General features: G+C 72.5%; 741 protein-coding genes, 4 pseudogenes and 1 riboswitch (2 of these 746 cut by a window edge). Of the genes and pseudogenes, 356 read left to right on the forward strand and 389 right to left on the reverse strand.

What is annotated here, in order from left to right:
* The 5 genes from tatC to ACQPZF_RS18580 all read left to right on the forward strand — a co-directional run.
* Positions 1-210, forward strand: the final stretch of a protein-coding gene (tatC, locus tag ACQPZF_RS18560) for a twin-arginine translocase subunit TatC (protein ID WP_433273256.1). It extends 768 nt beyond the left edge of the window; only the last 210 of its 978 coding nucleotides appear in the window; its start codon lies off the left edge, out of view; the stop codon is at positions 208-210.
* Positions 207-1,094: a diacylglycerol/lipid kinase family protein gene (locus ACQPZF_RS18565; RefSeq protein ID WP_433273258.1), complete on the forward strand. Its 888-nt coding sequence runs from the start codon at positions 207-209 to the stop codon at positions 1,092-1,094. The genes tatC and ACQPZF_RS18565 overlap by 4 nt, the downstream gene beginning before the upstream one ends.
* A gap of 67 nt (positions 1,095-1,161) precedes the next feature.
* On the forward strand, positions 1,162-3,918 hold the full coding sequence (locus ACQPZF_RS18570; RefSeq protein ID WP_433273260.1) for a DEAD/DEAH box helicase: 2,757 nt from the start codon (positions 1,162-1,164) through the stop codon (positions 3,916-3,918).
* A gap of 102 nt (positions 3,919-4,020) precedes the next feature.
* On the forward strand, positions 4,021-4,713 hold the full coding sequence (locus ACQPZF_RS18575) for a DUF4333 domain-containing protein (protein WP_433273262.1): 693 nt from the start codon (positions 4,021-4,023) through the stop codon (positions 4,711-4,713).
* 113 nt (positions 4,714-4,826) lie between these two features.
* Entirely contained in the window at positions 4,827-6,032 is a 1,206-nt protein-coding gene (locus ACQPZF_RS18580) for a GNAT family N-acetyltransferase (protein WP_433273264.1), read from the forward strand.
* A gap of 212 nt (positions 6,033-6,244) precedes the next feature.
* Here ACQPZF_RS18580 and ACQPZF_RS18585 read toward each other — a convergent pair whose 3' ends face one another.
* Positions 6,245-7,222, reverse strand: a complete 978-nt coding sequence (locus tag ACQPZF_RS18585) for a 5'-3' exonuclease (RefSeq protein WP_433273266.1) — start codon at positions 7,220-7,222, stop codon at positions 6,245-6,247.
* 101 nt (positions 7,223-7,323) lie between these two features.
* Here ACQPZF_RS18585 and ACQPZF_RS18590 point away from each other — a divergent pair, with 101 nt between their 5' ends.
* Both ACQPZF_RS18590 and ACQPZF_RS18595 read left to right on the forward strand, forming a co-directional pair.
* A complete protein-coding gene (locus ACQPZF_RS18590) occupies positions 7,324-8,454 on the forward strand; it encodes a M24 family metallopeptidase (protein ID WP_433273268.1) in 1,131 nt (376 codons plus the stop codon).
* Positions 8,451-8,900, forward strand: a complete 450-nt coding sequence (locus ACQPZF_RS18595) for an Lrp/AsnC family transcriptional regulator (RefSeq protein ID WP_433273269.1) — start codon at positions 8,451-8,453, stop codon at positions 8,898-8,900. The genes ACQPZF_RS18590 and ACQPZF_RS18595 overlap by 4 nt, the downstream gene beginning before the upstream one ends.
* Before the next feature lie 51 nt (positions 8,901-8,951).
* Here ACQPZF_RS18595 and ACQPZF_RS18600 read toward each other — a convergent pair whose 3' ends face one another.
* A complete protein-coding gene (locus ACQPZF_RS18600; protein ID WP_433273271.1) occupies positions 8,952-9,704 on the reverse strand; it encodes an aminotransferase class IV in 753 nt (250 codons plus the stop codon).
* Positions 9,705-9,782: 78 nt separating this feature from the next.
* Here ACQPZF_RS18600 and ACQPZF_RS18605 point away from each other — a divergent pair, with 78 nt between their 5' ends.
* Positions 9,783-10,736: a GlxA family transcriptional regulator gene (locus tag ACQPZF_RS18605; RefSeq protein ID WP_433273273.1), complete on the forward strand. Its 954-nt coding sequence runs from the start codon at positions 9,783-9,785 to the stop codon at positions 10,734-10,736.
* A gap of 37 nt (positions 10,737-10,773) precedes the next feature.
* Positions 10,774-11,406: a DJ-1/PfpI family protein gene (locus ACQPZF_RS18610; protein ID WP_433273275.1), complete on the forward strand. Its 633-nt coding sequence runs from the start codon at positions 10,774-10,776 to the stop codon at positions 11,404-11,406.
* 224 nt (positions 11,407-11,630) lie between these two features.
* Here ACQPZF_RS18610 and ACQPZF_RS18615 read toward each other — a convergent pair whose 3' ends face one another.
* Complete coding sequence (locus ACQPZF_RS18615) at positions 11,631-12,632, reverse strand: sigma-70 family RNA polymerase sigma factor (RefSeq protein WP_433274605.1); 1,002 nt, start codon at positions 12,630-12,632, stop codon at positions 11,631-11,633.
* A 35-nt stretch (positions 12,633-12,667) separates the two neighbouring features.
* Here ACQPZF_RS18615 and ACQPZF_RS18620 point away from each other — a divergent pair, with 35 nt between their 5' ends.
* From ACQPZF_RS18620 to ACQPZF_RS18635, 4 genes are all read left to right on the forward strand, one after another.
* Entirely contained in the window at positions 12,668-13,864 is a 1,197-nt protein-coding gene (locus ACQPZF_RS18620; RefSeq protein WP_433273277.1) for an MFS transporter, read from the forward strand.
* The gene (locus tag ACQPZF_RS18625; RefSeq protein ID WP_433273279.1) at positions 13,861-15,018 is read left to right on the forward strand and encodes an MFS transporter; all 1,158 of its coding nucleotides are present in this window, start codon (positions 13,861-13,863) and stop codon (positions 15,016-15,018) included. Before ACQPZF_RS18620 ends, ACQPZF_RS18625 begins: the two co-directional genes overlap by 4 nt.
* A gap of 420 nt (positions 15,019-15,438) precedes the next feature.
* On the forward strand, positions 15,439-16,686 hold the full coding sequence (locus ACQPZF_RS18630) for a diguanylate cyclase (protein ID WP_433273281.1): 1,248 nt from the start codon (positions 15,439-15,441) through the stop codon (positions 16,684-16,686).
* Between the two features lie 656 nt (positions 16,687-17,342).
* Entirely contained in the window at positions 17,343-20,729 is a 3,387-nt protein-coding gene (locus ACQPZF_RS18635; protein WP_433273283.1) for a tetratricopeptide repeat protein, read from the forward strand.
* 84 nt (positions 20,730-20,813) lie between these two features.
* On the opposite strand, the gene ACQPZF_RS18640 is transcribed toward ACQPZF_RS18635, so the two are convergent.
* Genes ACQPZF_RS18640 through ACQPZF_RS18650 form a run of 3 tightly spaced genes read right to left on the reverse strand, consistent with a single transcriptional unit; the run spans position 20,814 to position 23,339 of the window.
* The gene (locus ACQPZF_RS18640; RefSeq protein ID WP_433273284.1) at positions 20,814-20,960 is read right to left on the reverse strand and encodes a DUF4865 family protein; all 147 of its coding nucleotides are present in this window, start codon (positions 20,958-20,960) and stop codon (positions 20,814-20,816) included.
* Complete coding sequence (locus ACQPZF_RS18645) at positions 20,960-21,901, reverse strand: P1 family peptidase (protein ID WP_433273286.1); 942 nt, start codon at positions 21,899-21,901, stop codon at positions 20,960-20,962. Before ACQPZF_RS18645 ends, ACQPZF_RS18640 begins: the two co-directional genes overlap by 1 nt.
* Positions 21,902-21,911: 10 nt before the next feature.
* Positions 21,912-23,339, reverse strand: a complete 1,428-nt coding sequence (locus tag ACQPZF_RS18650) for a pyridoxal phosphate-dependent decarboxylase family protein (protein WP_433273288.1) — start codon at positions 23,337-23,339, stop codon at positions 21,912-21,914.
* A gap of 19 nt (positions 23,340-23,358) precedes the next feature.
* On the opposite strand from ACQPZF_RS18650, the gene ACQPZF_RS18655 reads away from it, so the two are divergent.
* The gene (locus tag ACQPZF_RS18655; protein WP_433273290.1) at positions 23,359-24,684 is read left to right on the forward strand and encodes a carboxylesterase family protein; all 1,326 of its coding nucleotides are present in this window, start codon (positions 23,359-23,361) and stop codon (positions 24,682-24,684) included.
* A gap of 166 nt (positions 24,685-24,850) precedes the next feature.
* On the opposite strand, the gene ACQPZF_RS18660 is transcribed toward ACQPZF_RS18655, so the two are convergent.
* Positions 24,851-26,524, reverse strand: a complete 1,674-nt coding sequence (locus ACQPZF_RS18660) for a DEAD/DEAH box helicase (RefSeq protein ID WP_433273292.1) — start codon at positions 26,522-26,524, stop codon at positions 24,851-24,853.
* A gap of 938 nt (positions 26,525-27,462) precedes the next feature.
* Between ACQPZF_RS18660 and ACQPZF_RS18665 the strand changes: the two genes are divergently transcribed.
* The 13 genes from ACQPZF_RS18665 to ACQPZF_RS18725 all read left to right on the forward strand — a co-directional run bounded on the left by ACQPZF_RS18665 (position 27,463) and on the right by ACQPZF_RS18725 (position 35,951).
* Entirely contained in the window at positions 27,463-28,170 is a 708-nt protein-coding gene (locus ACQPZF_RS18665) for an AfsR/SARP family transcriptional regulator (RefSeq protein ID WP_433273294.1), read from the forward strand.
* A gap of 13 nt (positions 28,171-28,183) precedes the next feature.
* The gene (locus ACQPZF_RS18670; protein WP_433273296.1) at positions 28,184-28,948 is read left to right on the forward strand and encodes an AfsR/SARP family transcriptional regulator; all 765 of its coding nucleotides are present in this window, start codon (positions 28,184-28,186) and stop codon (positions 28,946-28,948) included.
* Between the two features lie 78 nt (positions 28,949-29,026).
* Positions 29,027-29,290: an acyl carrier protein gene (locus tag ACQPZF_RS18675; RefSeq protein WP_433273298.1), complete on the forward strand. Its 264-nt coding sequence runs from the start codon at positions 29,027-29,029 to the stop codon at positions 29,288-29,290.
* Positions 29,291-29,327: 37 nt separating this feature from the next.
* Positions 29,328-30,560, forward strand: a complete 1,233-nt coding sequence (locus ACQPZF_RS18680; RefSeq protein ID WP_433273300.1) for a beta-ketoacyl-[acyl-carrier-protein] synthase family protein — start codon at positions 29,328-29,330, stop codon at positions 30,558-30,560.
* Positions 30,560-31,285, forward strand: coding sequence for an alpha/beta fold hydrolase (locus tag ACQPZF_RS18685; protein ID WP_433273302.1), 726 nt, complete (start codon positions 30,560-30,562; stop codon positions 31,283-31,285). Before ACQPZF_RS18680 ends, ACQPZF_RS18685 begins: the two co-directional genes overlap by 1 nt.
* Positions 31,282-32,214 carry a thioesterase family protein gene (locus tag ACQPZF_RS18690; protein ID WP_433273304.1) on the forward strand — a complete coding sequence of 311 codons (933 nt, stop codon included), beginning with the start codon at positions 31,282-31,284 and terminating at the stop codon, positions 32,212-32,214. The genes ACQPZF_RS18685 and ACQPZF_RS18690 overlap by 4 nt, the downstream gene beginning before the upstream one ends.
* Positions 32,211-33,266, forward strand: coding sequence for a beta-ketoacyl synthase N-terminal-like domain-containing protein (locus ACQPZF_RS18695; RefSeq protein WP_433273306.1), 1,056 nt, complete (start codon positions 32,211-32,213; stop codon positions 33,264-33,266). Before ACQPZF_RS18690 ends, ACQPZF_RS18695 begins: the two co-directional genes overlap by 4 nt.
* Positions 33,263-33,580: a hypothetical protein gene (locus ACQPZF_RS18700; RefSeq protein ID WP_433273308.1), complete on the forward strand. Its 318-nt coding sequence runs from the start codon at positions 33,263-33,265 to the stop codon at positions 33,578-33,580. Before ACQPZF_RS18695 ends, ACQPZF_RS18700 begins: the two co-directional genes overlap by 4 nt.
* Positions 33,577-34,041 carry a 3-hydroxyacyl-ACP dehydratase FabZ family protein gene (locus ACQPZF_RS18705; protein ID WP_433273310.1) on the forward strand — a complete coding sequence of 155 codons (465 nt, stop codon included), beginning with the start codon at positions 33,577-33,579 and terminating at the stop codon, positions 34,039-34,041. Before ACQPZF_RS18700 ends, ACQPZF_RS18705 begins: the two co-directional genes overlap by 4 nt.
* Complete coding sequence (fabG, locus tag ACQPZF_RS18710; RefSeq protein WP_433273311.1) at positions 34,038-34,772, forward strand: 3-oxoacyl-ACP reductase FabG; 735 nt, start codon at positions 34,038-34,040, stop codon at positions 34,770-34,772. The genes ACQPZF_RS18705 and fabG overlap by 4 nt, the downstream gene beginning before the upstream one ends.
* Entirely contained in the window at positions 34,772-35,461 is a 690-nt protein-coding gene (locus ACQPZF_RS18715) for a 2-hydroxychromene-2-carboxylate isomerase (protein WP_433273313.1), read from the forward strand. Before fabG ends, ACQPZF_RS18715 begins: the two co-directional genes overlap by 1 nt.
* Before the next feature lie 99 nt (positions 35,462-35,560).
* Positions 35,561-35,704 (forward strand): hypothetical protein, encoded by a 144-nt coding sequence (locus ACQPZF_RS18720; protein WP_433273315.1) that lies wholly within the window; start codon positions 35,561-35,563, stop codon positions 35,702-35,704.
* A 37-nt stretch (positions 35,705-35,741) separates the two neighbouring features.
* Positions 35,742-35,951: a hypothetical protein gene (locus tag ACQPZF_RS18725; RefSeq protein WP_433273317.1), complete on the forward strand. Its 210-nt coding sequence runs from the start codon at positions 35,742-35,744 to the stop codon at positions 35,949-35,951.
* 106 nt (positions 35,952-36,057) lie between these two features.
* Here the strand turns inward: ACQPZF_RS18725 and ACQPZF_RS18730 are convergent, their stop codons facing one another.
* Both ACQPZF_RS18730 and ACQPZF_RS18735 read right to left on the reverse strand, forming a co-directional pair.
* Positions 36,058-38,487, reverse strand: a complete 2,430-nt coding sequence (locus tag ACQPZF_RS18730; RefSeq protein ID WP_433273319.1) for an FtsX-like permease family protein — start codon at positions 38,485-38,487, stop codon at positions 36,058-36,060.
* Complete coding sequence (locus tag ACQPZF_RS18735; protein ID WP_433273321.1) at positions 38,487-39,272, reverse strand: ABC transporter ATP-binding protein; 786 nt, start codon at positions 39,270-39,272, stop codon at positions 38,487-38,489. The genes ACQPZF_RS18730 and ACQPZF_RS18735 overlap by 1 nt, the downstream gene beginning before the upstream one ends.
* Before the next feature lie 389 nt (positions 39,273-39,661).
* On the opposite strand from ACQPZF_RS18735, the gene ACQPZF_RS18740 reads away from it, so the two are divergent.
* From ACQPZF_RS18740 to ACQPZF_RS18775, 8 genes are all read left to right on the forward strand, one after another.
* Entirely contained in the window at positions 39,662-40,699 is a 1,038-nt protein-coding gene (locus ACQPZF_RS18740) for a LysR family transcriptional regulator (RefSeq protein WP_433273323.1), read from the forward strand.
* Between the two features lie 292 nt (positions 40,700-40,991).
* Positions 40,992-41,918 carry a 3-oxoacyl-[acyl-carrier-protein] synthase III C-terminal domain-containing protein gene (locus ACQPZF_RS18745; RefSeq protein WP_433273325.1) on the forward strand — a complete coding sequence of 309 codons (927 nt, stop codon included), beginning with the start codon at positions 40,992-40,994 and terminating at the stop codon, positions 41,916-41,918.
* A gap of 1 nt (position 41,919) precedes the next feature.
* Positions 41,920-43,281, forward strand: coding sequence for an ATP-grasp domain-containing protein (locus ACQPZF_RS18750; protein ID WP_433273327.1), 1,362 nt, complete (start codon positions 41,920-41,922; stop codon positions 43,279-43,281).
* Positions 43,271-44,569 (forward strand): type III PLP-dependent enzyme, encoded by a 1,299-nt coding sequence (locus ACQPZF_RS18755; protein WP_433273329.1) that lies wholly within the window; start codon positions 43,271-43,273, stop codon positions 44,567-44,569. The genes ACQPZF_RS18750 and ACQPZF_RS18755 overlap by 11 nt, the downstream gene beginning before the upstream one ends.
* Complete coding sequence (locus ACQPZF_RS18760; protein WP_433273331.1) at positions 44,566-44,838, forward strand: acyl carrier protein; 273 nt, start codon at positions 44,566-44,568, stop codon at positions 44,836-44,838. Before ACQPZF_RS18755 ends, ACQPZF_RS18760 begins: the two co-directional genes overlap by 4 nt.
* Position 44,839: 1 nt before the next feature.
* Positions 44,840-45,658 carry a hypothetical protein gene (locus tag ACQPZF_RS18765; protein ID WP_433273333.1) on the forward strand — a complete coding sequence of 273 codons (819 nt, stop codon included), beginning with the start codon at positions 44,840-44,842 and terminating at the stop codon, positions 45,656-45,658.
* A complete protein-coding gene (locus ACQPZF_RS18770) occupies positions 45,655-46,338 on the forward strand; it encodes a DUF2786 domain-containing protein (RefSeq protein WP_433273335.1) in 684 nt (227 codons plus the stop codon). Before ACQPZF_RS18765 ends, ACQPZF_RS18770 begins: the two co-directional genes overlap by 4 nt.
* Positions 46,335-47,516, forward strand: a complete 1,182-nt coding sequence (locus tag ACQPZF_RS18775) for an acyl-CoA dehydrogenase family protein (protein WP_433273337.1) — start codon at positions 46,335-46,337, stop codon at positions 47,514-47,516. The genes ACQPZF_RS18770 and ACQPZF_RS18775 overlap by 4 nt, the downstream gene beginning before the upstream one ends.
* 156 nt (positions 47,517-47,672) lie before the next feature.
* Here the strand turns inward: ACQPZF_RS18775 and ACQPZF_RS18780 are convergent, their stop codons facing one another.
* Complete coding sequence (locus tag ACQPZF_RS18780; RefSeq protein WP_433274607.1) at positions 47,673-48,311, reverse strand: GntR family transcriptional regulator; 639 nt, start codon at positions 48,309-48,311, stop codon at positions 47,673-47,675.
* Between the two features lie 71 nt (positions 48,312-48,382).
* Here ACQPZF_RS18780 and ACQPZF_RS18785 point away from each other — a divergent pair, with 71 nt between their 5' ends.
* Positions 48,383-48,904, forward strand: coding sequence for a YbhB/YbcL family Raf kinase inhibitor-like protein (locus ACQPZF_RS18785; RefSeq protein WP_433274609.1), 522 nt, complete (start codon positions 48,383-48,385; stop codon positions 48,902-48,904).
* A 79-nt stretch (positions 48,905-48,983) separates the two neighbouring features.
* Here the strand turns inward: ACQPZF_RS18785 and ACQPZF_RS18790 are convergent, their stop codons facing one another.
* The gene (locus ACQPZF_RS18790) at positions 48,984-49,451 is read right to left on the reverse strand and encodes a MarR family winged helix-turn-helix transcriptional regulator (protein WP_433273339.1); all 468 of its coding nucleotides are present in this window, start codon (positions 49,449-49,451) and stop codon (positions 48,984-48,986) included.
* 182 nt (positions 49,452-49,633) lie between these two features.
* Entirely contained in the window at positions 49,634-51,226 is a 1,593-nt protein-coding gene (locus tag ACQPZF_RS18795) for a tryptophan halogenase family protein (RefSeq protein WP_433273341.1), read from the reverse strand.
* Positions 51,227-51,599: 373 nt separating this feature from the next.
* Here ACQPZF_RS18795 and sbnB point away from each other — a divergent pair, with 373 nt between their 5' ends.
* The 10 genes and pseudogenes from sbnB (at position 51,600) to ACQPZF_RS18845 (ending at position 74,384) form a co-directional block, all read left to right on the forward strand.
* Positions 51,600-52,628: a 2,3-diaminopropionate biosynthesis protein SbnB gene (sbnB, locus tag ACQPZF_RS18800; protein ID WP_433273343.1), complete on the forward strand. Its 1,029-nt coding sequence runs from the start codon at positions 51,600-51,602 to the stop codon at positions 52,626-52,628.
* Between the two features lie 36 nt (positions 52,629-52,664).
* Positions 52,665-53,651 carry a 2,3-diaminopropionate biosynthesis protein SbnA gene (gene sbnA, locus ACQPZF_RS18805; protein WP_433273345.1) on the forward strand — a complete coding sequence of 329 codons (987 nt, stop codon included), beginning with the start codon at positions 52,665-52,667 and terminating at the stop codon, positions 53,649-53,651.
* Positions 53,648-68,503: an amino acid adenylation domain-containing protein gene (locus ACQPZF_RS18810; RefSeq protein ID WP_433273347.1), complete on the forward strand. Its 14,856-nt coding sequence runs from the start codon at positions 53,648-53,650 to the stop codon at positions 68,501-68,503. The genes sbnA and ACQPZF_RS18810 overlap by 4 nt, the downstream gene beginning before the upstream one ends.
* On the forward strand, positions 68,500-69,312 hold the full coding sequence (locus tag ACQPZF_RS18815) for an ABC transporter permease (RefSeq protein ID WP_433273349.1): 813 nt from the start codon (positions 68,500-68,502) through the stop codon (positions 69,310-69,312). The genes ACQPZF_RS18810 and ACQPZF_RS18815 overlap by 4 nt, the downstream gene beginning before the upstream one ends.
* Positions 69,313-69,329: 17 nt before the next feature.
* Positions 69,330-70,544, forward strand: a complete 1,215-nt coding sequence (locus ACQPZF_RS18820; RefSeq protein WP_433273351.1) for a cytochrome P450 — start codon at positions 69,330-69,332, stop codon at positions 70,542-70,544.
* Between the two features lie 93 nt (positions 70,545-70,637).
* On the forward strand, positions 70,638-70,865 hold the full coding sequence (locus ACQPZF_RS18825) for an MbtH family protein (RefSeq protein ID WP_433273353.1): 228 nt from the start codon (positions 70,638-70,640) through the stop codon (positions 70,863-70,865).
* Between the two features lie 71 nt (positions 70,866-70,936).
* A pseudogene (locus tag ACQPZF_RS18830) lies at positions 70,937-71,809 on the forward strand (ATP-binding cassette domain-containing protein); the annotation flags it as partial.
* A 116-nt stretch (positions 71,810-71,925) separates the two neighbouring features.
* Positions 71,926-73,188 carry a cation:proton antiporter gene (locus tag ACQPZF_RS18835; protein WP_433273355.1) on the forward strand — a complete coding sequence of 421 codons (1,263 nt, stop codon included), beginning with the start codon at positions 71,926-71,928 and terminating at the stop codon, positions 73,186-73,188.
* Positions 73,185-73,706 (forward strand): flavin reductase family protein, encoded by a 522-nt coding sequence (locus tag ACQPZF_RS18840; RefSeq protein WP_433273357.1) that lies wholly within the window; start codon positions 73,185-73,187, stop codon positions 73,704-73,706. Before ACQPZF_RS18835 ends, ACQPZF_RS18840 begins: the two co-directional genes overlap by 4 nt.
* 84 nt (positions 73,707-73,790) lie before the next feature.
* The gene (locus ACQPZF_RS18845; protein WP_433273359.1) at positions 73,791-74,384 is read left to right on the forward strand and encodes a hypothetical protein; all 594 of its coding nucleotides are present in this window, start codon (positions 73,791-73,793) and stop codon (positions 74,382-74,384) included.
* 82 nt (positions 74,385-74,466) lie between these two features.
* On the opposite strand, the gene ACQPZF_RS18850 is transcribed toward ACQPZF_RS18845, so the two are convergent.
* The 6 genes from ACQPZF_RS18850 to ACQPZF_RS18875 form a co-directional block, all read right to left on the reverse strand.
* On the reverse strand, positions 74,467-74,661 hold the full coding sequence (locus ACQPZF_RS18850; RefSeq protein WP_184687924.1) for an MbtH family protein: 195 nt from the start codon (positions 74,659-74,661) through the stop codon (positions 74,467-74,469).
* On the reverse strand, positions 74,651-75,877 hold the full coding sequence (locus ACQPZF_RS18855) for an MFS transporter (protein ID WP_433273362.1): 1,227 nt from the start codon (positions 75,875-75,877) through the stop codon (positions 74,651-74,653). Before ACQPZF_RS18855 ends, ACQPZF_RS18850 begins: the two co-directional genes overlap by 11 nt.
* Positions 75,874-94,440 carry a non-ribosomal peptide synthase/polyketide synthase gene (locus ACQPZF_RS18860; protein WP_433273364.1) on the reverse strand — a complete coding sequence of 6,189 codons (18,567 nt, stop codon included), beginning with the start codon at positions 94,438-94,440 and terminating at the stop codon, positions 75,874-75,876. Before ACQPZF_RS18860 ends, ACQPZF_RS18855 begins: the two co-directional genes overlap by 4 nt.
* 3 nt (positions 94,441-94,443) lie before the next feature.
* Entirely contained in the window at positions 94,444-102,012 is a 7,569-nt protein-coding gene (locus ACQPZF_RS18865) for an amino acid adenylation domain-containing protein (RefSeq protein WP_433274611.1), read from the reverse strand.
* Positions 102,013-102,076: 64 nt separating this feature from the next.
* The gene (locus ACQPZF_RS18870; RefSeq protein WP_433273366.1) at positions 102,077-103,342 is read right to left on the reverse strand and encodes a serine hydrolase domain-containing protein; all 1,266 of its coding nucleotides are present in this window, start codon (positions 103,340-103,342) and stop codon (positions 102,077-102,079) included.
* Between the two features lie 347 nt (positions 103,343-103,689).
* Entirely contained in the window at positions 103,690-104,205 is a 516-nt protein-coding gene (locus tag ACQPZF_RS18875; RefSeq protein WP_433273368.1) for a CGNR zinc finger domain-containing protein, read from the reverse strand.
* Between the two features lie 93 nt (positions 104,206-104,298).
* Here ACQPZF_RS18875 and ACQPZF_RS18880 point away from each other — a divergent pair.
* Positions 104,299-104,453 (forward strand): annotated as a pseudogene (locus tag ACQPZF_RS18880) (DUF1348 family protein); the annotation flags it as partial.
* Between the two features lie 108 nt (positions 104,454-104,561).
* Here the strand turns inward: ACQPZF_RS18880 and ACQPZF_RS18885 are convergent.
* Positions 104,562-105,179 (reverse strand): GTP pyrophosphokinase, encoded by a 618-nt coding sequence (locus tag ACQPZF_RS18885; RefSeq protein ID WP_433273370.1) that lies wholly within the window; start codon positions 105,177-105,179, stop codon positions 104,562-104,564.
* A 167-nt stretch (positions 105,180-105,346) separates the two neighbouring features.
* On the opposite strand from ACQPZF_RS18885, the gene ACQPZF_RS18890 reads away from it, so the two are divergent.
* On the forward strand, positions 105,347-106,180 hold the full coding sequence (locus ACQPZF_RS18890; protein ID WP_433273372.1) for an EamA family transporter: 834 nt from the start codon (positions 105,347-105,349) through the stop codon (positions 106,178-106,180).
* A gap of 16 nt (positions 106,181-106,196) precedes the next feature.
* Here the strand turns inward: ACQPZF_RS18890 and ACQPZF_RS18895 are convergent, their stop codons facing one another.
* Both ACQPZF_RS18895 and ACQPZF_RS18900 read right to left on the reverse strand, forming a co-directional pair.
* Positions 106,197-106,700 carry an ATP-binding protein gene (locus ACQPZF_RS18895; RefSeq protein ID WP_433273374.1) on the reverse strand — a complete coding sequence of 168 codons (504 nt, stop codon included), beginning with the start codon at positions 106,698-106,700 and terminating at the stop codon, positions 106,197-106,199.
* Between the two features lie 448 nt (positions 106,701-107,148).
* Positions 107,149-107,694: a YceI family protein gene (locus ACQPZF_RS18900; RefSeq protein WP_433274613.1), complete on the reverse strand. Its 546-nt coding sequence runs from the start codon at positions 107,692-107,694 to the stop codon at positions 107,149-107,151.
* 85 nt (positions 107,695-107,779) lie between these two features.
* Here ACQPZF_RS18900 and ACQPZF_RS18905 point away from each other — a divergent pair, with 85 nt between their 5' ends.
* The 6 genes from ACQPZF_RS18905 (at position 107,780) to ACQPZF_RS18930 (ending at position 115,181) form a co-directional block, all read left to right on the forward strand.
* Complete coding sequence (locus ACQPZF_RS18905) at positions 107,780-108,271, forward strand: MarR family winged helix-turn-helix transcriptional regulator (protein ID WP_433273376.1); 492 nt, start codon at positions 107,780-107,782, stop codon at positions 108,269-108,271.
* Positions 108,272-108,441: 170 nt separating this feature from the next.
* Positions 108,442-110,592, forward strand: a complete 2,151-nt coding sequence (locus tag ACQPZF_RS18910) for a hypothetical protein (protein WP_433273378.1) — start codon at positions 108,442-108,444, stop codon at positions 110,590-110,592.
* 5 nt (positions 110,593-110,597) lie between these two features.
* Positions 110,598-110,876 carry a hypothetical protein gene (locus tag ACQPZF_RS18915; RefSeq protein ID WP_433273380.1) on the forward strand — a complete coding sequence of 93 codons (279 nt, stop codon included), beginning with the start codon at positions 110,598-110,600 and terminating at the stop codon, positions 110,874-110,876.
* Positions 110,873-111,859 (forward strand): AAA family ATPase, encoded by a 987-nt coding sequence (locus tag ACQPZF_RS18920; RefSeq protein WP_433273382.1) that lies wholly within the window; start codon positions 110,873-110,875, stop codon positions 111,857-111,859. The genes ACQPZF_RS18915 and ACQPZF_RS18920 overlap by 4 nt, the downstream gene beginning before the upstream one ends.
* Positions 111,856-113,004 carry a DUF58 domain-containing protein gene (locus tag ACQPZF_RS18925; protein ID WP_433273384.1) on the forward strand — a complete coding sequence of 383 codons (1,149 nt, stop codon included), beginning with the start codon at positions 111,856-111,858 and terminating at the stop codon, positions 113,002-113,004. Before ACQPZF_RS18920 ends, ACQPZF_RS18925 begins: the two co-directional genes overlap by 4 nt.
* A complete protein-coding gene (locus tag ACQPZF_RS18930) occupies positions 113,001-115,181 on the forward strand; it encodes a DUF3488 and transglutaminase-like domain-containing protein (RefSeq protein ID WP_433273386.1) in 2,181 nt (726 codons plus the stop codon). Before ACQPZF_RS18925 ends, ACQPZF_RS18930 begins: the two co-directional genes overlap by 4 nt.
* A 77-nt stretch (positions 115,182-115,258) precedes the next feature.
* Here the strand turns inward: ACQPZF_RS18930 and ACQPZF_RS18935 are convergent, their stop codons facing one another.
* The 6 genes from ACQPZF_RS18935 to ACQPZF_RS18960 form a co-directional block, all read right to left on the reverse strand.
* A complete protein-coding gene (locus tag ACQPZF_RS18935; RefSeq protein ID WP_433273388.1) occupies positions 115,259-116,875 on the reverse strand; it encodes a protein kinase domain-containing protein in 1,617 nt (538 codons plus the stop codon).
* Between the two features lie 201 nt (positions 116,876-117,076).
* On the reverse strand, positions 117,077-118,288 hold the full coding sequence (locus ACQPZF_RS18940) for a DUF6239 family natural product biosynthesis protein (protein ID WP_433273390.1): 1,212 nt from the start codon (positions 118,286-118,288) through the stop codon (positions 117,077-117,079).
* A 4-nt stretch (positions 118,289-118,292) separates the two neighbouring features.
* Positions 118,293-118,817 carry a hypothetical protein gene (locus tag ACQPZF_RS18945; protein WP_433273392.1) on the reverse strand — a complete coding sequence of 175 codons (525 nt, stop codon included), beginning with the start codon at positions 118,815-118,817 and terminating at the stop codon, positions 118,293-118,295.
* Positions 118,818-119,201: 384 nt separating this feature from the next.
* Positions 119,202-119,864, reverse strand: a complete 663-nt coding sequence (locus ACQPZF_RS18950) for a winged helix-turn-helix transcriptional regulator (RefSeq protein WP_433273394.1) — start codon at positions 119,862-119,864, stop codon at positions 119,202-119,204.
* A 213-nt stretch (positions 119,865-120,077) separates the two neighbouring features.
* Positions 120,078-121,667, reverse strand: a complete 1,590-nt coding sequence (locus ACQPZF_RS18955) for a DHA2 family efflux MFS transporter permease subunit (RefSeq protein ID WP_433273396.1) — start codon at positions 121,665-121,667, stop codon at positions 120,078-120,080.
* A 1-nt stretch (position 121,668) separates the two neighbouring features.
* Positions 121,669-122,652 carry a carboxymuconolactone decarboxylase family protein gene (locus ACQPZF_RS18960; protein WP_433273398.1) on the reverse strand — a complete coding sequence of 328 codons (984 nt, stop codon included), beginning with the start codon at positions 122,650-122,652 and terminating at the stop codon, positions 121,669-121,671.
* A 67-nt stretch (positions 122,653-122,719) separates the two neighbouring features.
* Here ACQPZF_RS18960 and ACQPZF_RS18965 point away from each other — a divergent pair, with 67 nt between their 5' ends.
* Entirely contained in the window at positions 122,720-123,163 is a 444-nt protein-coding gene (locus ACQPZF_RS18965) for a winged helix-turn-helix transcriptional regulator (RefSeq protein ID WP_433273400.1), read from the forward strand.
* 226 nt (positions 123,164-123,389) lie between these two features.
* On the opposite strand, the gene ACQPZF_RS18970 is transcribed toward ACQPZF_RS18965, so the two are convergent.
* The 12 genes from ACQPZF_RS18970 to ACQPZF_RS19025 form a co-directional block, all read right to left on the reverse strand.
* Positions 123,390-123,773 (reverse strand): DUF4345 domain-containing protein, encoded by a 384-nt coding sequence (locus ACQPZF_RS18970; RefSeq protein ID WP_433273402.1) that lies wholly within the window; start codon positions 123,771-123,773, stop codon positions 123,390-123,392.
* Entirely contained in the window at positions 123,770-124,147 is a 378-nt protein-coding gene (locus ACQPZF_RS18975; protein WP_433273404.1) for a DUF6463 family protein, read from the reverse strand. The genes ACQPZF_RS18970 and ACQPZF_RS18975 overlap by 4 nt, the downstream gene beginning before the upstream one ends.
* Entirely contained in the window at positions 124,144-124,689 is a 546-nt protein-coding gene (locus ACQPZF_RS18980) for a TetR/AcrR family transcriptional regulator (RefSeq protein WP_433273406.1), read from the reverse strand. The genes ACQPZF_RS18975 and ACQPZF_RS18980 overlap by 4 nt, the downstream gene beginning before the upstream one ends.
* A gap of 43 nt (positions 124,690-124,732) precedes the next feature.
* Complete coding sequence (locus ACQPZF_RS18985) at positions 124,733-127,021, reverse strand: tetratricopeptide repeat protein (RefSeq protein WP_433273408.1); 2,289 nt, start codon at positions 127,019-127,021, stop codon at positions 124,733-124,735.
* Positions 127,022-127,460: 439 nt separating this feature from the next.
* The gene (locus tag ACQPZF_RS18990) at positions 127,461-128,291 is read right to left on the reverse strand and encodes a hypothetical protein (RefSeq protein ID WP_433273410.1); all 831 of its coding nucleotides are present in this window, start codon (positions 128,289-128,291) and stop codon (positions 127,461-127,463) included.
* On the reverse strand, positions 128,278-128,589 hold the full coding sequence (locus ACQPZF_RS18995; RefSeq protein WP_433273411.1) for a CU044_2847 family protein: 312 nt from the start codon (positions 128,587-128,589) through the stop codon (positions 128,278-128,280). The genes ACQPZF_RS18990 and ACQPZF_RS18995 overlap by 14 nt, the downstream gene beginning before the upstream one ends.
* A 128-nt stretch (positions 128,590-128,717) precedes the next feature.
* Positions 128,718-129,335: an alpha-ketoglutarate-dependent dioxygenase AlkB gene (locus ACQPZF_RS19000; RefSeq protein ID WP_433273413.1), complete on the reverse strand. Its 618-nt coding sequence runs from the start codon at positions 129,333-129,335 to the stop codon at positions 128,718-128,720.
* 73 nt (positions 129,336-129,408) lie between these two features.
* Positions 129,409-129,570 (reverse strand): hypothetical protein, encoded by a 162-nt coding sequence (locus ACQPZF_RS19005; RefSeq protein ID WP_433273415.1) that lies wholly within the window; start codon positions 129,568-129,570, stop codon positions 129,409-129,411.
* A 320-nt stretch (positions 129,571-129,890) separates the two neighbouring features.
* A complete protein-coding gene (glgB, locus tag ACQPZF_RS19010) occupies positions 129,891-132,038 on the reverse strand; it encodes a 1,4-alpha-glucan branching protein GlgB (protein ID WP_433273417.1) in 2,148 nt (715 codons plus the stop codon).
* Complete coding sequence (locus tag ACQPZF_RS19015; RefSeq protein WP_433273419.1) at positions 132,035-133,306, reverse strand: maltokinase N-terminal cap-like domain-containing protein; 1,272 nt, start codon at positions 133,304-133,306, stop codon at positions 132,035-132,037. Before ACQPZF_RS19015 ends, glgB begins: the two co-directional genes overlap by 4 nt.
* Positions 133,303-134,970 carry a maltose alpha-D-glucosyltransferase gene (gene treS, locus ACQPZF_RS19020; RefSeq protein WP_433273421.1) on the reverse strand — a complete coding sequence of 556 codons (1,668 nt, stop codon included), beginning with the start codon at positions 134,968-134,970 and terminating at the stop codon, positions 133,303-133,305. The genes ACQPZF_RS19015 and treS overlap by 4 nt, the downstream gene beginning before the upstream one ends.
* Positions 134,971-134,974: 4 nt before the next feature.
* Positions 134,975-136,960, reverse strand: a complete 1,986-nt coding sequence (locus ACQPZF_RS19025; RefSeq protein WP_433273423.1) for a maltotransferase domain-containing protein — start codon at positions 136,958-136,960, stop codon at positions 134,975-134,977.
* A gap of 293 nt (positions 136,961-137,253) precedes the next feature.
* Between ACQPZF_RS19025 and ACQPZF_RS19030 the strand changes: the two genes are divergently transcribed.
* The 8 genes from ACQPZF_RS19030 (at position 137,254) to ACQPZF_RS19065 (ending at position 146,869) form a co-directional block, all read left to right on the forward strand.
* A complete protein-coding gene (locus ACQPZF_RS19030) occupies positions 137,254-138,078 on the forward strand; it encodes a type 1 glutamine amidotransferase domain-containing protein (protein WP_433273425.1) in 825 nt (274 codons plus the stop codon).
* Positions 138,079-138,167: 89 nt separating this feature from the next.
* Entirely contained in the window at positions 138,168-139,778 is a 1,611-nt protein-coding gene (locus ACQPZF_RS19035; protein ID WP_433273427.1) for a thiamine pyrophosphate-binding protein, read from the forward strand.
* 8 nt (positions 139,779-139,786) lie between these two features.
* On the forward strand, positions 139,787-140,452 hold the full coding sequence (locus ACQPZF_RS19040; protein WP_433273429.1) for a DJ-1/PfpI family protein: 666 nt from the start codon (positions 139,787-139,789) through the stop codon (positions 140,450-140,452).
* The gene (locus ACQPZF_RS19045; RefSeq protein ID WP_433273431.1) at positions 140,442-142,256 is read left to right on the forward strand and encodes an AGE family epimerase/isomerase; all 1,815 of its coding nucleotides are present in this window, start codon (positions 140,442-140,444) and stop codon (positions 142,254-142,256) included. The genes ACQPZF_RS19040 and ACQPZF_RS19045 overlap by 11 nt, the downstream gene beginning before the upstream one ends.
* 117 nt (positions 142,257-142,373) lie before the next feature.
* Positions 142,374-144,446: a glycogen debranching protein GlgX gene (gene glgX, locus ACQPZF_RS19050; protein WP_433273433.1), complete on the forward strand. Its 2,073-nt coding sequence runs from the start codon at positions 142,374-142,376 to the stop codon at positions 144,444-144,446.
* A complete protein-coding gene (locus ACQPZF_RS19055) occupies positions 144,446-144,766 on the forward strand; it encodes an STAS domain-containing protein (RefSeq protein WP_433273435.1) in 321 nt (106 codons plus the stop codon). Before glgX ends, ACQPZF_RS19055 begins: the two co-directional genes overlap by 1 nt.
* 291 nt (positions 144,767-145,057) lie before the next feature.
* A complete protein-coding gene (locus tag ACQPZF_RS19060; protein WP_433273437.1) occupies positions 145,058-145,486 on the forward strand; it encodes a heme-binding protein in 429 nt (142 codons plus the stop codon).
* 147 nt (positions 145,487-145,633) lie between these two features.
* Positions 145,634-146,869, forward strand: a complete 1,236-nt coding sequence (locus tag ACQPZF_RS19065) for an MFS transporter (RefSeq protein WP_433273439.1) — start codon at positions 145,634-145,636, stop codon at positions 146,867-146,869.
* 216 nt (positions 146,870-147,085) lie between these two features.
* On the opposite strand, the gene ACQPZF_RS19070 is transcribed toward ACQPZF_RS19065, so the two are convergent.
* A complete protein-coding gene (locus ACQPZF_RS19070) occupies positions 147,086-147,871 on the reverse strand; it encodes an SDR family oxidoreductase (protein WP_433273441.1) in 786 nt (261 codons plus the stop codon).
* Positions 147,872-148,066: 195 nt separating this feature from the next.
* Between ACQPZF_RS19070 and ACQPZF_RS19075 the strand changes: the two genes are divergently transcribed.
* Positions 148,067-148,660, forward strand: coding sequence for a TetR/AcrR family transcriptional regulator (locus ACQPZF_RS19075; RefSeq protein ID WP_433273443.1), 594 nt, complete (start codon positions 148,067-148,069; stop codon positions 148,658-148,660).
* Here the strand turns inward: ACQPZF_RS19075 and ACQPZF_RS19080 are convergent.
* The 5 genes from ACQPZF_RS19080 to ACQPZF_RS19100 all read right to left on the reverse strand — a co-directional run bounded on the left by ACQPZF_RS19080 (position 148,657) and on the right by ACQPZF_RS19100 (position 153,582).
* A complete protein-coding gene (locus tag ACQPZF_RS19080) occupies positions 148,657-150,354 on the reverse strand; it encodes an FAD-binding protein (protein ID WP_433273445.1) in 1,698 nt (565 codons plus the stop codon). The two genes, ACQPZF_RS19075 and ACQPZF_RS19080, sit on opposite strands and share 4 nt — an antisense overlap.
* A gap of 220 nt (positions 150,355-150,574) precedes the next feature.
* Positions 150,575-151,015 (reverse strand): nuclear transport factor 2 family protein, encoded by a 441-nt coding sequence (locus tag ACQPZF_RS19085; protein ID WP_433273447.1) that lies wholly within the window; start codon positions 151,013-151,015, stop codon positions 150,575-150,577.
* Between the two features lie 91 nt (positions 151,016-151,106).
* Positions 151,107-151,799 (reverse strand): EthD family reductase, encoded by a 693-nt coding sequence (locus ACQPZF_RS19090; protein ID WP_433273449.1) that lies wholly within the window; start codon positions 151,797-151,799, stop codon positions 151,107-151,109.
* A gap of 17 nt (positions 151,800-151,816) precedes the next feature.
* Positions 151,817-152,125 (reverse strand): muconolactone Delta-isomerase family protein, encoded by a 309-nt coding sequence (locus ACQPZF_RS19095; RefSeq protein WP_433273451.1) that lies wholly within the window; start codon positions 152,123-152,125, stop codon positions 151,817-151,819.
* A gap of 2 nt (positions 152,126-152,127) precedes the next feature.
* Positions 152,128-153,582, reverse strand: a complete 1,455-nt coding sequence (locus ACQPZF_RS19100; protein WP_433273453.1) for an ankyrin repeat domain-containing protein — start codon at positions 153,580-153,582, stop codon at positions 152,128-152,130.
* A gap of 295 nt (positions 153,583-153,877) precedes the next feature.
* On the opposite strand from ACQPZF_RS19100, the gene mdlC (ACQPZF_RS19105) reads away from it, so the two are divergent.
* The 8 genes from mdlC (ACQPZF_RS19105) to ACQPZF_RS19140 all read left to right on the forward strand — a co-directional run bounded on the left by mdlC (ACQPZF_RS19105) (position 153,878) and on the right by ACQPZF_RS19140 (position 165,474).
* Positions 153,878-155,530: a benzoylformate decarboxylase gene (gene mdlC / locus ACQPZF_RS19105; protein WP_433274615.1), complete on the forward strand. Its 1,653-nt coding sequence runs from the start codon at positions 153,878-153,880 to the stop codon at positions 155,528-155,530.
* 26 nt (positions 155,531-155,556) lie between these two features.
* The gene (locus ACQPZF_RS19110; protein ID WP_433273455.1) at positions 155,557-155,946 is read left to right on the forward strand and encodes a cupin domain-containing protein; all 390 of its coding nucleotides are present in this window, start codon (positions 155,557-155,559) and stop codon (positions 155,944-155,946) included.
* 84 nt (positions 155,947-156,030) lie between these two features.
* Positions 156,031-156,894, forward strand: a complete 864-nt coding sequence (locus tag ACQPZF_RS19115; protein ID WP_433273457.1) for a helix-turn-helix transcriptional regulator — start codon at positions 156,031-156,033, stop codon at positions 156,892-156,894.
* Positions 156,895-157,756: 862 nt separating this feature from the next.
* Positions 157,757-158,929, forward strand: a complete 1,173-nt coding sequence (locus ACQPZF_RS19120; RefSeq protein WP_433273459.1) for an IS701 family transposase — start codon at positions 157,757-157,759, stop codon at positions 158,927-158,929.
* Between the two features lie 123 nt (positions 158,930-159,052).
* A complete protein-coding gene (locus ACQPZF_RS19125) occupies positions 159,053-159,658 on the forward strand; it encodes a TetR/AcrR family transcriptional regulator (protein WP_433273461.1) in 606 nt (201 codons plus the stop codon).
* A gap of 184 nt (positions 159,659-159,842) precedes the next feature.
* Positions 159,843-160,751, forward strand: a complete 909-nt coding sequence (locus ACQPZF_RS19130) for a LysR family transcriptional regulator (RefSeq protein WP_433273463.1) — start codon at positions 159,843-159,845, stop codon at positions 160,749-160,751.
* A 132-nt stretch (positions 160,752-160,883) separates the two neighbouring features.
* On the forward strand, positions 160,884-164,123 hold the full coding sequence (icmF, locus tag ACQPZF_RS19135) for a fused isobutyryl-CoA mutase/GTPase IcmF (protein WP_433273464.1): 3,240 nt from the start codon (positions 160,884-160,886) through the stop codon (positions 164,121-164,123).
* 160 nt (positions 164,124-164,283) lie between these two features.
* Positions 164,284-165,474, forward strand: a complete 1,191-nt coding sequence (locus ACQPZF_RS19140) for a tetratricopeptide repeat protein (protein ID WP_433273466.1) — start codon at positions 164,284-164,286, stop codon at positions 165,472-165,474.
* A 22-nt stretch (positions 165,475-165,496) separates the two neighbouring features.
* On the opposite strand, the gene ACQPZF_RS19145 is transcribed toward ACQPZF_RS19140, so the two are convergent.
* On the reverse strand, positions 165,497-167,506 hold the full coding sequence (locus ACQPZF_RS19145) for a hypothetical protein (RefSeq protein WP_433273468.1): 2,010 nt from the start codon (positions 167,504-167,506) through the stop codon (positions 165,497-165,499).
* 359 nt (positions 167,507-167,865) lie between these two features.
* A complete protein-coding gene (locus tag ACQPZF_RS19150; RefSeq protein ID WP_433273470.1) occupies positions 167,866-168,273 on the reverse strand; it encodes a hypothetical protein in 408 nt (135 codons plus the stop codon).
* A 104-nt stretch (positions 168,274-168,377) separates the two neighbouring features.
* Between ACQPZF_RS19150 and ACQPZF_RS19155 the strand changes: the two genes are divergently transcribed.
* The 13 genes from ACQPZF_RS19155 (at position 168,378) to ACQPZF_RS19215 (ending at position 183,720) form a co-directional block, all read left to right on the forward strand.
* On the forward strand, positions 168,378-170,420 hold the full coding sequence (locus ACQPZF_RS19155) for a DNA gyrase/topoisomerase IV subunit B (protein ID WP_433273472.1): 2,043 nt from the start codon (positions 168,378-168,380) through the stop codon (positions 170,418-170,420).
* A gap of 13 nt (positions 170,421-170,433) precedes the next feature.
* Positions 170,434-173,850 (forward strand): DNA topoisomerase (ATP-hydrolyzing), encoded by a 3,417-nt coding sequence (locus tag ACQPZF_RS19160; protein WP_433273474.1) that lies wholly within the window; start codon positions 170,434-170,436, stop codon positions 173,848-173,850.
* A 311-nt stretch (positions 173,851-174,161) separates the two neighbouring features.
* The gene (locus ACQPZF_RS19165; protein WP_433273476.1) at positions 174,162-174,920 is read left to right on the forward strand and encodes a sugar phosphate isomerase/epimerase family protein; all 759 of its coding nucleotides are present in this window, start codon (positions 174,162-174,164) and stop codon (positions 174,918-174,920) included.
* Positions 174,917-175,882, forward strand: coding sequence for an ABC transporter substrate-binding protein (locus ACQPZF_RS19170; RefSeq protein ID WP_433273478.1), 966 nt, complete (start codon positions 174,917-174,919; stop codon positions 175,880-175,882). The genes ACQPZF_RS19165 and ACQPZF_RS19170 overlap by 4 nt, the downstream gene beginning before the upstream one ends.
* Entirely contained in the window at positions 175,879-176,787 is a 909-nt protein-coding gene (locus ACQPZF_RS19175; RefSeq protein WP_433273480.1) for a FecCD family ABC transporter permease, read from the forward strand. Before ACQPZF_RS19170 ends, ACQPZF_RS19175 begins: the two co-directional genes overlap by 4 nt.
* On the forward strand, positions 176,784-177,755 hold the full coding sequence (locus ACQPZF_RS19180) for a FecCD family ABC transporter permease (protein WP_433273482.1): 972 nt from the start codon (positions 176,784-176,786) through the stop codon (positions 177,753-177,755). The genes ACQPZF_RS19175 and ACQPZF_RS19180 overlap by 4 nt, the downstream gene beginning before the upstream one ends.
* On the forward strand, positions 177,752-178,531 hold the full coding sequence (locus ACQPZF_RS19185; RefSeq protein WP_433273484.1) for an ABC transporter ATP-binding protein: 780 nt from the start codon (positions 177,752-177,754) through the stop codon (positions 178,529-178,531). Before ACQPZF_RS19180 ends, ACQPZF_RS19185 begins: the two co-directional genes overlap by 4 nt.
* A 53-nt stretch (positions 178,532-178,584) precedes the next feature.
* The gene (gene amiA / locus ACQPZF_RS19190; RefSeq protein WP_433273486.1) at positions 178,585-178,695 is read left to right on the forward strand and encodes a streptamidine family RiPP; all 111 of its coding nucleotides are present in this window, start codon (positions 178,585-178,587) and stop codon (positions 178,693-178,695) included.
* 55 nt (positions 178,696-178,750) lie between these two features.
* A complete protein-coding gene (locus ACQPZF_RS19195) occupies positions 178,751-179,530 on the forward strand; it encodes a hypothetical protein (RefSeq protein ID WP_433273488.1) in 780 nt (259 codons plus the stop codon).
* The gene (locus ACQPZF_RS19200; protein ID WP_433273490.1) at positions 179,520-180,869 is read left to right on the forward strand and encodes a CocE/NonD family hydrolase; all 1,350 of its coding nucleotides are present in this window, start codon (positions 179,520-179,522) and stop codon (positions 180,867-180,869) included. The genes ACQPZF_RS19195 and ACQPZF_RS19200 overlap by 11 nt, the downstream gene beginning before the upstream one ends.
* Positions 180,866-182,155, forward strand: coding sequence for a YcaO-like family protein (locus ACQPZF_RS19205; protein ID WP_433273492.1), 1,290 nt, complete (start codon positions 180,866-180,868; stop codon positions 182,153-182,155). Before ACQPZF_RS19200 ends, ACQPZF_RS19205 begins: the two co-directional genes overlap by 4 nt.
* A complete protein-coding gene (locus ACQPZF_RS19210; protein WP_433273493.1) occupies positions 182,152-182,706 on the forward strand; it encodes a nitroreductase family protein in 555 nt (184 codons plus the stop codon). The genes ACQPZF_RS19205 and ACQPZF_RS19210 overlap by 4 nt, the downstream gene beginning before the upstream one ends.
* A 102-nt stretch (positions 182,707-182,808) precedes the next feature.
* Positions 182,809-183,720 carry an XRE family transcriptional regulator gene (locus ACQPZF_RS19215; protein ID WP_433273495.1) on the forward strand — a complete coding sequence of 304 codons (912 nt, stop codon included), beginning with the start codon at positions 182,809-182,811 and terminating at the stop codon, positions 183,718-183,720.
* Here the strand turns inward: ACQPZF_RS19215 and ACQPZF_RS19220 are convergent.
* The gene (locus ACQPZF_RS19220; protein ID WP_433273497.1) at positions 183,707-184,945 is read right to left on the reverse strand and encodes an MFS transporter; all 1,239 of its coding nucleotides are present in this window, start codon (positions 184,943-184,945) and stop codon (positions 183,707-183,709) included. The two genes, ACQPZF_RS19215 and ACQPZF_RS19220, sit on opposite strands and share 14 nt — an antisense overlap.
* A gap of 37 nt (positions 184,946-184,982) precedes the next feature.
* Positions 184,983-186,458 carry a glycosyltransferase family 39 protein gene (locus ACQPZF_RS19225; RefSeq protein ID WP_433273499.1) on the reverse strand — a complete coding sequence of 492 codons (1,476 nt, stop codon included), beginning with the start codon at positions 186,456-186,458 and terminating at the stop codon, positions 184,983-184,985.
* Between the two features lie 206 nt (positions 186,459-186,664).
* On the opposite strand from ACQPZF_RS19225, the gene ACQPZF_RS19230 reads away from it, so the two are divergent.
* From ACQPZF_RS19230 to ACQPZF_RS19240, 3 genes are all read left to right on the forward strand, one after another.
* Entirely contained in the window at positions 186,665-187,738 is a 1,074-nt protein-coding gene (locus tag ACQPZF_RS19230; protein WP_433273501.1) for an LLM class flavin-dependent oxidoreductase, read from the forward strand.
* The gene (locus ACQPZF_RS19235; protein ID WP_433273503.1) at positions 187,735-188,331 is read left to right on the forward strand and encodes an FMN reductase; all 597 of its coding nucleotides are present in this window, start codon (positions 187,735-187,737) and stop codon (positions 188,329-188,331) included. Before ACQPZF_RS19230 ends, ACQPZF_RS19235 begins: the two co-directional genes overlap by 4 nt.
* Positions 188,332-188,496: 165 nt before the next feature.
* Complete coding sequence (locus ACQPZF_RS19240; protein WP_433273505.1) at positions 188,497-189,225, forward strand: GNAT family N-acetyltransferase; 729 nt, start codon at positions 188,497-188,499, stop codon at positions 189,223-189,225.
* 66 nt (positions 189,226-189,291) lie between these two features.
* On the opposite strand, the gene ACQPZF_RS19245 is transcribed toward ACQPZF_RS19240, so the two are convergent.
* Entirely contained in the window at positions 189,292-190,074 is a 783-nt protein-coding gene (locus tag ACQPZF_RS19245) for a TIGR03084 family metal-binding protein (protein WP_433273507.1), read from the reverse strand.
* Between the two features lie 273 nt (positions 190,075-190,347).
* Between ACQPZF_RS19245 and hisG the strand changes: the two genes are divergently transcribed.
* From hisG to ACQPZF_RS19265, 4 genes are all read left to right on the forward strand, one after another.
* On the forward strand, positions 190,348-191,211 hold the full coding sequence (gene hisG / locus ACQPZF_RS19250; RefSeq protein ID WP_433273509.1) for an ATP phosphoribosyltransferase: 864 nt from the start codon (positions 190,348-190,350) through the stop codon (positions 191,209-191,211).
* Positions 191,212-191,371: 160 nt separating this feature from the next.
* Positions 191,372-191,920, forward strand: a complete 549-nt coding sequence (locus ACQPZF_RS19255; RefSeq protein WP_433273511.1) for an NADPH-dependent FMN reductase — start codon at positions 191,372-191,374, stop codon at positions 191,918-191,920.
* A gap of 14 nt (positions 191,921-191,934) precedes the next feature.
* A complete protein-coding gene (locus tag ACQPZF_RS19260) occupies positions 191,935-192,882 on the forward strand; it encodes an ATP-binding cassette domain-containing protein (protein WP_433273513.1) in 948 nt (315 codons plus the stop codon).
* The gene (locus tag ACQPZF_RS19265; protein ID WP_433273515.1) at positions 192,879-193,721 is read left to right on the forward strand and encodes an ABC transporter permease; all 843 of its coding nucleotides are present in this window, start codon (positions 192,879-192,881) and stop codon (positions 193,719-193,721) included. The genes ACQPZF_RS19260 and ACQPZF_RS19265 overlap by 4 nt, the downstream gene beginning before the upstream one ends.
* 184 nt (positions 193,722-193,905) lie before the next feature.
* Here ACQPZF_RS19265 and ACQPZF_RS19270 read toward each other — a convergent pair whose 3' ends face one another.
* Both ACQPZF_RS19270 and ACQPZF_RS19275 read right to left on the reverse strand, forming a co-directional pair.
* Positions 193,906-196,902 (reverse strand): ATP-binding protein, encoded by a 2,997-nt coding sequence (locus ACQPZF_RS19270; RefSeq protein ID WP_433273517.1) that lies wholly within the window; start codon positions 196,900-196,902, stop codon positions 193,906-193,908.
* Positions 196,903-196,956: 54 nt separating this feature from the next.
* Positions 196,957-197,193 (reverse strand): hypothetical protein, encoded by a 237-nt coding sequence (locus ACQPZF_RS19275; RefSeq protein ID WP_433273519.1) that lies wholly within the window; start codon positions 197,191-197,193, stop codon positions 196,957-196,959.
* Between ACQPZF_RS19275 and ACQPZF_RS19280 the strand changes: the two genes are divergently transcribed.
* A complete protein-coding gene (locus ACQPZF_RS19280) occupies positions 197,193-197,837 on the forward strand; it encodes a hypothetical protein (RefSeq protein ID WP_433273521.1) in 645 nt (214 codons plus the stop codon). The genes ACQPZF_RS19275 and ACQPZF_RS19280 overlap by 1 nt on opposite strands.
* A gap of 127 nt (positions 197,838-197,964) precedes the next feature.
* On the opposite strand, the gene ACQPZF_RS19285 is transcribed toward ACQPZF_RS19280, so the two are convergent.
* Together ACQPZF_RS19285 and ACQPZF_RS19290 are read right to left on the reverse strand one after the other, a co-directional pair.
* Complete coding sequence (locus tag ACQPZF_RS19285; RefSeq protein WP_433273522.1) at positions 197,965-200,055, reverse strand: putative bifunctional diguanylate cyclase/phosphodiesterase; 2,091 nt, start codon at positions 200,053-200,055, stop codon at positions 197,965-197,967.
* 1 nt (position 200,056) lies between these two features.
* Positions 200,057-200,875: an SAM-dependent methyltransferase gene (locus tag ACQPZF_RS19290; RefSeq protein ID WP_433273524.1), complete on the reverse strand. Its 819-nt coding sequence runs from the start codon at positions 200,873-200,875 to the stop codon at positions 200,057-200,059.
* A gap of 152 nt (positions 200,876-201,027) precedes the next feature.
* Here ACQPZF_RS19290 and ACQPZF_RS19295 point away from each other — a divergent pair, with 152 nt between their 5' ends.
* The 4 genes from ACQPZF_RS19295 to ACQPZF_RS19310 all read left to right on the forward strand — a co-directional run bounded on the left by ACQPZF_RS19295 (position 201,028) and on the right by ACQPZF_RS19310 (position 205,971).
* Positions 201,028-202,347: a cytochrome P450 gene (locus tag ACQPZF_RS19295; protein WP_433273526.1), complete on the forward strand. Its 1,320-nt coding sequence runs from the start codon at positions 201,028-201,030 to the stop codon at positions 202,345-202,347.
* Positions 202,348-202,352: 5 nt separating this feature from the next.
* Positions 202,353-203,372 (forward strand): alpha/beta hydrolase, encoded by a 1,020-nt coding sequence (locus ACQPZF_RS19300; RefSeq protein WP_433273528.1) that lies wholly within the window; start codon positions 202,353-202,355, stop codon positions 203,370-203,372.
* A gap of 225 nt (positions 203,373-203,597) precedes the next feature.
* Positions 203,598-204,515 (forward strand): bifunctional DNA primase/polymerase, encoded by a 918-nt coding sequence (locus ACQPZF_RS19305; protein ID WP_433273530.1) that lies wholly within the window; start codon positions 203,598-203,600, stop codon positions 204,513-204,515.
* A gap of 238 nt (positions 204,516-204,753) precedes the next feature.
* The gene (locus tag ACQPZF_RS19310; protein ID WP_433273532.1) at positions 204,754-205,971 is read left to right on the forward strand and encodes an SGNH/GDSL hydrolase family protein; all 1,218 of its coding nucleotides are present in this window, start codon (positions 204,754-204,756) and stop codon (positions 205,969-205,971) included.
* 124 nt (positions 205,972-206,095) lie between these two features.
* On the opposite strand, the gene ACQPZF_RS19315 is transcribed toward ACQPZF_RS19310, so the two are convergent.
* The 9 genes from ACQPZF_RS19315 to hpaD form a co-directional block, all read right to left on the reverse strand.
* Positions 206,096-206,482, reverse strand: coding sequence for a nuclear transport factor 2 family protein (locus ACQPZF_RS19315; protein WP_433273534.1), 387 nt, complete (start codon positions 206,480-206,482; stop codon positions 206,096-206,098).
* A 9-nt stretch (positions 206,483-206,491) separates the two neighbouring features.
* The gene (locus tag ACQPZF_RS19320; protein WP_433273536.1) at positions 206,492-207,265 is read right to left on the reverse strand and encodes a molybdenum cofactor biosynthesis F family protein; all 774 of its coding nucleotides are present in this window, start codon (positions 207,263-207,265) and stop codon (positions 206,492-206,494) included.
* Between the two features lie 11 nt (positions 207,266-207,276).
* On the reverse strand, positions 207,277-208,071 hold the full coding sequence (locus ACQPZF_RS19325; protein WP_433273538.1) for an SDR family NAD(P)-dependent oxidoreductase: 795 nt from the start codon (positions 208,069-208,071) through the stop codon (positions 207,277-207,279).
* Positions 208,038-208,751, reverse strand: coding sequence for an SDR family NAD(P)-dependent oxidoreductase (locus ACQPZF_RS19330; RefSeq protein ID WP_433273540.1), 714 nt, complete (start codon positions 208,749-208,751; stop codon positions 208,038-208,040). The genes ACQPZF_RS19325 and ACQPZF_RS19330 overlap by 34 nt, the downstream gene beginning before the upstream one ends.
* A 76-nt stretch (positions 208,752-208,827) precedes the next feature.
* Positions 208,828-210,330 carry a 5-carboxymethyl-2-hydroxymuconate semialdehyde dehydrogenase gene (gene hpaE / locus ACQPZF_RS19335; RefSeq protein ID WP_433273542.1) on the reverse strand — a complete coding sequence of 501 codons (1,503 nt, stop codon included), beginning with the start codon at positions 210,328-210,330 and terminating at the stop codon, positions 208,828-208,830.
* Positions 210,327-211,259, reverse strand: coding sequence for a 4-hydroxy-tetrahydrodipicolinate synthase (gene dapA / locus ACQPZF_RS19340; protein ID WP_433273544.1), 933 nt, complete (start codon positions 211,257-211,259; stop codon positions 210,327-210,329). The genes hpaE and dapA overlap by 4 nt, the downstream gene beginning before the upstream one ends.
* Positions 211,256-211,927, reverse strand: coding sequence for a GntR family transcriptional regulator (locus ACQPZF_RS19345; RefSeq protein WP_433273546.1), 672 nt, complete (start codon positions 211,925-211,927; stop codon positions 211,256-211,258). The genes dapA and ACQPZF_RS19345 overlap by 4 nt, the downstream gene beginning before the upstream one ends.
* Complete coding sequence (locus tag ACQPZF_RS19350; protein ID WP_433273548.1) at positions 211,924-213,321, reverse strand: fumarylacetoacetate hydrolase family protein; 1,398 nt, start codon at positions 213,319-213,321, stop codon at positions 211,924-211,926. The genes ACQPZF_RS19345 and ACQPZF_RS19350 overlap by 4 nt, the downstream gene beginning before the upstream one ends.
* Positions 213,318-214,181, reverse strand: coding sequence for a 3,4-dihydroxyphenylacetate 2,3-dioxygenase (hpaD, locus tag ACQPZF_RS19355; protein ID WP_433273550.1), 864 nt, complete (start codon positions 214,179-214,181; stop codon positions 213,318-213,320). The genes ACQPZF_RS19350 and hpaD overlap by 4 nt, the downstream gene beginning before the upstream one ends.
* A 261-nt stretch (positions 214,182-214,442) precedes the next feature.
* Here hpaD and ACQPZF_RS19360 point away from each other — a divergent pair, with 261 nt between their 5' ends.
* Both ACQPZF_RS19360 and ACQPZF_RS19365 read left to right on the forward strand, forming a co-directional pair.
* A complete protein-coding gene (locus ACQPZF_RS19360; RefSeq protein ID WP_433273552.1) occupies positions 214,443-215,408 on the forward strand; it encodes a helix-turn-helix domain-containing protein in 966 nt (321 codons plus the stop codon).
* Positions 215,409-215,496: 88 nt separating this feature from the next.
* Positions 215,497-216,921, forward strand: a complete 1,425-nt coding sequence (locus tag ACQPZF_RS19365; protein ID WP_433273554.1) for an aldehyde dehydrogenase family protein — start codon at positions 215,497-215,499, stop codon at positions 216,919-216,921.
* Between the two features lie 89 nt (positions 216,922-217,010).
* Here ACQPZF_RS19365 and ACQPZF_RS19370 read toward each other — a convergent pair whose 3' ends face one another.
* The 5 genes from ACQPZF_RS19370 to ACQPZF_RS19390 all read right to left on the reverse strand — a co-directional run bounded on the left by ACQPZF_RS19370 (position 217,011) and on the right by ACQPZF_RS19390 (position 220,691).
* Entirely contained in the window at positions 217,011-217,691 is a 681-nt protein-coding gene (locus ACQPZF_RS19370; RefSeq protein ID WP_433273556.1) for a DUF2306 domain-containing protein, read from the reverse strand.
* 149 nt (positions 217,692-217,840) lie between these two features.
* Positions 217,841-218,506: a response regulator transcription factor gene (locus ACQPZF_RS19375; RefSeq protein WP_433273557.1), complete on the reverse strand. Its 666-nt coding sequence runs from the start codon at positions 218,504-218,506 to the stop codon at positions 217,841-217,843.
* Positions 218,503-219,639 carry a sensor histidine kinase gene (locus ACQPZF_RS19380; protein ID WP_433273559.1) on the reverse strand — a complete coding sequence of 379 codons (1,137 nt, stop codon included), beginning with the start codon at positions 219,637-219,639 and terminating at the stop codon, positions 218,503-218,505. Before ACQPZF_RS19380 ends, ACQPZF_RS19375 begins: the two co-directional genes overlap by 4 nt.
* A gap of 17 nt (positions 219,640-219,656) precedes the next feature.
* Positions 219,657-219,851, reverse strand: coding sequence for a DUF397 domain-containing protein (locus tag ACQPZF_RS19385; protein ID WP_433273561.1), 195 nt, complete (start codon positions 219,849-219,851; stop codon positions 219,657-219,659).
* 3 nt (positions 219,852-219,854) lie between these two features.
* Positions 219,855-220,691, reverse strand: coding sequence for a helix-turn-helix domain-containing protein (locus tag ACQPZF_RS19390; RefSeq protein WP_433273563.1), 837 nt, complete (start codon positions 220,689-220,691; stop codon positions 219,855-219,857).
* A gap of 198 nt (positions 220,692-220,889) precedes the next feature.
* On the opposite strand from ACQPZF_RS19390, the gene ACQPZF_RS19395 reads away from it, so the two are divergent.
* On the forward strand, positions 220,890-221,369 hold the full coding sequence (locus ACQPZF_RS19395; protein WP_433273565.1) for a hypothetical protein: 480 nt from the start codon (positions 220,890-220,892) through the stop codon (positions 221,367-221,369).
* 25 nt (positions 221,370-221,394) lie between these two features.
* On the opposite strand, the gene ACQPZF_RS19400 is transcribed toward ACQPZF_RS19395, so the two are convergent.
* The 11 genes from ACQPZF_RS19400 to ACQPZF_RS19450 all read right to left on the reverse strand — a co-directional run bounded on the left by ACQPZF_RS19400 (position 221,395) and on the right by ACQPZF_RS19450 (position 235,580).
* Positions 221,395-222,423: a response regulator transcription factor gene (locus ACQPZF_RS19400; RefSeq protein ID WP_433273567.1), complete on the reverse strand. Its 1,029-nt coding sequence runs from the start codon at positions 222,421-222,423 to the stop codon at positions 221,395-221,397.
* 168 nt (positions 222,424-222,591) lie between these two features.
* Entirely contained in the window at positions 222,592-223,542 is a 951-nt protein-coding gene (locus ACQPZF_RS19405; protein WP_433273569.1) for an alpha/beta hydrolase, read from the reverse strand.
* The gene (locus ACQPZF_RS19410; protein WP_433273570.1) at positions 223,526-225,685 is read right to left on the reverse strand and encodes a N,N-dimethylformamidase beta subunit family domain-containing protein; all 2,160 of its coding nucleotides are present in this window, start codon (positions 225,683-225,685) and stop codon (positions 223,526-223,528) included. Before ACQPZF_RS19410 ends, ACQPZF_RS19405 begins: the two co-directional genes overlap by 17 nt.
* A gap of 1 nt (position 225,686) precedes the next feature.
* Positions 225,687-226,415, reverse strand: coding sequence for an SDR family NAD(P)-dependent oxidoreductase (locus tag ACQPZF_RS19415; protein ID WP_433273572.1), 729 nt, complete (start codon positions 226,413-226,415; stop codon positions 225,687-225,689).
* Positions 226,415-227,380 carry a methyltransferase gene (locus ACQPZF_RS19420; protein WP_433273574.1) on the reverse strand — a complete coding sequence of 322 codons (966 nt, stop codon included), beginning with the start codon at positions 227,378-227,380 and terminating at the stop codon, positions 226,415-226,417. Before ACQPZF_RS19420 ends, ACQPZF_RS19415 begins: the two co-directional genes overlap by 1 nt.
* 11 nt (positions 227,381-227,391) lie before the next feature.
* A complete protein-coding gene (locus ACQPZF_RS19425) occupies positions 227,392-228,504 on the reverse strand; it encodes a zinc-binding dehydrogenase (RefSeq protein WP_433273575.1) in 1,113 nt (370 codons plus the stop codon).
* Between the two features lie 123 nt (positions 228,505-228,627).
* Positions 228,628-229,494 carry a branched-chain amino acid ABC transporter permease gene (locus ACQPZF_RS19430; protein WP_433273577.1) on the reverse strand — a complete coding sequence of 289 codons (867 nt, stop codon included), beginning with the start codon at positions 229,492-229,494 and terminating at the stop codon, positions 228,628-228,630.
* 13 nt (positions 229,495-229,507) lie between these two features.
* A complete protein-coding gene (locus tag ACQPZF_RS19435) occupies positions 229,508-230,674 on the reverse strand; it encodes an ABC transporter substrate-binding protein (protein ID WP_433273579.1) in 1,167 nt (388 codons plus the stop codon).
* A gap of 29 nt (positions 230,675-230,703) precedes the next feature.
* A complete protein-coding gene (locus tag ACQPZF_RS19440; RefSeq protein ID WP_433273581.1) occupies positions 230,704-232,440 on the reverse strand; it encodes a branched-chain amino acid ABC transporter ATP-binding protein/permease in 1,737 nt (578 codons plus the stop codon).
* A gap of 1 nt (position 232,441) precedes the next feature.
* On the reverse strand, positions 232,442-233,155 hold the full coding sequence (locus tag ACQPZF_RS19445) for an ABC transporter ATP-binding protein (protein ID WP_433273583.1): 714 nt from the start codon (positions 233,153-233,155) through the stop codon (positions 232,442-232,444).
* 520 nt (positions 233,156-233,675) lie between these two features.
* Complete coding sequence (locus ACQPZF_RS19450) at positions 233,676-235,580, reverse strand: primary-amine oxidase (protein ID WP_433273585.1); 1,905 nt, start codon at positions 235,578-235,580, stop codon at positions 233,676-233,678.
* Between the two features lie 144 nt (positions 235,581-235,724).
* On the opposite strand from ACQPZF_RS19450, the gene ACQPZF_RS19455 reads away from it, so the two are divergent.
* From ACQPZF_RS19455 to ACQPZF_RS19470, 4 genes are all read left to right on the forward strand, one after another.
* Positions 235,725-236,831, forward strand: coding sequence for a class II histone deacetylase (locus tag ACQPZF_RS19455; RefSeq protein WP_433273587.1), 1,107 nt, complete (start codon positions 235,725-235,727; stop codon positions 236,829-236,831).
* Positions 236,832-236,892: 61 nt separating this feature from the next.
* Positions 236,893-238,008: an FAD-dependent oxidoreductase gene (locus tag ACQPZF_RS19460; RefSeq protein WP_433273589.1), complete on the forward strand. Its 1,116-nt coding sequence runs from the start codon at positions 236,893-236,895 to the stop codon at positions 238,006-238,008.
* On the forward strand, positions 238,001-239,557 hold the full coding sequence (locus tag ACQPZF_RS19465; protein ID WP_433273591.1) for a hypothetical protein: 1,557 nt from the start codon (positions 238,001-238,003) through the stop codon (positions 239,555-239,557). The genes ACQPZF_RS19460 and ACQPZF_RS19465 overlap by 8 nt, the downstream gene beginning before the upstream one ends.
* Before the next feature lie 67 nt (positions 239,558-239,624).
* Positions 239,625-240,251, forward strand: coding sequence for a TetR family transcriptional regulator (locus tag ACQPZF_RS19470; RefSeq protein WP_433273593.1), 627 nt, complete (start codon positions 239,625-239,627; stop codon positions 240,249-240,251).
* Here ACQPZF_RS19470 and ACQPZF_RS19475 read toward each other — a convergent pair.
* Positions 240,240-241,088, reverse strand: coding sequence for a helix-turn-helix domain-containing protein (locus ACQPZF_RS19475; protein ID WP_433273595.1), 849 nt, complete (start codon positions 241,086-241,088; stop codon positions 240,240-240,242). The two genes, ACQPZF_RS19470 and ACQPZF_RS19475, sit on opposite strands and share 12 nt — an antisense overlap.
* A gap of 104 nt (positions 241,089-241,192) precedes the next feature.
* On the opposite strand from ACQPZF_RS19475, the gene ACQPZF_RS19480 reads away from it, so the two are divergent.
* The 3 genes from ACQPZF_RS19480 (at position 241,193) to ACQPZF_RS19490 (ending at position 243,839) form a co-directional block, all read left to right on the forward strand.
* Positions 241,193-241,834: an NAD(P)-dependent oxidoreductase gene (locus ACQPZF_RS19480; RefSeq protein WP_433273598.1), complete on the forward strand. Its 642-nt coding sequence runs from the start codon at positions 241,193-241,195 to the stop codon at positions 241,832-241,834.
* A 162-nt stretch (positions 241,835-241,996) separates the two neighbouring features.
* Positions 241,997-242,887, forward strand: a complete 891-nt coding sequence (locus ACQPZF_RS19485) for a bile acid:sodium symporter family protein (RefSeq protein ID WP_433273600.1) — start codon at positions 241,997-241,999, stop codon at positions 242,885-242,887.
* A 106-nt stretch (positions 242,888-242,993) separates the two neighbouring features.
* Entirely contained in the window at positions 242,994-243,839 is an 846-nt protein-coding gene (locus ACQPZF_RS19490) for an NAD(P)-dependent oxidoreductase (RefSeq protein ID WP_433273602.1), read from the forward strand.
* A gap of 87 nt (positions 243,840-243,926) precedes the next feature.
* Here ACQPZF_RS19490 and ACQPZF_RS19495 read toward each other — a convergent pair whose 3' ends face one another.
* Positions 243,927-244,946, reverse strand: coding sequence for a medium chain dehydrogenase/reductase family protein (locus tag ACQPZF_RS19495; protein WP_433274617.1), 1,020 nt, complete (start codon positions 244,944-244,946; stop codon positions 243,927-243,929).
* 87 nt (positions 244,947-245,033) lie between these two features.
* Complete coding sequence (locus ACQPZF_RS19500; protein ID WP_433273604.1) at positions 245,034-245,516, reverse strand: DoxX family protein; 483 nt, start codon at positions 245,514-245,516, stop codon at positions 245,034-245,036.
* Between the two features lie 95 nt (positions 245,517-245,611).
* On the opposite strand from ACQPZF_RS19500, the gene ACQPZF_RS19505 reads away from it, so the two are divergent.
* Positions 245,612-246,166, forward strand: coding sequence for a TetR/AcrR family transcriptional regulator (locus ACQPZF_RS19505; protein ID WP_433273606.1), 555 nt, complete (start codon positions 245,612-245,614; stop codon positions 246,164-246,166).
* 54 nt (positions 246,167-246,220) lie between these two features.
* Here the strand turns inward: ACQPZF_RS19505 and ACQPZF_RS19510 are convergent, their stop codons facing one another.
* On the reverse strand, positions 246,221-246,721 hold the full coding sequence (locus ACQPZF_RS19510) for a MarR family winged helix-turn-helix transcriptional regulator (RefSeq protein ID WP_433273608.1): 501 nt from the start codon (positions 246,719-246,721) through the stop codon (positions 246,221-246,223).
* A gap of 93 nt (positions 246,722-246,814) precedes the next feature.
* On the opposite strand from ACQPZF_RS19510, the gene ACQPZF_RS19515 reads away from it, so the two are divergent.
* Positions 246,815-247,237 (forward strand): Rid family hydrolase, encoded by a 423-nt coding sequence (locus ACQPZF_RS19515; RefSeq protein WP_433273610.1) that lies wholly within the window; start codon positions 246,815-246,817, stop codon positions 247,235-247,237.
* A gap of 24 nt (positions 247,238-247,261) precedes the next feature.
* On the opposite strand, the gene ACQPZF_RS19520 is transcribed toward ACQPZF_RS19515, so the two are convergent.
* The gene (locus tag ACQPZF_RS19520) at positions 247,262-248,296 is read right to left on the reverse strand and encodes an LLM class flavin-dependent oxidoreductase (protein WP_433274619.1); all 1,035 of its coding nucleotides are present in this window, start codon (positions 248,294-248,296) and stop codon (positions 247,262-247,264) included.
* A gap of 70 nt (positions 248,297-248,366) precedes the next feature.
* Here ACQPZF_RS19520 and ACQPZF_RS19525 point away from each other — a divergent pair, with 70 nt between their 5' ends.
* Both ACQPZF_RS19525 and ACQPZF_RS19530 read left to right on the forward strand, forming a co-directional pair.
* Positions 248,367-248,828 carry a MarR family winged helix-turn-helix transcriptional regulator gene (locus tag ACQPZF_RS19525; protein ID WP_433273612.1) on the forward strand — a complete coding sequence of 154 codons (462 nt, stop codon included), beginning with the start codon at positions 248,367-248,369 and terminating at the stop codon, positions 248,826-248,828.
* Positions 248,829-248,902: 74 nt separating this feature from the next.
* The gene (locus tag ACQPZF_RS19530) at positions 248,903-249,319 is read left to right on the forward strand and encodes a DUF3995 domain-containing protein (protein WP_433273614.1); all 417 of its coding nucleotides are present in this window, start codon (positions 248,903-248,905) and stop codon (positions 249,317-249,319) included.
* A 48-nt stretch (positions 249,320-249,367) separates the two neighbouring features.
* Here ACQPZF_RS19530 and ACQPZF_RS19535 read toward each other — a convergent pair whose 3' ends face one another.
* The 18 genes from ACQPZF_RS19535 to ACQPZF_RS19620 all read right to left on the reverse strand — a co-directional run bounded on the left by ACQPZF_RS19535 (position 249,368) and on the right by ACQPZF_RS19620 (position 279,798).
* On the reverse strand, positions 249,368-249,979 hold the full coding sequence (locus tag ACQPZF_RS19535) for a DJ-1/PfpI family protein (RefSeq protein WP_433273616.1): 612 nt from the start codon (positions 249,977-249,979) through the stop codon (positions 249,368-249,370).
* 247 nt (positions 249,980-250,226) lie between these two features.
* Positions 250,227-251,243: a methyltransferase gene (locus ACQPZF_RS19540; protein ID WP_433273618.1), complete on the reverse strand. Its 1,017-nt coding sequence runs from the start codon at positions 251,241-251,243 to the stop codon at positions 250,227-250,229.
* A 2-nt stretch (positions 251,244-251,245) separates the two neighbouring features.
* Positions 251,246-255,631, reverse strand: coding sequence for a non-ribosomal peptide synthetase (locus ACQPZF_RS19545; RefSeq protein ID WP_433273620.1), 4,386 nt, complete (start codon positions 255,629-255,631; stop codon positions 251,246-251,248).
* The gene (locus tag ACQPZF_RS19550) at positions 255,628-256,914 is read right to left on the reverse strand and encodes an MFS transporter (protein WP_433273622.1); all 1,287 of its coding nucleotides are present in this window, start codon (positions 256,912-256,914) and stop codon (positions 255,628-255,630) included. Before ACQPZF_RS19550 ends, ACQPZF_RS19545 begins: the two co-directional genes overlap by 4 nt.
* Positions 256,911-260,165, reverse strand: coding sequence for an amino acid adenylation domain-containing protein (locus tag ACQPZF_RS19555; RefSeq protein WP_433273624.1), 3,255 nt, complete (start codon positions 260,163-260,165; stop codon positions 256,911-256,913). The genes ACQPZF_RS19550 and ACQPZF_RS19555 overlap by 4 nt, the downstream gene beginning before the upstream one ends.
* Positions 260,166-260,167: 2 nt before the next feature.
* Positions 260,168-260,848 carry a DUF6875 domain-containing protein gene (locus ACQPZF_RS19560; protein WP_433273626.1) on the reverse strand — a complete coding sequence of 227 codons (681 nt, stop codon included), beginning with the start codon at positions 260,846-260,848 and terminating at the stop codon, positions 260,168-260,170.
* A complete protein-coding gene (locus ACQPZF_RS19565; protein WP_433273628.1) occupies positions 260,848-262,281 on the reverse strand; it encodes an FAD-dependent oxidoreductase in 1,434 nt (477 codons plus the stop codon). The genes ACQPZF_RS19560 and ACQPZF_RS19565 overlap by 1 nt, the downstream gene beginning before the upstream one ends.
* Before the next feature lie 51 nt (positions 262,282-262,332).
* A complete protein-coding gene (locus ACQPZF_RS19570) occupies positions 262,333-265,485 on the reverse strand; it encodes an amino acid adenylation domain-containing protein (RefSeq protein WP_433273630.1) in 3,153 nt (1,050 codons plus the stop codon).
* Positions 265,482-271,262: an amino acid adenylation domain-containing protein gene (locus ACQPZF_RS19575; RefSeq protein WP_433273632.1), complete on the reverse strand. Its 5,781-nt coding sequence runs from the start codon at positions 271,260-271,262 to the stop codon at positions 265,482-265,484. Before ACQPZF_RS19575 ends, ACQPZF_RS19570 begins: the two co-directional genes overlap by 4 nt.
* A gap of 110 nt (positions 271,263-271,372) precedes the next feature.
* On the reverse strand, positions 271,373-271,588 hold the full coding sequence (locus ACQPZF_RS19580) for an MbtH family protein (RefSeq protein WP_433273634.1): 216 nt from the start codon (positions 271,586-271,588) through the stop codon (positions 271,373-271,375).
* A 275-nt stretch (positions 271,589-271,863) separates the two neighbouring features.
* The gene (locus ACQPZF_RS19585) at positions 271,864-272,613 is read right to left on the reverse strand and encodes a metallophosphoesterase (protein ID WP_433274621.1); all 750 of its coding nucleotides are present in this window, start codon (positions 272,611-272,613) and stop codon (positions 271,864-271,866) included.
* Positions 272,614-273,097: 484 nt separating this feature from the next.
* Positions 273,098-273,763: a TetR family transcriptional regulator gene (locus tag ACQPZF_RS19590; RefSeq protein ID WP_433273636.1), complete on the reverse strand. Its 666-nt coding sequence runs from the start codon at positions 273,761-273,763 to the stop codon at positions 273,098-273,100.
* A 46-nt stretch (positions 273,764-273,809) separates the two neighbouring features.
* Positions 273,810-274,379, reverse strand: coding sequence for a hypothetical protein (locus ACQPZF_RS19595; protein ID WP_433273638.1), 570 nt, complete (start codon positions 274,377-274,379; stop codon positions 273,810-273,812).
* Positions 274,380-274,537: 158 nt separating this feature from the next.
* The gene (locus tag ACQPZF_RS19600; protein WP_433273640.1) at positions 274,538-275,188 is read right to left on the reverse strand and encodes a response regulator transcription factor; all 651 of its coding nucleotides are present in this window, start codon (positions 275,186-275,188) and stop codon (positions 274,538-274,540) included.
* Positions 275,185-276,471 (reverse strand): histidine kinase, encoded by a 1,287-nt coding sequence (locus tag ACQPZF_RS19605; RefSeq protein WP_433273642.1) that lies wholly within the window; start codon positions 276,469-276,471, stop codon positions 275,185-275,187. The genes ACQPZF_RS19600 and ACQPZF_RS19605 overlap by 4 nt, the downstream gene beginning before the upstream one ends.
* Positions 276,471-277,046 carry a phosphatase PAP2 family protein gene (locus tag ACQPZF_RS19610; RefSeq protein ID WP_433273644.1) on the reverse strand — a complete coding sequence of 192 codons (576 nt, stop codon included), beginning with the start codon at positions 277,044-277,046 and terminating at the stop codon, positions 276,471-276,473. The genes ACQPZF_RS19605 and ACQPZF_RS19610 overlap by 1 nt, the downstream gene beginning before the upstream one ends.
* Positions 277,047-277,135: 89 nt before the next feature.
* On the reverse strand, positions 277,136-278,536 hold the full coding sequence (locus ACQPZF_RS19615; protein ID WP_433273646.1) for a pyridoxal phosphate-dependent decarboxylase family protein: 1,401 nt from the start codon (positions 278,534-278,536) through the stop codon (positions 277,136-277,138).
* Positions 278,533-279,798 (reverse strand): MFS transporter, encoded by a 1,266-nt coding sequence (locus tag ACQPZF_RS19620; RefSeq protein WP_433273648.1) that lies wholly within the window; start codon positions 279,796-279,798, stop codon positions 278,533-278,535. The genes ACQPZF_RS19615 and ACQPZF_RS19620 overlap by 4 nt, the downstream gene beginning before the upstream one ends.
* Before the next feature lie 122 nt (positions 279,799-279,920).
* Here ACQPZF_RS19620 and ACQPZF_RS19625 point away from each other — a divergent pair, with 122 nt between their 5' ends.
* Both ACQPZF_RS19625 and ACQPZF_RS19630 read left to right on the forward strand, forming a co-directional pair.
* Positions 279,921-280,058 (forward strand): hypothetical protein, encoded by a 138-nt coding sequence (locus tag ACQPZF_RS19625; protein WP_433273650.1) that lies wholly within the window; start codon positions 279,921-279,923, stop codon positions 280,056-280,058.
* An 87-nt stretch (positions 280,059-280,145) separates the two neighbouring features.
* Positions 280,146-280,577: an Hsp20/alpha crystallin family protein gene (locus tag ACQPZF_RS19630; RefSeq protein WP_433273652.1), complete on the forward strand. Its 432-nt coding sequence runs from the start codon at positions 280,146-280,148 to the stop codon at positions 280,575-280,577.
* A gap of 152 nt (positions 280,578-280,729) precedes the next feature.
* Here ACQPZF_RS19630 and ACQPZF_RS19635 read toward each other — a convergent pair whose 3' ends face one another.
* Positions 280,730-281,203: a MarR family winged helix-turn-helix transcriptional regulator gene (locus tag ACQPZF_RS19635; RefSeq protein WP_433273654.1), complete on the reverse strand. Its 474-nt coding sequence runs from the start codon at positions 281,201-281,203 to the stop codon at positions 280,730-280,732.
* Between ACQPZF_RS19635 and ACQPZF_RS19640 the strand changes: the two genes are divergently transcribed.
* From ACQPZF_RS19640 to ACQPZF_RS19660, 5 genes are all read left to right on the forward strand, one after another.
* Entirely contained in the window at positions 281,202-282,335 is a 1,134-nt protein-coding gene (locus ACQPZF_RS19640) for an ABC transporter substrate-binding protein (protein WP_433273656.1), read from the forward strand. The two genes, ACQPZF_RS19635 and ACQPZF_RS19640, sit on opposite strands and share 2 nt — an antisense overlap.
* Positions 282,336-282,584: 249 nt before the next feature.
* Positions 282,585-283,976 (forward strand): APC family permease, encoded by a 1,392-nt coding sequence (locus tag ACQPZF_RS19645; protein WP_433273658.1) that lies wholly within the window; start codon positions 282,585-282,587, stop codon positions 283,974-283,976.
* On the forward strand, positions 283,973-284,992 hold the full coding sequence (locus ACQPZF_RS19650) for an acetamidase/formamidase family protein (protein WP_433273660.1): 1,020 nt from the start codon (positions 283,973-283,975) through the stop codon (positions 284,990-284,992). Before ACQPZF_RS19645 ends, ACQPZF_RS19650 begins: the two co-directional genes overlap by 4 nt.
* Positions 284,993-285,092: 100 nt before the next feature.
* Positions 285,093-286,667, forward strand: coding sequence for a PQQ-binding-like beta-propeller repeat protein (locus tag ACQPZF_RS19655; RefSeq protein WP_433274623.1), 1,575 nt, complete (start codon positions 285,093-285,095; stop codon positions 286,665-286,667).
* A 68-nt stretch (positions 286,668-286,735) separates the two neighbouring features.
* The gene (locus ACQPZF_RS19660; RefSeq protein WP_433273662.1) at positions 286,736-289,723 is read left to right on the forward strand and encodes an amidohydrolase family protein; all 2,988 of its coding nucleotides are present in this window, start codon (positions 286,736-286,738) and stop codon (positions 289,721-289,723) included.
* 106 nt (positions 289,724-289,829) lie between these two features.
* Here ACQPZF_RS19660 and ACQPZF_RS19665 read toward each other — a convergent pair whose 3' ends face one another.
* Together ACQPZF_RS19665 and ACQPZF_RS19670 are read right to left on the reverse strand one after the other, a co-directional pair.
* Positions 289,830-290,603, reverse strand: coding sequence for a hypothetical protein (locus tag ACQPZF_RS19665; protein WP_433273664.1), 774 nt, complete (start codon positions 290,601-290,603; stop codon positions 289,830-289,832).
* Positions 290,604-290,648: 45 nt separating this feature from the next.
* On the reverse strand, positions 290,649-291,773 hold the full coding sequence (locus ACQPZF_RS19670; protein WP_433273666.1) for a PA2928 family protein: 1,125 nt from the start codon (positions 291,771-291,773) through the stop codon (positions 290,649-290,651).
* A 100-nt stretch (positions 291,774-291,873) separates the two neighbouring features.
* Here ACQPZF_RS19670 and ACQPZF_RS19675 point away from each other — a divergent pair, with 100 nt between their 5' ends.
* Genes ACQPZF_RS19675 through ACQPZF_RS19690 form a run of 4 tightly spaced genes read left to right on the forward strand, consistent with a single transcriptional unit; the run spans position 291,874 to position 297,006 of the window.
* The gene (locus ACQPZF_RS19675) at positions 291,874-293,199 is read left to right on the forward strand and encodes a hypothetical protein (RefSeq protein WP_433273668.1); all 1,326 of its coding nucleotides are present in this window, start codon (positions 291,874-291,876) and stop codon (positions 293,197-293,199) included.
* Positions 293,196-294,215: a hypothetical protein gene (locus ACQPZF_RS19680; protein WP_433273670.1), complete on the forward strand. Its 1,020-nt coding sequence runs from the start codon at positions 293,196-293,198 to the stop codon at positions 294,213-294,215. Before ACQPZF_RS19675 ends, ACQPZF_RS19680 begins: the two co-directional genes overlap by 4 nt.
* Complete coding sequence (locus ACQPZF_RS19685) at positions 294,212-295,807, forward strand: hypothetical protein (protein WP_433273672.1); 1,596 nt, start codon at positions 294,212-294,214, stop codon at positions 295,805-295,807. The genes ACQPZF_RS19680 and ACQPZF_RS19685 overlap by 4 nt, the downstream gene beginning before the upstream one ends.
* Complete coding sequence (locus ACQPZF_RS19690; RefSeq protein WP_433273674.1) at positions 295,801-297,006, forward strand: CHAT domain-containing protein; 1,206 nt, start codon at positions 295,801-295,803, stop codon at positions 297,004-297,006. The genes ACQPZF_RS19685 and ACQPZF_RS19690 overlap by 7 nt, the downstream gene beginning before the upstream one ends.
* Before the next feature lie 24 nt (positions 297,007-297,030).
* Here the strand turns inward: ACQPZF_RS19690 and ACQPZF_RS19695 are convergent, their stop codons facing one another.
* Positions 297,031-298,152 (reverse strand): hypothetical protein, encoded by a 1,122-nt coding sequence (locus tag ACQPZF_RS19695; RefSeq protein WP_433273676.1) that lies wholly within the window; start codon positions 298,150-298,152, stop codon positions 297,031-297,033.
* A gap of 284 nt (positions 298,153-298,436) precedes the next feature.
* Here ACQPZF_RS19695 and ACQPZF_RS19700 point away from each other — a divergent pair, with 284 nt between their 5' ends.
* Positions 298,437-299,195 carry an SGNH/GDSL hydrolase family protein gene (locus ACQPZF_RS19700; RefSeq protein WP_433273678.1) on the forward strand — a complete coding sequence of 253 codons (759 nt, stop codon included), beginning with the start codon at positions 298,437-298,439 and terminating at the stop codon, positions 299,193-299,195.
* Positions 299,196-299,282: 87 nt separating this feature from the next.
* Here ACQPZF_RS19700 and ACQPZF_RS19705 read toward each other — a convergent pair whose 3' ends face one another.
* Positions 299,283-300,332: a hypothetical protein gene (locus tag ACQPZF_RS19705; RefSeq protein ID WP_433273680.1), complete on the reverse strand. Its 1,050-nt coding sequence runs from the start codon at positions 300,330-300,332 to the stop codon at positions 299,283-299,285.
* A gap of 37 nt (positions 300,333-300,369) precedes the next feature.
* Complete coding sequence (locus ACQPZF_RS19710; protein ID WP_433273682.1) at positions 300,370-301,095, reverse strand: SDR family NAD(P)-dependent oxidoreductase; 726 nt, start codon at positions 301,093-301,095, stop codon at positions 300,370-300,372.
* Positions 301,096-301,193: 98 nt separating this feature from the next.
* Here ACQPZF_RS19710 and ACQPZF_RS19715 point away from each other — a divergent pair, with 98 nt between their 5' ends.
* The 6 genes from ACQPZF_RS19715 to ACQPZF_RS19740 all read left to right on the forward strand — a co-directional run bounded on the left by ACQPZF_RS19715 (position 301,194) and on the right by ACQPZF_RS19740 (position 307,806).
* Positions 301,194-301,784 (forward strand): TetR/AcrR family transcriptional regulator, encoded by a 591-nt coding sequence (locus ACQPZF_RS19715; protein WP_433273684.1) that lies wholly within the window; start codon positions 301,194-301,196, stop codon positions 301,782-301,784.
* A gap of 32 nt (positions 301,785-301,816) precedes the next feature.
* Positions 301,817-302,260 (forward strand): MarR family winged helix-turn-helix transcriptional regulator, encoded by a 444-nt coding sequence (locus ACQPZF_RS19720; protein ID WP_433273686.1) that lies wholly within the window; start codon positions 301,817-301,819, stop codon positions 302,258-302,260.
* A 208-nt stretch (positions 302,261-302,468) separates the two neighbouring features.
* A complete protein-coding gene (locus ACQPZF_RS19725) occupies positions 302,469-302,777 on the forward strand; it encodes a type VII secretion target (protein ID WP_433274624.1) in 309 nt (102 codons plus the stop codon).
* A gap of 20 nt (positions 302,778-302,797) precedes the next feature.
* A complete protein-coding gene (locus ACQPZF_RS19730; protein WP_433273688.1) occupies positions 302,798-306,862 on the forward strand; it encodes a hypothetical protein in 4,065 nt (1,354 codons plus the stop codon).
* Positions 306,831-307,304 carry a hypothetical protein gene (locus ACQPZF_RS19735; protein WP_433273690.1) on the forward strand — a complete coding sequence of 158 codons (474 nt, stop codon included), beginning with the start codon at positions 306,831-306,833 and terminating at the stop codon, positions 307,302-307,304. Before ACQPZF_RS19730 ends, ACQPZF_RS19735 begins: the two co-directional genes overlap by 32 nt.
* A gap of 61 nt (positions 307,305-307,365) precedes the next feature.
* A complete protein-coding gene (locus ACQPZF_RS19740; RefSeq protein ID WP_433273691.1) occupies positions 307,366-307,806 on the forward strand; it encodes a hypothetical protein in 441 nt (146 codons plus the stop codon).
* A gap of 167 nt (positions 307,807-307,973) precedes the next feature.
* Here ACQPZF_RS19740 and ACQPZF_RS19745 read toward each other — a convergent pair whose 3' ends face one another.
* Positions 307,974-308,558, reverse strand: coding sequence for a hypothetical protein (locus tag ACQPZF_RS19745; RefSeq protein WP_433273693.1), 585 nt, complete (start codon positions 308,556-308,558; stop codon positions 307,974-307,976).
* A 195-nt stretch (positions 308,559-308,753) separates the two neighbouring features.
* Positions 308,754-309,188 carry a hypothetical protein gene (locus ACQPZF_RS19750; RefSeq protein ID WP_433273695.1) on the reverse strand — a complete coding sequence of 145 codons (435 nt, stop codon included), beginning with the start codon at positions 309,186-309,188 and terminating at the stop codon, positions 308,754-308,756.
* A 418-nt stretch (positions 309,189-309,606) separates the two neighbouring features.
* Between ACQPZF_RS19750 and ACQPZF_RS19755 the strand changes: the two genes are divergently transcribed.
* Genes ACQPZF_RS19755 through ACQPZF_RS19765 form a run of 3 tightly spaced genes read left to right on the forward strand, consistent with a single transcriptional unit; the run spans position 309,607 to position 311,083 of the window.
* The gene (locus ACQPZF_RS19755) at positions 309,607-310,401 is read left to right on the forward strand and encodes a hypothetical protein (RefSeq protein ID WP_433273697.1); all 795 of its coding nucleotides are present in this window, start codon (positions 309,607-309,609) and stop codon (positions 310,399-310,401) included.
* A gap of 20 nt (positions 310,402-310,421) precedes the next feature.
* Positions 310,422-310,784 (forward strand): YidH family protein, encoded by a 363-nt coding sequence (locus tag ACQPZF_RS19760; protein WP_433273699.1) that lies wholly within the window; start codon positions 310,422-310,424, stop codon positions 310,782-310,784.
* A gap of 14 nt (positions 310,785-310,798) precedes the next feature.
* Positions 310,799-311,083, forward strand: coding sequence for a DUF202 domain-containing protein (locus ACQPZF_RS19765; protein WP_433273701.1), 285 nt, complete (start codon positions 310,799-310,801; stop codon positions 311,081-311,083).
* Positions 311,084-311,284: 201 nt separating this feature from the next.
* Here ACQPZF_RS19765 and ACQPZF_RS19770 read toward each other — a convergent pair whose 3' ends face one another.
* Positions 311,285-311,581: a hypothetical protein gene (locus ACQPZF_RS19770; protein WP_433273703.1), complete on the reverse strand. Its 297-nt coding sequence runs from the start codon at positions 311,579-311,581 to the stop codon at positions 311,285-311,287.
* Between the two features lie 618 nt (positions 311,582-312,199).
* Between ACQPZF_RS19770 and ACQPZF_RS19775 the strand changes: the two genes are divergently transcribed.
* Both ACQPZF_RS19775 and ACQPZF_RS19780 read left to right on the forward strand, forming a co-directional pair.
* Positions 312,200-313,330, forward strand: coding sequence for a cytochrome P450 (locus ACQPZF_RS19775; protein ID WP_433273705.1), 1,131 nt, complete (start codon positions 312,200-312,202; stop codon positions 313,328-313,330).
* 247 nt (positions 313,331-313,577) lie between these two features.
* A complete protein-coding gene (locus ACQPZF_RS19780; RefSeq protein ID WP_433273707.1) occupies positions 313,578-314,174 on the forward strand; it encodes a hypothetical protein in 597 nt (198 codons plus the stop codon).
* 88 nt (positions 314,175-314,262) lie between these two features.
* Here the strand turns inward: ACQPZF_RS19780 and ACQPZF_RS19785 are convergent, their stop codons facing one another.
* Positions 314,263-314,898: a TetR/AcrR family transcriptional regulator gene (locus ACQPZF_RS19785; protein WP_433273709.1), complete on the reverse strand. Its 636-nt coding sequence runs from the start codon at positions 314,896-314,898 to the stop codon at positions 314,263-314,265.
* A gap of 112 nt (positions 314,899-315,010) precedes the next feature.
* Between ACQPZF_RS19785 and ACQPZF_RS19790 the strand changes: the two genes are divergently transcribed.
* The 8 genes from ACQPZF_RS19790 to ACQPZF_RS19825 all read left to right on the forward strand — a co-directional run bounded on the left by ACQPZF_RS19790 (position 315,011) and on the right by ACQPZF_RS19825 (position 322,895).
* Positions 315,011-315,793, forward strand: a complete 783-nt coding sequence (locus ACQPZF_RS19790) for an SDR family NAD(P)-dependent oxidoreductase (protein WP_433273711.1) — start codon at positions 315,011-315,013, stop codon at positions 315,791-315,793.
* Between the two features lie 530 nt (positions 315,794-316,323).
* A complete protein-coding gene (locus ACQPZF_RS19795; protein ID WP_433273713.1) occupies positions 316,324-317,328 on the forward strand; it encodes a TerC/Alx family metal homeostasis membrane protein in 1,005 nt (334 codons plus the stop codon).
* Between the two features lie 175 nt (positions 317,329-317,503).
* Entirely contained in the window at positions 317,504-318,994 is a 1,491-nt protein-coding gene (locus ACQPZF_RS19800) for an aldehyde dehydrogenase family protein (RefSeq protein WP_433273715.1), read from the forward strand.
* A 46-nt stretch (positions 318,995-319,040) separates the two neighbouring features.
* Positions 319,041-319,622, forward strand: a complete 582-nt coding sequence (locus ACQPZF_RS19805) for a TetR family transcriptional regulator (RefSeq protein ID WP_433273717.1) — start codon at positions 319,041-319,043, stop codon at positions 319,620-319,622.
* An 80-nt stretch (positions 319,623-319,702) separates the two neighbouring features.
* A complete protein-coding gene (locus ACQPZF_RS19810) occupies positions 319,703-320,077 on the forward strand; it encodes a hypothetical protein (protein ID WP_433273719.1) in 375 nt (124 codons plus the stop codon).
* Positions 320,078-320,320: 243 nt separating this feature from the next.
* Entirely contained in the window at positions 320,321-321,091 is a 771-nt protein-coding gene (locus ACQPZF_RS19815) for an aminoglycoside adenylyltransferase domain-containing protein (protein ID WP_433273721.1), read from the forward strand.
* A gap of 179 nt (positions 321,092-321,270) precedes the next feature.
* Complete coding sequence (locus tag ACQPZF_RS19820) at positions 321,271-322,524, forward strand: MFS transporter (RefSeq protein ID WP_433273723.1); 1,254 nt, start codon at positions 321,271-321,273, stop codon at positions 322,522-322,524.
* 8 nt (positions 322,525-322,532) lie between these two features.
* A complete protein-coding gene (locus ACQPZF_RS19825) occupies positions 322,533-322,895 on the forward strand; it encodes an RNA-binding S4 domain-containing protein (RefSeq protein ID WP_433273725.1) in 363 nt (120 codons plus the stop codon).
* Positions 322,896-322,932: 37 nt separating this feature from the next.
* On the opposite strand, the gene ACQPZF_RS19830 is transcribed toward ACQPZF_RS19825, so the two are convergent.
* From ACQPZF_RS19830 to ACQPZF_RS19845, 4 genes are read right to left on the reverse strand one after another with little or no spacing between them, the layout of a single operon-like run.
* A complete protein-coding gene (locus ACQPZF_RS19830) occupies positions 322,933-323,841 on the reverse strand; it encodes a carbohydrate ABC transporter permease (RefSeq protein ID WP_433273727.1) in 909 nt (302 codons plus the stop codon).
* On the reverse strand, positions 323,842-324,828 hold the full coding sequence (locus ACQPZF_RS19835; RefSeq protein WP_433273729.1) for an ABC transporter ATP-binding protein: 987 nt from the start codon (positions 324,826-324,828) through the stop codon (positions 323,842-323,844).
* Positions 324,825-326,135: an ABC transporter substrate-binding protein gene (locus ACQPZF_RS19840; RefSeq protein WP_433273731.1), complete on the reverse strand. Its 1,311-nt coding sequence runs from the start codon at positions 326,133-326,135 to the stop codon at positions 324,825-324,827. The genes ACQPZF_RS19835 and ACQPZF_RS19840 overlap by 4 nt, the downstream gene beginning before the upstream one ends.
* Positions 326,132-327,013, reverse strand: a complete 882-nt coding sequence (locus tag ACQPZF_RS19845) for a carbohydrate ABC transporter permease (RefSeq protein ID WP_433273733.1) — start codon at positions 327,011-327,013, stop codon at positions 326,132-326,134. The genes ACQPZF_RS19840 and ACQPZF_RS19845 overlap by 4 nt, the downstream gene beginning before the upstream one ends.
* Before the next feature lie 103 nt (positions 327,014-327,116).
* Between ACQPZF_RS19845 and ACQPZF_RS19850 the strand changes: the two genes are divergently transcribed.
* On the forward strand, positions 327,117-330,032 hold the full coding sequence (locus ACQPZF_RS19850) for a proprotein convertase P-domain-containing protein (protein WP_433273735.1): 2,916 nt from the start codon (positions 327,117-327,119) through the stop codon (positions 330,030-330,032).
* A 17-nt stretch (positions 330,033-330,049) separates the two neighbouring features.
* Here ACQPZF_RS19850 and ACQPZF_RS19855 read toward each other — a convergent pair whose 3' ends face one another.
* The 5 genes from ACQPZF_RS19855 to ACQPZF_RS19875 form a co-directional block, all read right to left on the reverse strand.
* Entirely contained in the window at positions 330,050-331,033 is a 984-nt protein-coding gene (locus tag ACQPZF_RS19855) for a hypothetical protein (RefSeq protein ID WP_433273737.1), read from the reverse strand.
* A complete protein-coding gene (locus ACQPZF_RS19860) occupies positions 331,030-331,563 on the reverse strand; it encodes a SigE family RNA polymerase sigma factor (RefSeq protein WP_433273739.1) in 534 nt (177 codons plus the stop codon). The genes ACQPZF_RS19855 and ACQPZF_RS19860 overlap by 4 nt, the downstream gene beginning before the upstream one ends.
* Entirely contained in the window at positions 331,560-331,970 is a 411-nt protein-coding gene (locus ACQPZF_RS19865; RefSeq protein WP_433273741.1) for a hypothetical protein, read from the reverse strand. The genes ACQPZF_RS19860 and ACQPZF_RS19865 overlap by 4 nt, the downstream gene beginning before the upstream one ends.
* Positions 331,971-332,097: 127 nt before the next feature.
* Positions 332,098-332,646: an RICIN domain-containing protein gene (locus ACQPZF_RS19870; RefSeq protein ID WP_433273743.1), complete on the reverse strand. Its 549-nt coding sequence runs from the start codon at positions 332,644-332,646 to the stop codon at positions 332,098-332,100.
* Between the two features lie 21 nt (positions 332,647-332,667).
* Positions 332,668-333,162, reverse strand: coding sequence for a hypothetical protein (locus ACQPZF_RS19875; RefSeq protein ID WP_433273745.1), 495 nt, complete (start codon positions 333,160-333,162; stop codon positions 332,668-332,670).
* Positions 333,163-333,849: 687 nt separating this feature from the next.
* Here ACQPZF_RS19875 and ACQPZF_RS19880 point away from each other — a divergent pair.
* Positions 333,850-334,392 carry a hypothetical protein gene (locus tag ACQPZF_RS19880; protein ID WP_433273747.1) on the forward strand — a complete coding sequence of 181 codons (543 nt, stop codon included), beginning with the start codon at positions 333,850-333,852 and terminating at the stop codon, positions 334,390-334,392.
* 4 nt (positions 334,393-334,396) lie between these two features.
* Here the strand turns inward: ACQPZF_RS19880 and ACQPZF_RS19885 are convergent, their stop codons facing one another.
* Positions 334,397-335,899, reverse strand: coding sequence for a DUF4185 domain-containing protein (locus ACQPZF_RS19885; protein ID WP_433273749.1), 1,503 nt, complete (start codon positions 335,897-335,899; stop codon positions 334,397-334,399).
* A 101-nt stretch (positions 335,900-336,000) separates the two neighbouring features.
* On the opposite strand from ACQPZF_RS19885, the gene ACQPZF_RS19890 reads away from it, so the two are divergent.
* Complete coding sequence (locus ACQPZF_RS19890) at positions 336,001-339,792, forward strand: hypothetical protein (protein WP_433273751.1); 3,792 nt, start codon at positions 336,001-336,003, stop codon at positions 339,790-339,792.
* A gap of 282 nt (positions 339,793-340,074) precedes the next feature.
* Entirely contained in the window at positions 340,075-340,704 is a 630-nt protein-coding gene (locus ACQPZF_RS19895) for a helix-turn-helix domain-containing protein (RefSeq protein WP_433273753.1), read from the forward strand.
* An 11-nt stretch (positions 340,705-340,715) separates the two neighbouring features.
* On the opposite strand, the gene ACQPZF_RS19900 is transcribed toward ACQPZF_RS19895, so the two are convergent.
* The 9 genes from ACQPZF_RS19900 to ACQPZF_RS19940 form a co-directional block, all read right to left on the reverse strand.
* The gene (locus tag ACQPZF_RS19900; protein ID WP_433273755.1) at positions 340,716-341,471 is read right to left on the reverse strand and encodes an SDR family NAD(P)-dependent oxidoreductase; all 756 of its coding nucleotides are present in this window, start codon (positions 341,469-341,471) and stop codon (positions 340,716-340,718) included.
* Positions 341,468-342,670, reverse strand: coding sequence for an MFS transporter (locus ACQPZF_RS19905; protein WP_433273757.1), 1,203 nt, complete (start codon positions 342,668-342,670; stop codon positions 341,468-341,470). The genes ACQPZF_RS19900 and ACQPZF_RS19905 overlap by 4 nt, the downstream gene beginning before the upstream one ends.
* 48 nt (positions 342,671-342,718) lie before the next feature.
* On the reverse strand, positions 342,719-343,297 hold the full coding sequence (locus ACQPZF_RS19910) for a TetR/AcrR family transcriptional regulator (protein ID WP_433273759.1): 579 nt from the start codon (positions 343,295-343,297) through the stop codon (positions 342,719-342,721).
* 32 nt (positions 343,298-343,329) lie between these two features.
* Positions 343,330-343,845, reverse strand: coding sequence for a cupin domain-containing protein (locus tag ACQPZF_RS19915; protein ID WP_433273761.1), 516 nt, complete (start codon positions 343,843-343,845; stop codon positions 343,330-343,332).
* Between the two features lie 52 nt (positions 343,846-343,897).
* Positions 343,898-344,881 carry a GNAT family N-acetyltransferase gene (locus ACQPZF_RS19920; RefSeq protein WP_433273763.1) on the reverse strand — a complete coding sequence of 328 codons (984 nt, stop codon included), beginning with the start codon at positions 344,879-344,881 and terminating at the stop codon, positions 343,898-343,900.
* A 23-nt stretch (positions 344,882-344,904) separates the two neighbouring features.
* Positions 344,905-346,089: an acyl-CoA dehydrogenase family protein gene (locus ACQPZF_RS19925; RefSeq protein WP_433273765.1), complete on the reverse strand. Its 1,185-nt coding sequence runs from the start codon at positions 346,087-346,089 to the stop codon at positions 344,905-344,907.
* A 34-nt stretch (positions 346,090-346,123) separates the two neighbouring features.
* Entirely contained in the window at positions 346,124-347,653 is a 1,530-nt protein-coding gene (locus ACQPZF_RS19930) for an FAD-binding oxidoreductase (protein WP_433273767.1), read from the reverse strand.
* A 268-nt stretch (positions 347,654-347,921) separates the two neighbouring features.
* Positions 347,922-348,569 carry a response regulator gene (locus tag ACQPZF_RS19935; protein WP_433273769.1) on the reverse strand — a complete coding sequence of 216 codons (648 nt, stop codon included), beginning with the start codon at positions 348,567-348,569 and terminating at the stop codon, positions 347,922-347,924.
* A complete protein-coding gene (locus ACQPZF_RS19940; protein WP_433273771.1) occupies positions 348,566-349,837 on the reverse strand; it encodes a sensor histidine kinase in 1,272 nt (423 codons plus the stop codon). Before ACQPZF_RS19940 ends, ACQPZF_RS19935 begins: the two co-directional genes overlap by 4 nt.
* Positions 349,838-349,994: 157 nt before the next feature.
* On the opposite strand from ACQPZF_RS19940, the gene ACQPZF_RS19945 reads away from it, so the two are divergent.
* Complete coding sequence (locus ACQPZF_RS19945; RefSeq protein ID WP_433273773.1) at positions 349,995-350,897, forward strand: alpha/beta fold hydrolase; 903 nt, start codon at positions 349,995-349,997, stop codon at positions 350,895-350,897.
* A gap of 47 nt (positions 350,898-350,944) precedes the next feature.
* Here the strand turns inward: ACQPZF_RS19945 and ACQPZF_RS19950 are convergent, their stop codons facing one another.
* Both ACQPZF_RS19950 and ACQPZF_RS19955 read right to left on the reverse strand, forming a co-directional pair.
* Positions 350,945-351,304 (reverse strand): DUF2203 domain-containing protein, encoded by a 360-nt coding sequence (locus ACQPZF_RS19950; RefSeq protein ID WP_433273775.1) that lies wholly within the window; start codon positions 351,302-351,304, stop codon positions 350,945-350,947.
* A gap of 126 nt (positions 351,305-351,430) precedes the next feature.
* Positions 351,431-353,569, reverse strand: coding sequence for an esterase-like activity of phytase family protein (locus ACQPZF_RS19955; protein WP_433274626.1), 2,139 nt, complete (start codon positions 353,567-353,569; stop codon positions 351,431-351,433).
* A gap of 167 nt (positions 353,570-353,736) precedes the next feature.
* Here ACQPZF_RS19955 and ACQPZF_RS19960 point away from each other — a divergent pair, with 167 nt between their 5' ends.
* Positions 353,737-354,450: an AAA family ATPase gene (locus tag ACQPZF_RS19960; protein WP_433273777.1), complete on the forward strand. Its 714-nt coding sequence runs from the start codon at positions 353,737-353,739 to the stop codon at positions 354,448-354,450.
* Here the strand turns inward: ACQPZF_RS19960 and ACQPZF_RS19965 are convergent.
* Together ACQPZF_RS19965 and ACQPZF_RS19970 are read right to left on the reverse strand one after the other, a co-directional pair.
* Complete coding sequence (locus tag ACQPZF_RS19965; protein WP_433273779.1) at positions 354,398-357,886, reverse strand: DEAD/DEAH box helicase; 3,489 nt, start codon at positions 357,884-357,886, stop codon at positions 354,398-354,400. The genes ACQPZF_RS19960 and ACQPZF_RS19965 overlap by 53 nt on opposite strands.
* Positions 357,887-357,988: 102 nt before the next feature.
* The gene (locus ACQPZF_RS19970) at positions 357,989-358,924 is read right to left on the reverse strand and encodes a helix-turn-helix domain-containing protein (protein WP_433273781.1); all 936 of its coding nucleotides are present in this window, start codon (positions 358,922-358,924) and stop codon (positions 357,989-357,991) included.
* A 75-nt stretch (positions 358,925-358,999) separates the two neighbouring features.
* On the opposite strand from ACQPZF_RS19970, the gene ACQPZF_RS19975 reads away from it, so the two are divergent.
* The 3 genes from ACQPZF_RS19975 to ACQPZF_RS19985 all read left to right on the forward strand — a co-directional run bounded on the left by ACQPZF_RS19975 (position 359,000) and on the right by ACQPZF_RS19985 (position 362,128).
* The gene (locus ACQPZF_RS19975; RefSeq protein ID WP_433273783.1) at positions 359,000-360,073 is read left to right on the forward strand and encodes a hypothetical protein; all 1,074 of its coding nucleotides are present in this window, start codon (positions 359,000-359,002) and stop codon (positions 360,071-360,073) included.
* Between the two features lie 162 nt (positions 360,074-360,235).
* A complete protein-coding gene (locus ACQPZF_RS19980; protein WP_433273785.1) occupies positions 360,236-361,147 on the forward strand; it encodes an SMP-30/gluconolactonase/LRE family protein in 912 nt (303 codons plus the stop codon).
* 54 nt (positions 361,148-361,201) lie between these two features.
* The gene (locus ACQPZF_RS19985; protein ID WP_433273787.1) at positions 361,202-362,128 is read left to right on the forward strand and encodes a hypothetical protein; all 927 of its coding nucleotides are present in this window, start codon (positions 361,202-361,204) and stop codon (positions 362,126-362,128) included.
* Here ACQPZF_RS19985 and ACQPZF_RS19990 read toward each other — a convergent pair whose 3' ends face one another.
* Positions 362,129-362,335 (reverse strand): DUF4287 domain-containing protein, encoded by a 207-nt coding sequence (locus ACQPZF_RS19990; RefSeq protein ID WP_433273789.1) that lies wholly within the window; start codon positions 362,333-362,335, stop codon positions 362,129-362,131. It lies immediately after the preceding gene.
* The gene (locus tag ACQPZF_RS19995) at positions 362,332-363,147 is read right to left on the reverse strand and encodes a siderophore-interacting protein (RefSeq protein WP_433274628.1); all 816 of its coding nucleotides are present in this window, start codon (positions 363,145-363,147) and stop codon (positions 362,332-362,334) included. The genes ACQPZF_RS19990 and ACQPZF_RS19995 overlap by 4 nt, the downstream gene beginning before the upstream one ends.
* A gap of 342 nt (positions 363,148-363,489) precedes the next feature.
* Between ACQPZF_RS19995 and ACQPZF_RS20000 the strand changes: the two genes are divergently transcribed.
* From ACQPZF_RS20000 to ACQPZF_RS20010, 3 genes are all read left to right on the forward strand, one after another.
* Positions 363,490-368,718 carry an NACHT domain-containing protein gene (locus ACQPZF_RS20000; RefSeq protein WP_433273791.1) on the forward strand — a complete coding sequence of 1,743 codons (5,229 nt, stop codon included), beginning with the start codon at positions 363,490-363,492 and terminating at the stop codon, positions 368,716-368,718.
* 183 nt (positions 368,719-368,901) lie between these two features.
* A complete protein-coding gene (locus ACQPZF_RS20005; protein ID WP_433274630.1) occupies positions 368,902-370,368 on the forward strand; it encodes a M28 family peptidase in 1,467 nt (488 codons plus the stop codon).
* A 32-nt stretch (positions 370,369-370,400) separates the two neighbouring features.
* Positions 370,401-371,900, forward strand: a complete 1,500-nt coding sequence (locus ACQPZF_RS20010; RefSeq protein ID WP_433273793.1) for a M28 family peptidase — start codon at positions 370,401-370,403, stop codon at positions 371,898-371,900.
* 105 nt (positions 371,901-372,005) lie between these two features.
* Here ACQPZF_RS20010 and ACQPZF_RS20015 read toward each other — a convergent pair whose 3' ends face one another.
* Complete coding sequence (locus ACQPZF_RS20015) at positions 372,006-373,484, reverse strand: PLP-dependent aminotransferase family protein (protein WP_433273795.1); 1,479 nt, start codon at positions 373,482-373,484, stop codon at positions 372,006-372,008.
* Between the two features lie 462 nt (positions 373,485-373,946).
* Here ACQPZF_RS20015 and ACQPZF_RS20020 point away from each other — a divergent pair, with 462 nt between their 5' ends.
* The 15 genes from ACQPZF_RS20020 (at position 373,947) to ACQPZF_RS20090 (ending at position 406,582) form a co-directional block, all read left to right on the forward strand.
* On the forward strand, positions 373,947-393,356 hold the full coding sequence (locus ACQPZF_RS20020; RefSeq protein ID WP_433273797.1) for a non-ribosomal peptide synthase/polyketide synthase: 19,410 nt from the start codon (positions 373,947-373,949) through the stop codon (positions 393,354-393,356).
* Positions 393,353-393,571 (forward strand): MbtH family protein, encoded by a 219-nt coding sequence (locus ACQPZF_RS20025; RefSeq protein WP_433273799.1) that lies wholly within the window; start codon positions 393,353-393,355, stop codon positions 393,569-393,571. The genes ACQPZF_RS20020 and ACQPZF_RS20025 overlap by 4 nt, the downstream gene beginning before the upstream one ends.
* Positions 393,568-395,031, forward strand: a complete 1,464-nt coding sequence (locus ACQPZF_RS20030) for an MFS transporter (RefSeq protein WP_433273801.1) — start codon at positions 393,568-393,570, stop codon at positions 395,029-395,031. The genes ACQPZF_RS20025 and ACQPZF_RS20030 overlap by 4 nt, the downstream gene beginning before the upstream one ends.
* Positions 395,032-395,711: 680 nt before the next feature.
* A complete protein-coding gene (locus ACQPZF_RS20035; protein ID WP_433273803.1) occupies positions 395,712-397,169 on the forward strand; it encodes an AMP-binding protein in 1,458 nt (485 codons plus the stop codon).
* Position 397,170: 1 nt separating this feature from the next.
* A complete protein-coding gene (locus ACQPZF_RS20040) occupies positions 397,171-397,434 on the forward strand; it encodes an acyl carrier protein (protein WP_433273805.1) in 264 nt (87 codons plus the stop codon).
* Positions 397,431-398,435 (forward strand): hypothetical protein, encoded by a 1,005-nt coding sequence (locus tag ACQPZF_RS20045; protein ID WP_433273807.1) that lies wholly within the window; start codon positions 397,431-397,433, stop codon positions 398,433-398,435. The genes ACQPZF_RS20040 and ACQPZF_RS20045 overlap by 4 nt, the downstream gene beginning before the upstream one ends.
* A gap of 154 nt (positions 398,436-398,589) precedes the next feature.
* Positions 398,590-399,519: a tryptophan synthase subunit alpha gene (trpA, locus tag ACQPZF_RS20050; RefSeq protein WP_433273809.1), complete on the forward strand. Its 930-nt coding sequence runs from the start codon at positions 398,590-398,592 to the stop codon at positions 399,517-399,519.
* Entirely contained in the window at positions 399,516-399,890 is a 375-nt protein-coding gene (locus tag ACQPZF_RS20055) for an ectoine synthase (RefSeq protein WP_433273811.1), read from the forward strand. The genes trpA and ACQPZF_RS20055 overlap by 4 nt, the downstream gene beginning before the upstream one ends.
* A gap of 9 nt (positions 399,891-399,899) precedes the next feature.
* On the forward strand, positions 399,900-401,039 hold the full coding sequence (locus ACQPZF_RS20060) for an acyl-CoA dehydrogenase family protein (protein WP_433273813.1): 1,140 nt from the start codon (positions 399,900-399,902) through the stop codon (positions 401,037-401,039).
* Positions 401,040-401,053: 14 nt separating this feature from the next.
* The gene (locus ACQPZF_RS20065) at positions 401,054-401,722 is read left to right on the forward strand and encodes a transglutaminase domain-containing protein (RefSeq protein WP_433273815.1); all 669 of its coding nucleotides are present in this window, start codon (positions 401,054-401,056) and stop codon (positions 401,720-401,722) included.
* Entirely contained in the window at positions 401,723-403,084 is a 1,362-nt protein-coding gene (locus ACQPZF_RS20070) for a TrpB-like pyridoxal phosphate-dependent enzyme (RefSeq protein WP_433273817.1), read from the forward strand. It begins immediately after the preceding gene.
* The gene (locus ACQPZF_RS20075; RefSeq protein WP_433273819.1) at positions 403,077-403,760 is read left to right on the forward strand and encodes a phosphoribosylanthranilate isomerase; all 684 of its coding nucleotides are present in this window, start codon (positions 403,077-403,079) and stop codon (positions 403,758-403,760) included. The genes ACQPZF_RS20070 and ACQPZF_RS20075 overlap by 8 nt, the downstream gene beginning before the upstream one ends.
* Entirely contained in the window at positions 403,757-404,554 is a 798-nt protein-coding gene (locus ACQPZF_RS20080) for a hypothetical protein (protein ID WP_433273821.1), read from the forward strand. The genes ACQPZF_RS20075 and ACQPZF_RS20080 overlap by 4 nt, the downstream gene beginning before the upstream one ends.
* Complete coding sequence (locus tag ACQPZF_RS20085; RefSeq protein WP_433273823.1) at positions 404,551-405,936, forward strand: UbiD family decarboxylase domain-containing protein; 1,386 nt, start codon at positions 404,551-404,553, stop codon at positions 405,934-405,936. Before ACQPZF_RS20080 ends, ACQPZF_RS20085 begins: the two co-directional genes overlap by 4 nt.
* Before the next feature lie 82 nt (positions 405,937-406,018).
* Positions 406,019-406,582: a UbiX family flavin prenyltransferase gene (locus ACQPZF_RS20090; protein ID WP_433273825.1), complete on the forward strand. Its 564-nt coding sequence runs from the start codon at positions 406,019-406,021 to the stop codon at positions 406,580-406,582.
* 108 nt (positions 406,583-406,690) lie between these two features.
* Here ACQPZF_RS20090 and ACQPZF_RS20095 read toward each other — a convergent pair whose 3' ends face one another.
* Positions 406,691-407,098, reverse strand: a complete 408-nt coding sequence (locus ACQPZF_RS20095) for an MmcQ/YjbR family DNA-binding protein (RefSeq protein WP_433273827.1) — start codon at positions 407,096-407,098, stop codon at positions 406,691-406,693.
* Between the two features lie 196 nt (positions 407,099-407,294).
* Here ACQPZF_RS20095 and ACQPZF_RS20100 point away from each other — a divergent pair, with 196 nt between their 5' ends.
* The 4 genes from ACQPZF_RS20100 to ACQPZF_RS20115 all read left to right on the forward strand — a co-directional run bounded on the left by ACQPZF_RS20100 (position 407,295) and on the right by ACQPZF_RS20115 (position 429,665).
* On the forward strand, positions 407,295-408,611 hold the full coding sequence (locus ACQPZF_RS20100; RefSeq protein WP_433273829.1) for an NB-ARC domain-containing protein: 1,317 nt from the start codon (positions 407,295-407,297) through the stop codon (positions 408,609-408,611).
* A 181-nt stretch (positions 408,612-408,792) separates the two neighbouring features.
* Complete coding sequence (locus ACQPZF_RS20105) at positions 408,793-415,404, forward strand: polymorphic toxin-type HINT domain-containing protein (RefSeq protein ID WP_433273831.1); 6,612 nt, start codon at positions 408,793-408,795, stop codon at positions 415,402-415,404.
* Positions 415,405-415,529: 125 nt separating this feature from the next.
* Positions 415,530-421,331: an RHS repeat-associated core domain-containing protein gene (locus ACQPZF_RS20110; protein ID WP_433273833.1), complete on the forward strand. Its 5,802-nt coding sequence runs from the start codon at positions 415,530-415,532 to the stop codon at positions 421,329-421,331.
* A gap of 51 nt (positions 421,332-421,382) precedes the next feature.
* Entirely contained in the window at positions 421,383-429,665 is an 8,283-nt protein-coding gene (locus ACQPZF_RS20115) for a proprotein convertase P-domain-containing protein (protein ID WP_433273835.1), read from the forward strand.
* Here ACQPZF_RS20115 and ACQPZF_RS20120 read toward each other — a convergent pair.
* The gene (locus tag ACQPZF_RS20120) at positions 429,658-430,572 is read right to left on the reverse strand and encodes a peptidoglycan-binding domain-containing protein (protein ID WP_433273837.1); all 915 of its coding nucleotides are present in this window, start codon (positions 430,570-430,572) and stop codon (positions 429,658-429,660) included. The two genes, ACQPZF_RS20115 and ACQPZF_RS20120, sit on opposite strands and share 8 nt — an antisense overlap.
* 168 nt (positions 430,573-430,740) lie before the next feature.
* Between ACQPZF_RS20120 and ACQPZF_RS20125 the strand changes: the two genes are divergently transcribed.
* From ACQPZF_RS20125 to ACQPZF_RS20175, 11 genes are all read left to right on the forward strand, one after another.
* On the forward strand, positions 430,741-431,238 hold the full coding sequence (locus ACQPZF_RS20125) for an SET domain-containing protein (protein WP_433273839.1): 498 nt from the start codon (positions 430,741-430,743) through the stop codon (positions 431,236-431,238).
* A gap of 169 nt (positions 431,239-431,407) precedes the next feature.
* On the forward strand, positions 431,408-432,205 hold the full coding sequence (locus tag ACQPZF_RS20130) for a hypothetical protein (RefSeq protein ID WP_433273841.1): 798 nt from the start codon (positions 431,408-431,410) through the stop codon (positions 432,203-432,205).
* A complete protein-coding gene (locus ACQPZF_RS20135; protein ID WP_433273843.1) occupies positions 432,145-432,948 on the forward strand; it encodes a hypothetical protein in 804 nt (267 codons plus the stop codon). The genes ACQPZF_RS20130 and ACQPZF_RS20135 overlap by 61 nt, the downstream gene beginning before the upstream one ends.
* Before the next feature lie 273 nt (positions 432,949-433,221).
* The gene (locus ACQPZF_RS20140; RefSeq protein ID WP_433273845.1) at positions 433,222-434,070 is read left to right on the forward strand and encodes a DUF4132 domain-containing protein; all 849 of its coding nucleotides are present in this window, start codon (positions 433,222-433,224) and stop codon (positions 434,068-434,070) included.
* Positions 434,067-438,875 carry a hypothetical protein gene (locus tag ACQPZF_RS20145; RefSeq protein WP_433273847.1) on the forward strand — a complete coding sequence of 1,603 codons (4,809 nt, stop codon included), beginning with the start codon at positions 434,067-434,069 and terminating at the stop codon, positions 438,873-438,875. The genes ACQPZF_RS20140 and ACQPZF_RS20145 overlap by 4 nt, the downstream gene beginning before the upstream one ends.
* Positions 438,872-440,011 (forward strand): ATP-binding protein, encoded by a 1,140-nt coding sequence (locus tag ACQPZF_RS20150; RefSeq protein ID WP_433273849.1) that lies wholly within the window; start codon positions 438,872-438,874, stop codon positions 440,009-440,011. The genes ACQPZF_RS20145 and ACQPZF_RS20150 overlap by 4 nt, the downstream gene beginning before the upstream one ends.
* A complete protein-coding gene (locus ACQPZF_RS20155) occupies positions 439,992-443,759 on the forward strand; it encodes a DUF5682 family protein (RefSeq protein ID WP_433273851.1) in 3,768 nt (1,255 codons plus the stop codon). The genes ACQPZF_RS20150 and ACQPZF_RS20155 overlap by 20 nt, the downstream gene beginning before the upstream one ends.
* Positions 443,756-445,633, forward strand: a complete 1,878-nt coding sequence (locus ACQPZF_RS20160; protein WP_433273853.1) for a hypothetical protein — start codon at positions 443,756-443,758, stop codon at positions 445,631-445,633. Before ACQPZF_RS20155 ends, ACQPZF_RS20160 begins: the two co-directional genes overlap by 4 nt.
* Positions 445,634-445,944: 311 nt before the next feature.
* Complete coding sequence (locus ACQPZF_RS20165) at positions 445,945-447,105, forward strand: putative glycoside hydrolase (protein WP_433273855.1); 1,161 nt, start codon at positions 445,945-445,947, stop codon at positions 447,103-447,105.
* A 140-nt stretch (positions 447,106-447,245) separates the two neighbouring features.
* The gene (locus ACQPZF_RS20170; protein WP_433273857.1) at positions 447,246-448,220 is read left to right on the forward strand and encodes a VOC family protein; all 975 of its coding nucleotides are present in this window, start codon (positions 447,246-447,248) and stop codon (positions 448,218-448,220) included.
* A gap of 126 nt (positions 448,221-448,346) precedes the next feature.
* The gene (locus ACQPZF_RS20175; protein ID WP_433273859.1) at positions 448,347-449,174 is read left to right on the forward strand and encodes an SDR family NAD(P)-dependent oxidoreductase; all 828 of its coding nucleotides are present in this window, start codon (positions 448,347-448,349) and stop codon (positions 449,172-449,174) included.
* Positions 449,175-449,238: 64 nt separating this feature from the next.
* Here the strand turns inward: ACQPZF_RS20175 and ACQPZF_RS20180 are convergent, their stop codons facing one another.
* The 4 genes from ACQPZF_RS20180 to ACQPZF_RS20195 form a co-directional block, all read right to left on the reverse strand.
* Positions 449,239-450,234 (reverse strand): helix-turn-helix domain-containing protein, encoded by a 996-nt coding sequence (locus tag ACQPZF_RS20180; RefSeq protein WP_433273861.1) that lies wholly within the window; start codon positions 450,232-450,234, stop codon positions 449,239-449,241.
* Between the two features lie 269 nt (positions 450,235-450,503).
* A complete protein-coding gene (locus tag ACQPZF_RS20185) occupies positions 450,504-452,681 on the reverse strand; it encodes a hypothetical protein (protein WP_433273863.1) in 2,178 nt (725 codons plus the stop codon).
* On the reverse strand, positions 452,678-453,094 hold the full coding sequence (locus ACQPZF_RS20190; protein ID WP_433273865.1) for a GtrA family protein: 417 nt from the start codon (positions 453,092-453,094) through the stop codon (positions 452,678-452,680). Before ACQPZF_RS20190 ends, ACQPZF_RS20185 begins: the two co-directional genes overlap by 4 nt.
* On the reverse strand, positions 453,091-454,116 hold the full coding sequence (locus ACQPZF_RS20195; protein ID WP_433273867.1) for a glycosyltransferase family 2 protein: 1,026 nt from the start codon (positions 454,114-454,116) through the stop codon (positions 453,091-453,093). The genes ACQPZF_RS20190 and ACQPZF_RS20195 overlap by 4 nt, the downstream gene beginning before the upstream one ends.
* Positions 454,117-454,424: 308 nt before the next feature.
* On the opposite strand from ACQPZF_RS20195, the gene ACQPZF_RS20200 reads away from it, so the two are divergent.
* A complete protein-coding gene (locus tag ACQPZF_RS20200; RefSeq protein WP_433273869.1) occupies positions 454,425-456,140 on the forward strand; it encodes a PIG-L family deacetylase in 1,716 nt (571 codons plus the stop codon).
* A 599-nt stretch (positions 456,141-456,739) separates the two neighbouring features.
* On the opposite strand, the gene ACQPZF_RS20205 is transcribed toward ACQPZF_RS20200, so the two are convergent.
* Positions 456,740-459,331, reverse strand: coding sequence for a CHAT domain-containing protein (locus ACQPZF_RS20205; RefSeq protein ID WP_433273871.1), 2,592 nt, complete (start codon positions 459,329-459,331; stop codon positions 456,740-456,742).
* Positions 459,332-459,431: 100 nt separating this feature from the next.
* On the opposite strand from ACQPZF_RS20205, the gene ACQPZF_RS20210 reads away from it, so the two are divergent.
* Both ACQPZF_RS20210 and ACQPZF_RS20215 read left to right on the forward strand, forming a co-directional pair.
* Complete coding sequence (locus ACQPZF_RS20210; protein WP_433273873.1) at positions 459,432-460,589, forward strand: S8 family peptidase; 1,158 nt, start codon at positions 459,432-459,434, stop codon at positions 460,587-460,589.
* A 117-nt stretch (positions 460,590-460,706) separates the two neighbouring features.
* Positions 460,707-461,711 carry a pirin family protein gene (locus ACQPZF_RS20215; protein WP_433273875.1) on the forward strand — a complete coding sequence of 335 codons (1,005 nt, stop codon included), beginning with the start codon at positions 460,707-460,709 and terminating at the stop codon, positions 461,709-461,711.
* A 48-nt stretch (positions 461,712-461,759) separates the two neighbouring features.
* Here the strand turns inward: ACQPZF_RS20215 and ACQPZF_RS20220 are convergent, their stop codons facing one another.
* Positions 461,760-462,623 (reverse strand): LLM class F420-dependent oxidoreductase, encoded by an 864-nt coding sequence (locus tag ACQPZF_RS20220; protein WP_433273877.1) that lies wholly within the window; start codon positions 462,621-462,623, stop codon positions 461,760-461,762.
* Positions 462,624-462,682: 59 nt separating this feature from the next.
* Positions 462,683-464,281, reverse strand: coding sequence for a sulfatase (locus tag ACQPZF_RS20225; RefSeq protein WP_433273879.1), 1,599 nt, complete (start codon positions 464,279-464,281; stop codon positions 462,683-462,685).
* Positions 464,282-464,354: 73 nt separating this feature from the next.
* Between ACQPZF_RS20225 and ACQPZF_RS20230 the strand changes: the two genes are divergently transcribed.
* A complete protein-coding gene (locus ACQPZF_RS20230) occupies positions 464,355-465,038 on the forward strand; it encodes a RibD family protein (RefSeq protein ID WP_433273881.1) in 684 nt (227 codons plus the stop codon).
* Here the strand turns inward: ACQPZF_RS20230 and ACQPZF_RS20235 are convergent.
* Positions 465,008-465,412, reverse strand: a complete 405-nt coding sequence (locus ACQPZF_RS20235) for a DoxX family protein (protein WP_433273883.1) — start codon at positions 465,410-465,412, stop codon at positions 465,008-465,010. The genes ACQPZF_RS20230 and ACQPZF_RS20235 overlap by 31 nt on opposite strands.
* A complete protein-coding gene (locus ACQPZF_RS20240) occupies positions 465,405-466,142 on the reverse strand; it encodes a CDP-alcohol phosphatidyltransferase family protein (RefSeq protein WP_433273885.1) in 738 nt (245 codons plus the stop codon). The genes ACQPZF_RS20235 and ACQPZF_RS20240 overlap by 8 nt, the downstream gene beginning before the upstream one ends.
* Before the next feature lie 36 nt (positions 466,143-466,178).
* On the opposite strand from ACQPZF_RS20240, the gene ACQPZF_RS20245 reads away from it, so the two are divergent.
* Positions 466,179-467,159, forward strand: a complete 981-nt coding sequence (locus ACQPZF_RS20245) for a zinc-dependent alcohol dehydrogenase (protein ID WP_433273887.1) — start codon at positions 466,179-466,181, stop codon at positions 467,157-467,159.
* A complete protein-coding gene (locus tag ACQPZF_RS20250; RefSeq protein WP_433273889.1) occupies positions 467,149-467,844 on the forward strand; it encodes a creatininase family protein in 696 nt (231 codons plus the stop codon). The genes ACQPZF_RS20245 and ACQPZF_RS20250 overlap by 11 nt, the downstream gene beginning before the upstream one ends.
* Here the strand turns inward: ACQPZF_RS20250 and ACQPZF_RS20255 are convergent.
* Genes ACQPZF_RS20255 through ACQPZF_RS20270 form a run of 4 tightly spaced genes read right to left on the reverse strand, consistent with a single transcriptional unit; the run spans position 467,773 to position 470,904 of the window.
* Positions 467,773-468,726, reverse strand: coding sequence for a lysylphosphatidylglycerol synthase transmembrane domain-containing protein (locus tag ACQPZF_RS20255; RefSeq protein WP_433273891.1), 954 nt, complete (start codon positions 468,724-468,726; stop codon positions 467,773-467,775). The genes ACQPZF_RS20250 and ACQPZF_RS20255 overlap by 72 nt on opposite strands.
* The gene (locus ACQPZF_RS20260; RefSeq protein ID WP_433273893.1) at positions 468,723-469,502 is read right to left on the reverse strand and encodes a class I SAM-dependent methyltransferase; all 780 of its coding nucleotides are present in this window, start codon (positions 469,500-469,502) and stop codon (positions 468,723-468,725) included. Before ACQPZF_RS20260 ends, ACQPZF_RS20255 begins: the two co-directional genes overlap by 4 nt.
* On the reverse strand, positions 469,499-470,509 hold the full coding sequence (locus ACQPZF_RS20265; protein WP_433273895.1) for a glycosyltransferase family 4 protein: 1,011 nt from the start codon (positions 470,507-470,509) through the stop codon (positions 469,499-469,501). Before ACQPZF_RS20265 ends, ACQPZF_RS20260 begins: the two co-directional genes overlap by 4 nt.
* On the reverse strand, positions 470,506-470,904 hold the full coding sequence (locus ACQPZF_RS20270) for a 6-pyruvoyl trahydropterin synthase family protein (protein ID WP_433274632.1): 399 nt from the start codon (positions 470,902-470,904) through the stop codon (positions 470,506-470,508). Before ACQPZF_RS20270 ends, ACQPZF_RS20265 begins: the two co-directional genes overlap by 4 nt.
* A gap of 92 nt (positions 470,905-470,996) precedes the next feature.
* Between ACQPZF_RS20270 and ACQPZF_RS20275 the strand changes: the two genes are divergently transcribed.
* Positions 470,997-471,641 (forward strand): GTP cyclohydrolase II, encoded by a 645-nt coding sequence (locus tag ACQPZF_RS20275; RefSeq protein ID WP_433273897.1) that lies wholly within the window; start codon positions 470,997-470,999, stop codon positions 471,639-471,641.
* A 27-nt stretch (positions 471,642-471,668) separates the two neighbouring features.
* On the opposite strand, the gene ACQPZF_RS20280 is transcribed toward ACQPZF_RS20275, so the two are convergent.
* Positions 471,669-473,099, reverse strand: a complete 1,431-nt coding sequence (locus ACQPZF_RS20280; RefSeq protein WP_433273899.1) for a GGDEF domain-containing protein — start codon at positions 473,097-473,099, stop codon at positions 471,669-471,671.
* A gap of 44 nt (positions 473,100-473,143) precedes the next feature.
* Positions 473,144-473,908, reverse strand: coding sequence for a F0F1 ATP synthase subunit A (gene atpB / locus ACQPZF_RS20285; protein ID WP_433273901.1), 765 nt, complete (start codon positions 473,906-473,908; stop codon positions 473,144-473,146).
* Between the two features lie 188 nt (positions 473,909-474,096).
* On the opposite strand from atpB, the gene ACQPZF_RS20290 reads away from it, so the two are divergent.
* Positions 474,097-474,630 (forward strand): N-acetyltransferase family protein, encoded by a 534-nt coding sequence (locus ACQPZF_RS20290; protein ID WP_433273903.1) that lies wholly within the window; start codon positions 474,097-474,099, stop codon positions 474,628-474,630.
* Between the two features lie 117 nt (positions 474,631-474,747).
* Here the strand turns inward: ACQPZF_RS20290 and ACQPZF_RS20295 are convergent, their stop codons facing one another.
* Positions 474,748-475,611, reverse strand: coding sequence for a geranyl diphosphate 2-C-methyltransferase (locus ACQPZF_RS20295; RefSeq protein ID WP_433273905.1), 864 nt, complete (start codon positions 475,609-475,611; stop codon positions 474,748-474,750).
* Positions 475,612-475,920: 309 nt separating this feature from the next.
* The gene (locus tag ACQPZF_RS20300) at positions 475,921-476,757 is read right to left on the reverse strand and encodes a class I SAM-dependent methyltransferase (protein WP_433273907.1); all 837 of its coding nucleotides are present in this window, start codon (positions 476,755-476,757) and stop codon (positions 475,921-475,923) included.
* A gap of 310 nt (positions 476,758-477,067) precedes the next feature.
* On the opposite strand from ACQPZF_RS20300, the gene ACQPZF_RS20305 reads away from it, so the two are divergent.
* Positions 477,068-480,352: a DUF4082 domain-containing protein gene (locus ACQPZF_RS20305; RefSeq protein ID WP_433273909.1), complete on the forward strand. Its 3,285-nt coding sequence runs from the start codon at positions 477,068-477,070 to the stop codon at positions 480,350-480,352.
* 161 nt (positions 480,353-480,513) lie between these two features.
* On the opposite strand, the gene ACQPZF_RS20310 is transcribed toward ACQPZF_RS20305, so the two are convergent.
* The gene (locus ACQPZF_RS20310) at positions 480,514-480,942 is read right to left on the reverse strand and encodes an Hsp20/alpha crystallin family protein (protein WP_433273911.1); all 429 of its coding nucleotides are present in this window, start codon (positions 480,940-480,942) and stop codon (positions 480,514-480,516) included.
* A 256-nt stretch (positions 480,943-481,198) separates the two neighbouring features.
* Here ACQPZF_RS20310 and ACQPZF_RS20315 point away from each other — a divergent pair, with 256 nt between their 5' ends.
* The gene (locus ACQPZF_RS20315) at positions 481,199-482,686 is read left to right on the forward strand and encodes a hypothetical protein (RefSeq protein ID WP_433273913.1); all 1,488 of its coding nucleotides are present in this window, start codon (positions 481,199-481,201) and stop codon (positions 482,684-482,686) included.
* A gap of 102 nt (positions 482,687-482,788) precedes the next feature.
* On the opposite strand, the gene sigJ is transcribed toward ACQPZF_RS20315, so the two are convergent.
* Positions 482,789-483,670 carry an RNA polymerase sigma factor SigJ gene (gene sigJ, locus ACQPZF_RS20320; protein WP_433273915.1) on the reverse strand — a complete coding sequence of 294 codons (882 nt, stop codon included), beginning with the start codon at positions 483,668-483,670 and terminating at the stop codon, positions 482,789-482,791.
* 81 nt (positions 483,671-483,751) lie between these two features.
* Positions 483,752-485,701 carry a cyclic nucleotide-binding domain-containing protein gene (locus ACQPZF_RS20325; RefSeq protein ID WP_433273917.1) on the reverse strand — a complete coding sequence of 650 codons (1,950 nt, stop codon included), beginning with the start codon at positions 485,699-485,701 and terminating at the stop codon, positions 483,752-483,754.
* Positions 485,702-486,241: 540 nt separating this feature from the next.
* Here ACQPZF_RS20325 and ACQPZF_RS20330 point away from each other — a divergent pair.
* Complete coding sequence (locus tag ACQPZF_RS20330) at positions 486,242-489,322, forward strand: BTAD domain-containing putative transcriptional regulator (protein WP_433273919.1); 3,081 nt, start codon at positions 486,242-486,244, stop codon at positions 489,320-489,322.
* A 181-nt stretch (positions 489,323-489,503) separates the two neighbouring features.
* Here ACQPZF_RS20330 and ACQPZF_RS20335 read toward each other — a convergent pair whose 3' ends face one another.
* Together ACQPZF_RS20335 and ACQPZF_RS20340 are read right to left on the reverse strand one after the other, a co-directional pair.
* Positions 489,504-490,310 (reverse strand): ABC transporter permease, encoded by an 807-nt coding sequence (locus tag ACQPZF_RS20335; RefSeq protein ID WP_433273921.1) that lies wholly within the window; start codon positions 490,308-490,310, stop codon positions 489,504-489,506.
* Complete coding sequence (locus ACQPZF_RS20340; protein ID WP_433273923.1) at positions 490,307-491,254, reverse strand: ATP-binding cassette domain-containing protein; 948 nt, start codon at positions 491,252-491,254, stop codon at positions 490,307-490,309. The genes ACQPZF_RS20335 and ACQPZF_RS20340 overlap by 4 nt, the downstream gene beginning before the upstream one ends.
* Positions 491,255-491,463: 209 nt before the next feature.
* On the opposite strand from ACQPZF_RS20340, the gene ACQPZF_RS20345 reads away from it, so the two are divergent.
* The 3 genes from ACQPZF_RS20345 (at position 491,464) to ACQPZF_RS20355 (ending at position 495,060) form a co-directional block, all read left to right on the forward strand.
* On the forward strand, positions 491,464-492,234 hold the full coding sequence (locus ACQPZF_RS20345; protein WP_433273925.1) for a VOC family protein: 771 nt from the start codon (positions 491,464-491,466) through the stop codon (positions 492,232-492,234).
* A 391-nt stretch (positions 492,235-492,625) separates the two neighbouring features.
* Positions 492,626-493,690: an acyl-CoA reductase gene (locus ACQPZF_RS20350; RefSeq protein WP_433273927.1), complete on the forward strand. Its 1,065-nt coding sequence runs from the start codon at positions 492,626-492,628 to the stop codon at positions 493,688-493,690.
* Positions 493,687-495,060, forward strand: coding sequence for an acyl-CoA reductase (locus ACQPZF_RS20355; protein ID WP_433273929.1), 1,374 nt, complete (start codon positions 493,687-493,689; stop codon positions 495,058-495,060). The genes ACQPZF_RS20350 and ACQPZF_RS20355 overlap by 4 nt, the downstream gene beginning before the upstream one ends.
* Positions 495,061-495,139: 79 nt before the next feature.
* Here ACQPZF_RS20355 and ACQPZF_RS20360 read toward each other — a convergent pair whose 3' ends face one another.
* Together ACQPZF_RS20360 and ACQPZF_RS20365 are read right to left on the reverse strand one after the other, a co-directional pair.
* Positions 495,140-496,627 (reverse strand): protein kinase domain-containing protein, encoded by a 1,488-nt coding sequence (locus ACQPZF_RS20360; RefSeq protein WP_433273931.1) that lies wholly within the window; start codon positions 496,625-496,627, stop codon positions 495,140-495,142.
* Positions 496,628-496,657: 30 nt separating this feature from the next.
* Positions 496,658-496,855: a hypothetical protein gene (locus ACQPZF_RS20365; protein WP_433273933.1), complete on the reverse strand. Its 198-nt coding sequence runs from the start codon at positions 496,853-496,855 to the stop codon at positions 496,658-496,660.
* Positions 496,856-496,992: 137 nt separating this feature from the next.
* Here ACQPZF_RS20365 and ACQPZF_RS20370 point away from each other — a divergent pair, with 137 nt between their 5' ends.
* Positions 496,993-498,156, forward strand: a complete 1,164-nt coding sequence (locus tag ACQPZF_RS20370; RefSeq protein WP_433273935.1) for a sugar efflux transporter — start codon at positions 496,993-496,995, stop codon at positions 498,154-498,156.
* A 77-nt stretch (positions 498,157-498,233) separates the two neighbouring features.
* Positions 498,234-498,905 carry a hypothetical protein gene (locus ACQPZF_RS20375; protein WP_433273937.1) on the forward strand — a complete coding sequence of 224 codons (672 nt, stop codon included), beginning with the start codon at positions 498,234-498,236 and terminating at the stop codon, positions 498,903-498,905.
* On the opposite strand, the gene ACQPZF_RS20380 is transcribed toward ACQPZF_RS20375, so the two are convergent.
* From ACQPZF_RS20380 to ACQPZF_RS20405, 6 genes are read right to left on the reverse strand one after another with little or no spacing between them, the layout of a single operon-like run.
* On the reverse strand, positions 498,887-499,672 hold the full coding sequence (locus ACQPZF_RS20380) for an ECF transporter S component (protein WP_433273939.1): 786 nt from the start codon (positions 499,670-499,672) through the stop codon (positions 498,887-498,889). The genes ACQPZF_RS20375 and ACQPZF_RS20380 overlap by 19 nt on opposite strands.
* Complete coding sequence (locus ACQPZF_RS20385; RefSeq protein ID WP_433273941.1) at positions 499,669-501,342, reverse strand: ABC transporter ATP-binding protein; 1,674 nt, start codon at positions 501,340-501,342, stop codon at positions 499,669-499,671. Before ACQPZF_RS20385 ends, ACQPZF_RS20380 begins: the two co-directional genes overlap by 4 nt.
* Complete coding sequence (locus tag ACQPZF_RS20390; protein ID WP_433273943.1) at positions 501,339-502,403, reverse strand: CbiQ family ECF transporter T component; 1,065 nt, start codon at positions 502,401-502,403, stop codon at positions 501,339-501,341. The genes ACQPZF_RS20385 and ACQPZF_RS20390 overlap by 4 nt, the downstream gene beginning before the upstream one ends.
* Positions 502,400-503,206, reverse strand: a complete 807-nt coding sequence (locus tag ACQPZF_RS20395) for a hypothetical protein (protein WP_433273945.1) — start codon at positions 503,204-503,206, stop codon at positions 502,400-502,402. The genes ACQPZF_RS20390 and ACQPZF_RS20395 overlap by 4 nt, the downstream gene beginning before the upstream one ends.
* On the reverse strand, positions 503,203-503,640 hold the full coding sequence (locus ACQPZF_RS20400; RefSeq protein ID WP_433273947.1) for a hypothetical protein: 438 nt from the start codon (positions 503,638-503,640) through the stop codon (positions 503,203-503,205). Before ACQPZF_RS20400 ends, ACQPZF_RS20395 begins: the two co-directional genes overlap by 4 nt.
* Positions 503,637-504,926: a peptidase gene (locus tag ACQPZF_RS20405; protein ID WP_433273949.1), complete on the reverse strand. Its 1,290-nt coding sequence runs from the start codon at positions 504,924-504,926 to the stop codon at positions 503,637-503,639. The genes ACQPZF_RS20400 and ACQPZF_RS20405 overlap by 4 nt, the downstream gene beginning before the upstream one ends.
* Before the next feature lie 91 nt (positions 504,927-505,017).
* A riboswitch (cobalamin riboswitch) is annotated at positions 505,018-505,147 on the reverse strand.
* 87 nt (positions 505,148-505,234) lie between these two features.
* Here ACQPZF_RS20405 and ACQPZF_RS20410 point away from each other — a divergent pair.
* Positions 505,235-506,500, forward strand: coding sequence for a cytochrome P450 (locus tag ACQPZF_RS20410; protein ID WP_433273951.1), 1,266 nt, complete (start codon positions 505,235-505,237; stop codon positions 506,498-506,500).
* A 65-nt stretch (positions 506,501-506,565) separates the two neighbouring features.
* Here the strand turns inward: ACQPZF_RS20410 and ACQPZF_RS20415 are convergent, their stop codons facing one another.
* A complete protein-coding gene (locus tag ACQPZF_RS20415; protein WP_433273953.1) occupies positions 506,566-507,066 on the reverse strand; it encodes a hypothetical protein in 501 nt (166 codons plus the stop codon).
* Positions 507,067-507,275: 209 nt separating this feature from the next.
* Between ACQPZF_RS20415 and ACQPZF_RS20420 the strand changes: the two genes are divergently transcribed.
* Complete coding sequence (locus ACQPZF_RS20420) at positions 507,276-508,106, forward strand: helix-turn-helix domain-containing protein (RefSeq protein WP_433273955.1); 831 nt, start codon at positions 507,276-507,278, stop codon at positions 508,104-508,106.
* 3 nt (positions 508,107-508,109) lie between these two features.
* On the forward strand, positions 508,110-508,316 hold the full coding sequence (locus ACQPZF_RS20425) for a DUF397 domain-containing protein (protein WP_433273957.1): 207 nt from the start codon (positions 508,110-508,112) through the stop codon (positions 508,314-508,316).
* Positions 508,317-508,453: 137 nt separating this feature from the next.
* Here ACQPZF_RS20425 and ACQPZF_RS20430 read toward each other — a convergent pair whose 3' ends face one another.
* Positions 508,454-509,392, reverse strand: coding sequence for an SDR family NAD(P)-dependent oxidoreductase (locus tag ACQPZF_RS20430; RefSeq protein ID WP_433273959.1), 939 nt, complete (start codon positions 509,390-509,392; stop codon positions 508,454-508,456).
* Between the two features lie 56 nt (positions 509,393-509,448).
* Complete coding sequence (locus tag ACQPZF_RS20435) at positions 509,449-509,964, reverse strand: nuclear transport factor 2 family protein (RefSeq protein ID WP_433273961.1); 516 nt, start codon at positions 509,962-509,964, stop codon at positions 509,449-509,451.
* A 40-nt stretch (positions 509,965-510,004) separates the two neighbouring features.
* Between ACQPZF_RS20435 and ACQPZF_RS20440 the strand changes: the two genes are divergently transcribed.
* From ACQPZF_RS20440 to ACQPZF_RS20455, 4 genes are all read left to right on the forward strand, one after another.
* Entirely contained in the window at positions 510,005-510,604 is a 600-nt protein-coding gene (locus tag ACQPZF_RS20440; RefSeq protein ID WP_433274634.1) for a TetR/AcrR family transcriptional regulator, read from the forward strand.
* A gap of 135 nt (positions 510,605-510,739) precedes the next feature.
* A complete protein-coding gene (locus tag ACQPZF_RS20445; RefSeq protein WP_433273963.1) occupies positions 510,740-511,690 on the forward strand; it encodes a DMT family transporter in 951 nt (316 codons plus the stop codon).
* A 113-nt stretch (positions 511,691-511,803) separates the two neighbouring features.
* Complete coding sequence (locus ACQPZF_RS20450) at positions 511,804-512,979, forward strand: S8 family peptidase (RefSeq protein WP_433273965.1); 1,176 nt, start codon at positions 511,804-511,806, stop codon at positions 512,977-512,979.
* 67 nt (positions 512,980-513,046) lie between these two features.
* Positions 513,047-515,389, forward strand: coding sequence for a PEP/pyruvate-binding domain-containing protein (locus ACQPZF_RS20455; RefSeq protein ID WP_433273967.1), 2,343 nt, complete (start codon positions 513,047-513,049; stop codon positions 515,387-515,389).
* Positions 515,390-515,538: 149 nt separating this feature from the next.
* Here ACQPZF_RS20455 and ACQPZF_RS20460 read toward each other — a convergent pair whose 3' ends face one another.
* The 3 genes from ACQPZF_RS20460 to ACQPZF_RS20470 form a co-directional block, all read right to left on the reverse strand.
* Positions 515,539-516,711, reverse strand: coding sequence for a 4-hydroxybenzoate 3-monooxygenase (locus ACQPZF_RS20460; RefSeq protein ID WP_433273969.1), 1,173 nt, complete (start codon positions 516,709-516,711; stop codon positions 515,539-515,541).
* A 96-nt stretch (positions 516,712-516,807) separates the two neighbouring features.
* Complete coding sequence (locus ACQPZF_RS20465; RefSeq protein WP_433273971.1) at positions 516,808-517,554, reverse strand: IclR family transcriptional regulator; 747 nt, start codon at positions 517,552-517,554, stop codon at positions 516,808-516,810.
* Positions 517,555-517,731: 177 nt separating this feature from the next.
* Positions 517,732-518,466, reverse strand: a complete 735-nt coding sequence (locus tag ACQPZF_RS20470; RefSeq protein ID WP_433273973.1) for an alpha/beta fold hydrolase — start codon at positions 518,464-518,466, stop codon at positions 517,732-517,734.
* 79 nt (positions 518,467-518,545) lie between these two features.
* On the opposite strand from ACQPZF_RS20470, the gene ACQPZF_RS20475 reads away from it, so the two are divergent.
* A complete protein-coding gene (locus tag ACQPZF_RS20475) occupies positions 518,546-519,514 on the forward strand; it encodes a helix-turn-helix transcriptional regulator (RefSeq protein ID WP_433273975.1) in 969 nt (322 codons plus the stop codon).
* Between the two features lie 39 nt (positions 519,515-519,553).
* On the opposite strand, the gene ACQPZF_RS20480 is transcribed toward ACQPZF_RS20475, so the two are convergent.
* A complete protein-coding gene (locus ACQPZF_RS20480; protein ID WP_433273977.1) occupies positions 519,554-520,054 on the reverse strand; it encodes a hypothetical protein in 501 nt (166 codons plus the stop codon).
* Positions 520,055-520,158: 104 nt separating this feature from the next.
* Between ACQPZF_RS20480 and ACQPZF_RS20485 the strand changes: the two genes are divergently transcribed.
* A complete protein-coding gene (locus tag ACQPZF_RS20485; RefSeq protein WP_433273979.1) occupies positions 520,159-520,971 on the forward strand; it encodes a hypothetical protein in 813 nt (270 codons plus the stop codon).
* Between the two features lie 144 nt (positions 520,972-521,115).
* Here ACQPZF_RS20485 and ACQPZF_RS20490 read toward each other — a convergent pair whose 3' ends face one another.
* Entirely contained in the window at positions 521,116-521,943 is an 828-nt protein-coding gene (locus ACQPZF_RS20490) for a siderophore-interacting protein (RefSeq protein WP_433273981.1), read from the reverse strand.
* Between the two features lie 13 nt (positions 521,944-521,956).
* A complete protein-coding gene (locus ACQPZF_RS20495) occupies positions 521,957-524,224 on the reverse strand; it encodes an ATP-binding cassette domain-containing protein (RefSeq protein WP_433273983.1) in 2,268 nt (755 codons plus the stop codon).
* Positions 524,225-524,299: 75 nt separating this feature from the next.
* Between ACQPZF_RS20495 and ACQPZF_RS20500 the strand changes: the two genes are divergently transcribed.
* Together ACQPZF_RS20500 and ACQPZF_RS20505 are read left to right on the forward strand one after the other, a co-directional pair.
* On the forward strand, positions 524,300-525,088 hold the full coding sequence (locus ACQPZF_RS20500; RefSeq protein ID WP_433273985.1) for a TetR/AcrR family transcriptional regulator: 789 nt from the start codon (positions 524,300-524,302) through the stop codon (positions 525,086-525,088).
* A gap of 152 nt (positions 525,089-525,240) precedes the next feature.
* Positions 525,241-526,005, forward strand: a complete 765-nt coding sequence (locus tag ACQPZF_RS20505; protein WP_433273987.1) for a putative protein N(5)-glutamine methyltransferase — start codon at positions 525,241-525,243, stop codon at positions 526,003-526,005.
* Positions 526,006-526,157: 152 nt separating this feature from the next.
* Here the strand turns inward: ACQPZF_RS20505 and ACQPZF_RS20510 are convergent, their stop codons facing one another.
* From ACQPZF_RS20510 to ACQPZF_RS20520, 3 genes are all read right to left on the reverse strand, one after another.
* The gene (locus ACQPZF_RS20510) at positions 526,158-526,475 is read right to left on the reverse strand and encodes a hypothetical protein (RefSeq protein ID WP_433273989.1); all 318 of its coding nucleotides are present in this window, start codon (positions 526,473-526,475) and stop codon (positions 526,158-526,160) included.
* Positions 526,476-526,641: 166 nt separating this feature from the next.
* Positions 526,642-527,565 (reverse strand): GNAT family N-acetyltransferase, encoded by a 924-nt coding sequence (locus tag ACQPZF_RS20515; RefSeq protein WP_433273991.1) that lies wholly within the window; start codon positions 527,563-527,565, stop codon positions 526,642-526,644.
* On the reverse strand, positions 527,562-528,719 hold the full coding sequence (locus ACQPZF_RS20520) for a winged helix DNA-binding domain-containing protein (RefSeq protein ID WP_433273993.1): 1,158 nt from the start codon (positions 528,717-528,719) through the stop codon (positions 527,562-527,564). Before ACQPZF_RS20520 ends, ACQPZF_RS20515 begins: the two co-directional genes overlap by 4 nt.
* A 62-nt stretch (positions 528,720-528,781) precedes the next feature.
* Here ACQPZF_RS20520 and ACQPZF_RS20525 point away from each other — a divergent pair, with 62 nt between their 5' ends.
* From ACQPZF_RS20525 to ACQPZF_RS20535, 3 genes are read left to right on the forward strand one after another with little or no spacing between them, the layout of a single operon-like run.
* Positions 528,782-529,363, forward strand: coding sequence for a PadR family transcriptional regulator (locus ACQPZF_RS20525; RefSeq protein WP_433273995.1), 582 nt, complete (start codon positions 528,782-528,784; stop codon positions 529,361-529,363).
* Positions 529,364-529,373: 10 nt separating this feature from the next.
* Complete coding sequence (locus ACQPZF_RS20530) at positions 529,374-532,085, forward strand: DEAD/DEAH box helicase (protein WP_433273997.1); 2,712 nt, start codon at positions 529,374-529,376, stop codon at positions 532,083-532,085.
* Positions 532,082-533,179, forward strand: a complete 1,098-nt coding sequence (locus ACQPZF_RS20535; protein ID WP_433273999.1) for an SWIM zinc finger family protein — start codon at positions 532,082-532,084, stop codon at positions 533,177-533,179. The genes ACQPZF_RS20530 and ACQPZF_RS20535 overlap by 4 nt, the downstream gene beginning before the upstream one ends.
* A 196-nt stretch (positions 533,180-533,375) precedes the next feature.
* Here ACQPZF_RS20535 and ACQPZF_RS20540 read toward each other — a convergent pair whose 3' ends face one another.
* Complete coding sequence (locus ACQPZF_RS20540; RefSeq protein ID WP_433274001.1) at positions 533,376-533,588, reverse strand: DUF5703 family protein; 213 nt, start codon at positions 533,586-533,588, stop codon at positions 533,376-533,378.
* Positions 533,585-534,562 (reverse strand): YncE family protein, encoded by a 978-nt coding sequence (locus ACQPZF_RS20545; protein WP_433274003.1) that lies wholly within the window; start codon positions 534,560-534,562, stop codon positions 533,585-533,587. Before ACQPZF_RS20545 ends, ACQPZF_RS20540 begins: the two co-directional genes overlap by 4 nt.
* A 176-nt stretch (positions 534,563-534,738) precedes the next feature.
* Between ACQPZF_RS20545 and ACQPZF_RS20550 the strand changes: the two genes are divergently transcribed.
* Positions 534,739-535,812, forward strand: a complete 1,074-nt coding sequence (locus ACQPZF_RS20550; protein WP_433274005.1) for a hypothetical protein — start codon at positions 534,739-534,741, stop codon at positions 535,810-535,812.
* A gap of 71 nt (positions 535,813-535,883) precedes the next feature.
* Here the strand turns inward: ACQPZF_RS20550 and ACQPZF_RS20555 are convergent, their stop codons facing one another.
* Positions 535,884-536,849: an aldo/keto reductase gene (locus ACQPZF_RS20555; RefSeq protein WP_433274007.1), complete on the reverse strand. Its 966-nt coding sequence runs from the start codon at positions 536,847-536,849 to the stop codon at positions 535,884-535,886.
* Positions 536,850-537,081: 232 nt separating this feature from the next.
* Here ACQPZF_RS20555 and ACQPZF_RS20560 point away from each other — a divergent pair, with 232 nt between their 5' ends.
* The 4 genes from ACQPZF_RS20560 (at position 537,082) to ACQPZF_RS20575 (ending at position 540,289) form a co-directional block, all read left to right on the forward strand.
* Positions 537,082-537,624: an RICIN domain-containing protein gene (locus tag ACQPZF_RS20560; RefSeq protein ID WP_433274009.1), complete on the forward strand. Its 543-nt coding sequence runs from the start codon at positions 537,082-537,084 to the stop codon at positions 537,622-537,624.
* An 89-nt stretch (positions 537,625-537,713) separates the two neighbouring features.
* Entirely contained in the window at positions 537,714-538,763 is a 1,050-nt protein-coding gene (locus ACQPZF_RS20565) for an LLM class F420-dependent oxidoreductase (RefSeq protein WP_433274011.1), read from the forward strand.
* Positions 538,760-539,584 carry an undecaprenyl-diphosphate phosphatase gene (locus ACQPZF_RS20570; RefSeq protein WP_433274013.1) on the forward strand — a complete coding sequence of 275 codons (825 nt, stop codon included), beginning with the start codon at positions 538,760-538,762 and terminating at the stop codon, positions 539,582-539,584. The genes ACQPZF_RS20565 and ACQPZF_RS20570 overlap by 4 nt, the downstream gene beginning before the upstream one ends.
* Before the next feature lie 9 nt (positions 539,585-539,593).
* Positions 539,594-540,289: a histidine phosphatase family protein gene (locus ACQPZF_RS20575; RefSeq protein ID WP_433274015.1), complete on the forward strand. Its 696-nt coding sequence runs from the start codon at positions 539,594-539,596 to the stop codon at positions 540,287-540,289.
* A gap of 386 nt (positions 540,290-540,675) precedes the next feature.
* Here ACQPZF_RS20575 and ACQPZF_RS20580 read toward each other — a convergent pair whose 3' ends face one another.
* Positions 540,676-541,830 (reverse strand): site-specific integrase, encoded by a 1,155-nt coding sequence (locus ACQPZF_RS20580; protein ID WP_433274017.1) that lies wholly within the window; start codon positions 541,828-541,830, stop codon positions 540,676-540,678.
* Between the two features lie 86 nt (positions 541,831-541,916).
* On the opposite strand from ACQPZF_RS20580, the gene ACQPZF_RS20585 reads away from it, so the two are divergent.
* Positions 541,917-542,225 carry an ArsR/SmtB family transcription factor gene (locus tag ACQPZF_RS20585; protein WP_433274020.1) on the forward strand — a complete coding sequence of 103 codons (309 nt, stop codon included), beginning with the start codon at positions 541,917-541,919 and terminating at the stop codon, positions 542,223-542,225.
* 36 nt (positions 542,226-542,261) lie between these two features.
* Here the strand turns inward: ACQPZF_RS20585 and ACQPZF_RS20590 are convergent, their stop codons facing one another.
* From ACQPZF_RS20590 to ACQPZF_RS20600, 3 genes are all read right to left on the reverse strand, one after another.
* The gene (locus tag ACQPZF_RS20590; RefSeq protein WP_433274022.1) at positions 542,262-542,627 is read right to left on the reverse strand and encodes a VOC family protein; all 366 of its coding nucleotides are present in this window, start codon (positions 542,625-542,627) and stop codon (positions 542,262-542,264) included.
* 106 nt (positions 542,628-542,733) lie between these two features.
* Entirely contained in the window at positions 542,734-543,456 is a 723-nt protein-coding gene (locus ACQPZF_RS20595) for an MBL fold metallo-hydrolase (protein ID WP_433274024.1), read from the reverse strand.
* Positions 543,453-544,427, reverse strand: coding sequence for a hypothetical protein (locus ACQPZF_RS20600; protein WP_433274026.1), 975 nt, complete (start codon positions 544,425-544,427; stop codon positions 543,453-543,455). The genes ACQPZF_RS20595 and ACQPZF_RS20600 overlap by 4 nt, the downstream gene beginning before the upstream one ends.
* Before the next feature lie 154 nt (positions 544,428-544,581).
* On the opposite strand from ACQPZF_RS20600, the gene ACQPZF_RS20605 reads away from it, so the two are divergent.
* Positions 544,582-544,989, forward strand: coding sequence for a VOC family protein (locus ACQPZF_RS20605; protein WP_433274028.1), 408 nt, complete (start codon positions 544,582-544,584; stop codon positions 544,987-544,989).
* Positions 544,990-545,084: 95 nt separating this feature from the next.
* Here ACQPZF_RS20605 and ACQPZF_RS20610 read toward each other — a convergent pair whose 3' ends face one another.
* Positions 545,085-546,266 carry an RNA polymerase sigma factor gene (locus ACQPZF_RS20610; protein WP_433274030.1) on the reverse strand — a complete coding sequence of 394 codons (1,182 nt, stop codon included), beginning with the start codon at positions 546,264-546,266 and terminating at the stop codon, positions 545,085-545,087.
* Complete coding sequence (locus ACQPZF_RS20615; protein ID WP_433274032.1) at positions 546,263-546,634, reverse strand: YciI family protein; 372 nt, start codon at positions 546,632-546,634, stop codon at positions 546,263-546,265. Before ACQPZF_RS20615 ends, ACQPZF_RS20610 begins: the two co-directional genes overlap by 4 nt.
* Before the next feature lie 101 nt (positions 546,635-546,735).
* Between ACQPZF_RS20615 and ACQPZF_RS20620 the strand changes: the two genes are divergently transcribed.
* Positions 546,736-547,188, forward strand: a complete 453-nt coding sequence (locus ACQPZF_RS20620) for a YybH family protein (RefSeq protein WP_433274034.1) — start codon at positions 546,736-546,738, stop codon at positions 547,186-547,188.
* Between the two features lie 41 nt (positions 547,189-547,229).
* On the opposite strand, the gene ACQPZF_RS20625 is transcribed toward ACQPZF_RS20620, so the two are convergent.
* On the reverse strand, positions 547,230-548,669 hold the full coding sequence (locus ACQPZF_RS20625; protein WP_433274036.1) for a PLP-dependent aminotransferase family protein: 1,440 nt from the start codon (positions 548,667-548,669) through the stop codon (positions 547,230-547,232).
* 47 nt (positions 548,670-548,716) lie between these two features.
* Here ACQPZF_RS20625 and ACQPZF_RS20630 point away from each other — a divergent pair, with 47 nt between their 5' ends.
* The 3 genes from ACQPZF_RS20630 (at position 548,717) to hrpA (ending at position 553,945) form a co-directional block, all read left to right on the forward strand.
* Positions 548,717-549,154, forward strand: a complete 438-nt coding sequence (locus ACQPZF_RS20630; protein WP_433274038.1) for a carboxymuconolactone decarboxylase family protein — start codon at positions 548,717-548,719, stop codon at positions 549,152-549,154.
* A complete protein-coding gene (locus ACQPZF_RS20635; protein WP_433274040.1) occupies positions 549,151-549,903 on the forward strand; it encodes an isocitrate lyase/PEP mutase family protein in 753 nt (250 codons plus the stop codon). The genes ACQPZF_RS20630 and ACQPZF_RS20635 overlap by 4 nt, the downstream gene beginning before the upstream one ends.
* Before the next feature lie 139 nt (positions 549,904-550,042).
* Positions 550,043-553,945 (forward strand): ATP-dependent RNA helicase HrpA, encoded by a 3,903-nt coding sequence (gene hrpA / locus ACQPZF_RS20640; protein ID WP_433274042.1) that lies wholly within the window; start codon positions 550,043-550,045, stop codon positions 553,943-553,945.
* A 60-nt stretch (positions 553,946-554,005) separates the two neighbouring features.
* Here the strand turns inward: hrpA and ACQPZF_RS20645 are convergent, their stop codons facing one another.
* On the reverse strand, positions 554,006-554,491 hold the full coding sequence (locus tag ACQPZF_RS20645; protein ID WP_433274044.1) for a MarR family winged helix-turn-helix transcriptional regulator: 486 nt from the start codon (positions 554,489-554,491) through the stop codon (positions 554,006-554,008).
* Between the two features lie 201 nt (positions 554,492-554,692).
* Positions 554,693-555,175 (reverse strand): MarR family transcriptional regulator, encoded by a 483-nt coding sequence (locus ACQPZF_RS20650; RefSeq protein ID WP_433274046.1) that lies wholly within the window; start codon positions 555,173-555,175, stop codon positions 554,693-554,695.
* A gap of 59 nt (positions 555,176-555,234) precedes the next feature.
* Between ACQPZF_RS20650 and ACQPZF_RS20655 the strand changes: the two genes are divergently transcribed.
* Positions 555,235-556,098, forward strand: a complete 864-nt coding sequence (locus tag ACQPZF_RS20655) for an NAD(P)H-binding protein (protein ID WP_433274048.1) — start codon at positions 555,235-555,237, stop codon at positions 556,096-556,098.
* Here the strand turns inward: ACQPZF_RS20655 and ACQPZF_RS20660 are convergent.
* From ACQPZF_RS20660 to ACQPZF_RS20690, 7 genes are read right to left on the reverse strand one after another with little or no spacing between them, the layout of a single operon-like run.
* Positions 556,095-556,862, reverse strand: coding sequence for an FHA domain-containing protein (locus ACQPZF_RS20660; RefSeq protein ID WP_433274050.1), 768 nt, complete (start codon positions 556,860-556,862; stop codon positions 556,095-556,097). The genes ACQPZF_RS20655 and ACQPZF_RS20660 overlap by 4 nt on opposite strands.
* Positions 556,862-558,151, reverse strand: a complete 1,290-nt coding sequence (locus ACQPZF_RS20665) for a VWA domain-containing protein (protein WP_433274052.1) — start codon at positions 558,149-558,151, stop codon at positions 556,862-556,864. Before ACQPZF_RS20665 ends, ACQPZF_RS20660 begins: the two co-directional genes overlap by 1 nt.
* Positions 558,141-559,112: a PP2C family serine/threonine-protein phosphatase gene (locus ACQPZF_RS20670; protein WP_433274054.1), complete on the reverse strand. Its 972-nt coding sequence runs from the start codon at positions 559,110-559,112 to the stop codon at positions 558,141-558,143. Before ACQPZF_RS20670 ends, ACQPZF_RS20665 begins: the two co-directional genes overlap by 11 nt.
* Positions 559,109-561,376, reverse strand: a complete 2,268-nt coding sequence (locus tag ACQPZF_RS20675) for a tetratricopeptide repeat protein (protein ID WP_433274056.1) — start codon at positions 561,374-561,376, stop codon at positions 559,109-559,111. The genes ACQPZF_RS20670 and ACQPZF_RS20675 overlap by 4 nt, the downstream gene beginning before the upstream one ends.
* Complete coding sequence (locus tag ACQPZF_RS20680; RefSeq protein ID WP_433274058.1) at positions 561,373-562,461, reverse strand: hypothetical protein; 1,089 nt, start codon at positions 562,459-562,461, stop codon at positions 561,373-561,375. Before ACQPZF_RS20680 ends, ACQPZF_RS20675 begins: the two co-directional genes overlap by 4 nt.
* A 14-nt stretch (positions 562,462-562,475) precedes the next feature.
* Positions 562,476-563,456, reverse strand: coding sequence for a glutamate ABC transporter substrate-binding protein (locus ACQPZF_RS20685; RefSeq protein ID WP_433274060.1), 981 nt, complete (start codon positions 563,454-563,456; stop codon positions 562,476-562,478).
* Positions 563,453-564,736, reverse strand: coding sequence for a hypothetical protein (locus tag ACQPZF_RS20690; RefSeq protein WP_433274062.1), 1,284 nt, complete (start codon positions 564,734-564,736; stop codon positions 563,453-563,455). Before ACQPZF_RS20690 ends, ACQPZF_RS20685 begins: the two co-directional genes overlap by 4 nt.
* Before the next feature lie 132 nt (positions 564,737-564,868).
* Here ACQPZF_RS20690 and ACQPZF_RS20695 point away from each other — a divergent pair, with 132 nt between their 5' ends.
* Positions 564,869-565,594, forward strand: a complete 726-nt coding sequence (locus tag ACQPZF_RS20695) for a metallophosphoesterase (protein WP_433274636.1) — start codon at positions 564,869-564,871, stop codon at positions 565,592-565,594.
* A gap of 325 nt (positions 565,595-565,919) precedes the next feature.
* Here the strand turns inward: ACQPZF_RS20695 and ACQPZF_RS20700 are convergent, their stop codons facing one another.
* Genes ACQPZF_RS20700 through ACQPZF_RS20710 form a run of 3 tightly spaced genes read right to left on the reverse strand, consistent with a single transcriptional unit; the run spans position 565,920 to position 567,617 of the window.
* Complete coding sequence (locus ACQPZF_RS20700; RefSeq protein ID WP_433274064.1) at positions 565,920-566,426, reverse strand: NADAR family protein; 507 nt, start codon at positions 566,424-566,426, stop codon at positions 565,920-565,922.
* Positions 566,423-567,076, reverse strand: a complete 654-nt coding sequence (locus ACQPZF_RS20705; RefSeq protein WP_433274066.1) for a pyridoxamine 5'-phosphate oxidase family protein — start codon at positions 567,074-567,076, stop codon at positions 566,423-566,425. Before ACQPZF_RS20705 ends, ACQPZF_RS20700 begins: the two co-directional genes overlap by 4 nt.
* Positions 567,077-567,086: 10 nt before the next feature.
* A complete protein-coding gene (locus ACQPZF_RS20710; protein WP_433274068.1) occupies positions 567,087-567,617 on the reverse strand; it encodes a hypothetical protein in 531 nt (176 codons plus the stop codon).
* A gap of 102 nt (positions 567,618-567,719) precedes the next feature.
* Here ACQPZF_RS20710 and ACQPZF_RS20715 point away from each other — a divergent pair, with 102 nt between their 5' ends.
* Positions 567,720-568,763, forward strand: a complete 1,044-nt coding sequence (locus tag ACQPZF_RS20715) for a threonine aldolase family protein (protein WP_433274069.1) — start codon at positions 567,720-567,722, stop codon at positions 568,761-568,763.
* Here the strand turns inward: ACQPZF_RS20715 and ACQPZF_RS20720 are convergent.
* The 5 genes from ACQPZF_RS20720 to ACQPZF_RS20740 form a co-directional block, all read right to left on the reverse strand.
* The gene (locus tag ACQPZF_RS20720) at positions 568,720-569,943 is read right to left on the reverse strand and encodes an RNA polymerase sigma factor (protein ID WP_433274638.1); all 1,224 of its coding nucleotides are present in this window, start codon (positions 569,941-569,943) and stop codon (positions 568,720-568,722) included. The genes ACQPZF_RS20715 and ACQPZF_RS20720 overlap by 44 nt on opposite strands.
* A 2-nt stretch (positions 569,944-569,945) precedes the next feature.
* Positions 569,946-570,299 (reverse strand): YciI family protein, encoded by a 354-nt coding sequence (locus ACQPZF_RS20725; RefSeq protein ID WP_433274071.1) that lies wholly within the window; start codon positions 570,297-570,299, stop codon positions 569,946-569,948.
* 100 nt (positions 570,300-570,399) lie between these two features.
* Positions 570,400-570,840, reverse strand: a complete 441-nt coding sequence (locus tag ACQPZF_RS20730; protein ID WP_433274073.1) for a MarR family winged helix-turn-helix transcriptional regulator — start codon at positions 570,838-570,840, stop codon at positions 570,400-570,402.
* 37 nt (positions 570,841-570,877) lie between these two features.
* Entirely contained in the window at positions 570,878-571,501 is a 624-nt protein-coding gene (locus tag ACQPZF_RS20735; RefSeq protein WP_433274075.1) for a GyrI-like domain-containing protein, read from the reverse strand.
* The gene (locus ACQPZF_RS20740; RefSeq protein ID WP_433274077.1) at positions 571,501-572,058 is read right to left on the reverse strand and encodes a PadR family transcriptional regulator; all 558 of its coding nucleotides are present in this window, start codon (positions 572,056-572,058) and stop codon (positions 571,501-571,503) included. Before ACQPZF_RS20740 ends, ACQPZF_RS20735 begins: the two co-directional genes overlap by 1 nt.
* Positions 572,059-572,157: 99 nt before the next feature.
* Here ACQPZF_RS20740 and ACQPZF_RS20745 point away from each other — a divergent pair, with 99 nt between their 5' ends.
* Both ACQPZF_RS20745 and ACQPZF_RS20750 read left to right on the forward strand, forming a co-directional pair.
* Entirely contained in the window at positions 572,158-573,462 is a 1,305-nt protein-coding gene (locus tag ACQPZF_RS20745) for a hypothetical protein (protein WP_433274079.1), read from the forward strand.
* 25 nt (positions 573,463-573,487) lie between these two features.
* The gene (locus tag ACQPZF_RS20750; protein WP_433274081.1) at positions 573,488-574,363 is read left to right on the forward strand and encodes an alpha/beta hydrolase family protein; all 876 of its coding nucleotides are present in this window, start codon (positions 573,488-573,490) and stop codon (positions 574,361-574,363) included.
* Here the strand turns inward: ACQPZF_RS20750 and ACQPZF_RS20755 are convergent.
* The 4 genes from ACQPZF_RS20755 to ACQPZF_RS20770 form a co-directional block, all read right to left on the reverse strand.
* Complete coding sequence (locus ACQPZF_RS20755) at positions 574,341-574,787, reverse strand: GNAT family N-acetyltransferase (protein WP_433274083.1); 447 nt, start codon at positions 574,785-574,787, stop codon at positions 574,341-574,343. The two genes, ACQPZF_RS20750 and ACQPZF_RS20755, sit on opposite strands and share 23 nt — an antisense overlap.
* Positions 574,784-575,428 (reverse strand): DUF4328 domain-containing protein, encoded by a 645-nt coding sequence (locus ACQPZF_RS20760; protein WP_433274085.1) that lies wholly within the window; start codon positions 575,426-575,428, stop codon positions 574,784-574,786. Before ACQPZF_RS20760 ends, ACQPZF_RS20755 begins: the two co-directional genes overlap by 4 nt.
* A gap of 41 nt (positions 575,429-575,469) precedes the next feature.
* Positions 575,470-576,288: a nitroreductase/quinone reductase family protein gene (locus tag ACQPZF_RS20765; RefSeq protein WP_433274086.1), complete on the reverse strand. Its 819-nt coding sequence runs from the start codon at positions 576,286-576,288 to the stop codon at positions 575,470-575,472.
* Positions 576,289-576,525: 237 nt separating this feature from the next.
* Positions 576,526-577,941, reverse strand: coding sequence for a PLP-dependent aminotransferase family protein (locus ACQPZF_RS20770; protein ID WP_433274088.1), 1,416 nt, complete (start codon positions 577,939-577,941; stop codon positions 576,526-576,528).
* Here ACQPZF_RS20770 and ACQPZF_RS20775 point away from each other — a divergent pair.
* Both ACQPZF_RS20775 and ACQPZF_RS20780 read left to right on the forward strand, forming a co-directional pair.
* Entirely contained in the window at positions 577,940-578,860 is a 921-nt protein-coding gene (locus ACQPZF_RS20775; RefSeq protein ID WP_433274090.1) for a DMT family transporter, read from the forward strand. The two genes, ACQPZF_RS20770 and ACQPZF_RS20775, sit on opposite strands and share 2 nt — an antisense overlap.
* A gap of 325 nt (positions 578,861-579,185) precedes the next feature.
* Positions 579,186-580,301 (forward strand): S1 family peptidase, encoded by a 1,116-nt coding sequence (locus ACQPZF_RS20780; protein ID WP_433274092.1) that lies wholly within the window; start codon positions 579,186-579,188, stop codon positions 580,299-580,301.
* A gap of 216 nt (positions 580,302-580,517) precedes the next feature.
* Here the strand turns inward: ACQPZF_RS20780 and ACQPZF_RS20785 are convergent, their stop codons facing one another.
* Together ACQPZF_RS20785 and ACQPZF_RS20790 are read right to left on the reverse strand one after the other, a co-directional pair.
* The gene (locus tag ACQPZF_RS20785; RefSeq protein ID WP_433274094.1) at positions 580,518-581,111 is read right to left on the reverse strand and encodes a YbhB/YbcL family Raf kinase inhibitor-like protein; all 594 of its coding nucleotides are present in this window, start codon (positions 581,109-581,111) and stop codon (positions 580,518-580,520) included.
* Between the two features lie 164 nt (positions 581,112-581,275).
* A complete protein-coding gene (locus tag ACQPZF_RS20790) occupies positions 581,276-582,460 on the reverse strand; it encodes a GDSL-type esterase/lipase family protein (RefSeq protein ID WP_433274096.1) in 1,185 nt (394 codons plus the stop codon).
* 132 nt (positions 582,461-582,592) lie between these two features.
* Here ACQPZF_RS20790 and ACQPZF_RS20795 point away from each other — a divergent pair, with 132 nt between their 5' ends.
* Entirely contained in the window at positions 582,593-583,771 is a 1,179-nt protein-coding gene (locus ACQPZF_RS20795; RefSeq protein ID WP_433274098.1) for a hypothetical protein, read from the forward strand.
* Positions 583,772-583,778: 7 nt separating this feature from the next.
* Here ACQPZF_RS20795 and ACQPZF_RS20800 read toward each other — a convergent pair whose 3' ends face one another.
* Complete coding sequence (locus tag ACQPZF_RS20800; RefSeq protein ID WP_433274099.1) at positions 583,779-584,900, reverse strand: DUF6973 domain-containing protein; 1,122 nt, start codon at positions 584,898-584,900, stop codon at positions 583,779-583,781.
* Positions 584,901-585,091: 191 nt separating this feature from the next.
* Here ACQPZF_RS20800 and ACQPZF_RS20805 point away from each other — a divergent pair, with 191 nt between their 5' ends.
* Both ACQPZF_RS20805 and ACQPZF_RS20810 read left to right on the forward strand, forming a co-directional pair.
* Entirely contained in the window at positions 585,092-585,415 is a 324-nt protein-coding gene (locus tag ACQPZF_RS20805) for a YciI family protein (RefSeq protein WP_433274101.1), read from the forward strand.
* Positions 585,412-586,647: an RNA polymerase sigma factor gene (locus tag ACQPZF_RS20810; RefSeq protein WP_433274103.1), complete on the forward strand. Its 1,236-nt coding sequence runs from the start codon at positions 585,412-585,414 to the stop codon at positions 586,645-586,647. Before ACQPZF_RS20805 ends, ACQPZF_RS20810 begins: the two co-directional genes overlap by 4 nt.
* A gap of 45 nt (positions 586,648-586,692) precedes the next feature.
* Here ACQPZF_RS20810 and ACQPZF_RS20815 read toward each other — a convergent pair whose 3' ends face one another.
* From ACQPZF_RS20815 to glyA, 7 genes and pseudogenes are all read right to left on the reverse strand, one after another.
* Complete coding sequence (locus tag ACQPZF_RS20815; protein ID WP_433274105.1) at positions 586,693-587,835, reverse strand: FAD-dependent monooxygenase; 1,143 nt, start codon at positions 587,833-587,835, stop codon at positions 586,693-586,695.
* Positions 587,832-588,356 carry a TetR/AcrR family transcriptional regulator gene (locus tag ACQPZF_RS20820; protein WP_433274107.1) on the reverse strand — a complete coding sequence of 175 codons (525 nt, stop codon included), beginning with the start codon at positions 588,354-588,356 and terminating at the stop codon, positions 587,832-587,834. Before ACQPZF_RS20820 ends, ACQPZF_RS20815 begins: the two co-directional genes overlap by 4 nt.
* Before the next feature lie 50 nt (positions 588,357-588,406).
* Positions 588,407-589,459: a winged helix DNA-binding domain-containing protein gene (locus ACQPZF_RS20825; protein ID WP_433274109.1), complete on the reverse strand. Its 1,053-nt coding sequence runs from the start codon at positions 589,457-589,459 to the stop codon at positions 588,407-588,409.
* A gap of 163 nt (positions 589,460-589,622) precedes the next feature.
* Positions 589,623-590,477 carry an IS3 family transposase gene (locus ACQPZF_RS20830; protein ID WP_433267953.1) on the reverse strand — a complete coding sequence of 285 codons (855 nt, stop codon included), beginning with the start codon at positions 590,475-590,477 and terminating at the stop codon, positions 589,623-589,625.
* Complete coding sequence (locus tag ACQPZF_RS20835; protein ID WP_433274416.1) at positions 590,474-590,794, reverse strand: transposase; 321 nt, start codon at positions 590,792-590,794, stop codon at positions 590,474-590,476. The genes ACQPZF_RS20830 and ACQPZF_RS20835 overlap by 4 nt, the downstream gene beginning before the upstream one ends.
* Positions 590,795-590,815: 21 nt before the next feature.
* Positions 590,816-591,016 (reverse strand): annotated as a pseudogene (locus tag ACQPZF_RS20840) (helix-turn-helix domain-containing protein); the annotation flags it as partial.
* Between the two features lie 24 nt (positions 591,017-591,040).
* Positions 591,041-592,360, reverse strand: coding sequence for a serine hydroxymethyltransferase (glyA, locus tag ACQPZF_RS20845; protein ID WP_433274111.1), 1,320 nt, complete (start codon positions 592,358-592,360; stop codon positions 591,041-591,043).
* A 74-nt stretch (positions 592,361-592,434) separates the two neighbouring features.
* On the opposite strand from glyA, the gene ACQPZF_RS20850 reads away from it, so the two are divergent.
* Both ACQPZF_RS20850 and ACQPZF_RS20855 read left to right on the forward strand, forming a co-directional pair.
* Positions 592,435-593,277 (forward strand): PucR family transcriptional regulator, encoded by an 843-nt coding sequence (locus tag ACQPZF_RS20850; protein ID WP_433274113.1) that lies wholly within the window; start codon positions 592,435-592,437, stop codon positions 593,275-593,277.
* A 12-nt stretch (positions 593,278-593,289) separates the two neighbouring features.
* Positions 593,290-593,922 (forward strand): AAA family ATPase, encoded by a 633-nt coding sequence (locus tag ACQPZF_RS20855; protein WP_433274115.1) that lies wholly within the window; start codon positions 593,290-593,292, stop codon positions 593,920-593,922.
* Between the two features lie 33 nt (positions 593,923-593,955).
* On the opposite strand, the gene ACQPZF_RS20860 is transcribed toward ACQPZF_RS20855, so the two are convergent.
* The gene (locus ACQPZF_RS20860) at positions 593,956-595,146 is read right to left on the reverse strand and encodes an alpha/beta hydrolase family protein (RefSeq protein ID WP_433274117.1); all 1,191 of its coding nucleotides are present in this window, start codon (positions 595,144-595,146) and stop codon (positions 593,956-593,958) included.
* Between the two features lie 230 nt (positions 595,147-595,376).
* Here ACQPZF_RS20860 and ACQPZF_RS20865 point away from each other — a divergent pair, with 230 nt between their 5' ends.
* A complete protein-coding gene (locus tag ACQPZF_RS20865) occupies positions 595,377-595,805 on the forward strand; it encodes a MarR family winged helix-turn-helix transcriptional regulator (protein WP_433274119.1) in 429 nt (142 codons plus the stop codon).
* Between the two features lie 3 nt (positions 595,806-595,808).
* Here the strand turns inward: ACQPZF_RS20865 and ACQPZF_RS20870 are convergent, their stop codons facing one another.
* The 6 genes from ACQPZF_RS20870 to ACQPZF_RS20895 form a co-directional block, all read right to left on the reverse strand.
* Complete coding sequence (locus ACQPZF_RS20870; protein ID WP_433274121.1) at positions 595,809-597,095, reverse strand: M20/M25/M40 family metallo-hydrolase; 1,287 nt, start codon at positions 597,093-597,095, stop codon at positions 595,809-595,811.
* A 344-nt stretch (positions 597,096-597,439) separates the two neighbouring features.
* The gene (locus tag ACQPZF_RS20875) at positions 597,440-598,651 is read right to left on the reverse strand and encodes an acyl-CoA dehydrogenase family protein (protein WP_433274123.1); all 1,212 of its coding nucleotides are present in this window, start codon (positions 598,649-598,651) and stop codon (positions 597,440-597,442) included.
* Entirely contained in the window at positions 598,651-599,655 is a 1,005-nt protein-coding gene (locus ACQPZF_RS20880; protein WP_433274124.1) for a phosphotransferase family protein, read from the reverse strand. Before ACQPZF_RS20880 ends, ACQPZF_RS20875 begins: the two co-directional genes overlap by 1 nt.
* The gene (locus ACQPZF_RS20885; RefSeq protein ID WP_433274126.1) at positions 599,652-600,299 is read right to left on the reverse strand and encodes an HAD family hydrolase; all 648 of its coding nucleotides are present in this window, start codon (positions 600,297-600,299) and stop codon (positions 599,652-599,654) included. The genes ACQPZF_RS20880 and ACQPZF_RS20885 overlap by 4 nt, the downstream gene beginning before the upstream one ends.
* 86 nt (positions 600,300-600,385) lie before the next feature.
* Entirely contained in the window at positions 600,386-601,843 is a 1,458-nt protein-coding gene (locus ACQPZF_RS20890) for a CU044_5270 family protein (protein ID WP_433274128.1), read from the reverse strand.
* A 104-nt stretch (positions 601,844-601,947) separates the two neighbouring features.
* The gene (locus tag ACQPZF_RS20895; protein ID WP_433274129.1) at positions 601,948-602,463 is read right to left on the reverse strand and encodes a DUF6886 family protein; all 516 of its coding nucleotides are present in this window, start codon (positions 602,461-602,463) and stop codon (positions 601,948-601,950) included.
* 174 nt (positions 602,464-602,637) lie between these two features.
* On the opposite strand from ACQPZF_RS20895, the gene ACQPZF_RS20900 reads away from it, so the two are divergent.
* Both ACQPZF_RS20900 and ACQPZF_RS20905 read left to right on the forward strand, forming a co-directional pair.
* Positions 602,638-603,729: a glycosyltransferase family 9 protein gene (locus ACQPZF_RS20900; protein WP_433274131.1), complete on the forward strand. Its 1,092-nt coding sequence runs from the start codon at positions 602,638-602,640 to the stop codon at positions 603,727-603,729.
* Between the two features lie 4 nt (positions 603,730-603,733).
* Positions 603,734-604,243, forward strand: a complete 510-nt coding sequence (locus tag ACQPZF_RS20905; RefSeq protein WP_433274133.1) for a hypothetical protein — start codon at positions 603,734-603,736, stop codon at positions 604,241-604,243.
* 86 nt (positions 604,244-604,329) lie between these two features.
* On the opposite strand, the gene ACQPZF_RS20910 is transcribed toward ACQPZF_RS20905, so the two are convergent.
* Positions 604,330-605,298: an NAD(P)-dependent alcohol dehydrogenase gene (locus tag ACQPZF_RS20910; RefSeq protein ID WP_433274134.1), complete on the reverse strand. Its 969-nt coding sequence runs from the start codon at positions 605,296-605,298 to the stop codon at positions 604,330-604,332.
* Positions 605,299-605,654: 356 nt separating this feature from the next.
* Between ACQPZF_RS20910 and ACQPZF_RS20915 the strand changes: the two genes are divergently transcribed.
* Complete coding sequence (locus ACQPZF_RS20915) at positions 605,655-607,247, forward strand: PQQ-binding-like beta-propeller repeat protein (RefSeq protein ID WP_433274137.1); 1,593 nt, start codon at positions 605,655-605,657, stop codon at positions 607,245-607,247.
* A 144-nt stretch (positions 607,248-607,391) separates the two neighbouring features.
* Here the strand turns inward: ACQPZF_RS20915 and ACQPZF_RS20920 are convergent, their stop codons facing one another.
* Together ACQPZF_RS20920 and ACQPZF_RS20925 are read right to left on the reverse strand one after the other, a co-directional pair.
* The gene (locus ACQPZF_RS20920) at positions 607,392-608,273 is read right to left on the reverse strand and encodes a S66 peptidase family protein (RefSeq protein WP_433274139.1); all 882 of its coding nucleotides are present in this window, start codon (positions 608,271-608,273) and stop codon (positions 607,392-607,394) included.
* The gene (locus tag ACQPZF_RS20925) at positions 608,270-610,216 is read right to left on the reverse strand and encodes a prolyl oligopeptidase family serine peptidase (protein ID WP_433274141.1); all 1,947 of its coding nucleotides are present in this window, start codon (positions 610,214-610,216) and stop codon (positions 608,270-608,272) included. The genes ACQPZF_RS20920 and ACQPZF_RS20925 overlap by 4 nt, the downstream gene beginning before the upstream one ends.
* A 118-nt stretch (positions 610,217-610,334) precedes the next feature.
* Here ACQPZF_RS20925 and ACQPZF_RS20930 point away from each other — a divergent pair, with 118 nt between their 5' ends.
* From ACQPZF_RS20930 to ACQPZF_RS20965, 8 genes are all read left to right on the forward strand, one after another.
* Complete coding sequence (locus ACQPZF_RS20930; RefSeq protein ID WP_433274143.1) at positions 610,335-610,901, forward strand: DUF3090 domain-containing protein; 567 nt, start codon at positions 610,335-610,337, stop codon at positions 610,899-610,901.
* A gap of 28 nt (positions 610,902-610,929) precedes the next feature.
* Entirely contained in the window at positions 610,930-611,703 is a 774-nt protein-coding gene (locus ACQPZF_RS20935; RefSeq protein ID WP_433274145.1) for an SCO1664 family protein, read from the forward strand.
* Positions 611,704-611,722: 19 nt separating this feature from the next.
* Positions 611,723-612,199, forward strand: a complete 477-nt coding sequence (locus tag ACQPZF_RS20940) for a GNAT family N-acetyltransferase (RefSeq protein ID WP_433274147.1) — start codon at positions 611,723-611,725, stop codon at positions 612,197-612,199.
* Between the two features lie 26 nt (positions 612,200-612,225).
* Positions 612,226-612,999, forward strand: a complete 774-nt coding sequence (locus tag ACQPZF_RS20945; protein WP_433274149.1) for an aminoglycoside phosphotransferase family protein — start codon at positions 612,226-612,228, stop codon at positions 612,997-612,999.
* Positions 613,000-613,018: 19 nt separating this feature from the next.
* On the forward strand, positions 613,019-613,828 hold the full coding sequence (locus ACQPZF_RS20950; RefSeq protein WP_433274151.1) for a DUF3097 domain-containing protein: 810 nt from the start codon (positions 613,019-613,021) through the stop codon (positions 613,826-613,828).
* A gap of 40 nt (positions 613,829-613,868) precedes the next feature.
* A complete protein-coding gene (locus ACQPZF_RS20955) occupies positions 613,869-614,294 on the forward strand; it encodes an NfeD family protein (protein WP_433274152.1) in 426 nt (141 codons plus the stop codon).
* 20 nt (positions 614,295-614,314) lie between these two features.
* Positions 614,315-615,514 (forward strand): SPFH domain-containing protein, encoded by a 1,200-nt coding sequence (locus ACQPZF_RS20960; RefSeq protein WP_433274154.1) that lies wholly within the window; start codon positions 614,315-614,317, stop codon positions 615,512-615,514.
* A 158-nt stretch (positions 615,515-615,672) separates the two neighbouring features.
* Entirely contained in the window at positions 615,673-616,455 is a 783-nt protein-coding gene (locus ACQPZF_RS20965) for a hypothetical protein (RefSeq protein ID WP_433274156.1), read from the forward strand.
* Between the two features lie 24 nt (positions 616,456-616,479).
* On the opposite strand, the gene ACQPZF_RS20970 is transcribed toward ACQPZF_RS20965, so the two are convergent.
* Positions 616,480-617,856 (reverse strand): amidase, encoded by a 1,377-nt coding sequence (locus ACQPZF_RS20970; protein ID WP_433274157.1) that lies wholly within the window; start codon positions 617,854-617,856, stop codon positions 616,480-616,482.
* A gap of 35 nt (positions 617,857-617,891) precedes the next feature.
* The gene (locus tag ACQPZF_RS20975; protein WP_433274159.1) at positions 617,892-618,251 is read right to left on the reverse strand and encodes a DUF1707 SHOCT-like domain-containing protein; all 360 of its coding nucleotides are present in this window, start codon (positions 618,249-618,251) and stop codon (positions 617,892-617,894) included.
* 100 nt (positions 618,252-618,351) lie between these two features.
* Between ACQPZF_RS20975 and ACQPZF_RS20980 the strand changes: the two genes are divergently transcribed.
* Complete coding sequence (locus ACQPZF_RS20980; RefSeq protein ID WP_433274161.1) at positions 618,352-619,224, forward strand: pentapeptide repeat-containing protein; 873 nt, start codon at positions 618,352-618,354, stop codon at positions 619,222-619,224.
* A gap of 147 nt (positions 619,225-619,371) precedes the next feature.
* Here the strand turns inward: ACQPZF_RS20980 and ACQPZF_RS20985 are convergent, their stop codons facing one another.
* Positions 619,372-619,887, reverse strand: a complete 516-nt coding sequence (locus ACQPZF_RS20985; RefSeq protein WP_433274163.1) for a CGNR zinc finger domain-containing protein — start codon at positions 619,885-619,887, stop codon at positions 619,372-619,374.
* 199 nt (positions 619,888-620,086) lie between these two features.
* Between ACQPZF_RS20985 and ACQPZF_RS20990 the strand changes: the two genes are divergently transcribed.
* The 3 genes from ACQPZF_RS20990 to ACQPZF_RS21000 all read left to right on the forward strand — a co-directional run bounded on the left by ACQPZF_RS20990 (position 620,087) and on the right by ACQPZF_RS21000 (position 622,438).
* Positions 620,087-620,695 (forward strand): TetR/AcrR family transcriptional regulator, encoded by a 609-nt coding sequence (locus ACQPZF_RS20990; RefSeq protein ID WP_433274165.1) that lies wholly within the window; start codon positions 620,087-620,089, stop codon positions 620,693-620,695.
* 346 nt (positions 620,696-621,041) lie between these two features.
* Positions 621,042-621,737, forward strand: a complete 696-nt coding sequence (locus ACQPZF_RS20995; RefSeq protein WP_433274167.1) for an alpha/beta fold hydrolase — start codon at positions 621,042-621,044, stop codon at positions 621,735-621,737.
* Positions 621,722-622,438 carry an SDR family oxidoreductase gene (locus tag ACQPZF_RS21000; RefSeq protein ID WP_433274169.1) on the forward strand — a complete coding sequence of 239 codons (717 nt, stop codon included), beginning with the start codon at positions 621,722-621,724 and terminating at the stop codon, positions 622,436-622,438. Before ACQPZF_RS20995 ends, ACQPZF_RS21000 begins: the two co-directional genes overlap by 16 nt.
* 160 nt (positions 622,439-622,598) lie before the next feature.
* On the opposite strand, the gene rox is transcribed toward ACQPZF_RS21000, so the two are convergent.
* Positions 622,599-624,134: a rifampin monooxygenase gene (gene rox, locus ACQPZF_RS21005; RefSeq protein ID WP_433274171.1), complete on the reverse strand. Its 1,536-nt coding sequence runs from the start codon at positions 624,132-624,134 to the stop codon at positions 622,599-622,601.
* 214 nt (positions 624,135-624,348) lie between these two features.
* Positions 624,349-625,137, reverse strand: coding sequence for a type I methionyl aminopeptidase (gene map / locus ACQPZF_RS21010; protein ID WP_433274172.1), 789 nt, complete (start codon positions 625,135-625,137; stop codon positions 624,349-624,351).
* A 46-nt stretch (positions 625,138-625,183) separates the two neighbouring features.
* On the opposite strand from map, the gene ACQPZF_RS21015 reads away from it, so the two are divergent.
* Both ACQPZF_RS21015 and ACQPZF_RS21020 read left to right on the forward strand, forming a co-directional pair.
* A complete protein-coding gene (locus tag ACQPZF_RS21015) occupies positions 625,184-625,447 on the forward strand; it encodes a helix-turn-helix domain-containing protein (protein WP_433274174.1) in 264 nt (87 codons plus the stop codon).
* Positions 625,448-625,451: 4 nt separating this feature from the next.
* Positions 625,452-626,099 carry a class I SAM-dependent methyltransferase gene (locus ACQPZF_RS21020; RefSeq protein ID WP_433274176.1) on the forward strand — a complete coding sequence of 216 codons (648 nt, stop codon included), beginning with the start codon at positions 625,452-625,454 and terminating at the stop codon, positions 626,097-626,099.
* On the opposite strand, the gene ACQPZF_RS21025 is transcribed toward ACQPZF_RS21020, so the two are convergent.
* Positions 626,059-627,180 carry an epoxide hydrolase family protein gene (locus ACQPZF_RS21025; protein WP_433274178.1) on the reverse strand — a complete coding sequence of 374 codons (1,122 nt, stop codon included), beginning with the start codon at positions 627,178-627,180 and terminating at the stop codon, positions 626,059-626,061. The two genes, ACQPZF_RS21020 and ACQPZF_RS21025, sit on opposite strands and share 41 nt — an antisense overlap.
* 63 nt (positions 627,181-627,243) lie before the next feature.
* Between ACQPZF_RS21025 and ACQPZF_RS21030 the strand changes: the two genes are divergently transcribed.
* Positions 627,244-628,206, forward strand: coding sequence for a helix-turn-helix transcriptional regulator (locus ACQPZF_RS21030; RefSeq protein WP_433274180.1), 963 nt, complete (start codon positions 627,244-627,246; stop codon positions 628,204-628,206).
* 66 nt (positions 628,207-628,272) lie between these two features.
* Here the strand turns inward: ACQPZF_RS21030 and pip are convergent, their stop codons facing one another.
* Positions 628,273-629,220, reverse strand: coding sequence for a prolyl aminopeptidase (gene pip / locus ACQPZF_RS21035; protein ID WP_433274182.1), 948 nt, complete (start codon positions 629,218-629,220; stop codon positions 628,273-628,275).
* A gap of 43 nt (positions 629,221-629,263) precedes the next feature.
* On the opposite strand from pip, the gene ACQPZF_RS21040 reads away from it, so the two are divergent.
* Positions 629,264-629,740, forward strand: coding sequence for a MarR family winged helix-turn-helix transcriptional regulator (locus tag ACQPZF_RS21040; RefSeq protein ID WP_433274184.1), 477 nt, complete (start codon positions 629,264-629,266; stop codon positions 629,738-629,740).
* Here the strand turns inward: ACQPZF_RS21040 and ACQPZF_RS21045 are convergent.
* Entirely contained in the window at positions 629,728-630,669 is a 942-nt protein-coding gene (locus tag ACQPZF_RS21045; protein ID WP_433274185.1) for a helix-turn-helix transcriptional regulator, read from the reverse strand. The genes ACQPZF_RS21040 and ACQPZF_RS21045 overlap by 13 nt on opposite strands.
* Positions 630,670-630,762: 93 nt before the next feature.
* On the opposite strand from ACQPZF_RS21045, the gene ACQPZF_RS21050 reads away from it, so the two are divergent.
* Positions 630,763-631,191 (forward strand): VOC family protein, encoded by a 429-nt coding sequence (locus tag ACQPZF_RS21050; protein WP_433274187.1) that lies wholly within the window; start codon positions 630,763-630,765, stop codon positions 631,189-631,191.
* Between the two features lie 424 nt (positions 631,192-631,615).
* On the opposite strand, the gene ACQPZF_RS21055 is transcribed toward ACQPZF_RS21050, so the two are convergent.
* The gene (locus ACQPZF_RS21055) at positions 631,616-631,927 is read right to left on the reverse strand and encodes a hypothetical protein (protein WP_433274189.1); all 312 of its coding nucleotides are present in this window, start codon (positions 631,925-631,927) and stop codon (positions 631,616-631,618) included.
* Between the two features lie 224 nt (positions 631,928-632,151).
* Here ACQPZF_RS21055 and ACQPZF_RS21060 point away from each other — a divergent pair, with 224 nt between their 5' ends.
* From ACQPZF_RS21060 to ACQPZF_RS21100, 9 genes are all read left to right on the forward strand, one after another.
* A complete protein-coding gene (locus ACQPZF_RS21060; RefSeq protein ID WP_433274190.1) occupies positions 632,152-633,144 on the forward strand; it encodes a tyrosine-type recombinase/integrase in 993 nt (330 codons plus the stop codon).
* 144 nt (positions 633,145-633,288) lie between these two features.
* The gene (locus ACQPZF_RS21065; RefSeq protein WP_433274192.1) at positions 633,289-634,134 is read left to right on the forward strand and encodes an SDR family oxidoreductase; all 846 of its coding nucleotides are present in this window, start codon (positions 633,289-633,291) and stop codon (positions 634,132-634,134) included.
* An 88-nt stretch (positions 634,135-634,222) separates the two neighbouring features.
* Positions 634,223-635,014, forward strand: a complete 792-nt coding sequence (locus tag ACQPZF_RS21070) for a Ku protein (RefSeq protein ID WP_433274193.1) — start codon at positions 634,223-634,225, stop codon at positions 635,012-635,014.
* Between the two features lie 123 nt (positions 635,015-635,137).
* Positions 635,138-636,046, forward strand: a complete 909-nt coding sequence (locus tag ACQPZF_RS21075) for a Ku protein (RefSeq protein ID WP_433274195.1) — start codon at positions 635,138-635,140, stop codon at positions 636,044-636,046.
* Positions 636,047-636,095: 49 nt separating this feature from the next.
* Entirely contained in the window at positions 636,096-637,559 is a 1,464-nt protein-coding gene (gene ligD / locus ACQPZF_RS21080) for a non-homologous end-joining DNA ligase (protein WP_433274197.1), read from the forward strand.
* Entirely contained in the window at positions 637,552-638,457 is a 906-nt protein-coding gene (gene ligD, locus ACQPZF_RS21085; protein ID WP_433274199.1) for a non-homologous end-joining DNA ligase, read from the forward strand. The genes ligD (ACQPZF_RS21080) and ligD (ACQPZF_RS21085) overlap by 8 nt, the downstream gene beginning before the upstream one ends.
* 108 nt (positions 638,458-638,565) lie before the next feature.
* Positions 638,566-639,072 (forward strand): GrpB family protein, encoded by a 507-nt coding sequence (locus tag ACQPZF_RS21090; RefSeq protein ID WP_433274201.1) that lies wholly within the window; start codon positions 638,566-638,568, stop codon positions 639,070-639,072.
* 65 nt (positions 639,073-639,137) lie between these two features.
* Entirely contained in the window at positions 639,138-642,137 is a 3,000-nt protein-coding gene (locus ACQPZF_RS21095) for a BTAD domain-containing putative transcriptional regulator (protein WP_433274202.1), read from the forward strand.
* Positions 642,138-642,168: 31 nt separating this feature from the next.
* Entirely contained in the window at positions 642,169-643,704 is a 1,536-nt protein-coding gene (locus ACQPZF_RS21100; RefSeq protein WP_433274204.1) for a DHA2 family efflux MFS transporter permease subunit, read from the forward strand.
* Positions 643,705-643,800: 96 nt separating this feature from the next.
* Here ACQPZF_RS21100 and ACQPZF_RS21105 read toward each other — a convergent pair whose 3' ends face one another.
* From ACQPZF_RS21105 to ACQPZF_RS21120, 4 genes are all read right to left on the reverse strand, one after another.
* Positions 643,801-644,193, reverse strand: coding sequence for a PLAT/LH2 domain-containing protein (locus ACQPZF_RS21105; RefSeq protein WP_433274206.1), 393 nt, complete (start codon positions 644,191-644,193; stop codon positions 643,801-643,803).
* A gap of 239 nt (positions 644,194-644,432) precedes the next feature.
* A complete protein-coding gene (locus ACQPZF_RS21110; protein ID WP_433274208.1) occupies positions 644,433-645,095 on the reverse strand; it encodes a VOC family protein in 663 nt (220 codons plus the stop codon).
* A gap of 71 nt (positions 645,096-645,166) precedes the next feature.
* The gene (locus ACQPZF_RS21115; RefSeq protein WP_433274210.1) at positions 645,167-647,197 is read right to left on the reverse strand and encodes a putative bifunctional diguanylate cyclase/phosphodiesterase; all 2,031 of its coding nucleotides are present in this window, start codon (positions 647,195-647,197) and stop codon (positions 645,167-645,169) included.
* Positions 647,198-647,335: 138 nt separating this feature from the next.
* Positions 647,336-647,692: a hypothetical protein gene (locus ACQPZF_RS21120; RefSeq protein WP_433274212.1), complete on the reverse strand. Its 357-nt coding sequence runs from the start codon at positions 647,690-647,692 to the stop codon at positions 647,336-647,338.
* A 68-nt stretch (positions 647,693-647,760) separates the two neighbouring features.
* Between ACQPZF_RS21120 and ACQPZF_RS21125 the strand changes: the two genes are divergently transcribed.
* Both ACQPZF_RS21125 and ACQPZF_RS21130 read left to right on the forward strand, forming a co-directional pair.
* A complete protein-coding gene (locus tag ACQPZF_RS21125) occupies positions 647,761-648,537 on the forward strand; it encodes a glycerophosphodiester phosphodiesterase (protein ID WP_433274214.1) in 777 nt (258 codons plus the stop codon).
* A gap of 61 nt (positions 648,538-648,598) precedes the next feature.
* Entirely contained in the window at positions 648,599-649,996 is a 1,398-nt protein-coding gene (locus tag ACQPZF_RS21130; RefSeq protein ID WP_433274216.1) for an MFS transporter, read from the forward strand.
* A gap of 45 nt (positions 649,997-650,041) precedes the next feature.
* Here ACQPZF_RS21130 and ACQPZF_RS21135 read toward each other — a convergent pair whose 3' ends face one another.
* Positions 650,042-650,731 (reverse strand): hypothetical protein, encoded by a 690-nt coding sequence (locus tag ACQPZF_RS21135; protein ID WP_433274218.1) that lies wholly within the window; start codon positions 650,729-650,731, stop codon positions 650,042-650,044.
* Positions 650,728-651,042, reverse strand: coding sequence for a PadR family transcriptional regulator (locus ACQPZF_RS21140; RefSeq protein ID WP_433274640.1), 315 nt, complete (start codon positions 651,040-651,042; stop codon positions 650,728-650,730). Before ACQPZF_RS21140 ends, ACQPZF_RS21135 begins: the two co-directional genes overlap by 4 nt.
* A 216-nt stretch (positions 651,043-651,258) precedes the next feature.
* Here ACQPZF_RS21140 and ACQPZF_RS21145 point away from each other — a divergent pair, with 216 nt between their 5' ends.
* From ACQPZF_RS21145 to ACQPZF_RS21155, 3 genes are all read left to right on the forward strand, one after another.
* Positions 651,259-651,978, forward strand: a complete 720-nt coding sequence (locus ACQPZF_RS21145; protein ID WP_433274220.1) for a thymidine kinase — start codon at positions 651,259-651,261, stop codon at positions 651,976-651,978.
* Positions 651,979-652,054: 76 nt separating this feature from the next.
* A complete protein-coding gene (locus tag ACQPZF_RS21150; protein ID WP_433274222.1) occupies positions 652,055-652,519 on the forward strand; it encodes an NUDIX domain-containing protein in 465 nt (154 codons plus the stop codon).
* Positions 652,520-652,994: 475 nt separating this feature from the next.
* Positions 652,995-653,339, forward strand: a complete 345-nt coding sequence (locus ACQPZF_RS21155; RefSeq protein ID WP_433274223.1) for an RNA polymerase-binding protein RbpA — start codon at positions 652,995-652,997, stop codon at positions 653,337-653,339.
* Positions 653,340-653,412: 73 nt separating this feature from the next.
* Here ACQPZF_RS21155 and ACQPZF_RS21160 read toward each other — a convergent pair whose 3' ends face one another.
* Positions 653,413-654,204, reverse strand: a complete 792-nt coding sequence (locus tag ACQPZF_RS21160; RefSeq protein WP_433274225.1) for a polyprenol monophosphomannose synthase — start codon at positions 654,202-654,204, stop codon at positions 653,413-653,415.
* Positions 654,179-655,789: an apolipoprotein N-acyltransferase gene (lnt, locus tag ACQPZF_RS21165; protein ID WP_433274227.1), complete on the reverse strand. Its 1,611-nt coding sequence runs from the start codon at positions 655,787-655,789 to the stop codon at positions 654,179-654,181. Before lnt ends, ACQPZF_RS21160 begins: the two co-directional genes overlap by 26 nt.
* Before the next feature lie 257 nt (positions 655,790-656,046).
* On the opposite strand from lnt, the gene ACQPZF_RS21170 reads away from it, so the two are divergent.
* Entirely contained in the window at positions 656,047-656,232 is a 186-nt protein-coding gene (locus tag ACQPZF_RS21170) for a PspC domain-containing protein (RefSeq protein WP_433274229.1), read from the forward strand.
* Here ACQPZF_RS21170 and ACQPZF_RS21175 read toward each other — a convergent pair.
* Both ACQPZF_RS21175 and ACQPZF_RS21180 read right to left on the reverse strand, forming a co-directional pair.
* Entirely contained in the window at positions 656,226-656,978 is a 753-nt protein-coding gene (locus ACQPZF_RS21175) for a TetR/AcrR family transcriptional regulator C-terminal domain-containing protein (RefSeq protein WP_433274231.1), read from the reverse strand. The two genes, ACQPZF_RS21170 and ACQPZF_RS21175, sit on opposite strands and share 7 nt — an antisense overlap.
* A 16-nt stretch (positions 656,979-656,994) precedes the next feature.
* Positions 656,995-657,348 carry a GntR family transcriptional regulator gene (locus tag ACQPZF_RS21180; protein WP_184693406.1) on the reverse strand — a complete coding sequence of 118 codons (354 nt, stop codon included), beginning with the start codon at positions 657,346-657,348 and terminating at the stop codon, positions 656,995-656,997.
* A gap of 112 nt (positions 657,349-657,460) precedes the next feature.
* Here ACQPZF_RS21180 and ACQPZF_RS21185 point away from each other — a divergent pair, with 112 nt between their 5' ends.
* Positions 657,461-659,506, forward strand: a complete 2,046-nt coding sequence (locus ACQPZF_RS21185; RefSeq protein WP_433274233.1) for a HelD family protein — start codon at positions 657,461-657,463, stop codon at positions 659,504-659,506.
* Here ACQPZF_RS21185 and ACQPZF_RS21190 read toward each other — a convergent pair.
* The 7 genes from ACQPZF_RS21190 to ACQPZF_RS21220 form a co-directional block, all read right to left on the reverse strand.
* Positions 659,457-659,852 (reverse strand): hotdog domain-containing protein, encoded by a 396-nt coding sequence (locus tag ACQPZF_RS21190; protein ID WP_433274234.1) that lies wholly within the window; start codon positions 659,850-659,852, stop codon positions 659,457-659,459. The two genes, ACQPZF_RS21185 and ACQPZF_RS21190, sit on opposite strands and share 50 nt — an antisense overlap.
* Positions 659,849-660,592: an OAM dimerization domain-containing protein gene (locus tag ACQPZF_RS21195; RefSeq protein ID WP_433274236.1), complete on the reverse strand. Its 744-nt coding sequence runs from the start codon at positions 660,590-660,592 to the stop codon at positions 659,849-659,851. The genes ACQPZF_RS21190 and ACQPZF_RS21195 overlap by 4 nt, the downstream gene beginning before the upstream one ends.
* Positions 660,589-662,154 (reverse strand): lysine 5,6-aminomutase subunit alpha, encoded by a 1,566-nt coding sequence (locus tag ACQPZF_RS21200; RefSeq protein ID WP_433274238.1) that lies wholly within the window; start codon positions 662,152-662,154, stop codon positions 660,589-660,591. Before ACQPZF_RS21200 ends, ACQPZF_RS21195 begins: the two co-directional genes overlap by 4 nt.
* Positions 662,155-662,245: 91 nt before the next feature.
* Positions 662,246-663,838 (reverse strand): amidohydrolase, encoded by a 1,593-nt coding sequence (locus ACQPZF_RS21205; protein WP_433274240.1) that lies wholly within the window; start codon positions 663,836-663,838, stop codon positions 662,246-662,248.
* Complete coding sequence (locus tag ACQPZF_RS21210) at positions 663,835-664,848, reverse strand: L-erythro-3,5-diaminohexanoate dehydrogenase (RefSeq protein ID WP_433274242.1); 1,014 nt, start codon at positions 664,846-664,848, stop codon at positions 663,835-663,837. The genes ACQPZF_RS21205 and ACQPZF_RS21210 overlap by 4 nt, the downstream gene beginning before the upstream one ends.
* 117 nt (positions 664,849-664,965) lie before the next feature.
* A complete protein-coding gene (locus ACQPZF_RS21215) occupies positions 664,966-665,133 on the reverse strand; it encodes a DUF397 domain-containing protein (RefSeq protein ID WP_433274244.1) in 168 nt (55 codons plus the stop codon).
* Positions 665,130-665,957, reverse strand: a complete 828-nt coding sequence (locus tag ACQPZF_RS21220) for a helix-turn-helix domain-containing protein (protein WP_433274246.1) — start codon at positions 665,955-665,957, stop codon at positions 665,130-665,132. Before ACQPZF_RS21220 ends, ACQPZF_RS21215 begins: the two co-directional genes overlap by 4 nt.
* A gap of 123 nt (positions 665,958-666,080) precedes the next feature.
* On the opposite strand from ACQPZF_RS21220, the gene ACQPZF_RS21225 reads away from it, so the two are divergent.
* Both ACQPZF_RS21225 and ACQPZF_RS21230 read left to right on the forward strand, forming a co-directional pair.
* Positions 666,081-666,386 carry a hypothetical protein gene (locus tag ACQPZF_RS21225; RefSeq protein WP_433274248.1) on the forward strand — a complete coding sequence of 102 codons (306 nt, stop codon included), beginning with the start codon at positions 666,081-666,083 and terminating at the stop codon, positions 666,384-666,386.
* 70 nt (positions 666,387-666,456) lie between these two features.
* Entirely contained in the window at positions 666,457-667,233 is a 777-nt protein-coding gene (locus ACQPZF_RS21230) for a maleylpyruvate isomerase N-terminal domain-containing protein (RefSeq protein WP_433274250.1), read from the forward strand.
* Here the strand turns inward: ACQPZF_RS21230 and ACQPZF_RS21235 are convergent.
* From ACQPZF_RS21235 to ACQPZF_RS21245, 3 genes are read right to left on the reverse strand one after another with little or no spacing between them, the layout of a single operon-like run.
* Positions 667,172-668,704 (reverse strand): tripartite tricarboxylate transporter permease, encoded by a 1,533-nt coding sequence (locus tag ACQPZF_RS21235; RefSeq protein WP_433274252.1) that lies wholly within the window; start codon positions 668,702-668,704, stop codon positions 667,172-667,174. The genes ACQPZF_RS21230 and ACQPZF_RS21235 overlap by 62 nt on opposite strands.
* The gene (locus tag ACQPZF_RS21240) at positions 668,697-669,257 is read right to left on the reverse strand and encodes a tripartite tricarboxylate transporter TctB family protein (RefSeq protein ID WP_433274254.1); all 561 of its coding nucleotides are present in this window, start codon (positions 669,255-669,257) and stop codon (positions 668,697-668,699) included. Before ACQPZF_RS21240 ends, ACQPZF_RS21235 begins: the two co-directional genes overlap by 8 nt.
* Positions 669,254-670,246 carry a Bug family tripartite tricarboxylate transporter substrate binding protein gene (locus ACQPZF_RS21245; protein ID WP_433274255.1) on the reverse strand — a complete coding sequence of 331 codons (993 nt, stop codon included), beginning with the start codon at positions 670,244-670,246 and terminating at the stop codon, positions 669,254-669,256. Before ACQPZF_RS21245 ends, ACQPZF_RS21240 begins: the two co-directional genes overlap by 4 nt.
* Positions 670,247-670,399: 153 nt before the next feature.
* On the opposite strand from ACQPZF_RS21245, the gene ACQPZF_RS21250 reads away from it, so the two are divergent.
* Together ACQPZF_RS21250 and ACQPZF_RS21255 are read left to right on the forward strand one after the other, a co-directional pair.
* Entirely contained in the window at positions 670,400-671,974 is a 1,575-nt protein-coding gene (locus ACQPZF_RS21250) for an ATP-binding protein (RefSeq protein ID WP_433274257.1), read from the forward strand.
* Entirely contained in the window at positions 671,971-672,642 is a 672-nt protein-coding gene (locus ACQPZF_RS21255) for a response regulator (RefSeq protein WP_433274259.1), read from the forward strand. The genes ACQPZF_RS21250 and ACQPZF_RS21255 overlap by 4 nt, the downstream gene beginning before the upstream one ends.
* 61 nt (positions 672,643-672,703) lie before the next feature.
* On the opposite strand, the gene ACQPZF_RS21260 is transcribed toward ACQPZF_RS21255, so the two are convergent.
* Together ACQPZF_RS21260 and ACQPZF_RS21265 are read right to left on the reverse strand one after the other, a co-directional pair.
* A complete protein-coding gene (locus tag ACQPZF_RS21260; RefSeq protein WP_433274261.1) occupies positions 672,704-674,236 on the reverse strand; it encodes an alpha-amylase family protein in 1,533 nt (510 codons plus the stop codon).
* Positions 674,233-675,192: a TIGR03885 family FMN-dependent LLM class oxidoreductase gene (locus ACQPZF_RS21265; RefSeq protein WP_433274263.1), complete on the reverse strand. Its 960-nt coding sequence runs from the start codon at positions 675,190-675,192 to the stop codon at positions 674,233-674,235. Before ACQPZF_RS21265 ends, ACQPZF_RS21260 begins: the two co-directional genes overlap by 4 nt.
* 540 nt (positions 675,193-675,732) lie before the next feature.
* Here ACQPZF_RS21265 and ACQPZF_RS21270 point away from each other — a divergent pair.
* A complete protein-coding gene (locus ACQPZF_RS21270) occupies positions 675,733-676,317 on the forward strand; it encodes a DUF1062 domain-containing protein (RefSeq protein WP_433274265.1) in 585 nt (194 codons plus the stop codon).
* 20 nt (positions 676,318-676,337) lie between these two features.
* Here ACQPZF_RS21270 and ACQPZF_RS21275 read toward each other — a convergent pair whose 3' ends face one another.
* Positions 676,338-676,829 carry an FxsA family protein gene (locus tag ACQPZF_RS21275; protein WP_433274267.1) on the reverse strand — a complete coding sequence of 164 codons (492 nt, stop codon included), beginning with the start codon at positions 676,827-676,829 and terminating at the stop codon, positions 676,338-676,340.
* Positions 676,830-676,936: 107 nt separating this feature from the next.
* Between ACQPZF_RS21275 and ACQPZF_RS21280 the strand changes: the two genes are divergently transcribed.
* Positions 676,937-678,319, forward strand: a complete 1,383-nt coding sequence (locus tag ACQPZF_RS21280; protein ID WP_433274269.1) for a KamA family radical SAM protein — start codon at positions 676,937-676,939, stop codon at positions 678,317-678,319.
* A 128-nt stretch (positions 678,320-678,447) separates the two neighbouring features.
* On the opposite strand, the gene ACQPZF_RS21285 is transcribed toward ACQPZF_RS21280, so the two are convergent.
* Complete coding sequence (locus ACQPZF_RS21285; protein ID WP_433274271.1) at positions 678,448-679,272, reverse strand: isocitrate lyase/PEP mutase family protein; 825 nt, start codon at positions 679,270-679,272, stop codon at positions 678,448-678,450.
* Between the two features lie 4 nt (positions 679,273-679,276).
* Between ACQPZF_RS21285 and ACQPZF_RS21290 the strand changes: the two are divergent.
* Positions 679,277-679,435 (forward strand): annotated as a pseudogene (locus tag ACQPZF_RS21290) (Ada metal-binding domain-containing protein); the annotation flags it as partial.
* Between the two features lie 15 nt (positions 679,436-679,450).
* Here ACQPZF_RS21290 and ACQPZF_RS21295 read toward each other — a convergent pair.
* The 18 genes from ACQPZF_RS21295 to ACQPZF_RS21380 all read right to left on the reverse strand — a co-directional run bounded on the left by ACQPZF_RS21295 (position 679,451) and on the right by ACQPZF_RS21380 (position 699,317).
* Complete coding sequence (locus ACQPZF_RS21295; RefSeq protein ID WP_433274273.1) at positions 679,451-680,224, reverse strand: Crp/Fnr family transcriptional regulator; 774 nt, start codon at positions 680,222-680,224, stop codon at positions 679,451-679,453.
* Positions 680,225-680,296: 72 nt separating this feature from the next.
* On the reverse strand, positions 680,297-681,064 hold the full coding sequence (locus ACQPZF_RS21300) for an N-acyl homoserine lactonase family protein (RefSeq protein ID WP_433274274.1): 768 nt from the start codon (positions 681,062-681,064) through the stop codon (positions 680,297-680,299).
* Positions 681,061-682,110: an Ldh family oxidoreductase gene (locus ACQPZF_RS21305; protein ID WP_433274276.1), complete on the reverse strand. Its 1,050-nt coding sequence runs from the start codon at positions 682,108-682,110 to the stop codon at positions 681,061-681,063. Before ACQPZF_RS21305 ends, ACQPZF_RS21300 begins: the two co-directional genes overlap by 4 nt.
* A 10-nt stretch (positions 682,111-682,120) precedes the next feature.
* Positions 682,121-683,557: an aldehyde dehydrogenase family protein gene (locus ACQPZF_RS21310; protein ID WP_433274278.1), complete on the reverse strand. Its 1,437-nt coding sequence runs from the start codon at positions 683,555-683,557 to the stop codon at positions 682,121-682,123.
* Complete coding sequence (locus tag ACQPZF_RS21315; RefSeq protein WP_433274642.1) at positions 683,554-684,984, reverse strand: amidase; 1,431 nt, start codon at positions 684,982-684,984, stop codon at positions 683,554-683,556. Before ACQPZF_RS21315 ends, ACQPZF_RS21310 begins: the two co-directional genes overlap by 4 nt.
* Before the next feature lie 8 nt (positions 684,985-684,992).
* Complete coding sequence (locus tag ACQPZF_RS21320) at positions 684,993-686,375, reverse strand: 3-oxoacid CoA-transferase (protein WP_433274280.1); 1,383 nt, start codon at positions 686,373-686,375, stop codon at positions 684,993-684,995.
* 46 nt (positions 686,376-686,421) lie between these two features.
* The gene (locus ACQPZF_RS21325) at positions 686,422-686,853 is read right to left on the reverse strand and encodes a Zn-ribbon domain-containing OB-fold protein (protein ID WP_433274282.1); all 432 of its coding nucleotides are present in this window, start codon (positions 686,851-686,853) and stop codon (positions 686,422-686,424) included.
* Positions 686,850-688,028, reverse strand: coding sequence for a thiolase domain-containing protein (locus ACQPZF_RS21330; RefSeq protein ID WP_433274284.1), 1,179 nt, complete (start codon positions 688,026-688,028; stop codon positions 686,850-686,852). The genes ACQPZF_RS21325 and ACQPZF_RS21330 overlap by 4 nt, the downstream gene beginning before the upstream one ends.
* Positions 688,025-690,463, reverse strand: coding sequence for a CoA transferase (locus ACQPZF_RS21335; RefSeq protein ID WP_433274286.1), 2,439 nt, complete (start codon positions 690,461-690,463; stop codon positions 688,025-688,027). The genes ACQPZF_RS21330 and ACQPZF_RS21335 overlap by 4 nt, the downstream gene beginning before the upstream one ends.
* Positions 690,460-691,239 (reverse strand): enoyl-CoA hydratase/isomerase family protein, encoded by a 780-nt coding sequence (locus ACQPZF_RS21340; protein ID WP_433274288.1) that lies wholly within the window; start codon positions 691,237-691,239, stop codon positions 690,460-690,462. Before ACQPZF_RS21340 ends, ACQPZF_RS21335 begins: the two co-directional genes overlap by 4 nt.
* 87 nt (positions 691,240-691,326) lie before the next feature.
* A complete protein-coding gene (locus tag ACQPZF_RS21345) occupies positions 691,327-691,752 on the reverse strand; it encodes a Zn-ribbon domain-containing OB-fold protein (protein WP_433274290.1) in 426 nt (141 codons plus the stop codon).
* Between the two features lie 12 nt (positions 691,753-691,764).
* On the reverse strand, positions 691,765-692,889 hold the full coding sequence (locus ACQPZF_RS21350; RefSeq protein ID WP_433274292.1) for a thiolase family protein: 1,125 nt from the start codon (positions 692,887-692,889) through the stop codon (positions 691,765-691,767).
* Positions 692,890-692,951: 62 nt separating this feature from the next.
* Positions 692,952-693,626 (reverse strand): GntR family transcriptional regulator, encoded by a 675-nt coding sequence (locus tag ACQPZF_RS21355; protein WP_433274294.1) that lies wholly within the window; start codon positions 693,624-693,626, stop codon positions 692,952-692,954.
* Positions 693,627-693,728: 102 nt separating this feature from the next.
* Entirely contained in the window at positions 693,729-694,793 is a 1,065-nt protein-coding gene (locus ACQPZF_RS21360) for an ABC transporter ATP-binding protein (RefSeq protein ID WP_433274296.1), read from the reverse strand.
* Positions 694,790-695,797: an ABC transporter ATP-binding protein gene (locus tag ACQPZF_RS21365; protein WP_433274298.1), complete on the reverse strand. Its 1,008-nt coding sequence runs from the start codon at positions 695,795-695,797 to the stop codon at positions 694,790-694,792. The genes ACQPZF_RS21360 and ACQPZF_RS21365 overlap by 4 nt, the downstream gene beginning before the upstream one ends.
* Entirely contained in the window at positions 695,797-696,717 is a 921-nt protein-coding gene (locus ACQPZF_RS21370; RefSeq protein WP_433274299.1) for an ABC transporter permease, read from the reverse strand. The genes ACQPZF_RS21365 and ACQPZF_RS21370 overlap by 1 nt, the downstream gene beginning before the upstream one ends.
* The gene (locus ACQPZF_RS21375) at positions 696,714-697,658 is read right to left on the reverse strand and encodes an ABC transporter permease (protein WP_433274301.1); all 945 of its coding nucleotides are present in this window, start codon (positions 697,656-697,658) and stop codon (positions 696,714-696,716) included. Before ACQPZF_RS21375 ends, ACQPZF_RS21370 begins: the two co-directional genes overlap by 4 nt.
* 69 nt (positions 697,659-697,727) lie before the next feature.
* Complete coding sequence (locus ACQPZF_RS21380) at positions 697,728-699,317, reverse strand: ABC transporter substrate-binding protein (RefSeq protein ID WP_433274303.1); 1,590 nt, start codon at positions 699,315-699,317, stop codon at positions 697,728-697,730.
* A gap of 399 nt (positions 699,318-699,716) precedes the next feature.
* Between ACQPZF_RS21380 and ACQPZF_RS21385 the strand changes: the two genes are divergently transcribed.
* Positions 699,717-700,166, forward strand: a complete 450-nt coding sequence (locus tag ACQPZF_RS21385) for a hypothetical protein (RefSeq protein ID WP_433274305.1) — start codon at positions 699,717-699,719, stop codon at positions 700,164-700,166.
* Here the strand turns inward: ACQPZF_RS21385 and ACQPZF_RS21390 are convergent.
* The 6 genes from ACQPZF_RS21390 to ACQPZF_RS21415 all read right to left on the reverse strand — a co-directional run bounded on the left by ACQPZF_RS21390 (position 700,142) and on the right by ACQPZF_RS21415 (position 707,482).
* Complete coding sequence (locus ACQPZF_RS21390; RefSeq protein ID WP_433274307.1) at positions 700,142-700,732, reverse strand: hypothetical protein; 591 nt, start codon at positions 700,730-700,732, stop codon at positions 700,142-700,144. The two genes, ACQPZF_RS21385 and ACQPZF_RS21390, sit on opposite strands and share 25 nt — an antisense overlap.
* Entirely contained in the window at positions 700,729-702,345 is a 1,617-nt protein-coding gene (locus ACQPZF_RS21395) for a substrate-binding domain-containing protein (RefSeq protein WP_433274308.1), read from the reverse strand. Before ACQPZF_RS21395 ends, ACQPZF_RS21390 begins: the two co-directional genes overlap by 4 nt.
* A complete protein-coding gene (locus ACQPZF_RS21400; protein WP_433274310.1) occupies positions 702,342-703,496 on the reverse strand; it encodes a toxic anion resistance protein in 1,155 nt (384 codons plus the stop codon). The genes ACQPZF_RS21395 and ACQPZF_RS21400 overlap by 4 nt, the downstream gene beginning before the upstream one ends.
* Entirely contained in the window at positions 703,496-704,581 is a 1,086-nt protein-coding gene (locus ACQPZF_RS21405; RefSeq protein ID WP_433274312.1) for a hypothetical protein, read from the reverse strand. The genes ACQPZF_RS21400 and ACQPZF_RS21405 overlap by 1 nt, the downstream gene beginning before the upstream one ends.
* A gap of 272 nt (positions 704,582-704,853) precedes the next feature.
* Complete coding sequence (locus ACQPZF_RS21410; protein WP_433274314.1) at positions 704,854-705,864, reverse strand: LacI family DNA-binding transcriptional regulator; 1,011 nt, start codon at positions 705,862-705,864, stop codon at positions 704,854-704,856.
* Positions 705,865-706,342: 478 nt separating this feature from the next.
* Positions 706,343-707,482 carry a S1 family peptidase gene (locus ACQPZF_RS21415; protein ID WP_433274316.1) on the reverse strand — a complete coding sequence of 380 codons (1,140 nt, stop codon included), beginning with the start codon at positions 707,480-707,482 and terminating at the stop codon, positions 706,343-706,345.
* Positions 707,483-708,068: 586 nt separating this feature from the next.
* Here ACQPZF_RS21415 and ACQPZF_RS21420 point away from each other — a divergent pair.
* From ACQPZF_RS21420 to ACQPZF_RS21440, 5 genes are all read left to right on the forward strand, one after another.
* Complete coding sequence (locus tag ACQPZF_RS21420; protein ID WP_433274318.1) at positions 708,069-709,217, forward strand: MFS transporter; 1,149 nt, start codon at positions 708,069-708,071, stop codon at positions 709,215-709,217.
* Between the two features lie 107 nt (positions 709,218-709,324).
* Positions 709,325-710,269, forward strand: a complete 945-nt coding sequence (gene ligD / locus ACQPZF_RS21425; protein WP_433274320.1) for a non-homologous end-joining DNA ligase — start codon at positions 709,325-709,327, stop codon at positions 710,267-710,269.
* A 179-nt stretch (positions 710,270-710,448) separates the two neighbouring features.
* The gene (locus ACQPZF_RS21430; protein ID WP_433274322.1) at positions 710,449-711,915 is read left to right on the forward strand and encodes an AAA family ATPase; all 1,467 of its coding nucleotides are present in this window, start codon (positions 710,449-710,451) and stop codon (positions 711,913-711,915) included.
* Between the two features lie 110 nt (positions 711,916-712,025).
* Positions 712,026-713,243 carry a cytochrome P450 gene (locus ACQPZF_RS21435; RefSeq protein ID WP_433274324.1) on the forward strand — a complete coding sequence of 406 codons (1,218 nt, stop codon included), beginning with the start codon at positions 712,026-712,028 and terminating at the stop codon, positions 713,241-713,243.
* A gap of 141 nt (positions 713,244-713,384) precedes the next feature.
* The gene (locus ACQPZF_RS21440; RefSeq protein ID WP_433274325.1) at positions 713,385-714,182 is read left to right on the forward strand and encodes an ion transporter; all 798 of its coding nucleotides are present in this window, start codon (positions 713,385-713,387) and stop codon (positions 714,180-714,182) included.
* Here the strand turns inward: ACQPZF_RS21440 and ACQPZF_RS21445 are convergent.
* Entirely contained in the window at positions 714,156-715,040 is an 885-nt protein-coding gene (locus ACQPZF_RS21445) for an AraC family transcriptional regulator (protein WP_433274327.1), read from the reverse strand. The two genes, ACQPZF_RS21440 and ACQPZF_RS21445, sit on opposite strands and share 27 nt — an antisense overlap.
* Before the next feature lie 82 nt (positions 715,041-715,122).
* On the opposite strand from ACQPZF_RS21445, the gene ACQPZF_RS21450 reads away from it, so the two are divergent.
* Both ACQPZF_RS21450 and ACQPZF_RS21455 read left to right on the forward strand, forming a co-directional pair.
* Positions 715,123-715,959, forward strand: a complete 837-nt coding sequence (locus ACQPZF_RS21450) for an NAD(P)H-binding protein (protein WP_433274329.1) — start codon at positions 715,123-715,125, stop codon at positions 715,957-715,959.
* A gap of 241 nt (positions 715,960-716,200) precedes the next feature.
* A complete protein-coding gene (locus tag ACQPZF_RS21455) occupies positions 716,201-716,773 on the forward strand; it encodes a helix-turn-helix domain-containing protein (protein WP_433274644.1) in 573 nt (190 codons plus the stop codon).
* Positions 716,774-716,832: 59 nt separating this feature from the next.
* Here the strand turns inward: ACQPZF_RS21455 and ACQPZF_RS21460 are convergent, their stop codons facing one another.
* From ACQPZF_RS21460 to ACQPZF_RS21475, 4 genes are all read right to left on the reverse strand, one after another.
* Positions 716,833-717,468, reverse strand: a complete 636-nt coding sequence (locus ACQPZF_RS21460) for a class I SAM-dependent methyltransferase (RefSeq protein WP_433274331.1) — start codon at positions 717,466-717,468, stop codon at positions 716,833-716,835.
* 59 nt (positions 717,469-717,527) lie between these two features.
* Positions 717,528-718,085 (reverse strand): dihydrofolate reductase family protein, encoded by a 558-nt coding sequence (locus ACQPZF_RS21465; RefSeq protein WP_433274333.1) that lies wholly within the window; start codon positions 718,083-718,085, stop codon positions 717,528-717,530.
* Between the two features lie 54 nt (positions 718,086-718,139).
* Positions 718,140-718,661: a hypothetical protein gene (locus tag ACQPZF_RS21470; RefSeq protein ID WP_433274335.1), complete on the reverse strand. Its 522-nt coding sequence runs from the start codon at positions 718,659-718,661 to the stop codon at positions 718,140-718,142.
* Between the two features lie 63 nt (positions 718,662-718,724).
* Positions 718,725-719,657 carry an FAD-dependent oxidoreductase gene (locus ACQPZF_RS21475; RefSeq protein ID WP_433274337.1) on the reverse strand — a complete coding sequence of 311 codons (933 nt, stop codon included), beginning with the start codon at positions 719,655-719,657 and terminating at the stop codon, positions 718,725-718,727.
* Positions 719,658-719,970: 313 nt separating this feature from the next.
* Between ACQPZF_RS21475 and ACQPZF_RS21480 the strand changes: the two genes are divergently transcribed.
* The 5 genes from ACQPZF_RS21480 (at position 719,971) to ACQPZF_RS21500 (ending at position 727,054) form a co-directional block, all read left to right on the forward strand.
* On the forward strand, positions 719,971-721,020 hold the full coding sequence (locus tag ACQPZF_RS21480) for a chitinase (RefSeq protein ID WP_433274339.1): 1,050 nt from the start codon (positions 719,971-719,973) through the stop codon (positions 721,018-721,020).
* Between the two features lie 100 nt (positions 721,021-721,120).
* Positions 721,121-721,789: an HNH endonuclease family protein gene (locus ACQPZF_RS21485; RefSeq protein WP_433274341.1), complete on the forward strand. Its 669-nt coding sequence runs from the start codon at positions 721,121-721,123 to the stop codon at positions 721,787-721,789.
* A 189-nt stretch (positions 721,790-721,978) separates the two neighbouring features.
* Positions 721,979-723,439, forward strand: a complete 1,461-nt coding sequence (locus ACQPZF_RS21490; RefSeq protein ID WP_433274343.1) for an aldehyde dehydrogenase family protein — start codon at positions 721,979-721,981, stop codon at positions 723,437-723,439.
* A gap of 214 nt (positions 723,440-723,653) precedes the next feature.
* Positions 723,654-725,585, forward strand: coding sequence for a hypothetical protein (locus ACQPZF_RS21495; RefSeq protein WP_433274345.1), 1,932 nt, complete (start codon positions 723,654-723,656; stop codon positions 725,583-725,585).
* Positions 725,582-727,054, forward strand: a complete 1,473-nt coding sequence (locus ACQPZF_RS21500) for an ABC transporter substrate-binding protein (RefSeq protein ID WP_433274347.1) — start codon at positions 725,582-725,584, stop codon at positions 727,052-727,054. Before ACQPZF_RS21495 ends, ACQPZF_RS21500 begins: the two co-directional genes overlap by 4 nt.
* Before the next feature lie 201 nt (positions 727,055-727,255).
* Here the strand turns inward: ACQPZF_RS21500 and ACQPZF_RS21505 are convergent, their stop codons facing one another.
* From ACQPZF_RS21505 to cmtR, 3 genes are read right to left on the reverse strand one after another with little or no spacing between them, the layout of a single operon-like run.
* Positions 727,256-728,389, reverse strand: coding sequence for an MFS transporter (locus ACQPZF_RS21505; protein WP_433274349.1), 1,134 nt, complete (start codon positions 728,387-728,389; stop codon positions 727,256-727,258).
* A 7-nt stretch (positions 728,390-728,396) separates the two neighbouring features.
* Positions 728,397-729,068, reverse strand: coding sequence for a cation transporter (locus ACQPZF_RS21510; protein ID WP_433274351.1), 672 nt, complete (start codon positions 729,066-729,068; stop codon positions 728,397-728,399).
* Positions 729,065-729,484 (reverse strand): Cd(II)/Pb(II)-sensing metalloregulatory transcriptional regulator CmtR, encoded by a 420-nt coding sequence (gene cmtR, locus ACQPZF_RS21515; protein ID WP_433274353.1) that lies wholly within the window; start codon positions 729,482-729,484, stop codon positions 729,065-729,067. Before cmtR ends, ACQPZF_RS21510 begins: the two co-directional genes overlap by 4 nt.
* 111 nt (positions 729,485-729,595) lie before the next feature.
* Here cmtR and ACQPZF_RS21520 point away from each other — a divergent pair, with 111 nt between their 5' ends.
* From ACQPZF_RS21520 to ACQPZF_RS21530, 3 genes are read left to right on the forward strand one after another with little or no spacing between them, the layout of a single operon-like run.
* Positions 729,596-729,937 (forward strand): ArsR/SmtB family transcription factor, encoded by a 342-nt coding sequence (locus ACQPZF_RS21520; RefSeq protein ID WP_433274355.1) that lies wholly within the window; start codon positions 729,596-729,598, stop codon positions 729,935-729,937.
* Positions 729,934-730,218 carry a hypothetical protein gene (locus ACQPZF_RS21525; protein WP_433274357.1) on the forward strand — a complete coding sequence of 95 codons (285 nt, stop codon included), beginning with the start codon at positions 729,934-729,936 and terminating at the stop codon, positions 730,216-730,218. Before ACQPZF_RS21520 ends, ACQPZF_RS21525 begins: the two co-directional genes overlap by 4 nt.
* On the forward strand, positions 730,215-731,177 hold the full coding sequence (locus tag ACQPZF_RS21530; protein ID WP_433274359.1) for an NAD(P)-dependent alcohol dehydrogenase: 963 nt from the start codon (positions 730,215-730,217) through the stop codon (positions 731,175-731,177). Before ACQPZF_RS21525 ends, ACQPZF_RS21530 begins: the two co-directional genes overlap by 4 nt.
* A gap of 58 nt (positions 731,178-731,235) precedes the next feature.
* Here the strand turns inward: ACQPZF_RS21530 and ACQPZF_RS21535 are convergent, their stop codons facing one another.
* The 4 genes from ACQPZF_RS21535 to ACQPZF_RS21550 form a co-directional block, all read right to left on the reverse strand.
* Positions 731,236-732,909: a tannase/feruloyl esterase family alpha/beta hydrolase gene (locus ACQPZF_RS21535; protein ID WP_433274361.1), complete on the reverse strand. Its 1,674-nt coding sequence runs from the start codon at positions 732,907-732,909 to the stop codon at positions 731,236-731,238.
* Positions 732,910-732,924: 15 nt separating this feature from the next.
* Positions 732,925-734,220 carry an RNA polymerase sigma factor gene (locus tag ACQPZF_RS21540; protein WP_433274363.1) on the reverse strand — a complete coding sequence of 432 codons (1,296 nt, stop codon included), beginning with the start codon at positions 734,218-734,220 and terminating at the stop codon, positions 732,925-732,927.
* A complete protein-coding gene (locus ACQPZF_RS21545; protein ID WP_433274365.1) occupies positions 734,217-734,576 on the reverse strand; it encodes a YciI family protein in 360 nt (119 codons plus the stop codon). The genes ACQPZF_RS21540 and ACQPZF_RS21545 overlap by 4 nt, the downstream gene beginning before the upstream one ends.
* Positions 734,577-734,785: 209 nt before the next feature.
* The gene (locus tag ACQPZF_RS21550) at positions 734,786-737,821 is read right to left on the reverse strand and encodes a BTAD domain-containing putative transcriptional regulator (RefSeq protein WP_433274367.1); all 3,036 of its coding nucleotides are present in this window, start codon (positions 737,819-737,821) and stop codon (positions 734,786-734,788) included.
* 96 nt (positions 737,822-737,917) lie between these two features.
* Here ACQPZF_RS21550 and ACQPZF_RS21555 point away from each other — a divergent pair, with 96 nt between their 5' ends.
* The 6 genes from ACQPZF_RS21555 to ACQPZF_RS21580 all read left to right on the forward strand — a co-directional run bounded on the left by ACQPZF_RS21555 (position 737,918) and on the right by ACQPZF_RS21580 (position 743,576).
* Entirely contained in the window at positions 737,918-738,934 is a 1,017-nt protein-coding gene (locus tag ACQPZF_RS21555) for an NADP-dependent oxidoreductase (RefSeq protein ID WP_433274369.1), read from the forward strand.
* Positions 738,931-739,506, forward strand: a complete 576-nt coding sequence (locus ACQPZF_RS21560) for an NAD(P)H oxidoreductase (protein WP_433274371.1) — start codon at positions 738,931-738,933, stop codon at positions 739,504-739,506. Before ACQPZF_RS21555 ends, ACQPZF_RS21560 begins: the two co-directional genes overlap by 4 nt.
* Before the next feature lie 110 nt (positions 739,507-739,616).
* Positions 739,617-740,621 carry an adenylate cyclase gene (locus ACQPZF_RS21565; RefSeq protein WP_433274373.1) on the forward strand — a complete coding sequence of 335 codons (1,005 nt, stop codon included), beginning with the start codon at positions 739,617-739,619 and terminating at the stop codon, positions 740,619-740,621.
* A gap of 2 nt (positions 740,622-740,623) precedes the next feature.
* The gene (locus ACQPZF_RS21570; protein WP_433274375.1) at positions 740,624-741,604 is read left to right on the forward strand and encodes a hypothetical protein; all 981 of its coding nucleotides are present in this window, start codon (positions 740,624-740,626) and stop codon (positions 741,602-741,604) included.
* Positions 741,601-742,854, forward strand: coding sequence for an adenylosuccinate synthetase (locus ACQPZF_RS21575; RefSeq protein ID WP_433274377.1), 1,254 nt, complete (start codon positions 741,601-741,603; stop codon positions 742,852-742,854). The genes ACQPZF_RS21570 and ACQPZF_RS21575 overlap by 4 nt, the downstream gene beginning before the upstream one ends.
* 20 nt (positions 742,855-742,874) lie before the next feature.
* Positions 742,875-743,576: an NUDIX domain-containing protein gene (locus ACQPZF_RS21580; RefSeq protein WP_433274379.1), complete on the forward strand. Its 702-nt coding sequence runs from the start codon at positions 742,875-742,877 to the stop codon at positions 743,574-743,576.
* Here ACQPZF_RS21580 and ACQPZF_RS21585 read toward each other — a convergent pair.
* Positions 743,530-745,149 (reverse strand): amidase family protein, encoded by a 1,620-nt coding sequence (locus tag ACQPZF_RS21585; protein WP_433274381.1) that lies wholly within the window; start codon positions 745,147-745,149, stop codon positions 743,530-743,532. The two genes, ACQPZF_RS21580 and ACQPZF_RS21585, sit on opposite strands and share 47 nt — an antisense overlap.
* A gap of 209 nt (positions 745,150-745,358) precedes the next feature.
* On the opposite strand from ACQPZF_RS21585, the gene ACQPZF_RS21590 reads away from it, so the two are divergent.
* The 3 genes from ACQPZF_RS21590 (at position 745,359) to ACQPZF_RS21600 (ending at position 750,996) form a co-directional block, all read left to right on the forward strand.
* Positions 745,359-746,282: a hypothetical protein gene (locus ACQPZF_RS21590; RefSeq protein WP_433259807.1), complete on the forward strand. Its 924-nt coding sequence runs from the start codon at positions 745,359-745,361 to the stop codon at positions 746,280-746,282.
* A gap of 88 nt (positions 746,283-746,370) precedes the next feature.
* Positions 746,371-748,749, forward strand: a complete 2,379-nt coding sequence (locus ACQPZF_RS21595; RefSeq protein WP_433259808.1) for an HAD-IC family P-type ATPase — start codon at positions 746,371-746,373, stop codon at positions 748,747-748,749.
* Positions 748,750-748,926: 177 nt separating this feature from the next.
* On the forward strand, positions 748,927-750,996 hold the full coding sequence (locus ACQPZF_RS21600) for a diguanylate cyclase (protein ID WP_433259809.1): 2,070 nt from the start codon (positions 748,927-748,929) through the stop codon (positions 750,994-750,996).
* On the opposite strand, the gene ACQPZF_RS21605 is transcribed toward ACQPZF_RS21600, so the two are convergent.
* On the reverse strand, positions 750,967-751,644 hold the full coding sequence (locus ACQPZF_RS21605; RefSeq protein WP_433259810.1) for a transcriptional regulator: 678 nt from the start codon (positions 751,642-751,644) through the stop codon (positions 750,967-750,969). The two genes, ACQPZF_RS21600 and ACQPZF_RS21605, sit on opposite strands and share 30 nt — an antisense overlap.
* A 213-nt stretch (positions 751,645-751,857) precedes the next feature.
* Here ACQPZF_RS21605 and ACQPZF_RS21610 point away from each other — a divergent pair, with 213 nt between their 5' ends.
* Positions 751,858-753,606 (forward strand): hypothetical protein, encoded by a 1,749-nt coding sequence (locus ACQPZF_RS21610; RefSeq protein WP_433259811.1) that lies wholly within the window; start codon positions 751,858-751,860, stop codon positions 753,604-753,606.
* A gap of 191 nt (positions 753,607-753,797) precedes the next feature.
* Here the strand turns inward: ACQPZF_RS21610 and ACQPZF_RS21615 are convergent, their stop codons facing one another.
* From ACQPZF_RS21615 to ACQPZF_RS21625, 3 genes are all read right to left on the reverse strand, one after another.
* Entirely contained in the window at positions 753,798-754,682 is an 885-nt protein-coding gene (locus ACQPZF_RS21615; RefSeq protein WP_433259812.1) for a hypothetical protein, read from the reverse strand.
* Positions 754,679-756,349, reverse strand: coding sequence for a hypothetical protein (locus ACQPZF_RS21620; RefSeq protein ID WP_433259813.1), 1,671 nt, complete (start codon positions 756,347-756,349; stop codon positions 754,679-754,681). Before ACQPZF_RS21620 ends, ACQPZF_RS21615 begins: the two co-directional genes overlap by 4 nt.
* A 410-nt stretch (positions 756,350-756,759) precedes the next feature.
* Positions 756,760-757,356, reverse strand: coding sequence for a TetR/AcrR family transcriptional regulator (locus ACQPZF_RS21625; protein ID WP_433259814.1), 597 nt, complete (start codon positions 757,354-757,356; stop codon positions 756,760-756,762).
* 91 nt (positions 757,357-757,447) lie between these two features.
* Between ACQPZF_RS21625 and ACQPZF_RS21630 the strand changes: the two genes are divergently transcribed.
* The 4 genes from ACQPZF_RS21630 (at position 757,448) to ACQPZF_RS21645 (ending at position 762,685) form a co-directional block, all read left to right on the forward strand.
* Positions 757,448-759,178 carry an ABC transporter ATP-binding protein gene (locus tag ACQPZF_RS21630; RefSeq protein ID WP_433259815.1) on the forward strand — a complete coding sequence of 577 codons (1,731 nt, stop codon included), beginning with the start codon at positions 757,448-757,450 and terminating at the stop codon, positions 759,176-759,178.
* The gene (locus ACQPZF_RS21635; RefSeq protein ID WP_433259816.1) at positions 759,175-761,028 is read left to right on the forward strand and encodes an ABC transporter ATP-binding protein; all 1,854 of its coding nucleotides are present in this window, start codon (positions 759,175-759,177) and stop codon (positions 761,026-761,028) included. The genes ACQPZF_RS21630 and ACQPZF_RS21635 overlap by 4 nt, the downstream gene beginning before the upstream one ends.
* A 125-nt stretch (positions 761,029-761,153) precedes the next feature.
* Positions 761,154-761,936: a class I SAM-dependent methyltransferase gene (locus ACQPZF_RS21640; RefSeq protein WP_433259817.1), complete on the forward strand. Its 783-nt coding sequence runs from the start codon at positions 761,154-761,156 to the stop codon at positions 761,934-761,936.
* 257 nt (positions 761,937-762,193) lie between these two features.
* Complete coding sequence (locus ACQPZF_RS21645; RefSeq protein ID WP_433259818.1) at positions 762,194-762,685, forward strand: Gmad2 immunoglobulin-like domain-containing protein; 492 nt, start codon at positions 762,194-762,196, stop codon at positions 762,683-762,685.
* Between the two features lie 15 nt (positions 762,686-762,700).
* Here ACQPZF_RS21645 and ACQPZF_RS21650 read toward each other — a convergent pair whose 3' ends face one another.
* Positions 762,701-763,600, reverse strand: coding sequence for a DMT family transporter (locus tag ACQPZF_RS21650; protein WP_433259819.1), 900 nt, complete (start codon positions 763,598-763,600; stop codon positions 762,701-762,703).
* Between the two features lie 74 nt (positions 763,601-763,674).
* Between ACQPZF_RS21650 and ACQPZF_RS21655 the strand changes: the two genes are divergently transcribed.
* Entirely contained in the window at positions 763,675-764,586 is a 912-nt protein-coding gene (locus tag ACQPZF_RS21655; protein ID WP_433259820.1) for a LysR substrate-binding domain-containing protein, read from the forward strand.
* A gap of 22 nt (positions 764,587-764,608) precedes the next feature.
* On the opposite strand, the gene ACQPZF_RS21660 is transcribed toward ACQPZF_RS21655, so the two are convergent.
* Entirely contained in the window at positions 764,609-765,589 is a 981-nt protein-coding gene (locus ACQPZF_RS21660) for an alkene reductase (RefSeq protein ID WP_433259821.1), read from the reverse strand.
* Positions 765,590-765,667: 78 nt separating this feature from the next.
* Between ACQPZF_RS21660 and ACQPZF_RS21665 the strand changes: the two genes are divergently transcribed.
* The 3 genes from ACQPZF_RS21665 to ACQPZF_RS21675 all read left to right on the forward strand — a co-directional run bounded on the left by ACQPZF_RS21665 (position 765,668) and on the right by ACQPZF_RS21675 (position 769,094).
* Complete coding sequence (locus ACQPZF_RS21665) at positions 765,668-766,528, forward strand: sigma-70 family RNA polymerase sigma factor (protein ID WP_433259822.1); 861 nt, start codon at positions 765,668-765,670, stop codon at positions 766,526-766,528.
* A gap of 233 nt (positions 766,529-766,761) precedes the next feature.
* Entirely contained in the window at positions 766,762-767,403 is a 642-nt protein-coding gene (locus ACQPZF_RS21670) for a hypothetical protein (RefSeq protein ID WP_433259823.1), read from the forward strand.
* Entirely contained in the window at positions 767,403-769,094 is a 1,692-nt protein-coding gene (locus tag ACQPZF_RS21675) for a trypsin-like peptidase domain-containing protein (RefSeq protein ID WP_433259824.1), read from the forward strand. The genes ACQPZF_RS21670 and ACQPZF_RS21675 overlap by 1 nt, the downstream gene beginning before the upstream one ends.
* A 266-nt stretch (positions 769,095-769,360) precedes the next feature.
* Here the strand turns inward: ACQPZF_RS21675 and ACQPZF_RS21680 are convergent, their stop codons facing one another.
* The 7 genes from ACQPZF_RS21680 to ACQPZF_RS21710 all read right to left on the reverse strand — a co-directional run bounded on the left by ACQPZF_RS21680 (position 769,361) and on the right by ACQPZF_RS21710 (position 780,353).
* Positions 769,361-770,191, reverse strand: coding sequence for a hypothetical protein (locus ACQPZF_RS21680; RefSeq protein ID WP_433259825.1), 831 nt, complete (start codon positions 770,189-770,191; stop codon positions 769,361-769,363).
* A 104-nt stretch (positions 770,192-770,295) separates the two neighbouring features.
* On the reverse strand, positions 770,296-774,747 hold the full coding sequence (locus ACQPZF_RS21685) for a protein kinase domain-containing protein (protein WP_433259826.1): 4,452 nt from the start codon (positions 774,745-774,747) through the stop codon (positions 770,296-770,298).
* A 311-nt stretch (positions 774,748-775,058) separates the two neighbouring features.
* Positions 775,059-776,096: a pyridoxal-phosphate dependent enzyme gene (locus tag ACQPZF_RS21690; protein WP_433274646.1), complete on the reverse strand. Its 1,038-nt coding sequence runs from the start codon at positions 776,094-776,096 to the stop codon at positions 775,059-775,061.
* A gap of 13 nt (positions 776,097-776,109) precedes the next feature.
* Entirely contained in the window at positions 776,110-777,105 is a 996-nt protein-coding gene (locus tag ACQPZF_RS21695; RefSeq protein WP_433259827.1) for an ABC transporter substrate-binding protein, read from the reverse strand.
* Positions 777,102-777,908 (reverse strand): ABC transporter ATP-binding protein, encoded by an 807-nt coding sequence (locus ACQPZF_RS21700; RefSeq protein ID WP_433259828.1) that lies wholly within the window; start codon positions 777,906-777,908, stop codon positions 777,102-777,104. Before ACQPZF_RS21700 ends, ACQPZF_RS21695 begins: the two co-directional genes overlap by 4 nt.
* Positions 777,908-778,966: a FecCD family ABC transporter permease gene (locus ACQPZF_RS21705; protein WP_433274648.1), complete on the reverse strand. Its 1,059-nt coding sequence runs from the start codon at positions 778,964-778,966 to the stop codon at positions 777,908-777,910. The genes ACQPZF_RS21700 and ACQPZF_RS21705 overlap by 1 nt, the downstream gene beginning before the upstream one ends.
* Positions 778,967-779,156: 190 nt before the next feature.
* Positions 779,157-780,353 carry an MFS transporter gene (locus ACQPZF_RS21710; RefSeq protein ID WP_433259829.1) on the reverse strand — a complete coding sequence of 399 codons (1,197 nt, stop codon included), beginning with the start codon at positions 780,351-780,353 and terminating at the stop codon, positions 779,157-779,159.
* A gap of 266 nt (positions 780,354-780,619) precedes the next feature.
* Here ACQPZF_RS21710 and ACQPZF_RS21715 point away from each other — a divergent pair, with 266 nt between their 5' ends.
* Positions 780,620-781,669: a right-handed parallel beta-helix repeat-containing protein gene (locus ACQPZF_RS21715; RefSeq protein ID WP_433259830.1), complete on the forward strand. Its 1,050-nt coding sequence runs from the start codon at positions 780,620-780,622 to the stop codon at positions 781,667-781,669.
* 156 nt (positions 781,670-781,825) lie between these two features.
* Positions 781,826-782,392, forward strand: a complete 567-nt coding sequence (locus ACQPZF_RS21720; protein WP_433259831.1) for a carboxymuconolactone decarboxylase family protein — start codon at positions 781,826-781,828, stop codon at positions 782,390-782,392.
* 137 nt (positions 782,393-782,529) lie between these two features.
* On the opposite strand, the gene ACQPZF_RS21725 is transcribed toward ACQPZF_RS21720, so the two are convergent.
* The 3 genes from ACQPZF_RS21725 to ACQPZF_RS21735 are packed head-to-tail and all read right to left on the reverse strand — an operon-like array spanning position 782,530 to position 786,903.
* Complete coding sequence (locus ACQPZF_RS21725) at positions 782,530-783,672, reverse strand: acetate/propionate family kinase (protein WP_433259832.1); 1,143 nt, start codon at positions 783,670-783,672, stop codon at positions 782,530-782,532.
* Complete coding sequence (locus ACQPZF_RS21730) at positions 783,654-785,996, reverse strand: phosphoketolase family protein (protein WP_433259833.1); 2,343 nt, start codon at positions 785,994-785,996, stop codon at positions 783,654-783,656. The genes ACQPZF_RS21725 and ACQPZF_RS21730 overlap by 19 nt, the downstream gene beginning before the upstream one ends.
* A gap of 28 nt (positions 785,997-786,024) precedes the next feature.
* The gene (locus ACQPZF_RS21735) at positions 786,025-786,903 is read right to left on the reverse strand and encodes a universal stress protein (RefSeq protein WP_433259834.1); all 879 of its coding nucleotides are present in this window, start codon (positions 786,901-786,903) and stop codon (positions 786,025-786,027) included.
* A 172-nt stretch (positions 786,904-787,075) separates the two neighbouring features.
* On the opposite strand from ACQPZF_RS21735, the gene ACQPZF_RS21740 reads away from it, so the two are divergent.
* Positions 787,076-787,729, forward strand: coding sequence for a response regulator transcription factor (locus ACQPZF_RS21740; protein ID WP_433259835.1), 654 nt, complete (start codon positions 787,076-787,078; stop codon positions 787,727-787,729).
* Between the two features lie 217 nt (positions 787,730-787,946).
* Here the strand turns inward: ACQPZF_RS21740 and ACQPZF_RS21745 are convergent, their stop codons facing one another.
* Positions 787,947-788,423, reverse strand: a complete 477-nt coding sequence (locus ACQPZF_RS21745) for an NUDIX domain-containing protein (protein ID WP_433259836.1) — start codon at positions 788,421-788,423, stop codon at positions 787,947-787,949.
* Positions 788,424-788,550: 127 nt separating this feature from the next.
* Between ACQPZF_RS21745 and ACQPZF_RS21750 the strand changes: the two genes are divergently transcribed.
* The gene (locus tag ACQPZF_RS21750) at positions 788,551-788,877 is read left to right on the forward strand and encodes a hypothetical protein (protein ID WP_433259837.1); all 327 of its coding nucleotides are present in this window, start codon (positions 788,551-788,553) and stop codon (positions 788,875-788,877) included.
* Entirely contained in the window at positions 788,864-790,009 is a 1,146-nt protein-coding gene (locus ACQPZF_RS21755; RefSeq protein ID WP_433259838.1) for a hypothetical protein, read from the forward strand. Before ACQPZF_RS21750 ends, ACQPZF_RS21755 begins: the two co-directional genes overlap by 14 nt.
* A gap of 479 nt (positions 790,010-790,488) precedes the next feature.
* Here ACQPZF_RS21755 and ACQPZF_RS21760 read toward each other — a convergent pair whose 3' ends face one another.
* Complete coding sequence (locus ACQPZF_RS21760) at positions 790,489-792,171, reverse strand: GAF domain-containing protein (protein WP_433259839.1); 1,683 nt, start codon at positions 792,169-792,171, stop codon at positions 790,489-790,491.
* A 151-nt stretch (positions 792,172-792,322) separates the two neighbouring features.
* Between ACQPZF_RS21760 and ACQPZF_RS21765 the strand changes: the two genes are divergently transcribed.
* From ACQPZF_RS21765 to ACQPZF_RS21780, 4 genes are all read left to right on the forward strand, one after another.
* Positions 792,323-793,288 (forward strand): Acg family FMN-binding oxidoreductase, encoded by a 966-nt coding sequence (locus ACQPZF_RS21765; RefSeq protein WP_433274650.1) that lies wholly within the window; start codon positions 792,323-792,325, stop codon positions 793,286-793,288.
* Positions 793,289-793,333: 45 nt separating this feature from the next.
* Positions 793,334-794,281 (forward strand): magnesium transporter CorA family protein, encoded by a 948-nt coding sequence (locus ACQPZF_RS21770; RefSeq protein ID WP_433274652.1) that lies wholly within the window; start codon positions 793,334-793,336, stop codon positions 794,279-794,281.
* A 91-nt stretch (positions 794,282-794,372) separates the two neighbouring features.
* Positions 794,373-794,861, forward strand: a complete 489-nt coding sequence (locus ACQPZF_RS21775) for a GNAT family N-acetyltransferase (RefSeq protein ID WP_433259840.1) — start codon at positions 794,373-794,375, stop codon at positions 794,859-794,861.
* Positions 794,862-795,067: 206 nt separating this feature from the next.
* Positions 795,068-796,078, forward strand: a complete 1,011-nt coding sequence (locus tag ACQPZF_RS21780; protein ID WP_433259841.1) for an alpha/beta hydrolase — start codon at positions 795,068-795,070, stop codon at positions 796,076-796,078.
* 5 nt (positions 796,079-796,083) lie between these two features.
* On the opposite strand, the gene ACQPZF_RS21785 is transcribed toward ACQPZF_RS21780, so the two are convergent.
* Positions 796,084-796,512, reverse strand: coding sequence for a DUF6098 family protein (locus ACQPZF_RS21785; protein ID WP_433259842.1), 429 nt, complete (start codon positions 796,510-796,512; stop codon positions 796,084-796,086).
* 94 nt (positions 796,513-796,606) lie between these two features.
* Here ACQPZF_RS21785 and ACQPZF_RS21790 point away from each other — a divergent pair, with 94 nt between their 5' ends.
* Complete coding sequence (locus ACQPZF_RS21790; RefSeq protein ID WP_433259843.1) at positions 796,607-798,097, forward strand: FAD-dependent oxidoreductase; 1,491 nt, start codon at positions 796,607-796,609, stop codon at positions 798,095-798,097.
* 68 nt (positions 798,098-798,165) lie between these two features.
* Positions 798,166-799,716 carry a PQQ-binding-like beta-propeller repeat protein gene (locus tag ACQPZF_RS21795; RefSeq protein WP_433259844.1) on the forward strand — a complete coding sequence of 517 codons (1,551 nt, stop codon included), beginning with the start codon at positions 798,166-798,168 and terminating at the stop codon, positions 799,714-799,716.
* A gap of 109 nt (positions 799,717-799,825) precedes the next feature.
* Here ACQPZF_RS21795 and ACQPZF_RS21800 read toward each other — a convergent pair whose 3' ends face one another.
* Positions 799,826-800,485, reverse strand: a complete 660-nt coding sequence (locus ACQPZF_RS21800) for an RICIN domain-containing protein (RefSeq protein WP_433259845.1) — start codon at positions 800,483-800,485, stop codon at positions 799,826-799,828.
* Between the two features lie 280 nt (positions 800,486-800,765).
* On the opposite strand from ACQPZF_RS21800, the gene ACQPZF_RS21805 reads away from it, so the two are divergent.
* A complete protein-coding gene (locus ACQPZF_RS21805; RefSeq protein WP_433259846.1) occupies positions 800,766-802,247 on the forward strand; it encodes an AfsR/SARP family transcriptional regulator in 1,482 nt (493 codons plus the stop codon).
* Between the two features lie 92 nt (positions 802,248-802,339).
* Here ACQPZF_RS21805 and ACQPZF_RS21810 read toward each other — a convergent pair whose 3' ends face one another.
* The 9 genes from ACQPZF_RS21810 to ACQPZF_RS21850 form a co-directional block, all read right to left on the reverse strand.
* Entirely contained in the window at positions 802,340-802,762 is a 423-nt protein-coding gene (locus ACQPZF_RS21810; RefSeq protein ID WP_433259847.1) for a carboxymuconolactone decarboxylase family protein, read from the reverse strand.
* Positions 802,759-804,255: a class I adenylate-forming enzyme family protein gene (locus ACQPZF_RS21815; RefSeq protein WP_433259848.1), complete on the reverse strand. Its 1,497-nt coding sequence runs from the start codon at positions 804,253-804,255 to the stop codon at positions 802,759-802,761. The genes ACQPZF_RS21810 and ACQPZF_RS21815 overlap by 4 nt, the downstream gene beginning before the upstream one ends.
* A complete protein-coding gene (locus tag ACQPZF_RS21820; RefSeq protein ID WP_433259849.1) occupies positions 804,252-805,637 on the reverse strand; it encodes a CoA transferase in 1,386 nt (461 codons plus the stop codon). The genes ACQPZF_RS21815 and ACQPZF_RS21820 overlap by 4 nt, the downstream gene beginning before the upstream one ends.
* A 102-nt stretch (positions 805,638-805,739) precedes the next feature.
* The gene (locus tag ACQPZF_RS21825; protein WP_433259850.1) at positions 805,740-806,525 is read right to left on the reverse strand and encodes a class I SAM-dependent methyltransferase; all 786 of its coding nucleotides are present in this window, start codon (positions 806,523-806,525) and stop codon (positions 805,740-805,742) included.
* Complete coding sequence (locus ACQPZF_RS21830) at positions 806,522-808,060, reverse strand: class I adenylate-forming enzyme family protein (protein ID WP_433259851.1); 1,539 nt, start codon at positions 808,058-808,060, stop codon at positions 806,522-806,524. Before ACQPZF_RS21830 ends, ACQPZF_RS21825 begins: the two co-directional genes overlap by 4 nt.
* A complete protein-coding gene (locus ACQPZF_RS21835) occupies positions 808,057-809,352 on the reverse strand; it encodes a protoporphyrinogen/coproporphyrinogen oxidase (protein ID WP_433259852.1) in 1,296 nt (431 codons plus the stop codon). Before ACQPZF_RS21835 ends, ACQPZF_RS21830 begins: the two co-directional genes overlap by 4 nt.
* Positions 809,349-810,266, reverse strand: coding sequence for a UbiA family prenyltransferase (locus ACQPZF_RS21840; protein ID WP_433259853.1), 918 nt, complete (start codon positions 810,264-810,266; stop codon positions 809,349-809,351). Before ACQPZF_RS21840 ends, ACQPZF_RS21835 begins: the two co-directional genes overlap by 4 nt.
* Positions 810,263-811,408, reverse strand: coding sequence for a DegT/DnrJ/EryC1/StrS family aminotransferase (locus tag ACQPZF_RS21845; RefSeq protein ID WP_433259854.1), 1,146 nt, complete (start codon positions 811,406-811,408; stop codon positions 810,263-810,265). The genes ACQPZF_RS21840 and ACQPZF_RS21845 overlap by 4 nt, the downstream gene beginning before the upstream one ends.
* Entirely contained in the window at positions 811,405-812,439 is a 1,035-nt protein-coding gene (locus ACQPZF_RS21850; RefSeq protein ID WP_433259855.1) for a DegT/DnrJ/EryC1/StrS family aminotransferase, read from the reverse strand. The genes ACQPZF_RS21845 and ACQPZF_RS21850 overlap by 4 nt, the downstream gene beginning before the upstream one ends.
* 304 nt (positions 812,440-812,743) lie before the next feature.
* Here ACQPZF_RS21850 and ACQPZF_RS21855 point away from each other — a divergent pair, with 304 nt between their 5' ends.
* The 6 genes from ACQPZF_RS21855 to ACQPZF_RS21880 are packed head-to-tail and all read left to right on the forward strand — an operon-like array spanning position 812,744 to position 818,344.
* A complete protein-coding gene (locus tag ACQPZF_RS21855) occupies positions 812,744-813,775 on the forward strand; it encodes a Gfo/Idh/MocA family protein (RefSeq protein WP_433259856.1) in 1,032 nt (343 codons plus the stop codon).
* Positions 813,765-814,781 carry a TIM barrel protein gene (locus tag ACQPZF_RS21860; RefSeq protein WP_433259857.1) on the forward strand — a complete coding sequence of 339 codons (1,017 nt, stop codon included), beginning with the start codon at positions 813,765-813,767 and terminating at the stop codon, positions 814,779-814,781. The genes ACQPZF_RS21855 and ACQPZF_RS21860 overlap by 11 nt, the downstream gene beginning before the upstream one ends.
* On the forward strand, positions 814,778-816,010 hold the full coding sequence (locus ACQPZF_RS21865) for a M20/M25/M40 family metallo-hydrolase (RefSeq protein WP_433259858.1): 1,233 nt from the start codon (positions 814,778-814,780) through the stop codon (positions 816,008-816,010). The genes ACQPZF_RS21860 and ACQPZF_RS21865 overlap by 4 nt, the downstream gene beginning before the upstream one ends.
* Positions 816,007-817,059, forward strand: a complete 1,053-nt coding sequence (locus ACQPZF_RS21870) for an Ldh family oxidoreductase (protein ID WP_433259859.1) — start codon at positions 816,007-816,009, stop codon at positions 817,057-817,059. Before ACQPZF_RS21865 ends, ACQPZF_RS21870 begins: the two co-directional genes overlap by 4 nt.
* Entirely contained in the window at positions 817,056-817,931 is an 876-nt protein-coding gene (locus ACQPZF_RS21875) for a Gfo/Idh/MocA family protein (protein WP_433259860.1), read from the forward strand. The genes ACQPZF_RS21870 and ACQPZF_RS21875 overlap by 4 nt, the downstream gene beginning before the upstream one ends.
* A complete protein-coding gene (locus ACQPZF_RS21880; protein WP_433259861.1) occupies positions 817,931-818,344 on the forward strand; it encodes a DUF6917 domain-containing protein in 414 nt (137 codons plus the stop codon). Before ACQPZF_RS21875 ends, ACQPZF_RS21880 begins: the two co-directional genes overlap by 1 nt.
* Before the next feature lie 321 nt (positions 818,345-818,665).
* On the opposite strand, the gene ACQPZF_RS21885 is transcribed toward ACQPZF_RS21880, so the two are convergent.
* The 5 genes from ACQPZF_RS21885 to ACQPZF_RS21905 all read right to left on the reverse strand — a co-directional run bounded on the left by ACQPZF_RS21885 (position 818,666) and on the right by ACQPZF_RS21905 (position 822,257).
* Positions 818,666-819,199, reverse strand: coding sequence for an EF-hand domain-containing protein (locus ACQPZF_RS21885; protein ID WP_433259862.1), 534 nt, complete (start codon positions 819,197-819,199; stop codon positions 818,666-818,668).
* 67 nt (positions 819,200-819,266) lie between these two features.
* A complete protein-coding gene (locus ACQPZF_RS21890) occupies positions 819,267-820,514 on the reverse strand; it encodes a nucleotide sugar dehydrogenase (protein WP_433259863.1) in 1,248 nt (415 codons plus the stop codon).
* 60 nt (positions 820,515-820,574) lie between these two features.
* Positions 820,575-820,880 (reverse strand): hypothetical protein, encoded by a 306-nt coding sequence (locus ACQPZF_RS21895; RefSeq protein ID WP_433259864.1) that lies wholly within the window; start codon positions 820,878-820,880, stop codon positions 820,575-820,577.
* A gap of 461 nt (positions 820,881-821,341) precedes the next feature.
* On the reverse strand, positions 821,342-821,545 hold the full coding sequence (locus ACQPZF_RS21900; protein ID WP_433259865.1) for a hypothetical protein: 204 nt from the start codon (positions 821,543-821,545) through the stop codon (positions 821,342-821,344).
* A 238-nt stretch (positions 821,546-821,783) separates the two neighbouring features.
* Positions 821,784-822,257 (reverse strand): carboxymuconolactone decarboxylase family protein, encoded by a 474-nt coding sequence (locus ACQPZF_RS21905; protein WP_433259866.1) that lies wholly within the window; start codon positions 822,255-822,257, stop codon positions 821,784-821,786.
* A gap of 197 nt (positions 822,258-822,454) precedes the next feature.
* On the opposite strand from ACQPZF_RS21905, the gene ACQPZF_RS21910 reads away from it, so the two are divergent.
* A complete protein-coding gene (locus ACQPZF_RS21910; protein WP_433259867.1) occupies positions 822,455-823,066 on the forward strand; it encodes an endonuclease in 612 nt (203 codons plus the stop codon).
* Positions 823,067-823,111: 45 nt separating this feature from the next.
* Here ACQPZF_RS21910 and ACQPZF_RS21915 read toward each other — a convergent pair whose 3' ends face one another.
* Both ACQPZF_RS21915 and ACQPZF_RS21920 read right to left on the reverse strand, forming a co-directional pair.
* Positions 823,112-825,958: an AMP-binding protein gene (locus ACQPZF_RS21915; RefSeq protein WP_433259868.1), complete on the reverse strand. Its 2,847-nt coding sequence runs from the start codon at positions 825,956-825,958 to the stop codon at positions 823,112-823,114.
* On the reverse strand, positions 825,955-826,614 hold the full coding sequence (locus ACQPZF_RS21920) for a hypothetical protein (RefSeq protein WP_433259869.1): 660 nt from the start codon (positions 826,612-826,614) through the stop codon (positions 825,955-825,957). Before ACQPZF_RS21920 ends, ACQPZF_RS21915 begins: the two co-directional genes overlap by 4 nt.
* A 341-nt stretch (positions 826,615-826,955) precedes the next feature.
* Here ACQPZF_RS21920 and ACQPZF_RS21925 point away from each other — a divergent pair, with 341 nt between their 5' ends.
* The 3 genes from ACQPZF_RS21925 to ACQPZF_RS21935 all read left to right on the forward strand — a co-directional run bounded on the left by ACQPZF_RS21925 (position 826,956) and on the right by ACQPZF_RS21935 (position 828,324).
* Complete coding sequence (locus tag ACQPZF_RS21925) at positions 826,956-827,153, forward strand: MbtH family protein (protein ID WP_433259870.1); 198 nt, start codon at positions 826,956-826,958, stop codon at positions 827,151-827,153.
* 126 nt (positions 827,154-827,279) lie between these two features.
* Positions 827,280-828,173: a helix-turn-helix domain-containing protein gene (locus tag ACQPZF_RS21930; protein ID WP_433259871.1), complete on the forward strand. Its 894-nt coding sequence runs from the start codon at positions 827,280-827,282 to the stop codon at positions 828,171-828,173.
* Positions 828,148-828,324: a DUF397 domain-containing protein gene (locus ACQPZF_RS21935; protein ID WP_433259872.1), complete on the forward strand. Its 177-nt coding sequence runs from the start codon at positions 828,148-828,150 to the stop codon at positions 828,322-828,324. The genes ACQPZF_RS21930 and ACQPZF_RS21935 overlap by 26 nt, the downstream gene beginning before the upstream one ends.
* A gap of 447 nt (positions 828,325-828,771) precedes the next feature.
* On the opposite strand, the gene ACQPZF_RS21940 is transcribed toward ACQPZF_RS21935, so the two are convergent.
* The 4 genes from ACQPZF_RS21940 to ACQPZF_RS21955 form a co-directional block, all read right to left on the reverse strand.
* Entirely contained in the window at positions 828,772-829,374 is a 603-nt protein-coding gene (locus ACQPZF_RS21940; protein ID WP_433259873.1) for a hypothetical protein, read from the reverse strand.
* A 227-nt stretch (positions 829,375-829,601) separates the two neighbouring features.
* The gene (locus tag ACQPZF_RS21945; RefSeq protein WP_433259874.1) at positions 829,602-830,012 is read right to left on the reverse strand and encodes an Imm1 family immunity protein; all 411 of its coding nucleotides are present in this window, start codon (positions 830,010-830,012) and stop codon (positions 829,602-829,604) included.
* Positions 830,000-830,788 (reverse strand): DddA-like double-stranded DNA deaminase toxin, encoded by a 789-nt coding sequence (locus ACQPZF_RS21950; RefSeq protein ID WP_433259875.1) that lies wholly within the window; start codon positions 830,786-830,788, stop codon positions 830,000-830,002. Before ACQPZF_RS21950 ends, ACQPZF_RS21945 begins: the two co-directional genes overlap by 13 nt.
* 183 nt (positions 830,789-830,971) lie before the next feature.
* Positions 830,972-833,488: an AAA family ATPase gene (locus ACQPZF_RS21955; RefSeq protein WP_433259876.1), complete on the reverse strand. Its 2,517-nt coding sequence runs from the start codon at positions 833,486-833,488 to the stop codon at positions 830,972-830,974.
* Between the two features lie 329 nt (positions 833,489-833,817).
* Here ACQPZF_RS21955 and ACQPZF_RS21960 point away from each other — a divergent pair, with 329 nt between their 5' ends.
* Together ACQPZF_RS21960 and ACQPZF_RS21965 are read left to right on the forward strand one after the other, a co-directional pair.
* On the forward strand, positions 833,818-837,528 hold the full coding sequence (locus tag ACQPZF_RS21960; RefSeq protein ID WP_433259877.1) for a hypothetical protein: 3,711 nt from the start codon (positions 833,818-833,820) through the stop codon (positions 837,526-837,528).
* Positions 837,525-838,745: an MFS transporter gene (locus ACQPZF_RS21965; protein ID WP_433259878.1), complete on the forward strand. Its 1,221-nt coding sequence runs from the start codon at positions 837,525-837,527 to the stop codon at positions 838,743-838,745. The genes ACQPZF_RS21960 and ACQPZF_RS21965 overlap by 4 nt, the downstream gene beginning before the upstream one ends.
* Before the next feature lie 78 nt (positions 838,746-838,823).
* On the opposite strand, the gene ACQPZF_RS21970 is transcribed toward ACQPZF_RS21965, so the two are convergent.
* Positions 838,824-839,699, reverse strand: coding sequence for an LLM class flavin-dependent oxidoreductase (locus ACQPZF_RS21970; protein WP_433259879.1), 876 nt, complete (start codon positions 839,697-839,699; stop codon positions 838,824-838,826).
* Positions 839,700-839,967: 268 nt separating this feature from the next.
* Between ACQPZF_RS21970 and ACQPZF_RS21975 the strand changes: the two genes are divergently transcribed.
* Positions 839,968-843,750: a Pls/PosA family non-ribosomal peptide synthetase gene (locus ACQPZF_RS21975; RefSeq protein ID WP_433259880.1), complete on the forward strand. Its 3,783-nt coding sequence runs from the start codon at positions 839,968-839,970 to the stop codon at positions 843,748-843,750.
* The gene (locus tag ACQPZF_RS21980; protein ID WP_433259881.1) at positions 843,747-844,994 is read left to right on the forward strand and encodes a M1 family metallopeptidase; all 1,248 of its coding nucleotides are present in this window, start codon (positions 843,747-843,749) and stop codon (positions 844,992-844,994) included. The genes ACQPZF_RS21975 and ACQPZF_RS21980 overlap by 4 nt, the downstream gene beginning before the upstream one ends.
* 47 nt (positions 844,995-845,041) lie before the next feature.
* Here the strand turns inward: ACQPZF_RS21980 and ACQPZF_RS21985 are convergent, their stop codons facing one another.
* From ACQPZF_RS21985 to mdlC (ACQPZF_RS22010), 6 genes are all read right to left on the reverse strand, one after another.
* Positions 845,042-845,938 carry a hypothetical protein gene (locus ACQPZF_RS21985; RefSeq protein ID WP_433259882.1) on the reverse strand — a complete coding sequence of 299 codons (897 nt, stop codon included), beginning with the start codon at positions 845,936-845,938 and terminating at the stop codon, positions 845,042-845,044.
* Complete coding sequence (locus tag ACQPZF_RS21990) at positions 845,935-850,485, reverse strand: RHS repeat-associated core domain-containing protein (protein ID WP_433259883.1); 4,551 nt, start codon at positions 850,483-850,485, stop codon at positions 845,935-845,937. Before ACQPZF_RS21990 ends, ACQPZF_RS21985 begins: the two co-directional genes overlap by 4 nt.
* Complete coding sequence (locus ACQPZF_RS21995; protein ID WP_433259884.1) at positions 850,482-850,793, reverse strand: type VII secretion target; 312 nt, start codon at positions 850,791-850,793, stop codon at positions 850,482-850,484. Before ACQPZF_RS21995 ends, ACQPZF_RS21990 begins: the two co-directional genes overlap by 4 nt.
* Positions 850,793-851,248, reverse strand: a complete 456-nt coding sequence (locus ACQPZF_RS22000; protein WP_433259885.1) for a YbaB/EbfC family nucleoid-associated protein — start codon at positions 851,246-851,248, stop codon at positions 850,793-850,795. Before ACQPZF_RS22000 ends, ACQPZF_RS21995 begins: the two co-directional genes overlap by 1 nt.
* A 240-nt stretch (positions 851,249-851,488) precedes the next feature.
* A complete protein-coding gene (locus ACQPZF_RS22005) occupies positions 851,489-852,703 on the reverse strand; it encodes an MFS transporter (RefSeq protein WP_433259886.1) in 1,215 nt (404 codons plus the stop codon).
* Between the two features lie 29 nt (positions 852,704-852,732).
* Positions 852,733-854,307 carry a benzoylformate decarboxylase gene (mdlC, locus tag ACQPZF_RS22010; protein ID WP_433259887.1) on the reverse strand — a complete coding sequence of 525 codons (1,575 nt, stop codon included), beginning with the start codon at positions 854,305-854,307 and terminating at the stop codon, positions 852,733-852,735.
* A 104-nt stretch (positions 854,308-854,411) separates the two neighbouring features.
* Here mdlC (ACQPZF_RS22010) and ACQPZF_RS22015 point away from each other — a divergent pair, with 104 nt between their 5' ends.
* Complete coding sequence (locus ACQPZF_RS22015; RefSeq protein WP_433259888.1) at positions 854,412-855,314, forward strand: LysR family transcriptional regulator; 903 nt, start codon at positions 854,412-854,414, stop codon at positions 855,312-855,314.
* A 301-nt stretch (positions 855,315-855,615) separates the two neighbouring features.
* Here ACQPZF_RS22015 and ACQPZF_RS22020 read toward each other — a convergent pair whose 3' ends face one another.
* The 16 genes from ACQPZF_RS22020 to ACQPZF_RS22095 form a co-directional block, all read right to left on the reverse strand.
* Entirely contained in the window at positions 855,616-855,948 is a 333-nt protein-coding gene (locus ACQPZF_RS22020) for a helix-turn-helix domain-containing protein (RefSeq protein WP_433259889.1), read from the reverse strand.
* Positions 855,945-856,382 (reverse strand): hypothetical protein, encoded by a 438-nt coding sequence (locus ACQPZF_RS22025; RefSeq protein WP_433259890.1) that lies wholly within the window; start codon positions 856,380-856,382, stop codon positions 855,945-855,947. Before ACQPZF_RS22025 ends, ACQPZF_RS22020 begins: the two co-directional genes overlap by 4 nt.
* Positions 856,383-856,446: 64 nt before the next feature.
* Positions 856,447-857,313, reverse strand: coding sequence for a helix-turn-helix domain-containing protein (locus ACQPZF_RS22030; protein ID WP_433259891.1), 867 nt, complete (start codon positions 857,311-857,313; stop codon positions 856,447-856,449).
* 15 nt (positions 857,314-857,328) lie between these two features.
* Positions 857,329-858,216 carry a transporter substrate-binding domain-containing protein gene (locus tag ACQPZF_RS22035; protein WP_433259892.1) on the reverse strand — a complete coding sequence of 296 codons (888 nt, stop codon included), beginning with the start codon at positions 858,214-858,216 and terminating at the stop codon, positions 857,329-857,331.
* Positions 858,209-859,000, reverse strand: coding sequence for an amino acid ABC transporter ATP-binding protein (locus ACQPZF_RS22040; protein WP_433259893.1), 792 nt, complete (start codon positions 858,998-859,000; stop codon positions 858,209-858,211). The genes ACQPZF_RS22035 and ACQPZF_RS22040 overlap by 8 nt, the downstream gene beginning before the upstream one ends.
* Positions 859,000-859,800, reverse strand: coding sequence for an amino acid ABC transporter permease (locus ACQPZF_RS22045; protein WP_433259894.1), 801 nt, complete (start codon positions 859,798-859,800; stop codon positions 859,000-859,002). Before ACQPZF_RS22045 ends, ACQPZF_RS22040 begins: the two co-directional genes overlap by 1 nt.
* Before the next feature lie 91 nt (positions 859,801-859,891).
* Positions 859,892-861,082, reverse strand: coding sequence for an FAD-dependent monooxygenase (locus ACQPZF_RS22050; RefSeq protein ID WP_433259895.1), 1,191 nt, complete (start codon positions 861,080-861,082; stop codon positions 859,892-859,894).
* A 202-nt stretch (positions 861,083-861,284) separates the two neighbouring features.
* Positions 861,285-861,587 (reverse strand): DUF1905 domain-containing protein, encoded by a 303-nt coding sequence (locus ACQPZF_RS22055; RefSeq protein ID WP_433259896.1) that lies wholly within the window; start codon positions 861,585-861,587, stop codon positions 861,285-861,287.
* Positions 861,588-861,739: 152 nt separating this feature from the next.
* Positions 861,740-864,715, reverse strand: coding sequence for a BTAD domain-containing putative transcriptional regulator (locus ACQPZF_RS22060; RefSeq protein ID WP_433259897.1), 2,976 nt, complete (start codon positions 864,713-864,715; stop codon positions 861,740-861,742).
* Positions 864,716-864,817: 102 nt separating this feature from the next.
* Complete coding sequence (locus ACQPZF_RS22065) at positions 864,818-866,800, reverse strand: hypothetical protein (protein ID WP_433259898.1); 1,983 nt, start codon at positions 866,798-866,800, stop codon at positions 864,818-864,820.
* Between the two features lie 237 nt (positions 866,801-867,037).
* Positions 867,038-867,271 (reverse strand): hypothetical protein, encoded by a 234-nt coding sequence (locus ACQPZF_RS22070; RefSeq protein WP_433259899.1) that lies wholly within the window; start codon positions 867,269-867,271, stop codon positions 867,038-867,040.
* A 93-nt stretch (positions 867,272-867,364) separates the two neighbouring features.
* On the reverse strand, positions 867,365-870,220 hold the full coding sequence (locus ACQPZF_RS22075) for a BTAD domain-containing putative transcriptional regulator (protein ID WP_433259900.1): 2,856 nt from the start codon (positions 870,218-870,220) through the stop codon (positions 867,365-867,367).
* A gap of 30 nt (positions 870,221-870,250) precedes the next feature.
* A complete protein-coding gene (locus tag ACQPZF_RS22080; RefSeq protein ID WP_433259901.1) occupies positions 870,251-871,306 on the reverse strand; it encodes a serine hydrolase domain-containing protein in 1,056 nt (351 codons plus the stop codon).
* A 105-nt stretch (positions 871,307-871,411) separates the two neighbouring features.
* On the reverse strand, positions 871,412-872,386 hold the full coding sequence (locus ACQPZF_RS22085; protein ID WP_433259902.1) for a LysR family transcriptional regulator: 975 nt from the start codon (positions 872,384-872,386) through the stop codon (positions 871,412-871,414).
* Positions 872,387-872,514: 128 nt separating this feature from the next.
* Positions 872,515-873,951, reverse strand: coding sequence for a S1 family peptidase (locus ACQPZF_RS22090; protein ID WP_433259903.1), 1,437 nt, complete (start codon positions 873,949-873,951; stop codon positions 872,515-872,517).
* 154 nt (positions 873,952-874,105) lie between these two features.
* Positions 874,106-875,020: a trypsin-like serine peptidase gene (locus tag ACQPZF_RS22095; protein ID WP_433259904.1), complete on the reverse strand. Its 915-nt coding sequence runs from the start codon at positions 875,018-875,020 to the stop codon at positions 874,106-874,108.
* Between the two features lie 228 nt (positions 875,021-875,248).
* On the opposite strand from ACQPZF_RS22095, the gene ACQPZF_RS22100 reads away from it, so the two are divergent.
* Together ACQPZF_RS22100 and ACQPZF_RS22105 are read left to right on the forward strand one after the other, a co-directional pair.
* Positions 875,249-876,934: a S8 family peptidase gene (locus ACQPZF_RS22100; RefSeq protein ID WP_433259905.1), complete on the forward strand. Its 1,686-nt coding sequence runs from the start codon at positions 875,249-875,251 to the stop codon at positions 876,932-876,934.
* A gap of 572 nt (positions 876,935-877,506) precedes the next feature.
* Complete coding sequence (locus ACQPZF_RS22105; protein ID WP_433259906.1) at positions 877,507-877,944, forward strand: PPOX class F420-dependent oxidoreductase; 438 nt, start codon at positions 877,507-877,509, stop codon at positions 877,942-877,944.
* Here the strand turns inward: ACQPZF_RS22105 and ACQPZF_RS22110 are convergent.
* Both ACQPZF_RS22110 and ACQPZF_RS22115 read right to left on the reverse strand, forming a co-directional pair.
* Positions 877,862-878,425: a GNAT family N-acetyltransferase gene (locus ACQPZF_RS22110; RefSeq protein ID WP_433259907.1), complete on the reverse strand. Its 564-nt coding sequence runs from the start codon at positions 878,423-878,425 to the stop codon at positions 877,862-877,864. The two genes, ACQPZF_RS22105 and ACQPZF_RS22110, sit on opposite strands and share 83 nt — an antisense overlap.
* A 20-nt stretch (positions 878,426-878,445) precedes the next feature.
* Positions 878,446-879,237, reverse strand: coding sequence for a molybdenum cofactor biosynthesis F family protein (locus ACQPZF_RS22115; RefSeq protein WP_433259908.1), 792 nt, complete (start codon positions 879,235-879,237; stop codon positions 878,446-878,448).
* A gap of 146 nt (positions 879,238-879,383) precedes the next feature.
* Here ACQPZF_RS22115 and ACQPZF_RS22120 point away from each other — a divergent pair, with 146 nt between their 5' ends.
* The gene (locus ACQPZF_RS22120) at positions 879,384-880,094 is read left to right on the forward strand and encodes an SDR family NAD(P)-dependent oxidoreductase (protein ID WP_433259909.1); all 711 of its coding nucleotides are present in this window, start codon (positions 879,384-879,386) and stop codon (positions 880,092-880,094) included.
* A 90-nt stretch (positions 880,095-880,184) separates the two neighbouring features.
* On the opposite strand, the gene ACQPZF_RS22125 is transcribed toward ACQPZF_RS22120, so the two are convergent.
* The 7 genes from ACQPZF_RS22125 to ACQPZF_RS22155 form a co-directional block, all read right to left on the reverse strand.
* Positions 880,185-881,594 carry a S8 family serine peptidase gene (locus ACQPZF_RS22125; protein WP_433259910.1) on the reverse strand — a complete coding sequence of 470 codons (1,410 nt, stop codon included), beginning with the start codon at positions 881,592-881,594 and terminating at the stop codon, positions 880,185-880,187.
* Between the two features lie 272 nt (positions 881,595-881,866).
* The gene (locus tag ACQPZF_RS22130) at positions 881,867-883,306 is read right to left on the reverse strand and encodes a nitrilase-related carbon-nitrogen hydrolase (RefSeq protein WP_433259911.1); all 1,440 of its coding nucleotides are present in this window, start codon (positions 883,304-883,306) and stop codon (positions 881,867-881,869) included.
* A complete protein-coding gene (locus ACQPZF_RS22135) occupies positions 883,290-883,865 on the reverse strand; it encodes a TetR/AcrR family transcriptional regulator (RefSeq protein ID WP_433259912.1) in 576 nt (191 codons plus the stop codon). Before ACQPZF_RS22135 ends, ACQPZF_RS22130 begins: the two co-directional genes overlap by 17 nt.
* A gap of 82 nt (positions 883,866-883,947) precedes the next feature.
* Complete coding sequence (locus tag ACQPZF_RS22140; RefSeq protein ID WP_433259913.1) at positions 883,948-884,259, reverse strand: hypothetical protein; 312 nt, start codon at positions 884,257-884,259, stop codon at positions 883,948-883,950.
* A gap of 78 nt (positions 884,260-884,337) precedes the next feature.
* Complete coding sequence (locus ACQPZF_RS22145; RefSeq protein WP_433259914.1) at positions 884,338-886,107, reverse strand: ABC transporter ATP-binding protein; 1,770 nt, start codon at positions 886,105-886,107, stop codon at positions 884,338-884,340.
* Positions 886,108-886,309: 202 nt separating this feature from the next.
* Entirely contained in the window at positions 886,310-888,634 is a 2,325-nt protein-coding gene (locus ACQPZF_RS22150) for an ABC transporter permease (protein ID WP_433259915.1), read from the reverse strand.
* Positions 888,631-889,341, reverse strand: a complete 711-nt coding sequence (locus ACQPZF_RS22155; RefSeq protein WP_433259916.1) for an ABC transporter ATP-binding protein — start codon at positions 889,339-889,341, stop codon at positions 888,631-888,633. The genes ACQPZF_RS22150 and ACQPZF_RS22155 overlap by 4 nt, the downstream gene beginning before the upstream one ends.
* 167 nt (positions 889,342-889,508) lie before the next feature.
* On the opposite strand from ACQPZF_RS22155, the gene ACQPZF_RS22160 reads away from it, so the two are divergent.
* Both ACQPZF_RS22160 and ACQPZF_RS22165 read left to right on the forward strand, forming a co-directional pair.
* Positions 889,509-890,768, forward strand: coding sequence for a sensor histidine kinase (locus ACQPZF_RS22160; RefSeq protein ID WP_433274654.1), 1,260 nt, complete (start codon positions 889,509-889,511; stop codon positions 890,766-890,768).
* The gene (locus tag ACQPZF_RS22165) at positions 890,765-891,430 is read left to right on the forward strand and encodes a response regulator (protein WP_433259917.1); all 666 of its coding nucleotides are present in this window, start codon (positions 890,765-890,767) and stop codon (positions 891,428-891,430) included. The genes ACQPZF_RS22160 and ACQPZF_RS22165 overlap by 4 nt, the downstream gene beginning before the upstream one ends.
* A 146-nt stretch (positions 891,431-891,576) precedes the next feature.
* Here the strand turns inward: ACQPZF_RS22165 and ACQPZF_RS22170 are convergent, their stop codons facing one another.
* Complete coding sequence (locus tag ACQPZF_RS22170; RefSeq protein WP_433259918.1) at positions 891,577-892,755, reverse strand: ROK family transcriptional regulator; 1,179 nt, start codon at positions 892,753-892,755, stop codon at positions 891,577-891,579.
* Positions 892,756-892,810: 55 nt separating this feature from the next.
* Between ACQPZF_RS22170 and ACQPZF_RS22175 the strand changes: the two genes are divergently transcribed.
* Together ACQPZF_RS22175 and ACQPZF_RS22180 are read left to right on the forward strand one after the other, a co-directional pair.
* Positions 892,811-893,971: an MFS transporter gene (locus ACQPZF_RS22175; RefSeq protein ID WP_433259919.1), complete on the forward strand. Its 1,161-nt coding sequence runs from the start codon at positions 892,811-892,813 to the stop codon at positions 893,969-893,971.
* A gap of 3 nt (positions 893,972-893,974) precedes the next feature.
* A complete protein-coding gene (locus ACQPZF_RS22180) occupies positions 893,975-895,024 on the forward strand; it encodes an amidohydrolase family protein (protein WP_433259920.1) in 1,050 nt (349 codons plus the stop codon).
* Between the two features lie 65 nt (positions 895,025-895,089).
* On the opposite strand, the gene aroF is transcribed toward ACQPZF_RS22180, so the two are convergent.
* The 11 genes from aroF to ACQPZF_RS22235 all read right to left on the reverse strand — a co-directional run bounded on the left by aroF (position 895,090) and on the right by ACQPZF_RS22235 (position 908,921).
* Positions 895,090-896,085: a 3-deoxy-7-phosphoheptulonate synthase gene (gene aroF / locus ACQPZF_RS22185; protein WP_433259921.1), complete on the reverse strand. Its 996-nt coding sequence runs from the start codon at positions 896,083-896,085 to the stop codon at positions 895,090-895,092.
* Between the two features lie 35 nt (positions 896,086-896,120).
* Positions 896,121-897,497: a salicylate synthase gene (locus tag ACQPZF_RS22190; RefSeq protein ID WP_433259922.1), complete on the reverse strand. Its 1,377-nt coding sequence runs from the start codon at positions 897,495-897,497 to the stop codon at positions 896,121-896,123.
* Positions 897,494-899,116, reverse strand: coding sequence for a (2,3-dihydroxybenzoyl)adenylate synthase (locus ACQPZF_RS22195; RefSeq protein ID WP_433259923.1), 1,623 nt, complete (start codon positions 899,114-899,116; stop codon positions 897,494-897,496). The genes ACQPZF_RS22190 and ACQPZF_RS22195 overlap by 4 nt, the downstream gene beginning before the upstream one ends.
* A 130-nt stretch (positions 899,117-899,246) precedes the next feature.
* Positions 899,247-900,875 carry an FAD-dependent oxidoreductase gene (locus tag ACQPZF_RS22200; protein WP_433259924.1) on the reverse strand — a complete coding sequence of 543 codons (1,629 nt, stop codon included), beginning with the start codon at positions 900,873-900,875 and terminating at the stop codon, positions 899,247-899,249.
* Complete coding sequence (locus ACQPZF_RS22205; RefSeq protein ID WP_433274656.1) at positions 900,872-901,402, reverse strand: DUF5987 family protein; 531 nt, start codon at positions 901,400-901,402, stop codon at positions 900,872-900,874. Before ACQPZF_RS22205 ends, ACQPZF_RS22200 begins: the two co-directional genes overlap by 4 nt.
* 140 nt (positions 901,403-901,542) lie before the next feature.
* Entirely contained in the window at positions 901,543-902,901 is a 1,359-nt protein-coding gene (locus tag ACQPZF_RS22210) for a cytochrome P450 (RefSeq protein ID WP_433259925.1), read from the reverse strand.
* Complete coding sequence (locus tag ACQPZF_RS22215; protein WP_433259926.1) at positions 902,898-903,914, reverse strand: enediyne biosynthesis protein; 1,017 nt, start codon at positions 903,912-903,914, stop codon at positions 902,898-902,900. Before ACQPZF_RS22215 ends, ACQPZF_RS22210 begins: the two co-directional genes overlap by 4 nt.
* A gap of 2 nt (positions 903,915-903,916) precedes the next feature.
* Positions 903,917-905,839, reverse strand: coding sequence for an FG-GAP repeat domain-containing protein (locus ACQPZF_RS22220; RefSeq protein ID WP_433259927.1), 1,923 nt, complete (start codon positions 905,837-905,839; stop codon positions 903,917-903,919).
* Positions 905,840-905,842: 3 nt separating this feature from the next.
* Positions 905,843-906,817, reverse strand: coding sequence for a DUF1702 family protein (locus tag ACQPZF_RS22225; RefSeq protein ID WP_433259928.1), 975 nt, complete (start codon positions 906,815-906,817; stop codon positions 905,843-905,845).
* A gap of 81 nt (positions 906,818-906,898) precedes the next feature.
* On the reverse strand, positions 906,899-907,954 hold the full coding sequence (locus ACQPZF_RS22230) for a DUF1702 family protein (protein ID WP_433259929.1): 1,056 nt from the start codon (positions 907,952-907,954) through the stop codon (positions 906,899-906,901).
* Positions 907,955-907,964: 10 nt separating this feature from the next.
* Positions 907,965-908,921 (reverse strand): hypothetical protein, encoded by a 957-nt coding sequence (locus tag ACQPZF_RS22235; RefSeq protein WP_433259930.1) that lies wholly within the window; start codon positions 908,919-908,921, stop codon positions 907,965-907,967.
* A 384-nt stretch (positions 908,922-909,305) separates the two neighbouring features.
* Between ACQPZF_RS22235 and ACQPZF_RS22240 the strand changes: the two genes are divergently transcribed.
* Genes ACQPZF_RS22240 through ACQPZF_RS22255 form a run of 4 tightly spaced genes read left to right on the forward strand, consistent with a single transcriptional unit; the run spans position 909,306 to position 917,614 of the window.
* On the forward strand, positions 909,306-915,044 hold the full coding sequence (locus ACQPZF_RS22240; protein WP_433259931.1) for a type I polyketide synthase: 5,739 nt from the start codon (positions 909,306-909,308) through the stop codon (positions 915,042-915,044).
* A 1-nt stretch (position 915,045) separates the two neighbouring features.
* Positions 915,046-915,489 (forward strand): acyl-CoA thioesterase, encoded by a 444-nt coding sequence (locus ACQPZF_RS22245; RefSeq protein WP_433259932.1) that lies wholly within the window; start codon positions 915,046-915,048, stop codon positions 915,487-915,489.
* A gap of 52 nt (positions 915,490-915,541) precedes the next feature.
* Complete coding sequence (locus tag ACQPZF_RS22250; protein WP_433274658.1) at positions 915,542-915,997, forward strand: flavin reductase family protein; 456 nt, start codon at positions 915,542-915,544, stop codon at positions 915,995-915,997.
* A 9-nt stretch (positions 915,998-916,006) separates the two neighbouring features.
* Positions 916,007-917,614: an acyl-CoA carboxylase subunit beta gene (locus ACQPZF_RS22255; protein WP_433259933.1), complete on the forward strand. Its 1,608-nt coding sequence runs from the start codon at positions 916,007-916,009 to the stop codon at positions 917,612-917,614.
* Between the two features lie 5 nt (positions 917,615-917,619).
* Here the strand turns inward: ACQPZF_RS22255 and ACQPZF_RS22260 are convergent, their stop codons facing one another.
* Positions 917,620-918,276: a TetR/AcrR family transcriptional regulator gene (locus tag ACQPZF_RS22260; RefSeq protein WP_433259934.1), complete on the reverse strand. Its 657-nt coding sequence runs from the start codon at positions 918,274-918,276 to the stop codon at positions 917,620-917,622.
* Between the two features lie 190 nt (positions 918,277-918,466).
* Complete coding sequence (locus ACQPZF_RS22265) at positions 918,467-919,114, reverse strand: winged helix-turn-helix transcriptional regulator (protein WP_433259935.1); 648 nt, start codon at positions 919,112-919,114, stop codon at positions 918,467-918,469.
* Between the two features lie 191 nt (positions 919,115-919,305).
* On the opposite strand from ACQPZF_RS22265, the gene ACQPZF_RS22270 reads away from it, so the two are divergent.
* The 3 genes in view from ACQPZF_RS22270 to ACQPZF_RS22280 are tightly spaced (at most 52 nt apart) and all read left to right on the forward strand, a layout consistent with a single transcriptional unit that may run on beyond the window.
* Positions 919,306-920,550, forward strand: a complete 1,245-nt coding sequence (locus ACQPZF_RS22270; RefSeq protein ID WP_433259936.1) for a cytochrome P450 — start codon at positions 919,306-919,308, stop codon at positions 920,548-920,550.
* Positions 920,551-920,602: 52 nt separating this feature from the next.
* On the forward strand, positions 920,603-921,739 hold the full coding sequence (locus ACQPZF_RS22275; RefSeq protein WP_433259937.1) for a nucleotide disphospho-sugar-binding domain-containing protein: 1,137 nt from the start codon (positions 920,603-920,605) through the stop codon (positions 921,737-921,739).
* Positions 921,736-922,746, forward strand: the 5' portion of a protein-coding gene (locus ACQPZF_RS22280) for a (2,3-dihydroxybenzoyl)adenylate synthase (protein ID WP_433259938.1). The gene runs 738 nt beyond the window's last position; the window shows 1,011 of its 1,749 coding nt (coding positions 1-1,011); the start codon lies at positions 921,736-921,738; its stop codon lies off the right edge, out of view. The genes ACQPZF_RS22275 and ACQPZF_RS22280 overlap by 4 nt, the downstream gene beginning before the upstream one ends.

Here is a 922,746-nt window from a genome sequence, read left to right on the forward strand (position 1 = left end):
GCGTTGACGCTGCTGTTCGAACTGGCCATCCAGATCGCCCGCGTCCACGACAAGCGGGCCGCCCGCAGGCGCCAGGCGGAAGGCCTGGACGAGCTGGCGGACGACGAGGCCGCGCCGTTCGACTACACGCCTACCTCGATCGAGGAGCCCGCGTCCGATGCGGTGACGTCCAAGGAGCCCCACCGGGTCCGTTACGACGACGCCACATGACACGTGCGGCGCTGCTGGTCTGCCCTGCCTCCGGCAAGGGACGGGCCGCGAGGATGGCGGGCACGGTCGCGTCCCGGCTGCGCACCGCCGTGGACCGGCTCGACCTGCACGTCGCTCCGTCGTCCGAGGGCACGGCCGCGCTGGCACGTCGTGCCGTGGACGACGGCGTGGACCTGCTGGTCGTGCTCGGCGGTGACGGAGCGGCCCACCTCGCCGTGCAGGCCTGTGCGGAGACGTCCACGGCGCTGGCCGTGGTGCCCGCCGGCACCGGCAACGACCTGGCCACCGCGCTGGGCACGACGTCGGTGGACGACGTGGTCAACGCGCTGTGCGAGGGCTCCACGCGGTCGCTGGACCTGGGGCGGACCGGCAACGGCACGTGGTTCGCCACCGTGCTGTGCGCCGGGTTCGACTCGGCGGTGAACGAACGGGCCAACGCCATGCGGTGGCCCGCCGGCCCCCGCCGCTACGACCTGGCGATCCTGGCCGAACTGGCGGCCCTGCGCCCGGAGCCGCTGGTGGTGGAGACCGAGAACGCCAGGCTGGAACTGGACGCTCTGTTGGTCGCCATCGGCAACACCACCAGCTACGGCGGCGGCATCCCGGTGTGCCCGGACGCCGACGTGACCGACGGCCTCTTCGACATCACCGTGGTAGGCGCCGCTCCCCGCAGCACGCTGCTGCGGATGCTGCCCACCCTGCGCACCGGCCGGCATGTGGATCACCCGGCGGTGCGGACGCTGCGGGCGAAGTCGGTGACGCTCGCCGGACCAGGCTGGGTCGGCTATGCGGACGGGGAGCGGGTGCACGCCCTCCCGCTGGCCGTCGAGTGCAGGTCAGCGGCGTTGACAGCGGTGGGCTCGGTCGCTCCGACATCGCTCTGACGGGTCGTTCACCGGCTCGTCTCGGATCAAGAGCGCTTTTGTCGGTGCGGTGTGACAGCCTGGATGGGTGTCAAGCGCTTCGCGGTCTCCGGCCGACCAGTACGCGGACTTCCGCCGCCGCAACACCCGGCCCAAGCTGACCGACTTCCTCTCGGTGCTCTCCTTCGAGCTCGACCCGTTCCAGCAGCGCGCCTGCGAGGCCCTGGAGGACGGGCACGGCGTGCTGGTGTGCGCGCCCACCGGCGCGGGTAAGACCGTCGTCGGCGAGTTCGCCGTCCACCTGGCCCTGTCGGAGGGCCGCAAGTGCTTCTACACCACGCCGATCAAGGCGCTGTCCAACCAGAAGTACGCCGACCTGGTGGCCCGGTACGGCCAGGGCAAGGTGGGGCTGCTGACCGGGGACACCTCGGTCAACGGGAACGCGCCGGTGGTCGTGATGACCACCGAGGTGCTGCGCAACATGCTCTACGCGAACTCGTCCACGCTGGGCAGCCTCGCGTACGTGGTGATGGACGAGGTGCACTACCTGGCGGACCGGTTCCGCGGGCCGGTGTGGGAGGAGGTCATCCTCCACCTGCCCGAGTCGGTGCGGCTGATCAGCCTCTCCGCCACGGTCAGCAACGCCGAGGAGTTCGGCGAATGGCTGGTCGAGGTGCGCGGCGACACCACGGTCGTGGTGGACGAGCACCGGCCGGTGCCGCTGTGGCAGCACATGATGGCCGGCGGCCGGATGATGGACCTGTTCGCGGGCGAGGGCCCGGAAGGGCACGCCCGGATCAACCCGCAGCTACTGCGCCACACCGAGGACCTGGCGCGGTTCCACGTGCCGTGGAGCCGGAACCGGAACAACAAGGGCCGTCCGCCGCGCGGGTCGGGGTTCAAGCCGCCGTCGCGGGTGGACATCGTGCAGCGGCTGGACGGCGCGGGGCTGCTGCCGGCGATCGACTTCGTGTTCAGCCGTGCCGGGTGTGACGCGGCGGTCACGCAGTGCGTGCGGGCCGGGCTGCGGCTGAACTCCGACGCCGAGATCGAGGAGATCCGCGACGCCATCGAGGAGAAGACCCGCGACCTGCCGCAGGGCGACCTGATGGTCCTGGGGTACTGGGAGTGGCGGGAGGCGCTGGAGCGGGGCATCGCCAGCCACCACGCGGGTCTGCTGCCGGCGTTCAAGGAGACCGTGGAGGAGCTGTTCGTCCGCGGGCTGGTGAAGGTCGTGTTCGCCACCGAGACGCTCGCGCTGGGCATCAACATGCCCGCCCGCACGGTCGTGCTGGAGAAGCTGGTCAAGTACAACGGCGAGGCGCACGTAGACCTCACGCCGGGGGAGTACACGCAGCTCACCGGCCGTGCCGGGCGGCGGGGGATCGACGTCGAGGGGCACGCGGTCGTCGTGTGGCAGCCGGGCGTGGACCCGAAGGCGGTCGCGGGTCTGGCGTCGACCCGCACGTACCCGCTGCGGTCGTCGTTCCGGCCCGGCTACAACATGGCCGTGAACCTGGTGCACCAGTTGGGCGCGGCGGCGGCGCGGGACATCCTGGAGCAGTCGTTCGCGCAGTTCCAGGCGGACCGGTCGGTGGTGGGGCTGGCGCGGCGCATCGAGCGCAACAAGGAGGCGCTGGGCGGCTACGCCGAGGCGATGACCTGCCACCTCGGCGACTTCACGGAGTACGCCTCGCTGCGGCGGCGGGTCGCGGACCGGGAGAAGGCGTTGGCGCGGCAGAACTCGTCGGCCAAGCGGGCGGAGGCGGCGGCGTCGCTGGAGAAGCTGCGCAAGGGCGACGTGATCGCGGTGCCGTCCGGTCGCCGGTCCGGGCTGGCGGTGGTGATCGACCCCGGTCTGGAGCCGTTGGGCGAGGCGCGCCCGCTGGTGGTGACGGAGGACCGGTGGTCCGGCCGGCTGTCGTCGGCGGATTTCCCGTCGCCGGTGGAGGTGCTGGGCCACGTGCGGCTGCCGCGCCAGGTGGACACCCGGTCGCCGAAGTCGCGACGCGACCTGGCGTCGACGCTGCGCGCCACCGGGATCGTCGCGCCCGCCCTGCGGAAGCGCCGGTCGACGGCGGACGACGACGCCGAGCTGGCGACGCTGCGGCGGGCGTTGCGCGCGCACCCGTGCCACGGCTGCGAGAAGCGCGAGGACCACGCCCGGTGGGGCGAGCGGTACCACCGGCTGTTCGCCGAGACGGAGCAGCTAGAGCGCAAGGTCGCGGCGACGACGCACTCGCTGGCGCGCGAGTTCGACCGGATCCGGGGCCTGCTGCGGGAACGCGGCTACCTGCACGAGGAGGAGTCCGGGCCGGGCGAGGAGGTCACCGAGCACGGCAAGCGGCTGACCCGGCTCTACAGCGAGTCGGACCTGCTGGCGGCGGAGTGCCTGCGGCACGGCGTGTGGCGTGGTCTGGACCCGTCGGAGTTGGCGGCCGTGGTCTCGTCGCTGGTGTACGAGGCGCGCCGGGACGGCCCGCTGGAGACGCGGCTGCCGCCGGGCAAGGTGTCCGACGCCATGATGGCCACCGCGCGGCTGTGGGCGGAGCTGGAGGACGACGAGCGGCGGCACAAGCTGGACCGCACCCGGCAGCCCGACCCGGGGTTCGCGTGGCCGGTGTACCGGTGGGCGCGTGGCGAGTCGCTGGAGAAGGTGTTGAGCGCGTCCGAGGCCAGTGGGACGGAGCTGGGCGCGGGCGACTTCGTGCGCTGGTGCCGGCAGGTGATCGACTTCCTGGACCAGATCAGGGACGTGGTCGGCGGCGGTGATCCGGTGGGCGCGACGGCCCGCAAGGCGGTCGACGCGTTGCGGCGCGGGGTGGTGGCGATGGCCACGGTCTGAGAAAGCTTTGCGGGGTGCTTGGGTGCGTCCGGCGCTCCTGTGGTTTGATCGCGCCCGCAAGACTTGACGCATCTTTTCCAGACCGACCGTCGGAGGCCGAGCATGACCAGTCCGTACGGACCGTCCGGAGGGAACGACCCGAACCAGCAGTGGGGCCAACAGCCCTACGGTGGTGGGTACCCCGGCACGCCGTCGGGTGGTTTCCCCGCTCAGCAGCCCGGTTATGGGCAGCCGGACCCGTCGCAGCAACAGCAGCAGCAGCAGCAGTGGGGGCAGCAGCCCCAGCAGCAGCCGTACTCGCAGCAGTACCCCGCCGGGTACGACCCGAACCAGCAGCAGAACCCGTACGGCCAGCAGGACCCGTCGCAGCAGCAGTGGGGCCAGCAGCAGGGCCAGTACGGGCAGCCTGGTTACGGGCAGCAGCAGAACCCCTACGGCCAGCCCGGTTTCGGTCCGCAGCAGCCGCCCGCCAAGAAGTCCGGCGCGGTGCTGTGGGTCGTCGTCGCGCTGGTCGTGCTGGTGGTCGCGGCAGTCGGCATCACCGGTTTCGTGACGCCGGGCTTCTTCAAGAAGAAGATCTTCGACAACGTGGCCGTGCAGACCGGGATCGTGCAGATCCTCAAGGACGACTACAAGATCTCCGACGTGGAGAGCGCGACCTGCACCGGGGAGAACCCGGTCGAGCCGAACCGCACGTTCACCTGCAAGGTGAAGATCGGCGGCAAGGACAAGGACGTGAAGATCACGGTGAAGACCGCGGACGGAGAGTACGAGGTCGGCCAGCCCACGGGTTGATCCCACCCGAGCTTCGCCGAGGCCACCCCGTCCGCCGCGGGGTGGCCTCGCGTTTTCCCGCCCGAGTCGAAACTCGTTCGCGTCCCGGGCGGTCGCGCGGGCACCATCAGGCGGTGACCGATCTGGACATCCGCGTCCTCGACGACGCCCACTACCGCGCCGCGCACACCCTGTTCCGCGGGACGCTGCACAACGGGCCCGCCAACGACGAGCGCTGGGAGCAGGTGCGGCCGTCGTACGAGCCCGGCCGGACCTTCGGCGCGTTCGCGGACGACGAGCTGGTCGGCACGGTGCAGTCGTTCCCGTCACGGTTGGCGGTGCCGGGCGGCGCGGTCGTGCCGATGGCGGCGGTGAGCCGGGTCGGTGTGCGCGCGGACTGGACGCGGCGCGGTGCGCTGACGGCGTTGCAGCGGGCGCAACTGCGGGCCTTCCGGGAGTCCGGCGAGGTGGCGGCCACCCTCCGCGCGTCCGAGGGCGTGATCTACGAGCGCTTCGGCTACGGCGTGGCGAGCCGGTTCCGCGAGGTGCGGGTCAAACGCGCCTCGGCGCGGCCACGGCTGCCGATCAGGGGGCGGGTGCGGCTGGTTTCGCCGGAAGCGGCCTTGCCGGTGGTCCGGTCGCTGTTCGAGCGCTTGTCGCGGGGACGGGCGGGCGGGATCGCGCGGTGGCCGGGGTGGTGGCACACGAACGTCGTGATGGACCAGGCCGAGGCGAACCGGAAGTACGCGGTGGCCTCCGGTCCGGACGGCGACGACGGGTACGTGATCTACAAGGTGACGCCCGGGTCGTTCGAGTCGGGCAACGAGAAGCCGACCCTCCTGGAGGTGCTGGACCTGTGGGCATCGCCCCGTGCCTGGTCGGACCTGTGGGCGTTCCTGTTCGGCATCGACCTGGTGGGCGAGGTGCTGGCCGAAGGCCGCCCGGTGGATGAGCCGCTGGAGTGGCTCCCGGTCGACCGTCGGGCGGTGCGCGTCACCGATGAGATGGACGAGACGTGGTTGCGGCTGGTGGACGTGGAAGCTGCCCTGTCTGTCCGCACTTACCGGTCTGAGGGGTCCGTGGTGATCGGCGTGCGTGATCGGTTCCTGCCGGAGAACGAGGGGGCCTATCTGATCACCCCGTCGGGTGCTTCCCGGACTTCCTCGTCGCCGGATTTCGTGGTGGATGTGGATGTTCTCGGGGCTGCCTATCTGGGTGATGTCTCGTTCGGGGCGTTGGCGATGGCCGGGCGGTTCGCTGCCGACTCGCCGGAGGCGTTGGTGCGCGCCGATGCGTTGTTCGCGGTGGATCAAGTGCCGTGGTGCGGGACGTACTTCTGACCGGCTGCGAGCGCGGCTTGTGGTTACCCAGGGGACGGATGCGGGCGGCGTGTTGCGGCTGCGGCCGTCCCCGGCGGCTTTTAGGGCTTTCGATGATGTGGTCCTGCTTCGTAGTGTCCCCGGCTGTGTCCAAGACCTGCGTAGGTGCTGGTCGCCTTGCTTCGTGGTCGCTCTTCTGCCGTCAAGCTGCGTAGAAGAAGCTTTGGAATCTGTTATGCGTGGCGGCGTTCCAGTGCGGTGAGCAGTCTGGGGAGGGAGCTGCCCAGGCCCCAGCGCTTGGTCAACTCCGCCACGCGGTCCGGGTCTGCCGGTTGTGCGGGCACCGGGTCCGGGCGGTCCATGACCACGTCGGCGTCGGTGGCCACGTTGACCACGGTCGGGGCTACGGCCAGGTAGTCCTGCGCGTTGAGCAGGGCCGTTCGCGCGCGGGTGGTGAGTTTGCGGTCCTTGCCGTCGTGGACGGCGGCCAGCACCGCGTCCAGTGAGCCGAACTCGCTGATCAGCTTGGCCGCCGTCTTCTCCCCGATGCCGGCGACGCCGGGCAGGCCGTCCGACGGGTCGCCGCGCAGCACGGCCATCCCGGCGTAGGCGGGACCGGCGTCGGCGACCGGGAGGGCGTACTTCGCGGCCAGTTCGGCGGGCCCCAGCAGTTCGGCCTTGGCCCAGCCCCGGCCCAGGTAGAGCACCTTCACCTCGGTCGGCTCGTCGCGGACCACCTGGAACAGGTCGCGGTCGCCGGTGATGACCTCTACCGCGTCGGTCCGCTCGCGGGCGGCCAGTGTGCCGATCACGTCGTCGGCCTCGTAGCCGGACGCCTCGGCCGTCGCGATGCCGACCGCGTCCAGCACGTCCAGGATGATCGGCACCTGCGGGGTGAGGGTGTCCGGCACCTCCTCCTCGCCGTCGACCGCCTCGGCGGCGACCCGGTGCGCTTTGTACGACGGCAGCGCGGCCACCCGGAACTCCGGCCGCCAGTCGGCGTCCAGGCAGGCGACCAGCCGGCTCGCGTTCCGGTCGGTGATCACCTTGGCGATGGTGTCGACGAACCCGCGCACCGCGTTGACCGGTGTGCCGTCGGGCGCGGTCATCGACTCGGGCAGCGCGTAGAACGCCCGGAAGTACAGGCTGGCGGCGTCCATCAGGACGAGCGGGCTATTCACCCCGGACAGCTTGCCAGACAGGTCCGACATCGCGTGGTCCGGTCGGACGGGCGTCGCCGTCCGGTCGTCGGGCGAGTGTTGATCAGGCTGAGTGGCATGTCGTCGTGCGCACAGGACTAGGCTGCCGAGACATGTCGACCCATGTTGGACCCATTGACGTGGATGCCCTCCGCGCGCGACTGGACAAGGCCGCCACCGCGGCGACCGTCGCCGGAGTGGATGCCCTGCTCATCACGCCCGGCTCGGACCTGCGGTACCTGATCGGCGCGGGTGGCTCGTCGTTCGAGCGGCTGACCTGCCTGGTGCTGCCGGTCGGCGGCACGCCGGTGCTGGTGGTGCCGAAGCTGGAGCAGCCGGGTTACGCGGCGGTCCCGACCGACGTGCTCGGGGTCGAGGTCGCCACGTGGGTCGACGGTGAGGACCCGTACGCGCTGGTCAAGCGGGCGCTCAAGGGCACCGGGCGGGTTGCCGTGGCGGACATGATGCCCGCCCTGCACACGCTGCGGCTGCGTGAGGCCGTCGGTGGCGAGCAGGTGCTCGCCGGGCCGGTCCTGCGCGAGCTGCGGATGCGCAAGGACGCCGCGGAGATCGACGCGCTGCGCAAGGCGGGCGCGGCCATCGACCGGGTGCACGCGCGGGTGGGGGAGTGGCTGCGGCCGGGGCGCACGGAGGCCGAGGTCGGCGCGGACATCGCCGCCGCGATCGTCGCCGAGGGGCACGAGCTGGCCGAGTTCGTGATCGTCGGGTCCGGGCCGAACGGCGCCTCCCCGCACCACAGCCTGTCCGACCGGGTCATCGAGGCCGGTGACGTGGTGGTCGTGGACATCGGCGGGCCGGTAGCCGAGGGGTACAACTCGGACTCCACGCGGACCTACGTGCTCGGCGAGCCCCGGGACGAGGACGTGTGGGAGACCTACGCCGTGCTCCAGGCCGCGCAGCGGGCGGCCGTGGAGGCGGTCCGGCCCGGTGTCACCTGCGAGTCGGTCGACGCCGCCGCGCGCGAGGTCATCGCGGACGCCGGGTTCGGCGAGTTCTTCGTGCACCGCACCGGCCACGGCATCGGGCTGGACGTGCACGAGGAGCCCTACATCGTCGGCGGGAACGACCTGGTGCTGGAGGCGGGCATGGCGTTCAGCGTCGAGCCCGGCATCTACCTGCCCGGCCGGTGGGGCGCGCGGATCGAGGACATCGTCGTCGCCACCGGGAACGGTGTCGAGAGCGTGAACAACCAACCCCACGAACTGGTGGTGCTGCCGGCGTGACCGCTCTGGAGCCGATAGACCGGGCGATCCTGCGTGAGCTGGCGGCCGACGGCCGGTGCAGCTTCACCGACCTCGCCGAGCGCGTGGGGCTGAGCGTGTCGGCCGTGCACCAGCGGGTGCGGCGGCTGGAGCAGCGCGGCGTGGTGCGCGGCTATGCCGCGCGGCTGGACGGCGACGAGGTCGGCCTGCCGCTGACCGCGTTCATCTCGCTCACCCCGATCGACCCGGCGGCTCCGGACGACTACCCGAAGCGGCTGGAGCACCTGCCGCAGATCGAGGCCTGCTACTCGGTCGCGGGGGACGCCTCGTACGTCCTCCGCGTCCGGGTGGCGTCGCCGACGGCGCTGGAGGAGCTGCTGCGGCAGATCCGCGAGGTGGCGAACGTGTCCACCCGCACCACCGTCGTGCTGTCCACCCCGTACGAGGACCGCCCGCCCGCCGTCTAGCGGAACAGCCTGCCCATGACGCGGGTGAACCGGTCGACCACGTCCCGGGGTCTACTCGAACGCGTCCCACGGCACGGCGTCGTAGGCGGCACGGATGCGGGCCATCGCGGCGGTGTCCACTTCGTACTCGACGTCGTCGACACGGGTCACCGGGCTGACACCGACCGAGTTGGACAGGAACGCGCCGCGGTAGGCGCGCAGGTCCGCCAACCGCACCACGGCCCGCCTTGACGGCAGTTCGCGTTCCAGCAGTTGCATGGTGATGCCGTGCAGCCAGTCCGCTTCGGTCCACACGATCCCGGTGTCGTCCAGGAAACCGATGTTGGCGATGGCGCCTTCGATCACGACACCGTCCGAAGTGGTCAGCAGGGCGTCGTCGTATCCGGCTGCCCTGGCGCGCTTGCCGTGGAGCGACTGGCCGAACCCGCCGAGGTGCTTCACGTGCGGCAGTGGGCGCTGGTAGTCCACCGACACCAGCCGCTGCGGGTCTCCGGGCGGGTCGGCCGGGTCGCGCACCGCGACCAGCACGGCCGGGGTGGTGGGGCCGAAAACGACGACCCGGACCGCCGCGTCGCGGATGTCGTCGGCGAGCGCGTGGGAGATCAGCGCGCGGATGTGGTCGCCGTCCAGGCTGGTGCCGTACAGCTCCCGGTTGGCGGCGTCCAGCCGGCGGAGGTGCAGGTCGAGGCCTTTCACGCGGCGGTCGCGGACCTGCATGGCGGTGAAGTGGCCGTAGTTGGACAGCGCGCCGAGCGCCAGCCCCTCGGCGGTCGCGGGGCCGCCGTCGATCTCGATCCTCAGCACGTGTTCGACCGTAGCGTGGCAGGAATCGAGGGTCGCGGGTCGTTGCCGCCACCCGCGGACGTGGCGAGGGTGGATGGTGTGGAACGCGAAGTGCTGGTGGTCGGTTACCCGGACGCGACGCTGGCGGACATCGCCGGGCCCGTGGAGGTGTTCCAGGGCGCGGCGGCGGTGCAGGGCGGGTACCGGGTGCGGCTGGCGGCGGTGGGCGGGGGGTTCACCGCCTCCGGTATCCGGCTCGACGCGGACGACCTGCGTGAGGTGAGCGGGCCGGTGGACACCATCGTCGTGGTCGGCGGGATGGGGTTCGCCGAGGCGGCCCGGTCGCCCGAGCTGGTGGGGGAGCTGCGCCGCCTCGCCGCCACGGCGCGGCGGGTCGCGAGCGTGTGCACCGGCGCGTTCGTGCTGGCCGCCGCGGGTCTGCTGGACGGGGCCCGCGCCACCACGCACTGGGCGTTCTGCGCGGAGTTGGCGCAGCGCCACCCGTCGGTGGAGGTGGTGCCGGACGCGATCTACGTGTGCGACGGGCGGCTGGCCACGTCGGCGGGTGTCACGGCGGGCATCGACCTCGCGCTGGCGTTGCTCGAACGCGACCACGACGCCGCCCTGGCCCGGCTGGTGGCGCGCTGGCTGGTGGTGTTCCTGCAACGACCCGGCGGGCAGTCGCAGTTCAGCGTCCGGTCCCGCGTCCCACCGGTCCGGGAGCCGGGGCTGCGGGCCGTGCTGGACGCCATCGCCGACGACCCGGCCGCGCCGTGGACGGTCGAGGAGATGGCCCGCCGCGCCGCGATGAGCCCACGGCACTTCGCCCGCGTGTTCCCGCGCCAGGTCGGCGTGCCGCCCGCCCGGTACGTGGAGCGGGCGCGGGTGGAGGCGGCTGCGTGGGTGCTGGAGTCGGGCGACGAGGGACTGGACGTCGTGGCCCGGCGCAGCGGCTTCGGTTCGGCGGAAACCCTGCGCCGGGCCTTCCTGCGGGTGCTCGGCGTGACGCCGGGCGGCTACCGCCACAGGTTCCGCACCACCGGTGCGGCTTGAGTTCTCGGTTCGCTTCGCGACCAGAGGGGGAATTCCGATGGACCTGGCTTTCGTGCTCTACCCGAACCTGACCGCGCTGGACCTGATCGGCCCGTACGAGGTGCTGGGCCATCAGGAGGGCGTCAAGGCGCACTTCGTCGCCGAGACGCTCGAACCGGTGACCGCCGACGCCGGTCTGATCATCACGCCGACCGTCACGTTCGACGCGCTGGACCGCGCCGACGTGATCGTCGTGCCGGGCAGCGGCTCGTGGCAGACCCCGTTGGCGGACGGGGTGGTCGCCGCGTGGCTGCGCAAGGTGCACCCGACCGCCACCTGGACCACGTCGGTGTGCACGGGGTCGACGCTGCTCGCCGCCGCGGGCATCCTCGACGGACGGCCGGCCACCACGCACTGGGCGGTGCGGCACGCGTTGGCCGAGCGCGGCGCGGTGGTCAGCACCGACCGGGTGGTGCGGGACGGGTCCGTCGTCACCGCCGCCGGGGTGTCCGCCGGGATCGACATGGCGCTCACCCTGGTCGGGCTGATCTGGGGTGACGACCGCGCCAAATTCACCCAGCTCGTCATCGAGTACGCCCCCGAGCCACCCTACGACGCCGGGTCTCCCGAGACCGCCCCCGCCGAGATGGTGGCCTTCGCGCGCTCCGCCGTCGGCGGCTTCCCGGCCTGACCGGGCCACCGCCACCAGCACGGCGGGCCGACCGCCGTGCTGGTGGATCGCGCGCAGCGGCAGCCCGTCGAGCACCAGCACGGAACCCCTGGCGAACGGCCGCCGCGCGCCGCTCACGCCTTCCAGCACCACCGCGCCGTCCGCGACGACCACCAGCGCGTCGCGCCACTCGACGGCGTCGAACGCCCGCGTGCCGGTGACCGTGACCACCCGGACGTCGAACATCAGCAGGTCGCGGGCAGGCCGAAGCGGGCGAACATGTCGGCCGGGAAGGTGAGGATCTCGGCCACCTGGTCGCCCTCCACCCGCAGCACGTCCAACGCCACCGGCTCGAACACGTCGGAACCCGGGCGCTTGACGTAGTTCGCCACCGCCGGCTGCCGGTTCGCCGACGTCACCACCAGCTTCCACTCGCCCCACGCCTCCGGGCCGGCCACCATCGGCATCCAGATGCCGATCAGCGTGTCCCGGCCGCGGTGCCACTCCGGCTGGGGCGGCATCGCCCACAGCGCGTCCTCGCGCAGGACCGCCGCCAACGCGGACAGGTCGCCCTGCTCGTGAGCCTCCACGAACCGCTTCACGACCGCCTTCTCCTCCGCCGACGGGTCGGCGCTCCAGTCGGCGCGCCGCTCCGGCAGGTGCTTGCGCAGCGTGACCCGCGCGCGTTGCAGGGCGCTGTTCACCGCCGGCACCGTGTCGTCCAGCAGGTCCGCCGTCTCACTCGCCCGCCAGCCCAGCACGTCCCGCAGCACCAGCACCGCGCGCTGCTTCGCCGGCAGGTGCTGCACGGCCGCGAGGAACGCCAGCTCGATCGTCTCCCGCGCCACGACCTCGGCGTCCGGTTCCGCCGACTCGTCCAGCAGGGCGTCCGGGAACGGCTGGAGCCACGGCACCTCGACGGTGGGCATCTCGGGCGCGACGACGGTCGACGCGGGACGGCGGTCGATGGCGTCCAGGCACGCGTTGGTCGCGATCCGGTAGAGCCACGCCCGGAACGACGAACGGCCCTGGAACGTGTCGCGCCCCCGCCACGCCCGCAGGAACGTCTCCTGCACCAGGTCCTCGGCCTCGTCGAACGAGCCGAGCATCCGGTAGCAGTGCACGCGCAGCTCGTGGCGGTGCTTTTCGGTCTCCCGCGTGAAGTCAACCGTCATCGTCGCAACCTCGCTCATGGCCGTCCTCCGGGCTTGTACGGTGGCGTGCTGGCCGCACGCCGCACAACGTATGACGGGACCGCTCTCGGAAACTCATCGGAGGAGCATTGGGCACGGGTTTCCGGGCGGCGTTCGCCGTGCCCGAGTTCCGGGTGCTGTGGACGGCGGCGGCCCTGTCGACGGTGGGCGACCAGCTCGCCCGCGTGGCCCTGTCGGTGCTGGTGTTCCAGCGCACCGGCTCCGCGGCGTGGACCGCGCTGACCTACGCCCTGACCATGCTGCCCGCCCTGGTGTCGGGCGTGCTGCTGACCGGCCTCGCCGACCGGTGCCCGAGGCGGGCGGTGATGGTCGCGGCGGACGTCGTCCGGGCCGTGCTGCTCGCCGTGATGGCCGTGCCCGGCGTGCCGTTGCCGCTGGTCGCGGCCCTGCTGGTGGTGGCACAGTTGGCCGAGCCGCCGTTCGCCGCCGCGCAGGGCGCGCTGCTGCCGACGGTGCTGGGTGACCGGTACGAGGCCGGGCAGTCCGTGCACCTGATCACCCACCAGGCGGGGCTGCTGCTCGGCTTCGCCGGCGGCGGTCTGGTGGTGGCGTGGCTCGGGACGTCCGGGGCGCTGGCGGTGGACGCGGCGACGTTCGCGCTGTCGGCCGTGCTGCTGAGGCTCGGACTCCGCCACCGGCCCGCGCCCGGCGAGGTGAAGCGGACCCACGTGCGGATCCGCGAAGGCGCGGCCCTGGTGTGGCGCGACCGCCGGCTGCGGCTGCTGGTGGCGTTGGGCTGGCTGGCGCTGTTCACCGTGGTGCCGGAGGGCTTGGCCGCGCCGTTCTCGGCCGAGGTCGGGGCGGGTGTCGCGGGCGTCGGCGTGCTGCTGGCGGCCGATCCGGCGGGGATGGTGCTGGGGACGGTGCTGCTGCGGTTCCTGCCTGCGACGCGGAGGGTCCGGCTGCTGGGGTTGCTGGCGGTGGCGACGGCCCTGCCCCTGGTGGGGTACTTCCTCGCGCCGGACCTCGTCGGCGCGGTCGCGCTGTTGGGGTTGAGCGGCGTGTTCAGCGCCTACCAGGTCACGGCGGGGGCGACGTTCGTGCGACTCGTGCCGGACGAACACCGTGGCCAGGCGCTCGGCTTCGCCCGCAGCGGTCTCGTCGCGGCACAGGGCGTCGGAGTCGCCGGCGGCGGCCTGCTCGCCACCGCGACCGGTTCGGCCGGCACGGCGATCGCGCTCTCGGGCCTGGTGGGCACCGCCTTGGCCCTGGCCGCCACCGCCGCCTGGACCCGCGCCTCGGCCGGCGCCACCGACGTGCCATGACCTACTGCGACTCCCCACCCGTGCCGTTGCGCCGAAACCGGACTTTCGTGCTGCTGTGGTCCGGCCAGTCGGTCTCCCTGATCGGCTCCCAGGTCACGGTCGTCGCACTACCCCTGGTCGCCGCCCTCACCTTGGGCGCGACCCCGTGGGACATGGGCGTCCTCGCCGCCGCCGCCCGCTTCCCCTACCTGTTCCTCGGCCTCCCGGCCGGCGTCTGGGTGGACCGCCTCCCCCGCCGCCCGCTCCTGATCACCTGCGCGCTGGGCCAAGCCGCCGCCCTGACCCTGGTCCCGGTGGCACACGCGACCGACGCCCTCACCATCCCGCTACTGTCCGCGATCGCCTTCACCGCCGGGGCCTTCGCGGTGTTCGCCGACATCGCCACCCTCGCCCTGGTCCCGCTGATCGTCCCACCGCACCACCTCACCCCCGGCCAAGCCGCCTTCGAAACCAGCCACTCCACCGCCCAGATCGCGGGCCCCGCCCTCGCGGGCTGGCTGGTCACCACGCTCACCGCCCCGATCGCCCTGCTGGCCGACGCCGCGAGCTTCCTGGTCTCCGCCGCCACCCTCACCGGCGTCCGCAGCCCTCACCGCCCCGAGCGCACCACCGGCCTGATCCGCCACATCGCGGCCGGCGCACGGGTCGTCTTCGGCCAACGGCTCCTCCGGAACGTCACGCTCTGCACCGCGACCCACATGTTCTGGATCAACGCGTTCCTCGCCGTCCTGATCCTCCACCTGAACGACACCGGCATGTCCCCGGCGCGGATCGGCGGCACCCTGGCCGTCGGCGCGGCCGGTGGTCTGGCCGGCTCGCTCGTCGCCCCACGCCTGAGGACCACCGCGATGCCGGCCGCGATCGCCGTCGCCGGACTGGGCGCGGCGGGGGTGGTGATCCACCCGTCGAGCGTCGCGATCATGTGGTTCGCGCTCCAGATCTACCACGTGCTCCAGGTCCCGATCCGCTACGCCCTCACCCCGCCCACCATGCACGGCCGGGTCAACGCGACCATCCGCACGACGGTGTGGAGCGCCGCCCCGCTGGGCGCGTTGCTGGGCGGGCTGCTCGGCGGCGCCGTCGGTCTCGCGCCCACGCTCGTCGTCAGCGGCGTGGGTGCGGCGCTGGCCGCGTTGTGGCTGGTCAGGATGTGAGCGGTGGCCGCGCGCGCGGCGCGGCCACCGCGTCGTCCCGGTTCGGCACAGTCGGACATCACCAGATCTTGTCGCGCATGGCGGCGCACCTCCCCTCACGGCCTGGCCGCGGACCATGGGTCACCGGGGTCACCAGATCTTGTCGCGCATGACCGCCCACCTCCCTGTCGGCTGCGGTTCGGGCAACGGTCGAGGTCAGGGCTGGGTCACCAGATCTTGTCCCGCACCGCGGTCACCTCCCTGTGGGTCGCGTCACCCCGCTAGCGGCTGACATCCGCGCAGGTCACAATTACTGTGACGGTCCGTCCGGACGCGTTCACAGTCCGGATCAGACGGTCGCGAGGAACCATGGGCAGAGTGCGGTCAGCGTCGTCGAGCGATCGACGCTGGTCACTATGGTCCCTGCCACGGCAGGCCCTGGTGTACGTGCTGTCGGTGGACCTGCTCGCCGTGGTCGCCATCGCCGCGTCCACCGCGTGGCCGGTCCCCGCCGGAGCGTGGGCCACGTTCGCCGTCCTGGCCGGGTGCGCCGCCCTGCACCTGCACTGCTCCCGCTGGATCGAACGGATCCGCCGCGACCACAGCCACCTGCCGCACGTCGACCTGTGCAGCATCTGGATGCTGGCCGGCGCCGTCGTCCTGCCACCGTCGCTCGCGGTGGCCCTGGTCGTGCTGATCTACGCGCACCGCTGGTGGGTGGTGGGCCGCTGGGACGCGTCCCGGCCGCCGCACCGGAACGTCTTCACCACGTCGATGATGGTGCTGGCCACCCTCGCCGCGAACGCCGTGGCAGGTGTCACGGGCCTGCGCGCGCACCTCGGCGAGCAGCGCCCCCAGGGCTGGCTGGACCTGGTCGGCCTGGTCGGCGCGGGCACCGCCCAGTGGCTGGTGAACACCACCCTGGTCGCCGTGGTGATCCTGCTGACCGTCCGGCCCCGCTCGGTCAAGGACGCGATCGGCAGCGCCTCGGACAACCTGCTCGAAGCCGGCCAACTCGCGATGGGCACGTTCGTCGCGCTCGCCGTCGCCTGGTGGCCGGGATTCGCGGTGCCGATGGTCGTCGCGGCGGTCGCCCTGCACCGCACCGTGCTGATCCACCAACTCGAACTGGCCGCCCGCACCGACGCCAAGACCGGCCTGCTCAACGCCGAGGCATGGCACCTCCAGGCGAAACTGGAACTGGACCGGACCCGCCGCCAACCACCGGGCGCGACGGTCGGCTTGTTCATGATCGACGTCGACCACTTCAAGGACATCAACGACACCCACGGCCACCAGACCGGCGACGCCGTGCTGCGCCGCATCGCGGTGGCACTGGGCGGCGTGGTCCGACGCGGCGACGCGGTGGGCCGCTTCGGCGGCGAGGAGTTCGCTGTCCTGCTGCCGTCGGTCGAACGCGAAGAGGCACTGACCATCGCGGAACGGATGCGCAGCCAAGTGCACCACGTAACCGCCGACGACGGCGCCGGCGGCACCGTGGACGGCCTGACCGTCAGCATCGGCATCGCAGTCTGGCCGGACGTGGCCGAGGACACCGTGGAAGGCCTGCTGGCCGCCGCAGACGCAGCCCTCTACGAGGCAAAACGCCTGGGCCGCGACCAGGTCCAGGTAGCCGGCCAACGCCGCCGACTCCGCTGGATGCCCGCCGCAAGATCAGAAACGCCATGAAAAACGCATGAAAAGAAGCTTTTGAAACAAAAAGACGGCAGAAGGGCAACCACGGACTCAACGTGCTCTATAAGCACGCAGGTCTGGGCTCAAGCCGGGAACATTACGCAGATGGACCACATTGCCCAGGACCTATGGGCTGCCGGGGGACGGCTGGAACGCCACCCGCCGCCCGCCGAGCAACCCTCCCGGCTGATCAAGTCGCGGAAACCCTTGCCCGGTAAGTGCAGGCCCGAGACGCGCGGCTTGGCACGCTGGGCGGGTCGCTCTGCGGGCGGCGTGTTCCGCTGACAGCCGTCCCCTAGCAGATTTTAGGGCTTTCGATGATATGGTCATTCTGCTTAGTGTTCCCGGCTTGAGTCCGGACTTGCGTGCTCATGGAGCGCTTTGAGTCCGTGGTTCCTCTTCTGCCGTCAAGCTGCGTAAAGATCCATGCTGATGCCCTTCTCTTCGATGCTGCTTTTGTCCTTTGTCCTCGGGGGCGCAGCGTCGCCGCGTGGCCAGGATGCGGGCGTGTCCGTGGGCTGGGCGGGGGCCGCTGTGTAACAACCTCGGTCACCTGCGGGATGTCGTGTTGGAGGAGTGGGTTGGTGGCGTAGTTTCTGCGCGCGCCACCAACATCCGGGTGGACATGTCGTTGCAAGGGTTGTGAGCCAGTGGACCTCGGTGCCCCGCATGGAATCCGGTTCCGCTTCGAGGCGGGGCTGTTGCGTGCCGTCCTGCTCGACGTGCACCGCAAACCGCAGCTCGTGGTCAGTGAGCACCTCTCCGCTTCGGCTGGTGCGCGGGATCTCGTCGTGGACGAGTCGCGGGACGGTCGGGTCGGCGCGACGTTGCGTCAGCGGTTCGAGTTGGCTGCGCCTGCCGAGTGGCGGCTCACGGTCGGCGTGCAAGCTGCCGAGGCTGACGGAGGTGTCGCGTTCGCCTTGCCTGGCGGGGTGTCGTTGCACGTCAGTGGCTCGTCGCCGTGTTCGGCCGTGGCCGATGGGGTGGCTGTCGCGCTGCCTGCCGGGGAGTCCGAACTCCAGGTCACGGTGACCAGTTCGCCGGTGTTCGACGTGGCCGACACGGTCGTGGTGTGCCGCCCCGACCAGGTCCGGGAGGCCGCTGTCGTGGTGTCCTGCCTGCCCGCCGACCGGTTCACGCCGGTCGTGGCGCTCCAGCCGCCGCCCATGTCGGAGGCCGACTACCTCGCGCGGCACGCCGAGTACACCGCGAGCCGGGCCCTGGACGACCCGGACGAGACGGACCGGCTGCGTGCCGCGTTGACGCCCTACCGGTCGTGGCTGCGGCATCACGAGCTGCTGGCGGACCTGCTGGCGAAGCTGGGTGTCGAACGGGCGGTGTTCCTGTGTGAGCCGGAGCCGGAGCAGCTCAATGCGCTGGACCCCGCCGACGGCGGTGGACGGCTGTTCGACGGCTTGGACGCCGTGCGCCTGTCGCAGAGCCCGAACCTCACGTCGGCCGCGTGGCAGGCGTTGCGGGACGGCGAGCCGGAGACGCTGGACGTTCCGCCGGACACGGACTTCACCGCCGCGTTGTTCACCTCGCTGCGCCTGGGCAAGCCGCTGCGGGTGGTGGAAGGCGCGCCGCCGCCGCCGTTCGCCGAGCACAACCCGGCCGGTGACGAAGCCGTGCTGGTGGAGGACACCGGCACGGCCGACGCGCTGGTCGCGGCGGCCTACGCGCACCACCGGGGCGCCCGACTGGTGATCACCCCACCGCCCGACCTGGCCGACGTGCGGAGGGTCGTGGCCGAGGAGCAGGAACGGGTCACCGCCGCGGCCCGCGCCATCGGCGACGCGGTGAAGGGCATCGGCTTCGTGGAAGCGCTGTGGCGCTACCTGTCCACGGGCGACCACGACCCGTACGCGGCGGTGGAGACCGTGGTGACGGCACAGGTCCCGGTCGACGCGGTGGCGGAGGTGGGTGAGCGGCGGCTGACCGCGTTCACCACCGGCCTGCCGTACTCGTTCGTGCACGCGGGCGAGGCGAACTGGGTCCGCAAGCCCATCGGGCACGTCGTCGCCGACCCGACCCTGCTGGTGCTCACCGAGCTGTACGGAGCCGGCGTGGAACGCCGGCCCGGAGCGTTCAGCCTGGTGTTCGACGGTGGCTCCTACCGGGCGGACATCCCGGAGCCCGCTCACCGGGTCGGCCACTTCACCCACCCGATCGTGCTGTCCGGCGCGGACGCCTCGCCGGAGGCGCTGTGCGACCTGGTCGAGGACCTGCCGGTCGAACTGGTCTTCTTCAACACCCACGGCGACGACGACGGCATCGTGCTGGGCGGCCGGGAACTGCCGGACTGGCTGGTGCCGCACTGGCTGAGCCTGCGCCACCGGCCCATCGTGTTCAACAACTCGTGCCGCTCGTGGACCGGACTGGGACGGGAGTTCGTCCGGGTCGGCGCGCGGGGCTACATCGGCACGCTGTGGTCGATCCCGCCGAACCTGGCGGCCGGTTTCGCGCGCACCGTGGTGCAGCGGCTCACCGCCGAGGAGGCGCCCGCCGCGCACGCCATCGTCAACACCGGCACGCCCGGCGGCATCGAACGGTCCTACCTGTACGTCGGCACGGTCAACGGCCGGCTGGACGAGTGGCGTGACCGGTCCACCACCGACGGCGAGGCGGCGCTGGCCGAGTGCGGGCTGCTGGCGAGCGCCGCACGCGGCTGCGACGAGCCGCTGACCCGGGTGCTGCACCGGGAGATCACCACCCTGCGCACGGCGGCGGAGAAGGCCGACCTCGCCGGCACACCGTCCTATGCGGACGTGCTGCTGACCGAACTGGCGTTATCCCGCGACGACGCCGAGGCGGCCGAGCTGGTGGCCAAGGTGGACACCGCGCTGCCCGCGCTCGACCTGTCCGAGCACGAGATCGGCAGGCGGTGGGCGGCGCGCTACGAGCTGACCGGCCGCCGGCACGAGGAGCGCGGGGAATACACCGCCGCGCTCGCGGACTTCGAACGGTGTGTGGGCTGGGGCGAGGCGTGCGGGAACCGGGCGGACGTGCTGTTGCGCATGGCACGGCTGCTGGTCCGGCGGGAGAGACCCGAGGAGGCGCGGCAGGCCGCGCTGGAGGCCCACGACGTGTTCCGGGCGAACGGTGGTCGGGTGCGGCTGATGGAGGCGATCGGCGTGCTGGGTGAGCTGAGCGGTGACGACCACGCGACCGCGCTGCGGTACGCGGTCGAGGGCCACGACCTCGCCGTGGAGCTGGACGACCGGCCCCGGCAGGCCGCGTTCAAGCTGGCCGAGTGCGGGCGGCAGCGCGCGGCGGGCGACCTGGACGCCGCCGTCGAGGCCGGGCTGCACGCGGTGGAGCTGTTCCGCGCCGAGCACGACGACCGGTCGGAGCTGGCGGCGGTGCGCGAACTCGGGGCGTGCCACCGGGACCTGGGCGAGCTGGAGACCGCGCGGCACTACGCGGCCGTCGCGGTGGCGCTGGCCGAACGGCTGGGCGTGCCCGGAGACCTGGCGTCCTGCCACGACGACCTGGGCCGGATCCTGACCGCGCGCGGCGACCACGGGAAGGCGCTGGAGCACTACCGGCACGCCGTGGAGCTGCTGGTCGCGAAGGGGGAGTGGGAGCAGGGCGCGGCGCTGCTGCCGAACCTCGCGGTGGGCGCGGTGCGGGCCGACGATCCCGAGGCGCTGTGGACGACCGCGCTGTGCGGCGGCCTGATCTGCGAACTCGCGTCCCGGAGCACGTGGGCGTCGGTGGTGCCGCTGGTGGTCGACTCGATGAAGAGAGCCATCGAGACCGGCCCGCTGGAGCTGACCGAGCGCGGCATGACCGACTTCGCGCACGCCGTGACCACCGGCAACCGGGACGACATGCCGTTCCAGGTCGGGGTGCTGGCCGATGTCGTGGTGGTGCTGCTGGCGTGGCTGATGGACCGCGTCGACCACGGCATCGTCGGGTTCGCGAAGGAACTCGACCGCACCACGGGCGGTGTGCTGGAACTCGGCGAGTACATCTCGGTGCCGTTCACCGGCCGCGCCCGCAACCCCGGCCACGGCCGGTCGCGACGCGCCTGACGTCACCGGCCGCGCCCCGCGATCCCGGTCGTGTCGGGCGTGATGTGACGGGCCGTGCCCACACTCCCGCTCGCGGGCCTGACGTCACCGGCCCCGGAGCAGGTCGTCCAGCTCGGGCCGGGACAGGTGCCGCACGCGGTACCGGATGCCGGCGTCGGCCGCGACGCGGGTGTGGATGATGCCCATGTCGTAGTCGGCGGGCAGCGTGAACTCGTACTGCATGGCGTGCATCAGATCCCCCTCCGATAGCCGGCGGCGGTGCGCGGGTACTGCTCCCGGTACGCGGTGAGTTCGCCCCACGGCGTCGTCACGGACTCGGCGGCCAGCAGTCCGTGCACCAGCGCCCGTGCGAAGACGTGCGTGGCCGCTTCGAGCACGGCGCCGACGGGCGCGTCATGGGTGCCCGTCGACGCGGCGAACACCGTGTCGCCGTCCGGCAGCCCGTGCGCCGGGTCCACCGCCAGCGCCAGCCCGTCCTGTCCGGCGTTGGCCAGCGCGAACAGCCGGGGGAGCCGCGCGTTCGTCGCGACCACCCCGATCACCGTGTTGAACGGCTGCCGGAACGGCGGCAGCGGCCTGGTCAGGTCGTCGCCGCCCGGCTCCGGGAACTCGCCGGGCAGCCCCAGCGAGGCCGCGAGCGGCAGGCCGGCGGCCAGGTCGACGGACGGCCCGGCGGCGTTGAGCGCAGCGATCGCCCCGACCACCACGCCGCCGCCCAGGTCGGCGCTCGCCGTGCCGATGCCGCCCTTGAACACCGCGTTGAGCGCGCCGGTGCCCGCGCCGACGTTGCCCTGCGCGACCTCCACCCCGGCCGCACGCACCGCCTCCGCGCCCAGCTCCGGGGCCGGGTAGCGGTCGAACCGGCCGCCCCGACCGAGGTCGAACAAGGCGGCGGCGGGCACCGGCGAGCCCAGCGCACGGGCCGCGCCGTCGGCCGTCGCCAGCCCGTACGCGCTGCCGCCGGTCAGCACGACGCCCTGCACCACGCGCCCGCCGTAACGCGGGTCGAGCGCGGCCGTGTCGCGCGTGGCCGGACCGCCGCCCCGGACGTCCACAGTGGACAGCGTGGCCGGCGGGAACAGCACGGCCGTGGTGCCGGTCAGCGCGCCGTCGCCGATCCGGGTCGCGTGCCCGACCAGCACGCCGGGCACGTCGGTGATCGCGTTGCGCACGGTCCGGATGCTACCGACCGACCAGCCGGGCCCCGATCTCCTTCACCACGGCCGCCAGCAGGTCGATGTCCTCCGTGGTGGTCCGCCAGTTCACGATCGCCGGCCGCAGCGCCACCACGCCCCGGTAGACGGTCGTGCCCGCGTACACCCGGCCGTCCTCGATCAGCTCCTCGCCGAGCCGGCGGTTGAGGTCGTCCAGTTCCTCCTCGGGCACCCCCGGCGGCCGGAAGCGGAAGCAGACGATGAACAGGTTGACCGGCGCGAGCAGCTCCAGCTCGGGGGACCGGTCGACGATCCCTCCCAGGTAGTGGGCCAGGTCCCGGTGCCGCTCCACCATCGCCTGGTGCCCCGCCCGCCCGTACGCGCGCAGCGTCGCCCAGATCGGCAGCGCCCGCGCCCGCCGCGACGACTCCGGACCCAGGTTGTTGTAGTTCACGAACTCGTCGTCCGGCGCGGGCAGGTAGGCGGCGTTCCACGAGCCGAACGCCCGCCCCAGCACGGAGGCGTCGCGCACGAACGCGAACCCGCTTTCGTACGGCACGTTCAGCCACTTGTGGCCATCGGCGGCCAGCGAGTCCGCCCGCTCGATGCCGCGCACCAGGTGCGCGGTCCGCGGCGACAGCGCGGCGAACAACCCGAACGCCCCGTCGACGTGCAGCCACGCCCCGTGCCGCTCGGCGAGATCCGCCATGGCGTCCACCGGGTCGAAGTCGCCGCCGTTCACCTCGCCCGCGTTGGCGATCAGCACCGCCGGCCCGGCCGCCGCCAGCTCCCGGTCCAGCGCCGCCAGGTCCAGCCGCCCCGCGTCGTCGCGCGTCAGCGTCCGCACGCTGTCCCGCCCCAATCCCAGGAGCTGCAACGCTTTGCGGCTGCTGGCGTGCACGTACCCGCTGGAGAACACCGGCATCCGGGGCAGCCCGACCAGGCCCTCCGCCGTCACGTCGACGCCGTGCCGCGCGGCCCACCAGTGCCGCGCGCACGCCAACCCGGTGAGGTTCGCGAACGTCGCGCTCGGCGTGAGCACACCGCCGTAGGACGGCGGCAGCCCGAACATCTCCTTCAGCCACCGCAACACGACCGTCTCGGCCTGCGTCGCGAACGGTGACGTCAGCCACAGCCCGCTCGCCTGGTCCAGCAGCGACGTGATCCAGTCGCCCGCCTGCGCGGCCGGCGTCGAACCGCCCACCACGAAGTGGAAGAACCGCGGCCCCGACGAGTGCGTGGCCGCCCTGGTCCCGATCCGCAGCAGGTCCGCGACCGCCGCGATGGTCCCGTCGCCGTCCTCCGGCAGCGGACCGTCCAGTTCCTTCACCAGGTGCGCGTGCGTCAGGTCCCGCACCGGCAGGTGCGGCAACGCGTCCAGGTACGGGCCGGCCGCCCGTGCCACCATCCCCAGCGCCTCGGCGGCGTCGTCACGTGAGATCAACGGGTCACCCATTGTGGCAGAGTAGATCGCGATGACACGACGTGGGCGTTTTCGTGGCAGGGCGGTGGACGCCGACGTTTCGGCGTTCCTCGGGATCCGTTACGCGGAGCCGCCGTTCGGCCTCCGGCGGTTCCGGGCGCCCGTGCGGACCGACTTCGCGGGCGACTGCCTGGAGTTCGGGCCGATTTCACCGCAGTCCGCCCGACTGCCCGGCGCGCCGGTGTGGCGTCCCGGCGACGAGGACGTGCTCAGCCTCAACGTCTGGGCTCCGTCCAGTGCGGACGGCAACCCCGTGCTGTTCTTCCTGCACGGCGGCGCGTACACCTTCGGCTCGTCCGCCCAGCCGGACTACGACGGCACGGTGCTGGCCCGCAGCGGCCTCGTCGTGGTCACGTGCAACTACCGGGTGGGCTTCGACGGCTTCGGACACGTCGAAGGGCACCCGGACAACCGGGGGTTCCTCGACCAGCTCGCCGCCCTGCACTGGGTGCGCGACGAGATCGCGGCGTTCGGCGGCGACCCGGAGAACATCACCGTCGCGGGCCAGTCGGCGGGCGCGGGCTCGGCGTTGTTCGTCGCCGACGCCGCGCCGGACCTGGTGCGCCGGGTGATCGCGCACAGCGTCCCGAACCGCTGCTACACCAAGGGGTTCGCCCGCCGGGTCGCGGAGTGGATCGACACCACGAGTCCCGAGACGACGGTCGCCTCGGTGGACGCCCTGGCCGAGGCGCAGCGTTCCGGGCCGTTGAGCTACAACCCGGTGCTGTTCGGCCCGGTCGCCGACCGGCTGCCCGCGCTCGGCGTGGACGCCTTGCTGTGCCACACCACCGCCGAGTACGGGCTGTTCGAACGGGTCGGCGCGCTCGCCCCGGTGCGCACCGACGCGGAGTACGCGCGCTTCGGCCGTGACACCGGGCTGCCGCAGCACGTCCTGGCCGGCTACCGCGAGCTGTTCCCGACCGTCGCCGACGCCTACGTGGCGGTGTTCGGCGACTACGTGTTCGCCGAACCCACCACCCGGCTGGCCGAGCGGCACGGCGCACCGCTGGGCCGGTTCACCCGGCCACCCGCCTGGCACACGGCGGACCTCCCGTTCTCGTTCGGCAACCTGGCCGGCGCGGACTTCTTCCTCGGCGGACCGGCGGGTGAGGCCGAACACGCGTTGTCCCGCCGCATGGTCCGGGCGTGGACCGACTTCGCCCGCACCGGCTCGCCGGGGTGGACCGGCGTGCGCCACTGGGGCGACGAGGTCGACGTGTCGGCCACCCGGGCGCTGTGGCAGGGCGTCGACCTCGACGTCCCCGTCGACTACCCGGTCACCGGAACCGGCGTTCGCCCGCCTCGCCCGGCACCGTGAGCACATGCTCCGCCGGGGGGCCTCGGCACGTCCCGCAAGGCGTGCGGCCGGCCGGTTCAGCGCGCGGTTGACGGCCGGTCGCACCCGGCCGTCCGCCGGCTGGTCGGCGGACAGGCGGGCCGACTGCGGACCGTGCGAAGTCCGGACGTGCCTGGCGCGGCCGGGGTCAGCGCGGGTCGTCGCGCTCCCGGCGCACGGTCACCTTGCGGCCCTTGATGGACGCGCCGCGCAAGGCCGCGATCACCTGCTGCGCCGACCCCTCCGGCACCTCCACCAGCGAGAACCGGTCGGCGATCTCGATCGCCCCGATCTCCCGGCCGTTCAGCCGGGCCTCGCCCGCGATCGCGCCGACCAGGTCCTGCGGCCGGATGCCGGCACTGCGGCCCGCGCCCACGAACAGCCGGGTCATGCCCGCGGTCGGGCGGCGTGGCTTGCGTTCCCGGCGTGGCTCGCCGCCGGCCCGGCGGTCGCCGCGCGGCACGACGTCGGGGATCTCCTCCTCGTCGGCCGCCGCCCCGGAGGCCTCGTGCGCGAGCTTGACCGCCGCCAGCGCCACCTCCATCACGTCGAACTCGTCGGCCAGCGTCTCGACCACGACCCGGAAGCCCTCCAGGTCGTCCTCCAGCAGGCTCTCGTGCAGCGCCGCGCGGGTCAGCTCCAGCCGCCGGGCCCGCAGGTCCGCGATGGTGGGCACCTTCTCCATCTGGATGCGCTGCTTGGTGACCCGTTCGATGGTCTTGAGCATCCCGTGCTCGCGCGGCTCGGCCAGCGTGATCGCCACGCCCTCCCGGCCCGCGCGCCCGACCCGGCCGATGCGGTGCACGTAGGACTCCGGCGCGGACGGCACGTTGTAGTTCACGACGTGCGTCAACTGCTCCACGTCCAGGCCACGCGCGGCCACGTCGGTGGCGACCAGCAGGTCGGCGGTGCCGTTGCGCAGCCGCGCCATGACCCGGTCGCGCTGCTCCTGGCTGATGCCGCCGTGCAGCGACTCGGCGCGGTAGCCGCGCCCGTTGAGCGTCTCGGTGAGCTGGTCGACCTCGTCCCGGGTGCGGCAGAACACGATCGCCGCGGTCGGGGCCTCGACGTCGAGCACCCGGCCGAGCGCGGCCGGCTTGTGCGCGCGGGGCACCACGTAGGCGCTCTGCCGCACGCGCGGCGCCTCGCCGGGCTCGGTCTGCTCGCGGCCGATGGTGATCCGCACCGGGTCGGTGAGGTGCTGGCGGGCCAGCCGGTCGATGCGCGGCGGCATGGTCGCGGAGAACAGCACGGTCTGCCGCTGCGCGGGCGCTTCGGCCAGGATCGCGTCCAGGTCCTCGGCGAAGCCCATGTCCAGCATCTCGTCGGCCTCGTCCAGCACGACGACTTCGAGCTGCTCCAGCTTCAGCGTGCCCCGGTTGAGGTGGTCGACCGCGCGGCCGGGCGTGGCGACGATGACGTCCACGCCCTGCTCCAGCACGCGGAGCTGCCGCCCGATCGGCTGGCCGCCGTAGATCGGCAGGACCCGCGCGCCGAGTTCCCGCCCGTACCGGTGCACGGCCTCCGACACCTGCACGGCGAGTTCCCGGGTGGGCACCAGCACCAGCGCGAACGGCTCCCGCGCGACCCGGCCGCCGTTGGCCATCCGCTCCAGCACGGGCAGCGCGAACGCCGCCGTCTTGCCGGTGCCGGTGGCGGCCTGGCCCAGCAGGTCGCGGCCGTCGGCGAGCGGTGGGATGGCCTCCCGCTGGATGGGGGTGGGTTCTTCGTAGCCGAGTCCGGAGAGCGCCCGCAGCAGCTCGGGGCGCAGCCCGAGGTCGGCGAAGCTGGTCCTGTCGTCGTCGGGAGCGTCGGCGGTCATGGTGTCAAGTCTCGCTGATCGCCCCGGAACCGCTCGGCGAGGGGTCCGCCCGCGCCCGCGCGTCGGTGCCGCACCTCCCCGTCGGCGGGGCGGTTCGACCGCGGTGCGGTGTGCCGTGGCGACCGATTCGACCACGCCGCAGATCGGCGGGCAACCGGTGGCGGACTTTCCCGCGGCGGCCGGCTCAACTTCGTGTGCGCTGCCAGTAAATCGCCGGTGAACGATCGGCGACGAGGGTCCGGCAACTCTCCGGAATGAACCTGAAAGAATATCGCGTTGAGTTGCTGAAAGGGTGCGCCACAATTTCCCGCGCGCCCTGGGGGCCGCCTGCCGGAACGGATCGTGTCGGGCCGTCGAACGTCGGATTTACCCGAGGGGAACACTGCGGTCCCGTGCTATACCCCACCTATACCTCGGGGCCACCCGAGACGCCGCCGGCGGTCCGTGGCGGACTCGCGAAGGTGATACCGAGCGTGACGCCCTGATGGGCCGGGACACGTCCGGCGGAGTCTCGGACGATCACCGCCGAACGCGTCGGAGAGGTCTCCGAGTAGCCCGGATGCCCCCGGAACGCCTCTTCCGGGCTATTCTGGAACTCACTCGGAACGGAATTGTCCGCGTCACCCGAAGTGGTCGGCGGAGAGTCGCCGTCCGTGGTGACGGCCGCCGTCTCACCCAAGTCGACCGGGCGCGGGACCAGCACTCGGAGGCTCGCGCTGCACCGTTCAGCCGCATACCGCGAGGGTGCGTCCCGAGTGGTCCAAATGATATTTCCCCCCATCGGGTCGGCGTGGGCAACATGTCAACGCTTTAGCCGGGGGATTTCGGTGTCGAACGCCCCCGGCGGAGCGTGCTCCGCATCGTCTCAGTGGCTGGGGGTCATGACCATGCAGGTGCAGATTCTCGGTGCTGTCGCGCTCGCACATGAGGATCGCCGGATGGGTGTCGCGGCTCGGCAGGTGCGCACCCTCCTCGCGTTGCTGGCGCTTTCACCGAGCGCCCCGGTTCCGTTCGACCAGTTGGTCGAGGAATTGTGGGCGGGTAAACAGATGGGAAACGCGCGCAACGCCCTGCAGGCGAATGTGGTGCGGTTGCGGAAACTGCTGGAGCAGTTCACCGACCGGCCCGGCGACGAGCTGGTGCGCACGGTGAGCAGCGGCTACCTGCTGGACGTGTCCGCCGACGCGATCGACGCGCACCTGTTCCGCGATCTCGCCGACCGGGGCTCCGACCGCGTGCACACCCGGCCCGCCGAGGCCATCGACCTGCTGGAGCGGGCGCTGCGGCTGTGGCGCGGGCCGGCGCTGTTCGACGTGAGCGACGGCCTGCGGTTCCGCATCGAGGCGGCCCGGCTGGACGAGCGCCGGCTCAGCGCCCGCGAGGACCTGATCGCCGCGAAGCTCGCCAACGGCGAGGACCGGGGCGTGGTGTCCGAGCTGAAGCAGCTCGCCGCCGAGTACCCGGAGCGGGAGCGGTTCAGCGAGCAGCTCATGGTCGCGCTCTACCGCAACGGCAGGCAGACCGAGGCGCTGGACGTCTTCCACCACACGCGCAGGCGCCTGGCCAGCGAGCTGGGGTTGGAGCCCGGTCGCGCGATGCGACGGCTCTACCAGGCGATCCTCGTCCACGACCAGGTTCTGCTGTAGGAGGGGAAACGAAGTGCTGGAGTTCCGGGTCCTGGGGCCGGTCGAAGTCCACCACGACGGCGTGGAGGTGCCGCTGGACGGCTCGAAGCCGCGCACCGTCCTGACCGCGCTGCTGCTGGCCGACAACGGCGCGGTGTCCGACGCCCAGATGAGCGACTTCCTCTGGGGTCAACACCCGCCCGCGACGTACAACGCGCAGATCTACACCTACGTCTCGCGGCTGCGGAAAACCCTGCGCCGGGAAGTCGGCATCACCCGCCGGTCGCGCGGTTACGAATTGCGCCCCACCGCCTGCTCGTTCGACCTGAAGGAATTCGAGGAACAGGCCGCGCAGGGCCAGGCCGCGCTCGCCGCGAACCGGTACGAGGACGCCGCGCGGCTGCTCCGCTCGGCCTTGCGGCTGTGGCGCGGACCGGCGCTCACCGGCGTTTCCGAGCACCTCGCCGACGCCGAGGCGCCGCGCCTGGAGGAGGCCCGGATCGCCGCGCTGGAGAGCCGCATCGAAGCCGACCTGGCGTTGGGCAGGCACGCCCAACTGCTGCCCGAGCTGACCAGGCTGGTGCACCAGCACCCGTTGCAGGAACGGTTCCGCGCCCAGCTCATGACCACCTTCTACCGCTGCGACCGGCAGGCCGACGCGCTCGTGCTGTACGAGGAGGGCCGTCGGATGCTGGCCGACGAGCTGGGCATCGACCCCGGCTCGCTGCTGCGCGAGGTGCACCTGGCGATCCTCACCGCCGACCCCGTGCTGCAAGGGCCCCGGCGGGTTGCCGTATAGGTCGTCGCATAGGCCGGATATAGCCGCGGAAAGCACGCTGGGAAACGAAGCGGAATCCCGTGTGCTTGGAGGCCCAAGGTGACCAGTTCGGTGAGCATCGACGCGGACGGCAAGGCGAAGATCAAGGACATCGTGTCGGAAATCCTCGAAATCGACCCCGAGGAGATGACCGACACCAGCCTGTTCAAGGAGGACCACGACGCCGACTCGCTGGGCGCGATCGAGATCCTCTCCGCGCTGGAGCGCACGTTCGGCGTCGAGATCGACCAGGCCGAGCTGACCCGCATGGTCAACCTCGAAGGCGTCATCGCGGTCGTCGCCGAAGCCCAGGCCGCCAAGTAACCCGGCCGCTGCCGACACCGGGCACTGGGAGGACACGATGCGCGACGCAGGGCGACCGCCGCGCCGGGTGGTGATCACGGGTCTCGGCGTGGTCACCAGCATCGGCATCGGCGTCAACGAGTTCCTGGCGGGGCTGCGCGAGGGCCGCAGCGGCGTCAAGCCGATCACCTCGTTCGACACCACGGGCTTCAGCCACGCCAACGGCTGCGAGGTCACCGACTTCGACCCCGCGGCGTGGCTGGAGCGGGTGGACCCCGCCGAGATCGGCCGGGCCAGCCAGTTCTCCGCCGCCGCGGCCCGGATGGCGGTCGCCGACGCGGCGATGGGCCTGGCCGAGCTGCGCGGCAAGCGCTCCCTGGTGTCGGTGGGCACCACCGACGCCGAGTCGCGCGACCTGGACAACCTGATCGCCGACCAGCTCCGGGACGGTCCCGGGTCGCTGGACCCGGTGGTGGCCCGCCGCTCCACGGCCGGCCGCCTGTCGTCCAGCGTGGTGCGCGAACTGGAGCTGACCGACGTGGAGGCGGTCACCATCCCGACCGCGTGCGCGGCGGGCAACTACGCCATCGGCTACGGCTTCGACGCCATCCGCGAGGGCGAGGTGGAGATCGCGCTGTGCGGCGGCGCGGACGCGGTGTGCCGCAAGACGTTCACCGGTTTCTACCGGCTCGGCACCATCGCGCCGGAGGTGTGCCAGCCGTTCGAGAGGGACCGCAAGGGCATCCTCACCGGCGAGGGCGCGGGCATCCTGGTGATGGAGTCGCTGGAGTCGGCGCTGGCGCGCGGCGCGCGGATCTACGCCGAGGTGCTGGGCTACGGCCTGAACTGCGACGCCAACCACCCGGTGGCACCGGACCGCGACTCGCTGGCCCGGTGCATCGAGCTGGCGCACCGCAACGCGGGCGTGAAACCGGCGGACGTCGACTTCATCTCCGCGCACGGCACCGGCACGAAGGCCAACGACGTCACCGAGTCCGGCGCGATCCGGCAGGTGTTCGACACCCCGCCGCCGGTGGTGTCCATCAAATCGATGCTCGGCCACTCGATGGGCGCGGCGAGCGCGCTGGCGTCGGCGGCGTGCGCGCTGGCCATCCAGGAGGGCTTCATCCCGCCCACCATCAACCACCACGTGACCGACCCGGAGTGCGGCGTGGACTGCGTGCCGAACGAGGCGCGGACGGCGCGGCTCGACGTCGTGCAGAACAACGCGCTGGCGTTCGCGGGCAACAACGCGGTGCTGATCCTGGGCCGGTACCGGGACGCGGTGTGATGGCGGACCGGCCCCCGAAACGAGCACTGCTGCTGCACGGCCTGGCGGGCAAGGCGGCGGTGTGGGATCCGGTCGCCGCCGCGCTGCCCGACCGGTTCTCCTGCACCACACCGGAACTGCCGTGGCACGGCATGGCCGACCCGGCGTGGGCGCACCGCCCCGACCCCGGCCGGTTCCTCGTGGACAGCGTGTGGTCGGGGCACGACGTGGTGGTCGCGCACTCGATGTCGGCCAACCTGCTGGTCGAGGCCTACGCCGACCGCCGGGTCCGGCCACGCCCCACCGTGCTGGTGTGCCCGTTCTACCGGCCGGAGCCGGCCGACTTCGACTGGCCCACGATCTCCTACTACCTCAACGACTTCCACCGCACGTTCAGCGAGGCCCTGCGGGTCGGCGACACGGCCCGCTTCCCGGAGGCCCGGCGCGAGTGGCTGGCCAGGTCCCTGCGCGACCAGGTCGGCCCCTACGGCTGGACGCGGTGGTTCGAGACCTACCTGCGCACCCCGTTCCTGGACCTCGGCGCGGTCGACGCCCCGGTGCTCGTGGTGAGCGGCGTGAACGACGTCGCGGCCCGCCCCGACGACGGCCGCGCCCTGGCGAAAGCCCTGCCGCGCGGCCGGTACGAGCTGCTGGACGACTGCGGCCACTTCCCGATGATCGAACAGCCCGACCGGCTCGCGGCCCTGGTCCGCGACTTCTTCGACGAGCACCTGGAGTTGACGTGACTACGACCACCGTCTCGCTGCGGCCCCGTTACGAGGGCTCGAACATCTGCACCTGGATCGGCTTCAAGCACGTCAACTACATGGTGGAAGAGGCCGTGCTGGACCACCTGCGGCAGAGCGGGTTCCCGGCCGGGCAGCTCTACGAGCGGCACGGGCTGTGCACGGACATCACCGACCTGGACACCAAGATCCTCACCGCGTTCCACATCGACGACCTCGCGCAGGCCACCGTCAAGCGGGTCGACGGCGAGGGGCCGCTGAAGCTCGTCGTGGAGCTGACCGTGGAGCGGGACGGCAAGACGGTGAAGGCGGTCAAGTCGAAGGTCTCCGTGTCGTTCCGGCTGGACCCGCACGGGTTCGACGCCGTGCCGCCGCCGGCCGCGTTGGAGCCGCACGTCGTGACGCACATCGGCGGGGCGGCGGAGCCGGTCGTGGTCGGCGACGCGGACCCGTTGGACCTGCTCACCGCCGGGCGCAACGCGTTCGCGTGGGCGTGGCGGATGCCGTACTTCTACTGCCACTTCACCGAGCGCGTCCAGATGTCGGGCTACCTGCGGCAACTGGAGGAGATCCTGGACCTCTTCGTGGCGGACCGGGGCGTGTCCATCAAGAAGCTGCTGGACGAGCAGAACTGGATCCCGGTCGTGCCGCACTCGCGGATCACGTTCACCGACGAGGCCCGGATGGAGGAGACGCTCTACACGGTGTTCACCGTGGAGGAGGTCTTCAAGCGGTTCACCTTCACCGCGCGCATGGACTGCTACGTGCTGCGCGAAGGCAAGCTCGTGCAGACCGCGACCGGCAGGATCACCCACGGCTGGGCCGTCATCGAGAACCGCAAGGACTGGAGCCTGGTCAACTTCGACGACCGGCTCACCGACGCCATCACCGGCAAGGCGGGGTCGCTGGCCGGCCGTGGTGTGTCGTGACAGCGGCCACCGAGCCTGTTCCGTCCACAGTGGACACGCTGGTCATCTCGGCGTGGTCCGCGGTCTCGCCGTTCGGGGTGGGCGCTTCGGCGTTCACCGACGGTGTGCGGGCGGGCGTCTCGGCGCTCGCCCCGTCCGACGGGCCGTTCCCGACGGCCGCCCTGGTGCCGGACTTCAGCGCGAAAGAGGCGCTGGGGCGCAAGGGCACCCGGACCATGGACCGGGTGACGGCGCTCGCCGTCAGCACGGTCGGCAAGCTGCTGGAGGCCTGCGGACCGGAGCTGCTGGAGCAGCCCGAACGGGTCGGCGTCGTGCTGGGCACCGGCTCCGGCAGCGTCCAGTCGATCATGGACTTCACCCGCGACGCGCTCACCGGCGAGAAGCCCTACCACGTCGACCCGGCGTTGTTCCCCAACACGGTGATGAACCGCGCCGCCGGGCAGAGCGCGATCTGGCACAAGATCAAGGGGCCCAACACGACCATCGCGGGCGGCGCGCTGACCGGCCTGCTGGCGCTGAGCTACGCCTCCCGGCTGTTGCGCGGCGGGCACTGCGACCGCGTGCTGGTCGGCGCCGCCGAGGAGTACTCGACGCAGCGGGCGTGGCTGGAGTGGCGGGGCAGCGAGGGTTCGGCCGCGCCGCTCGGCGAAGGCGGGGCGGTGTTCCTGCTGGAGGCCGAGTCCGCCGCGACGCGCGCCGGCCGCACGGTGCTGGCCCGTCCGGTGACGACCCGGTTCCGGGGGTTCTTCGAGACCGGCGGCGCGGCCCGCGCGCTGACCGACTGCGTCCGCTCGGCGTTGGCGCAGGCCAGGGTCGACCGGGACGAGGTCGTGTTCGTCTCGACCGACGGCGCCGAGGAAGCCGCGATCGTGGACGCGCTGGGCCGCACGCCGGAGTGGGTGCGGTGCGCGCCCCTGGTCGGCGACACCTCCGCCGCGGCGGCGAGTTTCCAGCTCGCGGCGGCGGTCGCGACGGGCCGGTCCGGGCACGCCCTGGTCACCGGTGTGGAGCGGGACGGCACCGTCGGCTGCACCGTGCTGGAACTGCCATGACCACGCCGATCCGCGCGGAGGTCCACGTCGACCCGGCGGACCCCGTGTTCGCCGGGCACTACCCCGGATTCCCCATCCTGCCGGGCCTCTTCGTGGTGGAGCACGTGCGGGCGGCGCTGCGCGGGCAACTGCCCGACCTGCGCGTGACGGCACTGGACCGGGCCAAGTTCCTGCGCCCGGTGTTCCCCGGCGACGACCTCGCCATCGAGACCTCGTTGACGCACGAGGACGACCAGGTGCGCTGCGTCGCGAAGGTGTCCACCGCGTCGGGTCCGGTCGCGGAGTTCAAGCTCCGGCTCGGAGGTGTCACGTGATCGGCCTGACGGAGATCCGGCGCATCATCCCGCACCGCCACCCGGTGTTGCTGGTGGATCGGGTGTCCGAAGTGGACCCTGGTCGCAGCATCACCACGCTCAAGGCCGTGAGCGGCCGGGAGCCGTGCTACGCCGGCGGTGCGGACGACGCCTACCCGATCGGCCTGCTGCTGGAGTCCTGGGCGCAGTCCGCGGTGCTGCTGACCCGCTGGGCGAACCCGAACCCGGATGTGCTGGCGGACAAGGTGGAGCTGATCAGCGGCATCCGCGACGTCGTGCTGCACGCCGAGGTGTTCCCCGGCGACGTGGTGGAGCACCACGTGGAGCTGGTGCGCGAGGTCGAGGATGCGGCGATCCTCGCGGGCCACAGCCTGGTCGCGGGCCGCAAGGTGCTGGAGATCGGTTCGTTCACGATGGCGCGGCGCGGTGTCGACGTGCTGCGTCCGGAGGGAGTGGCATGAGGCGCGTCGCTTTGGTGACCGGAGGGTCGCGCGGCATCGGGCACCAGGTGGTGACCCGGCTGGCGCGGGACGGGTACGACGTGGCGTTCTGCTACCAGGCCAACCAGGACGCGGCCGACATCGTGGCGAAGGAGGCCGCCGAGGCGGGCGCCGCCGTGTTCACCGCGCGGGTGGACGTGGCGGAGAAGCGCGCGGTGGACCGGTTCGTCAAGGACGCCGAAGCCGAGCTGGGGCCGTTGCACGCGGTGGTGTCCTGCGCGGGGATCGTCCGGGACAACCCGTTGGTGCTGCTGAAGGAGGACGACTGGCAGCGGGTGCTGCGGGTCAACCTCGACGGCACGTACCACCTGTGCAAGGCCGCCGCGTTCGCGATGATGAAGCGCAAGGCGGGCGCGCTGGTCACCCTGTCGTCGGTGGCCGGCGTGTACGGGAACGCCGCGCAGACCAACTACTCCGCGTCCAAGGCCGGGATCATCGGGTTCAGCAAGGCGCTGTCCAAAGAGGTCGGGAAGTACGGCATCCGGGTCAACGCGGTCGCGCCGGGCTTCATCGCGACGGACATGGTGGCGGGGCTCGGCGACGACTTCGCGGCCAGGATGACGGACCGGATCCCGTTGGGCCGCTTCGGAAAGCCGGAGGAGGTCGCCGACCTGGTGGCGTTCCTGGTGTCCGACCGGGCGTCCTACATCACCGGGCAGGTCTTCGGCGTCGACGGCGGCCTGGTGATCTGATGAGCAAGCACCCGAAGTTCTACTTCTCGTTGCGCAGCCCGTATTCCTGGCTCGCGTTCCACGACCTGCTGCGGGACGCGCCGGAGGTCGCCGACGCGATCGAGTGGGCACCGTTCTGGGAACCCGACGAACGCAACGACCAGGCCCTGCGCGAACGCGGGGAGCAGTTCCCGTACGTGGCGATGTCCCGCGCCAAGCACCTGTACATCCTCCAGGACGTGGCCCGGCTCGCCGCCGTGCGCGGCCTGTCCGTGAAGTGGCCGGTCGACCGCGCGCCGGTGTGGGAGATCCCGCACCTGGGCTACCTGGTGGCACTGCGCGAAGGCCTGGGCCGCGAGTACATCGCCGAGGTGTGCGCCGCCCGCTGGCAACACGGCCTGGACATCTGCGATCGGGCCACTGTCGCGGACATCGCGTCCCGGCTGGGCCTGGACGCCGCCGAGGTGTCGAACGCCTGTGACGACGAGGATTTGCGGGCGCGGGGAGTCGACCTGTTGATGGACGTGTGCCGCGACGGCGTCTTCGGCGTGCCGTTCTTCGTGCACAGGTTCACCCGCTTCTGGGGCGTGGACCGCCTACCTGACTTCATCACCCACGTCCGCTCGAAACTGGCCCCGGCCGGTGCGCTGCCCGTGGGCGAGGCGCAGGGCTCGTCCTCGGACGCCGGGCACGCGGGCGGCTGCGGCTGAGCCGGAAACCAGGACTCGCCGAGCGCGCTCCAGAACACCACATCCACCCTCGCGTGAATCGGTGAAGTTAGGGTGACCGGTGACGCGAGGAGGACTAGCGTGACCGACCTGCGGCTCCGCTGGGGCGTGCTCGGCTCGACGGCGTTCATCAGCACGCAGGTGGCGCCCGCGATCCGCCGCACACCAGGCAACACGGTCACAGCCGTCGCCGCCCGCCCCGGCCGGACCACGGCGTCCCATTGAACAGGCCGCCGGCGACCTGACGGTGATGGAGGCGTACATGTACCGCTTCCACCCGCAACAGCGACGTGTGGTCGAGCTGCTGCACACAGGCGAGATCGGCGGACTGCGGGTAGTGCGGGCCGCCTTCCACCAGGCCGTACTCACCCACACCACTCCGCTGGTGTCCCTGGCCGACTCCAAGCGCACCGCTCGTGTAGGAGAGGCACTGGTCAAGTCGGCCCGCACCAACACCGAGGTGACGCTGTAGGACCGGGTCGACAGGCCAAAAGCGCCAAGAAGGAGGGGCCTCCGGACCTCTGCAAGCCGCCGGGACGGCTGCAGACGCAACACGCCGCCTGCAGCCGTACCCAGACTCAACTCAACGTAGCCGCAGCCTCCACCGGAGGCGTCCGCAACACATAAGCCGTGGACAGCAAGGTAGACAGCAACGTCAATCCGGTAGCCGCCCCGATGACAGTCAGATAGATCCCGATAGGCCCGGAAGGCCAGAACGACCCATCCATGGCCATGGCGAACGGGATCAGGGTAACCAGCGACACGATCGCCCCGAGCAGGATGCCACCGACCGAGATCACCACCGCCTCCACGCCCACCATGCGCAGGATCTGCCCGGGAGTAGCCCCGATCAACCGCTGCAAGGCGAACTCCCGCCGCCGCTCCCCGGTGGCGATCACCAAGGTGTTCACCAACGAGATCACGGTGTAGGCCAGGATCATCCCCACCAGCAGGTAGTTGACCCAGGCCCCGGTCTGCTCGCCCCCGCCGCCACCCGCCGAAGCCTCCGACGGATCCATCACCCGGAGCTGCGGGTACTTCGCGGTGAGTCCGGACAACGCCTCCGTCCCACCCTTCACCAGCACCCACGTCACCTGCCCGCCGGTGGTGTGCGCGACCACCAACTCCACCGGCATCAACGCGGACTCGTAGGACCCGGTGTGGATGGCGACCACCTTCGCCTGCACGGACTGCCCGTCACCGAGCCGCATCTTCACCGTGTCGCCCACAGCCGCGTTCAACGTCTCGGCCCACTTCTGCGGCAACGCCACCGAATCGCCGCGCAGGTCCGCGACCGATCCCTGCGTGACGTCCAAGCCGAGAGTCTGAGTCACGCCGCCGGGCGTCACCCCGAGCACGGTGATCTCGTCATCCCCGTCCTCGTGGTCGGGGAAGAACGCCTCGGTGTCCACGAGCGCCGACGCGGCCTCCACCCCGGGCAGCCCGTCGACCTCGGCCACCAGCTCCGCCGGCAGCGAGCCCGACGAGCTGGTGAGCACGGCGTCGGCGCGCAGGCTGTCCGCGAACCCGGAGGACCCGCCGGCCTGCGTGGTCTGGAGGTAGATCAACGCCGTTGCCAGGCCGGTGGCCAGCATCACGGGCGTGATGGCGCCGGCCACCCGCACCCGCCGCGCACCCGCGTTGAGCACCGCCAGGTACCCGGCGAGCCCGGTCAGCGCCCGCACCGGCCACCGCAGCAGGGCGATGATGACCTTCGCCGCGCCGGGGGAGAGCAGCGCGATGCCGGACGCCCACAGCATCGCCGTGGGACCGGCCGTCGACGCCGCCACGGGACCGGACATCACCAGTGCCGTGATGATGCTCAGCGCGGTGCCGCCGCCCAGGCACAGCAGGGCGAACACCAGGCGTGGCACGGAGAACCACCGGCTTTGGAGGCTCGCCTCCATCAGCGCCTCCGTCGGCTTGGTCACCGACGCCGCACGGCCCGCGACGAACGCCGCGACCATCGCGCTGAGCAGCGAGATGCCCGCGCCGGCCGCGACCGGGATCCAGCCCTGCCGGTACCCGAGCTGCGCCGGCGCGACCCCGGCCGCGGTCAACTGGGTCAGCAGCAACTGCCCGAGGTACCCGCTCAACGGCCACCCGAGCAGCGTCGCGAGCACGGCCACGAACGCCGTCTCGCCCAGCACCAGCCGCCGCAACTGGCCCGGTGTCGAGCCGATCGCGCGCAACAGGGCCATCTCCCGGTGCCGCTGCTGCACGGACAGCCCGAGCGTCCCGGCCACGACGAACATCGCCACCATGATCGCCAACCCGCCGAACACGGCGGACAGCGTGATGAGGCCTTCGCCACCGCCCTGCGCGTCGGGGAACTCCGCGAGCCCGCGCTCGTCGCCCGCCAGCACCTTCACGTCCTGGCTGCCGACCGCGCCCTCCAGCGCCTTGCGCACGGAGTCCACCGTGACGCCGGGCTCCAGCAGCACGCCGAGCAGGTCCACCCGGCCGGGCTTGGCGTAGATGCGGCGCGCCTCGGCGTCGTCGAAGTACACGGTGGACGCGTCCACCGGTCCCGACGCCAGACCGACCACGCGGTACGGCCGGCTCCGCCCGGCGAGCCCGAGCGTGATCTCGCTGCCCACGGACGCGCCGGACTTCTCGTCCACCACGACCTCGTCGGGCCCCTGCGGACCCCGGCCCTGGTTCACCCGGTACGGGGTCAGCTCCACGGCGGACCACATGTGGCCGGTGGCGTCGCCGCCCGGCAGGCTCACCGGGAACGCGACGTCCGGCACGACCTTGGCCACGCCGGGCACCTTGGCCCGGTCCGCCAGGGACGCCTCGATCGGCGACCGCTCCAGGTAGGACGGATCGCCGGTCACCAGCAGCGGCGCGGCGGCGAGCCGTTGCGGCGGGACGGCGTTGCGGATGCCGCTCTCCATCAGCCCGCCGCACGCCATGACGATCGCGGCGCCCAGGAACAAGGCGATGAAGGACGCGGCGAACCCGCCGATCCGGAAGCGCAGTGTGCGCAGCGCGAGGCCCAGCATCAGCGCAGCCCGCCCGTCAGGTCGGCGGCGGGCACGTCGGCCCACGCGCCGAGCTGGGTCATCCGCTCGCTGACCGCGTGCGCGGTGGGTGCTTCCAGTTCACCGGCGATCCGGCCGTCGGCGAGGAAGATCACCCGGTCGGCGTGCGCGGCGGCCACCGGGTCGTGCGTCACGATCACGACGGACTGGCCGACGTCCCGCACGGCCTGCCGCAGCAGCGCCAGGACCTCCAGCGCGGTGCGGGTGTCCAGCGCGCCGGTCGGCTCGTCGCCGAAGATCACGGCGGGCTGGGTGATCAGGGCGCGGGCGATGGCGACGCGCTGCTGCTGGCCGCCGGACAGCTCGCCGGGCCGGTGGCGCTTCCGATCGGACAGTCCCACCCGGGCGATGACGTCGTCCACTTCGGCCCGCTTCGCGCGCCTGCCCGCCAACCGCAGGGGTAGCTGGATGTTCTCCACCACGGTCAGCGCGGGGAGCAGGTTGAACGACTGGAAGACGAAGCCGATGCGCTCACGCCGGAGCTGGGTGAGCTGGCGCTCGTTCAGGCCGGTGATCTCCTGTCCGTCCAGGACGACCGAGCCGGACGTCGGCCGGTCCAAGCCCGCCGCGCAGTGCAGCGCGGTGCTCTTGCCGGAGCCCGACGGACCCATCACCGCCGTGAACGTGCCGCGCGCGATGCCGAGGCTGACTCCGTCAAGGGCCACGACGCCGTTGCGCTCATTGCCGTAAACCTTGCGGACCGAATGCAACCGCACGACGTCGTCCGAGCCTTGATTCGGAGACATTTTCACGTTCCAGCTCCCCACGTGACCTATCGATTGTGTGCACGCGCGGCAGACCATACGGACCCCGTCCGACGCGCGGCACTGGTGCAGACCCCCCGATCCGCCATCCGGTTGGCCGGGGGAAGTCGCTGTCCCGCAACGGTCCGGTCACCGTCGTCGCCGACGATCGGGGAGGTGGTGCGCGGCATCCTAGCCACCGTTTCCATAATTTCTGTTGAGGTCTCAACGAATAGTCGGCAACATCCGAAACACCTCGCGCGTCCTGGCCGGTGAGGTAGGTTGGAACGGCCGCCCGGCACCGCCCGGAAGGTGCGGCAAATACCGGCCCGAAGGCCGCACGACGTTTGAATGGCGGACCCCGAGTAACGACGCGGAGGGGTTGGGCAGACATGCACCTGGAGATCCGGCACGCGCGGGTGGTCATGACGCTCGCCGAGGCAGGCAGCATCTCCAAGGCGGCGGCGAAGCTGTCGTTGCCGCAGCCGAGCCTCACCGCCCAGCTCAGGCGGATCGAGAAGGCGGTCGGCGGCGACCTGTTCGTGCGTTCGGCCTTCGGCATCACGCCGACCCCCCTCGGCGAACGATTAATCCCGATGCTCGCCGATCTCGCGACCCGGGCCGACGCGGTGGTCGCGGAGGCCTCCTCGCTGTCCTCCGGAATTCTCCGGATCGGCAACGCCGAATGGACCCCGGTGACGCTGCGTCGCGCGTTGCAGTCGTCGCTGCCGTCGGTGGAGGTGCAGACCGTGACGCTGGATCCGGCGCTGGGCGTGGACGCGGTGAGCCGGGGCGAGCTGACCGCCGCGCTGATCCCCAGCCCGGAGGCCGTGGACGGGGTGCGGGACCTCGATCCGTCGCTGGCGAAGGAGATCATCGTCCGCGAGCCGATCTGGCTGGCCCTGCCGCGCGACCACGCGCTCGCGCGCAGGACTACGGTGAGCCGAAGGCACATGGTGTCGTTGAGCTGGGTGCAGCACGTGCCGGGCCACTGGTTCCACCCGGTGGAGGAGCACCTGTTCCGCAAGCTCGACCACCCGACGCCCGAGGTGCTGCACTACGCGGGCGGCCACGCCGAGGCGATGAGCTGGGTGCGCGACGCGGGCGCGGCGGCCCTGGCGACCCCGACCGGGTCCACGAAGGACGTGAGCCTGGTGGCCGTGACGGAACCGTTGCGCAGCAGGCTGCTCCTGGTGTGGCGGCCGGGCTCGATCCACCCGAACACCCTGCGCCAGTTGATCGACGCGCTGCGCCGGTACTACTGCGAGTACGCCCGGACCATCCCGCGCTACTGGAACTGGATGACCGAACGCCCCACGGACTTCCCGGAACTGGCGAACTTCCTCCCCCGCCCCAGCCGCTGGTGGCCACGCGACTCGGGCGCCGAACAACCAGGCGGCGGCCCCACCCCGCGCACGGCGGCGACCTGACCGACCCGACCGCTTGACCGCACCGACCCGCTGGGGCCGCGCTGACCGCCTGCCCGGCCGCTGGACCGTACCGACGCTCCGCCGGGCCGCACGGTCTGCCCGCCCCGCGTCCACCGCCCACCGGCCCCGGCGGCGGGCGGTCGGGGCCGTCTCGGCGAGGCCGGGGCGGGCCGGCCGCTTCTATCTTCTTTCTATAGCGAAACCACCGGTCAGCGCCTTGTCAGCCCCGTGTCAGCGGCCCTCGCGAACCTTGTCCCGCAACGAGGACGAGGCCTGAGCGAGGAGGACGCACATGACGGCGTTGGTGGCGGTGTCGAGTCACCTCCCGGAGACGGTGGCCGTCGCGGACCTGCAGGAGCCGCTGGGGCTGGACGACCAGCAGGTGCGCCGCTTCACCCGGCTCTACGGCCTGGACCGGATCTGCCAGTCGCCGCTGTCCGAGGCCGAGCTGCTGGTCGCGGCGGCCGGGAAGCTGGACGGGCTGCGCGGCCAGGAGGACCGGGTCCGCTACGTGATCCGGGCCAAGGGCATGCGCACCACCGCGCCCTACCCGGTGAGCCCGGTGCACGAGGTCCGCGAGACGCTGGGGCTGCGGCACGCCAAGACGCTGTCGGTGGCCGACCACGGCTGCGCCACCGGGCTGCTCGCGATGGACGTCGCGGGCACCCTGCTCGCGGCCGACGGCGACCCGGACGCGCTGGCCCTGATCCTGGCCGGCGACAAGACGTTCACCCCGTTCACGCAGTGGGTGCAGGACACCTCGATCATGGGCGAGGGCATGGCCGCGATCCTGGTCGCCCCGGACGGCGACCGCGACACCGTGCGCGGCTACGCCAGCCGCATCCACGGCCGCACCGACGGCGTCATCGACCTGACCCCGGAGATCGCCAAGCACGCCCGCAGGATCTACCAGGACGCGCTGGCCGAGGTGGTCGGCGCGGCCACCGAGGAAGCGGGCATCGGCGTCGCCGACGTGGACCTCGTGCTGCCGCACAACGTCAACCGGGTGTCCTGGACGGTCGCCGCGAAGAACCTGGGCCTGCCCAACGACAGGTTCTTCCTGGACAACCTGTCCGCCACCGGCCACTGCTTCTGCGCGGACCCGTTCATCAACTACCAGACGGTGACCGAGCTGGGCCTGCTCAAGCCGGGCGACAAGTACCTGATGACGGCCGCCGGCCTCGGTCAGACGTTCGCCGCGATGGTCCTGGAGCACTGACATGGACGATTTCACCCGCAGGCTGAAGACCGCGCTGCTCGGCGACCCCGACGGCTCCCTGGCGTTCCTGGGCAACTTCGAGGTCGAGGAGCGCTGGGCGCGCGGCGAGCACACGCTGCCCCGGCTGTCCGCCGACGGCGGCGCGGCGGTCGTGAACCACATGGACGAGTTCGCCCTCCTGCTGGCCTCCGGCGACGACCACGTGGTGCTCAAGTCCGCACCGGACCAGGACTACCTGGCCTACCTGACCGGACTGGGCATCGACCTGCCCACGGTGCACGTGGTCGCCGACTCGGACCCCCGCCGGACCGTGACCGCCGACGCGCTGGCGGACCCGGCGCTGATCGCGCGGCTGGCCGAGCTGGCCGCCGAGGGCGTCCACCTGACCGCGCACGGCGTGTCCGATGTCGAGGAAGCCCTCGCGGAACGCACCGGGCTCCCGCTGGCCGCACCGGACGCCGCGACCTGCAAAGCGGTCAACAGCAAGGTCTACAGCCGCCGCGCCGCCGACGAACTGGGCCTGCGCCAGCCCGCCGGCTGGGCCTGCGAGACCGTGGACGAACTGCGGGAAGCGTTCGACCGGGCCCGCGCGCTGGTGGCGGCGGGCCACAAGGTCGTGGTCAAGGAGGCGTTCGGCGTCTCCGGCAAGGGCATCGCGGTCCTGGAGAGCGACCGCCGGATGGACCGCCTGGTCGGCCTGATCGCCAAAGCGGTCGACAAGTCCGGGCAGCCGCGGGTCGCGTTCGTCGTGGAGGACTGGGTCGCCAAGCGCACGGACCTCAACTACCAGTTCACCGTGGGGCGGGACGGCGACGTGCGGTTCGACTTCGTCAAGGAGCTGCACACCGAAGGCGGTGTCCACAAAGGACACCGGATGCCCGCCCGCCTGTCGCCGGCGCAGGTCGCCGAGCTGACCGACACCGCCCACCGGCTGGGCAAGAAGCTCGCCGCCGACGGCTACTTCGGCGTGGTCGGCGTGGACGCGATGGTCGACCCCGACGGCGGGCTGTACCCGGTGATCGAGATCAACGCGCGCAACAACATGTCCACCTACCAGACCCGCGTCCAGGACCGGTTCGTCGGCCCCGGCCGGATCGCGCTCGCCCGGCACTACCCGGTGCGGCTGACCGAGAGGCTGCGCTTCGCGCACGTCCGCGCCCTGCTGGACGGCCTGCTGCTCGACCGGGCCGGCGGCGCCGGCCTGCTGGTCAACAACTTCGCCACGGTCAACGCCGGCCACCGCGCCGGCACGGCGTTCGACGGCCGCCTCTACGGGCTGCTCGTCGGGTCGTCCGACGACGAGATCGCCGCCGTGGACCACGAGATCACCGCCCGATTGGAGGCAACCGGCCATGAGCGCTGAGTTCGAGGTCCAGGGCATCGGGATCACCGAGATCGCCGAGCGGTACGGCACCCCGCTGTACCTGTACGACGGCGACGAGCTGGCGTCCCGCGTGGACGACCTGAAGGCCCTGCTGCACCCGCGCCTGGAGTTCTTCTTCTCGATGAAGTCGAACCCCAACATCGGCGTGCTGTCGGTGCTGCACTCGCGCGGCGCGCGGGCGGAGGTGTCCTCGATGGTCGAGCTGGTGACCGCGCTGCGCGCGGGGGTGAACCCGGCCGACATCATCTTCCTCGGCCCCGGCAAGAGCGAGGACGAGCTGCGCGCCTGCCTGGACCACGAGATCTACGCGATCGTCTGCGAGTCGTTCGGCGAACTGGAGCTCATCGACCGCTTCGCGCGGGAACGGGGCGTGCGCGCGCCCGTCGCGCTGCGGGTGAACCCGAGCTTCTCGGTCAAGGGCTCCGGCCTGACCATGGGTGGCAAGCCGCGCCAGTTCGGCATCGACGAGCCGCAGCTATTCGAGACCGCGGACCTGGTGGCCCGGCACCCGAACGTCCGGTTCCTCGGCGTGCAGGTCTACATGGGCACCCGCATCCTGTCGGAGGAGGCGGTCGCGGAGAACACCGAGCGGATCTTCGAGCTGGCCGACCGGCTGTCGACGCACCTGGGCATCCCGCTGGAGCTGGTGGACATCGGCGGCGGTCTGGGCGTGGCGTACTTCGCCGGCGAACGCGACTTGGACCTGGAACTGCTGGCCGCCCGGGTCAACCCGATCCTGGCCGACTTCGCCGACCGGCACCCCGGCACCCGGCTGGTGATGGAGCTGGGCCGCTACCTCACCGCGACCTGCGGCACGTACGTCGTGCGCGTCCGGTACGTGAAGGAGTCGATGGGGGAGCGGTTCGCCGTCGCGGACGGCGGCACCAACCACCACATGGCGGCCGTCGGCATCGGGTCGTTCGTGAAGCGGAACTTCCCCATGCGCGTGCTGAACCGCCTGGACGAGCCCGCGTCGGAGAGCTGGCACGTCACCGGTCCGCTGTGCACGCCCAACGACACGCTGGGCAAGAAGGTCGAGCTGCCGCCCGTCCGGCCGGGCGACCTCGTCGGCGTCGAGCGCTCCGGCGCGTACGGCCCGACCGCGTCCCCGGTGCTGTTCCTCAGCCACGGCTACCCGGCGGAAGTGCTCGTCCACGGCGGCCAGGCCCACCTCGTGCGCTCGCGCGACGAGACCGAGGACCTGCTGCGCCGGCAACACCTCCCAGAACTCGCCGCCACTGCCATCACCGAAGGAAGCGCATCATGAGCGAATCCACTGCCGTCGCCTCCCGCGAGCGGATCGTCGACGCCATCACCAGCGTCCTGGCCCAGGTGCTGGACTACGAGCTGCCGGAGCTGAGCGAGCAGTCGCGGCTGTTCGACGAACTGGGCCTCGACTCGACCGGCGTGTTCGAGCTGCTGATGCAGTTGGAGGAGGCGCTGGAGGTCGAGTTCGACACCGACAACCTGGAGATGGCGCACTTCGAGACGGTCCGCTCGCTGGCCGACTTCGTCGCGGCGGAGATGGACCGCTGACATGTACCGGACCACCGCACCGGCCGTCCGGTCCGGCGCGCCCGCGTCCACCCTGGGTCTGGCCAGGGTGGTGCGCGCGGCGGGCGTCCCGGACCGGCGGCTGGACGACGAGTTCTCCCTGCGCCACTTCACCGACCTGACCGCGGGCCACGACGTGGCTCTGCGGCCGGACCTGCTGACCGGCGGCACCACGTTCACCGCGCTGACGCGTGCCCTGCACGCGCGTCTGGAGCCGCTGGACGCCGTGCCGCTGGCCATCATCGCGCACGCGACCCCGGACCTGGACTGCCGGCTCGCCGCGTCGACCTACCTGTCCGAGGCGCTGCCGAACAGCCCCCTGTCCTTCTCGGTGTCCGACGTGGGCACGTGCGCGCCGTTCGCGGCGATCCGCCTGGCCCGCGACTACGCCGCCCGGCACGGCTACCGGCGGGCGCTGGTCGTGATCGCGGACCAGGCCACGCTGCCGTACGACGTGGCGGACCGGCCGGCCGGCGACGCGGGCGTGGCTCTGCTCCTGGAAGCCGGCGCGACGCCGCTCTCGCTGGTGCACCGGGCGGGCGTGGCCGAGCGCGACCTGCCGGCCGCCCTCGCGTCGGCCCTGGACTCGCTGATCCCCGACGGCTCGCCGGTCGAGGTCGTCGCGGGTGCGGGCATCGACCCGGACCTGGTGCGCCACCGCGGCGCCGTGCGTACCGCGCGCGCCGGCTACCCGTGCACAGCGCTGTGGGACGGCCTGGCCGACTCGCTGGGCCGGGTCGTGCTGGTCGACCACGACCCGGTCACGGGCGACCTGGGCGTGGCCTCGGTGGGTGCGTCGTGACCACCTCAGTCCGGCTGGGCGCCGACGAGCTGTCCCGGTGCCACCGCGCCGCCCGCGAGGAGGGCCTGGCCCCGGCGCTGACCGTGCTGCGCTCGCTGGTGCTGCCCGGCCTGCTGCCGTGCGGCCCCGGTGGACACGCCGTGGTGCCGCAGGAAGTCGCCGCCGGCGCGCACCGGGTGTGGCTGGACGGCGTGACGGTGGACCGGTCGGCGACCGGCGAGTCCACAGTAGACTCCATCGACCTGCCCGGCGGCACGGTCGTGCTGCTGCGGCACGGCATCGGCGACCGCGGCACCGACGTGCACGCGGAGCAGCGGGCGTCCTGGGCACTGGGGCTGGTCTGGCTGCGCCTCGGCCTGTCCGAAGCCCTGCGGGAAACCTGCATGCGCTACCTGAACGGCCGCCGCACCGGCTCGACGACCCTCTTGCAGCAGCAGATGGTGAAGTCGACGGTCGCCGACGGCCTGATCGAACACCTGGAAGTGCGGGCCGTGCTGACCGGCGCGGACGCGGGCGGCCTGCCCGAGGTCATCCTGTCCCACCTGCACGCCCGCGTCACGGCGGCGGACCGGTGGCTGGTGAACCTGCTGGGCGCGAGCGGCTACCTGACCGGCGGTCCCGGCCAGGTGGCCCACGTGTCGGAACTGCTGGCCGAAGCGTACGTGCGAGCGGACTCATGACCGCGCTCGAAGGCCGCCTGGTCACGTTGCGCGACCAGATGCGCGAGTGGGGCGCGGACTTCCGCGGCCTGGGGCTGGCCCTGGACCGCGACCCGGAGCTGATCCGCGACCACTTCGACCTGCCCGCGGTCCGCTACCTGTCCACCATGGGCATCCCGCCCGAGTACGGCAACGTGCCGATCCCCATCGCGGGCAACCGGTTCTACGGCACGCTGGCGTTGGAGCGGGCCATCATCATGGAGGAACTGGCCTGCGCCGACGTCGGGATGCTGGTCGCCTCACCCGGCCCGTTGCTGGCGGGCGTGCTGGTGGACCTGCTCGCCGACGAGGGGCAGAAGGAGTGGTTCTACGGCCGGATGCTGGACGCTCCACTGTGGACGTTCTTCGCGCTGACCGAACCCGACCGGGGCTCGGACGCCGGCGCGCTGACCACGACCTTGACGCCGGTCGCCGACGGCGGCGTGCTGTCGGGGGAGAAGCGGTACGTCGGCAACGCGTGCCGGGCGCAGCTCGGCGTGGTGTTCGCGCGGGTCGGCTCGGGGCCGTTGGGCATCAACGCGGTGCTGGTGGAGACCCCGGCCGAGGGCTTCAAGGCGGAGGCCTTGGAGACCGTCGGGTTGCGGGGCGCGCGGATCAGCGCGATCACCCTGGACGGCGTGCACGTGCCCGCTTCGCGTTTCGTCGGACGGCACCTGTCGCCGTCGCGGCGGGGGATGTGGGCGTTCGTGCAGACGTTCAACCTCCTGCGGCCCGGTGTCGCGGCGATCGCTTTGGGCATCGCGCGGGCGGCTTTCGAGTACGTCCAGGAGCACCGCACCACTTTGCGCCGTGACGAACGGGACCGGCTCGATCTGCTCGGTCGGCGCATCGCGGGCGCACGTGCCCTGGTGCACTTGGCCGCGCGGGCGGTAGACGCTCGGACGAGCGACGGGTACCTGGCTTCGGCGGCGAAGGCCAGGGCGTCGCAACTTGCGATGGACGCGGCTCACGAGGCGTGCGGCTTCTTCGGCGTGGGCGCCCGGTTCGACCATCCGAGGCTGGACAAGCTGGTGCGTGACGCGCGGGGGCTGGAGTTCATCGAGGGCACGTCGAACATGCAGAAGCTGAACCTGTTCCAGGGTCTGTTCACCGGCAAGCTGGACCGCGACGACCCGTTCCGGGTGGGTGTGCCGGGCTAGGAATCACCTGACGCGCCCCCGACTCCGACCTGCCCGAGCGAGGCCGGGTCGCGGCGGCGCGGCTCAGTCGACCCTGATGACCCGTACGGCGACGAACGGCCCGGCACCATGCCGGGCCGTTCGTCTGTTGAAGCGGACTCGTTCCGAACCGACCACTCAGGCCCGCTCGACGAGCCCGGCGACGGTCAGCGTGAGATGCCGGGCGAGCAGCACGGCCGCGGTGTCGGCGTCCCGGGCCAGGGTGGCTTCTTCCAGGTGACGGTGCTCGGTGACGTGGTCCCGGCCCGGGGTGCGGTCGGCCGCCCAGCGACGGGTCAGCTCGCCGGCCAGCCACATGCGGTCGAATGTTTCCAGCAGCACGGCATTGCCGCTGCCCTCCAGCAGGGTGCGGTGGAAGACGCGGTGCGCCTCGGACCACTGGGCACTGACGACGCCGTCCGTTCCGGGCTCGTACGCCGGTGTGCGGGCCAGGCGGTGGTGTGCCGCGCGCACGCGGGTTTCCCAGTCCAGGTCGCCGCGCTCGATGGACAGCCGCAGCGTGGCCGGTTCGATGATGCTCCGTGCCTCGGCCAACTCCTGCCAGCGCCGGTCCGACTGGGCCGGCACGGCGAAGCCGCGGTTGGTCAGCCGGTCGGCGAGACCGTCGCCGACCAGGCGGACAAGGGCTTCGCGGACCACGGCCAGGCTCACGCCGTGCGCGCTCGCCAGCTCCTGTGGCTTGAGGGCGTCGCCGGGTGCGAAGTCGCCGCACAGGATCGCGTCGCGCAGCTCGACGTACACGCGCCCGGACAGCATCTGCTTCGCCGCCGCCCCGCTCATGGCTTCATCGTAGACCATCGGCTAGATAATCGATTATTAGTGCTACGATCGATCCTGTGAACGATCCTTTCGCACGCCTGCCCGAAGCGGCCGGCTTCACCGTCAGCAGCACGTCCACTACCGAGGGAGCCCCGCTCGCCGCCGAGCAGCGGGCGGGCAGCGACATCTCCCCGCAACTGTCCTGGTCCGGTGCCCCGCCGGGCACGAAGAGCTACGCCGTCACCGTCTACGACCCGGACGCCCCCACCGGTTCGGGCTTCTGGCACTGGGCAGTGGCCGACATCCCCGCCACGGTGACCGAATTGCCTGCGGGCGCCGGTGACGACACCGGCTCGGGCCTGCCTGCCGGCGCCTACCAGTTGCCCAACGATGCTCGCGTGGCCCGCTTCATCGGCGCGGCCCCGCCGGCAGGCCACGGCCCGCACCGGTACGTATTCGTCGTGCATGCGCTCGACGTCGCCACCATCGGCGTTCCGGCCGACGCGACGCCGGCGTACCTCGGCTTCACCATCAGCGGCCACATCCTGGGTCGGGCCGTGCTGACCGCCACGGCGGAAACGCCGGCCTGACCTCGTCCCGACAGGGTGAGCCGTCCCGCCGATCACAACCTCTGGTCGGCGGGACGGCGTCGAAGGGCCGGACGCCGGTCTAGTGACCCGGCAGGCTCTCGACATTGTCGGCGAGCTTGAGGCACAGGTGCCGCAACAGGGTCAGCTCCTCCGTGGTGAACCCCCGGAACAACGCCCCCATCGCCACCTCGGACGGCCGCCGGAAGGCATTCACCCACTTCTCGCCGGTCGGTGTGATCTTCGCGCGCACCGACCGGCGATCGGTCTCGTGGGGCGCCCGTGTCGCCAGGCCCTCGCGTTCGAGCGTGTCCACCAGGCCGGTGGCGTTGCGCGCGCTCACCTGGGCGGAAGTCGGCAGGTCGCCGATGCTCGCGCCTTCGGCTCCCGCGACGCTGAGCCGGATCAGCAGGTCCAGAGCGCCGGAGCTCAGACCGCCCCGGCTGTCTGCTCCCTTGGCGCGCAACCGTTCGACGGCTTGGGCGGCCGTGCGGACGGCGGCGGCGGACTCGAAGGCGAGGGTGTCGCCGCCCTGGGTGAAATGCGTCATCGCGGCGCGGACCGCTGGCCTGCTGGACCAAGCCGTGGAGTCGGGGTGACACCGGACGGATCTCGACCGTGCTCGCCTACGCCATCGCCGGGGCCGACCCGCGCCGCGCCGGAACGCTGATGCCGGCCATCCCCCAAGAGGCCCGCCGGGCGAGGGGTTCCCGGCGGGCCTCTGCGGTGGGGCTACTTGCCGTGCAGTTGCTTCAGGTACTCGTGGGTCGAGGGCAGCGAGGCCATGAGTTCCTTCTGCTTCCGCTTGATGTCCGCGAACACCTGCTCCGCCGAGTCGAGCACCTCCGGCCGCGCCGCCAGGGACGGCAGGGTGTGGTCGGGCAGGTACTCCAGGCCGGCGAAGATGCAGTAGTAGTTGGAGTTGTTCCAGAAGTTGCGGAACTCCGCGTCGAAGTTCGCGTAGTACGTCGACTCGTCGGTGATGGGCATGTTCACCGCGAGTCCGGCCTTGTACATCCGGACCTTCTCCTGGAAGTCCGGCGCCAGCTCCAGTTCCTTGCACGCCTGCCAGAACGCCGTGTCGTTGCGCGGCGCGAAGCTGAAGTGGCCCTGCACGAAGTCACGCGAGTCGTCGAACATCGTCTCGATCTCCGCGTTGAAGCGGTCCTGCAGGATCGAGTCGAAGTTCTTGTCCGGGAAGTGCTTCGCGAGCTGGTACAGCGCCGCGTACACGAAGTAGATGCCGGTCGACTCCAGCGGCTCCAGGAAGCAGGACGCCAGGCCGATCGACACGACGTTCTTCACCCACGCCCGCCGGTTGCGGCCGACGCGGAACTTGATCTGGTTCAGCGGCTGGGTCTCGGGGTCCACGCCCCACATGTTGCAGAACTCCAGCGTCGCCTCGTCCCGCGACTGGAACCGGGAGGAGAACACGTAGCCGGTGCCGAACCGCCCCAGCATGGGGATCTTCCACGACCACCCGGACGACATGGCGATCGAACCGGTGTACGGCTCGACGCCCTCGGCCTCGTCGTCGTGCGGGATCTGGGTGGCGACCGCGCTGTCGTTGAGCAGGTGGTCGCTCATGTCCAGGAACGGCTCCTTCATGGCCTGGTTGATGAGCAGGCCGCGGAAGCCGGAGCAGTCGATGAACAGGTCGCCCTCGATGGTGCGGCCCTGCTCGGTCTTGAGGGCCGACACGTGGCCCTTCTGGTTGATGACCGCCTCGGTCATCTTGTCCTCGATGTGGATCGCGCCCTGCTTGGTGGTCGCGAAGCGCCGGAGGAAGTCGGCGACCAGGTTCGCGTCGAAGTGCCACGCGTAGTTGGTCCACTTGGTCCCGTCCATGAACCTGGGGGAGAGGTTCTGGTCCATGATCGGGGGCTCGCGGTAGCAGGCGTAGTCGAACGGCTCGTCGCTCTGGCCGCTCAGCTTCTTGTGCGTCCAGTAGTGCGACAGCGGCTGGTTCTCGTGGTTGGGCAGCAGGCCGAACAGGTGGTAGTAGTGGTCCACCGTGTCGCCGTACGGGCGGGCGGTCGCCTCACCCCGGCCGGGCGTGCGCCAGTTGGTGAACTTGATGCCCATCTTGAAGCTGGCGTTGCACTCCCGCATCCAGTCCTCCTCGGCGATGCCGAGGAAGTCGAAGAACGTCTTGTGCAGGTTGGGCACGGTCGCCTCGCCCACGCCGATCTTGGGGATCGCGGGCGCCTCCAGCACGGTGATGGTCACGGCCGGGCCCAGCGCCTTGCCGAGGTACGACGCGGCCATCCAGCCGGCGGTGCCGCCACCGAGCACGACGACTTTCCTGATCCTACGATCTTCCATCGAGAAATGTCCTCCCGTCATGATCACGACAAAGGTCGCGGAACGACGTTCGCCGGTGTCGCCAGTGTTCGAGGGCGGTGTTTCGGGGGCAGGTGCCCGGAAGTATTCGCTCGAATCGGCTGGAACGGAACCCTAGACACGCTTTGTTGAGCCTGTCAATGTTCCGCGGTGGTGGCCGGCCGGAGTTTCTATATATTTTCTCTACCGCACCCCGGTAGATCGTCGGCGGCCGCCGTAACCGCAGGTCGGCATGGTCGAAGAGGTCTCGGCTACGACTCGTCAGCCCCATGTCAGCGGGTTGTCAGCCACGTTCGCCAGCATCTTCTCCGGGACCGCCGGTCGATCCGGGACCGCGGCTGTCGAGTGAAGGGACATGGCGGTGACTCCTGCCTTCGCAGTGATTTCCGGTGCCCAGGTGAACGAGGTTTTGCAAGGGCGGGAGAAGCATGTCCTCGAACTGATCGAGGCGGCCTACCGGGTGCACGGGGAGGGCGACACGGTCAATCCGCCGTCCTATTTCCTGCGCTTTCCGGAGGACCCGGCGTCGCGGATCATCGCCCTGCCCGCGTCGGTCGGCGGCGACATCGGCGTGCACGGCGTGAAGTGGATCTCCAGCTTCCCCGGGAACGTCGCCGAGGGCCTGCCCCGCGCCTCGGCCGTGCTGATTCTCAACGACCGGCGCACCGGCTACCCGATCGCCTGCCTGGAGAGCTCCATCGTGAGCGCCGTCCGGACCGCCGCCTCCGCCGCCCTCGCCGCCGACTGGCTGTCCCGCGACCGGGGCCGCCCGACGAAGGTCGGGTTCGTCGGCACCGGCCTGATCGCCCGCTACATCCACACCTACCTGCACACCACCGGCTGGACGTTCGAGGAGGTCGGCATCCACGACCTCAGCGCCGCCTCGGCGGAGGGCTTCCGGTCCTACGTGGATGAGACCGCCGGTGGCCGCACGAAGGTCCACGGCAGCGTGGAGAGCGTGATCCGGGACAGCGACCTGGTGGTCTTCGCGACCATCGCGGGCACGCCGCACGTCACCGACCCGACGTGGTTCGACCACAACCCGCTGGTGCTGCACGTGTCCCTGCGCGACCTGTCGCCCGAGGTGATCCTGTCCGCCGCCAACGTGGTGGACGACGTGGAGCACTGCCTCAAGGCGAACACCTCGCCGCACCTGGCCGAGCAGCTCACCGGCAACCGCGACTTCCTGTCCGGCACCTTGTACGACGTGATGACCGGCGCGGTGCGGCCCGGCGCCGACCGGCCGCTGGTGTTCTCGCCGTTCGGGCTGGGCGTCCTCGACCTGGCGGTCGGCAAGCACGTCTACGACGAGGTGTCGCGGGCGGGCGACCTCGCCGTCGTGGAGGACTTCTTCTACGACCTTCACCGCTACGGCAAGCGATGAGCCGCCTGCCCGTGGACCTCGCCTAGGAGTCGGCTCATGCCAGTGATATCCACGCCCCAGGAGTTCAACGTGGACGACCTCTACGTGGACCTCCGGCGGCTCTCGGGCCACCCGCTGTACCTGAAGTGCGAAGGCTTCAACTTCGCCGGCTCGATCAAGCTCAAGGCCGCCAACGAGATGGTGTCGGCGGCGGCCCGCAGCGGCGCGCTGCGCGCGGGCACCACGCTGGTCGAGAGCTCGTCGGGCAACCTCGGCGTGGCGCTGTCCCTGGTGGCGGCCAGCCGGGGCTACCGGTTCCTGTGCGTCACCGACACCCGCTGCAACCTGTCGACCCGCCAGCTCATGGCGGCGCTGGGCGCGGAGGTCCACGTGATCACCGAGCCGCACCCGCAGGACGGGTTCCTCGGCGCGCGCATCCGGTTCGTCAAGGACCTGGTCGCCGAGCGCGCGGACCACCTGTGGCTCAACCAGTACGCCAACCCCGGCAACTGGATGGCGCACTACCAGACGACCGGCCCGGAGATCCTGAAGAGCTTCCCCGAAGTGGACGTCGTCTTCATCGGCGCGGGCAGCACCGGCACGCTGATGGGCTGCGCCCGCTACTTCCGGGAGAACAAGCCGTCGGTGCGGGTCGTCGCCATCGACAGCGTCGGCTCGGTCACCTTCGGCACGCCCGCGCAGCCCCGGATGCTGCCCGGCCTGGGCACCAGCGTCCGCCCGCCGCTGCTGGACGAGTCCTTTGTGGACGAAGTGCTGCACGTGGCCGAGGCGGACACCGTCCGGGCCTGTAGAACCCTGCTGCGGAACGGGTTCCTGTTCGGCGGGTCGACCGGCACGGTGCTGTCCGGCGCGACCGCGTGGCTCGCCCGCCACGACGGCGACGTGACGGCTGTCGCGATCGCGCCGGACATGGGCGAGCGCTACCTGGACACCGTCTACCACGACCAGTGGATCGCGGACATCTACGGCGCGGACCTGCTCGGCGAGCAGGAGGCCGCGACGCTTGCGAGGAGAATGCCATGACCGACGCGTTGCCCCTTTCCGCCGGACAGGCCGAGATCTGGTTCGACGAGAAGCTCAACGGGCGGGGCGTCGCTTACAACTCGGCGGGCTACCTGGACATCCGCGGCCCGCTGGACGTCCCGGCGCTGGTCGCCGCCGCGCGCGGGCTGGTCGACGAGGCCGAGTGCACGCGCACCCGGTACCTGGAGGTGGACGGCGCGCCGGCGCAGGTGGTGACCCCGCTGGTGACGCTTCCGCTGACCCACCTGGAACTCACCGCCGACGAGGCGGCCGACTGGATGGCCGCCGACCTGGCGACGCCGTTCGAGCTGGACGAGTTCCCGCTGTTCCGGTTCGCCGTGATCAAGGTCGCGGAGCACCGGCACTTCTTCTACATGCGGATCCACCACCTGCTCTGCGACGGCTACAGCCAGGTTGTGTTCTGGCGGCGCCTGGCGGAGCTGTACGGCGGGGTCGACGGCACACCGATCCCGCCGCTGAGCGCGTTGCTGGCCGGCGAACGCGCCTACGAGGACTCGCCCGCCGCCGTGAAGGACAAGGACTTCTGGGCACGCCGGTTCGACACGACGCCGGACCTGGTGAGCCTGTCCACCCGCACGGCCACCGGCCCCGAGGTGCGCGGGTTCCTGCGGCGCACCGCCGTGCTGTCCGCCGACACCGCGACGGCGCTGCGCGACCTGGCGACCCGCGCCACGTCGACCTGGCCCGCCGTCGTGCTGTCCGCCGTCGCCGTCTACACCCAGCGCCTCACCGGCGTGGGCGACGTGCTGCTGACCCTGCCCGCGACCGCCCGGATGGGCGCCACGATGCGCGCCGTGCCCGGAATGGTCGCCAACTACCTGCCGCTGCGGGTCCGGGTGCGGCCCGATGACACCCGGTCGGACCTGCTGCGCCGGACCTCGCGCGAGCTGATGCAGGTGCTCAAGCACCAGCGCCACCGGGTCAGCCGCATCCGCCGCGCCATGGGGCTGGCCGGTGACGACCGGCGGCCGTTCGGCCCGTTCGTCAACATCCTGCCGCAGCAGACGACCTTCGCGCTGGGTGCGTGCGAGGTCGAGGTGAACAACCTGTCGACCGGGCTCATCGAAGACCTGATGATCACCGTGGTGGACGCGCCCGACGGCGGGCTGGAGGTCCACCTCAACGGCAACCCGGAGCTGTACACCGGAGCCGAAGCCGAAGCGCACCTCGCCCGGTTCGCGGCGTTCCTGGACCGCTTCGCGCACGCGTCGGACGAAGAACCCCTGGCGCGCCTGGAAGTCCTCGCCGAGGACGAACGCGCCGAGTGGCTGGGCGCGACCGTCGGCGAGTCCCACGCCGACCCGTTCACCGACGTGGTGGAGCAGGTCCGGGCGTTCGCCGCCGAACGGCCGGACGCGATCGCCGTGGTGGAGGACGACTTCGACGTCAGCTACGCGACGCTGGTCGCCCGCGCGAGCGCCCTGTCCCGCAAACTGCCCCCGACCCTCGTGGGTGTTCTCGCCGCGCCGGGCGCGGGCTTCGTCTCCGCCGTGCTCGGCGCGTTGGGCGCGGGCGGGGCGTACGTCCCGCTGGACACCCGCGCGCCGCTCGCCCGCACCGCGGAACTGGTGCGCGACAACGGGGTCGTGCTGCTCGTCGTGGACCCGGCGCACCGCGCGTCGGCGATCGAGCTGGGCGTCGACTTCATCGTGCTGGACGACGCCGAGGACGCGGAACTCGCGCCGGTGCGCGGGGAACCGGACGACCTGGCCTACGTGATCTTCACGTCCGGCTCGACCGGCAAGCCCAAGGGCGCGATGGTGCACCGCCGCGGCATGGTGAACCACCTGCTGGCCAAGGTGGAGGACCTGGGCCTGGCCGACGCCGACAGCGTGGTGCAGAACGCGCCGCTGACGTTCGACATCTCGGTGTGGCAGATGCTCGCGCCGCTGGTCGCGGGCGGCCGGGTGCGGGTCGTCGGCCGGGAGACGGCGGCCGACCCGGAGCTGCTGTTCGGGCTGGTCGCCAACGAGCGGATCACCGTGCTGGAGGTCGTGCCGTCGCTGCTGCGCGCCGCCCTGGACGCGTGGGACATCGTGGCGGCCCGGCCGAAGCTGCCGTCGCTGCGCTCGCTGGTGGTCACCGGCGAGGCGCTGCCGCCGGACCTGTGCCTGCGCTGGTTCGCCCGCTTCCCGACCGTGCCGGTGGTCAACGCCTACGGCCCGACGGAGTGCTCCGACGACGTGACGCACGCGTTCGTCACGGTGGACGACGCGACCGGCGGTGTGCGCGTGCCGATCGGCCGTGCGGTCCGCAACACCACCCTGTACGTGCTGGGTGACGACCTCGGCCCGGTGCCGACCGGCGTGCCCGGCGAGCTGTACGTGGGCGGTGTCGGCGTGGGCCGGGGCTACCTCGGCGACCCGAAGCGCACCTCGGCCACGTTCCTCGCGGACCCGTTCAACGGCGGCCGGATGTACCGCACCGGCGACCGCGTGGTGCGCCGCGAGGACGGGCAGTTGGAGTTCCTGGAACGCCGTGACCACCAGGTGAAGGTGCGCGGCCACCGGATCGAGCTGGGTGAGGTCGAGGCGGCCCTGCGCGGTCTGCCGGAGGTGTCCGACGCGGCCGTGCAGGTCGTCGGTGAGGCGGGCGGCAAGCGGCTGGTCGGGTACGTGGTGGCCGACCGGTCGCCCGGTGACCTGCGCGCCCGGCTCGGGGAGCTGCTGCCCGAGTACCTGGTGCCCTCGGCGTTCGTCGAGCTGGACGCCATGCCGCTCACCGCGCACGGCAAGGTCGACCGCAAGGCGCTGCCCGTGCCCGAGGTGGCGAGCGGCCCGGCCCGTGCGCCGCGCTCGCCGCGCGAACGAGTGCTGTGCGAGGTCATGGCCGAGGTGCTGGGGCTGCGCGACGTCGGCGTGGACGACGACTTCTTCACCCTGGGCGGCGACAGCATCAGCTCCATCCAGGTGGTCAGCCGCGCCCGGCGCGCCGGCGTCGTGTTCACCTCCCGCGAGGTGATGAAGCACCGCACGCCCGCCGCGATCGCGGCCGTCGCCAAGAACGCCGCCGAGACCGCGGTCGTGGCCGACGACGGCGTGGGCGAGGTCGAGCTGACGCCGATCGCGCACCAGCTCCGCGAGGACCTGGCCGAGCTGTCGCCGAGCACCCGCCAGTACAGCCAGCACGTGGTGCTGCACGTGCCCACCGGCCTGGACCTGGTCAAGCTGGCGGGCGCGATCCAGACCGTGATCGACCACCACGACGCGCTGCGTGCGAAGCTGTCCGTGCCGCTGCCCGGCCTGTGGACCATGGAAACGCTGCCGGTGGGCGAGATCCGCGCCACCAGGCTGGTCCGCCGTGTCCCGGTGTCCGAAGTGGACGATGTGGACGAGATCGTCGCGGAGGAGGTCGCACGGGCCCGTGCGGGCCTCGCGCCGGAGGAAGGCCGTGTCCTGCAGGCGGTCCTGGTCGACTCCGGGACCACCGCGCGGCTGGTGCTGGTCGTGCACCACCTCGTGGTCGACGGCGTGTCGTGGCGGATCATCGTGCCCGACCTCGCGGACGCCATGGCGGGCCGGGCGCTCCAGCCCGTCGGCACCTCCTACCGGCGCTGGGCCAAGGTGCTGGCCGAACACGCCCGCTCCGGCTCCCGCGTCACCGAACTGCCGCTGTGGACGGCGCAGGTCCAGCCCGCCGAACCCCGACTCGGCAGCCGACCGCTCGACCCGGGCCGGGACACCTACGGCACGGCCCGGTCGCTGCGGCTGGTGCTGCCGACCGAGCAGACCGCCGCGCTGCTGACCAAGGTGCCCGCCGTGTTCCACGCCGAGATCAACGACGTGCTGCTCGCGGGCCTCGCGGTCGCGGTCGCGGACTGGCGTCGCAAGCGGCTCGGCGTCACCGACTCCGCCGTGCTGGTGGAGGTGGAGGGCCACGGCCGCGAGCAGGTGGTGGACGACGTCGACCTGTCCCGCACGGTCGGCTGGTTCACCAGCGTGTTCCCGCTGCGCGTGGACCCCGGCGAGCTGGACCGCGCCGACCTGTGGGCGGGCGGCACGAGCGCGGGCACGGCGATCAAGCGGGTCAAGGAGCAGTTGCGCGCGCTGCCCGACCACGGCATCGGCTTCGGTCTGCTGCGCTACCTGAACCCGCAGACCGTGGGCGCGCTCGCCCGGTACGGCACACCGCAGATCGGCTTCAACTACCTGGGCCGGTTCACGGCCGGCGGGACGGCGGGGGAGTGGTCGCTCGACGCGGGCACGTCCGTCGTCGGCACGGGCGTGAGCCCGGACATGCCGCTGCGGCACGCGATCGCGGTCACGCCGGTCACCGAGGACGGACCGCACGGCCCGCACCTCGTCGCGGACTGGCTGTGGGCCGACGGCCTGCTGTCCGACGCCGACGTGGAGGACATCGCGCGGACGTGGTTCCGGGCGCTGACGGCGTTCGTGGAGCACGCCACCCTGCCGGGCGCGGGCGGGCACAGCCCGTCCGACTTCGACCTGGTGGCGCTGACCGAGCGCGAGATCGCCGACCTCGAACGCGAGACCGGCGCGGTGCAGGACGTCCTGCCGCTGTCGCCGTTGCAGAAGGGCCTGCTGTTCCAGGCCGAGTTCGACCGCGACGGCGCGGACGTCTACACCCTCCAGGTGGTGGTCGACGTCGAAGGCCCGCTCGACGTCGGCGCGTTCCGGGCGGCGGCGGAGGCGTTGCTGCGCAGGCACCCCAACCTGCGCGCGTCGTTCCACTCGCGGTCGTCCGGCGACGCGGTGCAGGTGGTCCCGGCGACCGCCGCCCTGCCGTGGGAGGAGATCGACCTCACCGGCATGGACCCGGCCGACGCCGACCACGAGCTGCGGCGGCTCACCGACGAGGACTGGGTGCGCCGGTTCGACATGGCCGACCCGCCGCTGCTGCGGTTCACCGTGGTCCGCACGGGCGTCGACCGGTTCCGGCTGATCTGGGCCGTGCACCACATCCTGGTCGACGGCTGGTCCATGCCGATCTTCGCCAAGGAGCTGTTCACGCTCACCGCGAACGGCGCGGACCTGGCCGCGCTGCCGCCCGTCGCGCCGTCCCGCGACTACCTGGAATGGCTCGCCCGCCAGGACGGGGAGGCGGCGCGCGAGGCGTGGCGGACCGCGCTGCACGGCATCGGCGAGCCGACCCGGATCGGCCCCGACGAACGGCCCCGCGTCACCGACTCGCCCGCCTCGATCACCGTCGACCTGCCCGCCGGGTTCACCGAGGAGCTGTCCCGCTGGGCCCGTGCCCGCGGCCTCACGCTCAACACGGTCATGCAGGGTGCGTGGGCGATCCTGCTGGGCAGGCTGACCGGTCGCGACGACGTGGTGTTCGGCGCGGTGCACTCCGGCCGGCCCGTCGACCTGCCCGGCATGGAGTCGATGGTCGGCCTGTTCCTCAACACCCTGCCGGTGCGGGTGAGGCTCGACCCGGCCGCGCCGATCGCCGACCTGCTGGCCCGCGTGCAGGACGAGCAGTTCGACCTGGCCCCGCACCACCACCTCGGGTTGGCCGAGGTGCAGCAGCTCGTCGGCGTCGGCGAGCTGTTCGACACCGTGGTGAGCTTCCACAACTACCCGATGGACACCGACGGCCTGTCCGGGCTGATCCCCGGCGTCCGGCTGGTCGACGCCGAAGGGCGGCTGGTCGCCGAGTACCCGTTCGCGCTGTCGGTGTACCCCGGCGAGGAGATCCGCCTGCTCGCCCAGTACCGGTCCGACATCTTCGACGAACCGGCGATCAAGTCCATCGTGGACCGGTTCACGCGGCTCCTGCACATCCTCGTCGCCGAGTCGGACACCGCCGTCGCGCACGTCGACCTGCTGTCCGCCGACGAGCGGGCGCAGATCCTGGACGGCTGGGGCGGTCGGATCGCCGAGACCCCGGACGTCGTGGTCACGGACCTGTTCGAGGCGCGTGCCGCCGAGGCCCCGGACGCGGTCGCGGCCGTCTTCCAGGGCACGCCGCTGACGTACGCCGAGCTGAACACCCGCGCCAACCAGGTCGCCCGGCTGCTCGTCGCCCGCGGCGTCGGGCCGGAAGGCGTTGTCGCGCTGGCGATGCCCCGTTCGCTGGAGATGCTGGTCGCGGTGCTCGGCGTGCTCAAGGCGGGGGCGTCCTACCTGCCGATCGACGCCAAGTACCCGGCCGACCGGGTGGACTACATGGTCGCCGACGCCCGGCCGTCCGTGCTGCTGTCCACAGTGGACGTCGCGGCGACGCTGAACGTGGACGTCGAAGTGGTCGCGGTCGACGCGGTGGACTTCGCCGCCTACCCGGACGGCAACCTGACCGACGCGCACCGGATCGCGCCGCTGCGTCCGCACCACCCGTCGTACGTGATCTACACGTCCGGCTCGACGGGCAAGCCCAAGGGCGTCGTGGTGGACCACGCGGGCTTCGTCGCGATGGTGCTCAGCCTGATCGACAAGTTCCACGTCACGTCCGACACGCGGGTGTTGCAGTTCGCGTCCTACAGCTTCGACGCGACCGTCTGGGAGATGGGGCTGGCGCTGTGCGGCGGCGGTACGGTGGTCGTCGCGGGGGACGACGCGCGCGGACCGGGTCAGGCGCTGATCGACCTGATCAACGACAACGGCGTGAACCTGGCCGCACTGCCGCCGGTCGTCGCGGGTGGGATGCCCGAGGGCACCAAGCTGCCCGACGACCTGACCATGGTCGTGGCGGGTGAGGCGTGCCCACCGGAGGTGGTCGCGCGGTGGTCGGCCACGCACCGGATGTTCAACGGCTACGGCCCCACGGAATCCGTGTTGGCGGCCACCGTCGGCGGTCCGCTGACCCCTGGTCCCAAACCGCCGATCGGGATCCCGACCGCCGCCCACCGCGTCTACGTGCTCGACTCGCTGCTGCAACCCGTTCCGGCGGGCGTCACGGGCGAGCTGTACGTGAGCGGCGGGCTGGCGCGCGGCTACCTGAACCGGCCGGGGCTGACCGCCGAGCGGTTCATCGCCGACCCGTTCGGCGCGCCGGGCGACCGCATGTACCGGACCGGCGACCTGGTGAAGTGGCTGCCGGGTGGGGAACTCGACTACCTCGGCCGCGCCGACGACCAGGTGCAGCTCCGCGGGTTCCGGATCGAGCTGGGCGAGATCGAGTCCGTGCTGTTGGCGCACCCCGACGTGACGTTGGCCGTCGCGATCGTCCGTGAGGACTCCGTCGGCGAAGCCGACAACCGGACGACAGAAGGAGACCGCAAGCTCGTCGCGTACCTGGTGACCGACCAGGACGGGAACACCGTGCCGGCGGGTCTGCGGGAGAACCTGGTGGAAGCGCTGCCCGAGTACATGGTGCCGTCGGCGCTGGTGGTGCTGGACGAGCTGCCGCTGACCCCGCAGGGGAAACTGGACCGCAAGGCGCTGCCCGCACCGGACTACCCGGGCCAGACCCGTGGCCGCGGCCCCCGCAACCCCGTCGAGGAGATCCTGGCCGGCGTCTTCGCGGACGTGCTGCAACTGCCGCAGGTCGGCATCGACGACGACTTCTTCGCGCTCGGCGGGCACTCCCTGCTGGCCACCAAGGTGATCAGCCGGGCACGGGCCGCGCTGGGCGTCGAGCTGCCGATCCGGGCGCTGTTCGAGGCGCGCACGGTCGCCGGGGTCGCGGAGCAGGTGGTCGGCGCGTCCGACGCCCGCCCGCCGCTGCGGCCCGCCGTGCGCGGCGAGCGGATCCCGCTGTCCTACGCGCAGACCCGGCTGTGGTTCCTGGACAAGTTCGAGGACGGCACGACCGGCACCTACAACGTGCCGATGGCGATCCGGCTCAACGGCGACCTGGACGTGCCCGCGCTGCGTGGCGCGTTGCGGGACCTGGCGGCGCGGCACGAGATCCTGCGCTCGGTGTTCCCGGACGTCGAGGGCGAGCCGTTCCAGCGGGTGGTGGACGTGCCCGCCGACTACCCGGAGCTGCCGCTGACCCGGCTGCCCGAAGCGGATCTCCAGGCCGTGCTGACCGCCGAGGCCGACCGCGGCTTCGACCTCGCCGCGGAACCCGTGATGCGGGCGCACCTCTACGGCGTCGCGCCGGCCGAACACGTGCTGCTGCTGGTGTTCCACCACATCGCGTTCGACGGCTGGTCGATCGGGCCGCTGGTCAAGGACCTCGCCACGGCTTACCGGGCACGGGTCGCCGGCCGCAAGCCGGAGTGGGCGCCGCTCGACGTGCAGTACGCGGACTACGCGTTGTGGCAGCGGGAACTGCTCGGCGACGAGCACGACCAGGAAAGCCTGCTGGCACGCCAGCTCGGGTACTGGACCCAGGCGCTGGCCGGTGTGCCGGAGGAACTGGACCTGCCGACCGACTTCGCCCGCCCGGCGGTGAGCAACTACGACGGCGACGAGCTGCGGTTCGAGGTGGACGCCGAGCTGTACCACGGGATCGTGGCGCTGGCCCGCGACACCGGCGCGAGCGTGTTCATGGTCTTCCAGGCGGCTCTGTCGGCGCTGCTGACGAAGTTGGGCGCGGGCCACGACATCCCGCTCGGCACGCCCACCGCCGGGCGCACCGACGACGAGTTGGCCGACCTGATCGGCTTCTTCGTCAACACCCTCGTGCTGCGCACCGACACCAGCGGCGACCCGACGTTCCAGGAGCTGCTGCACCGGGTGCGGGACACCAACCTGGCCGCCTACCAGCACCAGGACGTGCCGTTCGAGCACCTGGTGGACCGGCTCAACCCGGAGCGCTCGCTCAACAAGCAGCCGCTGTTCCAGGTCATGCTCGCCTTGCAGACCAGCGACGACATCCCGCTGACGCTGCCCGGCCTGTCCGGTCGGGTGGAGCCGGTGCGGTCGCAGCGGGCGAAGTTCGACTTCACCGTGCTGTTGGAGGAGCGGTACGCCGAGGGCGTGCCGTCCGGGATGCACGGCATCCTGGAGTACAGCACCGAGCTGTTCACCGAGGCGTCCGCCCGGCGGCTTTCCCGGCGACTGGTGGACTTCCTGCGGATGGTGGTCGCCGATCCGGCCGCGCGGCTGAGCCGGGTGGACGTGCTCGACGCCGAGGAACACGCTGCGGTGCTGCGGGCGGGCACCGGTCCCGTCAAGCCGCAGGCCTACCAGGGCGTGGTGGAGCGCGTTCGGGAGCTGGCCTCGGCACAGCCGGACGCGGTGGCGGTCGTGGACGACCACTCCGGCGTCACGTACGCCGAGCTGGTCGGCCGGGCGAGCGCGTTCTCCCGCCGGGTTCCCGGTGACGGGCTCACGGCCGTGCTGGCGGCGCCCGGCATCGGCTTCGTCACGGCGGTCCTGGGTGCGCTGGGCGCGGGCGGCGGGTACGTGCCGCTGGACGTGCAGGCTCCCGTGGCCCGGATCGCCGCGCTGCTGGCGGACAGCGGCGCGCGGGCGATCGCGGTGGACCAGGCGCACCTCGACCTGGCGCGGGAAGTGGCCGACGGCACCGAGATCGTCGTGCTGGACGACGCCGTCGACACCGAACTCGCGCCCGCGCGGGGAGAACCGGACGACCTGGCCTACGTCATCTTCACGTCCGGCTCGACCGGCAAGCCCAAGGGCGCGATGGTGCACCGCCGGGGCATGGTGAACCACCTGTGGTGCAAGGTGGACGACCTCGAAGTGTCCGAAGTGGACACCATCGTGCACAACGCGCCCGTCACGTTCGACATCTCGGTGTGGCAGATGCTGACCGCGCTGATGGCGGGCGGCCGGGTCCGGGTCACCGGGCGGGACACCGCCGTCGACCCGAACGCCCTGTTCGCCACCATCCCCGACGAGGGCGTGACGATCCTGGAGGTCGTCCCGTCACTGCTGCGCGCCGCGCTGGACGCATGGGACATCACCGAGGAGACACCGGACCTGACCGGCCTGCGCCGGCTGGTGGTCACGGGTGAGGCGCTGCCGCCGGACCTGTGCCACCGCTGGTTCGCCCGCTACCCGGACATACCGCTGGTCAACGCCTACGGCCCGACCGAGTGCTCGGACGACGTGACGCACGCGCTCATCCGGCCCGGCGACGAGCTGGGCGACACCCGCGTGCCGATCGGCCGCCCGGTGCGCAACACCCGGCTGTACGTGCTGGGCGACGACCTGCGCCCGGTGCCCGCCGGCGTGGCCGGCGAGCTGTACGTCGGCGGCATCGGCGTCGGCCGGGGCTACCTGAACGACCGGGCCAAGACCTCGGTCACGTTCATCGCCGACCCGTACGGCGAGGTCGGCACCCGCATGTACCGGACCGGCGACCGGGTGGTGCTGCGGCCGGACGGGCAGCTTGAGTTCCTGGAACGGCGGGACCACCAGGTGAAGATCCGGGGCCACCGCATCGAACTGGGCGAGGTGGAAGCCGCGCTGCGCGCCGTGCCCGAGGTCGGCGACGCGGCGGTGTCGGTGAGCGGCGACCAGGGCGGGCACCAGCGGCTCGTCGGGTACGTCGTCGCCGCGCCCGGCACGGACCTGAGCGTGTCGGCGGTCCGGGACCGGCTGGGCGAGTCGCTGCCGGACTACATGGTCCCGGCCGCGATGGTGGTGCTGGACGCGCTTCCGCTGACCCCCAACGGGAAGGTCGACCGCAAGGCGCTGCCCGAGCCGGAGGCCGCCACGACGAGGAGCCGTGGGCCGCGCACGCCGGTCGAGGAGATCCTGTGCGGCGTGTTCGGCGAGGTGCTGGGCACCGCCGAGGTCGGCGTGGAGGACGACTTCTTCGACCTGGGCGGGCACTCGCTGCTCGCCACGCGGGTGGTCAGCCGCGTGCGGACCGTGCTGGACGTGGAACTGCCGGTGCGGGCGTTGTTCGAGGCCCGCACGGTCGCCGGGCTGGCCAGGCTGGTGGCGGCGGCCGACTCGGCCCGCCCCCCGCTGCGCCCGGTGGAACGCGTCGGGGACGTCGGCCTGCCGCTGTCGTTCGCCCAACGCCGGCTGTGGTTCCTCAACAAGCTCGAAGAGGGCTCCACGGGCACCTACAACGTCCCGCTGGCCGTGCGGCTCAAGGGCGACCTCGATGTGGCGGCTCTCGGCGCGGCGGTCGACGACGTGGTGGCGCGCAACGAGATCCTGCGCACCGTCTTCCCCGACGTGGACGGCGTGCCGTACCAGCGGGTGCTCCCCGCGCGGGGCCCGGTGCTCGCGGTCGACCGCACCGACGACATCGCGCGGACGTTGGCCGAGGAGGTCGACCGGGGCTTCGACCTGGGCACGGAACCCGCGCTGCGGGCCCGGCTCTACGTGGTGGACGAGCAGGAGCACGTGCTGCTGCTGGTGTTCCACCACATCGCGTTCGACGGCTGGTCCACCGGCCCGCTCGCCCGCGACCTGGCCACCGCCTACGCCGCCCGGCGCACCGGCAAGGCCCCGAGCTGGGAGCCGCTGCCCGCGCAGTACGCGGACTACGCGGTGTGGCAGCGGGAATGGCTGGGCAGCGAGTCGGACCGGGGCAGCGTGCTGTCCGCGCAGCTCGCCTACTGGACGCAGGCGCTGGCGGACCTGCCCGAGGAACTGGACCTGCCGACGGACTTCACCAGGTCGGCGGTGAGCGACCACGACGGCGACGTGCACCAGTTCGCCGTCCCGCCGGACCTGCACGCCGGCCTGCTGGCGCTGTCCCGCGAGACCGGCGCGAGCGTGTTCATGCTCGTGCAGGCGGCGGTGTCGGCGTTGCTGACCAAGCTCGGCGCGGGCACGGACATCCCGCTCGGCAGCCCGATCGCGGGCCGCACCGACGAGGCCCTGCACGAGATGGTCGGCTTCTTCGTCAACACCCTGGTGCTGCGCACCGACACCGGCGGCGACCCGACGTTCCGCGAGCTGGTGCGCCGGGTCCGGGAGACCGACCTGGCCGCGTACGCGCACCAGGACCTGCCGTTCGAGTACCTGGTCGAAGCCCTCAACCCGACCCGGTCGCTGTCCCGGCACCCGCTGTTCCAGGTCATGCTGGCGTTCCAGAACGACGACGACGCCACCGAGGCGCTGCCCGGCGTCACCGCCGCCGTCGAGCCGATGAAGGCGAGCCGGTCGAAGTTCGACCTGACCTTCGACCTGGTGGAACGGCAGCTCGACGGCAACCCGGCGGGCCTGGACGGCGTCCTGGCCTACCGCACGGACCTGTTCCGCAAGTCCACTGTGGACACCATGGCGCAACGGCTGGTCCGGCTGCTCGCCGCCGTGGTGGCCGACCCGGACGCGCCGCTGAGCGACGTGGACGTGCTCAGCCCCGAGGAACGCCACCGCGTCCTGGTGGAGTGGAACGACACCGCACGCGAGCTGGGCCGCGCGCTGGTGCCCGACATGGTGGCCAACCGCACCAAGCAGATCCCCGGCGTGACGGCGCTGGTCGGCCCCGATGGCCAGTTCACCTACCGGCAGCTCGGCGCGCGGTCGAACCGGCTGGCGCGCGAGCTGATCCGGCGCGGCGCGGGCCCGGAGCGGATCGTGGCGATCGCCGTGCCGCGCTCCACGGACCTGGTCGTGTCGGCGCTCGCGGTGCTCAAGACGGGCGCGGCGTTCCTGCCGATCGACCCCGGGCACCCGACCGAGCGGATCGCGCTCACCCTCGCCGACGCGGAGCCGGCGTTGACCATCACGACGGCGGACGTGGCCGGGACGCTGCCGGCGGCCGGTGAGGTCCTGCTGCTGGACTCGCCGGAGGTCGCCAAGCTCCTGCGCGGCCGGGGCGGCGCGGCGGAGGTGACCGACAAGGACCGGATCGCGCCGCTGCGGCCCGAGCACCCGGCGTACGTGATCTACACGTCCGGTTCGACCGGCAAGCCCAAGGGGGTCGTGATCCCGCACCGCGCGCTGCGCAACCTGATCGCGGACATGCGGCTGCGGCTCGCGATGAGCCGGGACGACCGGCTGATGGCGGTCACCACGTTCGGCTTCGACATCTCGAACCTGGAGATCTTCGTGCCGCTGGTGTCCGGTGCGACGCTGATCGTGGCCGACCGCGACGTGGTGCGCGACCCGCTGGCACTGGGCGCGATGGTGGTCGACACCCGGACCAGCGTCATGCAGGCCACCCCGAGCCTGTGGCAGGCGCTGGTGGACGCGGACCCGGACTCGTTGCGCCGCCTGCGTGTCGTCCTGACCGGCGGTGAGGCGTTGAGCGAGTCGCTGGCGGCGTCGCTGCACGAGCTGACGAACGACGTGCGCAACATGTACGGGCCGACCGAGACCACGATCTGGTCCACGGTGTCCGAAGTGGACGAAGGCAAGCCGACCATCGGCAAGCCCATCAGCAACACCAAGGTCTACGTGCTCGACCACTCGCTGCGGCCGGTGCCGCCGGGCGTGCCCGGCGAGCTGTACATCGGCGGCGAGGGCCTGGCCCGCGGCTACCTCAAGCGGACCGCGCTCACCGCCGACCGGTTCCTGGCCGATCCGTTCGGCGAGGCCGGTGACCGGATGTACCGCACCGGCGACGTGGTGCGCTGGGACGACGACGGCGAGATCGAGTTCCTGGGCCGCCGCGACCACCAGGTCAAGGTGCGCGGGTTCCGGATCGAGCTGGGCGAGGTGGAAGCCGCGCTGCGGGCCGTGCCGGGGATCTCCGACGCGGTGGTGGTGGCGGACAACGGCCGGCTCGTCGGGTACCTCGTCGGCGCGGACGTGCCGCAACCGGCGGCGGTGCGGCGCAAACTGGGCGAGTCGCTGCCGGACTACATGATCCCGTCCGCGCTGGTCGCCTTGGAGCGCTTCCCGCTGAACACCAACGGGAAGGTCGACCGGGCCGCGCTGCCCGCACCCGACTTCGCCGACCGCACACCGTCCCGCGAGCCGCGCACGGCCGCCGAGAAGCTGCTGTGCGACGTGTTCGCCGACGTGCTCGGCGTGCCCGAGGTGCGGGTGGACGACGACTTCTTCGAGCTGGGCGGGCACTCGCTGCTCGCCACGGGTGTGGTCAGCCGGGCGCGCAAGGCCGGGCTGCGGTTCACCATCGCGGACGTCTTCGTGCACAAGACCGCCGAGGGGCTGGCGGGCGTCGTCGAGGAGCAGGACGTGCCCGCCGCCGGGGCGTCCGCCGTGGCCAGGGTGTTCGACGAGGTGCGTGCCCTGGAGACGCGGGACGACCCGCTCGACCCGTTCGCGGTGGTGCTGCCGATCCGGCCGGACGGCTCCCGGCCGCCGCTGTTCGTGCTGCACAGCGGTCTCGGGTCCAGCCTGCCGTACGTCGGGCTGGCCCGCACGATCGATCCGGAGGTCCCGATCTACGGCATCCAGTCCCCGAGCGTCGGCCACCTCGCGCCGCTGCCGACGAGCATCGAGGCGGTGGCCGAGGAGTACCTGGGCTACCTCAAGCAGGTCCAGCCCCAAGGGCCGTACCACCTGCTGGGCTGGTCGTTCGGCGGGGTGCTGGCACAGGAACTGGCCGTGCGGCTCCAGGAGAACGGCGACGAGGTGGCGCTCGTCGCGAACCTGGACGGCTACCCGCACCGCCCCGGCACGGAGGACGAGGACGTCACCGACAACGAGTTGCTGCTGCGGGTCATGGAGGTCATCGGCCACGACCGCGCGGAGTTCGCGGACCGCGACCTCAAGCCCGGCGACGTGGTTGAGGTGCTGCGCCGCGACCGGCACCCGTTGGCGGAACTGGGGGAGCGGCGGCTCCTGGCGATGCTGTCCGTGGTGCGCAACCACGGCCGGATCATGGAGCGGTTCACCCCGCGCACGTTCCACGGCGACCTGGTGCTGTTCGCCGCGGTGGAGGACCGGTCCGAGGCCGAGGTCGCCGAACTGGCGGACTCGTGGACCGCGCACGTCCGCGGCGAAATCCGCACGCACCGCGTGCCCTGTGGGCACGAGTACATGATGCACCCCGAGCCGCAGGCGCTGATCGGCGCGGCGGTCGCGGAAGAGCTCCGCCGGGTGCAGCGCAACCACATCGGGGAGGCACGACCGTGACCACGCTCGACGTCCCGACCGCGCAGACACCGCTCGCGCCGGTCACCGAGGTGCTCGCCATCGCGGGCCGGCGGCTGCGGCGGCTGCGCCGCAACCCCGGCCGGCTGGTGGGCATCACGCTCAACCCGCTGATCACCATGATCGCGCTGGGCTACCTGTTCTCCAACGCGATCCAGATCCCCGGCAGCACCAACTACATCGAGTTCATCTTCGCCGGCGTGGTGATGCAGGTCGGTCTGGCCAGCATCGGCCCCACCGCGATCGCCGTGGCGCTGGACGTGCAGGGCGGCCTGGTGGACCGGTTCCGGTCGCTGCCCATCTCGCGGTCCGCCGTCCTGATCGGACACACGCTCGCCGACCTGGCGATCAGCCTGATCGGCCTGGCCGTCGTGACCGCGTTCGGGCTGCTGTTCGGCTGGCGCTCGCACACCGGGTTCCTCCAGACGCTGGCCGGGTTCGCCCTGGTGGCCGTGTTCATCTTCACGGTGCTGTGGGTGGGCGTGCTGCTGGGCATGGCGTCGAAGAACCTGGAGACCATCGAGTCCGTCGGCGGCCTGGTCGCGGTCGTCTTCTCCTTCATGTCGACGGGCTTCCTGTCGGTGGAGAAGCTGCCCGGCTGGATCCAGCCGATCGCCCAGTGGAACCCGGTCAGCTCGGTGATCGCCGCCTGCCGGGAACTGTGGGGCAACCCCGTCGCGGACAGCGGCGGCTTCCCCGCGGAGAACCCCAGCACGGTGATCCTGGTGTCGCTCGGCACGCTGTTCCTGGTCACCTCGTACCTGAGCGTCCGCCGCTACCGCAACGCCTGAGAGAAGGACGCCCGAAGATGACCGCCGCCGACCTGGCGACCCCCGACCTCGCCGACCCGCAGACGTTCCTGGACGTCGACCTCACCGAGCTGTGGCGCACCCTGCGCGCGGAACGCCCCGTGCACTGGAACGAGCCGCGCGGCGACCAGCCCGGCTTCTGGGTCGTCTCGCGCTACGCCGACTGCGTCTCCGCCTACAAAGACAACAAGCGGCTCACCTCCGAGCGCGGCAACGTGCTGACCACCTTGTTGCAGGGCAACGACTCCGCGTCGGGCAAGATGCTCGCCGTCACGGACGGGGCCCGGCACCGCGCGGTGCGCAACCTGATGCTGAAGTCCTTCTCGCCCCGGCTGCTGGAGGCCGTGGCGGAGCAGGTCCGCAAGCGCACCAGGGCCTTGCTGGAGGCGGTGATCGCGCGCGGCGAGTGCGACTTCGCGACCGACGTCGCCGACCACATCCCGATCAACACCATCGGCGACCTGATGGACGTGCCCACCGCCGACCGCGCCAGGCTGGTGGACTGGAACAACCGCACGCTGAGCCGGGTGAGTTCCGAGGACTCGCAGATGGACGAGTGGCTGGCGCGCAACGAGATCCTGCTCTACTTCTCCGACCTGGCCGAGCAGCGGCGCCGCAACCCCGGTGACGACGTGCTGTCGGCGTTGGCCAACGGCCTGATCGACGGCGCCCCGCTGGCCGAGGACGAGGTGGTCTTCAACTCCTACAGCCTCATCCTCGGCGCGGACGAGTCCAGCCGGATGTCCTCCATCGGCGCGATCCTCGCGCTGGCCCAGCACCCCGAGCAGTGGCGCCGGCTCAAGTCCGGCGAGGTGGGCGTCGACACCGCCACCGAAGAGGTGCTGCGGTGGACCACCCCGGCGATGCACTTCGGCCGCCGCGCGGTGGAGGACGTCGAACTCGGCGGCCGGACGATCCGCGCGGACGACGTGGTGACGATGTGGAACAGCTCGGCGAACTTCGACGAGGAGGTGTTCCCCGACCCGACGCGGTTCGACCTGGCGCGCACCCCCAACCGGCACATCGCGTTCGGCTTCGGCCCGCACTTCTGCCTGGGCGCGTTCCTCGGCCGCGCGCACGTCGGGGCGGTGCTGGAAGGCCTGCGCGACCTGGTCTCCGAGATCCGCGTGCCCGGACCGGGCACCCGGCTGTACTCGAACTTCGTGTACGGGTACAGCAGCCTGCCGGTCCGGCTCGTGCCGGAGCGGGCCTGAGCCCATCACCGATCCGTCAGCGCGCTGTCAGCGCCGGCCGAAAGCATTGACCCACTGGGGTCCATTCCCACCGCGAGGGTACGGAGAGCCGAAGTGACGAACCCCTTTGACGACCAGGACGGCCGGTTTCTGGTGCTGGTGAACGACGAGGGCCAGCACTGCCTGTGGCCCGCGTTCGCCCGCGTGCCGGCCGGGTGGACCGTGGCACTGGAGGAGACCACGCGGGACGCGGCACTGTCCTATGTGGAGGACAATTGGACCGACATGCGCCCCCGCAGCCTCCGCGAGGCGCACGACCGCAACGAGAGCAAGGCTAGCTGATGGACCTCGCGATCGAAGTCTCCGGCCTCCGCAAGACCTACGACAAGACCCAGGCCCTGCAAGGCATCGACCTGACCGTGCGGACCGGCTCGGTGCTCGGCGTGCTCGGCCCCAACGGCGCGGGCAAGACCACCGCCGTCCGTGTCCTGGCGACCCTGCTCGAACCGGACGGCGGCGTCGCGAAGGTCGCCGGGTTCGACGTGGTGAAGCAGCCGCGCGAGGTGCGCCGCCGGATCGGCCTGGCCGGGCAGAACGCCGCCGTCGACGAGCTGCTCACCGGCCGGGAGAACCTGGTGCTGCTGGGCAAGCTCCTGCACCTGGGCCGCGACGGCGCGCGCAAGCGGGCGCAGGAGCTGTTGGCGAGGTTCGACCTCGTCGCGGCGGGCGACCGCCCGGTCGGCACCTACTCCGGCGGTATGCGGCGGCGGCTGGACCTGGCGAGCTGCCTGGTCGGCCACCCGCAGGTGCTGTTCCTGGACGAGCCCACCACCGGCCTGGACCCGGCCAGCAGGCAGTCGCTGTGGAACACCGTGCGCGGCCTGGTGGACGAGGGCGTGACCGTGCTGCTGACCACCCAGTACCTGGAGGAGGCCGACTACCTGGCCGACCAGATCGTGGTCATCGCGGCCGGGCAGGTGATCGCCGACGGCACACCCGACGAGCTCAAGCGCAAGGTCGGCCAGGAGTGGCTGGAAGTCGCGGTCGCGCTGCCGGACCGGGTGCCCGACGCCCTCTCCGTGCTCGGGCCCCTCGCGGTCGACGCGCCGACCACCGACGTCGAGAAGGGCCTGGTGAAGCTCCAGTTGCGGGACGGCATGGACGGCATCGCCGCGGCGGCCGTGGCGCTTCGGGATGCCGGAGTCGACGTCGCCGACTTCTCCCTGCGCCGCCCGACGCTGGACGACGTGTTCTTCAACCTCGTCGGGCACCCGACCGACCAGTAGGGAACCACCGAGCAGGAAGGAACCGCCGTGTCCCACCGCACGCCGAACTTCGCGGGCAGCCGCGCGCTGTCCATGAGCAGGTATCCGCGCTCGACCGGACGGTGGGGGTCGCCGGCATGAGCGACCTCCTGTTGCGTGCGGGACACGTCGCGGCCGTGCTGGCGGCCGTGCTGATCGCCGCCTACCTCGGTCGGCGGGCGGCCCGCGCGACACGTCAGCCGGAGGTGATCGGCGAGATCCTGGCGGGCATCCTCGTCGTGCCGGCGGTGCTCGCCGTGGGCGGCGCGTCCGGTCTCGCCGGTGTCCTGCCGGCCGGCGTCGTGAGCCCGTTGAAGGTGCTGGGCCAGATCGGTCTGGTGCTGTTCCTGGTCGGTGTGGCGCACGAGTTGCGGCACGGCCAGTCCGGCCTGGGCGCGCGCGCCGTGGGCTGGGTGACCGCCGGGTCGTTCGTGCCGGCGCTCCTGGCGGGCCTGGCGATGGCCGCGTGGGTGCTGCTGGCGGCCGGTCCGGACGTGCGCGGGACCGCCCCCGCGCCCGCGCTGGTGCTGATGGTCGCGGTGGCGCTGAGCGTGACGGCCGTGCCGGTGCTCGCGCGAATCCTGGAAGACCGGCGGATGGTGGACAGCCCGCCGGGCAAGCTCGCCATGGCCGCCGCGGTCGTCACGGACTCCGCCGCGTGGCTGCTGCTGGTCGTCGCGGTCGGCCTCTCCGGTGGCGTGCTGGTGTCCCTGATCCTGCTCGCGATCGGTGTCGCGGTCACCGTGGTGGGGCGGATCCTGTTGCGCGGCAAGGGCCCTACCGCCTTCGCGGAGCGCTTCCCGAAGGTCAGCGGCCTGGCGGTGGCGGCCCTCGCCCTGCTCGTCGCGTTCCAGTTCGAGCACTGGGGCCTCACCGCCGTGTTCGGCGCGTTCGTGGTGGGCCTGGCGGTCCCCGGCGGCCCGTGGACCGCCGCCGTGCGACCGGTCATGCAGGTCGGCAGGCTCCTGGTGCCGGTGTTCTTCGTGGTGGCGGGCATGGGCCTGGCGAACGCGCCGCGCGCCGCCGCGCCGTGGGCCGCCATCCTGATCGCCACCGCGCTGGCCATCGCGGGCAAGGTCGGCGGCGGCTACCTGGGCACGCGGCTCGCCGGGCAGGACCGCCGCACCGCGATCACGGTCGGCGTCCTGATGAACACCAGGGGGCTGACCGAGATCGTGGTGCTCCAGGCCGGGTACAGCGCCGGACTGCTGTCCGTGCAGCTCTTCCTGGCCCTGGTGGTGATGGCGCTGGTGACCACCGCGATGACCGGCCCGCTGCTGTCCCTGATCGAGCGCCGCGCCCGCAAGAGCGCCGCCGTGCCACCACAGCCCGTTCCCGACTTGCCAGGCGGTAGGCCATGACCCAGTCGCTCCCCGTCATACCGACGGCCGACTTCCGCGCCCTGATGTCCCACTTCCCGACCGGCGTCGCGATCATCACGACGACCGCGGCGGACGGCTCGCCGAGGGGCATGACGGTGTCGTCGGTGTGCAGCGTGACCCTCTCGCCGCCGACCCTGCTGGTGTGCCTGCGCAACGGCAGCCCCACCCTGGACGCCGTGCTCGCGCGGGGCAAGTTCGCGGTGAACTTCCTGCACGGCAACGCCAAGCCGGTGGCCGAGCTGTTCGCCTCGGGCGCGCCGGACCGCTTCGACGTCATCGCGTGGCGGCAGCCCGCCGGGGCGGGCGGGCCGCACCTCGTGGCGGACGCGCACGCCGTGGCGGATTGCCGGGTCAGCCGGACCGAGCCGGTGGGCGACCACACGGTGGTGTTCGGCGAGACATTCCAAGTGGCGCGGGAAAGCGGCCACCTGCCGCTGCTGTACGGATTGCGGGAATACCAGGTGTGGCGGACCGGGGAACCCGCCGAAAGCAGGTAAGGCTGCCCCTATCGGCCAGTCGCCATCGATGATCGCCCCGGCGGAGCACCCCGCCGGGGCGGTTCCCGCGCTAGCCTCGGAACAGTGCCGAATTTCTCGCCAGTGATCAGCGGGTTCACGCCACCGGGCGAGGACTTCGACCTCTGGCCGGTGTCCGAGGCGGTCGGGACGTGGTTGCGCCTCGACGGCAGCGCCGGACCGGACGACGTGGGCAGCGCCCTGCGCACCATCTACCTGCACAGCGGCGGGTCCGCCGCCGGCAGCGCGGACGAGGCGGTGCGCGAGCTGATCGGCTTCGACACCCTGTACGCGCCCGGCGGTCTGCTGCTGCGCGACGGCGACGGGATCGAGGCCGAGCCCGGTCCGCACAGCGAGCTGTTCGCGTGGCGGGCCTGGCTGGCCGCCCTGTACCGAGCGGACATCGACCTGGGGCCGGGGCCGTGGGTCGAGTACGTGGGCGACGTGGTGCGGGTGTGGACTGCCGAAGGGCGCGACGGGCCGCACGTGGACATCGGCCGCCCGGCGCTCCCGGGAATGCTGAGACAGGCGCAACGTGACCTGACCGCGTTCCTGGGAGCCCTCCGGACGTGGGCCCGGACCCACTCGCCACGGCAGACGGAGCTGCTGGTCGCGGCGGTGGACGCGGGCCTGGAGATCACCGAGCCCCTGCCGTTGTAGCGCGTCGGCCGGGCATGGCGTCCCGCGGGGACGTCGCGTCGCGTCAGCCGGGCATGACTTCCCGCGGGGACATCGCGGCGGGTCAGCCGGACATGGCGTCCCGCAAGGACTTCGGCCGCATGTCGGTCCACACGGAGTCGACGTACGCGGAGCACTCGTCCATCGTGCCGGTCTTCCCGTCCGCGACCCAGCCCGCCGGGACCGCCTGGTGCGCGGGCCACAGCGAGTACTGGCCCTCGTCGTTGACCAGCACCTGGTAAGCGATGTCAGACCTCATCCGAAACACCTTCCTGTTCTGCCGAATAGCGCCGCAAGGTCGGGCTGACCGTCACGAACGCGGTAACCAACGCGATGCCGACCGCGCAGACCAGCACGGCCCGGTCGGCGGAGATGAACTCGGTGAGCAATCCACCGACCGCGGGCCCGAGCGCACCCGCGGTCCCGACCACGACCGACAACACCCCGCTGAGCCGCCCGCGCATCGAGTCGGGCGTCAACAGCAACTGGTGGGTGGTGATCGTCGTATTCGCCGTGGGCGCCAGGAACGTCATGAGCGCGAACAACCCGCCCATCACGTACCCGTCGGACACGAAGTAGGCCACGGGCGTCAACACCGTCAACACCCAGAACACCCCGGCGATCGAGAGGTACGGCCCGAGCACGCGGTGCAGCCACGGCGCGGCCAACGCTCCCGCCACACCGCCCACGCCGAGCATCGCGGCCATCACGCCGATCGCGCCGGACGACACCCCGCGCGCCTGCGCCAGCACGATGACCACCAGGTAGAACGCGGTGAAGAAGAGGTTCAGGACGATCGCGCACTGCGCGGTCACCCGGATCTCCCTCCGCCGCCACACCCACCGCAGCCCGTCGCCGATCTCCCGCAGGAAGTGCCGCTCGGCGACCACCGGCTGCTCCCGGGGCGGCACCCGCAGGAACAGCAGCGCCACGAACGCCAGGCAGTGCGTGACCAGGTCGAGCAGGAACGGCACCCACCGGGCCACCGCGAACAGCACACCGCCGAGCGCGGTGCCCGCCATCTGCCCCAACGAGGACCGCGCGGCGTTCATCGCCACCGCCGTGGCCAACTGCGAGTCCGGCACCAGCCGGGGCAGGCAGGCGTCCTCGGCCGGCTCGAACAACGCCCGGCACACGCCCAGCACCGCCGCCACGAAGACCATGTGGGCCAACGAAGCGACGCCGCCGAGCAGTGCGAGCACCAGCGACCCCAGCGCGAGCGCCTGCGCCGCCTCGCACGCCAGCATGATCTTCCTGCGGTCCCACCGGTCCACCAGGGCCCCGGCGGGCAGGCCCGCCACGAGCTGCGCGGTCGCGTCGACCGCGAGCACGAGGCCGGACGCCGCCGGTGACCCGGTGATCGCCAGCACCAGCAGGGGGAACGCGATCAGCGAGGCCGAGAACCCGACCTCGGCGAGCGCCTGCCCGCCCCACAACAGCGTGTAGTTCCGGTTGCGTGCCAGCGAAACGGTCACACCGCACCCCGGCAGTCCTCGGCGATGGCCCGCAGCGCGAACGCGAAGTCCGCGACCACCTGGCGCACCACGTCCTCCGAGTGCACGTCCGGGTGGAAGTACCAGGAGAACCCGAGCCGGCCGCCGCCCGCCTCGCCGACGACGTCGATCAGGTGGTCGCCCTGGTCGGCGGGATCGTGCTCCTGCCCGACCGACGGCAGCACCGCCCGGTACAGCCCCGCGGACTCCTCCGAGCCCGAGTCGAACTGCCCCAGGTAGTTGAACGCCACCACCGGCACGCCGCAGTCCCGCACCCGGCCGTGCTGCCGCAGCGCCCCGTACCCGATCCCGTTGCCCGGCACGTCCCGAAGCTGCCGCCGCACGGCCTTGACGCGCGACCGCCAGTCGCCGTCCGGCACCTCCAGCCGCACCGGGAAGACCGTGGTGAACCACCCCACGGTCCGGGACAGGTCCACACCGTCGAACAGGTCCTCCCGGCCGTGCCCTTCCAGGTCCACGGCGACCGTCGCGGACCCGGTCCAGCGGGACAGGGACCACGCCAGCGCGGCGAGCAGCACATCGTTGATCCGGGTCCGGTAGGCGACGGGCGCACCGCGCAGCAACGCCTCCGTGTCGTCCTCGGACAGCTCGACGGTCAGCACCTCGCTCGGCGCGGAGGCCTTCTCCTGCACCGGCAACGGCGCACTCCAGTACTCCACCTCGGCGTCGAACCCGCCGTCGGCGACATGGCTCTCCAACCGACGCGCCCACTCCTGGAACGACGTCGTCTTGGCGCCCAGGTCCTCGCCGCGGTAGGCGGTCTCCAGGTCGTCCAGCAGGATTCGCCACGACACCCCGTCCACCACCAGGTGGTGCGCCACCAACAACAGCAGCGAACGGTCGCCTTCGCGGAACAACACCGCCCGCAACAACGGCCCGGCGCCGAGGTCGAACCCGGCGTGCACCTCGTCCGCGAACGCCTCCATGTCGTCCACATCGGACACTTCGGTGAGCACGTCGACGTCCGACACCTCGGCGTTCTCCTGCCGCCACACGCCGTCGACTTGGGTGAACCGCATGCGCAACGCGTCGTGCTGATCCAGCAGCGCGCGCAACGCCCGCCGCAGCGCGGCCACGTCGACCGCGGGGTCCAGCTCCACCAGGTGCGACTGGTTGAAGTGGTGCGGGTTCCGCCGTCCGGAGTGCAGGAACCAGTGCTGGATCGGCGTCAACGGCACCGCGCCCACCACGGCGGACCGGTCGCCCTCGTTCGCCTCCACCCGCACGACGGGCGCGAGCTGCCCGATCGTCTGGTGCAGGAACAGTTCCTTGGTGGTGAACCGCAGCCCGGCCTGCCGAGCCCGTGCCACCACCTGCATGCTCAGGATGGAATCCCCGCCCAGCGCGAAGAAGTTGTCCGCCGTGCCGACCCGGGGAACACCCAGCACGTCCGCCCAGACACGGGCCAGCGCGTCCTCCACCGGTCCGGCCGGCGGCACGTGCTCGGCGGCCGACAGCGCCGAGAAGTCCGGCTCCGGCAGCCGTGCCCGGTCCACCTTCCCGTTGGGGCTGACCGGCATCGCGTCCACCGGGACGAACACCGACGGCACCAGGTAGTCGGGCAGCGACTCGCCCATGAACTCGCGCAGCTTCTCCACGGACCCGACGACGTAGGCGACCAAGCGCTTGTGCCCGGCGGTGTCGGCACGGGCCACCACGACGGCCTCCCGCACGTCGGGGTGCCGCAGCAACGCGGTCTCCACCTCGCCCAGCTCGATCCGGAAGCCCCGGATCTTCACCTGCTCGTCCGCCCGCCCGACGAACTCCAGCTCACCGGAACGCCGCCACCGCACCACGTCGCCCGTGCGGTACATCCGGGAACCGGGCTCGCCGAAGGGGTTCGCGACGAACCGGGACGCCGTCAGCCCCGGCCGGTCGAGGTACCCGCGGGCCAGTCCGACACCCGACACGTACAGCTCGCCGGGAACGCCGATCGGCACCGGCTGCAACGACGAGTCCACCACGTGGGCACGGGTACCCGGAATCGGCCGTCCGATCGGTGGCGTGCCACCCGGTTCCAGCGGCGAACTCCACGTGGCCACCACGGTCGACTCGGTGGGACCGTAGGCGTTGATCATCCGCCGGCCCGGGGCCCAGCGGTCCACCAGGTCGGCCGAGCAGGCGTCGCCGCCGACCACCAGCGTCCGGAACGCCGGCAGCTCCCCGTCCGGCAGCGTCGCCAACGCGACCGGCGGGATCAGCGCGTGCGTCACCTGGTGGGACACCAGCACGTCCGCGAGCTGGTCACCGACCAGCGGCCCCTCCGGCGGCACGACCAGCGCGGCCCCGGCGGGCAGCGCCATGCACAGTTCCAGCACCGAGGCGTCGAAGCTGGGGGAGGAGAACTCCAGCACCCGGTCGCCGGGCCGCACGTCCAGGTGGGCGATCTCGGCCGCGGAGAACGTGGCGATGCCCGCGTGGGACACCACGACGCCCTTGGGCCGTCCGGTGGACCCGGATGTGTAGATTACGTACGCCGGATGCTCGGGCCGGACCACCACGCCCGGATCGGTGTCGGGCTGTCCGCCGACGTCGACCGCGTCGTCCAGCACCAGCAACGGCCGCGCGTCGGCCAGCATGAACTCGATCCGCTCCGCCGGGTAGGCCGGGTCGACCGGCAGGAACGCCGCACCGGCCTTGAGCACCGCCAGCTCGGCGGTGACCAGCTCGGCGGACCGGGGCAGCCGCACGGCGACGATCCGCTCCGGCCCGGCGCCTTGCGCGATCAGGTGGTGCGCCAACCGGTTCGCCGCCGCGTTGAGCGCCGCGTAGGTCATCTCCACCTCGCCGGCCAGCGCCAACGCGTCGGGCGTGCGCTCGACCTGCGCTTCGACCAGTTCGGCGAACGACCTGAACGGCGCGTCGGAAGAAGAATCGCCGAACCGCTCCACCGTCGCCCACTCGTCGGGCGGCAGCACCGGTAGCGTCCACAGTGGACGATCCGCGTCCTCGGCGATGCCGGCCAACAGCACCCGGAGGTGCGCGGCGAGGCGTTCCACGGTCACGGCGTCGAACAGGTCGGTGTTGTACTCGATCGACCCGGCCAGCCCGCCGTGGTCCTCCTCGGTGAACTCCACCGTCACGTCGAATCCCGTGGACACGACGGGCTGTGCGACGTCCGAGGCCTCCAGCCCGGCGAACCCGGCCGCCTGTGGCGCGTTCTGCAACGCCACCACCGCCTGGAACAGCGGCGTCCGGCTGGTGTCCCGGTCCGGCTGCACGGCGTCGACCACGCGCTCGAACGGCACGTCCTGGTGCGCGAACGCGTCCAGCACCGTCCCCCGCACCTGCCCCAGGAACTCCGGGAACGTCACCAGCGGGTCGATCCGGGCCCGCAAGGTCAGGGTGTTGACGAAGAACCCGACCATCCGCTCGAACTCGGGCCGCTCCCGCCCGGCCGCCACCGTGCCGATGGCGAAGTCCTCCTGTCCCGACCAGCGGTGGAACAACACCTGGCAGGCCGCGACCAGCGCCATGAACAGCGTGCCGTCGTTCCGCCGCGCGATGTCCCGCAACGCGTCCGCGACCTCGGCGGGCACCGAGAACTCGAACTGCGCGCCGGGAGTCGTGTGCACCGGCGGACGTGGCCGGTCGGTCGGCAACTCCAGCGCCGGCACGCCGGCGAGCTGGGACCGCCAGTAGTCGAGCTGCCGGTCCAACGGCTGTTCCCGTTGCCACGCGGAGAAGTCCACATACCGCACCGGCAACTCGGGAAGCTCTTCGCCGGCGTACAGGTCGGCCAAGTCCGCCACCAGCACACCGCCGGACCAGCCGTCCGTGACGATGTGGTGCATCGTCAGCGCCAGCACGTGCTCGTCCGGCCCGGTGCGCACCAGCGCCGGTCGGAACAGCGGTCCGGTGCCAAGGTCGAACGGCTCGACCGCCGGCATCTCGTCCACCACCGGCAACGACACCTCGTACGGCGGGTGCACGACCTGCACCGGCAGCCCGTCCACCGCGGGGAACGTGGTGCGCAACGACTCGTGCCGCGCCACCAACCCGGACAGCGCCCGCCGCAACCGCTCCACGTCCAGGTCACCGCGCAACCGCACCGCGAACGGCGTCACGTACTCCGTGCCGCCGGGCGAGAACTGGTCCAGGAACCACAGCCGCTGCTGCGCGAACGACAACGGGAAGTCGCCCTCCGCGCGGGGGATCGGCGCGAGCGTGCCGCCGGTCAACGCCGCCGCGAGACCCGCCACGGTCGGGTGGTCGAACAACGCCCGAGGCGACAGGTCGAACGTCTCCCGCAGCCGCGACGCCACCCGGATGCTCAGGATGGAGTCGCCGCCCAGCGCGAAGAAGTTGTCGTGAGCGCCGACCCGCGCCAGGCCGAGCACGTCCGCCCACACGCCGGCGACCAGCCGCTCGACCTCCGTGCGCGGCGCGACGAACCCGTCGCCCACCGAGGCGTCCCGCTCGGGCGCGGGCAGCGCGGCCCGGTCCAGCTTGCCGTTCGCGTTGAGCGGCAACCGGTCGAGCGTCACGTACGCGGTCGGGACCATGTAGTCGGGCAGCGACAGCGCCGCGTGATCACGCAACTCCGGCACGGTGACCTCGTCCGAGGCCACCACATAGGCGACCAGCCGATCGTCCCGCACCACCACGGCGACCTGCCGCACGGACGGGTAGGAGGCGAGCACGGCCTCGATCTCGCCGAGTTCGATCCGGAACCCGCGGATCTTGACCTGGTGGTCGGCGCGGCCGAGGTAGTCCAACCGCCCGTCGATCCACCGCGCCAGGTCGCCGGTCCGGTACATCCGGGCGCCGGGCTCGCCGAACGGGTTCGCGACGAACCGCGACGCCGTCAGCCCCGGCCGGTTCAGGTAGCCGCGGGCCAGGCCCGGTCCGGCGACGTACATTTCGCCGGTCACACCCGGTGGCACGGGCTGCAGGTCGTCGTCCAGCACGTACACCCGGAGGTCGGGGATGGGTTCGCCGATGGTGCCGTCCGCCGGGGTGTAGGTGACGTGGACGGTGGTCTCGGTGATGCCGTACATGTTGATCAATTGGCCGGTGCCTTGCCAGTCCTGGACTTTGTGCATGTCCAGGGCTTCGCCGCCGAAGATCACGTAGCGCGGGTCGGGTTGTTCGGGCAGGAGTTGGTAGAAGGCGGACGGGGTCTGGTTGAGGACCGTGACGCCTTCGTCGCGCAGCAGCCGGGCGAAGTCGCGTGGCGACCGGGAGATGTCGAACGGCACCACCACGAGCCGTCCGCCGTGCAGCAGCGGTCCCCACAGTTCCCATACGGAGAAGTCGAAGGCGTAGCTGTGGAACAGCGTCCAGACGTCATCGGGTCCGAAGCCGAACCAGTGGTCGGTGGCCGAGAACAGCCGCACGACGTTGCCGTGCGGGATCACCACACCCTTGGGCTTGCCGGTCGACCCGGACGTGTAGATCACATACGCCGGGTGCTCGGGGAGCAACGCCACTTCCGGTGGGACAGCGGGACAGCCGGCGAGGTCCGGCAGGCCGTCCAGCACGACGACCGGCTCGGCGTCTGCGATCATCCCCGAGATCCGGTCGGGCGGGTAGGAGGGATCGATCGGCACGTACGCCGCACCCGACTTCAGCACGCCCAGCACCGCGACGACCAGGTCCAACGATCGCGGCAACACCAGTCCCACGAACCGTTCCGGCCCGGCCCCTTGCGCGATCAGGTGGTGCGCCAACCGGTTCGACCGCTCGTCCAGCTCGCGGTACGTCACGCCGACGCCCTCGAACGTGACCGCGACGGCGTCCGGCGTCCGCGACGCCTGCTCGGCGAACAGGTGCGGAATGGTGCCGGCAGGTCGGCTGGAAGCGCTGCCGTTCCACTCGACCAGCACCTGACGGCGCTCGTCCTCGGACAGCCACGGCAACTCGCCGATCGTCCGCTGCGGAGCCTCACCGACCGCGCCGAGCAGGCGGGTCAGCCACTCGCCGAGCCGTTCGACCGTGGACGGGTCGAACAGCCGGGGATCGTAGGTCAGCTCGACGTGCAGCGACTCGTCCACGTGCGCCCGCACGGTCAGCGGGAAGGTGGTCGTGTCCAGGCCGTCGACCTCGCCGACCTGCGGCGTGTCGTCGGACGTCGCTTCGACCGGGTAGTTCTCGAACGCCAGCAGGCTGTCGAACAGCTTCCCGCCGGCCCACGACTGGACCTGCGCCAGGGACACGAAGTCGAACCGGCGCGATTCGGTCTGCGCCTCCTGCAACCGGCGCAGCCACGGCACGACCTCGTCCCGCGAGTCGACCGAGACCCGCGTGGGCACCGTGTTGATGAACATGCCCACCATGTCCTCGACGCCCGGCAGCTCGGCCGGCCGCCCGGACACCGTGGTGCCGAACACGACATCGCGTTCGCCGGAAACCCTGGCCAGCAGCAACGCCCACGCGCCCTGCACCAGCGTGTTCACCGTGAGCCCGTTGGCCCGCGCGACCTCGTCCAGCTTTGCCGCCGGCAGGTCCAGCACGACCTGCGCGGACGACTCGGCGCGGTGCGCGTCGGTCGGCGGCCGGTCGTACGGCAGGGGAGTGGGCGTGGTGAACCCGGCGAGCACCCCACGCCAGTGCTCCTCGGCCGCCGACGGGTCTTGACCGGCCAGCCATTCCAGGTAGTCGCGGAACGGCCGCCGGGCCACCGGAACGGCGCCGACGTACTCGGACAGCACCTCGCCGAACACCTGGGCGGTGCTCCAGCCGTCCAGCAGCAGGTGGTGGGAAGTCCACAGCAGGTCGACCTCGTTCTCCGACGCCCGGCCGATCACCAGCCGCATCAGCGGGGCGTGCGTGAGGTCCAAGCCCGCCTCGGCGTCCCGCTCGACCAGTTCGTCGGTGACCGGCGCGTACTCCACCGGCACGACGACATCGCGGTGCACGACCTGCAACGGCTCGTCCACGCCCTCCCACACGATGCCCGTGCGCAGGATCGGTGTCCGGTCGACCACTCGCTGCCAGGCCTGCGCGAGTCGTTCCGGCGAGTCCACATTGGACAGACGAGCGCGCATCTGGTTGAAGTACGCCGTGCTGTCGTCCACGAGGCTGTGGAACAACATGCCCGCCTGCAACGGCGTCAGCGGGTAGACGTCCTCCACGTCACGGGTCGCGACCCGGTCCACCTGTTCCTGGGTGAGACGGGCCAGGGGGAAGTCGGACGGCGTGCGGCCCCAGGCGTCCGGGGAGGTGCAGTGCGCCACGATGTCGCGCAGCGCGTCCACCATCCCGTCCGCCAACGCGCGCACGGCGGCCTCGTCGTGCGCCTGCGTCGAGTACTCCCAGTCCAGCGTCAGCTCACCGTCCGCCACGGCGGCGGTGATGTCCAGCAGGTGCGGCCGGTGGAGGTCGTCGGGCACCTCGCGGCCGTGGTCGCCTTCGCCGAACGTGCCGGACTCGAACTGCCCCAGGTAGTTGAAGCACACGCGGGGCAGCGCGCCGGTGAGCCCGCGATCGGCGTACCGCAGCGCCTCGTAGCTCAGACCGCGATGAGGCACCGCCCGCAGTTGCTCCTTCACCGCCTTGAGCGCCGCGCCCCAGTCGTCCGAGGGGATCTCCAGCGCCACCGGGAACTGCGCGGTGAACCAGCCGACCGTGCGGGACAGGTCGACGTCGAACAGCTCCTCCCGGCCGTGGCCTTCGAGCGTGACCAGCGCGCGGCCCGCGAACGCCGCCGTCAGCGCGGCCAGCAGCACGTCGTTGATCTGCGTCCGGTACGCCTCGGGGACCTGGTGCAGCAGGGCGTCCGTGTCGGCCTGCCCCAGCTTCACCGACACGCTCCGCGCGCTGCCCGCCGTCGTGGGCACCGGCTCGTCGACCGGGGTCGCCTTCCAGTGCGGCAACGAGTCGTCGAACGCGCCGGACCGGATGTGCGCCTCCATCCGGTGCGCCCAGTCCGCGAACGCGGTGCTCTTCGGCCCCAGGTCACCGCCTTGGTAGGCGGTCTGGAGGTCGGCGAGGACGATCCGCCACGACACCGCGTCGACCACGAGGTGGTGCGCGGTGAGGAACAGCTTGCCGTCCGGGAACAGCACGGCCTGGAACAACGGTCCGTGCCGCAGATCCAGACTCGCCCGAGCCAGATCCGCTTCGCCCGCATGGTCCACAGTGGGTGCGATGCGCAGGACTTCGCCCTCGTTGTCGGCGATCTCCTGACGCCACTCGCCGTCCACGAGCGTGAACCTGGTGCGCAAGGCGTCGTGGTGCGCGACGACCTTGCGGAGGGCTTCGCGCAGCGCGGGCACGTCCACGTCGTCCAGGTCGGTGAAGACCGACATGGTGAAGTGCGCCAATGGCCCGTGCTCGGCGAAGAACCAGCGCTGGATCGGGGTGAGCGGGGCCGGACCGGTCACGACCTCGTGGGTGGTCGCGGTGTTCTCCGTGACCGCCAGCGCGAGGTCGGCGACCGTCTGCCGCAGGAAGATGTCCTTGGACGTCAACCGCATCCCGGCCTGCCGTGCCCGTGACACGACCTGCATGCTCAGGATCGAGTCGCCGCCCAGCGCGAAGAAGTTGTCCCGCGCGCCGACCCGCTCGACACCCAGCACGTCGGCCCAGATCCCGGCCAGCTCGGTCGCGACACCCGGAGCGGGCGGCACGTAGCCGGCGTCGGTGAACGTCGGCGCGGGCAGCGCACGGCGGTCCACCTTGCCGCTCGGCGTCATCGGGATGCCGTCCAGCGGCACGAACGCCGATGGCACCAGGTAGTCCGGCAGCCGCTCCTTGAGCCACCCGGCCAGATCGGTAGCCGCGCCGACGGTGTAGGCGACGAGCCGCTGGTGCCCGTTGTGTTCCCTCGCCACCACAACGGCTTGCGACACGTCCGGGTGGTGCGTGAGCGCGGCCTCCACCTCGCCCAGCTCGATCCGGAAGCCTCGGATCTTGACTTGGTCGTCGTCGCGGCCGAGGTATTCGAGTTGGTCGCCGATCCAGCGGACGCGGTCTCCGGTGCGGTACATGCGTGCGCCGGGAGGGCCGAACGGGTCGGGCAGGAACCGTTGTGCGGTGAGGCCGGGCCGGTTGAGGTAGCCGCGCGCGACCTGCGCGCCGGCGACGAACAGCTCACCGGGCACACCCATCGGCGACGGCTGGAGGTTGGCGTCCAGCACGTACGCGACCAGGTTGTGCAGCGGACGCCCGATGACCGGCCGGTCGCCCGTCACCAGGGTGGAGACGGCGTCGACCGTCGTTTCGGTCGGGCCGTAGAAGTTGTAGACCCGGGTCGGGCCGTTCGCCAGCGCACGCCACAGCGACTCCGGCAACGCCTCGCCGCCGAGCATGAGCACCTTCGGCTTGTGGTCGCCGGCCAGCAGCCCGGCGGGCAGGAGCTGCTGGACGTAGGAAGGGGTGAGGTCCAGGAAGTCGATCCGGTGCTCCCGGACGTAGTCGACCAGCGCGGTGGGCTCCAGACGGATTTCGTCGGGCAGGACGTGCAGCTCGTGCCCGTCCGCCATGAGCAACGCACCTTCCCACGACGTGTCGAACGAGAACACGGCCGACAGCGCCGCGCGCAGCGGTTCGGTCGCGAAGTCGTTGCGGTGGTTGTGCAGCAGGTTCATTAGCTGCCGGTGCTCGACCACGACGCCCTTGGGCGTGCCGGTCGAGCCGGACGTGTAGATCACGTACGCCGCGTGGTCCGGGCGCACCCGCACGTCGGGCCTGAGGTCGGAGTGCCCGGCTAGATCCGGCCAGATGTCCAGCACCAGCGCCGGGTCGGCGTCCCGCAGCAGGAAGTCGATCCGCTCGCGCGGCAGGTCCCGGTCGATCGGCAGGTAGACCGCGCCCGCCTTGTGCACGGCCAGGATCGCCACGATGACGTCGGCGGATCGCGGCAGCATCACCGCGACCGTGCGCTCCGGTGAGGCGCCCTGCGCGATCAGGTGGTGCGCCAGCCGGTTCGCCTGTGCGTCCACCTCCGCATACGTCAGGCGCGTGTCGCCGCACACCAGCGCGGTCGCGTGAGGCGTTCGGGCGGCCTGGGCCTCGAACACCGCCGGGAAGGTGGTGTCCGGGACCACCAAGGCCTTGCCGTAGGCGTCCGGCTCGTCGCCCGACACCAACAGGATCTCGGCGATCGGGCGGTCGGGCGCTGCGGTGACCCCGGCCAGCAACGCCACCAGGTGCCGGGTCATCCGGTCGATCGTGGCGGCGTCGAACAGGTCGGTGCTGTACTCGACCGCGCCCAGCAGCTCGCCGCCCGACTCGCCGAACTCGAACGTCACGTCACAGGTCGACGTGGACAGCGGCAAGGGCAGTTCTTCCACCCGCAGGCCGGGGAGGGGCGGGATCTCGCTCGCGGTGTTCTGCAACAGCACCATGACGTCGAACAGCGCGTTGCGGCTCGGGTCTCGATCCGGACGCACCGCTTCCACGACCCGTTCGAACGGCACGTCCTGGTGCGCGAACCCGTCCAGCACCGTGGTCCGCACGTCGGTGAGGAAATCGTCGAAGCTCCGCGTCGTGTCCACAGTGGACCGCAGCACGACCGTGTTGACGAACAGCCCCACCACGTCGTCCAGTTCGGCACGACCCCGGCCGGACACCGCAGTGCCCACCGCGATGTCGTCCTGCCCGGTGTACCGGGCGAGCAGCGCTTGACAGGCCGCGACGAGCGTGGTGAACAGCGTGTCGCCGCGCCGCTGAGCCAGGCCCTTCAACCCGGCGGCGATGTGCGGAGGGACGGTGAACGAGTGCATCGCGCCCGCCCCGCTGCGCACCGCCGGGCGAGGCCGGTCGGTCGGCAGCTCCAGCGGCGGGACACCGGCCAACCGGGCGGCCCAGTAGTCGAGCGGCGGGTCCTGCTGCCACGCCGTGAAGTCCACGTACTGCACGGCGAGCGGCGGCAGCTCCTCACCCGCGTACAACGCGCTGAGGTCCCGTGCCAGCACGCCGGTCGACCAGCCGTCGGTCACGATGTGGTGCAGGGTCAGCACGAACACGTGGTCGTCGTCGGCCACCCGCACCAGCCGTGCCCGCACCAGCGGACCTTCGCGCAGGTCGAACGGCGTCTCCGCCTCCTGCCGCAACACCGCCTCCCACGAGCCCTCCTCGACGGCGAGCGGCACGGCGAAGGGTTCGCCGATGACCTGCACGTCGTCGGCGAAGGTGGTCCGCAGTGACTCGTGCCGGACGACGAGGCCATCGACCGCACGCCGCAACGCGTCGACGTCGACCGGCCCGTGCAGCCGGAGGGCGGTCGGCGTCACGTACTCGGTGCCGCCGGGCTCGAACTGGTCCAGGAACCACAGCCGCCGTTGAGCCGGGGACTGTGGGTGGACGCCACCACGCGGGATCACCGGGATGGCGTCCACCACCGACTGACCGGAGATCGCGGTCGCGAGCCCGGACACTGTGGGGTTCTGGAACACGGCACGCGGCGACAACTGCGTGCCGAACGCGGCTCGCAGCCGTGAAGTCACGTTGATGCTGAGGATCGAATCGCCGCCCAGCGCGAAGAAGTTGTCGTCCGCACCGACCCGGGGCAGGCCGAGCACGTCGGCCCAGATCGCGGCGACCGTCCGTTCCGCCTCCGTGCGCGGCTCGGTGAACCCGCCCTCGAACGCCGGCTCCGGCAGCGCCTTCCGGTCCACCTTCCCGCTGGGGGACAACGGGAAGCTGTCCAGCTCGACCACCGCCGACGGCACCAGGTAGTCCGGCAGCGCCGAACCCAACACCGCACGGGCGTCGCTCTCCGGCGTGCCGGTGACGTAGCCGATGAGCCGTTGCCCTCGGACGATGACGACGGCGTCCTGCACGCCGGGCACGGCCCGCAGCGCGGACTCCACCTCGCCCGGCTCGATCCGGAACCCCCGGATCTTGACCTGGTCGTCGGCCCTCCCCAGGTACTCCAACCGCCCGTCGACCCACCGGACCCGGTCGCCGGTCCGGTACATCCGGGTTGCCCCCGAAGACGCCGCGCCGAACGGGTCGGGCAGGAAACGTTGCGCGGTGAGGCCGGGACGTCCGAGGTAGCCGCGCGCGACCTGCACACCGGCCACGAACAGCTCGCCCACCACACCCGGTGGCACCGGGCGCAGGTCGCCGTCCAGCACGTAGGCGGCGAGGTTGTGCAGCGGACGGCCGATCATCGGCCGGTCGCCGGTGATCTCCGTGGCCACGGCGTCGACGGCGGTCTCGGTCGGACCGTAGTAGTTGAAGCCGGCGACGGGCGAGTCGGCGACCTGCCGCCACAGCGCGGCGTCGACCGCCTCGCCGCCGAGGAGGAGCTGGCGGAGCCCGGACTCCAGCAGCCCGGCGGCGACCAGCCGGTGCGCGTAGGACGGGGTGAGGTCGACCGTGCCGATGCCGTGCGCCCGCACGTACTCCACCAACGCGTCCGGGTCCAGCCGCAGCTCGTCGTCGATGACGTGCAGCTCGTTGCCCGCCGCCAGGAAGAGCAGGCCTTCCCAGGACGTGTCGAACGAGAACGTCGCTGTGACGGCGAACTTCGTCCGGGCCGCCATCAGGTCGTGGCGGTTGGCGTAGAACAGGTTCGCGAGCTGCCCGTGCTCGACCACGACGCCCTTGGGCGTGCCGGTCGAGCCGGACGTGTAGATCACGTACGCCGCGTGGTCGGGGCGCAGCGCGACCGGGGGAGTGGTGTCGGGAAGGCCGGCCGTGTCGGGGAGTCGGTCCAGCACGAGTGCCGGATCGGCGTCGCCCAGCAGGAAGTCGATGCGGTCGGCCGGCAGCTCGGGGTCGATCGGCAGGTACACCGCACCGGCCTTCAGCACGGCGAGCACGGCCACCACCAGATCGGCCGAGCGCGGCATCCGCACCGCGACCGTCCGCTCCGGGCCGGCTCCGTGTGCGATGAGGTGGTGCGCCAGGCGGTTCGCGCGCGCGTCGAGTTCGGCGAACGTCAGGCGGGTGTCGTGGAAGACCAGCGCGGTGGCGTCGGGCGTCCGCCGGGCCTGCTCGGCGAACACCTCGTGGTACAGCAGGTGCGGTGTGTCGAGGGCGGTCCGGTTCCACTCGACCAGCACCCGCCGCTCGTCGTCGGGCGACAGCCACGGCAGGTCGGCGATCGGAGCGTCCGTGTCCCGCACGAGCGCGGCCACCAGGTCGCCCAACCAGCCTGCGAGCCGTTCGGCGGTGGCGGTGTCGAACAGGTCCGGGTCGTAGGCGAGGTCCAGGTTCAGCCGGTCCGTCACGGACGCGGTCAGCGTGAGCGGCAGGGTGGTGTTGTCCACCGCGTCGATGTCGACCACCCGCGGCCCGTCGCTGTTCTGCTCGAACGGGTAGTTCTCGAACACGACCACGCTGTCGAACAGGCGGGTGCCCAACCACGACTGGATGTCGGCCAACGCGGTGTGGTCGTACTTGCGCGCTTCACCCTGCGCCGCCTGCAACTCCCGCAGCCACTCACCGACCTTCGCCGTCGTGTCCACGGAAACCCGGGTCGGCACGGTGTTGATGAGCATGCCGACCATCGACTCGACGCCGGGCAGCTCCGCCGGACGCCCGGACACCGTGCTGCCGAACACCACGTCGCGCTCGCCGGAAACCCTTGCCAGCAAAAGCGCCCATGCGCCCTGCACGACGGTGTTGACGGTGAGACCCGCACGCTGCGCGGCGTCGCCGAGGTCGGCCGTGACCCGGACGGACTCCGTCGCCTCCGCGCGGTGCGCCTCGGCGGGCGGCCGGTCGTACGGCAGCGGTGTCGGTCCGTCCACATCGGACAGCGTCGAGCGCCAGTAGGCCTCGGTGTCCTCCTGGTCGGCCAGCCAGCGCAGGTAGTCGCGGAACGGTCGGCGGGTGGGCAGCCGGGCGGGCTGCCCGGTCGTGATGGCGCGGTAGTGCTCCAGGACCTCGCTGAACACCTGCCCGGTGCTCCAGCCGTCCAGGATCACGTGGTGGGACGACCACACCAGCTCCACGCGGTCCGCCGACAGCGGCGTGACGCGGACGCGGAGCAGCGGCGCCACGCCGAGGTCGATCCCGCCGTCGGACGGCAGGGTCACGTGCCGGTGCACGACCTGCACCGGCTCGGCCACCCCGTCCCACACCACACTGCTGCGCAGCACCGGCGTGCGGTCCACGACCCGCTGCCAGGCCTCGGCCAACGCGGCCGGGTCGGTGATGCCGTCCAGCACCAGCCGCATCCGGTCCACGTACGCGCCGGGCTCCACCAGGCTGTGGAACACCATGCCCGCCTGCAACGGCGTCAGCCGGTAGATGTCCTCGACATCGGGACCGGCGATCCGGTCCACCTGCTCCTGGGTGAGCCGGGCCAGCGGGAAGTCCGACGGCGTGTGCCCGCCGGCGTCGGGGGAGGCGCAGTGGGCCACGATCTCCCGCAACGCGTCGAGCATCCGTTCGGCCAGCCGCCGCACGGTCGCGTCGTCGTGCACGTTCTCCGAGTACTGCCAGCTCAGCTCCAACTCGCCGCGCTCGACCAGCCCGGTGACTTCGAGTAGCTGGCTCCGGGTCTGGTCGGGCGCGAGGTCGTCGCCCACGGAGTCCCGGCGGGCGCGGTAGAAGCCGCCGTCGGCCACCTCGAACCGGCCGTGGTAGTTGAACGCGATCGCGGGCAGCGGGCGGCCGACGTCCAGCGCCTCGAAGCTCAGCCCCCGGTGCGGCACGGCACGCAGGGCTTCCTTGACGGTCTTGAGCGTGCGCCCCCAGTCGTCGGAGGTCTCCAGCACCACCGGGAACTGCGTGGTGAACCAGCCGACCGTGCGGGACAGGTCGGCGTCGAACAGCTCCTCCCGACCGTGGCCCTCCAAGGTCACGCTCACCGACGAACGGCCGGTCCACTCGGCCAGTACCCGCCCCAAGGCGCTCAACAGCACGTCGTTGACCTGAGTCCGGTACACCGGAGGCACGCTGTGCAGGACGGCGTCGGTCGTCTCGCGGTCCAGCCGCACCGACACCACCCGCGCGGACGCCGCCGTGTTGGGGCCGTCCCGGTCCACCGGCAGCGCCACCGGCTCGGGCAGCGATCGCCAGTACGGCAGCGCGTCGTCCAACGCCCCGGATCGCACGTGCTCGGCCAGCCGGTGCGCCCACTGCGTGAACGACGTGCCGACCGGCTCCAGTGCGACGCCCCGGTAGGCCTTCTCCAGATCTTCCAGGAGAATCCGCCACGACACACCGTCGACGGCGAGGTGGTGCACGGTCAGCAGCAGCTTCGGGTGCGTGCCACGGAACAGCACGGCCCGCAGCAACGGCCCTTCCGAGATGTCCAGACTCTGTTGCGCGGCACGGGCCTGCGACTCGATATCCGCGTCGGACTCGACGCGGAACACCTCCCCGTCCGGTTCCGAGACGTCCTGCACCCACCGCCCGTCGTCCTGACGGAACCGCAGCCGCAACGCGTCGTGGTGCTCGACCACGGTCCGCACGGCCGCCTGTAACGCCACCTCGTCCACCGAAGGCTCCAGCTCGACCAGCAGCGTCATGGTGAACTGGGCCAACGGCCCGTGCTCGGCGAAGAACCAGCGCTGGATCGGCGTCAGCGGCGCGGGACCGGTGAACAGGCGCTCCGGCTCGCTCTCCGCGACCGTGGCCGAGACCAGCGCCAGCTCGGCCACGGTCTGGTGCCGGAAGACGTCCCGCGAGGTGAGCTGGAACCCGGCCTGCCGCGCCCGTGACACGAGTTGGATGGACAGGATCGAGTCGCCGCCCAGGGTGAAGAAGTTGTCGTGCGCCCCGACCCGGTCCAACCCCAGCACCTCGGCCCAGATCCGGGCCAGCTCGGCTTCGGCGGGTGTGGTCGGCGCGACGAAGTCGTCCGTCCTGGTCCGCGGCGCGGGCAGCGCGGCCCGGTCCAGCTTTCCGTTGGGCGTCAACGGGATGCGGTCCAGCTCCACGAACGCCGCCGGGATCTGGTAGTCCGGCAGCAGCCGCTTGAGGTGGTCGCGCACCTCGACCGGACCGTCCGCCACCACGTACCCGACCAGCCGGGTGTGCCCGTTGTCGGTCCGCGCGACGACCGCCGCCTCGGTGATGTCAGGATGGCTCAACAGAGCCGCTTCCACCTCGCCCGGCTCGATCCGGAAGCCGCGGATCTTGACTTGGTCGTCGTCGCGGCCGAGGTATTCGAGTTGGTCGCCGACCCAGCGGACGCGGTCGCCGGTGCGGTACATGCGGGCCCCGGGAGGGCCGAACGGGTCGGGCAGGAACCGTTGCGCGGTGAGGCCGGGCCGGTTGAGGTAGCCGCGCGCGACCTGTGCGCCGGCGATGAACAGCTCGCCCGGGACACCTACGGGCTGCTGGTTCAGGTTCTCGTCCAGCACGTACGCGGCCACGTTGCGGAGCGGGCGCCCGATCATCGGCCGGTCCCCGACGACCGGCGTGGAGGTGGCGTCGACCGTCGTTTCGGTGGGGCCGTAGTAGTTGTAGGCCTGAACGGGCGCTTCGACGAGCTCACGCCACAGGGAGGACCCCACGGCCTCACCGCCCAGGACGAGGAACCTGGGTTTGTGGTCGTCGTCCAGCAGCCCGGCGGGCAGGAGTTGCTGCACGTAGGTCGGTGTCAGGTCGAGCAGGTCGAGCCGGTGCTCCTGGATGTACCGGTGGAGCGCGCCGGGTTCGAGGCGGACCTCGTCGGTGAGGACGTGCAGCTCGTGGCCGTTCGCCAGGAACCCCAGGCCTTCCCACGACGTGTCGAACGAGAACACGGCCGACAGCGCGACACGCAGGCGTTCGGAGGTGAACTCACGGTGGTTGTGCACGAGGTTGACCAGGTTCCGGTGCTCGACCACGACACCCTTGGGCTTGCCGGTCGAACCGGACGTGTAGATCACGTAGGCCGCGTTGTCGAATCTGTGTCGGACCTGGGGCGCCGTGTCGGGCATCCCCGTCGTGTCCACCGGCCCGTTGATGATCCGCACCGCGCCGGAATCCTCGATGAGATGCGCTTTGCGTTGCTCGGGCAGCCCCTGGTCGACCGGCAGGTACACCGCGCCGGCCTTCAGCACACCGAGGATCGCGACCACCGCGTCCACACTGCGGGGCAGCGACACCGCGACCACCTGTTCCGGCCGCACGCCGTCCGCGACGAGCCGATGCGCCAGCCGGTTCGCGCGGGCGTCCAACTCGGCGAACGACACGCGCTCGTCGTCGCACACCACCGCGAGGGCGTCGGGCGTGCGGGCGGCCTGGGCTTCGAACAGCGCCGGGAACGTGGTGTCCGGGACCTCCAACGCCCCGCCGTGCGGGTCGGGCTCGTCGCCGAGCAGCAGCGGCACGTCGGCGAGCGGGCGGCGGGGCTCCGCGACCAGCCGGGCCAGCAGGATGAGCAGGTGGCGGCACATCCGGTCGACGGTGGCCGCGTCGAACAGGTCCGTGCGGTACTCGACCAGGCCGTGGATGCCGTCGCCGGTCTCGGTGAAGTCGACGCTGAGGTCGTGGTTCGCCTGCCGCCGGGTCAACGGGTGCTCCGCGATCTCCAGCCCCGGCAGTCCGGGCAGCGCGCGGCCCGCGTTCTGCATCACCACCATCACGTCGAACAGCGGTGTGCGGCTCGGGTCGCGGTGCACCCCGACGGCTTCCACCACCCGGTCGAACGGCACGTCGTCGTGGGCGAACGCGTCCAGCGTCGCCGACTTGGCCTGGTCCAGGAACTCCTCGAACGTGAGCGACGTGTCCACAGTGGACCGCAACACGACGGTGCCGACGAAGAAGCCCACCAACCGCTGCAACTCCGGCCGGTTGCGCCCACTGGTCACGGTGCCGACCGCGATGTCGTCCTGCCCGGTGTACCGCGCCAGCAGCACCTGGCAGGCGGCGAGCAGCGTGGTGAACAGCGTGGCCTCGTGCGCGCGGGCGAGTTCCGCGAGCCGCGCCGAGAGCCCGGCCGGCACGGTGAACTCGTGCGTCGCGCCGGCGGACGTGCGCTCGGCGGGTCGGGGCCGGTCGGTCGGCAGCTCCAGCGGCTCGACCCCGGCCAGGTGGTCACGCCAGTAGGAGACGTCCACCGGCTGGTCCCGCTGCCACACCGCGAAATCGGCGTACTGCAACGCGATCGGCGGCAGCGCCTCGCCCCGGTACAGCGCGCCCAGCTCCTCCACCAGCACGCCGAGCGACCAGCCGTCGACCACGATGTGGTGGGACGTCAGCAGCAGCACGTGGTCGTCCGCCGCGACCCGGAAGACCATCGCCCGGAACAGCGGGCCGTGCTCCAGGTCGAACGGCCGCTCGACCTCGGCCCGCAGCGCCCCGTCCAACTCGATGGTGTCGACCAGCGGCACGTCGAGCCGCGGGTCGTCGTGCACGACCTGCACGGGCTGCCCGTCGGCCTGCCCGAACGTGGTCCGCAGCGACTCGTGCCGGCGCACCAGCTCGCGCAGCACGCCGGTCAGCCGCGCCACGTCGAGCCCGCCCCGGAACCGCAGCGCCAGCGCGCTGTTGTACTCGGTGTCACCGGGCTCGAACTGGTGGAGGAACCACAGCCGCCGCTGGCCGGCCGACAGCGGCAGCGGCCCGGTGCGCGGCGCGGCCGGGATTGTCTCGGCGGGCGCGGACTTCCCGGCCAGCCGGTCGCGCAGGCGCTCCCGCAGGTGGGCGGGCAGCGCGGAGATGCGGCTTTCCTTGGACGTCGTCATTTCTCACGCTTCCCGGTCGGCGAGGGCTTCGAGGTCGGCCAGCACGAGGTTCTCCACCAGATCGGCGAGGGAGGACACCGTGCGGGCGGTCAGCACGTCCCGCGGCGAGAGGTCGACGTCGAACGTCGCCTTCGTCCGGGACGTGATGCGCAGGCTGCGGATCGAATCGCCGCCCAGCGCGAAGAAGCTGTCCTCCACACCGACCCGGTCGACGTCCAGCTCTTCGGCCCAGATGGCCGCGATCGCCTCTTCGGTCTCCGTGCGCGGGGAGATGTACTCGGCGGAGGTGACCGCGTCGCGCTCGGGCGCGGGGAGCGCGACGCGGTCCAACTTGCCGTTGGCGTTGAGTGGCAGTCGGTCCAGTGCCACGAACGCCGACGGAACCATGTGCTCCGGCAACACGGCCGATGCGTGACCACGCAGTTCCGAAACCTGCGCGGCCCCGTTCGGGACGTAGTACGCCACCAGACGCTGGTCCTGCTCCAGCACAACGACCTGGGCGACCGCAGGATGCGCACCGAGCACGGCTTCGATCTCACCGAGTTCGATCCGGAACCCGCGGATCTTCACCTGGTGGTCCGCCCGACCCAGGTAGTGCAACCGCCCGTCGAGCCATTTGCCCAGGTCACCCGTCCGGTACATGCGAGAACCCACTGTGCCGTAAGGGTTTGCGACGAACCGGGAAGCGGTCAGACCCGGTCGACCCAGATAGCCCCGCGCGAGGCCCGGCCCCGCCACGTACATCTCGCCGGGCACGCCGGGCGGCACCGGTTCGAGGTCGTCGTCCAGCACGTAGACCCGGAGGTCGGGGATCGGCTCGCCGATGCTGCCGTCCGCCGGCGTGTAAGTGACGTGGACGGTGGTCTCGGTGATGCCGTACATGTTGATCAGCCGGCCGGAGCCTCGCCAGTCCCGGACCTTGTGCAGGTCCAGGGCCTCGCCGCCGAAGATCACGTAGCGCGGGTCGGGCTGCTCCGGCACTAGCTGGTAGAAGGCGGACGGCGTCTGGTTGAGCACCGTCACACGTTCGTCGCGCACCAGCCGGGCGAAGTCCTGTGGTGACCGGGACACCTCGTAGGGCACCACCACGAGCCGTCCGCCGTGCAGCAGCGGGCCCCACAGTTCCCATACCGAGAAGTCGAAGGCGTAGCTGTGGAACAGCGTCCAGACATCATTCTCGTCGAACCCGAACCAGTGGTCGGTGGCCGAGAACAGCCGCACGACGTTGCCGTGAGGGATCACCACACCCTTCGGCTTGCCGGTCGACCCGGACGTGTAGATCACATACGCCGCGTTGTCCGGCTCGATCGTCACGTTGGGGGCGGTGGCCGGGTAGGAGGACACGTCGGGCAGCCCGTCCAGGACCGCAACGGGCCGGGCGTCGGCAATGGTGCCCGCGATCCGGTCGGCCGGGTAGGACGGATCGATCGGCAGGTACGCCGCACCCGCCTTCAGCACGGCCAGCACGCCGACGACCAGCTCGACCGAACGGGGGAGTTGCAGCGCCACCAGGCGTTCCGGTCCCGCGCCGAGCCCGATCAGGTGGTGCGCCAGGCGGTTCGCGCGTTCGTCCAGCTCGCGGTAGGTCACCCGGTCGCTGGCGAACGTCACCGCGATGTGGTCGGGAGTGCGGGAAACCTGTGCGGCGAACAGCTCCGGGATGGTCGTGGCGGGTGCGCTCTCGCCGGCGCCGTTCCAGTCCACCAGCACCTGGCGGCGCTCGGCGTCGGACAGCCACGGCACCCGGGCCAACGGTCGGTCGGGGTCGGCGGTCAGGCCGATCAGCAGGGCCTTCAGCCGCTCGCCGAGCCGGTCGACGGTGTCGGCGTCGAACATCGCGGGCTCGTAGCCGAGCAGCACGCCGAGCCGTTCCGCCGGGTAGACGGTGGCGCTCAACGGGAAGCTGGTCGCCTCGACGGCCTCCAGCTCACGCAGGCCCATCCCGTCGGCCAGCTCCGCCGGGTAGTTCTCGAAGATCACGGCGCTGTCGAACAGGCCGGTGCCGCCCGGCACGCCGCTCCACGCCTGCAAACGGGTCAGCGGCACGTGCTCGAACCGGCGGGACTCCGCCTGCGCGGCCTGGAGTTCGCGCAGCCACTCGGCGACCGGCCGGGCGCCGTCGACCTGGACCCGCACCGGCAGGGTGTTGATGAAGATGCCGGTGATGGCGTCCACGCCCGGCAGGTCGGCGGGACGGCCGGACACCGTCGCGCCGAAGCACACGTCACGGTGCCCCGAGGACCTGGCGAGCAGCAGTGCCCAGGCGCCCTGCACGATCGCGCTGGGCGTCACCCGGTGGTCGCGCGCGAACTCGTACAGCCGATCGGACTCGGCCTCGGTCAGCTCGACGGAGTGCCGGGCGGACGAGGTGGCGGGTCCGGGCGCGGGCCGGTCGGCGGGCAGCGGCGTGGGGGAGTCGAAGGTGCCGAGCACCTGCCGCCAGTGCCGTTCGGCGGCTTCGTCGTCCTGCGCCGCGAGCCACGCCACGTAGTCCCGGAACGGCCGCCGCTCGGCCGGTTCGCCCAGCACGTCGGACAGGACCTGGAACACGCTCCACCCGTCCAGCAGCACGTGGTGGAACGTCCAGAGCACCCGCACGGTCTCCGGCGCCAGCCGGATGATCGCGACCCGCATCAGCGGCGGCACGGCGAGGTCGATACCCACGGCCCGGTCCGCGGAGAGCAGCCTGTCCAGCCGCTCGGCCCGGGTCGGCTCGTCCAAGCCGCTCCAGTCCAGGAAGGTGAACGGCACCTCGGCGTGCTCGTGCACCACCTGCAAGGGATCGCGCACGTCCTCCCACAGCACGGAGCTGCGCAACACCGGCGTCCGGTCCACCACCCGCTGCCAGGAACGCGCGAACGCCTCCGAGTCCGGCACGCCGTCCACGACGAACGTGGTCTGCTGGAAGTAGACGCCCTGCTCGCCGAGGCCGTGGAACACCATGCCCGCTTGCATCGGCGTCAGCGGGTACGCGTCCTCGCCCGTGATGCGGTCCACCTGCTCCTGAGTGAGCCGTGCCAACGGGAAGTCCGACGGCGTCCGCCCGCCCGCACCAGGTTCCGCGCAGTGCCCGATGATCGCGCGCAACGCCGCCGCGAACTCCCCGGCGAGGCGCGTGACCGTCGACTCGTCGTGGTTGGCGTCGCTGTAGTGCCAGGAGAACTCCAGCCGCCCGTCCTGCACCCGGCCCACGACATCGATCAGGTGCGGGCGCGGCATGTCCGGGTCGGCAGCGAGGTCGAGATCCCGCTGGTCACCGGTGAACCGGCCCAGGTAGTTGAAGCTCACCGCCGGATCGCACGCCGGGCCGTCCGCGAGGTTGCGCAGCGCGCCGTAGCCGATGCCGCGACCGGGGATCGCGCGTAGCTGCTCCTTCACCGACTTCAGCGCCTCGCCCCACGCACGCGGGACGTCCAGCGCCACCGGGAAGACCGTGGTGAACCAGCCGACCGTGCGGGACAGGTCGACGTCCTCGAACAGCTCCTCGCGGCCGTGGCCCTCCAGGTCGACCAGCACCCGGTCGCGGCCCGTCCAATCGGCCAGCACCCGACCCAACGCCGTCAGCAGCACGTCGTTGACCTGCGTCCGGTATACCTCCGGCACGTCGCGCAACAGCGCGGAGGTTTCGGCCTCGTCCAGCCGCACGGTCACTTCACGTGCCGTGTCGAAGGTGTTCGGCCCTTGCCGGTCGGTCGGGATACCGTCACCGGAGACCGCCGTCCAGTAGGGGAGTTCGCCGTCGAAGCCCCCGGACGCCGTGTGGTCGTGCAACTTCCGCGCCCAGTCGCGGAACGAGGTGGTCTTGCGTCCGATGTGGACACTCGTGCCCCTGGTCGCCTGACGGTAGGCGGTCATCAAGTCCTCCGCCAGGATCCGCCACGACACACCGTCCACCACGAGGTGGTGGGCGACCAGCCGCACGGAGCGCGCGTCGAGCACCTCCGCCCGCAGCAACGGTTCGCCGTGCCCGATCGGCTCGTTCACCTGCCGGTCGGCTTCGAACCGCATCCGCAACGCGTCGTGGTGCGCGATCAACCCGTCCACCGCGGTCCGCAACGCGTCCCCGTCGATGTCGGCGTCGAACTCCACCACCAGCGACTGCTCGAACAACGTCGAACCGGTGCCGAGGAACCAACGCTGGATCGGGGTGAGCGGCGCGTCCCCGGTGACCTCGCCCTGGTCGGTGTCCGGCGGCAGGTCACGCGTCACGTGCGGCGCGAGAGCGGCGATCGTCTGGTGCGCGAAGATGTCCCGCGACGTCAGCACGAGCCCGGCCTGCCGGGCGCGCGTGACCACCTGGATGCCCAGGATCGAGTCGCCGCCCAACGCGAAGAAGTTGTCCCGCACACCCACTCGCGCCGCGCCCAGCACTTCGGCGAACACATCCGCCAGCACGGCTTCCACGGGTGTGCGGGGAGCCACGTAGACGCGGGGCTCCTCGGGCGGGGCGGGCAGGTTGTCCCGGTCCAGCCGGTCGAGCCCGACGAACGTCGTCGGCACGCTGTGCGCGGGCAGGACCTGGCTCAGGAACCCGTCGAGCGCGGCGGGGCTCACCGGCGGCGTCACGTAGGCGACCAGCCGCCGGTCCGTGGCCACCACCGCAGCGTCGGCTACTTCGTGGTGCCGCCGCACAGCGTCCTCCACCGACGCCAGGTCCACCCGCAGACCACGTACCCGGACCGTGTCGTCGTGCGGGAAGTCCAGCTCGACCAGCCGCCGCAACGGGCGGTCGGGGTCGTCGGCGACGTTGTGCAGCAACGCTTCCAGGTCCGCGGCCAGCGACTCGACGGTCGACGCGTCGAACAGGTCGGTGTTGTACTCCACGGTCAGCGTCAGCGAGTCGTCCCGCGGCCAGAACTCCACCACCAGGTCGAACCGCGCGTTCGGCCGCGGCAGGTCGTGCTCGGCCACGGCCAAGCCGCCGAAGTCCTTGCGGTGCAACAGAGGCTGGTGCAACGCGACCACGGCCTGCACGAGCGGCGTGCGGCTCGGGTCGGGGTCGGGGCTCAGCTCCGCCACCAGCCGGTCGAACGGCACGTCCTCGTGCGCGAACGCCTCCAGCACGGTGTCCCGGACGTGGTCCAGGAAGCCGGTGAACGGCAGTTCCGGGTCGACCCACGAGCGCAACACCAGGGTGCGCACGAAGAACCCGACCGCCCGCTCCAGGTCCGCGTGGTCCCGGCCGGACGTGACCGTGCCGAGCGCGATGTCCCGCTGTCGGCTGCGTGCCGACAGCAGCACCTGCACGGCGGCGGTGAGGGTCATGAACAGGGTGGCGTCGTGCGCGCGCCCGACCCCACCCAGCCGGTCGACCAGGTCCGCGCACAGCGGACGCCGCAACACCGCGCCGGACGTCGTGCGCAACGCGGGCCGCGGCCGGTCGGTGGGCACGTCCAGCGCCTCGATCCCGGCAAGTCTCTCCTTCCAGTAGGCCATGTCGCCCTGCGGGCGCGCCGCGTCCCACACCGCGAAGTCCGGGTACTGGGCGGTCGGCGCGGGCGGCTCGACCCCGGCGTACAGGTCGGCCAACTCGTCCAGCAGCACTCCGACCGACCAACCGTCGGTCACGATGTGGTGCTGCGCCAGCACGAGCACGTGCTCATCGGGGCCGAGCGGCTTCAGCACCGCCCGCGTCAACGGGCCGTGCCGCAGGTCGAACGGCGTCGACAGCTCGCTCTCGTCGCCCATCGTCAGCGGGATCGCGCCGTGCGCCGCGACGACCTGCACCGGCCGGCCGTCCACGATGTCGAACGTGGTGCGGAGCGCGTCGTGCCGCTGCGCCAAGGCGTTCAGCGCCTTCTCCAGCCTCGGCACGTCCAGTGGCCCCGTCAACCGCAGCGCCACGGCCGTGTTCTGCTCGGCGGTGCCGTCCAGTGAGAACAGCCGGCGTTGCGCCGGGGACAACGGCAGGGCCTGACCACGCGGCACGCGGGGAATCGGCGTCCGCGTCGGCAACACCCGGGCAAGCGCCGCGACCGTGCGGTGCTCGAACATCGCCCGCACCGGCAGCCCTCCGAGCCGTCCCAACGCCCGCACCGCCAGGATCGAGTCGCCGCCCAGCGCGAAGAAGTCGTCGTGCGCACCGACGTGGGCGACGCCGAGGATGTCCGCCCACACCTGCGCGACCAGGCGCTCGTCCTCCGTGCGCGGCGCGACGAAGTCCTCCGGCACATCGCCGACGACCGGCGCGGGCAGCGCGGCACGGTCGAGCTTCCCGTTGGGGCTCAACGGGAACGCGTCCAACGCCACGAACGCCGCCGGCACCATGTAGTCGGGCAGCGTGGCCGCCAGGTGCTCGCGCAGCCCGGCCGTCTCACCCACCACGTACGCGACCAGCCGCTTCGGCTCGTCCCGCGCCACCACGACGACCTGCCGCACCGCCGGGTGCTCCCGCAGCAGCGCCTCGATCTCGCCGGGCTCCACCCGGAACCCGCGGATCTTCACCTGGTGGTCGGCCCGGCCGACGAACTCCAGCTCGCCGTCGTCGCGAACCCGCACGAGGTCGCCGGTGCGGTACATCCGGGAGCCGGGCGGCCCGAACGGATCGGCGACGAACCGCGCCGCCGTCAACCCGGGACGCCCCAGGTAGCCACGGGCCAAGCCGACACCCGTGACGTACAGCTCGCCCTCGGCGGACGCCCGCAGCGCGTCGTCCAGCACCCGCACCTCGGTGCCGGGGATCGGCCGCCCGATCGGCGGAGGGCCGCCGGGCGTCAGCGGCGAACTCCAACTCGTGACGACCGTCGACTCGGTCGGGCCGTAGGCGTTGATCATCCGACGGCCCGGCGCCCACTGCTCCACGAGGTCCGGCGAGCAGGCGTCACCGCCGACGATGAGCGTGCGGAACCCGGCCAGCCGCCGGTGCGGCACGGTGGCCAGCGCGACCGGCGGTATCAGCGCGTGCGTCACCCCGAAGTCGTCGATCACGTCCGCTAGCTGGTCGCCCAGCAGCGGCCCCTCGGGCGGCACGACCAGCGCCGCGCCCGCCGGCAGCGCCATGCACAGCTCCAGCACCGAGGCGTCGAAGCTGGGGGAGGAGAACTGGAGCACCCGGTCGCCCGGCCGGACGTCGAAGTGCGCCACCTCGGCGGCGGAGAACGCGGGCAGCCCGCGGTGCGTCACCACGACGCCCTTCGGCCTGCCGGTCGAGCCGGACGTGTAGATCACGTACGCCGGCGAGTCCGGGTGGATCGCCACCTCGGGATCGGTGTCCGGCCGGCCGGCGGTGTCCAGCGGCCCGTCCAGCACGAGCAGCGGCTGCGCGTCGGCGAGCATGAACGCGATCCGCTCCGCCGGGTAGGCGGGGTCCACCGGCAGGTAGGCCGCGCCGGTCTTGAGCACCGCGAGCCGTGCGACGACGTTGTCCACCGAGCGCGGCAAAGCGACCGCCACCACCCGTTCCGCGCGAGCGCCCTCGGCGATCAGCCGGTGGGCGAGCCGGTTGGCCCGCGCCGCCAGCTCCTGATACGTGACGGCCCCCTCGGGGGACACGATCGCGGGTGCGTCGGGTGTGCGTTCGACCTGCGCACCCACCAATCTCGGCAGGTTTTGGGCAGACGTCATCGCGAGCAGAGCCTTTCCAGGGGTAGGGCGGGCGGCGTTATACCCGCGATACGGATGCTTCAAACGTGATTTTTCAGACCATTTCCGGGACCTGCCTGCGGGCCAGCCTCCCGCCGATCTGGATCCACTCGATCCCGCCATCGCGAGGGTTCCGCAGGAAACGACCGGTCTGGCTGGTGTCCCCGGTGTCGGAATCCCGCATGGCGAACACCAGACCGTCGAACAACGACAGGTCCGCGAACGGCTCGCCGTCCACTGTGAGCTTGAGCACTTCCCGCTCCGTGGGCTGCACCGAATATTCGGTGTCGCCGTTGACGAAGCTGCCCGCGCAGTCCGCCGGCGGCTCGATCGGCTCCCGCAGGTCGGTCAATCCGTCGTAATCGCCGACCGGCAGCCCGGCGGCGGCCAATTCGGGCACCAGGTCCCGCCACAACGCGAACCCGCTGCTGCCGTTGGTGGTCAGCGCGACCACCGTGCCGTCGTCGGGATTGATCCGCAGGTGGCACGAGGTGCCGTCGGCGGTGCCGTCGTGCCCCACCCAGGCCGTGCCGTCGCGCTCGTACAGCGCGAGCCCCAGTCCCCAGCCGTCGGCCATCCCGAACGGTTCGGCGTGGCGGACGGGCTGCCGCATCAGGGCGAGGTCGTCGGCGTCCACGATCCGCGGCGCCCCACCCGCGAGCATCCGGCCGAAGGCGACGAGATCGGTGGCGCTGGCCGCCAGCGCCCCGGCCGGCGCGTCCACCAGGGCGAGCGACTGGTGCACCGGCACGACCCGGCGCAGCGCCCCGTTGACGGCGTGCCCGGCGACGACGCCGGGGTCGGTGTCGGGTCCGACGGTGAAGTGCGGCCGGAGCCCCAGAGGCCGCAACAACACCGCGTCCACGGCTTCCCACCAGGACATTCCGGTGGCCACCTCGATGAGGTGGCCGATCAGGACGTAGCCGATGTTGGAGTACGAGAAGCCCGCGCCGGGCCGGTGCAGCGGCACCAGGTTGCGACCCGCTTCGAGGGCGTGGCGGCGCAGCGAGGTGGTGCGGACGTCGTCCGGGTCGGACGGCAGACCGCCGGTGTGGCTCAGCAGGTGGCGCAGGGTGAGCGGGCGGCCGACGTCGGGCAGGGGCGTGTCGAGGTCGAGGTCGCCGTCGGAGACCAGGGCCATGGCGACGGTCGCGGTGAAGGTCTTGGTGATCGAGCCGATCGGGACGGCAGCGTCGGCGGGCAGACCGACCTCGGTGGCCCACAGCGCCTCGCCAGGCCGGTGCACGGCTAGCTGCGCGCCGGGCACGAGGTGGTCGCGAACGAGCCCGGTTAATCGTCGCGCGATGCGTTCGGTGTCCATCACAGGTCCTTACGAAGAATGAGCCATTTGGCTGCGAACCAACGTTGACGGCCGTTCCGGGATCGTCGCGACCGCCAAACGGAGCATCTGCGGAATAAAGATTCCCCGATTCGTGCAGCCGTAACCACGCGTTCTAGAGGCGATCTCCGGGGTTCACTCGAATGGCCTGGTTTGGACTGGCCAGTTCCGTAATTGCGGGACGTTTGTGAGGGCTATTCGTAGTCGCCTGGCATGAAATTCTGTCAACCGGTAATATGTTCGTAAGAGTCTATATCTTGGGAGTAGATCGAAATTCTGAAGAATGTTCGCGAGGCCGTAACCTCCGCCCGTCGGCGTCGTTTGCCCGGTTAGTCGCCGACGCGCCGCGAAGTGACCCGCCGGTAGTGCCGGGCAGCCCGGACCCGGTTGCCACACGCGGGCGAGCACCATTCCCGTCGCGGGTGGTCCTGCACGAAGTACAGGACGCACCCCGGCGCGAGGCAGGCCCGCAGCAGCAGGCGGCCGGCCCCGGTGAACAACTCGACCGCTTCGGTGGCCGTGGCGGCGAGCACCCGATCCGCCGGAGAGGCGTCCGTCACAGCGTGCCCCCGAAGCTCACCGTCGACGACGCCGATCTGCGGCCACACCACCGCCCGCCGCACCGCGTCGTTGACAGCGGCGACAGCGCGATCAAGATCACGGCCGGCGGCGATGGCGCGGGTGTCGTCGGTGAGCACGGCAGCCAGATCGCGGAGGGCTTGGCGCAGCGCCCGGAACGCGGCGAGGTCGCCGTCGTCAACCGGAAACCCGAGCCACCCCGCCAGCCCTTCGACCGCATCGAGGTCGTCGTGCAAGCCGGAGCGGTCCGCCCGGATCGTGTTCATCAGACGGACGGGCCGAGGCTCGCCGGGCAGCACAGTCTAACGCTAACACGCACTTGCAGCCGTTAGGAGAACCTTCCAACGCCACACCAGACGATCAAACGTTATAAGGAGTCACGCCATGCCCCTGACACCCCGTTCAACGAGGACACCGCCCGCCGGAAGGTGAAGGCCGCGCAGGACGCGTGGAAGACCCGCGACCCCTGCGCGTGGCCGCGGCGTACACAGAGGACTCGGTGTGGCGCAACAGATCCGATGGCCCAGCGGCGAGCGCGCTCGCCGACCCGCGCCCGGCGAGGACGCTTGAACGCCTCCGGCCCTACCCGGAAGCGACGCCCAAACGATCTTCGACCCCAGCCTCAATCATCCCGCTGAACCTTGAGATGCAGCGACTCCATCCGAGCGTCCAACTCGGCAGCGATGGCCGCAGTGCTGGTCAGCTCATCCACGAACCCGGCAGGCACCTGATCGTCGTACTTGTAGAACAGCTTGTGCTCCAACGTGGCCCAGAAGTCCATGGCGATGGTGCGCAACTGCACCTCCACCTTCACGTGCTCCACCCGATCCGACAGGAACACCGGGATCCGGACGATCAGGTGCAGACTCCGGTACCCGTTGGGCTTGGGAGCAGCGATGTAGTCCTTGGTCTTCAGGATCGACACGTCGCTCTGCCGCGCCAGCATGTCCCGCACCCGGTACACATCGGACACGAACGGGCAGACGACCCGCACCCCGGCCACGTCGTCCAGGTGCTCCGCCGCCAGCGCCAGGTCGGCCGGCAACCCCTTGCGACGCAACTTCTCCAGGATCGCATCGGGCCGCTTCACCCGGTGCGTGACGTGCTCGATGGGGTCGTGGCGATGCACGAGGTCGAACTCCTCACTGAGGATGCGGAGCTTCGTCATGAGCTCCTCGACCGCGAACTTGTAGACCACGAGGGACCGCCGCAGCAGGTCATCCGCGACGCCGATGTCCATGATCCCAGCGTACCGATCGGGTAGGATGCCGGACGTGAACACCCACTGGCACGTCGTTCTCCCGCCGCCGGCCGCCTGACCGGGCGCACCCGCGGCACCTCATCTCACGCCGGCTCGGCCGTGCGCCCGTTCGCGACCTCTCAGGCCTTCCCGCGAACGGAGAACCCGTGTCATCCCCAGTGGTACATGCACGTCTCACCCACGGTCCGCTGCCGATCCTGGCGGCGTGCTTCCTGTGGGGCACCACCGGCACCGTCAGCTCCCTGGCCCCCGCGTCCGCACCCGCCTCGGCGGTGGGCGCGGCGGGCCTGGTCGTCGGCGGCTGCCTGCTGTTCCTGACCGCACGTGGCACCCGCGACGTGCTGCACACCGCGGACTGGCGGCTGCTCGCGCTGGGCGCGCTCACCGTCGCCGGGTACGCGCTGGCCTTCTACCCGGCGGTGGCACGCACAGGTGTGGCCGTCGCCACCACCGTGGCGTTGGCCACCGCGCCGATCGTGCTGGGCCTCAAGTCCCGCCCGCTGACCACCCTGACCGCCGTGGCGGGCTGCGCGATCCTCGTCCTGGGCGGCGGGGAGGCGCACGTCGACCTGGTGGGCGTGGCGTTGGCCCTGGTCGCGGGCCTGTCCTACGCGGCGTACTCGGTGATCTGCGCGCACCTGATCGGCCTGGGCCACCCATCGCGGGCCGTCGTCGGCACCGTGTTCGGCGGCGCTTCGGTGCTCACCCTGCCGGTGCTGCTGGTGCTCGGCGTCGGCTGGATCAGCGGGCCGGGGATCGCGGTCGTGGTGCACCTGTCGGTGTTCACCACGTTCCTGGCTTACCTGCTGTTCGGACGCGGCCTCCGGCACACCGGCGCGGCGGCGGCGACCACGCTGACGCTCGCCGAGCCTGCTGTGGCGGCGGTGCTGGGCGTGCTCGTGCTGCACGAACGACTGCCGCTGGTCTCGTGGTGCGGCATGGGTGTGCTGGCGCTCGCGCTGGTGGCACTCGCGCGGTGAACCAGGCGGCGCCCCGTCAGTCGGGGCGCCGCTCCTTCGCGCCACCCAGGCCGTACAGGATGCGCTGGATGAGTTCGGGATCGACGTCCGGCTCGTCACCCAGCTTCTCGGCGGCGGGGGAGCGGCGCGGTTCCCGCCGGGGCAGCGGCACGGCGGAGGCGTTCATCCCCGAGGGAAGCGCCATCTCGCACCACGCCAGCCGCCCGCCGGCGGTCAGGTCCACCAGCCCCGCCCGCGCACCGGCCAACTCGGGCGGCAACGCCACCCGGACACCTTCGACCTCGACCACCAGGTGGCTGCCGCTCAACCGCAGCCGGACGAGCAGGAGACCGGGAGCACGCGGGTCCGCGACGTCGACGGCGGCCCCGACCAGGCGGCGCGCGGTGTGCGAGGCCTCTTCCTGCATCGCGCGCAGCCGCCACTCGCCCAGGGAGAAGCGCACGAACATGTCCGCGACGTTGACAGCGGTGGGCAACGCGACGAGTTGCAGGTCGTCGACCTGTTCGGTCTGGGCGTTCACACCGGTCCCTCCTCGCCTGCATCCGGCGCGTGCTGCGCAGGATGGTGCCATGAGTACAGCCCCTGTCACCCACCTGGTCTAGACCCTGTGAGCGGACCGTGTCCGGATCGAGTTCTGTGCCTTCAGCATCGACCGAAGGGGACGTTGTCCTCACGATCTAGTACGAAACTTAGGGGCTCATGGTTCACGGTCAGTCACGGCGGTGTCGGGAAAAGTACCGAAATGCGCGGCGGAACGGAATATCGGGGGCCACTCAGCCCGACGACTCCGTGCGAAGCCCGGCACACCCGCCCCTCGCCGCCCGCAGGCCACCCCTTTGCCTACCCTGCCGGCTCGTCTTGCCCGGTTCCGTCCTGTCCCGCCCGCCCTGCCGCCCCGACCAAGACATGCGAAAGGGGCCTGCCGGCAACCCGGCAAGCCCCTCCGAAAGCCGACGCGAAGGTCCGGCTCAGTCCTGGAGCGAGGCCTCGATCTCCAGCAGGATCGTGATCTTGTCGCCCACCGCCGCGCCGGCCGCGCCACCGGTCACACCGAAGTCCTTCCGGCTGATCTCGGTGCTCGCGGAGAAACCGGCGACCTTGCCGCCGCCCATGCCGTCGCCGAACCCGTTGAGCTCCAGCTCCAGCGTCACGGCCTTGGTCACGCCGCGCAGCGTCAGCTCGCCGTCGACCAGGAAGCCCTCGCCGTTGGCGCGCACGCCGGTCGAGGTGAAGGTCAGCTCCGGGTGGTTCGTCACGTCGAGGAAGTCCTCGTTCTTGACGTGGGCGTCGCGCTGGCCGTTCTTGGTGTTGATCGACGCGGTGTCGATCTTCGCGGTGACCGTGGACTCCAGCGGGTTCTCCGCGGTCACGATCGTGCCCTCGAAGGTGTCGAAGTGGCCGCGGACCTTGGAGACGCCGAGGTGGCGGACCACGAAGGAAACGTCCGAGTGCACCGGGTCGATGGCCCACGTGCCCACGAGGTAGCCGGGGATCTGCGCAGTCTGCGTCATGATGTCCTTCTCAGTCGGTCTGGTTGAACTCTCAACCGAACATAGCGCATCCTGGTTGAAGGTTCAACAAGGACCGTATGATGGGAGCATGAGCGACGTGCGGTGGTTGAGCGCCGATGAACAGCAGGTTTGGCGCGGCTTCATGACCGCCGTGACCAAGTTCACCGAACACCTGGACCGGCAGATGCAGCGCGACTCGGGGATGCCCATGGCGTACTACGAGATCCTCGTCGCGCTGTCCGAGGCCCCGGAGCGGGCGCTGCGGATGAGTGAGCTGGCGTTGAACTGCCACTCGTCACGCAGCAGACTCTCCCACGCCGTGGCCAAGCTGGAAAAGGAGGGCTGGGTCGAGCGGCGCGCGTGCGACTCGGACCGGCGCGGCTCCATCGCCCAGCTCACCGATCGCGGTTTCGCCGTGCTGGAGGCCGCCGCGCCGGGGCACGTGACGGCGGTCCGCGAGCACCTGTTCGACGTGCTGACCCCCGAGCAGTTGCGGTCTCTGCACGAGATCAGCCGGGCCGTGGAGAACGGCCTCCGGACCGAGTGCGCCAAGGTCCACGCCGAACTCGGCGAATTCTGAGACCGAACCGGATCCGGCCCCCGACCCGAACACCTCGGCGACGGTGATCGCCCGCACGAGGAGGTCGACGGTCCGATGTGGACGCATCCGGCGCATGGCGCGGTGGGCCAAGCGGAGCATAATGGCAGGTCCGGCGGGAATTGTCGGACCATGGCGTTAACATCCGCGCCGTGGGGATGAAGCTGGGAAGGATCGCGCGTCGCGTGGTCGGGGCAGGTCGACGTGAGTCGGCCAGTTTCGGCGCGGCCGTGCTCGGTCTGCTGCTGCTCGCGGGCGCGGCGCTGGGTGACGGCATCTCCCGTACGGCCGTGGAGGTCTCCGACGGCCTGACCTGGCTCAACGACGACCAGCGCGGCGAGGTCGTGCAGGTCAACCCCAGCTCCGGCAAACCGCAGACGCGCCTCCAGGTCAGCGGCGGCGACGCCCTGCTGGAGATCGCGCAGTCCGACGAGCAGTTGATCGTGCTGGACCGGCGCACCGGCCAGATCACCGTGATCGACCTGGCGACCCTGCTGGCCAGTGGCCGCAGGCAGGCGCCGCCCGGCGCGTCCGCGAAGGTGCTCATCGTGGGCGACCGGGTCTACGTGGTCGACCGCGCGGCGGGCACCGTGCACAACGTGGACCCGGTGACGCTGGCCGATGTCGGCGAGGCGTGGCGGGTGGGCCAGCCGCTGGCGGACGTGGTGGCCGACGACCGCGGTGTGGTCTGGGCCGTGGACCACGGCGGCAACCTGCACGCCCTGGAGTGGGTGGACGGGGCCGACCGGTTCCGCGAGCTGTCCAGCCGGCCGGTGCCGGGTGCGGGGCCGCGCACGGCGCTCGTGCCGCACGAGCGGGGCGTGACCCTGCTCGGGCTGGAGGGCGGCGTGGTCGTGCGGGACGGCACGAACCGCGACCTGACGGCCAACACGGTGTCGCTGTCCGGCGAGGTGCTGGCCGCGCAGACCAGTCCGACGGGCCTGGTGCCCGCCTCGGTGCCGGACGCCGGCGCGGTGATCCTGGTGTCGGACAACGAGGTGCTGCGGGTGGACATGGGGCGGTTCGGCTGTTCGCGCCCCGGTCGGCCCGCGGTGTTCCGCGACCGCGTCTACGTGCCGTGCCGCGGCGCGGGCAAGGTCGTGGTGCTCGACCGCTCCGGCGGGCGCGGCAGCGACGACGTGCGGACGTCCGGCTCCGGCGACCCGGAGTTGGTGTTCGACGACGGCAAGCTGTTCATCAACACCCCCGGCGCGGACGCGGGCGTGATCGTGGACTCCGACGGCCGCACCCGGAACGTGGTGATCCGCAGCCCCGAGCTGCCGGTGACCGACCCGGACCGCTCGCCCATGCCGAGCGTGCCCAGCCCGCCACCGCCGCGTCCGGACCCGCCGACGCGGGACAACCAGCGCGGTGGCCCCAACGCGCCGGCCGTGCCGACCACCGACGTGCCGGTGACGACACCGAGCGCCGGGCAGTCCGGTGTCGCGCCGGGCCGCCCGCCGGGCGTGACGGTGAGCCAGACGTCCAACAACGGCACGACTGTCGTGGTGCGCGTGACGTGGGGCCCGGCCCCGGACAACGGCGAGCGGGTCGACGGCTACTCGGTGACCGCGACCGGCGCGTTCAGCGGTGGCAGCAAGACCTCGCAGGTGGCCGGCACGTCGGCGGACCTGAGCCTGCCCTGCGGCGGGACGTTCTGCACCAGCGGGCGGCTGGACGTGTCGGTCGCGGCCTACAACCGGCTCGGCGCGGGCGAGTCCTCCACCGCGTCGTGGACCGTGCGCCCGCCCGTCGCGGCCCCGCCCACGACCACCGTGCCGCCCCCGACCACCACGACACCGCCGCCGGTGGTGCCGACCACCACGACGACGGTGCCGCCACCTGTCACGACGACCACGACGCCGCCTCCGCCGAGCCTGCCCACGGCCGGCGCGACGGTGATCACGGGTGTGGTGGGGACGGGTGACATGTTCTCGCGGCAGGTGAACATGGCCCCGCCGGCGGACTGGGCGAACCACGACGGCCGGTGCGAGGTTGTGAACACGACGCAGGGTTACTCCGTGCCGATCGCGTGTTCGGCCACGTCGGCGGAGATCTACGTGGATGTCGGCGTCAACCGCATCGTGGTGATGGCGTACGCGGCATCGGGCGGGGGCTCGGTGGAGTCCAACTACCGCAACGTCCGGGTGATCGACCGGGAGCCGTGTCCCCGCAGCCCGTGCCAGCCGCGCCGCGCTCCGTCGTCGGAGAGCACGCCGCTGGTGGGCGGTGGCATCGGCCTGCTGGCGACGGCGTGGCTGCTGCGCCTCCGCGACCGACGTCGGCGTGACGGCGAGCTGTGACGGGCTTGGACCAGGACCGCCCGGCCCGGCGGTTGGCAGTGGGCCCGAAGCCGGGCTCGGGTTCGGCCGCGGTGCGGGTTCGGGCCGTGCGGTTCGAGGCCGTGCGGTTCACGAGCGTGCGGCTTGCGAGCGTGCGGTTCGCGAGCGTGCGGGTCGGCGACGTGCGGTTCGCGAGCGTGCGGTTCGGGGCGGGATCAGGCGTTGAGTCCGGTGATTCGGGCGCTGGGCCGGTCGCACGGCCGGTGTGCGGGCGGGTGTGGGACGAGGGGTACGGCGAACAGTGACGACTACGGCAGTTCCGGCGATCGGCGAGGACGAGATCGCGGCGTTCCGCGTCCTGCACGCCCGGCTCGGTGACGCGGTGGAGACCGCGATCCGGGGCAAGCGGGCGGTGGTGGACCTGGTGCTGGTGTCGATGTTCGCGGGCGGTCACGTGCTGCTCGAAGACGTGCCCGGCACCGGCAAGACGACGTTGGCGCGGGCGGTCGCGGGTGCGTTGGGCGGGGTGTCGCGGCGGGTGCAGTTCACGCCCGACCTGCTGCCCTCCGACGTCACCGGCACGTCCGTCTACGACCCGCAGACCGGGCAGGTCCGGTTCCGGCCGGGGCCGGTGTTCGCGAACATCGTGCTGGCCGACGAGATCAACCGGGCCGCCGCGAAGACCCAGTCGGCGCTGCTGGAGGTGATGGAGGAGCGCACGGTCACCGTCGACGGCGTCGCGCACGCGGTGCCCGCCCCGTTCCTCGTGGTCGCCACGCAGAACCCGATCGACCTGGACGGCACCTACCACCTCCCGGAGGCGCAGCTCGACCGGTTCATGCTGCGCACCGCCATCGGCTACCCGTCCGTCGAGCACGAGCTGGACGTCCTGCGGCCGGGCAGCGGCGCGGGATTCGTCGGCGCGGTGCCGACGGTGTCCAACCCGCACGTGGTCGCGGAGTACAGCCGCCGCCTCCAGACGCTGCACGTGGCCGAGCCGATCCTGCGCTACATCGGCGAGCTGGGCACGGCGTCCCGGGCGGACGACCGGTTGCGGCTGGGCGCGAGCACGCGCGGGCTCAAGGCCCTGGTGCGCTGCGTCCAGGTGCACGCGGCGGCGCAGGGCAGGCACTTCGTCGTGCCGGGTGACGTGCAGGAGCTGGTCGTGCCGGTGCTCGCGCACCGCCTCGTGCTGACGCGGGAGGCGCAGCTCGCGGGCGCGACCACCGAGGAGGTGCTGACCGACGTCCTGGCGGGCGTGGCGGTGCCGCGGCCGTCGGCGCGATGACGAGGGTCCGGCTGACCGCACGTGGCCTGGGCGCGGTGGTGCTCGGGGTGCCATTGGTGGCGGTCGGCCTGTGGTGGCGTTATCCCGGCGTCGTCGGCCTGGGCGTGGCGCTGACCGCGCTGGCGCTGGCCGGGGTGCTGTCCGTGCTGGCCCGCGCACCGGTCGTGCCGAAGCGGACGGTGCGGCCCCGGACCGTCCAACGCCTCGGCACCTGCACCGGCGTGATCGAGCTGACCGGCGCGAGCAGGCGGTTCCCGGTGCTGTTCGACGCGACCGACGACGTGGCGGGCGCGCCGGTCGCCGTGGACATCCCGCTGCTCGACCCCGGCCAGCGGGTCAAGGTCGAGTACCCGATACCGACGCACACCCGGGGTCTGCTGAAGGTCGGCCCGCTGACGTTGAGCCGGCGCGGCCTCGCCGGTCTCGCGCACGCCCGCACGGTGGTCGGCGACGTGGTGGAAGTGCGGGTCGTGCCGCGCGTGCTGCCGGTGCGCGGCCTGCCCGGCGGCGTCAAGCGCGGTCACGTCGGCGCGGACGAACGGGTCGAGCGCGGCGGCACCGACCTGGTGGGGCTGCGGGAATACGTGCCCGGCGACGACCTGCGGCGGCTGCACTGGGCGACGTCGGCCCGCACCGGCACGCTGATGATCCGCGAGGACGCCGACCCGGCCCGGCCGCACCTGGCCGTGGTGCTGGACGACCACGCCGACGGCTACCCGGACCCGAAGGACTTCGAGGACGCGGTGGAGGTGGCCGCGTCCCTGGTGACCGTGGCGATCGCGGAGGGCCACCCGGTGCGGCTGCTGTCGGCGTCCGGGGCGGTGGACGTGGAGCTGCCGGCGGGCGCGGTGGACGCCGACGCGTCCGTGCTGCTCGCGGTGCTGGCCGACCTCAAGGCCGCCACCGACCGGGGCGTGCCGCGTCCCGTGCCGGTCCGGGACCTGGACGTCGTGGCGGTCGTGTGCGGGGAGGGCTCGGACCTGTCGGCCCTGCTGCTGGAGGCCGGGCGGGCGTCGGTCGGCGTGGTGCTCTCGGTCGACCCGTCGCCGGCCGCCGCGATCTCCGCCATCGGCGCGGTCCTGGTGCTGCGCGCCCCGAACGCCGAGGGCCTGCTCTCGGCGTGGAACACGGCGGTGTCCCGGTGATCGCGCGGCTGAGCTGGTCGGCGCTGCTGATGGTGGTGGCGGCGATCCACTTCGCGTCCGGCTGGCAGGGCTGGCTGCCCGCGCTGGTGTTCGGCGGCGCGGCGCTGCTGGCGTTCGCGTGCGTGCCGCTGGTGCGGTGGGAACGCGTGCCGACCGGGCTGACCATGTTCGGCCTCCTGGCGCTGGTGCTGGTCGGCGGCTACTGGGTGGCGCGCGGCACGGCCGACACGACCGATCCGGTGACCGTGCTGCTCGACCTGGTGCCTCGCGTGCTGACGGCCGCGCGGCCCGCGCCCGCGACGCCCGAACTGCTCGTGCCGGGGGCTCTGCTGACCTTCGCGGTGGCGTTGGCGGCGGCGGTTTCCGTTGCGGGCAAAGGACGTTCGCTGTTGGCCCCGGTGGCAGGAGTGGCCGTCCTGTACACCTGCACGGCGTTGCTCACCGCCGGCCGCGCGGACCGGCACGGGCTGATCGCGCTGGCGCTCATCGCGCTGATCGCCCTGGGCTGGCTGGTGGTGGACCGGCTGGAGGCCGGTGGGCGGCTGCTGCTGGGTCTGCCCGCCGTGCCGGTGGCCGTGGTGGCGTTGCTGGCGACCCTGCTGCCCGCGAGCGGGGCGTTCGAGCCGCGTGAGCTGGTCGAGCCGCCGGTGACCGACCTGGGCGTGGCCAGTCCGCTGCCGCAGTTGGCGGCGTGGGCGAACCTGGGCGACACGGAGCTGTTCCGGGTCAAGGGACCGGAACGCGCGGTGCGGCTGGTCGCGCTGTCGGACTACTCCGGCGCGGCGTGGCGGGCGGCGTCGCTGTACGGGCCGTTGGGCGCGGTCGCGGCGCCCGACCTGCCGGCCGGCTCGCGGGTCGAGGAAGCCGAGATCGAGGTGACCATCGGCGAGCTGTCCGGAAGCTGGCTGCCCACCGTGGGCCGGCCGACGTCGGTCACGCTGGACGGCGCGATGGCCGACCCGGACTCCGGCTCGCTGGTGCTGCTCGACGACCTCGCGCCCGGCCTGCGCTACCGGACCCGTGGCGTGGTCGACGTGCCGGAGGACACCGACCTGCTCAACGCGACCGTGCCCGCCGGCGACCGGACCCGCCGGTACCTGGCGCTGCCCGGCCTGCCGTACTCGCTGGCCGAGTACGCGCGGCAGATCGTGCAGAACGCCCGCACGCCCTACGAGCGCGCGGTCGCGATCGAGCAGGTCGTGAAGATCGGCCGCACGCCCGACGCGCAGGCGCCCGTGGGGTCGTCCTACGCGCGGCTGGAGCGGTTCCTGTTCGGTGCCCCCGGCGAACCGGGCGCGAACGCCGGGACCGCCGAGCAGTTCGCGTCGGCGTTCGCGGTGCTGGGCCGGGCGGTGGGCCTGCCGACGAGGGTCGTGGTGGGCTTCCAGCCGGCGGCGGGCGAGGAACGCGTGGTGCGCGGCAGCGACGCCACGGCGTGGCCCGAGGTGTACTTCGCCGGCTGGGGCTGGGTGCCGTTCGACCCGGTGACGGGCACGTCGTCGGGCGGTTCGAGCGCCGCCGCGAAGCGCGAGGTGCTGGACCGGCTGGCCTCCGTCACGGCGACCCCGACCACGACGGCGCTGTCCGCACCGCCGCCGTTCGTGCCGCCGTCGAAGGCCCCGGACGCGCAGGCGACCGCCGCCCCGTCCCGCCAGTGGGTGGGACTCCTGGCGCTGGGCTCGATCCCGGTGCTGGTCGTGTTCGCACTGGGCTTGCTGAGGACCGGCCGCCGGCTGCGGTTGCGGCGGGCGGGGGTCGCGGGCGCGTGGGACCACGTGCTGGACCTGCTCCTGCTGTCCGGCCGAACACCCCGCCGCGACCGGACGGCCCCGGACATCGCACGGGACCTGGCTCTGCCCCCGGCGATGAGGCTCGCCGCCTTGGCCGACCGCACCGCCTTCGCCCCGAACAGCCGGCCCGCGCCGAACCGCGCGCCGGTGCCGAACAGCCCGCCGGTGCCGAACAGCCCGCCGGTGCCGAATCGCGCGCCCATGCCGAATCGCGCGCCCATGCCGAATCGCGCACCCGCACCCGCACCCGCACCGGCCGCCGGTCCGCCTGATCCGGTTGAGGCGTGGCGGTTGGCACGTGAAGTCCACAGTGGACTGAGGCGGATCGTGCCGTGGCACCGACGGCTGTTCTGGGCCGTCGATCCCCGGCCTCTCTGGCGGCGTTAGGCGCGTAACCGCCCTATCGCGCCCCGGAACACCTTGCGTTCGAACACCGTGCCGTCAGTCGTTGCGGGACCGCGCCGTCAGCCGTTGCGGACCGCGCAGGCGCGAGGGGACGAGCCGCTTTGCGTCGTCGGGTCGACCAAGCCGATCGCGAGCAGTTGGAAGCAGTACTGGTCGGCCTCCGGGTCGAGTCCCTCCACCGTGTACGAGGTCACGCCGGCCGCCACGTTGACCAGGGGCTGGGCCTTTGCGCCGGTGACGTCCACGACGACGAACTGCGCGTTGCCGTCGCTCGGGTCGGTCCAGAACAGCTCGATGCTGGAGCCGTTGTCCTCCAAGCGTTTCAGCGTCGGCCGGTACTTCGGGTCGCCGCCCTCGGGAATGGTGGCCGGGGTGGTCGTGGCGGGGACGGGGATCTCCGACTCGGTGGTGGTCGTGGTGCTCGGCGGCGCGGCCTGCCCGCCGCCCCGGTCCTGCGTGCTCAGCAGGACGCCCGCCACCACGCCCGCGACCACGGCCACCGACGCGAACACCAGCGGGCGGCGGCTGCGGCGCGGCCGGACCGGCGGTTCGGGCAGCGTCACCATCGGCGGCGCGGGCGGCGGCACCACCGGGCGTGGCGGCGTGTCGTGCCGCACGGTCAGGTCGGCCAGGTCCTCGGTCCACGTGCGCACCGGTTCGGGCGCGGCCGGTTCGGCCTCGGCCGAGGGCGCGTCCTCCACCGCGGGACGCGGCCCGAAGTCCGGGATCGACGTCGGCCCCTCGGGGAACCGGTCGGGTCCTTGTCGGTGCAGCGCCGCGGTGTGCTCGGGGTCGACCGTGGACTGCGGCGCCCACGTCGGCACCGCCGCCAGCGCGGCCCGCAGCGCCGTCGCGTCCGGGAACCGGTCCTCGCGCGCCTTGCTCAGGCACCGCATGATCAGCGCCACGAGTTCCGGCGGCACGTCCCGGCGGGTCAGCGACCGGGGTGGCGACGACTGCACGCGGCCCAGGTAGCCGAGCATGGTGTCCTGCTCGGGCGTGGACGACGCGAACGGCGGTTGGCCGTCCAGCAGGGTGAACAGGGTCGAGCCGAGCGACCACAGGTCGTCCGACGCGGCCGGCCGCTGCCCCTCGACCATCTGCGGCGCGGCGTGCCGGTAGCTGACGAGCTGCAACGAGGCCGAGTGCCCCGCGTCCGCGCCCCGCGCGATGCCGAAGTCCGCCAGCACGTAGGACGTCGGCAGCACCAGGATGTTCTGCGGCTTCACGTCCCGGTGCAGGATGCCCTGGCCGTGCGCGAACGCCAGCGCGTCGGCCACCGCCATGCCCGCCGCGATCACCTCGGCCACCGGCAGCGGGCCGCGCTGCTGCAGGCTGTCGTGCAGCGAACCCAGGTCGTAGTACTCCATCACGATGCACGGCCGCCCGGCGATCGAGCCGGTGTCCAGCACGGTCACGATGTGCGGGTGCTGGCGGCCGAGCCGGACGGTGATCTCCAGCTCCCGCTGGAAGCGGTTGACCGTGTCCGGGTCGGTCACATCGAGGACCTTCACCGCGACATCGCGCCCGAGGCCGTCCTGACGCGCCCGGTACACGGTGCCCTCGCCGCCGTGCGCGACGAGCCGGAAGTCGCTGTAGCCGGGCAGGCTGATCACGGGTGCCGGGCCCGGCGCGGGCGGGGGCGCCCAGGCCCCCAGGTCGTCGGACGGATCCACCAGCGAATCCTATCCGTCGGCCGGGCACGGGATTCACACCTCCGAACGGCCGTGGTGCGGTGGCTCCGCTCAGCCGACCGTCGGCCGATGAGCTTCCGCGACGCCCGTGACTTCCCGCTGCGCCACGCGACCGACAACGCCCCCGCCCGGAGCGATGGGGTCAACCGGCCGGACGCCGATCCCGTTGCCGCGCGCTGATGGTCAACTGCCCGACCAGGCGGCGAGTCCGGGTGTCGACGGGCGTTCCCCCGGGAACGCGTCGGCCAGCACCCGCGCGTACCGCTGCGCGTCCGGCGTGCTCAAGTCCGGCGGACGCAGCCAAGGCGCGAGGTGCACGCGTCCGCCGTCCGCCCGACCGCCCAGCACCAGCACATCGGCAGCGGACGTGACGATCGGGATCCCGCGCCGCCCGGCCTCGTCGCGCACGACACCCTCGGCGGCGGCCGACCGCTCCGACGAGTCCGTGACCAGAGCGAACGGCCCCGGCATCGACGCCACCTGAACCCGCAGCGCGTCCGCGTCGGCATCGGTCAGGCGTGGCCACGGCGGATCGGCGCGGCCGGTCAGCACGGACGCGAGCACCGCACCCGCGTACTCGACGCCCTCCGGCCCCCGCACGTCCGGCCCCGACCACGCCTCCCGTCCGGGGTTCACCGGCACGGTCGCCCGTCGGCCGGCGTGTTCCAGCCACAGCGAGCCACGCCCCTCCACCAGCCAAACCAACGCCCATCGACCACTCGCACCCGGCTGTTCCCGCGCCGCCACCAGTGCCGCCGGGCCGTTGCCGACCCGCACCGGAACATCCGGGACGTGCACGACGTTCCAGCCGGGACGGTGCGGCACCACCAGCACGTCGACCGCGTCCCCCAGCACGATCCTGGTCAGCAGCGGCCGGCCGGACGGCGGCGTGGCCAGGTGCCCGGCCAGCGTGACCTGGGCGAGACTCGCCAGCAACGCCACCGCCAAGCCCGCCCCGACCACGCGGACCACCACTGTCGACGGGCACAGCGCAGCCCACGCCACGCCCGCGAACCCGGCCATCAGCACGACATGCGCCACGGCCAGCGGCGGTCCGGTGAACCACACGGCGGTCGCCGCCGTCACCAGCACGACGGCGGCCAGCACGCAGTGCGCGAGCGCGGGCAACTGCCTGCGGGACAGCGGAGGAGCCAGCAGACAGGCGATCACGGCGACCGCCGCCGGGCCGGGCAGCCACGACGCGTCCGCCACCAGCAGCGCGACGATCCCGCCGGACGCGGCGACCGCCGTGACGACCCGGCGGGTGAGCACGCCCGACGAAGGCGTGAACGGCCGGGCCAGCGCCCACCCCGCCACGACCGTCACCGACAGCAGCAGGACCAGACGGAGCAGGGTGAACCCGAGGGGAAGGCCTACCGTGCCGTGCTCGTGCACGGATTCAGGCCGGCACCGGGGTCGCGCACGCGCACCGCATCTGCGCGCGTTCGTCCGGAGTCGGGCGCAGGTGCAGCACCATCGCGACCACCATCGGCATGAACACCACGAAGTTGTAGAACAGGTGCAATTCGACCCGCGGCACCACCAGTTGGATGACGCTGGTGGGTGCCGGGCGGCCCAGCAGGAACACTCCGGTGGACGACTGGACGATCAGCAGCAGGTGTTCGATGTGGTGCCAGAACTGCAATGCCAGCGCGATCGCCCACCACTTGCGGGAACGGCCGGTGAAACCCTTCCGCAACAGGAACAGGGCGACGATCATCACCAGGGCGAACCCGTAGTGCAGCACCTCGGAGGTGATCAGCCACGGGAACCAGATGCCGAGCACGCCCCTGGCCTGGGGCACCGGCCAGCCGAGCGCGTAGATCTGCACCGCCTGGACGATGTGCTCGACCCAGTGCGCGATGACGACGAAGAGGAACGCGTAGAGCGCGGTGCGGTGCCGGCGAGTGTTCAACGCGTCCATCCAACCGATCGCGGCATTCGAATGGACTCGGGTGTGTGCCACGGACCCTCCCGCTTTCGCGTCGTAGCGCCGGAATCCTCCCGGTGTCCCCCGAGGTTACCGGCGGTGGTGACCTGGGAAAACGACTCGTCGCGGAATGCGCAATCTCGAAGAAGACCGGGTACGGGCGGGATGTGGTGGGCCGGATTCCGCGCTCGCGGCGGGAACGAATCGGCGCGCCGAGGGTGTCGGGCGACTGCGGTTGGCGCCGCCGAGCGTCAGGCGACCACCGCTGGTGCCGCCGAGGCGTCCGGCGACCACGGCTGGTGTGGTGCCGCTGAGGCGTCCGGCGACCACCGCCAGTGCCGCCGAGCCGCCGCGCACCACGGCCGGTGCCGTCGAGCGTCAGGCGACCACGGCCGGCGCGGGGAGGGGGAACATCCGCAGGAATCGCTCGACCAGCGAGCGGTCGCCGATGACTGTCGCCTCGCCCGTCGCCTCGGCCTCCGCCAGCGGCAGGTCGTCCCACAGCAGTCCGTTCAGGGTGCGCGGGTCCGTCGTGAGCACGGCGTGCGGCCGGTCGGGTTCACCGCGGCGGATGGTCAGGCCGTCCGACAGCCGCACCTCGAAGCCGTCGTCGCCCATGCGGACCGCCAGCTCCGCCTCCAGGCCGCCGGCGAGGTCCGGATCGAACAACGCCTTCAGCGCCAGCATGACCGAGTCGACCCCGATCCCGCCGTCGCGGTGGAGACCGGGGGAGCGCACGCCCCAGCGTCCCAAGGCGAGGATCACCGGCTCCAGCTCCCGCCCCCACGGCGTCAGCTCGTACACGCGCGCGGACGCGGGCGGTGCGAGCTTCCGCCGCCGCAGCACGCCCGCTTCCTCCAGTTCGCGCAGCCGCTGGGACAGCACGTTGGGACTGGCCCCCGGCATCCCGGCCCGCAGGTCGGTGAACCGCTTGGGCCCGAACAGCAGTTCGCGGACGACCAGCAGAGCCCAGCGCTCGCCCACCAGGTCGAGGGCGTGGGCGGACGCGCAGCCGTCGTCGTACCTGCGCTTGGTCGTCACAATGACAGGTTACCAGCGATAGTACGGTTTTCTTACTAGTTGGTTGCTTGTTAGGACCCACTGCTAGTACCGTTCGTGGCCGAGGTGTCGAGCCTCCCCTCACGTGCTTCCTCCCCGACAGGACCCCCAGCCCGACGGGAGGGAGCCGAGAGGCGGTGTCCCCGAACACGACGGACATCCGCCGCGGGGTCGCGCGGATGGGCTGGTCCCGGCTCATCCGCGCGGCTTCCCTTGCGCGGCGACGGGAACCGGTGCGGTCATCCGGGTGGCCAGCGCGCCGCCCAGCAGGACCGCGCCGGCCACCACCACCAGCGCGGGGCGGGCCGCCGCGGCGAACGCGGTGTCGAACGCCTCCCGCACCAGGCCGGCGAACCGCGCCGCCTGGTCGGGCGGCAGATCGGCCGGGACGGGGATGCCCCCGTGCTGTCCCGTGCCGAGTTGCAGGCCCCGTGCGACGGCGTCCTCGAAACCGGCCAGGAACCGGGGCCGCGACGCCTCGGGCAGCCGGTCGGCCAACGTCACGGCTTCCGCGCGCAGGGCGGCGACCAGCCGGTTCTGCAACACCGCCCCGATGACGGCCGCGCCCAGCGCCGCGCCGACCTGCCGTGCCGTGTTGAGCACGCCCGAGGCCGCGCCCGCCAGGTCCGGCGGGACGCCGCGCATCGCCTCCGTGGTCGTCGGGGCCACCGCGAGGCCCATTCCGACGCCGACCGCGAGCATCGGCGCGAGGAACGTGCCGAAGGAAGCCCCCGGCCCGGTCAGGAACGCCACGCCCAGCACGCCGAGCGCGTACACGGACAGGCCGACCACCAACAGGATCCGCCCGCCGACCCGGTCCGCCAGCCTGCCGCCGAACGGGGCCACGGCGCTCAGCGCCACCGTCCACGGCAGGGCCGTCACACCCGACATCAGCGGGCTCATGCCGAGCAGGGTCTGCGTCTCCAGCACGAAGACCAGCAGCAGCCCGTACATCGAGAACGACGTGAGCAAGGTGATCGCGGTGGCGATCGGGTAGTCGCGGTCGCGGAACAGGGCCGGCGGCACCAGCGGTTCCCGGCGGCGGCGTTCCCACCGCACGAAACCCACGCCGAGCGCGGCGCTGACCGCGAACACCAGCGGGATGCCGATCGGCCCGGCGATCGTGCCCCAGTCGTGCCGCTGGCCCTCCACCAGCCCGTACACCAGACCCAGCAGGGCGAACGTCGCCAGCACGACGCCCACCAGGTCGAATCGGTGCGGCCGGCGGCTGCGCGGGTCCGGCACGAAGCGGACCGCGAGCAGCAGGCCGAGCAGCCCGAACGGCACGTTCAGGTAGAACACCGACTGCCAGCCCAGGTGGGTGATCAGCAACCCGCCCACCGTCGGCCCGCTCACCGCCGCGACGCCCGCCACCGCCGTGAAGATGCCGAACGCCGCCCCGCGCCGCTCGGCCGGGAAGATCGCCGAGATCAGCACCAGCGCCTGCGGCACCAGCGCCGCCGCGCCGATCCCCTGGAGCACCCGCGCGGCGATCAGCAGTCCCGGTGTCCCGGACAGCCCGCACAGGACGGACGCGGCGGTGAACAGGGCCAGCCCCGCGACGAACACGGCCCGCGGGCCGACCAGGTCGCCGATCCGCCCGAAGATGATCAGCAGCGACGCGAACGCCAGCAGGTAGCCGTTGAGCACCCACAGCACGTCGTCGATGCCCGCCCCGATGCCGGCCATGATGTCCGGCGCGGCCGTGTTCACGATGGTGGTGTCCAGCAGGATCAGGAAGTTCGCCAGGCACAGCACCGCCAGCGCCCGCCACGGACGGCCCACCTCACACCTCCGTGGCGCGCAAGGTCAGGTCCGCCATCCGGCGCGCCGCCGTGAAGCTCGCCCAGGACGTCAGCTCCACCAGCTCCGCGTCGCCGAACCCCGCCACCGCGCCCTCGTCCACCTGGTAGGAGGCCGTGGCCACGAGCAGCGCCAGCAACGCGCCCGGCCGGTCGGCGGGCGACAGCCCGGCCACCGTTTCGTGCGCCCAGCCCCGGCCGAGGCCCGGCGGTGTGCCGTCCCACCCGGCGACGTGCGCCAGCACGACGTCCCGCGCCTCCCCGGACAGCACCCGCGAGCCCGCGTCGAACGCCGCCGCGACCCGGCCGAACATGTCGCCGACGACCGGGTTCCCGGCCGCCCACACCAGGTCCGGCGGCAGCGGCGCGGCCGGGAGCCGCCGCAGCGACGTGCCGGGCGGGTACTCCTTGCGCGCGCTCGCGCCCATGAACCGCCCGAGGAACCGCTCGGCGACGGCCGGCGCGTTGGGCGGCAGCGGCGAGTCGTCCAGGAACACGTTCACCATCCGGTTGAGGTAGTGGAACGCGACCGCGACACCCAGCAGTTCGGGCACCTGCTCGCTCGGGAACGGCCGCGGGCCCGACCGGTCCGCCCACGCCTCGACCGGCGCGAACGTGCCGTCGGTCAGCCCGCGCCCCTCGGTCAGCTCGCGCAGAGTCGCGCCGTGCACGGTGACGCAGTACGGGCAGGTGTTCGAGCGGGACACGGAGGCGGCCACGGCCTCCTTGACGGCGCGGGTAGCGAGACCGGAGGCGACCAGCGTCTCGCGCAGCAGCGCCCAGCACGCCGCCAACGCGACCGGCGCGGGCGAATGGAGGGCGACCGGCGGCGCGAGCAGCCCGAAGTCGGCCTCCACCTCGGCGTACACCGAGGCGACCGAACCCCGCGCGGCACTCGGCCGGACGGGGGAGACGTGCCGGACCCGGCTCACGGACCGGCGGAGCGCGGTGCGGATGATCCTGCCCATGGAGTCCCCCAAAGGCGCGTCGGAGCGCGACGAGTTTCGTCATGAAACCCTTGGTTAGCATGGGTGGATGCTCCGACGCACGTACGACGACCAGGTTTGCTCGATAGCGCGCACGCTCGAAGTCGTGGGCGAGCGGTGGACGCTGCTGATCGTGCGGGACGCGTTGCTGGGTGTGAGCCGGTTCGACGGGTTCCTCGCCTGCATGCCGATCGCGCGCAACGTCCTCAGCGACCGGCTCAGCGGCCTGGTGGAGCACGGCGTGCTGGAACGCGTGCAGTACCAGGACCGGCCGCCCCGGCACGAGTACCGGCTGACCAGCAGGGGCCGAGAACTCGCCACGGTGCTCCTGGCGCTGCGGGAGTGGGGCGACCGGCACCTGTCGGGCGAGGCCGGGCCGCCGCGCATCGCCGAACACGCCGACTGCGGCGGCCACGTGACCACCCAGGTGGTCTGCGAGCGCTGCGCCGAGCGGGTGGCCACGAACAAGATCGTCAGTTACTCGACCCGATAGTGCCCGGTTGCTCGGTGCTCGGCCCCCGACCCGGTAGTGCTCGGCGCTCGGCTGCCCGACCGGTAGCGCCCGGCGCTGGGCTGCCCGACCCGACAGCGCTCGGCCGCTCGGCGCTCGGCTGCTCGACCCGACAGGGCCCGGCCGCTCGGCGCGCGGGTACTCGACCCGACAGGCTCGGTGAGCCACCCACCGGACGCCCGGCAGGTCCACCCGACCGGGTGGACGCCTACGACGTGGACGCCGGCGACACCGTCCTCTGCCACCACACCAGGACCGGCGGCAGGACCAGTTCGACGCCAATGAAGAACACCAGCAGCCCGTGCGGCGGCCCTACGGCGATCAACGACACGATCCGCGCGAGCCCGCCCGCGAACACCGCCGCGCACACCCCGCGCAGCGCGGTGGTGGACGTCTCGACCCGTGGCACGAGCGCCAGCAGCACCACCCCCAGCGCGAGCCACATCGTGGCGAAGAACCGGTAGTGGCTGTCCAGCGTGGGGGAGGCCGTCGGGCTCCCGGGCAGTGCCGACGGGCCGACCACGACATCCATCAGACCCGTGCCGACGACGAACAACCCCAGCAGCACCAACACGACCCGCAACGCCTTCACGCCGCCACCTCCGCGCGCGCGGTGAGCGCCAGCACCCCGATGACGACCAGCGCCCAACTGCCCGTGACGGGGAAGTACAGGACGGACAGCGGAATACCCATCACCAGCAGGTACCAGCCGGTCTGCGCGGGCAGTTTCCCGGTGTCCCGCAACGCTTTGCCCGTCAACGTCCCCAACGCCAGCAGCGCGACACCGCACAGCATGAACCAGATCGTCGCCTCACGTGCCCAGAAGTCCGGCGCCGAGTCGTCGGCGACGGCGCGGAAGAACCCGTCGCCGACGATCGCCGACCACGCGTGCGGCTGCGCGAACGCCCACCCGAAGTGGAGGACCGCCGTGATGACGATCAGCCGTGGTATCCACCGTGGATTCATCCCTTCCCCCAGTTCCCCAGACGCGTTGTGAGCGCGTAGATCTCCCGCAGTTCGGCGGGCCCGACCGGCGGCAGCACGTGCCCGGACCCGATCAGTACGAAGTAGAGCAGGCGGGCCGCCGGCAGGGCCTCGTCAGCCGGCCCCACCTCGGCGCACAGCCGGGCCAGGTACCCGATCCGCTCCTGGTCGACCCGTTCCTGCGTCGCCCGGACGTCGGCGTCCTGCATGGCCCACGCCCGCATCGCGGACTCCAGCAGCGGCCGGTCCTCCTCGTCGGCCAGCACGAGTTCCAGCAACCGCTCGAACCGCTCGCGCGCGGTCCCGCCGCCCCGCTCGGCCTGCTCGATGTAGCCGGTCGTGCACTCGGCCTCGAAGTGCGCGAGGAGGTCGACCTTGAACCCGGCCATCCCCTTGAAGTGGTGGTAGAACGAGCCTTTCGTCACGCCGAGCCGCCCGCTCAGCCGCTCGACGGTCAGCGCGGGCGCGCCTTCCCGCGCCAGTACCCGCAGCCCGATGTCCAGCCAGTCCCGCTTGCTCACCACGCCTGGACCGTACCATACGGTATGGTACGGAGCCGAGTGACTCTCAGGATTCGGCGCGCTCCTGCCAACCCCGGATGTTGGCCAAGGTGGTCGCCACCTCCGGGTGGGCACGGCCGAGCAGCCGGATCTGGTGGTCGAGGAGACGGCCCAGTTCGGCCACGGCGGAGGCCGGGTCGCCGGACCTGCCGAGCCAGTACGCGAGGTTGTTGCGGGTGGCCAGGGTGTCCGGGTGGGCGGGCCCCAGCACGTCCACCATCGTGGTGTGCAGCCGCCGCAGCTCGTTCGCGGCGGCGACCGGGTGGCCCGCCTCGCCGCGCCAGCAGGCGTGGTTGTTGCGGGCGGCCAGCGTGTAGACGTGGTGCGGGCCGAGCACTTCCGTCAACTGGTTGATCACCCGCCGCAGCGCGCCCACGGCCGCCTTCGGTCCGCGTTGGCGACCGAGCCAGTGGGCGTAGTTGTTGCGGGTCACCAGCATCTCCGTGGTGACCTGATCGTGTTCCTCGTCCTGGAGCGTGAGCACCCTCGACAACCCGGCCAGGGCCTCATTCCTCCGACCGACCTCGCCGTCCCAATGGGCGAGGTCGACACGGGCCGCGAGGGTGGCGGGATGCTCCTCCCCGAACCAGAACTTCATCCCGCTCACCAGCCAGTCCATGTTGTGCCACGCGCCCGTGGGATCGCCGGCGTGGCCGCGCCACTCGGCGATGTCCTTGAAGAGCATCATGGTGTGCTGGTCGACCTTGCCGAACGGAATCTGGAGCAGCTCCGCGATATAACGCGTGCGCGACAACGCGGTCATGGAAGCACGTCGTCGGAGTGCCGCCAGGAAGGCATGCGGATCAGGCGCCAAGGCCACCCGGCGAAGTAGCAGCGACCGACTCGTCAGGCTGCGCGAGTGGTCTTCGGAGGGGAGGGGCTCGCTGTTCTGGACCATTCGGTCTACATCGGCCAAGTCCTGGAAAAACTGCTCCACTGACGGCGGCGGGAAGTGCACTGTGGACAGTCCTGGGTTATCCAGCAGTTGTTGGACTTCGCCGAACGGGACGTAGTCGTCGCCGAACGGTGGAACGCTCTTGGTGCGCACCTTCGTCATCACGGCGAGGCCACCTTGGCCTTCGTCCTCTTCGAACAGCTCGGCACACAGCCGCAGCTCCTGGTCGAGGACGACGGTAGCCGGGTGGCTTGCGCCGAGCACGGCCGCGGACCGCGAGGACGCCGTGGCCAGCGTGTCGAGCGCACGGGCCACGCTTTCCGACGAGCCTTCCAGCCGGGCCATCTCGAACTCGGCGGTGGCGAGGTTCGACAGTGCCAGCAAGGCTTCCGGGTGGTCCGCGCCGAGCACGTCGGCGGTGCGGTCGGCGACCGAGCGCAGCGCCGGGAGCGCTTGGCGGGCCCGCTCCGGCGACCGGTGGGCCCTGGCCAGTTCGAACTCGGCCGAGGCCAGGTTGGACCACGCGACCAGGGTGCGGTGGCTGTCCGCCCCGAACACCGCCGCGGCGCGCTCGGTCGCCGACCGCAGCTCGGCCAGTGCCACGCCGACGTCGTCCGGTGTGCCCTGGTCCCGGGCCGCCCGGAAGCGGGCCGAGGCGAGGTTGATCAAAGCCACAACGGTCTGCGGGTGTCGCGCGCCGAGCGTGGCCGCGTTGCGCTGCAGCGCGATCTCCAGGGCGTCGAGAACCTCATCCCCTTGGCCGGCTTCGGAACCGGTGGCCGCCGCGGCGGCGAACGCGCCCAGCGCCACCGGATCGTCCGGGGCGGCGTGCCGGAGGTAGTCGGCGGTGCGGCGGTGCTGTTCGGCGGCGGCCTCGTGGAACGCGTTCGAGTCCGCCGTGAGCTTGGCGACGGCCGTCGACACGGCGGCCGTGAGCAGACCGGGTCGACCGTCCGCGGTGAGCTGCGCCCACTTGCGGGCGTCGGCGAGGTTGCCCGCGAGCAGGTTCACGGCGGCGAGGTTGGCGACGATCGTGGCCAGCATCGGCGACCCCGCGCGGCCCGCGTCGATGTGCGCGTCCTGCAACAGGGTCAGCGCCCTGCCGTGGTCGCCGCGGGCGGCTGCCAGCAGGGCCTGCCGGTTGTCCAGCTTGACGGCCTCCTCGCTGCCGGGTCCGGTCGCATGGCGCATGGCCGCGAGGAGTCGGTCGGCGTCCGTCCGGTAGCCCAGTTCGTCGAGCAGCGCGACGTACCCGTGCAGCCGGTCGACGTTCTCCCGGACGAAGTCGGGGGTGGCCGCGGCGATGAGCTGGTAGGGCAGCGCGCCGTGCACCCGCCTGGTCGCCAACGCGGCGTCGAGCCCGCTCAGCGGATCCTCCGTGGCCGCGCCCGCGTCGCTCATCAGGCCACCATCCCTTCTGCAACCCTGACGAGCAGGGTTGTGACCACTCGGTCCCGGCGGGTGCGTGGCCCGTGTCGCGAGCTGCTCGACGGCCACTGTGAGTTCCGCCGGCTCCGCCGGGCCGAGGCCGCCTCAACGCCATCCGGCCCCGCTGGGGCGCGGCCAGGGCCAAGAGCGATCCGGGCGACTCCGTCAAGCCGGCCGACTGCCTGCGCACCGACGGCCACCAACCCGCCGCGCTCGGCCAGGCCGTCGTCACCCGGCTCGTCGGCGTCCAGGCACAACTGATCCGCGTGCTCCGGGCCACCATCCGTGAACTGGACAAGGCCATCGCCGACGCGGTGCGCACGCACTGCTCGCGCGACAAAGCCTGCTGCAACCCCACCGCCCACCAAGCCACCATCGAGATCAACAGATCGGAGAGGCTGACTGAGGGAACTCACGGCCGCCCCCGCCTGGTCGCTTCCTCCACGACGCTGCGCTGCACGCGCAACCGGAGGGACGCGATCTCGGCCGGGCTCATCAGGCCGTGCTCCTCCCAGATCGCGACCTGCTCCAACAGGGTCGTCACGTCCGCCAGCACCTCGCCGTAGGTCGTGGCCCGCGCGGGCGCCCGGCCGTGGAGGTGGCCGACCACGTTGGACATGTCGAAGCAGTCGAACCGGTTCAGCACCTCGGCGATGGTCGCCGCGAACAGCACGTTCGACGCCCGCTCGGGTCGCTGCCGGTCGGGATACTGCTCGATCAGCAGCCCCACCAGGGACGGCCGGTCGGAGTCCGTCCGCTCCACCGGGCCGCCCGAGTAGCCCGAGTAGTCGCCCAGCTCCACACCCGTCTCAAGCTGCAACGCCCGCAGCCGCGCGCCGCCCGCGCAGTCGAACGGGACGTCCGGCTCCACCACGGAGCCGTGCAGCAGCGGATCGGACGGCGTCGGCCGGGTCGGTGTGCGCCACGAGTCGCGCGGGCCGCACGTGTCGGCCTGCGGCGGCTGCACGGTCGACTTGCCGATCAGCATGACGACCGCCAGGTCGGCGTCCCGCAGGCGTTCGTGGACGCGCGCGGGCGCGGTGGCGCCGTCCGGGAAGGCGACGGTGAGTTCGGCGTCGTCCGCCACCGGCCGGAGGCAGTGCGCCGCGGTCACCAGGAAACGGCGGGTGAGGAAGAACGCCGCTCCCAGGCCCCGGACGCCGTGGCGCAGTTCGACCCAGTAGTCCTGGACCGGCGTATCGGCTTCCCGGACGGACATCGGCGCCGGGTCAGGTGCGCTCAACGGTCAAGGTCACCTCGAATGTCGCTTCGGCCGACGCCTTGCCGAGGATCACGCCCGCTTCCGCCGACAAGGTGATCCCGAACGTCGCTTCCACCGACGATACGCGCCAGCCCCGCTCATCCCGGTCGTCCGCCAGGGAATCGCGGACGACCTCCACAGCGGACTGGATGCCCTGCCTGATCTCGTCCTTGCGGTCGGCCAGCAGGGCGGTGCCGCGGTGCCTGGCGGAGATCTGGCGACCGCCGACCGCATCCAGCTCGACCGTCTCGACCCGGACGACGAAAGGGGAGTGCGTCATGCGGCGAATATCGCACAGTCGCCGGCGCGCGTTGACGGGAATTCGTCATCGAATGGATGAATTCCGCAATGGCGCGGAATGCGGCGGTGGCGCACCACGTGGATTCCGCGATCAATCGACCGGCTGGTTCAGCGCACGCCGCGCGGCCGGAACTGGATGCTGACGCGCGGCCCGACGGACTTCGCGGTCTTCGGCACGGCGTGCTCCCACGTCCGCTGGCACGAGCCGCCCATCACGATCAGATCCCCGTGGCCCAGCGCGTACCGGACGGTCGCGCCCCCGCCGCGCGGGCGCAGCACCAGGGCGCGGGGCGTGCCGACCGAGACGATCGCGACCATGGTGTCCTCGGTGCTGCCGCGCCCGATGGTGTCGCCGTGCCACGCCACGCTGTCCCGGCCGTCGCGGTAGTAGCACAGCCCGGCGGTGCGGAACGGTTCGCGCAGCTCTTCGGCGTACCAGGCGCTCAACGCCGCACGGGCCTCGGTGAGCACCGGGTCCGGCAGGGGAGCGTCCTCGCCGTAGAAGCAGAGCAGGCGGGGCACGTCGACCACCCGCTCGTACAGTTGCCGCCGCTCCGCGTGCCACGGCACGTCCGCCACCAGCCGCCGGAACAGCTCGTCGGCGCCGGTCAGCCAGCCGGGCAGCACGTCGATCCACGCGCCGTCGCCCAGCACGGTGCGGCGGACGCCGGTCAGCGGGCGCAGACCGGGAGGCTCCGCACCGGCGTCGAACAGCGAGACCTGCATGGCGGGGAGCCTAGCTCAGGTCGAACAAATGTTCGACCGCAATGATCATTATTCCTTCAGTGTTGACTAAAGATCAAGCATCCGGCTCGGGCTTGCGCCGTCGGCCGCCGGCCCGGACCTGCTTGGACGGGTCCTCGGCGGGCTCGGGCGCGGCGTTCTGGCCGGTCTCGGCCTTGACCGGATGATCGGCGAGCAGGATGGCGGCCAGCTCGTCGTAGATCGGTGTGCTGCTCATGGGCGGTCCTTTACCCCTTTCATGCGAAAGCTACACGCGCGTGCGACGGGTGGAGCGGCGAGGGTCGCCGAACGGATCAAGGTCCGCCGAGTCCGCCGCCGCGGGCTCGGCCGGCGCCGCGAGCAGTCGTTCCACGACCGAAAGGCCACCTCCGCCCCGGACCGGGCCGTCCGCGACGAGTCCGATCGGGATGTCGTGTCGCCATGGCGAGAGCCTACCGATAGCTCCTGGTCCGGGTGTGTTTCGGGATCTTGGGCGTGGCTCGGTGCGAAGGGGGCCGGGCCGCTCGACCACCGAGCGGCCCGGCCCCCTGGTGACCGTCACGCCGGGGTCAGCCACACCACCCCGGCGGCGGGCAGGCGCAAGGACACCGACGCCGGCAGGCCGTCCATCCCCTCGGCCACGGCGTGCACCGTGCCGTTGATGACGCCCGAGCCGCCGTAGTCGGACAGGTCGGTGTTCAGCACCTCCTGCCACTCGCCGGCCCGGGGCAGACCGAGGCGGTAGGCCTCGTGCGGCACGCCGGCGAAGTTGACGACGCACACGAGCACCGACCCGTCGGTGCCGTGGCGCTGGAACGCGATCACGTTGCCCGGCGCGTCGTCCGAGCGCACCCAGGTGAATCCGTCGGGTGTGTGGTCGAGGGTGTGCAGGGCGGGTTCGCGGCGGTAGATCTCGTTGAGGTCGGCGACCATCCGCTGGATGCCGCGGTGGTGGTTCATCCCTCCGTGTTCGCCGAGCAGCCACCACGCCAGGGATTCGTCGGCCCGCCACTCCCACGGTTGGCCGAATTCGCCGCCCATGAACAGCAGTTGCTTGCCGGGGTGGGCCCACTGGTAGGCGAGCAGGGTGCGGACGCCGGCGGCTTTGCGCCGGTCGTCGCCGGGCATCCGCTGCCACAGGGAGCCCTTGCCGTGCACGACTTCGTCGTGGGACAGCGGCAGCAGGTACTTCTCGCCCCAGGCGTAGTCGGTGGAGTGGACGATCTCGCGGTGGTGGTGGACGCGGTGGACGGGGTCGTTGCGCAGGTAGTGCAACGTGTCGTGCATCCAGCCCATGTTCCACTTGAACCCGAAGCCGAGGCCGTCGGCGCTGGTGACGCCGGGCCAGGTGGTGGACTCCTCGGCGAACATGAGCACGCCGGGGCAGCGGGTGTGCGCGGCGGTGTTGAGTTCGCGCAGGAAGGCGACGGCGTCCAGGTTCTCGTGGCCGCCGAAGGTGTTGGGCAGCCATTCGCCGGCGCGTCGTGAGTAGTCCAGGTAGAGCATGGAGGCCACCGCGTCGACCCTCAACCCGTCCAGGTGGAATTCCTCCAGCCAGTACAGCGCGGAGGACACCAGGAAGTTGCGCACCTGTGGCCTGCCGAGGTCGAACACGTAGGTGCCCCAGTCGGGGTGTTCGCCGCGGCGTGGGTCGGCGTGTTCGTACAGCGGGGTGCCGTCGAAGCGGGCCAGTGCCCAGGCGTCGCGTGGGAAGTGGGCGGGCACCCAGTCCAGGATGACGCCGATGCCGAGCGAGTGGAGGTGGTCGACGAGGTGTCGGAAGTCGTCGGGTGTGCCGAATCGGGCGGTGGGTGCGAAGTAGGAGGTGGTCTGGTAGCCCCATGAGCCGCCGAAGGGGTGTTCGGTGGTGGGTAGCAGTTCGACGTGGGTGAAGCCCATTTCCTGCACGTAGTCGCCGAGTTCGGCGGCGAGTTCGCGGTAGGAGAGGCCGACTCGCCACGATCCGAGGTGCACTTCGTAGACGCTGACGGGTGCGGTGTGCCAGTCGGTGGCCGCGCGTCGGGTCGTCCAGTCGTCGTCGTGCCATCGGTGGTGGGAGGTGGTGACGACGGATGCGGTGGCGGGTGGGATTTCGGTGGCGAACGCGAGCGGGTCGGCGTGTTCGTGCCAGGTGCCGTCCGCGCTCAGGATGCGGAACTTGTAGCGGCACCCGGGCCGCGCGCCGGGCACGTGGAGTTCCCACACGCCGGAGCCGAGGTGGCGCATCGGGGTGGCGCGGCCGGCCCAGTGGTCGAAGTCGCCCGCGACCCGGACGCCGCGGGCGTGGGGCGCCCAGACGGTGAAGGTCACGCCGTCGTCGTGGGGGTGTGCGCCGAGCACGTCCCAGAGGCGGGGGTGTTCGCCGCGTGCGATGAGGTCCAGGTCGGTGGGGGAGATGGTGGGTGGTTCGGCGTACGGGTCGTCCACCACGTGCGGTCGTCGGTCTCGTTCGACCTCGAATCGGTAGTGGGTCACCGGTCCTGGCACGAGGCCCGCGAACAGGCCGTGGGTCAGGTGGGTGAGTGGGTGGCGGGTGCCGTCGGTGAGCACGTGGACGGCGGTCGCGCCGGGTTGGAGGGTGCGGACGACGGTGTCGGGTCCGGCGGGGTGTGCGCCGAGGACGGCGTGGGGGTCGGTGTGGTCGCCGACGAGGAGCCGGTCGGTTTCCTCCTGCGGTGGGAGCGGTTCGGGGTGTGCGGCGGTCACGTCCGGCCTTCCAGGATGCGGGTGATCGCGCCGAGGGGGAGGTGGGTCCACTCGGGGCGGTGGGCGCGTTCGTAGGCGACTTCGTAGACGGCTTTGTCCAGTTCCAGGGCGTGGAGGAGGGTGGGGTGGTCGCGTGGGTCGTCCAGGGTTTCGGCGTAGCCGTCGCAGAACGCCGCGCGGAGGCGCGGTGCCCGGCCCGGGTCGGGGTGGTCGCCGTGGTGGGCGGCGTAGTCGAAGGACCGGAGCATGGTGGCCACGTCCTGCAAGGGGTGTCGGTGGGCGTTGCGTTCCGCCAGTGGGCGGCCGGGTTCGCCTTCGAAGTCGATGAGCGTCCACCGGCCGGCGGCGCGCAGCGCTTGGCCGAGGTGCAGGTCGCCGTGGACGCGTTGGAGCACGAAGGGTCCGCGGGTGGTGCGGAGGCGGTCGAAGGCCTCGCGCAGCGCGGCTTCGTGCGGGGCGAGTTCGGGGATGCCCTCGCCGAGGGCGGTCAGTCGGCGGTGGAGTCGGTCGGCGGTGTCGTCGAGGTCGTCGACGGCGATGTTGTGTGGTCCGAACGCGCGGGCGAGGGCGGCGTGCACGTGGGCGACGGAGCGGCCGAGTTCGGTCGCCTGGGTGGTGAACGCGGCGTGGTCGCCGGTGGTGGCGAGTGTCCAGCCGTCTTCGGCGTCGGGCAGGAACTCCTGGACGATGCCGAGTGCGGCCGGGCTGCCGTCGATTTCGGCGGTGATCGTGCCGAGCATTCGTGCGATGTGCTGTGCGCCGACGGAGTGCAGTGCGCGGTGCAGGTCGATGTCGGGGTGTGGCCCGGTCAGCACCCGGCGGAACAGTTTGAGGACGTGTCGGTCGCCGAAGATCAGGGAGGTGTTGCTCTGCTCGGCGGAGACGACGCGGGCGGGCAGTTCGTAGTCGATCCGCGCGCCGGGTTCGGGTTCGAACACGGGGCCGTCGGGGTTGTGCCGCAGCTTGCTCAGGAGCGGCGACATCAGTTCGCTGTCGTGGACGGCCGCGTACAGGACGCCGGCGGTGGTGTCGCAGATCCACGCGTCGGCCAGCTCCGCGGGCAGTTGCGGTCGACGGCCCAGCAGGAGTTGGTACAGCTCGCCGTCGACGGCGACGAGCAGGTGCAGCAGGGTCGGGTCGCCGTGCAGGAGGGTGGTGGTCCGTTCGATGTGGACGGTCGTGGGGGACCGGTCCTTGCCCGCGTACCAGCGCTGGCGGGGCAGCCAGTCGGCGAGCGCGCCGCCGAGGGTGTCGACCGCGGTGGTCATGCCGTATCGCCTTCCAGCCGGAACCAGTGGAATCCGTGTCCGGGCAGGGTGAGGTGGTAGCGCTCGGCGGTGATGCGGGGGAATCGCACGCCGCCGGTCAGCTCGACGGGCGTGAGCCGGTCGAGGCCGGGGAGCTCTACTTCCACCGGCTGCGGGTGGCGGGAGAAGTTGAACACGCACAGCAGGGAGTCGCCGCGCAGGTAGGCGAGCACGGCCGGGTTGTCCACTTCCAGCGTGCGGAAGGAGCCGATGCCGAACTCGTCGTGTGCGCGCCGGACGGTGAGCATCCGGCGGGTCCAGTTGAGCAGTGAGGATCGGACGGGTAGCTGCGCTTCGACGTTGACCGCCTGGTAGCCGTAGACGGTGTCGCTGACCACCGGGAGGTGGAGCCTGCCGGGGTCGGCGGTGGAGAATCCGGCGTTGCGGTCCGGGTTCCACTGCATCGGTGTGCGCACGCCGTCGCGGTCGGCGAGGGAGATGTTGTCGCCCATGCCGATCTCGTCGCCGTAGTACAGGACGGGGGAGCCGGGCAGGGACAGCAGCATCGCGGTCAGCAGCTCGTGTTGGGCGCGGTCGTTGTCCAGCAGCGGGGCGAGTCGCCGCCGGATGCCGACGTTGGCCTTCATCCGCGGGTCGGGGGCGTACTCGGCGTACATGAACTCGCGTTCCTCGTCGGTGACCATTTCCAGGGTCAGTTCGTCGTGGTTGCGCAGGAAGATGCCCCATTGCGCGCCGGACGGGATTTCCGGGGTCTGTGCCAGGACTTCGGCGACCGGGTGGCCGGATTCCCGGCGCAGCGCCGTGAAGAGGCGTGGCATCAGCGGGAAGTGGAACGCCATGTGGCATTCGTCGCCGCCCACCTCGGGGTCGCCGAAGTAGTCCGCCACGTCCGCCGGCCGCTGGTTGGCCTCGGCGAGCAGCACGCGGCCGGGGTACTCGTCGTCCACGACTTTCCGCACCAGCTTGAGGAAGTCGTGCGTCTCGGGCAGGTTCTCGCAGTTGGTGCCCTCGCGTTCGAACAGGTATGGCACCGCGTCCAGCCGGAATCCGTCGATGCCGAGGTCCAGCCAGAACCGGACCACGTCCAGCATCGCCTGCTGCACGGCCGGGTTGTCGTAGTTGAGGTCGGGTTGGTGGGCGAAGAACCGGTGCCAGTAGAACTGGCCGCGTGCGGTGTCCCAGGTCCAGTTGGACTTCTCGGTGTCGACGAAGATGATCCGGGTGTCGTCGTAGCGCCGGTCGGTGTCGCTCCAGACGTAGAAGTCGCCGAACGGGCCGGCCGGGTCGCGCCGCGACTCCTGGAACCACGGGTGGGCCTCGGACGTGTGGTTCATGACGAGGTCGGTGATGACCCGCATGCCGCGGCGGTGCGCGGAGTCCAGCAGCCGGACGAAGTCGGACAGCTCGCCGAGTTCCGGCCGCACGGCGCGGAAGTCGCTGATGTCGTATCCGCCGTCGTTCATCGGGGAGGCGTAGAACGGGGGCAGCCACAGGCAGTCCACGCCCAGCCATTCGAGGTAGTCCAGTTTGGACTCCAGGCCCGTGAGGTCGCCCACGCCGTCGCCGTCGGAGTCCGCGAACGCGCTCACCAGCACTTCGTAGAACACGGCGCGCTTGAACCAGTCCGGGGTCGCGGCGGGGTCGGTGCCCAGCAGGTCGGACATGGGGTCACACTCCTTCCGTGCGACGTGCGGGCCGGCCGACGTCGACGATGTGGGCCACGGCGACGGCGGGGTCCAGGCGGACGTAGTTCTCCCGGCCCCAGCGCCAGGTCTGCCCGGTCACCTCGTCGTGCGCGGCGAACCGCTCGTCGGCTGACCGGCCCAGCGCGGCGGGGTCCAGGCGCAACGTGCCCTCCTGCGGCGTCTCCGGGTCGAGCGTGATCACGCAGACCACGGTGTCGCCGGTCGCCGGATCGGTCTTCGAGTACGCGATCAGGGCGTCGTTGTCGATGTCGTGGAAGCGCAGTTCGCGGAGCTGCCGCAGCGCGGGGTGGGCGCGGCGCAGCTCGTTGAGCCGGGTGAGCCACGGTTCCAGCGAGCGGCCTTCGGCGCGGGCGCGGGCGAAATCGCGTGGCCGCAGCTCGTACTTCTCCGAGTCGAGGAACTCCTCGCCGCGCAGCGCCTCGTGCTCGTGCAGCTCGAAGCCCGAGTAGACGCCCCAGGTGGGCGCGAGGGTGGCGGCCAGGGCGGCGCGCAGCGCGGACATCGCGGGCAGACCGAGTTGAAGGCTCGTCGGCAGGATGTCCGGGGTGGTGACGAACAGGTTGGGGCGCGCCTCGTGGCCGTGGGCGGCGATCTCGGCGCCGAACGCGGTCAGCTCGGCTTTGGTGTGGCGCCAGGTGAAGTAGGTGTAGGACTGGTCGAAGCCCAGGCGCGCCAGGCCGTACAGCCGCGCGGGCCGGGTGAACGCCTCGGCCAGGAACAGCACGTCCGGGTGGTCGCGCTTGACCCGCGCGATCAGCCAGTGCCAGAAGTCCGGTGGTTTGGTGTGCGGGTTGTCCACCCGGAAGATCCGCACCCCGTGGTCGACCCAGTGCAGCACCACGCGCAGGATCTCCGCGCGCAGCCCCGCCGGGTCGTTGTCGAAGTTGAGGGGGTGGATGTCCTGGTACTTCTTCGGCGGGTTCTCCGCGTAGGCGACGGAGCCGTCGGGCCGGGTGGTGAACCACTCCGGGTGCTCGGTGACCCACGGGTGGTCCGGCGCGCACTGCAACGCCAGGTCCAGCGCGACCTCCAGGCCGAGTTCCCGCGCGCGGTCCGCGAACGCCTTGAAGTCGACCGGCGTCCCGAGGTCCGGGTGCACGGCGTCGTGTCCGCCGTGCCGTGACCCGATGGCCCACGGCGAGCCTACGTCGCCGGGTCGGGCGGTCAGGGAGTTGTTGCGGCCCTTGCGGTTCACCTCGCCGATCGGGTGGATCGGCGGCAGGTAGACGACGTCGAAGCACATCCGCGCGATGCGGTCCAGGGCGTCGGCGGCGGTGGCGAGGGTGCCGTGCACCGGCTTGCCGTCGGCGTCCACCCCGCCGGTGGAGCGGGGGAAGAACTCGTACCAGGACCCGTACATCGCGCGGGTGCGGTCCACCCGCAGCCGGTGCGTCCCGGCGGGGCACACCAGGTCGCGCACCGGGCGTTCCCACAGGGCGCGGGCCACGACGCCGTCCAGCGCGGGAGCGACCCGCCTGTCCGGCGGCTGTGCTTCGTCGGCCAGCGCGGACGCGGCGGCCAGCAGTGCCGCGCGTTCGTCACGCGGGCGTTTGCCCCGTGCCGCCCGGTGTAGCAGGTCGACGCCGGTCGCGAGGTCGTTCGCCAGTTCCGCCGGACCCCGGCCCGCGGCGAGCTTGGTCCGCACCGCGTGCTCCCAGGTCGCCCACGGGTCGGACCAGGCCTCCACGCGGAAGGTCCAGGTGCCGGGCCGGTCGGGGGCGATGGACGCCGACCAGCGGTCCGCGCCCGCGTCGGCGGGCGACATCCGGGTCCGCCGCCACGCCCGCTCGCCGGGTCCGCGCCACGCCACGGTCGCCCCGGCGGCCTCGTGCCCCTCCCGCCAGACCGCCGCCGTCACCGGGACGTGTTCCCCCACGACCGCTTTCGCGGGATAACGACCGGCGGCGACCACCGGCGTCACATCTTCGACATAGATTCGGCCGGACATTGCTGCCGTCCTTTCTCGGTGGTTCGAATTAAAGGATGCCGCACCGCCGGCCGGGCAATTCCGGTCGCTCGATCGGTTCGGAAAGTTCGTGACCAGCAATGATCTGCCCGATTCGGGAAACCTGACGAAGTGCCGTCCAGCGGCTTCGCCGCGATTTCGCGTTAACTTCCCGGCGCACTGCACGGAGTGCTCCCGCAGGCCCGCCGGCTGCTTGTTGTCGACCCGTCCCGGGACGAAACTCCGGTTCGGCAGGGAATTCACGTCACCTGCCGACCACCAGCCACGGAGAAACGATGACGAAGAAGATCCTGATCGTCCTCTCGGAATACGGCTACTGGGGCGAGGAACTCCTCGGCCCGGTCGCCACGTTCGACCAGCGGGGCTACCGGTCGGTCTTCGCGACGCCCACCGGCGCGCGGGCCCGAGCCCTGCCGCCGAGCCTCGACCCCGGCTACATCGACCCGCCGCTCGGCCGGTCGGTGACCACGCCGGAGGTCGCGGTCGCGGCCAAGGAGCTGGACGAGTCGTCCCGCCTGGACAACCCGATCAGCCTCGCCGAGTGGATCCCGGACCGCCCGTACTTCAGTGAGTCGGACTACCTGCGCAAGATCGAGGCCTACAACCGCGAGCTGGGCAACCTGGACGACGACATCCGGCAGTTCGACGCGCTGGTGATCGTCGGCGGCTCCGGTCCCATCGTGGACCTGGCCAACAACGAGCGGCTGCACGAGCTGATCCTGGCGTTCGTGCGCGCGGACAAGCCCGTCGTCGGCGAGTGCTACGGCGTCGCCCCGCTGGCCTTCGCCCGCGACTGGGAGGACCGCAAGTCGATCATCCGGGGCAAGCACGTCACCGGGCACTGCAAGGAGTACGACTACAAGGACGGCACCGGCTTCATCGGCGTCGACTTCAACATGGGCCCGCCGCCGTACCCGTTGGAGTACATCCTGCGCGACGCCACCGGCCCCGACGGCGCCTACCACGGCAACGTCGGCAAGGAAGTCTCGGTGATCGTGGACTACCCGTTCATCACCGCGCGCTCCACGCCGGATTCGTTCCCGGCCGGTGAAAAACTGGTCGAAGTCCTCGAATCCGGGCTGCGCCGGTTCGGTTTCTGAGCAGTCCGGCCCGCGCGCGTCGCACCGGTCGGTCCGGCCGGCGCGGCGGCGCGCGCCGGCCGCACCAATCAATCGGAAGGACGTCGGTCATGACCGCAAGGCCGGGAAAAGTGGCCATCTTCGAGCAGTTCGCCGCCGATGGCTTCGCCCGGATGTTCGGCAATCCGGGGACCGTGGAGGAAGGTTTCCTGGACATTTTGGAGGGCGTGCCGGGCTTCGAATACGTCCTGGCGCTGCAGGAGACCGTCGCGATCGCGATGGCGGACGGCTACGCCCGCGCCACGGCGGGGCCCGCGCTGGTCCAGCTCCACACCGGGGTCGGGCTCGGCAACGGCATCGGCATGCTCTACCAGGCGATGCGCGGTCACTCGCCGCTGGTGGTCATCGCGGGCGAGGCGGGCGTGCGGTACGACGCCATGGACTCGCAGATGGCGACCGACCTGGTGGCCATGGCGAAGCCGGTGACGAAGTGGGCGACCCGCGTCACGCACCCGTCGTCGCTGCTGCGGACGCTGCGCCGCGCCGTGAAGACGGCGATGACCGCGCCGCGCGGCCCGGTGTTCGTCGCGCTGCCGATGGACGTGCTGGACGCGGAGAACACCGAGCCCGCCCTGCCCACCACCATCCCCAGCCAGGCCGTGGCGCCCGTGCCGCACGACCTGGACCGGGCGGTGGCCGCGCTCGCCGGCGCGTACCACCCGCTGGTCCTGATCGGCGACGGCGTGGCGGTGTCCGGCGCGCAGGAGGAGCTGACCAGGGTCGCCGAACTGCTCGACGCCCCGGTGTGGGGCCTGGACAGCTCCGAGCTGAACATGGACAACACCCACCCGCTGTGGCAGGGGCAGCTCGGCCACATGTTCGGCGACCGCAGCGCCGGCGTCGTGGGCGACGCGGACGCCGTGCTGATCGTGGGCACCTACGTGTTCCCCGAGGTGTTCCCGAGCCTGCACGACCCGTTCCGAAAGGACGCCCGGATCGTCCACGTCGACCTGGACACCTACGAGATCGCCAAGAACCACCCGGTGGACGTGGCGCTCGCGGCCGACCCGAAGCACACCCTGGCGGGCCTCGCCGACCGCCTCACCGCTGCCGGCCGCCGCCCCACCGCACGCTCGTCGGCCGTCTGGCGGCGGCCCCGGCCCGCGTCGAACGCCCCGATGGCGGAGCTGTTCGCGGCGGAACTCGCCGAGCAGGGCGGCAGCGACCTGGTGATCTTCGACGAGGCGCTGACCGCGTCGCCGGGCCTGGTCAAGTACCTGCCGCCGCGCGTGGCCGGCAACTACTTCTCGACCCGCGGCGGCTCGCTCGGCATCGGCATCCCCGGCGCGATCGGCGCGAAACTGGCCCGCCCGGACGCCGACGTCATCGGGTTCACCGGCGACGGCGGCAGCATGTACACCATCCAGGCGCTGTGGACGGCCGCCCGCGAAGGCGTCGCCGCGAAGTTCGTCGTCTGCAACAACCACCGCTACGAGCTGCTCGACCTCAACATCGAGCAGTACTGGCGGGAACGCGGCATCGACCGCCACGAGTACCCCTCGGGCTTCGACCTCGGCCGGCCCGAGATCGGCTTCGTCGAACTGGCCCGCGCGCTGGGCGTCGACGGGATGCGCGTGGAGAAGCCCGGCCAGGTCGCCGGCGCGGTGCGGCGGATGCTCACCGCCACCGGTCCGTTCCTGGTCGACCTGGTCACGAAGTAGGCCCGCCGATGCCCACACTGCCGCGGCGCGAGAACGGCCGGCTCGCCGGCCGGACCATCGCGATCCTCATGGAGACCGACTACGTCGAGCCCGAGATCCACTACTACGAGCGGAGGTTCGCCGAGGAGGGCGCGACCATCGACTACCTGACCCGGCTCTGGGGACAGGAGTCGATCACCTTCACCGGCCACGAGTACCAGGTGCCGATGACCGTGACCGGGGACCTGGAGGCCGTGGACGACACCAAGCTGCGCCGCTACGACGCGGTGATCGTGCCGTCCGGCATGGTGTCGGACCGTCTGCGCTACAGCGAGAACGTGCACGCGAAGGCGCCCGCCGTCGAGCTGCTGGAACGCGCGTTCGCCATGCCGGACGTCCTGAAGGGCATCATCTGCCACGGCATGTGGCTGGTGGCCCCGATCCCGGAGGTCGTCGCCGGCCGCCGCGTCACGTGCCACAACAACCTGATCGGCGACGTGCGCAACATGGGCGCGGTCTACACCGACCAGGACGTGGTGGTCGACGGCGACCTCGTCACCGGCCGCAGCGCCGACGCGGCCCACCTGTTCGCCCGCACCCTCATCGACCTCATCGCCGCCCGCACACCGCAGGGCGGCATGCGCAGCCGGCAGCGGATGCTGCGCGGGATCGGAGTGCCGCCCCATGGCCAGTGACTTCGTGTTCTCCGACCTGGTGGCCGGGTACGTGGTGGGCTTCGACCCGGCACGCGGCGCGCTCGACCTGCGGACCAGCGACGGCCGCCCGGTGCGGGCCAAGGTCACCAGGGACACCCGCGCGGAGATGATCCGCAACCTCGGCGAGCCCGCCACGCCGATGTCCGAGCCGATGATCGACCTGCTCCGCACCGGCCGCCACCTGTTCGTCCACGGCCTGTACTACCCCGAACGCGGCGACACCACGTTCGACGCCAAGCGGATCGTGCTGGTCGGCACGGACCACGGCTACCGGTTCGAGGAGACCGACTGGTGGCCCCGGCAGCTCGCCGAGCTGGCCAGGTTCTACCGGCAGGCCCAGTTCGGCGCCGCGCACCCGGTCGACTTCGCCGACTACCGCACCATCCTGCGCCTCGGCGGCGACAAGGCCGACGACCACGTGCAGGAGACCGACACCCTCTCCCGCCTCGTCTACGGCATGGCCAGCGCCTACCTGCTGACCGGCGACGAGGACTTCCTGGACGTCGCCGAGCGCGGCACCGAGTACCTGCGCGACAACATGCGGTTCGTGGACCGCGACGAGAACGTCGTGTACTGGTACCACGGGATCGACGTGCGCGACGGCGTCCAGTCGCGGTGCTTCGCCTCGGAGTTCGGCGACGACTCGCAGTCCATCCCCGCCTACGAGCAGATCTACGCGCTGGCGGGACCGACCCAGACCTACCGGATCACCGGCGACCCCCGGATCGCCGACGACATCGACGGCACGCTGCGGCTGTTCGAGCGGTTCTTCAAGGACCCGGTGCGCGGCGGCTACTACTCGCACATCGACCCGATCCTGCTCAGCCCGCACCACGAGTCGTTGGGGCCCAACCGGTCCCGCAAGAACTGGAACTCCATCGGCGACCACGCGCCCGCGTATCTGATCAACCTCTACCTGGCCACCGGCGAGGAGCGGCACGCACGGATGCTGGAGGAGACGTTCGACCTGATCGTGGACCACTTCCCGGACGCGACGAGCCCGTTCGTGCAGGAGCGGTTCCACGGCGACTGGTCGCCGGACCGCACGCACGGCTGGCAGCAGGACCGGGCCGTGGTGGGGCACAACCTCAAGATCGCCTGGAACCTCACCCGGATGAACGCCGTCAAGGCCAAGGACTCCTACACCACCCTCGCCGACCGCATCGCCCGGTCGTTGCCCGACTACGGCAGCGACCGGCGGCGCGGCGGCTGGTACGACGTGGTGCAGCGGGTGCTCGGCGTCGGACAGGACACGCACCGGCTGGTGTGGCACGACCGCAAGGCGTGGTGGCAGCAGGAGCAGGCGATCCTGGCCTACCAGATCCTCGCGGGCACCACCGGCGACGACGAGTTCCGCCGGCACGCGCGCGAGGCGCAGGCGTTCTACAACGCCTTCTTCCTCGACCACGACGAGGGCGGCGTGTACTTCAACGTCCTCGCCGACGGCCACCCGTACCTGCTGGGCACCGAACGGCTCAAGGGCAGCCACTCGATGTCCCTGTACCACGCGGCGGAACTCGCCTACCTGTCCACTGTGTACGGACGCCTGCTGCTCGGCGGCGGCCCGCTCACGCTGTGGTTCAGGCCCCGCCCGGACGGGTTCCGGGACCGGGTGCTGCGGGTGGCTCCCGACGCGCTGCCGGCGGGGTCGGCGCGGCTGGAGTGGGTGGAGGTCGACGGCCGGCCGTACGCCGCCTTCGACCCGGTCGCGATGACCGTGCGGCTGCCCGACTCCGCGCACGACGTGACGGTGCGGGCGCACCTCGCGCCCGTCGAAGGGTAGCGCGGTGAAGCCGCCGGCGGTGGTGCTGTTCGACTTGAGCGGCGCCACCGCCCTGCGCGCCACCGCCTTGGCCGTCGCGACCGGTCTCCTCGGCTACTTCATGGTTCTGGAGCAGGCATGAGCACGGCGGGACGCGTCGACTCCTACCCGACGCGCTGGATCGCCGGGTTCGGGGTGCGTGCCGGGCGGCTGCTGCCGTTCGGGGCCACCCCCGTGCCCGGCGGGATCAACTTCGCGGTCTCCTCCAACCACGCCACCGCCGTCACGCTCGTGCTGTACCGGCGCGGCGAGTCGGAACCGTTGGCGGAACTGCCTTTCCCGGCGCAGTTCCGGGTCGGCGGGGTGTGGGCGATGACGGTGTTCGGCGTCGATCCGGACGGCGTGGACTACGGCTACCGGGTCGACGGTCCGTTCGAACCCGAGGCCGGACATCGGTTCGACCCGGGCGTCGTCCTCGCCGACCCGTACGCGAAAGCCCTGACCGGCGGGGAAGTCTGGGGTATGCGGCCACGGCCGTACGAGCCGACGCGGTGGCGTTCCCAGGTGGTGCGCGACGACTTCGACTGGGAGGACGACCGGCGGCCGGGCATCGCGCGCGAAGACCTCGTCGTGTACGAGACGCACGTGCGCGGATTCACCCGCCACCCGAACTCCGGTGTCGCGCACCCCGGCACGTTCGCCGGCCTGGCCGAGAAGATCCCGTACCTGAAGGAACTCGGCGTGAACTGCGTCGAGCTGATGCCGGTGTTCGAGTTCGACGAGTTCACCAACTCCCGGCACGAACCGGCGACCGACACCTGGTGGTACAACTACTGGGGCTACAGCACCGTGGGCTTCTTCGCCCCCAAAGCCTCCTACGCCGCGACGGGCGCGCGCGGCCTCGTCGTGGACGAGCTGAAGAACCTGGTGAAGCAGCTCCACGGCGCGGGTATCGAGGTCGTGCTCGACGTGGTGTTCAACCACACCGCCGAAGGCAACGAGCACGGGCCGACGATCTCGTTCCGCGGCCTGGACAACCGCACGTTCTACATGCTCACGCCGCAGGGGGAGTACTACAACTTCAGCGGCACCGGCAACACGGTCGACTGCAACGACCCGGTGGTGCGCGGCTTCGTGCTGGACTGCCTGCGCTACTGGGCCTCGGAGTTCCACGTCGACGGGTTCCGCTTCGACCTGGCGGCGATCCTGTCCCGCGGCCCGGACGGCGCCGTGCTGGCCAACCCGCCGCTGGTGGAAGCGCTGGCGAACGACCCGGTGCTGCGCGACTGCAAGCTGATCGCCGAGGCGTGGGACGCGGCCGGCCTGTACCAGGTCGGCAGCTTCCCCGGCTACCGGCGGTTCTCCGAGTGGAACGGCCGCTACCGGGACGTGCTGCGGCGGTTCGTCAAGGGCGACACCGGCGTGGTGGGCGAACTCGCGACCCGGTTCGTCGGATCGCCCGACCTGTACGGCGACCGCGAGCCCGCCGCGTCGGTCAACTTCGTCACCGCGCACGACGGGTTCACCCTCGCCGACCTGGTGTCCTACAACGACAAGCACAACGAGGCCAACGGCGAGGGCGGCCGGGACGGCGACGACGGCAACCACTCGTGGAACGGCGGCGTCGAAGGCCCGACCACCGTCCCGGAGATCGTCGCGCTGCGGGAACGCCAGGCGCGCAACGCCTTGCTGCTCCTGCTCACCAGCCAGGGCGTGCCGATGCTGCTCGCGGGCGACGAGGTGGGACGCACCCAGCACGGCAACAACAACGCCTACTGCCACGACTCGGAGCTGTCCTGGTTCGACTGGGACCTGGTGCGGCACAACCGCGGCCTGTTCGAGTTCACCCGGCGGGCGCTGGCGTTCCGCGCGGCGCACCCGGCGCTGCGGCGGCGTGCGCACCTGGTCGGCGGGCAGGACGTGACCTGGCACGGCCGCGAGCCCGGCCGGCCCGACTGGTCGGGCGGCAGCCGACTGCTCGCCGCGTCGCTGAGCTTCGACGGCGACCACGTCTACGTGGCGGCCAACGCGCACTGGGAGGGCGTCGAGCTGGGGCTGCCCGAGGGGTTCGGGTGGCGGTTGTTCGCCGACACGGGCGCGGGCGTCGTCCACGAGCCGGGGCACGAGCCGCCGCTGGACCGGTCGCGGCGGTGGGTGGGCCCGCGGTCGGTCGTGGTGCTGACCGCCCGCGACATCGAGAGGGGACAGTGATGGGATTCGAAGCCAAGAGCCACGTGTGGGACGGGACCGCGACGATCCGGCTGCGCGGCGAGCTGGAGGCCAAGTCGGCCGGCCGGCTCAACCGGGTGATCGACGAGGCGTCCGCGCCGGGGCTGCACCGGCTGGTGCTGCTGATGGACCAGCTCACCTACCTGTCGTCGGCCGGGCTGCGCAGCCTGGTCTACGCGCACCAGCGGCTGGGCCGGGGCGTGGAGATCGTGCTGGTCGGCGCGCGGCCCGAGGTCGCCGAGACGATCCGGCTGGCCGGGTTCGACCGCAGTGTGGTGATGCAGGAGCCGACCGGGGTATGAGCCCGGTCCCGGCCCGAGGCCCGGGGGAGTGCGGGGAACTCCCGCGCTCCCTCCGGGCCTTCGGCCGTGCGGGGAGACGCGGGAGGTGCTGCCCGGCGTGCTCGTGCGGCCCGTCGTGCCGTCGGCGGACGCGACCCCTTGTGCGCCGAGCGAGCGCTGTACTACGTTACGCAGATGATAGGGATGGTTCCCTTACGGCAGTACGGTGGCTCCGGACGACGCAACCTGTCAGTCCGGCGCGCGCGTGGTCCGCGGTTCGGCGTGCCGGCGATCGAGGCTCAGGAGCGAACAGTGAGTACTGCACCGACGATCTCCACCCGGGACGCCCGCCGCCTGGTCGACGCCGCGCTGGCGCGCGCCGAGCAGTTGGGCGTCCAGGTCGGCGTCGTGGTCGTGGACCAGGGCGGCAACGTCAAGGCGCTGGCCCGGATGGACGGCGCGTCCTTCCTCCAGACGCCGCTGGCCACGGGCAAGGCGGTCACGGCCGCCGGGTTCGGCCTGCCCACCGACGCGCTGGGGCAGTTCCTGTCGGGCAACCCGGTCCTGCTGGCCGGCCTGTCCACCCAGCCGGGGGTCGCGGTGATCCCCGGCGGCGTCCCGATCGTGGTCGACGGCGTGGTCGTCGGCGGCGTCGGGGTGGCCGGCGGGCAGGGCGGCGAGGACGGGCCCATCGCCGACGCGGGCCTCGCGGCCCTCGCCGGCGAGACGGTCGGTGGCTGAGCGCGGGACCTGACGGCGACCTCGCCGCCGATCGACGCGATAACGGTCGTTCCGGTCCGGGAGGGTCCGCGGACCCTCCCGGACCGGGCGGCCGGCACGGCTGACCGGATCGAGGATCGACAAACCACATAGCTGAGGAAGGTGCACATGAGTACGACCCTGCGATCAGGGCTTGGCCGGACCAGGAGCAACTGGGCGATGGTCGCCCTGTTCCTGGGCGCGTTCGTGGTCGGGACCGCGGAACTCGTCGTCGTCGGCGTGCTGAACATCATCGTCAAGGAGATGGAGGTGTCCATCAGCACGGCGGGCACCCTCGTGACCGCCTACTCGTTAGGCATCTCCATCGGCGGGCCGCTGCTCACCGCGCTCACCATCAAGTTCGGCCGCCGCTTCCTGCTGTGGCTGTCCTTCCTGGCCTACGTGCTGGGCAACGTGGCCGCCGCGTTCGCGGTCAACTTCGGCATGCTGGTCACCGCCCGGATCATCACCGGCGCGCTGCACGGGCTGTTCATGGGCGTGGCGTTCGCGGTGGCCGCCGCGCTGGTCCCGCCGGACCGCATGGGCCGGGCGATCGCCGTGGTGTTCGGCGGCTTCGCGGTGTCGACCGCGCTGGGCCTGCCGCTGGGCAACCTCATCGGCCAGGGCTTCGGGTGGCAGGCCGCGTTCGTCGCGGTGATCGTCCTCGGGGTGATCGCCCTCGTCGCCGCGCTCGCGTTCATCCCGCAGGTGCCGAACACCGGCACCGGCGGCGTCGGGGCCCAGGCGAAGCACGCCTTCGCGCCCAGGGTGCTGGCGGTGCTCGCGGTCGGGTTCCTGCTGCTGGGCGGGCAGTACGCCGCCCTGACCTACATCACGCCGTTCCTGGAGCAGGTCACCGGCATCTCGGGCTCGTTGATCAGCGCGTTCCTGTTCGCCTACGGCATCGCGAACGCCATCGGCACGTTCGGCGGCGGCTGGGCCGCGGACCGCAACGCCAGCCGGACCCTGGTGATCGCCAACGTCGTGCTGATCGGCGCCTTGCTGCTGCTGTGGCTGGCCGGTGACGCGCCGGTGGCGGTGGCCGCCGCCCTGTTCGTCTGGGGTGTGGTCGGGTTCGGGCTGGTGCCCTCGCTCCAGCACCGGGTGGTGACGTTGGCCGGGCCCGGACGGGACCTGGCGGCCACCCTGCCCCAGTCCGCGGTCACGGCGGGCATCGCGATCGGCGCCCTGGTCGGCGGCTGGGCGGTGGCGGCCGGCGGGCCGGACGCCGCGGTCGTCACCGGGCTGATCGCGTTCGCCATCGCCCTTCCCGGGGCCTGGGCGATCTCGCTGCTCAAGGTGCCCACCTTCGAGGAGCCGACCGCGGGCCCCGCGGCTCCCTCCACCGTGCCGGCGTCGAACTAACGCCCCGTCCGCCGGCCGATCGGCCCGGTCGCCTATCCCCCCAGGCGACCGGGCCTTTTCTCGTGCCCGTGGGCGGGGAGTCGTGGGCAGGAGTCGTGGGCACGGAGTCGTTGGGCGGGAGTCGTTGGGCGGGAGTCGTGGGCATGGAGTCGTGGGCACGGAAAGGCACGCCCGGACGGGGTTTCCCGTCCGGGCGTGCCGTTTCCCGCCCGTCGTCTAGACCTCGGGGAGGGCGCCGCCGTCGATGACGTAGGCCGCGCCGACGATGCGCGAGGCCCGGTCGGAGGCCAGGAACGTCACCAGTTCCGCCACGTCCTCCGGGCGGCCGGGGCCGCCCAGCGGGATGGCCTCACCGGCGATCAGCATGTCCTTGGCCTCGTCGAAGGTCATCCCCGTGGCGGCGGCGATGGTCGACATCACGGCTTCCGAGCTGGGCGTGATGGTCAGGCCCGGCAGGACGCTGTTGACCCGCACGCCCTTCGGCGCGACCTCGGTGGCCAAACCCTTGGCGTAGTTGGCCATGGCCGCCTTCGCCGAGGTGTAGGGCAGCAGCGGCGCGATCGGGCGGCGGGCCGCGTTCGAGCCGATCTGGACGATCGCGCCGGAGCCCTGCTTGACCATGTGCGGGATCAGGACCCGGTCCAGGCGGACGGCGGCGAGGAAGTTCAGGTTCAGCTCGCTCACCCAGACCTCGTCCGGGATGGCCGTGGGGCCCTCCAGGTTCGGCAGGGCGCCGCCGCCGGCGTTGTTCACCACGACGTCGATCCCGCCGAGCGCGTCGAGCACCCGCTCCGCCAGCGCCTCCGCGCCCGCCTGCGTGCTCAGATCGGCGGTGATCACCCGCACGCCGTCGGGCAGGTCGGAGACGGTGTTGCGCGCGGACGCGACGACGGTCGCGCCCTCCTCGACGAACCTGCGGACCACGGCGGCGCCGATGCCCTTGGTGCCGCCCGTGACGAGGGCCCGCTTGCCTTGCAGCAGGCCGACGTTGTTCGAAGACATCCCTTTCACCCTTCTACCGAACCGCTGGTTGATCTTTCTGGGAAGCGGACCGGGAGGTGGCCCCCGGCCGCTGTTTCCGGCTCCGGTGCGGCACCCGCCGCAGGTGGTCCCGAGACGACACTACCGTTGAAAGGGAACCATCCCTATCGTTGAGGTGACGTAGTACAGTCAAGGTCGACGGAGCAAAGGGGTGCCATGACCCGAACCGCGGCCGAAACTCGTGAGCACATCCTGCGGATCACCCACGACCTCTTCTACTGGCACGGCATCCGGGCCACCGGGGTGGACAAGGTCGCCGCCGAGGCCGGGGTGGCCCCCACGACGCTGTACCGGCTGTTCTCCTCCAAGGACGACCTGGTCGCCGCGTACGTCGACCGGGTGGACCGGCAGACCCGGGAGTGGATCGTCCAGGCCACCTCGGCCGACGGGCGCAGCGCGTACGACCGCATCCTGGGGCTGTTCGACGCGGTCGCCCGGCACGTCGAGCAGGACTGCCGGGGCTGTGCGTTCATGATGGCGCTGGCCGAGTTCCCCGACCCCGGGCTGCCGGCGCACCGCAACGCGGTGGCCGCGAAGACCTGGGTCCGCGCGAAGCTCACCGAGTTGGCCGCGGAACTGTCCGCCGACGCCGACATCGGCGACCCGGCCGCCCTCGCCGACCAGCTCGCGCTGGTCATCGAAGGGGTGCACGCCTCGGCGCAGGCGCTGGGCGTGCACGGCCCGGCCAAGCAGGGCCGGCACCTCGCCGAGCGCATCCTCGTCGCCTGCACCGCCGGTGTCCGGACCTAGTACCGGATGACCTGGTAGCGGCCGGACGAGACGGTCTGCACGTCCACCGCGGCCAGGAACTCCTGGGTCTCCGGCGCGCCGAAGAACGCGCCGATGGTCGCGTCCGCGTCCTCGACACTGGCCCAGTGGACGACGATCAGGTACTCGCCGTCCTCGCCGCGCGAACTCTCCCGCGACACGAAGCCCGGCCGCACCTCCATGTACTCCCGCTGCATCTTCAGGTTGCGCTGCTGGAAGTCGGCGTCGGTGACGCCGGGGCGCAGCCTGAACCGGATCGTCTCGACGGTGGCGGTCATCTCGGTGGCCTTCCGGGTGGTGGCGGCGTGGGCCGCGGGGTCGATGCGGGGTACCGCGGTGAACACACCGTCGGCGTCGTAGCGGCGCTTGAGCGCCACCAGGCGGTCGGCGTTGGGGCCGAACCCCTGGAGGACCCGGTCCTCCTCGTCGGGGCCGAGGAAGTTCGGGTAGCCGCCGGGCAGCGCGTGCGGGGCGAGCTTCTCCGACAGCGATCGCGCCCACTGCCGGTGCGCCGTGCCGTCCTGGGCGGCGTCCCACTGGGCGGCGATCTCCACCAGGACGTGCTCCTGCCGCAGCGCGAACGCCGACTCGGCGACCGGCACGCGGGTCGCCGCCCCGTGGAAGTGGTGCAGGAACATCGCCGAGAACGGCGACGTCATCTCCGCCATGCCCGCCACGACCACCGAGATGACGTCGTCGGACATCTCCGGCACCCAGCGGGTGCGCATCTCGACGTGCCGACCGTCCACTATGGAGTCGCGGAACATGCCGTGCAGCTCGGGGAACGTCAACTGGCGCACCCGGGACACGATCGGCGTGCCGAGGGACTCCAGGCGGGCGACGTGGCGCTGCCCGCCGCCCAGCGGGCCGACCCAGGTGGGGAGCAGGAACAGCAGGGGAGTGCCGTCCGGGCCGCCGAAGAAGCCGGACATCACGGTCAGCTCGTCGGGCGACTCGGCGAGCAGCTCGCGGTAGCCGCGCAGCACGGTGGCCGCTTCGGCGAGGGTGAACAGGATCAGCCCGGACGCGAGGGACGGCGGCTCGTGCACCCGGTAGCGCAGGTTGGTCACGACGCCGAAGTTGCCGCCGCCGCCCCGCAGCGCCCAGTAGAGGTCCGGGTTCTCCGCGGCGCTCGCGATGACCCGTTCGCCGTCGGCCAGCACGACGCGCGCGCTGATCAGGTTGTCCGCCGCGAGCCCGTGCTTGCCGAGGAACAGGCCGTAGCCGCCGCCGAGGGTCAGACCGGTGATGCCGACCGCCTCCACGGTGCCGGTCACCGGCGCCAGCCCGAACCGGCCGGCTGCCGCCGCCACGTCGCCCGACGTCGCGCCGCCCTGCACGTCGGCGGTGCCGAGCACCGGGTCGACGCTCACCCGGCGCAGCCCGCGCAGGTCGACGACCAGGCCGCCCTCGCGCACCGCCCGGCCGCCCCAGTCGTGCCCGCCGCCGCGCACCGAGACGGGCAGGTCGTGCGCACGGGCGACGCGGACGGCGTTCTGCACGTCGTGCTCGTCGGCGGCGCGCACGATCGCCGCCGGGCGGTGGTCCACCGCGCCGTTCCAGACCCGGCGCGCGCTGTCGTAGTGCTCGTCCGCCGGCACGAGCACGCTGCCGCGCAACGACCTCCGCAGGTCGCGCGCGGCGGCGAGCACGTGCTCGGGAGTCGAGGAAGTCATGGTTCGCTCCTGAACTCGCTGTGTGGTGGGGATTCGCGCGAGGCCGACGTCGGCCGCGCGGTGGTGAACCCCGATGGTGGGGACCACGCACGGCCGAACGCTTCGGCTGCGCGGTGGTGACCACGGATGGTGGGGACCGCGCGCGGCCGAACTTCTCGGCTGCGCGGTGGTGAACCCGGTGTCCGGGCGTGGCCGAACTCCTCGGCCGCGCCGGTGGACCTCAGTGGTAGGTGATCCGGGCCAGGCCGAAGTCCTCGGCCGCGACGATCGGGTCGAAGTACTCGTGGTACTCGTAGATCAGGCCCGCGTCGGTGAACTTGAAGATCGACAGGTAGTGGTTGCGGTACCGCTTGCCGGTCTTGAGCAGGCAGTCGCCGTCGAACCGGGCCACCACCGTGTCGCCGTCGGCCCACGCGTCCACCAGCGGGAACGCCCAGCTCTCGAACGCGTCGGGGGTGCCCTTCCACCGGCTGTAGACGGCGGTCACCCCGACGATGTGGGCGGGGAACATCCTGGTGCCGTACGGGTAGAACTGGTCGGCGCCCTCGGCCCACAACTCGATCCACGCGTCGATGTCCTTCTCCTCCAGCAAGCGGAGGAACCGGCGCACGGTCTCGACGTTGCGGCGCCGGGCGTCCGGCGGCTGCGACCTCGCGGCCATCTCGTCAACTCCTGTGGGTGGCGGGTCCGAGGGGTGGCCCGGCGGCCGGACGTCGGGCCGCCGGGCCACCTGTGCGGGCCCTGGGCTGCGATCACCGCGCCTCGGGGCCGATGATCCAGTGCTCGCGGGTGACCAGCCGGTGCACGTAACGGGGGTTGACGAACGCCTCGAAGTCCTCGGTGAGCTGCTTGTACTCCGGGGACTCCAGCGCGTCGCGCAGCGCCTCCACGTCGTCGAACCAGAGCTGGTAGGCGGCGTCCAGGGTGGGTTCGCCGATGCCGTACCAGCCGTCGACGGTGTGGCCCTGGAGGTACCGGCGCAAACCCGGCAGCTTCAGGCCCAGCTCGCCGTGCTGGTGCAGGCTGTAGGCGCGGAAGTCCTCCAGGGACACGCCTTCCTTGCGCTTGACCAGGATGATCAGCTTGACCCACGGCTGTCCCTTGTAGAGCGCGGGACCGGACTTCAGCTCGTGCGCGTCGGTGTCCAGCACGAGGGTCTGCCAGAACGCGGCCCAGTTCGGCTCGTCCAGCCGGGCGCCCTGGAGGAACTCGTCGGTCTGCAGCGAGGCGATCTGCTCCTCGGGGTTCAGCCAGATCTCGGCGACGCCCTGCCACTTCGGGTCGTCGTGGCCGAGGTCGAAGTCGAACGTGGTGTCGATCAGGTACTTGCGGATCTGGGGGATCTTGCTCGCGTACCGGACCGCGTGCACGTTCACCCAGTAGTCCTGGAACTCCTGCACCGTCATGCCCGGCCTGGGCGCGGCGAAGATCAACTGGTGGATCATGGGTCGACTCCCGGGGCTCAGACTCGGTAGCGCTTGATGACGTCTTCGGCGAAGCCGAGGTAATCGCGCAGCGGCCACACCTCCTCGAACTCCAGGTACTCGCGCATCGGCAGCCGGCCGAGCGCGGTGCGGTCGAGCTCCTCGGCGCTGGGCGCGTCGATGATGCCGATGACGCGCTTCTGCGCGGCCACCTTCCACAGACCGACCGCGAACCCGGAGTCGAGCGTCTCCTGGGCGTGCTCCGCCTCTTCCTGCTCGATCTCCCACAGCTCGTCCAGTGAGATGCGGCCCTCGTGGTTCCACCGCATCTGGACGTAGAACAGCATGGTCAGCTCCTTCGGTCGGTCTTCGAGCGGATCAGCTCGGTCAGGGGGTGGCCCGCGCCGAACTCGTCCACCGCGAGGTCCAGCGGCACCTTGCCGTCGTGGGCGACGACGTCCAGCCGCGCGCCCGCGTCGACGACGATCCGGGAGCACTCCTCGTAGCCGTGCCACAGGGCGTCGTGCAGCGGGGTGTAGCCGTTGGTGGCGCCCTGGAAGTCCAGGTCGACGCCGGGCCAGCCGGCGATCAGCCGGGTCAGGTCGACGTGTCCGTTGTAGACGGCCTTGTGCAGCGGCACCGCGCCGAACGTGGGCTCCGTGGCGTTGACGTCCGCACCCGCCTCCAGCAGCAGCCGCGCGATCTCGGTGTGCCCGTCGCGCGAGGCGACCAGCAGCGGGGTGTGGGCGTCGTTGAAGCCGTTGACGATCGGGGACCTCTCGTCCACCGGTGCGCCGTCGCCGAGCAGCTTGCGCACGCCCTCCACGTCGCCCTGGGCCACCGCGGCCATCAGTAGCTGGTCGGCGGCCCGGCGCTCGTCGGACGCCCGGCGCTGCTGGATGTGCTGGTGCGCCAGGAGGATCTTGTCCTTGCCCAGGGTGTTGACGTTCAGCTCGTACTCGAAGTGCTGCTGCAACGAGAACCCGTAGTGCGTGCTCAGGTTCAGACCCGCGCCGCGGTCGAGCAGGTACTTGGCGATCTCCGGGTTCTTGAACCACACGGCGTCCATCACCGGCGTGTGGCCGGTGTTCGGCGTGACGGCGTCGATGAACGCGCCCGCCTCCACCAGCGCCTCCACCACGGCCAACTCGCCACCCTGGCACGCCTTGTGCAGCGCGGTCGCGCCGCCGCCGCTGTCCACCGCGTGCACGTCCGCGCCGGCCGCGATCAGGAACCTGGTGAGCGGGGCGTCCGCCCGGCCGGCGGCGATCAGCAGCGGCGTGAGGCCGCTGTCGGGATCGCGGTGGTTCACGTCCGCGCCGTGCCGCAGCAACTGCGCCACGGTCTCCCGGTCGCCGGACCAGCACGCCGCGATCAGCCGTTCCTCGCGGTCGGCGTTGAACGCGGCGATCTCGCCGTTCGGGTCGAAGTACACCTTCCAGGCCACGATCCGGCCGTTGTCGTCGACGACGAGCTTGTGCACGTCCTCGATCTCGAACTCCCGGCCGGTGCGGGTGTGCGCGGCGCGGGTGTAGACGACCGCGTACGCGGTGTCTCCCTCCGCCCGCAGGTCGCGCAGCGCGTAGTCGAGAACCTCGGTGGTCTCGCCGCGCACCGCGAACGCCCGACGCACGGCGGGCAGGCCGGTGTGGCGGCCGAGATAGGGGATGACTTCGTTCCACCGGTCCACCGGCAGTTCGAAGTCGATGGTGTGGGACAGCGCCGACAGCGCCGAATCCAGCTCACCCCGCGCCAGGTCGGTGAAGTACTCCTCCACCACCCGGCGGGTACGCTCACTGCTCATCGCGCATCCTCTGCTTGTTTTCTCCGCTGGTCGCCCCGGCCGGGCCTCGAAAATCACGAAGTGAGCGATCGGTGGGGCCTTCGAAGTGGCCGGGCGCCGATTCAGTAGTTCACGGGCCACGCCTTGCGACAAGGCGCGAACCAGGCCCGGAGCGGACTGCGTGACGTCCTCCGGGCCAGCTCACGAAGTGCCGTCAGGCAATTCGCTCCGCCTTGTCGGTGACCACTCGCGGTCGGCAGCATTGCGCTGGATCTGGTGAATTCGCACCGCAACCCAGCGTAGGAGTGTGTTGACCGTGACCGCGGACGGCATCAATTCCCGAACTGTCCGGGATGACACCCTGGACGTATTCCGGCAGCTCGGCATGACGACTGTCTTCAGCAATCCGAGCCATACCGAGATGAAGCTGTTCGAGGCATGGCCGGATGATTTCCGCTTCATCCTGGGCCTCCAGGAGGCGACCGTCGTCGGCATGGCCGACGGCTACGCCCAGGCCACCGGCAAGCCCGCGCTGGTGATCATCAACGGCGGTCCGGGCGTGGGCAACGCGATGGGTTCCATCTACACCGCGGCGAGCGCCCACACCCCGATGGTCGTCCTCGGCGGCCTCCAGGCCCGCAAGCTCCAGCTCGGCGCGCCGTTCCTGGACGCGCCCGAGGCCACCTCGCTGCCCCGGCCCTATGTCAAGTGGTCGGCCGAGGCCGCCCGCCCGCAGGACGTGCCCGCGCTGATCGAGAAGGCCTACCACATCGCGAAGCAGGCCCCGGCCGGTCCGGTCTACATCGGCGTGCCCGAGGACGACTGGGTGCGGCCCGCCGCGAGCAGGCCCCACCGGGTGCGCACCGTGGAGAGCGCGGTCGTGCCCGACCCCGCCGTGCTGGCCACCGTCGCCGAGGCGCTGAACTCGGCCGAGCGCCCCGCGATCGTCGCGGGCCCCGGCGTGGAGATCGGCGGCGCGCGGCGCGACCTGGTCAAGCTCGCCGAGCGGCTCAACGCCCGCGTCTACGGCAGCCCGGTGTGGCCGCGCGGCAGCTTCCCGGAGAACCACCCGCTGTTCGGCGGCGTGCTGCCGCCCATGCCCGAGCTGATCAACCAGCGGCTCGAAGGGCACGACGTGGTGATCGTCCTGGGCAGCCCCACCTTCACCCTGTTCACCACGCTGGACCTGTTCTCCAACGCGCCCGCGCCGCTGGACGGCAGCGACGCGCCCGCGCTGCCCGAGGGCACGGCGTTCTACCACGTGACCGACGACCCGGAGGCCGCCGCCTGGTCGATGGCGGGCACGGCGTTCGTCTCCCCGCCCGCGCGGTTCGTGCGCGACCTGGTGCCGCTGCTGCCGCAGCGCCGGCGGGTGCCGCTGCCCGCGCTGAACGAGCCGATCCCGGCGCCGCAGCCGTCCGAGCCGCTGAGCCAGGCGTACCTGTTCCACCTGCTGTCCCAGGAACTGCCCGCCGACGCTCAGCTTTTCGAGGAGCTGCCCATCGCCCGCGCGGACTTCCACGAGCAGATCCCGCTCGGCCCGGACAACGGCTACTTCGCCACGGCGAGCGGCGCGCTCGGCTTCCCGTTCGCGGGCGCCGTGGGCTACGCGGTCGCCCGCCCCGACCAGCGCACGGTCGTGGTGATGGGCGAGGGCTCCGCGCAGTACACACTGCACGCGCTGTGGACCGCCGCGCAGCACAACCTGCCGGTCACGTTCGTCATCCCCAACAACTCCGGCTACCTGTCGCTGAAGTACTACCTGGACGACACCAGCCAGCAGGCCTGGCAGGTCGGCTGGGACCTCAGCGGCGTGGACATGGCGCAGCTCGCCCGCGGCTTCGGCTGCCGCGCCGAGCGCATCGAGTCCCCGGAGCACCTGCGCGCCTCGCTCAAGGACGCGCTCACCGCCGACGGGCCCGTCCTGCTGGACGTCGTCGTGGACGACCCCGGCCTGTTCCGGCTCTGACGGCACACGAGGAAGGAGCACGGCTCATGGAGGTCGTGAAGAGGAGCGAACTGCCCACCATCCGGATGGAGGGCCAGATCGCGGCCTACATCTTCGACGGGCGGTCCAACGGGGACCTGACCTCGTCGGCGTTCATCGTGGACGTCCCGGCGGGCAAGGGCCCCGGCCGGCACACCCACCCCTACGACGAGATCTTCATCATCGTCGAGGGCACGGTCCGGCTGGAGGCCGACGGCGAGGTGGTGGAGGCGACGCCGGAGGAGATCTGCGTGGTGCGCGCGGGCGTCCCGCACGCGTTCACCAACGTCGGGCCCGGTCGCGCCCGGATGGTCAACGTGCACGCCGCCGCCGACGTCAGGACCGACTTCGTGGAGGAGGGGCCGGCCGACCCGTCCTACCGGTACAACGTGCGCTAGTCCGCCCGATCCCCAGCCCCCGTGGCAGGACGCGGTTCCCCGGTGGGACCGCGCCCTGCCACGGGTTCCTGCTTTGGAGCCGTGATGAACACCGGCAGCACCAACAGGTCCGAGCTGGCGCGCTTCCTGCGCAGCCGGCGGGAACGGCTCGACCCGGCCCACGCCGGTTTCCCCACCAGCGCCCGCCGCCGCTCGCGGGGGCTGCGCCGCGAGGAGGTGGCGGTCCTCGCGGGCCTGAGCCCCACCTGGTACGCCTACCTGGAGCAGGGCCGGGACATCCACCCGTCGCCCGAGGTGCTGGACAGCCTGGCGCGGGCGCTGCTGCTCACCGAGGACGAGCGCCGGTACGTGCACACGCTCGCGTTCGGCCAGGTGATCCGCCCCGCGCCGCTGCCCGGCGAGCCGGCCGCCGACGAGCTGGCCCGGCGGTTGGTCGCGCTGGCCGGGGACAGCGCCTACCCGGTGTACGCGGTGGACCAGCGCGGCGACCTGCTGGCGTGGAACAGCGCCGCCGCGGAGTGGTACGACGACTGGGACCTGCTGCCCGCCGGCGACCGCAACATCGTGCACTGGTTCCTGGTCTGCCCGTGCGCGCGGACGCGGCTGGTGGGCTGGGAGCGCGCCGCGCGGGACCTGGTGGCCTGGTGGCGGGCGGAGAGCGCCCACTGGCCGGACGACGAGGCGCTGCGGCGGCGGGTGGGGCGGCTGGCCGCGCTCAGCGACCGGTTCGCCCGGTGGTGGGACGAACGGGACGTGCTGGCGCTCCGGTCCCGCGTCCGCGTCTTCCGCCACCCGCAGGGTGTGCGGGCGCTGCTGGTGGCGCCGGTGCGGCCGGCGGAGTTCAGCCCCATCCGGATCGTCTATCACCTGCCGGTGGGCCCGTCCGATCCGGTGGCCGGGCGGACCGATCCGGAGAATGCGCCGACCGATGCCCATCGGGATTGCTGATGGGTCGATCATCGAAGCCTGGGCCGTCCTCACCGGGTAATGCCCGCGTCACGTGCCCTCGGTACCGTCGAAATGAGATCCGACGGCGGATCCGATTGGCCAAGGGAGTGCGAATGTCCGGAGAGCCGGTCGGCGGGCCGATTGCTTCACCCGTCCGCACCCCGCACTCCGTGCAGTCCACGCACGGTGATCGTTGTGATTCGGGTCACCGGCGGTGTCGCGGTTCCGCCCGATCCGCCGCCGCCGCGGTCATCCCGCCGGCGCCGGCCCGGCCGCGCCGCCTCGCCCTGCCCGTCGGCCCGAATTCCCTGGTGGGTGCTGGTCCGCCCGGCAGCCAGAGCTGACTTCCACCCCATTGCGCGATAAGCGGCGAGCCCGCTTGTCGATGTCGGCGTGCCATTTTCCGTGATGTTCCGGCGGTATTGCCGACGATTTTCCGATGGCCCGGTCGACGGTATTCCGGCCGTGTTCGTGCTGGTACTGCCGATACCAGTAAAACTCGGGACTGGACAGCCCGCCATTGGACTTGAAAGTCTGTGATCACACCTGGGCGCCGTGGTGTCCGGGTGGCGTCGAAGGAACTGGGGACAGGATATGGACGGGATCGTGGCCGTCAGCGCGTGAGGACGCTCGGGACGGAGCGTGTGCACCGCGCCGGCCACTGATCCGGCGGACCGCGGGGTCCGTTGTGCTCGCGAGATCGAACGATGGTTTGTCGTCAATGTGCACGATGCTGCCCGGGTACTGCGCCCAGCGCATTCGTGTCGGTGTCAAGCCCGCTTGGAGGCGGTTGACTTGCGATTATCCAGGAGACTGGAGGGGGATTGTGGGTACGCGTGACGCAGTTCAACTGGGGGTTGAAATGACGGACGTGTCTGCGTTGGACGATTACTGCAATGAGCTGTTCGCGTCCCTTGGCCGTTCGGACCAGCGGCGATGGGGCGAGGTCTACCTGCGCGGCCTGCTCACCGTGCCGGGCCGGAAGTCGATCCGGCGCATTTCCGAACTGGTCGTCGGGCGCGACGCCGACCAGTCGTTGCAGCAGTTCGTGAACCAGAGCCCGTGGGAGTGGGCCCCGGTGCGCCGCGGCCTGGCCGAGCAGGTCGGCCGGGTGCTGCGCCCACGGGCCTGGGTGGTGCGGGAAGTGGTGTTCCCGAAGAACGGCGACAGCTCGGTCGGCGTGGCGCGGCAGTACGCGCCCACCGCCGGGCGGATGCTCAACTGCCAGCGCGCGATGGGCGTCTTCCTCGCCGGCGAGCACGCGAGTAGCGCCGTCAACTGGCGGCTGGTGCTGCCCCGCGCCTGGGACGACGCGGACGACCTCCGCGCGAAGACCAGGGTGCCCGAGCACGAGCGGTCGAAGCCGGCCTGGCAGTACGTGCTCGACTCGTTCGACGAGATGATCGGCGACTGGGGTTTGCGCCCGGCGCCGGTGGTCGTCGACGCGAGCAGTGATCCCGGGGTGTTCCCGCTGCTCAGCGGATTGGACGAGCGTCGGCTGCCCTACCTGGCACAGGTGTCGCCCGCCACCCCGGCGCTACCGGTCAACCTCGTCGGCGACACCCGCCGCCCCCGCACCGTCGGCCAGTTGGCAGCCGCCGCCGCCCAACGCGGCCGGACCACGCTGTCCTGGCGCGACGGGCGGACCGGCGCATCGGTCGGCTCCGAGTTCGTGGTGGCCGCGATGCCCGGCCAGCCCGTGGCGGGCGACGTGCGGCACGGCCACCCGCACCCGCGGGCCCGGCACATCGTGGCCGAGTGGCCGACCGGGGCGGCCCGGCCCCGCGCGGTCTGGCTGACCAACCTCGGCGCGGCCGGGCTCCGCGAGACGGTCGGGCTGCTCCGCGCCCGCGCGCGGGTCGAGGTCGACGTCAACCGGCTCACCGAGGAGTTCGGTCTCCGGCACTTCGAAGGGCGCTCGTTCCAGGGGTGGCACCACCACGCGACCCTGGCGTCCGCCGCGCACGGCTACCGGCTGCTGTGCGAGGCGGGAGGGGAGGCCCTCGCCGAGGAGCGGCTGCGGCCCCACGCGTAGCGGGCCGGGCGGGCGGATCAACGGCGCTCCGCCCGTCCCGGACCGGCACGCCCGACGGCACGCCCCGGCGTCCGACGTAAACTCCCCCGGTCGGGGTGCCCGTCGGAGCAGGAAGGGGTTCTCATGCGTCGCAAAGCCGCCGAAACCCGCGAGCACGTGCTCCGGGTCGCCCACGAGCTGTTCTACTGGAACGGCATCCGGGCGATCGGCGTGGACCGCGTGGCGGCCGAGGCCGGGGTCGGCCCGACGACCCTCTACCGGGTGTTCGAGTCCAAGGACGACCTGGTCGCGGCCTACGTGAAGCGGGCGGACGAGCACTACCGCCAGTGGCTCACCGAGGCCACCCGCGCGGACGGACGGCACCCGCGCGACCGGATCCTCGCCGCGTTCGACGCGCTGGCCGTGCAGGTGCGGCCGGAGAACTGCCGGGGCTGTCCTTTCCTGATGGCGCTGGCGGAGTTCCCGGACCAGAACGTGCCGGCGCACCGCGCGGCGGTGGCCACCAAGGCGTGGGTGCGGGCGCGGTTCGGCGAGCTGGTGGACGACCTGGCCGAGGTCGTCCGGGTCGACCAGCCCGTGGCGCTGGCCGACCAGTTGGCGCTGGTCATGGAGGGCGTGTACGCGTCCGTGCAGGCGTTGGGCGATCAGGGACCGGCGAAGCAGGCTCGTGCGCTGGTGGAGCTGCTGCTGCCGGCGGTGGACCGGGCAGTGGTCGGCGCGAAGGGTTGAGGGCCGGCCGGGCGGGTGCCGGTTCGGGACGTGGTCGGCGCGGCGGGTCGAGGCACGGCAGGCCGGGCGAGCATGGTGACGGCGCGTCGTCGCCGGGTCTCTCCGGGTAATGCCGAACCTCATGAGTCACATCGTGGAGCACGTTGTGCCCCGCGTCCAAGACTCGCTGTTATAACCATCGGTTGTGGACGTTCACGTACGGGAGTTGCGCTACTTCGTCGCGGTGGCCGAGGAACTCAGCTTCACCCGCGCGGCGAGGGACCGGCTGTTCGTCTCGCAGCCCGCGCTGAGCAAGCAGATCCGCCACCTGGAGCTCTCCCTGCGCGTCACGCTGCTCGACCGCGACCGGCGGGTGGTCTCGCTGACCCCGGCGGGCCGGGCGCTGCTGCCCAGGGCCCGGCAGATCGTGGAGCAGTGGGACGAGGCCCGGCAGGAGGTCGCCGACGCCCGCACCACCGGCCGGTCGACCCTGACGGTGGGTTTCCAGACCCGCATCGGCCGCGGCCTGATCCCCACCGTGACCGCGCGACTCGACGAAGTGCTGCCGGGCTGGGGACTCCGGTTCCGGCAGGTGTCGTGGAGCGACCCGGCGGTCGGGCTGGGCTCGCCGGACGTGGACGTCGCCATCGCGTGGCTGCCCGTGCCGGACAGCCAGGGCCTGTCGTGCCGGGTGGTCAGCACCGAGGACCGCTGGGTGGCACTGCCCGCCCGGCACCGGCTCGCGGCGCGTGCGGCGGTGCCGTTCGAGGACCTGGCGGACGAGCCGTTCATCGCCCTGCCGCCGTCCGCGGGCTCCCGGCGGGATTTCTGGCTGGCCACCGACCAGCGCCGCACGCCGCCCCGGATCGCGGCCGAGGTCGACACGGCGGACGAGACGTTCGAGGCCGTGTCGTCGGGGCTGGGGATCGTGCTGCTGTCGGCCGGTAACGTGGCGGTCTACCAGCGCGAAGACGTGGTCTGCCGCCCGGTGTCGGGACTGCCGCCGAGCCATCTCGCGGTGGTGTGGCGCACCGGTGACGACCGCGCGGCGCTGCGGGCGTTCGTCGACGCGTGCCCGCAGCCGCTGTGCGGGGCCGGGTGGCCCGTGCCCTGAGCGCCCGGCTCGTTGTGGCTGGTCAGGGACGCCGCCGGCGGTGGTGACCAGCCGCACAGGTCCCTACTACTTCCGATAGATGGATGTCCTAGTAATCTGAGGCGTGAGTTCCGCGCTGCCGAAGGAGCCGTCGTGACCGCCGCCAGCCCGCTGCACACCCCTCAGCACCCGGTCCGCTTCGTGACCGCGGCCAGCCTGTTCGACGGCCACGACGCGGCGATCAACATCATGCGCCGCATCCTCCAGGCCCAGGGCGCGGAGGTGATCCACCTCGGGCACAACCGGTCCGTGCGGGAGGTCGTCGCGGCGGCCGTGCAGGAGGACGTGCAGGGCATCGCCATCAGCGCCTACCAGGGCGGCCACGTCGAGTACTTCAGCTACCTGGTCGAGCTGCTCGCCGAGCGCGGCGCGGAGCACATCAAGGTCTTCGGCGGCGGTGGCGGCGTCATCGTGCCCGAGGAGATCGAGCTGCTGCACTCGCGCGGCGTGGCGCGGATCTTCTCCCCGGCCGACGGGCAGGAGCTGGGCCTCGCCCGGATGATCAACACCATGGTCGAGGCCTGCGATTACGACCTGTCGGCGTCCGTGCCGCCGTCCTGGGACGGGCTGTTCGCCGGCTCGGAGGACGTGCTGGCCCGTGCCATCACGCTGATCGAGGCCGGGAAGCTGTCCGACGACCTGCGCGACCGGCTGACCGGGGCCGCCCGGCCGGTGCCCGTGCTCGTCGGCATCACCGGCACCGGCGGCTCCGGCAAGTCGTCGCTGACCGACGAGCTGGTCCGCCGCTTCCGGCTGGACCAGGAGGACAAGCTCCGCGTCGCCGTGCTGGCCATCGACCCGACCCGCCGGCGTGGCGGCGGCGCGCTGCTCGGCGACCGCATCCGGATGAACTGCCTCGACGGCGACCGGGTGTTCTTCCGCTCGCTGGCCACCCGCCGCGCGGGCAGCGAGGTGCCGGACGGCCTGGCGGACGCGATCCTCGCGTGCAAGGCGGCCGGGTTCGACCTGGTGGTCGTGGAGACGCCCGGCATCGGGCAGGGCGACGCGGCGATCGTGCCGTTCGTGGACTTCTCGCTGTACGTGATGACGCCGGAGTTCGGCGCCGCGTCCCAGCTTGAGAAGATCGACATGCTGGACTTCGCGGACGCGGTGGCGATCAACAAGTTCGAGCGCCGCGGCGCGGAGGACGCCCGCCGCGACGTGGCCCGCCAGCTCGTGCGCAACCGGGAGGCGTTCGGCGTCTCGTGGGAGGACATGCCGGTCTTCGGCACCAGCGCGGCGACGTTCAACGACGACGGGGTGACGGCGCTGTACCAGCACCTGCGCGGCGAACTCGCGCAGCGCGGGCTGGAGGTGTCGCCGGGCGCGCTGCTCCCGGTGCCCGGCAAGGTCTCCACGTCCGCGTCGACGGTCGTGCCCGCGACCAAGGCCCGGTACCTGGCGGAGATCGCGGAGACCGTGCGCGGCTACCACCGGGCGACCGAGACCCACGTGGACGCCGTGCGCCGGGCCGCGCACCTGCGGGCCGCGCGGGACGAGCTGGCCGCCGCCGGGCACGACACGGCGGCGATCGCGGAGCTGCTGGCGTCGGCGGAGCAGCACGTCGACGGGCTGTCGGCGGAGTTGCTGGCCGCCTGGCCCCGGATCGTGCAGGACTACACCGGCGACGAACTCGTGGTCCGCGTGCGGGACAAGGAGATCCACACCCGGCTGACGCGGGAGACGTTGTCCGGCAACAAGGTCCCGCGCGTGTCGCTGCCCCGGTTCGACGACGAGGGGACGCTGCTGCGGTTCCTGCGCAAGGAGCACCTGCCCGGCCACTTCCCTTACACCGCGGGCGTCTTCCCGTTCAAGCGGGACGGCGAGGACCCGGCCCGGATGTTCGCCGGCGAAGGTGACGCGTTCCGCACGAACCGCCGCTTCAAGTACCTGTCCCAGGGCTCGGAGGCGACCCGCCTGTCCACCGCGTTCGACTCGGTCACGCTCTACGGCCGCGACCCCGACACCCCGCCGGACGTGTACGGCAAGATCGGCACGTCCGGCGTGTCCATCGCGACCCTGGACGACATGAAGGCCCTGTACGACGGGTTCGACCTGACCTCGCCCACCACGTCGGTGTCGATGACCATCAACGGCCCCGCGCCGACCATCCTGGCGTTCTTCCTCAACACGGTGATCGACCAGAAGCTGGACGCCTTCCGCGCGGAGGAAGGGCGCGATCCCACCGAAGCCGAGGCGCAGGAGCTGACGGCGTGGGCGCTGGCGAACGTGCGCGGCACGGTGCAGGCCGACATCCTCAAGGAGGACCAGGGCCAGAACACCTGCATCTTCTCCACCGAGTTCTCGCTGCGGATGATGGCCGACATCCAGGAGTGGTTCATCCAGCGGAAGGTGCGCAACTTCTACTCGGTGTCGATCTCCGGCTACCACATCGCGGAGGCCGGGGCGAACCCCATCAGCCAGCTCGCGTTCACGCTGGCCAACGGGTTCACCTACGTCGAGTCGTACCTGGCGCGCGGGATGGACGTGGACGACTTCGCGCCCAACCTGTCGTTCTTCTTCTCCAACGGCATGGACGCCGAGTACAGCGTGATCGGCCGGGTGGCGCGGCGGATCTGGGCGGTCGCGATGCGCGAGCGCTACGGCGCCAACGACCGCTCGCAGAAGTTCAAGTACCACGTGCAGACCTCGGGCCGGTCGCTGCACGCGCAGGAGATGGACTTCAACGACATCCGCACCACGCTGCAGGCGCTGTGCGCGCTCTACGACAACTGCAACTCCCTGCACACCAACGCCTACGACGAGGCGATCACCACGCCGACCGAGTCCTCGGTGCGCCGGGCGATGGCCATCCAACTGATCATCAACAAGGAGTGGGGCCTGTCGGCGAACGAGAACCCGTTGCAGGGCTCGTTCGTCATCGACGAGCTGACCGATCTGGTCGAGGAAGCCGTGCTGCTGGAGTTCGACCGGCTGTCCGAGCGCGGCGGGGTGCTGGGCGCGATGGAGACCGGCTACCAGCGGGGCCGCATCCAGGACGAGTCGATGCTCTACGAGCAGCGCAAGCACGACGGCTCGCTGCCGCTGATCGGCGTGAACACGTTCCTGCCGGACAACGGCGAACGCGAGCACGTGACGATCGAACTGGCGCGGGCGACCGAGGACGAGAAGCGGTCGCAGGTGGAGCGGACGCGGGCGTTCGCGGCGTCGCACGCGTCGGCCGCCGAGCCCGCGCTGCGCCGGCTGAAGGAGGCCGCGCAGTCCGGCGAGAACGTGTTCGCGGTGCTCATGGACGCGGCGCGGGTGTGCACGCTGGGCCAGGTGACGGAAGCGTTCTTCGAGGTCGGCGGCCAGTACCGGCGCAACGTCTGACCTCTTCGCGACGGCGGGGGCCTTTCCGGTCGGGGGAGGCCCTTGTCGGACTCTACGAGCGCGTCCACCGTCGTACGATGCATCGGCTCCGGGCCGGAACGGTGTCCCCCTCCGGCACGGCCGCGGCCATCATGGAAGCGGAACCGGAAGGAGCCGCGCCATGCCGCCGAACTACCAGCCCGACCCCGGACCACGGGCGCTCGCGCGGCGGCTGGGCGCGCTGGCGGTGGCCGGGGTGCCGGTGCGGTGCGGGGTCTGGCTGGGGCTGCGGGAACCCGGCGCCGGGTCGTCCCGCCTCGCCGAGGTCACGCACACCATCGCGCGGCACTTCGCGGACGGCGACGTGGCGGCGTTGCCGCGGTTCAACACCAACCCGTCCCCGGCGACGAGGGTGTTCACGGCGGCCAGCCACGGCCGGGTCGACGCCCTGGGGCCCGACATGGCCGCGTTCCCCGACGACCTGGCCTCGCCGCTGTGGTGGCGGGTGCTCGACCGCGTCCGCGCGGAGCTGACCACCGCCGACCGGGTCGTCGCCGCGGACCTGTTGCTGCGCCTGGGATACCAGCGGCACGCGGCCGACGTGCTGGGGATGGCCGACTTCCGCGGGTTCACCCCGGAACTGGCGGTCCGGCAGCTCGCCGTGCTGTTCTGGTCGCGGCCGTCCGCCGCCGAAGTCGAACAGCTCGCCCTGGACGGGGCCCGGGACACCCGGCTCCCACCCGCCGCCCGGCACGCGCTGGCGCTGTTCGTCCTGGTCCGCAACGGCAGGCGCGGCACCGACACGGCGGCGTTGCACGAGGCCGCCGCGCTGGCCGGGCGGACCGCGCCGGACGAGCCGCTGCCACGCCAGGCGCACTACCGGGCGCTGGCGTTCGTCCCGTTCCTCCGCGGCGATCGGGCCGCCACCTGGCACCTGCTCGACCGCGCGCTGGACAGCCAGCGCGCCGCCCGGCCCCGCACCGCGCTGGAGCGGCTGGCCTGGGAGGACTACGCCTACCCGCTGCACGAGACCATCGCCCGGACCCACCTCAGGTCCGGTGCGCCGGACAAGGCCGTCGACGCGACCGGCGAACTGGTCGCGCTCAGCCCGAACGACGCCCGCACGTGGGCGATCCGGGGTGACGCGCTGCTCGCCGCCGACCGGCTCGACGAGGCCGTGCACGCCTTCGACGCGGGTGTGGCGCTGGGCGGGCTGCCCGCCGCACGGGCCGCGTTCTACCGGGGCTGGGCACTGACCCGCCTCGGCCGCAGCGCGGAGGCCGCCGAGTCCTACCGGCTGTCGTGGCGGATCGACCCGACCGTGCCCGCCGCGGCACGCGCGTCAGGCGTTGGCCCGGACGTGGTTGCGTAGGGCGACGCCGGTCGTGTGCGTGTCAGACGTTGGCACGGGCGAGGTTGCGTAGGGCGACGGCCGCGCGTTCCAGGCTGCCCAGGACACCGGGCGGCAGCTCGTGGTGGCGGCCGACGACCTCCTGGAGCATCACCTGCATCGGCGCGGACTCCTCCGGCTCGGCGACCGCGAGCACCTTGAACGACGTCCCCGGCGCGAACACCACCCGCTCCTGGAGCAGGCTGCCGAACGAGTCGACCACCTGCACCTGACGCCCGGTCACCGACCAGATCAGGAACTCGACCCGCCCGTCCACCGGCATCGTCGGGCCGGCCACCGTGCTCAGCAGGCCGTGCTCCACCAGCAGGTCGCCGGTGCGGAACCGCCGCGCCTCGCCCCAGCACACCGTCACGCCCTGGTGCGCCGGCAGCCGCCGCAGGCCGGAGACGACCGCCGCCGCGTACGGCCACAGCCTGCCCAGCCGACCCGAGCGCATCGCCTCCACCAGCGCTTCCTCGTCCTGCTGGAAGCACGCCGACACCGCCGCCAGGTCCGTCACGACGGCCTCGAACGCCTCCGGGTCCTCCGGGCGCACCTCGATGTGCCGGCACGCCACCGCCGCGTGCTCGCCGTACCGCTCGCCGAGCATCCGGCGCAGCGCGTCCCGCTCCTGCTCGGTGCTGCGGTGGTCCGGCGGCACGACCTCGTCGCCCGTCTGCTCACCCCAGACCGGCGCGGGCGAGGTCGGCAGCGGGCCGTCGACGCTGATCGGCACCGGGTTGTCGGCGGTCGGCGGCGCGGGCTCCTCCTGCGCCACCGGGGGCCGGGGGAGCGGCGTCGGATCGCAGAAGACCACCTTGAGCAGCCGGCGCACCTCCGGCTCCAGGCGCTCCACCAGCGACGCGCCCGCCACCGCCACCGCGCCCGCCGTCGTCTTGCCGGGCGAGCCGACGGTCAGCCGCGCCCACTCCGGATCCACCGGCAAGGCACGCACCTCCGGCCCGTTGTCCTCGGCGTCACGCACCCACAGCCCGGACGGCACCACCTCCAGCACCACCCCGCCGCCGAGGTCGAACACGCCGGGGCCACGCTCCACCAGCCCCGGCACCGGCACCCGGTAGCCCGAGACGGCCGGGACGCCGCCGGGCGTGTAGCCGACCTCGGTCACGTACGGCCGCCAGGTCTGCTGGCCACGCGGGTTGACCGCGACCACCGCCGCGCCATTGCGCAGCGACCCCACCGGCAGGCCGGTGTACAGCGCGATCGGCTCGCCGAGCTGGTCGGCCACCGCCTGCCCCTGGTGCTCGCCGCCGTACCAGACCAGCCGGACCCGCGACCGGGCCGCCGACGACAGCCCGCCGAGCAGCCGGCACACCTCGTCGGTCGGGATCGGCGGCTGGCCGGGCCCGCCGACCACCACGGTCAGCACGTTGTCCCGGCACGGCAGCCCGACCACCGGCCGCGCGTCCGGCGCGGCCGGGTCGAACGGAACGCGCTGCGCACGCAGCCACAACCCGGCCGGGATGGGCTCGGAGACGCCGACCTCACCGGTCGGCCACGGCGAGTTGGGGTCCACGGCCTCCCACTGCGGCACCGGGAAGCGCCGCCCCATCGGCATCGGCGACCCACCGGGCAGGAACCGCAGCCAACTCCCGTACCCGCCGTTGCCGACCACGAACGCCGCGCCCGGCACCGTGGTCACCGCGCCGTCGGCGGCGACCACCTCGGCCTGTAACTGCTCGGTCAGCCACTGCGCGGGCGCGGTGGGCCGCATGGTGCCCGCGTGCGAGGTCATCAGGCGGACCGGCCCGCGGCCCTTGAGCGCCGCCGCGACGGCGGGCCAGAACGCGGCCTCCTCACCGTGCGGGAAGTCCACCACGACCACCGTCCGCCCGCGGTCCACCGGGAGGTTTCTGGCGAGGTTGGTCGCCGCCTGGCCCGGTCCGGCGGGCGGGGCGACGACCAGGGTCGCGCCCGCGAAGGACGCCGAGAACTGGGCCGGGGCCGGCGCGGGCTCGCGCTCGACCACGGGGGGCTCGGCGGGAGCAGTCACCACAGGCTCCTTCGGCACGGCGGCAGCACGTCGGAACATCAAGGCGCCCGATCACCTCCAGGCACGACGGCGCGGATCGCCCGCACTCTACGCGGAACAGGGGTGGGTACGGCCAGGTACGAAAGAGCCGACCTCCGGTTACGCCCACTCCGTGTGGTACCCGCCACCCGCCACCGGCCCGCACGTTTCACGACCGGTTCGCGAATTGCCCGGCGACCTCGCCCGCGATCCGCCCGGCCGCCGGCCCGACAACCCGCTCGCGATATGTCCGACGGCCCTGCCCGCGATTCATTTCGGCAATTGGTCTCGCGACCGGTTCGCGACGCGCGTGGCCATCCGATCGGCCCTCGGCGGCCGGCTCAACGATCCGCAATAGACGGTCGGCCGCGCCGGGAGGCCCGCAGCGAAGCCCCGACGAGAGCCCCGAACGCGAGGTGGTCGGCCCACTGCGGCCCGCGGGGCAGGGCGCGCACCGCCGGCCACCGGCGTCCGACGACCTCCAGGTCCACCACCGCGATCACCGCCCCCGCCACCGCGCCGCCCACCGCGCCCAGCGCCCACCGCCGGTCCACCGCCGCCAGCACGGCCGTCCACCCCGCCGACACGCCCACGTGGGCCAGAACACCCCTCGCCAGGCCCGGCCGCCCCAGCACCGCCCCGGCGGCCCGGGTCGCCGCCAACGCGTCACGGCCGGTCAACAGCGCGTGTACCGTCGAAGGGACGCCGCTGAGAGCGGCGGCCGACAACCAGGTCCGGAACATGCCCATGACGCGATTCTCCGCCGTCTGGGCACAAAACTGTCGGACCCGGAAGTTACTCTCCTCTACCGTGAACCGCTCGACAGACGTCAAGACCTGGGGAGAACGACCCGGTGACCGCTGAAATCCTGTACGGGGCCGACGACCTGACCCACCTGGAAGGTCTGGAAGCGGTTCGCAAGCGCCCCGGCATGTACATCGGGTCCACCGACAGCAGGGGGATCAACCACCTCTTCACGGAGGTGGTCGACAACTCGACCGACGAGGGCGTGGCCGGCCACGCCACCAGGGTCGTGGTGACGCTGCACGCCGACGGCAGCGTCCAGGTCGACGACGACGGCCGCGGCATCCCGACCGGCGTGCACGCCAAGTCCGGGCTGTCCGGCGTCGAACTCGTGCTCACCCGCCTGCACGCGGGCGGCAAGTTCGGCGGGTCCGGGTACAAGACGTCCGGCGGTCTGCACGGCGTCGGCGCGTCGGCGGTCAACGCGCTGTCCCACCGGTTCGACGTGGTGGTGCTGCGCGAGGGCAAGAAGCACGAGATGTCGTTCGCGCACGGCGTCCCCGGCACCTTCGACGGCCCTGGGCCGAAGGCGGCGTTCACCCGCCAGTCCGGCCTCCGCGTCACCGGCCGCACCAAGCGCACCGGCACGTCCATCCGCTACTGGTACGACGCCCGGTACTTCGAGAACAGCGCGAAGCTGGACGTCGAAGCGGTGCGCGCCAAGCTGCGCAACACGGCGTTCCTGGTGCCCGGCGTCACCTACGTCCTGCGGGACGCGACCGAGGGCACGATCGGCGAGGAGACCTTCCACTACCCCGGCGGCCTGTCCGACATGGTCGACTTCCTGGCCCCGGCCAACGAGAAGCCGGTGACCGGCACGCTGCTGATCAACGGCACGGGCGTCTACCACGAGAACGCCGCCGACGAGAACGGCGTCATGCGCTCCAAGGTCGAGCGCCAGGCCGAGGTCGAGATCGCGCTGCGCTGGGGCACCGGCTACGAGCGCACCGTCGAGTGCTTCACCAACACGATCCGCAACGTCCACGGCGGCACCCACCGCCGGGGCTTCGAGCGCGCGATGCTCAAGGCCATGCAGGAGGCCATCGGCCGGTCCCGGGGCCTGCTGAAGCCGAAGGAGGACCCGCCGACCCTGGAGGACGTGCTGGAGGGCATGACGGCCGTGGTGCACGTCCGCATCCCCGAGCCGCAGTTCACGTCCCAGACCAAGGACGAGCTGTCCACCGCCGGCATCACGAAGGTGGCCCTCGGCGTCGTCGAGAAGCACGTGAAGGCGTGGACCGAGGACCGGCGCACCAAGGCCGAGGCGAAGATCGTCCTGCAGAAGATCGTTGACGCCTCCCGCGTCCGCCTGACCCAGAAGCACCAGAAGGACGCCGCCCGCCGCAAGACCGCGCTGGAAGGCGCGGCCATGCCGCCGAAACTGGTCGACTGCCGCTCGACCGGCGTGGCCCGCAGCGAGCTGTTCCTGGTGGAGGGCGACAGCGCCCTCGGCTCGGCCCGGATGGCGCGCGTCTCCGAGTACCAGGCGCTGCTCCCGCTGCGCGGCAAGATCCTCAACGTGCAGAAGGCCAGCCTCGCCGACACCCTGCGCAACGCCGAGATCGCCTCCATCGTGCAGGTCCTCGGCGCGGGCACCGGGCGGACGTTTGACCTCGCCACCATGCGGTACGGCCGGGTCATCCTGATGGCCGACGCGGATGTCGACGGCTCGCACATCCGGACGCTGCTGATCACGCTGTTCGCCAAGTACATGCGGCCGGTGATCGAGGACGGCCGGCTGTACGCCGCGATGCCCCCGCTGCACAAGGTCGTGACGAAGGGCCGCAACCCCGAGACGCACTTCACCTTCACGCAGCGGGAGATGGAGCAGACCGTCACCCGGCTGGAGAAGGCGGGCAAGACGATCGTCAAGCCGGTGCCCCGGTTCAAGGGGCTCGGCGAGATGGACGCGGACGAGCTGTGGGAGACCACGATGAACCCCTCGACCCGTTCCGTCCGCCGCATCACCATGCACGACGCGGAAGCCGCGGAGGCCGCGTTGGAGCTGCTGATGGGGGAGAAGGTGGAGCCGCGCCGGGCGTGGCTCGTCGAGTCGGCCGCACGGGTCGACCAGTCCGCGATCGACGTCTGACGCAGGAGAAACAGTGGCTCGCCGCAAGACCCCCACGACCAGGGTCGACCCGTCCGCCTTCGACCGCGCGGGCGCCCAGGTGTTCGACAACTCGCTCACCACGGAGATCGAGGACTCGTACCTGGAGTACGCGTACTCGGTCATCCACTCCCGGGCCCTGCCGGACGCGCGGGACGGCCTCAAGCCGGTGCACCGCCGCATCCTGTTCTCGATGAACGAGCAGGGGCACCGCCCGACCAGCCCGTACGTCAAATCGTCCCGCGTGGTCGGCGACTGCTTCGTGCGCGGCGCGCTGGTCTCCACCCCCGGCGGCCTGCGCCCGATCGAGGCGATCGAGGTCGGCGACCTCGTCCTGGACCCGGCCGGCCACCCCGTCCGCGTCGTGGCGGCGTACGAGAACCCGGTGTCCGACCTGGTCCGCGTGACCTGGGCGAACGGCAACACCATGCTCGTCACGCCCGGCCAGCGGTTCCGGACCGACGACGGCGGGTGGACCGACGCCCGCGACCTGGCGGGCCGGCGGACCGTCGGCTACGGCGTGGACCGGCACGCGACCCTCGTCGCGGACGGCGGCGACGTCGAGGCCTACGTGCTGGGCCTGGTCGCGGCCGGCGGCGTGGTCGAGGACCGGCGCGTCCGCCTCACCATGACGTCCACCGAACCGCTGGACGCCGCGCACGGCTGGGCGATCGCCCACGGGCTGACCGTGGCGCGCGACAAGTACGAGGGCGAGGACGGCGTCGACCGCCACGTCCTCACCTTCGAGCCCGACGACCGGCTCCTCGACGCCGCCGCCGGCACCCCGGCCGCCGTCCGGTCCGAACGCACCCGCTGGGCGCCGTTCCTGGCGGGCCTGTACGACGCCGCCGGCCACGTCCACGACGGCCGGGAGATCGGCTTCGCGGACACCGGCGACGACGCCTACGCGATGCTGGCCGACGCGGGCATCCGCGCCGAACGCGCCCCCGACGGCCTGCGGACCACCGGCCGCCACGCGTCCGCGCTGGCCGCCGCCCTGCTGCGCTGGACGAAGACCGACCACGACGCCCTGGTCGACGCCATCCGCGCGGCACGCACCGCCGACCGCCCGGACGCGCTGTCGCTGACCGAGGTCGTCGCCGTCGAACCGGCCGCCCCGGACACCACCTACGACATCCAGGTCGACACCGGGGAACACGCGTTCGTCGTCGCCGGCCAGGTCGTGCACAACTGCATGGGCAAGTACCACCCGCACGGCGACACGGCGATCTACGACGCGATGGTCCGCCTGGCGCAGGACTTCTCCCTCAACACGCCGCTGGTCGACGGGCACGGCAATTTTGGCAGTCCGGACGACGGACCGGCCGCGAGCCGTTATACCGAGGCCCGCATGTCGCCGGCCGCGATGCTGCTGGTCGGCGAGCTGGACGAGGAGACCGTCGACTTCCGCCCGAACTACGACGGCTCGCTCCAGGAGCCGTCGGTCCTCCCGGCCGCCTTCCCGAACCTGCTGGTCAACGGCACGTCGGGGATCGCGGTCGGCATGGCGACGAACATGATCCCGCACAACCTCGCCGAGGTCGTGGCCGCCGCCCGCTGGCTGGTGACGCACCCGGACGCGTCGCTGGACAAGCTGATGGAGTTCATCCCCGGCCCCGACCTGCCCACCGGTGGCGTGCTGCTCGGGCTGGACGAGGTGCGCAAGGCGTACGAGACCGGCCGCGGTGTGGTGCGGATGCGGGCCAAGGTGGAGACCGGGCCGCTGGAGGGCAGTCGGGGGCGGCAGGCGATCACGGTCACCGAGCTGCCGTACGGCGTCGGTCCCGAGAAGATCATCGAGAAGATCACCGACGAGGTCACCAAGTCCAAGCGGCTGACCGGCATCGCGGACGTCAAGGACCTGACCGACCGCGAGAACGGCACGCGGGTCGTGATCGAGTGCAAGGTCGGCGTCAACCCGCAGGCGCTGCTGGCCGACCTGTACCGGCTGACGCCGATGGAGCAGTCGTTCGGCATCAACAACCTGGTGCTGGTCGAGGGCCAGCCGCGGACGCTGGGCCTGAAGGCGTTGCTGGAAGTCTTCCTGGCGCACCGGTACGAGGTGGTCACCCGGCGGACGAGGTACCGCCGCCGCAAGCGGGAAGACCGCCTGCACCTGGTCGAGGGCCTGCTGAAGGCGCTGCTCGACATCGACAAGGTGATCAAGCTGATCCGGGGGAGTGAGAACGCGCAGGCCGCGAAGGAAGGCCTGATGAAGACGTTCAAGCTGTCCGAGGTCCAGGCGACCTACATCCTGGACACGCCGCTGCGCCGGCTCACCCGGTACGACGCGATCGAGCTGGAGGCCGAGCAGGAGCGGCTGCGCGACGAGATCGCCGAGCTGAGCAAGATCCTGGACGACGAGCGCGAGCTGAAGAAGGTCGTCTCCGGCGAGCTGGCCAAGGTCGCGAAGGACCTCCAGTACGAGCGCCGCACCGTGCTGCTGGACGGTGATCTGAAGGAGGTGCTGGCCGCCTCGAAGCCGGCCGGGCCGCTGGAGGTCGCGGACGACCCGTGCCAGGTGGTGCTGTCGGCGACGGGCCTGGTGGCGCGCACGGCGGCGGAGTCGGAGGAGGCTTCGGAGGCCCGCCGGCGCAACGGCCGCACCAAGCACGACGCCGTGGCCGCGATCGTGCACACGACGGCCCGCGGCCAGGTGCTGCTGGTGACCAACCGCGGTCGGGCGTTCAAGACGGACGTGCTGCCGTTGCCGGTGCTGCCCGAGCAGAGCGGCACGGTGTCGCTGAGCGGTGGCATGGCGGCGAGCGAGCTGGTGGACCTCGACAAGGGCGAGAAGGTCATCGGCATCGCGCCGCTGTCGGACACCGGGTCGCCCGGGTTGGCGATGGGCACGCGGCAGGGCGTGGTGAAGGTGTGCTCCCCGGAGTGGCCGGTGCGGTCGGACGAGTTCGAGGTGATCAGCCTCAAGGAGGGCGACGAGCTGGTCGGCGTGACGTGGCTGGGCAGCGCGGAGGAGACGTTGGTCTTCGTGTCGTCGGAGGCGTCGCTGTTGCGCTACAGCGCTTCGCTGGTGCGTCCGCAGGGGTTGAAGGGCGGCGGCATGGCGGGGATCAACCTGCCGGGCGACGCGCGGGTGGTGTTCTTCGGCGCGGTGCGGACGGACGACGACGAGCACGGCGAGCCGATGGTCGTCACGTCGACCGGGCAGAGCGTGAAGGTGACGCCGTTCGCGGAGTACCCGGCGAAGGGCCGCGCGACCGGTGGTGTGCGGGCGCACCGGTTCCTCAAGGGTGAGGCCGGGTTGGCGCTGGCGTGGGTCGGCCCGCGCCCGGCGGGTGCGGCGGACAACGGCTCGCCCGTGGAGCTGCCCGCGGTGGACCAGCGGCGGGACGGTTCGGGCCACGCGCACCCCGGTCCGGATGTGGTGGGGCACCTCGTCGAACGGGGATGAAACCGGGGTCGTTGAGCCGTGAGGCGCGACGACCCCAGGTGCGGCTCCGGGCAGCGGCGGCCGATTCGCCGAAGTGGCGCGAACCTGCGTCGAAGGCGAGTCGGCCGCCGTCTGCCTGTCCGCGTCCTGGCACGTGTTGTGCGGACCAGGTTTCCGCACCCTCGAAGTCGGGCGCCGAGAGGCGACAGCACCGTGGTGGTCGCTCGCGGCTGACCCGGCCGACGCGAACCGGCGTCCCCCATTTTGGGCTTGATAACGACTCTCATATTCAGTAAGTATGGCACCCTTACCTAGCCGAGTGAAGGGCGCCCATGATCACCGCAGGATTGGCTTCGGTCACCTTCCGGGACAGACCGGTCGAGCAAGTCGTCGGTCTCGCCGCCGACGCCGGGTTGGGGGTGGTCGAGTGGGGCGGTGACGTCCACGTGCCGCCGGGCGACCTGGCGGGCGCGGCTCGTGCCGCCCGGCTGTGCCGGGAGAACGGCCTGGCCGTCGGCACCTACGGCTCGTACTACAAGCCCGGTGCGAGCGACCCGGCCGACTTCGCGCCCGTGCTCGCGACCGCCGAAGCCCTCGGCGCGCCCCGCATCCGGGTGTGGGCGGGGGTGAAGGGCTCGGCCGACGTCGGGCCGGCCGAGCGCGCGGTGATCACCGACGACCTGCGCCGCTGTGCCGAGTCGGCCGCCGGGCGCGGCATCGCCGTGACCGCGGAGCACCACGTCGAGTCGCTCACCGACGAACTCGGCTCGGCCGTGCGGCTGCTGGACGACGTGGACCTGGTGGCGCACTGGCAGCCGCGCGAGGCCCCGGACGTGCGGGACTGCCTGACCGAGGTGACGGCGCTGCTGCCGAGGCTGGCCGCCGTGCACGCGTTCTCCTGGGGCCCGGACGGCTTCACCGAACGCCTCCCGCTGAGCGCCCGCGCGGACCTGTGGCAGCCCCTGCTGAACCTCCTCGCCGAAGACGGCCGCGACCGGCACGTGGTGCTGGAGTTCGTCCCCGACGACTCGCCCGAGGCGTTCCGCCGGGACGCCGCCACCCTGCTCGCCTGGCTGGAGGACGCCCGATGAGGACACTCGCACTGCTCGCCGCCGCCGGACTGCTCGCCGCCTGCTCCACCGCTCCCGCCGAGGAGACGCCGCAGGCCACGCCGGTCGTGCGCACCGCCGCGCCGTTGGCGGCGGCGCTGAGCATCACCGACCCGCACGGTCAGAACGTCACCCTCGCCGAGCCCGCCGAGCGGATCGTCTGCCTCAACGGCCTGTGCGACGACCTGGTGACCGACCTCGGCCTCACCCCGGCGGGCACCAGCAACCCGACGCTGATCACGCACCCGGCGCTGCTCGGCGACGCGGGCAAGGCGGTGCCGGTCGTGCCGGGCACGTTCGGCAGCGAGGACGTCGAAGCCATCGCCGGCCTCAAGCCGGACCTCGTGATCGGCCTGCCCGGCGTGCACGACGCCCTCCGGCCCGCCATCGAGAAGTTCGCTCCACTGTGGACGGCCGAGCCCGCCACGTGGGAGGAGTCCGTCGGCTACCTGCGGGCGTTGGGCGCGCTGACCGGCCGCACCGACCAGGCCGTGCGGGCGGAGGAGAGGTTCCGCGGGCACTTCGCCGACGCGGTCGCCAAGACGCACGGCAACGGCCAGTCGGCGAGGAAGGTGCTGCTGATGTACGGCAGCGTGGACTCGATCGGCGTCGACACCACGTCGTCGCTCAAGGGCCACCTGCTCGGTCTGCTGTTCGCCTACCCGTTCCCCGCCAAGGGAACCGACGCGGACACGGCGAGCAGCTACAGCATCGAGGAACTGCTCGCGAAGCAGCCCGACGTGATCTTCGTGTACTCGCTGCTGTTCTCCTCCGACGACAGGACGTTGAGCAGTCAGCTAGCGGAGAACCCGGTGTGGCAGCAGATCCCGGCCGTGCAGCGGCAGGGTGTGCACGAGATGCACGCCAAGCTGTGGGGCGCGGGCCGTGGCCTGCGCAGCCTGTCGGCGGTCGTGGACGAGGCGCTGGCGAAGGTACCCGCTTGAGGCTGCTCGTGGCCGTCGCGGTGGCGGCGGTGGTCGGTTCGCTGATGCTGGGCCGACCGGTCGTGCTGTTCACCGGCACCGAGCTGGAACACGTCGTCGTGTGGCAGCTCCGCGTCCCCCGGCTGCTGCTGGGTGCGATCGCCGGGGCGTGCCTGGGTACGGCGGGTCTGCTGTTGCAGGAGTCGCTGCGCAACCCGCTCGCCGTCCCGGAACTGCTCGGCGTGTCCAGCGGGGCCGCCGCCGCCGTGGGGACCTGTGTGGCGTTCGGGATCGCGGTGCCGGGCGCGCCGTTCACGCCTGCGCTGATCGGCGCGGCGGTCGGTGGCGCGGTGACGCTGCTGGCGGTGCGGGGCGCGACCGGGCCGGCGGCGGTGCTGCTGATCGGCGCGGCGGTCGGCTCGGCCTGCCAGGCGGTGATGCTGGCGGCGACCGCGATGACGGACTCGCGGGAACAGGGCGTGCTCGTGCGCTACCTGCTGGGCTCGTTGACCGGGACGACGTGGCGGACGCTCGGCCCGGTGGCGGTCGGGCTGGCGCTCGCGGTGCCGGCGGTGGTCTTCGTGCTGCCCCGGGTGCGGGTGCTGCGGCTGGGGGACGACGAGGCGCTGTCGGCCGGCCTGCGGCCGGGGCGGGTGCGGATGGCCGTGCTCGGGGTGGCGTCGCTGCTGGTCGCCGTGGTGGTCGGGCCGGCGGGTCCGGTGGCGTGGGTCGGGTTCTTCGCGCCTCGGCTGGCGGCCCGGATCGGGCGGCCCTCACTGGGGGTGACGGCTTTCCTGGGTGCGCTCGTGGTGGTGGTCGCGGACCTCGTCGCGCGGACCGTGCTGTACCCGGTGGAGTTGCCGGTCGGCGGTCTGACGGCACTCGCGGCGGTGGCGGTGGGCCTGCTGGTGCGGAGACGCGCATGAAGTCGAACGGTCCCCGCGGTCGTGGGCGAGCGTGGTGGCGGCTGTGCGCGCTGTTCCTGCTCGTCGTGCTCTGCGCATTGGCCCAGGTCAGCGTCGGGTCGACCGACGCGACGCTGGGTGCGTTGTTCGGCGACGACGGCCACGCGCGGATGGTCGTGGTGGAGTTGCGGGCCCCACGGGTCCTCGTCGGCCTCTGCGCCGGTGCCTGCCTGGGCACAGCCGGAGCGATCCTCCAATCCGCCGTCCGCAACCAGCTCGCGTCCCCGGAGATCACCGGCGTGGGCTCGGGCGCGGTGCTCGGTGCGGTGGTCGCGTCGGTCATCGGCGGCGTTGCCGCCCAGCCGCTGCCGATGGCCGGGGCGGCCCTCGTCGGCGGGGTCGTCGGCGGCGGGGTGCTGTGGGTGCTGGCGGGCGCGTCCGGTGATGTGGCGGTGCGCGGTGTGGTCGTCTCGGCCGTGCTGGTCGGCACGACCCTCGTCCTCCTCACCGCACGTCCCCAGTTGGCGGGCGCGGTGTCGCGGTGGCTGCTCGGCTCGCTGGTGGGACGCACGTGGGAACACCTCGCGCCGCTCTGGCCGATCCTGCTCGTGGTCCTGGCGACCGCAACGGCCCTCGGCGGCGTGCTGGACGTCCTCGCCGTGGACGACGATCACGCGCACGCCGTCGGGCTCGCCGTGGTCCCCTGGCGCAGCACGGTCCTGCTCCTGGCCGCGTTGGCGACGTCGGGAGCGGTCGCGGCGGTCGGCGCCACCGCGTTCGTGGGGCTGCTCGCGCCGCACGCCGCACGCCGCCTCGTCGGAGCGGCGCACAAACACGTGATACCGGCCGCCGCGCTGACCGGGGCGGCTGCCGTGGCGGCGGCGGACACCGTCGGCCAGCTCGTCCACGTCCCGGCCGGAGCGATCACGGCGTTGCTCGGCGCGGGTGTGCTCATCCTGGTGGCACGCAGAACTGGAGGGATCGGGTGACACCACTGCGCGCCGAGGGCGTGCACGTCCGGTTCGGCGAGCACGCCGTGCTGAAGGGCGTCGACCTGGCGGTGGGCGCGGGGGAGTGGCTCAGCCTGCTCGGGCAGAACGGCAGCGGCAAGACGACGCTGCTGCGCGTCCTGGCCGGGCTGCTCGCGCCGCAGGACGGCGGCGTCCGGCTCGACGGCAGGCCGATGGCGGACCTGTCACGCCGGCACATCGCCCGCCGGATAGCCCTGCTGCCGCAGGCCACCCCGTACGTGCAGGGCCTGACCGTCCGCCAGTTCGTGCGCCAAGGCCGTTACGCCGCAAGGGGTCCACTCGGGATGCTCGGCGAGTCGGACGACGACCAGGTGCGACAGGCCTTGCGGGACACCGAAGTCGCGCAATGGGCCGACACCCCGGTCGAACGCCTCTCCGGCGGTCAGCGCCAACGCGTCCGGCTCGCCCTCGCCCTGGCCCAGGACGCGCCGATCCTGCTGCTCGACGAGCCCACCACCTACCTGGACATCCGCCACCAGATCGACGTTCTCAACCTGGTTCGCGACCTGCAACGGGAGCGCGGGCTGACGGTGGTGTCGGTGCTGCACGACCTGGGCCAGGCGGCGCGGTACTCGGACCGGGTCGTCGCCTTGAAGGAAGGCGTGGTGCACGCCGACGGCGCACCGTCCGAAGTGGTCGACGCCGATCTGCTGCACGACGTGTACGGCGTCGCGGGGCAGGTGCTGTGGATCACGACCAATGGGGTATTGAAAATGGTTGTCGTTCCAGATTAGGTTGGTGGTGGTCGATCCGACCAACACCGAGAAACGAGAGAGAGGAGACGTCCATGGACCAGATCTTCGTGAACGTCGAGGACGAGCGCCTGCTGCCGCACAACTCCGCCACGCACAGCAACGCGTTGGTCGAGAACCCGTTCGACGGCGGCGACGACGAGTGACGGACTCCGGGGCCGCCACTCCGGCGGCCCCGGACCCCTTTCCCCGGAGGTGCGCGTGGAAACCCTGAAACCCGGCACGGCGCTGTTCACCGGCCCGTCCGGCGCGGTGCTGCGGGACGCGGCGGGCGAGCTGTTCGCCATCGCCCTGTCCGACGAGGCGATCGGCGGCGTCCGCGCGGCGCTCACCAGGGCCGACGCGCCGGTCCCGCCGGAGCTGGCCGCGTTCGACCACGCCGGGCACCTCGGCCCGCGCCCGACCTGGCCGGTCGGCCGCCGCACGGTGGCCGTGCTGTCCGACCACCGCCCGGAGATCTCCGACGCGCTGCGCCGGGCGGGCGCGAAACCCGTGGTGCTGCCACCGGACGCGGACCTCGACGCGGTGCTCGACGCGCGGCCGGCCGCGCTGTGCGCGTGGCACGACGGCCCGGCCCCCGAGCGGTGGGTGGAGTTCGACGCCCTCGCCGGGCACGGCATCGGGTGGCAGCGGATCAGCCGCGAGGGCAGGCACGTGCTGCTGGAGCCGATCGGCGTGTCCCACCGGGACGTGCGGGCCCGCCGCCTCGCCGCGGCCGGCTCCGGGCACCGGCACCTCGCCGCCTACTGGGCGGGGGAGCACGCCGTGCTCGGCGACGAGACCCCGGACCCGGCCGAACTCCTGCTGGTCGCCGCGCTCGCGGCCAAGGACCTCGCGCGCTGGGCGACCGGCGTGCCCGCGTCGGGCAACTCCCTGACGCCTGACGTGGTCCCGGCCCACCGCCGGCTGCGCGTGCTCGACCTCGACACCGGGGCGATCGCCGACCACCCGGTGCTGCCGGTGCCCGCCAGTGCGCCGTGACTTCACCGTGGCGGGGCTCGCGCACACCCTCGTCGCGGTCGACCGCGACGCCCCGGTGGTGCTGATACGCACCCCGTACGGGCGGCACCACCACTTCGCCGAGGCGGCGGCCTGGGCCGGGCGCGGGTTCTCCTGCGTGGTGGGCGACGTGCGCGGCCGGCACGGCTCGTCCGGCGCGTTCCGTCCGTACCGGTGCGAGGCGGTGGACGGCGCGACCGTCGTCGACGCGTTGCGGCGCATGGGTTTCCGCCGGGTCATCACCGCCGGGTCGTCCTATGCCGCGTACTGCGCGGTCACCGCCGCCATCGCCCGGCCGGACGCGGTGGTCGGCGTGCTCGCCGCCGTGCCCGCGCTGGGACTCGGTGAGACCGCCCGCGAACCCGGCGGCGCGGCCCGGCTGGCGTGCCGGGTCGGCTGGTGGGGCGAGCACGCGGCGACCGCCGTCTCCACCGACCTCGCCCGCACCCCGGTGATCGGGCTGGTCGACGGCTGGGACGACCTCTGGTCCGCCCCGGAACGCACCCACGAGTTGTGGAAGGCGTTGCCGCGCCTGAAGATGCCGCTCCTCGCCGTCGGTGGGCTGCGCGACCCGTTCGCCGCCGACACCGAACGCCTCGCGCGCCACTGGGGCGGCCCCACCAGGCTCGTCCTGGGGCCGTGGGCGCACGAACTCGACGCCGACGACCCCGGAGCCGCGCTCGCCGGCCGTCGCGTCGGCTCCCTCTACGCGGCGTGGGCTCGGGCCATCGGGAACCTCCACGGCGACAAGGCTTTCTACGCGGTCGACGGCTGGCGGCGGCACACCGGAGCCACCACGGCAGTCGACCTGGACATCGTCGTGGGCGACTTCCACGCCGACCCCGAACACCCGTTCCGCTCGGTCCCGCCCGGCGCGCCGATCACCGACGACCCCGGCGCCGTCCTGCTCACGCCGCCGCTGCCGGCGGGTGAACTCCGCGGCGGCACAACGGTTTCGCTGACCGTGGTGGCCGACGTGCCCGATGCGGACTGGGTGGTGCGCCTGTCCCTCGACGGCATCCACCTCGCGCACGCGATCGGACGCCACCGGCACGAGCCGGGCGTGCCGCGGGAGGTGACCCTGGACCTCCCTCCGATCGGCCTGACCATCGCCGAAGGCACGAGGCTCCGCATCGAAGTGGCCGGTCACCACTGGCCACGGCACGCCCGCAACCCGCACACCGGCGAAGACCCCGTCACGGCGGTGGTGCTCAAGCCCAGCTTGCGGCAGGTCCGCCACGCCGAGGCCCGCATCCCGTGGCACCCCGCCGGCTCGGGCGAAGTCCCCGCCGCCGCACTACCCGAGGAGATCGCATCGTGACCGCGCCCCTGCTGGTGGACCCGCTGACCGGGATCGTGCGCAGACTGGTGGACGTCGCCCCGGTGCCCGGCGTGCCGCGCCGCTACCGGGCCGTCACGGCGGAGGTGGCCGACGCGCGGCGGCTCGGCGCGTGGCCGGCCGACCGGGTCAGCCTCGGCACGACGTTCGGGGACGTGGACGCGGCCCGCGCGGCGGCGGTGGGCGAAGCGGTGGAACGGTATTGCGGCAACCGGGTTCCGCCCGGTCTCCGCACCGCGACCGCCGCCGAACTGGAATCCGCCGGAATCCGCCATTTCGGCCCTGCCGACCTGCCGTTCTTCACCTCTTCGCAACACGCCGCCAAGGGATTCCCCTATCGACCGTTCACCGACGACCTGCCGATCGCGTGGGTGGCAGGCGAGGAATCAGGTGAAATATGCCTCCTTCCCGCCTCGTGGGTCTATCTGAACTACCACTCGGGCGAGCGGAGAACGGAACCGCGGCTGCACCACTTGAACTACGCGGGCATCGCCACCGGGGTGAGCGCCGAGGACGCGTACACCCGCGCGCTGCTCGAACTGGTGGAACGCGACGCGCTGGAGCGCTGGTGGCACCTCGGCGCGCCGACCACCGGCATCGCCGTGGAGGACGTCCCGGGCCTGGCCGCCGAGCTGGCCGACTGCCCGCTGGACGTCCACTTGGTGGAACTGCCGACCGAGCACCCGGTGTGGTGCGTCGGGGCGGTCGTGGTGGACCGGACCACCGGGATCGTCGCGGGTGGCGGCGCGGCGCGGTTCGACCCGGTGGAGGCGTGCACGAAAGCCGTGCTGGAGGCCGTGCACACCTGGGTCTTCACACAGGGCCTGCTGGACGAGGACGGCTGGGTGTTCCGCTCCATCAAGGCGGGCCTGCTGGCCGAAGGCCTCTACCTGCCGCACCGCGCCGACCGCCGCTACCGCGACGACGCGGGCGAGGACTACGCCAGGGTGCGCGACCTCGGCGCCCAGGTGCAGGTGTGGCTCGACCCGAGGGTGCAGGCGGAACTGTTGCACCGCTTCACCCGGCCACGGCGCATGACGACAGTCCACCCGCGAGGGAATCTCGCCGACCTGGAGGAGGGCTTGGCGGGCAACCGGATCGCGACCGTCGATCTGACCACGGAGGACGTCGCCGAGGCCGGCCTGCGGGTGGTGCGGGTGTGCGCGACCGGGCTGGTGCCCAACGCGCCCGCCGCGTTCCGCTACCTCGGCCTGCCACGCTGGGGGAACACCGAATCCCTCGTCCTCGACCCGCCGCCGTTCCTGTGATCGCGCTGCCGGAACCGGCCGACCTGCCGATGACGCTGGCGGACGCGTTGCGGTCCCGCCGATCGCGCTACTCCTATCGGCCGTTGAGCCGACAGGACCTCGGCACGCTGCTCCACCACGCCGTGGGGGTGCAGCGGCACGTGCCGCCGCACGTCCTCGGCATGAACCCCACGGCGGGCGGTCTGCCGTCGCTGCGGGTCCACGTTGTGGTGGACGGCAAGGTGTTCGAGTACCTCCGGGAGCCGCACGCCCTGTGCGAGACCGGATCGGCCGAGCTGACCGGCGTGTTCGCCCAGGAGGAGTTCGCCCGCCGCGCCCACACGGTGCTCGTCCTAACCGGACGGATGGGGCCGGGGCTGGCCAAATACGGTCCTCGGCATTACCGCACCGTCCACCTGGACGCGGGCGTCGCGGTGCAGAACCTGTACCTCGTAGGGGCCGCACTGGACTTGCGCTGCTGCGCGGTCGCCGGGTTCGCGGACGACGCGGTGAAAGCCCTTGTCAGGGGCGGAGAAGAGGACGTTCCACTGGTGCTCTTCGTGGTCGGCTAGGGGACACCACCCTGCATCCGCACGAAGAAAGTGCCCATAAGCCCATTCCCCCGGTACCCCTTCGCGCAATAACGTTGTGCGGGGCAGCAAGGGGGAGTTGCTATGGACACAACCAGAACGGACACATTCGCCGGCGCCTTACGCGCCGCCATCGCGGAGCGCGGGCTGGGGCTGGAACGCATCCGCGAGCACTTGGCGCAGCAGGGCGTGAAGGTCAGCCTGGCGACCTTGAGCTACTGGCAGTCGGGCCGCAGCCGCCCGGAACGCCGCTCGTCGCTGGCCGCCATCGGCCACTTGGAGGAAATACTGGATCTGCCCAGCGGCTATCTCGCCAGTTTGCTGGGACCGCCCCGGCCGCGCGGCCGGTGGCTCAAGCGGGTGCCGGCCCAGCCGATCCCGATCAGCGCCCTGTGGCCCGAACCGGACCAGGTCGACTGGGCCATCCGGCAGGTGGACACTAGCTGGGACGGGCGGCTGACCCGGCTGAGCCAGCACGACTTCGTGACCGTGGGCGCGGACCGCGGCGAACGCGGCACCCGCTCCCGGCACGTGCTGCGGGCGGAGGCCGACGGCGCGGACCGCTGGGTGGCCATCGTGCACGTCGATCAGCCGGAACGGCAGTTGCCGCTGCTCAGACCTTTGCGGCACTGCACCGTGGGCCGGCTGGTCGCGCACCCGGCCGCCGGCCTGGTGGTGGCCGAACTGCTGTTCGACCGGGCGCTGCGCCGGGGCGACAGCATCGTCATCGAGCACGAACTGGTCAACCGCCCGCCCTACCCGCTGGCGACGACCTGCGGCCGGCGGTTCCGGCTGCCGGTGCGCGAATACGTGCTGGAAATCGCATTCGACCCACTGGCGCGTCCGGTGGAATGCGTGCAGTACCGCGAATCGGACGGACAGGTGGAAGACGTCCGCCCGGTGGAAATGGACGCGGGCGGCTCGCTGCTGGGCGTGGCGCTCGATTTCGGTCCGGGCAGCTACGGATTCCGCTGGAAATGGCCTAATTCGCGCTAGCGGTCCTCGCCGCGCGCCGCAGGGTCGGGGTCGCCCAGGCCAGGACGACCCCGACCAGCAGCACGGCGCCGCCCGCGGCGAGCCCGGCCCGCGGACCGGCGAGCACGGCCGCCCCGCCGGCCAGCGCCGCGCCGGCGGGCTGACCCAGGCCCCACGACAGCATCCGGGCCGTCGTGTTGACCCGGGACTGGAGTTCCGGCGGGCACATCCGCTGGCGGTAGGTGATCGCATTCAGCACGACGGTCGAGTGCGCGGTGCCCCAGGCGATCGCCGCCGCGCAGGCGGGCGCCCAGTGGGTGCTCAGCAGCGCGGAGCCCGCACACAGCAGGGAGAGCGGCAGCCCGGCCAGCGCCAGCCGCGCGCCGCCCCACCGTTCCGTGAGCCGTGGCAGCAGGCGGGACGCGAGCAGCGCGCCCACACCCCAGGAGCTGAACAGCGCCGCCAGCCGCGGATCGCCGGAGGGCGCGACACCCAGCACCCGGTCCGCCCACGGCACCAGCATGGCCACCCACGCGCCCGCCGCCGCCGAGTGCGTCGCGCCGACCAGCGTCAGCGTGCGGATGATGGGGTGCCGCCACAGGAAACGCAGCCCGGAGCCGATGTCCCGGGCCAGCGTGGTGGCGTCCGCGCGCGGGGTTGACAGCGCGCCCCGGATGGCCCGGATCAGCATGGCCGAGCCGGCGGCGGTGACCACGTTCACGGCGAGCAGGTCGGCCGGCGCGATCGTCGCGACCAGCAGACCGGCCGCGCCCGGCACCACGAGTTCCACCATCGTGGACCGGCCGAACAGCTTGGCGTACGCGGCGGTGAGCTTCGCCTTGCCCACCAACGAAGGCAGCGCGCCGAAGTTGGCCGCGTCGAAGAACACGAACGCGGTCTGCGCGAGGAACGCCACGACCACCACGTGCGGCGCGGTCAGCACCCCGGCCCACCACGCCAACGGGACGGTGACCAGCCCGCCCGCCACCACGACGTCCATCGCCACCATCAGCCGCCGCCGGTCGACCCGATCCGCCACCGCGCCCGCGAGCAGCCCGAAGACCAGGTACGGCAACGCTTCCGCCATCGCGACGGCCGAGGTCCACCCGGGCGAGCCGGTGAGCTGGTAGACGAGCACCGGCAGCGCGACGACCGAGACCAGGGAGCCCGCGACGGACAGCAGGCGGGCGGTGAGGTAACGGCTGAAGTCCCGCGCGGGCGCGTCGTGGTCCTGGGTGACGTTCACGCGGTCATGCTAATGAATGCCATGTTCAGGTAACAACCTAGCCGTAGAACCGGCGCAGCGAGGGCCACGCCTTCGACCACGTCGGCGCGGAGCACAGCGCGATGTCCGTGCCGTCCTCCTCGTTCTCGATCGGCGCGCGGTGGATCTCGACCACCCGGCAGTTGGTGAACACCGGGTTCCGGTTGCCGACCACCACGACCGGCCCGGTCATCGAGTCCGGCGGCGGGCCCCAGTCCGCATAGGACATGTGCCCGGAATACGGCTCGGGCAGCCCGTTCTCCGGCCCGTACCGGGCGATCGCGCCCGCCTGGCCGTAGTTCCGGGCGAAGACCACCGCCGTATCGCGATGCTCCAGCGGGATTCCCGCCCACACCCGGCCCACGGCGGCGGTCAGCTCCGGCCACCCGACCTGCTCACCCGCCTCCGGGTTCACCGCCAGCACGGGGCCCAGCGCGGACGCCGGCAGTACCGGCAGGCTGATCAGCACGGACATCGCCGCGCCCACCACCGCCCCGCTGACCGCCCACGCCCGTCGCCGGGCCGCCCAGCGCACGGCGGGCTCCGCCCCGGCCGCGACCAGCACCACCAACAACGCCATGGTGTAGTACGCCTTGCCGCCCGCGATCAGCGTCACCGCGCAGAGCACCGGGTAGCCCAACGCCACCGCCCGCAGCCGGTCGTCCCGCCACAGCCGCAGGAACCCGGCCACCCACACCGGCACCAGGAACGGCGACAGGTACACCAACTGCATCGGCACGAACAGCGCCCGGTTCTCGCCGCCGTCCGCCGAGCTGATGCCGCCCGCCACCGTCACCAGCGGGAGGTCGTGCCGGATCTGCCACACCAGCACCGGGGCCACGATCACCCCCGCCACCAGCACGCCGACCGGCAGCCACCGGTTCCACAGCACCCGACGCGGACCGACCGACAGCAGCGAGACGCCGAGCGAGAACAACAGCAGCGGCACCAGCCACTTGTTGGTCAGCGCGACTCCGACGGCCGCGCCGATCGGCACCCACCAGCGCCCGTCCCCGGACCGCAGCAGGCGCACGAAGAAGTACCCGATCACCACCCACAGGAGCAGGTCCGCGGTCGCGGTCGACAGCATGTGCGTGACCCCGAGGATGAACCCGGACAGCGCGGTCGCCGCCGCGGCCAGCACCTGCGCGCCCCGCCCGCCGTCCAGCTCCCGGGCGATCAACGCCACGACGACCACCGTCGCGGCCCCGAGCAGCGTCGCCGCGATCCGGATGCCCAACGGGGTCTGGCCGAACACCGCGGAGAAGACCCTGGCCAGCAACGGGGTCAACGGCGGCTGGTCCACGTAGCCCCACGCCAGGTGGTCGCCGGCGGCCAGGAAGTACAGCTCGTCGCGGTGGAAGCCGTACCGGTCGGACAACGCGGTCAGCACCACCACCTGCACCGCCACCACGACACCGACCTCGCGCCACGCGAACCCGGGTCTCACGTGCACGTCCCGCCGGCCCGGCTCATGCGGTGCCAAGATGTCCACGACCTCCTCTGCGCGCCGACAGGCCAGTCGCACGCGGTTGCTCTCTTCGGGGTGCGGACTCGGCTTCGTCGACGCGACACCCCCAGTCGGTGACCCGTGGCACACACCTTTGCGTGGTCCGCGCCACCCGGCAACGGCGGAATAGTCACGGTCGGGGTACTGTTCCAAGTAATTGAAAGTGCAACTACTTGGATCGGGGAGCGGCTATGCAGTTCGGGGTCTTCACCGTCGGCGACGTGACGCCCGACCCCACCACGGGGCGGACGCCGACCGAGGCCGAGCGCATCAAGGCCATGGTCGCGATCGCGCTGAAGGCCGAGGAAGTCGGCCTGGACGTGTTCGCCACCGGCGAGCACCACAACCCGCCGTTCGTGCCGTCCTCGCCGACCACGATGCTCGGCTACCTCGCCGCGCGCACCGAGCGGCTGATCCTGTCCACCGCGACCACGCTGATCACCACGAACGACCCGGTCAAGATCGCCGAGGACTTCGCGATGCTCCAGCACCTGGCGGACGGCCGGGTCGACCTCATGATGGGTCGCGGCAACACCGGGCCGGTGTACCCGTGGTTCGGCAAGGACATCCGCGACGGCATCGACCTGGCGATCGAGAACTACCACCTGCTGCACCGGCTGTGGCGGGAGGACGTCGTGGACTGGGAAGGCAAGCACCGCACGCCGTTGCAGTCCTTCACGTCGACGCCACGCCCGCTGGACGGCGTGCCGCCGTTCGTGTGGCACGGCTCGATCCGCAGCCCGGAGATCGCCGAACAGGCCGCGTACTACGGCGACGGCTTCTTCGCGAACCATATTTTCTGGCCCAAAGAGCACTTCATGCGGCTGATCAACCTGTACCGGGAGCGCTTCGAGCACTACGGGCACGGGACCGCGCAGCAGGCCATCGTGGGCCTCGGCGGCCAGGTCTTCATGCGCCGCAACTCGCAGGACGCGGTGCGCGAGTTCCGCCCGTACTTCGACAACGCGCCGGTCTACGGCCACGGTCCGTCCCTGGAGGACTTCACCGCCCAGACGCCGCTGACCGTGGGCAGTCCGCAGGAGGTCATCGACAAGACGCTGACCTTCCGGCAGCACTTCGGCGACTACCAGCGGCAACTGTTCCTGATGGACCACGCCGGCCTGCCGTTGAAGACGGTGCTGGAACAGCTCGACCTGCTCGGCGAGATCGTGCCCGAGCTGCGGCGCGAGTTCGCCGCCGGCCGCCCGGCGGACGTCCCGGACGCCCCGACGCACGGCTCGCTGCTGACGGCGGCGGTCCGATGACGACGCTCGCGGTGGTGTCGGCCGGGCTGAGCGAGCCGTCGTCCAGCCACCTGCTGGCCGACCGGCTCGCCGCCGGGGTCGGGGCCGTGCTGCCGGTGGAGCTGCGTCCGGTGCACCTGCGCGATGTCGCGCGGGACGTGGCGGACAACCTCGTGACCGGGTTCCCCAGTGCGCGGTTGAAGGCCGTGGTGGACGACGTCGTCGGGGCCGACGGGCTGATCGTGGTGACCCCGACGTTCAACGCGTCGTACAGCGGGCTGTTCAAGTCCTTCGTCGACGTGCTGGAGTCGGAGTCGTTGGCCGGCAAGCCGGTGCTCATCGGCGCGACCGGTGGGACGGAGCGGCATTCGCTGGTGCTGGACTTCGCCCTGCGACCGCTGTTCGCCTACCTGAAGGCGAACGTCGTCCCGACCGGTGTGTACGCGGCGTCCTCGGACTGGGGCTCGCCGCAGGGCTTGTCGGACCGGATCGACCGCGCGGCGGGCGAGTTGGCCGGGTTGCTGGCGGGCCGTGCGCCGGCCAAGCCCGCCGACCGCTTCAGCGACGTGGTGCCGTTCGACCAGTTGCTGGCCGGGACCAAGCGGCACGGGTGAAGGTCGGCGTCGGGCCGGTGGCGTTCAGTTCTGTGCTTCCTCACCGGCCGGGACGCCACCGCACACGTGGTGTGGCCCGCCGACCGACCGGGGTCACCGGCATCGAGTCGATCACGTCGGCTATTCGGTGGTCGAAGCGCCGACCCGCGTCATATGGTCCCGATCATGACGGTCGTCGCCTCCACCTCCCTCCGACTCGCCACGCACAACGCCGAAGTCCTGCTGACCGCCCTCGCCCGCGTCCGCGGCCAGGAGTTGATCCGCAGGCCCGGCTTCCTCGCCATGAACGGCCCGAAACTGCTCCGCGTCCTCGTGCTCGGACCCGACCCGGAGGCCGACGACGTCACCGCGATCGCCGAGTTGGTAGCGGGCGCCCGGGGCCGGGTCACCGTCGAAGACCCGTTCAGCACCGTCGACGGCACGCCGTGGCGGCTCGCGCCCCGGCCGTTGCCGGTGATGGTCCGCCGCCCCGAGCCGTTGCCCGAACCCGCGCTGGACGTCACGCGCGTCACCACCGCCGAAGAACTGGCCGTCGCCGAACGGACCGTGCTCGACGGGTTCCCGTTGCCGGGCTTCACGGCGGGCGAGGCGTTCCCGGTCGCGTTCCTGGACTACGGCGAGGCTCGGTTCCACATCGTCCGGCGGGACGGTGAGGTCGCCGGCGCCTGTCTGACCATTGTGGACGAGTCGGCGGCCGGGGTGTACTGGGTGACGACCCTGCCCGAGCACCGGTCGCGTGGTGTCGGGCGGGCGTTGATGCATGTGGTGCTCAACGAGGTCGATGACCGGCCCATGACGTTGTCCTCCGCCGTGGCGGGCAAGCCGTTGTACGACTCGCTCGGCTTCGAGACCGTCGGCTCCGCGACCTGGTGGTCGACGAGCGAAGCAAGCTGACCGGGACGCGAAGCCCTCCGGTCCGAGGTGACCGTGCTCGGGCGCGCCGGCCGGTTCGTCGTGCCGCTAGTCGGCGAACTGGCCCGGTCGGCGGCCCTCGCCCGCCGGACCCCGGTAGGCCTGCGCGATCTCCAGCCACCGGGTGGCGAGGTCGCCGTGGGCCTTGAGCGCCAGGTCGGCGTGGTGGCGGCGGCGGGTGACGAGCAGGCAGAAGTCCACCGCCGGGCCTTCGACGCGCTGGTCGGCGTCCTCCGGGCCGAAGTCCCAGCGTTGGCCGGAGGGCGCGGTGATCTCGAACCGGAACTCGTCGGCGGGCGGCTGCTCGCCGCGGGCCAGGTAGCCGAAGTCCTTGGTCCGCACCGCGAAGCCGACCAGGTGGCCGAGGCGGTCGTCCCAGTCGCGGTGCACGCCCAGCGCGTCGGCGATGTCCTGACCGTGACCGAACAGCTCCATCAGGCCCGCACTGGCCAACACCTGCGGCGGCAGCGGGTTCACCAGCCACGGCACCGCGGCGTCGGGCGGGACGGCGGCCAGCGCGCCGATCGCGGTGGCCCTGGTCTGCTGCCAGCGGGCGAGCAGGGCGTCCGGGTCCAACGCCAGGTGGGGCGCCATCGCGGCGTCCACGTTCGCGTCGAAGTCGTCGGACAGGCTCGACAACAGCGCGCGGAACCGGTCGCCGTCGGCGGCTGCCAAACCCGCCAGCGCGAAGATCGCGGTCAGGTGGGCGATCTGGTGCTTGACCGTCCAGCCGGGGGCCGGGGTAAGCCGCGACCATTTGTCGGGAGCGAGGTCGGCGACCATCCGGTCGACGTCGTCACCGGTCGCGGTAAGCGCCGTGAGCACGTCCATGTATGTCCTCCCGCGCGAATAGCGGCGAATAGCCCGAGGTGTATTCGGACACGTCGGTGGGTGGCTCGCCGGATATTTCCGGCAGCCGCTCCCGAATCCGAGCATGCCGCACCGGAAAGCCGATGTCTTCTCGCGTTGTGCGCAAGGTGTGGCAGTGCGCGGCGGGCCGGCGGCAGGCCCGGGGCGGCGCACGACCGGCCTGGTTCCAATAGGTGGGACACTACGTCGGCCCCAGGTCAGGGCGTCCCGGCGCGATGTGGGAGACTTCGCGGCATGGCTCCTCTTCGCTTCGCCCTGCCAAACAAGGGCTCTTTGAGTGCTCCCGCGGCGCAAATGCTGGCCGAAGCGGGGTACCGGGTCCATCGGTCGGGGCGCGAGCTGATCGTGGCCGATCCGGCGAATGATGTGCAGTTCTTTTTCCTGCGGCCCCGGGACATCGCGGTGTACGTCGGGGAGGGCTCGCTGGACGTCGGCATCACCGGCCGGGACCTGCTGCTCGATTCCACCGTGTCCGCGAAGGAAATCCTCCCGTTGGGCTTCGGCAAGGCGTCGTTCTTCTTCGCGTCGAAGCCCGGGGGCATTTCCGACTCGGCGGGGCTGGAGGGCAAGCGGATCGCGACCAGCTACCCGAACCTGGTCGACAACCACCTGGCCGAGCACGGCATCAAGGCGAAGCTCGTACGGCTCGACGGCGCGGTCGAGACGGCCGTGGAGCTGGGGGTGGCCGACGCCATCGCCGACGTCGTGGAGACCGGGACCACGCTGAAGACCTCGGGGCTGGAGACGTTCGGCAAGCCGATTCTGAAGTCCGAGGCCGTGCTGATCCAGGGCGACACCGTGGAGGAGACGCCCGGCGCGCTGCGGTCGGTGGAGATCCTGCACCGGCGGTTGCAGGGCGTGCTGATCGCCCGCCGGTACGTGATCCTGGACTTCGACTGCCCGGTGAGCACGCAGGAAGAGGCGTTCAAGCTGGTGCCGGGCATCGAGTCGCCGACCGTCTCGCCGCTGGCGCGGGAGGGCTGGGTGGCCGTGCGGTCGCTGGTGCCCCGTGACGACGCGCCGTTCATCATGGACGAGCTGTGGCGGGTGGGGGCGCGGGCGATCCTGGTCAGCTCGCTGGACACCTGTCGTATCTGATCTCCGTCGTTCCTGAGGGCGGCTCGCCGAGTTGATCTCGGTGAGCCGCCCTTTTCGGTTGCCGGCCGGTGTGCGAGGCGGTCGTCCGGACGGTTGCCAGATCCGGCCTAGCGGCCGGCCGGCGGCGGTCTCGCGCCTATCGGGTGTGAGGAGGTGCGGGATGCAGCCGTTGCGGATTGCCGTGATCATCGGCAGCACGCGCCAGGGCCGGGTCGGCGACGGGATCGGGCGGTGGGTCGCCGAACTGGCCGGGCAGCGGGCCGAGGTCGAGGTCGGGCTGGTCGACCTGGGGGACTACGACTTCCCGCCGTCGTACCCCGACCAGCCGACGGAGGCGATGCGGCGGTTCGTCGCGCGGATCGCGTGGGCGGACGGGTTCGTCGTCGTCACGCCCGAGTACAACCGCAGCTTCCCGGCCTCCCTCAAGCAGGCGATCGACTACGCCTACGACGAGTGGCACGCCAAGCCCGCCGGGTTCGTCTCCTACGGCTACCGGTCGGAGGGGGTGTACGCCGTCGAGCAGCTCCGGACAGTTTTCACCGAACTGCACGTCATGACCATGCGGAACGGCGTCGGGGTGAACCTGCTGGACGACGACGAGCTGGACACCGAGCGCCGCCGCCAGGCGGCCACCGCGATGCTCGACCAGTTGACCTGGTGGGCGACGGCGTTGCGCGACGCGCGCCGTCGGCAGCCTTACGTCTCGTGAGAAAGGACAATGAAGTGAACGCGATCGAAACCTCGGGACTGGTGAAGATCTTCGGCGACACCCGTGCGGTGGACGGTGTCGACCTCACCGTGCCGGCCGGGGCGGTCTACGGGTTGCTCGGGCCCAACGGCGCGGGCAAGACGACCACGGTGAGGATGCTGGCCACCCTGCTACGACCCGACGACGGGGAGGCGCGGGTGTTCGGTCACGACGTGCGCGCCGATCCGAACGCCGTCCGGCAGCTCGTCAGCCTCACCGGCCAGTACGCGTCCGTCGACGAGGACCTGACCGGCACCGAGAACCTGATCCTGCTCGGCAGGCTCACCGGCCACTCCCGCGGGCACGCCCGGGAGCGCGCCGCCCAGCTACTGGACGCGTTCGGGCTCACCGAAGCCGCCGCCAAGCAGGTCAAGCACTACTCGGGCGGTATGCGGCGGCGGCTGGACATCGCGGCGAGCATCCTGAACACGCCGCGCCTGCTGTTCCTGGACGAGCCGACCACGGGCTTGGACCCGCGCAGCCGCAACCAGGTGTGGGACATCGTGCGGGCGGTCGTCGCGCACGGCACCACCGTGCTGCTGACCACGCAGTACCTGGACGAGGCCGACCAGCTCGCGTCCCGCATCGCGGTCATCGACCACGGCAAGGTCATCGCCGAGGGCACCAAGGGCGAGCTGAAGGCGTCCGTCGGGGTCGGCGCGGTGCACCTGCGCCTGCGTGACGCCCACCAGCGGCCCGACGCCCAGGCCCTGCTGACGCGGGTGCTCGACGCGGACGTGCAGCTCGACGCGGACCCGGTCGCGCTGACCGCCCGGCTGACCGGGCGGGCCACCGAACAGGCCGCCGAGGCGCTGGCGCAGTTGGCGCGCGAAGGCATCACCGTGGACAACTTCTCCCTCGGCCAGCCCAGCCTGGACGAGGTCTTCCTGGCCCTGACCGACAAGAAGGAGGCGGCGGCATGACCGTCACGAAGGAGGCCGAGGCCCTGGCGGCGCCCAAGCCGGAGGACCTGGCGGCCCTGCTGCTGGAGAACAGCAAGCCGCCGCGACCGAGCGCGCTGTCCGCGTCGCTGACCTTCGGGTGGCGCGCCGTGCTGAAGATCAAGCACGTGCCGGAGCAGCTCTTCGACGTCACCGCGTTCCCGGTGATGATGATCCTGATGTTCACCTACCTGTTCGGCGGCGCGCTGGCCGGCTCGCCGGGGGAGTACCTCCAGTACCTGCTGCCGGGTATCACGGTGACCAGCGTCGTGATGATCACGATGTACACCGGCGTGGCGGTGAACACCGACATCGAGAAGGGCGTGTTCGACCGGTTCCGGACCCTGCCGATCTGGCGGCCCGCGCCGATGGTCGGCTACATCCTGGGCGACCTGCTGCGGTACGTGCTCGCGTCGACCACGATCATGATCGTGGGGCTCATCCTGGGGTTCCGGCCTGAGGGCGGGTTCGTGGGCGTCGTGCTGGGCGTGGCGTTGCTGGTGGCGTTCTCGTTCGCGTTCTCCTGGATCTGGACCATGTTCGGGTTGCTGTTGCGCAGCGAGAAGTCCGTGATGGGCATGAGCATGCTCGTGCTGTTCCCGCTGACGTTCCTGTCCAACGTGTACGTCAACCCGGACACCATGCCGGGGTGGTTGCAGGTGTTCGTGGACGTCAACCCGATCACCAAGCTGGTGGAGGCGGTCCGGGCGCTGATGGCGGGCGGGTTCGACGGGCAGGCGATGGTGTGGACGCTGGGTTATGGCGTGGTGTTCACGCTCGTCTTCGGCACGTGGACGATGCGCCTGTACAACCGGAAGTGACCGGTTTGCCAGGCAGGACAAGGTAAGCCGAGGCCGCGCCCGTCACGTCCGGGCGCGGCCTCCTGGCATACCGGCTCGGATGCGCCGCACCCTCGGCCACACCTACGAGGTCGCGGACACCCTCGACCGCCTGGCCATCCCACGCCGCCGGGCGCGTGCCGAAAGTACCGGTGACCGGGAACCGCTACAGCCGGAAGTGGTCCAGTCCTGAGTAGACGCACGTCGCGCCGGTCGACACGTGTTCCCGCAAGTGGGACGCGAGACCGGGGTGGCGTTCGTCCAGTTTTCGCAACGTGTCCCGGATCCGGGCCGTCACGGTCTTGCGGGCGCGTTCGGCCTCGTCGCCCAGGCGGCGGGTGCGTCCGGCCAGGCCGGCGGCCGAGCGGAGTTCGTCGAGCAGGGCCGCGCGTTCCCGGTCCAGTGCTGCCGCGCGGTCGTCGTCGGGGGCGCGGTCGATGAGGTCGTCCAGCTCGGCCAGCCTGCGGCGGTAGGCGGCTTTCGCCTCCTCGTCCAGCACCGGGTCGCCGCCCAGCCGGGCCGACGGCGTCGCGTCCGGGTCCAGCAGGCTCGCCGCCGGCACCGGGATACCCGGGCTGCTCAGCAGCACGTGCAGGTCGCGCAAGCCCTTCGAGTCCGGCATCCGGGCCGTGGAACCGTTGTACGACAACGACCACACGTCACCGTCGCGGCGGAACTCGTTGGCCGGGCGGTGGTCCGCCAGGTGCCTCATGCCCAGCGCCGCGGCGTCACGGGTCACCTCGGCGGACAGCGTCGCGGAAGGAGAACCCTTGGCGCGCAGCGCTTCCGCTAGGTACCGCCGCGCCTCCACGGCCCACGGCCGGGCGCGCATCAGCTCCGCCGAGCGGTGCGCGGCGGTCAGTTCCTCCACCGCCTCGTCGCACCGTCCGAGCGTCAGGTCGACCAATCCCAGCCACAGGTCGACCGGGCCGCTGATGTCGCAGCCGTGGATCGACACCAGCCACTGGCCGCGGTGGGGCGCGAGTTCGGCGCGCACCTCGGCGGCCAGCACCCGGTCGCCGGTGGCGTAGGCGAAGTGCGCCCGGAAGCGCTGCCACAGGGGCTCGAACGTCCGCTGGAAGCGGTCGTCGCTCGGGTTGTGCGTCGCCAGGTGCAGGCGCGCCGTGTCGGTGTCGCCACGGGACAGCGCGGTGAGGCCGTGCAGCAGGCCGGGGTACGGGTAGTCGTCCAGGTCGAGCTTGTCCACCTCGTCGAACCGGCCCTGGAGCAGCCACAACGCCCACCACAGGTGGACGTGCATCATGTGGAACCCGCTGTGCTCGGCCGCGCCCAGCGAATCCGCCCGCGCCATCAGCGCTTCCGCCTCGGTGAACCGGCCGCGGAACGTCGCGATGATGGCCTGGTCGATCGCCGACGCGAAGGCGAACCTCGGCATCGCCCACCGGTCCGACTGCGCCACGAACGCCTGCAACTGGTCCAGGTAGCGCGGGTCGCCCAGCTCCACCAGCGCCACCCAGCGCAGCGACGACGCGAAGCTCTCCGAGCTGTGGTCGGAGGTGCGGCGGGCCAGTTCCGCCAGCTCGTCGGTCAGCGCCAGCCGCTGCGCCGCGGTGCCCAGGCCCCACGTGGTGTCGTGCGCCGCCCACAGGCCGTCGGCCAGCGCGTCGTCGTCCTGCCCGTCGCGGGCGAGTTCCGCCACCCGGACGCTCAGCCTCCGCGCCAGCACGTCGGCCGGCTCGTCCGGCGGCGGGCCGATCAGGCGGGCGTGCGCGTCGCGCAGCAGGGCCAGCCCGACCTCGTCCGGATCGGTGAACCGGAACCGGGTCAGCGCGACGCGGGCCAGCGACTCCGAGTCGTCCAGGTCGCGGGCCAGGTCGACGGCGGCGGCGAACCGGACGGCGGACGCCTCCGGGTCTCCGCAGTGGAACAGCTCGTGCGCCAGCTCCAGTTCCAGCCGCACCCGGCGGCGCGGCACGGTCGAGCGCTCCAGCGCGCGCCGGTAGTGGCCGGCGGCCTCCTCCACCGCCATCCGGCTGTTCGCGTCCCGCGCGGCGGCGACCAGCAGGTCCACCACGCGGTCCTCGGGCAGTCGGCCGCCCGCCAGGTAGGCGTGCCGGGCCAGGTCGGCGGGCATCGCCCGGCCGTCGCCGGACAGCGCCTCCACGACGGCCGCGTGCCGGACGTCGACGTCCTCCAGCGAGCCGTACAGGGTCTCCCGCACCAGGTCGTGCGCGAACGAGAACCGGCCCGCGCCGAGCGCCTGCACCAGCCGGGCCTGCGCGGCCTGGTCGAGCAGGCGGTCCACGTGCGGCACGGGCAGCGCGGCCGTCGCGGCGAGCAGCCGCCGGTGGAACTCGCGGCCCAGCACGGCGGCGGCGGTGAGCAGCTCGCCGACCGGCTTGGGCAGCAGGGAGAGCCTGCGCTGCAACGCGTCCCGCACGCCCGGAGCGATGGCGGTCACCGGGTTGCCGCTCTGCCACAGCCGCGCGGTCTGCTCCACGAAGAACGGGTTGCCGCCGGTCCGCTGGTGCACGGCGGCCACCAGGTCGGCGTCCGGCTCGCGGCCCGCGGTGCTCGCCATCAGCTCGCCGACCTCGGCCGCCGAGAGGCCGGTCAGCGTCACCGAGGTCGCGCGGCTGACCAGCGGGGTCATCAACGGCCGCAACGGGTGGCCGTCGGCCTCCACCTCGGCGTCCCGGTAGGTCCCGACCAGCAGCACCCGCTCGAACCACGTGTGCTGCGCGGCGAACTCCAGCAGCTTCAGCGACGCGGTGTCCGCCCAGTGCAGGTCTTCCAGCACGACCACGACCGGCCGGTGCTGCGACACCGCGACCAGCGCCGACGTCACCGCGTCGTACAGCGGGAAGCTCTCCGGCGCCTGGTTGGCCGGCGCCTCGCCGAGCAGCACGGCCAGCCGCTCCCCGTCGACCGACGCCCACTCCTCGGGGAGCGCGGCCCGGCGCAGCGCCCGCACCACCTGCACCCACGGCCAGTAGCCGGGCGCGGAGTCCGAGTCCCAGCACGAGCCGCCGAGCACCAGCGCGCCCTGCCGGCGGGCCTTTTCGGCCGCACCGGTCACCAGGGTGGTCTTGCCGATGCCGGGTTCGCCCGCCACCAGCACCAGCCCGCCGTGGCTCTGGGCCGCGCGGTCGATCTCGGCGCGCAGCACCCCGCGTGGATGGTCCCGTCCGATGAGTCGCATGACAGCACCGAACCTAGTCCATCCGGGTGCCCGTTTCGCGCGGAAGAGGCGTTTTCAGCGGGTCGATTCGGTCAACTGTTCGAACGCCGCGTCCACCGCGCCGGGCAGCGCGGCGGGGTCCAGCCCGGCCATCCGCCGCCCGGTCCGGTAGCAGGCGAGCGCGACTTGCGGCGCGAGGGTCGCGGCCGGCTCGGGCGTGCCCCGGTCGCGCAGGCTCGCGCTCATCCCCTCCACGAGCCGCTGGTACTTGCGCGTCGCCCGGTCGTGCAGTTCGGGGTTGTCGTCGGGCAATGACGTCCACGCGGAACGCCACGGCCGACGGCTTCGAGCTGACCTTCGGCGTGAACGTGCTGGCCTACCACCTGCTGCTGAACCTGCTGCGCGACCGGTTCGCCAACCCGGCGCGGATCGTCGTGGTCGGCAGCGACGTCCACTTCGGGACCTGGCGGTACGGACTCGGGGCGATCCCGGCGCCCGAGTGGGACGACGTCGCCACGATCGCCGCCCCGCGCGACGGCGGTGTCCGCGCGGGCCGACGGGCTTACGCCACCAGCAAACTGGGCGTCGTGTACCTGGTGCACGCGCTGCGGCGCAGGCTGCCCGAGGGTGTCGACGTGTACACCTACAACCCCGGCTTCGTGCCCGGCACCGGTCTGATCCGGGACGCCGACCCGGTGAGCCGGTCCGTCGTCGCCGCGGTCGGGCGGCTGCTGCGCGCCACGCCCATCGCGACCGGCGCGGCCAAGGCAGGGCGGCTCATGGCCGCGACGCTGACCGGGCCCCGGCCCGGTGACAGCGGGGCGTACATCGACCGGGGCCGTGCCATCCCGTCCTCGGCGGAGTCCTACGACCGGGCGCGGGAGGAGGAGCTGTGGGAGGTGGCGGACCGGCTGTGCGGCCTCACGAGCGCGGACGGTCGGCGATCGGTCGGCTGATCGCGAACGGTGGGCGGGCTGTGCGGTCTGACGAGCGCGGGCGGTTGGTCGGGCTGTGCGGCGTCGCGAACGCGGGCGGTTGGGTCGGCTGATCGTGCGGGCTGTGCGGCCTGACGAGCGCGGGCGGTCAGCAGATCGCGTCCGGTGGGCCGGCGGGAGCGAACAGGGAGCCGCACGCGGTGTCCGCGCCCACCTCCTGCCACCACCGGGCCTGGTCGCGGGTCGTGACGCCGGTGACGGACACGCCGACGCCCGCCTCCCGGACCACCACCAGCAGGCTCGCCAGCGCTCTCGCCATCGGCGACGCCGGCCGGTCGGTCAGCGGGCGGCACATCCGCACCGCGCGCAGCGGGAAGTCCGCCACCCGCAGCAGGTCGGCGGGCGCGGCGGTGAAGCCGTCCGCCTCGACGCCGACGCCGCTCTCCGCCAGGATGCGCAGGTTGTCCGCCGGCTCCCCGTCGCCGAGCACCACGTCGGCGGGAGCGCCCAGCCACAGCGACCCGGCGGGCAGCCCGGTGTCGTCCAACGAGTCCCGCACCGCGCCCACCAGGTCCGGGTCCGCCGCCTGGCTCGTCGTCAGCGACAGCCGCACCGGCACGTCGCGGCCCAGTTCACGCCGCCACGCCCGCGCCTGCTCGCACGCCACCCGCAGCACCCACGTGCCCAGCGGCACGATCAGGCCGGTGTCCTCGGCCAGCGCCAGGCACTGCTCGTGCGGCACGGCCCCGAGCCTCGGGTGCGCCCAGCGCAGCAGCACCTCCGCCGCCACGACCCGCTCGTCCGCCAGGCGCACCAGCGGCTGGTACTCGACCCGCAGCTCGCCGTTCGCCCACGCGCCCGGCATGGTCGCGGCCATGCTGAACATCCGCTGGTCCACCGCGTCGCGGGTCGGGTCCGCCAGCTCCCACTGCCGCCTGCCGTTGCCCTTGGCCCGGCGCAGCGTCAGGTCCGCCGAGTCGAGCAGGTCGTGCGGCGACGCGTCGGGCGGCGGGCGGTGCACCACGCCGATGGTTGCCGAGCACGCGATCCGGTTGCCGGCCGAGTCGAACGGCTCGGAGAGCCTGTCGTTGATGCGGCGCACCATGGTCACCACGTCCGGCGTGGTGTCGGTGTTCTCCACCAAGACCGCGAACTCGTCGTAGCCGAACCGGGCCACCATCGCGGTCTCGTCGGCCACCACGTCCTCCAGCCGTGCGGCGACGACCTTGAGCAGGTGGTCGCCGACCTGTCTGCCCAGGCCGCCGGTCACCAGCGAGAAGCCGTCCAGGTCCAGGTGGAACACGGTGACGCCGGTCGCCGGGTCGGTCGTGCGCAGCGCCTGCTCCAGCCTGCTGGTGAAGTACTGGCGGTTCGGCAGCCGGGTCAGCACGTCGTGCAGCGACTGATGGTTGAGCTGGCCCTGCAGCAGGTTCACGTCCGTGTCGTCCTCGGCCAGCACGATCACCTCGTCGCCGCCGTCGTGCCGGCGCAGCGGCGACAGGGTCAGCGTCACCCACGCGGTCTCGCCGTCCGCGCGCAGCAGGCGGTGCGGCTGGGTGATCGACGTGGTGCCGCCCTCGGTGAGCTGCGCGAAATCGGTGCGCAGGTTCGCCCGTTCGTCCGGGTGCGCCAGGTCGAACACGGACATGTCGGCCAGCTCCGCCTGCGTGTGGTCGACGATCCGGGCCAGCGCGACGTTCGTCCGGAGCAGCTTCCCGGCCAGGTCGGTGGTCGCTATCCCGGTCGACGTGTAACCCTCCACCAGGTCGTAGCGGGCCTGGCCGACCTCCAGATCGACCTGGGCCTGGCGCATCGCCCGGTACAGCGAGCGGCCGAGCTGCTCCTGCTGCTCCAGCGTGGCCGTCCGGACGCGGTCCGCGAAACCGGCCGCCAGCGCGGCGAGCACGTCGACCACGCGGTCCCGGAGCTGGTCGCCGCCGCCGAGGCCGGCCATGCCGAGCAGGCCCTTGCCCACCACCTCCACCGAGCACTGGAGGCCGTCCGCCGCGGTGCAGTTGAGGTCCACCAGCGCCGCGCCCACCTCGCGCCCGACCCGGTGGGCCAGCGCCTCGTTGCCGACACCCGCGCACAGCCGTTCCACCAGGCCGAGCAGGTGGCGTTCCAGTTCGGCGGAGCTGAGCGGGATGAACGTCCGCGAGCTGAGCAGGTAGGTCCACTTCTTCGCGAGCTTCGCGCGGGCACGGAGTCCGTCCGCGTCCTGGGGAAGCGCAGCCGTCATGTCAGCGGCTCCCACCGGCCGGCTTGCGGCCGACTCCCACGTAGACCTGGGTGTTGTCGTCCGGGTTGTCGGAGATGCTGCCCCGGCCGTCGGGCCGCCACAGCGCGCACCCCGTCACGCCCGGCTCCTCCAGCTCGAAACCGGTGAACAGCGCGGTGACCTCGGCGTGCGTGCGGTAGACCAGGTTGTCCTTGGAGTTGTTGCGGCGCACGGTGTCCGCGGCCTCGCGCATGGTGTCCACCCGGCGGTCGGCCGTGGCGTGCGAGATCACCAGGAAGCTGCCCGGCGCGAGCCGGTCCCGGTAGCGGCCGAGGTAGCCCACCGGGTCCTCCGAGTCCGGCGAGAAGTGCACGACCAGCAGCATGAGCGCGGCGATCGGCCGGTCGAAGTCGAGCAGGCCGGTGACCTCCGGCCGGGACAGCACGTCCTCCGGCTCGCGCAGGTCCGCCTGCACCACCGCGGTGCGCTCGACGCCCGCCAGGATCAGCCTGCTGTGCGCCACCGCGACCGGGTCCTTGTCCACGTACACGACCTTCGCGTCGGGCGCGATCTCGTGCACGTTGCCGACGGTCGGGATGCCGGACCCGATGTCGATGAACTGAGTGATTCCGTTTTCCACCAGATGAGTGACAGCGCGGCGCAGGAACGCGCGGTTGAGGCGGACCAGGTTGCGCGCGCCCGGCAGCACTTCGAGCATTTGATCGCCCATCCTGCGGTCCACCGCGAGGTTGTGCGCACCGCCCAGCAGGTAGTCGTAAGTCCTGGCCACGCTGGGAACGTTGATGTCGATGCCCTCGGGCACCCAGTCGAGGTCGGTCACGGCGCGCTCCAGTCGGTAAGTGGACCTGAGCATCCAACCGCTTCGCCCCGTGCGGACACCAGCCGATCCAACAACTTAACTCGAATGCGCGATCCCGCGGCGTCCGAACGGCGCATAGAGTACACGCGGTCAATCCCGCTGGAGGCGAGGCGATGACCACCGGTATCGGAAATTCCGCGAGCCCCACCGTTCCAGGCTGTTTGCCGCTGGTCGGCCACACGGCTGCCATGCTGCGCGAACGGCTCGCGTTCACCGCGAAATTGCGGTCTTACGGCGATGTCGTGCGGCTGCGCCTGGGTCCGCTGCCGGTGCACTTCGTGACCACTCCGGAATTGGCCTACCAGGTGCTTTCCGGGCAGACCGAGAAGTTCGACAAGGGCATCCTGGTGGACAAACTGCGCCGCGCCTTCGGGAACGGCCTGGTCAGCACCAATGGCGATTTCTACCGCAGCCAGCGCCGGATGATCCAACCCGCCTTCCACCGCCGCGCGCTGGTCCGGCACGCGGAAATCATGACCGAATCGGCGGCTGATATGGTCGATTCCTGGCAGGACGGGCAACAGCTCGCCGTCGACCGACTGATGCAGGACTTCACGATCGCCGTGGTCGGCCGCACGCTGTTCTCCACCGACTTCGGGCCGCGTGTGAGCGCGGAGATCCAGCGGCACACCCCCACGCTCATCAGGCTCGGCGTGGTGCGCGCGGTGCTGCCGCCGCTGCTGGCGCTGCCGGTGAAACGCCGGTTCGACAACGCGATCGCGCACGTGCACGCCGTGGTGGACGACGTGGTCGCGCGCGGCCGGGAGGACCGGGACGACCTGCTGTCGGTGCTGCTGCGGGCGCGGGACGAGGCGGGCGCGCCGATGAGCCGGCAGCAGGTGCGCGACGAGGTCGTGACCCTGCTGACCGCCGGCACCGAGACCACCGGGATCGCGCTGGCGTGGCTGTTCCACGAGTTAGCCGCGAACCCCGGCGTGGAGGAGCGATTACACGCCGAGGTGGACGAGGTGGTCGGCCGCCGCGCGGCGACCTTCGACGACGTGCCGTCGCTGGTCTACACGCAGCGGGTGATCAGCGAAGTGCTCCGCAAGTACCCGCTGTGGTTCCTGATGCGCCGCGCCAACACCGACGTGACGTTGGGCGGTGTGCGCATCCCCGCCGGCTCCGAGGTCGGCTTCAGCCCGCACGCCCTGCACCACGACCCGCGATCCCATGACTCTCCCTCGGTGTTCGACCCCGACCGCTGGCTGCCCGAGCGCGCCGCGTCGGTGCCCCGCGGCGCGTACGTGCCGTTCGCGGGCGGTCTGCACCACTGCCCGGGGCACTCGTTCGCCTCGCTGGAGATCGCCATCGCCGCCGCCACCGTGGCGGCCCGGTGGCGCCTCGTGCCGGTGCCGGGGAAACCCGTGCGCCCCAAGGTGGTCGGGTTGATGTACCCGAACCGGCTGCCGATGACCGTCCAGTCCCGCTGAAACCGATGGAGGTTGTCCTCACCTTGCGCTACTCACTCGCCGCCGGCGCGGTGGCGTTGCTCGTCGCGTCGACGCTCACCGCCACACCACCGGCCACGGCCGCGCCGTCGTGCCGCGACGTCTTCGCACCCGTCACCGTGCTCGGCCATCAGGAGGTCGTGCACGGCACGCTCTGCACCCCGGACGGCGGCGGCTCGACCGTGCAGCTCCTCATCCCGGGTGCGACCTACAACAGCGCGTACTGGGACTACCCGGGCGCGCACTCGTTCCGCTCCGCCCAGAACGCGGCCGGCTTCGCGACCCTGACCGTGGACCGCCTGGGGACGGGCGGCAGCTCGAAGCCCCTGGCCGCGACCCTGACCGCCTTCGGGCAGGCGGAAGCCATGCACCAGGTCGTGCGGGGCCTGCGGTCCGGGGCGTACGGCCCGTCGTTCGAGAAGGTGATCATCGGCGGCCACTCGCTGGGCGCGGCGGTCAGCATCCTCGAAGCAGCCACCTACCGCGACGTGGACGGCGTCCTGCTGACCGGCCTGACCCACCGCGTGAACCCGGTCGGCGTGGTGGCCGCGTTCGCGAACTTCATCCCGGCCAACCTGGACCCCAAGTTCGGCCTGACGTACCCGGTCGGCTACCTGACGACGGCGCCGGGCACGCGCTACCGGAGCTTCCACGCCCCCGGCCGGCCGACTCCGCGGCTGGCCGACCTGGAAGAGTCCACAAAGGACGTCTTCTCGCCTGCCGAGGCGGCGGACGGGCTGGGTGTCGCGGTGATCCTGCCGTACAGCCGCCTGATCGACGTGCCGGTGCTGTCGGTGGTCGGCAGCCGGGACGCCGCGGTGTGCGGTCTCCTGGCGACCAACTGCACTTCGGCGGAGACGCTGCGGGAGGACGAGTCGCCGTACTTCAGCGTGCCGCTGGACACCCATGTGGTGCCGGGCTACGGGCACTCGATCAACCTCGCGCCGAACGCGGACCGGTATTACTCGGCGGTGGCTTCCTGGGCGTCGGAGGAGGTGGGCCGCTGACCGTTGTGCGGGGTCCGCACGCGCCGCGGACCCCGCACAACGTCGCTTTTCGGGACCGGCGCGGGACCTCAAGGCTGAGGCAGGCCAATGCTCCCCGGGGTTGATGGCCGTGTACGGACAGTCCTGACCAGGCTCATCCGGACGCACCTGTACGCCGACCCGTTCAGGCCGCACACTGGACGGTGGCGCGCTTCCCCCGACGCCGAGCGGCGGAGGGGGCCGACCATGAGCGGATTCCAGGCACGGCTGGCGGCAGCGGTGGCGGCGGTCGAACGGGGCTGGCCGGTGATCCCGTTGCGGCCGTTCGGGAAAGTGCCCGCGCTGAAGGACTGGGACCGGCGGGCCACGCTCGACATCGCGCAGGTGCACGCGTGGTGGGAGCACAAGCCCTACAACATCGGGATCTCCTGCCGGGCCGCCGGTTTGCTGGTGGTGGACCTCGACCAGGGCGTGCCGCACGGGCGGGACGTGCTCGCCGAACTCGCGCGCGGCCATGGTGCGGAGGACCCGCGGGAGACCTACACGGTCGCCACGCCCAGCGGGGGAGAGCACCGGTATTTCCGAGCGCCCGAGGCTCCGTTGCGGAACACGGTCGGCAAGCTCGGGCGGCACGTCGACACCCGTTCGGCGGGCGGGTACGTCGCCGCTCAGGGCTCGATCCGGCGCATTGCCAGTGGTTTGCGGCTGTACAAGGTGGTGCGGGACGTGCCGGTGGCTCCCGCGCCGGACTGGCTGGTCGCGCTCCTCAGCCCGCCGCCGCCCGCTCCGCCGCCCGAGCCGGTGGACCCGCCCGCGCCGCGCCGGGTGCGCGCCTACCGGGCGGCGGTCGTGGAGGGCGAGACGGAACGGGTCCGGTCGGCCCGGCCCGGCACCCGGGCGCACGTGCTGTTCACGGCGGCGTGCCGGCTCGGCGAACTGGTCGGCGCGGGCTGGCTGGACGACCACGCGGCGGCGGCCGTGCTGCTCGACGCCGCCGCGCGGCACAACGGCGTGGACGGGTGGACGGAACGGGAAGCCGCGCACCACATCGCGAACGGCATCGCGACCGGTCGCCGGAGGCCGCGGGTCATCCCGGAACGCCGCTCACCGGCCGACGCCCAGCGCCCCGTCCCGGTGATCCCGACCCAGGACCGTTCCGGTTGAGCTGCCGACGTGCGACGCCTGGTGCCGACCCAGGACCGTTCCGGTTGAGCTGCGGACGCGCGGCGCCTCGTCCCGGTGGTCCCGACCCGGCTTCGTTCCGGTTGAGCGGTCCGGCTGCGGACCTGATGCCAACCGAGACGCGCGGCCGGCCTGGTGAGGAGCGTGTTCCGGCCGCGGGGAACAAATCGCGTGACGGCGTAGGTTGATCCCCGTCGAGATCGACTTTTGGGGGTCATGCATGAAGAAGATCGCGGTACTGCTCCTCTCCGCCGTGCTGGGGGTGGCGTTGGCGCCGGCTGCCTCCGCACACCCGGGCTGGGCGGCCACCTGGGCGGCGTCGCCGCACGCGCCCACCGACGCCTTGGGGCCGAACTGGGGCACCGAGGGATTCGACAACCACACCGTGCGGCAGGTCGTGCGGATCAGCTCGGGCGGCCCCGCCGTCCGGATCAGGTTGTCCAACGCCTACAGCGCCGCGCCGCTGAAGGTGACCGGGGCGACCATCGCGCGCGCCGGCACGGGCGCGGCCGTGCGGGCTGACTCGGTGCGCCACCTGACGTTCGGCGGCGGCCGGTCGGTGACCGTGCGGCCGGGCGGGCACCTGGTCAGCGATCCGGCGTTCCTGCCGGTGTCGCCGCTGGAGCGGCTGACCGTCACGTTCTACTTCGCGGGCAAGACCGGTCCGGTGACGGGCCACACGTTCGCCAGTGCGACCAGCTACCGGGCCTCCGGCGACCACCGGGCCGACGCGGCGGCGGACGCGTTCGGCGAGACGTCCAGCTCCTGGTACTACCTCAGCGCCGTGGAGACGGTGGACCGCACGCCGCGCCGGGACGTCGTGGTGGCGTTCGGCGACTCGATCACCGACGGCGCGGGGTCCACTGTGGACGGTGACAACCGGTACCCGGACGAGCTGGCGGAGCGGTTGCGCGGGCGCAAGGGCGTGGTGAACGCGGGCATCGGCGGCAACCGGGTGCTCAACGACTCGTCGTGCTTCGGCGAGAAGGCCACCGAGCGGTTCGCGCGGGACGCGCTGGGCCAGCCGGACGTGCGCACGGTCATCCTGTTGGAGGGCATCAACGACATCGGGTTCAGCAACTTCCCGATCGACTGCACCAAGCCCAACCCGGAGGTCACGGCCGCCGAGCTGATCGCGGGCTACCGGAACCTGATCGGGCAGGCGCACCGGAAGGGCGTGCGGATCGTCGGCGCGACCCTGCTGCCGTTCAAGGGCGCGGCGTACTACACCGAGCGTGGCGAGGCGGTGCGGGACGAGGTCAACGCCTGGATCCGCACGTCCGGCGAGTTCGACGCGGTGGCGGACTTCGACCGCGCCACGGCCGACCCCGCGGACCCGGACGCGCTGCTGCCCGCGTACGACAGCGGTGACCGGCTGCACCCCAGCGACGCGGGCTACCGGGCGATGGCCGAAGCGGTCGACCTGGCCGCGCTGTAGGAAATCGCCGCGCCGCAGGAAATTGCCGTGCTGTAAAGGATTGCCGTGCGATAAGGGAATTGCGGTGCGATAAGGAACTAGTGGAAGAAGCGGACCGCCCCGCCCAGGGCGGCCCGCTCCGGTCTCAGGACTCCGCGGCCAGGATGAGCGCGGTGTCGGCCACCTGCTCGAAGCTCGTGACATGGCCGTCCGCGACACGCCAGACGTGCGTGAAGCGGGCGGTCATGCCCTTGCCGGTGGCGCGGTGCACACCCGTGTAGTTGCCCAGGGCCACCACGGTGTCGCCCGCGTCGAACAGCTCCGCCACGGTGACGGTGAACGACGCCCAGTCCGCGCCGATCCGGTGGAACACGTTGGCGCGGATGGCCTCCGGGCCGAGGTAGGTGCCCCCGTAGGTGGAGCCGGCGGCCTCGGTCCAGGAGGCGTCGGGCGCCAGCGGGGCCAGCATTCCGTCCAGGTCGCCCCGGTCCGAGGCGGCGTAGTGGGCGCGGACGACTTCCAGTGCGGTCATGGTTTTCCTCTAGACGGGCTGGTCTTCGGGGTAGGAGACGCGGCCCAGCGGGATGATGTGCGCGCCGCCGGGAGCGTTGCGGATCTGGCCTTCGCCGTTGAGGCCGAAGAAGACGCCCGTGGTGCGCATGGCGTCCAGGTCGTAGAGCCACGTGGTGGCCACCGGGATGCGGAACTCGCGGAACGTGAACACGTACCGGTTCTCCGCGACGCGGTACGCCGTGGCCAGGTCCACGTCGCCGTGGCCGTGCTGCTCGCCCACCAGGCACTGCCAGGCGTAGCGCTCCGAGCTGAGGTACACGTGCTCGTACAGGTGGTTGGGGCTGTACCGGTAGAGCGCGCGCCAGCCGATCAGGTCCCGGGTCGGGGCCGGGGCCTCGCCGGTCGGCGCGACGCCGTCGCCGGTGTCCAGCACGCCGGGGCGGAACTGTTGCGAGACCTGGGGGACGCCGTCGGTCTTGGTCTCCGCGATGGTCGACTGGACGGTCAGCGTGCGGTGGGTCTCCAGGACGGCGACGACGACCTCGGCCTGCCGCGGGGTGTCGCGGAACGTGCGCTCCACGAAGAAGATCCCCGGCGCGCCCTCCACCGCCTCGTAGTGGTCCGTGCCCTTGCGGTCGCCGCTCGACCAGTCCACAGTGGACTCGTCGGTGAAGGTGAGGGTCACCTCGCCGCCGTCGTCGTGCCGCACCGTCCAGGTGAGGCCGACGAGGGCGTTGCTGCGGGGCAGCCGGTTCCCGTCGATGCCCTTGGCGAAGTCGTCGACGGTCTTCCAGTCCGACATCGGGTGTCCTCTCAGCCTAGTTCGATGGTGGGCAGGTCGACGGCGCTCGCGCCCGCGTCCGCGGTGACCACGGCGCCGCTGACGATCGAGGCGTCCGAGGAGGCCAGGAACGCGATCACGGACGCGACCTCCTCCGCTTCGGCCGGCCGGCCGAGCGGGGTGTTCTCGGTGAGCAGCGCGTAGGCGTCGTCCCGGCTGATGCCGCGGGTCTCGCCGAACCGGTCCATCTGCTCGTCGGCCATGGCGGTGCGCACCCAGCCGGGGCACACCACGTTGGCCCGCACGCCGAACTTGCCGTAGTCCCGGGCGATGGACCTGCTCAGGCCGATCAGGGCGTGCTTGGTGGACGTGTAGCCCGCGACGCCCGGCCCGGCGAACAGACCGGCCAGCGAGGAGACCAGCACCACCGAGCCGCCGCCGTCCACCAGGCCCGGCAGCGCGGCCCGGATGGTGACGAACGCGCTGGTCAGGTTGGCGTCCAGGGCGAGCTGCCAGCCCTCGTCGGTGGTCTCGCCGGCGGTGCCGAGCCCGTGGCCGCCCGCGTTGGCCACCACGACGTCGATCCGGCCGAGCCGTTCGGTGGCCTCCGCGACGACGGCCGCCATCGCCGCGCCGTCGGCGGCGTCGGCGGGCAGCGCGAGCGCGGCGTCGCCGAGGGGTTCGGCGACCTCCTTGAGCGGGGCGGGGCGGCGGCCGGTGAGCACGACCTTCCCGCCCTCGGCGACGACCAGCCGGGCGGCGGCGGCGCCGATGCCGGTGCCCGCGCCGGTGATCAGGGCGACCCGGTCGGTGAATCGAGAGCCCATGTAGGTCCTCCAGTGGTGACGGCGAGGCCGGCGACGGTGTCGGCGACCTCGGCGGGATCGGGGGTGCAGCGGGCGGTGACGGAGCGGACCAGCACGCCCAGCGGTTCGGCGTCCCGGGCGATGGCGCGGACCAGGCCGCGGATGCCGCCGGCCGCCGCCGACTGGTGCGGCAGGTGGGGACAGGAGACCGCGACGGCGACGATCACGCCGCCACTGTCGCGCATCGCCCGCAGGCCCGCGCGGGCGAGGTAGAAAGCGGCGTCGAGCTGGGTGCCGAGCACGAGGTGCCAGTTCTCGTCGTCGACCTCCAGCGAGGGGAACGACGAGGCCGCGTCGGCACCGTCCGCGTCGGTGGTTCCCGCGAACCCGCTGCCGGCACCGGACTGCCGGTTACCCGGCCCGCGGGGGCAGGGGAGTGCGGGTGCGGTGGTGACCATCAGGTCCAGCCGACCGTAGTGCTCGACCACCGCCGCCACCGCCGACTCCACCTGGGCGGGGTCACCCGCCTCGGCGCGCACCGCCATCCCGCACCACAACCCGCCACCCACGATCTCCACCGCGGTGGAATCGGCGTCCAGCGCCGCCACCCGCGCCCCGGCGGCGTCGAGCCTGCGCGCCACCGCCGCGCCGATGCCGGAGCCCGCTCCGGTGACCAGCGCGACCTTCCCCTCCAAGCCCATGATCGGACGTTAGCCGCGGGGCACTCACCTTCCCCATAGCCCAGGGGATGCGGGTGCGCCCGCGGTCAACGGGTGTTCACGGTCGGGCAACTCCGAAGCGCGGCGGGGTCAGGTCGCCCACCGCGATGTGCACGGCGCGCAGGTCGCTGTAGAAGTCGATGCTGTGCGCACCGCCCTCCCGGCCGACGCCGCTGGCCTTGATGCCGCCGAACGGCGTGCGCAGGTCCCGGACGTTGTGCGAGTTGACCCACACCATCCCGGACTGCACGGCCCGCGCCACCCGGTGGCCGCGCTGGAGGTCCGACGTCCACACGTAGCCCGCGAGGCCGTACTTGGTGGCGTTGGCCAGCGCCACGGCCTCTTCCTCGGTGTCGAACGGCGTCACGCAGACCACCGGCCCGAAGATCTCCTCCTGGAACACCCGCGCGTCCGCCGGCACGTCGGCGAACACGGTGGGGGACAGGAAGTTGCCCGAGGACAGGTGCTCCGGACGGCTGCCGCCCGCGACCAGCCGGGCCTCCTGCTTGCCGATCTCCACGTACTCCAGCACCCGCGCGTAGTGCTCGGGGTGGATCAGCGCGCCGACCTCGGTGGCCGGGTCCGAGGGCAACCCGACCCGCACCGCGGACGCACGGGCGGCCAGCGCCTCCACGAACGCGTCGTAGATCTCCCGCTGCACCAGCACCCGCGAGGACGCCGTGCAGCGCTCGCCGTTGAGGGAGAACACGCCGAACACGGCGGCGTCGACGGCCCGGTCGAAGTCGGCGTCGGCGAACACCACGCACGGCGACTTGCCGCCCAGCTCCATCGACACCTCCTTGAGGTGCTCGGCGGCCGTGCGCATGATGATCTGGCCGGTGCCGCTCTCACCCGTGAACGACAGCCGCGGCACGTCGGGGTGCGCCACCAGGGCCGCGCCCGCCGACTCGCCGATGCCGTGCACCAGGTTGAACACGCCGTCCGGCACACCTGCCTCGGCCATGATCCCCGGCAGCAGGCTCGCCGACAGCGGCGACCACTCGGCGGGCTTGAGCACCACCGTGCAGCCGGACGCGAGCGACGGCGCGAGCTTCCACGTCTCCAGCATGAACGGCGTGTTCCACGGCGTGATCAGGCCCGCGACGCCGGCGGGCTGCCGGATCGCGTAGTTCACCTGCTTCTCGCCCGCCAGGTAGGCGTCCTCGTGCTGCGCCACGATCACGTCGGCGAAGTACCGGAAGTTCTCCGCCGCCCGGTGCGCCTGGCCCTTGGCCTGGGTCACCGGCAGACCGGTGTCGAACGTCTCCAGCTCCGCCAGCCGGTCGGCGCGGGCCTCGATGGCGTCGGCGATCCGGACCAGCACCTTGGCCCGCTCGCGGTCCGACAGGTGGGGCCACGGGCCCTCGGTGAACGCCTTGCGCGCGGCGGCCACGGCGTTGTCGACGTCGGCGGGACCGCCGGCCGCGACCCGGCCGTACTCGGTGTCGGTCACCGGGTCCGAGACGCCGAACGTCGCGCCGTCGACCGACGGGACGTCCTTGCCGCCGATGTGGTGCAGCAGCTCGGTGGGCAGGTCGACCGGCTTCTTCACGGTGCTCATGCGTTGACTCCTGACGGGACGAGCAGGTCTGCGGCCTGGGCGCGCAGGGCGTTGATCTTCTCCAGCCCGGCCGGGGTGGGCTGCACCAGCGGCGGGCGGACGTGGGCGCTGGAAATGCGGCCCAGGTCGGCCAGGACGTGCTTGGCCGGCGCCGGGTTGGTCTCCACGAACAGCAGCTCCACCAGCGGGTGCAGCCGGTAGTGCAGGTCGATCGCGCCCTCGTGGTCGCCCTCGACGTACAGCTCGTACATCCGGGCCACCGCGGCGGGCGCGAGGTTGGCCAGCGCGCTGACGAATCCGCGACCGCCGATGGCCAGCAGCGGCAGGCACAGCAGCTCGATGCCCGACCACATCAGGAAGTCGCGCCCGCACTTGTGCAGCACGTGCGAGAAGTGCTCGAAGTCCTTGGTGGTCTCCTTGATGCCCACGATGTTGTCGTGGGCGTGCCGCAGCTTGGCCACGGTGTCCGGCGCGATGTCGACGGCCGTGCGGGACGGCACGTTGTAGATCACGATCGGCAGGTCGGGGAACTCCCGCGCCACCGCGTCGTACCACGCGAACAGCCCCTCCTGGGTGGGCCTGCTGTAGTACGGCGTGATCACCAGCGCCAGGTCCGCGCCCAGCTTCCGCGCCTGGTCGGTCAGCTCCAGCGTCTGCTTGAGCGTGGCCGACCCGGTGCCGGGCAGGAACGGGATCGCGTCGCCGAGCTCCTCGGCCACCACGCGCATCGCGGTAACGCGCTCCTCCAGCGACTGCGCGCTGGGCTCGCCGGTCGAGCCGCCGATGGACACGCCGTGCGAACCGGACTCCTTCTGCCAGCGCACCAGCGCGCGCAGGCTGTCGGTGTCCAGCTCGCCCTCGGCGGTGAACGGCGTGACGACGGGCGCGATGGAGCCGCGGATCGACGCCGGGTCGGAACGGAACCTCATGTCGGGAACTCCCCTGAAAGCGGGGCCGGGGACCTTCCGTCCACGGCCCGGAGGGTGTTGAGCTTGTGCTCGCGGGCGTAGCGCTCCACGACCTCGGCCGGGGCCTTGGCGCGGAGGAGGCGCAGGAGTTCGGCGTGCTCGGCGACCGACTCGTGGGCCCGGCCGGGTACCAGGCTGAACGTGGTGCGCCTGCTCATGTCCAGCCGCGCCCACTCCTTGTCGATCAGCTCGCGCAGCCGGGGGTTGGGCGAGGCGTCGCACAGCAGGAGGTGGAACTCGCGGTTGAGCCGGGTGAAGCCGAGCGGGTCGAACTCCACGAGGGACGCGGCCATCAGGTCGTTGAGGTGCGCGGCGCGGTCCAACTGCGACTTGGACAGCCGGGCGTGCGCGACGGCGTGGCCCTCCAGGAGCGCGAGCGTCTCCATGGTGTGCCGGTAGGCGGCCGGGTCTATGTCGGCGACCTGCGCGCCGACGTTCGGCTCGAACACCACCCAGCCCTCGGCCTGCAACCGGCGCACGGCCTCCCGCACCGGCACCGGGCTGACGCCCAGCTCCTTCGCGATGCGGTCGAACACCAGCCGCGCGCCGGGGCCGTAGCGGCCCTCGACGATCCGGTCCCGCAGCGTCTCGTACGCGTACTGCGTCTTGGACTTGGCGGGAGCGGTCACTCGGACCACCGCTCGTACTCGGCGCGCTTGGCCGCGCCCATCGGGTAGAGGCCGTCGATGTGCTCGCCGTCGGCGACGCGTTCCAGGATGAAGCGCTCCTCGCGCTCCATGGCCACGGCGTCCGCGGCGACCTCGTCCACCAGCGCGGGCGGGATCAGGATGACGCCCTCGGCGTCGCCCACCAGCACGTCGCCGGGCCGCACCAGGACGCCCGCGCAGGCCACGTCCACGCCGACCTCCCACGGCACGTGCCGGCGGCCCAGGACAGCCGCGTGCGCGCCCGCGCTGTACGCGGGGAGGTCGAGGTCGTCGAACGACGGGCTGTCCCGGAGGCACCCGTCGGTCACGACGCCCGCCGCGCCCCGCTTGAGGGCGCGCAGCGCCAGGATGTCGCCGAGCGTCCCCGCGCCGTGGTCCTCCCGCGCGTCGATGACCAGCACCTGGCCGGGTCCGATGGACTCGACCGCGCGCTTCTGCGCGTTCATGCCGCCGCCGCGCTCGGCGAACTGGTCCTCCCGCAGCGGCAGGAATCGCAGCGTGTGCGCGGTGCCGACCATGCGCAGGCCGGGCCGGGCGGGACGCAGGCCGGTGAGGAACGTGTGGTGCAGCCCGCGCTTGCGGAGCTGGCTGGACAGCGTCGCCGTGGACACCTGGCGCAGCGCCGCCTCGGTCTCCGGCTTGATCGCCGGCACCGTGCCGCCGACGGCCACCGCGCGGTCCTCGCGGGTGACCTTCGGACGCGCGCCGGGCCCCGTCAGCGGCTTGGCCTCGCGGACCTGGTTGCGCAGCCGCTCGGTGTCGCCGACCGCCACCTCCACCACGTCGCCGGGGGAGACGACGGTCGCGCCGGTCGGCGTGCCGGTGAGGATGATGTCGCCGGGCTCCAGCGTGACGTTCCGGCTCAGGTCCGCGATCAGGTAGGCGAAGTCGAACAGCAGGTCGCCGGTGTTGTCGTCCTGCACCAGCTCGCCGTTGACCCACGTGCGCAGCCGCAGGTCGTCCAGGTCGACCTCACGCGGGTCCAGCAGCACCGGACCCACCGGGGTGTAGCCGTCCGCGCCCTTGGAGCGCAGGTTGGAGCCCCGGTCGGCGTACCGCAGGTCGTGCACGCCGAAGTCGTTGGCCGCCGCGATGCCGCCGATGTAGTCGACCGCCTCCTCCCGGCTCACCCGCGTCGCGCGCTTGCCGACGACGACCGCGATCTCGCCCTCGAACGCCGACAGCTCGGTGCCCTCCGGCCGGACCAGGTCGCGGCCCGACCACGACAGCGACGAGGGCGGCTTGAGGAAGTACGAGGGCTCCTCCGGGAACCGGCCCCGTTCGGCCGCGCGGCTGCGGAAGTTCAGGTGCACCGCGATGATCTTGGAGGGCGCCAGCCCCAGGGGGTGCGTCATGCCTTCAGCCCGTCCGGGATCGGGAAGTCCACGATGACCTGCCCGGTGCCGCTGCTCGGGAAGTAGTCGCATAGCTGCTCTCCGTGACCGGAGTAGCCGTCCCAGCCCAGGATGCCGAACAGCATCGCCGTGTCGGCCATCGCGGCCTCGCCGGTGAACCGCTCGTTGTAGGCGGGCAGCGCGGACAGGAACTCCGCGATGCGGCCGGAGCGCCACTGGTCGAGCACCAGCCGGTCGGCCTGCTCGTTGATCGGGTTGCTGATCTTGTCCAGGTACTCGGACGAGATCTCGTTCGGCGGGAACTGGTGCGACAGCGAGCCGCTGGCCAGGAACGCCACCTTGCGGTCGCTGCGCAGCACGGCCCGCGCGATCGCCTCGCCGACCCGGCGGTTCTCGTCGATCGAGGAGTAGATGTTGCAGCCCACCGGCACCACCGCGATCGGGTTGCCGTCGCGGTTCATGAAGTGCATCGGCACCAGCGTCGCGTACTCCAGGCCGAGGTCCTTGACGTCGTGCACCATCGACTTCTGGCCGCCGGCGTTGATCTCCTCGCCGATCAGCCGCGCGAGGTCCGGGCAGCCGGGGTAGTCGTACTCCAGGTCGTGGATGAAGTGCGGCAGCTCGTGCGACGCGTAGCTGCCCTGGTGCCGAGCCTTCCCGTTGATGTGGAAGCTCATGCTGTTCATCCAGTGCGAGTCGGCCACCACGAAGGTGTCCGCGCCGCGCTCGCGGGCCCGCCGGCCGACCTCCGCCAGCCCCGCCTCGGCGTGCCGGCGGATGCCGTGGTGCTTGCCGGTTTGGATGGACAGCCAGATCGACGGCACATGTGTGATTTTCGCGGCTAGCACGATCTCACCCATGGTCACCTCCGCATCGGAAATCGTGTAGCAGATCGAATATGATCCGTTCGCGGCCTACGCTGTCGTGGCCGCTATCCAGGTTTAACAGGGCTCGGACGGATGGCGGTTGACCCCGGACGCACGTCCTTTGACTCCGCGTGCACCAGGTGGTCGGGGCTTTACGACTCGGCAACGAACACTTGACGAACGGGCGATGGCGGACGACTGTGCCTGTCACGCAGTGTTACCCAAGCCACTAAGCGCAGGTCCTGGAGGGCAATGATGTCCTACGTGCTGACTACAGCCGGCGTGCCTGCGACACAGCAGTTCGATCTCTGGCAGTCGGCCGTGTCGCAGACGTTCGTGCCCCTGGAAGCGACCACGGGCGAGCATTCGGCGTTCCGCGGCCGATTGCGCGGCCAGAACCTCGGCAGCGTCGCCGTGTACGAAGCGTCGGCGGACGCGCACACCGTGCGACGGACGGCGCGCACGATCTCCCGTGCCGCGCCGGACTACTACAAGCTGTCGCTCCAACTGCACGGCAGCGCGAAGCTCAGCCAGGACGGGCGGCAGGCGGCACTGCGTCCGGGCGACTTCGCCATCTACGACACGACCCGGCCGTACTCGCTCGCCTTCGACGACGTGTCCTCCACGCTGGTCCTGATGTTCCCGCGCTCGATGCTGTGCCTGCCGTCCGGCCAGGTGGAGCAGATGACCGCGATCCGGTTCGCGGGCGGGCAGGGCGTGAGCGGGATCGTCAGCACCACGCTGGTGCAGTTGGCCCGCAACATCGATGACCCGCAGGTGCACGGCAGCGTCCGGCTGGCGCGCAACGTGGTGGACCTGCTGGGCACCGCGCTGGCCGACCAGGTGGACTACACCGACGTGCCCGCCGAGACGTCCCGCGCGGCGATGCTGGTGAAGATCAAGTCCTACGTCGAGGCGCACCTGGAGGACCCGGAGCTGTCGCCCGGCGACATCGCGTCGGCGCACCACATCTCCACCCGGTACCTGCACAAGCTGTTCAGCGAGGCGGGCACCACGGTGTCCGGCTGGATCCGGCACCGGCGGCTGGAGCGCTGCGGGCAGGACCTGGCCGACCCCGGCAAGCACCAGCTCGCGATCGGCGTCATCGGGGCCCGCTGGGGCCTGGTGGACGCGTCCTACCTGAGCCGCGCGTTCAAGACCGAGTACGGGTTGTCCCCCTCGGAATACCGCCGTCGCAGCGTGGAACACCGGGCGCACTGACGGTCAAACGCCGTGCGCCCGCAGCCAAGCTTTCGGGTCGCGCGGCGTCCCACACTGGCCCACGTTCAGCCAGTGGAGGGGAGTCGACATGCGCTCGACAGGTCTTTACATCGGCGGCCAGTGGACCGCCGGCGCGGGGGAGTTCACCACGACCGACCCCGCGACCGACGAGCCGTTGGCGGTGTGCGCCGACGCGAGCGCGTCGGACGTGGACGACGCCGTGGCCGCCGCGCGCGAGGCGCTGCCCGGCTGGATCGCCACGCCGGCGAACGAGCGGGCCGCGCTGCTGTGGCGGCTGGCCGACCTGATCGAGGCGGACGCGGAGAAGCTGGCCGAGCTGGAGACGCGGGACCAGGGCCAGCCGCTGGGCGTGGCGCGGGCGGTCAGCGTGACCGGCGCGGCCGAGCACTTCCGGTACTTCGCCGGGTGGGCGACCAAGCTGGACGGCGCGGTGCGCTCCGTGACGTTCCCGGACACGCTGCAGTTCGACCGCCGGGTGCCGGTCGGCGTGTGCGCGCTGATCGCGCCGTGGAACTTCCCGCTGATGATCATGGCTTGGAAGCTCGCGCCCGCGTTGGCCTGCGGCAACACCACCGTCCTGAAGCCCGCCGAGCAGACGCCGTTGACCACCGTGCGGCTGGTCGAGCTGTGCGTCGAGGCCGGTTTCCCGCCCGGTGTGGTGAACCTGGTGACCGGCGGCCCGGAGACCGGCAAGGCGCTCGTGCGGCACCCCGGCGTGGACAAGGTGTCGTTCACCGGGTCGACGTCCGTGGGCCGGGACATCGTGACGGCCTCGGCGGCCGACCTGAAGCGGGTGACCCTGGAGCTGGGCGGGAAGACGCCCACCGTCATCGCGCGGGACGCGGACATCGACGCGGCCGTGGCCGGGACCGTCGCGGGCGGGCTGCTCAACAGCGGCCAGGTCTGCGCGGCCTACGCGCGGATGTACGTCGACAAGGCGCGGCAGGACGAGTTCACGTCCAAGCTCGCGACCGCGGTGTCGGGCCTGCGGCTGGGCGCCGGCCTGCACCCCGACACCGACCTGGGCCCGCTGGTGAGCGGGGAGCACCGGGACCGCGTGGACGGCTTCGTGCGGGGCGCGGTGGCCGAGGGCGCGGACCTGGTGACCGGCGGCTCGCGCGGCGACGGCCCAGGCCACTTCTACCGCCCGACGGTCTTCGGGTCGGTCAAGGACGCCATGACCATCGCCCGGGAAGAGGTCTTCGGCCCCGTGCTGGCGGTGCTCGACTACGACGACGAGGACGAGCTGCTGTCCCGCGTCAACGACTCGCCGTACGGACTGGCGGCGTCGGTGTGGAGCAACGACCTCCGCGTCGCCCACCGCCTGGCGGACGGCATCCGGGCCGGGGCGGTGTTCGTGAACATGCCGTGCATCCCGGACGCGGCGGCGCCCTGGGGCGGTTTCCGGTCCAGCGGCTGGGGCCGTGAGATGGGGCCGTACGCGATCGACGCGTACACCGAGATCAAGGGCATCTGGATGCACCACGGCTGAGCGTTCCTCCGGTAAACCCGAACGGCCCGACGCGTTCTCCCCGCGTCGGGCCGTTCGCCTTCCCTGCTCGATGTTCCGGCCGGTAGGTCCTAGGACGCCAGTCCGCCGACATGGGCCTTGGCGGAACCGGCGGCGGCCTGTGTCGGTCTGGTCGGCCGCCCGCGGATGATCCATTCCGCGACGGCGACGTTGATCGCCCAGCCCGCGCCGAGGAGCAGTGTCCTGGTCATCCCTTCGGCAGGGCCGACGAGCAGCACCCACGACAAGGTGACCAACGCCTGCGTGCCCGCGCCCTGGGCGATCGCGTAGCCGCGGATCATCCACGCGCGGTGCCGGGCGAAGTCCCGCCGCCGGATCGCCGCGAAGCCGAGGACGATCGACGCGACCATGGCGGAGCCGAACACCAGTCGGAAGGCGGCGAGGAGATCGCCGTCGCCTTCCGGCCAGGCGTAGAACAGGGTCATCCACAGGCCCGTGAGCCCCATGGCGAGGCCGGCCGGGACGAGGAGCCTCCCGAGGACGCGGTGCGTGCCCGGCCGTCGTCCGCGGAACCGGGGTGCGAACTGGAGCGCACCCACGACGCAGTACAGGACGGCGCTGAGGATGTGCGCCACCACCGGCAGGGGCGCGGCGAAGAACCGCGCGTTGTCCGGGGTGACCTCCCCGCCGGCCAGGTCGGCCAGGCGGACGGCGCCACCGGCCATCGGGACGAGGGTGAGCGCGATCAGCGCGGTGGGTATCAGCCACCCTGCCCTGGTGGAGGATGTCACGGCGAAGGCCCTTCTTCGTTCTGGTCGTCCGTCGGCGCGACCGGTGCCACGTCGCCGTGTCCCTGTCGTGGTCCGAGTCTGACGACCGGGGTGGTGCCGGTTCATCGGAAGAAGGGTCTGAGCCGAGCTGTCCTATCGGGCAGGGCGGACTAGTACTTTCGGTTCCTGACGCGGTTGGTCTCGTAGGCCCACATGGCGATCTCGACGCGGTTGCGCGCGCCGATCTTGGCCATCAGGCTCGCGATGTGCGTCTTGACGGTGCTCAGGGAGATGTGCAGCTCGTCGGCGATCTCGCTGTTGGTCCGTCCCCGCGCCACGGTGACGAGGACCTGCTCCTCGCGGTCCGTGAGCGGTTCGACGGGTTGCGCGGGCGGTGCGGCGGGTCCTGCGGCGGCGAAGGTCTTGAGCAGTCGTGCGGTGATGCTCGGGGCGATGAGCGCGTCGCCGTCGGCGGCGGCGTGGACGGCTTGGGCGAGCAGGGTCGGCCCCGCGTCCTTGAGGAGGAAGCCCAGAGCGCCGGCCCGGAGCGCGGCGTAGACGTACTCGTCGAGGTCGAAAGTGGTGATGACGACGACGGCGAGGGGGTTGTCCACCTCCGGTCCGGCCAGCAGGCGGGTGGCCTCGATGCCGTCGACACCGGGCATGCGGATGTCGAACAGGCACACGTCGGGGCGCAGGCGTCGCGCGAGTTCCACGGCGCGTTGCCCGTCGGCGGCCGTGCCGACGACTTCGATGCCCGGTTGGGCGTCGAGGATCATCGTGAGCCCGGTGCGGACGATCTCCTGGTCGTCGGCGACGACCACCCGGATGCTCATGCGGTCGACCCGTTCCGGGGCAGGGTGGCGGTCACGGTCCAGCCCCGATCGGGGTCGGGGCCCGCCGCGCACGTGCCGCCGAGCAGGGTGACCCGTTCGAACATGCCGATGAGCCCGTACCCCGGCGTCGCGGTCGAGCGCGCGGAGCCGTCACCGTCGTCGCTCACCCGCAGGTGCACCGACGTGTCGTCGGCGGCGACGTGGACCTCGATGCGGGTGGCGTGCCGGGCGTGCCGTCGCGCGTTGGTGACCGATTCCTGGACGACGCGGTAGATCGCCGCGCCGACCGAGGGGTGGACGTCATCGAGGTCGCCGAAGAGGTCCACTTCGACCGACGGACCGGTGCGGGGCCGGGCCGCGAGCCGCGCGAGGTCGGCGACGCGCGGGTTGGGCGCCAGGTCCACCGGCTGGTCCCGACGCAGGACACGCACCATCGCGCGCATCTCGGCGAGCGCGCGCGAAGCCTCGGCCTCGATCAGGCGGAGCGCGTCGGCCGCCGCGCCCGGCTGCGACACCGAGGTCGCGAGGCCCGCCTGGGCGCGGATCGCGATCGCCGACACGTGGTGGGCGACCGTGTCGTGCAGGTCCCGCGCCAGCCGTTCCCGTTCGAGCAACTTGACCTGGTCGAGTTCACGCATCCGGAACCGGGCCCGGTACCGCATCGCCGCGCCGAGGGCGACGGCCGCGAACACCACGGTCAGCCCGCCGATCACATCGGCGAGGGCGAGGTGGCGGACGGTCATGGAGAGGCACGCGCCACCGATCACGATCGTCAAGCCGATGACGGCCTCGCGCCCGGAGCCCCACCTGACCACCGAGTACACCAGGATCAGCAGGAAAGCCGACGTGTACGGCTCTTCGCGGTACCCGCCCGTGATCAGCGGGACCAGGCTCGTCGTGCCGAAGGCGATGGCGAGCATCAGCAGCGGTCGCGTCCGGCGCCACAACAACGTGGGAACCAGCCCGACGACGACGATCACCGAAAGCGTCCGCCACGGGAGATCCGTCCGGAGAGCGCCTTCGAGCACCGCCGCCGGCACGAGCACCCCCACGAGCGCCCAGTCCCGCCACACCCGCTGCGGGGCGTGGTGGGGACGGGGCTCGTCCCAGGTGGAGCGGAGAAGATCCGGCACCCGGTGATGGTACGAAGTCAGCGCACCACGTCGATCAGGAACGCGGTGAACGCGGTGGTGGACACCGAGAGGTGCCCTGCGGCCGGGTTCTTCGAGTCCCGCAGCCCGACGACGTCCCGCGCGGCGGCGGGTCGGGCGACTTCCACACAGGAATGGTCCGGCGTCGAACGCGACGACTTCCGCCAGCTCGACGTCGTCAGCACAGCTTCCATCTGCTACTCCTTCAAGATCGACTCCATGAGTCGCCGACTGTCTTCGACGGACAACGCGATCTTCACCAGTTCGCCGAAGATGTACCTCCACCTGCGCACATCCACAGGGCTGTCGGTCAGCGCCGCATCCGCCGCGTGCTCTTGGTAGAACATCGGCAGGTCGCCGCTCCCGAACTCCAGCAGGGAGTACGGCGACGAGTGTCCCAGGTGCAGCCCGGCGGTGAACGGCACGATCTGGAAGGTGATGTTCCCGGCAGCGCTCGATTCCAGCAGGCGCCGTAGTTGGTCGAGCTGGACTTCCCGGCCACCGGGTTGGTACCGGACGGCCTCTTCGCCGCAGATTGCGTGCAGCCGGACCTGCGGCTTGTCCAGCAGGGCTTGTCGGCGAACCCGAAGCTCGACAGCACGGTCGATGTTCTCCGGTCGGGTCTTGGCACCGGGCAGGTTGATGGCGTTCCGCGCCCAGTCGGCGGTCTGGAGCAGGCCCGGCACCCAGCCGCCGGTACACATCTGGATGTTCCGAGCGGACGCTTCGTAACCGATCAGCTTCATCAGTGCGGGTGAACCGACGTCGTCGTAGTCGTGCCACCACTCGTGGCGCTTGGCGCGTTCACGCAACGCCATCAGCGTCGAAAGCTCGCTCTCGGTCGCCTCCAGCTTCCGGGCCGCCGTGGCGAGGTGATCGGCCGACGGCACGGCCACACCGGTCTCGACTTGGCTCCAAGTGGGCTGGCTGAGCCCTGCGGCCTTGGCGACATCCACCACGCGCAACGTGCCTATCCGCCCGCGCAGCCGACGCAACATCAGACCGAGACGTCGGGCCGCGAGCGTTGCGCTCACGCCCTCAAGTTCGTCCACTACGCACCTCCAGGGCTGACAGACAGTAGCCCGATAGTCCGCCGATTGGCGTACTGGACCTGTGGTCGAAGTTGCGCCAATATTCTCGACGTGATTTGTTGTGAGCGCACAACATCATGCCTGAGCGGAGAACGTGATCGACAAGGAGGTCGGCAAATGATGTCGAGGAGGGACGGGGTCTTGACGTGTCTGGGCCTCCGGCTGGACGACGAGGTCCCGGTCAACCTGCGGGGGAGTCGGGACGCGACGACGTTCCTGGCGATCGGGCGCGATATCGAGATCGTGTTGGGGCGGTCGCACGTGCGGGCGCTGTGGGAGCAGTCCGCGGCGGCGTTGGGCGACATGGCGCGGCTCGATGCGGCCGACGAGGTGCTGGATGCCGCGTGTGACGCCGGGGCGCAGGCGCAGACGGCTGGCAAGCGGGCGTTGGAGCGGGCCGAGGCGGCGGCGCGGGCCGGGGCCGGGGAGTCGGCGGCGTTGGCGCGTGAGGCGGCGCGGGTGGCGATCGAGGCTGCGGAGCGCGCTCAGCAGGCGGTGCAGACGGCGTCCGATGCGATGGACCTGGCAGACGAAGCCGCCGAGGGCGCTGTGCGGGCGGCTGCCGTGGCGGAGCGTGCTGCCGTGGCGGAGTTCCGCGGAGCGCCGTGTGCGAATTCGTGACCGGAGACGGACCGCTGGGGAATTCTCAGATCCAGTACGGGTCGGCTCCGCGGGTAAGGCGGAGCAGTGAGCCGACCCCGCTCGGGTCCGAGGACGGGCGGACGAAGCCCGCTCTGGCCGCGATGCCCGCCGCCTCGCCGCGGGACTGGCAGTCGAGTTTCGTCAGCAGGCGTTCGACGTAGGTCTCCACGGTGCGCCGGCTGACCACGAGGCTCTCCGCGATCGCCTGGTTGGACAGGCCGGCCACCAGGCCGGTCGCGATGTCCAGCTCCCGGGCCGTCAGGCCGGACGGGTTCTCGAACGGCGCGCAGGCCGCCACCACGCCGTTGCGCGGGCCGTCGACGATCCTCAGCAGCCGCACGCGGTACCAGCCGTCCTTCGCCGGCCAGAGGAACGGCACGGTGCGGACGCCCAGGGTGGAGAAGGACTCCGCCAGCGCCCGCAGGTTCGGGTCGTCGGCGATCGGCGCGGGGGAGCGGCCGGTCACCGGGCCGGCGGCGGGCACCAGCCAGCTCGCCGTCCACTCCGGACCGAACCACGCGTCGAACGTGGGGCAGTGCAACGGGTCCACGCGGCGTGCCAGCGCGGAGCCGACCGACGCCACGAAGCGCCGCGCCTCCTCGCCGAACGCCGCCCGGACCGGCGCGTTGGCGTGCAGGACGCCCACCACCTGCTTGCGGCCGGTCAGGCGCAGCGTCGCCGACAGACCGTCCTCGAACCCGGCCGGGCGCAGGCGTTCCTGGTAGTGCGGCGAGTCGCGGAAGTTGTGCGGCATGTCGTCCATCAGCAGCGGCACGGCCGAGTCGAAGAGCTGGCCGCCCCAGCGGGTGCGCGGCAGCTCGTGGGCCAGCTCCTGGCTGATCGAATGGTTGTACCCGTCCTCGGACAGCACCACGAAGCCCCGCGACACCGGATCCCAGCCGGTGATCTGCACCGCGCACATCTCCGGCAGCGCCAGGCGCAGGGCGGCGAAGACCTCGCCCCACTCCACCGCGGCGCCGCTGCCCAGGGCGGAACCGATGCGCACCGCCGAGGCCACTTTCGTGGTGTCCATCGCGCCTCCTCGTAGGTCATAACCTACGGTGTGTGACGTGACCCCGGCAACAGAGGGGTCACCTCCTGCACACGTCAGGCTGCGCTGCGAATAAACCTCCGATTCGGGTGATAGTCGGAATGACTTTCAGTCACCTGACGGGGCCGCCACGGCAGGCTGCCCGGACGGTCAGCGGACGATCTCCTGGGAGAACGCGGCGCGCAGTGCGGCGGCGGCACGGGCGTGTGCGGCGGCGGAGATGCTGAGCTGGTCGGCCAGCAGCGCGAAGAAGCCGTGGATCTGGCCTTCGTAGCGGACCAGGGTCACCGGCACCCCGGCGTCCAGCAGCCGGTGCGCGTACTCCTCGCCCTCGTCGCGCAGCGGGTCGAACTCGGCGGTCATCACCAGCGCGGCGGGCAGTCCGCCGAGGTGGGACGCGGCCAGCGGGGCGAGGTACGGGTCGTTCAGGTCGTCCGGGTCGCGCGGGTACTGCTGGAAGAACCACTCCATGCTCTCCCGGCTCAGGAAGTGCCCCTTGCCGTAGTCCACATAGGACGGACGGTCGCTGGGCGGCGCGGTCACCGGAGCCGCCAGGAGCTGCAACGAGATCGGCGGGCCGTCGTGGTCGCGGGCCATCAGGGACACCACGGCGGCCAGGTTGCCGCCCGCGCTCTCCCCGCCGACCGCGATCCGGCCGTCCGCGCCGATCTGCGCGCCGTGCGAGGCCACCCAGTTCAGCGCGGCGTAGGCGTCCTCGGCGGCGGCCGGGTAGCGGTGCTCGGGCGCCAGCCGGTAGTCGACCGAGACCACGACCATGCCCACCGCGTTGCACAGCACCCGGCAGGTGGCGTCGTTCTCGTCCAGTGACCCGATCACCCAGCCACCGCCGTGGTACCACACCAGCGCGGGGAACGGGCCGTCGCCGTGCGGCGTGTAGATCCGCACCGGGATGTCGCCCGCCGGGCCGGGGATGGCGCGGTCGACGACCGAGTCGACCGGCTCAGGGTTCGGCGAGGGCTGCCACGAATCGGCGAACGCGGCGCGCATCTTCGCGGGTGTGATGTCGTCGCTGACCGGCGACAGGCCGCCTTGGGCTTCGCTGGCGTCGATCACCGCCTTGGCTTCAGGGTGCAGCGGCATCGGGGATGTCCTCCGTGTCCGGTCCCGCGCCGAACCACCGCAGCACGGCGGCGGTCAGCCGGGAGACGTCGTTGTCGTCCTTGTCGTGGGACAGCGCGCCGCACCAGCCGATCGAGCCGGTCGCGAACACCGCGCCCCCACCGGGGGTCTCCAGCAGGGTGAGGTCGGCGCGCCGGCGGTCCACCGGGTCGCCGCACGGGTGCGGGATCGCCGGTCCGGTGTCGCCGGAGACGTAGCTGTCGCCGAGCATCGCCCGGCCCAGCAGCAGGGTGTCCGGTGGGCTGCCCAGCAGGGCGTCGACGCAGTCGGTCTCGAACGAGGCCGCGCCGCCGAGCACCGCGCCGAAGGCGCCCAACGGCTTCGACCGCGGGAGCCCGGCCAGCACCGGGTGCGCTCCGACGAGTTCGTACGCGCCGCCGGTCGCCAACCCGGCCGCCGCGGTGCCGATGCCGAACAGCCGGTGCGGCGCGCGGTTGCGCTCCTGCCACAGGCCGCCCGGCTCGCCGGTGGCCGCCAGGTGCAGCTCGCCCGGCGGCGACTCCCACGTCCGCACGCCCACGTAGCCGCGCCGCAGCTCGGCGAGGTGCGGCTTGGCCGGGTGGATCGCGGTGACCCAGTACGCGCCGTTGCCGCCGAGGTAGCCGACCTTCCCGCCGCCGTGCAGGTACCCGGTCATCCCGTCGAGCATCGCCCCGGTCCAGTACTCGGGGTGGCTGCCGGTGACGACGGCGTCGTACTCCTCCAGCGCGGGCCAGCCGTCGGCGTGCAGGTCGTGGTCGGTGAGCACGTCGAACACGAAGCCCTGCCGTCGCAGCCAGCCCACCAGGTGCAGGTCCTCGCTGTACTGGTGCGGCGACCGGGTGTACCGGAACACGTGGTCGTCGCGCATGCCCAGCAGCGGGCGGCGCAACGACGCCGTGGCCACGCCGCTGCCGTCGGTGTGCCGGTCGTACAGGCTGTGCAGCAGGTTGTCCCGCGCGAACGGCGCGGCGACCTCCGCCCGGTCCTCCGGCGCGGACGGCTGGTCCACGTGGTCCAGCGCGTACGCGAGGTAGCTCAGCGTCGGCACCAGGAACGCGAGCTTCGCCTGCGGCGTGCGGGGCCGCACGAAGAACGGCAGCCGGTCCACGCCCTCCGATGTCGCCAGCTCCACGGCGTAGCAGCCGGACGGCAGGTCCTCGGGCAGCTTGACGTCCAGCACCGGGGCCCAGCCGCAGTCGGCCAGGTCGTCGGAGTGGAAGTGCACCGCCGAGTAGCCCCGGTCCGCGTACCGCCAGTCCAGCACGTCGCCGGTCCAGTCGTGCCCGGTCACGCCGCGCAGCGGCTGGTTGTGCAGCGTGCCGTGCCGCCCGTCGACCAGTTCCAGCATCGTGTCGCCGCCGATGTCCTGGGACAGCTCCCAGTGCGCCCGCGCGCCCCGGTGCCACGACGACCGCGTGTCGGCGACCAGCCAGTCCAGGTCCGTGCGCCGCTCGACGAACACCGTCGGCCCGTCGAGCTTGCCGTCGAAGTGCCCGCCCAGCAGCCCGTTCACCCGCCGGGCGGCGAACAGCATCGGCGCGGAGCCGGCCAGCAGCGGGCCCGCCGGGGGAGCGGTGGCCACGGTGTCCGCCTCGCCGGCGAGGCGGTCGCGCGGCCGGACCTCCAGCCGCGCGCCGTCCTCGTCGTACCCGCCGACCACCAGGTACCAGCGCCGCAGCCGCAGCGCCGGGCCCTCCACCCGCACGACGCCGCCCTCCGCGCGCACCGCGAACTCGGGCGTGCCGTCGGACCGCAGCACCAGTTCGGCGTACGGGCCGTCGGCGACGTCGCCCTGGCTCATCAGGCCGGCCCTCGAACCGGGGAACGCCGTCGGCCACACCCACACCGCGAACGACACCGCCTCGCCGAGCACCGGCGGGCGCGGCACCAGGCCGTACGAGCCGTGGTCGAAGTCCTGGTGCGGCACGGAAACCCGGTCCGGCAGGGCGATGTCCACGGGGGTGCGCACGGGCGCGGTGCCGTCGTGGTCGATGTGCAGCACCCGCACCCGCGCGTCCGGGGTGGACGCGCTGGCGTGCACGGTGATCCGCTCGCCCGGCCGCGCGCTCAGGCGGTCGGTGTACCCCACGACGGGGGCCCGGGTGTGGTCGACGGGTGCCATGTCAGCCCCTCAGCAGTTGGCCGCCGTCGATCGGCAGCACGGTACCCGTGATGTGCCTGGCCTCCAGGGACGCCAACAGCAGCACGGTCGGCACGAGGTCGTCGGTGTTGGCGAGGCGGCCCAGCGGGATGCGCTCCAGCCACGGCGCGCGGGCCGCCGGGTCGGCCATCGCCGCCGCCGTCAGCGGGGTCTCCACCGGACCGGGCGCGACCGCGTTGACCCGGATGCCGTACGGCGCGAGCTCCAGCGCCGCCGACCGGGTCAGCGCGTTCATCGCCGCCTTGGTCGCCTCGTAGTGGCCGAGCCCGACCGTCGGCTGGAACGAGCCCGCCGAGCTGATGTGCACGATCGAGCCGCCGCGCTTGGCCGCGACCATCGCCTCGGCGACCGCCTGGGTGACCAGGAACGTGCCGCGCACGTTCACCGCGAGCACCGCGTCCATCGACTCGACGGGCAGCGACAGCAGCGGACCCGCGCCGCCGACCACGCCGGCCGCGTGCACCAACACGTCGATCGGGCCTAACTCGGCCACCGTCTTCGCGACCCCCGTGCGCACCGACTCGGGGTCGCGCACGTCCATCTCCACGGCCAGGCCGCCGAACTCCTCGGCTCGACGGGCCAGCCCCACCGAGTCCACGTCCGCCACCGCGACCCGGTGGCCGCGCCCGGCCAGCGCCGTCGCGATCGCACCGCCGATGCCGCCCGCCCCACCGGTGACCAGCGCCACCATCACACGGCCTCCGCGATCACGACGCGCGGGCTGCCCGGCAGCGGACGGGTCTCCAGGACCTTCCAGCCGGTGTCCGCGAGCCAGTCGTGCACCTCGTCCTCGGGGTAGACCACGGTGCCGTCGATCACCAGGTACTCGCCCGCGAGCACCGGGTCGAGCCGGCGGCCGTCGCCCGGGTCCAGCAGGAAGTCCAGCACCAGCAGGCGGGCGCCGGCGTCGACCACCCCTCGCGCGGCCCGCAGGATCGTCCGGTTCTGGTCGGCGTCGAACCGGTGGACGACGTGCTCCAGCAGCACCGCGTCGTAGTGGCCGGGCACGGCGTCGGTCAGCGGGTCGGCCTCGTGGAGGGTGATCCGGTCGGCCAGCGCGGGGTCGAGCGAGCCGCGGACCATGCCCACGAACTCGGCCGTGCCGACGAACGCGCCGGTCAGCTCCGGGTTGCGCTTGGCGGCCTCGCCGAGGAACGCCGTGGACAGCCCGCCCAGGTCCAGCACGTGCCGGTGCGGCGCGAAGTCGTAGTGCTCGGCGAGCATCACGGCGTGCAGCGAGTTGTAGGTCTGCACGCCGTTCATGAACACGCCCATGCGGGTCTCGTCCAGCTCGAACGGGCCGGGCCGCGCGGAGCGCATGGACGCCGTGTAGTGCTGCCAGTGCGGGTAGCTCAGGGCGTCCCAGAAGGCCAGAAAGGGCCGCAGGTCGAGCCCCCCGCGCCCGGCGAGGTACGCCTCGGAGACCGGCGTGTTCGAGTACCGGCCGTCGGTGTGCTCCAGCAGGCCCAGGCCCACCATCGCGTCGGCGAGGATGCGCGCGGAGCGCTCCGGCAGCTCCGCGCGCTCGGCCAGTTCGAGGGCGGTCGCGGGACCGAGGCCGAGCGCGGCGAACACGCCCAGCTCGCTCGCGGCGAAGAGTTGTTTGGCGGCCATGAATCCGGTCGCGACGGCGACCAGCGGAGTGGGGTCGGTCATTGCGGGACCTCCTAGTCCAGTCCGGGGTCGACGACGGCCTTGACCGCGGCCATCGACGCCATGTCTCTGATCGCCTGTTCCGCGCCCGCCAGCCCGACGGGCGGGGAGAACATGGCGTCCCACTCGAAGCGGTGGGCGAACGCCGTCAGGAAGCGCAAGGCCCGCGCCAGGTCGCCCACGTCGCCGTTGAGCGAGCCGACGACGGTGATCTCGCGGCTCATCACGACGTCCATCGGCACCGGCGCGGCCTGCGGACCGGCCAGGCCGACCACGACGTGCGTGCCGCGCCGGCCGCACATCAGGACACCCTCGCGGTTGGCCGTCGGCGCGCCCGCGAAGTCGAGCACCAGGTCCGCGCCGTGCGCGCCGGTCAGCTCCTCGACCTGCGCGACCCGCTCGTCCGGGTCGGTCACCTCGGTCACGTCGATGGTGCTGTCCGCGCCGTACTTGGCGGCCAGCGCGAGCCGGTTCGCGGGACCGCCCAGCGTGATCACCTGGCCCGCGCCCGCGGCCCGCGCCATCGCGGTGGCGACCAGGCCCAGCGGCCCGGCGCCCTGCACGGCCACCGTCGAGCCCGGCTGGACGCCGCCCGCGTTGGCGAACGCCCGCACCACCGTCTTGACCGCGCAGCTTGCCGCCGCCGCCCAGTTGTCCGGCATGTCCTTGGACAGCACGATCCGGTGCGCGCCGGGCGGCAGGTAGACGTACTCCGAGAGCCCGCCGATGGCGAACGGCCAGCGGTCGGCGCGCTGGCTGAACCCGTAGCCGCGGTGCTCGCACAGCACCGGCTCGCGCAGCACCGTGCAGCCCTGGCAGTGCCCGCACACGGACTCCGACCACACCAACCGGCTGCCGATCTCGACCGGCTTGCCGAACGCGTCGCGGCCGGAACTCGCGCCCAGCGCCACGACCTCGCCCGTCATCTCGTGGCCGAGGATGATCGGCAGCCGGGTGAACGGCAGCAGGCCGCGCCACAGGTGCGCGTCCGTGCCGCACAGCGTGGTGCTGGTGATCCGCACGATCGCCGAGCCGGGCGGCAGCTCCCGCGGCAGCGGCACCTCGGTGACGTCGAGCGGGGCGTTGAACTCGCGCAGCACCGCCGCGCGGGTCGCGGTGGGGTGCATCTACGCCTCCCGGCTGTTCTCGTCCGCGAACCGCACGGCGACGCACCCGCCGCGCGCGTTCGGCAGCGGCACGACGCCCGCGCCGCGGTGTGTCCTGAGCATGGGAATCCCCCTTCGGATCGATCAGGCGACGGAGTCCCACCGGTCCCGGCGACGCGTCCACAGCAGGACGACGAGGATCACCAGGAACGGCAGGACACCGCGGTACTGCTGGAGCGCCACGACGGTGCTGGCGACGCCCTGGAGCACGCCCAGGGCCACGCCGCCGACGAACGTCCAGGCGAAGCTCCGGAACCCGCCGACGAGGGCGGCGGCGAGCGCCGGGGTGATCAGCAGGGCCTGCGAGGCGAAATCGCTGGCGAGCTGCGGCGCGACGATCATGATGGCCAGGGCGCTGGCCGCGCCGGCCACGCCCCAGACCGCCATGGACAGCCGGGGCACCCGCACGCCGATCAGCTCGGCGGTGGTCGGCCGCTCGGACAGCGCCCGCAGCAGCAGGCCGAAGCGGGTGCGCCGGAGCAGCACGGTGGGCAGCACGGCGAACAGCACCGCGAGGATCATGGTGACCACCGCGGCCCAGGTCACCACGACGCCGCCCACCGTCGCCGCCGGTCCGTCGAACGGATTGGGGAACCGGTGCGGGTGCTGTGCGCCGAACAGCCGCAGCCCCACGGCGACGAGCCCGGTGTAGGTCGCGATGGTCACCGCGGCCTTGACACCCTCGCTCGCCTCGGAGAACCAGCGCACCATCACCACGCCCAGCCCCATGTGCAGCAGGGCGGCCCCGGCCAGGCCGAACGGCACGGCCAGAAGCAGCGGCAGGCCCTCTTCGTGCAGCACGACCATGGCGAACGCCCCGAAGGCGCCCACCGCGGCCTGCGCGAAGTTGACCACCGCGACGAGCCGGTAGGTGAGCAGGGTGGACAAGCCCATCAGGGCGTACGCCCCGCCGGTGGCGAGTCCCGCGATGGCCGCGGACAGTTGCAGCACAGCAGCCTCCGGGTCAGGAGTTGGGCACGGTGATGAACGTGTCGTCCACGACGACCCAGCGCAGGCCGGTGAGACGGACGATCTTGGAGCCCTGGTTCGGCGCGTGGCTCTCGCCGGGGCCGAACTCCCACGGGCTGCCCAGCATCGGGTCCTCGATGGGCGTCATGTCCCGCAGCGCGGCGTTGACCGTGTCGCGGTTGACCTCGCCCTTGATGGACTTGAGCACCTCGACGGTGAACTTGGCCGCGAGGTAGCCGCCCTGGGAGAACGCGGTGGGCTGCGCGTCGGCGCGCGTCACGGTGTCCCGCCAGCCCTTGTTGGCCAGGCTGTCGGAGGTGAACGGCTCGAACTCGCTGCCCGCGTACACGCTCAGCCCGAGCCCGCCGACGGCCTTCGCCACGCTGTCGGTGTAGGCCGGGGCCAGCAGCAGGAAGTCGACGTCGTCCATGTTCTGCGTCTTCGCGGCCTGGAGCCACGGCACGACCAGCGACTCGGCCGGGTTGAACAGGATGGCGTCGCAGCCCGCCTCCTTGGCCCGGAGCAGGTACGGCGTGAGGTCGCCGCTCTGCGGCACGGTCAGGTCGTTGATCTTCAGCCGCTGGCCGCTGAGGTTCTCCCAGCGCTCCAGCGCCACCTTGACCGCGTCCTCGGAGCCGGGCAGCACCACGGTGAAGTTGCAGACGTTCTTGTCGCCCAGCTTCTGCGTCGCGTGCAGCAGCACGGCGGTCATCAGCGTGAACGGGCCGACGTTCACCGGCGCGATGTTGGGGCTCTGGAAGCACTTCGGGGTGGCCGCGACCGCCATCACCGAGCTGATCTTCTGCTGCCGGTAGAAGCCGTCGTTGACGTCGCAGTCGGTGAAGCTGGCGGAGCCGGCCATCGCGACCACGCCCGCGTCCGCCAGCTCACGGGCCACCTGGGCGGTGCGCTGCGGGTTGCCCGCGTCGTCCTTGACGATGTACTCGATCTTCTTGCCGTTGATCCCGCCCTTGTCGTTCGCGTCGTCGAACACGCGTTGGGCGGTCTTGGCCACCTCGGCGGTGATGAACTGGCCGGTCAACCCGGCGACGGCACCGATCTTGATGGTGTCGCCGTCGCCACCGCCGCCACAGCCCGCCAACACGGAGGCCGTGAGCGCGGCCGTGGCGAACACGGCTCCCGCCTTGAGGTGCTTTCTCATCAGGTGTTTCCCTTCGGGGGATGGGTGTTTCAGTGGGCTGCGGAACCCAGGTAGGCGGCGATGACCGCGGGATCGGCCAACACCTCGTCGGGGGGCCCGGTGGCGATGACCCGGCCGAAGTCCAGGACGACGACGGAGTCACAGGTGGACCGGACCAGCTCGATGTCGTGCTCGACCAGCAGCACGGCGGTGTCGAAGCGCTCGGGGATCTCCGACAGCCGGCGTTGCAGCAGCTCGGTCTCCGCGCTGGAGTGCCCCGCGGCGGGCTCGTCCAGCAGCAGCACCGGCGGCCGGCCGGCGGCCAGGCCCGCGACCTCCAGCAGGCGGCGGGTGGCGACGTCCACGGTCTGGATCGGCACGTCGGCGGCCGGGCACTCGAACAGCGCCAACTGCTCGTCGATCTCCTCCGCGGACAGCGACTTGCCCGCCGCGACCTGGAGGAACATGCCTACGGTGAGCTGCTCGGGCACCCGGAGCTGCTGGAAGCTGCGGCGCAGGCCCAGCCGGGCGCGGCGGTGCGCCGGGAGGCCGTCCACCGGCTCGCCGTTGAGCAGCACCCGGCCGGAGTAGCGGTCGGTGAACCCGGTGACCGTGTTGATCAGCGTCGACTTGCCCGCCCCGTTCGGGCCGACCAGGCCGATCACGCAGCCCTTGGGCACCACCAGCGAGACGGCGTCGTTGGCGGTCAGCGCCCCGAACCGCACCGTCAGGTCGCGCACCTCCAGCGCGGGCGTGGCGTCGGCCATCTCCCGCGGGGCGCGTAGCCTGATCGGCACCAGCGGCCTGGGGTTGGCGTGCGGTATGGGCAGCGAGCCCATCCTCGCCACCTTCTTCCGGCGGTGTTGCGCCCGGATCAGGTCGGTCTGGCTGGCTCCCAGGCGCAGCACCTGCACCGCGCCGATGCCGAAGAACAGGGCGGCGAGGTCCTGCGGGACGCCGAGGCTGTCCAGGAGCGTCGGGAACAGCGCGCCCATCAGGCCGCCCGCGATCGCGCCCTCGATGTTGTGGGTGCCCACGAACAGGGCGATCGCGAAGAACGACACGGACGCGAAAGCCGCGAAGTTGCCCGCCGTGACGATGCCCAGTTGGCCCGCCATCAGACCACCGCCGACCCCCGCCACGAACGCGCTGAGCGCGAACGCGGTCAGCTTGCCCTTGGCGACGCTGATGCCGTGCGCGGCGGCGGCCCGCTCGGAGTGGCGGATCTCGACCAGCGCGGCGCCGGTCCGCGTGCGGTCCAGGAACCACAGCCCGATGAAGATCACCGTGACCACGATGACGGTGAACACGAAGTACGCGCTGTCGGTGGTGAAGCCCGCCGGCCGCTGGACGAAGTCGTAGTCGTCCTGGCCGGGGTAGGGGATTCCGGTGAACACCACGTCGAGCGCGGTGGCGAAGGCGAACGTGGCGACCGCCAGGCTCACCCCGCGCAGGCGCAGCGCGGGCAGGCCGATCAGCACGCCGGCCACGGTGGCGGCCAAGCCGCCCAGGACCAGCCACAGCGCGAACCCGCCGGGCAGGTCCGAGGTGTTCGCCCAGCCGACCACCCACGCGCCGATCGCGGCGAAGCTGAGCTGGCACAGCGAGATCACCCCGGCCCGGCCGGTGATCAGGCCGTAGCTCTGCATGAACACCGTGCTGACGGCCGCGCCGGTGAGGATGAAGGTGAAGTTGTTGTTGGCGAACCCGGCGACGGACGCGGCCACCACGGCGGCGAGGATGAGGCCGAGCACCATCGGGTGCGGCTTGCGCAACACGAGGTCCACTTCAGACTCCGCTCTCGGAGGGCGTGTCGCCCAGGTAGAGCGCCCGCAGCAGGTGCTCGTCGGCGCTCAGCGCGTGCCCGTCGCCGGCGAACACGATCTCGCCGCGGGCCATGACGTAGGCCCGGTCGGCGATGCGGAGGGCGAGGGCGGCGAACTGCTCGACCAGCAGCACGCCCACGCCGGAGTTGGCGAGTTCGCGCACGGCGGCGGCCAGCCGCCCCACCACGATCGGCGCGAGGCCGAGCGACATCTCGTCGATGAGCAGCACCTTCGGCCTGCCGAGCAGGGCGCGCCCGACCACGAGCATCTGCTGCTCGCCGCCGGACAGCAGCCCGGCGGGCACGTCGATCTGCTTGCGCAGCTCGGGGAACAGCTCGAACACCCGGTCCGGGGTGTCGTCGTGCCGGCACGCGGCGCGCAGGTTGTCCAGCGTGGACATCTCCCGGAACACCGTGCGGTTCTGCTCGACGTGCGCGAGCCCGGCCCGCGCCCGCCGCCAGGCCCGCAGCCGCTCGATCCGCCGGCTGCCGAGGCGTATCCGGCCGGAGGCGACCGGGATGGCCCCGGAGACACCCTCCAGCAGGGTCGTCTTGCCCGCGCCGTTGGCGCCGAGCAGCACGGTCACCGAGCCGCGGTCGACCTGGAGCGACACGCCGCGCACGATGGTCAGACCGGACCTGTCGACCGACACGTCCTCAATGGACAGCACACTCACCCGAATCCACCGTCCTGTCGATACTTCCGGGGTGGTTGGGTCAGAGTGGTACCGCGACGGTGGTTCGGCGGTCCGTAGAAATACGGAAGTGCCTGCTCAGAAAGGTGAGGAGTGTTCCGGAGGGCGACCCCTCGAACGGGCCGGCGGGCGCTTTCAGGCCGGTCAGAGCCGATCTTGAACTCAATGCGTGGGGAACGGCCGGCGCATTCGACGCGAGTCGGCGTTGTGCACGATTTGGTAACGTCCGCGTCACCTGTTGGTGATGCGCGTGCATATGCACCGTAACAATGGCGCGACTCCGTCGCGCGGCTCGGCCGCCTGGCAGTCGGCGCATCGCGGGTCGTGCTCGACCGATCCAAAAGCGTGATCGGCCGAGCACGAGCCGCGACACACCGACGCGGCCATCGCGGATAGCGCTACCGGACCGGTTCACCGGGCGTTGGGCAGAGCGAAGCGCCCGATGCCGGCGCGGGGCATCGGGCGCTACAGGGACCGGTTCACCGGTCGTTCATTGGTCGAATCAGTGCGCGCAGTGGCATTCGCCGGGCGGGCAGTGCCGGCAGGCCGAGAAATCCGGCAGGTCGAGCGTGGGATTGCGGTCGTGGAATCCGAGCGGTTTGAACATGAATCCGCTGTAGTCGACCGGCATCACCGGCCAGTCCTCCGGTCGGGGCAGGTGGGTGGGCCCGAAAACGTGCCACAGCACCACGTCGGTGTCGATCAGTGGACGGTCCTGCGCGGTCCACGCGGGCAGCCCCGCGCCGCCGGGGTGCTGGTCCGGGTACTCGCCCGCCGGGTACCGCTCGTCCTCGTGGAACCGGGTCACCCACAGGTGCTTCGTGGCGAACCCGGCGCGCGCCGCGACCGTCGCCTCCGGCTGGGCCAGCAGCGTCGGGCCGGGCTTCGGCACGAGCTGGTAGGCACGCGGCTTGCCGAGCCGGTTCACGCTGTCCGAGCTGCTCACGACCCACGTCCGGCCGCGCAGCGGGTCCGCCAGGCGCGCGGCCGTCGACTCGCGGTCCAGCACGGTCGTCGTGGTGGTGAACGCGTTGCCGCGCGGGTTGTCCGGGCCGGTCGGGACGCCGACGAAGTCGACTTCCTCCACGGTGTTCGCCTCGCCGGCGATCTCGGTGTCCAGCCGGGCGCAGAACAGGTGCTGGTGCACCGGGGCCATCAGGCCGGGCGCGACCTCCGCGCCGTACGGGTTGTCCCCGCCCGCGCCGCAGAACACCACGCCGGTCGCCTTGGCCTCCAGCTCGATCGTGCCGTCGAGGTAGAAGTACCAGAAGAACCCGTAGTCGTAGTTGCCGATCGTGCTGAACGACGACACCACGAGCCGCCGCGACCGCCGCACGTCCGACGCACCGGTGAGGATGTTGGTGTGCTTCCACTGCACGCCGTAGTCCTCTTCGTGCATGCAGATCGCCTGGGGGATGGCGACCGGCTGCCCGTGGTCGTCGGCGAGCACGGCGTCGAAGTAGTGGATCACGCCCAGGCAGTCGCAGCCCAGCCGCAGCGAGTTGGCGTTCTTGCCCAGCAGGTACTCGCCCGCGTCGAAGTAGCTGATCCAGTTCCGCCACGGGGCCGGGTCGCCGTACGGCACGACCATCTCGGCCACCGACGCCCGGTGCAGCACGGGGACGTCGCCGAACCCGATCCGGTGCAGCGTCAGGCCCTCGCGGGCGTTGAAGCCGATGCGGAACGTCCAGCCCTCCCAGGTGACCTCGCTGCCGTCGACGGTGAAGCTGACGCCCTCGGGCTGGGTGATGGAGATCGGCTTCAGCGTGGTCCGGGGTGTCTCGCCGGTGTAGTTGCCGTGCTCGGCCGGCGTGGGGACGTCGCCCTCGTCGGTCACCGCCAGCACTTCGTTCGCGATCAGGTCCACCTCGCAGAGCAGACCTTCCACGGGGTGCGCCCACGGGCTGTCGTCCACGTGGTCGCGCAGGAACGTCAGCGCCCGCAGCACCCGCCGGTCGCGCAGCAGCGGCTCGTCGAAGAAGCCCGGCGACAGCGGCGCGACGAACGCGAGCGACCAGTCCTCGATGCCCCGCCGGCGCATCGCCGCCTGCCACCGCGGGTCCGCCCGCACCAGCTCCGCGCTGCGGTCGTACTCCTCGAACAGGATCGCCGGCTGGCCGTCCTTGGCCGGCTCCAGCTCGCGGTAGGACTCCAGCACGCCGTCGGTCGCGTTCACCACGGCCTCCGCCGCGACACCCGTCGCGGTGTCCAGCAGCACGGCCCGCGCCCGCCGGGTCACCGGGTCGCCCGGCCGGTGGGCGCGCACCGCCGCCTTGGCGGGCTCGACGGGCAGCACGCTGGGGAACCGGGTGGTGTCACCGACCTTCCCGGCGGCCACGAGGACGTCCCTGACCTGGACGATCTCGTCCGCCGTGAACGGGTCGAGCGGGTGTGGGCTGTGGGTCATGACACCGAGTATTCGGCGTGCGCGCGGTTCCGGTCTTGGCGTGCGGTGTACCGGACTTGCCTGCCGGCGCACGTTCGCGCGCAGTCAACCCCCGGTCGCCGGCAGACAAGACGGCGGCCTGTTCCGGGGCGAGGATTCGCGCCCATGTCGACGGGTTACGTGTACCACGAGCTGTACGGCTGGCACGACACCGGGACGCACGCCGGTCTCCTGCCCGCGGACCCGCGCCGCGGGCTCCAGCCGTTCCGGCACTACGAGAACGCCGAGGCCAAGCGCCGGGTGCACGAACTGGTCGTGGCCACCGGCCTGATCGACCGGCTGACCCGCCTCGCACCGCGCCCGGCCACCGACGAGGAGATCCTGCGCGTCCACACGCCCGGCCACCTGGCGCGGCTGGTGGCGGCCAACGACACCGGCGGCGACGCGGGCGACGGCGGCAGCCCGTTCGGACCGGGCGGCCTGGACATCGCGCGGCTCGCGGCCGGCGGCGTCATCCGCGCGGTGGAGGCGGTGGTGGACGGCGAGGTCGACAACTCCTACGCCCTCGTCCGACCGCCCGGCCACCACGCGCTGGCCGACGTCGGCATGGGCTTCTGCCTGCTGGCCAACCTCGCGATCGCCGCGTCCGCGGTGCGGGCGAGCCGGGGCGTCGGGCGGATCGCCGTGGTGGACATCGACGTGCACCACGGCAACGGCACCCAGGCGGCGTTCGAGGACGACCCGGACGTGCTGACCGTGTCCGTGCACCAGGACCGGGTGTTCCCACCCGACTCCGGCCACGTGACGGAGCGCGGCTCGGGCCGGGGCCACGGCTACGCGCTGAACCTGCCGCTGCCGCCGGGCACCGGCAACGGCGGCTACCTGGAGGCGGTGCGCCGGGTGGTGCTGCCCGCGCTGCGCCGGTTCCGCCCGGACCTGATCCTGGTCGCGGCCGGGTTCGACGCGAATCCCGTGGACCCGCTGGCGCGCATGATGGTCACCGCCGGCGGCTACCGGGAGATCGGCCGGATGCTGCTGGACGCGGCGGCCGAGCTGTGCGACGGGCGGATCGCGTTCGCGCACGAGGGCGGCTACGACCCGGTGTACGTGCCGTTCTGCGCGCACGCCGTGATCGAGGTGCTGGCGGGCGTGGCGGAGCCGTTCGAGGACCCGTTCGGGGTGAACTTCGACAACCAGGGACAGCAGGAGATCCAGCCGCACCAGGAGACCGCGATCGAGGCGGCCGAGAAGCTGGTGGTGGAGATCGGTTGAGCGATCGCTCAACACCGGGCTAGACTTCTTTTTGAGCGGTCGCTCAAAAGGGGGGTCCGGCATGGCTGTGCGCACGGCGGTCGTGGTCGGCGGCGGGATCGCGGGCCTGGCGGCGGCCGTCGCCCTGGACCGGCGTGGCTGGCGGGTGACGGTGCTCGAACGCGCCCCGGCGTTCACCGACGTGGGGGCCGGGCTGTCGTTGTGGCCGAACGCGCTGCACGCCTTGGACGCGCTCGGGCTCGGTGATGCGGTGGCGGCGCTCGGCGCGGTCCAGACCGGGGGAGGCGTCCGCTCGCGCGGCGGGCGCTGGCTGTCCAGGACGCGCAACGCCGAGGTCATCCGCCGCTTCGGCTGGCCGCTGACCGTCGTGCACCGGGCCGATTTGGTGCGGACTTTGGCCGACGCGCTGCCCGCGTCGGCGCTGCGGTCCGGCTGTGAGGTGGTGAAGGTCCGGCCGGACGGCGTGGTCGCCCACGGTGGGCGGTTCTTCGCGGCGGACCTGGTGGTCGGCGCGGACGGCGTGCGCAGCGTGGTGCGCGGGACGCTGCCACGGCACACCGGCTGCACGGCGTGGCGGGCGATCACGCCGCCGCTGGAGTTGGACACGCCGGGCGCGGTGCTGTGGGGACGGGGCGAGCGCATCGGCTTCACCGCGCTGCCCGGCAACCGGTTCTACCTGTTCGCCGCCGCCACTGCCCCTGCCACCACCGCTGCCTCAGCCGCTGCCGCTGGGCTGCGTCACCGGTTCGCCGAGTGGCCCGACCCGATTCCCCGGCTGCTCGCGTCCGTGGACGACTCCGACGTGCTGTGCCACGACGTGTACGACGTGCCGCCGTTGGACTCCTACGTGCGCGGGAACGCGGTGCTGCTGGGCGATGCCGCGCACGCGATGGACCCGATGCTCGGGCAGGGCGCGTGCCAGGCGCTGGAGGACGCGGTCACCCTCGCGGTCTGCCTGGACGGAGCCGACCTCGCCACCGCACTGGCCCGGTACGACCGTGAACGCCGCCCCCGGACGCAGGCGGTCGCCCACCGGGCCGCCCGGCTCGGCGCGGTCGCCCGGTGGCGGTCGCCGGTTGCGACGGCGCTGCGCGACCTGGCGGCGTGGTCGGTCCCCGCCGGCGTGACACTGCGCTCGATGGCGCCCGTCCTGTCCTGGCGGCCACCCCGTGCCTGACTGGACCTATCAGCCGCTGCGTGGCATCGCGGGCGCCCTGCTCGGTGTTCGGCGGTCGCGGTTGGTCGCTCTGCGGGCTCTCGCGACGGTCGGCTCCCTGCCCGGCGGAGGCTGGGTCGTCGCCCGCGCTCTGGGCCACCGGCATCCGCCCGCCCACCTCGCGGGCACGGTGAACGGGGTGCCGGTGCGCAGCAGACTGGGCGCGGTCGTGCCGCCCGAGGTGGCGCGGGACGCGGTGCGGGCGTTGCCGCTCTTGGGCGCGGGTGTGGTCGAAGTGGCCCCGGCGGTCGGCGCGGACGCCGCGATCCGGGACGCGGTCGCCGTCGCGCGGATTCCGGTGCTGGTCCGGAACGCGAACCCGGCCGCGCAGGGCAGTGCTGTCGGTCACGAGGCTCCGGAGGGCAGTGCCGTCGGCCACCCGACCGCACCGTCCGTCGCGGTCGGAGCGCTCGCCGTGCCGAACGTCGTCCACCTGACCACGCCGTCCATCGCGGCGGCGGTCGGAGCACTGGCCGATCCGGACGCCCTCGTGCTGGCCACGCCGTCCGTGCTGATCGACGCCGGGCCCGGCTGGTTCGCCCGCGTGGTCGAGGCGGCGACACCGACCACTCCACCGGGCCGGACCGTCGGCCGCGACCCGCGTCGGTGGCCGGCCTGGTGGTGGGGACTGCTGGTCGGCCTCGGCATGGTCGCCGGCGGGCTGGTCGCCGCCGCGATCGCCCTCGGTCCCGTGCTGCTCTGGTACGACCGCGCGTTCCTCGGGGCGGGCGTGGACCACCTGCACCACGTCAACCACCGGCTGGTCGGCTTCCTCCAGCACGACCGGATCACGTTGGCGGGCACCATGGTGTCGATCGGCGTGCTCTACGCCGGCCTGTCCGCCGGCGGGCTGCGGCGCGGGTGGCCGTGGGCGCGGGAGGCCTACCTGGTGTCGTGGTGGGTGGGTTTCCCGACGCTGCTGTACTTCCTCGGCTTCGGGTTCCTGGAGCCGCTGCACCTGACGGCCGCCGCGGTCCTGTTCCCGATGTTCCTGCTGTCGGCCCGCCGCCGGCCTAGTCCACAGTGGACAGTCCTGCCGGAGGGCGACGAGCGGGTCCGCCGCAGGGCGTTGGTCGGGCAGCTCCTGATCGTGGTCACGGGGGTCGGGTTGTTCGTCGGCGGCGTCGTGGTGTCGGTGGTCGGCCTCACGGAGGTGTTCGTCGCGAGCGACCTGGAATTCCTCGGCGCGGCGGCGGCCGACCTCGCCGACGCCAACCCGAGGCTGTTGGCGTTCATCGCGCACGACCGCGCGGGGTTCGGCGGGGCGCTGATGTCCGCCGCCGCCGCGATCACGCTGCTGGGCGCGTGGGGCTGGCGGCGCGGTGAGGCCTGGGTGTGGTGGACGTTGGCCTTGGCGGCGGCAGCCGGGTTCCTGCCCGCCGTGGTCGTGCACGGCGTGATCCACTACACCGACTTCCTCCACCTCGCGCCCGTCTTCGTGGGCATCACGACGACCGTGACGGCACTGGCCCTCGCCCGGCCGTACCTGTGCGCGCCCGCACGGTGGTGACCGTGACCGACACCGACACCGACACCGCCACCTGGCCGTACCTGTGCGCGCCCCTACGGTGGTGACCATGGCCGACACCCGACAGCGACTGATCGACGGCGCGATCGAGACCATCCGGCGGCACGGCATCGCGGGCGCCTCGGCCCGCGCGGTCGCCGCTGCCGCGGGCGTCAACCAGGCGCTGGTCTTCTACCACTTCGGCAGCGTGCACGACCTGCTGGAGGCGGCGTGCGTGGCGAGCACCGAAGCCCGCGTCGCGCCGTTCCGGGACCGCCTGGCCGGGGTCACGTCGCTGCGCGAACTGCTCGACCTCGGCCGCCGCCTGCACGTCGAGGAACGCGAGCGGGGCAACGTCATGGTGCTCGCCCAGCTCCTCGCCGGCGCGCAGGCCGACCCGAAGCTCGCCCGTGCCACGTCCGCCGCCCTGCACCTGTGGATCGAGCCGGTCGAACAGGCGCTGCACCGGCTGCTCGCCGACTCCCCGGTGGCGGACCTGGTGGACGTCGCCGGCCTGGCCCGCGCGGTGAGCGCCGGTTTCGTCGGCCTGGAGCTGTTCGAAGGAGTCGATCCGGAGGGCGCACGGGCCGCCTTGGACTCGCTCGACCGGTTGGCCGTGCTGGTGGAGGTGGTGGACGACCTGGGTCCGGTGGCTCGGCGTGCGTTGCGGGCGAAGCTGCGGCGGTCAGGCGCGTGACAGGCTGGTGCGGAAGTCACCGGGTGTGACGCCTGTGCGGTGGCGGAAGTACTTGAAGAAGTTGGTGGGGTCGGGGAAGCCGAGTCGTGCGCCGATCGCGGCGGCGGGCAGGTCGGTGTGGGCGAGCAGTCGGCGGGCTTCGAGCACGATCCGGCGGTCCAGGAACTCTTTCGGGCCCATGCCGACCGCGTCCTGGGTGGCGCGGGTCAGGGTGCGTGGCGAGTAGCCGAGGGCGTGGGCGTAGTCGGCGGCCTGGTGGGTCGTCGCGAAGTCGCGCTCCACGGCGTCGCGGAACCTCAGGAACGTCTCGTTGTACGCGGGCCCCTGCGTGCCCGACGCCAGCGACAGCCGGAGCAGCAGCGCCGCCAGCAGGTGCGCCAGCAGCCCGCTCGCGGCGGCGACCGGCGCGTGCGTGAGCGCGGCGTACTCGTTCGCCAGGTGCTCGGCGGCGGTCGCGGCGAGCAGCCTGTCCTGGGTGGTGAGCTGCCAGTGCGACGGGCCGAACGGGCTCGCGGTGTCCGGCGGCGGGAAGTCGGGTCGGAACAGCAGCAGCGGACCTTCGGTCCGGGAACGCGGCTGGAACTGCTGCACCTGGCCGGGCCGGACCCACACCACGCTGCCCGGCCGCAGCCGGTACGGCGTGAAGTCGACGGTGTGCACGCCGGTGCCGGCGGTGACCAGCATCAGCAGGTGGAACCCCGGCCGCTGCGGGCGGGTCAGGTCGTGCCCGTCGCCCGCGCGCTGCCGCAGCACACCCAGCGACAGCACCTCGATCCCCAGCTCGGCGACCCCCGGGTTGCGGTAGGACACCTCCGGGATGTGTCGTTTTTTCACCATGACGTGTCCCCCTCTGACCTCGCCGGGTTCGTGTTGGGTGGCTTGAATGTCTACTACGGGCGTCCCTCCGGCGCCCACCGTCCACTGTGGAGAACGTGCAAACCATGGCTCACATCGCACTCATCGGCGCCACCGGCACCATCGGCTCGCGAATCCTCGACGAGGCGCTGCGCCGGGGCCACACCGTCACGGCGATCGTCCGCGACCCGGCCAAGCTCGACCGCTCCGACGTCACCGCGAAGACCGGCGACGTGCTGGACGAGGCGGCGCTGCCGGACCTGCTGGCCGGTCACGACGTGGTGGTCAGCGCGGTCGGCGGCGGCGACGGCCCCGGCCACTCGGCGACCATCGCGCCCGCGGCGAAGGCGCTGGTCGGCGCGCTGCGCAAGGTCGACGGCGCGCCCCGCCTGATCGTGGTCAACGGCGCGGGCAGCCTCCGCACGGCCGACGGCACGCGGGTCTGGGACCAGCCCGGCCTGCCGGACTGGCTGCTCCAGATCATGCACTCGCACGGCGACGCGCTCGACTACCTGCGCGGGGTGGCCGACGTGAACTGGACCGCCCTGAGCCCGGCGGCCACCATCGAGCCCGGCGAGCGCACCGGCCGGTACCGGACCGGGGTGGACGAGCTGGTCACCGACGCCGAGGGCGTGAGCTGGATCAGCGCCGAGGACTACGCGGTCGCCCTGCTGGACGAGATCGAGCGGCCGGCGCACGAGGGCCGCCGCTTCACGGTCGCCCGATGACGGCTGTCGGTCGCTTCGCCGTGGCCTGAGGACGGGTGTCGGTCGCTCCGTCGTCGCCCGATGACGGCTGTTCGGTAACGACCCTCCCCACCGGACTCCGCATCAGAGAGGATGCGCCCGTCGAGCCCCGCCGTCGCGGCTCGGCGGGGAGGGTGATCGCCGATGGGCACGGTCCTGACGAGTGTCGGTCTTCCCGTCGCGCTCGCGGTGGTGATGTTCGGGCTGGGCCTGTCGCTCACCGTCGCGGACTTCGCGCGGGTGGTGCGCGAGCCGAGAGCCGTGGCCGTCGCCCTCGCCACGCAGCTCGTCGTGCTGCCGCTGGTCTGCTTCGGGCTGGTGGTGGGGTTCGGCTTGGACCCGGTGCTCGCGGTGGGCATGATGCTGCTGGCCGCCTCACCGGGCGGCACGACGGCCAACCTGTTCAGCCACCTGTTCCGCGGGGACGTGGCGCTGAACATCACGCTCACCGCCGTCAACTCGGTGCTCGCCGTGGTCACGCTCCCGCTCGTCGTCAACCTGGCCCTCGGCCACTTCGGGCCCGCGATCGGCGACGGCGCGGTGGGCCTGGAGTTCGGCAAGGTCGCGCAGGTGTTCGCGATCGTCCTGGTGCCCGTGGTGCTGGGCATGCTGGTGCGGCGGTGGTCGGCGTCCCTCGCCGACCGCGCCGACCGGCCGGTGCGGATCGTGTCCGCGGTCGTGCTGGTGGCGGTGATCGCTGGCACGCTGCTCGCCGAACGCGAGAACGTCGGCACGTACCTCGCCGAGACCGGCCTGATCGCCGCCCTGTTCTGCGTGTGCAGCCTCACCGCGGGCTACCTCCTGCCGCGCGTGCTCAAGGTGGAGCGCCGCCAGGCCATCGCGTCGGCGTTCGAGGTGGGCATCCACAACAGCACGCTCGCGATCACCATCGCGGTGACCGTGGTCGGCAGCGAACGCCTCGCCGTCCCCGCCGCCGTGTACGGGATCGTCATGTTCCCCATCGCCGCGGCGGCGGGCTACCTGCTCACCCGGTCGCCCGCGCCGTCCGTGGCGCCGGAGCAGCCTGCCGCCTGATCCGCGGGCCGGTTTCCCGTTTCACCTCAACAGCCGCCGCAGAGCCGCGCCGGATGCGGACCCACTGCGGTGGTGGCACATTTGCGGTGAGAGGAAGGGATTCCAAGTGACGAAGACTGTTGCGGTGTTGGGCACCGGGATGATGGGCGCGGGGATGGCGCGGAGCCTGCTGCGGGCGGGCTTGGCCGTGACGGTGTGGAACCGCAGCGCGGAGAAAGCCCGGCCGCTGGCGGACGACGGCGCGGTGGTGGCCGAGGACCCGGCGGAGGCGGTGGCGAACGCGGACGTCGTGCTGACCGTGCTGTTCGACGCCGACTCGACCGCCGAGGTGATGCGCGACCTCGAACTCGCGGACGGCGCGGTGTGGGTGCAGAGCGGCACGGTGGGCCTGGACGGCACCGCACGCCTCGCGGAACTGGCCGGCGGCACGGCCTTCGTCGACGCGCCCGTCCTCGGCACCCGCAAACCGGCGGAGGAGGGCAAGCTCACCGTGCTGGCGGCCGGTCCGCTCGCCCTGCGGGACCGCGTCGCGTCGGTCTTCGACGCCATCGGCGCCCGCACGGTGTGGGCGGGGGAGCGGCCCGGTGACGGCCAGCGGCTCAAGCTGGCGGCCAACTCGTGGGTGCTGTCGATCACCGCCGCCACCGCGCAGGCCGTCGCCCTGACCCGTGGGCTGGGGCTGGAGCCGGCGGCGTTCCTGGACGCCATCGCCGGCGGTGCGGTGGACAGCGGGTACGCCCAGTTGAAGGGCCGGGCCATGATCGCGGAGGACTTCACGCCGTCGTTCGGCGTCGACGGCGCCGTGAAGGACGCCGACCTGATCCTGGCGGCGATGCGCGAGGCGGGCACCGACGACCGGCTGATGCGCGCGCTGCACGAGCAGTACCGCGTCGCCGCCGACCACGGCGGAACGGCGGACATGGCGGCGGTCGTCCGGGCGTTCGGCACCTGACCGCCGGCGGGACCGGGAGCGACCCCGATCGGCCAGGACCGCAACGGGGTTCTGGCCGTCCCGGGTCGCACGGACCGCGCCGGCCGGTCACGGCACCAGCACGACCTTGCCGGTGACGGTGCCCGACTCGGCGAGCGTGACGGCCCGCGCGACCTCCGCCAACGGCACGCGCGCGGCGACCTGGGCACGCAGCTTTCCGTCGGCGAGCAGCCCGAGCACCGCCCCGAGGTCGGCCGCGAGCCGAGCCCGGAACGCGGCGCGGTCCCGCTTGCCTGCCCAGATGTTGAAGAACGTGGCCCGATGCCCGTTCGGCAGCGCGTTCCACAGCATCAACCGCCCGAACAGCTTCAGCACCGGCAGCCGCGACGATCCCTGCCGGTCACGCGTCGACGCCGTCCCGTACGCGACCAGCGTGCCGCGCGGCGCGAGCAGGCGGTAGGAGCCCACGATCCCCGGCCCCCCCACGTGGTCGAACACGGCGTCCACTCCGGACGGTGCGAGCGAGCGGACCCGTGCCGCCAGACCGGGCTTCCGGTAGTCGACCGGGGTCGCGCCGAGCGCGCGCACGGCGTCGTGGTGGCGCGGCGAAGCGGTGCCGATCACGGTGGCCCCGGCCAACCGCGCGAGCTGTACCAGGGTGGACCCGACACCGCCGTTGGCCCCGTGCACCAACACGGTCTGCCCGGCCGTGACCTTCGCGATCCGGTGCAGCATCCGCCACGCCGTGATCCCGTTGACGACGAAGGACTCCGCCTCCGCCGGATCGACCCCGGACGGCACCGGCACGAGGTCGGCCGCGTCCAGCACCACGTGGTCGGCCCACCCGCCGGTTTTGGTCAGCGCGGCGAACCGACTGCCGACCAACGCCCGGTCCACGCCCGGCCCGACCTCGGTCACCGTGCCCACCAGGTCGTACCCGGGCACGAACGGGAACGCCGGCTGGTCGTAGTACTTCGCCCGCCGCATCTGCTGCTCGGCGAACGACACCCCGCTCGCCTCCACCCGCACCACGGCCTGACCGGCGGCGGGGGAGGGCAGGTCGCGGCGGCGCAACCGGAGCCCGTCCGGCTCGACGATCCCGGGAAGCACGACTTCGAGTGCCTGCATGTCCGTCTCCAAGTGTGTGGTCAATCAATCACTCTTCTGGTCGACCAAACCGGTGAGGCCTAGTCGGTGATATGACTGATTGAACACTCACACCACACTGACGTCAAGTGAGCGCGCAGCCTGCCGCTCCCGCCAGTGGTGTGCCAGCACGGTGACGGTCGCCGCGAGGAACACGACCTGCATGAGCGTGCGGGGCAGCAGTTGATCGCCGAACGAAGGGGAGAGACCCTCCGAAGCGGCGTACACGTTCGCCGGGAACATCCCGATCAGCATCGCGGTCAACCCGGCCGCCGCCCACGGCGAAGTCCGACGCCACAGCAGGCCGGCCGCACCCGCCAGTTCGAGCACCCCGGTCACCGTGATGATCAGGCCGGGAGCGGGCAGCGCCGGCGGAACCATGGCGATCAGCTCCTCGCGCATCCCGACGAAATGCGCGACTCCGGTGGCGGTGAACATGGCCGTGAGACCACCGCGCACGGCGAACGGCCACGGCGCGATCCGGTGGACGCCCAGTGCGCGGCCCACGGCCAGGGCGAGCGTGACAACGATGAGGATGATCAGCGGAGCCATCGACGGCCTCTTCCCGAACTCGGCAACTTGACAACGACAAGATGGCTCGCGACCAGTGAACTTGTCAACGTCTAGATTCGAGCTAGGCTGTGCCGGTGACCTCCCGGCGTCCCTACCACCACGGCGACCTGCGGCGGGCCGTGCTGGCCGCCGCCGTGGAAGTGATCGACGAACACGGCCCCGCCGGCGTGGGCCTGCGCGACCTGGCACGGCGGGTGGGCGTGTCCCACGCGGGTCCGGTGCACCACTTCCGGGACAAGGCGGGCCTGCTCACCGCACTGGCCGCCGAGGGCTTCGGGCTGCTGGCCGACCGACTGATCGCGGCCAAGGAGAGCGGCGACTTCGTGGACATCGGCGCGGCCTACGTGCGCTTCGCCGTCGAACACCGCGCGCACTTCGAGGTGATGTTCCGCCCCGACCTCTACCACGCCGACGACCCGGCGGTGCTCGCCGCACGGGCCCGGTCCGGCGAGTTGCTGACCGGCGGCGTCACCGAGCAGGACGACCCCGGGCTGGCGGCGGTCGCGGCGTGGTCGATCGTGCACGGCTTCGCGACCTTGTGGAACACCGGCGTGCTGCCGCCGGACCTGGGCGACGACCCGCAGGCGGCGGGCCGGGCGATCGCCGGCTACCTGTTCCGGCGCGGCTAGTGCGCTTCCGGCGGAGTTGGTCGGCCTGGTGGAGCTGGCCCGCCTGGTGGCGGGCTACGCCAGGTCGACGGGCCGCACCCGCAGCTTGGCGGCGATCCGGGCGAGCGCCCGCTGGTCGGCGGCGGTGAGCGGGTCGAGCACCGTCTGGCGCACCGAGCGCACGTGGATCGGCGCGGCGGCGGCCACCACGTCGTAGCCGGCGTCGGTGAGGGCGGCGACGGTGTAGCGGCCGTCGTCGGGGTCGGGCGAGCGCTCCACCCAGCCCCGCTGCTCGAACCGCTTGACGACGTTGGACAGGCGGGAGAGGGAGCCGTTGGCGAGGTAGGCCAGTTCGCTCATCCGCAGGCGGCGGTCCGGGGCCTCCGAGATGTGGCTGAGGGCCAGGTACTCGAAGAGGGACAGGCCGGCCCCGTGCTGGAGCGGGGCCTCCAGTTGCCCCGGCAGCAGCAGGACCAGGGAGACGAGCCCGGTCCAGGCCTCTTTCTCGTCCGCGGTCAGCCACCGCGTCCCGTCGGGGGAGTCCTCGCCGGGGCCCGGGGTCGCGGTGGTGGCCATGGCGGCATGGTACCGAGCGGGTCGTGACTTTACGCGTGAAGTGAAAGCGTGCTACGTTCACTTCACGCTTGAAGTCAACTCGAAGGGATCACCATGCCTGTGCCGGAGTTCTTCGCCACTCCCGGATACGGCGATGCGCAACTCGCCGCCATGCACTACCACCAGGCGGTTCGCATCGGCGACCGCGTCGAGACGTCCGGCCAGGGAGGGTGGGACGACGACTGGACCTTCCCCGAGGCGCTGGAGGACGAAATCGTCCAGGCCTTCGACAACGTCGAGCGGACCCTGGCCCAGGCCGGCGCCACGTGGCGGGACGTCATCGCGGTGGACTCCTACCACATCCCCGACTCCGCGGACTTCATCGGAGAGGTCCACAACCGCGTCATGGTGGAGCAGTTCCGCAAGCGCATGGGCGACCGAGCGCCGATCTGGACCGAGATCGGTGTGGTGGCCCTCGGCGCGCCGAAGATGCGCGTCGAGATCCGCGTGACCGCCGTCCTCGGCCAGGGCGGCTGACCGCCGCCGCACCGCAACGGGTCATCAACCGCCAAGTTCCTTGTGCACCAAGGGCATGACCTCGGTGCCGAGCAGTTCGATCGCCTCCATCACCAACCGGTGCGGCACACCCGACCAGTCCATGTGCATCGCGTACCGGCGGGCGCCGGTCAGGCGGCCGACCGTGATCAGCCGTTCGGCGACCTCGTCCGGACTGCCGGCGAAGATCGACCGCGCACCCCGCGTCCACTCGTCGTACTCGGCCCGCGAAGGCACGGTCCAGCCACGGGCACGGGCCCCGTACTTCATGGTCTCCAGCCAGTACGGGTAGTACGCGTCCTTGGCGTCCTGCGAGTTCCGGGCGATCAAGCCGATGGCGCTCATGGTCACGTGCAGATCCTCCGGCGCGTGCCCACCGGCCTCACCCGCACGCCGGTACAGGTCGACCAGCGGTCCGAAGCGCTCGGGCATCCCACCGATCACCGCGTACACGACCGGCAGCCCCAACAGGCCCGCGCGCACCGACGACTCGGGGTTGCCACCCGTGCCGACGGAGATGCGCAGCCGCTCGCGGTAGGGGCGCGGGTGGACGTGCGCGTTCTCCAGCGGGGGCCGGAACTTGCCCGACCAGGTGATCGGGTTCTCCCGGTCGAGCCGGAGCAGCAGGGCGAGCTTCTCCTCGAAGAGGTCGTCGTAGTCCTCCAGCGCCGCGCCGAACAGCGGGAACGACTCGGTGAACGAGCCACGGCCCGCCAGCAGCTCGGCACGGCCCCGGCTGAGCTGGTCCAGCGTCGTGAACTGCTGGTAGACGCGCACCGGGTCCTCGGTGCTGAGCACGGTGACGGCGCTGCCGAGGGTGATGTTCTTCGTGATGCTCGCGGCGGCGGCCAGGACGGTGCCGGGGTTGGAGCTGGCGTACTCGGGCAGGTGGTGCTCGCCCAGCCCGTAGAAGCCGAGCCCCAACTCGTCCGCGAGCTTGATCCGCTCAAGCTGGTTCGCCAGCGCGTCGGCCACCGGGACCTGCTGTCCGGTCACCGGGTCCGGGTGGCGGTCGGCGAAGCTGAGAAGCCCGAGTTCCATGCTGTTTGTGGACACGTCAGCAATCTACCATCGTTTGATGACACGTCAACAAGTTGCTAGCGTGATCGGGGTGGACGAATCCCGATGGCTGGACGAACGGGAGGCACGCGTGTGGCACGCGTACCTCGACCTGAACCGCGAGCTGCCGGCGGTCCTGGAACGGCAGTTGGTCCGCGACTCGGGGCTGTCGAACGCGGACTACTCGCTGCTGGTGCCGCTGTCCGAGGCTCCGGACGGCTTGGTGCGGTCCCGTGAGCTGGGCACGATGGTCGGCTGGGAGCGCAGTCGGCTGTCCCACCAGGTCGGCCGGATGGAGAAGCGCGGACTGGTGGTCCGCGAGGAGTGCCCCGAGGACGCGCGCGGCTCGATGGTGCGGCTGACCCCGGCGGGCAGGTCGGCGATCGAGGCGGCGGCGCCCGGCCACGTGGAGACCGTGCGGCGGTACCTGTTCGACGTGCTGACCGACGAGGAGCTGGACGTGCTGGGCCGGGCGTTCACGCGGGTGCTGGACCGGATCACCGCCGACGACTGACTCTCAGCTTCCGTACGCTACCGTATGGCCAAGTTCCGTACGGTGCCGTATGGATGCCTCGGAGGTGGACGGCGATGACGGTGTTGGCCCTGCTCACGGCCCTGGTGTTGGCAGCCGTGGGCGCACTGCACGTGGTGTGGATGTTCTCGCCCTGGCCACTGCGCACCCGCGAGGAGTTCGCAAGCCGCGTGGTGGGCGTCCCCGCCGACCGGTTGCCGTCACCGGGATTGACGGCCGTGCCGGCACTGCTGCTGGCACTGGCCGCCTACTTGGTGGTCGGGCGAGCGGACCTGGTCGCGGTGCCGGGCCCGGAGTGGCCGGCGGTCGTCGGCACGGCCGGGGTGGCGGCGGTGCTCCTGCTGCGCGGTGTGGGCGGCCTGGTGGCGTCGGCCGGGAAGAAGACCGAGTTCGCCCGACTCGACCTGCGAATCTACTCACCGCTGTGCATCGCGCTGTCGGCCGCCACGGCGTCGGTCGCATTCCTCGCGTGAACCAGCCAGGCCCCGCACTCGAACGAGTGCGAGGCCCGGCGAACACCCTTACCGCTGAGACTGCTCCAACAGCCGCAACGCCAACCGCTGAAGCTCAGGCCCGGCCTTGTCCGGGCTGCCGGTGTCGAACGGGGGCTCGGGGTCGTACTCCAACGCGAGCTGACAAGCCTGCGCAGTCACCTCGTCAGCCAACAGGGAGGCGAGGAAGAGCCCCATGTCGATCCCGGCAGACACCCCGGCCGCCGTCACGTACTTCCCGGACCGCACCCAACGCCCAGGCACGTAGATCGCGCCCTTGGCAGTCAGGACGTCCTTGGCCGACCAGTACGTGGTCGCGCGAAGTCCTTGCAGGAGCCCGGCATACGCCAAGATCAACGACCCGGTGCAGACCGACGTGGTCCAAGTGCTGGTGGCGTCGATATGCCGAATCCACCGCATAGTCGGCTCATGCGACACAACAGCGGTACCACCGGCCCCAGACCCACCGGGCACCAGCAGCACATCCAACCGATCGACATCGTCGATCCGAAGATCCGCGATCACCGCCCCATGCCCGGTGTCCCCACGAACAACCCCACGCCGCCGCCCGATGAAGCTGACGGAAACCCCGGGCAACCGGGACAACACCTCAGCCGGCCCAACAGCATCAAGCAAGGTCATCCGGTCGTAGACCAAAACCCCAACCCGGAGCCGCCCACCTCCGGTCGCCCCCGCGGCAACCCCTTCACCAATCCCCAAGCCACCCACCGCAGCAGCCACCCCACCAACAGCCGCAGCCCGCAAAACCGTCCGACGCCCATGATCCTCAACCACGACAACCCCCAAGCCGGCTAACTGGACATGCTTGCCGTCAGGTAGTCGTGCAACAACACCAACAAGTTCCGCCCCCCGAGCACCACGGCGCCCCTCACACGACCTTCCGAGCCACAATCAGCGACTGTCCGGGCGATGTGCGCAACGGGTGCGTGGCCACCTCGGCGAACCCTGCTCCGACAAGCCATCCTTCGATCTCGGCGCCCGAGTACACCTGCCCGCCCTGCCCGTGGAACAGGTTCAGGCTGAACACACGGGCAAAGGCATCCGCCGCCCGATCCTCACTGTGCTCGTCATGCTCCAGCAAGACCACCGCGCCACCCGGCCGCACCGCCGCCGCCACGCGGTCCAGCAACGTCCGGTTCGCAGCCGCCGTACGCCCGTGAACGACGTTGAACAACAACACGGTGTCGTAGTCGCCACCCAGCTCAAGCGAGTCATAGTCCCCAGGCCACAACGCAACCCGATGACACATCCCGGCATCGGTCACCGCCCCGGACCCCACCGCCAACGCCTCGGGCAGATCAATGACCGTGGCATGCAGACCAGGATGCTCGGCACACAACCGGATCGCGTACTTGGCATGCCCACCACCAAGATCCAACAACCGAGCCCCCACCGGCACCAACCCGCACACCTCGGGAGCGATGCCGTCGGCATGCCCGGACAACATCCCCTGGAACCGCCCGAGCGTCTCGGGCCGGGACGAAAGCCAGCCGTAGAAGTCCAGCGCCGGCTTCCCGCTCCGAATCGACTCCTCCAACCCGTCCCAAGACTCGAACAACACCGTCGACCAGAACTGGTCGACCTCGCGATACCCACCACCCGACAACCACTTCCGAGTGGACGCGGTGTTGGTGTACCCGTCGTCCGAGCGCTCCAGATACCCGAACGCCACCAACGCCTCGGCAAGCAACGCGGTACCCCGAGGATCGGTCCCCAGCCGAGCGGCAAGCCCTTCCGAGGACAACCCCGCCGATGACAACCCTTCTGCGGCAAGGGCCTCGAAGACCCCCAACCGCAGCCCGGCCGCCATCGCGCGATACCCGGCCGTGGCAAGGAGATCCACGAACGACGGAGGCCCGTCACCGGGCTCCAGGTGCAGTGGCATGGTCAAGACCTCTCTGGCATGACCCCCGCGCTCGCGAGGTAGTCGATGTGACGAGCGATCATCTCGGCGTCGGCGGGCGGGAACGAGACCCCGCACTCGGCCGCCGCCGCCCACGTGGCAGAGCAGTCGAACACCGGGTGCGCCCGGTGGGTGGTGGTCAAACCGAAGGCCAACGGACCGAACGCGCTGTCCGGGCTCTCCAGCATCAGCGCCCGCCACTCGGGGTACTCCAGCACCTTCGCCGGATACCCCTTGGCGCTCAACACCTCGCCGAGGTCGGCGTAGCGGAGCCCGTCCGCCCGGTAGTAGTGGAAATCGCGGCCCGCCAGGTCGGGCCGGGTGGAGATGCCCGCGATCGCGCCGGCCAACCGGTCCACCGGCAGCATGTCGATCACATCGCCGGTACGCGGCACCGCGCCGGTGTGCGCGCACGTGGCGATCTGCCGACTCAGGTACGACTCGGTTTTGGCCGTGCCCGTCCGCACGTCGCCGACGATCGCGGCGATCCGGTGGACCGACACCGGCACACCCCGGTCACGAGCCAGCACACCCATCATGTCCGCGACCCACTTCGTGGTGTGGTAGCCGGTGTCCAGCCCGGTCGGATCCTCGGCGCGGTCGGCCTCCGTGATCAACTGCCGGTCGTACGCCGCCCCGAGGAACACGCCGAGGGTCGACATCAGGTGCAGGGGCTTCGTCGCATACCGGGTGGCCAGCCGCAGCACGTCGACCGTGCTCCCCACATGCGGCGGCATCATCCATTGGTACGTGAGGACGAAGTTCATCACCGCCCCGTTGTGGTAGACGGCGTCCATGCTCTCGGCGAGCCCGTCGAACTCGCGTTCGCTCAAGCCCAGCAACGGTTTCGACATGTCGCCCACCACCGGCACGACCCGCGCCAGCTTTTCCTCCGACACGTCCAGGTGCGCCCGCCGCAGGTTGGCCCGAATCCGCGCCACCGCGACCGCCGGCGTCTCCGCCCGCACCAGGCAGTGCACTTCGGCGTCGGTGCGCGCCAGCAACTCGCCCAGCAGGTGCGCCCCCAGGAATCCGGTGGCGCCGGTCAGCAGGACCCGTTGCGGCACACCGGTCCGCACCGGGTGGACCGCCGCGATGTCGTCCGGCGGCTCGGCGTCCGCCCGCATCCGGGCCACACTCGGCAACCCGGAGCGGTACCGCTTGGCGAACGTGTCGTCCGACGCCGCCGCGTGCTCGACGACCTCCGCCAACTCGGCCAGATCGGCGGTGGCGAACAACGCCCGCAACGGCACCGTCACCCCGAGCAGCGACCGCACCTTGGCCAGCACCGCCGCCGCGATCAGCGAGTGGCCGCCCAGCCCGAAGAACGAGTCGTGCCGGCCGACCAGCGGGGCGTTGAGCACCTCGGCCCAGACCTCGGCCAACACCCGCTCGACCGGCGTCCGCGGCGGCTCGTAGGGCGCGGCGGTGACATCGGGGTCGGGCAGCTTGGCGACGTCGACCTTCCCGTGCGCGGTGAGCGGCAGCTCGGCCGTCACCACCCGGGCGCCGGGCAGCATCGCCTCCGGCAGGTGCTCGGCGCAGAACGCCCGCAGCTCGTCCAACTCCGGCGCGGTCTCGCCGGGCCGTGGCACCACGTACGCCACCAGCGTGTCGGCCCGCACCGCCACCGCGGCCTCGGCCAGCCGAGGATGCTTGAGCAGCGCCGCCCGCACCTCGCCGGGCTCGATCCGGTGGCCGCGCAACTTGACCTGGTCGTCCACCCGCCCCAGGAACTCCACCGTGCCGTCCGGCAACAGCCGCACCAGGTCGCCGGTGCGGTACATGCGGCCACCCGGCACGGTCGGATCGGCCACGTAGACCGACGCGGTGCGGGCCGGATCACCCCGATACCCGCGCGCGGGCGCGTTCCCGCCCACGTACAACTGCCCCGGCACGCCCACGGGCGACGGACGCAGATCGCTGTCCAGCACGTAGATCCGGACGCCGGGCAACGGACGCCCGATCGGCAACGTCGCCGAACGCGGGTCGACCTCGGACGCGTCGACCGTGCGATGCGCGGTGGCGCACACCGTCGTCTCGGTAGGCCCGTAGTGGTTGACCAGGACGACCCCGGTCGCCTTGGCCCACTCGGCAACGGCCTGCGGCGGCACCGCCTCACCGCCGATCATCATCACTTCGAGCGGACCGCCGGTGTCGGTGACGCCTTCGAGATCGGCCACCCACCGCTTCCACAACGCGGCCGGCGCGTCCACCGCGGTCAGCCGGTGCTCGGCGCACAACCGCAACAACTCCGGCCCGCCAACGGAAGCGGGCTCCGGGTGCACGACCACCGCCGCGCCCGCGCACCACGCCGGGAACACATCGCCCACCGAGGCGTCGAAGCTCAACGGCGGGATCATCAGGATTCGCTGCCCGGCCCGGAAACCGTGCAGTTCGATGAACGCATCGGTCAGGTTGGCCAACGTGTCGTGCTGGACCTGAACGCCCTTGGGCACTCCGGTCGATCCCGACGTGTAGATGATGTACGACAAGGCCTCCCGGAGCACACCACCGGCAGGCGGCTCGGCGGCCTCGCCCCGGAACGCCTCGTCCGCGGTGTCCAACAGCGCGCCGTGGAACCCGGAGAACCGATCACGGTCACCGGGCAGGGTGATCACGACCGGAGCCCCGCAGTCGGCGAGCAGTCCGGCCAGCCGAGCCGGTGGATGCCCCGGGTCGAGCGGCACGTAGGCCCCACCGGCTTTGAGGATCGCCAGCAGGGCCACCAACGCGTCCGGTCCGGCCTTCAACGCCAACCCGACCGGCACCTCAGGCCCGACACCCCACTCCGCCAGCACGTGCGCGACCTTGTTCGCACGGCGGTCCAACTGTGCGAAGGTCAACTCCGAGACGGCCGTGCCGGCGGAGTCCAGCGCGAGCACGGCGGTGGTGTCCGGGTGCGCGGCGACTTGCCGCGCGATGCGCGTCAGCACATCATCAGGGGGTGCGACGGACGGGCCGTTCAGCTCAGCCGCCGCGATCCGGTCGGCGGTCGTGGTCGTGTCCAGCCGGGACAGCCGGACCTCCGGGTTCGCCACCACGGCGGCCAACACCGTGAGCACCTGGTCGGCCAACCGGGCGACGGTGTCCGGGTCGAAGAGATCCGTGCTGTAGTCGAGGTTCGCGGGCCAGTCGCCGTCCGCCTCCCGCACGTGCAGGGTGAGGTCGAACCGACTGGTGCCCCGGTCGACCGGCACGGTGTCGGCGGGCAGACCGGCCCAGCCGCCTTGCGCGCCGCCCCGGTTGAGCACGAGCATCACCTGGAACAGCGGGTGGTGGGCGAGGTCGCGCCGGGGTGCGACGCGCACGGCCACCTCGTCGAAGCTCACCTCGGCGTGGTCGAGCGCGTCGACCGCCGTGGACTTCGCGCGGGAGAACAGCTCGGCGACGGTCGGGTCGCCGGACAGGTCCATGCGCAGCGGGGTCGTGGTGACGAACATGCCGACCGAACGCTCCAGCTCGGGGAACGGCCGGTGCGTGGTGGGCGAGCCGATCACCAGGTCGTCGGTGTCGGCCCGCCGCGACAGGACGACGGCGAACGCGGCCAGCAGCCCGGCGAACGTCGTGCACCCCTGCGCACGGGCCAACGCGGTCAGCCGCCCGGCCAACTCGGCCGGCACCACGAACCGATGGCTGCCGCCGGCGACCGTCCGGTGCCGGGTGCGCGGCCGGTCGGTGGCGAGGTCGAGCACCGCGGGAGCACCCGCGAGGCGGTCGGCCCAGTGGTCGAGCTGCCGCTGCCGCTCCCCGTCGGCGAGCCGGCCGGACTGCCAGTGCGCGTAGTCCGGGAACTGGACGCCCGCCGGGCCGAGTTCGACCCCGGCGTACACGTCGCCGATCTCCCGCGCGACGAGTCCCAGCGACAGGTCGTCGCACACGATGTGGTGGCCGGTGACGACCACCGCGCAGTCGCCCGGCGCGATCCGGATCAGCCGCACGCGCAGCAGCGGACCGGCTTCCAGGTCGAACGGAGTGTCCACTTCGGACACGACGACCGCGTCGAGGTCGGCGTCCGCGACGTCGGACACCGTCACGTCGACCGCGGGTTCCGGCGACACCACCTGCTCCGGCACGCCGTCGTTCTCCACGATCCGGGTGCGCAGCGCCTCGTGCCGGTCGACCACCACCGCGACCGCGGCCCGGAGCCGTTCGGGGTCGACGTCACCCGCCACCCGCAGCGCGACGAACATGGCGTACGCGCCCGCGTCCAGACCGAGCCGGCTGGTCAGCCACAGGCCGCGCTGGTTGCCGGTCAGCGGCGCCGCGCCCGCCGGCCGGCGGGGGATCCCGTGCTTCGCGGCGGCCAGGCCCCGCTGGGCGAGCAGGCGTTCCAGCAGCCGCTCGCGGTGGTCGGACAAGTCGGTCACTGGAGGGTCCTTTCCGGTGTCTCGGCCACCGCGTCGGGCAGGTCGTCCACGGCCCGCAGCCGTGGGCGCGACCAGGCGTAGGCGGTCAGCGCCAGCATGAGGACGCCGACCACCAGGAAGATCAGGGCGATGCCCCGGCCGTCGCCGGTGCCGATCAGCGCGCCGACCGACGAGGCCAGCGCCCCGTCCGCGGCCATCAGCGGCTCGGCCACGCCGTCGGACAGCGGCCCGATCAGCAGGAACGCGACGGGCATCGCGGCGGTGCTGAGCATCCGCACCACGGCCAGCACCCGGCCCAGCACGGCCGGGTCGACCTTGGTCTGCAACAACGTCACGCAACAGGTGTTCATCAGCGGCAGCGTGCACAGGAAAGCGGGCGCGGCCACCGCGATCAGCCACGGCGAGGGCGCGAGGCTGTGCAGCACCAGGAACACGCCGCCCAGCGCCAGGCCGAGGTAGATGCCGAGCACCCGGCGCTTCGGCCCGCCCCACGCGCCCATCACCAGCCCGCCGACGAACAGCCCGCTGCCGCCGGCCGCCATCAGCACCCCCAGCGTGGCCGGGCTGGAGAACGACAGGATCAGCGGCTGCACCAGCCCGCCCGCGATGGCGAACAGGAAGTTCCACACCCCGAACACCGCGCACAACGTGAACAACCCGGGCGCGCTCCGCAACCACCGCAGCCCCGCGCCCAGCCCCTCCTTCTCACCGGTCCGCCCGCCGCCCGAGCTGACCGGGAGCCGGGCCAGCACGAGCGCGGTGACCGCGAACGCCATCGACACCACGTCGATGATCAGCACGCCCCGCAGCCCCACCAGCCCGAGCAGGGCGCCCGCCACCAGCGGCGCGGCGATCTGCACGCCCTGGGTGAGCTGCATCAGCCCGTTGACCCGCCCCAGGTGCTTCGGCGGGACCAGCGCGGGCACCAACGCCTGGTAGGCGATGAAGTGGAACGAATTCAGCGTCGCCGTCAACGCCGCGGCCAGGTAGATCTGCCACACCGCCAACGCGTCGGCGCTCACCGCGACCAGCAGCAGCACCGTGACGATCCCCGCGCCGCTGTCCGCGACCAGCATGACCTTCTTGCGGTCGTACCGATCGGCGACCGCGCCCGCGTACGGGGCGAGCAGGATGCCCGGCACCACGGCACAGAACTGGATCAGCACGAACTGCGTCACCGAGCCGGTGCCCAGGTACACCCAGACCCCGAGCACGAACGCGGTCAGGGCGGACCCGATGACCGAGACGAGCTGCCCGGCCCAGACGACGGCGAACCGCTTCACGGCGCCTCCCCGAGCATCGCTGCGACTTCTTCGGCGGACATCCCGGCCAACTGCACGCGCAACTCGGCGACCGCGGCGACCCGGCCCGGCTCGTCCAGCGAGGCCAGGGCGGCGGCCATCCCGGCGACGGTCGGCGCGGCGAACATGCGGCCGATCGGGACCGTGACCGAGAACGCCCCGTGCACCCGTGCCAGCGCCTTGGCCGCGAGCAGGGAGTGACCGCCCAGCGCGAAGAAGTCGTCGTGCACGCCGATGTCCGGCAGGTTCAGCACCTCCCGCCAGATACCGGCCAGCACCTCCTCCACGGCGTCACGCGGCGCGACCCGTTCGCCGACCAGGTCCCAGGTCGGTTCGGGCAGGGCGGCGCGGTCGGTCTTCCCGTTGGGGGTCAACGGAAGCGCGTCCAGCAGCACGGCCGTCGCGGGCAGCATGTAGTCGGGCAGCCGCTCGGCGAGCCGTGCCCGCAGCCGTGCCCACAGGTCGTCGGATCGCTTCTCCGGCACCAGGTACGCAACCAGTCGGCCGTCGCGCGGCACCACGACGGCTTCGCGCACCTCGCCCGAGTCCAGCAGGACCGTCTCGATCTCGCCGAGTTCGATGCGGAAGCCGCGCACCTTCACCTGGTGGTCGGCCCGTCCCAGGAAGTCCAGGGTGCCGTCCGCGCGGTGGCGGACCAGGTCGCCGGTCGCGTACAGCTTGCTGCCGGGCGTCGGGGAGAACGGGTCGGGCACGAACCGGCTCGCGGTGAGGGCCGGCCGGTCGTGGTAGCCCCGCGCCACGCCCATCCCGCCGATGTGCAGTTCGCCCACCACACCGGGCGGCACGGGTTCGAGGCTCGCGTCCAGCACGTACAGGCGGGTGTTGCCGATCGGCGGTCCGATCACCACCGGCGACGGCGGCGGGTCGACCAGGCCGGCCGCCGACCACACCGTGGTCTCGGTCGGGCCGTAGACGTTCCACAGCAGCGAGTCGTCGGTGAGCAGGTCGTCGGCGAGGTCGCGGGGGAGCGCTTCGCCGCCGCACACGCGGGTCGTGACACCGGCCGGGACACCGCCGGCGGCGTGGAGGAGCCGCCACGTCGCCGGGGTGGCCTGGAGGGCGGACACGTCCCGGCTCACCAGCAGCTCCCGCAGCGCCGCGCCGTCGCCGGCGATCTCGCCCGGCACGACGACGACCTCCGCGCCCGTGACGAGCGGGAGCAGCAGCTCCAGCACGGAGATGTCGAACGACAGCGTGGTCACGGCCGCCAACCGGTCCTCCGGAGTCAGGGAGAACAGCGGGTCGAACGACGCCAGCAGGTTCACCACGGCCCGGTGCGGCACTTCCACACCCTTGGGCGTGCCGGTCGAACCGGACGTGTAGATCACGTACGCGAGGTCTTCACCGGTGACTTCCCGCGGTTCCGGGGTGCCGGCCGGTGGATCGGTGAGCGACAGGACGGTTCCGTCGAAGGGCAACGGTTCCAAGTCGGGGTCGGTGATGAGGACGTCCGCGCCGGAGTCGGTGAGCATGGAGGTCAGCCGGTCGGCGGGCCAGCCGGGGTCCAGCGGGACGTAGGCCGCGCCCGCTTTCCAGACACCGAGCACGGCGGCCACCAGGTCGGGGGTGCGCGGCAGGTGGAGGGCCACCAACGGGCCCGCATCGTGCGCTTGGAGCAGCGCGGCTACCCGGTCGGACCGCTCCGCCAGGGCACGATAGGTCAACGACGCGCCGGACCCGCCCGCGCTGCTCGTCCCGCCGGGTGCGCCGGACACCGCGATCGCGTCGGGATCGCCCGCGATCAGGTCCAGCGCGGTGGTCGCCGCGGGCAGCGGCAGGTCGGTGTTGTTGAAGCCCTCCAACACCTCCCACCGCCGCACGCCGGTCAACGCGTCCAGCTCGGAGATCCGCCGCTCCGGGTGCTCGGCCGCCGCCGCCAGCAACGCGATCAGCCGGTCGGTGAAGTCGACGATGGTGGCCTCGTCGAACAGGTCGGTGCTGTACTCCACGCCGAACGCGAGAGCCCCGCCGTGGTGCTCCACGGCGAGCGTGAGGTCGAACTTCGAGACCCCCGGATCGGGCGTGATCGACCCGATCGCCAGGCCGGGCAGCCCGAAGTCCGCCGACGGGGTGTTCTGGAGGATCAACTGGGCCTGGAACAGCGGCGCGTGCCCCAGGCTGCGTTGCGGGCTCAGGTGTTCCACGAGTCGTTCGAACGGCAGCTCGGCGTGCGCCAGGCCTTCCACGGTGGTCTCCCTGACCCTGGTCAGCAGCTCGCTGAACGTCGGGTCGCCGCCGACGTGGGTCCGCAGGGCCAGGGTGTTCACGAAGAACCCGATCAGCCCCTCCAGGTCGGCGTGCGACCGGCCCGCGACCGGGGTGCCGACCACGACGTCGTCCTGCCCGGCCAACCTGCCCAGGCGGGCCGCGAAACCGGCCAGCAGCACCATGAACAACGTGCCGCCGTGCGCGCGGGCCAACTCCTCCAACGCGGCTGCGGTGGCGGCGGGAACGTCGGCGTAGCGCAACGCGCCCCGGTACGTGGCCACCGCGGGGCGCGGCCGGTCGGTCGGCAGCGTGAGCAGTTCGGGCGCGCCGGCCAGGTGTTCCGCCCAGTAGTCGAGATGCGCGGCGGCGACCTCGTCACCCATGCGATCGCGTTGCCACACCGCGTAGTCCGGGTATTGCAACCCCAGCTCGGGCAGGACCGGCGCGCGGCCCTCCAGCGCCGCGGCGTAGCCCTCGCCCAGTTCGGTCAGCAGCACGGACAGCGACCACGCGTCCGACGTGATGTGGTGCAGGTTCAGCACCAGCACGTGGTCGTCGTCGGCGAACCGGCCGAGGCTCGCCGTGAACAGCGGGCCGCGGTGCAGGTCGAAGCCGATCGCGCCGCGCTGGTCGGCGAACGCGCGCGCCACCGCGTCCCGGTCGCCGTCGGGCAGCTCGTGCTCGGTCAGGGCGGCCGTCCCGGTCGGCGCCACTAGCTGCACGGGCTCACCACCCGAGTCGGGGAACGTCGTGCGCAGCGCGGCGTGCCGCGCGACCACGCCGTCCAGCGCGCGCCGCAGGGCCGCCCGGTCGAGCGGACCGCGCAGGCGCAGCCCCAGCGGGATGTTGTACACCGCCCCGCCGGGCGAGAACTTGTCCAGGAACCACAGCCGCTGCTGGCCGAACGAGAGCGGGTAGGCCGCCGGTTTCGCGGCGCGCTCACGCAGTCGCCGCGCGAGCAGCTCCCGCTTGCGCGCGGCGGACCCGGCCTCGGGGTCGGTCATGGTCAGCTCCCGGACGTGGCGAGTCGGTCGGCGGCGGCCCGCACGTCACCACGCAGGTGCATGGGCACGCGGTCGCCGAAGCGCCGCAGGTATGCGGCGAGGGTGGCGTCGTCGTCCCGCAGGAACGGGAAGTCGGTGGGCACCATGTGCCGGATGGCGAGCATCGGCACCGGGCTGCTCAGCGGCCGGAAGCCCGGGTTCCACAGGCCCGCCTTGTCCGGCGGTCCGGGGTGGAACTCGCCGACCATCAGGCCGTTGCGGGTGTACTCGGGTTTGAGCAGCTCCTGGGTGCGGTCCACGACCGCCCACTCCTCGGGTCCGGTCAGGTCCGGGAACAACACGATGATCGTCTTGAACTGCGCCGACGCGCCCGTGCGCGGTTCCAGCTCGTCGAACCAGTCCCGGTAGTGCAGCAGCAGTTCCGCCAGCTCGTCGGCCGAGGTCGGCTTGCCCGCGTGCACGGACAGGAAGAACAGCCCTCGCTGCAACGAGGTGTCGGTGAACGGGCACACGTCACCGCGTCGGCCGAGTTCCGGGTGCGGTGCGCACAGGTAGTCGCCCGCCCACTCGAACACGGTGCGCAGCGGCAGTTCGTGCGCCGCGACCGCGTCGGGCAGCCGCCCGGCGGCGAAGTCCGCCGGCTCGACCAGGGGGTGGGCCGGCCGGGTCGGGTGGATCAGCATCAACTCACCTGCCTTCTGCCACGTCGGCCGCGGGACCGGTGTGCCAGCCCCGCCAGCGCCGCGCCGGTCAGCGCGGCGGTCACGCCCCCCAGCAGGCGGTCCTGGCGCCGCGCGCGGGCCAGGGCTTCGCCGTAGGGCACGGTGGTGTGCGCGATGAGGGTGTAGAGCGGCACCCAGGAGCGCGGGAACACGCGGTGCAGCACCAGGTCCGCCTTCTTGCGGGCCAGGAACAGCGGGGAGCGCAGCTTGTCGCGCAGTTCGACGAAGTTGCGCTTGGACAGCTCGGCCAGCACGTCGGTGTGCGGCCGGCGGGCGCGCTCGAACGCGGCCAGGGCCTCCGGCAGGTCGTGCGGGTGGGCGGCCAGGCAGCGGTCGAGGACCGAGCAGTCCTCGAACGCGGCGTTCATGCCCTGGCCGAAGAACGGGTACACCGCGTGCGCGGCGTCGCCCAGCAGCACCACGCCGCGCCCGTGCGCGGTGGCCACGTGCCACGGCTGGGTGCGGATGGTGACCAGGCTCGCGGGCTCGTGCGCCAGGAACTGCTCCACCACGTCCGGGATCAGCGTCAGGGTGTCCGGGAAGCGGCGGGCGAAGAACTCCCGCACCCGCGCGTGGGTGCCCAGGCCGGCGAACCCGTCCCGGCCGTCGAACGGCAGGAACACCGTCGCGGTGAGCGAGCCGTCGACGTTGGGGTGCGCCACGATCAGCCCGTCGTCGCCCGGCCACACGTGCAGGGCGCGCAGCTCGGTGCGCGGCCGGCCGTCGTCGCCGACCGGGATCAGCAGCTCTTTGTAGCCCCACTCCAGGAACTCCTGGTGCAGGGTCGTCCGCGCGCCGCGCCCGAGCTGCGTGCGCACCGCCGAGAACGCGCCGTCCGCGCCGACGACGAGGCGGGCGGCGTGCTCGACCGTCCCTTGTGGACTGATGGTCGTGACGGACGGGTTCTCCCGGTCCACGGCGGTGACCTTGTGGCCCCAGCGGAACTCGACGCCCTTCTTCTCGGCCTCGTCGATGAGCGCCACGTTGAGGTCGTGGCGCAGCACCGAGTGCAGGATCTGGTCCTCCTCGGTGCCGTAGGGCTGGAAGCGCAGGGTGCCGTCTGGGGTGTGCACGACCCGGCCGCGCATCGGCACGGTGGCCGGGGCGAGCGAGTCGAGCAGGCCGATCTCCTTGAGCGCCACGATGCCCCGCTGGGACAGGCCGAGGTTGATCGATCGCCCCGCCTCGCGGGAGCCCGGCGTGCGCGGGTCTTCGCGCCGCTCCAGGACCCGGACGTGGAACCCGCGCCGTGCCAGGTACACGGCGGCCAGCGAGCCCGCCAGGCCCGCGCCGACCACCACCGCGTCGGTCATGGCCTGCTCCGGGTCGACGCGCACCCGCCGCCGCTCACGGCCGGCCCCCGTGCGGCGTGCCGTCGCCGATCCTGTTGTCACTCATCAGCTTTCCCCGATCGCGTGGTACAGCCGGCTCCGCGCCGGCCTGGTTCACAGGTCGTCCTCGGACAACGTGCCGAGCAGCCGGTCGATCTCGGCGTCGGACAGGTCGTCGAGCTGGTCCAGCAGCGGCACGGGTCCGCGCAGGCCTTCGCCCGCGGTGGCCAGCGCCGTGCACAGGCCCGCGATCGTCGGCGCGGCGAACAGCGTCGCCAGCGGCAGGTCCGCGCCCAGCGCCGCGCGCACCCGGGCCAGCATCGTGGTGGCGGTCAGCGAGTGGCCGCCGAGCGCGAAGAAGTTGTCGTGCACGCCGAGCGGTCCGTCAGCCGGGATGCTCAGCACGTCCCGCCAGATGTCCGCCATCCGGGCCTCGGTGGCGTCGCGCGGCGCGACGTGCTCGGCGTCCGCGGTGGACCACTCGGGCTCGGGCAGGGCGTTGCGGTCGATCTTGCCGGTGCCGGTGCGCGGCAACTCGTCCACCACCACGATCGCGGCCGGGATCAGGTAGTCCGGCAGCTTCGCGGCGAGGTGCGGGCCCAGCGCGTCGACCGTGCCGCGCAGCACGACGTAGGCGACCAGCCGGACGTCCGCCGCGTTCGCCGACCACGTGGTGACGACCGCGTCCACCACATCGGGGTGGGCCCGCAGCACGGCTTCCACCTCGCCGGGCTCGATGCGGAACCCGCGGATCTTGACCTGCCGGTCGGCCCGCCCGAGGAACTCCAGCTTCCCGTCGGCCCGCAGGCGGACCAGGTCGCCGGTCGCGTAGAGCCTGCCGTTCCCGAACGGGTCGGGGAGGAAGCGGTCGGCGGTCATCCTCGGCAGACCGTGGTAGCCGCGCGCCACACCCGCGCCGCCGATGTGCAGCTCGCCGATCACTCCGGGCAGCACCGGGCGCAGCAACGGGTCCAGTACGTGCAGCGTGGTGCCCGCGACCGCCGCGCCCAGCCGGATGGGCGTGGGACCGGACGGCACGACACCGGCCGCTGAGTACACCGTCGTCTCGGTCGGGCCGTAGCCGTCGATGAGGGTCGCGCCGTCGGACTGGAGTTCGTCGGCCAGGTCACGGGCCAACGCCTCGCCGCCGGTGACCCTCAGCCGGACGTGCGGCGGCACGCCACCCGCCGCCACGACCATCCGCCAACTCGCCGGGCCGCCCTGCACGACGGTCGCGCCCGATTCGGCGATCCGTTGGCGCAGCAGGGATCCGTCCGCCACGTCGTCGGCCGGGACGGTCACGATGCGCGCGCCGCGCAGCAGGGGCACCAGCATCTCCACGGTGGAGACGTCGAAGGCGGGTGTGCTGATCGACGCCAGGCAGTCGTCCGGGGACAGGTCGAGCAGGCCGTCCATCGCCTTGAGCAGCGCGGCGAGGCCGCCCTGGGTGACCCGGACGCCCTTGGGCCGGCCGGTCGAGCCCGAGGTGTAGAGGAGGTAGGCGAGGCTTTCCGGGATCAGGGGGACGGCGTCCGGCGGGGTGTCCGGGCCGTGCGCGGAGTCCAGGTCGATCTCGGTCCACGGGCCGGTGAAGCCGGTCTTGGCGCGGGAGTGCGCGTCCGTGACCAGGACCGGGATGTTCGCGTCCTCGGCCATGGCGGCGAGGCGTCGGGCGGGCCAGGACGGGTCCAGCGGCAGGTAGCCCGCGCCCGCCTTCCACGCCGCCAGGATGCCGATGATGGTGGGCGCGCCCCGGTCGAGGCACAGCGCCACCGGCTGGTCGGGCCGCGCGCCGGCGGCGAGCAGGGCGTGCGCGAGGCGGTTCGCGGCGCGGTCGATCTCGCCGCAGGTGAGGGTTTCCGCTACGGCGTCGGGATGCGCGGCCAGCGCCGCCGCGACGAGGCCGAGCGCGGTCTCGCCGGGATGGGCGATTGGTGCGGTGGGGTGGCTGCCGAGCGCGCTGTCATCCGTCGGCCGGTCGGCGGTGCCCGCTGTCGTGCCCGCTGTCGTGAGCGGTAGTTCGGCGACCTTCACCGTCGGGTCCGCGTGCTCCGTGATGGCGGCGAACACGGTGTGCAAAGCCGAGATCGTGGCCTCGTCGAACAGCTCCGCGTCGTACTGCCAACGGGCGAACCAGCGATCGCCGTCGCGTTCCACGGTCAGCGACAGGTCGAACTTCGCGCCGCCGTTGGCGACCGGCTCGGGCCGCATGGTCAGGGCTCCCGCGTGGCGTGCCGGCGGCAGCGGCTCGACCGCGAACATGACCTGGACGAGCGGCGCGTGCGCCAGTGTCCGTTGTGGCGCGACCAGGTCCACCACCTGCTCGAACGGCAGGTCCTGGTGCTCCAGCGCGGCCACGGTCGCGGCCTCGGCGGTCCGCACCACCTCGCCCACCGTGGTCTCGGGCGGGAAAACCGCCCGCAGCGGCAAGGTGTTCGTCACGAACCCGACCAGGCCCTCCGTCTCCGGCCGCGTGCGAGCCGCGACCGGCGTCGCGACCAGGAAGTCCGCCTGCCCCGTCACCCGGTGCAGCACGCACTGGAACAACGCCAACAGGTTCGCGAACGACCCGTCACCGACCCGCAGCTCCCGCCGCAGCTCCGCGCCACGCCCGGAAGGGGTCTCCGGCCGGGGCCGGTCGCCGGGCAGCGGCAGCACGGTCGGCGCGTCGCGCAGCGCCTCCTGCCAGTACGCGGCGTCGGCGGCGAACGCGTTGCCGTCGACCTGTTCCCGTTGCCACACCGCGTAATCCGGGTACTGCACCGGCAGCTCGGGCAACGCCTGCGGGTCGTCCGCGTAGCAGTGCGCCAGCTCGTCGAACAGCACCGCGCACGACCAGCCGTCCGCAATGCTGTGGTGCAGCACCATGACCAGCACGTGCCGGTCGGGCAGCCGGAGCAGGGACGCCCGCAGCAGCGGACCGGCGTGCAGGTCGAACGCCCGCCCGACCAGTTCGCGCACCACCAGGTCGAGTTCGTCCTCGGCCACGTCCGACACCGGCAGGTCCACGGTCTGCGTGGCCGACACCACCTGCACCGGCACGCCGTCCTCGGCGGCGAACCGGGTGCGCAACGCCTCGTGCCGCGCCACCACGGCGTTCAGCGCGGCGCGCAACGCCTCCGGGTCCAGCGGCCCGTCCAACGCCACCCGCCAGCCGATGTTGTAGACCGGGCCGGGCATGAGCTGGTCCAGCAGCCACAGCCGGCGTTGGCCGGACGAGGCGGGGAACCGGAAGACCTCGCGTCCGTCGGGGATCACCGTGCTCACCGCGTTCCTCCTTTGTGCCAACCGCGCCGGTCCACCGCGACCAGCCGGAACTCCGCGGTGTGCCGGTTGCCTTCGGCGTCGGTGAGCCACAGGTGGTCCGGGCCGGGCAGCATCTCGCCGACGCCCATCGGCGCGTCGGGCTGCTCGCGTTCCAACGCGCGCACCGCGTGCGCGAACAGCTCGACCGACGGGCCGTTCTCCAGGTCCACGTAGAACGGCTTGTGCTCGACGGGGCTCTTGACGAACACGAACCGCGGTATGCCGTGCTCCCGCCGCCACTCCTGCGCGCCGAGGAACCGGCCGGGCTCGTCGGCGGCGAACGCGAACCGGGACCGCGCGGCGGGCAGCAGCCAGCTCTCCCGCGCCACGACCAGCCGGTCCAGGCTCACCCGGGGCGTGTGGTCCCCGGCCGGCAGCAGCCGGAACCGCTGCACCAGCCGCGCCATGATCTGCTCGGCGAGCAGCTCCGCCAGCTCCAGGTCGACCCGGCCGTCCCGGCTGCGCGCGAGCAGCCGCCCGTTCTCCGCCACCACCTCGCACGCGCCGACCGGGACCGCGCCGGCCAGGTCGGGTCCGCACGAGTCATGGCCGAACGCGATCCGGAGGTCCTCGGGCAGCACCAACGCGTCCGCCAGCCGTTGCGGCGTGCCGCCCTGCTCGCGGGTGGTGCTCAGCACGACCCGCGGACCGGCCATGTCCCGCGCCATGGCTTCGCGCAACTGCACCGGATCGGGGTGCTGCGACACGAACAGCGCCGCCCGCATGGTGTTCACGCCGGGATGCACTTCGCCGAGCACCCACTGGTAGTCGCCCGCCCGCACGGCCTCCGCGTCACGGGCGGCGATCAGCACGTCCGGGCTGTGCTGCACGGCGCCGCGCCACCCCGGCCGGGGTGCGGCGAACTGCCGCAGCACGGCTTCCCGCACGTCCGCCGTGGAGTGCCGCACGTGCCGCGCGGTCGGGTCGTGCGCGCCGAGCGCGTCCGCCCAACGGGTCTGCAGCGCGGTCTCCAGGCGGCCGACCACCCGGTCGTCCAGCCGGAAGATCGTGTCGTTGGCCCACAGCCAGAAGTCGGCCAGCCGCACCGACTCGCGGTTGCCCGCGTGCTCCCGGAACACGTCCTTGAGCGCCCTCGCGTACAGCGCCGAACCCGCGCAGGTGAACCAGCGCGCGGCCTCCAGGACCAGCTCCAGCGACGGCCACAAGGCGTCCAGCAGCGCGGGGGAGAGGGTGACCTCCAGGTCGCGGCGGCACTCTTCGTGCACCAGCGTCCGGCCCGCGTAGAACAGGCCGGGACGGCGCACCGCCTCCGCGCCCGTGATCGCGGTGAACCTCTGGTGCAGGTCGCCGATCGCACGCACCAGCCGGTCCGGGTCGCCGACGGCGGCGGCCACCCGGTCCCGTCCGTCCACCACCTCCGCCAGCGCCTCGGCGACCCGTTCGCGGACCTCGGGGTCGTCGATGCCGTCGATCTGCCGGCGCAACGCCAGTTCCGGCACCAGCGCGGACGGCGGCACCTCCAGCGTCCACGCGATCCGCTTGGCCTGCCGCAGCCGCTCCAGCACCGCGAACACGGCCGTGCGGTCCGCTCCCACGTGCTCGGCGATGTCGTGGGCACGCCGCCGCCCGTCGCACGCGGCGAGCACGGCGGCGTCCAGCGTGGGCAGCCGGATCGGGTCGGTCAGCGGCACGTGCAGCAGGTCTCCGACGACGTCCACGAACGGCATCCGCCGGGGTACCGCCCACGGCCGGACGTCGTCGGTGGTCAACGCCTCGGCGAGCTGCTGGACGGCCCAGTTCTCCAGGTACGTCGTGCGCCGGTCGACCAGGTTCGCGCCGGGCCGGACGGCGAGGGGCGTCGGGGCGTCGTCGTCCACCCACGCCCAGCCGACCGGGCCGAAGAAGCCGATGGTGTCGTTCTTGGCGCAATACCGCTGGAGGTAGCTGACGACGGTGTGCTCCCACCGCCGGTACTCGACGTTGCGGCCGGCGGCGCGCGGTCCGCTGAGGGCCTTGTGCAGGGCGTCCACGGCGGTCTGGAGGACGCGCGGGTTCTGCCACGCGACGGCTTCGCGGAACTTCGGGTCGCCGCTCACCCGGTGCAGCACGCCGGCGGCGGCTCGGCGGCCCTGCTCGAAGCGCGCGGCGTAGTCGGCGAGCGTGGTCCGGTGCAGTTCGGCGGCGGCTGCGGCGTCGGCGAGGGCCGCGTCGACCTCGGGCATGTCGTGCAGCGCGTCACGGGCTTCGGCGAACCGCCCCTTGCGCACCAGCCTGCCGATCCGGCGCAACGACGACCGGACCTCGGCACCGGCCGCGTTCTCGACCGCGCGCAGCACACGGAACGCCGTCCATCGGGCCTCGCCGAGCGCGTCGTCGGCGGCCAGCACGGACTCGGCGGCCCGCGCGGCATCGGGGCTCGCGACCGCCAACAACGGCTCGATGCCGAACCCGGTGCCGCGCAGCTCGACCCACCGCCACGCCGCCCAGTTCCCGGTGCCCCTGGGCAGGACGAGGTGGTCCGGCACCGTCCGACCGGTCGCGCCGGCGGTCTGGTCCGGCACGGTGCGCGCGGGCGTCCCGAAGGTGGAGCCGGTCGGTTGTGCCGGCACGGGATTGGCGACCGCCGGCGTGGTGGCCTGCTTCGGAGTGCGTGGGGCGGGCACCAGGTAGGCGGACCGGTCGCGGCGGGTGATACCGGTGGTGGGCTTGGCGGTTCGCGCGTTGTCGATGACGGTGGCGCACGCCGTCAAGGTCCGCGCCCGGTGCAGGTCGGCGACCGGCACCTCCACGCCGAACTCCTCGCGGACGCGGAACGCCAACCGCACCGCCAGCAGCGAATTGCCGCCCACGGCGAAGAAATCGTCCTCCGCCCACACGTCCTCCGCGCCCAGCAGCAGTCCCCACAGCCGCGCGAGCCGCTGTTGCGTGCCTTCCGCCGGAGCGGTCCGCACCTCCCGGCGCTCGCCGTCACCCCGCACCGCCCGCAACGCCGTCCGGTCGACCTTGCCGCTGCGGTTGAGCGGCAACGCGGGCAAGGTCACGTACCGCGCCGGACACAGGTAGGAGGGCAGCCGGTCCTCGACGTGGCGGCGCAGCGAATCCACGTCGACCTCGCCGACCACGTAGGCGACCAGGTGCCGGGCGTCCACGTCGCCGACCGCGAGCACGGCCGCCTCCGTGACGTCCGCGTGCCCGCGCACCACGGTCTCCACCTCGGCGGGCTCGACCAGGAACCCGCGGACCTTCACCTGCTGGTCGGCGCGCCCCAGGAACTCCAGCACCCCGTCCGGCCGCCACCGCGCCAGGTCACCCGTGCGGTACAGCCGTCCGCCGGGCTCGGCGCCGAACGGGTCCGGCACGAACTTGGCCGCGGTGAGCGCCGGATCGGCCCAGTAGCCCCGCGCCAGTCCGGCGCCACCCGTGTACAGCTCGCCGGGCACGCCCACCGGCACCGGCCGCATCCGCTCGTCCAGCAGGTAGACCGTGCTGCGCTGGATCGGGCCCCCGATCGGCACGGTCGCGCCGACCTGCCGCGGATCGGTCAGCACGCAGCACGACGTGAACGTGGTGTTCTCGGTCGGCCCGTACCCGTTGACCACGGGCTTGCCGCCGCGTGCCACGATGGCCGCGCGCACGGCGTCCGGCGCGAGCACGTCACCGCCCGCGAGCAGTTGGTCCACCGACTCCAGCACGTCCGGCGCGTGCGCCACCACCTGGTGGAACAGCCCGGCGGTCAGCCACAGCACGCTCACCCGGTGCGCGCGCACCACGTCCGCCAGCACGGCCGGGTCGGGCGGCCCCTCGGGCGCGGCCACCACCCGGCCGCCGGTCAGCAGCGCGCCCCACACCTCCAGCGTCGTCAGGTCGAACGCGGTCGCCGACAGGTGCAGGAACGTCTGCCCCGGCCCGAACCGCGCGAACGTCGGCGTCGTCACCAGCCGCACCACGCCCCGGTGCGGCACCGCCACACCCTTGGGCTTCCCGGTCGAGCCGGACGTGTAGTTCACGTACGCCACGCCCAACGGGTGCGCCACGACCGGAACCGGGGTGTCCGGTCCGTCCACTTCGGACAGCAGCACCGACGCGACTCCGTCGGGGAGCGGCCGGGGTTGATCGGTGACCACCAGCGTGGTGCCCGATTCGCGCAACGCCACCGCGTCCCGCGCCGCCGGATTCGCCGGGTCGAGCGGCAGGTAGGCCGCGCCGGTCTTGACCACCGCGAGCATCGCGGTCACCAGTCCCGCCCCGCGAGGCAGCGCCAGCCCCACCGGGCGGTCGGGTCTCGCGCCACGGGCGAGCAGCGCGTGCGCCAGCCGGTTGGACCGCGCGTCGAGTTCCGCGTAGCTGAGCCACCCTTCGGCGTCGGAGTGCACCGCGTCGGCGTCCGGCCGCTGTCGCACCTGCTCGGCGAACAGCGTCGGCACGGTCGCCTCGGCCGGGTACTCCACGGCGGTGTCGTTCCACTTCTCCACCACCCGCACCAGCTCCGCGCCACGCGGCTCGGTCAGCTCGCGCACCGGCCGTCCGGGGTCCTCGGCCATGCCCGCCACCACGTCGCGGAACTGGCCGAGCAGCGCCTGAGGCGCCCAGTCGGGGAACCTGGTGACGTCGTGGATGAGTTGCAGGCTCAGGTGCGGCTCGGCGAACGCGTAGAGGGTCATGGCGTAGCTCGGGCTGCGGAGGATGCGGACGCGGCGGCCCCGCGGGGCGTTCGGGCGGGCGGACAGCACGGTGTTGATCTCGCGGTGCTCGAACAGCACGAGGCTGCGCATCAGCGTGTCGTGGCCGGCCGCGCGCTGGATGTCGGGCAGCGGGCTGAGCTGGTGGTCGCGGGCGGCCACGGACCGCTCCCGGACGGTGCGCAGCCACTCGGCGACCGGCACGTCGCGGTCCACCGGCAGCCGCAGCGGAACCGTGGCCAGCAGCAGGCCCACCATGTCCTCCGCGCCCGCGACGGAGCCGTGCCGGGCCGCGCGGGTCACCCCGAACACCGCTTCGCCCGCGCCGGAGTGCGTGGTCAGCAGCAGGCCCCACGCGGCCAGCACGACGGTGTTGACGGTGACGCCCGCCTCGGTGGCCAGGGCCCGCACGGCGGCGGTCTCCGCGTCCGACAGGTCGACCACGGCCGTGCCCATGACCGGTGTCGCGGAACCGTTGTGCTCCAGCGGAAGCGGCCCCGGCTCGGGCAGCCCGGAGAGTTCGGCGGCCCAGAACCGCTCGTCGGCACGGGCCAGCGGGTGCTCGGGTGCGGTGCGCTCGGCGTACCAGCGGGCGTAGTCGGCGAACCCGGGCCGCGGCGCGAACTCCGCCGTGCCGCCCGAGGCATAGGCGTCGTCTATCTCCGACAGCAGGATCGCGAGCGAACGGCCGTCCAGGATCGCGTGGTGGAAGGTCGCCACGACGACGTTCCCGGGCAGCGCGCGTACCCGCAGCGGCGGCCCGGCAACCGGGTCGACGCCCGCTTTCCGGTCGGCGGCCAGGAACGCGGTCAGGTCGGTGACCGAGTCGTCCGCGAGCACCGGCACGTCGGAGGCCGGGCCGGGCACCTGTTCGGCGTCGCCGTCCGGCCGCCAGCGGAATCGGGTGCGCAGGATCGGATGCCGTTCGATCGCCGCCCGCCACGCCCCCAGATATGCCTCGGTGTCGAACGGCGCGGTGAAGTGCTGGACACACTGGATCACGTCCGTGCCCGCCGCCGGGTCACGCAGTCCGGCGGCGATCATTCCCCGCTGCAACGGCAGCGCGGGCGTGCTCCGGACCGCTGTATCCGGGTCCACCAAAGCCTCCCCCAGGTAATGTGCCGGCCACCGCGCGGCTGAATAGCGGCTATTTCCGGGCAGCCTGCGCACGCCCACAATACGGGTGTGCGGTTAATTCGCCGGACGGGTCAGCCGCCGTGCGCGGCCAGGTGCTCGCGCACACTGCGCGGGCGCATGTCGATCCACACCGCGGCGATGTGGTCCAGGCACTCTTCCCTGGTACCCGAGGTGCCTTCGGCCCGCCACCCCAGGGGGAGCGCCCGGTCGGCCAGCCAGACCGAGTACTGCTCCTCGTTGTTCACCACGACCAGGAATACACGGTTATCCGGGTTCTCGACGCCCATGTCGTATCTCCTGCCCTCCGCCTGCGGGCGGGTTGTGTGCAGGCAACGCTACGCGTCGGGCGGACTTTTCTGGAATCCACTGAACGGTCGAACCGGCTATTTGTAGATCGGCAGCCGAACTATTTGTAATGACTATGGGTCGTCGCTCGCCGTGTCCGGCTGATTACCGAAATGTTCGGCGTGCGGTGCGGTCGGAATCGATTGACCCGGTCGATCGGGGGAGTGGTGGCCGTGCCGAACGGAGCCGTCGGGGGTGCGGCCGGCGGGGTGGTGGTTCAGCCGGACCGCAGTGTCAGCAGGGAGATCTCGCTGGGTGCGAAGACGCGGAACGGTGGTCCCCAGAAGCCCGCGCCCCGACTCGTCCACAGCCTCGTGCGCGCGCCGTGCAGGCTCAGCCCGGACAGCACCGGTTGCTGGAGGCGCACCAGCAGGTGGAACGGCCAGATCTGCCCGCCGTGCGTGTGCCCGGAGAGCTGGAGGTCCACGCCCGCGGCGGCCGACTTGCCGATCTCGCTGGGCTGGTGCGCCAGCAGCACCACCGGGTCGTCCGGCCGCACGCCCGCGAGCGCGGCGTCCAGGTCGGCGACGTGGCCCTCCTCGCCGGAGTGCACGGCGGTGATGTCGTCGATGCCCGCGAACACCAGACGCGCCCCGTCGCGCTCCAGCACGCGGTGCTGGTTGTGCAGGCTGGTCCAGCCCAGCTCCGCCATGTGCTCCATCCACGCCTGGGCGTTGCTGATGTACTCGTGGTTGCCGGAGACGTAGAACCGTTGCGACGCTTGCACATCCGCCAGCGGGGCCGATTGGCCGCGCCGCTGGGCCACCGTGCCGTCCGCCAGATCGCCCACGTGCACAACGACATCCGCGTGCAACCCGTTGACCGCCTGCACCAGACCCTCGGACCACTTCGTGCGGTCGATCGGCCCGTAGTGGGTGTCCGCCAGCACCGCGACGGTGAGGCCGTCGAACGCCTTGTCCAGGCGCGGCAACACGATGTCCGCCCGGCGGACGCGCGGCACGCGCATGGCCTCCCGCACGCCGTAGGCCGCCAGCCCGACGATGATCACGGCCAGCAGCACCGCGATGAACCGCGACCGGAACGGGTTCTCCACGCCCGCGACCGCGAGGACGAGCCGGAGGAGGTCGGTGACGAGCGTCCAGGCGAACGCGATCCAGGCGAAGCCGAGCAGCGGCAGGGCGACCTTCGCGGCCCGGTCGGAATGCCGGTGGCCGAGCGAGCGGATGAGCAGGACGGGGAACGCCACGTAGCCCACCGCGAACAATACCGTGCCCGCGACCATCACCGGGACGGGCCATTCGGCGCTCGGCGCGAACAGCCCCGCCCACGGCACCCAGAACAGCAGGGTCGTGATGACGAACAGCACCGCGCCGAACACGACGCGTCGCCGGGTGGCGGGCCGGGGCGGTGTGCTGGTCGCCGGGGCGGCGGGGTCGGCCATGTGCGTCTCCGTCGATTTAAAGACCAGTGGTCTTTCCAGCGTACGCGGGTCAGCTTGAGCGGACGACCAAGCCGATGAGCTGGTTGACCAGTCCCTCGGTGAGCGCCGTCGCGAAGGCCTCGGCGGCGGGCGGGCAGCCGAGTTCCGCCGAGGCCTGGGCGATCGCGTCCGTGGGCCGGGCGCAGGGCCACAGACCCGCGGTGATCACCACGACCGCGCCCGCGAAGTGCGTCGCGCCCGCTCGGTCCAACTGCGGCAGCTCGCCCCGGACCAGGTCGGCGAGCCGGGCGGTGTGCGCGGCGGCCCTGGCCTTGACGGCGCGGGCGGCCTCGACGCCGATGTTGCGCTCCAGCACGCCCGCCATGGCCCCGACCAGCTCGCACAGCAGCGGGTGGCGGGGCAGCGACGTCGCCAGCACGGTCGCGACCGCGATCGCCCGGCCGTACGGGACCGGTTCCGCCCGCGCCGCGCGGACCAGCGGCTCCACCTCGTCCAGCCACGCCGACCAGCGCCGGTCCAACACCTCCAGGAAGATCGCCTCGCGGCTGTCGAAGTACCGCAGCACGTTCGACTTGGCGAGCCCGACCTGGGTGCTGAGTTCGCGCAGGCTGATGTCGGCGATGGGGCGCTCGGCGAGCATGGCCTCGGCGGTGTCCAGGATCGAGGCGCGCCGCGACGCCACCTGTTCGGGCCGCCGGGCCCGCCGGAACTCCATGTCCGCGAGGCTAGCAAATAGCAGACCGGCGGTCTTTTGCAGTCGCTCAGGCGATGGCGACGGCCAACCGGTCGAGGGCGTCGGACCACGGCCGTGCGGTGATCACCGGCAGGTCGTGGCGCACGGCTTCGGCGGCGAGCCAGTCGCCGTAGTGGGCGCTGTCGAGCGCCCGCTTCCGTTGCGCGCCCGCCTCGGGTTCGCGTTGCGCGTAGTTGCGCTGGAGCTGTTCGGGGTCGGGCTCGTGGACGAACACCGACCGCACGTCACCGCCGGTCCACTTCGCGCAGAACTCGGGCAGCAGGTAGTCGCCCTCCAGCACGAGCGGGAGGTCGGTGTCGAGGTGGTTGGCGATCACCGCCTCCAGCGCCGGGGCCAACGCCCGCGCCAGGGCCACCTGGGCGTCGAGCACCTGGTCGGGCGACATCGAGCGGTCGGAGTGGCCGAGCCAGTAGTGCAACGCCGGCTGCCGGTCCGCCGTGGTGAGGCTCTGGAGCGCGACGACCAGGTCGTCCACCTCCACCAGCGCCGCACCCCGTGCGCGGGCCACCGGATAGGACAACGCGCTCTTGCCGCTGCCCGACGCGCCGCCCAGCAGCAGCACCCGCCAGTTCGTCATGGAGGCAGCCTCGCAACCGGACCCGCGCCCGCGCAAACCGCCGGCTGTTCCCCCTCCATGCCGCTGGCTGTTCCGACTCTCCAGACCGCCGGCCGGCACGACTCCTTCAGGCCGCCGGCCGTTCCGACTCCTCCAGACCGCCGGCCGGCACGGCCCGGTCAGCTCCGTGGGATCAGGCCGGTCTCGTAGGCCACGATCGCCGCCTGCACCCGGTTCCGCACGTCCAGCTCCCGCAGGATCGTGCTCACGTACACCTTCACCGTCCCCTCGACCACGTGCAGCCGCGCGGCGATCTCGGCGTTCGACAGGCCCGCCCCGACCAGGCCCAGCACCTCCCGCTCCCGCACCGTGAGCCCGGAGATCCGGTCGCCCTCCCGCAGCCGCGGGCCGTGCCCGGACAAGTGGTCCACCACCCGTTTCGCCACCAACGGCGACAGATAAGCCGCACCACCCGCCACGGCCCGCACCCCGGCGATGATCTCGTGCGGATCGCCGGTCTTCAGCACGAAACCGCCCGCACCTTCGCCGAGGGCGCGGGAGATGTAGGCGTCGTCGGCGAACGTGGTCAGGATCAGCGTCCCGGTGTCGGGACCGGCCCGGCGGATCTCCACCGCCGCGTCGAGCCCGTCCAAGCCGGGCATCCGGATGTCCAGCACCGCCACGTCCGGCCGGTGGGCGAGCACCGCGTCCACCGCCGACCGCCCGCTGTCCGCCTCCGCGACGACCTCCACGTCCGGCGCGGCGGACAGGACGGCGCGCACGCCCACGCGCACGATGGCCTCGTCGTCGGCCAGCACCACCCGGATCACCGGCGCACCACGTCCTTCCCCGCCAACCGTCCCCCGGCGAAGCACAGCCGGTACAGGTCGCGGTCGAACGGGTTCGGGTCGGTGCTGTAGTGGCGGCAGCCCGAGACCGAGTCGATCCGCGTCCGCATCGGCAGCACCTCCACGATCTCGGTCTCGGGCTGCCCGACCCGCAGACCGTCGAACACCGCCGATCGCAACGTCGAACTCGCCGCATCGAACACCAGGTAGCCGAGCATGCTCGCCAGCACCCCCACCCCGACTCCGACGGCGACCACCACGGCCCGGCGGGCGCTGCGCCGCACCCGGCGCTCGGCGTGCTGCCGGTACGTGCTGGTGGTCGCCGTCACGGGACGTTCCGGCAGGTGCGCGACGACCTCGAAGCCTCCGTCCGACGCCCGCGCCGAGAACCGGCCGCCGACCAGCGCGACGCGTTCGGCGAGCCCGAGCAGCCCCTGCCCGCCACCGGTCGCCGCCGCCACCCGGGCCGGGCCGTTGGCCACCCGCACCGAGACACCGTCCGCACGCGCCACCGCCACCGTGACCGCCGCCCGCGGGGCGTGCTTGATCACGTTGGTGAGCGCCTCGGTGACCACCCGGTGGACGGTCCGGGCGATCACCGGGTCGAGGCCGGCCGAGTCGTCCCGCACCAGCTCCACCGCCAAGCCGTCCCGCCGCGCCCGCGACACGACGTCGGCCACCGACGAGACGGGCGCGGAGTCGGAACGCAGCAGCCGCACCACGTCGGCCAGCCGCTCGGCGGCGGCGGTGACGCCCGCACGGGCCTCCCGTGCCGCCGCGCGGTGCTCCTCGGGCAGCGTCGGGGCGACCTCCAGCGCGCCGACGTGCAGCGCCGCCCGCGCCAGCTCGTGACCCACCAGGTCGTGCATCTCGGCGGCGAGCCGCGCCCGTTCCCGCGCCCTGGCAAGCTCGACGTCGCGCTCCAGCTCCTCCGCCCGGTCCCAGGCCACGCCGAGCAGTTCCGCGTGCCGCCGCCGGTAGCGGCCCACCGACCACGGCACGACCGCCAGTGTCGAGACACCGGCGACCGCCGCGAGCGCGGTGTCCGGCCCGGACAGGACGAGCCCCAGCACGCCACCGCAGACCGCGCCGGCGGCCAGTGCCACGGCGCCCCGCCACCCTTCGACGGCGTGCCGGGCGGCGAGGAACGAGACCGCGACCAGCCCGACGGCCGGGACGGCGACGCCGTACTTGCTGTCGGACAACGGGGAGAAGAAGCAGACCAGCCACCCCGCCAACCCCGCGCACAGGACCACCAGCGGCACTATGTCCGGACCCTCCTCGTCACGACCGGCGTCACGACCCGCGACACCAGGGGCAGGAACCCTGCGACCGCCGCGCCCAACGCCAACCCCGCCAGCACGTCGTGCGGGTAGTGCGCACCGACGAACACGCGCGAGGCGGCGGCGAACACGGCCACCACGACGGCCACCACGCCCAACCTCCGGTCACACCACAGGATCGCGACCGCAGCCGCCCCCGCGACCGTCGCGTGGTTGCTAGGGAACGACCAGTCGCCCCACTCCGGGCACTCCACGATGGTCGGCGACGACCCGAGCACGCGGCACGGCCGGTCCACCTCCCACACCCCCTTGACCACCTCGCTGAGTCCGTACGCCAGTCCCACGGCCACCGGCGCGAGCAGCACCCGCACGCGGTCCGGCGTGGACGAACGCCACCACAGGAACGCCAGCGCCACCGCGAACACCCCGAAAACCGCGTCGGTCAGCAACCCCGCCGCCGCCCGGACCGGCTCCGGGGTGGACGCGGCGAACGACACCACGTCCAGGTACCACTCCGCGCTGACGTCCGGCACATCCTCGACACCCTGTTGAAGCATGCCACCGACGCTAGGGAGATCGACATCGCGCCACCGCTGCCGAAAGCGCCCGATCCGACCTGTCGAACGACAGGGCCGGACATCAGACCTCAGGAGTACAGGACACCCAGGAACTCGACCAGCAGCCGTTCCCGCAACGCCGGCGACGCGGCGGCGAGCAGCGTGTTGACCGTCGCCATCCGGTCGGGCAGCACGGAGTCGCCACCCAGGCCCGCCGCCGCGAGCAGACCCGCGAACTCCCGCGGTGTCAACGAGGACGGCTCCAGCGCGCCGATCGCGGCGACCACCTCGGGCGCGACGACGACCGGTCCGGCGTCCGCCGCCGCCCGGACGGAGTCGCGCAGATCGGCCACGAGGTCCGCCTCACCGCCGACGTTCGCCGCCGTCACGGTCAGGTGCAGGTTGGCGGGGGAGGAGCGGTGGGCGAACTGGGGCTGCACGTACCACTTCCGGGCGCGCATCTCGTCGGCCACGGTGAACACGTCGAAGTCGTCCCGGGTCGCGGTCACGGCGATCAGCGTGGACTCGGGCTCGCCCAGCACGCGCAGCCCGTCGATGGCGGCGATGCCGTCGCGGATCAGGCGGGCGCTCGCCAGCGTGCGGTGGGCCAGCTCGCGGTAGCCGTCGTCGCCGACGTGCCGCAGCACGGCCCACGCGGCGGCGAGCGGGCCGCCGGAACGGGTGGACTGGGTGGTGGGGTTGAGCATCGTGTAGCCGGGCCAGTCGGCGCTCGCGAAGTACTGGGGACGGCGCAGGTCGGCGTCGGCGTGCAGCAGCACGGACGTGCCCTTGGGGCAGTACGCGTACTTGTGCAGGTCCACCGAGATGCTGGTGACTCCCGGCACGGAGAAGTCGAACGGCGGCACGTCGGCGTGCGGCAGGATCCAGCCGCCGATGCACGCGTCCACATGGCACCGGACACCGCGCGCGGACGCGGCGGCGGCGATCGGAATGACCGGATCGACCACACCGTGCGCATAGGACGGCGCGCTGACCACGACGAGCACGGTGTCGTCGGTGATCGCGGCGGCCATGGCCTCCGGGTCGGCGCGGAACGTCACCGGATCCACCGGCACGGCGACCACCCGCACCCCGAAGTAGTGCGCCGCCTTGTGGAACGCGGCGTGCGCCGTCTCCGGCAGCACCATCGACGGGGACGTGATGTCGGGCCGGGCCTCGCGCGCGGCGAGCACCGCGAGCAGACACGACTCCGTGCCGCCGGACGTGACCGTGCCGACCGTGGCGGACGTGCCGCCGAGCAGACGTGCGGCGGTGGCGACGACGTCGTTCTCCAACCGCAGCAGGCTCGGGAAGGCGGTGGGGTCCAGGCCGTTCACCGAGGACGCGAGCGCGTGTGCCTGTGCGGCGAGGTCGTCCAGACCTGGGAGTGCGCTGTCGTAGACGTAGGCGAGTGTGCGTCCGCCGTGTGTGGGCAGGTCGCCGGCGCGTAGTGCGCGCAGTTCGGCCAGGATGTCGTCGGGTGCGGTCATGCGGTCTCCTCGCGGGGCAGCAGGGGCAGGGCGATGACGGCCAGCACGGCCGGGATGGCGGTGAACCCGATCAGCGCGGCCGGCACCGCGCCCGGTGGCTGCACGGCCGAGCCGTCGGTGCTCGCCACGTAGCCGCCGATCGCCAGCACCAGGCCGTACACGCCGGGGCCGAGGGCGAGGCCGAGGGTTTCGCCGGCTGTCCAGACGCCGGCGAACAGCCCGGCGCGGGTGGCTCCGCTGCGTTGCTCCTGCGCCGTGATCACGTCCGGCAGCATGGCCAGCGGGAACACCTGCATCCCCGCGTAGCCGACGCCGATCAGCGCCATCAGGCCCAGCACGGCGGCCACCGGCAGCGCCCGCGCCGCGGTCAGCCCGGCCACCGCGAGCGCGAACAGCAGTGACGCGGCGACCAGGCCGAACCGCTTGCCGTGCCGCCGCCCGACCCGCTGCCACAGCGGCATCACCACCAGCGCCGGGGCGACGAACCCCACGAACAGCAGGGTCTGCAGGCTCTCGTCGCCGAGCACCAGGCGGGCGAAGTAGTCGACACCGGCCAACATCGTGCCGAGGCCCACGGCCTGCACCACGAACACCGTCAACAGCAGGCGGAACGGCCGCGAGCGCACCGCCACCACCAGGTCGCGCGGCGTGGCCGCCGCCGACACCCGACGGGACACCGGCACGCCGCGGGTGCCCGCGACGGTCGCCAGCGTGCCCGCCAGGATCAGCACGCCGACCGCCACGCCCACCGCCCAGTACCCGCCGGCCACGTCGCGCACGACGGGCGCGCCCGCGCCGCTGACCAGGATGGCCGGCGCCAGGAACGCCATCCGCCACGCCATCAGCCGCGTGCGCTCGTGGTAGTCCTCGGTGATCTCGGCCGCCATCGCGACGTAGGGCACCTGGAAGAACGCGTACGCCGTCGCGCACAGCAGGAACACCACGGCCACGTACACGGCGGCCGGAGCCCCGGTGAACGGTCCGGCGAACAGCGCCGCGAACAGCACCGCCACCGCCACCCCACCCCGCAGCAGGAACGGCCGGCGCGTGCCCGCCCGATCGCTGATCCGGCCCGCGACCGGGTTGAACAGCACGTCCCAGGCCTTGGGCGCGAGCACCAGCAGGCCCGCGACGGCGGCGGGCACGGCCAGGCTGTCCGTGAGGTACGGCAGCAGGAGCAGGCCCGGCACGGTGCCGAACGCGCCGGTGACGAAGGAGCCCATCGCGTAGCCGGCGCGGACCCGAGCGGTGATCTGCGGCATAGGCAAAGAATCTTCGCATTTGCCGGGGCCGGTGCCCAGCGCCGAGGGCGCGAACTCCGGACCGAGGTGTGAAACGGCCGCGTACCGGGTACCAGCCAGCCGAAGTGGAGGGGAGTAGCGCGATGGGCAAGCACAGCATGGGCGCCACCGAGCGCCAGTGGGGCGGACCGGAACTGGTGGTCGACGCCGAAGCCGCCGCCGACCAGGCGGCCGGCGCCCCGATGCCGGACGAGTCCGCCCCGGAGGCCGACGCCGAGTAGGAACATCACCCGTTCGTCCGAGCTTGTGCTCCCGCCGGGCCGGGTACACCCACTTCGACGTGCCGAAACCATCGGGAAGGTGACGTCGTGGAGTGGCTGACGGTCTACCGGGGCTCCCCCGCGGAGCCGGGGCCACTGCGCGAGATGGACCTCTGGTGGGAGCGCGTCGGCCGCACCCTCGGCCGTCCCTGGGACGTGTCCACCGACGACTCCTGCCCGTCGTCGGTGGACGTCGTCGTGACCGCACAGGCCTACCTGTTCGCCACCGTCGTGCCCCGCGTGCGCTTCCACGACGTGGTGGTCGAAGTCCACGACCACGAACTCCGCCCGGACGGCGTGCCGGTGCCCCGCGCCCGCGTCGGCATCACGGTCCGCCGCCGGCGTCGCGGGTACTACTACTGCGCGACCCTGCCCGCCGAGATCGACGTCGAGCGGATCGAGGCCTGGCTGCTCGACGGGGTGCTCGTGGTGCGTGCTCCGGTGACGACCGTGTCCGTGCCGCCGTCGGCCGGAGCCTGACGATTCGGGCCTGACGATTCGGGCCTGACGATTCGGGCCTGACGATTCGGGCCTGACGATTCGGGCCTGACGATTCGGGCGTGACGGCTCGGGCCTGACGATTCAGGCCTGACGGCTCGGGCGTGACGGCTCGGGCGTGGTTGTGGCACCGCTTACGCGAGGCCGCGGAGCAGTGTCGACAGGCCCGCCACCGTGTCCGGGCCGAGGCGGACGGCCAACGCGCCTTCGTGGGCCGCGGCGAGGGATTCGAGGCGGTGCAGCTTGTCGTGGCCCAGGTCGGAGACGTGCACGGAGACCTTGCGCCGGTCCTCCTCGGACTGCGAGCGGTAGAGGAAGGCCGAGTCGACCAGGGTGTCCACGATGCGGGTCAGGGTCGGGTGCGGGATCTCCAGCGCGCCGGCCAGTTCGCCCATGGAGCGCTCCTCGTCGGCCAGCGCGCGCAGGACGCGCCACTGGTCGACCGTGACACCTTCCTCCTCCAACGCCGCGCCGAGGTCGCGGACCAGCGTGCGCTGGATGCGGGTCAGCAGGTCGACCAGGTCCGCGCGGGCGAGGCGGGGACGGTGCTGATCAGGCATGACGGGCCTTTCGGCGGGGGACTCGACGGCGAGCATACTTCTGCCCATGGACTCCTCGGCAATCGTGCGCACGGTCGTGCGCGACCGCATCGAGGTGGCGGTGGACGGCCCCGACCCGGCTGTGCTGCGGCTCGGACTGCTGCTGCCGCTGTCCGGCGCCCTCGGGCTGACGGGGCCGTCCGGGCTGCTCGCGGCGGCGCTGGCGGCCACCGAGCTGAACGCCGCCGGCGGGGTCGCCGGGCGTCCGGTGCAGTTGGTGCTGGTGGACGCCGGACGGCTGCCGCCCGAGGTGGTGCGGGACGCGTCCGGGCTGGTCGGGCTGGTGGACGCGTTCGTCGGGTTCCACACCAGCGACGTCCACCGGGCGCTGGAGACGGCGTTGGGCGGACGGGTGCCGTACATCTTCACGCCGCCGCACGAGGGCGGGGCGCGACGGCCCGGCGTGGTGCTGCTCGGCGACTCGCCGGGACGTCAGTTCGCGCCCGCCGTCCGGTGGCTGGTGGCGCGGCGGAGGCTGCGGCGGTGGGCGTTCGTCGGCAGCGACTACATCTGGCCGCGCGCGGTGCACCGGGCGGCGGAGGGCATCGTGCGGAGCCTGGGCGGCGAGGTCGTGACGACGCGGCTGACGCCGTTCCCGGGTCCGGGGATCGACGCTGAGGAGATCGTCGACGCGCTGGCCCGGGTCCGGGTGGACGCCGTCCTGCTCAGCCTGGTCGGCCGGGACCTGGCGTTGTTCAACCGGGTGTTCACCGCCTCGCCGTCGGCCGGCCGGGTGGTGCGGCTGTCCGGTTCGCTGGAGGAGAACGGGCTGCTCGCGGCGGGTGGCGACGACACCGGCGAGCTGTACGCGGCGATGCGCTCGTTCGCCGGGCAGGGTGACGAGCGGCGGATGGCGCTCGCGGAGCGGCACCGGGCGCTGTTCGGCGGGCGGGCTCCGGTGCTCGACGCGTACGCCGAGGGCTGTTACGACGGGGTGCACCTGGCCGCCGCGCTGGCCTGGACGCGTGCGCTGACGGCCGATGGCGCGCAGGCGGGGACGGCGGCGCTGCTGGGATCGACGGCACCGCTCGGGTCGGCGGCTCGCGGCGCGTGGGTCGGCGCACCGCTGGGGCCGCCCCGCCTGACCGGTTTCCTGGCGCGGGCCGACGGGCTCGACCTGACGGTGATCGCCCCGCTCTGACCGCCGGCAGCCCCTACCGGCAGCGCCCACGGGCCGCGCCGCACCGTCCGCGATCACCGCCCGCCTCCCCTCGGCAGCCTCCACCGGCCGCGCTCCACCTCACCGTCCGCCACGGACAGCCACCCCGGCGTCCGCCCCCACCGACCGGCCGCCACCGACCGGCCCAGCGGATGCTTCCAGTCGGAACCTTTCCAAATGGAAGGACATTTGTCTAGGCTTCGCCGGACCACCGTGTGGCAGGAGGACGCCATGGCGCAGGACCCGGCTCTCGAAAGCTACGGCTACACCCAGGAACTGAGGCGGTCCCTGGGGTTCAAGGACCTGCTCGTCTACGGCATGATCATCATGGTGCCGATCGCCCCGTTCGGCATCTTCGGCAGCGTGTTCCAGGGCTCGGGCGGCATGATCGCGCTCGCCTACGCCATCGGCATGCTCGCCATGCTGTTCACGGCCGGCTCGTACGCCGAGATGTCGAAGGCCTTCCCGATCGCGGGCTCGGTCTACACCTACGCGGGACGGGGGATCGGCGCGCCGGTCGGGTTCCTGGCCGGGTGGATGATCCTGCTGGACTACGTGCTGGTGCCCGGCCTGCTGTACCTGATCGCGGGCGTGGCGATGAACTCGCTGGTGCCCGCCGTCCCGGTGTGGCTGTGGCTGGTGGCGTTCGTGGTGCTCAACACCGCGGTCAACTACCTGGGCATCGAGATGACCGCCAAGGTCAACCGGGTGATGCTGGTCGCCCAGTTGGCCATCCTCGCGATCTTCCTGGTGATCGGGATCGTCGCGCTCACCCGGGGCAAGGGCCGCGGCTTCAGCTTCGCCCCCCTGTTCGACAGCGGGACGTTCTCCTGGGCGCTGGTGTTCGGCGCGGTGTCCATCGCGGTGCTCAGCTTCCTCGGCTTCGACGCGATCTCCACGCTCGCCGAGGAGAACCGGGACTCGGCCCGCGCCCTCGGCCGCTCCATGGTGGCCGCACTGCTGCTCACCGGCGCGCTGTTCATCGTGCAGACCTGGGTGGCGGCGCTGCTGGTGCCCGACCCGGACGGCCTGGTCGCCAACGGCGACAGCGGCGGCACGGCGTTCTACGACGCGGCACGGGCGGCCGGCGGCGAGTGGCTGGCGATCCTCACGGCGGCGGCGACCGCCGTGTCGTGGGGCTTCGCGAACTCGCTGGTGGCGCAGGCGGCCACGTCCCGGCTGCTGTACGCCATGGCGCGGGACCGGCAGCTACCGAAGTTCCTGGCCAGGGTGCACCCGACGCGCCGCATCCCGGTCAACGCCACGCTGCTGGTCGCGGGTGTGTCGCTGGTGCTCGGCCTCTACATGCAGTCCCGTGAGGACGGCATCACGCTGCTCAGCTCGCTGGTCAACTTCGGCGCGATGTCGGCGTTCCTGGTGCTGCACGTGTCCGTGGTCGCGCACTACGTGGTCCGCCGCCGCAGCCGGAACTGGTGGGCCCACCTGATCGCGCCGGGCATCGGGTTCGCCATCCTGGCGTACGTGGTGATCAACGCGAAGGTCGCCGCGCAGACCATCGGGTTCGTGTGGCTGGGTGTCGGCGCGGTGATCCTGATCGGCCTGCTGCTGGCGGGCCGTCGTCCGGTGCTGGTCGGCATCGGTGGCAACGAGGAGGGCAAGTGAGCGTGGAGGTCGTGCGGCTGCACCCGGAACGGGCCGACCTGGGGTACGCGTTCGGCGGGCGGGAGCCGCTGGTGACCGTGAAGCCGGGCACCGTGGTGGAGCTGACCACCGAGGACTGCTTCGGCGGCGCGGTGCGGGGTGTCGGCGACTTGCCCAGCCAGGTGTGCGAGTTCCCCTACCTGAACCCGGTGACCGGGCCGATCGCGGTGGAGGGCGCCGAGCCGGGCGACGCGGTGGCGGTGCACTTCGTCGACATCCGGCCGACCCGCGACTGGGCGGTGTCCACGACGTTCCCGCACTTCGGCGCGCTGACCGCGACGCACACCACGGCGATGCTGCACGAGGCGCTGCCGGAACGGGTCTGGATGTACGACGTGGACGTGGCCCGGGGCGTGTGCCGGTTCCGGGCGCGGCGCAGCGACTTCGAGGTGGAGCTGCCGCTGGACCCGATGCACGGCACCGTCGGCGTCGCGCCCGCCGCCAACGAGGTGATCATGAGCATCACCCCCGGCGCGCACGGCGGCAACATGGACACGCCGGAGATGCGGGCGGGCACGACGGCCTACTTCGGGGTGAACGTCGCCGGCGCGCTGATCTCGATCGGCGACGGCCACTGCCGCCAGGGCGAGGGCGAGGTGTGCGGCACGGCGGTGGAGGCCGCCATGTCCACGGTGGTCGTGGTCGACCTGATCAAGGGCGCGGCCCCGGCGTGGCCCCGGCTGGAGAGCGACGGGTTCCTGATGTCGACCGGCTCCGCCCGCCCGCTGGAGGACGCGTTCCGGATCAGCCAGCACGACCTCGTGGGCTGGACCGCCGGGCTGCTCGGCCTGGACGCCCTGGACGCGTACCAACTGGTCAGCCAGGCGGGACTGGCGCCCGCCGGGAACGTGGTGGACACCAACTACACGATGTTGGCGAAATTGCCCAAGGCCATTCTTCCGGGTGCCGTGGTATTTGACGGGGTGCATTCGCGCCTGCGGGCGACCGGGGCCCGCTATCTGTCCGAACGAGGTTAGCTCGTCTCGTTTCGTGATTTGGTTTGTTCGGAGCAAGGCAACTCCGGACGCACCCAGTACGTTGAGTGCAGGCCGCCCACCGAAAGGACTGGACGTGCCTGTGCTCAAAGGAAAACATCGCATCTCGGCAGGGGTGGGTGTGGTCGCGCTGCTACTCGGCGGCGCGGCCTCCGCCGCCGGTGGGCAGACCGCCCAGCGACCCGGTGATTGGCCGACCTGGCAGGGCGACAAGGCCGGCTCGCGATTTGCCGCCGCGGAACGCCGGATCGCGCCGTGGTCGGTCGGCAAACTGAAGCTGAAGTGGGCTTTCGCTTATCCGAAGAACGGCTTTCCGGCCAAGAGCCAACCCGCGGTGGCGGACGGCGGGATCTACTTCGGCAGCCCGGACGGCAAATTCCACGCGCTGGACGCCAAGTCCGGGGCCACCCGGTGGACATTCGACCTGGCCACCGTCAACACCGGGGGAGTGGTGATCGACGGGCCCGCCGTCGCGCGCGGCAAGGTGTACTTCGGCGACAACAGCGGATTCCTCTACGCGCTCGACCAGCGGACCGGCAAAGTGGTGTGGGCCAAGGACACCGAGCCGCACGCGGCCGGCATGCACACCAGTTCGCCGCTCTACCACGACGGGCGCATCTACGTCGGCGCGTCCAGCGGCGAGAACATCAACCCGGACCGCGCGTACCCGTGCTGCACGTTCCGGGGGCACATCGACTCGTTCGACGCCGACACCGGCGACCTGGCGTGGCGGTACTTCACCACGCCGGAGCCGCAGGCGGTCGGCACGTGGCCCAGCGGCGCGACCCGCTACGAGCCGTCCGGTGCGGGCGTGTGGAGTTCGCCGGTGGTCGACGAGCGCACCAACACGCTGTACGTGGGCACCGGCAACCTGTACTCCGGGACCACCGGGGACTTCGACACCCTGCTGGCCCTGGACGCCCGCACGGGGGTGGCGCGCTGGAAGCAGAAGGTGACCCAGGCGGACACCTGGCGGCTGCTGTGCGGCTTCCCCGACAACGAGGGCTACTGCCCCGGCCAGAAGGACGGCACCGCGCTGGACTACGACCTCGGCGCGACGCCCACGCTGTTCCGCTCGAACGGCCGCACCATGGTCGGCATCGGCCAGAAGAGCGGCGTCTACCACGTCTTCGACGCGAAGACCGGCGAGGTGTCGTGGCGGCGGCAGCTATCCACGCCGATGCCGGGCGGCGGCCTGAGCGGCATCCAGTGGGGCAGCAGCTTCGACGGCAAACGGCTCTACATGGCAACCTATTTCGGCAATCCCGGCACGCTGTTCGCGCTCGACCCGGCGAACGGCGACGTGGTGTGGCAGACGCCGAACCCGGCCGACGGCTGCACCACCGGCGGCGCGGCTCCGCACCCGCGGGTGTGCGCGCTCGCCCACACACCGGCCGTGACGACCAGTCCCGGCCTGGTGTACGAGGGCAGCAACGACGGCAAGATGCGGATCTACGACTCCACGACCGGCAAGGTCCGGTGGGAGTTCGACACGATCCGCGACTTCGCGGGCGTGAACGGGCTGACCGGGCACGGCAGCTCGATCTCCGGCAACGGCGGCGCGGTGGTCGCCAACGGGATGCTCTACGTCCAGTCCGGCTACTGGCCCTCGTACCCGAGTGAACACGGCAACGTCCTGCTCGCGTTCGGACTCTGACTTCCGCCGCTGCCGCACCGGAACCGTCGCCCCGGTGTGGCAGCGCGCCCGTGCAAGGAGCTTCTGACATGCGTACTGCGAATCACCGCCGGCTCGGCGGCGCGGCGCTCGTCTGCGTCATGGTCGTGTCCTCGGCGACCTCGGCCGAGGCCCGGCACCACCGACCACCTCCCACCACGGTCACCGTCAGCGAGGGCACCAACCTCGCGGTGGCGGTGTCGCCGCGCGACGGCACGATCGTCATGGACCTGCAAGGACAGCTCTTCTCGATGCCGCGCTCCGGCGGCGCGGCCACCGCCATCGGCGAGGACTTCCTGGACCCGTTCTGGCCGGTGTTCTCGCCGGACGGCAGCCGGATCGCGCTCCAGTCCTTCGCGGACGGCATGTTCCACATCCGGACCGTCACGCCGGACGGCCGCAACACCCGACAGGTGACCAGCGGCGAGTACGACGACCTCTACCCGGCGTGGTCCCCGGACGGCAAGCAGATCGCGTTCACCTCGGACCGGCAGGGCACCGAGGACATCTGGACCGTGGACGTGCAGTCCGGCGCGCTGAAGCGGATCACCACCGCCGGCACCCGGGAAGCCCAACCCACCTGGGCCCCGGACGGCCGCAGCATCGCCTACGTCCAGGGCAACACGGTCGAGAGCGTCGACGTGGCGACCGGGGCCGTGCGCACGGTGGTCCCGGCCACGCCCGGGATCTCGGCCCCGTCGTGGTCGCCGGACGGCAAGCGGCTCGCGTTCGTCCGCACCGGGCAGGGAGCCCGGACGCTCGCGGTCTCCGAGGCCGGCGCGGTGCGCCAGGTCGGCACCTACCGGGACGTGTTCCCGTTCCCGCCGCGCTGGCTGTCGCCGGACGAGCTGATCTACGGCGCGAACGGCCGCATCGCGGTCTCCCACGCGGCCACCGGGGCCACCCGGGTCGTGCCGTTCACCGCGACGTTCAGCCTCCGGCGGGATTCCTACGACCGCAAGCAGTACGACTTCGACAGCCGTCAGCCGCGACGGGTGCGCGGCATCGTCGCCCCGGCGCTGTCGCCGGACGGCAAGTCGGTGGTGTTCAAGGCGCTCAACGACGTGTGGCTGATGCCCGTCGGCGGCGCTCCGGCGCGGCTGACCCGTGACTCGTTCTACGAGACCGACCCGGCCTGGTCCCGCGACGGCACGCGGATCGCCTACGCGTCGGACAAAGCGGGCACCATGGACCTGTACGTGCTCGATGTCGCGTCACGTCGGGAGCAGCGGGTCACCTCGACGGCCGGCGCCGAGGTCTCGCCGACCTGGTCCCCGGACGGCCGCGCGCTGGCGTTCCAGGACAACACCTTCCAGACGCTGACGGTCGACCTGGCCAGTGGCGCGGTCACCCGCGTGCTGGGGCAGCAGAACGCGCCCGGCAGGCCGTCCTGGTCGCCGGACGGCAAGACCCTCGCGCTCACCGTGAACGCGTTGGAGCGCAACCAGATCATGCTGGTCGACCTCGCCTCGCGGCGGACGCGGACGGTCGAGCCCGCGCCGTTCGGCTCGGTCTCCACGCGGGGCGACGACGGCCCGGTGTGGTCGCCGGACGGGCGTTGGCTCGCGTTCTCCATGGACGGCACCATCTCGGTGCTGCCGGTGGACCCGACGGGCAGCCCGACCGGTCCCGCCCGGCAGGTCACCCGCGAAGCGAGCGACGCGCCGAGCTGGGGTGACGCGAAGACCCTGCTGTACCTGAACAACGGCAGGCTGAAGCTCACCACCGTGGACGGCGGCCCGGCGCGCGACGTGCCGGTCGACCTGACCTACACCCGGGACAAGCCCGACAGCCGCGTGGTGATCCACGCCGGACGCCTGTGGGACGGCCGCAACCCCGAACCCCGCACCAACGTGGACATCGTGGTCGTGGGCAACCGCATCGAGCAGGTGGAGGCCCACCGCCCGGACCGGCCGCGCGACGGCGCGCGGTTCGTGGACGCGAGCGAGTACACCGTCACGCCCGGTCTGGTGGACATGCACGTCCACCAGGAGATCCGGTCGAAGTTCGTCGGCGACCGCCAGGGCAGGGTCCTGCTGGCCTACGGCATCACCACCACCCGTTCGACCGGCGACCCGGCCTACCGGGCGTTGGAGGACCGCGAGTCGCTGGACGCCGGCGCCCGGACCGGTCCCCGGTTCTTCATGACCGGCGAGATGCTGGAAGGCTCGCGGGTCGGCTGGGAGTTCGCCCGGCCGGTGCGCAGCCCACAGCAGGTCGAGCTGGAGCTGTCCAGGGTCCGCGAACTCGACTACGACATGGTCAAGACCTACGAGCGCTTCCCGTTCGACTGGCAGGCCCAGGTGGCCGCGCGGGCGCACCGGCTGGGCATCCACACGTCCTCGCACTACCTCTACCCGGGCATCGCGCACGGCGTGGACATGAAGGAACACCTCGCCGGCCCGTCGAAGTGGGGCTTCGGGTTCCCGCGGGACTCCTCGTTTGGCGGCCCGTACGAGGACGTGATCCAGTTGCTCGCCCGCGGCAAGATGGCGGTCAGCACCACGCTGTTCAGCGCGGGCTCGATGATGGCCGACGACCCCGGCATGGTCGAGGACCCCAGGGTGCGCACCCTGTACACCGGCCAGGAGTGGCAGGCGTTGAACGCGAAACTGCTCTGCGCGCAAGGGCGCGGGCCGTGCGGCTTCCTGGACGGCTCACCCGAGCAGGCCCGCCGCGACGTCGGCCTGATCAGCAAGCTGCTGGCGGCCGGCGGCATCGTGCTGGCGGGCACCGACGCGCCGTTGGACAGCATGGCGGTGAGCCTGCACCTCAACCTGCGGGCGATGGCCAAGTACGGCGTCACACCGTTCCAGGTGTTGCAGAGCGCGACCCTGCTGTCCGCGCGCCGGCTCGGCGTGGAGGAGGACCTGGGCAGCGTGGAGCCGGGCAAGCTGGCCGACCTGGTGTTCACCGAGGGCGACCCGTCCCGTGACATCGCCGCGCTGTCGAACATCAAACTGGTGATGAAGAACGGCCGGGTGTCCACAGTGGACGAACTGCTCGCGCCGTTCCGCGGGGGATCCGCACCGCGGTGATCGAAACCGACCGCCCACGTCGGGATCCGGACCACGATCCCGACGTGGGCGGTCGCCGTCCGCGACGCGACCGCTGTCCTCGCGCCGCCGTGACCGGTACGAGCCGTCACCGCTTGAGCGGGATGAGGACGACGACCTCGGACTCGTCGTGCGGCAGGTACTTCACGCGGGTCACCGAGCCCGGCTGGAGCTGCGTGATCGAGTCCGGCGCCAGCGCCTTCTCCTGGGTCAGGTCGAACATCGTGCGGTCCGGGCGGGTCACCCGGAGGGCCAGGTGCACCACCGAGCGGTCGCCGCGCACCTCGCCGGTCGGGACCATGGACAGGACCACGGCGTGCGCCTCCACCCCGTGGTCGGTGATGTGGAGCTGCCTCGGCGTGATCAGGCCCTTGGCCAGTTGCACGCGGTCGAAGGCGGCCTGCATCTCGTGCTGCGGGGCGTCGGTCGCCAGGGTCACCCGGCCGTCGGGCAGGTAGCGCACCGGGAGCGTGGCGCCGATCTGGACCATGCCCACCTCGGTGAAGTCGATGACCTGGCGGGCCTTGGCGCGGAACGTGTGGCCCTCCGGGGTGTCGACCTCCAGGTCGAGTTCCATCAGCGGCTGGTCGTTGACGGACAGGCTGGTGCGGGCCACGCCGGTCACCCGGCCGATGCCGAGCGGCGCGCCGCGGAACGACTTGTGCACGCCGCCGGACAGGGAGACGCCGTTGGTCATCCGGGCGATGCCGAACATCATCGGCGCGAAGAACAGCAACGTCAGTGGCCCTACTATCCAGCCGCTGACCCAGGGCATCTCGTCGTCGGAGGTGACGCCGTTGACGATGTACGCGATGGTGCACCCGACATCGACCAGCAGGAACAGCAGGATGATCGCCTTCATGGTGACTTCCTTCCGAGTCAAGGGGAACTTGCGGGCCGGGGCCGGTCAGGAGGGGTTGCCGAAGAAGTCGCTCGCGCCGACCGGCCGTGCGGTGAGGCGGCCGTCCGGGGTGAGCACGGCGACGGCGGAGCCGGTGCCGACGGCCGTGGCGCCGTTCGCACGGGTCGCCGGGCGGCTGAACGAGGAGTGGTCGATCGGCACGGAGCCGGTGACCGCGCCCGTGGCGAGGGACACCGCGCTGAGCGCCCGGTCCTTGTCGTTGACGTGTCGGCTGTGCACGACCATCACGTGGTCCGACGCGAACCCGGCCGCCGCCGTCCCGTCCGCGAGCAGCCCCGCCTCGTGGAACGTGACATCGCCCACCTGGACCTCCTCGCCGCCGGGGGTGATCCGGACCAGCACCTGCCCCGGCGCGCCGCCGGGCCGGGGCCGCAGCTCGACCCGCCCGTCCCGGACACCGGCCTTGGTCACCGTGCTCGGGCGGGTGTCGGGGAACGTGCGCTCGGACAGCGCGCCCGCCCACGTCGCCGACGTCTGCGGGTCGACGGGGGTCGCCGTCGCGGAGTCCAGGGGGATCGCCAGCACGGCGCCGGTGCCGCTCATCGTCATCACCCGGCGGTTGTCCGGGTCGTACCGGTAGCTCCAGCGGGCGGCGACGAAGGCGTCGCCCAGACCCTCGATCCCCTTGCCTTCGGCGACCTTCGACCCGTCGGCGAGGTCCAGCACCACGAGACCCGCGTCGGTGGCCACGTAGGCGTACCGCTCGCCGGCCGCGAGCACCGATGCCTGCCAGACCAGGTCGTCGGCCAACTGGGTGTCCCACAGCAGCTCGCCGGTGGCGGCGTCGGTGGCGGCCAGCCGCACCTGGAACATGTCCTGGAACATGAGCTGGAACATGCCCCGCGGGCCGTGCCGCTCGTAGGGCAGGAGCAGCACGTCCCGCCCGTTCGCGGAGGCCACGCCGATGTCCGCCTGGACCTCGACATCGGGCTCGGGCGAGACCAGGTAGGACCCGCCGAAGAACAGCCCGGCGAACAGCACCAGCGGGAGCAGGAACAGCAACGGCACCGACCGCCGCACCCGGCGCGGGCTTCCGTAGGGCTCGACCGGCAGGTACGGCGTCGGCGTCTGGTACGGGGGGTACATCCCGTCCGGGATCTTCGTCATCATGCCGCGAAGCTTCCGGCGCGAGACCCGCCTACCGATCACAGGAACGCCCGGCGCACGGCCTCCCACCAGCACGGACACCGGACCGGCTAGGCTCCGCGGGGTGAACACAGCGCGGACCGTCGCGAGGACGCCGAGGGGGCTGCTGGTCGACCAGGCGTGGTCCGCGCTGGGCGAGGCGGTCGCGCCGCTGAGCAACGAGGCGGGCCGGCCCCTGGCCCGCACGGTGAAGCTCATCCTCGACCCGCTCGTGCTGCGCCCGGTGCTGCACCCGGAGTTCGCGGCCGGCGCCGTCGCCGCCGAGCACGCCGACGCGCTGCGGGACCGGATCGTCCGGGCCGGCCCGGTGCTCGCCGCGACCGCCGCCTGGTTCCTGGTGCTGAAGAAGGCGCGCCGGCAGGCGGGCATCACCGACGGCAACCCGCAGGACCTGTACTTCCAGCGCTGCTACGAGCTGGCGACCGGGCACGGCGACCCGCGGCTGGACCCGTCCGCCGCCGACCGGGCCGCCGGCGTGCTCGCCGAGGTCCACGGGCAGGACGGGCCGACCCTGACGGGCCTGCGCCGGTTCGTGACGGACCCCGGCAACGCGGCCGAGCTGACCCGGCTGCTGGACGAGGCGTGGTCGGCCGGGACCGCGACACCCGGCTTGGAGTCGGTGACGCCCGGCTCGGAGCCAGGGTCGCCGGGTCCGGAGTGGGCGACGCCCGGTCCGGAGTCGGTGTCGCCCGGCCTGGAGTCGGTGCGGCCCGGTGACTTCCTCGCCACCTGCGCGACGGAGCCGGACCAGCGGCTGTTCGACGCCCTGGTCGCCGACGGGGCGGGTGCCCGGGGCGCGGTCGGGCTGACCGAGCCAGGCGTGGCGCGGGCACACGGGCTGTCCGACCGGGACCTCCCCGTCCGCCCCGCGCTCGGCGAGACGGCGGCGAAGCAGAACCTGCCCAAGCCGTTCGACCGGTCGATCGTGGAACGGCTGTTCGTCCCGCTCACCAACGCCCACCGGGACGCCCTGGACGACGTGCCCGCGCTCGTGCGGCAGGAGATCGCCCGTTCGGCGCGGCCCTGGCAGCTCGCCGACGAGGCCGGCCGGGTGGTGATGGTGCTGGGCCGCGAGGCCGCCGCCGGGCTGGCCGGTGACCGGGCGAGCGACGCGGCGGTCCGGCTGCGGGCGCGGTGGGACCGCGAGGCGTACGTGCATCGCGTGCTGCGGATGCCCTCGGCCGTGCCCGAAGGCGTTCGCGCGGACGTGTTCGGTGTGCGGGAGGCCTACCTGCGCCGGCTGTGGGTCCGCACGCACGGCCGGGAGTTGCGGCGGGACACCGTGCCGGCGGACGGGTTGTGGGACGTGCTCGACGGCGTGCTGCGGTCGGTGATCCTGGACCAGCGCGACAGGCTGCGGTCGGCGCTGGAACGGCGGGCGACCGGATGAACGTGCGCGTGGAGCGGGACGGGACCGATATCGCGGTCGGGGAGTGGCCGTCACATCCCGAGCGGACCGCGTTGCTGGAGGCTCGTGGCGCGTTGCTGGCCTGGGACGTCCTGTCCGACGCGGCCGTGCCCGCCGCCCGCGTCCACGACGCCGCCCGCGCGGCCGACTGGCTGTGGGAGGTGTACGGGACCGACGCGGCGGACGGAATTCTCGGTGACGCCGCCGAAGTGGAGGTTGTGATCGACGCGCCGTCGAGTGGCGGTGTGCGGGACGCGGCGCGGGTCGTGGCTCAGTTGGGCTGGGCGGAAGCCTGGTGGCCCGCGTCCGCGACGGCGGGTGTGCCGGCACTCGATCCCGTGGTGCTGCAAGCCGAACGCGCGCTGGCCACCGGCGAGGTCGAACACCTGCTGGACGACGAGGACGCGACCGCGCGGGCGCTCGCCGCGATCACCGCCGACCCGGGGGTGGACGACCTCTCCGCGCGGCTGGCCGCTCTTGCCGAGGACTACGGAATCGCTGTGCCGCAAGCCGTTCGGTCGAACCGCACCGAGTTCGCGCTGGCCGCCGGCGACGCCGCGCAACCCGATGGCGTGATCGTCCACAGTGGAGCGGATGCGGTCGACTGGGCGCTGGTGCCGGCGGGTGCCGTGGACGCGGCGGCGGAGGCGCGGTGGGCGGTAGTCCGGAGTGCGGGCTCCACCTTCCTCGACGTCACGGTCGCCGCCGGTCCCCGTCCGGACGTCCGGCTCGCGGCGCGGTTCGGCCGGATCGACGTCGTGCTCGACCGGACCGACGGCCTCGGTTGGCACACCGGCCGCACACCCGTGCCGCCGACCGTGCTCCTGCTGCCGCCCGCCGACCGTCTGCTGACCGTCTACGCCCCCGATTTCGCCGCACCGCAACGGGATTCGGACCCGGACACGCCCGCCCGACGCGCCGCGATCATCGCCTACGCCCGGTCGCGGCCGGACTCGCCCGCCGCGACCCTCACCGAACGGTCGGCAGGTCGGCGATGACCTGGTGGAAGAAGCTGGTGGCCGCGGACAGGCGAGCGGCGGAGGGCCAGGTGCGCCCGATCGGTCCGGAATGGCACGACTGCGTCCGGCTCAACACGCAGGGCGCGACGCTGGCGGCACAAGGACGGCTGGAGGCCGCCGCGTCGGCGTTCGAAGCCGCCTACGAGGCGACCCTCGGGTCCGACGACACCGAGGCGTTGGTCTGCCGGGCGGCTGTCGCGGGCAACCGGGCGGGGCTGGCCGGGATGCTGGGCGACGGCGCGGCAGCGCTGCGCTGGAACACGGAAGCCGTGACGCTCGGCCGATCCGTGGTGGCGCGGGTCGGCAACGCGTACGGCACCACCGAAGTCCTGACGAACGCCTTGGTCGCCCGCGCCGAGAACCTGCGACACGCGGCACGCCACGCCGAAGCCCTGGCGGATTTGGACGAGGCGGTGGACCTGGTGGGCAGCCGACCGCCGATCGCCGCCGTCCGGGCATCCGTGCTGGCGGCGAGCGGTCGGTTCGGCGAGGCCGCCGCCGCAGCGCACACCGCGCTCGACCTCGCCTACGGCTCCGCGCCGCAGCTTGCGGCGTTCGTCCACACGACGCTCGCCGAGATCGCGGGCGCGACCGGCGACCCGGCGGGCAGCGCCGAACACCTGGGCCTCGCCCGCGACCTGGCCGAGGCGACCGGTGACCTGACCGCGCAGGCGACCGCCGTGCTCAGCCTCGCCCGGCTGGCCTACCTGGAGTCGGCGAACGACCGGGCCGCCGCTCTCTACGCCGACGCCGAGCGGCTGATCGAGGCGACCGGCAACCAGCGCGGGCTGTTGGCGTGCCGGCTCGGGCGGGCGGCGGTCGACGTCAACCTCGGCCGGCCGCGCGACGCGCTGCGGCTGCTCGACGCGTTGGGCGACGGGGCGACGCCGGTCGAGCGGATCGCGATCAGCCAGGTGCAGGGCGCGGCGCTGGAGACGTCGGGGGAGTTCGCGGCGGCGGACGAGCGGTACGCCGCGGCGGCCGGGACCAGCGCGCGGGCGGGGCTGTGGCACGTGGCCCTGGGCATCGCGTGGTGGCGGGCGGACGCCCTCATCCGGTGGGCGTCGACCGTCGACGGCGAGCGGCGGCGGGAGTTGTGCGAGCGGGCGCTGGACCTGGCCCTGCCCGCCGCGCTGGCCGCCGAGGCGGTGCGGCAGCGGTTCGCCCACGGCCCGCTGCGGGAACGGTGGGTGGCGCTCGCCGCCGCGCCCGCGATCCGGGCCGCGTTCGCGGCGTTGTCGTCGTTGGGCGACATCGAGCTGGCCGCCGCGTACATCGACCACATCGCCGGCACGGTGTCGTTGAGCCCGGACGACCAACAGCCGGCGACCCGTGGCGAGTTGGTGTCGCTGCCTCCGCCGCCGATCGTGGAGGAGGAGCACTTGCCTTACGCGGCCTCGTTCTTGGGCAGCGCGGGGGACGATCCGGTGTTTCCGGCGGTGGGGTTCGCGCTGCCGCCCCGAGTCCGGGTCGACCCGGCCACACCGTCCACATTGGACTCTTGGATCGACGTGGCCGAGCGCCGCTACGGCTTCCCGGTCCGGTCGGCACGGGCGGTGGCGTCGTGGTAGCGGTGCAGTTGAAGTTCGTGGACGCGGGCGAGCTGTACGTGTCGTGGCGGTGGGAACACGCGCTCGACGAGCCGAGGGTGATCAGGATGCCGCGCGCGCTGGTGCAGGAGGCGCTGGACGACCTGGCCCGCGCGGTTCCGTCGCCGCTGCCCGGCGAGAGCGCGCACGAGGCGCTGGTCCGGTCCCTCACCCACGGGCCGCTGGTGGACCGGGCGCGGGAGATCGAGCTGGCGGGGCGGCTGTCCCGGGCGCTGGTGCCCCATCAGCTCGCGATGGAGCTGAACTCCTTGATATCGCAGGGAATCCGGCCGCACCTGCGCATCCGGCCGTCGCCGTCGACCGCTCTGGTGCCGTGGGAGGCGCTGCGGGTGGACGAAGGAGAGCGGACCGTGCACAACGCGGACGTGTCGGTGCTCCCGCCCGCGACCGTGGGCAACGCCGACGGGCGTCGGGTGTCGCCGTTCCACGGTCCGGTCGTCGGCGTGCTCGACCCGGAAGTGCCGGGCTTCGGCGAGGCGTCCGGGTTGGGGTCCGTGCTCGGGCCGGTGGGCCCGGAACTGGCCGGGTTGGCGTCCGGTCAGGTGCCCGGCGGCGTGCGACGGGACGACGTGGACCGCGATTTCCTGGAGAAGGCGCTGTCCGACGCGGGCAGGTTCCTCTACGTCGGCCACGTGACGACCGGCGGGCACGGGCTCGACGCGCGGTTGCACCTGTCGTGCCGCGCCGACACGACCGGCCGCGCCGCACCCGTGGGCGCGCACCGTCCGCTGACGGCCGCCGACATCGTGCTCGGCCACCGCCCCGGCCCGCCGCGGCCGTGGCGCATTCCCAACCGGGTCGCCCTGGTGGCCTGCGAAAGCGGCGGCGACCTGCGGTTCGCGGAGCCGTCCGGCCTGGTCACGGCGATGGTGCACGGCGGAGCCGAGTACGTGGTGTCGACCCGGTGGACGCTGCCCACCGACGCGGGCCTGGCCGCCCTGGTCCCCGGTTTCCCGCCCACCCCGGTCCTGAGCCGGGCGGTCGTGGCGGTGGACGCCGCCCAGGCAGCCGCGGACCCGATCGCCGCGTTGAACGCCTGGCAGCGCGACCAGGCGTCCCGGTGGGAGGAGACTGGCGATCCGGCGTGCTCGCCGGTGGTGTGGGCCGCCTTCGCGACCGCGTGGGCACCCGCGCCGAAAGTCCTCGCGGCGGTCCGATAGGGAAAGTGGCCGGCTCGGGAGCGGTCAGCGGCGGAGAGCGGGGATCTCGCGAAGACCGGGCTCCTTGCCGCGCAGCAGCCACGGCTGGGGTGTGTCGTCCGGCTTGTCGCGGTCGGGCTGCACCATCGCGAAGGTCAGGGCAGGCACCCGCGGCACGCCGATGGCCACCACGCCGGTGGTGCCGCCGGCCATCCACATCGTGCCGGTGTCGGCGATGTTGGCGATCACGTCCAAGTGCGGCAGCGGGAACTGGACCAGGGCCATCCCGCCCGGCAGTTGTGCCAGGCCGGTCACCTCCTGGTTGGGCTCCCACGGGAACAGCGTCACCGGCACCGGAGTCCACGCCGCCGCCGAACGGAGCCCCGCCGCCGCCTCGCCGTACCACCGCCCGACGTGCACCGCGGTCGGCAGGGCCAGCACGGCGAGCACCACCAGCAGCCCGCCGACCGCCAATCCGGCCACGGACAGCGGCCACAGGCTGAGCGCGGCGATGACCGCCCCGAGCCCCGCCGCCCCCGCGCACCACAGCCAGGCCCGTGCGCCGAGCCCGAAGCCGCGGAACGCCCGGACCACCGCCGGGTCGTCCAGCGGACGGCCGACCAGGTGGGGTTCCCGTTCCCGTGGACGGGCGTCGCGCCGGTCCACCCGCACCGACTCCATCCGGCACAGCCCGGCGACCCGCACCACGGCCCGCCCGTCGCCGTCCGGCCCGCACAGGAACACCTCCTGGTGCTCCAGCACGAGATCGGTCAGGTCGGACAGCATCCCGCGCAGGACCACCGTCCCCTCGTCGTCGAACACCAGCAGCCGGTCGTCGAAGACACCGTCCTCGGCCGCCGCGACCGTCGCCGGACACCGCCGCCACGGCGAGTCGAGCAACCCCCGCCGCACGGGCCTCGTCTCCACCCGCAGCATCAGCGGTCCGATGGCGGTCAGCAGTGCCACCAGCCCCAGCACGACGGCCGACGCCACCGTGCCGGGTGTGGTCGGGAGGAACACCACCAGCGAGACGACCATTCCGGTCAGCACGCCCGCCATTGGCCCGGTGATCCGCGCACCCCACCGCAGTTCGGCCAGTATCAACGCGGTCGACCAGTCCTGAACGGCCGGCACGTCGGTACGCGGCTCCAGGTAGGCAGGTCGCATCGCACTCCGTTCCGCACGCCGGGTCCGCGCGACATGATCCTGGATGACACCCGCCCGTTTCAACCAGGATCGCGGTCGACCCCGCGCGCCTCGCACTGTCCACTCCGGACGGTCGGTGCCCCGGCGGCTCGGCGGTCGGCTCCACCACGGAGTGCCTTCCACGCCTGCGCCGTCGCGATGTCGTCCCTGTGCGTCACGGCGCCATACTCCGGGCCGGCCGGCGCCGACCGTGCCCAGCGCACCTCCTATGCTGGTCAGGAAGGGTGACTGGGGGAGGGCGTGCAGTGCGGTACGTGGCTATCGGCGACAGCTTCACCGAAGGGGTCGGCGACGAACTCCCGGACGGCACGACCCGTGGTTGGGCGGACCTGGTCGCGGAGGGCCTGGCCGCCGGGCTCGGCGAGCCGGTGCGGTACGCCAACCTCGCCATCCGGGGCCGCCTGCTCGCGCCGATCGTCACCGAGCAGCTCGACGCGGCGCTGTCGCTGTCGCCGCTGCCCACGCTGATCACGCTCAACGGCGGCGGCAACGACATGATGCGGACCGGTGTCGACACCACCCGGCTGGTCGAGCTGACCGAGCACGCCGTCCGGCGCTGCGCGGCGGCCGGCGTGCGGCTGGTGCTGCTCAGCGGCGCGAACCCGGCGGACCGGCTGCCGTTCGGCCGGACCATCCACCGCCGGGGTGAGGCCCTGACCAGGGCGATCACCGTGCTGGCGGCCCGGCACGACCTGCTGCTCGTCGACATGTTCAACGACACCGAGATCCGCAAACCCGGCTACTGGTCCCCGGACCGCCTGCACCTCGGCCCGGCCGGTCACCGCCGGGTGGCGTCACACGTGCTGAGCGCCCTGGGTCACCCCACGGAGGCGGACGAGGTCGTCCACCCGCCGACCACCCGCCGGCTGCTCACCGAGGCCCGCTACTACCGCGAACACGTGCTGCCCTGGCTGACCCGCCGCCTGCGCGGCAGGTCGTCCGGCGACAACCGCACCGGCAAACACCTGACCTGGACCACGGTGGAAGCACTGCCCCGCGTCTGACACCACCTTCGATCGCCTGGCCAACCCGCCCTCTGCGGCGGGCCGCCCGCGCCCGCGCTCAAGCCGCCCGCCGACCCCACCCGGCCGTCAGCGCTCCACGCCGAGAGCGGCGGCCAAGGCGCGGAGATCCTCGCGCAGTCCGGCCTCGCCCCCGTCGTCCACGCACCCGGTCCTGATGTCGATGTGCAACGTGGCCACCTCGGGAATGTTGATCCGGACAGCCGAGTCGGCGATGTCGAGCGTGTCCAGGTAGTCCCCGGGCGCCATGCCGGCGTGTTTGCGCAACCCGCTCTCCACGGCGTCGGCCACCGGCCCCGGCAGGTCGCGGCTGAGCAGCCGCAGGCGCAGGTCGACCACGTCGGGGGAGGGGCCGAGGACGGCCCCGTTGGTGCGCGCGCACGGCTCGACCGAGAAGTCGACCGGCACGCCGGGCAGGGCCGGGTTCCCGGTCAGCCGCTCGGTCACCGAACGGATCGCGTAGGAGGTGGCGTCGACCGAGTACGGACCGTCTACAGTGGACCGGTCGAGTAGCTGGACGCCCAGCAGACCGGCGAAGAACAGCCACACCACGAGCCCCAGCGCGAGGAACCCGCCGCCCACCGACAGCCTGGGCGTGCAGTCGCGCGCGTAGTCCGGCCCGTCGAGGCCGAACGCCGGCTCCAGGTCGGGTCGGGCCGTCCGAACGGCGTCCAGGAACGCGCCGTGCGACTCGACGTCCTTCCACCGCATCCGGAGCCGGTCGTCCGGCGTGTCGAGTTCCACCACCTTCCGCTCGAACGCGTCGGCCCGGAGGAGGGCGACGACCACCCCGCCCAGCAGCGACAGCGGCAACCAGAACGCCAGCCAGAACCCCTTGGCCGACACGTGACCGGTGCGGACGGCGGTGATCGAGTCGTACCGGACCCGCTCACGCTCCAGCACCACCGCGTCGTCCCCGAACATCGCGTAGCCGGGCCACCGCACCGCCAACCGGGCCGCGACCGCCGCGACCACGAGGTCCGCGATGGCCATGATCCAGAAGAACGGCCGTTCCGGCGTCACCGTGACACCCCAGCCGTGCCACCCCGCCAAGGCCGACGCCACCACGACCACCGTCCAGGCACGCCCGGCGCCCGACGACAACCAGACCCGTTTCACACCCGGGTCGACGTGATCGGCCGGTGTTCGGTTCCGCTCAGGTGAAAACGCTGACCACCGCTTCCGCCCGGTCGCGTTCGGTGTACAGGGCCCAGGCGGTCTCGGCGAGGTCGTCGGGATCGAGGGTCGTGGCCCCCAGGCCCCCGAACAGTTCCGGCTTGGACTTCATCACCTGGTAGATGTCGCCGCGTTCGATCAGCCCGCCGATGGTGAGCGTGCCGGCGTAGACCCCGGAGCCTGCCAACCCGGCGTGCAGCGTCACGGCGTAGTTGCGCAGCGCCGCCGAGACGACCGCTACGGCGCCCAGGGGCGGCATCGGCCGCACGGAGCTGAGCCCGCCCGCGAACAGCAGGCCGCCCGAACCGCGCCGGACCATGTCGGGCAGCACGTGCCCGACCACGTCGATCGCCGGGTACACCCAGGTCATGGCTTCCCGGACGGCGTCGGAGTCGATCTCGGTGATGGGTGTGAGCGGGGTGCTCGGATCGGCCGCGCCCGGCCCGTAGTAGAGGAAGTCGACGCTCCCGAACCGCTCGGTGACCGTGTCCAGGGTGGACAGCAGCCGGTCGCGGTCGGCGACGTGGGCGGTGAAGGCCTCCGCCTTGATCCCCGCTTCGGCCAGGGCGGCGACGTAGCCCGCGTGCCGGGTGTCGGTCCGCGAGATCAGGGCCACGGCGTAGCCCTCGCGGCCGAAGCGGTGGGCGATGGACATGCCCAGGCCGGGGCCTGCGCCGATGACGACAGCGGTCTTGGTGGTGGACATGGGCGCCTTTCGACAGGAGGTTAAGTCGAGGGTTCCCTCGACTTCCACGGCGACGCTACCACGAACCCGAGGATGCCCTCGATTTGTAGGATGTGTCCATGGCCGCCGAACCCAAGCCGCTGCGGGCGGACGCCGCGCGCAACCGCCGCAAGCTGCTGGACGCCGCCACGGAGGTGTTCGGCGAACGCGGCCTCGACGCGCCGCTGGAGCACATCGCGCGCCGTGCGGGGGTCAGCATCGGCACGCTCTACGCGCACTTCCCGACCAGGGAGGCGTTCTTCGACGCGATCTTCCCCGAGCGGCTGGCGGTGCTGGACCGGATCGCCGACGCGGCGATGGCCGACCCGGACCCGTGGCGGGGGTTCGTCGCGTTCCTCGAAGGCCTGTTCACCCTCCAGGCCGAGGACCACGGTCTCAACGACGCGCTCGCCCGGCGGTTCCCCGATGCGACGGAGGTGGCCGAGGTGTGCCACCGGGGCGCCCGGCACGCGGAGCGGATCATCAACCGTGCCAAGGAAAGCGGGCGGTTGCGCGCCGATTTCGAGCTGTCCGACCTGACCGCGCTGACCTGGGCGATGTCGCAGGTGATCCGGGAATCCGCGGACAGCGCCCCGGACACCTGGCGGCGGTGCCTGGCGTTCGTCGTGGACGGGCTGCGGGCGGAGGCCGCGCACCCCATCGGGCTTTGACAGGTACCTGTCAATCTGACAGGTTGTCCGCCATGACCGCGCTGACCGATCGCGGGTCGGAGTTCTCCGCGCTGCTCGTCGAGGTGTTCCGGGTGAACGGCCTGCTGCTCGCGGCAGGTGACGAACTCGCCGCGCCGACCGGCCTCACCAGTGCCCGGTGGCAGGTGCTCGGCGTGGTGGACCACGGGCCGAGCACGGTCGCGCAGGTGGCCAGGACCATGGGCCTGACCAGGCAGACCGTGCAGCAGACGGCGAACAGCCTGGCCCGCGACGACATGATCGAGTTCCAGGACAACCCCCGCGACCGCCGCGCCCGGCTGCTCGCGCTCACCCCGCGCGGCCGGACCGCGCTGCGCGAGGTCGAACGCCGCCAGGCCGAGTGGGCCAACCGGATCGGCGCACATCTCCCGCTGCCCGAACTCCGCGCGGCGGCGGGCGCGCTGCGCGACCTCGGCGACCTCCTGGAGGACCGGTGACCACCATCCCGTTGCCGCCCTACGCGTCGATCGACGGTGCTACGAGGCGGTGAGCCTCGCACGCGGGAGGTGATCACGGTCACGGCGGTCGGCGCGGGGATTTCCGGGTGAACCGGAACCGAACTCGACGTGACCGCGTCGGCATTCATACAGTGACCGCTGACGACCCGGCTCCCGTCCGGGGTTCGTGGGCAACGTGTTCGGGGGGATGTGCATGGCCGGCTTCGAGATCGTCGCGGATACGTTGGACGGTCACGGCAAGCAGTTGAGTGATCTCAGTTCGCGGATCCAGACCGCGGTGGACGCGGCGAAGACGGTGAGCATGCCGACGGACGCGTACGGGATCATCTGCCAGCCGTTCCGGATGATGCTCGATCCGGTGGAGCAGTGGGGTTTGGACGCGTTGCAGGGTGCGGTGGAGGCGATGGAAGCCGCCGGCAAGGCGGTGAAGGACACCGTGACGCAGTACCGCGAGATGGAGGAGTCCATCCGCGACAGCTTCAAGGCCGGTGAGTGATGGCTCCGGAGAATCCTCTGGTGGAGGCGCCGCCGGCGGAGTCGAACTCGTTCTTCAACGCCGGTACCGGTGACAACGGTTGGGCGACGGGGATCTCGATCGCCGAGTCCGCGATGGACACGTTCAACGGGATCAAGGACGGCAACTGGGTCGAGGCCGGTCTGGGCATGGTCGGCCTGGCCGCCGACGCGGCGGCGATGGCGATCGATCCGTTCGGCACGTTGTTGTCGTCGGCGGCGTCGTTCCTGATGGAGCACATGCAGCCGCTCAAGGAGATGCTGGACTGGTTGGCGGGCAACCCGCCGGTGATCGAGTCCTACTCCACCACCTGGAACAACGTCGGCACCGAACTGGGCAAGATCGCCGAGGACTACCAGGCCGCGGTGCGTTCCGGCACCGCGGGCTGGGAGGGCGCGGCGGCGGCGCAGTACCTGACCAACTCGCAGGTCCACGGCGACGCCCTGACCGGCGCGGCGTCGGCCGCGACCACCGTGGGCACGGTGGTGGGGTTGATGGGGATGGTGGTCGGGTTCGTCCGCGAGATGGTGCGTGATCTGATCGCGGACCTGGTGGGCAAGCTGATCGCGTGGGTGCTGGAGGCGGTGTTCTCGCTGGGTTTCGGGACGCCGGTGATCGTGGCGCAGGCGGTGACGGCGATCTCGAAGTGGGCGGCGAAGATCGCGAAGATCATCAAGGACCTGCTGAACACGATCAAGAAGGTCTCGCCGATGCTCAAGCGTCTGGTCGAGGTGTTCGAGAAGATCATGAAGGTGGTCGGGAAGCTCGCGGGCAAGGCCACCGGGCTCGACGTGCTGGACCCGAAGAACATCAAGAAGGGCGGGTTCCTGCAGACCGGCAAAACCGACGTCGACACCCCCTCCGGCTCCACCAGCGGCAACGGCGACAACCCCTCCTCGTCGGACTCCGACGCAGGCTCACCGGACTCGGACTCGCCGGGCTCGAACTCGCCGGGCTCGGACTCGGACTCGCCGAACTCGGACTCGCCGGGCAACGGCACCACCAACACGTCCAGCACCAGCCCCGCCGACACCACCACCCGACCGGGCTCCAACGACCCCGGCTCGCCGACCACCCGCCCCGGACGCGACACCACCGGCTCCCCCGACAGCGACCAACCGCGCGGCCTGGGCGAAAACCGCGGCGGCCCCGGCGGCAACACGCCTCCGTCGCGCAGCGACGCACCACCACGCGGCAACCCCAACGCCACCAGTCCCAACGCCACCAGCCCCAGCGGGAACAGCCCCAGCGGCAACTCCGCACCCGGCGGGCACACCCCGGTGGGTGAACATCGGGGCGGTCCCGGCGGCAACTCCGCACCGGGCGGACACAGCCCTGTCGGCGAGCACCGCGGCGGTCCGGGCGGCAACCCCGCGCCCGGTGGGCACTCGCCGGGCGGGCATTCGCCGGGTGGGGGCCCTGCGCCAGGCGGACACTCGCCGAGCGGGAACGGCTCACCCGGTGGGCCGGGCGGAAGTCCGGGCCCGTCGCGGTACGACCAGACGCACTCGTCCACGGCCGCGCCGCCCGACGCTCCCTCGCGTCCCGACCAGCCGCACACGTCGTCGACGCCGCAGCGCGATCCGAACTCGGCGGGCCCTCAGGGCACTCAGCCGACCGGAGGGCCCGGACACACGCCTGGCGGCAACCCGCCGGGTGGTTCGCCTGGCAGTACTTCGCCGGGTGGTGGTTCGCCTGGTGGTTCGCCGGGCGGCGGCCCCGGTGGCTCGCGGCCGGGTGGTGGCGGTTGGACCGGCACTCCCGGGAGCCGTGGCGACGTCGGGTCCGGCATCCCCAGCGCACGCAGCCCGGAAGGGCCAAGGCCCTCGTCGTTCGGCCCTTCCCACGCCGGCCCTTCCCACACAAGTCCTTCCCACACGGGCCCATCCCACAATGGGCCTTCACATGCCGGGCCTCCACACGCCGGGCCTCCACACGCCGGCCCACCGCATGCTGGTCCGCCGAACGGTGGCCCTCCGCACACGGGTCTGCCACAGCAACGCGGCCCGGCCGGTCCGCCGCACCAGCCCGGCCCTCCGCCGTACGGCCGGCCGAACGGACCCCAAAGCCCGTTCAACGGCCCGCCCAACACGCACCCGTCCGGCCACACCCCACCCGTGAGCCGAGGTCCCGCACCCGCGCCGACCCACCACGGGCCCGGCACGGACGGCCCCGGCCACCGGCCGGACCAGAGTCGGCCCGACCAGAACCGGCCCGACCAGAACGGTCCGCACCAGGACAGCCCTCGCCAAGACCAGGACACCCCACCGCACAGCCCGGAAAACCGCCCGAGTCCCGACGAGGTCAACCACCGGCACGCCGAGTCGACCCCGTCCGGCACCTCGTTCCACCGGGGCGACGACGACATGGGCGACCTACCGCACCGAGTCCAGCCGGACCCGGACGGCCGGTACACCGTGGACGTCCACGTCACCCCCGACGGGCGGGCGCGGATCGGGGATCACACCTACTCGCCGGAGGAGTTCGCGGACATCCTGCGGCGCAACGGCGACTACGACGGCAGGCCGATCCGGCTGATCGGGTGCGACGCGGGTTCCAACGACTTCGCCCGCCGGCTGTCCCGCGAACTCGACACCCCGGTCATGGCCCCGAACAAGCCCGCCTGGACGGACTCGCAGGGGCGGGTGTTCTCGTCCGACTACGACGTCGACGCGAACGGCAACCGCACGCCGCGCATCCCGCCGAACGGCGAGTGGGACACCCACCACCCGGACGGCTCGACGTCCAAGGCGAGCGACGACGCCTTCACGCCCGACACCGCCGACGCGGACAAACACGACCTCGATCCCGAGGACGCGCGTTCCCGCGGCGACGAAGACGGACAGCCCGACAACAGCGACACCGACAACAGCGACACCGACGACACGGACAACGACCCGGCCAACACCGACAACACGCCGGACCCGGACGACCCCGAGTACGCGCCGCCGCCGAAAGCGCGAATCATCGGTCCCGACGACCCGGCGTTCAACGAGCGGTTCGTGGACTGGGACCGGCCCACGCACCGGCCCGGCGACCGGCCGGACGACCCGCCGCGGCCGATCGACGTGGTCGACCCGCCCATCCGGGCCGAGCACCGGGAGCGGCCGATCATCCCGGACGGCAACAAGGACCCGGACTTCCACCAGCCGACCACGCCGGACCCCGTGCCCGAGCCGTTGCGCGGGCTGGAGGGCCACGACCCGCTGCGCCCGTACACCGCGTACCCGGTGGAGAACGCGAACGGCACCAAGACCACCTTCTTCACCGACGAGAACGGCAAGGTGAAGTGGGTCGAGGCGGAGCCCGGCTCGAAGAAGAACACCCTGCTGGACGAGGACGGCAACCCGCTGCCGGTCGGCAAGGAGGAGCAGAAGTGGGCGGGCTTCAACCCCGACCTCGCCCACCCGCTGCTCCCCGACGTCCAGTACCGGGTGCCGAACTACCACAACCGCGACCTGTTCATGACCTTCCACACCGACCACCACGGGCAGACGGACTCGATGACCGGCGACGTGGAGGCCGGCGGCCAGACCCCCGAGTACCGCGACGACCAGAAGGACCGGGGCTCGCAGCGGCGGGCGCAGATGGAGGGCGAGGCGGCGTTCCCGCCGAACGACGCGGTCGACCGCGACCTGAGCGACAAGGAGATCGAGGACGCCCGCGTCAAGTGGGCGGGCGGGCACATCGTGTCCAACGAGCTGGGCGGTCTCGGCGAGTACCTCAACATGCACCCGCAGATGGCGGCGTCCAACTCCGGCAACTACAAGGACGGCTGGACCAACGCGGCGTCCTGGCGGGCGCAGGAGGTCGAGCTGGCCCGGTTCTCCGAGGTGGCCAGCCAGGACATCCGCAACTACCAGGTGCGGATGCAGCGGGACGCGGACGGCGTGCCGGGCGAGGTGACCATGCGCTGGCAGGAGGTCACCTACAAGACCGGGCCGGACGGCGCGCCGCTGGTGGACGCGAACGACAAGAAGATCGTGGACTCCGTGGTCACCAAGGAGCGCGTGTTCCCGAACAAGGAGGCGAACTATGGACCACAGGACCGATTCAAGGGCCGATGACCTGGTCGCCGAAGCCGCCAACGCGCTCGCGTCGGCGGCCCCGGCAGGCTGGGCCGAGCTGGCGCTGTCGGTGTCCGCGACCGTGCTGGCCTACGACTTCGCGGTGACGGTGCGGGACGAGCGCGGCGCGGACCCCGGTCAGGTCGTGCTGTCGCCGGTGGTCACGGACGCGTTCCAGGAGCTGCGCGGCGTGCTGTACGAGGAGGACCGCGGCACGTGGTTCTCGGCGCGGATGGTGCTGCGCCCCGGCACGCGGCCGGAGGTGTCGTTCAACTACGACGAGGACCCGCGCTGGTGGCCGGCGTTGCACCCGACGACGTTCGTGCGGGACTTGGAGGTGTTCCCGAGGTCGGAGGAGCACATCCCGCCGTGGCTGCGGGCGATCTTGGACGAGGGCGCGGCGCTGGAGCACGAGCACGAGGCGACCGGGCCGCAACGGTAGGCTGCGCACGGACCGACATCGCGCCCGGAGAGCGGGCGCGAGCCGAGGAGGACACCGCACCATGCCCAACTGGCAGCAGCTCGACCCGATCGAGCAGCAGCAGAAGCTGGCGGACATCACGCAGGCCGTGGTCGCCACGATGCCGGAGGGCTGGCAGCGCCTGGTGGTCCGGTCCTCCATGATCGGGCAGCACAGCGAGATGTCGGCCGGCGTCCAGATGCCGGACAAGTCGGTGCGCGGCTGGGAGATGCCGCCCGAGGTGTGGCGGATGTTCCAGCAGTTGCGCAAGGGCATGTACGCCGAGGGCCTGGGCACGTGGATCGGCTTCGAGTACGTCGTGGACCCGCCGTTCCGCTACCAGATCCGGTACAACCGCGAGGAGCAGCCCGCGTTCGACACGCCGCCGACGCCGGCGGACTTCGCCACCGAGAACCGCTGGTTCCCGCGCGCGGAGACGCACATGACGGAGTGGTTCCGGCGCGGCCTCGAAGCCGCTTCCTGAGCCAGAGCACCGGATCGGCCTTTGTCGGTCGACGCCGTCTCGTCGCCCCGCCCGGTCCTGGCCGTGCCGACCGGGCGGCTCGATGAGAAGGTCCTGCCCCGCGCAGGTCTGCAGCGGGCGTTGGCGGGATCAGCGCCGGTTCGGCGGTGCGGCGGGTGGCCGACCGGTCAGCAGTGGTCCGGCCCGGGGCCTTTGCGGACCACCGTGATCTTCGTTTCCCGTGTCACGTCCCGCTCGGCGAGGTCGGCCGCGGTGAACGAGCCGGGCTTGGCGGCCTGGCGCAGTGCGTCCAGGAACGCGGTGGGGGCGCTCAGGACCACGACGTCATAGGTCGTGCGGGGAGGGTCGTCCTGGCCGCCCACGGTGAGCGGGATGTCGGTGGTGTCGCCGTCGAGCACCCGGGAGAGGTAGACGACGTCCAGCGCCGCCGCGTACACGCCGACGACGAGCCCCCGGCCCATCGCCGCCCGGCCCTCGACGGTGACCTGCACACACCGGTCCACCGTTGCGCCGTGCGCCGGGGACACGACACGGACGGGCGTCGGACGCAGGAACACCAGGTAGCCCACGATGAGCAACAGCACGACGGACAGGACCGCGCATAACAGCACCAACCTCGGTCTTTTCCTACGCCCGTAGTTGATACCGCCGTAGACGTCGCGCGCCTGGACCGTCGCACCGGAAGGATCGGTCACGAAGTTCGACACACCGGAGTTCGACATTCCCGCGGCAGAGCCGGGATTCCGCGTCATCAATCCATCATGCCCGGACCTGGTCCACTCATCGGCCACGGACGCGGAACAGCACACGACCCCGCGTCCCGGTCGACGAGGTCCACCGGGCGCGAAGCGGTTCCGCGGGCGTGTCCAGCCCGACGAAGCCGCTCCGCGCCCGGCGTCGACCGGACTGCGGTTTCCGTTACGTCCGCGCGGGCGCGGCGTTGCGGGTCACCACCAGTCGGTGGAGTTGTCCGCGGTGCAGGTTCCGTTCGGGTCGGCCACGTAGCACGCCCGGAAGGCGCGATCCGGACTCGGGCTCGTCGGGTAGGCCTGCGTGTAGTTGCGGTTGCCCGCGGTGTAGGTCGAGAAGTCGTCCCAGCGCCGGTCGCCGTTCAGGTCGACCTCGAAGCGGATGAACTCCTGGCCCGTGAAGTTCTGGATTCGGCCCCAGCCGTGCTGCACGCCGCCGCAGTAACCGGAGCGGACCTCGACGAGCCGGTTGTTGACGGTCCGTTGCCGCTCCGTCTGCGGGTTGACGCACGTGGCCGGGTCGCTCCACCACGGAGGAGCGGCTGCGGCTTCGGCCGCCGCCGTTCCGGCGATCAGCACGGTGGTCGTGGCAGCGGTCGCCAGGACAGCCGCGATCTTCGTCGTCGTTCTCATGGTTCCCCCTCGTTGCCGATTCAGCGGACGCGGCCGGCGCTCCCGCCCCGGATTCGCGGCCATGCCGGGACTCCGGTCCGTCCGGCTTCGGGCGCGATCCCGTCCGAGGCCGTGCGGATCCGCCAGGCGGTGTCCTTCGGCGTCGGTGTTCCGGCACAGCTCGGTGTCGTCACTCCCCGCCGACACGAGCGCCTCGCCGTCCGTCCTCATGGTGCCACTGCAGGTGGATGCAGGCATTAACCCGCACGGGTGAACACGTCGGTGTCCGATCGCGCAGCGCCACCCCCCGGGACTGGCGGGAAGCCGCCGCACGGTGCGACGTCGTTCCGGCAGGCCTGACCATCCGGAAAGGACTGATGCCTCGCGCAGAAGTGTGGCCACCGCGAGGATGCCGCAGGGGCTGCACGATAATTGCGGAATGGCGGTCGAATCGGGTGAGGTGCTGCGTCGGCTGCCGTTCACGGTCGCGGTGGTGGTCGTCATGCTCGTGGTCGGGGTGGTGAGCGGCGCGCTGTGGTCGGACGCGGTGGATGCCCCCTGGTACCCGTGGGTGGCGTTCGGGGTGCCGTCGTTGGCGGAAGGGCGTTGGTGGACGCCGGTCACCGGGTCGTTCCTGGCGATCGTGCCGGCCGCGTACGTGCCGATGGTCGGGACGTTCGCGTTGTTCGTCGGGGCGGCCGAGTGGCTGAGGGGCACGCGGTTCGCGGTGGTCGTCGCCGTGGTGGGGCAGTCGGGCTCGGTGCTGCTGAGCGCGTTGGCGCTGGTGTTGCTGCGGTGGACGGGCTGGGACTGGGCCGAGCGCACGGCCGGCGCGATGGACGTGGGGTTCTCCGCCGGTGCGCTCTGGGTGGCGGCGCTGCTGTCCGCGTCGGTCCCGCCGCCGTGGCGGCTGCGCATGCGGCTGGCGCTCGCGGTGTACGTGGTGGGGTCGTTCGTGTTCCTGGGCTCACTGGCCGATGTGGAGCACCTGGTGGCCGTTGTCGCCGGACTGGCCGTGGGTCCGGCGGTCCGCGACCGGGTGCCCCGCCGGGAGGTGGGGCTGCTGGCGGCCGGGGTGGTGGTGCTGGTGGTGGCGGCCGGGGTCGCGGTCAAGGCGTTCCTGCCGGCGGAGGGGCCGCTCGGCGACACGTCGCGGCCGTCGACGGTGGTGCTGGGGATCGTGGTCGTGCTGGTGGTGGCGCCGCTGCTCGCGTTCGCGCGGCGGCGTGCCTGAGTCTGTGGAGTTGATGCGCTGTGCCCTCGTCCCGTGCCAGGCGTCCGCGGAGCGTGTACGGCTCCGGGGAGGAGCCCGACTACCGGTTCAGCTTCGCGAACGAGCGGACGTTCCTGGCGTGGATCCGGACGGCCCTCGCCCTGCTCGCGTGCGGGGTGGCGGTGGACGCGGTCGACCTCGGGCTGCCCGACGCGCTGGAGACCGCGCTGGCCGTGCTGCTGGTCGGGCTCGGACTGGTGTGCGCGGTGATGTCGTGGGTGCGGTGGGCGTGCAGTGAACGGGCGATGCGCCACGACAAGCCGCTGCCGTCGTTCGCGGTGGGGCTGGTGCTGGTCGCGGGTGTCGTGGTGGCGGCGCTCGTCGTGCTGGTGTCGAAGGCCTAGCGGTGGACCGGGGCGTGCAGAACGAGCGGACCGCGCTCGCCTGGCAGCGCACGGCGTTGGCGATGATCGCCGGGTCGGCGGTGCTGACCCGCTTGACGGTCGACCGGGTGGGGCCGCTCGCCCTGGTCGGGATGGCGGTCACCGTGGCGTCGGGGTCGGCGGTGTTCGTCGCCTCACGGTGGCGTTATCAGGACGGGCGGCGGGGGAGAACGGGCGGTGCGAGGCTGCCGGTGGCCGTGGTCGTGGGCACGGTGGCGATGGTCGTGGTCGAGCTGGTGGCGCTCCTGTCGCCGCGCTGAACCGGTGAAGTCGGGAATTACCCTGTCAATGCTTCGGTCCGCGCCATTCCGGACTTGGTGGGGTTGTCCTGGAAACCGCGCGGGAGGCCGGGTTGATGTGCTGCCGAATTGTTTTGCCGGGCGGCGTCGATGGGATCGCGGTATTCGGTGCGACAACTATCGTACCGAAGACCGCGACCCCGTCGGGGATGGCGATCGACCTCACTCGACCTTGACGCTGGAATCCACCCTCATCTCGCCGCCACGTCGGGGCTTGACGGTGGCGACGGACTTGCCTTCGCATTCGAGACCCTTGTAGACCAGGACGTCCTTGTCGGTGTTGTTGTACACGAAAGGACGCTTCTGTCCGTGGCTGGGTACCTCGATCTTGAGGCAACCCGAGGGATTCTCGTAGTCCTTGTCACCGATCATGATGGTTCCTGTGGCGGCGTTCGCCGTGCCGGTGACTGCACCCAGGGCTGCTACGGCGGCAGCCATGATCGCGATTACTCGTTTCATGATGAACCTTCCGCAACGGCTTTATGTGCCTTGCCCTCACAGGATTCCCCGCCCGATAAGATGATGCGGTTTCCCGGTGACAGCACCCGAAAGGGGACAAGTGGCCGTTCGGCACGGACTGTCACCGGACGACCACGGTCGGACCCGACGTGCACCGGCGGAAGCCGCCGAATTCGCGTGAGACCGGTGCGCAGGTGAACTGCTTCCCGGCACCCGAGGCGACTCGTTGATCACGCAATCAGCGACAGAATACCGCTCGTGCGACAGTCCCGTCGTAATCGTTGTCTGTGTCTTGCGGCGGCACGTGGTTGATCGCAGTCAAGGAAGCCGGCCGGGAACTGTGGTGAGGGTGTCGAGGTCTCGCTGGTGGCGCTCGCGAGGTGTACCTCGTCCGAGTGGCAAACCGGCTTGGAGGTTTCCCCTGTGGTGTGCGGACCATCCTTCGGATGCGGAAGCGCTGCTATGAAACCGTTTCGCGGCCGGCAGGCCGGGGTGGAGCAGTGGCAGCGATTCGTCAGTGCCGGTCACTCGCTCGCCGTCGGTGTCGTTCGTGGACAGGGGTGGTGAACGGCATCCGACAACCCGCACGAGAAGGGGCTCTCGGTGATCACGAGGAGCATGCGGAGATTCCGTCGCGACCCGCTGGGGTTCGTCGAGGACGTCGCGCGCCTCAACCCGGCCGGTGTGGCCAGGCTGCCGTGGGGCGCTTGGTGTGTGAGCGACACTCGTCTGGCGCGAGTGCTGCTGCGTGATCCGCGCTTCAACGCAGGGATGTCGGGATTCTTCGGGAACGCCTTGCCCTCACGCCCGGCGCAGTCGGCCTTGGGACATCACGTGCGGGACATGATGCGGTCGCGCATGCCCGAGTACCGGACCGCGGTGGCCGCGGCGGCGGAGCGGTTTCCCGCCGTCAGCCGATGGCCCGCTGCCGGGGTGGACCTGGTGTACCGGTGCACGGCGGACCTGCTCCTGCACCCCGACGCCCCACCCGACCTGCGGCGGCTCCAGCAGCAGAGGGTGCGCGGTGGCCTGGGCCGTCAGCAGACCTTCTGGCGGCGGGCGCGGGCGGAGCTGCGGCGTCGCCGGCTCGTGTCGGCCCTGGTCGAGCACGTGGCGGAGCGCCGGAAGCAGAGCCGCGCCGCACAACCGCGGGACCTGCTGGACGCGGTGATCGGCGCATGCCCCGACGAGGTGACCGACCGGGCGGTGACGAGCGTGTACCTGCTGCTGTTCCGGTCGATCGTGGGCGTGGTCGGTCACTCTGTGGCGTGGTCGGTGCTGTCGGCCGGTCTGCACCACCCGCCCGGCTCCGCGTGGCCGTGGCCGGTCGACTGGCTCGTGCGCGAGGCCGCGCGGCACCGTCCGGTGGTCTGGATGGTCGCCCGACGGATCCCCGAACCCGTCGACTTCGGCGGGATCGCCTTCCCCTCCGGGACACGGCTGTCGGTCTCGCCCTACCTCCTGCACCACGACGAGCGCCACTGGACCCGTCCCGGGGTGTTCCGGCCCGAGCGCTGGGCCGAGCCGGGCGGACGTGGCTTCTACCTGCCCTACAGCTCCGGCCCCTTCGTGTGCGCGGGTGCGGCGGTCGCCCACACCCTGGTCACCGAAGCCGTGGCCGCCTTGGGCGCAGAGGCCCGCCTCACCGTCGTCGACGGCGACCTGACCCCCGTCGTGACCGACAGCAACGTCCCCCGCCCCTTCACCCTGCACCGGACCTCCCGTACACCCACACACCGGAGGAGGTGACCGAGCGATGATTGCCTTGCTGCGACGTATCTTCCGCAACATCCCCCTCAGCGGCTGGGATGACGACGAGTGGGAGGACTAGATCCACTCGGGCCGGGTGGCCGCACGACGACATCCGAGCGTGCGGGCCACCCGGCCACGCCCGGACCGCCCACTGCGAACTCGCCGCCTCCGGCCGCGAACTCACCCGGCCCGCCACCGCGGCTCTTCTCCGGAGGGGCCTGATCCTCGTCACGGAGCCACACCGATGACCGACCACCTCCCGACCATCACCGTGCACGGCCCCGAAGGCGCGCACGCCTTGCGCGAGCCCCTGCTCGCCATCCGCGCCGAGGTCAAAGGCCCGCTCTCGGCCAACGGCGACGGAGCCTGGTTGACGCGGGCCGCGACCCACCCCGGATTCCGGCTCGTCACGGTCCACGTCGACGCCGAGCTGGTCGGATATGCCTTCGGGTACACCCTGAAGCGAAGCAGCCGGTTCTGGGACGGCCTGCTCACCCCACCGGAGGACCCCGGCCTACTCGTCGAAGACGGACGACGCACCTTCGTCGGCGGCGACATGATGGTGCTGCCCCACCACCGAGGACGCGGCTACTCCCACCTGCTGCACGACACGATGGCCCACAGCCGCCCCGAACAACGCGCCGCGCTCGTAGTCGACCCGGACATCGCACAACACGCCGCCTATCGGGCCTGGGGCTGGACCACGCTAGGCGAATACCGGTTCACCCCGGACTCGCCCACCTACCTCGCGATGCTGCACGACCTCCCACTCACCCCCGCCCGTCCACGATCCCGACCACCCGGCCGCCGGATCGGCGAACCCGCAACGAACACCACCTGACCCGACGCCGTCCTCACCGTCGGCAACCGACTCCGGCTGGTCAACGAGCCGGCCCGCTGACCAGCCTTCACGCACGGCGCCCGCCGCTTCAGTCGGTGGTGTTCGCGACGCCGTATCTGGCTTCCATCATCAGTACGGCCTCGTCCACGACGTGTGCCATCGATGCGTCGTCGGGGGACCAGTTCATGAGCAGCATCCGGGGCCAGAAGACGTAGTTGGAGATCATCCCGAGGAACTGGGTGGCTGCCAGCTCCGTGTCGTCGAGCTTGGCCGTTCCCAGGGCGTTCTCGGTGTCGAGATAGCGGCGCACCGAGTCGAAGTAGGGCATCTTGCCGCGCTCGAAGTGGGCCTCGCCCAACTCGGGGAAGCGCGGCAGTTCGGCGATGACGATGCGGAAGAGGGCGGCCATGCCGGGCCGGGTGAGGAGGGCGACGTACCGGCGGCCGATCGCCGTCAGGCCCGCCCGGAGATCGCCCGTCGGTGGGCGGAGGTCGCCTTCGTCCTCGACCTTCCAGGACTCCGTCACGATCGCGTCGAACAGCGCCGCCTTGGTCGGGAACTGCTTGAACAGGGTCGCCTTCGACACCGCGGCCGCCTCGGCGACCTTGGCCAGTGACGTGCCGGCGTACCCGGCGTCGAGGAACAGTCGGGTGGCCGCCTCGATGATGGCTGCCCGCTTCTGCTCGGCGACGCGCCGGTGGTAGGTCGAAGGCTCCGTCGTCATGGCCGTCATCATACGCGAGGTGAGTCACTTGACTCACCCGCTGTCGCGGACCTAGCCTGGTGGCGAGGTGAGTCACTCGACTCACTAAGGTTTTCGCAGAGAGGACCGCGTCATGGGACGCTTCGACAAGCAGACCGTTCTCGTCACCGGCGGCACCGGTGGGCAGGGCGCCAGCCACGTCCGGGCCTACTACGAGGAGGGGGCGAACGTCGCCATCGCCGCGCTCTCCGAAGGGCCGGGCAAGGAACTCGCGGCCGAACTCGGCGAGCGGGCTTTGTTCGTCCGCCTGGATGTCACCGACGAGGACGCCTGGGCCGCGACGGTCACCGAGACCGAACGCCATTTCGGGCCGATTGCGGTGCTGGTCAACAACGCCGGCGTCCAGAACCCCGCGGTGCCGATCGAGGCGATCGAACGGCGGGTCTGGGACCGCACTCTCGCCGTCAACCTCACCGGCACGTTCCTCGGCATCAAGGCCGTGACCCCGTCACTGCGCCGCAACGGCGGCGGAGTGATCGTCAACATCGCCTCCACGGTGGCCCACGGCGGCACCTCGCTCTACGCGCCCTACGTCGCCAGTAAATGGGCGCTGCGCGGGCTCACCAGGACCGCCGCGCTGGAGCTGGGCCGGGACGGCATCCGGGTCAACTCCATCCACCCCGGCGTCATCTCCACCCCGTTGACCAACGAGCCGATCGCGGGCCACCCGCCCATCGCGGACTTCTTCTCACCCGAGCCGTACGCCATCCCGCGGATGGGCACCCCGGCCGACATCACCGCTCTGCTCCTCTACGTCACCTCGGCCGACGCCTCGTTCGTCACGGGCTCGGAGTTCGTCGCGGACGGCGGGCTCCTGCTCGGCCCCGCCCTGCAGCCCGACACGACGGCGGCGTGACCGAATCACCAGCCGCCCTGAGCGCCCCCGTCGCCACGGTGAGGCGCACACACCCAGGACGCAGACGACGAGGTCCGGCCAGGTTTCTGCGGGGGCTCGGTGGCGTGCGGCTGACAGGGCGTGGACGTTGTCCGCGCTCGCGGTGACGGCACGCAGTCGGATGACCTCCTCCCCGGGCCGCCCCACGCGACACGGCGCGTGGCGTCGGGACCGTAATTCCAGTCCGGGATGGGTTGTCGTCTTCGCCGACGACCGGATTGGGAGTGATGACGAGGAAGCGGCGCGGGAGTTGCACAACTCGGCTCCGATCAGGTGGAGAACGTGCCCTGTCCCTTGTTCGCGGTGAGCGTTGGCCTCGGTGCTTTACCAACCCTTTACTCAGGGCGCGTGGTAGCCGATACTGGCGTTGAGGGGAGTACTTCCCAAGCGTCTGCCCGGTCAGTACGGACATCCCGGCGGTGTCCCCGGCAGGCCGCCCGTAAAGGGTGAAGGAGACCTCGAACACCGGTGTTCGAGGAGGCCCTGCGCCCGTGTCATCCGTCGTTCTCGCGAGTCCCGTCGACTCCGTCGGCTCCCCGGTCTTGTGGTCGGTGAGCATCCTCGTCCTGCTGGGTCTCCTGGTCGCCGACTTCATCGTGACCCGCCGCCCGCACGAGGTGTCGATGCGGGAGGCCGCGGGGTGGTCGGTGTTCTACCTGACCTTGCCGGTGGTCTTCGGGCTGTGGCTGTGGACTGCCTTCGGGGGCGACCGGGCGTTGGAGTTCCTGACCGGGTTCGTGGTCGAGAAGTCCCTGTCGGTGGACAACCTGTTCGTCTTCATGCTGTTGCTCGCCGCCTTCGCCGTCCCCGCTGCGGTGCAGCAGCGCGTGCTGCTCTACGGCATCGTCGGGGCGTTGTTGCTGCGAGGTGTGTTCATCGCGGCCGGAGCGGCGTTGTTGGCGGCCGGGACGTGGGCATTCCTCGTGTTCGGGGTCGTCCTGCTCGCTTCGGGTGTGAAGATCCTGCACCAGGCCTCGGCGGGGGAGGGGGCGGACAAGGACGTCTCGCGGATGCGGTCGGTGCGGCTGCTGCGCCGGTTGATGCCGGTCACCGACGACTACCGGGGCGTCCGGATGATCGTCCGGGAACGCGGCCGGCGCGCGCTCACCCCGCTGGCCGTGGTGGTGGTCGCCGTCTTCGCCACGGACGTGGTGTTCGCCGTCGACTCGGTGCCGGCCGTCTACGGCATCACCGAGGACCCCTACCTGGTGTTCGCCACCAACGCGTTCGCCCTGCTCGGCCTGCGCGCCCTGTACTTCGTGCTGCACTCCGCGCTGGCCAAGCTCGTCCACCTCAACCACGGGCTGGCGATCATCCTGGGCTTCATCGGGGTGAAGCTGGTGCTGCACTGGGCGCACGGTCTCTGGCCCGCCGTGCCCGAGATCCCCACACCGGTCTCCCTGGCGGTGATCGTGGCGGTCCTCGCCGCCGTCACCCTCACCAGCCTCCGCACCCGCCGTCGCGCCGGCCACGAGGCTCCGGTGCCCCGGGACTGAACTACGGCCCCGTAGCTGCTCGCCGACCCTCGTCCCCGCGGGTGCCCGGAGGTCCGGCGCGGGCACCCCGCCGACGGCGGCGGCTCAAAACAAACTAGTTGGTTTGACCTCGGTCGGAGCGCGAGGCTACTCTGTGCCTCAGACCAACTAGTTAGTTTCTCCCTGGAGGTACGTCGTGCCCGCTCCGCTCGCGCTCGCACCGGCCGACCGCCCCGCACCCGCCTTCCTCCGGGGCGGCCCGAAGAAACTGCTGATCGGCGGCGACTGGGTGCCCGCACGGTCCGGCCGTACCTTCGACACCGTCGACCCGACCACCGAACAGGTGTTGACCGGTGTCGCCTTCGCCGGCCCGGAGGACGTCGACCTGGCCGTCGCCGCCGCACGCCGTGCGTTCGAGGACCCGTCCTGGGCCGCCGTCACGCCCTACCAGCGCAGCCGGATCCTGTTGCAGATCGCGGACGTGGTCGAGGCCAACGCCGAGGAGTTGGCCACGCTGGAGTCCCTGGACATGGGCGCGCCGCTGTACCTCAGCCGGTGGTTCGTGGCGCACTCGGTGGAGGTGATCCGGCACTACGCCGGCTGGCCGACCAAGATCTACGGCCAGACGGCGCCGTCGGAGCCGGACCAGTTCCACTACACCTTGCGCCGTCCGCTCGGCGTCGTCGCCGGCATCACCGGCTGGAACGGACCCCTGCTCCAGGCCGTCTGGAAGCTCGGGCCGGCCCTGGCCACCGGGAACGCGCTGATCCTCAAGCCCGCCCAGCAGTCGCCGCTGACCACCCTGCGCCTCGGCGAACTGCTCCAGACCACCGACCTGCCCGCCGGCGTGGTCGGCATCCTCACCGGCGACGGGCTCGTCACCGGAGAGGCCGTCGTCGCCCACGACGGCGTCGACAAGGTTTCCTTCACCGGCTCCACCGCGGTCGGGAAGCACATCCTGCGAACCTCGACCGGCAACCTGAAGCGGGTCACCCTGGAACTCGGCGGCAAGTCACCGAACATCGTCTTCGCCGACGCCGACCTCAAGGCCGCCGCGGCGGGCGCCGCCCTCGGTTTCTGCGCGGGCACCGGCCAGGGCTGCGTCGCGGGCAGCCGCATCTTCGTCGAGGACTCCGTGCGCGAGGAGTTCGGCCACCTCCTGGCCGACCAACTCGCCGGCTACACCATGGGCGACCCGTTCCACCCCGACACCCACATGGGCCCGCTTGCCTCCCGTGCGCACTATGAGCGCGTCACGTCGTACTTCGACATCGCCCGCGAAGAAGGCGCGCGGCTGCGGCTCGGCGGTGAACTCGCCGACAACCCGGGCCTGTTCGTCCCGCCGACCGTCATCGACCAGGTCACCAACGACATGCGGGTCTCCCGGGAGGAGATCTTCGGCCCGGTCGCCACGGTGATGTCCTTCGCCGACGAAGCGCAGGCGCTGCGCCTGGCCAACGAATCCGACTACGGCCTGGCCTCCGCCGTCTGGACCACCGATCTCTCCCGCGCGCACCGCCTCGCCGAAGGCCTCCAGGCGGGTACCGTCTGGGTCAACACCTACGGCCGGATGACCGCGGGCACCGTCCCGTTCGGCGGCTACAAGCAGTCCGGCATCGGCCGCGAGCACGGCACTCAGGTGATCGACGCCTACACCGAGACCAAGACCGTCATGGTGCAGCTCTGATCACCGGTCCACTGGGGAAACGAACCGGTTGGTTTATGGTGACGGGATGCAGCAGGTGACCAGCGCGGGTCAGGCGTCGCGGCGGCGGCTGCTCGACGCGGCGACGGCCGAGTTCGCCGCCTACGGCATCGCCGGCGCACGCGTCGACCGCATCTCCGCCAACGCGCGGGTCAACAAGGCCCAGCTCTACGCGTACTTCGGCAACAAGGACAAGCTGTTCGACGCGGTGTTCGCCGAGCACTTGGAGCTGATCGTCGACACGGTGCCGGTCACGGGCGACGACCTGCCCGGCTACGCGGTCCGGCTCTACGACGCGTACCTGGTCCACCCGGAACTGGTCCGGCTCGGCGCCTGGGCCCGGCTGGAACGCCGGCCGACCGGCGACCTGTACGACCGCCCGCCGGAACTCGACGCCACCAGGATCCGGTCGATCACCGACGCCCAGGCCAAAGGGATCGTGGACCGGTCGATCCCGCCGCGCGAAGTGCTCGCTCTCGTCACCGCGATGTCCCAGGCGTGGTCACCGGCCAGCCAGATCTACGCGGCGGACAAGGACGAGCCGAAGTTCGACCACGACCGGCGTCGCGCGGCACTCGCCCTCGCGGTCCGGCGCGCCTTCACGCCGTAGCCGGAAGTCCGGCCGGTGTCCCGGCGCGCTCGGTATCCTTCGTGGCTGTCCGATCTGATCAAGTGGGTTGGCCCGAAGCGATGAGCGAAAACCTGGTTCTGATCTTCGACGACACGGGCATCACACTGGGCGGGATCGCCGAGGTGCTCGGCCGTGGCGCGACGGTCGCGTTGCACCCACCGGTGCTCATGGTCAGCACGGGACGCGACGCGTGCCACCTGATCGACGTGTCCGATGAGGACCGCGCCGAGGCGGGAACTTTCGAAGGTTGGCCCCCTGAGGATGTTCCGACGTGGCCGGTCGCGGTGTTCAGCATGGATTACAAGTCCACCGAACTGGCGGTGGCCATCGTCCGGCGACTCGCCGGATGGCGGCCACTGCTCGTCGACACGAACTTCGACCGGGTCGTCGCGGGGCGCGACCTGGAACCCGGCATGCTGGTGATGCCGGGTTGACCCACCGGCGGCCGGCGCCTGGTTGAAGGGCAGGGCGTCGTCGGGTTCCGTGGCACGGTGGACGGGGCTTGTGAGATGGGCTGCGCAGATATGCGGATCCATGTGCGTAGGGTTCCAAAGTCGGCTGACCACCCAATACCAAACAGCACCTCGTCCGCGAACCCGAGGACCCGTCGCACCCGAGCACAGCAACCTTGGCCGTGCCCCTACGGTCCTCATTCCCGCGCGGGCCGGAGAATTGCTTTGTTCACACCATTCGAAGAACTCGACGCCGTTCTGGCCGATCTCGTCGGAGCGGCTCGCGACATCCTCGGCGACACCTACGTCGGCGCCTACGTCCAGGGGTCGTTCGCCCTCGGCGCGGGCGACCTGGACAGCGACTGCGATTTCGTCATCGCGACCACCGTCCCGCCCGGCGGGGCGGTGGAGGCGGGGTTGCGGGCGCTGCACGACGAGATCCCGACCCGTGCAGGGTTCTGGACGCGCGAGCTGGAAGGCTCCTACGCGGACGTCACGTCGCTGCGCGGCGTGGACGGGCTCGGGGTGCCGTGGCTGTTCTGCGACCACGGCCACCGCGAGCTGATCTGGGACACCCACTGCAACACCCCGCACACCCGCTGGATCCTGCGCCACCACGGCATCGTGCTGGACGGGCCGCCGATCGCGAGCCTGGTGGACGACGTGCCGCCGGAGGTGCTGCGGGATGCCATGCGGGTGGCGCTGCCGACGGTGCTGGCGGACGTTCTGACGTGGGCGTCGCCCGACATCGCCTGGACCCAGCGGTATATCGTGTCGACCTACTGCCGTGTCCTGTACACGCTGGTCACGGCACGGGTGGCGGCGAAGCGCGACGCCCTGGAGTGGGCCATGGAGCACCTGGCGCCGTCCTGGCGGCCGTTGCTCGTCCAGGTGCTCGGGGACCGCGCGCTCGGCTGGGATCCGGCGCAGCCGCCCCGGCCGGGCAGCCTGGAGGCCACCTACGCGTTCGCCGCCTACGCGGAGTCGTTCGGCTGACCGGGGACGGGCCGCGACTGTTGCGCGGCCCACACCGGCTTGTTCCCGCCAGTGCTAGTCCTGGCCGTGCGCTCCTCCTACGGTGGGTCCGGTAGTGGAACCGCGCTGTCCGCCTGGCGACACAGGCACGAACCCGAAAGGCCTCGACCATGTGTGCCGCCTGCGGTGTCCCGACCCACGTGCCCGAACCGCAGACGCCCGTCGGGGCCAACCCGCCGCGCCGGTTCGCCGCGCTGCGCAACCGGGACTGCCGGCCGTACCTGTTCGGCGCGGGCCTGGCGATGATGGCCGACAACATCGAGCACGTCATCACGTACTGGGTGCTGTGGGAGAAGTTCCACTCGCCCGCGCTGTCCGGGTTCGCCGTGATCAGCCACTGGGCGCCGTTCCTGCTGCTGTCGATGTGGTTCGGGTCGCTGGCCGACCGCTACGACTGCCGCCGCGTGATCCAGGCCGCGCAGGTGTTGTTCATGGCGGTGTCGGTCGCGTGGGGAGTGCTGTTCCTCACCGACTCGTTGCAGATGTGGCAGGCCTGCGTGCTGTTGGTGCTGCACGGCGTGGCGGGTGCGCTGTGGGGGCCGGGGGAGCAGTTGATGCTGCACGACTTCGTCGGCCAGGACGAGCTGCCGAGCGCGGTGCGGCTCAACGCCACGTTCCGCAGCCTGGGCATCCTGTTCGGCCCGGTGGTCGGGTCCGCGCTGCTGCTGGGCATCGGGCCGACCGCGGGGATCTTCGTCAACGTCGCCTTCTACCTGCCGCTGACGCTGTTCCTGTTCCGCACCAAGTTCACCGGCCACACCCGCGACCACCACGTCCGGCCGAGAGTGGGCGCGCTGGAGTCGTTGCGCGTGCTGCGCGAGGTCGGGACGAATCGGACGCTGGTCAGCATGATCGTGCTGGCGGGGCTCGGGTCGTTCTTCGTCGGCGCGTCGCTGCAGACGTCGATGCCGATCTTCGCCAACGACCTCGGGGCGGGCAACGCGGGCGCGGCGTACGGCGTCCTGCTGTTCGCCAACGGGGCGGGCGGTGTGGTCGGCGGGATCCTGCTGGAGATGACCCGGCGGATTCCGTCGACCGTGACCTCGGCGGTGGTCGCGACGGCGATCTACGGCGTGACCAGCCTGGGGTTCGCGATCACCGGCAGCTATCTGCTCGCCGTCGTGTTGCTGCTGGTCGGCGGGATCGCGCACCTGGCGTCCATGTCGATCACCCAGACCGTGGTGCAGCTTCTCAGCCCGCCTGCCGACCGTGGCCGCGTGCTCGGCGTGTACGGCATGTCCTCCGGTGGTCTGCGGACCGGCAGCGGCTTCACCGTGGGGTTGCTCGGCGCGGCCGTGGGGGTGCACCTGTCGCTGGCCCTCAGCGCGGTGGCGCTCTGCCTGGGCACCGTCGCCGCCGCAGTCCACGCCTGGCGCGGCGCTCGGGCGGCATGATGTGACCTGTGGAGTCGACTCGTGTGGACCGCTGGCTGTGGGCGGTCCGGCTGACCAAGACCCGTCCCGACGCGGCTGCGGCCTGCCGAGGTGGGCACGTGCGGGTCAACGACCACCCCGCCAAGCCTGCTACGACCGTCTCGCCGGGTGACACGGTCCGGGCGCGGGTGGGTGACGTGACCCGTGTCGTGGAAGTGGTGCGGGTGATCCAGAAACGGGTGGGGGCCGCCGACGCGGCCACGTGCTTCATCGACCGGACCCCTCCGCCGCCGCCTCTCGCGGCGGTGCCGGTCGCCCGCCGTGAACGCGGTGCGGGGCGTCCTACGAAGCGCGAACGCCGGGTCCTGGACAAATTCCGCACGGGCCAGTGAGAAACGGGGCAGTGGGAAACGGGCGGTGAGAAGCTGCTCATCTGCCGTTGTGCAGCGGGTTGCGCTGGTAGCGGCGGAATATCCGCCATTGCAGGTATACGGCGGCGGCGGTGAGGGCGAGCATCACCAGTGTGGCGGCGGCTGCGTGTCCGTAGCGGAGGTATTCGAAGGCGTTGCGGTAGATGTACAGCGACAGGTACGTGGTCGAGTACGGTGGCGGGCCGCCTTCGGTGACCACCAAGGCGGGCACGAACGAGAACTGGAAGCTCAGGATCGTGTCGCGCAACAGCAGCAGGCCGATCACCGGGGCCAGCATGGGCAGCGTGACGCGGCGGGCCAGGGTCCAGCCGGTGGCTCCCTCCAGGGAGGCCAGTTCGTAGACCTCCCGGGGTAGTGCGCGCCGCGCCGCCAGCAGCACCACCAGCATCTCGCCGATGGTGAACAGGCTCATGATGATGATCGCCGCACGGGCGTCGTCCGGGCTGGTCAGCCAGGCCGGGATGGCCGTGTCGAACGCCGTCCGGCCGTCCTCGCCGCCCCAGCGCAGCAGTTGGTTCACCGGGCCGTACAGCGGGTTGAACAGCCACAGCCAGAGCAGGCCGTAGGCGATCTCCGGAACGGCGGTGGGTAGCGTCGCCACCGTGGTCGCGGTGGTGGCGGCCGGGGCGCGGCGGTGCAGCAGCAGGGCCAGGCCGACTGCGGCGGCGACCCGCAACGGCACGGCTATCGCCGCGAACACCAGGGAATTCACCAGGGCGGCGCGGAACGGGACGCTGGTGGCCAGTTCCGCGAAGTTCGCCCAGCCGACCCAGTGGGCCGGGCCGATGAGGTCGTACTCGGTGAACGCCATGCCCAGGGACGCCGCCGCCGGCGCGAGGACCAGCGCGACCAGGCCGAGCAGGTAGGGCGCCAGCATCCACGCCGCCTGCCGGTCCTTCGCGCGCATTCAGATCCGCGTTCCGGTGCTGTCGAACAGGTGCAGGTCGCGGTCGTGCACCCGCACCCGCACCTCGGTGTCGGGGGTGGGCCGGTCCTCCGTCGCGACCCGCGCCACCACGGCGTGGGAGCCCGCCACGCGCAGGTGCACGTAAGCGTCCTCGCCGACCACTTCGACGCGGTCGACCCGGGCGGGGATGCCGTCGTCGGACAGGGCGACCGCCTCCCTCCGCACGCCGACCCGGTGGGCGTCCGCGCGCCACGGGCCGTCCGCGGGCAGCAGGTTCATCGCCCCGACGAACGTGGCCACGAACTCGGTCGCGGGCCGCCGCCAGATGTCGTCCGGGGCGCCGACCTGCTCCAGCCGCCCGTCGCGGACGACGGCGATCCGGTCGCCCAGGGTCAGCGCCTCGGACCGGCTGTGCGTCACGTGCAGGGTCGTCGCCCCGACCCGGTCGTGCAGCGCGCGCAGCTCGACGCGGGTCTGCTCGCGCAGTTCGGCATCCAAATTGGACAGTGGTTCGTCGAGCAGGAACACGGCGGGTTCCCGCACCACGGCCCTGGCCAGGGCGACGCGTTGCCGCTCACCGCCGGACAACTGGTGCGGGTGCCGGTCGAGCAGGTGCGCGCACCCGGCGATCCCGGCCGCGCGCTCGGCGATCGGGCGGGCGTGTTTCCGGCGCATACCGCGCACCCGGTGGCCGAACGCGATGTTGTCGGCGACGGTCAGGTGCGGGAACAGCGCGTAGGACTGGAAGACCATCGCCACGTCCCGTTCGCCGGGGCTGAGCCGGGTGACGTCCCGGCCGGCGATGCGCACCGTCCCCGAGGACACCGGGTGCAGGCCCGCGATCGCCCGCAGCAGCGTCGACTTGCCCGCGCCGGACGGGCCGAGCACGACCAGCAGCTCGCCCCGCGCGACGGTGAGGTCGATGTCCCGCAACACCTCGTGCGTGCCGTGTGCCGCCCGGACGCCGGCGAGTTCGACGCCGCTCATTGCCGGGCTCGGGCGAACAGCGGAGCGGTCTGCTCGTCCAGCCGCCGGGCGACCTCCGCCGGTGGCTGGTGGTAGTAGAGGGCGTTCTCCAGGATGCCGTTCGCGGCGTCCTCGATCTCCGGCCACGTGGACAGCGTCGGCGCGGCCTTGATGGTCGGGATGGAATCGAGGAACACCTTGGCGTTGCGGGGTTTCACCGCGGGGTCGAGGAACGCGGGCGACTCGGCGACCGCCTTGTTCGACGGCACGGTGCGGCCGGTGGCGGCCATGATCTCCGCGCCTCGCGTGCCGAGCGCGAATTCGACGAACCGCCACGCGCCGGCCTTGTTCTCCGCGCCGCGCGGGATGCAGTAGGCGTCACTGTGCAGCACGGTCGTCGGCGTGCGGTAGACCGGCAGGGGAGCGACGTCCCAGTCGAAGCCCTGGATAGCGCGGAACGTCGTGGTGGAGCGCCGGGACGACATGAGCATCCCCAGCGTGCCGGCGGCGAACCGGGCCTCGTCGTCCTGGCTCTCCACCTCCTGGTCGGTGGGCACGACGCCGTGCCGGCCGCGCAGGTCGAGGAAGTTCCCCAACGCCTCCAGGGCCGGGGCGTCCAGCGCGATCCGCGACGGCGTGACCTCGTCGTCGAACACCTTGCCGCCGTTGGACCACGCGAACGGGGCCAGCCGGATCAGCTCCGGCGACACGGCCAGCCCGTACTCGACCGGCGGCGGACCTGTCGGCTTCACCCCCGGCTGGTCGAAGTCGACGCCCTTGACGACATCGCCGTTCGCGTCCCGGGTGAGCGCGGTCGCGGTGGCCACCATGTCGTCCCACGTCCACCCGGCGCGCGGCTCGGCGATCCCGTGCTTCCGGAACAGGTCGCGGTTGTAGTAGACGACGAGGCTGGAGATGTTCTGCGGCATGCAGAGCTGGTTCCCGCCGAACCGGAACGCGGCCATCGCCTGAGGGTAGAAGTCCTGCTCCCGCAACGATCCCGAGGCGGCCAGCAGCGGACCGGCGGGCTCGATCGCGTCCCGGGCCGCGAACTGCCCGTAGAACCGGTAGTTCATCAGGAACAGGTCCGGCGGCTTGCCGCCCGCGATGGACGTCGACAGCCGGGTGATGAGGTCCTTGCGGTCACCGGCCTCGATCAGCCGCACGTCGGCGCCCGGGTTCGCCTGTTCGTAGGCGGTTTCCAGGGACCGGTAGGCGGCCAGCTCGTGGGGGTCGCCGAACACCAGCAGGCTGACGGCCTCACCCGGCGTGCCCGCCGCGCACCCCGCCGCCAGCACGGCCGCCGCGATCAACGCGCGTGCCCTCATCCCCGGACTCCCTTCCAGCGCCGCACATCCCGGTGCGCGACCACGAACACGACGAGGGCGGGCGCGGTCGCCAGGACCGCGCCCGCCAGGAACACCGGGAAGTCCGCCGCGTCGAGCGTCGCGAGCGACCGCAGCGCCAGCGGCAGCGTGAACAGGTCCCGGTCGTACAGGAACACCAGCGGGTCCAGGAAGTTCGACCACGTCAGCACGAACGTCAGCGCGCCGACCCCGGCGGTCACCGGCCGCACGAGCGGCATCCCGACCCGCCACCAAGTGCGCAGCGGCGTCAGGTCCTCCATCGCGCACGCCTCGTACAGCTCGCCGGGCACCGCCCGGAACGCCAGGTAGTACACCAGCGGGAACAGCGGCGAGGTCGCGATCAGCGCGGGCGCGACCAGCGGCACGAGCGTGTCGGTCAGGCCGGCGAGCCGGAACACCGCGAACTTCGGCACGAGCAGCGCCACGGCGGGGACCATCAGCGCGACCAGCGACAGCGCGACGACGGCGGCGGCGACCCGGCGCGGCAGCATCGCCATCGCGAACCCCGCCATGGACGCGACCAGGACGCTCGCCGGCACCGCGACCGCGCACACCGCGAGCGAGTTCAGCGTAGCGCGGGTCAACCCGCCCAACTCGGCCGCGAGCCGGTAGCCCTCGGTGGTGACCGGGTCGGGCACCAGGTCCGGCGTGGTGGGCGGCGGCAGGCCCGGCTGGTGCAGCGAGCCGGACACGAGCAGCACGAGCGGCGGCAGGAACACGGCGATGATCGCCAGCGCGCCCCATCGCCGCCACATCCGCACCAGCCTCCCCCGCTCGACCGGCCAGGACAGCGCGTCACAGTGCCACAGCGGGCGGAACGCCGACAAGACGCGCGGCACACCGTGAACGAACCCCGCAATTCGGCCCTACCGGACAACCCGGAACAGCGGGAGCATGTGCGGCGCGTGCCGACCGGTCATCCCTGCTGCCGAAAGGGCCGTCATGCAACGACGAACCGTCCTGGCGTTGTTGGGCGCGGGACTGCTGCTGCTACCGGCGGCGGCCGTGCCGGGCGCCGCGGACACCGTGGTCGGCGCCCTCGCCGTCGAGAATGACAACCCGCTCGGCCCGGCGGGCAGCGACGAGTGGTTCGCCCGTCAGCGCCTGCACCCCGGCGCGGACCTCGGCGCGAACCTCGCGAACGCCCGCAGACAGGCGAACTCGTTGCGGGACGGACACTCCCGCGGCCTCACCGCGCAGGCGGCGTGGCAGTCGATCGGCCCGTCGCTGGGCGGCCGGATCTCCGACGTCGTCGTCGACCCGACGCGGCCGGACACGGTCTACGTCGGCGCGGCCTCCGGCGGGCTCTGGAAGAGCACCGACGGCGGCACGACGTTCAACTACGCCTGGCAGCGCGACCTGCCGCAGTCGACCGGCGCGGTGGCCGTGAGCAGCACCGGCGTGATCTACGTCGGCACCGGCGAGGGCGCGCCCGGCTCGGCGAGCTACTCGTTCCCCGGCAACGGCGTCTACCGCTCGACCGACGCCGGCGCGACCTGGCAGCACCTCGGCCTGGACGACACCGACCGGATCGGCCGCATCTCCATCGACCCGGCCGACCCGAACCGGATCTTCGTCGCGGCGGCGGGCAAGCTCTACCAGCCCGGCGGCACCCGCGGCATCTACGCGACCACCGACGGCGGCGCCACCTGGCGGCAGGCGCTGGCGGGCGCGAACGCCACCACCGGCGGCATCGACGTCTCGATCAGCCCCGCCGAGCCGACGCACGTCTACGCCGCGCTGTGGGACCACACCCGCACGCCGGCGGGCCGGGTGTACGGCGGAGTCGGCACCGGCATCCACCGGTCCACGGACGGCGGCGTCACGTGGACCCGGCTGGGCGGCGGCCTGCCCGCGGCGGGCGCGAACAACGGCCGGATGGGCGTCGCGGTGTCGAAGAGCGACCCGCGCAGGCTGTACGCGATCGCGGCGGACACCCCCGGCAACTTCCTCGGCTTCTGGACCTCCACCAACCGCGGCGACACGTGGACCCGCATCACCAACACCACCGCGCTGTCGAGTTCGCAGTCGACGTTCGGCTGGTGGTTCGGCCGGATCTTCGTCGACCCCGCCGCGGCGCAGCACATCTGGGTGCCCGGCGTGCCGATGCTGGAGTCGACCGACGCCGGCGGCACCTGGGTCAGCAACGGCTCGTCGTTCCACGTCGACCAGCACGGCGTCGCGGTCGACCCGCGGGTGTCCGGCCGGGTGTTCATCGGCAACGACGGCGGCGTCTACCGCTCCACCCAGAACGGCTCGCTGAACGGCACGTGGACCAAGTCGCGCAACCTGTTCAACATGCAGTTCTACACGGTGGCCGTGTCGCAGCAGGACCCGACGCGGATCAGCGGAGGCTTGCAGGACAACGGATCGGTGCGGTCGTGGGCGGGCTGGGGCGAGATCTACGGCGGTGACGGCCTGGCCAACCTGATCGACCCGACGAACCACCAGAAGGTCTACGCCTGCGCCCAGAACGGCGCGTGCGTGCGGTCGACCAACGGCGGCAACACGGTGTCCTCGTTCGGGGCGACCACCTCGGAGCGGCGCGGCTGGCTGACGCCGGTGGTGTTCGACCCGAACAACCCGGCGATCATGTACTACGGCGGCAACCGGCTCAACCGCTCCACCAACTCGGCCGCGTCGTTCACCGCCATCAGCGGCGACCTGACGCACGGCACGTGGGCCACGATCAGCGCGGTCGGCGTGGCGAAGAGCGACAGCCGGGTGATCTACGCGGGCACCGAGGACGGCCGGATGTGGATCACCCGCAACACCGGCGGCTCGTGGCAGGAGATCACGGCCGGCCTGCCGACCCGGTTCATCACCAGGGTCACCGTCGACCCGACCGACGCGAACCTCGCGTACGCCACGGTGTCCGGCTACCGCAACGGCTCCAGCCTCGCCCACGTGTTCCGCACCACCAATGGCGGCAGCACCTGGCAGGACATCTCCGGCAACCTGCCGGACGCCCCGGTCAACGAGATCGTGCTCGACCCGCAGAACCGCGCGATCCTGTACGTGGGCAGCGACGTCGGCGCGTTCGTGTCGACCAACGGGGGCGCGAACTGGTCGCCGTTGGGCACGGACCTGCCCATCGTACCGGTGACGGACATCGACGCGTCCGTCGCGAGTGGACAGACGCTGCTTACGGCCGCCACCTACGGGCTGGGCATCTACCAGCTCCGGCCGTCCACCGCGCCGAAGAACGACTTCGCGATGGCGGTGTCGCCGCTGTCCGGCGCGGTCGACCCCGGCAACCCGGTCACGGCCACCGTGAGCACGTCGGTGGTGTCGGGCACGGCGGAGGCCGTCACGTTCTCCTCGGTTTCCGGCCTGCCGGCGGGCGCGACGGCGACGTTCACCCCGCAGTCCGTCACGGCGGGCGGCTCGTCGCAGCTCACGATCACCACGTCGGCCACGACCCCGGCGGGCAGCTACCCGGTCACCGTGACCGGCACCGCGCCCTCCGCGACCCGCAGCGCGACGTTCACCCTGACGGTCAACCAGGTCGGCAGCAGGTGCACGGGGACCAACCCGAACGACGTGGCTATCGCGGACAACGCCGTGGTGACGTCCACGATCCCGTTGAACTGCGGCGCCGGCACGGCGTCCCCGAGTTCGACGGTCGAGGTGCACATCAAGCACACCTACATCGGTGACCTGGTGGTGAGCCTGGTGGCGCCGGACGGCAGCGCCTACGTGCTGCACAACCGGACCGGCGGCGGTGCCGACAACTTGGACAAGACCTATCCGGTCGACCTGTCGGGTGAGGCGATGTCCGGCACCTGGACGTTGCGCGTGCAGGACGTGGCGGCGCAGGACACCGGAGTCGTCGACACCTGGACGTTGTTGTTGTAGGGACGAAGTTGCCGTGGTCAGCCGGCCAGGGGGTCGGGCGTCCAGTTCCGCTCGTCCTCCGGGTCGGGCACGGGGTTCGCGGCGGCGGCCAGCGCGGTCGCGGTCGCCGCGCCGCCGAACGCGGTGCCGTGCCCCGGCTCGACCCGGATGGCGAACCGGCCGCTCGGGTCCGCGACGGTGACCCGGTCGCCCTCCACCGTGCCCGGCCTCCCGGCGACCAGCGTGTCCGCCGGGAGGTCCCGGCCGGGGACGCCGTCCGTGCGCAGGCTCACCGTCAGGGTCGCGGCCTCCGCCGTGTCGCCGTCGGCGAACACGAGGGCGGCGAGTTCCCCGTCCGGGCGCACCGGCACCCGCACACCCAGCAGCCGCATCGGCGGGGTCACCGCGGCGGGCGCGACGGTGAGGGGCACGGTCACCGGCCGGGAGTGGCCGGTGTCCACGCTCTGCGCGACGCGGTGGACCCGGTCGCGCAGGTCGGCGGAGCCCCCGGTGAGGCGGACGACCGCCCACGCCCGGTCGGACCACTCCCAGACCAGTTCGGCGTCGCCCCGCCACCACGCGGCCCGGCCGTGGACGTCCGGCGCGCGGTCCACGGCCGGCTGCCAGCCCCCGCCGCCCTGGCCGGGGAGCCGGCCCGCCGCGTAGATCGCCACCGTGCCGCGCGGCCCGGCCGCCGGCGCGTCGGCCTCGCCCAACGTCACCTCCTGCCGGTGCCGCCCGGTCTGGTAGGCGAGCGGCGTGAAGCCGCCTGCCGAGCCGACCAGCGCCACTTGGCGCAACGGGTCGAACGCCGCCGCCGCGGGCTCGGTCGTCAGGCCGCGCAGGAGGGCGGGGGAGACCACGGCCGCGCAGATCACCAGCCCGACGGCGGCGACCACGTTCAGCGCGGTTCCGGTGCGCCGTCGGCGTCTGCCGTCCCGGATCGCCCGCGCGATGTCCACGCCAGGACCGGCGCCGGGTTCCACCGTGCGCAGCGGCTCCAGCAACTGCGAGTCGTTCATCGCTGCCCTGCCTTTCCCAAGAGTCGTCGCAGTGCCGCCAGTCCGTGCGCGGTCTGGGTCTTCACGTTGCTTTCCGAGCAGCGCAGCGCCTTTGCCACCTCCGACACCGGCAGGTCGGCGACGAACCGCAGCACCAGCACCGCCCGCGCGCGGGGCGGCAGCCGGCGCAGCGCGGACCACACCACCTCGCGGGTCTCCACGTCCGGCGGCGGGCTGCTCGGCTCCCGCGGCAGGTCCGCCGGGCGGCCCACCAGGCGGACCAGGCGCCAGCGGCGGCGGTGCTCGTTGAGGAACGTCCGGACCACGATCGCCCGCACGTAGGCGTCCAGGTCCCGGGCCGCGCGGGCCTTGCGCCAGTGGGCGAACAGGCGGGTGATCGCGATCTGCACCACGTCGTCGGCGCGGTGCTCGTCACCGCACATCAGGTAGGCCAGCCGGCGCAGGCGCGGGAGGTTCGCACCGATGTACGCGGTGAACTCCGCTTCTTCGTCGACGCCCACGACGGCGTACCCGAACGCGTCCGCCGTCACGCGGCCCGCTTCGCGAAGTGCCGGCGGGACGCCTCGGGGATCCACAGCAGGCACAGCACCACCGCCGACATCGCCCAGCCGGTGACCAGATCCGCCCTGACCTCTACTTCCGGGTACGACACGAACACGAAATACCGCCCTACGGCTTGGCATGCGAGCAACACGGTGATGGCGATCCGGCCCCCGTTCCGTCCGGAGTGGACGGTCGTCGCCAGCCACGCGTACAGCACGGCGCTGATCGGGTGGTAGACGGTGCCGGGGTTGAAGCTCGCCGCCTCGGGGGTGGCGACCAGCCGCCACACGTCCTGCACCACCACGGTGACGTGGTTGAAGGCGTGCACCCCGATCCCGACGACGGCGAGCAGCACGGCCGCCGGCCGCGTGGCGAGGACGTTCGAAACACTCATGGTGACCTCCGGGTCGCGTCCGCTGTCACCCCGGAGACACGGCCGGGGCCTCCCCACGTCTTATGGCCTGGGTCACACTTGCCGAGGGCCGTCCCCCGTGCGGAGGAACGGCCTCGTTCACGGCGGCTCAGAAGACCCCGGTGACATCCCACTTGTGCCGGGGGTCGGTCCCGTTGCAGTTCTGCACCTCGATCGCGCGCTTCGCCGCCGTGCTGCCGCGCACCGAGACGCACAGGTTCAGGTTGTACTCGGGCGAGATCTCGTATCGGTTCCCGCCCACGTAGTAGCGGTGGAACCGCTGGTTGGACTGGCCCCGGCAGTCCCAGAGCCGGACCAGCGCGCCGTGGCCGCCATACCCGTCGACGCTGAGGCACTTGTTCCGGTTGAAGTACGACTTGATGTAGAAGCCGCTGTGCGTCGAGTCGGGCGTCTCCACGAACCACTGCGCGGTCGTGCCGTTGTGCTTGTAAAGCTGGATCTGGGTGCCGTTCGCCGACTGGCGGTTGCGGACGTCCATGACCAGCGTGGTCGACGCCTGGTGGGCCCAGTACATGACGTTCACGGCGGCGGCGCGCGGGACCTCGGTCCGCGTCACCTGCGTCTCGGCGACCGCGGTGGACGTCGTCGCCATCAGCGCGGCGGCGACCAGCGCGGTGGACAGGAACAGTCGCTTCATCGTTCCCCCTCGGAATCCGGGTCAGCAGCGCTTGTAGGAGTTGGAGAGCCAGAACGAGCTGACGCCGTTGCCCACCCACCGGGCGTCACCGTGGTAGGCGTAGCACCAGCCGCCGTACTCCTTGTTCTGGAAGGCGCGCACGTAGTGGCAGTTGGCATAGGTGCGGAACGAGTGGATTTCGTCGTTCCAGCTCTCGCCGACGAACTCGATGCCGTAGTTGCCGCAGCCCCCGTTGCGCCCGTAGATCTTGGTCGACCCACCGCCGTAGTCCCCGTTGCGATACCACGTCATGATGAGCTTCTTGGCGGGAAGGGCGACCTCGGCCGCCGCCGCGCCGCAGGCCTTGGTCTCCTGCGGTGCGATGTTCGTGACCGGGTCCGGCGCGCCGACGACGATCACGCAGTCCGCGTCGCCCGACTGGGCAGGTGCCGTCTGCGCCTGGGCGGGCAATGCCGGCCCGGTGGTGAGCATGAGCCACCCGACCACCGCGCCGGCGATGTGGTGCCAGCGAATCATGGTTTCCCCCTTCGCATAACACGAGTGCTTCCAACGCCGTCCGAGGATCCGACCCGACCCGCACCCGAACCTTGCGAAGAACCTTGAACCCGGTGGTAGGACGCCTATGCCAGGACACAGCAAGACCCTGCCGACCGCGCGAGGGCGGGGCAGGGAGCCTCACAAACCAGGGGAGAGGAGCGCGTTGGTTCATCTTTCTACGCAAAAAGACGGCAGAAGAGGAACCACGGACTCAACGCGCCATAAGCACGCAAGTCTTGGATAAAGCTGGGGACATCACGAAAAAGGACCACATCATCGATAAACCCTAAAGCTGCCAGGGACCGGCTGGAACGCCACGCGCGCTACGGAACGCGCACTTGCGGCTGCCAGGTCGCGTACTCAGGCCGAAGGCACGCGAGTCAGCAAGCTGGGCGGGTCGCTCTGCGGGCGGCGTGTTGCGCTGACAGCCGTCCCCCGGCAGGCTTTAGGTCATCGATGATATGGTCATTTTGCGTAGTGTTCCGAGCTATATTCCAGACCTGCGTGCTCATGGAGCGCTTTGCGTCCGTGGTCCCTCTTCTGCCGTCGTTTTGCTTAAGAAAAGCAACAAACAAGGCGCCGTCGAGGGAACCGTCGTGTCGTGGCCCGCGTCGTCCTGGCATGGCGGGTCGTCGTGTGTCGTGGTGGCGTTCACCTTGGTTGCCGGTGGTGTTGGCGGTCGGGCCGGTGGTGTTGACGCTGTGGTCGGTCAGCCTGCCTGGCGGGTTCTTCGAGATGGCGCTGATCGCGCTGGTGTGCTGGGTGGTGGTCGGCCTGTTGTGGCTGGTGGTCGCCGTCCTCGCCGTGGTGGCCCTGCCGCCGCCCCGGGCCCGTCAGTCGGCTCGGCTGTGGCCGTTCCTCGTGGTCCCCGCGCTGTTGGTGGCGACGTGGGCGACCGCCCGCACCGGGGTGGTCGAGCGGCTGGTGTTCGACGTGCACCGGTCGGCGTTGGAGCGCCTGGTGGCCGACGTGACGGCGGACCCGGACCGACGGGTCGGCCACCAGGAGGTGGGGCTGTACTCGATCACCAGCGCCGCCGGTGCGCCGAGTGGGGGTTGCACGCTGATCACGTTGGAGCACGGCGGTTTCCTCACCTCCACCGGCTTCGCCCACTGCCCGGAGCACGTCCCCTCGGGCGCCGGGTCCGCGGACGGCTACGTCTACACCCACATCGACGGACCGTGGTACGAGTTCGCCTTCACCTGGTAGCCGGTCAGATCCGTTCCAGCACCACGTCGTCCAACTGCACCCAGGTGTCGGCCGACCGGGCCCACAGGCCGCCGAACGCCTCGACCTCGGTGGTGTCCGCGGTGAACTCGACGGTCAGCCGCCGGTAGTCCGGGAGATGACCGAACCGCTGCTCGGCCACGACGCCGCCGCCCGGACGCCGGACACCGAAGTAGCCCTCGCCGTTGGTCGCCGACGTGCGTGCCCAGCCGGAGATCCGGTACCGGCTTCCGGGCTGCACCACGACTTTCTGGCTGAGGTCGTGCCAGCCGGTGTCGTGCCGCACCCAGCCGTTGTTGCGGCCCGAGTGCGCCTGGCCGAGGCCCTGGTCGATCCCGCCGCGCCCGCCGATCCGCCACGGTCCGGGCCCCGCGCCCGCCGGGCGGTCCTCGAAACCGCCGTCGGACAGCAGGTTCGGGTCGGTCGGCACGTCGGACAGCCGCACGCGCATGAGCTTCGAGTCGTACGGCGCCCACTGGGACATCGAGAAGTACAGGTCCGGGCCGTCCGCGCTGGAGGGGTGCAGGAAACCGCCGTACAGGGCGGGGTAGTCGACGGCGTGCGCCACCACCCGGCCGCCGCTCCACGGGCCGTTCGGCGCAGGCGCGGTGCGCAGCACGATCGCGGCCCTGCTCTCGTCCAGCGCCAGGGACACCCAGCGGCGCAGACCGTTGTGGTACAACACGGATAGCTCGCCCACCTGAGTGCCGAACACCGGGACGGAGGCGTCCACGTCAGCCCTCCAGCCGGACGCGGTCCAGTACTCGTAGGCCGCCGGGTTCAGGACGTCCGGCTCCGCTACCCGCGCCACGTGCGCGTTGCCGAAGCGCCCGTTGGGCGTGCCGAAGAGGTAGACGAGACCGTCGTGCCGCACGAACGCGCCCATCTGGAACCGCGCGGACCCGCCCTGGTTGGGCCACCTGCTCGCGGTCGGCTTCACCCACGTCCGGCCGCCGTCGTCGGAGTAGGCCAGCCCGGAGTAGTTCGTGGTCCACGGCTGCCAGCCGCGGATGGACATGTAGTGGAGGTAGTCGCGAGACCCGACGCTGACCGCGGCCGTCGGGATCACGGTCACCTCGGACACCGCCGGGTCGCGGTGCAGGATCTCCGCCGCGTGGCCGGGCCGGTCCTCGACCATCGAGTCGATCCGCAGGCCGTCCGCGAGGTTCGTGTCCGCCGAGTGGCCGAGCACGTTGAACCGCCAGTCGGCGGTCTCCGGACCGGCGCCGTGGCCGCCCCAGCCCTCGCCGTAGGTGTCGCCGAAGACGACCGCGGTGCCGCCGCGGCTGTCGCGCCACATGATGCCGAGATCCGTCGCGTGCACGGCGAACCGCGTCCGCGTCTGGTTGATGTCGCGGTCGCCCTGCCCGGCCAGCAGCGCCACCGGTTGGGCGGGCGAGAACGGCGCGGCGGCGGTCGCCGGGAGCGTCGACGCCGCGAGCGCGGCGACCAGCACGGCGCCGCCGAAGGCCTTTCTTGGTGTGGACATGCCCCGTTGTTCTACCGGCAGCCGGTTGTCCGGTGTCGGGGGACACCTGCCGAACAACGAATCCCCAATCAATTCACCCGGCCGGAGAGCGAGGTGGCGGGATGCCACGGGGCGAACGCCCGCTGGACGCGGAGGACGGGCCGCTGGTGCGGTTCGCCGCCGAGCTGCGTCGGTTGCGGAAGAAGGCGGGAACGCCCTCGTACCGCGACCTGGCGGCGGTGGCGCACTACTCGGCGACGAGCCTGTCCGAGGCGGCGGGCGGCCGGAAGCTGCCCTCGCTCGCGGTCACCCTGGCCTACGTGCAGGCGTGCGGCGGCGACGCCGACGAGTGGGAGCGCCGGTGGCGGGAGCTGGCCGCCGAACTCGCCGCCGACCGGCAGGGCGCGCGGGCGGACGGGGAGCAGGCGCCGTACGTCGGGCTGGCCGCGTTCCAGCCCGAGGACAGCGACCTGTTCTTCGGCCGGGAGGAGCTGCTGGAGACGCTGTGGACCCGGTTGTCGGAGCGGCGGCTGGTGATGGTGGTCGGCGCGTCCGGGGCCGGGAAGTCCTCGCTGCTGCGGGCCGGCCTGGTGCCGAGGCTCCGGGCGGAGCGGCGCACGTCGCTGCTGTTCACACCCGGCCGGCAGCCGTTGCAGGAGTGCGCGGCGCGGCTGGCGGCGCTGACCGGCGGCGCGGCGGGCCGGCTGTACGACGAGCTGGCCGGCCACTCCCGCAACCTCGGGATGGCGGTCGCGCAGGTGATGGCCGGGCGGCCGGAGCGGTCCGAGCTGGTGCTGGTGGTGGACCAGTTCGAAGAGGTGTTCACGCTGTGCGCCGACGAAGGGGAGCGGGAGCGGTTCGTGGACGCGCTGGCCGCCGCCGGCGAGACGGACGGCCGCTGCCGGGTGGTGCTCGGCGTGCGGGCCGACTTCTACGGCCACTGCACCCGGTACCCCGCGCTGCTGCGAGCCCTCCAGCGGGCCCAGGTGACGGTCGGTCCGATGACCATGGACGAGCTGCGCCGCGCCGTCACGCAGCCCGCGGTCCGCGCCGGCTACGTGGTGGAGAACGACCTGCTGGCCACGCTGATGGCGCACGCCGGCGGCCGGCCGGGTGTGCTGCCGCTGCTCGGGCACGCCCTGCTGGAGACGTGGCGGCGGCGGCGCGGCACGTCGCTGGCGTTGAGCGGGTTCGAGGCGGCGGGCCGGATCGACGGCGCGCTGGCCCAGACCGCCGAGACGATCCACCTGGCCTTCAGCGCGCGGCAGCAGACCGTCGCGCGGGACCTGTTCGTCCGGCTGACCGCGTTGGGCGAGGGCACCGAGGACACCAAGCGCCAGGTCGGCTGGGACGAGCTGGACGCGGACGACCCCGACCTCGCCGTGGTGCTGGAGCGGATGGCCGCCGCCCGGCTGATCACGCTGGACCGGAACACCGTCGACATCACCCACGAGGCGTTGATCCAGGCCTGGCCGCGGCTGCGCAACTGGCTGGCCGAGGACCGGGACGCCCTGCGCGCGCACCGGCGGCTCACCGAGGCCGCCGAGGCGTGGGAGGTGCTGGACCGCGATCCCGGCGCGCTCTACCGGGGCGCGCGGCTGGCGCTGGCGGCGGACCTCGCCGCGCGCGGCCACACCGTGCTCAGCGCGCGGGAGCGGGCGTTCCTGGACGAGAGCGCGGCGGCGGAGGAGCACGAGCACGCGGCGTCCGTGCGCCGGACCCGGCGGCTGCGGCGGCTGGTCGTCGCGCTGTCCGTCCTGCTGCTGGCGACGGCCGGCCTGACCGGGTACGCGGTCCGGAACAATCACACGATCACGCAGCAGCGCAACACCGCCGTCTCGCAGAAGCTCGCGGCGCAGGCCACCGCCCTGCGGGCCACGAGCCCGGCCCTCGCGGCCCAGCTCAGCCTCGCCGCGTACCGGATCGCGCCCACCACCGAGGCCCGCAGCAGCCTGCTCAGCAGCCTGGCCGCCCCGCACGCGACGATGCTCACCAGCCACACCAGCCACGTGAACGCGGTGGCCCTGCACCGGGACGGCCGGACACTGGTCACCGGGTCGGCGGACGGCACCGCGCGGATCTGGGACATCGCGCGACCGCACCGCCCCGTCGAGTCGGCCACGCTCGCCCGGCACCTCGGCCCGGTCACCTCGGTCGCGACCGACCCGCGCCGGCGGATCGTCGCCACCGGCAGCGCCGACCACACGCTCCTGCTGTGGGACATCGGGGACGCCACGCGGCCGAAGCACCTGGCGACCGTCATCGACCACGTGGGGAGGGTCGACGCCGTCGCGTTCAGCCCGGACGGGACGCTGCTCGCGTCGGTCGGGGCGGACCGCACGCTGCGGCTGCACGACGTCACCGATCCGGGCTTCCCCCAGCGGGTGGCGGCCGTGGGCGGGCAGGTGGACGCCATGGTGGCGCTCGCCTTCAGCCCGGACGGCCGCACCCTGGCGGCGTCCGGCTGGGGCGACCGCGTCCTGCTGTGGGACCTGGCGGACCTCGCCGCGCCGCGCGAGCTGCCCGGCCACACCGGGTCCGTGGTCGCGGTGGCGTTCAGCCCGGACGGCGGCACGCTGGCCAGCGCGAGCCAGGACCAGACGGTCCGGCTGTGGCGGACCCGGGACTTCACCGAGAGGGCCATGCTGCCGCACGACGACGTGGTGCGGGCGGTGGCGTTCAGCCCCGACGGCCGGACGCTCGCCACGGCGGGCAACGACCGGATCGCCCGCCTGTGGTCGCTGGACGGGGACGGCGGCGGGCGGGAGCTGATGACCCTCACCGGCCACACCGGGTTCGTGGCCGCGGTCGCGTTCCGCGACGAGGGGACGCTGATCACCGGCAGCGAGGACCACACCGCGCGGCTGTGGACCGTGCCGGGGCCGGTGCTGGCGGGCCACACCGACTCCGTGTACGGCTTGGCGATCCACCCGGACGGGCGCACCGTCGCCACCGCTGGCCGGGACCGCACGGTGCGGCTGTGGGACGTGTCGGACGCCGAGCACCCCCGGCAGACCGCCGTGGCGACCGCCCACCCGGACATCGTCCGCTCGGTCGAGTTCAGCATGGACGGCAAGGTGCTCGCGACCACGAGCCACGACCGGACGGTGCGGCTCTGGCGCGTGGCGGGCGGGCACCTCCGCCGGCTGTCCACCCTGGACGACCGCAGCGGGGTGATGGTCGCGGCGGCGTTCAGCCCGGACGGCCGGACCCTCGCCACGGCCTCCGAGGACGGCATCGCGCGGCTGTGGGACATCACGGACCCCGGCGCGCCCCGGCTGCTGGCGGAGATGATCGACCACACCGACAAGGTCGTCGCGGTGGCGTTCAGCCCGGACGGCCGCGGCCTCGCGACCGGGAGCGCCGACCGGACCGCGCGGCTGTGGGACACCTCCGACCGGGGGGTGCCCCGGCGCGTGGCCGTGCTGATCGACCACGTGGGCACCGTGACGTCGGTCCGGTACAGCCCGGACGGCCGCCTGCTGGCGACCGCGAGCGCGGACCGGACGGTGGGCCTGTGGGACATCGGCGATCCCGACCGCCCCCGGCGGATCGCGCTCGCCGCCGGGCACACCGACGCCGTGTACTCGGCGGTGTTCCGGCCGGACGGCCGCCTGCTGGCGACCGCGAGCGCCGACCGGACCGTGCGGCTGTGGGACCTCCGGAATCCCGCGCGGCCGGTCGAGCAGGCCGCGCTCACCGGCCACACCGAGGGCGTGTCCGCGGCGGCGTTCCGGCCGGACGGCGGGACGCTGGTGACGATCAGCCACGACCGCACCGCCCGGCTGTGGCGGACCGACCCCGAGTGGGTGGCCGATCGGGTGTGCGCCCTCGCGCACCCCGTGATCACGGAGGAGGAGTGGGCGGAACACCTGCCCGACCTCCCGTTCCGCCCGCCGTGCCCGGCGAGCTGACCGCCGATTCGATTCCGGAAAGGACCCACGGCACGCACCGAGTCCGGCGGGTATCGTTGCCGAAGAATGCCGCCGAGGTCGAATGGTGATTCGCCGGTCTTTCACGGTCCTTTTGGCGATGCCCCGACGGGCTATTCCGCCGACTTCCGGGCATGCCGGCTCCGCGCGCTTCGGTAACCGGTCGTCCGGAAGCGGTACCTTTCGCTATACTTGCGCTGATCTGAGGGGGCTGGGGTGGATCTTCTGAGGGAACCGGTTGACCCGATCAAGGTAATCGTGGGCATGCGGAACGAGCTGGCCCGCTACGGCATGGAACGCCTGCTCGCCGCGTTGCCCAGAGTAAGCGCGCTGGAGATCCGGACTTCTCTGGAGGACGGTCGCCGGGCACTGCTCGACGGGGTCTTCGACGTGTTCGTGGTCGCGCTCGGCGAGCTGGGGCCGGAGCTGCGGCCGGCCTGCGACGGCCCACGCCCGGCGAAGGTTCTCGTGATCATGGAAAGCCTCGGCCCGGACGACGTGTTGCGCGCCGCCGCCGCTGGTGCGCACGGTTTCCTGAGCCTGGCGGAGATCAACGCCGTGACGCTCGACGAGACGCTGCGCCGGATCGCGAACGGCGAGGTCCCGATGCCGGTGACGATGGCCAACAGCCTGCTCGCGGAGGTCCGCAACGGTCCGCGCGGCGGGGTGCTCCCACACCCGGCCGCGTTGACCGCGCGTGAGCAGCAGGTGTTGTCGCTGCTCGTCCAGGGAATGACCAACAAGCAGATCGCCCGAAAACTGCGGATTTCCTCGCACGGCGTGAAGAGGTTGGTGGCGAATATCCTGGCAAAACTGAACACGCCGAACCGGACGCTCGCCGTGGCGCGTGCGCTGCAGGACGGCTGGCCGGCCTGCGTGGACGTTCCGAACTGATCGGCGGGCGCTCACAGCACGCTCCCGCCGTCGACCACGAAATCATGCCCGACAAAGAATGACGCGTCCTCGGAGCACACCCAGAGGATTGTCCGGGCCGCCTCGTCGGGGGTGCCGATGCGGCCGATCGGCAGGGCCGCCCCGAACCGTTCGGCGCGTTGTTCGGCGGTTTCGCCGGGGGCCAGCGACATGTCGGTGTCGAACGGTCCGGGGCTCACCGAGTTGATCCGGATGCCCTGCCCGATGTACTCCCGCGCGGCCGTCCGGCTCAGCGCCTCGACACCGGCCTTGGTCGCCGCGTACGCGCCGAAGCCGGGCAGCGTGGAGTGCCGGCCGACGGTCGAGGCGACGTTGACGATCACCCCGCCGTGCCCGCGCATGGCGTCGACCTCCGCCCGGAGGCAGCGCCAGGTGCCGGTCAGGTTGGTCCCGACGACCCGCAGCCAACTCGCCTCGTCGGTGTCGCCGACCAGGCTGACCTCCTTGACCCCCGCGTTGTTGACGGCCACGTCGAGCCGCCCGTGCCCGGCCTCGATCCGGCCGAACAACGCCGCCACCGCGGCGGGATCGGTGATGTCGGTCGGCACGGCCAGCACCACGCCGCCGCGGTCCCGGATCGCCCGTTCGGTCCCGGCGAGCCGGTCCGGGTCGCGCCCGGCCAGCACGACCGCCGCGCCCTCGGCGGCGAACGCGCCGGCCACCGCCCTGCCTATCCCGCTGCCCGCGCCCGTGACCAGGGCGACCTTGCCCGCGAACCGTCCGCTCACTGCTCGCCTCCACCGGTGTCGACTGCCTGTTGATCACTCGCCGCCGGTGTCGGTGTGGCGGCGTCCCGGCCGGACAGCAGTTCCGGCACGATGCTCAGGAAGCCGAGCACGGCCAGCGCCACGCCGATCCACAGCGGCGCCCGCAACCCGTGACCCGCGCTGATCGCCAGGCCGCCCGCCCACGAGCCGATGACCACGCCGAACGTGATGACCGACGTGTGGACCGTGTTGACCAGCGGACGGCCGTTGGAGGTCCGGATGACCCGTGCCGCCATCGCCGGGTTCATCGTCACGCCCACCAGCCCGACCAGCACCAGCGCCACCACGGCCACCGCCCGGACGTCCGCGAACAGACCGAAGATCGCCAGTGACACGGTCAGCGAGACCAGCCCGACCGCCAGCACGCCCATGGTGTGCCGGTCGGCGAACCGGCCGACGACGACGTTGCCGACCACCGTCGCGACGCCGTAGACGGCCAGCAGGACCGGCACCGCGCCCGACTCGAAGCCGCTGACGTCGGTGAGGATCGGCGTGAAGTAGCTGAACGCCACGAACGTCGCCCCGATGATGAGCGTGCTGGTGGCGTACGCCGCCCACAGCCGTCCGCTGCGGAACGCCGTCAGCTCCTCGCGCAGCCCCACGTCACCCGCGCCCGGAGAGGCCGGCACGACCTTCAGCGTGATCAGCCCGACCACCAGCGCGAGCCCGGCGACCGCCCAGAAGCTGGTGCGCCAGCCGAACTCCTGGCCGACGAACGTCGCCGCCGGCAGGCCCAGCACGGTGCCGATCATCAGGCCGCCCACCACGATCGACGCGGCGCGGCCGGCGCGGGCCGGTCCCACGGTGTCGACGGCGATCGCGAACGACATGCCGAACACCGACGACGCGGCGACCCCGGTGACCACGCGGGCCACCAGCATCACCTCGTAGGAGGCGGCGACCGCGCCGAGCGCCTGGCCGGCGATGAAGACGCCGATGAGCAGCAGGAGGGTGTTCTTCCGGGGGAACCTGAGCAGGCCCACGGTGAGCACGGGGCCGCCGAGGGCCATGGCGGCGGCGTAGACGGAGATCAGGTAGCCGACCGCGGAGATCGTCACGCCGAACTCCGCGGAGAGGGCGGGCATCAGTCCCGACACCATGAATTCGCTGGTGGTCACGGCGAAGATCCCGAGCCCCAGCACGTAGACGGCGAGTGGCATGTGGCCTGTCCTCGAATCTGGTTCGGTGGCCGGACGCCTTCGGCGGGGTCAGAGGGCGGCGAGGGTTCCTTCCATGACGTCGACGAGCGTGTCGCGGTCGCGGACGACCTTCGCGAGCACCCGCAGTCCGTAGTAGCCGGCGAGGAACGCGCGGGCGAGCTGCTCGGCGCTGCGGTCGGTGGTGATCTCCCCGGCGCGCTGGCCCGCCAGGATCACGTCGTGCAGGGCCGCCTCGGTGCGCGCGAACTGGCGGCGCACCTCGTCCGACACCTCGTCGCTGCGGCCCGCGGCGTCGGTGGCCGCGTTGACCGCCAGGCACCCGCGGTGGTCGGGGTCTGCGAGGTCGTGGTCGATCACGGCGGTCAGCAGGGCGCGCAGGCGCTCCTTCGCGTGCCCCGGCTGCCGCAGGATGCCCGCCTGCGTGGCGAAGCCGAGTTCGGCGTACCGGCGCAGCACGTGCCGGTAGAGGTTGGCCTTGCTGCGGAAGGTGTTGTAGAGGCTGCCCCGGCCGAGGCCGGTGCGCTCGCACAGGTCTTCCGTCGACGTCGCCTCGAAGCCCTTGGACCAGAAGACGTCCAGCGCCGCGTCGACCACCACCGCCTCGTCGAACTTCCTCGGTCTCCCCACCAGGGCAGGCTAGCGATTTTTGGGTGGGTCGATCAAATACTTCCCGTAGTCGGCCGCGGTCGGTCCTCCGGCGGCGGGAACGAGCCGTAGCGGCTGCCCACGTCCACCACCCGTTCGAAGGGGTTCGGCGTGGTCGGGGGCGGCGGCGTGCCGGGCACGGCGTCCTCGCCCAGCTCCAGGAAGAAGCCCTCGAACCCGCCGGGCGTGAACAACAGGAGTTGCCGCGCGACCCGGGTGGTGTTGTTGCGGAACCCGTGGAACGTGCCGCGCGGGATGAAGACCAGGTCGCCCGCCACCGCGGTGTAGGTCCGGCTGCCCGCGTGGATGTCCAACTCGCCGGCTAACAGGTAGAACGCCTCGTCCTCGTTGGCGTGGTTGTGGACCGGCGGTCCGCCGCCGGGCGGGACGTCGGCCTCCAGCACGGTGAGCGAACCCCCCGACGACAGGCGGTCGAGCTTCACGACGTAGACATCTCCGTTGAGCCACACCGACCGCCCCTCGCTCGCCGGCACGTGCACAGCTCGGAGCGCGTTTCGGATATGGGTCATCGCCTGTTGTCTCCTGTCGGATCCGGTCCGGCCTCTCCGGGGGCTGGGGGCGTCAGCGGTGCATGGGATGGACGATGGCGTAGTGCTGTTCGTCGCCGAAAGAGCCGTCCGGGTTGCGGAGCCGGGCTTTGCGCGGCCCCTCGAAGTCCCAGCCGGCGGCGATCACGCCGTTCGCGGACGGCGTGTTCCCGAGCTTGACACCGGCCTCCAGGCGCGTGTAGCCACCTTCGGCGAAGGCCCAGTCGGACACGATCCGCAACGCCCGCGCCAGGTACCGGCGGCCCCGGAAGCGGGGCAGGACACCGGCTCCGACGTCGGCGACCCGGGGCGGCACGACGGGGCGCAGCACGACCCGGCCGGCGACGTCGCCGGTCTCGTCGTCGACGATCACCATCAGGGCGCGGACGCCGGTCACCCACTCCAGGGCCGCCCGCTCGGCCTGCGCCGCGGTCTCGTGCTCCGGGACCGGGTCGGACAGCGCCCAGCGTCGTGCCTCCGCGTTGCTGTGCTCCAGGTGCAGCGCCGCCGCGTCCGCCGCGGTGGCCACGCGCAGCGTGATGACGCCGTCGCCGATGCCGCCCGCGGGCAGGTCCGGCAGCGCCGGCGCGATCGGTTCGCCGGAGTCGCAGGGTAGGCGGGCGAACACGCCGCCCGCCGCCGCGCCCCACGCGGTGGCCACCACGCCGCGGGACACCCCCTCGAACCGGAACCCGGCTCCGAGCGCCGCCTTGGCCTGGTCGACGTCGTCCAGCGGGCACCGCAGTTGCACGCGGGTCGCGCCGCGGGCGAACGACCACTCCGTCAGCGCCCGCACCGTGTCTACCGCCAGGCAGTGGTCGGGCGGGTGGCGGCGCAGGCTGAAGCCGAGGTCCGCCACGGCCGGCTGCTCGGCCGACAGCCGCACAATCGCCGAGCCGACGTCCTCGCCACCCGGTTCGGCCAGCACGGTGAACGCGGGCGGCCCGCCCGGGCGGCCGGGCGTCCGCAGGCGGGCCAGGCGCGCCCGACCGCCGGAGGCGAGGTGCAGATCGGTCATCGTCGTGTCCCTCGGGATCGGCGTCAGATGAACGGGTTGGCGGGCGTGCCGCCGAGGATCAGCTCGCCGCTCGCCTGGACGACGGAGTCCTGCGCGACGGCGTGCTGGCACATCGTGGTGAGGTCGCGCAACCACCGGTCGAGCGGCGAGGTCGGCCGGTACACCGACGCGCCGCCCACCAGGTCGTACAGCTTGCCCACGACGGACCGCGCGGTGCGGAACGCCTGGTAGCGGGCGAGTGCCGTGCCCGCGCGCTCGTCCACGGTGAGGCTCTCCCCGGCGGCCAGCCGCTCCCACTGGCGGTCCAGGTTGGCGTACACCGCGAACCGGGCGGCGGCGAGTTCCATCTCCGCCCCCGCGATCACCGCCTGCACGTGGTGGCTGCCGGACCAGCGTGCCAGGGTGATGCGGTCGACGCGGGTCTCGGCGAGTGACCGGACGTGGTCGACCGCCGCCCGCGCGACACCCAGCGGGACGCCGGGCATCTTGCGCAGGATCGCCTCCGGGGACGCGTGCAGCGGCCCTTCGCGGCGCGGCCGGGTGAAGCTGAACGAGTGCTCCTCGGGCACGAACAGGCCGGTCACCCGGTAGTCGCGGCTGCCGCTGCCGGCGAGTCCGGTGGTGAACCAGGTGTCGACGATCTCGAACTGCTCGGGCCGGGCCAGCATCACCCGCCAGTGCACCGGACCGCCGTCGGGGCCGGGCTCGGGCTCGCCGTCCCGGTGCACCACGCAGCCGGCCGCGAGCCGGTCGCAGTGCGTGCAGCCGCTGCCGAACCGCCACTCGCCGCTCACCAGGTAGCCGCCGGGCACGCGGTCGGCCCGGCCCTGCGGGTGGATCCAGCCCGCCGTGACCATGTCCAGCCGCGGGTAGAACTCGCGGGCCACCGCCTCGTCCAGGTAGCCGGCGTAGATCCCGGAGTCCATGCCGATCATGGCGCACCACGCGGCGGAGGCGTCGCCGGTCGCCAGCACCTCGATCACCTCGGTCTGCTGCGCGGAGGTCATGCCGGGACCGCCCCAGGACGGCGGCACGGCCATCCGGAACACGCCGGCGTCGCGCAGCAGGGCCACGACGTCGTCGGGCAGCCGCCGGGCCTCCTCGATCTCGGCGGCGCGCTGCCGCAGCACGGGCGCGATCCGCCGTGCCCGGTCGAGGATCTGAGGCCCGGTGAGGTGCACCGCTTCGAGCGTCTCGGCACCGGTCATCTCACGACTCCTTCCGAACGGGTGTGGTCCGAGGTCACGCATAGCGCCCCGGTGCGATCGTCCCGTGGGGGTCGAGCGCGGTCTTGAGCCGGCGGGCGAGGGCACGGGCGGCGGGGTCGGGGCTGAGCCGGTCGATCCAGCCGAAGTGGTCGACGTCGAGCCGGTAGGGCAGGTACCCGGCGTCGGCGAACAGCCCGTAGGCCAGGTCCAGCGCGCGGTGCGCCCGCGCGGTGCCCTCGGGGGACCGGTGGAACTTGATCGGGACCACGAAGTCCACCAGGTCCGGGCCGAGCGCGTTGAGCGTCGCGCCGCAGCGGACGCCGGTCTCCGCCGACACGCGGTCCAGCAGGCCGAGGGCGTGCCCGATGTCCGCTCCGGTGAACGGCACCAGCGGCAGGAAGAACAGCCAGCCCTCGCCCAGCTTGTCCACCTCGTCGGCGGGCCGGCCGAGGGTCGCGGCGAGGATGTCGTCGTTGTTCGTCGGATCCCCGGCGTACAGCTTGGCCACCGTCCGCGAGATGAGGTCGGTCGGCGCGCCCTCCTCCTCGGTGAACAGCTCCGCCGCCTCGGCCCGCAGCACGGCCGTCAGCGCGTCGACCGCCGCGGGCGTGCCCTCGACGCAGACGTGCGCCCGGAACCCGCCGGCCGCGCCGCCGTAGATCCGCGCGGCGGTGCGGTCGAGGACCTTCAGCACGCCGCCGATCAGGCCCTGGGCCATCCAGCGGCGCAGCTCGTCGATCGCCCGCGTCAGCACGTCCTTCGGGAAGTCCAGCCGCAGCACGCGCTGCGCCTGCGGGCGGGGCGGTAGCTGGATGGCGGCGGCGGTGACGACGCCGAGGTTCGACTGGACGAACAGCGGGGCCAGCGACGGGCCGAGCCCGTGCGCGTAGACCGGGGTGGGGCGGCCCGGCTCGGGCCACCAGCCGACGTGGACCAGTCCGCCGTCGGGCAGCACGACCTCCAGCCCCAGCACGTCGTCCACGCGCTGGCGGCGCAGTCCCACGCCCCGGTCGAGGGCGTTGCCGACGATGCTGGTGTGCGCGGAGGCCGCGGTCACGTTCACCACGCGCTCGGTGCCCGCGAGGAGCCCGGCGAGCCGGCCCTGCGTGACGCCCGGCTCGACCACCGCCCAGCCCCGTGCCACGTCCAGCCCGCGGACCCGGTCCAGGCCGCCCAGGTGCAACACGGCGGCGTCGTCCTGGGCGGGTTCGCTCGACCCGAGCCCCCAGTTGCGGCCGGTACTGACCGGGTGCAGCCGGCCCGCACCGCGGCCGAAGGCGCGGACCACGCCGCGGACCTCGTCGACGGTGCGGGGCGAGATCACCCCGGTGACGTGCCGGGAGCGGAACTCGCCGACGTTCGGCCGGGGCGCGGCCGGCACGGGCTCGCCGCGATCACCGATCCGGATCTCGACGCGGTCCGCGCCGACGATCCGGGCGGCGGCGTCCAGAGCCGCGCGGAGTGCTTTGCCGTCACGTTCCCGGTGGTGGCCGGACAATGCTGTGGAGAGGGTCATGAATGCCTCACTGCCGGTGCCGCGGGTGGTGAATCGCCGGCGGGTCATGGGCGAACACGGTCGGAAAAGTTTCGCGACGGCGCACACGGCCCCGGAAGACCCGGAGGGCGCGGCGGAGTGGCGAGTGGGAGCGGGTCATCTGGCTAGGCCACGTGGCGCGCCGGCCGGTGCGGCGGGGAACGTGCCGTGGCCGCCGCCGGGGTCGTCACCGGCACGGCGACCGGGGCCGACCACGGTCACCCGCGTGCGCTCGGCGCGGCCCCGGTGACCTGCGGCGAGGGCCTGGTCGCTACCCCCTGACCGGGCGGGGTCGTGCTCACGGCGCCGTGGCCGCGAGGCCGGCGCGGTAGGCGAGGAGTCCCGCGTGGGTCCTGTTGGGACAGCCCAGTTTGACCAGGATGCGGGACACGTGGCCCTTGACGGTGGTTTCCGACAGGTGCAGCCGGCGGGCGATCTCGGCGTTGGTCCGGCCATGGGCGAGGTGGGCGAGGACTTCCCGTTCCCTGGCCGAGAGCGCATCCAGCACAGTATCCTTTGTGGACTGTCGGACGGCGGCCGTGCGCAGCAGTCGGCGGGTCGCGGCGGGGGAGAGCACGGTGTGGCCGTCGGCCGCCACCCGGATCAGACCGACCAGGTCCTGCGGCGGCGTGGACTTCAGCAGGAAGCCCGCCGCGCCCGCGCCGAGCGCCCGCAGGACGTGGTGTTCGGTGTCGAACGTGGTGAGCGCGACGACGGTCGGCGGTTCGCGCAGCGCGGTGATGTGGCGGGTGGCGGTGACGCCGTCGACGCCGGGCATCCGCAGGTCCATCAGCACGACGTCGGGCCGGTGGCGGGTGACGGCGTCGAGCGCTTCCGCGCCGTCGTACGCCTCCGCGACGACCTCGATGTCCTGCGCCATGCCGAGAATGGTGCGCAGGTGGGCGCAGACGATCGGGTCGTCGTCCACCACGAGGACGCGGATCACGGTCCGGCTCCGACGGTCGTCGGGAGGGTCGCGTCGACGTGGAACCCGCCGTCGGCGGTGGGGCCGGCGCGCAGTTCGCCGCCGAGCAGGTCGATGCGCCGCCGCAGTCCGAGCAGGCCCGTGCCGCCGCTCGGGAGGCGCGGGTCGGGTACGGCGGCGGGCCGGGTGCTGTGGACGGTCACCCGCAGTCCGGCGGGGAGGTGGCGCACGACCAGCCGGACCCGTGCCCCGGGCGCGTGTTTGCGCACGTTGGTCAACGCCTCCTGGACGACGCGGTAGGCGGTGCGGCTCACCGCGGGCGACAGGGCGCGCGGCTCGCCGGACTCGGCCACCTCCACGGCGACACCGACCGAGCGGGACGTCTCGACCAGTTCCGCCAGGTCCGGCAGCGGCTCGGGCCGGTCGACGTCCGCCGGGTCGGGTGTGCCGGCGTTGAGCAGCCCGACGAGGTCCCGGAGTTCGTCCAGCACCTGGCAGCCGGTGGCGCGGAGGTCTTCGGCCGTGCCGCGGGTGTGCTCGTCGGCCGCGGTGAGGCGCAATGCCCCGGCCTGCAACACCATCACGGTGACCCGGTGGCCCACGACGTCGTGGATCTCGGCGGCCAGCCGCAGGCGTTCGGCGCGGAGGGCCTGTCGGGCGCGTTCGGCACGGGCCGCGACGTGCGCGCCGAGCGCGGCGGGCGCGCCGAGGAGCGTCACGATGACGCCGACGACCGAAGTGGGCTGCGCGCCCGGCGGAGCACTGACGTAGGCGAGCACGGCGAGTACGACGAACGCCAGGAACCCGACACCGCGGGACCGGAGGTTGACGTCGAACCCCGGGATTCCGCAACGGCGGGTCCGGCTGTTGACGTCGAACCCCGGGACTCCGCAACGGCGGGTCCGGCGGTCGACCTCGAAAGGCCTCGGCATCGAGGCGAAGCGCGGGGAGCGGCATGACCGGGAATCGCCCGCGAACGCGGCCACGGCGTACGCGGCGAACGGCGCGGCACCCGGCAGCAGGGCGCGGTCCGGTGCGAGTTCCGTGCCGACGCCCGGCCACACCCAGGCGCCGAGCACCAGGATCGCGCCGACCGCCGTGACGAACCAGGCGACCGCGACCGGTTGCGCACGGCGGAACCACAGCGCAGCCGCCGCGACCAGCGGAAGACCGAAAGCGGAAGTGTCGTACGGCGCCGGGTAGTCCGGGACCTGGGTGCCGATCTCGGCCGTCCCGAGCAGCGCGGCGAGCACCACCACCGCCGCGTCCACCCACCGGTCCCGCCTCATGGCCGCACGGTAGCGAGGGATGCCGCGGACATGGCCGTGCTCGGCGCGAAACCACTACCAAAGTCGTGGGTCGGTACTACTCCGGGCTGACCGTCGTCCTCGGATCCGGTGCTCGCGAAGCTGTTCGCGCCCCCGGCCGGCCCGCTGGGATCGGCGCATGGTCACCAGAAGGACTCTCCTGAAGACAGCCGTGGCCGCCGCCGGGGTCGGACTCCTCGGGGCGTGCGGCGAGGACTTGCCCACCGGCGACGACGGGTTGCGCACCGGGCACCTCGACGTGCCGGGCGCGCGGCTCTACTACGAGGTACGCGGCTCCGGCCGGCCGTTGCTGATGATCCACGGCGGCGCGGTGGACGCCGGTTCGTTCGCCGCGATCGCGCCCGGACTCGCCACGGACCGCACCGTGATCACCTACGACCGGCGGGGCAACTCCCGCAGCACGCTCACCGCGCCCGCCACCGCGTTGGAGGTCGGCCGGCAGGCGGACGACGCCACGCGGCTGGTGGAGACGCTGGTGGACGAACGGCCCGACGTCTTCGGCAGCAGCGGCGGCGCCATCGTCGCGCTGGAGTTCGCCGCCCGACACGGGGACAACCTCGGGACGGTGGTGGCGCACGAGCCGCCCGTGCCGTCCGTGCTGCCGGACGCCGCGGTGCACCAGGCGCCGTTCGAGGCCGTGCACCGGACCTACCTGGAACGGGGCGTGGACGCGGCGTTCGAGGAGTTCTCGACGATCGACCCGGACCGGCCCGACCCGGCGGCCGGCGGGCCCTACCCGGCCGATCCCGGGTTGGGGGACCGGATCGGGGGCAACCGGGAGTTCCTGCTCAAGCACGAGATGCTGGCGTTCATCCGCTATGCGCCGGACATCGCGGCGTTGCGCGGGAAGTCGCGACTCGTGCTCGGCATCGGCGACTACGGGGCCGAGGTCGGCACCCGCGTGGTGGAGACGCTCGCCGGACAGGTGGGGGTGACCGCGACGCGATTCCCCGGCGACCACACGGGATACATGTGGCGTCCGGCCGAGTTCGCCCGGAAGTTGCGTGAAGTGCTCGGCTGAACCGGGTCGGCCGGCGCTCGCGGCCGGCGGGCGTTCAGGGCGGGCGTTCAGGGCAGGCGTCGGCGTCCGGCGAAGCCCAGATCGGCCCGGTGGTACCAGTCCAGGCCTTCGTCGCCCTCCAGCCAGCACAGCAGCACCGGCACACCGTCCAGGTCGGACGGGAAGTCGACGAGCAGCGGTGCGAAGCCCTTCAGCTCCGCGCCGGTCGCCTGCACCGTGCTCATCAGCTCGTCCAGCCGGGCCTGCGCCGCCTTGAACTCGGCCAGCCCACCCAACCCGGTCGGCTCGCCCGTGCTCAGGGCGGCGGACAGCTCGGCGGCGTCGGCCCTCAGCGCGACGATCTCGTCCAGCACCGGCCGCAGCCGCTCCAGCTCGCGCCGCGCTTCGGCCGGCGTGAAAAGTCCCAACGTCCTACCTCGCCGAGTGGGTCCGTGACGGGCCCAGGGTACGGGTCGGTCCGCCAAGGCCGCCGGACGGGCGCTCCGCCGGCGGAGCCACTCCAGGCTTCGCCGGCGGAGCCGGTCCGGGTTCCGCTAGCGGATCCATCCCAGGCGCAGGAACACGGACTCGCCGGGCGCGTCGTCCACGCCGTCGTTGTCCACCGCGCCGACCAGGCGGCGCATCGGCCCGAAGCCCACCACCGCCAGTCCCTCGACCTTGTCGTGCGTGGTCGCGCCGTCCGCCTGCAGCGCGGGCAGCAGGTCACGTGCCAGGGTCTTGGCCACCACCGGCTTGGGCGCGCCGGCCGCGACCGGCGTCAACCCCGTGATGTCCACGCGGTAGACCTTCTTGGTCGCCGCCGCGTCGCCGCGCTGGTTGTCGCGTTCCAGGACGAGCAGCGTCCGGTCGTCCAGCGCGGTCACCTCCGACAGGCCGATCCAGCCGGTGGACGCCGCGTCCAGCGGGTAGGCCGCGAACGCCCACTCGCCGGTGGCCGGCGTGAAGCGGGCCAACGTCGCCTCACCGGGCCGGTCGGCCTTCCACTCCCGCTGCACGGCCACCCACACCTGCTCGCCGGCGCCCCGGCCGGTGGTCGTCACCCCTTCGAAGCCGTTGCCGGTGGCCGTCGCGGCGACCGCGGCGGGCAGCGGCACCTCGCGCACCACCGCACCGGACGCGGCCACCTCCACCAGCAGGTTCGGCAGCTTCTTGCCGTCGCCCTCGGCCGCCAGCCAATAGCCGCCGCCACGGCGGGCCGCGATGCCCTCGCCGTCGTAGCCGACCGGCTCGCCGTCCTTGGTCACGGTCAGCTCGGCACGCACCCGAGCGGGCGCGGACAGCGTGTCGACGGTGAGCACGCGCGTCGGGCTGTACGCGGAGTCGGTCACGGCGACCACGTCCCGGTAGTCGCCGGGGATGCCGGACAGCCCGGACAGCGCGCCGAACCCGATGCCGTCCGACCCGATCGACGGCGTGCCCTGGTTGCGCTGCAACGACACCGACAGCGGAGTGCGGGTCACGCGGTAGGAGGTGAGGGAGGAGCGGACACCGTCCTCCGCGGAGTCCTCCTCGGCGGCCACGACGAGCGTGCCGGTCGCCGGGATCGGCAACAGCCCCTCCGGACCGACACCGGCCGGCAGGGCCTGCAGGAACCGCGGCCGGCGCGGGTCGTCCACGTCGTACACGGCGACCAGGTTGGCCCGCTCCATGCCGACGAACGCGTACCGGTGCCGCCCGAAGGTCGCCACCGCGAGGCCTTCCGGCTCGACACCCTTGTTGTCCGACCGGCCGTCGGGGTACTGGCCCTGCCGGATCGCCACCTGCTGCAACTCGTTGCCGGACGAGTACACGACCTGGCCGGACGCGGCGTCGAACACCGTCCACGTGCGCGAGCCGCCCCGGTAGTCGCCCTCGTCGGCGGTGCCGAGCGTGCGGTCGTCCAGCCACGCGACGGCGTCCGGCTCGCGCGCGGCGGTGATCGCCTGCGACGGGTCGATCCGGCCGTCGTCCTCGGTGTCGACGCCCTGCACCGTGACGGAACCGGCGGGGAAGTGGTTGACGACCGCGCCCGACCGCAGGTCCACGATCGCGATGTGGTTGTTCTCCTGCAACGTGACCGCGACCTGGCCGCGGCCGTTGACGCTCACGTACTCGGGCTCGGGGTCGCCCGGGGCGACCAGCGCGATCCCGGTCAGCTCGACCCGGCGCAGGGTCCACTGGGCCGGCGCGCCCTTGAGGTCGACGATGGCGAGGAACCCGGCGGGCGCCTGCGGGATCTCACCGTCGTTCACGTCCTCGTCCCGCTCGTTCTCGACCGCGACGGCCGCGTGCCGGCCGTCCTTCGAGATGTCGATCGAGTCCGGCTGGCCACCCAGGTCGTGCGTGGCGACGACCCGGCGGCCGTCCAGGTCGACCACCAGCAACACCCCGGACGGCGCGGCGAACGACTCCGACGTGTCGACGGCGACCAGCGCCAGCCGACCGAGGATGTCGACGGACGTCGGCTCACCCGGCACGGCAAGCACCCCGTCCGGCGCGAACCGCCCGTCCCGGACCTTGGCGAACCCGATTCTTCGACCGGGCGAGTCGGTGTAGACGACCGTCCGGCCGTCCGCGGTGGCCGCGGCGATCTCGGCGGCCGTGTGCTCCGCCGCGGAACTGTTGCGGAACACCGACATGGTGTCGACCCGCTGGAACCGCTCGGGGCTGCCCGCCTGGGCAGCCGGCAACACGGACAAACTGACACCGCAGGCCAACAGACCTGCGAGCACACGGACCGGACGGGTCACGGAGCCTCCAACCTCGACGACGGGCGCTTTCTAACCCACGCGGGCGACCTCCGGATGAACGCGCGGTGTCCCCAGTCTGACCCGCCCCGGTCCGCTCTGGTCTGGGCCTCGTGGACGATCTTCCGTTGCACCAGTCGGCCGAGATCCTGGTCGGTTCGAATGGTCCCGTCGTGGTCGCGGAGCTGTTGGACGCGATCGCCGGGTCCGACGGTCCCGCCGCTACCTTGTCGGCACGCCTCGGCGGTGACGATCCCGTCGCGGTGGACCACGCCGACCTCGCGGTGGACCACGCCGAGCTGGTGGCGGCGGCATCACGGGAGGCGACCCGCCTCGCGGACATCCACGTGCGGCCCGAGCACCTGGTGCTGGCCTTGGTCGAGTTGGCGGGTGGGCCGCTGGAGCGGGCGCGGGGCGTGTTGCAGGTGATCATGGGGGAGCGGGCGCACGCGGACTACGAGGGGCTGCGCCCGGTGGTCCGGGCGGAGGCGCCCCGGCTGGTGCTGGTCGCCGGGGTTCCGGGCACCGGGAAGAGCACCCTGGCCGAGGCGTTGGCGTGGCGGCTGAGGGCTCCGGTGTTCTCGATGGACTGGCAACTCGGCGCGCTGGTGCCCTTCGGTGTGCTGCGGGCCGACAACACGGTTCCGTTGGCGGACCTGAACCTGACCGCCTCGGCGGCGCGCCAGCTCGGAGGACGTGCTGTCCAAGGTGTTGGCGTACTTGTAGGCGGTCTTGGCGTACCTGTAGTGAACGAGCCGGTGAAGGTGGACGGGGTCAACTCGGCCGCCGTGTGCCTGTGCCTGGTCGGGGGGACCGACCCGGGGTGACCGCGCCCAGCCCTCGCCGGGAAGGCTTGGGCGGCGGTGGCTCGTCGTCGGCCGCCAGGGCGTCGTAGGCGGACAGCCAGCCGGTGGCGCGGTAGTCGCCGCGGCGGGTGAACACCGCGACACCCCGGTCCGGCTCGTCCGGGGCGTCGTCGGGGTAGCGGACGTCGGTGGTCGCCTTCGTCGGCGTGGGCGGGCCGTGGTGCTTGCCGTGCCAGGTGACCGCCGCCGCCGCGACCGTGCCGCCCACCGTGGCGTGGTCGTCGTGCAGGGTCAGGGTCGCGGTGGTGGCGCGTTCGCGGAGCAGGGCCGTGTAGCCGGCCTGGTCGAGTTCGCACTCGGCGGGCGGCCGGCCGGGTGGCCAGTCGGGGGAGCGGACGCCTCGGGCGAGGGCCGAGCGCCACATCTCCGGCACCAGGGCTTGCGCGCGGTGGCGGGTGGCCATCTGCTCGCACAGCCACAGCAGGCGGCCCGCGCCGCGCCCCGGCGCGAGGTGCCGCCAGCGCAGGCGCTGGTCCAGGTCCGCCGCCACGATCGCGATCCACGGGTGCACGGCGCCCAGCACGCCCTGCGCCGCCAGCCAGGACAGGTAGCGCGGAGCCTGGTCGAACACCGGGTGCAGGGTGGACAGCGGGATCCCGGCGGCGACCCGGCGGCCGGGTTTGGCGCGCGCGAACAGGTGCGGCGAGCGGGCCGCCAGCAGCAGTGCCGCGCGGGCCAGGTCGCCGGGTGCGGTGGAGGTCTGCGAGCCCAGGCCCTTGACCGACGCGGTGTGCGTGATCTGCGACGTCCGGCCGCCCGCCTTGATCACCGTGGCCACCGCCGGGCGCACCTGGTCCGGAACCGGGATGGCCGCCAGGTCCCGCACCGCGACCGACAGCACGAGGGTCAGGGCGTCCTCGGCGGCGTCCGGGTCCGGCGGCACGGGGAGCAGGCCGAGCGCGTAGCGCAGGCGGTGGCCGGCGTGCGTGGACACCATCATCCGGGCGGTCAGTCGGCCCAGTTCGGTGATCGCGAGCGTGCCGTCGGTGCGGGCGGCGAGGTGGCCTTCCGCGACCAGGAACGACACCGCGTCCTGCACGGGCAGCAGCGCGTCGTCGCCCTGCGCGTGGGCCAGGGTCTCCACCCACCACGCCTCGGCGTCCGCCAGGCTCGTGATGCGTCCCTGCAACACCTCCGCGAGCACGTGGTCGGGCAGGCTCTCGTGGATCCGCGAGTACACCGAGTACCCGGCGACCAGCCTGGTCTGCCACGCCGCCCGCTGGTGCTCGTCCACCACCAGGTACGACCAGCCCTCGGTCTCCCCGGCCCCGACCCGCCCCGCGCGGCCGAACATCTGGAGCACCATCGAGGTGTCCATGGTCTCGCCGCCGACCGTGGTGTCCCGCACGATCACCGCGCGGGCGGGCAGGTTGACGCCCGCCGCGACGGTGGACGTGGCGACCAGCACGTCGGCCTGGCGTTCCCGGAAGGCGCGCTCGGCGGCGTGCTTGTGCTCGTAGTCGGCGTAGTGCAGGCGGACGCCGACCTCCGCGCACACCTTCGTCAGGCCGTCCACGTCGTCCGCCGCCACGGTGTGCACCGGCGCGCCCCGGTCGGCGGCGATCGCCATCGCGGTGGACCGGACGTTGCGCTTCGAGCCGCAGAACACCAGCACGCTGCCCCGCTCGGCGGTGTGCCGGGCGGTCAGATCGATCACCACCTGCTCGCGCAGCCGGGCATTCGCGGCGTACCCGGACCCGGCGGGCACGGTCGGCAACTGCCACGTCACCCGCGACGGCCGCCAGGCGGTCGCAACCAGCTCCGCCTCCAGCCACTCGGCGACCTCGGCGGCGTTCGACACGGTCGCCGACAGGCCGACGATCCGCACCGGCGAGTCCGCGCCGCGCACCCGTGCCAGCAGGGCCTCCAGCAGCGCGCCGCGGCCGGGCGTGCCGAGGAGGTGGATCTCGTCCACCACCATGCAGCCGACCTCGCCCAGCGCGGCCTGGAGCGACGCGGCTCGGCAGATCGCCTCGAACTTCTCCGTCGTCGCCACCCACAGGTCCGCGGCCCGGACGCGTTCGACGTCCACCGCGTACTCGCCGGACAGCCGCTCGACCCGCAGGCCCTGCGCGCGCCAGGTCTCCAGCTCCCGGTCGAGTTCGTCGGTCAGGGACCGTTGCGGCACCAGCCAGGCCGCCTTGCGACCCTCGTCGAGGATGGTCTTGAGCACCGCGAGCATCCCGATGGCGGTCTTGCCCGCTCCGGTGGGCGCGGTGATCAGCAGGTGCGAGTCGTCGTCCAGGATGCGCGGCGCGGCCTGCGCCTGGGCCGGGTTGAACATCGGGAACGGCAGGAACGGCAGCCACTCCGGCGGGACGAAGCGGTCCACCGGCGCCGGCTCGGGAGCCTCGGCGGGGATCGGCTCGTGCAGGTCCCACAGCAGGCCGAACGCCAGCCGCGCGGCCAGCGCCCGGTCGTCGGTGACCGGCTCGCAGCGTTCCGGGACGATGCCGCCGACCTCGGAGAGCCACGCGGTGGCCTGGAGGCGGTCGGTCAGCGACGAGACGGTCTCCTGCTCCAGCCAGTGCCGGATCGACCGGTGCTCCACGCCCTCCTGGGTGAGCAGCGCGCGCAGGCCGTCGAACTCGGGGCGGTCCGGCATGATCACCCGCGCGCCGGACACGCCGGCCGGCGGCTTCAGCGTCGGATCGGTGGTCTTGCACCACCACACCGGACCCGAGTCGACCGCGTTGACCAGGGTCGGAGGCAAGGTCGGTGCTTCGTCCTGCGCGGTCGGGACCGCCTCGGAGCCGGCCAGGATGGACCTGATCCGGGCGGCCATGACGGTGGTCGACATCCGCCGCGCCGGCCGTGCGGGCGGCGTCTGGTCCGGCTGCTCGTCCGGTGGTGCTCCGGTGCCGGGCTTGTCGTCAGGCAGGTGTCCGTCGGTGCGGTGGTCACCGGGCTCGCTGTCGGGCAGGTGTTCGTCGGGCTCGCGGTCGGTACGCGGTCGGCTGGTTCGGCGGGCGGCGGGCTCATCGTGCGCGGGTTCGGGTGCTTTCGGCGTGCGGTCTTCGGGCCGCTCGCGGGACAGGGTCTCCTGCGCCAACGCCGCCAACTGCGCGTCCTCGGCCGCCCGCCGCGCGACGGCCTCGGGCTTCAGCTCACCCAGCACCGACCGCTGCGACAACTGCAACTGGCGCAACGTGAACGAAGCCGGGCACCGCGCGCACACCACGGCGGCCTGCAACTGCTGCTTGCCGCGGTGCGGATGCGCCCGGTAGAGGCCGTGCAGCTCGCCCGCGCACCGGGGGCACCGCTTCTCGACCGGGATCGGCGACCACTGCCAGCCGGGCTCGCCGTACCGGGCGATCGCGGGTTCGGGACGGACGCCCCACCGGGCCTCGACCACCCCGGCGACCGACGTGTCGACGTCAGACGGCCCGCGAACCACTCATCGCCTCCCCTGCACGCCCACGGCCGTCGGCCACCCACCCCGGTAAGCACGCGATGCTAACCCGACGGCCGCCACCCGCGCCGACGGCCGCCGCGCGGGTCAGCGGCGGTGGTACCGGACGGTGTTGGCGGTGCGGGTGCGCTGGACCATGCCCGCCCGGTGCAGGCGGCCCAGGTGGTAGGAGACGGTCGACGGGGCCAGGTGGTGGCGGCGGGCCAGTTCCGCGGTCGTGCGGGGGACGTCGAGGTCCTGGAGCAGCGCGGTCCGGGTGTGGCCCAGCACGTCGCCGAGGTGGCGGGTCGACGGGGTGGCCGTCGCCGGGTAGACGAGGTGCACGGGCCGGACGCCCAGCGGGTCGATGCCCACGCCCACGTGGCCGGCGAGCGTGGACGGCAGCAGGAGCAGGCCGGTGGTCTCGCGGACCGTGCGGTGGAACGGGCGGGTGACGTGCAGCGCGCCGTCGTGCCACCGGGTGGTCCGGTCCAGGCCGCCCAGCAGCGCGCCCAGGCCGTCACGGGCGGCGGCCTTCGCCCTGCGGTCCACGTCCGCCTCCAGCCGGCGGTGCACGGTGGGCCAGCGCGGGGCGAGGAAGTGGGCCCAGAAGAGGGCCAGTTCGTCGGCGAGTCGCTGGGCGAAGACCTCCTCCCCGTGGTGCAGGCACTCCAGCACGGGGCGGGCGTGGCGGGCGCTCTGCGGACCCGTGCCGCGCTTCCCGCGCACCCACGCCGCGAGTTCCGCCGCCACCTGCTCGGGCGGGGTGGTGGCGACCTCGTGCAGTTCGCGGTCCACGTCGGCGTCGTAGCCGGCGGGCAGCGGGTTGAGGAAGTCCGGCACGTATCCTCGGTGCTGGCCGAGGAAACCCGCGAGCAGCCGCAGGTCGTGCCGGACGACGGTGTCCCGCGCCGCGTGCGCCCAGCGCGCACCGCGCCGGGCCTGCGGGTGCCACTGGTTCAGCACGGTGCCGATCTCCATCAGCGGCGACAGCCCGAACCTCGTCGCCGCCAGAGCCGTCGCGGACAGTTCGACGGTGATCACTCGTCCTCCCGGTGAGGCGTTCGAACCTGGTCGAATCACTGGCGCGACGGCGGTCGCCCGACCACGATGCCGTTTGTGCGCAAGCGAATCAGCCTCCTGATGGCCCTTGCGGTGGCCGTCGTCCCGGTGCCCGCGTCCGCGTCGGACTCGTCGTGGCAACCGCAGTCCGCCGCCGCCCGGGGCACGTTCACCGCCGTGACCACCGGATCCGACGACGCCTCGACGGCCTGGGCGTTCGGGATCGGCCCCCACGGGCGGTCGTTCGCCGTCCGGACCACCGGGCAGTTCGCCGAGGAGTGGATGCCCGCGGCGGTGCCCGACGTCGGCCGCGTGCACCACGCGGCGGGCCGCTGGGCGGCGGGTGAGCGGGGCGCGCTGCGCTGGGTCGACGGCGCCTGGCGACGTGTCCCGTTCGCGGGGCGGCCGGGTGCGGTCACCACCGTGCGGGCGGTCGAAGTCGATCCCCTGGACGGGGAACGGGCGTGGGCGGCCGGTGTCGAGACCGTGCCGGGCACGCCGTGGCGGCGGGGTGTCGTGCAGCGCTGGGACGGCTCCCACTGGCAGGCCGTCCCGGTGCCGACCGGGCTGCTGGACGCGTCGAGCGAGCTGACCGCCGTGCTGCCGTGGGTGGCCGGCGAGGTCTTGGCGTTCGGCGTGGACCACGACCGGTCGGGGGACCGGGTGCTGGTGCTGCGCTACGACGGGCGCACCTGGACCCGCGTGCCGACACCGCACCGGCCGGGGCACGACGAGCACGTGGCGGGTTACGCCCCTGCCTCCGCCAGGCTCGTCGGCTGGACCGCCCCGGTCGGCGCCCCGCCGTCCGCCCGCCGCCCGCTGGTGTACCGGGTGAACCCCGAGACCCGCGAACTCGTCCGCGAGCGGACGCCCGCCGTGGCCGCCGAACTGACCGCCGTGACCACCGAGTACGGCACGCCGCTCGCCGTCGGGCACACCGCCGCCGGCCGGCCGTTCGCCATGCACCTGACCGGTGACCCCGAGGAGGGGTTGTGGGCGGCCGATGCGATGCCGGACATCCGGGGGAAACTGCTCGCGGTGTCGGGGATCCTGGTGCCGAACATCTGGGCGGTGGGCGTGGCATCCGGCCCGGCGGGCGACCGTCCGCTGGTGCTGCGGAACAGCCCGTAGGCCGCCCACCCGCCCGGTGACGAGCCACCCGCGGCACGTCCGAGTGCCCGCACGACCAACGGCGTGGGCCACGCCGCGTAGTGAAAGGGTGCCGCCGGGTTACTGCGTCCCGATGGCGCGACCCCGAGACTGGACGGGGCGCGCCAGAGAAGGGACTACCCGATGACACTGGTCCGTAACACGCTGGCCTGCGCCATTGTGCTGGTCGTGCTCAACGCCCCGGGCGCGATGGCGGTCGAGCCCTATCCCACCACGATTTCCCTGCCGGACGGATTCCGGCCGGAAGGCATCGCCATCAGCGGTGAGTCGGCGTACTTCGGCTCGATGGGCACGGGCGCGATCTACCGGGCGGATCTCGCCACCGGGCGTGGCGCGCAGTTCGTCGCCGGCACCGGCACGGCGGCGGTCGGGCTCAAGGTCGACGGCCGCGGCCGGCTGTTCGTCGCCGGCGGCGCCGGCGGCAACGCGCGGGTGATCGACACGCGCAACGGCACGACGCTGGCCACGTTCCGGTTCGGCACCCGGTCCACGTTCGTCAACGACGTGGTGCTCACGCCGGACGCCGCGTGGTTCACCGACTCGCTCACGGCGGTGCTCTACAAACTGCCGTTCGGGCCGGACGGCGCGCTGCCCGCGCGGGCGGAGGTGATCAGGCTCAGCGGCGACATCGTCTACCAGTCGGGGACGAACGCCAACGGCATCGAGACCACCCCGGACGGCCGCGCGCTGATCATCGCCCAGCACAACACCGGCAAGCTGTTCCGGGTCGACCCGGCGACCGGTGCGACCAGGACGCTGTCGGTGGCGGGCGGGCCGCTGGTCAACACCGACGGGCTGCTGCGCGACGGGACCACGCTCTACGTGATGGAGAACCGGGTCAACCGGGTCGCCGCGGTGGGCCTGGACGCGACCGGGGCCACCGGGACGCTGCTGCGCCGGGTCACCGACCCGAGGTTCGACGTGCCCACCACGGCCGCGGCGTTCCGGGACCGGCTGTACCTGCCGAACGGCCGGTTCACCACCACGCCGACGCCGGACACCACCTACACGGCGGTGGCGATACCGAAACCCTGATGGCCCATGTGGGCGAGCCGGTAACGATCTCCGTCGGACGGTCGAGGAAGTGACGTGAAGGCGTTGTTCGTCCGGCTCTACCGGTTCACCCGGGTGCGCGGGCTGATCGTCCTGGCCGTCGGCCTGGTGTTCGGCACGATGCTGTTCGCGATGGGCGGGTTCCAGGCGCTCAGCGGCGCGGGCGGCGTGCTGGGCATGGCGATCAGCGCGCTGGTGATGATCGTCGTGGGCGCGGCGAAGTACCCGCGTTCGGCGAACACCGTGGGCCACGAGGAGGTCGTGCTGCCGCTGCTGCGGTCGTCCGCCAAGTACTGCCTGATCCTGCGGCCGTTCGGGCAGGACGCGGAGATCGTGCTGCCCAAGGCGATGGCGAAGCGCCGCATCGGCGGCAGCCCGTTCGTGCGCAACGTGACCATGGAGCAGGTCGTCACCACCGCCGCCCGCACCACGCTGGACATGAAGACCTACGGCATCGTGGACCAGCGCACGACCTTCGCGCCGCCCGGCCCGATCCTGATGCGGGCGCCGGACGCCGAGTGGCAGTCGGTGGCCCGCAGCCTGATCCGGCGCGCGCACGTGATCGTGCTGATCCTGCCGCCGGACCGGGACTTCGGCGACGGCTTCCAGTGGGAGGTCGAGCAGATCCGGCGCTACGGGGCGCAGTCGCGGGTGATCGTCCTGCTGCCGCCGGGAGACCGGGACGAGGAGACGCACGAGGCCGCGCTGCGCCGGGCGTGCGTGCTGCTGGCCCTGCTGGACGGCGAGCCGGACCACTTCCGGATCCACGAGTACGAACTCATGCTGCCGGCCACCACGCTGCTGATCCGGTCGACGGAGGGAGGCGCGAAGTGGTGGGAGTCGGTGGCCGGGCCGCCGGAGCGCACTCTGTTGGGGCGCAAGCGGAAGATGGTGATCGCGGACATCACCTACCTGGAGGTGCTGGAGGTGGTGATCCGCGAGATCGACCACGAGCACCCGTGACTAGCGGCCTTCGGCGAGGGTGTGGGCGACCAGGGCGTTGGCGTGGCCGTGGCCGAGGCCGTGCTCGGCCTTCAGCCAGGTGACCAGCTCCAGGTGCTTCGTCAGCGGCGACTCGCGGATGAGGTCCTGCCACTCGGAGACCGGCCGGCCGTACGTCCGCTCGATGGAGGGGAAGTAGGAGGCGGGGCCTTTCACCGCGTCGCTCATGCCTGGTGCTCCTGTTCCTGTTCGACCTGGCGGTTCCAGTCCTGCTTGGTGGACTGCCAGCCGTCCTCGTCCTTGCCCAGCCGCCAGTAGCCGGAGATGGAAAGCTGCTCACGCGGCACCGCGCGCTCCACGCGCAGGTAGCCACGCAGGTCCTTGACCATGCCGGCCTCGCCGTGCACGAACGCGTGCACGCGGCCGGGCGGGAAGTGCAGGGCGCGGACGGCCGCCACCAGCGCCTCGCCGCGCGGCCCTCCGGCGCGGTGCACCCAGACGACGTCGAACGGCGTGTCCTGCTCGTCCTCGGGCCCGTCCACCTCGGCGAACACCTTCGCGACCGCGCCGGCGGGCAGCGCGTCCAGCGCCGCCGCGATGGCGGGCCACGCGCTCTCGTCACCGACCATCAGGTGCCAGTCGGCGGTCACGTCCGGCGCGTAGCCGCCACCCGGACCGGCGAAGTGCAGCACGTCACCCGGTTGAGCTTTGGCGGCCCACGGTCCGGCCACCCCGGAATCACCGTGCGTGACGAAGTCGATCGTGAGTTCGCGGGCGTCGGCGTCCCAGCGGCGCACCGTGTAGGTGCGGGTGCGCGGCCACTGCTCGCGGGGCAGCGTCTCGCGGACCACGGCCAGGTCGAACGGCTCCGGGTAGGCCACGTCCTCCTGCGGGAACTGGAGCTTCACGTAGCTGTCGGTGAACGGCCCCACCGCGAACCCGGCCAGCCCCTCGCCCCCGAGCACGACCCTGATCATCTCCGGCGCGATCCGCTCGGTACGCAACACCCGCCCACTCTTGCCCCGGGACCGCTCGGCCATGGGTTCCCGCTCCTCGCCGCCGACGACACTCTCGGTGTCCACCGTACGTGCCGACGTCCACCTTCCGGCGTAGCGCCCCCGCTTCAGTGCGGCCCCGGGAGGCCGGGCACGACACCGCGTCGGCTGGTCGGACGGTCGCCGCCGCGCCCCGGCCGGGCCGGGTGAGGTCGCTCACGGTCGCCCGGCGGTCCAGGGACGCCGCCCAGGCGCGGATGTCCGCCAGGTGCTCGACCCCCGGCCCTCGCCGGGGGTCGACCTGATCGTCTGCCGGTGGGGCCGTCGGGCCCACTCGATTCCGGTCCGACCGTGAGACCATGCGGCCACGGGAGAGAGGGGTCGGGTTTGGCCCAGGAGGAGTGGACGCCTGCCGCCAACCACATCGGCGGCCACGTCTACGGACCCGCCGTGCAAGCCGGCCACATCCACGGTGACGTGCACATCAACCACGTTGCGGGCGACGTGCAAGCGGTTCCGGCGGAAGCCCCGACCCACCACCCGCCGCCCGAGGGCTGGGACACCCGACCCGAACTCCCGCCGGAGATCCGGTTCCTGCTGCGCGCCCAAGTCCAAGCGGCGCGGGAGCTGCCGTACCGGCTGCCGGGTGCGCGCCGGCCGTCGCTGGCCACCGTCCACGTCCGGCAGGACCTGGGCAGCGGCCACGAGGAGCCGTCCGACCAGAACCGGCCCACCCCGATGCTGGACAGCCGGCGCCGCCTGGTCGACCCGCCCGGCACGCCGGTCGCCCGGCCGGCCGTCCGCCCGCCGTCCCGGACCGTGCGCGCGGCGCTCGACGGTGACGACCACCTGCTCGTCACCGGAGGACCGGGTCAGGGCAAGTCGACGCTGAGCCTCCGATTAGCCGCCGACATCGCGGCCCGCTGGACGGCGTCCGACGGCGGGATCCCGCTCACGGAGCCGGTCGTGCCGGTGCGGCTTGCCGCCCGCGAACTGGCCACGCGGCTCGACCTGCCGTTCGCCCAGGCGCTCGCGGACGCCGTGCGGGTCGAGTACGGCTCCCTGTTGCGCTTCGCGGTGGACGCGCGGACGCTCGGCGAGCGGGTCGTGGGCTGTCGGTGGCTGCTGCTGGTGGACGGCCTGGACGAGGTCGCCGACGCCACCCGCCGCGACCGCCTGGTGGCCGTGCTGGCGGCGTGGGCGTCGGACGAGTCGCCCTACCGCGTGATGCTCACCACGAGGCCCATCGAGGGCGCGGCGCTGGCCCCGTTGCAGCGGGTCGGCGCGGCGCGGTACGAGTTGCAGCCGTTCGACGAGGAGGCGTTGCGGCGCTTCGCCGAGAACTGGTTCGACGACGGCGGCGACAGCGCGTACCGGTTCGTCCGCCAGGTCCGTGAGGCGCACCTGGACGAGCTGGTCCGCGTGCCGCTCCTGGCCACCATCGCCGCGATCATCTTCGAGCAGCACGACGACCGCCCGCTGCCCGACAACCGCTACGAGCTGTACGAGGCGTACCTCAAGTACCTGAGATCCGGGCGCCCCACCACCCGAGGCCCGTTCGACCACTGCTGCGACGCCCTGCTGGAACACCTCGGCCGCATCCGCCTGGAAGCCGACACCTCGCTGGTCGCCGCCGCCCAGGCCTGGGCACAGCACCACCTCGCGGATCTCGCCGGCGACTGGCGCGAGGAGCTGACGACGTTCCTCGCCGCCGTAGGCCCCCTCACCCGCCACGGCGACGACCTGCGCTTCCTGCACCACAGCTTCGCCGAACACCTCGCCGCCACGGCGAGAGCCCGCCTCCTGCCGGATCGCTTCGACCCCGACCACACCGATTTCGCCCACCTGCTGCACGCGGCCCGCCCGGAGGAACGTGGCCGCCACGCCAGGATGGTCCTGTTCCACCACACCCGCCTGCACCCGGCCGAAGCCGACCGGCTGGTGCGGTGGTCGCACGAGGGCGACGCGGAGCTGCACCTGCTCGCCGCCCGGCTGCTCGCCTCCCGCGTGCCGGCTGGCGAGGAGGTCGTGACCGCGTTCCTCGCCACGGTCCGGGCGTGGGCGATGACGACCCAGCACCCCGGCGGCGAGATCCTGTCGCAGGCCGGCCGGGCGGCGCACCACCCCGGCCTGGCGGCGTGGCTCGCGGACCTGATGCGGGACGCGGGCGCGCCGTGGGAGTCGCGGGTGGAGGCGGCGGCGGCCCTGGCGACGAGGCTGCGCGGGCCGGAAACCGCTGAGGCGGTCGCCAAGCTGCGCGCGGTGGTGGACGACCCGGACATCCCGGCGAAGCACCGGCTCGCCGCGGCCGAGGCGTTGTCCGAGTGCGGAGGCAGCGAGCGGGAGGCGTCGGAACGCGGCCTGCGCACCGTGCTGGCGGACCCGATGGCCACCGCGTTGAACCACCGCAACGCCGCCGTCGTGCTGGCCGGTTTCGGGCCGGACGCCCGCGCGCACGCCGTCGACCGGCTTGATCGGCTGTTGCGCGACCCTCAGACGCCGGACGCCCACCTGATCGAGGCCGCCACCGCCCTGGTCGAAATCGGCGTCGAGTTCCACGAGCGCGGCGCGGACGTCTTCCGCACCGTCCTGCGGACGCGCACCTCACCGGGCCGAGGCGTGCGCGAAGCGGCGATCGGGTTGGCATCCCTGGGCCCCCAGCAGTCCGCCGACGCGGTCGCCGCCTTGACCGCGCTGGTGACCGACCCCCGCGTCGACTTCACGGATCGCGTCCACGCCGCCGAAGCGCTCGCCGAACTGGGTCCGCAGCACCGCGTCGCGGCGGGCCGCCACCTGCTCGCGCTGTCGGCGGAGCCCTCCGCGGGACCGGGCGACCGGCGTGACATCGGGGTCGCCCTCGCCCGGCTCGGCCCGGATTTCCGCTCATCCGCGGTGCGGCTGCTGCGGGCGGTGCTCACCTATCCGGCGACCAATCCGAACAACCTCCTGTGGACGGCGAGGGCGCTGATCGACCTGGGGCCCGACCAGCACGACGAAGCGGCGCGGGTGCTCCAGGAGGTGGCGGCCGACCCGCTCGCAGGCGTATACGACCGCGCGACCTCCTGGGCGCGGCTCGCTGGGCTGGGCGAACCGCACCGGACCCCGGCGGTGGCCGCTCTGCGCGCCGCTCTCGCCGACCGGGATGCCCATCCCTCCCTCCGTGCCCAGGCGGCCGGGGCACTGGCGCGACTGGGGCCGGAGTTCCACGCCGAGGTGGCCGGGCACCTGCTCGCGATCGTCTCCGGACAACCCGACCCCGATGTGCATCCTTTCGCGTGGCGCATACTCGGGAGCCTCGGCAGCGAATTCCGCCGCCGAGCCTCGACGGCTCTGCTCGACCTCGCTGCGACGGACGAACAGGACGGCTGGTCGTCACAAGGACTCGGCGTCCTGTTCTTCGCCTCGGACACCGATGATCCCGCGCAGGCGGCGGAGGTGCTCACGGCAGTGCTCCGCGATCCCGCGCGCAAGACCCGGACCCGCCTGGCAGCGGCGCGGAGCCTGCTCGACCTCGGCCGGCACCTCGCGGCGGTGGACGGGGCGGTCGCACTGCTGCGCTCCGGACTCGTGCCGCTCAGCGGACTGTGGTCGTGGGTGCCGGGTTTCGCCGACGTGGCCGCCGGCCCGCGTGGCGAACTCGCGGACGCGCTGAAGGCGGCGGCGTGCCACCCCGCCGCATCCGAGAACGCGGTTTGCCAGGTCGCACGGGCGCTGGATGCGTTGGAGCACCATGGCGATCCGGACATCGTCGCCGCGTTGCGAGAGATCGTCGCCGACGAGTCGGCGGAGGCGCTCGTTCGCGGCGACGCGGCCGTCGCGCTGGCCCGTGCCGCGTCGGATCGGGTGCCGGACGCCGTGGCCGTCGTGCTCCGGATCCACGACCGCGGACAGGCCGCCGTCTGGGAGAGCCAGGTGCGCCAACTGGCCGCGCTCGGCGGAGACGTGGCGCAGGCGCTGCGGCGGCTGGTCTCCGACCGGGACGCCACCCGCGCCGTGCGGGCGGCGTCCGCAGCGGTCCTCGCCGACCTGCGGCCCGAATTCGCCGACGAGGCGACGCGTGAACTGCGCTCGCAGATCTCCGACGAGTTCCTGCACGCCTCCGTGCGCGTCAACGTCATGCGGCACTTGGCCGCTGCCGATTCGAGCGCCCGGCACGACGCCGTCGCCTACCACCGCGCACTGCTCGACGACGAGACCGAGATGGTGAGCCACCGCATCACAGCGGCGTTCTGCCTGGCGCGGCTGGACCGGTCCGCCGGCCCGGTGGCCCTGTCGGCGCTCCGGCGATTCGGCTTCGACCAGACCCTGACGGCCGAGGAGCGCGCGCTGTCCGTGGTCTGGGCCTACCTGCTGACGCCGACCCCCACCGCCGAGGCCGCCCGGCTGGTGGTGGCGGTGGTGGGCGATCCGTCGTCCGGTAGCCAGGTGCGCCACCAGTCGGCGGCCCACCTGTCCGGGAAGGCACGGCCGGAACTCGACCGGCTCCTGCTGGCCGACCACTCCGCCCCGATTCGACACCGCGTGCCCGGAACGGACCCGCTCGGCCACCAACGGCTGCCGGCCGAAACGGAGCGCGTGATCCGCGATGTGCTCGCCGGGCCGGAGACCAGGCCTGCCGAACGGGTCGCCGCGGCGGTCGAGCTGGGCAGGCTGTCAGCCCGGTTCGTGGCGGAGGCCGCGAGCCTGCTGGCGGCGTCGGGGAGGCTCGACGCCGCGCGGGAACTGGCGAAGCTGGGGCCGGCGTGGCGACGCCGGGTGGTGGCCGAGGCCCGTGGCGTCTTCGGTGACGAGACCCGGTCGTGGCGGGCGCGTCACCGGGCGGCCGGGTTCCTCTGCGAGATCACCGCGGACCCGCCCGACGCGGTGCCCGACCACCTTCGCCGCGTGGCGCGGGACGAGCGGGTCGCCGAGGTGGTGCGGTTGGACGCCCTGTTCGCGCTGCGGCGGACGGACGGCCTCGACGCGGTGCGGGCGATCCGGGACGACGAGCGGGCAAGCCCGGCGATCCGGTGGACCGCCGCGGTCCGGCTCCGCGACTACTCCTCGGAGGACCGCGCGGCGGGAGCGCGCGTGCTCCACGCGATCGCCACCGACCCGTTGTGCCGCCCGGTGTTGCGCCGGCACGCGGCGGGCGACCTGATGGGATCGGGGACGCGCGGGTCGGAACTCGGTGTGGCCGTGCTGCAAGCGATCATTGCGGACGACACGCTGGCGTTGCCCAACCGGGTGCGGGCGGCTGAGGTGCTCGGTCTCACTCGGCCTGACCTGCGGGCCGGGATGCTGCGGTTCTTGCGCGGGCTGCGGACCGACAACCCCTTGCACCGCCGGACGGTGCTCGCAGCCATCGGGCTGCTCGAACCCGAGGAAGGCGCGCGTGCGCTGCGCGAGCTGGCCCAGGACCGCACGCACGGCCCGGTGGCCAGGCTGCGGTGTGCCGAGACGATGGCCGAGTTGCGGCGTGACTACCGGGAAGCCGCCGCGATCGTGGCGCGGGAGATCGCGCACGACGTGACGACCCCTCACCACGTCCGGGCCACGGCGGCGCGGAACCTGGCCCGGTGGAGCGAGCTGTGCCGGGCGGAGGCGCGCGAGCTGCTGGAAGCCCTGCGCGGGTGACGGCGGGCCACTTTGGTCCGCATTGGTACGGGTTTAGGGGACGTCGCTGGGCGAGGCTGGTCCCGCCGGCGGCGAGCGGTCGTCGGCGTGCCGGGAACCATTGTCCGCCGGCACGCGGTCGTCGTGCGCGGCGGTGCGTCGTTGTGCCTGCGTTTCGTTATCCCACAAGGAGTTTTCGTGCCTATGACCAAGTGGCGGCGGGCCGTGGTGTGCGGCGCCCTCGCCGTTGTGCTGGCGCCTGCCGCGTTGCCCGCCGGTGCGGCCGAGGCGTCGTTGGCCGATCGGCTGGTCCGGGATGTCACCGTGGACCAGGTGCATCGGCACCTCATCGCGTTCCAGCGGATCGCCGACCGCACCGGGGGCAACCGGGCCGCCCACACGGCCGGCTACGAGCAGAGCCTGGACTACATCGCCGAACGGCTGCGGTCGGCCGGGTTCGAGGTCGGCACGCCCTCGTTCACCTGGGACCGGGTGGCGGTCGACGCCGCCGCGGTGAGCGCGGGCGCGGTGCGGGCGGCGCCCACGCAGCTCGGCAACTCGCCGAACACCCCGGCCGGTGGTGTCAGCGGGACGCTGGTCGTGCCGCCGGTCGACGCCACACCGGGTTGTGAGGCGGCCGACTACGCCGGGCTGGAGTTGCGGGGCGGGGTGGCGCTGGTGCGGCGCGGCTCGTGCACGTTCACCCAGAAGCAGGTGGTCGCGGCCGACCTGGGCGCGGTCGCGGTGTTGGTGTACAACAACGTCAACGGACCCGGCCTGGGGCAGATCAACCCCGCGTCCGCACGGATACCGTCGGCCGGGTTGACCGCCGCCGAGGGCGCCGCGCTGTCGGCGGTCGCGGGCACGTCGGCCACGGTCGACATCCGCAACCACATCGAGCCCACGACGAGCCGGTACGTGGTGGCGCAGACCGCGACCGGGCGGACGGACAACGTGGTGCTGGCGGGCTCCCAAGTGGACAGCACCGACATCGGGCCCGGCATCAACGACACCGGCACCGGGGCCGCGGTCCTGTTGGAACTGGCGCTGAAGCTCGGCGCGCGGCCGAAGGTGGGCAACGCCGTGCGGTTCGCGTTCTGGGGCGCCGAGGGTTCGAACACGGCGGCCGGCGCGTACCTGCGGTCGCTGTCGTTCGAAGAGCAACTGGACATCGCGCTCTACCTGAACTCCAACTCGCTCGCCTCCACCAACGCCGGCTACTTCGTCTACGACGGCGACAACTCCGCCGGGTACGGGCGGATGCCGTACGGCTCGGCGCAGATCGAACGGGTCTTCGCGGGTTACCTGAACGGGCGGGGCATCCCCACCGAGGACACCAACTTCGACCGGGCCTGGGACCACACCCAGTTCATCACGGCGGGCATCCCGACCGGCGGCCTGTACGCGGGCTCGCACTTCGCCAAGACGCCCGCCCAGGTCGCGAAGTGGGGCGGCACGGCCGGTGTCTCGTTCGACCCGTGCCACCAGCAGCGCTGCGACCACCTCGGCAACGTCGACCGGACCGCGCTCGACCGCAACGCCGACGCGCTCGCCCACGTCACCGGGACCTACGCGACCTCGACCGAGGACGTCAACGGCGTGCCGCCCAGGGCGCAGCGGGCCGCTGCCCGGTCGGCCGTGACCAAGATCACCGCCGCCGAATCCCGTTAGCCGCACCTGATCTCACCGTGGAAGGGACATCCATGTTCGCAGCAACGAGGACACGTCGGGTCGCCGCCGTGGTCGGAGCGGCGGTGGTCGCGCTGGGGCTCGTCGCGCCCTCTGCCCAGGCGGCCGGGTCGCCGGCCGACAAGCTGGTCCGCGACGTCTCCGTGACCGACCTCAACCGGCACCTGATCGCGTTCCAGCGCATCGCCGACCGCAACGGCGGCACCAGGGCCGACCCGACGCCGGGCTTCCAGGAGACCGTCGGCTACGTGCGCGGCAAGCTGACCTCGGCCGGGTTCGACGTCCACGTGCAGGACTTCACCTACCAACGCCGGGTGATCGACGCGGCCGTCGTGCAGGTGGGCGCGACCAGAGCCGACCCGACACCGCTGGACGGCTCGCTGGACACCCCGGTCGGCGGCCTCACCGGTCCGCTGGCCGTGATCCCGCCCGACGACACGCCCGGCTGTGACGCCTCCGACTACGCCGGCCGGGACGTGCGGGGCGCGATCGTGCTGCTCAAGCGCGGTGTCTGCACGTTCACCGTGAAGCAGAACGTCGCCGCCGCGCTGGGCGCGAAGGCCGTCGTGGTCTACAACTACGCCGTCGGCAACGCGTTGGGCTACATGGACCCGGCGCAGGCCAAGATCCCGATCGTCATGGTCGGCATGGACGCGGGCGCGGCCCTGGTCACCCAGGACGGCGTGCCGGCCACGGTGGACGTCCGCCGGCACTACGAGCCGACGGTGTCCCGCAACCTCATCGCCCAGACCCGGACCGGCCGCACGGACAACGTGATCACGCTCGGCGGCCACCTGGACAGCTTCCGCGCCGGACCGGGCATCAACGAGAACGCCAGCAGCATCGCCACCGTCTTGGAGCTGGCGCTCAAGCTCGGCCCCGCGCCGGAGGTGGACAACGCGGTGCGGTTCGCGTTCTGGGGCGGCGACCCCGGCAACTCGGGCTCCGTCGGCTACCTGCCGACGCTGAGCTTCGAGGAGCAACTGGACATCGCGCTGTACCTGGACGTCCAGGCGGTCGGCTCGTCCAACGGCGGCTACTTCGTCTACGACGGCGACAACTCCGACGGGTTCGGCGTGATGCCGTACGGCTCGGCCCAGATCGAGCGGGCGTACCAGGCGTTCTTCGCGAGCCGGGGCATCCCGACCGAGGGCACCAACGTGGCCGGCGCGGGCGACTACTCGAACTTCATCGCGGCGGGCATCCCGACCGGCGGCCCGTACGCGGGCATCCAGCTCATCAAGACGCCTGCCCAGCAGGCGAAGTGGGGCGGCGTGGCGGGGCTGCCGTTCGACCCGTGCCACGACGCGGCGTGCGACAACCTCGGCAACATCGACCGCACGATCCTGCACACGAACGCGGACTCGATCGCCTTCGTGGCGGGGACTTATGCGATGTCGACCGAGGACGTCAACGGCGTGCCGTCGCGTGCGGCCCGTGCCAAGGCGCGGTCGGCGGCGCAGGCCACGGCCACGGCGCGGGGCACGGCCACTTCGGCGACCGTCGCCAGTTGAGCGAACCGGTGGTGGGACCGGATCTGCCGGTCCCACCACCGGTGTGCCGTGCCACCGGTTTGCCGTGTCGGTCCTCCGGTCCCACCACCGGTTCGTCGTGGCCGGTCAGACCGCGGAGTGCAGGGGCAGGCTGTCCGCGCCCCGGCGGTGCAGGTCCTGCCAGGCCCGGTTGAGTCGGTGGACCAGTTCGGTGAGTGTGGCTGCGGGCAGGGTGAACGGGAGGCGGATGAAGTTGTCGTGGCCGCCGGACGGGTCGGTCGCCGCGCCGGGCACGATCTCCACGCCGTGCCGTAGTGCGATCTGCGCGAACACCCGGGCGTCGGTGTCCGGCAGCTCGGCCCACAGTGCCGAGCCGCCGTCGGGCATCCGCCAGCACCAGTCCGGCAGGAACTCGGTCAGCAGCTCCCGCAGGTGCTCCAGCCGTGCGCGCATGACGACGGCCCGGTTGGCCACGATCTCGTCCAGCCGCGGCAGCACCCTGGCCGCCAGCGCCTGGTCCAGCACGGGGCCGGCCAGGTCGGCGCGGACCTTGTAGCGGGCCAGCCGTTCCACCACGTCGCGGGACGCGCGCAGCCAGCCGATCCGCAGCCCGCCCCAGGCTGCCTTGGCCAGCGAGCCGACGGTGAGCACCTCGCTGCGAGCCGGGGCGAACGCCGCGATCGGCGGCGGGATCGCCAGACCGCCCGTGCCGACCGACATGTACGCGTTGTCCTCCACCACGGGCACCTGGTGGCGGGCGGCGATCTCGGCCACCCGCCGGCGGCGGGCGGCCGACATCAGCAGGCCGGTCGGGTTGTGGAAGGTCGGCATCAGGTACAGCAGGGCCGGCTCGTGCTCCGCCAGCACGCGGGTCAGGCCGTCCACCCGGATGCCCTCCTCGTCCAGCGGCACCGACACCAGGGTCGCGCCGGCGGCCCGGAACACGTCCAGGCAGCCCGGCCAGCTCGGCTTCTCCACCACGACCACCGCGCCCGGCCGCAGGTACATCTGCGCCACCAGGCCCAGCGCCTGCTGCGCGCCCGTGGTGACCAACACCTGGTCCGGCGCGGTCGGCACGTCGAGCCGGTCGTAGTAGCGCGCGATCTCGTCCCGCAACGGCGGGTACCCGCGCGGGTACAGGCCGGTCTCGGCGAGCAGCAGGTCCAGCTCCTCGGCGACCAGCTCGCGGGTGATGCCGGCCAGTTCCGGCGCGGCGGGCTCCACCGCGAAGGACAGCGAGATCACCTCGCCCGGCCCGTCCACCAGGCGTTGGAAGATCGACGTGGCCCGACCACCCGGCACCCGGCCGTCCGCGCCGGCCCGCGGCCGGGGAGCGGTGCGGCTGACCCGCGTGCCGCTGCCCCGCCTGCTGTCCACCACTCCACGTCCGCGCAACTCGTCGTAGGCGGCGACGACCGTGGCGCGGCTGGTGTGCAGCAGCTTCGCCAGGTCACGCTCGGACGGCAGCCGCTCGGCGGGCCGCAGGTCACCCGCCCGCACCGCGCGAGCCAACGCCGAGGCGAGCCGCCGGTACAGCGGACCGCTGGTGCCCGCCCAGTCGCCGAGGATCTCCACCAGCTCGGCCGGATCCTGATAGCGCTCCATGCCCATCGCCCCCATGGCTCGTCGTGGAACGGCGTCAAGCTAGCCGCGCACTGCGGCCCGCCAAAGCGGCACGCCAGGACAACGCCCGGATGGCCGTACCAACCCAAACCGGCTAATGCCGTTCGGCACTCCCACTTCGCCCGTTCGGCCCCTTCCCCCTCGGCCTCCCGTTCGGCCCCCTCACCCCCAGCCCCCGTTCGGCCGCCCCACCCCAGGGTGAGGCCGCGTCGGTGTGTCGCGGCTCGTCTTCGGCCGATCACGCTTTTCGATCGGCCGAAGACGACCCGCGATGCGCCGACTCCCCGGCGGCCTCACCCCGCCGCGACGGAGTCGCGGCAATTAAATACAGTCCAGTTTCCCGGTGTTTGGCTCGGGTGGGCGGGGTCGGCCGGGAGACAGGCTGGGAGCCACCTGTGGGCCGCCGATCTGACCGGGCCCCGTCGATACCGGGACGGACTCCCCATGCGCTCCTCCGCCACGTGCCTCGGCAAGCTGTTCGCGGCCAGAGCCGCCGCCGACCCGTCCGCCACGGCCGTCGTCGCCGGCGCCGACCGCATCGACTACGCCACCCTGGACGCCCGGTCGTCCCGGCTGGCCCGGGTGCTGGCGGCCCGCGGGGCGGGGCCGGAGCGGGTCGTCGCGGTGGCGATGGGCCGCTCGGCCGACCTGATCGTGGCGCTGCTCGCGGTGGTCAAGTCGGGCGCGGCCTACCTGCCGCTGGACCCGTCCTACCCGGCGGCACGGCTCGCCGCGATGCTCGCCGTCGCACGGCCGGTGCTCGTGCTGACCGACCGGGCCACCGGGTTCGCCTCGGACCTGCCGACCATCGTGGTGGACGACCAAGCCGCGGGGCTCGTGTCGGGCTTGCCGACGATCGTGGTGGACGACCAGGCTGCGGGGCTCGTGTCCGATCAGTCGCCGTTCGTGCCCGGCGCGGGCTGGGACCATCCGGACCGGCTCTGCTACGTGATGTTCACGTCCGGCTCGACCGGCGAGCCCAAGGGCGTCGCGGTGACCGACGCCGACGTGGTCGCGCTGGCCACCGACTCGGCCTTCCGCGACGAGGCCCACCGTCGGGTGCTGGTGCACTCGCCGACGGCGTTCGACGCGTCCACCTACGAGGTCTGGGCGCCGCTGCTGGCCGGCGGCACGCTCGTGCTCGCGCCGCCCGGAGACCTGGACCTGGACGTGCTGGCCACGGCGATCAAGGACGGCGGCATCACCGCGCTGTGGCTGACCGCCGGCCTGTTCGCGCTGCTCGCGGCCGAGGACCCCGGCTGCCTGGCAGGAGTGCGGCAGGTGTGGGCGGGCGGCGACGTGCTGCCCGCCGAAGCGGTGCGGCGGGTGCGGCGGGTCTGCCCGGACACCGTGGTGGTCAACGGCTACGGGCCGACCGAGACGACGACGTTCGCCACCCGCCACGCGATCCCGGCGGACCGGCCGGTGCCGGACCCGGTGCCGATCGGGCGTCCGCTGGACGACGTGGCGGTCCACCTGCTCGACGCCGCGCTGCGGCCGGTCGCGGACGGCGAAACCGGCGAGGTCTACCTCGCGGGGGCCGGTCTGGCGCGGGGTTACCTGGGCCGGCCCGGTCCGACGGCGGAACGGTTCGTGGCGGTCCCGTTCGGGCCTCCGGGCAGCCGGATGTACCGGACGGGCGACCTGGCCCGGCGGCGACCGGACGGCGTGATCGAGTTCGCCGGGCGGGCCGACGGGCAGGTCAAGGTGCGCGGGTTCCGCATCGAGCCGGCCGAGATCGAGGGTGTGCTCGCCCGGCGGCCGGAAGTGGCCGGTGTGACCGTGGTCGCGCGGGAGGACCGGCCGGGGGACAAGCGGCTCGTCGCCTACGTCGTGCCGGACGGTCCGGTGACTGCCGAGGAGTTGACTGCCGAGGAGTTGACGGCCGCCGTCGCCGCCGTGCTGCCCGCGTACATGGTGCCGTCGGCGGTCGTGCTGCTCGATGCGATCCCGTTGACTGCCAACGGAAAGGTCGACCGTGGCGCATTGCCCGCACCTAGGGTGGCGGGTGGACGCGCGCCGCGTGACGAGCGCGAGTCGGCGTTGTGCGAGGTGTTCGCCGACGTGCTGGGTGCGACCGGGGTCGACGCGGACAGCGACTTCTTCGCCCTGGGCGGCCATTCGCTGGCCGCGATGCGGCTCGCCGGACGGCTGCGTGCGCGACTCGGTGTCGAAGTCGGTATGCGGGCGGTGTTCGAGCACCCCACGGTCGCGAAACTCGCCGCGCACCTGGCCGATGCGAAGACCGCGCTCCCGCCGTTGCGCCGCGCCGAACGGCCGGAGGTGCTGCCGGTGTCACCCGGTCAGCGCGGCCTTTGGTTCCTCAACCGGGTGAACCCCGACGACGCGAGCTACCACCTGCCGTTCGTGCTGCGGATGACCGGCGAACTGGACCGCGAGGCGCTGGGCCGTGCCCTCACGGACGTCGTCGCGCGGCACGAGGTCCTGCGGACCGTGTACCCCGAACGGGACGGGCTGCCGGTGCAGTCGGTGCTCGCCCCGCGGCCGGTGACCGTCGAAGTCGGGACCGACCTGGCCGAGGCCGCCGCGCGACCCTTCGACCTCACCACCGAGCCGCCGATCCGGGCGCACCTGTTCGCCGTGGACGCGGACACCCATGAGCTCTTGCTGGTGTTGCACCACATCGCGGCGGACGGGTGGTCGCTCGCGCCGCTGACCGCCGACCTGTCCACCGCCTACGCCGCCCGACGGGCGGGCCATGCTCCACAGTGGACAGACCTGCCGGTGCAGTACGCCGATTACGCGTTGTGGAAGCGGACGGGACCGGTGGACCACTGGCGGGACGCGCTCGCCGGGCTGCCCGAGGAGTTGCCGCTGCCGGTCGACCGTCCCCGCACGGCGGGCTCACCCGGCCGGACCCTCTCGTTCACGGTGCCCGCTTCGGCGCGTGACGGGCTTGCCGCGCTGGCCGCCGAGAGCGGCGCGAGCCTGTTCATGGCCCTGCACGCGGCGGTGGCGGCGCTGCTGTCGCGGTTGAGCGGTGGCACGGACATCCCCATCGGCACCGCGGTGGCGGACCGGGGCGACGGGGCGTTGGACGACCTGGTCGGGTTTTTCGTCAACACGCTCGTGCTGCGGCTGGACACCGGTGGCGAGCCCACGTTCCGCGACCTGCTGGGACGGGCGCGGGCGGCCGACCTGACCGCGTTCGCGCAGCCGGACGTGCCGTTCGAGAAGCTGGTGGAGGAGCTGAACCCGGCCCGTGCGGTCGGCCGGCACCCGCTGGTGCAGACGCTGCTGGTGTTGCAGAACGTGCCCGACCCCGTGGCGGACCTGCCGGGCCTGCGGGTGGAGACCAGGCTGGAGCCGCTGCGCACGGCGCGGTTCGACCTGGCATTCACCTGTGCCGAACGGCCGGACGGCATCACCGGCCTGCTGGAGTACCGCAGCGACCTGTTCGACCACGGCACGGCGGTCACGCTGGCGGACCGGCTGGTGCGGCTGCTGGAGCGCGCCGTGGCCGAGCCGGACGTGCCGGTGGCGGCGCTCGACCTGTTCGACCCGGCGGGGGAGCGGGACCGTGTGCTGGCGCTCGGTCGGGGAGACGTCTACGACCTGCCCGGAACGTGTCTCGTGAGTCGTCTGCGGGACGTAGCCGGCACGAATGCCGACCGGCCCGCGCTGGTGTGCCAAGACGTGTCGTGGACGTATGGCGAGCTGAACCGGCGTGCCAACCGACTCGCGCACGAGCTGATCGCGCGCGGTATCGGGCCGGACACCAGCGTCGCGGTGGCGCTGCCGCGCTCGGCGGAACTGGTGATGGCGCTGCTCGCGGTGCGCAAGACGGGCGCTGCCTACGTGCCGATCGATCCCGACCACCCCGCCGACCGCATCCGCCACGTCCTCGAAGACGCCCGACCCGCGCTCGTCCTCAGGCCCGTTCCCGACGCGGCCACAGCCGGCTCGGAGCCGGCAGGGGTCGCCGTGGCCACAGCCGGCTCGAAGGTGGTCGGGGTCGCCGTGGGCGCTCTCGGCGAGGCGGAGTTGGCGGTGGGGGACTTCCCCGACCGGCCCGACACCGATCCCACCGATGCCGACCGCACGCGTCCCGTGCACGGCGCGGACCCGGCCTACGCGATCTACACGTCGGGCTCGACCGGCAAGCCGAAGGGCGTTGTCGTACCTGCCGACGCGTTGCACAACTTCCTGATCGCGATGGCGCGCCGGTTCCCGCTCGACCGGAATGACACCCTCGTCGCCGTCACGACCGCCGCGTTCGACATCGCCGCACTGGAAGTGTTCCTCCCCTTGCTCTCGGGCGCACGGATCGTCGTCGCCCCGCGTGACGTGGTGCGCGACCCGAAAGCACTCGCCGACCTGATCACGTCGGCCGGGGCGACGATCGTGCAGGCCACGCCGTCGCTGTGGCAGGCGCTGGTCGCCGAAGCGCCGGACGCCGTGCGCGGGCTGCGCGTGCTGGTGGGCGGTGAGGCGTTGCCGCCCGCACTGGCGGAACGGCTGCGCGACCTGGCGGTCGACGTCACCAACCTGTACGGCCCCACCGAAACGACGGTGTGGTCCACCGCGCTGCTGCTGGACGACAAGCCGGTGTCCATCGGCGAGCCCATCGACAACACCCGGGTCCACGTGCTGGACCGGCGGCTGAGGCCGGTGCTGCCCGGAACGGTCGGCGAGCTGTACATCGGCGGACTCGGTCTGGCGCGCGGCTACCACGGGAGGCCGGGGTTGACCGCCGAACGGTTCGTCGCCGACCCGTTCGGCGAGCCGGGCGACCGGCTCTACCGGACCGGCGACCTGGCCCGCTGGGCGCCCGACGGCCGCTTGGAGTACCTGGGCCGGGTCGACCACCAGGTCAAGATCCGGGGTTTCCGGGTCGAACTCGGCGAGATCGAAGCGGTCCTCGCCGGTCACCCGGACGTGGCGGGCGCGGCGGTGGTCCTGCACGACCAGGTGCTGGTGGCGCACGTCGTGGCCGACCCGGAGGTGGACCGCGAGTCGGTGCGCGCCCGCGTGGCGGCGGCGCTGCCCGACTACATGGTGCCCGCCGCTTTGGTGGTGCACGAGGCGTTTCCGTTGACACCCAACGGGAAGCTGGATCGCGCCGCGCTGCCCGCGCCCGATGGCGGCGCGTGGGCGTCGACGGCTCGCGAACGTCCTCGCGACCCGCGTGAAGAGATCCTGTGCGAGCTGTTCGCGGAAGCTCTGGGCCGTGAGGTCGGGGTGGCGGACGACTTCTTCGCATCGGGTGGGCATTCCCTGCTGGCGGTCCGGCTGGTGGGGCGGATCGCGGCCGTCTTCGGCGTCGACATCCGGGTACCGCACCTGTTCGAGACGCCCACGGTGGCGGGCCTGGCCAAGCGGCTGGGTGGCCGGGCCGCCGCGCCGCCGCGCCGGATGGCCCGCCCGGCGGAGGTGCCGCTGTCGTTCACCCAGCAGCGGATGTGGCTGCTCAACCGGTTCGAGGACGCGGGCGCGCTCTACAACATGCCGCTGGTGCTGCGCCTGTCCGGACCGCTGGACGTGCCCGCGTTGCGGAAGGCGTTGACCGATGTCGCCGGGCGGCACGAGGTGCTGCGCACGACGTTCCCGGAACGCGACGGACGCCCGTCGCAGCACGTGCTCGACCCGGTGGAAGGCGCTCCACCGCTGGAAATCCTGACCGCCGACGAGTCCGGAGTGGACGAACTGGTGCGGGCGGAGGCGCGGCGGTCGTTCGACCTCACCGTCGACACGCCGTTGCGCGCGCACCTGTTCGAGGTGGGGCCGGAGGAACACGTCCTGCTGCTGGTGTTGCACCACATCGCGGGTGACGGCCCGTCGACCGGCCCGCTGACCCGTGACCTGTCGACCGCCTACGCGACACGACTGTCCGGAAACAGTCCACAATGGACTGATCTGCCGGTCCAGTACGCGGATTACACGCTGTGGCAACGGGAACTGCTGGGCGAGGAGTCGGACCCGGACAGCGTGCTGTCCGCGCAGCTCGACTACTGGCGCGGTGCGCTCGACGGCCTGCCCGAAGCCCTGGACCTGCCCACCGACCGCGCCCGCCCCGCGACGCCGGGCAACCAGGGCGGCACCGTGCCCGTCGACATCGGCCCCGAGCTGCACCAGGCGTTGGCGGCGGTGGCCCGCGAGCACGGCGCCACCGTGTTCATGGTGCTCCAGGCCGCGGTGGGCGCGCTGCTGACCAGGCTCGGGGCGGGCACGGACATCCCGCTCGGCAGCCCGGTCGGCACCCGCGCCGACCGCGTGCTGGACGACGTGGTCGGCTTCTTCGTCAACACGTTCGTGCTGCGCGTCGACACCTCGGGCGACCCGGCGTTCGCCGACCTCCTGGGGAGGGTGCGATCGGCCGATGTCGGCGCGTACGCCCACCCGGACGTGCCGTTCGAGAGGCTGGTGGACCGGCTCGCCGGGGACCGCGGCCGGGCCCGGCACCCGCTGTTCCAGGTGTTCCTGGCGTTCCAGCCGGAACTGGAGGCCGAACTCGACCTGCCCGGCCTGACCGGGCACCTGAGCATGCCACCGGTCGGCGTCAGCCGCTTCGACCTGACCTTCGACCTGGCGGAACGGCCCGCGCACGGCGGCGTGTCGGGGGTGCTGGAGTTCAGCGCGGACCTGTTCGACCGGTCCACCGCCGAGCGGATCGCGGACCGGTTCACCCGGCTGCTCGCGGCGGCGGTCGAGGACCCGGCGCGGCGGATCGGCGACCTCGACCTGCTCAGCCCGGGGGAACGCGACCTGGTGGCCCGCCGCTGGGTCACCTCGGGCGTGGACCCGGCCGCGCCGAGCACCCTGCCCGACCTGGTGACCGCGCAGGCGCACCGCACGCCCGACGCCCTGGCCGTGGTGGCGGAGTCCGGCGGGGTGGAGCTGACCTACCGCGCCCTCAACGAACGCGCCAACGCGTTGGCGCACCGGCTGATCGCGCTGGGCGCGGGACCGGACCGGCTGGTGGGCCTGGCGGTCCCGAGGTCGGCGGACCTCGTGGTGGCGTGGCTGGCGGTGCTCAAGTCGGGCGCGGCGTACGTGCCGATCGACCCCGCCTACCCGGCCGACCGGATCGGCTTCATGCTCGCCGACGCGTCGCCCGCGCTGCTGATCACCGCCGAGGGTGTGGACTTCCCGGCGGGCGAGGTCCCCCTGGTGCTGGTGGGCCCGGAGCCGGGCTCGTCCGCCGACCCCTCGAACGCCGACCGGACCCGGCCGATCACCGTCGACGACGCCGCGTACGTCATCTACACCTCCGGCTCGACCGGGCGGCCCAAGGGCGTCGTGGTGACGCACCGGGGCGTGGCCGGGATGGTCCGGTCGCACGTCGAGAAGCTCGACATCGGGGTGGGGAGCCGGTTCCTGCTGGCCGTGTCCATCGCGTTCGACGTGTCGATGGCCGACATCACCATGGCGCTGTCCACCGGGGCCACTCTGGTGCTGCCCGCGCCGGACAAGCAGGTCGCGGGTGACGAGCTGGCCGGGCTCATCGACCGGCACGGGATCACCCACACGGACCTGGTGGCGGCCGTCCTGGCGTCGCTGCCTGACCGGGAGCTGCCCTCGTTGCGCGGCCTGATCGTGGGCGGGGAGGCGTGCTCGGCCGACCTGGCGGCCCGGTGGGCTCCCGGACGCACCCTCGTCCACGTCTACGGCCCCACCGAGTCCACGGTCGTCGCCACGATGAGCGCCCCGGCCAGCGGAGCCGCCGCGCCGCCGATGGGCCGGCCCATCCCCGGCACCCGCGCCTACGTGCTCGACTCGGCGCTGCGGCCGATGCCGGTGGGCGTGCCGGGTGAGCTGTACCTGGCCGGTGACGGCGTCGCGCGCGGCTACCTGCACCGCCGGGGGCTGACCGTCGAACGGTTCGTGGCCGACCCGTACGGCGTGCCGGGCAGCCGGATGTACCGGACCGGCGACGTGGTGCGCTGGCGTGGCGACGGGAACCTGGAGTTCGTCGGGCGGGCCGACCAGCAGGTGAAGATCCGGGGTTTCCGGGTCGAGCTGGGCGAGGTGGAGAGCGTGCTGGCCCGGCACCCGGACGTGGCGCGGGTGGCCGTGGTCGCCGGGCAGGACCGGGCCGGCCGGCGGCGGCTGTTCGGCTACGTCGTGCCCCGGCCCGGCCGGACCGCCGACCCCGCGCGGGTGCGCGAGCACGCCGCCGCGAGCCTGCCGGACTACATGGTGCCCGCCGCCGTCGTGGTGCTCGACCGGTTCCCGTTGAGCCCCAACGGGAAGCTCGACCGGGCGGCGCTGCCGATCCCGGACCTCGGCGCGGGCGGCTCGGGCCGTCCGCCGCGCACGCCCCGCGAGGCGCTGCTGTGCGAGCTGTTCGCCGAGGTGCTGGACGTTCCCGCGGTCGGCGTGGACGACAACTTCTTCGAGCTGGGCGGGGACAGCATCGTCTCCATCCAGCTCGTCAGCCGGGCCCGCGCGGCGGGGCTCGCGTTCAGCCCGCGCCAGGTGTTCGAGCACCGCACCGTGGCACGGCTGGCCGCCGTCGCGGTCGCCGCCGCCGACTCGGCCGAAGCGCCGGACGCCGGGATCGGCGACGTGCGGCCGACGCCGATCGTGCGCTGGCTGGCCGGGCGGGGCGGGCCGGTGGACGCGTTCCACCAGTCGGCGCTGCTGCGGGTGCCCGCCGAGCTGGGGGAGCGGCGGCTGGTCGACGCCGTGCAGACCCTGCTCGACCACCACGACGTGCTGCGGGCCCGGATCGCCACCGACCGTCCGGAGTGGACGATCACGGTGCCGCCGCGCGGCGCGGTCCGGGCGGCGGACTGCGTGCGCCGGGTCCGGGTGTTCGACCTGGACGAGGAGACCTTGGCGGAGCACACCGGGCAGGCCGCCGCCGAGCTGTCGCCGGCGGACGGGCACCTGGTGCGGGTGGTGTGGTTCGACGCCGGGCCGGACCGGCCGGGACGGCTGCTGGTGTGCGTGCACCACCTCGTCGTGGACGGGGTGTCGTGGCGGATACTGCTGCCCGACCTCGCCGAGGCATGGCGCACGCCCGGAGCGGCCCTGCGGCCGGTCGGCACGTCGTTCCGGCGGTGGGCCGAGCGGCTGGCGGAACGGGCCGACGCCGCGGAGACGGCAGCGGAACTGCCGCACTGGCAGCAAGTCACGGCCACACCCGACCCGCCGCTGGGCGACCGCGACCTCGATTCCGCGCGGGACGTCGTCGCCGGTGGCCGCACCGTCACGCTGACCCTGCCGGCCGCGACCACCGGGCCGCTGCTGACCACCGTGCCCGCCGCGTTCCACGCGGGCGTGGAGGACGTGCTGGTCACCGGCCTCGCCTCGGCGCTCGCGAAGTGGCGGGACGGCCGGGACGCCGTGCTGCTGGACCTGGAGAGCCACGGCCGGGAGGAGTTCGCGGACGGCATCGACCTGTCCCGGACCGTCGGCTGGTTCACGTCGATCGCGCCCGTGCGGCTCGACGTCGCCGACCCCGATCCGGGCCGGCTGCTCAAGCGGGTCAAGGAGAGCCTGCGGGCCGCCGCCGACCGGGGCCTGTCGTTCGGGCTGCTGCGCCACCTCAAGGGCCACGACTTCCCGACGCCGCGGGTGGAGTTCAACTACCTCGGCCGGTTCGCGGTGGCCGACCACACCGACTGGGCCCCGGAACGGGCGCTGGGCGGCGCGGAGGACCCGCGCACCCCGTTCGCGCACGAACTGGAGATCAACGCGGTCACCGAGGACCGGCCGGACGGCCCCCGCCTGGTGGTCGAGCTGACCTGGCCGGGCGACCTGCTGGCCGAGGACGACGTGCGCGCGCTCGGCGCGCTGTGGTTCCGCGCGCTGGCGGAGCTGTCCCGGCTGACCGGCGGCGGCCACACCCCGTCGGACTTCCCGCTGGTGCGGCTGACCCAGGCCGAGGTGGACCGGCTCGACGCCGCGACGCCGGGCCTGACCGACGTGTGGCCGCTGAACCCGTTGCAGGAGGGCGTGCTGTTCCACGCCCTCTACGACGACGGCCGCGACGCCTACACCACGCAGTTCGTCGCCGACCTCGCCGGACCGCTCGACCCGGAGGTGCTGCGCCGGTCCGCGCGGGCGCTGCTGGACCGGCACCCGAACCTGCGGGCGGCGTTCCGCGCCGACACCGAGCGGCCGGTCCAGGTGATCGCCGCCGACGTCCCGCTGCCGTGGCGGCAGGTCGACCTGCCCGCCGACCCCGACGCCGTGCTGGCCGCCGACCTCGCGACCCGGTTCGACCCCGCGGTGCCGCCGCTGATCCGGTTCACGCTGCTGCGCCTGCCCGACCGGTGGCGGCTCGCCATCACCAGCCAGCACGTGCTGCTCGACGGCTGGTCGATGCCCGTGCTGCTGCGCGAGCTGGCCGGGCTGTACGCGGCGGGCGGCCACGACACCCTGCCGCCCGCCCCGCCGTACCGCGCCTACCTGGACTGGCTGTCCCGCCGCGACCGGGACGCCGCCGGCCGGGCCTGGGCGGAGCTGCTGTCCGGCGTGGACGAGCCGACGCTCGTCGCGCCGGGCGTCGGGAGCGGCGTGCCCACCGAGCCGGTGGAGACGACGCTGGACGAGGCCGCCACCGAGCGGATCGCCGTGCTCGCCCGCCGCTGCGGCGCGACCGTGAACACCGTCGTGCAGGCCGCGTGGGCGCTCACCCTGGGCGTGTTGACCGGCCGGGACGACGTGGTGTTCGGCACGACCGTCGCGGGCCGCCCGCCGGAGGTGCCCGGTGCGGAGCGGATGGCGGGGTTCTTCCTGGACACCGTGCCGGTGCGGGTGCGGCTGGACCCGGCGCGGCCGGTCGAGGACCTGGTCGCCGCGCTCCAGGACCAGTTGGCGCGGGCGGCCGAGTTGCCGGGGCTGGGGCTGACCGAGATCGCCCGGCTGGCCGGGCTGAGCGAGCTGTTCGACACGCTGACCGTGTTCGAGAACTACCCCGATCCGGGCGAGTCGGCGTTCGGCGACGTGCGCGTGCTGGCGGCGGACGGCGTGGACGCCATCCACTACCCGCTCGGACTGGCCGCCGTGCCGGGGCCGCGCCTGCTGCTGCGGGTGTGCCACCGCCCCGACGTGTTCACCGCCGACCAGGCGCGGGAGGTCGCCGACCGGCTCGTGCGGCTGCTCACCGCGATGGCCGACGACCCGGCCCGCGTGATCGGGGCGCTGGACCCGCTGGCGCCCGGCGAGCGCGTCCGGCTGCTGGAGGAGTGGAACGCGACCGGCGAGCCGGCCGTGCCGGTGCTGCTGCCCGACCTGGTGACCCGCCAGGCCGCGGCGACGCCGGACGTGGTCGCCGTCGAGTGCGGTGCCGACCACCTGACCTACGGCGAGCTGGACCGGCGGGCCAACCGGGTGGCGCACCACCTCCGGTCGCTCGGCGCGGGACCTGAGCGGCTGGTCGCGCTGGCGCTGCCCCGTTCGGTGGACCTGCTCGTCGGGTGGCTCGCGGTGCTCAAGACCGGGGCCGCGTACGTGCCGGTCGACCTGGCGCACCCGGCCGAGCGGATCGCGGCCTTGCTGGCGGACGCCGCGCCGTTGGTGGTAGTGGACGGCGACCTGTCGGCCGATCCCGCCGTCGCCGAATCGCCGGACACCGACCCGGACCGCTCGGGCGTGACGCCGGACAACGCCGCGTACGTCATCCACACGTCGGGCTCGACCGGCAAGCCGAAGGGCGTCGTGGTCACGCATCGCGGCGTGGCCGGGATGGTGCGGTCGCACGTCGAGCGACTCGGCCTCGGTGTGGGCGACCGGTTCCTGCTCGCGGTGTCCATCGCGTTCGACGTGTCCATGGCCGACATCGCGATGACGTTGTCGACGGGCGCGACCCTCGTGCTGCCTCCGCCGGGCGCGCGGCAGGCCGGCGACGAGCTGGCCGACCTGCTCGAACACGGCCGCGTTACGCACACCGACCTGGTCACGTCGATGCTGGCCTCGCTGCCGGACCGGGACCTGCCCGCGTTGCGGGGCGTGGTGCTCGGCGGCGAGTCGGCGTCGGCGGAACTGGTCGGCCGGTGGGCTCCGGGCCGTGACCTGATCCACGTGTACGGCCCCACCGAGACCACGGTGGTGGCGACCATGACCGAGCCGCTGCGGCACGCGGAGGCCCCGCCGATCGGCCGACCGCTGCCGCACGTCCGCGCGTACGTGGTGGACTCGGCGCTGCGGCCGGTGCCGGCGGGTGTCGCGGGTGAGCTGTACCTGGCGGGCGACGGCGTGGCGCGCGGCTACCTGAACCGGCCGGCGCTGACCGCCGAGCGGTTCGTGGCCGACCCGTTCGGGCGTCCGGGCAGCCGGATGTACCGGACCGGCGACGTGGTGCGGTGGCGGGCGGACGGGCGGCTGGAGTTCGTCGGCCGGGCCGACCGGCAGCTCAAGGTCCGGGGCTTCCGGATCGAGCCGGGCGAGGTCGAGGCGGCGCTGCTCGCGCACGACGCGGTGGGCGCGGCGGCGGTCGTGGCGGTGGACGGCGCGCTGGCCGCGTACGTCGTGCCGGCCGGCGGGCACGCGGTGGACCCGGCGGCGCTGCGGACGTTCGCCGCCCGCGGCCTGCCCGACCACATGGTGCCCGCCGCCGTCGTGGTGCTCGACCGGCTTCCGCTGAGCGCCACTGGAAAGCTCGACCGGGCGGCGCTGCCGAAGCCGGACCTGTCCGCGTCGGCCGGTGGCCGCCCGCCGCGCACGCCGGGTGAGGAGATCGTCTGCGCCTTGTTCGCCGACGTGCTCGGCCTGCCCCGGATCGGCGCGGACGACGACTTCTTCGCCCTGGGCGGCCACTCGCTGCTGGCGACCAGGGTGATCAGCAAGCTGCGGGCGGCGCACGGCGTGGACCTGACGATCGGGGCGCTGTTCGACGCGCCGACCGCCGCCGGGCTGGCCGCGCGGCTGGACGCCGCCGTGGCCGGTGCGGGCCCGGTCCGGCCGCCGGTGACCGCCGTGCGGCGGCCGGACCGGGTTCCGCTGTCGTTGGCGCAGCGGCGGCTGTGGCTGCTGGACCGGCTGGGGTCGGCCGGCACGTACAACGTGCCGATCGCCCTGCGGCTGCGGGGGAAGCTGGACCGTGGTGCGCTGTCGGCGGCCGTGGCGGATGTCGTCGCGCGACACGAGGTGCTGCGGACGTTGCTACCCGAGGCCGACGGCGAGCCGTACCAGTTGGTCACGGACGCCACCGTGGAGCTTGACGTCCGGCAAGTGTCCGAAGTGGACCTGCCGGAGGCGTTGAGCGCGGCCACCGCCGAGCCGTTCGACCTGGCTTCGGCCCCGCCGCTGCGGGCGATCCTGTACGCGTTGGGCGCGGAGGAGCACGTTCTGCTGCTCGTGCTGCACCACATCGCGGGTGACGCGGCGTCCGTTCCCGTGCTGCTGCGCGATCTCGCCGCCGCACATCGTGCCCGAGTGGTCGACGCTAGTCCACAGTGGACAGACAAGTCGATCGAGTACGCGGATTACGCGCTGTGGCAGCGGGAACACGTCGAACCGGACCTCGGCCGGCAGGCGGAGCACTGGCGGACGGCGTTGGCCGGGCTGCCGGAGGCGTTGACCCTGCCGGTGGACCGGCCCTACCCGGCGACCGGCGGCGGACGGGTCGGCTCGGTCGCGTTCGAGCTGCCGGGACAGCACGAGGAGGTCGCCAAGCTGGCCGGCCGGAGCCAGGTCAGCGCGTTCATGGTGCTGCACGCCGCCCTCGCGGCGCTGCTGACCAGGATGGGCGCGGGCGAGGACATCCCGATCGGCTCGCCGATCACCACCCGCCCGGACGAGGCCTTGGACGACGTCGTCGGGTTCTTCCTCAACACGGTGGTGCTGCGGGTGGACACGGCGGGCGACCCGACGTTCCGCACCCTGCTGGACCGCGTGCGGAAGGCGGACCTGGCCGCGTACGCCCACCGGGACCTGCCGTTCGAGCGGCTGGTCGACCTGCTCAACCCGCCGCGCTCGGCGTACCGCCACCCGCTGTTCCAGGTGATGCTGGTGGTCGTCGGCGAGGACGGCGACCTGCCCGCGCTGCCGGGCCTGGAGGTCACGGCCGAGCAGGTCGCCGCCACCGCCGCCCGCTTCGACCTCACCGTCCGGTGCGTGCTGCACCGGGACGCCGACGGACGGCCGACCGGGATCACCGGCGCGGTCGAGTACCGGACCGACGTGTTCGACCAGGCCACGGCCGCCGCGTTCGGCGACCACCTGTCCCACCTGTTGACCGCCGCGCTGACCGACCCGGACCGGCCGATCGGGTCGCTGGAGGTGCTCGACGCGGACGAGCGCCGCGCGCTGACCGCACCGTGGCACCCTCTCGGCGGCCCACTGCTGCCCGAGTCGGTCGCCGCGCAAGCCGACCGCACCCCGGACGCGGTCGCGGTGGTCGACGGCGCCACCGAACTCACCTATGCCGAACTCGACGCGGCGGCCAACCGGCTGGCGCGGTGGCTGATCGCGCGCGGCGCGGGCCCCGAACGGCTGGTCGCGGTGTCCCTGCCCCGGTCGGCGGCGCAGGTCGTGGCGCTGCTCGCGGTGGTCAAGTCGGGTGCCGCCTACCTGCCGCTGGACCCGGACCTGCCCGCCGCGCGCAAGGCGACGCTGCTGCGTGCCGAGCCGCTGCTCGTGCTCACGTCGTTGCCCGCGACCGACACCTTCGACCCCGGCCCGGTCACCGACGCCGACCGGACGACGCCGCTGCTGCCCCGACACCCCGTCTACGTCATCCACACGTCCGGCTCCACCGGCACGCCCAAGGGCGTCGTGATCGAGCACCGTTCGCTGGCCGGGTACCTGAATCGGGCACGTGAGACGTACTCCGGGCTGGACGGGGCCGTCGTGGTGCACTCGCCGGTCTCGTTCGACCACACGGTGACCGCGCTGTGGACGCCACTCACCGTCGGTGGCCGGCTGCACCTGGCGGCCTTGGACGCGGACCTCGTGGTGCGCCCGACGTTCCTCAAGGCCACCCCGAGCCACCTGCCCCTGCTGGCGGCCCTTCCCGACACCGCCGCGCCCACCGCCCAGTTGATGCTCGGCGGCGAGGCGTTGTCGGCGGCGGATCTGGCGTCGTGGCGGGCCCGACACCCGGACGTGCCGGTGGTGAACGTGTACGGGCCGACGGAGGTGTGCGTCAACTGCACCGAGCACCACGTTCCGCCGGGCGAGCCGTTGTCCGGCGCCGTGCCGATCGGACGGCCCCACTCGTATGCCGCGGTGCGCGTGCTGGACGCGGCCCTGCGGCCGGTGCCGTCCGGTGTGGTCGGCGAGCTGTACGTGGCGGGGGAGGGTTTGGCGCGCGGGTACCTGGGCGATCCGGTCCGCACCGCCGAACGCTTCGTGCCCGACCCGTACGGCCCGGCGGGAACCCGGATGTACCGGACCGGCGACCTGGCGGTCCGCCGCGCGGACGGCGTCCTGGTGTTCGCCGGCCGCGCCGACGACCAGCTTTCCCTGCGTGGACACCGGATCGAGCCGGGCGACGTGGTGGCCGCGCTGCTCACCGACCCGGCCGTGACCCAGGCCGCCGCGGTGGTCCGCGAGGACAGCCCGGGTGATCAACGCCTGGTCGCCTACGTGGTGCCGGCGGACCGGGCCGAGTCGGGTCGGGTGTCGGTGGGTGGGCTTGGTCAGGCGTCGCCCGGCGGGCTCGACCCGGTGGCGTTGCGCACGCGGGTGGGCGAGACCCTGCCCGGCTACATGGTGCCGTCCGCGATCGTGGTGTTGGACGCGCTCCCGTTGACGCGCAACGGGAAGCTCGACCACCGGGCCCTGCCGGAGCCGGGCCGCGCCACCCTCGGGCACGGCACCGCCGCCACCCCGCTGGAACAGGCCGTGGCGGAGGTGTTCGCCGCTGTGCTGGGCGTCCCCGAAGTCGGCCCCGACGAAGGGTTCTTCGACCTGGGCGGGCACTCGCTGCTCGCGATCCGGGTCGTGGCGCGGGTGCGCGAGGTGTTCGGCGTGGACCTGGGGATGCGGGCGTTGTTCGAGACGCCCACGGTCGCCGGGCTCGCCGCACGGATCGCCGCCGCCGAAGCCGCCACCCGCCCGACGCCCCGGCGGATGGCGAGGCCCGCCCGGATTCCGCTGTCCCACGCCCAACGCAGGCTGTGGTTCCTCAACCGCCTGGACGACGGCAACGGCGTCTACCACGTGCCGACCGCACTGCGCCTGCGCGGACCGCTGGACCGCGCGGCCCTGCGAGAAGCCCTGGGCGACCTGGTGCGCAGGCACGAACCGCTGCGCACGGTCTTCCCCTCGGCGGACGGCGAGCCGCACCAGGTGGTGCTGCCCGCCTTCGTGCCGGACCTGCCCGTGGTCCCGGTCGCCGAGCCGGACCTGGCCGCGGCGCTGGCGGCGACCACCGCGGTGCCGTTCGACCTGGCGGACAGCCCGCCGCTGCGCGCCCGGCTGTTCCACCTCGGCCCGGACGACCACGTGCTGCTCGTCGTCGTCCACCACATCGCCACGGACGGCTGGTCGACCGGACCGCTCACCGGCGACCTGGCCACCGCCTACCGGTCCCGGCTCGCCGGCGAGCGTCCACAGTGGACCGGACTCCCGGTGGACTACGCCGACTACACCCTCTGGCAGCACGTCGTCCTCGGCACGGAGGACGACCCGACCAGCCCGCTGGCCGACCAGCTCGCGTACTGGCGCACCGCGCTGGCCGGCCTGCCCGACCGGCTCGACCTGCCGCTGGACCGCCCGCGACCGGCCACCGCCGACACCCGCGGCGACCGGGTGCCGCTGGAGCTGGACCCGGAGACCCACCGGCGGCTCGCCCGGTTCGCCCGTGAGCAGCAGGCCAGCGTGTTCATGGTGGCGCACGCCGCGCTGGCCGCCCTGCTGTCCAGGATGGGCGCGGGCGCGGACATCCCCATCGGCACGCCGGTCGCCGGACGCACCGACAACGCGCTGGACGACCTGGTCGGGTTCTTCGTCAACACCCTCGTGCTGCGCCTGGACACCGGTGGCCGCCCGAGCCTGCGCGAGCTGGTGCGCCGTGCGCGGGACGCCGATCTGGCCGCGTACGCGCACCAGGACGTCCCGTTCGAGCGCCTGGTCGAAGCCCTCAACCCGAGCCGATCGCCCGCGCACCACCCGTTGTTCCAGGTGATGCTGGTGCTGGGCGCGGGCGAACCGGACGCCGTCGAGCTGCCCGGATTGACCGTCGAGCTGTGGGAAGTCGGCGGCGGCACCGCCAAGTACGACCTGTCGCTCCTCCTCGGCGAACGGGCGGACGGCGCGCTGACCGGCGCTTTCGAGTACCGGACCGCGTTGTTCGACCGGGAGACCGTCGCCGGCCTCGCGGCCCGGTTCACCGGCCTGCTCGGTGCGGCGCTGGCCGAGCCGGATCGGCCGTTGACGTCCATCGACATCACCACGCGGGATGATCGCGCAGCGCTCGCGCACGCCGGACGGGGCGATCGTCTGCCGATCGCGAGAGCTACCGTGTCGGAGCTGTTCAAGGCGGTCGCCACCGCGAACCCGGACGCCGTCGCGATCACCAGCGGCGAGACCCGGGTGACCTACGCCGAACTGGACCTCCGGGCCGGACGGCTGGCGCGTGAGCTGAAGTCCCGTGGCGCGGGGCCGGAACGGTTGGTGGCGCTGGACCTGCCGCGCTCGGTGGAGCTGATCGTCGCGCTGCTGGCCGTGGTGAAGACGGGCGCGGCCTACCTGCCGCTGGATCCGGGCCAGCCGCCCGCCCGGCGGGACGAGGTGCTGGCCATCGCCGACCCGGTGCTGGTGCTCGGACCGGACTGGCCGATATCCGTTCCGCCGTCGCCGGAAGCGGGCCACGACCCGGATCCGGTCGGTCACGGCGATCGGCTGTGCTACGTCATGTTCACCTCGGGGTCGACCGGTGAGCCGAAGGGGGTCGCGGTCACCGACGCGGATGTGGTCGCGCTGGCAACGGATTCCGCGTTCCGCGACGAAGCCCACCGGCGCGTGCTGGTGCACTCGCCCACGGCGTTCGACGCGTCGACCTACGAGGTCTGGGTGCCGCTGCTGTCCGGTGGCGAACTGGTGCTCGCCCCGCCCGGCCCGCTGGACGCCGCCGCCTACGCCGAGTTGCTGACCACGTCCGGTGTGACGGCCGCGTGGCTCACTGCCGGGCTGTTCACGCTGCTCGCGCAGGAGGTCCCGGCGGGTTTCGCCGCGCTGCGCGAGGTGTGGGCGGGTGGTGACGTGGTGCCGCCGGACGCGGTGCGGCGGGTGCTGGCGGTGTGCCCGGACCTGACCGTGGTCAACGGCTACGGGCCGACCGAGACCACGACGTTCGCGACGCGCCACCGGGTGGAGCGGGTCGACGGTGACGTGGTGCCGATCGGTCGTCCGCTGGACAACACCGACGTGCGGGTGCTCGACGCGGAACTCAACCCGGTGCCACCCGGGGTGTTGGGCGAGCTGTTCGTGGCGGGTGCCGGGCTCGCCCGCGGGTACCTGGGCAGGCCGTCGGACACCGCGCAGCGGTTCGTGGCCGATCCCGCCGGTCCGCCCGGCGCCCGGATGTACCGGACCGGTGACCTGGCGGTGGTCCGGCGGGACGGTGTGGTGGTGTTCGCGGGACGGGCCGACCAGCAGGTGAAGCTGCGCGGGTTCCGGATCGAGCCGGCCGAGGTGGAGGCGCGGCTGGTGGAGCACCCCGACGTGACCGCCGCCGCCGTGGTGGTGCGGGAGGATCGGCCGGGCGACCGGCGGCTGGTCGCCTACGCGGTGGGTGCACATCGCCGCGACCACGGGCGCGATCACCGCGGGCTCGACCCGGAGGCGTTGCGCGGCCACCTCTCCCGCGCGCTGCCGGCGTACGCGGTGCCCTCGGCCGTGGTGCCGCTGGACGCGCTTCCGTTGACGCCCAACGGAAAGGTGGACCGCCGCGCGCTGCCCGCCCCCGAGTACACGGCACGCGGCCGGGAGCCGCGCACCGAGGCCGAACGGGTGCTCTGCGCGTTGTTCGCCGAGGTGCTGGGCGTGCCCGAAGTGGGCGCGGACGACGGGTTCTTCGAGTTGGGCGGGCATTCGCTGCTGGCGGTGTCGCTGATCGGGCGGGTGCGGGCCGCGTTCGGCGCGGACCTCGGGATCCGGGAGTTGTTCGAAGCGCCGACGCCGGGCGGGCTCGCGCGGCGGATCGGGTCCGCCGCGGGCGACCCGTTGGCGGAAGTGCTGCCGTTGCGGGCGTCCGGTGAGGGGGCGCCGCTGTTCTGCGTGCACCCCGGCGCGGGTATCGGCTGGTCCTATGCCGGTCTGCTGCGTGATCTCGACCGGCCGGTGTACGCGTTGCAGGCGCCCGGTCTGACCGGGCCGCAGCCGGCGGGCATCGGGGAACTGGCCGCGCGGTTCGCCGCCCGGATCAGGGACGTGCGGCCGGACGGGCCCTACCACCTGCTCGGCTGGTCGTTCGGTGGTGTCGTGGCGCACGCGGTGGCGGTCGCGTTGCGGGCCGACGGCGCGGAGGTCGCGTCGTTGACGCTGCTGGACGCCTACCCGGCCAGGCCGGGCGAGCAGCCGCCGACCCTGTCCGAAGGGCAGAACCGGCAGGCGGTGCTGGCCTCCCTCGGCCACGTCGGTCCGGACGCCCGGCTCACCCGCGCCGACGCCGTGGCGGTGTTGCGGGCGGCGGGCAGCCCGGTCGCCGAGCCGGCCGCCGTGGCCGCCGTGGAACGGGTGTTCGCCGCCAATCTCGCGTTGCGGGCCCGCCACGTGCCGCAGCGGTTCGACGGTGACGTGCTGTTCTTCACCGCCACCGAGGGCAAGACCGCCGACGCCCCGACCGCCGACGTGTGGCGGCCCTGGGTGGCGGGGCGGATCACCGACCACCCCATCCCGGTCGAGCACGGCGCGCTGACCGGACCACACGCCCTGGCGCGGCTCGGCCCGGTGCTGGCCGCGTGGCTGACCGAAGCGGAGGAGATCCCGAGATGACCAATCCGTTCGAGGACCGGGACGGCGACTACCTGGTGCTGGTGAACGAGGAGGGCCAGCACTCGCTGTGGCCGGCCTTCCTGGAGGTGCCCGAGGGCTGGGCCGTCGCCCACGACCGGGACACGCGGGAGGCGTGCCTGGAGTACGTCGAGCGCAACTGGGTGGACATGCGTCCCCGGAGTCTGATCGATGCCATGACACCCGGCCCGGCGTGACCGCCGTGCCGGGGCGGCGCTCGTGGAGCGTCCTGGTGGCGCTGTGCCTCGGGCAGTCGCTGGTGCTGCTCAACTCGACGGTGGTGAACGTCGCCGTCCCCGCCCTGTCCGCCGAACTCGGCGCCACGCTGGACGCGGTGCTGTGGGTGGTCAGCTCCTACGTCGTGGTGGTCACCGGCCTGCTGCTGGTGACCGCCCGGCTGGGCGACCTGGTGGGGCACAAGCAGATGTACCTCGCCGGCGTCGCGGTGTTCACCGCGGCGTCGGCGTTCTGCGGGCTGGCGCAGTCGCCGGGGCAGCTCATCGCCGCCCGGATCGCGCAGGGCGTGGGCGCGGCGATGCTGTCGCCGCAGTCGCTGTCGATGATCACCCACCTCTTCCCGCCGGAGCGGCGCGGGGCCGCGTTCGGGGTGTGGGGCGCGTTCGCCGGGGTGTCGGTGGCGGTCGCGCCGAGTGTCGGCGGGCTGCTGGTGTCCTGGCTGGACTGGCGGTGGGTGTTCCTGGTCAACGTGCCTGTCGGGCTGATCGCGCTGGTCGCCGCGGCGGTGCTGGTGCCGCTGGTGCCGGTCGAGGGCGGGCGGCGGCTGGACGTGTCCGGCACCGTCCTGGTCACGGTGGCGTTGTTCCTGATCAGCTTCGCGCTGATCGAGGGCGAGCCGCGAAGCTGGGGCGCGGTGTGGGGACCGGTCACCGTGCCGGTGCTGCTGGGCGCGGGCGTGCTCGCCCTGGTCGGTTTCGTGCTGGTGCAGCGGGTCAAGCAGGACCGCGACCCGCTGGTGCCGTTCACGGTGGCGCGGGACCGCGACTTCGTGCTGATGAGCGCGGTGTCGGCGGCCATCGCCTGCGGGGTGGGCGGCACGCTGTTCCTGGTGCTGCTGCACCTCCAGCTCGCGCTGGGGATGAGCGCGCTGGCGGCGGGACTGGTGGTGGCGGTCGCGCCGGCGGTGTCGGCGCTGGCCTCGCCGCTGGCGGGCAGGCTGACCGACCGACTGGACGGCCGGTTGGTGCTCGCGGCCGGGCTCGCCTTCACCGCGCTCGGCGCCGGGTGGCTGGCGCTCGTGCTGCGCCCGGACGCGCGCTGGCCGGTGCTGGTGGCCCCGCTGCTGGTGTTCGGCTTCGGCATGGGCGTGGTGTTCTCGCCGGCCGGGGCGATCGCGATGCGCGGCGTGCCGCCGGGTCTGTCCGGCGCGGCCTCCGGGCTGTTCAACCTGGCGCGGATGAGCGGGACGGCGGTCGGCGGCGCGGCGGTCGGCGCGCTGTTGCAGGCTCGGCTCGGCCGGTCCGGGGACGACCTCGCGGCCGTCCCGCCCGACGCGCTGGGCGACGCCGTGCGCTCGGCGTTCGCGCTGCCGGTGCTGGTACTCGTCGTGGGCATCGGGCTGGCGATGGCGGCCAGACCGCGCCCCTCGCCCGACACCGGGCCCGTGCCGGCGCGTGCGGACGGCAGCCCGGCAAGATAACCGACAACGGCCCCCTCGGGGGTCGTTGTTCTATTTTGGGGCAAAAATTCACCTGCTCGGGCCAACGAGTTTTCGGCGACGCATTGTTCCGGTGCGCTTCGGCGGCTAATGCGCGGCAGGTCGGCGGTCACCCGGTGGGGTCGACACGGCACTATGGGTTAAGCTTACCATTCGGTATTTAGCGGGTCGGCCGCAGGCTATTCGTCGCTGTGGTGGAATCGCCCGCCCCGTACGGGCGGTCATAGCGAAATCCAATGGGCCCCATGGGTTCTGGTTCGGGCTTTCGGCGGCACCCCCGGCCGGGGTCGGCGGCGCTACCTGCCTGAATAGTGGGATGTCCGTCGAAGTGCCCCGACGCCTGTCACAATGCCCGCCGAATACCGGCGGGGTGCGGTCCACTTTTCTCCCGCGATCCGGTCCAACCTCGGACAAACGGCCGAATAGACGGCCACCGACGGCGGTATTGTCCGGTTCCCCGCACGGCCCGTAGGGTAAGGCCCGCTCGATGAGTGAAAACGTCCATCGACTTTCTCCCGGCGCGGCTGGGGAAGCTCTTTCGACGCGCCGGTGGATTCGCCGGCAAGATTGTCGTCCGCCACTTGTCGGGTCCGTTCCTGCTCCTCGCCGCCTGCGGGCGGGGCGCCGTTCCCACACTCGGAAAATGGGGGTGCTCGCTCGACATGGCTGTTCATTCCCTGGTCGAGGCGCTGTCGGCCACCGCCGCGCACGCGCCCGACCACCCGGCCCTCGTCCACCGGGACGAGACCGTCGGCTACCGGGACCTGCTGCGGCGCGCCGGACAGGCCGCGGCCGGACTCGACCACCTCACGCCCGGCGGCGGGACGCTCGGCCTGCGGGCCGCGAAGTCCCCGGACTCGATCGCCGCCGTGCTGGCCTGCCTGGGCCGGGGCCGCCCGGTTTTGCTGCCCTCGGTGGAACTGGGCGAGGTCACTTTGGCCCACCTGCTCGCGACCGCTGGTTGTGTGGCCGGCCCGACGACGGAGTTGGTCATGGCGGCGGGCACGGTGGGGCTGCCGCTGGCCGGCGGACCCGCCGATCCCGACGCGGTGGCGCTGCTGCTGACCACGTCCGGCTCGACGGGCGTGCCGAAGGTCGTCCCGCTGAGCTTCGGCGCGGTGGACCGGTTCACCGACTGGGCGGGCGTCCGGTTCGGGCTCGGGCCGGACTCCGTGGTGCTCAACCACAGCCCGCTCAACTTCGACCTGTGCCTGCTGGACATCTGGGCGACCCTCAAGCACGGCGGCACGGTGGTGCTGGTCGACCCGGCCCGCGGGACCGACGGCCGCCACCTCGGCCGCCTGATAGATGACCACGGGGTCACCCTCGTGCAGGGCGTGCCGATGCTGTTCCGCCAACTCGCCGACGCGGGCGGGCAGCACCCGAGCGTGCAAGACGTGCTGCTCACCGGGGAGAGCACCCCCGTGCGGCTGCTCCGGCGGCTGCCCGAGCTGTTCCCCAATGCCCGCTTCCACGACGTGTACGGCTGCACGGAGACCAACGACAGCCTCGTGCGCCGCCTGGACGAGCACGACCTGGCGGACGGCGTGACGGCGCTCGGCGAACCGCTGCCGGGCGTGGCGGTGCTGGTGGTCGGCGACGACGGCCGTGTCCTCACCGGCGAGGGCGTCGGCGAGCTGTGCGTGTCGACCCCGTTCCAGACCGCCGGCTACCTGGACGCGCGGCTCGACGAAGCCAAGTTCACCGGTCACCCGGAAGGCGCCGACGACCGGCGCTACTTCCGCAGCGGCGACCTGGTGCGGCGGACCCCCGAGGGCCGGCTGGTCCTGCTCGGCCGCACCGACCTCCAGGTCAAGGTGCGGGGCGTGCGCACCAACCTGGCGGACGTGGAGCACGTGCTCGGCGACCACTCGGCGGTGGCGGAGGCCGTGGTGGTCGCGGTGCCCGACCCGGTCGCCGGGCACGTGCTGCACGCCGAGGTGCGGCGGGCGCCGGGTGTGGCGCTGGACGGCCTCGAAGCGCGCCGCCACTGCGCCGACCGGCTGCCGCGCACCGCCGTGCCCTCGACCTTCCGCATCTCCGACGACCCGATTCCGCGCACGTCGACCGGCAAACCGGACCGGCGAAAGCTGCTCACGACCAGGACCGCGAAGGACTGACATGGACCGCACGAAGGAAGTCACCGCGTTCATCTGCGCCGAGTTCGCCCCGGACATCCCGGAGGCGTCGCTGCCCGCCGACTACGACCTGGTGGCGGGCGGGGTGGTGGACAGCCTCGGCCTGCTCAAGATCATCGCCTGGCTGGAGAGCGCCCACGGCGTGGCCGTGGAGGAGATCGAACTCGACCCCGACAGCTTCCGCACCGTCACCGCCATCGCGTCGTTCATCGAGGCCGTGGAGCCGGCGGGGAGCCGAGCGCGATGACCGACCCGACAGCCGCCCTGGTCCGGGGCAACCCGGTGGGGCGGGAGGCGTGGACCGCCTGGTGGGACCGGCTCGACGCGGGCGCCGTGGACCGGGCGGAGGCGGCGGCGCTGCTGGCCGCGGCGTCGGCCCGGCTGCCCGACCCGGACACGGCGCGGGCGTTCGTGGCGTCACTGCGCGAGCGGACCCCCGACCCGGGGCCGCTGGTGCCCGGGGCGGTCAACGTCGTCGGCACCGGCGGCGGACCGGGGACGCTGAACATCTCGACGGCGGCGGCGTTCGTGGCCGCCGCGATCGGCGTGCGGGTGGTCAAGACCGGCTCGCGCGGCCACTCCAGCGCGGTCGGCTCGATCGACCTGCTGGACCTGCTCGACCTGCGCCCGGCGCGGTCGGCGGCCGAGCTGTCCGACGCACTCGACCGGTTCGGGGTCGCGTTCGCGGGGCAGTTCGCCTACCCGCCGCAACTGGCCCGGCTGGCACGGCTGATCGTGCCGCTGGGGATGCGGGCCGTCGGCGGGTTCGTCAACACCGTCGGCCCGTTCCTCGCGGTGGTGCCGGTGGGCGCGCAGCTCACCGGTCTGTCGGCGCCCGAGTCCCGGCCGGTGCTGGCGGCGCTGGCGGCGGCGCACCCAGGGCGGGTGTGGCTGTGCCACAACGAGACCGGGGTGGACGAGCTGGTCGGGTTCGCCCGCAACACCGTGGACGAGCCGGGTGTCACCCGGTTCACGGTGGAGCCGGTGAGCGGCGGCCGACTCGCCGACCTCGCGCCGGCGCCGGACCGGGCCGGGGTGGTGGACCGCTTCACGGCGGTGCTGTCCGGGCGGGCGTCCCGCGCGGCGGTGGACACGGTCTGCCTCAACGCGGCGGCGATGGCCGTGCTCGGTGGGGTGGAGCCGGACCTGGGTCGGGCGCTGGCCGCCGCGCAGGACGCGGTGGCGGCGGGCGCGGCGACGGCCCTGCTGGACCGGGTCCGCGGATCGGCCGCGGTCGCCCATGTCTGATCAGACGGACGATCCGGCCGCCGGCCGCCGCCGGGTCGACACGGCCGGTGGGATTCGGCTCGGTGCGAAGGTCGCTGGTGGGATGCCCTCGCTCCCACCCGCACAGCCGCGCGGAACCAGCAGGGTTCGGCTCGGCGCGGAACCACTGGGTGGGATGCCCTCGCTCCCGCCCGACCGCGCCGACCGGGCCGACCGGGCCGACCGGGCCGACCGGGCCGACCGGGCCGACCGCGCCGACCGCCCGGCCAAGTTCTTCGACCAGGTGCCCGCCGGGGACATCGGGCTCGCGGTGTTCCTCAACGCGGGCGACCCGCCGTTGCCGGTGCTGCGCGACCTCCTGCCGGCGCTGGACGAGTCCGGGGTGGACTGCGTGGAACTCGCGGTGCCGTTCCCGGACTCGCCTACCGACGGGCCGGTCATCCGGCGTTCGGCGCGGCGGGCGCTCGCGCACGGCGTCGGGCTGGCCGAAGTGCTCGCCCTGCTGGACGACGTGCGCGGCACGCTGCGCCGCACGCGGATCGCCCTGCTCGCCGACTGGGGCCACACCGTGCGTCCCACGCCGGTCGGGCGGTTCGTCGCCGCGGTCGCCGATTCGGCCGCCGATGGTCTCCTCGTGCACGCCCTGCCGCCCCGGCTGCGGGCGGACTACCTGCGCGCGGCGGGTGAGCACGGGCTGCCGGTGGTGACCACCTGCTATCAACAGTCCACAATGGACACGCAGGCCGACGCGCGGGAACACGCGTCGGCCTACCTCTACCTGGTGGCCCACCACGGCCGCAGCGGGCAGCGGCCCGCGGCCGGGTTCGACGCCCTCGCCGGGACGATTCGCGGGCTGCGCGGCGCAGCGCCGATCGCGGTCGGCTTCGGTGTGCGGTCCGCCGCGGACGTGCGCTCGCTGGCGCGGGCGGGCGCCGACGCCGCGGTGGTCGGCAGTGCCGCCGTCGAACAGGTCGAGCGCTCGCTCGACGGCGGTGACGTGGTGGCCGCGCTCACCGACTGGGTCGCGACGCTGCGGCCCGTCTCCTCCGAACTCGAAACCACCGGCGGCCCCACCGCCGCCACCCTGGAAGGGGAAAGACCATGATCGTGCGGACGCTGTCCGAGGCCGTGTCCGTGAACTGGGGCAACGGTGTCAGCAGGCGGTTCCTGCTGGCGTCCGACGGGATGGGGTACACGGTGACGGACACCATCGTCGCCGCGGGCACCAAGTCGCGCCTGGAGTACCGCAACCACCTGGAGGCGTGCTACTGCATCGCGGGCAGCGGCGAGGTGGTCAACTCCGCCGGCGACGCGTTCCCGATCGTGCCCGGCACGCTGTACGCGCTGGACAACCACGACCCGCACTTCCTGGTGGCCTCGCCCGACGAGGACCTGCGGCTGGTGTGCGTGTTCGTCCCGGCCTTGCGCGGGGACGAGCGGCACAGCCTCGACTCGGCGACGTTCTCCCACTACTGAGCCGCCGCCGTGATCACCTGGAGTGCGGAGCAGCGCGAGCTGCGCGCCGGTATGGGGCAGTGGTCGGCGGCCCTGGGGGAGGGCCACCTCGAACGGGACGCCAAGGGCGGCTTCCCGGCGGACAAGTGGGAGCTGGTGCGGGAGAGCGGGGTGCTGCGGCTGCCGTTCGAGGAGCGCTGGGGCGGGCTCGGCCAGGACCTGGCGACCACGATGTACGTGCTGGAAGGCCTGGGCGAGGGGTGCCGGGACGCCGGGCTGGGGTTCTCGGTGTCCACGCACATGGTCAGCACCGGGATCGCCGTGCAGCGGTTCGGGTCGGCGGCCCTCAAGGACCGGATCATGCCCGAGGTCTGCGACGGCGCGCGGATCGGGGCGCACGCCATCAGCGAGCCCGACGGCGGGTCCGACGCGTTCGCCATGCGGACCAGGGCCGAGCGCGCCGGCGACCGGTTCATCCTCAACGGGGCCAAGGCGTTCGTCAGCAACGGCCCGGTGGCGGACCTGTTCGTGGTGTACGCCCGGACGCACCCGGCGGGCGGGCCGCTGGGCACGACCGCGTTCCTGGTGGAACGGGACACGCCGGGCCTGCGGGTCGGCGGCGCCATCGACAAGATGGGGCTGCGCACCTCGCCGTTGTCGGAGCTGTACTTCGAGGACTGCGCGGTGCCCGCCGAGCACGTGGTCGGCAAGCCGGGCGGCGGGTTCCTGGTGTTGGACCACGTGATGAAGCGGGAGATCCTGCTGTCCTTCGCGATCACCCTGGGCGCGATGGGGCACCGGCTCGGCCGGTGCGTCGACTACGCCCGGGAACGCACTGCCTTCGGCGCGCCGATCGGCTCCTACCAAGCCGTGTCGCACCGGATCGCGGACATGAAGATCGGCGTCGAGACGTCGCGGAAGTGGCTCTACGACACGGCTTCGCGGCTGATGGCGGGGGAGAACGTGACCGCCGACATCGCCATGACGAAGCTCGTCGTCAGCGAGCACAACACGGCGTCGGCGCTGGCCGCCGTGCAGATCTTCGGCGGCAACGGCTACATGAGCGAGTTCGGCGTGGAGAAGGACCTGCGCGACGCGGTCGCGGGCACCGTCTACTCGGGCACCTCGGAGATCCAGCGCAACCGCATCTGCTCGATGCTCGGCTTGTGACCGGGGGACACGCGATGACCACGCTGGACGCCACCTACCACCTGGACCACGACTCGCCGGAAGTCCAGGGCTTCCTGGACCGGCACCTGCCCGACCGCACGGTGCCGGCCGCGGCAGCGGCGGTCACGCTGTACTACGCCGTCCGGGACGGCGTGCGCTACGAGGTGTACGGCGCGGACCTCTCGCGCGCCGGTCTGACGGCGAGCGCGGTCGCCGCCGCCGGTTCGGGGATGTGCCTGCACAAGTCGGTGCTGTACGCGGCGCTGCTGCGCGCGGTCGGCGTGCCCAGCAAGCTGGTGCTCACCGACGTGCGCAACCACCTGACCTCGGACCGGCTGCGCGAGCTGGTCGGCGGCGACGTGTTCCACTACCACTGCCTCACCTCCGTCCACATCGGACATAAGTGGGTGCGGGCCACCCCGGTGTTCAACCGGCTCCTGTGCAAGCTGTACCGGATCGCGCCGCTGGAGTTCGACGGCACGGCCGACAGCGTGCACCACCCGTACGACCTCGCCGGGCGCCGGAACATGGAGTTCCTGCGCGAACACGGCGAATTCGAAGACCTTCCCTACGACCTGGTCATCGACGGCTTCCGCACCGCCCACCCCAACCTGCTGACCGCGGGCGACCGGGTGGCGCGCGGATCGCTCGTGGTCGAGTCGCCCCTCAACCGGAGGCCCTGAATGAGCGAGCGCACCAAGTTCGTGCTCGATGAGAAGGACATCCCCACCACCTGGTACAACCTGGCCGCCGACGTGGCCGTGCCACCGCACCTGCACCCCGGTACCGGACAGCCGATCACCGTGGACGACCTGCTGCCGATCATGCCGCGGGCGTTGGCGGAACAGGAACTCGGCCTCGAACGCGAGGTCCCGATACCGGACCGGGTGCGCGAGCTGTACGCGCTGTGGCGGCCGTCGCCGCTGCACCGGGCCCGCGGGCTGGAACGCGTCCTGGACACCCCGGCGCGCATCTACTACAAGTACGAGGGCGTCAGCCCGGTCGGCAGCCACAAGCCGAACACCGCGATCGCCCAGGCGTACTACAACAAGGAGGCGGGCGCGGAGCGGCTGGCCACCGAGACCGGCGCGGGGCAGTGGGGTTCGTCGCTGTCCTTCGCGGGCGCGCTGTTCGGGCTCGACGTGCAGGTCTACATGGTGAAGGTCAGCTTCCACCAGAAGCCGTACCGCAAGCTGCTGATGGAGACCTACGGCGCGCGGTGCGTGGCCAGCCCCAGTGACGAGACGGCGGCGGGCAGGCGCATCCTGGCCGCGGACCCGGAGTGCTCGGGCAGCCTCGGCATCGCAACCTCCGAGGCGCTGGAGGTCGCGATGGGCGACCCGCGCACCAACTACGCGGGCGGCAGCGTGCTCAACCACGTGCTGCTGCACCAGTCCGTGATCGGGCAGGAGACCATCGCGCAGCTCGCGCTGGCCGACGACTACCCGGACGTGGTGGTCGCCTGCGCCGGCGGCGGCAGCAACCTCGGCGGACTCGCGTTCCCGTTCCTGGGCAAGGCTTTGGCGGGCGGTCCGAAGGTGCGGGTGGTCGCGGCCGAGCCCGCCGCGTGCCCCACCCTGACGCAGGGCAGGCTGGCGTTCGACTTCGGCGACACCGCCGGGTTGACGCCGCTGCTGCGGATGCACACCCTGGGCCACTCCTACGTGCCGCCGTCGTTCCACGCCGGCGGCCTGCGGTACCACGGGATGGCGCCGCTGGTCAGCGCCGCGTTGACGGAGGGCCTGATCGAGGCGGTCGCGCTGGAGCAGACCCGCTGCTTCGCCGCCGGCGTCACGTTCGCCCGCGCCGAAGGCGTGGTGCCCGCGCCCGAGTCGACCCACGCCATCGAGGCGACGATCCGGGAAGCGTTGCGCTGCAAGGCGGAAGGCCGTGCCGAGACGATCGTGTTCGGCCTGTCCGGGTTCGGCCACTTCGACCTGTCGGCGTACGAGGCGTACCTGACGGGATCGCTGCGGGACGAGCCGTACGACCAGGCGGGCGTCGAAGCCGCGCTGGCCGGCTTACCGGAGACGGTCGATGCCTGAACGACCCCTGCTCAAGGTCTGCGGCGCCCTCGCCGCCGCGGACCTGGAGCTGCTCGCGGCGGCGGGGGCGGACCTCGTCGGCCTGTGGCACGGCGTGCCGGGCGGCCACGCGGACCTCGACCTCGCGTCGGTGCGTTCGCTGGTCGCCTCGGCGCCCCGCCCGCGGCCGGTGCTGGTGACGCTGTCCCCCGACGCCGCCGCCGTGGACCGGGAGATGGTCGGCGCGGGCCTCTCGGCCGTGCAACTGCATGGCTACCAGTCGCCGGGCGTGGTGCTGGCGCTGAAGCGGGCCGACCCGGCGCGGATGGTGATCAAGGTGCTGCACGTGCGGGCCGACACGGGGCACTGCCCGGAACGGCCGCTGTTCGGCGCCTACCGGCGGGCCGGGGTCGACTTGGTGCTGTTCGACGTGACCGCGGCGGACGGCCGGATCGGCAGCACCGGGCGGTCCGCCGACCCGGCCGTGCTGGCCGCGCTCGCCGCCGAGACCGGGGTGCCGTTCCTGGTGGCGGGCGGAGTCCGGCCCGGCCAGGCCGCGCGGTTCGCCGAGGTGCGGGCGCTGCCGGGGTTCGCGGGGGTGGACGTGGACAGCGGAGTGCGGGACGGCCGCGGGGTGTTCGATGCGGCCCTGGTGCGGGCGGTGCGGGACGAGTGGCTGTCGGCGGTGGCGGCGTGAGCGGGCTGGCGGAGGCGTTGGGCGCATCGGCCACGCCGGTGATCGCCGAGGTCAAGGTGCACGGCGGGGACGGGGCCGGCCTGTTGCGCGGCCGGACGCCCGCCGAGGTGGTGGCGGCGTACCAGGAGGCGGGCGCGGCGGCGTTGTCCGTCGTGACGGGGCGCTGGTTCGGCGGGACGCCGGACCTGCTCGGCGAAGTCGTGTCGCGGACCTCCTTGCCGGTGCTGCGCAAGGACTTCGTGGTCGGCGCGGCACAGCTTCGGCGGACCAGGGACCTCGGCGCGTCGGCCGTGCTGCTCACCGCCCGGCTGCTGGCCGTGGACACGTTGAGGACCCTCGTGGGGCAGGCGCTCGACCTCGGCCTGACGCCGTTCGTGGAGGTGGTGGACGAGGCGGAGGTCGCCGCGCTCGGCCCGGTGGCGGCCGACTGCGTGGTGGCGGTGAACAACAAGGACATCACCGTGCGGGAGACGGACGCGGGCGGTCCCGACCGGGGGCTGCGGCTGCTGCCGGCCGTGCTGGACAGCGGCACCCGGTGCGCGGTCAGCGCGAGCGGCATCGACGACCCCGCCGACGCGGCCCGGCTGCTCCGGGCGGGCTATTCCGGGTTGCTGGTGGCCACCGCGCTGCTCGCCGCCGACCACCCCGCCGACTGGTTCGGGGAACTGCGGCGGCACCTGACCACCGACCCCTCGGCCCGGCTCGAACTGCGGCGGCACCCGACCACCGACCCCTCGGCCCGGCTCGCCGATGCGCGGCAGCGGACGGCCGCCGACCACCCGGAGAACCCATGACGCCCATCTCGGTCCGCGACGCGCTGGCCACCTTCCCGGACGTGCCCGAGGTGTCCGTGCCCCTGGACCAGGTGGCCCGGCACTTCGCCCGGCACCACGCCGGCATCCCCGCCTCGTCCTCCGCCCGCCCCGAGCCCGCCGTGCTCTACCGCCCACCGGACGCCGACCTCCCCGTCCTGCTCGGCCTCTACGGCAGCGCCGACCGCGTCCGGGACTGGCTGCCCGGCCTCCCGGGCCAGGTGAACGCCCAGACCGTCGCGGCGGTGTTCGGCAAGGCCGTCGAGCCGTCGTGGGTGGAGAACCGGCGCGAGCCGTACGACGGCGACCTGTCGGGGCTGCCCGTCCTGCGCACCACCCCGCGCGACGCGGGCCCGTACGTGACGCTCGGCCTGGTGCACGCGCTCGACCCCGACACGGGCGCGACCGCGTTGTCCGCGCACCGGATGCTGGTCCTCGGTCCCGACCGGCTGGGCGTCTGGATGGTCCCCGGCCGGGCACTGCGCGCGATGCACGAGGCCACCTCCCGGCGGCGGGAGCGCCTGCCGGTCAGCGTGAACATCGGCGCGCCGCCGGCGGCGGTGATCGCGTCCGCGCTGACCACCACGGCACTCGCGGGACGCGGCAAGCTGGCGCTCGCGGGCGCCCTGGCCGGCACCGCGGTCACCCTGACCGACGCGGTCACCCAGCCGGTCCCGGTGCTGGCGGACGCCGAGATCACGCTGGAGGGCTACCTGGACCACACCACGGCCGACGAGACGCTCGGCCGGTCGGTCGGCCCGTCGATGCCGGAGTTCCTCGGCTACGACGGCGGCGGTCAGCCGGACCTGCCGGTGCTGACCGTCACCGGCATCACGGTCCGACCGGACCCGGTCTACCAGGCGGTGATCGGACCGGGCCGCGAGCAGTCGGTCATCCTCGGCACGGCGGGCGAGCTGAGCGTCGCGGCGGTCGTGGACCAGGACTGGGACCTGATCGCCGACCTGCACCACACCCCGGCGGGCGGCGGGATGCTCACGCTCGTGGTGGCCGTGCGCCGCTACTCGCCGCGCTCGGAGGGCAGGCTCAAGCACATCGCGCGCCGGCTGTTCGACGGGCACCCGTTCCTCAAGCTGATCGTCTTCACCGACACCGACGTGGACATCCGCTGCGCGGAGGACGTGTTGTGGGCGATCACGACGCGCTGCAACCTGGCGACCGACGCCATGTCCTACGGCGGCTACCGGCCGCTGCGGATGGACCCGTCGCAGACTGAACCGTGGGTCGCCGAACGGGGCCGGGACGGCGGCAGTGAGCGCAGCTTCATCGACGCCACCGTGCCGTACCGGCTGCGCCGGGCCGCCAGCCGCAGCTACGGACTGGGCCTGGACGGGGTGGCGCGGTGAGACCGGTGACCGGCTGCGGCTTGGGCCTGGATGCGGTCAGGCCGGTGGTCGGCCCCGGACCAGGCGTGGGCGAGGTGGCGCGGTGAGGCTGGTCGTCGCCATCACCGGGGCCACCGGCTCGATCCTCGGCGTGCGAATCCTGGAGGTGCTCCGCGAACTGGGCGTGGAGACCCACCTGGTGCTCAGCAAGTGGGGCCGCGCGACGCTGGAGCTGGAGACCGACCTGGCCGCCGCCGACGTGCACGCGCTGGCCGACCGCGTGTGGGCGCCCGGCGACGCCACGGCCGCCGTCGCCAGCGGCTCGTTCCCCACCGACGGCATGGTGGTGGCCCCGTGCAGCATGAAGACGCTGGCCGCGATCCGGATGGGTTTCGGCGACGGCCTGGTGGCGCGGGCGGCGGACGTGACCATCAAGGAGCGCCGCAGACTCGTGCTGGTGCCGAGGGAGCTGCCGCTGTCGGAGATCCACCTGGAGAACATGCTGGCGCTGGCCCGGATGGGCGTGGTGCTCGCGCCCCCGATGCCCGCGTTCTACACCAAGCCCACGTCGGTGGACGACATCGTGGACCACGTGGCGGCCCGAGTGCTCGACCAGTTCGGCCTGTCCATGCCGGGCGCGACCCGCTGGACCGGACGGCCGCACTGAACCGGACGGCCGCGCTGGACCGGACGGCCGCGCTGGACCGGACGGCCGCGCTGAACCGGACGGCCGCGCTGAACCCCCGGAACCGGAGGGGATAGGCCGGCCGCCGGCTCAGGCCGGCCGCTCGACCAGGTCCACCAGCCTCTTCGGAGCCGACACGCAGTAGCTCTCGACGAGGAGTTCGGCGACCTCGTCCCAGTCGGTGTCGGCGTCGAGCACCAGGCCGACCACGTTCGCGGCCCACTTCGGCTTGAAGAACGGGTGGGGCGCGATGCCCAGCGCGGCCAGCTCCGGCCCCGCCGACCGGAACGTCAGGACGCTGCCCCCGGACAGCCCGGCCGCCTCGGCGTAGGACGGTGGCCGTCCGTCCTCCACCTCCAGCAGGTGCGCGATCGCCCGCTGCCCGACCCGCCACCGGGTGCCGCGCCAGGCCCGTTCCTCGTGCACCTGCGGCAGCGCCAGGCACACCGCCCGGACCCTGTCCACGACCTCGTCGGGCACTTCCGGATAGTCCGCCACGCCGTTCCTCCCCAGTCGGGACGGATTATCCGCGTCGGCGGGCCGGCGGTCCACGTTGGACCGCCCGGCCGCCGGCGACCGGCTGTTCGGCGGAACGGACGGGCTGTTCGGACAATGCCGAACGGGTTCGGACAGGAGATCGGCTTGTCGTCCGCCCCCGCCGCCAGCAGGGTCGGCCGCGGTGGGGTCGGGTGGAATGGGGGAGCACGTGATCGACGTCGATCCGGTGGGGGCGCGCAGCCGCGCGGAGTTCCTGGCACTGCTCAGACGGCGGCGCGAGGTGGCCGGCCTGTCGTACCGGCAGCTTGAGCGGCGGGCCCGGCAGGACGGCGGGTCGCTGCCGCCGAGCACCGTCGCCACCATGTTGCAGCGGTCCACCCTGCCGGCCCGCGAGCTGATCGCGGAATACGTCCGCGCGTGCGGCGGCGACGGAGCCGAGGTGGCCGGGTGGCTGGCGGCCCGGGACCGGCTCGCGGCGGCCGTCGAGGCGGCGCCCCTGCCGGCGGGCGCCCCGTCGCTGCCGGTGCCGCCGCGCCAGCTACCGCCCGCCCCGGTCGGCTTGGCGGGCCGCCGGGCGGAACTCGCCGAGCTGGACGTGGCGGCGGCCGAGTCCGGCCTGGTCGTGGTGACCGGCGCGCCGGGCGTGGGCAAGACGGCGGTGGCGGTCGAGTGGGCGCACCGCGCGGCGAACCGGTTCCCGGCCGGCCAGCTCCACCTCACCGCGCCCGCGACCGCCGGTGAGGCGCTGACGCACGTCCTGGTGGGTCTCGGCGTGCCGGCCCGCGCGGTGCCCGCCGACGAGCGGCACGCCGCCGCCCTGTTCCGGTCCCTGGTGGCCGACCAGCGGATCCTGCTGGTGCTGGACGGCGCGGTGTCGGCCGACCAGGTGCGGCTGCTGAGAGCCGGCGGCCCCGGTTCGTGCACGCTGGTGACCAGCCGGGACAGCCTGGTCGGGCTGTCGGTGTACGACGGCGGCCGGGTGGTCGTCGTGCCGCCGCTGGACCGGGGCCACGCGGTGCGGGTGCTCGCCCGCGCGGCCGGCGAACGGGTGGTGGCGGCCGAGCTGACCGCGGCGGCCCGGCTGGCGGACCTCTGCGAGGGCACACCGCTGGCCTTGCGGATCGCCGCCGCCGCACTCGACCGGACCGCGGGCACCCCGATCGCGGACCTCGTCGCCCGGATGGACGCGGCGGGCCCGCTCGCGGAGCTGGGCGCGGACGGCGACCCGCAGCTCGACCTGTCGGCGGTCTACGAACCCGAGTACGACCGCCTGGACGAGCCGGCACGCCGGGTGTTCCTGCTGCTCGGCGCACTGCCGACGGCGACACCGCAGGCGCTCGCCGTGGTGACCGGCGCTCCCGTGCCGCGCGTGCGGTCCGCGCTGCGCCAACTCACCGACCGGCACCTCGCGACCCATCTCGGCGGCGACCGCTTCACCATGCCGGGACTGCTGCGCGAATACGCCCGGCTCCGCGCCGAGCCCGTCGAACGCCGGGACAGCACGGCGGCCTGACGCCGGAGCCAAGCGCTTCTGAAGCTCGTGAAGCGACCGCGTCGAGCGATTCGTTGCCACAGCCCGCGTTCGGCATCGTTCGGAACAGTTCGCGCCCGGCGGCCCGCCGGGCTCGGCCGGATTTGCTGGCACTGGGCACTCCTGCCCGACGCCAGGACTCCGACCGAGGAGACGATCGCGGATGCGTGAGACACGTCGACGGCCGTTTCGAGATCGCAGACCCCTGTTCCGCACCAGACGCTGCCGGGTGGCCGTGGCGTTGAGCGCCGTGGCCGCCCTGGTGGCGAGCACGGTGTCCGGGACGGCCGCCCAGGCCGCCGAACCCGAGCGGCGTGGCTTTCCCAGTGTCGCGCAGTCCGCGTCGGTCCCCGGCGCGGCGAGCACGACCCGGCCGCGGCCCGCCGACCCGGCCGCCGAGAAGGCGGTGACCGCCGTCCCGGAGGTGACCTGGCCCGCGCCGGGCAACGTCGAGGTGGCGCTGAGCACCAAGGAGGCCGTCCGCGCGGCGGACACCCCGGTCGCGGTGACCTCCCGCGGGCCGCAACGGGTCCGCGTGGACGTGCTGGACCGGTCCGTCGCCGAGCGGGCCGGGGTGGACGGTGTGCTGTTCCGCGTCCAGCGGGCCGACGGGGCGCGCCGGGCCGGGCCGGTGGAGGTCGAGTTCGACTACTCGGGCTTCCGCAACGCGTTCGGCGGCGACTACGCCACGCGGCTGTCGCTGGTGCGGCTGCCCGCGTGCGCGGCGACGGACCCGGAGCGCGCCGAGTGCCGCACGGCCACGCCGATCCGGTCCCACAACGACGTCGGCAAGGGCCGCATCCGGGGCGAGGTGGCCGCCTCGCCCGCGCTGCGTCCCAAGACCCGCGGCGACGACCCGGAGGACATGCGGACGATGGCCGCGCCGGACGCCGTGTTCGCGGTGACGGCGAGCCCGAGCGGCAGCGCGGGCAGCTACCAGCCCACGTCGCTGGCCCCGTCGGCGATGTGGGAGGTGGGCCTCCAGTCCGGTGACTTCGCCTGGTCCTACCCGCTGGACCTGCCGCCGGTGCCCGGTCCGGAGCCGACGGTGGCGCTGTCCTACTCGTCCGGCGCGATGGACGGGCGCACGGCGTCCACGAACAACCAGGCGTCGTGGATCGGCGACGGGTTCGACTTCCAGCCGGGGTTCATCGAGCGCCAGTACACCTCGTGCGGCGCGGACATGGCCTCGGGCAACAACTCCATGCCCACCGGCGACCTCTGCTACGCCACCGCGAACGCCGTCGTGACGCTGCCCGGCGTGTCCGGTGAGCTGGTGTGGGACGGGGTCCGCCAGGTGTGGCGCGCGGAGGAGGACGACGGCTGGCGGGTGGACCAGCTCTTCGGCGCGGCCAACGGCGACAACGACGGCGAGCACTGGCGGCTGACCTCGCCGGACGGCACGCAGTACTTCTTCGGCCGGGCCGCCGCCGCGAAGTCGGCGTGGACCGCCCCGGTGTTCGGCAACCAGGCCGGCGAGCCGTGCCACGCGGCGTCGTTCGCCACCTCGTGGTGCCAGCAGGCGTACCGGTGGATGCTGGACTACGTCGTGGACCGGCACGGCGACGCCGTGGCCTACCACTACGACACCGAGACCAACCACTACGGCCGCGCCGGGGTCGCCTCGAACGCCACCCCGTACGTGCGCGGCGGGCAGCTCGCCCGGATCGACTACGGCCTGCGGGACGGGCAGACCGAGCCCGCCGCGCGGGTCGTGTTCACCGCGGCCGACCGCTGCGTGCCCGGTTCGCCGTGCCAGCGGTCCCGCCCGGCGGACTGGCCGGACGTGCCGTGGGACCAGCAGTGCGACGGCGGCGTGTGCACCGGCAAGACCTCGCCGGTCTTCTTCGGCTCCAAGCGGCTGGCTTCGATCACCGCGCAGGTGCGGGAGGACGGGCAGCTCAGGGACGTCGACTCGTGGACCCTGCACCACCTGTTCCCGTCGACCGATGACATGACCAGCCCGAGCCTGTGGCTGGAGTCGATCGTCCACACCGGACACGTCGGCGGCACCGAGACCACTCCGGAGGTGAACTTCGACGGCGTTCTGAAGGACAACCGGGTCGAGGTCGGCGACGGCGAGCCGTGGATGCGCAAGTGGCGCGTCTCCCGCGTGCACACCGAGACCGGCGGCCAGATCGACGTCACCTACGCGCCCGCCGGGTGCGCCGGCGGCACGCTGCCGGCGGCGGACGGCAACGGCCGGCCGTGCTTCCCGGCGCACTGGACGCCGCAGGGCGCGGGGCAGCCGGACCTGGACTGGTTCCACAAGTACCTGGTCACCCAGGTGCGGGAGATCGACCGGGTCGGCGGCTCGCCGGACGAGGTCACCTCGTACGAGTACGTCGGGGACGCGGCCTGGCACCACGACGATGCCGAGCTGGTGCCCACCGAACTCAAGACGTGGGGCCAGTGGCGCGGCTACCAGACCGTGAAGGTCCGCACCGGGGAGCCGGGCGGCCCGCGCACGCTGGTCGAGCACCGGTTCTTCCGCGGCATGCACGGCGACCGGAAGTCCGACGGCACCACGAAGACCGTCACGCTCGGCGACCAGCCGGACCTGCCGGCGCTGCGCGGCTTCGCCCACGAGTCGATCACCTACGACGGCGACGGCGGCGCGGAACTCGAACGCGAGCTGCACGAGCCGGTGATCATCGGTCCGAACGCGACGCGCCGGCGGGCGTCCGGCGACCTGGTCTCCTACGTCACCGAGGTCAAGCGCAGCCACACCCGCACGGCGTTGGCGGGCGGCGGCTACCGCGAGACCGAGGAACAGCACTTCTACGACGAGTACGGCGCGCACGTCCGGACCAACGACCTGGCCGATCTGTCCACTTCGGACGATGACACCTGCACCAGGGTCGAGTACGCGCGCAACCTGGACGCGTGGCTGATCGCGACCGCCAACCGCGTGCAGAAGGCGTCGGTGGCGTGCGGAACCACGCCGCAGCCCGCCGACGTCATCTCCGACCAGCGCACGTACTACGACGGCTCCGAGGCGTTCGGCACACCTCCGGTCAAGGGCGACCCGACCCGCGCCGAGGAGCTGTCCGGCTGGGACGGCGCGAACCCCTTGTACACCACGGTCGAGCGGTCGGTGTACGACGCGCACGGCCGGGAGGTCGAGGAGTTCGACGCGCTCGGCAACAAGGAGGCCACGGCCTACCTTCCGGCGGTGGGCGGCCCGGTCGCGTCGGTCGTGACGACGAACGAGCTGGGGCACACCGACACCACCGTGTTCCAGGCCGCGACCGGCGAACCGGTGGAGCGGGTCGACGAGAACGGCCGCCGCACCGTGATGGCCTACGACCCGCTGGGCAGGCTGGCCAAGGTGTGGCAGCCCGGCCGGGCGGTCACCGAGGTGCCGGACGTGGAGTTCGAGTACCGGCTGCGCGCCGACGGCCCGTCCTGGGTGACGACGCGGAAGCTGCTCGGCAACGGCGGGCAGCTCGCCACGCACACCCTGTTCGACGGGCAGTTGCGGCAGCGGCAGGTGCAGCGGTCCGCGCCGGACGGCGGCCGGATCGTGTCCGACACGGTTTACGACAGCCACGGCCGGGTCGCGAAGGTCAACGCCGACTACCACAACCCCGAGCCGTCGAACACCGACCTGCTGCTCGTGGCGGACGTCGACGTGCCGGCGCAGACCGTGTACGACTACGACGGCGCGGGCCGGGAGATCGCCGAGGTGTTCAAGGTCGAGGGCGCCGAGAAGTGGCGGGGCACGACCGCGTACGGCGGCGACCGGGTCACCGAGACACCGCCGGCCGGCGGGACCGCGACGACCAAGGTGCTCGACGCCGAAGGCCGGACGACTGAGCTGCGGCAGCACCGGAACGGCTCCGAGTACGACGCCACCCGGTACACCTACACGAAGTCCGGCGGGCTGGAGACCGTGACGGACCCGGCGGGCAACGTGTGGCGCACGCACTTCGACGTGCGGGGCCGGGAGATCCGGGTGGACGACCCGGACCAGGGCACGACCACGATGTCCTACGACGACGAGGACCAGCTCCTCTCGACCACCAACTCGCGGGGTCGGACCGTCGTGCACACCTACGACGCGCTGGGCCGCAAGACGGCGTCGCACGAGGGCTCCGCGGCCGGGCCGAAGCTGGCCGAGTGGGTGTTCGACGTGCTGGCCGACGGCACGTCCGTGAAGGGCGTGGAGGCGGCGTCGATCCGGTACGTCGACGGCCGGGGCTACCGGGACGAGGTGCTGGCGGTCGACGAGCAGGAGCGGCCGACCCGCACCGCGGTCACCGTCCCGGCGGGCGAGGGGCCGCTGGCGGGCCGGTACGAGTCGTCGCTGACCTACAACCTGGCCGGCCAGATCACCTCGGCGTCGCTGCCGGGCGTGGGCGGGCTGCCCGCCGAGACGCTCCAGTACGGCTACGACGAGCAGGGCAACCCGAGCACGCTCGACGGTGTCACCCCGTACGTGGCGCAGACGCTGCACACCAACCTCGGCGAGGTCGGGATGCTCGTCATGGGCGTGCCGGGCAGGCAGGTGGCGCAGACCTTCGAGTACGAGACGGGCACCCGCCGGCTGGTCCGGGCCGGGATGCTCCAGGAGAACGACCCGACCCCGACGGTGGACCGCACGCTGTCCTACGACCCGTCGGGCAACCTGACGAAGCTGGTCAACGCGGCGGCCAACCGCCCGGTCGACACCCAGTGCTTCCGCCACGACCACCTCGGTCGCATGACGGACGCGTGGACCGCCGACGACTGCGGCGCGTCGCCGAACGTGGGCGCGTTGACCGGTCCGGCGCCGTACTGGCACTCGTACACGTTCGACAAGACCGGCAACCGGCTCACGGAGGTGCAGCACGCGGCGGGCGGAGACACCACCCGCACCTACAGCTACCCGAACGCGGGCAGCCCGCAGCCGCACGGCCTCACGTCGGTGACCACCGCGGGACCGGGCGGTCAGCGCACCGACTCGTTCACCTACGACGCCGAGGGCAACACGGCGACCCGCGCGGTGGGCGGCCGGACGCAGCAGCTCACGTGGGCCGCGGACGGCGAGCTGACGAAGGTCGCCGAGGGCGACAAGGTCACGTCGTACGTGTACGACGCGGACGGGGACCGGCTGCTGCGCCGCGACCCGGAGGGGACGACCCTCTACCTCGGGACGACGACCGAGCTGCACCTGGACAAGGTCGGCCTGGTCACCGGCACCCGCTACTACGAGCACGACGAGACCACGATCGCGGTCCGGACCGGCGAGGGCGCGCTGACGTGGCTGTCGGCCGACCACCACGGCACGGCCGAGACGTCCGTCAACGCCGAGCTGCTGACCGCCGAGCACCGGCTGCACCTGCCCTACGGCGCGGAACGGGGCGCGGCCCCGGCGTCGTGGCCGGGTGAACGGGGCTTCGTCGGCGGCACCAAGGACGCGTCGACCGGCCTGACCCACCTGGGCGCCCGCGAGTACGACCCGGAGACGGGCCGGTTCATCTCGGTCGACCCGGTGATCGACGAGGACGACCCGCAGCAGCTACACGGGTACCTGTACGCCAACAACAACCCGTACACCTACTCCGACCCGGACGGCCTGTTCTGGTCGGGGCTGCTGAAGAAGGTCGCCAAGGTCGCGGAACTCGCGTCCTGGGTGCCCGGCCCGGTCGGGGCGGCGGCCGGCGCGGTGAGCGCGGCGGCCTACCTCGCGACCGGCAACAAGAAGAAGGCGGCCGAGATGGCCATCGGGGCCGCCGCCAGCCTGGTGCCGGGCGGCAAGCTCCTGCTGAAGGCGGGCATGGCCGTCGCGAAGTCGATCGGCAAGGCGGGCGCGAAGGCCGGTGCGAAGGGCGCGGTGGCCGCCGCGAAGACCGGCAAGGCGGTCGCCAAGGCGACGAAGGCGACCGCGAAGGGCGTCAAGACCGCCGCGACCAAGACGGCGCGGGCGGTGAAGAAGGCCGTCTCGAAGCGGGGGTGCAACTCCTTCACGCCGGACACCCCGGTGCTGATGGCGGACGGCACCCGCAAGCCGATCGGGCAGGTGGCGGTCGGCGACCTGGTGCTGGCCACCAACCCGCAGACCGGGCGGACCGAGGCCCGGCCGGTGACCGACACGATCCTCGGCCAGGGCGTCAAGGACCTCGTCACGGTCACCGTCGCGACCGACGCCGGACCGGGCGCGATCGTCGCGACCGACGGGCACCCGTTCTGGGTGGTCGGGGAAGGAGTGTGGAAGGAGGCCGGCGAACTCCGGGTCGGCGACCTGGTGCGTACCTCGGACGGGCGTGAACTGCCGGTCCTCCAGGTCGAGCGGCGGTCCGAGTACCTGCGGGTGCACAACCTGACCGTCGACGACCTGCACACCTACTACGTCGGAGCGGCCGACAGCGCGGTCCTGGTGCACAACGCCGGTTCGTCGTGCCAGGTGCACGCGAATCCGCCCAACAAGAAGGCCGCGTGCACCTGCGGCAAGATCAACGGCGGCACCAGGGGCGGCGTGCTGAACGGCGGCACGAAGACGGGCAAGTCCAAGACCGCCAAGGGGCAGCGCACCGACGAGGTCATCGCGAAGCAGGAGGAGCGCCAGACGTACGCGACCGTCGGGCACAAGGTGGTGCAGAAGTTCAAGGCGGGCACCGAGGACGCGGTGCTCGGCGGGCTCATGGGCGCGGCGGCGCTCGCGGCGGGCGGCGTCGGCCTGGCCAAGAAACTCCTCCCGAAGATCAAGAAGGCGATCGCCAAGCAGAAGCCCAAGGGCAAGCACCGCAAGACCAAGAAACCCGCCACCCCGAAGAAAAAGAAGAAGCCGTAGGGGTGTTCGGACCTGTTCGGCACAGCGCGGAGCACTGTTCGAACAGGGTGCGGTGACAGCAGGGTGAGCGTCAGGGCCGGGGTGCGTCGCCCCGGCCCTGACGTCGCTTGAGGGGGAGATCCCGCGTGGTGGCTGCGAGAGGTCGTGGACGGGCGTTGGCGCTGAGCGCCGTGCTCGCGTTGTCGGTCGTGGTGGTGCCGCCCGGTGCGGCGCAGGCGTGGGCGTGGCCGGAGCGCGCGCCGGAACGGTCGGTGGCGGGGACGGCGGCGGGCTCCGTCGCGCCGCCCGCGCTGGAGGTGACGGCCGAGGCGGTCACATCCGCGCCGGAGGTCACCTCCCCGCGGGCGGGGGCCGTGGAGGTGCTGGACCGCGCCGCCGCCGAGCGGGCCGGGGTGAACGGCGTGCTCTTCCGGGCGCGGGCGACCGGCTCGGCGGCGGTGGAGCTGGACTACTCCGGTTTCCGCCAGGCGTTCGGCGGCGACTTCGCGACCCGCCTGCGGGTGGTGGACCTGCGCAGCGGCCGGGTGGTCCCCGCGCGGAACGACACCGCGGCCGGGCGCATCCGCGCCGAGGTGGCCGGCGGCACGGCGGGTGGCCGCACCACCGGGCCGGACGGCGTGCGGGTCGCGGCGGCCCCGGGTCCGCTGTACGCGCTGACCGCCGGCACGGCGGGCGAGGCGGGCAGCTTCGCGCCGACCTCGCTGGCCCCGTCGGCGACGTGGGCGGTGGGCGTGCAGTCCGGCGACTTCTCGTGGAACTACCCGATCCAGGCGCCGCCCGCGCCGGGGCCGACGCCGCAGATCGCGCTGGCCTACTCGTCGGGCGTGGTGGACGGGCGGACCGCGTCGACCAACAACCAGTCGTCCTGGGTGGGCGAGGGGTTCGGCTACGAGCCGGGGTTCATCGAGCGCACCTACAAGCCGTGCGCCGAGGACGGCCACCCGGGCAAGGGCGACCTGTGCTGGGACCGCCAGGCCGCGCACCTCGTCCTGCCGGGCGTGACCGGTGAGCTGGTGTGGGACGCGACCAAGGGCGTGTGGCGGGTCGCCAACGACGAGGGCTGGCGGGTGGAGTCGCGCACGGGCGCGGCCAACGGCGACAACGACGGCGAGCACTGGGTGGTGACCGGCCCCGACGGCACGCAGTACTCGTTCGGGCGCAACGGGAACGCCAAGTCCACCTGGACGGTGCCGGTGTTCGGCAACGACGCGGACGAGCCGTGCCACGGGCCGTCGTTCGACACGTCGTGGTGCCAGCAGGGCTACCGCTGGACCCTGGACACCGTCACCGACGTCCACGGCGACCAGGTCACCTACTCCTACGACACGGAGACCAACCACTACGGCCGCGCCGGGGTCGCCTCGAACGCCACCCCCTACGTGCGCGCCGGACACCTCGCCCGCATCGACTACGGCCACCGCGCGGACACCGAGCCGACCGCGCGCGTGCTGTTCGACAGCGGCTCCCGGTGCATCCCCGGCTCGGTGTGCGACGCGTCGCACCCGGTGGACTGGCCGGACACGCCGTGGGACCTGGGCTGCGCGGGCGGCAACTGCCCGGCGGCCGGCCCGAGCTTCTGGGGCACCAAGCGGCTCGCCAAGATCACCACGCAGGTCCGGCAGGGCGCGGGGTTCGCCGAGGTGGACTCGTGGACGCTCGACCACGTCTTCCCGGGCACCGAGGACCACACCAGCCCGACGCTGTGGCTCCGGTCCATCACCCGCACCGGGCACGTGGGCGGCACGGCGAGCCTCCCCGGGGTGCTGTTCGACGGGGTGCGGCTGGCCAACCGGGTCGGCGCGGCGGACGGCCTGCAGCCCATGAACAAGTGGCGGCTGTCCCGCATCTACAACGAGACCGGCGGCGTGACGGAGGTCGGCTACCTGAACGACCGCTGCGACCCGGCGACCCTGCCCCGGCAGGACGCGAACGAGGAGAACTGCTTCCCCACCTACTGGCTGCGGCAGGGCGCGGCCACGCCGGAACTGGGCTGGTTCAACAAGTACGTCGTCGGCGAGGTCGCCGAGGTCGACCGGGTCGGGCAGGCTCCGCGCAAGGTCACCCGCTACGAGTACGTGGACGCCGGCCCCGCGTGGCGGTACGACGCGGCCGAACTGGTGCCGTCCCGGTTCAAGACGTGGGGCTCGTGGCGCGGCTTCCAGAAGGTCAAGGTGCGCACCGGTGACGCGGACGGCCCGCAGACGCTGACCGAGCACCTGTTCCTCCGCGGCATGCACGACGACCTGCTGATCGACGGCACGCGCCGCAAGGTGGAGGTCGTCGACTCGCAGAACAAGAAGTTCGAGGACAAGCCGGGCCTGGCCGGGTTCGCCCGGGAGACGGTCGTGCGGGACGCGGCCACGGGCGCGGAGATCTCGGCGGAGTTCCAGCAGCCGTGGCTGTCCGACCCGACCGCCGTGCGCAACCGGGACAGCGGCCCGCTGGAGGCCCGCGTCCTCAAGGTCGACTCGGTGCAGACCCGCACCGTCGTCGCGGGCGGCGCGCGGCTGGCCGAGACCCGCACCGAGCACGACGGCTACGGCAGCGTCACCAAGGTGCACGACCTGGGCGACGTGGCGGTGGCGGACGACGACGTGTGCACCACGACGACGTACGTCCGCAACACCACCGCGTGGATTCTGAACCGCCCCAACCGGGTGGTCACGGCGTCCGTCCCGTGCGGCACCACGGCGAACCCGGCGGACATCGTGTCCGACGAGCGCACGTTCTACGACGGCGCGACCTCCGTCGACGCCGCGCCGACCAAGGGCGACGTCACGAAGACCGAGGAGCTGGCGTCGTGGGACGGCACGCAACCGGTGTACGCCACCACGTCCCGCGCGACGCACGACCTGCACGGCCGGGTGGTGGAGTCCTTCGACGCGTCGGGCGCGAAGACCACGACGGCCTACCGGCCCGCGACCGGCGGCCCGGTCACCGGCGTCACGGTGACCAACCCGCTCGGCCACACGACCACCACCGAGTCGGAACCGGCGCGCGGCCGGACCACCGCCACGGTGGAGGCGAACAACCGGCGCGGTGAACGGACCTACGACCCGCTCGGCCGGCTCACCGCCGCGTGGCAGCCGGGACGTCCCGGCACCGAGAGCCCGACGGTGCGGCACGAGTACCTCATCCGCGCCGACGGCCCGGCCGTGGTCACCACGCACCGGCTGCTCGGCTCGGGCGACTACGCCACCAGCCACACCCTGTACGACGGCCTGCTGCGCGAGCGGCAGACCCAGTCCCCGTCGCCCAACGGCGGCCGGATCGTCACCGACACCCTGTACGACACGCACGGCCGCGTTTCCCGGACCAACGCCGGCTACCACAACCCGGACGCGCCGAGCACGTCGCTGCTCGTGGTGGCCGACGCCGACGTGCCGTCACAGGACGTCGTGGAGTACGACGGCGCGGGCCGCACCAGCGCGGAGGTGCTGCGTTCGTACGGCCAGGAGAAGCACCGCACGACGTTCACGCACGGCGGCGACCGGGTGAGCGAGGACCCGCCCGCCGGCGGCACACCCACCACGGAGATCACCGACGTGCGCGGCCGGCTCGTCGAGCTGCGCCAGTACAGCGGCGACGGGCCGACCGGCGACTTCCACGCCACGACCTACGGCTACACCAAGGCGGGCAAGCGGTCCTCGGTGACCGACCCGGCCGGGAACGCGTGGCGGTTCGACTACGACCTGCGTGGTCGCCAGGTGCGCGTGGAGGACCCGGACAAGGGCGTCGCCACCATGGCGTACGACGACAAGGGCCGGCTGACCGGCGTCACCGACGCGCGTGGCCGGACGCTCACCCACACCTACGACCCGCTGGATCGGAGAACCGCGTTGCACGAGGGGGCGACACGGCTCGCCGAGTGGACGTTCGACAGCCTGCCCGGAGGTGTGGGCGCGCCCGTGGCGGCGATCCGGCACGTCGACGGCGAGGAGTACCGGACGGAGACCCTGGGCTACACCGCCCAGGGCCTGCCGACCGGGACCGCCGTCACGATCCCGTCCCGCGAGGGCGCGCTGGCCGGCCGCTACGAGTCCACTGTGGACTACAACCAGGCCGGCCAGGTCGTCACCACCACGGTGCCCGCCGTGGGCGGCCTGCCCGCCGAGACGCTGACCACCGGGCACAACGCGGTGGGGCTGGAGCAGACGCTGGGCTCCGACCTGGCGCAGTACGTGGTGGACACCGGTTACACCAACACCGGCCGGCTCCGCGACCGCATCCTCGGCGGGCGGGTGATGCGCAGCTACACCTACGACGACGCCACCTCCCGGCTGACCGGCGTGAAGACCGAACTGGACACCGGGGCGGTCGCCGTCGACCTGAACCTGGGCTACGACGCGATCGGGAACGTCGTGTCGAGCGCCGACACCGTGTCCGGCGACGCGCAGTGCTTCCGCACCGACTCGTTCCGGCGACTGGTGGAGGCCTGGACCGCCGCCGACTGCGCCGCGCCGAGCCTGGAGGCGTTGGGTGGGCCGGAGCCGTACTGGCACACCTACGGCTACGACCGGGCGGGCAACCGGACTCGCGAGACGCGGCACGCGGCCGGCGGTGACACGGTCCGCGACTACGCCTACCCGGCGGGGTCGCACCGCGTCGCCACGGTGACCAGCGGGTCGCAGGTGGACGGCTACGGCTACGACGCGGCCGGCAACACCACCACCCGCCCCGGGCAGACCCTGTCCTGGAACGCCGAGGGCCGCCTGGCCGAGGTGCGGGCGGGTGCGGACGCGACCACGTTCGAGTACGACGCCGACGGCAACCGCCTCCTCCGACGCGACCCGGCGGGCAGCACGCTCTACCTCGGCTCGGCCGAGGTGCGGCTACAAGGCGGCGTCGTCACCGGAACCCGGCACTACGCGGTCGGCGGCACCACCGTCGCGGTGCGCACCGAGTCCGGCCTGAGCTGGCTCGCGGACGACCACGCCGGCACGGCGGGCGCGGCGGTCGACGCCGACAGCCTCGACGTGACGGTGCGGCGGCAGCTCCCGTACGGCGCGCCGCGCGGCACGGTCCCGGTGTGGCCCGGCGAGCAGGGCTTCGTCGGCGGCGCGACGGACCCGACCGGCCTGACGCACCTCGGGGCCCGCGACTACGACCCGGCGGTCGGGGCGTTCGTCTCGGCCGACCCCATCCTCAACGCCGAGGACCCGCAACAGCTCCAGGGCTACGCGTACGCGAGCAACTCGCCGGTGAGCTTCGCCGACCCGAGCGGCCTGACGTCGAAGCTGTCGCCCGCGCCCGAGCCGGCGCGGACCATCCTGTGGGACGCGGCGGTCACGGCGTACCGGACGGGCGGCGACCTCGGCTACCGCTCGCTGTACACGTGGCACGCGCCGGCCGCCGAGTCGGAGCGGCCCGCGTACGACAGCCCGGCCTCGTTCATCGACCAGCTCGTGAGCGGCCGGGGCGGCTGGTCGCCGAAGGTGCCGCCGGGCTACACCACGCCGCCCGGCGCGGAGTCCCCGACACCGGTGCCCGGCATCCCGTCGGGTGGGTCCGGGGGTTCCGGCTACGGCAGCCCCGGCGACGGGAGCCGGCGGGTCGACTGCCGGAGCGAGGGTTCGGTGCGCACCTGCCACTACAGCCCGATCCGCAAGCCGAGCTACTCGTACTCCGGCGGCCGGGTGATCGGCTACGACCTGATCGGCGAGTTCGGCGACGGCTACGGCGACACTCACGGCGGTCCGTACGTGGACGACGGCATCGGCGAGTTCGACTACGGCGACGGCTACTTCGAGGAGCGCGAGTACTGGGAGTACGACCGCTGCAAGCCGTGGAACCCGTGCGACACCAAGCCCGGCTTCGTCAAGGGCTACAACCCGCCCGGCCTGTACGACGACGACAAGAAGAAGGGCAAGGGCGGCTCGAAGAACACCGGCAAGGGCGGTTCCAAGAGCGGCAAGAAGAAGAAGTAAGGCGGACCCGCGGTGACATCCCGAACCGGTGCGGCGAGACACCGCACCAGCGTGGCCACGGTCGTGGCGATCCTGGCGGCGGCGTGCCTGACCGGAACCGGGCAGGCCCGCGTCGCACCCCCGACCGGCGTCCCGGCCGCGGCTTCGGCCTCGGCTGGGGAGACGGACGTCTCGGCCGCAGCTCCGGCTTCGGCTCGGGAGACCGACGCCCCGGCCGAGGCCTCGGCGTCGGCTCGGGCGCGGGCGACCGGCGAGCCGGTCGAGGTGGACGCGCTCGGCACGGAGGACACGAAGGTCGTCGCCGACCCCGGCGGGACGTTCACCGTCACGATGTACAACAAACCGGTCCGGGCGCGTACGGCCACCGGCTGGGCGCCGATCGACACCACGCTGGTGGCCCGTCCGGACGGGACCGTCGTGCCGAAGGTCTCGGCGGTGCCGGTGGTCCTGTCCGGCGGCGGGACCGTCCCGCTGGCCCGTGCCGGGCAGCACGGCCTGGACTGGGACGGTCCGCTGCCCGAGCCCGTGCTCAGGGAGGACACCGCCACCTACCCCGACGTCCTGCCGGGCGTGGACCTCAAGCTCACCGCCACCGCGACGGGCTTCGCCGAATCGGTGGTGGTGCGGGACGCCCAGGCGGCGCGCAACCCGAAGCTGCGCGAGCTGCGGTTCGGCTCGATGACGGCGGGCGCGGTGCCGGCCGTCACCGATGTCGCGGCCCTGGACGATCCCGGGACCACCTACCCGCTGTCCATGGACGGCCCGAAATGGGGTGAGAAGCTGCACTGGATGCTGTTGTCCCACAACACGACCACCGGCGCGAAGGCGGCCTACTGGGACTCCCAGCACGTGGCCCGGGTCGGCCGGACGCAGGGGCAGGAGCTGCGGTGGCGGTCGTACTACGAGCTGAACACGGCCGCGATCGCGGGCAAGCACGTGCTGCGCGCGGAGTTGCAGATCTACCAGTGGTGGGCCGAGTCGTGCGCGCCGCAGCCGGTGGAGCTGTGGCACATCGGCGGGATCGGCCCGACGACGGCGTGGGGCGACTCGACGCCGTTCATCCGGAAGGCCGCCGAGATCGCCACCGCCAAGGGCTTCGACGCGAACTGCCCGCACGGCCGGGTCGGGTTCGACATCAAGGACCTGATGGTGGAGGCGGCGAACGGGCGGTGGCCGACCACCACCGTGGCGTTGAAGGCACGGGAGGACGCGACCGCCTACGGGGGCAAGGAGTTCCTGGACCGCCCAGTGCCCGAGCTGGGTCTGTCCGACGCGGTGCTGGCGGTCGTGGGCCAGTACAACGCCCTGCCGGACGCCGCGACGGAGCTGACCGTCGGCGGCGAGCCCTGCACGGACCAGGGTGTGGTGGTGAACTCGGCGACCCCGACGCTCGGCGCGCGGATCTCCGACGCCGACACCGTGACCGGGCAGAACATCCGCGGTGTGTTCCGGTGGTGGGAGGAGACCGGCGCGCCGCCGTCGGCCGTGTCGAGCGCCGCGACGCCGTTCGGCGGGCCGGGCGTCGTCGGCGTGACGGTGGGCCAACCGTTGCGGGACGGCGCTGCCTACTCGTTCGGGGTGACCGCGGAGGACGGGGTGGACGCGGGCCCGGACCGGCCGTGGTGCCGGTTCACCGTGGACCTCGGCAAGCCCACGACCGCGCCGACGGTGTCTTCTCCGGACTTCCCGGCGAGCCCGGCGAGCGGTCCGCCGATGTACCGGCCGGGACGGTTCACGTTCAGCGCCGACGGCGATCCGGACGTGGTCGCGTTCAGGTACGGGATCGGGCGCGCCCCGGTGACGCCCGCCGCGGAGGTCCGCGCCGACGCGCCCGGCGGAACGGCCGCCATCACCCACACCCCGGACGCGGCGACGTCGTTCACGGCCAACTCGCTCGTGGTGGTGGGCGTGGACCGGGCGGGCAACGCGGGCCCGAGCCGCACCTACCAGTTCAAGGTGTCGCCGGTCGTCACGACCACCACCGTGTACGCGCACTGGAACACCAACTCGGTGACCGGTGGCAGGCTGGCCGACAGCACGGGGAAGGCGGCCGGCCAGCCCAAGTTCGACGCGACGATCTCCGGCCCGGTCACGTCGACCAGGGATCGCGTGGGCAGCACCACGGGCGCGGTGCGCTTCGACGGTGTCTCGGCGCACGCCGCCACCACCACACCCGTGGTGCCGCCGACCGGGAACACGTTCGGCAGCTTCACCGTGATGGGCTGGGTGAAGCTGGACCGGATGGACGACTGGGCGACGGCGGTCAGCCAGGACGGCGCCGTCCACAGCGGATTCGCGCTGAAGTACAACCACTACCCGCGCACCTGGCAGTTCGCGATGGAAGGGTCCGACACCGCCACCCGCAGCACGTTCACGGCCGACTCGATAGCCGCGCCGCAACTCGGGGTCTGGACGCACCTGGCGGGCGTGTACGACCACGGCGCGGGCAAGATGTCCCTGTACGTCAACGGAAAGCTCGCGGGCCAGGCGGACCACACCAGCACCTGGCACGCCGCCGGGCCGACGGTCCTGGGGCGGGCGAAGTACAACGGCGTGCCGGACGACTTCTGGCCGGGCGACCTGGACGAGATCCAGGTGTACCCGTGGGCGGCGTCGGCGTTCGAGGTGCGGCACCGGCTGGGCAGCGTCCCGACGTTCGCGCCGAAGGCCAGGTGGGCGTTGAACGAAGGCGCCGGACAGGTCGCCGCGGATCTGGAGGGCAGCGGCCACACGCTGGCGCTGCGCCCCGGCACGTCGTGGGTTCCCGGCGGTTCGGGCGGCACCGCCCTGCGGTTCGACGGGAAGGACGGGCACGCCAACACCGGCGGCCCGGTCGCGCCCCGGACCGCCGACGGCACGTTCGACAGCTTCACCGTGATGGGCTGGGTGAGACTGGACGAGCTGGGCCGCTGGGCCTGGGCGGTGAGCCAGGACGGGCGGCGGGACAGCGGCTTCACCCTCGGCTACTCGTCCTACCCGCGCGGCTGGGCGTTCGGCATGAGCGGCGCGGACGCGGACGGCAACGCCGAGGGCGGCTACGCGGTCGCCGACCCCGTTCCGCAGATCGGCGTGTGGACGCACCTCGCGGGTGTCTACGACCACGCTGCCGGGACGATGACCCTGTACGTCAACGGCCGCGCCGCCAAGCAGGTCGCGCACCGCAGCACCTGGTACGGCGAGGGCGCGCTCCAGGTGGGGCGGGCCAGGAACGACGGCTGGCTCACCGACTTCTGGCCGGGCGAGGTCGACGACGTCCACCTCGTCGCCGAGGCGAAGTCGGCGGCCGACGTCCGCGCCGCCATGGCGGGCCCGTCGTTCGCGCCCGGCGCGCGGTGGGCGTTGGACGACAACGGCTCCGACGCGACCGGCAACGGCCACACCCTCGCGCTGTGGCCCGGCGCGTCCTGGTCGACCGGCCGGTTCGGCAGCGGGCTGCGCCTGGACGGCGTCGAAGGCCACGCCTACACCGCCGGACCCGTGGTGCGCCGGGATTCGAGCTTCACGGTCGCCGCGTGGGTGAAGCTGGACGCGGTGGACCGGCACCAGGCCGTGGTGAGCCAGGACGGCCCGCAGGCCAGTGGTTTCCGGCTGCACCACGACAAGGACGCCAAGGCGTGGGCGTTCACCATCGACGGTGACGTGGACGGCGTGGTGCGCGGCACGGCAGCGCCGCGAGCGGGGGAGTGGACCCACCTGGCGGGGGTGTACGACGCGACGGCCGACAAGATGCACCTGTTCGTCAACGGCCGCCTGCAGGCCTCCGCGACCTACACCGGCACGGTGCGGGCGGAGCAGGGGCTGGCGATCGGCCGCGGTCGCGCGGACGGCACGTGGGTGGACCGGCTGGCCGGGTCGGTGGACGAGGTCGAGGTGCGCGACGAGGCCGTGAAGCCGGAGCAGGTCCTGGCGCTGAGCCGGATACCGGTCCCCACGTTCGAGCAGAACCAGCCGACGAAGATCGAGGACCTGGCGGTCGCCGAGAGCACGCGGGACGTGACCGGCCTGTCCGCCGACATGCTCGGCTCGCTGCGGGTGCGGGTGAAGCTCACCCACACCTACCGGGGCGACCTGGTGCTGCGGCTGGTCGCGCCGGACGGCACCGAGTACCTGCTGGAAGACCTCGTCGGCACCGGGGACGTGGACGACTTCGACAAGACCTACCCGCTCAACGCGTCCGGTGAGATCGCGAACGGCACGTGGAAGTTGCGGGTGGAGGACAAGGTCCTCGGCGACACCGGCACCATCGATAGCTGGAGCATCTCCGCGCCGCCGAGCAACGAACCCGTGCCGTCCGCGCCGTGGCCCAAGCTCACCGGTTCCGGTTTCACGGTCGGGAACAACACCACGACCGAGCGTTCGGTCACGGTGTCCGGCATCCCCGGCAACGCGCCGACCAACCTGAACGTGGCGATCGACAAGACGTCGAGCTGGGCGGGCGACCTCAGGGTGTCCGTGGTGTCCCCCGACGGCAAGGAGCACCTGCTGCACGACGGCTCGCTGCCGACGCCGCCCACACCCGCCGACGCGTGCGGACGGGGCGGGGACACCTACGACATCAAGAAGAACTACCTCGTCAACGTGTCCACCGCGATCGCGAACGGGGTGTGGAAGCTGCGGTTCAAGCACACCAGCAGCAGCGGCGCGCCGACCGTGAACTCGTGGAGCCTGTCCTCGGCGATCAACATGCAGGCGTCCACCACCGCGCCGGACACGAAGTTCGCCAACCCCACCGACGTCACGATCGACGAGTACCAGACGTACAGCTATGCCCACGTGTGCGGGGTGGCCGGCAGCGCGGCGCGGGACCTGCGGGTCGCGGTCGACGTCCGGCACCCCAACCGGGGCGACCTGAAACTGGAACTGGTGGCGGCCGAGGGTGCGGCGACCTACCTGCTGGAGGACGTGCCGGACGACGACACCGGCGACAACGTGGTGAAGACCTACCAGATCCCCGGTGTGGCGCAGCTCGCGAACGGCGGCTGGGAACTGAGGGTGACGGACTTCCGCACCGACTGGGTGGGCGTCGTCAACGAGTGGAGCATCCAGCTCCTGCCGAGCGCGCAGGCGACCCCGTCCGCCGGGTGGAAGGCGGAGAACACCGCCGACGTGTCGATTGTGGACGACGGTTGGACGGAGTCGCCCGTCACGGTCGCCGGCCTGACCGGGATGGCGCCCAAGGCGTGGCAGGTGTCCGTCGACATCAAGCACACCCACCGCGGCGACCTCGCCCTGTACCTGGAGGCCCCGGACGGCACCGGCTACCTGTTGGAGGACCTGACCGGCACCGGCGACGTGGACGACCTGGCGAAGGCGTACACGGTGAACTCGTCGGCCGAGATCGCCAACGGCGTGTGGAAGCTGAAGGTGCTGGACGCGGTGTGGGGTGACGTCGGGATCATCGACTCGTGGAGCCTGTCCGCCGTCGGCCTCTCCCCGGTCACCACCGACGTCCGCGTGCCGGTCGCCGACCTCGCGACCGCCGACAGCCCGCTGACCGTGGCCGGGGCGACCGGCAACGCGCCCAACGGGCTGCACGTCCAGGCGGCCGTCACCCACCCGAAGCCCGAGCAGTTGGTGATCACGCTGGTCGCGCCGGACGGCACTTTGTACCCGCTGCACGACAAGAAGGCCGTGCTGCCCAAGCTGTTCCGGGTCGACGCGGCGGCCGAGGCCGCGAACGGGGTGTGGAACCTGCGGGTGCAGGACACCGTGTCCGGCGAGGCCGGTTCGATCGATTCGTGGGGGCTGGTGCTCCCGCCGGCGGTGTCGTGGCCGGAACAGCGCGGGTCGGCGTTGAAGGTGGACGGCCCGGCGCACGGGGCGACGGGCACGTCGTACGCGCGGGTGGCCGGGGTGTCCGGCAACGGCCCGGTGGACCTGCGCCTGACCGTCCGGACATCGTACTACTGGGTGAGCGAGCTGAAGATCACGCTGGTGGCCCCGGACGGCACGCCGTACGTGGTGCACGACCGGGCCGACAAGATGCCGGAGACCTTCACGGTGGACGTGTCGAGCGAGGTCGCGAACGGGCAGTGGAAGTTGACCGTGCAGCGCAACAGCAGCAGCGGCACGGTGGACATCACGTCGTGGAGCCTGTGGTCCCCGATCAACCAGCAGGCGACGCCGTCCGGCCCGGCGACCAAGTTCGCCAACGGCGGTGACGTGACCCTGCCCGACGACGGGTGGTCCTCGGCGTCGAGCTACGCGTGGGCCGCCGGGATCACCGGTGCGGAGCCCAAGGACGTGCGGGTGGCCGTGGACATCAGGCACCTCAACCGGGGCGACCTCAAGCTGGAGCTGCGCACGCCGGACGGCGCGGCGACCTACCTGCTGGAGGACATCCCCGATTCGGACACCGGCGACAACGTGTTCAAGACCTACCAGGTCTTCGGCGTCGCGCAGATCGTGAACGGTAGCTGGGAACTCGTCGTCACCGACACCAAGACCGGCAACACCGGGTCGATCGACGGGTGGAGCGTGCAGGTGCTGTCCGCGCCGCAGGCGGTCCTGCCCGCCGGGTGGCGCGTCGAGAACGGCACGGACACGTCGATCCCGGACTACAACGTGGTGGACTCGCCGATCACGGTGTCCGGGCTCACCGGCATGGCCCCGAGGGAGTGGGACGTGACGGTGGCGCTGAAGCACACCTACCGGGGCGACCTGACGCTGCACCTGGTGGCCCCCGACGGGACGGCGTACCTGCTGGAGGACTTCGCGGGCGTGGCCGATGTGGACGACCTGGACAAGACGTACACGGTCAACGCGTCGTCCGAACTCGGCAACGGCGTGTGGAAGCTCCGCGTCCGGGACCGGGTGTGGGGCGATATCGGGCACATCGACTCGTGGAGCCTGTCCGCCGCGCCCACGGGCACGCCGACGCCCGCCGTCGCGTGGCCGGAGAAGCGCGGTTCGGCGTTGAAGGTGGACGGCGCGACGCACGGCGTCACCGGGACGTCGTACCTGCGGGTGGCCGGGGTCGCCGGGAACGCGCCGGCCGACCTGCGGCTGACCGTCGCCACGTCGTACTACTGGCTGAGCGAGCTGAAGATCACGCTGATCGCGCCGGACGGCACCTCGTACGTGGTGCACGACCGGGCCGACACGATGCCGGGGACCTTCAAGGTCGACGCGTCGAGCGAAGTGGCCAACGGTCAGTGGAAGTTGACGGTGCAGCGCAACAGCAGCAGCGGCACCGTGGACATCACGTCGTGGAGCCTGTGGTCCCCGATCAACCAGCAGCCGACACCGCCCGGTCCGGTCACCAAGTTCGTCAACGGCGGTGACGTGACCCTGCCCGACGACGGGTGGTCGTCCGCGGAGAGCTACGTGAACGTGACCGCGACGCCCGGCAACGCACCGGCCGACCTGCGGGTCGCGGTGGACGTCAAGCACCCCAACCGGGGCGACCTGAAACTGGAACTGGTGGCTCCGGACGGGACGGCGTACCTGCTGGAGGATCTTCCGAACGGCGACACGGGCGACAACGTGTTCAAGAGTTACCAGGTCAACGGATCGGCGGAGACCGCCAACGGGTCCTGGCGGCTGCGCGTCACGGACACGGTGACCACCAACACCGGGAACATCGACGGCTGGAGCCTGCATTTCGGCGGCGTGCGGGCCGTCGCGCCCGGCGCGAGGTTCGAGAACACCGCCGACGTCCCTTTGCTGGACAACGGGACCGCCGAGTCGACCGTGTCCATCGCGGGCTTCACGGGCCCGGTGCCGGCGGGTCTGCGCGTCGGTGTGGTGCTGCGCCACCCGCAGCGCGGCGACCTGAAGCTGGACCTGGTCGCGCCCGACGGGTCCGTGTACGCGCTGGAGGACCTGACCGGGAGCGGCAACGCCGACGACGTGGTGGACGAGTACAGCGTCAACGCGTCGGTCGAGTTGGCCAGCGGCACGTGGCGGCTGCGGGTGGCCGACACCGCGCTCGGCGACGTCGGCGTGATCGACTCGTGGAGCCTCACGTTCCCCGCGCCGACGAAGTACCACGACTCCGGCAACGTCTCCATCGCCGATAACGGCGCTCCGGCGTCGAGCGTCATCCCGGTGGCGGGCCGGACCGGCAACGCGCCCACCGACCTGCGGGTCGTCGTGGACGTCAAGCACGCCAACCGGGGCGACCTGGTGCTGTCGCTGGTGGCCCCGGACGGCACGGTGTACCCGCTGGAGGACATCCCCGCCGGCGACACCGGGGACGACGTGCTCAAGACGTACTGGGTGGACGCGTCGGCGGAGGCCGCCAACGGCGGTTGGGCGCTGCGGGCCCAGGACACCGCCGCCGGCAACACCGGCCTGATCGACGCGTGGAGCGTCCAGTTCGGGGTTAGCTGACGGGCTGCTCGCAGTGCCACCGGCGGAAGTCACCGGTCCGCCGCCACACCTCGCGCGCCATCTGGATGTTCCGCTCCGGGTCGAGCGCCGTGGTGTGGTCGGTCCGGAAGTCGAACAGCACCTCGCGGTCGTTGAGCTGGAACAGCCCCCAGTCCCGCGTGCGGTCGGGCCGGCCGTAGATCCACAGTGGGTCGAGCCGGGAGAGGCAGTCGGTCAGCCGCACCGCCCGGTCGGGCTCCTCCGGGAACACCTCGCGGACCCGCCGCTCGACCTGCTCGGGCGTCCACGAGCCGATGCTCCGCCGCCCGGCCAACGCGGTCCTGGTCGGCTCGTCCGCGATCCCGGTCGGCGGCAGCCCGGAGAGCTGCTGGAACGCGACCACCCGCATTTTCGTGTACGGCCCGAACCGCCCGTCGGCGGGCAACGCCAACCCGTTGCGCTGCAAGGCGACCTGCAACTCCTTCACGCACAACCCGTCGTCACCCATCGCCAGGTCGGCCGCGCAACCCTCCGCGGTGCCGGCCGACTGCAAGGCGATCGTCAAGGCCCCCACCGTCGCCGCGACGGCGAACACCTTCCGCAGCCGGGACGGCGCGCGCACCGGAGCGGCCTCGTGGACCTCGCCGACCGCGAGCCTCCGCCGCGCGTCGACCCACCGGCCCACCTCGTCGTCGTCCCCGCCGCAGGCCCGGACGAACGTCACCACGAGTTCCTGGCGCGGCAACGACTCCCGCCCCAGCGCGGTGGCGACCGTGGTGTGCGGCAACACCTCGCCGTTGGCCCGCGCGTTGGCTTCCACCTGCCGGTACGTGCACCCCGACCAGGTCCTCAGCGCCCGCAACGCCCGCACGTAGTCGGCGGCCGTCGACACCGCGGCCGGATCGGGTCGCGACTGGTCTTCCCCCATGGCGGGGATGCTGCCATCCGGCGCGCGCCACCTCCAGCGGCCGAACGGCGGCCGGAGGGCGGCTCCGCGTGGGGTCGGTGCCACCTGGTGGCGGTACCGGGTGCGGTGCGGATGCTGGGAGGGTCAGGGCAATCCCACCCCGATCAGCAGAACTGAGAGCAGGCGACGATGGGCGACGGATACGAGCTGCGGACCACGGCCGGCACCGGCGACGGGGTGTTCGCCACCCGCTCGTTCCGGTCCGGCGAGACCGTGCTGGTGGGGCGTATCGACCGCGAACTGGACCGCAACGACCCGCACGCCTCGCAGGTCGGCGAGCACCGGTTCGTCCGACACGCGGGCCTCGGCCCGATGGTGAACCACTCGTGCGACCCCAACTGCGGTATCCGCCTCAACGACACCGGCGCGCACGACCTCGTCGCACGCCGACCGATCACCGCCGACCAGGAGATCACGTTCGACTACGCCATGCGCAACCACACCGTCGACCACTTCCCGGGCCGCTGCCGGTGCGGCACGGACCGCTGCCGGGGTCGCGTCACCGGCTGGAAGGGCTTGTCCGCCCACCGGAAAGCCGACTACGACGGCTTCGTCGCCCCCTACCTGCTCGGCCTCGACGCCCGGCCCCCGGCTGTTGTCGTGGGTGACCGGACGGACGGCACCTGACCACCTCCGGCGGTGCCCTCCTTGGTCCATTTCCAGAATAGTCCGCTGAAGATCAACTCGGGGCGTATCGCGAACGTGCAGCCGGCTTTGCGCTGCACATGATTTTCTAGGTAGGTGGGATTTCCCCTGCTATAGGCGTGGGGAGCGACGGGCGTCCGCGTCCGGCAGCGTGGGAAACCTCTACGGCGGCCTGTCCTTCGGCAGCGCGCCGAACGGCGAGCCGCAGCCGGGCCTGGTGTCGATCAAACCGCCGATCGGCAGGCTGGCCGACGAGCTGTACGGCCGCGACGCCGTCCTCGCCGACCTCGTCACGTCCGCGACCAGGGCGGACGGCGCGCTGATCGTCCTGCACGGCGCCGGCGGCTACGGGAAGACCGCGATCGCGCTCGGCGTCACCCGGCGGCTGTGGCAGCGCGACCCGGACTTCCGCGTGTGGTGGGTCGACGCGTCCGCCCGGCCGGGCCTGGTGGCCGGTCTGCGGGAGGTCGCCCTGGACGCGGGCGCGGACCTGGAGGACGTGCTGCGGGCCTGGTCGGGCGGGCGGTCCGCGCCGGACCTGCTCAACCGGACGCTGGAGGCCGCGCCCGGCCCGTGGCTGCTGATCATCGACAACGCCGACGACGTGCGGCTGCTGGAGGCGCAGGGCCCGTTCGGCGACGGCACCGGCCGGATCCGCTCCCTGGACCGGTCGCGCGGCACGGTCCTGGTCACCACCAGGGAGAAGTCCCGCGAGGCCTGGGGCCCGGCGGCGGAACGCCACGAGATCAGGCCGCTGAACCCGGTCGCCTCGGCGGCACTGCTGACCGCCGACTCGCCCGACGCGGGCTCGTCCGCCCAGGCCCGCGACCTGGCAGCACGACTCGGCCACATGCCGCCGCCATCCCGTGCTTCCTGCTGGACGCCCGGGTGCTCACCGAGACGCCCATGTTCCACGGCATCACGGCGGAGGACGTGGAGGCGACCGTAGCCGGCCTGGTCAACCTCAGCCTGGTGGAACGCGCCGAGTTCGTGGACCCGCGCTCCGAGACGGCCACCCTCGAATGCCTGCGGCTGCGCCCGGTGATCAGGGAAGCGAACCGCCACCAGACCGACGTCCGCGACAACCTGCCCGACTACCCGGCGCTGTGCCTGTCCGTGCTGGACGGCGTCACCTCGGAACTGACCTTCTCGACAGCGACGGAACTGGCCTGCTGGGCCGTGCTGAGCCCGCACTGCGAACACGCGGTCGCCCGCGTGGGACAGGAAGCAGGCGCGCTCCGGCGGCCACTGGCGTGGGAGCTGATGGCCGGCAAGCTCACCTGCCAACTGGCCCGCTTCGCTCGCCTGACCGGCGCGTACTCCCGTTCGGCAGGCCAGTTCGAGGCCGCCGTGCAAGTCCGCCGCCACCACCTGGGCCGCTGGCACCCGGAGGTGGTGGCGATCCGCCGGGAGATGGCCTGGCTGAAATGGGAGCAGCGCCCGACGCCGACCGTGCTGGAGGAGTTCACGGGCCTGGCCGAAGGCTGCCTCCGCCGCCTGGGCGAAAAGGACCCGCTGACCATCGCCTGCCTGCTGGCGATGATCGACGAGTGCGCGGGCGACGAGGAGGCGGAGACCTGGGCAGGCGGAATGCCGTTGGAAGTGCTGCGCGAACACGTAGTCCTACTACGCGACCGCTACCGGATGACCCGTCCGAAAAGCGGCAACGGCGAAAATCCGCGACGACCATAAACAATAACCACAGTAGCGGTCCATCAGTCGCCGAGATCACCCGTATTCCGCCGGCCCTTCGCGAAGTCTCCGCACCCGAACCAGCCCCGGGCCAAGGCGGAGGTCGCCTCGAAGCCGGCCGGCGCCGGGTTCGAGTGCCCGGCCCAGCGGCCTCCGGCCCGACCGCCCTGATGATCACGGCGGGGTTGCGAAACCGCTGGTGAGCGGTTTTTGTCGGTGCCCCTCGTTAACCTCCGCCCATCGAGTTCAAGAACGACTTCACAGGGAGGGACCGTGGGCTGGCTGGACGCCGCTTCCGGGTACCAGGTGCGGCTTGGGGAGAGTGGGCGCGTCCAGGCCCGCAACGGCAAGGGCAAGGTGCTGTCCGCGATGCCGGCGTCCATCAAGGACGATCCGCAAGTGGTGCAGTTGCGCCAGTTGTCGGAGTGGCTGGCGCGGCACGAGGCGGAGTGCCTGTCCGCCGTGGACGGTTGGATGGTGCGGTCGCTGCCGGTGCCGTGGTCGCTGGTCGCCGAGGTCTGGGCGGACCAGGCGTGGGCGGGTGCGTTGCGCGACCTGGTGGTCGTGGCGGACGGGGAGGTCGGGTTCCTGCGGGACGCCGATGCCGAGCGTGGGCTCGGGGTGGTCACGTTGGACGGTGACACGGTCCGGCTGCGGCCCGACGTGGTGTCGATTCCGCACCCCGTGCTGCTGGCCGACCTGGAGGAGCTGCGCGAGTTCGGCGCGGAGCTGGGTGTGGAGCAGAAGGTGCAGCAGTTGTTCCGGCAGACGTTCGCCCGTACCGCGCACCCGGTCGGGAAGACCTCGGTGGACGACTTCTCGAATGGCCGGTTCGAGCAGCTCAACCACGTGCTCGGCCGGTGTCGCACGCTCGGCTACCCGGTGCGCGGCGGGGACGCGGTGTACTCGGCGTTCGAGGCAGGCCGGGTGGTGGAGGCGCGGTTCTGGATCGGCTCGGACTACCCCGAGGGCGAGACCTGGACCGGCGAGCTGCGCTGGACGACGGAGGACGGCACGGCGCTGCCGCTCGCCGACGTCGGGCCGGTCGCGTGGTCGGAGGGGATGCGCATGGCCTCGGCGGTCCACGCCGGGCGCGTCGTGGAGGAAGTGGTGGCGCAGTGAGCACGTCCGAGAAAGCCCTGATCGCGGCCGGCGCGGTGCTGCCCGGCCCGGCCGCCGCCGGTGAGGACCGGGACACGATCACCGCCCGCCACTACACGCATCCCGGCCTCGAAGGCCGGGTCGTGGTGCGGCTGGTGCCCGCCGTGCTGGGCAAGGCCGAAGACCTGACCTGCGAGTACCTCGGGTTCGGCGAGCCCGCCCGCACCGCCGACGTGGGCACCGGGCGGCGCAGCGCGCTCGGCTTCCCGGCGTGGGCCCTGGTGCACGACCCGGCCAACGCCCACCACGCGCTGAACCTGGTCAAGGACGTCGAACGGCTCGCCCGCACCGCCAAGTCCCGGGCCGGCGCGGCGAAGGACGGCTTCACCGCCCTGGGTGACATGCTGGGCCGCTCCGCGCCGCACTTCCTGCCCACGTTCTACGAGCAGGCGGGCCGGATCTTCCTCCAGCACGGCAACCCGACCTACGCGGCGTCGATGTTCGGCAAGGCGCGTGAGGCCGAGGAGGTGCACGACCTCGCGGTCGACCCGGAGCGGACCCGCGAGGTGTTCCTGGAGTTCGCGTTCGCGGGCGCGTTGACCGCCAAGGCGCTGTCGGCGCACTCGAAGGGCCTGGCCCGCAAGCACCGGCCGGACGCCGCGTACGAGCTGTTCGTGACGCTGTGCGTGGAGCGCACGCGCGGCGGGCTGCCCCCGTACACGGGGATGCCGGAGGACCTGCGGCGGCTGGCGAGAGTCGCGAAGCGGGACGTCAAGGCCGAGGACGAGCGGCTGCTGCGCGCGGTGCTGGACAGCTCCGCGATCAGCCGCGCGGGCGTCGCGTTCTGGAAGTCCTACCGCGATGCGCTGGTGGCGTTGGCGACCCGTGACGAGGAGGTGCGCGGGCGGCTGCTGTCGTTCGTGCCGGCGTCGGTGTCCGTGTTGGACACGTGGTTCGAGATCCTCACGGCGTGCGGGGCGGCCCGCGCGCTGGTCGAGCCGGGTGGCGAGGTCGACGCCGCCGAGTGGCTGTCGTCGGTGATCGCGGTCCGCAACGGCACCTGGCGAACGGTGTCCCGGTCGCGGCGGCTGCTGGAGCTGGTCGAGGCGATGGCGCCCCGGCTGGCCGCCGACGCCGTGCCGGTGCGCGCGCTGACCGGGTGGCGGCAGGACGAGCTGGACCTGCTGGACGTGCTGGTCGCGAACAACGTGCCGATCGTGCCCGCCAAGCGGGCCGACATCACGCTCAACGTCGCGGACTGGCTGACCGACGAGGGGGAGGGCCGGCGCGACCTGACGGCGGTCGCCGGGTCGGACCTGCTCGGCCGGCCGCTCGCCAAGGGCCTGATCGGCTACGCCCGCAACGCCGCCCGCGAGAGGGTGGTCGGCGTCGACGTGCTGACCCGGATCATGTCCGTGCCGGGCCTGCGGATCGCGCTGCGGCAGTGGCTCGGCCGCCGGGCCGGGCGGGCGTCCGCCGGCCTGCCCGACCTGTCGAGCGACCTGGACGCGCTGACCGTGGTGCGGCGGCCCGAGGCGTTCGCGGACGTCCCGGAGGCGGCCGAGGCGATCGCCGCGACCGACGTCGCCGCCGCCCTCCACGCCACGCTCCGCGCCGGCCTGCTGGACGAGCTGGGCTGGCCGGCGCTGGACGAGGCGGTCGGCAAGCCGGCGGCGGGCCGGCCGGTCAAGGACGAGGACATCGTGGTGTGCGGCGAAGGCTGGCCCGCGCTGGTGCTGCGGCGCGGCGAGACGTTCGTCGTGGTCGGCCCGGACGGCATCCTCGCCGAGCACGTCTCGCGGATTCCGGCCGACGCCCGCCAGCAGTGGGGCTTCGAGCCGGAAGGGTGGTGGCTGGGCGGCAGGCTGCTGGTGCGCTGGCAGGGCCCGGACCACGAGCTGGCGTACTGGAGCGACGCGCCGGACCGCGTGTTCGACCCGGCGGGCACGTCCCGCGGCTACTACCGCAGGCACACCGTGCTGCCGTCGATCGCCCTGGCGAACGGCGCGCGTTTCGCCGGCCGACGGGCGGTGCACGCCGGCGACACGCAGGTGCCCCGGGCGCATGCGGCGTTCGGCGACGGCACCTCGGTGTGGACGGACGTGTACCGGGACCAGTCGTGGCGCTGGGTCGAGGTCGACCCGGCGACCGGCGAGACGGGTCGGGCCAGCCTGCCCCGCTTCCTGGAGGACTTCGCCGCGGACGGCGCGGCGCTGAGCCTCGACCAGTGCGACCTGCGCCCGGCGGCGGCCGGGACCGGGTCAAGCCCGTTCGGCGAGGCGGGCGGGCTGCACGGCTGGCGGCTGCGGCGCGAGGCGGACGGCTCCTGGCTGGGCGAGGGCATCGACGGCCGGCGGGTCCGCCTGCCCAAGGGCAACCGCCGTCCGGTGGGTCTCCTGAGCCTGCCCGGCGGCGCGCGGCTGACCGTGGAGCTGAACACCGACACGGTCGTGGCGCTGCGGGACGAGCAGGGCACCACGCTGGGCACGGTGACCATCGGCCGCGCGCACCAGAAGTACGCCGCGGGCACGCCGCTGGTCCCGCCCGTGGAGTGGTGGCACGTGCTGCGGCCCCGTGACGAGGCGGGCTCGGCGGCGTTGCGGGCCGTCACCCGGAAGTCGGTGGACGCCATGATCAAGGCGGCGCTGGCCGAGGACGGGGAGAAGCCCAGCCGGCGCAAGCGGCTGACCGCGCTCCTGCGTGGGGAACGCGACGGCCTGGCCGGCGCGGTGGCCGCCGCGCTGCCCGGTCTGACCCACCCGGCGCTGCTGGCGGGTGTGCTCGACCTGGTCCGCCGCGCCGCCAAGCTGGCACGCCAGTACGCCGGGTACGCGGAGATCGCCGCCGGCGCGCGGCAGGTCGACACCTCGGTGTTCGCCCCGGCCGGTCCGGTGGTGAGCGAGGAGGACGTCGAGTCGGCGCTCGGCTGGTTCAGCGGCCACCGCCACAGCAACGCCCGCGCGGGCGTGCGGACAGCGCTGCCTGAACTGCTCGCCGTGTTGGCCGAGACCGCGGGGCAGGCCAGGCCGGAGGGCCGCGCGCTGCCCCTGTCGGGCAGCTCCGACTGGTTCCGGGCACTGCCGGACGTTGCCGCGCTGGCGCACCGCGCGGCGTCGCCGCTCACCCCGGAGCCCCAGCGGGAGGCGTTGGCGGTGGTGCTGCGGTGCCTTGCGGACAGCGGCCTCGCCGAGGGCGCCGGGCACTGGCGGACAGTCAGCGTGGTCGTGCCGGACGGCAGTGCCAAACCGGTGAACCGGGTGACCCCGACGGGCGACGGGTTCATCGCCGTGTTCGAGGAGCATTGGCGGCACCAGGCGGGCAACCGGTACGACGGCGTGCAGTTCACCCGCACCCCCGGCACGTTCGACCTGCCGCGCGGCTGGCACGTCGAGCACGCGCAGGAGGTGGGGCCGTTCAGCCGCGACCGGATCGCGCGGTTCCTGTCCGTGCTCGCCGAACGCGGTCCCGCGCCGTGGCGCGCGGAGTCGGTGGCCGCCCTGGTGGAACGCACCGGCCTGGGCACCGCCGAGGCGACCGTGCTGCTGGCCGGCATGCCGGGCGTGGACCTGTGGAACGCGAACTACCTGCCGACCGCCGACCGCCACCTGCTGGGCCTGTCCGCCGCCGGGGCGAAGGCGGCGAAGGAACGGCTCCGCCCGTTGGACGCCGCCTTCCGCCGCAAGCTGCTGGCCGCCGCCGTGCCCGCGGACCCGGCGGACCTGTGGGCCACCGGCCCGGACGTCGACGCCGTGGCCGCCGTGTGGGTGGCCGAACAGGGCCTGCGCCGACCGGTGCCGGACGACGTGCTGGTGGACGCGGCGAAGCTGCTGCCGGTGTCCGACGCGGGCGGGTACGTGGCCGGCGTCCTCGACCCGGACCGCACGCCGTGGCTCACCACCGACGCCGACATGTGGCTCGACGGCACGTCCCTGGAGGCCCGCAACCGCGACGGCTTCAACGAGTCCGCGCTCCGGACCGTGCCGGGCGTGCTGCGGTGGTTGGCCCACCGCCTCCCGGCGGGCTCGGAGCTGCGCACCAGCCTGCCGAAGGCCCTTTCGCTGGCCCGGCAGCGGGCGGCGAGCCCGGGATTCGCCGTCGACCTCGGAGGCTGGGTGGAGCGCGCACCGCTGGTCGGCCTGCTGGGCGTCGAGATGCCCGCGGAAGGCGCGGTCGTGGACGTGCGCGGCTGGCTGCACGTGGTCGGCACGCACGCCGAGTACTGCCGGGTGGTGGTGCGCCCCGGCCTGGTCGGGCCGCCGGACCGCGAGTTGTTGACCGCCCTGCTGGAGATCACGCACTCGCGGAACATCGTCCAGGCGCTGGACGACCTGGCCGACGAGGGCCTGACCGCGGCCTGCGCGGTAGCCCCGACCGGTGACCCGGCGGCTTACCACCAGGTCCCGGGCCAGGGCCTGGTGGCGGAGGCCGCCGGAAAGCTGGGCCTGGACGAGGACGCGGCCCTGCTGTACCTGCAACTGCTGGCGCTGCCCGACCCGACCGACGCGAACGTCGCCCGGTGGACCGGCTGGAAACCCGCCCGGCTGCGCAAGGCCCGAGCCGCCCTGGCCGACACCGACCTCGTCCTCACCGCGAAACGGGCCCGAGCCGGCCGCACGCTGTTCCTGCCCGGCGGCTGGCTGGCGCTGTCGAGCCCGCACCTGCCCCTGGAGACCTGGAAAGCGCCCATGTTCGGCTTCACCGACCACCCGACCGGGGTGATCGCCCCACGCGAACCCGTGGCCGCCCTCTTCGCCCGCGCCTGGCGCCGCGTGCTGGCCGGCGACGCCCCCGCGTACGAGGAACTCAAGACCGGAGGACGCCGGTGACCGCCGCACGGCAGATCGACCCGGCCGAGGACGCCTTCGCCGAGGAGTTGGCCTTCCTGGCCGCCTACGACGCCGGCCGCCGCCCGCCGGGCTGGCGACTCACCCCACGCGCGGTGGTCACGTTCGTCACCGGCAGCGGCGATCCGCTGGCCCTGCCGGAGCCGGTCGACGGCCTGCCGTCCAGGATGCTGATCACCCCGAAGTTCGTGGGGGAGCGGGCGCTGGTGGAACGGGCCGTCGTGACCCTGGCGGGCGAACGCGGCCTGCTCCTGGTCGGCGAGCCCGGCACCGCCAAGTCCATGTTGTCCGAGCTGCTGGCGGCGGCGGTGTCCGGCACGAGCCAACTGGTGGTCCAGGGCACCGCCGGCACCACGGAGGACCAACTCCGCTACGGCTGGAACTACGCGCTCCTGCTGGCGGAAGGCCCGAGCCCCCGCGCACTGGTCCCGTCCCCGGTGTTCAACGCCATGCGCACCGGCGCCGTGGTGCGGGTGGAGGAAGTCACCCGCTGCCTGCCGGAGGTGCAGGACGCCCTGGTCTCGATCCTGTCGGACCGCCGGATCGCCGTGCCGGAACTGTCGGGCACCGCCGGAGCGACCGTCCACGCCACCCCCGGTTTCACCGTGATCGCGACGGCGAACCTGCGCGACCGAGGGGTGTCGGAGATGTCGGCGGCCCTGAAGCGCCGCTTCAACTTCGAGGCGGTGGGGCCGATCGGCGACCTGGCCGCCGAGACGGCACTGGTGCGCAGGCAGGCGACCGCGGCGCTCGACCGGGTCGACGCGCCCTTCGCGGTGGACGACGTCGTGCTGGAGGTCTTGGTCACGGCGTTCCGGGACCTCCGGAACGGCGTCTCCGAAGAAGGCTGGGCGGTGGAACGACCGTCGACGGTGATGAGCACCGCCGAAGCGGTCGCCGTCGCGACGGCCTTGGGCCTGTCCGACGCCTACTTCCCGGGCGACCGCGATCCTCTGTCGCTGCTGCCCGGCCACCTGCTGGGAGTGGTCCGCAAGGACGACCCCGGCGACGCGGCCAGACTCCTCGGCTACTGGGACGGCGCGGTACGCCGCCGCGCCGAGACCGGCGCACGCACCTGGCGAAGGCTGTGGGAACTCCGTGACGTCCTCGACCACTGACCCGACCCAGCCCCGGCCGAACGTGTCGGGGGCCGACACCGCGTCCCAGCCGAGCGCGGAACAAGGCGTCGCGCCGGACGCGGATCTCGCGGTGGCCGAGCGGTTGGCGGCCCATCGCGAGCCGTTCCTGATCGGGGTGCGGCACCATTCACCGGCTCTCGCCGCGGTGGTGCCGGCCCTTCTCACGGCGGCCGACCCCGAAGTGCTGCTCGTCGAACTGCCCGAAGAACTGGGCGAGTGGCTGCCCCACCTGGCCGCCCCCGACCTCACCGCCCCCGTCGCCCTGTCCGGCGCCCGGCGCGACGGCGGGGGCCTCGCCTTCTACCCCTTCGCCGACTTCTCACCCGAACTGGCGGCAATCCGCTGGGCATACCGCAACGGCGTGGAAGTCCGCCCCTGCGACCTGCCGCTCGCCGCCCGCGACGAGGGCCGCGAACCAACCCGCGAAAGCACCCCACACTCGGCCGACGCCCCGCATCTATCCAACGCCCCGCACTCGGCCGATGCCCCGCACTTGGCCGACGCCCTACGCCGTTCGATCACCGGCCGCGACGGAGAGGACCTCTGGGACCGCCTGGTGGAAGCCACCGCTCCCGGCCAGACCGCGGAAGCCGTGCGGCACGCGGCCCTCCTGGTCGGCTGGGCGCTGCGCCGGGACGCCGAGGCGGGAGCCGGCGTGGACCCGCTCGACCTGCGCCGCGAACAGTGGATGCGCACCGCCATCGCCGCCGCAGCCGGCCGCCGCTGCGCGGCCGTCGTCGGCTCGTTCCACGCCGCGGCCCTCCTCGAAGGCCCGACCGACCCGACCGACCCGAGCAGCCCGACCGGCTCGACCGGCTCGACCGACCAGTCCGACCGCAAGGACGTGATCACCTCCCTGGTGCCCTACGGCTTCGCGCTGCTGGACGAACGATCCGGCTACCCGGCGGGCATCCGCGACCCGGAGTGGCAACAGGCCGTGCTGGAGGCGGCCGGCGACCCGTCCGCCGTGGAAGCCGCCGCCGCGGCCCTGATCGTGCGGATCTGCGCGCGGGTGAGGGCACTGGGTCACCCGGCGGGCCCTGGTGAGGCCCGCGAAGCGCTGCGCCTGGCCGTCGACCTCGCCCGCCTGCGCGGCCTGCCCGCACCCGGCCGGGGCGAACTGGTCGAAGCCGTCCAGAGCGTCCTCACCCACGCCGAACCCCTCGGACGTGGCCGGGTCGTCGCCCGCGCGGCCGGCGACGTCCTGGTCGGCCACCGCACCGGCGTGCTCGCGCCCGGCACCCCACGCTCCGGCCTCGCTCCGGCCGTGGAAACCCTGCTCGCCGAACTCCGCCTGCCGGGCCCCGGTTCCCGTGCGCCGGCCACCCTCCGCCTGGACCCACTGCGGTCCGATCTCGACGCCCGCCGCGAACTCACCCTCCGCCGGCTGGGCGTGCTGGGCGTCCCCTACGCCGAGGAGACCGCGACCACGGGCGTCGGCGGGGGCGACGCGCTCACCACCCGCTGGACCGCGACCTGGACCCCGGCGACCGCAGCCACCCTGCCGGTGGCCGGCGTCTGGGGCGCGACCCTCCCGCTGGCCGCGCACGGCCGCCTGCGGGCGCGCCGCGCCGAACGCGAGCGCAACGGCGGGCACACCCCCGGCGACGTGCTGGCGGACCTGGCCGACGCGGCGTCGTGCGGCCTGCGCGAACTGGTCGGCGACCTGCTGTCCGACGCCGGCACCGTGCTGCCGGCGTCCGGGACGCTGCGAGAACTCCTGTCCGGCCTGGACCTGCTCGACAGGCTGCGCGCGGGCCACGTCCCGGGAACGCCTCCCGACGCCCTGGGCGGACACCCGCTCCTCGCCCGGGAACTGGAGACCGCGGCGGTCGCCCAGCTATCCGGGCTGGCCGGGTCCGAGGACCCGGCGGACGCGCACGCGCTGGTGGAACTCGGGCAGCGGCACGACGCGTGTGGCACGGGCGTGCGACTGGCCGCGACCCTGCGCACGCTGGCCGACGAAGGCGTCCCGCTGATCGCCGGTGCGGCGGGCGCGGCGCGGGTGCTCCTGGGGCTCATCGCCCCGGCCGATCTCGGCGAGCGCGTCGCGTCCTGGATCGACAACGCCACCACACCGGAACGCAGAAGCCTGCTGCGGCAAGGGCTGACCGGCGTTCTGGCGGCGGCGACCCCGCTCCTGGAGACCACCGAGGCCTTGGCCCCGCTGCTGGACCGGGTGGAGGGCTTGGCCGACCGGGACTTCCTGGACCGGCTGCCCGCACTCCGCGGCGCGTTCAGCTCGGTGGGGCCGGCCGCGCGGGCGCGTGTGCTGGCTGTGGTCGAACAACGCACGGGCGACCGGGTGGACCTGCCCGGCGCACCGGACCCGGAGCTGCTCGCGATCTGGCTGGACGCCGAGCACGCCGCACTGACGGCCCTGCGCGCCCACGACCTGAGCCGACCGGTTGAGTCCGCAATGGACAGGCTGGAAACCGTTGCTCCGCAACAGGATTCGCGAACCAGCCCGGCCACCAAGGATAAGACGGAGTCGTGCGGAGGCGCACCGGACGCAGCCGCCGCACCGGACAGGGCCGCCGCACCGGAGGCAGCCGCCGCACTGGACGCAGCCGCCGCACTGGACGCAGCCGCCGCACTGGGCGCAGCCGCCGCACTGGACGGGGCCGGCTCGCTGGCCGCGTCGGTGAGGTGGCGGCTCGTGCTCGGCGCACGCGGTGAGCGTCCGGCCGGCGGCACCAGGTACGCCGCCGCGCTCGACGAGCTGTACGGCCGCGACCGGGGCGAGGGCGCGGCCGGCGGTGACGGGCTCGGCGCGGACCTCTCGTCCCCGTTCCCCGATGTGCGCGAGTGGTCCGACGAGCTGCGGGCGTTGTTCGGGGAGCACATCCGCGAAGAGGTCCTGGCCGCCGCCGCCGAGGGTGGACGGCTGGAGGCCGCGCTGGAAATCGATCCGGGCGCGGTGCGGCCGTCCGTCGAGTTGCTGCGCACCGTGCTGTCGCTGGCGGGTGGGCTGTCGGAGCACGCGCTGGCCCGGCTGAGACCACTGGTGGCGCGGCTGGTGCGCGAGCTGACCGCGCAACTGGCCACGCGCGTCCGCCCCGCACTGACCGGCCTCCAGCTCCCGGTGCCCACCCGCCGGCCGGGTGGTCGGCTGGACCTCCCGCGCACGGTCCGCGCGAACCTCGCCACCGCCCGCCGGGACGCCGCCGGCCGGGTGCTCGTGGTGCCGGAACGCCCGGTGTTCCGGACTCGGGGCCGGCGGGCGACGGACTGGCGGCTGGTGCTCGTGGTGGACGTGTCCGGCTCGATGGAGGCATCCACCGTCTGGTCGGCGCTGACCGCGTCCGTGTTCGCCGGGGTGCCGGCGCTGTCGACGCACTTCCTGGCGTTCTCGACCGAGGTCGTCGACCTGACCGATCGGGTCGCGGACCCGCTGTCGCTGCTGCTGGAGGTGCGGGTCGGCGGCGGCACGCACATCGCGGGCGCGCTGCGGCACGCGCGTTCCCTGGTCACCGTGCCGGAACGGACGATGGTGGTGCTGGTCAGCGACTTCGAGGAAGGCGGCCCGGTGGCGTCGCTGGTCGGGCAGGTGCGCGAGCTGGTGACCTCCGGGGTGACCGTGCTGGGCTGCGCGAGCCTGGACGACCGGGGCGCCGCGCGCTACTCGACGTCCGTGGCGGGCGCCCTGGTGGCCGCCGGGATGCCGGTGGCCGCGCTGAGCCCGCAGGAACTGGCCCGCTGGGTGGGGGAGAAGGTGCGCGGATGACGTTGCCACCGGTGGCGCCCGCCGTCGTGGCGGAGGTGCTGGACGCCCTCCCGCCGAGACTGCGCAAGCGCATCGACTCGTCCCTGGACCGCGCCGCGACCTGGGAGGTGACACCCGACGGCGACACGGCGCGAGCCGACCTGGACGCCGACACGACCCTCACCTGGACCCTGCACGGCGGCGTGCTCACGGCGCCCGACGACCTCGTGTGCGGCTGCCTCCTCGCACCGCGCTGCCTACACCGCGGCATCGCGGCAGCGGCGGCCCCCATCGCCGATCTCACCGACCCCGTGGATCCCGCGAGTCCCACAGACCCCGCCGACCCGGACAACCCCGCAGGCCCTGCCGACCCCGACGGTCTCGCAGGCCCTGCCGCTCTCGCCGATTCCGCAGGCTCTGCCGATCTCGCTGATCTCGCCGGTCCGGCAGATCCGGTGGTTGCCGCCGACCAGACCGCAGGGATCGCGACCGAGCCTCCCACCGAGGTCCGCGACGACGAACGTGCCGCCGCGACCGCCCTCTGGGAAGCCTGCACGACCGTCCTGCGCGCCGGGGCCACCGGCAGCGGCGCGGTGGCGCGGGCCGAACTGCTGCGGGCCGTCCACACCACCCGGGTCGCGGGGCTGCACCGGGCGGCGGCCGGCGGGCTCCGGATCGCCGCCGCGCTGGCCGCCGCACGGGCCGGCGACTCGTCGTTCGACCGCGAAGTCCTCACCGCCGAACTGGTCGACCTCCTCCTGCTCTGCCACGACCTCCGCCGAACCACCGCCGCCACCACCGAACTCCGCGGCACCGCCCGCCGCGAGTATCGCCCGATCGGGGCGCTGCGCCTCTACGGCCTGTGCACCGAACAGGTCGTCGCGACCTCCGGCTACAGCGGCGTGGTCACACACCTCGTGGACGACGCCGGCGTGCTGTGGACCGTCCCGGCGATCATGCCCGGCGGCCCCGAACGGGTCGCCGCCGCGGCGAACGGTCCGGTGGCGATCGGCGAGTCCGGTCTCACCCACCGTCAACTCGGGCGGGCCGGGCTGCTGCTGTCCGGCGGCACCGCCTCGGCCGACCACCGCCTGGGCGCGGGCAAGGCCGTGCGCGCGGTGCGGGCGTCCGGTGTGGACTGGGATGCCCCGCCGCCGGCGAACCTCTGGGCCCGACCACTCACCGATCAGGTGACCCGGGCGTTCGAGGCGACCACCCGGCCCGACACGCACCGCCCGGCCGGCGCGGACCTCCTGTTCGCCGAAGGCGCCGTCCAAGGCCCGGCGGGCAACGCCCTGCGCCTCGCCACCGCCGACGCCGTGCTCGACCTGACCGCCGAAGACGAGCGCACCCGGCAGAACCTGCGGGTCCTGGCCCAGGCAGGGGGCCTGAACCTGCGGGTGATCGCCCGTCTGGTCCCCGACCGCCCCGGCACGGCGGTGGCGCTGGCCGTGTCCGGTGACCTCGCACTGCCCGCCGACCTGCGGCACCACGTCGACCTGGGCCTGGACCGGCTGCAACGGTCCCACGTCGAAGGAAGGCCGACCGCGGACCTGCCTCCCCGCCCCGCACCGGCCGACCGCGTGCCGCCGCCGGTGCGGCCACTGGAGAACGTCCTGCACCGGGTGACCCTCGGCGGCCGGGCGGTGGCGGCGGTCGCGTCGGCGTCCTCCGAGGTGTCGGCCCTGACCCGCACCGGCCTCACCGCCACCGCCGACCTGCTCGCCGACCTGGCCACCACCTCCCGCGACCGGGAGCGCGACGCCTTCGGCCGGGTGGTGCGCGACGCGGGCGACGCCTTCCCCCTCGCCTGGCTGCGGGCGGGACTGCACGTCCGCGAGTTCACCCGCACCGTGGCCCGCCGGGCGTGGCTGGACGCGGTGATCCCGGAATAGCCAGGAAAGCCACCGGCGGGTCCTGAGCCGGGAAGATCGGGCGAAAACAACGCACGGTTTGTTCCGGGTTATCGGACTGGGCGCGGCCGGTCCTGGTCCGCTGATCATCGCCGGAAAGTGCCGCGGAGAGTTTTCCCGCCTGCGACACGGGTATCCGAATTCGCAAAAGGTGGCCTGACCTGCGTGATCGCGACACGCGGCTATCGGCGAGGTGAACCGTGAGCATTCTCCGCACCCTCCGTGTGATCGGTGTCGTGGCGGCGCTGTCGGTTGGTCCATCCGTGGCTTCCGGTGCGGTAGAACATACGACTGTGAGCACGCGGAGTGGCTATGTCGGAGTCGGGGACGCGAACTCGTTCTGGCTGCACCTGAACAGCACGCCGACGCCGGACTGGTTGCTGGCGATCGAGGCGTGGCGGCACAAGTACATCGTGCTGAACGCCTGGGAGGGCGAGCTGCTCGCGAAGCTGAAGCGGAGCAACCCGAGGGTCCAGGTGTTCGTTTACAAGGACCTGTCCTCCACCCGCGACTACGCCTGCGAGAACGGGGCCGACCACGAGCACCTGCCCACCGGCGTCGGGTACTGCGCCGCCGACCGGGACCACCCCGAGTGGTTCCTGCTGGGGCCGGACGGCAAGCGGTTCCAGTACGCCGGGTACCGCGGGCACTGGCAGATGGACATCGGCGACACCACCTACCAGGACGCCTGGGCCGCCAACGTGATCGCGGACGCCCAAGCGACCGGGTTCGACGGCGTGTTCATGGACAACGCGCTGTTCACCTCCGACTCGTACCACCCCGGCGTCCGCCCGGCGAAGTACCGGACGGACGCGGAGTTCCAGACCGCGTACAAGACGATGCTGGCCAACATGAAGGGCCGGTTCGCCGACGCCAAGCTCAAGACGGTCGCGAACCTGTCCAACGCCCGCCTGCACGACGGCGCGTGGGACGCCTACACCGAGCACCTCGACGGCGGCTTCGACGAGTGGTGGCTGACCTTCGACAACAGCAACCTGCTGCCCGAGTACGACCAGGGCTGGAGCCGCCAGGTCGCGGAGATCGCCTCGAACGAGGCCCGCGGCAAGATCACCTGGGTCCAGCCGCACTTCGGCCCCGGCCAGGACCGCCCGCTGCGGTACGCGATGGCCGGCTACTTCCTGGCACTCGGCGACAAGGCCGCGATCGCCGAGGTGGAGGAGACCGACGACTACGGCGACCCGACCGCGCGCCACCCGATGTACCACTGGAACCTCGGCACGGCCGCGGAGGCGTACCGGTCGGTAGGCCCCAACGTGTTCCGCCGCGACTTCACCTGCGGCGCGGTGATCGTCAACGCGAACCCGTCCACGAGCGGACCGGTGCAGGTGCGGCTCGGCGCGTTCTACATCGACGAACGCGGCGTGGCGGTGACCTCGGTCAGCCTGGACGGCACCTCGGGGACGATCCTGCGCAAACCCTGCGCTGCCAGGTGACGACTCGCACGTGACGCCGGCCGTGTGCCGACTCGTGTGTGCCGACTCGTGTGACGCCGGTCGTGTGACGCCGGTCGTGTGACGACTGGCGGGTGACCTGGGAGGCCGGCGGCGTCGGAGGTGCCTATACGTTGACGCGCATGGGTTTCGACATCACCGGCTTGCACCACATCGGACACGTCGTGCGGGACATGGCCGAAGCGCTCGCGCTCTACCGGCGGCTGGGGTTCGCCGTACCGCCGCCCGGCTATCCCACGATGGCGCCGCACGAGGGCGCCGAGCCGGTGCCCTTCGGGGCGGCCAACACGCACGCCGACTTCGCCCGCGACTTCCTGGAACTCGCGACCGTCGTCCGTGCGGACTCCGAAATCCCGGCCGACGCGAAGCTGGTGCCGCTGCTCGCACCGCCCGACGTACTGCCCGTGCTGCTGGAACGGATCGGCTCGACCAGCGCCAACCTGGCGGTGTGCCTGGACCGGTTCGAGGGCCTGCACATCCTGATGTTCTCCTCCGCCGACATCGACACCACGGCCGAGCGGCTGGCCGGCGCGGGCGTGCGGCACGGTGGCGTGAACACCGTGCAGCGGCCCGTGCGAACCGACGCAGGCACCACGATGGAGACCGTCCGGTACCTGGAGATCGACGGCGACCGACCCGGCACGGAGGCCGAGGGGCGGATCGGCGTGGTGGCCGACCTCGATCCGGACATCCAGGGAACGCGGCTCCTGGAGCACCCCAACGGCGCGGTGGCGCTGCTGGAAGCCGTGGTGTGCGTCGCGGCGGACGAGCTGGACGCGGTCACCGCCCGGTACACCGCGTATCTGGACCGGACCGCCGAGCACGACGGCGTCACGCGGATGTTCGACCTCGGCGTCGCCCGGCTGAACCTGGTCGCGGACGGCGATCTCGGGACGTTGCTGCCCGGAGAGCGGCCCCTCGCGTTGCCCGCGCTGGTCGGGTTCACAGTCGGCGTGCGGGACGTAGCGGTGACCGGGCGGCTGCTCCGGGACAACGGGATCGCGACGCGGCGCACGGCGGCGGGTGACGTATTCGTGCCGGCCGACGCGGCGATGGGCGCGGCGATCGTGTTCCGCGACGTTTCGGATTCGTCCTGAGAATCGTTCCCGGCGCGTGTCGCCGCCTTGGCCCAGAGGTCGAGGTTGATGTCGGATCGATCTACGGTGGGCAATAGGAATCCGACTGCCCATTGACAACCGGTACCGATTACCAGGGAGCATGGCTTGACGAGGACATACGTGATCACGGGCGCCAGTGACGGCATCGGTGCGGCCGTGGCGCGCGCGTTGTTTTCCCGGGGTGACCACGTCGTGGCCCTCGGCACGAACCCGGAGAAGGGCGCGGCGCTCATCCGGGACGCCGAGCGCGCGCCCGGCAGCCTGGAGTTCCTCCAAGCCGACCTGAGCCTGGTGTCGAACAACCGGCGGACCGTCGACGCGATCCTGGAGAAGCACCCCAGCGTCGACGGCCTGGTGCTGTGCGCGCGCTACTTCCGCACCTACCGGGCGGTGACGGCGGAGGGCTTCGAGCACAACTTCGCGTTGTTCTACCTGAGCAGGGTGCTGTTCAGCTACGGGCTCCGGCCCGCGCTGGAGAAGACCGACCACCCGGTGATCGTCAACGTCGCCGGCCCCGGCCACGACACCCCGGTTCCCTGGGACGACCTCCAGAGCGCGCGCGACTACGACGGCGTGCACGGGATGTTCATGACCGGCCGGCTGGATGACCTGCTCGGCGTGACGTTCGCGGAGCGGCACGGCGCGGGCCCGGTGCGCTACGTGCTGTTCCACCCCGGCACGACGTCCACCGGATTCGTCGGCGAATTCGACCCGCCGACGGCGGCCTACATCGAACAGCAGAAGGCATCGGCGAAACCGGCCACCGCCGTGGTCCCGCCGATCGTGCGGCTGCTGGACAACCCGCCGGAAGAGCCGCTCACCGCGTTCACCACGCACAGCGAGCTGAGTGTGCGCGGCAGCCTGTTCTCGTCGGCGGACGCGGCGCGCCTCGCGGAAATCACCGACGAGCTGCTGGAGCGCTTCGGGCAATAGCGGACCGACCCCGGCGCCATCCGGGCGGTCGGCTCCCACGTCGGGGTCGCCGGGTGCGGTCGGCTCAGCCTCCCGTGGAGTCCGCCAGAACGGCTCGCGACGCGAGCGCGTGCCGTCGGTGGTCCGAGGGGCTGATGCCGTATTCCGTGCGGAATGTACGGCTGACGTGCGGTGCGTCGTAAAGCCCCCAACGGGCGGCGACGGCGGCCACCGTGCGACCGGCCAGTCGCGGGTTTTCCAGATCCTGTCGAATGCGCTCCAGCCGTCTGCTCCGGATCCACGCGGACAGCGGCCGGTCCTGGTCGGCGAACAGCCGGTACAGGTACCGGACGGAAATCCGGTGCGCCCGCGCGATGGTCCGGGGTGACAGATCCGGGTCGGCCAGATTGGCCTCGCAGTAGGCGAGTATCCGGTCGGGCAACCCGGACCGGTCGTTCTCCACGGGCGTTTCCCGCCCGGCGAACGTCATCGCGATCATGTCGACCAGGGAATCGGCCAAATGTATTCCGCCCTGCGCCACACCGCTTTCCAGTTCGTCCGCCAGACCGGTGAAGAACCCGGCGACGAGCCGCCGCACGCCCCGCCCGGTGGCCAACGGCAGGGCGAGGACCTGCTGCAACGCGTCGGCATCCGCCGCGAAGTACGGCCGGGGGCAGGCGATCACGATGGTGCGGAAATCGTCGTCACGGCCGAGCGCGCAGTCCCGGTGTTCGAGTGAATAGGGCCTGGTCGTGTCGTAGATGGCCAGGTCGCCGGGTGCCATCACACTGCGCCGCCCGTCCTGGGTGACGACCATTCGCCCGGAAAGCTGCAATGCGACTTTGTACACGTCGTTGTCGGTCGAACTGATGTGCCGGGAATGGCGGCTCACCGTGCACGCGGACGACCGGATGTCGGACACCAGAAGTCCGCCGGTGTGCTCGGCGCGTATCCGTGCGCGCACGTCCCGGATGTCGTGCGGGGTGATGGCCAATGGGGCGAACGCGCTCGAAGCGACCGTTTGGAACTCCTCCAGTCGGGCCTGCGGAGGATTGGCGGCGTCCGTGGCGAAATCGGTCAACTCGTCACCTGCCTTCGTGCCTTCGCTGCCACCGTACCGGCACTTACCCCGGCCGTACGCGAATCGACAAGTTCCGGTGCGCGTTCTGGCGTTCCGCGCCGTGGTCACCGGCGTACCTTCACCGAGCCACTGCGGGCGAAGCACGCGACTGGGGGTCGTGGTGGGGGGTCGCGGTGGTGGCCGACGGTCGAGGGGTGCGTCGGCCGCCACCGTGTTTCGGATCAGCCCTGCCGAGGACGGCTGGGCCGCCTGCGGTCGCCACCGCGAAGTCAGACCCCCGTCGGGGACAGCTCGGCCGCCTTCGGCCGCTCCTCGGGCACCTCCAGCCGGTCCCGCCGCGCCCGCCACCGCGTGAAACCGCCGTACCCGAGCGCGCACAACAGGCTCAGCACCGCCAGCACGCTGCCCAGCGGCATCCCCGGCGGCGTCCACCGGAGGGTGAGCCGGCCGCTGTCGACATCCGCCGGCAGGTCCACCGCGAGCAGCCCCGCCGGGCCCTGCCGGGTGGCCAGCTCACGGCCGTCGAGTTCGGCGCGGTAGCCGGGCCAGGCCAGCCGGGCGAAGACCAGCGTGCCCGCCTGCCCGCGCTGCTTGGTGAAGCGCACCGACTCGTCCCGGTCGTCCGGGGCGACGTCCTCGCCCACCTGGACGCCGGCCGTGGCGTGCGACAGCCGCCCGTCGGGCCACGGCACGGGCTGCTCGCGGCTCAGCACGGTCTCCTGGGCGGACTGGAACGAGATCCGCCAGCCGGGCGGCGGCTGGACGCCCGGCCGGAACGCGTTCTCGACCACCACGCTCTCCACCCGCATCAGGTCGACCAGCGGGCGGCCGTCCAGCGCGGTCGGCGTGAAGATCTTCTCCAGGCTGCCCGCGCAGGTGCCGCCGTGGTAGGCCATGCACACCGCCGCCGAGAATTCGCGGAACGACATCCCGGTGTACGAGCCGACCGACGACAGCCCGGCGACCAGGCCCACGTTCCCCGGCAGCGCGATGCCGACCGGGAACGTCGTGCCCCGGTGCGGCGGCGTCTGCGCGCGCAGCTCGGGGATCGACCGGGGGTAGTGGTGCACGGCCACGTCCCCGTTGAACGGGAACCACGACGTCTGCGCCACCAGTCCCACCGCGACACCCACGACCAGCACGCCGTAGCTCACGAGCTGCCGGCCGCGGCGGGCCAGCCACAGCGCGAGCGACACGCCGACCACCAGCAGCGCGAGCGCCACCAGGTGGTGCCGCCACTGCCAGGGACTCGCCGCGAACGTCAGGTAGGCCGTCAACGTGAGCGCGCCGGCCGTGAACACCACCCGCCGCCGCACGTGGTCCAGCCGGGGACCGCCGGTCAGCAGCACCGCGAACAGCACGGCGAACGCCAGGTAGACGACTTCCAGGTGCCGCAGCGGGAACCGGAACATCCACAGGTTCGACGGCCCGATCGCGAGCAGCAGGTAGGCCGCCGCCACCAGGAACACGCCCAGGAGCGGACGCCACCGCTCCCGGATCCGGCCCCAGTGCAGCCACGGCAGCAGTGGCACCACGAACCACGCGAAGTACACGCTGGGCGTCAGCATGCGGACGCTGTGCCCGAAGCCCTTGATCATCGGCTGGTGGCTCGCCATGCTCATGTTCAGCAGCTCGGACAGCCGGGGCATGAGCACCCCGTCGCTGGCGAACCCCTGGCCCGCCCGCGTGGTCACCGACGAGCTGCCCAGCAGCGGCAGGTACACCAGCGGCACCAGCAGCGCGACCAGCCCGCCCACGACGAGCAGCCGCACCAGCGCCGTCCGGTCCCGCTTCAGCCACGACTCGACCAGCAGCGCGCCCAGCACCACGCACACGCCCAGCAGGCCGTACGGGTTGCCGGTGGTCACCGCGAGCGCGCCGAACAGGAACGCCCACAGCGGGCTGCCCGCGCCGCGCGCCGCCCGCCGGGCCGCCCACCAGGTGAACGGCAGCCAGGTGAACGCCATCAGCCCGGCCGCCCAGGTCGCGGCGTCGTAGTACAGGGTGAACCCGCTGAACGGCAGCGCGATCGCGATCACCGCCGCCGGGCCGCGCCCCGCGCCGTACTCCCGGCACAGCAGGTACACGCCGAGCGCCAGCAGCGTCAGGAACTCGGTCTTCACCACCACGGAGGCCACCGCGAGGTCGTCGAACCGCGAGACCAGCACGTAGTTGGCGAGGTTCACCGGGTTCCAGATCCCGAACAGCGCCTCGGCGGCGAAGTTGCCGCCCATCCAGTTGTCCAGGTCCAGCAGGGGCGGCCAGTCACCCTCCAGCAGCCGGTCTCCCAGGTGGTGCCAGGTGGGCAGGAACTGCACCGCGCTGTCGTCCCACACGTAGAACAGCCGGTTGCGCAGGTACGGGATCTGCGCGATCAGCACCACAGCGGCGCACACGCCGAGCGCGACCAGCGGTCCCCGCGCCGGCCGGTGGACGAGCGTCGTCACGACGTCCGTTCCTCTTCCTTGATCAGTGGCGCGGCCGGCTGCTGGCGACCCATCAGCACGAGCTGCGCGACGATGAACGTGAACGGGATCGCCACCGCCGAAGCGAGCAGCGGCGCGATCCGCTGGTTGACCTGGAACCACGCGACCAGGACGTACAGCCCGGCGGTGGTCACCACGAAGTTCGTCACATTGGACAGCGGGAACAGCAGGAACGTCCGTAATGACGGCTTCGTGCGGAACGTGAAGTAGCAGTTGAGGAAGTACGAGCCCACCATGGCCAGCAGGAACGCGACCACGTGCGCCGCCAGGTACGGGATGGCCAGGCGCAGCAGCAGGTACAGGCCGTAGTAGACGCCCGTGTTGACCACGCCGACGAGTCCGAACCGGACGATGCGTCCCAGCCGAGCGGTCACCGAGTGGTCCGCTCCGTGAAGGGTCCGGCCACGACCTCGCCCATGATCTCCGCCGCGTGCTCGGCCACCTCGCGGCCCAGCGGCAGCGTCACCGGGGTGTGCCCGGCGCCGCCGGACTCCTTCACCAGGAAGTGCGGCCGGCGTTTCGACTCGGAGTAGATCCGGCCGACGTACTCGCCGATCACGCCCAGGAACAGCAGTTGCAACCCGCCCAGCACGAGGATGCCGCACATCAGGGTGACGTAACCGGGCACGTCCACGCCGTTGCGCACGGCGGTCACCAGCACCCAGATCGCGTAGCCGAACGCCACCGCCGTGACCAGCGCGCCCAGGTAGATCGCGACGCGCAGCGGTTTGGAGTTGAACGACACCACGCCGTCGATGCCGTAGTTCAGCAGCTTGCGGAACGTCCAGCTACTGTTCCCGGTGTTGCGCACCACATTGTCGTAGTCGATGACGGCGGTGTCGAAGCCGATCCAGGAGAACAGGCCCTTGGAGAACCGGTTGTACTCGCCCAGTGACAGCAGCGCTTGCACCGCGCGCCTGCTGAGCACCCGGAAGTCGCCGACGCCGTTCTGGAGTTCGACGTCGATCACCTTGTTGATCATCCGGTAGTAGAGCGTCGAGACGAGCTTGCGCAGCGGGGCCTCGCCGCGCCGGGACCGCCGGGCGATCACCTGGTCGTAGCCCGCGCCGACCAGGCCGATCATGCGCTCCAGCAGCTCCGGCGGGTGCTGGAGGTCGGCGTCCATGATCGCCACCAGGTCGCCGGTGGCGTGGCCGAGCCCGGCCAGCATGGCGGCTTCCTTGCCGAAGTTCCGGCTCAGCGCCAGGTACTTGAACCGCCGGTCACGCTCCGCGAGCAGGCGGAGCAGCGCGAGCGTGCCGTCGCTGCTGCCGTCGTCCACGAGCAGGACCTCGAAGTCCTCGCTCAGCGCCGGCAGCGTGCGCATCAGCGCCGCGTACAGGTCTTCCAGCCCGGCTTCCTCGTTGAAGCACGGGACCACCACCGAGATGCGCACAAGTCCCCTCGAAACCCCTCAAGACACTGTCCGTGCCGGCTACCGTCGTGTAATCCCACCTGTTAACGACGCCGCACAACCCTCGCCCGTTGCTTCGGCGTCATACTGATCACGGGTTCTGCGCTGTCGCCTTTCTGTCGGTAGCCTGTCCGTCGCAGCAGGGGTGGAATGCGATGGGGGCACTTGGGGTTATGGCGCGTACACAGCCGTTCGCACTGCTTTTGGCATTGGCGTTGGCGGTGCTCGTGGCCTGCGGAGACCCTACCGCACGGCCCACGGCGGGCCACGCGGTCGCACACCTTCAGGTGGTGGCGCACCACGACGACGATCTCCTTTTCATGAACCCGGATGTGCGGGACGCGGTCCGATCGGGCAACCGCATGATGACGGTGTTCCTCACGGCGGGTGAAGCGGAGGAGGCGGACGCGAGCGGCTACTCGGCGGCCCGCCAGGCAGGCGCCCGCGCGGCCTACGCGGAGATGGCGGGCGTTCCGGACGAATGGGACGGCGCGGCCCTGCTGCTGGCCGACGGTCGGACGGCCGAGCGGTACACGCTCAAGGCCCGCCCGCTGGTGTCGCTGGTGTTCCTCAACCTGCCGGAGGACGCCGACCCGAGGGCGAAGGGAGGCCGGGGCGCGCTGCGCCGCCTGTGGGAGGACCGGGGCGGCTGGTACTCGGTGGACAGCCTGCTGCCGACCGGAGGCCAGGTCACCACCCCGTCGAGGTACACCGGCAACGGCCTGATCCGCGTGCTGGCCCGCCTGATGGCGGAGTTCCGGCCGACCGTGCTGCGCACCCAGGACAGCGACCCGGACCCGGACTACCCGTTCTGGAAACCGTGGCACGACCACCCCGACCACGTCATGAGCGCCCGGTTCGCCGAGGCCGCGGCCCGCGTCTACCGCCGTACCCAGGGCAGTCCGAGCCTGACCCAGATCGGGTACCGCGACTACAACATCGAGAACGCGCCGGTGAACCTCGACCCGACCCAGCAGAACGACAAGATAGGCCACTTCGCGGCCTACCAGCGCCACGACAAACTGGCCCACGGCCCGACCGCTTACGACCGCTGGCCCCGCCGCATGTACTACCGGTGGGACCGGGGCACGTCCTGGGTGGGCCGAGCACCGGACGGCCGACTGCACGCTTTCGCCGTCCAGGGCAGGCAGGTCACGCAATGGCGGCAGTCCGGCGACACCTGGGAGAACACGGAGTCGAACCGAGCCGACGGACCGTTGGCGACAGGCTTGGCCGTGGGCGTAGGAAGAGGCGGTCTGACCGTCTGCGGACGACGGTTGGACACCCGCGAGATCACCTGCCGCGACGACCGGGGCTGGAACGGCCTGGGCAGCCCGGACCCCGGCGACAGCAGGGTGGGAACCCCGGCGGTGGCGGCCCACCGGGACGGCCGGCTGGCCGTGTTCGTACGCGACGGCCAGGGCGGAATCAGCCGCGCCGAACAGGACACAGACGGCCGATGGGGCCCGTGGAGCCGACTCGGCGGATCCGACGTGCAGGACGGCTTGAGCGCGGCACAAGGCCCGGACGGCACACCCGAGGTCTTCGCAGGCACGACCAAGGCCGTCGTCCACTGGGCAGGCACTTGGGACGACTCCTTCCCTGCGGTACCCCCCGCCGGCGCGCCGGTAGCGGTAGCCGGCCCGACCGGGACGACGGTCGTCGTCCCGGTGGCGGAAACCGGAGAGGTCGCCAAAATTGCCCGATCGGGCAGAACTTGGACAGCTCCGATCCGAAGCCCCGGCCCAGGCGGACCCGGAGGCCCGGCAGCGGTATCCGCCTTCGACCGGGTGACCGTAGTGGGACGAGACGGAACAGGCGGCGTGACAACCGACGCGACCGGCTCATGGACCGGAATCGGCGGCAAGGTACTGGACCACCCGGCAGCGGCAGTGGACGGAGACGGCCGACTGGTGGCACTGCTCATCGGCCCGGACGGCAACCTGCACACGGCGACCAAGACAGAACGCGACGGCCCCTTCGCACCTTGGAAGCCGGCCGGCTGAGCAACCGCCGCAACACCAGCCAACAGACCCAACCACCGCAAAGCCGTGGCGCGCGCAGCGCGCACTCCTGTCGGTGGGCTGCGTGTCATCCCCGTATGGCCTGCCCGCAGGGAACCGCGCTTGGGTGGGGAGTGCAAGCACGCTTTTCGCTTGCGCTCCCCACCCAAGGGTGGTGGTCTTTGACCAGGTCATACGGGGATGGCACGACGCCCTGGTCCTGCTTTTGTGATCATCCTTGGCGGCCTGCCTGTCCGGCGAGGACGCTTGTAGCTCTTCGTCGAAGCGCGATCGCGACCGCCTCAAGACCAAAGATCAAAAGCGACGCTCGCCGCTGGGCAGGCCTCCGGGGAGGAAATGCCAAGGCGTCGTGTTCCCCCCGTATGACCTGGTCAAAGACCACCACGCTTGTCAAGGAGGTGCAAGCGAAGAGCGTGCTTGCACCTCCTTGACAAGCGCGGTAGCCCTGCGGGCAGGCCATACGGGGAGAACACGAGGCCCCTTCTTTGTGCTCGCGCAGGCTTAGGTCGGTGTGCTCGCGCAGACTCCGGGTCGGTGTGCTCGCGCAAGCTTTGGGTCGCGGTGTGCGCAGGCCTCGATGTTCAGCCGGCGCCGATGCATACGAAGCCGGCTGCGGCGGCGAACGCGGCCGGGCTGGTGGTTGCCACTTCCTGTTGTGCGGAGGCGAGCGCACGTGCCGGGGGTTCGCCTGCCGCCAACCGTCGGTGGACAGCGGTCATCAGGGGCTTGGTCTCGGTGTCGTGGATCGGCACCACGGAGGCGATCACGCGCGCTGCTCCGCGTTCGATGAAAGTCGCGCTGAGGCCGAGCAGTTCGTCGCCCGAGCACACGACGGACCGGCCCACGTCGCACGCCGCCAACAACACAGTGTCCGGCACGCGCTTGAGCCGTTGCACATCGTGGACGATGAGTCGTCCGTCATGCAGGCGTAGAGCCGAGAACAAAGGGTTGTCAGCGGCCAACACGCCGTGTGCCGCAAGGTGGGCGGTGCCGGCTGTCGCAAGGGCCGTCAGCACCGCGTCCACGGTCGCCGCGTCGTCCAGCAACGCGGTCGTGCCGTGGATCGCCGCGACGGCTGCGGCTTCCTCCCGTGCGCCGGGCAGGTCCGGTCCGCCCGCCACCAGCACGTCGCCGGCGATGGGTGGACGGGTCGCGGCCTCGTGCCACAGTGCGGCTGACGGGGACACCGCGACCGGGCGGCCCGCGCAGGACGGCAGGATCGACCAGGGCAGGCTGTGCAGCACGCCGGTGGGGACGACCACGAGTGGTCGGTCGCCTATGTCGACGGGGGTCAGCAGCAGTTCGTCCAAGCGGGTTGCCGTGCCGTGCAACAGGGTCTCCGCCGGTTTGGCGTTGCCGGGTCTGGTGAGGCGGCGCAGTGCGAACGGTACGCGGTCCAGCAGGTCGGCTGCTTCGGCGGCCGAACCCAGGGTGTGCAGGCGCAGCCGTCCATCCACCAAGGACAGTGCCAGCAGGTCGTCGTCCACTTGCAAGTACTCCACGAGTGCCCGGTCACCGAGGACCCGCGCGAGTTCCCGGGGCGACGCATGCCGGGTGGCGGACGTCAGATCCGCGCGGAGCAAGCGGCTTCGGTCCCGGATTCGGCGTTCCAGCTCCACCTGTCGGCTCGCCAGGCGGCTGGATGTCCCCGGGGTCCGGTCCAGCTCGGCGGTCGTGGCGCGGAGGCGGGGGAGGAGGTCGGCCAGTTCCGGGTCGTCGGGTGGCCGCACGGGTCGGTGCAGGAAGCGGCTCGCGCGGCCTCGTTCGGCCCACTCGAAGACGGCGGTGGGGCGGCCTCCCGCCAGTGCCGCGCGCAGGCCCAGGTCGGCCAGGTCGGCACGGTGGGTCGCGGAGTAGGCGCGCAGGTCGCTCGCGCCGAGTGCCGCGTGGTGTTCGTCGAGCACGCGTAGTCCGGCCCGTGCCGCGTGGGCCGCTCCGCGTGGGTTGCCGGCGCGTTGCCGCAGCAGGGCTTCGGCGTACCAGCCACGGGCACGCAGCGTCGCGGGCCCCCGTCGACGGGCTCGTGCGGCCTCGGTCAGGTGGGTCGTGGCCACCGCGTGCCGGCCGCGCAGGTCGGCCAGCCGCGCGGCGTCCAGGCGGGCCTGCACGGCGGCGAGGGGACGGCCCTCCGCGAGGGTCGCGACCATCGTCTCGGCGTGCCGCACGGTGATCCGCGAGCCCGCGCCGAGTTCGGCCCGCAGCACGGCCGAGCGCGCCAAGGCCGCCCACTGCGGACGTCCCTGCCGGGTGAACGCGCGCAGCGCGCCGCCGCCGTGCTCGGCCGCCGTCGCCCAGTCGCGTTCCAGCAGCGCCGCCTGGGCCAGCAGCAACAGCATCTCCGCCACCCTGAGCCTGCGGTTCTCCCGCCGGAACGCCTCGGCGGCCCGTTCGGCGGCGTGCCGGGCCTCGGACACCAGCCCGACGGACAGCAGCAGCTCCGCCCGGTCCTGGAGCACTGGCGCGGTCTGGCCGCCGTGGCGGCCGATGACGTCCTCCGCGCGGTCCAGGCACGCGAGCGCGGCGGGCACGTCGCCGCGCAGGCCCGCCACGAAGCCCATGTTCTCCGCGATGATCCCGACCACCAGGTCGCGGCCCAGCTCACGGGCCAGCGCGTCCGCCTCGGCCAGGTCGCGTTCGGCCGCGTCGAAGTCGTACCGCTCGGCCTGCAGGATGCCGCGGTTCATCATCACGCGTTGCAGGGCGAGCCGGTCGCCGCCGCGGCGCAGCGCCTGGGCCGCCGCCTGGTAGTCGGCGTAGGCCTCGTCCAGCCGCCCGACGTGGTAGAGGATCACCGCGCGCTGCGCCCGTGCCTTCGCGCCCGCGTGTCCGGTGAGGACGGTCAGCGCGGCGTCGATCTCATGCAGCGCGGAACGGGTGCTGCCGCGCTGCGCCAAGGCGAACGCGAGCTTCATCCGGCTCTCGGCGGCGAGTTCCGGCCGCCCGGCCGACGAGCCGTGGCGCACCGACCGGCGCAGGTGGACGACGGCCTCGCCCACCTCGCCGCACTGCTGGAGCGCGTGCCCCCACGCCTGCTCGGCCAGGGCGGACGCCTCGCGGTCCCGTTCCCGCGCGGCGCGGCGGGCGGCGCGTTCGGCGGCGGGCAGCGAGCGGCCGGGGTCCGTGTCGGCGAGCCGCACCGCCTCGCGTGCCTCGTGCAGGGCGGAGTGCGGCATACGCCCAGAGTGCCTGGTGGAAATCCCCCTGCCAACGCATCAGCGGAGGAGGATGCGGCATCGGAGATCAAGCGGAGACCCGACCGAGAGAAGGAACGCCATGCAGTACTACCTGCCGGACGTGCCGGCGACCGCCCAGCCGGACGAGCTGATCGTGGACCTGCGGGAGATCGGGATCGTCGAGGACGCGCTCGACGCGCTCGGCGTCCAGTTCGTCCGCACCGCGGAGGTGGAGGTGCTCGACCTGGCCCTGTTGCAGCTCTCGTACGCCGTCGAGGCGGGCACCGTGTTGGCGATGGACATCGACCCGGTGCTGTTCGAGCTGCGCAGGAGGGTCGCGGCCGAGTGCGGCGGGTGGAACCCGGTGCTGGGCAAGAACCGGCACGTGAGCCACCAGTTCGGGGCGTACCCGCAGACGCAGTCCATGTCCGGCGACTTCGACCCGCACCCGGCCGACGCGCCGCAGCGGCGGAGCGCGGACCCGGACGCCGGTGAGGGCGTGCGGGTCGGGGTGCTCGACACGAGGCTGTACCGGCACCCCGACCTGGCCGGGCACGTCGAGACGCCGGACCCGGCGACCGTGCTCGACCCGCACCCGACGGACCCCACGCCGTGGGAGGACGGGCACGCGACGTTCGTCGCCGGGCTGATCGCCGCCCAGGCCCCGAAAGCGACGCTCGTGGTGCGGCACGTGCTGGACTCCGAAGGCCGGGCCACGGCGTGGGACACGGTCGCCGGGATGGCACGGTTCCTCGAAGACGGCGTGCACCTGCTCGCGCTCGCGATGGGCAGCCGCTCGCACGACGGGTTCGCGCCCCTGGCCGTGCAGCGGGCCGTCGAACGGCTCCGGCCGCACATGCTGGTCGTGGCGGCGGCGGGCAACCACGGCGCGGTGCCGGGCATCCGGCACGGGATCACCCGCACGTCGCCGACCTGGCCGGCCGCGCTGCCGGGCGTGGTCGCGGTCGGCGCCACCGCGGTCGACGGCGCCCCGGCCCCGTACAGCCCGGACCTGCCGTGGGTGGCGTGCGCGGCGGTCGGCGACGAGTTGGTCAGCACCTACCTGGAGGGGAAGGTGCAGCTACGGTCGGGGCAGACCGTGGAGTTCCCCGGCTATGCGACGTGGAAGGGCACGTCGTTCTCGACCGCGACGGTGAGCGGCGCGATCGCGGCGCGGACGCAGCCCGGCGAGGTGACCGCCGAGCAGGCGTTGCGGCAGTTGCGGGCGGAGGGGACCGTGGTGCGGCCGGTCGGCTGACGGCCTGCCACCGAACGGACCCGACGCGTGGCCGGACCGGGTGAAGGCGTGATCGGCGCTGCCACCCGCCCGCTCGCTCTACGATGGCCTGGTGACGACCCGACCGAGGCCCGCGCGATGAGCAACGTCGAGACCAGCCCGGCGGAACTGGTGTGCACCGGCACGTCGGGCCCGGAGTCGAAGGTGGAGGTCCTGGAACCGCGCGACGTGCCCCTGGGCGGCCCGCGCGCGATGACCGTGCGTCGCACGCTGCCGCAGCGGTCGAGGTCGATGATCGGCGCGTGGTGCTTCGCCGACCACTACGGCCCCGACGACGTGTCGGCGACCGGCGGCATGGACGTCGCGCCGCACCCGCACACCGGCCTGCAGACCGCGAGCTGGCTGTTCAGCGGCGAGATCGAGCACCGCGACAGCCTCGGCGTGCACGCGGTGGTGCGGCCCGGCGAGCTGAACCTGATGACCGGCGGCCGGGGCATCTGCCACTCGGAGGTCTCCACCCCGGACACCACCGTCCTGCACGGCGTGCAGCTCTGGATCGCCCTGCCGGACCACCACCGCGACACCCCGCGCGACTTCCAGCACCACACCCCGCAGCCGATCACCTTGAACGGCGCGACCGCCCACGTCTTCCTCGGCACGCTGGCCGGCCACACGTCCCCGGTGCGGACGTTCACGCCGCTGCTGGGCGCGGAACTGGTCCTCGACCCCGGCGCGGACCTGGCGCTCGACGTCGACCCGGCGTTCGAGCACGGCGTCCTGGTGGACCAGGGCACGGCCGAACTGGCCGGCACCCGGCTGGGCCACGCCGAACTCGGCTACACGGGCCCCGGCACGCGCACCCTCCACCTGGCGAACCCGGGGGAAGGCCCGGCCCGCGTGATGCTCCTCGGCGGCGAGCCGTTCGGCGAGGAGATCGTCATGTGGTGGAACTTCGTCGGCCGCGACCACGACGAGATAGCCCGGTTCCGCGACGAGTGGCAGGCGGAATCGGACCGCTTCGGCGCGGTCCACGGCTACCCCGGCGACCGCCTACCCGCCCCACCACTACCGATGGGCCGCCTCCGCCCACGCGGCAACCCGCCACTGCCCGACCGACGGCCACCCACCCCGCCGCTCGACTAGCAGGCGCTCGACCAGCAACAGCCCCGCCGGCCACACCCTCGCCGCGACCTACAGGACTTGCACCCGATCACCCACGGTGTCGACCACCCGCCTCACCCACTCGGCCGGCACGGGCCCGCGAGCGTTCAGCCACACCTGCGAGATGCCGAGTTCCGCGTACTCGTCCATCTCCGAGACGAAACCCCCGGGGTCCTCCAACGGATCACCGCCGAACAGGATCGTCTTCTCGATGGTCGTAGGGTCGCGCTTCTCCGTCTCGCAGTGACGGGCCAGCACCTCCAGCTTGTGCGCCACCGCAGCCCGGCCGGTCCCGAACAGGTTGCACGCGTCGGCATAGCGGGCGACCAGCCGCAAGGTCTTCCGCTCACCACCGCCGCCGATCAGCACGGGAGGCCGCCGGACCGGCCGCGGCACGCACACCGTCTCGGCGAGCTGGTAGTGCCGGCCCGAGAACGGCCCGGTGTCGTCGCTCCACATTTGGCGGCAGATCAGCAGCGTCTCCTCCAGCCGCTCGAACCGCTCGGCGACCGGTGGGTACGGCACACCCAGACCCCGGTGCTCCCGCTCGTACCAGGCCGCGCCCACCCCGAGCAGCGCCCGCCCGCCGGACAGCACGTCCAACGTCGTCACGACCTTCGCCAGCAGACCGGGGTGGCGGTAGGTCACGCCGCTGACCAGCGTGCCGAGCGTGATGCGCGAGGTCTGGCCGGCCACGAAACCCAGCGCCGCGTAGCCCTCCAGCATCGGCTCCGCCGGGCCGCCCATGTGCTCCATCTGGAAGTAGTGGTCCATCACCGTGAACGCCGCGCACCCGCCTTCCTCGGCGGCACGCGCGGTGTCGGCGAGCGCCCCCGGCAACGACTTCGGCGCGTCGGGCAGGCTGAAGTTCGGGAAGTGGACGGCGAGTTTCACGCAGACCTCCTGGAAGCCGGTGCCCTCACACTATTGCGGACCGGTCCGGCCCCCGCCGATCACGGGCTCGCCTGCCCGAAGGCACTCAAAAACCGGTCCCGGAACGCATTCATCCGCCACACCGCGGCCTGCGGACCGGGTTTCAGGCCCTCGTCCCAGCCCCAGCCCGCGATCCGGTCGAACACGGCCGGATCACGCGACACGAGGGTGATCGGCACGTCCCGGCCCGCGTCGCCACCGGTCACCACCTGCGCGGGCTGGTGGTCGCCCAAGAACAGCAGCACGAGGTCGTCGTCGCCGTAGTTCTCCACGTAGGAGACGAGAGTGCTCAGCGAGTACTCGATGGACCGGCGGTAGTCGGCACGCACCTGTGCCGGGTCGCGGGTGAAGATCGCCTCCGGGACCACGTCGCCGTTCGGCATGTCGGCGAACACCGAGCCGTCGCCCAGGTCCCGCCAGTCGAGCAGCCGGGGGACCGGCGACCACGGCGCGTGGCTGGTCACCAGCGCGATGGTGGCCATCACCGGCGAGTCGCCCTTGGACCGCTCGAACGCCGCCAGGGTGTACTGGTCGGGCGTGGTGGCGTAGCCGAAGCGCGGGCCCCGGTAGCCGAGGCCGTCCGCCGGGAGGATGCGCTGGTGGCCGAAGAACGCGCCCTCCGGCCACGCCTGCGTGATGCCGGGCATGACGCCGACGGTCCGCCAGTCCGCGCGGCGGAACGCGCCGTTGAGCGTGAGCCGGTCGCTGCTGACCAGGTTGCGGTAGCGCTGCTGGTTGTCGATCCACAGGCCGGACAGCAGGGTGGCCTGGGCGAGCCAGCTCCCGCCACCCGCCGTCGGCGAGGTGAGGAACGCGCTGCGGGACGTGAACCCGGCGTCCCGGAGGCGACGCGTCCCGTCGTCCAGGACCCGCGTGACGGACGGCGCGATCTCGGGGTCCTCGACCGCGTCCCGCCCGTAGCTCTCGACGAACACGACCACGACTTCCTTGCCCCGCAACGAGGTCAGCAGCCGGTCGCCGGGTGTGTCGCGGAACGCGTCGACCGCGGCCTCGGCGGCGAACGCCTCCTGGTCGTGCAGCCCGACCCCGACCCGCCGCGCGTGCTCGAAGACGAACACCGCCGCGCTGTCGGACGTCACCGGCGTGCCGGGCAGGGTGATCCACGCCACCGCGAGCACGGCCACGACCCGCAGCGCCACCGGCCGGTGCCCGGACACCAGCCGGGACAGGCGCAGCACCGCCAGCGTCACCGACGCCACCAGGACGAGCGCCAGCACGATGGCCCCGACCACCGCGCCGACCGCAGCCGCCGGTCCCGCCGTCACCTCCACGAAGTCCACCGCCGGGCCGAGCAGCGGCCAGTCCAGCACCAGGTCGAACGGCCGGTACAGCACCTGGTCGAAGCCGATGTCCAGGATCTTCAGCACGGCCATCAGCCCGAGAAGCGCCCCGCCCGCCAGCGCTGCGGCCCACCGCGCCCGACCGGGCAGCACCAGCACCAGCACGACACCCAGCAGCCCTTCCGCCGGGATGCGCAGGAACGCACCCGGTGAGAACCGGTCCAGGTCGTTGGGCGCGACGAGCACGACCAGCACCAGCAGCGCGGCCAGCCCGGTCAGCGCCCAAGCCGCGGCCCGACGCCAACGGTCCGCCGTCATGAAGCCCTCCAGTCGTCCGATGGGGAAACGTGCGCTCGGGGTAGGTGGTTCAAAGGTCGGTACGGTGGTCCGCGTGAACCGCCCTCACGTTCTGCTCAGCGTCGCCGTCAGCGTGGACGGCTACATCGACGACCGGAGCGCGGACCGCTTCCCGCTGTCCAACGCCGAGGACTTCGACCAGGTGGACCGCCTGCGCGCGGAGTCCGGCGCGATCCTCGTCGGCGCGGAGACCGTGCGCCGGGACAACCCGCGCTTACTCGTCAACAGCCCCGACCGCCGTGCCGCGCGGATGGCGGCCGGCCGCCCCGAATACCCGCTGAAGGTGACCGTCACGCGGTCCGGCGACCTCGATCCCGAGTTGCTGTTCTGGCACCACGGCGGCGAGAAGCTCGTCTACACCACCGATTCCGGTCTGCCGACGGCCTCGGCCAGGCTCGCCGGCCTGGCCGACGTGGTCTCCCTCGGCCCGACGATCGACTTCGCGGCGCTGGTGGACGACCTCGGGCGGCGCGGTGTGGACCGGTTGATGGTGGAGGGCGGCGGACGCGTCCACACGGCGTTCCTGGCGGCAGGCCTGGCCGACGAGGTCCGCATGGCGGTCGCCCCCATGCTGATCGGCCAGGCGTCCGCGCCGCGGTTCGTGCTGCCCGACGAGTTCCCCGGCGGTCCCGCCCGCCGGTTCCACCTGGAGGACGTGACGGCGCTGGGCGACGTCGCCGTGCTGCGCTACTTCCCGAAACGCCCCGGCGCGAGCTGACCGGTCAGCGCCCGGACGGTGTCCCGCCGGAACCACGCGACGACCGCCGCCACCACCAGCAGCACGGCGGGCAACTGCGCGTCCCCGTTGGCCAGCAGGAACAGCTCGGTGCCCACCGCTCCGGCCATCACCCCGACCAGGCCCAGCGCGGCGAGCCCGCACAGCCGGGGGACCAGCAGGCCGACCGCGCCCGCGATCTCCAGCGTGCCGGTCAGGTAGCGCAGCCACTGCCCGAACCCGATCTCGTCGAACTTCCGCACGAAGTCGTCGCCGAACAGCAGGTATCCGCTGTAGACGAAGTAGGCGGCCAGCAGGATCTGCAAGCCCCACAGCACGATGTCGCCGACGCGCGCGACGACGTTCCGATCAGACACGGGAGCATCCCTTCACCGGTGTGGCCGCGGTGGCCACTGGAACCCTGCTCCGCCGGAGCCGGCGCACATCGCGGCCGAACGACCACACCAGCGCGGCCAGCGCGAGTCCGACGAAGACGTCCGCGAACGGCACGATCCCGGACGCGGCGGCGACCAGCAGGACACCCTGCACGGCCGCCACCGCCTTGCGCGCGAAGCTCGGCGGCAGCTCCCCGCGCAACCACGGCGCCACTGCGGACGCCGCGACGAAGGCATAGCGCATCGCCCCGATGGCGAGCACCCACGGGCCGAACGTGCCGGCCACGTGGACGCTGAGCACGAGGATGAGGAACGCGTCGACCTCCATGTCGAACCGCGCTCCCAGCGGTGACGTGGTGCCGGTGCGCCGCGCGACCCGGCCGTCCACGAAGTCCAGGGCCAGCGCCACGGACGCGAGCACCACCAGGACGGTCGTCCCCGCGCCGTCGACCACCAGCGCCGTCACGCCGCCCACCAGCACGCCCCGGCCCAGCGTCACGCGGTCGGCGGGCCCGAGGGCCCGGACCCGGAACCGGACCATCGCCGCGCTGAGCAGCACCCAGGTGCCGAAGCCGTACGCGAGGCCGACGAGCCAGCCCGGCGGGCCGAGCCCCACCGTGCCGCCGAGCAGGCACAGCAGGACGACCTGGAGGCCCGCCCACGCCGCCTGTTCCGGGACAGCCGGCGCGGTGTTGTGCTGAAGTGTGATCATCGTGCCCCTCATGACCGCGTTTTCGGAGGTTGCCGGATGACACGCGCCGCGCAGGCCCTGTGGTTCACCTCGGCGGGAAAATGTGAGATCCGCGGTGAACCGGTATCCGACCCGGGGCCCGGCGAGGTGCTGGTGCGCGCGCTCTGGTCCGGCGTCAGCCGGGGCACCGAGACCCTGGTCGGCCAGGGAAAGGTGCCGGAGAGCCAGCACGAGGCGATGCGCGCCCCCTTCCAGCGCGGCGACTTCCCGTTCCCGGTGAAGTACGGCTACCTCAATGTCGGGGTGGTCGAACAAGGACCGCCCGCGCTGCTCGGCCGCACGGTGTTCTGCCTCTATCCACACCAGACCCACTACGTGGTGCCGGAGGACGCCGTGACACCCGTGCCGGACGCGGTGCCGCCGGAACGCGCCGTGCTCGCCGGGACCGTCGAGACGGCCGTGAACGCCCTGTGGGACGCGAAACCGCTCATCGGCGACCGGATCGCGGTGGTCGGCGGTGGCATGGTCGGGTGCTCGGTGGCCGCCGTGCTGGCCCGGTTCCCCGGCGTCCGCGTGCAGCTCGTCGACGCCGATCCGGCGCGGCGGGCCGTCGCCGACGCGCTGGGCGTGGCCTTCGCGGCGCCCGAGGACGCCACAGGCGGCCTGGACCTGGTGGTGCACGCCAGCGCCTCCGACGCCGGCCTGGCGACGTCCCTCGGGCTGCTGCGGCCGGACGGCACGGTGGTCGAGCTGAGCTGGTACGGCTCGCGGCGGGTCGGCGTGCCGCTGGGGGAGCACTTCCACTCCCGCAGGCTGACCATCCGCGGCAGCCAGGTCGGCGTCGTCGCCCGCCCGGACCGCACGTACGCCGAGCGGATGGCGTTGGCGCTCGACCTGCTCGCCGATCCGGTGTTCGACGCCCTGATCACCGGCGAGAGCGACTTCGACGACCTGCCGGAGGTGCTGCCGAAGCTGGCGAGCGGTGAGATCCCCGCCCTCTGCCACCGGGTTCGCTACGGTCGGGCACATGATCGGTGACCTGTTCCCGCGCACCACGACCGTCGACGTCCGGCACGCCGCGGCCGAGGTCGCCGTGCTGCCGATCGGCAGTTTCGAGCAGCACGGCCCCCACCTGCCGCTGGTGACGGACACCGTGATCGCGTGCGCCATCGCGAACGAGGTCGCCGCCGCGCACCCGGTGCTCCTGCTGCCGCCGATCACGATCTCGTGCTCGCACGAACACGCCGCCTGGCCGGGCACGGTGAGCATTTCGGCGCGGACGCTGTACTCGGTGGTCGCCGACATCGCGGAGTCACTGCGCCGGGCCGGCGTGACGAGACTGGTGCTGGTCAACGCGCACGGCGGGAACTACGTGCTCGCCAACATCGTGCAGGAGTCGGCCGGCTTGGCGTTGTTCCCCGGTCGCGCCGACTGGCACGCCGCCCGTGCCGCGGCCGGCTTGGAGACGTCCTCGGCCGACGACATGCACGCCGGCGAGCTGGAGACGTCCATTCTCCTCCACGTCGATCCCGAGCTGGTCGCGGCCGGTCACGAGGCGGGTGACCACGTGGTCGAGGACCGGCGGCACCTGTTGACGGTGGGCCTCGCGCCGTACACGGAGTCGGGTGTCGTGGGGCGTCCGTCGCTGGCTTCAGCCGACAAGGGCAGGGACCTGCTCGCGTCGCTGGCCGGGTCGTTCGGGCAGTACCTCGCGGTGCTCTGACCGGCGGAACAGCACCAGGACGCCGGGCAGCGCGGCCACCATCGCCAACACCCCGTAGACCACGGCGGTGGTGAGGCCCTGCGCCGCGCCGAGCCCGGCCGCGCCGAACGCGACCGCCAGGAACGCCTCACGCGGCCCGAACCCGCCGACGTTGACCGGGACCGCCATCACCAGCAGCGCGAGCACGATCAGCGGCACCAACGCGCCCAAGGACGCGGAGGACCCCGCGGTCCGCGCCGCGACGACGAACAGGGCGATGTGCCCCACGACGGTCGCGGCGGACAGCAGCGCCACCCTGGGAAGGGCGTGACGGGACAGCAGGCCGTCGCGCGCGTCCAGCCACGTCTTCGCCAGCGCCCGCCGCACCTTGTCCGAACGCGCGGCGACCACCGCCACGGCCACGACCACCGCCGCCACGCCGAGAGTCGTGCCCCGGCCGGGCAGGAAGTCGATCGCCACCGGCTGCGTCAACAGGACGACCAGCCCGATCGCGATGAGCACGACCTGCCCCGCGAACCGCTCGAACACCACCGCCCGGACACCGCGCCCGACATCGCCCGACTGCCGACCGTGGCTCACCGCGCGGTGCACGTCGCCGAGCACCCCGGCGGGCAGCACGGCGTTGAGCAGCAGCCCCCGGTAGTAGTCCGGGACGGCCGCGCGGAGCGTGAGCGGAAGCCCGAGCCCCTGCGCCACCACGCACCACCGCCAGGCACTGGACACCGTAGTCAGCAGCCCGATCCCGAGAGCCGCGAGCAGTGCCGGGAAGGTGATCGCCCGCAACCCGTCCAGGAACGCCTCGGTGCCCAGCCGCCACCCCAACGCCACCAGGATGCCGACCCCCGCCACCATCCGCAGCCAAGCCCATCGCCGGCGGGTCATGACGGCACCGCCAGCAGGTCGGTGTGGTGCACGACCACCCGCAGCCCACCGGACAGCCTGCGCTCCAGGTAGGCGGGCGCCTCCCCGGCCAGGCCGGGTTCGTGCTCGACGGCCGCGCCGACCCAGCCCCGCAGCCACTCGGCCGTCAGGGCGGCCTGGTCGAGCCCGAGCCGCCAAGGGCTCGGACGGGTCTCCACCCGCGCCCCGAGCGCCGTGAAAGCCGCTTCGGCGGCCTGCGCCGCGTCCGGCCCGAGGAGCCGCCCACGGCGCTGGTGGCCGTTGAAGGCGTCCTGGAACCGGGCATCGAGCGGTTCGGCCGGATCGAACTCGATCCGGCCCGCGACGGTGAGCGTGAGCAAGGCGGGCACACCCGCTTCTACGCAGGCCGCCGCCAACCCGTTCACCTCGTCGCGGGTCAGCAGGTCCAGCAGCGCCGACGCGGTCACCAGCGAGGTGCCCGCGAGGTCGGCGGCGTGCAGCGCGGTCAGGTCGCCCTCCCGTGCCTCCACCGTCACGTCCGGCCCGCTCACCGTCGCACCCGCCACGTCGAGCAGCCGGGGGTCGCGGTCGTGCAGCACCCAGTGCTGCGGACCGCCCAGCCGTCCGGAGAGCCATCGCCCCATCGATCCCGTGCCACACCCCAGGTCACGGATGACGACGGGGTTCCGGTTCAACACGATGCCGCGGACCTGGTCGGCCAGGTCCGCGGCCCGCGCCTCGGCGTCCGCCGTTTCACGCAGGGCGAGCCATTCCGGGGCGAAGGCAGAGGAGGTCATGTCCGCAGACTAGCCAGCACTCGGGCCAGGCCGCGGACCGAATCGTCCCAAGTGGACAGTTCGCGCCGCCGTCGCCGGGCCGCGTCCCGGAGCCGCTGCCGCCGGTCGGCCGAGTCGAACCAGTGTCGGAGCGCGTCGGACAGGGCGTCGACGTCACCTGGCGGCACGAGCAGCCCGCCGTCGCCGAGCGCGTCCGGCACGGCGCTCGCGACCACCGGTATCCCGCGGGCCAACGCCTCGGTCACCACCATGCCGTACGTCTCGGCGCGGGACGGCAGCACGAACAGGTCGGCCACCGCGTAGGCCCGTTCCAACGGCTCGCCGCTCAGCGGCCCGACCAGCGAGATCCGGTCACCGAGGCCGTGCCGCCCGATCGACGCCCGCACGCGGGCGAGTTGCGTCGCCTGCGCCGGTCCGACGCAGGCACACCGCCACGGCACGTCCGCGACCCGGGCGAGCGCTTCGACCAGGACGTCGTGACCCTTGCGAGGTGTGACCGACGCCACGCAGAGCAAGCTCGACACTCCGTCGGTTCCGGGCGCGATCGGAGCCGGATCGACACCCGGTGTGACGACGTGCACCCGGGCCAACCCGTGACGTGCGGCCAGGTCTTCCGCCGCCCGCGGACCGGTCGCGACGACCGCGTCCACCGCGTGCAGGCACCTCCGCTCGGCGGCGTCCAACTCCGCCGCGACGGCGGGCTCCAGCCCGGTCTCGTCCGCCAGCGGCAGGTGGACCAGGACGGCGAGGCGCAGCCGCCCGGCGTGCGGCGTCACGACCTCCGGAACGCCGCACGCCACCAGCCCGTCGAGCAGCACCACCGCGCCTTCCTCGAACCCGGCGAGCGTCCGGGACAGCGCGGCGCGGGCCTCGGTGTCGGGCCGCGGCCACGCCCCGGCGACGGCGACCACGGACAGCCCCTCGGCGACCCGCCGGTCGTAGACGTTGCCGCCACTCGGGGTGTCGGCGTCGTCCACACTGGCGGGAACGACGAAATACCGGGTCACAGCGCCCGTTCGTAGCTCGCCCAGGCCACGTGGGACTCGTGCAGGGTGACCTCGATGCCGGCCAGCCCGCGCGCGCCCTCGCCGAGCGCACCGGCGTGCACCCGGTCGGCCAGCCGGTCGGCGATGTGCTTGGCCAGGAACTCCGTCGACGTGTTCACGCCGGTGAACGCGGGCTCGTCGTCCAGGTTGCGGTAGTTCAGGTCGGCCAGCACGGCGTGCAGCTCCTGAGTGGCCAGTCCGATGTCGACCACGATGTTGTCGTCATCGAGGTCGACGCGTTTGAACCGCGCGTCCACGAGGAACGTTGCTCCGTGGAGGCGTTGCGCCGGACCGAAAACCTCGCCGCGGAAGCTGTGGGCGACCATCACGTGGTCGCGGACGGTGATGCTGAACAGGGTGACCTCCGGATGATGGGCGGGCTACGGTGCAGTTCCCAGGACGAGCGTAGTGACCATTTCGCCGGGGTGTCGGGTGATGAGGGGGCCGGATGCACGAGCAAGCCTTCGGAGACGACGAGGTCGCCGAGTCGGATCTGGTGACGCGGCGGGGGAAGTTCCGCGCCGTGGCGTTCCGGGCGGACGGGCACGAGCACCTGGCACTGGTGTTCGGCAAGACGAGGATGCGGGAGGACGTGCTGGTCCGGGTCCACTCGGAATGCATGACGGGCGACATCTTCGGCGCCATGCGCTGCGAGTGCGGCGAGCAGCTCGACGCGGCCCTGGACGCCATCGTCCGCGAGGGCAGCGGAATCCTGGTGTACCTGCGTGGACACGAAGGCCGGGGGATCGGTCTGGTCGCGAAGGTGCGCACGCACGTCCTCCAGGACGAGCGGGGACTGGACACGCTGGACTCCGCGACGACCCTCGGCCTGCCCGTCGACGTGCGCGAGTACGGCCCGGCCGCGCGGGTGCTCAAACACCTGCGGGTGCTGTCGGTGCGTCTGATGTCGAACAACCCGGACAAGATCCAGGCGTTGGAGGAGCACGGCATCCCGGTCGCGGCGAGGGTGCCGCTGCTGATGGCCCCGAACGACCACAACATCGGCTACCTGACGGCCAAGCGCGACCGCCTGGGCCACGACCTGCCGCAGGTCGAGGTGTTCTCGGAGGTCCCGCGCGCGGCCGATCGGTAGTCGGTCGGCCGCCGCGATCGGAGTCGGTCAGCCGCCGATCCGCATCGGACGCTCGCCTCGGAACCCGACGACCCGGTTGCGGCCGGCGTCCTTCGCTTGCAGGAGCGCGACATTCGCGCTCTCGACCACATCGGTCAGCAGCGCGCCGGCGCCGGCCTCCACCGCGCCGACCGAGACCGTGACGACGCCCGTCGGGGTGGCCCGGTGCTCGATGCCGAGCCGCTGCACGGCTGCCCGGATCCGCTCGCCGACCGCGACCGCGTCCGGGAAGCCGGTGCCGGGCAGCAGCACGGCGAACTCCTCGCCGCCGTACCGGTAGGCCCGGCCGGCGGTGCGCCGGATCGCGTCCCCGACCGCCCGCAGGGCCTCGTGCCCGGCCAGGTAGCGGTAGTGGGTGTTGTAGCTGTGGAACCAGTCGATGTCGATGATCAGCAGGCTGTACGGCCGGCCGGACAGGTGCTGCCGGGCGTGGTCGGCGTCGAACGCCGCCGGGTTCGGCAGGCCGGTCCGCTGGTCGACCGTCGCCGCCTCGGCCAGCGCCCGGTTCTCCAGGTGTAGCTGCTCCAGCCGCGCGGCCAGCAGCCGGGTCTCGTGCTTGCGGGCCAGCGCCCAGTCGTCCAGCTCGGGGCGGTAGACCACCGGGCCGGGTGCCGACTTCGCCCGGAACAGGGCCACGTTCACCTGCCGCAGCAGGTCCTCCAGCCGTTGCCCGCGGTGCAGCGGCGCGATGCCGACCGAGACGCCCGGCGTGACGCAGATCCCACCGACCCGGACCGGCTTGCCCAGCACCACCGCGATCTCCCTCGCCACGCCGACCGCCTCGTCCACGGTCGCCCGGTCGAGCAGCACCACGAACTCGTCGCCGCCCGACCTCGCCACGCAGCCCCGGCCGTCGACCACGGCGGCGAGCCGCGCCGCGACCACCCGCAGCACCTCGTCGCCCACGACGTGCCCGTGCCGGTTGACCGCCTTGAAGTGGTCCAGGTCCAGGAACAGCAGCACCGGGCCGGCGACGCCCGCGTCCGGCGTGTCGCGGACCGCCCGCTCCAGGACCGGCAGGAATCCGTTGCGGTTGGGCAGCCCGGTCAGCGGGTCGGTCTCCAACCGGCGCGACTCGTCGGCCAGCGCGGCCCAGCCCGTCACGTCCGCCACGACGACCGCGAGCCCGCCGACCTCCGTGCCGCTCAGGTCCCGCACGATCAGGTCGACCCGCCGGTCGGCCACCGCACACGTGCACCGGGCCGCGCTCTTCCGCCCCACCACCGCGTGCAGGAACGCGGCGACGACCGGCGCGTCCTCGGCCGCCACCAACTCGGGCAGCGCGCCGGAGGCGTCGCCGAACAACCGCCGCGCGGCCGGCGACGCCCAGCGGACGCCGAGGTCGCCGACGTCGACCACCATGACCGCCGCGTCGCCCAGTTCGAGAAGCGCGCGCGGTAGACCCTCACCGTCGGGCACGTCGTCCCCTCCCCGGGAACCACGTTACCGAAACGACCTCGCTCTCAGTGGCTTTCCGCGAGTGCCCGGCCGATGTAGTGCGCGCTCAGCGTCGCGAAGATGTACGCCTGGAGCACCTGGATGACCGCCTCCAGCAGGATGATCGCGATGGCCAGCGCGAAACTGACCGCCGAGATCGGCTTGAGCAGCGGCGCGGCTTCGAGCAACAGGAATTCGCCGCCCAGCACGAATACCATCACCAGCAGGTGGCCCGCGAACATCGCCGCGAACACCCGGATCGCCAGCGTGATCGGGTCGAAGAAGAACTTGAGGATGACCTCGGTCGGGATCAGCAGGCCCCACAGCACCGGCTTCGGCACACCGGGCATGACGAACTGGTTCCGCAGGTAGCCGCGCAACCCGTGCCGCCGGATGCCCACGAAGTGGTAGGTCGGGAACACCAGCAGGGCCAGCGCGACCGGGAAACCGAAGTGGGCCATGGTCGGGAACTGGATGAACGGGATGATCCCGAAGATGTTGTTCACCAGCACGAAGGTGAACAGGGACAGGATGAACGGCACGTACGGGCGGAAGTCCTGGCCGCCGATCTGCTCCCGCGCGATCGTGTTCCGCCCGAGGTCGTAGACCGATTCCGCCGCGAATTGGAATCGACCCGGCACCAGGGCGAGCCGGCGGGACACGAGTAGGAAGAACGTCGCGATGATCACGGTCGACAACACGACCAGGACCATCGGTTTGGTGACCCACCCGAAAATCGCCGGCGGGAAGAAATCCGGCACGCCGGGTGGGGTGAAGGTGTTGTCGGCCATGGGCGCCCCCCGTCCAAGGTCTTGGCCCGCACTTTACCGGACGGGCCTCCGGGACGGGTCGCCCACCGCCTGCCCAGTCGGCGACCAGGACGCTCCGTGATCATCCACTGTGGACTTCTCCGGGGTCGGCCGCCCGTGTCCAGAGAGGACGTAGAGTGGCTGAAGACCTGTTGTGGAAGGGGTAGCTGGTGGAGATCCGTCGAGGTGGCCTGGCCGACCTGCCGGCGATCATGGCGATGCTGGACGGCGCGGTGGCGTGGCTGGACGCGTCCGGGCGCACCGGGCAGTGGGGCAGCGAACCGTGGTCGGCCGATCCGCGCCGCGCCGGGAAGATCGCCGACAAGGTGCGGTCCGACACCGTGTGGATCGCGGAGGTCGACGGCGAGCCGGCGGGCGCGCTGACCCACTCGCCGACCCCGCCGGACTACGTGCCGCCCGCCGACGAGGCCGAGCTGTACGTGACGCTGCTGGTGACGTCCCGCGCGTTCACCGGCCGCGGTGTCGGCGGTGCGCTGCTCGACCACGCCCGAGTCCAGGCGCGTGAGCTGGGCGTGGACCTGGTCCGGGTCGACTGCTACGCGGGCGGTGACGGCCGGTTGGTGCAGTACTACCGGCGCAACGGCTTCACCCCGGTCGACACGTTCACGGTGGGGGAGTGGCCGGGTCAGCTCCTGTCCGACCGGGTCGGCTCGCCCTCCGCCGCCGCTGAGTCGGGCCGCTGAGCCGGGCCGCTGAGTCGGGTCACCGTGGGTGCCGCGAGGTAGGTCGCGGGGCGTCATCCGATCACCCTCGACGCCGGTGGACCGAGGGCCCGCCCCCGGTCCACCGGCCGGATGAGGTCAGCGGCGGCCGTGCACGCGGTCGGCCACGATGAGCAGGTAGTGGAAGCTGCCCTCGCGGTATGCGTTCAGGAACGAGGATTCCACGCCCGTCGCCACCGACGAGCGCTCGCGCAGTTCCCAATACGGAATGGTGTCCGGCGTCAGGTCGATCACCTGGATCGGCACGAGGTTGTTCGCCAACAACGCCTTGAAATACTCGCTGCGCGCGTGGACGCTGCACGTGTAGCGCTCGTCGATCTGACTGACCGCCTTGGACCGCCCGCCGGTCACGTCGTTGTAGCAGCCCGTGATGCACACATACCGGCCACCGTGCTCCAGCAGCCGGGAGAACTCGCTGAACAGGTCGAACAGGTCCACGTACATGGTGGTCTCGTTGGTCCACACACCGCGGAAGGCGCCGGACTCGAAACCGGTGTCGAGCATGTTCCGGAAGTGGAACCGCACCTTGTCCGCCACGTCCCACCGGGTGGCCTGGTCGTTCGCGAACTCGACCTGCTTCTCCGAGATCGACACGCCGTCGACCCGGCAGCCGAACCGGCGGTTGGCCATGATGCTCGTCCCGCCCCGCCCGGAACCGCCGTCCAACAGCCGGTCCGCCGCCCGGACCCCGTCGAACCGGTCCAGCAGGAAGTCCGCCTGCGCGGTCTCCAGCCGGTGCAGCTCGGCGATCACGCGGGCGTCGCGGGTCTCCTGGGAGCCGTCCAGCACGGACGGGTCGTAGGCGCCGAGCCCGTAGTGGTGGTGGTAGATCCCGTCTACCTCGCCGAGCCGGATGTTCACCGGGTCGCGTTCGGCGTTCCAGTACGCCGCGACGGACCGCTGGTAATCGGTGCGCAGAACTCCGGGAGCGACGGTGGTCATGGGCAAGTCTTCTCCTCGTGGGATTCGCGCTGTTCGGGGATTCGCGCTGTCCGGCATTATTGCGGAATACGGCCGACCGGGGGTGTCGCCGGTGAATGGGATCGACGGCGGGTTCCGGTGGTCCGGTTATTCGTCGCGACCGTGGACGACGTTAGCACCGGCTATTTGACCGTGTACAGTCGCCCGAATGGGTAGGTGTTGCCTCCGGAGGGGGAATTACTCCGGTTGGTTCCGTTGGCGACACGAAGTGGCGAAAATTGCGCTTTTCGTGGAAACGGACCGTATCCGATCGGGCGTGCGCGTAACCCGTCAGGCCGCACCGGCGGCCGTCAGCAGGAACGCGGGCGACGACCAGTAGTCGTACAGGTGGGTCACCCGGACCTCTGTGAAGCCCGCCCGGGTCACCTGCTCCGCCCACTTCGCGGCCGGCTGCTCCCACGTCGAACGCACCGCCCCGGGCAACAGTTGGCCGGTCAGCACGGGCATCAGGAAGCCCTGGGCGACCAGGTCCCGGTCATCCTCGTATTCGGCCAGACCGCGTTCATAGGTTTCGGCGAGGAACCGCAGGCGGTCCTCCGGGGACAGTTCGGGCACGTCGAACTCCACCACGGCCAGCACGCCGACCTTCGGCGCCAGCGCGGCCAGCACCTCGTCGCGCACCTCGTGCGGCAGGGCGTGCAGGGCGAACGTGGACTCGGCCAGGTCGAACTCACCGCAGGACGCGGCGAACGGCTCGACGCGGGTGTTGCGGGCGTCCAGCCCGATCCCTTCGGGTACACCCCGCACCGCCACCTCCAGCAGCGCCTCCGACGGCTCGACCAACGTAAGGCGGGACGGCCGGTGGCCGGTGAGGGCGGGCAGCAGCGCCCGGCCGTCGCCGCAGCCGATGTCGAGCAGCGACACCGGCCGCGCCCGGTCGTAGAGGTCGGCCAGCGCCGCGCTCACCGCCTCGTACAGGCCGATGTTGCCGCCGCCGCCGATGAACGCCTTGAACGCGGCGGGCTGGTCGTACACTGTCCCGTCCGCGTCACTGGCCAGGTACGCGGTCAACGCGCGGGCCAGCGGCGAGTCTCCGGTGGACGCGAGGTCCCGGGCGCGGACGCGGTCTCCGGCGGTGAGCGCGGCCAGCGCGGAAGTGATCGTCATCCGTCCAGCTTGGCAAATCCCGTAGTGGCAGCGGCGGGGTGGTTCGGCGGACGCATCACCCGCACGGCGTCGCACAGGGCCGAACGCCGTAACACCGCTGGGGCAAGCGGTCCCGCGTGGCCGCGAGTGCTGATGGAATCCCTTGTGCGGCAAGTGTTTCCGCACTATTCGGGCATTCGGTCGACGCGGGCCGAGTGGTAACGGCCCACCCCACGGCACCGATGCCCGGCGTGGAGCCGGGGCCGCGCGGCCTCGGGCGAGAGGCAGTGATCCCATGTCCTTATCCGGTGCATTCCGGCACAGATCCAGCGTGGCGGTGGCACGGCTGCTCGCGGTCGTCGTCTTCGGCGCCGTCCTGGGCGCCCCGGCGGTGTCAGGCCCGGCCGCGGTCGCGGAGCCGGTGGCGGCTCCGACCGTCGAGTTCACCGATGTGCCCGGCGGAGCGACCGTCGGCACGCCCTACACGTTCTCCGGCGCGCTGTCCGAGCCCGCCGACATCGGGGCCGTGGAGGTGTCCACGGACGGCGGCTCGCTGTGGCACCCGGCTACGTGGCAGGCGGGCGGGTCGTCGTGGAGCCACACCTTCACGCCGAACGTCTCCGGGCAGGCGCAGTTGCGCGTCCGCGCGCTGGACGCCGCGCGGAACCCGGTGAGCACGGCCTCCGCCACGCCCGACGTCGCCGCCAGGGTCTGCCCGTGCGGCCTGTGGAGCGACAGCGACATCCCGAGCACGCTGGACCTCGCCGACGGCGCCGCGGTGGAACTCGGCGTCCGATGGCGGGCGGCGTCCGCCGGGTACGTGCGTGGCGTCCGGTTCTACAAGGGGCCCGCCAACACCGGCACCCACACCGGCAGCCTGTGGACGCCCGCGGGTGGGCGGCTGGCCACCGGCACCTTCGCCAACGAGTCCGCGAGCGGCTGGCAGACGCTGATCTTCCCGACGCCCGTGGCGGTCGACGGCGGTCAGGTGTACATCGTCTCCTACCTGTCGCCGACCGGGCACTTCTCGGCCGACACCGACTACTTCTCCGGGTCCGCCCGGCACTTGGAACCGTTGACCGGCTTGCAGTCCGGGGCCGGCGAAGGCGGCAACGGCGTGTTCAAGTCCGGTGGCGGCTTCCCGAACTCCAGTTCGCGGGACACCAACTACTGGGTCGACGTGGTGTGGGCGCCGGAGGCCGGGCCCGACACGCGCGCACCGGACCTGGCGGGCACGTATCCCGTCAGCGGCGCGGGCAGTGTGCCGCTGAGCGCGGCCGTGAGCGTGACCTATGACGAGGTCGTCGATCCGGGTTCGGTCGAGTTCACCCTGACCGGTCCGGACGGGAGCGTCCCCGGCACCGCGTCGGTCAACGGCACCGTGACCCGGTTCGTCCCGTCCGCCGCCCTGACCGCCGGCACGTCCTACGTGGCGTCGGCGCGGGTCCGCGATCCGGCGGGCAACCAGGCGGTCTCGCACAACTGGGCGTTCACCACCGGCTCACCGCGCCCGGCGGCCTGCCCGTGCACGGTGTGGGACGACTTCACCACGCCGGTCGAACCGGCCGCCGTCGACGCCGCCGCCGTGGAAGTGGGCACGAAGGTCCAGTTCAACGGCCGAGGCGAGGTGTCGGGGGTCCGGTTCTACAAGGGTCCGGGCAACACCGGCACGCACACCGGCTCGTTCTGGTCGGCCACGGGTCTGCTGCTGGCCACCGGCACGTTCACCGACGAGACCTCCACCGGCTGGCAGACGCTGACGTTCCTGTCGCCCGTGAACGTGCAGGCGAACACGACCTACATCGTGTCGTACTACGCGCCCAACGGCCGCTACGCCGTCAACCCCGGCTTCTTCGAAGCACAGGCGACCTACGGAGGCATCCGGGCGCTCGCGCACGGCGTGGACGGCGGCAACGGCGTCTTCCGCTACGGCGGCGGGTTCCCCGGCTCCAGTCACAACAAGAACAACTACTGGGTCGACGTCGTCTACCGCAACGGCCTCAACGGCGACCGGACGCCGCCCACCCTGGAGTCCAGGACCCCTGCGCCGGACGCGGTGAACGTACCGGTGGGCGGGTCCGTGTCGCTGACCTACAGCGAGCCGATCGACCCGGCGTCGCCGCAGGTGTGGCTGACCGATCCGGGCGGGGTGAGGCTGCGCGGCACGTCGTCGCTGTCCGACGACCAGAAGACCGTGACCTGGACGCCGAACGGCGTGCTCACGGCAGGCACCAGGTACACCGTGACCGCCGTCGCGGCGGACGTGAACGGCAATGCGACGGCCTCCGACGCGATCTGGTCGATCACCACGGAGGCGTTGGCGGCCTGTCCGTGCTCGCTGTTCAGCGCCGCGACGGTGCCGACGACTCCTTCGGCCGCCGACAACAACGCGTACGAGTTGGGCGTCCGGTTCAAGGCGACCTACCACGGCCGGATCTCGGGCGTGAAGTTCTACAAGGGGGAGGGCAACACCGGCACGCACACCGGCTCGCTGTGGACTTCGGCGGGCGTCCGGCTGGCAACCGGCACATTCACCGACGAGACCGCTGCCGGCTGGCAGACTTTGACGTTCGCCACGCCGGTCGACATTCGTGCCGGGACGTCCTACGTGGCCTCGTACACCGCGCCGCGTGGGCGTTTTGCCGTCGACTACGGCTATTTCCAGCCGCGGGCGGTTTCAGCGCCGCCTCTCGCCGCGCCGCGGAACGCGTGGGACAGTCCCAATGGTGTGTATGTCGCGGGTAGTGGGTTCCCGGTCAACACCCATCAGGGCAATAACTATTGGGTGGATGTGGTGTATACGTTCAGTGGTGACACGGTGGCTCCGGTCAGTGGTAGCCACACGCCGTTGGACGACGCCACCGAGGTCGATTTGGACGGCCCGATCACCGCTACGTTCGATGAGCCGATCGACTTGGCGGATACTTCATTTACCGTGACCGATGGCGGTGGGTCGCGGGTGGACGGCACGTTGAGCCGGACCGGGGACGGGCAGACCGTGCTCTGGACCCCCAAGGCGCGGTTGTCGGCCAATACGCGGCATTCGGTGAGCGTGCGGGCGGTCGACGAGACGGCGAACGCCATGCCGGCGCCTGTCACCTGGCGGTTCACCACCACGGGTGTGCAGACTTGCCCTTGCACGTTGTTCAGTGGGGCTGCGTTGCCCGATATCAGGTGGAAGCCTTTTACGTCGTATTACCACGTCGGGGTTCGGTTCACCCCTACGGTCGATGGGGTGATCACCGGGGTTCGATTCTACAAGACCGGGATGAATCCTGGGCCGCATACCGGTGGTCTGTGGGCTTCGGATGGTGCGCAGTTGGCTTCCGGGGTGTTTTCCGGGGAGACTGCCGACGGGTGGCAGAGTTTGGTGTTCGCCACGCCTGTTCCGGTTGTCGCCGGGAGTGTTTATGTCGGCAGCTACACGGTGAGCGGCGGGTATCCGTCGTTGAGCGAGGGGTATTTTTCCGGGTACCGGGTGAATGCGCCGCCGTTGACCACTCCGGAGGGAGGGCCTGCGGGTGTGTACGGGTTCGGGGCGGGGATGCCGTCGACGGTTGCCACCGGTGGGCTGAACTTCTGGGTGGACGTGGTGTTCGAGAACGCCTCGGCTTGATGGTTGCCCGTGGCCTCCGGCCCCCGATCTCATCGTCCCACGAGGCACCGACATTGTCGGGTCTGGGAGCTGAGAGCGGGGGCCGGAGAGGCCTGCGTCGGGTGGTGCCGCCGGGGCCATCGCGATCGCCCCGGCGGCTCGGGGTGGACCTTCCGATCGGATCAGGCGTCGATCTGCTTGGTCTCCGCGTCGGCGCTGATCGCGATCTTGCGGGGCTTCGCGCGTTCCGCCACCGGGATTCGCAGGGTCAGCACGCCGGACTCGTAGCTCGCCCTGATCTGGTCCGTGTCGAGCGCGTCACCCAGGAACAGTTGCCTGCTGAACACGCCGCGCGGGCGTTCGGCGACCTGGTACTCGCCCTCGCCCGCGGACGGGCGCTCGGCGCGGACGGTCAGCACGTTGCGTTCCACGTCCAGGTCGATGGAGTCCGCGGGGACGCCGGGCAGGTCGAACTGCACGACGAACTCCTCGCCGTTCCGGTACGCGTCCATCGGCATGGTGGCGGGACGGGCCGCCGTCCCGTTGGCGACGCCGAAGAACTGCTGGGTGAGCCGGTCGAGCTCACGGAACGGGTCGGTGCGCATCAACATCGTCACAGGCTCCTTCCACACCAATCGGTCAAGTGGAGCGGCGGCTTGTCGGCCACTCACCCTTGACAACGGTCGGCTCAACTTTCCTGTTCCCAGCCGGGCAAGATTTTTCGGCGGCCGTCTACCTGCACCGATAGGCCGGCAACCGCCCCGCGCGCCAGGGCTGAGGGCTGCACTGGCGCGGGGTAGCCCCAGCCGACTTCGAATGCGGGCCGCCGGTCGGACAGCCGATCGGCGTACCAATAGGGTCGGTGGCGTGCCCATCGCATTCGACACGACCGGCCTCCAGCAGCAGGACCCGACCACCTGGCTGAACCCCGCCACCGGCGACCGGATCGGCCTCCAGTACTTCGACCTGGTGCCGGACCTGCCCGCGCCGTTGGAGGACCTGCCGAGACTCCGGCACGACCTGGCGGTGATCTACGGCGAGGCCGGGTGTCTCATCGAGGCCCACACCCTGCTGCTGGGCGGCGTGCCGACGCTGTTCCAGGTGCTCAAGCTGCCGATCCCGAACCAGCCGAGCGGTCAGGTGTTCGTCGCGTCGTTCACGGTGCCGCGAGCCGGGTCCAGCGCGGTGTTGCAGACGCAGGCGGTCGAAGGCGGCATGACGGGGATGCGGGAGGCCGTGCTCGCGGCCCGGGTCGGCTTCGACAGGTGGCTGATGCCGCACCCGTACGCGCCGCAACTGAAGGGCCGCCTGCCGTTCCACGCGGGCGACGATCCCCGCTACGACCCGGAATTCGCCGACCACCCGCTGTCCAGGGTCCGCGCGTGGGCCCACCACGTGATCCGCACGGGAACCATCGACCCGAGGTTCGCGGCCCTGCCGCCCTTCCCGGGCCCGTCAGGGGCACCGCAGGCGCCGCCTTCCCACCCCACGCAAAGCCCCGCCCCCGGCGCCCACGCGGCGCAGAACCCTGCCCCGCCCGCTCACGCCGCGCCCGAACCGCCCGCACCGGCCGATCATGCGGTGTCGGATTCCGCAGTGCCCGCTGCTCAAGCGGACCCGCACCACGCAGCCTCGCCTGCCCACGCCGCGCCCGAACCGCCCGCACCGGCAGCGGTCCCGCCCGGTCCCGAGGTCGGGGCCACCATCACCACCGTGGTCCCCGGCATCCCGATCGGCGGCTACCTCCCGCTGTGGATCGGCGAGGAGTGCACGTTCTGGCGCATGAACGACCCCGACGAAGTCCTCGGCCTGCTGGCCCACGGCGCGCTCGCCCGCACCGCGTTGGCGGAGAACAGGTTCCGCGACCTGGTGGCCCTGGACGAGTCCTCCTCCACCGTCATCCTGCTCAACCGCCACCGCTCCGACGACGGCGGCATCGCCGCCGGTGTCACCGGCCTGACCCGCGTCAGCGGCCACGAGGCCAGTCAGGGCCTGACCCAGGACACGCTGGTGGAAGCCTTCTACTGGGTCGGCCGGGTCAGTGCGGCGGCGGCCGAGCGCGGTGAGTGCGTCACCGTCGAGCCGGGCAAGCACGAGGGCGGGTTGCAGGAGCCGTACGTGATGCTGGTGGTGCAGGACTACGAAGGGCAGCGGGTCGCCGTGGTGCAGACCGCGCCCGCGCCGCCCGCCGACCTCCCGATGTGGGAGGGCAAGCAGTCGATGAGCGGGCCCGCCACGCCGGAGTCGCTCGCCACCGGCGGCATCCTCGCCATGTACGCGATGGACACCTGGGGCGTGCACCCGCTGCACATGTGCCTGACCTTCGGACCGGTGCCGAGGCTGGTGCGCGAATAGGGTCGTGCGGCGGTCGCCGGCCGGCGGGCGACCTCGCCTCCACACCCGACCGGATCGAGTCGCCGTGGCCGGCCTCGGCGTGCCCCGGGACGAGAGGTCGGCTCAGTCCGCGTCGAGCACGGTCAGGTCCAGGTGCGCCAAGCGCTCGGGATCGGCCAGGATGTGCATCGCGACGATCCGCCCGCCCGTGATGGTCAGTCCCATCACCGCCTGCGGCCGGCCGTCGGCCGTGCTGACCAGGCCCATCGCCCCGTTGACCAGGGCCGGGCGCGAGTACCGCGCCATCTTCGCGAACATGAGCGCCCGGCCGGCGATCTCCGGCGCGCCGCGCACCACGGTCGCCATGTCCGGCTTCAGGGCGCCGAAGTCGACGCGCAGCACCACGTCCGGGTCGAGCACGGCCAGCAGCGCGTCGAAGTCGCCCCCGCGCGAGGCCGCCATGAACGCGTCCACCACCTCGCGTTGCCGCGTCAGGTCGTCCGGCACGGGCGCGTCGTTCCGCACCCGCCGCCGTGCCCGGCTGGCGAGCTGCCGGCTGGCGGTCGGCGTGCGTCCGACGATGGGCGCGATCTCCTCGAACGACACGCCGAACAGGTCGTGCAGCACGAACGCCAGCCGCTCGGCGGGGGCCAGCGTCTCCAGCACCACCAGCAGCGCGAGCCCCACCGAGTCGGCGACCACGGCCTCGTGCTCGGGGTCGCCCGGCCGCGCGATGACCGGGTCCGGCAGGTGGACGTCGTCCACCAGGTCCTCCCGGCGGGACGCCCGCGACCTCAGCATGTCCAGGCACACCCGGCCGACCACGGTGGTCAGCCAGCCGCCGAGGTTGCCGATGTCGTCCGCCTCCGAGCGCTGCAACCGCAGCCACGCCTCCTGGACGGCGTCCTCCGCCTCGCTCACCGAGCCGAGCATCCGATACGCCACCGCACGCAGGTGGGCCCGGTTCGACTCGAAGCGCTCCGCCAGGAAAGTGGTCTCGTCCACGGTCGACTTCCTCCGATCACAGTGGTCCGGTCACCTCCTTGACGGACGCCGCCGCCCGGATGTGACCGGACCCTGATCAGATCACGTCAGCCGCGCGAACCTCCGCAGGTGGGCCAGGTCCGGGACCAGCACGTCCCGCCGGTAGTGGCTGACCACCACACCGGCTTTGCGCAGGTCGCTGAACGCCTTCTCGGCGGTGCGCGGCTTCATCCCGGCCATCGACGCCAGCTCGACCTTGGTCAGCGGGATGCCCAGCGTCCACCCGCCCCGCTCCTCCCGGCCGTAGGAGCCGACCAGTTCGGCCAGCACCCGCGCCACCCGCTCGGCGGCGGTGTGCGAGAGGAAGTCGCGCCGCCGCTTGTTCGCCCAGCGGAGCTGGTCGTCGATCACGCTGATCAGCTCGACGAACATGTCGTTGCGGCGGTGCAGGAACGCCATCAGCTCCGCGCTGGTGATCAGCTTCGCCACGACGTCGCCGCAGGTCACGACGGTGGCCGAGCGCGGCTTGTGGTCCAGCGCGGCCATCTCGCCGACCAGGTCGCCGGCCACCCGGATGGCCAGCACGGCGGTGTCGCCCGCCTCGTCCGTGACCTGCACCTTGACCACGCCGTCGAGCAGCAGGAACGCGTGTGTGTCGTGCGCGTCCTGCTCGATCAGCTCCCGGTCGGCGGCGTAGCGGACCACCGTGCCGACGGTCAGCAGCTCCTGGCGCGTGTGGTCGCGCAGCCGCCCGAGGAGGCTGTGCGCGGGCCACTGCGGATCGGTCGCCAGGACCGCGCCGAACGCCGTGGCCGGCCGCGCCTGGTGCTGCCGGGGCACGGCGTCGCGGGTGAGCGGGAACGCGGGCGCGGGCCTGGCACGGGCGAGCAGCCGGGCCGCCTCCTCCACGGGCACGTGCACGTCCTCCATCGCCCGCCGCGCCCCGAACTCGCCCGACTGCGCCTCGCAGGACCGTAGCTGGTGGGCGAGCAGCCGCGCGGCGGGGTGGGCGGCGCCGTGCAGCGAGCCCGCCCGGTCGGCCGCCGTGCGCACGGTGTCCAGCGCCCGTCGGGCCTGCGCGTGCGCTCCCTCGGTGCGCGCCACCTCCAGTTCGGCGGCGGCCAGGTTCGACTGGGCCACCAGGGCGTGCGGGTGGTCCGGGCCGAGCTTGGCCACCGCGAGGTCGGCCGCGCCGCGCAGCCTGGGCAGCACGAGCTGCGCCTGCTCGGCCGACCGCCGCACGCGGGCCAGCTCGAACTCGGCCGACGCCAGGTTGGCGCGGGCGACCAGGGACTGGGGGTGGTGCGGGCCGAGCGCGGTGACCGCGCGGTCGGTGGCCTCGCGCAGGTCGGCCAGCGCCTCGCCGACGCGTTCCGCGCCGCCCTGGTCGCGGGCGATCTGGAAGCGCGCCGACCGGAGGCCGATCAGCACCGCGAGGGTGTGCGGGTGGTCGGCCCCGAACGTGGCGGTGCTGCGGCGCAGGTCGAGTTCGAGCGCGTCGGGGTCGTCGGTGGGGTCGGCGAGGAGTTCCGGGGTGGCGTGGACGTGGTCGCCGACCGCGGCGGGCAGGCGTTCGGCGTGCGCGCGGGCGACGCCCACGCCGATCGCGGCGGCCAGGGTGGGCGCGCAGCCGTCGCCCGACCACTTGCCGCCTTCGGGCAGGATCCGCGTGGTGGCCATGGCGCCGGTCGGGGCGCCTGTCCACGGCGTGGCGATGTGCCGTCCGACCAGATCGGACCGGCCGCGCTCGACGGCGACCAGCGCCCGCTGGTCGCGCACTTTGGCCGCCTCGTCGCTGCCCGGGTCCACCAGGTCGAGCATCGCGTCCAGCAGTTCCTCACCCGCGTCGGCGGAACCGATCCGGGTCAGCGCGGTCACGCAGCGCAGCAGGCGGTCGACGTGCCGCCGCGCCGTGGTGGCGTCGAGCGTGTCCGCGAGCTCGATCGCGAGGTGCCGCACCTCCCTCCGGTCCGGGGTGGATCGCGACAGGACGGATTCGAGTTCGACCACTCGGCTGTTCATCCGGCACTCCAGGTGGCTGGTCGTGTGCATCGGGGGCATGGGGAACCGACTCGTACTGCCGGCGTGGAATCGCTCCCCATAGCGCGGATATCGTGCTCTATGGCGCTTCGTTAGCCCGTTTCGTGGCATCGTTACGGACAGAATGGTCGGACGTTCACGGTTTTCCGCAATAGTGCGGACGCCGTGCGGTACTTTTCTCCGGTCGTGGACCTTTTTCCGTTGTCGCGACGAATGCTACGGCCTGCATTGGGAGCGCTCCCACAGGGTCCAGGCTGCGCCGCTCGTCGTGCGTCGTAGCCCCTGCGCGCACGCCTGCGGTGAAAGCCGAATGCGTTAGGCCGCCTGGTCACTGTCCGTGAACCGGGCGGCCCGAGTCGATCGAGATCGGGTGGTCTAACTGATAAGTACTCATGAATTCGAGATGTGTTCACGATATGGGCACGATCGTCTTCCGTGATCGCGGCCGGCGGCCCCGCCCGGCGCGCGGAGGGACGCGGGCAGCGTGACCGACAGCAGCGCTGCACGGGCGGCCCGCCCGGCACGCGGGGACGACCGTGGCAGAGTTGGGCCATGCGGGTGGGGGTGTTGGGACCGCTGGCGGTGACCGCCGACGGCACGCCGGTGGAGATCGGCGGCACGCGGGTGCGTGCGCTGCTGATCCGGCTCGCGCTCGGCGCGGGCCGCGTGGTCACCGTGGAAGAACTCGCGCACGCGCTGTGGCCGGACGACAAGCCCGCCGACGAGGTGGGCGCGGTGCGGTCGCTGGTTTCCCGGCTGCGGCGCGCGCTGCCCGACCCGGCCGCGCTCCGGTCCGCGCACGGCGGCTACTGCCTGGACCTTCCGCCGGACGCCGTGGACGCCCACGAATTCGACCGGCTCGCCCGCGCCGCCCGCCGCGCCCTCGCCTCCGGTGACGCGGCAACCGCCCGCACGCTCGGCCGGGAAGCCCTCGACCTGTGGCGCGGCCCCGCCTTGGCCGACGTGGCGGGCGTCCCGTTCGCCGTGGGCTACGTCGCGGGACTGGACGAGGCCCGGCTGGCGGCGTTCGAGGACGCCGCCGAAGCCGACCTGGCCTGCGGGCCGGGGCGGCACCTCGTCACCGAGCTGACCGACCTCGCCGCCCGGCACCCGCTGCGCGAACGGCTCCAGGCGCTGCTGCTCCGGGCCCTGTTCGCGGCCGGCCGCCCGGCCGAGGCGCTGGCCGCGTACGAGGACGTCCGCCGCAAGCTGGCCGACGAACTGGGCGCCGATCCCGGCCCGGAGCTGCGCGAGACCTACCAGGAAATCCTCCGCGCCGAGCCGCCCGACCAGCCCCGCGCGGGCAACCTGCGGATGCCGCTGACCAGCTTCCTGGGCCGCGCCGAGGACCTCGACCGGCTCGACGACCTGGTGACCCGGCACCGCCTGGTCACGCTGGTCGGCCCCGGCGGCGCGGGCAAGACCCGGCTGGCGACCACGGCCGCCGCCCGCCTGCCGCACGGCGCGTGGCTGGTCGAGCTGGCCCCGGTCACCGATCCGGCGGACGTCGCCACGGCCGTGCTCGGCGCGCTGGGCCTGCGCGAACAGCGGACCGTGGACCGCCCCGTGGGGCAGCTCGACACCATGGGCCGCCTGGTGCAGACGCTGTCCCGCACCGAGTCCGTGCTGGTGCTGGACAACTGCGAGCACCTGGTCGACGCCGCCGCCCGGCTCGCCGACGAGCTGCTGGGCCGCTGCCCGGGACTGCGCGTCCTGGCCACCAGCAGGGAGCCGCTGGGCGTGATCGGCGAGGCCATCGTCCCGGTGCCGCCGCTGGACGACCCGACGGCCGTGCGGCTGCTCGCCGAACGTGCCGCCGCCGTGCGGCCCGGTTTCGCGGTCACCGACGACAACGCGCCGGTGCTGGCCGAGATCTGCCGCCGCCTCGACGGCCTGCCGCTGGCCGTCGAACTGGCCGCCGCCCGGCTGCGCTCCCTGACGCCCGACCAGCTCGCGGCCCGCCTGGACGACCGGTTCCGCCTGCTCACCGGCGGCAGCCGCACCGCGCTGCCCCGGCACCAGACGCTGCGTGCCGTGGTGGCGTGGAGCTGGGACCTGCTGACCCCGGCCGAACGCGACTTCGCCGAACGCCTCACCGTGTTCCCGGCGGGCATCGACCTGGAGGCCGCCGAGCACCTGGCCGGCGAGGACGCGTTCGACCTCCTCACGGCGCTGGTCGACAAGTCCCTGCTGCACGTCGTCGACGGCGGTCGCTACCGGATGCTGGAGACCATCCGCGAGTACGGCCTGGAACGCCTCGGCGAGAGCGGGCGCGTCCGCGCGGCACGGGCCGAGCACGCCGAGTACTACCGCGACCTGGCCGAGACCGCCGAGCCGCACCTGCGGGGCGAGGAGCAGTTGAGCTGGCTCGCCCGCCTGGAAGCCGAACGCGACAACGTGTTGGCGGCGCTGCACTTCGCCGCCGACTGCGGGGACGCCGACACGGCCGTGCGGATCGCGGCGGCGATGAGCATGTTCTGGACCATGCGCGGCAACCGGGCGGACTCCGTCGGCTGGTTCCGGCTCGCGCTGGCGGTGCCGGGTGGGTCGCCGCCCGTCGCGCGGCACGTCGTGATGGCGTTCCTGCTGGCCAACGACGCGATCTCGGACGGCTTCCGGAACGTCGAGGACCACGCGGCCCGGCTGCGCGAACTCGCCGCGACCGCACCGCCCGAACACCCGGTGCTGGTGCTGCTGGAGCCGGTGGTGAGGCTGTTCCTGGACGAGACGGACGGCGCGGTGGAAGCCATCGACAGCCGGCTGGCCCACCCGGACCCGTGGGCGCGGGCGATGCTGTGGACGGTGCGCGGCGCGGTGCGCGAGAACGTCGGCGACATGGCGGGCGCGCGGGACGACATCCAGGTCGCCATCGCCGGCTTCCGCGCGGTGGGGGACCGGTACGGCCTGGCCCAGTCGCTGACCGGCGTGGCCGAGGCGCACCTGGCGTTCGGCGACCCGGACCGGGCCGTGGCGGCGTTGACGGAGTCGATCCGGCTGCTGCGCGAGCTGGACCCGGCCGAGGACGCCGTCCACGAGCGGATACTGCTGGCCATGGCCCGGGTGCACCAGGGCGACGTGGCGCGGGCGAAGGCGGACTGCCTGGCCATGGCCAGGCCGCCGGCCACCCCCCAGCCGTGGTCGGCGCGGGGTATCGCGTTGGCCCGGCTGACGCTCGGCGACCTGGCCCGCTACGAGGGCGATCTGGCGGAGGCGGCGCGGCAGTACGAGACGGCGGCGGTGGCCCTGGCGGACTCGCCGATGACCATCCCGCAGTTCGAGGCGTTGATGGTGTGCGGGCAGGCGCACCTGGCGATCGAACGCGGCGAGCCCGCGGAGGACCTGGTGCGGCGGGCGGGGGAGCACGCCGAGACCTCGAAGGACATGCCGGTCATGGCGAAGGTGGCGGTGGCCGCGGCGGCGATGAGGGCCGGCGGGTGCGACGCCACCGGGGCCGCGACGCTGCTGGGCGCGGCCGAACAGTTGCGCGGCGCGCCCGACGCGCTGCACCCGGAGATCGTGCGGCTGGCCGAACGCCTGCGCGCCGACATCGGCGACGCGGCCTACGACCTGGCCTACGCCTCGGGAGTGGCGCTGGACCGCGCGGACGCGATCGCCTTGGCGCGGTTGCGGTAGGCGCGGCAACCGCGGTTCGTCAACGCGCTGCTGGAGCGGCTGCGGGCGGACGGCACGTCGGGCGTGCTCCGCCGACTGCCGCCGGCACGCTCGGCGTGTCGGCGGCAGTCGAGTGGCGGCTTCGCCCGAGCCCGGCAGCGATCGAAGCCCGCGGTCGTCCCCGCGCGACGGACCGGACCCCTCAGGCGCGCCTGCGGTAGGCACGGACCGCCAGCGGCGCGAAGACCACGACGAACAGCGCCGACCACAGCAGCGTCCACAGCACCGGCCCGGCCACCGGCCCGCCGATCAGCAGGCCGCGCGAGGCGTCCATGGCGTGCGTGACCGGGTTGATCTCCACCCACGACCGCAGCCACGACGGCAGCGTCTCGGCGGGCGCGATCATGCTGGTGCCGAAGGTCAGCGGGAACAGCACCACGAACGCGATGCCCTGCACCGCTCCCGGAGTCCGCACCAGCATCCCGACCAGCACGAACGCCCAGCTCGCGCAGAACGCGAACAGGATCACCAGCAGACCGGCGGCGAGCGCCGACACCAGGTCGGTCTCCACCCGGAACCCCAGCAGGCTCCCGAACAGCATCAGCGACGCCACCGCCACCACGTACCGGATGAGGTCGCCCAGCACCGACCCGATCAGCGGCGCGGACCGCCCGATCGGCAGGCTCCGGAACCGGTCGAACACCCCCTTGTCGATGTCGGTGTTCAGGTTCACGCCGGTCGCCATGCCGCCGAGCAGCGTGGTCTGCACCATGATCGCGGGCAGCAGCAGTTGCAGGTACTCGTGCGTCGAGCCGGCCACCGCGCCGCCCAGCAGGTACACGAAGACCACCACGAAGATCACCGGCTGGATGGTCACGTCGAGTAGCTGCTCGGGTGTGCGCATGGTCTTGATCAGGCTCCGCCTGGCCAGCGCCAGGCTGTGCCGGGCCAGGCCGAACGGCCGGTGTTCGACCTGCGCGGGCGGGGTTCGTTCCGCGGTGAGCGTCATGCCGCTTCCTCCTCAGTGTGGCGCCCGGTGAGCGTGAAGAACACCTCGTCCAGGCTCGGCAGCCGCAGCGACAGCTCGGTCACCGCGATCCCCAGGACGTCCAGCCGCTTCACCACCTCGGTGAACGCGGCGTCGCCGGCCACCGGCACGGTGACCACGCCCCGGCCGCCCGATTCCGGCTGGTTCCCCGACACGGCCGCCAGCACGGCGGCGGCGTCGGCCAGCCGGTCCGGGTCGGCGGGCCGCACCAGCACGGTCTGGCCGCCGACCACGTGCTTGAGCGACGCGGGCGTGCCGTGCGCGATGACCCGGCCGTGGTCGATCACCGAGATCTCGTCGGCCAGCGCGTCGGCCTCCTCCAGGTACTGCGTGGTCAGCAGCACCGTCGCCCCGTCGGCGACCAGCGACCGCACCACCTGCCAGATGTCGTCCCGCTTGGCCGGGTCCAGGCCCGTGGTCGGCTCGTCCAGGTAGATCACGTCCGGCCGCCCGACCAGGCTCGCGGCGAGGTCCAGCCGCCGCCGCATGCCGCCCGAGTAGGTCTTGGCGGGACGGCCCGCCGCGTCGGTCAGGTCGAACTCGGCCAGCAGCTCGGCCGCGCGCGCCTTGGCGTCGGCCGTGCGCAGGTTCAGCAACTGGCCGATCAGCACCAGGTTCTGCGTGCCGGTGAGGTCTTCGTCCACCGACGCGTACTGACCGGTCAGCCCGATCAGCCGGCGCACCTTGGCGGCGTGCTTGACCACGTCCAGCCCGCCGACCGCGGCCCGGCCCCCGTCGGGGCGCAGCAGCGTCGACAGGATCCGGACCGCCGTCGTCTTGCCCGCGCCGTTGGGCCCCAGGACCCCCAGCACCGTGCCCGTGCGGGCGGCGAGGTCGACCCCGGCCAGCGCGGTGGTCTTCCCGTACCGCTTGACCAGACCTTCGGCCTCGAAGGCGTAGTTCATCGTTCCTCCACTCGGCGTTGTCGGTGGCAGCCTCGACGGAGGAGATGTCAGCGGGCGGGCAGACGCATGTCATCCCCCGCACGGCGACGCCCGTGCGCTGACATGCCGTCCACGGCGGCCCGTCCACAGCGGTCGGTTCCGGGGTGATGTGAACGGCCGCCGCGACTACCGTGGTGCGGGTCCGGATCCCTTGGCAGAGAAGGTGGATCGTGCTCACCACGGACTACGTGCCCGGCGCGCCGAACTGGCTCGACCTGGGTAGCCCCGACATCGACCGGACCGTCGCGTTCTACACGGGAGTGTTCGGTTGGGACTTCCGGTCGTTCGGCCCCGAGGCGGGCGGCTACGGGTTCTTCCAGCAGGACGGCAAGACGGTCGCCGCGCTCGGCCCGCTGACCGACGAGGGAGCCACCTCCGCGTGGACGGTGTACTTCCAGACCGCCGACGCCGACGCGACCGCGAAGACCGCGCGCGAGGCGGGCGGCGCGGTGCGGCTGGAGCCGTTCGACGTGTTCACCAACGGCCGGATGGCCCAGCTCACCGACCCCGGCGGCGCGGAGTTCGCCGTCTGGCAGCCCGGTGACACGGCCGGCCTGGACCTGGTGACCGAGCCCGGCTCGCTCGGCTGGGTCGAACTGCAGAGCCCCGACCCGGCGGCAGCCCGGGAGTTCTACCACAAGGTCTTCGGCTGGACCGCCACGCCGATGCCGATGTCCGGCGGCGAGTACGTCGTGTTCACCCTGGCGGGCGGCGGCGAGGACACCGCGTTCGCCGGTGTGGCGGAACTCCAGGATGGACACACCGCGCACTGGCTGCCGTACTTCGAGGTCACCGACACCGACGCGGCCGTGGCCGGCAGCGGTGGGCTCGGCGGCTCGGTCGTCATGCCCGCCGCCGACTTCGAGGGCGTGGGCCGGATGGCGTGGCTTGCCGACCCGTTCGAGGCCCGCTTCGCGGTGATCACCAGCTCGTCCGGTTGACCCGCGTGTCGGTTGACCCGCGTGCCGGTTGACCCGCGTGCCGGTTGACCCGCGTGCCGGTTGACCCGCGTGCCGGCTGACCCGCGTGCCGGGAGACCCACGGCCGGCCGGTCTCGCGGCACGCGGCGCAACAGCGCTGCCCGCGATCGGTCCTCAGCGTTGCTCTGTGTGACGATACGAGACGCCCTCGCTACGGAACGTGTCCGCAAATTAGGGGTAGTGCGTTCAGGGGAAGATGCTTGTTGGCCTCACGTTGACGTTGCTAGCGTGCCGGGGTCGCTGCCCGGCCGGGACGGACATCAGGGCGCACCGAAGCGCCTTTCTGGGGATGTGTCACCACTTTCGCCCGACTTCACGTCGGGCTGTCCGCTCGACCGCATGGAGGCAGTCCATGACCGTTGCGCACCACGATCCACACGTCGGAAGGCTGTTCGAGGAGATGGCGCTGCTCGTCACCGACCGGGTCGGCGACCCGGCGGCGATCCACGAGCAGCTCGTCGAACTGGCCACGGCCAACGCGCCCGACGTGGCGCGGTACTGGAAGCAGGTCGGCGCCGGGGTAGGGGTGCCGGACGCCGCTTACAAGGACGGCGGGCCGCACCTGTTCCCCGACGAGCCGCCGGTGCGGGTGTTCCGGACCAGCGGCACGACCGGTTCCGTCCGTGGCTCCGTCCGCTACTCCAGGCTCGGCTTGGAGCTGAAGGGCCTGGCGGTCGCAGCGAACGCCCGGCGCAGCCTGGTCCCGGACGGGGACCGTCCGGTCGTCATCCGGTTCGCGCCCACCGAGGAAGCCGCGCCGGACATGGCGATCGCGTTCGACATGGCCCGCATCCAGGAGACCTGCGGCGACCCGGCGCTGAGCACGTCGGTCATCGGGCCGTCCGGTGTGGACTACGAGCTGCTGGCGAGCACACTGGACGCGGCCGTCGCCGAAGGGCTGCCGGTGGTGATGGTCGGCGCGAGCTTCGCGTTCGTCAACGTCTGCGACCGCCTCGAAGCCGAAGGGCGGAGCTGGGTGCTGCCTCCGGGATCGAAGATGTTCGACGGCGGCGGGTTCAAGGGCAGATCACGGGCCGTGGGAGTGGACGAGCTGCGCGCGGCCGTCCGGCGGGTGTTCGGCATCGAGGAGTTCGGCAACATCTTCGGCATGACGGAGCTGGCCAACCAGCTCTACGACGCCGTGGACGTCCCGGTCGGCCCGCTCGGCGAGCGGCCCAAGGCGTACCAGACGTTCGGCGGCCCCCGGGTCCGCGACCCGCGCACCCGCGAGCACGTCACCGAAGGCAGCGGGCTGCTGGAGATCACCGACCTGTCCCTGCTCGACCGGCCGCACGTGCTGCTCACCGGCGACCTCGGCATCGCGACCGCCGACGGCGTGGCGGTGGCCGGCCGGATCGCGGGCAGCACCAGCCGGGGCTGCTCGCTGTCGCTGGACGAGATGACCGGAGGCCGGTGACCGTGTCCGTGTCCTGGATCCCGGACTGGTGCGAGTCCGCGACCGAGTCCTTCACCCTGTCCCACGGCGCGCGCGAGTGGCGCGGGCTGCGGCCGACCGACTGGGCCGCGACCGGCGACGGCCTGCGCCGCGCGCACGGGCGGCTGCGCGAGCTGCCGGTGCGCCGCATCGTGGAGGCGATCGACGTGGTGGCCGAACGCTGGTCCAAGCGCGACTTCCCCGAACGCCGGGCGGCCGTCGACGCCGCCACGCAGGTCACCGGCATGTCGTCGGAGACGGTGGACCGCGCGCTGGACGCCGAGGTGGGCAACCTGCGCACCGGCTCCCTGATCGCCGCCCTGGAACGGGAACTGGGCGACCCCGAGGTGCTGGACGGCTTCCGCGGCGGCGCCACGGCGGTCGGCCCGCGCACCGCGCTGGCGGTGTTCTCCGGCAACGTCCCCGGCCTGCCCGCCCGTTCGCTGGTGCGGGCGCTGCTGGTGAAAGCCGCCGTCATCGCGAAGATCCCGGCGAAGGAGCCCAACTTCACCGCCGCGTTCCTGCGCACCCTGCACGACGTCGAGCCACGCTTGGCCGACGCGGTGGTGGCGACCTATTGGGACCGTGACGACGACGCCACCCTGTCCGCCGCGCTGGAGCAGGCGGACGCCGTCATCGCGTACGGTAGCGACCAGGCGTGCGCGGCGATCCGGGCGAAGGTCGCGCCGCACCAGATCTACGAGGAGCACGGCCACAAGCTGTCTTTCGGCGTCGTCAGCGACGCCTACTTCCGGCGGCACGGCCCGGCCGAGGTGGCCCGCCGGATCGCGGCCGACTGCAGCGACTTCGACCAGCACGCCTGCCTGTCGCCCCAGGTGTACCTGGTGGTCGCCGAGCACGCCCGCGCGATCGCCGAACACGTGGCCGACGCGATGCGCCGGGCCGCCGCCGACTGTCCGGCAGGGATAGTCGGACACCACGACGCGACCGTGCTGCAACACCGCCGGCTGATCGCCGAGTGGCGGGCGGCGAGTTCTCCCACGGGCGAGGTGTGGGCGGCCGTCGATGGTCTGGAGTGGACGGTCGTGCTGGACGACACGCTGCTACCGTTGAGCGGCGCGGGGAACCGGGTGTCGCGGATCGTCGCCGTGCCCGACCTCGACGCCGCCGTGGACGTGATGCGCCCGTACGCGAAGCACTTGCAGAACGTCGGCCTCGGCGCGGTGGGGGACGAGTTCTGGCGGGTGGCGGCGGAACTGGCCAGGGTGGGCGTGAGCCGGGTCAGCGAGCCGGGCCGGATGAGCCGCGCCAGCATGGCCTGGCGGCACGACGGCCAACCCCGGATCGCCGGCCTGGTGCGCTGGTGCGATGTGGAGGGCACCGGCCGCTGATCGCAGGAAGCGGACAGCGCGAAGCCGTCGACGACTGATCTTTAGTTGGAATAATTCCTTCAGTGTTGACTGAAAAGGATCATTCGTCGTCGTGCTTGCCGCCGCGCTTCCGGTCGTCCTTCCTGCCGTCCTCGACGCGCTGGGTCGAGAGCACTTCGTCGGAGCCGATCACTGTCGTCCCGTTCCCCGTGACGAGACCGAGCCGGTGCGTCTCGCTGACCCGTACGTGGTCGGTGGTGTAGTCGAAGGCGACCGTCACGGTGGCCGCGCCGGTGGCCTTCGGGGGAGTGGTGATCACCAGCTTGTCGACGTCCTTCCAGAACTTCTCGTACTGCTGCCTGCCTCGGGCCTGGAGATCGGGTCCGAGGCGGGTCCAGGCCTGTTCGGCGCGCTTGGGCAGCAGGGCGTAGTACTCGGACACCACTTGTTCGAGCTGCGCGGGGGAGGGCGTGGGCGTCGTGCTCGTGGTCGTGGCGGTGGTGGTCGTGGCGGTGGTGGTCTGGGTTGCGGTCCGGGCGGTGTCGTCCCGGTGGGTGAGCAGCACCGCGAGCACCACGAGGCCGGCGACGACCGGCACCGCGATCCCGAGCAGGATGGGGCGTCGGTTGCGTGGCGGGGCCACCGGCAGGTCAAGGCGGGCCACCGGCAGGTCAAGGCGGGCCACCGGCAGGTCAAGGCGGGTCGGCGGAGGGTCTGAGAGGGTCGCCGGAGGGTCTGAGAGGGTCGGTGGAGGGGCGAACTGGTCGGCGGCAGGTTGCACCGTGGTGGGCCGGGGTGCGGGGGAGCGGAGTCGGTCGGCCGCCTGTGCCATGGTCGGCCGGGTCGCCGGGTCGGTGCGCAGCAGGTCCATCAGCACGTCGGTGAGCGGTCCGGCCTGGGCAGGCGGGCGGAACCGGCCGGTCGCGACCGCGTGCAGCAGGGCGATCGCGTTGTCGCTGTCGCCGAACGGGGGCTGTCCTTCCACCGCCGCGTACAGGGTGGCGCCCAGGGAGAAGACGTCGGCGGCGGGTCCGGGCTGTGCGCCGCGCGCGGCTTCGGGGGAGAGGAACGCGGGGGTACCGGCGAGCAGGCCGGTCCGGGTCACCGTGACGTCGCCGGCGGCGCGGGCGATGCCGAAGTCGGTGATCTTGGCGGTGCCGTCGTCGGCGAGCAGGATGTTGCCGGGTTTGACGTCGCGGTGGACGACGCCGGCCCGGTGGGCGGCGGCGAGCGCGGCGGCGATCTGCGCGCCGATGTGGCGGACCCGCTCGGGTGGCAGCGTGCCGTGGTCGGCGAGGGTGCGGGCGGGGACGTACTCCATGACGATCACGGGTCTGCCGTCGTCTTCGACCACGTCGTGGACGGTGACGGCGTTGGGGTGCCGGACCCGGGCGGCGATGCGCGCTTCGCGGGCCGCGCGCCGGACGGACTCGGAGTCGTCCGCGCCGGTGGGCGGGGTCAGCTCCTTGAGTGCCACGGTCCGGCCGAGCCGTTCGTCGAGGGCTTCCCACACGACGCCCATCGCCCCGGCTCCGACGCGTCGGAGCAGTCGGTAGCGCCCGGCGATCAGTCGTCCTCCGTCGGCCACGGCGTGCTCCGTTCTCCCCGGGCCGACACGTTACCGGCCGGGCCCCCGGCGTTGATCGTCTTCGGCCGGCCGTGCGGCGGTGCGGTCGTGCAGGGCGGTGAAGAGGCCGTGGTTGCCGGCGGAGGTGAGGCGTTCCCGCAGCCGGGCCACCACCAGGCGGATGCGCCAGGTGAGTTCGGCGGGGTCGACCTCTTGCTCCGGCGTGCGGTCGGTATTTCGGAGGTTCACGCTTTCGCGTTACCCGGTTCGCCGAGCGGCCAAACGGTCGTCCCAGGTGGGCCGCGTGATCATGGTCACGGTCCACGGGCTGGTATTCCGTTTCCTCGCGGCGGGTGCCGGTGGTGAGTATGTCAGGTGTGGCTGTCGTGAGCGAAACCGTTGTCCCGTCCCGTTCCCGGCCATTCATCCCGTTGCTGTCGGTGAGTTTGCTGACCGGTGTGGGTTACGCCTTGGCGTTCCCGTTCATGTCGCTGTTCCTGATCAAGGAGTTGAACGCCGGTCCGTTCGCGGTGGGTGCGTTCCTGCTGACCAGTTCGCTGGCGGCGCTGGTGGTCAGCACGCTGATCGGCCGGCTGTCGGACGCGCGTGCGGTGCGGCGGAACCTGATGGTGTTCGCGGCGCTGGCGGGCGGTGTGTCGTTCGGGCTGTTCGCGGTGCTGCGGAATTACTGGGTGCTGCTGTTGGTGTCGCTGACGGTGGCGGCGGTGGCGTCGTCGCTGATGCCGCAGATGTTCGCCTATGCCCGGCAGGCGTTGGAGCGCAGCGGGTCGGCGCGGGCGCCGTTGGCGATCAGCACGTTGCGGACGATGTTGTCGGTGTCGTGGGTCGCCGGTCCGCCGGTGGCCGCGCTGCTGATCGACTTGAGCGGGTTCACCGGGTTGTTCGCGGTGTCGGCGGCGGTGTACCTGGTGGGCGCGGTGCTGACGTTGGCGTTGCTGCCGGAGTTGGGGGAGGACGAGCCGACGCACGCGGCGGTGGACCGGTCGGGGGCTCGTCGGGAGATCGTGTTGGCGGCGTTCGCGTTCGTGCTGCTGCAAGGGGCGACGGCGGTGGGTGTGCTGGCGATGCCGTTGTACGTCACGGATGTGCTGCACGGGACGACCGGTGACGCCGGTCTGGTGCTGGGGTTGTGCGCGGCGCTGGAGATCCCGTTGATGCTGGGGTTCGGGGTGCTGGCGATCCGGGTCAACCAGCGGTTGCTGGTGCTGGCGGGCGGGGCGGTGGCGTTGGCGTACTACGCGGTGATGCTGGCGACGGATGCGACGTGGCAGGTGGCGGCGGCGCAGGCGTTGCACGCCGTGGTGATCTCGGCCGTGATGGGCGTGGGCATCTCGTACTTCCAGAATCTCGCTCCGGACCGTCCGGGTTACGCGACCACGCTGTACACGAACACGGCGAAGATCAGCGCGATGCTGGCGGGTCCGCTGTTGGCGTTGTCGCAGGTGTTCGGCTATCGGAGCGCGTACGCGATCGGGTTGGTGATGTCGGCGCTCGGTCTGGGGCTGCTGTTGCTGGCGCGGCGTCGTTGATGCCGGCGTAGTCCGTTCTATCAGGGAGAACCCGTCCGCCTTCCTTGCTAGACCTGTCCTCTCAGGGGAGGGCGGCTATGGCGGGTTCGGGTGGGCGTCGTATCGGCGGCGCGGGTGGTGGCAGCAGCAAGGGGTCGCGCAAGGGGAGCGCGGCGGGGACTCTGGTGCTGGCCGGGGTGATCGCGTTGACGGCGGTCAACGCCGGCGGCGTGGGCGGGCTCGGGGGTGCGGGCGGCGGGGGTGCGGGCGGTCAGAGTGTGTCCGCGCGTAAAGCGGACGGGCAGAAGGCGGCCAAGCGTGGCGACGCCGAGGGCGCGTGGCGGCGGTTCGGTATGCGGGGGTTGAGGAAGACCCCGAAGCAGGCGGCCGAGTGCGTGGTGTCGTCGTTCGGGCGGGTGCGGGAGTACTTCGAGGCCAACCGGTGTTCCTCGATGGATCGGATGCTGTTCGCGGTGGGGGACGCCGCGGGGAACTCGGCGGTCGTCTCCGTGGTGTGGGTGGGGTTCGCGGGCCGTGGTGATGCCGCGGGGTTCAAGTCGCTGATCGACGTGCACGGCAGTGGTGACGTGCGGCCGTTGGGCGGTGCGCTGCTGGACTTGGGTGACATCACGTTCACCGGCCGCAACTACGGCTCGGACCGGGACGGCGACACGGTCGTGGTCGCCGAGGCGGAGACCGTCTCGGGTGTCGTGGACGCGGCGGTCCTGGATGCGTTGGCCGAGGTCGCCGCCTATTTGCCCCGGCCGTAGTCGAACGCCGCCCGGCGGGCCGCGCGGCGCAGGGTGCGCAGCAGCACGGGACCGGTGACCAGCACCAGGATGGTGGTGGTGACGGCGCGGCCGATGTCCCAGCCGAGGGAGGTGGCGAGGCTGAACGCGACCAGCCGGATGAGGTTGTCGGTGATCGGCCCGCCCGGTTGGAACGACAGCGCGGTGCTGCCCGCGCTCAACGCGAACGGCCAGAACGACAGGTTGAGCAGCAGCCCGTAGACCAGTGACGCGACCGCGCTGTAGACGGCGAGCAGGACGAGTTCCGCCCGTCCCTTCAGCGGCGGCAGCAGCCCTGCGCCGAGCGCGACCCAGGCCGCGCCGAGCATCTGGTACGGCAGCCACGGCCCGACGCCGCCGGTGAGCAGCGCGGACGCGAACAGCATCGTGTTGCCGAGCACGAACCCGAACCCCGGTCCGAACACCCGGCCGCCCAGCACCAGCAGGAAGAACACCGTCTCGATGCCGGCCGTGCCCGCGCCCAGCGGGCGGATCGCCGCGCCCAGCGCCGACAGGACACCGAGCATGGCCACCGCTTTGGCGTCCATGCCGCGTTCGCTGATCTCGGCCAGCACCACGGCGAGCACGAGCGGCAGGAGCAGCGCGAACGTCCAGGGAGCGTCCGTGCCGTGCGCGATGCCCGCGTCCGGGGTGACCAGCAGCGGCCAGCCGAACGCGGCCACGCCGATCGTGCCGGAGACGGCGAGGGCGATGGTGGCGCGTGGTCGGATGCGGACGGGGGCGGTCATCGGGTGGCCAGGGTGGTTGCGACGTCGGCGACGGTGAGCCAGGGGAGCGGCGCGAGGACCTTGGCCACTTGCGGGGAGAACGTGGGTGAGGCGGTGACGACTTCGGCGGTGGGGCCGTCGGCGACGGTGTCGCCTTCGGCCAGCACGACCACGCGGGTGGCGTATTCGGCGACGAACTCCACGTCGTGGGTGGCGAGGAGGATCGCGTGCCCGTCGTCGGCGAGGGTGCGGAGGGCTTCGGCGAGGCGGGTCTTGGCGGGGTAGTCCAGGCCTCGGGTCGGTTCGTCCAGCAGGACCGCGCGGGGCTGTGGGGTGAGGGCCACGGCCAGTGCCAGCGCCAGGCGTTGGCCTTCGGACAGGTCGCGTGGGTGCCGGTCGTCCGGGATGCCCGGGGTCAGGCGGTCCAGGAGTGCGCGGCAGGTGCCTCGGGGTTTGCCGGATTCGCGGTCGGACTGGTCGCACTCGCCGCGCACGGTGTGCAGGTAGAGCAGGTCGGCGGGCTGTTGCGGGACGAGGCCGATCGCCCGGCGGCGTGGGCCGGGTTTGAGGCCCGCCGGGTCGACGCCGTCGACGGCCACCTCGCCGGCGGACCGCTTTCCGGTGCCCTGCAACGCCCACAGCAGACTGGACTTGCCCGATCCGTTGCGCCCCATCACAGCCACCCGCTCGCCCGCGCCGACGGTGAGGTCGACGCCGCGCAACGCCTCCACCGCGCCGTACCGGACGCGCAAGCCGTTGGCACGCAACACCGTGGATCGCGCGGCCGACCGGACTGACTCCGCCGCAGGTGGCAGACCGGTTCGAGGCCGGCCGTCGGCCACGGGTGCAGCCACGTCGTTCCGCGCACTGTCGTCGGCGGAGGTCAACCGCTCGCGCAACGGTCCGGCAAGGCGGCGGGCGTCGCGGATGGACACCGGGATCGGCGACCAGCCGGCGAGTTGGCCCAGCCGCACCACGGGCGGTGCGACGGGGGCGTCCGCCAGCACCTCGCCCGGGTCGCCGGCGACGGGTTTCGCGTCGCCGGGCAGCCACACCGCCCGGTCCGCGTACTGGGCGACCCGTTCCAGCCGGTGTTCGGCGATCAGCACCGTCATGCCCAGGTCGTGCACCAGGCGGTGCAGCGCGGCCAGCACGTCCTCCGCCGCGCCGGGGTCGAGCGCGGACGTCGGCTCGTCCAGCACGAGCACGCGGGGGTGGGCGGTGAGCGCCGCGCCGACGGCCACCCGTTGCTGCTGGCCGCCGGACAGGGTCGCGAGTGGACGGCGCCGCAGGTCCGCCAGGCCCAGCAGGTCCAAGGTCTCCTCGACGCGTTTGCGCATCACCGGGTTCGGCAGGCCCAGCGACTCCATCGAGTACGCCAGCTCGTCCTCCACCGAGTCGGTGACGAAACCGGCCTGCGGGTCCTGCGCCACCATGCCCACCACGTCGGCCAGTTCGCGTGGCGGGTGGGTGCGGGTGTCGCGGCCGTCCACCAGCACCCGTCCGGTGAGCGTGCCGCCGGTGAAGTGCGGCACGAGGCCGTTCACCGCGCGCAGCAGCGTCGACTTGCCCGACCCGGTGCGGCCGACCACCAGGCACAGCTCGCCTTCCGGCACGTGGAGGTCCACTTCGGACAGTGCCGGGCCGGGTGCGTCCGGGTAGGTGACGGAGACGTTCTCGAACCGGATCATGTCCTCTTCCGTTCGGCGGTCAGCACCGGCACGACCGCGCACAGCAGGCCGATCGCGGGCAGCAGCGGCAGTTGGGGCACTTCCAGCGGCACGGTGCCCGGCGTCAGCGCCGCGCCGCCCAGGCCCGCCGGCGCCAGGTACGTCCCGAGCGCCGCGACCAGCCCGGACCCGACGGCCAGCGCCTCGCGGAGGCCCCACACGTCGGGCCGGTACCGGCTGCGCCGCACCCGCCGCGACCCCGTCCACAGCCCGGCGACGGCCAGCGCCGAGCCGAGCACCAGCATCGGCGCGCCCACCACCGGCGGCGCGCTGCCGTCGAGCAGCCCGTACACGCCGACGCACAGCCCGATCAGGCCGCCCAGCACCAGCGTCCCGGTGAGCACGCGGGTCGACGTCGGCAGCCCGGCGTTGCGCCCGTAGCCGCGCGAGTCCATCGCCGCCGCCAGCACCAGGGACCGTTCGAACGCGTCCTCCAGCACCGGCACCAACAACACCTTCACCGCCCGGACCCCGCGCACCGCCTCGCCCCGCAACGCCCGCGCCCGACGCACCGACCGCGCACCCGCCACGAGCTGCGGCGCGACCGTCATCGCCACGACCACCGCCACACTGACCTCGTACAGGGCGGCCGGCAGCGACCGCAGCAGCCGCTTGGCGTTGGCCAGGGCGTTCGCCGCGCCGACGCAGCACAGCAGGGTCGCGAGCTGGAGTCCTTGGCACACCGCGAAAACCAGCCCTTCGGCGGTGACCGGGCCACCCAGCCGGATACCGCGCGTCCACGCCGGCAACGGCACCTCGGGCAGCGCGAACAGCACCGTCGTCCCGCCGACACCGCCCAGCAGGACGTGGAACACGACCCGGACGCCGATCACGACGAGCCCGAACTTGAAGAACACCCCGTAGGAACTCGCCCACGGGGTGTCCTGCCGGCACGACACGGCCACGAACCCGGCGACCGCGATCACCAGGCCGAGCATCAGCGGGTTCGTGGTGCGGCTGGCCACCGCCGCCAACGCCAGCGCCCACAGCCACCACGCGCCCGGGTGCAGCGCCCGGCTCACGACCCCGCCTGACGGCGCCTGCGCACCGTCCACCAGCCCAGCGCGCCCAACAGGGCGATCACCGCGAGACCCACCAGCAGCCCGACCTCGCCGCCGGGCTGTTCCCCGGTGGCCAACGTCGTGATGTCGGCGGGTGCGGCCGACTGCGTGCCGGCCGACTCCGCCGTGGCGGTAGTCGCCCCGGCCCGGTCCGGGGTCGGCTCCGCACTGCCCGGCTGTGTCGTCGCACCGGTCTGCGGTGCGGGCTCGCCCGACCGGCCGGGTTGAACAGGTTGGCCTTGCCGATCGGGCTGACCGGGCAGTCCGGGCTGACCGGGTTGGCCGGTGGGCTGCGGCGGCGGGGCGTGCGTGGGTTCGGGACGTGCCGGAGCAGGGGCAGGCGGCGCGACACCGGGTTGCCCGCCCGCCCCGAACGCCCAGCCCTCGACCGCGCCGGGAGCCGGATCACGGCCCGCCGCACCGACATCGCTGTACACCCACGACCCGCCGGGCCGCGCGTGCCAGTACGACCAGTAGGCGTCGGTGGGGGAGGCGTTGACGCACGGATCGCTCTCCGGCACGTTGTCGATCCGGCAGACGAACCCGGCGAACCGCTGGGCCATCCGGTAGCCGAACCCCGCGCCGCTCAACGCCGCCAGACCGCTGCCCGGGTCACCGGCCGCGCAGCCGGTCCGCACCTCGCCGCCCAACGCGCGGAAGTCCACCACCACCGTCACGCCGGCGCAGTCGGCCGCCGCCGAGGCGGGCGCCGGAGCGCCCGCCACCAGCAGACCGACCGCGATCAGCAGCGCACGCGCCCTCACGGCGCGGTGGCAGGCGCCTGACCCGCGCCGAACGCCCAGCCCTCGACACTGCCCGGCGCGGGGTCGTGGCCGGCCGCGCCGGACGTGCTGTAGGTCCAGGCGCCGCCGGGCTGCGCGTGCCAGTACGACCAGTAGGCCGTCACCGGAGCGCCGTTGCACGGGTCGGGCAGCGCGTTGATCCGGCACACGAAGCCCGGCCGGCGCGGCACGAAGGCATAGCCGAACCCGGCCCCGGTGAGCGCCGCCAGGCCGGTGGCCGGATCACCCGGCGCGCACGCGGTCTGCACGGTCCCGCCCAGCGCGGTGAAGTCGACCACCACCGTGACGCCGCTCGTGCCCGGACACGCCGCCGCCTGCGCGGCGGGGGTGACCGCCACCAGCGCGCCGCCCGTGGCGGCCAGCACGGCCAGCGTCGACAAGAGCCTGCGGATCATCGCTGCTGCTCCTTCACCGTGGCATAGCGCTTGCGCCCCAACGTCATCGCCAGCGCGCCCGCCACCAGCAGGAGCGTGCCGAGCCACAGCGCCGGGCCGACCGGCACGCCGGTGCGGGCCAGTTCGTCGCCGCCCGACCCGGCGAAACCGGCCGGGGTATCAGTGTCCGAAGTGGACGGTTCGGTTGTGGTGGTGGGGGCCGGGCAGTCGAGCACGGGCGCGGCGGGCTTGTCGCCGGCCGACGAGATGTCGGCCAGGCTCACGCCGGTCAGCCCCAGGATCGCCTGCGAGGTGGCGCGGATGGCGTTGCCCGGCTGGAAGTCCCCGGCGTCGTAGTTGATCGCGCCCGTCGCCGCCCCGGCACAGCCCACCTGGAGTTTCGTCAGGTACGCCACGGCCCGGTCGGCGACGTCGTCCCGTCCGCCGACCCGCAACGCCTGCGCGGCGAGCCCGGTGCTGTTGGCGTTGCTCGTCGTGCCCTTGTCGCCCGGCAGGCCGTTGTCCGGGAACCCGCCGTCGGCGAGCTGCCGACCGGCCAGCCAGGCGACGCCGTCCGCCGCGTCGGCGGTGCGGCCCGCGGCCAGCAGCGCCTGCACGGCCATCGCCGTGGCGTCCACCTGGGAAGTGCAGGTGGCCTGCGCGAACTGCAACGGGAACCCGCCGTCCGGGCACGCGCTGCCCGCCAGGAACGTGACGGCGGCCTCGGGCGCGGTGCCGTGCCGCTCCAGCGCCACCACCGCGATGGACTGGCTGAAGTTGTTGGTGAAGTCGCTCGGGTAGGAGGTCTTGTCGGTGAACCGGCCCGACGGGGCCTGCAACGCGGTGAGCCCGGCGATCAGGTCGACGCCGCCGAAGTTCGCGGGGTCCTTGCCCTGCGCGAGCACCGCGAGCGCCAGCTTGGCGTACGCGCCGGCGTACTGCGAGCCTTCCTCGTCGGTGACGTAGGCGTTGATCGTCTCCGGCTTCTCCAGCCACGCCAGCGCCTTCGCGGCGTTGTCCTGGGCGACCCCGGCCGCGTCGAGCGCGAGCAGCGCGTCGATGGTCAACCCCTGGTCGGGGAAGGTGTCCGGGCCGATCACGGTCTCGAACCGCTCGCCGTCGACGAGTTGGCGGGCCAGCCACCCGGCCGCCGCCTCGACCGGCTTCGTCGTGACAGGCCCGGCGTCGGCGGGTTCGGCGAGAGCGGATGCGGGCGCGGAGGTGGCCGGCTCGGCGAGGGCGGCGGGCGCGGCGAGGAATGCGGACAGGGCGACGGCGAGCACGGGGGCGGTCCGTCTCAACGGCATGGTTCGGCCTTTCCGGGCGCAAGGCGAGCGCGGACCCCGGACAGCCGTCACCGACTCCCCCAGGCTCCGACCCGCGTTCCTCGACGGTGTCAGGAGCAGTGCACGCACGGCGGGTGTTCGGGCTCGTCCGATATCGGACCTACCGTTGCGGGTCAGCGCCGGATTCCGACCGGCTTCCCCCGCGTCATGCGCGATTCCCGATCGTCTGTCAACGGGACACGGCCTGTCAATCCGCCTGTGGCGCGATGCCACCCACTCGTACGTACGGTTACCGTCGGTCAGTCGAACCTGGGGAAGAGGGGTGTGGGATGGCGACTCTGGCGTCGGTGCGCGACGGCTTGGTGGCGTGGGTCGCACGGCGTTCGGTGACGCGGTGGGTCATGGGAAGGATCGGTTCGCGGGCGTTGTCGCTGCTCCCGGACCGTGCGCTGGTCCCGCTGAAGCGGGACGGGGTGACGCCGGCCGCGGAACTGGAGCGGATGAGGGGGAGCGGTCCGGTCCACCGGCTGCCGGTGCCGTTCGGGGTGCGGGTGTGGTTGGTCACGGGTCAGCCCGAGGCGAAAAAAGTGCTTTCCGACACAGAGGCGTTCAGTAACGATTACGCCCGATTGGGCGCGGCCATAGGGCGGATCGAGCAGACGCCGGGCGGTCTGGGCTTCGCCGACCCGCCCGACCACACGCGGCTGCGCAAGCTGCTGACGCCGGAGTTCACCATGCGCCGGCTGTCGCGCCTGGTGCCGCGCATCGACGAGATCGTCACCGAACGCCTGGACGCGATGGCGGCGGCGGACGGTCCGGTGGACCTGGTCAAGGAGTTCGCGCTGCCCATCCCGTCGCTGGCCATCTGCGAACTGCTCGGCGTGCCCTACGCGGACCGCGCCCGGTTCCAGGAGTTGGCGGCGGCGCGGTTCGACCTGTTCGGCGGGGCGGCGTCGGCGCTGGGCGCGATCTCCGAGTCGCTGAAGTACATGGAGCAGATCGTCCGACGCGAACGCCGCAACCCCGGCGACGGCCTGATCGGCATGATCATCCGTGAGCACGGCGACGCGGTGAGCGACGAAGAGCTGGCGGGCCTCGCCGACGGCGTGCTGACGGGCGGTTTCGACACCACCGCGAGCATGTTGGCGCTCGGCGCGATCGTGCTGATGAGCGACCCGGCGGCGCGCACGGCGATGCGCGACGACGATCAGGCCGTCGGACCGCTGGTGGAGGAACTGCTCCGGCACCTCAGCGTGGTGCAGGTCGCGTTCCCCCGGTTCGCCAAGCACGACCTGGAGATCGGCGGCACGGAGATCAAGGAAGGCGACGTGGTGGTGGTGTCGTTGAGCGCCGCCAACCGCGAAGGCTTGGCACGCCTGGACTTCGACGCGGCCCGCAAGGTCTCCGCGCACCTGGCGTTCGGGTACGGCGCACACCGCTGCGTGGGCGCAGAACTGGCCCGGATGGAGCTGCGCGCGGCCTACCCGGCCCTGCTGCGGCGGTTCCCGAACCTGCGATTCGCCGACGACGAGCCGACTTTCCGCACCGCGTCGATCGTGCACGGGGTGGACCGGCTGATGGTCCACGTCCGCTGACGACCGTGCACCCTGCACGACCGTGCAGGGTGCACCGTGGGTTCGCGGTAGGACGGTCGTTCGCGTTATCCCTGCGCCGCAACGACTTCGCTCATACCGGACGCGGCGGCCGGCGCACCCGCGGCCAACCGCGTGATGCGCTCCGCGGCATCCTCGGCGGCGTCCATCGCCTGGGCCGCCGCGTCGGCCGCGGCCTGGGCGGTGTCGGCCGCCCCGACCGCCGCGCCGGCCTCCTGCCGCAACCGCTCCGCCAACTCGGAGTCCCCGCCCCGTTCGGCGATCGCGGCCCGCTCCCGCGCGAGCACCGCCGCGCGCCGCGCCTGCGCCCCGGCGTCGTAGGCGGCGTCGGCCACCTTGTCCGCCGCGTCGATCAGCTCCATGTCGCCCAGCACCGCCGCGATGTCCCGGCGCAGCGCGAGCGCGTGCGAGTCGCGCAGGGTGATCTCCACCCGGCTGCCGATCGACAGGAACACGGTCCGCCCGACACCGCTCCGCAACCGCACCTCCACGTCGGCGTCCGGGTGCAGGGCCATGCTCGCGACGATGTCGTCCGTCCCCCAGCTCACGAGGCCACCCCCGCGCGGCTTCCACTGTTCGGCACTGTGTCCGTCCTTCCTGTGTCGTCACCGGGCGGCTCGGGACAGCGACCGGCGCGCCGCGTGCCCGGCGCAACGCCACTGTGGGAGGATTCCCGTTGACATCTGAGGTGCTTTCCGGGAGAACAGTCACATGTTCCCGGAAACCCGGCAACTTGTGTCACCTGGACGGAGTACATATGCCGAGGAAAACGCCAGGTCCGAAGGCCAAGGGCCTCGGTGGGGAACTGCGCGTCCTGCGCAAGACCGCCAAGGTCACGCTGGAACAGGCCGCCGCCTCCATCGGCCTGTCCAAGCAGGTCCTGTCCCGGCTGGAGACCGGCCAGCGCAACATCGCGCCGGACGAGGTCGCGGGCCTGCTCGGTCTCTACGGCGTGAGCGGCCCGCGTCGCGAGCAGTTGCTGACGATGGCGCGCACGCTCAACGACCCCGGCTGGTGGGAGCTGAACGCGCCCGGCATGACGCAGGAGTCGGCGACGCTCGCGGACTACGAGGACCGCGCCAAGCGCATCACCGACTGGTCGCCGCTCCTGGTGCCCGGACTGTTGCAGACCCCCGACTACGCCCGCGCGTTCATGCTGGACGACGGGGTCACGCCCACCGAAGTGGAAGCGCGGCTGGCCGCGCGGATGCGTCGGCAGGAACGCCTGGACCGGGACGACGTGCACTACACGGCCCTCATCGGCGAACCGGCGCTGATCGGCAACGACGAGATCCACCGCGAACAACTCGCCGCGCTGGCCTCCGCCGCCGAACGCCCGAACGTGACCGTCCGGGTGGTGCCGACGCAGTCGATGCCACGACTCGGCCGTGTCGGTGCCTTCATGATCCTCGACGTGCCGCCGGCCGTGGTCGTCCACGTCGAGATGGCCCGATCCGGCGCGTTCCTCGACGACGAGGCGTTCACGACGCCCTACCTGCGTCGCGCCGGGCGACTCAGTGAGGTAGCGCTCAGTGCGACACTGTCTCTGCGTCGGCTTGTCGGACTACGAGACGAAATGGAAGTGTGATTGATGCAGCTACCTGCACTGACGTGGCGCAAGTCGGCCCGGTCGGAGTCGCAGTCGAACTGCGTCGAGTTGGCTTGCCTGCCGGACGGCGGGGTCGCGATGAGGGACAGCAAACTGGGCGACGGCAGCCCGGTCCTGTCGTTCACCCGCAGCGGGATCGCCGCGTTCCTCGGTGAGGCCAAGGACGGCGGGTTCGACGGCCTGTCCTGATGGCGGGTGGTGGGCACCCGCTGACGTGCCGAACGGGAGACTCGCCGACGCGCAGTGCTTTGCCTCGGCGAGTCTCCCGTTCGGATTTTCTCAGCAGGGCAACGTCGGAGCGCCGCCCACACGGAAGTGGCGTCGGGTCAGGGGTCTGGCGTGATCCCGGTGATGGAGGCGGTGAGCTGCCACAGCTCACGTGCGAGCCGGGGGTCTCGTGCGGTCCCGGTGCGGCGGGCGGGACCGGCCGGTCCACGGATCTCGAAGAGGCCGGTCGGGCCGAGGTAGTCACCACCGCGGACCGGTCCGGTGGCGGCGAGGAGCTGTGGTCGGATGCCCGCGGCCACCGGCTGGGAGAGGTACCGGTCGGGTAGCACGAGCATGCGGGCGCGCCAGGTGTTCCTGCGGGCGAGGGCGTTGTTGAGCAGCTCCGAGGCCGTCAGTCCCGGATGGGCGGCGACCGAGAGCACTGAGTCCCCGGTGGCCCGCAGTCGCCGGTCGAGTTCGGCGGCGAACAGCAGGTTCGCGAGTTTGGAGGCCCCGTAGGCGCGTGTCGGTGAGTAGCGGCGGCGCTCCCAGTGCAGGTCGGTGAGGTCGAGGCCGCCGGTGCGGTGCCCGAGGCTCGATGTCGTGACCACCCGCGCGGGCCGTTCCGGCTGCCCGGCCGCGCGCAGCGCCGGCATGAGCAGCCAGGTCAGTGCGGCCGGGCCGAGGTGGTTGGTGCCGATCTGCAGTTCGAACCGGTCACGGGTCTGCTCGTGCGGTCCCAGTGACACGGCGGCGTTGTTGACCAGTACGTCGACCCGGTCGCCGGTGCGTTCCCGGATGTCCGTGGCGGCGGTGTGCACCGAGGCGAGGTCGGCCAGGTCGAGCAGCACGAGTTCGGCCGAGCCCGGCCCGTCGATGCCCGCCCGCACCTGCTCGACGGCCGCCGTTCCACGCTCGGCGTCACGAGCGGTCATCAGGACCCGGGCGCCGGCCCCCGTCAGCACGGCGGCGAGTGCGCGGCCGAGGCCGGAGGTGGTCCCGGTGACGACGATGGTGCGGTCGGCGAGGTCGGGAACGGCGTGGGGTGGTGGTGCCATGGTCAGGTGTCCCCAGTTCGAGGGTTTCGTCAGGGCGTTTCGGCGGACGGCCTGCCTCAGGCCGGCGTGGTGGCGTTCCCGGATGTCAGGGCCGTCTGGAAGATGCCGAAGTTGCCGGTCATCCAGAGGGTGGTCAGCTTGAGCCGGGCGATCCGCCAGCCGTGCGGGGTCCGCTCGAAGTGGTTCGTGTAGTACCCGTACACCGTTTGGTCGCTGTCACCGGTGCTGTTGGGCAGGTGGTGACTGGCTCGGACGTAGGCGACACAGGTGGCCCGGTTCTCGCCGTCGAAGCTGATGCGGAGATTGGTGATCATGTGTTGGGTCGCCTGGAAGGACTCCATCCTCGGCGCGGTGCCCCGCACCCAGTCGTCGGCGGCCAGGCGCGTGACGGGCTGTCCGAAGCCGTCGCTGAAGTCGACTTCGACCTCATCGGTGAAGCAGCTTCGGAACAGCTCCCAGTCGCGGGAGTCGGTGCTCGCGGCGTAGCGGATCTGGACATCACCGATCTCTGCGCGATCGAGCAGCCAGAGCACGCGAGCGTCGCCGCCCCGGGTTTCATGTGACGTTGTCATGTGACCCATGGTCGCATCTCAGATGACATTGTCAAGTAAGATGGGCTGTGTGACACGGGCGGAGACCGCAGCGACCACGCGACGAGCGCTCATCAGTGCCGCTTCCGAGCTGCTTGACGAAGGCGGCCCGGACGCCGTCACCCTGCGCGCGGTGGGCGCGCGGGCCGGAGTCTCCCGCGGCGCGCCCTACGGTCACTTCGAGAACAAGGACCACCTCCTGACCCAGCTCGCCGTCAACGCGTGGAACTCACTGGCAGAGGAGGCGGGGCGGCTTCGCGCGAACCTCGACGTCCCTGCGCGAGCCCGGCTTGAAGGGGGACTTCTGGCGCTCATCGCGGTCGCCCGCCGGCAGCCGCACCTGTTCGCGCTGATGTTCAGCACTCCGGCGAACACCCCGGTCGCCGTCGAGGCCGCGGACCGCGTCGCAGGCGAGTTCCTGGCGCTCGTCACGGATGTGGTCGGCGAGGCCGACGCCCCCCGTTACGGCGCTCTGCTGATGTCCGGCGCCTACGGCATCGCCGGGATGGAACTCGGCGGCCACCTGGCCAAGGAAATGTGGCACGTCAGCGTCGAGGAACTCGTGCACATGCTGGTCGACCCCATCCGGCCCGGTCCCGGCGAGGCCGGGCGATCCGGCTGAACGGCTCGACCCTGGCCAGGAGCAAACGCAGCCAGGCCCAGTGCCGTCGTCCCGCTGCCGACTGTGAAGCTGTGCTTAACGCAGCTCCAGAAGCCTTCACTTTTCTTAACGCCACCACTGCGGCACCGTGAGGACGTGCTGAGCAGACCGGTGGTGCGGCTGGGTGTCCTGGCCCTGTTGTGGGGCTCGGGCTTCCTGTGGATCAAGCTGGCACTCACCGGCCTCACCCCAGCCCAGATCACGGTGATCCGCTGCGCGTTGGGCGCGGCCGTGCTGCTGGTCCTCGCCCTCGCCCAACGCCAGAAGCTGCCGCGCGACCAGGCGACCTGGGGGCACCTGGTCGTCGCGGCGCTCTTCTGCAACGTCGTGCCGTTCCTGCTGTTCGGCATCGGCGAGCAGACCGTGGACTCCGGTGTCGCCGGCGTCCTCAACGCCACCACTCCGCTGTGGTCGGTGCTGATCGGCCTGTTCCTGCGCACCGAGCGCGGCCTCACGCCGGCCCGTGGCGCCGGGCTCGTCCTCGGGTTCGCGGGCGTCGTGCTGATCTTCGCGCCCTGGCAGCGGCACGGCCTCGCGAGCTGGGGCGCGCTCGCCGTGCTCGGCGCGGCGGCCAGCTACGCCGTCGCGTTCGCCTACATGGGACGCACCCTCGTCGGCAAGGGCGGCCCGATGGCGATCTCCGCCGCCCAGCTCATGACCGCCACCGGACTGAGCGCGCTCGCGTTGCCGGCGTCCGGGCCCGCGCACCCGAACGCCACCGCCATCACCGCCGTCGTGGTCCTCGGCATTTTCGGCACCGGCATCACCTTCGTCCTCAACTACCGGATCATCGAGGACGAGGGCGCGACCAGCGCCGCCACGGTCGGCTACCTGCTGCCGGTGGTGTCCGTCGCGCTCGGCGCGATCGTCCTGGACGAGCCGCTGACCCTCCGGATCGTCGCGGGCATGGCCGTCGTGCTGTGCGGGGTCGCCCTGACCCGGTTGGCGGTGCCCAAACCGCCACCGGGCGGACCCGGCCGTTACCAGTTGCCGGTTATCTCCACCGAGCGTGAGCAGACCGGCGGCCGTTCGGCCGACCTTGGTTGACCATGGCATAACCGCTGGTCAGGCTGCTGGATTGAACCCGGACGAGTGAATGTCCGCTCCGTCAACCCTGCGTCGGAGCGCGCTCGGCCCGGGTTGTCCGAAGGAGCCGACCAGTGCGTCCTTTCACCGCAACCCTTGCCGTGCTCGCCGCGGCCGTCACCACGGCGGGACTCTCCGCCGGCGTCGCGTCCGCGTCCCCGCACGAAGCGCGGATCGTCACCCCGGCGGCCACCGCGACCGCCAAGCCCATCAAGGACACCTACATCGTCACGCTCGACCGGCAGGCCCGCGGCTTGGGCGTCGCCGCCACCGCCGGCGTGATCCCGACCCACGTGTACGACTCCGCGTTCACCGGGTTCTCCGCCAAGCTCACCCCGGCCCAGCTCCGCAAGCTCAGCCGCGACCCGTCGGTCAAGCTCATCGAGCAGGACATGCACGTCACCGACGCGCTCGACATCACCCAGACCAACCCGCCGTCCTGGGGCATCGACCGCGTCGACCAGCGCAACCTGCCGCTGTCCGCGAGCTTCACCTACAACGTGAACGGCTCCGGCGTGCACGCCTACATCATCGACACCGGCATCACGCCCGGCCACGCGGACTTCGGCGGTCGCGCCACGTTCGACTACAACGCCATCGACAGCGACAACACCGACTGCCAGGGCCACGGCACGCACGTCGCGGGCACCATCGGGTCGAACACCTACGGTGTCGCCAAAGGCGTCCGGCTGCACGGCGTGAAGATGATGAACTGCGCCGGCGGCACCACGACCACCGCCGCGCTCAACGCCGTCGACTGGGTCGCCAAGAACGCCCAGCGCCCGGCGGTCGCCAACACCTCGTGGAACTACCCGGCCACGGCAAGCCTGGAGACCGCGATCCGCGGCATGATCTCCTCCGGCGTCTTCCTGGCCACGTCGGCGGGCAACACGGGCGGCAACTCGTGCGACCGGCTGCCGCGCAAGGTGGAGACCGCGTCCGTCGTGGCGTCCTCGGACCGCACCGACGCCCGTTCGTCGTTCTCCAGCACGGGTTCCTGCGTCGACCTCTACGCGCCCGGCAGCTCGATCATTTCCACCCTCCGCACCGGGGGCAGCGGCTCGATGAGCGGCACGTCCATGGCCACCCCGCACGTCGCGGGCGTCGCGGCACTCTACAAGTCGCGCTACGGCGAGGCGTCCCCGGCGACCGTGCACAACTGGCTGACCGCCAACGCGACGCCCGGCGTGGTCAGCGGCGGCGGCACCGGCGGCACGGTCAACCGCCTGCTGTTCACCACCGGTCTGTAACCGTTTCCTGGCAGGCCTGACCTGGATTCTCCGCACACTCTCAGGTCGGGCCTGCCAAGATCGGCGGATGGAAGCCCGCGCGCTGGTGCTGCCGCTCGACGATCCCGGAGCCGACCTGGCCGAGGTCGGCGGCAAGGGCGCGTCCCTGGCCAGGCTCGTGCGGGCCGGCCTGCCCGTGCCCGGCGGCTTCCACGTGACCACGCACGCCTACCGGCTGTTCGCCGAAGGTTTTGAGGGGCTGGGCGGTGAGGCTTTCGACCCCGCGGCGTTCGCGGCGCGGGAGATGCCGGCGGAGATCGCGTCCGCGATCCTCGCGGCGCTGCCCGCCGGTCCGGTGGCGGTCCGGTCGTCGGCCACCGCCGAAGACCTGCCGGGACTGTCGTTCGCGGGCCAGCACGACACGTTCCTCGGCGTGCGCGGCGACGACGTGCTGGACGCGGTGAAGCGCTGCTGGGCGTCGCTGTGGACCGGGCGCGCCGTCGACTACCGCGCCCGCAACGGCATCGCCGACGCCGCGATGGCCGTGGTGGTGCAGGAGCTGGTGCCCGCCGACGTGTCCGGCGTGCTGTTCACCGCGAACCCGGTCACCGGGGCCCGCGACGAGACCGTGGTCAACGCCGCCCCCGGCCTGGGCGACGCGCTGGTGGGCGGCGAGGTCGGCGGTGACACATACGTGGTGTCCCGGGGCGCCGTGCGGTCCGAAGGCGATCTGCTGGACGACCGGCAGGTGCGCGGACTGGCCGCGCTGGGCGCCCGCATCCAGGACCTGTACGGCGTCCCGGTGGACGTCGAGTGGGCTCTGCACGGGGGCCGGTTCGCGATCCTCCAGGCCCGGCCGATCACCGCGCTGCCGGAGGTGTGGAACGACAGCCTGCGCGGCGACTACCTGTGGACGTGCGCCAACCTCGGCGAAGCCGTGCCCAGCGTGATGACCCCGGCCACCTGGTCCATCGCGCAGGTCCTGGCCCAGCCGCCGATCGGCGGGCACCCCACCACCGGCAACATCGGCGGCCGGTTCTACCTCAACATCAGCGCGGCGCTGGCGGTCGGCACGGCGGTGGGGCTGGGCGGGTTGATGCGGCGGCTCGCCGAGGAGATGTTCGGCCGCATCCCGGCCGGCGTGGAGGTGCCGAAGCTGCCGATGTCCCGGCTCGCCACCGTGCGGGCGGCCGTCGCGGCGCTGGCCCCGTTCGTCCGGCAGAACCGCGAGTACGGCAAGCGCATCGGCGGCCTGATCGGCGCCGCGCCCGCCCGCGCCGAGGAGCTGCGCGCCCGCATCGCCGCGGTCTCGACGCCGGCGGACCTGCGTGCGCTGTGGGTGTCCGATGTGGACGGCTACCTGCGGGACGACATCCGGATCTACGACGCGGGCGCGCGGAGCAGCTTCCGCGGCCACGCGAAACTGCGGCGCGAACTGCACGGGCTGGTGGGGGAGCAGGACACGACCGCGCTGCTGACCGGCGCACACGGGGCGTCCGGCGAACTGGCCAGCCTCGGCCCGCTGCTGGCGCTCGCCCGGCTGCGGCGCGGCGAGATCGACCGGGCCGGCTACCTGCGCGACTGGGGCCACCGGTTCGCCGACGAGTTCGAGGTGTCCGTGCCGCGGCCCGCCGAGGACCCGGCGTGGCTGGACCGGCGGCTCGCGGCCGACGGCCCCGACCCGGAGCGGCTGCTGGCCCGGCAGGCGGCGGCACGGGACGCCGCGTGGCAGCGGCTGGTGGCCGCGCACCCCGGCAGAGCGGCGAAGCTGAGGCGCAGGCTGGCCGCGCTCGCCGAGACGACCAGGGGCCGCGAACGGGCCCGGTCGGAGATGGTGCGCGGCTTCGGCGTGCTGCGCGCGTTCCTGGTGCGGGCGGGTGAACTCACCGGCCACGACGTGTTCTTCCTGGCCATCGGTGAAACGCTGGCCGTGCTCGACGGCGACGAGGGGCCGGCGTCGGCCATCCCGGCCCGCCGCGAGGCCTACCGGCGCTACCGGGCGCTGCCGCCGTACCCGACGGTGATCCGGGGCCACTTCGACCCCGTCTCGTGGGCGGCGGACCCGGACCGCCGGATGGACGTGTACGACGCCTCCGCCGCCCCGCCGGGGGACTCGGTGTCGGGCTTCCCCGGCGCGGCGGGCGTGGTGGAGGGCGTGGCGCGGGTGATCGCGTCGGTGGAGGACGGCGACGCCCTGCGCGAGGGCGAGATCCTGGTGACGACGGTGACGAACATCGGCTGGACGCCGTTGTTCCCCCGCGCGGCGGCGGTCGTGACGGACGTCGGCGCGCCCCTGTCCCACGCGGCGATCGTGGCCCGCGAACTCGGCATCCCGGCCGTCGTCGGCTGCGGCAACGCCACCACCCGCATCCGCACCGGCGACCGCGTCCGGGTGGACGGGGGACGCGGCACCGTGACGCCGGTCGGGTAGTCGCGGGCGGGCACGTCCGGGGGCGGCCTTCGCCGGTCGCCGGTGGTGCGGGTGTCACCGAACCTGCGTCACCGAACCGAGCGGTCGACTTGCCGGTGCCGGACATCCCGGTAACCGAGATCACCGCCACCGGCGCATCGCAATCGGTCTCAGGCCCGACGCGAAGTCTCGTGGGGGAGGCCAACGTAGTTCTCGGCCAGGCTGGTCGCGGCGGCCTCCGACGAGCAGACGTAGCGAAGCTGGGCGAGTTGCAACTGCTGGTCCAGCTCGTCGCCGGACGTGTGCAGCATCGACGTCATCCACCACGAGAAGTGCGTGCACCGCCAGACCCGCCGCAGCGCCCGTTCCTCGTAGCTGTCGAGCAGGTCGGTACGGCGGTCGGTGAAGAACGCGCCGAGCGCCTCGGTCAGCACGGCGACGTCCGCGACCGCCAGGTTGAGGCCCTTCGCGCCGGTCGGGGGCACGATGTGCGCGGCGTCGCCGACCAGGAACAGCTTGCCGTGCCGCATCGGCATGCTCACGAAGCTCCGCATCGGCGTGATGCCCTTGTCCAGGATCGGGCCGTCCGCGAGCGTCCACCCGTCGAGTCCCAGCCGGGTGCGCAGCTCGTCCCAGATGCGGTCGTCCGACCAGGCGTCGACGCTCTCCGCGGGATCGACCTGGAGGTAGAGCCGGCTCAGCCGCGGGGACCTCATGCTGTGCATGGCGAACCCGCGCGGGTGCCAGGCGTAGATCAGCTCGTCGGTGGACGGCGGGACCTCGGCCAGGATGCCCAGCCAGCCGTAGGGGTAGTCCCGCTCCCAGGTGCGGCGCAGCGGCGCGGGGATGGTCGGCCGGCTGACGCCGTGGAACCCGTCCGCGCCCACGACGACATCGGCGTGGACCACCCGCGCTCCGCCTTCCCTGTCCACGAAGGACACCGAGGGGCGTTCGCCGTCCACGTCGTGCAGGGCGGTGCGCGACACCTCGAAGTGCACCGCGTCGCCGCGCACCGCGAGCAGGTCCTTCACCACCTCGGTCTGGCCGTAGATCCACACCGACCGGCCGGTGAGGGCGTGGAAGTCGATCCGGTGCCGCTCGCCGGGCCACTGGAGGTGGATGCCGTCGTGCCGCATGCCCTGCGCCTTGAGCCGGTCGCCGAGCCCGGAGTCCACCAGCAGGTCCACGGTGTCCTGCTCCAGCACGCCGGCCCGGATGCGGGCTTCGACGTACTCCCGTGACCGGTTCTCCACCACCACCGACTCGATGCCGCGGAGGGAGAGGAGGTGTGAGAGCAGCAGCCCGGCGGGACCGGCGCCGACGATGGCGACCTGTGTGCGCATGGGAGCAGCCTGCGGCACCGGGCGGGCCGGGAACAGCGGTGTCTTCCACTCAGTGGCAGTCTTGCGGGGATCCGGGTGGCAGTTCCGGGATCGGGGTCAGCGGAGCGCGCGGGAGATGCCGCCGGCGGCCACGCGCAGGGGAGCGAGGTGCCGGATCGGTTCCCTCGTCGTCGCCACCACCACGCCGATCGACGCCACGACCGCGCCCTCGGCCCCGAACACCGGCACGGCCACCGAGCACGTGCCGAGCGTCATCTCCTGCACGGTCCGCGCGTACCCGCGCCGCCGCACCTCCGCCAGCTCGCGCAGCAGCCGTCCCGGTTCGGTGATCGTGTAGGGCGTCGCCTTCGTCGCGTGCGCCACGACCTCCGCCACCACGTCCGGCGGCGCGTGTGCCAGCAGGACCTTGCCGACGCCGGTCGCGTGCAGGGGCAGCCGGCCGCCCGCGCGGCTGACCAGCGGCACGGAGGCGCGGCCGTGCAGCCGTTCCACGTACAGCGCCGAGTGGCCGTCACGCACCGCCAGGTGCACGTTCTCACGGGTCGCCTCGTACATGTCCTGGAGGAACGGCAGCGCCACGTCCCGCAGGTCGCCCTGCACCCGGGCCAGCAGCCCGAGCTGCCACAGCCGCCGCCCGACGGCGTACCGGCGGTCGGGGAGGCGTTCCAGCACGTCCTGCGCCACGAGTTCGGTCGCGAGCCGCCGGGTGGTGGTCAGCGGCAGGCCGCTGCGGCGGGACAGCTCGGTGAGCGCGAGGCCGTCCCGCGCGCCCTCGAACGCGTTGAGCAGGTCGAGGGCCTTCTCCAGGACCCCGCGGCCAGGCTGTGTGGACCCTCCGGCCATCGCGCCCTCCCGGCCGCAGAACCTACCGCACTCCGCTGATCAATTTATTCCATGACTTCAGTGTTGACTGGAATAAATCACCTGCCGATGGAAGGGCGGAGCCGCCAGGGCACGCAACTGCCCGTGGCTACGTGACCAGCAGGTGAGGCGGTGAGGCACGGCGACAATACGGCGCGGTCAGGAGACGGCCTTGTCGAGGACGCGGGCGAGTTCGGTGGGCGCGGACAGCATCGGCCAGTGCCCGGTGGGCAGGTCGAAGCGCCGCCACGGCGGCTGGTTCAGGTAGGCCGGCATCGGCACCCCGGCATCCAGCAGCCCCGTGAAGTCACGGCAGGCGATCAGGACACGGTCCACACCGGGACCGGGCTCGGCCGGGCCGACGAGACGCTGGGTGAAAGTGCCGAACGGCTGAGGGGTGGCACGCGTGCGCAGAGCGTTCCGCCGGCCCTCGTCGAGCCCGTCGAGGCTGCTGGACAGGCCCAGGACCTCGAAGGGCGGCATCGGTAGCCGCCACCCGTCGCCGGAAGCGTCGACCTGCCGGCGTAGCCGGTCCGCTGCCTGCGGGGGCATGAGGTCGAGCATGCACATGCCTGCGGCGAACGGGGCGCTGTCCACGTAGATCACGCGCTCCAGGCGGTCGCCGAGACGTTCGGCTGCCCCGGTCACCGGTGCAGCCGCGTAGCTGTGGGCGACCAGCGTGACGTCGCGCAGATCGTTCCGCTCGACGAATCCCGTGATGTCCGCGATGTGCGTGTCCAGGTCCGTCCGGGGTCCGCCCTGGTCTGCGTGCTCGGCCAGGCCCGTCAGCGTCAGCGGCAGCGCCGTGTGGCCTCGCTCCCGCAGCACGCGGGCGGTGTCTTCCCAGGCCCACGCCCCGAGCCAGGCGCCGGGAACGAGTACGAAGGTAGCCATGTGATCTCCCAGAAGTAGGTACTGCGGGGAGCGTAAAGTCCATACAGGACAGAATCCGCCCTGAAATGCCGAGTGATCCATGTCGCATCCCCTCACCCGTGTGCTGACCCTGCTGGAACTCCTCCAGTCCAACGCCCGGCTCACCGGGACGGAGCCGGCCGACCGCCTGGACACCGACGTCCGCACCGTGCGCCGCTACATGGCCCACCTACGCGACCTGGGCATCCCTGTGGAGGCCGAACGCGGCCGCTACGGCGGCTATCGACTGGCCCGCGGCTACCGCATGCCACCTCTGGTCCTCACCAATGACGAGGCCCTCGCCGTCGTCCTCGGCCTGCTCGCGGCAGAACGTCTGGGCATGGGCACCGCCGCGCCGGCCAGTGCCGGTGCCTTGGCCAAGATCGAGCGGGTGCTCCCGCACGCCCTGCGCGAACCGCTCGCCGCCATGTGGGAGACCCTGTCCTTCACCGCCAACGCCGTAATCGGGCAGGCACCCGGAACCGGCGTCCTGCTGGCACTGGCCTCCCGCGCCCGCACGACCGTCGCCATCAGCCACCAGTCCTGGCGCCGGGAACACACCGAACGCGACATCGACCCCTACGGCGTGGTCTTCCACACCGGCCGCTGGTACGTCGTCGGCCACGACCACCTCCGCGACGGCTTGCGCACCTTCCGCATCGACCGCATCACCTCCGTCACCCCCCGAGCCGACAGCTTCACCCCACCCGACGGCTTCGACCCCGTCGCCCACCTGACCTCGACCCTCGCTCAGGGGCCCTACCGCCGGCAGGTCGAGGTGACGATCCATGGCCCCCTCGATGAGATCGCTCGCCGGCTGCCTCGCTCAGCGGTGACCCTCACCGCCCAGCCCACCGGCGTTCTCCTGCACGCACGGGCAGAACGGCTGGACGGCATGGCCCACATGCTCGCCTCCCTGGAGTGGCCTTTCACCATCAACCATCCCGACGAACTGCGGCAGGCGCTCAGGAATCTGGCCGCCCAGCTCACCGCAGCCGCCCAGCGGAAACCGGAAGAACTACCGCGGTAGATACCGGATTTACCGCGGCGGAGCCCTCTGTCGTGATCATCACGACCTGCGGCGGACCATTCGGGCCGCCGGGGCGAGGTGCACGCATTTACTGCGGCAGTGCCGGAGGGGCAGGTCGAAGGCGATGACGCGTTCGGCGGTGATGGCGCCGGTGTCGGTGAGTTGTCGTGCCTCGCGGGCGTTGCGCACGAATACCGGCACCTCGTCAGGGAGCCGGTGCGCGTGCCCGCGGGTGGGTTGCTCGTCGAGTTCGGGACGGCTTCCTGTCCTCCGCCGCGTCGGGCCGGGTTCCGCGCCCTGGAGCCGGTCGCGCACCGCGGTGAAGAGTTCCTCGCGCTGGGTCGCGGACAGCTCCTGCCACCACCGGGTCGCGGCCTGGTGCTCGGCGTGTTCCTGTTGGCGAACGGCCTCTTCCCGTTCCTGGCGGGCCACCTCCTCGGCTTCGCGCCGCCTCTGTCGTGCTTCGTCTTCCAGTGCCCACTGACGCCGGAGTGCGGCCGGCCGCGCGGCTTCCTGGGCCTCCCGGATCTTGCGCACCACCGCCGGCACATCTGTCAGCTTCGCTCCCACCCCCCGGACAAGCCCGGAGAGCCCGACCGAATATCTGTTTTGCCAACCGGCACAACCCGGCTATCGTTCCCTCCGTGGACGACGGCAAAGGCCGAGGTAGGCCGCGCAAGGACCCGACGAGGCTCGCCCGCTGGACACCGCCCGAAGGGTGGTCCCGGCTGGTGGCCTGGATCTCCCCGGAGGAGAAGAAGGCGCTCAAGCACGCCGCGGTCGACGCGGGGGTGCCGGTGGCCGATCTCGTCCGGTCGTTGGCCGGGGCTCTGGCGGCGGGCGCCGTCGGACACGAGGAACTGATCGGCACAGTGGTGAGAGGAAGACCTGTCATGGAGAAGATCCCGACGCTCTTCGAGCGGGACGACCGCTTCCGGGTCATTGATCGGCCGCGGGCCGACTGCGCGTGGGTCTTCGAGGGTCAGGGCGTGGGCACCGAGAAGCTGGACGGGACCAACGTGCGGCTGACCGTGCGGTCCGGGCACCTGGTGCGGGTCGAGAAGCGCCGGAATCCGAGCAAGGCGCAGAAGGAACTGGGGATCGTCGACGGGTGGTACGTCGACACGGCCGCGGACGCCGCGGACGACAAGTGGATCCTCGCCGCGGCGCGGAACACGGACGTGTCGGGCTGGGCGGACGGCGAGCACTCGTGCGAGGCGCTCGGGCCGCGCATCCAGGGGAACCCGCTGGGGCTGGACGACCACCTGTGCGTGCCGTTCAACGTGGAGGTGCCGGTGTACGCGGAGGTGCCGCGCGACTACCGGGAGCTGCGTGACTTCCTGTCCACGCTGGACAGCAGGTTCGCGCCGGGGAGCCTGGCGGAGGGGATCGTGTTCCACCACCCGGACGGGCGGCGGGCGAAGATCAAGCGCAAGGACTTCCCGAAGTCCGCGTAGCGGGACCGGGGCCCTGGTCGCCGGCGACGACCGGTGACCAGGGCCCCGGCTCTGTCCGAGGCGACAGGCCCCGGCTCGGTCGGAGGCGACCCATGACGCGGGGCCTCCGCTCTGCCGCGGACGACCGGTGACCGGGACCTGTGTTCAGTCGGCGACGCGTTCGCGGGCTTCGGCGAGGTCTTCTTCGGTGGGCGGGTCGTCCTGGGCGAGGGCGAGCCGCCAGTAGCCGGTGAAGTCGATCTGCCGCTTGTCCAGTCCCGCGTGGTCGATGAGGTGGCGGCGGAGGGCCCGGACGGTGGCGGCTTCGCCGGCGACCCACGCGTGTGCCTTGCCGTTGGGGAACGGGGTGGTGCGGACGGCGTCGAGCAGGCCGGTGCCGTGGCCGGGTGGGACCGGGCCGCGGTGCACCCAGTGGAGGTCGAGTTCGGCGGCGGTGTCGAGTGGTTGCTGTTCGGCGGTGTCGCGGACCTCGATGAAGGCGGTGGCGCGGGTGCCGCGGGGGAGTGCGGCGAGGTGTGTGGCGATGGCCGGGATGGCGGTTTCGTCGCCGGCGAACAGCAGCCGGTCGGCGGCCCTGAGTGGTGTGCGGTAGACGGCGGACGGGCCGTAGCGGCCGAGGGTGTCGCCCGGTCGGGCGGACGCGGCCCAGCGGGTGGCGGGGCCGGCGTCGGCGTGCAGCGCGAAGTCGATGTCGATCGACCGGGTGTCGGGGTGGTGGGCGCGGACGGTGTAGCTGCGCAGCCGGGGGCGTTCTGGGGCCGGGATGGCCTGGTACGCCTGGTACCAGGCCATCCCGTACTTGTCGTGCCGGTCCGCCGGCAGGTCGGGGACGGGGTGGCCCGGCCGGGGGATCAGCAGTTTGAGCTGCTGGTCGGGCCAGGTGGGGAAGTCGTCCAGGCCGTCGCCGGTGAACCGGACGCGCACGACGTGCGGGGTGACCGGGTGGACGGCCGTGACGTGCAGGAGGGGCACGGGTTTCCTCGGGTCAGGCGTCGGCGCCCACGTAGCCGCGCAGGTGTCGGGCGGTGAGGGTGTCGGCCTTCGCCACGAGTTCGGTGGGGGTGCCGGTGAAGACGATGCGCCCGCCGTCGTGGCCGGCTCCGGGGCCGAGGTCGATGATCCAGTCGGCGTGGGCCATGACGGCCTGGTGGTGTTCGATGACGATGACGGTGTTGCCGTCGTCCACGAGGCGGTCGAGCAGGGCCAGGAGCTGGTCGACGTCGGCGAGGTGCAGGCCGGTGGTGGGTTCGTCCAGGATGTAGGTGGACGCCTTCTCGGCCATGTGGATGGCGAGCTTGAGGCGTTGCCGTTCGCCGCCGGACAGGGTGGTGAGGGGTTGGCCGAGGGACAGGTAGCCGAGGCCGACGTCCACGAGGCGGTCCAGGATGAGCTTGGCCTGCTTCTCGGTGAAGAAGTCGCGGGCCTCGGTGACGGACATGCCGAGGACTTCGCTGATGTTCTTGCCGCGCAGCAGGTGGGTGAGGACTTCGGGGGTGAACCGCTTGCCTTCGCACTCCTCGCAGACGGAGGCGACGCCCGCCATCATGGCCAGGTCGGTGTAGACGAGGCCGATGCCCTTGCACTTGGGGCAGGCGCCTTCGGAGTTGGCGCTGAACAGGGCGGCTTTGACGCCGTTGGCCTTGGCGAACGCGGTGCGGATGGCGTCGAGCAGGCCGGTGTAGGTGGCGGGGTTGCTGCGGCGGGAGCCCCGGATGGGGGACTGGTCGACGGTGACGACGTCGGCGCGGGTGGCCAGCGAGCCGTGGATGAGGGAGCTCTTGCCGGAGCCCGCGACTCCGGTGACGACGGTGAGGACGCCGAGGGGCACCTCGACGCTGACGTTCTGGAGGTTGTGCAGGTTGGCGCCGGTGATGGGGATCTGCCCGGTGGGTGTGCGGGTGTCGGGGCGGAGCCGGGCGCGGTGGTCGAGGTGGCGGCCGGTGAGGGTGTCGGAGGCGCGGAGTTCGGCGACGGTGCCGGTGAAGCGGATCTCGCCGCCGTTGACGCCCGCGCCGGGGCCGAGGTCGACCACGTGGTCGGCGATCTCGATGGTCTCCGGCTTGTGCTCGACCACCAGGACGGTGTTGCCCTTGTCGCGCAGGCGGAGCAGCAGGTCGTTCATGCGCTGGATGTCGTGCGGGTGCAGCCCGATGGTGGGCTCGTCGAAGACGTAGGTGACGTCGGTGAGGGCGGAGCCGAGGTGGCGGACCATCTTGACCCGCTGGGCCTCGCCGCCGGAGAGGGTGGCGGACTGGCGGTCGAGGCTGAGGTAGCCGAGGCCGATCTCGACCAGGGAGTCGAGGGTGTCCCGGAGGCCGGCGATCATCGGGCCGACGGACTCGTCGTCGATCTTGGCGACCCAGTCGGCGAGGTCGCTGATCTGCATCGCGGAGCAGTCGGCGATGTTGACGCCCTGGATCTTGGAGGACAGGGCCGCCTCGTTGAGGCGGGCGCCGCCGCAGCTCGGGCAGGCGGTGAAGGTGACGGCGCGGTCCACGAAGGTGCGGATGTGGGCCTGCATGGACTCGCGGTCCTTGGACAGGAGCATCCGCTGCACCCTGGGGACGAGGCCTTCGTAGGTGACGTTGCTCTTGCCGATCTTGACCTTGGTGTTCTCCTTGTGCAGGAAGTCGGCCCACTGCTGCTCGGTGTAGTCCTTGAGCTTGGTGTCCGCGTCCACGAACCCGGATCCGCCGTAGATCTGCACGTACCAGCTATCCGCCGAGAAGCCGGGGACCTTGATCGCGCCCTCGTTGAGCGACTTGTCCTTGTCGACCAGTTCGTCGATGTCGATGGTGGAGACCCGGCCGAGGCCTTCGCACCGGGCGCACATGCCCTCGGGGAGGTTGAAGCTGAACGCGCCGGAGGTGCCGACGTGGGGCGTGCCGAGGCGGCTGAACAGGATGCGCAGCATGGTGTGGGCGTCGGTGGCGGTGCCGACGGTGGAGCGGGAGTTGGCTCCCATGCGTTCCTGGTCCACGACGATGGCGGCGCTGAGGTTGCGCAGGGCGTCGATGTCGGGGCGGCCGAGGCTGGGCATGAAGGACTGGACGAACGCGGTGTAGGTCTCGTTGATCAGCCGCTGCGACTCGGCGGCGATGGTGCCGAAGACCAGTGAGGACTTGCCCGAGCCGGACACGCCGGTGAACACCGTGAGGCGTCGTTTGGGGATGTCGACGCTGACGTCCTTGAGGTTGTTCTCCCGTGCGCCCCGTACTTCGATCCGGTCGTGGCTGTCGGCCGCGGTTGCCATGCGGTTGCTTCCCCCTGCGTTGTTTATGGCGTAAAGTCGCGGCCAGGTTAGTTTATGGTGTAAGGAGATGCAAGCGTGGTGGTGTTCGCCGGACAAGGGGACGCGCGCCGGTCGATGTCGCTGCTGTGGCGCTCGGGCGACGCCGGGCCCCGGCCGGGGCCGAAGCCCGGTCTCAGCGTCGACGCCATCGTGGACGCGGCCGTCGCGGTGGCCGACGAGCACGGCATGTCGGCGCTGTCCATGAGGGCGGTGGGGGAGCGGCTGGGCCGCACCGCGATGGCCCTCTACACCTACGTGCCGAGCAAGGCCGAGCTGATCGACCTCATGTACGACAAGGTGCTGGGGGAGCTGCCGGCCGAGTACCCGTCGGACGGGGGCTGGCGGCCGGCGCTGGCCGCGTGGGCGGGCGACGTGCGCGCGTTCTACCTGCGGCACCCGTGGGTGTTGCAGGTGTCGCAGGCGCGGCCGGTGCTGGGGCCCAACGAGTTCGCCATGCTGGAGACGCTGCTGCGGATCCTGCGCGGGACCGGGCTGGATCGGTCGGCGCTGCGCGGGGTGGTCGGGGCGGTGACGCAGTTCGTGCGGGGCATCGCGGCGGTGATCGCCGACACGCGGCAGGCCGCCCGCGAGACCGGGGTGAGCGACGAGGAGTGGTGGTACGCGCGGTCGCCGCTGCTGGACGAGTTCGCCGAGCGGTTCGAGCGCCGGTTCCCGCTGTCGGCGTGGATCGGGGAGGCCCACCCGCCCGCGACCGACGACGAGTGCACGCCCTACCTGGAGCGGGACGCCGAGTGGAACTTCAAGGTCGGCTTGGGGGTCCTGCTCGACGGCATAGAGGCCGCCGTCGCCCGGTCGGTGGGGTAGGGTTCGCGGGCCTGTCGGATCCGAGTGCGGGGAGGTGAGACCCATTTCCGTGGTGATGGTCGGGTCGTCCCTCCCGACGCCGGGGTTCCGGTGAGCGTCGGGACGCCCGTGGAGATGCGGAAGGCGTTCCCTTGTTCGTCGATGTGCCGTCGTTGTCCGATGTCGTAGCGCGGCTGAGAGCCGCGGGCTGCGTGTTCGCCGAGGACGAGGCCGGGTTGCTGGCCGGGTCCGCGGCCACGCCAGCCGAGCTGGCGGAACTGGTGGAGCGCCGGGTGGCGGGTCTGCCGCTGGAGCAGGTGCTGGGGTGGGCGGAGTTCCGGGGGCTGCGGATCGCGGTCGAGCCCGGCGTGTTCGTGCCGCGCCGGCGGACGGGCTTCCTGGTGGAGCAGGCCGTGCCGCTGGTCCGTCCGGGGTCGGTGGTGGTGGATCTGTGCTGCGGGACGGGCGCGGTGGGTGCGGCGTTGGCTGCGGTGGCACCGGTCGAGGTGTACGCGGCGGACGTCGACCCGGCCGCCGTGCGGTGTGCGCGGCGCAACGTCGATCCCGGCCGGGTGTTCGAGGGCGACCTGTACGCGGCGTTGCCGCCGGAGCTGGCCGGGCGGGTGGAGGTGGTGGTGGCCAACGCGCCTTACGTGCCGACGGCGGCGATCGGCACCATGCCGCCCGAGGCACGCGACCACGAGCCGTTGGTGGCGCTGGACGGCGGTCGGGACGGGCTTGACGTGCAGCGGCGGGTGATCGCCGAGGCTCCGGGGTGGCTGGCGCCCGGAGGGGCGCTGCTGGTGGAGACCAGCGAACGCCAGTCTCCGGGCACGCTTGCGGCGTTCGAACGTGCCGGGTTCGACGCTGCGGTGGCGCGGTCGGCCGACCTGGATGCCACAGTCGTGATCGGGACCGTCGGCACCACGCGCCGGTGAGTCCGCCCGACCGCCGGCCGCCACGCCCCGCCGGCAGGTGAACACCACACCCGTCCGCAGGCGCATCCGACAACCGGCGGTCGGCAGTGGGCACCGCGTCCGGCCCGACCGGCTACCTGGCCCCCCGACCGGCTACCTGGCCCCCCGACCGGCTACCTGGCCCGACGACAGTCCTCTCCGGACGCCCACAGGCCGGCTTCCGACCAGCCGGTCTCGCAGCGGAACACCCGGCCGCCGCGGCCGACGAGGCTGAACTCCTCCAGCAGACCTAATTGGTCGGTGTCGCAGTCGTACCCGATCACCACGGTTCCGTTCACCACCAACGACTCGCAGGTGATCCTCTCGAGCCGGTCGGCGTGCGCCGTCGGCGCCGCCGTGGCGGTCCCCGGGGCCAGGACGGCGAGCGCCGCCCCCACCGCCCCGATCGCCCACACCCGCGCGAGCCCCGTGCGTCCCCTCGTGTTCCCCATCATCTCTCCTTGTTTCCCGCCGGGCGTCGACGCCCGGACATGACGCCCACCCAGGGCATCACCCCAGGCCCCACGAGAGAAGGCGACCACGGCGCGTCGGCCCGACCGGGCATCCGGGACACCCGTTCGCGCAGGGTTCGCGGGAACGTCGGAAGAGAGAGGACGGCTACGCGCCGATCACCCCGTCGGTGAGTTCGCGCACCACGTCGAGCTGACCGGCGTGCCGGGCGTACTCCTGCAACACGTGGAACAGGATCCACGCCAGGGTGGGCGCGGGAGTCTTGTCCCGCGTCCACCGCACCGCGCGGTCGGCCAGGTCGGCGGCGGCCGTGATCTCGCGTGCCCGCGCGCACTGCGCGAGGAAGAACTCGCGGATGCCCTCGGTGGTGTCGCCCTCCTCGACGGTCCACTCGGCGTGTTCGACCGCCGGGTTGCCGCGCGGGTGCTCGACGTCCTCGCCGACGAGGTAGTACCGGAACCAGCGCAGCTCCACGTAGGCGAGGTGCTTGACCATGGCCAGCGGGGTCCAGCCGGACGGCACGCGGGACGTGCGCAGCTCCTCCTCCGACATGCCCTCCAGCTTGCGCAGCACGGCGTCGCGGTAGAAGTCCAGGTACTCCAGCAGCAGCCGGACCGGGTCGGCGAGGTCGGTCGGCGGCTCGAACGGCACCGTGATCCTCGCGCGCACCCGGTCGCCGTCGACCTCCACGGCCGCGCCGACGCGCTTGAGCACGGCCACGGCGGCGGCGTTGCCCGTGGTGGTCTCGGCGGTCACGGCGGCGATGTCGCGCACCACGGCCCGCTCCACGATCCGGGACACGGCCTGCACGCCGACGCCCGCGCCGCGTGCCGAGCGGGCCACCCACAGGCCGGTCTCGCCGGCCCCGGTCAGCCGGATCATGCCCACCGTGCGGTCGCCGTCGACGATCTCGTACGCGTCGGCCCGGAAGCCCCGGTAGAAGTCGCGGAACTCGTCCGGCCGGTCCGGTGTCCAGCCGGGCGGCATCACGTCCTGCGGGTCGGCGTCGGACACCGCGAGCGCCAGCAGGCGCTCCAGGCCCTCGTCGTCCAGCGGGCGCAGCCTGATCACTTGACCAACTCCTTCTCCAACGGGGCGGGGAACCTCGACACCACCCGTGTCCCGGACATCCAGGACGCCAGCCGCTCCGCCTCGGACTCGACCGCGGCGGTCGCCTCGGACCCTACGTCCACCAGCGGACGCCACACGATCGAGCCGTCGGCGCGCTGCGCCCACCCGCCGACCACCGCGCCGTCCACCCACACGGTGGGCCCGATGTTGCCCGAGTAGTCGAACAGCCGCGGCTTCAGCTCGGGCGGCAGGTACCAGTCGCGGGCCTGCCAGCCCATCGGCGTCGGGTCCAGGGCCGGCAGCAGCGCCACCCACGGCGGGGGCGGCTCGACGTCGTCCAGGTCGTCGGGCAGCACGTAGCCGACGCCGCTCTCCAGCGCGACCTGCACCGCGCCGGCGGCGGCCAGCGCCTTGCGCACCGCGCCCAGCGTCCAGCCCGTCCACCACTTGACGTCTGCCTCGGTGCCCGGCCCGTAGGACGCGAGCCAGCGCCGCACCAACTCGGCCTGCGACTCGGCGACGTCCGACTCCGGCCACGGCGTCGCGGGCGCCCACCGGAACTGGCTGCTGAGCCACGAGCCGCGCGGGCGGGACCGGCGCATCCACCCCTCCGCCGCGAGCACCCGCAGGACGCGGCCGGCGACGTTCTGCCTGGTCTCGTACGGCTTGCCGGGCGCGACCACCACCTGCTCCAGCAGCGCGGGCACGTCCTTGCCCAGCTCGACGGCCGTCGCCTCGCCGCGTTCCGCCAGCGCCGCCAGCGTGGCCCGCTCCACCTCGGCCAGCCGCGCCGCGTCCCACCCCACGCCGTCCGCGAGGAACTTCAGCAGCCCCGCCCGCTCCCTGGCGGCGATCGCCTTCCCGGCGGCGGCGGTCACCATCGCCGCCGACTTCGCGGTGACCACGAACATCGTGCGGCGCATGCACAGCAGCCGCACCAGCGACCGGTCGTCGTAGAGCGCGGTCTCCACCGCCCGCACCGACGGCTCCGCCAGCCGCGCCCGCGCCGACAGGAACACCGTCGCCGGGTCGGAGGCGTGCAGACCCACCAGCGCGTCGGCCACTTCCTCCACGGTGGCGGCGGGCGCGGTGAGGAGGTGACGTGCGCCCAGCCGGGCACGGCGCTGGTCGTCGGTGATCAAGGGAAGGGTCACCGGCCCATCCTCACCCGGCCTACCCTGATCACGGAACCGGAATACGGCAGGACAGGAACACGATGTCGGCGACGAGGCTGCTGGTCCTCGGCATGGTGCGCGGCTACGGCCGCGCGCACGGCTACCTGATCGGCAACGACCTGATGTCCTGGGGCGCGGGGGAGTGGGCCAACGTCAAGTGGGGCTCGATCTACCACGCGCTCAAACAGCTCACCAAGGACGGCTGCCTGGCCGACGAGACCGTGCCGCCCGGTCGCACCGACTACACGCTCACCGCCAAGGGCGAGCAGGAGTTCCAACGCCTGCTGCGCGACGCGCTGCGCCGTCCCGAGACCCGGCCGGACACGCTCGCCGCGGGCCTGGCGATGCTGCCGTCGCTGAGCCGCGCGGACGCCGTCGCGCTGCTGCACGAACGGCTGGCCGCGCTGGAGAGCAGGCGCGACGCCGCGCGCAAGCAGGCCGCCGAGTGGCATGACCCGTCGCACGTGCGGGAGCTGTTCGGGCTGTGGGAGCACACCGCGGACAGCGGCGTGGCGTGGACGCTCGGGCTGCTGGCACGCTTGGAGGCCGGCACCTACCCGATGGCGGGCGACCCGGATTCGCCCGGCGACCCCGGGAGCTGGGTTATACTCAAACTTGAGTAGCCAAGGGGGAGTGCTGAACACAGGTCTTGAGCGGTGCGCGGTCGTCTTCGAACCCGCCGACCCGCCACGCATGTCGACCATGGCCTTCTACGGCGACAACCTGCCCGACACCGAGCCCGGAACCGCATCCCAGGGCACCGCGCCGAGCGCCGGCAGTTTCGGCACCCTCGTCATCGCCCAGCCCGACGGCACGAAACGCGAGGTCGCGGCGCTGCGGCTGCCCGTCGCCGACGCCGTGCCGCTGCTGTCCAGGGCCCGCCGCGCGGCACAGGCCCATCCCGCCGCCGCGTTCTGGGGCGCGGCCGTCGTCGTCGCGCTGCAGTTGGTCGCCCGCGGCCGGGTGCGGCCCGCCGTCACGGAAGGCGACTTCGACGCCTGGCGGCTCGGCCCGCTCGACGCCGCCGACGCCCGACGGGTCCGCGAACTCGCCGACGCCATGCCCGCCCACGCCCGCGCCGTGCCGCTGCCCGGCCGCGACCCGCTCGAACTCGCCGAGGCCGAACCCCTCGTCCGCGCCTTCCTGGACGCCGTCGCCGACACCATGCCGCGCGGCGCGGCGGCCGTGCACGCCGCCGGCGCGCCCGCGTTCGCCGCGATGGCCCCGCAGCAGGTGCCGCACCTGCGCGGCTGGGCCGACCAGGGCGTGCGGATCTCGCTGCGCCTCGAAGGGCTGGAGTCGTTCCGCGCCGTCGTCCAGGTGCACAGCCTCGCCGACCCGACCATGGTGGTCGACGCCGGCCGGCTCTGGGCGGGCGCCGACCGCCGCGCCCAGTCCGACGCCATGATCGGCATCCGCCGCGCCGCCCGCGCGTTCCCGCCCCTGGAACGGCTGCTCGACCTGCCCGTGCCCGACGAGGTGCCGCTGCTCGACTCCGACGTGGAGAGCCTGCTGCGCGACGGCGCGGTGCGGCTCGCGGCGGCCGGCGTGGACGTGCACTGGCCCAAGGACCTGGTGCGGGACCTGTCCGCCAAGGTCGTCCTCGGCGACGCGCACGACCGGCCCTCGTTCTTCGGCCCCGACCAGCTCACCACCGTGAACTGGCAGCTCGCGCTGGGCGACGACCCGCTGACCCCGGAGGAGCTGGACCGGCTCGCCGAAGCGCACCGGCCGGTCGTGCGGCTGCGCGACCGCTGGACCCTGGTCGATCCCGAACTGGCCCGCAAGGCCCGCGAACGCGACCTCAAGCCCGTCACCGCCATCGACGCCCTCGGCGCGGCGCTGACCGGCGTCACCGAGATCGACGGCGAACAGGTCCGGGTCGCCGCCACCGGGTGGCTGGACGACCTGCGCGCCAAGCTGGCCCTGCTGGACGACGAACCGGTCGCGCAGCCCGCCGCGCTCCGGGCCACCCTGCGCGACTACCAGTTGCGCGGCCTGCGCTGGCTGGACCGCATGACCTCGCTCGGCCTCGGCGGCTGCCTCGCCGACGACATGGGCCTGGGCAAGACCATCACGCTCATCGCCCTGCACCTGCACCGGGACAGCGGACCCACGCTGGTCGTCTGCCCGGCGTCGCTGCTGGGCAACTGGCAGCGCGAGATCGAGCGGTTCGCGCCCGGCGTGCCGGTCCGCCGCTACCACGGGGCCGGCCGCGAGGTCGCGCACGAAGGGTTCGTCCTGACCACCTACGGCACCATGCGGCTGGACGCGGACCGGCTCGCCGACGTCGAATGGGGCCTGGTCGTCGCCGACGAGGCCCAGCACGTGAAGAACCCGGCGTCCGACACGGCCAAGGCGCTGCGCCGCATCCCCGCCGCCGCCCGCGTCGCCCTCACCGGCACCCCGGTGGAGAACACCCTCACCGAGCTGTGGGCCGTGCTCGACTGGACCACCCCCGGCCTGCTCGGCACGCTGCCCCGGTTCAAAGCCCGCTGGGCCAAGCCCATCGAAGCCGACCACGACCGGGCCGCCGCCGACCGGTTCGCCGCGCTCATCCGGCCGTTCCTGCTGCGCCGCCGCAAGTCCGACCCCGGCATCGCGCCCGAGCTGCCGCCCAAGACCGAGACCGACCAGCCCGTCGCGCTGACCCGCGAACAGGCCGCGCTGTACGAGGCGGTGGTGCGGGAAGTCATGGCCGAGGTCGCCGAAGCGGACGGCATCGCCCGGCGCGGCAAGATCGTCAAGCTGCTCACCGGTCTCAAGCAGGTCTGCAACCACCCCGCGCAGTACCTCAAGGAGTCCGAGCCGAGGCTCGCCGGCCGCTCCGGCAAGCTCGAACTGCTGGACGAGCTGCTCGACACGATCCTCGCCGAGGACGGCGCGGTCCTGGTGTTCACCCAGTACGTCGCGATGGGCCGGCTCATCGCCCGGCACCTCGCCGCGCGCGGCATCCCCAGCCAGTTCCTGCACGGCGGCACGCCCGTCGCCGCCCGCGAGGACATGGTGCGCCGCTTCCAGGACGGCGCGAACCCGGTGTTCCTGCTGTCCCTGAAAGCCGCCGGCACCGGCCTCAACCTCACCCGCGCCGACCACGTCGTGCACTACGACCGCTGGTGGAACCCGGCCGTGGAGGACCAGGCCACCGACCGCGCCTACCGCATCGGCCAGACCAGGCCCGTGCAGGTCCACCGGCTCATCGCCGAAGGCACCATCGAGGACCGCATCGCGCGGATGCTGCGCGCCAAGCGCGACCTCGCCGACGCCGTCCTCTCCCACGGCGAAGCTGCGTTCACCGAACTCACCGACGACGAACTGGCCAACCTGGTGGAGCTGAGGGCATGAGCGGACGCGTGAAAGGCTTCCCGGCGTTCGGCAAGGGCGTCCGCCGCGCCCGCTCCTGGTGGGGCCGGGCCTGGCTGCAGGCCGTCGAGGACACCTCCCTCGACCAGGGCCCGCTGCGGCAGGGCCGCGCGTACGCCCACGCCGGGCTCGTCGGCACCATCACCGTGAGCCCCGGCAGGCTGTCCGCCACCGTCTACGACACCGAGGACACCTACCAGACCACCGTGCGGCTCGCGCCGTTCACCGACGCCGAGTGGCACCGGTTCCTCGGCCAGATCGCCGCCAAGGCCGGGCACCTCGCCGCCCTGCTCGACCGCGAGATGCCCCGCGAACTCGCCGAGGCCGCCGCCGACGCGGGCGTCGAGCTGCTGCCCGGCATCGGCGACCTCGACCCCGAGTGCACCTGCCCCGGCTGGGAGCTGCCCTGCCGGCACGCCGCCGCGCTGTGCCACCAGGCGTCCTGGCTGCTCGACGCCGACCCGTGGGTGCTGCTCCTGCTGCGCGGTCGCGACCAGGACGAAGTCGTCGCCGGCGCCCGCCCCGCCGCCGGTGTCCGCGCCGTCGACGCCTACTCGCGGGAACCCGCCGACCTGCCCGCCGACCCGCCCCTGGCCGACCTCGGCCCGCTGCCCGAGTTCGAGCCCGCGCCCGGCCTCGACGTCGACGTGCTGTCGCTGCTGGTCGCCGACGCGGCGGGCAAGGCCCGCGACCTGCTGCTCACCGGCGAACGTCCCGCGCTGGACGACCGCCGCGACCGCATCCGGATGGCCGCCGCCGTCCCGTCGCTCGCCGGACGGCTCGACGCCAACCCGCGCGAGATCGACGCGTGGCGGCAAGGCGGACCCGTCGGGCTCGACGTGCTGGAAGAGGCGTGGACACCCGCGAAATCCGACGCGGCCCGCGCCCGCGCGGCCTGGGAGGGCGGGGACCTGCCCGCCGCGAAGGTCTGGCGCAACCGGTGGACCGTGCAGGACCGGCAACTGCGCTACGGCCCGGACGGCCGCTGGTACCCGTACCGGTCGCGGGCGGGCGAATGGCAGCCCGTCGGTGCCGCGGACCGCGACCCGGCCGCCGCGTTCACCGAACTCGCCTGACGCCACCGACACGCGCGAGGCGATCTCGCCGAACTCGCCTGACACCACGGGCACGCGGGAGGCGATCCTCGCCGGACTCGGCTGACACCACTGCCTTCCGGTGAAAGACATCCGTCAGCCACCACGCCTGTGGTACCACAGGCGTGGTGGTGCTCCGCGGCCTCCGGTGGTCGCGGAACGCCGCAGCCACGGAGCGCTAGGTGATCACACCGGGCAGGGTCGCGGCCGTCCGCTTGCGGCGCAGCCACACCTTGCGCGAGCCGTCGCCGAACAGCAGTGTCCTGGACAGCTCCCAGCCCGCGAACTCGGCGTGGAGGGTGAGCTGCGTCGTCGCCGTGCGACGGGAGACACCGGCCGGCAGCCGCAGCGGCCGGTACTCCCAGTCCCCGTCGACCACCCCATCGCTCATATCCCGATCACCTGCATCCCTTGGCCGTTCCCGGACGCGACGAACACGCGCCCGCTGCCTGGATCAACCGCCACCGCATCCGGCTGGCGGACCGTGGCGAACCGGAACCGCTCCACGGGCTCGCCACCCGCGACGTCGAACGCCACCACCTGGTTCAGCTCGGTGAGCGTGATCCACACCAGGTCCCGCGTGCCGTCGTAGGCCATCCCGTACGGGGCGCCCGGCACCGGGAAGCGCTGCCGCATGATCAGCGGGCGCACCGAGAAGGCCATCAGCTCGCCGCCGCGCGTGTCCACCACCAGCACCCGGCCGAACCGGTCCGCCACGGCCGTCGTCGCGCCGTCGCCCGCCCGCAGGCCCGCGCCCAGCCGGGGCCCCTCCGGGCCGTCCAGCTCCACGTCGAACACCGCGCTGCGCGGCCGGTCCAGCACCACCGCGCCGGAGCCGGCCGCCACCACCTGATCAGGGCTGGACACCCCGGTCACGACCTTGTCGTCCACGCCGACCAGCTTCGCGTCCCGCCGCGCGACGACCGTCCTCCCGTCCACCACGGCCACGTCCACCGGCCCGCCGTCGACCCGGCGCTCGGCGGTCGACCCGTCGGCGCGCACGGTCACCACGACACCGCTGCCCGGCACCGGGGCCTCCACCGCGTCACCGACCGGCGTCAACCGCTCCGCCACCCCCGGCAGCGGCACCACCAGCGGCGACGCCAGCGTGTCCAGCGGGTAGAGCAGCACCGACGGCGGCTCGGCGACGGCCACCGCGACCCGGCCGCCCACCACGGCGACGGCGGTGGCGTCGGCCAGCGGCAGGACCGCCCCGGCGGGGGTCTGCGACTGCTGCGGCGACACGGCGGGCCTGGCCGGCTCCAGCGTCGCGGCTATCTGCAACGGGTCACCGGAGTTCTGCTCGCTGGCGCAGCCGGAGAGCAACGCGGTTCCGGTGAGCACTGCCGCGGCCAGTCGGCGCAACGTCGAACCTCCAGCTAACCCGATCGCGAGACGTCGTCCCAGCATCCATCACGAAACCACCATCGTCACGCAGGGGGGCGGGTGTTGTCGTTGGTCTAGGAGGGTGGTAGTCGGCCTCCGCCCGTACCCTCACCGGTCTTTTCGCGACTATCCCAGGTGAACGGGAAGGCGGCGCGATGACGGTCGAGGAGCTGCGGAGCAGGCACGTGGAGATGCTGAGGTCCAGGCGTGTCGTGGACCACCTGGACCCGGCGGCGCCCGGGACCGCCGAGACCACCGGCAGCCGCTACTACACCTGGCACCAGGTCGCCACCGAACCGGTCCGGACCAGGCTCGGCCGCCTCGCCGACGTGCGCGTGCGGCCGGCCGCCTACCGGCCCGACCACCTGCACGACCTCCAGAGCACCCTCGACGCCCTGTTACCCGAGGTGCTGCACCTGGCCCGCTCGGCGGGCTGGACGGTCACCACCCCGGTGCTCGCCGGCGTGTTCCCCACCGGCACCCTCGACGGCCTGTGCGTGCCGGTGCCCGGCCGCGGCGTGCTGGTGCTGGTCAACAGCGGGCTGCCGGACCTCGTCGCCGCCGTGCTGAAGGTCATGACCGGGGTCCTGCCGAACTACGGCACGCCGCCCCTGCTCGCCTCCGACCAGGCGTCCTACGCGCTCGCCGAAGCCCTCAACGCCTACCTCTACGGCAACGGAGCCGTCGAAGCGCGGCCCCTGCCCGAGCTGTCCGGCCAGCGCCTGGCCCTGGTCGGCCTCATGCTGCGCCGCGCCACCCAGTTCGTCATCGCCCACGAGGTCGGGCACGTGCTGGCCGGTCACCTGGTCAACGCCCGCCGCTGGACCGACCCGCACACCCCGGTCGGCGTCCTGGACGCGCAGGCCGTCGGCTGGTCGCGCGAACACGAGGCCGACCGCATCGCGGCCATGATCATGCTGCGCAGCCTGGACGACCTCAGCCCGCGCGAACTCGACGTGCACGAGCCGTGCCTGGTCGCGGCGCTGCTGCTGGTGCTGTTCCTGCACGAGATCACCGACCGGCTCGCCGACGAACTCGGCCTCACCGTGCCGTTCGCGGGCAGCCACCCGCCACCCGTGCGGCGCATCCAGAGCCTGGTCGAGCACCTGGCCGACCGGGTCCGCACACCCCGCGCCCTGGACCTCGCGGCCGACGTGGCGACCTGGCTGGAGGACCAGGTCACCGGCGTGCGCGAGTGGTTCCGGCTGGTGGAGGAGGTGTTGATCTAGGTTCGCCGGGCGTCCGGCCGCCCCGGGTGGGGATCGACGCCGCCCGCGCACGAGCGGACCCCACCGGACCGTCAGCCCAGCGGGCGCTCGGGGTAGCCGAACTCCACCGCGCTCACGTCGTCCAGCGCGGCGCGGATGGCCGGCGGCAGCGTCAGGTCCTCGGCGGTCAGCGAACCCGCGAGCTGCCCGGTGTCCCGCGCGCCCACCACCGGCGCGACCACGCCGGGCCGGTCCCGCACCCACGCCAGTGCCACGCACAGCGGCGACGTGCCCAGTCCGTCCGCCGCCGTCGCCACGGCCTGCACGATCCGCGCCGCCCGTTCCGTGCGGTGCTGCTCCACGTAGCCCGCGAAGTGCGCCGACGCGCCCCGCGAGTCCGACGGGGTGCCGTTGCGGTACTTGCCGGTCAGCACGCCCCGGCCCAGCGGCGCCCACGGCAGCAGCCCGATGCCGTGGTGCTCCGCCGCCGGCGCGACCTCGCGCTCCACGCCCCGTTCCAGCAGGGAGTACTCGACCTGCGTGGACACGATCGCGGTGTGGCCGGGCAGTGCGGCGGCCGTGCCGAGCTGCCAGCCCGAGTAGTTCGACACCCCCACGTAGCGGACCTTGCCCGACGCCACGGCGGCGTCCAGCGCCGACAGCGTCTCCTCCAGCGGCACCGCCGCGTCCCACGCGTGTAGCTGCCACAAGTCGATGTGCTCCACGCCGAGCCGGCGCAGCGAACCGTCCAACGCGCCCAGCAGCGCGCCCCGCGACGCCCCGCCGCCGAACGGCCCGTCGTTGCGCCGCGCCACCGCCTTGGTCGCGATCACCAGCTCGTCGCGCGGCACGACCTCGCCCAGCAGGCCGCCCAGGATCCTCTCGCTCTCGCCCTCGACGTACACGTCGGCGGTGTCCACCAGCGTGCCGCCCGCCTCGGTGAACGCGAGTAGCTGCGTGGCGGCCTCCTCCGCGTCCGTGTCCCGGCCCCAGGTCATCGTGCCCAGGGCCATCCGGGACACCCGCAGTCCGCTGCGGCCGAGGTATCGCTGTTCCACGTGGGGGAGCCTAAGGGTTGATCGACACGACGGCGGCGCACGGTGGCCCGACACCTACCCGTGTTCACCCGCACGAGTAAAGCGACAGCATCGCGATTGCATTTTTCCGCAATTTCCGGGCTGTCCTGGAATATGAATTGGGTCGACTCCCGACTATTGACCGGGACCGGCCTGCGCGCGCTAGAGTTCGAGGGCCGCGCCATTGGGGGCGCGACGGCAAGAGGGGAATCGAATGAGATCTGTCCACAAGTATGTCGGTCTATTGTTCGCGGTCGTCCTCGGATTGTTCGGGGTGGTCGGCACGGCGGGCGCGACGGACGCCGCGGGCGCGGAGAAGGTGCGCGGCGTCGGGGCGACCGCCTACGGCTGGCTCGTGAACAACCACAGCAACATGTGTCTCGCCGTGCCTGGCGGGAGCAAGGTGGAGGGCACCGGTCTCATCCAGTGGGGTTGCGGGACCTGGGACGACCACTACTGGGGATTCGAGCCGTGGACCATCGGCGGCGCCCAGTACTACCGCGTCATCAATCTGAATTCCCAGCAGTGCCTGGCCGTGCCCGGAGGTAGCACGGTGGAAGGCACGCAGGTCATCCAGTGGGGCTGCGGGACCTGGGACGACCATTTCTGGCGGCTGGAGCCCACCGGGTCCGGCACGACCCGCATCGTGAATTACCGGAGCGGGCAGTGCCTGGCCATTCCGGGCGCGAGCACGGCGCAAGGTGAGCGCGTGATCCAGTGGGGCTGCGGCACCTGGCCCGACCACTACTGGCGGTAACCGGTCGACGCGGTCCGGGAAGGCCCCGTGCGGGGGTCTTCCCGGGCCGCCCTGGCGCGCCCGGTTACCCGCCGGTAGGGTCCGGTCCCGTGCGACTGGGACTGAACCTCGGGTACTGGGGCGCGGGCAACGACGCCGCGAACCTCGAACTGGCCAAGGAAGCCGACCGACTGGGCTACTCGGTGGTGTGGGCCGCCGAGGCCTACGGCTCCGACGCGCCGACCGTGCTGGCCTGGGTGGCCGCGCAGACCGAACGCATCGACGTCGGCAGCGCGATCCTCCAGATCCCGGCCCGCACCCCGGCGATGACGGCGATGACCGCCGCCACCCTGGACACCCTGTCCGGCGGCCGGTTCCGGCTGGGCCTGGGCGTCTCCGGGCCGCAGGTCTCCGAGGGCTGGCACGGCGTCCGCTTCGACAAGCCGCTGGCCCGCACCCGCGAGTACGTCGAGATCGTGCGCGCCGCGCTGCGCCGGGAACGGCTGCGCTACGAGGGCGAGCACTACCGGCTGCCGCTGCCCGACGGACCCGGCAAGGCGCTCACCCTCACCGTGCACCCGGTCCGCGAGCACCTCCCGGTCTACCTCGCCTCGGTCGGCCCGAAGAACGTCGAGCTGACCGGCGAGATCGCCGACGGCTGGCTGGGGATCTTCTTCTCGCCCGAGCACTCCGCCGCCTCCCTCGACGCCCTGCGGAGGGGCCGCGCGAAGGCCGGCAGGACGCTCGACGGGTTCGACGTCGTGCCGACCGTGCCGCTGTTCGTCGGCGACGACTGGCGGGCCTGCGCGGACCACGTCCGCCCGTACGCCGCGCTCTACGTGGGCGGCATGGGCAGCCGGGAGAAGAACTTCTACAACGACCTCGCCGTGCGGATGGGTTTCGCCGCCGAGGCCGCCGAGGTGCAGGACAAGTACCTAGCCAAGGACTACGCGGGCGCCATGGCCGCGCTGCCGGTCGAGTTCCTGGACTCGACCTCCCTGCTCGGACCGCGGGAGCGCATCGCCGAACGGATGCGCGCCTACGCCGAGGCGGGGGTCACCACGCTCACCCTTTCGCCCATGCTGCAAGATCTGGATCAGGGGATCGCGGCGCTGCGCACCGCGACCGAAGCTCTGGATCTGGCAGGAGTGGGTAGTTGAGCTGGTTGCAGGCCCTGGTCCTCGGACTAGTCCAAGGCTTGACGGAATTCCTGCCCATTTCCTCGTCGGCGCACGTCAGGATCGTCTCGACGCTGTTCTTCGGCAACGACGCGGGCGCCTCGTTCACCGCGGTCATCCAGCTCGGCACCGAACTCGCCGTGCTGATCTACTTCGCGCGCGACATCGGCAACTTCATCGCCGCGTGGTTCAAGGGGCTGTTCAGCGCGGCGGCGCGGAAGACCGAGGACTACCGGATGGCCTGGTACGTGATCATCGGGTCGGTCCCGATCAGCGTGCTGGGGTACGTGTTCAAGGACGAGATCCGCAGCTCGCTGCGCAACCTGTGGATCACCGCCACCGTGCTGGTGCTGTTCGGCCTGCTGCTGGGCCTGGCCGACCACTTCGCCAAGCACGTGCGCGACCGGCTGGAGCTGAAGGACGCCGTCGGCATGGGCCTCGCCCAGGCGCTGGCCCTGATCCCCGGCGTCTCGCGGTCCGGCGGCACGCTCACCGCCGGCCTGTTCCTGGGCCTGGACCGGGCCGCCGCCGCCCGCTACTCGTTCCTGCTGGCCCTGCCGGCGGTGTTCGGCGCGGGCATCTTCTCCATCCCCGACGTGCTGGACCGCTCCGAGCCGAACGCCGCGTCGGTGCCGCAGATGATCGTCGCCACGATCGTCGCGTTCGCCGTCGGGTACGCCACCATCGCGTGGCTGCTGCGGTACGTGTCCAAGCACAGCTACTCGGCGTTCGTCTGGTACCGGCTGCTGCTGGGCATCATGCTGATGGGGCTGCTGTCGATGGGGCTCATCAACCCGACATAGGCTGTGTCGGTGGCTACCGTGATCTTGCTCCGACACGCCCGCTCCACCGCGAACGGCTCCGGCGTCCTGGCCGGCCGCCAGCCCGGCGTGGCACTGGCGGACCAGGGCGTGGCGCAGGCGGGCAGGCTCGTGGAGCGGCTCGCCGGCGTGCCGGTCGACGCGGTCGTCACCTCCCCGCTGGAACGCTGCCGGGAGACCCTCGCGCCGTTGCTGGCCGCCCGCGGCCTGGAGGCCGCGGTGGAGCCGGAACTGGCCGAGGTCGAGTACGGCGAGTGGACCGGGCGGGCGATCCGGGACCTGCTGGAGGAGCCGCTGTGGCAGGTGGTGCAGCAGCACCCGTCCGCCGCCGTGTTCCCCGGCGGTGAGGGCCTGGCCGCCGTGCAGGCCCGCGCGGTGGCCGCGATCCGGGCGCACGACGCGCGGATCACCCAGGAATTCGGGCCGCGCGCGGTGTGGGTGGCGTGCAGCCACGGCGACGTGATCAAGGCGCTGCTGGCCGACGCGTTGGGCGTGCACCTCGACGGCTTCCAGCGGATCGTGGTCGACCCGGCGTCGCTGTCGGTGGTCCAGTACACCCAGACCCGGCCGTTCGTGCTGCGGGTGAACGACAACGGGGGCGACCTGTCCGGCGTCGTGCCGCCGCCGGAGAAGGCCGACACCGCGCCGTCCTCGGACGCCGTCGTCGGCGGCAGCACGGGGGCGTGATCCTGGGGTCGTGTCGATCCGCCCGCTGCGGCGGGCCGAGGTCTGACGTGTGGCCCCCGGACAGTGCAGGGTAGTCCGGGGGCCACCGGTCGGGCGGCGGACGCCGTCGGCCGGGGGCGGGGCGGCCAAGTGAACTGATGGTATGGGCGTTAATGCGAGCGTAAATGCCCTCATTGGACATGAGAACTTTTCGGGTTTTCCTAGCAGTGCAGGTCAGCCAACTGCGCAATGTCGCAAAATCGAGCAAAACCGCAGCTCAAACTATGTGGAAACGCCATGGAAACAAATCCTGGCAAGCACGCGGACGACGTATTCGGCTGCGCCGTTCGGCCGCGTCCGGGCGAAGGGCTGGTGTTTACAGTTAACAACCGGCCGTGCGCCGTGCGTCACAGTCCGAGGCGGGTGACAGCGTTGTCCTCCAACGGGTTCGCCGTCCGGATGTAGCGGTGGACCGTGCGCGGGTTGGTCCACCGGCCCTGCCGCATGATCTCCCGGTCGCTCGCGCCGCCCAGCGCGGCCTGCGTCGCGAACCCGGCCCGCAGCGAGTGGCCGCCGAACAGCGCCGGGTCCAGGCCGGCCTTCAGCGCGTACCGCTTCACCACGTCGGACACGGCCTTGTCCGACATCGACCGGCCGCCCAGCTTGCCGTGCCTGCTCACCGCCGGGAACAACGGCCCGCTGTGCCGTCCCGGCCGGTAGGAGTGGCAGCGGTGGGTGGCCTGCGGGTCCGGCTCGTCCTCCAGCAACGCCCTCGGGTCGGCGGCGGTCAGCACGTCCACCCAGTCCGCGAACGCGCACACCGGGCACGTCGGCCGGCGGGCGCCGCGCGGCAGCACCACCTGCTGGCGGTGCGTGCCGGTCTGGTCGGTCTTCGTCACGCCCAGTCCGACCAGCAGCAGCGGCTCGTGCGTGCGCGGGTCGACGTCGACCCTGACGTCCTCCAGGCTCAGCGCGGCCAGCTCGCTGCGGCGCAGCGCCCCCGCGAACCCGACCAGCAGCAGCAACGCGTCCCGCCGCCGCGCGACCCCGGTGGGCCAGCCCGGCGCGGGGCGTTCGGCCAGCAGCGCCTCCAGCGTGTCCAGCAGCACCGGGCGCTTGCTGCGCGGCTGGTCGCGGCGGGTGCGCCGGATGCCGCGCAGGGTCAGCCGCACGACGTCCGAGCGGGTGGGGGAGGACAGGCCGCCGGCGGCGTGCACGGCGGCGATCGCGGCGGCCTTGCGCTCCAGGGTGGACGGGCTGAACGCGGGGGAGCCGTCCGCCTTCACGCTCCGCGCGGCCACCGCCAGGTACACCGCGACGTCGACCGGGTCGGCGGGCAGCGCCTGGCGGCCTTCCTCGGCGCACCACGCGGCCCACCCGACCCAGTCCGACCGGTAGGCGCGCAGCGTGTTGGGGGACTGCGCGGCGTGCAGGTACTCCGCCAGCGCGGCGGCCTGCTCGTCGTCGAAACGGCGGCGCACCTGCTCCAGCGCGGCGAAGTCGACCAGCACCGGGTGTGCGACACGATCAAGCCCGGCACGCACCGGCTCCGGCAGGCTCACGGACGCCACCCTAGCACTCTCGATAGCATTAATCATTTCAGTGAATACCGGAATTAACGATCAACAGTGGCCGCTACGATGCCGACATGCGCGCTCTCCAACACCCGGCTGTGGAGGACCTCCGGCTGTCCACGGTGCTGAGCGCGCTGGCCGACCCGGTGCGCCTGCGGATCGTGGCCGAGCTGGCGCGGTCGGGCGGGATCGTGTGCGGGCAGTTCGACGTGCCGGTGAGCATGTCGACGCTGTCGCACCACCTGCGGGTGCTGCGGGAGGCGGGCGTGCTGCGCGTGACGCCGCAGGGCAGCTACCGGACGCACGAGCTGCGGCTGGAGGAGATGGAACGCCGGTTCCCCGGCGTGCTGGACTCCATCACGCGCGCCATCGGCGCGGTCTGACGCCGCGAGCGGTCCGGGACGGCGCGCTGTGCCGGGTCAGGCGCGGACCCACAGGCAGAACGGGTGGCCCGCGGGGTCGAGGTAGACGCGGACGTCGTCCTGCGGCTGGTGGTCGGCGAGCGTCGCGCCCAGCTCGACGGCGCGCCGGCCCTCGGCCGCCAGGTCGTCCACCTCGATGTCCAGGTGGAGCATCATCCGCTGCCGCCCGGCGACACCGGGCCAGGTCGGCGGGACGTGGTCGGGGTCGGTCTGGAACGACAGGCCGGCGGTGCCGTCGGCCGGGCGGACGGTGGCCCATCCCGGCTCGTCGGCGCGCAGTTCCCAGTCGAGCAGGTCGCGGTAGAACCGGGCGAGGGCTTGGGCGTCGGTCGAGTCCAGGACGGTCGCAGTCAGTTTCCGCACCGGTCGAGTGTCGCCCGGCCCGTCGGCTCGTGGCCACCTGACGGCGGATCGCGCGGCCGTTGCGCGTGGCACCCGGGAGCGGGACGCCGTGGTGTGACGTGGGCGGTCATCCGATGTGGTGGGTGTCGTGCTGGCGGGCGGTGGGCGCGGAGGCGCGTTCCGCCGCCTGTTCCTCGGTGAGGGTGTGCCCGATGTGGGTGAGGAGGAGTCGTCGGGTGGCGCGGGCGGCTGCGGCGGCGTCCTCGGGGGTGCAGTGGTGCGCGGTGGGTTCGGCGCTGTCGGCTTCGCACAGGAACAGGTCCGCGTCGGTGGCGAGGTCGTCGAGCGCGGGGCAGGGGCCGGTGTCGCCGGAGTAGGCGAAGGTCTTGTCGCGGTGGGTGGCGCGCAGGCCGAACGCGGGCAGGCCGTGGTGGACGGCCCGGCTGGTGAGGGCGAGGTCGCCGATGTCGGCGCGGTGGCCGTCGTGGAGTTCGTGGACGTCGAACGCGGCGCTCGCCGGATTGGGGCCGGTGCTCGCGAGGAACGTTTCGAGGCGGTCGGCGAGGCCGGGTGGTCCGTAGAGCGGGATGGGGTGCGGGGGCCGCAGGTCGGCGAAGAGCAGGGCGTAGTAGGCGGGGAGCAGGTCGGCGGTGTGGTCGGCGTGGGTGTGGGAGATCCAGATGGCGTCCAGCCGGTCCGGCCTGGTGTGGCGCTGGAGGTTGGCGAGGGCGCCGGGGCCGGCGTCGACCCAGAGGGTGGTGGTGTCGGTGCGCAGCAGGTAGCCGGAGCAGGCCTGGTCGGGGCGCGGGTAAGGGGTGGCGGCGCCCAGGACGGTGAGGGTGAAGGTCACGGGGCAGTGTGCCGCAGGATGTGCACGCCCGCCGCGGTCTTGAGGTAGGCCCAGGTGAGTTCGCCGTCGGTGGTGAGGCCGACGTGGGAGGCGGAGGCGCGGGCGAGGTTGTCGGGCAGGGGGACGCGGGTCCAGTCGTCGCCGGTCCAGCGGTGGTAGGCGGGGCGGGTCTCGAAGCTGCGGCGGGTGGCGTGGATGCCCCAGGTCCAGCCTGCGGCGACGCCGTGGAGGCTGAGCCGGTCGGCGTCGCCGGGTGGTGGCACGGGGTGCCAGCGGCGGCCGTCGTAGTGGTGGATGTGCAGGCCTTCGGTGTCGTGGGTGTGGGCGAGCCACAGGTTGTCCGGCGCGGTGGCGGCGAGGCGGGCGATGTGGCCGTGGTCGAGGCGGGGGCCGTGCAGGTCGGTCCAGGTGTGGCCGTCCCAGTGGATGAGGACGGGGTACTCGTAGGTGGCGGGTCCGGCTCCGGTGACGCCGCCGCCGCCCGCCCACACGTCGTCGGGCGCGGTGGCGGTGATGGTGTGGAGGGTTTCGCGGGGTGAGGTGAGGATGGTGGCGCGGGTCCAGTCGTGGCCGTCCCAGTGGAGGGTGTCGCTGCCGGAGCCGACGATGTGGACGTCGTCGGGCGCGATGGCGGCGACGGCTTTGGCCCAGACGATGGCGGGTGTGGTGACGCTGTGCCAGCGGGCGCCGTCGTAGTGCAGGACGAGGGGGCGGCCGGCGCTGTTGCCGACGGCCCACACGTCGTCGGGCGCGGCGGCGGAGATGGCGGCGAGGCTGGCGGCGGCGGTGAGCGCGGGGAGGGTTTCCTCGACCCAGTCGACGCCGGTCCAGCGCAGCACGAGGGGGGTGGAGGGTCGGCTGGTGAACACGCCGGTGGTGCCGGCGAGCCAGGCGTGGTCGGGCGCGGCCATGGCCAGGTCGGCCAGTGCGGTGCTGGGTGGGAGCGTGGGCACCGGCACGGGTCGGAACAAACTCGATCTCCCCCTCGATGTGTCCCCCGACGCATCGCAGGGTCTACCTCACCAGTCCGCGGCCTGTTCGGTATCCGCCGAACGGCGGGTTTGTCGTTGCGGGGGAGTGAATCGAGGGCGGTGGCTGTCCTGGTTGGCGGTCATGCTCCGTGCCATGACTTCTCTTCACGTGTACTTGGGCTACCGCGACGCGGACGCGGCGATCGGGTGGTTGGGCAAGGCGTTCGGGTTCGAGGCGACGATGCGCTTCCCGGACGAGCAGGGCGGGGTGGCGCACTCGGAGCTGCGGTTGGGTGACGCGGCGCTGGTGGTGTTCAGCGATCGGGACGGGTACGAGCGTGCGCCGCGCAAGGGGGACACGAGCGGGTCGGGGATGTACCTGACGGTGGGCGGGGACGCCGAGGTGGACGCGTTGTACGCGCGGGCGGTGGGTGCGGGCGGTGTGACGGTGTGGGAGCCGGGTGCGACGGAGTGGGGGAACTACCGGTTCCGGGTGGTGGATCCGGAGGGTTTCGAGTGGACGTTCGGCACGCACCGGCCGGGTGAGCCGCAGCAGTGGTGACGCCCCTGGCCCCGGCTTCGGAGCTGGTCCCGGTTCGTGCGCGGCCGGTCCTGGCTTGATCGTGGGCCGCTCGGCTGTGTAGGCGGGCCGGCGGGTCAGGTTCGGGCGCGTTCTTCCAGGTAGCGCCGTTCGGGCAGGCTGAGGGTGGCGCGGGCGGCCTGTGCGTAGTGCGTGCGGGCCGTCTCGTGGTCGCCGGCGAGGTCGAGCAGGTGGGCGCGGACGGCGTGGACGCGGTGGTGGTCGGCCAGGGCCGGGTCGGTCTCGGCGGTCGTGAGGCGGTCCAGGGCGGTGGCGGGGCCGTGGACCATGGCGGTGGCGACGATCCGGTTGAGGGTGACCATCGGGCCGGGCGTGATGCTGTGCAGCAGGTCGTAGAGGGTGAGGATCTGCCGCCAGTCGGTGTCCTCGGCGGTTGTGGCCTCGGCGTGGACGGCGGCGATCGCGGCCTGGAGCTGGTAGGGGCCGACGGGGTGGGTGGCGAGCGCGTCCGTGACCAGGCGGGTGCCTTCGGCGATGGCGTCGGCGTCCCACCGGGTGCGGTCCTGTTCGGCGAGTGGCACGAGGGCGCCGTCGGGGGTGGTGCGGGCGGGGCGGCGGGCGTCGGTGAGCAGCATCAGGGCGAGGAGGCCGGCGGTCTCGCCGTCGTGGGGGAGTCGGCGGGTGAGGCGGATGGCTTCGGCGGTGAGGTCGACGCGGCTCAGCGCGGCGCCGGAGCTGGCCGTGTGGCCTTCGGTGAAAACCAGGTAGAGGACGTGGCGGACGGCGTCGAGCCGCTGGTCGCGTTCGGTGTCGGGTGGGAGGGCGAAGCGGGCGTCTTTGACGCGGTGCTTGGCGCGGCTGATGCGTTGCGCGATGGTCGCCTCCGGGACGAGGAACGCGCGGGCGATCTCGGCGGTGGTGAGGCCGCCGACGGCGCGCAGGGTGAGGGCGACCTGGGACGGCGGGGTGAGCGCCGGGTGGCAGCACAGCATGAACAGGGTGAGGGTGTCGTCGACGCCGGGCGTGGGCTCGGGGTCGGGCGGGGTGAGCGTGAACGCCGTCTGCTCGCGTCGGCGGCGGGCGGTGTCGGCGCGCCAGGCCTCGATGCGGCGGCGGGACGCGACGGTGATCAGCCAGGCCTTGGGGTTGGCCGGGACGCCGTCGGCGGGCCACCGGGTGGCGGCGGCGAGCAGGGCTTCCTGGACGGCGTCCTCGCACGCGGCGAAGTCGCCGTGGTGGCGGACGAGGGCGGTGAGGACCTGCGGCGCGAGTTCCCGCAGGAGCGGTTCGGCGGTCACAGCCCGAAGTCGCCCAGGGACATCACCGGCCGCACCTCCACCAGCCCGTAGGGGGCTTCGGGGATGCGCCAGGCGATCTCCACGGCGCGTTCGAGGGTGTCGCAGTCGACCAGGTAGAACCCGGCGAGCAGCTCTTTGGCCTCGGCGAACGGTCCGTCGGTGGTGATGGCCTGGCCGTCGCGGACGACGAGGCGCTTGGTGAGCGACGGGTCGGCGAGGGCTTCGGAGACGACGAGTTCGCCGGTGTCGGCGAGGTCGTCGTCCAGTTGGGCGTAGGCGTCGAGGCCGGCGGCGCGTTGCTCGGCGGGCAGGCCGTCCCAGATGGCGCGGGACTCGGGGTTGCCGTAGATCAGGATCAGGTACTTCACGAGGGGCCTCCGGAAGTCGGCGGAAAAATCTTCGGGCACCGTGTCGAGAATCCCCGGCCTGCTTCTACGTCCGGGGTGAGCGGCGCCCAACGGGGGCGCCGGTGCTCGAAGGGACGATCATGGGCGACGAGACGGTGATCCGGGAACTGGTGGCGCGGCGTGTAGAGGCGATGCGTGCCGGGGACGTGGAGGCGCTGGTGGGCGACTACCTGCCGGAGGCGGTGGCGTTCACGTTGGCCCCGCCGCTGCGGCACACCGCGCCGGAGGTGCAGGACCCGGAGGCGCTGCGGGGGTGGTTCGCGTCGTTCGACAGCGCGGTGGATTTCGAGGTGCGTGATCTGGTGGTCGAGGTGGGCGGCGGGGTGGCGTTCTGCTTCAGCCTGAACCGGGTGTCGGCGGTGCCGCGCGGCGGCAGTGGGGCGTTCGACCTGTGGTTCCGGTCGACGCTGGGCCTGCGGGAGGTGGGCGGGGTGTGGCGGATCGCGCACGAGCACACGTCGACGCCGTTCTACATGGACGGGTCGTTCTCGTCGGCGGTGGACCTGAAGCCCTGACATCGCGGTGGTGCCGCTGTCGCACCGCGTGCCGGTCGTCGTCATGTCCCGAGTACTTCGGCGAGTGCCCGCAGGGCCGGGCGGTAGGCGTGTTCGGCGGGGGTGCCGTAGCCGATGATCAGGCCCTGCGGGGTGTCCGGGCCGGGGTCGTGCCAGTGCTCGCGGAGCCTGCCGCAGGCGAGGCCGCGGGCCGCGGCGGCTGCGGCGGCGGCGTCCTCGTCGGGGTGGTGGACGAGGGCGTGCAGGCCGGCGGAGACGCCGTGGGCGGCGTGCTCGCGCAGGCAGTCGAGCAGCAGGTCGCGGCGGCGGCGGTAGCGGAGCCGGCCGGCGCGGATGTGGCGGTCGTAGGCGTGGCTGGTGATGAGGTCGGCGAGGGTGAGCTGGCCGAGGGCCTCGGTCTGGTGGTCGGCGTGGCGTTTGGCGTCGGCCACCGGGTCCAGCAGGCGGGGCGGCAGCACCAGCCAGCCGAGTCGGACGCCGGGGCCGAGGGTCTTGGAGACGCTGCCGGCGTAGACGACGTGGTCGGGTGCGGTGCCCTGGACGGCGCCGACGGGTTGCCGGTCGTAGCGGTATTCGCCGTCGTAGTCGTCCTCGATGACGATCGCGCCGGTGGTGCGGGCCCAGTCGACGAGGGCGCGGCGGCGTGCCGGGTGCAGGGTGACGCCGGTCGGGTACTGGTGGGCCGGGGTGACGACGGCGGCGGCCACGTCGTCGGGGAAGGTGTGCGCGCCGTCGGTGTCGACGGGCAGCGGCACGACGGGCCGGCCGGTGCGGCGCACCACCTGGCGGTGGAAGTGGAGGCCGGGGTCCTCCATCGCGATCGGCCCGTCGAGCACGCCGGCCAGCAGCGACAGGCCCTGCACGTAGCCGGCGGTGATCACGATGTGCGCCGGGTCGGCCTGCACGCCGCGGGTGCGGCCGAGGTAGTCGGCCAGGGCGCGGCGCAGTTCGACCCGGCCGCGTGGGTCGGTGTAGCCGTGGACCTCGGCGGGCGCGGCGGTCAGGGCGCGGCGGGCGGAGCGCAGCCACTCGGCGGTGGGGAACGCGGTGACGTCGGGGCTGCCGGGCCGCAGGTCGTAGCGGGGGACGGTCTCGTCGTGGCCGGTGACGGGGGTGGTGGTGCGGGGCTGGGTGAGGGGCGCGACCTGGGTGCCCGCGCCGCGGCGGGCGGTGAGGTAGCCCTCGGCGACGAGTTGGTCGTAGGCGGCGGAGACGGTGTTGCGGGCGAGGCCGAGTTCGACGGCGAGGCGGCGGGTCGCGGGCAGGCGTGCGCCGGGCGCGAGGCGGCCGGTGCGGATGGCGTCGCGCAGGGCGTGCTCCAGGCCGGTGCGGCGGCCGGTGGCCGGGTCGAGGTCCAGGTGCAGGTCGACGCCCGGAGCGGCCCCCGTAGTGGCTCCCGGAGCGACCTCCGTCGCCGTTCCCGGCGTGACCCCCTGCGTGGCTCCTGGAACGGCGCCCTGAGTGGCCCAAGGTTGTGACACGGGATTGGACCTTAGCAAGGTGCCAATGGCTGCCTAGGGTGTCGATCATGACGATTCGACTGTCGGTGCGGGAGCTGACGCCGGACACCCTCGGGGCGATGGGCGCGCTGTCGAAGGCGGCGCGCGCCACCACGCTGGGCCCGAGGCTCCGGGAGCTGGTGCAGGTCCGGGCCTCCCAGGTCAACGGCTGCGCGTACTGCGTCGACCTGCACACCCGCGAGGCTCGCGAGGCCGGTGAGCAGCAGCGGCGGCTGGACCTGCTGCCGGTGTGGCGGGACGCGCCCGGGTTCACCGACCGGGAGCGCGCGGCGCTGGCCCTGACCGAGGCTGTGACCAGGCTCTCCGACGGGGTACCCGAGGACGTGTGGGCGGCTGCCGCCGAGCGGTTCGAGGAGCGCGAGCTGGCCGAGCTGCTCTGGGTGATCGCCACCATCAACACGTGGAACCGCATGGTCGCCACGACGCATGCCTGGGAGGTCTCGTGAACCCCGCAGAGAAGGCCGACGAGAAGGCCGCCGCGCTGCGCGCCTTGCACGTGCCCGGCGACCCGTTAGTGCTGCCGAACGTGTGGGACGCCGAGTCGGCACGGGTCGTGGCGGGGCTGTTCCCGGCCGTGGCCACCGCCAGCGCGGCCGTCGCGCCGTCGCTGGGCTACCGGGACGGCGAGGAGATGCCCGCCGACGAGGCGTTCGCCGCCGTCGCCCGGGTGGCCCGCGCGGTCGACGTGCCGGTGACCGCGGACGTGGAGCGCGGCTACCGGCTGCCGCCCGCCGAGATCGCCGCCCGGCTGGCCGACGCGGGCGCGGTCGGCTGCAACCTGGAGGACTCCGACCCCGCCACCGGCACGATGGTGGAGCAGGGCGAGCAGGTGGAGTTCCTGGGCGCGGTGCGGGCCGCCGACCCCCGGCTGGTGATCAACGCCCGGGTGGACGTGTTCGTGCACGGCAGCCGCTCGTTCGACGAGGCGGTGGACCGCGCCCGCGCCTACCTGGCGGCCGGCGCGGACTGCGTGTACCCGATCTTCCTCGACGGCGACGCGGTGGCGGAGTTCTGCCGCGCGGTCGAGGGCCCGGTGAACTGCGGCGTGGGCCCCGGCGACCCCACGCCCGGCGAGCTGGGCCGACGCGGCGTGGCGCGGGTCAGCTTCGGGCCCGGCCCGCACAAGCTGGTGATGGCGCATCTCGCCACCCTGGCCACCGGTATCCGCGACGGCGGGTCGCCGTTCACCCGGTGACGGCAGGTCGCCGTTCGGTCCGTGAGTGCGGGTCGCCGTTCGGTCCGTGACGCCCGGCGGGTGGCGGGGCGCACACCTGCCCGCCCCCGCCGGATAATGGGCGGCCCCGTCCGCGGCGCACCACTATTCTGATCGCAGCATGGACACCACCGCGCACTCCGACCTGCACCGACGCCTGTCCGACCTGATGACCGGGGACCAGCGGCGGTTGCGCCGCAGGCTCGACGGGGCGCGCCGGGTCCGCGACGGGAAGGCCCGCGAGGCCGTCCACGCCGAGATCGCCGCCGAGGTCGAGCAGGCCGAGCTGCGGGTCGCGCTGCGCCGCGAAGCCGTGCCCAAGATCACCTATCCGGGCGAGCTGCCGGTCAGCGCCCGCAAGGACGACATCGCCGCGCTCATCCGCGACCACCAGGTGGTGATCGTCGCCGGCGAGACCGGGTCGGGCAAGACCACCCAGCTCCCGAAGATCTGCCTGGAACTCGGGCGCGGCGTGCTCGGCCAGATCGGCCACACCCAGCCCCGGCGGCTGGCCGCCCGCACGGTCGCCGAGCGCATCGCCCAGGAGCTGGACATCCCGCTGGGGTCCGCCGTGGGCTACAAGGTGCGGTTCAGCGACCAGTCCGGCGACGACACCCTGGTCAAGCTGATGACCGACGGCATCCTGCTGGCCGAGATCCAGACCGACCGGATGCTGTCCCGCTACGACACGATCATCATCGACGAGGCCCACGAGCGCAGCCTCAACGTCGACTTCCTGCTCGGCTACCTGCGGCAGCTACTGCCGCGCCGCCCGGACCTCAAGCTCGTCATCACCTCCGCCACCATCGACCCGGAGCGGTTCTCCCGGCACTTCGGCGACGCCCCGATCATCGAGGTCTCCGGCCGCACCTACCCCGTGGAGGTGCGGTACCGGCCGATCGTGGACCCCGACGACCCCGGCGCGGATCCCGACCGCGACCAGACGCAGGCCGTGTGCGACGCGGTGCGCGAACTCCAGGCCGAAGGCCCCGGCGACGTGCTGGTGTTCCTGTCCGGCGAACGCGAGATCCGCGACACCGCCGACGCGCTGGCGGCGCTGGACCTGCGCGACACCGAGATCCTGCCGCTCTACGCGCGGCTGTCGTTCGGCGAGCAGCACCGCGTGTTCCAGTCGCACCGGGGCCGCCGGGTCGTGCTGGCCACCAACGTCGCCGAGACGTCGCTGACCGTGCCGGGCATCAAGTACGTGGTCGACCCCGGCACCGCCCGCATCTCCCGCTACAGCAACCGCCTCAAGGTGCAGCGGCTGCCGATCGAGCCGATCTCGCAGGCGTCGGCGAACCAGCGCAAGGGCCGCTGCGGGCGCGTCTCCGAGGGCATCTGCATCCGCCTGTACAGCGAGGACTCGTTCGACGCGCGGCCCGAGTTCACCGACCCGGAGATCCTGCGCACCAACCTCGCCTCGGTCATCCTGCAGATGACCGCCATCGGGCTGGGCGACATCGCGGCGTTCCCGTTCATCGACCCGCCCGAGGCCCGCAACATCGCCGACGGCGTGCAGTTGCTCCAGGAGCTGGGCGCGATCGTGCCCGCCGAGCAGAAGCTCACCCCGCTGGGCCGCAAACTCGCCCAGCTCCCCGTCGACCCGCGGCTGGCCCGCATGGTCATCGAGGCCGACCGCAACGGCTGCGTCCGCGAGGTCATGGTGATCGCCGCCGCGCTGTCCATCCAGGACCCCCGCGAGCGGCCGTCGGACAAGCAGCAGGCCGCCGACGAGCAGCACGCCCGGTTCAAGGACCCCGACTCGGACTTCACGGCCTACCTCAACCTCTGGCAATACCTGCGCGACCAGCAGAAGGCGCTGTCCTCCAACCAGTTCCGCAAGCTGTGCCGCAACGAGTTCCTCAACTACCTGCGGGTGCGGGAGTGGCAGGACATCTACAGCCAGCTACGGCAGGTCGCGAAGACCCTCGGCGTGCACGTCAACGACCAGCCCGCCGAGCCGCGCGCCGTGCACGTCTCGCTGCTGTCCGGGCTGCTGTCCCACATCGGCGTCAAGGACGTCCCCAAGCGCGACCCCGGCAAGCGGCAGGCCACCGAGTACCTGGGCGCGCGCAACGCGAAGTTCGCGATCTTCCCCGGCTCGGCGCTGTTCCGGAAGCCGCCGCAGTGGGTGATGGCCGCCGAACTGGTCGAGACGTCCCGCCTGTGGGGCCGGATCGTCGCCCGCATCGAGCCCGAGTGGGCGGAGCAGCTCGCCGAGCACATCGTCAAGCGCAGCTACAGCGAACCGCACTGGGAAGCCAAGCGCGGCGCGGTCGTCGCGCTGGAGAAGGTCACGCTCTACGGCGTGCCGATCGTCGCCGCCCGCAAGGTGAACTACGGGCGCATCGATCCGGGGCTGTCCCGCGAGCTGTTCATCCGGCACGCCCTGGTGCAGGGGGAGTGGACCACGCACCACAAGTTCTTCCACCACAACCGGGCCCTGCTGGACGAGGTCGCGGAGCTGGAGAACCGGGCGCGGCGGCGGGACATCGTCGTGGACGACGACACCCTCTACGACTTCTACGACCAGCGCGTCGGCGAGGAGGTCGTGTCCGCCCGGCACTTCGACACGTGGTGGAAGAAGACCCGCCACAGCGAGCCGGACCTGCTCACGTTCGACAAGGCGATGCTGGTCAACGACCGCGCCGACATCAGCCCCGACGCCTACCCCGACCAGGTCACCCGCGGCGGTGTCGCGCTGCCCCTGACCTACCGGTTCGAGCCGGGCGCGGCGGTGGACGGCGTCACCGTGCGGCTGCCGCTGCCCGCCCTGACCACCGTGCCCGACGACGCCCTGTCCTGGCAGGTGCCCGGCCTGCGCACGGAACTGGTGGTCGCGCTGATCCGGTCGCTGCCCAAGCCGGTGCGCCGCAACTTCGTGCCGGTGCCCGACGTGGCCGCCGCCGCGCTCGCGGGCATCGACCCCGACGAGCCGCTGCTGCCCGCCCTGGAACGCGAGCTGCGCACCCTGACCGGCGTCGTCGTGCCGCGCGAGGAGTGGCAGCTCGACCAGGTCCCCGAACACCTCAAGCTGACCTTCCAGGTCGTGGACGAGAACGACCGCGAACTGGCCCAGGGCAAGGACCTCGCCGCCCTCAAGCAGCAGTTGCGCGGGCAGCTCCGGGAAACCCTGGCCGCCGCCGCGTCGAGCCTCGCCCGCACCGGCCTCACCACGTGGGACCTGGACGAGCTGCCCAGGACCGTGCAGCGGCGGCAGTCCGGCATCGTCGTCACCGCCTACCCGGCGCTGGTCGACAAGGGCGACAGCGTGGCCGTGGAGATCCTCGACACCCCCGGCCGGCAGGCCCTCGCGATGCGGCGCGGCACCCGCCGGCTGCTGCTGCTCACCGTCCCGTCACCGGTGAAACTCCTCCAGCGCGGCCTGTCCAACGCCGAGAAGCTCACCCTGACCCGCAACCCGCACGGCGGCGTCGCACCGCTGCTCGCCGACTGCATCTCCGCCGCCGTCGACCACCTCGTGGACTCCGCGGGCGGGCCCGCGTGGAACGCCAAGGGCTTCGCCCGGCTCACCGACTACGTGCGCAAGTACCTGGGTGAGACGGTGTTCGACGTCGTCCGCGAGGTCCGCAACGTGCTCGACGCCGCCCAGGACGTCGAACTGCGCCTGGGCGGCATCCGGGGCCCGGCGTTCGAGGAGTCCGTCGCCGACGTCCGCGCCCAGCTCGACGGCCTGGTGCACCGGGGTTTCGTCACCGAGGCGGGCGCGGCGCGGCTGTCCGACATCCACCGCTACCTCCAGGGCATCTCCCGCCGGCTGGCGAAGCTCACCGAGAACGTGCGCCGCGACCAGGACTGGATGGACCGCGTCCACCGGGTCCACGCCGAGTACCGCGACCTGCGCGGCCGGCTGCCCGACGACGAGCCCCACCCCGAACTCGACGAGGTGCGGTGGATGATCGAGGAACTGCGGCTGAGCTACTTCGCCCAGACCATCCCCACCCGCTACACCGTCTCGGACAAACGGGTGTTCAAGGCCCTCGACGCCGTTCCCGGATGACGGCCCCCGGCGGTCCCGCCGTCGAGCGCGGTCGCGGCGGAGGACCATGGGCGCGGCCTCCTACTCGCAGCGCTCCAGCAGCGTCCGCAGCGCGTCGGCCACCACCGCCTGCGTCGCCGGGTCCAACGGCTCCAGCAGCTTCGCGTACCGCGCCATGTGCTCGGCCAGCATCGAGTCGACCAGCGCCCGTCCCCCGTCGGTCAGCTTCACCCGCACCACCCGCCGGTCCGACGCGTCCGGCACGCGTTCCACCAGGCCCTTGGCCGCCATCCGGTCGATCCGGTTGGTGATCGCCCCCGCCGTCACCAGCGCCGCGTTCAGGAACGCGCCCGCGGTCAGCCCGTACGCGCTGCCGGTCCGCCGCAGCGTCGTCAACACCTCGAACTCGCCCGGCTCCAGGTCGAAGTGCGCGAGGAACTCCTTCAGCTCCCGTTCCACCAGCCGCGACAACCGGGCGACCCGCCCCAGCACGGCCACCGGCGAGGTGTCCACGTCGGGCCGCTCCGCCCGCCACTGCGCCAACACCGCATCGACCTCGTCACCCATCGAAACCCTCCCCGTGTTTCAACATCGAACAGCTTGACGTCGGAATGACCGGACCGCCGGACGGTTCACCAGGAAACCATCTCCGGCGTCCGCCGCCCCGGCTCTTACCCGCACCGGGCGCGAGCCACTCCGCCGTCCCCCGCGTCCATGCTCCAGCCCCGCGCCGCCGCCAGGGCCGTTTCGCGCAGATCCCCCGCCCGCTCAGCCGCGCGACAAGTCCTCGGTCGCCGCGCGCCCGGCCTCCGTCGTGCGGCACAGGAAGTCCGCCAGCAGCGCGAGCTGGTCCTCGTCGTAGCCGGCCAGCAGCTCGTCCAGCGCCGAATTCATCCCCGAGTACAGGCCGAACAGCTCCGGGTTCCGGTCCTTCAACGCCCGCACCAGCACCGCCCGCCGGTCCGTCCCGTCCGGGTCGCGCTCGCGCGCCACCCAGCCGCCCCGCTGCAGGCGGTCCAGGACGCCGGTCATCGTGGCCGGGTGCAGGCCCGCGCGGCGGGCAAGCGCCGACGGGGTCAGGGGACCGTGCTCCGAGACGATCTCCAGGCAGTCCAGGTCGACGTCCCGCAGCTCCAGCCGGCTCCCCACCTGGTGGTTGAGCAGCGAAAGCTGGTTGCGCAGCTCGCGCAGCGACGTCTTGATCCCGGCCGCCACCCGCCGCCGCCCACGATCAGACTCTATGGAAGTCATATGATATGCTCTCCGTATCGTATCCGTCCCATGTGAAGCTTATCCGGGGGAACACCACCATGACCGTCCTCGTCACCGGGGCCACCGGCACCGTCGGCCGCCACCTCGTGCGACACCTGCTCGACGCCGGCCACCGGGTCCGCGCGCTCACCCGCGACCCCGCCCGCGCGGACCTGCCCGCCGCCGTGGAGGTCGTGCGCGGCGACACCACCGACGCGGCCTCCCTGCGCGCGGCGTTCGACGGCGTGCACGCGGCCCACCTGATCAACTTCGGCCACACCTACCAGCCGCTGGCCAACGGCCCGGACGTCGTCGCCGCCGCGCGGGACGCCGGCGTCCGCCGCGTCACCCTCCTCGGCGGCTGGCAGGAGGGCACCCTCGAACCCGCCGTCCGCGCGAGCACCCTGGAGTGGACCCAGTTGCGGCCCGGCGAGTTCATGGCCAACACCCTCGCCGACTGGGGCCCGCCGCTGCGCGCCGACGGCGTCATCCGCGAACCCCACGGCGACCGGTCGAGCCCGCCCGTCCACGAAGCCGACATCGCGGCCGTCGCCGCCACCGCCCTCACCACCGACGGCCACCACGGCAGGACCTACCCGCTCACCGGCCCCGAACTGATCACCCCGCGCGCCAAGCTCCGCCACCTCGCCGAGGCCACCGGCCGCGACCTGGTGTTCGAGGAACTCACCCCGGACCGGGCCCGCGCCCTCTGGATCGAGCACCCGCCCGCGCTGCAGATCTTCCGCGTCGCACCCGGAGGCCCGGCCGAGAAAGCCGACTTCGTGCTGCGCCTCTACGCCGACATCCCGGCCGAGGCCCGCACCGTCACCGACACCGTCGAACGCGTCACCGGCCGCCCCGCCCGCACCTTCGCCCAGTGGGCCGTCGAACACGCCGACGCCTTCCGACCCGATCCCGCCTAGCCCGAGCGGTGCAGGGTGATCGTCGTCCACGCGCCCACGTGGACGCGGTCACCCTCGGCCAGCGACCTGGGTGTGTTGGGCCGCAACGGGTCCTCGGCCCCGTTCACGGTCGTCCCGTTCGTCGAACCGAGGTCCACCACCGACCAGCCGTCGCCGGTCGACACCAGCAGCGCGTGGCTGTGCGACACCCCCGGGTCCTCCGGCGGACCCACCAGGTCCACGGTCGGGAAGATGCCCCGCGACCGGCTGCGCCGCCCGATCGTCACCTGCGGCCCCACCAGGTCGAACCGGCGGGGCGGGCAGAACTCCGGGAACCCGACCGCCGCCGCGTCCGGACCACCCGCCGCCACCACGCGCCCGAAGTACTCCCGGTCCGCCTCCACGGTCGCGTGCCACCGCACCGGGGCCCCGACCGGGCGACCACCCGACGGCGGCTCGACCCGGGAACCCCCCGACGAAGACCCGACCGGCGGACCACCCGGCGGCGCAACCGGCGGACCACCCGACGAAGACCCGACCGGGGAACCACCCGACAGCGACGGCGGCGGGCCCGGCGGCACGGGCGCCATCGAGTCGTGCCCGCAGTCCTCGCAGAACCGGCCCACCTGCACCGCCCCGCACGCCGGGCACGTCCTCTCCTCCTCGACCGCCACGACCGCCACGACCGCCACGGCGGCCGGCGGCGCGGCGGGCTCCACGGGCGCGCCGCACACGTCGCAGTAGTCGTCGGTGGCCGAGTCGTGGCCGGCGGGACAGGTCGCCATCAGCCGCCCTTCCCGACCCGCCTGGTCACCGTCGACCGGGTGTCCAGGGTCATCTCGTCCGCGTCCGCCACCCGCGCCCGCAGCTTCACCGTGCCGCGGGCCGGGTCCTGCACGTCCACCACCTTCGCGAGCAGCTTCGCGGTGTCGGTGTTGCCCGACTCGTGGGCCAGCTTCACCGCCCGGCCCAGCCGGGCGGTCGCGCTCTCCACGTCACCGGACTTGCGCGCCTCCAAGCCCTCCTGGATCGCCTCCGCCAGCTCCGCCTGCCCGGTGTAGTGGGCGACCTCGGCGTTGATCCGCGTGGACAGCGCCATGTCGTCGGTCCACACCGCCAGCACCCGGCCCTGCCCGAGCACGTCGCCGCCCGGACCCACCAGGCTCACCCGCGAGGCCAGCATCCGCTCGCCCACCCGCGCCGGCTTGACCCGCACGCACAGGTGGTAGTCCCGGCTCTCCGCGCCGGCCCACGCGCCGGTCGGGTAGTCGCCGGTGCGCGTCGCCGACTCCACCCGCCGGTCGGTCAGGTCCAGCAGCCCCGGCGCGGCCTGCTTCACGAACAGCACCTCCGCGCCCTCCGGCGTCCACAGCCGCAGCGACACGTCCGCCAGCGCCTTGCCCATCGCCGTCGCCGTCATCGCCCGGAAGTCCTCCGCCAGCCCGTCCGGGTCCGCCACGATGTCCACCGTGCCGAGCAGCGCCTCGGAGATCCGGCGCAGCTCCGCCACCTGCCAGTCGGTGCCCACGCCCCGGCAGTCGCCGGTGAACCGGCCCGCCACCTGGTCCAGCACCCGCGTCAGGTGCTGCGGCGTCTCGTGCTGGTTCTGCCCGTCGGTCAGCAGGATCGCGTGCTTCGGCCCCTCGTCGTGGCCGGCGAACACCCGGTCGGCCAGCAGCAGCCACTGGCCCATCGCCGTGCCGCCGTCCGCCCGGAGCTGCCGCACCGCCCGCTTGGCCGCCGCGCGGGTCGCCTTCGACGCCGCCACCAGCTCGGGCTGCGCCGGGTACACCATCCGCGCCTCGTCGTTGCCCGCGACCACCGCGAACATCACCCCGTCGCGCAGCGCGTCCACGGCCGCCTCGGTCGCCTGCTTCGCCGCCGCGAGCTTCGTCGGCGGGTACCGCATCGACCCGGAGGTGTCCACGACGATCACCTCCGCCGCGTTCGCCGCGGGTTTCGCGTCCGCGTCCGCCTCACCGGTCGCCGACACGGTCACGATCGCGTCGACCTCCGCCGCGCCCTCCGGCAGGTACTCGTTCTGGAACACCTCGACGGCGAACTCAAGCGCCATGCCCACCCCGCAGTTGAACGACCACCACTGTGACGTTGTCGTGCCCACCGGACTTCAACGCGACCTCCACCAGCTCCCGCGCCACCTCGATCGGCGCCACCCCGCGCGGCAGCACCGCGAGCAGGTCCTCCGGCTCCGGCAGGTAGTTCCACAACCCGTCGCTGCACAGCACCAGCAGCCCCGGCGTCTCCACCCGGAACGTCACCGTCCGCGGGCCGTCCTGCCCCGAGTCCGCGCCCAGCCACCGCGACAGCACGTGCGCCCGCCGGTCGGTCAGCGCCTCCTCCTCGGTCAGCACGCCCTCCGCGACGAGCTGCGCCGCCCACGTGTCGTCCGTGGTCAGCTTCGCCGCGCCGGACTCGCCCACCAGGTAGGCCCGCGAGTCGCCCACCCAGCCCACGGTGGCGGCGTCCTCGGCCACCACCGCCGACACGAACGTGCAGGACGGCGCGACCTCCTCCGCGCCCGGCCGCGCCAGCCGGGTCACCGCCGCGTCCGCCGCCAGCACCGCGTCCCCGGTCGCCACCTCCGGGTCCGCACCCGCCTGCACGGCCGTCAGCAGCACGTCCACCGCCGTGTCCACGGCCACCTGCGACGCCTGCTCGGCCCGCTCCGAGGACGCCACCCCGTCGCACACCACCGCCGCCACACCGCGCCCGCGCACCCGGCCGAACGCCATCGAGTCCTCGTTGCGCTGCCGCCGCCTGCCCCGGTCGCTCACCCCGGCCAACCCCGGCAGCACGAACTCCACCCGGTCCCGCGCCGACGGCCGCGCCCGGCCGCACTGCCCGCAGTACCCGTCCGGGTCGAACTCCCCGCCGCACGCGCACCGCGCCGACGCCACCGCCTCCGGCCCGCCCACCGGGGTGCGCCGCACCCTCAGGTTGCGACCGCACTCCTCGCAGAAGCGGTCCTGCGGCGACACCGCCGCCGCGCACTCCGGGCACGATTCCACCGTCACACCAACGTCCTGGGCCGGACCGCGTTCGCGCGGTCGACGAGCGCGATGCGCTCTTCCGGGGTGTCCGCCAACCGCGCGAGCTGCCGGTAGCAGCGCTCCAGGCCCGACCGCAGCCCGGACTCGCTCAGCTCGCAGCCCAGCAGCCGCCCGGCCGGCGCGGAACCGTCGGCGGGCAACGACTCCAGCGCCGTGCGCAACAACTCCGCGGTGAGCAGCGCCCGCCGCGCCACGTCCAGGTCCAGCCCCGCCAACCGCGTGCCCGCCGCCAGCAGGTCCGCCGGTGCGCCACCCGCCTGCGCCCGCACGGCCGCGACCTGCGCCGCCACGTGGTGACTGGACGTCTCCGGCACCGAGTGCAGCACCGCCACCGCCGCCTCCCGCTCCCCGGCGGCCAGCAGCACCCGCGCCAACCCGAACGCCGCGCTCACGTACGCGTGGTCGGTGCGCCACACCACCCGGTAGCCCGCCGCCGCCGTCACCGGATCGCCCGCCAGCTCCGCGCACACCGCCACCGCCAGCTTCGGCGCGGCCTCGCCCGGCACCACGTCGCACACCTGGTCGAACGCCTCCCTCGCATCCGCCGTGCGGCCCGCCACCAGCGCCGCCAGCCCCCGGTACCAACCCGGCCGCCAGTCGTCCGGCGCGGGCACCTGCGGGTCGTCCGGGTCGAACAGCGCCGGCGTGGCCAGCTCCGCCAACTCCGCCTCCGCCTCCGCCACCCGGTCCGCCTCGATCAGCGCCCGCACCACCTGCAGGCGGACCTCCACCGTCGACACCGGAGCCGCCCGCAACGCCGTCACCAGCCCGGCCGGGTCGCCCGTCGTCGCCGTCGCCAGGAAGCCCGCCGCCGCGTCCGCCGTGTCCACCTGCGGCACCGGCATCCCCGCCACCACGGCCCGCGCGTCCGGCACGCCCTCCGTGCCGAACGCCCGCCGCTCCGGCGTGAACTGCCGCGACAGCCCCGGCCGCGGCACGTCGTCCTGCTCCGCCAACACCTCCCGCAGCACCCCGGTGAGCTGCTCGGCCATCTCCTCCGCCGAGGCGAACCGCTGCTCCGGGTCGCGGTGCGTGGCGCGTCCGAGGAACCGGCGGAACGAGTCGTGCCGCGCCAGCACCGGCTCGTCCGCCGGCGACGGCAGCGTCTCCTGGTGGGCGCGGCGGAAGTCGAACGGGAAGCTCATCACCGCCAGCGCCCGGCCCACCGTGTACAGGTCGGAGGCCACCGACGGGCCGACCGTGCCGATCTCCGGCGCCTGGTAGCCGATCGTGCCGTAGATGGGGGAGTGCCGGTCGTCGATGCGCCGCACCGCGCCCAGGTCGATCAGCTTGAGCTGCTCCTCGGTCTGGATCACGTTGTCCGGCTTGAAATCGCAGTACAGCAGACCCACCCCGTGCAGGTAGCCCAACGCGGGCAGCACCTCCAGCGCGTACGCGATCGCCTGCGCCACCGGCAGCGCCTCCCGGCCCGTGCCCTCCGCCCGCAACGCCTTGATCAGGTCCTTGACCGACGTGCCGCCCACGTACTCCATCACGATGTAGTCGACCAGCTCGCCGGACTCCCGGTCGGCGTGCCGCACGAAGTTGTGGATCTTGACGATGTTCGGGTGCTCCACCTCGGCCAGGAAGCGCCGCTCCGCCATCGCCGCCGCCATCGCGTCCGCGTCACCGGAGTCCAGCAGGCCCTTGAGCACCACCCACCGGTGGCTCACCGCGTGGTCGGCCGCCAGGTAGATCCAGCCCAGCCCGCCGTGCGCCAGGCACCCCAGCACCTCGTACTGCTCGTGCAGCACCTCGCCGGGCGCCAGCTTCGGCGTGAACGAGTAGCGGTGCCCGCAGTGCGCGCAGAACCCCTCCACCCGGCCGGGCCGCCCGTCCCGGCCGCGCCCGACCTCCTTGCCGCACGACGAGCAGAACCGCTTCGCCTCCGGCACCTCCGGATCGGTCAGGACGGCGGCCTTCGGATCCCGCGAGGGCACCCGCGGCACCTCGACCAGACCCGCGCCGAGCCGCCCCCGGCCCGACGAGCGCGTCGACGCGCGCCGCGACCGGCCACCCGACGAGGTGGAGGCCGACGCCGCCCAGGGCGCCGTGCCCGGCCCGGTGTCCTGCCCGGTGTCCTGCCCGCCGCCGGCCAGCTCGGGCGCCGCACCCGCGACCGTGCCCGCCACCGTGCCCGCCAACACCGGGGCCTCCAGCCCGCACCGGTCGCAGAACCCGTCCGCGTCGACCTCGCCGCCGCACGCCGGCCGTGGACACGTCCTCATCGGACCGCCTCCGTCCTGTCCAGCACCGCTCGCTGATACCGGGCCACCGCCACCGTGCCGGCCCGCAGGTCGCACGGCGCGGCGTGCAGCACGTCCCGCGCCACCCGGTGCAGCGCGGCCAGCCCGGCGTCCTCGGCGAACCCGCGCGCCGTCGCCTTGGCCCGGTAGGCCTCCAGCCGGCCGCGCAGCTCCGACCGCCGGTCCAGCGACCCGGCCAACTGCGCCGACACCGCCCGCACCCGCGCCAGCACCGCGCCCGCCGCCGACTCCACCTCGGCCACCTCCCGCTCCCGCACCTCAGGGAAACGCGCCCGCAGCCCCTCCAGTGCCCGGACCGGCCCGGAAACTTCCGGCACCTCCGGATGCGCACCGGCGATCCGCGCCACCACCCGCTCCCGAAGCACGACCGCTTCCCGCCGCGCCGCCGCCGCCTCGGCCAACCTCGCCGCGACCGCGTCCGCCCGCGCGGCGAACCCCTCGTGCAGCACGGCCACCTCGGCGACCCGGTCCGCCAGGTCCGCCACCCCGGGGTCCGGCGTCAGCGGATCGGCCACCGCGCGGGCGTGCGCCGCCGCCACCTCGTCGCGCAGCCCGACGACCACCGCCGAGTCCGCCGGCCCGGCCAACCGCCCGCCCAACGGGTCCAGCAACGCCAACCGCCGCGCCCACTCCCCGTGCGCCTCGTCGAACAACTCGGTCAGCTCGGCGTACCGGACCTTCATCCGCGCCACCAACTCGGCCAGCGTGATCCGCTCCGCCGCCACCGCCGGGCCGGTCAGCGTCCGCACCGGCACCTGCGCCGCCAACACCACCTCCGGCCCGGTCAACAGCCGCCGCAGCTCCAGCGGGTCGCGCGTCGCGGACGCCTGCGCCAACACCGCCCGATACGCGTCGAACCACTCCCACAAGCCGACCATCGCGTCGTTCGCCCACTCCCACCGCCGCGCGCTGACGCCGGTCAGCCGCGTGCCGCGGAGCAGCCGGTGCCCGGGGTGGTCGTCCATGGCGAGCAGGGACTGCGCCACCCGATCGCTCTCGGCGCGCAGCCCGGCCAGCTCCGCGTCGGGGTCCATGTCGGGGTCCATGTCGGGGTCCACGGTCAGTCCCGGTACGCCGCGACCGGCGGCGCGGGCGGCTCGCCCAGCCAGCGGCGGTGGATCGACGCCCACGTGCCGTCCGCCCGCAGCCGCTCCAGCAGCGCGTTGACGAACCGCACGAAGTCCTCGTGCTGCCGGGGGAACGCCATCCCGTAGGGCTCGGCGGTGAACTGCGGCCCGACGATCTTCGTGTACGGGTCCTGCGCGGCGAACCCGGCCAGGATCGTGTCGTCGGTGGAGATCGCGTCCACCTGACCCTGCTGGAGCATCACCAGGCAGTCGGTCCAGTTGGGCACCGACACGGCGACCGGCCTGGACGGCGCGTTGGCGACGTTGGCCAGCGAACTGGACCCCTTGGTCGCGCACACCCGCCGCCCGCCCAACGACTCGATCCCGGTCACGTCGGACGAACCGGGCACCAGCACCCGCTGCCCGGCCTGGTAGTAGACGGTCGAGAAGGCCACCCGCTGCCACCGCTCGCAGTTGATGGTCATCGTGCGCACGACGATGTCCACGTCACCCTTCTCCAGGGCCGGGATGCGCTCGTCGGACGTCAACACCTTGAACTGGATCCGCCCCGGATCCCCGAAGACCGCCCGCGCGACCTCGCGCGCCATGTCGACGTCGAACCCCTCCAGCTCCCCGGAGAACGGGTTGCGGAACCCCATCAGGTAGGTGTTCTGGTCGACCCCGGCGATCAACCGCCCACGGGCCAGCACGCGCTCCATCGTCGACCCGGGCGGCATCTGCCCGGCCTGCGGCAACCCACCGGACGGCCGCAGGCTGGCCGTGGCGTCGCACGACGGCGGGGCGACCGCCACGGCACTGGGCGGAACCGTCAACTCGACCGCGTCGGCCGGCCGGGGCACCACCACCGACCCGCCACCGATCCCGGGCGCCCCGCTCGGCACCGGAGCACACCCGGCGACCAGCGCGGACAACACCACCACGAAACCCCGGAAACGCCCGAACAGCCCCGTCATCGGTACTCCTTCAACCGCTGCCACAACCCCGCCGTGGCCGCCGTCGCCGCGAGCAGCGCCAACAGCACCACCACCGGCACCGCACCCGACAACGCGCCCCGAGCCCCCGCGATCCGGTCGGTCAACTCCGCCCGCGACCGCCCCAAGGCGTCCTCCAGATCCGAGTCCAATTCGTCGAACGCGGTGGCCGCGCTCCCCGCGTCGGTACCCAGCGCCAACCCCACCGCCGCGGTGAACTCCCCGGTGTCGTCGGCCGAACGCACCCGCGCGTGCGCCTCCTGCCACCGCCCGTAGTGCTCGCCCGCCGCCACCACCGCCGGCATCGAACTCGCCGCCCCCGCCCGCGCCAGCAGGTCCTTCAACTCGCCGCTGACCTCGGTGTACCGCTCCTCGTAGGCCGCACCGCTGCCACGCGCCACCAACGTCAGCGTCTCGTCGCCCCGGGCGGTCAGCGTCGCGATCCGCGCCCGCGCCAGCACGTCGACCAGGGCGGCGTCGTCCTTGCTGGCCGAGGCGTTCGACACCACCAGCAACGACGCCACCAACACCCACAGCAGCGACACCACGCAAGCCACCGAAGCGGCCACCAGCCCGACGTTGAGCAGCCGGTTCGTCATGCGCGTCAGGTAGCGCTGCGCCATCACCAACGCGGCCAGCAGCAGCGCCCCGAGCACCAGTTCCAGCCACGGCAGCGACCCGGCGTCGTCCAGGTCCCGCACCACGTTCCCGGTCTCCACCCGGTACAGCTCCCGCGCGGCCGGCAGGAGCTGCGACCGCATCAGGTTCGACGCCTCCCGCAGGTACGCCGCGCCCACCGGGTTGCCCTGCCGGTTGTGCGCCCGCGCGGTCTCCACCAGCCCCGTGTACACCGGTAGCTGACCGGACAGCGTCGACAGCGCGGCCGACAGCTCGGGGGAGCGGGTGATCTCGCCGGTCGCCGTGGACAGCGCCGCCGCCGCCTCCGCCACGTCCGCCTCGTACCGCTGCCGCAGCCCCGCCGACTCCACACCGCCGGACAGGAACGCGCTGGCCGCCGTCGCGTCCGCGTCCGCCATCGCCCGGTAGACCTCCTGGGCGGCGAACGCCAACGGCTCACTGCGGTCGGCCAACACCTCCAACGCCGCCGAACGGCGCTGCACGGCGCCCGCCGTCAACGCCCCCGCCAGCAGACTCGCCGCGATCAGCAGCAGCGCCACCAGGCTCAACCGGCCCGGTGTGCTCCGGGCCAGACCGGTGACCCGGCGCACGGCGCCGCGATTCCGCTGTGCCTCGACCAGCACGACCGCCTCCTTCCCGGAGTGATCCGCGCCACTCGCCGCACCGTCAGGGTAGATCGAAGTACGTGTCACGGGGGCCGGTTCGCGCCACTCGCCCCGGGACGGCGGGCGGACGTAACTAGGCTCGACGCCGTGATGGTCATCGCGCACCTCAGCGACACCCACTTCGACGGCGGCACCCGCGCCACGCGACGCGCCCGCCGCGTCATGGACTACCTGAACGGCCTGCCCGGTCCGCTGGACGCGATCCTGGTCAGCGGCGACATCGCCGACCACGGCCTCACCCCCGAGTACGAACTGGCCCGTGCACACCTGGTCTCGGAGTATCCGGTGCTGCTGCTGCCGGGCAACCACGACGAGCGCGGAACTTTCCGGGAAGTCCTGCTCGGCGAGCCGCCCGGCGGCGCGCCGGTCAACCGGGCCGTGACGGTCGGCGACACGGTGTTCGCGCTGTGCGACTCCAGCATCCCCGGCCGCTCCGACGGCCTGCTCGGCGACGACACCCTCGGCTGGCTGGAGACCGTGCTCCAGCGGGGCGCGCCGACGTTCGTGTGCCTGCACCACCCGCCGGTGACGGTGTACGAGCCCACCATCGACCGCATCCGCCTCACCGACGCCGACCGCCTGGCCGACGTGCTGGCGGGCCACCGCAACGTGACCGCCGTGCTGTGCGGGCACGCCCACGCCGGGGTCGCGACGACGTTCGTGGGCAGACCGCTGGTGGTCGCGCCCGGCGTCGTGTCGACCCTGCTGCTGCCGTGGGAGTCCGACCGGGTGGTCGACCGCGACCTGCCGCCCGCCATCGCCTTCCACGTCCTCGACGGTCGCCGGTTCACCACCCACTTCCGCGTCGTGGTCTGAACGTCGCGCACCTCGTCCGTCTGTTCCGGCCCGGCGACGAGGTGACTCGTGGTGAACGGCGGCCGGCCCGGCACGGTGACCAGCATCCGGACCTTGGTGCAGCGGTCGTCCTCGCCGCACCACACGCGCTCCGCGGACGTGACCTCGCCCATGACGCGCACCCCGGCCGTGTCCAGGTCGCGCCACACGCGCCGGTGCCGCACCGTGCCGACGACGGCCAGGACCAGAACGACCACGGTGAGCGGGGTCCACACGAGACCGGTCACGACGACGCCCACCCTGTCGTCGTCCGCGATCGCCCCTGCCCGTCACCTCGCATCGGGTTTCAAGGACGGGCGCCGAGCCGCCGCCGCACCTCCATCAACGCCTCGCCCAGCAGGTTCAGCCCCAACCAGGCCGCCGGGTCGGCCGCCCGCTCGTCGTCGGCGGCCAACCCGATGCCCCAGACGCGGTCCAGCGGGCTCGCCTCCACCAGCACCCGGTCCCCGGTGCCCAGCAGGAACTCCCGCGCCCCGTCGTGCGCGCCGAACTTCGCCAGGTTCCCGCGCACCACGACGTCCAGCCGCCGCGCCGCCCACGTGTCCCGGTCGAACCCGCGCACCTGCCGGCCCAGCGCCTTGGCCTCACCCGGCGTCCGCGCGGCGAGCACCCGGGCGGCGGTCGCGGTGTCGCCGAACAGCTCCGCCTTGCCCGCCATCATGAAGTGCTCGGCCGTCGGGTAGACCCGGCCGTCCACCTCGAACGGCGACTCCCACCACTGGCTCAGGCACTCCTCGCCGAGCCGGCCGTCGGACCTGCCCTCGGCGCCCCAGAAGAACACGAATCCCGTCACGCCACCACGATCGCAGACGGCCACCCCGCCCGCCGGACCCGCCGAGGCCGCGTATTCCGAACCCGCCGGACGCTAGGACCGGGGCGGCAACGGCAGGGGCAGCGCGGGCAGGCCGTCGAGGCTCTGCCCGACGTGGTCCTTGCCCTCGCAGTAGGCCGCGAACTGCTCGTCGGACTTGCGCCCGAAGTAGTCCCGTGCAGCGTCCGCTCCGCCCGGTAGTCCATGAACGGCACGGCGAAACCGCACGTGTCGCTGATCAGCCCCGCCGTCACCACCACGACCGCCCGCAGCCCCGGCCCGTCCGCCTCCCCGAACCCGGCCACCAGCGAGGGGAACCGGGGATCGTCGCGGAACACCGGCTCACCGGTGCCGTGCACGCGCACGATGTTCGGCGGCCCGTCGAACGCGCACCACATGAGCGTGATCCGCCCGTTCTCCCGCAGGTGCGCGATGGTCTCGGCGTGGCTGCCGCCGAAGTCCAGGTACGCCACCCGCTGCTCGTCCAGCACCCGCCACGTCCCCGCGCGGCCCTTGGGCGAGAGGTTCACGTGCCCGTCGGCCGACAACGGCGCGGTGGCGGTGAAGAACAGCGGCTGCGCCTCGATGAACTCGCGCAGCCGTCCGTCGATCCGATCGTAGGTCTTCCCCATACCGCCAGTATCACCGACCGGGCGGCCGGTACCGGCGCACGTCGCTGCTCTTCAAGCCGGGGAACGCGTGCACTCGCTGCCACACCTCCGACACGCCCACCGACCCGTTGCCGCGCGACACCGCGTCGATGTGCGCCGCAGCCGATGTCCACTCGGCGTAGTTCAGCACCCGCAGCCCGTCCGTGCTGATGTGGAAGTGCCCGGAGATCCCACCCGGATGCGGCTCCTCCTCGGCCGCCAGCGCCTCGAACACCAGGTCCACCCACTGCTCGGCGACACCGGGCCGCTCGAACTCCACCGACACCAGCACCACGCAGCCCGGCTCCGCCGCCGCGTCGCGGAGCCCGGTCGACCGGTAGCGGCGGTAGGCGACGAACCCGTCCACGTCCGGCGAACCCGACCACTGCGAATACGTCACGACGTCACCGGAGCCCGCCAGCCGGTAGTCCGCCAGCAGTCCCTCCGGCCGGGGGTCGAAGGTCGCGTCGAAGGGCGCCACCAGCACCAGGTCCACATCGGACCGCGTCAGATCAGGTCTCATGGCGGCCACGCTACGACCGTCCACACCGGCCCCGAATCCGTCAGGTGACCGGTCGTCGGAAACCTCGTTGCCGATCACCGGCGACGTGACGAGACTCCCGGCATGGCACCCGAGATCCGCCGGTCCCTCGTCCTGCACTCCCGGCTGCGCCGCGACCCGCACGCCCTGCTGCGCAGGATGCTCGACCGGATCCCGCCCGGCACGGAACCCGACGCGCCGGTCGAGGAGCTGGAGACCCGGATCGCCGAACTGCTCGGCAAACCCGCCGCCCTGTTCTTCCCCTCCGGCACGATGGCCCAGCAGACCGCGCTGCGGGTGCACGCCGACCGCACCGGCCGCCGCACGTTCGCCGCCCACCCGCAGAACCACGTCACCCTGTGGGAGCAGCAGGGCTACAGCGCGGTGCACCACCTCGTGCACCGGCCGGTCGGCGACCCGCACGGCCTGATCACCCTCGCCGACCTCGGACAGGTCCGCGAACCGCTCTCCGCGCTGCTGCTGGAACTGCCGCAACGCGAGATCGGCGGCCTGCTGCCCACCTGGGACGAACTGGAGGCCCAGACCGGGTGGGCCCGCGAACGGGGCGCCGCCGCCCACCTGGACGGAGCGCGCCTGTGGGAGGCGCAGCCGTTCTACGGCCGCCCGCACGCCGAGATCGCCGCCCTGTTCGACACCGTCTACGTGTCGCTGTACAAGGCGGTCGAAGGAGTGCGCGGCGCGATCCTCGCGGGCGACCGGGAGACCATGGACGTCGCGTCGGTGTGGCGCACCCGCCTGGGCGGCGCCCTGCCCGACGCGTGGCCGCTGGCCGTCGCCGCGCTCGTCGGCCTGGAGGAGACCCTGCCCCGGATGGGCGAGTTCCTCGACCACGCCCGCGCCGTCGCCGCCGCGATCAACGCCGACGGCTACGCCCGCACCAACCCCGAGGTGCCGCAGACGCCGCTGTTCCACATCCACCTGCCGGCCGCGGGTGAGGCCGTGTCCGCCGCCGCGCGCAGGATCCTCGACGAGACCGGCGTCCAGCTCCCGTCCCACGCCCGCGCGGCGTCCGAACCGGGCCGCAGCTCCATCGAGGTGACCATCGGGGTGACCGCCCTGGAGGTCACCCCGGAGGAGGTGGCGGAGCTGGTCCGCCGACTTCGCTGAGCGCCCGTGCCAACAGCTCCCGCTCCGCCGCGTTCCCGGCCAGCTCCCACGCCCGCCGGAGCGCCGCGGCGGCCTCCGCGGTCCTGCCCACCCGCCGCAGCAGGTCCGCGCGCACGCTGTGGAACAGGTGGTAGGAGTCCAGGGACAGCCCGTCCACCAGGTCCAGCGCGACCGCCGGCCCGTCGACCTCGGCCACCGCGACCGCCCGGTTCAGCGCCACCACGGGGCTCGGCGTGCACACCGTGAGCCGGTCGTAGAGCGCGACGACCTGCCGCCAGTCGGTCGGCGGCGGGTCGCTGTGCACGGCGTTGATCGCCGCCTGGACCTGGTACGGGCCGGGTCGGTTGCGTCGCAGGCACCGCCGCACCAGGTCCCGCCCCTCGGCCAGCAGCGCCGCGTCCCACCGCGAGCGGTCCTGGTCGGCCAGCCGCACCAGGCCGCCGGTGGCCGACGTGCGGGCCGCCCGCCGCGCGTGGACGAGCAGCATCAGCGCCAGCAGCCCCACCGCCTCCGGCTCGTCGGGCATCAGCTCCACCAGCAGCCGACCCAGCCGGACCGCCTCCGCGCACAGCTCCTCCCGCACCAGGTCCTCGCCGGAGGACGCGGAGTAGCCCTCGTTGAAGATCAGGTACACCACGGCCAGCACACCGCGCAGCCGGTCGGGCAGCTCGGCCTCGCCGGGCACCCGGTAGGGGATGCGGGCGTCCCGGATCTTGGCCTTGGCGCGCACCAGCCGCTGCGCCATGGTCGGCTCCGGCACCAGGAACGCCCGCGCGATCTCCGCCGTGGTCAACCCGCCCAGCAGGCGCAGCGTCAACGCCACCCGCACGCCCGTGCCCAGCGCCGGGTGGCAGCAGGTGAAGATCAGCCGCAGCCGGTCGTCGGGCACCACGTCCTCCTCGGCCGGTTCGTCGCGGGCGTGCAGCAGCGCCGCCTGCGCGTGCTTGTCGTCCCGGCGGGCCTCCCGGCGCAGCCGGTCGATCGCCCGGTTGCGGGCGGTGGTGATGATCCAGCCCGCCGGGCTCGGCGGCACGCCGGTGTCCGGCCAGCGGCGCACGGCCTCGGCGAACGCGTCCTGGACCGCTTCCTCGGCGATGTCGATGTCGCCGAACACGCGGACCAGGACGGCCACCGAGCGTCCGTACTCGCGGCCGAACACCTGCTCGACCAGGTCCGGCACGGTCAGCCGGTGGTCACGTGGAACGGCCGCACCTCCACCGGCAGCGTGCACGCCACGCTCATCCGGCGGCCCCACTCCAGCGCCGCGTCCAGGTCCGGCACGTCCACGATGCTGAACCCGCCGATGTACTCCTTGGCCTCGGCGAACGGACCGTCCGACACCACGATCCCGTCGTCCTGGGGCCGCAGCGTGGTCGACGCCTCCGGGCCGTGCAGCCCGCCGGCGAACACCCACACGCCGTGCTCGCGCATGTCGGCGTCCACCTTCTCCACGTCCCGCATGATGTTCTCCAGCTCCTCCGGCGCGGGCTGGTGCCCGCCGGCGGGTTCGACCACGCTGATCAGGTAGTGGGTCATCGCGTCCTCCTTCGAGTGGGCCTGCCGCCCTCTACACGAACGGTCCCCGGCGGGATCGACACGTGGCGCGCGGTTTTCGCGTGGTTTTCTGCGCGGCTGCTCACGAGTGGTGCTCCAGCACCTGGTTCAGCATCCGCACCAGCTCGTTCCGGTCGTGCTCCGGCAGCGCCGCGAGCAGCGCGTCCTGCGCGCCCGCCAGCACCCCGTCGAGGCGCCGCAGGTGCGCCGAGCCCGCCTCGGTGAGCGTGACGACGTTGCGCCGCCGGTCGACGGGGTCGGGGGACCGCAGGACGAACCCCCGCTCGGACAGCTCGTTCACCGTCGCCACCACGTCGCTGCGGTCCACCCCGCCCCGCCGGCCCAGCTCCGCCTGGCTGGCCGGGCCGAACTCCTCCAGCGTCGCCAGCAGCGAGTAGTGGTAGCGGCGCGCGCCCGCCGCGCCGAACCCGTCCGCCACCAGCCGCTGCGCCACCGTCGCCGTCTGGTTGAGCAGCCAGCTCGGCGTGCCGCGCAGCCGGGCGGGTGCACCCCTGGTTTCCATGCGGCGCAGTCTACCCACTTGTTGGTCGCGCCAACGATTAGCTGCGTCCGGCGGGTCGGACGGGCTGCCGGACGACCGTCCTGAGCTTGGCGGGTCCGGTCCTGCGTGGGTCGCTGAGGTAGACCTCGTGGTGCAGCCCGCCGAAGGTCAGGCCGTGGGTGTCGAAGTACTCGCCGTGCAGGTGCGCCAACAGGGGCGCCTCGTCGTCGTACGGCCCGATGTGCAGCGCCTGGGCGCACCGACCCTCGTGCAGGGTCAGGTGGCGGACGTCGGCGACGGCGGGCAGCCCCTTCTTCGCCAGGGCGGCGTTGCGGGCATCCGCGACCAGGTCCGGGGTGATCCAGGACGGCAGTCCGATGAGCATGGTCCAGTTCCAGGAGTCCTTGGCGCCGACGGTGAACGCCTCCGGGTCCTCCGCCCACCACAGCCCTTCCAGCGGCCCGACCACGAAGTCCCGCCCGGCCCGCTTGCTCGCGAACTTGACCGTGTACGCCACGGAGTAGAGCGCTTCCACGGCACGGGCGTAGGCCGGCGCGCTGTTGGGGTTGCCGCTGCCGTCGATCGCGACGAACTGCTGTTCGGGCACGTCCACGAGCGCCCAGGTGGTGTTCTTCGGCGCGTAGAACTCCTTCAGCTCCCGCTTGAGGTCGTACGTGGACATCAGTCTTCTCCCGGGATCGACGTGCCGTCCAGCGACGCCCGGTAGGCGGACAGCCAGGCGCGTTCGGCGGCGAGTTGGGCGAGCGTGTACTCGAAGATCGCGCGGACGAACCCCGGCAGGTCGGGCTGCGCGTCGGCCGCCGCCCGGACGTCCCGGTGGCGCTCGGCGAGCGCCGCGGCCCGCTGCTCCACCGCGGCCCGCAGGCGTCCGGGCGGGATCACGGGCTGGTTGGCCAACCCGACCAGCAGCGCCGGGAACACCGGGTGCGGCTCGGCGACGGCCCGCTCGGCGGCCTCCGCGCAGGCCCGCCGTCCCTCGCCGGTCGCGGCGAACACCTTCCGCCCGGTCGTCCGGCCGCCCGCCGGTGGACCGGCCTCGCCGATCAGCCCCCGGTCGCGGAGCTTGCCCAGCAGGTAGTAGATGGAACTGAAGCCGATCTCGGTCCACTCCCGCATGCCGCGCGCGGTGATGACCTCCTCCAGTTCGTACCCGTGCCGCGGTTTCTCCACGATCAGGCCGAGCAGCGTCAGCTCGGCCGGCGTCAGCGCTGGGGCCATGCCGCCTATTCTAGTACTAGAATAGGCGGCATGGCGGCCGGTGCCGCACACGCTGCCGACAGTCCCGCACATCGCCGTACCGCCGGCACGATCTCAGCCGTGGACGTCAACCTTTCTCCGTCGGGGCACGCCGGCCCCGCCGGACGACAGCGGCGTCAGCGGCTCATCGGACTCTTGTGCAAGACGCTGTTCCCGCTGCTGCTTGTCGCGATCTTCATGGCCGTACCGCTGACAGCGGGCATACATTTCCCGCAATGGTGGGACCGGTGGTGGGCGTACGTGGTGCCGGCCGGGACGGTGCTCCTGGGAATGGCGTTGTGGCTGCGGCACCAAGGCGAACGGATCGCGTGGCGCGGGGAGTGGGACTTCGCCCGTCCGCCCACCACACCGAGAGCCGGGACAGCGGGAGACGGAGACGTGTCCGCCGCGCCGGGCGACCGGCGGCTGTTCGTCCCGCGCCGGCCGGGGTTGCGCCTGCTCGGGTACCTGATGTGGGTGGTGGCCTGGTTGTGCTGCCTGGCCGGCATGGCGTCGACGCTGGGCGGCATGACCCTGGCGATGGAAGCCCGTGCCCACCCGTGGTGGGTGATGGGCGTCGCGACCGGGTTGCTGTACCTCGGCGGACTCGTGGTGACGCAGGGCAGGAAGACGTTCGTGCGGGCCAGGCGCCGTCGGGCCCGTGTCATCCCCGGCCCGCACATCCCCCAGGCAGGCTCCTACGTCCTGTACCTGCGGTCGTTCGGAGACGATCAGCGTCGGAAATCCGTCCACGAGATCCCGGGGTCGGGTTTCGCCGGCGTCTCGATCGGACTCCTCATCTCCGGCCGCTCGGTGGAGGAGCAGATCGCCGACACCCTGCGTCCGGTCGGGCCGTTGATCGCCGTCGGCGCGCCGGGCGAACAGCTCCCGCACACGGGAGCGGCACGCATGTACCTGCCCGACGGGCCGGACGGAGCGTGGCAGGAGCCGGTGCGCCGACTCCTGTCGCGCTCCCGGCTCACCGTGCTCACCCTCGGGACCAGCGAGGGCACGATGTGGGAGCTGACCGAGTCGCTGCGCCGGCTGCCCCCGCAACGACTCGTCCTCTTACTACCCCCGATGGGAGACGCCGACTACGAGCACATCCGCGCGTCCACCACTGCACGCCTGCCGGCCCGGCCCGGTTGGCTGACCTCCGACGACCTGGAACCGGTGCAGGGAGTCGTCCACTTCGCCGCCGATTGGACACCCACCGCCACCCCCGTCCTGAAGACCCATGGGAATCCACTGGTCAACGTGTTCAGCGCGCTCCTGCCCGCCCTGACACCCGCCTTCCACGCCCTCGACGAGCACGAGCAGCGAAGCGGCAGGCACCACGGCTTACTCCGATCACCCGGCGACGCTTCAGGACAGGACACGTCCTAGATCGTCTTCGGCTACCGTGGGTCCGGTGTGGATCGAGGAGGACACCGCCGTGGGGCAGTTGCGGGCCCGCGTCCGCCGACCCGCCGGCGGACCGGCCGTGCCGGGACTGGTGTTCATCGACGGCTCGGGCATCTCGGCGCTCGAAGACCACGGCGACTGGCCCACCTGGATCAGCGCCTGCGGCGCGGCCGTGCTGTGGCACGACAAACCCGGCTGCGGCCCGTCGCCCGGCAACTGGCGCGACCAGTCGCTGGCCGACCGGGCGGCGGAGGCGCTGGCCGCGGTGGAGGTGCTGCGCGGGTGGCCCGGCGTCGACCCGGCCCGGGTGGGCGTGATCGGCTGGAGCCAGGGCGGCTGGGTGTCGCTGCTCGCCGCGACCACCGGCGGGGTCGACCACGTGGTCACGGTGTCCGGCCCCGGCATGTCGATGGCCCGCCAGGAGCGCTGGCGCATCGAACGGTCCCTCGTCCTGGCCGGCGTGCCCACCGGGGCGGCCATGGCGTGGGTCGACGAACGCACCCGCCGCATCCGGGCGGGGGAGCCGCCCACCCGGATCATCGAGGACCAGGAACGGTTCCGCGACGAGCCGTGGTACCCGCAGGTGTCCCTGATCTACGACCTGCCGGCACGCCTCGCGTTCTTCGCCCGCAGCATGGACGTCGACCCGGCCGACCACCTGCCCCGCCTGGACCGCCCGCTGCTCGCGCTGTTCGGCGGGGCCGACGACATCATCCCCGTGCCCGAGAGCGTCGCCGCGTTCGCGCCTTACGCGACCGGACTCGCCGTGTTCCCCGGCGCCGACCACAGCCTGTTCACCGCGGACCCGACGCCCGACGTGCCGCGCGCCGACCGACTCGCGGCCGGGTTCCGGCCGATGCTCACGGCGTTCCTGGCCGGCTGAACTCGGCGATCCGCAACCCCGGCACCGGCTCGGACGTGCCGGTCCGCCGGAACCCCAGCCCCTCGTACAAGGCGATCGCCGGTCCGTTGTCCGCACCGGTGGCCACCACCGCCGGACCGCCCTCGGCCAGCACCGCCCGCACGAGCCGCCGTGCCAGACCACGCCGGAAGAAGTCCGGGTCCACGCACAGCCGGTCGATGTCCAGCACCCCGTCGACCCTGGCCCACGCGACGAACCCGGCCGGCGTCCCGTCGACGTGGGCACCCAGCCACCGCAGCGGCCGGGCACGCAGCTCCGCCACCGTCTCGTGCAGGGCGGGAATCGCCGTCGACCCGATCAACCGGGCTTCGACCGCATAGGACCGCAGCCCGATCCGGTGCACCGCCCGCGCCACCGCCTCGTCGGACAGGTCGAGTTCGATCATGCCGCACCCTCCGGCTCCACCACGGTGACGGCGCGCGGCGCCGACCGCCGGTCCGGGATGCCTCGGACGACGATAGTGAGGAACACCGCCGCGCCCGCCGCGAACACCGGCAGCACCACGCCCGCGCGGACCACGGTCTCCAGTTCTCCGAGATCCACGGCACGGACCGGGGCCCGGAGCTTCCCGAGGTCTCCGACGGTGAGCAGGGTGAGCACGAAATGCGCGTGGCCGCCCAGGTCGTAGAGCAGCCACCACGCCCACCACCAGTGCACCGCCGCCCGGCTCCGGCCGCGGTCGGACGCGGACGCGGTCCAGACGTCGGCCACCACCCGGTGCGGAACCCACCACCCCACCACCGGCAGCCACCCCCAGAGCGCCCAGCGCTGCCCGTAGCGGTGCCGGCCCGGCGCGTCGGACCGCGCCAACCACAGCCACCGCAGCACCAGGACCGCCGCCACCGGTCGGACCGCCCAGGCGACGGCGTTCACCCCGTCCATGACGGCCGTCAGCACCACGCCCGGCCCGTCACCCGTGGTGGCCAGGAAGAACCAGGCCCACCACGCGAAGACGAACTCCGTCGCCACGACCGCCCAGACCGCCACGACCGCGGCGGCGCCGACGCCGCGCGCACTCCCGACCATTGAGCCCCCCGGACACGACCGGGGGGAGACTACCCGGCCGGTCAGGCGTCGAGCAGCGGGATGAGCTGCTCCTCCTCGTAGGTCAGGTGGGCCTCCAGCTCGGCGATGAGCCCGTCGACCCGTCCGAGCAGGTCCTCGCCGCCGTCCCCGGACACCACCGCGCGCAACTCCTCCAGCAGCTCGGCGATCCGCACGTGCTCCGCCCGCAACCGGGCGATCGCGGCGTCCAGCTCCGGGTAGCGCTCGTTGAGGGCGGGGAACATCCCGCCGTCCTCGACCCGGTGGTGGAACTCCATCCCCTGGCAGAAGGTCAGGCAGTTGATCCGCAACTGCGCCCCCAGCCGGGGGCCGGCCGCGGCCACCTCGGCGCGGATGACGGCCAGCTCCCGCCGGAACGCGTCGTGCACGACCCGGAGCCCTTCGCCCATCGACGTCACATCCGGCGGCCCGGCCTCGACCTGCTCCAGCGCGACCACGGGCAGCACGCGGGCCGTCCTGGCCTGGTACTCGCCCCAGCCGGGGTCCGCCTCCACCGCGCGGGCGAACACCGCGTCCCGTTCCCCACCGGTGAGGACGGTCGCCTCGGCGGTGTAGGTGAACGTGCCGTCCTCGACCGTCGCCCGGGGATCGGCGAGGAGGTTGTGGTACCAGTCGGGATGCTTGTCCGACCCGCCGGCGGACCCGATGACCAGAATCCGCTCACCGTCGGGCAGATACCCCAGCGGACTGGTGCAGGGCCGCCCGGACCGGGCGCCGGTGGTCGTCAGCAGGATGAGCCGGGCCCCTTCGAAGTACCCGCCCACCCGACCGCGGTTGGCCCGGAACTCCTCGATGACCTGCTGGTTGAAATCACGTGCCATATGTCGTCTGCTCTCCAGGAGGAATCGGCTTCACAACAGCTTCGGAAGTCGTCCCGCGCCGATGCGCGGTTCCCGGAGAACAGGCGGACCCCTGGCCCGCCCGGCGCTCAAACCTGAGCCGGGTGCCCGTCTCGGTAATGGCCCATGGCCGACCCGGCAGTCACGTGATCACCGTAGCAGAGCGCGCGACCCGTCGAAGTGGCTTCGCGCCGTGAGACCTCACGCCGCCGGCCGGTGTCAGGGCCGGCCGTCACCGGCGAGCGTCCGGCCGATCACGCGGGCGCCGTCGGGGAACGCGCCGGGATTGGGGCCGGCGTAGTTGAGCCGGATGAACTGCCCGGTCGGCTCCGCGGGGAACCACTCGTGCCCCGGGCCGATGACGACGCCGGCCGACCGGCACTCCTGGACGACCCGCCCGAGGTCGATCGCGTCCGGCAGCCGCGCCCAGAGGTTCAGCCCGCCCTGCGGCACGGCCGCCACCTGCGCGTCGGGCGCGTGCTCGCGCAGGCTCGCGACGAGCAGGTCCCGGCGGGCCGTGAGCTGGTGGCGGAGTCGGCGCAGATGGGTCCGCCAGGCGGGGTGGGTGACGACGTCGAGCGCGACCGCCTGCAGCACACCGCTGACGTACATCGACTCCGCCTGGGTGTCCGCGAGGATCCGCTTGCGCGCCGGGCCGCGGGCGACCAGGCCGGCGACCCGCACGGACGGCGAGACGCTCTTGCTCAGCGAGCGGAGGTAGACGACGTGCCCGCCGTCGTCCCGGGCGGCGACCGGCCGCGGATCGGCGGTGATGCCGAAGTCGTGCGCCGAGTCGTCCTCGACGAGGAACGCGCCGTACCGCCGGACCGTCTCCAGGACCCGGTCGGCCAAGGCCGGCGTCCACAGCGCTCCCGTCGGGCTCGCGAAGCTCGGCTGGGCGTAGAACGCCCGCGCCCCGGTCTGCTCGAACGCGCGCGCCAGCACGTCGGGGTCGGGGCCGTCGGATCCGCTGGGCACCGGGACGACGTCCACGCCGACCTGGGCGGCGGCCAGGATCGCACCCCAGTAGGTCGGCGACTCCATGAGCAGCGGCCGGCCCGCCCCGACCAGGGCGCGGAACGCGGTGATCAGCCCGCCCTGGCTGCCCGGGATGATCACGACGTCGCCGGGTGCGGCCGGCGTGATCCCGGCCGGGGTCGCCGACGCGAGTTCCGCCGCGAACCAGGACTGCAGGTCCGGGAGGCCCGCCGTCGGGGGCCGGTCGCCCAGCGCCTCGGTGCGCGCCGCCCGGGCGAACGCCGCGCGGACGAGGCGTTCCGGCAGCAGGTCGCGGTCGGGATAGCCCGAGTGCAGTGCTATCGCGTCGTTCGGGACGGACTCCAACGCCGCCGGCAGCTCGGGTATCCGGTGGTTCGGCGCCCCGAGCGCCGCCGTCTGCCACCCGTAGTCGTGCGGGCGGGCGACCCGGATCGCGCGCACGAACGTGCCCACCCCGGGACGGCTCTCCACCATCCCCTGCGAGGTCAACGTCCGCAACGCCTTCTGCACCGTGACCGGACTCGCACCGTACCGCGCCACCAGCGCCCGCGTCGACGGCAGCCGCGAGCCCGCCGGCGCCTCGGCGATCCAGTCGCGGAGGCCCGCGACGATACGCGAGCTGCTATCGTCGGACATGAAGCAGGACAGTAGCGCTACTCTCCAAAACCTGCCACCGCTATCCCCCTCGCCCGCCGGTCTCGGATGGGGCCTGCTCGGCGTCGCGGCGTTCTCCTTCACCGTCCCGTTCACCCGCGTCGCCGTCGAGAACGGCGGGATGTCGCCGCTGTTCGTCGGCTCCGCCCGCGCGGTCGTCGCCGCCCTGCTCGCCGCCGCGGCGCTGGCGATCACGAAACAGCGCCTGCCCCGCGGCCGTCAGTGGGGACGCCTGGCGGTCGTCGCCGGTGGTGTGGTCGTGGGCTTCCCCGTGCTGACCTCCTTCGCCCTCACCACCGCACCCGCCGGTCACGGCGCCGTCGTGATCGCCCTCCTGCCCGCCGTGACCGCGGTGACGACCGTGCTCCGCGGACGCGAGAGACCCCCGATGCCGTTCTGGGCCATGGCGACCGTGGGCGCGTTCGCCGCCGTCGGGTTCGCCGCGGCACAGGGCGGCGGGCTCGGCGGACTCCACTGGCCCGACCTGCTCCTGTTCGGCGCGGTGGCCACGGCCGCGATCGGCTACGCGGAAGGCGGGATGCTCGCCCGCGAACTCGGCTCCTGGCAGACCGTGTCCTGGGCACTCGTGCTCGCCGCGCCGGTGACGACCGCCCTCACCGGTGTCTCGCTGACCCGGCACGTCCCGAACGGCACGGCCACCGAGTGGGCCGCGTTCGGCTACCTGGCCGTGGTGAGCATGTTCCTCGGCTTCTTCGCCTGGTACCGCGGACTCGCCATCGGCCCGATGGTGCAGGTGAGCCAGGTCCAATTGGTCCAGCCCGTGCTGAGCCTCTGCTGGGCCGCGCTGTTCCTGCGCGAACAACTCACCTGGCCCACCGTCCTCGGCGGCATCGCCGTGATCGCCTGCGCGGGAACCGCCGTGCGCGCCCGCTCCCGGTGAGAATCGACTTCGCACGGTGGATCTCCACCCGACGCTTTCCGATGACCTTCTCCATGAAGTGATTCCGCCAACTCGGCCAGACACCCCGCACCGATCCGGAGTCGCACTCCTTGCTCCGCACCCGTCGCACTGGAATCGGATGCCCCGCCCCTGATCCACAAAAAACTTCCGGCCGTCCCGACGAAAGGCGGTACCGGGGTGAGGGTGTGCTGGAACAGGCTGGGGTGCGCAGGAATTGTCCGAGGCCGGTCACGCACGACGTGCCCGGTCCAACCCACTATCGGCGCGGTCACCCCGCGCTTCCCTGTGAAAGTGAGTTGACGATATGCGCAAGATCGCCCAGGAGCGGCGTTTCATCGCCCGCTCCGCCATCGCCCTGATAGCCGGCGCCACGGCCGCCGGATTCATGGTCGCCCCGGTCGCCTCGGCGTCCGGTGTCGACGGGTACGCACCGGAAGTGGCCCAGTCCGCCATCGCCGACATGGGTGCGCGGGAAGGCATCTCGCCCGCCGCAGCGGCCGAGATCCTGCGCACGCAGGACGCCAGTGCGCGCACCCTGGACCGGATCACCGACCGGCTGGGCGCCCGTGTCGCCGGCGGCTACCTGGACACGATGGGCAAGCCGGTGGTGAACGTGCTGGACGCAGCCGCCGCCGACGAGGTCCGCGCGTCCGGCGCCGAGGCCAAGCTGGTGAAGCACTCCGTCGAGGCGCTCGCGACCGCCCAGGGCACGCTGGAATCGGTGCCCGCGGTGACGCACACCTCGATCGGACTGGACCCGAAGACCAACCAGGTCGTGCTGAGCGTCTCGAACGCGGCGACCGGCGGCGACCTCGCGGCCCTGCTGCGCACCGCCCGCCAACTCGGCGACCGGGTGCGGATCGAGCGGGTCACCGGTGAGATGCACCTGGCCATCTACAACGGTGAGGCCATCACCGGCGGCGGAACCCGCTGCTCGGTCGGCTTCAACACGAACAAGAACGGCCAGAACTACATCGTCGACGCCGGGCACTGCACCCGCGCGGTGCGCCAGTGGAGCGTCGGGCCGTCGGAGGGCGCCAGCTTCCCGACCAACGACTACGGCCTGATCCGGAACACCTCCGGTAGCGGTCCGGGCGCGGTCACCCTGTGGAACGGCTCCACCCAGAAGATCAGCTCGCACGCGCCGGCGACGGTGGGGCAGCGGATCCAGAAGAGCGGCAGCACCACGCGCCTGACCGCCGGTTCGGTGCAGCGGCTGAACGTCACCGTGAACTACTCCGAGGGCGCGGTGCGCGAGCTGATCCAGACCAACGCGCTGGCCAACCCCGGCGACTCCGGCGGCTGCCTGTTCGCCGGGGAAGTGGGGCTGGGCATCACCTCCGGCAAGGGCAGCGGAACCTCGTACTACCAGCCGGTCGCCGAGGCGCTGACCGCATACGGAGTCACGCTGAACCCGTGAGGGAGTAGCTGCTGACCGGGTTGTGATGGGAATGGCCGCCCTCGCCCATTCCCATCACAACCCCACAACCGGTGGGCCCGGGTCAGGGCCGTCCACCGCGGGACGACAAAGACGATGGCGAGGAGCTGCCCGCTCCTCGCCATCGTCGACTCCGAGGAGGTCGAGCAGCGGCTGCGCCGCCCCGCCGACTGCGACGGGGCGGCGCGCACGGTGGAGCTACGACTCGCCTCTGATCCTGGCCGAGCCGACCGACGCCGAGGCGATCGCCCTGGCGGCGGTCTGGGTCGACGAGTTGGAGTTCAAGTTGGTCAGCGACGCCTGGTTGAGCGCGTGGACGACGAACTCGTAGGTGTTCACCGTCGACGGCGAGCAGGGGCCCTGGTAGCCGAAGAGGCTCGCGCTTCCCCGGTAGTAGACCTGCCTGGACCCCGCGGGGACCGACGGCTGGTAGACGTGCTCGACGTTCTGGGGGAGCGACGTCGCGCCCACCGGGATGTCGTAGATGACCCAGTGGATGAGGTTGGCGTTGTCGAGATCCCGCATGACGATCGCGTAGCTCTTGGCGGCGGCAGGGGCGTCCGACCAGGCCAGGGGCGGGGACTCGTTCTTCTTGGCGGGGTCGCTGCCGCCGCCGCTGGTGCACTCGTGGATCTTGGGGATGACGCCGCCGTTGGTGAAGGCGGTGCTGGACAGCGTGAACGCGTTCGGACCTGCCGGCGACGCCGGCGCGATCGATGAAGCGGCGGCGGGCGAGAAGCTGACCATCCAGGTGATGAGCAGGGCATACAGCACAATTCTCGTGCTTTTCACTGGAGGCTCCCGAGGATACTTGTAGTCCCTTTGGTCCATCCGTGGCGCGAATGTCGTGTACCTGCGCCAAGGACCAGCGTATGCGTCCTGGATTCCGGCGGCTAACGCCACTCGTCTATTCCAAACGAGCACACACCGGCTCCGGCCCCCTACCGGAGCGGGCATCAGGACGCTGCGGAACCGCGGCCGGCGAACGGGCCACCGGTGGTGAACGCGAATTCGGCGAAGCGTTCGCCCATCCGACGGTGGGATGCGGCGTCCGGGTGGAGTCGGTCGGGCAGCGGCAACTCGGCGAAGTCGGCCGCTCCGTACAGTTCCCGGCCGTCGAGGTGGTGCAGGTTCGGGTCGGCGGCCCTCCGCTGCTCCACGATCCGCGCCAACTCGTCCCGGATGACGCCCAGCGTCAACTTCCCGGCGGCCCGCTCGGCGGGGTCGCCGGTGGCCCGGAACCGCAGCACCCCGGCGCTGAGCGCGTCGAGGTCGAAGGCGCCGGGGCCGGGGGTGTCCTCGTGGATGGGGCAGTGGATCGGCGAGACGACCAGCAGCGGCGTGGAGGGGCGGCCTTCGCGGATCGTGTCGAGGAAGCCGTGCACCGCCGGGGTGAACGCGCGCAGGCGCATCAGGTCCGCGTTGACCAGGTTGATGCCGATCTTGACGCTGATCAGGTCGGCGGGGGTGTCCCGCAGGACGCGGGCGGTGAACGGGTCGAGCAGGGCGTTGCCGCCGAACCCGAGGTTGACCAGCTCCACACCGCCGAGACCGGCGGCGAGCGCGGGCCAGGTGGTGCTGGGGCTCGCGGCGTCGGAGCCGTGGCTGATCGAACTGCCGTGGTGCAGCCACACCCGGCGACCCCGGTCCGGCACGGGCTCCACGGGCGCGTCGGTGCGCAGGGCGACGAGTTCGGTGATCTCGTTGTGCGGCAACCAGATCTCGACGTCCTTCAGTCGCCCGGGCAGGCCGGTGAAGGCCGCGGTGCCGACCGGACCGGGTTGGTTCCCGGCGGTCCCGGTGGTCAGGTCGATGGTCAGGGTGTTGCCGCCGGGCACACCGGACCGGCCGGCCAGGCGGCCGTCGACGAGCAGGTCGTACACACCCTCCGGGCGGGGCGGCGCGCCGACGTAGACCCGCTTGGTGGGCAGCGCGTCCAGTTCGACGGCGGTGGCCCGGGTGCGGAAGACCAGCCGGACGCCGGAGGGCTGGGCCTCCGCCATGGCGAGTTGCGGATCGGCGCTCTGGGCGCGGGCCCAGGCGGGCAGCCGGTGCGGCAGCACGCCGTGTGCGGTGGTCTCCAGTTCGAGGGCGCCGCGCAGGAAGTCCGCGGTGATGGGTGTGGTGATCCAGGTGTGCACGGTATCCATGCTGCCGGCTCAATCCTGACTTCCGATAAGGTTTACTTATCGGAAGTCAGGATCTCGCACCACCATATCGTTGCGTAGCGGTCGATAACGTTTGTAATGACGTTACTCTGCTACGATATTGCCGTGACGACGACCGAGACACCCGCCGCGACCTGCAACTACCCCGGCTGCACGCGTCCGGTGCTGCGGGGTGGCGGCCCAGGGCGGCCGGCGGAGTACTGCGACCTGCCGGAACACACCCGGTGGCGGGCCTGGCGGGAGCGGCAGCGGTTGGCGCAGGCCGAGGAAGCGCAGGCGGAGGTCGTCACCGTGACGAAAAGTCCGCCGGGGATCACCGCGGGCAAGATCAGGGCGGAGGAGCTGCTGGAGCGGTTCCGGGTGTTGGCCGAGCAGATGTCGGCGACGTTGACCGGGGCGGTCGGCGAGCTGGCCGCCATGGCGGATCCGAGTGTCGCCGAGAGCCAGGTCCAGGCCGCCGAAGCCGATGCGGCGCGGAAGGTGGCCGAGGCGGGAGCGGCCCTCGCCGAGGCCGAGCGGCGGCGGCGGGACGCGGAGCGGGCGCGCAAGGTCGCCGAGGAGACCACCGAGGACGCGGTGCGGGCCGCCGAACAGGCGGAACGGGACGCGGCCGTGGCCTACCAGCAGCGCGACGCGGCTCGGTCGGAAGCCACTGGCGCGGTCGAGCGGGCCGAGGTGGAGATCGGCGCTGTCCGGGCCGAGGCGGCGGAGGTGGTCGACGCGATCCGGCGGGATGCCGAGGCGCGGGTGGCGCAGGCGCAGGCCGACGCGGTGGCACGGGCCGAGCAGGCGCGGCGGCAGGCGGTGAAGGAGGTCGAGCAGGCTCGGCTCGACGCCCAGGCCGCCGCTCGGGACGAGGTCGAACGGGTCCGGCAGGACGCTCGGGACGAGGTCGAGCGGGTTCGCGCGGACGCCAAGGCCAGGCTCGACCTCGTCGCGGCGGAGATGGCCGGGGTTCGTGGTGAGGCGAAGGAGCAGGTCGATCTCGCCGTCGCCGAGGTCGAACGGGCGAACAGTGCCGTGGTCGAGGCCCGTGCCGCCGCGGAACGGGCCGGGCAGGCGGCGGTGGACGCGCGTGCCGAACTCGACCGGGCCCGCGGCGAGCTGGACGAGGTGCGGCGTGCCCACGAGCGCCGGGTCGAGCAGGCCGAACAGGTCGCGCGGGAGCGGGTGGCGGCGGTGGAGGAGGCCCGGATCCAGACGTTGGCCCGTGCCGAGCGCGCCGAAGGCCAGTCGGACCGGTTGCTGGCGGAGTTGGCGCAGCTTCGGGCGGCCAAGGGTTAGGCGACCGTCACGGCCAGGGCTGGTCCGACGCGCCGATGCACGGCGCCGGCACCGGGGGCGTGGCGGACGGCGTGGTGTCCGGTCCGCGGATGGTGCGCAACAGCCCTGCCGCAAGCGCGGCCCGGACTGCCGTCGCGCAGTCGCCCCCGCCGCTGAGCGAACGGCCGACGGCGTTGTTGTGCAGGTCCATCTGGTTGTCGAACGGGATCGGGCTGGGGCCGCTGTTCTCGTGGCCGGTGGCGAACTGCTCGGCCCGGGTGGCGCCGAGCTGCTTCGCCATCTGACAGTTCCACAGGGCGTGCCGGAAGGCGTCCGCCCGGCCGAGGTGCAGCCCCGGCAGGCCGCTGGCGCTCGCGGCGGCGAGCGCGTCGTCGGCGAGGGAGTTGGCGGTGAGCCCGTCGATGGGGTGGCGCAGCGCCACCGAGGCCTGCCCGTCGGTCGTCGGGTTGAACGACGGTCCCGACATGTCGGGGCTGGTGGGCGCTTTGCACGTCGGTGTGACCGGCACCGGAGGGGTCGTGCCGCCACCGCCGCCGCCACCGCCACACGGAGGGCAGGGCGGTGAGGGCAGCGTGCGGGGGCAGGGTGGCGTGAAGTGCGTGTTGAGGAAGGCCATCGTGCCCGGTCCCACGTCACCCAGGGTCTCGAAACCGAGGTGTTCCGCTGCCTTGAGGCGTTTGACGGCGTCCCAGGTGGCGCGGTTGTAGGTGCCGGTGGCCGCGGGCGCGGGCAGGTGTCCGAGGTCGACCAGCGCGTCCTGCACCTTGCGCACCGCCGGTCCGCTCTGGACCTTCGTCGTCCCCGGCTTGCCGACGCCGTTCATGGTCAGGCGGGCCTCGTCGTCGAAGCACGCCTCCAACGAGAGGTCGCCGGCGAAACGGGGCGCGCACAGGTCGTGGCCGTCGCCGATGGTGCGCTGCACGGCAGGTCCGGCCGCCTCTTTCTCGGCGCGTTCCTCCGGCGAGCAGTCGCAGGGCACCGGTCCGCAGCGTTGCACCAGCGTGGCCACGGCGGCGTTGCCCGCCATGCGCTGGAGGGCGAGCAGTCCCGGCCCGCCGGCGTGCCGGGCGGGGCGATCGTGCGGTGTTGCCGCACGGATCCGCTGTTCGTGCCGGTGGACGACACCCATGCGCGGACGTTAGCGACGCCGGCGGGGGTGGCGGCAGTACCGGCGGCCCTGTCCTGAAGGGCGGACTTTCCTGCCCTCGCGGTCGATGGAGGAAAATTCGGGAGGCCGTGTCGGATCGGGGCGGTGGTGTTCGTAGCAAGGGTGAGGCCGCCACAAGGGCCGGCATTGACACCATGAGAGAGGATCGTCGGATGCAGTATTTGGTCTCCGTGATCGATGACAAGATCAATCCCGGCAGCACGGACCGGCTGCCTGCCATCAGCGCGTTCAACGAACGACTGATCGCCGAGGGCTACTGGGTGTTCGCGGGCGGGCTCGCGGACACCGACGCGGCCACGGTCGTCGACAACCGGGGTGAGCAGGCGGTGTTCAGCGACGGGCCTTTCGTGGAGTCGAAGGAGTACCTCGCCGGCGTCTGGGTGTGGGAGGCCCCCGATCTGGATGTGGCGCTGAAGCTCGCCGCCGAGGCGTCGAAGGTCTGCGACCGGAAGATCGAGGTGCGGCCGTTCCGGTGAGCGACGTGGAGGAGGCGGTCACCCGGGCCCACCACGACGAGTGGGCGCGGGTGGTGGCCGCTCTGACCAGGCGCTTCGGTGACCTCGACAGCGCCGAGGAGGCAGCGGCCGAGGCGTTCGCGACCGCGGTGGAGCGGTGGCGGGTCGACGGTGTGCCGCCCAATCCCGGCGCGTGGCTGACCACGACCGCCGTGCGCAAGGCCATCGACCGGATCCGGCGCGAGAACAAGCGCGACGACAAGCACAGGGAGGCTCGGATGGTGTACGACGACACCCCGCCCGAGCCTCTCGGCGCGATCGACGACGACCGGCTGCGGCTGATCTTCACCTGCTGCCACCCGGCGCTGGCGGTGGAAACCCGCGTGGCGCTGACGCTGCGCATGGTCGGCGGGCTGACCGTGCCCGAGATCGCCCGCGCCTTCCTGGTGGCCGAGAGTGCCATGGGGCAGCGGATCACCCGGGCGAAGGCCAAGATCAAGGCGGCGCGCATCCCCTATCGGATGCCGTCCGCCGACGATCTGCCGGCCCGTGTGTCCGGCGTGCTCGCCGTCCTGTTCCTCGTGTTCAACGAGGGCTACCTGGCGACCGGTCCCGACACCGATCCGGTGCGTCGCGACTTGACCGCCGAGGCGATCCGGCTCACCCGGCTGATCCGCGCGCTGCTGCCGCAGGACGGTGAGGTGGCCGGGCTGCTGGCGTTGATGCTGCTCACGGAGGCGCGCCGCACGGCCCGGGTTTCGGCGAGCGGCGAGTTGGTCGCGCTCGACGAGCAGGACCGCGGGGCCTGGGACGTGGAACTGATCGCCGAGGGGCACGGGTTGGTGCGCGAACGCCTCGCCGCTGCCGCGGCCGGGGTGGCCCCGGGTCGCTACCAGATCCTCGCCGCGATCAACGCCGTGCACACCTCCGCCCGCGACATCCGCGACACCGACTGGTCTCAGGTCCTCGCCCTCTACGACCGGCTCGTCCGCCTCGACCCGTCCCCGATCGTCGTGCTCAACCGGGCTGTCGTGGTCGCCGAACTCGACGGTCCGGAGGTGGCGTTGGCGGCCGTCGACCGCCTTGAGGACAAGCTGGCCGGCTACCACGCTTATCACGCCACGCGTGCCGACCTGCTGCGCCGGCTGGGCCGGAGTCGGCAGTCGCGCGAGGCCTACGACAGAGCCATCGATCTGGCGGGCAACACCGCCGAGACCGCCTACCTGACACGCCGCCGCGATCAACTGCGGTAGCGGCCACGGATTCCGACCGGGCCTCCGCACGCGGCGGCGTTGGACCTATCGCTCCGATACCAGGGCGGTGGGTTTGCCGACCAGGCCGGCCGCGATCCGGCGGTCGATCCACGGCACCCGGGCCAGGCGCATCGCCCATCGGCGGGCGTGCAGGCGCAGTGGCGTGGCGGGCAGGAACCAGCGTGCTCCGGAGCGCGCGACCTGCTGTTTCTCCAGGACGATCGGCCGCCAGCGCTGTTCGTAGGCGTCCGGGTCGTCGAGGTGCTCGGCCAGCACGAATGCCCCGCCCATGCCGAGTGACGCACCCTGCCCGGCCAGCAGCGACACCGCGCCGCACGCGTCACCGACCAGCACCACCCGGCCGGTCCGCCAGCGGGGCAGTTCGATCTGCGCCACCTGGTCGTAGTAGATCTCCGGCGGGCACCGGTCGAGCACACGCGGCACGATCCAGCCCAGCGTCCCGTACGCCGCGCGCACCGCCGCCCGCGGATCGGCGGGCAGGGTGGGGTCGGGTGTCCGGTGCACGGTGAACGCCGCCACCCGGCCGTCGCGCAGCCCGTAGCACCCGATCTGCCTGCCCACCGTGTCGGTGAGGCAGAACCGGCCCGCCACCAGGGCGTGGATCTCCGGGTCGGTGAAGGTGAACGCCGCGGTGTGGAAGCCCAGGTAGCGGAAGAACCGCGCTTCGTCGCCGAACACCAGCCGCCGCACGGTCGAGTGGATGCCGTCCGCGCCGACCAACAGGTCGGCGTCGAGCGTCGAGCCGTCCGACAGCGCCACCGACACCCCGTCGGCCCGGTTGTCGACCGCGACGACGCCCGCGCCGAACCGCACGGTCACCCCCGGCGGGAGGGCGGAGCGCAGGATCAGTTCCACGTCGGGGCGCATGATGCTGGTCATCCGCCCGTCCAGGGTGTCGGCGAACCGCTCGAAGCTCAGCCCGGCGCGCCGCCGCCCGGTCTCGTCGTGGTAGCCGGCCTCCAGGAACCGGTACCCCAGCTCGTGGAACCGGGGCAGCAGGCCCATCCGCTCGGCGGCGTCGTAGCCGGGCCCGAAGAAGTCGATCATGTAGCCCTCGGCGCGCGGGCCGGCGGACCGCTCGACCACGACGACCGCGTGGCCGAGGGCGCCCAGCTTGCCGGCGAGGGTGAGGCCCGCGATGCCGGCTCCGCAGATCACGACCTTCACCGCAGCACCCTGCCCAGCACGGGCACGACGAGCGCGCGGGACAGGTCCGGGTCGAGGGCGCGGTGCAGCAGGAGGCCGTCGATCGCGGCGGCGAGCACGGCTGCGGTCGCCTCGGGGGTCGGGACGTCGCGTGCGGCCAGCCACGAGGCCATGACGTGGCGGAACTCGGTGAGGACCGCGCCCACGGCCTGCCGCAGCCGGTCGTTGCGGGTGGCGGCGAGGAAGGTCTCGACGAACAGCTCCTGCCCGCCCGCCTCGTCCAGCGTCGTGAGCAGCGCGTCCAGCGCCTGCTCGGGGCCGGCCGCCGACGCCAGCAGGTCGGGCAGCCCGGCCAGTGCCGCCCGCAGCGCCCCGACCGACGCCTCCACCAGGACGGCCTGCGTCGAGTCGAAGTGGTAGTGCACCACGCCCGACCCGACGCCCGCCCGGTCGGCCAGCACCCTGGTGCTGACCGCGCCCCAGCCCTTCTCGGCGATGAGTTCCACGGCCGCGCCGAGCAGCCGTTCCCGGACCGACGACATGTCCACCTCCACCGTTTTGGACGATCGTACTGGACGATCGTCCAAAACGGTCAGGGGTGGATGCGGACCTCGCCCTCCACCGCCGCGAACGCCAGCAGCCGGGCGCCCTCGGCCAGCACGTCCGCGCGCTGCGCCGCCGTCAGCGGGCGGAAGACCTGCACGTCGAGCCCTTCGGAGAACCGCCAGACGCCGTGCACGAACCCGTCCACCAGCAGCGTCGGCTTGCCGCCGATCACGATCCCGCGCCGGTAGTCCTCGTCGGAGATCACCCGGGTCCGGTCGTCGTGGCCGAGCAGCACGTTGTCGAACTCGGGCAGGAACCGCACCGGCGCCGGGGTGTCCGGGTCGGGCAGCGGACCGTCGGGCACGTCGTACAGCTCGCGGTCCCGCTCGTCGCGCAGCACCCGCAGGTCCATGCCGCGCACCACGTCCCGCAGTCGGGTCAGGCCGGACCACAGCCCGATGTCCTTCACCGTCGCCGGGCCGAACGCCGCGAGGTAGCGGCGCACGAACGCCTCCGGGTCGGCGGTGTCTCCGACCCGGCCGAGCCACTGCTCGGCCGTCGCCCACACCGCCTGCCCGGACCGTCCCCACACGCCGCGCGGCGGGAGCTGCACCACCGGCAGCAGGTAGGTGGCGGCGTGGCCGAGCGACGCGGGGTCCAGCGCCGGCCACCGTTCGGCGAGGCACCGTCCCAGTTCGGCGCGGGGGCGGGGCTGTTCGACCAGCAGTGCGCGGGCCGCCGCGACGAACTCGTCGACGTCCAGCCCGGCGAGCACCGCGCGGAACGGCGAGGAGCCGAACCGGCGGTGCAGCATGGTCCGCAGCAGCGGTTCGACGCGGGCGTGGTCGTCGGCGGTGACGAGGTGGATGGTGGCCCGGTGCAGCGGGGCCCGGACCACCTTGCCCTCGGTGAGCAGGTCGCCGAGGTCGGCCGGGGCGAAGTCCCGCAGCCGCGACCACAGCCCGTAGTAGGGCGCGGGCGGCTCCTGGGCCTGCATCCCGACCAGGTGTGCCACGGTGTCCGCCACGGTCGGCTCCGCCCGTTCGAGCAGGAGTTGGCGGTGCAGCAGGGCGCGGTTGAGCCCGCGCAGGGTGATCACCGGGCGTTCCCGGGGTCTCGGATCTCGGTCATGGCACAGACGGTAGGTGCCATCGCGGAAAGGTTCGTTCCGCAATGCCGGGCGGTGTGCCGTTCATCGGGGCCTCGCAGGGGTTCCCCAGCGCGTGAACTGGTCCCCGGAAGTTGGACTGGCTAACTGAAGGTTAGGCCGTGAGGGCCTGGGCTCGGTACTCGACCGGGCTCAGGCCCTTGAGCGTGGTCGAGATGCGGGTGGTGTTGTACCAGTCGATGTACTCGTCCAGCGCCGTGGTGAACTCGGTGACGGTGTCGAACTTGGTGTGGTGGAACAGTTCTTCCTTGAGGTGGCCGAAGAAGTTCTCGGCTATGGAGTTGTCCAGGCAGTTGGCCCGCCGTGACATCGACTGGGTCAGGCCCGCGTCGTCAAGCAGTTTCCGCCAGGAGGCGTGCTGGTACTGGAACCCTTGGTCGGAGTGCACCAGCGGCGAGGTGCCGGCGGGCAGGGTGGCGATCGCCTCGCGGAGTGAAGAGTTGGTCAGCTCCAGCGTTGGCGACGGGCCACAGGAGTAAGCGATCACGGATCGGTCGAACAGGTCGATGATCGGGGACAGGTAGAGCTTGCGGTCACCGATGCGGAACTCGGTGACGTCGGTGACCCACTTCGTGTCCGGCGCCGATGCGGTGAACTGGCGGTTCAGCGTGTTCTCGGCGGTCGTGCCGGTCTGCCCGAGCCAGGACCGATACCGGCGTGGCCGCCGGACCTCGCAGACCAGGCCGAGGATGTTCATCAGCTTGAGCACGGTCTTCTTGGCCACCTGCCGGCCTTGACGGATCAGCATGATGTGGATCCGCCGATGCCCGTAGCGGCCACGGGCGGCCTCGAACGCCTCGATGATCGCGGTCTTGAGCCCGGCCTGCGGATCAGGTCGCGTGAGCCGGGCCTGGTGATGGAAGAACGTCGACCGGGCCAGGCCGGCGACCGCCAGCAGCACCGGCAGCGGGTAGTCGGCCTTGAGGGCGGCGATGACCTGGGTTTTCACCCTCGCCCCTGCTCCCTCAAGGCCCGCAATTTTTCCAGGTAGGCCACCTTCGCGGACAACCGCAGGTTCTCGGCCCGCAACCGTTCCAGCTCATCCGGTTCCGAAGCCGGTGGCGCCGCGGGCCGGCCTTTCCGCCTGGGGCGCAACGCTTCCTCTCCCTCGCGCCGATACGCCCGCACCCAGTTCTCGACCAGCTTGGACGAGGACAGGTCGTGCTCGCGCGCCAGCTCGGCCGCGGTCGCCTCACCCGCCACGAACCGGCGCACGACCCCGAGCTTGAACTCGAACGTGAACGACCGCTTGCCCGGATTGTTCATCAGCGCTCCCGCGCCTCTCAACCTCCAACGATCATGCAAGCGTCGCACCGCGGCCCTGGACACACCCAACCGGGTTGCCACAGCCTTCGGACCATACCCGGCCTCGAACGACCCGACAGCGGACTCCCGCTGCCCCTCGGACAACGAACTTCGTGGATGCACCAAACCGCTCCCCGGAAGTCGGAACTGGATTCCCAGTCCAACTTCTGGGGAGCGGTTCACGCGGCGGGGAACCCCTGCGAGGAGTCACGGGGTCCGTCGGTCGACCTCGCGGCGCAGGGCGACGGCGTCGGCGCGGACGCGTTCCGGCGCTTCGCCGTCGAGCAGGGCGCGGCGCATCAGGGACGCGATGATCGGCTGGTCCTCGGGTGTGAAGCCGCGGCGGGTGATCTCCTGGGTGCCGATGCGCAGACCGCGCAGGCCTTCGTCGGCGCGTTGCCACGGCAGGCCGATGCCGCTGAGGTAGATGCCCGCCTCGCCGAGCCGGAGGCCGGCCGCGTCGCCGCCGCCCAGGGGCAGGGCGTCGACGGCGATGTGGTGCGAGCGGGTGAACTCGCCGTCGCGGCGGGCCACCTCGAAGCCGTTGTCGTGCAGGGACCTGGCGAGCACCCGGGCGTTGGACAGGCACGCCGAGGCGTAGGACGGGCCGCGTTCGGCGAGTTCGGCGGCGGTGACCGCGAGCGCGCCGAGGCGGCCGGCGTCGTAGTTGGCCAGCATCCCGGGGTAGGCGACGGTCGACACGCGTTCGGCCAGGTCCGGGTCGCGGGTGACGACGCAGCCGCCGGACGGGCCGCCGAACGACTTGTACGTGGAGAACGTCAGGACGTGCGCGCCTTCGTGCAGCGGGCGCTGGAACACCTTGCCCGCCACCAGCCCGGCCACGTGGGAGGCGTCGTAGAGCAGGATCGCGCCGACCTCGTCCGCCGCCGCCCGCACCGCCGCCACGTCGTGCGGGAACAGCATCATGCTGGCCCCGATCACCACGATCCGGGGCCGGTGCACGCGCAGGAAGCCGGGCAGCTTCGGGTAGTCGAGGTCCAGCCGCTCCGGGTCGTAGGGCAGGTCCACGACGGTCAGGCCGCGCACCGCCGGCACGCCCTGCGGGTGGTGGCTGGCGTGCCCGCCGGCGGCCTCGGGCAGCACCGCGATCTTGTCGCCGGGCCGGGCGAACGCCGTGTAGACGGCGAGGTTGGCCAAGGTCGCGCTCTGGAGCCGCACCTCGGCGTAGGAGCCTTCCATCAATTCGGCGACCAGCAGCGGCGCGAGCACCTCCAGGGTGTCCAGGTGGTCGAGCCCCACCTGGTACTTCTCGCCCGGCCAGCCCATGCTGGGGCGGCTGGACACCGACGGCAGGTTCGCCGCGGCGGCGGCCGGGCTGAGCACGTTCGTGCCCGCGTAGAGCACGATGCCGTCGTCGTCGACCTGACCGGCGTGCGCCTCCAGGGCTTCGCGGACGGCGCCCGCGACGCCCGCCGCGCTCAGGTCGGCGGACACGGCGGCTTCCACCTCGGCCAGGCGGCGCTGCGCACGCGGCGAGGCCCAGGGGGCGATCCTGCTGTTCGTCACGCCGCCGACGCTAGGACCGGCGGACGGCGGACCGCGCCCGCGTGGCGTCGGAGGTTGTTCCTACAGTTGTCGGAATGCAGGAGCTGCTGGACGAGCTGTCCCGGGTGCTGGGCCGCGGGGTGTCCGTGGACGACGTGTCCGGCCGGGTGGTGGCGCACAGCGCGCAGACCGACGACGTGGACCCGGCGCGGGTGCGCGCCATCCTGACCCGCCGCGTGCCGCCGGAGGTCGCGGCGTGGCAGGACCGGCACGGCGTGGCGGGTGCGACCGGCCCGGTGCGGGTGCCCGCGAACGAGGAGCTGGGCTTCCAGGAACGCGTCGGCTTCCCGTTGCGGCACAACGGTGTGCTCGTCGGCTACCTGTGGGTGCTCGGCGACGTCGACCCGGCGGCGGTCGCCGGCCACCTGCCCGCGCTGGCCGCCGGCGTCCAGGTGGGGGAGCGCGCGCCGATCCGGGTGGTGGTCGCCCTGCGGCCACGCGTGGTCCGCACCGTGCCCGCCGCCGGCCCGCTGCCGGACCTGGCCGGCCACGTCGGGGTGAGCGACCCGCACCCGCCGGACCGCGCCGGGTCCGCCTACCAGCAGGCGTTGGCGGCGGCCGAGCTGTCGTCGCTGGACCCGACCCTGCCGAGGACGGCGCACTGGTCGGAGCTGGGCGCGTACCGACTGCTGCTCGGCGCGCCGCCCGACGGTGTGCTGGCGGGCCTGTCGGACGTGCTGCTCAGGACCCTGGAGGTGTACCTGGACTCCGGGTGCGACGCACGCGCCACCGCCGACGCCCTCCACCTGCACCGCACCAGCCTGTACTACCGGCTGGGCCGGATCGCCGCCGTCACGGGGCGCGACCTGGCCGACGGCGGCGCGCGGCTGGAGCTGCACCTGGCGCTCAAGCTCGTGCGCCTGGCGCGGCGTCCGTGATAACCAGGACCCATGCTCCTGTGGATCAACGGCCCGTTCGGCGGCGGTAAGACGCAGACCGCGCACGAGCTGGCACGGAGACTGCCCGGCAGCCACGTCTGCGACCCGGAGACGGTCGGCTTCGCGTTGCGCCGCATGACGCCACCCGCGTTGCGCGGGGACTTCCAGGACTTCCCGGCGTGGCGGCAGGGCGTGTTCGAGGTGCTGGACCTGGCGCTGTCCCGGCAGGACGGTGTGCTGATCGCACCCATGACGGTGATCGAGCCCGCCTACTTCCGCGAGATCGTGGGCCGCCTCCGCGACCGCGGCCACGACGTGCGGCACTTCGCGCTGCTGGCGTCCCGCGAGGTGGTGCTGAACAGGCTGCGGGAACGGGAGCTCGTGCACGCGACCCGCGTCCTGCTGGGCAAGGACGCGCCGCTGCGCCGGGAGAGCGCGGCGGTGAAGGCGCTCGACCGGTGCCTGGACCGGCTGCTCGCGCCGGAGTTCGCCGAACACCTGTGGACCGACCACATCACGGTGGCGGAGGCGGCCGACCACATCGCCGCCTCCGCCGGCCTGACCCTCGCGCCGAACACCGACAGCCCGCTGCGCGGCCGACTGCGCCGGGCGTGGACGGGCGTCAAGCACATCCGGTTCGGCTAGGTCCTGGTCGACCGGTCCCTGTCCGGCCAGGACCTAATCGACCAGGTTCTCTTCGGCGAGGTCCCCTTCCGCCGGGTTCTCTTCCGCCAGGTTCTCTTCCGCGAGGCCCCGGAGGTGCCGGTCGAAGAAGCCGACCACGTGCCGCCGCAACGCCGGCAGCGGCTCGCCGACACCGACCAGGCGGGCACGCTCGTCGGCGGTCATCAACCCGGCCGCCTCGAACTGCGGCGCGAGGTCGGCGAAGTCGGTCAACCCCCAGTGCTCGGCCCGCTCGATCTCCACCCGTTCGGTGTTGCCCTTCCGGGCGACCGCGGCCCACGTCAGATCGAGCCGCTCGTCGCGGAACCCGTCGGTGTTGAGCAGCAGCAACGGCCGGTCCACCCCGTCACGGGCCACCGGGAACAGTTCCCGCTCCCCACCGGGCGTAGCGGGGATGTAGTCGAGATACGCCTCCAACGTGGCCGCCGCCTTCACCCTCCGGTCGTAGTACAGCATCTGCGCGGCCGTGCCACCTCCGGCGGAGTGCCCCACCACCCCGATCCGCTCCACGTCCAGCCGCAACCCCTCGAACACGGACCCGGCTCCGTCGGCCCCGCGTGCATTGTCGGTGCCGTGAGGATTGTCGGTGCCGTGTGGGACGATCGAACCGGGGGCCGGAGGCCAGGCCTCCACCACCGCGTCGAGCACGAATTTCACGTCCGCGGTCCGCACGTCCAGCGCCGTCCTGAACGTGGCGAGGTCCGTGCGCGGGTCGCCGGTCAACGCGAAGGTCCGCACCCGGCCGTCCGGGAACTCGACCGCGCTGGTCTCCCCGGGATGGTCGACCGTGATCACCACGTACCCGTGCGAGGCCAGCTCCTCGGCCAGCGCCGTCCCGATGACCCGCGGATCACCCCCGCCCGGCGTGTACACCAGCACCGGCCACGACCCGGCCACCGCCGGCGCGCCCGAACCCGAGTTGGTACGCGTGGCCGCCCAGTCCACCCCGTCGTCGGGCAGCTCCGGGTGCAGGTGCACCACGTCGATCCGCCGGAACATCCCGGCCGCCCCCGGCAGCATGTACGGCGCGGGCTCCCCGACCGCACGCGCCGGGTAGTACACCGATGCCATGAGTTCGCGTGCGGTCCCGTCCCACGGGTCGGCACGCCCTTCGTCGACCAGGTGCAGCGTCACCACACCGACCGGGTACGAGCCGGTGGGTGGACTGATTTCGCCGATCATCATAGGTTCCCCTCCCGACACCCACGGTAGCGGCGTCAGGTCTTCCGGAGGACCCGAACGCCGTCACAGGTGCTCGGCGGTGAAGGTGTCGAACGGCGTGGCGAGGTCGGCCCGCCGCTGGTCCGGCGCCTGCCATAGGGCTTGTCGATCCATCACCGACCAGCGTCCCATTTGGTACGATAGACTGACCACTTCGATCAGTCTCTCTGACTGTCGTCAAGGAGTGGACGTTGGTGGACCCCAACATCGGCCTATTGCTCTACAGCCCGTACCGCGAGCTGGAGAACCGGGTGTTCGCGGCGTTGGCGGAGGCCGGGTTCGACGACGTGACACCCGCGCAGGCGCGGATCTTCCAGCGCGTCGGCCCGGACGGATCCCGCCTGACCGAGCTGGCGGAGGCGGCGCAGGTGACCAAGCAGACCGCGGGCTTCCTGGTCGACCAGTTGGAACGGGCCGGCTACGTGGAACGCACCCCCGACCCGACCGACGCCCGCGCCAGGCTGGTCCGGGTCGCCGAACGGGGTCAGGCGGCGGTCCCGGTCGCGGGATCGGTCATCGCCGAGGTGGAGGCCGAGTGGACCGCCCACCTGGGCCGGCGCCGGATGGCCGCGCTGCGGGACGCGTTGGCCCGGCTGCGCGAGATCACCGACCCGTACCTCTAGCCGTCAGGACGACAGGAACCGGTCCAGCACCCGCACCCCGAACCGCAACCCGTCCACCGGCACCCGCTCGTCCACGCCGTGCGCCATGGCCCGGTAGTCGTACCCCTCGGGCAACGCCAACGGCGCGAAGCCGTAGCAGTCGATGCCCAACCGGCTGAACGCCTTCGCGTCCGTCCCGCCGCCCATGCAGTAGGGCACGACGACCGCCTCGGGGTCCTCCGCCCGCAACGCGTCGGCCATCGCGTCGAACCAGGGCGAGTCGAGTGGTGCCTGCACCGGCGGCAGGTCCTCCAGCACCTCCCGCGTGACGTGCTCCCCCAGCACGGCGTCCACCGACGCCAGCAACTCGTCGACGGTGCCGGGCAGGGTGCGCACGTCGACATCGGCGGAGGCGGTGCCGGGGATGACGTTCACCTTGTACCCGGCCCGCAGCACGGTGGGCGTGGTGCTGTTGCGCACGGTCGACTCGGCCAGCGCCGCCGCCGGACCCAGCCGGGCCAGCGTGCCGTCCACATCGGACAGGTCGACGGCGACGCCCAGCGCCTCCCCGGTCCGTTCCAGGAAGGCCCGGACCGCGGGGGTGAGCCGGACGGGGTGCTCCAGGGCCGCGAGCCGGCCCAACGCGCCCAGCAGGTGCACGACCGCGTTGTCGGTGTTGCGCCGCGACCCGTGCCCGGCCCGCCCGCGTGCGGTCAGCCGCAGGTGGGACGTCCCGCGCTCGGCGGTGCCGATCGGGTACAGCCGGCGGGGCCCGACCCGGTAGGAGTAGCCGCCCGATTCGCTGATCGCGGCCGTGACCCCGGCGAAGTGGTCCCGCTGGTGCTCGACCAGCCAGTGCGCCCCGTGCTCGCCCCGGTCCTCCTCGTCGGCGACGAACGCCAGCACGATGTCCCGCCGCGGTCGCCGGCCCTCTCGCGACCAGGCGCCGAGCACGGCCAGCACCATGGCGACCATGTCCTTCATGTCGACCGCGCCGCGTCCCCACAGGTAGCCGTCGCGCTCCACACCGGCGAACGGCGGCACGCTCCACTCGGCGGGATCGGCGGGCACGACGTCGAGGTGCGCCTGCACCAGCAGGGCGGGCAGCGAGGGATCGTCGCCGGGCACCCGGGCGAGCACGTTGGACCGCCGGGGCGCGGGTTCGAGGACGCGCGCGGGCACGCCGACGCTCTCCAGGTGCCCGGCGACGAACTCGGCGGCGTCGCGCTCGCCGGCCGACGTGCCGCCGCCGCGGTTGGTGGTGTCGAAGCGCAGCAGCGCGGCGCACAGGTCGACGACGTCCTCAGCCATGGATGCCCTCCACCGCCCCCGCCGCGTCGAGCCGGACCTCGGTCCTGGGTACGACGTCGGCGGTCCGGGTGACTCCGGTCGCGCCCTCCATGTCCGCGGAGACCCTCATGGCGACACGGTACCGACCGGGGTGGCACTGCCTGGCCGGTCGAGCACTCCAATGGTTGCTTCTTGACTTCCACACTGTGGGGTGAGGCGGTCACGGTGGGTCGTGCGTCGGCCCGGTGCGCCGAGGGCGGCGGTGGGATCGCCGGCGGCACCGCCGGTGGCCTCTCAGCCGTTGGGTCGGCGGAAAGTCACGCTGCGGAAGGAGATCACCCGACAGGTGGATTCCTGGCCGTGGACTACCGGTAGCGCTGGAGTTCCCGTTTGGCCAGCGACATGCGGTGCACCTCGTCGGGGCCGTCGGCGAGCCGCAGCGTCCGGGCCTGCGCCCAGAGGTCGGCCAGCGGGAAGTCCTGGCTGACACCGCCCGCGCCGTGCGCCTGGATCGCCTTGTCCAGCACCCATTCCGCCATCAGCGGGGTGCCGATCTTGATGGCCTGGATCTCGGTGTGCGCGCCCTTGTTGCCGACGGTGTCCATCAGCCACGCGGTCTTGAGCACCAGCAGCCGCGCCTGTTCGATGCGCACGCGGGACTCGGCGATCCACTCCTGCACCACGCCCTGGCGGGCCAGGGGACGGCCGAACGCGACCCGGTCCAAGACGCGGCGGCACATCAGCTCAAGGGCGCGTTCGGCGATGCCGATCAGCCTCATGCAGTGGTGGATGCGGCCGGGGCCGAGGCGGGCCTGGGCGATCGCGAAGCCTTCGCCTTCGCCCGCGATGAGGTTGCCGGCGGGCACGCGGACGTTGTCGAACACGATCTCGGCGTGGCCGCCGTGCGCGGCGTCGGTGTAGCCGAACACGTGCATCCCGCGCTCGACGTGCACACCCGGCGTGTCGCGGGGCACCAGGATCATGGCCTGCCGGCGGTGCCGTTCGGCGTCGGGGTCGGTCTTGCCCATCACGATGAAGACGGCGCACTCGGGGTTCATCGCGCCGGAGGACCACCACTTGCGGCCGTTGACCACGTACTCGTCGCCGTCGCGTTCGATGCGGGTCGCGATGTTGGTGGCGTCGGAGGAGGCCACGTCGGGTTCTGTCATGCAGAACGCGGAGCGGATCTCGCCGTCCAGCAGCGGTCGGAGCCACTGCTCGCGCTGCGCCTCGGTGCCGAACATGGCCAGCACCTCCATGTTGCCGGTGTCCGGCGCGGCGCAGTTGAGCGCTTCGGGCGCGAGGTGCGGGCTGCGGCCGGTGATCTCGGCCAGCGGCGCGTACTGGAGGTTGGTCAGGCCGCCGCCGTGCTCGGCGTCGGGCAGGAACAGGTTCCACAGGCCCTGTTCGCGGGCCTCGGCCTTGAGGTCGTGGAGGACGGCGGGCCGCGCCCACGGGTCGGTCGCGTTCGCCAGTTGCTCCGCGGCCACCGGTTCGGCCGGGTAGACGTGCTCGTCCATGAACCGCAGCAGCTTCTCCCGCAGCTCCCGGGTGGTGGCGTCGTAGGCGAAGTCCATCAGCGCTCTCCTGAGGTCGCGGCGAGTCCCTGCCGGACCAGCGGCAGGGTGAGTCGGCCGATCCGGTCGAATCCCGCCCCGACCGTCTTGCCGGTGGTGAAGCGGAAGTGGATGCCTTCGACGATCACGGCGAGCTTGAAGTAGCCGAACGCCGTGTACCAGCCGAGTCCGGTCACGTCCGCGCCGCTGCGGGCGGCGTAGCGCTGGACGAGGTCGTCGGCGGTGGCGAAACCGGGCAGCGCGGAGACCGTGCCGGTGATCGGGTCGTCCTCCAGGCCGACTCCCCGCCAGTACACGCACAGCAGCCCGACGTCGGCCAGCGGGTCGCCGAGGGTGGCCATCTCCCAGTCCAGGACCGCGCTGATGTCCACGGGGTCCTCGGTGACCAGGACGTTGTCCAACCGGTAGTCGCCGTGCACGACGGTCGCGCGCCGGGACCGCGGCACGGTGGCCGCGAGCCGGTCGCGCAGGTCGTCGATGCCGGGCAGCTCGCGGCTGCGGGACGACGCCAACTGCTTGCCCCACCGGGCGACCTGGCGCTCCAGGAACCCGTCGGGGCGGCCGAAGTCGGCCAAGCCGACCGCCTCCGGGTCGACGGCGTGCAGGTCCGCGAGCACGTCGACCAGCCGTTCGGACAGCACGCGGGCCTTGTCCGGGGTGAGCCACGGGCACTGGTCGCGGTGCCGCAGCGCGACGCCGGGCACCTCCTCCATCAGGTAGAACGGCGCGCCGATCACGCCGGGGTCGGCGCACAGCAGCTCGACCTCCGGCACGGGCACGGTCGTGGCGGCCAGCGCGGAGATGACGCGGTGCTCGCGGGCCATGTCGTGCGCGGTGGCCAGCACGTGGCCCAGCGGCGGGCGGCGCAGCACCCAGCGGCGCGCGCCGTCGGTGACGCGGTAGGTCAGGTTGGAGCGACCGCCGGGGATCACCTCGCCGGTCAGCGGCGGCGTCCCGAGGTAGGCGGCGAGCGCCGCGAGGTCCAGGCCGGGCAGGTCGGTCACGGGGCGGCTCCCAGCAGTTCGGCGAGGACGGCGCGGGTGGACCCGGCGTCGGTGTGCCGGTGGGCGTGCAGACCCACGGCCCGCGCGCCGTCCACGTTGACCGGGGCGTCGTCGACGAACACGCAGCGGTGCGCGGGCAGCCCGACGACGTCCAGGGTGTGTTCGAAGATGCGCGGGTCGGGTTTGCGCAGCCCGATCCGGCCGCTGATCACGACCGTGTCGAACAGCTCCAGCAGCAGGTCCTCGGGGTAGCCCTCGCCCCAGCTATTGGACAGCAGCACGGTCCGCAGGCCTTGTTCGCGCAGGTCGCGCACCAGCTCGACCATCGCGGGGTCGGGGTGCGCGGAGCCGAACATGCGGCGCAGCAGGCCTCGGGCGGCGATCTCCCGGCCGTCCGGGGTGACCAGTTCGGCGGCCAGCAGGCGTTCGAACGCGGCCACCGACAGCTCGCCGGTCTCCAGCCGGGACACCGGGTTGTCGGGCACGGCCTCCCGGCCCATCCAGCCGCGCATGGTCGCGCCGTAGCGCTCGCGGTCGATGTTCTCGCGGCGCAGCCAGTCCTCGATGAACTCGGGCACGGAGACCGTGAGCACGCCGCCCCAGTCCAGCACCACCGCGTCGATCCGTCGCTCGGTTCCACCCACGCGCCGAGGGTACCGACCGGTCGGTATGCATACAACCGTTCCGGTGGTGGGCGTTCGTCGCGCCCACCACCGGAAGGTCTTTCCGATCAGCGGGCGGGTCGGGCGCCGATGCCGTCGACCACCGCCGTGGTGATGGAGGAGTAGCCGGTGACGGTGCCCTTCGGGATGCCGGCGAACATCGAGTCGGACACCCTGCGTTCCCCGATCACCTCGCCCGTGCCGGGGTCGAGGATGATCTCCTGCCGCTCCCCGTCCTCGGAGATGCCCAGCGCCACGCCCCGGTGGCCGTCGAGGTCGGCGGCGTGGTCGGTGACGTCCAGCCCGGGGAGATGGGTCAACGCCCGCAGCAGGTTCGCGCGGGCCGCGGCGGGCATCAGGCCGGTGCGCAACGCGTCCGCGGCGTAGACCAGGGTCTGCTTGCCGCCGCCGCTGTCCCTGCGCAGCCGCTCGTACAACCGCCCGGGGTCGGTGGGCAGGCCGGCGAGGAACTCCGGTTCGGGGAACTGCCAGTTCCCGCGCTCGGGAGCGCCCTGGACGAAGTCGCCGCCCCGGGCGCGCTGCTCCGGCCACGGCGCCTCCTCGATCACGGCCCCGGCCGCGCGGGCTTCGGACTCGGTGCCCTTGACCCATTTGCGGTTGCCGGTCTCGTGGCGGCGCTGCAGCCACTCCCCGTCCGGATCGGCGGGAATCCACGTCTCGATGAGGTTCTCGTTGAGGAAGGAGAAGCTCCTGCTCTCCGTGCCCGTCGTCTTCGCCCACCAGGCATGGGTGGCCAGGTAGCGGTACTGGCCGTCCGCCAACACCGGATCCTCGGCCCGCGCGGCGACGGCGGCGGCACCGGTCAGCGCCTCCTGCGCGCGGGCGGTGGCGGTGTCGTCGGGGAACAACACCGTCTGCGCCACCACACCTGCGGTCGCGAGGACCACGACGGCTGCCGCCGCGGCCAGCCGGCGGCGCAACGGCCGCCGTCGGGACACACCCTCCCCGGTCCCGACCGGGTCCGGCCGCGGCCGGGTTCGGCCGTCCGCGACCGCCATCAGGTTCTCCCGCACCGCGGCCAGGCCCCGTTGATCGGTCTCGATCTCCGCGTGCAGTGCGGCCAGCGCGCGGTCGAGCTCGTCCTCGGTCCACACCTGCCGCACCCCGGCCCCATCCCCCTCACGCATCGCCGTCCTCCATTCCACTGGTCGCGACAGAACTGTGTGACTGCAACCACCGACGCACCCGGTGCAGGCGCGAGTAGACCGTGCCCGGACCTCCTGCCGCACGTGCCGCCGCAGCAGGTTGCCGGCGATCCCGTACAGCCAGGGCCGCACCCCGGCCCGAGCCGGGTCGTACGTGTGCCGTTGCTGCAACGCCACCAGGAACGTCTCCGACACCAGGTCGTCGGCGGCCTGGTCCCCGATTCGACGGGCCAGGTAGCCGTGCAGCGACCCGGCGTGCTCATCGAAGAGCCGCCCGAACACCGACCCCGGATCCGGCCCCGACAGATCCCCATCGTCCCCCGGCGGTCCCGTGCCGGGCCCCGCTGTACTCGCGGTCATCCTTGTCACGCCTCTACTTGCCCGCGGCCCGCCACGCCCTTCACGAGAACCGACGTGTCCTGCCGCACTCCGTCCCCCCGCCTAGGCCTCGGTGCCGGTGCGGGTCACGGCGCGGGCCGCGCGTTGCGCAGCCGGATGCCGCTGAAGCCCAGGGTGCGGTGGGTGACGTCGTCCCAGAAGGGCCACAGGTCGGGCAGCAGTCGCAGTTCGATGCCCGACTGCTCGTGCAGGTCCAGCAGGTCGCCGACGCGTTCGGGCGGGCCGAGGGGGTCGACGGGTCCGGTGGCGACGTGCGCGGCGTCGCCGAACGGCCGGAACGCGGCGGCGTCGAAGCGGTAGGCGTAGAGCGTGACGGCCTGGAGGCGGCGCAGCCAGCCGTACTCGATTGCGTGGACGCGGTGCGGGCCCAGCCAGGCGCGGTCGTCGGGGGTGGTGTCGGGGGTGGTCCAGGTCATGGCGCGGGGGCAGTCGCGGGGGAACCAGTAGGCGGGGGCCTGGTCGTGGTCGACGGCCCACACGTAGGCCTCGGGTTGTCGGGCGGTGGCCGCCACGTGCGGGACGAACCGGGTGATGGTGGGGTCTTCGGAGAAGTGCAGCACTTCGCCGGGTGCCGGGCGCATGAGGCGGCAGTGTCGCGGAAGCCGGTCGCGGGCTGCCACCGGTTTCCGCGTGGGCGGCGCGCGGCGGGCGCGGCCGACCGGCGGGGCGTGCGGGGGCAGGTCGAGCGTGCGGGCCGTGCCGGCGGGGCGTGGTCGGATCGGAAATCCGGTGGCGTTCCCGGTCGGTGGCCCGGTGTGATCGGGGATGTGCCCGGATCACTGCTGGTGAACTTCGTCTACTGCCATCCCGTCGGCCACGCGATCGAGGCGTTGCACCGCTGCCACGGCTACCACCGGGCGGACCCGGACCTGCGGATCGGGGTGGTGCTCAACTCGGCGACACCGGTCGAGCTGGCGCGGCTGTGCCCGTACATCGAGCAGGTGCACGCGATCGACGTCGACGTGTTCGACGGGTCGGCGGACTTCGCGCCGCAGCTTGCCCGCATCGCCCGCGACTGGGACCGGGTGGTGGAGGACGAGCGGGCGTCGCAGTCGTGGCAGCGGACCCTGTTCCCCGGTCTGGCGCGGTATTTCGACCAGGCGCGGAAGCACTTCCGGCCCGGTGGCGCGCGGTTGCCGTACGCGGCGGGCGAGGCGTTCCGGCTGCCGATCCCGGCGGCGTCGCACGAGGGGGTGCGGATCGCGGTGCTGCCCGGCGGCAGCGGGCCGCGGCGGAACTACCCGTCGGTGCGGTCGTGGCGGCTGGTGCTGGAGGCGTTGGCGGTGCGGTTCCCCGGCGCGGAGTTCGTGTTCGTGGGCAAGCTGCGGGAGGACGGGCGGACCAGCACGTCGTTCGGGCGCGACGAGTTCGACGAGCTGATCGGGTCGGTGCGTTCGGTGGACGCGGTGGACCGGCCGCTGGTGGCGCAGCTTGCCGAGGTGGCGTCGTCGGACGTCCTGGTGTCGCCGCACTCGGGGTTCGCGATGGCCGGGTTGGCGGTGGGGACGCCGTGGCTGGCGATCTCGGGCAACCGGTGGCCGGAGTACTACTTCCCCGGCACCCCGTTCTACAGCGTGCTGCCGGAGGTGGCGCGGTTCCCGGCGTTCACCCTGTTCGCCGACGACCCGGAGCCGGTGTCCGACAACGGGCCGCGGTCGCCGAGCATGTCGTTCGCGCGGATCAGCGCGGACCTGGCGGAGATCGTGGACGGGGCGGCGCGGTTGGTGGAGCGGCGGTGGGACTTCGAGACGGCGATGGCCGACCACGTGCGGCGGATGGTGGCATCGGGTATGCGGAACCGGATGTGGTCCGTGGACGACGTGCACGTCGCGTACCTGCCACAGTAGGGCCGTGATCGGCGACTACGAGACCGTGCGCGAGGCGGTCGACGGCGAGGGCGACGTGCTGGCGGCGCTGGTGCTGCTGCGGCGGCTGCGGGCGGAACTGGCCGAGTGGGAGCCACGCCTGATCGCCGCCGCGCGGGAGCAGGGCACGAGTTGGGCGCGGCTGGCTCCGGCGCTGGGGGTGGCGAGCAGGCAGGCGGCGGAGCGGCGGTACCTGCGGCTGCGGGCGGATCTGGGTGACACGGCCGAGGGTCGGGTGCGGGCGGAGCGGGACCGGCGGGCGGGTGAGCGTGCCGTGCGGCAGTGGGCGCTGGAGAACGCGGAGTCGTTGCGGGACCTTGGTGGTCGGGTGGCGGCGGTGGACGTGGTGGTGCGGCGGGCGTTGGCGGAGGACGATTCGGCGGCGTTGGTCGGGCCGTTGGCGGAGGCGGCGGACCGGGTGGCGGATCCGGAGCTGGCGGCGGAGATCCGTTCGGTGGCGGAGGCGGCGGACGCGGCTCGGCGGGTTCGGCGCTGAGCGGTTCGGCGCGGTCCCGCCGAACGCGCTGGAGGGAATCTCCCGGAGGTGCGAGTGCACCGAGGGTGACGCCGTCAGTGGTCCGTTCAGGTGCCGCTTCGTCCTCCGTGGACGTCGATGACGAACTTCCCCCGCACGCCGCCCGCGTCGAGTCGTCGGTGGGCCTCGGCGATGTCGGCCATGGGGAAGACGGTGTCGACCACGGGGCGGATGCGGCCCGCTTCGACGGATTCGGTGAGTTCGGCGATGCGCGCGGCGGACGGGTTGTTGCTGAACAGCTTCAGCCGGCGGGGTGACAGGGCGGCCCGCAGCCCGGTGGTGACCATCGAGGTCAGGATGTGCTCGTGGTCGAAGGCGAGGGCGACCATGCGGCCGTGGCGGGTGAGTCGCGACCGGTAGGCGGTGGGTTCGGTGCCCACGACGTCGAGGATCACGTCGAAGCGGCCGAGGTCGGCCGGTCCGGTCGTGCGGTAGTCCAGGGCGGTGTCCGCGCCGAGGTCGGTGACCCAGTCGAGGTTGCGCGTGCCGGCCAGGGCGGTGACGTGGGCGCCGAGGGCCTTGCCCAGTTGCACCGCGATGCTGCCGACGCCTCCGGTGGCGCCGCGGACCAGGAGTCGCTCACCGGCGACGAGGCCGGCTTTGTCCGTCAGGGCGGTCATGGCGGTGGTGCCCGACGACGGCAGGGCGGCGGCATCGAGCAGGCTCAGGTTCTTCGGCGCCCGGGCGAGTCGCCGTTCGGGGACCGCGACGTGGTCGGCGATGGCGCCGAACGCGAAGTGCGGCATCAGTCCCCACACCTCGTCGCCCGCACGCCACGCGGTCACCCCGGGACCGAGGGCCGCGACACGGCCGGTGAAGTCGCCGCCGACGCGGCGGGGGAAGCGGGACCGGCCGAGGGCGCGCAGTCTGCCCGCGCGGAAGGCGGTTTCCCCGGCGTCCACGCTCGCGGCCCACACCTCGACGAGCACTTCCCCCGGTCCGGGCCGGGGTGTGGGCACCTCGTCGACGCGGAGCACCTCGGGAGGGCCGAAACGGTGGTACTGGACGGCGCGCACGGTGTCTCCCGGATCGCTCGACACAAGTGGAGGGGCACCCCACTTCTAGGTTTGCCACGTTAACCGGAGAACCCCCCCGGTTGTCAAAGGGCGGGCTTGCCAGGGCAGGCCGGTCGACTGCTGGACATCGCGATCGAGGGCATCCGCCGCCACCCCGCATAGGAGCCTTTCGGCGCAATGCGTGCGGGGCCGGAGGTCCGGACGGTGAGGGTAGTGGGTCCGGGTGGTGGGCGGATCAACCGATCGGTGGGGCCGTGGTCAACCTTCTCCCTATCGGATCGGGTCCTTTCGCCTGTCGCGTGGGCGGTTTCCCCGCTGCCAGGGTGGGTGGGTCGCATCCATCGACAGGGGGAGATATGGGTTTTCCCAGACGAGCGTTGGCATTAGTGGCGGTCGCGTCGTCGGTCGCCCTGCTGGGGGCCGGGGCCACCGCCGCCTCGCCTCGGCGGGACGGGGACTGGGCCACGTGGCAGAAGGACCCGGCCGGGTCGCGGCACAACGCCGCCGAGTGGCGGATCACGCCGCACAACGTCAAGAACCTGAAGCTCAAGTGGGCGTTCGCCTACCAGAAGTCGGAGGCGCCGGTACGCAGCCAGCCGGCGATCGTGGACGGCACGGCGTACTTCGGCGGGCCGGACGGCAAGTTCTACGCGCGCGACGCCCGGACCGGCGCCGAGCGGTGGACCACGGACCTCACCGGTATCGCGCCGGGGCCCCGGCCGGCGATCCCGTGGGACGGGCCGGCGGTCGTGGACGGCCGGGTGTACGTCGGTGACATGCGGGGCTACGTGTACTCGCTGGACCAGCGCTCGGGGCGGGTGGTGTGGGCCAAGCAGGTCGACGCGCACCCGGCGGCGACGGTGACCAGTTCGCCGATCGTGCACGACGGCAAGGTCTACGTCGGCACGTCCAGTGGCGAGAACGCCGACTTCGACCCGGGCGCCGGGCGGGCCTACCCGTGTTGCACGTTCCGGGGCCACATCGACGCCTTGGACGCGCGCACCGGTGACCTGGTGTGGCGGCACTACACGGTGCCTGAGCCGAAGGCCGTGGGGACGTGGCCCAGCGGCGCGACCCGCTACGAGCCGTCCGGCGCGGGTGTGTGGAGTTCACCGACGATCGACCCGCGCACCGGCACCGTGTACGTCGGGACCGGGCAGAACTACACGGGCAGCGCGGGCGACTTCGACACGCTGCTGGCGCTGGACACCCGCTCGGGCGCGGTGAAGTGGCGCAACCAGGTGACCAAGGCCGACACGTGGCGGGGCCTGTGCAACGACCCGGACTCGCAGGGCTACTGCCCCGGCCTGCAGGACGGCTCGGCGCTGGACTACGACATCGGCGCGACGCCGAACCTGTTCACCGTCGACGGCCGCAAGCTGGTCGGCGTGGGCCAGAAGCTGGGTGTGTACCACGTGTTCGACGCGGCGACCGGTGAGGTCGTGTGGCGGCGTCAGTTGGGTGTGCCGCTGCCCAGCGGCGGGATCTCGGGCATCCAGTGGGGTTCCAGTTTCGACGGGGAGCGGCTGTACATCGCGACCTACTTCGCCGATCCGGGCAAGTTGTTCGCGGTGGACCCGGCGACCGGCGCGGTGCTGTGGGAGACGCCGAACCCGGCGGACGGCTGCACCACCGGCGGCGCGGCGCAGCACCCGGAGATCTGCACGCTGGCGCACGGGCCGGCGGTGTCGTCCAGCCCCGGTGTGGTGTACGAGGGCAGCAACGACGGCAAGCTGCGCGCCTACTCGGCCCGCACCGGCCGGGTGCTGTGGACGTTCGACACGGTGCGGGACTTCGCCACGGTGAACGGGCTGCCCGGCCGGGGCGGCGCGATCTCCGGCGGCGGCGGTGGCGCGGTGGTCTCCAACGGCATGGTCTACGTCCAAGCCGGCTACTGGCCCGCCTACCCCAACCCGAACGGCAGCGTCCTACTGGCCTTCGGCCTCTAACCCCACGCTTCACCCCGACGCCGCCCCACCCGACCCCGCTCTGCCCCGGGCCCCGGTCTGGCCCACCACGCGAGGTCGCGTCGGTAGGTCGTGACTCATTTTCCCGCGATCACGCTTTTCGATCGCGGGAAAATCAGGCGCGACCTACCGACTTTCCGGCGACCGAGCCCGCGACGCCGAAGGCGGCGCAAATTCAACACAGCCGGTGCCAATGGACACTGCGATTCCCAGTGGCACGGTGTGTTGGCCCGCGCAGTGTCCGAACGCGACGGAGCCGAGGATGGGCACGCCGAGGCCGCCGAGCCGGTCGTGCAGCACGCCGTCGACGTCGCCGCAGCCGGTCCACGAGCCGAGCACGATCCCGGCGACGCCCGCGAACCAGCCACCCCTCAGCAGGGCGGTGAGCATCCGGTCGAGCCGGTAGGGCTCCTCGGCGACGTCCTCCAGGAACGCGATCGCTCCGTCGGGCGGGGGCGCGCCGAGCAGGCTGAGGTTGCCGCCGACGGCCGTCCCGCGCGCCGTGCCGGGCACGACGGTGACCCCCGGCACGGTGGTGACGCCGTCGAACAGGGCGCGGCGCATCCGGTCCCGCGCCGGTCCGTCGTGGACGAACGCCCGGGTGCCGACCATCGGCCCGAACCAGGTGGGCACGCCCGCCCGCCACAGCGGTTCGTGCAGGGCGGTGATGTCGCTGGACCCGACGAACACCTTCGGTCCGCTGCGCACGAGCCGGTCCCAGTCGACCAGGTCGACGATCCGCTGGCTGCCGTAGCCGCCGCGCGCGCACAGCACCGCCGCCACCGACGGGTCGCACCACGCGTCCTGGAAGTCGCGGGCCCGGTCGGCGTCGGCGCCGGCCAGGTAGGGCAGGACGGGGTGGGTGTCCAGGGCGTGCGGCGCGATCCGCACGTCCAGGCCCCAGGTGGTCAGCCACGCGACCCCGGCGTGCAGCAGCCCGGCGGACACGGGGCCGGCCGGGCTCACCACGGTCACGCGGTCGCCCGGCCGGAGGGGGCGGGGTGTCACCGACGCAGCTCCAGCACCGGCACGCCGGCCGGCACGAACCCGAACACCTGCCCGTAGAAGGACAGTTCGGCCTCCAGCGCGGCGATGATCGTCTCGGCTTTGCGGAAGCCGTGCTGCTCGCCCTCGAAGGTGAGGTAGGCGTGCGGGATGCCGGTGCCGTCGAGCGCGGCGACGAACCGGTCGGCCTGTTCGGGCGGGCAGATCTCGTCCTCCAGGCCCTGCAGCAGCAGCACCGGCCCGGCCAGCCGGTCCACCCGCCGGGACGGGGAGCGTTCGGCGTACCGCTCGGCGGTCCGCGGCCACGGCCCGACCAGGCCTTCGAGGTAGCGCGACTCGAAGTCGTGGGTCTCGCCGCCTTCGCCGGTCCACCCGGCCAGGTCGAGGATCGGGAACGCCACCATGCCGCACCGGTAGGTCTTGACCGAGGTCATGGACGCGGCGGAGGTCCAGCCGCCGGCGCTGCCGCCCCGGATGCCCAGCCGCGCGCCGTCGGCGGTGCCCTCGTCGGCCAGCGCCTGCGCGACGGCGGCGCAGTCGTGGACGTCGACCACGCCCCACTGCTCGCGCAGCCGTTCCCGGAACGCCCGGCCGTAGCCGGTGGAGCCGCCGTAGTTGACCGACACCACGCCGATGCCGCGGCTGGTGAGGTAGGCGATGTCGATGTCGAGGACGGGCACCGACCGGCCGGTGGGGCCGCCGTGGACGTGCACCACGAACGGCGGCCGTTCGCCGTCGGGGCCGGTGAAGTCGGGGTTGGTCGGCGGGTACACGTAGGCGGGCACGTCCTGCCCGTCGGGGCCGGTGAACACCCGTTCGGCGGGGACCGGCAGGTAGTCGGCGGGCGGCAGGGCCACCGGGTGGTCGGTGAGCCGGGTCAGTTCGCCGGTGGACAGGTCCAGGGTCACCACGGTCGCGTCGTCGTGGGGTCCGGCGGCGCCGCCGACGACCACGCCGTCGTGCGCGGCGAGTTGCGACAGCCACACCGGCAGGTCGTTGTCGACGTCGGTGACGGTGCCGGAGCGCTCGTCCAGCACGGCCAGCGCCCCGGCGCGCAGCACGAGGTAGCGGCCGGGCCGGAGGGTGGCGAACCAGCGGTTGCCCAGCCGCCACATGGGGCCGCCGAGTTCCTCGGCGCACGGGGCGAGGTTCTTCGACGTGCCGTCGAGGGTGATGCGGAACAGGTTCCACCAGCCGTCGGGGTCGGTCAGCGCCAGCAGCGCGGGCCGCTGGTCCGGCGCGTCCGGCGCGGCGGGTTCCCACTCGACCTGGCAGACCGCTTCGCGCGGTCCGCCCGCGAGGACGCGGTGGTCGGTGGAGCCGACCTCGACGACGCACAGCTCGGTGCCGTCCCACGGCATGGCGGGGTGGTTCCAGCCGATCCACGCGAAGTGGGTGCCGTCCGGGGACAGCCGGGGGCCGGTCATGAAGTGGTGGCTGGCGGCCAGCACGCGGGGCGCGGAGCCGTCCAGCGGCACGGCCACCAGGTCGCGGCGCACGTCGGTGCGGGTGTCGCCGGTCACGGTCTCCCGCACGCACCACACCTCGGCGTCGTCGGGTCCGGCGGTGAGGTCGGCGTAGCGGACACCGTGGCGCCGGTCCGGTTCGGGGCTGATCGGCACCGGGTGCGGGTCGTCCGGGTCGAACAGGTAGATCCGCTGGTCGTCCCAGTCGGTGAACGCGACGCGCTCGCCGTCCGGGGTGTCCAGCACCACCCATGGCCGCCCGCCGTACTCGTGGACGCGGTTGCGCGCGTTCCACGGCGGCGGCAGGAGGTCCCGCCCGTCGCGCACCAGCGCGACCCGGCCGCCCTCGGCGGGGCGTCCCTCGGCCCACCAGACCCGACCCCGGTGCAGGTCGACCCAGTGCAGGCCGCCGCCGGCGGCGGCGGCGTCGGCCGCTCCGATGGGCGATGTCCACGTTCCGTACGGTGCGATCTTCACCACGCACGCGACCCTAGCGGCAGGCCCGCCGCGCGGCCCTGCGCCGATCGCCTCCACAGATGACGGAAAACCGGGGGGAGGGCTGCCGATCTTGTCCGCGTGGCCTAGGGTCGGTGGTGTCATGGCACGCGTCATCCACGTATTCCGCCAACCCGACCGGTTCGTCGCCGGGACCGTCGGGCAGCCTGGCGAGCGCACGTTCTACCTCCAGGCCTCCGAGGAGGCCCGGCTGGTCAGCGTGGCGCTGGAGAAGCAACAGGTCGCCGTCCTCGCCGAGCGCATCGGCTCGCTGCTGGAGGAGGTGCACCGGCGGTTCGGCGCGGACGTCCCCGAGGCGGTTCCCGACGACCTCCGGGACACCGAGCCGCTGGCGGCGCCGGTCGAGGAGGAGTTCAAGGTCGGCACGATGGGGCTGGGCTGGGACGCCGAGTCCAGCGCGGTCGTGATCGAGCTGCTCGCGATCACCGAGGAGGAGGTCGACGAGGCGGTGGTCCTCGACGACACCGAGGAGGGTCCTGACGCGGTCCGGGTGTTCCTGAGCCCGGTGGAGGCGCGGGCGTTCGCCGAGCGCGCCGACCGGGTGGTGCGGGCGGGCCGCAAGCCGTGCCCGCTGTGCTCGGAGCCGTTGGACCCGGAGGGCCACGTCTGTCCGCGGCAGAACGGCTACCGGCGCTCGGACGAAGGCTGACCGGAGGGTGGGGCCGGGTGACGAGGGTGTGCTGGACTTACTGCGGCGCGGCCGGATAGAGGTCGAGGGCAGGCTGGTCGACGCGTCGAACGCGACGCTGTTCTGCGCGATCAGCCTCGACGGGGTGGCCGCGCAGTGCGTGTACAAGCCGGTGCGCGGCGAGCGCCCGCTGTGGGACTTCCCGGACGGCACGCTGGCGGGCCGCGAGGTCGCGACCTACCTGGTGTCGGAGGCGGCCGGGTTCGGCCTGGTGCCGCCGACGGTGCTGCGGCCGGGGCCGTTCGGGTCGGGCATGGTGCAGTTGTGGGTGGAGACCCGCGAGGACGACGAGCTGGTGGACCTCGTGCCGGTGGACGAGGTGCGGCCGGGTTGGCGTTCGGTGCTGCGCGCGCACGACCGGTACGGCGACCCGGCGGTGCTGGTGCACGCCGACCACCCGAGGGTGCGGCTGATGGCGGCGTTCGACGTGGTGGTGAACAACGCCGACCGCAAGGGCGGGCACGTGCTGCACGCGGCCGACGGCGCGGTGTACGGGGTGGACCACGGGATCTGCCTGCACTCCGACGACAAGCTGCGCACCGTGCTGTGGGGCTGGCTGGGCGAGGACCTGCCGGACGAGGCGGTGGAGGCGCTGCGGCGGCTGCGGTCGGGGCTGGACGGCACGTTGGGCGAGGCGCTGCACGGTCACCTGACGCGCGCGGAGGTCCGCACGCTCGCGGAGCGCGTCGACAAGCTCCTGGCGGCCGGCGTGTACCCCGAACCGTCGAATGACTGGCCGGCAATACCGTGGCCGGCGTTCTGACGGTGGTCTAATCGGCCGGGTGAGCAGTGTTCGACTCCGCGACGCGACCGAGGCCGACGTGCTGGTGTTCTTCGACCACCAGCTCGATCCGGAGGCCAACCGCATGGCGGCGTTCGGCGCGGCGGACCCCACCGACCGGGCGGCGTTCCTGGTGCGGTGGGCGCGGATCCTGGCCGACGACGCGGTGGTGGCCAAGGCGATCGAGTTCGACGGGCGGGTCGTGGGGCACGTGCTGCGGTTCAGCCAGTTCGGCGAGCCGGAGGTGTCCTACTGGATCGACCGCGCGTACTGGGGCATGGGGCTGGCCAGCGCGGCGTTGCGGGAGTACCTGGAGCTGGACCCGGTCCGGCCGCTGTACGCGCGGGCGGCGGTGGACAACGTCGGGTCGCTGCGGGTGTTGGACAAGTGCGGTTTCGTCGCGGTGGGCGAGGATGTGGGCTTCGCCGAGGGGCGGGGCGAGGAGGTCGAGGAGTTCATCCTGCGGCTGGACGCGTGAGTCCGTCGTTCCCGAGGGGGGATCCGGTGCATTCGAAGTTGGTGACCCGGTTCGGTCCGGGGGTGGTGGCGTGGGTCGAGGCGTTGCCGTCGCTGGTGTCGTCGGTGTGCGCGCGGTGGGGGCTGGAGCCGGTCCGGGAGTTGACCGGCGGCACGTCGCACACGCTGCTGTGCACGCGGGGCGGCACGCCGGTGGTGCTGAAGCTGACGCCCGAGCCGGAGCTGGCGGCGCAGGAGCACGACGCGCTGCGGGTGTGGGAGCCCTCGCCGCGGATGGTGCGGGTGCTGGACGCGGACCTGCCGGCGGGCGTGCTGCTGCTGGAGGCGCTGGAGCCGGGGACGCCCGCGGTGTACGACGCGCCGCGGATGCGGGGGCTGCTGGAGGGTCTGCACATCCCGCCTCCGGAGGGGTTCCCGCCGTTGGCCGAGCGGGTGGACTTCCTGTTCCCGCTGCTGGCGCGGCGGCGGCCGGGCGACTACTCGGCGGCGCACGCGGCGGCCGCGGCGCTGGCGCGCGACCGGGTGCCGCAGGTGTTGCTGCACGGCGACCTGCACCCGGGCAACGTCCTGGACGCGGGCGGGCGGGGGCTGGTGGCGATCGACCCGCGGCCGTGCGTCGGCGACGCGGCGTCGGACGCGGTGGACTTCGCGTTCGCGGCCCCGGACCTGGAGACGGGGATCGAGGCGCTGTCGGCGGTGGTGGACGGGGACCGGCTGGCGGCGTGGTGCAAGGTGTTCTCGGTGTTCTTCCCGGGCCGGGAGACGGACCCCGGCGTGCCTGAGGGTCATCCGACCGGGTGACCGACTAGCGTCGCCGGTCGTGCGATCACAGGACTACGGCCGGGACGTGACGGCGGGGCGCAGGCGGCGGAAGGTGCCGGAGGTGGCGGCCGAGCCCGGTCTGGTGGTGGAGGACCCGGCCTCGGGGTTCTGCGGCGCGGTGGTGCGGTTCGAGCAGGGCCGGGTGGTGCTGGAGGACCGGCACGGGCGGGAGCGGCTGTTCCCGCTGCGGCCGGCCGGGTTCCTGGTCGACGGCGCGCCGGTCACGCTGGTGCGGCCCGCGGCGACGGCGTCCGGTCCGACGCGGTCGGCGTCGGGTTCGGTGAAGGTCGAGGGGCTGCGGGCGCGCACGGCGCGGGACAGCCGGATCTGGGTGGAGGGCCTGCACGACGCCGAGCTGGTGGAACGGGTGTGGGGGCACGACCTGCGGGTCGAGGGCGTCGTGGTGGAGCCGTTGGACGGGGTGGACGAGCTGGCGGGCCGGATCGCGTCGTTCGGCACGGGGCCGGGGCGCCGGCTGGGGGTGCTGGTCGACCACCTGGTGGCGGGCAGCAAGGAGTCCCGGCTGGTGTCGGCGATCCGCGATGATCACGTTCTGGTGACGGGCCACCCCTACGTGGACGTGTGGCAGGCGGTGAAGCCGGCGTCGGTGGGCATCGCCGCGTGGCCGGTCGTGCCGCGCGGGGTGCCGTGGAAGGAAGGCGTCTGCGAGGCGCTGGGCTGGGGCGAGACCTACGAGGGGTGGCGGCGGGTGCTGGCCGGGGTGACGGGGTTCCGGGACCTGGAGACGCCGCTGATCGGCGCGGTGGAGCGGCTGATCGACTTCGTGACGGAACCCGGTCTCGGGTGAACCGGGGCTCCCCGGCCGCCGTTGATGCGAGGATGGGCCCGTGGCCGCGTTGATCTGGTTGATCCTCGGTGTCGTCCTGGTGGCGGCCGAGATCCTGTCCGGCGACTTCGTGCTGGTCATGCTCGGGCTCGCGGCGCTGGGCGCGGCGGGTGTGTCGGCGCTGGGCGCGGGCGACCTGGTCAGCGCGGCGGCGTTCGCGGCGGTGGCGCTGGGGTTGGTCGTGGGCGCGCGGCCCGCGTTGAAGCGGCGGCTCACGGCCGGGCACGGCCACAAGTCGGGCGTGGAGGCGCTGCTGGGCGCCACGGCGGTCGTGGTGTCCACTGTGGACGCGCACGACGGCCGGGTGCGGATCGGTGGCGAGGTGTGGTCGGCGAGGTCGCTGGACCACTCGGTCATCGAGCCCGGCACGGAAGTGACAGTTGTCGAGATCTCGGGCGCGACCGCCGTGGTGTTGTCCGGGTCCTGAGTGTCGAAGGGACGGAAGAGTTGACCACCACGCTGATCGTCGTCGCGGTCCTGGTGTTGTTCGTGCTGATCGTCGCGGTGAAGTCGGTGCTGGTGATCCCGCAGGCGACGGCCGCGGTGATCGAGCGCCTGGGCCGCTACCGCACGACGGCCGCACCGGGCCTGAACATCCTGGTGCCGTTCTTCGACCGGGTGCGGGCGCGCATCGACCTGCGCGAGCAGGTGGTGTCGTTCCCGCCGCAGCCGGTGATCACCCAGGACAACCTGACGGTGTCGATCGACACCGTCGTGTACTTCCAGGTGACCGACCCGCGTGCGGCGGTGTACGAGATCTCCAACTACATCGTGGGTGTGGAGCAGTTGGCGACCACGACGCTGCGCAACCTGGTGGGCGGGATGAGCCTGGAGGAGACGCTGACCTCCCGCGACCAGATCAACAACCAGCTCCGCGGGGTGCTGGACGAGGCGACCGGCCGGTGGGGCATCCGGGTGGCGCGGGTGGAGCTGAAGGCGATCGACCCGCCGCCGTCGATCCAGGACTCCATGGAGAAGCAGATGCGCGCGGACCGGGAGAAGCGCGCCATGATCCTGACCGCCGAGGGTCAGCGGGAGTCGGCGATCAAGACCGCCGAGGGCCAGAAGCAGGGGCAGATCCTGGCGGCGGAGGGCGCGAAGCAGGCGGCGATCCTCGCGGCCGAGGCGGAGCGGCAGTCGCGGATCCTGCGGGCGCAGGGTGAGCGGGCGGCCCGCTACCTGCAGGCGCAGGGCCAGGCGAAGGCCATCGAGAAGGTGTTCGGGGCGATCAAGGCGGGCAAGCCGACGCCGGAGGTGCTGGCCTACCAGTACCTGCAGACGCTGCCGCAAATGGCGCAGGGCGACGCGAACAAGGTGTGGATCGTCCCGTCGGACTACGGCAAGGCGCTGGAGGGGTTCGCGCGGATGCTCGGCGCGCCCGGTGACGACGGCGTGTTCCGGTACGAGCCGCCGGCGGACGAGCCCCGGACGTCGACGCCGGAGGAGGACGACGCCTCGGTGGCGGACTGGTTCGACACCGCGCCGGATCCGGCGGTGGCCGAGGCGGTGCGGGCCGCCGAGGCGGTGGCGCGCAAGGAGGTGCCGGGGCCGTTGGAGTCCACCCGGCAGGCGTTGGCGGCGGAGTCCCCGTCGTCGGCGCCGGGGCTGTCGGCCGGGGTGGAGCCGCCCCGGTCGTTGAACGAGTAGCGGGTTTCCGCGTTTTTCGGGGTTCATGCATTCCGGGCTCGGGTTTGGCGGGCGGTCGGCCGGTTTCGGTCGGCCGCCTGTTTTTTGCGGTTGTGGGGTGTCGCTGTGGGTCGTAGGGGTGCGGTTGGATGTGTCGGGTGGATCCGTTACCCGATCGAGTGAAATTGTGGCTGGATCGCTCCGATGTCTCGTGGGCGGAACGGTGGGACGGGTTGGCGTCCGCCGTGGCGGATCTGTCGCCGTTGGTGTTGGCCGGTCCCGGCGCCCGTCGGGTCGCCGAGGAGGTCGTGGAGTTGTTGGTCGCGGCGGTGTCGGCGGATCGGGCGCATCGGGCGGCGTTGGTCGGGTTGGTGGATCGGGTGCTGGACCTGCACGCGGTGGCGTGCGCGTCGGATCCGCCGTCGCCGGTCGGGTTGGCGGACTGGCTGCTGCACGTGCAGACGGGGTTCCCGGAGCCGCCGGAGGTGCGGTTGGCCCCGTACGCGGCGGCGTTGGGTGTCGAGGGGCTGGCCCGGTACCGGGAGGAGGCGGTGGCCCGGTTCGCGCGGGTGCCGGTGATCGGGTTCGGGCAGACCGGGCGGTACGACCTGGAGCGGTGGGCGTTGCTGCGGGTGATGGAGGAGTTGGCCGAGCACACCGGGGAGGTGGACCTCCAGGTGATGGTGATGGCCCGGGATCTGTCCTCGGGGTGGCATTACCTGCAGGTGGCCACGGTGTTGCGGGATGCCGGGCGGCCGGTGGAGGCGTTGTCGTGGGTGGCTCGCGGGGTGTGGGCCACCGGTGGGCGTGGGGCCGCCGGGCGGTTGGTGGATCTCGCGGTGGACGAGTGCCTGCGGTGGGGGTGGACGGGGCAGGTGGTGGAGTCGCGGCTGTCGCGGTGGTCGGTCGGGGCGGACGAGGCGCGGATGTTGGTGAAGGAGTTGGCGGCGCGCGGGATCTGAGGCTTCGGGTCGGGCGGCGATCGGCTAATCGGTGTAGGCGGGTGGGCGGCGGTCCGTCCAGGGGCGGGCTCGTTCCAGTTGGGCCGCTGTCGCCAGGACGGTGTTGTCGTCGTGGGGGGCGCCCACCAGTTGCACGGCGAGGGGTAGTCCTGTCCGGGTGTGGCCTGCCGGCACCGCCGCAGCGGGGTTGCCGGTGACGTTCCACAGGTGCAGGAACGTGGTCATGCGGGCCGCCGCCAGGAGGGCCGGGATGGTGGGGCGGCGTCGCCATTCGGCGATGCGCAGGGGTGGGCGGGTGAGGACCGGGGTCAGCAGCAGGTCGTGGTCGGTGAAGATCCTGTTGGCGTGGGCGGTGAGGGTTTCCGCGTGGTCGAGGGCCGCCCGGACGGCCGCTCTGGGGAGGTTGCGGCCGAGTTTCGCCACCTGGCGGGTGCGGTGGTCGAGGCGGTCGGGGTGGTCGACGGTGGCTTCGCTGGTCGCGGCGCAGTGGAGGTAGCGGGCCGCGAAGGCGGTCGAGCCGGTGAGGTCGTGCATCTCCGGGTCCAGGCGGGTGACGTCGTGGCCCAGGTCGGCCAGGAGGCCGGCGGTGTCGAGCACGGCGTCGCGGACTTCGGCGGTGACGGGGATGCCGGGGCCCCAGGGGCGCAGGGACACCGCGATGCGGAGGGGGCTCGGGTCCTCGGTGGCCGCGGTGGTGTGGTGGTGGCCGGGGGTCAGGACGTCGAGCAGCAGTGCCGCGTCCCGGACGTGGCGGGTGATGGGGCCCGCGGCGACCAGGCCGGTCCAGACTTCCCCGTCCAGGGGGACGTGGTCGCGGTGGGGTTTGAGGCCGAACAGCCCGGTGCACGCGGACGGGATGCGGATGGAGCCGGCCCCGTCGGTGCCGATCGCGGCGCCGGCCAGTCCGGCGGCCACGGCGGTGGCCGAGCCCCCGCTGGAGCCGCCGGGTGAGTGGTCGGGTGACCAGGGGTTCCTGGTGGCGCCCGCCCAGGTGCTCTCGGTGTAGGGCCACAGGCCGAGTTCGGGCATGCGGGTGCGGCCGATGATGATCGCGCCGGCGTCGCGGAGCAGGCGGACGATCGTGGCGTCGGCGGTGGCCGGGGTGTCGACGGCGGCGGTGCCGGTGGTGGTGGGCAGGCCGCGGAGGGCGAGGTCTTCCTTGACCGCGATCGGCACGCCGAGCAGGGGCGCGTCCTCGCCGCGGGCCCGGCGGGCGTCGGCGTGCGCGGCGTCGGCGCGGGCCTGGTCGGCGAACACGAGTCGGAACGCGTTGAGGGCGCGGTCGTGCCGGTCGATGCGGCGCAGGCAGGCCTCGATGAGTTCGCGGGAGGTGAGTTCGCCGGTGCGCAGCAGGTCGGCTTGCCGTGCGGCGCCCGCGAAGCACGCGTCGGTCAGGTCCATGGCCGAACACTAGGGCAGGAGCGGGCGGCGGGCGGTCAGGCCGGGCGGTGGCGTGCCCGGTGGCGCAGGACGAGGAACGCGACGAGCAGCAGGGGCCAGGGGAACGGGAGCGGTGAGGCGATCCAGGCCACGACGAGGAGGACGCCGAGGACGGGGAGCAGCGGGGGCCGCCGGCGGTGCGGCCGGGTCGCCGGGGTGGTGTCCGGTCGGGGGTGTGGCAGGTCGGCGGTGAGCGGTGCGAGGTCGGCCCGGTGGACGGCGGTGTAGGCGGCGGCGATGCGGTCCTCGGCTTCGGCGAGGGTGAGCCTGCCTTCGCCCACGGCGTCGCGCAGGCGGGTGACGACGTGTTCGCGTTCGGTGTCGGAGGCCCGCACCGCGGGGTCGGAGGTGGTCATGTCCTCGATACTCCGCGCGGTGGCGGGTTGCGGCGTCCGTCGGGAGGCGGTGACGTGGAGTACGTCCGCCGACGTAGCGGGGGAGGGCATGATCGGTGTCATGCCGACGTGGGTCATGTGGTTGGCGGTCGCGCTCGTGGTCGTGGCGGTGGTGTCGCGGCACCTGCGGCGGTCGCGGGCGGAGACGTTGCTGGACGAGCACGCCCGTCGCCGCACGGGCGGTGCGCCGACGCCGGTGTCGGTGTGGCGGGAGGCGAACCGGCTGTTCCGGGCGGGCGAGCGCGAGGGGCTGCTGTTGCTGGCGGCGATCGGCCGTGAGTTGCCGCGGCGTCGGCAGGACGTGGTGGACACGTGGTTGGCGGCGTTGCGGGGCGGGGTGAGCCGGGGGCTTGACTCGCCGTGGCGGACGGCGGTGCAGCGGGAGCTGGTGTCGCACCTGCGGCCGGGTGACGATTTCTGGCCGGGGATGGACGTGCCCGCGGCGGGGGCGATCCTGGTGGACGTCGACCTGTCGGGGTGCCGGGTGGGGCGGGTGGACTTCACCGGGGCGGTGTTCGTGGGCGACGCGCGGTTCTCGGCGATGACGGTGACCGGGGAGGCGTCGTTCGACGGGGCGCGGTTCCTGCGGCACGCGGTGTTCACCGACGCGTTGTTCGCGCGGTCGGTGTCGTCGCTGTCGGCGGTGTTCACCGGGAACCTGGCGTTCTCGGGGGTGCAGGTGGCGGGCGAGGCGCGGTTGCGGGCGGCGAAGGTGTCGGGGCGGGCAGATCTGCGGCGCGCGGAGTTCGGCGGGCCTGCGGATTTCGCGGAGGTGTTCTTCGGCGGGCGGGCGTTGTTCGGCGAGGTGGTGTTCCACCACGACGCGGTGTTCTCGCGGGCGTGGTTCCGGGGGCGGACGGACGTGGGGTCGGCGTTGATCGGCGAGGCGGCGGAGTTCGACGGGGTCCGGTTCGGCCGTCGGGTGATGCGCTGAGCGGTGGTGCGTCGGGGATCGTGGCCTTGCGTCACGCCTGTCCGGCCGGCCGTTCGCGTCGAGTCTGCTCGATGTGCAGGTTGGTCGGCGTCGCGCACGACGAGCGGTCCGGTGGTCGGTGGCATCGCGTGCTCCTTCGCGTGGGTGTCAGGCGGGGTGGCGTTCGCGGTGGCGGGCGACCTGGAGGCGGTTGGCGCAGCGGGTGGTGCAGTAGCGGCGGCGGCCGTTGCGGGAGGTGTCGATGTAGACGGTGCCGCAGCCGGGGCGGGCGCAGCGGCCGAGGCGGTCGGGGGCTTCGCAGAAGACGTGGGCGAGGCCCGCGGCGGTGAACGCGCGGACCCGGTCGGCGGTGGGTGCGGTGGCCGGGGCGAAGTGCAGGTGGGGTGGGCGGCCGTCGTGGGTGGAGAGGTAGGGCCTGGCGGCGGTTTCGGCGAGCAGGGTGTTGAGGTGCCCGACGCGGTCGGTGGTGGCGGCGAAGACGGGTTCGAGGCGGCGGGCCCAGGCTTTGAGGCCGTCGGCTTCGTGGGTGGTGAGGGCGCCGACGGGTCGGTAGCCCTGGTCGTGCAGCAGGGTGAGCAGGTCGTCGGCGGTGCTGTCGGGGTGGGCGTTGACCAGTGCGGCGGCGAGTTGGGCGGCGGCCCCGCCGTAAGGGTTGAAATGCACTGAAGCATGACATCACGCTGGGTGGCGTGACGACGAGATGCCCTTGCTGTGGTTGGCCCTGCTCCGAGCACGCCTATCCGGTGTCCGCGCACGGTCGGGTGGCATACGTGCGCTGTGTGTGCGGGGTGTGGCTGGTGTTGGACGCGGGGCGGGTGGTGGCGACGGCGGGCGGTCCAAGATCGGCTAGGGTTCCGTCTCCGTGACGACCCGCCGTGAGCTGCTGTGCGACACCGTGATCTCCGTGCTGGCCGCCGAGGGTGGTCGGGGGTTGACGCACCGCGCGGTGGATCGGGCGGCGGGGGTGCCGGAGGGGACGACGAAGAACTACTTCCCGTCACGGGAGGCGTTGGTGCAGGCGGCGGCCGGGCGGATGACGCAGTTGCACGGTGAGGCGGTGGCCCGGTTGTCGGCCACGACGCCGGCGGACATCTCGCCGGTGGAGGTGGCGGAGCTGTACCCGGCGTTGCTGCGGCGTGCGGTGGCCGATGATCCGACGCAGTTGCTGGCGATGGTGGAGCTGTACCTGGAGGCGGTGCGGCGGCCGGGGGTGCGGGAGGCGTTGGGGCGGATGGTGGTGTCCAACGCGGAGGCGGGTTCGGGGTTGCACCGGGCGGCGGGGTTGCCCTCGTCGGTCCGGGACGCCGGGTTGCTGGACGCGTACTTCCTGGGTGTGGCGGTGTCGTTGTTGGCGTTGCCGGCGGACGCGTTGCGTGCGGTGGGGTTGGACGATCCGTATGCGTTGGGGTTGGGGTTGTTCCGGGCCGCGGTGCCCGCGGGGCGTGCGGACGGCCAATGCCAGGCGGGGTAGGAGCCGGCTGTCCCGGTCGCACAGGGTGACGGCCTCGTCGGGCGGCAGCAGGCCGATGAGGGCCACGCCCGCTTCGAAGCGGGGGTACTCCTTGGTGGGCACGGCGATGAGGTCGCGGAGCCAGTCGTGGAGTTCGGCGCGTCCGGTGTCGGTGAGCCGGTAGACGGTGCGTTCGGGGCGGTTGCCCTCGCGGGTGGCGCCGGCGGCGTCCACGAGGCCGTGTGCGCAGCGTGTCGACCACGGTGTACAGGGAGCCGTAGCTGAGTCTGACGCTGCTTTCCTGGTGGCGTTCGCGCAGGGTGGACGCCGGGTACGAGTACAGCGGGTGGGACGTAGGTTGCGGTGCATGACGATCAGGGGAACGGCGGCGGGTGTGCCGTACGTGGCGTCCCCGCCGCGGGCGGGGCGTCGGCTGGTGCTGGTGTGGCACCTCATGGGCGAGCCGGGGTCGCCGGAGGCGATGGCGGAGGCGCTGCCGTTGGACGGGGTGGACGCGTGGCGGGTGTACCTGGCGTTGCCGCCGTGGCGTGAGGGCGGTGACGGGCTGGTCGACGCGTACGCGCCGATGGTGTCCGGGGCGGTGGAGCGGGTGCCGTCGGTGGTGGCGGAGCTGCGCGGGTCGTTGTCGTGCGACGACGGCCCGGTGGACGTGGTGGGCGGTTCGGCGGGTGGGCACGTGGCGTTGTTGACGGCGGTGTCGGGTGCGGTCGCGGTGCGGCGGGTGGCGGTGGTGAACCCGGCGGTGACGGCGCAGGCGGTGGTGGAGGCGTCGCTGGGGGTGCACCTGGACTCCTACGAGTGGACGCCGGAGGCGCTGGCGGCGGCGGGCCCGTTGGACGTGGTCGCGCGGGCGCGGGCGCTGACCGTGCCGCTGCTGGTGGTGCGCGGGGAGCACGAGTACCCGGCGTTCCGGGCGGCGCAGGCCGTGCTGCACGCGGCGGTGCCGGGGTCGCGGCTGGTGGACGTGCCGGGGTTGCCGCACATGCTGGTGTCGTCGCTGGACGTGGTGGAGGCGGAGGTGACGGCGTGGCTGAACGACTGACCGTGGTGACGGGTGGCAGTCGGGGCATCGGGGCGGCGACCGTGCGGAGGCTGGCGGCCGACGGTCACCGGGTGGTGATCGGGTACCGGGCGGCGGCGGAGGAGGCCGCGGCGTTGGCGGCCGAGGTGGGCGGGCTGGCGGTGCGGGCGGAGGTGTCGTCGGAGGCCGACGTGGACGGGTTGTTCGCGGCGGCGGCGTCGTGGGGGCAGGTGACGGGGGTGGTGGTCAACGCCGGGATCACCAGTCCGGTGGGTCCGCTGGCGGCGACGGAGGTGTCGGACCTGCGGCGGGTGGTGGAGGTGAACGTGCTGGGGGCGTTGCTGTGCGCGCGGCGGGCGGCGCGGGACCTGGTGGCGGGCGGGTCGATCGTGTCGGTGTCGTCGGCGGCGGCGACGCTGGGCAGTCCGGGCGAGTACGTGCACTACGCGGCGAGCAAGGCGGCGGTGGACGCGATGACGGTGGGTCTGGCGAAGGAGTTGGGGCCGCGCGGGATCCGGGTGAACGCGGTGGCGGCGGGCACCGTGCACACCGCGATCCACGAGCTGTCGGGCGTGCCGGACCGGCCCCGGCGGGTGGCGTCGGCGATCCCGCTGGGGCGGGCGGGGCAGCCGGAGGAGATCGCGGCGGCGATCGCGTGGCTGCTCGGCGACGAGGCGTCGTTCACGACGGGCGCGGTGCTGCGGGTGGCCGGCGGCCTGTAGGCGGACCTCCTTCGGACCCGACCGGCTCAGACCCGACCGACTCGGCTCGGACCGGCTCCGACCGGCTCGGACCTGGTCGCCTGCGGACCGGGCTGTCACCGTGGTGACCGGGACGGCGGGGATTCGCGTCGTCCCGGTCACCACGGTGGCTCGGGTGGATTCAGTCGGCGGGTTGGCCGAACCAGCGGGAGAGGTGGTCGTCCAGGTCCTGCTGGTCGTCGCCGATCCAGGCGACGTGGCCGTCGGGGCGGAGCAGGACGCACGGGACGTCCAGGTCCGCGGTGGGGTCCGCGAGGTGGTCGACCCGGTCGGACCAGCCGCCGACGGTGAGGCGTCCGGTGCGGTCCAGCAGCAGGCCCCGGCCGCGGTGCAGCAGGTCGTAGAGGCGGCCGGGTGCCACGTCGATGTCGCGCAGGCGGCGGCCGAGCAGGTCGGGGCCCGCGCCGAAGTCGTAGCGGATGCCGATCGCGGTGATCTTCTCGATCAGGTGGCGGTTCACCTCCTCGAAGTCCATCAGTTCGGTGAGCAGCCTGCGCACGGCCTGCGGGCCCGGTTCGGCGGACGACAGCTCCTGTTGGGCGCGGGTGTTGTCCAGCACGTCCTCGGCGACCGGGTGGCGTTCGGCCTGGTAGGTGTCCAGCAGTGTGTCCGGCGCCCGGCCGCGGATCTGCGCGGCCAGTTTCCAGCCGAGGTTGATTGCGTCCTGGACGCCCAGGTTGAGGCCCTGTCCGCCGAGGGGTGGGTGGATGTGTGCCGCGTCGCCGGCCAGCAGCACCCGCCCGACCCGGTACCGCTCGGCCAGCCGGGTGGCATCGCCGAAGCGGGACAGCCAGCGCGGGGAGTGCACGCCGAAATCGGTTCCGGCGACGGCGCGCAGTTGCTGCCGGAAATCCTGGAGGGTGGGCGGTTCCGCGCGATCGCCGACTCCCGCGGCGGGCACCACGACGCGATAGCGCCGGTCGCCGAAGTGCGTGAGGCTGACCCGCTTGTCGGTCTCGTGCATCCCGGCGGCGATCTCCTCCGGCGGCACACCCACTTCCATCTCGCCCATCAGGGTCTCGGTCCGCGAGGGTTCGCCGGGGAAGCCGACGCCGAGCAGTTTGCGCACCGTGCTGCGCCCGCCGTCACAGCCGACGAGGTAGCGGGTACGCAGCCGTTCGCCGTCGGACAGCTCGACGGTCACGCCGTCGTCGTCCTGCTCGACACCGGCCACCGCGCGACCGCGGCGGACCTGCGCGCCCAGTCGGATCGCGTGTTGTTCGAGCAGGTCGACGATGACCGGTTGCGGGATGCCCAGCAGGTAGGCGTGCGCGGAGTCCAGGCCCTCGGGCGCGGGTTTGGCGATGGCGGCGAAGAATCCGGCGGCCGGGCGCCGCCTTCCGCGTTCGAGGATGCGGTCCAGCAGTCCGCGCATGGCCATCAGCTCGATGCTGCGGATGTGCAGGCCGACGATGCGGACGAACGACACGGGCTCGGTGTCCTTCTCCAGGACGAGCACCCGCACGTCGTGCAGCCGCAGTTCGGCGGCCAGCATCGCGCCGGTCGGCCCGCACCCGGCGATGATCACGTCGAACGCGGGGGCCGCGTGATCGGCGTCGGGTGCGGGGGACCGGTGTCCGGGGACGTCGCCCGCGGTGGAGTCGCGCCCGACCGTGTCGTTCGGCGACGGCTCGGGGGTGACCTGCGGAGAGTGCATCAGGCGTTGCCTTTCGGGAGGGCCTTGGTGTCGAGGCGCTCCCGGCGACGCCTACGTCGACCGCCCGGCCGTGACGGGACGGGTGAGCACCCACATCGATACGGCGTCCATGGGTCTCACCTCCTCGGTCGGTGTCACGGTCGACGGCAAGCTACAAGCCCCGGCACCACCCCGTCCAACCCTTTCCGGCCGGTGTCGCCGACGGTGTCCGCGGTCAGGACACGGCGGCGGCGAGGCGTGGCGCGGTGAGGACGCGGGGGCCGTCGTCGGTGATCGCGATGGTGTGCTCGGCGTGGGCCGCGCGGCTGCCGTCGACGGTGTGCAGGGTCCAGCCGTCGGCGGCCTCGCGGTAGGCGTCGCGGCCACCGGCGTGGAACATGGGTTCGATGGCCAGCGCCAGGCCGGGGCGCAGGACGAGGCCGCGGCCGGGGGTTCCCCGGTTGGGGACGCCGGGGGACTCGTGCATGGCGCGGCCGATGCCGTGGCCGCCGAAGTCGGCGGGCATCCCGTACCCGGCGGCGCGGGCGACGCGGCCGATGGCGGAGGAGATGTCGCCGAGTCGGTTGCCGGGGACGGCGGCGGCGATGCCGGCGGCCAGGGCGCGTTCGGTGGCCTCGATCAGGGTGAGGTCGGCGGGGTCGGCGCGGCCGACGACGAAGCTGACGGCGGAGTCGCCGTGCCAGCCGTCGACGTGCGCGCCGCAGTCGATGCTGACCAGGTCGCCGTCGCGCAGCCGGTAGTCCGTGGGGATGCCGTGCACGATGGCGTCGTTGACCGAGGCGCAGATGTAGCCGGGGAACGGGGTGGGCGCGAAGGAGGGGCGGTAGCCCAGGAACGACGAGCCCGCGCCGGCGCCGCGGATGACGTCGGCGGCGATCTCGTCCAGTTCCAGCAGCGACACCCCGATGCGGGCCCGCGACCGGACGGCGGCCAGCGCGTCGGCCACGACCAGGCCCGCGACCCGCATCGCGGCCAGTTCGTCGGGGGATTTCAGCTCGATCACCACAGGCTCCTAACCGTGATAGTAATACCGGTATTACTATCACAGCATGGTGCGACCCCCGCTCACCCAGTCCGACCGCGACCGCGGCGAACGCCTCGGCGAGACGCTGCGCCGGGCCCGCGGCGACCGCAGCATGGCGCACGTCGCCACCGCCGCCGGCATCTCGGTGGAGACGCTGCGCAAGATCGAGCGCGGTCGCATCCCCACCCCGGCGTTCTTCACCGTCGCCGCCCTCGCCGACGCGGTCGGCCTCTCGCTCGACGCGCTGTGCCGCGACCTGGAGGAACCCCGCCGGGCCGGCGCCGCCTGACCCGGTGGAGGACTTCGTCCGCCGCCACACCACGCCCGCGCCGGTCCCGCTCGTGCCGGAGATCGTGCTGCACACCGCCACCGACGTGACGGCGCTGTGGGAGACCACCGGCCACCCCGAACCACCGTTCTGGGGCTTCCCGTGGGCCGGCGGCCAGGCCCTGGCCCGCCACCTGCTCGACCACCCCGACACCACCGCCGGGAAACGGGTGCTCGACCTCGCCTCGGGCTCCGGCCTGGTCGCGATCGCCGCCGCCACCACCGGCGCGCGCCACGTCACCGCCAACGACATCGACCCGCTCGCCGGCGCGGCGATCGCCCTCAACGCCCACGCCAACCACGTCACGCTCGACATCGCGGTCGCCGACCTGCTCGACACCGACCCCGAAGTCGACGTCGTGCTGGCCGGCGACGTGTGCTACGACCGCGACCTCACCGCCCGCGTCCTGCCGTTCCTGCGCCGCGCCCACACCCGCGGCGCCCTCGTCCTGGTCGGCGACCCGCAACGCGGCCACCTGCCACGCGACGGGTTCGAGCGGGTCGCCACCCACCGGGTTCCCGTGCCGGTCGACCTGGAGGGCGCCGAGGCCCGCACCACCCTGGTGTGGCGGGCTACCGGACCTTCGCCACGAACTCCAGCAGATCCGCGCTGAACAGGTCCGGCGCGTCCACCCCCGGGTAGTGCCCGCCCCGGTCGAACTCCGACCAGTGCACGATGTCGAGGTGGTCGCGCCGCGCGAACCGCCGGATGGACTGGAAGTCGTTGCGGAACACCGCCACCCCCGTCGGCGCGGTCGTCGGGCCCTCCGCCGGCGCGGCGTGCGCGTTCTCCCAGTAGAACCGCGCCGACGACGCGGCGGTGCCGGTCACCCAGAACAGCGTCGCCACGGTCAGCACGAACTCCGGCGTCATCGCCGCCGCCACGTCCTCCGGCATGTCCGCGCTCCACAGTAGCTGCAACACCCACGCCAACTGGCCCACCGGCGAGTCGGTCAACGCGTACGACAACTGCTGAGGCCGCGTCGACTGGAGCTTGTCGTAGCCCGACATCTCCTCCCAGAACCGCCCGAGCACACCCAGCCTGCGCTGCTCCTCCTCGGTCAGGTCGGCCATCTCCGCCGGGTCGCCGGACGGGAACGAGAACGCCTGCGTCACGTACACCCCGGCCACGTGCCCCGGATCCACCCGGCCGATCTCCGGCGACAGCAGCGACCCGCCGTCGTTGCCCGCCGCCACGTACCGGTCATAGCCCAGCCGCCGCATCAGCTCCGCCCACGCCCGCGCCGTGCGCCGCAGGTCCCACCCCGACTCGCGGGTCGGGCCGGAGAACGCGAACCCCGGCAGCGACGGGATCACCAGGTGCACCCCGGCCCTGGTCAGCGGCTCGACCACGGGCAGCCACTCCACGAACGTGCCGGGCCAGCCGTGCGTGAGCAGCACCGGGAACGCGTCCGGCACGTCGGACCTGATGTGCAGGAAGTGCACGTCCTGCCCGTCGATCGCGGTGGTGAACTGCGGGAACCCGTTGAGCCGCCGCTCCACGGCCCGCCAGTCGAAACCCTCCCGCCACTGCCGCGCCAGCTCCTTCACCACCGGCGTCGGCGTGCCCTGCGACCAGCCGACGTCCGGCAACTGGTCGGGCCAGCGCGCCGCGTCCAGCCGGGCGTTCAGGTCGTCCAGCTCGGACTGCGGCACGGCGACGCGGAAGGGGCGGATCTCACTGCTGTTCGTCATGAACGCCACGCTAAGGACCCTTGCGGCCAGGTTCTGGCCTAGAGGCCGGGCAGAATTCCGGCCATGCTGGAAACCTCCGCCCGCCTCCTGCGGCTGCTCTCCCTCCTCCAGGCCCGCAAGGACTGGCCGGGCCCCGAACTCGCCGAACGCCTCGACGTCAGCCCTCGCACCGTGCGCCGCGACATCGACCGGCTGCGCGACCTCGGCTACCCCGTGCACGCCACCACCGGCACCTTCGGCGGCTACCGCCTCGGTGCCGGCGCCGCCCTCCCGCCGCTGCTGCTCGACGACGAGGAAGCCGTCGCCGTCGCGGTCGGCCTGCGCGTCGCCGGCACCGGCGCCGTCCGCGGCATCGAGGAGACCTCCCTGCGCGCCCTGGCGAAACTCGAACAGGTCCTGCCCGGCAGGCTGCGCCACCGCGTCAACGCCCTCCAGACCTACACCGTCCCCGTCCCGCACGACGACCCCGGACCCACCGTCGACCCCGCCGTCCTCACCACGCTCGTCGCCGCCTGCCGCGACCGGGAACGCCTGCGCTTCGACTACGCGGACCACACCGGCGCCGCCACCCTGCGCGCCGTCGAACCCCACCGCGTCGTCACCTGGGGCCGCCGCTGGTACCTCGTCGCCTACGACGTCGACCGGCAGGACTGGCGCACCTTCCGCGTCGACCGCCTCACCCCACGCACCCCGACCGGACCCCGCTTCACCCCGCGCGAACCACCCGACGACGCCGCCACCCACGTCGCCCGCGGCGTGTCCTCCGCCGCCTGGCGGCACCACGCCGACGTCGTCGTCCACGCACCCGCCGACACCGTCGCCGACCGCATCAACCCCGCCGTCGGCACCGTCGAAGCCCTCACCGACGACACCTGCCTGCTGCGCACCGGAGCCGACACCGTCAACTCCCTCGCCGTCCACCTCGGCCTGCTCGACCTCGACTTCCGCGTCACCGGACCACCCGAACTCGTCGACCGGCTGCGCACCCTGGCCGACCGCTACACCCGCGCCGTGCCCGACGCCTGACGCCCACGCCGACCCCCGGAGGACCGACCGCCGGGGGACCGACCCCGGGGGACCGGCGGCGGGGGATCAGCGGCGGTGCGCGAACCCGTCCGTCGCCGCCAGCACCGCCTCCGACATCCCCGGGTCCTGCGCACTGTGCGACGCCCCGTGCACCACCCGCAACTCGGCGTCCGGCCACGCCCGGTCCAGCTCCCACGCCGTGACCAGCGGACCCTGCAGATCCAGCCGACCGTGCACCAACACCGCCGGGATGCCGTGCAACCGGCCGATGTCACGCAACACCTGCCCGTCCTCCAGCCACCCGCGATGCCGGAAGTAGTGCGCCGTGATCCGCGCGAACGCCCGCCGCCACCGCGGATCCGACCACCGCGGCCCCGGCCGGTGATCAGGGTCCAACGACACGATCGACCCCTCCCAGGCACACCAGTCGTCCGCCGCCTTCGCCCGCACCGCCGGATCCGCATCGTTGAGCAACGCGTCGTAGGCCGCCACCAGGTCCACCGACCCCTCCGGCGCACCCGCCCGGAACCGGTGCCACTCCTCCGGGAACAACCGCCCCAACCCGTGGTAGAGCCAGTCGATCTCGTCGTGCCGCCCCGACGTGACAGCCACCATCACGATCTCCGTCACCCGCCGCGGGAACAGCTCCGCATAGTGCAGGCCCAACGTGCAGCCCCACGACCCGCCGAACACCATCCACCGCTCCACCCCCAGGTGCTCCCGCAGCCGCTCGACGTCCCGCACGAGGTGCGCCGTCGTGTTCACCGACAGGTCCGTGGCGTGGTCCGCCGCGTGCGGCGTGCTGCGACCCGACCCGCGCTGGTCGAACAGCACGATCCGGTACGCCTCCGGGTCGAACTGCCGGCGCATGCCGGGGGAGCAGCCCGTCCCCGGACCACCGTGCAGGCACACCACCGGCTTCCCGTCCGGGTTGCCGCACACCTCCCAGTACACGAGGTTCCCGTCGCCCACGTCCAGCATCCCGTGCTCGAACGGCTCGATCTCCGGATACACCGCACACCCCTCCCCGAAGCAACAGTGCTGTTACATTAGGGGAGTGGTCGACAACCCCACCACCGACTTCCTCGGCACCCGCCTGCGCCACCTCCTCGAACAACTCGACAACGGCATCACGCAGACCTACACCGACCTCGGCCTGCCCGGCTTCCGCCCCCGGTACACCCCGATCGTCCGACTCGTCGACACCCGCGGCCCCCAATCCATCCGCGACCTCGCCGACACCATCGGCATCACCCACTCCGCCGTCAGCCAGACCGTCAACACGATGCGCCGCGACGGCCTGGTCGACCTCCACCCCGGCACCGACGCCCGCCAACGCATCGTCCACCTCACCGACCACACCCGAACCCTGCTCCCCGTCCTCTACGCCGAATGGGACGCCACCAACGCCGCCACCCGCGAACTCGACGCCGAACTCCCACACCCCCTCACCGAACTCGTCGAACGAGCCCTCCAAGCAGTGGGGGACAGGCCCATGCGCGACCGCATCCGCACCCACCTTCACCCGCCGTAACGCGCCACCAGCTCCGCACCCAACCGCCCCAACTCCCGCCGCACACCCGCCGACCCCACCACCTCCGCCACCGCACCCCACCCGGCCAAGTGCTGCGCCACCATCAACGGAGTCGGCGCCGACACCCGCACCCACGCCCGCCCCTCCACCTCCCGCTCCACCACGCAATGCCGCCCGAACTGCGCCCGCAACACCGACACCAACCGCGCCGGCACCACCACCGTCGCCGACGCCACCGTCTGCCGCCCCTCCACCTCCTCCACCACCCGACCCCACGCCGCCGACAACTCGAACCCCTCCGGCCGCACCGCCTCCTCCCCGGTCACCTCCGCGTCCACCACCCGATCCACCCGGAACGTCCGCTGCCCCTCCGCCGTGCCCGCGACCAGGTACCAGACGTCCTCCTTCTCGACCAACCCCAACGGATCGACCACCCGCACCGACCGCTCACCCGACCACTTCGCGTACCCCAACCGCACCCGACGCCGCCGCACCACCGCACCCTGCAACAACTCCACCAACCCCGACCGCCCCTGACCCGACCGCCCCCACCGCGCCGGATCCACCACCACCGCGCCCGCCGCCGCCTCCGCGTCCGCCCGGAACGTCTCCGGCAACGCCCGCACCAACTTCCGCAACGCCGCCTTGGCCTCCGCCGACACCGCCGCCGCAGGCCCCACCAACAGGAACAACGCCTGCGCCTCCGACGCCGACAACCCCGACAGATCCGTCCGCGCCCGCCCCACCAACCGCCACCCGCCACCGCGCCCCGGCTGCGGATACACCGGAACCCCCGCCGCCGACAACGCCTCCAGGTCCCGCCGGGCCGTCGCCACCGACACCTCCAACTCCCCGGCCAACTCCGCGGCGGTCACCCGACCCCGCGCCTGCATCAACAACAAAGTGGCCACCAGACGGTCCGCACGCATGAACACCAGTCTCCCCGGAAAAGTGCTCAGAAGATGAGCACTTCACGGTCCAAGCTGAAGCACGAACAGCCGAACGGACCAAGGAGAACCACCATGCTGCGAGGCTTCACCACCGTCAGCTACTTCGCCGACGACCTCGACGCCGCCCGAGCCTGGTACACCGAACTGCTCGGCATCGAGCCCTACTACCACGTCCCCGGCGGCTACATCGAATTCCGCATCGGCGACTACCAGCACGAACTCGGCATCATCAACAGCGCCTACGCCCGCCACGACGTCAAGAACGGACCGGCCGGCCACGTCATCCACTGGGCCGTCGACGACCTCGACGCCACCCTCGAACGCCTCCAGGCCCTCGGCGCCCGACTCCACGAACCACCCACCGACCACGGCGGCAGCGGCTACATCACCGCCAGCGTCATCGACCCCTTCGGCAACATCCTCGGCGTCATGGCCAACCCGCACTACTTCGACACCCTCGCCAAGATCAAAGCCGGCGAGCACTTCACGACAGGGGAGTAGCGCCGAAGCCGGGCTTCTTCCGCCAGGGCGGGCGATCTCGGCGCTGGTTCGGCCAGTGGGAGCGGTCGGAACCTTCTACTTAACATAATGTCGATTATCGGCGTTACGTCCGGGCTGCCGACCAGGGGTGAAGAGACGCCGAGAAACGTCACGTGACGTTTCTCGGGTGGTGTGGCGGGATGGGGCGGCGACGCCGTTCCGACCGCCTCATCCCGCGATGTCGTCGTCTCGGGCTCGCGGACGTTCGGATCGACCGGAGGAAGCATCCAGGTGACGACAACGCGTGGAGACCCTCGTGTGGGCGACCGTGGAGCCATGCGGGTGCGGCATCCCCCGGCGGAGCGTCCGGCATGTCCGGGTTCCGGCCGAATCTCGGGCCGATCCCCGTCCGGGTCGGTACGAGATGGATAATCGGCATTATCCATCACATGTTGAATTGCCCGTGGCCGAGTGGACCCCTTCGACCGCCGCCGCCGTCCGGTCGTTGACTCCCCTGAACATGCTTGCGCAGGAAACGTGCTTCCGCCTCGGCCGGCGCGAGTTCGGCGGCGCGTCGATAGGCGTCGTCGGCCGTGTCGAGTCGTCCGAGCCGTTGCAGCATCGAGGCGCCGGCGGCGTCCATCTCCTCCTCCAGCGCCATCGCCCGGGCCATGAAGGACTGCATCTCCTGCGGTGTCTGCGGCGTCCCGTCGACCGCGCCTTCCACCTCGTACACCGAAAGCAGGTACTGGTTCATCCGCACTCCTCGTCTCGCCGCGGGCACGTCCCGCTCCACCCTGCTGACGAACGGGAGAGCCCGATCAGGACACCGCATCGAAGACTGCCATGCGGAGAGCCGGCGCGCCGGGGTCGGCCGACCCCGGGCGGCGTGCCGACTTCCGACCGGAAGATCCTGAGTACTACGGGGACTCCCCTCCCCTCGACACCCTTGATCAACATCTCGCCGGTTTTGTCGGGGGTGTGCGGTATGAAGATCCAATGCGTGTTCTCGCGGCTCAGGAGTCGTTCTTCCTCGCTCGTCGCCCGCGGAAGGACTCCCCCCACACCACGGCTGCCTACCGGCGTGATCTGGCGGGTATCACGGCGTTGCTCGCCGAGGTGTGCTCCACTCCCCCGGCGGAACTGCTGATCGCGCACCTCACGGCCGGCAACCTGCGGGCGGCGTTCGGGGTGTTCGCCGATTCGCACGCGAAGAGCTCGGTGTTGCGGGCCTGGTCGACGTGGAACCAGTTCCTGACCTTCTGCGTGGCGGAGGACCTGGTGCCGGGCAATCCGATGGGCGCGGTGGCGCGGCCGAAGACCCCTCCCCTGGTGCCGAAGCCGTTGCGGGGTGAGGACACGCCGGAGCGGTTGCTGGCGGCGGCTGCGGAGGGGGCTCGCAAGGGGCGTGATCCGTGGCCGGAGCGGGATGTGCTGGTGATCGCGTTGGGGTTGGTGGCCGGGTTGCGGTCGGCGGAGATGCGGACGTTGACGTTGGCTTCGGTGGTGGGGCGGCCGGGTGAGCGGCGGCTGCACGTGGCGGGCAAGGGGAACCGGGATCGGTCGGTGCCGATCGAGCCGGCGATGGACCGGATCATCGAGCAGTACCTGCTGTCGTGCCGGGCGCGGTTCCCGCAGGGGCGGTTCGACCGGGGGTCGGCGTTGTTGCGTGACCGGCACGGTGAGCCGATCGGGCGGGGTGGGTTGGAGTACCTGGTGCGGTCGTGTTTCCGGTGGGCGGGGTTGCACGATCGGGTGCCGTCGGGGGCGAATCTGCATGCGTTGCGGCACACGTTCGCCACGCGGTTGGCGGAGGACGGGGCGTCGGCGTCGGAGATCATGGCGTTGTTGGGGCACGCGTCGTTGGCGACGTCGCAGAACTACATCGAGGCGACGGCGCGGGAGCGGCGGGCGGCGGTGGCGTCGAGTCGGACGTATGTGTCGTTGGCCCGGTTGCCGGAGCGGGAGGAGTAGGGGGCCCGGGGTGTCGGTGTTCTCCGGGGGTGGCCGTGCCGGGAGGCGGCCTGGCGGCCGTGGGCTTAACGTCGCACTCGGGCGGCGCGCGGTTCATCGACGCGGGCTGGGAACAGGCCGTTGACACGGGAGAGGCGTGGTGACGTGGCAGGACCGATTCTCATCACGGGCGCGGGCAGTGGTTTCGGCAAGGAGGTGGCGTTGCGGCTCGCCGCGGCCGGGCACGAGGTGATCGCGGGTGTGGAGATCATCGCCCAGGTCAGTGTGGTCCGTGCGGAGGCGCGGGAGCGGGGTGTGGAGTTGCGGGTCGAGAAGCTGGATGTCACCGACCCGGGTGATCGGGAGAATGCCCGGGGCTGGGATGTCGGGGTGCTGCTCAACAATGCGGGGGTGTCGGAGGGTGGTGCGGTCGTCGACCTTCCCGAGGAGCGGTTGCGTCGCCAGTTCGAGGTGAACGTGTTCGGGCCGATTCTGCTCACGCAGGGCATCGCGCGCGGGATGGTGGCGCGCCGCGGTGGGCGGATCGTGTTCATGTCGTCGGTGGCCGGTCTGACGGTGGATCCGTTCACGGGTGCGTACGCGGGGTCGAAGCACGCGGTGGAGGCGTTCGCGGATGCTTTGGACCAGGAGTTGGCGGAGTTCGGTGTCACGGTTGCGACGATCAATCCGGGTCCGTTCCTGACGGGTTTCAACGACACCATGTTCGAGACGTGGAAGGAGTGGCGCGACGATCCCGCCGGTCGTCTGTTCGACTACGCCGAGTTGGCCTTCCCGCACGAGCAGTACGATCCCGAGCCGGTTTACGAGCGGACCGTGCAGGTCCTTCTCGGCGAGGACCGCCGTTACCGGCATCTGCTGCCGACCGGGTTGGAGACGCAGGCCCGGGAGCAGGTCGACGCCCAGTGGGACCGGCGGCTCAACGACGGCCGCCGTCACGAGCAGGTGCAGAAGGCGTACGACATGAGTCCCGGCACGCCGGTCCGGTCCTGAGGTCCGGTGTGGCGTCGCTCCCCCGGCCGGGTTGGTCTGTCCGGGTGACTTCGGTGTGTGGTTGTTCGCACGGGTGTACGCATGGGGTATGAGGGCGGTGTGGCGGGGTTCGGTGTCGTTCGGGCTGGTGACGTTTCCGGTGCGGTTGTTCTCGGCGACGCGGGAGCACGGGTTCCGGTTCCACCAGGTGCATCGGGCCGATGGTGGGCGGATCCGGCATCGGCGGGTGTGCGAGGTGTGCGGCGGGGAGGTGGCGTTGGCCGATGTGGTCAAGGGCCACGAGTTGGCGGACGGGCGGCTGGTGTTGTTCGAGGCGGAGGACTTCGACGGGCTGCCGGTGATGTCGGGTCGCACGATCGAGGTGGTGCAGTTCGCGCAGGCGGACCAGGTGGATCCGATCCTGTTCGACCGGTCGTTCTACCTGGAGCCGGAGCGGTCGGCGGTGGTGTCGTACAGCTTGTTGCGGGATGCGTTGGAGCGGGCGTGGCGGGTTGCGGTGGTGCGGGTGGCGATTCGCCGGCGGGAGACGTTGGCGGTGGTCCGGCCGCGTGGTCGGGTGTTGGTGTTGCAGACGTTGTTGTGGCCGGATGAGGTGCGGGAGCCGGAGTTCGGGTTCCTGGACGCGGTGGTGGAGCCCCGGTTGCCGGAGGTGCGGGTGGCGACGTCGTTGGTGAATTCGATGACGGCGGAGTTCGATCCTGCGGTGTTCTCGGATGCGTATCGGGATGCGTTGGCGGGGTTGATCGAGGCGAAGGCGGCGGGGGCGGAGATCCCGGTGTCGCGGGCGCCGGAGGAGACCGGTGGCGGGTTGGACCTGATGACGGCGTTGCGGCGGAGTCTGGAGCGGGTGCGGTCGTCGCGGTCGTCGCGGGAGGAGTAGGGCGTCCTTCGGCGTGTGGTGGCTGCCGCGTGGTGGTGCCGGGGCTGTCGCCGGCGGACTTCGGTTCGTCCGTTCGGGTGACGTGCTAGTGCGGAAACCGCAGTCGACGGGTACTCACGTGGAATGAGGTCCGTGTGGCGCGGGGCGATCTCCTTCGGGCTGGTCACGATCGGTGTCCGGTTGTATACGGCCACGGAGGAGCACGATTTCCGGTTCCATCAGGTGCACCGGGAGGACGGGGGGCGCATCCGGTACAAGCGGGTGTGTCAGGTGTGCGGTGAGGAGGTGGCGTTCGCCGACATCGCCAAGGGCTATGAGCTGGACGACGGTCGGATGGTGGTGGTGGACGCCGAGGACCTGGAGAAGTTGCCGATCAACACCGATCACGCGATCGACGTGTTGGAGTTCGTGCCGGCGGAGGAGATCGATCCGATCTACTTCCAGAAGTCGTACTACCTGGAGCCGGACAAGGCGGCGGCCCGGCCGTACGTGTTGTTGCGGACGGCGTTGGAGAAGTCGGGTCAGTTGGCGGTCGTGAAGATCACCATCCGGCAGCGGGAGACGTTGGCGATGTTGCGGGCCCGTGAGGACCTGTTGGTGATGCACACGATGTTGTGGCCGGACGAGGTGCGCAAGCCGGAGTTCGACTTCCTGGACGGTGACATCGAGGTCCGTCCGCAGGAGTTGAAGATGGCGTCGTCGTTGGTGGAGAGCATGGCGGGGTCGTTCGATCCCGACGAGTTCACCGACGAGTACACCGTGGCGATGCAGAGGTTGATCGAGGCGAAGGCGGAGGGTGCGGAGCTGCCGGAGCAGCCGGAGGCGGAGGAGTCCGGCGAGGTGATCGATCTGATGACGGCGTTGGAGCGGAGTGTGGAGCAGGCCCGGTCGTCGCGGGGTGAGCGGAAGCCGGCGAAGAAGCCCGCGTCGCGTTCCGGGTCCGCGGCGAAGTCGGGTGGGAAGGCGTCGGAGAAGGGCGCCGACAAGGCTGCGGAGAAGGCGCCGGCGAAGAAGAAGGCGAAGCCTGCCTGAGTCGTCGGGTGTCCGGGTGGTGGGCTGCCCGAGTGGGTGGGGGGCGTGGATGGGCGGGGATCTTTCGGAGTACCGGCGGAAGCGGGATGCGGGGCGGACGCCGGAGCCGGTGCCTGTGGGTGACGCGCTCCCCCGTGGTGATGACGACACGTTCGTGATCCAGGAGCACCACGCGTCGCGGCTGCACTGGGATGTGCGGTTGGAGCGGGGTGGGGTGTTGGTGTCGTGGGCGGTGCCGAAGGGGTTGCCCGCGGAGCCGGGGACGATCCGGTTGGCGGTGCGCACCGAGGATCATCCGGTCGAGTACGCGTCGTTCGAGGGTGTGATCCCGAAGGGCGAGTACGGCGCGGGTGAGATGTTCATCTGGGATCGGGGGCGGTACGAGACGGTGAAGTGGAGTGACCGCGAGGTGGACGTGGTGCTGCACGGGTCTCGGGTGGAGGGCGAGTTCGTGTTCTTCCGGCGGGCGGCGTCGGGTTCGGGGGGTGGGGACGGGGGCGGCAAGGACTGGATGGTGCGGCGGCGGCACGAGGCGGTGCGGCCGGACTGGGTGCCGTTGCCGGAGTCGGTGGCGCCGATGTTGGCGACGGCGTCGTCGGTGTTGCCGGAGCGGGGTGGGGAGTTCGCGTTCGAGTTCAAGTGGGACGGGGTGCGGGCGGTGGCCCGGGTGGAGGGCGGTCGGGTGCGGTTGGTGTCGCGGGCGGGCAATGACGTGACGGCGACGTATCCGGAGTTGCAGGGGTTGGGTGAGGCGTTGGGGTCGACCCAGGTGTTGTTGGACGGGGAGATCGTGGCGTTGTCGGGTGGGCGGCCGAGTTTCGGGGCGTTGCAGCAGCGGATGCACGCGGGTGGGGCGCAGGCGCGGCGGTTGGCGGCCCGGTCGCCGGTGACGTTCCTGGTGTTCGACGTGTTGCACCTGGACGGGTCGTCGACGTTGGGGTTGCCGTATTCGCGGCGGCGTGAGCTGTTGGAGGGGTTGGGGATCGCGGGGCCGCATTGGGTGACGCCGCGGGCGTATCCGGGTGCGGGGGCGGAGGTGTTGGCGGCGAGTCGGGAGCAGGGGTTGGAGGGGGTGGTGGCGAAGCGGCTGGATTCCCGGTACACGCCGGGGGTGCGGTCGCCGTGGTGGTTGAAGATCACCGAGGTGGTGGCGCAGGAGGTGGTGATCGGGGGGTGGCGGCCGGGCGGGGGCAGGCGGGCGGGGGTGGTGGGGTCGTTGTTGTTGGGGATTCCGGACGGGGGTGGTCTGGGGTTCGTGGGGTCGGTGGGCACGGGGTTCGGCGAGGCGGAGTTGCGGGGGTTGACGGAGCGGTTGCGGGCGTTGGAGACGTCGCGGTCGCCGTTCGTGTCGGAGGTGCCGCGGGAGCGGGCGCGGGGTGCGCGGTGGGTGCGTCCGGAGTTGGTGGGCGAGGTGGTGTACCGGCAGTGGACGGCGGACGGGCGGTTGCGGTTTCCGACGTGGCGGGGGTTGCGGCCGGACAAGTCGCCCGGGGAGGTGCGGCGGCTTGGGTGACGGGACGGTGGTGCGGGTCGGCGAGCGGCGGTTGAAGCTGACGAACCTGGAGAAGGTGCTGTACCCGGAGGTGGGGTTCACCAAGGCGGAGGTGATCGACTACTACACGCGGATCGCGCCGGTGCTGCTGCCCCACGTGGCGGGTCGGCCGATGACGGTGCGGCGGTTCCCGAACGGGGTGGAGGGGCAGTCGTTCTTCGAGAAGAACGTGCCGTCGCACGCGCCGGAGTGGGTGCGGACGGTGCGGATCGACACGCCGGGGTCGTCGCGGGGCGCGGAGTTCGCGGAGTTCGTGGTGGTGGACGAGCTGGCGACGTTGGTGTGGCTGGCGAACCTGGCGGCGTTGGAGTTGCACGTCCCGCAGTGGGGGGTGGGGGCGCGGGGTGCGCGGCACTCCCCCGACCTGGTGGTGTTCGACCTGGATCCGGGTGCGCCGGCGACGGTGGTGGAGTGCTGTCGGGTGGCGGAGCGGTTGCGGGCGGTGTTGGTCGCGGACGGGTTGTCGCCGGTGGTGAAGACGAGCGGGTCGAAGGGGCTGCAGGTGTACGCGGCGGTGCGGGTGTCGTCCCCCGATCGGCCGTCGGCGTATGCGAAGGGGTTGGCGCAGCGGTTGGCGCGGGAGTCGCCGGGCGAGGTGGTGTGGTCGATGGCGAAGGCGCAGCGCACGGGGAAGGTGCTGATCGACTGGTCGCAGAACAACCCGGCGAAGACGACGGTGGCGCCGTATTCGTTGCGGGCGCGGTCGTTGCCGTCGGTGTCGACTCCGGTGACGTGGGACGAGGTGGCGGCGTGCCGGGTGCCGGAGGACCTGGTGTTCGTGGCGGACGAGGTGCGGGAGCGGGTGGGTCGGGTGGGTGACCTGTTCGCGGTGGAAAACGCCTCGCCGTTGCCGGGGTGACCGGCTTATCCTGGCCGACTGCCTATCGGAGGGGTGGTCATGGAGGCTTCGGGTGCTTCGCCCGGTCCACGTGGGTTGTCCGGGGAGCGGCCGGCGAGGTCGGGTCGGGTGAGGTTGGTGGAGTACGACCCGGCGTGGCCGGGGTTGTTCTCGCGGGAGGCGGCGCGGGTCCGGGCGGCGCTGGGTGGTGCGGTGGTGGCGTTGGAGCACGTGGGCTCGACGTCGGTGCCGGGGTTGGCGGCGAAGCCGATCGTGGACGTGCTGCTGGTGGTGGCGGATTCCGCGGACGAGCCGTCGTACGTGCCGGCGTTGGAGGCCGCGGGGTATGTGTTGCGGCTGCGTGAGCCGCGGTGGCACGAGCACCGGTTGTTCAAGGGGCCGGACACGGATGTCAACCTGCATGTGCACACGGTCGGTGATCCCGAGATCATCCGGATGGTGACGTTCCGGGACTGGTTGCGGGGCCATGACGCGGATCGGGTGTTGTACGAGTCGGTGAAGCGGGGGTTGGCGGCTCGGGAGTGGGCGTCCGTGCAGGACTACGCGGACGCGAAGGATTCCGTGGTGGACGAGATCCTGGCGCGGGCCGCGCCTGACGGGCCTCGGCGGGGATAGGTTGGTGTTCTTCGTTCTTGGGAATCGGGCCTGGTCCGGTGCTCGGTGGGGAACAATCCTGCCGCGTGAGGTTCGGTGTGCTGGGTCCGATGGTGGTGCGGCGGGCCGACGGGGCGGAGGTTCCGGTCGGTGGGCCGCGGCTGAGGGCGTTGTTGGCGGTGTTGTTGGTGGATGCCGGCCGGGTGGTGGGGGTGGATCGCCTGGTCGACGCCTTGTACGGGTCTTCGCCGCCGGTGGGGGTGGCCAACGCGGTGCAGTCGCAGGTGTCGCGGTTGCGGGCGTTGTTGGACGTCGAGGTCGAGCGGTCCGCGGCCGGGTACCGGTTGGTGGTGGACCGGTCCGAGGTCGACGCGTTGCTGTTCGAGGACCTGGTGGCGCGGGGGTTGCCCGGGGACGCGTTGGCGTTGTGGCGTGGGCCGGCGTTGCGGGATGTGGGTGACGCACCGTTCGCCGGGGTGGTGGCCGCGCGGTGGGAGGAGCTGCGGCTGCGGGCGGTGGAGGACCACGACGTGGTGTCGGTGGGTGTGTTGCGGGAGTTGGTGGCCGAGTTCCCGTTGCGGGAGCGGCTGGTCGCCCGGTTGATGCGCGGTCTGCACCGGGAGGGGCGGCAGGCGGAGGCGTTGGCGTTGTTCGAGCGGACGCGGCTGGTGTTGGCCGAGGAGTTGGGGTCGGACCCCTCCCCCGCGTTGGCCGCCGCGCACCTGGAGGTGGTGCGGGGTGAGCGGTCGCCCGGTCGGCACGTGCTGCCCGCCCAGTTGACGAGTTTCGTGGGTCGTGCCGAGGAGGTGCGGCTGGTCGGCGCGGCGTTGTCGGTGTCCCGGCTGGTGACGTTGTTGGGGCCGGGCGGGGCGGGGAAGACGCGGTTGGCGGTGGAGGTCGCCGCGTTGGACCCGGGTGATGTGTTCTTCGTCGACCTGGCGCCGTTGGGTGCGGGCGCGGATGTGCCGCAGGCGGTGTTGACGGTGTTGGGGTTGCGGGAGGACCGGGTCCGGGTGGGGTCGTCGCCGGTGGAGCGGCTGGTGGCGGCGTTGGCGGACCGGCCGGTGTTGTTGGTGTTGGACAACTGCGAGCACGTCGTGGAGGACGCGGCGGTGTTGGCGGGTGCGTTGTTGTCGGCGTGTCCGGGGTTGCGGGTGTTGGCGACGAGTCGGGAGGCGTTGGGGGTCACCGGGGAGACGGTGCGGCCGGTGCCTCCGCTGGCGGTGGACGACCTGGACTCCCCCGCGGTGCGGTTGTTCGCCGATCGCGCGGTGGCGGTGAACCCGTCGTTCGTGCTGGACGGGGTGTCGGGGCCGGCGGTGGTGGAGATCTGCCGGGCGTTGGACGGGATGCCGTTGGCGATCGAGTTGGCGGCGGCGCGGGTGCGGTCGTTGCCGGTGGCCGAGGTGGCGGCGCGGTTGGGTGACCGGTTCCGGTTGTTGTCGCGGGGGTCGCGGGCGGCGGCTCCGCGGCATCGGACGCTGCACGCGGTGGTGGAGTGGAGCTGGGATCTGCTGGACGCCGACGAGCGGGCGTTGGCGCGGCGGTTGACGGTGTTCACCGACGGCACGACGTTGGAGTCGGCGGCGGCGGTGTGCGGGGTGCCGGGCACGGACGAGCTGCTGCCGTCGCTGGTGGACAAGTCGCTGGTGGAGGTGTCGGGGCAGCGGTACCGGATGTTGGACACGATCCGGGCGTTCTGCGCGGAGCGGCTGGTGGAGGCGGGTGAGCGGGACCGGTTCCGGCGGGCGCACGCCGAGTGGTTCCTGCGGGTGGTGCAGGAGGCGTCGCCGCACCTGCTGCGTGGTGAGCAGTTGGTGTGGCTGGGGCGGTTGTCGGCGGAGCACGGGAACTTCAAGGCGGCGGTCCGCTGGGCGGCGGGTGGCGACCACGGGTTGGCGTTGCGGCTGATGGCGGAGCTGGGCTGGTACTTCTGGGTGTTGGGGTTGCGCACGGAGGGCGCGGCGTTGGCCGACGAGGTGGTGCGGGCGGTGGGGCCGGCGGCGCCGGAGGGGTTCGCCGAGGAGTACCTGTTGTGCGCGTTGGGCGCGACGTCGACGGGGACGCGGGAGCCGTTGCCGGGTGCGCCGTCGGCGAAGCACGAGCTGCCGGAGGAGTTCGCGGGTCCGCCGACGCGGCCGTTCCTGACGATGCTGTGGGGCATGGCCTACGGGGTGCCGGACGTGGCGGCCCCGTCGTTGACGGCGCGGGGCAACCTGATCGGGCCGGATCCGTGGTCGCAGGCGTTGGCGTTGCTGGGGTTGGGGATGCAGTACCAGTACGCGGGCCGGTTGCCCGACGCGCGGACGGCGCACCTGGGGGCGTTGGCGGGGTTCCGGGCGTTGGGTGAGCGGTGGGGCATGTCGGTGGTGCTGGCGCAGTTGGCGGAGCTGGCGCGGGCCGACGGGGACCTGGGCGGGGCGGTGGTGTTCCTGGACGAGGCGCTGGAGTTGTCGGCGGCGTTCGGGGCGACCGAGCACACGGCGGGCATGGTGGCGCAGCGCGCGGAGTGGGCGTGCCACCGGGGCGAGTTCGACTCGGCGTGGGCGGATCTGGAGCGGGCGGCGGAGTTGGCGCGGTCGCAGGGCGCGGTGGAGACGTTGGCGCAGGTGCGGCTGGGCATGGCGGAGGTGTGCCGGCGCCGGGGTGACCTGGCGGGGGCGCGCCGCTGGTGCGAGGAGGCGCTGCGGATGTGCCCGACGGGCTGGTTCGGGCCGGAGGAGACGCGGTCGCTGATCCACATCGCGGTGGGGCGGACCGCGTTGGCCGAGGGTGACGCGGCGCGGGCGCGGGCGGCGTTCGGGTGGGCGTTGGAGTCGGCGGTGGAGTGGGGCAACGCGATGATCGTGGCGCGGGTCGCGGACGCGCGGGCCGGGCTGGCGCTGGCGTCGGGTGACGCGGCGGGCACGGCCCTGCTGCTGGGCGCGGCACGCGGGTTGCGCGGCACGGTGGCGGTGGTCGACCCGGACGTGCTGGGGACCGAGCGGGCGGCGCGGGCCGCGCTGGGTGACGTGGTGTTCGACGCGGAGGCGGCGCGGGGCGCGGGCCTGGGTCGGGACGGGGTGTTGTCAGCGCTTTGTGCGTGACCGGTGCGCGGTGGGTCCGACACTGCCGCGCATGAGGACGAACACCCCCAAATGGGGCACCCTGGTGTTGGCGTGCCTGGCGATGCTGGTGTTGGCGATCGACCTGACGGTGCTGCACCTGGCGGTGCCCGCGCTGATCGCCGACCTGGGTCCGTCGGCGACGCAGGTGCTGTGGATCGCCGACGTCTACGGCTTCGCGCTGGCGGGGCTGCTGGTGACGATGGGCAACGTGGGCGACCGGTGGGGCCGCAAGCGGCTGCTGCTGGTGGGTGCGGCGGCGTTCGGTGTCGCGTCGGTGGCCACGGCGTACGCGCCGACGCCGGAGCTGCTGATCGCGGCGCGGGCGCTGCTGGGGGTGGCGGGGGCGACGATCATGCCGTCGACGCTGTCGATCATCCGCAACGTGTTCACCGACCCGCGGGAGCGCACGGCGGCGGTGGGTCTGTGGAGCGGGGTGGGCGCGGCCGGGTTCGCGGTGGGGCCGGTCGTGGCGGGTGTGCTGCTGGACCACTTCTGGTGGGGCTCGGTGTTCCTGGTCAACGTGCCGGTGGTGGCGGTGGTCGTGGGCCTGGGCGCGGTGGTGCTGCCGGAGTCCCGCAACCCCCGCCCCGGCCGGGTGGACCCGCTGTCGGTGGTGTTGTCGGTGGTGGGTGTGGTGGCGGTGGTCTACGCGATCAAGGAGGCCGCGCACAGCGGGGCCGGCCGGGTCGACGTGCTCGCCGCGGCCGTGGTGGGTGTAGTGGTGCTGGTGGTGTTCGCGCGGCGGCAGACGGGGCTGGACGAGCCGTTGATCGACGTGCGGCTGTTCAAGGCCCGCGCGTTCTCGGCGTCGGTGGGCGCGACGCTGGTGGCGATGTTCGCCAGTCTGTCGCTGTCGCTGATCCTGGCGCAGTACCTGCAGCAGGTGTTGGGGTGGACGCCGTTGCAGGCCGGGCTGGGGAGCCTGCCGGGCGGGGTGTTCGGCGCGGTGGGCGGTGTCCTGGCGGGGGCGCTGGTGCAGCGGTGGGGCCGGGCGGCGGTCGTGGCGTGCGGGCTGGGGCTGACGGCGGCCGGGTTCGCGTTGTTCGCCGCAACGCTGGCGGTGGACGCGTCGTTCTGGTCGATGCTGCCCGCGATGGTCGTCTACGGCACCGGGGTGGGGTTCGCGTTCGCCGTCACCAACGACACCGTGCTGGCGTCCGTGCCGCGGGAGCGGGCGGGTGCGGCGGCGTCGATCTCGGAGACCGCGACCGAGATCGGCGGTGCGTTGGGGATCGCCGTGCTGGGCAGCGTGCTCGGGGCGGTGTACCGGGGTGACGTGGTGCTGCCCGCCGGGGTGGACGCGGCGGCGGGCGACTCGCTGGGCGCGACGCTGCACGCGGCGGCGTCGCTGCCGGCGGAGGTGGCGGGGCCGCTGGTGGTGGCGGCGCGGCAGGCCTACGTGGACGGCGCGGTGACCGGGCTGTGGGTGTGCGCGGGTCTGCTGGTGGTGTTGGCGGCGTTCGCGGGCCGGGCGCTGCGGTCGGTGCCGAAGGTCATCGACGACACCGCTTTCGACACCGCCGACACCGGTCCGGCGCGTTCCTGAGGACGATCAGGGCCTGCGGGAAGGGCAGGGACACGCTCGGCGTGATCACCGGACATGAAGGGCGACCACGCCGAGCGGTCCTTGATCCGGTCCTGGTCAGGCGGTGAGGAGCCGGAGCGGGTTGCTCTTGGTGATTTTCGTGGTGAGCCAGTTGTGGAACGGATGGGTTGTCGTGCCGTGTGGCCCGGTGATGACGACTTCCTCCAGGCACCAGTGCGGGCTGTCGCCGGCGTTGTCGAATGTCAGGTCGATCGCGATGACCGGACCGACGTCCTGCAGGGTTTTGGAATACGTGTCGAATCGTCCTTGCTCGCGGTCGTCTCCGCTGTGGTTGAGCACGATCCATTCGGTCAGGCCGCCGGCGCCGGCGAGCCGGGCCTCGACATTGGCGTCGGTGCCGGCGTTCGGGACGTCGCACGTCTTGGTGGTGATCGCGTAACCCGCCGGTACGGCTTGCGCCGTGACTGCTCCGGCGATGACGGCGAGCACCGCGGCGAGACCGCATACGATCGCGCGTACGGCACATCTCATGTCGCTTCCTCTTTCTCCGAGGGTTGCTCCGGAATGTCTCCGGCGTGGCGCCGACCCTCGCATCGCGACCTGAAACGGTGCCGACCCGCGTCTGATGCGGCCCTGAATCCCTTGTCGGAGATTCCCCTGTCGAAGATCCTGCCCGGAATGCGCCCGGACGATCACAGGGCGGCGTCCCGACAGGGCGGGCGGCACGGTCAGGGCGCGGCCGGCTGGGTGGACCAGGTGCCGCCCCAGCCGGGCGGGTCCTGGAGCACGGCGAACACCGCGCCCGCCGGGTCGGCGATCGACGCCACCAGCCCGGTGGGCACCTCGGTCGGCGGCACCAGCACCTCCCCGCCGGTCTCGGCGGCCAGCGCGGCGGTCTTCGCGGTGTCCGGCACGGCGAAGTAGCACGTCCACCGCTGCCGCTCCCCCACCAGCCGCCCCGCCACGGCCCGGGGCTGCTCGCCGGGCGTGTCATAGAGGGTGAACCGCTCGTCGGGGGTGCGGGCCTCCCAGCCCAGCTCACCGGTCCAGTAGCCGTCGTCGGCGGCGCCCGTGAACTCCACCCAGCACGGCTCCCCCGCGCGTGGTCCGGGCGCCCACGGGCCGTGCAGCACGCGCCCCTGGTCGACCGACGCCCCCGCGCGCAGCCCTCGCGGGCCGGCACCGGCGAACACCACCCGGTACCCGTCCTCGCCGGGGTGGACGCGGGCCGCGAGGCGGTCGCCGACCCAGCCGGTGAACGCGCCGTCGGGCTCGGCGAGGACCACCCAGCCCAGCAGGTGGGCGTAGAAGTCGGCGATCGGCTCGGGATCGGCGGTGGCCAGCTCGATGCGACGCACACCGCGCGCGGGACTGGCGGAAGGACCGGACACGGGTCGGATTCCCCTCGGCGGGCGACAGCGGCTGGCGAACAAGAGGCGGGTAGGGACCAGGCGGGTGGAGATCAGGAACGCGCCCCATCCTCCGCACCGGCACGCGGTGGGGACAATGCTCCGTTCGGACCCACCGGCTCACCCGACAGGATGTGCCCGAGCGGCACCGGGCGGCCCAGGTGGAACCCCTGCCCCACCCGCACGCCCAGCCTGGTCAGGGTCTCCACCTGCGCGGGCCGCTCCACCCACTCCGCGACCGCCGACAGGCCCAGGCCGCGGGCGATCTCCACGATCCCGGCCACCAGCACCGCGTCGGTGGACCGCTCGTCGATACCGCGCACGAACTCCCCGTCGATCTTGATGCCGGTGATCGGCAGGTGCTTGAGGTGCACGAACGACCCGAAGCCGGAGCCGAAGTCGTCCAGCACGATCCGGCAGCCGAACCCGCGGAGCTGCAACGCCAGCGCCCGCGCCGCGTCCAGGTTCGTCACCGCCGCCGTCTCGGTGATCTCCAGGCCGAGCCGCCCCGGCACGACACCCGCCGTGGCCAGCCGGTCCAGCACGAACCCGCCGAAGTCCTCGTCCTCCAGGGTCCGGCCGGAGACGTTGACGTTGAACCGCAGCTCCCGGTCCGGGTGCCGCACCAGGGTGTCGATCGCGGTGGACAGCACCCACCGGTCGATGTCGAGCACCAGGTCGGAACGCTCGGCCTCGGGCAGGAACTCCGCCGGACCCAGGTACGGGTGCTGCCCGTCCTCCAGGCGCAGCAGCAGCTCGTGCCCCAGCGTCGCCCCCGACGCCAGTTGCACCATGGGCATCGCGTGCAGCGCCAGCCCGCCGCCGTCCAGCGCCGCCCGCAGCCGGTCCATCACCGACACCCGCTTCGCCGTGTCCGCGTAGTGGCCCGGCTCGTACACGGTGACCCGGTTGCGGCCCGCCGCCTTCGACGCGTACAGCGCCAGGTCGGCGTTCGCCAGCACCAGCTCCCACGTGTCACCCGCACCGAACTCCGCCACCCCGGTGCTCACCGTCACGTGCGCCGACGCCGCCACCAGCGGCAACGCCGCCACCGCGTCCCGCAGCCCGTCCGCGACCAGCGCCGCCTCCGCCGACGAGCAGCCGGGCAGGACCACCGCGAACTCGTCACCGCCCAGCCGCCCGATCAACTGCGACCCCGACAACCGCGACCGCAGCGCCCCGGCGAGGGTCTTCATCAGCCGGTCGCCGACCGCGTGGCCGCGCAGGTCGTTGACGTCCTTGAAGTTGTCCAGGTCCAGCAGCAGCAACGCGCCCGACCCGCCCGAGCCGAGCTGCCGCTCCAGCTCCCGCGTCACCGCCCGCCGGTTCGCCAACCCCGTCAGCGGGTCCTGCTCGGCCAACGCCAACAGCTCGTCGTGCACCCGCCGCGCGCGGGTGATGTCGTGCGCGGTGCCCAACGCCCGCAGCGGCGTGCCGTCCTCCGCGGTGACGATCTCCCCGAAGCACTCGAACCAGCGTTCCGTGCGGCGGTCGGCCAGCATCATGCGGTGCGTGTAGGCGAACCCCGCGCCCGACCGCATCGCCTCCTCCAGCGTCGCCTGGATCATCGACAGGTCGTCGGGGTGCACCAGCGCGGTATAGCCGTCGAAGTCCAGCAGCGTGCCCGGCGGGAACCCGAACATCTCCAGCAGCGTGTCCGACCACACCACCCGGTCCTCGGTGATGTGCCACTCCCAGGTGCCCATCCGCCCCATCACCTGGGCACGGCGCAACGCGTCCGCCTCGTGCGTGGCCTCCAGCTCCCGGTCCCGCCACGCCGTCACGTCCACCACCCGGTACAGCAGCTCCTCGCCGGAGCCCAACGGCCGGCAGGCCACCTCCAACCACCGGTGGCCCTCGCGGTAGGCGCTCGGCGCCAGCAGCGCCAACCCCGACCGGGGCCGCTCCGGGACACCCGGCAGCAGCGCGGGCAGCGACCGCCCCGCGACCCGGTCCACCGCGACACCCAGGATCTCCGCCATCGCGGGATTCACCCAGCGCAGCGTGCCCCGCGCATCCGTCACACCGAAACCGACATCGACCCGGTCGAGCACCTGCCGGTGCAACGCGCCGTTGTCGTCCACGCGCCCTCCTCGCCACCCCGCGCGCAATGATGGTCGAGTCCGCGCACGAGGGGCAAGCCGACGACCGCCGCGGTCAGCGCATCGGTCGACGCAGAGCCGAACGCAGAGCCGAACCCGGCGCAGTGGTCGGCGCAGTGGTCAGCGCAGGCGTTCCAGACCACGCGCCGTGTCCACCAGCTCGTCGGCCAGCCGCCGCAGCTCCGACCGGGCCGCCCCGTCCGCCGCCGCCGTCGCCACGTCCTCCGCCGCGCACCGCAACTGGAACAACCGGTCCTGCAGGTCGGCCAGCTCACCCGCCGACAGCACCACCGCGTCCTCCGGCAGCCCGCCGCGCTGCACCGCCGCCCGCCGCTCGTACGCCCGCTGCCGGCACGGCTGGGCGCAGTAGCGGCGTGGCCGCCCGATCCGGCCGCTGTCGGGCAGCCGACGGCCACACCAGGCGCAATGCCTGGCCTCCTCCCGACGCGACGCGACGGCCTCGGTCACCAGCTCCATGGCGCGCGACGGTATCCCGCTACCCACCGGTCACCCCAACGCCACGCCGCCAAGGCAGACTCCACGACGTGACCGCGAACCACCCGTACCTGTCCGGCCCGCACCCCAGGGCGTTCGCCCACCGCGGATGGCACCTCGACGACCTCGCGGGCATGGAGAACTCGCTGGCCTCCTTCCGCCGCGCCGCCGAAGAGGGTTTCCGCTACCTGGAAACCGACGTGCACGCCACCTCCGACGGCGTCGTCGTCGTGCACCACGACGACATCCTGGACCGCACCACCGACCGCACCGGCCCGGTCGCCGCCCAACCCTGGTCCGCGGTCAGCCGGGCCAACGTCGGCGGCCGGGAACCCATCGCCCGGCTCGCCGACCTGCTGGAGGAACTGCCCGACGCGCTGGTCAACATCGACGTCAAGGCCGACGGCGCGGTCGTCCCCGTGATCGACCTGCTGCGCCGCACCGGCTCCCTGCACCGGGTGTGCCTCGCGTCGTTCTCCGAAAAACGCCTCACCCGGCTGCGCAGACTCGGCGGACCCGACCTGCTGACCTCCATGGGGCCCCGCTCGGCAGGCGCCCTGTGGGCCTCCGGCCGGGTGCCGCCGCTCGGCCTGCCGGTCGCCGGCCGCATCGCCCAGGTGCCCGCCACCCAAGGCCGCCTGGTGGTCGTCGACCGCCGTTTCGTGCGCGCCGCCCACCGCCGCGGCCTCGAAGTGCACGTGTGGACCATCGACGACCGGCAACAGATGGAAACCCTGCTCGACCTGGGCGTCGACGGCCTGGTCAGCGACCGGCCCGACGTGCTGCGCGACGTCCTCAAGTCCCGCGCGGCCTGGGCCGGCGGCTGAATGGCAACAGCTTGGCGGTGATCACCACGCACCCGCGGACGGGGAAGTACAGTCCGCCTCCATGAGCGTGGCCGACAGCCCAGCACCCGCGATCGACCGCAAGCGGGAACAACGCGGATGGACCTGGTACGACTGGGCGAACCAGGTGTTCCCCACCTCCGTGGTCACGGTGTTCCTCTCCGGCTACCTCACCGCGGTGGCCAAGGAAGCCGCCCGCGAGGACATCGCCCGCAACGGACCCGACGCCTGCGCCACCAGCTCGCTGCAGCAGTGCGACATCTCGCTGTTCGGCGCCTACTTCCCCGCCGGCTCCCTGTGGGGCTACCTGCTGTCCATCGCCACCGTCGTCCAGGTCGTCGTGCTGCCCGTGATGGGCGCCATCGCCGACCGCACCCAGAACAAGCGGCGCATGCTCGGCGGCCTGGCCTTCACCGGCGCCGCCGCCACCACCGCCCTCGCCCTCGTCGGCGGCTCCGACTGGCACCTCGGCGTCGCCCTGTTCATCCTCGGCAACATCTGCTACGGCGCGTCCGTCGTCGTCTACTACGCGTTCCTGCCCGAGATCGCCACCCCCGACGAACGCGACGCGGTGTCCTCCCGCGGCTGGGCGTTCGGCTACCTCGGCGGCGGCCTCGCCCTGGCCGTGCAACTCGGCCTGTTCATCGGCCACGACGCGATCGGCCTGAGCGAAGGCGCCGCCGTCCGCGTCGGCTTCGTCCTGTCCGGCCTGTGGTGGGCGGGCTTCACCCTCATCCCGCTCGCCCGCCTCAAACGCCACCAGGAACCCCACGGCGGCGAAACCGGCGCGTCGGTCATCACCGGCGGCTTCCGCGAACTGCGCCAGACCATCCGCCAGGCCCGCCTGTTCCCTCTCACCCTGGCGTTCCTGGGCACCTACCTCATCTACACCGACGGCATCGCCACCGTCGCCAACGTCTCCGCCCAGTACGGCCGCGACGAACTGAAACTCGACGAGACGGTGCTCATCGCCACCATCCTGATCGTGCAGTTCGTCGCCTTCGGCGGCGCCGTCCTGCACGGACGGCTGGCCAGGCACTGGGGCGCGAAACGCACCATCATGGTCAGCCTGCTGGTGTGGATCCTCGTCATCGGCGCGGCGTTCTTCGTGCAGGCCGGCCGGCAGTTCCAGTTCTACGCCCTCGCGGTCGGCATCGGCCTCGTCCTGGGCGGCACCAACGCCCTGTCCCGGTCGCTGTTCTCCCAGATGATCCCGCCCGGCCGGGAAGCGCAGTACTTCTCCCTCTACGAAGTCGGCGAACGCTCCACCTCCTGGCTCGGCCCGCTGGTGTTCGCGGGCGTCGGCCAGGCCACCGGCTCGTTCCGGCTCGCCATCATCTCCCTGGTGGTGTTCTTCGTCGTCGGCTTCGTGCTGATGATCTTCGTGCCGATCCGCAAGGCCATCGCCGCCTCCGGCAACCCGCTCCCCGCCAAGGTCTGACCCCGGTGCCGCCGCGGCGACCACACCGCGGCGGCACCCACCGGATCACGCCACCGTCGCCCGCACACCCACCCACGGCCGGAACGCCACCACCACGACAGCGGCGACCACCCACGCCCCGGCGAACTCCGTCAGCGACAACGGCGCCACCAACCCCCACACCACACCCGCCACCGCACCCACGGCCGCAGCCCCCAACCACCGCGCCCGCGCCACCGGCGGAGCCTCCCGGTGGAACCCCAACACCACCGCCACCGCCGTCACCCACGTCGGCACCTGCATCACCACCAGCCACCACACCGGCCCCACCGCCACGGCCGCCAACCCGAACAGCGCCACCCCCGACACCGCGACCCGCGCCGCCACCCGCCGGCCCGTCGCCAACCCCAGGAACGCCGCCACCACCAACGCGTCGAACCACACCGCCCACACCCCGCCGAACCGCAGCGCCGCCGCGGTCCCCTGCCCGATCAACACCACATGCCCCACCAGGCCCGCCAACGCCACCAGCCGCGTCACGTCCCCCGCGCGGCTGCGCGCCCGGAACCGCACCCGCACCGCCAACCCCAGCGTCGCCCACGCCTCACCCCACCCCGGCCAGCCGTACTCGGCATCCAGGTCACCCGGGCGACCCGCGAGGAAGATCCCCACCATCTCCTCCTCCCGCTCCTCCCGGTACCAGGCCGGCAACAGCCGCAACAGCACCCGGTAACGGCGTTCCAGCTTCGAACTCACCGCGCCTCCCTCGCCCGCAACACCGACGACGCCGCCCGCACGTTCGCCGACAACCGCGCCACCTCCGCCGACAACGCCCGCACCCCGGCATCGGTCAGCCGGTAATACCGGCGCAGCCGACCCTGGTGCACCTCCTCGCGGTCCCGCTCCGCCAGACCCTCCGCCACCAACCGGTCCAGCACGCCGTACAACGTGCCCACCCGCAGCGACACCCGGCCCTCCGACAGCGACTCCACCGACTGGACGATCGCGTACCCGTGCAACGGCTCCTCGGCCAGCGCCGTGAGCACCAGGAACGCCTGCTCCGACATACCCCTCACACCGCAGGTTATATCGCAAAGCGGTATATCTAGTCTACACGAGCGTCGAAGCGGTCCAGAGCTGTGGTCGTGGAGTTTTGTGGGGACCGCTGTCAGGTCGGGACCGGGCGTGAAATGTACTCTTTCGGGTGACACTGAAGGTATTGACACTACTGGGAACCAACTGCTGTCCCGCCTGGCTGAGACACCGCACTAAGGTGGCCCGCCGTGGAGCCGACGAACCCCCGCACCGACCCGACCGACGCCCTCTCCTCCGTGCCCGCCGCCGGCGCACGCCGAGGCGTCACCCCCACCGGCAGGCTCCGGTTCTTCTTCGGCCCCATGGACTGCGGCAAATCCACCCTCGCCCTGCAGATCGACCACAACCAGGCCCGCCAAGGCCGCAGCGGCCTCCTGCTGGTCCGCCACGACCGCTCCGGCACACCCGCCATCTCCAGCCGCATGGGCCTCGCCCGCCACGCCCTGGAAGTCCACGAGGACATGGACCTCTGCGACCTCGTCCGCCGGCACTGGGCCCGGGGCACCCGCGTCGACTACCTCATCGTGGACGAAGCCCAGTTCCTCTCCCCCGCCCAGGTCGACCAACTCGCCGAACTCGCCGATGACGCCCAACTCGACGTCTACTGCTTCGGCCTGGCCACCGACTTCCGCAGCACCCTGTTCCCCGGCTCCCGCCGCCTGTTCGAACTCGCCGACGACCTCAACGCCATCCAGGTCGAAGTCCTCTGCTGGTGCGGCCTCCCCGGCCGCTTCAACGCCCGTGTCCACGACGGCGACATCGTCCGCGCCGGCGACACGGTCCTGGTGGCCGACACGATCGACAACGCGGACGAGGTCCGCTACCAGGTCCTGTGCCGCAGGCACTTCCGCACCGGGGATCTCGGGCCCGACACGGTCCAGGGCCGCCAGCTCAGCCTCACCGAATAGCAGCCGCCGCACGGACGGCAGCCCCCGCCGCAGGGTGGCTCCATCGGGCACGCCGGCACCCGCCACACTGTCCCCCGTGACAGGGAAGATCAGCGCGGGCATCCTGCTGTACCGACGCGCCGAGGACGGCCTCGAAGTGCTCATCGGCCACATGGGCGGCCCGTTCTGGACGCGCAAGGACGCGGGTGCCTGGTCCATCCCCAAAGGCGAGCCCGACGGCGACGAGCCCCTGGAGGCCACCGCCCGCCGCGAGTTCGCCGAGGAACTCGGCCTGCCCGTCCCGGACGGCGAGCTGCTCCCCCTCGGCGACGTGCGGCAGTCCGGCGGCAAGACCGTCCACGTCTGGGCGCTGGAAGGCGACCTGGACCCCGAGCAGGTCGTGCCCGGCACCTTCCAGCTCGAATGGCCCAAGGGCTCCGGCAACCTCCGCGAATACCCCGAGGTCGACCGGGTCGCCTGGGTGCCCCTCGCCGAGGCCGCGGTGAAGCTCGTGACCGCACAGCGCGTCTTCCTGGACCGACTCGCTGAAGGTGATCTTTAAGTCCACACTGAAATCATTGTGGGAATAAAGTTGAGGGACCAACGTTTGGGTGCGCGCCGTACGGGTGATCCCAGGTGTCGGCCGCCACGGAGCACGCTCGGGTCGACACGCAGCGTGGCGGCTGTGCTGTAGGACACCAAAATAACTTTGCGTAACCGTAAGGATGACAGCCGTCACTACTGCCGCGTTAAACCCGCCTTAACATCGCCCTACGTGTTCGGTCTAAGCTGTCGCAGCCGCACACTTTCTGCCGGTACTGCTCCATCCGTGTGATGAAGTAGCCCGACAGCTTGATAACGCGTCACGATCCAGCCGCGATTGCATCCCTTAGGAGGAAGCCTTCGTTGACGGGTGAAAGACGTCACTGTGGGCGACCATGACCGTTAAGCCGGGAACGAACGGAGCAGTCCGATCGTTGCACTCGGTGAGCAACAAGCCTGGGCCCCGGCCCTGAGCCGAGCGAAAGGACACCGCCATGGCCGACCGCGTTCTACGGGGTAGCCGGCTCGGAGCAGTCAGCTACGAGACCGACCGCAATCACGACCTCGCCCCGCGCCGGTCGGTGCGGTACGCCTGCCCCAAGGGCCACGACTTCGAGGTTCCGTTCTCCGACGACGCCGAGATCCCCCACACCTGGGAGTGTCGACTCCACGGACAGGAGTCGAAGATCATCGACGGCGCCGAGCCGGAGACGAAGAAGGTCAAGCCGCCGCGCACGCACTGGGACATGCTCCTGGAGCGGCGCACCATCCCGGAGCTGGAGGAGCTCCTGGACGAGCGGCTGGAAGAGCTGAAGGGCAGGCGGACCCGCACCGCCTGACCGACCCGAGACGTGGGAAGGGGGCCTGCCGACACCGGCAGGCCCCCTTTCGCACGCTCCGTGAGCGGCCCCGCTACCTGCTGGAGCCCGCCTTCGCCTTGGGCGCGATCAGGTCCCGCACCTGCGTGTAGCGGCGGCGCAGGCCCCACTTCGTGACCCGCACCAGCGCCTCCCGCACGATGTCGCCGCTCATCTTCGACACGCCGATCTCACGCTCGGTGAACGTGATCGGCACCTCCACGACCCGGTAGCCCAGTTCGATCGTCCGCCACGCCAGGTCGATCTGGAAGCAGTACCCCGCCGACGCCACGTTGTGCAGCTTCAGGTGGCGCAGCACGTCGGTCCGGTAGGCGCGGTAGCCCGCCGTGATGTCCTTCACCTTCGCGCCCAGCGCCAACCGCGAGTACAGGTTCGCCCCGCGGGACAGGACCTCCCGCTTCTTCGGCCAGTTCACCACGCTGCCGCCCGGCACGTACCGCGAGCCGATCACCAGGTCCGCGCCGCCCAGGGCGTCGAGCATCCGGGGCAGGTCCTCGGGCGCGTGCGAGCCGTCCGCGTCCATCTCCACCAGCACGTCGTAGCCGCGCTCCATGCCCCAGCCGAAGCCCGCGATGTACGCGGCGCCCAGCCCGGCCTTCTCCGTGCGGTGCAGCACGTGCACCCGGTCGTCCGCGGCGGCCATCTCGTCGGCCAGCCGTCCCGTCCCGTCCGGGCTGCCGTCGTCGACCACGAGGCAGTGCACCTTCGGCAGCGCCGCGTGCAGCCGCTTCACGATCTTCCCGATGTTGTCCCGCTCGTTGTAGGTCGGGATCACCACCAGCACCGGCCCGAGCTCGCGGTCAGGCTGCGCCTGCTGGTCCGCCATCCGTTTCCTCCTCGCCGACACCCGCACCAGGGGTCGGACGCGATCCTCGTCGTGTCACTGTCAAGCCGAACGCCACGGCCACCAGGCCCAGCGCGGTCATCACCCACTCGGGCCATGCGCCGAGTCGGGTGGCAAGCGTAGCCTCCCCGCGCAGCGGCAGCTCCGCGACCAGCGCGTCGGGCTCGAACATGCCGCTCCGCCGGGTCACCGACCCGTCCGGCCGCACGATCGCGCTCACCCCGCTGGTGGCCGACACGACCACCGCTTTGCCGTGCTCCACGGCCCGCACCCGGGACATCGCGAGCTGCTGGTAGGTCATCTCGGTGAAACCGAAGGTGGCGTTGTTGGTCGGGATGGCGATGATGTTCGCGCCCGCCGTGACCGAGTCGCGCACCACACCGTCGAACGCCACCTCGTAACAGGTGTCGATGGCCACCTTCGCGGGCCCCATGGCGAACCCCTCCGGGTCGGTCCCCGGCTGGAACACCCCGGCCCGGTCCACGGTCTTGCTGAAGATCCGGAAGAACGACCGGTAGGGCATCGTCTCGCCGAACGGCTGGAGCTGCCGCTTGGTGTAGGTGTCGGTCGGGCCCCTGCCCGGCTCCCACAGCACCACGGTGTTGCGCGGCAGGTTGTCGGACTTGTCGACCACGACCGCGCCGACCGCGATCGGCGCGTCGATCGCCGCGGCGGCCCGGTCGATCTGGGCGGCGGCGTCGGCGTTGCGGAACGGGTCGATGTCGGAGGAGTTCTCCGGCCAGATCACCAGGTCCGGCTGCCTCTCCCGGCCCTGCTCGACGTCCTCGGCCAGTTGCAGCGTCCGCCGCACGTGGTTGTCCAGCACGGCGCGGCGCTGCGCGTTGAAGTCCAGCCCCGCGCGCGGCACGTTGCCCTGGATCGCGGCCACCACGACCGTGCCCTGGTCCGGCGCCGTGCCGACGAGCGGCAGCGCCGCCAACCCGCCCGCCAGCGGCACCAGCGCCAGCGGCAGCGCGAGCCGCCAACCACGCCCGAGGTGGGCCAGGCCGAAGCCGGTCAACGCCACCGCGAACCCGACCAGCGGAGCACCGCCGAGCGAGGCCAGCGGCAGGTACCAGCCCTCCGGCTGCCCGAACGCGATCTTGCCCCACGGGAACCCGCCGAACGGGAACACCCCGCGCAGCAGCTCGTCGCCCACCCACAGCAACGCCATCCACAGCGGCGCGCCCCGCAGCGTCGACACCCGGGCCATCAACGCCGTGCCGACGCCGATCAGCACCGCGCAGAGCAGCGCCAGCGGCAGCCACGCGATCAGCCCGACGAACTCCCCGGTCCACCGCAGCAGCGGGGCCATGAACCCCAGGCCCCACACCACGCCGAACCCGAAACCGGCCCGCATCCGCCGGCCGTGCAGCAGGATGCCGAGCACCGCGAACCCGACCGGCGCCAGCCACCACGCGGTGCGCGGCGGGAAGCTGAGGAAGACCAGCCCACCCCCGGCCGCGGCGAGCACGATCCGCAGCAGCGTGCCCCGCACGTCCCGACGACGGCGGGCAGGCGGCGTGTCGGCGGCGGGCTGACCCGGCGCCAAGGGGGGTGCGACCACCCGATCAGCCTACGAGGGCCGGCGGCGGACCGGACAACGGCGGTCGGGATCCCGAGCCGCCCGCCCCGGGGCGGGCGGCGAGCCGCCGGGCGCGTCTGCCACCGACGCGGGCCGCGCCCTCATCACCCGCTCCCCCACGCCGGATCCGCCCCTTCCCCGCGTCGGGGTGACCAGCGTCTCCCCACATCCGGGTGACCAGGGAGAAGTTCAGGGTTCCCACCGATGCCGGACGCCCCGATGCGGGGGATGGTGGAGTCATGACCACGTTGACCAGGCCCCAGAACCAACGCATGATCGCCGGCGTCTGCGCGGGACTGGCCGCGCGGTTCGGTTGGAAGCCGAACACGGTGCGGCTGCTGTTCGTGCTGTCGTGCCTGCTGCCCGGACCCCAGTTCGTCGTCTACCTCGTCCTCTGGGTGATGATGCCCAAGCGCCCCTACTGACGCGACCCGACCAGGGCTTCGATGCCGTCGAGCACGCGGGCCAGCCCGAACGTGAACGCGTGCTCCCCCGAGTAGGCCGACCCGTGCGCCTCGCCCGCAGCCGCGCCCACCCGGGCCGCCGTCGGGAACTTCGCCGGGTCGAACACCCTGGTCAGGAACGGCGCGGCGGCCTGCCACCACTGCTCGTCGGTCAGGCCGGTGCGCTGTTCCACCTGCGCCGCCTCCACCGCCAGCCGGGCCGCCGCCTGCACGTGGCCCAGGACGAGGTTGAGCACCGAGTCCATCTCCACGTCGGTCAGCCCGATGCCGTCGACCGCCGCCAGCTCGTAGTCGTACTTCGCCGCCACGTTCGGGCCGAGCACCGCGCGGTTGGTCGCCACCTGCAGCAGCCACGGGTGCCGCAGGTGCAGCGACCAGTTCTCCCACGCGATCTGCGTCAGCCGGGCACGCCACCCGCCCGGCACGTCCGCCGGCCGGGCCGTCTCGCCGTGCACGGTGTCCACCATCACGTCGATCAGCTCGGCCTTGCCGGGCACGTACGTGTACAGCGACATCGTGCCCACCCCGAGCCGGTCCGCGACCCGGCGCATGGACAGCGCCCCGAGGCCCTCGGCGTCGGCCAGCGCGACCGCCACGGCCACGATCCGGTCCACCCCGAGGTCCTTGCGCGCGCTGGGCGAGGTCGTGCGCCAGAGCACCGCGAGAGTGCGTGCCGGGTCGCCGCCGCCGCTGTGTTCGGTCGCCACCCGGCCACACTACTGATCAATCGGCGAGTGCCGCTCGCACGATCTCCAACGCCTCGTCGGCCGTCAGTCCCTGCTCACGGGCCGTGGAGGCGTAGCCGCGCGCGGCCCGCAGCACCCGTTCCCGGCTGCGCTCCCCCGCCGCGCTCACCACGGTCCCGGCTCTGCCGCGGGTCTCGATGAGACCCGCCTCCTCCAGCTCCCGGTAGGCGCGGGCGACGGTGTTGACCGCGATGCCCAGTTCGGCGGCCAGCGCGCGGACGGTGGGCAACCGGGTGCCCACGGCCAGCTCCCGGTCGGTGATCTTGCGAGCGAACTGGGACCGCACCTGCTCGTAGGGCGGCACCGACGAAACCGGATCGAGGCTGATCACGCCGTCGATAGTGGCAGAGACCCCACGCGGGGGAGAACCACGGCCGTCCGGCTGACGGAGCCGGAAAGAACAAGACTGTTATCCGGTCGATACCTGAGGCACGCTGGGTCGGGTGTCGCAGAACCCGAACACCGCAGAGATCGAACGGGAACAGTCCTATCTGGACTTCCTCCACGAGCGCCTGGACCCTGAGGACGAGGTCGGGCACGGGCTGTGTTTCGGGCGGCTGGACCGGGCCGACGGCAGCCGGCTCTACATCGGCCGCAGGGGCCTGTTCGACGGTGACGAGCCGCTGCTGCTGGACTGGCGCGCGCCCGCCGCCCGCCCCTTCTACACCGCGACCGCCGCCGCGCCGGAAGGCATCCGCCGGCGGCGGCGCATCACCACCCGCGGACGCACCGTCGTGGCCCTGGACGACGAACTGCTCGACCCTGACGCCGCGGACGACTACGGCCTCACCGGGGACGCCGCGCTGCTCAAGGCCGTCACCGCCGGACGCGGGGACCACCTGCGCGACATCGTCACCACCCTGCGCGCCGAACAGGACCGGATCGTCCGCTCCGAGCACACCGGGGTGCTCGTCGTGGAAGGCGGCCCCGGCACCGGCAAGACCGTCGTGGCCCTGCACCGCGTCGCCTACCTGCTCTACCGGCACCGGCACCTGGCCACTCGCGGCGTCCTGGTCGTCGGCCCCAACCGGGCCTTCCTGGACTACATCGGCCAGGTGCTGCCCGGTCTCGGCGAGGACTGCGTGGTCTCCGCCACCGTCGCCGACCTCTACCCCGGCGTGACGCCCGACCTGACCGATCCGCCCGAGGTCGCCGAACGCAAGGGGAACGCGGAGATGGCCGGGCTGATCGCCGCCGCGGTGTGGTCCCGGGTGACCGTGCCCGCGACGCCCCTCGACATCGGGTTCGAGGGTCACCCGCTGCGGCTGGAGCCGGAGGACTGCCGGCAGGCGGTGCACGCGGCGAAACGGGCCAGGTTGCCGTTCAACCAGGCACGGCTGGTGTTCCGCCGCGAGGTCGTGGAGGTGCTGGCACGGCAGTTGGCCGCGCGGATGGAAGCCGTCGTGCTCACCGACGGCGGCGAGGCGCTGGACGGAGGCGCGGTCGACGGGTCGCTCAGCGCCGCCGAGCTGAAAGCCCTGGCGGCGGCCGGTGTCGTGATCGATCCCGACGACACCGGGCCCCGGGCCCTGCTGGACGAGGACGACCTCGCCGGACTGCGGGCCGGGTTGCTCGCCTCCCCGGACGTCCACGACGTGGTCGAGCGGCTGTGGCCGGCGCTCACCCCGGAAGGCGTTCTCGACGACCTGTTCGCGCGACCTCCCGCCGGCGAGGACTGGCTGCTCCGCCGTGACCGCGGCTGGAGCGCGGCGGACGTGCCGCTGCTGGACGAGGCGGCGGCACTGGTCGGCGGGGCCAGGGCGACGCCACGTGCGGGCGCCATCGCCGACCGCGCCGCCGCCGACCGCACGTGGACCTTCGGGCACGTGATCGTGGACGAGGCCCAGGAACTGTCGGAAATGGCGTGGCGACTGGTGATGCGCCGCTGCCCGACCCGCTCCATGACCGTCGTCGGCGACCTCGCCCAGACCGGTGCGCCGGGCGGGGCGTCGTCCTGGGACCGGGTGCTCGGCCCCCACGTCGGCGACCGCCACCTGCTGGAGAGGCTCACCGTCAACTACCGCACACCCGCCGAGATCATGGACGCCGCCGCCGTGCTGCCGGCCGTCCACCACCCCGGCCTGACCCCGCCGACGTCGATCAGGTCCAGCGGCGTCCCGCCGTGGCGGCTGCGCACGACCCCCGCCGCGCTGCCCGCCGTGCTGGCCGACCTCGCGGTCGCCGAAGCCCCGGACGACGGCACGCTCGCCGTCGTCACCCCGCCCGCGCACCTGGCGGCCCTCGCCGACGCCCTCCCCGACACGGCCCGCGTGCTCACCCCGGACCAGGCGAAAGGCCTGGAGTTCGACGTCGTCCTGATCGCCGACCCGGCCCGCATCCTCACCGACTCGCCACGCGGGCACAACGACCTCTACGTCGCCATGACCAGGGCCACCCACCGGCTGGGCATCGTGCACCCCGGGCCGCCGCCGGCCGAGATCAGCGCCCTCGGGGTGCGGGCACGACCACGGTCCCCCGGGCGCGGGTGACCACCAGCGGCGGGTCCAGGACGTCCGCCGCCGACGGCCCCCGGTCCGGCGCCGAGCGGCACACCACGCGCGCCTCGAAGTCGACCTCACGCGAGCGGTTGCCGACCCGGACCAGGGTCGCCGTCGCCTCGATCACGTCACCGGCCCGGACCGGCGCCACGAACTCCACGTTCGAGTAGCCCGCGAACAGGCCCTCGTCGCCGTCGGTGCGGATGAGCAGCTCGGTGGCCACGTCGCCGAACATGCCCAGCCCGTACGCCCCGTCCACCAGGCTCCCGCCGTAGTGGGCGTGCGAGTGCGGCACGTAACGGCGGTGGGTGACGGTGAAACCCTCGGTCGGACTCACGCTGCCCCTTCCTTCCTCGCCTGCACGGCGTGCACCAGGTAGCTCGCGACCTCGCCCGGTGTCGTGCCCCGGCTGAACACCCGGTCCACGCCCAACTCCCCCGCCATCAGCGGGTCGAAGCGGGGGCCGCCGGCGACGAGCAGCGGACGCCGGTCCCCCATCGCCTCGCGGAACGCCGCCGACATCTCCCGCGTGTTGAGCAGGTGCGCGTCCCGCTGCGTGACGACCTGCGACACCAGCACGGCGTCGGCCTTCTCCGTGCGGGCCCGGCGGACCAGCTCCGGCACGGACACCTGCGCACCGAGGTTCACGACCTTCAGCTCGCGGTAGTACTCCAGGCCCTTCTCCCCCGCGAAGCCCTTGACGTTGAGGATCGCGTCGATGCCCACGGTGTGCGCGTCGGTGCCGATGCACCCGCCGACCACGACCAGCTTGCGGCGCAACAGCTTCTTCAGCGTCGTGTTCACCTCGGCCGGCGACAGCAACGGGTACTCGCGCTCCACCACGCGCACCTCGTCCAGGTCGACGACGTGCCGCACCGACCCGTACACGACGAAGAACGTGAAGTCCTCCCCGATCGGGTGGGAGTGCACGACCATCGCCGGGTCGATGCCCATCCTGTTCGCGAGCTGCTGCGCGGCCCCGTCCGCCTTCGGCCCGAACGGCACGGGCAGCGTGAACGACGTCTGCACCATCCCGTCGCCGGTGGTGTCGCCGTAGGGGCGGACGTGCCGCTTCACCGTGCCTCCAACAGTTCCGCGGCGGGGTTGCGGTAGCCGTCGGCCTTCTCCACCACGCCGTCCGCGCCCTTCCCGCCGTCCGCCGGGCGTTTCATCAACCCGAACGTCCCGTCGGCGATGGCGTCGAGCAGCCCGTCGTCCACGATCCGCGCCAGCAGGTCCACCGCCTCCCCCAGCACCTGGTGGGCGCGCTTGACGATCAGCCCGTCCGGCGCGGGCCGGAAGTCCTCGCGCAGCCCGCCGGCGGCGTCGAGCACGTACCGGACGTTGGCCAGTGCCAGGTCGCGGTCGGACAGGAACGGCGTCACCACCGCCTCGGTCATCATCCCCACCAACAGGATGCTCTGCCCGGTCAGCACGCCCGCGAGGTTGAAGAACCCGTCGAGCAGGTAGCCGTTGAACACGTCGCCGGTCATGTGCTTGGTCGGCGGCATCCACTTCAGCGGCGCGTCCGGGAACAGCTCGCGGGCCAGCAGGGCGTGCGCCAGCTCCAGCCGGAACGACTCCGGCACCTTCGGGTCGATCTCGAACGCGTGCCCCAGCCCCAGCAGGTGGTCGGGCAGCCCGGCTTCGTGCGCGAAGCGCTCGTTGAGCAACTGCGACACGGTGACGGTGTGCGCGGCGCCCACGGCGTCGGCGGTGGTGAGGTAGTTGTCCTCGCCGGTGTTGATGATGATCCCGGCCCGCGCGTGCACCTGGCGGGAGAACCGCTGGTCCACGAACGTGCGGATCGGGTTGATGTCGCGGAACAGGATCCCGTACATCGAGTCGTTGAGCATCATGTCCAGCCGCTGCAACCCGGCCAGCACCGCGATCTCCGGCATGCACAGCCCGGACGCGTAGTTCGTCAGCCGCACGTACCGGCCGACCTCTTTGGACACGTCGTCCAACGCGGCCCGCATGATCCGGAAGTTCTCCTGCGTGGCGTAGGTCCCCGCGAACCCGTGGTGCGTCGCGCCCTCGGGCACGTAGTCCAGCAGCGACTGCCCGGTCGACCGGATCACCGCAATGACGTCCGCGCCGGCCCGCGCGGCGTTGCACGCCTGCACCACGTCCTCGTCGATGTCGCCGGTCGCGACGATCAGGTAGATCCACGGCCGCCGCGGCGGGTCACCCCACTTCGCGACCAGCCGGTCCCGCTGCGCCCGGTTCCGGTCGACCGTCCGCAGGCCCCTGGTGACGGCCGCGGTCGCCGCCTTCTCGGCCCGGGTGCGGTCCTTGCCCTCGGGGAGGGTGTACCGGACCTGCCCGGCGGCGGTGGCCTCGGCGAGTTCGGTCAGCGAGCCGAGGTCGTGCTGTTTGAGCGCGTGGAAGACCGGCAGCACCACCCCGTGCTCCAGCCCGCAGTGCTCGCGGACCGTGTCGACCACCCGGTTCACCCACGGCACGTCCCCCGCGCGGTGCGTCGAGTCCGCGCCGGTGATCCCGGCCAGCCGCAACGTAGCGCGCTCGACCGCCACCGTGGTGTGCGCCTTGGCGATGGCCACCACCGGCTCGGCGGCCTTCGCGGCCAGCCTCCGCGCGGTGGCGACCACCTTCGGGTCGAGGTCGAGCAACGCCATTGTCACTCCCTTTCGCGGTGGTTCCGTGCTGGACCCGGTCGTCGTCCGCCGGCGCGGGCGAGCCGCGGCTCCTCGCAGGGCCGGGAAGCCTTCACGAGACCTCCCGCTCGAAGATCGTCCGGCCGTTCAACACCGTCCGCAGGCACGTTGGCGTCGAGTCCAGCGACGGCAGGCCCGGCACACCCGAACGCGGGTCGGTGGACCACCGCTGCACCCGCGAGTCGGGCGTGGTGACCTCCAGCTCCCCCGCCTCCCACACCGCGTACGTGGCGGGAGCACCGGGCTGCAACGTGCCGGTGACGCCGTCGTCCACACCCGCCGCCCGCCACCCGCCACGGGTGTGGGCGTTGAACGCCGCACGCGGCGAGATGCCGAAACCCGGAGTCCGGTGGTGCACGGCCGCCCGGATCGCCGCCCACGGGTCCACGGCCGTCACCGGGGCGTCCGAGCCCAACGCCAGCACCAGACCTGAACTCGCGAGGTGCGCGAACGGGTTCAGCGCCGTCCCGCGCTCCACTCCCAGCCGCTGCGCGTACATGCCCGACGGCCCGCCCCACTCGTGGTCGAACAAGGGCTGCACCGACGCCGCCACACCCCACGACCCGAGCTTCGCCGCCTGCTCGGCGGTGATCATCTCGACGTGTTCCAGGCGGTGCCGGCGGGCCGCCAGCGCGGGCACGCCGACCGCCGCGGCGGCCTGCTCGAAACCCTCCACCACGGCGGCCATCGCGGCGTCGCCGATCACGTGGAAACCGCCCTGGACACCGGCTTCCGTGCACGCCACGAGGTGCGCGGCGACCTCGTCGGCGGTCAGGTACAGCGCGCCGGAGGTGTCCGCGTCCTCGTACGGCGAGCACAGGGCCGCCGTCCGCGACCCCAGCGCGCCGTCCACGAACAGGTCGCCCGCCAGGCCACGCACCGGCAGGTCGATCGGCTCCCGGCTGCCCCAGTAGCCCACCACCTGCGGACCGCCGTCGAACGCCAGCAGGTCGGCCAGGTCGTCCCGGCTGGAGATGTCCGGGCCGGCGCACTCGTGCACGCACGCGATGCCCTGCGACGCGGCGTGCGCGAGGAACGCCTCCTGCGCGGCACGGCGCTGCGCCACCGGGATCGCGTCCTTCGCCGCGCCCCGCACGTGGTGGTGGGCGGCACGCGACAGCGGGCCCTCGGCGGACCAGCCGTCCGCGTCACGGGCGGCGGGCGCGAGGTCGACCAGCGCCGACGACGCCAGCGCCGAGTGCACGTCGATCCGCGACAGGTACACCACCGCGCCGCGTGCCGCGTCGTCCAGCTCGGCACGCGTCGGCGGGCGGTTCTCCGGCCAGCGGGTCTCGTCCCAGCCGTGGCCCCAGACCAGCGGGCCCGGCGCCGACCGGACCGCGGCCAGCAGGTCGGCCAGCGAACGGCAGCCGGTCAGGTCCAGGCCGGTGCGCAGGAGGCCGGCCGCGGTGGCGTGCACGTGCGCGTCCACGAACGCCGGCGCGACCCACGCCCCCGCCAGCTCCACGACCTCGGCGTCCGGGTGCAGCGCGCGGCCGACGGAGTCCTGGCCCAGCCACACCACGGTGCCGTCGGTGATCGCCATCGCGGTGGCGTCGGGTGAGGTCGGGGAGTGGATGCGGCCACCCACGAGCAGTCGCGTCGCAGCGCCGGTCGCCGCCGGGACGCCATTCACGGTAGTCACGCCTGCGCAGTCTGCCGGTGCTCGAACAACGCCCGCACGGCAGGCTCGGCACGCACCAGGTCCAGCGCCAACGCCGCGTGCCCCGGCACGTAGCCGTTGCCCACGACCATCTCCACGTCCGCCGCCAGACCCTCCGCGCCGAGCGCGGCGGCCGAGAACGACGTGGCCATCGAGAAGAACACCACCGTCCCGCCATCGGCGGTGGCCAGGATCGCCCCATGCTCACAACCGGGCACGTCGACGCACACCACCGTCACGTCCACCCGCGTGCCCACGGCCTCCAGCACCGCGACCGGGTCACGGGCGTCCGCGATCACGACCTCGTCGGCCAGACCCGACGCCTCGACCCGCGCGGCCTCCTCGGGTGTCGGCACCAACGCCACCAGGCGGGTCGCGCCGGCACGGCGGGCGGCGGCCAGCGACAGCGAGCCGGACTTGCCTCCCCCGCCCAACACCAGCACGGACTCCGCCGCACGACGCCGCACCACCCGGCCGGTGAGGGCGGGCGCGCCGCACACGTCCAGCACGGACAACGCCAGCTCGTCGGGCAGGTCGGCCGGCAGCACCGCCGCGATGGACCGGCCGAACAGCACGGCGGTGCCCGTGCACGGCACCTGCTCGGTCGTGCCGTCCCACCGCGCCAGGCCGTCGGTGATCCGCAACGGCGTCAACGTCAGCGACACCAGGGTCGCGATCCGGTCGCCCACCGCGAGCCCCAGCGGCGAGGACGGGCCGACCGCGCGGACCGTGCCCAGCAGCATCCCGCCCGAACCGGTCACCGGGTTCTGCATCTTGCCGCGCTCGGCGACGATCTCCAGCACCGCCCGCCGGATCGCCGGACCGTGCTCCTCGCGGAGCTGCCGGAACGACGCCGCGTCCAGGTTCAGCCGCTCGACGTCCACCACGACCTCGTCCGCGCCGCACTCCGGCTTGGCGTCCAGCCGCCACGCCTGCTGCGGCAGCACACCGGCCGGGTCGAGGACACGGTGCAGGCCGTACGGCGAGGTCATGGAAATCCTTCGGTCGGCGGCACGCTGGACGCCGATATCTTCACGCGAAGGGTAAAGAAAGCGCAAGGCTTCAGTACGCGGGCCGGGCGCCGGCCGCCACCGAAGCCTTGCGGACCCTCAACGGTACGCCGACACGAACCGCTTGACGGCGTGAGCGTCCCGGAACGGCAGCTCCGGGCCGTCCGGCTGCTTGGAGTCGCGGATCGCGCCCAGGTCGGCACGGACTTCGACACAGTTGGTGGCCGCACCCGATCTGCTCGACTTCCGCCATCCAGGTGAAGTCATTCCCTCTCCTTCCCTTCAAACAAGAGTTCAGGCCCTACCGATAGTTCGGCAACCTGCTCGACGACGCCCTGGAACACCGCGACCGTCTCCCTGTCCTGGATGAACAGGCCGCTGGCATGGTTCTCCAGGTGCACGATCGTCTCGCCATCACTGATCGTAATCAGCGAGAACGGCCCAGCAAGGGCCGCATGCCAGCCCGAATCGATCGGGAAGACCCGGAAGTCGACGTTGGGCAGCTCGGACATCTTCCGCAGGTGTTCGGCCTGTTCCGTCCTTACAGCGGGATCACCGAACTCCTGCCGCGAGACGTAGTTCCCAACCAGCGCCGTGTAGCGGACCGGGCGTGCCCTGGTGAGGATGTCCCGACGGCCCATCCGGATCGCGACGCGCGTCTCGATCTCCGACTCGGGCACCGCGCTGCCGCGCATGATCGCGCGGGTGTAGCCGCTGACCTGGAGCAGGCCGGGCACGACGAGCGGGCTGACGTCGATGATCTCCGTGGCGAGTTGTTCGATCTGGAGCAGCGCGTCCAGTTGCACCCGCTGCTCCGGCAGACCGACCGCGAGCCACGCAGAGCCGGTGGCGGGCTCGTCCCGGGCCAGCTCAAGGATTTCCTCCCGCTCCGGGCCCTCCACGCCGAGCGCGTCGAGGATGGCGGCAGCGGCCTCCTCGCTCGGCGGGCGCTCGCCCGATTCGTGCCGGGTCATGGTGCCGGGGTGGATCCCGGTCCTCCGGCAGACTTCCCGCTGGTTCAGTCCGGCCGCTTCGCGAGCCGCGCGGATCTTCGCGCCGAGCGCCATGGCTTTCGCCGTGCTGCGGATCATGCGGCCCAGCATAGGGATGGCAAAAGGACCTCCTGGTACACCCGAAAGAAGTATTGACGTCCTGGTCGCGCAACCACAACAATTGTTGCGCTACAACAACGACCCCACCAGAGGATACCGCTCATGGATGACTCGACCGACCACGACTCGCTGTGGGACGAAGCCACGTCCGCACAGTTCCTGGCCGAACTCGCCACCGAGGAAGCGCCGCGACTGTTCGCGGTGGCCGTGGAATACGGCGAACGGCAGGACGCCCACATCGCCGCGTACGGCATGGCCTTCCACGACCACGCGCAGGTGATCTCCACCGAAGGCGACTTCCACGCGAGCCTCCAGAAAGCGGAGAACGCGCTGCTCTACTTCACTGAAGGGGGTGACGCCAACGCACGACTCCTCTGGCTGCCGCGCACCCTCGCCACCGCCCCGTAGGCCACGACGGACGCGTCGACGCACCGAAACTCGCTGTCCGGTCGCCGCAGCACAGTGCTAGACAGCCCGCGTGCACAAGACGCTGGAGTTCCCAGACCTGCTGCGGCTGATCGACGAACGGTCGACTGCCTTCCGCGCCGCGGTCGCCTCGGCGTCCAGCCTCGACGCGCGGGTGCCGACCTGTCCCGAGTGGACGCTGTTCGACCTGGCGCGGCACCTGGGCGAGGGGCGCCGCAACTGGGCCGCCACCGTCGCCGCGGGACCGGACGCCCCGGCCAGGACCCTGGCGGAGGGTGCCCCGGCCGCGCCTCGGGAGCGCGAGGCCCTGCCGGCCTGGTTGGCCGCGTCGACGCAGGAACTGCTGGACGCACTGCGGAACGCAGGCCCGGATCGCGGTTGCTGGGTGGGGTGGGGCGACTCGCAGTCGCCACGGACCTGCGGCGCCGTCGCACGGCACCAGGTCCAGGAGATCGCGGTGCACACCTACGACGCCCAGGTCGCCGTGGGGGCCCCGCAGCCGCTGCCGGAAGAGGCGGCGCTCGACGGTGTCGAGGAGTTCCAGTTCACCTGCTGCGCGACGACGGTCGCCTGGCCGCACGAGCCCGCCGTCGTCGACTACCACGCCACCGAGGGCCGCTCCTGGCGTCTCCGGCTCTCCGGCGACGGCGCACGGATCGCCCGCCTCGTCACGCCCGCCGCCGGCGAGACCCCGGCCGACGCCTCTGCCCGCGGCACCGCCAATGAGCTGGTCCTCGCCTTCTACGGCCGCATTCCGGTGGACTCCCTCAAGCTCGACGGCGACCGACGTGTCTTCGACCGGCTGGTGGCCTGGGCCCCGGACGCATAGACCGCGTGGAGCGCCATCGAGCCACCACCAGCACGACCGCCAGCACCCCGTAGACCACCGCCGCGAACGGACTGGTCACCAACGAGGTCAGGTCGCCCTCGCCGATCTGCACCGTGCGCCGCACCTGCTCCTCCGCCATCGGCCCCAGGACCAGCCCGACGACCAGCGGCGCGATCGGATAACCGTTGCGGCGCATGAAGAACCCGACCACGCCGATCACCAGGAGCACGATCAGGTCGCCCACCACGAAGTTCACCGCGTAGGTGCCCAGCGCGGCGAACAGCAGGATGCCCGCGTACAGGTACGGCCGGGGAATGCGGAGCACCTTCACCCAGACCCCCGCCAGGGGCAGGTTGAGCACGAGCAGCATGACGTTGCCGATGTACAGCGACGCGATCAGCGCCCACACCATCGACGGGTTGTCGATGAACAGCAACGGCCCCGGCTGGATGCCGTAGGACTGGAACGCCGCCACGATCACCGCCGCCGTGGCGGTCGTCGGCAGGCCCAGCGTCAGCAACGGCACCAGCACACCCGCCGCCGCCGCGTTGTTCGCCGCCTCCGGACCGGCCACGCCCTCGATCGCGCCGTGGCCGAACTCCCCGGGGCGCTTGGCGAGCTTCTTCTCCGCCGCGTACGACAGGAACGTCGACACGTCCGCCCCGCCCGCCGGCACGGCGCCGATCGGGAAGCCGATGAACGTCCCGCGCAGCCACGGCCGCCACGACCGCGACCAGAACTCGCGGGTGGACCACTTCCCCCCGACCGGGACCACCTCGACCGGGCCGTGCCGCAGTCGGGAGGCCACGTGCAGGGCCTCGCCGACCGCGAACACACCGACCGCGACGACCACGACGTCGATCCCGTCGGCCAGCGTCGACACCCCCAGAGTGAATCGCTGCTGACCGGACAACGTGTCCGTCCCGACCAGGCCGAGGAACAGGCCCAACCCCAGCGACGCGAGCCCGCGCGCCGGAGAGGTGCCCACCAGCGCGGCCACCGTCGTGAAGGCGACCACCATCAGCGCGACGTAGTCCGCCGGACCCAGCGTCACCGCCACCTCGGCGATGGCGGGAGCCAGCAGGGTCAGCAGGACGGTGGCGATGGTGCCCGCCACGAACGACCCGATCGCCGCCGTCGCCAGCGCCGCCGCGCCCCGTCCGGCGCGGGCCATCCGGTTGCCCTCCAGCGCGGTGACGACGGAGGACGACTCGCCGGGGGTGTTCAGCAGGATCGAGGTCGTCGACCCGCCGTACATGCCGCCGTAGTAGATGCCCGCGAAGATGATCAGCGCGGCGGTGGGCTCCAGCGTGTAGGTCAATGGCAGCAGCAGCGCCACCGTCATCGCGGGGCCGATGCCCGGCAGCACGCCCACGGCGGTGCCGAGCGTGACACCCAGCAGGGCGTACAGCAGGTACTCGGGCCGCGCGGCGGTCGCGAAGCCTTCCAGCAGGGCGGTGAGGCTACCCATCGAGCAGCGGCACCCCTTCGAAGATCCCCGCGGGCAGCGACAGGCCCAGACCGGACGCGAACACCACCTGGGCCACCAGCGCCAGCACCACGGCGACGGCCAGCGCCCGCCACCACACCGCGCCCAGCGTCCACGCCGCACCGGCGAACAGCACCACCGCCGCGACCGGCCAGCCGACCACGTCGATCAGCGCCAGGTGGGCGACCAGGATCGCGACCAGCTTGACCACGGTGGACCAGTCCGTGCGGACGCGGGTGTCGGCATCTTCGGCGTCCTCGACCCGCCCCAACCGGCCACGCTCGGCGTCCTCCGCCCGCCTCAACCGGCCGCGCGTGGCCTCCGCAGCCCGCCCCGACCGGCCGCGCGCGGTGGCCACGATCGCCGCCACGCCGGTCGCCATCAGCAGCACGCCCACCGCGTACGGGAAAACACGCGGCCCCACCGTGCCCGCCGCGCCGCGTGCCGTGATCGTGGTCGCGTCCACGAGCGTGAACACGCCCAGGGCGGCGACCAGGCCGCCGAAGACGTACTCCCCGGCCCGCTCGGCGGTCACTTGACCAGGCCGATGTCCTGGAGCACCGGCTTGATCCGGCCGACCTCCAAGGTGAGGAACCTGGCGAACTCGTGGCCGGTGAGGAACGTGTCGGTCCAGCCCTTCTTCGCCAACTCCTCCCGCCACTGCGGACTGGCGTGCAGGTCGGTGACCAGCTCGACCAGCCTTTCCTTCGCCGACAAGGAGATCGAGCCGGGCGCCACCACACCGCGCCAGTTGACCAGCTCCACCCCGGTGCCCACGTTCTTGAGCGTGGGCGCGCCCAGGTCCGCGTGCGGCTGCGCGCCGGAGGTGCCCAGGGCGCGCAGCCTGCCCGCCTTGATCTGCTCCCGGTACTCGCCGACACCCGAGATGCCCGCGTCGATCTTCCCGCCCAGCAACGCCGCCAGCGACTCGCCGCCGCCCGAGTAGGGCACGTAGTTGAGCTTGGCCGGGTCGATGCCCTTGGCCTTCAACAGCATCGCGGCCAGGATGTGGTCCGTGCCGCCGGCCGAGCCGCCCGTGACGGACACGCCCTGCCCCTTCTCGTCCACGGCCTTGAGCAGGTCCTCGATCGTCCGGTGCGGCGAGTCGGCGGGCACCACGACCACCTCGTCCTCGGCGGTCAGCCGCGCGATCGGCGTGGTGTCCTCCAGCCGCGCGTCCACGCCGTTGGTCTCCACCGCGCCGACCATGACCAGTCCGGTGACCATGAGGTAGGACTCGGAGCGTTCGTTGGCCAGCTTCTGCAGCCCGACCGTGCCTCCCGCGCCGCCCACGTTGCTGACCTGAGCCGACTTCACCAGGTTCGCGCCGGTGACGGCCGCCTGCAAGGCCCGCGCGGTCTGGTCCCAGCCGCCGCCGGGGTCGGCCGGGGCCATGATCTCCAGCCTGGCGAGGTTTCCGCCGGCCGCGTTCGACCCTCCCCCGCACCCCGCGAGCACGAGGCCCGCGGCGACCACGGCCGCGATGCCCTTCCACGCGGCCGACCGGGTGTGCTGTCGTGGCATCGGTTCCTCCGCGTTCCCGCCACGGCGTCGTCGCCCTGGTCGGGCGGGAACGCTAAGAGGACCGCGCAGGCCCGGTAAGTCATCGGTCGTAAGGGCCGTATTGGTCGTTTAGGTCGTGGCCGCGTTCACAGCGGGTAGGCGAGAATGCGTCGCATGCGTCGCCGTTCGATCCCCCTCGGTGTCTCGCTGCTGGTGTTGCAGGTGGTCATCGTGCTGGTGACGACGTGCGCGGCGGGGCTGCTGGCGGCGAAGCTCCAGAGCGACCGGATCAGGGAGGCCTACAAGGACCGCATGCTGTCGGTGGCCGAGAGCGTGGCACGGCTGCCCACCGTCGTGGACGCCTTCTCCTCGCCCGTCCCGGCCGAGACCATCCAGCCGCTCGCGGAGCTGATCCGCAAGGCCTCCGGCGTCACCTACGTGGTGGTGACCGACCACAACGGCGTCCGCTACGCCCACCCCGATCCGACGCGCATCGGGCAGCGCGTCTCCACCGACCCCGGCCCCGCGCTGTCGGGCAACGTGTTCGTCGGCACCGAGACCGGCACGCTCGGCCGGTCGCTGCGCGCGAAGGTGCCGATCCGGGCGGGCGACGGGCGGGTCATCGGCATCGCGTCGGTGGGCATCCTGGAGAGCCGGCTGTCCGCCGACCTGGCCGAGGACCTGCCCGAGCTGATCGGCTGGCTGGCCGCCGCCGCGCTGGTCGGTGTGCTCGGCGCGGCCCTGGTGACGCAGTCGGTGCGGCGGCGCACGTTCCGGCTGGAGCCCGCCGAGATCGCCCAGTTGCTGGAGACCCGCGACGCCATGCTGCACGGCATCCGCGAGGGCGTGGTCGGCATCGACGAACGGGAACGCCTCGCCCTGGTCAACGACGAGGCGATGCGGCTGCTCGGCCTGTCCGAGGACCCCACCGGCCGACCCGCCGCCGAGGTGCTGGAGGACGGCGGCCTGCTTGACCTGGCCCGCGGCGGCGACGACGTGGCCGACCGGCTCGTGCTGGCGGGCGAACGGGTCCTGGTCGCCAACCGGATGACCGCCAAGACCCAGGGCCGCCCGGTCGGCGTCGTGCTGACCCTGCGCGACCGCACCGAGCTGCACGACGCGCTGCGCCAGCTCGACGGCCAGCGCACCGTCACCGAAGTGCTGCGGGCGCAGGCGCACGAGTTCTCCAACCACCTGCACGTGATCGGCGGCCTGGTCGAGCTGGACCGGCGCGCCGACGCCGTCGCCTACATCGAGCGGGTCGGTGGCGCCGGGTCGATCACCTCCGACATCATCGAGGGAGTGGTCGCCGACCCCGCGCTGGCGGCGCTGCTGCTGGCCAAGTCGTCCACCGCGCACGAACGCGGCGTGGCGCTGCGGCTGGACCCGGAGTCGGCGGTCGACACCCGGGCCGGCGACGACGCGCTGACCGTGCTGGGCAACCTGGTCGACAACGCGGTGGACGCCGTGCCGACCGGCGGCACCGTGCGGGTGCTGGTGCGGTCGTCGCCCGACGGCGTGCGGGTGGTCGTGGACGACGACGGCCCCGGCGTGGCCGAGGCGCAACGCGGACGGATCTTCGCGCTCGGCGTCAGCACCAAGGCGGCGGAGGGCGCGCACGGACGGGGGATCGGATTGGCACTGGTGTCCAGGGTGGTCACCCGGCGCAGCGGACGGGTGGAGATCTCCGACTCGGAGCTGGGCGGCGCGTCGTTCGACGTGTGGCTGCCGGAAGCGGGTGTCCGATGACCGTGCGCACGCTGGTCGTGGACGACGATTTCGCCGTCGCCGCGATCCACCGGGGTTTCCTGGAGGCCATACCCGAGTTCACCGTCGTCGGCGAGGCCCACAGCGGCGGCGGGACGCTGCGCGCCGTGGAGACCCTGCGGCCCGACCTGGTGCTGCTGGACATCCACCTGCCCGACATGTCCGGGCTGGAGGTGCTGGCCCGGCTGCGTGCCCGCAGCGGTCCCCCGGTCGACGTCATCGCCGTCACCGCCGCCCGCGAACGCGAGACCGTGCGGCAGGCCATGTCCCGGGGCGTCGACCACTACCTGGTCAAGCCGTTCACCCGCGCCGCGTTCCTCGACCGGATGCGGCAGTACCTGGCCAGGCGCACCGAGGTGCAGCGCCTGGGCCGGTGGCTGGACCAGGACGAGGTCGACCGGCTGTTACAGCACCGGCCCCGCGCGATCGGCCTGCCCAAGGGCCTGTCGCCGGTCACGCTGCGGCTCGTGACCGAGGCCCTGCGCGCGGGCGGGGGCAACCTGTCCGCCCAGGAGGTCGGCGAACGCGCCGGACTGTCCCGCGTCAGCGCCCGCCGCTACCTGGAACACCTCGTCGCCGTCGGCAAGGCGGAGGTCCAGCCGCGCTACGGCGTGGCCAACCGCCCCTCCCACGGCTACCGGCTCACCTGAGCCCGTCGTCAACCGCCCCGCCTACGCGTACCTGAACCCCAGCCAACCGCACCTCCCACGGCTACCCGCTCACCTGAGCCCGCAGCCAGCGGCAGCCGTAGGGCTCCAGCGTCACCTCCGCCGACGCGGGAGCGCCCGAGAACACGTCGGTCAGCGCACCGTCCACACCGGACAGATCGACCTCCGCCTTGCCGTCGCCCAGGTTGTGCACGGCGACCACCGTCCCGCCGTCGATGTCGCAGCGGTGCGCGAACACGGCCGGGTCGGCGGTGTCGATCACCTGGAACTGCCCCCACGCGAACTCCGGGCAGTCCCGGTAGCGCTCGATCAGCAGCCGCACCCACGCCAGCAGCGAGTCCGGGTCGTACTGCTGCTCCTCCGCCGCGTCCCACCACATCGGCGTCCGCACCGCGAGCCGGTCCGGCTGGGACAGGTCCTCGGTCATGCCGACCTCCTCGCCGTAGAACAGCACGGGCGTGCCGGGCAGCGAGAACAGCAGGCTGTAGACCATCTTGGTGCGCTGGGCGTCGCCCATCATCGACGGCAGGCGGCGGCGCAGGCCGCGCCCGTAGAGCTGCATGTCCTCGTCCGGGCCGAACGCGGCGAACACCTCCTGCCGTTCCGGCTCGGTCAGCTTGTCCAGGATCAACTCGTCGTGGTTGCGCACGAACGTCGCCCAGTGGCAGTCGCGCGGCGGCTGCGGGCGTTCCTTGAGGGCGTGGGTCACCGGGCCGGCGTCCTTGCGCGCCAACGACAGGTAGAGCTGCTGCATCCCGATGAAGTCGAAGCACATGTGCAGCTCGTCGCCCACCCCGTCGGCGCTGCCGAAGAACTTCATCGTGTCGGTGTAGGGCAGGTTCACCTCGCCCAGCAGCACGCCCTCGCCGTTGCGGCGGGACAGGAACGCGCGCAGGTCGCACAGGTAGTCGTGCGGGTCGGGCAGGTCCTGCACCGGCGCTTCGAGCAGGAACGGCACCGCGTCCACCCGGAACCCGGACAGGCCCAGCTCCATCCAGAACCCCATCACCCGGGCGATCTCGTCCCGCACCCGCGGGTTGGCGACGTTGAGGTCCGGTTGGTGCTTGTAGAAGCGGTGCAGGAAGTACTGGCCGGTGTGCTCGTCCAGCTCCCACAGGGACTTCTCCTGGTCGGGGAACACCACGCCCTGCTCGGCGTCGGGCGGCGGCTGGTCACGCCACACGTACCAGTCGCGGCGCGGGTTGTCCCGCGAGCCGCGGGCCTCCTGGAACCACGGGTGCTGGTCGGAGGTGTGATTGACCACCAAGTCGGCGATCACCCTCATGCCCCGGTCGCGGGCGGTGCGGACGAACTCCACGAAGTCGCCCAGCGTGCCCAACCGCGGGTCCACGCCGTAGAAGTCGGTGATGTCGTAGCCGTCGTCGCGGTCCGGGGAGGGGAAGAACGGCATCAGCCACAGGCAGGTGACCCCGAGCCGGTGCAGGTGGTCGATCTTGTCGATGAGACCGCGGAAGTCGCCGTGCCCGTCGCCGTCGGAGTCGTGGAACGTCTCCACGTCCAGGCAGTACACGACGGCGTTCTTCCACCACAGGTCGGCGGTCCGGGTGAGCTTCACGACCGCACCTCCGCCAGCACCCGCTCGCCGAACGCGTCCAGGAACGCGTCCTGCTCCTGACCGACGTGGTGCAGGTACAGCTCCTCGAACCCCAACTCGACGTAGCCACGCAGCGTCTCGGCGTGCCGGCCGAGGTCGGCGGACACGTTCACCGTGCGCGCGACCTGTTCCGGCGTCACGTCCGCGGACACCACGTCGAAGTGCTCGGCCGTCTCCAGATCCCAGCACACCGGCGGGCCGAACACGTTGCTGCGCCACTGCTCGTGCGCGATCGCCGAGGCCCGCCCCTGGTCCGACGCCCAACTCAGGTGCACCTGGAGCGCCAACTTCCCGATACCGCCCGCACCCCGGTAGGCGTCCACCATCTTCCGCAGGTGCTCGACCGGCGCGTTGACCGTGATCAACCCGTCCGCCCACTCCGCACACCACCGCGCGGTGTCGACACTGACCGCCGCACCCACCAGCTTCGGCGGCAAGTCGGGTCTGGTCCAGAGCTTCGCGCGGTCCACCGTGACCAACCCGGAGTGACTGACCTCCTCCCCGTCGAGCAGGGCACGGATCACGTCGACGCACTCCCGCAGACGAGCGGTCCGCACCTCCTTGCGCGGCCACCGTTCACCGGTGATGTGCTCGTTGCTAGCTTCCCCGGTCCCCAACGCGGCCCAGAACCGACCCGGGTACATCGCCCCGAGCGTGCCGACAGCCTGCGCGACAACCGCCGGGTGATACCGCTGACCAGGCGCGTTGACCACCCCGAACGGCAACCCGGTCGCCTGGAGCGCAGCACCCAACCACGACCACGCGAACCCGGACTGCCCCTGGCGCGAACTCCACGGCGAGAAGTGGTCGGAACACATCGCCGCGTCGAACCCGACCTCCTCAGCCCGACGAACGGCATCCAACAGCCGAGACGGGTGGACCTGCTCATGCGAGGCGTGCACACCGATGACGGTCATGCCGTCTCACATACCCCCCACACAACCAGGTGACACACGCCAACCACCCACACCCAGCACGACGAGCCCTGCTTTTACGCAGCGCAACGGCAGAAGAGGAACCACGGACCCAACGCGCTCCAGAAGCACGCAGATCCGGGCTCAAGCCGGGAACAGCACGCAAACGGACCACCCTGATCGGGCCCTATGAGCTGCCGGGGGACGGCTGCCGGCGCCACACGCCGCCCGCAGAGCAACCCGCCCAGCCGACCGACTCGCGTTGGTCTCCAGACCTGGATCCGCTACGAGAAAATCCGTTGCCCGACGGCCCGCAAGTTGACCAGGATGGCGAGCATGGAGCTGTAACCAGTGGCACACCACTCAAAGCCCGCACCGTGTGATCGGCGCGGGCTCCTTCACACGACGTGATATGCGACGTCGCACCGGCACGCTCTGTTCTTCCGGCGCGCCGGCCCAACGCCACTGGTCCAAGAGGTAATCCACGGTGCCGTTTCGCGCGGCCCGATGCCTCCTCCGTAGATTTCAAGGTTCACCGAAGCCATGAACGATTCCCGCAGTATCCGCATGCCCGCTGAAGGCGCATTCGAGGTCGACCGGAAGGCGCTGTGGGTGGTCCGGGAACTCGGACTGCCCGCCATCGTCAAAGCGTGCGTGTCGTGCCGGTCCACGCGCCACCACCCCACCGGGAAGTTCCGCGTGAACGCGAACGGCAAGCTCCTCGACGTCTGGATGCTGATCTGCTGCGAGCTGTGCGACCGCACGTCGAAGATTCCCATCCACGAGCGCATCCATGTGCAGGCACTCGAACGCGAACGGCTGCGGATGTTCGAGAACAACGATCCCGCCATGGTGCGGCGGCTGACCATGGGCGCAGCGGCGCACCGGCTCGATTGGAGCGGCACCTGGGAGCTGGACACCGACATGCCGTTCCACGAGCTTGAGGATTCAGGGCTTGAGGTCGTTGTCAGGTTCGAGCTCCCGGCGCCTGTCCGAGTCGAGAAGCTGCTGATGGCCGGGTTCGGTCTGAGTCGGTCCGCAGTGCGAGGCATGGTCGATACCGGGCGTATCCGCCTGCCCATGGCCGTCGATGCCAAGGTCCGCGAGGACTTTTCTTTTGAGCTTTGAGCTTTGAGCTTCGAGGCAGGTCAGGTCAGTTCGGGTCGGTCGGCGGGCTTCGGTTGCTGCGGACGGCCGTTCGGGTGGATGTCCACCACGTCGCCGTCGATCACCACGCCGCCGGCGGTCGGTGGCCGGCCGTAGCGCAGGTTCAGGGTCATCTCCCGCTCGCGTTGCTCCGAACGGCGGGCGATGCGCCTGCTGACCAGTCGGCGGGTCGGTGGGAACAACAGGAACAGGCCCACGATGTCACTGAGGAAGCCCGGCACGATGATGAGGAAGCCGGCCGCCGCGATGAGGACGCCGTCGGCGATCTCCTGGTGGGGTGCGCGGCGGGTGCGCAGGGCCTCCGAGAACGCCGCCATCGTGCGTGCGCCCTCACGGCGCATCAGGACCGAGCCGACCACGCCGCCCAGGACGAGCAGCCCGAGCGTGGGCAGGAAGCCCCACGCCCCGAAGGCCGCCACCAGGGCGGTGATCTCGACGGCCAGACCGATGAGCACTAGCGGGAACACGCGCATACCCCCTCAACGAACGAACCGCCCAAAACACTCCCTGCCGAAATATTTACGCCCAACAGCCAGTCTGGCAGCATATCTTTACGCCACTCTACGGGTAGGGAGCATGTATGACTGCGCTACACGACGTCGTGCCCGCGCTGGAGCGACCCGACCTACAGCCGTACACCTACGTCCGCCGGGAACTCGTGGAGCCCGACTGGCGGCGGTTCCCCGGCTGGCGGGACGTCACCGAGGCGCAGTGGCGGGACGCCCAGTGGCAACGGGTGAACTGCGTGAAGAACGTCAAGCAGCTCCGTGCCCTCATGGGCGACCTGCTGGACGAGCGGTTCTACGACGAACTGGCCGCCGACCAGGAGAACCTGGCCACGATGTCCATGCTCGTGCCGCCGCAGATGCTCAACACCATGGCCCCCGACGCGGCCCCGCGGGACTTCACCGACGCGTTCCTCGCCGACCCGGTCCGCCGCTACATGATCCCGGTCCGCGCCGACCGCGACCCGGACTGGCCGAGCCACCCGCACTCGTCCCGGGACTCGCTGCACGAGGCCGAGATGTGGGTCGAGGAAGGCCTGACCCACCGGTACCCCACCAAGGTGCTCGCCGAGCTGGTGTCGACGTGCCCCCAGTACTGCGGCCACTGCACCCGCATGGACCTGGTCGGCAACTCCACCCCGCAGGTGCAGAAGCAGAAGCTGCTGCTCAAACCGGTGGACCGGCAGGACCGGATGATCGCCTACCTCAAGCGCACGCCCGGCGTGCGGGACGTCGTCGTCTCCGGCGGCGACGTGGCCAACGTGCCGTGGCCGCAGCTCGAATCGTTCCTGATGCGGCTGATGGACATCGACACCGTGCGGGACGTGCGGCTCGCGACCAAGGCGCTGGCCGGGCTGCCGCAGCACTGGCTCCAGCCCAAGGTCGTGGAAGGCCTGGAACGGGTCGCCCGGACCGCCGGCCGCCGAGGCGTCAACCTCGCCATCCACACCCACGTCAACCACGCCCAATCCGTGACGCCGCTCGTGGCCGAAGCCGCCCGCACGGCGCTGGAGGTCGGCGTGCGGGACGTGCGCAACCAGGGCGTGCTGATGAAGGGCGTCAACGCCACGCCGGACGACCTGCTGGACCTGTGCTTCGCGTTGCAGGGAGAGGCGAACATCCTCCCGTACTACTTCTACATGTGCGACATGATCCCCAACGCCGAGCACTGGCGGGTCGCGGTGTGGGAGGCGCAGGAACTCCAGCACGCGATCATGGGCTACCTGCCCGGCTACGCGACGCCGCGCATCGTGTGCGACGTGCCGTACGTGGGCAAGCGCTGGGTCCACCAACTGGCCGAGTACGACCGGGAACTGGGCATCTCGTACTGGACCAAGAACTACCGGACCGGGATCGAGCTGGAGGACCCGGACGCGCTGGACCGGCGCTACCCGTACTACGACCCGATCTCCACGCTGGGCGAGTCGGGCCGCCGCTGGTGGGCCGACCAGGACTGACCCTGGCATGAGCAACGCCGCCGAAGCCGCGTTCGCACCGAGGAACAGGGTGTTGACCAGCAACGGAGCCCACACCGTCCGCTCGGCGCGCAGCGCGGTGCGGCTGTCCGACGATCCCGGCGGGTTCCTCACGCTCCTCGGCTGAGCAGCTCGTTCATCTGCCCGTAGTCGACACCGCCCACCTGGTAGGCGCCGGTGGTGAGCAGGCGGGTGGCCGAGTCCCGGACCACGGCATAGGCGGCCTCGGCGATGCCCTGGCCGACGCTCACCCTCGCCACGCCCAGGTCGGCCAGCTCGGCGACGGTGGGTGATCCCGTGCCGGCCATGATGTTGAGCGGCGCGTCGATCTCCTTCGCCAACGTGGCGATGGCGTCCGGGTCGGCCACGCCCGGCACGAAGATGCCGTCCGCCCCCGCCGCCAGGTACGCCTCGGCCCGGCGCAGGGTGGTGGACAACTGCCCGTCGCCGAAGAAGTGGACGTCGATGCGGGCGTTGACGAACAGGTCCACACCGGCCTCGGCGGCGGTGTCCCGGACGATGGCCAGGCGGGCGGCGTGGTCGTCCACGTCGAGCAGGCGGGCGGCGGCGCTGTCCTCGATGTTGACGCCCACCACGCCCGCGGCCAGCAACTGGGTGACGGTCTCCGCCAAGTCGTCGTAGCCGCCCTCGATGTCGGCGGTGACCGGGACCGTGACCGCTCCGGTGATCCGGGCCAGCGCCGCGATCGCGGTCGCCCGGTCGAGGTGGCCGCCGTCCGGCACGCCCAGGCTCCACGCCATGCCCGCGCTGGTGGTGGCCACCGCCTTGGCGCCGGCGTGCTCCACCAGGCGCGCGGAGGCGGCGTCCCAGGCGTTCGGCAGTACCAGGATCGGGCCGGTGTGCAGGTCTCGGAACGTCTTGGCGTTGTCCTGTCGCGACACGGAGTCCTCCGGGTTGGGGATTGGTGCGGCCATGAGCATGGAGACTGCGGAGCAGTGGTGTCTCGCCGGATTCGGACAAGACCGTCCCGGTGTGACGACGACCGGGGTGTGGGGCCGGCCGGGGTGTGGGGCCAGGCCGTCGGCCGAGAACGTTCGGGCGTTCAGGTTGCCCGCCGCGGCCGGGACTCGGCGGAGCCGGCCGGACCGCCGCTCACCGCAGGCCCGCCGGCCTGGCCGTCGTCTGCCGCCGCCGTCCGGCGGCGACCGTCGCCAGGTGGGACAGGTCGGGTACGTGGATGACGCGTCGCGTCCCGGCCCGCACGACGCCCGCCTCGCGCAGGGCGGCGAACGCGTGTTCGGCGCTGCGGCGCTTCAGCCCGGCGAGCGAGCCCACCTCGACGTTGGTCAGCGGCAGGTCCAGCGTCCGGCTGCCGTCGGGTTCGAGGTGTCCCAGGCGGGTGACGAGGTCGACCAGGACCCGGGCGACGCGGGTCTCGGCCCGCGACGGCAGGTCGCGGCGCAGCGCGTTGGCGCGGCGGAGCCGGGCCACGACCGACCGGGCCAGTTCCTCCCGGAGCGCGCGGTGGCGGTCTAGGACGTCCAGGAACCGGTGCTGGGGGATGAGGCGGGCCGTGACCGGGCCGCAGGCGGCCACCGTGGCGGACCGGGGGTTGCCGTCCAACGGGGCCATCTCGCCGACGAGGTCTCCCGCGCAGACCACGCCGAGCAGCGTCGGTTCGGCGGCCGTGCCGCCGGTGCGCACCGTGACCGCGCCGGTGAGCAGCAGCGCGGTCCGGACGTCCCGGTCACCCTCGCGGAACACCGTCTCACCGGTGGCGTACTCGACCCGCTCGCCCAGCGCCAGCAGCGCCGCCGCCGCGTCCGGTGGCAGCCTCGCCACCAGTCCGTCGTCCTCCACGTACCCCGCCCCCTTCGTGCTCGCCCTCGCGCCGGCCGCCACCTGCCACCGGTCCCGCACCGTCATTCCACCACTTGGGGAATCGTCCGGGCAGGGTGGCGGGCCCGTCGCGGGCGGTGCGCAGGGGTGGCGTCCGCGTCAGAGGGCGACAGAATGCCGGAACAGGGCGCTGTCGAGGATACGGTGATCGTGACTCGGGATCACCTCGCAGTCCAGTGCGGCAACGTACTCGAAGGTGTCGTAGCACTCGAACAGGTTGGTGTGGATGGTCGGCGCGACGCTCTTCCGCCAATCGTCCGGGTTCCAGTTCTCGTAGACGCCGATCGCGTCGCCGGCGAGCAGGTAGCGCCCGCCGTCCGCCTCGACCAGCACGCCTTGCGAGCCGGGCGTGTGCCCCGGCAGCGGGACGACGGTCACGCCGGGGCAGAGCCGCTGTTCCCCGGAGATCGCCTCGATGCGGTCCCAGGCCGACATCCACGGCGCCTGCAGGCCGGGCAGCTTCTCGTACGCGCGCTCGTGCACCGGCAACGGGTGCACCGCGTACTCCAGTTCCCGCCGGTTCACCAGGACCCGGGCGTTCCGGAACAGGGCGTTGTTCGAGCAGTGGTCCCAGTGCAGGTGGGTGTTGACCACGAAGTCGACGTCGTCGGGCTCGACCCCGCACTCGCGGAGCACGGTCTCGGGCGACTCCCCGCCGGCGCGCACGAAGTCGTACGGGTGGTGCTGTCGGACGTAGTCGGGCGACAGCGTTCCGGTGTCGACGACGACACGCGTGCCCTCGGCCTCGATCACGAACATGAACATGTGGATGTCGACGGTTTCGTCACCGGCCAAGCCGTAGACGGCGGCGGCCAGCGGAACGTCCTTCGACCGTCCGACGCGGAGCGCGCTGACTTTGATGCTCATCGCTCGACCGACACCTCGACCCCCAGTTCACTCCCGACCCGGCGCAGGTCGGCGATGGTCCGCTCGGGCAGCAGCAGCCCCTCTTGCGCGTTCCTCGACTCCGCCAGGCTCTCGATCTCGCCCGGGTACCGCACTTCCTCCGCCCCGTCCCGCGAGCCGGACTTCAGCTCCGCGACGAGGGCCGTCATCCGCTCCCCGAACTCCGGCGACGGGCCGAACGAGGCGATGTCCAGAGCCAGGTACAGGTGCCCCGACCGGCCCGGCTCGGTGGACTGGTACGGCCCGTTGACGCCCGATCCGAAACCGCTTCCGCCGAGCACCCCAGACAGCACGTCCATCATCACCGAGATGCCGTACCCCTTGTGCCCGGCCATCGGCAGCACCGTGCCGAGCAGGGCCTCGTCGGGGTCACGGGTCGGCGTGCCGTCCGCGTCGACCGCCCACCCGTCCGGGATCTCGTTGCCCTGGTTCCGGGCGAGATAGATCTTCCCCCGCGCGACGGCCGTGTTGGCGATGTCCAGCACCATGTGCGGGCCGTCGTCCACCGGCGCCGCGACCGACCACGGGTTGCTGCCGACGAGCTTTCCCCGGCCGCCCCACGGCGCCATGGCCGGGCTCGAATTCGTCGTCAGGATGCCGATGCAGCCCCGCGGCGGCGCCATCCTGGTGAAGTACGCGGCAGTGCCGAAGTGGTTCGAGTTCCGCACCGCGACGACGCCGACCCCGTGCCGCGTCGCCCGGTCGATGGCCTCCTCGGCCGCGCGCGCCGCGATGACCTGGCCGATGCCGTCCCGCCCGTCCATCGTCGCCACGGCGCCGTGGTCCGACACGATCTCGGTTTTCGTCACGCCGTTCATGACGCCCGACCGGATGCGGTCGACGTACCACCCCACACGCAGCACCCCGTGCGACTGGTGGCCCCACAGGTCGGCCTGCACCAGGCTGTCCGCCACCAGCCGGGCGTCCTCCAGCGGCACCCCGCACGCGACGAAGATCCGCGTCGTGGCGTCCCGCAACTCGTCGGCGGCTACCCGCACGGTCGACATCCCGGCCCCTCTACCTGGACCCGGCCGGCTCGATCAGCACCAGCCGTTCCTCGGTCATCTCGCGGATGGCGTAGCGGGGCCCTTCCACCCCGTACCCGCTGTCCTTCACACCGCCGTACGGCATCAGGTCCGCTCGCGTGCTCGACGGCGAGTTGACCACGACCCCGCCCACCCGCAGACGCCGTGCCGCGGTCAGGGCGCTGTCCAGATCCCGCGTGAAGATGCCCGCCTGCAAGCCGAACGGGGTATCGTTCACCGCGTCGATCGCGGCGTCGAAGTCCTCGAACGGCACCACCGACACGACGGGGGCGAAGGCCTCCTCGCACAGCACGCGCGCCCGCGACGGGACGTCGACCAGGATCGTCGGTGTCATCACCGGCCCCGATCGCTTGCCCCCGGCCACGACCCGGGCGCCCTGCTCGACGGCGGCGTCCACCCACTCCTCGGCCCGTTGCGCGGCGGCTTCGCTGATCATCGGCCCGATGTCCGTCCGCGGGTCCTCCGGGTCTCCGACGACCAGTTTCGACGCGGCGGCGACCAACCCGTCCAGGAACTCGTCCATCACGTCCGCGTGCACGTACAGGCGTTGCACCGACGTGCACACCTGGCCCGACTTGCGGAACGCCCCTCGGGCGCACTGCTGCGCCGCGGACACGACGTTCGCATCGCGGCACACGATGGTCGCGGACACGTTGCCGCACTCCATCGTCGCCCGCCGCATGCCGAGGCTCGCGGAAATGCTCTTGCCGGTGGCGGTGCTGCCGGTGAACGTCACGAAGTCGACCCGCTCGTCCTCGACGAGCGCCCGTCCGATCGTCTCGCCGGGCCCGAGCACCAGTCCGATCAGACCGGCCGGCAACCCCGCCTCCAACAGCATCCGGCACAGCGCGGCGGCGGCGATCGGCGTGAACGGCGACGGCTTGACCACGGCGGCGTTCCCGGCGGCCAGCGCCGGTCCGATCTTGTGGGCGACGGTGTTCAGCGGGGAGTTGAACGGCGTGATCGCGCCCACCACGCCCACCGGCTGGCGGATGGTGAACGCCAGGCGGTGCGCGAACCCCGGCGCCGCCTGGATGGGCACGACCGCGCCGTCGATCCGTTTGGCCTCCTCGGCGGAGGTCAGCATCGTCTGGACCGCCCGGTCGGTGTCGCCGAGGCAGTCCTTCAGGCTGAACCCCGACTCGCGTACCACGTCGATCGCGAGCTGCTCGCGGTTCTCCGCGATCGCCCCGGCCACCGCCCGCAGGATCTCGAAGCGCTCCAGCGGGTCCAGCGGAGAGCGGCTCGCCGCGTGCGCGACGGACACCGCGTCGGCGACCATGTCGGTCGTCGCGTCGTACGCCACCGCGATCGGTTCGCCGGTGAACTTGTGGTGCACGATGCGCTCGTGGTCGCTGCGCAGCCACTCGCCGTTGATCAGGTTCGCGACCGTGGGTAGCCCCGTCATGACAGCTTTCCTCTCCTCGTGGCCCGCGTCCGCGACGCCTCGGTGACCGGTGACCAGCCGGTGTGCCTCTCGTAGGCGCGTCCCACCCTGAGCACCCGGCCGTCCTGGTGGCGGGCGCCCACCACCTGGAGCCCGACCGGGAGCCCGGAACGCGTGAGGCCGCACGGCACGCTCAGCGCCGGCTGCCTGGTCATGTTGAACGGATAGGTGTAGGGCGTCCACGACGCCCAGACCTGGGACTGCGCCGGGTCGGGACCGTTCCGGCCGGCCGGGAAGGCGACGATCGGCACGGTCGGCGTGACCAGCACGTCGTACGACTCGTGGAACCGCGCCATCCGGACACCGAGGTCCGCGCACACCGCCAGCGCGTCCAGGTACTCGACGGCGGTGGTCGCGCGGCCCCGTTCCGCGTAGTCCAGCAGCGCCGGGTCCACCCGGCCGAGGTCGTCCGGCCGGTAGGCCTTGAGCATCTTCGCCACCCCCGCGCACCACAGCGTCTGGAACGCCTCGACGGGGTCGTCGAAGATCGGTTCGACCTCCGTCACGCGCGCGCCGAGCCCCGCCAGCACGTCGACCGCCGCGGCGACCAGTGCGGCGACCTCGGGGTCGTTGCGGCCGTACCCGAGATCGGGCGAGTAGCCGATCGAGAGACCGGCGATGCCCGTCTCGATGCCGCGGACGAACGACCCGTCGTGGGCGGGCAGCGCCGCCCAGTCGCGGATGTCCGGCCGGGCGATCACTTCCAGCAGGATCGCCGCGTCCAGCACCGACAGGGTGATCGGCCCCCGGTGCGACAGCAGCCCGTTGCTGCCGGCCGGGTACATCGGGACCAGGCCGCCGGTCGGCTTGAAACCGACCGTGCCGGTGAAGGACGCGGGCACCCGCACCGAGCCGCCCCCGTCGGTGCCGACCGACCAGGTGCCCATCCCGGCCGCGACCGCCGCCGCGGAGCCGCCGCTGGAGCCGCCGGGCGTCAGCGTCGGGTTCCACGGGTTCCTGGTGATCCCGAACCGGTCCGAGTCGGTGACGCCCTTCCACCCGAACTCCGGTGTCGTGGTCTTGCCGAGCAGGACGGCGCCCGCCTCCCGCAGCCTGGCCACGCTCGGCGAGTCCTCCGGCCACGGACCCGGGTCGTCGACCAGCCAGCTTCCGCGCAGCGTCGGCCACCCGCGGGTCCGCTCCAGGTCCTTGACGGTGGTGGGGATGCCGTCGGCCGGCCCGCGTTGCGTGCCGGCCGACCAGCGCGCCTCCGACTCGGCCGCCGCCGCGAGCGCGCTGTCCGCGTCGACCAGGACGAACGCGTTCAGTTCGGCGTCCCGGGCTTCGATGGCGGCCAGCGCGGCACGCGTCGCCTCCACCGGCGACACCTCACGCCGCCCGTAGGCCTCGGCCAGCTCCGCGGCGGTCAACTCGGCGAGATCCGACACGGTGGCCACTACTCCGCGAAAGCCGAGAGGTCGAGTTCCAGCTCGGTCAGCTCGGCGACTTCGGCCGCGGTGTATCCGGGCGCCACGTATTCGAGCTTGAAGACCTCGCCGCTCCACCGCAGCACGCACAGATCCGTCACGACGATGTCCACGCAGTTGCGCCCGGTCAACGGGTACTCGCAGTTCTTGACGAGCTTCGGCCGGCCCTTGGAGTCGAGGTGGGTCATCAGCACCATGACCGTGACCTCGCCCGCGACCAGGTCCATGGCACCGCCGATGCCACCGCCCACCATGTTCGGGGTGCTCCAGTTGGCGAGGTTGGCCGCGGCGTCGACCTCGAACGCCCCGAGCGCGACGAAGTCGACCTTCCCCCCGCGCACCATCTCGAACGACGTGACGCTCTCGAAGAACGAGGCGCCCTTCTCCAGGTGCACGTACTGCCCGCCGGCGTTGTAGACGTCCGGGTCGTAGTCCTCGTGCGTGGCGATGGTCCCGTAGCCGAGCACCCCGTTCTCCGAGTGGAGCACGATGTCCCGGCCCGCGATGTAGTTCGAGATGAGCGTGGGAATCCCGAGGCCCAGGTTCATGTAGCTGCCGTTGGGCACGAGCCCCGCCGCCACCTCCGCCATCTGCCGGCGGGTCAGCGCCGGCTTCCCGTGGTACGTGCGGGCGGTGTCCGCCCCGTGCCGCGGCGCCGGGAAGTCGTGCGGGACGTCGATCGTCTTGCGGACCACCCGGCTGACGAAGATGCCGGGCAGGCCGACCGTCTCGGGGTCCAGCTCGCCGTCGATGATCTCGTCCACCTCGGCGATCGCGACGCGGGCGCCCTTCGCGAAGGCCGGCATGAAGTTCCGCCCCACGCCCTCGAATTCGAGGTTGCCGTAGCGGTCCGCCCGTGCGGCGCGGATGAGCGCGTAGTCGACCTTCAGGCCCATCTCCAGCACGTGCTCGACACCGTCGATCACGCGGATTTCCTTGCCCTCCGCCACCATGGTGCCGACGCCGGTGCGCGTGTAGAAGGCGCCGATGCCGGCCCCGCCGGCGCGCAGCCGCTCGACGAGGGTGCCCTGGGGCACCAGCTCGACCTGGATCTCGCCCGCGGCGATCTGCTTCTCGGCGGCGGACGTCGCTTCCCCCGCACGGGCCGAGAACGACACGATCAAACGGTTGACCTGACCGTTCTCGATGAGCGTGTTCGACCGGTACTCACCGGTGCCGAGCGAGTTGGCGACGATGCAGAGCTGCCGGGCACCGTGCTCCCGAAGGGCCACGGTGAGGCTCGTCGGGAAGCTGTGGGTCATCCCGAACCCTGCAATCGACACACTGGCGCCGTCCGGGATGTCTGCGACAGCCGCTTGCGGAGACTCGTACACCTTGTTGATGGTTGTCATTCCTACCCAGCTTCCTTCCGGACTCGCGGACCTCGTCACCGGCTGCCTACGTCGTGCGCGCGGGACGGAAACGGGGCAGCGCGCTGCCGTTCCCGGTGTCCTCGAACACGACTTCGACCGCGTCCCCGATGCGGACCTGCTCGACGTCGCAGTCGACGATGTTCGTCATCACCCGGGGCCCCTCGGCCAGCTCCACGTAGGCGAGCACGTACGGGGTGACGCCGGCCCACTCGCCGGCGGCGCGGCGGACGACGCTGTACGAGTACACGACGCCCCGACCGGAGAACCGCTCCCACCGCGTGTCAGAGCTGTGGCAGAACGGGCAGATCGGTCGCGGGTACCAGATCGCCGCGTCGCAGTCGCCGCAGCGGGTGCCGAGGAGCGTGCCTTCCGCCGTCGCCTTCCAGAACTCCGCGGTGTCCGGGTTGACCACCGGCTGCGGGGTGGGCAGGACCGGGCTCTGCCGTACGTCGCTCATCGGGCGCTGTCCCTTCCGAGGATCATGGTGGCGCTGCGCATCCGGGTGCCCAGGTCGCCGCCGTTGCCGTGGACCAGGGCCACGTCGCAGTCGGGCACCTGCACACCGGGGTTCGCCTCGCCCCGGAGCTGCCGCACCGCTTCGATGATCTTGGTGATCCCGCCGCGGTGCCCGGGGTGGTTGTTGCTCAGCCCGCCGCCGTCGGTGTTGAACGGCAGCCGTCCGTGCGGCGCGACGAGCGCGCCGTCCAGCACGAACCGGCCGCCCGCGCCCTTCTCGCAGAAGCCGAGGTCCTCCAGGACCATCAGGACGGTGACGGTGAAGCTGTCGTAGATCGACACGTAGTCGATGTCCCGCGGGGTGACCCCGGCCTGTTCGAACGCCCTCGGCCCGGACCAGACGGCGCTCGTGTAGGTCAGGTCGACCCGGCCGCCGTTGGTCAGCTTCGCGGACTCGCCCTGGCCCATGATCTTCACCGGCTGCCTGTTCAGGCTGCGGGCCACCTCGCGGCTGACCACGACCACGGCGCCACCGCCGTCGGTCACCAGGCAGCAGTCGGCCCGGTGCAGCGGGTCGGCGACGAGCGGCGAGTTGACGACCTCCTCGACCGTCATCACCTTGCGCAGGAAGGCGTTCGGGTTGTGGGAGGCGTGCTTCGTCGCCGCCACCTTGATCTCGGCGAGCTGCTCGCTCGTCGTGCCGTACTCGTACATGTGCCGGCGGGCCGCCAGCGCGTAGGAGCTCACCAGCCCGGTGACGCCGAACATCGCGCCCTCGAAGCTGTCCTCCGGCCGCGCCGGTCCACCTCCGCCGGGCTGGATGCCGGTCCGCGGCTTGCCCGCGAGCGTGATGAGCGCGACCGAGCACTTGCCCGCCGCGATGGCCGCCGCCGCGTGCGACACGTGGTAGATCGGCGAGGCCCCACCGCTCTCGGTCGAGTCCATGTAGGTCAGGTTGCGCAGGCCCAGGTACTCGGCCATGGAGACCCAGCCGCCGCCGTACCCCGGCGCGTCGTGCCCGCAGAAGAAGCCGTCCACGTCGTCCAGCGTCAGCCCCGCGTCCGCGAGCGCCCCGATGGCGACTTCGGCGTGGATCTGCGCCAGCGACTTGTCCGGCAGCTCACGGCCCGGGTGTTCGTACGCTCCGATGATCACGGCGGCGTCGTTGGCGTTCATGTCGATCCTCCCGCTTGCTGGGACGGCACTCCGGTGGTCTCCGCGGCGAACCCGGCGTCGGCTCCCGGCCGGTGGCCGTCGAGGACGTCGGCGTTGTGCTCGCCGATCCGCGGCGCCGGCCGCGGCGGCGGCGGTTCGTAGCCGAACAGCCGCAGCGGATACCCCTTCTTCCGGGGCGATCCGTCGAGGAAGACCCGGCGACGCCGGAAGTGCGGGTCCTCGGCGCGCTCCCGGGCCGTCCGGACCGGCGCGCAGGGAATTCCGGCCTGTTCCAGCTCACGCAGGCATTCCCCGGTCTCGCGCCGCCGCGTCCACGCGCTGATCGCGGCGTCGACCTCATCGTGGTTCAGCTCCCACCAGCGGGCCGGCCTGTCCGCCAACCGGTCCGCGCCCACGAGTGCCGCCAGCGCGGCCCGTTCCGCGTCGGTGCGGCAGGCGAGGGCGATCCACCGGTCCTCGCCTGCGCAGCGGTACACGTCGTGCGGCGTGCTGCCGGGACGGCGGTTGCCGGTCGGCCCGGGAACCGTCCCGGCGGCCAGGTGCTCCGTGATGCGATCGGCGAGCGTCCAGCTCACCAGCTCCCGCTGGGACACGTCGAGGTACGTCCCGCGCAGGTCCTGGGTCACGCAGTAGGCGATCAGGCCCGCGCCGAACAGGGAGACCAACTGGTCCGGGTAGTTGATGTCGGCCGACGACCACATCGGGTGGTCCCCCGGGTACCCGGTGATGGAGGCCAGGCCGGAGAGCAGGTCGAGCGTCGAGCCGTAGGAACGGATGCCCGACTCGGGGCCGGACTGCCCCTGGCTGGACAGCGACAGGTAGATCAGCCGCGGGTTGACCTCGCGCAACGTCGGGTAGTCGACGCCGAGCCGGTGCGTGACGCCCACGGTGAAGTTCTCGATCAGGACGTCGGACCGTTCGACCAGCCGTCGCATGGCCGCCCGTCCGGAGCTGGTCTTCAGGTCGAGCGTGATCCCGAGCTTGCCCGCGTTGTTCGACTCGAACAGCGGCGACTCCTCCGTGACCTCGGCGTCCCCCGCCGTGGGCGCCGGCCACACCCGGAACGCGTCCGGTCGCGCCGTCGCCTCGATCTTGATGACGGTGGCGCCGTAGTCCGCGAGCAGCCGGCCGGTGGCCGCACCCGCCGTGATGGTGCCGAGGTCCAGCACGACGACCCCGGCGAGCGGGCCCTGGTCGCCGCCGTCGACCACACCGTCCGCCGCGCTCGGGACCGGTCGCGACGCGGCCACACCGTCCGTCGCGCTCAGGTCCGGTCGCGACGCGGCCACACCGTCCACCGCACCCAGGTCCGGCCACGGCATGGCCGCGCCGTCGTCGCCGGGGAGGCTCGGCGGTGGACCGCACCGCCACGGCAGCCCGACGACGGGTGCCAACCGGCCACCGGACGACCCGTCCGTGTCGCGTCCGGGGTCGGGCATGAACGACCTCGCCCGGTACTGGGGATCGGCCGCGAGGTCCGCCAGGTCCGCGCAGTACCCGAACGGCAGTCCGAGGCGCTGCGCACGGTCGTAGATCTCCCGCTTGGGACGCTGCGCGGCCCACCTCTCGACCACCGGCCACCAGGAGTCCACGAGTTCGGAGCGCGCCTCGTCGCTGTGCAGACGGGGATCCGCCAGCGCCGGGTCGCCGACCAGTGTGACGACGCTGTCCCACTGCTCGGGCTGGTAGATGAACCCGACCCACCCGTCGACGGCCCGCACGATCCGCCAGCGCCCGCTGTTCGTGCCCGTCCGCCCGGGGAACTGGCCGGTCTCCGCGTAGACGACGTCGCTCTTCCAGTCGATGTACGCCGCCACGTCGCAGAGCGCCACGTCCACGACGTCGCCGCTCGGCCGCCGCGACGCGAGCATGGCGCCGAAGAAGCCCACGAACGCCGCAGCGTGCGCCGTCTGCTCGCCGCCGAGGCTCAGCGGCGCTCGCGCCGGCTCGCCGACCATCGCGGCCAGCCCTCCGTAGGCCTCGGCGAGCAGGCTGTCCCCGTAGGCGTCGGACCGCGCGTCGGTGGCTCCGTAGGGTGTGATCGCGACGACCACCAGCCGCGGGTGGGCCGAGCGCAAACGGTCCGGCGACAGGCCGGTCGCCGCGGCCCTGGCCGGGCCGAAGTCGGTGATCACGAGGTCGGCTGCCGCCAGCAGCCCCGACAGCCGCTCCCGGTCGTCCGGGTTGCCGGGGTCGAGTCGCACACTGCGCTTGTCGGCGTTCAGCGCGGCGAACGTGTAACCCACACCGTCGGCGTCGACCGGCTCCTGCGTCCGCAGCGGATCGCCGCCCGGCGGTTCGCACTTGATCACGGAGTGGCCGAGGCCGGCGAACAACCGCCCGCAGACCTGGCCGGCCACACCATCGGCGAGTTCGACCACCCGGAGGAGCCTGTGCCGGCCGTCGCGCGCGCCGGTCCGCTGTCGACCGCTCATCGCGTGCCTTCACCGGCTTTGCCGACCGCCATCCGGTGGGTGGCCCGCGGATCGTCGAGCACGTCCGTGCGCGCGGTGATCTGGGACCGCACGTCCTCGCCGTACTCCAGCGCCTTCGTCCAGTCCGAGATGTACATGGGGACCTCGTGGAGTGCGCGCTTCGCCCACGTCAGGGTGACCGCGTTGTGCCGGGCGACGCGCCGCGCGAGGTCCAGCGCGGCCGACTGGAGCTCGGCGGCCGGCACGGCCGCGTTCACCAGTCCCCACTCCGCCGCCGTCGCCCCGGTGATCCGGTCGGCGGTCAGCACCATCCAGGCCGCCCGCTTCGCACCCAGCCGGAGCTGCGTCGACGGGCCGGCGAGCCCCGGGTACAGGCCGAAGCCGACCTCCGGCATCCCGATCGGCGCGTCGTCCGCCGCGATGGCGAGATCGCTCGAATTGATCAGCGTCAGCCCGCCGCCGAGCGCGTATCCGTTGACCGCCGCGATGACGATCGCCGAATGCTGTCGGATGCGTTCCTGCACGGCCAGCCAGCTCGTGCGCCGACCCGCGCCCCGCCGGTCGGCGTCGATGTCCTCCTCCGCGGATTCCTTGAGGTCGACCCCCGAGCAGAAAGCGGGCGGGGCGCCGGTCAGCACGATCACCCGGACCTGCCCGTCACAGCGGTCCAACACGTCGAGCAGAGCCGCCCGCGCGGCCCGGCTCATCGCATTCCGCTTCTCCGGTCGGTTCAGCGTGATGCGCGCGACGCCGTCGGACAAATCCTCGTACCGCACGAGGTCATGATCAGCGATCGGGTCCATTGGAATACAACCCCTCACATACCTCCGGTGGCCACATCGCCGGCCGGGCCGGCGACGCGGTCATCTTGAGCCGGCCGCGTCGGTGCTGAAGTGCAGAACGATCCGCCCACCGGCACTCGGCCGGAAAACCGCGCGCACCGGCTGGTCCAGTCGCAATTCCGGCGACTCGTCCGCCAGCACGCTGATCACCAGCGGGCCCTCGGCGAGCTGCACGTACACGAGCCGATAAGGAACCTCGTCGGCAAAGGCGGCGAAGTACTTCTGGTGCATGGTGCACCACGACCAGATGGTGCCGGTGCCGCTCACGACCTCCCAGGAGGCCGAGTCGGAAAGGCACTGCGCACAGATCGGCGCGTCCGGGAACCGGTGCCGCCCGCAGTCCGTGCATTGCTGGAGCCGAAGCTCGCCGGCGGCACAACCGTCCCAGAACGGTTTGTTGCGCGGAGTGATCTCCGGCAAGAGCTTCGCGTAGGCCGCTACGTCCATCGGCTCGCCCTTCTAGTCGGCCGTGAAGATGTGCGACGTCACGATGGGTGAGACGCACATGTACTGCGCGGTGTGGCAATTCTCGACCTGCCTCGCGCCGGCTTCGCCGCGGACTTGCCGTACCGCTTCCGCCAGGAGCGCGAAGCCCTGCATGTAGCTCTCGCTGGTGTGCCCGCCCGACGTGTTCATCGGTCGGTCGCCACCGAGTTCGATCCGGCCGTCCCGGATCCACTTCCAGGACTCCCCGCGTGGGGCGTGCCCGAAGCCCTCCAGGGTGAACAGGATCGTCGGCAGGAAGTTGTCGTAGACCTGCATGCAGTCGATTTGATCCGGGCCGATCCCGGACTTCCGGTACAGCTCGTCGGCCACCGCCGCACTGGTCGAGAAGTAGAAGTCCGGACTGATGTAGCTGCGGCCCAACTCGCCCCGGCCGGCCGAAGCCGCGACCCGCACGGGCTTCTTCCGCAGATCGCGGGCACGTTCGGCCGACGTCACGATGAACGCGACCGCGCCGTCGTTGATGATGCAGTAGTCCAGTTTGCGCAGCGGCTCGGCGATGAACCGCGACGACAGGTAGTCGTCCCGGGTGATCTCCTCCTGGAACACCGCGATCGGATTGCGGGCCCCGTTGGCGCGATTGTTGATCGCGAGCGGGGCCAGCGCGTCCTCCGGGGCTCCGTACATGCTGCGGTAACGCTGATACATCATCGCCACGTACGCGCCGGTGGACGTCATGCCGTACATGGCGTCGTACGCCCCGGCCGGATCGGCGTCCCCGCCGCCGTACTTCACGCCTGCCGTCCGGCCGTTCGTGGCATATACGCAGGCGACCATGTCCACGACGCCCGAGCGCACGAGGGCACACGCCTCCTGGAGCGCGATACCGCTCATTCGACCGGTGCCCTCCAGGTCGTGGACGAACCTCGGATCGGTGATCCCGATCGTCTCCCCCAGGCGGCCGTACTGGACATTGACGCACAGCAGCCCGTCGATGTCCTGCCGGGTGGCGCCGCTATCGGCCAGCGCCTCTTTGAAAGCCTCCGCGGCAAGCCGGTAGACGTCGTTGGGGCGACTCTTGTCCGCATACAGCCGCCGAAAGTCCGACGACCCTACTCCGACGACCGCGACATCATTCATGACCATAGCGATATCACCCTCGTGCTCGTGCCGACGTGGCTCGCGCCATGATGTTGCTTTTCCTACGGGTTCTCCTTCTCCAGGATCTCCACTGCTTCCAGCGCCGCCTTGGCCGCCGCCCGAACGTGGCGGTGCGCGGCCTCCGCCGCACGTTCGGGCGAGCGGGAACGAATCGCTTCGGCCAGGTCGAGGTACTCCTGCGCGGATGCCTCAAGCCGGCCGGGAATGGTCACGGACAAACTGCGCAGCGCGTGGATGCGGGTGTGCAGGGGCCCCAGCATGGATTTCAGCAGCGAGTTGCGGGCGCCTTCGACCAGCAGCTCGTCGAATTCGAAGATGGCATTGAGCCGCTCTTCGCCCGACGCGCGCGGCTGGACCTTCTCCACGAGCGCGGCGACCTCCTCGTCGGTCGCCCTCAACACGAACAGCTCGGCCGCCGCCGGCTCCAGCGCGTCGCGCACCTCGTAGATCTCCCGCACCTCGGCGCTGCCGAGCCTGGCGACGCGGACACCGCGACTGGGCGACGGCTCCACGAGTCCCAGGGTCTGCAGGTGCCGCATGGCCTCCCGCACCGATGTCCGGCTCACACCGGTCAGTTCCACGAGTTCGCGTTCGGTGAGTTTGCGACCGGGAGGGAGCAGTCCCGCGGCGATCGCGTGGCGGATCCGCCGCACGACCAGCTCCGGAACGGACTCGCTCGGGCGTTCGATCAGGAGGTCGAGCTTCGAGTCAGTCACGGCCATCCTTACTTTTGTCTGACGTACTACAGCCTACGGTCGCCATCATATGTCAGGCAACGTGGGAGACGTCATAGGCCACGAAGCCCTGAATGCGCGGTCTCACGGTCCGGGATCGAGATCGTTCAACGGCGCACCGGCCAATACCGGACCGCTCGTCTGCAAATGGCAGGCCACTTCCCCACCGCCGACGACCGCGGTGCGTTCGGGCATCCGCTGTTTGCAGACTTCCATCACGAACCCGCACCGGGTTTGGAAAGGACATCCCACCGGCGGCCGGGCCGGGTCGGGGAGATCCCCTTCCAGCACGATCCGCTTCGAATTCCGGCGCGGGTCCGGGATCGCCGACAGCAATGCCTGCGTATACGGGTGCGCCGGCGCGGTGTAGACCCGTTCCGCCGGGCCGGTCTCGACGATCCGACCGAGGTACATCACGCCGACCCGATGCGAGATGTGCCGCACGATGGCCAGGTCGTGCGCGATGAAGAGGTAGGTCAGCCCGAACTCCGCCCGCAGCCGCTCCAACAGGTTGATCACCTGGTTCTGCGTGGACACGTCCAGAGCGGACACGGCCTCGTCGCAGACGATGAAGCGCGGGTTCAACGCGATGGCCCGCGCGATGGCCAGGCGCTGGCGCTGCCCGCCGGAGAACTCGTAGGGATACCGGTCGGCGTAGCTCGCCCGGAGCCCGACCATCTCGATGAGGTCGTTCACCCGGCTGCGCGCCGCCTTCGCCGAGAGCTTCTCGTGCACGATGAGCGGCTCCGCGATGCTCGCCGCCACCGTGGACGACGGGTCCAGCGACGAGTAGGGGTCCTGGAACACCATCTGCATGCTCCGCCGGGCCTCGCGCAGGCCCCGGCCGCGCAGCGCGGTGATGTCCTGCCCGGCCACCGTGATGGACCCGCTCGCCGTCGGCACCAGCTTGAGCAGCGCGCGACCGGTGGTGGACTTCCCCGACCCCGACTCGCCGACCAGGCCGAAGGTCTCGCCCTCGGCGATGTGGAAGGTGACGTCGTTGACCGCGCGCACCTGCCTCGCGGGCGCCAGCAGCCGCTTCTTCCGGAACACCACGCTGACGTCGCGGAAGTCCACCAGCGGCCCTGGTCCGGGCACCGAGACCGGCGAGCCGGACGACGCCTCCGCGCTGGATCGTGTGACGCTCATGGGGAACCTGCCAGGTGCAACTGTTCGGTGCGGCAGCAGCGACTGCTGCGGCCTGCTTCGACGGTGCGCAGCGCCGGCTCGGCGGCCACGCACTGCTCGGTCACGTGTCGGCATCGGGGACTGAACCGGCAGCCCGCCGGCATGCGCCAGGGCTCCGGGGTCCGACCGGGGATCGTCGGCAGCTCCGTGCCGCGGGTTCCCAACTGGGGCATGGCGTTCAGCAACCCCGCCGTGTACGGGTGTTTCGGCGCGTTGTACAGGTCGAGCGCCGCCGCGGTCTCGACCACTTCACCGGCGTACATCACGACGACCCGGTCGGCCAGTTCCACGACCAGCCCGAGATCGTGGGTGATGAACAGGATTCCGCACCCCGTCTCGTCGCGGAGCCTTTCGAGCAGCGCGACGATCTGCGCCTGCACCGTCACGTCGAGCGCGGTGGCCGGTTCGTCCGCGATGAGCAGCCTCGGCTCGCACGCCAACGCCATCGCGATCATGGCCCGCTGCCGCATCCCGCCCGAGAACTCGTGCGGGTAGTCCCGCACCCGGCTGCTCGCGTCCGGAATCCCGACGAGGTCCAGCATCTCCGCGGCACGGGCGAACGCGGCGCGCCGCCGACCGCCCTTGTGCCGCCGGTAGACCTCGGCGATCTGGTCGCCGATGGTGAAGGCCGGGTTCAGGCTCGTCATCGGCTCCTGGAAGACCATCGAGATCTCGTTGCCGCGGATGTCCCGCAGGTCCCGCTCCGGCATGCCGATCAGATCCCGGCCCTGGTACCACACGTGCCCCGCGGAGGTGCGCGCGTACGAGGTGGGCAGCAGCCGCAGCACCGACAGGCTGGTGACGCTCTTGCCCGAACCGGACTCGCCGACCAGGCCCACGATCTCACCGGGACCGACCTCGAAGGACACCCCGTTGACGACGTTGGTCCACCCGCGGTCGGTCAGGAAGTCGACGTGCAGGTCGTCGATCCGCAGCAGTTCTTCGCCATTCCGTGCGGCCGTCATCACGCCTTCCTCGTCTCGCGGCCGAAGGCGTCCCGGAGTCCGTCGCCGACGAGGTTGAAGCACAGCGTCGCGATGGCGATCGCGATCCCGGGGTACACGGCGAGCGACGGGTTGCTGCGCATCTCCTGGAACGCCTGCCCGAGCATGCTGCCCCAGCTCGCCGTCGGCGGCAGCGCGCCCAGACCCAGCAGGCTGATCGTCACCTCGGCCAGCAGCGCGGACGCGAGCAGGAACGAGAGCTGGATGAGCAGCGCCGGCAGGATGTTCGGCAGCACGCGCTTCCGCAGGATCATCAGGTGCGGCGTCCCGATGCTGGTCGACGCCTCGATGTAGACCTCGCGCCGGACTCCGAAAGTGCTCGCCCGGACCACGCGGTACATCCGCGGCGCGTACACGATGCCGAGTGACACCATCGCGGTCGTCAACCCGGGCCCGACCGCCGCGATGATGGCGATGGTCAGGACGATCGCGGGGAACGACATCAGCACCTCGGCCGTCCGGTCCAGGATCCAGTCGACCACGCCGCCGAAGTAGCCGCCCACCAGACCGAGCGGCAGGCCGATGATCGTCGCGATCGCGACGGCGAGACCGGCCGCGGCGAGCGACACCTGGCCTCCGTGCATGAGGCGGCTCAGCGTGTCGCGCCCCAGCGCGTCCGTGCCGAGCCAGTGTTCCGTGGTCGGACCGGACAACCGGTCGCTGATGTCGATCTGCGCCGGTCCGTACGGAGCGATGATCGGAGCCGCCGCGGCCACGATGATGATCGCCAGCAGCAGCCCGCCGCCGACGACGGCCGACCTGTTGGCGCGGAACCGGCGCACGATGGAGCGGGCGCGGGAGACCGGCTCGACGAGGTCGCTCTCCTCCGCGGCGGGCGCGGTGACCGACTGCCGGGTGTCCCCGTTGACACTTCGAGTCATGACACTTTGACCTTCGGGTTGAAGTAGCCGTACGACAGGTCGACCGCCAGGTTGACGAGCATGATCAGGACCGCGGTGATCAGCAGGATGCCTTGCACCATCGGGAAGTCGCGGGAGAACACCGCGAAGTACGCCAGCTTCCCGACACCGGGCAGGGCGAATAGCTGCTCGATGACCACGGTCGCCCCGAGCAGCCGGTTGGCCTCGACGCCGAACGCGGTGACCACCGGCACGGCGGCGTTCTTCAGCACGTGCTTGACGACCAGCCGCCCGGGGTGCAGGCCCTTGGCCCGCGCCGTGCGGATGTAGTCCTCCTGCATCACCGAGATCACCGCGGCGCGGGTCTGCCGGGCGACGACCGCGGTCGGCACGATCGCGAGCGAGAACGCCGGCAGGACGAGGTGTCCGAACCAGTCCAGCGGGCTCTCGGCGAACGGCACGTAGCCGACGGCCGGGAGGGTCCGGAGCTGGATGGCGAAGATCAGCACGAGCATCATGCCGACCCAGAAGTAGGGCAGCGACATGAACGCGCTCGCGGTGACGGTCGACAGCCGGTCGATCCAGGTGCCCGGCCGCAGGCCCGCGGCCAGACCGAGGGCCAGCCCCAGCACCGCCGCGATGAGCAGGGTGAGGACGACCAGCGAGAGCGTGACCGGGAACCCCGCGGCGACCGCCGACCAGATGCTCTGGCCGTCGACGAAGGAGTTGCCCAGGTCGCCCTGCAGCGCGTCGGTCAGCCAGTTCCAGTACTGGACCAGGAACGGCACGTCGAGGCCGAGCTGCTCGCGGATCGCCTGGATCCTCTCCGGCGTCGGGTTGCTCCCGGCCAGCGCCACCTCCGGCCCGCCGGGCACCAGGGCGATCAGGCTGTAGATCAAAAAACTGACGATGAGCAGCAATGGGACCATCGCCAGCAGTCGGACGGACAGCAACCTCAGCACGCCGAGGCCTCCGTTCTCTCCGGGTGGGGACCGGTCGGCACGGGGCCGGCCGGTCCCTGCTCCACTGAGCTACTTCTTGATCGCGACACCGCGGAACTGGCGGGATCCGTCGACGTAGACCTCAAGCCCCATGACCTTGCCGTTGGCCGCCAGCGGGGTGTTGAGGTGGCACAACGTGATGGGTTGCGCGGCGTCCTCGTGAGCCGTCCGGAACAGCTCCTGGTAGATCTTCGCGCGGCTCTCCCGGCTGTCCGCGCCCCTGGCCTTGGCATCGAGTTCGGTGATCTTGGAGTTCGAGTAGCCGCCCGGATTGCTGAACCCGGTGGGCAGGTAGTAGGAGGCGATCTGGATGCTCGGGTCCGCGTCGGCCTTCTGCTGCACCATGATCGCGTCGACCGACTTGTTCACCGAGAAGCCCTCCACCAGCTTGGGCAGCTCGACCGGTCGGATGGTCATCTTGATGCCGACCTCGCCGAGGTTCGCCTGGACCAGCTCCGCGACCCGCTGGTACGCGTCGAGGTTGTCGGTCTCCAACTCGAACGTGAAACCCTCCGGCACCCCGGCGCTCTTGAGCTGCTCCCGTGCCTTCGCGGGATCGTAGGGGTACGAGTCCGGGGTCAGCGTCGGGTCGGACGCGTAGTAGGAGGTCGGGAACATCTGGACCCCCGGCGCGCAGAACCCGCCCTGCAGCTCGTTGACCGCCGCACGGTTGATCGCGTAGTTGAGCGCCATGCGGGCCTCCTTCTTGTCGAAGGGCGGCTTCGAGACGTTCAAGGCGATCGTGAAGCTCGCCAGGCTCGACTTCTGGCACACGACGAGCCCGGCGTCCTTGGCGGGCTGGTACATGCTGGACCGCAGGAACGTGACGTCGGCCTTGCCGGTGATGGTGGCGTTCAGTCGCGCGTTGTCGTTGCTGGAGATCAGGAAGACCATCTTGGCGACGCGGACGGCCGCCGGATCCCAGTAACCCTCGACCGGCGTGTACTCGACCCTGGTGCTGGGCTCGTAGGCGGTGACCTTGAAGGCGCCCGACCCGCCGGTGGGCGTCCGCGCCTGGTCGGGGTCGTCGAACACCGCCGGGCTCATCATCATGCCCGCCGAGCTGGCGAGGATGCCGATGACCGGCGCGGCGCCGAGCTTCGTCTGCACGCGCACGGTGGACGCATCGACCACGTCGACCGAGGTGACGTCGCTCAGGGCCTGCTGGTTGAAGGTACCCGCGGCCCGGTGCCGGTCGAGGTTCGCCTTGACGGACGCGGCGTCGAACGCGGTTCCGTCGTGGTACTTCCAGTTCTCGATGAGGCGCAGGGTCAGGCTCTTGCCCCCGTCACCGATCTCCCAACTCTTCGCCAGCATCGGCTGCGGCTCACCGGCGGCATCGATGCGGGTCAGCGAGTCGTAGACCGGGTACAGGTACATCCAGCTATTGCTGGTGGTGATCTTGTCCGGGTCGAAGCTGGTGTTGGCGACGCTGTACATCCAGGTGAACGTCGCATTCCGGTCGATCGCGGACTCCTCGACCGGCGGACAGGCGACATCCTGCTCCTGCTTGGTCGCCGGCGCGTCACCGCTGCCGTTCGGGTCGCCGCTGTCGGCGCTGCACGCGCTCACGATCATCAGGAGTGTTGCGGTGGCCGCAACGAGGAGCTGTTTCCGCATCTAGGAGTCCTCCGAGCCGAAACGTGGTGAGGGGAAGACAGGTCACCTCGCCCTGGGGGGTGGAGCGGTGCCAGACGTCGGGAAGAGACGGGCCGATCGCTCGCAGGTGTTCTGAGGGGGGCCGCTACGGGATCACCGTGGCACCGGCTTGGACTTTGTCTGACAAATGAGAACATACGTAATCTCGTCCGTCAAGGTTCCGGGCAAGGCTCGACGGAGGGGCTCGGTGCGGGGAGGTTCGCGGGCTCGACGCGGGGCTGCGGCACCCGGATGGCGGCGGCCACCCCGTCGACCGGAGTGGGCCGAGTGAGGCGATTGTTGTTCCCTGCCAACGGTTCTGTCGGCGCGAGCGCCCGAAAGCAGCTAGTCGGGAGGGGGGTGGGCGGTCATGCTGGCGGGATGGAGGGTGCCCCTCTCGTCCACCGGCGGGTGCCGACCGTGTTGGGCACGCTGGAGTTCGCGTTGCCCGCCGGGGCGGCGTTGGAACCCGATCCGGGCGCGGTGGACGGCGTCGGCTGGTGGTGGTCGCCCATTCCGGGCGCGTGCGTGTTCACCGTGAGCCACGGCGACGCGGCCCGGCGCACGCCCGCCTCCCTGCTCACGCTGGAACGCGGTCTGGGACCGGTGGAGGTGCTGGTCGACGAGCCGGCGCCGGGCGGCCACCTGCTGGAGTTCCGGTCCGGCGGGCGCCACGCGCGGTTCCGGTACTGGGCGCGTGGTCGGTTCGCGTTGCGGGCCGGGTATCGGACGGACGAGGCGTGTCCGGTGTTGGACGCCGTGTTCGACTCGATGAGGCTGGTCGGAGGGCCAGCCGCAGCGGAGGGTCAGCCGTCCTGGTCGCGCAGGTAGCGGGTGTGGTCGGCCTGCTGGTTGACGTCGCCCGCGTAGAACCGTTCCGCGAGCTGGTGCGCCTGCCTCTCCAGCAGACCGAGCTGGGTCACCAGCTCCTCCCCCGCGCTCGGCTCGCCGCCCGTGCGCCGCTTCACCGCGAACCACCACGGCAGGTTCAGGTACGTCTGCACGGACAGCGGCAGGTCGGTGCGCGCCAGCCGGATCAGCGTGTGCCGCAGATCGGGGTCGGCGGCCAGTTGCGCGGGCCGGGACAGCATGTCGCCCAACACGTCCGCGATCCGCCGCACGCCGTCCACAGTGGACTCGGGCATCCGCGACGACTGCCCGGCGACCTCCCGCACGAGCGTGTCCAGGTCCGTCCGCACCTGCCCGGCCTCGGTCGCCGCGTCCACCGGCACCAGCCGCACCTTCTCCGGCGGCGCGAGCAGCGCCCCGGCCGCGTACAGGGCGGCGACCACCAGCGGCCACCACGTGCCGACCACGCCGGTCAGGTGCAGCGCCACGCCGACGAGCCCGCCGACGCAGCCGGCGAGGTTCTTGGTCGAGCCGAGGTAGCGGGTCATTGGTAGCCGCGGATCTCCTGGAACACCTCGGAAAGCTGGGCCGTGCGCGCGTCGAACACCTTGCCGCCGGTCATGGTCGCGACCTGGGACAGCTCGTCGCTGCTGCCCTCGCCGAACAGCACCGTGAACACCGGCACCTGCCGCACCACCTCCGGCACCGAGCCGAACGAGCCCCGGAACGCCGGGAAGCCCGCGCCGTTGGCGTTCTCGCCGTCGGTCATCAGCACGATCGAGTGGAACCGGTCGGGATCCTTGGCGACCATCGGCTCCAGCACGTCGTAAGCGCGGTCGAGGCTGTCGTAGATCGCGGTGCCGCCGTTGGCCTGGAGGCCCTGCGCGAACTCCCTGATGCCGCCCAGCACGACCTCCGGGTCCTGCTCCGGCACGGTGAACGTGCGCGGCGGGTGCGGCGTGGTGCTGAACGGCAGGATGGTCACCTCCTCCCGGTTGCGGAACTGCCGGAACCGGCCGGTGAGCGAGCCGTCCGCGCCGGTCAGCCCGACCAGCGCGGAGCGCAGCGCGTCGATCCGCTCCCCCGCCATCGAACCGGACGTGTCCACCACGTACAGGGTCCGGGACGGCCGCCGGATCTTGTTGAAGTACGCCGACAGCAGCGCGTCGACGGCGTCCTGGGTGGCCGGGAACGGCAGTTCCACCAGGTCCTTGCGGGCGAACTGCGGGCCCGGGTCCACGCCCGGCACGACCGGGCGGCGCTGGGTGGTCTCCATGATCCGGCGCTGCACGTCGGGCGTGCGCAGGTGCTCGGTGAGCCGCTGGTGCGAGCCGCGGGCGTCGTCGTTCGCGTCGGCGAGCAGGCTCAGCGGGTAGTCGGCGGTGATCACGCCGTCACCCGGGTAGACGATGGTCAGCGGTTCGGGCAGCTTGCCCGAGTTGTTCATCGACAGCAGCACCGACTCGTAGTTGATCAGCCCGTCGATCCGCTGCCCCGGGTCCTCGCCGGTGGCGCGGCGCTGGTAGGCCTCCGACAGCCAGCCGGACGACCCCGCCGACAGCGCCTGCGCGCGGAAGAACCCGGTCAGCTCCGGCGTGACCGCCGCGATCTGCCCGGCGTCGATCGCGTTGCCCGCGCCCGCCAGCGCCGAGGCGACACCGACCAGGGCGGAGAACCCGGAGTTCGACGCGGACGGGTCGGCCATGCCGTAGCTGAACGCCTTCTGCCCGGCCTGCGCGGCGATCTCGCCCCACCCGACCTGCCGGTCGACCCAGCCCAGGCGGCGCGCGGTCGACGTGGACAGGCCCAGCACGACCGGCGAACTCATGATCTTGACCTGGTCGCCCAGACGCTTCGCCGCGTCCGGGATGCCGGCCAGGTACCGGTTGGAGGAGAACCACACCGCGTCGTACTTGCCGTCCACGCCGCCGGTGGCCAGCGACTCCGCGCCCTCCAGCGTGCCGGTGAAGGTGAACTGCACCTCCACGCCGGTGGCCTTCGCCGCCTCCTCCAGCACGGGTTGCAGGTCCGCCAGCTCGCTGCCGGCGAGCACGCGCAGCGTCCCCGGCTTCGGCGGACCGGCGGGCAGCGCCGGGTCCGCCTCCTCGGAGCACCCGGCCAGCAGCACCGCCGCCAGTCCCAGCGCGAGCACTTTCCTCATCGGTCCCCCTCGGCGGCCGTCGCGTCGTGCGAGCGGCGCAGGTGTTCTTCGGCGCGGCGGATCTCCCCGGACAGCGACTCCACGGTCGCCGACATCGTCCGCACCGCGTCGGCCCGGAAACCGTCGATCGCGTCGATGGACGCGTAGATCCGGTCGAACGAGGCCCGGATCGTCGCCACCGCCACCGCCGGGTCGGCGCTCGCCCGGCGGATCTCGGCGGTCTGGAGGTCCAGCAGCTCGGTGTTGGCCCGGATCAGCCCGTCGGTGGTGGCCTGGAGCGCGGCGACCTCGTCCAGCACGTCCCGCTGGCTCGCCAGCGCGCCGCTCACCAGCAGGGCCACCCGCAGCGCGGCGACCGTGGTGGACACCGCGCGCTCCACGCCCCGGACCAGCTCGTCGTTGTTGCGCCGCACCAGGTCCAGCGCCAGGTAGCCCTGGGCGCCGACCGCGAGCTGGGTCAGCAGGTCCTGGTGGCGCTGCCGGATCGGGTACTGCGCGTCGGCCCGCAACGCCTGCGCCCGCGCCGGGTCGGTCAGGTCGAACACGCCCGCCTGCCGTTCCACGGCCGCGTCGACCGCCTCCGCGAACGCGGCGGCCTCGGCGAGCCGGCCCAGGGTGCGCCACAGCCGTTCCCGCTCGCCCTTGATCGTGGCGTTGTCCCGGCGCAGCACGTCCTGCCGTTGCCGCAAGTCCACGACCAGCGCGTTCACCGGCTCGTGGGCGGCGCGGTAGCGGTCGAGGGCCTTCTTGGCGGCGTTGGCGGCCGGGAACATGCCGAGCAGCTTGCGCCCGGTCAGCGGCAGCTTCGCCGGGTCGAGTTCGGCGACCGTGCGGCGCAGCCCGGACAGGCTGGTCGTCACGTGCTCCTGCGGTGAGGCGGTGTCACGCAGGGCGCGGACCGAGCGGTCCAGCATCGCGCCCGCCACGCCCGCCGCCGCCCGCATGTCCGCCTCGCCGACGGCCAGCAGCTCGTCCAGCGCGGACGTGAACTCCGGCGACCGGACGTCGAGCCGCTCCAGCCGCGCGGCGAACGCGTCGGCCCGCCGCACGATGTCGTCCCGCGCGTCCTGGCCCAGCGCGATCAGCCCGGCGGCGCGCTCGACCGGGATCGGCTCCACCGGCTCCGGTGGGGTGAGGGTGAAGTCGTCCATCAGTACTGCTTCTCGACCTCGTCGAGCATCCGTTCCAGGGTCTCGAACGACGGCGGCTCCACCGTGTCCACCAGGTCCGCCGGCACCGGGGCCTTGGCCTGCGCGACCACGTCCGCGAACAGCTTCGGATCGTTGGTGCGGAAGCCGAACGCGGCGGCCAGCCGGCCCAGCTCCGGGTCGGTGGACAGCAACTGCCCGACGCGGTCCCCGTTCGGGGACAACGGGATCAGCGTGTGCTTGGAGTAGACGGTCGGCGCGGTGTAGAGCATCCGCATGTCGGGGCGGATCGAGCCGTCCGCGCGGACCAGCCGGCCGACGTACTGCGACTCGTAGACCAGCGCCATCGGCGTCTTGCCCATGCCCGCGGACAGGTAGTCCTCGAACGGCCCCTCGGTGCTGTTCTGGGTGTAGCCCTGGTCCAGGAACAGCTTCGCCACCTCGGGCAGCACCTTCGCCTCCTGCTCGGCGCTGCTGACCACGGTGTTGCCGTTGGCCACGAACGACACGATCGACAGGTACATCGCGGCGGAGTTCGACTCGCGCGGGTCGGTCGTGGTGACCAGGACGTTCTTGCGCGCCGGGTAGGCGGTGTTGTCGGGCAACTGGTCCCAGCGGGTGCCGGCCTTGGCGAGTTCCAGGTACTTGGCGATGTCCAGCACCTGGTAGTCGCCCGCGCCCTTGCGCGCCACGCCGGCGGCGGACAGCAGGTCGACGATCGGCTCGAACGTGGCGACGGCCATCGGCGACTGGAACGGCGTGTGCACGGACGTGACCTTGCGGTCCCGCTGGATCTTCTGCGCGGCCGGCGAGGAGGACGGGAACGCGAACTCGTACTTCGCCAGGTCGACCGCGGTCGCGATCTGGCGGGAACCGGCGGTGTCCACGTCGACCTCCAGGCCGTGCCGGGCGAACGCGTCGACCACCCGCTGATCGGTGAAGAAGGCCTGCTTCTCCGACCCGATCACGCCGCGGACGGTGGTCAGGTCGCCGGCCTGCGCGCTGTCGTCACCCCGGTCCCACACGATCACCGCCACGACGGCGAGCAGCAACACCACCGCCAAGCCGATGGACAACCGGCGCTTCACGATGCCTACCCCCTCGTCCCCACCCGGTGTGATCTTCCATTCCACTCGACTCGTTTGACGCGCGAACGGGACAGCGCAGCGTGAACCCTTGGTGAACGGAAGACGTCGAGTGGCCGCGCCCGCAGGCGCGTACTCCGGATGCACCAACGGTGATCCGCCGGATTGTCGTACCCCTGAGCTACCTTCGGCCCATGACCACCAGTGGGGTCGGGGTGCGCCCGGCCACCGTCGACCGGGCTTGGAACGGGTCTGTCCGAGGCTCGCCGGCCCGGTCAGCGGCGACTCGATTCCCGGACCACCAGTTCCGGCGTGAACAGCACGTGCTGGTGTTCGTGCTCGTGCGGCGTCATGGTCTCGGCGATCACCAGGCCGGCGGCGGTGCGGCCGATGAGCTGGCGCGGCTGCCGCACGGACGTGAGCGGCACGGTGGCCGCCGCCGCGAAGTCGATGTCGTCGTACCCGACGATCGCGATGTCGTCCGGCACCCGGAGGCCCGCTCGGACCAGCACTTGCAGCACACCGAGCGCCAGCAGGTCGTTGGCGCAGAACACGGCGTCCGGGCGCACGTCGCGGGCCAGCAGGCATTCGGCCGCGCGCTGTCCGGAGGCGACGTTCAGCGCGGGCGCCTGGATCTCCTCCAGGCACCGCGCGGAGTGGCCTGCCCGGCGCACGGCGTCGACCGCGCCCTGGTGCCGCAGCCGCGCCTGGTGCAGCCTGGGCGGCCCGTTGACCATCACGATCTGCCGGTAGCCCTCCGCCAGCAGGTGGGCCACCGCCAGTTCACCGCCCGCCCGGTCGTCCACGGCCACCGAGCACAGGCCCGGGTCGTCGGTCGGGTGGTCCAGCAGCACCACGGACATGCCCCGGTCGCGCAGCCGCCGCACCGGGGCGAGGTCGGTGTCCACCGGGGTGATCAGGACACCGTGCACGCGCTGCTCGGCGAGCAGTTCGACGTGCCGGGCCTCGCGCCGGGCGGACTCGTCGCTGTTGCACAGGATCACGGCGTGCCCGGCGTCGCTGGCGGTGTCCTCCACACCGCGTGCCACGTCGGTGAAGAACGGGTTGCCGACGTCCAGCACGACCAGGCCGATCGCGCGCGGTGTGCCGGAACGCAACTGGCGGGCGGCGTCGTTGCGGACGAAGCCGAGTTCGAGAATCGCTCCCAGCACCCGGTCGCGGGTGGCGGGCGCGACGACTTCCGGCCGGTTCAGGACGTTGGAGACGGTGCCCACCGACACCTTCGCCCGGGACGCCACGTCCCGGATGCTCGCCGGAGCCCCCACCACGCCTCCTCGGCGGACCCTCACTGTGAAATTCCGGAGTGTAGCCACCGGAAGCGCTCCCAGGTCGATCACTTCGCAAGCCGTCGAGAACGACGAAACACGCAGGTCACAACGCCGGGCCAGGGTCGGGCGCGTGGAGCCGCTGGTGAGCGCCGCCGTCCCAGCCGCCGGGCACGCCCTACGACATCCCGGCCAACGTCCTCGTCCACGCGGACGCCCGCCGCGCGGGTGGTCGTGTTCCCCGAACTGTCGCTCACCGGCGACCACTTCGACGCCGCGCCGGTCGACCCCGCCGACCCCCGACTCGCGCCGCTGGTGGACGCGTGCGCCGAGACCGGAAGCCCTGGCGCTGGTGGACGCGCCGGTCAAGCGCTCCGGTGGACATGCCGGTCGACGGTCCGCACATCGCTCACCGCGCGCCGGAAATAGCGGTGATGCGGTGGCGCCGGTCGGCCGCCACCGCATTACCGTCACGCGGTCAGGAAGTGAGCAGGGTGACGCCGTAGTAGTTCGCCGCGTCCACCACCGGCTGGTAGTAGGAATACGATCCGGTGGCGTTCGAGCCCTGGTTGTAACCGCAGTCGTGGCCGTCCGCCGGACCGCCCGAGGTCATGCCCTGGGCACTGTTGCCGGAAATGTACGCGCCGCCGCTGTCGCCGCCCTCGGTGCACACCGTGGACCGGGCCAGGCCCCTGGTGGAGGTCGACTCGCCGGAGTAGCGGACGGTCTGGTTGTAGGCCGAGACCCGGCCGCAGGTCCAGCCGGTGGTGTTGCCCGCCTTGCAGAGGGTCGAGCCGACCGCCGCCTTGGACAGGCCGCGCACGGCGACCGTCGTGCCCATGCGGGTGTCGACGTAGCCGCGACCGGTGTCCTCGGGGTCGATCGACATCAGGCCCATGTCGTAGGACGGGAACCGGGTGGCGATGCCCCGGCCGATGTGGGTGCCGTTGGCGTCCAGGATGTCCGGGTTGCCTTCGACGCAGTGACCGGCCGTGAGCAGCACCTTCGCGCCGTTGCGGGTGCCGGGGAAGCCGAGCGAGCAGTTCGTGCCGGGCACCAGGTCCATGATCCGGCCGGGCACCACGTCGGCCTGCGGCGCGAGCCGTGCGGCGCCCCGTTCGACCGCCACGCCGTCGATCTTCGACAGCCTGGCGACCAGCGCGGACGTGGCGTCCGGCTCGACGGTGACGACGACGCGGTCACCGACCACGTCCGGTCCCCAGGCCTGGACCTGGCCGAGGTCGGCGCCGATGACCCGTTCGACCTTCGCGGTGAGCCGGTCCAGCGCCCGCTCACCGCGCACGGCGGCACGCGGGGTCAGTCCCGCCGACGACACGGCGGCGGCGTCCGTGGTGTTGACGACGAGGTTGCCGTCCCGGTCGAAGAACACGCCGTCGGTCTGCACGCCGCGGGCGCGCAGGTCGGACAGCGCGCCGGTCAGCGCGGCCTCGCGGTCGAGGCGGGCGGCGGCTTCCCGGGGCGTGGCGCCCAGGTCGGCGGCCAGGGCCGCGAGCATGGCCGGGTCGTACCGCGGTGCCGCGGAGGCGTTCGGGCCGAGCAGGGCGGCCCCGAACGCGGCGCCCACGGTCGCGAGGACGCCGAGAGTGCGGATTTTCATTTTGTCGGCTTTCGATTGCAGGGGTTGACAAAATTGGTCGTGCGACCTACTCGGGGAATGCGCCCGAAATACTTGCGGAGTCTTCGGGCAACGGCTGCCCGGTGATTCACCGGACGTGCGTCACGCTAGCTCGCGGAAATAGGGCACGAACACCTACGAAAGTAGGCGGATGACTCCGCCCGGTGGCGGGGTGCGCATACACGGATGACTCCGGCCGGTGGCCGGGTGTCCACGCTGCGATGACTCCGGCCGATGGCCGAGTGTCCACGCTCCGATGACTCCGGCCGATGGCCGAGTGTCCACGCGCGGATGACGTCGCCCACTGGCCGGGTGCCCATCCCGGCGCGGGCCGCGCCTGCCGGCAGGTGGCGCAGCCGGGAACTTCTCCGTCACCCGACCGATGTCTTCGCGCGGATGCGGGTACATGGTGGGTGCACGCCTCACCAGCGCCCCGATGCCCGCACAACGACGTGTGCGGCCTCTCAGGAAGGTGCCCGCGCATGAGCCACCTTGTTGTGGACTCGCCCTTCGGCGAGTTACCGCCGGCTGTCCTGTCTTACCCGCGTTCGGCAGCGTTGGTGTCCTGATGCCGGTCGTGGCCGCGCGTACCTATGCCCTGGCCACCGGCGCGGTGGCGGCGGGCACGAGCGGCTATGTGGTGGCGGCGGTGTTGGGTGGGATCGCGGTCCGGTTCGACGTGACGATCGCGGCGGCCGGGCAGGTGATCACCGCGTTCGCCCTCGCCTACGCGGTCGGCTCGCCGCTGCTCGCGGTGGCCACCGCGGGGCTGGAGCGGCGTGCCCTGCTGGTGGCCGCGCTGCTGGTCACGGCGTTGGGGAATCTCGGCGCGGCGTGCGCGCCCGACTTCGGGCTGCTGCTCGCCGCGCGAGTGGTCACGGCGTGCGGCGCGGCGTTGACCACTCCCGCGGCGACGGCCGTCGCGGCCTCCCTGCACCCGTCGGGCACGCGGGCGCGGGCGATGGCCGTCGTCACCGGGGGGCTGACCGCCGCCACCATGCTGGGGGTGCCCGCCGGGCGGGCCGTCGCCGGGTGGGGCGGCTACCGGGCGGCGTTCGTGCTGGCCGCGGTGTTGTGCGTGGTCGCCGCGGTGGTGATCAGGGTCGCGGTGCCGGCCGTCCCGGCGGGCCCGGCGCTCGGACTGCGGCAGCGGGTGGAGGCGTTGGCCGACCGGCGGGTGCGGTGGCTGCTGGCGGTGTCGCTGCTGGCGTGCCTGGCGACGTTCAGCGTGTACGGCTACCTCGATCCGCTGCTGACCGCCGGTTCCGCGCCCTGGTTGCTGCTGGCCTACGGGATCGGAGGCATGCTCGGGAACCTGCTCGGCGGTCTGGCGGCCGACCGGTGCGGACCGCGCGTGCCGCTGCTGGTGGCGCTCGGCGGGTGCGCGACCGTGTTGGCGCTGCTGCCGTCCGCCCTCGCGTCCCCCGTCGGCGCGGTGCTGGCGCTGGCCGGGTGGGGCGCGTTGTTCTGGGCGTTCAACCCGCCGCTGTTCGCCCTGCTGGTGGAGGTGTGCCCGGAACGGGCCGGGGTGCTGCTGGCGCTCAACGGGTCGGCGATCTACCTCGGCATCGCGGGCGCGGGCGTGCTGGGCGGTGCGGTGGTGGGCATGGCGTCGGTGCAGATCGTGCCGCTGGTCGGGGCGTTGCTCGGCGGGTTGGCGCTGCTCGTGGCGGCCGGTGCGCCGAGTCCGGCCCGGATACCCCGGCAACCCGCCTGAGACCGGGTTCCGCCGGGTCGGAACCCCGCGGGGAGTCGGCGCACCGGTCTTCGCAGCCGGTGCGCCGACGTGGGCGGAGGCGCCCCCGCCGGGTTAGGTTTCCGGGCATGGGCCAGTCGCCTGCGGTGGAGTTGGAGGTCGGGGACCGCGTCGTGCGGATCTCCAACCCGGATCGCGTCTACTTCCCGGCGCGCGGCGAGACGAAGCTCGACCTCGCCCGGTACTACCTGTCGGTCGGCGACGGCATCGTCCGGGCGCTGCGGGAACGGCCGTGCATGATGCACCGCTTCCCGTCCGGCGTCAGCGGCGAGAAGGTGCACCAGAAGCGCCTGCCCGCCGGGGCGCCGCCGTGGGTGCGGACGGTGCGCGTGCACTTCCCCCGGTACGGGCGGCACGCCGACGAGCTGTGCGTGACCGACCTGGCGGACGTGGTGTGGGCGGTGCAGATGTCGACCGTCGAGTTCCACCCGTGGAACTCGCGGCGGGCGGACACCGAGAAGCCGGACGAGTGGCGGATCGACCTCGACCCGATGCCGGACTGCCCGTTCTCGCGCGTCCGGCGGGTCGCGGGGGTGGTGCACGAGGTGCTGGACGAGTTGGGCGCGGTCGGGTGGCCGAAGACCTCCGGCGGGCGTGGGCTGCACGTGTACGTGCGGATCAAGCCCGAGTGGAGGTTCACGGACGTGCGGCGGGCGGCGTTGGCGTTCGCCCGGGAGGTGGAGCGGCGCGCGCCGGACGACGTGACCACCGAGTGGTGGCGGCGCGACCGCGATCCGCGCAGCCTGTTCGTGGACTACAACCAGAACGCCCGCGACCACACGATCGCCGCCGCCTACTCGGTGCGCGGGGTGCCCGAGGCGACCGTGTCCACGCCCGTGCGGTGGGACGAGATCGACGCCGTCGACCCGCGCGACTTCACCATCGCCACCGTCCCCGCGCGGTACGCCGAACTCGGCGACCTGCACGCGGGCATCGACGACGCGGTGTTCTCCCTGGAGCCCCTGCTGGAGTGGGCCGACCGGGACGGCGACGAGCTGCCGGGCGACGCCTGACGAGCCCGCGTCGAGCAGCCGGACGGCACCCGACGAACCCGCCACAACCAACCGGCGGCACCCGACGAACCCGCCACAACCAACCGGCGGCACCCGACGAACCCGCCACAACCAGCCGGTCGCGTCGAATACCCGTGTCGTATCCAACGGGATGCGACATGATGGCCTGGGGGTGACACATGGGGGATTTCTCCGGTGACGAAGCCCGTGCCCTGGCCGCGAACCTGAGCCACCTGATCCGGCTGACCGCCTCGGTGGTGGACGAGGACGGCCGGTCCGCGCCGCTGATCGCGAAGGTCTCCGGCCACCTGGGCAGCGGGCTCGGCGAGGTGCTGTCCGTGGTGACCCGGTTCGAGCCGTGGGAGCACGCCAACCTGCAACGCGGCGTCGACGCCTACCTCGCCGAGCACACGCCGGACGCCGAGTGGTTCGGTATCAGCGGCGCGCACCGCGGCCACGAGGACCTGCTGTCGATGCTGGTCACGGCCCGGCAGCAGGTGATGTACCACCTGGGAGCCGCCGACTTCGCCACGACCGCCGTCGGTCCGGACGAGAGCGTGGAGGTCGTCCAGCTCGGTCTGGTCGCCACCCGCGCGCCGGACGGCACCCCGGTCATCGTGGGCGTGCGCGGCGCGGCCACGGAGTACGGGCAGCCCGCGTGCCGGCTGGAGGTGCTGGCGACCGACCGGGCCGCCGCCCGCGCGGTGGGCGGCGAGGTCGAGCGGCTGATGCGGCTGCACGACGTGTTCCGCCGCCAGGTGCTGGCGTTCGGCGTCAGCGAGCACCGGGGCAACGAGCTGGTCACCTTCCAGCCCCGGCCGGTGCTCGACGCCGACGACGTGGTGTTGCCGGACGGCGTGCTGGACGCCGTCGAACGGCACGTGGTGGGCATCGCCGAGCACTCCGAGCGGCTGCTCGCGGCGGGCCGGCACCTCAAGCGCGGCCTGCTGCTGCACGGCCCGCCGGGCACCGGCAAGACGCACACCGTGCGGTACCTGATGAGCCGGATGACCGGCTGCACGGTGATCCTGCTGACCGGTCCCGCGATGCGGCTGATCGGCCAGGCGGCGGCCCTCGCGCGGCGGCTCCAGCCGTCCATGCTGGTGGTGGAGGACGTCGACCTGGTCGCGATGGACCGGGGCTACTCCCCCGGCGGCGCGAACCCGCTGCTGTTCGCGCTGCTGGAGGCGATGGACGGGGTCGGCGCGGACGCCGACGTGACGTTCGTGCTCACCACCAACCGCGTCGAGGAGCTGGAACGCGCGCTCGCCGACCGGCCCGGCCGGGTGGACCTGGCGGTGGAGATCCCACGGCCGGACGCCGAGGGACGGCGGCGGCTGCTCCGGCTCTACGGCCGGGACGTGGACCTGCGCGCCGACCTCGATCCCGTGGTCGAGGCGACGGAGGGCGTGACGGCGTCGTTCATCAAGGAGCTGCTGCGGCGGGCCGTGCTGGACGCGGTGCGCGCGGACGAGGGCTCGCCGGTGATCGGCGACGAGCTGGTCGGGCTCGCGCGGGAGATGACCGACGAGCGCGAGTCGCTGACCAGCGTGCTGCTCGGCGGGACACCGGGGCCGGAGGGGCCGCCGCCGTTCGGCCTGCCGGCCGGTCCGACCGTGGCCCGGAAGGCATACCGGCTACGGTAGTGAGCGCACCGGCGAGGACGTGGTTTCGGGCGTGCCCGTTGGTCCGGATGCGCCCGGATTCCCTCCTCCGGCCCACTGTCGGGCAATCCTGGTTCGGACAGACTTTCGTCATGAGCGATCCAGCCCTCGCAGTGCCCTCGCACGACCTGTTCGCCCCGGACGTCGTCGCCGATCCACACCCGCTGCTGCACCGAATCCGCGCCGAGAGCCCGCTCAGCCGGGTGCCGGCGCTCAACGGCTACCTGCTGACCCGGCACGCGGACATCGTCACGGCGCTCAAGGACCGCCGACTGATCACCGCCAACCTCGGCCAGGGCCTGGACCGGCTGAGCCAGGCCGAACGGGACGAGCTGGCGCCGGTCCTGCGGTCCGTCGCGCTGTGGATGGGCCACACCGACGAAGCCGACCACGTGCGGTTCCAGCAGCTCCTCAAACGCTACTTCACCCCGGCGACGGTCAACGCCCTGCGCCCGCGCGTCGAGCACCTGACCGGGGAGCTGCTGGACGCCGTCGCCGCCGACGGCCGGATGGACGTGGTCAAGGACCTGGCGTACCCGTTGCCCGCCAACGTGATCGCCGAGATGCTGGGCATGCCGACCAGTGAGCGCGAGCGGCTCCAGGCGTGGTCGCGGGACATCCTCGCGGTGTTCGCGCCCGCCGACTTCGAGCGGCTGAAGCAGTGCCAGCGCAGCGTGCTGGAGATGCAGGACTACCTGCGCGGGCTGGTGGCGCAGCGACGGGCCGACCCCCGCGAGGACCTGCTGAGCATGTTCGCGGCAGCCGAGCGGGAGGGCTTGGTCAACGAGGACGAGATCGTCGCCAACTGCGTGCTGCTGCTGTTCGCCGGGCACGAGACGACGGCCAACCTGATCGCCAACGGCCTGGTCCTGCTGTTCGAGAACCCCGACCAGCTCGCGCTGCTCAGGTCCCGGCGGGAGCTGATGCCCACGGCCGTGGAGGAGATGCTGCGCTGCGACGGCCCGGCGGGCGTGATCGTCCGGGTCACCGGCGAGCCGGTCGAGGTGGCCGGCCGGGAACTGCCCGCCGGGCAGGTGCTCTACCTCGCGATGCTGGCGGGCAACCGGGATCCCGAGGTGTTCGCCGATCCGGACACCTTCGACATCACCCGCAAACCCAACCGGCACACGGCGTTCGGGCTCGGTCCGTTCTACTGCCTGGGCGCGGCGCTGGCCCGGATGGAGGCCGACGTGTGCTTCACCGTGCTGCTCGACCGGCTGCCGGACCTCCGGCCCGCCTACGACGTGGTGGACCGGGTGGTGACGCCGCCGTTGGGACGCCGGCTGGCCACGCTGGAGGTCGCGTTCTAGTCGATCACCCGCTCAGGTGAATCGGCTCAAGCCGCCCCGTGGACCCGCCGATGAAGCACGGTGTCCACGGGGGGCGGACTTTCGACGTGTCGACCCGAGCCGGCCCCGCGATGCCAGAGGCCGTCGAGGAGCACCGAACAGATGACATTGCGCGACCGGGTCGCCGCGATCGTGGACGGCAAGCGCTTCCAGCAGTTGATCGTCGGCGTGATCGTGGTGAACGCGATCGCCCTCGGCTGCGAGACCTCGCCCGCGCTCGTCGCGGCGCACGGCGGCCTGCTCGCCAAGCTGGACAGCGCGGCGCTCACCGTCTTCGCCGCCGAGCTGGCGGCCCGCCTGTACGCACACCGGCTGCGCTTCTTCCGCGACCCGTGGAACTGCTTCGACCTCATCGTGGTCGGCATCTCGCTGCTGCCCGCCGCCGGGCCGCTGTCGGTGCTCCGGTCGCTGCGCATCCTGCGCGTGCTGCGGCTGGTGAAGATGGTGCCGAGCATGCGCCGCGTGGTGACCGCCCTGGTCAAGTCGATCCCGGGTCTGCTGTCGCTGTCCGGGTTGCTCCTGCTGCTGCTCTACGTGGGCGCCGTGGTGGCCATCAACCTGTTCCGGAGCAGCGGCGACGACCGGTTCGAGGACCTCGGCTCGACCCTGCTGACCCTGTTCCAGATCACCACGGGCGACGGCTGGTCGGACGTGATGCGGGACCTGATGCGCGAACAGCCGCTGGCCTGGATCTTCTTCGTCTGCTACCTGCTGGTGGGCACGTTCACCATGCTCAACCTGTTCATCGCGGTGGTGTGCAGTGCGATGGAGTCCGAGCGATCGTCCGAACCGGACCAGACGGTGCTCAGGGAGGTCCAGGCGCTGCGGGACGAGGTGCGCGCGCTGTCCGCCGACCGCCTCCAGCCGGTCGGGTCAGCCGAGCGCGGCGGCGCGGACTGACACCCGGTACGCGCTCGGCGTGACACCCCGGAGGCGCTTGAACGCCACGCTGAGCGCGAAAGTGTCGGCGTAGCCCACTTTCCGGGCGATCGCACCCACGGTGTCGTCGGTGCCCGCAAGCAGATCGGCGGCCAACGCGATGCGCCAGCCCGCCAGGTAGGCCATCGGCGGTCCGCCGGTCCGCGCGGTGAACCGCCGCGCGAGGCCGGCGCGTGACACGCCGCACCGGGCCGCCAGTTCGGCGACCGTCCACGGGTGGGCCGGGTCGTCGTGCAGCAGGGTCAGCGCGCGGCCCACGACCGGGTCGTCGGTCGCGCGGTACCAGGCCGGCGCGTCGGCGTGGTCGAACCAGGCGCGGAGCGCGGACACCAGGACCAGGTCGAGCAGCCGGTCGAGCACGACCTGCCCGCCCGGCCGGCCCGCCGCGATCTCGGCGGCCACCGCGTCGAGCAGCGGGGTGGGGCAGTCGGCGTCGGCGACCACCAGCACGTCGGGCAGGGCGCGCAGCAGGCGTTCGCCGACCGTGCCTTCGAACGCGCCGCTGACCAGGACCGCCGGGCCGGCGGCGTCGTCCCAGCCGCAGTAGGCGTCGGGGCCGACGATCCGGGTCGGCCTGCTCGACGGGTCGTCGGCCAGCGTGAACGGCTCGCGGCCCCGGACCACCGCGATGTCGCCCGCGCGGACGGCGGTCGGCTCGCCCCCGGCGGGGATGAGCCACGCTTCGCCGCGCAGGACCACGCCGACCGTCAGCGGGGTGCGGGCGGTGAACCGCAGCGACCACGGCGGCCGGAGGCCGGCCCGGGTGAACACCGCGCCACGCGCCCGGACGCCGTCGAGCACATCGGCCAGCACGTCCACGTCATCCAGGTTAGACGCTGAGACATCGGATTGAGTGCGGAGACCATCGGCCGTCTCAGTCTGATCGTCTTGACTGGTCGGCGTGACCACTCCGATCCTGGTTCTCGGCGGCACCGGCAAGGTCGGCCGCCGTGTCGTGTCCCGTCTGCGTGCGCGCCGGACGCCGGTCCGCGTGCCGACCCGCGTCGGCTCCACCCCGTTCGACTGGACCGACGACACCACGTGGACGCCCGTGCTGGACGGCGTCGGCTCGGTGTTCGTCGTGCCGCTCGACGGGCGGCAGCTCACCGGCCCGTTCCTGGCGAGGGCGCGTGAGCTGGGCGTCCGGCGGGTCGTGCTGCTGTCCGGGCGTGGTGTGGACGTGCCCGGCTACGGGCCGCCGGACAGCCCGCTGGCCGCGACGCCCAGCTCCGGCGAGGCGGCCCTGCGGGCGCTGGACGTCGAGTGGACGATCCTGCGGCCGGCGTGGTTCGCGCAGAACTTCAGCGAGGGCTTCTTCCGGGACGCGGTCGGCGCGGGCGAGCTGCGGCTGCCGGCGGGCGACGGCGCGGCGAGCTTCGTGGACGCCGACGACATCGCGGACGTGGCGGTGGCGGCCCTCACCGGACCCGGTCACGCCGGCCGGACCTACGAGCTGTCCGGCCCGGAGGCGCTGACCATGGCCGAAGCCGCCGCCACGATCTTCGCCGCGACCGGCCGCCGCCTCCGGTACGTGGCGCTGAGTCCGCAGGAGTTCACGGCCGAACTCACCGCGTCCGGCTGGTCCGAGGCCGACGCGGAGGACTACGCCACCGTGATCGCGCTGATCCGGGACGGCCTGGACAGCCACCTCTCCGACGGGGTGCACCAGGCGCTGGGCCGCCCGCCCCGTGACTTCGCGACCTTCGCTGCCGCCGCCACGTGGCCCGACGGGCGATAGCCCGGTGGACGACGCCAAGCTCGCCACCCTCGGCGCGGCGTTGCGGCTGCCGGCGGGCTCCACCGTGCTCGACCTCGCGTGCGGCAGCGGCGAGATGCTGTGCACGTGGGCGCGTGACCACCGGATCACCGGTGTCGGCGTCGACATCAGCACGGTCTTCCTGTCCGGCGCGCGGGCACCGGCCGCCGAACTGGGTGTCGCCGGCTTGCAAGGTGGTTTGCCGGTTCGGCAAGCTGGCCCGGTGGACTTCGACGACGTGCTCAAAGCGGTGGGACCACGGCTGCGCGCCATCCGCCGCCAACGCGGGGTGACGCTCGCCGACCTGGCCGACGCCACCGGCATCTCGGAGAGCACGCTGTCCCGGCTGGAGAGCGGTCGACGCCGGGCGAACCTCGAACTCCTGCTCCCCCTCGCCAGGGCGCACGGCGTGCCGCTGGACGAACTCGTCGGCGCGCCCGACACCGGCGACCCGCGCGTGCACCTGCGACCCGTGCGCCGCAACGGCCGCACGTTCATCCCCCTCACCCGGCGCGCGGGCGGCCTCCAGGCGTACAAGATGATCATTCCCGGCGCGGACCCGCGGGCCGACCCGGAGCTGCGCGTCCACGAGGGCTACGAGTGGCTCTACGTGCTGGACGGCAGGCTGCGGCTGCGGCTCGGCGACCAGGACCTGACCCTCAAGCCCGGTGAGGCCGCCGAGTTCGACACCCACGTCCCGCACCTGTTCGACTCGGCGGACGACAAGCCCGTCGAGCTGCTGACCCTGTTCGGCCAGCAGGGCGAACGCGCCCACATCCGCGCCCGCACCGCGTGATCACTTCCGGGTGATCACGGTCGGGTGATCACGTCGGAGGGGATCACGGTCGGAGGTGATCACGGCCGGGGCGGCTGCTTCCGCCGCACCCGCAGCACGTTGTCCACCCGATGCCCGACCTGCCCGTCCGGCGCGGTCAGCTCCCGCTCGACCAGGTCCTCCAACTCGACCTCCCAGCGGTCGTCCAGCCGCAGCGACGCGAGCACCTCCCCCGTCGTCGGGAAGTGCGCCTCGTGCGGCGGCTCGGTCATGAACGACGGCCAGCCCGCGTGGCCGACGACCAGCAGCACCCCGCCGGGCGCGACCGAGCCGACCGCCCGCCGCAGCACCGCGTCCCGCTCGCCGTCCGCCTCGACCGGCGAGTGCAGGAACTGGGCCGACACCAGGTCGAACGTCCCGCTCGGGAACGACTGGGAGAGGTCGTGCCGCTCCCACGTGATCCGCTCCGCCACCCCGGCGGCCTCCGCACGCGCCGCGGCGCGCCCCAGCGCGGTGGCCGAGACGTCCGCCCCGACCACCTGCCACCCGCGCTGCGCGAGCCACACGGCGTCCGCGCCCTCCGCACACCCCAGGTCCAACGCCGTGCCGGGCGCGAGGTCCGCGACCTCGCGCACCAGCAGGGGGTTGGGCCGCCCGCTCCACACCTGGTCCCGGTCCAGGTAGAAGCCCTCCCAGAACTGCTCAGCCGTCGTCATGCCGCGACCCTGCACCGGACCCGGCGGAGTCGGCCACTTTTCTTGCCGTTCCGGCAACCTCAGCCGAGGTCCGGGTGGGCCGGCTTCCGCACCCGGAAGCGGAGCATCGTGACGCCGCCCGACTGGGTGTTGCCGAAAGGTTCCAGGTCGATCCTGCCGAGGCCCGGGGGCGAGAAGCGGACGCCGTCGCCGAGCAGCACCGGCACGACGTACACCAGGATCTCGTCGACGAGCCCGCGTCGCAGGCACTGGGCGGCCACGTCGGCGCCGAGGATCTCCAGGTTTTTGTCGCCCGCGGCGGCGCGGGCCGTGGCAACGGCTTCCTCGACTCCACAGGTGAGGAACGTGACGGTGGGGTCCGGCTCCTCGGGAGGCTCGTGGGTCAGGACGAACTGCGCTCCCCCCTCGTAGGCGGTGTCCTGGGCGGCCATGCCCTTGGCGACCTCGTAGGTGCCCCGGCCGACGAGCATGGCGCCGGTGGCCGCCATGACTTCCGGGAACGTGTCCGGAGTCAGGTGCTCGGCGATCCAGTCCATCGCGTGGCCGGGACCGGCGATGAAGCCGTCCAGCGACATCGCCCTGTTCACGACCACTCTGCCGCCGCCCACACCACTCATGCGTTTCCCCCACCGATTCCGGAAGTCCGAGGCCGCATCATAGTTCGGCCGCGCTTAGGGACGTGGCGTGCGCACGGCGACCCCGGCGACCTGGCGCAGGAACTCCGGGGTCGCCGTCCCGCCGACGGTCTCGGTCTCCGCGACCACCACGGTCGACTCCCGCAGCTCGGAGCCGTAGTGGTGCGCGGTGAACGTGATGTCGTCCATGAGCAGCAGGGAAGCGGACAACGGCGTGATGTCCCCGGTTCCGTGGATGTCCTCCACCCGCTTGAACTCCGTGGCGACATCCCGCGCGCCGAACTCGACCCAGGCCACCGACACCGCGACGACCGTCCCCTTGTCGTCGGCCAGGGTGAACAGCATCCGGCTCAGCGACGAGCACGGCGCGGCCGTCAACAACTCCCGCACCTGGCCGAACGAGTTCGCGACGCAGTCGCGGTCGTCCCGCGTCACCCGGTCCACGACCCGCAGCCCGAGCCCGTTCCACGCGCTGTCGTCGGGCTGCCCGAGCCCACCGGCGCCCGCGGCGACCGCGCCCGCCAGCGCGGCAGCGGCGACGACACCTCCGGCACCCACGTCAGCGCTCCTCCCGGTTCCCGACACCACTGCGTTTCCCGCACGGCCGGCAACCCAAACCGCTCAGGCGGCCAACCCCACCACGTCGGACGCGCATCCCCAGGACAACGTGACCCCGGCTCCGCCGTGCCCATAACAACTGATCACCACGCGCCCGTCCAGCGCCACCCGGTCCAACCGCACCGAACGCCGAGCCGGCCGCAACCCCACGGCGCGGGACAGCACCCGGGCGTCCCGGAGCGCCGGCACCAGGTCCCCGACGCGGGCCAGGACACCGCGCTCGACCTCGGGATCGGGCGCCAGGTCGCGGGCGCCCTCGTCCGCCGTGCCGCCGCACACCACGTCCTCGCCGCGCGGGATCGCGTACGCCATCCCGGCGGGGTTGTCGTCGTCCACCACCCACCTCGTCAGGCCGGGATTGGCCAGCCGCACCACCTGCCCCCGCACGGGTTCCAGCGTGGTGTCGCCGGTCAGCTCGCCGGAACGCAGCCCGGCGGCGACCACCACCGTGCGCTGCGCCACCGCGTCCAGCCGCTCGACCGTCCCGTGCCGGAACTCCACGCCGAGCCGTGCGCAGGACTCGGCCAGCCACGCCAGGTACACCGCCATGTCGACCACCGGCAGCGAGCACACCACGCCGGACACCGCGCCGCCCGGCAGTTCCGCCGCCCGCGCCGGGCGGTGACCGGGCACGGCGGCGGTCCACGACAGGTCCGGATCGGCGGACCGGTGCAGCACGATCCCCTCCCGCCAGTACACGCCGGTGCCCGACGTCGAGGCCAACGAGCGGAAGCGGGACAACGACACCCGCCCCCACCGCAGCACGAGATCGGCCGGCGCGGCCCGATACGGGAACCACAGCCCGCCCGCCACCGCCGACACCGTCTCCGACGGCCGCCGATCGGCCAGCACCCGCACCCGGCGCCCGGCCTCCGCCAGGCGCAACGCGCAGGTCAACCCGATCACGCCGGCCCCGACCACCGCCACATCGCCCATGCGGTGGTGGTACCCGGGCAACGGACCACCGGGCACATGTTCCACCGAACGTCGGGTTGTGACCTCCCCCGGCCGACTGCTTCCATGGGTTTTCCGATAGATCACTTCTGGCGGCGCAAACCGGCGGCACCACCGCCGGGGGCCAGTGAGCGAGAACCCCGGAGGTTCGTGCGCTGCCCAGGAGAAGCCTTCTCCGATCACGCGGCACCGCCCACCGCGACCCTGACAACGCGGTGGGCCGACGAACCTCGCCGAAAAACGACCATTGGCGGGGCGCCCCTGTGACCGCGGCCCGCCGAGAAGGAGTCGGGAAATGATTCGTCGGATTACACGACTGCTCGCCCTCGGCGCGGCGGTGGTCCTCACGGCGTCGCTGTCCGGTTCGGCGACCGCGGCTCCGGCCGAGGACGTCTGCCCGGTGAAGTCGAAGCCCGCCGGCAAGGTGCTGCACGGCTACTGGGAGAACTGGGACGGCGCGAAGAACGGCGTGCACCCGCCGCTCGGCTGGATCCCCATCACCGACCAGCGCATCCGGGACAACGGCTACAACGTGATCAACGCGGCGTTCCCGGTGATCCGCTCCGACGGCACGGTGCTGTGGGAGGACGACATGGACGTCACGGTCAAGGTCGCCACCCCGGCCGAGATGTGCGCGGCCAAGGCGGCGGGCCTGACCATCCTGATGTCCATCGGCGGCGCCACCGCGGGCATCGACCTGAACTCGTCGGCGGTGGCGGACCGGTTCGTCGAGACGGTGGTGCCGATCCTCCAGAAGTACAACTTCGACGGCATCGACATCGACGTGGAGACCGGCCTGGTGGGCGGCGGCAACATCAACACGCTGTCCGCGTCGCAGGCCAACCTGATCCGGATCATCGACGGGGTGCTCGCCCGGATGCCGGCCAACTTCGGCCTCACCATGGCCCCGGAGACCGCGTACGTGACCGGCGGCAGCGTGACCTACGGCTCGATCTGGGGCGCGTACCTGCCGATCATCAAGAAGTACGCCGACAACGGCAGGCTGTGGTGGCTGAACATGCAGTACTACAACGGCAACATGTACGGCTGCTCCGGCGACTCGTACTCCGCCGGCACCGTGCAGGGCTTCACCGCGCAGACCAACTGCCTGAACAAGGGGCTGGTCATCCAGGGCACGACCATCAAGGTGCCGTTCGACAAGCAGGTACCCGGCCTGCCCGCGCAGCCCGGCGCGGGCGGCGGCTACATGTCCACCGGCCTGGTCGGGCAGGCCTGGAACACCTACGGCGGCGGGTTGAAGGGCCTGATGACCTGGTCGATCAACTGGGACGGCTCGCGGAGCTGGACGTTCGGGCGGAACGTGAAGTCGCTGCAGGGCAGGTGAGCCGCTTTTCCTGACGGCGCAACGGGATCGGCCGTTCGGGGGCGTTAGCGGACGGTTCGCGCCGGGGTACTCCCGGGGCGACACCACCCCGGAGGAGCCGATGCGCGCCCTTGCCGTGCTGATCGCCGTCCTGCTGTCGGGCTGTGCCGCGGTGCCGGGAGCCACGACCGCCGGCGGCGGCGCCGCCGAACGCGTCCCACCCGGCACCCCCGACGCCGCGAGCGCCCGTGCCCGGCTCGGCCAGCTCGTGGTGGCCGAGCCGGGTCGGCTCGACGGGTACGTCCGGGACTGCGACGAGGGGGCCGCCTGCGTCTTCGGGCAGCCGTGGGCCGATGTGGACGGTGACGGCTGCGACCAGCGCAGCCAGGTCCTGGCCCGCGACCTGGTGGACGCGGTGCGCAAGGAGGGCCGGTGCGCCGTGAAGGACGGCACGCTCCACGACCCGTACACCGGCGCGACCGTGACGGGTGTGTCGAAGATCCAGATCGACCACGTGGTGCCGCTGGCGGAGATGTGGCGCAGCGGCGCGGCGGGCTGGGCCCCGGAGCGACGCGCCGCCGCCGCCAACGACCTGCGCAACCTGCTGGCCGTGCAGGGGAAGACCAACCAGGCGAAGGGCGACAAGACGCCGGACGAGTGGATGCCGCCCGATCCCGCCTACGCCTGCGCCTACGCGCGGATCTACGTCGGGGTGAAAGCCGAGTACGGCCTGACCGTGACGGCCGCCGAGCGCGCCGCGCTGGACCGCACGCTCACCCCGTGCCAGTGAACCGCCGGGACACTCCTGTCGGGACGGTCGCGTGTTCTCCCTCACGTGACCGCCACCACTTTTCCCCGGCGCAGCCACGAATTCGTGCGCGCAGGGCCAAATGGTGGACGCGATGGCACAAAAGCAGCCGGACCGTTGGTCCGTATGCTGGAAGTGACCAACCTTGCCCTTGGTCGGGAGGCGCTGACCATGACCATTCACCGTGACCTGCTGATCGCCGGCGACGACGTGCCCGCGACCACCGGCCGCACCGTCGACGACGTCAACCCCTTCACCGGGGAGGTGTTCGCGACCGTCGCCGCCGCCGGCCCGGAGGACGTGACGAGGGCGGTGGACGCCGCCGACGCCGCGTTCCCCGGCTGGGCCGCGGTGAGCCCGTTCGCCCGGCGGAAGATCCTGCTCGACGCGGCCGACCTGCTGGACTCCCGCGCCGACCAGGCGGTCGAGCTGATGGCGGGCGAGGCGGGCGGCACGAAGCGGTGGGCGATGTTCAACGTGTTCCTCGCCGCCAACATCCTGCGGGAGGCCGCCGCGTCGGTCACCGCGCCGCGCGGCGAGGTGCTGGCCGCCCAGGAGGAGGGCGCGCTGGGTCTCGCGGTGCGCGAGCCGGTCGGCGTGGTGGCCGCGTTCGCGCCGTGGAACGCCCCGCTGATCCTGGGCACCCGCGCGTTCGCCGCCCCGATCGCCGCGGGCAACACGGTCGTGCTCAAGCCCAGCGAGGAGGCCCCGCTGGCGTCCGGGCTGTTCCTGGCCGACGTGCTGCGTGACGCGGGCCTGCCCGCCGGGGTGCTGAACGTCGTCACGAACGACCCGGGGGACGCCGCCGAGGTCGCCGAGACGCTGATCGCCGACCCGCGGGTCCGGGTGGTGAACTTCACCGGCTCCACCGAGGTCGGCCGGATCATCGGCACGCACGCGGCCCGCCACCTCAAGCCCGCCGTCCTCGAACTGGGCGGCAAGAACGCGATCATCGTGCTGGACGACGCCGACCTCGGCCACGCCGTGGACGCGGCGGTGTTCGGCGTGTTCATGAACTCCGGCCAGATCTGCATGTCCGGCGACCGGGTCCTGGTGCACGAGAAGATCGCCGACGAGTTCACCGCCCGGTTCGTGGCCAAGATCGCGTCGCTGCCGAGCGGCGACCCCACCGACCCGGCGACCGTCATCGGCCCCCTGGTCAACACCCGGTCCGCGCAGCGCGTCGCGGCGCTCGTGCGGGATGCGCGGTCCAAGGGCGCGACGGTGTTGACCGGCGGCGGGGAGCCGGCCGGCGCGCTGCACCCGGCGACCGTGCTCACCGGGATCACGCCGGACATGGACCTGCACTACGGCGAGGCGTTCGGCCCGGTGTGCGTGCTGGAGACGTTCGCCACCGACGACGAGGCGGTGGCCCGCGCCAACGACACCGACCACGGCCTGACCTGCGGCATCCTCACCGAGAACGGCACCAGGGGCCTGACCGTGGCCCGGCGCATCCGGACCGGCATCGTGCACGTCAACGACCAGTCCGTGGGCGACGAGCCGCAGGCCCCGTTCGGCGGCACGAAGTCCAGCGGCTACGGCCGGTTCGGCGGCCGGTGGGGCGTCGAGGCGTTCACCACGACCCGCTGGATCACCCTCGCCACGGCCCACGCGCACTACCCGTTCTGATCCCGGCCGCCCGGTCGAGGGAAGTAGTCCGCCGCCAGTTCTCCAGGTCGAACCCCGATTCCGCTGAAATCGGGGTTCGACCTGCGCCATTCCGGTGGCCGGGACAGCCGAAGGGGGTAATCGATCTCGTTCGGCCCCGGCCGTGCCGCGGGTGCTCCGCATAATGTGCCGACACGACCGTGGGGGGCGTGCCCGGCGGAATTGCAGGAGACCCATGGCAGGTTCGGGACGTGCGCTGTCGGGCGTGCGCGGCATCGCGTGGGGCCTGGTGGACGAGTTGACCCGGCGGCCCGGCGGCCGGGGTCGCGAGCTGCCCGTGGTGGTGGCGCTGGGGTCGCGCGGCACCGGGAAGACGGCTCTGCTGGGCCGGATCGGCGAGCGGTGCGAGAACCGGGTGCCGTGGGCGGTGCTGGATTTCGAGGAGTCCGGGGAGGCGCGGCCGAGCAAGGTCCTCACCGAGTTGGCGTTCGACCTGAGCCGGGACGTGCGGCAGTTCGGCCGGATCGCATTTCCGCGCCTCTGGCTGTGCGGTTTGGTGCTCGCGGGCAATCTGAACACCGCCGACCGCCCCCGGGCGCTGGCCGGGTTGAACGAGCTGATGAGCAAGGACCGGCCGTTGGAACGGCACCGGGACCAGGTGCTGGAACTGGCCCGGCTGGCCGGTGAGGCGGGAGGCCTGCCCGGTTGGGCCCCGAACGCGACCAACACCCTGCTCAACGGCCTCGACTGGTTGTCCCGCCGGCGGATGCTGCGGTCCGTGCGCAGGCTGTCCACGGGTTCCGCCCGCGACCCGCGCGACCTGCTGGTCGACCTGAGCAAGAAGGACCGGGGTTCGCCCGCCGACCGCCGCGCGGTGGACGACATCGTGTTCGACGCGTTCCTGGCCGATCTGCACCAGGCGTTCACCGGGCGGCTGCACCACCTGCGGCGCACCGCGAACTGCGTCATCCTGCTGGACAACGCGCACACCCCGGAGGGCAGGGCGTTCCTGAGCGCGCTGCTGGCCGCACGCCACCGGTTCGGCGTGGCCGCCGACCACGCGGCGGTGTTCGCGACCAGCCGGACCTGGGACGTGGCGTGGAACGGCACGTGGCGGCGTCCCGGCACCCCGCCCAACGGCGCGAACCCGCCACTCCCCCGCACCCCGGAGGAGGCCGACCGGGACAGCCGCACCCGCACCGACTGGGGCCGCTGGTACCTGGTGGACTTGGGGCGGCTCGACGCCGCCGACACCGAGGACGTCGTCTCGCGGACGGAGGTCGACCTGCCCCCCGGCCTGCCGCACCGGCTGACCCGCGGCCACCTCGGCGGCCTGCGCACCCTGCTGGACATCGTCGCGGTGCAGGACGAGCCGCCGCGCGGTCGGGCGTTGCGCGGCCTGCTGTCCCTCACGGCCGGCCCGGACCGACCGGTGTCCCTCGCCGACGAAGCGCTCGACGCGCTGGTCCAGGACCTGCCGCCGCCGTTGCGCGAGGACCTGGTCACGGCGTCCGCCGGGCGCGGCATCGAGTTCCTGTCCGACCCGACCGTGCTGGCGTCCGCCCTGCCCGACGGCGGCGGCACGCTCTACGCGTTCCTGGTCAACAACTTCCTGCTCGCCCTGGAGCCGGACGGGGACGGCGGCCGGGTGGCGCTCGACCCGTGGCTGCGCACCCTGCTGCTGCACCGGCTGGCCCGCCGCGCCGAGGACAGCCCGGTCGGCTGGACGGCCGTGCACCGCCGGTGCCGCGAGTACTACGAGGGCCTGGGCCTGCCGACCGAGGCGCGCTACCACGACCTGGCGCTCGGCGACGTGGGCGCGGTGGTGGCACACCTCGCCGGTCCGTTCGCCAAGGCGGACCACCCGCTGGACCAGCCGACCGCGCGGGCGTGGCTGCGGGACCTGGACCTGGTCACGTCCGCGCCGAACCGGCCGGCCGCCGACGCCGACCCGCTCTCGCAGGTCGAGAAGCTGATCGAGGACGTGCCCGCGGCGGACGCCGCCCTGGCCCGCCTGATCGCCGCGCTGTGGCTGCACGGCGACCCGCTCGGCGATCCCGGCGACACGCTGCGGGGCCGCATCGCGAACGCGTACGGCGCGCTGGCGCAGCACCGCGGCCAAGGCTCGATCCTGTTGTACGACCGGGCGGAGAGGTATCGCACATGAGCGTGGACGTCCCGCCGTGGCGGTTGCGCAAGTACCTGGTGGCCGGTCTGGTCGTGGTCGTCGTCGCCGTGCTGGTGACGGCGTACCTGTTCGCGCGCGACCGGTTCGGGCGCTGCGACGGCCGCGACGACGTGCGCAAGGCGGCGAACGGCGAGTGCGTCGGGGTGACCGCCGCCGCCAGCGACTTCGACGAGCCGGAACTGACCGGCGTGATCGACCGCATCCGGGCGGCGAACGAGGCCGCCCGCGCCGACGACCAGTTCGTCAGCGTCGCGGTGTTCCTGCCGATGAGCACGTCGTCGGACAGCATCGCGACCGACGAGTGGGTGCGCAACCAGTTGCAGGGCTCGTACCAGGCGCAGGTGACGTTCAACCGGGATGCGCGGCCCAAGGTGCAGTTGCTGCTGGCCAACCCGGGCAGTGACATGGGCCGGTGGCCGCAGGTGGTGGCGGAGCTGGACCGCAGGCGCACCGGCCCGGACCACCTGGTGGCCGTGACCGGCATCGGGCTGAGCCTGGACCCGGCGCGCGAGGCGATGAGGCGGATGTCCGAGCTGCGCATCCCGATGGTGGGCTCGACCATCACGGCCGACGACCTGCGGGGCATCCCCGGCCTGCTGCGTCCCGCGCCGACCAACGAGCGGCAGGCCCGCGCGGCGGCGACGCACGCGAAGAGGGCGGGCGCCACCAAGGCGTTGCTGGTCACCGACACCAACGACCAGGACCTGTACCCGGCGACCCTGGCCAAGGCGTTCCGCGCCCAGTTCGCCGACGACACGCACCGCGTGCTGCCGCAGGAGCAGCAGTACGACTCGGGCCTGGGCAGCGTGGAGAACGCGTTCGCGCTGATGCAGCCCAACCTCTGCGCGACCGACGCGGACCTGGTCTACTTCGCCGGCCGGGGCCGCGACCTGGTCAGGTTCGTCGGGCAGCTCGCGACCCGCCTGTGCCGCGACCGGGTGATCCGCATCCTGACCGGCGACGACCTGTCGGCGGAACAGCTACGCGGCGAGCCGTTCCGGGAGGGTCTGCGGGCCGGGGTGGAGGTCGTCTACACCGACGTGGCCGACGAGCGGGCGTGGGAGGCGGACCGCGCGAAACCCGCGTCCGAGCGCCGGTTCCAGGAGGGTGCGGTGCGGCGCTTCCTGGGCGACGACCAGTCGTCGGACACGTGCTTCCGGTGCATGTTCGGGGCGGGCGCGCTCGGCGACGACGGCGGCATCATGGCCTACGACGCGATGCTGACGGCGACGACGGCGATCCAGCGGGCGTCGGGCGTGCCCGGCCAGCGGGTCACGGCGGCCGAGGTGTTGCAGACGTTCAACTCGCTCAACGGGCAGAACGCGATCGCGGGCGCGAGCGGGCTGCTGTCCTACGACAACGACGGCACCGCGCACCAGAAGGTGGTGCCGCTGCTCAGACTCGACCCGTCGGGCAAGCCGGAGTTCGTGGAGCTGGTGACGGACTGATCCCGGTGCGCGCGGGTGCGCCGGTGGCCTGGAGAGGGCTGGCGATCGGTGCCGACTGCGGCGGGGTCAGGCCGGGCGGTCGGTGGTGGCACGGCGGGTTGTCGCGGCGGTCGGTGGTGTCGCGGCGGTCGGTGGTGGCACGGCGGTCGGTGGTGGCACGGCGGTCGGTGGTGGCACGGCGGTCGGTGACGGCACGGCGGGTCAGGCCGGGCGGTCGGCGGTGGGGCGGCGGGTTGTCGCGGCGGTCAGGACGAGCACCGCGGCGAGTCCCAGCAGTCCGCCGCTCAGCGTGGTGAGCACCGCGATCCCGCCGACCAGCAGCGGCCCGCCGGCGTCGCCGAGTTCGCGGCCCACTTCGGCGCTGCCCATGGTCTGGCCGAGGCGTTCGGGCGGGGTGGCGGCGGCCAGGGCGGCGAAGCCGAGCGGTGTGACCAAACCGGTGCCGACGCCGATCAGCACGGCCGCGACCAGCGCCGCGGGCAGGCCCGGCACGGTCGCGGCGGCCGTGTAGCCGGCGGCGGCCAGCAGCAGGCCGGTGGTCATGCCGGTCGTGTCGCGCAGGCGTCCGGCGTCCCGGGCGCGGCCGGCGACCGGCTGGACCAGCGCCGCCGCCGCGGCCATCGCCGACACCGCGACGCCCGCGACGACCGGGCCCGAGCCGGCCACGTGCACGGGCAGGAACCCGACGCCCACGGCCAACGCGGCGGTCGCGGCGGCGAGGGCGGCGGTCGGGCGCAGGAAGCCGGGATGGGCCAGTCTGCGCCCGAGGTCCAGCAAGGTCTGCCGGGCGCGGGGCAGCGGCGGGACGGCGGGCACCACGAGCAGCGCCCACCCGGCGACCGCCACCGCGAGGACCCCGAGCGCCGTGAACAGCAACCCGAAGCCGCCCAGGGCGATCAGCACGCCGCCGAGCAGCGGCCCGAGGGTGTAGCCGAGCCCTTTCCACGCCCCGTACCCGCCGAACGCCCGGCCGTGCGCGACGCTGGGGGCCAGGCGTGCCACCAGCGCGCTCGCGGCCGGGGAGAACGCGGCAGCGGCGGCGCCCTGTCCCAGCCGGGCCACGCCGACCGCGCCCGCGTTGCCCGCCAGCACGAACGCCGCCGAGGCGACCGCGAACGCGAGCAGCCCGCCCAGCAGCACCGGACGGGGTCCGATGCGGTCGGCGAGGGAGCCGAAGACCGGTTTGAGCACGATCTCCGCCCCGTCGTACACGGCGAGCAGGAGGCCGAGGGTCAGCAGCGAGGTGTGGGTGTAGCCGCCGAGGCCGGCCGCGATGCTGTGCGCGCCGAACGCGGTCACGAAACCCGCCGCGTACAAGGGGAGGACGGTCCGCATCGGGTGCTCAGCAGCAGTGCTCGCCGCGCCAGGCGGTGCGGCCTTCGCGGACCGCCACCGCCCCGATCGCCAGCGCCACCACCGGGTCGGCCCACCACCAGCCGAGCACGCCGTTGAGCAGCAGGCCGACCAGCAGCACGCCGGACAGGTAGGTGCACAACAGCGTCTGCTTCGAGTCCGCGACCGCGCCGGCCGAGCCCAGCTCACGGCCGGCGCGGCGTTGGGCGTGCGACAGGAACGGCATGACCAGCAGCGACACCGCCGCCAGGACGACGCCGACGGTCGAGGGCGCGGCCGGTTCGGCGGCCACCAGGGAGCGGACGGACTCGACGGTCACGTAGGCGGCCAGGGCGAAGAACGACACCGCGATCACCTTGAGCGCGACGCGTTCGCGGGCTTCCGGGTCGGCGCCGGAGAACTGCCAGGCGACCGCGAGGGCGGAGGCGACCTCGATCACGGAGTCCAGGCCGAAGCCGATCAGCGCGGTGGACGAGGCGACCGTCCCGGCGGTGAGGGCGACGGCGGCTTCGACCACGTTGTAGGCGATGGTCGCGCCGACCAGCCACCGCACGCGCCGGGTCAGCGCGGCCCGCCGGTCCGGGGCCACGCCCTTGGCGGAACAGCACCCGTCGGCGCAGCCGTCGGCGGCCACGACCGGGACCGCGGCGTCCTCGCTCATGGCCGCGCCGCCACGGGCGCGTCCACGCGCTCCTGGCCGGTTGGCCGCGCGGCCACTGGCGCGCCCAAGCACTTCTCGTCGGTTGCCCGCGCGGCCACGGGCGCGTCCAGGCATTCCTCGTCGGTGTCGACCGTGAGCACGACCTTCACCAGTTCCCGGAGCGCCCGCGCGAGGTGCGCGTCAGCCGGCGTGTACCGCACCTGCCGCCCTTCGTAGGCGGCGACGACGAGCCCGCAGCCGCGCAGGCACGACAGGTGGTTGGAGACGTTGGACCGCGACAGCCCGAGCTGGTCGGCCAACTGCGCCGGGTACGGCGTGCCGTCCAGCAGCGCCACCAGGATTCGACACCGCGTCGGGTCGGCCAACGCCCGTCCGAGGCGCGCCAGGGCGTCTTCCCGCGTCTCACACTTCAGCACGGCCAGAACAGTACATCGCACGCTGTACTGAAGCGGGAGTCGACCCCACCACCCGACCGTGCTACCTTTCAGGTGTAAGAACTTTCTGACATGTGAAGGGACACTCTGACGATGGCGCGGCCGACCGGTGACGACCTGGTCGAGATGCTGGCGGCCCTGGCCAACCCCCTGAGGCTGCGGATCGTCGCGCGGCTCGCGGGCGGCCGGGACTACGTCAGCCACCTGGCCCGCGAGATCGGCATCAGCCGTCCGCTGCTGCACATGCACCTCCAGCGCCTGGAGGCCGCCGGGCTGGTGGTCGGCAGCCTGGAGCTGTCCGAGGACGGCAAAGCCATGAAGTACTACGAGGTCGCCGACTTCGACGTGCGCCTCACCGCCTCGACGCTGGCCGAGGCGGTCGACACCCTCACGGACCCGGAGCAGGGTCCTGGACGCAAGGAGCGGTCCCGATGAACCTCAGCGCGGGAGGGACCACGGCGTGGCCCGACGCGGTCCTCACCATCGGCCTGGTCTTCCTGGGCCTGGTCTTCGTCCTCTACCTGTTGCAGAGCTACCTGGACATGCGCAAGACGAAGGTCAAGGCGGACCAGGAGGAGAACCTGCGGCAACTGGTGCGCCGGTACGAGCAGCTCGCCGAAGGCACCCTGGACGCCCAGCAGCGCACGGCCGCCGACGTGGCCGAGCTGCGGACGCGGACGGCGTCGATCGAGCAGATCCTGCGGACCGTCGAATGAAGGCCGTCGCCTACGACGACTACGGGTCGCCGGATGTGCTGGAGCTGAGAGAGGTCGCCGAGCCCGTGCCGGCCGACGACGAGGTGCTGGTGCGGATGCACGCCACGTCGGTGAACTTCGCCGACTGGCTGTTCCTGCGCGGCACGCCGTTCGTGCTGCGGCTCGGGATCGGGCTGCGCCGGCCGAAGAACCCCGTCCTCGGCACCGATCTGGCCGGGCGGGTGGAAGCGGTCGGCTCGGCGGTGACCGGGCTGCGGCCGGGTGACGAGGTGTACGGCTCGGGCCGGGGCGCGTTGGCCGAGCTGGCGACGGCCAAGGCGGAGCACCTGGTGGTGAAGCCGGCGGGGTTGTCGTTCGAGCGGGCGGCGGCCGTGCCGCTGGCCGGGCTGACCGCGCTGCACGGGCTGCGGGCGGCGGGAGTCCGGGCGGGGCAACGGGTTCTGGTCAACGGCGCGGCGGGTGGCGTCGGCACGTTCGCGGTGCAGTTGGCCAGGGTGTGGGGCTGCGAGGTGACCGGGGTGTGCAGCGCCGGCAGCGTCGACCTGGTGCGGTCGATCGGCGCGGACCACGTGATCGACTACGCCGCCCGCGACTTCACCCGTGAGGCGGCGCGCTACGACGTCATCCTGGACAACGTCGGCAACCACGCGCTGACCGACCTGTGCCGGGCGTTGACCCCGAAGGGCACGCTGCTGCCCAACAGCGGGCGGGGCGGCCGGTGGCTGGGCAGCACGCCCCGGCTCCTGCGTGCGCTGGGGATGTCGTTGTTCGTCGGTCAGCGGCTGAAGATCTTCCTGTCCACGACGCGGCCCGCGGACCTGGCCGAACTCGCCGGTCTGGTCGAGTCCGGCCAGGTGACGCCGGTGGTGGGCCGCACCCTGCCGCTGGCGCAGGCGGCCGACGCGTTCGCCTACTTCGGCGAGGGCCACGCCAGGGGCAAGGTCGTCGTCACGGTGTGACGGCCGGGTCCGAGGACCGCGACCGCCGAGGCGTCTGCGGTGCGCTGTGCGACAGGACTTACGGCCGCGTCACGGGTCCGGGCAGGTGGTGCAGGTAGGCCCCGACCCAGTCGACGGTGTCGCCCGGCGGGTGCGGCGGCCGGGTGGCCACGAAGTTCGCCGCGTCGTCGATGCTCCCGCTGCCGTCGTACCGGGCCTGCAACGGGTACGGGAAGACCGGGCGGGAGCGGGTGACGGCGCCGTCGGCGGCCCTGGCGGTGGCGATCACCCGGTCCGGCGCCGCGCTGTCCTCGGTCCAGCGGACGAGTTCCGGCAGCGGGTCGAACGTGTTCAGCGTGTCGCCCCCGGCGCAGTGGTACATCGACGGGACCATGAACAGCCGCGCCCACTCCTGGGTCTCGGCGGGGCCGCCGCTGTGGCGGGTGAGCCGCTCGTAGTAGTCGATCAGGCCCTCCGGCGGGATGCCCTGGTCGTTCCAGCCGTGCCAGAGGACCAGCTTGCCGCCGGCCCGCCGGAACCCGCCGAGGTCGAGGCTCGCCGCGTTGGCACGCCGGCCTTCCACCGACAGGCGGTGGAACTCCCGGCTGGTGAACGCGATGTCGGCGACCGAGCTGTGCGGCGTGCCGATCGGGTAGCCCATGTAGCGCAGGTAGTTGTCGCCGAGCAGGGCCGCGGCGGAGGAGCCGCCGAAGTCGGGGATCGGGGTGACCCAACCGCTCCAGGCCAGTTCCGAGCCCGGTTCCTGGCCCGCCGGGTACAGCCGGCGGGCGTGTTCGTCGGTCGGGCCCTGGTAGAGCTTGCGCGCGGCGTCGACCTGCGCGGGCGTCAGGCAGGACGGTGTGTCCGTGCCGGGCGCGCACTGCACGGAGGCCGGGTCGAACTCGCAGGCGCGGGGGTCTTCCAGTTGGCCGTCCACGAGGCCGTCGAGGTTGTCGCAGCGGGCCAGGACCGCGTTGTGCAGGCCGGGGAGCTTGGCGTCGGTGAGGATCGGCTGCCCGGCCCGGTCGGTGTTCGCGCGGGCCAGCCACGCCTGGTAGAGCACCAGCGCGGACATGTAGTTGGCCGGTGCGGCGGCGATGATGCCGTCGAAGTCGTGCGGGTAGCGCTGGGCGAGCAGCAGCGCTTCCCGCCCGCCGTTGGAGCAGCCGTCGAAGTAGGACGTGCGCGGCGGTGCGCCGTAGTACTCGGCGATGAGCTGTTTCGCGGCCAACGACACGACGTGCGGGGCGCGGAACGCCCAGTCGTCGCGGGCGGCCTGGTCGTTCGCGGCCCACTTGCCGTCGACCGCGCCGAACGGGCCTTCGCCCACGTGCCCGTCGTCGGTGGTGGCGACCGCGAAGTCGCCGGGTTTCGGTGCGCAGGAACGGATCGCCGGTGGCGCCAGCACACCGCAGAAGCCGCCGCAGCCCGACTGGAGGTAGCGGCCGGAGTAGGTGGTGGGCAGCTTGAGCTGGAACCGGACCTTCGGCTCCACGTGGCCCCGCACGTCGCAGTGCTCGGGTTCGGCGCCTGCCGGGACCAGGGTGGCTTGCTCGACGTGTGCCTTGGTGCCGGGTATCCCGTGGCCGCCGATGAGGTCGGCGCATGCCCGGACCGGGCCGGCACTCGCCGTGCCGGCGGTGTTCGTCGCGGTGTTCGTCGGGTCGGCGGTCGCGGTTGCGCCGGATGCCGTCACGGCTGACGCCGCTATGGCCAGTGCTGCCAGGAAAGCGCGTGTCCTCAACGTCTTCACCCCCGGTGATCGTCTTCACGCCTCGTCGGGGGCCCCCTGTGACGCTCCCCCGGTGCCCACCCAACCACAGGGTTCGGCAACCCCGCGACGTCCGGTGAGGCGGTTGGCCTGTTCGGTGAGGTGGCGGCGTTCGGGGAGGCTGGTCGCCCTCTTCGCGGCTTCCCGGTACGCGGCGCCGGCCGCCGGGTGGTCGCCGGCGCGTTCCAGCAGGTGTGCGCGGACGGCGTGGAGGCGGTGGTGGTCGGTCAGGCGTTTGTCGGTCTCCAGGGTGGCGATCAGGTCCAGGCCGGCTTCCGGGCCGTGGACCATTCCTTCGGCCACGGCCCGGTTGAGGGTGGTCATCGGGTTCGGCGCGGCCAGTTCCAGGAGTTCGTACAGGGCCCGGATCTGGGGCCAGTCGGTGGTTTCGGCGTCCGCGGCCTCGGTGTGCACGGCGGCGATGGCGGCTTGTAGCTGGTACGGGCCCACGCTGCCCTTGGGCAGGGTGCGGCTGATCAGGGCGATGCCCTCGGCGACCAGGTCGTGGTTCCAGCGGGTCCGGTCCTGCTCTGCCAGCGGCACCAGGCGGCCGTCCGGCGTGGTGCGGGCCGGGCGGTGGGCGTCGGTCAGCAGCATCAGGGCCAAGAGGCCGGCCACTTCGGTGTCGTCGGGCAGCAGGGCGGCCAGCCGGCGGGTCAGGCGGATGGCCTCGTCGGACAGGGGCGGGGTGGTCGGTTCCGTGCCGTGGGTCGTCGTGTGGCCCTCGTTGAAGATCAGGTAGAGGACGTGCAGGACGGCTCGCAGGCGCTCGGCCCGGTCGGCCGGCGCGAGGGTGCCGAAGCCGGTGCCCTTGATGGTCTGCTTGGCGCGGCTGATGCGTTGCGCCATGGTGGTTTCCGGCACCAGGAACGCGGCGGCGATCTGGGCGGTGGTCAGGCCGCCCACGGCGCGCAGCGTCAGCGCGACCCGGCTGGGGTCGGACAGCGACGGGTGGCAGCACAGGAAGAGCAGGGCCAGCGAGTCGTCGCGGTCGGGGTCCGCGTCGGCGGGGCGGGCCAGGAGTTCGGCTTGCGGGGTGGCGGCGAGTTCGCGTCTCCGGCGGGCCTGTTCGGTGCGGATGTGGTCGATCAGGCGGCGGGACGCGACCGTCAGCAGCCAGCCGCGCGGGTTGTCCGGGACGCCGGCCGCGGGCCACTGGGTGGCCGCGTCCAGCATCGCCTCCTGCACGGCGTCCTCGGCGGTGTCGAACCGGCCGTGGCGGCGGATGAGCGCGCCGAGTACCTGCGGCGCGAGTTCGCGCAGCAGGTCCTCGACCCGGCGGTCCACCGTCACGCGCGCGGGGCCTCGTGCAGGATCGGCCACAGTTCCACCGGGTCGTTGTCGGCGAACGGCATGTCGGCGGCGATCTCGCGCGCGCGGTCCTCGCTCTCCACGTCGAGCAGGTACAGGCTCGCGATGTACTCCTTGGTCTCCAGGTACGGGCCGTCGGTGACGGCGGCGACGCCGTTCTCGCGGCGGATCAGCTTGGCGGTGACCGCGTCGCCCAGGCCGTACGCGCCGAGGAGTTCGCCGGTGTCCCGGTACTTGGCGTTGAACGCGTCCTGTTTGGCGACGGCCTCGGACCACTGCTCGGCGGGGAAGGCGTCCCACTTCTCCTGGTTGCCGTAGATCATGATCAGGTACTTCACGTCGGTCGTCCTCCTCGGTCGGCGCGCCCCTCCGGCGCGCTGTCGACCCTCAGTCGGAGCACGCCGGCCCCCGCTCGACATCCGGGCGGAAATTTCCCGGAACTTCTTCGCGGACCGCGGAAGTCTACGGGCTGTCCGCGCGACCGGCCGGGCCGCCGGAGGCGGGTGCGACGGCCTGGTCGACGCAGGTGGCCCGCGATAGGGCCTGGTCAGGCGCGGGCGGCTTGGGCGGGGTTCAGGTCCGCGCCGCGGGCGAACGCGGCGTCGAACGCCTCGGTCCCGAGCGCGGCGACGGCCGCGGCCGTGATGCGGTTCACGTCGCCGCGTTCGGCGGGCGGCAGGGGCGCGTCGCGTGATCGGCGGGCGGTGTCGGCCGCGCCGAGCAGCACGGCGGCGGTGTCCGCCCGGCCCGCGAGGGCGTGTGCGCCGGCCAGTCCTTCCAACGCCAGTGCCAGTGCGCGCGGGTCGGCGGTCGTCTCCGCCGCGGCGAAGCCCTCGCGGTGCAGGTCGAGCGCTCGGCGGGGGTCGCCGCCCTGTTCGGCCGCGAAGCCGAGTTCGGCGAGCACCAGCGCGTTCGCGCCGTCCAGGCCGACCTGCCGGTGCCAGCGGAGCACGTCGCGCAGGTGGCGTTCGGCGGTGGCGAAGTCGCCTTCCCGGCGTGCGCCGAGGCCGAGGCCGAGCACGGCGTTCACCTCGCCGGCCCGGAAGCCGTGCGAGGCGGCGAGCTGCCGGGCCCGTTCGTGCAGGTCCGCGGCTCCGGCCCGGTCGCCGGTGAGCAGCGCGATCCGGCCGAGGCCGGCGATCAGGTCCGACACCCGGGTCCACAGGCCGAGGCGTTCGGCCATGACCAGGCCGTCCCGCAGGCGTCGGCCGGCCTCCTCGTAGTCGCCGAACGCCTCGGCTCGCGCGGCCAAGGGCAGGACGGTGCGCAACTGCCCCCACTGGTCGCCGAGGTCGCCGAACAGGGTGGCGCCGCGCTCGCCGTCGTCCGCGACGGCCGTCAGGTCGCCGCGCAGCAGCATGAGGGTGGCGCGGTCGCCGAGGGCGGCTGCCTCGCCCCACCGGTCGCCCTCGTCGCGGAAGCGGTCCAGGGCCTCGTCGACCAGCTTCTCCCCCGCGTCCAGGTCGCCGATCGCGCACAGGGCGTGGCCGAGGAACCAGCGCGCCCGGCTGCCGGGGTCGGTCGCCAGGACGGCCGCGATGCGGGCCGCGCGGTGCGCTCCGTCGCCGGTCAGGACGGCGATGCCGGTGTGCCAGGCGGCGACCGACGGGGTGGTGCCCAGGGTCAGGGCGGCGGTGAGCGAGCGCAGTGCCTCGCCGAGCCGGCCGCGCAGCACCCAGTACCAGGCCAGCGCGTCGACCAGCCGCAACGCGAGCGGTGCGGCGCGCAGCCGGACGGCGTGGTCCAGCGCGGCACGCAGGTTCGCGGCTTCGGCGTCCAGCACCACGAGCCATTCGCCCTGGTCGGGGCCGCGCAGTCGGGCCTGTTCGGCGAGGGCGGTGTAGTGCTCCAGGTGTCGGCGGCGGACGTCGTCCAGTTCGCCGGCGTCGCGCATCCGGTCCACGCAGTAGGCGGCGACGGACTCCAGCAGCCGGTAGCGGGGGCCGTCGGTGACGACCACCAGGGACCGGTCGACCAGGCGGGTCAGCGGTTCGAGCACGTCGTCGGCCGCGCACACCGCTTCGGCGGCGGCCCAGGTGCAGCCGTCGGCGTGCACGGCGAGGCGGCGCAGGACGAGCCGTTCGGCGTCGGTGAGCAGTTCCCAGCTCCAGTCGATCACCGCGCGGAGCGTGCGCTGGCGGGGCGGGGCGTCGCGGTAGCCGCCGGACAGGACGCGGAACCGGTCGTCCAGGTGGGCGAGCAGGCCGCGCACGCCCAGGGCCTGGACCTTGGTGGCGGCGAGTTCGAGGGCGAGCGGCAGGCCGTCCAGGCGTCGGCAGACCTCCGCCACGTCGTCGGCGTCGAGTGCGAGGCCGGGCGCGACGGCGGCGGCGCGGTCCAGGAACAGGCGGACGGCGTCGGCGTCGTCCAGGGGTGGCACCGGGTGGCGGACCTCGCCCGCGATGGCGAGCGGTTCGCGGCTGGTGGCGAGCACGCGCAGGCCGGGCGCGGCGGCGAGCAGGCGGCCGGCCAGCTCCGCGACCTCGCCGACGACCTGTTCGCAGTTGTCCAGCACCAGCAGGAGGTGTCGGTCGCGCAGCGCTCCCGCGAGCCGGTCGGCGAGGCTGACCGGCTCCAGGCCCCACGTGCCGTCGTCGCGGACGTCGAGCGCGGCGGCGACGACGTCGACCGGTGCGCGGGGTGTGGCGAGGTCGACGATCCGGACGCCGTCGGCGAATTCCGACCGGCGGGCGATCTCGACGGCGAGGCGGGTCTTGCCGACGCCGCCGGGTCCGGTGAGGGTGACCAGCCGGCCGGTCGCCAGTCGTCGGCGCACGGCGGCGACGGCCCGGTCGCGTCCGACCAGTTCGGTGGGCGGGTTCGGGAGGTCGCCGCGGCGGGCGGTCAGGTCCGGGTCCTGGGTGAGGATCGCCCGGTGCAGGGCGACGAGTTCACGGCTGGGGTCGACGCCCAGCTCGTCGGCCAGGTGGCGGCGCAGGTCGTCGTAGCCGGCGAGGGCTTCGCCCTGGCGTCCGGCGCGGTAGAGGGCGCGCAGGTGGGCGGCGCGGAGCCGTTCCCGCAGCGGGTGGCGTGCCACGAGGTCGGCCAGGTCGGCGACCAGGGCGGTGTGCTCGCCGAGCGTGAGGCGGGCCTCGGCGTGGTCCTCCAGCGCCGTCAGGTGCTCCTCGGCCAGCCGGGTGACCGCGGGCCGGGCGAACTCCTCGTCGGCGAAGTCGGCGAACGCCGGTCCCCGCCACAGCGCGAGCGCGTCGGCGAGCAGCGCGGCGCGGGCCCGGACGTCGTCGGTGGCGCGGGCCCGCGCGGTCAGCGCGGTGAACCGGTCGGCGTCGAGGTCGGCGTGGACCAGGTAGCCGGGCGGTCGTGACTCGACCAGGCCCCGGCCGCCGGATTCGGCGTCCTCCAGCGCGCGGCGCAGTTGGGCGGCCTTGGCCTGCACGGACCGGGTGGGGTTGCCGGGGCGCCGGTCGCCCCACAGGGCGTCTACGAGGCGGTCGACCGACACCGGGCGGCCGGCGTCGGCCAGCAGCGCGGCGAGCAGCAGCCGGACCTTCCGCTCCACGATCCGCACCGGTGCGCCGTCCGCCGTTCGGATCTCCAGCGGACCCAGCACCCCGAAACGCATGGGGCCACGGTAGTCCGAACCGGATCCGAGCCGGATCCGAACAGGCCGGGCGCAGGGTGGACCACGTCGGAACCACACGTCATCGAGGAGCACGTCATGTCGCACACCAGCCGGGAGATCCGCCTCGCCGCCCGTCCCGTCGGCGAGCCGGGGCCGGAGCACTTCGACCTGGTCGCCGTCGAGGTCCCGGAGTTGGGCGAGGGCCAGGTCCTGGTCCGCAACACGTGGATGTCGGTCGACCCGTACATGCGGGGCCGGATGGACGACGTCCCGTCCTACATCCCGCCGTTCGAGCTGGGTGTCGCGCTGGAGGGCAGCGCGGTCGGCGAGGTCATCGCGTCGACCTCGGACGCCGTGCCGGTCGGGGCGACGGTCAGCCACTTCCTCGGGTGGCGCGAGTACGCGGTCGTGGACGCCGCCCACGTCACGGTCGTGGACCCCGCGCTGGCTGCGCCGCAGGCGTACCTGGGTGTGCTCGGCACGCCGGGCCTGACCGCGTACGCGGCGCTGACGGACGTCGCCCCGGTGCGGCCCGGTGACGTGGTGTTCGTGTCGGCGGCGGCGGGCGCGGTGGGCAGCGTGGCGGGGCAGCTCGCCCGCAAGCTCGGCGCGGCGCGGGTGATCGGCTCGGCGGGCGGCCCGGTGAAGACCCGGAAGGTGGTGGAGGACTTCGGTTTCGACGCGGCCGTCGACTACCGGGAGGGCGCGCTGCCCGCGCAGCTCGCCGCCGCCGCGCCGGACGGCGTGGACGTCTACCTGGACCACGTGGGCGGCGACCACCTGGAAGCGGCGATCGGGGCGGCGCGGGAGGGCGGGCGGATCGCGCTGATCGGGGCGATCAGCCAGTACAACGCGGTCGGCCCGGTGCCGGGGCCGGGCAACCTGTTCGACGCCGTGCGCAAGCAGCTCACGTTGCGCGGGATGCTGGTCAACTCGTACTTCGGCCTGTTCCCCGAGTACACGGCGCGGGCGGCGGCGTGGCTGGCGGACGGGTCGCTGCGCACCGAGGAGACCGTGCTCGACGGGATCGACCGCGCGCCGGAGGCGTTCCTGGGTGTGCTGCGCGGTGCGAACACCGGGAAGATGCTGGTGCGCCTGGACTCCGGGCGATGAGGGCGCTGCTGGTCGTCGCCCACCACCGCAAGGACTCGCTGACCGCTCATCTCGCCGCGCGGGCACGGGCGCGGCTGGAGGCGGGCGGTGTCGAGGTGGATCTGCTGGATCTGCACGCGGAGGGGTTCGATCCCCGGATGTCCTCCGAGGACGAGCCGGACTGGGCGGACGCGGGGAAGGTGTACTCGCCGGAGGTGCGGGCGCACATGGCGCGGATCGTCGCGGCGGACCTGGTGACCGTGGTGTTCCCGGTGTGGTGGTTCGGGCCGCCCGCGATCCTGAAGGGCTGGATCGACCGGGTGTGGAACCACGGTTTCGCCTATGGGCCTTCGGTGGTCGGGGGGAAGCGGATGCGGTGGCTCGGGTTGGCCGGGGAGTCGGCGTCGTCCTATGAGGAGCGTGGGGTGGCCGACGTGCTCGACCGGCAGTTGCGGGTGGGTGTGTCCGAGTTCTGCGGGATCACGGATGCCGCGCTCACCGTGTTGCACGGCACGGTGACCCGGGATCCGGAGCGGGTCGCGGGTCTGGTGGCGCGGGCGGGTGACGCGGTGGAGGAATGGCTGCGCCGATAGCGGGGGTGGGTAGTCCCGAGGCGGGTTGGGCGCGGAAGCCGAGAGTCGGTCCGGGCGGCGGTCGGTTGTCGGTGCTTGCCGGATGGGTTTGAGTCGTCTAGACTCAAACCATGTTCACGAGGGAAGAGGCGCTCGACCGGGTGGCCGGTGCGTCGGCGTCGGGCCTGTTCGGGCCACCGGCGACCGATTCCGCGCGGCGGAAGGAGGCGCAGCGCCTGTACTGGGGGTTGGCCGCCGTCCTGCACCCCGACCGGGTGGCCGCGGACGACGTCCGGGCGCATGCGGCGTCGGCCGAGTTGACCCGCCTCTACCACGAGTGGCAGCAGGCGCGGCCGGTGGTGTTGCGCACCGCGGACGGCGTCTACCGGGTTGCCGGGCGGCATGCGGTGGGCAGTGTCGCGAACGTCTACCGCACCGACGGCCCGGAGGTCGTCAAGATCGTGCGTGATCCGGCGATGAACCCGTTGCTGCGCGCGGAGTGGGAGGCGTTGCGGGTGTTGCGGCGGTTCACCGGCGAGCACCGGTGGCTGCGTCCTTACTTCCCGCGCGTGGTCGACACGGGCGACGTCGGTCGGGGTGAGCGGGCGTTCACGGTGTTCGAGCCGTTGGTGCGCGGGTTCGTGACGCTGGCCGACGTGCGCGCGGCGTTCCCGGACGGCTTGGACGGGCGGGACTTCGCGTGGATGCACCGCAGGTTGCTGCGGGCGGTCGCGGCGGCGCACCGGGTGGGGCTCGTGCACGGCGCGATCGTCGCGGACAACGTGTTGGTGCATCCCGAGCAGCACGGGATCGTGTTGGCGGGCTGGTCGTTCAGCGTGGCCGACGGGCAGCCGATGCTCGCGACCGCGAAGTCGATCCGGTACCCGCCGGAGGTTACGGCGGGCCGCCCGGTGACGGCGGCGGCGGACGTCCACATGGCACACGCGTTGATGCTGGACCTCCTGGCACGCGACGAGACCCGGCAACGGGCGTTCGCCCGCGGCTGCCTGCAGGACGACCCGGAGCGCCGCCCGGAGGCCGTCGATCTGCTGGGCGAGTACGACGAACTGCTCGAAGAACTCTACGGCGCACGGGTCTTCCGCCCGTTCGCCCTCCCCGACCGGACAGGAGCCTGACAATGGGACACGGCAGGTGGGACGACGACGCCTACGCGGCGGCGAGGACCTTCCGCGCGGCCAAGGGGATCGACGACTTCGGCTACACCGCGAAGATGAAGTCGGTCCCGCACGACCGGTGGAAGGCCGACCCGTCGCTGGACCCGCTGGGTGTGGTGGCGCGGGAGTGCCGCGACTCGGCCGACCACGCCGACTCGACGCCGATCGCGGTGCTGTTCGACGTGACCGGTTCGATGGGCCGGGTGCCGCAGATCATGCAGCGCAAGCTGGGCAAGTTGCACGGTCTGTTGCAGCGCAAGGGTTATCTGGCCGACCCGCAGCTCATGTTCGGCGGCATCGGCGACGCCGACAGCGACCGGGTGCCGTTGCAGATCGGGCAGTTCGAGTCGGACAACCGGATGGACGAGCAGCTACGCACCATCTTCCTGGAGGGCAACGGCGGCGGGCAGAAGAGCGAGTCCTACGAGCTGGCCGCGTACTTCATCGCGCGGCACGTGGTGACCGACGCGTGGCAGAAGCGGGGCCGCAAGGGCTACCTGTTCCTGATCGGCGACGAGCTGAACAAGCCCCGGCTGGAGGCCCGGCACATCCGGCGGATCATCGGCGACGACGTCCGCCAGGACATCGACCCGGTGTCGGTGTACCGGGAGCTGAGCCGCAAGTGGCACGTGTACTTCGTGCTGCCGAACCAGTCGTCGTACTACCACGACCCGCAGATCGCCGGGCACTGGCGCGACATCCTCGGCCAGCACTTCCTGAAGCTGGACGATCCGGGCGCGGTGTGCGAGCTGATCGCGGCGACCATCGGCCTGGAGGAGCGGGTGGTGGACCTGGACCAGGCGCTGGTGGACCTGGCCGAGGTCGGTTCGGCGGCGGAGCGGGACGCGGTGGGCAAGGCGCTGGTGCAGGTGGGGTCGGCGGCGGTCGCCACGTCGGCCGCTCCCCCGGACCTGGACGGCCCGGACGACGTGACGCTGTCATGACCTCCGGGCACGTGATCGTCGTCGGCCTGGGCTTCGGCGACGAGGGCAAGGGCGCGGTGGTCGACGCGCTGTGCCGGGACGGGTCGGTCACGTCGGTGGTGCGGTTCAACGGTGGCGCGCAGGCCGCGCACAACGTGGTCGACGGCGGTCGGCACCACACGTTCAGCCAGTTCGGGTCCGGCACGCTCTGCGGCGTGCCGACCCTGCTGTCGCGGCACGTGCTGGTGGAGCCGATCGCCCTGGCGGCCGAGTCGCGGGAGCTGGCGGCGCTGGGGGTGCACGATCCGCTGCGGCTGGTGACGGTGGACGCCGACGCGCTGCTCACCACGCCGTTCCACGTGGCGGCGAACCGCGCCCGCGAGGACGCGCGGGGACGTGACCGGCACGGCTCGTGCGGCAAGGGCATCGGCGAGACGGTGTGGTACTCGCTGCTCGCCGGGCGTGCGGAGGGTGACGTGGTCGAGCGCCAGGTCGTCCTCGGCACGCCGGGGGCGGCCCCGACGGTCGGCGACTGCGCCCGCCCGGCGGTGTTGCGGCGCAAGCTGGACGCGTTGGCGCGGTTCTACGAGCCGTTGATCGGGGACGGCACGTCGGTGGACGCGCTGGTGGGCCTGTACCGGGCGTTCGCCGACGCGGTGCGGGTGGCGCCCGGCGACGAGGTGGACAGGCTGGCCACCACCGGACGGCTGGTGTTCGAAGGGGCGCAAGGGGTCCTGCTGGACGAGCGGCACGGGTTCCACCCGCACACCACGTGGTCCGCGGTGGCGCCGCGCAACGCGCGCGAGCTGCTGGACGGGCGTCCGGCACGGGTGTTGGGGGTGACCCGGACCTACCAGACGCGGCACGGCGCGGGTCCGCTGCCGACCGAGGACCGTGCGGTGCTGGACCGGTTCCCCGAGCGGCACAACGGGATCGGCGAATACCAGGGCGCGTGGCGGGCGGGACACCTGGACGCCGTCCTCCTGCGGTACGCGATCGACGCGTGCGGCGGGCTGGACGGCCTCGCGGTGACGCACCTCGACGCCCGCGACCTCCAGGTCGCGCGGTCCTATCGCACCGGGGCCGGTTCCGTCACCCGGCTGCCCGCACGGCCCGATCCGACCGCGTTCCTGGCGGGATGCGTGCCGGAGCTGGAGCCCTTGGCCGACCCGGTGCCGTGGCTGGAACGCGAGTGCGGGGTTCCGGTGGTGGTGACGGGCACGGGGCCCGACCGGGCGGACTACGCCGTGCACGTGCCGGTGCCCACCTGAGGTGCGGAAGAATCCCGGGCATGGGCGGGACGGGGATCGAGTCGACGTTGGTGTCGGTGGACGTGCTCACGCTGCGGTTCGACGCGCAGGCGCGGACCGTGCTGCTGGGTGTCGCGCCACGCGCGTCCGATCCGTTCGCCGGCGACCTCGCGCTGCCGGGTGTGCTGCTGGGCCGGGGTGAGCGGCTGCGGGACGCGGCGCTCCGCGCGGTCACCGGGAAACTGGGGGTGGCGGAGCGTTCGGTGACCGCGACGGGCCAGTTGACGACCTTCGACGAGCCGTCGCGCGATCCGCGCGGACCGACGCTGTCGATCGCGCTGTGGGCGACGGTCGATCCGGCGGGGCCTGCCGGAGGGCCGCGGTGGACACCGCTGGACGCCGTGCCGCCGCTGGCGTTCGACCACGACCGGATCGTCGCGGACTGCCGTCCGATGCTGGCGGACCGGCTGTGGCGGGACGTGCCGTTCACGGCGGGCCTGCTGGGGCGGGAGTTCACCACGGCACAGGCATTGGACGTGACCGAATCGCTCACCGGCGACCGCCCCTACCCGGCGAACCTGGGCCGGACGATGGACCGGGTGCCGGGCCTGGCGCGCACCGCCCAGCACGCCGCCGCCCTGCCCAAGGGCGGCCGGCCACCGCTGGTGTGGCGGTGGGCCGGCGACGCCCCGGACCCTAAGGCAGGGTCGGCAGGAAGCGCGGAGCCCGGCGGGCGTGCGTGACGTGTTCGAAGGCCGCCGCGAACCGCAGGACCTTCGCGTCGGCGTGGTGGCCCGCCATGAACGACACCCCGACCGGCAGCGGCCCGGCGAAGCCCGCGGGCACCGACACGTTCGGGTAACCCGACACCGCGGCGGGTGTCGAGGAGCCCAGCACGTAGGCGTCACCGGCCGCGTAGTCCGTCTTCCAGGCGGGCGAGTTGGTCGGCGCCATGATCACGTCCAGCCGGTGGGCGGCGAGCACCTCGTCGATCGACCGGCGGGCGAGGGTGGTCGCGGTGTGGCGCTGCTCGCGGTAGGTCGGATCGGTCAGCGGCGGCGCGTCACGGGCGGCGAGGAACAGTTCCTGCCCGAACTTGCCCAGCTCCACCGGATCCCGCTCGTTGAACGCGATCAGCTCGCCCAGCGTGCGGGGCGCGCCGGGCCGGGACGCCAGGTAGCGCTCCAGGTCGTGCTTGAACTCGGTGATCAGCGCCGGGAACTCGACGGCGTCGATCCGGTCCTGGTAGGGCAGCTCGACGTCCACGACGGTCGCGCCCGCCCGGCGCAGGGCGTCCACGGCGTCCCGCACGACCCGGTCGGCGTCCGCGCTGGCCCCCGCCTTGCGCCACACCCCGACCCGCGCGCCGCGCAGCACGTCCGAGCCCGACACGTCCGAGCCCAGCGCGTTTGAGCCCAGCGCGTCCGAGCCCAGCGCGTCCGAGCCCAGCGCGTCCGAGCCCAACGCGTCCGAGCCCAGCGCGTTTGAGCCCAGCGCGTCCGAGCCCAGCGCGTAGTCCCCGCCCCGCCGGTCCAGGACCGACATCAGGATCGCGGCGTCCACGACGTGCCGCGCCATCGGACCGGCGGTGTCCTGCTGCGCCGAGATGGGCACGATCCCGTCGCCGCTGACCGTGCCGAGCGTGGGCTTGAGGCCGACGACCCCGTTCTGCCCGGCCGGGCACACGATCGAGCCGTCGGTCTCGGTGCCCACCGCCACCTGCGCCAGGGACGCCGCGACGGCCGCGCCCGAACCGGACGACGAGCCGCACGGGTTGCGGTCCAGCACGTGCGGGTTGTTCGTCTGGCCCCCGGTCCCCGACCAGCCCGACGTCGAGCGGGTGGAGCGGAAGTTGGCCCACTCCGACAGGTTCGTCTTGCCCAGGATCACGGCGCCGGCGGCACGCAGCCGGCCGACGAGTTCGGCGTCGTCGCGCGGCGGCACCCGCAGCGCCCGCGACCCGGCGGTGCTCGCCAGGCCACGGGTGTCGATGTTGTCCTTCAACAGCACCGGGATGCCGTCCAACGGGCCGCGCGCGTGGCCGCGTTCGCGGCGGCGGTCGCTGTCGGCCGCCTGGCTCACCGCGGTGCGGTCCACGGCCACCACCGAGCGGACCCGACGGTCCACCGTGTCGATGCGGCGCAGGTAGGCGCGGGTCAGGTCGACCGACGTCAGGTCACCCGCGTCCAGTCGGCGGACCAGGTGCGGGATGGTCGCCCGGTCCAGGTCGAAGCCGAGACCGCGGTCGGCGTTCTCGGCGTGGGCCGGCGGTGCGACGAGGAGCACGGCCAAGGCCGCCACGAGCAGTGATCGCATGCCTCACAGTCCAGACCCGTGCCCGGCGGCCGTAAACCCGCCATTGGTCGGAGTCCGCGGAGACCGATCGGCACGCGAACCCGGAACGGAAGCACAACCCGGAGAAGCACAACCCAGAACGGAAGTACAGGGAACTCACAGGCTGCGCTCAGCATCCGGACCGACCATCGAGGTGGAGAGGCACCGTCCCGGCACACCCGGAGGCCACCATGACCGTCCTCGACCACGCGGTCCGCCCCGACCTGCCGACCACCGGCTGGGCCACCGCGCAGGGCCGCCGCCGGGAACCGGCCGACGCCGCCGCCGCGCGCACGTCGGCAGGACGGTTCGCGATCGCCGTGTCCGACGGCATCGGGGACACCCCGAAGGCCGCGCTGGCCGCCCGCCGGGCCGTCGACACCGCGATCGACACCGCCTGGCGGTCCGGCGTGGCCGAAGCGCCGCCGGCGATCCGACGCACCCTCGACCACACCGCCGCCACCGCCCCGATCGCCGTACCGACCGTCCGCCTCCCGCCGGACGACACCACGACCGCACTCCGGACAGCCCCGGTCGACCAGACCTCCCAGGCAGCCACCACGACGACCCAGCGCCAAGCAGCCCTCACGACGACCCAGCACCAGGCAGCACCCACCGGCACGACCCAGCACCAGGCAGCCCCCACCGGCACGACCCCGGACCGGCTCCCCACGCCGGCCGGGGACACCACCTTCGCGGTCGCCGCCGGAGACGCCCGAGGCTGGGCGGTCGCCTGGGTCGGGGACTGCCGCGCCTACCTCGTCCCACCCGCCCCCGACGCCTCGGCCGGACCAGACCCCGCGATCCTCCTCACCGCCGACCACACCATCGGCCACTACCTGCGCGAACGCGGCGTGCAAGCCCACCCGGGCCTGGACCGCGTCGTCACCACCACCGCTCGCAAGGGCGACCCCGCCCTCACCCACGGCCCCACCGCCGAAGGCCGCCTGGTGCTCGTCACCAACGGCGTCCACCACCACCTCGACGCCCACACCATCGCCGACATCACCCGCACCGTCGCCGACCCCGCCGAAGCGGCATCCGCGCTGGTCGCCGCGGCACTCCGGGCAGGCGGCACCGACAACGCCGCCGCGGCGGTCGCCGACCTGCGCTGACCACACCACGCGGCCCCCACCGCTGACCGGGCGCGATCACCGCTTCCGGGGCAGGATGACCCGCAGGCCCGATCCGGTGGAGGTGGGGATGTCCGAACGCTCCGCGCCGACCACGCACGACGACGCGGCCCACGGACTCACCGGCGCCGAAGTCGCCGAACGGGTCGCCGACGGCCGCACCAACGCCGTCGGCGCGCAGACCAGCCGCAGCACCGCCCAGATCATCCGGGCCAACGTCGTCACCCCGTTCAACGGCCTCCTGCTCACCCTGTTCGTCATCATCCTCACCACCGGACGGTGGCAGAACGGCCTGTTCGGACTCGTCATCGTCGCCAACACCGCCATCGGCGTGTTCCAGGAACTCCGCGCCAAACGCACCCTCGACCGGCTCGCCGTCCTCAACGCGCCCCGCGCCCGCGTCACCCGCGACGGCCGGACCTCCGAGATCGACGTCACCGACGTCGTCGCCGACGACCTCATCGAACTGCGCACCGGCGACCAGGTCGTCGCCGACGGCGCCATCACCACCACCACCGGCCTGGAAATCGACGAATCCCTGCTCACCGGCGAAACCGACCCCATCGCCAAAACCACCGGGGACGAAGTCCGCTCCGGCTCCATCGTGGTCGCCGGCACCGGCCGGTTCCGCGCCACCCACGTCGGCGCCGACGCCTACGCCACCCGCCTCACCGCCGAAGCCCGCCGCTTCACCGTCGTCCGCTCCGAACTCGTCGCCGGCACCAACAAGCTGCTGCGCTGGATCTCCCTCATGATGCTGGTCGTCGCGCCACTCCTGCTGTGGAGCCAGTTCCGCACCCCCGAAACCGACACCTGGCAGGAAGCCGTCACCGGCGCGGTCGCCGGACTCGTCGGCATGGTCCCCGAAGGCCTCGTGCTGCTCACCAGCCTCGCCTTCATGATCGCCGCGGTCAGCCTCGCCCGGAAGCAGACCCTCGTCCAGGAACTGCCCGCCGTCGAAGTCCTCGCCCGCGTCGACACCGTCTGCCTCGACAAGACCGGCACCCTCACCCACGGCGACATCGTCTACGACCGCCTCGTCACCGACCCCGACGACGAACCCGACGTCCGCGAAGCCCTCGCCCTGAGCGCCGCCGCCCCCGACCGCAACGCCACCTCCGCCGCCCTCGCCACCGAGTTCACCGACCCCACCTGGCGGCAGACCGGCGGCATCCCGTTCTCCTCCGCCCGCAAGTGGTCCGCCGTCAGCGCCGAAGGACACGGCACCTGGGTGCTCGGCGCACCCGAGATGGTCTTCCCCGACACCACCGACGAACCCCTCCTGCGCACCGCCTCCGACGTCGCCGCCGAAGGCAACCGCGTCCTCGTCCTGGCCTCCACCACCGAGCCCACCCAGGACACCGGGAAGCCCGAACTGCCGCCCGGACTCACCGCCCGCGCCCTCGTCGTCCTCGCCGAACGCATCCGCGACGACGCCGCCGACACCCTCCGCTACTTCACCGAACAGGGCGTCGCCCTCAAAGTCATCTCCGGCGACAACCCCCGCACCGTCGGCGCGGTCGCCGTCGCCGTCGGCCTCCCCGGCATCGAGCACGCCACCGACGCCGTCGACGCCCGCACCCTCCCCGAAGACCCCGACCGACTCGCCGACACCCTCGAACACACCGTCGTCCTCGGCCGCGTCACCCCGCACCAGAAACGCGCCATCGTCGGCGCGCTCCAACGCCGCGGCCACGTCGTCGCCATGACCGGCGACGGCGTCAACGACGCCATGGCCCTCAAGGACGCCGACATCGGCGTCGCCATGGGCAACGGCGCCGCCGCCACCCGCGCCGTCGCCCAACTCGTCCTGCTCGACAGCCGCTTCGCCCACCTGCCGGACGTGGTCGCCGAAGGCCGCCGCGTCATCGCCAACATCGAACGCGCCGCCAACCTCTTCCTGGTCAAGAACGTCTACTCGCTCGTCCTCGCCCTGGTCGTCGTCGCCACCGCGCTGGCCTACCCGCTCGCGCCCATCCAGCTCACCATGATCTCCGCCGCCACCATCGGCATCCCCGGCTTCGTCCTGGCCCTCGCGCCCAACCGCCGCCGCTACGTCCCCGGCTTCCTCCGCCGCGTCCTGCGCTTCGCCATCCCCACCGGAGCCGTCATCGGCCTCGCCGCCTACGCCGGCGACCTGACCATCCGCGCCCTCGAACCCGGAGAGGGCAGCCGCGCCGGCCAGACCGTCGCCACGGTCGTCGTCCTCATCGCGTCCCTGTGGACGCTCTCCCTGCTCGCCCGTCCCCTCAACGGGTGGAAACTCGGCCTCCTCGTCGGCCTCGCCACCGGCGTCGCGGTCATCCTCGCCGTGCCTGCCCTGGGCAGCGGCGTCTTCCTGCTTTCCGTGACACCCCAACGACTCCTCGTCGGCGCAGCCGTCGGCGTCCTGGCTGGTGTCCTGGTCGAGATCATCGGCCGCGCCGTCCTCCGCCACACACAAAACTAATTTTAGTCAACACTGAAGCTATAGAGAGGAATATTCCACCAAAAGATCCGTCGTTCGGACCAGTGCGCCTCGCTTTCGCCGCATCCAGCGGGTACGGCATGATCCAGCAGCGGTAGGCGCCGCCACTGCCGTGCCAGGCCGTCCACCGCTATCCAGGCGACACCGCGGAGTTCATGTATGAGTGCGAACGGCCCACGCCCGGCCTCGGGCAGGGCCTGGCTCGGCTATCTCGCGGTCGGGCTGGTCGCGATCGCCTGCTACTACTTAATTCCCCGGCAGGGCGTCGGCGTGGCGGCCAGAGTGGTGATGTACTGCCTCACCAGCACGTCGGCGGCGGCGGTCGTGCTGTGGGCCGCGCTGCGCCACCGGGCGGGCCCGCGGGCGCCGTGGCTGCTGCTGGGCCTGAGCCAGGTCGTGTACTCCATCGCGGACTGCACCTTCTACATCCACCACTACCTGCTCGGCCTCACCGGCTTCCCCTCCCCCGCCGACGCGTTCTACCTGGGCCACTACCCGCTGACCGTCGCCGCGCTGCTGCTGTTCATCGGCCGGCGCACGCCCGGCCGCGACCTCCAGAGCGCGCTGGACGCCTCCGTGCTGGCCGTGGTCGCCGCGATGCTGTCGTGGCTGTACCTCATCGGCCCCCGCGCCCGGCTCGACCAGCCGCTGCTCGTCACCGTCACGTCGGTCGCCTTCCCGGTGATGGACCTGGCCATGCTCGCGGTGGCGCTGCGGCTGGTCATGGGCACCGGCAAGCGGTCCGGGTCGTTCGCGCTGCTGGCCGCCAACCTGCTCGCCATCCTCACCGCCGACACGCTCTACGTGGTGCAGCAGCTCAACGGCACCTACCACGCGGGCAACTTCCTGGACGCGATCTGGCTGGGCGGCAACCTCGCCCTGGGCGCGGCGGCCCTGCACCCGACCATGGCGGCCGTCGCCGAGCCGACCCCCGCCCGGGAGCACGTGCTGGGCCCCGGCCGGATCGCCGCGCTGTGCGCCGCCGCCCTCACCGCGCCCGCGATGCTCGTCGTCCAGCACGCCACCGGCAGGTTCCGCGACGTCCCGGTCATCGCCGCCGCGTGCGCGATGCTGTTCGTGCTGGTGATCGCCCGCCTCGCGGGCCTGGTGGCGGACCAGCGCCGGCTGGCCATCACGGACGGCCTGACCGGCCTGCACACCCGGCGGTTCTTCGTCGCGCAGCTACCCATCGAGGTCGAGCGGGCCCGCCGCGCGGGCGGCTCGGTCGCCGTGCTCATCGCCGACGTGGACCGCTTCAAGGCCATCAACGACGGTCACGGCCACCCGGTCGGCGACCAGGTGCTGATCGAGATCGCGCACCGGCTGCGCCGCGCGGCACGGGCCGGCGACGTGGTGGCCCGCTACGGCGGCGAGGAGTTCGCGCTGCTGGTGCCCGGCGCGAGCCCGGCCGAGCTGGCCGGCATCGCGCACCGGCTGCGGGAGAGCGTGGCGGGCAGCCCCATCGCCGCCACCGACGCGGTGTGGATCCCGGCCACCGTCTCGGTGGGCGCGGCCTGCTACCCCGAGCACGGCGGCGACCCGGCCGAGGTGATCGCCGCCGCCGACCGCTCCCTGTACGCGGCGAAGGTCTCCGGCCGCGACCGGGCCGTCGTCGGCGCGCCCCGCCCGGACTGCGACCCGGCGATGGTCGACCACCTGTGCCGCGTCGCGGACCTGGTCGACCTGCGGCTGGCCGCACCGCACCACAGCCACGCGGTCGGCCGGTGGGCCCGGCTGCTGGCCGGCGAACTCGGCCACGACGAGCGCGGCATCCGGGTCGCGGGACTGGCGGGCAGGCTGCGCGACATCGGCAAGATCGTCATCCCGGACACCGTGCTGGACAAGCCGACCGCGCTGGACCCGGACGAGTGGCGGCTGATGCGCCAGCACCCCGACTACGGCTTCCGGCTCGCCGACACCATCCCCGGCTTCTTCCCGGTGGCGCAGACCATCCGCCAGCACCACGAGCGCTACGACGGCTCCGGCTACCCGCACGGCCTGGCGGGCAACGCGATCCGCTGGGAAGCACGGCTGGTGGCGGTGTGCGACGTGTGGGCGGCCCTGCTCCGCGACCGCCCACACCGCCCGGCGCTCACCGGGCAGGAAGCGCGGGACGTGCTGCGCTCAGGCCGCGGCACGCTGTTCGACCCGGACGTCGTGGACCTGTTCCTGGACCTGCACGCCGACGGCCGGATCGACTCACCCGACCTGGGCCGGGTCGGCGGCTGAGTCGGCCAGCGTGTTCCAGAACATCAGCTCGTAGCCCTGGAGCAGCCGCACGTACTCCAGCGCCCGGTCGAACGACACCCCGGCGTCCAGCCCGGCCTGCACCGCGGCGAGCCCCTGCTGCTCCAGCTCTGGCGCCGGCGTGGCGAAGAAGTCGAAGAACGCGCACGCCTCGTCCTCGAAGCCGTAGTGCGCCCGCAACCCCCGCGCGATCGCCGCGCAGTACTCCCCGAAGGCGGCGAAGTTCGTCAGCATCGCCACCGCCGCGACCGCCGCGTCGGCGTTCAACGCCAGCCAGGCGACATAGGCCGCGTACGCCTGACACCCCGGCTCGGGCCGGTACGCCCGCACCGCGGCCTCGTCGAAGCCGGCCGCGGCGGCCAGCGGCGGCAACAACGGCAACACCAGGCTCTCGCCCTGCGCCAGCCCGGTGAAGAACACCCGCCCGGCGGGCTGGTCGGCCCGCGCCGCCAGCGTGAGGAAGCTCCGCCAGTCCCCCGGCGCGATCCGACTCTCCTCGGCGGCCAACGCGCCGATCGTGGCGACCGGCGCCCTCCCTTCCGCGACCAGGGGGACGAACCGGTTGACGCCGTGCTCGTCCGCGACTTCTCTCCGGATCCTGTCGAGCAGGTCCTGCGCCGAGTGGGCCATCGACTCGCCCTCCTGCACACCGTGGGTAAGGTTCGCGATCAGCGTAGGTGAAGATCGTCGCGGCGGAACCGCACAACCCGCAGGGTGTCCGGCGCCGCGCCCGGCCGGGGGTTCATCCGGTACGCGATCACCTTGCCGCGCAACGGTTCCACGCCGGTCAGGATTGCCCGTACGGACCTTGACCCGACGCGGCCATCCGGTCGACAGTGGGTTATGGCGTTCGGCGGCAGAGCACGCGTCCAGGAGCCGGCGGTCCGGCCGGCGGCCGGACCGACCGCGCGACCGGGTGCGGCGCACGCGGCCCTCGCGCTGCAGCGGGCCGCCGGGAACCGGGCCGTCACCTCGGTCCTGAGCGTCCAGCGCGACGGGCCCGGCGCCGAGGTCGGCAGTGCCGCCGTGCCCGCCGAACCGACGCCGGCGGAGCGCGCGAGCGGGCCAGGTGACCAGGCGGCCGGACCGGACGTGCGCGGCGGCTTGGCCGCGTTGTCCGCCACCACGGCCGACCAGGCGGTCGAAGCGGTCGCACGCCGGCTGGCGGAGGCCGACCGGCGCGAACCGGACCGGCACGGCGCGGCGGTGCGTCACCCGCCCGATGGGAACACGCCGCTGCTGAGCCTCACCCAGGACATCTGGTACGTGGCACACGGTCTCTACGTCCTGGACCGCTCCGGCCACATCGCGCCCGGCGACTTCAGCCACCAGCTCGCGCAGGTGACCGTCGCGCCCGGCACGTACTTCTTCGGCACGTTCGCCATCCGGGGCACCGCGTCGACCGTGAACGCGAACCTCCTGATCCGCCTGGGCGTGGGCAGGCCCGAGGTCGCCACCGGCGACGTCGGCGTCCGGTCCGTGCAGGCCGACGAGATCCCGTTGCGCGCCGGCGGACAGGCGGCGATCGACGCCCACCACGGCATCGCGGCGATCGTGTCGGAGTCCACCACCCGACGGCCGGCGCGCGGCCACCGGACCGACCACCTCAACCGGATCATGGCGCTGGTCCCCCGCCACGCCGAGTGGCAGGTGCGGGCGGACATCGCGAACTTCCTCGCCGACCCGGCCGAGGCCGCGGTCGACTTCGTGACGACCGAGGTGGCGGGACGGATCGCCGCCGCGGCGGCGGGCGGTCCCGTCGTCCTCGCCTACTTCCTCGGCCGGGACGGCCTGGAGCTGATCGACCACCTGATCATCGGGTCGCGGGCGCGGGCCACCGACGACGAGATCGACATCGCCGCCCAGGCCGTGGCGCGGCAGATCGTCGCCGTGGTGTGCGGGCTGGCCGTCGGCCGCGGGCTGGGACGCGCGGGTGCGCTGCTGCGCGGCGCGCGGGCGGGTGCGCTGTCCCGTGGCGGGCGGGTTGCGCTGCCACCGGGCGGACGGGTTGCGCTGCCACCGGGAGGGCGGGCGCCGCACGTCGGCGCCGCCGGACCGAGGAGGCAGCCGCGGAACCTCGCGTACAACCCGCGCGGGGCGTTCGCCGAGCAGTGCGTCGCGATCACGGCGGCCGTGACGAACAACGTGGCACGGCGCGGTTTCATCGACAGCCCGGCGGACATCGAGGCCGCCCACGGTTCGACCGGGCCGGTGCGGTCGGGACGCGGGTCCAACCGGCTGGTGGCGCTGCCGGGCCTGGCCATGGACTACATCATGCGCGCGACCGGGCGGCAGAGTGCCCCGTCGTCGTTGACCGAGATGAACGACCGGCCGGGCGAGTACATCGTCTTCCTCAACGACCGGCACGTGTACTACGCGCGAGTCCGCCCCGACGGCTGGTGCAGCATCGTGGACGCGCAGATCGGCCGGGGCTGGGGCGGGCCGACCGCGACCGCCGCCTGGAGGCGGATGCTGGGCCAGGAAGGCGGCGGCCGGGCCGCGCACGGCCACAGCGGTCCACGCCCGCACCCCGGGGTGGCCCCCAAGCTGTCGGACAACTCCTTCAAGCTGTGGCGCCTGCGCGACCCGTGACGCGCGCGAACAGCCGACGCCAGGACCCGGCTGCGTCACGGACCCCTTGACCCGGCTCCGGCGCGAACAGCCGCCAGGACCCGGTCGGGTCACGGACCCCTGGTCGGCGCGAACAGCCGACGCCAACACCCGGTCGCGTCACCGACCCCTGACCCGGCTCCCGCGCGAACAGCCGCCAGGACCCGGTCGGGTCACGCGTCGAGAGCGCCGAGCCAGACTTCGAGCCGCCCCGCGACCGCTTGCGCCACCACGACCTCGTCGCCCAACCGCCGCACCACCGCCGCGTGGCCAGGACGGGGCAGCCTCGTCGCGTGCACCGGTTCCCGGCCCGCCGGCCCGAGCCGCGCCACCCAACCGACGGCGGGCTCGTCGGCCTCCTCCTCGGTCCAGGTGAGCATCCCGTCGACCAGGCCGAGCCGCCGGATCGCCAAGCCCCGCACCGGAATCCGCCGCCGGGTGTCGGTGTCCGGCGACCAGACCTCGATGCCCGGCGGACGCGCGGCGAGCACCGCGCCGGGCCCCAGGAACGAGCCGGACGGCATCGCCCGTTCCATCCGCACGTCCGTCTCCACCCGCAGGAACCGCGCCCCGACCGAGGTCTCGCACAACAGGTCCACGCCGCCCGGCGCGGGCGCGGCCTGGAGTCCGAGCACGGCGTCGGCGAGCAGCACGCTGCGGCGGTCCTCCCCCGGCGTGCCGATCCACACCGTCGCCGGACCGCGCCCGGTGGCCAGCACGACCCGCACCGGGTCACCGTCCACGGGCACCGGCCAGGCCGCCACCTCGTCGCGTTCGGCCAGCACGGTCTCGGTTTCCGTGAGCACCACGGCCGCCTCGTCGCCCACTCGCGCGCCCGCCACCACCGGTCCGGTCGGGCCGGCCGCCGCCCCCGACACGGAGCGCAGCGGCAACGGGTCGCGGACCTCGCAGGAGCCGTTGCCGGACACCACGACGTGCCCGACGCCGTCACCGGCGGGCCGGTCGGCGAACACGTGCACCCGGTCCCCGACTCGGGTGGCGTGCAGGCCGACCCCGATCGGGACATCCGCGAGCGGCACGTACCGCCACGACGTCACGGCCCCCACCTCGCGGACATCCGCCGCACCAACCGGATGTAGTGGTCCTTGCGCCCTGCCTCGATGAACGGCGAGGCCGACACCGCCAGTCTCAGCAGCCGCTGCACCCGGTCGCGCGGCGGCAACCCGAAGAAGGCGGGCGGCACGCGGACCACCGCACCGGGACCGGTGGCCCACCCGGAGGCGCCGGGGACGAACGTGAAGCCCCGGCCGGTGATCTTCCGGCGCAGCGCGTAGAGCCGGTCGAAGATCCCGGCGATCTTCTCCTGGTCGTCCACCACCGGCACGGCGGGCGGCGCGGTCACCCCGAACGACGGCACGAGGTACACCATCGCGTGGTCGCGGTAGAACGTGCCACCGGGCTGCCACGCCCCGGCCGTGATCGCCTGGGACACGTGGTTGTACAGCGACCGCAGTTCCAGCCTGCCCTGCACGAGCCACTGCTCCAGCCACGCCATCGCCTGGACCGCCGCCGCGCCGCGGCCCGCTCCGGCCAGCCGCGACACGTCGTCCACCGGCGCGGACGGTGCCAGCGCGGGGTTGTCGACCAGCGCCACGAAACGGGTGTAGCTGTCGGCGTTGGTCAGGGCGTCCGACAACGGCAGCGCCGCCATCAGCCGCTGCCACTTGTACGCCTCGTCACGGGTGGTCAGCCCGGTCGCGCCGTGCGAACCCTCGTGGATCAGCACCAGGGCGCGTTCGGTGACGTCCGGCTCGTTCATGAACTTCGGGCCCAGCGTCATCCGCGCCGTCGCGCCGACCCCGAAGTTGCTGGCGAGGTAGTCGTCGCCGAGGCAACTGTTGATGCACCGGTGCCCGGCCGCCGTGGCGTCGTGCAGCGGGATCGCGGGCAGCATGTTCGGCATGTGCGCCTCGATCGCGGCCAGCCCGGTGTCCACCGCGCCCGCGTTCGCCGGTCCGTGGAACAACGACGTCAGCGCCCCCGCAGCCGGGGCCGCGTTCGGGGCGCCGAGGGCGGTGCGGGCGGCGGTGAGCAGCACGAGGGCCCTGGCGTGGGCGGTGTCGAAGACGTTCGGCGACGGCCCGCAGTTGATGTCCGGCGACGGGGTGCAGACCGGCGCGGTGGACTGCTGGTTCCCGACCAGGATCTCGACCCGGCGGGCCTTGCGGTAGTCGATGCCGCTCGGGGCGAGGTCGGGCACGGGCGTCGGAACGCCGGTGCCGGGCGATCCGGCCACCAGCGGCGTGCGCACGGCCGTGATCCGGTCGTCGACGAGGGCGGCTCGCCCCGGTCCTCGCCGCTCCTCCTCGCTCGCGGTGCCCTTGAGCCGGACGGTGTTCATCGGCGTGCCCGCGAACGCGGCGAACTTGGTGTCGTCCGGCGCGGTGACCGTGCTCGACTCGAAGTCGAAGTAGACGGACCGCAGGTCGGTGGCCGCCACGGGCGACTTGCCGGTCACCCGGAAGTCGGCGGCCACCCGCTGCACCGGGGCTCGGGCGGATTCCCGTTCCTCGGGCGGGCAGTCACCCGGCCGCGGTCCGCACCGCTGCACGGTGAACCCGGTGACCGCGCGGTTGCCGGCGGCCCGCTGGAGGCGGAGGAGGCCTTCGGCGGAACCCGTGATCGTGGTCCGATGTGGCCGCGGAGGCGAGGTCGGAGACGCGGTCGGTTTTGCGGGCGAGTCCCGGTGGACCAGGAAGACCACGTCACACCACCTCCGGACGCCGGATCAAGTATGCGGGCACGCAACGGAGACCGGACACGCCCATCGGTGCACTCCCGGCCGCCCGAACGGGCAGTTCGCAGGTAGGCGGCGGGCTCACGGGCCGGAGCGCGGTACCAGAAGCAACAAAGCCGAATGCAACCAAGCCGGCTCCGACGGGGGCCGAATGCAACCAAGCCGAATGCGACGAAGCCGGATGCGGCGGAACCGGATGCGGCGGAACCGGATGCGGCGGAACCGGGAGCCTCCCGCCTGGGGTGCGGTGGCTCGACCGGCTCCGCCGCCGGCTGGGCAGCCTCCCCCGGCGCCCAGCGTTCCGGTCACCCTGCGGACCGAGTCACCACTGTGCGCCTCGACGCTTGAACATTTCTTGAATTACCCGCCCGAGGCCCTCACTCGACCCGCAGACCCCGCAACAACGGCAGGTAGACGTCGTCCACCAGCTCCTCGATGGCCGCCTCGTCCAACGCCACCCCGCAGGTGATGTACTCGTTGCGCACGAGGTCGAGCGGCGTGCGGGCGGCGCGGTGGGTGAGTCGCACCGGCGGCAGCTCGCCGCGTTCGACGGCGCGGCCCACGATCGTCGCCACCGCCTCGGTCAGCGGCGACGGCTGGGTCAGGCGTTCGCGCAGCAGGCGCGCGACTTCGGGATGGCGGAACGCGTCGGCCATCACACCGGCGACCATCTCCGTCATCATGGCGCCGGTGCGACGGGAGATCCTGGTGAACAACGCGATCATGTCGGCGCGCAGCGAACCGGTGTCGGGCAGTTCGGGCGACGCCGGCACGCGCCGGCCCCACGCGGCGAGGGCCAGTTCGGCGCGGCCCTTCCAGCGGCGGTAGAGCACGGGCTTGCTGGTGCCCGCGCGCGCGGCCACGCCCTCGACGGTGAAGCGGGCGTAGCCGACTTCGCTCAGCTCGGCCCAGGCCGCGTCCAGGATGGCCTGCTCCAGCTCCGCCCCACGGCGGCGGGACTTGGGCTCCGCCACTCGAACCCCTAAGATACTTTGCGTTTCTTATGAGACAGGTCTACCGTTCCCGCATACCTTAGACACCGGCCGTTTCTTATGGGGGGAAACGTTGCTGAACCGCCTACTTCGGACATATCTCCGGCCGTACCGGCGGGAGCTGGCCATCGTGCTGGTGCTCCAGTTGGTCGGCACCGTCGCGTCGCTCTACCTGCCCAGCCTCAACGCCGACATCATCGACTTCGGCATCGCCACCGGGGACAACGGCTACATCCTGGCCACCGGCGGCTGGATGCTCGCCGTCACGCTGCTCCAGGTGCTCTGCTCCGGCGGCGCGGTCTACTACAGCGCCCGCACGGCGATGGCGTTCGGGCGGGACGTCCGGTCCGCCGTCTTCCACCGGGTCGGCGAGTTCTCCGCCCGCGAGGTCGCCGCGTTCGGCCCGTCGTCGCTGATCACCCGCACCACCAACGACGTGCAGCAGGTGCAGCTACTGGTGGTGATGGTGTGCACGATGCTGGTCACCGCGCCGATCATGTGCGCGGCGGGCATCGTGATGGCGTTGCGCGAGGACGTCGGCCTGTCCTGGCTGCTGGGGGTCTGCGTGCCCGTCATGATCATCGCGATCGGCCTGATCGTGGTGCGCATGGTGCCGCAGTTCCGGCTCATGCAGGACCGCATCGACGCCGTCAACCGCGTGCTGCGGGAGCAGCTCTCGGGCATCCGGGTGGTCCGGGCGTTCGTCCGCGAGCCCGCCGAGACCCGCCGGTTCGCCGACGCCAATGCCGCCCTCACCGACACCGCCCTGCGCGTCGGCCGCCTCCAGGCGCTGACGTTCCCCGTGGTGATGCTGCTGTTCAACGGCTCCAGCGTGGCCGTCCTGTGGTTCGGGGCGCAGCGGCTGGCCACCGGCGAGATGCAGATCGGCGCGCTGACCGCGTTCCTCAGCTACCTCATGCAGATCCTGATGGCGGTCACCATGGCGACCTTCATCTCGATGATGGTGCCGCGGGCCGCCGTGTGCGCGGAGCGGATCAACGAGGTGCTGGACACCGACTCGTCGGTGACGCCGCCCGTCGCGCCCGTGCGCGAGCTGTCGGCCACGGCCGCGGTCGAGTTCCGCGACGCCGAGTTCCGGTACCCCGGCGCGGCGGACCCGGTGCTGCGGGACATCTCGTTCCACGCCGAACCCGGCCAGACCACCGCGATCATCGGCAGCACGGGTTCGGGCAAGTCCACGCTGCTCTCGCTGGTGCCCCGGCTGATCGACGCGACCGGCGGCGCCGTGCTGGTCAACGGCGCGGACGTGCGGGACATCGACCCGGACACGCTGTGCGACCGGCTCGGCCTGGTGCCGCAGCGGCCGTACCTGTTCACCGGCACGGTGGCGAGCAACCTCCGCTACGGCAAGCCCGACGCCACCGACGACGAGCTGTGGGAGGCGCTGGACATCGCGCAGGCCCGCGACTTCGTGACGGAGATGGGCGGTCTGGAGGCGGCCGTCGCGCAGGGCGGCACGAACGTCTCCGGCGGCCAGCGGCAGCGGCTGTCCATCGCGCGGGCCCTGGTCCGCCGGCCGCAGGTCTACCTGTTCGACGACGCGTTCTCCGCGCTCGACCTCGCCACCGACGCCCGACTGCGCGCCGCGCTCAAGCCGCACACCGGCGGGTCGGTCGTGATCGTCGTCGCCCAGCGCGTGTCCACCATCCTCGACGCCGAGCGGATCGTCGTGCTGGACAACGGGTCCGTCGTCGGCATCGGCACCCACCACGAACTGCTGGACACCTGCCCCACCTACGTCGAGATCGTCCAGTCGCAGCTCACCTCGGAGCAGGCCGCATGAGCGCCACCACGACCGGCAAACCCACGCCGTCCCGGATGGGCGGCGGCTTCCCCGGCGCGGGGATGCCGATGGGCAAGGCGGAGAACTTCGGGCCGTCCGCCCGGCGGCTGCTGACCCGGATGCACGCGGAGCGGCTGACGCTGGCCGTCGTCCTCGCGCTCGGCGTCATCAGCGTCGGGCTCGGCGTGGCCGGCCCGAAGATCCTCGGGCACGCCACCGACATCATCTTCAACGGCGTCCTCGCCCGCCTGCGCGGCGAGCCGGGCGCGGGCGTCGACTTCGCCGCGCTGGGCGCCGTGCTCGCGTGGGTCTCCGGCCTGTACCTCGCGTCGTCGCTGTTCGCCTGGGTCCAGGGCCGCATCCTCAACAACGTGGTGCAGCGGTTCGTCTTCAAGCTGCGCGCCGACGTCGAGGACAAGCTGCACCGGCTCCCGCTGCGCTACTTCGACGGCCAGCCGCGCGGCGAGCTGCTGTCCAGGGTCACCAACGACATCGACAACGTCGCCACGTCACTCCAGCAGACCCTGAGCCAGCTCCTGACGGCGCTGCTGACGGTGGTCGGCGTGCTGGTGATGATGGTGACGATCTCGCCGCTGCTGGCGTTGATCGCGCTGGCCCTGATCCCGGTGTCGGTGCTGGCCACCGCCCGCATCCGGAAGCGGTCGCAGAAGCTGTTCATCGCGCAGTGGAAGCAGACCGGCGCGCTGAACGCGCACATCGAGGAGTCGTTCACCGGCCACCAGCTCGTCAAGGTGTTCGGCCGGCAGCGCGAGTCGGAGGAGGAGTTCCGCCGCCGCAACGACGAGCTGGTGGAGTCGGCGCTGGGCGCGCAGTTCATCTCCGGCCTGATCATGCCGCTGATGATGTTCCTGTCCAACATCAGCTACGTGGCGGTCGCGGTCGTCGGCGGCCTGCGCATCACGTCCGGCGCGATGACGCTCGGCGAGGTGCAGGCGTTCATCCAGTACTCGCGCCAGTTCACCCAGCCGCTGACCCAGGTCGCGTCCATGGCGAACCTGATGCAGTCCGGGGTGGCGTCCGCCGAACGGGTCTTCGAGCTGCTCGACGCCGAGGAGCAGCAGCCCGACCCGGCCGACGCGGCACTGCCCGCGGAGCGCCGTGGCCGCGTCGAGTTCCACTCCGTCGGCTTCTCCTACCGGCCCGAGCAGCCGCTGATCCGGGACCTGTCGCTGGTCGCCGAGCCCGGCCACACGGTCGCGATCGTCGGCCCGACCGGAGCCGGGAAGACCACGCTGGTCAACCTGATCATGCGGTTCTACGAGCTGGACGAGGGCCGGATCACGCTGGACGGCGTGGACATCACGACGCTGCGCCGCGAGGACCTGCGCGCGCAGACCGGCATGGTCCTCCAGGACACCTGGCTGTTCGGCGGCACGATCCGGGACAACATCGCCTACGGCAACCCGGAAGCCACCGAGGACCAGATCCTGGCCGCCGCCCGCGCGACCTACGTGGACCGGTTCGTGCGCACCCTGCCGGACGGCTACGACACCGTGATCGACGAGGAGGGCACGAACGTCAGCGCGGGCGAGAAGCAGCTCATCACCATCGCGCGGGCGTTCCTGGCCGACCCGTCGCTGCTGATCCTGGACGAGGCGACCAGCTCGGTGGACACCCGGACCGAGTCGCTGGTGCAGCACGCGATGGCGGCCCTGCGGTCGTCGCGCACCAGCTTCGTCATCGCGCACCGGCTGTCCACGATCCGCGACGCCGACCTGATCCTGGTGATGGAGTCGGGCCGGATCGTGGAGCAGGGCACCCACGACGAGCTGATCGCGCGGGACGGGGCGTACCACCGGCTGTACTCGGCGCAGTTCGCCGCCGTGTGAGCCGGCCGTGAGCGGCAGGAGGTCCCGGCGCCGCGGTTTGTCCAACTGAACAAGCCGGGACCTCCTCGTCACGCCGAGAGCTGAACCGCTTCCGCCGCCACCGGCCCACCGGGCAACCTGGTCCGGTGGACCTGGGCTTCCGAGGTGACGTGGTCGACTTCTACCAGCGGTACCGGCGGGGCTACCCGGACGCCGCCGTCGACCTCGTGGTGGACGAGTTCTCGTTGTCCCGCGACGACATCGTGGTCGATATGGGCTGCGGGACGGGCCAGCTCACGCTGCCGTTCGCGGGCCGGGTCCGGGCGGCCGTCGGGGTCGACCCGGAGCCGGACATGCTGGCCCGCGCCCGGCAGGACGCCCTCGCGCGCGGCGTCGCCAACGTGGGCTGGATGGTCGCCGCCGACACCGACCTGGCATCGCTCGGCGCGGTGCTGAACGGGCTCGGCGCGGTCACCATCGGGCAGGCGCTGCACTGGATGGACCACGAGGCGTTGTTCCGGAAGTCGAGGCCGTTGGTGCGGCCCGGCGGAGGTGTCGCCGTGTTCACCAACGGGACGCCGTTGTGGTTGCAGGACGCCGACTGGTCGCGTGCGCTGCGGTCGTGCCTGGAGGAGTTGACCGGCAAGCGCGTGACGCGGACGTGCGGCACGGACGAGGAGACCCAGCAGCGGTACGCGGCCGACCTCGCGGCGGCCGGGTTCGAGGTGCGCTCGCACCGCGTCGAGTACTCCGATCCCCTTGAGCTGGAAGCGGTTGTCGGCAACGTGTTCTCGGCGCTGCCCGTCGACAGGCTGCCCGCACCGGAACGCCGTCAGGCCTTCTTCGAGCAGGTGGGACGGGCACTGGAGCCGTACGCGCCGTTCACCGAGCACGTGGCGGTGCGGGTGCTGACCGGTCGTTCTGGGTAGCACAGGACGACATCGCCAAAAACCCCTGGAAGCCGCCGGGGACGGCCGCAAACGCACGCCGCCCGCAGCCGTTCCCGGGGTCACCACAAGCCCCGTCCACACCAGCCTTCGAACCGAATCACCCGATGGCCCTTGGTGCCGTGCCGCCCTGGATGAGGAAGATGCGCCCGTCGCGTTGTCGAGGAACGCGATCTGCGGCCACACCGGACCCGGGCGGGGCTAGTCTGGCGCACCCGGAGCGACGGAAGGCACAGGCCATGTCGATCGACATCCAGCAGCCCAGGCCCTACGACCTGGTGGACGACACCATCCGGATCGGCGGTGTCGCCGGCGGCGCGTTCGAAGCCCAGTTCGGCTACCGCGTCCACGAGGGCCACGACGAGGTCACCGGCGGGTTCATGGCGGGTGACGGCACCGGCGGCCACGGGCAGTTCCAGGTCACGGCCGACGTGTCCGGCGCGTCGTTCACCCTCGACCGGCTGTTCGTGGAAATCTTCCACACCTCCCCCAAGGACGGCGAGGAACTGGACAAGGTGGTCGTGCCGGTGCTGTGGGGACCGCGGATCCTCCCCGGCTACCGCGTCTACCTGGAGCACGTCGTGGCGGCCGGCGAGACGCTGTGGGCGATCTCGACGCGCTACTACGGCTCGGGAAACCTCTACCACCGACTGGTGTCGGCAAACCCCCAGACGATCACCGACCCGAACGTGATCCACCCGGGTAGTTTGATTCGCGTACCCCAGGCCTGATCTGGACCGACCGGTCTACCTACGTTGCGCGACGCTCACAAAACCGACCGCCGCGAGCACCACCAGGCACCCGACGACCTGCAGACCGCTCGGCCGCTCGTGCAGCAGCCCGATGCCCAACAGGATCGCCGCGATCGGCTGCAACAGCATGAGGGTCGCGCCCGTCGCGCTGGACATCCGGGGCAGCGCCGTCGAGATCAGCAGCCAGCCCACGACCTGGCCGATCAACGCCAGCGCGAGCAGCCAGCCGAGCGCGGGCCACCCCGGCGCCAGGTCGAGCCGGTCCGCGGGCACGCCGATCGCCACCGCCACCACCCCGGCCGACGCCGTGGCCAGGAACAGCGTGTGCTCACGAGTGCCCGGTCCGGTGCTCTGCCGGATCAGCAGCAGGTAGGCCGAGTACCCCACGCCCGCGCCCAACGCGAGCACCGCGCCGAGCACCGGGTCCGGTCCGAACGCGGGTGTGCCCGCGAGACCGCCCGCCAGCACGATCCCGCCCAGCAGCACCGGCACCGCGACGACGAACCGGTTCGACGGACGCTCCCGGAACACCAGGAACGCCACCAGCGGGACGATCACCACCTGCACGGACAGCAACACCGTCGCGATGCCCGCGCCGACCAACGAGATCGCGTCACCCCACAACACGAAGTCGACCCCGAGCCCGGCGCCCGCCAGCAGCGGCAGCACCAGCCTCCGCGGCGCCGTGCCCCGCCGCCGTTCCCACAGCACCAGCACGGCCAGCACCGGCAGCGAGAACACGCACCGCCAGAACGCGCTGGTGCTGCCGCTCGTGCCGGACACCTTGATGAACACCGACGACAGGGCGATGCACAGGCTGCCCGCGAGCGCGAGCAGCGCCGGATTCACCCGCGTCCGCTGGGCGGCGGCGGGACGAGCTTCGGTGGTGGTCACGGGTCCAGCCTCAGGCCCGACGACCATCAAGGACAAGCGAATGTTCTTCAGCGGATATCGGTAGTATCCCTACCGTGTTCGGCTTGGAGAGGATGCGTGCCCTGCACGCCGTGGCGACCCACGGGACGGTCGCGGCAGCGGCGTCCGCGCTGCACGTCACCCCGTCCGGCGTGTCGCAGCAGCTCGCCAAGCTGGAACGCGAGGCCGGGCAGCGCCTGCTGGAGCCGCACGGCCGCACCGTCCGCCTCACCACCGCCGGTCACGTGCTGGCCGGGCACGCGGCGAGCATCCTCGCCCAGGTCGAGAAGGCCCGGGAAGACCTGGAACTGCTGCGCGAGGACATCACCGGCCCGCTGCGCATCGGGGCCATCCCCACCACCGTGCACGCTCTCCTGCCACCCGTGCTCGCCGCGCTGCGCGCCCAGCACCCCGGCCTGGAGGTGACCTTGCACGAGGGCGAAGCCGAGGAGACCGTGCCGAAGGTGGTCGACGGCCGGCTGGACGTGGCGGTCGTGGAGAGCTGGGAGCACCGCCCCGTCACCCTGCCGCCGACCACCTCGCGGACCACCCTGCTGTCCGACGTGGCCGACCTCGCCCTGCCCGCGAGCCACCGGCTGGCGCACCGCAAGACCGTCGACCTCGCCGAGGTCGACGACATCCCGTGGATCGCCTGGAGCGCGGGCTCGGGCTGCTACGACTGGCTGGCGCGGGTGCTGCGGCAGCAGGGCATGGACGAGAGGATCGGCTGCACCATCGGCAGCTACCCGACCCAGCTCGCCCTCGTCGCGGGCAACGTGGGCGCGGCGGCCGTCCCCCGGCTGGGCCGCGACTCGGTGCCGGACGGCGTGCGGATCCTGACCACCCGCCCGGCCCTCAACCGCACGATCTACGCGATCAACCGCGCCGAAGACGACGACCGCGGGGTGATCCGCGCCTGCGTGGACGCCCTGACCACCGCCTCGGCCCGCTTCCAAAACCTCGCCTGAGAGTGCCGAAGTCGCGGTCGCCCTATCGGCTCTCCGGGTAGTCGACGTAACCGCCCGCCCCACCCCGGTAGTACGTGGCCGGGTCACCGGACGCCAGCTCGCGGTCCAGCGCGAACCGGGCGACCAGGTCCGGGTTCGCGATGTAGTGCGTGGCGAACGACACCGCGTCGGCGATCCCGGCCGCCACCACCGCGTTCGCCGACTCGCGGTCGAAGCCGAGGTTGGCGATCAGCGGCCCGTCGAACTGCCGCCGGTAGCGGTCGATCGACGCGAAGTCCGGCGACCCGGTCTCCCGGCCACGCAGGTGCAGGTACGCCACCGGGTGGTCGTTGAGCGTGGTCACGTACTCGTCGTAGGCGGTCAGCGTCTCCTCGTCCGGCGCGAAGTTCTCGGTGGTGGACCAGTACGGCGACAGCCGCACGCCCACGCGGCGCCCGTCCCACGGCTCGGCGACCGCGTCGACCACCTCGTACAGCAGCTTGCCGCGGGCCGAACCGTAGCCGTCGGTCCGGCGGTTCACCTTCGCGTTGAGGAACTGCGGCAGCAGGAACTGCCCGACGGCGTGCACTTCCACCCCGTCGAAGCCGGCACGGCGGGCGTTCTCGGCGGCGGCGGCGAAATCGGCGATCGTGGCCTTGATGTCCGCGGCGGACATCCCGGCGGGCGTCTCCGGTCCCCCGTGCCAAAGCTGCTGCACGATCCGGCCGCCCAGGGCGTGCACCACGTCGGTGACCCGCCGCCACGCCGTGACCTGCTCCGCGCGGTAGATCCCGGGCACGTCGACGAAACCGATGGACCGTTCGCTGATCCACGTGCCCTCGGTGACGATGAGGCCCGCGCTGGCCCGCTGGCCGTAGTAGGCGGCGTGCAGCTCCGTCGGCACGAGCAGGTCGTTGGCCGCCCGCGCCCGCGTGATGGGCGCCATCACCACCCGGTTGGGCAGGTGGAAGTCCCGCAGGTCCACCGGTTCCAGCAGGGCGTGGCGGGTTGTGATATCGGTCATCGGCAGGTTTCTCCCTGTCACATCGCTCGTGTCCACCTCGTCATCACGTCGACGTGACGCGATGAGGAAAGGTGACCCGTGGACGAGTTGGCGGAACGCTTCGAGACCCACCGCGGCCTGCTGCTCGGGGTCGCCTACCGCATTCTCGGGTCGCTGGGCGAAGCCGAGGACGCGGTGCAGGAGACGTGGCTCCGGCTGAGCCGGGTCGACGCGGACGGCGTGGACAACCTCGCGGCGTGGTTGCGCACCGTGGTGTCCCGGGTGTGCCTGGACGTCCTGCGCGCCCGCAAGACCCGACCCGAGGAGCCGGTCGGGCAGCAGGTGCCGGACCAGGCCTCCGACGCCGACCCGGAGCAGGAGGCGCTGCTGGCCGAGTCGGTGGGCCGCGCGCTGCTCGTCGTGCTGAACGCGCTCGGGCCGGCCGAACGGGTCGCGTTCGTGCTGCACGACCTGTTCGCCGTGCCGTTCGACGAGATCGCGCCGATCGTCGGACGCACGACCGCGACCACGAAGAAGCTCGCCAGCCGTGCCCGCCTGCGGGTGCGGGGCACACCCGTGCTGCCGGACACCGAGATCACCCGGAACCGGCACGTCGTGGAGGCGTTCCTCACCGCCGCCCGCGGCGGGGACCTGACCGGACTGCTGGCCGTGCTCGCCCCCGACGTGGTGCGCGTGGCCGACCCGTCGATCCTGCCGCCGGGCACGCCGTTCCTGGCGCGGGGCGCACGGGCCGTGGCGGAGGAGACCGTGGTCCTCGCGGCGAAGTCGCGTTACGCCGAACCCGCGCTGGTGGACGGGACCGTCGGCGCGGTCGTCGCACCGCACGGACGACTGCGCCTCGCGCTGACCATCGTCGTGGTGGACGACCGGATCGCCCGCTACGAGGTGATCGCCGACCCGCGACGGCTGGCCGCGCTGGAGTTCGGGGTGCTCGCCTGACCCGCACTGCCCACCCGACCCCGCAGTGCCCGTCCCACCTCAGTGCTCGCCTGATCCGCAGTGCCCATCCCACTCCCAGCGCTCGCCCGACCCGCAGTGCTCGCCGACCCGCAGTGCTCGCCCGACCGGCGATTGCGCTATCCGCACCAGCAGGCCCGACCGGGGCGTAACGGGCCGGAAACTTCCGCGCCGTTGCGCTCCGGCGCGGAAGGGGAGATCAATACCATGGGACCGTGAGCGATCCGTCCCGTCCGCCTGCCAGATCCGTTGTGGTCACACTGTTCGCGGTCGCCGCGTGCGCGGTGGTCGCGGCCTCCGTGCTGACCGCCGTGGCGGTGGCCGACGACCGCCCCGGCCGGGACGGTCCCGTCGCGGACGGCGACCGCACGTCGCCGACCCCCCGCACCTCCACTAGCCGGGCCGCCGGCCTGCCGATGTGCCTGGTCGGCTCGTGGCGCGCGGTGGACGAGCAGTTCATGATCAAGTTTTACACCGACGAGGAGCCGATGCGGTTCACCAGCAGCGGTCGCCGCTACGAGTTCCGGGCCGACGGCACCGCCATCGAGCGGCAGGACAACGTCGTGCTCAGCAGCACCTTCCAGGGCAACGAGCTGCGCGTGGTCGGCAACGGGCAGGTCGACTTCAAGTGGACCGCGAACGACAAGCAGATCACCTACCTCGCCCGCACCGCGACCACGCTGAGCTGGTCCTACTACGACCAGCGCGGCCTGATCAACACCCAGCCGCAGGAACCCACCGCGACGCTCAACGAGGTGGACGACTACACGTGCGAGGGCAACCAGGTCGTCGAGAGCAACGCGTCGGGCTACCGGGCCGTGTGGGTGCGGACCGACGGTTCCGGGGTGTACGGCTGATGGCACGGGTCAAGGCGATGCTCGGCGCGGCGGCGATGCTCGCGCTGATTCCGCTGCCTGCCGCCGCGCAGCCGTCCAGCCCCGAGGAGCGCGCCGCCGCCATGGCGCGGCCGGGCATCGTCTACATCTCGGTGACGTGGCACGGCTGGGTGCGCGACAAGCGGACCGGCGAGGTGTTCGGCGGCACCGCCGGCTACGAGGTGAAGACGTCCTGCAGCGGCGCGGTGATCAGCCCGGACGGCCACGTCGCGACCGCCAGCCACTGCGTCCACACCGGACCACTGGGCGGTGGCGGCGCGCTGTTCGAGGCCGCCATCGCCGACCTCGGCCGGACCGGCCGCGTGCGCGATCCCGCCAAGGCCCGCACGGAGTTCGCCGAGCACGGCCTGGCGGAGGGCGCGAACCCGGACAGCCCGGTGGACCGGCTGATCCAGGTCGAGCGGATGGAGGCGCGCGACGGGGAGCAGGTCCGCGACATCGCGCCGGCGACCGTGGTCGACCTGGTGGCTCCCGCCGACGGCGACGTGGCGGTGCTGAAGGTGCCGCGCGACCACCTGCCGTCGATGGAGATCCGCCAGGACCAGACGCCGGTCGGCACACCCATCCTGGCCATCGGCTACCCGGGCTCGACCAACGCGACGGTCGACCCGAGCCTGGAGCCGAGCAACAAGAACGGCCAGATCTCCGCCCGCCGCACCCAGTCGGGCCGGCCGTTCTACGAGTTCAGCGCCGCCGCGACGCACGGCATGAGCGGTGGGCCGGTGGTCGACATGCAGGGCGGCATCGTGGGCCTGGTGAGCCAGGGGTCGCCGGGCGAGACGCAGTCGTTCAACTTCGCGGCGTCGTCCCAGACCCTGGTGGACATCCTCAAGGGCAAGGGGATCGCGGTCGGCGTCGGTCAGCACGACAAGGACTACCGGACCGGGCTGGACCGGTACTTCGAGGGCGACTACGACGGTGCGGTGGAGTACTTCGACGCCGTGCTGGCGGGCTCGCCGGGCCACCAGCAGGCCACCGAGTACCGCAGGCTGGCCACCGACAAGGGCGGGCAGGCCGGCAGTTCTCCGACGACGCTGCTCGTCGTGTTCGCGGTGCTGTGCGGCGGAATCGCGATCGCCACCGCCACGGCGGGCACGGCCATCGCCTTGACGCGGCGCAAGCGCCTCGCGGGCGGTGGTCCCAGCGCGGTGCCCGAACCACTCCCCGTCGGTGCTCCGGGCACGGTCGGCAACCACGGCGCGATCGGCGGGCCGGGCTCGGCGGGTGGACCGGGCGCGGGTCCGCTCGGTGGGCCGGGTTGGGCCGCCGGACCGGGCTTGGGCGCTGGACCGGGGCCGCTCGGCACACCTCCTGCCGGCACGCCCTTCACGTACCCGCCGATGGGCACTCCACCCGCGGGCATGCCGCCGATGGCCGCGCCTCTCGGCACACCATCGGCGGTCACCGAGACCCGGTCCTCGCCGCTCGGCCTACCAGTTGTTCTCGGCGATGACCAGCAGCCCGACGGCCAGGCCGATCCCGACCAGACTGAGCGGCGAAAAGGCGCCCTCCGTGATCACCAGGCCGACGACCAGACCGAGCGCAGCCGTGGCCACGTACAGCCGGGGGCCCCACTTCCGGGTCATCCACGCCCCGACCAGCCCGATGACGGAGACGGCGCTCACCAGGGTGGCGAAGACCAGCGCGCTTAACCGCACGTCGCCCCAGTCCCGACCGCGGTCCACCAGGTCGATCGTCCCGAGCAGGGCGACCAGCAGCACGAACGTGTTCGCCAGGGTGAGCAGCACCAGCAGCACGATGGTGCCCACGCCCTTCTTGGCGCGCACCGGCCGGTCGGGCGACGCGGGCGGGTCGAACGGGGAGGGCTGGGACATGGCGCGGTCCTTTCGCGACAGCGGGAACCGGCGCCCGGATGGAACTTCCGGGCTCCGCAAGGAATTCCTCATCGCCGCAAAGGCTAGTGACCGGCCGCGTCACCCGACGAGCCCGGCGCGGGTGGAACTTTCCGGTTCCGCGCCGCCCGCTCCACCTCGGCCAGGTCCGCCGACGTGACCAGCCGCGTCTCGGCGGCCCGCCGGGCGACCGCGAACCGGATGTTCTGCAACCGTCCCACGTGCGGCGCCAGGAACGGGTCGTCCGCCACCCCGAACGCCATCGCCGAGATGACCCGGATGGCGTCGTCGACCCGTTGCGGGCGCTGGAGGTTCCAGGTGTAGCCGTGCCACTGCCGCACCCGCTCGTAGATCTCCTTGTTCGACGGCGGGCGCGGGTAGTCGTCGTTGCCGGCCAGCCACGGCTCGCACAGCGCGAGCGCCACGAACCAGTCCCGGCCGCCCCGCACCAGCCCCGGCCCCGTCAGGGTGTCCTCGCCCATCGGCAGTTCCGGCGGCGCGGTGGCCGCCTGCTCGACGTCGATGTTGAGCACCAGGTCGGCGAAACCCTGCTCGCCCCGGCGGCCCAGCAACAGCACGAGCTGGTTCTCGCCCGCGTCCAGCAGCGCCGACATCGACCGGGCCAGGATCACCCGCCGCGCGCCGCCGGGCGCGTCGAACAGGCTCGACAACTGAGCCTCCCCCGCGCCGAGCCAGTGCAGCGTCACGGTGTCCGCGCCCACCACCAGCTCGCCGACCAGCCGCGAGACGTGCGGCGCGCATTCCGGCAACGTCAACGCGATCCGCCCCGACCCGGCCTGCGCCGCCGGGTGCGGAGCGCGGCCGAACACCAGCGACTCCCCCGGCCGCACCACCACCGAGCCCATCCCGGACCCGCGCACCACGACCCGCGGCATCGCACCCCTCCTCAGCTCGGCGGCCCCGTGCGGGACAACGCCTTCCTCCACGACCGGCCCAGCTCCGACCCGAGCGGCCCGACCCCGACCAGCCCCGACCGGCCTCAGTTCGGGCAGGTCGGCGGATCGCCCCGCTCCCCACCCAGCGCACTCCACTCGGCGGCCAGCGTGTCCCGGTCCAGCAGCCCGCACAGCACCTTCGTGCCGTGCCCCGGATCCAGGTTCCAGGTGCGCGTCACCCCCTCCGCCCCGGCGCTCGCCACCCGCGTGCCGGTCGAGTCGAACGCCACGTCGTTGAGCTGGTCCTCGTGCCGGTCGAGCCGGGCCAGCAGTTGCCGGCGGTCCACGTCCCACAGCCGCAGCACGGTGTCCTGGCTCGCCGCGACCAGCGTCCTGCCGTCCGGGCTGAACGAGACCCGGCGCACGGTCGAGTCGCTGCCGGTGAGCGTGCCGACCTGCTCCCCGTCCCGCACCCGCCACAGCCGCACGACCCGGTCCGAGCCCGCGGTCGCCAGCGTCGTGCCGTCCGGGCTGAACTCGGCGTCGATCGCGATGCCGTCGTGGCCGGGCAGGACGGTCCACTCGGCGCCGGGGTCGACCAGGTTCCACAGCCCGACCTTGCCGGCGGACAGCGTGACCGCCAGCGTCCTGCCGTCCGGGCTGAACGCGACCCCGTTGGGGTAGTTGGACGTCGCCTCGTTGCCCTGGTCGTTGCGCGGCTGGTCCCGGGTCGGGCGGCGCAGTGGCGACGCCGACAGGTCGGACGTCTTGAGCAGCAGCAGCTCGTCGCGGTCGTCGCTGTCGGACCCGATCGGCGTGCGTCCCGCGACCGCGATCAGCTCGCCGTCCGGGCTGAACCGCACCGCCGTGAACACGGTGCCCGGCCTGCTGAACCGCCGCGCCTCGGTGCCGTCGGTCTTCCACACCACCAGCACCCCGTCCTCGCCGACGGTGGCGAACTCCGACCCGTCCGGGTTGAACGCGACGTCGTAGCCGGCGCCCTTGTGCGCGTCCACCCGCTTCACCAGGTCGCTCTTGGCGCTGTCCCACAGGTGCATCCGGCCGCTGCCGTCCACCGACGCGAGCAGGTCGCCACCCGGCTGGAACGCCACCCCGATGACCGCGCCCGCCCGGTTGCCCAAGGTGGAGCGCAGCAGCGACCACACGGTCACCTCGCCGGCCGAGTCCACGCCGAGCAGGGTGTGCCCGTCACCGGTCACCGCCACGCCGAACGTGGTCACCGAGCGGGTCGCCAGCCGGGCCACCGGCATGCCGTTCGCCGAGTCCCACGCGTACACGCTGGTCCCGATGCCGCTGCCCACGACGGTTGTCCCGTCGGGGCTGAAGGTCACCGCGCTGAGCCCGCCCTCGGAACTGGACAGCACCTGGCGCGCGGTCCACTGCGCGGTGTCCCACAGCCGGATCGTGCCGTCCATGGACGCGCTGGCCATGGTCGTGCCGGTCGGGTCGAACGCCATCGCCGACACGTCCGCGGTGTGCGCGGTCAACGTGGTCACCAGCGCACCGTCGCTCACCCGGTGCACCTCCACCTTCTCGTTGAAGGTCGTCGCGATCAGCCCGGCCTCCGCGCTGTAGGCCATGAAGATCGACGGTTGCACCGGGAACACGGCCAGTTCGGCCCACGTCTTGACGTCCCAGACCACCACGCCCCGGGCCGTGTGGGCGGCGAGGGTCCTGCCGTCCCGCGAGAGCGCGGTGTCGATGGCGATGCCGGGCAGCCGCTTGATCAGCTTGCGCTCGGCCACGTCCCACAGCGTGACGTTCTCCTTGGTCGGGTTCGCCACGGCCAGCAGCGAGCCGTCCCGGCTCATGGACAGGGTCCGGTACCAGCCGCCGGTCTCGCCCAGCACGGCCACCTCGCGCCGGGTCGGCACGTCCCACAGCCGCAACGTGCCGTCCCGCCCGCCGGTCGCGGCGATCTTGCCGTCACCGCTGACCGCGACGGACGAGACCGGGCCCTCGTGGCCGGTCATCCGCCCCCGGTAGCTGTCGGACTGGGCGGCGAGCAGCGCGCTGCGGCTCTCGACGGTGTCGCCCGCCTGCCACGAGCCGAGCGCGGTCAACGCGCTCCGGCGCGGGTCGACACCGCGGGCCAGGGACGCCTCGGCGGCCAGTTGCCGGGCCAGGTTGAGCTGCCCGGACGTCTCCGCCCGGTCACGTTCCTCGCTCGCGGCCTGTTGTGAGACGGTCGCCACGGCGACCGCGCCCGACGCCACCACGAGCAGCACGCTCAGCGCGGCGACGAGTGAGCGCAGCCGCCGGGTCCGCTTGCGCTCGGCGACGTGCCCGGCCTGCTCCGCCGCGTTGGAGCGGATCAGGAACTCCTGCTCGACGGGCTGGAGCCGGACCCGGTCGCGGGCCGTGTCCAGCCACGCCGACAGGGCCGCCAGCCGCACGCCCCGGTACAGGTCGTCGGCGTGCTGCCCGGACTCCGCCCACACCCGCACCGCGTCGGTGAACCGGCGGTGCTGGATCAGGCCGGCGCGGTCCTCGTCGATCCAGTTGCGCAGCCGCGGCCACGCGGTGAGCAGCGCCTCGTGGCTCAGCCGCGCGCCCGTGCCGTCCACGGTGACCAGCCGGGCGGTGATGAGGTGGTCCACGATCGCGGGCGCGGGCAGCTCGCGCGGGTCGACCCGCCGCCGGACCGCCGTGCCGTCGTCGAACACCGTCACCATCCGCAGCAACGTGGTGCGCAGCGCGTGGCGGCCCATCGGGTCGAGCCGGTCGTGGATCTCCTCGGCGGTGCGGGCCACCGCGCCGTCGATACCGCCCACCCGGCGGTACGCGGCGAGCGTCAGCACGTCGCCCTCGCGGTGGTTCCACGTCTCGCGGAGTGCGTGCGCGAGCCTGGGCAGCGCGCCGGGGTCGTAGCCGATCTCGCCACGCACGCCGAGGTCGGCGATGAGCCGTTCGGGCAGACCGGGCTCGACCTCCAGACCCGCGTCGCGGGCCGGTGTCACGATCGCCTGCCGCAGCTCGGTGGCGTCCATGGGGCCGAGCATCACGGGCGCGCTCAGGGCGGGTCGCAGCGCGGCCAGCTCGATGCACCGGTCCACCAGGTCGGCGCGGACCGCGAGCACCACGGCGGCCGGGCTCGCCGAGGCCAGCGCGGTGGCGTAGGCGAGCCGGTCGGACTCGGGCGTGCCGTAGGTGAACAGCTCCTCGAACTGGTCCACCACGATCACCGGGCGGGTCGTCGCGTCGCCGACCGAGCGCGCGCACAGCTCGCCGAACCGGGCAGGCGTCTCGCGGATCACCCGCGCCCACTCCGCCGCGGGCGCCGCGGACCGGGCGGCCATCGCGGTGGCCAGCCCGCGGATCGGGTCCGGGCCGGGCGTCAGCACGACCTGCGGCCACTCCCGGTCCGACGCCTCGCCCGCGAGCGCGGGCAGCAGCCCGGCCCGCAGCACGGACGACTTGCCCGACCCGGACGCGCCGACCACCACCACCGGCTCGCCCCCGTCGAGCTGTTCGGCCAGCCGCACCAGCAGGTCCGTCACCACGTGCTCGCGGCCGTGGAACAGCGCGGCGTCGGCCCGCTCGAAGCCGCTCAGGCCGGGATAAGGGCACACCGCCGGCTGCCCGAGCTTGCGGGTCGCGGGCCGGCGCGCGCCGGACGACCGGACGATCGCCCGGACCAGCCTGCCCTGGTCGCGTTCCTTCGACGGACCCGGCAGCGTCGGGTTCGCGGACCGCCCGGTCTCCCCGGAGTACGCGGCGGCCTCGGCGGCGGCGATCATCGCGGTGGTGGACTCGAACCGGCGGGCGGGTTCCTTCGCCAGCGCGCGCAGCACGACGGCGTCCAGCGCGGGGGTGATGGTCGGCACGAACACCGAGGGCGCGGGCGGCGGCTGCAACAGGTGCGCGGCGACCTTGGCGGCCATGTCGTCCGCCGGGTACGGCAGCCAGCCGGTCAGGCACTCGAACAGCACGCAGGCCAGCGAGTACTGGTCGGCCTTCCCGTCGACCTGGCTGCGCGACAGCCGTTCCGGGGCCATGTAGTCCCACGACCCGATCAGGTCGCCGGACTGGGTCAGCACGGTCGCGTCCGACGAGGTCTCCCGCGCGATGCCGAAGTCCGCCAGGTACGCCTTCCCCGCGCCGTCGACCAGGATGTTCGACGGCTTCACGTCCCGGTGCACCAGGCCGCTCGCGTGCGCGGCGTCCAGCGCCCGCGCCACCTGGCGCAGGATGGCGATCGCCCGGTCCTGGTCGACCGCGCCCTGGCCGAGCATCCGGCGCAGGTCGATCCCGTCCACCAGCACCATGTCCAGGAAGAGCTGGCCGTCGATCTCGCCGAAGTCGTGCACCGGGACGATGTTCGGGTGGCTCAGCGCGGCGGCCAGCCGCGACTCCCGCTGGAAACGGGCCCGGAACTCGGGGTCGGCGACCGACGCGGGCAGCTTCTTCAGCGCCACGATCCGGTCGTTGACCGTGTCGTACGCGCGGTACACCACCCCCATGCCGCCCTGGCCGAGCATCCCGAGGATGCGGTACGGCCCGAAGTCCGGTGTCTCGTCCGGCAGTTCCGCCATCAACGCCCCCTGTGTCGCGGTCGCATCACCCTACTGAGACAGCGGAACGGGGTCTTCGGGTTCCCTGCTAGACCGCCACGATCACGCTGATCCCGCCGGCAGCCGCCAGAGCGCGGTGCAGCGCCGGCCCGGACACGTCGGCGATCCACCCTTCCAGCTCCTCGTCGGGGAGCACCACCGGGAACGCGACGGCCTCCTGAGCGGTCGCCGGTGAGCAGGCACAGGTCGTGCCCGGCTCGGTCGGCCGTGTCAGCGAGCCTGCCGAGTCCGAAGGTGAGGGCTTCAGGTGAGGGCTTCCAGCAGGACGATGGTCACGACACGCGGTCCTTCCGGCGGAGCTGGGCGGGCACCCTGGGGCCGTGGTCGCGGCGCTGCCAGTCCATCGCCGACCACGGCGGGGCCAGGTCGTCGAGCGAGCCGATCTCCACCGGCTCCAGGTCCGCCGGGTCGAGCGCCTCGCGGTGCCGGGCGAACACCCGCGCGGTGTAGCGGTGGCCGGTGTCCGCGCCGATCACCAGGTGCGTGCGGTCGGGGTGGCGGGCGGCTTCCCACCCGGCGACCAGGTTGGCCGCGCCGGTGGACAGGCCCGCGAACACGGCGTGGTCGCGCAGCAGGGCGACGGTGGCGGCCATGGCGTGCTGGAAGTCCAGCCAGTGCACCCGGTCGTACAGGTCGTGCCGGACGTTGTCGAACGGGATGGCGCTGCCGATGCCCGCGATGATCGCGTCCGGGTCCGCGAACCGCTCGCTGCCGAACGTGACGCTGCCGAACGGCTGCACGCCCACCAGCCGGACATCCGCGTCGTGCTCGCGCAGCTCCCGCACCAGGCCTCCGGTGGACGCGCCGGTGCCCACGCTGCCCACCACGGCCAGCGGTCCCGGGTCGAGCGCTGCCCGCACCAACCCGGCCAGTTCCGCGTAACCGAGGTAGTGCACCGGGTCGTGGTACTGGCGCATCCAGTGCATGTCCGGGTGCAGCGCCAACAGCTCGCGCACGCGGGCGACGCGTCGGCGCTGGTCGAGCCGCAGGTCGTCCGACGGCGGCATCCGGTCCACCGTCACGCCGAGGATTTCGAGTTGCGCGCGCATGGTCGCGTCGACCGTCGTGGACGCCACGATGTGGCACCGCAGCCCGTAGCGGTGGCACGCCATGGCGAGCGCCAGCGCGTAGATCCCGCTGGAGCTGTCGACCACGGTCTGTCCTTTGTGGATGGTCCTGTCGGCGAGCAGCCTGCGCACCGCGCCCAGCGCCGCGTACACCTTCAACGTCTCGAACCGGACCAGCACCACGTTGGGCGACAGGCGGATCAGCGCGGGCGTCTTGACCGCGTCCGTGATGTGCTCGTGCACGGCGATCACGGGTTCACCGGCCGATCGACCGCAGGTAGGTCGCGAGCGACTCGGCGGCCTGCGCGTTGCGCGGCCCGCTGACCAGGTCGCCGTAGGAGATGACGTGGAACCTGTCGTCCCGCACCGCCGGTGTCCGCGCCACCTGCGGCGAGGACTTGAGGAACGTGATCTTGTCCTCGGCGGGCTGGTCGGCGTAGTCCACCACGATGACCACCTCGGGCTCCGACTCGACGACGGCCTCCCAGCCGACCGAGCCCCAGCCGTCCGCCAGGTCCCGGAAGACGTTCACCCCGCCCGCCGCCGCGATGATGTCGTTGGGCGCGGCGTGCTTCCCGGCCGTGTACGGCTGGTCGGCGCCCGAGTCGTAGACGAACACCCGCACCGGCGGCGCGTCCTTCGGCGCGCCCGACCGGACCGCGTCGAACCGGCCCTGCAACTCCCGCACGAGTTCGTCGGCCCTCGGCCGCACGCCGAAGATGTCGCCCAGGTTGCGCAGGTCGGTGTACAGCGCCTCCACCGGCGTCGCCTCGGCCTTGGCCGTCGGGTACTCCCAGCACGTCTCGGTGTGCAGGTAGCTGCGGATGCCGAGCTGGTCGAGCAGCTTCGGCGTGATGCCGCGCTCCTCGCTGAACCCGGAGTTCCAGCCCGCGATCACCCAGTCGGCCTCGGCCTGCACCAGGATCTCCTTGGTGACCCGCGAGGTGCCGAGCCGCTCGACCCGGGCGTAGTCGTCCTTCCACGGCGAGCCCGCGATCGACGGGTCGCCCAGGGAGTTCATGACGTAGCCGCGCATCCGGTCGGCCAGCCCGAGGGAGAACATCTTCTCCGACCCGGACACGTCGTAGGCCACCGGGCGGGCCGGCTTCGGGTAGGCGACCCGCTCGCCGCAGTTGGTCACGGTCGCGGGACCGGCCGCCGTCCCGCTCGGGCCGGCGGCCTCCACCTTCGCCCCGCAGGAGGCCAGCAGCACGGCGGCGGCCAGCAGGGCGGTCGTGCGCGACAGGGTCATGGCATGGTCCCCTCGGAAGTCGTGCCGTCCACGGGCAGGTCGTAGAGCAGTTGCACAACACCGGTCACCGGATGGGAGACCGGGGTGACGTCGACACCGAACACCTCGCGCACCGCGTCCGGGGTGAGCACTTCGGCGGGTTTGCCGCAGGCGACCAGCGAGCCTCCGCGCAGCAGCGCGATCCGGTGGCACACGGCGGCGGCGAGGTTGAGGTCGTGCAGCGCGACCAGCACGGTCAGGCCGCAGCCGCGCAGGAACCGCAGCAGCTCCACCTGGTGCCGCACGTCCAGGTGGTTGGTGGGCTCGTCCAGCACCAGCACGGCCGGTTCCTGCACCAGCGCCCGCGCCACCAGGACGCGTTGCCGCTCGCCGCCGGACAGGGTGAGCACGCTGCGGTGCGCGAGGTGGGTGATGTCCATGCGCCGCAACGCTTCCCGGCACAGCTCCCGTTCCCGGGCGGTCAGCCGCAGGTTGCCGCGCTGGTGCGGCGCCCGGCCGAGCGCGACGACCTCCTCCACGGTGAAGTCCAGCTCCGCCCGGCTGTCCTGGGTGAGCGCGGCGATCCGCTGCGCCGTCGCCCGCAACCCTTGCCCGGCGAGGTCCGCGCCGTCGAGCAGCACCGCACCCGACGACGGCGTGAGCGCCCGGTACACGCACCGCAGCGCGGTGGACTTGCCGCTGCCGTTGGGTCCGAGCAGACCGACCACCTCGCCCGCGCGGAGGTCCAGCCGCAGCGCGTGCACCAGCTCCGACCCGGCGATCTCCACCGACACGTCGTGCAGCGACAACGGGAGCGCGTCCATCAGCCGCCCCCGAACGCGTAGCCCCGCCGCCGCATCACCACGAGGAACACCGGCACGCCGATCAACGCGGTGATCACTCCCAACGGCAGCTCCTCGGGCGCGAACAGCGTCCGGGCCACCAGGTCCACCCACACCAGGAAGCACGCGCCCGCCAACGGCGCGACGGCCAGCACCCGGCGGTGCCCCGAGCCGACCACCATCCGCACCACGTGCGGCAGCACCAGACCGACGAACCCGATCGCGCCGCTCACCGCCACCAGCAGCCCCGTCACCACGGCCGTGAGCACGAACAGCCACCGCCGCAGCCGGGCCGCGTCCGTGCCCAGGCTCGCCGCCGTCTCGTCGCCCATCGACAGCACGTCCAGCGCGGTCCCGTTGCAGAGCAACACGACCACCGCCACCACCACCGCGACGGCCGCCAGCGGCAGCGACGCCCAGGTGGCCGCGCCGAGGCTGCCCAGCAGCCAGAACAGCACGGTCTGCGCGGCCTGGCCGTTGGGCGACAGGAAGACCAGGACGCTCATCACCGCCTGGAAGGCGTAGGCCAGCGCGACACCGGTCAACACCAGCCGCAACGGCGTCAGCCCCAACCGGCTGCGGGCCGCCAGGTACACCAGGACGGTCGCGCCCAGCGCCCCGAGGAACGCCGCCGTCGACAACGCGAACACCCCGAGCGAGGCGAACAGGCCGAACACCACGACCGCCGTCGCGCCCACCGACGCGCCGGACGAGATGCCCAGCACGAACGGATCGGCCAACGCGTTGCGCACCAACGCCTGCACCGCGACGCCGACCACGCTCAGCCCGGCCCCGACCACCGCCGCGAGCAGCACACGGGGTGCCCGCACGTGCCAGACGATCGAGTAGCCGGTGACTTCGTCCGGCCGGATCGTGCCGCCGCTGACCGCTTTCCCCAGGAACCGCAACACGTCCGGCAACGGCACGGTCGTCGGTCCGAGCGCGATGCCCACGACGACCGACACCGCCAACGCCACCGACAGCACTGCCAACGGCGTGACCAGACTGCCCGTGGCCGCCTCTTCTGGTTCGGCGAGCAGGCCCGCCCGCCGGTCAGTCCGCACGGCCGCCACGCACGAGCAGCGGCGAGGTGGCGGCCTCCACCTCGCGGCCCGCGGGGAATATGACGTCGGCGAACCCCACCCACAGCTCGTCGTCCTCGTACCAGTGCATGTCCCTCCGCTCGCACGCTGCACCGTTCCAGACGTACGAGTCGTGGGAGAGCACCGATCAGTTCCCGGCAACCGCCGACTTTTCGCCGTGCCGCACCCACAGGGCGGCGACCAGCGCCAACACCGAGATCCCACCGAACACCGCCGCCGCGCCCGGCCAGCCACCGAACCCGAGCCCGACACCGCCCAGCGCCGCGCCGGCGAACATGCCGACGCTCATCGCCGCGCCGTTGACCCCCAGGGCCGCGCCCCGCGCGTCACCGCTGTGCCGGACGAGCAGCGTCACCACGCACGCGGCGGCCGTGGCGTGGCTGGCGGCGAGCAGCGAGGTGAGGACCAGCGCCACCGCGAACACGTGCGTGAAGAAGATCGCGACCACCGCGGCCGACGCGATCGCCAACGCGACCGGCAGGACCCGGTGGGCGACGATCCGGTCCGCGCCGAGCAGCCGTCCGGCCAGCAGGTTGCCCAGGAAGAACGAGGTGCCGCTGAGCGTCCAGACCAGCGCGAACGCCCCCGGCGTCAACCGGAAGCGCTCGTCGTAGAAGCCCGCGAGGTAGGACAGGTAGCCCATGAACGCGGCGGTCCGCAACAGCGCCACCGCCAGCACCGGCCGCAATCCCGCGAGCTTGCGGTAGGACGCGAGATAGCCGACCTTGACCTGCACGGGCACCGCCGGTCCGGGCCGCGTGAAGAACACCGCGGCCAACACCGCCGCCAGCACGGCGATCGCCAGCAGGTCGCCCCGCCACCCCCAGAGCATCGCCGGCACCGCCACCACGGGCGCGGCCAGCATCGCCGTCAACGACTGGGTGGCCGTCACGAGCGTCGCCGCCCGCCCGGCCGCGGGCCCGTCCCCGTACCGATCGGCCGCCGCCGCGCCCAACGCGGGGTTGAGCACCGCCATCGCCACGCCCACCAGCAGGCAGAAGACGACCAACGCGGCGAACTGCCCCACCGCGCCCACCACCGAGGCCAGCGCGAGCACCACCAACCCCACCGCCGCCGCGCGCAGCCGCGCGACCCGGTCCAGCAGCGGAGCCAACCCGGCGCCGACCGCCAGCGCGGCCAACCCGCCCAGTCCCCGCAGCCCGCCGGTAGCCGCGACACCGCTGCCCGCGTCCCGCGCGATGTGCACCAGGTACGTGCTGAACACCGTGAACGGCAGCAGGGTCACCGCGGACGCGAGGAGCACCGGCCCCAACTGCCGCGCCATCCGCAGATCCCCCGGCACGGCCAGCCGCTCGGCGCCCACGCTGCACTCCCCCCGACGATTCGCGGAAGACTCTCGCATACGCCGACGCCGGCCGGCGGTCCCGCCACCGAAGTCCGCGCAGTCCGGCGGTCGAAGCCCGGTCAGTCCCGCGGTCGAAGCCCGGTAGTTCGGCGGTCGAAGCCTTCGGCGACACCTGGATGCGGGCCGCCCGTCGTTGACTCTCCCCCGGGCCGTGTCTATAAAGGTCCGGACCCAGGGTGGAGCCGCGACGCCCGAAGCCCCTTGTTCCGAAGGGTGTCACCGGCATGGAAAAACGTCTGTCGGCTCTGGTGGCGGCGTGCGTGGTGGTCCTGTCCAGCGCGCAAGCCGGGGCGTCCGGCGGCTCCACCGTGGACGTCTCGACCGCCGCGCAACTCCGGGCGGCACTGGCGGACGCGACACCCGGCCAGACCATCCGCCTGGCGGCCGGCGTGTACCGGGGCTCGTTCGTGACCACCAGGCCCGGCACGGCGGCCGACCCCATCACCCTCACCGGTCCCGCCGACGCGGTGCTGGTCAACGACGGCCCCTCCGGCACCGGCCCCGGCTGCCCGACGCCGACGGCGGGCTGGGACTCGGGTTACGGGCTGTGGCTGTACGGCGCGCCGCACTGGAACCTGGCGGGGTTCACCGTGCGCGAGTCCAAGAAGGGCATCGTGGTGGACGACTCGCACCACACCGTGATCTCGCGGGTGTCCGTGCACCACGTGGACGAGGAGGGCGTGCACTTCCGGCGTTCGTCGGCGGACAGCGTGCTGCGCGACTCTACGATCACCGACACCGGCTTGGCGCAGCCGGGTTACGGCGAGGGCGTCTACCTCGGATCGGCGAACTCGAACTGGCCGTGCCACGGGAACAGCGGTGGCGTCGACCGCAGCGACCGGGTGCAGGTGCTGGGCAACCGGATCGGGCCGAACATCGCGGCGGAGCCCGTCGACGTCAAGGAGGGCACGTTCGACGGGGTGATCCGGGGCAACACGTTCGACGGCACCGGGATCTCCGGGCAGAACTCGGCGGACTCGTGGATCGACGTGAAGGGCATCGGCTACACGATCGAGGACAACACGGGGACGTTCGCCTCCCCCGGCACGTTCGCCAACGGGTACGAGACGCACAACCCCGCCACCACCCCGTCGTTCGCCAACGGCTGCGGGAACACCTGGCGCGACAACCGCTCGGATCTCGGCGGCGTGGGGCAGTACGCCATCAAGATCACGTCCACCTCGAAGTGCGCCGGCCTGCCGAACGTCGTGTACGCGTCGAACACCGCGACCAGGGCCGTCAAGGGTCTGACCAACATCCCGGTCACACCGTGACTTGAAATGGCAGTCGTTTCCATTTCACGGCACATTGTTGCCAGCTATTGGCAAAAGTTCGGATTGGGCACGAACCCGAAAATGGTGTCCGCCAGGTCGGCGGGTTGGTCCATTTCGCGGCACGCGGTTCGGGAGCCGGGCGCTAATTTGGACATCATGGCGCATATCCACCTAGGCGTTGACGAGACCCTGTTCCCCGGGATCACCGGCCCCATGCGGTTTCGGCCGGAGACGGCCGGGCCGCTCAACCAGTTGGCCGAGACGCTCCTGCGGGGCCCGCACACCCTGCCGCCGGGCGAGCGCGAGCTGATCGCCGCGTACGTGTCCGCCCTCAACCGCTGCGTGTTCTGCTGCGACTCGCACTCGGCGATCGCGGCGGCGCAGTTGGATGATGGGATGGCGCTGGTCAAAGAGGTTCTCGCGGACATCGACGCGGCGCCGATCCCCGACAAGCTGCGGGCGTTGTTGCACATCGCCGCCGCCGTGCAGAAGTCGGGTCAGCACGTCACCACCCTGCTGGTGGACGAGGCCCGATCCGAAGGCGCCACCGACGTCGAGATCCACGACACCGTGCTGATCGCCGCCGCGTTCTGCATGTTCAATCGCTATGTGGATGGTCTCGGCACTTTGCTGCCCGAGTACTCCGCGCACTACGCCGAGTCGGCGCGGCACATCGTCGAGCACGGCTACGGCGGGCCGGTCGCGAACAAGCCTGCCACGTAGCCGTCCCCATCGAGGCGATGTAGGCGTGCAGCCCGAGGATGGGGTCCGGACCGCATCCTCGGGCTGCCCACGCGCAAGCGGGCCACTTCAAACTCCTGAAGAACCCCTATTACGACGCTTCATCACGCGCGTTCGTGTTATCCGCCGCCGCGTGCATCATCCCGCCCCGCGCCCGAATCTCCCCGCCGGATGCCGATCGTCCGACGGACCCCGTCGGCGATCTCGACATCCTCGCGGGCTTCGACCACCCACACGCCGACCGCCGAGCCGGCGCTGCTGACCAGGGCATCGGCCGACCGCGCGGCATTGCGGCGGGCGTCCAGCTCGACACCGAGGAACCCAAGTCCCGCAACGGTTTGCGAGCGCACCACGGCGTCGTGCTCGCCGACGCCGCCGGTGAACACCAGCAGGTCCAAGCCGCCCAGCGACGCCGCCATGGCCGCGATGCCCTGCCGCAACCGGTGGACGAAGACCTCCAGCGCCAGGGCGGCGTCCCGAGAACCCGAGTCGGCCGCCCGGTGGACATCGCGGAGGTCCGCGTTGCCCGCGAGCCCGCGGACGCCGGACTCGTGCTCCAGCCCGTCGGCCAGGTCCGACACGTCGAGCTTGCCGTTGTGCAGCAACCACACCAACAACCCCGGGTCCACGTCACCGCTGCGCGTGGCCATCACGAGACCGGCCAACGGCGTGAACCCCATCGTCGTGTCGACCGAACGCCCGTCGCGGACCGCCGCCAGCGAGCACCCCGCCCCGAGATGGCAGGTGACCACCCGCGAGCCGCCGCCGAGTTCCGTCGCACGCCGGGCCGCGTAGGCGTGGGACAGGCCGTGGAACCCGTAGCGCCGCAGGTCCCAAGCCTTCCGCCACCGCGCGGGCAGGGCGTAGGTCCGTGCGGCGGCGGGCAGGGTGTGGTGGAAGGCCGTGTCGAAGCACGCCACCTGCGGCACGTCCGGCAGCAGTTCCGTGACGGCGTCGATGCCGGCCAGCGCCCGTGGCTGGTGCAGCGGCGCGAGGTCGGTCAGGCGCTCGATCCGCGTCCGCACGTCGGCGTCCACCACGGCGGGCGCGCTGAAGTCCGGCCCGCCGTGCACCACGCGGTGGCCCACGGCGGCGATGTCCGGCGCGTCGGCGAGGAAGTCGGCGATGCCGTCAGTGCCGTCCCACCGTTCGAGGTGCCGCTGGGCGAGCACCGAGTCGTCCTCGTCCAGCACGGACAGCTTGAGGCTCGACGAGCCCGCGTTCACCACCAGCAGACCGCGCATCAGTAGGGCCAGGTCCATTCCCGGACCTCCGGCAGGTCCTCGCCGTGTTCCCGGATCCACGCGTGGTGGCGGTTGCGCTGGTCCTGCATGTGCTGGCGCAGGCCGGCCGCTTTCGGACCCAGGCCGGGCACGCGGTCGACCACGTCCACCACGAGCCGGTAGCGGTCCATGTCGTTGAGCACCAGCATGTCGAACGGGGTCGTGGTGGTGCCTTCCTCCTTGTAGCCGCGCACGTGGATGTTCCGGTGGTTGGTGCGCCGGTAGGTCAGGCGGTGGATGAGCCACGGGTAGCCGTGGTAGCCGAAGATCACCGGCTTGTCGGGGGTGAACAACGCGTCGAACTCGCGGTCCGCCATGCCGTGCGGGTGCTCGGTCTCCGGTTGCAACCGCATCAGGTCGACCACGTTGACCACGCGCACCCGCAACTCGGGCAGGTGTTCCCGGAGCAGCGCCGCCGCCGCGAGGACTTCCATCGTCGGCGCGTCGCCCGCGCACGCCAGCACCACGTCGGGTTCGGCCTCGGCGGTGCCGGCCCACTCCCAGATACCCGCTCCCCGCGCGCAGTGCAGGGCCGCCTCCTCCGGGCCCAGCCAGTCCGGCGTGAGGTTCTTGCCCGCGACGATCACGTTGACGTAGTCCCGGCTGCGCAGGCAGTGGTCGGCCACGGACAGCAGCGTGTTGGTGTCCGGCGGCAGGTAGACCCGGACGACCTCCGCCTTCTTGTTCATCACGTGGTCGATGAAACCGGGGTCCTGGTGGGAGAACCCGTTGTGGTCCTGCCGCCACACGTGCGACGACAGCAGGTAGTTCAGCGACGCCACCGGCCGCCGCCAGGCCAGCCCGCGGTGGACCTTGAGCCACTTGGCGTGCTGGTTGAACATCGAGTCCACGATGTGCGTGAACGCCTCGTAGCAGTTGAACAGCCCGTGCCGCCCGGTCAGCAGGTAGCCCTCCAGGAAGCCCTGGCACAGGTGCTCGGACAGCACCTCCACCACCCGGCCGCGGTGGTCCAGGTGCTCGTCCACCGGCAGCAGCTCGGCCTGCCACTGCTTGCCGGTCACCTCGAACACCGCGTCCAGCCGGTTCGACGCCGTCTCGTCCGGCCCGAACAGCCGGAAGTTGTCCTGGTCGGCGTTCAGCGTGAACACGGCCCGCAGCATGCGCCCCAGCACGCGCGTGGGCTCCGAGGTCGTGGTGCCGTGCTTGGCGACCTCCACCGCGTACGGGCGCATGCCCGGCAACCGCAGTTCCCGCAGCAGCAGACCGCCGTTGGCGTGCGGGGTCGCGCCCATCCGCAACGTGCCGGTCGGCGCGAGATCGACCAGTTCGGGCCTCGGGCGGCCGTGTTCGTCGAACAGCTCCTCCGGCCGGTACGACCGCAGCCACGCTTCGAGCAGCTTCAGGTGCTCGGGGTTGTCCCGCACGCCCGCCAAGGGGACCTGGTGGGACCGCCACGTGCCCTCCACCGGCAGCCCGTCCACTTCGGACGGTCCGGTCCAGCCCTTGGGGCTGCGCAACACGATCATCGGCCAGCGCGGCCGTTGCGTCCGCCCCGAGGTCTTGATGCGGCGGATCTCGTCCACGACCTCGTCCAGCACCTCGGCCATCCGGCCGTGCACCACCGCCGGGTCGTCACCCTCCACATAGGACGGCGCATAGCCGTAGCCGCGCAACAGCGCGTCCAACTCGTCGTGCGGGATGCGGGCCAGCACCGTGGGGTTGGCGATCTTGTAGCCGTTGAGGTGCAGGATCGGCAGCACCACCCCGTCCCGGGCCGGGTCGAGGAACTTGTTGCCGTGCCAGCTCGCGGCCAGCGGACCGGTCTCCGCCTCGCCGTCGCCGACCACGCACGCCACCAGCAGGTCCGGGTTGTCGAACGCCGCCCCGAACGCGTGCGCCAGCGAGTACCCCAGCTCACCGCCCTCGTGGATGGACCCGGGCACCTCCGGCGCGACGTGGCTGGGCACCCCGCCGGGGAACGAGAACTGCCGGAACAGCCGCCGCATCCCGTGCTCGTCACGCTGCACGTCCGGGTAGTTCTCGGTGTACGAGCCCTCCAGCCAGGTGTTCGCGAGCAGCGCCGGACCACCGTGCCCCGGCCCGGTCACGAACAGCACGTTCAGCTCACGTGCCTTGATCACCCGGTTCAGGTGCGCGTACAGGAAGTTCAGGCCGGGCGTCGTGCCCCAGTGGCCCAGCAGCCGGGGCTTGATGTGCGCGGGCGTCAGCGGCTCGGTCAGCAGCGGGTTGTCCAGCAGGTAGATCTGCCCCGCCGACAGGTAGTTCGCCGCCCGCCAGTACGCGTCGACCAGCGACAGGTCCGTTCGGGTGGTCGCCGACATCGCTCTCCCCGGGGTGTCGAAGCGGTGGTCAGTCCGTCGCGGGCGGTCGCACCACGGCCAGCGGGCACGGCGCGTGGTAGACCAGGGTCTGGCTGGTCGAGCCGAGCAGCATGCCCTTGAAACCGCCGCGCCCCCGGCTGCCCACGACGAGCAACCGGGCGCCCAGGTCCGCGGCCGACTTGAGCAGCGCACGGGCCGGCCGATCGCGGACCACCGCCCGCTCCACCCTGACATCCGGGTACTGCTCCTGCCACCCGGCGAGCCGTTCGGCCAGCTCGACGTGCTCCTGCTGCTCCACCTGCGCCCAGTCCACCGGCAGCCGGTCGCCGTACAGCCCGTCCATCACGAAGTCGTTCCCGGCGAGCACGGCGGTCAGCGGCGCGCGGCGCATCGAGGCGGCCTCGAAGGCGAACGCCACGGCCCGGTCGCCGGCGGGCGACCCGTCCACCCCGACCACGACCGGCCCGTCGGCGGTCACCGAGCCGCGCACCACCACGACGGGGCAGTCGCCGTGCGCCACCACGGCCACCGCGACCGACCCGACCAGCAGGCCCGTGAAGCCGCCGAGCCCCCGGGAGCCGAGCACGATCAGCCGGGCGCGCTTCGACTCCCACACCATCGCGCCGGCCGCGCCCGAGTGCTCCAACGCCACCGACACGTCGACCTCGGGCGCGGTCGCACGGGCGACGGCCTCCGCGTCGGCCAACTGCTGTCGTCCCTGCTCCTCCAGCGCCTGGCGCACTTCGTGCCCGGTCAGGACGACTTCGGGATAGCCTCGGCTGGGCAGCAGGTAGGCGTGCACGAGCTTGAGCGGCACCCGGTGGCGCGCGGCTTCCTCGGCGGCCCACTTCACGGCCGTCAGAGCCGACTCCGAGCCGTCCACACCGACCACGATCGGAACACTCATGACGCAATCCTTTCCGAAGTACCCGGAACCCGCCCGTCGACGGTTCCGACGCTAGGCAGCGGTGCGGCCACCGGCAGCGGGCCCAGGTCCCGACCCGACGGGGCCTTACGCCTCTGTCCGGTGGCGGGACGGCTCGGAGAGGGTCACGATCGACAGACGCGGAGGTGGGCACGTGAGTGCGAAGGTGTTCCTGGTGGACGACCACGAGGTGGTCCGGGTCGGGCTCAGGGAGCTCCTGAACGGCGCCGAGGGCCTGGCGGTCGTGGGCGAGGCCGGGTCGGTCGCCGAGGCCCTCGCGCTGGTCCCCGACAGCGACGCGGACGTGGCCGTGCTGGACGTGCGGCTGCCCGACGGCAACGGCATCGAGCTGTGCCGCGAGCTGCGGTCCCGGCTACCCGGCCTGCACTGCCTCATGCTGACCTCGTTCACCGACGACGAGGCGTTGTTCGACGCCATCATGGCGGGCGCGTCGGGGTTCGTGCTGAAGCGGATCCTGGGCACCGACCTGGTCTCCGCCGTGCGCACGGTAGCCGCCGGCGAGTCACTGCTGGACGCCCGCTCCACGTCCGCGCTGCTCAACCGCATCCGGCGGGAACGCGAGCAGGGCGACCCGGTGCGGATGCTGACCGAGCAGGAACGGGTCGTGCTCGACCACATCGGCGAGGGCCTGACCAACCGGCAGATCGCCGAGAAGATGTTCCTGGCCGAGAAGACCGTCAAGAACTACGTCTCGCACCTGCTGGCCAAGCTCGGCCTCGAACGCCGCACCCAGGCCGCCGTCCTGGCCACCCACCTGCGCAAGCCCTGGACGCGCGAGGAACGTTAGCCGGGGACGGGTCTGGACGACGGGTCGAGCCGGTCAGCCTCAACTGCGCTTCAGCAGTCTCCAGAGGAAAGAAGGCAAACTCGGATAGTTCGTCGTCTTTCACCGACATGCGGCGTACGTCTTCCTCGCCGGCTGTCCCGCCGTCGAAGATGAACACCAGTAGGTCATCCCACGGACCATGCGCGGCTACCCAGTCCACGAGCAACAGGCCGCTGATCTACGTGGTAAAACCTAGCTCCTCTTCCACTTCGCGGACAGCCGCAGTAATTGGCGACTCGTTCGCCTCCGCCATGCCGCCGGGTAGATCCCAGTACTGTTTGTATGTTGGGTTCACCAGTAGGACCCGGCCGCCCTTATCGCAGATGACGACCTTCGCAGAGACGCGCTTGCGAGCTTGCCGAGCGTTCCCTTCCGCCAACCACCTGAAGCGCTCGGGGTCGTTGTCTTCCCGCGTACTCGTACCGGCCATTCCGGCTGTGCTGCCGGCGATCGAAGCCGCGCCCGCTCGGCGCGGATCAGGTAGCCCAGGGGGACGGGGGTGTGGTGGGACAGCGGAATCGCGGTTGCTCGCTGACCTGTCGGTCGGCGATGGTGCGCGTCCGCGAAAAGGAAGCATCAACGGATCGCGACCTGGCGTTGGAGTTGCGTGAGGATTCGCGGCTCTGGCAGTGAGGCGTGGTTGGCTGCTTGTCATGGCTCCTTCCGCTCTTGACGGTCCGACCGGCGGTTATCGCAACGCGCCGACATCGGCGCCTGGCGTTGCCTTCGGTGCTGTGCTGCCCGCGGCGTCATCGGATGCGGTGGCAGGTGGCGTGATATCGGTGGACTTGGCTGAGTTGGGGCGCGCGGTGATGTCGTTCCACGACGCCGCACAGGCCGCGGGCCGGGCGGCGAGCACGGCACCGCGCCCGATCGCTGGTTCAGCGTTCGGTGTCGCACCGTGGGGTGGTGATCCCCTCGGCGCGGCCTTCGGCAACCAGTACGCCGGGACTTCCGAGCAGTTGCCGGAGGCGTTGGAGGCGCTGCGGGCGTTGCTGACCGTCACTGCGGGCAAACTGGCGGCAGCACGGGATGGCTTCGCCGCGGCCGAGGGGCGGGCGACCGAGGAGGCCGCCGGGCTGAGCAGGGTCATCCGTGGCCGCGACTGAGGTCCCGGAGGGGGTTCAGCGGCTGCTGGAGGTGCTGGTCGGCAACGACTGGCCGGAGGGCAATCCGGATGATCTCCGCGTTATGGCCGGTCAGTGGCGTACGACCGCGCAGACACTGGCCGCTGTGCCGGTCCTGGTCCGTGAGGGAGCCGCCAGGGCCGACCGGGGCATGCACGGGCCGGCTGGTGAGGCGTTTCGCGCGTTCATCGTCCCGTTCATCGACGATGACGGGTATCTCGACAGTCTGCACAAGGCGTGCCTGGGGATGGCCGAGGCGCTGGACGCGATGGCTGTGCAGATCGAGATGCTGCGCCTGATCATCATCGAGTTGCTGGTGATTCTTGCGATCCAGATTGCCGCGGAGATGGCGGCCGCCCCGTACACGTTCGGTGCGTCCCTGGCCAACATCGCCGTGCACATGACGGCAACGCGGGCCGCTGTGGTTACCGTGATCCGGCAGGCCGTCATCGGCCTGGTCAGCCACCTGGCCGCCTCTCTGCTGGCTCAGGTCGGTGTGGTTTTCCTGGCCCAGTTCATCCTGATCTGCCAGAAGAAGCTCTCCGGTTTCAGCGCTCAGGAGTTCCGGGCCGCCGCGGTCAACGCCTCGGTCGGGGGCGCGGTCGGCCTCGGTATGGGCGCGCTGGGCAATCTGGCCAAGGTCAACGCGGCGAAGCCACTTCGCGAGGCCGTCCCGGCCGCGCGTTTCTTCGACGGTTCCGTGCCTACCACGTGGAAGTCGGCGGGCACGAGGTTCAGCGTGAACGCTCCGCTCGACATCGGGTGGGGAGCCGCCACCGGTGTCGCCGAGGCCGCCGCTCAGGACGCGGCCACCGGTCTGTCGGGTGACGAGGTGTACGGCGCGATGAACGGCGCGTTCACCGGTGTCCGCGACACCGCGCACAACGCGTTCAACCCGCACAGCAAGTTCTCCACCAACCCCGCCTTCTACCTGGACAAGACACTAAACGGCCGCTGGGACAACCCCAACATCCAACCACCATCGCAGCCTCCGAACACGCCGACCGGGCAGATGCCGCCGCAGTTGCCCGCCATCACGCGGGACGACTGGGATGCGTGGGCCGAGCACACGACGGGCGCGGTGGTCGATCGCGGTAACCAGCGCACTGCCTGAGGCGCACGGGTGACAAGCCGGGTGTTGATGATGCCGTAGGCGGCGGTCCCGGACGCCGCCGCGGTGGCGCCCGCCAGATGCGGCACGAGCAGCCACGGACGGTTGTCCCGCACCATTCCCGCCAGCAGCCGCACCCGGCCGCGCAGCCCGACCAGGGCGAGGTGGGTCTCGGTGGACCGGTGCCCACCGGATATCGGCTCCGTCGGGGCCGGCGCCTCGCGCAGTCGTGCCACGGCCCCCTTCCCACCGTGCTCCCCGTCGATGCCGAGCCGCCGCGACACCAGCCTGCCGCACCACGTGGACCAGCAATGCCCGTGCCCGGTAACGCGCCAGGACCGCACCGAGCGCAGGCAGCGAGACAGTTCTGTCCGTTGGGACGTGCCGCTTTCCGGCACCCTCGGACGGAGCGAGGTGATCACCGTGCGTGGACACCACTGGCATGGTCCGCGGGTGAGCGGCCGGATGGGCGCACTACCCGTCTAAGGCAACGGCACCTGCCATGCGACCCGCGTGCCGCCGCCCGGTTCGGGCGACACCGTCAGCGTGCCACCCAGCTCGACAGCCCGCTGCTCCAGGTTGTGCAGACCACTCCGAGCAACCTGATCAGGCAGCCCCACACCGTTGTCCACGACAGTGATCGTCAACTGCTCCCCCGCCTCGACGGTGAGCGTGAGCTCGGTCGCACGCGCGTGCCGGACGGCGTTGCTGACCGCCTCGCGCACGACCGCCTCGGCGTGCTCGGCGACGTCCTCGGGCACCGAGTTGTCCACCGTGCCGGTCATCCGCACGGCCGGGGCGAGCGCCGCGTGCTCGGTCAGCTCCGACACCAGGTCCAGCAGCCTCCGCCGCAGGCCGGGCGCATCCTCGGACGCCTGGAGGTCGAAGATCGAGGTCCGGATCTCCAGCACGGTCTCGTCGAGCTGCCGGACCGCCTTCTCCACCCGCTCCCGCACCCGTGGCTGCTGGATCGTCCCCAACGCGCCCTGGAGGCTCATGCCGGTCGCGAACAGCCGCTGGATCACGTGGTCGTGCAGGTCGCGGGCGATCCGGTCGCGGTCCTCCAGGACGGCCACCAGGCGCCGCGCCCGCTGGTTCTCGGCGAACTCCAGCGCCACCGCCGCCTGGTCGGCGAACGCGGCCAGCAGCGGCACCTGGTCCGCCCCGAACGGCGCGCAGCCCTTGCCACGGGCCGCCAGCAGCACCCCGTTCACGGTCGAACCGGTCCGCAGCGGCACCGCCACCCCCGGACCCACGTCGACCGGTGTGCGTCCCAGTCGGCCGTTCAGGTCCTCGATCAGCATCGGCGCGGCCGACGCCAGGACCTCGTCGGCGAACGTGCCGCCCGCGAGCACGTCCCCGACCAGCTCCTCGACCGGTGTGCCGGCGGCCGACGCGATCCGCAGCCGACCGCCCTCCCCGGCCAGCACCAGCAGCGACATCGACGCCGACGACAGCTCGCAGGTCCGCCGGGTGATCAGGTGCAGCGCGTCCTCCGCCGGCGCGCCGCCCAGCAGCGCGGAGTTGATCTCCGCCGTGGCCGCCAGCCGGCGCTCCCGCATCCGCGACCGCTCGAACAGCCGGGCGTTCTCGATCGCCACCCCGGCCGCCGCCGCGAGCGCGGACAGCACCACCTCGTCGTCGGCCGTGAAGTCCGCGCCGTCGGTCTTCTCGGTCATGTAGAGGTTGCCGAACACCTCGTCCCGCACCCGCACCGGAACGCCGAGGAAGCTGTGCATCGGCGGGTGGTTCGGCGGGAAGCCGACGGACGCCTCGTGGATGGTCAGGTCGTGCAGCCGGATCGCCCTCGGGTCCTTGATCAGCAGCCCGAGCAGGCCCTTGCCCTCCGGCAGGTGCCCCATCCGGGCACGGGTCTCGTCGTCGATGCCGACGTACACGAATTCCGACAGGTCGTCACGCGTGCCCAGCACGCCCAGCGCCCCGTACCGCGCGCCCACCAGCTCGACCGCGACCTGGACGATCCGCAGCAGCGTCGAGTCCAGCTCCAGACCGGCGCCCACGGCGAGCACGGCGCCCAGCAGCCGCTGCATCTTGTCCCGCGTCGACCCGATCTCGGCCAGCCGCTCCCGCATCTCGTCCAGCAGCTCGTCCAGCCGCAGCCCGCTCAGCAGGCGGTGCGGCGAGGCTCCGTCGGGATCGACCACGTGCGCCAGCGTCGCACGGCCGGGTGGGAGCACCAAGTCCGGTGGTCCCGGCCGATCCGGGACCTTCGACCGTGTGGGCGGCCCGTTCCGGAGTGGACAGTGGTGGGTGTTGATTCGTTCGGGTGAATTCGAGGTGGCGGTGGTGAAAGGGATGACGGGGGCGCTCGGTCTGGCGGCTGACGAGGTGACGGAGGTGCTGGCCACGGCCGCGCTCGCCCCGTCCGCGCACAACACGCAGCCGTGGCGGTTCCGGCTGGGCCCGCGTCGGATCGAGGTGCACCCCGATCCGACGCGACGGCTGGCCGCGACCGACCCGGCGGACCGCGACCTGCGCCTGGCGTGCGGTGCGGCGCTGTTCAACCTGCGGCTCGCGTTGCAGGCGCGGAGCGTCCGGCCGCTGGTGTCGCTGCTGCCGGACCGCGACGCGATGGCCGCGATCCGGCTGGGTGGCCGGTTCCCGGCGGACGAGGCCACCCGGCGGCTGCTCGCGGCGGTCCCGGCGCGGCGGTCCAACCGCAAGCCGTTCCACGACGTGCCGGTGCCCGCGGCGCACCGGCACGCGCTGGTCCGCGCCGCCGAGCGGGAGCAGTCCTGGCTGCACCTCGTCACCGACCGCGACCAGCGCTTCCACCTGCGACAACTGGTCGCGAAGGCGCACCGGTCCCAGGTCGGCGACGCGGGTGTCCAGGCCGAGCTGGAGGCGTGGACCGGCGCGCGGTCCGGTGACGGCGTGCCGCGGGCGTCGGCCGGGTTCCGCCCCGCGCCGCAGGACGAGTGGGCGCTGCGCGACTTCCGGGGCGGGGAACGCCCGCCGGGCAAGGACTACGAGTCCGACCCGCTGATGGTCGTGCTGTGCTCGTTCTGCGACGGGCCGCTCGACCAGCTCCAGGCCGGGCAGGCCCTGCAACGGGTGCTGCTGACCGCGACCACGCTCGGGCTGTCCGCGTCGGTCATGTCCCAGCCCATCGAGGTGGGCCCGGTCCGCGACCGGCTGCGCCGCACGCTGGGCGGCATGGTGGTACCGCAGGCCGTGCTCCGGATCGGCTTCGGCTCCCCCGTACCGCCGGCCCCGCGGCGCCCCGTGGACGACCTGCTCATGGAGCCCGCCGCCGCCTGAGGTCCGACCGCGGCGGTTACGCTGGGTTTCGTGTCACGTACCCGCATGTACCGCCGCGGGGTGTTGGAGGCCCAGGGCTTCCCCGCTCGCGAACTCGCCGAGCGCCTGCGGGACGACGACGTCACGGTGTGGGTCGACCTGTGCGGACCGTCCCAGGCCGACCTCGCCCTCATCGCCGACGAGCTGGGCCTGCACGAGCTGGCCGTGGAGGACGCGCTGCACCCGCACGAGCGGCCCAAGCTCGACCGGTACGAGACGCACTGCTTCCTCTCCGCCTACGCGGTGCGGCTGGACAGGTCGGGGCGGCTGGAGACGTCCGAGCTGTCCGCGTTCCTCACCCGCCACGCGCTGGTGACGGTGCGTGCCGACGACCGGTTCGACGTGGCTGCCCTCACCACCCGGTGGGACGAATCGCCGAAGCTGGCCGGGAGCGGCGTCGGGTTCCTCGCGCACGGGCTGCTGGACGCGGTGGTGGACAGCCACTTCGAGGCCGTCCAGGCGCTGGACGAGCACATCGAGCGGCTGGAGGACCTGGTCTTCGCCGACCACCCGGACAACCGGGACTTGCAGCGCCGGGCCCTGGCGCTGCGCAAGTCCCTGGTGACGCTGCGCCGGGTCGTGCTGCCGATGCGCGAGGTGGTGAACGCGCTGATGCGCCACGACCTCGTGGACGACGCGATCATGCCGTACTACCAGGACGTCTACGACCACGTGCTGCGGGCCACGGAGTGGACGGAGTCGCTGCGGGAGACGGTCGCCACCATCCGCGAGACCCAGCTCAACCTCCAGGGCAACCGGCTGAACCTGATCATGAAGAAGGTCACCGGCTGGGCCGCGATCATCGCCGTGCCGACCGCGATCACCGGGTTCTACGGCCAGAACGTGCCGTATCCGGGTTCGGACCAGCCGTGGGGCTTCTGGGTGTCCACCGCCGCCATCCTGGTGGTGTCGGGCGGGCTCTATGCGCTGTTCAAACGACGCGACTGGCTGTGACACCCCACCTGCCCACGTCGGGGAACGTGGAGCGCCGGGCCGGCCGACGTCGGCTCGGACGGGTTGACCGGTGCGGATAATCGGGGAGGACATGACTTCGCCACAGGTCCACCTGCGGGAGATCACCGACGCGAACCGGGCGGCGGTGTGCGCGGTACGGGTCCACCCCGGCCAGCGGCAGTTCGTCGACTCCGTGGTCGAGTCGCTCGACGAGGCCGCCGCGACGCCCGAGGCCGAGCCCTGGTACCGCGCGATCTACGCCGGGGACGAGCCGGTCGGGTTCGTGATGCTGAGCTGGAACGTGCCGCCCGGCCGGCCGGGCATCCTCGGGCCGTACTACCTGTGGCGGCTGCTGGTCGACCGGCGGCACCAGGGGCGCGGGATCGGGCGGGCCGCGTTGACGCAGGTGATCGACCTGGTCCGGGCCGACGGCGGCACCGAGCTGCTGACCAGCTACCAGCCCGGCTACGGCGAGCCCTGGCCGTTCTACCGCGGCTTCGGGTTCGTGCGCACCGGCGACCTGGACGACGGCGAGATCGTGCTGCGGCTGGACCTGTCCGGCGCGGTGCGCCACCGCTGAGCGGGGTCCGGAGACCACGGGGTGGCGGGTCGCCGGGCATGATCGACGGTATGCCGGAAACCCTCGGTCGCCCCCACCCCTTGTCCATTACCCATGACCAGGAATTCCTTTACACGATCGAGTGAAAGCCATTCCCGGAAAGAGAATGGCCCGGTCGCGGCGATAGCCTGCTCGCCCCGCTCACGAATCGTCCGAGAGGATGCGCCGTGCGACCGCTCCGCGCCCTGGCCGCGTCACTTCTGCTCACCGCGACACTCACCGCCCCGGTCGCACGCGCCTCGGCCGCGTGCCAGGACGCCACGCTGCCGGTGTCGACGGGCCTGCACATCCACCAGGTGCGGGGCACGCTGTGCCTGCCCGCCGGGGCCACGCCCGGCACGGTCCAGGTGCTGGCGCACGGCGCGACCTACAACCGCCTCTACTGGAACCTGCCGCACGACCGCGGCCGGTACTCGTACCAGCGGGACATGGCCGGGCGCGGCGCGGCCACGTTCGCCTTCGACTCCGTGGGCTCGGGCGACAGCAGCCGGCCGCCAAGCGCCCTGCTCACCGGCGTCGGGCAGGCGGCGGTGCTCCACCAGGTGGTCGACCACCTCCGGAACGGCCGGGTGCCGGGTCACTCGTTCGACCGGGTCGTGCTGGTGGGCCACTCGATGGGCTCGGGGCTGGCGGTGCTCGAAGCCGCCACCTACCGCGACGTGGACGGTGTCGTCCTCACCGGCTACAGCCACTCGGTGAGCTACCCGATGTTCGCCCGGCTCTTCATCGAGGGCATTCGCCCGGCCGTGCTGGACCCGATGCTCGCCCGGCGCGGGACCGACCCCGGCTACCTCACCACCATGCCCTCCACGCGCCACCTCTTCCACGATCCCGGCCAGGTCGAACCGGACGTGCTGGCCGCCGACGAGGCCACCAAGGACCAGGTGCCGGCCACGGTCGTGCCCGACCTGTACACCCTGGCCTTCGTCAGCCCGCTGTCCAGGCGGATCGACGTCCCGGTGCTCCTGGTGAACGGCGCCGAGGACGCCATCTTCTGCGCGACGCTCTGCGAGAGCCCGGAACAGCTCCTGGACGCGGAACAGCTCTACTTCGACGGCGACACACCGGTGGAGGCGTTCCTGCTGCCCGACGCCGGCCACACGCTCGGCTACGCGCCCAATGCCGCCGAGTACCGCTCAGCCGTGCACAAGTGGATAACCGCGCGATTCGGCGGATGACGCGTTCACTTCTCGCGGTCGAGCGAGCCCCATTGGCCGTCGTGTTCCCGGACCAGTTCCTCGCACTGCCGCAACACGCCGTCGGAAATCCACGCCACCGGTTCCCGGCACTGGACCAGCGGCTCGTTGTCCGGCCCGCGCCCGGCCTCCGTCCCGGTCAGCACCCACGGCCGGACGCCGGGCCCGCGCCGTTCGGGCAGGTGGCGGTAGTCGTGCAGGCGGCGTGCCACCCACAGCTTCAGCGACCGGTCTCCCCACCACGGCTCGACGGCCAGCGGGTTCGCGGACAACCCCGGCAGCCGGACCCCGGTCAACCCGTCCCGGCTGCACCCGCCCGCGTCCGCGTCCGGTCCCTGCGACCAGCGGACGAACAGGTCCGACCCACCCGACTCGACCAGCGCGACGAGGTCGGCGAGATCCGTCAGCGTGCGCATCTACGCGAACCCTCCAGGTGCGACTGTGCTCATGACCGGGGGATATCCCGGCACCGGCCGGTTCGAACCTGACAACCGCGGGTACGCCGACCCCATGTCCCACGAAACGGTGACCGCGAGCAGTTCGCTGTGGACGGCCGACGTGCCCTACGGCGGCTTCCCCCAAGCCCACGACACCCGGGTCGACGTCGCCGTGGTCGGCGGCGGCATCACCGGCGTGACCACGGCGTTGCGCCTCAAGCGGGCGGGCCTCACCGTCGCCGTCGTCGAGGCGGACCGGATCGGCAGCGGCGTCAGCGGCAACAACACCGCCAAAGTCACCGCGCTGCAGTCCACCGTCTACTCGACCCTCGCCGACAAGCACGGCATCCGGGCCGCCATCGACTACGCCGCCGCGAGTCGCGCGGGCGTCGCCGAGGTCGCCGGCCTCGCCGCCGCGGTGGACTGCGACCTGCGCACCGCCCCCGCCTACACGTACGCGATCAGCCCGGACGAGCTGCCCGCCGTCGAGCACGAGGCGCTGGCCGCCGCACGGGCGGGGCTGCCGGTCGACCGTGACCGGGGCGAGGGCATGGGTGTGCCGTTCGAGGTGTTCGGGGCGGTCCGCCTGGACGACCAGTTGGCCCTGCACCCCGTTCGCTACGTGCGCGGCCTGGCGGAACTGGTCGCCGGCGACGGCAGCCACGTGTTCGAACGCAGCCGCGTGGTCCGGGTGACCGACGGCAGCCCGTGCCGGCTGGACACCGAGGGCGCCACCGTCACCGCGGACCGGGTCGTGGTGGCCACCCACTACCCGATCCTGGACCGGGGCCTCTACTTCGCCCGCCTGGAACCGACGCGCGCGTACTGCGTGGCCGCGAGCCTGCGGTCCGGTGCGCCGCCGACCGGCCTGGCGATCAGCGCGGGCAGCCCCTCGTGGTCCCTGTCGGCGTACGGCGACCTGCTCATCGTGTGCGGCCGGAGCCACCCGACCGGCGACCGGCCCGACGACCCGTACGGCAAGCTGACGGCGTTCGCCCGGGAGCACTGGGACGTCGACCGGATCACCCACCGCTGGTCCGCCCAGGACCCCAGCACGTACGACCAGCTTCCCATGATCGGTCCGTACACACCGGGCTCGACCCGGCTCTACGTCGCGACGGGCTTCATGAAGTGGGGCCTGTCCACCGGCACGTTCGCGGCGATGATCCTGTCCGACCTGCTCACCGACACCGGGAACCCGTGGGCGGAACGCTTCAGCCCGCACCGCTTCACGCTGAAGTCCACGCCCAAGATCCTCGAACTGAACGCCAGGGCCGCGGTGAGCCTGGTCGGCGACCGCCTGCGCCCGCCGGACACCCGGTCCCCGGCCGACGTGCCACGCGGCGAGGCGCGGGTCGTCGGCAAGTCGGGCGTGTACCGCGACGAGGAGGGCACGCTGCACGCGGTTTCCCTGCGCTGCACCCACCTGGGCTGCCTGGTGCGCTTCAACGACGCCGAGCGGAGCTGGGACTGCCCGTGCCACGGCTCCCGCTTCGACGTGGACGGCAACGTCCTGGAAGGCCCGGCGACCAAGCCGCTCCCCCGCCACGACGTGGACTGCTAGCGCCGGCCGGGAACGGGCGGTGCGGAACTTCCGTCTGAAGCACGGAGGTCCCGCAGATGCTGCGTTACATGACACTCGTCGGCGCGCTGTCCGTCGCGGTCGCGCCGTTCCTGTCCGGTGGGGCAGGGCGGCCGGACGCCGTGGACGGTCCGGTGGTCGGGCTCGCGGCCGGGTTGGTCGCCGTGGCCGCGTTGGGGTTCACCCCGTCCAAGGGCGCGCGGATCACCGCCGTGGCGGGCGCCTTGATCGCGTTGGGTGTGACGGTCCGGCTGCTGGTCGTGGATCTCGGCGTCGGGCTGACCGGGCCGCGGCTGCCGGTGCTGGCCGTGGGCGCGTTGGCGGTCACGGCGGGTGTCGGGGCGGCAGCCGGTAGTTGGCGGGTGCGGCCGGTCGGGTTGATCGCCGCCGTCATCGCGCTCGTGGCCACCGTCGGGGCGCCGTGGGCGGCTCAGGCCGTGATCGTGGAGTCGCACACCCACGACGTCCGCGGCCTGGAGCCGCCGGCGGTCGCCGAGCGCCCCACCGGCAGGCAGTGGTCGTGGCAGCCGTCCGCCGACGTGGTCGACGTGGTCGCCGCCGGTCACGGAGTCGTGGTGGCGACCAACGACGGTGGCGTGGTCGCGTTGGACGGCCTGGACGGGCGGGAGCAGTGGCGGTACACGCGGCGGGGCGCGTGGATCGGCATGCTGATCGCGTCGTTGGACCGGAGGGCGGTCGTCGTGACCTTCCGGTCCGCGCTCGACACCAGGGCACAGTTGCTGGTGGCGTTGGACGCCGGCACAGGTTCGGTGCGGTTCGAGAAGGTGATCCGGTCCGTGCTGGCCGAGGCCGACGACGTCGTGCCCGGCACTCGGACGCTGGCGTTGCGGGACGGGGAGTCGATCGCCGGCTACGACCTCGTGACGGGGGATGAGCGGTGGCGGTGGTCGCCACCGGAGGGCTGCCAGTCGCCCTACGCGCGGGCCGTGCGAGGTCCGAGCACGGTGTTCGTGCCGGTCGAGTGCTCGACCACGCTGAGCCTGGCCGCGCTGGACGAGGTCACCGGCCAGGAGCGCTGGAGGCACGAGGTCGGGTTGGGGCCGCCGGATGGCGAGGGCCAGGACATCTACCTCGACGGCACGACGGACGGCGCGGTGGTGTCGTTGCGGATCATCACGGCCCGCGCCCTGCCGGGCTCGGTGACCAGCGGGCTGTTCGACGCCGAGACCGGCAGGCAACTCGCGCACCCCGGCACGCCGTGGACCGTCCGCGCCCGGGTCGGCCCGCGACCGCTCCTCGAAGAACAGGACACCGCGGCGACCAGGGCGATCCGGTCGATCGACCTCGCCACCGGCACGATGACCGCGCTGGATGTCGCCGCCTGCCCACAGCGCACGGCCGACGCCACCACGACGACCACTTACCTGCGGGTCTGCGGTGACAACGGACGCGAGCTGACCCTTGTGGTCCAAGGCCTGGACGGCACGCCGCCGACCACCACGCAGGTCCGGCTGGACGGTTCCGGCTCCCTGCCGGAACTCAAGCTGGTGCCCGCGCCCGGCGCTATCGTGCTCGCCCGCGGCACGTACGGCGGCACGCCGGCCCCCGTGGTGGGACTGGGCGAGCATCAGGGGACTTAGACCTCCTGTCGAAGTGACCTGGAGTCGTCGCTGGCAGGTCAAGGAGAGGGCGGCCGTCGGCCGGCTCCGGGATGTGCCGGAGCCGGCCGACGGTCGGAAAGCTCCGCCTTTACGGGCTGGTCAGGTACCAGCGCTGGTTGGTCTGCTGGTCGCCGAGGCACCCCCACTGGTGCACGCGGGTGCCGTTGTTGATCGCGCCGACGCCGCCTGCCACGTCGAGGCACTTCCCGCTGTGGATCGCGGTCAGCTTGTAGATGGTGCGGCCGTCGACGGTGTAGCTGGACAGGTACCACTTCTGGTTGGTCTGGTAGTAGCCGAGGCAGGCCCACTGGTGCGCCGGGTCGCCGTCGCTGACGGCACCCGGGCCACCCGCGATGTCCAGGCACTTGTTGCTGTGCACCGCGACGAGGTAGTACACGTACTGGTCGCCCGTGTCGCGGAAGTACCATTGCTGGTTGGTCTGGTTGATCCCGTAACAGTCCCAGATGATGGCGGGATCGCCGTCGCTTCGCGCGCCGGGACCGCCTGCGATGTCCAGGCACTTGTTGCTGTTCTGGGCACGGATGTTGAACGGCCCGTACAGCGCGTTCACGCCGGACTCGGACCGGTCGTGCCGCGCGCCGGCGCCGGGATCGGCCGGCGGCAACCCGGTGACGGTGATCCCTTCCGGTGTCGGGGCGGCGACCGCCGAGGAGACGCCGACCTGCACCACGCAGGCGGCGACGGCGGCGAGGACCATGGTGTGGATCCGGAGGACTCGACCGAACATTTCTCTCCCTCGCGATGATGTGACAGGGCGCTCGACCGCCGGCAGGCAGCGGAACGGTCCGTGTCGACGACGCGGACCTGTTCGTACGCGCGATGGTGCGAATGCGCATTGCTTCCCCCGGGAGGGCGATCCCCTACCGGCCGGTCAGCGCCAAGGCATCCACCATGTCGTCGCACCCTGTTCGCCGACCTTGCGGCGACCTTGCGGACCGGTCAGCATCGGGTGCTCCTACCCGCTTTCCGTGCCCGGCCAACCACTTGGGGAGCCCGTGGAGTTCCGGATGTTCGGCGAACTGGAGCTGCGGTCGGCAGGCCGGCCGCTGGAGGTCGGGACACCCCGGCAGCAGGTCGTGCTGGCGGCATTGGTCGTGGACGCGCGAAGACCGGTCTCGATCGAGGCGCTCGTCGACCGGGTCTGGGACCACGCGCCGCCCGCCGACCCCCGGTCCGTGCTGTACTCACATCTCAGTCGGATCCGGCGGCTGCTGGAGCAGGCCGCTACCGCCGACGGGCCGGCGGTGCGGATCGAGCGCCGGCACGCCGGCTACGTGCTGGAGGTCGACCCGGACCTGGTGGACCTGCACCGCTTTCGGCGTCTGGTCGAACAGGGCGACGACCGACGGCGCGACGAGGAGGTCCGGGCGGCCGGGCTCGCCGAGGCCTTGGCGCTGTGGCAGGGAACTCCGCTGGCCTGTCTGCCGGGAGAGTGGGCGGCGCAGGTCCGCGCAAGCTGGCACCGGCTGCGGCTGGACGCGGTGGTGCGCTGGGCCCAGCTCGAACTCCGCCTCGACCGACCCGCCGCCGTGATCACCGCACTGCCGGGCCTGGCCGCCGAGTACCCGTTGGTCGAACCCCTCGAATCACTGCTCATGCGGGCGCTGTACGCCGCCGGACGGGGCGCCGAAGCCCTCGCCCGCTATCCCGTCGTCCGGAGGCGACTGGCCGACGAGCTGGGCGCCGACCCCGGTCCCGAACTGCGTGCCCTGCACCAGGCGATCCTGCGCGGCCGACTGCCGTCCGCACCGATCCGGAACTCCGCTACCACGTCGCACCGAGCCGTCCCCGCTCCGGTGAACGGCGAGCCGGTCATCCCGCCACCGGATGACGACCCCGCGCCGCCGCACACCGCCGAACCCGGGCCGCTCGCGGTCCCGGCCGGCCCACCGGGACGCACGCGGTCGGGACCGCTCCGCCGACCTCGCGTCGTCGCCGTCCTGGTCGCCGCCGTCCTGCTCGCCGCGATCGGGTCGTTGCCGGTCCTCCAACGGGACGAGGTCCAAGCCGCACCGTCGATCGAACACGCGCACGCGCTGTTCGCCGACGCCCAGCGGCTCGACCAGGACGGCAGGATGGCCGACGCCCAGGCGAAGATCATCGAAGCGGTGCGCCTCCACGACGAACTCATCAAGCTCGACCCGGACCGGCACGCCCGCCCGCTCGCCCCCGCCATCACCCGCGCCCTGGGCCTGGCCGGCATCGACTTCAGCGTCCCGGCGTCCTCCCTGCACGCCTGGCTCGCCAACCCGCTGCACACGCCCTACCCGGCGATCTCCCAGGCGCTCCTGCTCCAGGGTTGGCGGCTCAAGGCGCCGGTCTTCCTCGACGTGGTCGTCGCGAACTACGAACAGACTCCCGGTATCGCGTCGCCGCGCACCGTCGCGGACGTGAACCTCGACGTTGTGAAGGCAGCCGTCCTGGAGGGCTCGAACGTCCGCTACGGCACACAGGTGACCGATTTCGGGCTGCTCCTCAAGCCTCGGTGATCGATGCGGAACGAGTCGGCGCGGGAGGGGCAACCTGCACACGGTGCGCACCGGCACCGGCTGGGACCGGCCGCCCACCGCACGGACCGCGATCAGGACAGCCGCATCCCGATCGCCAGCCGGTTGAACGAGTTGACCACCAGCGCCACCCAGATCAGCCGTTGGGCGCCGGACGAGCCGAAGTCGCGGATCGCCGCGTCCAGCACGTGGTCGGGCACGTGGCCTTCGTGCACCAGGGTCACCGCCTCGGCCAGGGCGAAGGCGCTCCGCTCCGCCTCCGAGAACGCCGGATGGGTGCGCCAGGCGTCGACGTTCGCCACCCGTTCCGGACTCTCACCGGCCTCCACCGCCTCCCCGCTGTGCAGCCGGGTGCAGTACGTGCACCCGTTGATCCGGGAACACCGCAGCCGCAACAGTTCCAGCAGCCCGGCGGGCAGCCGCGCGTCCGCGTCCACCGCCTTCGACAGCGCGAGCAGGGCGTGGTAACCAGGTCCGGCGAGCGGATCCAGGCTCATGACAGACCTCCGTGCCGTTCGGCGGCGAGACGGGTCAACGTGCGCAGGCAGACCTTCCCGGTGTCCCCCAGCGGGAACTCCGGCAACACCAGCAGGTACTCCGGGAGCTTGTGCCGCGTCACGCCCTGCCGGTCCGCGAGGAACGTCGTGAGCTGTCGCAGGTCCGGCGGCGGGTGCCCCGGCTCCGGGCTGACGCACGCGCACAGCCGCTCCCCCAGTTCACGGTCCGGCACCGGGACGCACGCCACCTCCGACACCCCGGGGTAGGCGGCGAGCGCCTGTTCCACCTCGGCCGGGCTGATCGTGAAGCCGCCCCGGATCACCACCCGCTTGAGCCGCCGCACGACGTGCAGCGTGCCCGACGAGTCGAACCGGCCCTGGTCGCCGGTCCACACCCAGCCGCCGGGCAGCCGGGGCGACGGCGCGCCGACGTGGCACAGCGGGGTCATCGGGCCGAGCGCGCAGATCTCGCCGTCCACGACCCGGATGTCCGTGACGGCCGGATCGGGGGTGCCCACACCGTTCTCCGGGGTCCTGGTGTGGCAGTTGACGCCGTCCGACGACCCGTAGATGTTGATGACCTCGACCCCGAACGCCGCGCGGCACGCCCGCAGCGTCGGCATGGGCAGCACGTCGCCGCTGGACACCACCGCGCGCAGCGACGAAGTGTCCACAGAGGACGCGAGATCGGCCATCCGGCGCAGCATGGCGGGCACGCCGAACACGTGCGTCGGCCGCCGCGCGGCGATCATCCGCAACGCGGCCACGGGGTCGAACCGGCGCAGCAGCAGCACCGTGCCGCCGAACCGGCACAACGTCACCGCCGCGCCGAACGACCCGAACGCCGACGACAACGGCACCAGCACCAGGTCGCGCCACACCTCGGTGTCCCGGTGCACGGCCCGCAGGTAGTTCCCGCGACCACCCGCGATGGCGTTGTGCGAGTAGGCCACCATCGTCGGCGCGGCCTCCGACCCCGACGACACCAGGATTCGCGCCGGGGCCTCCGGGTCGACCGCCACCGGCCGCCACCCCGGTCCCCGCGCGGTCACCGGCAGCACCTTCCTCAGGTGCGGCAAGCCTTCCGGCGCGGGCGAGTCCGTGATCAGCGCACTGGCCCGGGACCGGCGGAGCAGGCTCACCGCGTCCGCCCGGCCACCCGCGAACGGCAGCGCCACCGCGCCGACCGCCGCGACCGCGAGTTCCGCGATCACCGCGTCCCGCCCGTTCGGCACCCGGACGCCGATGATGTCCGCCGGCCCGAACCCGTCCAGCGCGCCGGCCAGCCCCTGCACCTCGGTGTCCAGCGACCGGTAGTCCAGCACCCCGCCTTCGTCGACCACCGCCGTGCGCCGGGGATGCGCGCGGACCCGTTCCCGGAACAGCGAGTACAGGTCGTCGTCCGGGCAGTGCCCGGCCGCCACCCACGCCCGGCGCAGCTCCGCCGGCACCAGGTCCCGCAGCTCGATCCCGTTGGACGAACGCCACGTCATCGCACGAACTCCCACGGTGAGGCCGGGAACGCGCACCCGTCCCGCACCAGCGCACGGGCGAACCGCACGTCACGCCCCAACGCCGCCAGGTCCGTGCACACCGGCACGGCCAACGGCGCGGCGCACCGCCCACGGGACAGCGTGTTGAGCCGGGATGCCGCCGACAGCAACGACGACTCCACCGACTGGCCGCGCCCGGTGCGCACCCGCCGCAGCAGCCCGCGCACGATCCCGTGCGCCGCGACCAGTCCGCCGAACACGTCCACGATCGTCATCAGCGACGGCGGCACCCCGGCGTGCGCCTGAACGACGAAATCCGTGCCCAGCGGCGGTTCCGGGCCCAGGGCGTCGCCCCAGCCGGACGCGTGCGCGTAGACGATCCCCGGCCGGACCCGGGCGATGTCCTTGGGCCCCAACGCCCACCCGGACGCCTTGCCCGGAGCCCAGTTGTGCAGGAACACGTCCGCCGCCGACGCCAGCTCCAGCACCTCGTGCCGGCCGGCGACCGTGGCCAGGTCGGCCTCCACCACCTGCTTGCCCCGGTTCAACGCCAGGAAGCGCGCCGAGCAGTCGCCCACCATCGGCGGCACCCCGCGCAACGGGTCGCCACCCGGCGGCTCGATCCGCACCACCGACGCCCCGAGCAGCCCGAGCAGGTGCCCCGCCAGCGGGCCTTGCACGCGGCGGCACGACTCCAGCACCACCAAGCCGGACAACGGGAGCGTCCCGCCCGGTGGCAGCGGCGGCGCGTGGCCCAACGGCGTCATCCGGTACGCGGGCACGTCGTCCAGCGCCCGTGACGACACCCGCACCAGCGTCATCCCGCTCGCCCGTGCCACACCCTCCAGCACGTGGATCGCCGTGCGGCCGGTGAGCGAGGTCAGCTCGACGGGCAGCGGGCAGGTCGCGGTGGCGAACCGGTGCAGGAACGGCCGCCAGCCCTGTTCGATCGCGCGGCCCGACGCACCCAGCGCGGCCCAGAACCGCTGCCACACCAGGGCGTCCAGGGCTTCCAGCTCGAACGGCACGCCGTCGGCGGACACGAACGGCGGACCTCCGGGCACGAACGGCTCCGGCCACCGTTCCGCCGTGGCCGCCGCCAGGTACTGCGCCACCGCGAGCAGCGCGGCCTGGGCGACCGAGGTGCCGGCGAGCCGGAACGCGCTCCCCCGCGCCCGCGCCAGTTCCACCGCCACCGCCCCGGTCGCGGCCAGTTCGGTCGCGGTGATCGACGCGTAGTCCACCCCGAGCCGCGTCGGCCTGCCGAACCGCCGGCCGTGGACGTGCATGAGCCCGCACGCCGCCTGCACGTCCAGCTCGCCGCCCAACGGCAGGTCGACCGGCCCGGCCCAGGCGACGGCGTCCGGCGTGGCAACAGTCATGCGGACTTCCCCCCGTGCGCGAAGTAGGCGACGTCCGGCGTGGCAACGGTCATGCGGGCCTCCCCTCGTGCGCGGAGTAGACGGCATCCTGGCTGGCAACGGTCATGCGGGCCTCCGCCCGTGCGCGGAGTAGACGACGCACGACGACGCCCGGAAGCGCGGATCGGCCATCACCTCGCGCACCCGGCTCAGCTCGTCGTCGGTCATCCCGGCCGCGGTCAGCCTGTCCCGCAGGTGGCGCGTGTGGTGGACGAGCAGCCGGACGGCGGGCGAGCCCGCATGCCACGGCTGGACCACCGGCACCGGGTCGACCTCCACCAGTCCCGCCGCCACCATCGACGCGGCCATTCGGCGACCCCACTCGCCGTCCGACCCGGCCGCCGCGAACATCCGGTCCTTGGCCGCCAGGTACCTCTCGTAGAGCCGCGCGGACTCCTCGTCGGGCGCCATCAGCACCGGCCCGTAGCTCTTGTCGAACTCGTCGAGCTGGAGCCAGCCGCCGGGCCTGAGCGACCGGACCAGCTTGCGCAGCACCGCTTCCCGCTCGGGCAGGTGGGCCAGCACGAGGCGGGCGTGGATCAGGTCGAACCCGTTCTCGGGCAACGGGTCGCGCACGATGTCGTGCCGTTCGACGGTCAGGCCGGGCGCGGGCGGGATGTGCTCGGGTCTCAGGTCGGTCGCCAGCACCGACCCGGACCGCCGCGCCAGCCAGTGCGCCACGCTGCCGCCACCCGCGCCGACCTCCAGGCACCGCCAGCCTTCGCGGACCCCGGTGTGCGCGAGCCGGGCGAACGTGAAGGCGTCGTAGGCGGCGGACAGGCAGCGGAACTGCTCGGTGGCGTGCGAACCGTGGTCGGCGAACACGTACCCGGTGCCGGACGCCGTCACGTCCACCGCCCCGTGCCGTGCCTCTCGGCCTTCCCCACCAGCCGGGTCAGCAGTTCCAGCCGCCGCACCTTCCCGGTGCCGGTGCGCGGCACCTCGTCCCAGGTCAGCACGTGGGGCGGCGCGAGCGCCGGCAGCACGGCCGCCACCGACCGCCAGCGCTCGCGGTCCAGCCGACCGTCCCCGGTGACCAGCACCGGGATCGGCAGCCGCCCCGCCGAACCGAGCACCACGCACTCCACCACCTCGGGCAACCGGTCCTCCACGAAGTCCTCGACCTCCAGGCAGCTCAGGCCCGGCACGATGTCCACCTCCCGGTCCAGCAGCAGCACACCGCCGGTCGCGGTCAGCACGCCCATGTCACCGGTGTTCCACCACGGCCCCGAGGTCTTCGCCCGCCAGCGGTCCTGCTCCCCCACGTACCCGGCGCACCGGGCTTTCGTCCGCGCCAGCACCAGCCCCGGCGCACCGCGCGGCACCGGCTCGAACGTCACCGGGTCCACCACCCGCAGCCGCGTCTTGCCGGGCACCGGGCGGCCGAGGGACCGGGCCGTGGTCTCGCGTGCGGCGGCCTGCCGGGTCAGGAACCGGAACGTCAGCGGACCGGTCTCGGTCTGCCCCCACCCCTGAATCCACAGTGGACGCTTGTGCTCCGAGGCGTTCAGCAGGGTGCGCATGGCGGGCGGGTGCATGGCGTCGTAAGTGCTGAGGTACAGGCGCACCGAGCGGAACGGGTTGTCGTCGGCGGAAGCCAGGGACTGCCAGTGGACGTAGGCGCACGGCAGTGCTTCCACCGTCGTCGGCGGGTGCGCGCCCAGCACCGCGCGAGCCGAATCCGGCGAACTCAGGATCACGATCTTGCGCGGCTCCAGGCAGAACACGCTGCCGGTCCAGCAGAACGTCCGCCCGTGCGCGTAGGAACTGGCGTTCGCCACCACGTCGTCCCGGCGGGTGCCGACCACCGGCAGCCGGTTCGACTCGAAGCGGGCCAGCCGTTTCACCAGCGTCCTCGTGGTGTGCACGACCAGCTTCGGCGGCCCCGTCGTGCCCGAGGTGTGGTTGATCACCAGCGGATCGTCGTCGTGTCGCCGCGCCGGCGACGGCGCGCGCGTCCCCCGCACGTCGTCCAGCGTCAAGTCCCCGTCCCCCAACGACAACACCCGCCGCGCGTAGTGCCTCGCCAACGGCCGGTCGCTCACCAGCACGGCCGGGTCGAGGCGCTTGAGCAGGATCTCCAGGGTGGCGTCGGGCAGGTGCCCGGACAGCAGCGCGGGCACCGCGCCGAGCCGGACCGCCGCGCACGCCAACAGGTTGTAGTCGTAGTGGTTGCGCTTCACCACCGCCACCCGCTCGCCCGCCCGCACCCCGGCGGCGTGCAGCCAGCCCGCCGCCTCCTGCACCAGGTCCGCCAACTGCGGCACGGTGAACGTCGTGCCCCGCTCCGGCGCGATGTCGAACGGCCGGTCCAGCACGACGACGGTGTGGGGACGCCGCGCGGCGCACTCGTCGAACAGCGTGCCCATGTCGCGCGGTTTCATACGTGCTCCTTTCGTGACACGGCCAGGACGCGCGCGGCGGCCCGGCGCCCGGAGCGCACGGCGGCCTCGCTGCACGGCATCACGCCCACCCAGTCCCCGGCGTACTCCACGACCCCGCCCGCCCGCGCGGCGAAGTGGGCGCGCAGCGCCACCGCCCCCGGCGTCGCCTCGGGCAGCCCGTCGCGGAACCGGTGCACCACCGCGCGGACCACCGCGGACCGCAGACCCGGCACGAACTCCTCGGCCGCGGTGGCGAGCAGGTCGGCGACCTCCGCGTCCGACGTGTCCAGCAACCGCGCGGCGACGGACGGGTGCGCGACCAGCGTGACCAGGCCGCGGCCCCGGGGCGCGCGGTCCGGGTGCTTGAGGTGGTCGAACACGATGGTGGACACCGTCCGGCTCGCCACCGCGGGCAGGACGACCAGGTAGACCCCGGCGGCGGGCCGCCGGTCCAGCATCAGGTGCACCTTGACCATCGGCACGTAGGTGGACGCCTCCAGGAACGGCGTCTCGTGCGCCGGCGGGTTCACGTACACCTGCCGCACCACCGGCGCGGGCACCGCGAGCACCACCGACCGCGCCCGGATCTCCGTGCTGCCGGAGTAGATCCGCGCCGACCGCGTCCCGCCGATCACCTCGTCCGCCCGGAACGACAGGCTGACGTCGAGCCGGTCGGCCAGGGCCCGCGCCATGGTGTCCATGCCGTCGCGGTAGGTCCGCCACGCCGACGACGGCCCGATCGCGGACAGCAGCCCGAGGAACGGCCCGGCCGAGGACTTCTCCGGATCCCACCCGAAGAACCCGGACACCACCGGCCGGCACAGGTAGTCCAGCACGTCGGGGTGATAGCGGGCGGCGAACTCGGCGACCGTGGCCGTCCCGAACGCCTCCGGGCGGTCGAAGTCGTGCCGGCCGCGCAGCACGTCGCCCAGGTCCAGCCGGGCCCGTACGGACAGCCCCGCACCGGTCAGCAGCCCCAGTGGGTGCACCAGGCCCGGCCGGACCCGACCGTCCCGCCACACGCCGATCCGCCGCCCGATCCGGGGCAGTTCGGCCGCGCCGATGCCCAGGTCCGCCAGCACCGCCCAGGTCGCGTCGTAGCCGCGTCCGGACACCTGCTCCGCGCCGGAGTCGATCAGGAAGCCGTCCCGGCGCACGGTCGCCATCCGGCCGCCGACGCGGTTGCCGGCCTCCAGCACGTGCACCTCGCGGCCGGCCTTGCGCAGTTCGTGCGCGGCGGTGAGGCCCGCGATCCCGGCTCCGACCACCGCCACGTCCACATCCGTGCTCACCGCAGGTTCACCACCACGAGCGCGGCCACCGTGATCCGGTGGGTGATGATGCCCAGCTTCCGCGCCCGCAGGATGTCGCCCCGCCCGAACCCGACCCGGAGCTGGTTGAGGCGGGACGCCGCGGTGGGCAGCAGCGCGAGCGGGAACCACCAGGGCGCACCGAGGAACGGGGCCGTGCCGATCAGCGCGAGTTCGACCGCCGAGACGGCCATCACGAACACCATGTTGCCGCGCGGCGAAGTGAGCGCGGCAACCGTCGGACGGCCGACCCGGCGATCACCGTCGACGTCATTGGTGTTGGAGTAGACGCCGAACAGCATCGGCCCCAGGCCGAAGAGCACCGCCTGCACCGCGACGTTGCCGTCGACGGCGCCCGCCGCGAGGCCGTACGGGGCGAGGACGAGCGCGGCACCGAGCGCGGCGAGGAAGAACTCCTGGAAGCCGCGGTAGCTCAGCTTCACGCCCCAGGAGTACTGGAGGGCGAAGCAGAACGTCACCACGATCAACAGGACCGTCCACATCGGACGGTGCGGCGCGAGCGCGAGCGCGGTCGCCCACAGCAGCGCACCGGCCGTCGCGGTGATCCACGCGAACCGCAGCGCCTGGGATTCGGTCAACGCCCCGGTCAGCAGCGGTTTGCGGGCCAGCCTGCGGGCCGGCGCGTCCGGGGCGTAGTTGGCGCGGTCGCTGCCGTCGCGGAACCCGGTGACGTCGTCCAACGCCACCATCGCGACGATCACGAACACCTCGCCGAGCAGGAACACCGCCGTGGTCGCGAGGACCGCGCCGTCGAACCTCAGCTCCGGCGACAGCAGCGCCCAGACGACCAGGACGCCGAGGTAGTAGTCGACGATGTCCAGCTTCGCGAGCCGGAGGTAGGCGCGGGCGCGGGTGGGGACGGAGAGCGTGGTCACGTCAGCTCCTCCGTGGGCATGGGCACTCCTCGGGACAGCGCGAACCGGCACACCTCGTCGGCGATGTGCTCGACCTGCGCGTCGGTCAGCCGTGGGTGGACGGGGATCGCGAGCTGCCGCCGGCACGCCAGTGCCGCCCAGGGCCAGTCGCGGCCGGGAGCGGCGTGCCGGGCGAACGCCGGCTGGTGCGGCAGCGGCGCCGGGTAGTAGACGTGACAGCCGATGCCGTGCGCCGTCAGGTGGTCGCGCAGCGCGTCCCGGCGGTCGGCGAGCAGCGAGTAGACGTAGAAGCAGCGTCCGTCCCGACCCGGCGGGGGTGCCACGACACCGGGCAGGTCGGCGAAGCGCGCGGTGTAGTACTCGCCGATGTCGGCACGGCGGTCCAGCCGCCGGGCGAACGTCGCCAGCCGGTGGAGCTGGAAGGCCGCCATGATCTCGTCGAACCGGCTGTTGTAGCCGATGCGGTGGTGCAGGAAGCGGGTCCGGCCGTCCTGGCCGTGGTTGCGCAGCATCCGCACGGTGCGGCCGAGCGCCGGGTCGTTGGTCACCACCAGGCCGCCCTCGCCGGGCATGCCGAAGGCCTTGACCTGGACGAACGAGTACACGCCCGCGTCGCCCCAGGTGCCCGCCGCGCGTCCGGCGAGCACCGCGCCCTGGCCGACCGCCGAGTCCTCCAGCAGTCGCACGCCCGCGTCGGTGGCGATCCGGCGCAGCGCGGGCATGTCCGCCATCACCGAGAACATGTGCGCGGGCATGATCACTTTGGTGCGCTCGGTGACCAGCTTCTCCACCTCGACCGGGTCCACGACCATGGTCCACGGGTCGATGTCGGCGAACACCGGCGTCGCGCCGCGCAGCACCGGGGTGGCCGCGAGCGGCGCGCAGCCGTAGGCCGGCACGATCACCTCGTCGCCGGGGCCGACGTCCATCGCGGTCAGCAGCAGCGTCAGCGCGGACGTGCCGCTGCCGCACGCGACGGCGTCCGCCGCGCCCACCGACGCACGGATGGCCGCTTCCAGCTCGGCGGTCCGCGAGCCGAGGATGAACCGCTGTTCCGGCGCGGTCGCGACCTCCGCCACGACGTCCAGCAGCAACTCCTCGTCGTCGTCGAACAGGTCGGGCGGGAAGAACGGGATCGTCACTCCGGCCTCCCCGAGTAGAACCCCTCGATCTCCGCGCACACGCGGTCGACATCGCCGATCGGCAGATCCGGGTACAACGGCAGCGCCAGCGTGTGCCGGCACGCCTTCTCGGCGTTCGGGAAATCACCCGGCTCGTGGCCGAGTTCGGCGAAACACGGCTGGAGGTGCAACGGCCTCGGGTAATAGATCTCGGTCTCCACTCCCCGTGACGCGAGGTGCGCGGCCAACTCGTCGCGCCGCTCCACCTCGATCACGTACACGTAGAAGACGCCGCGCACACCGGGCCGCACGGACGGCAGCCGCCGCACGCCGGGCACGCCGGCCAGCCGCTCGGCGTACCGGTCGGCCAGCAGGGCGCGGCGACGGATGTCGGCTTCCAGGCAGCCGAGCTTGGTCAGCAGCACGGCGGCCTGGATGTCGTCCATCTTGCTGTTGACCCCCGGCAGGCCGGTCGTGGTGGCGATGCCCGGGAAGTTGTCGATGGTGGGCCCGAACCGGCCGTGGTGGCGCAGCGCGCCGACCGCCTCGGCGATGCCGGGGTCGTCGGTCAGCACCGCGCCCGCGTCGCCGATCGCGCCCAACGTCTTGGTGGGGAAGAAGGACAGCACTCCCCCGGCGCCCAGCAGACCCGCGTGCGCGCCGTCGTGCCGCATCCCGATCGCCTCCGCGCTGTCCTCCACGACGGTCAGGCCGCGGCGTGCGGCGACGGCGGTCAGCCCGGCCATGTCGGCGGTCTCGCAGAACAGGTGCACGGGCATCACGAACCGGGTGGCCGGCCCGGCGACGGCCGCCACCGACGCCGGGTTGAGGCCGTAGCCGTCCGGGTCGATGTCGGCGAACACCGGCCGCCCGCCGGCGAGCACCACCGAGGACGCCGTGGCGATGAACGAGAACGCGGGCACCACCACTTCGTCGCCGGGGCGCAGGCCGCACGCGCGCAGCAACAGGACGAGCGCGTCCGTTCCGCTGTTCACGCCGACGACGTGCCGCGCCCCGGTGTATTCGCTCAGGGCGCCTTCCAACTCGACCACCTTGCGACCGTGCGAATACTTCCCGTGCCGGACCACGTCGACAATGTGCTGCCGCGTTGTCGGCCACAGTCGTGAAAAGGAAGCCGATTGTGTGAAGAAAGGGACGGGCAGCGCGCTCACCTCCGCTGTCGAAGCACGGTTCGGAGCGTATGGCAGGCGCTCCGGCAGGCGTACGCACGCACGTGAGTTCACTCTTCCTGGTCAACTCGGCGGTTTCGGGTTGACAGGACGCGCCCAGTCGTACAACGTCCATATTGATCAATTCGGTCGTTTTATTCGTGCGTCTTGCGAACACAGGGGCTCAATGGTGCGGACACTCGTGGTGGGACTCGGCCGGGCCGGGGCGGAGCTGCACCTGCCGGTGCTCGCGAGGGCGCGGGCGGGCGCCCGGCAGCTCTTCGGCGACGAGCCGGTCGTCGCGTGCGACCCGTGCCGCGTGCTCGGCGACCGCCCCGGCCTGGTGACGGCGACCAGCATCGCCGAGGCCGCCGGGCTGCTCGACCCGGAGGAGACGGTGGCGCACGTGTGCACGCCGCCGACCGTCCGGACGGAGGTGATCGGCGAACTCGCCGAGCGCGGCTTCCGCAACCTGATCGTGGAGAAGCCGCTCGCCGCCGACACCGACGACCTGGCCCGCATCATCCGGCTGCGCCGCAAGCACGGCCTGCGGATCGCCGTGGTCGAGCCGTGGCTGACCAGCTCGCTGACCTCGCGGCTGACCGACCTGGTGCGCGGCGGCACGCTGGGCGAGCCGAAGACGATCGCGATCGTGCAGAACAAGCCCCGCTTCCGACGCTCGGTGGCCAGGCCGAGCCACCCGACCGCGTTCGACGTCGAGCTGCCGCACGGGGTGGGCCTGGCGCTGCGGCTGGCGGGCAACGCGCGGGTCACCGACGCCGCCGGGTTCGACCTGGTGATGGGCGACGTGGTGGTGGCCCGGATGGGTGGCGCGCGGGTCGGGCTGCGGCACAACAACGGGGTGCGCACCGAGGTCAGCTCGGATCTGACGTCGCCGGTGCGGGAACGCCGGATCACGGTCCGGTTCGACCATGGCGCGGTCGTCGGCCACTACGCGGTGAGCGCCGACGACGACCACTCGCAGCTCACCGTCACGCGCAACGGCCACCGCGTGCACGAGGTGCTGCGCGACGACTCGCTGACCGAGTGGGTGATCCGCGCCTACCGGCTGTTCCGGGGCGTCGGCGACCAGCACGCGCGGGGCTTCGCCTTCGCGACCGACGTGGTGCAACTGCTGTCGGTGGCCAAGAACATCTGCGCCGAGCCGGTGGTGCCCACCTCCCGCGCCGAGCCCGCGGTGGCCGTCCATGCCCGCTGAGGCCGCGCCGTCCGCCGCGGTCGGCGAACGCCCCGAGCCACCCGCCGGGCCGCTGGTCCGCGCCGACAGCCGACCCGAGCCACCCCTCGGGCCGGTAGTCCGCGCCGACAGCCGACCCGAGCCGCTGGAGCGCGCCGACAGCCGACCCGAGCCGCGGGAGCGCACCGACAGCCGACCCGAGCCACCCCCCGGACGTGGGCCGGTCTGCGCGGGCATCACCGACGAGGCCGCGCCCGACCTCGCGGGCCAGCTCGCCGTGCTCGCCGAGCTGGGCTGGTCGCACGTCGAACTGCGCACGGTCGACCGCAAGCCGGTCGCCGAGCTGACCGACGCCGAGTTCACGGAGGTCGCGAAAGCCCTGTCGGACAACGGGGTCCGGGTCGTCTGCCTGGCGTCACGGATCGGCGGTCCGGCGCGACCGGTGACCGGGCCGTTCGAGCACGACCTGGCCGAACTCGACATCCTGCTCCGGCGCTGCCGCGCACTCGGCACGCCGTACCTGCGCGTCATGTCCTACCCCAACGACGGCCTGCCCGAGCCGCGCTGGAGGGACCGGGTGATCGCGCGGGTCGGGATGCTGGCCCAGGTCGCCGAGGCCGCGGGGGTCGTGCTCGTGCACGAGAACTGCGCCGGCTGGGCGGGCACGAGCGCCGACCGGGTGCTGGAGCTGCTGGACGAGGTGCGCAGCCCGGCGTTGAAGCTGCTGTTCGACACCGGCAACGGCGTGCCGCACGGCTACGACGGGCTCGCGATGCTGGAGCGGATCGTGCCGCACGTGGTCCACGTGCACGTCAAGGACGCGCTCGGCGACCGGTTCGTGCCGCCGGGGCGGGGCGCCGCGAAGGTCGCCGACTGCGTGGACGTGCTGCGCGCCAACGGGTACCGGGGGGCGTGGTCGCTCGAACCGCACGTGTCGCTGCGCCCGCACGAGTCGGGTGACCTGGCGGAGGGCGCGCCGGCGGCGTTCGTGGCGGCGGGCCGGGCGATGGCCCGGCTGCTGCGGTGATCGCGCCGGACCGGGACCTGCTGCTGGAGTTGCTCCGGATACCCACCGCAGGTCCGCTGGAGACCACCTGCGAGGTGCGGCTGTGGGACGCGATGCACGCCTACGAGTCCGCCGCGCACGACATCGGCTTCACCACCGCGCACCTCGCGCCCGCCCCGCCCGAGTCCGTGCGGCGGGCGGACGTCCCGGCCGCCGTCCGCGAGGCCGTGGAGCGCGACCCCGGCTTCCTCGACCGGCAGCCCAGCCTGGTGCTGCGGCTCGGTCCCGCCGAGCCGACCGTCATGTTCAACGTCCACCTGGACACGGTCTCGCCGTACGAGCAGGCCGTGTTCGACGGGGTCCGGTTCCACGGCCGGGGCGCGATCGACGCGAAGGGCCCGGCGGTGGCACTGCTGGCCGGCATCCGGCAGGCGCTGGCGGACCCGGCGGTGGGCCGGGACGTCGGCGTGCTCATCCAGGCGGTGTCCGGCGAGGAGGGCGGCGCGATGGGCGTGTTCGGCACCCGTCCGCTGGTCGAGGCCGGGTACCACGGGCGGCTCAACGTGTTCTGCGAGCCCACCGGCCTGCGCTACCTGCCGCACTGCACGGCCTCGATGACGGCGGGCATCCGGGTGGACGGCGAGGACGCCGTCGACGACCAGCCGCACGCCGGGCACAACGCGACCGTGCTGCTCGGCTTCCTCGCGCAGCACCTGGCGAGCGCGCTGACGCGGGTGCCGGACGGCCAGGTGTGCGTGGCGGGCCTGCACACCGGCCGGCGGCACAACCGGGTCTACGGCACCGGCGAACTGCTGCTCAACCTGTCCTACGGCAGCGCGGAGTCCGCGCGGGTGATGACCACCTCGCTGGAGAAGGCGCTGGTGGACGGGCTGGCCGAGTTCAACCGGAAGTTCCGCGCCGTGCCGCCGTTCCACCGCACCGCCGTGGACGCCGCCGCGATCACCCGCCTGGTGTGGCGCAAGCACGGGCTGCCCGCCCTGCCCGCGCGGGACGTGCCGCTGCTGGACGCGATCGTGCCCCGGTGGCCCGCGCACCGGCCCGGGTTCACCTGTGACGCCATCTGGCTGGCCGACGTGCCGGACACCCGGACCGTCGTGCTCGGTCCCGGATCGCTGGACGCCAACAACGCGCACGCGCGCGGCGAGCACGCCGACGTCGAGGACCTGGACCGGTTCTCCGCCGTGGTGCGGGACATCGTCGTGCGGTTCGCGCGGAACGGAGAAACGTGACCGTCGTCGTGCCCTACCCGACCCTGCTGTCCACCGTGGCCGGTGTGTTCGCCGAGCGCGGCGTGCCGCCGGACCGGGCGGAGGTCGCCGCCGAGGCGCTGTGCCACGGCGACCTGACCGGCGTGACGTCGCACGGCCTGGTCAACCTGACGCGGCTGTACCTGCCGCTGTTCGACTCCGGGCGCACCGACCCGGCGGCGGACCTGGCGGTCACCAGGGACCTCGGCGCGTGCCTGCACGCCGACGCCGGCCGCGCCCTTGGCCTGTGGTCGGCGTCGCACGCGATGGATCTGGCGGCGGCCCGTGCCGCCCGGCACGGCGTCGGCCTGGTGTCGCTGCGCGGCGCGACGCACATCGGCTGCGCCGGCCACCACGCCGCGCGGGCCGTCCGGCACGGCATGATCGGCCTGGTCGCGTCCAACTGCGGCGGCCAGCGCATCGCCCGCCCGCCGGGCGGTCTGCGGGCGGTGCTGGGCACCAATCCGCTGGCGCTGGCGTGCCCGGCGGGTGACCGGCACCCGTTCGTGCTGGACATGAGCACGACCGTGGTGCCGACCGGCCGGGTGCGGGCGGCGGCACGGGCCGGGCAGGAGATCCCGCCCGGCTGGCTCGCCTCCGACGACGGCACACCGGTGACCGACCCGGCCGCGTTCGACCGGGGCGAGGCGCACCTGCTGTGGCTGGGCGGATACCCGGAAACGGGCGCGTACAAGGGTTTCGGCCTCGGGCTGCTGGTGGAGGTGCTGTCCGCGCTGCTGTCCGGCGCGGCGCTCGGCCCGGCGTCCGACAGCGGCGTGGACGACGACATCGGCGTGCTCGCGCTGGCCGTCGCGCCAGACCTGCTGCGGCCCGGTTTCGCCGACGACGCCGACCGGTTGTTCGCGGCGCTGCTCGACTGTCCCCCCGTGGACGAGGGCCGTCCGGTGAGCTACCCCGGCTGGCCGGAGGGCGAGCGCGCCCAGCGGCGCCGGGTGCACGGCGTGCCGTTGCGGCGTGAGCTGTACGAGGAGCTGAGCGTGGTCGCACCGGCCCTGCGAGCGGCCGGGTGATCCGCGTCGGCGTGGTCGGGTTGGGGATGATCGCCCAGTACTACCTCGCCGCGATCGACCGGCTGCCCGACTACGAACTGGTCGCGGTGTGCGACGTGGACCGCGACGTCCTCGCCGGCCACGGCGTCCGCGACTACCTGCACCACCGCGCGATGCTCGCCGACGGCGGCCTGGACGCCGTCGTGGTGACCGCGCCGAACGACGCGCACGCCGAGATCGGCCGGGACGTGCTCGACGTCGGGCTCCCGCTGTGCGTGGAGAAGCCCCTCGCCACCACGCTGGCGGACGGCGCGGACCTGGCGGGTCGGCCGGGGGTCCTGTTCACCGCGTTCCACCGCCGCTACAACGACAACGTCCTGGCGCTGCGGGGCGAACTGGCGGACGCGGCCCCGATCGAGTCGCTGACCGTGCGGTACCTGGAACGCATCGAGGACCACATCGGCCGCGACCGCTGGTACCTGGACATGGACCGCAGCGGCGGCGGGTGCGTCGCCGACAACGGGCCCAACGCCCTGGACCTGGCGGACCTGTTCCTCGGTCCGCTGACGTTCGAGTCGGCGAAGATCGTGCGCGACACCGACGGCGTGGACCGGCAGGCGCTGCTGCACGTCCGGGGCTCCGCGCCGGCCGCGATCGAGCTGGACTGGTCGTTCCCCGGCGAGGCGAAGGACGTGGAGGCACGGCTGTCCGACGGCACCGTGCTGCGGGCCGACATGCTGGCCGGCCACCCGGAGTTCAAGGGCTCGCTGTGGCACGAGTACGTGGGCGTGCTGCGCGACTTCGCCCGCGCCGTCCGGGGCGAACCCCGGACGGACGGCGGTCTGGCGGCGCTGTCCCTGGTGGACGAGATCTACCGGAAGGAAGGAACGTGATGCTGGAGGACGGCCCGAAACGTCCCGTCGGCAGCAAGGTGGTGAAGGTCCTGGTGCACCGCCGCGACGACCGCGGGATGAGCCTGGAGCCGTTCGCCGCCCGCTGCGTGCGGCAGGGCGAGGTGCACGAGCTGGTCACCACCGACCACCGGGAGACCGAGCCCGGCGCGCGGATCGACCGGGTGGGGTTCCTCGGTTTCGTGGAGATCGCCAACGCGGGCGTGATCGACCGGGGCGACGAGGTGTGGGTGGACGGCAAGCTGGTCGGCACCGTGCTGGGCTTCGACGCGTGCCACTTCCCGAACCACTACAACATCCTGATCAACAGCCCGGAGCCGTGCACCGGGCTGGACGCGGGGATGAGTCCGGAGCTGTCGGTGGTCTTCTGCCCGGCGGCCGTCGCGGTGCACTGACGGAGTGGGGCCGCTGGCCGCCCCTGTCCAGGTCGCCCGAGGCGACTTCGGTGCCGGTGTCGGACCTCGGGTCCGCCGAGTGCCCGTGGCGAGGCGCCCGGGGTGTCCGCGTGTGGTGAGGCCGTGTGTTCCCGACGGTTCCGTCATGCTGATCACCCTGCCCGCGGTGCGGTCGCGCTCGATCGGCGATGGTGCGATTGCTCCTCACCCGTACGTCGCAGGCAGTAGCGGAGGCGTTGCATCCGGCCCTTCAGGATGACCCGTTCGGCCCAACGCGAGAAGGGGTCTCGGGCGTTCCCGAGACCCCTTCCGCGTGGTCGGTCAGCCGAGCAGTTCGACGTCCAGCGTGCCGAAGTGGTAGGCCTTGACCGCGGCGACGAGCTCTTCCACGGTGAGCGTGCCGTTGCCGTTGAGGTCCATGGCGCGGAACGCCGAGTCGGCCTGCGAGCGGTCCACGCCGACGGCGTCCAGCCAGCGGGTGAACTCGGCGCGGTTGATCTCGCCGTCGCCGTCGGTGTCGCACAGGTCGAGGATCGCCTGGATCGTCGGGCGCACCACCCGGCCGAAACCGGCGTCGCCTCCCTGGAACACCTCCGCCTCGATGACGTCGAGGAACTGCTGCCGGTCGAGTGAGCCGCCGGCTCCGACGCCCGCGCGCTCGGCCAGGTGCTCGTACATGTCGCGGAAGGCTTCGAGCACGGCGTGGCCCCGCGGGGACGTGGCGGTCTCATCGAACGCCGTCAGGATGCGCCGGGCCTCGCCCTCCAGGTTGGCCTTCTCGATCAGTCCGTCGCCGTCGATGTCCCATTTGTCGAACCGCTTGTCCAACCGCTCGTTCTTGACCGCAGTGGTCATTCCTGCACACTCCTTCGTCAGAGCCGGAATCGCGCTCCCGCCCGCGGGTCGACCCCCGGACGGGGAACTACAGGCGTTGGACCTCCCCTCCGGGCACCCGGCCCGTCACGTCGAGCAGGAGCCGTGCGTTCCTCGCCAGGTGGCCGAGGTGGTAGCCGCTGTGCGGGACGAGCAGGACGGTCGCGTCCGACTCGCGCAGAGCGGAGTCCAGGTCGGGCACGGGCGGGCCGAGTTGCGGCACCTCGCCCGCGATCGGGTCGTGGTAGGCGATGCGGGCGCCGAGCGCGGTCAACCCGGCGGCGACCCGGAGCGCGGCCGACTCCCGGATGTCCGGCACGTCGGCCTTGTACGTGACACCCAGCAGCAGGACCTTCGCGCCCGCCACGGGTATGCCGTCGCCCGCCAGCAGCCGTGCCACGCGGTCCACCAGGTAGCCGGGCATGTCGCGGTCGACCTGCCGCGCGGCCTCCACCACGCCGAGCCGCGCGCCTTCGCGGTGGGCCTTGTCCAGCAGATAGCGGGGGTCGATGGGGATGCAGTGGCCGCCCACGCCGGGACCGGGGGTGAACGGCGCGAAGCCGAACGGCTTCGTCGCGGCGCAGTGCAGCACGTCCCACACGTCGAGACCCAGTTGGTCGCAGAACACGGCGATCTCGTTGACCAGCGCGATGTTCACGTACCGGTAGGTGTTCTCCAGCAGCTTGGCCATCTCCGCCTCGCGGGTGCCCTTGGCCACCACGACGGTCTCCACGAACCGCCCGTAGAACGCGGCGCAGTGCTTGGCGCACAACGGGGTGTGCCCGCTGACCACCTTCGGGGTGTTGGGGATGCCGTACCGCCGGTTGCCGGGATCGATCCGTTCCGGCGAGTACGCCAGGGGGAAGTCCTCGCCCGCGACGAGGCCGTGCCGCTCCAGGATGGGACGCACCACCTCGTCGGTGGTGCCGGGGAAGCTGGTGGACTCCAGCACGACCAGCGTGCCGGGCCGCAGGTGGTCGGACACCACTTCGGCGGCGGTGCGCACCGCGGACAGGTCGGGCCGGCCGTCCGGGCCGAGCCCGGTCGGCACGCAGATCACCACGGTGTCCGCGCCGCCGATCGCCGACGGGTCGGTGGTGACGGTGAAACCGTTGGCCAGCATGGCTTTCAGTCGGGCCGGTGACACGTCGGGCACGTGCGAGCAGCCCGCTTCGAGGGTGTCACGGACGGCCGGCGAGATGTCGTATCCGGTGACCGACAGGCCCGCGGCACTGGCCGCGGCTGCCAGCGGGAGTCCAACGTAGCCGACTCCCACGACGACGAGATCGACGGACACGTGCGCCCTTTCCACAGTCTCGGGATGTGTTGTGTCCCATGGTGTTCAACTGCATGGTGATCAGCCGCGGAACGCGGCCCCGGCGGGCGGCGCGGGCGCCCCGCGGTCCTGGATTGCCGGCATCGACGGCGTCAGGCACAGCGGGTCGCCGTGGATGGCGCGCGACTGGTCGGTGCGGTTGGTCGGCACGTACGCCCCGGTCAGGGGAGCGTGACACCCCTTCGGGTCGTCGAAGACCTCCAGCGGGACGAACCCGGTGGCTAACACCGCGACCTCGCCGACGGCGGCCCGGGCTGCGGGGGCGAGCGGAACCATCGGCGCGGTGGCCGCGGGCGCTACCGGCAGAACGGTGACGAAGTGTTTCATCCAAACCTCCACAGGGATCGAAAACGAACGGTTTCAGCGCTTTCTTGCAAGCTAACAGTCGCACTCAGCAAGAAGCAGTGGCGAACGGCAATACCACCCGCGCAGGTTGCCGTCTACTCGGCAGGTTCATCCGGATGGCAGCCGGAGGTCGTCCCACAGTGGAGTTTCGCGGGTGCACGTGCACGAATTCACGAGGTCGAGGGATTTTTATCAGTCGATCTTCGCGATCGTGCAGGCGTTATAAACACAAACAGTGACGAGCGCCTTCCAGGCCGCACATCTGCGGTTACTTTCAGTGATCCACTGGCACTCGATGGCACCGGTACACCCGGCCGGCCGACCCCGCGAGACAGTCGGCGACCGCAACGGGCCGCCTCTCGGGAGCGGCGGGTGACAGCTACCGTACGTATTCACCAACGCCACTGATTGGCGACCCTCCGTGTTCATCACCCGGAAAACGATCAGCGGACAATGATCAGCACTTCACGGTGGCGCGTTCGGCAATAAGCCCGGTGGGATCTTGAAAACGGTCGGCGCACCGGGATGGCGAGGCCCGGTTCGGCGAGCGTGACGGGTCCGGCGAATTCACGGGACGCCGCCTTCGCCAATCCACGCGGCCATTCCGGCTCCACCGAGGCGAAATGGGTCGGCACGAGCCGCGCCACACCGGCCTCGGCCGGTGTGGCGCCCCGCGTCCGCCCCGGACAGGTGACCGTGCGCGGTCACATCACTCTGCGCGAGGGTCGGCTCGACTGCAGGTGCCGCAGCTCCGCCGCGCAGTCGCCCGCCGTGCACCGGTCGCCCGGCGAGCCGCACGGCGAGTACTCCCGCACCGGCCCGTCCCCGGTCCGCACGTCGATGTGCGGACCGGGGCCCGCGGCGCCGGAGCACCTGCTTCCCGGGTCAGCCGAACTGGCCGACCTGGTAGTCGCCGGCGGGCTGCTGGACGATGACGTTCAACCGGTTGTAGGCGTTGATCAGGGCGATCAGCGAGACCAGGGCGGTCAACTGCTCCTCGTCGTAGTGCTTGGCGGCGTTCGCCCAGGCGTCGTCCGTGACCCCGCCGGCCGCGTCCGCGATCCGGGTGCCCTGCTCCGTCAGCTCCAGCGCGGCGCGCTCGGCGTCGGTGAAGACGGTGGCCTCCCGCCACGCCGCGATCAGGTTGAGGCGCAACGAGGTCTCGCCGGCGTGCGCGGCTTCCTTCGTGTGCATGTCGACGCAGAAGCCACAGCCATTGATCTGACTCGCGCGGATCTTCACCAGTTCCGCGGTCGCGGCCGGCAGCGACGAGTCGGAGATCACCTTCCCCGCCGAGTTGAAATGCTTCAACAGCTTGCCGGCGGCCGGGTTGCCGAACAGGTTCAAACGGGCGCTCATGCCGAACTCCTCTGCCGTTCTAGGTGGTTACACATCTCTGACGGAACCGCCCGGCACGGTGTGACAGGAGCGGTCGTAACGTGCGTCACCCCCGGCGCGGCGGCCCCGCGCGCCATTGCCTGCCCGGGTCGTCACGGCGTGGGGCAGGCGTGCCTGTCGACCGGTTCCACCACCGCCGGTGCGGGTAACCACCGGGCATGGCCTCCCGGAAGGCGATCGCGGCCCGGCTGCTCGACGTGGCCGGCCGCACCTACGCGCAGGAGGCGGGCATCCGGCTCGCCGACCGACCGTCCCCGCTCTACCGGCTGCTCGTGCTCAGCGTGCTGCTGTCGACCCGGATCAAGGCGCACCTCGCGGTGGCGGCATCCGGCGAGCTGTCCCGGCTGGCCACACCCCGCCGGATGCTGGACGCGACCTGGCAGCAACGGGTCGACGCGCTCGGCCGGGCGCACTACGTCCGCTACGACGAGAGCACCGCCACGGCGTTGGGCGACGGCGCGGAACTCCTGCTCGCCGAGTACCGGGGCGACGTGCGGCGGATGCGCGGCGACGACCTACGGGACCACCTGCTCCGGGTGCCGAGGCTGGGTCCGGTCGGCGTGGACATCTTCTGCCGCGAGGCGCAGGCCGTGTGGCCGGAGCTGCGGCCCTACCTGGACCGCAAAGCGCTGGACGGGGCGCGGCGGGTCGGGTTGCCCGCCGAGCCGCGGCGGCTGGCCCGGCTGGTCGAGCCCGACGACCTCGCCCGCCTCTCCGCCGGGCTGGTCCGGGTGAAGCTCGACCGCGGGCTCGCCGGCGAGGTCGCCTGAGTCCGGCTGTGCGCACCCGGCCCAAGTGGTGCGCACAGCCGGACTTCAGGTGGCGAGCGCCCCCAGTACGCTCGCCAGCACGGTGGACATCGTGGTGACGTCCACCCGGTCCGGGTTCCGGCTGACCCGCAGCTTCGCGGGCGCGCCGGCCGGCGCGATCAGCTCGACCTGGAGTTCCGCCAGGGGCGCGGTCGGCTCGTCGTGCCACTCCACGCGGCAGCCCGGCAGGTCGAGGTCCGGCTCCGGCGAGTCCTGCACCGCCGCGATCACCTGGTACAGCGCCTGCCGTCCAGTGGCGCGGCGGGACACCTCGGCGAACGGCAGGTCGGCGTTGGCCAGCGCACGGGCGACGGCCTCCGCCGCCGGGCGGTTGCCCACCCGCACGCACACCGTGTCGACCAGGCACCCGACGGGCAGTTCCAGCGCCTCGGTGGCCCGTTGCGTCACGGGGACGCCGATACCGAAATCCGCCTGACCGGTGTGCTCCGACACCGCCCGCGCGACCGCGTCCACCAGCACGGCCAACCGGCCGGCGCCCGACCTCCGGGCCGCGGCGTCGACCGCCGCCACGTCCACCGGGGACTCCAGCACGTACGCCCCCGGCTTGGCGGCGGGGAACACCAGACCGGGCAGCCCGGCCAGCTCCGCCGTCCAGAACTCCTGCTGCGCGGCCAGGTCCGCCGCGTCGGCGAGGGACGCCAGGATCCGGGCCGTGTCGGCGGGCGTGGGCGCCGGCCGGGCGAACCGGGGTTCCCGGCCCCGCACCCGCGCCCGGTAGGCGACCGACAGGTCCTCCGCCAGCCGATGCCGCGACCAGCCGTCGAACGCCGCGCGGTGCACGGCCAGCCCGAACTCCCACGCGTCCGGCGTCTGCACCAGCACCGCCCGCCACGGCACGCCCGCCGCCAGGTCCAAGGGCTGCGACAGGTGGACGTCCAAGAGGTACCGGGCGTCTTCCCGCTCCGCGACCAGCCGCACGAACTCCGCCGGCCGCTCCCCCTCGACGGCCTGCGGCTCGTCCCCGTCGGTGTACCGGGCGTGCAGGTAGCCGTGGCGGCGGTGCACGTCCTGCACGGCCGCCTCCAGCGCGGCCGGCCGGACGGGACCGGCGATGGTCCACATCAGCGGGCAGTGGTTCTCGATGTCCAGGCCGCCGGCCAGTGCGTGCCGCACCACGAACGAGTGCTGCATCGGCGTCAGCACCGGCCCGTGCGGAAGCCCCGACGAGATCCCGGCGGACGTCAGCCACGCCGCGAACTCCGTCGCGGTCGGCGCGCTCATCAGCCGGGACACCGGGATGGCGCGCCCGAACCGCGCGCCCAGCCGCGTGCACAGCCGCACGGCGCCCAGCGAAGTGCCGCCCAGGGCGAAGAACGACCGGTCGCGGTCGGCGGAGCCGAGCAGCGCCGCGAACTCGGCCGCGACCACGTCCTCCACCGAGTCACCGGCCACGCCGGGAGCGACCGCCTCTGGCAGCGCCTCCAGCAGTTTCCGACTGTCGACCTTTCCGTTGGGGGACAACGGAAAGGTCGACACGGCGACCACGTGGTCGGGCACCGAGTACGCGGGCAGCGACGCCCGCAGGCGGTCCGCCAGCCCGGCGGCCGACACCCCGTCGCCGCTGAAGAACAACGCCAGGCGGGTGCCCTCGCCGTCCGCCACCGGCACGACCGCGCAGCGGCGCACGCCCGGCACCCCGGCCGCCACGTGCTCGATGCCGGCCGGCTCGACCCGGTGACCCCGCACCTTCACCTGCCGGTCGCGCCGGCCGTGGAAGTGGAAGACACCGTCGGCGTCGACGCTGCCGTGGTCGCCGGTCCGGTAGACCCGGATCGGGTAGCCGTCGATGGACGCGGTCACGAACTTCCGCGCGGTCAGCCCGGGGTCGCCGAGGTAGCCGAGCGCGAGCCCGTCACCGGCGACGACCAGTTCGCCGACCTCGCCCGGACCGCACTCCCGGCCGTCCGCCAGCACGTGCACGGAGGTCCCGGTCACCGGGCGGCCCAGGGGGACCTCACCCACGACGTCCACGGGGCGCACGTCGTGGGTGAGGGCGAACACCGTGCTCTCCACGGGTCCGTAGCCGTTGACCAGCCGCACCTCCGGGCACGCGGCGAGCAGCCGGCCCGCGTGCCGGGCGGACAGCTTCTCGCCGCCGACGACCAGGGTGTCCAGGCCGGCGAACGCCTCCACGTCCTCCTCCACCACCAGGTGGAACAGCGAGGTGGTGAGGAACAGGGTGTTCACGCCGTGCCCGGAGACCAGCGAACGCACCGCGGCCGGCGTCAGCGGGCGATCCTCCACCAGCACGGACGTGCCGCCGGTCAGCAGGACGCCCCACAGCTCCAACGCGAACGCGTCCCACGGCACCGCCGACACCTGCGGCATCACGGTGGTGTGGTCGAACGTCGCGAACACGCAGTCCTGGAACAGCCGCATCGTGGCCTGGTGCGGCGACACCACGGCCTTGGGCCCTCCCGTGCTACCGGCCGTGAAGAACACCATCGCGGCTGTCTCGTCGGTGATCGGCGGCGGCTGGTGGGCCGTGCCGGGGCGGCGCGGGAACGCGTCGACGGCCGCGTCCGCCACCGCGACCTGGCCGGGCAGCAGGGAGTCGATCCGGCGCAGCCGTTCCGCCGGCCAGGACCGGTCCAGCACGGCGTACGCGGCGCCGCACTTCAGCACGGCGAGCAGGGTCGCCACGAGCACCGGCGACAGCGGCAGCACGACCGGCACCACGTTGCCCTTGCCGATGCCCGAGGCGGCCAGCTCCAACGCGATCTCGTCGGACATCCGGTCGAGTTCGGCGTAGCTGGTCGTGCCCTCGCGGTGGACGAGCGCCACGGCGTCGGGCTGTTCGAGGACCCGGCCGCGGAAGACCTCGTGGATCATGCCGTCCTCGCCAACCGTCGGTCCCGGACGATGCCGCGGCTGCGGGCGTGCGCGATCAGGGCCGTGCGCTTCCAGCCGTTGCGGCGGAGCGTGGGCTCCGGGATCTCCAGCTTCCGCACCAGGTAGTCGATGTGCGCGTCCACGGCGCGCGGGCTCATGTCCAGCCGGGCCGCGATGGCGGCCGAGGTGGGCGCTCCGTCGCACAGCGCGAGCAGCACGGCGTAGTAGCGCGCCCCGGGGTCGAGCCGCGGGCTGCCCGGTCGGATCGCCGGGCAGCGCGCCACCAGCGGTCGCGGCGGTTCGGCGACCGTGGCGAACACGGTCAGCGACAACGCGCCCGGCTCGGGTGCGGGCGTCACGATCGCCATGTCGTACCCGAACGGCAGCCGCTCACCCGGCCGCACGGCGGTGGCCTCGCCGGGGCGGTCCACGTCGGCCACGAACAGCGGCTCGCGGTCGGACAGGTTCGCGACCCACCACACCGGGCCGTCCGCCGCCACCGCGCCCCGGAAGTCGGGCTCGCCCGCGATCGGCAGGTCCCACGAGCACAAGCCGCACGCGCACGTGCCGAACGTCCGGGTGCCTCCTCCCGGCACCTCCACCCATCTCGGACTCCGGCCTCGCTCGACCGGACCCTGCACGGTCACTCCAGTCACGACTCTCCCCCAGGAAGTCCCCCAAAGAGCCGATGGACAGCCATCGACCATTTCACTCCGTCAACAGTCGCGGTCCACTCCGGATACCGGAATGGGCACAACTACCCACTCATTCGCGCCTATGCCCGGTCCGGTTCGACGCCCTGCCGAAGCCGGCTCCGAAGTGGTCCTGACGTGCTGCTGACGCGTGCCTGACGCGGGCCGGCCGGTCCCTGGAACGGGCTCCGACCCTTAGCAGGACGGCCCGACAGGCGCAATGGCGAACGTTCTGGGATCGCCCGGATTACTCGATCGGGTGACACCCCGGATTCTTTGCGGCACGCCATCGCGGAAGGGACCACATGTTCGAGGACGAGGACGACCGCCTCTACACGGTCGTGCGCAACGCCGAAGACCAGTACTCCATCTGGCCCGCCGACCGCGCCCTGCCGCCCGGCTGGACTTCCGACGGGACGACCGGCCCGAAATCCGTGTGCCTGGACCGCATCCGCACGGTGTGGACGGACCTGCCCCCGCAGAGCCTGCCGGACAACGGATGATCGGCCCGCCCACCGGGACGGAGGTGATTGCCCACGGCGCAAGAATGTCCGGGGAGTGATTCTTTGGGGTGGATTCCAGGCCTGAGCAAGGAATTCCGGTCGGCGCAGGCGCTAGTTTCCAACGCCATGAGACCCGAACGGCTCACCACCGTCCGCAGCCGGGAGCTGGGTGAGGAACTGCGCCAGGCCCGGGTCCGCCTGAACCTCAAGGCGGACAAGCTGTCGAAGTCGCTCGGCTGGTCCGCGAGCAAGATCAGCCGGATCGAACACGGCGTGCGCGGGACCAGTGGCTTCGACCTGGGCGCACTGCTGGGCCGCCTGGAGGTCGACCCGGCAACCAGGGAGCGGATCCGCCGGCTGGGCGAGGAACGGGATCTGGGCTACTTCCTCCGTTCCCACGACGGCAGGCTCTCGGACAACCTGGCCAGCCTGATCATCCACGAACGCGCCGCCCTCACCATGACGGCGTACGAACCGATGGTCATCCCCGGCCAGCTCCAGACCCCGGCCTACGCGGCGGCGATCATCACGACGGTCGGGGACTTCCGCCCCGAAGACCTCGACTTCTTCGTCGCCACCCGCATGGAACGTCAAACCCGGCTGACCGGACCAGGAGCGCCGGTCACGACCTTCTACATCCACGAAGCCGCTCTCCACTCGGTGGTCGGCGACTACGGGGTCATGCACGACCAGATGCTGCGCTTGGCCTTCATGTGCGGATGGTCGTCGCGGCTTCGCCCGAGGGTGATCCCCTTCAGCGCTCCCGGGTCGAACGCGGTGCGCACCACCTTCAACCTCATGGCCTTCGCCCCTCCGATCAAGCCGGTCGCCTACACCGAGACCGACACCGCCACGCTCTTCATCGAGGCGGATCAGGCGCTCGATGCCTATAAACGCCGGGTAGGACTCCTCGCGAAGCTCGCTCTGGATGCGGAACAATCACGGTCGGTGTTCGCCCATTGGGCGGACGTGTACGGCCGTCGAGAGGACCGCGATGATCATTGGAAAGAGCTGGCGTAAGAGCAGCTACAGCGCCGGAGCGCAGTCGAGTTGTGTCGAAGTCGCACCGACCAGGGCCGGTGTCGTGGTGCGGGACTCCAAGAACCCTGACGGGCCGGTGATCGACTACCCGGCCACCCACTGGCGGGCGTTCCTGCGCAGTCGGACCTAGGGCGAAGAGAGAGCAAGATCTTTACGCAGCTTGACGGCAGAAGAGGGACCACGAAGCAAGGCGACCAGTACCCAAGCAGGTCTTGGACACAGCCGGGAACACTACGAAGCAGGACCACATTTTCGATAAGCCCTGAAGCTGCCAGGGACGGCTGGAACGCCACGCGCGCTACGGAGCGTGCACTTGCGGGTGCCAGGTCGCGCCTAGGACAACCGCGAGTCAGGCGGCTGGGCGGGTTGCTCTGCGGGCGGCGTGTTGCGCTGACACCGGTCCCCCGGCAGCCTTTAGGGCTCCCGATGATGTGGTCCCGTTGCTCAATGTTCCCGGCTTGAGCCCAGACGTGCGTGCTCACGGAGCACTTTGAGTCCGTGGTCGCCCTTCTGCCGTCAAGCTGCGTAAAACCTTGAAACCGCATTGACCGCTCGCCGGCTCCGACTTTGCCTCCTGTCAGGAGTACGCCGTCAGCACCAGGCAGAGCAGGTTCTCCTCCTCGTCGACGATCTCGAAGCCGTCGACGAGCTCGGCTTCCACGGGGAAGACGAAGGCGTTCACGCCGGTCTCCCGGTCCACCACCACCTCCACCCAGTTGTCCTGCCGGCGGTGTGGCCCCTCCGCCGTGATCCGGTCCCGCGCACCGGGGAAGAACGAGGGCACGTCGTCGTCGGACTGGGGTGCCGCGCGCCTGGCTTCTCCTCCCCACAGGATCGCGTAGTCCTCGATCCGGTGGATGTCGTCGTAGCCGGGATCGCCCCACTTCGCCGCAGCGATCCGCGCGGGCTCGGCCACCGGGATCACGATCATGGTGACGACGTGCCGGACCGCTCCGGAGTCCTGGGGGTAGACACGGGTGCCCGCGAACACCGGGTGGGCGCCTGCGGGCAGCGCATGGCTGAACCCGGCCTCGGTCTCCCACGGGGTCTCCCAGATGACCCGACCGTCCGCCACGACGAGGTCACCGGCGTGGTCGAACCACGTGGGCCTGAGGTGAGGCACCTGGGAGGCCGGCGCGTACCTGTCCGCCAGGCTCCACAGCAGTCGCTCCATGTCCACGAGATCGTGTCCTTCCGATCGTTGATCTTCCGTTGAATCCCACCGCGCACGATCATCTTGCCCAGCGGGAACCACCGGCAGCCAGGACAAAGAGGGCAAAGGTTCGTTCAAGGGTGTTACGCAGCTTGACGGCAGAAGAGTGCCCGCGACGCCACCGCCGGCCAAGCCACGCAGGTCTTGGATGCAGTCGGAACACTACGAAACGGGACCACATTGCCGACCGCTCGCTAGTTCCAACTCGGTTGCCACTCGATCCCGCTCGGCCGCCCGCCCCCGGTGCCCAGGTACTCGTGGGCGGCCCGGCGCGCTTCGGCCAACGGGATCTCCGCGTTCACCGGGAACTCGGTGTCCGAACCGGTGAAGTAGTAGAGGGGCGGTTGCTCGGCGGTGTCCGGCCCCTTGCTGATACAGGCGTCGGGGGCGTCAGGCCCGGAATAGTAGAGCACCCCCCGGCCGGTTCGGGCATCCAGTCCGACGTCGAGGATCGCATGGCCGGGGTCGCCGTGGATGAGCAGTTGGACGGTGATGGGCGCGTTCCACCCGACGACGGTGTCCAGCACGGCGTCCAGTTCAGCCGGGGTGTGGACGACCGTAGGGGCAGCGGCTTTCCGGTCGTACCAAGCATCTAGCGCCACCACGGGCGGGCACCTCCTGTGTATCGCTTGCGGATGGGTTCACCCTGTTCGGTCACGCCGTACACGGTGAGCGATGATCCTTCCGGGAGCAGGATCGGCACGAGGGTGTCACAGCCGAACGGACCGACGCACGGCTCATTGTTTATCAAGACTGTGGCGTGTCGAACGCCTTCACGGACCATGCGCGTGGCCAGCTTGATTTCCGCGTCGCCGGTCTTGGCCGACTTTCGGGGCATCCCCATGTCACGCAGTCGTGTGTCGGCCTCATCGGCATCGTCGTCACGGCCGCTGACGACCGGCTGGACCGTGCCGTCCGCACCGATCCAGTAACCACGCGTCTTTTGACCTGATCCGGCCACCACGGGCGGCGGCAGTTCGCGCCGTAGCTGCTCGATCCGGTCGGGCGGGATCACGGGCGCGTGGTCGGGGTCGGCCTGACGGACCGGGGGCCGCTGCAGCGGCTGTGCGGGTCGCCGAGTGGTCGAGGCCGGATACGCAAGTACCTCGGCGGCCAAGCGGTCCGCGAGGCTCTCAGCGTTTTTCACGGCCTCGTTCAGTAGCGGCCACAGGTAGCCCCTACACCCATCCACCACCCGAGTGAACGCGGATAGCATCTGTGTCGCGTCGGATTCGAGGTGACGCGCACCATCCAGCGCGCGAGCCAGCACGTCGTGTGCCTCTTGGGTCAGGTCTTCCGCCTGTTCCAACGCCGTCCGCGCCTGTGCTGCCTTCCTGCACGCGACCCGGACCCGCGCGGCCACCTCCCCGAGTGACGCCACCTACACCCCCTCTTCCCGAGCAAGCGTGGCACAGGAGATCCACAGTCACCGGGTCGACACAAGGTTTGCCGGACTTTGCCCAGGTCTGAGGAACACTTTTGAGTGACGTGCCCACCGCCCCTGGCCCGCGCCTGTTTGCGAATCGATTCGTTGCCCATGACCTCGTGGCGTTTGGTTTGCCGTCTAGCAGTTCAGCACCGTCGACACGTCCGTGAGCAGGCCCAGGGATTGAGCGCGCAGGACCGTCGAAAGCCGGTCCGTGGTGCCGAGTTTCCGGTACAGGTGCTGGAGGTGTCGGTGGACCGTCCTGGGTGAGATGTCCATCCTCCGCGCGATGGCGTCCGCCGTGAGCCCTTCCGCCAGCACCGTCAGCACAGCCCGCTCCCGGTCGGTGAGGCCATGATCATGAGCGGGTGCCCAGGTGCCTGCCAACCGCTCGTAGAGGCCGGGGTCGCAGGCTTCCAGGAGGGCTTGTGCGCGGTCTCGTTCCTGGCGTTCCCGGGTGGTCCGGTCGGCCTGGCGGAACAGGGCCGCGGCCAGTAGGCGGGTTCGGCCTGCGTGGATGGTGTCTCCTAGCTGCTCGAACGCCTCGGCCGCGCCGACCGCTTCGGCTGCCGCCTCGGCGGGATCGGTGAAGCGGAGCACGCCCACCGACGCTATCCGTGCGCACGCCTGTCGGAGTCCGGCCTGGAAGCCCTGCGCGAGGGTTCGGGCGTAGTTCGCCCACCGGCTGGCGTCGGCGGTGTGGTGGCGGGCTCCGTCGGCGAGTGCGAGCAGGGCACACCATTCCACTGTGGACAGTGGGTCGATCATCGACAGGTTCAGGCTGCCGTCTGTCGTCAGCAGTTGTGCCACGCAGCCGTCAGGGTCGTCGGCGTGCAGTTGTGCCAGGGCCAGTGCGAAGCGTGCCGGGCGTCCCGGGTTCACGGCGACCGCCGCCTCGGCCAGGCGGAGGCCTTCGGGCACCTCGCCGCGCCACACGGCGATCCGGGCCTGCCCGGCCAGGGCCGGTGACCGGATCTCCGGCGTGTCGGGCAAGGCCGCGGCTTCCTCCGCGTCGATGTAGCACTCGTTCGCTTCGCCCAGGCGGCCCAGGTGTTCCAGGGCTTCGCCTCGGGCCTGCCACAAGTGGGTCAGCAGGTCGCCGCGGCCGGTGTTGCGGGCGGCGGGCAAGGCCCGGTCCACGTGACGGACGGCGTCGGCGGGGCGTTCCAGCATGATCTCGGCTCGGGCCAGCCAGAGCAGGGCCTCGATCGGGCAGTCCGGCTGGTTGTCCGCGAGGACTCCGGCTTCGGTCAGGAGCGCCAGGTCGTAGGGCGGTTTGAGCAGGCGGACGCCCAGCGCCATGGCCAGCACGCCGTCGTCGCCCAGGGCTCGTGCCGCCGAGACCGCCTCGTCGGCGCGGCCGGTGCCGGCGGTCGGGTCCGCGGCCAGGCCCAGGTCGAGCAGCACTCGATCACGGGAGGACACGGGGTTGCGCAGTTCTTGTTCCAGCAGCGCGTTGGCGTCGGCGTGGCGGCCCTGTGCCCGGTCGGCCAGGGAGCAGCGCAGTGCGATCTCGGCACGATCGGCGGGGGTCGATGTCAGCATGTCCCGTACGGCACGGCGGTGTTCGTGTGGACGTCCGGCGGCCTGGGACACGGCGACCAGCTTGCGCAGCACCCGCAGCCGGGCCGGGGTGTGCCGGGGCAGCAGGTCCGCGGCGACTTCCAGCCAGTGCAGCGCCACCACGGGCGCGACGCGGGATGCCGCGTCGGCGGCTGCGGTCAGGTCGGCGGCTGCGGTCAGGTTGCCGGGCCTCGCCGCACGGGCCACGTGGTGCGCTCGGACGGTGATCGGCGCGCCCTCGTCGCCCAGGGCCCGCGCTGCCCGGTCGTGGGCTCGTCTTCGCCACTCCGGGTCCGTCGACTCGTAGACCGACCGCCTCAGTCCGGCCTGCGCGTAGTCCAGCGTGCCGCCGTCGGTGGTCAGCACCCCTCGTGCCGCCAACCGGACCAGGGCGGCGCGGGCTTCGTGCAGCGTCGTCTCGGCGACGGCGGCCACCAGGCGCGGCGCGGTGGCGCAGAGCACGGCCACCGCCTGCGCGACGCGGAGGTCGGCGGGCTCGATCCGGGCCGGCGCCGCGTCGGCCGGATCGAGTTCGACGACCTCCGCGGTGGCGAACGCGGCCGGCTCGGCGCCCGGTGGGTGGGCGGTGACGAGCAGCAGGTCGACGTCCGGCGCGTGGCGGAGCAGGTGGCCGAGCAGTTCTAGCGAGCCGCTGTCCGCCAGGTGCGCGTCGTCCAGCACCAGCACGAGTCCGGCCGGGCGGGCGATCGCCGCCACCAGGTCGCCCACGGTGCGGTACAGGCGGTGGCGTTCGGCGTCGACCAGGGCGGACGTATCGTGACCGGGGTCCAGGAACGAGTGGAACACCGCGCGGAGCAGCAGGAACGCGTTCTGGGCGGCCGGGTTCGGCGCGTCCGCCCCGGCCTTGTCCACGGCGTCCCGCAGCACCCCGAACGGCACCGTGCGACCCGTGTCCGTGCCCCGGGCGGCGATGGCGGGCAGGTGTCGGCGGCGGGCGGTCCGGACGAGTTCGCGCACCAGGCGCGTCTTGCCGGCGCCCGCCCCTCCGACCACGCGCACGGCCCGCACGCCCGCGTTCAGCAGGCCCGCCAGCGTCCGCTCATGGCATCCGACCAGGTCCCCAGTGGTCATGGCGTCCTCCTCCGAGTAGGAGGGGTGCCGCCGGGTGGCGGATACGCGCTGCCGCTGATCGTTGGCTAAGCGTCGTGTGCCGTGCGTCTGGCGCGTTCGGCGGCGACCAGCCTCCGCCAACAGGACGCGCATCCCCCTCGGCCGGACACCTTCTTCGGGCAATCCAAGCGTACCGGTCGTGCCACGTGGACCTCCTCGTCTCCTCCGCCGCGCCGTTCGCGGCGGGGTCGAGGCCATCGAACGCAGTCCCGCTTGTTCGGTGTCGACGCCTGGACGTTGAACAACAAGCTCTGAACAATGGGTGCCCGACGAGGAGGGGGACTCGGCTGGTGGCTCGGCGTGAGCGTCCGTTGGGGGACGGGGAGGGGCCGCTGCTGTCGTTCGCGGCCGACCTGCGGCGATTACGGGACAAGGCGGGTGGTCCGACCTACCGGGAACTCGGTGCGCGGGCGCACTACTCGGCGGCGACGCTGTCCGAGGCGGCGGGCGGGCGGAAGCTGCCGACGCTGGCCGTGACGCAGGCGTACGTGCGGGCGTGCGGCGGGGACGCCGACGAGTGGACCGCACGGTGGCACGAGGTCGCGTCGGCGTTGACGCCGGCCGCGTCGGCCGCGGCGGACGACGACGGGCCGTACGTCGGGCTGGCGGCGTTCCAGCCGGCCGACGCGGACCGGTTCTTCGGCCGGGAACGGCTGCTCGGCGAGTTGCGCGAGCGGCTCGAACACCACCCGGTGATGGCGGTGTTCGGCGCGTCCGGCGCGGGCAAGTCCTCGCTGCTGCGCGCCGGGCTGGTGGCGCGGGCCGAAGGGCCGGTGGCGTTGTTCACCCCCGGCGCGCGGCCGTGGGAGGAGTGCGCCGTCCACCTCGCCCGGCTCGGCCTCGGCACGCCGGGGCGGCTGCGGGAGGAGCTGGCCGACCCGCGCGGCCTGCACCGGCTGGTGCGGCAGCTCGACCGGCCGCTGATCGTGGTCGACCAGTTCGAAGAGGTCTTCACGCTGTGCGCCGACCAGCAGGAACGCGCCGACTTCAGCGCGGGGCTGCTGACCGCCGCCGAGCACTGCCGGGTGGTGCTCGGCATCCGGGCCGACTTCTACGCCCACTGCACCGCGCACCCCGGGCTGGTGGACGTGCTGCGGGACGCCCAGCTCGTGGTGGGCCCGATGACCACCGACGAGCTGCGCGAGGCGATCATCCGGCCTGCCGCCCAGGCGGGCTGCACGGTGGAGAACGCCCTGGTCTCCCGGCTGATCGGCGACGCGACCGGCCAGCCCGGCGTGCTGCCGCTGGTGTCGCACGCGCTGCTGGAGACGTGGCGGCGGCGGCGCGGGAACACGCTGACGCTGAGCGGCTACGAGTCGGTGGGCGGCCTGGACCGCGCGGTCGCCAACACCGCCGAGGAGGCCTACACCGCGATCGACCCGGAGCGGCGGGCGTTGACCAGGCAGGTGTTCCTGCGGCTGACCGCGCTCGGCGAGGGCACCGAGGACACCAAGCGCCGGGTGGCGCGGACCGAGCTGGACGACCCGGACGTGGCGGCCGTGGTGGAGCACCTGACCCGCGCCCGGCTGCTCACCGCCGACCAGGACAGCGTCGAGATCAGCCACGAGGCGCTGCTCCGCTCGTGGCCCCGGCTGCGTGCCTGGCTCACCGAGGACCGCGAGGGCGTCCGGGTGCACCGGGGGCTGACCGAGGCGACCGAGACGTGGCTGGCCCACGGGCAGGACCCCGACTCGCTGCTGCGCGGCGCCCGGCTCGCCGCCGCGCAGGACTGGGCGGCCGACAGCCGGGACCTGCTCAGCGGCCGGGAACGCGAGTTCCTGCGGCGCAGCGTCGAGCTGGAGGTCCGGGAGCAGGCCGCGCAGCGGCGGCGGAGCCGGCGGCTGCGGCAGCTCGTGGCCGTGTTGAGCGTCCTGCTGCTGATCGCGGTGAGCGCGACCGGGTACGCGGTGTGGGCCGAGAACCGGGCCGCCGACCAGCGGGACGTGGCGCTGTCGCAGAAGGTGGCGGCGGACGCGGTCGCGTTGCGCGCGTCGAACCCACCGCTGGCCGCGCAGCTCGGCTTGGCCGCGTACCGGCTCGCGCCGACCGTGGAGGCGCGCAGCGCGCTGCTCGAAGCGTTCGCGACGCCGTTCTCGGTGGCGCTGCGGCTGAAGACCAACGCGGTGGCGTACCGGCGGGACGGGACGCTGATGGCGACCGGCGGCGACGACCGGGTGCTGCGCTTGTGGGACGTGACCACTCCCCTGCGGCCGGTCGCGGTCGTGGAGGTGCCCGACCAGCCGGAGGACATCGAGTCGCTCGCGTTCAGCGGCGCGGGCGGGCTGCTGGTCGTCTCGCACTACGACGGCAGCGTCCGGGTCTGGAGCCTGGAGGACATCCGGAAACCGGTGGTGCTGGCCGATTTCCGCGCCCATGAGGAACCGATCTACCAGGCGGCGCTCAGCCCGGACTCGTCGATGGTCGCGACCGCCGGCGCGGACGGCCTGGTGCGGCTGTGGGACGTGACCGCGCCCCGGCGCCCGTCGCTGCTCACCACCCTCACCGGGCACACCGACATCGTCTGGACGGCCGCGTTCAGCCCGGACGGCGCGCTGCTCGCCAGCGCGAGCGAGGACGGCGTCGCGCGGGTGTGGAGCCTGGCCGATCGCCGGCACCCCGCGGAGGTCGGCGCGATGGACGTGCACCGGCAGCCCGTGCGGTCGGTGGCGTTCAGCCCGGACAGCCGCCGGCTGGTGACCGGGAGCTCCGACCACACCGCTCGGCTGTGGGACGTGACCGGGCCGCCCGCGCCGCTGGGCGTGCTCGCCTCGCACACGGGACCGTTGCAGACGGTCGCGTTCAGCCCGGACAACCGGACCGTGGCCACCGCCGGGTGGGACTACACGACGAAGGTCTGGGACACCGCCGTGCCGGACCGGCCGGTGCTGCTCAACACCCTGACCGGGCACACCGACACCGTGTACTCGCTGACGTTCAGCCCGGACGGGCACGTGCTCGCCTCGTCGGCGGACGACGGGACCGCGCTGCTCACCGAGCTGCCCGGCCCGGTGCTCGGCGTGCCGCCGTCGTGGTCGGCCACGATGAGCCCGGACGGCCGCCACGTCGTGGTCGGCAGCGAGGACAACACCGCGCGGCTGTGGGACGTGAGCCGCGCGCGGCGGCCCGTGCCCGGCCCGGTGCTGACCGACGCCACCGCGCCCCTGAAGTCGACCGTGTTCAGCCAGGACGGGCGGCTGCTGGCGGCCGGGGGCATCGACGGCACGATCGCGCTGTACGACTTCGCCGACCCCGCCCGCCCCGCGCGGGTGGCGCTGTTCAAGCACCTGCGGAGCGTGCGGTCGGTGGCGTTCGGGCGGCGCGTGCTGGTGACGGCCGGTGACGACTTCCGGGTGCGGCTCTGGGACCTGACGGACTTCACGCCGTTGGGCGAACTGCGCAGCGAGGGCGACGAGGGCATCCACGCCACCGCGATCAGCCCGGACGGCCGGACCGTGGCCGGGGTGATGAACCACAAGATCCGGCTGTGGGACGTGACCGATCCGCGCCGGCCGACACCACTGGCCGACCTGGACGGGCACACCGACCGGGCCACGTCGGTGGCGTTCAGCCCGGACGGCCGCACGCTGGCCGGCGGGGGCCTCGACCGGACGGCCCGGCTGTGGGACGTCACCGACCCGCGTGCGCCGCGGCGGAAGGCGGTGATCTCCGGGCACAGCGGGGTCGTGCGGTCGGTGGCGTTCAACCCGGACGGCGGGGTGCTGGCCACCGCCGGCGACGACGGCACGGTCCGGCTGTGGGACGTCGGCGGGACTCCCCGGGCGCTCGCCGTGCTGGCCGGCCACACCGACCGGGTGTACTCGGTGGCGTTCACGAACGACACGCTGGTGACCGCGAGCCAGGACCGCACCGTGCGGCTGTGGGACGTCGACGCCGAGTCCGTGGGCGCGGAGGTCTGCGCGGCGGCGTGGCCCCGGATGACCGAGCAGGAGTGGCGCGACCACTTCCCCGGCCTGGCGTTCCGGCCGCCCTGCCCGGCATGAGCGACGTCTTCACCCCGCTCCGGACAGCGGCGTTCCGGCGGCTGATCACCGGACGCGGGTTCGCCGAACTGGCCAACGGGGTCGCCCCGGTCGCGCTGGCGTTCGCGGTGCTGGACGTCACCGGCAGCCTGGTCGACCTGGGCATCGTGGTGGGGGCGCGGTCGGCGGCGGTCGTGGTGCTGGTGCTGTTCGGCGGGATGCTGGCCGACCGGCTGCCCCGTTCGGTGATCCTCCAGGGCACCGCGTTGACGGCGGCCGTGACGCAGGGGCTGATCGCGGCGTCCGTGTTGGGTCACTTCGCCTCGCTGCCGCTGCTGGTCGCGCTCAGCGTCGCGAACGGCGTCACGGCGGCGATGTCGCTGCCGGCCGCCGCCGCGCTGACCCCGCAGACGGTGGCCCCGGAGCTGTTGACCCAGGCCAACGCGCTGGCCCGGATCGGCGTGAACACCGGGCGGTTCACCGGGGCGGCGGTGGGCGGGTTGCTGGTCGGCTCGCTCGGGCCGGGGTGGGCGATCGCGGGCAACGCGGTGCTGTTCCTGCTGGCGGCGTCGGCCTACCGCACCGTGCGGGTGGCGCACGCGCCCCGGGTGGCCGGGAAAGGCGTGCTCGGGGACCTGGCGGAGGGGTGGCGGTCGTTCACCGAGCACACCTGGGTCTGGGTCGTGGTGCTGCAGTTCATGATCGTCAACGCGGTGCTGGCGGGCGGGCTGTTCGTGCTGGGACCGGCCATCGCCGACCAGAGCATCGGGCGGACCGCGTGGGGCTTCGTCATCGCCGCGGAGATCCTGGGCGCCCTGGTCGGCGGGGTGCTGGTCGCGCACTGGCGGCCCCGGCGGGCACTGCTGATCGGCGTGCTCGCCATCCTGCTGGAGGTCCTGCCGCTGGTGACGTTGGCCGTGCTGCCCAGCGTCGTGCCGTTGCTGGTGGCCATGTTCCTGGTCGGTGCGGCCACCGAGGTGTTCGTCGTCGCCTGGGACGTGTCGCTCCAGGAGAACATCCCGGCGGAGAAGCTGGCGCGGGTGTACTCGTACGACATGCTCGGCTCGTACATCGCCCTGCCGGTCGGGGAGGTCGTCGCGGGGCCGCTGGGCACCCGGTTCGGGACGGGGCCGACGTTGGTGTGGGGAGCCGTCGTGCTGGTGGTGGTGACGTGCGCGGCACTGTGCAGCCGGCAGGTGCGCACGCTGACCCGGCGCGAGAACGCCCCGGCGGACTGAAGGCCGGTTTCGGTGAAGTGGCCCGTCGTACCGTCCTTCGAGGGGATGGGACCGAATCGGGATTGGCGAGTGGTCGGTCTAGGCCAAGCCCGGCAGCACCTCCGCCGCCACGGTCTCCAGGATTGCCTCGTCACCCGCGAACACGCCGGACGCCCTCGGCCACGGCGCGGCCACGTCGGTGAACCCCAACTCCTCCGCCCGCCCGAGGAAGTCCCGGTAGCACTCGACGCTGGACAGCGAGAACACCGGAGCGGCGTCGGTCTGCAGGAACCTGCGCACCTCGGCGCGCGGCCGGTCGTGCGCGGCCAGGGTCTCGTCCAGCCGCTCCGACAGCTCCGCCAGGGACGACCACCACGACTCCAGGGTGTCCTGCCGCGTCCCGGTCGTGATCCAGCCCTCGCCGAAGCGGGCCACCAGTCGGAGCGCCTTGGGACCGTTGGCCGCGAGCACGAACGGGATCCGGGGGCGCTGCACGCAGCCCGGCAGGTTCCGCGCCTCCACCGCCCGGTAGTACTCCCCCGTCCAGGTGACGTTGTCGCGGGTGAGCAGTTCGTGCAGCAACTCAACGAACTCCGCGTACCGGGCGGCCGGGCTCGCGACGAGGTTCGTGCCCCCGAACACCTTCGTGTCGTAACCGCCCATCCCGCCCGAGCCGACGCCGAGCGTGAACCGGCCGCCCGACACGTCGTCCAGCGTGACGAGTTCGCGCGCGAACGGCACGGGGTGGCGGAAGTTCGGCGACGCGACCAGCATCCCGAGTTCGATGCGCGAGGTGGCCTCGGCGGCCAGCGCCAGCGTCGGCACGGAGCCGAACCACGGACCGTCCACCAGGGCGCGCCAGCCCACGTGGTCGAACGTCCACGCGTGGGCGAACCCGTACCGCTCCGCCGCCTGCCAACGCGGCTTCGCCTCGGCCCACGGGTACTCGGGGAGGATCGTGATCCCGGCCTTCATCCCACCACCTCACATCAGTCGACGTGTTCGATCGAACAGAACTCTTGTTCACCTGTCAACGCGACACGGTGTCCGCCGAACGTGTGAGACCTCCCACTTCGGCTGTTGATCACCGGGCCACCGGGTGAATACCGGGTAAAGTCGCCCGTTGGCGGTTTCGCGGTCGCGATCGCCGTGGCTGCCTGGCCGGTCCCCGACCGGGTGCGGAGCAGGCTCCCCCACCCCTCGGAGGACGAGAAGTGCGTTCGCTTTCAGCCGGTGCCCGCCGGTGACCATTGCCCCCGACTTCACCCTCGCGCCTGCCCTGTTCCGCGCCCGCGCCGCCGCGCCGGAGCGCACCCTGCTCGACGTGCTCGCGGACACCGCCCGCCGCCACCCGGACGCGCCGGCGGTCGACGACGGCGCGACCTCGCTGACCTACCGGGCGTTGCTCGAAGAGGTCGACCGGGTCCGCCGTGGCCTTGCCGCGCAAGGAATCGGCGTCGGCGACCGGGTGGGCATCCGGGTTCCCTCCGGCACGGTCGACCTGTACGTGTCGATCCTCGCCGTGCTGGCCGCCGGCGCCGCGTACGTGCCGGTCGACGCCGAAGACCCGGACGAGCGCGCGGACCTCGTGTTCGGCGAGGCCGGCGCGTGCGCGGTCGTCGAAGCCGAAGGCAAGCTCGTGCCGCGCGGCACCCCGATGGGGTTGGTCGGCGCGCCGGGGCCGGACGACGACGCGTGGATCATCTTCACCTCCGGCTCCACCGGCAAGCCCAAGGGCGTCGCGGTGTCGCACCGCTCGGCCGCCGCGTTCGTGGACGCCGAGGCCCGCATGTTCCTCGCCGACGAGCCCATCGGGACCGACGACCGGGTGCTGGCGGGCCTGTCCGTGGCGTTCGACGCGTCCTGCGAGGAGATGTGGCTGGCGTGGCGCAACGGCGCGTGCCTGGTGCCCGCGCCGCGTTCCCTGGTGCGCACCGGCATGGACCTCGGGCCGTGGCTGGTCGAGCAGGAGATCACCGTCGTGTCCACGGTGCCGACGCTGGCCGCGCTGTGGCCGGTGGAGGCGCTGGACGACGTGCGGCTGCTCATCTTCGGCGGCGAGGCCTGCCCGCCCGAACTCGCCGAGCGCCTGGCCGTCGACGGCCGCGAGGTGTGGAACACCTACGGCCCCACCGAGGCCACCGTCGTCGCGTGCGCCGCTCCGCTGACCGGCGTCGGCCCCGTGCGGATCGGGCTGCCGCTGGACGGCTGGGAGCTGGCCGTGGTGGACGCGCACGGCGAACTCGTGCCGATGGGCGGCACCGGCGAGCTGGTCATCGGCGGCGTCGGCCTGGCCCGCTACCTGGACCCGGCCAAGGACGCCGAGAAGTTCGCGCCGCTGCCCGCGCTGGGCTGGTCCCGCGCCTACCGCAGCGGCGACCTGGTGAAGGCCGAGGACGAGGGCCTGCTGTTCCTCGGCCGCGCCGACGAGCAGATCAAGCTGGGCGGGCGGCGCATCGAGCTGGGCGAGGTCGACGCGGCGCTGCAGGCGCTACCCGGCGTCGCCGGCGCGGCAGCCGCCGTCCGCACCACCAAGGGCGGCAACCAGATCCTGGTCGGCTACCTGGTCGCGGCGGACGGCTTCGACCACGCCGACGCGGTGGCCCGGCTGCGCGGCACGCTGCCCGCCGCCCTGGTGCCGCTGATCGCGGTCGTGGACACGCTGCCCACCCGCACGTCCGGCAAGGTCGACCGGAACGCCCTGCCGTGGCCGCTGCCCGCCCTGGACGCCGAGGTCGGGTCGCACCTCGAAGGCACCGAGGCGTGGCTGGCCGAGCAGTGGGCCGAGGTGCTCGGCTCCCGGGTGGCCGGCGCGGACGCGGACTTCTTCGCCAGCGGCGGCGGCAGCCTCGCGGCGGCGCAACTGGTGTCGCTGGTCCGCCTCCGGCACGCGGGCGTGTCGGTGAGCGACGTCTACCAGCACCCGACGCTGCGCGCGCTGGCCCGACGGCTCGACGAATTGGCCGCGCACGACGCGCCCGCGCGGACCGTCGCGCCGACGCCGCGCCGCACGGCGGTGCTCCAGACCCTGCTGACGATCCCGCTGATGACCGTGGCCGGGGTGCGGTGGACGGTCGCGCTGGCGGCGATCGGCAACGTCCTCGGGCTGATGTCCGTGTCGTGGTGGTGGGTCGTCGCCGGCTGGGTGGCGTTCATCAGCCCGCCCGGCAAGGTCGCCATCGCGGCCGGCGGCGCACGGCTGCTGCTGCGCGGCGTGCGGCCGGGCACGTACCCGCGTGGCGGCGGTGTGCACCTGCGGCTGTGGGCCGCCGAACGGCTCGCCGAGTTCAGCGGGGCGACCAACCTCGCGGGGTCGTGGATCACGCACTACGCCCGCGCGCTGGGCGCGAAGATCGGCCCCGACGTCGACCTGCACTCGCTGCCGCCGGTGACCGGGCTGCTCAAGCTCGGCCGGGGCAGCGCGATCGAGCCCGAGGTCGACCTGTCCGGCACGTGGGTGGACGGCGACCGGGTGCGCATCGGCCGCATCCGGGTCGGCGCGGGCGCGACGGTCGGCGCGCGCAGCACCCTGCTGCCCGGCACGCGGATCGGCAAGCGGGCCGAGATCGCGCCCGGCTCCGGCGTGGTCGGTTCGGTGCCGACCGGCCAGCGGTGGGCGGGTGTGCCCGCGCAGCGCACCGGCAAGGTGTCCCGGCCGGCCCCGCGTCCGCCGCGTTCGCTGTGGTGGAAGACGGTCTACGGGCTGACGACGTTCGCGTTGGGCCTGCTGCCCGCCGTCGCGGCGCTGCCGGCGCTGCTGCTGATCGTGCGAGGGCCGCTGACGTTGGGCAGCGCGTTGCTCGCGGTGCCATTGGCGACGCTGGCGTGGCTGGGCTCGTACGCGCTGCTGGTGCTGGTGTCCGTGCGACTGCTCGGCGTCGGGCTGCGCGCGGGCGTGTACCCGGTGCACAGCCGGGTCGCGTGGCAGGCGTGGACGACCGAGCGGCTGATGAACATGGCCCGCGTGGCGTTGTTCCCGTTGTACGCCAGCCTGTTCACACCCGTGTGGCTGCGGGCGCTGGGGATGCGCGTCGGGCGTGGCGTGGAGGCGTCCACGGTGCTGGCGCTGCCGAAGATGACGAAGATCGGCGACGGGGCGTTCCTGGCCGACGACACCATGGTCGCCTCCTACGAGCTGGGCGGCGGGTGGCTGCGGATCGCGTCGGCGCGGGTCGGCAAGCGGGCGTTCCTGGGCAACTCGGGCATGACCGCGCCCGGCCGCTCGGTGCCGAACCGGGGTCTGGTCGGTGTGCTGTCGGCCGCGCCGAAGCGGGCCAAGGCGGGCAGCTCGTACCTGGGGATGCCGCCGATGAAGCTGCCGCGCGCCGCCGAGGAGGGCGACCAGAGCCGGACGTTCGACCCGCCGAAGCGGCTCGTGGTGGCCCGTGCGCTGGTCGAGCTGTGCCGGGTGGTGCCGGTGATGTGCCACGTGGCGCTGGTGGTGGTCGTGCTGTTCGCGTTGCGAGAGCTGGGGGTTTTCGCGCCGCTGCTGGCCGGGGCCGTGCTGCTGGCGGCCGGTGTCGTGGCGTGCGCGGTGGCGCTGCTGGCGAAGTGGACGCTGGTCGGCCGGTTCCGGCGGCGGGAGTACCCGCTGTGGAGCGCGTTCGTGTGGCGCAACGAGCTGGCGGACACGTTCGTCGAGGTGCTGGCCGTGCCGTGGCTGGTCGGGTCGGCGGGTGGCTCGCCGCTGATGTCGGTGTGGCTGCGGGCGCTGGGCGCGCGGATCGGGCGCGGCACGTGGGTCGAGTCGTACTGGTTCCCGGAGGCCGACCTGGTCCGCCTGGGTGACGGCGCGACCGTCAACCGGGGGTGCGTGGTGCAGACCCACCTGTTCCATGATCGGATCCTGCGCATGGACCAGGTGACGTTGGGGTCGGGCGCGACGCTGGGGCCGCACGGGATCGTGCTGCCGGGCGCGACGGTCGGCGCGCACACCACGGTGGGGCCCGCCTCGCTGGTGATGCGCGGCGAGGAGGTGCCGGCGGGCAGCCGCTGGCTGGGCAACCCGATCTCCGCCTGGCGATGACCGGCTACCTGCCGCAGCACGGGGATCCCGGCTACCGCGTCGAGCACTACGACCTGGCACTGGACTACAAGCCGCTGACCGGCCGCCTGGCCGGCCGCGCGCGGCTGTGGGTGGCCGCCGACGGGCCGATCGCGCTGGACTTCGGCCGGTTCGCCATCGGCAAGGTCCTGGTGGACGGCAAGCCCACCCGGTACACGCACGGCAACGGCAAGCTGCGGCTGCGGCACCGGGGGCGGGAGCGGTGCGTGGTGGAGGTGCGCTACGCCGGCACGCCGCTGCCCGTGCGCACCCGGCACTGGGGCGACCTGGGGTGGGAGCAGTTGGCGGACGGCGCCCTGGTGGCCGGGCAGCCGATCGGCGCGCCGTCGTGGTTCCCGTGCAACAACCTGGTGCGGGACAAGGCGTCCTACCGGATCTCGGTGACCACCGCGTCGCCGTACACGGTGGTGGCCAACGGGGTGCTGGTCGACGGGCGGACCGGCGGCAGCACCACCAACTGGGTCTTCGAGCAGGCCGAGCCGATGGCCGCCTACCTCGCGTCCGTCCAGATCGGGCAGTACGAGAAGTTGGTGCTCGCGCCGGGCCAGGACCTCGCGCTGCCCGCGCGGCTGCGCAAGGACGCGGCCCACGACTTCGGCCGCCAGCCCCGGATGATGGAGGTGTTCTCGGAGCTGTTCGGCCCCTACCCGTTCCGCGAGTACCACGTCGTGGTCACCGACGACGAGCTGGAGGTGCCGGTCGAGGCGCAGGGCATGTCGGTGTTCGGGTCGAACCACGTGGACGGGCGGCGCGGGTTCGAGCGCCTGGTCGCGCACGAGTTGGCCCACCAGTGGTTCGGCAACAGCGTCGGCCTGGCGGACTGGCAGGACATCTGGCTCAACGAGGGCTTCGCCTGCTACGCCGAGTGGCTGTGGTCGGAGAACTCGGGCGGCCCCCCGGCTGCGGTGCTGGCCGACCGCGCCCGTGCCCGGCTGTCCCGCCTGCCCCAGGACCTGCGCATCGGCGACCCCGGCGTGGCCGACCTGTTCGACGACCGGGTCTACCAGCGCGGAGCCCTGACCCTGCATGCCCTCCGCGACCGCCTGGGCGACCAGCCGTTCTTCACCCTGCTCCGCGACTGGACCAGGACCCACCGCCACGGCACGGCCACCACCGCCGACTTCGCCGCCTTGGCGCAGTGGCACAGCGTCGCCCCGCTGGGACCGTTCTTCGACACCTGGCTACAGGACCCGCGCCTGCCTTGACCGGCGGCCCGCGACCCCGCACCGACGCTTCCGGCGCGCCTGTCGGGTCACCTGCCGCCGCTCAGCACCTTCTGCAGGAACGCCGCCGGGTACGTCTGCCGGTAGCCGGACTGGAGGCCGACCGCGCGGGCCTCTTCCTCGTCGATCATCCGCAACGGTCCGTCGGCCGGCTCCGCCGCGCCGTGCACGCCGGTGTCGAGGCCGGGCCACGCGCCGGGCTTGTGGTAGACCTCCGGGTCGGCCGGGAACAGCGCCAGCAGGTTCTCGTCGTGGCCGACGACCCGCCAGGCGCCGTTCTTCACCTGGCTCTCCTCGGTGTAGACGGGGAAGCGCTCGGGGGCCCGCAGGAGGTCCACGGCGGGCCGCCCGTCCGGGGACACGCCCTCGAACAGGCCGATCGCCGTGCCGAAGCGGTTGCGGGTGATCACCACCGCCAGGCGGTACCCGGACGGCTCGACGGGGATCGTCAGCACGTCGCCGGGGGTGAGCTTGGTGGTGCGCTTGGCGGAGACCTCCGGGACGAGCTTCCGCACGTCCGCTCCGGCGACGTCGGCGAGCACGATCCGGTCCGCCCGGAGGACCTGGAGCAGCGCGGACGCGTACTGCTGCGGTGTGATCGGCCCGCCGGACGCTGCGGCGAGCCGTTCCGCCAGCGCGGCGTTGTGCGAGCGCGCTTCCTCGAAGACGCTGTCGTTCAGCTCCGGCACGCGGGACGACTCGGACCGGTAGCGCTTGTTGCCCTTGACCGTCGCGGTGAGCTTCAGCGGTTCGCCGAACGTCCCGTCCACGGCCGCACTCGTGGTCGGCACTGCCCAGCCCAGGACTTCCAGGAACTCGCCCAGCGTGGGCGGGCCGCCGACCTCGTCCGCGAAGTCGGCGGCGACGTCCGCGAACCCCGCGGCGAGCGTGTCGAGGACGTCGGCGTCGAGTGGAGCGTCGGTCACGGAGGACATCCCAACCCGTTGTTCTTGCGTGTCTCGTATTCCTCGTACTCTTCGACCTTGTTGTCGGCCAACGGGTTCTGCCGATTGCCCCGGTAGTTGTTCCCGTCCCGGCCGATGACCGTATCGTATTGCTCCGCCAGTCGCTGCTCCAGCAATCGCGACTCGCCGTAGGTCCGCGTGCCGGGCTGCACGGTGATGGTGTCGCCGTTGGCCGGGTCGTAGCGGTTGTGGTTGGCCGCGTGCCGGCGTTCGACGTCGGCCTGCGTGGTGTTCGGGCCGAACTGGCCGGAGTAGTAGACGGTTCCGTTGGTGTCGCTCAACGTGTAGTTCGACCAGCCCTGGCGGTCCATGTGCAGGTAGCGGTCGCGGGTGACCAGGCCCAGCGGGTCGAGCAGCACCAACGGGTTGCCGACGTAGCCGTGGTGGTTCGGGGCCGGGTCCAGGCCCAGCGGGTCGGGCGTGGTGTAGCGGCCGTTCGCCGGGTCGTAATAGCGGTGGTAGTTGTAGTACAGGCCGGTTTCCCGGTCGTGGTACTGGCCGGGGAAGCGCAGCGCGCAGTCGACCACCCCCTGGGCGCCCCGGTCCTCGCCCCACAGGCTGGTCCGCTGCCGCCACTCGACGCGGCCGTCCACCGTGACCAGCTCGGTCGGTGCGCCGACCAGGTCGGTGACGACGGCGTGGAACCGGCGGTCGATCTCGTGCCGCGTCGCGTCCGCCACGGCCGTGCGGGTGTCCTGGCTGATCGGCGTCCACGTGCCGGGCCGGTGGTCCCACGTCGTGGTGGAGACCAGGCCGTGCTCCAGGCGCTCCTGCTCGGCCAGCACCTGGCCGTCCCAGTGGAACCGGAACTCCTCGACCGCCACGCCGTCCGCGCCCAGCCGCCGCTTGGCGATCCGCCTGCCCAGCGGGTCGTAGTGGTAGCGCCACCGCTCCCCCGCCGGGTTGACGGCCTCGGTCAGCCGGTTGCGCGCGTCGTACTCGTAGCTCCACACCCGCTGCTTGCCGGACAGCGTCCGGTGCACGGTGCGCACCAGGCGGCCCTGCGCGTCGTGGTCGTAGTGGACGCGGCCCGCGCGGCGCACCAGCGTGCCCGTCACCTCGCGCGGCCCGGCCTCCGGGGAGTCGGCGCGGCTGTCGGAGGCGAACGTCAGGTTGCCCGACGCGTCGTAGGCGTAGCCCTCCTGCCACGTCGCCGCCCGCACGGCGGTGACCCGGCCCAGAGCGTCCAGGTCGTAGCGGCGACCGCCGTCGAAGCTGTCGTGCGCCGAGTCCGGCACGCCGTCCGGCCGGTAGGTCCACCTGCGCCCGTAGCGGGGCCGGGACGCGCCTTCCGGGCCCACGAGCTGACGGGACGCGAGCCGGCCCGAGCCGTCCCAGGTGCTGGTCACCGCGACGCCCGCGCTCAGCGCCAGGAACACCTCGCGGCGCGCCGCGTCGTGGCCGAACGTGATCCGCCGGTCGCCGGTGGTCAGCGCGACGGGCAGGCCCACCCGGTCGTACTGCCAGACCGACGTGTGGCCGGTGGGTGTGGTGCGGGACGTGCGGCGGCCGAGCAGGTCCCAGGTGCAGGTGAGCGTGCGGCCGTTCACGGTCTCGGTGAGCAGCCGGCCCAACCGGTCCCTGGTGAACGCCAGCTCGCCGTCCGGGCAGCTCGCGGTGCGCACCCGGCCCGCCGCGTCGTAGGTGAACGTGGTCACCTCGCCGCCGTCGGTGCGCTGGGTCAGCGGACGGCCGAGCGGGTCGCGGGTGATGGAGATCGACTCGCCGTTGGTCAGCCGCACGACCCGCTTCGCCGCGTCGTGCTCGTAGGACACCGCACGGCCGTTGAAGTCCTGCTCCCCCAATAGGTTCCCGGCGAGGTCGTAGGTGTAGCGCCAGGTCAGCCGCTGCGGGTTGACGACCTCCACCAGGCGCAGCTCGGTGTCGTGGGTGAACACGTGCCGGCTGCCGTCCGGGTCGACGCGGGCCACCACCACGTGGAACGGGCCGACCTCGTACCGGGTGGTGAAGCCCGCCCGGTCGGTCTCGGCGATCACGTCGCCGTTGCCGTTCGTCGTCCACGTCTGGCTCGTGCCGTCCGGGTACGTGTAGCGGGACGGGCTGTCGGCGTTGCCCCAGTCCACGGTGGTGACCGCGCCGAGCGCGTCGGTGGACCGCACCAGCCGTCCGCGCGCGTCCAGCAGGTAGGTCTCGGTCGCGCCGGACGGGTCGGTCACCGACACCGGCAGGCCGGCCGCGTCGGTGACGAGGGTCGTGGTGTTGCCCAGCGCGTCGGTGATGGTGCGGGGCTCGCCGCGCTCGCCGTAGGTGAAGGTGGTGACCGCGCCCGCCGGGTCGGTCTCGGTCAGCTTGTTGCCGCGCTCGTCGTAGGTGTACCGCCAACGCGCGCCGTCCGGTCCGACGACCTCCACCGGTTTGCGCAGTTCGTTGTACTCGGCGGTCACGGCGGTGCCGTCCGGGCGGTCGACGCGCACCGGATCGCCGTCCCAGCCCAGCGTGTAGCGGGTGGTGTGGCCCAACGCGTCCGTGCGGGACAGCAGGCGGTGGAAGCGGTCGTACTCGGTGGACTCCGCGTTGCCGAGCGGGTCCACCACCTTCGTGAGGTGGTTGTGCTCGTCGTAGTGGAAGACCGTGACCTGGCCGAGGCTGTCGGTGACGGTGGTCTTCCGGTTCTCCAGGTCGTAGTCGAAGTCCGAGGACAGGAAGCCCTGCGCGCCCTCGCCCCGGACCACCCGGCCGTCCGCGCGGTAGGTGTAGGTGTAGCGGTAGCCCTCGCGGTCGACCCACGCCGTGATCCGGTCGGCCTCGTCGTACTCGTACCGGTACGGCAGGAAGGTCGTGTCGACGATCCCGGTGAGCCGGCCGCGCGGGTCGTAGTGGTACTCGGCCAGTTTCGTGTTGTCGGCGGCTAATCGGAGGGCCGCGATCCGCGGGCCGGCGTCGCCTTCCGCAATGTCGACCAGAATCCGGTAGCCGCCGGTGTGGACGACCTCCGTGGGCAGCCCGTTCGCGTCGTGCTCGTAGGCGATGCGGTTGCCGTTGCGGTCGGTCAGCGCGGTGATCGGGCGGACCCGCGGGTCGGCCGGGTTCGGGCCGAAGTGGCGCACCCAGCCGGTTTTCGGGTCTTCGACGCGGTAGGTGTCGCCGTCCCAGGTCAACGCCCAGCGTGCGCCGTCGTTCGGCATCCCGCGCAGGCCGGGTCGTTCCGGACGTTCGTAGCGCAGGATCTGGGCGTCGTCGCCGAAGTAGCGGACGGCGTGGTCGTCGACCTCCAGGCGCTGGTCCAGCGTGGACGACCAGCCGGGGCCGTGCAGCTTGCCTCCCCGGTAGCCGGAGGCGTAGGCGCGCTGGAGGACCAGGGGCAGCAGGGCGGGCAGGTCGACGTCGGCGCCGTTGACGATCATCTGGCCGGACACGGCGTCCACCGGGTCGCCGCCCTTGCCGTCGCAGCCGCCGTTGCCTTCGGAGCGCTGGCCGCTGCCGCCGTCCTGGTCGGGCTTGTTGCCGTTCTTGGCGGTGTCCGGGCCCTTGGTGGTCGGGCTGTTGCCGTTGGGCGTCGATCCGTCCGGTGTGGACGGTCCGTCCGGCTTGGGTGTGGCCGGGGCGTCCGGGGTGGTGGTGCCGGACGGGCTCGTCGTGCCGGACGGCGTGGTGGTGCCGGAGGGACTGGTGGTGCCGGACGGACTTGTCGTGCCGGACGGGCTGGTGGTGCCGCCGGAGGGACCGGAGGGCGCGGGGTCCGGCCCGCGCGGCGTCGGGCCGTCGGGCCCCTTCACCGCGGGGCCGTCCGCCTTGCGGCCGAGTTTGCCGAGCGCCTGGATGATCTCGTCCAGCTTGTCGACGACCTTGCGGATGCGCGGGGTGACGTTGCCGATGGTCTTGACCAGGTTGCGGATCAGGTCGCCGATCTTCTTGACCACCTTGGAGATCGCGGTGATCGCCTGGCCGATGACGACCGGGATGGCGAGGCCGAGCGTCGCGACCGCCTCCAGCGCCCACGCGATCAGCCGGCCGATCAGCTCCGCCACGATCTCGCGGACGATCTCCCGGACCGCCGCCACCACCTCGCCCATGATCATCACACCGGCGGAGATGCCGTCCGCCAGCGAGCCCGCGCCCGCCACCGCGTCGGCCACCTGCGCCGAGTGCGCCCGGTAGGCGTCCGCCGCGCCGCCCGTCCAGCCGGCCGTGCCGTTGCGCGCCTCGTTCGCGTAGTCCTGCGCGATCGCGGACACCTCGCGCGCCACGTTGGCCCACGTCTCGCTGAACGACCGGATCACCGGCGGGTCGCCCGCGAGCCAGTCCAGCGCCTCCTTCAACGGCTGCACGTGCTCGATCAGCCACCCCACGCCGTAGGACGCGAGCGTGCCGACCGGGTCCACGACCATGCTCAGCACTTCCAGGCCGACGCCGGCCGCGCCGAGCCCCGTCGCGACCCAGTCGCCGCTGGAGACGCCCTGCGCCAGACCGTCCGCGGCCTCCAGGATGCCGATCCCGGTGGTGGCGTTCGTGGTGTCCTCCGGCCGGGCGACCAGATCCCCGGTCATCCGACTTCGATCCCGTCGAACGCGGCGGCTTCCGCCTGCTCCCGGGCGCGGTAGTCACCGGCCGTCGCGCGCACTCCCGCCGCCACGCCCGTGATCGTCTCCACGCCTTTCGCGAGGGCGTCGACACCACTCTGCTCGAACGGCTGGAGGAGCATCGCGAACGGTCGGCAGAGCACGCCGTACGCCTCGTCGGACATGGTGACCTGCCGTGCCGCGTCCACCGCGGCCTGGAGCCGGCCGGCGAGCGCGTCGACCTTCCCGGCGTGCGCTTCCAGCTCGCCGACCAGCACCCCGTAGCCGTCGGTCATCAGCGATCACCCGACAGGTACGAGTCCTCGCTGAAGTCGCCGTCGTCGCCCGGTGGCCTCCGCCGTCGCGGCGGCGGTGGCTCCTCCCCCTCCGGCTGCGGGAAGCTGGCCCGCGCCGTCGCCATCAGGTGCCGCGTGGTCGAGTCGTCGCCGACGGTCTCCGCCATGATCGCCGCGAGCCGCTCCGGGTAGCGCGACTGCGCCTGGGCCATCGCCTCCATGACGGCCGCCGCGATCTGGTCGGGGCCGAGCTTGCGGACGCCGTCGGTCATGGCCACCGCGCTGGGGATGCCGTTCGCGCCGACGGTGACGCTGACCGCGCCGTTCGCCGCCGACCCGGTGATCGAGATCCGCTCGACCTCGCCGGTCATCTCCCGGTACCGGGCCGCCTTCGACTCGGCGTCCCGCTCCCAGCGGTCGATCACGCGCTCGATGTCCGACAACGGGTCCGTCATGGCGTCTCCCTCACCACGAAGATCGGACCTTCGATGCTGCTCGCGGTCGGGCCGCCGGACACGCCGTTGGCGAAACCTCACTCGGATGACGCACAAATATTCTTTGACAGCCACGAATTTCCGCGCCGCTGACCGCCGTTTCGCGGAGCTGTCGACGCGCCGCCGGCCGGCGTCCTGATCGGACACCGGCCGGCGGATGAATCCGGGATGGACTTCAGCGGAGGAGCCGCGCCCCGGAGATCACAACGGCGTGTGCGCCTTGGCCGCGTCAGGTTCCGGGGTGCGGGCGAGCAGCAGCACCGCACCGAGACCGAAGGCCGCCACCGCCGCGAAGAAGTAGAAGCCCCAGGGGTACGCCACCCCCGCGGTGACCAGGGCGCCGGTGACGAACGGGCCGAGGATCGACCCCAGCCGCCCCACCGCCGAGGTGAACCCGAGCGCCGTGCCGCGGGCTTGGGCCGGGAACGCCTGCGCCACGTACCCGTAGATCAGGACCTGCGCGGAGAACACGAACACACCGGTCAGCAGCACCATCAGGTTGAGCAGGAAGCTGCTGCTCACCCGCAGGCTCAACGCCGCCAGCAGCACGGCCGCCGCGCCGAACCAGAGGGTCGCGATGGGCTTGATCCCGTACCGGTCGGCGATCAGGCCGGCCGCCAGCAGGCCGATCACCGCGCCCACGTTGAGCACCAGCAGCAGGGTGATCGCCGTCGAGATCGGGTAGCCCGCCGTGCGCATGAGCTGCGGCAGCCAGGTGTTCAGGCCGTAGACGAGCAGCAGCCCCATGAACGAGCCCACCCAGACCGCGACGCTGATCCGGCGGAACCGGGGGCCGAGCAGGTCGCGCGCGGTCACGCGGTCCGCCGTGTCGCGGGCCTCCAGGAACGCCGAGGACTCGGGCAGCCGCCACCACATCAGCGGCACGACCGCCAGACCGGCGATGCCGCCGCCGTAGAACAGCACCTGCCAGTCCTCCTTGACGGCCAACGCGAGCACGGACATCAGGACCGCGCCGACGTGATAGCCGGTCATGGTGAACGTGCTCGCGCTGGCCCGGCGCCGGGCCGGCAGGTTCTCCGACATGACGGTCAGCGCGACCGGCATGCACGCGCCCAAGCCCAGGCCCGCGATGAAGCGGAGCAGGGCGAACACCTCCACGCTCGGGGACAGGGGGATCACCAGCGTGAAGACGGAGAACAGCAGGACCGAGCCGATGAGCAGCCGCCGGCGGCCGAAGCGGTCGGTCAGCGGGCTCAGGCCCGCCGCCCCGACCGCCACGCCGATCAGCGACACGGTGGCCACCAGGGTCGCGCCGGCCGGGGTGAAGCCGACGTGGCCGGTCTTCAGCAGGGTCGGGATGGTCGCGCCGAACGCGACCAGGTCGTAGCCCTCCAGCAGGACGGTCAGCCAGCAGAACACCGCCGTCCAGGTGGAGCGGGTGGGAGACGTCGCCATTGCCGTGCTCCTTCAGGGGTCGAGCGCGGTCACTCCGGGGTGGTCAGGTGGGTGTCGACCTGGATCAGCCGGGGGCCGTCGGCGGTGGTCTTGAGCTGCGCGCGCAGGTCGTCCACCTCGGTGACGGCGGTCGCGGGGACGCCGTAGCCCTCGGCGATGCGGGTGAAGTCCAGGCCGGGGATCTCCGTGCCCGGCACGTCCGGCGTGCCGAGCAGGCCGCCGAACCAGCGCAACGCGCCGTAGGTGCCGTTGCGCAGGATGACGAAGGTGACCGGCACCCGGTGCTGGGCGGCGGTCCACAGGGCGGTGATGCCGTAGTTCGCCGAGCCGTCGCCGACCACGGCGACCACCGGGCGGTCCGGCCGCCCCATGGCCATCCCGACCGCGGCGGGCAGGCCGAAGCCGAGGCCGCCGGAGGCCGGGAAGAAGTAGGACCCGCCGTGCCGCAGGTCCATCTGCCGCCACCAGGCGGAGTTGGTGGACGTGGACTCGACCACGTACGTGGTGTCGGCGGCCTGCGTGTCCCGCAGCGCGGCGAACACCTGCTCCGGGTGCAGCGCCTGCGGCGCCGTCGCCGGTTCGGGGGTGGGCACGAAGCCGGTCTCGCCGTCCCGCGACGCGATCCGCTCGATCAGCGCCTCCATGACGATGCCGGGATCGGCGACGAAGGCCTCGCCCATCGGCGCCCGGGTCGCCGCGCCGAGGTCGTCGGTGACCTGCACCAGCCGGCTGCCCTCCGGCAGGTACGCGCCCGGCACGTGCTGGTGGTAGCGGAACACCGGGGCGCCCAGCACCAGGATCAGGTCGTGCCCGGCGAGCGCGGAAGAGATCGGCGCGATCCCGGCCGGCAGCACGCCGCGGAACAGCTTGTGCCGGTTCGGGAACGGCAGCCGGTGCGGCGACGGCGCGACCCACGTGGGCAGCGCGAGGTGCTCGGCGAGCGCCACCGCGCGGTCGAACAGCCCCGCCGCGTCGACGTCGCCGCCCAGCACCAGCACCGGGTTGCGGGCGGTCGAGACCCGCTCGACCAGCTCCGTGAGCTGCTCCTCCACCGGCGCGAACCCCCGCCGCACCTCGCGGTCGAGCACCACTTCGACGTTCGCGTCGATCTCCTGGGCCCAGTCGTCGTAGGGCACGGACAGGTAGGTGGGCCGGCGGTGCAGCTCGGCCTCGAACACGGCCTGCGCCAGCGACCGGGGCACGTCCGCCGCGCAGCTCGGCTCACCGGACCAGCCCACCAGCGGGCGCATGAGCTGGGCGGCGTCGACGTTGGCCAGCATCGCCTCCAGCCCGATCGCGGACCGCACCTGCTGGCCGGCCGTCAGCACCAGCGGCGAACGCGAGTACACCGCGTTCGTCAGCGCGCCCATAGCGTTGCCCGAGCCGGCGGCGGCGTGCAGGTTGACCAGCACCGGACGGCCGGTCGCCTGCGCGTAGCCGTCGGCCATCCCGACCACGACGCCCTCGTGCAGGCCCAGCACGTAGCGGAACGAGGCGGGCAGCTCGGCGAGGAACGGCAGCTCGTTGGAGCCGGGGTTGCCGAAGATCGTGGTCAGACCACGGCGTTCGAGGAACTGGTGGGCGATCCGGCGGACGGTCGGCATGAGCGGGCTTCCTCCTGACAGAGCGGCGTGGCCCAGACCCTAGGAAGTCGACCCGAGTGTGTTCCAATAAATGTTCGGACGAAGTTATATCGATGGGATCGATAATGCGGGATTTCGACCTGAACCTGGTGCGCACGTTCGTGCTGCTCTACGAGACCCGCAGCGTCACCGCGACCGCCGAGGCGATGCACCTGGCCCAGCCCACGGTCAGCTACAGCCTGCAGAAACTGCGGCGGCGGTTCAGCGACGAGCTGTTCCGGCGGGCGAAGGGCGGCCTCGTGCCCACGGCGACCGCGCAGGCGCTGTACGAGCCGCTGCACAGCGCGTTGGCGGGCATCGAGGCGGCCGTGAGCGGGGCGTGGTCGTTCGACCCGGCGACCGCGCGGGCGACGTTCACGCTGTGCCTGTCCGACCTCGGCGAGGTGTCGCTGCTGCCACGGCTGATGGCCGCCCTGCCCACACACGCGCCGGGCGTCACGCTGACCGTCCGGCCGCTGGACGTGGTCAACGCGGCCGACCAGCTCGGGCGCGGCGAGATCGACGCGTTCATCGCCTCACCCGTGCTCAGCACACCGCGCGTGGCGCGGATAGCGCTGTTCGCCGAGGGCTACGTCGGCATGGTCGCCGCGGACCACCCCCGGCTGCGCGGACGCGTCGGGCTGGCGGACCTCGCCGTCGAACGGCACATCGCGGTGTTCGGCCCCACCGGGCACGACGGACCGCGGCGGGCGCTGGAGGCCAACGGGCTGCTGCACCGGGTCGTGCTGGAGACCACCCGGTTCACGTCCCTGCCGTACCTGGTCCAGAACGGCGAACTCGTCGCCATGGTGCCCCGCATGGTCGCCAAGACCTTCGCCGCCGACCACCGCGTCCGCCTGCTGGAACTGCCACTGGACATCGAGCCGGCGCAGGTCTCCATCTACGCGCGCCACGCACACGCCCGCGGTGCCGCCCAGGCGTGGCTGGTGGGCTTCATGGCGGAGGTGCTGGCCGGCCCGGTCGACTAGGGACGCGACATCGAAAGCCCGACGATCCCGCAATCCCGCGCTGCCCCACCCACGCTCTCCCCACCTCCACGCTGCTCCACCCGCGCCGACCGCCACCCGCGCCGTTCCCACCCCGCGCCGCGCGCCACCCACGCCGTTTCCCACCGACCCCGCGCGCCACCCGCCCCGGCCGCGACCCACGCCGGCCGCCACCCACGCTGTTCCCACCCAGACCGCGCGCCACCCACGCCGTTCCACCTACCCCAAGCGGCCCACACCGTTCCACCCGCGCGGACCTCGCCCCGCGCGGGGCGGGTGGGGCTCAGCCCACCCGCCCCGCGCGCCGGTACTCCCGGGGAGCGCAGCCGTAGGTCTGCCGGAACACGCGGCTGAAGTACGACGAGTCCGGCATGCCCCACCGCGCGCCCACCACGCCGACCCCGACGCCGTCGGCGATCAGATCGCGCCTGCACCGCTCCAGCCGGCGGTTCCGGATCCACCGGGCCACCGTCGTGCCCTCGCTCTCGAACAGCCGGTAGAGCTGGCGGGTCGACACGTGGTGGGCCGCCGCGACCCGCTCCGGGGTCAGTTCCGGGTCGGCGAGCCGGGCATCGATGAAGGCCTGGATGCGGTGCAGCAGGACCGGATCGGTCACGACTTGTATTCGGGGTGCAACGACAGCGCGATGAACTGGAACGGCCGGTCCACCCGCTGGTACCCGAGCGGGCAGTGCCGGACGCCCGCCGGGATGTACACCGAGGCGCTGGTCGAGATCTCGTAGACCTCGTCCTCGATGGTCAGCTCGGCCACCGCCCCGAGGTCGTCGATGTCCTCGGGGTTCGAGCCCATCCAGATGAGCACCTCGTCGTACTCGTGGGTGTGCTCCAGCACGTACGGGTTGGGGGTCGGCACCTCGTGGATCCAGCTATACGCGATGTGCACCTTGCTGCCCGGCACCTGCCAGCCGCTCATCAGCGCGTGCGCGCCGCTGGTGCCGCCCTCCACTTCCCCGTACGCCAGGACACCCTCGTTCGGCAGCTCCTCGCGGACCATCTTGCGGACGATGTACTGCTCGAATTTCTTTGCCATGTAAGGATCTCCTTCGGCGTGGACGTCCTCTCGAAGGTACGAACCGGCGAGCACCGGCGGACAGTCAACGCTCTCGGGCGATCTGGTACTTTTCGCGGACCTCCCGACGAAAGTCCCCGGGGCTCATCCCCGTCTCGCGCTTGAAGAACCGGCCGAAGTACGACGGGTCCTCGAACGACAGCCGGTGCGCGATCTGGGCGGCGCTCAGCTCCGTGCGGGCCAGCAGCCGCTTCGCCTCCAGCGCCAGGGCGGCGCGGATCACCGCTCCCGGCGTCCGCCCCGTCGCCGCGCGCACCAGGTCCGTCAGGTGGCCCGCCGTCACCCCGACCCGTTCGGCGTAGGCCGTCACGGACCGTTCGGCGAGCACGTGCTTGTCCACCAACCGGATGAACTGCCACGCGATGGACGACATCGGGGCCTCCGGGCGCACTTGGCGCAGCCGCTGCGTCCGCACCAACAGGATGTGCAGGTACGCCTGGAGCATCGTGGCGTAGCCGGACGCGCGCGCCCGGTACTCCCGCGCCATGTCGTCGAAGATGCCCTCGACCAGTCCTCTGTGGTCACCGGTCAGCCGTAACTCGGGGCTGCCACCGGTGAACGGCGGCGGGCCGCCAGGCTGGTCGAGCAGGAACTCCTCGGCGAACACCAGGACCCGGCCGCGCACCTGCTCGGTCTCCCGCCAGAAGTGCACCTGGCCGGGCGCGAGGAAGAACAGCGTGCCGGGCACGATCGGGTAGGGCTCGAAGTCCACCACGTGGACGCCCTCGCCGCCGGTCAGGTACAGGATCTCGTAGAAGTCGTGCCGGTGCGGGAACCGGGCGCGGGTGAACGACCCGATCTCGTCGAAGGTCCCGATGGCGAACGGCGACAAGCCGGACGGCACCGGGACCTCGATCTCGTGCAGCGGCAGCGGCTGGTCGGAACGCCCCATGCGCCGCGCCTTCCGTCAGCTCCCGCCCGTGGCCAGGTTCAGCCCCGGCTCCGGGAGGGCCTGGAGTCCATAGTGGCCGATGATACGGTCCAGCGTCCCGTCCGCCTTGAGCGCTTTCAGCGCGGCCAGCAGGGCGTCCGCCAGCGGCTTGTCGTCCTTGCGCAGGTACATGCCCACGTAGGTGGGCGCGAAGTCGGCGGAGACGATCACGATCGGCGCGTTCTGCTCCCTGATCGCGTACTTGGCCTGCTCGGTCACCGCGACCTGGAAGTCGGCCTGCCCGGACCGCAGCGCGAGGTCGGCGTCCTGCGCGGTCGGGTACTGGGTGGCCGCGGCGGCGGGCTTGCCCTTCCGCACGCAGTCCTGCGAGATCTCGTCCGCGTGCTGGACGTCGGTGGTGCCGCGAATGGTGGCGATCCGCTTGCCGCACGCGTCCTCGACCGACTTGTACCTGCCCTCGTTGGCCTTCGCGGTCACCAGCACGCTGGCGGACTGCATGTAGTCCACGAACAGGCCGACGCGCTGGCGTTCCTCGGTGTCGGACAGGCCGTCGTCGGCCATGTCGAACCGCCCCGCCGCCACGCCGGGCAGCAGGGCCTCCCAGGCGATGTTCTCGATCTCGTACCGCAGGCCGAGCTTGGCCGCGACCGCCCGCCCCACCTCGGGGGTGATGCCGCCGGTGATGTTGTTGTCCTCGTCGGTGAGCAGGTACGGCAGGTTCGGCAGCGTCGTGCCGACCTTGAGCACACCCGCGTCCTTGAGCCGTTGCGGCAGCATGTCGTGCAGCGCCTGGTCCTTGGCGGGCAGCGGGGCGCCCGACTGCGGTGGCGGCGGCGCGCCGGGATCGCCGCACGCGGTGAGCAGGCCCAGCGCGGCGACGGCGGCGACCAGTGGTCTACGCATGATCGTGTTCCTTCCGGGGGTGACGGCGGACGTGGGCGAGGAACGCCGCGGTCCGTTCGGATTTCGGCGTCCGCAGCACCTGCTCGGCGGGCCCGGACTCGACGACCACTCCGTCGTCCATGAACACCACGGTGTCGGCGACGTCGTGCGCGAACCCGATCTCGTGCGTGACCACGACCATGGTCATGCCCTGCGCGGCCAGGTCGCGCATCACGGTGAGCACCTCGCCCACCAGCTCCGGGTCCAGGGCGCTGGTCGGCTCGTCGAAGAGCATCACGGCCGGCTTCATCGCCATCGCCCGCGCGATCGCCACCCGCTGCTGCTGCCCGCCGGACAGCTTGGCGGGCGGCTTGTCGGCGTGCGCGGCCAACCCGACCCTGGCGAGCAGCTCGCGGGCCTCCGCCTCGGCCTCGCGCGGATCGCGCCCCAGCACCCGGATCGGACCGAGCGTCACGTTCCGCACCGCCGTGAGGTGGCTGAACAGGTTGAACTGCTGGAACACCATGCCCATCCGCCGCCGGGTCCGCGCGACGTCCCGCTCGCTGCTCTCGTACAGCTTGCCGTCGCGGTGCTCGTAGCCGACCAGGCTGTCGTCGACGAGGACGAACCCGGCGTCCACCGGTTCGAGGTGGTTCACGCACCGCAGCAGGGTGCTCTTGCCGCTGCCCGACGGCCCGATGACGCAGACCACCTCGCCCGGCGCCACGTCGAGGTCGACCCCGCGCAGGACCTCGTGGTCCCCGAACGACTTCCGGATGCCCCGGACGCGGAGCCCGCCGGCCATCACGCCACCGCCCAGCGTTCGAGGAACCGCTGCCCGACGCCCGCCACCGTGACCAGGACCAGGTACCAGCCGGTCGCCACCAGCAGCAGCGCGATCACCTGGTAGTTCTGCCCGTAGATCTGCTGCGCCCGGGTCATCAGGTCGCCGCCGCCGATCACCGACACCAGCGAGGTGCCCTTGAGGATCAGGATGAACTGGTTGCCCAGCGCGGGCAGGATCACCCGGATCGACTGCGGCAGCACGATCATCCGGGTCGCCGCCGCCCGCGTCATGCCGATGGTCAGCGCGGCGTCCACCTGGCCCCGCGGCACGGCGAGGAACCCGCCGCGGATGATCTCGGCGAGGTAGGCCGCCTCGTGCAGCCCGAGGCCGAGCAGCGCGGCGAGGAACGGCGTGACGACCTGGTTGGTCGGCGCGAAGCCCAGCGTGGGGAACAGCAGGGACAGGTTGAACCAGAACACGATCTGCACGACCAGCGGCACACCGCGGAAGAACCAGACGTAGCCCGACGCGGCGGCGGACAGCACCGGGTTGCGGGACTGCATCATCATCGCCAGCGCCGCGCCGAGCACCAGCCCGATGCCGAGGGTGGCGAACGTCAGCACCAGGGTGACGCCGACGCCCTCCACGACCGGCGTGGCGAAGAAGTACCGGCCGACCACCGTCCATTCGAGATTGGGGCTGACCACCACCGTGTGGCCGAGCCAGCCCACGACCGCGACCAGCACCGCGCCGACACCCCACCGGGACACGATCCCTCGGCGGCGCACCACTTCCAGCGTGTGGAGTGTGTCCAGCATCGTCCTCCTCCCCTCCACCGGGTACGAAGGACGGTAGGTCCGGAGGAGGGCGGAATCTTGACTCTCCCTGCCAGGCCCGGGAATCGCCCGGCTACCTCTCGAAACCCCCCGACCGGGCGGCTGGGCTGTCCAGGCCGGGCAGCGGGTAGTCGGGCAGGTCGATGTCCGTGGCGAACCAGTCGGTCACCTTCAGCAGCAGCCGGAACAGCAGCCGGGAGTTGAACATCGCGTTCCGCATCCTGATCCGGGTCCGGCTGCGCGGCGCGAGGAACGGCCCGGCGTTGGCCTTGCGGGCGATCGCCGCGTAGCCGCGCATCCGCTCCTCGTACCGCCGGAACGCCGTCCGGTGGTCGCCGTCCGCCGCCTGCAACTCGCCGGCCAGCACGTAAGCGCCGACCACCGCCAGACCCGTGCCGAAGCCGCCGAGGGTGTTGCCGTACCCGGCGTCGCCGAGCAGCACGACCCGGCCCTTGGCGTAGCCGTCCATCTCGACCCGGCTGATCGAGTCGAGGTGGATCGACGCCGCACCGGTCACCGCGTCCATCAGCTCGGGCAGCCGCCATCCGCCGCCCCGGAAGGCCGACCGCAGGATCTCCCCTTGCCGGGCCGTGTCGTCCCGGTCGTAGGCCAGTTCGTCGGACGCGAAGACGAAGAACGCCGGGGCCTTCGGCCCGCCGACCGCCGCCATCCGGCCGGGCTCGTTGTACATCACCGGGTCCTCCCCCAGCTCGCCCAGCTCGGCGATCGCGTAGTAGTGGCCGAGGAACCGCACGTGGTCCTCTTCCGGCCCGAACGCCAGCCGCCGCACCGCCGAGTGGATGCCGTCCGCGCCCACCACGAGGTCGAACGTGCGCGGCGCGGCGCGTTCGAAGGTGACGTGCACCCCGCCGGCGGTGTCGGTCAGCGAGGTGACGGAGTCGCCGAACACGTACCCGCACGCGTGCGCCGTCCGCTCGTGCAGCAGCATGGCAAGATCGCCCCGCCGGATCTCCAGGTCGCCGCCGGTGAACTCGCCGGGCAGCACCGCCAGCCGGCGGCCGTGCCCGTCCACGATGATCTGGTCGACGCCGCCGGTCCGGCGGGCGCGCACGTCGTCCAGCAGGCCCATGCGGTCGAGGACCCCGCGGTGGACCGGACCCTTGAAGTCGACGGCCTGCCCGCCGGGGCGGAGCGCGGACGCCTTCTCCACGACGGTGACCGTGCAGCCGAGGCGGTGCAGCCAGTGCGCGAGGGCGGGACCGGCGATGCCCGCGCCGGAGATGAGGACCGTGGTGTTCTTCATGCCGGGAGCATCGGACGGCGCGTGGGCAGTCCGCCGGCAATCCGCCGGCAGTGCCGCCGGGTGGCTGTCAGTGGCGCTGGGCGGCAGTCGGTGCCGCCGGGTGGCTGTCGGTGGCGCCGGGTGGCTGTCGGTGGCGCCGGGTGGCTGTCGGTGGCGCTGGGCGGCTGTCAGCCCGCTACCGCGCTCATCGTGCCGTCGGCCGTCACAAATCGAGGAGTTCCACGGTCACGGTCGCGGTGTCGCCCGCGTCGAGTCCTTCGGCCTTGCGGACGGCGCGTTTGACCGGGAGCACGTAGCTGCCGCGCGCGCTGTCCGGGAAGATCGACGTCGTCCACGTGCTGCCGCCCACCTCGACCCGCACCCGCAGCGAGCCGAACCCGCGGCGCGACCCGCCGGCCAACTCGCGGATCTCCTCGGACGCCTCCACGGGCAGGCTCACGAACGTCCAGCTATCCGTCCGCCGCGCATCCCAGATCCACAGCTCAGCCTCGAAAACGATGACCACGACCGGAGCATCGCACAGGGGACCGACAGTCCCGGGTCCAGCGACGCCGCCACCGCCGCCGCGAGGTCACACCCCGGCCACCGCGACGACAGCCCCGGCGGGCACCGCGTCACACACCCTGCCACCACGACGACACCCCGGCGGGCACGGGGTCACACCCCGGCCACCGCCACCGCCTCGTCCCGGCTCATCGCCGCACCGCGCGCGTAGGCCTCGGCGAAGACCTCCGCCCCGGTCAGCTCCCGCGCGCCGGCGGCCACCCGCGCCACGTCCGGATCGCCCGCCTTGGCCGTGCCGCGCAACGCGACCGCCACCCCGAGCAGCAACGCCGCCCGCTCACCCGAGCCGTCGGACAGCGCCGCACCGGCCCGGCCCTCCACCACCCCGGCCAGCTCCGCCGCCAGCACCGGGGTCCGCACCACCGCCAGCGCCTCGTCGTGCCGCCGCACCGCCTCGACGTGGTCCCCGGACAGCTCGGCCAGCCGCCCCAACGCGGTCAGCGCCCGCGCCGTCATCCACTCCGCGCCGCCTTCCTCCGCGTAGGCCTGACCGAGCAGGTCGCCGGCCGCCTTCAGATCGCCACGCAGCCGGGCGACCTCGCCGAGTCCCAGCACGGCCTCCGCCGCGGGCCGCGCGAACAACGCGGCGGCCCGGGTGAACTCGGCCTGCGCCGCGTCCAGGTCGCCCTGCCGGACCAGGCACCGCCCCCGGTGGCAACGCAGCTCGGCGCACTCCTCGGTGGCGCCGAGCTGCTCGTACAGCTCAAGCGCCGCGGCCCACCGCTTGTGCGCCGATGACCACTCGCCGCGCCACCCCGCGATCTGCGCCAGCCAGTCCAACGCCTGCGCGGTGCCCCACCGCTCGCCGAGTGCCCGGAACCCGTCCAACGCCTCCCGCATCCCCCGCTCGCCGTCGGCCACCCTGCCGCCCAGCACCGCGAGCAGCGCGGCGCTGAACCGGCTGAGCGCGGCGTTCCACGGGTCGTCGCCCAGCAGCTTCCCGGCGTCGGCCGCCGGGTCGTCGGGCGGTCCCGCCACCATGCCCCACAGCGCGAGCCCGAACGGGTAGCGCATCTCCCGCGACTCCACGAGCCGCCGCGCGCGGTCCCAGTGCTCGGCGGCCGGCCGCGGCGAGGCGTGCACGACGCAGCTCACGTACTCCTCCTCCAGCCCCGGCGGCAGGTCGCCCGCCAGCAGCGCCGCGGCGACCTCCCCGACGTCGCCCCGGCGCCCGCTCAGCCACCAGTACGCCGCGAGCGCCGCCACCAGCCGCATGGCGGTCTCGCGGTCCGCCCACCGCAGCGCCGCCATCAGGTTGTCGTGCTCGGCGGACAGCCGGGCCAGCCACGTCAACTGATCGGCGCCGCGGAGACGCGGGTCGGCGCGCTGGGCGAGCGCCAGGTAGTGGGCCGCGTGCCTGCGCCGCAGCTCCTCCTCCTCGCCGGCCTCCGCCAGCCGTTGCGCGCAGAACAACCGGATCGTGTGGAACATCCGGTAGCGGCCGTCGACCAGCGTCACCAGCGACCGGTCCACGAGGTCGGCGAGCACTTCGCCCTCGTCGCCGCAGACCTCTTCCACGGCCGCCAGCGACGCCCCTCCGGCGAACACGGAGAACCGCCGCGCCAGCACCCGCTCCCGTTCGTCGAGCAGGTCCCAGCTCCAGGCGACGACCGCGTGCAGCGTGCGGTGCCGCTCGGCCGCCGTGCGGTCGCCCCGCGACAGCAGCCGGAACCGGCCGTGCCCGACCAGGCGTCCGGCGATCTCGGCGACGGTGAACTGCCGCAGCCGGGCGGCGGCCAGCTCGATGGCCAGCGGCAACCCGTCGAGCGCGGAGCAGACCGCCACCACCGCGTCCGCCGTGTCGTGGTCGACCCTGAACCCGGGCCGCACCGCCGCCGCGCGGTCGGCGAACAGCCGCACCGCGGGCGAATCCGGCGTCGCCGCCGCGAGAGGTTCCAGCGGCAGCAGCGTCTCACCGGTGAGGCCGAGCGGCTCACGGCTCGTCGCGAGGACGCGCAGACGGGGGCACCGGGCGAGCAGCGTGCGGACCAACGCGGCGACGGCGGCCACGACGTGCTCGCAGTTGTCCAGCACCAGCAGCAGGTCGTGGTCCAGCGCGGCGACCAGCCGTTCCACCGGATCGGTGGGACCGGGCCGGAACCCCGACGCACGCAGGCCCAACGCCGCGAGCACCGCCAACGGCACCGCATCGGCCGCGTCCACCGCGGACAGGTCCACGAAGCAGGCGTCCCGGCCCGCGAACTCGACCGCCAGCCGCGTCTTGCCGGTGCCGCCGGGCCCGGACACGGTGATCAGGCGGGCCCGCTCGGCGGCCAGCCGCGCCACCTCGTCGTCCCGCCCGACGAAGCTCGTGAACTGGGCGGGCGGGACGCGCCGCACCACCGGCGCCGGCTCCTCGGCGCGCAACACCGCGAGGTGGGCGGCGGCGAGACCGGGCGTCGGGTCGGCCCCCAACTCGTCCGCGAGGAACCGCCGGGCGTCCTCGAACTCGGCCAGCGCCTCGGCGGTGCGCCCGTCGGCGTGGAGGGCACGCACCAACTGCTCCCGGAACCGCTCGCGCAGCGGGTGCCGTTCCACCAGCGACCGCAACCGGGCCACCGGACTGCCGTCGGACGAGGCGATCTCGGCCTCGACCAGGTCTTCGGTAGCCGCCAGCCGCACCTCCTCCAGCCGGGCGACCCGGGCGTCACCGTGCGGCAGGTCGGCCAACGCCGGCCCGCGCCACAGCCCCAGCGCCTCCCGCAACACCGCCGCCGCGTCCGCCACCCGTCCGGCCGCGAGCAACCGCCGACCGTCCAGCGCCAGCCGCTCGAACACGTGGGAGTCCACGTCGTCGGGCTCCACCGCGATCCGGTACCCGCCGCCGGAGAACTCGACCAGCCCGCCCAAGGCCCGCCGCAACCGCGAGACCTGGGACTGGACGGCATTGGCGGCCTCGGCGGGCGGGTCGTCGCCGTACTGGCCGGCGATCAACCGGTCGAGACCGACCACCCGGCCGGGGGTCAGCAGCAGCATCACCAGCACCGCACGCGGCCTGGGCCCGCCGACGTGGACGACCTCGCCGTCCGCCGACCGCACCTCCACCGGGCCGAGCACGCTGAACCTCACACCGGAGATTCTCGTCATCTCCCCGCACCGGCCGTGACGGGGGCGCATTGATCACCCGTTCGAACCGGAATCGCCCCTTGCGCCCCTCGGCCCGACTGCCGTTCAGCGCGCGGCCACACCCGTCTCCCGGAACCCCGCCGACAGCCGTCGGGCCAACACGGTCAGGCCGTGGTCGAGTCGTCGGAAGTACGTGGCCCGGCTCAGGTGCAGTCGGTTCGCCACCCCGAGGTGGTCGGCCCGACGACGCAGGTAGTAGGCCCGCAGGATCTGCCCCGCCTGCGCGGTGGGGGTGTCCTCCGCGGCCACGAGGTCGGCCACCGCCTCGGTCAACACGGTGTGCAGCGCCTCCACCGTCGACGTCGCGGCCGAAGCCAGCAGCGGACTGCGCGCCAGCCGAGCGCTGTCGTGCAGGTTCTCCAGGGCCCGCCGCACCTCCACCACCCACCAGCGCAGCTCCGGCTGCCCGGAACCGCCCAGCCCGGTGGCCGCGATCCGGTCCAGCCACGACGCCACGCTGTCCTTCGTCGGGAAACCGAGCTGGTGGATCTCCGACCGCCGGCCGCAGTCGTACGGGTCGTGCCGCGCGTCGCCGAGGTGGCCGAACCCGAGCCGCCGGACCAGTTGCTGGTAGTCCGGCGACGGCGTGGCCACCACCATCCGGCCCTGGCCGATGCCCTGGGCCAGGATGTGCCGCAACAGCGCCGCGTGCGCGCCGGGGTCGTCGCAGACCGCCATGCCGATGAACGACCCGCCGGACCGCCCGTCCACCAGCGACCGGGTGTGCTGCTGGGTGATCGGCTCGATGACCCCGACCGCGTGGTCCGTGATCAAAGGGGTGTAGGTCATCCCCAACGGTCGGTCGTCCGGCCCGCACACCACGTGGAAGCCGTCCGCGGTGTGCGCCAGCCAGCCGTCGAGCAGTCGGTCGCACTTGGCGGTGTTGTGGCCGCCGCGCCTGGCCCACTGGTGGACCAGTGCGCCGATGGCGTCGTGGTCGGCCGGCCGGGCCTGTCGCACGACGGGGGTCTGCGGCGCGGGCGGGAACAGCATGCGCTGGATGACCGGGTCGTCCGTCAGGTACAGCGAGTGCTCGGTGAGGGCGAGGCGGCGGCGTTCGTCGGTGGTGGACGAGAGCAGCTTCAGGTTCCGGGCCGCAGCCTTGGTGATCGCCGTGCGGTGGGCGACGGGCCGTCGCCAGCGCCGCCGGAGGTCGAGCAGGGTCCGGAACGGCTCGATCACGGCCGGGCCGCACTCGGTCGTGGTGATCAGGCTGAGGTCGGTGAGCGCGGCGAACCAGTCCGGTCCGGGCGGCGTCTCCACCAGTTCGGCCAGCAGTTCCTCGTCGCCCCGGCCCACGACGGCGAGCGCCTCCACGAGGTCGAGGTCCGGCCGCTCGGCGTCGAGGCGGTGCAGGACCTCGCGCAGCGCCCGGTCCGCGACCGCGCCCGGCACGTCCGGCGGGGTGGGCGCGAGCAGCGCGCGGCTCAGGCACCGCGCCACCAGCGGCAGCCCGCCCGCCAGCCGTTCCACCAGGTCGACACCGGCGGTGACGCCGAGCGCCACGGCCAGTTCGCGGATCTCCGCGTCCGTCCACCGCGGCACGGCAACCACGGACGCCTCGCCGCACACCGGACGGCGGCTCGTCACGACGACGTGCGCCGCCGATCCTGCCCGGTCGAGTTCGCCCCGAAGGATCCCCCAACGACCGGGCAGGTCGACTCCGTCGACGAAGAGGACCGGCCGCGCGGTGTCGAGCACGCGGCTGAGGGCGGCCCGGAAGTCACCCCGCCCCGGCTCGATGACCGGCTCCCCGTCGGCGAGCGCGGTGAGGACGGTGGTCTTGCCGGCCCCGAGCGGGCCGACGAGGTCGATCACCAGCGCGTGCTCCGCGGCGGCGAGCAGCGCCGCCACCTCGTCCCGCACGGCCGCCTGCCCGGCGTTGGGCAGCATCACGGCCTGCCCGGCATCGGGCCGCACGGTCCTCCGCCCGGCGTCAGGCGGCGTGACTGCCTGCCCGGCGTCAGGCGGCGTGACTGCCTGCCCGGCGTCAGGCGGCGTGACTGCCTGCCCGGCATCGGGCAGCATCACGGCCTCCCGGCGTCGGACCGCACGGTCCGCTGCCCGGCGTCGGGCGGCACGGTCGCGGAGGACACCGTCCCCGTTCTTCCCATGGCGTGATCCCTAGCCCGAGTCCCGGATTCCTGACCGACTTGTAGCCGGTGGAAGCCGATCGGGTGACGGAATCCCGCCAAGACTCACTCCATCGGGGTAGTGCTCGTCACGCCGGGAGAGCGAGGGGTCTCCCGGCGTGACCACCTCCGCCTAGTCGCAGACGTAGATGTGCACCACTCGCCCGTCGGAGAACTGGAACCACCCGGCGTACCGGCACCCGGCCGCCAGCGCCCCGACGGTGCCGCCGCCCTGCGTGTCCGACACGACGACGACCTTGCTGCCCGACTCGGCCACCGGGGCGGCCGACGCGGGCGCCGCCGCGAACAGCAGCGCGCCCATGGCCGCCGCGCCCGCGATCACCCCGTTGCGGATCCTCCGGAACATTCAAACCCCTCTTTCCTGCGGTCACCGCGTCTGTTGACGTTTGACACCGCCGACGGTATGACCGCGACCGCCCTCCGGAGTCTCACGACAGTCTCAAAGCCGCGGTGGGACCTCGGCACCGTCGTCGCCGGTCAGCTCCTCCAGCCGCTGCCGCACCTGGTCGGCTTCCTCGGCCCGCTGCTGCTCGCGGTACAGGGACTCGGCTTCCCGCCACGCCGTGCGCGCCTGGTCGGGACGTCCCACCGCCAGCAGCGACTCGGCGAGTCGGTCCAGCGTGTTGACCGCCTGGTAGGTGTTGTCCAGCTCGCGGTAGAGGGCGACGGCGGCCTCGTAGTGGCGGACCGCGTCCTCGTGGTTGCCGGTCTGGTGGTCGATGAAGCCGAGGCTGTCCAACGTGTCCGCCTCGCCGTCGCGGTCCTCGTGGCGGCGCTGCAGCTCCAACGCCGCCCGGCAGTGCTCGCGGGCGAAGTCGTGGCGGCCCAGCCTGGCCGCGCACCAGCCGACGGCGTTGAGCGCGTCCGCCTCCCACGCCGGGTTGCCCAGCGTGCGGTGGATCTCCAGGGCGCGGGTCGCGTGCTCCAGCGCGCGTTCGTCATCGCCCGACTGCACCCACGACCACGTCAGCGCGTGGTGCGTGTGGGCCTGGTCGGCGCGGGCCGACGTCTCCTCCGCCAGGGCCAGCGCCTGGTAGAGGTGGCGCATCGCCTCGTCCGCCTGGTCCACGTCCGCGCACGCCCGGCCGAGCATGCGGTGCGCCAGGATCCGCGCGGCCGGGTCCGCCAGCCGCTCGGCCGACGCCAGGCCGTGCCGCCAGAGCGCCAACTGGTCGTGCCGGTTCCCCTGCCGGAAGTGGTAGGTGTTCATCGCCCACGCCAACTGCCACACCGCGCGGTGCAGGCCGTGGGCGAGGGCCGCTTCCACGGTCGCGAGCAGGCACGCGTGCTCGGCGTCGAACCACGCCAGCGCCGCCGCGTCGTCGGCGAGCGGGTGCGGCCGGCTGCCTGGTTCCGGCGGGTCCAGCTCGATTGGCGTCACATACGGGTGCAGCAGCAGGTTCCCGGCGTGGGCGGTGCGCAGGAAGAAGTCGACCAGCCGGCGGAGCGCGCCGTCCGCATCCAACGACGCGGCGCGTTCGGCACCCAGCCCGGCGTCCACGTCCAGCCCGGCGGCGCGCTCGGCCTCCAGCGCGCCGTCCCCATCCGGAGAGGCGGCGCGTTCGGCGGCGAACTGGCGGATCAGGTCGTGCATCCGGTAGCGGCCGGACGCCTCCTGCGTCACCAGCGACGCCTGCTCCAGCTCGCGCAGCAGCGTGCGGGTCCGGGCCGGTGGCAGGCCGGCGAGGCTCGCGGCGGCGGGCAGGCTGATGTCCGGACCCGGTGCGGTGCCCATCAGGGCGAACAGCCGGGCCTGGTCGTCGGTGAGCGCGCGGTGCGACCACGAGAACACGGCGGGCAGGCTCGACTCCGGTTCGCCGTCGTCCAGCGCGCCCAGCCCGAACTCGCGCAGGTCCGCGGCCAGCGCCGCGAGCGGCAGCCCGCCCGACGCCTGCCCGGCGACGATGCTCAGCGCCAGCGGGAACCCGCCGCAGAGCGTGATCAGCTCCGCGACGGCGGTCGGCTCGGCGTCGACCCGGGCCGCCCCGAGGCGGTCGGCCAGCAGGGCGCGGGCCTCGTCGTCGGTCAGCATGTCCAGCGGCAGGTGGTGCGCCGAGTGGCCGGTGATCAGGCCGGTCAGCCGGTTGCGACTGGTCACCAGCACCGTGCAGGCGGACGTGCCGGGCAGCAGGTCGGCGACCTGCGCGGTGTCGGCGGCGTTGTCCAGCACGATCAGCATCCGCTTGCCCGCCACCAGGCTGCGGAACATCGCGGCCTGCGCGTGCGTGTCGACGGGCAGCTTGCCGGCGTCGGCGCCGAGCGCGTCGAGGAACCCGCGCAACGCCGAAGCGGACGTGATCGGCGTGCCGTCCGGGCTGAACCCGCGCAAGTCCACGAAGAGCTGACCGTCCGGGAACCGCCCGGCGTGGCGGTGCGCCCAGTGCAACGCGAGCCACGTCTTCCCGATCCCACCCGCACCCGCGATGGCGGAGATGACCACCGTGCCACCCGAGCGCTCCAGCGCGGCGTCCAACCGGTCCAGTTCGTCGTGCCGCCCGACGAACGGCGCGGGCGCGGCGGGCAACTGCCTGGGCACCACCCCGAGCCGCGCCTTGGCGGGTGCGGCCAACGCCGGATCACCGTTGAGGATGCGGCTGTGCAGGTCCCGCAGCCCCGCACCGGGATCGGTGCCCAACTCGGCGACCAGCTTGGCGCGCAGCCGGCGGTAGTGCTCCAACGCGTCGGCCGCCCGCCCGGCCCGATAGAGCGCCACCATGTGCTGAGCGGCCACCCGTTCGTCCAACGGGTGCTCGGCTACCCGCGCCGACAACGCGGCGACCAGCCCTTCCTCCTGCCCCAGCCGCAACAACACGTCGGTCAGGTCGCACTCGGCAACCAGTCGCTCCTGCCGCAACCGGTCACGTTCGCCGGCGGCCCACTCACCGTCCAACCCACCCAACGGCTCACCACGCCACAACCCCAACGCCTCGGTGAGCAACGCCGCCGCCCGCTCGTCACCCCCGGCGGCACGGGCCTGCACGCACAACCGCCGGAACAGGTGCAGGTCGACCGCGTCCTCATCGGCGACCAACACGTACCCACCGGCCCGCAGGACGAGGCGAACCCCCTCACCGACCTGCCGCAACCGCGACACGTAACTGGACAACGTCGCCCGCACCCGCAACGGAGGATCGACACCCCACACCCGCGAGGCAAGCCGCTCGACCGACACCGTCCGGTTGAGGTCGACCGCCAACGCCGCCAACACGCACCGCTGCTTGGCCGGCCCCAACGAGACGCGCTGCCCGTGCACCCGCGCCGCCACCTCGCCCAACAAGGCGATCCGAACCGCCATCACCACTCCCGCTGCCGACTGCGTCCGGTCCTACGAAATCCGGATCCGACGATCGACCTCACGGATCACCGCCAACCCACCACGCTGGGCGTTGGACAACACCACCACGTCGAGATCCTCGGCGGGATAGTGTCGGGCGACCCCGCTGACCCCGGCGTTCCCGCCGTCCTTGTAGTAGTTCCGCACCGCTCCGTCCGGGCCGAGCGTGAACTCCAGCCCGAACCCGTACCACACCTCATCGCCATCCTCCCGGTGGTGCAACACCTGGGGCGTGAGGAACTGCGCGGTGCGTTCCGCGGACAGCAACTCCCCACCCCGCAACGCCCGCAGGAAGCGGACTAGGTCGGAGGCGGTCACGTGCGCTCCCCCATCGGGCGAGCCGATCGGCGGATAGCTGAAGATGTTCTGCCGCCACCCGGTGATCCGCCCGGCATCGTCCTCCACCGGATCCCACCCCTCGGCGACGTCCCGCACGGCATCCCGACGGTCGAAGAAGTCCGATGTGGACATCCGGGCGCGGGCGAACACGGCCTCCTTGATGTGGTCGCGGTAAGGGACACCGGTGATCGACTCGATCACCAGCCCGACCAGGATGTAGCCGACGTTGCAGTACCGGCAGCCCTGTCCGGGCGCGAAGTTCGGCGGCTTGTGCACGAAGTTCGGCAGGTGGTCCCGCGTCCGCACGACCGAGTAGACCGGCTTGTCCACCCACAGGTCCTCGTAGTTCTCCCCGGCCTCCTCGTCGGCGTCGTCGCCGATGCCCGACGTGTGGGTGAGCAGGTGCCGCACGGTCACGTCGGGCGAGATCGCCGTGTCCGCCAGGTCGACGAACCCGCCGATCGACGCGTCGAGGTCCAGCCGCCCCTCGTCCACCAGCCGCAGTGCCGCCACGGCCGTGAACAGCTTGGTGATCGAGGCCGTGTCGAACCGGGTGTCGAGCGTGTTCGGCACCGGCCAACGCCTGCTCGCCCAGCCGTACGCGCCGGAGAACAACGTCCGGTCCCCGCTGCGGACCAGCACCACCCCGGAGAACTGATCGGCGGCGGCCCGCGCGCTCAGCCAGGAGTCCAACTCCGTGAAAGCCATACGACGACCGTAGCGCCGCCTACCCGGAGTGACCGGCCATCGACACACGGTGGCTTGACGGGCGTGGCCTCCGACGCGGGCCGGGCCGTGCCCGTGCCGCCCCGGTCAGACTGCGGGCAGGAGTTCGCGGCCCCGTTCGCACCACCAGGCGTCGAAGGCGGGGCTACAGCCCTGGCGGTTCGCGTAGCTGTCAAGGATGTGCGAGTAGATCTCGTCGATGTGGGCCGCCACCACGGTGTCCGGGCGGTAGAACAGGCGCAGCTCCTGCCACATCGGCGTGCCCTCGATGGCCCGCACGACGATGCTGTCCGCCCGGTTCCGGCTGGTGGCCAGCGCGGGCCCCACGGCCAGCTTCGCCAGCACCAGTTCCAGCAGGGTCGACAGGCACTGGGTGCTGTGCGGCTGGCGCAGCGCCACGCCGTGCTCCTGGCACACCTGGTTGAGGTAGGTCCACCAGCGGGACGTGCCCGGCGGCTCGTCCACCCAGGCGTGCTCGAAGATGTCCTCCACCGGCACCGGACCGGGCCGGACGATCGGGTGGTCGTGCGCCATCACGACGAACACCGGCTCGGCGGGGTGGACCAGGATGCTCGCGACGCCGGGCGGGACGGACATCCCCGGCAGCGGCGGCCGGTAGACCAGGGCGAGGTCCAGCTCGCCGATCGCCACCTTGTCGACGCTGATCCGCTCGTCCATGTCCTCCTGGAGGTTCACGTCCGCGCACCACGGCTGGTCGCGCAGCCACCGGCTCACCGCCACGTGCAGGAACCCGCAGTACCCGCCGATCCGCAACGGGTCCGACGGCCCGCCCCGGCGCGACCACTCGCCCACCCGCTCGGCGATCGCGGACATGCTGCTGAGCACGACCCGCGCCTCGCCCAGCACCTCCGTGCCCAGCGGGGTCGGCAGGCAGCCGTACTCGGCCCGGAAGAACAGCGCGCCGCCGACGCTGTGCTCGATCCGCTTGAGCAGCCCGGACAAGGCGGGCTGGGACATGCCGAGCCGGCGCGCGGCGCGGGTGAGGCTGCCGGTGTCGTCGATCGCGGCCAGCGCGCGCAGGTGGCGTACTTCCAGCTCCACGGGACCTCCGCATCCCCCGCCGGGCGAGTCTCCCGCCCTCCGGTGGTCCCGCGACCGTACCGCCGCCCGGCGCACGCGGGAAAGGGGTCCGCACCGCCACGGACCCCTCAACCGCGTGCGAACCCTGCCTAGGGCATGCTCGTCTCCAGGGTGTACTGGCCCGTGCCGCTGTAGGAGCGCACCTGCCACCGGTAGCGCCCGGCCGTGCCGTTGTAGGTGACCTGCTCGGTCGAGCTGGGCCCGGTGCCGGAGGCGACCGTGCGCCAGGTGGTCCCGCTCTGGCGTTGCAGGTACAGGTCGAAGTCGGTCCCGGCCGGACCCTTCAGGCAGGCCTTGTGCGCGCCGGCCGCGGCGTCGAAGTAGCCCGCCTTCGGCTCCACCACGGTGCCGCCCGACGACAGGGTGCCCGTCGCCGCCGTGCCGCAGCCCGGCGGGTTCGGGGTGCCGTCCGTGGTCAGCAGGGTGACGCTGTACGAGCGCAGGATCTCGGGCACCGGCTGGAAGTACGTCGTCGCCGCGCCGCCCTTGCAGTCCCCGGACCCGCCCGAGGTCACGCCCTGGGCCTGGCCGTCGGAGATGGCCGAGCCGCCGGAGTCGCCGGGCTCGGCGCACGCCGTGGTCTCGATCGCCTCGTACACCTTGCCGATCTCCGGGCCGTAGTCGACCGTCGCGTTGCGGGAGCGGATGGTGCCGCAGTGCCAGCCGGTCGTGCCGCCGGAACGGCAGATGGACGACCCGACGGGCGCCTCCTCGGAGCCCTTCACCGCGACCCGGCCGCCGTTGTAGTCGTTGACCGCGCCGATCGGCGTCTCACCCGCGTTGGTGCGCACGAACGCCATGTCGTTGGTGGGGAAGCTGGAGCCCTCGAACCGGCCGCCCGGCTGGGTCGTCGTCTCGCCGACCTTGCCGCAGTGCCCGGCCGTGATGAAACCGCCCTGCACCGAGAACCCGACCGAGCAGCCGTACTTGCTGGTCCAGTAGCGGTTGCCGCCGACCACGTCGATCAGCGGCCGGGGCCGTTCCAGGGACTCGACGAAGGTGACGGTCCCGGCGTCCACCCCGGTCGCGGCCACCCAGGCGCGCGCTCGGGCCTCTGCTCCCGGCGCGTGCTTGACGAGCACGCTGTTCGTGGCCGGGTCGGTCCGCCAGCCGGGCACGGCCGCCGGCGCCGCGGGCGCGGCGGCGTCGAGCCTGCTCTTGGCCGCGACCAGGGTGGATTCGCCGCGTGCGACGAGCCTGGGCTCCGCACCCCGGGCGCGCACCGCGGCGGCGGCGCGGGAGTCGGTCACGGCGACGACGAGCTTGCCGCGCTCGGCGTCGAACCAACTCCCGCCGAGACGGGAACCGAGGGCCGCCCGCAGCCCCCGGTCCGCCCTGGCCGCGTCCCGCTCGGCGGCCAGCCGGGCCACCGGGTCGGCGACGCCGAGATCGCGCCGCATCGCGGCCAGCACGGGTTGTTCGGCGACGGAGGGATCACCGGACGCGGGCGGAGCGGCGGCCAGGGCGCCTCCGAACGTGGTCATCACCGCCAGGGCGACGAGCGGCGGCATACGCAGTCTGGACATGCTGGATCTCCTCGCAGTGCAGGGGGACCGCCGGAGGGCCCGCGGCCGGTCGGGCCACGGGGTGCGAGGGCGGGCTGTCGACGGCCTGCCCCGGCGGTCACCCGACCGTAGACCGCGCCTGATCAACCCAGGGAGATCACAGATCGCCATAGCACTACGACAGCTCGCGGACGTCCAGGTACAGATCGCCGATGTAGTCGTCGAAGTACGGAGTGATGACGTTGCCGTTGGCGGCGGAGCCCTGGCTGATGACCCCGTTGACGTAACCGAGCTGGCTCTGCGGGTCGTAGCCCTCCAGCCACGGGCTGCCGCTGTCGCCCTCCGTCGGCGTGGTCGGGCAGCCCCACATCCACACCCGGAAGTCCACCAGCGGGAGCGGCGACCTGGACGTCTCCCCGGTGCACTGGTGCAGCACCAGGTTCTCGTAGGAGATGATCGTGCGGGTCGCGACCCTCGGCGCGTTGACGATGATCCCGTTCTCCCCCACCAGTTCGCCGGGCACCCCGATGTCGTTGGGCTCCAGCAGGACGAACGCCAGGTCCCAGTGGTACAGGCCGCTCTTCGTCCAGCCCTCGAAGGTGTAGGCGGCCTTGGCGCGGAACCTGCCGTAGAGCGGAGCCTGGCCGTCGACGTAGTCCGGCGTGAAGTGGATCGGGTTCAGCCACCGGCCGCCGCCGCCCTCGTGCACGCAGTGCGCGGCGGTGATCACCAGCACCTGGTGCGTGCTCGCGACCATGCTCGCGGTGCACAGCCCCGTGCCGCCCGGCACCGTGGACTCCAGCAGCCCCACCGTCCGGCTCCGCACGCCGGCCGCCGCCGGGGCCTTCGCGGGTCGGGGGTCCGCCTTCGCCGGTCGAGGGTCCGCCTTCGCGGGTCGGGGGTCCGCCTTCGTCATGCCCCGCAACCCGTTCCGGGGCAGGTGTTCCCTCCGTTCCGTGATCGTCCCGTCCGCGCCGAACTCGGCGGCCACCACGGTGGCCCCGACGGGCGCCGCCGCCGTGGCCGGGATGGCGAGTGCCGGCGTCAGCGCCATCACCGCGGCGGCGAGGGCCGTGCTTCTCCGGTGCATGTGTCCCCCCAGTCAGGCCGCTGCGGCGTTCGCCGCAGCGGCTTGTCACCTGGAAGGAGGTGTCCGGGGTCGCGGTGGATACCCCGGGTTCCCCGGACAAGTGGTCCGTCGCGCCTGGTCGTTGTTCGGACATTGTTGTTCAACGCCCTCACCCCGAAGCGAATGAACGCCGCCGGCGTAGAAGTCGGAGGGGTAGTCCCACTTTGTTCGTGACAGGGGGAAGATCCGATGAGAAGGACCAAGTTGCCCATCGTGGGGGCGGTCGCCCTGCTGGCGCTGTCGGTGGCCGTGACGGGTGCGTCCGGGGGTGGCGCCCAAGCCGCCCAGCCGACGGTCGACTACCTCGTGCTGGTGGAGGAAGGCGCGAGCCGGGACGCGGCCGTGGCCGCCGTGCACCGCGCCGGCGGTGTCGTGACCGAGGAGAACACCGGGGTCGGCCTGCTGGCGGTCACCGGCCCCGCGAACGGCTTCGTGCTCGACGTGGCGGCCTCGGACGCGGTGGCCGGCGCGACGCACGCCCGCCCGGTCGGACGCGTGCCCGACGCGAAGCCGGTGGCCGCCGAGCAGCTACCCACCGGCACGCCGAGGCCCGCCGAGGCCGCACCGGGCATGGACCCGTTGGACGGCCAGTTGTGGGGGCTCTCGATGGTGCGCGCCGACCTGGCGCGCGACCACCAGCCCGGCCACCGCGGGGTGTACGTCGGGGTGCTGGACACCGGCATCGACGGCAACCACCCGGACCTGCGGGCGAACTTCAACCGGCAGCTTTCCCGCAACTTCGCCAAGGACATCCCCGAGCTGGACGGGCCGTGCGAGTTCGTCGGCTGCCTCGACCCGGCGGACCGCGACGACGACGGCCACGGCTCGCACGTCGCGGGCACGCTCGCGGCGGCGGCCGACGGGTTCGGGGTCTCCGGCGTCGCGCCGAACGTGACGCTGGTGAACATCCGGGGTGGCCAGGACAGCGGCTTCCTGTTCGTGAAGCCGGTGGTGGACGCGCTGACCTACGGCTCGGACATCGGGCTCGACGTGATCAACATGTCGTTCTTCATCGACCCGTGGCTGTTCAACTGCCCGGCCAACCCGGCGGACACGCCGGAGCAGCAGATCGAGCAGCGGACCACCATCGAGTCGGTGCAGCGGGCGCTGGACTACGCCCACGGCAGGGGCGTGACGCTGGTCAGCTCGATGGGCAACACGCACGAGGACCTGGGCAGGCCGCGCACCGACGTGCGCAGCCCGAACTACCCGCCCGGCGCGGCGCACCCGAGGCCGATCGACAACGCGACCTGCCTCAAGATGCCGACCGAGGGCAACCACGTGCTGCCCGTCGTGGCGCTGGGACCGTCCCAGGCCAAGGCGGACCGCTCGAACTACGGCGTGGAGCAGACCGCGCTGTCCGCTCCCGGCGGGTACTTCAAGGACGGCTTCGGCACGCCCTGGTACGAGACCAACGAGAACAAGATCCTCTCGACCTACCCGCACAACGTCGCCGTGGCGCTGGGCGACGTGGACGCGGCCGGCAACGTCACGCCGCAGGGCCAGGCCGCCGGCGTGCAGAAGTACTGCAAGACCGGCGTCTGCGGGTACTACCGCTTCCTGGAGGGCACGTCGATGGCGTCGCCGCACGCGTCGGGCGTCGCGGCCCTGACCGTCAGCGAGTACGGCGTGCCGGACCCGCGCCGACCCGGCACCCTCGCCCTGTCCCCGGACAAGGTGCAGCGGATCCTGTTCGGCACGGCGCACAAGGTGCCGTGCCCGACGCCGCGCACGGTGTCGTACGAGCACCTGGGCCATCCGGCCGAGTTCAACGCGACCTGTGAGGGCGATCTGTCGTTCAACGGCTTCTACGGCCACGGCACGGTGGACGCGTTCGCGGCCGTGACCCGGGGCAAAGATCACCTGGAGGACTGACCGGCTGAGTATCCAGGACCCGCCGCAGAGCCTCCGGAGACCCGTATCGTTTTTCACAGCTTTTTAGGCAGCTTGACGGCAGAAGAGTGACCACGAAGCAAGGCGACCGGTAACTGAGCAGGTCTGGGCTCAAGCCGGGAACAGCACGCAAATGGACCACATCATCGAAAGCCCTAAAGGCTGCCGGGGGACGGCAGTCAGCGCAACACGCCGCCCGCAGAGCGACCCGCCCAGGGTGCCAAGCCGCGTGCCTTCGTCCCAAGGACGCGACCTGGCTCCGCAAGTGCACGCTCCGTAGCGCGTGTGGCGTTCCAGCCGTCCCTGGCAGCTTCAGGGCTTATCGATGATGTGGTCCATTTGCTTAATGTTCCCGGCTTGAGACCAGACCTGCGCAGGTACTGGTCGCCTTGCGTTGTGGTTCCTCTGCGGTGGTGCCGTTGCGTATTTTATTTTTTCAAATACGGGTTCTCTCGGCGGCTGACGGTTGCTCTGGGCGACAGGCGTGCCCTAGGTGCTGGCGCTGCTTGATGCCGCGGCTATCGTACTCAAAGATCCTCGACGAACGGAGCGACGTGGTAGCGCTGAGTGAACCGATGCGGGAGTGGCTGGCGGCCCCGAACTTCTGGCACCTGGCCACCGTGAGCGCCGACGGCTGGCCTCAGGTCACCCCCATGTGGGTGCACGTGGAGGGCGAATACGTCATGTTCAACACCGCGATCGGCCGGGTCAAGGAGGAGAACCTCCGCCGCGACCCCCGTGTCTCACTGTCCTGCACGGACAGTGAGAACCCGTACATCCGCATGGAGATCCGCGGCCGGGTGGTCCAGTTCATCGAAGGCGACGAGGCCGAGCGCAGCATCGACCTGCTGGCCAAGAAGTACGTGGGCACGGAGCGGTTCGAGTGGCGCGTCCCCGGCGAGCGACGGGTCAAGATCCTGGTGGCGCCCCTCCGGGTCCGGCACGTGGTGGGCGTGGAGCCGTTCCGCCCGGGGATCCTGTCCGTTCCGTGACGTCAAGCAGCAGCACGGCATAGCCGTCCTGGTCGTCCCGCCTCACCAGACCCGCCTGTTCGGCGACCCGGATCGCGGCGGTGTTCCACGGGCGGGTCTCGACCAGGACCGGCCATTCGGGGCGCACGGCCGTGCCGGCCGCCACCGCCTCGCGTGCCACCTCGGTCGCGATCCCCTGTCCCCACAGTGCCGGATCGACGCGGTAGTACAGGTTCCAGCACCGGCGGCCCTGCCACAGCTTCGGCTGCACGCCGCCGAAGCCCGCGACCCGTTCCTGGAGCAGGACCGTCCAGTACCCCAGTTCGCCGTTCTCCCACACCCGCGCGAAGTCGGCCAGGTAGCGGGCCGACTTCGCGGCATCCGGGGTGTCCCCGCCCTCCCGCGCCCGCAGCGCCGTTTCCAGCGCCACGAACGCGTCCAGGTCGTCCATCGACACGCGTCGCATCCGCAGCCGCGCGGTGGTCGGCTCGGGAAGCGCCATGCCGGGACTGTAACGGGGGCTCAGTCCAGCGCGGGATCGAATTCCTCGGGGTGCACGGTGTTGCTGAGCAGGCGGCCGTGCGCGCCGAAGGTGAAGTGCGTCGGGGTCCGACCGGTCTCGTCCAGGCCGAACAGGACGCCGTGCGAACGCAGGCGGTGGACGTCGCGGTGGTCGGCGACCGTGACGGAGGCGCACGGGATGACCTTCTCGCGCCACGTGAACACGTAGATGCCGGGGCGCAATTGGTACACCGAGTTCTCGTCGGTGTCGGCCAGCCCCTTCTCCGGGCCGGACAGGCACTGCCACGTGTACCAGTGGGGGCTGAGGTAGACGTGCTCGTACGCGTGCTGCTCGCTGTAGACCCACATCGCCCGGCGGCCGATCAGCGCCCGGGTCGGCGCGGGCGCCTCGCCGCGGACGTCGGAGCCGCGCAGGGTGGCGGGGACGAACCGCTGGGTCACGCGCGGGGTGCCGTCCTCGCCGATGGTCGTCGTCACCAGCAGGGCCCGGCCGTTGCGCAGGTCGAGGAACAGCGACACCGCCTCGTCGGGACGTGCCTTCGGGTGGAACTGCGTGTAGTACAGGTCGTCGTCCACCAGGAACGTCTCGCACTCGTCCACACCGTGGTCCCACTCGATCCTGGTCCCGGTGAACCGTGCGGTCAGCAACGTCCCGTCCGGCCCGTCGAGCACCACCTCACGCCCGTGCAGGTCCCCGACCGTCGGCGCCTTGTTCGCGTCGAAGCCCGGCGCGAGGCCGTCCAGGGGCAGCCAGGTCGAAGTGTCCGACAGGGTCGTTGCGGTCTCCGTCATGATCTTCCTTTCTCGGCCTACCCGGGCAGTCTCCGGCCGTCGGCGGGCACGGCGGAACGCCCGGAGGCGCACCCGTGCGGCAGCGGACAAGGACGGTGCGCCGACCGTCAACCCCGCACGGGCGTCGAACCCGGACGATGGACGCCATGCAGTTGGCGTTCACCGAGCGAAACGTGCTGGTCACCGGAGGTGCGTCCGGGATCGGCCTGGCCTGTGCCCGAGCGTTCCGAGCCGAGGGAGCGAAAGTCGTCGTGCTCGACCGCGCTCCGGGCCCCGACGACATCGACACCGTCCGAACGGACGTGACGGACGAGTCGAGCATGGCCGAGGCCGTGGCGACCGCCGTGGCGAGACTGGGCGGGCTGGACGTGGTGGTGGGCTGCGCGGGCATCTCCGGCCCCGTCGGCACCCCGTTGGTCGACACGTCGGCGGCCGACCTGGCGGCCGTGCTCGCGGTGAACGTGACCGGCCAGTTGCTCCTCGCGAAGCACACCTACCCGCACCTCGCCACCGGCGGGGCGATCGTCTTCCTGGCCAGCGACTCGGCGTTCGTGGCGACGCCGGGCATGGCGCCCTACTGCGCCTCCAAGGGCGCCGTGGTCGCCCTCACCCGCGCCCTCGCGGTGGAACTGGACCGGGTGCGGGTCAACTGCGTCGCCCCGTCCGTTGTGGACACTCCGATGGCCAGGGCGGACCTCGGCGACAGCGCGATCGACAACGCCGGCTTCCCCGTCCAGACGGCGGACGAAGTGGCCCGTCAGGTGCTCTTCCTGGCCGGTCCCCACGCACGGCCGATCAACGGTCAGGCGCTGCTCTCCGACTTCGGCTACTCCGCGCGCTCCGCGTTCCCGGCCTGACCCGACCCCCGCCGGGAGTTTCACCGGCCGTACCGGGAGAACGGCGTGCCGGGACCGCCGAAGCGGCCCCGGCACGTCACTGCCGATCGGTTACTGCTTGCGGTGCCAGAAGACCTCGTGCGACGGGCCGTACAGGACGACGTTGTCGTCGTTCTGCACGACCAGGCGGTCGGCCACCGTGCCCCAGCTATTGGTGTGCCAACGCGCCACACCAGCAGCCGAGTAGAGCACGAAGTTGCCGTCCTCCTGCAACACCGCGCGGGTCACGTCGGTGCCCCAGGTGTGGCTGTCCCACAACGCCTGGCCACCGTCCGTGGCGTAGAGCACCAGGTTGCCGTCCGGCTGGAGCACGAGGCGGAACTGCCCGTTCTCCGACGTCCGCGACTGGCCGACGGTCAACTCCTCACCGCGCACCAGCCGGTCCGGACGCGGCTGCGCGGGCGGCAGCGACGCGTTCAGGAGCCGGTTCGGCGAACCCGCGCCGGGAGACGTGACGCGGTCCCGCGTCGAGGTGTTGACGATCGCTTCCTGCAACGCCTGCGGGGCCGTGCCCGAGTTGGCGTACAGGTGCAGCGCCGCCACACCGGCGACGTGCGGCGACGCCATCGACGTGCCGCTGAGGGTCGCGCCGTGGTCGTCCCCGCTGTTCCAGGTGGAGAAGATCTCCTCACCCGGTGCGAACAGGTCGGTGCAGGTGCCGTAGTTGGAGAAGCTCGACCGCGCGTCGTCGACGTTCGTCGAGCCCACGGTGATCGCCTCGGCCACGCGGGCGGGCGACTGCTCGCACGCGTCGGCGTCGTCGTTCCCCGCCGCCACCACGACCGTGATGCCGGCCGTGATCGTCCGCCGCACGGCCGAGTCGAGCAGGTCGTGCGGGAGGCCGCCGAGGCTCATGTTCACCACGGCGGGCTGGACCTTGTTCGTGGCCACCCAGTCGAGGCCCGCGATCACGCCCGAAGCCGTGCCGCTGCCCTCGCAGTCCAGCACCTTGATCGCGTGCAGCCGGGATTCCTTGGCCACACCGACCGTGGCGCCGCCGACCGTGCCGGCCACGTGCGTGCCGTGCCCGTCGCAGTCGCTGTTCTCGGTGTCGACGGCGTTGTAGTCGAAGGTCGCCCGTCCGCCGAAGTCGCCGTGGGTCGTCCTGATGCCCGAGTCGATGACGTAGACGTGCACACCGGCGCCCGAGTTCGGGTAGGTGTACGCGTTGTCCAACGGCCGGTCGCGCTGGTCGATCCGGTCGAGACCCCACGACGGCGGGTTGGGCTGCACGCCCGACTTGCGGACCTTCTGGTCCTGGACCACGGACACCACCGACGGATCGGCGGCGAGCCGCTTCGCCTGGTCCTCGCTCATGGTCGCGGCGAACCCGTCGACCACGGTCTGGTACCGGTGGGTGATCCGGGCACCCACCTTGGCCGCGGCCGAGTTGATCTGATCGCGGTCCTTGAGCACCACGATGTAGCTACCCGCGACAGCGTCAACGCTGGTCGCGCCCACAATGCCCCCCTGAGCGGACGCCGGTGCAGCACTGAGTCCCACGGCAACCACCGCAGCAACTCCGACACCGGCGAACCGTCTCCAGGACGCGCCGAACTCTCCCATGCCTGGGTCTCCCTCATGCGGGTTAATCGACTACGAGAGGTTCGCGCGAACCGTTGTGCAGCCTAGCGGTCAGGGCTTCCGGTGCACCCGTGATTTGTGACAAAACTTGATCAGATCCCGCGGAACCTTCCGCCGCGGACGCCGACGACGCGAGGTTCGCCGCCGGCTCAGCCGCGAGGCGGTGCGCCGACGTCCGCGCCGGCCCGCGACCGCACGTGCCGCGCCCCCGTGGCCAGGGCGACGATCCCCACCGCGAGGCAGAGCCACCCGAACCAGTCGCCGAGGCGGGTGTAGGCCGTCGCGCCGGGCCCCACCGGCACGTCCGCCACGATCGCCGTGAACGGCTCCGGGCCACTGGTCCGCGCCTCGGCCACGACCCGGCCGCGGCCGTCGGCGATCATCAGGGTGCCGGTGCGGGCCGACCACACCACGGCCTGGCCGTGCTCGACGCCCCGCAGCAGCGCGACCCTGCTGTGCTGCCAACCGTTGTCGGTCTCGTCGGACGCCGGGACCAGGAGCAGCCGGCTCCCCGCGGACGCGTAGTCCCGGCTGGGCGTCGAGTGGTTGAGGTCGGCGCACACCTCCACACCCGCGCGGAGATCGGTGAAGACGAGGTCGTCGCCGGGCGGGCTGACCGTGTCGTGGTGCTTGAGGTAGACGGACGGGTCGCCGCCGCGCGCGGGGAACGTGAGCGCGTAGTTGTACTTGAGGTTCCCGTCCCAGTGCGCGAAGCCGACCACGACGTCGATCCCCCGACTCCGCGCGACCCGGCTCATCGGCTCGTAGAGGGCGGCGGGGCGGGCTTCCGTCGACCGGACGGACTGCTCCGGCAGCACCACGGTCTTCACCCCGTCCGGCAGGGCCGCGATCCGGTCCGCGTAGGCGGCCACGAGGTCGCGTCCGGGTTGCGTGGCGAGGTCCGGAGCCCAGACCGTCTGGTTGGTCGCGATCGCCGCCACCCGTTCGGTCGGCTCGGCGCCGGACTGCCGCAGCGCTCCCCACCCCAGCGACGTCCCGAGCACGACGAGCGCGAGGGTCGCCGTCCGGACCCGGACGGCGCGGGACGCGCCCGGAGCGAACAGCGCCGCGACGGCGGAGGGCACGAACAGCACCAGGAACTCGACCCCCCACATACCGGTCACCGACGCGGTCTGGAGCACCAGCGGCACGTCGCCCTGGTGGTTGGCGAACGTGCCCATCAACCCCATCGGGTTGGCCACCGACACGACGTACAGCAGACCGGTCCACACCGCCGGCGCGGCGACGGCGGCGAAGAGCGCACGGCCCTTCGTCGCCTGCGCGCGGAAGGCGACGACGGCGACCAGGAACGTCAGCGACATCCCGACGTTGATCATCAGACCGACCGGCCACAGCGGCGTGTCGTGGGACCGGAGTTGGAGGCCCCAACTGTTCGCGGTGCCGAGCAGGAACGCCACCGCCGCGCTCACCGCCGCGACCGGACCGGACACCCGCGGTGCCAGCAGCAGGATGGGCAGCGGGGCCACCCAGGTCAGCGCGGCGACCGGCTCGAAACCGGTGCCCAGGAAGAACAACGCCCCCGATCCGACGACGGCGCCGACGGTCTTCGGGCTACGGCTTAAGTCCATTGAGGACCCTTTCGACAGTGCGCTTGCACAACGCGCGGAAGTCCGCTTCGGTCAGTTCGATGCGGCCGGCGTGGTAGAGCTGGACCAGCCCCATGGCCGGGGTGGTGAGGGCGAGCGTGATCTCCAGCGGGTCGCCGGGTTTCAGCACGCCGTCGCGGAGGCCCTGCTCGACGGCGCTGAACACCGGGCTGAACGTGGGCGATCCCCCGGACCGGAAGTCGTCGGGGAACCGCCGCACCTCCGCACGCCGGTCAGTGACCACGAACTTGTACAGATTGGGCTGCCCGAGGGCGAAATCGAGGAAGTCGTCCGCCAACCCGTCGACCCGCCCGTCGAACGTGCCGGTGTCGTCGCGCTTCCCCCAGTCCGCCGTCAGGTCGGCGACGGCCGCGTCGACCACGGAGCGCAGCAGGGCGTCGCGGTTGGGGTAGTGCCGGTAGGTGGCCATCGCGGTGACCCCGACCTCCGCCGCCACCCGCCGCATCGTCACGGCCGCGGCGCCTTCGTCCAACAGGATCGCCAACGCGGCCGACGCGATCCGCTCCGCTGTGCCCGTCATGTCTACACCGTACACGCATTACGTCTACGGTGTAGACCGAGGCGGGAAGCCACCAGCCCGCCGGTTCGGACCAGCCGCCGGTTCAGCCTTCGAACGGCCTGCCTTCGGCGTCGAGATCGGCGACCAGCCGCACCACGCCGATCCGCAGGTGGACTTTGCTGGTCATGCCCGCCAGCAGGACGAACAGCGTGTCCTCGTCCTGCCGGAACACCGTCCGACGCCGCAGCCGCCGGGGGTGGGTCGGGCGGTAGGTCCTGGCCAACTCGGCCGCGACGGCCCTGGCGTGTTCCCGGCTGTCCGCCGGTTGGATCGGACCCACCGCCCAGGCGTACGCCTGCTGGCCGGACTGGCTCTGCTCCACTATCACGGCCCAGTGGCCCCGGATCTCGTCCACATCGGAATCCTAGTGATGGCGCCGCCCGGGACGCCCCCTTTGCGGGCTCGTCCGGGACGCGGCCGACACGATGATCGACTACCGGATGTCGACCGGCTCGGCGCTGTCGTCGGCCAGGAAGCCACCGGACTGGTGGTGCCACAGGCGGGCGTAGGAGCCCTGTGCCCGGAGCAGTTCGTCGTGCGTCCCCTGTTCGAGGATGCGGCCCTCGTCCAGCACCACGAGCTGGTCCATCCGCACGACCGTGCTCAGCCGGTGGGCCACGACGAGGGCCGTCCGGTCCTCCATCAACTTCCACAGGGCGTCCTGGACCAGGATCTCGTTCTCCGAGTCCAGCGCGCTCGTCGCCTCGTCCAGCAGCAGGATCGGCGCGTCGCGCAGGATGGCTCGGGCCAGGGCCACCCGTTGGCGTTGACCGCCGGACAGCTTGACGCCCCGCTCGCCCACCAGGGTGTCGAAGCCCTTGGGCAAAGACTCGGCGAACCCCGTCACGTGAGCCGCCTCGGCGGCGCGGCGGATCTCGGCGTCGGTCGCGCCCGGCCTGGCGAAGGCGATGTTCTCCCGCAATGTCCGGTGGAACATGGCCGGTTCCTGGGGCACGTAGGCGATCAGGCTCCGGAGGTCGACTTGGCGCAGCTTCGAGATGTCCTGCCCACCCACCAGGATCCGTCCGCCGTCGACGTCCATCAGGCGCAGCAGCAGTCTGGTCACCGTGGTCTTCCCGCCGCCGGAACGCCCGACCAGGCCCACCTTGGCGCCGCTCGGGATGTTCAGGTCCAGGCCGTCGAACAGCGGCCTCCCCGCGTGGTGCGCGAAGGTGATCCGGTCGAAGTGGACGTCCGCGTTCTTCGGGCGCAGCGGCTCCGGGGACGGCGGGTCCACGACGGTCGGCCGGGTCAGCAGGAGTTCCGTGAACTGGGCCGCTTCGGTGAGCGAGCTCTCCAGGCGGCGGTAGATCTGGTTGAACTCGAACATGATCCGGGTCGCGTTCGAGAAGTACGCGAACGTCACCAGAATCGCTTCGACGCCCAGCGCGCCGTCGGTGAGGCCGACCGCCACCAGCAGGCCCAGCGTGTTGGTGAGCACGGACAGCGGCGCGACGACCGTGTCGATGCGGAGATTGCCGTAGTCCCAGGACCTCAGTGCCAGCGTCCGCTGTTCGGCGACCCGCTTCCGGTGCTCCGCGGCTTCCCGCTCCTCGGCGGCGAAGGCCCGGACGGTCTCCATGTTGGTCAGGGTGTCGGCGACGTGGCCGGACACCCGGGCGATGGCGGCCTCCCGCTCGTCCACCAACGCCTGGCGGCGGCGGACGAGGGGCGCGATGACCAGACCGGTGAGTGCGATCAGGCCGAGGAGGATGATCACGAGCAACGGGTCGTAGCGCCACAGCACCACGCACGCGAACGCGAGCGGCACGAGGTTGGCGATGACCGAGAACGCCAGGGTGTCGACGAATTCCTCGAAGCGCGCCGCGAAGCTGAGCACGCGTTTGGTGAGCGAGCCGGCGAAGTTGTCGTGGAAGAACGCCGCGTCCTTCGCCAGCAGCTCGTCCATGCCGTCCACGGCCAGTTTCTCGATGCCCCGGCCGTCGGTGCGGTTGAGGCAGTGGATGCCGATCCGCCACAGGACTTCCGCGAGCAGCAGCAGGCCGGCGAAGGTGAGCACGTACGGCAACACGGTGGCGAGTCCGCTGTCCGCGCCGCCGGCGAGCCGGCCCACCAGCGCGGCGACCGCGAGCGGCGCGAGGTAGAGCAGGCAGGTGTTGCCCAGCGCGGGAAGCAGCAGCGCTGGTAAGGCGTTCCTGCGTTGGCGGCGCAGCTCGCGGCCGTAGTGCCGCAGTGCCAGCATCACCGCCTGCTTACGGGTAGGTGAACCGCGGTCCGTGGCGCCGGAAGTTCCGGACACAGCCATCCGTTCCCCTTCAGGACATTTCCTCGACGATTACCCGACCATGCTGCCGCAGCGGACGTGCCCGCGGCGATCGAATATCGCGTTCAGTCCTGTGTGGAGGGTCGCCGGATGTCCCCCCTCGCAGACACCCGGCGATCCCCTACTCCGCGCGGAGCGCGGTGGCGGTGCGGGTGCGCGCGGCCCAGACGGCGGGCAGGAGCGCGCCCAGGATGGCGATGGCCAACCCGCCGAGCACGAGCAACACCAGTTCCGCCGGGCCGTAGACGGTGAACGCCGAAGCGGGCAGCCCGGTGCCGGCCCGGTCGCCCATCTCGGGCAGGACCACCCGGTGCAGGGCCGTCCCGGCGGGCACTCCGCCGGCTCCGCCGACCACGCCGGTGACGACGACCGAGGCGATCACCATCGCGATGGTCTGGCGCGGTGTCATGCCGAGCGCCTTGTGGACGCCGAGATCGCGGACGCGTTCCCTGGTGTCGAGCACCACCGTGTTGAGCACGCCCAGCGCGGCGACCGCGACCAGCATCAGGGTGAGGAACGCGGTGAGCGTGCCGATGATGACCAGCACCTCGCTGACGTTCTCGTCCGCCCCGGACCGGGCGACGACGCCCAGCGGTCGCAGCACGGCGTTCAGGCCGTCCAGGTAGGCGGTCACGTCGGTGCCCGGCTCGACCGTGACGTAATAGCCGGCCGGCCGCAGGTCGGGGAACGTGGCCGCGTCGGCGAGCACCTGCATCCCGTCGTTGCGCAGGTCGTACACCTCGCCGACGATCCGGAGCGCGACCGTCCTGCCCCGGTCCTCCAGCGTCACGGTGTCCCCGACCCGGGTTCCGGTGGCGGTGAGGAACGGCGTCGGCACGACGGCCTCGCCCGGCCCGCGGAACCAGGTCCCGGAGATCAGCCGGTACCCGCTCGCCGCGGTGTCGCCGGAGAACCCGAGGACTTGCGTCGAACCCGTCACCCCGGCGACCGTCATCGGCGTCCGGGCGATGCCGTAGAACGCCTTCGTCCCGGCCTGCGCCTCGATCGCGGTGCCGATCGCGGCGTGGTCGGTCGTGGGGGGCAGCTCCGAACGCTCTCCTTGAGGGCCCGACACGGTTCGCCCACCGGGGCCGGAACCGCCGACCCGGACGTCCGTGATGTCGACGTCCCGAGCGGCCTGCACCACGCCGAGCGAGGCCGCCAGACCGATCGCGAACGTGACCGCGGTGGTGCCGAACACCACCGCCGCGACCAGTCCGAGGGTCCGCGCCGGCCGGGCGAACGGCTGCGCCAGGCCGAGGCCGACCGGCCGGGGCACGGGGAGCCGCGCGGTCAGCCGGGCGGCCCACCGGCCACGGCCGGGACGCGGCGTGCGGCCCACGGCGATCGCGTCGACCGTGCGCAGCCTCCCGGCCCGTGCCGCACTCGCCCACGCCGTCACCGCGACGACGCCCAGCGCCCCGGCCGCCACCACCGCGTCGACCCACAGCGAGACGGCCAGAGTCGTTGTGCCGTATACCTCTTCGGTCTCAGCCAGCACCGGGATCGCGAGCAGGTTGCCCGCGACCACCCCAAGCCCGGTGCCGACCGCCGCCGGGATCAACGCCTGCGCGAGGTACGCCCCCACGACCTGCGCCGGCGTGAACCCGAGGGCCTTGAGGATGCCGATCCGCCGCGTCCCGGCCCCGACCGCGCCGGCCACCACGTTGCCGACCACGAGCACCGACATGACCAGCCCCAGCAGCCCGAACGCCGCCAGGAACGGCACGTACACCGCCGTCTCCCGGACGGCCTCGTGCTTCACGGCCAGCCACGACTGCGCCCCGGCCAGCGTGCCCTCCGGCACGGAGGCCGCCACGGCGGCGCGGGCGGTGTCCATCTCCTCGGCGGTGTCGGCCGCCGCGAAGCGGTAGAGCACCTGGTACCCGGCGGGCGCGGTGATCGCGGACGGCGACACCCAGGCGTCGGCGGTCCGGCTCACCGACCGCGCCACGCCGACCACGGTCAGCGTCGGGCCGCCCGGCAGGTCCGCGAACCGGACGGTGGCGCCCATCAGCCGTTCGGCGCCGGGGACGTCGGCGGACAGCACGAGTTCGCCGGAACCCGCCCAGCGCCCCTCGGCGAGGGTGACCGCGTCGACCGGGCCGCCCGGATCGGCGCGGCCCACGAGCGTCAGCGGCCTCTCGGCCAGGCCCTTGGCGCTCGGCACGGCCGACACGGTGGGGAACGGGCCGACCGCCGCCGTGACGCCGGGAACGTTCGCCGAGAGCTGTTCGGCGGACACCTCGGCGGCGGAGAACCCGGCGGTCAGGTGCGCGCCGCGCTGTTCGGCGAACGCCTTGTCGAACGGCGCGGTCGAGACGTCCAGCAGCGACCCGCCCAGCACGGACGCGGTCACCGCCATCATCGTGGCCAGCCCGATCACGACCGCCTGCACCCGACGCCGCCCGACGCCCGAGCGCACCACCCTGCCCAGCGCGCTCACGCGTCGTCCTCGCTGACGCGCCCGTCGACAACCGCGTCCTCCTCGCTGACGCGCCCGTCGACGATCCGGATCGTCCGATTCGTACACGACCGCGCCAACGCCAGGTCGTGGGTGACGATCACGATCGTCTGACCCTCGCCGTTCAACCCGGCCAGCAACTTGCCGACGTCCTCCCCGGACGCGGTGTCCAGCGCACCGGTCGGCTCGTCGGCCAACAACAGCGCCGGGCGGTTCACCAGCGCCCTGGCGACCGCGACGCACTGCCGTTCACCGCCGGACAGCTTGCCGGGGTAGGCGTCGGCATGTCGGTCGATGCCGAGCGCCGCGAGCAGTTCCGCCGCGCGCCGCCGGGCCGGGCCGCGCGCGGTGCCGGCGAGTTGCGCGGGCAGTGCCACGTTGTCGGCGACGGTCAGGTCGTCCAGCAGGTTGAAGAACTGGAAGACCAGGCCGATCCGGGTCCGCCGGTAGCGCGCCGAAGCCGCCTCGCCCAGCCCGTCGACGCGCACCCCGTCCACCGTGACGGTGCCCCCGTTCGGCCGGTCCAGGCCGGCGATCAGGTTGAGCAGCGTGGACTTGCCGCTGCCCGACGGTCCGAGGATCGCGACGGCCTCGCCCGTCCGCACGGTCAGCGTCGCCTCGTGCAGTGCCGGCGGCCCGTCGTCGTACCTGCGGCTCACGGCGCGCAGTTCGATCACCGGCGTGGTCATGCGGTTCTCCTCGGGTCGTCAGGAATCGGCCCGGTGGACGCTAGGAGCGCGGGCAGCCGCGACGCGTCGGTCGGCGGAGCCATTTCCGGTACCCCGTCGGGATGAGGTCGGCACGGGTCATCCTTGCGAGGTAGTCGAGCGGTGTACGCGAAGGGGCGGCGGTGCGGATGTCCGGCGGCCGGTCCGTCCACGAGAATGGGCCGGTGATGAACGGGCTGCTGGACCGGTTGTGGGCGCCGACCGGCCCGCCGCCGCGGCCGACCGTGCGCGGTCAGGTCTTCGACGCGGTGCTGGCGCTGGTCCTGTGCGTCGCGGCGGTCGAGTACGCGATCAACCCGCCGGACCTGCCGGACGTGCCGATCATCCCCGGCGTGCCGCGGAGGCCTTTTCCCGTCGAGCAGGACGAGTGGCGCGGCACGGTGCTGCCGGCGCTGCTGGCCTCGGGGCTGCTGGCGGTCCGCCGCCGGTACCCGCTGACCGTGCTGTGGACCGTGGTGCTCGCGACCGTGCTGACTCCGCACGAGTCACCGAGGCTGACGTTCTACGCGTGCGTGATCGCCGTCTACAGCGCCGCCGCGTACAGCCAGTACCGGCTGCCGACGATGGCCGGTGTGGCGGCGGCGGTGCTGTCGGTGAGCGCGTTCCGGGACTCGGTGCTGCCCATCGTGCCGCACGACTACATCGCGCTGATGATCCTCGTCCCGATCGCCATGGCGGCCAACGGCATGCGGACGTGGAAGCTGCGCACCGACGCGGGCCTCGCGCAGGTGTCCGCGCTGGAACGGGAGCAGACCGAGGCGTTGCGCCGGGCGGTCGAGCACGAGCGGGCGCGGATCGCCCGCGAGCTGCACGACGTGGTGACGCACAACGTCAGCGTGATGGTGATCCAGGCGGGCGCGGCCCGGAAGGTCATGGACGCCGACCCGGACCAGGCGCGCGGGGCGCTGCTCGCGGTGGAGGCGGGCGGTCGGGCGGCGATGTCCGAGCTGCGGCACGTCATGGGCCTGCTGACGGTGGACGGCCCGGCCGACCTCGCCCCGCAGCCGGGCCTGGACCAGATCCAGGCCCTGGTCGCACGGGTCCGCGACACCGGCGTGCCGGTCGGGCTGACGGTGGCCGGCACCCCGCGCCCACTGCCGTCCGGAGTGGAGTTGGCCGCGTACCGCGTGGTGCAGGAGGCGTTGACCAACACCGTGAAACACGCGACGGGCGCTTCGGCCGCGGTGGTGGTCGAGTACGACGCCGAGCGCCTGCGGGTGGAGGTCACCGACACCGGAGGCGAGCCGGGCGCGGCCTCCACCGGCGACGGCCGCGGGCTGATCGGCTTGCGCGAACGCCTCGCCGTCTACCGGGGAACCCTGCACGCCGGGCCGCGGGCAGGCGGCGGATACCGTGTCCTGACAGAGATTCCTTTGGAGGCCTCGTGACCGGCTCGCCGCGGGTGGTGATCGCGGACGACCAGTTGTTGGTGCGCACCGGGTTCCGGATGATCCTCACGGCCGACGGCATCGACGTGGTGGCGGAGGCGACCAACGGCGCGGAGGCCGTCGAGGCCGTTCGCCGCACCCGGCCGGACGTGGTCCTGATGGACATCCGGATGCCCGAACTGGACGGCCTGGAAGCCACCCGCCGCATCCTCGCCGGCGCGCCGGAGGAGCCGCGGGTGGTCATCCTGACCACGTTCGACCTGGACCACTACGTGTACGCGGCGCTGTCGGCCGGGGCGAGCGGCTTCCTGCTCAAGGACGTGACCCCGGAACACCTGGTGGCGTCCATCCGCATGGTCCGCGCCGGCGACGCGCTCCTGGCCCCGACCATCACCCGCCGGCTGGTCGAGCGCTTCGCCCACCGCGACACCGGGACGGTGCACCGCGACCTGTCCTCGTTGACCCCGCGCGAGTTGGAAGTCCTGCGGCTGCTGGCGCAGGGGTTGAGCAACGCCGAACTCGCCGGCCGCCTGCACCTGTCCGAGGCGACCGTCAAGACGCACGTGGCCCGGATCCTCGGCAAACTCAACCTCCGCGACCGCGTGCAGGCGGTGATCGCCGCCTACGAGACCGGGTTGGTCAGCCCCAGCGCCGGGGCCTAGGGCCGTCCCGCACGGACCGGTTGGACCGGGTCATGTCCGGCAGTGGACTTCGCACAGGTGGTGGCCCGGACGGGTCGCGAGCGGGACAGGGCACCGAGGCGTTCGGCGAGCGCCGGTGCGCCTGCACGGCTGACCGGACAACGGGTTCACCCGCGGGCGGCGGCTCCGAAGAGGTCGTCCTGCGCCGCCTCGCAAGCGGTGAGCAGCGCACCGCGCAGGACCGCCGCACCGCCCAGTGCACTCGGTCGCACGATCGTGGGTATCGGTGAGAGGGCGGCCAGGCGGGCGGCGACCCCGGTGGCCAGCGGGACGCCGCCGGCTCGGCCGATCTCGCCGCCCAGGACGACGCAGCCCGGGTCCAGCACGGCGGCGATCGACGCCGCTCCCACCGCCACGCGGTCGGCGAGGGCGTCCAGGAAGTCGTCGGCGGCAGTGGAAACCGCCTCGCGGACCAGTGCGGCGGCCGGTGGTTCGTGCGGTGCCGCGGTGGCGACCAGACCGTGTTCGGCGGCCAGTCCGACGATCGCCGCCGACGACGCCAAGGCGTGGAAGCCGCCGCCCAGACCGGGGCGCGGCGGGCCCGGCACCGGGAGGAAGCCCAGTTCGCCGGCGCCGCCGGAAGCGCCGCGGTGCAGCGTGCCACCGAGCACGAGGGACGCGCCGGTGCCGTGGCCCAGCCACAGCAAGGCGAACGTGTCGCGGTCGCGGGCGTGGCCGGCCCGGTGTTCGGCCAGGGCCGCGACGCTGGTCTCGTTCTCCACGATGAGGCGACCCGGCAGGGTGGCGCGCAGCGCGTCGAGCACCCCGCTGTGCCAGGGCGGGAGTCCCGGTGTCCGGCCCAGGTCGCCGGTCGCCGGGTCCACGAGTCCGGGAACGCCGATGCCGATCGAGTGCAGGGTCGACACGCCGGCCTCGCGTGCGGTGGCCGCCAGCAGGTCCAGGGTGAGGTCCACGGCGGACGCGGACGGGTGGACCGGGGTGGACGCCTCGGCCAGCACGGTGCCCAGCAGGTCGGCCACGACCACCGCGACGCTGTGGGTGCGGATGTCCAGCGCGGCCACCTGCGCCCGGTCCCGGACGATGCCGTAGAGCTGCGCGTTCGGGCCCCGGCGGCGGACGTCGGCCTCGCCCACCACGGTGACGAGCCCGGCGTCGCCCAGCCGCCTCACCAGGTCCGCGATGGTCGGGCGGGACAGGCCGGTCAGCCGGGTCAACTGGCCGGCGGTGAGCGGGCCGTCGCGCAGCAGGAGCAGGGCTTCCCGGTCGTTGATCGCCCGTGCGGCGCTCGGCGATGCGGGCATGGCCTGGTCCTTCCCGTCTTTCATTCAGGAAGCCTTCCTGATAATTTCCGGATCCTAACAAGGCGGAAGAGGTGGGGACGTGAACGACACAGCCGTCGCCGGCGGTCTGCGGACCGCGAGGCTCGCGGTGGCCGCCGTGTTCTGCGTGCACGGCGCGGTGATGGGGTCGTTCGCGACGCGGGTTCCGTGGATCCAGGAGCACGCCTCGGTCGGCGCGGGCCAGCTCGGGCTGGCCTTGGCGTTCCCGGCCATCGGCTCGGCGCTGGCCATGCCGTTCGCCGCCCGGATCGGCCACCGCCTGGGCACCCGGAACGCCCTGCGCGGCCTGCTGGCCCTGTGGACGCTGGCCCTGGTGCTGCCCTCGCTCGCGCCGAACCTGGGCACGCTGTGCGTGGCCCTGTTCGCGTTCGGCGCGTCGGCGGGCATGTCCGACGTGACCATGAACGCGCTCGGTGTCGAGGTCGAGCGCGGGCTGGGCAAGTCGATCATGTCCGGGCTGCACGGGATGTGGAGCGTCGGCGCCCTGATCGGCTCCGCCGGCGGCACGCTGGCCGCCCACCTGGAGCTGAACGCCCAACTGCACCACGCGGTGGCCGCCGGCGTCCTCACCGTCGCGGGGCTCGCCGCCTGCCAGGGCGTGCCGGACCTCCGTCCCGAGCAGGACGAGGAGCCGCCGCCGAGGTTCGCGCTGCCGCCGCGTTCGGCGCTGCTGATCGGCGCGATCGGGTTCTGCGCGGTGTTCGCCGAGGGCGCGAGCCTGGACTGGTCGGCCGTGTACCTGCGGGACGTCCTGGACACGTCGGCCGGCCTCGCCGCCGCGTCCACCACGGGCTTCACGCTGACCATGGTCGTGGCCAGGCTCGCGGGCGACGCCGTGGTCAACCGCGTCGGGGCGGTGCGCACCGTCCGGGTCGGCGGCCTGGTCGCCGCGGTGGGCGGCGTGCTCGTCGTGATCGCGCCGCACCCGCTCGTCGCCATGTCGGGGTTCGCCCTGCTGGGCTTGGGGATCGCGGTCGTCGTGCCGCTGGCGTTCGCCGCCGCGGGTCACCAGGAGGAGAACACCAGCCGGGCCATCGCCGGCGTCGCCACCATCACCTACACCTCGGGGCTGGTGGCTCCGTCGCTCATCGGCGCGATCGCCCAAGCCAGTAGCCTGACGGTGTCGTTCATGGTGGTGACGGCGCTGGCGTTCGGCCTCGTGGTGTTCGCCGGTGTGCTCTCCGCCCGAACCCGGGGGTGACCGATGGTGGTGCGGATTCGCGGCCGGGCCCTGCCGCACGGCGAGCACGTGGATCTGTACGCCGACGGCGACCGGTGGACGACCGACCCGGTGCGCGGCGCGGAGCTGGTGGCCGAGGGGTGGCTGCTGCCCGGCCTGGTCGACGCACACACGCATCCCGGCGCGGAGACGCCGGGTGACCCGCTGGACGAGGAACTGCTGCGCGACCACCTGCGGCAGCACGTCGACGCGGGCGTGACCGCGATCCGCTCGCCGGGGTTGGCCGGTGAGCCGCCGGCGTGGTTCGGCGTCGATCCCGAGGTACCGCGGGCCTGGCACGCCGGCCCGTGGCTCGCGCAGCACGGCCAGTTCTTCGACGGCTGGGGCCGGCGGGCTACCCATGACGAGCTGCCGGCGGTCGCGGCGGCGCAGGCGGCGCGCACCGGCTGGGCGAAGATCGTCGCCGACTGGCGCGCCGACGACGACGTGGTGCCGGCCGACGTGCTGACGGCCGTGGTGGCGGCGGTGCACGCGGTGGGCGGCCGGGTCGCGGTGCACTCCCAGCACGCGGCGGGCAGCGCGGCGGCGGTGGCGGCCGGTGTCGACTCGGTGGAGCACGGGATGTGGCTCGACACCGGGTCGCTGGCGCGGATGGCGGAGCAGGGCACGGCGTTGACGCCGACGCTGTGGGGCTTGCAGACGGCATCGCGGCTTGCCCGGGACAAGCCGGAAGGCCCGCGCAAGCGGTGGATCATCGACGGCGTGCACGCGCACGCGCCCCTCGTCGCCGCCGCGGCGGAGGCAGGCGTCCGGGTCCTCGCGGGCACGGATTCGTTGCCGCACGGCCGGATCATCGACGAGGTGAGGGCGCTGGCCGCCGCCGGGATGCGACCGCACGACGCCTTGGCCGCCGCCTCGTGGGACGCGCGGGCCTACCTCGGACTGCCGGGCCTGGAGCCGGGCGCGCCGGCGGACGCCGTGGTGTACGCCGAGGACCCCCGGTCGGACCTGGACCAGTTGGCCCACCCGGTCGCGGTGATCCTGCGCGGCCGGCCCGTGCGGGTGCGCCGCTGACCGCACGCGGCCGGTCGCTATTCCGGCGCGGCCACACGGCACTACCTTCGCGCACGGCCCGGAGGTCAGGTCACCGCACGGCGGGTCGCGGCGAGGACGCGTGCCAGATCCACCATGAGCTGCTTGAACTCGGGCGGTGTCACGGCCTGGCCGCCGTCGCACAGCGCGTTCTCCGGGTCGGAGTGCACGTCGATCATCACGCCGTCCGCGCCCACCGCCGCGGCGGCCAACGTCATGGGCGCCACCACGTACGCCTGCCCGGCCGCGTGGCTCGGATCGACGATGACCGGCAAGTGCGACATGCGTTTCACCACCGGCACGGCGGTCAGGTCCAGGGTGAACCGGCTGGACGGCTCGAAGGTGCGGATGCCGCGTTCGCACAGCACGACGTTCGGATTCCCGTGCACCAGCACGTATTCCGCCGCCAGCAGCCACTCCTGGACGGTCGCCGACATGCCGCGCTTGAGCAGCACGGGCCGTCCGCACCGGCCGACTTCCTGCAACAGCGGGAAGTTCTGCATGTTCCGCGTCCCGATCTGGAGCATGTCCGCGTACTCCGCGACCAGGCCCACGTCCTCCGGCCGCAGCACCTCGGTGACGATCGGCAGCCCGGTCAGCCGACGCTGCTCGGCCATCAGCCGCAGCCCCTCCACACCCAACCCCTGGAACGAATACGGCGAACTGCGCGGCTTGAACGCCCCACCCCGCATCAGCACCGCCCCCGCGCTCGCGACCACCGGCACGACGGCGGCCAACTGCTCGCGGCTCTCGACCGCGCACGGCCCGGCGATCACGGTGAACGTGCCCGCGCCCACCACGTGGCCGCCGACGTCCACCACCGTGGACCCCGGCCGGAAGTCCCGCGCCGCCAGGAAGTGCGGGCCGGGCGAGCCCACCACCCGCGCCACCCCGGCCATGCCGCTGAACCGGGCGCCGTCCGCGTGCGGCGCGACGACCACCAGGCTGTGCCGGGGCCAGCGGACCACGCGCGGCGACCACCCGCCGGCCTCCGCGCACGAGACGACGTCGGCCAGTTCCCCGCCGGTGGCGGTGGTGCTCATCTGCACGATCATGGTCGCCGTCCCCCCCGGCCCGGTCACCCGGTGCCGGACTCGGCCAGCCGCGCCGCCACCGGGGCGGGCACCAGGTGTTCGGCGACGCTGCGCAGCTTCTCGCAGGTCTCCTCGTACTCCCTGGCCGGCCGCGACTGCTCCACGATCCCCGCGCCCGCGCGCAGCCACGTGCGGCCGTGTTCCTGGTAGATGCTGCGCAGCACGAGCGCCGCGTCCAGGCCGCCGTCCGCGCTCACCGTGAGCACCGTTCCCGCGTACAGGCCGCGCGGTTCCGATTCGTGGCGGCGGATCACCTCGTAGGCGGGCAGCTTGGGGATGCCCGAAGCCGTGACCGCCGGGAACAACACGGCGAAGGCGTCCCACGCGGTGCGGCCCGCCGCCAAGCGGCCGGTGACCCGTGAACCGAGGTGCTGCACGCTGCCGCGCTGCTTCACCGTCATGTAGTCCGACACGCCGACCGTCCGCGGGTCGCAGACCCGCGTCAGCTCCTCGAACGACACCTTCACGGAGATCGCGTGCTCGAAGATCTCCTTGGCGTCACCCACGAGATCCGCCCGGAGCCGGTCGTTCGCCCCGGCCGCACGGGACCGCGCCCGCGTGCCCGCCAGCGGCTGGGTGGTCACCGCCCCGCCGGGCGCGACCTCCACGACGACCTCCGGGCTGAAGCCGCCGCCTCGCCGGTCGCCGAAGTCGAACAGGAACGACCGGGCCGGGTTGTTGCCGCGCCGTCCCGCCACGTAGGTGCCGACGAGGTCGACGTCGAAGTCCACCGGCAGCACGCGGGACAGGATCACCTTCTGCAGCCTGCGTTCCCGGATCTCGCGGACGGCCGCCGCCACGGCGTCCTGGTAGCGCGCGGCATCCGGGCCGGCCACCTCCAGAGGCCGCGTCTCCGGCTCGAACACCTCCACCGAAGGCCCGGACAACAACGCCCGCAGCACCTCGTCGCGGTAGGCGGTGTCGAGCGCCCGCCCGGAGGTCCGGCCGGGGCCGAACGTCACCTCGGCCTTGGGTATCACCAGGTGGATCAGCGGACCGCCGCCCACGCCGTCGCGCAGCCCGGCCAGCAGGTAGGACAGCTCGAACGCGGCCCAGCCGTAGACCCGCCAGCCGGCCACCGGGATGGTGTCCAGCAGCCGGGCCACCGGGCCGAGGTCACGGCCGTCCCACGGCACCGCACGCTCCACGCCGCGCCAGGTCAGGCGGACCGTGTCGCGGTCGGCGACCAGCTCGCCCTCCACCCCGCCGGCCACCGTGAACGCGCCGTGCTTCTCGTAGACGAGGTAGCGGCCGAGCACGCCGGAACGGACCAGGGAAGCCGCCGCCGCCAACGGGTCGTCCGACGCGGCGGCCTCGAACTCCACGTACCGGCCGTCCTCGGCCGGACTCTTCCCGCTCACTGTCGACCTTTCCGCTCACCGGGGGACGATGGCGGCGTGGCGACCATCTCCTGGAGCCTTTTCTTGTCGGGTTTGCCCACCGGCGTCAGCGGCAGCTCGTCCAGCACCACCAACCGCTCCGGCACCTTGAACCTGGCGATGCCCTTGCCCAGCAGCACTTCCCGCAGCTCGGCCAGCTCCAGCCGCGCGCCGGGCCGCAGCACGACGCACAGGCACAGCCGCTCGCCGGTCACCGGGTCCGGCACCGGGATCGCCGCCGCCGCCACGACCTGCGGCAGCACGTGCGCCAGGTCCTCGATCTCCAGCGCGGCGATCTTCTCCCCCGCCCGGTTGATCAGGTCCTTGGTGCGCCCCTCCACCACGAGGTTGCCGCTCGGGTGCACCCGCACCACGTCACCGGTCCGGTACCAGCCGTCGGCGGTGAACCCGTGCTCGTTGTGCGCGCCGCCCCGGAAGTACCCGCGCGGCGTGTACGGGCCGCGCGTCAGCAACTCGCCCTGCTCGCACGGGTTGCCGTCCGGGTCTACGATCCTGATCTCGTCGTCCTCGCTGATCGGCCTGCCCTGGGTCGCGGTGACCACGTCGAGCGGGTCGTCCGGCCGGGTGAAGTTCAGCAGGCCCTCGGCCATCCCGTACACCTGCTGCACGGTGCTCCGGAACTGGTCCACGATCCGCCCGGCGACCTCCGCCGGGCACCGCGCGCCGCCGACCTGGACCAGCGCCACGCTGGACACGTCGTGCCTGCCCGGGTCGAACGACTCCAGCCACCGTTGCGCCACAGCGGGAACGACCGCGACCGTGTTCACCCGGTGCCGCGCGATCGCCGCGAACGCGGCCTCGGGTTCCGGCGTCGGCAGCAGCACGACCTTGCCGCCGACCGCCAGCGTCCCGAGCAACCCCGGACTGCCGAGCGCGAAGTTGTGCCCCATCGGCAGCACGACGAGATACACCGTGTCGGCGGAGAACCCGCACACCTCGCCGCTGCGGCGGAAGTTGTACTCGTAGTCGTTGTGGGAGCGGGAGATCAGCTTCGGCAGGCCGCCGGTCGTCCCGCCGGACAGCAGCAGCACGGCGACGTCCTCCGGGTCCGGCGCCGGAGCCGTCACCGGGCCCTGCCAACGGCGGTCCGGCACGATGTCCTCGCCGACCACCAGCACCTGACACCCAATGTCCATAGTAGACGCTAGTCGGGTAGCCATCGACCGGAAGTCGAACCCGCGGAACGTGCCCGGCACGATGATCGCCGCCGCCTCGGCCGCGCGGGCGAGGTAGGACACCTCGTACTCGCGATAGGCGGGCAGCACCATCACCGGAGCCACGCCGATCCGGGCGCACCCCAACAGGACCGGCACGAACTCCCAGCGATTCGGCAGTTGCAGCAACACGTTGTCGCCGTCCCTCAGACCACTCGCGAGCAACTGCGCGGCGACGGAGTCCACCGCCGCCGCCAGCTCGGCGTAGGTGACCTCCACGGCACCGTCCACGAGAGCCACCCGGCCGCCGTGGCGCGCGGCCCACCGCGCGGGAAGAACACCCAGGACCTCCTGGCGCCAATAGCCTTTCCACACGTAGTCCGCCGCCACGTCCACGGGCCACGGAACCTGGCCTTCCCGCCGCATTCGGGCCCTCCGTCCTGAAGTCCAGTCTCCAGCGTGCCCCGCCCCGGCCGGCGGAGCTTCTTCGGACTTGCCGTCACCCGCGCACCAAACGCGTACCGGCCGCGTCGGCAGCCACGGCCGGCACGGGCCGTCATCCGGTGGCGGTCAACGTCCTCGCGCCGCCGATCGGCAGCGGAGCGCCGTACTCGACCTGCACGCCGCGTTCTCGGGCGGCACGCACGATGCCCGGCACCGCCCGCTCCGCGAGCGCCGCGATGGTCAGCGCCGGGTTCACCGTCAGCGCGCCCGGCACAGCGGACCCGTCCGTGACGAAGATGCCGGGGTGGCCGCGCAGTTCGTGCCGGTCGTCCAATGCGGACGTCGCGGGGTCGTCGCCGATCCGGCACGACGACAGCGGGTGCACGGTGTACGCGCCCACCACGTCGTTCGTCCACGGCATCACCTTGGCCAGGCCGTCGCGCTCCAGGATGTCCTTGACCGCCGCGTCGGCCTTGGCCCAGCCGCTCAGCGTGTTCGGCGTCGGGCGGTAGCCCAGCGGGCCCTTGCCCAGCATTTGCTGGGAGATCCGGTACGCGTTGCCGGTCGGCGGGAGCTGGCCGAACACGCCCTCGTTGTCGTCCTCGGTCATCAGGAAGATGGTCAGCCACGACTTCCAGCGCCGGAGGATCTCCTTCTTGTCCAGGCCGAACCAGGTCGGCCCGGCCGCGTCCGGGGCCTGCGCGAGGATCGTGCCGAGGCCGGGCGGGAAGTAGAGCTGCTCCAGGGAGAACCGCGAGTACTCCGGCAGCGAGGCGTCCAGGTTGTCCCAGTTCGCCACCACCGGTCCCTTACCGATCTGGTTGGCCTCGTAGGCGATGCCGTCGCCGCGGCTCAGCCCCAGCACCTCCCGCACGCGGTCCTCGTCGACGACGGCGGTGTTGAGCCGTTCGCCGTTGCCGGAGAAGTACCGGCCGACCGCGTGCGGCAGCGGACCGAGCTTCGGCTCGGACCGGCGCAGGATGACCGGGGTCGCGCCCGCGCCCGCCGCCAGCACGACGATCTTGGCGTCGATCGCGCCCTCGCCGGTCAGCACGCGGTAGTCCGTCTCGTCCACGTGGCTGTAGTGCACGCGGTAGCCGCCGTCGGCGTTCCGCGAGATCCGCTGGACCTCGTGCAGCGGCCGGATCTCCGCGCCGTGCGAGACGGCTCCGGGCAGGTAGTTGAACAACAGGGACTGCTTCGCGTCGAACCGGCAGCCGGCCATCATCCAGTTGCAGTTGGTGCACTTCGCGGCGTCGATGCCGACCGGGACGGGGTTCGCGGTGCGCCCCGCGTGGTGGCAGGCCGCCGCCCACAGGCCGCCCGCGTAGGTGACCTCGTCCCAGTTCTGCTTGCGGACCGGCATCACCTCCGACACCCGGTCGTACCACGGGTCGAGCGTGTCGCGGCTGATCGCGGCGGGCCACATCCGGCGGCCGATGCTGCCGTGCCGGTCGAACGCGAACCGGGGCGCGCGGGGCAGCGCCGCGAAGTACACGACGCTGCCGCCGCCGACGCAGTTGCCGCTGAGCACGCTCATGCCGTCGCCCACCACGAAGTCGAAGACCCTGGTGTAGGACGACCCGAGCAGGTAGTCGTGGTCGAAGTCCTTGCCCTCCAGCCACGGCCCGCGCTCCAGGACGACGACCCGCGCGCCGCCCGCCGCGAGGTGGTAGGCGGTGATGGCGCCGCCGAAACCGCTGCCGACGACGAGGACGTCGGTGTTCTCGATGGTGGTCATGCCGGGCTCCCGGACGGCGTCGTGTCCGGGTGCAGGCGCGCCAGCTCCCGGCCGTAGGAATACTGGGGGAAACGCCACAGACCGTCGGCGTCGGGTTTCGCGAATCCCATGGTGAGCAATCCGGGGTGATTCGCGGCCAATGCGTCGGCGGTGCTCATGTGTGCGGCGCTGTCGAATGCCATGGTGCAGAACAGGGCGAGCAGGATCCAGCCCTCGCGGTCGGGACGGCCGCGCGCGGTGAGCCGCTGCACGAGGGTCGTCCGGTGCTCGGCGGCCAGCGCGACGAACGGGGGCACGGACCCGTCCAGCGCGAGTCCGTGCTCGTCCGCGTACGCGGTGGCGTGGTCGTTCAGGGCGATGGCCAGCGGCGGGAGGCCGACCGCAACCCCGGTGGCCGGGTGCTGCAACAGCTCCAGCGCGCCGGAAGCCACCGCGCCGCCGCCGGCCGAGACCCCGGCGATGGCGTGGTCGTCCGGCGACCGCTTCTCGCCTGGCACGATGGTGTCCGCGAAAGCCTCCAGGGTCATCGTCCGGGCCTGCGCGTCTGCTGTGCCACTCGAACTCACGGAGGTCCTCCTTAGTCGACCGGCAATGGTCGTCGGATTCATTTTCCGATCACGCAGGCGGACACTCATCTTCGGCTGTGCCGAAATGGGAACCGCCGAATTCACACCGCGCGCACGGTCATCGGCAGGCCGCCGCGCACCCGCAGCGACAGCATCGGCTCCGGCACCACCTCGTGCCCCGGCACGGACGACAGCCGCAGGTCGCGGGACAGCAGGGCGATCACGAACACCGCCTCCATCATCCCGAGGCTGCTGCCGACGCAGAACCGCGGTCCCGCGCCGAACGGGATGTACGCGTACCGGGGCCGCCCGGCCACCCGGTCCGGCAGGAACCGGTCCGGGTCGAACCGCTCCGGCTGGTCCCAGAACCCGGGGTGCCGGTGCAGGGTGTACGGGCAGACCAGCACGTCCGACCCGGCCGGCACGTGGTAGCCGCCGACCTCGTCGTCCTGCTGCGCCTCGCGGGTGAGGATCCACACCGGCGGGTAGAGCCGCATGGCCTCCTCCACCACCATCGTGGTGTAGCGCAGGCGGTGCAGGTCCTGGTGGCCCGGCAGCCGGTCGCCCAGCACCTCCACCGCCTCCGCGTTTAATCGCTCCCACACCTCGGGGTGGCGGTCGACCAGGTGGCAGGTCCACCCGAGGGTGCTCGCCGTCGTCTCGTGCCCGGCGAGCAGCAGGGTGATCAATTCGTCCTGCATCCGGCGCTGTCCGACGCGGGGATCGGGCTCCCGCCGGGTCGACTCGATGAGCCGGGTCAGCACGTCGTCGCCGTCGCCGCCGGGCCGCTCGTCCCGGTCCGCCACCAGCCGCGCGACGACGTGCCGCAAGTGCTTGCGCGCCTTGCGGAACCGCACCTGCTTGGGCAGCGGCAGCCACATCGGGACCAGGCTCATCGTCACCATCTCGAACATGGCCTGGTCCTGCACCGCCTCGAACGACTCCCCGACCGCCTCGTGCACGGTCAGGTCCGCGTCCAGCAGGGTGCGGCCGAGCACGCCGAGCGTGAGGCCGGTCATCTCGTGCAGCACGTCGACCGGCCCGCCGCCCGCGTGCGCCCGCAGCCGCCCGACGAGCTTCGCGGCCTCCTCGGCGACCACCTCCGCCTGCCGGGCGATCCGCTTGTGCTGGAACACCGGCTGGATCGTCCGGCGCTGCTCGCGCCACAGCTTGCCCTCGCTGGTCAGCAGGCCGTCGCCGAGCGCGGCCTTGGCCTGCACGAGGCCGATTCCCTTGTGGTAGTTGGCCGCGTTGTCGGCCAGCACGTGCTTGGCGTAGTCGGGGTGGTTGAAGATGTAGAGCGTCTTCGGGTCGATCGCCACCCGGCACGCGTCGCCGTACGTGCGGGCGGCTTCGGACATCAGCCCCAGCCGGTCCGTCACCAGTTTGCGCAGCAGGCCCAAGGTCGCCCGGCGCGGCGGGCCGGGCGGCACCCTGCGGGCCGCGGTCGCGGCGGTCATGTCCGGACGGTCTTCCGGTCCTCACCGGCGACGAGCGCGACGGGCGTGTTGTTCGTCCCGTCGAGCACGGGCACGGCGGCGGCCTCGGCGCGCTGCTGCGCCTCGAACCGCTGCTGCGACTTGTGGACGAAGTGCACGCCCCACAGGAACATGCCGCGGATCAGGCACACGATCGCGGTGGCCAGGAAGATGCCGTACGCGATGTGCGCGACCATCAGCACGCCGTACACCGCGGCCACCCCCGCGCCGAACGCGACCTGCGCCGCCGGTTTGGACGGGCTCGTGCCGGGGTCGGTGATCATGTAGTTGGTGAACAGCACGAACGCGACGCCGGTCATCATGCCGAGCGCGGCCGGGATGGACGTGTCGAACAGCAGGCCGCGCACGATCGCCTGCACCGCGAACATGCCCACCCAGCCGAGGATCAGCCACATCCGGCCGGTCAGCTTGCCGTTGATCATGGTGCCGCCGACGATGATGATCGCCGGGATCAGCCAGTCCACCCACCCGCTGATGTGCTCGGTGAAGTGGTATGGCGGCGCGATGCTCGCCCACGGGAACAGCAGCAGGATCACCGCGATCCCGAAGTTCGACGGGTTCATGTAGTGCCGCAGCCGGCCGCGCACGGGAGCGCGCAGCACCCACTTCGCGCCGACCGCGACCACCACGCCGAAGATCAGTACCCAGAGCTGGTCGTTGACGTAGATCAGCATGTTCATCGCGAGACTGGTGATGTGCGCGGGGTAGAGGAACTCGACCACGCCGCGCACCCCCCGGCCGGCGTACCGGGGCGCGCGGCGCTCGCCCTTGGCGGAGACGGTCTCCAGGGCGATCTCGACGGTGTACCCGGTCAGCAGCGCCACGAACGGCCACAGCCAGGGCTGCTCGAAGCCGAGCAGCACGTAGCCGACGATGTTGAACACGCTGATCGAGACGGCGAAGTTGCGCAGCGCGATGGTGACCTTCGGCGAGTGCCGGGGCGCGGCGTCCGGTGGGCTGGTGGTTTCCGCCATGGCTACTTCTCCTTGGCCTGGGTGCCGAGCCGGATCTCGTGCCGGCCGGGGGTCAACTGGAGGTCCTGCTCGTGCGGGCGGCCGTCGCGGTCACGCCACTTGAGCTGCGTCCGCACCGGACCGGACACGTTGTCGCCGAGGCCGATGTGCACCTCGTTGCCGCGCTTGCCGGCGTGCCCACCGCCGCCGTCGACGCGCGAGATGTGCTTGCGCCCGTCGGGGGTCGTCACGGTCACCTGCGCGCCCACCGCCGGCGAGCCGGAGTCGTGGGCGAGCTTCAGGCCGAGGAACGCGCCGGGCTCGGGCGCCTGGTTGTGGTAGAAGACCGGCTGGTCCCACTGCCGCGCGACGGCGAAGTCGAGCCGGCCGTCGCCGTCCGCGTCGCCGGTCGCGATGCCCCTGGTGGGCACCGGGACGTCCAGGCCGAGCTGCGGCGCGATGTTGGCGTACGTGCCGTCGGTGTTCCGGACGTAGAAGTGCAGCCGCTGGCTGCCGGCGATGTCGTCGCCGTGGGTGACGTTCGGCCACCAGTACGGGTCGGCCAGCAGGGCGTCGTTCGCCGTCGCCAGCTCCTGCAACTGCGGCCACCGGTTGACCTCGCCCTTGACGAACCCGTTGGCCTGCGCGATGGCGGGCTCCCCGCTGTTGGCGAAGTCCGCGATCTTGACGTCCCAGCCCCAGCCGGACCAGGCGGTGCGCGCGGGTCCGCTGACGTCCTCGAACGGCGGCGTGCCCTCGGTCAGCTTCGCCCGGACCCCGGCCTGGTCCTCCGCGGTGCCCAGGAAGTGGAAGTTGCTCTCCTCGATGCCCCAGGACGTGGTGATGTTGCTGACGAACAGGTCGTAGACGCCGTCGCCGTCGAGGTCGCCGAAGTCGACGCCCATGCCCTTGAACGAGTCCGCGCCGAGCACCTTGGACTTCGGGGTGACCGCCGAACGGCCGCCCTCCACCAGCCCGAAGCTCAGCTTGCCGGGCGTGGAGCGGTTGTGCAGCAGGCGGTCCGGGCCGAAGTCGTTGGCCAGGTACAGCTCCGGCAGCGCGTCGCCGTCCAGGTCGTTGGCCGCCGCCGCCAGCTCCCAGCCCTTGGAGACGTCGGTCGGCAGCGCGTCGTCCACCTGCCGGAAGCGCACCGAGTCGTCGGTCGCGGACTCGAAGAGGAAGAAGTAGTCCTCACCGCCGTTCTGCGCGTCGGACATCGAGTAGTTCATCGCGACGCCGCCGCTGACCCGGTCGTCGAGCACCGGGCCGTGCGGGAAGTAGTTGGTGATGAGCAGGTCCTGGTGCCCGTCGCCGTCGAAGTCGTCGTACGCCACGGCGTTGCTGTTCCACTGTGGACCGTCGTACTCGGCGCCGCCGTTGCGGGGCGCCAGTTCGGTGGGGGTGAAGGAACCCTGCGACAGCGACGTGCCGCCGGTGCGGGCGAGGAACACGATCGGCGTGCGGCCCCAGTAGTAGACCAGCAGGTCGATCTCGCCGTCCTCGTTGAAGTCGCCGGGCAGGCAGCCCATCGGCGCGATGCGGTCGTTCATCGGCAGCGGTTCCGGGTCGAGCGCGAACGGGGCGTACCGCGTCGGGCCGATGCCCGGCACGGGTGTCACCACCACCCGGTCGATCCGGGGATCGGTGACGCACAGGTCGTTCTCCAACCCGTCGCCGTCCACGTCGTTCATCGCGATGGCCGCGCCGACCGACGAGATCCACGCGTCGATGTGCCGGTAGTCCTGGTTGACCCGGCGGACCTCCTGCTGCCGGAAGCCGCTCGGCATGGCGACCGACACCGGCTCGAACCGGTAGCCGCCCGCGAGGCGCGTGGTGTCCTCCGCCGACGAGGCGGGCACCCGCGCCACCAGGAACGTGATCAGCACCAGGACCAACGCGATGATGCCCGGCAGTTGCCGGCGCGACCAGCCGACCATGGTGGTCATCGGCTAGTACCTCCCTAGAGTCACGAGTTCGTCGGCGATGCGCCGCCGCCACACCTCGAAGGCGGGCAGCTCGCCGTGCACCGGCCCGTCCGGGCGGGTGTCGATGGTGATCTGCGCGGCCTTGGCCGGTTCCAGGCCGCAGAACACGCGGGTCGCCAGCTCGGTGTGCGGCACCACCAGGCCGGCCCGGAGCCGTGCCTCGGCGGCGAACGCGGAGCCCTGGGCGACCTGCGGGCCGTGCTCGCCTGCCAGCTCGCGGAACGCGCGCAGCTCCTCCTCGTCCGCCCCGCCGGCGTAGGTGGCGGCGAGCCCGGCTCCCGCGAACAGGTCGGCGCGCCGGTGTTCGGCGAACCCGCCGATCATCGCCGCGACCCGCCGGGCGTCGGTGCCGCCGACGAACCACATCCCGCGTCCGATGCCCTGGTCGATGGCGCGGAGGGCGTAGCCGGACCGGTCGCCGGCGGGCCACGGGAAGTCCCGCTCGACGTGTTGGGCGTGCACGTACCGGGCGGTCTTGAAGTACGCCTGGTGGAAGCCGTACCCGTCGAGCACCAGCCAGCGCAGCAACGGGTCGAGGCGGTCGGCGCTCGGCCACCGGAACCGGGGCAGCCGGGCCATCGCCCAGCCGATGCCGATGTAGGCCATGTAGATGTGGGCGTCACCCCGCCCGGCGAGCAGCCCCGCCAGGTGGTCGCCGCCGCCCAGCGGCAACCGGTCCCGGACGGTGAACGCCATCGCCGCGCCTTCGTAGGCGAAGCCGCGGAATCGGACGGGGATCTGCTCCAGTGCGGTTTCCGCGTCGGCCGGCCGCCGCGCCTCGGCGGCGTGCGCGTATCCGGCGAGGAACATCCGGCCGACCGTCTCCAGCAGTTCGCGGGCGGCCGGGTCTTTTTCTTGGAACCCGCGGACGTCCAGTCGGGTGGCCGAGACATTCGGCGTCAGAATTCGGCGTCTGAGCGCGCGCCAGCCAGCTCCCAAGATGCTCGCCTCCGTAGCCCGGATATCAGGTCAACCCATCATCACAGCACTTCCGACGGGCGGGCTACTTCATTCGTGCGGTCAAGAGCGGGATTGGGTGCCGACCGGAAAATGCGCGCGGATATTCCGTCGCCACAGCTCGTACGGCGGCACCTGGGGCACGTCGGCGGTGGCGTCGGCCGAAGACATGCCGGGCACAGCGGTGGTATCGGCCGGTTTCGGGGCGGCATTGACGGCGGGCACGGCGGTGGCGTCGGCCAGGTTCACGGCGGCGTCGACGGACAGTTCCCCGAAGGCTCGCGCGGCGGTTTCGGTGTGGTCCGGCACGAAACCCGCGTAGGTTCTCGCCTTGGCCGCGAAGACCATTCCGAGAGCCAGCTCGGCCTGGTGCCCGCCGGCGGCGGCGCGCAGCGAACGCAAACCCCCGGCGTCGCACCCGCCGGCGAACGTGGCGGCCAGCCCGACCCCGCTCCACAGGTCGGCCCGCCGCTCGGCGGCGAACCGCCGCACCGCGTCGGCGACGGCGTCCGGCCGCGCGCCGTGGATGAACCACAGCGCCCGGCCGATGCCCTGGTCCACCGCGCGCGGGAAGTAGTCGGGACGCCCCTGCCACGGGTACGGCGCGGGAACCCGCTGCTCGTCCACCCAGCGCCGGGTGTGGAAGTAGGCCAGGTCGAAGCCGTAGCCGTCGACCGCGAGCCAGCTCATCGTGGGGTGGAACGGCGAGTCCAGTTCGGGCAGGACCCGCTTCCACAGCGGGCGTGGCAGCCGGGCCATGGCGAACCCGATCCCGATGTACGCCAGGAAGATGTGCGGCCGGCCCGACCCGTTGAGCAGCGCCGCGGTCTTGCCGCCCCGCCCGCCGCGCATCGCGTCCAGGATCGTGCAGGCCATCGTCGCGCCCTCGTAGGCGAACCCGAGGACGTCGGGCCGCACCATGGCGAGCCGCCGTTCGAGTTCCCACTGGTCACGCCGGTCGATGCCCCACTCGAACCCGCAGACCACGGCCTGCGGGATGGCCTCCAGCCGGTCGGTGGCGGGTGTCGGGGTGACCGGGAAGCCGCGCCCGCCGAACGTCACGTCGGCCAGCGACGGCGCCATCACCAGTCTGCGCAGCGATCCGAGCACGGTCGGCATGCCCACTCCCCTACGCCCACGGCGCGGTCGGGTACCACGGGATGATGTCGCGGCGCGCGAGCAGCCGGACGTCCCAGTACAGGAACGTGAAGACGCCGGCCGCGATCAGCGCGACGGCGGTGATGACGGTGACGCGCCGCGGATCGGCCGCCAGCCAGCGGTGCAGCCGCCCGCCGAGACCGGCCAGGAGCAGGAACAGCACCGCCATGACCACGATGTTGCCGATGGACTGGAGGGCGAAGGCGGCGGCGCCGTAGAGCGGGTTGCCGCTCTCCGCCGCGTCCCGGAACATCTTGCGGAACAGGGCGAACGGCCGGCCGATCAGGAACCCGCCGATCAGCACGCCCATGAACACCATCGGAGCCTGCGGGAAGCGCCGGGAGATCCGGGCGAACGGGTCGCGCACCAGGCCCAGCGACGCCAGCCCGAGGTACAGCATGGCCAGCCCGATCAGGCCGAACACCACCATCGACTGGATGCCGCGGGCGGACAGGCCCGGCCCGGACGGCGCGGTGGAGAACTGCGGCAGGTCGGTGCCGACCAGGCCGACGACCACCCCGTAGGCCGCCGAGACCACGAGCATCCCGAGCGCCATCCAGGCCAACGGCCGCAGCGTGTGCGCGAGCCGGCTCAGCCTGCTGCCGGACGCGCCGAGCATCGGGGCGACCGCGCCGAACGCCGCGATGTTGCACGCGGTGAACGTGCCGGCCAGACCGGACACGAAGGCGAACGCGATGCCGGCGGCCACGCCCGCGATCGGCGTCCCCTTGGCGTCGTGGCCGAGCAGGGTGTCGGCCACGGTGTCGCCGATCGTCGAGTCGACGAACTCCGCCGACCACACCACGGTCAGCAGGAATCCGGCGATCCCGGCCAGCAGCACGACCAGTCCCCGGCGGCGGGGGAAGGCGCCGTTCACCAACGCCGACGTCCCCCGCGGCGGGCTCTCCGAAAGACTCGTGTTCCCCATCGGACCTCCCCGGTTCCGGCTCAAGCTAACAGCGCGGCACGCGGTCCGGACCGGTTGGCGGACAGGACGGCATCATCCGAGAAATCCCCCTCCCCGAAAGGACCAGTCGGCGACCGGGTTGTTCTCCGGTACACCCTGGTTAATATTTGATAGCACGTCGTCCCTGATTGATACCGGATAGTTCCGGATGCTTACATAACACCGATATTTAATTACCCCGGAATACCCGGGGCCGGGAAATCACACCGTTATGCCATTCGCCGCACACCGGAAGAAGACTTGTCACGCCGGTGCGGGCAGGCTGGCGATCACCGAAAAAGGACGTCGACAGGTCGATCCGGAATGCACGACGACCGGACAGCCCGTCCCGGAAGGTGGTGGCGAATGAGTGGCCCGCGGATCGCGATCGTCGGAATGGGCCTCCGGTACCCCGACGCGGACTCCCCCGACGAGCTGTGGGAGAACGTGCTGGCCGGCCGCCGCGCGTTCCGCAGGCTGCCGGACGAGCGGATGAACCACGCGGACTACTTCTCGCCGGACCCGGCCGCGCCGGACCGGTTCTACTCCGCGAAGGCCGCCGTGCTGCGCGACTTCGAGTTCGACCGGGTGCGGCACAAGGTGGCGGGCAGCACGTACCGTGCGACCGACCTCACGCACTGGCTCGCGCTCGACGTGGCGTCGCAGGCGTTGGCCGACGCCGGCTTCCCGGACGGCGCGGGACTGCCCGGTCCGCGCACCAGCGTGGTCATCGGCAACAGCCTCACCGGCGAGTTCACCCGGGCGAACCTGATGCGGCTGCGCTGGCCCTACGTCCGGCGCACGGTCGCCGCGGCGCTCGCCGCCAAGGGCTGGGGCGAGGAGGAGACCGGCGCCTTCCTCCGCGAGCTGGAGGTCCAGTACAAGGCCCCGTTCCCACCCATCGACGAGGATTCGCTGGCCGGCGGGCTGTCCAACACCATCGCGGGCCGGATCTGCAACCACTACGACTTCGGCGGCGGCGGGTACACCGTGGACGGCGCGTGCTCGTCCTCCCTGCTGGCCGTCGCCACCGCCGCGCGGCAGCTCGTCGAAGGCGACGTCGACGCGGTGCTCGCGGGCGGCGTGGACCTGTCCATCGACCCGTTCGAGGTGATCGGGTTCGCCAAGACCGGCGCGCTCGCGACCGGTGAGATGAAGGTCTACGACCAGGGCTCCAACGGGTTCTGGCCCGGCGAGGGCGCGGGCGTGCTGGTCCTGGTGCGCGAGGAGGACGCGATCGCCAGGGGCGCGCGGATCTACGCGTCGATCACCGGCTGGGGCGTCTCGTCGGACGGCAAGGGCGGCATCACGCGGCCGGAGGCGCACGGGCACCGGCTCGCGATCGCCCGTGCCTACGAGCGCGCCGGGTACGGCGTCGAGACGGTCTCCTACTTCGAAGGGCACGGCACCGGCACCGCGATCGGCGACGCCACCGAGATCGCCGCGCTGTCCGCCGCCCGCCGGGAGGCCGACCCCAGCGCGCCGCCGGCCGCGCTCAGCACGGTCAAGGGCAACTTCGGGCACACCAAGGCGGCGGCCGGCGTCGCCGGTCTGATCAAGGCGACGCTGTCCGTGCACCACCAGGTGATCCCGCCCGCCACCGGCCACTTCGACCCGCACCCCCTGCTGTCCGGCGAGTCGCCCGCCCTGCGGGTGCCCCGTGAGGCGTCGCTCTGGCCGGACGGCGGGCGGGTGCGGGCCGGCGTGTCGGCCATGGGGTTCGGCGGGATCAACACGCACATCGCGATCGAGCAGGCCCCCGGCCGGGAACGCCGTGACAGCCTCCCGCCGAAGGCCGTGTCGATGGTCGCCGGCCGCCAGGACGCGGAACTGCTGATGCTGGACGGCGGCGACGCGGCCGAGCTGCGCGACCGCGTGCAACGGGTCGCGGATCTCGTGCCGCGGCTGTCCTACGCCGAACTGGCGGACCTCGCCGCCGCGCTGGCGACGGAACTCGCCGGACGACGATTCCGGGCCGCGCTCGTGGTGACCGGTCCCGAGGACGCGCACCGCAAGCTGACCCGCGTGCTCGACGCCCTCGACGCCGGGCAGCCCGCGCTGTTCAACGCCGAGGACGGCGTCTTCCTCGACCGGCGCACGGCCGCGCCGCGCATCGCGTTCCTGTTCCCCGGTCAGGGTTCCGGGCGGGGCGGGGTGAGCGCGGTGCGCCGCCGGTTCGCGGTCGCCGACCACACGTTCCGCGGCGCGGACGTGCCGACCGAGGGCGACCAGGTGGCGACGGAGGTCGCGCAGCCGAGGATCGTCGCGGGCTCGCTGGCGTCGTCCCGGCTGCTGGACTCGCTCGGCATCCGGGCGGACGTCGCCGTGGGGCACAGCCTCGGCGAGCTGACCGCGCTGTCCTGGGGCGGCGCGATGGGCGGGGCGCAGCTCCTGCGGCTGGCGGCGACCCGTGGCGAGATCATGGCGCGGGCGAGCCGGGGCGGCGGGACGATGGCGGGCCTCGCCGCCGGTCCGGAGCGCACGAGGCGGCTGGCCAAGGGAGAGCCCGTGGTCGTCGCCGGGTACAACGGGCCGGAGCAGACCGTGATCTCCGGTCCCGAGGACGCCGTGCGGCGGGTGTGCGACAAGGCCGCGGCCGACGGGGTTCCGGCGACCCGGATCAACGTCTCGCACGCCTTCCACTCGCCGCTGGTCCGGCCTGCCGCGGACGCGATGGTCGAACGGCTCGCGGAACTCCACTTCGGAAGGTTGACGCGGACCGTGGTGTCCACCGTGACGGGTGACGTGCTCACCCCGGACGCCGACCTGCGGATGCTCCTGCGCGATCAGGTGCTGTGGCCGGTGCGGTTCCACGAGGCCGCCGCGAAGGCGGTCGGCGACGCCGATCTCGCGGTCGAGGTCGGCCCCGGACGGGTGCTCGCCGGGCTGGTGCGCCAGATCGCGCCGGACCGGCCGGTGGTCTCCGTCGACTTCGACAGCCCGTCGCTGGCCGGCCTGCTGGGCACGATCGGCGCGGCGTACGCGCTCGGCGCACCCGTCGACACCACCGCCCTGTTCAGCGACCGGGTAGTCCGGCCCCTGCCGCTCGACGGCGGGTTCACCTTCCTGGCCAGCCCGTGCGAGACGGCCCCGGCGTCCGATGCCGGGCTGGTCACGCTCACCGAGCCGACCGCACCGTCCGCCGCCGCCCCGACCGGCACCTCCACGCTGGAACTGCTCCGCACCCTCGCCGCCGAACGGGTCGAACTGCCGCTGGAGACGGTGCACGCCGACACGCACCCGCTGGACGACCTGCACCTCAGCTCGATCACGGTCGGCCAGATCGTCAACCAGGTCAGCCGGGAACTCGACCGGCCGGCGCTCGTCGCCACCCCCAACTTCGCCACGGTGAGCCTGGGCGAGCTGGCCGCCATGATCGACCAACTGGCGGAGACGGAACAGCACGGGGACAACGCTGCCGGTGAAGTCCCCGGGGTGGCGCCCTGGGTGCGGCCGTTCTCGGTGGAGTACGTCGAGCAGGCCACACCGGTATCCACTGTGGACGGTCATGCACCTGCGCAGTGGACGGTTCACGCGCCGGACGGCCACCCGTCGGCCGGAAGGCTGCGGGACGCGTTGGCTCACGCGGGTATCGGCGACGGCGTGCTGCTGTACCTGCCGCCGGACGGCGAGGACCACGTCGAGGTGATCGTCGCAGCCGGTCGCGAGGCGGTGGCGGGCAGCCGGTTCGTCCTCGTGCAGCACCGCCTGGGCGCAGCCGGTCTGGCCCGGACGCTGCACCTCGAAAACCCGGCGGTCCACACGACCGTCGTGGACCTGGCGGAGCGGACATCGTTGCGGGACGCCGTTTCCCGGGTCGTCGCCGAGGCCGTCGCGACCACCGGGTTCAGTGAGGTCCGGTACGACGAGAGCGGCGTCCGGACGGTGCCGGTGCTGCGCCCGCTGGCCGACACCGCGCCGGTGGGCACTCCGCTCACCACTCAGGACGTCCTGCTGGTGACCGGCGGCGGCAAGGGCATCACGGCGGAGTGCGCGCTGGCCATGGCCCTGGACTCCGGCGCGAAGCTCGCGCTGCTCGGCCGGTCCGACCCGGCGGAGGACCGCGAGCTGGCCGACAACCTGACCAGGATGGACGCCGCCGGCGTGGACGTGCGGTACGAGCGCGCCGACGTGACCTCCGCCGAGCAGGTCACGGTCGCGGTGGGCAAGCTGGCCGCGGAACTCGGGCCGGTGACGGCCGTGCTGCACGGCGCGGGCCGCAACGAGCCCACCGCGCTGGCCAACCTCACCGCCGAGTCGTTCCGGCGCACCCTCGCGCCGAAGACCGCCGGCCTCAACGCCGTGCTGGACGCGGTGGACCGCGACCGGATCAAGCTGCTCGTCACGCTCGGCAGCGTCATCGGCCGGGCCGGTCTGCGCGGTGAGGCGCACTACGCCACCGCGAACGACCGGATGTCCGAGCTGACCGTGCGGTTCCAGCGGGAGCACCCGCAGGCGCGGGCGCTCGCCCTGGAGTGGTCGGTGTGGTCCGGCGCGGGGATGGGCGAACGGCTCGGCGTGGTCGAAGCGCTGGCCCGCGACGGCATCACCCCCATCTCGGCGGACCAGGGCATCGCCGTGCTGCGCCGAATCCTGGCCGACCCGTCCGCCGGGCCGGTGCTGGTGATCAGCGGCCGGACGGGCGGCCTGCCCACGGTGCGGGTGGAGCGGCCGGACCTGCCGCTGCGCCGGTTCACCGAGCGGGTGGTGGCGCACTACCCCGGCATCGAGCTGATCACCGAGGCAGACCTGTCCACCGGCGGTGACCCGTACCTCGAAGACCACCTGCTGGACGGCGACCTGTTGTTCCCCGCCGTGCTGGGCATGGAGGCCATGGCGCAGGTCGCGGCGGCGCTGACCGGGCGCGACGAGCCGCCCGTGCTGGAGGACGCGGAGTTCCTGCGGCCGATCGTGGTCCGCCCCGGCGAGACCACGACCATCCGGATCGCCGCGCTGGCGACCGCCCCGGACGCGGTCGACGTCGTCATCCGCAGCGCCGAGACGGGTTTCGGCGCGGATCACTTCCGTGCCCGGCTGCGGGCCGCGCGCCCGATTCCGGACACCGCCGCGGCACTGCCGGACCTGCCGCCGGTCCCCGTCGACCCGCGGACCGAGCTGTACGGCGGGATGTTGTTCCAGAGCGGGCGGTTCCGGCGGCTGCGCGCCTACCGACAGGTCAGCGCCCGGCACGCGATCGCCGAGGTGTCCACCGCCTCGTCCGTGCCGTGGTTCGCGGCTTTCCTGCCCCAGCACCGGGTGCTGGCCGATCCGGGGGTCCGGGACACCGCCATGCACGCCATCCAGTGCTGCGTCCCGGACGCGACCCTGCTGCCGGAGGGCGTCGACCGGCTGTACCTGGCCCAAGCCGATCAGGACACCGACCACGTCGTGCTGGACGCGCGGGAGCGGTCGCAGGACGGCGACAGCTACACCTATGACGTCGACCTGCGCACCCCGTCCGGCGAACTGGTGGAACGCTGGGAAGGTCTCCGGCTGCGCGCGGTCCGCAAGCAGGATGGCTCCGGGCCGTGGGTTCCCTCGCTGCTTTCGTCCATTGTGGAGCGTTCACTGGAACAGGTGCTCGGCGGCAGCCGCCGGGTGGTGGTGGAGCCCGATCCGGCGAACGCGGACCGCCGCGCGCAGACCGCACTCGCGGTCAGCCGCGCGCTCGGCGTGCCCACCGAGGTGCGCCACCGCCCGGACGGCAAGCCCGAGATCGACGGCGGTCACACGGTTTCCTCGTCGCACGGCGGCGGGCTGACCTTCGCCGTGGTCGGCGCCGGCCGGCTCGCCTGCGACGTCGAGCCCGTCGTCGCACGGAGCGCGGCGGACTGGGCGGCGCTGCTCGGCCCGTCCGCGCTGCCGGTGCGCGACCTGCTGGTGGCGGACGGCGAGGACGCCGCCGTGGCGGGCACCCGCGTGTGGTGCGCGGTGGAGTGCCTGCGCAAGACCGGCTCGACCAGCCAGGCGCTCACCGTGGACCGGGTGCTCCCGGACGGCTGGACGGTGCTGTCCGCCGGCGACGCCAAGGTCGCCACCCGGCTGACGCGGGTGCACGGGCGACCCGATCCGCTGGTCTTCGCCGTGCTCGTGGGAAGGGACTGACATGCCGGAGTACTACGAGATCCGCCACACCGTGGGCTTCGAGGAGACCAACCTGGTCGGCAACGTCTACTACGTGAACTACCTGCGCTGGCAGGGCCGGTGCCGCGAGCTGTTCCTGCGGGACCACGCGCCGGGCGTGCTCGCCGACCTCCGTGACGACCTGAAGCTGTTCACCCTCAAGGTGGAGTGCGAGTTCTACGCGGAGATCACGGCGTTCGACGAGCTGTCCGTGCGGATGCGGCTGGACGAGCTGACCCAGACCCAGATCCAGTTCAGCTTCGACTACGTGCACCTGCGGCACGGGCTGGAAGTCCTGGTGGCGCGCGGGGTGCAGCGGGTGGCGTGCATGCGGGGGCCGAACACGGAGACCGTGCCGGCCAGGGTGCCCGAGGACCTGCGGGCGGCGCTCGCGCCGTACAGCCGCCGTCCGGTCGTGGGAGGGTGACGTGATCGACAACGGCCGGACGATCCGGGAACAGGCGTCGCTGCGGGAGGTGATGTCCCGGTTCGCGACCGGCGTCACGGTGCTCACCGCGGCTGGGGAGCGCTGCCACGGCATGACCGCCAACGCGTTCACCTCGGTGTCCCTCGAACCGCCGCTGGTGCTGTGCTGCGTGGCACGGACCGCGCGGATGCACGCCGCCATCGTGACCGCCGGGCGGTTCGCGGTGTCCGTGCTCGGCGCGGACCAGGAGGGCATCGCCCGCTATTTCTCCGACAAACGGCGGCCGGCCGGTCTCGCGCAATTCGACGCCGTCGAATGGGAACCGGGAGCGCACACCGGCGCGCCGCTGCTGACCGGTTCGCTGGCGTGGCTGGAATGCGAGCTGGCCGAGTCGCACGACGGGGGCGACCACTCGGTGTTCCTCGGCAGAGTGCTCAGCCTGCGGCGCGGCGACGGGGACAAGGCGCTGGTGTTCTTCGGCGGCGGCTTCCACCAAGTGGCCGGGTGAGGGGAACCGATGAGCACGGTGGAGACCGACTTCGTCCCGGTGGCGGCGCCTCGGCCGAACGGGCACAAGCGCGTCCGGTCCATGGACGCGCTGCGTGACGACCACGCCCGCCGCCGGACGGCGGCCACCCGGGGCGGCGACCCGGGGCGGCAGCACAAGCTGGGCAAGCGCACCGCGCGGGAACGGCTGGACCTGCTGCTGGACGAGGGGTCGTTCGTGGAGGTCGAGCTGTTCCGACGGCACCACGGGGCCGGGATGCGGCTGCCGCCGCTCGGGCCGCCCACCGACGGGGTGGTCGCGGGCTCGGGCACCGTCGACGGGCGGCGGGTGTTCGTGTACGCGCAGGACTTCACGGTCCTCGGCGGCTCGCTCGGCGCGGCGCACGCGGCGAAGATCCACAAGGTGATGGACCTCGCGCTGGCCACCGGGTCGCCGATCATCGCGCTGAACGACAGCGGCGGCGCGCGCATCCAGGAGGGCGCGCCGGCGCTGGACGGCTACGGCGGCATCTTCCGCCGGCAGGTCGAGGCGTCCGGCGTGGTCCCGCAGATCAGCGTGGTGCTCGGACCGTGCGCGGGCGGGGCGGCCTACTCCCCCGCGCTGGCCGACTTCACGTTCATGGTCCGCGACATCGCGCAGATGTACCTGACCGGGCCGGACGTGGTGCGCGCGGTGACCGGGGAACGGGTCACGCACGCCGAACTCGGCGGCGCGGACGTCCACGGCGCGCGGTCCGGCGTGGCCGCGTTCGTGCACGACGACGAGGAGAGCTGCCTGGAGGACGTCCGCTACCTGCTGTCCCTGTTGCCCTCCAACAACCTGGAGCCCGCGCCGCGCACCGCGTCCCGTGACGCGGCGTCGGACGAACGGCCGGCGTTCGCGACCATCGTCCCGGCCGAGCCGAACCGGCCGTACGACATGCGCGCGGTGGTCGCCGAGCTGGTGGACGACGGCGAGTTCCTGGAGACGCACGCCGACTGGGCGCGCAACATCGTCTGCGCGCTGGCGAGGATCGACGGCGAGGTGGTCGGCGTCGTCGGCAACCAGCCGCTGGTGTCGGCCGGTGTGCTGGACATCCCGGCGGCCCGGAAGGCGGCCCGGTTCGTGCGGTTCTGCGACGCGTTCGGGATTCCGCTGGTGACCCTGGTCGACGTGCCGGGCTTCCTGCCCGGCGTCGGGCAGGAGCACGAGGGCATCATCGGGCACGGCGCGAAGCTGCTGTACGCCTACTGCGAGGCGACCGTCCCCCGCGTGCAGGTAATCGTCCGCAAGGCGTACGGCGGGGCGTACATCGTGATGGACTCACGGTCCATCGGCACCGACCTGTCGCTGGCGTGGCCGAGCAACGAGATCGCCGTGATGGGCCCGGAGGCCGCGGTGAACGTGTTGTACCGCAAGGACTTGGCGGTCGCGACCGACCCGGCCGACCTGCGGTCCCGGCTGATCGGCGAGTACGCCGACCACCTCGTCCACCCGTACTACGCGGCGGAACGCGGTTTGGTGGACGACGTCATCGACCCCGCGCAGACCCGCATCGCCGTGGCGCGGGGGCTGGCGATGCTGCGCGACAAGCGGACACACCGCGCGGCCCGGAAACACGGCAACGTGCCGCTGTGAACGGGTCACACCCCGACCACCACGGGGAGCCGCCGCGCGGAGGCCAGGACCGAGTCCGTGGCGGTGGACAGGGTGTCGCCCGCGCTCACCATCAGGCCGACCAGTTGCGCCTCGAAACACCGGTCGGCGTCCCAGGGCTGGATCAGGTAGTGGCCGAGTTCGAGGGTGACCAGGCCGTGGGTGGCCGTCCACATCTCGTGGGCCACCAGTTCGGGATCACCCGGCCGGAACCGACCCACCGCCATGCACCGGGCGGCACACTCGACCACCGCGGCCAAGGTGTAGCGGCCGTGCTGGCGGTCGTCCTCGGACAGCGAGAAGCCGGCGAGCGTCGAGGCGCCGAACATCACGGCGTACAGGTGCGGGTTCGCGGTGGCGTTGTGCCGGTACGCCCGGCCGAGCAGCGCCATGTCGGCCACCGGGTCGCCGGTCCGGGCAACCCGCGTCATGTGCCGCTGCAACCGCGCGAACCCTTCGTGCACGATCTCCCGCACCAGCCCGCTCATGCCGCCGAAGTGGGTGTAGACGGCCATGGTCGACGTGCCCGCCTCGGCCGCGATCCGCCGTGCCGACAGCGCCCGCGGTCCCTGCTCGGCCAGCAGGCGCGCGGCGATGTCGACCAGCACGGGGCGCGCGTTCGGATCGGCTTTCCGGGGGCTCAACGACGATCCGGACGGGTTTGCGGTATCTCCACACGAGCAGGACGCATCCGGCCACCTCACAGTTCGGTGCCCGCAGTCTCATCGGCGACGCGCCGGCCCCGCATCTCCTTGCTTGCGCGACCGATGCCCTGCCACGGGTGGAGGGCGGTGGCGGTGCAGGCGTGACCCAGCGGCGAGGTGGTAGACGTGGTCACGTGCGGGCGGCGTCGAACAGGCGTTGTACCGCGCGGGGGTCGCCGGTGATCGCGAGCACGCCGGCGGTCATCGCAGCAGGCACGGTCTGTCGCCGGCCCAACAACGCGACCAGCGTCTTCGGGTCGGTCTCGACCGTCGCCGCCGGTGGTTCGCGGGGCAGTCCCCGGCTGACCTCGGCCAGCCGACCGTCGGCGACGCGGACCGTGAACCGGTCCGGCCCCAGGCGGAACTCGAAACGTGCGGTCCACGATGGACCACCGGGCACGAAAGCGTTGCGCAGCGCCAGCATCACCGAGTCCGCCCCGAGGTCGCCGTCCGGCGCGACCACGGGCGACCGGATACCCCAGGCCCCCAACCGGCTGAGGATCGGGTCGAGTTGCGCGCCCCACTCGGTCAACTCGTAGACCTTGGACCCGGCGGGCGGCGGGAGGGTGCGGCGGCGCACCACGCCGGCCGCCTCCAGGTCGCGGAGGCGGCTGGTCAGGATGTTCGGACCGGCTCCCGGCAGGCCCGCTTTCAGGTCGGTGAACCGCTTCGGCCCCAGTACCAGGTCGCGGACGATCAGCAGGGCCCAGCGTTCCCCCACCACGTCCAACGCCTGCGCGATACCGCAGCCATCACCGTATCGGCGTCGAAGGTGCACAACCGCAGAGTACTGGCGTATCGGCGAATCTCCGCCCCCCCGACGGCACAAGGCGGCCCGCACCGCGCGCTTTCTCGGGCCATGCGCGGAATCCCGCAATCGGCGAGATGAGCCGGCCCGCCGGCGGGCGTGACGATGAACCGCACCCGCGTCCGGAGCGAATGGCGCGACCACGTGGCGAAAGGGGAACAATGGACGGCCGCAGCACCCTGATCGAATCGGTGGGCTCGCCACCGGACGCCGACCCGATCGATTTCCCGTTGCCGCGCTCCTGCCCCTTCCAACCGCCCGTCGAGTACCGCTCACTGCGCGCCGGCGGCCCCGTCACGCGGGTGCGCGTGCCCGACGGCGGCGAAGCCTGGCTGGTCACCCGGTACGACGACGTCCGCGCCGTGCTGACCGATCCCCGGATCAGCGCGGACCGGGGTCACCCGAACCTGCCGATGACCGAACCGGTCACGCCGCGCAGCCGGCAGGCGATCGCGGCCGTCGGGCGTTCGCTGATCGGCCTCGATCCACCGGAGCACAGCATTCCCCGGAAGCTGCTGACCACGGAGTTCACCGCTCGGCGGATCCAGGCGCTGCGCCCGCGCATCCAGCGGCACGTGGACAGCCGCATCGACGAACTGCTCGCCGGGCCCCGGCCCGCGGACCTGGTCGCCGCGCTGTGCATGCCGGTGCCGTCCATGGTGCTGTGCGAACTGCTCGGGGTGCCCGACCGGGACCGGGACTTCGTGGTGCGGCAGAGCACCACGCTCGTGCAGCGGTCCGCCACCCCCGAGGAGCGGCAACGGGCCGGTGGCGAGCTGCGCGGCTACCTCGACCGCCTGGTCGCCGAGAAGGAGGCCGCGCCGGGCGACGACCTGTTCGGCAAGCTGGTCGAGCGGGACCGCGAGGACCCGTTCTACGACCACGACCTGCTGGTCGGGCTCGGCATGCTGCTGATGACCGCCGGGCACGAGAGCACCACGTCGATGCTCGCGCTGGGCGTGGCGCTGCTGCTCGACCGCACCGACCGGCCGGCGGACCTGGTGGCCGACCCGGTGGCGGCCGGGGCCGTCGCCGAGGAGCTGCTGCGCTACCTGGCGATCGTCGACACCATGCCCAGGGTCGCCAAGGCGGACACCGAGGTCGGCGGTGTGCCGATCCGCGCGGGTGACGGGCTGCTCGTCGGGTTCGCGTCGGCGAACCGGGACGAGGACGCGTTCCCCGACGCGGACGCGCTGGATTTCGACCGGGGCGCGCGGGGGCACGTGGCTTTCGGTTTCGGCGTGCACCAGTGCCTCGGCCAGAATCTCGCCCGAGCCCAGCTCGAAATCGTGTACCGGACGCTGTTCGCGCGGATACCGACCCTGAAACTGGCCGTGGCGGCCGAAGAACTGCCATTCCACGACGGCAATGTCCACGGCCTGGACCGGCTCCCGGTGACCTGGTGACCACTTCCCCGGCGGGAAGGACGACGATGCGGACCCGGTGGGAAGGACGACGATGCGGATTCTCTTCATCCCGCTGCCCGCGATCGGCCACGCGTTCCCGATGGTCCCGCTGGCCTGGGCGCTGCGCAACGCCGGTCACGAGGTGACCTTCCTGGCCGGGCTCGGCGCGGTCGAGGTGCGCAACGCCGGCCTGCCGGTGGTGGACGCGGAGAGCGAGGCGGACGCGTTCTCCCGCAAGCTGACCGGCAACCCCGAGCTGTTCACGTCGGCGGCGCACCTGACCGCCGCCGAGCGCGCGGCGCTGCAGCCGGCCGCCGTCCGGGTCTGGGACGGTCCGCACGACCACGTTGTGGCGCAAGCGAAACGCTGCGCGCCGGACCTCGTCGTCGTGGACCCGGTCTACAACGCGGGCTACGTCGCCGCCGCGGTCCTGGGCGTGCCGGCGGTCAGCCACAACTACGCGTTGACGCGGTACTCCCCCGAACTCGTGCGCGCCAACGCGCCGGAGGCGTTCGAGCACCACGGCGTGGACCTGCCGGCCAGGACGGCGCAGCTCGACGTCGGCCCGGCCGGGCTGATGGGGCCCGGCAAGTCCGACTGGCAGATGCGGTACATCCCGTACAACGGCGGCGGGCTGCTGCCGCCGTGGCTGTTCGAGCCGCCGGGTGCGCCCCGGATCGCCATCTCGCTGGGCGTCCCGCTGCCGCACCGGTCCGGCGCGGACCGGTTCACGCACATCCTCGACGCCGCCGCGGAGACGCGCGCCGAGTTCGCGCTCACCATGAACGCGGAAGCGGCCTCGCGGCTGGGCGTGCTGCCGCCGAACGTCCGCGTGGTCGGGTGGCTCCCGCTGTACCAACTGCTCCGCACCTGCACGGCGATCGTCCACCACGGCGGTCCCGGCACGATGTTCAGCGCGATCGCCGCCGGCATCCCGCAACTCGTCGTGCCGGACGGCGCGGACTACCACTTCAACGCCGAGGCGCTGCACGACTACGGCTGCGGCCTCACCTGCGCGAGCGGACAGGTCGACGCGGACCTCCTGACCACCCTCGCGCACGACGTCCGGCTGCGTGCCGCCGCACAGCGGCTGCGCGAGGACATGGAACGGCTGCCGACCCCCTCCGACCTGGTCGGCGAGATCGTCGATTTCGCCCGGCCCCGACCGCAAAGGAGAACAGTGCCGTGACCACCACCAGCCGGACCGGCGTCACCCCGTGGCCGCCGCACACCGCAGCCCGCTACGTGGCACGGGGCTATTGGACCGGTCGCACCCTCGGCGAACGCCTGCACGTCGTGGCGGTGGCCACGCCCGACGCGGTCTGCCTGGTCGACGGCGGCGAGCGGCTGACCTACCGCGACCTGCTGGCCCGTGCCGACGGCGCGGCGCTCCGCCTGCGCGACCTCGGCCTGCGCCCCGACGACCGGGTGGTGCTCCAGCTCCCGAACTGCTGGGAGATGGTCGTCGTGCTGGTCGCCTGCCTGCGGTCGGGGGTGCTGCCCGTGCTCGCGCCGATCGGCAACCGGCGGCACGAGATCGCCGCCGTCGCCGGGCACGTGGGAGCGCGGGCGTTGATCGGGGCGGCCAGGGCGGACGACTTCGACCTGGAGGAGATGTACCGGGAGATCGCCGACAGCACACCCGCCGTCGAGCACGTCGTGGTGCTGGGCGACGACCTCCGGGCGGGCAGCATCGACCTGCGGACGCTCTGCGCGCCCACCGACACCGGGCCTGCGGCCGACGACAACCCGCCGGCACTCGACGCACCCGCCCACACCCGGCCAGGACACCACACGTCGACCAACAACGACCCGACGGCCGGTGACGGGGCGCCGCCATTCGACGCGCCCGCCGATACCGCACCGCGTGTCGCGCTGTTCCTGCTGTCGAGCGGAACCACCGGGACGCCGAAGGTCATCCCCCGCACGCACGACGACCTCGCCTACATGATGAGGCGCGCGGCGGAGGTGTGCGGGGTCGACCGGGATTCCGTCTACCTCGCCGTCCTCCCGCTCGGCCACGGCTTCCCGCTGCTCGGGCCCGGTGTGCTGGGCACCCTGCTGGCCGGCGGCCGGGCGGTGGTGCTCGGCTCGTCCGCGCCGGCCAAGGCGTTCGACGCCATCGAGGCCGAACGGGTCACCATCACCTCCGCCGTGCCCACGGTCATCCAGCGGTGGCTGGACCACCGCCGGGCC

Source organism: Actinosynnema sp. CS-041913, assembly GCF_050942485.1.
In the GTDB taxonomy this organism is placed as follows: Bacteria; Actinomycetota; Actinomycetes; order Mycobacteriales; family Pseudonocardiaceae; genus Actinosynnema.

Bases quoted from the DNA above. Each gene is read 5' to 3' on its own strand.
- ACQPZF_RS22045 (WP_433259894.1), bottom strand. From the start codon at position 859,800: ATGCTGGACACACTCCACACGCTGGAAGTGGTGCGCCGCCGAGGGATC.
- ACQPZF_RS18840 (WP_433273357.1), top strand. From the start codon at position 73,185: ATGACCCAGTCGCTCCCCGTCATACCGACGGCCGACTTCCGCGCCCTG.
- ACQPZF_RS20660 (WP_433274050.1), bottom strand. From the start codon at position 556,862: ATGGCGACCTGTCCCGCCGGCCACGACTCGGCCACCGACGACTACTGC.
- ACQPZF_RS19585 (WP_433274621.1), bottom strand. From the start codon at position 272,613: ATGCGCGTGCCGCGCGTCCGCCGGGCGGACATCGTGTTGCCGCGCCTG.
- ACQPZF_RS20225 (WP_433273879.1), bottom strand. From the start codon at position 464,281: ATGACGGCGGACCGTTGGCGTCGGGCCGCGGCTTGGGCGCTGACCGGG.
- ACQPZF_RS19865 (WP_433273741.1), bottom strand. From the start codon at position 331,970: ATGAGTGTTTCGAACGTCCTCGCCACGCGGCCGGCGGCCGTGCTGCTC.
- ACQPZF_RS20035 (WP_433273803.1), top strand. From the start codon at position 395,712: ATGGCTGTTCATTCCCTGGTCGAGGCGCTGTCGGCCACCGCCGCGCAC.
- ACQPZF_RS20330 (WP_433273919.1), top strand. From the start codon at position 486,242: ATGCGGGTGGGGGTGTTGGGACCGCTGGCGGTGACCGCCGACGGCACG.
- ACQPZF_RS20125 (WP_433273839.1), top strand. From the start codon at position 430,741: ATGGGCGACGGATACGAGCTGCGGACCACGGCCGGCACCGGCGACGGG.
- ACQPZF_RS19365 (WP_433273554.1), top strand. From the start codon at position 215,497: ATGCGCTCGACAGGTCTTTACATCGGCGGCCAGTGGACCGCCGGCGCG.
- ACQPZF_RS19620 (WP_433273648.1), bottom strand. From the start codon at position 279,798: ATGCCGCAGATCACCGCTCGGGTCCGCGCCGGCTACGCGATGGGCTCC.
- ACQPZF_RS19770 (WP_433273703.1), bottom strand. From the start codon at position 311,581: ATGAAACGAGTAATCGCGATCATGGCTGCCGCCGTAGCAGCCCTGGGT.
- ACQPZF_RS18780 (WP_433274607.1), bottom strand. From the start codon at position 48,311: ATGCTGTCCGGGCGCGTGTACGTCGAGCTGCGCGACGCGATCCTGTGC.
- ACQPZF_RS19180 (WP_433273482.1), top strand. From the start codon at position 176,784: ATGAAGTCGAACGGTCCCCGCGGTCGTGGGCGAGCGTGGTGGCGGCTG.
- ACQPZF_RS21100 (WP_433274204.1), top strand. From the start codon at position 642,169: ATGAGGACGAACACCCCCAAATGGGGCACCCTGGTGTTGGCGTGCCTG.
- ACQPZF_RS19625 (WP_433273650.1), top strand. From the start codon at position 279,921: ATGGGCAAGCACAGCATGGGCGCCACCGAGCGCCAGTGGGGCGGACCG.
- ACQPZF_RS19070 (WP_433273441.1), bottom strand. From the start codon at position 147,871: ATGTCTTCGAACAACGTCGGCCTGCTGCAAGGCAAGCGGGCCCTCGTC.
- ACQPZF_RS19315 (WP_433273534.1), bottom strand. From the start codon at position 206,482: ATGACCGCACTGGAAGTCGTCCGCGCCCACTACGCCGCCTCGGACCGG.
- ACQPZF_RS21935 (WP_433259872.1), top strand. From the start codon at position 828,148: ATGATCATTGGAAAGAGCTGGCGTAAGAGCAGCTACAGCGCCGGAGCG.
- ACQPZF_RS19510 (WP_433273608.1), bottom strand. From the start codon at position 246,721: ATGGCCACCACCGCGACCCCGGGCCCCGGCGAGGACTCCCCCGACGGG.
- ACQPZF_RS22130 (WP_433259911.1), bottom strand. From the start codon at position 883,306: ATGGACTTAAGCCGTAGCCCGAAGACCGTCGGCGCCGTCGTCGGATCG.
- ACQPZF_RS19165 (WP_433273476.1), top strand. From the start codon at position 174,162: ATGATCACCGCAGGATTGGCTTCGGTCACCTTCCGGGACAGACCGGTC.
- ACQPZF_RS19450 (WP_433273585.1), bottom strand. From the start codon at position 235,580: ATGACCCACAGCCCACACCCGCTCGACCCGTTCACGGCGGACGAGATC.
- ACQPZF_RS20765 (WP_433274086.1), bottom strand. From the start codon at position 576,288: ATGGCACGTGATTTCAACCAGCAGGTCATCGAGGAGTTCCGGGCCAAC.
- ACQPZF_RS18965 (WP_433273400.1), top strand. From the start codon at position 122,720: ATGCTCCGACGCACGTACGACGACCAGGTTTGCTCGATAGCGCGCACG.
- ACQPZF_RS19215 (WP_433273495.1), top strand. From the start codon at position 182,809: ATGGACACAACCAGAACGGACACATTCGCCGGCGCCTTACGCGCCGCC.
- ACQPZF_RS20170 (WP_433273857.1), top strand. From the start codon at position 447,246: ATGGGTTTCGACATCACCGGCTTGCACCACATCGGACACGTCGTGCGG.
- ACQPZF_RS20410 (WP_433273951.1), top strand. From the start codon at position 505,235: ATGGCGACTCTGGCGTCGGTGCGCGACGGCTTGGTGGCGTGGGTCGCA.
- ACQPZF_RS19925 (WP_433273765.1), bottom strand. From the start codon at position 346,089: ATGACCGGTGCCGAGACGCTCGAAGCGGTGCACCTCACCGGGCCTCAG.
- ACQPZF_RS19325 (WP_433273538.1), bottom strand. From the start codon at position 208,071: ATGGGCTCTCGATTCACCGACCGGGTCGCCCTGATCACCGGCGCGGGC.
- ACQPZF_RS18885 (WP_433273370.1), bottom strand. From the start codon at position 105,179: ATGGACATCGGCGTCGCGGATGACCTGCTGCGGCGGTCCCTCGTGGTC.
- ACQPZF_RS22090 (WP_433259903.1), bottom strand. From the start codon at position 873,951: ATGTCCAGACTGCGTATGCCGCCGCTCGTCGCCCTGGCGGTGATGACC.
- ACQPZF_RS20215 (WP_433273875.1), top strand. From the start codon at position 460,707: ATGAGCAACGTCGAGACCAGCCCGGCGGAACTGGTGTGCACCGGCACG.
- ACQPZF_RS20730 (WP_433274073.1), bottom strand. From the start codon at position 570,840: ATGGAAACCAGGGGTGCACCCGCCCGGCTGCGCGGCACGCCGAGCTGG.
- ACQPZF_RS21505 (WP_433274349.1), bottom strand. From the start codon at position 728,389: ATGCGGACCGTCCTCCCCTTGTACGCGGCGGGTTTCGTGACCGCGTTC.
- ACQPZF_RS21790 (WP_433259843.1), top strand. From the start codon at position 796,607: ATGTCCCACGAAACGGTGACCGCGAGCAGTTCGCTGTGGACGGCCGAC.
- ACQPZF_RS22075 (WP_433259900.1), bottom strand. From the start codon at position 870,220: ATGGCGGTTCGGATCGCCTTGTTGGGCGAGGTGGCGGCGCGGGTGCAC.
- ACQPZF_RS21385 (WP_433274305.1), top strand. From the start codon at position 699,717: ATGGAGGGTGCCCCTCTCGTCCACCGGCGGGTGCCGACCGTGTTGGGC.
- ACQPZF_RS21070 (WP_433274193.1), top strand. From the start codon at position 634,223: ATGAGGGCGGTGTGGCGGGGTTCGGTGTCGTTCGGGCTGGTGACGTTT.
- ACQPZF_RS19715 (WP_433273684.1), top strand. From the start codon at position 301,194: ATGGCCGCCGAACCCAAGCCGCTGCGGGCGGACGCCGCGCGCAACCGC.
- ACQPZF_RS18585 (WP_433273266.1), bottom strand. From the start codon at position 7,222: ATGTCGGACCTGTCTGGCAAGCTGTCCGGGGTGAATAGCCCGCTCGTC.
- ACQPZF_RS19665 (WP_433273664.1), bottom strand. From the start codon at position 290,603: ATGAAGGCGATCATCCTGCTGTTCCTGCTGGTCGATGTCGGGTGCACC.
- ACQPZF_RS21200 (WP_433274238.1), bottom strand. From the start codon at position 662,154: ATGGCGTTGCTCGACCTCGACCCGAAGGTGGTCGCCACCGCGCGGAGG.
- ACQPZF_RS21430 (WP_433274322.1), top strand. From the start codon at position 710,449: ATGGGGGATTTCTCCGGTGACGAAGCCCGTGCCCTGGCCGCGAACCTG.
- ACQPZF_RS19400 (WP_433273567.1), bottom strand. From the start codon at position 222,423: ATGGACACCACGAAAGTGGCCTCGGCGGTGCGCATCGGTTCCGCCCTG.
- ACQPZF_RS21700 (WP_433259828.1), bottom strand. From the start codon at position 777,908: ATGGACGCGCTCCCGTTGTCGCTGCACGACGTGTCGGTGGAGATCGCC.
- ACQPZF_RS19495 (WP_433274617.1), bottom strand. From the start codon at position 244,946: ATGCAGGCACTCGAAGTCGTGCTTCCCGGGATCGTCGAGCCGGACGGG.
- ACQPZF_RS19090 (WP_433273449.1), bottom strand. From the start codon at position 151,799: ATGATCCACCAGTTGATCTTCGCCGCGCCCAGGCCGGGCATGACGGTG.
- ACQPZF_RS20010 (WP_433273793.1), top strand. From the start codon at position 370,401: ATGTTCGCAGCAACGAGGACACGTCGGGTCGCCGCCGTGGTCGGAGCG.
- ACQPZF_RS21550 (WP_433274367.1), bottom strand. From the start codon at position 737,821: ATGCGTTTCGGGGTGCTGGGTCCGCTGGAGATCCGAACGGCGGACGGC.
- ACQPZF_RS21045 (WP_433274185.1), bottom strand. From the start codon at position 630,669: ATGCGTGCGGACCGTCTGGTGGCCACTTTGTTGTTGATGCAGGCGCGG.
- ACQPZF_RS20430 (WP_433273959.1), bottom strand. From the start codon at position 509,392: ATGGCACCACCACCCCACGCCGTTCCCGACCTCGCCGACCGCACCATC.
- ACQPZF_RS22050 (WP_433259895.1), bottom strand. From the start codon at position 861,082: ATGAAGAACACCACGGTCCTCATCTCCGGCGCGGGCATCGCCGGTCCC.
- ACQPZF_RS20585 (WP_433274020.1), top strand. From the start codon at position 541,917: ATGCGCGCTCTCCAACACCCGGCTGTGGAGGACCTCCGGCTGTCCACG.
- ACQPZF_RS21965 (WP_433259878.1), top strand. From the start codon at position 837,525: ATGAGCGACGTCTTCACCCCGCTCCGGACAGCGGCGTTCCGGCGGCTG.
- ligD (WP_433274197.1), top strand. From the start codon at position 636,096: ATGGGCGGGGATCTTTCGGAGTACCGGCGGAAGCGGGATGCGGGGCGG.
- ACQPZF_RS20325 (WP_433273917.1), bottom strand. From the start codon at position 485,701: ATGCACACGACCAGCCACCTGGAGTGCCGGATGAACAGCCGAGTGGTC.
- ACQPZF_RS18625 (WP_433273279.1), top strand. From the start codon at position 13,861: ATGACCTACTGCGACTCCCCACCCGTGCCGTTGCGCCGAAACCGGACT.
- ACQPZF_RS20510 (WP_433273989.1), bottom strand. From the start codon at position 526,475: ATGGGGAACACGAGGGGACGCACGGGGCTCGCGCGGGTGTGGGCGATC.
- ACQPZF_RS19075 (WP_433273443.1), top strand. From the start codon at position 148,067: ATGACCCGAACCGCGGCCGAAACTCGTGAGCACATCCTGCGGATCACC.
- ACQPZF_RS21565 (WP_433274373.1), top strand. From the start codon at position 739,617: ATGTTCACGAGGGAAGAGGCGCTCGACCGGGTGGCCGGTGCGTCGGCG.
- ACQPZF_RS22275 (WP_433259937.1), top strand. From the start codon at position 920,603: ATGCGGATTCTCTTCATCCCGCTGCCCGCGATCGGCCACGCGTTCCCG.
- ACQPZF_RS20675 (WP_433274056.1), bottom strand. From the start codon at position 561,376: ATGAGGACGTGTCCACGGCCGGCGTGCGGCGGCGAGGTCGACGCGGAC.
- ACQPZF_RS19140 (WP_433273466.1), top strand. From the start codon at position 164,284: ATGCCGCCGAACTACCAGCCCGACCCCGGACCACGGGCGCTCGCGCGG.
- ACQPZF_RS19645 (WP_433273658.1), top strand. From the start codon at position 282,585: ATGGCGCAGGACCCGGCTCTCGAAAGCTACGGCTACACCCAGGAACTG.
- ACQPZF_RS21390 (WP_433274307.1), bottom strand. From the start codon at position 700,732: ATGACCCGCTACCTCGGCTCGACCAAGAACCTCGCCGGCTGCGTCGGC.
- ACQPZF_RS20525 (WP_433273995.1), top strand. From the start codon at position 528,782: ATGTCGGCGACGAGGCTGCTGGTCCTCGGCATGGTGCGCGGCTACGGC.
- ACQPZF_RS19150 (WP_433273470.1), bottom strand. From the start codon at position 168,273: ATGGGCATGTTCCGGACCTGGTTGTCGGCCGCCGCTCTCAGCGGCGTC.
- ACQPZF_RS19125 (WP_433273461.1), top strand. From the start codon at position 159,053: ATGCGTCGCAAAGCCGCCGAAACCCGCGAGCACGTGCTCCGGGTCGCC.
- ACQPZF_RS21335 (WP_433274286.1), bottom strand. From the start codon at position 690,463: ATGAGCGGTCGACAGCGGACCGGCGCGCGCGACGGCCGGCACAGGCTC.
- ACQPZF_RS18610 (WP_433273275.1), top strand. From the start codon at position 10,774: ATGGACCTGGCTTTCGTGCTCTACCCGAACCTGACCGCGCTGGACCTG.
- ACQPZF_RS20995 (WP_433274167.1), top strand. From the start codon at position 621,042: ATGACGATCAGGGGAACGGCGGCGGGTGTGCCGTACGTGGCGTCCCCG.
- ACQPZF_RS20425 (WP_433273957.1), top strand. From the start codon at position 508,110: ATGCAGCTACCTGCACTGACGTGGCGCAAGTCGGCCCGGTCGGAGTCG.
- ACQPZF_RS19235 (WP_433273503.1), top strand. From the start codon at position 187,735: ATGACGACGCTCGCGGTGGTGTCGGCCGGGCTGAGCGAGCCGTCGTCC.
- ACQPZF_RS18745 (WP_433273325.1), top strand. From the start codon at position 40,992: ATGACGGCGTTGGTGGCGGTGTCGAGTCACCTCCCGGAGACGGTGGCC.
- ACQPZF_RS22095 (WP_433259904.1), bottom strand. From the start codon at position 875,020: ATGCACCGGAGAAGCACGGCCCTCGCCGCCGCGGTGATGGCGCTGACG.
- ACQPZF_RS19435 (WP_433273579.1), bottom strand. From the start codon at position 230,674: ATGAGAAAGCACCTCAAGGCGGGAGCCGTGTTCGCCACGGCCGCGCTC.
- ACQPZF_RS20715 (WP_433274069.1), top strand. From the start codon at position 567,720: ATGGCACCCGAGATCCGCCGGTCCCTCGTCCTGCACTCCCGGCTGCGC.
- ACQPZF_RS21770 (WP_433274652.1), top strand. From the start codon at position 793,334: ATGTACCGCCGCGGGGTGTTGGAGGCCCAGGGCTTCCCCGCTCGCGAA.
- ACQPZF_RS20440 (WP_433274634.1), top strand. From the start codon at position 510,005: ATGGGCTGTGTGACACGGGCGGAGACCGCAGCGACCACGCGACGAGCG.
- ACQPZF_RS22135 (WP_433259912.1), bottom strand. From the start codon at position 883,865: ATGACGGGCACAGCGGAGCGGATCGCGTCGGCCGCGTTGGCGATCCTG.
- trpA (WP_433273809.1), top strand. From the start codon at position 398,590: ATGCCCTCGCTCCCGCCCGACCGCGCCGACCGGGCCGACCGGGCCGAC.
- ACQPZF_RS20055 (WP_433273811.1), top strand. From the start codon at position 399,516: ATGATCGTGCGGACGCTGTCCGAGGCCGTGTCCGTGAACTGGGGCAAC.
- ACQPZF_RS18655 (WP_433273290.1), top strand. From the start codon at position 23,359: ATGACACGACGTGGGCGTTTTCGTGGCAGGGCGGTGGACGCCGACGTT.
- ACQPZF_RS21400 (WP_433274310.1), bottom strand. From the start codon at position 703,496: ATGGACGACTTCACCCTCACCCCACCGGAGCCGGTGGAGCCGATCCCG.
- ACQPZF_RS18765 (WP_433273333.1), top strand. From the start codon at position 44,840: ATGTACCGGACCACCGCACCGGCCGTCCGGTCCGGCGCGCCCGCGTCC.
- ACQPZF_RS21270 (WP_433274265.1), top strand. From the start codon at position 675,733: ATGAACGATTCCCGCAGTATCCGCATGCCCGCTGAAGGCGCATTCGAG.
- ACQPZF_RS22160 (WP_433274654.1), top strand. From the start codon at position 889,509: ATGTCCGGCGGCCGGTCCGTCCACGAGAATGGGCCGGTGATGAACGGG.
- ACQPZF_RS19515 (WP_433273610.1), top strand. From the start codon at position 246,815: ATGCCTGTGCCGGAGTTCTTCGCCACTCCCGGATACGGCGATGCGCAA.
- ACQPZF_RS22195 (WP_433259923.1), bottom strand. From the start codon at position 899,116: ATGCGGCGGGAAGGCCAGGTTCCGTGGCCCGTGGACGTGGCGGCGGAC.
- ACQPZF_RS21330 (WP_433274284.1), bottom strand. From the start codon at position 688,028: ATGAACGCCAACGACGCCGCCGTGATCATCGGAGCGTACGAACACCCG.
- ACQPZF_RS18735 (WP_433273321.1), bottom strand. From the start codon at position 39,272: ATGTCTCCGAATCAAGGCTCGGACGACGTCGTGCGGTTGCATTCGGTC.
- ACQPZF_RS20780 (WP_433274092.1), top strand. From the start codon at position 579,186: ATGCGCAAGATCGCCCAGGAGCGGCGTTTCATCGCCCGCTCCGCCATC.
- ACQPZF_RS21525 (WP_433274357.1), top strand. From the start codon at position 729,934: ATGAACCTCAGCGCGGGAGGGACCACGGCGTGGCCCGACGCGGTCCTC.
- ACQPZF_RS19980 (WP_433273785.1), top strand. From the start codon at position 360,236: ATGACACTGGTCCGTAACACGCTGGCCTGCGCCATTGTGCTGGTCGTG.
- ACQPZF_RS19590 (WP_433273636.1), bottom strand. From the start codon at position 273,763: ATGGAGTTCCGGCGGGCCCGGCGGCCCGAACAGGTGGCGTCGCGGCGC.
- ACQPZF_RS21805 (WP_433259846.1), top strand. From the start codon at position 800,766: ATGTTCGGCGAACTGGAGCTGCGGTCGGCAGGCCGGCCGCTGGAGGTC.
- ACQPZF_RS21055 (WP_433274189.1), bottom strand. From the start codon at position 631,927: ATGAACCAGTACCTGCTTTCGGTGTACGAGGTGGAAGGCGCGGTCGAC.
- ACQPZF_RS20775 (WP_433274090.1), top strand. From the start codon at position 577,940: ATGAAGCAGGACAGTAGCGCTACTCTCCAAAACCTGCCACCGCTATCC.
- ACQPZF_RS21885 (WP_433259862.1), bottom strand. From the start codon at position 819,199: ATGACCACTGCGGTCAAGAACGAGCGGTTGGACAAGCGGTTCGACAAA.
- ACQPZF_RS21560 (WP_433274371.1), top strand. From the start codon at position 738,931: ATGAGGGCGCTGCTGGTCGTCGCCCACCACCGCAAGGACTCGCTGACC.
- ACQPZF_RS20020 (WP_433273797.1), top strand. From the start codon at position 373,947: ATGCGCTCCTCCGCCACGTGCCTCGGCAAGCTGTTCGCGGCCAGAGCC.
- ACQPZF_RS21735 (WP_433259834.1), bottom strand. From the start codon at position 786,903: ATGAGTGTTCCGATCGTGGTCGGTGTGGACGGCTCGGAGTCGGCTCTG.
- ACQPZF_RS20475 (WP_433273975.1), top strand. From the start codon at position 518,546: ATGTCGCATCCCCTCACCCGTGTGCTGACCCTGCTGGAACTCCTCCAG.
- ACQPZF_RS20975 (WP_433274159.1), bottom strand. From the start codon at position 618,251: ATGACCACCTCCGACCCCGCGGTGCGGGCCTCCGACACCGAACGCGAA.
- ACQPZF_RS21265 (WP_433274263.1), bottom strand. From the start codon at position 675,192: ATGACCGTCATCGGTGTGCACGCCTCGCATGAGCAGGTCCACCCGTCT.
- ACQPZF_RS19885 (WP_433273749.1), bottom strand. From the start codon at position 335,899: ATGTCCACACCAAGAAAGGCCTTCGGCGGCGCCGTGCTGGTCGCCGCG.
- ACQPZF_RS19100 (WP_433273453.1), bottom strand. From the start codon at position 153,582: ATGAGCAGTGAGCGTACCCGCCGGGTGGTGGAGGAGTACTTCACCGAC.
- ACQPZF_RS20400 (WP_433273947.1), bottom strand. From the start codon at position 503,640: ATGATCCGCAGGCTCTTGTCGACGCTGGCCGTGCTGGCCGCCACGGGC.
- hrpA (WP_433274042.1), top strand. From the start codon at position 550,043: ATGGACACCACCGCGCACTCCGACCTGCACCGACGCCTGTCCGACCTG.
- ACQPZF_RS21235 (WP_433274252.1), bottom strand. From the start codon at position 668,704: ATGGGTAGCCTCACCGCCCTGCTGGAAGGCTTCGCGACCGCCGCGCGG.
- ACQPZF_RS19930 (WP_433273767.1), bottom strand. From the start codon at position 347,653: ATGACCCGCCGGCGATTCACCACCCGCGGCACCGGCAGTGAGGCATTC.
- ACQPZF_RS19300 (WP_433273528.1), top strand. From the start codon at position 202,353: ATGGAGGTTGTCCTCACCTTGCGCTACTCACTCGCCGCCGGCGCGGTG.
- ACQPZF_RS20385 (WP_433273941.1), bottom strand. From the start codon at position 501,342: ATGATCCGGTTCGAGAACGTCTCCGTCACCTACCCGGACGCACCCGGC.
- ACQPZF_RS21215 (WP_433274244.1), bottom strand. From the start codon at position 665,133: ATGACTTCACCTGGATGGCGGAAGTCGAGCAGATCGGGTGCGGCCACC.
- ACQPZF_RS21025 (WP_433274178.1), bottom strand. From the start codon at position 627,180: ATGACGAACAGCAGTGAGATCCGCCCCTTCCGCGTCGCCGTGCCGCAG.
- ACQPZF_RS19580 (WP_433273634.1), bottom strand. From the start codon at position 271,588: ATGGGCGTCGAGAACCCGGATAACCGTGTATTCCTGGTCGTGGTGAAC.
- ACQPZF_RS20455 (WP_433273967.1), top strand. From the start codon at position 513,047: ATGGAAGCCCGCGCGCTGGTGCTGCCGCTCGACGATCCCGGAGCCGAC.
- ACQPZF_RS19680 (WP_433273670.1), top strand. From the start codon at position 293,196: ATGAACGTGCGCGTGGAGCGGGACGGGACCGATATCGCGGTCGGGGAG.
- sbnA (WP_433273345.1), top strand. From the start codon at position 52,665: ATGCCAGTGATATCCACGCCCCAGGAGTTCAACGTGGACGACCTCTAC.
- ACQPZF_RS19115 (WP_433273457.1), top strand. From the start codon at position 156,031: ATGAACACCGGCAGCACCAACAGGTCCGAGCTGGCGCGCTTCCTGCGC.
- ACQPZF_RS18850 (WP_184687924.1), bottom strand. From the start codon at position 74,661: ATGAGGTCTGACATCGCTTACCAGGTGCTGGTCAACGACGAGGGCCAG.
- ACQPZF_RS22035 (WP_433259892.1), bottom strand. From the start codon at position 858,216: ATGCGTAGACCACTGGTCGCCGCCGTCGCCGCGCTGGGCCTGCTCACC.
- ACQPZF_RS22255 (WP_433259933.1), top strand. From the start codon at position 916,007: ATGAGCACGGTGGAGACCGACTTCGTCCCGGTGGCGGCGCCTCGGCCG.
- ACQPZF_RS19480 (WP_433273598.1), top strand. From the start codon at position 241,193: ATGGCTCACATCGCACTCATCGGCGCCACCGGCACCATCGGCTCGCGA.
- ACQPZF_RS21320 (WP_433274280.1), bottom strand. From the start codon at position 686,375: ATGACAACCATCAACAAGGTGTACGAGTCTCCGCAAGCGGCTGTCGCA.
- ACQPZF_RS21570 (WP_433274375.1), top strand. From the start codon at position 740,624: ATGGGACACGGCAGGTGGGACGACGACGCCTACGCGGCGGCGAGGACC.
- ACQPZF_RS18715 (WP_433273313.1), top strand. From the start codon at position 34,772: ATGAGCAAGCACCCGAAGTTCTACTTCTCGTTGCGCAGCCCGTATTCC.
- ACQPZF_RS21680 (WP_433259825.1), bottom strand. From the start codon at position 770,191: ATGCCGCGGGTCGTGGTGCGCGGGTCCGGGATGGGCTCGGTGGTGGTG.
- ACQPZF_RS20245 (WP_433273887.1), top strand. From the start codon at position 466,179: ATGACACGCGCCGCGCAGGCCCTGTGGTTCACCTCGGCGGGAAAATGT.
- ACQPZF_RS21370 (WP_433274299.1), bottom strand. From the start codon at position 696,717: ATGACTCGAAGTGTCAACGGGGACACCCGGCAGTCGGTCACCGCGCCC.
- ACQPZF_RS21580 (WP_433274379.1), top strand. From the start codon at position 742,875: ATGGGCGGGACGGGGATCGAGTCGACGTTGGTGTCGGTGGACGTGCTC.
- ACQPZF_RS19230 (WP_433273501.1), top strand. From the start codon at position 186,665: ATGCAGTTCGGGGTCTTCACCGTCGGCGACGTGACGCCCGACCCCACC.
- ACQPZF_RS21530 (WP_433274359.1), top strand. From the start codon at position 730,215: ATGAAGGCCGTCGCCTACGACGACTACGGGTCGCCGGATGTGCTGGAG.
- ACQPZF_RS22040 (WP_433259893.1), bottom strand. From the start codon at position 859,000: ATGGCCGGCGGGCTCCGCGTCCGGGGCATCCGGAAGTCGTTCGGGGAC.
- ACQPZF_RS22145 (WP_433259914.1), bottom strand. From the start codon at position 886,107: ATGCTGGCACTGCGGCACTACGGCCGCGAGCTGCGCCGCCAACGCAGG.
- ACQPZF_RS19535 (WP_433273616.1), bottom strand. From the start codon at position 249,979: ATGACCTTGCTTGATGCTGTTGGGCCGGCTGAGGTGTTGTCCCGGTTG.
- ACQPZF_RS19035 (WP_433273427.1), top strand. From the start codon at position 138,168: ATGACCGCAAGGCCGGGAAAAGTGGCCATCTTCGAGCAGTTCGCCGCC.
- ACQPZF_RS22200 (WP_433259924.1), bottom strand. From the start codon at position 900,875: ATGACCACCATCGAGAACACCGACGTCCTCGTCGTCGGCAGCGGTTTC.
- ACQPZF_RS19025 (WP_433273423.1), bottom strand. From the start codon at position 136,960: ATGTCCGGCCGAATCTATGTCGAAGATGTGACGCCGGTGGTCGCCGCC.
- ACQPZF_RS18925 (WP_433273384.1), top strand. From the start codon at position 111,856: ATGACGAGGGTCCGGCTGACCGCACGTGGCCTGGGCGCGGTGGTGCTC.
- ACQPZF_RS22205 (WP_433274656.1), bottom strand. From the start codon at position 901,402: ATGACCCTGGAGGCTTTCGCGGACACCATCGTGCCAGGCGAGAAGCGG.
- ACQPZF_RS21855 (WP_433259856.1), top strand. From the start codon at position 812,744: ATGGTGCGGACACTCGTGGTGGGACTCGGCCGGGCCGGGGCGGAGCTG.
- ACQPZF_RS19015 (WP_433273419.1), bottom strand. From the start codon at position 133,306: ATGACCACCGCGGTCGACACCCTCGGCGGCGCGCTCGCCGACTGGCTG.
- ACQPZF_RS20630 (WP_433274038.1), top strand. From the start codon at position 548,717: ATGACGATTCGACTGTCGGTGCGGGAGCTGACGCCGGACACCCTCGGG.
- ACQPZF_RS18775 (WP_433273337.1), top strand. From the start codon at position 46,335: ATGACCGCGCTCGAAGGCCGCCTGGTCACGTTGCGCGACCAGATGCGC.
- ACQPZF_RS20805 (WP_433274101.1), top strand. From the start codon at position 585,092: ATGCAGTATTTGGTCTCCGTGATCGATGACAAGATCAATCCCGGCAGC.
- ACQPZF_RS19110 (WP_433273455.1), top strand. From the start codon at position 155,557: ATGGAGGTCGTGAAGAGGAGCGAACTGCCCACCATCCGGATGGAGGGC.
- ACQPZF_RS18790 (WP_433273339.1), bottom strand. From the start codon at position 49,451: ATGACGCATTTCACCCAGGGCGGCGACACCCTCGCCTTCGAGTCCGCC.
- ACQPZF_RS18700 (WP_433273308.1), top strand. From the start codon at position 33,263: ATGACCACGCCGATCCGCGCGGAGGTCCACGTCGACCCGGCGGACCCC.
- ACQPZF_RS19775 (WP_433273705.1), top strand. From the start codon at position 312,200: ATGCGGAGATTCCGTCGCGACCCGCTGGGGTTCGTCGAGGACGTCGCG.
- ACQPZF_RS20240 (WP_433273885.1), bottom strand. From the start codon at position 466,142: ATGATCACACTTCAGCACAACACCGCGCCGGCTGTCCCGGAACAGGCG.
- ACQPZF_RS19310 (WP_433273532.1), top strand. From the start codon at position 204,754: ATGAAGAAGATCGCGGTACTGCTCCTCTCCGCCGTGCTGGGGGTGGCG.
- ACQPZF_RS20860 (WP_433274117.1), bottom strand. From the start codon at position 595,146: ATGATGATCGGCGAAATCAGTCCACCCACCGGCTCGTACCCGGTCGGT.
- ACQPZF_RS18875 (WP_433273368.1), bottom strand. From the start codon at position 104,205: ATGAACACGATCCGGGCGGACCGCTCCGGCTTGCACGACGACCTCGAT.
- ACQPZF_RS18810 (WP_433273347.1), top strand. From the start codon at position 53,648: ATGACCGACGCGTTGCCCCTTTCCGCCGGACAGGCCGAGATCTGGTTC.
- ACQPZF_RS19725 (WP_433274624.1), top strand. From the start codon at position 302,469: ATGTGCATGGCCGGCTTCGAGATCGTCGCGGATACGTTGGACGGTCAC.
- ACQPZF_RS20335 (WP_433273921.1), bottom strand. From the start codon at position 490,310: ATGACGCTCACCGCGGAACGAACCCCGCCCGCGCAGGTCGAACACCGG.
- ACQPZF_RS18945 (WP_433273392.1), bottom strand. From the start codon at position 118,817: ATGGACGCGTTGAACACTCGCCGGCACCGCACCGCGCTCTACGCGTTC.
- ACQPZF_RS18820 (WP_433273351.1), top strand. From the start codon at position 69,330: ATGACCGCCGCCGACCTGGCGACCCCCGACCTCGCCGACCCGCAGACG.
- ACQPZF_RS21465 (WP_433274333.1), bottom strand. From the start codon at position 718,085: ATGAGTGGTGTGGGCGGCGGCAGAGTGGTCGTGAACAGGGCGATGTCG.
- ACQPZF_RS21210 (WP_433274242.1), bottom strand. From the start codon at position 664,848: ATGACCTCGCCGTACGGCCTGCACCGTGTCCTCGACCCGGCCGGTGTG.
- ACQPZF_RS20760 (WP_433274085.1), bottom strand. From the start codon at position 575,428: ATGGTCGGGAGTGCGCGCGGCGTCGGCGCCGCCGCGGTCGTGGCGGTC.
- ACQPZF_RS21880 (WP_433259861.1), top strand. From the start codon at position 817,931: ATGCTGGAGGACGGCCCGAAACGTCCCGTCGGCAGCAAGGTGGTGAAG.
- ACQPZF_RS19005 (WP_433273415.1), bottom strand. From the start codon at position 129,570: ATGAGCAGCACACCGATCTACGACGAGCTGGCCGCCATCCTGCTCGCC.
- ACQPZF_RS22000 (WP_433259885.1), bottom strand. From the start codon at position 851,248: ATGACGGACCCGTTGTCGGACATCGAGCGCGTGATCGACCGCTGGGAG.
- atpB (WP_433273901.1), bottom strand. From the start codon at position 473,908: ATGGCCGACAACACCTTCACCCCACCCGGCGTGCCGGATTTCTTCCCG.
- ACQPZF_RS20065 (WP_433273815.1), top strand. From the start codon at position 401,054: ATGACCACGCTGGACGCCACCTACCACCTGGACCACGACTCGCCGGAA.
- ACQPZF_RS22250 (WP_433274658.1), top strand. From the start codon at position 915,542: ATGTCCCGGTTCGCGACCGGCGTCACGGTGCTCACCGCGGCTGGGGAG.
- ACQPZF_RS19410 (WP_433273570.1), bottom strand. From the start codon at position 225,685: ATGGCACCCGTCGACCACACCCGGGCCCCCGTCGTGGGGTACACCGAC.
- ACQPZF_RS21255 (WP_433274259.1), top strand. From the start codon at position 671,971: ATGACCGTGCGCACGCTGGTCGTGGACGACGATTTCGCCGTCGCCGCG.
- ACQPZF_RS19420 (WP_433273574.1), bottom strand. From the start codon at position 227,380: ATGACCGACCCCACTCCGCTGGTCGCCGTCGCGACCGGATTCATGGCC.
- ACQPZF_RS21155 (WP_433274223.1), top strand. From the start codon at position 652,995: ATGGCCGACCGCGTTCTACGGGGTAGCCGGCTCGGAGCAGTCAGCTAC.
- ACQPZF_RS19270 (WP_433273517.1), bottom strand. From the start codon at position 196,902: ATGCGACTCATCGGACGGGACCATCCACGCGGGGTGCTGCGCGCCGAG.
- ACQPZF_RS20210 (WP_433273873.1), top strand. From the start codon at position 459,432: ATGCAGTACTACCTGCCGGACGTGCCGGCGACCGCCCAGCCGGACGAG.
- ACQPZF_RS19245 (WP_433273507.1), bottom strand. From the start codon at position 190,074: ATGGACGTGCTCACGGCGCTTACCGCGACCGGTGACGACGTCGACCGG.
- ACQPZF_RS20835 (WP_433274416.1), bottom strand. From the start codon at position 590,794: ATGAACAATCCGGGCAAGCGGTCGTTCACGTTCGAGTTCAAGCTCGGG.
- ACQPZF_RS20695 (WP_433274636.1), top strand. From the start codon at position 564,869: ATGGTCATCGCGCACCTCAGCGACACCCACTTCGACGGCGGCACCCGC.
- ACQPZF_RS22030 (WP_433259891.1), bottom strand. From the start codon at position 857,313: ATGGGGCGTTCCGACCAGCCGCTGCCGCTGCACGAGATCGAGGTCCCG.
- ACQPZF_RS18740 (WP_433273323.1), top strand. From the start codon at position 39,662: ATGCACCTGGAGATCCGGCACGCGCGGGTGGTCATGACGCTCGCCGAG.
- ACQPZF_RS22015 (WP_433259888.1), top strand. From the start codon at position 854,412: ATGCGGGATTTCGACCTGAACCTGGTGCGCACGTTCGTGCTGCTCTAC.
- ACQPZF_RS19920 (WP_433273763.1), bottom strand. From the start codon at position 344,881: ATGACCGATCTGCACCTCGCCTCCGGCGGTCGGGCGCGCCTGGCCCGC.
- ACQPZF_RS19375 (WP_433273557.1), bottom strand. From the start codon at position 218,506: ATGAGCATCCGGGTGGTCGTCGCCGACGACCAGGAGATCGTCCGCACC.
- ACQPZF_RS19875 (WP_433273745.1), bottom strand. From the start codon at position 333,162: ATGATTCGCTGGCACCACATCGCCGGCGCGGTGGTCGGGTGGCTCATG.
- ACQPZF_RS18870 (WP_433273366.1), bottom strand. From the start codon at position 103,342: ATGGACACCGAACGCATCGCGCGACGATTAACCGGGCTCGTTCGCGAC.
- ACQPZF_RS21295 (WP_433274273.1), bottom strand. From the start codon at position 680,224: ATGACGGTGCGGGACCGGTGGCAGGTGGCGGCCGGCGCGAGGGCGAGC.
- ACQPZF_RS21030 (WP_433274180.1), top strand. From the start codon at position 627,244: ATGCTGGAAACCTCCGCCCGCCTCCTGCGGCTGCTCTCCCTCCTCCAG.
- ACQPZF_RS20800 (WP_433274099.1), bottom strand. From the start codon at position 584,900: ATGGGTGTCGTCCACCGGCACGAACAGCGGATCCGTGCGGCAACACCG.
- ACQPZF_RS20025 (WP_433273799.1), top strand. From the start codon at position 393,353: ATGACCAATCCGTTCGAGGACCGGGACGGCGACTACCTGGTGCTGGTG.
- ACQPZF_RS20870 (WP_433274121.1), bottom strand. From the start codon at position 597,095: ATGGCTGAGGACGTCGTCGACCTGTGCGCCGCGCTGCTGCGCTTCGAC.
- ACQPZF_RS22180 (WP_433259920.1), top strand. From the start codon at position 893,975: ATGGTGGTGCGGATTCGCGGCCGGGCCCTGCCGCACGGCGAGCACGTG.
- ACQPZF_RS20375 (WP_433273937.1), top strand. From the start codon at position 498,234: ATGGCGGGTTCGGGTGGGCGTCGTATCGGCGGCGCGGGTGGTGGCAGC.
- ACQPZF_RS21440 (WP_433274325.1), top strand. From the start codon at position 713,385: ATGACATTGCGCGACCGGGTCGCCGCGATCGTGGACGGCAAGCGCTTC.
- ACQPZF_RS20295 (WP_433273905.1), bottom strand. From the start codon at position 475,611: ATGACCACCGTCGCTCCCGGAGTTCTGCGCACCGATTACCAGCGGTCC.
- ACQPZF_RS19030 (WP_433273425.1), top strand. From the start codon at position 137,254: ATGACGAAGAAGATCCTGATCGTCCTCTCGGAATACGGCTACTGGGGC.
- ACQPZF_RS19485 (WP_433273600.1), top strand. From the start codon at position 241,997: ATGGGCACGGTCCTGACGAGTGTCGGTCTTCCCGTCGCGCTCGCGGTG.
- ACQPZF_RS19890 (WP_433273751.1), top strand. From the start codon at position 336,001: ATGCCACGGGGCGAACGCCCGCTGGACGCGGAGGACGGGCCGCTGGTG.
- ACQPZF_RS21765 (WP_433274650.1), top strand. From the start codon at position 792,323: ATGACGGGGGCGCTCGGTCTGGCGGCTGACGAGGTGACGGAGGTGCTG.
- ACQPZF_RS21590 (WP_433259807.1), top strand. From the start codon at position 745,359: ATGACCGTCCTCGACCACGCGGTCCGCCCCGACCTGCCGACCACCGGC.
- ACQPZF_RS20100 (WP_433273829.1), top strand. From the start codon at position 407,295: ATGGGGGAGCACGTGATCGACGTCGATCCGGTGGGGGCGCGCAGCCGC.
- ACQPZF_RS21490 (WP_433274343.1), top strand. From the start codon at position 721,979: ATGACCATTCACCGTGACCTGCTGATCGCCGGCGACGACGTGCCCGCG.
- ACQPZF_RS21775 (WP_433259840.1), top strand. From the start codon at position 794,373: ATGACTTCGCCACAGGTCCACCTGCGGGAGATCACCGACGCGAACCGG.
- hpaD (WP_433273550.1), bottom strand. From the start codon at position 214,181: ATGGGTGAGATCGTGCTAGCCGCGAAAATCACACATGTGCCGTCGATC.
- ACQPZF_RS18975 (WP_433273404.1), bottom strand. From the start codon at position 124,147: ATGAATCCACGGTGGATACCACGGCTGATCGTCATCACGGCGGTCCTC.
- ACQPZF_RS21675 (WP_433259824.1), top strand. From the start codon at position 767,403: ATGGCACGGGTCAAGGCGATGCTCGGCGCGGCGGCGATGCTCGCGCTG.
- ACQPZF_RS18650 (WP_433273288.1), bottom strand. From the start codon at position 23,339: ATGGGTGACCCGTTGATCTCACGTGACGACGCCGCCGAGGCGCTGGGG.
- ACQPZF_RS20070 (WP_433273817.1), top strand. From the start codon at position 401,723: ATGAGCGAGCGCACCAAGTTCGTGCTCGATGAGAAGGACATCCCCACC.
- hpaE (WP_433273542.1), bottom strand. From the start codon at position 210,330: ATGAGCACCGTGAAGAAGCCGGTCGACCTGCCCACCGAGCTGCTGCAC.
- ACQPZF_RS20710 (WP_433274068.1), bottom strand. From the start codon at position 567,617: ATGAGACCTGATCTGACGCGGTCCGATGTGGACCTGGTGCTGGTGGCG.
- ACQPZF_RS20250 (WP_433273889.1), top strand. From the start codon at position 467,149: ATGATCGGTGACCTGTTCCCGCGCACCACGACCGTCGACGTCCGGCAC.
- ACQPZF_RS21995 (WP_433259884.1), bottom strand. From the start codon at position 850,793: ATGACCGACGGCTACGGGGTGCTGGTCGGCGAGCTGGAAGCGCACGCC.
- ACQPZF_RS21660 (WP_433259821.1), bottom strand. From the start codon at position 765,589: ATGACCGATATCACAACCCGCCACGCCCTGCTGGAACCGGTGGACCTG.
- ACQPZF_RS20915 (WP_433274137.1), top strand. From the start codon at position 605,655: ATGGGTTTTCCCAGACGAGCGTTGGCATTAGTGGCGGTCGCGTCGTCG.
- ACQPZF_RS19790 (WP_433273711.1), top strand. From the start codon at position 315,011: ATGGGACGCTTCGACAAGCAGACCGTTCTCGTCACCGGCGGCACCGGT.
- ACQPZF_RS18565 (WP_433273258.1), top strand. From the start codon at position 207: ATGACACGTGCGGCGCTGCTGGTCTGCCCTGCCTCCGGCAAGGGACGG.
- ACQPZF_RS19095 (WP_433273451.1), bottom strand. From the start codon at position 152,125: ATGCTGTTCTACGTCCAGATGCGGTGGAACCACGAGGGCCGCATCTCA.
- ACQPZF_RS21685 (WP_433259826.1), bottom strand. From the start codon at position 774,747: ATGGCGGAACTGCCGGACGAGACACCGGACTTCGGGCCGTACCGCATC.
- ACQPZF_RS19055 (WP_433273435.1), top strand. From the start codon at position 144,446: ATGGGATTCGAAGCCAAGAGCCACGTGTGGGACGGGACCGCGACGATC.
- ACQPZF_RS19595 (WP_433273638.1), bottom strand. From the start codon at position 274,379: ATGACGAACTGGCGGGTGCTGCTGCTGGGCGGCGCGTCGGGCAGCGGC.
- ACQPZF_RS20420 (WP_433273955.1), top strand. From the start codon at position 507,276: ATGCCGAGGAAAACGCCAGGTCCGAAGGCCAAGGGCCTCGGTGGGGAA.
- ACQPZF_RS21325 (WP_433274282.1), bottom strand. From the start codon at position 686,853: ATGAGCGACGTACGGCAGAGCCCGGTCCTGCCCACCCCGCAGCCGGTG.
- rox (WP_433274171.1), bottom strand. From the start codon at position 624,134: ATGCACTCTCCGCAGGTCACCCCCGAGCCGTCGCCGAACGACACGGTC.
- ACQPZF_RS20930 (WP_433274143.1), top strand. From the start codon at position 610,335: ATGGCACGCGTCATCCACGTATTCCGCCAACCCGACCGGTTCGTCGCC.
- ACQPZF_RS21480 (WP_433274339.1), top strand. From the start codon at position 719,971: ATGATTCGTCGGATTACACGACTGCTCGCCCTCGGCGCGGCGGTGGTC.
- ACQPZF_RS19670 (WP_433273666.1), bottom strand. From the start codon at position 291,773: ATGATGACGAAGATCCCGGACGGGATGTACCCCCCGTACCAGACGCCG.
- ACQPZF_RS19785 (WP_433273709.1), bottom strand. From the start codon at position 314,898: ATGACGACGGAGCCTTCGACCTACCACCGGCGCGTCGCCGAGCAGAAG.
- ACQPZF_RS19840 (WP_433273731.1), bottom strand. From the start codon at position 326,135: ATGAGGGCACGCGCGTTGATCGCGGCGGCCGTGCTGGCGGCGGGGTGC.
- ACQPZF_RS18590 (WP_433273268.1), top strand. From the start codon at position 7,324: ATGTCGACCCATGTTGGACCCATTGACGTGGATGCCCTCCGCGCGCGA.
- ACQPZF_RS21575 (WP_433274377.1), top strand. From the start codon at position 741,601: ATGACCTCCGGGCACGTGATCGTCGTCGGCCTGGGCTTCGGCGACGAG.
- ACQPZF_RS21300 (WP_433274274.1), bottom strand. From the start codon at position 681,064: ATGAGCATCAAAGTCAGCGCGCTCCGCGTCGGACGGTCGAAGGACGTT.
- ACQPZF_RS21970 (WP_433259879.1), bottom strand. From the start codon at position 839,699: ATGAAGGCCGGGATCACGATCCTCCCCGAGTACCCGTGGGCCGAGGCG.
- ACQPZF_RS21015 (WP_433274174.1), top strand. From the start codon at position 625,184: ATGGTGCGACCCCCGCTCACCCAGTCCGACCGCGACCGCGGCGAACGC.
- ACQPZF_RS19265 (WP_433273515.1), top strand. From the start codon at position 192,879: ATGACCGTCACGAAGGAGGCCGAGGCCCTGGCGGCGCCCAAGCCGGAG.
- ACQPZF_RS22215 (WP_433259926.1), bottom strand. From the start codon at position 903,914: ATGGCGGAAACCACCAGCCCACCGGACGCCGCGCCCCGGCACTCGCCG.
- ACQPZF_RS22170 (WP_433259918.1), bottom strand. From the start codon at position 892,755: ATGAAAGACGGGAAGGACCAGGCCATGCCCGCATCGCCGAGCGCCGCA.
- ligD (WP_433274320.1), top strand. From the start codon at position 709,325: ATGGGCCAGTCGCCTGCGGTGGAGTTGGAGGTCGGGGACCGCGTCGTG.
- ACQPZF_RS20380 (WP_433273939.1), bottom strand. From the start codon at position 499,672: ATGACCGCCCCCGTCCGCATCCGACCACGCGCCACCATCGCCCTCGCC.
- ACQPZF_RS21345 (WP_433274290.1), bottom strand. From the start codon at position 691,752: ATGGACGTAGCGGCCTACGCGAAGCTCTTGCCGGAGATCACTCCGCGC.
- ACQPZF_RS19295 (WP_433273526.1), top strand. From the start codon at position 201,028: ATGACCACCGGTATCGGAAATTCCGCGAGCCCCACCGTTCCAGGCTGT.
- ACQPZF_RS19850 (WP_433273735.1), top strand. From the start codon at position 327,117: ATGCAACGACGAACCGTCCTGGCGTTGTTGGGCGCGGGACTGCTGCTG.
- sbnB (WP_433273343.1), top strand. From the start codon at position 51,600: ATGGCGGTGACTCCTGCCTTCGCAGTGATTTCCGGTGCCCAGGTGAAC.
- ACQPZF_RS21280 (WP_433274269.1), top strand. From the start codon at position 676,937: ATGACTGCGCTACACGACGTCGTGCCCGCGCTGGAGCGACCCGACCTA.
- ACQPZF_RS21605 (WP_433259810.1), bottom strand. From the start codon at position 751,644: ATGGCCCACTCGGCGCAGGACCTGCTCGACAGGATCCGGAGAGAAGTC.
- ACQPZF_RS18680 (WP_433273300.1), top strand. From the start codon at position 29,328: ATGCGCGACGCAGGGCGACCGCCGCGCCGGGTGGTGATCACGGGTCTC.
- ACQPZF_RS20850 (WP_433274113.1), top strand. From the start codon at position 592,435: ATGCAGGAGCTGCTGGACGAGCTGTCCCGGGTGCTGGGCCGCGGGGTG.
- ACQPZF_RS20855 (WP_433274115.1), top strand. From the start codon at position 593,290: ATGCTCCTGTGGATCAACGGCCCGTTCGGCGGCGGTAAGACGCAGACC.
- ACQPZF_RS19080 (WP_433273445.1), bottom strand. From the start codon at position 150,354: ATGACTTCCTCGACTCCCGAGCACGTGCTCGCCGCCGCGCGCGACCTG.
- ACQPZF_RS21485 (WP_433274341.1), top strand. From the start codon at position 721,121: ATGCGCGCCCTTGCCGTGCTGATCGCCGTCCTGCTGTCGGGCTGTGCC.
- hisG (WP_433273509.1), top strand. From the start codon at position 190,348: ATGGCTCCTCTTCGCTTCGCCCTGCCAAACAAGGGCTCTTTGAGTGCT.
- ACQPZF_RS21250 (WP_433274257.1), top strand. From the start codon at position 670,400: ATGCGTCGCCGTTCGATCCCCCTCGGTGTCTCGCTGCTGGTGTTGCAG.
- glgX (WP_433273433.1), top strand. From the start codon at position 142,374: ATGAGCACGGCGGGACGCGTCGACTCCTACCCGACGCGCTGGATCGCC.
- ACQPZF_RS21810 (WP_433259847.1), bottom strand. From the start codon at position 802,762: ATGAGCCTGGATCCGCTCGCCGGACCTGGTTACCACGCCCTGCTCGCG.
- ACQPZF_RS21395 (WP_433274308.1), bottom strand. From the start codon at position 702,345: ATGAGGAAAGTGCTCGCGCTGGGACTGGCGGCGGTGCTGCTGGCCGGG.
- dapA (WP_433273544.1), bottom strand. From the start codon at position 211,259: ATGAGGTTCCGTTCCGACCCGGCGTCGATCCGCGGCTCCATCGCGCCC.
- ACQPZF_RS20560 (WP_433274009.1), top strand. From the start codon at position 537,082: ATGAGATCTGTCCACAAGTATGTCGGTCTATTGTTCGCGGTCGTCCTC.
- ACQPZF_RS19470 (WP_433273593.1), top strand. From the start codon at position 239,625: ATGGCCGACACCCGACAGCGACTGATCGACGGCGCGATCGAGACCATC.
- ACQPZF_RS19835 (WP_433273729.1), bottom strand. From the start codon at position 324,828: ATGAGCGGCGTCGAACTCGCCGGCGTCCGGGCGGCACACGGCACGCAC.
- ACQPZF_RS18860 (WP_433273364.1), bottom strand. From the start codon at position 94,440: ATGACGACGTCCAAGGAAAGCCGCATCTCCGCGCTGCCCGCCCACCTG.
- ACQPZF_RS19540 (WP_433273618.1), bottom strand. From the start codon at position 251,243: ATGCCACTGCACCTGGAGCCCGGTGACGGGCCTCCGTCGTTCGTGGAT.
- ACQPZF_RS21140 (WP_433274640.1), bottom strand. From the start codon at position 651,042: ATGTCGGAGCAGGCGTTCCTGGTGCTCACGGCGCTGGCCGAGGAGCCG.
- ACQPZF_RS21495 (WP_433274345.1), top strand. From the start codon at position 723,654: ATGGCAGGTTCGGGACGTGCGCTGTCGGGCGTGCGCGGCATCGCGTGG.
- ACQPZF_RS21170 (WP_433274229.1), top strand. From the start codon at position 656,047: ATGACCACGTTGACCAGGCCCCAGAACCAACGCATGATCGCCGGCGTC.
- ACQPZF_RS20160 (WP_433273853.1), top strand. From the start codon at position 443,756: ATGACGTTGCCACCGGTGGCGCCCGCCGTCGTGGCGGAGGTGCTGGAC.
- ACQPZF_RS20970 (WP_433274157.1), bottom strand. From the start codon at position 617,856: ATGGACCTGACCGACGCGTGCTTCGCGGGCGCCGCACGGCAAGCCGAC.
- ACQPZF_RS19120 (WP_433273459.1), top strand. From the start codon at position 157,757: ATGACGGACGTGTCTGCGTTGGACGATTACTGCAATGAGCTGTTCGCG.
- ACQPZF_RS19805 (WP_433273717.1), top strand. From the start codon at position 319,041: ATGCAGCAGGTGACCAGCGCGGGTCAGGCGTCGCGGCGGCGGCTGCTC.
- ACQPZF_RS21610 (WP_433259811.1), top strand. From the start codon at position 751,858: ATGGCGTTCGGCGGCAGAGCACGCGTCCAGGAGCCGGCGGTCCGGCCG.
- ACQPZF_RS21720 (WP_433259831.1), top strand. From the start codon at position 781,826: ATGGCGCATATCCACCTAGGCGTTGACGAGACCCTGTTCCCCGGGATC.
- ACQPZF_RS21500 (WP_433274347.1), top strand. From the start codon at position 725,582: ATGAGCGTGGACGTCCCGCCGTGGCGGTTGCGCAAGTACCTGGTGGCC.
- ACQPZF_RS21075 (WP_433274195.1), top strand. From the start codon at position 635,138: ATGAGGTCCGTGTGGCGCGGGGCGATCTCCTTCGGGCTGGTCACGATC.
- ACQPZF_RS21475 (WP_433274337.1), bottom strand. From the start codon at position 719,657: ATGGGCGATGTGGCGGTGGTCGGGGCCGGCGTGATCGGGTTGACCTGC.
- ACQPZF_RS21800 (WP_433259845.1), bottom strand. From the start codon at position 800,485: ATGTTCGGTCGAGTCCTCCGGATCCACACCATGGTCCTCGCCGCCGTC.
- ACQPZF_RS19455 (WP_433273587.1), top strand. From the start codon at position 235,725: ATGTCGACGGGTTACGTGTACCACGAGCTGTACGGCTGGCACGACACC.
- ACQPZF_RS20005 (WP_433274630.1), top strand. From the start codon at position 368,902: ATGACCAAGTGGCGGCGGGCCGTGGTGTGCGGCGCCCTCGCCGTTGTG.
- ACQPZF_RS19940 (WP_433273771.1), bottom strand. From the start codon at position 349,837: ATGAGGCGGGACCGGTGGGTGGACGCGGCGGTGGTGGTGCTCGCCGCG.
- ACQPZF_RS22270 (WP_433259936.1), top strand. From the start codon at position 919,306: ATGGACGGCCGCAGCACCCTGATCGAATCGGTGGGCTCGCCACCGGAC.
- ACQPZF_RS19305 (WP_433273530.1), top strand. From the start codon at position 203,598: ATGAGCGGATTCCAGGCACGGCTGGCGGCAGCGGTGGCGGCGGTCGAA.
- ACQPZF_RS18750 (WP_433273327.1), top strand. From the start codon at position 41,920: ATGGACGATTTCACCCGCAGGCTGAAGACCGCGCTGCTCGGCGACCCC.
- mdlC (WP_433259887.1), bottom strand. From the start codon at position 854,307: ATGCCGACCGTCCGCCGGATCGCCCACCAGTTCCTCGAACGCCGTGGT.
- ACQPZF_RS19855 (WP_433273737.1), bottom strand. From the start codon at position 331,033: ATGAACGACTCGCAGTTGCTGGAGCCGCTGCGCACGGTGGAACCCGGC.
- ACQPZF_RS20075 (WP_433273819.1), top strand. From the start codon at position 403,077: ATGCCTGAACGACCCCTGCTCAAGGTCTGCGGCGCCCTCGCCGCCGCG.
- ACQPZF_RS18575 (WP_433273262.1), top strand. From the start codon at position 4,021: ATGACCAGTCCGTACGGACCGTCCGGAGGGAACGACCCGAACCAGCAG.
- ACQPZF_RS21520 (WP_433274355.1), top strand. From the start codon at position 729,596: ATGGCGCGGCCGACCGGTGACGACCTGGTCGAGATGCTGGCGGCCCTG.
- ACQPZF_RS18685 (WP_433273302.1), top strand. From the start codon at position 30,560: ATGGCGGACCGGCCCCCGAAACGAGCACTGCTGCTGCACGGCCTGGCG.
- ACQPZF_RS19085 (WP_433273447.1), bottom strand. From the start codon at position 151,015: ATGGCCGCGAGGTCGCAGCCGCCGGACGCCCGGCGCCGCAACGTCGAG.
- amiA (WP_433273486.1), top strand. From the start codon at position 178,585: ATGGACCAGATCTTCGTGAACGTCGAGGACGAGCGCCTGCTGCCGCAC.
- ACQPZF_RS19750 (WP_433273695.1), bottom strand. From the start codon at position 309,188: ATGAGAACGACGACGAAGATCGCGGCTGTCCTGGCGACCGCTGCCACG.
- ACQPZF_RS21725 (WP_433259832.1), bottom strand. From the start codon at position 783,672: ATGGACCTGGCCCTACTGATGCGCGGTCTGCTGGTGGTGAACGCGGGC.
- ACQPZF_RS20665 (WP_433274052.1), bottom strand. From the start codon at position 558,151: ATGGCGCTTGAGTTCGCCGTCGAGGTGTTCCAGAACGAGTACCTGCCG.
- ACQPZF_RS19905 (WP_433273757.1), bottom strand. From the start codon at position 342,670: ATGCCACTCGCCGTCTACGTGCTGGGGCTCGGGATCTTCGCCGTGACC.
- ACQPZF_RS20205 (WP_433273871.1), bottom strand. From the start codon at position 459,331: ATGCCGCACTCCGCCCTGCACGAGGCACGCGAGGCGGTGCGGCTCGCC.
- ACQPZF_RS21350 (WP_433274292.1), bottom strand. From the start codon at position 692,889: ATGAATGATGTCGCGGTCGTCGGAGTAGGGTCGTCGGACTTTCGGCGG.
- ACQPZF_RS22070 (WP_433259899.1), bottom strand. From the start codon at position 867,271: ATGTTCCGGAGGATCCGCAACGGGGTGATCGCGGGCGCGGCGGCCATG.
- ACQPZF_RS21220 (WP_433274246.1), bottom strand. From the start codon at position 665,957: ATGATCCGCAGCACGGCGAAAGCCATGGCGCTCGGCGCGAAGATCCGC.
- ACQPZF_RS18760 (WP_433273331.1), top strand. From the start codon at position 44,566: ATGAGCGAATCCACTGCCGTCGCCTCCCGCGAGCGGATCGTCGACGCC.
- ACQPZF_RS19735 (WP_433273690.1), top strand. From the start codon at position 306,831: ATGGACCACAGGACCGATTCAAGGGCCGATGACCTGGTCGCCGAAGCC.
- ACQPZF_RS19560 (WP_433273626.1), bottom strand. From the start codon at position 260,848: ATGCTGATCCACCCGACCCGGCCGGCCCACCCCCTGGTCGAGCCGGCG.
- ACQPZF_RS21715 (WP_433259830.1), top strand. From the start codon at position 780,620: ATGGAAAAACGTCTGTCGGCTCTGGTGGCGGCGTGCGTGGTGGTCCTG.
- ACQPZF_RS20260 (WP_433273893.1), bottom strand. From the start codon at position 469,502: ATGACCTCCTCTGCCTTCGCCCCGGAATGGCTCGCCCTGCGTGAAACG.
- ACQPZF_RS19330 (WP_433273540.1), bottom strand. From the start codon at position 208,751: ATGGGCTTGGAGGGGAAGGTCGCGCTGGTCACCGGAGCGGGCTCCGGC.
- ACQPZF_RS21275 (WP_433274267.1), bottom strand. From the start codon at position 676,829: ATGCGCGTGTTCCCGCTAGTGCTCATCGGTCTGGCCGTCGAGATCACC.
- ACQPZF_RS19915 (WP_433273761.1), bottom strand. From the start codon at position 343,845: ATGACCCATATCCGAAACGCGCTCCGAGCTGTGCACGTGCCGGCGAGC.
- ACQPZF_RS19870 (WP_433273743.1), bottom strand. From the start codon at position 332,646: ATGAAGCGACTGTTCCTGTCCACCGCGCTGGTCGCCGCCGCGCTGATG.
- ACQPZF_RS21820 (WP_433259849.1), bottom strand. From the start codon at position 805,637: ATGACTGTTGCCACGCCGGACGCCGTCGCCTGGGCCGGGCCGGTCGAC.
- ACQPZF_RS19660 (WP_433273662.1), top strand. From the start codon at position 286,736: ATGCGTACTGCGAATCACCGCCGGCTCGGCGGCGCGGCGCTCGTCTGC.
- ACQPZF_RS21785 (WP_433259842.1), bottom strand. From the start codon at position 796,512: ATGCGCACGCTGACGGATCTCGCCGACCTCGTCGCGCTGGTCGAGTCG.
- ACQPZF_RS22235 (WP_433259930.1), bottom strand. From the start codon at position 908,921: ATGGGGAACACGAGTCTTTCGGAGAGCCCGCCGCGGGGGACGTCGGCG.
- ACQPZF_RS22120 (WP_433259909.1), top strand. From the start codon at position 879,384: ATGCAGTTGGCGTTCACCGAGCGAAACGTGCTGGTCACCGGAGGTGCG.
- ACQPZF_RS21730 (WP_433259833.1), bottom strand. From the start codon at position 785,996: ATGTCGGCGACCACCCGAACGGACCTGTCGCTGGTCGACGCGTACTGG.
- ACQPZF_RS22220 (WP_433259927.1), bottom strand. From the start codon at position 905,839: ATGACCACCATGGTCGGCTGGTCGCGCCGGCAACTGCCGGGCATCATC.
- ACQPZF_RS19460 (WP_433273589.1), top strand. From the start codon at position 236,893: ATGGCTGTGCGCACGGCGGTCGTGGTCGGCGGCGGGATCGCGGGCCTG.
- ACQPZF_RS20755 (WP_433274083.1), bottom strand. From the start codon at position 574,787: ATGATCGAACTCGACCTGTCCGACGAGGCGGTGGCGCGGGCGGTGCAC.
- ACQPZF_RS19415 (WP_433273572.1), bottom strand. From the start codon at position 226,415: ATGGTGGCGCTGGTCACCGGTGGGGCGGGCGGCATCGGCGGTGCGATC.
- ACQPZF_RS20820 (WP_433274107.1), bottom strand. From the start codon at position 588,356: ATGTCGTCGGTCCGGGAACGGCTGCTCGGCGCGGCCGTGGAACTCATC.
- fabG (WP_433273311.1), top strand. From the start codon at position 34,038: ATGAGGCGCGTCGCTTTGGTGACCGGAGGGTCGCGCGGCATCGGGCAC.
- ACQPZF_RS18755 (WP_433273329.1), top strand. From the start codon at position 43,271: ATGAGCGCTGAGTTCGAGGTCCAGGGCATCGGGATCACCGAGATCGCC.
- ACQPZF_RS21420 (WP_433274318.1), top strand. From the start codon at position 708,069: ATGCCGGTCGTGGCCGCGCGTACCTATGCCCTGGCCACCGGCGCGGTG.
- ACQPZF_RS22245 (WP_433259932.1), top strand. From the start codon at position 915,046: ATGCCGGAGTACTACGAGATCCGCCACACCGTGGGCTTCGAGGAGACC.
- ACQPZF_RS19280 (WP_433273521.1), top strand. From the start codon at position 197,193: ATGACGTCCACGCGGAACGCCACGGCCGACGGCTTCGAGCTGACCTTC.
- ACQPZF_RS20655 (WP_433274048.1), top strand. From the start codon at position 555,235: ATGACCGTCCTCGTCACCGGGGCCACCGGCACCGTCGGCCGCCACCTC.
- ACQPZF_RS18995 (WP_433273411.1), bottom strand. From the start codon at position 128,589: ATGACGCACTCCCCTTTCGTCGTCCGGGTCGAGACGGTCGAGCTGGAT.
- ACQPZF_RS19285 (WP_433273522.1), bottom strand. From the start codon at position 200,055: ATGACGGCTGCGCTTCCCCAGGACGCGGACGGACTCCGTGCCCGCGCG.
- ACQPZF_RS20085 (WP_433273823.1), top strand. From the start codon at position 404,551: ATGACGCCCATCTCGGTCCGCGACGCGCTGGCCACCTTCCCGGACGTG.
- ACQPZF_RS19615 (WP_433273646.1), bottom strand. From the start codon at position 278,536: ATGACCGCACCCGACGACATCCTGGCCGAACTGCGCGCACTACGCGCC.
- ACQPZF_RS19810 (WP_433273719.1), top strand. From the start codon at position 319,703: ATGAGCGAAAACCTGGTTCTGATCTTCGACGACACGGGCATCACACTG.
- ACQPZF_RS18795 (WP_433273341.1), bottom strand. From the start codon at position 51,226: ATGGAAGATCGTAGGATCAGGAAAGTCGTCGTGCTCGGTGGCGGCACC.
- ACQPZF_RS20255 (WP_433273891.1), bottom strand. From the start codon at position 468,726: ATGACCCGCCGGCGATGGGCTTGGCTGCGGATGGTGGCGGGGGTCGGC.
- ACQPZF_RS21695 (WP_433259827.1), bottom strand. From the start codon at position 777,105: ATGACCCTGTCGCGCACGACCGCCCTGCTGGCCGCCGCCGTGCTGCTG.
- ACQPZF_RS19385 (WP_433273561.1), bottom strand. From the start codon at position 219,851: ATGGAAGCTGTGCTGACGACGTCGAGCTGGCGGAAGTCGTCGCGTTCG.
- ACQPZF_RS21310 (WP_433274278.1), bottom strand. From the start codon at position 683,557: ATGACGGGGCTACCCACGGTCGCGAACCTGATCAACGGCGAGTGGCTG.
- ACQPZF_RS21595 (WP_433259808.1), top strand. From the start codon at position 746,371: ATGTCCGAACGCTCCGCGCCGACCACGCACGACGACGCGGCCCACGGA.
- ACQPZF_RS19610 (WP_433273644.1), bottom strand. From the start codon at position 277,046: ATGCTTCAACAGGGTGTCGAGGATGTGCCGGACGTCAGCGCGGAGTGG.
- ACQPZF_RS22210 (WP_433259925.1), bottom strand. From the start codon at position 902,901: ATGACCGCCGCGACCGCGGCCCGCAGGGTGCCGCCCGGCCCGCCGCGC.
- ACQPZF_RS18660 (WP_433273292.1), bottom strand. From the start codon at position 26,524: ATGACCGCCGACGCTCCCGACGACGACAGGACCAGCTTCGCCGACCTC.
- ACQPZF_RS20535 (WP_433273999.1), top strand. From the start codon at position 532,082: ATGAGCGGACGCGTGAAAGGCTTCCCGGCGTTCGGCAAGGGCGTCCGC.
- ACQPZF_RS21285 (WP_433274271.1), bottom strand. From the start codon at position 679,272: ATGGCCGCACCAATCCCCAACCCGGAGGACTCCGTGTCGCGACAGGAC.
- ACQPZF_RS21380 (WP_433274303.1), bottom strand. From the start codon at position 699,317: ATGCGGAAACAGCTCCTCGTTGCGGCCACCGCAACACTCCTGATGATC.
- ACQPZF_RS20875 (WP_433274123.1), bottom strand. From the start codon at position 598,651: ATGGACTTCGCCTACGACGCCACCACCCGGGAGCTGCGGGAGAAGCTG.
- aroF (WP_433259921.1), bottom strand. From the start codon at position 896,085: ATGAGCACCACCGCCACCGGCGGGGAACTGGCCGACGTCGTCTCGTGC.
- ACQPZF_RS19350 (WP_433273548.1), bottom strand. From the start codon at position 213,321: ATGACGCACCCCCTGGGGCTGGCGCCCTCCAAGATCATCGCGGTGCAC.
- ACQPZF_RS20405 (WP_433273949.1), bottom strand. From the start codon at position 504,926: ATGCCGTTGAGACGGACCGCCCCCGTGCTCGCCGTCGCCCTGTCCGCA.
- ACQPZF_RS21365 (WP_433274298.1), bottom strand. From the start codon at position 695,797: ATGACGGCCGCACGGAATGGCGAAGAACTGCTGCGGATCGACGACCTG.
- ACQPZF_RS19830 (WP_433273727.1), bottom strand. From the start codon at position 323,841: ATGCGCGCGAAGGACCGGCAGGCGGCGTGGATGCTGGCGCCCTACCTG.
- ACQPZF_RS20895 (WP_433274129.1), bottom strand. From the start codon at position 602,463: ATGCGCCCGGCACCCGGCGAAGTGCTGCACTTCTCCGAAGACCCCACC.
- ACQPZF_RS22110 (WP_433259907.1), bottom strand. From the start codon at position 878,425: ATGGCGCTTCCCGAGCCGACCACCGCGCGGCTGCGGATGCGACGCGTG.
- ACQPZF_RS21915 (WP_433259868.1), bottom strand. From the start codon at position 825,958: ATGATCCACGAGGTCTTCCGCGGCCGGGTCCTCGAACAGCCCGACGCC.
- ACQPZF_RS19320 (WP_433273536.1), bottom strand. From the start codon at position 207,265: ATGTCGGACTGGAAGACCGTCGACGACTTCGCCAAGGGCATCGACGGG.
- ACQPZF_RS19780 (WP_433273707.1), top strand. From the start codon at position 313,578: ATGACCGACCACCTCCCGACCATCACCGTGCACGGCCCCGAAGGCGCG.
- ACQPZF_RS20300 (WP_433273907.1), bottom strand. From the start codon at position 476,757: ATGACGATCACTTCCGCGCTGGCCGCGCTCACCGCCGGAGACCGCGTC.
- ACQPZF_RS19475 (WP_433273595.1), bottom strand. From the start codon at position 241,088: ATGGTGAAAAAACGACACATCCCGGAGGTGTCCTACCGCAACCCGGGG.
- ACQPZF_RS19745 (WP_433273693.1), bottom strand. From the start codon at position 308,558: ATGACGCGGAATCCCGGCTCTGCCGCGGGAATGTCGAACTCCGGTGTG.
- ACQPZF_RS19990 (WP_433273789.1), bottom strand. From the start codon at position 362,335: ATGAGCGACGCGGTGAAAGGCCCCGCCTCCTACTTCCCCTCCATCGAG.
- ACQPZF_RS19995 (WP_433274628.1), bottom strand. From the start codon at position 363,147: ATGGCCGAGCGGTCCCGGGGCAAGAGTGGGCGGGTGTTGCGTACCGAG.
- ACQPZF_RS18665 (WP_433273294.1), top strand. From the start codon at position 27,463: ATGGGTGTCGCGGCTCGGCAGGTGCGCACCCTCCTCGCGTTGCTGGCG.
- ACQPZF_RS22230 (WP_433259929.1), bottom strand. From the start codon at position 907,954: ATGCCGACCGTGCTCGGATCGCTGCGCAGACTGGTGATGGCGCCGTCG.
- ACQPZF_RS18725 (WP_433273317.1), top strand. From the start codon at position 35,742: ATGTACCGCTTCCACCCGCAACAGCGACGTGTGGTCGAGCTGCTGCAC.
- ACQPZF_RS21585 (WP_433274381.1), bottom strand. From the start codon at position 745,149: ATGCGATCACTGCTCGTGGCGGCCTTGGCCGTGCTCCTCGTCGCACCG.
- ACQPZF_RS20105 (WP_433273831.1), top strand. From the start codon at position 408,793: ATGCGTGAGACACGTCGACGGCCGTTTCGAGATCGCAGACCCCTGTTC.
- ACQPZF_RS19040 (WP_433273429.1), top strand. From the start codon at position 139,787: ATGCCCACACTGCCGCGGCGCGAGAACGGCCGGCTCGCCGGCCGGACC.
- ACQPZF_RS22155 (WP_433259916.1), bottom strand. From the start codon at position 889,341: ATGACCACGCCGGTGATCGAACTGCGCGCCGTGAGCCGCAGGTACGAC.
- ACQPZF_RS20725 (WP_433274071.1), bottom strand. From the start codon at position 570,299: ATGACCCACTACCTGATCAGCGTGGTCGAACCCGCCGGCGGGCACCAG.
- ACQPZF_RS19405 (WP_433273569.1), bottom strand. From the start codon at position 223,542: ATGCCGCTGCACCCTGAAGCCAAGGCGGTGATCGACGCCAGCGAAGCC.
- ACQPZF_RS21120 (WP_433274212.1), bottom strand. From the start codon at position 647,692: ATGGAGCTGGTGACCGAGGCCGTCGCGTCGCGTCGGGAGGAGGCCAGG.
- ACQPZF_RS20015 (WP_433273795.1), bottom strand. From the start codon at position 373,484: ATGGAGCGCTATCAGGATCCGGCCGAGCTGGTGGAGATCCTCGGCGAC.
- ACQPZF_RS20310 (WP_433273911.1), bottom strand. From the start codon at position 480,942: ATGTTGATGCGCACCGACCCGTTCCGTGAGCTCGACCGGCTCACCCAG.
- ACQPZF_RS19555 (WP_433273624.1), bottom strand. From the start codon at position 260,165: ATGACCGACCCCGAGGCCGGGTCCGCCGCGCGCAAGCGGGAGCTGCTC.
- ACQPZF_RS21600 (WP_433259809.1), top strand. From the start codon at position 748,927: ATGAGTGCGAACGGCCCACGCCCGGCCTCGGGCAGGGCCTGGCTCGGC.
- ACQPZF_RS19255 (WP_433273511.1), top strand. From the start codon at position 191,372: ATGCAGCCGTTGCGGATTGCCGTGATCATCGGCAGCACGCGCCAGGGC.
- ACQPZF_RS22100 (WP_433259905.1), top strand. From the start codon at position 875,249: ATGAGAAGGACCAAGTTGCCCATCGTGGGGGCGGTCGCCCTGCTGGCG.
- ACQPZF_RS20340 (WP_433273923.1), bottom strand. From the start codon at position 491,254: ATGAACTACGCCTTCGAGGCCGAAGGTCTGGTCAAGCGGTACGGGAAG.
- ACQPZF_RS21510 (WP_433274351.1), bottom strand. From the start codon at position 729,068: ATGAGCGAGGACGCCGCGGTCCCGGTCGTGGCCGCCGACGGCTGCGCC.
- ACQPZF_RS20645 (WP_433274044.1), bottom strand. From the start codon at position 554,491: ATGGGTGACGAGGTCGATGCGGTGTTGGCGCAGTGGCGGGCGGAGCGG.
- ACQPZF_RS21925 (WP_433259870.1), top strand. From the start codon at position 826,956: ATGTTCGAGGACGAGGACGACCGCCTCTACACGGTCGTGCGCAACGCC.
- ACQPZF_RS21990 (WP_433259883.1), bottom strand. From the start codon at position 850,485: ATGACCGGGGATCTGGTCGCCCGGCCGGAGGACACCACGAACGCCACC.
- ACQPZF_RS20685 (WP_433274060.1), bottom strand. From the start codon at position 563,456: ATGACGGGGCTGTTCGGGCGTTTCCGGGGTTTCGTGGTGGTGTTGTCC.
- ACQPZF_RS20680 (WP_433274058.1), bottom strand. From the start codon at position 562,461: ATGGACCCCGACATGGACCCCGACGCGGAGCTGGCCGGGCTGCGCGCC.
- ACQPZF_RS20890 (WP_433274128.1), bottom strand. From the start codon at position 601,843: ATGACCGCGAGTACAGCGGGGCCCGGCACGGGACCGCCGGGGGACGAT.
- ACQPZF_RS21930 (WP_433259871.1), top strand. From the start codon at position 827,280: ATGAGACCCGAACGGCTCACCACCGTCCGCAGCCGGGAGCTGGGTGAG.
- ACQPZF_RS21435 (WP_433274324.1), top strand. From the start codon at position 712,026: ATGAGCGATCCAGCCCTCGCAGTGCCCTCGCACGACCTGTTCGCCCCG.
- ACQPZF_RS19740 (WP_433273691.1), top strand. From the start codon at position 307,366: ATGCCCAACTGGCAGCAGCTCGACCCGATCGAGCAGCAGCAGAAGCTG.
- ACQPZF_RS21415 (WP_433274316.1), bottom strand. From the start codon at position 707,482: ATGAAAATCCGCACTCTCGGCGTCCTCGCGACCGTGGGCGCCGCGTTC.
- ACQPZF_RS21160 (WP_433274225.1), bottom strand. From the start codon at position 654,204: ATGGCGGACCAGCAGGCGCAGCCTGACCGCGAGCTCGGGCCGGTGCTG.
- ACQPZF_RS20650 (WP_433274046.1), bottom strand. From the start codon at position 555,175: ATGACTTCCATAGAGTCTGATCGTGGGCGGCGGCGGGTGGCGGCCGGG.
- ACQPZF_RS21635 (WP_433259816.1), top strand. From the start codon at position 759,175: ATGAGCGCCACCACGACCGGCAAACCCACGCCGTCCCGGATGGGCGGC.
- ACQPZF_RS20045 (WP_433273807.1), top strand. From the start codon at position 397,431: ATGACCGACCCGACAGCCGCCCTGGTCCGGGGCAACCCGGTGGGGCGG.
- ACQPZF_RS19695 (WP_433273676.1), bottom strand. From the start codon at position 298,152: ATGCGACCTGCCTACCTGGAGCCGCGTACCGACGTGCCGGCCGTTCAG.
- ACQPZF_RS21910 (WP_433259867.1), top strand. From the start codon at position 822,455: ATGGCCTCCCGGAAGGCGATCGCGGCCCGGCTGCTCGACGTGGCCGGC.
- ACQPZF_RS20605 (WP_433274028.1), top strand. From the start codon at position 544,582: ATGACTTCTCTTCACGTGTACTTGGGCTACCGCGACGCGGACGCGGCG.
- ACQPZF_RS22005 (WP_433259886.1), bottom strand. From the start codon at position 852,703: ATGGCGACGTCTCCCACCCGCTCCACCTGGACGGCGGTGTTCTGCTGG.
- ACQPZF_RS19520 (WP_433274619.1), bottom strand. From the start codon at position 248,296: ATGGAACTCGGGCTTCTCAGCTTCGCCGACCGCCACCCGGACCCGGTG.
- ACQPZF_RS19720 (WP_433273686.1), top strand. From the start codon at position 301,817: ATGACCGCGCTGACCGATCGCGGGTCGGAGTTCTCCGCGCTGCTCGTC.
- ACQPZF_RS18730 (WP_433273319.1), bottom strand. From the start codon at position 38,487: ATGCTGGGCCTCGCGCTGCGCACACTGCGCTTCCGGATCGGCGGGTTC.
- ACQPZF_RS19170 (WP_433273478.1), top strand. From the start codon at position 174,917: ATGAGGACACTCGCACTGCTCGCCGCCGCCGGACTGCTCGCCGCCTGC.
- ACQPZF_RS20460 (WP_433273969.1), bottom strand. From the start codon at position 516,711: ATGCGCACACAGGTCGCCATCGTCGGCGCCGGTCCCGCCGGGCTGCTG.
- ACQPZF_RS20550 (WP_433274005.1), top strand. From the start codon at position 534,739: ATGACGGTCGAGGAGCTGCGGAGCAGGCACGTGGAGATGCTGAGGTCC.
- ACQPZF_RS20705 (WP_433274066.1), bottom strand. From the start codon at position 567,076: ATGGGGAAGACCTACGATCGGATCGACGGACGGCTGCGCGAGTTCATC.
- ACQPZF_RS20540 (WP_433274001.1), bottom strand. From the start codon at position 533,588: ATGAGCGATGGGGTGGTCGACGGGGACTGGGAGTACCGGCCGCTGCGG.
- ACQPZF_RS19065 (WP_433273439.1), top strand. From the start codon at position 145,634: ATGAGTACGACCCTGCGATCAGGGCTTGGCCGGACCAGGAGCAACTGG.
- ACQPZF_RS22080 (WP_433259901.1), bottom strand. From the start codon at position 871,306: ATGGCTTTCACGGAGTTGGACTCCTGGCTGAGCGCGCGGGCCGCCGCC.
- ACQPZF_RS19425 (WP_433273575.1), bottom strand. From the start codon at position 228,504: ATGCACCCCACCGCGACCCGCGCGGCGGTGCTGCGCGAGTTCAACGCC.
- ACQPZF_RS22025 (WP_433259890.1), bottom strand. From the start codon at position 856,382: ATGGCAAAGAAATTCGAGCAGTACATCGTCCGCAAGATGGTCCGCGAG.
- ACQPZF_RS20495 (WP_433273983.1), bottom strand. From the start codon at position 524,224: ATGGCAACCGCGGCCGACAGCCACGACCGGATCGAAGTACGGGGCGCA.
- ACQPZF_RS21745 (WP_433259836.1), bottom strand. From the start codon at position 788,423: ATGACAAGCAGCCAACCACGCCTCACTGCCAGAGCCGCGAATCCTCAC.
- ACQPZF_RS21895 (WP_433259864.1), bottom strand. From the start codon at position 820,880: ATGAAACACTTCGTCACCGTTCTGCCGGTAGCGCCCGCGGCCACCGCG.
- ACQPZF_RS20470 (WP_433273973.1), bottom strand. From the start codon at position 518,466: ATGGCTACCTTCGTACTCGTTCCCGGCGCCTGGCTCGGGGCGTGGGCC.
- ACQPZF_RS19240 (WP_433273505.1), top strand. From the start codon at position 188,497: ATGACGGTCGTCGCCTCCACCTCCCTCCGACTCGCCACGCACAACGCC.
- ACQPZF_RS20350 (WP_433273927.1), top strand. From the start codon at position 492,626: ATGACCGTTGCGCACCACGATCCACACGTCGGAAGGCTGTTCGAGGAG.
- ACQPZF_RS21305 (WP_433274276.1), bottom strand. From the start codon at position 682,110: ATGTCGACCGTGCGGGTAGCCGCCGACGAGTTGCGGGACGCCACGACG.
- ACQPZF_RS21460 (WP_433274331.1), bottom strand. From the start codon at position 717,468: ATGACGACGGCTGAGCAGTTCTGGGAGGGCTTCTACCTGGACCGGGAC.
- ACQPZF_RS21245 (WP_433274255.1), bottom strand. From the start codon at position 670,246: ATGCCACGACAGCACACCCGGTCGGCCGCGTGGAAGGGCATCGCGGCC.
- ACQPZF_RS21130 (WP_433274216.1), top strand. From the start codon at position 648,599: ATGAGCGTGGCCGACAGCCCAGCACCCGCGATCGACCGCAAGCGGGAA.
- ACQPZF_RS21830 (WP_433259851.1), bottom strand. From the start codon at position 808,060: ATGAAACCGCGCGACATGGGCACGCTGTTCGACGAGTGCGCCGCGCGG.
- ACQPZF_RS18960 (WP_433273398.1), bottom strand. From the start codon at position 122,652: ATGGGCAGGATCATCCGCACCGCGCTCCGCCGGTCCGTGAGCCGGGTC.
- ACQPZF_RS18985 (WP_433273408.1), bottom strand. From the start codon at position 127,021: ATGAGCGACGCGGGCGCGGCCACGGAGGATCCGCTGAGCGGGCTCGAC.
- ACQPZF_RS21555 (WP_433274369.1), top strand. From the start codon at position 737,918: ATGTCGCACACCAGCCGGGAGATCCGCCTCGCCGCCCGTCCCGTCGGC.
- ACQPZF_RS22115 (WP_433259908.1), bottom strand. From the start codon at position 879,237: ATGACGGAGACCGCAACGACCCTGTCGGACACTTCGACCTGGCTGCCC.
- ACQPZF_RS21815 (WP_433259848.1), bottom strand. From the start codon at position 804,255: ATGACGTGGCGTTCGTCCAACGGGATCGAGCTGCGGGACCTGGTGCCG.
- ACQPZF_RS20735 (WP_433274075.1), bottom strand. From the start codon at position 571,501: ATGTCCACGTACGACCTCAAGCGGGAGCTGAAGGAGTTCTACGCGCCG.
- ACQPZF_RS21225 (WP_433274248.1), top strand. From the start codon at position 666,081: ATGGATGACTCGACCGACCACGACTCGCTGTGGGACGAAGCCACGTCC.
- treS (WP_433273421.1), bottom strand. From the start codon at position 134,970: ATGTCCGACCTGCTGGGCACCGACCCCGCCGCGACCCCGGACTGGTTC.
- ACQPZF_RS19000 (WP_433273413.1), bottom strand. From the start codon at position 129,335: ATGCAGGTCTCGCTGTTCGACGCCGGTGCGGAGCCTCCCGGTCTGCGC.
- ACQPZF_RS18905 (WP_433273376.1), top strand. From the start codon at position 107,780: ATGAGCGACGTGCGGTGGTTGAGCGCCGATGAACAGCAGGTTTGGCGC.
- ACQPZF_RS19685 (WP_433273672.1), top strand. From the start codon at position 294,212: ATGACCTGGTGGAAGAAGCTGGTGGCCGCGGACAGGCGAGCGGCGGAG.
- ACQPZF_RS18835 (WP_433273355.1), top strand. From the start codon at position 71,926: ATGAGCGACCTCCTGTTGCGTGCGGGACACGTCGCGGCCGTGCTGGCG.
- ACQPZF_RS20740 (WP_433274077.1), bottom strand. From the start codon at position 572,058: ATGGCCCCAGCGCTGACGCCGGCCGAGCTGACGCTGCTCGGCCTGATC.
- ACQPZF_RS21050 (WP_433274187.1), top strand. From the start codon at position 630,763: ATGCTGCGAGGCTTCACCACCGTCAGCTACTTCGCCGACGACCTCGAC.
- ACQPZF_RS21645 (WP_433259818.1), top strand. From the start codon at position 762,194: ATGTCGATCGACATCCAGCAGCCCAGGCCCTACGACCTGGTGGACGAC.
- ACQPZF_RS19530 (WP_433273614.1), top strand. From the start codon at position 248,903: ATGACGGTGTTGGCCCTGCTCACGGCCCTGGTGTTGGCAGCCGTGGGC.
- ACQPZF_RS19755 (WP_433273697.1), top strand. From the start codon at position 309,607: ATGGCGGTCGAATCGGGTGAGGTGCTGCGTCGGCTGCCGTTCACGGTC.
- ACQPZF_RS21360 (WP_433274296.1), bottom strand. From the start codon at position 694,793: ATGAGCGTCACACGATCCAGCGCGGAGGCGTCGTCCGGCTCGCCGGTC.
- ACQPZF_RS21795 (WP_433259844.1), top strand. From the start codon at position 798,166: ATGACACTCGTCGGCGCGCTGTCCGTCGCGGTCGCGCCGTTCCTGTCC.
- ACQPZF_RS18640 (WP_433273284.1), bottom strand. From the start codon at position 20,960: ATGCACGCCATGCAGTACGAGTTCACGCTGCCCGCCGACTACGACATG.
- ACQPZF_RS22240 (WP_433259931.1), top strand. From the start codon at position 909,306: ATGAGTGGCCCGCGGATCGCGATCGTCGGAATGGGCCTCCGGTACCCC.
- ACQPZF_RS20275 (WP_433273897.1), top strand. From the start codon at position 470,997: ATGCACGAGCAAGCCTTCGGAGACGACGAGGTCGCCGAGTCGGATCTG.
- ACQPZF_RS21860 (WP_433259857.1), top strand. From the start codon at position 813,765: ATGCCCGCTGAGGCCGCGCCGTCCGCCGCGGTCGGCGAACGCCCCGAG.
- ACQPZF_RS19360 (WP_433273552.1), top strand. From the start codon at position 214,443: ATGTCCTACGTGCTGACTACAGCCGGCGTGCCTGCGACACAGCAGTTC.
- ACQPZF_RS19045 (WP_433273431.1), top strand. From the start codon at position 140,442: ATGGCCAGTGACTTCGTGTTCTCCGACCTGGTGGCCGGGTACGTGGTG.
- ACQPZF_RS21905 (WP_433259866.1), bottom strand. From the start codon at position 822,257: ATGAGCGCCCGTTTGAACCTGTTCGGCAACCCGGCCGCCGGCAAGCTG.
- ACQPZF_RS19895 (WP_433273753.1), top strand. From the start codon at position 340,075: ATGCGGAACGAGCTGGCCCGCTACGGCATGGAACGCCTGCTCGCCGCG.
- ACQPZF_RS20770 (WP_433274088.1), bottom strand. From the start codon at position 577,941: ATGTCCGACGATAGCAGCTCGCGTATCGTCGCGGGCCTCCGCGACTGG.
- ACQPZF_RS19945 (WP_433273773.1), top strand. From the start codon at position 349,995: ATGGTCACCAGAAGGACTCTCCTGAAGACAGCCGTGGCCGCCGCCGGG.
- ACQPZF_RS21980 (WP_433259881.1), top strand. From the start codon at position 843,747: ATGACCGGCTACCTGCCGCAGCACGGGGATCCCGGCTACCGCGTCGAG.
- ACQPZF_RS20040 (WP_433273805.1), top strand. From the start codon at position 397,171: ATGGACCGCACGAAGGAAGTCACCGCGTTCATCTGCGCCGAGTTCGCC.
- ACQPZF_RS19635 (WP_433273654.1), bottom strand. From the start codon at position 281,203: ATGGGCAGAAGTATGCTCGCCGTCGAGTCCCCCGCCGAAAGGCCCGTC.
- ACQPZF_RS19640 (WP_433273656.1), top strand. From the start codon at position 281,202: ATGGACTCCTCGGCAATCGTGCGCACGGTCGTGCGCGACCGCATCGAG.
- ACQPZF_RS19500 (WP_433273604.1), bottom strand. From the start codon at position 245,516: ATGGCTCCGCTGATCATCCTCATCGTTGTCACGCTCGCCCTGGCCGTG.
- ACQPZF_RS20120 (WP_433273837.1), bottom strand. From the start codon at position 430,572: ATGGGGGAAGACCAGTCGCGACCCGATCCGGCCGCGGTGTCGACGGCC.
- ACQPZF_RS21955 (WP_433259876.1), bottom strand. From the start codon at position 833,488: ATGACCACTGGGGACCTGGTCGGATGCCATGAGCGGACGCTGGCGGGC.
- ACQPZF_RS20980 (WP_433274161.1), top strand. From the start codon at position 618,352: ATGCCGACGTGGGTCATGTGGTTGGCGGTCGCGCTCGTGGTCGTGGCG.
- ACQPZF_RS19710 (WP_433273682.1), bottom strand. From the start codon at position 301,095: ATGTCCACCACCAAGACCGCTGTCGTCATCGGCGCAGGCCCCGGCCTG.
- ACQPZF_RS20465 (WP_433273971.1), bottom strand. From the start codon at position 517,554: ATGGCCGGAGGGTCCACACAGCCTGGCCGCGGGGTCCTGGAGAAGGCC.
- ACQPZF_RS22065 (WP_433259898.1), bottom strand. From the start codon at position 866,800: ATGCTGCCCGATGCCGGGCAGGCAGTCACGCCGCCTGACGCCGGGCAG.
- ACQPZF_RS20435 (WP_433273961.1), bottom strand. From the start codon at position 509,964: ATGACAACGTCACATGAAACCCGGGGCGGCGACGCTCGCGTGCTCTGG.